Below are 922,746 nucleotides of genomic sequence, written 5' to 3' on the forward strand. Positions count from 1 at the left end.
GGTCATTTCTTGAGAGAATTTGGGAAGAGGCTAAGCTTGGTTCATGACAGTTCAATGACCTTTAATATTAGAGGGATTTCTGCTAGTATGGAAAATATCCACGATATACACCGCTTCCTTAGTTACTTCATAAATGATCTTATAACTCCAGATCACCTTGTATCTATAATTCCCTAACTCCTGAAGGAGAACAGGTTCCTGTTCAAATTTCTCAGGGAATACATTAAGTTTTTTGACACCTGAGACTATTTTGTTTCTAACCTTTCTAGCAACATCTGCTGATTCGCGTTTCTTTAGATACTTGTAAATATGCCTTAATGCAAATTTGGCCTCATCATCCCAGATGATTTTTAGCTTTTTTTGGTTCATCCTTTACCATTCTTCCATTTCGTTTTCAAGGTCTTCATGGCTGGTAAATTGGCCTGAGCTTATCCTGGCTTTTGCATCTTTAATTCTTTGCTTTAGGGTTTCCTCACTCATTGGCTCACCTGGTAAAGTGAAGTCTTCGCGATCTGTCTGAAATACTCCACGAACTAACCTAAGAGTCCTCTCATCTGCTTGATCAATATATTCATGCAATTCTTTTCTCAATTGTACCGTATTCATAGTAAATCCCTTTAGCACAAAATAACAATAAAATATTATATTCAATTCCCATTGGTAGGATTATTGGCATAAATATGTAGCATTACAAACTCCTATAATGACTATCCTTAGCATCAATTTTATTAAAAGATATGTTCAATTTCAGGTATTAAATTAATATCTAACATGCCTTCAATAAATAGTATCATAGCTTATTTTGAGTGACTCTTTAATTTGATCTTCTTATTCTCTATACCGACTAGCTTATCCTTTCTCAATTGAAATTTAAGATCACTAAATTCTATCCATTCTGCACTAGATAGCAGAAAAGTTAATTTTTCATTTTCCGTTAATCCCTTGGAGTTCAGAATTAAAGTATCGTTTTTATTCATCCACAGGCCTTGGGTGAAATCAGAACCATGCCCTCTATTTATCCAAAATTTAAATTCCCCGTTTTTGTTTAGTATAAGTTTTACTCCAATGTTTTTATTACCAATACCAATAAATTCCCCCTCAAACGAAGTAGTCTTATAATCAGGTGGGCTGATCTCCATAAGAGAATACATTTCTAAATTAAATGTATTGACGAAGAAGTCATTTCTATGATAATCGATACATGTTTGACATAAATACAAATTAAGTATTTCTATATTGTTTAATCTCAATGTATCAATCCTTTGCTCAGAGCATCCAGCATAGCCGCCTGTTGGTTTAAGAAGAATTTGTTTTCCGTCTCTATAAAGAGCACTAGCAAAAAGTTTAATTCGGCCCTGTAGCCACTTATTATCACTTTCTGATAATTTCAAATCATCCTTTATACTGCAATAAATCAGGAAAGCTCCTAAGGTATTCATCCCCATCACACTTTTCAATAGCTTGTTTTCAGGGGGGTGAGTGGGAATAGAGTCAAAATGTGAAGGCACATAATTTAGCAGTTGATTAAAGACAGCGTCATTTTTAGTATCAGGACTTTGACCATAATTCACATTACTGTAAATAATACCTAAAACAATTAAGAAAAATATTTTCATCAATTTGGGTAAAGTATAATTCATTTAAAACCTTATTCACCCCCGCTCAACTATTAGCGGGCAAATAATTATCACAAAAAAAACGAGAAAACATAAAACCACATTGTTACAAGTCTTATCTAAAACTGTATCATTTATAGCAGTGGAGTAAATTCACCAGAAAAAAGGTCAGAACCGTCGTTATGACCTTTTTTTTGATCAGCAGCATTGTAAAACCATTCTAGTTACTATCAACTGCATTCTTCTTCAACATCTTAGTATCCAACGTAATGGTGCCACATTGTGACCAGCAGGCTCCTTGAGGAAAACCTGAAAAATCATAGGAAGCGGTGAAGTTCACGAAATGGTCAGTCATTTTTAGGAAATTGGAACCATCAAGCCAGTTATACAAAAACATAGTCTAACTTGCCGCTAGCAGAAAAATGTAAGGTGAAATAGATAGAAGTCTTACGTTTAGTAAAGTTGTAATCCTCGTAGTTGACAGAAGCTAGGAAGTCATCCCTAAACTGATGCCAGTTGATACTTATTTTGGCATCAATTTCCTCAGGAGTTAAATCTTTAAACTCAGCCTTATCTTTAATAGGATATTGTTTTAAGAGTGAATCAACAGTATTGGTGTTTTCAAACACCCGGTAATTAGCAAAGAGGATGTCGTTAACGGTATTTGAATAATAAGCTTCTTTCGATTGAGAATAAGATGAGAAGCTAATGAATAGAACACACAGGCTCAGGAAAATAGTTGATTTCATGGGTTGTAATAATAAGTTCGATGCTTATAACCGATGAGTACTGGAATTATTGTCTTTGAAGGTGTGTGGTTTAGTTGGTGATAACACCAACTAAGGCGAAATGGTTTTTTTCGAATGTCATATCGAGACCGAACATTTGGTACCCAACCGCACAAAACGAAATGACGTTAAGATAGAAGTGGCCTGTACAATATAGCCGTACCTCGTATAGTGCAATTTGCCTGTCCTCGAGCATGGTTGGATAGAAAGGAGTCACAAAGTATGGTACTTCCTTGTTTAGGAATGTCCGATTGGTAGTCTGTCGTGTACAATATTTCATCCTACAGGTCTTTGTTTATCTTTTAAAATATTTTAGTCATGAAAAAGATGAGAGCAAATGCTGCAGGCATAGATATAGGTGCCAAGCACATTTTTGTGTCCTTAGAAAACAAGGATGTTCGAGTTTTTGAGACCTTCACTGAAAGTTTTCGAGAGGCATCTTCCTATTTATTATCAGAGGGGATCGAGACAGTGGCTATGGAAGCTACAGGTGTTTACTGGATCATCCTTTATGAGATCCTTGAATCAGCAGGTTTAGATGTCTGGTTAGTAGATGGGCGCCAGACTAGACAAGTACCAGGTCGAAAGACTGATGTAAAGGACTGTCAATGGATTCAGCAACTCCATAGTCATGGTTTGTTGAATCGCTGTTTTGTTCCCGATGCTCAAGTAAAGGAAGTTCGTGCTTACCAGCGCTTGAGAGAAGATCATCTGAGAACAGCCTCTATGCATGTAAATCATATGCAAAAGTCACTAATTGAGATGAATATTCGACTCAAAGAGGTGCTCAGTCAGGTACATGGAGCCAGTGGTCTGGCAATCATAGAAGCCATCCTGTCAGGAGAACGTGATGCCCAAAAGCTCTTATCCTTGTGCCATAGCAGTATTAGAGAAAAAAAGGCATCTCAAGTCCTCAAGGCGCTTTCAGGCTATTATACCGAGGCTGGGTTGTTTGCTTTGGAACAGGCATACAGCGGTTATAAATTTTATAAGCAACAAATACAGGCATGTGACCATAAACTAGAGGAAGTTATGAAACGGGTCAATAACTACGATTCAGATATGCAAAGCAAAAATGAAATAGAGTCTGTTAAAGACCGAAAACCAGTTAGGCATAATAAGCCTGATATTGACCACTTAGGAGGACACCTACTCAAAATTTTTTCAGGCAAAGATGCTACGTGTTTGCCGGGCATTACCGATTATACCTGGCTACAATTGTATTCGGAAATAGGTCTGGAACTTTATAATTGGCCAAGCGAGAAACATTTCACTTCATGGCTAGGGTTATCTCCAGGTCAACACCAGTCCGGCAAGAAAAACAAAACCAGAAACAGAAAGTACAGGCCGAAGGCTGGACAAATATTTAGGCAACTTGCCCACCCAAAGTTTAATTGAAAGCAAAAAGATAGCACTAGGTGCTTTTGGGCGCAGATTAAAAAGCAAAAGAGGTCCTGGAATAGCGACTAAAGCCACAGCACGAAAACTGGCAGTACTCTACTGGCGGCTTATGGTAAAAGGTCTTGACTACACAGAAAAAGGGATCAAAGCATATGAAGAAAAAATGCAGCTTCATAGAGAAAAGTGGCTAATAAAAACAGCTAAAGAATTAGGTTATGAGCTTGAACAAATACCTATTTAGTTTATTACGTCATTGGTAACGGCAGTGAGATATCTATGGATTTGAAGGATAAGAAAGGTCGGTACTACTCACTACATAGATCTCTCCTTTCGTCGAGAGGACTTTGATTAATAGCAATTTGAGTCTGCGTTTATGCAACTCTTGCTGCCCAGTCGTGCGACTAAAAAATATTGAAAAACAGTCCCATCTCAAGTCCTTGGTGGTAGTTCCGATCTATAAAATGCTCCAGCTCTCGGAAGACCTTGCAGCAAGAAAGACTTTTTTGTTACTTTTTTGGTCGATTGCAAAAGAGTAAAGGAACTGTAGCTATGAAATACCAACAGTGATAATCTCATTACAAATGATAGGCTCTACAAATCCTCGTTGGAAACAAGGATTAGGAGGATTTTGAAGGCAGGTGATTTAGTTGGTGATAACACCAACTAAGGCAAAGAAAACAAGTGTTTGAGAATTTTCTAACACGTTCCCCCCTTCCCAATCACTTTAACCACCTACAATCATCCAACAAAAGGTCTAATATCGTACAAAACTGTCGCTGGACTGCTTTAGAGGCTATTTTCTGATCTATAAACTTGGTATAATGCTGATAAAACCGTTATTAGTTTTGGCAGACCTACAACTACAGCAGCTTCTTACTAAGATCGCCGTTGATAATGATCAGCGGGCTTTCAGTCTTTTCTTTGATCAGTATCAAACAAGGCTTTTGAGGTACGCTAACCTCTATGTGAAAGACATGCAGGCAGCGGAAGATGTGGTGTCTGATGTGCTGATCAGGCTGCTGAAGAACAGGAAGAAGCATTTTGTTAAAGACAATTTCATTAGCTTTTTATTCACATGTATCAAAAATCAGTGCCTGGATCACTTGAAGAAGGAGAAACGCCGTACTGCACTGATTGCCGCTGATTCTGACGAGATAGAATACTTCGTATTTAATCACCAGACACCATTCACCAAAATGATACAGAATGAGCTGGATGAAATCATCAAGCACTGTATAGAGGCGCTTCCTCCTAAACGAAAGGCCGTATTCCTGCTGGTGAAAGATGATCAACTGCCACACAAAGAGGTGGCAGAGATCATGGGCATTTCTGTGAGAACGGTAGAAGTACATTTGAAACTGGCCCTGCTGGATATTAAAAAGGTCATTGATAAATACCTGGAAAATCCTGGCTTAAGATCAGATCATAAAATGCAGATTATCAAAGCATTTAGCCTGCTGGCAGTAAGCCTACTTCAGCATTAGAAAAAATATTTCAAACTCCATTACGGGATTTCCCTCTCCTCGTCGTCATCCATTTAAAGGCGCTGAAAACCGCCTGTTTATCACATGAATAAATCAGCCGAACCATCATATATTGATGATCTATTATACAAACACTTTTTTGGTGTTATCAGTCAGCAGGAAAGTATGGAGCTGCAAGTCTGGCTTCAGAATCATAGCAACAACCAGCTACTGTTTGATGCTATGGGCCGCATGATGAGGACTCAATATGAATCTCCCTCTTACATTCATGCTGCCGAAATGAAGGATAAGATCATGCGTGAAGGTTTTGGCTCTGACGCTATTTCACCGGTCAAAAAAAACGCACCTCTATGGCTCAAGGTGGCGGCTGTCATTATCTTCTGCTTTACTCTAGGCAGTTCTATCTATTTTATAAACTCATCTTCCCCTTCCCAAACAGTGGTACCGGCGCTTATTGTAAAGAAGAATCCTCCAGGAGTCAAATCCAGAGTAATTCTTTCAGATAGCTCTATTGTATGGCTTAATGCCGGCAGTACTTTGAGTTATTTTGCCACCTTCTCAGATACACTTAGGCTGTTGCATTTAGATGGTGAAGCCTTTTTTGAGGTAAGTGAGGATAAGAAAAGGCCATTTATAGTTAAATCAGGCAATATTGAAACCATCGCACTGGGTACTTCCTTTAACGTGCGTTATTACCCTGAAGAACATGAAACCAGGGTATCACTACTCACTGGCCATGTGGCTATCAGTTCATTGGAGCCCTCAGATACGAACAAATATTATCTCAACCCTTATCAGGAACTAACAGTTGCCAGCAGCTGGCAGCAAGCCCAAAAGACCAACATGTCTGGTAATGGTGTGGCCGCGTGGAAGGATAACATTCTCCGCTTCGAGGGTGCCAGCTTCACCGAGGTAGTTAACGAATTGCAGCGATGGTACGGTGTGCAGATAGAAGCTACAGATTACACCCATAAAAACTGGAAATACAACGCTGAATTCAAAAATCAGAGTCTGGAGCGCGTGCTTCAACGCATGGGTTATACACAGAATTTTGGGTTCTCCATTAACCATAAACAAATACTTATTTACGATGAAAACAACCCGAACTAATGAACAACACCTGTGGGATACTGGCTAGGCCCCTCTCTACGCCAGAAACTACAATCAAAACAATCCTAAAAGTTAAACGCATGAATAAACACATTTACTACAATTTTAAACACTGCATGAGGATCGGTGCCTATATTTTGGTGCTGCAATTTACCTTGTTTAGTGCCGTGCTGGCCAGTAGTGGCGCAGCTCAGACCAAACCTTTGGATGAAACCTATGTCACCATCCAGGTTCAGAATGTGAAGTTGAAAGAAGCTTTGCATACCATCGAAGGTCAGACAGAATATACCTTTGGCTTTGACCAATCCATAGCAGCAGAAGGCAGAGTAACACTTTATAAAGAGCGTGCCTCTGTAAAAGATGTACTGGTAGAAATCTCTAAACAAACCAGGGTCAACTTTCGAAGAATCAATAATTACATTGATGTAAAGCAGGCCAAAAATGAAAAGGCTCAGACCAAGGTGATAGATGAAATAGCTGTGAGTGGTATTGTAACTGATGAAAACGGAGAAGCATTACCTGGCGCTACCATAATCGTGAAAGGAACCACCACTGGTGCTATCACTGATGCCGAAGGTAGGTATCAGCTGCAAGTGCCTGAAGATGCCACCACACTGGTCATTTCCTTTGTTGGTTATCAAACGCAGGAAATAGCTTTCACCGGGCAAACGAACATTGATATTACCTTATCCTTAGATGTGACCAGCCTTGAAGAGGTAGTGGTTGTGGGTTATGGTACACAGACCAAGCGAGATCTTACCGGTGCTATTGCCAGTCTGGATGCTGAAAAGCTGGAAAATGAAAGCCCCAATGCTATTCAAGATATTCTGAGGGGTAACGTGGCTGGTGTGAACGTAGTGGGCTACTCCACGTCGGCCAAAGGTACTGGCGCCAGCTTCCGAATTAGAGGACAGAACTCGTTAAATGCCAGCACTTCGCCACTCATCGTGCTAGACGGTGTTATTTATTATGGAGACCTCTCAGATATCAACCCTAATGACATCGCCACCATGGACGTGCTGAAAGATGCCAGCTCAGCAGCGGTATACGGTGCCAAGGCCGCTAGTGGTGTGATAGTAATTACAACTAAAAAGGCTAAAAAAGAAACCACCACTATTCAGGTAGATGCCAATTTCGGGGTTGCCACCATGGCTACGGATATGCCTGTTTATCAAGGAGATGGATTTATCAACTGGAGACAGGACGTGATGAAAAGCATTAACGTAAACAGCCAGCCTTATCAGTTTTCAGATCCAAGGTATTTGCCAGATGATGTTTCGCTGGAGCAATGGCTTTCATACGACGGTGCTAATGGTAATCCTCTGGATGTTTGGCTCAGTAGATTGGGTTTACAGCCTGTGGAAATAGAAAACTACAAGGCAGGAAAAAGTATTAACTGGTACGACAAGGTATTTCAAGCAGCAAAAAGGCAGGATTATAATATATCCGTTTCAGGCTCTAAGAAAGATGTAGGCTACTACTGGTCGTTGGGTTATATGGATAACGAAGGTATAATCACCGGAGATAAGTTCTCCACCCTTCGTTCACGCCTGAAGCTAGACCTGGATGTAACAGACTATCTCACTGTAGGTATTAACACACAGTTTGCCCGTAGGGACGAAAGTCAGGTGCCGGCAGACTGGTGGCAGATTACTCAGGCATCTCCGTGGGGCTCAGAGTATAATGATGATGGCTCGTTGCGTTTCAGTCCGCAGGATGATCCTGGTGGCAATTCCAGAAACCCGTTTTTAAGCATGACATACACGGATAAGATGAGGGATTTTTACACCTTAAACAATATCCTTTATGCAAAACTAAAATTGCCTTTTGGCTTCTCCTTTCAGACCAATTTCACCCCTAAATTAGAATGGCATAGAGACTATGAGCATATCTCCGTAGAGCACCCTGACTGGACAGCCAGAGGCGGTACGGCAAGAAGATATAACCATCAGGAATACTATTGGCAAATTGATAATATCCTGAGATGGAACAAGCAGTTTGGCCAGCACCATGTAGAGTTTACCGGATTAGTAAATGCTGAAAAATACCAAAGATGGTCGAGCCAAATGAGTAATATCGGGTTCGATCCACATGATAGACTGGGCTACCATAACCTGGGCTCAGGCACCACCCCTAACATTACCACTAATGACGAGTACAGCACCGGTGATGCTCTTATGGGTAGAATCTTCTATTCGTTTAAAGACAAATATCTGCTTACGGTCACCACTCGTAGGGATGGCTATTCGGCCTTTGGACAGAAAAATCCACGCGCACTTAACTCATCCGTAGGGTTTGGCTGGATATTCTCCGAAGAGGCATTCCTTAAACCCTCATGGCTCAACTTTGGTAAGCTACGTTTCTCCTGGGGCTCTAATGGAAACAGGGATATTGACAGGTACGTGGCCCTATCAGACCTGAATTCAAGCAAATACCTTTATGCCTCACCAGATGATGGTACGGTGTCTCAGGTAACGCAGCTTTTCGTGAACAGAATGAACAATCAGAACCTGAAATGGGAAAAGACTACATCATTCAATATTGGTCTTGACTTTGGCTTGCTAAACAACAGAATCAGCGGTAGCATAGAAGCCTACAGTTCTACTACTGAAGATCTATTGGTGGCGAGAAGTCTTCCGGATATCCTCGGATTTAGCAGTGTGTGGGATAACCTCGGTGAAGTAAAGAACAAAGGAATTGAGTTCTCTATCAATGCTAAAGTGATAGAAAGATCTGACTTCAGCTGGAGCACTGGTTTCAACATTACTACCAATAAAAATGAGATTGTAAGCTTATACGGAAACATGGAGGACGTGCTTGATGATCAAGGTAATGTGATTGGTCAAAAAGAATCAGATGACATTTCTAATGGCTGGTTCATTGGGCGCGCCATAGGTGAAGTATGGAATTACAAAGTGCTGGGCGTATGGCAGGAGAACGAAGCTGAAGAAGCTGCCAAATATGGTGTAAAACCAGGTGACTTTAAGATTCTGGATAAGAATGGAGACTTTCAGTACACCAATGATGACAAGGAATTTTTAGGTCAATATACACCGAAAGTAAGATGGTCATGGAACCATAGTTTCTCATACAAAAACTTCGATTTGTCTTTTATGCTGTATTCTTCGCTAGGGCATATCAACACTTTCAATCAGGCAAAGAACAATTCTGGTTTCCTGGATAGAAACAACTCTTTCGTTTATCCCTACTGGACTCCTGAAAACCCTAGTAATGAATATGCCAGGTTATATTCCAGCAATGGAAGCGCTAACTTCAGTGTATACCGATCTAAGAACTTTATGAGGTTGGATAATATCTCATTGGGTTATACCCTGCCCCAGCCCCTGGTTCAGAAACTTCACATGACCAGGTTCAAAGCTTTCTTTAACGTGCGAAATGTAGCAGTATACGCCCCTGACTGGGAGTATTTCGACCCTGAGGAAAGCAATCCTATTCCAAGGACTTACACCCTGGGACTAAACTTCACCCTCTAAAGCACATTCAACGATGAAATATTTAAAGATGAAGAATATATATATTATTGCGTTTGCACTAATCATCATAGCAGGCTGTAAGGAAGACTGGCTTGAACCAAAGCCGCTCTCCTTCTATGCACCTGAGAATACTTACAACACGCCAGATGGACTTCGGTCAGGCATAGTATCCTGCGATGCTAACCTCCGATACACCGAGTTTTATGGTGATGGGGCAGCTATTGTTACCGAGCTCATATTCTCTGATGTAGCTGTGGAAGGCACCACTGATAAATCGGGGCCAGCACAGAACATGAACTTGCAGATACAGCCTGATGCTCAGCTAAATAACACCAATAACAACCGTATAGGAAGATACTGGTACGAAGGCTACAAAGGCATTAAATATGCTAATACGGTCATTTCAAGGATAGATGATGCCGAGTATGAAAATGAGCAGGAAAGAAATGAAATTTTGGCGGCTGCCTTATGGCATAGAGCTTATCGCTATTACCGATTAGTGCATCAGTTTGGTGATGTGCCATTGATCCTTCAGGAAATTACAGAGCCCAGGTTAGACTTTTACTCCACCAAGAGAGAGGTAATCCTACAAAAGATCAAGGAAGACCTGGAGTTTGCTGAGCAGTGGGTTCCGTACGTAGTGAACAGAGGCACTGTGACCAAAGGAGCTGTTAGCCATTTACTGGCCAAAGTTAATCTGGCACTGGGAGATTTCGATGGAGCCATAGCTGCCGCTTCTCATGCTATAGATGACGGTCCTTACGCCCTCATGACAGAGCGATTTGGTGTAGACGCCTCTGATGCTTCTAAGAATGTGGTTTGGGACTTGCACCGTCCATTAAACAAGTCTTTACCTGAAAACTCTGAGGTGCTCTACGTGCTGATCGACCGTCCTGATATGATTGGTAATACTACAGATCTGTTTCAGGGCATCCAGACTATAAGAAATGCAGGACCATTCTACTCTATTGCGGGTGCTAATGCTATAAGAACCCCAAACGGAAATGTAGGTATGAATGGAAATGGTGGAATCGAGATTCCTCTCTCAGAAATGTATGGCAGAGGAATTGGCCGATGCCGGGCCACCTGGTATTCCACCCACCTTATCTGGGATGATGAAAATGACCTGCGTCATGCTCCAGGCAACTGGATGAGAATGGAGGATCTGGTTTACAATAATGAGAACCTAAAAGGAGTAGACCCATATTATGGTCAGCCTCTGCAGCTCTATTCTGAAGATGGCACCCTCCTTACCAACGACACCATAAGAAACTGGTTCGACTGGCCTCATTACAAGCTTTGGGTGCCTGATAATATCAACGTACCTCAGCGTGGTGGTAACTCAGACTGGTATGTGTTCCGACTGGCAGAGACCTATCTATTAAGAGCGGAGGCTCACTACTGGAAAGGCGAATTAGGCCTGGCTGCTGATGATATTAACAAGGTAAGAAACCGTGCAGGAGCCGGTAGCTACACAGCAGGTGATATTAACATAGGAACTATACTGGATGAAAGAGCCAGAGAGCTGTACTACGAAGAGCCAAGAAACACCGAGCTCAGCCGAATAGCCTATATCTTCGCCCAAACAGGCGAGGCCGCGTATAATGGTAAATCCTATAATCTGGCCGATTTTGGTAAGGATAACTTCTGGTTCGACAGGATCATGGAAAAGAATGATTTCTACAATAAAGGCGTAGTTACCGTACATGGCGATACTTACACCATGAGCCCTTACCATGTTTTATGGCCTATCCCTATCAACGCTATCGTATCTAACAGCCAGGGAAAAATCCATCAGAACTTTGGTTACAACGGCTACGATCCATCAGTACCGGTATTGGAAGAGATTGAAGAAACTGAATAAAGAATTATCATGAATAAAAATAGATTATTAGCACAATGGTTTGGAGCACTCATGCTGCTTGTAACAATAGTTAGCTGCAGTGATGATGATGGCCCCAACCCAAAAGGCAGTTTCACTACTGCCATTGATGAAGAAAACACGTTAACCGTTCGTTTCACCAACACCTCTCAAAATGCCAGTGAGTATACCTGGGATTTTGGTGATGGCACTAGCTCAACAGAGGAAAGTCCTGCCCACACCTATGCTGAGGGTGGTGTTTTTAAAGTGATTTTGATAGCTAAAGGGAATGGTGGCAGTAATGAATATATCAATTTTGCATTGCCAATTACTCCTCCTCCTCCCATTGTCAATGAATTAGCCAATGCTGATTTTGAAACCAATGACAATTGGGAGATCCTGCAATTTGGAGATAATGATGTGACCATGACCATAGATGGGGAGCTCAAGCTCACCGCCAGTGGCAATGTAAACAGCTTTATTTATCAGGTAATTGAAGTGGAAGCGGGCAAGAAGTACCAGTTTACCGGAGAGATTACCGGTAACGACCTCAACAGCACCTGGATAGAGGTTTATATTTTAGAGGGTGAAACAGCTCCCGCCTCTGACCCCAGCAGTGGCATGTTCCTGGGCTGGTCTACCTGGTGTGATGATGCTAGCATAGACGGCAACTTTACTGATGCCGAATGTAATGGCTCAGGCTCTGCCCATGGTAAAAATGGTATCATTCAATTTGACACCGGAGGCAAAAAGATCTTCGGTATAAAAGCAGGAATCTGCTGCGGTGGCACCTGGGGCGATGGTATCACTATGGACAACTTCCTGTTCACCGCCATAGAGTAAAAAGAGTAAACATGTAGTAAGGGAAAGGGTGCCCACAGCAAAACGAGGTTTGCAGGGCGCCCTTTTGTGTTCATACATTATAGAGTTAGTTGGTGATAACAGCTTATAAGGCTGAGAATTTATGATCCCAGCGCCATAGCCCCCGTCAATTCGACATTAGGAGGAATCTATGAAATAGAAAGCACAGGATGAGGACTACAAATCTGCGTTGGAAACAAGGATCAGTGGGAGTACGTGAAAATTGTTCAACCTAGAGGTGACTCCCATGAAAAAAAGGAACCAATTCTGATCGTCTACCCTTCGACGGAGCTCAGGGTGACTCGGTTGATGTAGCAACTCTTGCTGCCCAGTCGTGCGGTGAAAGAATATTGAAAAACTGACTCGTCTCAAGTCCCTAGTGGTAGTTGCTATCAATGAAATTCTTCAGCTCTCGGAAGACCTTGCAGCAAGAAAGACTGTTTTGTTACTTTTTTTGGTCGATTGCAAAAAAGTAAGGGGACTGTAGCTATGGAATACCGACAGTGATAATCGCATTACAAATGCTCGGCTCTACAAATCCTCGTTGAAAACAAGGATTAGGTTGAGTCTTTAAAAACAGAATATCCTTACCGATGAAGATTTGAATGCATTTATACCGGGTCACAGACCCTAGTTATCATTGATAATTTGAAGTCACCCCTCGGTAGACTCCAAATAGCTTAGTCCTTTGGTCGAGATGAATTTAATGAATAGTAATTTGAGTGTGCATTCATACAACTCTTGCTGCCCAGTCGTGCGGTGAAAGAATTTTGAAACACAGTCCCATCTCAAGTCCTTGGTGGCAGGTCATATCTATGAAACACTCCAGCTCTCGGAAGACCTTGCAGCAAGAAAGACTTTTTTGTTACTTTTTTGGTCGATTGCAAAAAAGAAAGGGGACTGTAGCTATGGAATACGAACAGTGATAATCGCATTACAAATGCTAGGCTCTACAAATCCTCGTTATAAACAAGGATTAGGTTGGATCAGTAAGCAGTTTCGTAATATTACCACCACGCCAACCATGGTGGTAATTATTCACTATTATTTGTTAATAATTCATCATACACAAATAATACCATAAGATAAATCATAATTTTTTAAAGCATAAATATTGATGTTTGGAAGTGCATTTCCTAAATTAGTATGGCTTCGGCTTAAGTGTGGTGCGGCCTTATTAACTCATTTAATAACGTTAAAAGCCTGCTCCTGAGCTATTAGCAATGTTTTAATAATAAATTCTAAACCATCTTAATGGCTCTGCCTTAAGATTCAATTAATTAACCTAAACTTTAATCGTATGAAAAAAACTAGAATTTTTGTAGCCTCAGCTTTGGTACTAGGAAGTGTATTAACAACATTGGCTTCAGGCGTTTTTGAACCAAAACCAGCTGCAAAGCCATGTGGATATGAATGCCCAATGGTTTATGACCCAGTTTGTATTATTGCAACAGGTCAGAAATTTGGCAATTCTTGTCTTGCCAGTTGTGCAGGCTACACCGCCGATCAGTGGACGAGATGCGGAGACCAAATTCAATAACATTCAATATGATAAGGGAAGCACGATTTTGTCGTGCTTTCAATTACAATACTCCTGCCTCAAATGCTGGCTCACCACAAAAATCTTTTGGAGTCCCTATGATTTTTGCGTCATTATGTCCCCTTTCAATTTACTTGGTATTAACCTCCATCACCTCTGATTTAGGCCAGAATTTTAAAATAAAATCAGACATCCAGTGGTTATTAACCATTTATCCATTCAATCCGCTCATTTTCAGAATTAAAGGTGACATAAGTTACTGATTTAATAAAACCCAGTTCCATTTTTGAATTATGGTGATTCCATTTTGCACTTAAGCTTTCTATTGACGCACTTAGTGTAATACCCATTTCGAAAGAAAACCCAAATTCATCATCTGATAGCCATTGAGGGTCTTTGAATGTTTTTAAGCCATCAATATGATATTGAAACGTTTCAATTAATAGAATTTCATGCTCTACATTTTTATCAGGCATAGTGAATACAACGAAGAGCTGAACCTTATTTTCTTTCAATTTTAGTTTTAATGATGATTTTGCAGTTTTGCTTTTATTTAATTGTGGTTTTGAGCTATAGCAAAATGCAATACCATCATTCAAGCTTTGGGCATAAGCCCTCTCAATGGCTAATTTATCCCATTTTAAGTCGTCTGCTGCAAGTAAAAATGAGTCTGCTATAAGCTCCAAAAAGGCCCTTCTATTCTCTTCATCAGAATTAGAATTTAGCTTTGACTGATCAAAATATTTCCAAACAGACTTAATACTTCCTTCAAGCCACATTCTTTGATCTGCTTCGCGAGATACAATATGAATGTTAAACCTTTGGTTTTGTGTACTGATCCCTTTTAAGTTTTTAGAGAAAGTCCAAATGACCTCGGTGAGACCATTAAAATCTTGTTCTAAATCATAAATGGTAATATATGGTGAAAACTTAATCATTAATTGCTCGTCATGCCAGGAACTAAAGGTTTTGAGGTTTTATATTTTTTAAAACTATCTGATTTACAGGCTATTTGCAACCTATCATGGCCACTTCTACGGACTGGTTGCCCAGGCCTATAACTCGTCCTGCCCATTCGCCCTCTACCATCATTCGTCCTTCTAGTGTAAGACCTATTTCTGTAAAAAATGCAATGGCATTGTCAAGAGATTCTACAACGATGCCTACGTTGTTCATTTCCAGTAATTTGCTTTTAGTCATGGTCGGTTTATGGTTTTAAATGTTGGTTAGGGTCGAAAGTATCTGTTGGGGTTGCGAGCCATTATGAAGAGAATGGCGGAACGAGGGGCAAACGAGATATTCGATAAAGGCGATTAATTCTCATCTCAATTTAGTTTCTGTTGTAAAATCTTCTCAAGTTCCTCTGGCTTTGGATCGATTGAAAGAATAGTACCATCTTTATCTACTAAAACCATCAAACCTGTTTATAGGTATCACCCTAACCAGTTTTTTGCCAATTGACCAGAACGGTCATGTCAAAAATCTCTTATATGTAATTATTAGTAAAAATATTCATATTAACAAATTCTTGAACAATCAATTTTTATCCACAAAAAATTTTAATATCATATTAAGATTCCTGGTATAGTTCTATCAAATTTATTAAGGTATGAATGGAAGGGATTTTCTAACTTTGAGCAAGACCTGAGCCATACTATAATTGAAATCCTCCTTTTTAAATAGCATTGTAGTCCTTTTTAAGCAACCCTATCCATTTTATTATTCCGGAAAGTCTCTGTTAATTATTTCAGTAATACTTTTCATTATGGCCGCGTTGTTTAACTACCTTTTTCAGCCCTTTGTGGTATACTTACCTGAGCATAAAATGAATTTTTTTATGATCAGTGTTATTCATGCCTTGGTAGCAGTGGTAGATCTATTTGTCATCTCAGTTATGATCAGGCTATTTAATGCTGAGGACACATGGCATATAGGAAAGGAAATCGGCTTTATATTGGTTTTACTTTTGCTGGTTGGAATATCTCAGTTTCTGATACGAGATATTGTCTATGATAATCCCTCTAATTGGTCTTTTGGTTATTTCTTTGAGGAAATCAAAAATGCCTACTTGGTGGGTATCCTCTTTTTTCTCATACTGTTACCATTAAACTTTACCCGGTTAAATAACAGACATATCAAGAATGCTCAAAGAATAAATGCATTAAGTAATTTTAGTAAATCAGATAAGCCATCTGAGGTTTTCATTGAGACTAAACTAAAAAGCGAAAGTCTCCGTTTCGACATCACAAATTTTCTTTTTGCCAGAGCTGATGGTAATTATATTGAAATTTTTATTGATCAGCATGGGTTGGTGACAAAGAATATACTACGGATGACCATTAAGGATCTGGAGTCCGACCTGGATTCGTTCTCTAATATCGTAAAAACTCATCGGTCGTATATAGTGAACATAAACCATATAAATGAGGTAAGTGGGAATGCTCAGGGGTATAAATTAACCATTAAACATTCAGATCAGGTAGTGCCTGTTTCCAGGGCTATGATTCATCATTTCAACACATTAATAAAGAGATGAGCACCAGGCTTGTTATTTATCACAAATAGCATGCAATTCATCACAAGGGTCGTTTTCCATAGTTTTCAGCCTGCCTTTAGCGATACATTTGTCAAAAAAAACTATGCGACGTTACGATTTGGACTGGCTGAGAGTACTTGTTTTTGCTCTACTGATATTCTATCATGTGGGAATGTTTTTTGTTCCCTGGGGCTTTCACATTAAAAATAATCATCTCTATTCAGAATTAGTTTATCCTATGTGGTTTCTAAATCAGTGGAGATTACCTGTATTATTTATTATCTCCGGAATGGGGACATACTACGCTTTGCAAAAGAGGACAAGCAAGCAATTTGCCTGGGAAAGAATTAAGAGACTACTGATTCCCCTGATGTTTGGCATGTTATTCATCATTCCCCCACAGGTATATATAGAAAGAATAGCCAAGCAGCAGTTTGATGGCAATTACCTCAACTTCTGGATAAATGAAGCCTTTATTGGAGTATATCCAGAAGGTAATATCAGCTGGCACCATCTGTGGTTTTTACCTTACCTTCTCATATTTTCACTGGTGCTGATACCGCTGTTCAGTTATTTAAAAAAAAATCCTGACACTAAAATGATCAGCATTTTAAGAAAATTGGTAGCTAACCCACTAACTATTTATACCCTTACAGCACCTCTATTGATTACAGAATATCTACTCAATCCTTATTTCCCTGTGAATCATGCTTTGGTTGGAGATTATTATACCATAGCGCATTACATCATTATTTTCCTTTATGGCTTCCTTTTTATCACAGTACAAGAACAATTTTGGGCCACGGTAAAACGCTTTAGAATTCACAATCTAATCATTGGTGTAGTTTGTTTTTCTACTCTAATATTAATACCAGAGAGTGCCCCTGGCGCTATTGGGTCATTGGTTTCAGTAGTAAATGCCTGGTCCTGGATTTTAACAGTATTTGGTTTTTCTGCCAGGTATCTTCATGTAAATAGCGGACTACTCAAATATTGCAACAAGGCAGTCTACCCCTTTTACATTCTGCACCAGACCGTTATGCTAATATTGGCATATTTTGTCATGGACAAGGACTGGGGCTTTATTTCTAAGGCAACACTAATGGTAATGGGGACATTTGCAGCAAGTTGGATTATCTATGAGTTTATTATCAGGCGAATAGTTTTTTTTCAGCCGTTGTTTGGACTAAAAAGAACGATAAGTGAAAGCGAAAGGTCGGATAAAAAGGTCAATGAAGTGAACCTGGCTGAGTGATTTTAAAGAGGCTGAAGCATGGTAGTGGTATTCGCCATTTCTCCTAGCGTCGCACGGCTCTGCCGTGTGGATGCTATTTCTGAGGTCTCTGCCAATTAGTTACAGATGCACTTGAAGAACTAGCATAAGTCAGGCGTCTTTGGTGGTATCGTCCGCTACTATCCATACTTTGTGAGAGCATCCGCTCAAATTCCTTTCTGCATGAACTAACTTGTGCTGATGAAATGCTGACTAAGCAGTGTAGTTCACAGACATTTGCTTATCTTATTCCGAGCAAATGCTCTTGATCATTGTAGGTCGTAGGACCGCTGCGCTTAACCTACGACCGGTTGGTACAAATGCCAGGCTCTACAAATCCTCGTCAAAACATGGATTAAGTAGGGTCTTTAAAAAAACAGAATATCCTTAACGATGAAAATTTGGATACAATTATACCGGGTCACAGACCCTAGTTATCATTGATGATTGAAGTCACCCTTCGGTAGACTCCAAATAGCTTAGTTAGTAAAAACAAGGATTAGGTTGGATCGGTAAGCAGTTTCGTAGGTGGAGACACCTACAAAAGCGTAGACTCCAAATAGCTTAAGTATAAATTCCTGATCGCCTACCCTTCGACGGGGGCTCAGGGTGACTCGGTTAATGTAGCAACTCTTGCTGCCCAGTCGTGCGGTGAAAGAATATTGAAAAACAATCCTGTCTCAAGTCCTTAGTGGCAGAACATATCTATGAAATTCTTCATCTCTCGGAAGACTTTGCAGCAAGAAAGACTTTCTTGTTACTTTTTTGGTCGATTGCAAAAAAGTAAAGGAACTGTAGCTATGAAATACCAACAGTGATAATCGCATTACAAATGCTAAACTCTACAAATCCTCGTTATAAACAAGGATTAGGTTGGGTCTTAAAAAAAAGAATATCCTTACCTATGAAGATTTGAATGTATTTATATCGGGTCACAGACCCTAGTTATCATTGATAATTTGAAGTCACCCTTCGGTAGACTCCAAATAGCGAAGATTAGGGACTTGCGAGGGTAGGTAGTTTAATTGGTGATAACATCAACTAAGGCGAAAAGTAGCTTATCTGCGGGGTTTACTCATCTGATATTGATTTGTTCACACAAATGAGTATAACCCTCAGCCTATTTGGTAATTGAAGAAGCCAGCATTTTCATACATTGTCAGCATTTCATTATTATTTTATCATCGATTTAAGTTGTCCAATTGCCTTTTGGTAACCACCGATTTCAAACAGCAAAGGCTGAATATTTATCGGTTCGTCTGGTTCCGTATCAGTAGGGTAGCCATCGCTGTGGACAAAATTGGTCCATTCAACATATGCTCCATGATTTATAACATCAAACATAACCGCTCCGCATCCTTCATCACCGCAGCATGCACAGACATATACAGATTGAAAACCATTAGCAAAATCTGATTTTTTAAAATTGATAAGTCTTTCGGCACGAGACAGTTCATACTCTCTATTATTTCCCCATCCATAAGGTGTTATTGGATCTACAATTTTTCCAAGTAGTTCGGATAATTACTTTCCATCAACAATAAAGTCAATGAATGGACGGTCCACATTTAGTTCTTTGTCTTTGGGAAGAATCGATCTTCTGAATGCTAATTGACTAAATCTCATTTTTATATTTGTCTTAACCTACAACCAGATGGGGCAGCTCATAAGTATGAACGAACTAATAAATATTAGCGCAGCCGCATAGAGTTAGCGTAAGTATACTTCGTAATCAGAAAGCCCTTCATTTAGCATATTCACAACTCCTTTACTAGTTAAGGTAGCGCCAGAAATACCATCAACTCTTTGTGCACCCTTAAGAACTAATTGGTCGTTTTGGTATAAAGAGAACCCCTCTTTAAAATAAATTTTTTTATTAATGAAATTAGCTTTAAATGTTTCACTGGTGATTTTTGATCCGAAAGTTGGAGCTTCATTTCGATGTTCAAATTTAATATCGAGTATTTTCATAGTGCTTTTATCAATAACAACTTTAGCCCAAATCTTACCCCATTGTCCTTCCCCATAAACAGGTAAAATCACTTTCGAAGAATGCTTAATTTCAAAGATTGGCAGCAACTCTCGTGCTTCATTATCAATGTTTTCATAATATATTGTTAAAGCGTCATCTTTCTTAATCGTTCTGACATTTGTGCCGTCTAAAACTTTGAAAGAAATTAAAGAGTCTAAATCTTTTTGATCATTATAATTATCATCAATCATTTTCCCCAGTTCCAAAGCTAATTGATCAACATTGATTTGGTGTTGAGCTATTATTTTGTTGCCTGCCAGATTAAAAAATACAAATATTAAAAAAAAGGTGGTTTTACTCATACTTAATTTGTGCTACGATTACTATATGGGAGTATCCCAAAAGATACACTTTTTTAAAATTACCCTTCTATTCTATATATCTCTAAATGCCCCTGACAGGTAAAATAGCTTAAAAGATATAATTCATTCTTTCCATCATTGTCAGTGTCAAATTCAAAGAAAATCAGGTTTCCAATGTCCTTAAAGATTAGTTTTCCCTTGTTTCTTGTTATGGTTACAGGATTTCTTCCGGTGTCGTCACATTGCATTTGCTTGCGTTCGACTTCTATCTTTCCGAGACTTGATTTGAAGTTTTTCTTTTCAAGTACACAACTGATATCATACTCACCATTTTTCAACTCTTTTAATTTTCTGTTAGTTGTATAACCGTTCACCTTTATTTTCTGATTACAGACTGTGTCAATTTGCTCATAAACCCAAAGTCCTGATGATTTAAATTGAAAGTTAATGGCCCCAATATGTACTGTTAAATATTCGTTTTCACAAACAGGGATATAGCCTAAAAATAAGGATTCTCCCAATTCTATCGATCTATTCGAACTGTCATATGAATCGAAAAGTAAATAAACTTTAAGGTCTGTATTGTTAATTATGGATGTGTCTTTGGCTATAAGTTTTGTCTTCAATTGGATAGGAAGCAATGTATCACCCTCAATCGAAAAAGAGAGTGTTTGTCCCCATAAATCTCCGTTCCTGAAGTTCTGCTTTAGCTTTAACTCCCCGTTTTCGTAAAATTCAGTCCAAGTTCCATTATGACGATTTCCCTTTGACTTAACTGCACCACTTTGATAATAGCTAATAGCTTCACCCACCAATGTGTCATTATCAAAATTTGCAACATAGCTTATATGTCCATTTTCAGAGTAATGAATAGACTCACCGTATTTTTTTCCAGCTTTGTAAAACTCCCTTTCTTTTACTGTTCTGTCTACATAAAACTGAAGCCACAGACTGTCCCTTAATCCATTTTTATAATATCCTGTCGACCAGGTTTTCCCGTCTTTTGTGAATTGTCGAAAGAAGCCATTTAAAGTATCATTCCTATATGTGCTTTCAAACAACCAACTTCCTGAATATCCATCATGAACGCCTTGTTTTCGTCCCAGCTCGTCCTTATAGGTTTTTGTCTGTCCAAATACAAAAATTGGGATAGTCAGAATCAGGAATAATATATTTCTTTGTAGTCTCATTTTAATTATCATCAGAACCCCGGTTAGGCGCTGCTCTGAGCTTTGTTAGTTGCGCTAAAAGTAGCTTATCTGCTGTTACATTCAAAGTATCTTAATTCATAACCCATCCAGCTTTCAGGAATGTAAGCCTGGCGTTTTCAATGAACTCCGTTAAAGGTTCATTGCCCTTGATGTTATCGTTTTGAAGTTCAAACAGATAAACCTGCGGGTTTGCAAGTTGGATGTCTCCAAGTGTTCGATCGACATGTGTAAATCGAAATCTCTTTACCCTCGGGTCGTTAGATAAAAAGTAGAGTGGCTGAATACTTTGTATTTTCATGTTATTTAGTCCCAAGAGTTGTGGATAGATGAGTCCTTTTTTGAAAATGAGTTCGGTTTCAGGGCTACCTAAATATTCTATGTACTGTTCATCAAAAATTATTCGGTTAGACGAGGTTAGAACGGTTCCATCATACTTTGGATATTCAGTTATTGAATACTCTTTCTTAAAAAGTTCTTGCGCCCAATAATCCTCTTGTTCACCCTGATTGGCAAATGAAGGCTTAAGCTCAGCTGTTGACTGAAGCCCTGGAGTTCAGCCAAGAGTAAGAAACGTCAGAAGAGCTAATAGGTAAAGTTTCATAGTACGATTATGCCACATAACACTCAACATTTAGATAGAAATAATTGATTATCAAGGTTATATCAATTTACAAATACTTTCTGATTGTAGCATCCGCTATAACCTTATATTCTCTAGCCTAGGTTCAAGTACTGATTAAGGTTTAACGAATCATATTAATGAACATTGTGGTTACGGGCGTCCTTTGTCAAAGCAGCATTCTAATTTTTATTCCTTAAGTATTTCTTCATTTACAATAGGTCTTTCGTTAAAATACAATGTGTCAATCTTATTGTCACTTACTGTTAAAATTGTGGTATGTATAGCATTAAATGTTCCATTATGCCATAGTCTTACAAATTTGAAGTCATTAATTCCATCTTTGTTGAAATCCACAACTTCAATTTCAGGTGTAGTGATTTCAAAGTCTGTTTTTAGATTTGTTGAAGTTAGTTTTCCATTGTTGTGGTGGTACAAACCGAAAAGATTAAAGTCAAACACGCTGTTTGCAAATTCCTTCTGTTGATTGTCATAAAATAGCACTCTGCTATTAACTTCACCTGTCGGATAATGCTTCAAAAGAACTAAATATATAGTCTGTAGGCTGTCGTGTAGTCGAACTGTGTTTATATAAATGTCTTTATATGTTTGAGTACTATCAAAATATTCAAAATCTTTAGCATAGACTTTAACCGTTTCTTCAATTTTGGAATTGATTCCGTCATTCAAATGAACGTAATTGTTATGGTCTTCAAAATTTAGCTCATTTAGTCGTAATGGCAGTTTCCCGTCAATTACTGATATTTCAAATTTACCTGAAGGCTTATTTTTATGGTTAATATCTTTTTCCGATTTTCTATCAGAGCAACTAAACATAATTGTCAGTAAAAATATGGCAGCTAACGTTCGCATGGTGGTCTGTTTATAATTGCTTGTAATACCCAATATTAGAACACTTAATTATATAATTGATCATTAGCTTGGTCGCTAACTTGATTGCGGCCTTATTCTCCTGCACAATCGCTCAGCTCCAGCTGAGTGATCAATATAATTTAGGCCTATGGCCGATAAAGCACAAAATGCCCTAAGGCCTAAATATTGAACAAGTAGAGAAGAATCTGACTTAACCTAGTCCTAACCATAGTTAAGTGCATCTGTACCTAACCGGCCAGAGGCCACAGAAATAGTCGTCACGCGGCAGAACCGAGCGACTGGGGGGGAATTAGTTCTTATATAGTGAGAGGAAAATTGTTTCTATTGTTTTTAAATCCTCTTCCGAAACCCAGTTACCTCTAATGACTACACCATGCCCATCTTTAACTGTGGCATAATAAGCTAAATTATTTGAGATTGAAATGCTGCGATATAGTTTGTCATCCAATTGCATATCAACCAATGATGAAGCTCCCATCCGCTGGCCCCATGAAGCTGAAACACTGGAGATAATATATTTGCCATTTGGACTGATATCCCTCTCACGTATATCAAGCAAAAATCTTGAATCATTTACGGAATTCTTTATTTCTACCAAAGTGTAATTGTAATCTATACTACTAAATTTTTCCGTGATTATCCAGGATTCAGGAACGGTCAACTCTTCATTAAAATAGTTATTCACATATCTATTGTTAATTATATAGCCTTTTTTTCTTTCGTTCAGCTCTCTTTTCTGATCCAGAGAGAGTGTATCCATCTCGATATCGAAATACTCCCCAATAGAGAAAAATTTTAATTTAGCATTTTTACTTATGTCCCGACGATCCCCTATAAAATCGACCTTTCTTTCAAAGTAAAACTCCAAACCTTTAATGCTTTTCAATGACCCTAGGCTGTCTAATTGATTTAAGTAACATCTTAGGCCTTCTTTTTCTTGATATTGAATATAAGAAATGGACATACCAATATCATATACATTCTGGACTGAACTGCCGACACCTAAGCCGCTTTTTGTCATGTAGCGTTTGTCATACACTTTCATGGCATTTAGTTTGCCTTTGATGAATTTGAGATGAATTAATTCATTACTATTATTAGAAATAACCTTGTATTTATAAACTCTTGGGGCAATGCCGTCCAAATAAGTCTCTACATCGTAGTTAGAGATTAATTTATCAATCTGGTTTTCATCATCTCCAATTTTGAATAAGCCTGCCCTCGTATTTGTGATAACATAATCGTTCTCTGAAATAAAAGAGAAAAAGATTATTAATAATGGAATACTTATTGTCATTAATTTTGAAGTCATAATGAGGTAATTAGGAATTAAGCACTAAAAAATTATTAATGTGATTTTACTTCATTGTATAAAACATGTATTAGCTTGGTCGACAATTATATTGCGATCAAGCTCATTGCCGCAGTCTTTTATGTATCGGTTGAAATATCATCCCATTCTTGATCCATATAATTAACTAACCAATTCAAAGCATAATGCCTTTCATAAACAACTCCAGGATTCAAATCTTTTAAATCCAATCCATTAATTCTAGCATCAACACAGGCCCAGTCAATTCGGTAGTATAAGTCATTTGCATCAAGAATCTCTGCTTTTGTTCTTGATTCAGTAATACTCTCAATGAAATCATTAGGGTCTTTATTTTGCCCAATAGGATACTTTTCGGCGGTAATATTATTTAAGTCACACATTTGATTTGGATATCCTAAATCATCAACAATTTTTAACGACCACATTAAAGTCCAAATTGCTTCGCATTTCCAAGTTTCTTGACTTTTCTTCTCATCAGTTGGGTCTTCTAAAAAATTCTTTTCATCAGATGTCACATAATCCCAGAGATTATATGCTTGTAAATATTCTATGGCTTCTTCACCTGTAATCCCATTGAACGCAACCATGTTTGTTGTAGCCAAAACAGTAACTCTTTGAGCTACTTCTTTAGGGCTTCTCAAAATAGTTTCTTCTTCTGATTCAATAGGTGGTAGGTTATAATTGATTTTTACTTTTTTCTTCTCTAAAAATTTTTCTGTTTTTTCTTTTCGAGTTAGTTCTTTTTTAGATTTAAATAGTCCAAACATTTCCTTATTATCGTTAAGTTGAGAATCCTACGAGGGGATTTCGTGTGATATTAGTTTTTCAATGGAGCCTTTAATACTGGCAACGTCCGTGTATAGCGCTGTGCGTACTTAGCCCTCCCGTCCTTGCCATGCCCTGCCTGGTGGTACTGCTTTGTGTCATTAGGCTTAAATCAAGCATTCCCCTACCCTAGGTTTGTTGCCAATTATATTGCGACCTTATTCTTTTGGCATTTGTAATGCTTCTGTTCTCAAACTTAATGAATAAAGACATTACAAATGCCCATGAAAATAGCAATCTCAATGTAATTGCGATCGAGCTTAAATTTATAACTCTGGCCAATAAAGCACGAAATATCCTAAGCCTAAATACTGAACAAGTAGAGAAAATCTGATTTAACCTGGATCTAACCACAGTTATTCAAGTGCCTCAGCACCTAACCGGCCAGAGGCCTCAGAAATAGTCGTCACGCGGCAGAGCCGAGCGACTGCGGGAGAACGAGGCTCAGTTATATATAAGACTTAGAATCCTTACACTTAATTCCATCACTTCTTTATCTGAATGACCTTCTTGATCCATTAGCTCATTCATAAAATGAAAATGAGTAAATATAAATTTTTCGAGCTCATCAATGTTGAATTGAATTAAACTTACCCCTGAAGATTTCTGGATATCTTCAATGGGACATAAACAAGTAACAAATAAAGCCAAGGGTGAATAATGCTTAGGAAAGTCATGATTTAAATAATAAAACCAATATGGGAAAGACCTATCTAGAAAGTCAAGGTAGTCTCTTATTTCTGGCAATTCATGTAACTCTCTTGGATCATTGTCATATCCATGAATTAAAATACATAGTTTATTGTAGAATTTTCTTGGGTTTTCATGCATTTCCATTAATGCACCATAAATGTTAGTAAAATCAAATTCTTCAATATCTTCCCTTGAGATAACTAAATTGATTAGTTTATGCTCTTCTCCTAAATTCATTTCAATAAATCATCAAATTCTTCAAATGTTAAAACTTTATATTCGTCCACAAGATATTTTAATGTGTCATTCGACCCAGTTATGAAATATTCTTCAAACGTTACATCCTGTGCAATTTCAATATTAACTCTTTTCAGGAATTCATGCCTTATTGATGACATATTAGATTTGACCCAAGCAATTTTTTTTAAAAACTTTTGGTGGTATTTCTTTTGCCGAAAATGATCATTTATTACTTGACCTAAGCTTCGAGCATCAACTATAGGAGCTAAAGCCTTACACTCAATAATTCGAATCAGTTTTTCCGATTCATTATAGGCAAGAATGTCAATTTCTCCACAAGAAATTGGTTTTCCATTAACTTTTTCAAGACGTAAGCACCTATTACTTTTATCTTCAAGCAATTTTGTTACCTCTTTTTCAAATATCGATATTCGATAAAAAGATTCAATCTCAGCAATTGCCTTATTCTGTAAAGAATTCGATTTTAAATCTTGCCTTTGCCCTAATGAAAGCTTAGTGATATACACATCCAACCATTCAACAAACATTCTCTGGCTAATCAAAATGTGCTGTCTCGATTTTTTTATATCATCCCTATTTGCAGTTTTTTTATCATATATAGTTTCGAATTCGGATTCCAAATTTAGAACTATGCCAGCATGAAATAACATTCTATTATGTTGACTCTTTCTGAGAAAGTCTCTTTGTTCATTGGCTTGAGCACTGATATTTAAAAATGATAAACTAATAAGAGATTCTATTTTAGATCCAGCTATACCAGTAAGAGATGCTAATAAGTCAATAAAGTCATTTAAGGGTTGCACCGTGATGGAAGCTCCAGTCACATTAGAAATTTTTTCTATTATTGTTTTAATAATTAATCGAATTTCTTCAATTGAAATAGAGTAGAATTCTTGACTAAAGTTATTCACTTTAGTCGTTATTATTCTATTGTTAGGTGCAAAACTGGAATATTTGTTCCAGTCAGTTTTTTTTAAAAATTGATTCTCGTATTTTTTGGAAGAGCTCTTTTTCAGGTGGTTTGAGTATAAATAATTTACGAAATAGGTCGGGGGAAAAAACAATTTTAACAGAGGATATTTTTTTACTTAGATTTAGATAATGTAAATAATTTGAAAATTCTGAGGACTGCCCCATACCAATGAGATATGTTAAAATCAGGGTCATTTGTTTTTCATTAGGCCTTATCTGTTCATATTCATATTCTCCAGACGCTAACCTTTCTAGTTCAATTTCAATTACGTATCTCCAACCATACCGTCCAATTGGAGCAAATTCTTTGTGCCCTGTTATATATTCAATACCATCCTCAAAATAAATAACTGTCCATAGTTCCAATTGCTTATATGCTTCTACAATAACACCAGCTGGGTGAATTTTATTAAGTTCTTTTAAGAGTTGATTTTTAAGATCCTCATAACAATCATTATAGAACTTTTTTACGGTGCTTATCTCAGAAATCTCATTAAATTTTTCTTTTGGCCAACAGTTGAATATTGTTCTATTTAAAACTGAATCTTGAGGTGTTTGATATGGACTTACTTTATGAATTTTCAAAAGTTTCTTTTAATAATTTTTTACCCAAAAGATAATTTACAATTCATTAATTTAAAATAAAAATTAAAATATTATGTAATTTAATATAAATTGTACAATTTCTCGTAATTAAAAAAAAACCGCCATGCTCTCACATGGCGGCTCCTAAAACACGAAACATCAATTTTATTACTCCCTCACAATCTTCACTGACATTACCTCTCCACCATCAACGGAGACATAATAAATACCTGATTTTAAACTGCTTACATCTAATTGATAAGTATCCATAGAGCTGTCTAGCTGTTTTTTTAGCATTACTTTGCCTGATACATCAGCGATTAACAACTGCGTGCCTTTTACATTTTTTATGGTGATGTAGTCTCCTGAAACCGGGTTGGGGTACACTACGGCTGGCATGTCTTCGTCCAGGGCTGGGGCGGCTACTTTTGCTGAGGCATTGGCCGCGGCTATCAGTCGCCATTGGCCGTGGAGTTGGTTGTTGTCATCATATTGGATGATGTTGTCACCGTTATTGAGTCCTCCTCCGGTCACTTCTACTACTCGGCCGCTGTGGGCTGCTTTTAGTTTGTAGTTGCCTCCGCCAGCGTTCAACACAATAAACCTTTGATTGGTATTACCTGAGTAAGTCCACTGCAGCACGTTAGCTACGTTAGAGGTGCTGCCACCTTCCACATCCATGGCTTTGCCTGATTGTGCGTTTATCAGGCTGTAGGCACCATCACCGCGATCGGTTAGGGTGAAGCGCTGGTTGGCGGCTCCGTGGCCGGTCCACTGTAATATGTTGGCACCATCGGCTCCGCTGCCTGCTGCCACATCCATATACTTTCCGCTGTTCGCATTTTGAATGGTGTAGGTGCCATTGAGGCCTGTTACGCCATTGGCTCTCACCCGAATGGAGGTAAACAGATCGTTCCAGCCACCCAGGCAGCCATTGTCTGCGGTTAGTGTCAGGTAGTTGCCCTGAAAGTTATCATCTACATAAGCAAACACTCTATACCCCTGCGGCACCTGTATAGATGAGATGTCATCATTACTAATTCCTCTGGCTATCAGATCATTAGCGGTATAGTCGCCTATTCCCAGTTTAACGCCATAACCATAGTAATTACAATCTTGATAGAAAGTAGGCACCCGTGGTGTAATGCCATCAAAGGCGGCTTTGGCTACTACCCTGGCTCCCGCTGCATTGGGGTGGAGGTTATCATTGTAAAGGGTATTTCTGGAATTGCGCGTAGGCGTGTTGAAATCTAAAATAGAAGTGTTTCTGTCTCTGCTTATTTGCGAAACTATGGGTATCAGCTCGTTCTGCAGATTGCTCATCTGGCTGTTATCTCCATAGCAGGTCACAGGGTAGCAAACATAAATCTTAGGATTACGTCCATTCTGTCTGAACTGGGCAATCATATCGGCATAATCATTATAAAAATCCGATTTATACTGCCAGTTATTCGGGTGCGCATCATTAGTGCCCAGGGCAATGATCAGGATATCCGGATTGTAGTTTTTAGCATCGTTGAACCTGGAGGTGTTCCAATAAGGATAACTGCCTCTTTTTAGCATAGTAGTACCACTAACACCACAGTTAAACACCTGATAATTATTGCCCAGCATTACGCCCAGCTGTGCCGGCCATGATTCTACTGAAGCGTTATTTAGGCCATAGCCTTCCGTTACACTATTGCCCACACAAACCACTCTGATTTGGGCATACATATCCAGGGACAATAGCAAAAAGGCTATTGCCAATATTAATTTGTTGGTTTTCATTTTTAATTTGGTTTAGGTCATAAAGGCGCTATTCCAGCCGGGCCACCCAGCCGCCATTGCGCACCATTTTTATAGTGATCTTGTCACCATTTTTCACTTGTTTGGTTTTCTTACGGTAGTCCATGGCCTGTCTGCCGGCATTAATGCCATCTTCAAAATAGGTCATGGTGTACGTTTTGTTCTTGTCGAGAAAATCAAAATTGAGCGTTACTTCGCGGGCATCCTGAGCTCCGTTGGTAATGCCACCTACGAACCACTTCTCCCCTTTTCTTTTGGCCACCACTGCCAACTGTCCTACCTCAGCCTCTAAAGCTTGGGTCTCATCCCAGGTTACGGGCACCGAGGTGATAAACTCAGTACAGTCAGGGTTTTTGTAGTACATGGTGGGGTTATCGGCCAGCATTTGCACACCACTTTCAAACACTACAAACAATGCCATCTGATAGGCTCTGGTGCCAATACTGGCAGAGTTAGGCCTTTCAGAACGATAGACATTAGGCTGCATGCTGATCATGGCACCTGGCGTATAATCCATAGGGCCAACGGCATTTCTGATAAATGGGAAATAGATACTGTTATCTGGTGTACAACCGCCCATTTGCTCCATGCCTCTTACCCCCTCGTAAGAAATCAGGTTAGGATATTTATACTCCAGACCGGCAGGTTTAAAAGAACCATGAAAATCAACAATCAGCTGATGTTTGGCGGCTTCTTTTACCACTCTTTCATAGTAGTCTACCATCCACTGGTCACTCCTATCCATGAAGTCGATCTTCACACCCTTCACGCCCCAGTCTTTGTAAGCTTTGAAAACATCCATGTGGTTTTCTACTGATAACCAGGTGAGCCACAGGATAATACCCACATTTTTCTGCTTACCATATTCCACCAGTTCTTTAACATCTACCTGTGAGGAAGCTGTAAAAGGATCGGTGGTGCTTTTGGCCCAACCTTCATCTAAAATGATGTAAGAGATGCCATATTTGGAAGCAAAGTCAATGTAGTATTTGTAAGTATCCTGATTTTGTCCACTTACGAAGTTCACGTCAGGTCCATAAGGTGCTGCGCCGTTCCACCATTCCCAGCTCACCTGTCCCGGCTTTATCCAGGAAGGATCATCGATCCGGCTTTTAGCGGCCAATTTCAGGGTCATGGTGTTTTCCATCAGTCCTTTGTCATCGGTAATCACGAAATAGCGCCATGGTAGCGTTCTGGAGCCTTTGGTTTTGGCGATATAATCGGCCTCTTTGGTTATTTTTAAGCTTCTATCACCGTCAGGACCAAACTCCAGAGGAGCTTTAGGAAACACCGCCTTCACCGTATTACCCTCATTTGATTTTAAGAACATAGCAGGATAATCCGAAAGATCAGATTCACTGATCAGGATCTTGTATTTATCTTTGGTATCAATCAACACCGGCAGAGAGCTCATTCTATCGCTGGCTTTCCATTGACTAGACTCTACGTGGCTGTAAGGCTCTTCGCATGAAGTTTTGAAGCCTCCCGGCTGCTGCAAATGCAGGAGATAATCCTCAGGAAAACCTATGGTAAAGTCTTCATTATAAACCTCCATATCACCTTTTTCGCTGGTGATAAGCCTGTAGGCCACGCCATCATTAAATACTCTGAACTCAACCGCATAGCCATTACCTAATGACAACTCCACACCGTTGTACTCTGATTTTACTGTATTATACTTTAAAGAAACATAGGGATGAAGTTCCTCTTTTCCACTAGTAGTCTTTGTTTTCTTCAGCGCTGGCTTCTTCATTTCTGGTCCGCCAATAGCTATGCCTAAATGGCAATCAGTAAGTAAATTCTTTCCATTAGCACTGATAGTATAATTGATCTTATCGCCTACCGTAATGCTGACAGCCAGCTTGCTATCTGGAGATTTAACGGTTACTGGTTTATCCTTCGCTGATAAGCTCTGAAAGGAAAGAAAAAGAACGACTATTGTAAAAAGGTGTCGGGTTGATTGGTTCATATTTTATGATTGATTTTTACGCTTTTAATGTGTTGAACATGTGATACCAAATTTATCAGTAATAAGCTACGAAACAAATTTGAGAGACTCACCCGATTAGGGGTAAGCCTCTCTCCTTCTTATGTTCAAAACTAAAACTACTACTGTGTAAACATAAATATCTAATTATCAAGCACTAACATCATGGCACTAAGCTCCATTTTTGGTTATCAGCATCATTGATGTTCCATTGAAGGATGTTAGCTCCATTTTCGTTAGAACCGCCTGCTACATCCAGTGCTCTTCCGCTGGCTACTGACACTATGGAATAATATCCTTGTCCGTCAGGCACCAGGTACCACATTTGGTTGCTACCACCATTCCAGCCCCACTGTATCACATTAGTGCCGTTGGCTGTGTTGCCACCTTCAAGATCTAAAGAAAGGCCACTTCCTGCACTTCTTATGCGGTAAGCATTGGTAGCAGCTTCGGTGATGACCCACCTTTGGTTAGGCTGGTTATAATTGGTCCATTGAAGGATATTGCCACCATTGGAGGTAGAACCTGCTTCTACATCTACCGCTTTTCCACTGGCTTTGGATATAATGCTGAAAGTACCTCCTGAAGTTATTCCAGGCCTTTTGGCTGGGGCAAACTGTAACCAGGCCACCGCACTTACATGCTGTGTAGGTATCATGCTGCCGTTATTCGGAGTTTGCTGATTCCAGGCGTTCCAGGTCAGGTTATAATCGGTTCTTCTGTTATTCCAGATGGAAGTGGCATTCTGCACCATCCAGTCACCAAAAGTATCCCAAAGCTCAGGGTTATCAGTACATAAGTGTCCCAGACCTCTGGCAAATTCAGCTGCCCAGGTATTCAGGTATCCTGCTCCGTTGGAGATGATGCCGTTACTGGTCATGTTGTTTTTTACATATGAGGCAGCACGTGTTGCGTCTCTCAGGTAGTTAGGATTTCCGGTAAGCTTCCACAATACGTTAGCAAAGTCGATGAAAGCACCCTGGTTATAAACCGCAGTACCCTGATCTACCTGTCCGTTAGGATAGATACCTCTGTACACCTGGCCAGTTTCAGCATTAAACAAATGCCACCATACCCAGTCATAAATCTGAATAGCACGGTCAAGATACCACTGATCGCCATTGCTTTGATAAATCATACATGCCAATAGCCCGGTAGGGTTATTAGATAAGGCCTCTTTAATGATTTCGCCACCTTCAGGTGTGTAGTCAGGCTGCTGTTCCCAGATACCGCCATTGTTATACTGCGTATCCCAACCTCTGCTCCAGATATAATCGAAGCAGTAGCGGGCCTGAGTTAGGTAGTTGCTGGTGCCGGTCATCTGGTGTCCTCTGGCCAGTACCAAACCAAACCAGGCGATGTCATCATTCCAGCCATCCCAATCGTATGGTGGTGGATTCAACTGTAAGAAGCCATTAACCAGGTTGTTAACCAGCGTTCTATGTTCTGGCAGTCCTGTTCTTTCATATACGTCCATCATGCCTTGGATATCAAGGGCGAGCGTCCAGGTGCCATCAGAGGCATTGTCATTCAAGGCGCGCTTGTAGTAAGTTCTGCCTCCAGAGGTAGTGAGGAAAGCACTGTTGAAGCCACGATAAGCCATGTCCGCCCAGGCAGGATTTATGCCATTATCACGGGCCACACGGCCGTTATCAATGGGTTTTTCAATCAGTACATCAGTGTTTTCATCTTCTGACTGCTGAGGTTCAAGTTCATCTTGCATACAACCTGGAATAGACCATAGCAAAACGCATAATACACTCAGAAGTAAGAGTTTTTTAGGTTTTGTGTAGTTTTTCATTTTTCTGAATTTAGGTTTGTTTAGAAAAAAATTGGTCAAAGCATTCCTATAAACAACTGGTGTTGTTTTCATTTTTGTGCCAGATCTAAGTCCTGGCTGTTTACATCATAGGTTGTGTTTATTAACTGATTATGAATTACTTGTAATGCAGACCGAGCGCCTACCCGCCCGATCCGCTCTTACATGTTTAACTTTTAGAAAGCATATATCTCAGCCATGTGCGTATAGCCAGCATTGTACGATGAATTCACCGTAACCTTAAAGTACCTGGCGGGCTTGTTAAATCCTGTGGTAAAGAACACTCGCTGCAGGTCTGAGGTATTCTCCAGGGTGTAGCTACCTCCTTCTGTCCAGGTATCACCATCCTCACTAATCTCCACCACTATCTCTTTGGGTTTACCTGAGTTATCACTTTGTCTGGTAAGGATAGATAATCCATGCAAAGTGTATATCTCCGCCATATCCAGTATAAACCAGTGTGGTGGTGGTGCTTCGCCTCCGCTCCACTTGCTATGCCAGAAGGTGTTTTCATTACCATCAATGGTGCTGGAAACCAGGCCGCCATTGGCTCCCTCGGCAGGTTCTTCAGTAGAGAGTGAAACTACCTGCCAGGCATCTCGAGGTATCAATGGCTCATACTTCAAGATAAAATAGGCCGTTTGTAAATCAGTGTTTAGCGTTACTCCTTCACTCACATTAGTAATCTGAGCAGCCATCATGTACTCTTCAAAAGGAATCATATCTCCTTCTTGGGTGCTGATGGTAACATCAATCAGGGAGGAAGATACTTCACCCGAAAGAATCTTTACCTCATTACCACTGACCTCATAGGCTTCATGCGGAAGTATGGGATAAGAAGTGCCGTTGGCGCTGTTATAGTCAGCCACCAGCTGGTCATCTATATCGATATTGATCATCACATCCCCAGACGGGTAATCCATACCGCCATAAGTTGCTCCTAAAGTCAGGTGCTCGGGTTTATCCGAAATGCCATACGTATACTTTCTGGCACCGCCTTCGGCCTGTGCCATGTACACTTTAGAATAGCTATCAACCTTTTCATTTCCAGGTATGTCTACATCAGGATCACAGGCAAAAACCAAAACTGATGCTACAATGATATAAGCTGTTATATTTTTCATGTTAGTCTCGATTTTAAGTAATTACCAGCCTGGATTTTGAACAATAAGCTTTCCTCTATCCAGTTCATATTGAGTGATAGGAAACCAATAATAGGCTTTTCTAAACACCCTTTCCTGGGCCACTACTCTGGTGTAGAAAGCATCACCACTAGCGAATACATCCATACCGTGCATATCATGGCCAATGTACTGCTCGGCTTTTTTCCACCTTCTGATGTCGAACCACCGGAGGTACTCAAAGGCCAATTCAATCCTTCTTTCCCTCCAGATAGCATCTCTCATCGCATCCTGCCCTACCGGGGCAGGAATATCTTCACCATACAATGGCACACCGGCTCTCTCTCTGATCATGTTCACATAGGTGAGAATGTCAGGATTACCAGGGTTATATTCATTTAAGGCTTCCGCATAATTCAGGTAGATCTCACCCAATCTCATTAGCACCAATGGCCTGTTAAACACCTCACCGGTGCCACCGCTACCAGAGTTGGTAAATGGACTCACGTTCTTTCTTACCAGATAACCTGTTCTACTCCAGTCTGTTACGTGACCTGTAGCCGAGTTAGGACCTGTTACCTCAAAGTTGATAGGCGTAGGGTCTTTAAGTGTACCGCCATCCCATAAAGCATTGTTATAAGTAATAGATGCATAGAAGCGCGGCTCACGATTGACGTACATGTTATAGATACCATCAGTAAAACCTGATTCAGAATAGAGTGGTGATGGGTTGGCAAAGCTGGTACCCGAGATAGGTAATCCATCTTCCATAAGATAGGCATCTACCATTTCCTGGGAAGGTGCCATACCGTTCCAACCACCAGCCTGTCTGGGGTTTGAGTGCACATCTTCAGAGGTCAGGCTGTTATCTTTTCTGGCAAAGATGGTCTCATCATTCCAGGGCTCTAACAGTACACCTCTATAGGATTCTATCGGATCATTTTCAGGATCCTTATAAAGTAGATATAAGTTGAGATCCATTACCGCCTTAGCCGCATTAGCTGCCAATTGCCATTTGTTTTCATCATAGCTCTGGCTTATGAGCGGTGTACCATCCTGATTTTTAAAGTTGGCCAAATCTGTATTACCATTGTACAAAGGACTGGCTGCATATAGCAATACTCTAGATTTGAAAGCCAGGGCTGCTCCTCTTGTAGCTCTACCATAATTTATGCTTGTAGGTACCAGAGGCAATGCTTTCGCCGCTTCATCAAACTCACTGACCACATAGGCAACGCATTCATCAAAGGGAGTCCTGGCTATCTGAAGCTCCGAGGCGGGTACATCCACAGGAAGCACATCCTCTCCCACTATTACTACCGGCCCATACTGGCGCATGAGCATGAAATAAAAATAGGCCCTTAAGAATCTGGCCTCAGCTTTATACTGAGGAATGAGATCTGGGCTTACCCTTTGCATTTCTGCATTATCATCTATGTGATTGATAAAATAGGTGGCAGCACGAATACCATCATAATAAGCACCCCAGAATGAAAACGGACTGCTGGCGGCATCCCACCTGCCAATGTTTATTTGGTAAGTAGGATATTTAGCCCATGACACCACCATTTCATCAGAATTAGAAGTCCATGGGTTAGTTTCATGCTGGTTAGCATCATCTCTGATGTAGGTATAGACATTAGCTAGATACTGCTCCGTAGTGGCTTTCTTTTGGAAAACCTCTTCTATGGTTTGTCTATCGCTAGGCACCTGATCCAGGTAATCATCACAGCTGGTCAGGACTACAATTATGATTAGAAATATATATAATGAATTTTTCATTCGTCTCTTCATTTAAAATCTACAATCAATTCCGAAACTGATGGTCTTTATAAGGGGATAAGAAGCTCCTCGTCCATCACCCAGCTCCACATCCCAAAGCTTGAACTTACTGAATGTGACCAAGTTATATCCTATACAATAAAGCCTTAGGTTATCCAGCCCGATTTTGTCGAACCATTCGCTTTGAGGAAAAGTATAGCTTACTTCCACGTTCTGCAGTCTTAAATAACCACCATTTCTTACCCACCAGGTGCTGCCGTCATAGTTCATGTTGTTTACACCATCACTAAGTCTTGGGTAGAAGGCATTCGGGTTAGGATCTTCCTCTGTCCAGCGGTTATCTATGTTGGCCAGCAAGTTTCCTCTGGTACCCACGCCCTGCTGGAATGGAATAATACCTTCACCATTCAACATAATGTCTACATTGCTAATGCCTTTGAAGAAAGCGCCAATGGCAAATCCTTTATAGGCAATAGAAGTACCAAAACCATAAGCTATCTCAGGGAAAGCTCCATATCCAATAGGTGCCTGATCATAAGAATCTATCACACCATCAGCATTAAGATCTTTAAACTTGATATCTCCTGGCTTCACCGTACCTGTTTGTCTTGGGCTGTTGGCTATCTCCTCTTCGCTTTCAAAAAGACCTAAGGCAATATAACCGAATCTTTGTCCCAGCTTACGGCCAATTCTCTGCTGCCATGGGTAAGGCCATTCGGCATTGGCATCATTTACCACGGTGGCTCTGTTCCAGGTGAAGTTACCTCTGAAGCTCACATCAAAACTGCGCCCCAGGTGCTTATTATAGGTCAATGTACCGTCTACACCTTTATTGAAAACCTCTCCCAAATTACCTGTGGGTTGGTTTCTAACGCCAGCGTAGTCGGGTACATCTCCTCGCAACAAGTAAATGTCTGATCTAATATCTCTAAAAAAGTCTACGGTCAGGGCCAGATCACCATTCAGGGTGTTCAGCTCTACCCCAAGATTACTCTTCGTGGATGTTTCCCACTGCACATTAGCAGCATAGTATTCTATGTCCAGCCCGCCAAAGCGATTGTCCTGGTTTCTACCAAAAACATAATCAGCTCCGGTGCCATTTACCGTAGAAAGGTAAGCGAATCGCTGACCAGATGCGGTAAGTGCTGCATTACCTACTACTCCGTGAGAAAGCCTTATTTTTAAGAACTGAATATACTTATCTAGCGCACCAAAGAATTTCTCATTAGAAGCTACCCAACCAATACCTACAGAAGGGAAAAAGCCATATCTGTTTTCCGGGGCAAAGGCTTCAGATCCGTTATACCCGAAGTTGGCTTCTAATAAATAGCGCTCATCATAGGCATAAGTACCTCTACCAGCTATACCATGGAAACGATAAGGAATAGAGGTAGTAAAATCTCCTGCAAAGGCATCCACTCTATCCGTTTGGTTATAAAGGATTAGTCCACCTACCTCATGTTTACCAAAGGCATGGTTATAATTTAGTGAAGCTTCAAAATATTTTTGTCGCTGCCCACCATTGCTTCTTGCATAACCTAACACGTTGGTACCTACCACAACAGGTGCATCTCCTTCGTAGATCAGGTTTCCTTCTGAGTCTCTGCCCACGGCAAGCCATCTATCTACAGATTTTGTTCTGCTGATTTGGTGTGTGTTATTATTATCGAAAGAAAACATGGCCGTAGCTGAAAGACCATCTACAAAATGGCTCAGGTCCTGAGTAACCCTGATATTAGACCAAATCTGACTTTTAGTCTCGGCCACATAACCCGATTGCGTAAGCAGGTTGTATGGGTTATTGATGTCACCAGTTCTTTGCTGCGCGATCTTCCCATCAGAATACTTAGGCGGGTGCACCACCGGAGGCAAAGTATAGGCTGATGCGAAAATAGCTCCTGAAGAAACGCCAGGGTAATTACCATCTGAAATATAGCCTGAAGCTCCAAAGTTCACCTTGGTAGAGTTAGTAAGATCAAGTGTGAGGTTGGAGGTGAAGTTATATCTGGTGAAACCTATTGACGATGTGTACTGGTCTAGCTCTTCACTTTTAAAAAGGCCTTTTTCATCATAATAACCTACAGATAAGTAATAAGTAGCCTTGTCTGATCCGCCATCTACATTAAAGTTAATCCTTCTGTTTTGGCCGCGATCATCCAGTATCTCATCAAACCAGTCAACATTTGGGTAAAGATCCGGATCTGACTGATCGATGGTAGCCTGAATGGTCTCTTCAGAATAGTATGGTGGCATGTTTGGGTTAGTATTATGCCTGGCCTCATTGGCTACACGCATATACTCCACGCCATCTACAAATTGGGGCAACTTAGTAAATTGGGTGATACCCTGATTGTACTGAAAGTTCAGTTTCGGCTTAGAGTTAGATCCTTTCTTGGTATTAATTAGGATTACACCATTACCACCACGCACACCATAAATAGCCGTGGCCGATGCATCTTTTAATATACTGAAGCTTTCAATATCTTCAGGGTCAATATTATTGAAAGACCGCTCCACACCATCCACCAAAATCAAAGGATTACTGGCTGACTGAGCGAAGCTACTTATACCTCTGATGAATATCTGTGAATTATCGTAACCAGGCTCCCCAGACCGCTGCACACCTACTATACCGGCGATACGCCCAGTAATAGCGTTGCTCAGGTTAGCCACTGGTTGTTGTTGTAAATCAGCCACTTTAATGGATGATTGTGATCCTACTGAGGTGATCTTCTTTTGCTCACCGTAACCAACTACCACCACTTCCTCAAGCGACTGAATATCAGCCTTTAATGGCACATTGATTACGCTTCTACCGTTCACAGGAACCTCTTGTGTAAGGTATCCGATAAAGCTCAGAACAAGCACACTGTTTTCTTCCTTCAGTTGTAATGAATATTCACCATTAGCATCAGTAGAAGTACCGGTAGTGGTACCTTTTACGATGATGTTCACCCCAGGTAAAGGTGTGCCATCAGCCTCATCCGTTACCTGTCCTGAAATCTTTAAAGCGGCTTGTTGTTTAATTTTTCTAGATAGAATAATGTGGGTTTTATCTATCTCATAAGCAATGTCAAGAGGTTCTAAAATACTATCTAATACCTGCTTCAAGCTTTTGTCTACCGCATGAATGGTGACTTTATGTTTTGAAATAAGCTGACTTTGGTAAAGAAATGTAGATCCTGTTTGCTTCTCTATCAATGATAAAACATCGCTGAGGTTGGCGTTTTTGACATCGATATTGATTTTGTCATCCTGAATATTACCGGCTTTAGTAAGGGAAGCCGAAGAATAAGTAAAAACTATAAGTAACTGTAAAATAAGGACATACGAGAGGTATTTTACATATTTTTTGAATAGTAATCGTTTTTCCATAATGTAAGGGCTTTTGGTAAATAATTGAGAGATGTCTTGGTCTAATTGGTAGCAAGACTCCCGAGCCACTATGGCTTACAGTGAGTAATTAACGTGTGGTGTGTGTTCATTTTAAGTAAGTTTAGTGTGTTTGTGTATTTAAATTGCAATCGATTGCTGGGTTCATCTTATAGTAAACCCATGTGAATGAGTTAGTTCCAAAAGGAATTTTGACTCATTTAATTATATAGAGCAGGATAATTCGGTTTTAACTCACTTTAATTAAAAAAAATTAAAATAAAATTAACGGCCGTTGTTATCCTGCTCTGAACTATTAAGAAATGGTAAACTAATTACTTGATGAATAGCTTTTAGACTCCGCTGACAGTGGAGCTATCCTAAAGCTGAATTGGTTTTGATCTGAAACGGGCAGCTCATATTTCTGCATGGGACCAGGGCCACAGCTGGCATTACCCAAACCGCGCTGCATATAATCTAATGATAATACAGTTTCTGATTTTTTAATGTCTGGTAATAGATATTGATGTCCCACTTCCCACAGGTCTTTATCATAAAAATGTAAAGCGCTGAAGTTCAGTCTGCCGCTAGTGCTGATACTGATACCTCCTTTTTTACCCTGGATATTGAGCCATCTTACATCATCTCTGTTCCCCATGGTCTGGCTTCTCACATAGTCCTCTTCCATACCTGTGACAGTATTGGAATAGATACCATAATAAGTTGATGCTTTTCTATCGGCATAATTTTCATGCGGACCACGACCATACCATTGTACATTCTCTAAACCAGGAGCCAGGGAAATGGCCAAACCTAACCTTGGAATATGTAATCCGTCATTGGTATTATCAATATTGGCATTTACTTCCACCACACCTGAAGGATGGACGATATAATTGATGCTGTATGGAATCACGCTCCTACGGCCGTCACCTATGTTGGCAATAAAAGAGGAGTTAACCACGATATTGCCACCACTCTTGCTCGTGCTGAAATTGCTCAGTTCTATTTGAGGTTCTATGTAGTTTCTTCTGTCATTATTAATGCTTCGGTACCAGTTTAAGCTGAAACCTTTGCCTTCATAGATCATCTCCTGGCCTTCTATCACCATGGAGTTTAGCATACCGGTAGTTTTATTAAATACCAATCTGATGTCATCTCCAGATACAGTTATATGTCCATTTTCATCTAACATTTTTAATGGCGTGGTATCAGCATCATTAATCTGCGCCAGCTGTGGTCTTGAGCTCATAGAGATTTGCTCAGAAGCCACCACATGACCTTTATCTGCCCACACCTGATCTTCATTCAGGGCAAAATAGATGTTAAGAAAGTACTCTTTATTTTCTGCTAACTCTTTATTAAATGGAATCTTTATTGATTTGCTTTCTCCCGGTTTCAGGTTTAGGCCTGCCATTTTTCCCTGAGCCACATTCTTGCCATTTTCTAATAAAACCCATTGAATATCAAACTGATCCAGGTTGATAAAGGCATAGCTGTTCTTGATTTTCAGCTTCCCTGTCCTGGCATCTTCAGCTTCAATTTTGATATACTGATAAACTTGCTTTACCTCTAAAAGCTTTGGTGTAACCTTTCTATCAGGTGTAACTATACCGTTGAGACAGAAGTCATTGTCGTTCGGCTTATCACCAAAGTCGCCGCCATAGAGAAACTCATCTTCCGGGCCACCATATTTCATTAATCCCTGATCTACCCAATCCCAAATACAGCCGCCAATGGTCTTTTTACTGTGATTTTCGATATAATCCCAATATTCCGGTAAGTTACCAATACCATTACCCATGGCGTGGGCATATTCACACAGGAAGAATGGCTGATCATTATCATCCTTATCTGTAGCTATCATGCTCTCCACAGAAGGGTACATACGGGAGTAAAGATCTGCAGCATCATTCTTACCTTCATAGTGCACAGGTCTGCTGCTGTCTTCTGCTTTAATGGCGCTGTAAACTTTGTTGAAGTTATCTCCATTACCACACTCATTACCCATAGACCAAAAGATAATGGCAGGCCTATTCACATGCTCTTTTACATTTCTTATGTTTCTATCTACATAAGCAGGTATCCAGCTTGTCTTTCGGCTTAGAGAATTGTTTCCGTGGGTTTCCAAATCAGCCTCTGACATTACATATAAGCCATAATAATCATACAGCGCATACATTTTTACATCATTAGGATAATGACTAGTACGCACGGTGTTTACGTTGTGCGTTTTCATGAGCTCAATATCTTCAATCATGGAAGAAACTGGAATGGCTTTTCCGAAGACAGGATGCGTATCATGTCGGTTGACACCCTTAAAGAACACAGGTTGACCATTTACATAAACTCGCTTATTCTTAATCTCTATTTTTCTAAAGCCAAATTTTTCAGAGATCACTTCCGTAACCTGACCACTTTTATCTTTTAGGCTAAGTATCACAGTGTATAAAACCGGTGTTTCGGCACTCCATAACGCTGGTTGATTGACTAGCTCTGACAGAGAAACGTCTAATTTCTGTCCTTTTTTCACGGTACTGATGCTGGCTTCTTTAGAAAACATATCTTTACCAGAAGGGTCGATAACTGTTACCTGTAGCTGACCTGATTTCCAGGTCTTACCCTTGTTTTCAATGGTTGTGATAAGCTTTAAAGTTGATTTGCTGAAATCATCTCCATTAAATGATGTGGTAATTCTATAATCCTGGATGTGAGCATTCGGAACAGCGTAAATGGCTACATCTCTGTGAATCCCACTTAGTCTGAACATATCCTGATCTTCCAGATAGCTACCATCGCTCCAGCGATATACTTCTACAGCCACAGTATTTTTCCCAGCCTTAATTTCTTTTGTTACATCAAACTCTGCTATGTTATTAGCGCCCTGGCTGTAACCTACTTTTTTACCGTTTACCCATACGTACATAGCGCTATACACACCATCGAACCTCAAGTACAATGTTTTGTCAGCCCAGTCTTCAGGTATATTAAATTCTCTGCGATATGAGCCTACGGGATTGGGTTCTTTTTCATTAGTATAACCTGGTTCCGGTTTTATAAATGGAGGGTCATTCTTATGAGGATAAGTAATGTTAGTATAGATAGGTGTACCATAACCCTTCATTTCCCAGTTGGACGGCACTGCAATATCATCCCAGCCAGAAACATCAAAATCTTCCTCGTAGAAGTCTGTAGGTCTTTCACTTGGTTGCTTCACCCAATGAAACTTCCAGTCACCATTTAGCAGTTGATAAAGCGAAGACTCTGTTCTCTCCCATGGTTTGTTATAAGTAGGATCTTTTTTTAATTCCGCTACGCTATTAAAGGGAATGTAAGGTACATGTGCCTCCTCTTTGTTTACTCCGAAGATTTCTTCATTTTCCCATTCAAACTCCCCTACTCTTTTTTCGATTTTTATCTTGGCTTTGGTTTCTGAGATGGTCCAGTACTGAGATTTGTCATTGGCATCAGGAGCCACTTGAAATAAAACTTTTTCTCCATCAACTTCGCGAATAGCCAGATTTAAATTACTAGCTCTGGAAGTGATAGTGTAGCCGTTATTATTACCAGATTTGATCTGCCACTGCTGATTAGTATTGAAATCATTTCTATCCCATAGAACTACAGCATTACCTCTCCTGTCGGTTTGGTTGGCATTATCTATACTTTTAAAACTTACGGGGCTAGTCATGGAATAATAGCCGTTTCCTAATGATGAAAACGTCCATACCTGCCCTGAGCTTTTAATATCCTCCTCGGCCAGGTACAGATGGTCGTTATTCTGACCTGAACCCTTTGTATCTATCACCATATTTCCCTCACCAGTAATTTTATAATAAATTCCGGTTTGGAAACTCTGCGCTGATGCTATCCCTGGCAATAAGGCCAAAAGGATAAGCAGTAATCTATTCTTCATGGTTAAGTGATTTATTTATGTATTTCATTATCAACATGATAATAGTTCATAGCTGCTTGTAAAAAGATATAGCTTTATCACCATAGCATGAGCTACGAATCTATTCAACAGTAATATTTTCGTTCTTTTTATTGACAGCCTTCACCAGAAATGATGACGTGAGCGTCCAGGATTTCATATTTGGCGTTCAGCCCTTTACAAATGAGCCTCAGCTTGTCATAAAACTCAGTATTATCCAGCTTGGTAGTAAGCCTACACTGAGACATGACCTCTCTGTCAAAGATGATATCAATACCATAGGCCCTTTCAAGCTTTTGAAATATCTCAGCCACTGGCTTATCTTCAAAAGTAAAGGCTCCTGGCTTAGCATTTCTTAGCACCGGCTCGGACACTAGCTGCTTAGTTATTTTTCTATTCTTTTTAGAATATGTGATTTGCTGGTTTCTGGTAATCAAAACACCTTTAAGCTGTTCTGAAGGATCTTCCTTTTGTTTCTTATGTTCCACCTTGGTAGCCACTGATACCTTACCAGTTTTCACAGAAACAACAATATCCTTCTTGTTTTCAAAAGCCTGCACGTTAAAACTAGTGCCCAGTACCTTGGTAACAATATCTTCAGAATAGACCGAAAATGGCTTTTGTGGGTTTCTTTTCACCTGAAAAAAGGCTTCTCCATATAAATGTACTTCTCTACTTTCAGCGGAGAAAGTTTCAGGATATTCCAGAGAAGAATGTGGCTTTAGCGTAACTATGCTACCATCAGCTAAAACCAGCTTATGAGGCTTATTACTTTCGTTTTTATATGATAGCAAATCACCACCTGCTGGCGATTGGAAGTTAAAGTAGTAGATACCCACCACTGAAACCACAAGCAGCATTAAAATACCGATAGTAATTCCGGACCTCTTCCACCTGCTCTTCAATTCCTTTTTTTTTACACGCCTGTACACTTCCATCTATCCTTCCCCATAAATCTCTATTCTTTACCGGGCTCAGAATATACTTCTCATCATTTTCTACCGCACGAATCATGCTTATGGCCTCATTCACCGCTTCTTCCTGTGACGGGTGTTCCATCAACCAGGCTTGCCAGGCGCTATCATTGGCTCCTGTCTCCACCCAGAGGATAAAATCTTCATCCATGGCGAAATCTACGGCAGTATATTCTGAATAATCCTTCATCTAAATGTTATGTGTGTATAAATCCTTTTTATGGATTTATAACTAAGAGTAATTAGTTTGGTTTTTAACTCACCAAATAAAAATAATTCTTGAAAAATTAATGGTTAAGATCTTATAATGCTGGTAATGAGGCAAATGGATTAACTAAAGAAATGAAAAAAGAAGCATATTGAGATGGCAAGACGTGCATACTTCCTCAGTTTTTCTAGTCCCCGCTGTATAAGATTACGAACAGATTGCTCATTCACCTCCATGAGAGATCCAATGTCTTCGTAACTCATCTTATCATAAAACTTAAGAATGATGGCTTCATACTGTCTTGGCGACAAATTATTGAGGTGTGAACGTAGCTTTCTGGTCTGCTCATCCACCGTGTCTCTTTCTATCACTCTATCTTCATGAGAACCGATCAGCAGCTGTAAGTCGGCATCCCATTTAGCATCGAAAGGAAGGAAGTTATTCTTTTGTACCGTTTTACTAATTTTTCTTCGTAGCGAAGTATATAAGTAAGCACGGGTGTGCATAATAGGAGAAAGATTTTTACGATAGTTCCATATATCAAGGAATAAGTCATGGATGGAATCTTCCACCAACTGCGCGTTTTGGAAGATCTTATTGCCATAGTTATAAAGGGCATCTACATGCTCATTATATAGGCATTCCAAAGCTTTCACATCCCCGGATTTGATCTTGTTCCAGAGTTCTATCTCGATGGTATTTTGCTGACTAGTTTTCAAAAGAAAAATTATTACCCGTGAAATATACGTTAATTATTATAAACCGCAATCGATTCCTGTCTTATTTATAATAAATTACCATACTAATATGGGTCTTAAGCATTAATATTTCACCTATTCATTCACCTGTGGTGGTGGATCAACAAACCGCATCAGATGCGCGATAAAGAGAAAAATAGTAACAATATAAGATTGCTTATATCTTAGCGAATATCCGACTGAAGTTGGTCAAGAAAAAAAACTGATTTTGTCAGGTTTTGGAAATTTTGGTTATCAAAAAAGGCTTTTTTTTTCTATCTTCAAACCTCAATCTATGACCTATTCCAGAAGCAAAATGGATAATTTAAAGCGCTATATTAATACACTTTTTTCATCTACTTGTGAACTGAAATCCAAACTCACTACAATCCTTCTTTACACTGAAGACATGGATCTTTCGGATGATGAGAAGAAAGAGATTTTTGAAATTTCTCAAAAGGTGAAAGAAAAGAGTAACGAAATAATAGATTTAGAAAAACGATATTATCGAATCTTAAATAAGCAAAACTTAAATGTTGACTTTTTCGATTCGTTTGATTTAAATCATCGTTCCTGAAACAATAGGCTTTGGTTAAGGTCAAAGCTTTTTTTAGGCAACTTAAACTAAATCGATTTATTTTAGAATTTAATAAGATTTTTGATAGATTTAATCAACCATTTTATCAATCATGAATCTTAAAAATCTTCTATTTAGTTTAGTCACTCTGGCTATACTCACCCAGTGCACCACAAATGAAACACCTGGGCACAGCGTAATTACTCAAAAACAAGTGATAGCCGGAGAACTCCCAGATCCTTCTATTATTGAAGTGGACGGCACATATTACGCTACAGGGTCTTCTAATGACTGGGCTCCGATCTATCCCATTTACAAATCTACGGATCTTGAAAACTGGTCATTCCTTACCTATGTTTTTCAGGAAGCGCCTGCCTGGACCATTAATAGCTATTGGGCTCCAGAGTTGTATTATGACAATGGCACTTTCTATTGCTACTACACCGCCAGAAGAACCGATGGCACCTCTTGCATAGGAGTAGCCAGCACTAAGAATATTGAAAAAGGCTTTACAGACCATGGTGTAGTGGTAGACTGGGGCAGCGAGGCCATCGATGCTTTTGTTTATAAGGAAGGAGATACTAAATACATAACCTGGAAGGCATACGGTTTGAATCCTGATAAGCCTATTCAAATCCTTGGCGCTCCACTATCCGCTGACGGCCTTTCACTGAACGGTGAAGCTTTCGAAGTAATTACTGCTGACACCTCTTTGTGGGAAGAAGGCGGTTCTGAAGGTCAATGCATTTTAAAGAAAGGTGATTATCTCTACTTACTCTATTCAGGCAATGCCTGCTGTGGTGGCCTTTGTGACTATCAGGTAGGTGTAGCCAGGGCCAAATCCATGAAAGGACCATGGGAAAAGTATGAGAGCAATCCGATTTTAAAAGGCAATGAAACCTGGAAATGCCCGGGTCATGGTACAGCACTGCAAACTAATGATTCCTGGTATTATCTTTATCATTCCTACCATGAGGAAGGCTTCCCATATCTCGGCAGAACAGTGCTTTTGAGCGAGTTACTTTGGGATGAAGATTCACAATGGCCTTATTTTGAAGTGGATTCTACTAATATCATAAAAGACATGACTGCCACCAATTTCTCTGATGATTTTGAAGGCGATCAGCTAAATCCTCTCTGGAGATTTAATGTTTCTTCTTCGTATTCCGCTACCCTTGAGAATGGTAAACTGCAATTATCAGCGGATAGCGCTCAGGCTAATGCCATCATATTTTTAGGTGTGAATCCTGATGTGGCCGATTTCACCATTTCTACCACCGTAGAAAAACAAGAAAACATTTTAAAAGGACTTTGCATCTATGCCACACCTGGTAGCAGTATTGGCGCTGGCATTAGAGGAGACTCAATTATCCTTTGGTCTGTGGAAAATGGTAACTTTCAAATGCTCAATTCAGTAGTGGCAGATGTTAATGAGCCTCTATCATTAAAAGCAAAGGTTGTTGAAGGGCACCTGGCGCAGTTTTCATATCATGATAGCGCTGGAAATTGGCAACTTATTAATGAGGAAGAGGTGAATGGAAAACAGCTGGCATGGTGGTCATGGGGAATCAAAGCGGGTGTATTTTATCAGGGAACTGAAGGTGCGGCCACCTTCGATCGTTTTTCTGTAGAATACGAGTAGACTGAAGCTTTTGGTCTATCTTCACACAAATTTTGTAAAAGCATGGACCAAAACACCCCTGATAATCTTAAATTGGTAAAATCATTCACTGTGATAGCTATACTAGAGGCTATCTCTTATGTGGCTTTACTTTTTATAGCAATGCCCATCAGACATTTCTTTGGAATAAAGGAGGCCGTTAAATACACCGGTTGGGCTCATGGCATTCTGTTTATAATTTATGTCTCGGTGCTAATTATGTGTTGGATTAAATACCATTGGAGCTTTATCAGAGTGATTCTGTTCTTTGTAGCTTCCCTCCTGCCCATTGTCCCTTTCATAGTGGAGAAGAGGTTGAAGAAGGAATACGGGTTATAGATATAGATTTTTATACAAGAGGCTACCTCAAAAGTTTAGATCAGTTTAATCTTATCAGCAACTTTGAGATAGCCTATTTTTAAATCAACCTCACTTTTCAGTCTTTCTTTTTCCAGGGCTTATAATTCTTGGCTTTAGGTCCCATTAACCTGGGCTTCTCGCTGGTTTTTATTTGGGTAGTAGTAGCATTATCATTTCTCTCAGCTACTGACATGTTCTTAGCCTCAGGCCCTTGCACGGTCACCTTACTTACAGTCACCACCTCTTTAGGCTCGGCACCATACTTCCACACTTTATAATTTTTAGCCTCCGGACCTTGTAGCTCATTCCTCGATTGTGCCTGTACTGACTGACTCAATCCTACCAGCACCATGGCGCACACTACAGTTAAATATTTCATATCGTTTAGTCTTTTTCTAATTATACGACTGCTCGATATGAGGCCCGTTCAGTAAAATTTTGTAAATGATAATCAGTATTAATACGGATGGCTTTATATCAAACCATGTTGATTGGCCTTGGTGATCATCTCTGCACTGTTCTGTACACCCAGTTTCCGCATGATATTTACACGATGAGTTTCAATGGTCCTGGAGCTCACATAGAGTTGGTGAGCTATTTCTTTAGTGGTTTGCCCCTGAGCAACAAGCTTTAACACTTCCAGTTCACGCTCAGTGAGATTCATCTTAAGTTCGTCAGCATCAGCAATATTCGTGACCATAAGGTGTGATACTTCGGCATTAAAATACTTCTTACCAAGAGCCACGGTTCTAATGGCTTCTACCAGTTCTTTTTGATCCACACTTTTCAAAAGGTAGCCATAAGCACCGTTTTTCACTGCTTTCGTCACATATTGGCCTTCTGCATGCATGGTAATGACTACTCCTTTTATACTGGCATATTTCTCCCGTAACTCAGCCAGAATATCCAGTCCACTACCATCTGGAAGAGATATGTCAATAAGCACAATGTCAGGGTCTAAACCAGAGGAAAGCAGCTTCCACAGGTCGGTAGTATTGCTGGTCTCACCTACTATTTCAATGTCTTCGAATTGAGTAAGGATAGAGCGTAGACCATCACGGAATAACTTATGATCATCAGTAATTATTATCTGTATCTTTCTCATGTCAGAGGAATCTCTATCTCAATTATGGTGCCCTGTGTGTTGCTATTTAAATGCATAGTCCCCTTTAAAATAGCCACTCTGTCTTTAATATTTAACAAACCATGGCCGCTATACTTCTTATTAATATCAAAGCCATTACCGTTATCTTCTACATAAAAGGAAACATAATCATCAAACTGCGTTACGGAGAGCCTAATTTCTGTGGCTTGAGCGTGTTTAACAACATTGTTCAAAGTTTCCTGAGCAATGCGATAAAGAGCAACGCTTATATCATCAGGTATAGATAGTGCATCTGTAAGATCATCTTTATACTGTATTTTTATACCTGACATATTTTGTAAAAAGAGGGTTAAGTTGGCTATGGCTTCCCCCAGGCCAAAATCTTCTAATACGCTAGGCATTAGGTGGTTTGACATTCTTCGTACTTCTGTGATGGTTTGATCCAACAGAGTGAGCAACTCCGCTTCATTGCCTTCTGGTAGATAAAGAGATTGAATCCTCAATCTCATGCTGGTAAGTAATGGTCCCAGGCCATCATGCATTTCTTTGGCCAGTCTTGAACGTTCTATCTCCTGACCACGCACCAGTGAAAGCTGCTTTTCAATGGTAAGTTGCTCTTCTTTTTTATGGTAAAGCTTCAATTGATCTCTCATCTTAAGCAGTGAAGCTCCCAATTCATCTTCTTTACTCAGTGCGGTATATTCGGCATCGAAATTTCCTTCTCCAATAGTATGTGCAAACGTGATGGTTTGCTCCATAGCTTGAATAAGCTGTTCCAGAGCTTTATACATCAATCCGATCTCATCAGCACGATTCTTTTTATATAACGGCCTTTTCAATACACCTCTAGACATTCGCTCTAAGGTACCTTCCATCTTTAGAACCGGCCTAACGATGAGTTTAGCGGTAAAAAATGATATCACAAGCACTATTAATAAGGTAAATAGTAAGATGTAGATAATCCTGGATCTTAATTCTTTAATGGGCATTAGTGCTTCCTTAAGATCAATCTCACTAAGCAAAACCCAGTTGAGCCCATAAAGATCTATCGGTTCATAACTGCTGAAAACTTCTACATCTCTATAGTCATTAAAAATACCTTTGCCTGAAGTGCCTGCAAGCCCCTCAGCCACACCAGCAGTCTTCACTTCAATGGATAAAAATGAGCTATCAGAATAGAAACGTGACTGAGTGCGCAAGGTACTATCAGCAGCAACAATATAAGATTCTCCACTTTCTCCAAGGCCCGTCCGTTCTAATAAAATAGTTTGAATTTCAGGTACTTCTGTTATGCCAATTAAATATTCATCTCCCCTTTTAGTAGCATAAAGAAGGGTGATCACAGCTCTATCTGCTGTGGTTATATCCTTAATTATGGTCTGTCCCTCTATTGGTGAGTCATTGGCTATTGAATGACCCTCAAAAGTTTTAGGCCAATCAGAAAATTTTCTGACTAATTCAAACTCACTAGAAGTGATAGCAGCTGGGTACTTTTCTAAAGCTTCAGCACGTTCCTGCAAAACTTCTCTCACCTTCACCATCTTGAGTGTTTTTACAGATGACAATTGCAGAAAAACCCTGTCACGCAAAGCTGTATCAAACTGAAAATAAAAGAGCCCGGTAAGCACCAATACCACCGCCATACATAGCGTGAGTATTATAAGTGTAAGCTTACTGCGAATGCCCATATATCAGTTTTTATTTCCTTGAAGATAGAAAATATGGGTTTTGTGGCCGCATGATGAATCCATTATTAAGCTTATTTCTTAAACTCTTCACCACAGCGCCTGCAGATGTAATGGTTAAGCAGATTACCAATGGGTGCCACTAGAAAGAAACCTATAAAGATCAGATACAATTTAATCCACCACTTTTCTAACCTGTTTTTGATATTATCAGAGCCACAGTTAGGGCAATGAATCTTTTCCTCATTCAATTGGGCCAGCTCTCTGGATGCTTCAAGCTGATCATCAGGCACTAAAACCCTAACTCCGCCACCCAAAATATTAAAGGAATATGGTATAAGATTCGTGACATTCTCATTATGTAGAAAGCATGGTATTCCTTCACTTTCCAGCTTACTTCTTAGCAGGTTGGCATCTATAGAATTATCTAAGGTTGTAAGTACTACGAGTTTCATAGGAGCTTCTGTTGACTATTGCTATTCTAAAATAATATATCCTTGACAATCAACAAATTGAACTCCATTTTCATTCAAAATAAAAAGAGTGACTGCAAAGTAAATTTCCATGATTTAAGACTTTTACTTTTCAGTCACCCTCTTGCATTGATAGCTGGGTGATCAACTATCAGTTGTACTTAATTACTCTTACTCTTTCTTTACCATCATTGAAACTTACATAATAAACACCGGCAGGATAGCTCTTCACATCAATGCTTCTACCGTTACCACTAGTGAGCTCCTCTCCCATTACATTGTATAAGATCCATTCAGCACTTTTAGACAGTTTGAATTCGCCAACTGAAGGGTTTGGATAAACGATAATTCCATTGGCCGAGACATCCAAACCCACATTCTGAAATGTTCTTGCTGCTGCATTGGCCTGTGGTTCAATACGTAATTGATCTACATTAGGACCACTTGATCCAGCGGCAGTGAGTCTGATTGTATTGTTCCCAGCGATGAGCATGGTCTCTACTGAAACAGACTGCCAGGTGCTCCAACTCCCGGTAGCGGGAAAGTCAAAAACGCCCATCACATCTCCGTTGATTTGTACCTGCAGAGGTCTATTGCCCCCTTGCAAGGCATAGTCAAAATGTAAGGTAAATTGTTCATTGGCAGCAGACACGAAGGACCACTCTATATAATCATTATTGGCATTGATATAATCTACAAACCCAGAGCCATTATATCCGCTTTGATTATTTGCAACCACTGCACCTACAACAGTAGCATCTTCTGCCTGGAGCGTATTAGCTGTGCCCCCAGGATTGGTATCTTCTTCCGACGGATAAAAGTCAATATAATCGATATTAACATCATTGGTTTCAAATACCAGTCTCAGCTCAGAAATACCTTCATGCAAATGGATATCACCTACAGTAACTGTTTGCCAGTTTTGATAGCCAGCACTATTGGGGATAGATACCGAGCCAGAAATATTCTCTCCGTTTTGCTCCAGATGCAGCGTCTGTCCATCATAAGGCGTGCTCACTCTAAAGCTGAAATCATATTCATCATGTTGCACTACGTTTACTGTATATTCTAACCATTCACCGGCCTGCACCCAACCAATATTATAATTGCTGCCAGCCGCAGGTTGTATATCTACATCATCATCACGAAAGCTACCGCCAGCATTTCCGGCACTGAGATCATGATATGCAATGCCTTCACCATCAAGGTCATATTCTTCTGCTTCTACACGGCCTGGTATTTCTGCCGGAGATCCTCCAAATGGAGACTGAGCACTGTTACAATCTTCAAGAAGAACAGTAACAATTTTACTGTCAGACCCGGCCTGGTTGCTCACCTGCAGCTCAACTGTTTTAGTGGCAGGTGTAGAATAAACCACTGTGTGAGGTCCTGCACCTGTTGCGGTGGCAGGTGTAGCATCTGCACCAAAATTCCATGAATAGCTATCAATTTGACCTAAGGAAACTGAGGTGAAGGTAACAGGTGTACCTACACAAGTCTGCTGACTGCTGGCCTCAAAATCTGCCACCGGGGCACTACCAGAATCGCCATCATAAATAAACTCGAAGCTATTCAAATTAATATCATTGGCTTCGAAATAGATTTTGATGATATGGCTACCAGCGCTGAGAAAAACATCAGACACCGATGCTGTTTGCCATGACTGGAAACCACCGGTATTGGGCAAGGCCACATTTCCTGTAACATCATTATCATCCACTTCCACATGCAGTGACCTGTTATCATAAGGCGTGGCCATGCGGAAAGCTATAGAATAGCTACCCTCCTGATTTACATTAGTAGTATACTCAAGCCATTCGCCATCTACCACCCAGCCAATGTTATAGCCCCCCTCACTACAAGCTTCAGTACCTACACCGTCGCCCGTTCTGAAGGTGCCATCACCGCCACCGTTAATATCATAATAAGCCCCTACTCCCTCATCATATTTCTCGGCTTCTATAAGGCCAGGGATTTGGGCTACCACACCCTCGTAGGGCTGCTGACTTACATCAGATGAAGTATAAAAAGCGGTATAAGTAGCATCTACTGCAGGAGCTGTAAAGGTTTGATTGGCGGCTCCGCCATGTTCCCAATGATCGAAATCATAACGGACGTTACCAATAAACTGGGGTGTCGGCGCATTTAATACCTGTAAATTAGCATTGACCACAGCTTGCTGTACTTCTGGTGAGGTACCAGGCTTTTGGTTGAGCTCTATGGTTAAACCTTCGGGAACTGTGGTAGCCGTAATGGTGATCAGATTAGGATGTACATCCACAAAAGTAGTAGCTGAAAGTCCATCACTATCTGTAACGGTTAGTTTGAACCTATACCATATGTTAGGTGTTTTCTCACCCTGACTTGAAGCTATGAAATTACCAGACTTAACCCCCTGAGGACTTGCCCCTGGGTGGGAATGTCCTGCTCCCGGCACATCTTCATGAAAAAGATCAATACTCCATGAAAAGGCACTGGCGGGCAATACGCCATCTTCTACATCAGTAGCTGTGGCTTCAAAATATATATTATCTTCTGCATCCCACATCAGCGACGCCAGCGGAGCGATAATATCAATTTCAGGATGGTTATTAAATTCATTCACGGTGAGCACGGCATTGTTACTGGTAGCGCTGCCTACACTGTTACTCACTACAACTCGATAATTACCAGCATCTGATAAAGCCGCTGAAGAAATAGAATATGTGCTGCCAGTGGCCCCTGCTATGTCTTGGTTGTTATATTGCCACTGATAACTAATAGGCTCAGCACCAGATACATCTACACTAAAACTCACTGACTCCCCTTCTATAACAGACTGAGAAATCGGCTGATTGATGATCTCAGGTTCGGCCTCATCACCATATTTGAGCCTGATTAGGTTTCCATTATTACCATAATCACAGTAATAGATATAGCCATCATTCCCCAATATCATTCCTAAAGCCGTGCGGTGGGGTGAATTATAAAATGAGGTATAGCCAGGGTTGCTCTGTGTCCAATCGAAGTAGCGAATCTCATTTCTCAGATAATCCTTGAAGATAAACTTGTTATATAAAACTGCCGGATATCTGCTTACATCAGGGTTATAGATAAGACCGTTGGCAATGGCATTTCCTATGCTTCCGGTCTGAAAGGCAAAGGTAGGATTGATAAAAAGATCGGTTTCGGTCTGGTTGCCATCACCACCCTGCGGATGCCCCCAGGCATAATTAAATTGAGGTGAAGGATCAGTAATATCGTTGATCTCTTCCCAGGAGGTACCCACGTCCAAAACAAAAAGCTTATTAGCCTTCACATTAGGCACTAACCTGAAAGGATTTCTAAAACCAAGGGCCCAAATGCTTTGCTTCTGCACGCTGCCAGAACCATAAAAAGGATTGCCCGGAGCCGGCGACCCTGATTCTGTAACCCGTAGAATTTTACCTCTGTAAGTATCCAGGTTCTGAGAGTTACCACTATTCTGGCTGTCACCTACCGTGATGAACAAATAGCCATTAAAAAACTTGAGATCTCCACCATTATGAAAACCTCCCTGAATTGGATCTAAGGTCATAATCTGTTGTCGCCCCACTTCCTGATTGTTATTATCCAACTGAATACGTTCGATGATGTGCAGGTATTTATCACTGCGGGTGTAAAACACATACATATAGCCGTTACTCATAAAGTCAGGGTGCAGGGTAATGCCCAAAAGCCCCTGTTCGCTGTCAGTGGTAGTACTTACCGAAAACGCAGTTGAGGTCACTCCGCCCTGGTAAACCTTTACCGTTCCGGCTCGCTCAGCTATGAAGATTCTACCATCCGCAGCCTGAGCCAGGGAAAGACCTTCACGAATAGTAGTGCCAGGCGTTAAATTCTCTACGATATATTGTCCGTAAGATTGAAAAGTTGAGAAGCAGATAATAACTGATAAAGCTAAAATCCAGCGAACGTGGACCCATGACCAACCGTTGGCGGCCTTGCCCACATTGAGAGATGATATCATAATTTTAGGGTTTAGTTGAATGATTATAATGGTGAAAAACAGTATTTGTTCACGAGAACAGTAATGATTTTCCCACAGTTAATCATTTACAAGGTCACTAAAATTATAAGAAGGACACCCGGATATTCTTTGAAGCGACTTTTATGGCTTTGGATAGTAATGAGGTTTATTCTCCAACACTTATAAGTCTCCAAACTCATTCCGAAACGTCATTCCGGAATCATGTAGCGTAGCGAAATGATATCCGGAATCTTACTGTTCGGATACAGCGGCTGATCAGCAAGATTCCGGCTCTCCGCTGCGCTGCGGCCGGAATGACGTTATGAATGGGGTTATTGGTGTTTTCCATATTTAACCTTACTAATCAAGATATGGATATAGGCCGTAGCGATGCCATCTGGGTGATGGTATTTATCGTAGTTTAATACTATATCTATTGAACAATATCATGCATATTTACCTCATGAAATTCAGACGCACGATTATTTTACATGAAAATACTTAATCGATCCCACACTAGCGTTCTTAAAACTATAAGCTGGTGGGAATACAATCGGCTCATTTACAACCTGTACATGTTGATTATTGGCTTGTTGAGCTTCTTTGTCGGATACATTACCATTCCCTTTGTGTACATACTTATCGGTCTTAGTCTTAATTTAGTCTATACTATTTCCTGGCTAGCAGAATTACTTTTCATAAGACCTATTAAATCAGATAGGATTACCAGCATTTATACAAGATCATTTATACTCATATACTATGCCTATTCAACCGTAAGTGTACTTCTATATATTCACTTCCCCGCTTTACTGGACTGGGCTGTAATGCTTTGGATGCCTAATGATAGTGTGTCGAGGTGACCGCATGAGATTAGGTATGCAGCTTGAATGCTTGGATGGATAGAACTTAAACACCTTACAATAAATTGGTTATCCTTTCCTGTGTTATAATCACTACAGTACTCATATAGCACCAAACTTATCCCATAACGTCATTCCGGAATTCAGTAGCGTAGCGGAAGAATATCCGGAATCTTACTGTTAGGTTTCTGGGGACTGAACGGTAAGATTCCGGCTCTCCACTGCGCTGCGGCCGGAATGACGTTATGGACGGGGTTAATTGTGCTTTCCATTTTAAACTTACCAAATCGAAAATGAATACAGTCTGTAGTTTCGTAGATGAAGACACCTACAAAGGCCCAATGAGAAGGACCTCGACCGTCCACCCTTCGACGGGGCTCAGGTGACTCAGTTATGCAGTAAATCTTGCTGCTCAGTCGTGCGGTGAGAGATGATTGAAATGCTGGTTAATCTCAAGTCCTTAGTGGCAGGGCTTATCTATGAAATGCTGCAGATCTCGGAAGACCCTGCAGCAAGAAAGACTTTTTTGTTACTTTTTTGGTCGATTGCAAAAAAGTAAAGTAACTGTGGTTATGGAATACCTCATGTAAAAATCGCATTACAAATGCTAGGCTCTATAAATCCTCGTTATAAACAAGGATTAGGGAGAGGGTGAATGTTATGTTAATGCGCACACCGCGAGTTTGTCACTTCGAACGGCAGTGAGAAGTCTATTAATTAAACGCCTCTACACATTGAGTGCTAACAAACTGAATAGATCTCTCCTTCCGTACCAATGACGTAATAAACTAAATAGGTATTTGTTCAAGCTCATAACCTAATTCTTTAGCTGTTTTTATTAGCCACTTTTCTCTATGAAGCTGCATTTTTTCTTCATATGCTTTGATCCCTTTTTCTGTGTAGTCAAGACCTTTTACCATAAGCCGCCAGTAGAGTACTGCCAGTTTTCGTGCTGTGGCTTTAGTCGCTATTCCAGGACCTCTTTTGCTTTTTAATCTGCGCCCAAAAGCACCTAGTGCTATCTTTTTGCTTTCAATTAAACTTTGGGCAAGTTGCCTAAATATTTGTCCAGCCTTCGGCCTGTACTTTCGGTTTCTGGTTTTGTTTTTCTTGCCGGACTGGTGTTGACCTGGAGATAACCCTAGCCATGAAGTGAAATGTTTCTCGCTTGGCCAATTATAAAGTTTCAGACCTATTTCCGAATACAATTGTAGCCAGGTATAATCGGTAATACCCGGCAAACACGTAGCATCTTTGCCTGAAAAAATTTTAAGTAGGTGTCCTCCTAAGTGGTCAATATCAGGTTTATTATGCCTAACTGGTTTTCGGTCTTTAACAGACTCTATTTCATTTTTGCTTTGCATATCTGAATCGTAGTTATTGACCCGTTTCATAACTTCCTCTAGTTTATGGTCACATGCCTGTATTTGTTGCTTATAAAATTTATAACCGCTGTATGCCTGTTCCAAAGCAAACAACCCAGCCTCGGTATAATAGCCTGAAAGCGCCTTGAGGACTTGAGATGCCTTTTTTTTCTCTAATACTGCTATGGCACAAGGATAAGAGCTTTTGGGCATCACGTTCTCCTGACAGGATGGCTTCTATGATTGCCAGACCACTGGCTCCATGTACCTGACTGAGCACCTCTTTGAGTCGAATATTCATCTCAATTAGTGACTTTTGCATATGATTTACATGCATAGAGGCTGTTCTCAGATGATCTTCTCTCAAGCGCTGGTAAGCACGAACTTCCTTTACTTGAGCATCGGGAACAAAACAGCGATTCAACAAACCATGACTATGGAGTTGCTGAATCCATTGACAGTCCTTTACATCAGTCTTTCGACCTGGTACTTGTCTAGTCTGGCGCCCATCTACTAACCAGACATCTAAACCTGCTGATTCAAGGATCTCATAAAGGATGATCCAGTAAACACCTGTAGCTTCCATAGCCACTGTCTCGATCCCCTCTGATAATAAATAGGAAGATGCCTCTCGAAAACTTTCAGTGAAGGTCTCAAAAACTCGAACATCCTTGTTTTCTAAGGACACAAAAATGTGCTTGGCACCTATATCTATGCCTGCAGCATTTGCTCTCATCTTTTTCATGACTAAAATATTTTAAAAGATAAACAAAGACCTGTAGGATGAAATATTGTACACGACAGACTACCAATCGGACATTCCTAAACAAGGAAGTACCATACTTTGTGACTCCTATCTATCCAACCATGCTCGAGGACAGGCAAATTGCACTATACGAGGTACGGCTATGTTGTACAGGCCACTTCTATCTTAACGTCATTTCGTTTTGTGCGGTTGGGTACCAAATGTTCGGTCTCGAGATGACCGTTTGAGGTGAGGTAATGCTGCTTGGATGGATAGAACTTAAACACCTCATAATAAATTGGTTATCCTTTCCTGTGTTATAATCACTACAGTACTTATACAGCACCAAACTTATCCCATAACGTCATTCCGGAATCATGTAGCATAGCGAAATGATATCCGGAATCTTACTGTTCGGATGCAGCGGCTGATTAGCAAGATCCCGGCTCTCCGCTGCGCTGCAGCCGGAATGACGTTATGGACGTGGTTAATTGTCTTTCCATTTTAACCTTACCAAATCGAAAATGAATACAGTCTGTAGTTTCGTAGATGAAGACACCTACAAAGGCCCAATGAGATGGACCTCGACCGTCCACCCTTCGACGGGGCTCAGGTGATTCGGCTATGCAGTAAATCTTGCTGCTCAGTCGTGCGGTGAGAGATGATTGAAATGCTGGTTAATCTCAAGTCCTTAGTGGCAGGGCTTATCTATGAAATGCTGTAGATCTCGAAAGACCCTGCAGCAAGAAAGACTTTTTTGTCACTTTTTTGGTCGATTGCAAAAAAGTAAAGGAACTGAGGCTATGGAATACTTCAAGTAAAAAATCGCATTACAAATGCTAGGCTCTACAAATCCTCGTTAAAAACAAGGATTAGGGAGCTTCTATTGGAAACTTAAATGTTATTTTTCTTCTCGATAATCATAATCACAGAATATGGCTAACATTTTTCGATCTCCATTCTTTTCCTTTAAATACAACATTGATTTCTTCATATGTTCTTTCTTTCCCTCTGCTAAAGCAATATCAAACTCTAAAGACACATCTATCATACCAGTGTCTCCAATCGGAGTTATATCACCAATTTTTAGATCGATTATCTCAGCATCTTTAGGAATATTTTTGCCCTCACAGTAACCTTCTGATATCTTTGAATAGACATCTTGAGTAATTTGCTCTTCAAAGGTTAATTTAGATCCACAACTGATGCTAACTAAGACAAATACTACGACCAGTACCCTATTTAACTTATTCATTATCTATGATTTAATTTAAAAAATGTTTATTAATATTGAATTACAACTCCACCACCAACTTATCACCAAGCTCATTGGTTTTACTAACCAACTTACCATCTACCCAAATGCAAAGCTTGCTCTGGTTTCCTGATTCTTTTTTATCCCAGTCTTTTTTCCAAACTATGTCGATAAGATGATCATGGTAGTTGATATTCCCGAGGTAGAAGTATTCCCATTCATCTTGAGGGAGCAATGGCTCCAGGGAGAATTCATCTTTGTGTGAGCCTTTAAAGCCCAACAGATCAGAAATAAGCATATCGGGGAAGGTGGAATGGAAGTAATCCTTCACGCCCCCAAAGGTCTCCCCGTTGCTGGGGATATAGAACTCGCCGATGTTTTTCTCTTCACCGTGCATCACTACCAACTTATCCATCAGGCTGTATAGTAATTCCTTATCTTCTTCAGTGGCTTCTTTTTTATAGTTTCTCAGGTAGTTAGCGTAAGCTTTGTTTACTACAGAGTTTTGAAAAGGCCATCCACGACCATTCCAGGCATAGGCTTGTTCATTGTATAGTGGATGTTGTATTTCTGCCGTGGACATGCCTTTGGTATTATTAAAACCCTTATCTGACCCTAGCATTTCCCAGGCCGCACTGTACTCATTTTTGCCTTGAGGCACCATATTAAAGTACCATGGGGAATAGCCTACTGATTCACGCACTTTTGATGCTTTGTCGGTCACGCCATATTTGTTGTCAGCAGCTGTGAAGGAATAAAAGAAGCTATCTTCCTCATTCCAGAGCGTGTTAAGAGTTTTCTTTTGCTGTTCTTTAGCCCTATCATAATAGGTTTTGCTCTGATTTTTATCTGCTTTATCTCCAGAATCTTTTGCTTTCAAAGCATACAGATTTCCTAAAGACATAAGATTACCATAATAATAACTGTTGATAGAAGGACGCGCCAAAAACACCTGAGGATAGCCATGAGCAAAGGCTTGAGGATATTTATTTACCCAATCCATTCTACTTACATCACTTATCGTATTCCAGCCTAAATAGTACTTCTTCCAATCTTCTGTTGTATATATTTCATAGGGACCACCACTTTCAATCAACGGCATAGTGGCCGATATGGTAAACTCCATACCATCATAAAGATCAAGCACCTTGTAGAGTCCATCTGTAACGGCTCCTTCCTTATGGATGGTGAATTTATCATCCCACACTTGCTGGTGCTTTTCAAGGTGAGGCAGCAATTGGTCTCTCCATGCGTTATCAGGGTGAATCTTTAGAAAAGCCTCGGCACCATCGATCATCCAGCTACTAAAGTGGTGACTTTCAGGTCTTTTTATATAGGTATGAAAATTAGTACCATCTCTTTGATCATGTTTAGAACCATATCCCTGCATCCAAAAATCAATATATGATTGTAAGTATGTCTTATCCTTAAACCATCTTAAATCATAAAACTGATGGCCTGCAGGACAAGAGATAGCCCCGCTCATACTGCCGTGGCCTGGCCAGCCAAAAAACTCGGTAAACACCCAATAATCTTTATTATCATCCGGGTCCGTCCATTTTCTGAAATGCTTAGAGATCATCCACCAGCGATAGTTATAAACTTCTGTAAAATTCTCGTTGGATGATATGAACAAGGGCACATTATCCTGTAGCAGTTGATCTTTTTTACTGTTATCAAAAGGAGAATCAGATTCTGGCCTATTGGGATAACCATTAAACTCTTTCACGTTATCAGAAAGCTTGGTTGAAGCAGCTTGCTTTAACCTTTTCAATTCAACATCATAATCCGTCTGTTGAGCAGAGGCTGCTATTGGTAAAGCCACCAAAAGAATGGCTATATGAAAGGTCAGTTGCTTCAATGACCTGGATAAATATATCATTTGAAAATTTTAGACAATAACTTTAATTTATTGGTATTACTATTCACCACTGCTCTAAATAAGAACCCTGAGCTTCAAGTAAATCGATTTACCAGAGGTAAAGATACTTGAAGATATTGATGAAAGCTTTTGATACCTAAAAATTAAGAGTGACTCATACTGATAATCTCATCATTCATTTCCAAAATAAAATCACCCCAGCTCTACCAAAGCAGACCTGGGGCTGCTGATCTAGGCTATTGCTTTCTTGCCTACCTGTTTTTTAGCTAGTTTAAAGATGTAATTCACCCCAAAAGTAGCTAACACTACCACGGGCATTATCAGCATGGTTTCCAGAGGAGATTTGGACTTATAACCAAATATCATGGCACCCCAAAACACCAGTGTCCATTGAATAACATACATGGAGGTAACATTCTTACTACAATAATAGACCAGGTTAAGGAAATAATTAGATTCAGTATTTCTAATCAGGAAATGAACGACCCAAAAAGCCACTAGATTTAACCCAAGGAGATAAAACGCACCCCAGGTCCCAAATGAAAAAAGTCTCCAAAATGATATGTGAAATTATAATAACATAATGCACCACCCACAGCTAAAAAGATAAGTCCATATAGCAACATTTTCTTGAACAGTAAGTCTTGATCATTTTGCATTTCTTTATAATAACGACCGAAAAACATCCCAGCAAACATAAACGACATCCAGGGAAACACCGGAAAATAAACATGCCAGGCATCACTAAAGAATAATTCACATAGGTAATGTAATACAGGGATATCTGTGGAAAAGCCGGATAGCAAACGGGAAGGAAGAGCTATTAACAATGCTATCACCAATAAAATGAATTTATTTTTCACGTACCGGTTAGCCCATCCCATAAAAAACAGCGCCACGCCGGCTAATTGTAGAATATCTCCAATAGTAGCCAGCCAAATCAGCTGACCTGAACTTAGCGGTCTGACCCAACCGTAGTCTTGAAGGAAGCCCTCTGGCATAGTGTGAAATAGCTCTAGTGGCACTATAAATTTTAAAACATTCATTAGGTATCCTACGCCTAATATGATAAGCCCTCTTTTCATGGATCCTGCCACGCTCTGTCTGCTGGACAGAACAAATGAAACTCCCATAGATACTAAAAACATAGCTGTGCCCTTACCTAAAAAATGAATGACATGTCCTAATGTAGAATCTCGCTGAGTCTCTATACTTCCATACACCCATAATGTATGTACAAGAATCATAACTAGCACACTCATCCCCCGGCCGAAGTCTATGGCCGAAATTCTTTTATTTTGAAGCGTTTCCATTACACATTGCCCTCCATTTTCACTCTCCTAAAGGTAGCTACAGGGTTGGTCAGTTTACCGAAAAACTGTAAAGCCGCCGCAGGATCGGCCAGATTCACCATTTGCCTATTGTTTTTTAGCTGCAGCCGATTAAGGCATGACCTATCAAACTCTTCTGCAAATAGATCAAACTTCATATACTTATGCTCATATTGTGGCCAATCTTCCTGGTATTCATAAATAACTTCAGCTACGGTTTGCCAAAAAACGCCTTCTGTACAAATATTCTGTTCTTCCAGTATGGCACTTAAAAATCTAAAGAAGCAATCAAATACGTCGGTGAATATTGAGAGTAATCGGATATTTTCTGGCACATCGGCAAATATTCTCTTCACTTCACCACTTAGCTCTACCTCGCTACTCAAGACTTGCATTTCCTCTGTAATATCTTTCATTATAGCCTTTACCGGAACATTCTCTTCCATAACCAAGATCAGGTTTTCACCGTGCGGCATAAAAACGGTGTCATACTTATAAAAACAATGAAGCAAAGGTTTCATATAACATTTGAGATAACTCTGTAACCATTGCTTTGCTGGTAAGCCTGAGGCATTGATTAATTCTGCCACTAATGACCGGTTGTCTTCATCGTTATGAAGTAAGGCTGCCATGGTCATGAGCCTCTGTCCAGAAGCCAGCTTTGATGATGGGCTCTCTCTCCATAAGGCCGAAAGCATCTTATTATAAGCGTTGGTCCTACCCAATTCTTCAAAATAGAAATTTCTATAGCCAACAGTGGCTACTTCACCCAGCATTTCAAAACCTTGATCTTTTAAATATTGATCATTCCCCAATGTTTGATTTACCCACTCAGTAATAGCAGGAGTACCACTCATATAATATGGAGATAAACCCCGCATAAATCCCATATTCAAAATGGAAAGGGAAGTTTTCACGTAGTATTTATCGGGTTTAGTAATATTATATAATGTTCTTATGGACTGCTGAGCTAAATATTGATCGCGCCCCCTTCCCAGGTAAATCAATCTTTTATTGGCGATGTCAGGAGAAAATATACTTGCCAATTTGTTAAACCACTGCCATGGATGTACTGGTATAAAGCAATACTCGTCAGCACTAACTCCTAAAGAATTTAGCTTATCATTAAATTGATTCACTACCTCATCGCCAAGCTCATTTGAAAGTAAATTCCTGTACGTCAGACCGTTGACATGAGAAAAATTGGTCTGTTCTTTATGACCAGCTAGCCATATTAATTGAAAGCTTGTATCAGCTTCAGGAGCATATTTTTTATAATCTACAGTATCAAATCCAATGCGTCCGTTATTAGCTACAAAACAAGGGTGACCGGCGGTCATAGCATGCTCTATCTGCTGGTATTCTGCATTGATGAGTTCAGTAGCCGGAGTGGCTTTGGTCTGTCGCATATAAGCGCTACCGTAGAGAGTGCTGGCAATCTCCTCCAAATAGGTAGGCAACATTTCAGCCGGTATGCCAAGGGTGTTTTTAAAATCCAATATGAATGACAATCCATCTAATGCAGCTGTTTCATCATTAACTTTTTTGGTTATGCTGGTTTCATCTATAGACCAATGATCTAAAGCCAGCTTTTTAGCTCTAAAGTAATAGATTACTCCAGGCTGGTCAGCGCTTAGTGCATAGTGCTCATATCCATTGCTGTCCTTTTCAAATGATTTTGGTTGCAATATCAATTCATGGGCAAACTCACCAATAGCTTTTCTAATAAAAATGATATTAGCTTTTGACCAGTTTTTCTCATTCAGGTGATTTACGGCTTCTTCAGGATCATTGGCTAATGTGATAGGCCCACCTAGATCATGCTCACTTTTGGCTATTCGATAATCAGATTTTGTGCAGAAGGCCAAATGAGCTGTTTTGTGAGGAAGTTTTAATGATTTATCATATTTAAATCCGGCTTTCTTATTAAGTACATGAATTTTCTCATTTCTAATATCGGGCTCTACCACTATCCTATTTACTTTTTCATCTGAAAATATAAAATCCATAATAGTAGTAAACACATGCCAGGTGAAATGGGCAATTTTGCTCTTTGGAGGAGCTATTAGTATATGCATGCCAGCATCTCCTGGTTTTACATCATAGTATTTTCCTATGAGATCCTGCTCCGGATCATACCGTTCTAGCAAAAAGATTGGAGCATTATTGTAATATGCCATAAAGACTTGGGTATGGCCATTTACTATTTCCTGGTAAGCAGATTTAACCTGATCTAAAGAGGTATTCTGCATATCCCAGTATTTTGCGTAATCTTGGTTGACCCACTGGTGGATGTACTTTGACTCACTTTCTACATCAAAAGCGTATAATTCAAAGACACCAATGCCTTTGATATGCTTTCTGAAAATGGGCTTTCTATTATTTTTAGGTTGAATTATAAAAGACATGTTTGAAATTTTAATTTTTATTGATTGGAAATTGAAGGCTTCCCCAGTCCCTCCCGCGAACTTTTAAAGACCAGGCAATACAATGATAGGGTGATTAAAAAGCCAGCTCCAGCTATCCAGAATGGAATAACTAAGCCGTACTGATCTACCATTACCCCCACGCCAAATGAGGTAATCAGCACACCCAAATTCTGAAAGAAATGTATCTTGCTGTAATCTGTAGCATAGGCTTTTGGGGTACTGAGTTCAAATAGTAGCACATCGAATTTTATCACCGCATGATAGATGGCCCAGCCATAAATTAGCCGTCCAACAATTATCACCCATGCTACCTGTGAGCCCTGTAAAAGTAGACCTGCAACACCAAGAATTATGGAAGGTATAATAGCATTGAAGCCGTCTTTGGCCAATATTTTTCTATGATCAAGCCATAAGGCTACAAGAGCTACCAGAGCCGGAAGAGCATACATAGAACCAGAAACTATTTTACTATCATAGCTTGAGATTGCTTCCCAATACACGGAAAAGAAAGGCCTTATCATATAGGCACTACCATACAAAATCATGGTAATTAGACCTAGTTTTAAGATAAAATCTTTAGGAAGGAGATCGCTTTTTTCGGTAGGCTCGTCAGGTAGCTTATAGTCAGTATTATAACGGGAGCTTCTAAGCAGATAAAAGCTTACTGCCATCTGAATAAAATCACCGGCGGCCATAACCAGAAATATAAATTTAGGATTGAATGAATCTACAGCTGCACCACCCAGAATGGCTCCCAGGATACTACCAAAATGTACCACTACTGATAATAGCCCAACGGTGCTGGTATGATTCTCCTTTTCCACCAAGCTCATTACATATGGATAGATAAGCAGGTAACTACCCTTAAAAACTATCATAGTAAGGGAGATGACCCAAAACAGTGCTAATGAATTTATCCGAAAGCAGTAAACGCACAAGAGCCCTGCCGCCAACTGCGTGTAGACCAGCAACTTTAACTCAGCTACCCGTTTGGTTACAAACGCCCAAAGCGGAAAAGCCACCATTACAGTAAAACACATGGCAGCAATGTAATACCCCACATGTTTGGGATCACTAACCCCAAAAGTGCCTTTAAAAAACTGAGGGAAAAACGGATGAAGCATGGAGTCACTTACCACCGCCAGCAATGTCATGCCAATAAGAAATAATTTAAGATTCATGGGTTATACTAATTCAAGTTTCTGAATAGCTTTTTCCTGCGGTGCACCAAACTGTTGAAAGGCAATGCTTTTTTCTAAAGGATAATGCTCTGTGCCCGTCATCTCCTTTATTATATATGAGTTGCGATAGCAGGCCATCCCCAGATCCGGAGTGACAAAGCCATGAGTATGAAGCTCAGCATTTTGCACAAAGATTTCTTTACCTTGATGGTCTATACTGTAATTTCTATTGACATCGTACCTGCCCTTATCATCCCATTTTATACGCCCTTCTACGCCTTTAATAAAGTCTGGCTGACTGTATTTGTAGCCTGTAGCTAGAACAAGACCTTCCGTTTCATGAGTAAAAGGTCTCTCCTGTTCTTGCTGGAATAGGTTAAGTTGAAATTTACCAGTGGCAATATCATATTCCGCTTTTACCAGCTCAGAGTTAGTCCTTAACCCCACCTGAATATCTGCCACTAGTTTTTTAGTGTAGAGCAAATCAAAAATATCAGATATAAGAGAACTGTTAATTCCTTTGTAAAGGTGTTTTTGATGGTTTACTAAATGATCTCTCTTTTCTGCATTTAAATTATAAAAGTAATCTACATATTCCGGAGAGGTCATTTCCAAGGTGAGCTTGCTGTATTCCAATGGAAAGAATCTGGGTGACCGGGTAATCCAATGGAGTTCATACCCGTGATTATCTGCATCCTGTAGCAAATCATAAAAAATCTCAGCAGCGCTTTGGCCACTGCCAAGCACAGTGATAGATTTCTTCGCCTGCAGTTGGCTCTTATAATTAAGGTATTGAGAAGAATGTACAGCCCTGTCTTTAATTACCGAACAGCAGTGTGGCACATGGGGTGAAGTACCGGTGCCTAGCACCAGTTTGCGAGCTTTAATAGCAGCAATTTTTCCAGTACTTCGCTTTGCTGTTTCTATCACATAAAAACCTTGCTCTTCATCATAGGTAATATTTGTCACTTCGGTCTGAAAGTGAACATTTTCAAGCTGTTCTACCACCCATTTGCAGTACTGATTATATTCATTTCTCAGTACTAGAAAATTTTCTCTTATGTAAAAAGAATAAATTCTACCTTGCATTTTGAGGTAGTTAAGAAAGCTAAACGGACTTATGGGATCGGCCAACGTTACTAGATCTGCCATAAATGGAATCTGCAAAGTAGTATCTTGCAGCATCATACCAGGATGCCAATTGAAGCCTTCTGATTTATCGAAAAAGATACCATCCAGTCCATCTAAGGAATTTGTAAGACATGCCAGCCCTAGGTTAAAAGGACCTACACCTACACCTACAAAATCATATATTTTATCGTTACTCATGTTTAATTGTATTAAGGCTAATGGTTAATTGTTTCTATAGTAATGATCGCCATGTTCTTCTATAATTCCAGCGATCTCTTCCATATCTGAGAGCTCTGTTAAAGGGTTGAGAAGAGTAAATTTTAAATAGACCTGATCGTGGACCTTCGTACTGGCTATCAAGGCCTTACCTTCATTGAACATGGCTTTTCTAATATGTGCATTTACGCCACATAAATCTGTTTTAGTGGCAGGAAGAGGATTATATCTAAAAACTATGGCACTTATTTCCGGTTGATTCAGAACTTCAAATTTTCCTCGCTCCCGAAGCATAAGGGCTGTTTGCTGAGCCAAAAGAATAATATCATCAATGTATTGTCCAAGCTTTCTTCTGCCCATCATTCTTAGTGTCATCCATAGCTTTAAGGCATCGAACCTACGGGTAGTCTGAATTGATTTCTTTACCATATTAGGCAGGCCTTCTTCCTCTTGCTCCTTAGGGTTAAGATAGTCAGCATGGTATTTTATGTAATCCACATGCGTTTTATCCCTCATAAAAAAGCCACTGGAGCTAACTGGTTGAAAGAATGTTTTATGATAATCAATGGTGACAGAATCTGAAAGCTCAATACCATCCAATTTATGACTGTGTTTATCACTCAGCATTAAACCTCCACCATAAGCAGCATCTACATGAAACCATAGTTTATAGGTCTCTGCCACTTCTGCTATAGCTGTGAGGGGGTCAATAGAGCTAAAATCGGTTGTACCCGCTGTACCTACCACAGCAATAGGAACATTACCCTTTGACCTCTCATATTCAATAGATTCAGTGAGAGCATTCACATCCATTTGAAAGTTTTCATTAACCGGTACGGCTACAATAGATTTTTGTCCCATTCCTAGTAAGGCTGCATTTTTCTTCAGGCTAAAGTGACTTACTTCGGAGCAAAATATTCTAAACTTAGAAGCATCATGAGGTAGCCCATCCAGCTTGGGGTCTATGTTATAGTGCTTATGGATAAAGTGATCTCGGGCCAGCAGTAAGCCCATCATATTAGATTGAGTGCCTCCACTGGTGAATATACCATCACTATTTACCGGATAACCTATCTTATTTAGTGTCCAATCTATAAGCTGTAGCTCTATCAACGTGCCCCCGGCACTCTGATCCCAGGTATCCATAGATGTATTTAAGGAACTAATAATTACCTCTGCAGCCAGTGCAGGCGTGAGTATAGGGCAATTAAGGTGCGCCACATACTTGCGATGATGAAATGAAACAGCGTCATTCAGATACAGCTCTTTAAGTTCATCCAGCACTTCGTGCAAGCTAGATCCGTAGCTGGTGTCATCTATAAAAACCTTTGAAAAACGACTTTTCAACATCTGCACAGAGGCTCCACTAAAAGGATTATCACGGCTTTCAAGGTGCTCCATCACGGCATTCACCGTCTGGTTCATACTTTTCTGGTAATAAGCTTTGTTTTCAGGAAGCTCGCTGAAAATATATTTATACAATTGGTCTTTAGTAAGCCCATCAAGAAGTTGATGGGCATAGCTATTCTGCAGCATATACTTAAGTTTAGGTTGAGTTAATTATTTAGAATAAATCTAAATAGACCGCAAATGTATAGGCCATAACATCATCCTACAATCGCCAATTATAGTGGTAGAATCACTAATATTGGTTACTGTTGATAAACTTTGAAGTTTTGTCTACCAGATCATCAAAATGTTCTTATCCCTGACACCGAATATCTTAAGCTCAGACATTATCAGCTAATGTTAGCTATGCTCACTCACTAGGTTTAGTTACTAAATGTGATCTGAAAAAAATTAGATCAATATGGTTAGGTAGAAATGGATTAACACACATACTCAAGAATTAAGGCTTGCTATTCACTTCTTTATGAATAGATGTTTTGTATATTGGCCTGTAATATTTTAGGTAGTAGCAGCATGCAGTTTGATAATATCATTATAGGATCGGGAGCAGGTGCCTTATCGGCAGCAATTTGTCTCTCACGCGAAGGTCAGAGTGTCTTAGTTTTAGAACAGCATGATGTGCCTGGGGGATGGTGTCACAGCTTCTACCTTGAAGGCCATCAGTTCTCGCCTGGCGTTCACTACATAGGCATGCTCAACGAGGGCGGCTCTACGCGAGAATTATATGAAGGACTTGGCGTGGCCAATGATCTTACGTTTTTTAGAATGAGAAAAGAGGCCTATGAACACTGCCATATTGGTGACGAAAAGATAGACCTTCCATCTAATTTCCATGATCTCTATCAGGTATTATCAGAAAGGTTTCCTCATGAGAAAAAGGGATTAAAAAAGTATTTAGAACTTATTGAAAATGTAGGTAAGCAGCTGGCACTTATACCTGAGATGAATGGATTTTGGGATCATATCACCATTCCTTACCGCACCAGACATCTGGGCAAATATGGATTATTCAGCCTTAAGAGAGTCATCAATTGGTTTATTAAAGATCCGCTTTTGCAAACCGTACTTAACGTGCAGAGCGGAAATCATGGCCTCCCTCCTGCCAGAGCCAGTTTTCCGGTTCATTGCGCTGTGATGGACCATTATGCCAAAGGCGGATTTTATCCTAAAGGTGGTGGAGCAGCCATCGTAAAATCTATGACCAAACTGATAAAGAAGAATGGAGGAGAAATTCGCACCAGCACCAGTGTAAAACAGATTTTGGTTGAAGATACAGGTAAGAAAAATAACAAAAAGGCCATTGGTGTAGAATTGGACAATGGCGAACAAATTTTTGCAAAACGTATCATTTCCAATGCTGATCCTGAGGTGACATATAGAAAACTAGTGGGCGAAAACCACTTGAGTAATGGATTGATCAAAAAGCTTAATGGCACCAAATATTCTTCTGCCTGCCTCATGCTCTTTCTAGTGGTGGACATGGATTTAAGAAAGGCAGGTATAGACAGCGGTAACATCTGGAAAGCAGCTAAAATAAATTTGGATGAGGCCTATGATGATCTTTTAGACATGGACGTGGCCAAAGGCGAAAAAATGCCTTCTCTATTCATCAGCTGTCCTACCATAAAAGACCCTACCAGCTTTAATGGTCGCTACCATACCATAGAGGCTGTAACATTCACTAATCATAAGGCCTTTAATGAATTCAGAACACCTGAGAAACGAAAATCCCAAGCCTATCAGGATTTAAAAGAGGCCATTGCCAATAAAATGATCAATGCCATTGAAGAGGTGGTTCCAGGTATTCGTGAAAAGATTGTCATACAAGAATTGGGTACTCCTTTAACCAATGAGTATTACATTAATACCACCAATGGCTGTGCTTATGGCACGGAGAAAACCTTTAAACAAGTAGGTCCCCTCTCCTATAAACCAAAGAGCGAGATCGAAAACCTGTATCTATGTGGAGCCAGCATTCTGTCTCATGGTGTTGCCGGAGCCACATTCTCTGGGGTACAAACAGCAGCAGAGATATTAGGCTGCAAGCAGAAAGACTTAATACAACCCATTGAAGGTCAGCGACTCAATGTGTATGATGCCGAAGATGATAAGGACTACCCTGAAGAAATATTGGCAAAAATGAAAGTAAGGAAGTCTAGAGCGAAGGTGGAGTCTAACTAAATGTTAGACTTTAATTTTAAATTATAACCAAGCCATTGCTTTACCTCATCTGACCTTTCCGGGTGATCCATTAAGTATTTGCGACAAACCTGCTCACGCCCTTTTACCTTATTATTTAAAGTTCTGTCAATAATATACCTATAAGTGCTATCGGCAAACTCTGACTTGCCTATATTGTGCCTCCAAGTAGAAAGAATCCTATTTTCTTCATCGTGTAATGAATATAGATCATCAAAGGATTTTTCCACTAATCTAATTCCATTATTCACTTCACTAACTGTTCCTTGATCCCTAAATAGTTGAGAAACAACTTTTCTAGGTCCGTTTGTGAAATTTCCATCTAGTGACTTAATGGATCGGATAAGTATTCCTCCGTAGCCTTCACGATTATCACTTTCCCACAAAGTAATATCTAATCCACTATTGTGAAATCGCCATTGCCAAGCATCCAAATTATGCTCGTGAGTGCTGCTGTCCCTATGCTGTTCACAATTAAAATAAAATTCGATTTCCACCAATCTGTATTCCACTTTGTTACTTATCAAAACAACATGATTAAAAAGGTATTCCGCTAGCCTATCAAATTGTGGTTTCAAATCATTTTTATTTATTATTATTCCTTTCTCCATCATTATATTCGTTTTTAATCCATTTACCTAAAGCGAACAAGATCTTATCAATAGTATCAAGATCAGAAATTTCATGCTTCTCAATCCAACCTTGATAAGCATTTACATCATCCCAAGTGATTACCCTTTTATTTAGATCCACCTCATCAGTCCTACGAGCCAATCTAAAAGCCCTGATGACATGCTGATCAATAATGGGTTCATTTCTATCGCAGAGATGCCTACCAAATTGCTGAAAAACAACAGCTCTATTATTCTCAGGTGGTTTACCCTGTATCCCCTTAACAAGATGCCTTTCTTTACCTAGATCACCTTGTTTCCATAAGATAGATAATAACAGCTTTTCTAGAATAGAGAATTCATCAGCCTTTTCAAAGTTGACTACCTCATCTTTTAAAATATCGAGGTCTTCTAGCTTTTTTAGCTCATTCCTGGTAATTTGAAATAAAAGTTGAGGGTATTTACTTTCATTAAAATGATACTTGATAGGAACATCCTTTAATATTTCCTCAGGAATAATTTTTCCATTCGATTCTTCAATGATATTGAAAATCTCTTCTACCTTTTTCACTATAGACATATTTCGTTTTTAAATATAACAGAAACAATATAGTCTATCTTAATTATATAACATAACCATTTGAATTAAATCAGTTCAAATCGATTTAGCCAAAAATTCAGCTAAAATAAATTTCATTAATGACAATAATTTGATATTATTGACTAGATTTGAATTCAGAAAACGATTGCAATTTTACTAATCAACCCAACCCCTGTAAAATGAATTGAGAATTTAAATATTTTAGTTATGGCTTTATCTTTTGTAATTGATGAGAACAGAAAAGAGTTTGAGGAGTTAACACAGGTGGTTGAAAGATTGGAGCTGAAACACAAAATGAAATATTTCTCAAAGGTGCGTGATGCGATTAATTATATCAATGATTCCGGAGTAACTCCAGATTTCATTTTTATCAATCATGAAATGTCGTTTTTGAAAGCTTATACCTGGTTTAGAGCGATAGATGGGATGCCTAAGCTTTCTGAAACTTTGAATGTACTTTACAGTGAAACAGTGCCTGCTAACATACATATATTTCCGTCTATGAAGGTGGATCATTTTTACACGAAGCCTTCTAAGCAGAAACATTATGATGATATTTTGACAAGAATACTGTTTAAACCGGAGACACCCTTTTACGTGCTTCCGTACCAGTTTAATTAGATAACACAGACAGGTTTTTCCCTCACATTATGTGAGAAATCCTAAATGCTACTACTGGATTTTAGAACCTGACAAAAAGCTCTCGGCCTCACAGGGAGCTTTTGTTTTATATTGTCTATTAGGTTTTAGCCATAGACCCAAGAAAAAAGATTTTAATTCCAGAAATCACTCAATACTCCAAATCTTTTAGCATCACACTAATATCATCCTCAGAAGAATAATGGCCGTTGATCATTACTCCACCTATGGCACCCATGTTTTCTACACTTTCTAGTGGGTTCTTATTGAGAAGTACCAGGTTGGCCTTCTTCCCTTTTTCCACTGTGCCTATCTCCTGCTCCATTTGCAAATATTCAGCGGCGTTGATGGTGGCCATGCGTAAAATATTTAGTGGTGATATACCAGCATCGGCCAATTCTTTAAACTCCTGATGCAAAGAGAAGCCCGGCACTATCCAGCCTGCAGTTACAGCGTCTGAACCTGTGAGCATTTTCACGCCTTGCTCGTCATAGAGTTTTACTAGCGCTAACTCCTTTTGATAGACTTGTATCAAAAATTCCTTTTCCTCATCAGTGAGTGACTCTTCGTAATCATTAGTCACCTCCTGCCAGGCCTCAAGCTCTTCAGGCTCTATATATTTTAGATTAGGATTATTCTTATGCTCATCCAGAAAGGCTAACATACTGGTTTTGAGTCTAATGAAAGTGGGCACCTGCCATGTTCCATTTTTCACATATACCTGAGCCGCCTGAACCGAAAGTGTCTCATCATAGGTGCTAATAATCTTTTGCATGCGCTCATACTCTTCTTCACTGAAGCCCTTCATAGGGTTGATCAGCTTTTTCTCAATTATACCATGGGCCAATCCTGCGGCAAATCCAGGCACATATTTCAAAAAGCCTGGTACTGTGGGGGCTTCACTAAGTAACTGATCTTTTTCAGGAGAAGCTACCACGAGACCTCCTAAGCCCATGCCCAAGTGCTCTATGGTAATAAAGCCAGAATCAGATGCCATGGTCATATCCACTGGTGCAGGCACATGTCCTAGTACTCTAATATTGCTTTTACGGCCTTGGGCTAACGCTGCGAAAAACACATCAGGCTCCACAAAGGCAATTTTGATAAAATCAGCTCCTTGCTCCTTTTCTGTCTTTACAAGTTCAGAAGCTTCTTCTACATTAGTGCCATTATTGGGCATTAACAATTCTCCAGGCATAGCCAATACGGTTGGCTCATCTTCAAATGCTGGTAAAGTACCATTAGCTCTCTTCTTAAGAAGTTCCTCGCTCCCTGCCATCTCTCTAAAACCCGTTATACCATTGGCAAGCAATAGTTTAAAATTATGCGTAGGATCTGGTTTATTGAAAACATGTAAGTGCATGTCAATAAATCCCGGCACTACATATTTGCCAGTCGCATCAATTGTCTGAATGCCATCGCCGGCAGGTAATGACTCTGAAATATCAGCAATTACACCATCCTTGATTAGCACATTGGTAACATCAGAAATGGCTCCACTTTTAGGATCCACAACTTTCACATTCTTTAATAGAATGGGAGCTGCCACATCTACTTCTCGTTCAATTTCCACTAAAGTGTGCTCTGAACCACAAGCGGCGAAAATCAATAGTACCAACGAAAATATTATTCCTTTTTTCATCCTTAAAATCCCTTTACTAATATTTAATTATTCCACTTTAACCAATCATCCATCTCTTTATAGATGTTTGCCACCAAGTCATCTCTATCTATTCCTGGTAGATCGTTATTCACTACATACCCCATTTGGGTTAAAGCATATGATAGACAAGCATAACTCGACCTAAATTGTTCAAGCATAGACTTTGAAATCTCAAGCTTGCCTCCAGGCACTACTGTGTTAATACTATCTTGCTCATAGACGGCCGTTAAGCCATTAATCAACCACTCTTCAGCTTCTTTTTTTAAACTATATATCAATTTAGCATCTGAGTTCAATTCACAAAGCACATTTTGAATTTTCAATCGCTTCTGTATGGTTGCCATAACAATTGCAACAGCTCTGTCTCCATTTACCCAAACCAGAGTATTATGAAGCTTGTGAGGCGCCCTTCCCTCCATGTTCTCTGACGCCTCTACAAACCCAAAACCTGTCCCTTCATACCAACTAATGCTCACTTTAGAATTCTTTGAAAAGCACTTTTTCATTTCTACCCACTGAGCATTATCTCTACAGAACCTTTCGAACTCTATTAATTCCTTGATTCGCTGCTTTTCTAAATCTACTTGGTAAGATGTGGCAGTCGGTTTTTTTAACAAATGACTTAACATCCCTTTATACTAACCCTCTTTTCTTTAAGCCATCAATCAAGTCGACTGCAAATGTCGGCGGATGCAGTAGATAGCCTAGATGCCCGCCAGGTACATACAGGACATCTGTTCCGAACTGACTAGCCAGAATAGTAACTGGCCATGCCGCCACTGCCTGTATCGACTCCCTACCTACACAAAAGGCTATTTTACCTTTATTGGCTCTGAGCACGTCCGTATCAAAATCAGTAGACGGGTATTGTCTTACTTCATGTTCGAACCAATAGACTACGTTGGGATTATCACTACCATCATTTTTCTTCATGATTTCCCCATCAGCCGTACCGGGGATGTATGAATCTACAAACTTGCGTTTAGCAGCTCCTGCTCCCTCTTCCTTATATAAATCATATAGGTCATGATTAGCCTTTTCCCAATTTTCTGTATCATTTAGGTATTTTAAAGCCGTGGGTTCATGCGGAATAAGTGCTTTTATTAAGTCTGGGTGTAATGACATTAACTGAAGAGAAACCAGTGCGCCGGAGCTACTGGCAAAAACATATGCCGGCTCATTAGTAAGGTATTTGATTAGCTCTGCCGCATCATTAGCATCAGTGTTTATTCGTTTTGAATAATCTTGATCCCCTTGTAGCTCAGATCCCGAAAAGCCTCTTCTATCATAGGTGGCCACGGTAAAAGTTTCACTGAGGATTTCCCTTATCCCGTTAAATATAAAATGATCACCATTCGCACCCGGTATCATCAACATCAACGGTCCGTCTCCTTTAGTTTCATAGTATAATGAAGCGCCATCTACGTTTAAAATTCCAGACTTCACACCTTCAACAGATTGATTCATACTTTTCATAATCTTAAAATTTTAATTTTAGTAAACTTTCAACATTTTGATAACCGATCTTATGCTTATCAGCTTCGCTAATGGGAGCGTTTTCCAAGAATGCTCTGGCCCCATCATGTGGCACATATGGATAATCTACTGCATATAAAATACGATCAGCCCCTATGATCTGCATACTATGTAGCAGAGAGGGTACTGAAAACATACCACTAGGCGTAATATAAAAATTGTTTTGGAAGTACTCTGAGTAACTACGATCTAAGTTTTTAGATACCGGGGTTAGCACATTTGAGATCCGCTCAAGATAAAAGGTGGCCATCTCACCCCAATGTCCGAGTATAATTTGAAGGTTTGGATATTTATCAAAAACTCCAGCGGCCATCATCCTCACACCGTGGATTCCTGCCTCATTATGCCACCCCCAGCCAGCTGTAGAGAACCTGGCACTCACTAACGGATCTAAGCCATCAAAATAAGTATCATACACCGCCTTTGGAGGCACTACAGGGTGTATATAAATAGGCGTTTCTAATTTTTCTGCAGTAGCCAAGATGGGCTCAAAAGATGGGTGATCCAGAAACAAGTTATTGGTTCTGCCATTAATGATCGCAGCATTCATTCCTAGCTCATTCACACATCTTTCCAACTCATAAACAGCCGCCTTTACATCCGCAGTGGGCAGAGATGCAAATCCAGAGAATCGGTCAGGATAATTCTTCATGGCTGTACCTACCAAATCGTTAGCTTTCTTAGCTACATGAGCTGCCTCCGAGCCTGCAACCATTTGTAGTCCGGGGCTGGTGTAGGATAATACCTGCATATCAATGCCATGTTTATCCATATCCGCTATGCGCCCGTCTGCCAGATCGGCAATCTGTTCTAGTGAAGGAGAATACTTGTCATTAATGCTATAGGCATCCTGAAAATGAGGGTTTAGAGCCTTTACCTGATCAATATAGTACGCACTGATTTCCTTAGTGGCAAAATGCTCTTCAGTGGTAATTATCTTTAGCTTTTTATCTTTTGTAGTCATTATTGTAACATTTATGACTGCAAAAGAACAGGAACGCTCACCCTAAAACATTGACCTAGATCAAAATCGACTTTTGGACTTTAATCGGCTGAGGGTTTCCTCCCTTACATCTAAAAAGCTTGCCAGCACCTTATTAGATACCCGCTGAATAAACTCGGGTCTTTTTTCCAGCAGTAGATCAAAGCGCTCCTGGGCAGTAAGTGTAATGTGATTTTCTATTTTTTTATTCTGAAAGAAAAAAGCCTCTTCTAGCATCATACGGTAAAACCGATCCCACTCAGCGTATTTGTCCAGCAGGTAGAAAAATGAATCCCGGTGTAGGCCTAAAAGAACAGTATCTTCAAGTACTTGAAGTGATTCAAGAGAAGGTTGCTGCTGAGTAAAACTCTGTAATACAGTAAGAATTCTATCCTCAAAAGCAATTAACCTGGTTTTTTCTATCCCACTTTTGGTGATATAGAAGGACCTGGCACCTCCTTTCATTATAAAGTAAAAGTAATTGCACACCTCATTGCTTCTCAATATGTAGTCATTCTTCTTATACTCAAAAGTGATGAGCCGATCATGAGCCTCCTCTATCAAGGCCTCATCCATGACCATGAAATGAGAAATGATATTCTTAATGCGTGGATAATACATGAGAAAACAATAACTGGATTTGTTACAAACTATACAAACATAAAAAAACTCCTAAAATTTAATTTAGAAGTTTTTTATTCGAACCCAATTTAACCCTACTTCTCGAGTAGTATCTTCAATCTCTTTTGGCCTTTTATATCTTTTCAACTTAATCACCTTGCCCTGTCATTGAAAGGTTCAAAAATCCAGGGCAACACATGTCGTTTGATTCATCAACTAACAAACTCCGCCCACACTCTAATCCTGAAGGTCGGGCATAAGCGGCAACCATCAGGAGAATAAATATAATAATACTTATAATCCGTTTCATTTCGCTTCACTTTAAGTTCAATACATTAATACCAATAGAGATGCCAAACAGATGAATTTATACACCCATACTTCGAAATCGGGAAAAGTGAAGTGTAGAACGGTTTAGCTTGGGTTTGTTTTGCTTATACTCTCGTGGTTTAAACTCATGTTTTTTCCACCATTCGGAAAACTAGCCATTATATGTATCCAAATGGGATGCTATAAGTGATAACAGGTTTGACTGTTTAACAACAATTTTTATTTTTATTAATAAACTTATAACCATATCATAAAAACTCTGTTATACTTTCTTTTTTGTGCGTAATAAATTTCATAACCTAAACCCATCGTGTTAACTAAATAATGGCTGATAGTACTTTTATAAAAGAAGCATTAAAACGTTGTGAAGATGAAAAAATACATCTCATTGGTTCCATTCAATCTCATGGCTATCTTGTTGGCGTAAATAGGCATGATTATATCATCAAGTATGTAAGTGAAAACATAGAATTGCTGTTTAAAGGCGAGCTACTTGGTGAAAAAATTGACATCATTGATGGTCAAATCAACACTTCGGTAAGTGGAAACACGCTAGTAGAGCTTCTTAACACTCAGGTAAGAACGGAAAATTTTGATGGTTATAATCCTTACAGCATTACTCTAAATGGTGTGCCTTATAACCTGATCACACATACTATATCTGATCTCATTGTCCTAGAATTTGAACCCGAAACAAATGATAGTAAGGGACTGGAAATCAACTCATTCCTAGGTGATGTACTCATTCACCTTAATGTATCTAACAAAACCCTGAAAGAAATTTTTGCGGTAGCTAGTATTAAACTTAAGGACTTGCTAGGCATGGACAGGGTGATGATATATCAGTTTGATGATGACTGGAGTGGCGAAGTGATAGCTGAGGCTAAGGAAAGCGATCTTGAGCCTTATTTAGGCCTGCATTTCCCGGCTACAGATATACCCAGACAGGCTCGTATACTTTACACCAAGAATAAAACCAGGCACATAGCCAGCACACTTTCTGAACCTGTTCACATTCTCTCCAAGTCAAATAAACCATTGGATCAAAGTTTCTGTCAGCTTAGGTCAGTTTCTCCGGTGCATATAGAATATTTGAAAAACATGGGCGTAACGGCCAGTTTTTCCATTTCTCTACTTTGCCATGGTAAACTATGGGGGCTAGTATCATGCCATCATTATTCGCCAAAATTTCTAGATTATAATACCAGAAAGGCTAGTGAAATCATATCGCATTATCTTTCTAATATCGTGGAGTTAAAGTCTGACAAAGATTTAGCTGAGCAAAGAGACAAATATGAGCATGTGGTCCAAACTCTGGAGACTCAGATAAGAGAAGACTGGAATTTAAAATCTGGACTAACATCACACAATACCAATTTACTCTCTTTAAACAGAGCTCAAGGTGCTGCTTTGTTTATTCAAGATGAAATAACAGTAATTGGAGAAACTCCTTCAGAAAATGATGTGAAGGCTATTATTGATGCTTTTTTCAATAGTGATATTCAAGAGGATGTTTTTCACACCACATCTCTTGCACATTTATACCCTTTTACTGAGAAAATGAAAGATGTGGCCAGTGGTCTGATGATAGTGGTCATATCTAAAGAGCTTAAAGAGTGTCTTCTTTGGTTTAAGCCGGAAAAGATACAGAATGTAAGCTGGGCGGGTAAACCTGATAAGGTGCTTACTACCAGCGACGAAGGTGTTGTATCCTTATCACCTCGCAAATCATTTGAAAAGTGGGAAACTACTGTTTCCAATACTTCTGAGAGCTGGCGCCCCTATGAAGTGGAAGCAGCAAAAGTGGTAAAGGAAAAGATTGAAACCTATCTAAGGCTTAAATCCAATGAGGTAAGAAGATTAAATGAAAAACTGACTTTAGCTTATGACGAGCTAAATACCTTTAGCTATACCCTATCTCATGATCTGAGAACACCATTGAATAACATTCATGGTTATCTGGAGCTGTATCTGGAAGAAGAAGGGCTAGATGTAGCTGACAACTTCTATTTACAAAAGGTGATGTCAAACACTGAATTGATGCAAAAAATGATCAAGGAGGTAATGTCATATGCGCAAGTAACCCAGGCAGAGGTAGAATTCACTGATGTTAACGTGCATGAGGTAATTGAGGAGATTCAAGCACAGCTGCACAAAGAGTCACCCAACTGCGTTATTCAAAACGAGCTATCTCCAGATCTCATTATCCAGGGCAATGCTGTAATGCTTTTTCAGATACTGTTTAATCTGGTAGAGAACGCGCTGAAATACCGGGACAAAAATAAAGAGTGCTATGTTAAAGTATTTAGCGAACAAAATGAAGAGAAAATTGATTTATATATAGAGGACAACGGTGTGGGCATTGATCCCAAGGATTTAAATAATATTTTTAGATTATTTAAGCGTGTGAATAGAGATCCTGCAATACAAGGTTCCGGCGTTGGATTGAGTATTGTTAAGAAATTAATTTCTAAGCATAATGGTACTATTGAAGTTACCAGTGAAGTTGGAAAGGGATCAATTTTTAAGATTACATTTAATAAAGTGCAATAACATGGATATTGTTTGTGTAGAAGACAACGAAGACTTTACATTTTTTCTCTCTAAAGCTTTGAAAGATTTAGAGACTATAGAATACGGCATCTACGGACAAGCTACGGATGCTATGGGAGCTCTAAGTAATGGTGAAATATCACTTCCAAAGATGTTTCTATTAGACATTGATTTGCCTGATATGGATGGTTTTACATTTCTTCGTGAATTGAGAGACTCTTCCTTATACAGGAATATACCGGTGGTCATGCTTTCATCGTCAGATAATCCGACTGATATACAAAAGGCCAGCCAGCTGGGTGCTAATGCATATGTTACTAAGCCAGGAGGTTTTAAGCAGATAAAAGGTATGGTGGCAGATATATGTGACTTTTGGTTAAAGCATCATAAGCTTCCAGCTGCTTAAGGAGCTTGGTACTACTAATACAAAAAGGCCGTTTCAAAATCTGAAACGGCCTTTTCTATATAGTTTAATTCCTAATTACTTAATGTGGAATTCTTTATATCTTGATACTACTACCATATAAACAGCATATCCTATTAGTCCAATAGCTACTGCAGCCATTAACCATGGTCCACTGCTTGATTCTTGTAAGAATGAAAATGCACCTGAAGTACCCTTCACCTGTGAAGCATCATGATTATTAGCAGCCTGGAAGAAGAAATAAGCCGTGATACCTATTAATATACCTCTAGCTATAAATCCTATAGCACCAGCTTTTTTCACAATAGATTTTGCCTTCTTCACACCTACATTCATTCCTCTTACTCCCTCATAATATTCCTTATTCTTTACTTTAATAATTTGATATATGGCCTTAACCATTAAAAGTGCAGCTGCAATATAAATTAAAACCACCCCCCAGGTATGTTGTAACATAGAAGATACTATTCCTTGTTTTCCACCTCCAGAACCTGATCCTGAACTACCTAATACTTGCATTACAGCATACACTGCAAAACCTAAATAGATAACGCCTGATATGAAAAATCCGGCCTTCATCACTTTTCTTTTCCATTCTTCTTTCTTCTCAAGCTTTTCTGACTTACCTGCTACCTGCACGAATCTATAGAATGCATAGCAAGCTAATCCTATGGCCATTAGAATAACTAAGACCTGTCCAAAGGGTTGTTTTTCAAGGAAGTCAATTACTTGAGATTTACCAGCTTTTTGTCCGCCCATATTAAAGGCCGCAAGTAGTGTTAGTACACCTGCTATACCGTAAACTGCGCCCTTAGCAGCATGACCTATACGGGCTAGTTTTTCCTTCCATTCAGTATACTCAAATGATGATTTCGCTGAGCGCGCTGTTTGTGTAATAGTTGACATATTGGTTGTTGATTTTTGATTATTAAATGTTTGACATTCAATAACCTAAAACCATGCCTTACGCCTCATTATCACTTTAGAGGGATTTCGTATGCTAAAACCGGAATTTTATTCTACCACGGTGGGGAATGATGGCAACAATATACGATAATTCGTATACCCAGTTATTTTCTAATGATTGAAATCAAAGACTTTCTATATAAGATCAACCAAAGTATTATCAATGTCAGGAAAGAGATCAGATGAAAAGTAACGAATGAGACCTTTGATGTATCTGAATCTTTATGCTTGTAATTAAGAGCTGTTGCTCTTCCCCACGCAATGAAGGCATCAGCCATTGGTAGCTGACCTAATAAATACTGTTTGGAGTCTTTGGATTCTATATCCAGACCAAAAGCATGCACAGTTTGATATTGGGCATGAGAAAGCTCGTAATCACCAAACATGGAAAAAAGTCCGATGGAGGTGATAGTGGCAGAAAACCCCACTCCCAAAATTACTGGACCCGAATCCACATCTCCCAGACCAAACTCTCCATCTGGATATTCTCTCACTGCAGGCAGGCCCACGGCTGAACTAACAAACTGCTCTTTTAATTTTGCGTATTGATCATTGGCAAATTCCTGATATATTTCTTTGAGCATTCTAAGTATAAGCACCATTGAGCAACCTCTTGGTCCTTGTATCGGTGTTCCATTCTGGTAATTAACCTGATGAGGTATCATCTTAGTGCTACTATCAACTAACTCTTCAGACCTGCCCAACCATCCTTTGATTAAATTCTGATATTTGGGTGCAAATGCTTTGTCATAATTGGCCAAGGAGGCCATTGCCACATAGGTATCTGCCGGCCAGGATAATTGATTATATGATTGCAAATAGGGCGTGGATGACATCTGTATGGCAAGAGCTATGGAATCACTTTGTTCTAAAAAATAATGCCTGAGCCTATTAGCTTCAGGAAAGTCATTAGAAACTATAAAAATTTTAGAAAGCAGATAGTTGCTCCAGCCATTATAAAATATGCCATACTCAGGTTGCAGATAAAGGGGGAAGTAATTCTTTGCCTTTTGGCTATTAATCTGATCAAAAGCATAAACGGCCTCCTTGATAGCTCTAGTTTTCAATGTATCTTCTATCTCAGTGCCAGCCAGCTCACACCAGGCTAAACCATATAAGGCATTAACGAAAATTAAACCCTCAGGAAATAGCTTCTGCATTCTATCTCCCAGATCTTCATTTTTCAACTCATTTTCGATAAAATTAAGTTGTTTAACAATGTCAACCTTAATCTCCGTCTCGGTGCTCTCTTGTGGATATAGCTTAACATTCACCCTTATGATCAAAAGTGTAAATGCCGCGAGAATAACTACTGCTAGTATTCGCATCACAACACCAACTCCTCAAACAACCTATTCAAAGTAGCACCAGCATCCTTGCAGTAAGCAGGGTGTACAGGTGAAGTTTGTATAATAGTACTTCTTGTCGCGGTAAGCCATCTAAATCGTTCTGCTAAGGGCAGCTCACCTATAGCTCCGCCAGCTTTAACTCCTTTGCAAATAGCCTCGAAAGATCCTATATAGGATTTTACCACTTCATGATCCACTTCGGTAAATAAAGCATTGATCTTCTCTACATCATAGTGAAATTTGCTTTCTAAAAACCGGAGATGCTTGCAATACAAAACAGCACCTATATTGATAAACTCGCCTCGCTCTACCCTGGGTATCAGGCGGATAGTGGCGTATTCATATAAGTGATAATCTTGCATTTTCTGCTTCTTTAATGAATGATTGTGAATTCGCTATTCTGGTTTTAAGAAAGGTTTTATAGGCTTCACGGTGCTCATCTTTATTTTCAAAAATATGATCATCATTAAGCCAATTATCAGGTATAGTATCTACTAGACTTTCTATAAACTCATCTGAAATTAAACCTTTAAACTGCGCATCAACTGCTTCTAATTCAGTGGCCTTTTTTATTAATACATGGTTCTTGATGAGAGCAAACCCCTGGTTGCCATCTTTATTATTCCATGAATGATGAAAATATAATGAAGCACCATGATCAATCAGCCATAACTCTTTATGCCACCAGAGCATATTAGTATTTCTCACTGTACGATCCACATTCATCAGAAGCGCATCTAACCACACTATTTTAGAGGCCAGAGTGGCATCTACCTCAGTAGCCTGCGGATCAAAAGTGATGGCGTGTGATAAATAGTGGAGACCAAGATTAATTCCAACACTACTTTGCAACAGGTCCTGGATTTCTTCATCACCCTCCATCTGCCCGAAACCGACTGGAAGATCTACAAAAACCAACTCAGGCATAAGAAAGCCTAGCTTTCTGGCTATTTCTCCACCAATGAGTTCTGCTATAAGCGCCTTGGTGCCTTGCCCGGCTCCTCGAAATTTAAGTACATAAAGAAATTCATCATCTGCCTCGATAATGGCTGGCATAGAACCACCTTCTCTTAAAGGCGTAACATACCGAGTAGCGTTTACCTGCCTGATTTGCAGTGGATTATCTTGTGTCATGAATAAGGTCTGTTGCTCTTTGAACAAAGATCAAAGAAATAAGAAAGAATGCCTTACACCTTATTCAGTATTTTGAATGCAAATCAAAACATCTCAAATGAAGAGGAAAATTCAGAATGGACTATTGCCCGGAACATTACATACTACCAAAATTGGAATCAAACTCCGAGTAGGTCAATTTCTCATCCAGCGTAAAGAATGAAACTGCTTCTTGTAAAATTTTGGACTGTTTATTTAGCTCATCAGAGTTGGCAGCCAGTTGCTCAGCGCTAGAAGCATTCTGTTGCACTACAATATTAAATTGACGAATAGCGGTATTGATCTGATGCGCTCCCTCCTGCTGTTCATTACAAGCAACACTAATTTCAGACACCAATGTACTGGTAGTGCCGATCTCGCTTACCAGCGTGGTGAGCATTTGTCCGGCCATTCGTGCCACCTTCTCGCTGCTACCCGAGATCTCCTGAATCTCCTTGGCAGCATTCTGACTTTTCTCTGCTAACTTTCTAATCTCCGCTGCCACTACAGCAAACCCCTTACCGTGCTCCCCTGCCCTGGCCGCTTCTACCGCCGCATTAAGTGCCAATAAATTGGTTTGTCTGGCAATCTCCTCAATGATCGAATTCTTATTCACAATGTCTCCCATGGCTTCCACCGTTTTCTGAACTGATTGGTTAGAAGCCTCTACCTGTGTATTGGAGCTGTCAGCAATTTTTTCCGTCTGATTGGCATTGCTGGCGTTGTGCATGATATTGGTAGTCATTTCATCCATAGAGGTAGAAATCTGCTCTACCGAGCTAGCTTGTAAATTCACCCCTTCAGACAGCTGCTCCGCTGACTGATTCAGCTCAATGCTGGCCTGACTAATGTAAGCCGCACCATTCTTAACAGCCTCAATAACCTGCTTCTGACTTTGATGCATATCATACATCTTATGTAATAAAAAGCCTATGGCATCTTTAGGGTTGTAATTAGATCGATCAATATGAATTCTCAAATCTCCTTCAGCCATTCTATCTACTATTTCCATAGCTTCTGATAGCGGCTTGTTAATACTTCTTCTTAAATACATTCCTCCAGCCAGAATAGATATCATCATGAGCCCTACCACAATCATAGAATTTCGGAATATACCTTCGCTCATTCTCATGCTAGTTTTAAAAGCATTGTTGGCTGACATTAAACTGAGATCAGTATACTTATCCATGGCTTCACGCATGGGAGGTTTGATAATAATCTGTGTAATATAATTCAGATGCCTTTTTCCAGTCCTCATTCTTTAAGTGGATAATGATAGAATCACTAATATGTGTGAGCTTCTGATACTCTTGCCTGAAAGTAATATCATACATTTTATAATCGTCTTCCTGTGTGAAGGCCGAAATCTCATAGAACTTGCTATACCTATTATAGACCTGCTTTAGGTTTCCACTAATATCTATCAAGGCTTTATGAAAGTGATCATAGTCATTATAAATATGTGGGGAAAGGGCCTGAGATATGGCTAAACTAGACTGATAGGCATCTCTATCCGCTTCAATGAGATAATCAATACTGATAAGGTTATCATTGTAAATCTTATCAATCTCTCCTTTAAGCTTTTGGGTTTGAAGGGAGTTATATGCTGCTCCTGTTACTGATATTATCAGAACGAGAGCAAAAATTCCTACTATTTTCTTGTTGGTAGTCAGTTTCATCATGCAGCAGGTCTAAGTAAAACTTTAACAAAATAATACAGATCCTTACCTGTCTTTTTCACCTGCACAACCTTAATACCAAATCATTAATTAACTAATAATCAGAGAGTTAATATTAATCCATCTTTTAATTTTTCCATCTGGTAGACAATTTTCCTTTCATATTTGACATCCGTAACTAAAATGCTTCAAACAAAAAAGGGTTCTGAATGACCAACCATCATTCAGAACCCTTCTATTTAAATTTCTCAGAATTTACAAACTGTAAATCTCCTTAAGACTCTGCTTTAAGTCCTTCGGCTCTCTACCTAATAATTCTTTAAGGTCGTTACTAGGTACATCCATCACATCATTTCTGATATCAGTACAGAACCCTACAGTTAAATCAATAGCATAACCTGGTACACCAGCATCTTTCATCACAGAAATGAAAGCCTCGGTGTCCGCAGCTGTATAGCTAATGTTCTTACCAGCCAAATCACTTAGAATGGCAGCCACATCTGCAAAAGAGTACGCCTGAGTATTCACAATGTCATAAACTTTATGGTCTACATCATCCGAAACCAGGGCATTGGCAATTCCCTCTGCCATTTCTGTTCTTGAAACGTATTGAACTTTACCGTCACCTGCTGGCAAGAAAATACCTCTTTCGAAAACCTGCTCACCTAAAAACATCGGTAGAGCATCTGCATAAAGGGTATTTCTAAAAAAGGCATAATTTAGCCCGCTTTCCTTAATGTATTCTTCCGTTTCGAAGTGGCTATTCATCAAGGCATTTTCGGAAGCTTTCCAATCAGTTAAAGCAACACTGGTATAACCGATTAACTTTACATCGGCCTGCTTGGCTGCATTTACAACATTTTTATGCTGCTCCAGCCTGTGCTCATCCATACCAGAAATAAGAAGAACCTTATCTACGCCCTGCATCGCTTTTTCTAGAGAGGCAATATCATCATAGCTTCCAATTTTTATGTTTACCCCTTTGTCTTTCAGAGATTGGCCTTTTTCTTCACTTCTTACCAACGCTACGATCTCTGCCGCGTCTGTTTGTTTTAGCAAACTATCTATTACCGCACTTCCTAAGTGACCTGTTGCTCCTGTTATTAAAATCATCTTGTTTTTATTTTTGATTATGAAGCAAAACTAAACTACATTTGCTATACATTATATACTAGTATACTAAAGTATATCAGTATACATTTGTATACCATCTTAAAAATAATTGATATGGAAAAGCCTTATTTCAACGGTATAGAGTGTCCTAAAGAATATGTATTGGCACTAAGAGACACCTTAAATGTGGTTACTGGTAAATGGAAACTTGCTATTGTAAGTACTATGCTTTTCGAAAAGAAACGTTTTTCTGATATCAAAAGGATTCTCCCGGAGATTACACCCAGAATGATATCTAAGGAACTGAAGGAGCTTGAAGTTAATGGTATTGTTGTAAGAAAAGTATATGATCAAACACCTGTTTTAGTAGAATACGAACTTACCCACTCTGGCATGATGCTTAGCCATGTATTAGACGCTATGGTAGAATGGGGTCTCAAACATAGAGAAATAGAATTAGCGCCAGCGGAATAGCTCAACAACCTTCTCAGCAAATATGGTGTCATATAGTAAAACCACAACTTATGAAAACCATCCTATTATTTGCATTTACATTTTTCATGGTAGCGGCTTGCAGTCGCTGCGAAGATGATGAAGTATATAATGATGATTATAACTTCCGGGTTAATCATTATCAGGTAGACTGTGTAGGCGAAGGCCCACAAAAGTGCTTCCTGGTGCAGCAAGGTAGCAAGCTAGATACTGAAGAATGGGATCTTTTTTATGGTAACATAGAAAACTTTGAGTTCACCAGCGGTTATGTTTATAATCTCCAAATTGAAAAGACAGAAATAAAGAATCCTCCTGCAGACGGATCTAGCATAAAATACAGCCTCATTAAAATTATCTCCAGGCAAAAAACCTAAAATTAATATTCATTTAATTATAAATATTAGAATACTAAAATGGCATAAAGTAGTTTAGTGTTATATTAAATCAACACTAAATCCTTTAAAAATGAAAAAACTTTCAATTTTAGTTTGTGCCGCTATGTTCTTTTTTACGGCCTGTGAAGACAGCCAAAAGGAAGAAATGCAATCTGTTAACACCTTAGAAAAGCAAGAAACTAACGCCAGAGTAGCTACTCAAAGCAGTGTTCCTCAAGAAGTTGTAGACGCTGCCATTGCTGCATATGGTGACGATGAACTTCCGGCGATGACCATTGCTTTCACCTACACCAGAGGTGATGTAAACATTTCGCTTGAGGAAGATTGGGTACTCAACGTTTATAGCACTCCAGAGGGATGTACTATTACCGAAGGCGACGGAAGAAGATACTACCCGGGCTATATGGAAACATCAAATGGATTTTTCTTTATAGAAGAAGATGATCTATGTGGTGAAGGTTTATATGAGTTTGATAACCGCCAGGGTGGCTGGTTTGATTACGTATGCGGACCACACGGTGTTACTGTAGATTATCAGGGGGAGTCAGTTATAAAGCTGGTTAGACTGTGGTGCGAGTAACAACCATTTAAAAATTTACAAAAGGCCGCTTTATAAGAGCGGCCTTTTTATATTTTGTCTGATTTGGAAAAGCAGCTGCATTTATTTTTAAGCAGCAGCCTCATCCTTATTTACTTTTACTATTGAACAATGACGGGGTAGCTACCAGCATAATATTTGCCCATTGTTGTCTACGAGAAGCATCTCCTCCCTTCAGCACTTCCATCTCATCCTTGGCAAACATTCTGGCATAAGCCACTGTAAGGCTCACTTTTTCTCCCAGCTGATGAGTAAACTGAACGTCCACCTCAGTGCCCAGGTTACCATCTACCATGTAAGGAACTGTGGGTGAGGTCTCGTCAATTAAACTGCCTGCCACCGCAAAATTTGTGGCTACGATTTCCAGACTAGTTTTGGGGTTAAACTGATAATCCACCTCAAAACGAAGTTCTCTCAAACCTGCTCCTTTCGCATCTTCTTCGATATTTAGGAAATAATCCATATACCCATAATACCTATGAGCATCGCCAAATAATTTATTAAAAGCTTTGTATTTGCCGCTAGTGTCATCCACTTCATTGCCACTAAAGTAGTTTACGCCAAAAGTAGTAGTAAGCTTTTCTGCCACAGTGATAGCAGGCAGAATGGATAACATATAAGCACTTACAGTAGAACCATTCGGGTGAACCCCATATTGATAATAGAACGATGATTTCAAAGCAAAAGCAGACTCTCCACGATCCTTTTGAAAATAGACACCGGAAGTAAATCTGGTATGTGTTTCCGTGTGATCATCAGGATTTTCCCTTCCATCAACAGACTGTAAAAACGAACCTTGCCATTGCTTGTTCAAGGCATAATTCAGCCATAATACGCCCATGTACTTGTAGAAATTGGTTTCATAGGCCTGTTTATAAGTATCATAAGAGTCGTTATTATATGCTCCGGCCAATTTCATATACAGTTGATCACCAACATATTCTAACAATAACATATCATGAGAAACAGCTATATCATTCCAATTTCTCATACCATAAATACGGCCATCATCAAGAACCAAATGCTGTCTACCGGTTTTAACATAAAACTTTGATGAATCCCCCAATTGATACCTTAACCAGCCTTCTGACAGGTTGATATTTCCTGTATTTGCCCTATCAGCTTCTACCCCCCAAATTCTGGCGTTTTGAAATGACATTTGTAGCTCAATCCTATCCTTTTTATAGTTGGTAAGAAGTCTAGTTCTTTGTGACACCACAAAGGCAGCATCCTGATCCTTTGAAAGCAATTCCCGGGCACCATCTCTGAACTCTCCCCTGGCCCTGAAATTAGCATTGACGCTAAACTGAGCCTGTACATTTGATGATAATAAAAACAGAATTAGAGAACTGGAGAGTAATAGACTTTTATAAGACATGATGGAATACAATCGATTTAGAAGAAACAAATGAAGCAATATTATTAATCAAAACATAATTGCAGCGCTGAGCTGCATGAAAAATATTAAGTGTAAATAAAACACTTGTTGTAAAAAGAATTGCTAACTTATCATTAGGGTCCCTCTCGCCCTTTTAATAAACCTAAACCTACTATTATGAAAAAGTTAAATGCAATTTTCATTATTTACCTATGTATTCTTACTCCGGTACTGGCCCAAAACTACTCCACATGCGATCAATGGGGATCATGGCAAACTAATGGTTACACCATTTATAACAACATCTGGGGTAGCGGTGCCGGCAGCCAATGCCTGTGGGCTTATAGCCCTTCAAACTGGGGCGTTACCGCCAACCATCCTACTTCGGGAGGAATAAAATCCTACCCTAATGTAGATTACGATGTAAACTACTCGGTTGGATCTATGCCTAACATCACAGCATCCTTTAATTTGTCAAGGCCGTCTTCAGGTTCGTATAACTCTGCCTTTGACATTTGGTATAATAACTACGCCTATGAAGTAATGCTCTGGATGAACTGGGCTGGTGCCATGGGACCAATATCCTATAATTATGGATGCAATGGATATCCCAGCTCAGCCTGCCCTGTAGCTACTAATGTCAATATAGGAGGCCATACCTGGAATCTTTATGAAGGCACCAACGGAAGTGCTACAGTATACTCGTTTTTGCGGACCAGCAATACCAACGCTGCCACTGTAAACATTACACAAATGTCGCAGTGGCTTGCCAGCAATGGGTATTTCAGCAGCAACACCAATATTCATGAAATACAATTTGGATTTGAGATCACATCAGCTTCTAATGGCAATTTCACAGTGAATAGCTACAGCCTTAATATCGGCAATGGCGGCGGTGGTGGCTCCAGTTACATTCGTCTTCAAAACCGTAACACAGGCATTTATCTGGATGGACTTGGACAGACCAGTAACGGCGCTGACGCTTATCAATGGGCCGGAAGCTCCAGCTATAATCAGCAATGGGAAGTAATCAGCAGCGGCAGCTACATAAAATTAAGAAATAGAGCTACCGGTCTGTATCTTGATGGCATGGGCAGAACTTCTAATGGCTCCAATGTAGGGCAATGGAGCAATAGCTCATCATACAATCAACAGTGGGCGCAGGAACAGAGTGGTGCCTACATCCGATATAGAAACAGAGCCACAGGCCTATATCTGGATGGAATGGGTAGAAATAACAACGGCGCCATTGTAGGCCAATGGAGTGGCAGCAGCCATCCTAACCAGCAATGGTTGGTGAGCAATGCCGCCAGCAATGCAAAAATAGCCAGTGTAATGGACATAGAACTATCTGACAATCAGATATATCCTAACCCAGCTCATCAGGGTGAAGACCTACATGTGGCATTTGATCATGAGGTGAAGCAAGCCACTGTTCAAATTCTAGATGTAAGAGGCAATCTGTTAATGGAATCTGAAGCTCAGTTTACTCGTGAACTGGTGGTTGAACAAAAGCTAAGAACGGGTCTATACCTGCTGCAGGTTACCACTGATGACCATAAAATGGTTAAAAAAATCATTGTAGAATAATCATTTGAAAGAGCCACTTGATGGGAGGGATAAGTGGCTCCTTTCATTATCTCTGAAAATTCAACTTGCAGAATTGCAGAACATATTTATCTTTGTTTAAAATTAGTCTAAATAAAAATAAATATGAATAAGGTGTTGTTGGTAGATCGTTCTCCGCTTGTCCATTTGGGGTATGAGCGTCTACTACAATACCATACTGATCTCACTGTTGCTGGTAATTTATATGATTTAGAGAATATTTCTCCATTCATGGAGTCACAGCAGGTAAAATTAACCATCCTGGAATACGATCCTGACTGCATCACTCCTTCCCTTTGCGCTGCCATCTTAAAGAAAAACTGGTCAGAGCACATTATCCTATGCTGCGAGAATATGGATCAAATAAGCTTGAAGCAATTCTATGATGTTGGTGTAAAAGCACTGTTGCACAAAAACGCATCTGTTCATGAGATAAGTCAGGCCATTGAGCAATGTTTACTGGGAAGAAAATTCTATTCTCATCAATTTATGGACTTACTATTAGGGCAAAAATCTGACTCTACTCTGACTCCAAGAGAGAAAGAAGTACTGAAACTGGTAGCCAAGGGAGAAAGTACCAAAAGCATTGCGGTGGATTTGAACCTAAGTGTTCATACCGTAAATTCTCATAGAAAGAACATAATCAGAAAACTATCCATCCAGTCTCCAGTAGAGTTTGTCACTCACGCCATTGATCTACAATTGATGTGATCATCAGCATTAGCTAGGTAATCACTAGTAGTAGTGATAAAATTTCATCAGCACTAGCGATTGCCAACCAAACCCACCCGCTCTACATTTGCATTATTTAGAATTAATCTAAATAATGAAGCAGCTAGTAATAATATACATCATATTCATCACAGGCCAACTCTATGGACAGTCTAGTGTCACTATTCTTGATAAAGACACTCACCTGCCTATTGAAGGAGCACAGATAAGATTCATTGCAGGATCAAATTTCGAAAACGGCATTTCAGATGCTGAGGGTCAGGTATACACCCATCTAACACCCAGCTTTACCATACAAATATCACACGTTGAATACAAAGGGCTTGAGACAACGATTAGCGAGATAAACACCACCATTTATCTTGAGCCTAATACCACATTGTTGAATCCGGTTGTGATCACTTCACAGTACAATCCACAGTCAGCAAAGAATTCTGTGTACATGGTTAAATCCATTTCTGCTGATCGCATTCAAAAGCAAGCGGCTGTTACCATTCAAGAAGTACTAAAGAATGAAGTTAACATCCAGTTTAGCAGAGATAATGCGGTTGGTACCTCGGACATCTCATTGCTTGGTCTTCCGGGACAGTATGTAAAAATTCTCATTGATGGCGTGCCTATGGCTGGTCGTAGTGGTGTGAATAATGCCATTGATCTGAACCAGCTCAATATCAACAACATACAGCAGATAGAAATCATAGAAGGACCTATGGCCGTGAATTATGGGGCCGATGCACTAGCTGGTGTGATCAATATCATTACCAAGAAAGAAATTAGTCCTCAATGGAAGTTGAACCTCAAGCTGCATGAGGAGACCGTAGAAAATTCCTACAGCATTTTGGATGAAGGAATTCATGCTCCTGCTGCAACTTTTGCCTATCAGGCTACTGACAAATGGTTTTTTCAAGGTGAAGGGCGCTACAATAAATTTGGTGGCTGGATTGGCGATCTTGAAAATTATGATGATAGAAATCGCCAATGGTATCCGAAGGAGCAATATAACCTGGGTGGCTTAGCGCGCTATAGCTCTGAAGGTTTTGAACTCTACTATCGCACTAATTATCTGCATGAAACTATAGAAAATTTAGGAACGCCAAGCACTGGACTTTACGATGCGAAAGCAAATGATGAAGAGTACATCACCACCAGATGGAATCATCAACTTCAATCAGAAATAACCTGGGGTAAGCTGAAACTTCAGCCTGTTCTGTCTTATACCGATTATCTGAGAATTACTGATGCCTACACACTCAACCTGGTCACTAATGATAGAGCGACCACTAAACAGGATTCCGTTTCCTTCAAAACCATCTTCCACAGAAACACCCTGAACGGCATAAAATGGGCCTGGGGAAGCGCTGAAATAGGCTTTGACAGCAACCATGAAACCGCCAGCAGTACTAAGCTCAGTGATGGTGATAAATCAGCTACGGACCTTAACTTATTTATCAGCGCAGAGATAAAAGCTGGTGAAAAGCTTCTGATTAAACCCGGCATTAGATATGGCTACCACAGCATTTACAAAACGGCTCCCTCCCCTGCCGTAAATTTTAAATACCATATTTCTGACAATTCTCAAGTTCGTTTAGGTTATGGCAGGGGATTCAGGGCGCCGTCTCTCAGAGAATTATACCATGAGTTTATTGACACCAATCACCGCATTATTGGTAACGAAGAGCTGGAACCAGAATATTCACATCAGGTGAATGCTGATTACACCCAATTTCTATTTAATCAACGAGTTAAAACCACCGTATCTGGTTTTTATAACTATATCAAAAACAGGATAGGCTACATCACTCCTCAGGAGAACAATCCTGACCAGGCCACCACTTATCAAAACATATCCGAATACAAGACTACCGGAGGATCATTTAGCACTCAGTGGCAGCACTCTAACCTATCGGTGAGTGCGGGCTTCAGCTATATTGGCACCTATCAAAACCTTAACCTGAGCTATGATGTACCGCAGTTCTTATTTGGAACTCAACTGACAGGCAGCTTTGAATACAGACTACCCAAGCCGGAGCTATCCTTTTCGCTATTCTATAATTATAATGGAAAGTCTAAAGGCTACAACCTGGTGGAAGAAGGTGAGGAAATGGTTCCTAGACTACAGAGCCGAGACGCCTATCATTTTTTAGACCTTACCGTTGCGAAACCAATCAATGCCTGGGCCAGCGTTTCTGTGGGTTCTAAAAATCTATTGAATGTAACTACAGTAAATAACAACCTCAATTCAGGTGGAGCACATTCCAGCAGCACCGGCCAGACTTCTATAGGATATGGCAGATCTTATTTCATACAAATGAATTTCAATTTACAATCCAATAAATAACACATAATACAATGAATATGAACAAATTATACACTTTTTTATTACTGTCACTAACCCTGATAATTGCCTCCTGTGGTGATGATGATTCTGGGCCGGAGCCAGTATCTCTCAACTTTGAAAACACCACCATTGGCGTAAGCGGATCAAGTGATGCCACCGCCACCATTATATTTTCAAGACCTGCTGAGGTAGCAGGAACATTGGTTGTCACCATCACGGCGGGAGACTTGGTTTATGGTGCAAGCAATGACTTTTTCACTGCCCCTGCCGCTGAAAATAATGTAATCAACATTCCATTTGTCGAGGGAGAAGAATCTGTTGAAATTACAGTTTCACAAGGTGAAGCCTTAAATATCGAGGAAGACAAAAGCATCTCACTTGCTATTGCAGCTGAGCCGAGCACTGATTTCCTTATTGGTAATAATCAATCAGTTACTGCCACTTTCTCTGAAAACTATGTTACCCCTTCTGCCGCTGTAACAGCAGACGTAGGCGGTGAAGCCAGAGACTATTTCTACTTTGTAGATTTAGATAAGTTTGTCATGACCAAAGTAAATAGAAACAACTATGACCTGGCTTTGGAATCATCTGGAGAGGGATTCAACATTCTACTAAATGCCAGCACCTTAATGCTTGCTCAGGAAACCGAAGAGACCGAATTTACAGCCATTACTCCTGAAGATACCGTTGGCCTCAGCCTACAAAGTAGTAGCAATTTAGATATCCCTGAAGGTGGCAGCATGTTTAGTGGAGACTTATCAGAAACGGTATTCTATAACTGGGATGTAGATGGAGACCTGAGTAATGTTTACATCATTGATAGAGGCGTCACAGCGAATGGCGAAGGTGCCGAATCCAGAGGTTGGAAAAAGGTGCAGATCAGCAAAGATGGTAATGATTACATTGTTCACGCTGCTAACATAGACGGCACTGATGATCAAACATTTACAATTAGCAAATCGTCTGACTACTCTTTCAAATATGTGCACCTGAGTAACGGTGAGGTGCCTGTAGAGCCTAAAGCTAATGAATGGGATATTTTGGTAAGAGCCACCTCTCAGTTTGTACAAATGGGGCCAACCATGAGTCATATTTACAACTCGCAAGCCGCTTACCATAACTTCTTCGGCAGCACCAAAACTGCCAGAATTGATCTGGAAGAAAGTGACAAGACCTATGAAGATGTGAGCTTAGCAGATGCTACTTCTGCATTAAATGCGAATGAAGAAGATTTCAATACCATTGGTATAAGCTGGAGAGGCTTAGGTGAAAACTACTCTTATGTTGCTTACCCTGATCAGGTTTACATCATTGAAGATGCCAATGGAAATATCTTCAAGCTTCAATTTACTTCATACTATAACAATGACAACGAAACCGGACCACAGTTCCAGTTTGAGCACTTGAATTAAATCTTTAAAGAATATGAAACAGTTAACAATGATTATGCTTCTTTTGAGCCCCGCCTTAGTGTGGGCTCAAAAGAGCAAAAAGCAAGACATCGCTTCCATCAAAGCCATGACAGGCTGCTATAAGGTATATTTCAATTTCGCAGAGACCTTCTCTCCGCAAAGAGATTATGAATACCATGACAATTATGCCTCTCATGCTTATGAATATGTAGCGTTAATTGAAGACGGATCAGACAAACTTAGTCTGCAACATTTATTGGTTATTCGTGATACCATGGTCATTAAGCACTGGCGACAAGACTGGATTTTCCAGGACACTGATTTATACACTTATGATAAAGACAAAACCTGGAAGCCTGTAACCTTATCTAAAGAAGAGGCTAAAGGCCAGTGGACACAAGAGGTGTATCAGGTAGATGATAGCCCAAGGTATGAAGGTTCATCTAGCTGGATACATGTGGATGGCAGAAATTATTGGGAAAACACTACCGATGCACCACTTCCGAGACGTGAATACACTAAGCGTGATGATTACAATGTGATGGTGAGAAGAAACCGTCAGGAAATTACTGAAGAGGGATGGGTTCATGAGCAGGATAACGATAAGGTGCTGAGAGCTGATGGCTCTGACAAGCTCATTGCTCAGGAAAAAGGCATGAACAACTATAACAAAGCTGATGAAAGCAAGTGTGCAGCTGCTAAAACGTGGTGGGCAGAAAACGGTGCTTTCTGGGCAGATGTTCGTGCGGTATGGGCCGAGGTATTTGATACCAGAAAGACGTTAGCCTTCGAAACTAAAGTAGACGAGAAGCATCTTTATGAGAGACTTTTTGCCCTACAAGATGACTTTAAAGGAGATCATGATAGTGAAAAAACTAAAGCCGAAATAAGAAAGGCTATCCAGCTTTACATTAAAGGCGATATTCAACTAGCCAGTAAATAGTTGATTTTGTTGAAGTCCTCATTGGCCGGAAGAATTGAGTCCCTTCCGGCCAAGTGAGGCACAACACTATTTCTTCACACCCTCAGTTTTAATCCATTCAGCGATCAGAGTTAATACACCTGGCGTAAAAGCTTTATCCAATGTGGCATATTCCATTGAGCTGCCCGTATTAGCCTTTTGAAATAGATGATTTGCTTCTGGAAATACCTTTACTGTTACTCGTTTGTTACCCGCTTCTTTTAAAGCTTGCTCCATTACAGGCCTGTTGTCTGATTCTGTTACTTGTAAATCCTTTCCCCCAAACAATAACAAAATGGGCTCATCTACTTTCTTCAAAGTAGGCAAAGGATCATAGCTAATAAAGAACTTAATCCACTCGCTTTGGAATTGCTTATAGGCATTTGTGGCTTGAGTTTTACTGAATAAATCAGGATCAGTGATACTGTTTTTAATAGCATCGGGCAATTTTTTAATGCTTTCTTTTAAAAGTGAAGCGATTGAATCTACAGCTTGCTCTTCTGAGAGAGAATTTGCACTCATCATCTCCATAATTATGGAATTTACCTTTAACGCTTCCTCAATATAATCTTCAGTAAAGGTTGGGTTCTGTGCTAGCATGGCTTTTTGCTGAGTAGCTATCACATCCTTCCCCGGAATTCCCGGACCAGCCAACAAGATCAGAAAATCGACTTCTTCACTTTGAACCTCTACCATTGGAGCAATAATTCCTCCTTCGCTATGCCCCAACATACCAATACTGCTAATGTCCTTTCTTTCACTCAGGAGATGAACTGCAGCCAAAACATCATCAGCTAGCTCCGCTGAGGTAGAGTGGCCTACAGATTTCCCAGTAGACTTCCCTACTCCTCTTTCGTCATAGCTGAGCACGGCTATACCTGCCTCATTAAGGCTATCTGCCATTATCTTAAAAACCTTGAAACCCATGAGATCACTATCCCGATCTTGCGCGCCACTACCAGATATAAGTATAACCACCGGAAAAGGTCCATCTCCTTTTGGGAAAGATAACGTTCCTTCCAGTTTAGTTGAATCATTGGTGAAGCTTACTTCTTCAGAACGGTAATCCTGCGCATAGACATGGCCTGCAAGACAGAATAATATTATTAGGGCTAATTTCTTCATGAGGTTAATTTAAAAACAATATTTCGATATTTGTCGAATTATGAAAGTTTATTTACATTTAACTTATGAATAAGGCATTTAAAGCTTTAAACGACGCTACCAGAAGAGAGATACTTGAACTTTTAAAGCACGGTGACATGAGTGCTGGAGATATCGCCGAACATTTTGACATTGGCAAACCAAGCATTTCTCATCACCTGGACCTATTAAAACAAGCTGATTTGGTGACGTCTGAAAAGAGAGGGCAATATGTGATCTATTCGCTGAACACCACGGTGATAGATGACCTAATGGCCTGGATGCTTAATTTAAAAAAGTGAAACCTCCATAACCATGAAAACTTCTATAACCAAAGAGCTGTTTTTAATTTTGCTCATGCTTCTGCCCATCATTACCCTGGGTATTTATTACAACCAACTCGCCGCAGAAGTACCCACACATTTTAACATATCAGGAGAAGCGGACGACTGGACGAAGAAAGAGAACCTATGGTATATCATGCTAGGCTTACCGCTATTTATGTATTTACTCTTTAAATTCATTCCCCGATTTGACCCTAAGAAGAAGATAACAACTATGGGTTCTAAATATTACACCATTCAGGTTATCTCCAGCGCGTTAATTACGGCGCTTTGCTTATTTATGATATTCTCCGGCGTTTATGAAAGTATTTCTTTTAGCAAATATGGCCATTTTATGCTCTTAATATTTCTGGCAGTACTGGGTAATTATATGCAATCAATAAAGCCGAATTACTTCATAGGAGTAAAAACCCCCTGGACATTAGAAGATCCTGAAAATTGGAGAAAGACCCACAGATTCACCAGTAGACTCTGGATGTTTGGCTGCCTGATACTTTTCATTGTCGCCATAGCCATTCCAGCCTACGGGACAAAAATTGCTATCTGGGGAGTCACCGTTTTGGCCTTCGTTCCTATTGCCTATTCATTTTGGCTTCATGCCAATAAGAAAAAACAGGAGGTCTAGTTTACCAGATTATATCTGACCCCCAGGAATGTTCTTCTACCCTGCATTGAGGCAAAATTATAACCCGGGTCAAAAGTATAGCCGTAAGGGTTATTAACAGGATCATCTACTTGCTTATCAAATGGATCGAAGGCGCGCATTATAGGATCATTTGGAACAAAATTGAATAGGTTTTTTATGCCACCATATACTTCAAAAGACCTATTCAACTTCTTGGTGAGCTGAACATTAACTATGGCAAACCAGGGTGAATACTCAGGGCGGTAGTCATTGGGCAAAACTGGTAAGCGCATGGGCCCGTTCCATTGACCGGTAAGATCCAACTCGAAAAACTTAGGGAAATTATAAGTAGCCGTGAAAGTGCCTGACCATTTAGGAGCATGAAGCTGTTGTGATTTGTACTCATCTCCATGCTCATCTTCTTCTACCTGATATACATCCATAAATGACACACCGGCTATGAGTTTCAAAGGAAAGTTAAAAACAAGATCGGTATTGAGCGAAACGCCTCTTGAAATAGCATATCCATCAAGATTATCATAGATGATCTTATCCGGACCTGAATCAAAATCACCTATTATCTTATTGGTAAAATATGAGTAAAAGCCTGTAATGTCCAGCCCTACAAAGAAATCATCATGCGGTATTTTCAGTTCGTAATTTAAGTTAACATTTAAAGACCGCTCTGGCAGTAGTTCTTCAGTAATGACCACCTCTCTGGCTCCTGTTAATGCAGCATGATCTTCGGTAAATAGATTTACTACTCTAAAACCTGTTCCAAAACTGCCTCTAATAATGTGATTTCTACTTGGTGAGAATTTATAAGCCAACCGTGGTGAGTTGACTCCACCATGATTCTGATCATAATCAAACCGATAACCAAACAATAGCTTATGATCATCAGATACCTTCCACTCGTCCTGAATAAAGAAACCAGGAATGGGCGTATGTTGCGGCTGGTTGGTAGTGCCATCACTACTTGCTGTGGCAGGGGTATTGTCATCGTAGTTGGTATATCTGAAGGATGCTCCCAAAAGCAGGCTGTGTTTTTCTGATAACTGCATATCCCAATAGGTTTGAAGAAATGCCACCTGCTGAGTTGCAAAATAGGGCGTAGTGCCATACCATGAGTTTTGATTATGCCAATTATAACTGAGTTGAGTAAATATATCCTGGTTAGATGGCCACTGATACATACCAATGAGTTCCACCCTTTTGGTATAAATACTTTCTCCATATACGCTGTCCGTTCCTCTCCATTTCTTGTCCCAGTTCATTTCACCTCCCCATCTGTCTTCATAGACATATCGGGCAGCCAGGCTTGCCATTTTGCTCTTTCTACGTTCAAAATTCCATTTATTAAACACAGAAACACGATTTTGGAGCGTCATATCTGTGAAGTTGTCATCGTTGTTATCGATGGGATTTTGGTAGTTGTAATAATTAACACCCAGCAAGCTACTGGCTTTACCTATTTTGTGCTTTATAGACGCATCAAAGCTTAATTCAGCCCAGCTCGTAGCAAAAACATCCGCACTGAGCAGCGGAGCATTTTCTACCTTTTTAGTGATCACATTGATAATGCCTCCCATAGCTTCGGATCCGTACAATGATGATGCTGGCCCTTTCACCACCTCTATCCGTTCCACCATACTATTGGGAATGCCATTAAGGCCATAAACTGTACTCAAGGCACTGACAATGGGCATACCATCAATTAACATCATAGTGTACGGACCTTCCATACCGTTAATATGAATATCGCCTGTATTGCAGACGCTACAATTAAGCTGAGGCTGCACGCCATTGACCATGCCTACCGCTTCAAAAAGACTAGGCGTAGGGTTCTTTTGAAATAGCTTAGGAGTTATTATTTCTACTGGCACCGGACTTTCAGCTCTACTTACCTCCTTCATAGTGCCTGTAATGACCACCTCACCAAGGGTGTGACTATCCTCAGTGAGTTGCAAGTTCAATACAACCAAAGGTATATTAATATCTACCGAGCGCTTCAAGGTAGAATATCCTATGCTGGAAATGGTGAGCTCATAAGTGCCATATGGCAAATCTTTGAGTTCAAAGTTTCCATTTGCATCTGTGCTGGCTCCTCTGTTTATCTGCTTCAAATAGACATTAGCGAAAGCTACTGGTTCATCCGAATTACGTATCGTTCCTCGGATTACACCATGCTGACCGAAGCCCATCAAACAGTAGAAATTAAGGATAGAAAAGACTAAAAACCTATACAACATTAGTCAAAATATTTATTTATATAAACAAAATTAATAATTTAGATTTGTCTAAAAAATAAATGAATGTTCTTTTTTCGAATTCTTAATTATATATGTTAACTTCTTAGTAACTGATCATCCTTATAATCCAAAAGGCAATATGTATTCACTTTTAAAACTTAATCGTTATGAAAAAAGTAACATTACTATCGCTTGCACTTTTGGTGTTTTTCATGTTTTCCTGTAAATCTGATGATGATGACGGGGATAAAGTAGCTTCCGGTTCAGTAACCTTTGATGGAGACAGTTATAGTCTCACCAATGGCTTTATGATTGATTTTGGCGCTGATGGTGGCTTCTACAATATTGACTTTACCACCTACGATGGTAGTCTAAACATTGGAGAAGAAAAAATTGAAGGTTCCGTGGAAATATATGCAGAGCTGTTTGCTCCAGGCACTTCATTTTCGACCGGCACCTTTGAGTATCTATCCTATTTTGATGATCCTGAACCTGGTGACTACTTCTTCAATTCATCTTACATCACTATTGACAGTGACGATGATGGAGAGATTGACAGCAATGATGATTCTTTTTCAGCCACAGGCGGTACCATCATGCTATCCGGTAGCGGCTCTAACTACACCATCACTTACAATCTAACGTTTGCTAACAGCATGACGTTAACTGGCTCCGTATCTGGTAAATTCCAGGAAATCAACTTTTAGGAATGGACGGCCGTTCAGAGATTGGGCGGCCCTAATTTCCTCCCACAATCCCATTCTTCACTTAAAGTTGATATTTAGGACACTTCGCTTGTGCCCTGAAATAAAACTTATCATCTTTGTGCCCGCTATTTTAAAAATGGGATTTGAAGCTATTCAAAAACATCGATATTGATGAACCAACCGGGTTAATTTCCAAGGTTATATCCTGGATGTTAGATCATGGTTTGTTCTACATCAGCCTGCTGGCCTTTTTGGGCGTAATAGTTGAAGAAGGCTTTAAATTGCCACCTGAAGCCATCTCTGGTATTCAGCTGGTTTATGTGCTATGCATCTTCAGTTTTATCGTCACGCTATCAGTGCGCGTACTGACCACGTTTATTTACGGACGATCAAGAAAAAAGATACTCTTTTCTGAATATTTTCTTTTTGCCATCCTCATCATCATTCTGTTTTTTCACTGGCTAGTGCCTGAAGGACAGGAAAGCAAGCTGATTGTAGGTGGTATTGCTTCAGACTTAGCCATTATCCGCTTTCATGTGATCATTCTATTTCTGATAGAATTCTCTAAGAGATCTCTTCAGTTTCAGAAATTGGACCTTAACCCTGCCCTACTCTTCACCGGCAGTTTTATGTTGCTCATTCTCATAGGCACCCTGCTCTTGATGCTACCGAAAGCCACCAGTAATGGAATTTCGTTAATAGACGCCTTGTTTACTTCCACCAGCGCAGTGTGCGTAACTGGTCTGGCGGTATTAGATACGTCAAAAGATTTCACCCACTTTGGTCAGGTGATCATCCTCATTTTAATCCAGATTGGTGGACTTGGCATCATGACCTTTACCAGCTTCTTCGGCTTTTTCTTTAAGAGAACCTCAAGCATAGAAAACACCTTATTCATTCAGGATTTCATTAACGAAAAGCGAATGAGTAAGATTATTAGCACCACGCTTAAGATTATTAGTGTAACACTACTGATAGAATTGGCCGGCAGTATTCTGATATTTATCACTATTCACAGCAAGATGTCTGAACCAGGTGAGGCTGTATGGTTTTCTGTATTTCACTCTATATCAGCATTTTGCAATGCAGGATTTTCTACCTTGGCTCAAGGTCTTTATCAGCCTATAGTGAGAGATGCTTATTTGCTTCATTTAATTATTGCGGCATTGATTATCCTTGGCGGAATTGGTTTTCCTGTAATTTTTGATGTGTACAGCAGCTTTAAATATGCCTTTCGTGAAAAGGTAGGACAATGGAGTGGCCAAAGTAAATACAGACATCGCGGCAGGCATTTGACCGTACACACCAAAATAGTTTTAGTGACCACCACGGTACTTTTAGTGCTCGGCTTTTTCATGTACCTATGGAGTGAGCAACACAATACTCTGGTAGGTTTATCATGGCCTGAAAAAATAGCGGTCTCCATTTTCGGATCAGTAACTCCCCGAACAGCTGGCTTTAACACGGTGGATATGAGCAAAATAGCCGTACCTACTATGTTGGTATACCTCATCCTGATGTGGATTGGTGCTTCACCGGGATCTACGGGTGGGGGTTTAAAGACCACTACTTTTGCGGTAGCAGTATTGAATACTTTAAGCGTGGCCAAGCACAGGAGAAGAGTAGAGCTGTTTAGAAGGGAGATTACCAATGAATCCGTAAGAAAAGCCTTTTCTGTGATCATCATGTCCTTTTTGGTCATCGGTTTATCAGTATTTTTCGTGTCGCTATATAACCCTGAGCTTTCTATCATCGCCATTGCCTTTGAATGTTTTTCAGCCTTCAGTACGGTTGGACTGAGCCTGGGGATTACCGGGGACCTGGCATTTATGAGTAAAGTGGTGATCATTATTACCATGTTTATAGGACGAGTGGGCACGCTCACCATCCTTATTGCTCTGATCAGAAAAGCGAAAGCACATACTTATCAATATCCATACGAAAGCGTATTTATTACTTAAAGCATTAGCACTATGAATTACATTGTAATTGGATTAGGAAACTTTGGATCTACCCTATCAATCGCCCTTACAGAAATGGGCTTTGAAGTGATTGGTATTGATAAAGACATGGACCGTGTCAATGCTTTCAAAGATAGCATAGCGCACACCATACGTATGGACTCTGGTGATAAAAGTGCCATGGAAAGCCTTCCTTTAAAGGAATGTGAAGCCGTAATTGTGTGTATCGGTGAGGACTTTGGCGCCTCCGTACTGGCTACGGCCACGCTAAAAGAGCTGGGAGCTTCCAAAATTATAGGCAGAGCCATATCTGATCTTCACAGAACGGTAATTGAGGCCATAGGCGTGCAGGAAATTGTAAGTCCTGAAAGTGAATCCGCTACAAGATTAGCCAAAAGACTGCAGCTAAAAGATGTAATAGATTCTTTTGAATTAGCCCCTGATTATAACATTCTGGAAATAGAGGTACCTGAAAAATATGTAGGTAAGACCATTCTTGAAAGTGATTTCAGAAGCGAGTATAATCTTAATGTGATTACCATCATCAGGCAGGTGAAGAAGAAGAATATTCTGGGACATGAGTCATACAAAAAGCAGGCGCTGGGTGTGGTAACTCCTGAAACACAACTAGATAAGCACGATATACTTGTCATTTTCGGCAGTAACAAGGATATCAAGAGGGCTTTTAAGTCGGTGGATGCTTAAGGGCTTTGAGCGGTTTGAAGTTCAGTTTGTGTGAAGCGACATAGGCGGTCTGTAGTTCATTGGGGCATCGTAGTTAAGGCCATTGATATTGGTTTAATTACTAAATGTTATACTGAGGCACAAGTGGACACTTGCGCCAGGGGTGTTTGACCCCATCCCCGGCCCTTCTCCTGGGAGGAGAAGGGGGACATAAATGTTGATCTGTTTGCTGTTCAGTTTGTGAGGGCACTAATTGGGGCATCATTCACATCAGTGATAGAATAAACAGGGCTCCCAAAACAACCAAAATTTCGATGGAGCCCTGCAGCAATCTAAACCTTACAGTCCTTTGGGCTGCAAGATATTAGCAGATCCTTTCTTGCCTTCATTACTGATATACATAGTACCGGAGTTAGAAAACGTAATACTTTCAGGTTGAGGAAATTGACTTTCACTTAGCTTTACCATCTTTTTAATTTTCCATTGTTTATCCATAATTATCAGTTTGGACTTTTTCCCGTCTACAATGTACATCTCACCAGTCTTAGGGTGAACATCTATTCCTGATGGATTGAAAACCTTATCATCTCCCTGGTCCTCATCATCATTAAAGGCGGCATCATCAAAATCAATTTTGGCAATTGGTTCTTTTCTTAGTTGATGACTTATCAAATCAAAAGTATAAATGCCTTTAAAACTTTTCCCAGAAGGATCTTCATCTTTTACTGTGAGCAAAAGTGACTGAGCATCTGCTGATAAGGTTATACCTTCAACATTATGATCATCAGTTAAAAATGTTTCCCATTCACTGGTTTTCGGATTTTCATTTCTCCAGTCGTCTACCTGAAATATGGTGCCATCGCTTCTTACCACATAGGCTGTACTTCCTTTAATGGCAAGTCCTTCATAATCACCTTTATCTCCAAATGTTGACTGATGCACGATGTCTTTTTTTTCCAAATCATAGGAATAGATTATTCCATCCTCATCTTGTATTGCAGCAATTATATTATCTTCCACCCATACCATCCCTGATATTTCATCTAACTCTTCAGGCAAAGACCATTCATTCACAATATCAAGTTTGGCTTCCATATCAGCCTCAATTTTAGGCATATATCTCATCCACAAAATTATGGACACTAAGATCATGCTTGCACAAAATATTACTACTGGTCGCTGCATAGCATACTCCTTTCTTAATTTTAATTCATTAATCCCAGTACTCAACATCACTTACCTCCTGCCCTTTATCATCTACCACCACTTTTTCTGAAAGAGTGGTTTCAAACTCTATCATGTAATAGGTGATATCATTCTGGATCAGTTCATCGATATCATCTATCTGTTTGCCAGAATAATTTTTATTAATCTCCATACCAACCTCTTCTGGCAAATTGGAGACGTTAATCTCATGTTTATACCTTATAATATCACCCTGATCATTGATTTCTGCCTCATATTCGTGCTTTTGAAAATCAAATTCTACTTCATAGCCATCTGTTGTAGTTTCCCATTCCACATCGGTAGCTCCTGAAAACTGATTATCAAATGCCTCTTGAACCATCTGTGGTACTGCCTGTGCTTGCACATCTTCATTTTTATCGCATGACATTAAAGCCACAGTAAAAAGAGACAAGCCTGTTATTATTATACTTTTCACTGTTCCATCAATTTAGTGTTGATACAATGATAGAAGCAGAAACCGGAAAGAATTGGGAAAGACTATAAAGAGGAGAAATTTAACTGAAAAACATGTTGTTGATCAACAAATTGATAGTTGACATCCAAATGATACATATCACAAATGGCCTTTACAATAGCCAAACCAAGGCCTGTGGAGGAGCTGCTAGCATTCATCTTATAAAACCTGTTAAAGATCTGCTTACTTTCCAGAGACTGATAGCCAGAGTTCTTAATGATTACCAATGGAGCATCTAACACAATATCAACCCTACCAGGATTAACATTATGATTAACAGCATTCTTAATGAGATTATTCAAAAGAATAAATAGAAGGTCAGGGTTAGCATCTACATGAATTTGATTAACAAACTGCATTGAAACACTCACGTTTTTATGATTAGCTATGGCCTCCAGATTATCTACTATTTCACTGATCATCTCATTGATATCAATGCTTTGATGTTGATCGAATTGTTTATTTTCAATCTTTGCCAGCAACAGTAAGCTCTTATTTAGCTTACCCATTCGGTTCACATTATCCATTATCACCTTCCAGTCCTTCACCTGTTCTTCATTGAAATCGCCTTTTTCAATCAGCAATTCAAGCCTGTTTCTCATAATTCCTATAGGTGTATGAAGTTCATGTGCGGCGTTTTCAATAAATTGTTTCTGTGCCTGGTATGCCTCTAAATTAGACTGCAAAAAACCTCTTACCGAATCATATAAAATTTTAAACTCTTCAATGTTGGGCTCACCGTTAATCTCTGTAGGTTTCTCTAGTTTAAAGCCAGAAAGCTTTTTGATAAGATCATAAAATGGCTTCCATATCCTTTTGAGTAGAAGGTTATTAAGGATAATGATTACTGCAATTACTCCAAGATATAGCCAAAGCAATGCATAGGCTAAATCCTCTATTAGATCATCCTCTTCTACCATAGAAGTGATTACTTTAAGCTTATACCATTGCCCTTGCTGCTTGAATGTGGTGGTGAGCAAGCGAACCGGTTCAAAATCCTGCTCATTTTGCATGAACATTGAAGTGTCAGAATAGACATCCTGATAAGCGAAATTTCCAGGATCTTGTATGGCACTAATAGTATAATATCCTTCTTCGAACTGATCCCTACTCAAAATACTGCTGTCATTGGCAGCCTTTTGCAGAACTAACAACTTTTGATTTTCCAGTCCGTCATCCATACTGTCATATATTTCGTCCAGCATAGAATAATAGAGAATTCCTGCCCAAACCAGCAATATAACAAACAGAATACCAGCAAGATACATGGTGGTGTAATTGAGCAGCTTCATATTACCTCCAGCTTATATCCCACACCATAAACAGCTTTTATATTTACCGGGGCCTGATGTGCCTTTAGTTTTCTCCTCAAGTTTTTTATTTGAGAATACACAAACTCATAGTCATCAGCCTCATCCACATGATCTCCCCAGACATGTTCTGCGATGGCCATTTTAGAAACCAACCTCTTATCATTAGTAGCCAGGTAAAAAAGCACATCAAATTCTTTGCGGTTCAGGCTAATTTGGCTTTCTTTAAATTCAACCGTATGATTATCGGGATCGATAGTTAAACCATTGTAATTAAGCACATTACTACCATCCAACTTCCGGCGCCTGATGATGGATTTGACCCTGGCATGTAGCTCAGCCATGTGAAAAGGTTTAGGTAAATAATCATCGGCTCCGAGGTTAAGCCCGTGAATTTTATCTTCAATAGCATCTTTGGCGGAAACGATGATCACACCATCATTTTTATTGTCTTTTTTGAGTTCTTCTAGCAACTTAAGGCCATTGCCATCTGGCAAAGTTATATCAAGTAGTATGCAGTCATAATTAAAGGCTGCAATCTTCATCAACGCGCTGGTCATATCCATGGCTGACTCTACAGTGTAGCCCTCCTGCTCCAATGATTCGATTACACTTTCCAACAAATCCTTTTCATCCTCAACAACAAGTACCTTCATTATTTGGCCAAATTTTCTTTATGAACAGTGATAAGGATAAGAAGTTTTGAGATTTTGTAGTTCAGTTTGTGGGGATGCAAACTGAGGTATCTGTTAGGGATTGTGGTATTGAGTTGAGTTGAGTTAAGGCACAAGTGGACACTTGCGCCAGTTTGTTTGACCTCATCCCCGGCCCTTCTCCTGGGAGGAGAAGATATATGATGTCCAATTCAGTTTGTGTGAAGCAGACATCGGCGGTCTGTAGTTCAGTTTGTGGAGACACAAACTGAGGCGTCTGTTAGTGATCGTGGTAATTTAGGTTTTAAAACTTGTAGCCAATGGAAGCTTTCAGCCAGAATGGAGATCCTGGGGTAAAATGAATTTCTTCTACTGGTTCTGTTTCGTTCTGCAATCGTGATTCTGTGGCGAACTGAGTCTCGTTCCAGTCTACATTGAAGAGGTTTTGTATGTTGATGCCGAGATCGAAGTTTTTCCATTGATAGCCAAGGTTAAGATCAACCACTGTGTAGCCTTCGGCCACGATAGAATTATCTTCATTGGCGGGTCTGTGATCAATATGTCTTAGGTGAGCTCCTCCGTATATGCCGGATGGATGAATAACGCTCAGTCCACTCATAATGGTAAAATCAGGAGCTAGCGGTATATAATTTTCCCCTTCAGGGTCGTCAGCGGACCTTGCCAGGGTGTAGTTTACGTCTGTATTCCAATATAACCATGATACAGGCTGGTATCTAAAACTGAAGTCAACTCCTTGTCTGCGGGTTCTTCCGCTAGGTTCTACCACGGCTTCGTCACCTACATAAACAAACTCCTGCTCCAGGAATAGGTACCAATAAGCTGCATTTATAAATAATTTAGGGGTTGGTTTCCAAATCATACCTAGGTCAGAACCCCATGCTGCGGGTAAAATCTCCTTACCATTTTGAGCCACTACTACACGTGTATCGTTAGAATGAAAGCCTTTGCCTGTTTTGAGGTATAACTGCAGCTCCCTGGAGGGATTGTATAACACATTCAACTTTGGACTTACAATACCCTCATTTTCAGCTTGTGTTTGATATATTGGCAAGGTCTTATCATAATAATTGAATTTAAAATAGTCAAACCGAACCGATGGGTTAATCACCCATTTACCCACGTTATAACTAAGATTGACATAACTAAACATATTAGTCTGATCGATATCACCTAAAGCCAGTGTATCCAACGTAACGGTGCGGTTTAGGGTATGAGAAAGCTCATTATCATGACTCTGGTCATTTCTAAAACCTGCGCCAAATTGGAAAAGCGCATCATTAAAGCCTATTTTCAAGGATTTATTTAACTCACTCTTCAAACCAAACAGATCTCGTTGCTCTTTTTGATGTATCTGATCTCCGTTTTCAGGATCATTGAGAAAAAAAGTGAAATTTGAAAATAGCTCAAATTCATAATCAGCATAAAAGGCTGTGCTCTTAACAAAAGTGTTTTCATCAATACCTTTTATATAATTGAAAATCAGATTAGTACGACTAGTCTTACCGCCCTCCGTATCATCAATAGCACCGAACCTGGAAATGGTGCCGTTATCAATTGCTCGCTGTGGCACCTGGCCTGAAGCATCCCAGGAACTGGTAAAATGAGAGGCTGACAGGCTGATTTTATCCATGTCAGACACCTTGCCACTATACTTAGCCATCAGGTTCAATCGACTGAAATTTTGAGGACTATCAAAGGGGCCATCAGTTAGGTTATAATCTGCAGCAAAGTAGGCCGACTGATCATCTTTATCGACTACCTGAAACATACCCAGAAAACGTTGTGTATTGTACTGACCTGCTTCAAGTTTGATCAAACTGTTATTGAGTTTATCCTTGGTTTTAAATCCTACATAGCCTGTAGTGGTAAAATCGCCCTGGTCTGCGTAGTAAGGTCCCTTACCAAAGTTAATATTGTCTATAGTTTCCGGGATAAGAAAATGTAAGTCTGCATAGCCCTGGCCATGAGCGTGAGAGACCATATTAACTGGCATACCATCCACGGAGATGCTAATGTCCGTACCGTGATCAATATCAAAGCCTCTAAGGAAAATTTGCTCGGCCTTACCTCCACCAGCATGCTGGCCAATCACCAGACCGGGAACCTGGCGCAAAAGCTCTTGGGAAGTATTTACAGGGCTAGTTTTGATATTGATATCCGTAAGCACATTAATCGCATCCAGCTCTGGTGAAACCATGATTTCATCTAAGGAAATCACTTTTTCTTTAAGGGTAATACGATATTCCTGGTTTAGATCATTTACCACAAACGATGCAGGCTCATAACCAATGTGACTGACCTGAAGTGTATCGCCCATCATGGTATTCACCATAAAAAATTGCCCAAAATGCTCTGTATGAGTATGGTTACCTGTTCTTTCATTAAGAATATAAGCCTCTTCTACAGCTCTATTAGACTCATCCACTACCCTACCGGTAATCTTTTGAGCATAGCTAATAAGGGAAAAATTAATGAGAAAAAAGGACAATATAAGTTTGCGCAACATGATAGATTGAGAAGTTTTGAATCGCCAGCGAAGGTAGGTAATCACAGATTGGTGCGTGAGAAAATATTGATGATCTGGGGTATGGTTGTTTGAGTGGTTGGTCGCTGGGTAAAAGTCTGATGGGCTCAAGTGGACAATTGAGTCAGTTGGGGTTGTAGCACAAGTGGACAATTGAGTCAGTTGATGTCTGTTGTAAACTCGACGGTCTGTAGTTCAGTTTGTGGAGACACAAACTGAGGCGTCTGTTAGTTGATAGTGGATTTGCAACAAAAAACTGGACAATAAGTTAAGCACATTTTGAATAGTTATGATTATTAAATTGTTCAGGCGTTTTATATCCTAAGTGCGAATGTTTTCTTTTTCTATTATACCATATTTCTATGAATTCGAACAGGTCATTCTTGGCCTGAAGAATACTATAGAAATTGGTATGCTTGACCAGTTCTGACTTCAGTATCTTAAAGAAGTTTTCTGCCACAGCATTATCCCAGCAATTACCTTTTCTACTCATGCTTTGTTGTATACCCTTACTTGTGAGGTGATCTGAAAAGGAATAGGTGGCATACTGAACTCCCCGGTCGGAATGAAATATTAATTGGTTTGTTGTTGGCCTATTAATTAAAGCCATTCTCCAGGCTGGCCATATTGTATCATGGCAGGCCATAGACCTACTCAATGACCATCCTATAATCTTTCGATCGTACAAATCCATTATGATGGTTAAATACATCCAGCCTTGATTAGTGGGGATGTAGGTAATATCAGAGACCCATTTATGCCCCGGAAGTTTTGCCTGAAAATCTCTGTTTAATAGGTTTTTAGCTACAGGATAGTTGTGTCTTGATTGGGTAGTAGTTCCTCTGAATTTTCTGCAAATAATACTTCTAATGCCCTGTTCACGCATGATTCTTGCCACTCTGGGGCGAGAGATACGCCAACCCAGGTCTCGTAACTCCTCGGTGATCTTCGGGCTACCATACCTTCCTCTGCTATTGCTATGTATATTCCTGATACATGCGGATACCTTTTCAGTCTCCAACTTCCTCATTGATGGCCTTCTGTTGCTCCAACTATAGAAACCACTTCTGCTGACTTTAAGTACTTTACACATCCTCTCAACACCAAATTTGTGATTGTATTCCTTTATGAACCGGAATATTTGTTGTCTCCCTTGGAGAAGATGCTTACTGCCTTTTTTAAGATATCCCTTTCTAGTTGGGTTTCATGCAGTTCTCGTTTTAAACGGGCTATCTCCTTTTGTTCCGAGGTTAAATTCTGCTTACCGTGACCTGAAAAACTACCATCTTTGTACTCATTGTATTCACGTTTCCATCGAGTAACAAGCTCAGTCCTTAAACCAAGCTCATCAGCTACTTCTCTTGTACTTTTTCCTGCAAGGCACAGGTTCACTGCCATTTGTTTAAACTCCTTGTCAAACTCTCTTCTTGCTTTTTTCATATTTAGTAAATTTAACTTAAAAGCGCTTAACTTACTGTCCAGTCAAATGTAGCAGGTCCACTTAACTTACTGTCCATTCTGATGTAGCTCCATAGCACGCGTTACGCTATCGCTAAACGCGCGCTAACGGGGGACTAAGACATACGCGGACGAACGGGACTTTTATTGATCGGACCAGTGGGTGAGGCCGAATCAGTAATTCTTTAAAGTTTTTTTCAAAAAAAATCTTAACTGTATATAAGTAACTACTGAATTCATTACATGCATTACAAAACTAGCTATAACTATCATTAGAAAAAAAACACCCTTAAAAAAAAAGAAGGCATGCGATAGCCAATATGAAAATAATTTTAATTATCCATTGACTAGAATATGATATTACAACTCTATTCTTATCAATATTAAGCTTTGCATGCCGTACATACGCAAATGCACTATTTCTGCTTATTCCATTGAAAGTAGGATTCTTAATAATTATTGATGCTCCATTCATACTAAATTTAACATTTTGCTCGGAAAGATTTTTCCTTAAAATATTCAAAACTTGAATGGTTAGCACATCATCATCCAAACCTATTAATAATTTACTCCTTATTTTTATCACTTGTTATTAAGGTTTTTTGCCTAACCAACCATTTAAAGCAGAACGGGCTAACCTCTCTTTAGCCTGCTACTGTATCCATAGTATAAACAGCAATAAACAAAGAACCATATATTAGACTAACTAAAATATTTATTGCCAGCTTGTAGCCTCTTGCCACAAAATCTTCACCAGTATTAATTAGAACAAACCAAGGGAAAAAGAACATAATCTCATTCAGGTTATAGTTCCAGAATGAATCCGTGTTAAACTTACTAAAAGATCCATAATGAGCTTTTTCATTAGAATTAGATTTGCCTAGTCTAGCATAAAGTTTTTTATGCAAAATATTTTTTATATATCCGAGTACTCCACACCAGAACAAAAAAATAATTAATTTCTCTAAAAACATGATTAATGCACTGTTATTTTCATCTAGCTTCAGACATCCGCTTATCTTATGCCGCGAATATGCTGTTGCTCATGAAGGTCGTAGGACCGCTGCGCTTAACCTATGACCAGTTGGGGGTAAATTCCAAAGAAGCTTGAGCTTCGCTTAAATTATAAATTTTCGAAGAGGGTAACTCTCCTCCTACCTTTTGAATTAAAATGAGTTTGCCCGAATAAAAATTTTCGTCAAAAAAATCCAAACCAAAACTTGATAAATATGAAGCCAATATCTGTCTATTAAATCTATCCTCTTTTTTCTTCTTTCTATAATTGACACTCTTCTCAAAACTTAACTTTTCCCCATATTCATAAAATCTCCATGAACTACCTTCATTTATTAGTTGTATAGACCTTTTACAATTATCAACGTCAATAACTTCAGGGGTATATAATGTAAAAATAGTTGCTCCTAATGATCCGATATTTTCTGATTTCTTGAATTGATTCTCTGACCATCCAGCTCGAATCGTTCGACATTTTAATTTACTTGCTAAGTATCCGACAACTGAGTCAATTTCAGGATATGGATAACCATTTTCAAAAAAAGCAACCCATTTGCTATTAGTTTGAATAAATACAAACCGTCTTCCTTCCAAACTTGTCAAAGGGAGTAAGCGTTCTAGAGAATTAGGAAATTGACTCTTTAATTCTTCAACTATAAAAGTGATCTGGTCCGATTTACAGATTTTCTCTTGCCATTCTTTAAACATCGATATTACCGAATCGAAGTCAGCTTCTAGAAACCCCACCTCACAGGTGATGGGAAAATATTTCTTTTCAAATGTCATAATTATTTAATTAATCCATGGTTCTAAGCCTAACATTTCCAGTCGGATCATTAGCTCAAACCCGATCAGGCACGTTTGAGCGCAGCGGTAACGCGTCCATTTTTCACCTTCCCAAATATGTAATTAATTAGTTAAAATACTCATACTTTCAATATCAGGAAAGTCAAACAATGGGATAAGACAGGGCCGCTCAAATTTCTGTCTTATCAAGCTTTTATTCATGAAATACTATCTAAACATTGAGGCAATAGACACCTGTCTACCATATTCCAAGCATATGCTCTTGCTCATATTAGGTTGTTGGACCGCTGCTTAACCTACCACCCGGTTAGGTGCTAGAGGTGAAATTTTTTTCTATCTGTAGGAAAGCCCCAACCTTCATTATCTTCAATACTAGAATTAAAAAAAATTGAAACTTCTGGTAATGCCCATTGATTTTCAATCATCAATAATATAACCTCACTCAAATATGTTAATGTTATAGCACTATAATCATCCACCCTGGAATAAAGGTTACTACACATTATATAGCTAATATTATCAATAAGTTTATTTACTTGACCAGGTAAGCTAGTAAAAAGAGAATTTAATGAATAGTAAGTTTCTTCATTGATAGTGTTCAATTCAGATATATCTACTTTAGGATCTAAAATACATTCAGGTGTAACATCCAGAAAATTCTCATAGCCACCAATGATATTATTTCCTTCTACAAATTCCCATGCCCGACTTAATATCAAAGTGACTATTGTATCGTCTTGTTTAGTTAGTTCCGGTATATTTTGAATACAATGAATTACGAAAGCTACTCTCCCTCTAATTGATACGGTCTTCAATTTCTCTAAAATATCCATGATACTATATTATCTTAATTATCACCAAATGTGACTTCACCGTTAGCACATTTATACCTAGGCACTCTTTCTCCGCCATTTGTATTTTGAAATTCATATGCATCTGGATCAGTCAAGTCATACCATAGCCCTTGATTTTTTGAATCACATTCAGCACAGTTTGCTTGATGCCAATCCACTATTTGGTTCACACCTGGTCGCAGCGTCGGCTACGATCTATATATGCTTGAACGTCTGCTTAAATTCCTTTCTTTACGCACAAACTCATGTTCAAACAATACTGATTAAGCATTATTACTTCAGACATCTGCTTATCTCATTCCGAGCGTATGCTCTTGCTCACGATAGGTCGTAGGACCGCTGCGCTTAACCTACGACCAGTGGGGGTCAGAAATCAATACTCATCGTTCGTAATGAAAGGTCTAAAGATTCTTTATCAAATAACAATACATATAAGGTTTTCCCAATACTATCAACTTTAAAAGAAACTGCAATATTAGAGTTTGTTTCCAACGTTGTTATATCTATCATTATAACTTCCTTATCACTTTTCTTATAAGCTATATTTCTATTTTTTTTATCAAAAAAAATAGGATCGAAATTTTCTTTAAAACCTATCAATTCGTTTACGCTATTATCATAATTACCGCATGAACATCTGCTAGAATTGATTCTATATATGGAATACCTCCCAATTACATTATTTACAATGAAAATATTGTTATTCTGATTTTTTAATTCAATATTATGAATAAATGTTGATATTCCATTAAATGAATTACAGCTCCTCACCTTATTTGTTAGCAATACATTATTATTTTTAGAAACAAATATATAGGTCAATCCTTCTGACTTTTCAAATAACAACCAACATCTTTCAAAAGATATTGTATTTATTTGATAAAATTCGATATCATTCACCGTTATATTTAGGTTGGTATCCTTTATTAGTTCAAGAAAAGTATCTTTATCTAAGCTATTAGGCCAATATATTTGTTCTTCAACAAGATCACTTGATTTAATAGAATAATTCTGTATCATGGCGGATGATCCAAATGAATTCAGTAAAAGAATAAGAGAATCATTTACATCTAAAATTTGAGGATAAACAACTTGGCCGTCAAACTCCTCTTTTTCCTTCAGCAGAAAATCAACTAACTCTTTTGAGTCAATTGTTTCTACTGAACCGTCAATATATAAATTAAAATCAAAATTTGAATCAGAATTAAACTTCAATCTAATTGTATCCATCCCAATTTTACTGCTCGTTAAAAACGCAGAACCAGTATTTAATTGTTGCAATCCATTTTTCTCCACATACAGTGAAAAAATGATTAATATAACACCAAAAATATTATTCATTAATTCTATTTTGATTTTCGCTTACTGTTTGTTTCCATCTCCTTTCAGAAAATTCTCCCTGAATTGTATCACTTGTTCTAAAAGGATGTGCAAAAGTATATTTACTGTTTTTACCCCGTTCGGGCGCGTTTGAGCACAGCGGTAACGCGTCCGTTTTTCACCTTCCCAAATATGTAATTAATTAGTTAAAATACTCATACTTTCAATATCAGGAAAGTCAAACAATGGGATAGGACAGGGCCGCTCAAATTCCTTTCTTATCAAACTTTTATTCATGAAATACTATCTTAACATTGAGGCAATAGACATCCGCATAAAATGAAGGCAAATAAGATCAGATAGTACCACAATTTTTATAAGCGGTAACAACATTCAATACGCATAGACCGTACTTTGTAGCATAATTGATATTCATGAATGCTACTGTGAAAAAAGTACTGATCGTTGTAATTGTATTAGCAGCCATTGGTTTTATTGTTTACCCTAAGTTATTTTCAAATCAGTCTGAGGCCCCGGAAGGAGGTGCGGAAGCTGCTCCTGCTAATCAGGCGTTGCCAGTTACGGCCCTTGTGGTGCAGGAAAAGTCTCTGGATAACTCTCTAAGAGCTACCGGATCATTGCAAGCCAATGAGTCTATTCAGCTCCGCTCTGAGGTTTCCGGAATTGTTGAAAGCATACATTTTAAGGAAGGACAGAAAGTGCAGAAAGGTCAACTGCTGCTTAATATTAATGATGATGAAATATTAGCTGAAATTGAGAAGCTGAAGTTTACCAGAAAGCTCAATGAAGATATCAGTGACCGTCAACAGAAGCTTTTAGCTAAAGAAGCTATTAGCAAGGAGGAGTATGAAACGGCCATGACTACTCTGAATACCACTTTGGCAGATATAAAGGTGAGAGAGGCGCAGTTGGCCAAGCATCACATTAGAGCTCCATTTTCAGGTATTATTGGTTTACGATCTATAAGTGAGGGTAGCTACCTGAATCCAGCCGATAATATTGTGAGTTTATACAGCGTAAATCCAATTAAAATTGATTTTTCTGTTCCCGGAAAATATTTAGCTGATGTAAACCCCGGTGATAAGATCACTTTTACCACTGACTCTTACAATGAGACTTTTCATGGTGAAATATATGCGATAGAGCCACAGATTGATCCACAAACCAGAAGCTTAAGACTGAGAGCTCTGTGCCCTAACGACGATAATAAGTTACTTCCAGGCCAGTTTGCGAAAATTACATTGACATTAGACACGTATGACAGTGCGCTAATGATACCTACCGAAGCTATTATACCTGAGCTAAACGGCAAGAAGGTATTTATCTACAAGAATGGTGTTGCTGAATCCAGACAAGTGGAAACAGGCATTAGAACTGCGGATAAAGTACAGATTACGGCTGGGCTTAATCCGGGAGATACGGTGCTTACCTCCGGAACTTTACAATTGAATCAAGGTACTCCTGTAGAATTAGAAATCCAGAACGCGCAATGAGTTTAGCTACCATTAGTGTCGACAGGCCCGTACTGGCCATTGTGATGTCTATCACCATCATCATTTTTGGTGTAGTAGGCTTTAACTTCCTGGGAGTAAGAGAGTACCCCAGTGTTGACCCTCCGATTATCACCGTTTCTACCAGCTATGCCGGGGCCAACTCCGACGTAATAGAAACACAGATTACGGAGCCCTTAGAAGAATCCATTAACGGTATTGAGGGTATCAAAACATTAAGTTCTACATCTAACGAAGGTAGAAGCACCATTCGTGTAGAGTTTGGACTAGATACCGACTTGGAGGCCGCGGCCAATGATGTGCGTGATAAAGTATCTCGAGCCATCAGAAACCTACCGCCAGATGCTGACCCTCCAATAGTTTCGAAAGCAGATGCTGACTCCTCTCCTATTCTGGCACTCAGAATTTTCAGTAAGCAGCGTAACCTGTTGGAGATGTCCGAAATAGCTGAAAACACTTTCAAGGAAAACTTCCAAACCATAGAAGGTGTAAGTGAAGTGCGTGTTTGGGGTGAGAAAAGATATTCTATAAGGCTTTGGATGGATCCCGATAAACTAGCCGCCTACAAAGTAACGCCACTGGATGTTTACAATGCAGTGGAAGCGCAAAACCTGGAGCTGCCGTCTGGTAGAATTGAAGGAAACAGTACTGAGCTTACTGTAAGGACATTAGGCCGATTAAACACACCTGATCAATATGATGACTTGATCATTCGTGATGACGAATTTGGATTGATCAGATTTAGAGATGTTGGTCGTGCTGAGTTTTATCCTGAAAATGACAGAACGGTATTAAAGAACAATGGTACTCCTATGGTAATGACGGCCATAGTACCTCAGCCAGGAACAAACAACCTCAGCATTGCGGAAGCCTTCTACAAACGGTTGGAAGATATTAAGCGCAACTTACCCAATGACATTGAGGTATCTGTGAGCTTTGATAATACGGAATATATCCAGGACTCTATTAATGAGGTACAGGAAACCATTTATATGGCCTTTATCCTGGTGGTGTTGATCATTTTTATATTCTTGCGCGACTGGAGAACCACATTCATCCCTGTGGTGACCGTGCCGATCAGTCTTATAGGTGTATTCTTCTTAATGTACCTTTTCGACTTCTCTATTAACGTGCTCACGCTATTAGGAATAGTACTTTCTATCGGTTTGGTAGTAGATGATGCTATTGTGGTATTAGAAAACATTTACACCAAAATAGAAAAAGGCCAGGAACCACATGAGGCAGGTAAAGAAGGTACTAATGAGATTTTCTTTGCCGTAATCGCGACGACAGTGGCCCTTACAGCGGTATTCTTTCCTATCATATTCCTTCAGGGAATTACCGGTCGTTTATTCCGTGAGTTTGGTTTGGTTGTAGCAGGTTCTGTTATCATTTCCAGCTTTGTGGCCCTTACTTTAACTCCGATGCTTTCTTCTAACATGCTGAAGAAGAGAGAAAAGCAAAACTGGATTTATAACAAAACCGAGCCTTTCTTTAATTGGCTGAATGAAAAATATGGCAATGCACTTGACAGCTTCATGAGTTTTAAATGGTTGGCATTCGTGATCATCATTCTTTCTGCAGCAGGTATCTACTTCAGTTTGAAGTTCTTACCAGAAGAGCTTGCTCCTATGGAAGATAGAGGAACTTTCAGAATTATGGCCACAGGCCCGGAAGGTGCCACTTTCGATTACATGGATTTCTATGTTGATCAAATGATTCAACTGGGAGAAAAGGAAGTACCTGAGGCTGAGTCAATTATATCAATCACTTCACCCGGGTTTGGTTCTGGATCAGTAAACAGTGCATTTATCATTGCCAAGCTGAAGGATGCTGAAAACAGAGAAAGAAGCCAATCGCAAATAGTGGATGACCTTAAACCAAAGATTGCTAAGAACACCAGAGCTCGAGCTTTCGTATCACAACCTCAAACCATTGGTGGTCGTGGTGGTGGTCTTCCTGTGCAATATGTGATTCAGGCCACTACCTTAGATAAGTTGAAAGCTGTACTACCTCAATTTAGAGAAAAAGCACAGGCAAGTGGTATCTTTGATTTTGTAGACCTTGATTTGAAATTCAATAAACCAGAACTCAACGTTACCATCGATAGAGATAAGGCCAGAGATTTGGGAGTTTCGGTAAGAAATATTGCTCAAACGCTGCAGCTCACGCTCAGTGGGCAACGTTTTGGCTACTTTGTAAAGGATGGTAAGCAGTATTACATCATCGGGCAGGTAGAAAGAGACAATAGAAATGATCCTTTAGACTTAAAATCAATCTATGTAGAAAGTGATGAAGGAGAACTTATTCAAATGGATAATCTCGTTACACTTACCGAGGAAAGTACTCCACCTCAGCTTTATAGATACAACCGTTTTGCATCAGCTACTTTCTCTGCCAGTCTAGCTCCAGGCTACACATTGGGTGCTGGCATAGAAGAGATGAACAGAATAGCTGATGAAGTCTTAGACGGTTCTTACAGTACTGCTCTGGCTGGTAGCTCTCTAGAATATCAGGAAAGTGCCAGTAACTTGTATTTTGCCTTTGGCTTCGCATTGGTACTCATCTACTTAGTGCTTTCAGCCCAGTTTGAGAGCTTCAGAGATCCATTGATTATCATGTTCACAGTGCCTTTAGCTCTGGCAGGAGCACTTGGTTCATTATGGATATATGGTCAATCATTGAACATTTTTAGCCAAATTGGTATTATCATGCTCATTGGTCTGGTTACGAAAAATGGTATTCTTATCGTAGAGTTTGCCAACCAAAGAAAGGCTCATGATATGGACATGACCGAGGCCATAGTGGGAGCTGCTAAGGCGCGTTTCCGCCCTATTCTTATGACGAGCTTATCTACCATATTAGGTATTCTGCCTATAGCCTTAGCATTGGGTGCTGGCTCAGAAAGTAGAGTTTCAATGGGTATAGCGGTAATTGGAGGAATGGTTTTCGCCACGCTCCTAACGCTTTTTGTTATACCAGCCATTTATACGTTTATCAGCACTAAAGACAAAAGATTAGCGAGGTCATGAGGAGAATAAGCATAGTTTTAATAATGATAGTGGCTGCTACCTTTGGAGTCAATGCACAAAACACATTATCACTGGAAGAGGCTATTCAGGTAGCCTTGGAAAACAACTACTCAATTAAGATAGCAAAGAATGAAGTAGAGCTAAATGATAACAACCTCACCTTGGGAAATGCGGGCTTCTTACCTTCACTTATTGCTGATTATCAGCGTTCTTATGGAAATCAATCTTATGAGCAGCAACGTGCTACCGGCGATTTAAATACTGGTGATAATGTAAAAAGTAACAGACAAGCAATCAGTGCTACGCTGAACTGGACAGTGTTTGATGGCCTTAAAATGTTTACCACCTTTGACCAACTTGCTGTACTAAGTCGACAAAGTGAGGAAAACTTACAAGCTAATATAGAACTATTAATCTATAACATCACCGCTGCCTACTATTCAGCAGCTCAAGAAAAAGAAAGATTACTATCCTTTACCAGTAACGTAGGGCTATCTGAGGAACGCCTTCAAATAGCCAATGATAAATATCAGCTGGGAAAAGCATCGAAGCTAGAGTTTCTTCAGGCTAAAGTGGATTTAAACACTGATAAATCTTCATTGATTCAACAAAAGGAATTGCTGGCAGTACGAAAGTATGAGCTTTTAAGACTGATGGCTGTAAAAAATGATAGTATCAATTTTACATTAAACTATGAGGTGGTGAATGATACCACGCTTATACTCCCCTCTTTGTTAGATAAGTTAGATATGCAAAACCCTCAGCTGCTAGCGCTAAAAAGAGAGCAGACTATAGCGATGTATAATGAGAAGCTTGCTAAAGGAGACCTATTGCCACAAGTTGACTTATTTGCCACATATACTCGTTCAAACTTCGAAACACCAGCAGGATTTGCTCTTAGCGGTAACTCCAGAGATTTAACCTATGGCGTATCTGCCTCCTGGACGCTTTTTAACGGCCTTAATGTATGGCGAAGAGCCCAGAATGCCAAGATACTATCAGAAACCACCATGTATCAGTATGAGGATCAATTGATTGAGTTCGAGACTACCGTAAAAACCACTTACATCAATTACCAGAATAATTTAGAATTACTGAAACTGGAGGAAGCCAACCTTGACGTAGCAAAAGAGAACAACGAGATAGCAAAAGAAAGGTATGATATAGGCCTATCTAACCCTGTAGAGCTAAGAGAATCTCAGGTAAATTTAGTCAATGCCCAGATAAGATATCAAAATGCAGCCTTTGCCGCCAAGCAGGCAGAAGTTCAATTGAAATATTTAAGCGGATTATTGATTCAGGAGGAATAACAAACCCATCTAGTTATAAAAGAAAAGGGCTTCTCTATGTGTTTATCACAAAAGAGAAGCCCTTTTTCGTTATATGTATTGATTAATTAAACCGGAATATAAGTCTCCAACACCTTACTTTCCCCTTCAGGAGTAAGTTTGATATCTTTAATAGAAGCCGGAATAAGAACCACATCTCCCATGGTGGCATCCATAGTGGTGTCACCGGCTGTGATTGTTGTATTACCTTCTAAGAATACAAGGATCACGAATGAATCTAGAGACGAATAATCTTTTACCATCTCTGCATCAAGCACCATTCTGTTAGTTTCAAAGAACGGACATTCTACTATGGCAGTTGATTTATTTAACTCAAGTGGCTTATTAGATTTATACTCATCATAATGTTTGTAGTCGATAGCATCCACCGCTTCTTCTACATGTAGCTCACGTTTATTGCCTTTATCATCGGTTCTGTCAAAATCGTAGATCCTGTATGTGATGTCGGAACTTTGCTGAATTTCAGCCAGCATTACCCCTTTACCGATAGTGTGTACTCGTCCGGCAGGAATGAAGAACACATCATCCTTATCCACTTTTTCTTTATTTAAGATCTCAGTGAGTTTACCAGCCTCGAAGTATTCCAGATACTTTTCTTTACTAACTTCCTGATTAAAACCAGTAATCAAAGTAGCATCTTCGTCTGCCTGAATGATATACCACATCTCTGTTTTACCGAAAGAGTTATGTCTTTCCTGAGCCAGTTTATCATCAGGATGCACCTGAATAGAAAGGTCTTCGTTAGCATCAATAAACTTAATTAAAAGCGGAAATTTAGCTCCGTAAGTTTCAAACACCTTCTCTCCTACTAATTCTCCTTTATACTTGGCTATAAGGCCAGTTAAAGGTTCTCCTTCTAAACTTCCATTAGAAACGAAAGATACATTACCTTCTACACCAGAAAGTTCCCAGGTCTCGCCACAGTTAGGTAGCGGCGAAAAATCTTTATGAAGAACATCCTTTATTTTACTACCACCCCAGATCTTGTCTTTATAGATGGTTTTAAATTTTAGTGGATATAATTGCTCTGACATGTGAAATAGAATTTAGTCGATTTTAGTGTATATTTTATTATAACGAATAGTATAAACAAAAAGGTAGAAATAGCAGACCATAGGCACAATGAATGAAAATCCTATTGAAAATTGGTCAGCAAAATAACCTTGTAAAAGTGGCACCAACGCCCCACCTAAAATAGCCATAATTAACAAGGAAGAACCCTGACTGGTATATTTTCCCAAGCCTTTTGTAGAAAGTGAGAATATATTAGACCACATAATTGAATTGAATAGCCCGATTGACAAAATAGGCCAAACCATTAAACCAGGTACTTCAATTACAGTAATTATCAAGAAAGCGATATTTACGATAGCGAAAACCCCAAGCATAAGTCGGGCATTCTCACCAATAAATAGCATTAGCAATAAGTTAATAGCAATGAAGATAAAATAAGGCCACATTTCAGCCACAGGCACTCCGGCCAGATAAACTATGAAAGGAACAATTAAGGCAATGATACCTAGAGATTGTAGTACTCTTTTCCCTAACGGCTGATCACTTATATTGATACCCCCTAAGAACCTACCAATCATAGCTCCTCCCCAGTAGAAATAGGCCAAATAAGTACTGGCTTCCATATGGTCAAGTCCAAGCACATTTTCATGTCCTAAATAACCGATCATTAAACTACCTACAGCTACCTCAGCACCTACATAGCAGAATATGCTCAAAACTCCCCATTTCAACTGACCGAACTTCAATACAGAAACATCCCCTGTGATATTATCTTCAGATTTGAAAGAAGGTATTTTACTGAATGAAAAGAAGAAAGCCACTACAAGGAAAAGTGCTCCTAATATGATATATGGAATCTTTACATTTTCAGCAGTAAGTACTCCATCGATAGCAAAGAATTTAAAGATGAAATAACCACCTACTACTGGCGCCAATGTGGTACCTAAAGAGTTGAAGGCTTGAGTCAAATTTAATCGTCCAGAAGCGCTTTCAGGATCACCTAATAAAATTACAATAGGGTTACAAGATATTTGAAGAACTGTAAGGCCAAGACCAAGTACGAATAAGGCTGCCAGGAATAACCCATAAACCTCAGCAATTGATGCAGGCACAAAAAGTAAACAGCCGATACCTGAAATGATAAGGCCGATGAAAATCGTCTTTTTATAACCGATTTTGTTGATTGGATCACCAAAACTTAAAGAGGCAATAAAGTAAGCCAGGGCACCTACGAAATAAGCTAAGAAGAAGGCAAACTGTACTAAAACTGACTGAACGTTAGATAAATTAAATACAGTTTTAAGGTATGGAATTAATATGTCATTAAGAGAAGTAATGAATCCCCACATAAAGAAAAGTAATGTGAGTATAGCTAAGGATTTAACATGTTTATTCATTCGAATATGATTAATTAGTAGTATTTTTCAAGCGATTCCAAAGGTAATATAAACGAGTAAAATTACTACTATTTTCTGCTAAATCGTTTTATCCACTCATCACAAATTCGCGCTACCAGGCCGTGCTAAAGCCATCTTGCATGGCTGTAAAGTATTTATCCCTATCAAACTTATACAGCGTGGGAGCTTTATGACTGGTACCCGTACGCTTTTCATTGGTATCAATGAGAATATCGTAAGAAAGCATCTTCCTTCTAAAGTTTCGTCGGTCTAATTCCTTACCTAAAACCGTTTCATATAATGCCTGCAATTCAGGCATAGTAAAGGTCTCCGGCAGCAGGTTTAATCCAATAGGCTGATTATTAAGCTCTAGCCTTAAGGTATGATGTGCCTTTTTCAAAATAAGACCATGATCAAGCATTAACTCTGGCAAATCGTTCAAAGAAACCCAGGCACAAAGTTCTGAGGTATGATCAGGCTGGGGCTCCTGTACTTTGGAATGTTCTACCAAAGCATAATATCCCACTGAAACAAATCGCTCTTCAAACCATGCCTGATTCTCAGGAGAAATTATCTCTTTCTTTACTAGTTGCTCAGGGTGCCCATCTACATTTCTTGATACGTTGCCAAAAAAATGAAACTGTCTAAGAAAAATATCTCTTACGCCGGTTCTTAACTCCAGAACCACGGCAGCTTCATCATCCACGTTTCTATCTTTCCTCACAAAACCACCGGGAAGTGCCCATAAATCAGAGTTTTTCATTTTCATCAATAGCACCTTCAGCTCATATTCATGAAAGCCGAATATTACGCAGTCTATTGAAAGACCTGGAACTAGTTCATCTGTATTAATAAAAGTCATGATAAGCAGTAGTAACAAAGTTGTGAAAAAATAAATTAAATAGCTATCTTAATGTCATAACGACACAATGAAAACTTATGAAAAAGCTACGATTTATTTTTTTACTATCATTTTGCACAATATTAAATAATATCTACTCTCAAGACTTAAATAAAAATGAGAAAATTGATATTTATGAAGATGACACTCAGCCGATTGAAAAAAGGCTAGATGATCTTGTTAAGAGATTAACGTTAGAAGAGAAGGCGCATCTTGTGGTAGGCATGGGGATGAACATACCAGGAATGTCTACCGCCGAGATCCCAGACAAAGTACCAGGAGCAGCTGGCAGCACCTATCCTATTCCCCGTTTAGGTATACCCTCAATTATACTTGCAGATGGCCCGGCCGGTCTACGTATCGAGCCGATTAGAGATTCGACTTCGTCAAAAACCTATTACTGTACAGCATTTCCCATTGCCACAGTGCTGGCTTCTAGCTGGGATGTTGACCTGGCAAAGAAGGTAGGTGTAGCCATGGGCCAAGAGGTAAGGGATTACGGAGCAGATATATTACTGGCACCTGCCATTAACATTCATAGAAATCCTTTGGCAGGTAGAAATTTTGAATACTTCTCAGAAGATCCGTATCTCAGTGGCCATATGAGTGCCGCTGTGGTTAATGGAATTGAGTCAAACGGTGTGGGCACATCATTAAAGCACTTTGTGGCTAACAATCAGGAAACTAACCGAATGATGGTAAACTCCATAGTCAGCGAACGTGCTTTGCGCGAAATATATCTGAAAGGGTTCGAAATCGTGGTTAAAGAAGCTCAGCCTTGGACCATAATGAGCTCTTATAACAAACTTAACGGACCTTACACCTCACAAAATTATGAACTGCTTACCACCATCCTTAGGGATGAATGGGGTTTTGAAGGCCTGGTCATGACCGATTGGTTCGCCGGTGATAATCCCGTAGAACAAATGAAGGCTGGCAACGACCTGATTATGCCGGGTATTCCCGAACAGACTCAGGCCATACTCAACGCTGTAAAAAATGGACAGTTAGAAGAAAAAGTGTTAGACACTAATGCAAGAAGAATTCTCAAGATAGTTCTGCAATCAAACGCATTTCATAATTATCAATATTCAGATGCACCAGATTTAAAAGCTCATGCCCAGATAGCCCGTGCAGCTGCGGCTGATGGCATCATTCTCTTAAAGAATGAAGATGTATTACCTCTAAAAGACACTAAAACTAAAATAGCAGCTTATGGTAATGGCTCATATGATTTCATAGCCGGCGGTACCGGCAGTGGAGATGTAAACGAAGCTTACACGGTATCTTTAGTACAAGGACTTAATAATGCTGATTATCAGGTAAATAATGCTCTACAGAAGAATTACACTGCATATATAGAAGCTGAGAAAGCCAAGCAACCAAAGAAAAAATTCTTCTTTGAATTATTACCGCCAATAACAGAAATGGCACTTAATACATCACAAGTGAAGCAGGAAGCTGGAGCTTCAAATGTAGCCTTCATCACTATAAAAAGAAACTCCGGAGAATTTCAAGACAGAAAAACAGAAGGTGATTTTGAACTTACTCAAGAAGAGTTACAAATGATTAAGACGGTTTCAAAAACGTATCACGATGCTGGAAAAAAAGTAGTGATGATATTGAATATTGGCAACGTGATAGAGACCGCCAACTGGAAAGATGATGTAGATGCAATAGTATTAGCCTGGCAAGGTGGCCAGGAAGCTGGCAATGCCGTGGCTGATGTGATTACAGGTAAAGTTACTCCTTCAGGTAAGTTGGCTACCACTTTCCCAATAAGCTATAAAGACACACCATCCGCTGATAACTTTCCAGGTGAAGCATTACCTGGAGCGAAGGAAGTATTCATGGGACCTATTTCTAAAGGAAAAGATTCTGAAGTGTTCTACAAAGAAGGCATTTATGTTGGGTATCGATACTTCAATACTTTCGACAAAAAAGTATCTTACCCCTTTGGATTTGGCCTCTCCTATACCAACTTTTCATACAGTGATTTAAAGCTCAGCACTAAAAATTTCAAAGATGAAGCCACTGCCACTATCACCATTACTAACAATGGAAAATATGCCGGTAAAGAAGTGGTTCAGTTATACATATCTGCTCCACAAAATGGTTTGGATAAACCTGAAATAGAACTAAGAAAATTTGCAAAAACTAAACTACTGAAGCCGGGTGAAAGTGAAGAATTAAAATTTATAATTAAACAAGATGACCTCAGTTCATTCAGCACTGAGCAATCTGCATGGGTAGCAGAAGCAGGAGATTACACCATCAAAATTGGGGCTTCCAGTGATGATATTAAAGCATCAAAAAAGGTTAACTTAAGTAAAGATATCACCATTAAGCGCGTTAATCGCCTATTAAAACCTAATAAACCCATCATCGACATGAAGCATTAAACCTCCATACAATACACCAATTGAGAGATCAAAACACTTTCAATTGGTGTATTTAAATAATGTATTATTTCACAATTGATCACATAATAAACCTACCTACCACATCTCGGAAAACTTCCCTGCCGCCTTTACTATTCTTATAAAAACTGGTATCTTCGCACCCTTAAATCCAGATGTTTTATGATCATTGTATTCCTCAACTGCTACTACACACTTGCACTGACTCAAAAACATCCTTTTACTAAATAACCAATAAGCAGCTCTGAGCTGCATCATTTATAATATCCTGTATTAGTTTTTTGTATTTTAAGAGTAAATGAAAAAGTATCTCAATCTTTTTGACTTATCACAACGTGTAGATTACAAAACCGAAGTACTATCTGGTCTGACGGTGGCCATCGCTTTAATTCCTGAGGCAGTAGCATTTGCCATCATGGCTGAGCTTTCACCTCTAACGGGTTTATATGCAGCCTTCGTTATGGGGCTTATTACCTCAATCTTTGGAGGTAGACCAGGACAAATATCCGGAGCCACTGGAGCAGTAGCAGTTGTAATCGCCTCATTATCCATCAGTCATGGTGTAGAGTATATTTTTGCTACAGTAGTTTTAGCAGGGATCATTCAAATAGCAGCCGGCTTTTTAAGGCTTGGAAAGCTGATAAGACTTGTGCCACAGCCCGTGGTTTATGGTTTTGTTAATGGTTTGGCTATTATCATCTTCACAGCACAGCTAGATCAATTTAAGGATGATCAAAAGAATTGGCTCACAGGGGAAAGCCTTTACATTATGCTTGCTCTGGTATTAGTTACCATGCTCATTATCTGGGGTTTACCAAAGATTACTAAAGCGGTTCCAGCATCTTTAGCTTCTATTTTCGCTGTGTTTGGAATTGTAATGGCGTTAGGCATAGATACTAAAACGGTAGGTGATATTGCATCTATAGAAGGTGGTTTCCCTCCTTTCCACATTCCTAGCCTTCCTTTTAATTTCGAAACCTTAACCATCATATTTCCCTATGCACTCATTGTAGCTGGCGTGGGCTTAATTGAAAGTTTGCTTACCCTCAACATCATTGATGAAATAACGGAGACTCGTGGAAGAGGTAATAAAGAAGCTGTCGCGCAAGGTATGGCCAATGTTCTTTCTGGTTTCTTCTCTGGAATGGGAGGTTGTGCTATGCTTGGGCAAAGTTTAATCAATATATCTAACGGTGCAAGAGCAAGACTATCTGGAATTGTAGCCGCTGTTCTTCTATTAATTTTCATCATGTTCGGCGCTAATTTGGTGGGTATGCTCCCTATGGCAGCGCTTACCGGACTTATGATTATGGTGGCCATTGGTACTTTTGAGTGGGCCAGCCTAAGAACTTTCAACAAAATGCCAAAGTCGGACATCTTTATTATGGTAATGGTTACTCTTGTTACTATATTCCTTCACAACCTGGCATTGGCAGTAGTAATTGGTGTAATTATTTCAGCATTAGTATTTGCCTGGGATAACGCTAAAAGAATCAGAGCCAGAAAAAGAGTTGATGAAAATGGCATAAAGCACTACGAAATATATGGCCCTCTTTTCTTTGGATCAGTCACCACTTTCAATGAAAAGTTTGATGTAGCCAATGATCCTAACGAAGTAATTATAGATTTTGCCGAAAGCCGTGTGGTTGATATGTCAGCCATAGAAGCCTTAAATAAGCTAACAGAGCGATATCAAAAGGCTGGAAAGAAAGTACACCTACAGCATTTAAGTTCAGACTGCCTGACCCTGCTTAAGAACGCAGATCAACTGATAGATGTAAATTTATTAGAAGATCCAAGCTATCATTTAGCCTCTGACAGGCTTGGTTGATACTTTTTAATGAAATTATATAACAACAATAAGTCTTGTTTCGTAAGACTTATTGTTGTTTTTTTGATTTCATTTTTAAATATCAACTATCTATGTTAACTCACTCAACTTTTTTTAAATGGGCTGGCAAAACGGCAGTTTTAGCCTTTACCCTTTTCGCCCTGCAGTCATGCGGTGATGATGATGGAACGCAAGATCCACCACCAGACACAACTGATCCATCTGTAACCATTAAAGATATCAGCGCAGGCCAAACAGTCTGGAATACAATCTCACTTACAGTAGAAGCAACTGACGATGATGAAATTGCAGATGTAGAACTTTTCATCAACAATGAAAGTGTAGCCCAAAGTAACTCCGCGACTGTAGATTTTGATTGGAATACATTTGAAGAAGAAGATGGCTCATTCACACTTAAAGCTGTGGCCACTGACGTTGCAGGAAACATAGCAACCCAAGAAATTTCTGTTGATGTACTCAACACATTAATATCTGCCTCTATTCCCGCTGATTTCTTTGAAGACAGTGAAACTGGCGTAATCTTTCTCTCCAATGCAGATGGATCATTAATCACCTCTATGGAGTTCGAAAATGGTGATAACATCACGCTAAAGGCGAATGATTTTGATGGTGAGGAATTCTTTTTAAGTGAAGGCTATACTCCAGAGGGTTTACAGATATACACTTTTGCTAAAATAAAAAGAGGCAGTACTTGGACATTATCAAAGGATGTAGACAATGATGATGATGGAGTGATTATCGGAACACCATTTACTGCAAGCCTCGAGCTAACTGGAGCCTCGCTGGAGAATGGTGAATATTACAACTTATATTCACATGGAGAGGACCTTTATGAAATTGATGAAAATCAAACATTGGAAATCGGCTTAGTAGATGAAACAAGTCCTCTGTATATCGTAAAATATTCAGCCCAAGGAGAAAAATTGAAATATCATTATTTAAATGAAATTATAGCAGGTGAGAATAGTCTAGATCTTAGCTTAGTAAATAATGACTTCTCTTCTGTTAGTTTCAATATTACCGAAGACATTGAGTCTTTTCAATATGACATTGAAGGCTTTCCTTCAGATGACACATATGATGTTGGCTTTGAGGTCGATCGCTACGAAGGCAACTCTGAGCCTGAAACAGTAACATTATACTATCCAAACGATGCTTTTGCCAGCTATTTTACCGACATATATTATACAACAGAAGATTATGAATATGAACAATTCGGCTATGGCATAGAAGGGATAGCCATCAGAGGTATTACGGCTTCTATAGAATTGCAAACTGGCGAAGAAAGCTTTAATTATACATCATCTGGAAGTTACGACTTTTTATTAATCTACACCGCCAGCGATAACATGTACAACTACTTCATACTTCCGGCCGGAACTAGTCAAGAAACTCCTCTTTTATCACTTCCTGCATCACTCTCAGACTACGACCCAAGTATAAATATCATTGGTTATGCATTCTACGATCATTTCAGCACTGAAGGCTACAATGAGTTCATAGATGAGTTAAAGAGTTCAGAATACGGTATTGGAAGCGTATTTGGGCAAGGAAACAGCCATGCATATTTAGAATTTCAAGTGGAGTCTTCTGGAGACAGAAAAGCCAGCATTCCAGATTTCTTCAAATAAGGACACAACAATAAATTATATTTTTAGGCCACTCTCTCCGGGAGTGGCCTTTTTTATTGTAAACTTCTCATTTTAAACTCAAGAAAAATTTTCTGATATTTCTAATTTCTCACTAGGGGATATGAAAGGGCTAGTTGTTAGACATATACAACCCATTTTAAACCTAGCCGCTAGGAGGACCAACAGATGCATATCAGACAATTCTTACAATCAGTGGGATTAAGACCAAGCTTTCTTACTGAATATACCGAAGAGGATAATTTGAAACACACAACTTCACGGATTCACATCCACAACATTGATAACGGCATGTCTCTATGGAATGTCGTTAGTATCAGAGCCGAAGTTTCACATGATGCAGAACTGAATTGCATCGAATTATATATTGACGATCAACTGCTCAGCCAGAATAACGGACACGAAATTTCAAGTCTTTGGAACACTAACAAAAATACGGATGGCGAGCACTCCATAAGAGTTAAGGCCACAGATTTCTTAGGCAATACATTTGAAAAAAGAATTAATGTATATGTTAAGAATATACTTGTTTCAATATCTAGTCCGTCCAATTTGCTTAGTGAAAATACAAGTGGCTATGTCTTTCTTTCAGATAAGTATGGTAAGGTCATTTGCACCCGTCAACTTAAAAACAAAGAAAGATTTGAGCTTAGGCAAACTGGCTACGAATCAGACAGCTTCTTCCTTACCGAAGCCTATATCAACCAACATCATGGTCTACGATTAAGGACCTTCGCCAATCTAGAGCGTGGAAGCCAATGGACTTTAAGCCAGATGTATATTGAACAAAAACCTCATGGCTCTAAAAAAATCAACTTTAAATCAATTGATGAGAAAAGCACCTATTACGCTACTAACTATGGGGGTTTAAAGCCCATTGATTCAGAGGAACATAACTTGTTATTTAATAATCATGATGACCAACTTTATGTAACGAGAAGAAACAATGATGGCATTTGCTTTAATTTATTTAATGATCTAAAAGAAAATGCCACCATTGACTTAAATCAGGTAGCTAATCCTGCTAATTTCATTGACATCACCTTCAATAATTCTAAAAAAGCCATGGCCTATATTGTTGGGTTCAATGGAGACTCAACTGATAATGGCGTCATAGTCTCACAAAAAGATACCGGTGGGAGAACACGAGTGACCTTCCCCTACCCTGGCGATATTTTCGAAAATTACCTTATTGTTTCCAGTGACTATGGTATGGATTATTGCTACACTCAAAAGAAATATGGCATCAAAAACGGCAATCACGTTGGTCTTGAGGTGAATTCTCAAGCTCAGATAATGGACGGGAAACTAACCTATCAGGCAGATGGAAACTTCACCTTTATGCAGGTTTCACTGGCCTCGAATAACTTTTATGAAGATGTGAGCTGGCATTATATTTTACCCAAAGCCAATGATATGGAGATCCCACTTCTTGAATTACCCGATGCTTTATCCTATTTCAAAGCTCCAGAATCTATTTCTTCCAGGAAATATTTCAGCATAGAAACCATAAGCACCTACAACGATCTAAAAGCTTTTATTGGTAAATCAAAAAAGGGCTTTCATGAAGTTTTAAATACTATAGGCATGGGATATGAAAAGCTAGAGTACTAAAATCCGTAATAATCTATTCCTTAGAACGGGGCTACTGTTGTCATCAATTTCGACATCATTAGCCCTTTCTTTTTACCATGAATATAAGAATAGTAATTCCTTCGAAGAATATTAGATAAATAATAAACAATTAACAACATCTTCTAAACCATAATCATACGGCTGTGTTATTTACATCGATAGAAAATACCAATTTCTAGGTAAGGTGATGTAAAGAAATAGGCCAATATGAAAACCAACGATCTAAAAATATACCCTAATACGCTGGCAGCAATAGGAAACACTCCATTAATCCAGCTGATGAATATATGTCCAGAATATCCTATTAATGTATATGGTAAAATGGAAGCCTTCAATCCAGGTGGCAGCATTAAGGATCGTACCGCCAACAATATTTTATTAGACGCCATTAATCAAGGTAAAATAACCAGAGAAACTACTGTAGTTGAATCTAGCTCTGGCAATATGGCTATTGGCTTAGCGCAAGCTTGCCTGGTCTATGGACTTAAGCTTACCGTAGTGGTTGATCCCCTGGTGAACAAACACACTTTAAAGATTTTGAGAGCTTATGGAGTCACCATTGATCAGGTGACAGAAGAACAGAACGGCAGCTATTTAAACGCCAGACTCCATCGTGTAGAACAACTTTTGAAGTCTGTACCAAAAAGCTTCTGGCCAAATCAATATGCAAACAAAGCTAATCCTGAAGCGCATGTTAACACCATGAATGAAATAGCCACGGCACTAAATGGTGAGGTAGATTATCTATTCGCCGCTACCAGCACCTGTGGCACACTTATGGGATGTGCTCATTACATTGAGCAGCATCAACTTAAAACTAAAATCATAGCAGTAGATGCTGAAGGCAGCCTGATCTTCAGTCAGCAGTCTAGCAAACGTTTAATCCCTGGCCACGGAGCAGGCCGTCCATCACAATTACTAGAGAGAAATAAAGTAGATGACGTGGTACATATCACTGATTACCAATGTGTTATGGGCTGCCATCAGCTATTAAATAGAGAAGCAATTCTTGCTGGCGGATCATCAGGGGCAGTGGTATCGGCATTACAACGCATAGCACCAAGCATTCCCGCGGGAAGTAATTGCGCTGTAATCTTATGTGATAGAGGCGAAAGGTATCTGGATACCATTTACAACCCAGACTGGGTAAGTCAACATTTTAAAGACACAACAGCAATCTTTAACCAGACAACATTAGAGCATCAATGGGCGTAGCAGAGAGTCAAACCAACAACATTACCGCGACTACAGAACCTCCTTCAAGTATCACTCGCATTGCAATAGTTGGCGGAGGCCCTAAAGGAATGTATGGGCTGGAGAGATTGGTAGCTGAGTTCACCGCACAACCACCTGAACAACCCATTGAAATTCACATTTTCAACAAAACCGAATTCTTTGGCTCAGGAGATGTATACCGGTCTGATCAGCCTCATTTCCTAAAAATGAATGTGCCTAACAATAAAATTGATATTTGGATAAGGCAGAATCCTCTTTGCCCTATCCAATATACTCCTACCTTCCCAGAATGGCTGAAGGATCAAAACGAAATAGATAATAACCTAAATGAGCATGATTATTCCGCCAGAGCTGTTGTAGGATTGTATCTAGAAGCTGGTTTTAAATCCTTACTCGATCATTTACCCGGTCAGGTAACGGTTCATTTACATATTGGTACCGTAAAAGATTTAAAAAAGGCTAATGAAGGATATGTCATCAATTATTTAAATGGCGACAACATAGATACATGGAGTGATATAGCGTTTGATCACATACTTTTATCCACAGGGCATCCAAGCAGACACCTAAGCGAGGAAGAGAAAAAATGGAAAGAAAGTGGATTTATTCCATTTATTTATCCAGTTGAACCTGTTCTTGATAGCGTATCACCTGGTTCGAAAGTTGGCCTAAAAGGCATGGGACTCACATTTGTTGATGCCGTTTTATCGCTCACTGAAGGCAGAGAAGGCAAATTTATAAGTCAGGAAGGAAATTTAGTTTACCAACCTTCAGGTTTAGAACCTCAAAAGATTTATCCATTTAGTCGCACCAGCATACCCATGATAGCCCGTGGGCCTGAATTGCAAGAAGAGTATGATCTACAATTCTTCACTGAAGACGCAGTAAATCATTTCGAAAGACCAGATTTTGAACTTGACCTGCTACCTTTAATCAAGCAGGAAATGGTTTTTATGTATTACGCTGTACTATTTGATCAACATCAGTTTAGCTTCTCTTTACCTAATAGTTTCAAAGACCTAGAAGATCAAATAGAAAATTTCCATCAGCAACAAAAACATATCTCAAGGTTTAATATTGATAAGTATCTCTATCCTGTATCTGAGCATGAGATTAATGATGGAGCTGAGATGCACAACTTCACTTTAAACTATATTAAAAAATCTAATAAAGAAGCTGCCAAAGGGACTAAAAAAAGCGCATGGGCTGCTGTATCACAGGTATGGAGCTTAATCACTCCTTTATTTATTGAAATATTCAAGTTTGGTGGTCTAAAGCCAGAATCTCACAAAAACTTCATCACTAACTATTCCGGTTTATTAAATCGAATTACTTACGGCCCTCCCGTGGAAAATATGTGCAAAATCGTGGCCTTGGCAGAATGTGGCATTCTTGATTTTAGCATCGGACCGTGTTCCGAAATTAAAAATGATAGGCATAACGAAAATTTTGAAATCACATCGAAGATAAATCATGCAGTAACTTCTGTTGATTATTTAATAGACGCCAGAATACCCAAGGTTTCAATAGAACAAGCGCAGGAAGGACTTTACTTCAATTTATTACAAAGAGGTGAAATAAAGCTTTTTGAAAATAATTGTGAGCAGGAAGAAACTGTCTACAAACCTGGTTGTATGGCCATAGATCCTTTTGGGTATATCGTTAATAATCAAGGGCATATAAATAACCAAATCGCAGCTACAGGCGCCCCTACCGAAGGTGTGACCTATGATAATGATGCATTATCTCCTCATAGAAACAACTTCGTCAGTATTTGGGCCAAAAACATTGTTAAAGAATTAAAATCTCATCAGAAATAAATGGAAACTGAAATAGCACTTTACCCCACCCTAACACCAATCATTCATTCATGGGTAGAGAATTTTTTAAAGGATTCTGACCAAATTCATGACCTATTTAAAAAGTACGGCTCACCCATCAATATATTATCACCTGAGCCATTCCTTGAGAATTTTCAGGCATACAAAGAAGTACTAGAAAGTCATGGCTTGGATCACCTGGTTTGCTTTGCCAGAAAAGCAAATAAGGGCACCACCTTCGTAAAAGCCGCCAGAGACCATGGCTTTGGTGTAGACACTGCAAGCTATCGTGAGTTAGAACAATGTTTAGATTTAGGAGTCAATCCTAAAAAAATTGTTCTTACTGCCTCCATTAAAAATATTAATCTACTAGAGCTTGCGGTTTCTAATGATGTACTTATTATCGTTGATAATCAGGACGAGTTGGATCAAATAGAGCAAGTGGCTCTTGAGTTGGGGCAAACTGCCAAAATTGGAATTCGGATTGGAGGATTTGAGGTGAATGGTCATAAACTTTATACCCGCTTTGGCTTTGACATTGACAATGTTCTCAATATCATGTTAGAACGCGTCTATCCTTCAGAACAACTAAATTTCAAAGGCTTTCATTTTCATTTAAATGGATATAGCATTGACCAACGAGCCAAAGCATTAACACAGACAATAGCACTAATAGATAAGCTAGGTAAATACAATATAAATACTACCTTCATTGACATTGGTGGAGGACTTCTTATTAACTATCTCGAAAACGAAGATGAATGGAACCTATTTAAGAATGAGCTTAAATTAGCTGTTCAAGGAGCCCGAGATCCCATCACCTTTCAAAACGATGGTTTGGGATACCAAATGATTGATGACGAATTGTGTGGAGAACTAAAAACCTATCCATACTTCAATAAAAAGAATAAGGCAGCATTCTTAAACGATATATTATCATACCCAACCCATAGAGGAACCATAGGCTCATTGCTGAAGGATAGAAATATAAGTCTAAGACTTGAACCCGGCCGTTCCCTACTGGATCAGTGTGGCATTACTATATCCAAAGTAGTATTTAGAAAATATGATAGCCAAAATAATTTACTCATAGGATTAGACATGAATAAAACCCAGCTCTACAGCTCCAGCGCTGACTTCTTACTAGATCCAATTGTTATAAATCAGCACAGCACTGAGTATAATGAGCCCACCTCTGGCTATTTTGTCGGTGCATACTGTTTAGAGCAAGATGTCATTCTCAAAAGGAAGATAAATCTAGAAAAAGTACCTGAAATCGGAGATATAGTTTGCTTCGTAAATACCGCGGGTTACATGATGCACTTTTATGAAACAGAAGCACACCTATTTCAATTAGCGACCAATCTATCTTTACTTAATACTGGTGAACTAAAAGAAGATTAGAAGGAGGACTTACTATTACCTGAAATCTGGTATAGAGGTTATAATAGCATTAATTTAATATTAAGCATAGTTCATATTTTTTAACTTAAATAATTGATGATGTCTTAATAGAAATTTATCTAATTTTAGTCTTATTGTAACGGTGAAGCTGGGTAATAACAAGTGAAGAAAAGCATCTTTAGGAAAATAATACCGAAAGATTTAACGGACTTAATAAGTTTGCTATCTGCAAGCATGGCTGCTTTGGTAGCTGGCTTATATTACATCACTGATAGGCCTGCTTCTTTTCAGATACTCCTTTTCTCTTTTATCCTCATAGTTCCATTTGCCCTTAATAGGTCAAATAGAATTAATGAAGCTAAATTAACCATAAGCGTACTCATACCACTCTGCGTAGCGGTGTTATCCATTTATAATAAAGCTCTTGGCGCTGCAAATCATGAAACATTAAATCCAGTCAATTTTTTCGATATTCGACTAGTAATTATTGTCAGCGTTTTAGTTCCAATGATTACTATTCCTCTCAGCAGAAAGGACCTACTCATACCAGCGGCACTTCCCTCCTTCCTCATCATCATTCTCTTCGATCCTTTACACAACCTCTTCGGAGCAGGCTATGAGAACACTCATCTAGCTACTTCAGAGTATTACTTTGCTGCAAATCTTTTTTCAATAGTAATTTATGCTTTTATAATCAGCGCATTTATATTTCAGAAAATGAAAAATGAGCGTAGTGAGAAGTCCCAATTTATTGAAGCTAACAATTTAAGAAGATACCTGCAGGACCTGACGCAGATTAGCCAGTCGAAATCCTTTCTTCAAGGCAACCTTGCTGATGGTTATAAGGAAATCATACAGACCATCCAACAATCTATGCAAGTGAGCATGGTAAGCATCTGGGAATTTAATGAAACCAATGATGCTATCTCTTGTGCTAACCTTTGTAAAGAAGGTCAAATACACTCTAATCAACTAAGCCTGAACAAACAAGATTTCCCAGAATACTTTAAGGCTATTAAGTTTGATAAAATAATAATCGCTGACAATGCCGCCACACATCATGCTACCTCCTGCTTTAGAGACAATTATTTAAAAGACAATAACATCAAGTCCATGATGGATGTAGGTTTTGTTAAAGAAGGTGAGATTTGTGGTGTAATATGCTGCGAAGTTCAGGACAAATTCAGAACCTGGAGTCTTGCAGATTCCATTTACTTGAAGGCCATGTCAGACATGCTTTCTTATCTTCAGGCCAATAAGAAACAGATCAGCAGAAATGAAGAGCTAGAAAGAAGAGTTGAAGAGCGAACATCAGAACTGCAGGAGAAGAACCAACAGTTACAGGAATATGCTTATATTAACTCCCACATCCTGAGAGCCCCTGTATCTCGTATATGTGGACTATATAATATCCTTGAAAACGATCACAAAAACCACCTCGACACAGAGATATTAGAGCATTTTAAAATTTCCGTTACAGAATTAGATTTTATCACCAAGACAATCACCGAGGCTATTGTAGATCTCAGCACCTTCAATCGGCATAGATTTCAATAACTTTGCACTCATTAAAAGTGTCAAAAATACAGTCAAAATCTGACTAAAATATTGCGTCTTTTGAACGGTTTTAAGCACATTTATTATTACCTTTAATTATCCCTGCCAACTTGAATTAACCTTCTCAAAATTAATGTAAGAAATTTATTAAAGAATGGTTACCATAACATAGAATTTTGAATGTATACTTGTATGATTTTTATATCATTGTGGTATAAAGAACATTATTCAACTAAACCTAGCTATTTTCAAAGGCATTAGCCATGTAATATTTTATGTTAAATGTTTTCATTAACAATTATAAAATTGTTAATTTTTAAAACTATTAACTAAAATATTGTTTTAAAAATAGACTGGTTTCATAGATTGAATTAACTTTAAAGGGTCAATTAAATTAAACCTTATTTCACGATAACGGTTTATTAGTTTCCCTACTGAATTTTTAAAACTAGTTGGCTATATGAAAAAAAAGAAAATACTCTTAATCGACGACGACGAGGCAATGAGATGGCTGATAAAAAAAATGCTTGAAAAGCATTTTGAAGTGGATGCTTTCAGTCATGTAGCTAATGCGATGAAACACATGGGCCTTTACGGGCGCCCAGATGTAATTATCACAGATATTCACCTGCCTATAATAGATGGAAAAGACTTTCTATCTAATCTAAAAACAAACGGACTTTACGCGGATATTCCAATCATTGTAATTTCTTCAAGACAAGATGAAGAAACGAAGAACCAATGTCTGGAAGCAGGAGCAGCTGAATACCTGATCAAACCATTTGATCCTGAAAAATTATTGGAGATAATTATTAACTTATCTGATTACAGTAGTAAGTCTAAAATTAATATATGAAAGACGAATACTTAACTAAATTAGAAATGACATCTGCGCAGGACCAGGCTACGGAACCAGAAGCAAACAAAGCTTATTTATTATTCATTGGTGCTTGTGACAATCTTTGCCTTGATTTGCGTTTAGAAGGTTATACAGTAAAAAACCTTGAATGTCCATTCGACGCTTACAACTGGATAAAATCAGTTGATGCTAAAGAATTACCTGATGTAATTATCGTCAATTCAGATATTTACATAGATTCGTTACAGCCTTATCAAGATATCAAAAACGGCATTTTGAAGGATGTGCCAATGATCTTCCTTGCCGATGAATTTAATGAGGAGGAAAGAGACCTAGCTATAAAGATTGGTGCCGAAGATTATTATACAGATAGTATAAGTGCCAGAGATCTTAGCCAAAGGATAGATTTCCTGGCGAGATTGAAAGAGCTATCTCAAAATCATGGTCATGTAGTGGAAGTTGGCGTAAAACCAGACTCCTCTTTATACAATTCAAACTCGTTTAAAATATGGACGATGAAGCGCGCATTTGATGTGCTTGTTTCAAGTACCATATTATTATTTATTAGCCCTATACTTTTACTTATAGCTATAGCAGTTAAGTTGGATTCCAAAGGTCCAATTTTCTATATATCGAAAAGAGCAGGTAAGGGATATCAGATATTCGATTTCTATAAGTTCAGAAGCATGCGTCAAGATGCGGATAAAGAAGTGCAGAGCATGCAGCACTTGAATCAATATAATATTGAAGAGAACGCTGTTTTCTTTAAAGTGAAAGATGACCCTCGAATAACCAAGTTAGGAAACTTCCTAAGAACTACTAGTTTAGATGAATTACCTCAGTTGTTTAACGTACTAAAGGGCGACATGTCTCTTGTAGGTAACCGTCCACTGCCTTTGTATGAAGCTGAAAAACTAACTCAGGATCAATGGGCGCTAAGATTCTTAGCTCCTGCTGGTATAACTGGTTTGTGGCAAATTACAAAAAGAGGAAAAGATGATATGTCTGTTGAAGAAAGAGTAGCTCTTGATATAGAGTATGCAGAGACTAACTCATTCTGGACAGATATGAAAATCTTATTTAGCACATTCCCAGCTGTAATTCAAAAGAACAAAGTTTAGCCTTGCGCGTTGATAACTAGATTATTATAAATAGTAGCCCAAAAGACTAGACACAGACCATAGTTATAAAGCAATAAATGAATTTAATAAGACTTGTGACGGATCCATCCTCACTCAGCTTTATTTAATAATAATAAGAGGTAAAGTAGAAATTACTTTACCTCTTATTATGTTGTTTTCATTGGTATGTGTACACTTCTGAGCCTATAACATTACTATAGAAATCATTGAAGAAATGTCATCACAAGAAAATAACAATATATTAGTTTCAATTATTACTGTCGACTATAACGGTCATGAAATGACCTTTGAGTTTTTAAAGTCTATTAATCAGTATCTCTCCGATCCTGAAAAAATTGAGATTATTATTGTTGACAATGGCTCTAAAAAAGACTACTCAAAAGAATTTAAAGAATTAAATTCCACTGTAAAGGTCATAAGAAGTGAAGAGAATCTCGGCTTCTCAGGTGGCAACAATTTAGGTATTAAAGAGGCCAAAGGTGAATTTCTTTTCTTTGTAAATAATGACACAGAGTTCACAGAAGGTCTTGTTGATACCCTTATAGATACCCTGAGGAAACATCCTGACGTAGGAGCTGTAAGTCCGAAGATCAAATTTTATGACACTCCCGAAATTTTGCAGTATGCCGGATTTGCGCCGTTCAATTTCTACACTGGTAGAACTAGAGCCATTGGGAGTTTAGAAAAAGACAATAACCACATACCATCAGGATACACTAATAGCCTTCATGGTGCAGCAATGATGGTTAAAAGAGAAGTTATTGATAATGTGGGTTTTATGCCTGAAATGTTTTTCTTATATTACGAAGAGTGGGACTGGTGCCATCAGATTAAAACTCATGGCTACAAATTATATTATGAGGCGGGTGCTAGCATTTTTCATAAAGAAAGTATGTCTACAGGTAAGAATAGTCCACTAAAAACTTATTATATTACGAGAAATAGAATTTTATTTGTAAGAAGAAACGCCACATTTTGGCAAAAATGGTTTTTTACTGTCTATCTTATTTCAGTAGCTATACCAAAAAATACATTAGAATTTATCCTGGACAAGAACATATCGAACCTGAAATCCTTTTATAAAGGAGTGTTTTGGAATCTGAACAATCGAAAACTAGTCAGTTAACCAAAAATTCACTTATTAATGAAAGAAAACATGGAATTAACCGCAAAACCCGAAAGTTTGGATTATGAAGAAGGTTATCATACCAAACGTCATGGCAACCACAGTAAAATCGATTATTATGAAGCCAGAGCAAAAATAGCTCTGAAGAAATTCTTTTCCACAGTTGACACCAAAGACTCCAAAATACTGGACTACGGTTGTGGACTAGGACAAAACATCTACTACCTTGAAAATGCCAAAGGTTATGACATTTCTGAGTATGGTCTTGATTTTTGTAGACAAAAGGGATTAGATGTAACTAACAACCTTGAAGACTTGAAAGATGAAAGCTTTGATGTTGTTTTTTCTTCTCACGTGCTGGAACACCACCCCTACCCTAAGCAAATGATTGAGGAAATGAAAAGTAAGCTAAAGCCCGGATCAAAGCTTATTTTGGTAATTCCATTTGAAAAGCATGGTAAAGGAACTTACAAACTAGATCTGAACCAGCATCTTTATATGTGGAATTTCCAAAACATCAACAATCTACTTATCTCATGTGGCTTTCAAATAAATAAAAACAAATATCTCAGAGGAGCTGCTTACAATAAATTATTATTCTTAAACAAAATAAGTTTTGGCTTATATAGTTCCATGACCAACATCGTTTCAAGGCTATTTGGAATTAAAGAAATGATGGTAATTGCGACGAAGCACTAAATTTTAATGGCAAAAAAAATCAATATCTTAGAAGCTATCCGTCAAGGTCAGATAGGTGGAGGCGAGAGCCATGTCCTTGATTTGGTGGAAGAAATGAACAAATCATTATATAACCCTACAGTACTTTCCTTTACAGACGGCCCCATGGTGGACCGATTAACGGGTCAAGGGATTAAATGTGAGGTTATTCCATCCACCAAACCCTTCGATCTTAGCGTAATTGGTAAAGTAAAAAAACTACTGATTGATAATAAAATAGATATTGTACATGCACATGGAACAAGGGCATATTCAAATGTGATTTTTGCGGCGAGAGGTTTGAATTTGCCTATTGTTTACACTATTCATGGCTGGTCCTTCCACGATGATCAAGGTAAATTAAAAAATTTTATAAGTAAATTTTTTGAAGGTTATCTCACATCAAAATCGAAACTTAATATTTCTGTATCTGAATCTAATCAGTTAACAGGTAAAGAAGCAATCAAAAAGTTTGATTCCGTGGTCATTAACAATGGTGTCAACTTTAATAAGTTCGATAAAGATGCAGACTACATAGATATCCGAAAAGAATTGGATATTCCTTCCGGTGACACCCTATACGGTTTCATTGCCAGAATAACCATCCAAAAGAATCCACTGGTGCTAATTAAAGCATTCAAAAAACTCTCCGATAAACATGATGATGTTAAATTATTGATGGTTGGCAATGGAGACATGGAGGATGAAATGAAAAGTTTAATTCAAGAACTTAAGCTCGATGGTAGGGTTCTTGTTCAAGATTTCAGATCTGATGTGCCCGATATTCTGAATGCTCTGGATGTATTTTGCCTGCCATCACTGTGGGAGGGCCTCTCTATTGGTCTATTAGAAGCTATGGCTATGGGAAAAGCTATTATATCCACACAGGTGGATGGTACTAAAGAATTAATTCAAACGGGAGAAAATGGTCTATTGGCCGAGGCTAACAGTGTAGATGACTTGTTTTTGGCTCTAGAAAAACTACATTTAGACAAACAACTTCGAGAGAAGTTGGGCGAACAAGCATACATCACTGTTAAGGAGAACTTCAATGTCGCTTCGATGGTAAGGCAAGTTGAAGGTCTATATGAAGAAATTGCCTAGTTAAAGTAGGTAATAATTAATTTAGTACCTGAAAATGAAAGCTTATGAAGCATCTGATGCTATCTTTTTGTCTGGCTTTAATTTCCTTAGTTAGCAAAGGTCAAAGTTCTAATACCCCAGTTTATAAGGGTACTACAAGCCTAGACATGGGTTTTTATCAGTACCTTCCTGACGGTTATAATACAGAATTAAATAAGACATTCCCAGTACTAATATTTCTTCACGGTATTGATGAAAAAGGTAATGGAACCACAGAGCTTTCCAGAGTAGAAAAGCATGGCCCGCCCAAACTGATATCACAGAATCAGGATTTCCCATTTATCGTCATTTCACCTCAAAACGTGGGTGGCTTTTTTAGCCCTGAGCAAACTAGGAATCTTATTAAATACGTAAAAGACAACTACAGAGCTGATCTCAGTAAAATATATCTGACGGGAATAAGTGCCGGGGCCATGAGCGTATGGAACTATTTAGGTAAATATAGCTCAGATAATGACGTTGCAGCAGTAGTCACGATAGCAGGGAATGCCAATTCACTCAGAGACGAAGCCTGTAAGTTTAAGAATATCCCTATCTGGACATTTCATGGTGAAGATGATAATATTGTAAATGTAGGTGGTAGCGTAAATATTGTAAATGCCATCAATAACTGTGAGCCTAAACCTAAAGTGCCTGCAAAAAGTACTGTCTATCCGAATACAGGGCACGACTCCTGGACCAAAACCTTCAATAAATCAGCGGGTTATGATATATTTAGTTGGCTGTTGAAATATTCTAATCCTGCTTACAGTAATTGGAAAACCAAACAATCAAGCAGAACATCTGGCACCCGAACAATAGTTAATAAAGGATGTGAACTGGTAACACCACTTCCAAAGGCTTTGCTTGAAATATCAGGAATAGAAGTTTATAATAACTATTTCTGGGGTCATAATGACAGTGGCAATAGGCCTTATATATTTAAATTTGACTCAGCTGGAAAAATAATTAGCCTTCATAAGATACTCAATGCCGCAAATTATGATTGGGAAGACATTACGCAAGACAAAGATCATTTCTACATAGCTGATATCGGAAACAACACTAACAGTAGAAAAGATTTCCAGATTTATATTATTAATAAGGATGATCTTAACAATGAACGTATTAGTGCTTCAAAAATCAACTTTACTATTCCTGATCAGAAAACTTTTCCTGCTACTGAGCAGGAAAGCAATTTTGATTTCGAAAGTGCTGTATTTTTAAATGATTCTATCTATATATTTTCAAAAAACCGCACGAATCCTTTTAATGGAGAGTGTGTATCTTACCAAATTCCAGCTAAAGCAGGGACATATGAAGCCGTAAAAAAAGATAGCATATACCTCGGAAAAGGTAATATGATCCAATTTTGGGTAACAGCAGCAGCTTTGAGTCCATCAAATAAAAAATTAGCTCTACTCAGCTCTGACAAACTTTGGATCTTCCAAAACTTTAAAGGATCTGATTTCTTCCAAGGAGATATTATCCAAATCAATCTCTCTACTATAACACAAAAAGAAGCCATCTCATTTGCAGATGAGGAAACCATATATATTGGCGACGAAAATTTCCGCAATATCAATGGTGGAAATTTATACGTTTTAAAGCTAACTGAGTAATATTTTCCACACTTTTCGAGTAGTTCCTACCACACTTCCACACCACTCAAAAACAACTGACGGTCCATATTTGTAATTCGTCGACGTTTATGAGCACTTCACTATTTTGATTTAAACAATTATATCCCTCACTATATATTTGTATTAACCTAAATAACTGATCACTCCAACTCTATTTGTGTTATTCTTTAATTTACTAAACTAAAAGTAATAATGGTGAGACTATTTCATTTTTTGGTTGGCTTGGTATGCATTTTTTTAACTGCGCAAACGGTACATGCTCAAAATGTTAAACATCCTAGAGGAACAACAGCTAGTCCTTATGGCTATCTGGAACACCTACCTCCAGGGTATGAAAGTTCTAACGAACTGTTCCCAGTAATTTTATTTTGGCATGGATATGGTGAAAAGGGCGACGGTAGCGCCAGTCAATTAGACAGGGTAAAGAGACATGGTCCTCCTGCCTTAATTGAAAACGGCTCGTGGCAAAATGTTTCTAATAACATTCCTTTCATAGTAATTTCTCCACAAAACTCTAATGGTTTTGCTAGCCCGGCGCTAAATGATGATATGATAGACTATATCATTGAGCATTACAAAGCCGATCCTAACAGAATTTATATGACTGGTCTAAGTGCTGGTGGAATGAGCGTATGGAATTACATCAATCAGTATCAAGATAAAGTAGCTGCTGTTGTACCTATAGCAGGTAATGGAAACGCCACCAGGGATAACGCTTGTTCTTATAGCCACATTCCAGTATGGGCTTTCCATGGTGATGCTGACGGTACAGTATACCCAGGAGGCTCTATTAACCCAGTGAATAGCATAAATAACTGTAATCCAGTGGAGCGTGCTAGAGTTACAATATACAATGGTGTAGGCCACGACTCTTGGTCAAGAACTTATAACTTATCTGGAATGAATAATTACTCTGACCAGTATGATCCTTATAACGAGAACATCTACGAGTGGATGATGGCACATTCTTTGAACAGCTCCAACGCTCCTCAAGAACCAGCTCCTAATAACGCTCCTGTAGCTAATGCTGGTAATGATAAATGGATGACTCTTCCTTTGAACACAATTAATATATCAGGCTCTGGTACTGACTCTGATGGATCTGTTACAGCATATAACTGGACTAAAATAAGTGGTGGGAACATCACGCTTACAAACAGCTCACAACCTGAGTTAGTTGTTCAAAACTTTGCTGCAGGCACTTATGAGTTAAGATTAACAGTAACGGATAATGATGGTTCCTCTAGCTCGGACAATATGACGCTTCATATTTATGAAGGCGCAAATGAAGCTCCGGTTGCTAACGCAGGTGCGGATAAATGGGTTACATTACCACTTTCGTCTGTAAAAATAGCAGGATCTAGTTATGATGCTGACGGATCTGTTACTAAATACAAATGGACAAAAGTAAGTGGAGGTAACATTACTTTAAGTAACGAAACATCTTCAGAGCTTACAGTGCAAAACTTTGTTGCAGGCGCCTATACTTTAAGATTAACAGTAACGGATAACGATGGTGCCACTCACTCAGATGATATGACTCTGAATGTAGCAGCAGCTCCAAATGTAGTTGAAAATAAAGCTCCATGGATCGACAGAATTGATGATATACAGGTGAGATTACCACAAAGCGAAGTTTCTGTAACTGCCAGCGCTCATGATTACGACAATGGCTATATCACTAGCTACGTATGGACACAGAGAAATGGAGATCCTCTTACTCTGGTAAATGCAAATACTCAAACTCTTACTTTAAGAAATCTTAAAGAAGGTGTATATAGATTTAGACTTACAGTATATGATAATGATGGCGCATATTCACTAAGACATTTTGAATTAGCAGTAGCAGGTAATGGTTCTACTTTTGATGAGATTGTTCCAAACAGACCACCATGGATAGATGCTATTTCAGATACATATTTATCACTTCCATTAAATAGCGTAACTATCCATACAAATTCACATGATTATGATGATGGAGAAATTGTAAGCTACTCTTGGGAACAAAAGAGAGGTGATGAAAGTGTAGTAATGACAGGGATTAACTCCCCTACTCTTACGGTTTCAAACCTTAAAGAAGGATTCTACAGGTTTAGAATTAAAGCCACTGATAATGAAGGTGCATATTCAATAAGAGATGCTGAAATCTATGTAAGCTCTTCATCGAGCTCAGCCAGAGTATCAATGACTGAAGTTACTGAAGAAGTTGAGAACGCAGAGTTTAGTGTAGCATCATATCCTAACCCAGTAAGAGACATCCTTACAATGTCTACTACCAAGGCCTGTAGATACAAGTTGGTAGATCTTAATGGAATGGAGCAAAAAGTGGGAGAGCTTGTAGAGAATGAAACTGTTCAGCTCGATTTGAACAATCTTTCACCAGGAATATATGTGCTATTAGCAGAGAATGGTGAAGAGAGAATTACTAAAAAGATAATGCTTAGTAAGTAAGTTTTAGTAAAACCTCACTTTTTTAAACGAGACAAGCATAAAAGGCCTAATTTAAGGCCTTTTATGCTTGTCTCGTTTTGTTTTATTTGCTTATTTTATATGTTGAAATTACAGCCAAACTCCTAGCAATGAGAATGTTTCGTTCAGTAACCTTATTGGTGCTCTTTTTTTATATTAGCACTTATTATAATACTAGTTATGCACAGCTAACTAATCGACCAAAAGGGACCACTGATTGCTATTTTGGCTATGTGGAGTACCTCCCCCCCACCTACCATGATGATCCGAACAAACTCTTTCCGGTAATCTTATTCTGGCATGGTTTCGGAGAAAAGGGAAATGGAACTACTGAACTTGGCCGAATCTATAATAATGGCCCAATTCGATTAATAAATCAAGGAAAATGGCCTGTTGCTAACCCTGATGGTGAGTTACCCGCCGAAGAATTTATAGTTATAGCGCCTCAGAATTCTGGAGGTTTCGCTAACCCAGATCATAACGAACACACCATCAATTATATTATAGATAACTATAAGGCGGATCCCGATAGAATCTATATGACTGGCCTTAGTGCTGGAGGTATTTCAACATGGAACTATTTAGGTAAGTATTATTCCACCATTGCAGCAGCTATTCCTATTGCAGGTAATGGCAATACAGTAAGAAGTCAAGCATGTAATTTCAAAAATATTCCTATCTGGGCATTTCATGGTGATGCGGATGGAACCGTAACTGTAAATGGATCTATCAATCCGGTAAACAGTGTAAATGCCTGTGTACCACCGCCAGACATTCCTGCTAAAGTCACGATATACCCAGGTGTTGGACATAATTCATGGTCTATGACCTATAACTTAGGTGGAATGAACAATCTATATTCACCGAGTTATGATCCTTATGATATAAGCATTTACGACTGGTTGCTTCAACAAACCAGAGGGATTTCGTCCCCAATTGCTAATGCGGGGCCTGATATCACTTTAAATTTACCCCTGAATAGTACAAACATTAACGGCTCAGGCACCTCTCCCGGAGGTAGCATAACCTCTTATCAGTGGACTAAAGTAAGCGGACCTACTCAATTCACACTTTCCAACGCTACCATACCTGTAGCCACCGTAAGTAATATGGTTGAAGGAATTTATACCTTCAGACTCACTGTCACGGACAATAATGGCCAGACAGACAGCGATGATATGCAAATCATTGTAAACAATATCAACCAATCTCCAACAGTAAATGCTGGTAGTGATATAATACTTACTCTCCCGGTTAATAGTGCTACTCTAACAGGAATAGCATCAGATGTTGATGGAAATATTTCGAGCTATCTCTGGGAAAAGAAAACAGGTCCAGCCGCAACACTTTCTGGTGTTAACACAGCCATACTGGAAGCTAGCAACCTGGTTGAAGGGACTTATAATTTTAGACTTACGGTAACCGATGATGATGGCGCTTCAAGTTTTGATGAAGTACGTATTACAGTGAATGCAGCTGCAGCAAATATTCCCCCTGTAGCTAATGCTGGCACTGACCAAATTATAAATTTACCAGTGTCAACAGCTATATTAACTGGTATTGGAACTGATGCCAATGGAAGTATAGCATCTTACTCATGGGAACAGTATTCTGGCCCTTCAGAATCTGTCATATCCAACGCCTCTTCTCCTACAGCTAACGTAAGCGGTTTGGTAGAAGGTATTTATACTTTTAGGTTAACAGTAACAGATGATGAGGGTGAATCTGACTATGATGACGTACAAGTAACTGTCATAAGTGTCAATGCAAACCCAACCGCCAATGCCGGTATTAATGTTACTATTACCTTACCAACAAGTACAGCTACATTAAGTGGAAGTGGTTCAGATAGCGATGGAAGTATTGTAAGCTATTCATGGCACCGAATCACCGGGCCCACTACTTTCAATATCACCAATGATGACACCCCTACGCCTACACTAACGAATTTGGTAGAAGGAACTTATAACTTTAGACTGACAGTTACTGATGATGATAACGCCACTGGTATTGATGATGTATTAATTATTGTATTACCAGCTCCTGTTAATAACCCACCAGTAGCAAATGCAGGACCTGACAAGTGGATTACATTGCCTACCAACAGCACTAGTTTTAGTGGAAGTGCCACTGATAGCGACGGTTCAATTACCACGTACCAATGGCAAAAAACTGCTGGACCTGCTAGCTTTACCCTCAGCGGTGAAAATACCAGTACACTTACTGTCTCAAATTTAACTGAAGGGACCTACACATTCCGTCTTACAGTTACAGACAATGACGGTGATCAGGGTACAGATTTGGTCTCTGTAACTGTGAATCCAACCATTGTAAATCAAGCTCCAGAAGTTAGTGCAGGTCCTGATAGAAACATTTCATTACCACAAACTTCACTCGCTCTTAATGGAACAGCCACGGATGCTGATGGTTCTATCACCATAATTGCCTGGACTCAAAGTTCGGGTCCAACTAGTTCAACTATTAACAATGGTAATACTCTTACACCAACTGTTAGCGGATTAGTGGCAGGAACATATCAATTGCAGATAGAAGCAACCGACAATGATGGCGCATCCTCAAGCGACATAATGAGAATTAATGTATCTCCTGAGAATCTTGCACCTAATGTATTCGCTGGTAATGATGTAGAGCTAACTCTTCCTACCAACTCTACTTCAATTACAGGTGTAGCCACTGATGACGATGGGTCTATAATATTTACCAACTGGACTCAAACTTCCGGGCCTGCGGCCACCATGGACATTACTGGCAATTTACTCAGCTTATCCAACCTTACTGAGGGTTTTTATACTTTTGAATTTAGCGCATCTGATGATGATGGGGCAGAAAGCTCTGATAGAGTAAATGTTCGTGTAAATAGTGTGAATGCTTTACCTGTTGTAGATGTGGGACCTAACAGGCAAGTACAATTACCTACGAACACCATAAATATTACTGGAAGTGCCCATGACCCTGAGGATGGAGCTCTGACCTATAATTGGACTAAACATAGCGGCCCTACCGTAACCATGGAAAATATCAACACCGCTACCCTCACTTTGAAAGATCTTGTTCAAGGTATTTACCTGATTAGATTAACTGTAACTGATCCTAATGGTGGAAGTGCCTATGATGAACTTACCGTTACCGTATTACCAGAAGAGGAAAACCACGCGCCAGTAGCAAATGCTGGTCCTGATAAAAACATTACCTTACCTCAAAATTTTGTAAACCTAACTGGTTCTGGCTCAGACTCGGATGGCTCAATCGTAAGCTATAGATGGACTAAAAAATCAGGCCCTGCCCTTACCATTTCTAATCCTAATACACCAACCTTAGCACTAACTGGATTATTAGAAGGTACTTATATATTCACTTTGGAAGTAACAGATGATGATGGAGATAAAGGCACTGATGATGTAAGAGTTATTGTGAACCCTGAAATTGTCAATGAGGCGCCAACTGCCAACGCAGGTGCAGATAAAAATGTGTTACTACCTAAAAACAGCATTACTCTAATTGGTTCTGGATTCGATCCTGACGGAAGTATATCGAGCTATCAGTGGTCTCAAGTTTCTGGTCCTAATAATGTCTCATTTACAGGTGCAAATCTGGCATCAGTAAATATTTCAGGCTTAATAGAAGGTGTTTATGTGATCAAACTTACAGTTACTGATAACGAAGGTGCTACTGATGAAGACCGGGTTAGAATAACCGTGTTACCTGCTGACACTAATGTAGATCCAATTGCTAATGCTGGACCTGATATCAATATTTATTTACCTACTAACAATATCAACCTGGCCGGATCTGGATCTGATGTTGACGGCACTATCGCTAGCTATCAATGGTCACAAATTAGTGGTGATGCAGGAATTACCTTGAACAATACCACAACACCTATTTTATCGGCCTCTGGTTTGGTAGAGGGAATATTCATTTTCAGCTTAACTGTAACTGATAACGACGGTGCTTCTCATTCTGACGAAGTGAGAGTACAAGTTTTCTCCGAAGAAACCAATCAAGTGCCTCAAGTAAATGCCGGAACGGACAAAACCATAATATTACCTAATAATTCACTACAAGTACAGGCTTTAGCTAGTGACGCTGATGGAAGTATTGCTACTTATCTTTGGGCTCAAAGAAGTGGTCAAGCCGCCACGTTATCATCTACATCAACTGCAAAATCAACTATTGGTGACCTGGTGGAAGGCGTTTATTTGTTTAGAGTAACTGTAACTGACGATGATGGTGCACGTAACTTTGATGAGATAAAAATCACAGTATTACCGGCTGGTGCAAATGAAAAACCTAACGTAAATGCAGGTTCTGATTTGTCAATTAAATTACCGACAAATACAGTTACGATTAATGGGATAGTAAGTGACCCTGACGGAGAAATAGCTTCTATAGAATGGGATAAAATTCAAGGTCCTCCATTAACATTCAGTGATGCAACTAATGACACTACAACGCTGACAGGACTTTCAGAAGGATTGTATAAGCTTAAATTAATTGCAACTGATGATGACGGAGCTACTAATGAAGATGAAATGTCAATTACCGTTCTTCCTGCTTCGGCCAATTTGAACCCTGTAGCTGATGCAGGTGCAGATATTATTATTGACATCAATGATGGACCTGTAAATATACTGGGATCAGGATCTGATCAGGATGGCTCAATTACCACCTATGCATGGGAGAAATTATCTGGCAGTAATATAGACCTGTCAGGTACAGACTCGCCTACTTTGACTATCAGTGGGTATTCTGAAGGTACATATCAGATTCGTTTAAGTGTTACCGATAATGACAATGCCATTGATACTGATGTAGTTCAAGTGATAGTTACTAACGAACCTAACCCTGTCGGTCCTATTGCTCATGCTGGTGACGACGCCACACTTATTTTACCCGATAGTACTTACACTCTAGAAGGTTCTGCTGAGACAGAAAGTTTAATTGACTACTATACATGGAGACTAATTTCTGGCCCTGAGTTAAATGGCTTACCAAGCACAGAAAGAATCACTCCACTAAAGTTTGGGTTTAAAGGCACTTATATTTTACAATTAGAAGTTGGAGATGTAAATGGACTTCAAGCTACTGACGAAATTACTATTGTAGTTAAAGATGGATTAGACGGCAATGACTTTCCTAAATTATTCACTCCGAATGGGGATGGAAATAATGATACCTGGATTATTGAAAACCTGGAGAATGTAGAAGGTTGTGAACTTGTCATTTATGACAAATATGGTAAAAAGGTATACGAAGTAAATGGCTATGATAACACTTGGGATGCGACTTTGAACGGCACTCAGCTGGAAGAAGGCCCTTACTACTATGTTTTTAAATGCGAAGATGGACAAAAAATATCTGGCGGCTTACGCGTGATAAGATAGACATTATGAAAAAGGCTTTAACAATTTCATTTATAGCAATATTCGGTATGATTGCCTGGTCATCCAAAGCGCAAGAATTACCTGTATATAACCAATTCTATTTTAACCCATACCTCTACAACCCTAGTTTTGTAGCAAATAGTGGCAGAAGTGAAATTAATGCTACTTATAGAAAACAATGGGTAGATATTGGCGATGCACCTGAAGTAGGTGCTTTAAACTTTCAATATGCCACCAAGGGTAATGTCTCTTTGGGATTATCGCTTCAAAGTGAAAAGTCCGTTCTTCTAAGGTCTGATTTCGGTTTTGTTACTTTTGGATACAAAGTCCCATTTCAAGGTGATGACCACTATGTGAAATTTGGTCTATCAGGCGGAGTGATCCATAATACTCTTGATGTAGAAGCACTAATAGCTTCTTCCGGTTCCGATATACTAAATGATCCCGCTGTGATCAATGCTCTGGATGACTCATATAATTTTGCCAGTCAATTTGGTGTACATTATAAACTTAAAAACCTTACTCTGGGATTTGCTCTACCACAACTTATCGAAAATAAAATAAACACCGGCGGTGACATTACAGATGTGGAATTTTCCAGTATGGATCAGAAGATAATATCTGCAAGCTATGATATTGAGTTAAGCCCCTTTATTAGCTTCACTCCCACTGCTGTGGTGAGATTAGTCAATAAACAACAGAACCAAATGACCATGATGGGTATAGTGAATTATAAGGAACTCATCTGGGCTGGTGCAGGATATAGATATGATTATGGCCCATTGATGTATCTTGGCCTAAAAGTTACTGATGCCCTACAGTTTGGCTACTCATATGAATTCAATGGTGTCGGATCTAATTCTTTTTCAAGTGCTAGTCATGAAGTTCATCTAAAATTCAGATTTAAGAAGAAATCAAAACAAAATATTATTGTTGCTGAAGACAAAACCACTTCTCCTATCACTGTTGCTGAAAACACTGAAGGAGAAATTATTGAGGAAGAAATACGTGAAGAAGAAAACTCTGTAAACCCTGGCACCACAACTGAGGAACCAATCGCAACTACAGAAGAGCCAATTGAAGAAATAACTCCCGCAGAAGATCAATTAAATACATCAGACGAAGGATCGTTTATCGAAGATAACCATTCTAACACAAAAGAAATACCTGAAATGACTCCAGGTGGATTCTATGTGATCATAGGTGTTTATAAAGATAAAAACAATGCTCTGGCCTATACGCAGAAAGTCACTAAAGCTGGGTATCCAGCCCAAATATCTTACTACAGTAAAAAGAATAAATATTACGTTTATTTGTACAATTCTGTATTTAAAGACAGTGCTCAGCGGATGAGAAAAGATATTTCCAGAAAAGATCTATTTGAGTTTAAAGATGCCTGGGTGTTAGAAGTAAAATAACAAATTAACATCCTCCAGGAATTCTTATACTTCTCAGAATACAGATGAGATTATGCTGAAGAATCGCTAGGGGCAGCTAAATCATAATTGACTGAATATTATATTTAGGGGGTCTTTAGTTGAGCCGCTAGCAGGGGATAATAGCAAAACGAGCTCATTGAGTTTCATACATTTTGGACTGACATTTCAAATTTAACACTCAAATATATCAGGTTACCAAGGTAAAATTAATACTAACCTAAAGCTTTGAATGTCGCTAATTAGGACTTTAAGTAGTCTGACACTCTAATAATTCTATTCTTCGAGGTCTTATATTTACATGAATCAATGAAACCAGAGAGTAATCTGTATAAATAAAAAGGGCCTGATAGATTTCTCTATCAGGCTCTTTACATTTATTATATATATTATGAATTATCTCTTGATGATTCTAAAGACTTTAGACTCATTTCCGTAGATCACTTTTAACATGTTCATACCCTCTGTAAGGTTAGAACCTTTTAAATCCAATCTGTACTCAGAATCGCTAAGCTTATCTTCAGAGATATTATTTACCAATTTACCTTGTAGATCATAGATGAAGAATTCTACTTTTCCTTCAGGAATCTCTTCAAACCTAACATTTACATGATCACTAACAATAGTAGGATAAACTACTATACCTGCTTCAGCTAGTTCAGTATTTAAACCATTAACACCTTTCTTAGCAGACGCATCAATACCTGACACATCAAACGCTTGAATCACTAATGAGCTTAGATATCCGTAAGAGGCCGATGGATCTGTAGCAATCTTAATATTTACGTTACCGTCAATATCTGGGACTACGTTATTAATTTGAACTGTATTGCTTGTATTTAAGCTGGCATTCAATGAAACTGTTTCACCATTGATCGTATAATTAGTCAATCTATTACCGCTAGCATTTCTTGTTGCAAAGAACACAAAGTTATAAGCATAGCTAAAGTTTAATCCTTTAATCTTAAACTCAGCGTCAGCATTTGGATCCAGGTAATAAGAACCTTCTAATACTTCATCAGGGTAGATTCCAGAATCATTACCTGTTTGCATACCTGCAGGGTTCTCTCCAGTAAATGCTTTTACCATTTCAATGGCAAATCCGGTATTCATTTCAGAATCATCTTTTAAGTTATAGATTACATCACCTTCGTACATTACCGTTAGGTTATTCCATGGTGCAGGAGCTCCACTTATATCATTGAAGTTAACTCCTACAAAAAATGCAAATGTACTAGCATACGCCTCATTAGAATAGGCCGATACCTCAGACGCATTGAAAGCTCTAACCTTATAGCTGTAAGGAGTATTCGGTGATAGACCTTGATCCATAAATGAAGTTGTATTTGGATTCAATGTAGCCAATAAACTGTAGCTTCCTCCGTCTACTGATCTATACAATTCATAACCATCTTCTATTCCAGTATTATCAACCCAATCTAATTTAATCTCATCCTTAGAAATAGAAGTTGCTACAAGAGCAGAAGGAGCCAATGGCACATCACTTGCACTATATGATTGGATCTCTAGAGCATTGATGTAAGCATAGCTTGAGCTTGCTTGCTTCTTCACTGTAATGATAATCTCACCATTTACATCAGGAGCAATACCTGCTATTGTAGCTACGTTAGTAGAGTTACCCGAAGCGTTCAAGCTAACTGTACTTGATCCTACAGTATAATCTGCATATCTAGATCCACTACCATCTCTACTACCGAAGAATACTAAATTGTAGTTTTTAGAATTATCAAGTCCAGATAGTTTTATTCTTCTATTAGATGTAGATGATTCCCAGAAAGATGTACGTGTTACATTATCAGGATAAACACCTGCCCCGGTCATCATTCCTAAGTTGTTGGTACCTTGCCATTTATCCATTAATGTAACTGCTACTGAAGTGGTTATACCATCTTCATCCTTAAGGTTACTTAATGATGTATTCGCTGCAGGCTGAGCGTCGAAATTATTCCATGGTGACACTTCATTATATCCCAAGTTAAAGTTTACAAAGGTTGAAGTGATGGCCACACTTGACACACTAACATGCACACTTACAGTATCACCAGCACCATCAGCATCTGATACAATAAGAGAGAAATCATATTCACCAGAATCACCATCTCCAGGAGCCAACTCAACATTACCACTTGTCGCACCTGAAGTCAAAGTAGCGAATGACGGTAAATTGATTGAAGAGAATGTCAAGGCATCCATGTCTGCATCTGAAGCACTAAATGTAATTTGAGAAGTTTCATCCTCAATTACACTAACTTCTTCTGCGCTAACTGTAAGCACTGGTGATGAATTTAAGGTTGTTACTTCTAGCTCATTAGAATAAGCTGAATTTCCTATTCCATTTATTGCTCTTACTCTGTAAGTATAGCTGGTCTTTCCGGCTAGAGACTCATCAGTATAAGTAGTCTCATTAGGATAAACAGTTTCAACAAGACTAAAACTAACCCCATCCGTAGATCTTTCAATTTCAAAACCAGTTTCGTTAATGGATTTATCAGTCCATGAAAGAGTCACCTGGGTACCTGAAACAGAACTTGCCTCTAAAGCTATCGGTGCCGCTGGAGCTTCACCATTAGTATAGTAAGCATCTACTCTTAATGCATTAAGATATCCGTATACAGCACCAGATTGTTTTCTTACTGTTACTGTAACTGTTCCTACTTCTGTTGGAGACACCTCACTGATAGTTACTGTGCTGCTCACGTTGTGTGATGCATTAAGTACTACAGTTTCACCATTAATTATATATTCTGTGTTTCTATTTCCATCTCCATCTCTACTTCCGAAGAATGTGAAGTTGTATGTTAACTCAGGATTAAGGCCTGTGATATCGAAAACCTTACTTCCATTGTCGCTAGCGAAATAGTAGGTTTTCATAACATTATCAGGATATACTCCGGAATTATTTCCAGTAGTAGCTCCAAATGCACCAACTCCTGTATACTGAGGACCCCATGCAGTTGTCAAGTGAATACCAGCACTAACAGGAGTACCCTGGCTAGTGATAAATCCATTAATATCCATTCCAGCTGCCGGTTCAACAGTTAAATTGTTCCAGTTTCCTGTAGTCTGAGGAAGCTCAGAGTTGAAATTGATTAATAAAGTATAATTTGTAAGAACCTTAGCCACCGTTAAAGTAAACTCAGATGATCCTACACCTTCATTCACATCAGTAGCATTTATTGTAATTGTGTACTCACCACCATCACCATATTCAGGGTTAAAGGTTATGGTTTTGCTTTGATCTGGATTATCGGTGATTACAGCAAAATCAGGAAGACCAACATAAGAAAGTGTGAAATCATCAGCATCAGCATCTGTTACTGAGAAGCTCACTGCTGCTGATTCACTTTCGTTCATATTTACATCTGCCACCGCTGTAACTTCTGGTAGGTGATTAGAATTGACAACTAAATTAAACGTTTCAGTGTCTTCACCACCATTTTGATCAGTAGCGGTAACTACGATATTTGAGTAAGTTCCAACATTTGCGAATAAGGGTTCAAAAGTAATCATACCTGACCCATCTCCATAATCCTGCAAGTATGCAAAGCTTGGTAAATTAGATACAGTAATCTCTACAGCATCACCATCAGCATCTGTAACTTCAACAGGTAGAGTATAGGTACTTTCAAACCTTACGGAAATGTCATTTATCTCCGCGATAACAGGAAGTGTATTCACTGTTTGGGAATTAACCTCTCCTGAATAGGCAATACCACCATCATTATATGCTCCAACTTTATAATAGTAGGTAGCAGCAGGAAGTAATTCCGTATCATTAAATGTATTGATATTAGCATCAAGTGTTGCGATCAATAAGAAATTGTCCGCGTTGCCCGCTGATCTATAGATCTTGAACCCATCTTCAGTAGTGCTGGCATCCGTCCAAGACAAATTGATTGAAGTCGAATTAACTCCATTGGCCACCAGACTAGCCGGTGCAGTAGGTGCTGGAGGTAAAGCGATAGTACTTACTGAAGCAGCTGCCGATGTAGTAACACCGTAACTACCGATAGCCGCAACTTTATAATAATAAGTTTTAACTGCGTCAAGGTCAGTATCTATAAAAGATGTAGCATTAGCAGCTACTTCTCCTACTCCTTCAAATGGACCTGCTGACGTTTCTGATCTTAATATTTGATATTTAGTCTCATTAGAAGCGTTATCTACCCAGTTAATTTTAACTGACTTATAGCCAACTTCATCAAAAGTAAGGCTTGTAGCTGCTGCTGGAGCAGAACCTGGAAGTGAAGTAGAAGGAATAAATGCTTCATCAGGAATCTGTACACGGTTGGTTACACCATGAGCTGTGTTACTCCACCAAATAGACATATAATCATAATATCCTGTTTTGTCAAAGTAAGCAATCATAATAGAATGCGCACCTTTTTCAAGTCTCACTGTTCCTGATCTATACCTTGGACCATGAGTACCATCATTATCAACTACCAAATGTGCTGCATCTAACCCTCCTATGTACATTACACTACCATCATCCGAATAGGTTTCGAAGGTATAGTTACCAGTAACAGGTATATAAATATATCCTTCCCATTTATAACCGAAGTTATTATCTAACGGGCTATCATCGATAGAGACATTACTTACATGACCTGTAGCATTAGGAACAAGATTTATGAATTGAGAAACGTTATAGAATCCACCATCATAGAAGCTGTAATCCAAACCAGATGTATTGACTCTAGAGAATGCATGATTACTAGCACTAGAAACATTTCCAGTGATATCTCTCGCAATTACATAAAAATCATAAACACTACTTGTGTTTAGGCCATATACCGTTGCACTATTTTCTTCAACGGCTAACACTTTAGTACCGTTTTTATAAACGTCGTATCTGTAAACGCCTACATTGTCTGTAGAAGCATTCCATGATAGTCTTACAGTGCTGCCTGTATTTGCTTCAACTCTAAGATTAGTAGGTGCAGTAGGACCTTGTGCATCAACATCTGTTCTTACATGCAGCTCATTAGTAGAAGCTGATGCCCCACTATTATTGATGGCTCTAATTAAATAGTAGTAATCTGTATTAGCTAATAGGTTTTCATCCAAATATGAAGATGAATTAGCCGCTGTAAGAGCTATTAATTGATACGGGCCACCTTCGGATGTTCCTCTGTAGATTTCGAATGCAGTCTCATTGTAAACTGGTGATTCCACCTGATTCCAGAAGATCTCTATCGCTGTTTGTGACTTAGCAAAACCTAGTACATCACTAGCAGCCGGCGGCTTGTTAGCACCATTGGCATTAACGACCGTGAATGGAGCTGAATAGTTACTTGAGCAACCGTAAAGCTCAGTTACAGTAGCTACATATTGTCCCACTCCAACGTCTATTGTTCTAGTTGTTCCTACTGTGGCATTATTTGCAGCATTTTTCCAAAGATATTCTTCATATCCTTCAGGCAACTCTAATTTGACAGTAGTCTGCCCATTAGGAGCAGGAATAACTGTACTTTGCAACCCAGCCAAAGCAATTGGAGGAGTTACTGTAGGCTCTTTCTGACTTACAACCACAGGCTGTGGTGACCAATATGACCAAACACCATTTCTTTTTACTCTAGCATCATAAGTACCATATTCTGTAGCCACATACTCATTGGTGGTAGCACCCGATATTACAACGCCATCCTTTCTCCACTGATAAGCCTCGAAACCTGGATTTAAACCCATATGAGATTCCACAGTTTCATCTGGGCAAAATTCATTTCTACCAAATAAAACTAGGGGGTTTACTTTATTTGCACTCATAACAAACGGCCAGAAATCGTCCTCAGCCCACATTCTGTACCAGGTACTGTGACCTAGATCTTCATAGTAGTTAAGTTTGATTTGTCCTCCAGCGGCTTGTATGCCATCCACAACAGTAAATGCGGTTCCGGGGGTAGGCTTTTTATCCTGACCTCCCTGACACATATATAGCGGAGTGTATTTGAAGTTTTCAATATAATTTAATGTTTCCACATTGGCGGCAGAAATAGGAATAGCTGCCGCAGCTATTTTTGATTCCGTATGAACAAAATTCCATACTCCGCTACCACCAGCAGATAAACCATTTATAACAACCTTATAAGGATCAATAAGACCCTTTTGCTCCATATTATTAAGTAGACCCTTAATAATGCTGATCTGAGTAGGACCGAAATAGTCCGAATAATTTTGTGGGAAAATAGCAAAGCCATCAAACTCGTCATTATTACGAGCTTCTAAAAATTGCTTTCCTCCATGTCTTAGTTGGTGACCGTTGTTAGTTCCGTCCTCTCCTGCTCCGTGTAAAAATAGAATAACTCTATGCTTCACTCCAGAAGGGTTAGAAAATGTGTTAGTGGCCGAATCATAAGTAACACCCTTAGGCATCAATAATCTTACAGGAATTCGGTTATAAATAAGGGGAATATATGGACTGGTATCCCAGTTTGTTCCAAATACTTCATAGCCCCATGGATAGATGTCTCCATTTGGAGGATAACTATCAGGTATGGGTACTTGAGACATTGCTAATTTGCTGAATCCAAAAAAGGAAAGCATTAGCAATAAGAAAATTTTAGTAAAATTTCTCATAAGCCAACGAGGTTATTTAATTAAATGGTTAAAGAGCATGATAAAATTATATCTAAATCAATAGACAACCGACATAGCATTTTTTACACCCCACCTAGCTTATAATATGTTGAATCTTTCAATTCAATTACAATATTATCAACAATTCTCGGATTAATAAAATTTTTAATATTATCTTTTTTTATTTCAAATAATCCTTTGAAGCGAAAAAACTTACATCTTAGTCACAATGCATTTCTGAATGCCTCATCACTTTTAATGTTCAATGTTGGTTTTCCCATGTAATAAATACCAGATTTATTACATTGGTAACTAATGATTCACATTAATTATGATTTACATAATCATCAATTAGAGCTAAAACAGCTCATAATATGCATTGTTTGAAGATTTTGGTAAAGAATTTTAATTTCAAAAAACATTATCATTTTTAATGATAATAGTTCTATTCTTACAAAAAGAAGCTTTAAAAAGTCTGATTTTTAAGCTCAAAGTTTGGACACTACTTTAGCCTTTAAAAAATCTATAATGAGGATTGGTAGCAACTCCAAGCATCTGTTTGTCTCCTGAGCTATCTCCGTAAACAAAAATCTTATCATAGTCTTCCAAATCTAAGACCTGACGTACTCTGTTTACCTTTTCCTGGCCATAGCAGTTATGACCGTTGAGCTTTCCACTAATGTTACCGTTAACTACTTCTAATTTAGTACCTATTAATTTAATATCCTTGAATTCGCACCAATCTTTTAACCAATTTTCTGCGGAAGCTGACACCAAATAGACATCATCTCCATTAGAGATATGCTGATCAAGGGCTTCTATAGCATCTTTCTTTAGCAAAGCAGGAATTACTTCTCTGGAAAAAGAATGACACTGATTTTGAAAGTCATTGTAACTTGTGTTCTTGAAAAAATATGTAATAACAGCTTCTTTAGCTTTCCAATTCGGGATAAGTTTCAGCTTAAAAGCCACTAATATGGGTGACATGAGGGTCATGCCTAAATAATACCTGCCTACCCCCCTACTATACTTGATAAATTCTAAGAATGTATCTTTGGTAGTAATGGTACCATCGAAGTCAAATAAAGCAAGTGTCTTTTTCAAAGTTTAAGCTTTTTAAATATACCTTCAGGAATGAGTTTGATGGTTAACATTATCAATCTCCATACAGGCAAGACATAAATCACATTCTTCTTCTTTCTGGCAGCTTTAACAATCTTTATCGCTACCTGCTCAGGTTTAGCAGTTAATGGCTTGGGTAAATCCATACCGGCTGTCATCTTAGTATCCACAAATCCTGGTTTAACCGTTAAAACATGGACACCGGATTTCACCAACCTATTTCTCATACCTGAAAGATATGCTTCAAAAGCAGCTTTAGTACTTCCGTATATATAGTTACTCTGCCTGCCTCTATCACCTGCCACAGATCCAATGCCTACAATAATGCCACTTTTTCTACTCTCAAAATCATTAGCCACAATATTTAATAAAGAAACAGCAGAACTATAGTTAGCCCCTATTATGTCTCTGGATGTTTCCCAACTAGCTTGAGCTTCTTCCTGATCACCTAAAATACCAATAGCCCAAACTACGATATCAGGTTTAGCTTGTAGACTATTGTAAAAGACATCATGCTTTTCATAATCCAAAGCATCAAACACATAATGATCTACTTTTTTATTATGTCTGATCTCGATGTCTTTTGCTATGATCTGCAGTTGATCAGCATTCCTGGCAGCTAAACTCAAATGATGGCCATCAAGTAAATACTTTTCTGCACATGCTATGGCAATATCACTAGTGGCTCCTAGTATAAGTACATTCATTGGGTCTTGTGATTAAAATATCTGGATATTTGGGTAATAAATAAGGAAATAAAAACTTAACAGCCATAGTAGCAACGCCAACTGTATAAATCTATCCTTATAAAGAATCTTTGTTGGAGATCCTGTAGATTCTTCTACAAAAGCGAGTTGCAAATATCTCAGTATTCCTCCAATAACAAAAACTGAGGTATAATATAGTCTGTGAGACCCAAATCGACTATGCACCTCCGGTGACATGGTATACATTAAATATGCAACCACCATTATACTGGCAAACATAGCAAGACAGACATTTATAAATACCAGGTTATAATTCTTTACTACCTTTCTCACGTCCACTCCTGAATCTGTCTTTATCATCAAATCATCTCTACGCTTAGCAAGCGCCATAAAGAGAGATAATAGGAAGACCATTATCATTAACCATTCTGATATGGGAATATTGGTAGCTATAGAGCCCGCTTTGAGCCTCAAAATGAAACCAGCAGAGACAATAATCACATCTAGAATGGATATATTCTTCAAACCAAATGAATATCCAATATTTAAAAGAAAGTAGATAGTAACCACAAAAAGGAACTTATAGCTTACTATAAAACCAAGTGCAAAACCAATAATCGCTAAAACTACGAATATGGCCAGCCCAGCTTTTTTTGAAATTGCCCCAGAAGCTAAAGGCCTGGTTCTTTTGGTGGGGTGTAGCTTATCCGATTCAATGTCATTAAGATCATTGATTACGTAAATGCTACTTGCAAAAGCGCTGAAAGAGAAAAATCCTATAATAAGTAATTGAAGTTTTTCTATAACGAAGATTTCGCCACTGAAGAAAAGGGGCAAAAAGAGAAAAAAGTTCTTTACCCAGTGTTTAACACGTATTAACCTTATGAAGTCCATTAAAGCCATTTAAAATTTCGGGTTTAAATTAAAAAAAATACTTCTCCGAGAAGAAGATAGCAGGTTTTTTTTATAAAAATTATTTGTAATATTATCTTTAAACTATTGTGTACATTAGCTTTACTTAGTTTATTCGCATAAAATAATTGTCATGCGTTTAGTTGAAGCTTTAAGATCACCGCTCAACGGCAAACTGAGCTATTATATCTCTATGGCCATCATTTTGGTCCTTGCCGTATTCCCTCTGTTTTTTGATTATCCCTACAGAATTAACATCTTTCTAACTTGGGAAGGTGCCTACAGAATGTATCTGGGGCAAGTTCCTTTTAAAGATTTTGGTCTGCCATTAGGTTATGGATTTTGGCTTATACCATTATTAGCCTTTAAGCTTTTTGGTCCATACCTTTTCAGCTTAATAAAAGCACAGGTCTTTATTAACATAATTTCTGGCTTAGGGTTTTTATCAATTTTAAGAAGTCTGAAGGTAAAGCCTGGAATTCAGTTAGCATCAGTAATGGTATACTGCATTTCATTTTCTTTTTTCAATTTTTGGCCATGGTATAATCATACAGTAATTGCATTTCAAATTGTGGGAATGGCATTTTTACTTAAATTCATGTTTGCAGAAATTGCATGGAAGAAATATACATGGTTAATGTTAAGTACATGTTTTCTCTTCCTGTCCCTATTTACCAAACAAGATGGTGGCGGTTTAGCCTTATTAGTGGCATTAGCCTTAGTAGCATATCATACCTATATTACCAAAAGATATCTTGACGCAGGACTTTTTATAGGAGCTTATATTTTCTGGGCTTTGGTATTTATTCTTCCTGTATACGGTACAGAATTTAAATATTGGTTTAACTACGGACAGGCTCCTCATTACTCAAGAATTAATTTCTTCGACATACTACAAGAGACTATGAATGCTTCCAGATGGGAAAAATTCTATCTATTAATGGTCATTCTTTTGGTATTGCCTAAATTAAAAGACATTAAAAACTGGATTAAGGAAAGGCATGAGGTAGTATTCTTCCTGTTAGTGCTTGGCATTATTGTAGAAGCTCTTATTTTTCAGGTAACTAGCTACACTCCTCCTGATAACAATATCTTCTTCCACAGTTTTGCTATTCCATTCATTCTAACATTTATTCCGTGGAAAATGGATTTAAACAGAACTGGCATATTTATAATAACTGCTAGCTTAATATTGCTTTGGTGGTCTGGAACCTATTGGAAATATGTAGATAGAATCATTAAGAGGGTTTTTCCACAGGAAGTGCTAACTGCTGATAACTCTGACAGAACTATTATTTCTAAGAATACATACGTTAAAAACACTTCCGATAGCACACTCATAGATATGAGCGAATGGACTTATACCAAATTAAAGGCCTTTGAGCACATCTACATGCCGGCCCCAACGGTAGAAGGTATAGAACGTATGATGAATTTGGATATAGTGCAGAATAAGACAGACCTCAAAGTTTTAAATATGAGCGAATTAACGCCGTTGGCTCATGAAATGTCTTATGAATTAGAAACCAATAAACCTTTATGGTACCATTTAGGTGTAGGCATTTTTGAAGAGCAGGTTCAAGAATATGTTAATGAAATTGAGCAAAAGAAATATGATTTGGTCATGTTCGAAACCATTCCTTATCTATATGATTTTTATCCTGAGGAAGTGAGGAATGCCCTCAAAAAAGAATATGTATTAAAGGACAGATTTCTTGCACCTAGAAGACCTACAGATTCATATATCGAAGTATACGTGAGGCCATAAGTGCCTCACTTCACTTTATATTTTCCGATTATGGGGTAATGGTCTGAATAAGGAATGTTATTCATGGCACCAAAAGACAATGCTTCAATGTTATCTGAATGAAATTGATGGTCAATTCTTAAAAACTTGTATCCTCTCAGGTTAAAAGTAAAGCCAAATCCATGTCCTGCTTCTTCAAAACTGTTATTGAGTTCATCGGCTAGCTCTCTGTAAACAAAGCCATAGGGTGTTTCATTAAAATCTCCAGTGATAATTACCTTTTCCCTACCTTCAGCAATAGCCAGTATTTCTTCCACCTGTCTGGCACGGCTCATAGTAGTATATTTCATCTTTCTCCAGGTATTTAAGCTGGCTAGTTTTCTGTAGCCCTTACCTTTATCCAGGCCTAATTGGGTGGACTCCATATGCAGATTAATTACTCTAACCGTATCATCATGAATAAGAATATCGGCATACTGCGCCTTATTCATAGCGTTTTGAGAAAAATCTATCATACCGCTATTGATAATAGGATATTTTGAAAACATCATTAACCCAAAGCGCGAATCATTAACCATTAAGGTATCTAACGCCCTAAATCGATAATAACTGGAATCAGGGTCTATCGCTTTAATTGTATTATAATATCTAGAATCGTCATCTGTATAAAACTCCTGAAAGCACTTCACATCAGCATCAACCTTACTTACCCAGTCGATAAATTTGGTAGAGTAATAGGGCTCAGACTTATAGTCCTTATCAAAATAGACGTGAGATTTTCTATTGAAGTACCTCACATTGTAGCTAAATACACTTAACTCACCTTTAGCGGGTGGCTTAAGCTCCCCTACCGCATAGGTAGCCCTAAACACAGGAAATGTAAGTAGCAGCACCAGAAAAGGAAAAATGCATTGCTTACTCATTTTAACAGACCAGAAAATGAGCAAAACAAAATTTAGCAAGAATAATATTGGATTGATATAGCCTAAAAAGGCCAGCCACCAGTTAGAAAGTGGGGATACACCAGCGGCATAATAACAAAAGATGCTGACCACAAACAGCGCAATGGTAAATATTTTTTTACTCATTATTATTAATGACAGTAGTTAATAATATAAGTGTAGTCAGCAAAAATTCAGTCAGGATTAAAACAACACTCTAAAATGCAATATTAAGTATGAACCTCCAAATACTATGTGATTTTAATCAGAAAAAATTAAACTCTCTCACCAATACAACTTCACCAATTAATTTAAATTACATCCATAATAAAATAGGATGTAAAATGAGGCCATGTGACCACATGACCTCTTATTTCATTATTCTACCAACAGGTCTTGAAAACTTACACCTATCAGCTCCTCAATATCTATAATAGCAATCTTCACACTTTTTTCCGCCGTAAGCTTACGAATTACTTCACTGTTATAAAGTGTGCTCGACTTAGAGTAATCATCCATTGTAAGCTCACCATTCTTAAATTTTTGCTCTACTAACAAGAAATTTGAATGAGCATCTTCCATAGCCTGAGTTTGAGTTTTTAAAATCTCCTGAGCAAATAGATAATTTTGATAACGTCTTAACACCTCAGCTCTTACATTCATTTTCTGAGACTGAACATTTAATTCCGCATTATTAAGCTCTTTAGTCGCAATTCTCTTATTATTAGGTTGATCTACAAATATTCCTAATGACATAGATAAACGAAGGTTATATCTTGGGAAGAACTGACTTCTTTCAGATCCTTCAATGTTAAATTCATTGTAGTTACCTGCAATTGACATTTGATTCAACCAATCCCATCTAGCTTTTCTCTCATTGTATTTTGCGATATCTACCTCATTATACAAGACACCATTATCTGGCATATTTTGCCATGCCAGCTGAACTAATTTCTCTGATAAATCAACGTTTTTTACAGATGTAGGAACAACAATTTTATTATAGTCTACTTGCTTTAGTTGTGCATAGGTGCAAAAAGTGCTCATCAGCATTAGTGCCGCTAACATTAGACGTAATTTCATATCGTAAAAATTTAAGTTATGCTATAGATTATGTTTAGGATTTAATTTGAAATGCTTTCTTGCTCTTGCTCCTGTTTCTTAGCTTTTTCCAAAAAGTATATAAAAATCGCATAGGAACAATAAATAATCAAGCCAATAGGGTGCTTAGTTGTGGCTATTTGGGCCAAATCTGCTATACTCACAGCAAAGACAGCACAAACATATGCCAAACAAATGTTTTTTAGCTTAGGATCTCTCAATTTATAACAGGCCGAGACGCCGACCAAAATCGCTGCCACATTCAGCACCAGTTTCAAAATGAGACCGATCCATCCCATTTCAAGGGCTATCTTCAGATAACCACTATCCGGTGGATAACCTGCTAAGGGGTGATTAGGATAATACCTCATACCTCCTTCTCCAGAGGTCATGAGCCCACCGCCTATTGGATGAGAATAAATATATGGCTGTATTCGAGCCCTGTTTTCATCTCTAACCTGCATAGATGCATCTTCACCTGGTTCAAATGCAGATCTTACCCTATCAAGCACCGGGTTTCTTATAGGTCCAAAAATTAAGAAAATGAATATAGATAGAGCACCTATGGCAAATAGTAACGTTCTTCCATTATCAATGGTAGTGAGTACATATAAGCATACACCAATAGGAACAATAGCATAAGCCGTTCTTGTACCACTATAGGCCATAGACCAGAATGTAAGCAAGGTAATGATGCCAAAAGTAATCTTTCGACGCATGGAGTATGGCCCCATTGCACGCACCAAACTATATATTCCTGCAAATGCCATAAACACTCCGAAAGTCATACTATCTGAAAGGAAAGACCATTTCCTAAACCTTCCCCAGATAAAGTTCAGCTTGAACCTGACTGGCGAGCTGTAAACCCATTTTAAATCAAATTCAGGCATTCCCACAAATTCTTGATATAATCCATAAAATGCCGCCAAAAGCGCTAGTCCTAGCCAAAAGAAAGAGAACAACTTTACAAAAGCGTCATCATCACTAAAACAATAGAACGCACATATAAATATGGTGAAGTACAAGAAAGTGCCTCTTAATGAAAATGCCCATCCGGCTATAGAGCTTACAGTAGGGTTAAACACCTCCAATATCATGTAGCCAATGGATATCATAAAAGATATGAAGAGCGGGCTCTTGAAGAAGTTGGTATTGAAATCTCTTCGACTTATGATCTTAACCAAGGTTCCGATAAGCGTTAAAAAAAGAAGCCCTTCTAGCAAAGTTCCTAAAGGCGTATCATAAAGTCCGGTAACTCGTTTGATGAAAATAATAAAATAGCTATATCCCAGCGTAGTCAAAAGTCCAATTTTTGGATTGAGAATACCTGCAATGGCAAAAGGAGCCCCTAACAATGCAGCTAAAAGTCCAAAACCGACTTTAGCATTAGTTTTGCCTACCACTATGGCTAGCAGGATAGAAACGATTACTATACCAACATAAATAGTTATCCTGGTTAGCTTACGCCCTAACAAGCCACTATTCATATGAATACCCTGAAAAACTTCTGCAAGCCTGCTCATAAACCGAGTTTTATAAAAACATTATTTTAAGAAAGATAGTAAAGTATACAATGATGGTAAACACCACTACCAAACCTTGTAGTATAGAATTATTCTTTTGTTTAGATTCTTTCTCATCCATTATAATTCCAATTTAGCACCAGATTCTTTCTGATACAATTCTAATATTTCCCAAAATTCTTTTGCTCTATGACTCCATGAGTTACTCTCCGATTTTGCTATACGCTTATTGCGCTTTTCTTCAGATTCCTCATTAATGGCTTTATCCACCTCTAGCACAAATTCTTCATCTGTTTGAACCAGGTTAGCCACATCATCAAAGTCATTAATATCATCAGAAAACCTGGTAGATACTACAGGTGTACCAGAAGCCAGATATTCGTTGATCTTTAATGGGTAAATACTCTTTGTCTGCTTGTTGTAAGCGAATGGTATGATGGCACAGTCAGAATATTTTAAATAAGCAGGCAATTCTGTTAAATCTCTGGCTCCAATAAACCTGACATTCTTTTGGTTAATCAAACCATTTTTTTCTGGTTCTTGGGAATTGAGGGGGCCTACATAAAGAAAGGTTTTATCCTGATGTTGCTTCGCTAACTCCAAGCATAAACTGTAATTCACTCTTTCTTCTATATTACCTGTATAGGTTACTAACTTCCCCTCTATATCTTTAATTTCATCCGGTTTTGGTAAATCCTGATGTGCTCTCTTGAATAACTCAACTTCACAGGCATTCGGCAAATGATAAATATATTTGCCGTAATCAGACTTTAATTTTTTCAGTTCCTTGGAAGTGGTGATGGTTAAATCCGCAAGCTGCACCATCTCATTCTCCAAATCCAGACCATGCTTGTATAAATAGGCCGCCTGGCTGATATCATCTACCGTGTGATAAATAAAAAGCTTAGCTCCTATCTTATCAATAAATGACTTTCCAAACAGCGGATTAAATGAGTTAATAAAGATAAAATCTTTTAAATCGAAGTCTTTTTTAACCTTTTTAATGGCTTTAAAAACTATTTTATCATTGACTTTAGCTAATGAGTTGTAAAATTCACCCTGACTTAACCAGTTGATAGGTAGTACCAACTTTGGAGTGATAATGGTCAAATTAGGAAAGTCCTCAATTTTGGTATATACGTCCTTCCCCTTAAGCAATGCGCTTTTCCTCTTTTTAATTTCTTCATTAGAGCGCATTTTAAAATAATCAAGGTAAGTGAAGGGATTTTCAATGTAAAAAACCCTGTGTTCTCTGCTTAATTCTTTAGCTAATGAATATGAGGTAGACGAATAATCTCCGTCATGCCTCGGCAGGGCAAAAAATACTAGATCCACTTTATTTCTTTAATTTATTCTTCAAGAAGGCTAAACCCTCTTTATAAAACACAACTATATACTTAAAGCAATTGTACCATTTTACTCCATATTGTTTAGAAAGATACAATTGAATGATCACAAAACCAGTAGCTAGTGTACACAAAGTACCATATGCTGCTCCAATGGTTCCGAGCCATTGGATAAACACGTAATTGAAAATAATGTTAAACATCAGCAAAGAAACCATCACATAAAAATTGATATGAGGCTTGTTAGTTCCGTCCAACAGATTGCCAAAAAATCGTGAAAATGGAACGAAGAAGGTATAAAATACTGTAACATGGACAATACCTACTGTCTCTTCATACCCAGGTCCTGCTAAAATGTAAACGATCCACTGAGCAAAGATAATTATACCTGCCAGTACGGGTATCATAGCACCAAGAATTAAACCTACTGCTCTTTCATATAGGCGTTTCGCACCATCTACACCCTCATTTTTTAACCTTTCTCCTATTTTTGGAAATAAAATCGTGCTTAAAGACATGGTTGGCACCTCAATGAGGTTAGCAATTCTTATGGCGGGATTATAAACAGCCACTGCCGCTGTTCCTATAATGTTACTTAACATCCATTGGTCCACATTCTGAAAGAGCATAGAGCTGAGATTAGTACCAAACGAATACTTTCCATACCCCAATAATTTCTTTAACCAATCCGTGCTAAAAGTATATTTCATCTTTAAGTACTTCACAGCAAACAGTAACCCTATTACGGAAGCCACTGCTGCCGATACCAAATGAACGTAAATAAGCGTTTCAAGTGAAAGGGTATCTTTCTGAAAATAAATGACAATGAGAAAAGCAACCAGAACCAGGTTACGCGTAAAATAGGCAAGTAAAATACCGAGAAATTTCATATTTGCCTGTTGTAGATACTCTCCATGAGAGAATGGGATAAGTATCAAATAGGTGATGGCATATACTTCCAATAGCACCCCTAGTTTGGGGGCATTCAAAAATGATGATACCCAGGGGGCAGTAAAATAAAGTCCTGCAGCAATTACCACGCTCAATAAAATATTTAATAAGAGTGCTCCTGAAACAATTTGATCCTGATGCTGTTCATCATTAAGTTTCATAAACGTTACCATAGGATTTCTTATGAAACCGTTTCGCAAAACTTCAAGGATGGAGGATATTGAAATAAATAGCCCCCATGTACCGTAATCATCTTTATCAAGTAAACGAATGATGATCATAAAACTGAAAACTCCAAGTGCTACGGTGGATAAACGCTGAAGCAAGGTAAGCGAACCGGATTTAATCCAGTAAGAATATGAGCTGAGTTTCAAGGTTGGTGTATCTATTTAAAAGTGTGTAAATACCTAGATAAGCCACGAAAGTATTGATACTTTTTCTTAATTTCGAACGTATCTATTTTTTATTTTATTTATGCTTAAAAAAATATTCATTGAAAGGAATTATCTAGACAAAAGATTACCCTGGATTGATTACGCAAAGGCAATAGCCATAATTCTAGTTGTTTATCGTCATATTATGATTGGGCTCATGAGAGCTGGCTTTGAGGTTCCTAACTATTATGTGGTAGCCAATGAAATGGTATACAGCTTTAGAATGCCCCTCTTCTTCATTCTCAGCGGACTTTTTCTAAGACGTGCCCTTGCCAAAAAATCAAACGGAGAATATGTATACAATAAATTCAATTCTATTCTATATCCGTATTTAATCTGGACAACCATACAGGTAACCATTCAAGTGGTTTTTAGCTCCTACATCAACTCTGACAGGAGCTACATGGATTACCTGTACATTCTAATAAGACCAAGAGCCATTGATCAATTTTGGTTCTTATATACCTTATTTAATACTTCAATCCTCTACTTACTTATGTTTAAGATTTTTAGAGGCAACAAAATTTTATTGGTTGTTACCGGTATAGTATTTTATTTATTGGCTCAATATTTAAACGAGTATAGCTTACTACAAGATGCGCTTTACTATTTTGTATTTGTAAGTATCGGTGACGCCGCATCTGAAATCATTTTAAGTAAGAACAATGAGAAATATTATAGTTCATGGTACACATTCTTTGGAATATTACCTTTCTTCATTCTTACTCAGTGGTATTGGTTAACACATGAAACACATCCTCTAGTATTTGCTGTATTTGCACTTTTAGGCTGTGCATTTATCTTCAATATTTCATTCTTACTTATGCGGTATGAGGCAGCAAAGGTTCTTAGAGCTGTAGGCTTCCATTCATTACAGGTTTATTTGTTGCACGTGATAGTAAGTGCTGCAGTGAGAACTGTTATGGTGAAGTTTATGGGAATAGACGAAGTAACAATCCTTCTGATTACAGGGATCATATTCGGTACAATTATCCCTATACTGGTCTACCAATTCTGCATTAACAACCATTTATGGCTTTTATTCACTTTAGAAAAGCCTAAGAAAAGGACAAAGGAAAAATACGAACCCTCGGTAAACTGATAATACAAAAGGGCCGCATCTTAGCAGATGCGGCCCTTTTGTTGTATAGTTATTTATTCTTATTTCATAGACTCAGCTACAGAAATGGCTCTTTTCACCTGATGATGGATGGCCTTAGTTATACTATCCTTATCTCCCTGCATCTTTCCTTCCATATCTACAGAAACGCTGGTTCCGTAAGGGTTTCCTCCAGCCGCATAGATTACGTCATCAGTATATCCTGGTGCCACTACTAAAGCTCCCCAATGATACATGGTGGTGTATAGATTGAGTAATGTGGCCTCTTGACCTCCGTGGGCATTCATAGCACTAGTCATTGCCGTAACTATTTTATTTACCAGCTTTCCTTTTTGCCATAACGGCCCAGTAGAATCAAGGAATTGCTTCATTTGCGCTGGTAAGCTACCGAAGCGTGTTGGAGCACTAAACACAATTACATCCGCCCAATCCAGATCTTCAAGCGATGCTTCAGGTACATCCTTGGTCGCTTTATAGTGCTTTTCCCATGCAGGGTTTTCGCTGATCACATCTTCTGGCACTAGTTCTTTTACTTTTAAGACCTTCACCTCTGCTCCTGCTTCCTTTGCAGCATCAGCAGCCATGTTGGCCATGTTGTAATTATTTCCTGTACTACTGTAATAGATTATAGCGATTTTCATATTGCTCATAATAATAAATTGGTTAGTTGATGTTTAAACAATAACCGACTCATGAGCATATTGTTCACATGAATTAGGCGGTAATCTGATACCCTTTTTCTTCCTTTTTGGGGTTTCTAAGATATTTCTTCTCAGATGTAACTTGCTCTGCTAAGGCCTCATAAATATTGACATAATTCTGAGCCATTTTATCTGAGCTGAATCTGCGCTCAAATTCTCTTCTTATCCTGTCTCTGTCTAGCTGCTTTAGCTTGGCCAGTGAAGCAATGGCTTCTTTCTTCGAACCGACGATAAATCCAGTTTTACCGTTTTCCAGTACTTCCGGAACTGAGCCATTTTCATAGGCGATTACTGGCGTACCGCAGGCCATAGCCTCAATCATGACTAAGCCGAATGGTTCAGGCCAGTCAATAGGAAACAGTAGGCATTCTGCCTTCCCAAGGAAATCATTCTTTTCAAATTCATTGATTTCACCTATGAAATCTACCAATGGATGATCTAACAAATGCTTAATTTCCTGGTCAAAATATGCCTGATCAGCTTTATCTACCTTAGCTGCTATTTTTATTTTCCGACCTGCTGAAATAGCAATATTTATAGCTCTATCTACCCTCTTTTCCGGAGAGATACGACCTAAAAATGCCACGTAACCTCCATCACCATCTCCCTTTCTTAAAAGGTTTTTTGGTAAACCATGGTAAACATTACCTACCCAATTAACATGTGGAACAGGTTTTCTTTGGAAATTAGAGATGGAAATAACCGGCTGTTTATTGAATCGTTCATATATCATGCTGGTTTCTCGCATGTTTAGCCTACCATGCAGTGTGGTAACGTAAGGTATATTTAGAAACTGGCTAAAAGGGTAATGCAAATAATCGATATGAAAATGAATGAAATCAAATTCTTTAGCCCGATCCATGACCTCCTGCAATTGAATAAAATGATAAGCCAAGTGATCGACACATTTAGGGTCTAATCTCAATGCTTTATCACAAATGGGAACCAGATCAGCCTTGGTTATGGAATCTCCTGAAGCAAACAGTGTTACTTCATGGCCTGCTTCTACCAAAGCATCACTAAGATAAGATACTACTCTTTCCGTGCCGCCGTAAAGCTTGGGCGGGACAGACTCATACAACGGTGATACTTGTGCTATTTTCATTACAGTTAGTTGGTTTAATTAAAAAGGGAAAACACAGCATCAACTATAGACTAGGTTTTATGAGGTATGTATAATATAAGAATTAATGTTTTAATTTTTATTTTAAAAATCTCTGTTAATTCACATGGCAAGTGCAAATGAAAGACCACATTATTTCACTATGACCACACTCCAGCTATCAGGCTTTTTATTCACTACAATTCCTACATCAGATTTGTGTCTGTTTATTTCCAAATCAATGCTACCATCTGCTGTATAAATGTTATCTATTCTTATGTAATCCAGGTAATCTGGTAATGAGGGCTTATTGAATAAAACGGTTTTAGTACTGGCTTCAATATTTATTTTCAGGCAAGCCTTGAAGAACATGAATACCGCTCCTACTGACCATGCCTGGGGTGAGCACGCCACAGGGTAGCTGGTAGGTCCTTCCCCATCTCTACGGGCAAATCCACAGAATAATTCGGGCATTCTCTGCATATCTAAAAACAGCGATGCATCAAACATGGCTGTTACAAGCTTCAGTGCCTGAGGTTGCAAATCATATTGGCTGAAGCCTTCTGCTATCAAGGCTACATCATGAGGCCATACAGAACCGTTGTGATATGACATAGGGTTGTATCTTGGTGCATCCAAGCCTAGTGTTCTGATGCCCCAACCGGTAAACATTTCAACCGAAGTTAAAGTAGCGGCAAGCTTCTCTGCATTCTCTTGAGTAGCAATGCCCGTGAATAGGGTATGACCGGCATTTGAATTCTTAACCCTACAAGGTTTTTTATTAGCATCCAAGGCCAGCACAAAGCATCTCATCTCTTCATCCCAAAAGGTTTCATTAAATTTTACTTTGAGTTCCTCTGCCTCAGTGTCTAATTTATTGGCTACCTCAAATTTTAATGATTTCGCAATTTTGGAAGCGGATTTCTTAGCGGCATAGACATATGCCTGCACTTCACACAGGGCTATGGGAGCCTCAGCTAAGTCACCATTATCATAAGAAATTGAATCGAATGAATCTTTCCATCCTTGATTGGTCAGTCCGTTTTCAGCTTTATGCTGATATTCTACAAAACCATCCCCATCCAAATCTCCATATTCATCAATCCAGTTTAAAGCTTTTTCTAACGAAGGCCAAAGCTTTTTACAGGTTTCCAGATCGCCTGTTCGTTCAAAGTATGCTCCTGCAAGCATGATAAAAAGCGGTGTAGCATCTATAGTACCATAGTATAAGCTAAAAGGCACTTCACCTGTATTAGCCATCTCTCCTTTTCGGGTTTCATGCAGGATTTTTCCGGGTTCTGCATCTCTCTTGGGATCCAACTCAGTGGCCTGATGAGCGGCAAGGAACTCTAATGACTGCCTGGTGATATCAGGAGCTATCCAGAGGGTTTCATAAGCGGTAAGAATGCCATCTCTACCGAAGGCGGTATTATACCACGGCACACCAGCATAAGGATAAAGACCTGTACTAGTTCTTGCTAAAAGCGACAGTAGATCGGTTTTAGATCTGTTAAGCCAATGTGTGAATTGCTCATTAGATGTAAAAATATTGCCCATGAGCTCACGTTCTTTGCTCATGTCGTGTTCCAGTTCACTTAATGACTGTTCGTAAGAAATCTCTTCATGTTCCTCTGCATCATCAGATCTAAAGTAGAAGGCCATGGTTAGCTGGGTGATCTCACCACGAAGCAAGGAAACATTGAATATAATACCCTGACTTTCAATAAATTCTGCCTGTGGAGTGGTCTTTACCACCACTTCTCTTTCTACACCATCAAGGCCATTGTATGTTTTCACGAATTCATCATCCACTGCTCGAAATAGAGAACTATCTCCTCTATTGGACCTGGTACTTCCTCTAATTTCAAAAATATCCTTAAAATCAGCATCCATTCGAACTATGAGCCTGGTCTCAAGATTAGTCTTACCAAAATTATAAAGCATGAGCTTGGTATAACAGGCACCGTTTTTAACAAAAGTGTTTCTTTTGATATGCAACTGACCCTGCGCAAAAAAGCTCTCGTCACTACCCAGATTGGGATTGGTCATGTCTACGGAAAGCATATCATTGTTTTCCCTAATATTAGAACTTAGAATGGTGGGTCTGGCTCCCTCTATACCCAGCACCAGCCGGCTAATGTACCTGGTGCCTCCATAATATATTCCTTGAATACCATCATGATCAAAATTTATATCACCATGCGAATCAAAAATCGCAAATGTATCCGACTCATTTAATACCCGTAAATCCTTGTTTTGATAGCTCTCTTTTGAGGCTATACTAAATTCATCCATTATCAACTTAGCTTCCATAATCCATGTGATTCGGTTATACTTTTAATTAAAACAGTGACAGCAAACGAAGGTTTCGGCTTATAACAATTTACAACTTTTATCAGTTGTATAGGTAAACGATTGAGAATTAAACCAATTAAATATGAAAACTTTAGCATATAAAAACGGAGATCAAATGCCCGCCTTAGGTTTGGGAACATGGAAATCTAAACCGGGCGAAGTAGAGAAGGCTGTATATGAAGCGATAAAAATTGGCTTTAGACATATTGACTGTGCACCTATTTATGGCAACGAGTCAGAGGTAGGCGAAGGAATAAAAAAAGCGATAAATGAAGGCATAGTTTCAAGAGAGGATCTTTGGATAACATCTAAGCTATGGAATGATAGCCACAGAAGAGAAGATGTTATACCTGCATTGCAGAATACACTATCAGATTTACAGGTAGATTATCTGGATCTTTACTTGATCCACTGGCCTGTGGCCTTGAAAAAAGGAGTTGGGTTTCCTGAGTCATCTGAAGACTTTCTAAGTTTAGATGAAGTGCCGATAACTGAAACCTGGGAAGGAATGCAAGATGCTTACCGTCAAGGACTTGTTAAGCACATTGGCGTTTCTAACTTCAATATTAATAAGCTCAATGAGATTATCAATGAATGCAAAGTAGCCCCTGCAATTAATCAAGTAGAGATGCATCCATTTTTACCTCAAAATGAGTTATTAAATTTCTGCAATAGTCATGACATTCATATGACTGCATATTCTCCTTTAGGTTCTGGCGACAGACCCGAGAAAATGAAAAAGGACAATGAACCAACACTGCTGGAGCATGAAGTTATAGAGTCTATAGCAAACACCCACGGTTGTTCTACCGCTCAGGTTTTGATAGCATGGGCTCTTGAAAGAGGAACAGCAGTTATTCCAAAATCTGTAAATAAGGAAAGAATACAACAAAATTTTAACGCTTCAGAAATTAAACTAAAGCAAGATGAAATAGACACTATCAATGCTCTTGATTATGAGTATAGATTTGTAGATGGAGAGGCTTGGGATCTGGCGGGAAATAGCTATGAAGCTAGTAAATTCTGGGATTAACGATTAACTCATAGCTTGCTAATATTTGGGGAAAGATATTGCTATATTTACATTATATATTAGCGATCTAATTACAGATACCATATATTAGCAAGCTTATGATAAACAAGGAACATCTGACTTTAGAAAACTGCGAAAAAGAGCCTATTCACATTATTGGTCAGATTCAAAACATTGGTTTTTTCCTGTTAGTATCCCCATTTGATCACAATATCTTGCAAGCCAGCAAGAACATAAATACCTCCTTTGATCTTACCTGCGAGGAGTCTATCGGTAAGAATATTAGCACACTTAATATACCCGGACTTAGGGAGATCCTCAGCACTCAGAGTCTTGCTGTAGATAACACACAGCCGCACCCTCATCTGGTTACTCTTCCTAATGGCAAGAAGTACAATTTGCTCATTCATAACTGGAAGGAATATTATCTACTTGAATTTGAGCCTCAGACATTAAAGACTGATGAATATAACCTTCAGTATTTCCTTGGGGGGGCAATGGGTAAAATTCATAACAGTACTGATTATCGTAACCTTCTCAATGAAACAGCGGAGGAAATAAAAAAAATCACAGGCTATGACAGGGTCATGATATATAAATTTCATGAAGACTGGCATGGTGAAGTGGTGGCTGAATGCAAGATAGACGAATTAGATCCATACTATGGACTACACTATCCGGCTTCAGACATCCCGAAAAGGGCAAGAGATCTGTTTACGATTAACCCGGTGAGGTTTATACATGATGTACAATCCGAACCCGTGGAGATATTCCCTATTTTGGCCCAAGGTGAAAAAGAACCCACAGACTTAACTCATTCTACCTTAAGAAGCTCTTCCCAAATGCATATTCAATATTTAAAGAATATGGGTGTAGGAGCTTCCATGACTATAAGTCTTCTTGTAAATGATAGGCTGTGGGGAATGATTGCATGTCATCACAAAGAGGCCAAATTCATAGACTTTAAACTGAGACAGGCTTGTCAGTTTATGGGCCAGCTGTTCTCTTCTTCTTTACAACTCCATCTGATGGATAAAGAGAAGGATGACTTAGCCAAAAGTCGCGAAGTGGGTGCTAAACTTGCTTCATATACACTTAAGGAATATAGCATTACTGAAGGATTAGCCGGATATGATGAAACCTTAAAGGACTTAATAGAATGTTCAGGAGCAGCAGTAGTCACTGAAAATCAGATCATATCACTTGGCGAGACTCCTACTGAAGCTGACATAACGCATATTATCAGATGGCTTAATCTAAACCAGACTGATGACATATTTATAACAGACGAATTTAGTAAGCATTTTCCGTCTGCTATTAATTTTAAAGATAAAGCCGCAGGCATTATTGCTGCCAGACTTTCTTCAGGCTTTGGAGAATACTTAATCTGGTTTAAAAAGGAGGTTTTACAAACCATTTACTGGGGCGGCAATCCTGAAAAAGCCGTAACAGTGAGCGAAGACGGTATGGCTTCTATTTCTCCAAGAGTTTCCTTCGATAAGTGGGCTCAAATTATGGAGAATAAATCAGAGCCCTGGACTAATTCTAACATTAGTGCTGTAGTTAAGCTTCGCGAAGACGTTTTGCAGGTCATTCTGAAAAAAGCTAACGAAATAAGGAAGCTGCATGATCAACTGGAAGAGGCCTACAAAGAGCTTGATGCCTTTAGCTATACCGTTTCGCATGATTTAAGAACTCCCTTGACGGCCATCAAAGTATATTCCGAAATACTACTGGAAGAAAACGATGCGCTTTTTACTGACAGCATAAAAGACATGCTGAACAAGGTGGTGAAGAACGCCGATAAGATGACAGATCTTATTAAGGACGTATTGAATTATTCAAAAATTGGAAAGGTAGATGCCTCCTTCAAGGATATTGAAGTAAAGGAAATACTACCTCATATTATAGACAATCTTGAAACCTCTTACAAATCTCAAAAGATCGAGTTTGTATTGGGCGATCTGCCTGTAATCTATGGTGATGAAACCATGATTAGCCAGGTATTTAGTAATCTTTTATCAAATGCTGTGAAGTACTCTCAGAAGAGAAGTAAGTCAATTGTGAAGGTATCCGGAACGGTGAAGGGTGATGAAGTGATTTATACAGTATCAGATAATGGTATTGGTATTGACATGCAGCATATTGGAAAGATATTCCAAATATTTTCCAGACTTACTGATGAAAAAGGTTACGAAGGCAATGGCGTAGGGATGACCATTGTAAAACGCATTATGGATAAGCATAATGGCAAAATATGGATTGAAAGTTCGTTAAATAAGGGAGCTTCTTTCTTTATATCATTCCCAAAAAAAATTGATAATATAGTAGACTTGACTGCATGACAGAAATAAAAAGTAGTACCAAACCACTCACTGTAGCTATCTGTGATGATGATACGGACACATGTGAACTGGTTAAACTCATTGGGGGACAGATAGGTGTTAATGTATTAACCTGCTTTAAACTAGAAGATTTTAATACCGCTGAAGCTGACAATGAGATAGATGTGGTTTTCATGGACGTGAACTGGGGTAAAATCAATGGTATACAGATGGCTCGTGAGTTAAAAGATAACTACAAAGTCTATATTCTATCCGGCGCTCATAACATTGAAGAAATAACCCGTGAAGAAGAGCTTAATGGATACCTTGAAAAACCTTTTTCACTTAAGACAATAAGAACGCTATTAACGAATTTGGCAGAGGAAAATGATTAGCAAGCGACTTAAAGAAGAAACCACACCACATCATAATAAAGCAGAAGAAGGTAATTTCAACACAGAAATAAGACAAGGCACACTAAGTGTAGAGCAATACGCATTATTTCTACAAAGAAATTACTGGCTAAATAGACTCGTAGAAGAGCATTACGGCACCCTTTCTGATGAGCAGAAAGCTGAGCTGAAGGAGTTTGATATTCAGGCTAGAATAAAATCTCACCTTATATTAGAAGACTTAAAAAAGCTGGACACTACCCTTTCGGGAAACAACATGCCATATCCTGATTTGGCCTTTGAAGAACTGGTGGGTGCCATATATGTTACTGAGGGCTCTAGCCTTGGTGGACATATGATTCACAAGGCATTGCAAAAGAATTCTGAACTGGCTGATAAAGATGCCTTTAGCTTCCTGGGTTTTTACGGAGATAAGACAGGATTATACTGGAAGAAATTCATTGAAGCATTAGAAGGCTACTATGCTGCTCACACAGAAGATGAGGATAAAATCATAGAAGGAGCTAAAAAAGCTTTTGATTATTTCATTGATGTCACAAAAGCTACTAAGCTAAATTAGAAGCCACATAAGATTTAAGATCACTTACAGTAAAGGGCTTTTTGATATATCCATTAGCCCCTACCCTTTCATATACTTTTTGTATCTCATCATTCGCTGAGAAAAGAATTACAGGAATATCTTTCGTTTCTTCGTTCTTTTTCAACAGTGCTGTTGCCTGCTCCCCTCCAATATCAGGAATCCAAAGATCCATAAGTATCAAATCAGGCTGCTTCTCCTCTATTAGATCAAGTATATTAATCACATGCAAAGAGGTTTGCACCTCATAATTCTTAGACAAAATAAATGTGCACAACTCTAAAATATCTTTATCGTCATCACAGATCAGCACAGTCTTCTTCATTCAAATATGGTCAGTAAGGGTAAGACAAAAAATACCTGTTGTAGTAACCCATACTTATGCCTAAGTGTTTAAACTTTAGGTATTTTAATAATAAAAGTACTGCCTTCACCTTCCTTACTCTCAACATTAATACTTCCATCATGCGCTTCTATAATCTGCTTAGAGATATAGAGGCCAATACCAAGCCCGGAGGCAAAATCACTTTTTTCCTGTACACGATAGAATCTTTCAAAAATCTTAGATTGATATTGAGATGGAATACCATCTCCAAAGTCAGTAACGGCGAAGAATACGTAGCCATTATCTTCTCCGGTTTCTATAATGATTTTTTCACCTGTTTCAGAGTACTTTACTGCATTGTTAATCAGGTTATTCATCACTTGTAGGAGCTTTTCTTTACCAGCATGCACCATGGCGTGAGTATCACCACCTTTGAATACTATATCATGAGTTTCAATCAACGAATGAGCCTCATCAACCAATGTTTTCACCAATTGATCATAATCTACATCCTGCTTTTTAAAGGTCAGGTTTCCTGTTTGCACCTTAGTTACGTCTAATAGATCATTCACCAAAGCACTTATCTTTTGCATGCCTTTAAAGGCCTTGCTAGAATAAGTCTTAGCGGTATCTATGTCAACATCTCCTGTTGATAGCACCTCAGTAAGAAGTTCCATATAAGCCTTAGCTGTAGTTAATGGAGTTTTAAGTTCGTGGCTAGCTATACCCATGAACTCATCTTTCTTTTCTTCGATACTTTTTTGCTCATGAATGTCTGTGGCTGTGCAAACCCATACTTCTAAACCTCCTAACGAGTTTTTGAGCGGAGCAAACCGAACCAGATGCCAATGATAGTTCTTTTTACTATCGTAGAATCTGTATTGCAAGGTATACTCCGAATGATTTTGCTTGGCTTCTTGCCAGGCGGCCTCTACCATTGGTAAATCATCCTTGTGAATGCAGGCATATAAATCTATAGTACTAAATTCACTGCCTTTAAAATCCAGGTACGTTCTTAGAGTCTCATTTATATAATTTATTTCACCGTCTTCGGTCAGTGTCCATACCATTTGAGGCATATGTTCGGCTAATGTTCTGAAAAACTTAGCGCTGTCCTCTGCCACTTTTCTGTTTTGTACGGGCTCAGTTACATCTACACCATATACAACTATATCCGGCTTATCGCTATCTGCAGACTCAAGCGGAGCAAAAGAAAAATTATAGTATTTGGTTTCCTTATCTTTACCTTCATTCAGGCTTATTTCCAATTCTACTTCATTGGCTTTAAATGTTTCCCCAGAATCACGTACATCTTTAATAGACTCCATAAAACCCAACCTTAAAAATTCCTTGTTGGCATTAATTATAGATCGGCCTTTTAATTGTCTGTCAGGGAAAAGCTTTTGATAAGTAGGGTTAACATACTCGAAGATCATATCGTCACCTGAGAGCACAGCAATGATGTCAGGTGAAGCCATGGCTATTTGCTCCATCATTTTCTTTTGGCGCGTAAGCTTCTGAGAGGCCTGTCTTAAATCTACATAAGCATTTTCTAACTCTTCATTGGTGGCCTGCAGCTCTTCGTTAGAAGTTTCAAGCTCTTCATTAGAGGCCTGTAGCTCTTCATTTGATGACTGCAGCTCCTCGTTCAAGGCTTGAAGCTCCTCATTAGTAGTTTCCAGCTCCTGTACAAGCGTATTCATATGCTGCTTATTGCTAATAAGCTCATATTCAAGCTCTTGAATATGCTGAGCATTTACTTGTGAATTTTCTACATCAATATCAGAATCGGTACTGAAGAACGACTCTACCATATCAAATGAATCAAAAATGACCATAAAATAAGGATGCCCTGGCTTAGAGTAGATCAGTGGCTTTACCATGATCCTGGCCAGATGAGTTTCATCATTTATGGAGTATCTCCTAATCTCTCCACGAGATATTTTCATTGATTTAATAGACTCTGTTACTAAAGATCTAGTAACTATCTGCAAATCATCAGCAATTAGTCTTAGCAAATTCATATTGGCCAGCCCAGGCTTAATTTGCAAAAACTCATTGGTATCACCTGAAATTTCAACAATATCCAGATTCTCATCAATGATTACATAAGGGCTCTCAAAGGTATTATAAACCGTTTCTTTTACCATTTCATGAATGGATAAAGATTCGTTTTTCAGATTTCGGGTAGCCGCTACTTTCTTATCCACACTCAGAGGCTTAGTAGATGGCAGCCTGAGTGGTTTTACGGCAGTACGATCTTTTCTGGAAAAGATACGATGCTTTGCATCGATTGTACTGAAAATATTTTTGTAGTTCCCTACTGTTTCTGACTTGCCTAAGAAAAGCAAACCGCCCGGTAAAAGGGCATATTGAAATATAGGGAATATATGGTTTTGAAGCCGCTGATTAAAATAGATAAACAGGTTACGACAACTTACCAAATCCAGTCTTAAAAATGGCGGATTACTGGTAAGATCGTGTTTGGTATAAAGAATGGTTTGCTTAATATCCCTGATGATCTCATAATCCTGACCATGTTTTTCAAAGTACTTATTAACCAGGTTTTTAGGTAATTTGCTCACCTTATCTTTACTATATCTACCATCTCTGGCCTCTTTCAAAGCCGGGGCATTGATATCCGTGGCGAAAATCTGAACCTTTAAATCATACCTATTCGTTTCAATGAGCAATTCATTGAGCATAATGGCCAAGCTTACACTCTCCTCTCCTGTAGCACATCCTGGAACCCATACTCTGAATTTCTCTCTTTTATCTTTGGTCATGATACGCTTTCGTATCTCTGATCGTAAATTGTTAAATGCTTCCTCGTCTCTAAAAAATGAGGTAACACCAATGAGAAGATATTTAAAAAACTCGTCAAGTTCGTCTTCATTCTCTCTAATGTAACCTAGATATTTTTCTACATTACTAAAACCTTTATCATGAAGCCTCTTTTCAAGCCTGCGTACTATGGTTGATTCTTTATAATTACTGAAATCTGTACCGATTTTGGACTCCAGCATGCTCAATATGGTACTTATGTCGTCACTAGATTCATAATCTTCATTATCAGCCTTTGCCAGTTCCTTAGTTCTTTCTACTAATGTAGTATCATGAATCAAAGCCACCAGATTCTCTCCTATTTGAGAGGGGCTCATCACCACATCTACCATTCCTGTAGTCATAGCGGCTTGTGGCATACCTGCATATTTGGAACTATCCAGGTCCTGACTTATGGTAAGGCCACCTGCATTTTTTAATGCTACAATTCCTTTACTACCATCTTGACCTGTACCAGAAAGAACAATACCAATGGCCTTTTCTTTAAAGGACTTAGCCATAGAGCTAAACAACTTATCTATACTAGGGCGTGGACCTACTGCGGAAATAGCTGATATTTCCAGCTTGGTTCCTTGAATGGTGGCATCACAGTTAGGCGGAGTAACATAGATATGATTAGGCTGAAGCTCCACACCATCTTCGATGGCGCTGGTAGGAATTGTAGTTTTTCTACTTATTATCTCAGTGAGCATACTTTTATACTCAGGACTTAGATGCTGAGCCACAATAATGGCCATATCATCTAAACTTTCTGGAAGTGATTCAAAGAGCTCTTGTAATGGCGTGAGACCACCAGCAGACGCACCAATGGCTACCAAATATTCTAACTTATTGTTTTTACTCAACGAACTTAGCTTTAATCAAACTATTCTAAATATTACGCCAGATCAGAGAAATCTATTACGGCGCTCTGTTGTTAACAAACAAATATGTAAATTGTATAATTGTAAAAAAAATTTATGGCCTCTATTTGGATTGATGCTGAAAGAAAAATTGTTAAAGCTGATGAAAACTGGGATCAACTGGCAGGAGGCAACAATGCACGGGAACTACAGGCAAGTTCAATCATTGGAAAATATATAACTAGTTTTATCAAAGGTGATCAGGTAAGAATGTTCATTGACGCCATTATCACCAGAGTAAATGTGAGCGGCAAACCATACCTTATACATTATAGGTGTGATGGGCCTCACAAGGCTCAGTTTATGCGCATGTTGGTAAAAAAAGAAAATGACAACCTCTTTCTCATTGAACATGACCTAATAAAATCAGAACCTATTAATCCGTCCATTTTATTCACTGAAAATCAAGATGCTACACAAAAAAGATGTGCTATTTGTGGCAAAGTACAGTTTAAAGATGAATGGTATGATGCACTGATCAACCGGAAAATCTTTGGCACTGTAGAAAGCCTAGAGACTTCTTCCAGTCTATGCCCAAGTTGTGAAAAACAACACCGCTTCGTATAAGAAATTCCACATAATGTAAACAAAAAACTTCCAATTCAGCCTATTTTCTATTGGCATGATAATTACACTTTCCTGGGTAAAAGATTTTAAACCTAACCAATATATTATGTTACGCTGGATTGTAATTTTCTTAGTCATTGCCTTAGTAGCCGCCCTTTTAGGATTTGGAGGCTTAGCTGCCGGAGCTGCTGCATTTGCAAAAATCATATTCTACATTTTCTTGATACTTCTTGTGGTATCATTAATCATGCATTTTGCACGGAGAGTTTAACGAAATTTTAACCATCATTATAAGTCGGGTTTAACCCCGGTTTTTTTAATACTTAAAAATATGAATAACGGATTAGTGCCTGAGGAAATGCTGATGAATCAGCTAAACTTACTTTCTTTAGAAGAAGAAAAGCTGAATAAACTTTACAGTGTAAAGAAGAATAAATCGGCCATTCAGCTACAGTTGGAAGATATAAGAATGAGAAAAGACAGACTTTATAGGTTATGTGCTATTATGGGGGTGAAAAGAACTCACACACCTGTTAGTGAGCTGGATGGTACAGCCAGGTTCGGAAGCTCCCTTATTAATTAATTTAAAATTTATTAATAAAGTATAATCATTTTACAATCTACCACGTTATATACTTAAGATTTTATACCAACAACCACTTAAAAAAGCCTGGATTTTCCAGGCTTTTTTATTAACCACCCCTACCAGAATCTCGTATAAATAATCAGTACAAACACCTAGTAAGAAAGGTGTATTTTTTCCACAGCTATGTATAATTTACCTCATTTTGAATAATTTTAATACCAGCTTAAATTATGCAATCGATTTAAATTTAGTTAAATTATAGAATTAGAGTCGTGGTGGCACAATTTTTTCAAACTATTGATATATAATTAACGATTATGGATCTAAACTTTGATAAACTAGCTCAAATTGATCAAGGATGCATTAAAGAGATAAATGAAGAATTAAATTTTAACAGCTACCATAAAGCAGGCAACGTACTCAGTGTTATTCTTCATTCTTTAAGAAACAGCTTCACTTATCATCAATCAGCCAAATTTATAGAACACCTATCTAAGCCGCTGAAATTAATCTACATACAAAACTGGAGAATACTACCACAGGTAAAGCCAATTAGCCGTCTTGATGATTTAGTACAGGCGGCCATGAAACATCAACTGTCTCGCCAGTTATGGAAAGACAAGTATGAAGCTCAAAATCAGGTTTATACTGTGATTAGAATTCTTCATCAATATGTAGATCTTATTACCATAGACATACTGCATAAACCTTTTAAAGAAGAGCTCCAGCAGATCTGTGTGCTTAATTCCTAAACTAAACCAATAAAGCTATGACCTACACTAACCTGATTTACACGGTAAGAAAATGTGGCAACCACTGGAAAATTATTGAAGGCTCGTGTAGGGAATCGCTATATGAAGACAACAGTTATCATATAGTTTTAGGAAAAGCCATAGATCTTGCTAAAATTAACCTCCCATCAGAAGTATGGATCTACTCAGAGCAAGATGAGTTGATTGAAAAAAGGATCTATCCCAATTTCTCAGATATCTACGTATAAGGCTGAATAACCCAATCAAGTCGCACTTTTAAGTCTAACTCTCGACCAGGTTAAGAGTTGAGCTTCTCTTTTGCCATAGCCAAATCATCATACCAAAACTTTTTAGCACGCTAATTGAACATTAGTATCTGAAAAGACAGATGAGTAAATGAAAAAAAGAGTACTAATATGTGATAACGACCCGGACATTGTAGAATTGGTAAGTTTAATACTCTCCAGAAAGGGTTATGCAGTGTTTTCATCAGATAATTGCAATAGAGTGGACGAAAAAATTAAAGAATATAATCCTGACGTGATTATTATGGATTTGTGGATTCCAGATCTTGGTGGAGAAAAAGCAACAGAACTGTTGAAAAATTCACCCGAACATAGACACATCCCGGTAGTTATATTATCCGCTAATAATGAAATTGAAAATATTGCTAAACGAAGTGGCGCTGAAGATTATATCGCTAAGCCATTTCATATTGAAGCACTAGTGAAGAAGATTAACCGTTACGTTGCCTAACGGTTATTTTTCTTTTCGTCTTTATCTTTCTTAGAGAAGATATTCAACAGCCAGCTGTTATTTATCGTATTCATCACCTCATCCAGATCATCGGTACCTTTCTTCACGTTGATAATGGTCTGCTCCAGATCCTTGGCCATAGTAGAATCATTTAATAGCTTGTCAATCGCCCCTTTGCTATCATTAAGCTTTTGCATAAACACCTTTAACTCCCTACTTGCCTGAGCAATACTTTCGCCTGCATAATAAACTGAATCCAGTGTATAATCAATTTTATTACCCCAGGTACTATCAGATAAGGCTTTAGCTATTAATCCATTACCATTATTGATTTTATAAGCCGCTCCTTCCACCTGCCTGGTGATAGCCGCTGCATTTTTACTACTCTGCTCAAGTGACGCGATCATACCTGTAACCCTATCTGCCAATACCGTATCAGATACGACCTTACCTAACAACCCTTCCGCACTTTTGATTTGCTGACTTATGGTAAGGAGGTTAGCAGTTAAGTCCTGTGCATTATCTGAGGTTTGTTTAAAGGAGGCCACTACATCATCAATACTAACAGGCTCCTTAGTTCTTAATTCATCACCTTTGGCAATGCTTTTACCACTGGAACTACCCGCCGAAATACTTACGATCTTATTACCCATTAAACCATCAGAAACTATAGAGGCATAGGCATCTTGTTTAATGAACTGGCTAGCGTTTTTATTGATCAGAAGTACCGCTCGCACGGTGCTGTCACTCACTATCTCAATATCTTTCACAGTACCTACTTTGATACCTGAAAAACGGATGTTGTTACCAGGCTGAAGACCACTAACATTTCTGAATGTAGCTGATATAGTCACCTTATTACCAAACAGTTGCTGCTGGCTACCTATGTAATAGATCATGCCCATAAACAAGAGCAATCCAAAGAATATAAATATTCCTAATACAACATCTTTTCTTGTTTTATTTTCCATTTCCAAATGGTTACGTTTTAATCAAAAAAGTCTTTTAGCCAGGGATCGTCTTCAGACTGGAGCTCTTCAAAACTTCCTTCATAAGCAAATCTACCTTCCTTTACTACCTTCATTCGGTTCGCCGTGATCTGAGCACATTTCATATCATGAGTGATTATGATGGATGACATCTCATATTTCTGCTGCATCTCCAGTATTAAATGACTTATCTCTTTTGAGGTAGAAGGATCCAGACCTGTGGTTGGTTCATCATATAACATAATCTCAGGCCTTAGAATAAGAGTGCGGGCTAGCGCTATCCTCTTTCTCATACCTCCTGAGAGCTCAGATGGCATTTTTTTACGAGTATCTTCCAACCCTACATTTTCTAATGCCTCATCTATTCGCTCTTGAATCTCCTCTTCCGTAAGTTTATCAGGCAATCTATCCAATGGAAATCTCAGATTTTCTTCCACTGTCATGGCATCATAGAGTGCTCCACCTTGAAAAAGAAACCCAACTCTTCGCCTATATTCATTGAGTTCCTGCTCTTTTCTAAGAGTCAAAATATCTTCATCAAAAACCTTGAGTTCACCTTCCGAAGGTTCTTCCAGTTTTACGATGCACTTAATCAATACTGATTTACCTGCACCACTCTTTCCGAGAATCACCAGATTTTCACCTTTGTGTAATTCCAGATCTATACCTTTTAGTACTTCAGTATCTCCAAAAGATTTCTTTAGCTCTTTGATGTCAATTACCAGCTCCTTTTCATCCATAATTAGATAAATAACTGAGTGATTTGAACAGCCACAAGGTCTATCACGAAGATGAACATTGAGGATACTACGACGGCCCTATTTGCTGCGTTACCCACGCCCGACGTTCCATTGGAGGCATTTACTCCCTCATGACAGCCCACAATTCCAATAGCAAAACCAAAAAGAAAAGTCTTGGCTACCGCCGGTATAATATCACTGAATATCAGAGCACCTAATGATTGATTATAGAATAACTGTACGCTGACATCCCCTTCTAAATTCACACCTACGTAGGAACCGATGAGTGAAATACCATCTGCATAAAACACGAGGATAGGAACCATGATGGTAGTGGCAATGACACGAGTTACCACTAAATAATTAAAGGAATTAGCACCAGACACAGTCATAGCATCTATTTGCTCTGTAACCTTCATGGAGCCTAGTTCCGCTCCTATTCCTGACCCCACTTTACCGGCACAAATTAGTGCTGTAAGCACAGGCCCTATTTCTCTTATGATAGATATTGAAACCATAGCTGGCAACCAGCTTTCAGCTCCAAATTGTTCTAAGGTGGGCTTAGTTTGCAGTGTCATTACCATTCCAATGATAAAACCTGTAACGCTTACTAAAAACAGTGATTGATACCCTAGTTTGTAAGCTTGGTTGAATATTTCTCTGATTTCAAGTCTACCCCTAAAAATTTGCCGGAAAAACTTCGCTGTGTAGCGACCTATTCCGGCAATATTAATAAAGAACTGTTGCAGAGAATCAGGTAATGATTCTGCCAGTTTCATTCTTATTGATCAGCATTAATTAATGCGCAACCTATTCTGTCACCAGCGGCGCCTGCAGGCTGAGAAGTAAAATCATCTGGTCCTGCATGAACTATGATAGCATGACCTACCACATTAGAATCATCTGCACCACCAATGGTCCAGTCTTCAGCGGTTATTGTAAGAGTTCCTGTTCCATCCTCACCAATAGTGATGTTTCCTATATCACCTTTGTGAAATTGACCAGAACCTCTTTTCCCGTGCTCAACACCTGTTGGATTCCAATGACCTCCAGCAGATTTACCATCTGGCGCGCTACAATCTCCAGTTTCATGAATATGCACAGCGTGCTCACCTGGCGTAGCATTCTCAAGCATAATTTCAAACTCTACACCATTTTCAGTCTGGGTGAATTTGGCAGTACCCGCCAGTTCACTACCTGATTTAGCACTGATTTCAGCTGTAGCTGTTTTCATCTCTTCCATATCAGACTCTGTTACTACTTCTTCTTCCATCATAGTAGTATCTTCAGCATCCTGATCATTAGCCTCTTTATTTCCAGGATTACAAGCTACTGCGGCAAAAGCGACACCCGCGATCCAAAAACTTCTTTTTAACTTTTTCATAATGATTAGTTTAGTTGAATAATTGCATAAAATGAATGATTCAAATATTTTTTTGCCTGTCATTCACATATCACCTTAGAAAGGATTGAAAAGCTAAATTGTTCTCTATTTAGGGTACTTTTTTAATACCGAATATAGATTATATAAACACTTAGAAGAGAAAGCATTTTCTATTGTCAATAAAAACAGGCTATTTTGCGTTCTGTTGGATATGCACTTGAAAAAACTTTTTTACATACTAACCCTTTGCTTTTTCATGCTGCTTGGCTGTAATAATGCCAAGTATATCACCGTGAAGCATGTAAAGCCTGTAAACAGACATCGGTTTTTTGATAGAAAGAATGATAAAAAGAGGAAGAGAGTGAAGTATGTAAAGGTGAAAATCCTGAAACAAAGCCCAACAGTGAAACCTGCTAAATCTAAACCTCCAAAGATTAAAAAGAATAAGGAAGAAGAACCTATAGTTTCTGATTCTACACAAACAGAGCAAGTGATCAATGAGCCAGACAGCACAGGAATACATTAATGAAGGGATAGAACTTGATAAGGCTGGAGAGTATTCTAAAGCCGTGGAGAAATACAGTGTAGCACTTTCCTTACAATCGTCTCACCCTCAAGCACTTTACAGCCGAGCTAAAAGTTATGTGCGCTTACAGAAATTAGAGCAAGCCATTAATGACTTTAATGATCTAATTGCCCAAAATGATAGTAATGCCTTCTTCTATAGCGAAAGAGCCGTAGCTTTCCATCTCAATGGAAATAATGAACTAGCCATAGCAGATTTAGATAAAGCCGTAGAGCTAGAGCCTAATAAACCCTTCAGATATTCCAGCAGAGCCTACATCAGAGAAAAGTCTGGTGATTTAAAAGGTGCATTAGAAGACTACGACAAAACTATTGCTCTAGACCCGGAAGATGCCATTGCCTTTAATAACAAAGGCCTTATAGAAGAGAAGTTAGGGTATATAGAAAAGTCCAAAGCATCTTTTCAAAAAGCTGATGATCTGGACCCTAATAAAAAACCTGCTGCTGACAAACAGCAAGTCAGCGATAAGCCAAAGGCACCTGCCACCCAGAAAGAGACCACCATTGAAGTAAAAGCAAGCGATCAAAAACTGACTTTTGGTGGGTATTTAGATCAAGTGAAATCTTTACTTTCCGATAAGGAAGAAAGAAAGGCATTTGGTAAATACGTAAAAGGAATTTTCTTCTCTAACAAAGACTAATTCAAGCCTCGCAGTAAAGTATCTATATTCTTTCTGAAGAACATTTTCAAAGGCTGTATCTGTGCCATGTGTGATCTTACGATGGATCCGTACATGAGAGACACAAATAGATTTGCCAAATCTGCAGTATCACTAATAGTGGTGATCTCTTTCTTGAAAATGGCTTCCAAAAGGAATTTCTCCATCATCTGAGGGATGGAGAGAATCTCAATTTTCTTAATATCCTTTTCATTTGGATACAAGATTTCTCTCTCTACAGGCTTTAATGGAAAAGGTGATGGCGGTCTTTTAAGGCTGGTAAAATAGCTGATTAAGTTTAAGATCAAACCAGGGTTTTTCTCAATGGTTTCGGCCATTTTATCAAACAGAAAATAGATTCCGGCTATACCTTCCTTTGGATTATGATGCAAGTCGATGGCCCGATCAAGGCACCAAATACGCAAGTAGTAAAGTAAGACATCGTCCTTCTGTGGAAAGTATTTAAAGAATGTCACCTTGGAGATACCAGCCTTTTCACATATATCATCTACAAACAGTTCTTCAAATGAGTTTTTACCCACCAGCTGTTTAGATGAAATTAAAATGTCTAATTTAATTTTAGCCGACTTACGTTCTCTGAGGCCTACTTCCATAAAATTTGTAATTGCTGAACAATATAAGTGATAATATTTATAAATGGCATCATATTTTATATTTTCCACTTCTAATCATCTATATTAGGCCAATTGATCAACCCATTGACATGTATTCAAAACTCTTTACCTTCTTTGTTATAGCTGCAGTTGTAGCTTGTACCACTCCGGAAACATCTCAAAAATTAGTAGAAAAAGGAACCATTGCAGATAGTGCCATGGTGGTAAGTGCTCACCCGCTAGCCACAGAGGTGGGAGTAAAAATTATGCATGACGGAGGAAATGCCATTGATGCTGCTATTGCAGTTCAGTTTGCTTTGGCCGTAGTATTCCCTGAAGCGGGTAACATCGGCGGTGGTGGTTTTTTGGTTTATCGATCTAAAGATGGAGAAACTGATGCTTTGGATTTCAGAGAAGCCGCTCCCCTGGCATCTCATAAAGATATGTATCTGGATAGCAATGGTGAAGTAGTAGAAAACCTGAGCACTTTAGGGCATCTGGCAGTAGGCATACCAGGTTCAGTGGATGGCATGGTGCAAGCACATGAGAAATATGGATCCATGGCATGGGAAAAGCTCGTGCAACCAGCCATCGATCTGGCACAAAACGGCTTTCTTCTAACTAAAAATGAAGCCGTTAGCCTTAATAGAAATTACAGCCACTTCCTAGCTCAGAACATTACCACAGAACAAGGCTGGATCTCAGACCAATGGAAAGAAGGTGACTCCATTAAATGGCCTGACCTTGCCAAGACATTAACACGGATTCGGGATAACAAACGGGACGGTTTTTATTCTGGAGAAACAGCTCAGCTACTATTAGCTGAAATGTACCGCGGCGGCGGAATTATAACTGCAGAGGATTTAAACAATTACCATTCTACATGGAGAACTCCTATAACGGGCACCTATAAAGATTATAAAATTATTTCTATGCCGCCACCCTCCAGCGGAGGCATCGCTCTTATGCAATTAATGACTATGGTGGAAGATTTACCTTTGAAAAAATGGGGCTTTCACAGCGCTAAAGCCATCCATTATATGGCTGAAGCTGAAAAGAGAGTTTATGCTGACAGAGCAAAACACCTTGGTGATCCTGATTATTATTTAGTACCTCAAAAGGAGCTGTTGAACAAGGAATATTTAAAGGATCGATTAAAAGATGTTAAAGCAGACCAGTCTACACCAAGTGATGAAATAGCGGCAGGCGACTTTTCCTATTATGAAAGTGAGGAGACCACTCACTTTTCTGTGGTAGATGCTGAAGGAAATGCTGTATCAGTGACCACCACCTTAAACGGAGGTTTTGGTTCAAAAGTAAGAGTGGCAGGTGCAGGCTTTTTCCTTAATAATGAAATGGATGACTTCAGCTCCAAGCCAGGTGTACCGAATATGTTCGGACTTATTGGCGGAGAGGCCAATGCCATAGCCCCTTTTAAAAGAATGTTAAGCAGCATGACTCCAACTATCGTAGAAAAGAATAATAAACTATATATGGTAGTAGGCACCCCAGGTGGAAGTACCATCATAACCTCTGTATTTCAGACCATTATCAATGTGGTTGAGTATGACATGAGCATGCAGGGAGCGGTTAATGCGGCTCGTTTTCATGATCAGTGGCTTCCTGATAATTTGTTCATTGAGAAAAATGCCATTGACAATAGGTCTCAGGAACAACTGCAGGAAATGGGCTATGTGATCGAAGAAAGAGGTAGTATAGGTAGAGTAGATGCTATTCTAGTGCTACCTGACGGCAAGCTGGAAGGTGGCGCTGATTTTCGCGGTGATGATACCGCCCTAGGGTATTAATTATTAATTAGTTACCTCTACAAATTCACACGTATTCAGTAAAAATTTTAAGTTTATAAAGGTAAGATTACCCTAACATGATTTAACAAACAATTTATTACATTCTAAGCACTGTTTTTAAAAAGTTTTTATATCTTACCTAGCATCTATTAACACATACTATTTTTTAACTTAATTATTAAAGATGAAAAACAAATTTTTACTGACCGCTGCCCTTGCTATGGGGGTATTTGTAGCTCAGGCTCAAACATTCTCTCCCGGTTTCAATGGTTTTTCTGGAAAGAAAACTACTTACATTACTCTAAAGGACGGTAAGGAATTAGAAGGAACGTTGAAAAACCTATCTTTCAAAAAAGGACTTATTGACGATATTAAATTCGTTAATGCTGAAACAGGTAAGAAAGAAAAAATTAACCCTGAGCAAATTGACCATATGTACATACCACCATCTAATCTGGCCAAACTTTCAGCCAAGATGGATGCGGCAACCGATTTGACTAAGATTAGAGATAACGAACTTTCTTCTGAGCACTTACAAGACGGTTATTTATACATGGAATCTTCTAAAGTTCAGATTAAGAAAAAAACAGTGAATTGTATGCTACAGATTGTAAACCCTACTTTCAGTGGTAAAATTAAGGTTTATAATGATCCTTATGCAAAAGAATCTGTAGGTGTAGGTGTAGGTGGAATGACATTGGCTGGTGGTCTAGACAAGTCTTACTACATCAAAAAAGAAGGTGAAGAAGTAGCTAAAAAAATCACTAAAAAGGACTACAAAAAAGAAATGGCTGAGCTATTCTCTGATTGCCCTGATTTAGTAGCTAAATATAATGCAGATCCTAAATGGTCTGAATTTGAAAAATTCATTTACGAATACTCTACTACTTGTAAGTAATTACAATTAAGATATAAAGGAAAGGTCTCTCATTGATGAGAGACCTTTTTTTATTCAACAGATTGTACAAGCCTTGGCTCCTCCCTCTTTTTCATCTTCATACCAAATAATGGCCTTAGTAGGTTAACTCTTCTTATCACTTCAAATGAAAGAAAGCAACCTGCAAACGTAAAAATCAATACCATGAAGAACTTCACTACTATATTAATCTCCAAAGGGAAAATGATATTAGAAGCCATGTAAAGAAATATCATGTGTAAAATATAAACGGGATAGGCCGCCTGACCTAAATATTTTAGCGCTGGTATATCTTTATTTAAGTACTTATTTCCGAAAGCCAACAGCGCCAGAACCCACAAATTAGATTCAATGGATAGTAGATAGTTCATTCCCGCTATTTTTGGTAGTCTGTAAACAAACAGTGCAATTGCCAAAGCCAAAAACGCCCATTTCCATTTAGAAATCATTTGTAAGAACGGTGTGCCTGCCAGCACAAAACAAAAACCAAAGAAAAAGGCTAGAAAACCTAGAAAGAAGCCATGCCACGTCATGGCGTATAATTCAAATGGACTAGGCTGAACCAGCAGCACTTCAACAATAAAGGTTAACATCATTACCAGCACACCGATGATACTGCTAAAACCTTTTTTAATGATTGAAACTATGGCACTTTCAGCGTTATTCTTGATGTATATAAACAAAGGAGACAACACCAATACATAGATGAAAATATTGGCTAGAAACCACAGATGACCAGGGTTAGGGTTATAGGAAACTGTGTAACCATAATAGTTCTGCCAGATATACCAATGAATAGGAACCAAACATAATGCGCCAAACAAGAAGGGAACGAATATTCTCAAAGTCCTCTCTCCTATCAGTTGTTTCCAGTCTCTTTTTCTCAAAGCAAAATATACGCCCATTCCTGACACAAAAAAGAGTAATGGAATGCGCCATACATTCAATAATGACATAGGCACCCAAAGAGCCTGCCACGACTCTTTGGAGGTAATGAAGCCTATCATAATGCCCCATGGCTGAAAACCAATGGCTACATGATATATAAGAAGTAGGCCGATGGCAATCACTCTCAGCCAATCAATGTCTAACCTTCTGTTGTCCATAATTATTAGATTAACATTTTGGCTACCTGTGGCCTTGTTTTTTCTATTCTTTCGAAATCAAGCTTTAGGCCAACCGGAGCCAACATGTCAGCCATCATTTTATAACCTTGCTCTGCCTCACTGTATGGTCCTGCCACAGTTTCATAAGCGGTAACACCATATTTATTTCTGATGGTTTTGTCAGCGCCTTTATCTAATAACATCTTTACTAATTCCGGATGACAAAAGTATGCTGCAGAATGAAGGGCAGTAGATCCATCGTTATTTTGAAAATCGATGTCCACACCAGCATCCAGCAATAATTTAAAAATCTCTGGCTTATTAAATACAGCAGCCGAAATTAAAGGGCTTGATCCGCCCATAGGCTCAGCCTGATTTAGATCAGTACCAGCTTTTATATGCTGCTTCACAGCTTCCGTATTGCCAGATATTACAGCAGTGTGAATATCGACCGAAGGAGCTTCTGTGGTGTTGCTTACACCTTGTGCTTTCTCCTTTGAAGGATTACAAGCAGCAATGGCAAATACCATCATAAAGATTAAATAGCTAAGTGAATTTTGCTTTTTCATAATGTTAATGTTAGTTATATGATTCTTAATAATTGAAGCATTATTGAATGGCTTCGTTTGTTAAATTTTGATGATGTAAAGGTAGCTGGACACGCTGCGGAAGGCTTATCACATAAAGTCACAAAAGCATCAATTTTAGCTCAGAGGGTATAAATTATGACTCATCTATATAAATTATGATGCAGATATCCATAAATTGCCGTTTATATTCACTTTCTTTCAAGTCACAAGAAGACAATTTGAATTGGGATAAACATTGAGAAAAGAACTACTTATATGGCCGATAATTTCTTAGCAGAACTCAGAAATAAGATTGAGTTAAATCTGTCTGATGAACAGTTTGGAGTATCCGAACTTGCTGACGCCATGAACATGAGTCGTTCTAACTTACTTAGGCGAGTAAAGAAAGAGTTGGAGCTTTCAGTTAGTCAATATATTCGGCAAATACGATTAGAGCATGCTATGCGATTGCTCGAAGAAAACCAGCATAACGTATCGGAAGTATCCTATCAGGTGGGCTTTAGTAGTACATCCTATTTCATAAAATGTTTTAGGGAGCATTTCGGATATCCGCCCGGTGAAGTGGGAAAGAAAACATCTGAACCTTTAACGGAAAATCCTGAAAAGCCAATCACCACTTTTGAGAAAAACCCCAAGAAAAAGACAGCTAGAAGTGTGGCCGTTGCTACTCTTATCCTCTGCTTATTAGCTGTAGGGTATTTTGCTTTTTATACAAAAGATTTACCTCCACCTGAGCCCCAACAACTGGAAAAATCAATTGCCGTACTTCCTTTTAAGAATGATAGTAACGACTCCACTAATGTTTACTTGGTTAACGGACTGATGGAGTCTACTTTAAATGATCTTCAGAAGATTAAAGACTTGAAGGTAATCAGCAGGACCTCATCTGAGAAATATAGAAACACCAACAAAACAGCACCTGAAATAGCAGAAGAATTACAAGTAAGCTACATCATAGAAGGCAGCGGACAAAAGATTGGAGACAATATCCTGCTTAATATTCAGCTAATTGAGGGGGCTACGGATCGTCATGTGTGGGGCAAACAATACAGAAGAGAATCAGGGGATATTTTTAAACTCCAACAGGAGATTGCTCAAAATATAGCGAAGGAAATTGAGGCCATCATCACTCCGGAAGAGCAACAAAGAATAGAGCAGATACCAACAGACAATCTTGAGGCATATGATTTATTTCTAAAAGGGAAAGACCTTTTCTATACCTATCAGGATGCTGATTTAAGAAAGGCTGTTGAATTATTTGACCAGGCCATTAAGCTGGATCCGGAGTTTTCAAGAGCTTACGCTAACCAGGCCATGGCCTATTATTATTTGGACATTTATAAAGACAATCCAAAGTATGTGAAAGAACTGGGGGAAAGCGCGGATAAGGCCTTTTTATATGATGCCAAGTCATCTGAAAGCTTGTTAGCCAAAGGAATGTTCTACATGCAAAGCAAGCAATATCGTCAGGCAGTAACCTATCTTGAAAAGGCACTGGAGTACAATCCTAACTCCGTCACCATCATCAACTTTCTAAGTGACTTCTATACCAGCCACATGCCTAACACCTCAAAATACCTGGAATATGCACTGAGAGGTGTTCAATTGGATATTGGAAGCAAAGACTCTATAACAACCAGTTTCGTATACCTCCACCTTAGTAATGCCTTATTACAGAGCGGATTTTTCGATGAATCCCTGGAGTACATTAATAAATCTTTGGCTTATTATCCTGAAAACCCTTATGCCTACATCAAGGTGTACATCCATTTTGCTAAGGATAAAGATGCACCTAAAGCAAAAGCGGCTCTTATAAAAGAGTTAAATAAAGACACCACTCGAATGGACATCACCCAAGAAATAGGCAAGCTCTATTATTACATGCGTGATTACGACAGCGCCAATGTTTACTATGATCGATACCTTCAACTAAAAGAATCACAGCACCTGGATATCTATAACAACCAAGATCTTAATCTGGCTGTGATTTATGAAAAATTGGGTATGCCGGATAAGGCGAAAGAATTTTCTGATCGCTTTCTGAAATATGCTCAGAATGATCAGACCATGTACAAAGACCTGTACTTATCGGTTTACTATGCTTATAAAAATGATGAGCAAAAAGCTTTAGACCATTTAGAGAACTTCTCTAACCAAAAGGATTTCCAATTTTGGATTCTATTAATGGATGTAGATCCGGTAGTTGATGACTTGAAAAAACTACCTCGCTATAAAAAGCTGATGAAGAAGATAGAAAGCACTTTCTGGAATAGCCATCAGCAGATAAAAGATGCCTTGGAGACGAAAGGACTGATTTAGAAGTTATATCCAAAGCAGCCATTAAATCACTTCTTTGGATATAACTTTTATGATTTTATTTCCTGAGAATTGTAAACTCCACCCTTCTATTAAGTTTTCTAGTCATAGGATCATCGTTGTTAGCAATAGGCTTGGTGCCTCCGTAACCTTTACCAGAAATACGCTTTGAAGCAATTCCATGATCTACTAAATACTCCTTCACCGCTTCGACTCTACTTTTAGACAGTTTCAGATTATACTTAGGAATACCTCTGTTATCTGTATGTCCTTCTAATCTGATCTTCATATCAGGGTTTTGCTTCATAAGATCAACCACCAAGTCAAGTTCTTGGTAAGAGCTCTCTAAAATAGTAGGCTTAGACTGCTCGAAAAGAACATTTTCAAGCTTTACCGTGGCTCCCACAGAAATAGGCTGCAGATCAAAGTTCATCTCCAAAAGCTTCATTTCAGAGGTATTTGCCTCCAAAGATTGTCTCTGACTGATGTAGCCAGGAGCATCAATTCTTATTTCATATTTACCAGATGCCGCTATGGCTAATGAATAGTAGCCATTATTTGGAGCTGTTGTCACCTCCTTCTTGAAGGCTCCATCTTGTCCTGAAACAGTCACTATGGCGTTGATTGACTGGCTACTTTCTGCATCCAGCACTTTACCGTACATAGTCACCTGATTAGGATTAGTTTCTGGTGCCACAGCTACCTCCTCAATTTCAATACTTTCTTCTACCTCCTCAACAGGCTCAACCTCCTCGGCCACCATGATAGAATCAATTGGCTTTTCTGTGTAGAATCTTATATCGCTGTATCCATCACTGCTAGTGGTAGATGCATACAGAGCAAATTGCTCATAAGCACGGTATCCTGTTTCTCTTCCTTTCGTGTTTATGGTTGCTAGTCCTTTTGGTGTAGACCAATTTCTCCAGCTATCATCCAGTCGTTCTGAAACGAAAATATCGCTGCTCCCCTTTCCTGAAAGGCCGTTGGAAGCAAAATATAAGGTTTTTGTATCATCCGATAAAAATGGCGTGAATTCCTGGAATTTAGTATTGATGGTTGAACCCAGGTTCTTAGGATCACCCCATTTTCCATCTGGTCCTTTTACACATACGTAAATATCTTCTCCACCCTTGGTTCCGTAAGATTCCATGGACAAAATGAGTACTTTACCATCTTCTGAAATATAACCACCATGGTTAGATGAAAGGTTTTTAAAATAAGGAATCTGAATATCCTCCGGTGCTGACCACCCCTTCTTACTTTTAGTAGCCTGGGCTATTCCCTGTGTTTTCACAAGGCCATCCTCCTCCTTATAATGATTATGCAAGATGATAGTATTACCGTTATCAGTAAAGCCAACCACACCATTCCAGTTTCGAGTATTCAGTTCTTTAACATTCTCTGCCTCAGACCATTGGTGGTCTGCGGTAAGGTGGCTTACCCATATATCACCTCCATCTCTTACTCCACCTACATTCTGTGGATGGTTTTTTCGTGTAAAGTAAAGATGCTGTCCATCTGGTGACAAGACAGGGTTAATCTCATCATATTGAGAGTTTACTTTAGATAAAATTCTATCAGTATTTTGAGCTCCGGCAGCCATACTTATAAAAAATAGTACGGTAAGAGCGCCATATTTAAATGTCATATTATTTCAATAAAAATTAATGGGAACCATTAGGCCAACTTCAAAACCAGCAATGGTCTATCTGACGAATGTGATAATGTTTTAGTAATACTTTTATGAAAAATGCTTCCCACAAGACTTCTTTGCTTTTTAAATACTACCAGCAGATCGCTATTGTCGGTCTGCATAAACTCCTGAATTCCAAGGCCTATCTCATCTTTAAACTCCTTATTCACGAAGTTTATTTTATGATACTGGATAAAACTCTTTAAATCGTCGATAAACTCTTTGTATTCCTTATCGCTGTTGCCAGTGTTAATATGGAGTACACTTATTCTAGCATCAAATATGGTTGCAAAAGATATTACAGACTGTATAGCCATCTTATCTTCCTTCATAAAATCTGAAGCATACACTAATCGGGAAAAACCATTAAATGTGGCTTCATCAGGAACACATAGAACAGGTATTTTAGCCTTTTCTATTACATCTTCCGTATTACTGCCCCACATAACTTCTGTTGCTTTGCTTATTCCGGTAGTACCCATTACGCATAAATCATAGCCACCATTTTTAATAGATTCCAAAATAGTGCCTACTAAATCGCCTAACTCCAGCTGATAATCACACTGCACCTTATCTTGCTGATAATCAGCGTTTATCGTATCTGTCAAGCCTTTGAGCTTAGCTTCTGCCATACTTAGCCTTTCTTTAAAAGATTTCTTTAAGGACTCTTCATCCAAAATCTTATTAAAATCAGACTCAGTAAAAACATGTAATAGGGTAATTGTAGAACGGAATTTCCTGCCAATAGCAACAGCATATTCTAGTGCGTTCAGAGAGGTTTCTGAAAAATCGACGGGGCAGATAATCTTATTCATCGTGGCAAATATAGTACATCAACTATTCAATTTAAAATCGTATTTATTATTCCCCTTACTCACCCATTTATTATTTTTCAGGGTGTACCGCCAAGGCAATAAAGCATCTTCCAATGCATAACTTACACCAATTCTGGGACTTGTCTCAATCATATCGTTAGTAACCTTATCACCAGGTTCTATCCATATTTCATCACTGTCCAGATCTGTTTTGTTATGAGTAAGATCTATACCCATAGCTTGAGTTAGTTTTCCGGGACCAGATGTCAGATTGGCGTCGAACTTGGAGGTCCCCCTTCTTTTCATCATTACCTCCACTCCCTCCACAGGTTCCACAGCCCTAATCAGCACAGCTTCCGCTGTCCCCTCCTTGTTAGTCACTATATTAAACAACTTATGGATGCCATAGCATAGATATACATAATTAGTACCTCCGTCCATAAAGAGAGTGTCAGTACGCTGCGTTCTCCTACTCATAAAAGCGTGGCATGCCTTCTCCAGGTGTGAGTATGCTTCTGTCTCAACGATTATCCCAGCACAATATTCTTGATTGATGTTAGTACAAAGCTTTTTCCCTATTAGATTCCTCGCCACTTCTGTAACTACATCATGTTCAAAAAATGATTTCTTCAATTTCATATCGATACATTAACAAAAAAATCCGTTTTTCGTTAGTCAAAATAATCAACTTTAAAACCCATGAAATATTGCATGGTAGACATTGCAGAGCTTCGCAGTTCTACTTCGGTATATCGTGGACTAACAACTAAAACACAACACAATGAAAAACTTATTACTAACTGCTCTGGTTTTGATCACGAGCATCGGTGCTTATGCCCAAATCAACATTCCACAACCTAGCCCTACAGCTACATTAAAGCAAACAGTAGGATTAACTGAAGTAGAAATAGTTTACTCTCGTCCAGGATTAAAAGGAAGAAAAGTATTTGGAGATTTATTGCCTTACGGCGAAATATGGAGAACAGGAGCAAACGCATCTACTAAAATTACCTTTGGTGACGCTGTGAAATTTGGAGGTAAAGACGTGCCTGCAGGAACATATGCACTTTACACCATACCTGGAGAAAAAGAATGGACTGTAATTGTTCACAAAAATACTTCTCTATGGGGTGCTGGTAATTACAATCAAGATGAAGATTTAGTAAGATTTACTGTACCTGCTAAGAAATTGACAGAGCCAGTGGAAACTTTTACAATGGACCTTACTGATCTTACTAATAATTCTGCCAACCTTGACATTATATGGGAGAAGACTTTAGTTTCGATTCCGTTAGAAGTAGAAATAGATAGCAAAGTAATGGCTCAGATTAAAAGCCAAATTACTGACGCTACTGGTGAAGTAAATCCTAACTTATATGCTAGTGCTGCTACATATTATTATGAAAGCGGTAAAGATCTTGATCAAGCTGCTGCATGGATGGACAAAGCTATCGCTGCTAACCCTAAGGCATTTTGGTTAATGCACAACAAAGCTAAAATATTAGCAAAACAAGGAAAGAAGAAAGAAGCTATTAAGACAGCTCAAGAGTCAATGAAATTAGCAAAAGAAAGCCCACAAGGTGATTTTGGTTATGTAAAGAATAACGAAAATCTTATTGCTGAGATCAATGGTAAATAAGATTTAAAAGCCGCTTTAGAAATGTATACGTATTTCTAAAGCGGCTTAACTAAATTACACTAAAGGCAGATAGTGAGCCAAGATAATTCCGCATTCAAACTGCTTGTTTTCAATTAACTTTAATTGTGCATTAGCTCCCAGCTTACCAAATAAAGGCAAGCCTTTTCCAATCGCTGCCGGATTAATAAACAAGTGATATTCATCTATAAGGTTTTCCTGAATTAGTGAGGATACAAATTCAGATCCGCCATAGGCTATTAAATCTCCCTCGGCTTCAGCTTTCAGCTTATTTATTTCTTCAACCAAATCTCCAGAGGCAATGGTGGTTTTGTCCCAAGGACTTTTCTCGAGTGTTTTTGAGAAGACCACCTTGTGAGTATTGTTAATTTTCTCTGCACCTTCTTCAGTAGGTTGCGACGACCAGTATGGAATAAAACCTTCCGCTAGCTTTCTACCTAATACCATACACTCTACTGGTTCAGTGAGTGCTGTCACATATTCCTTAATGTCATCACTCCAATCCATGTTCATCCAATCCAATTCTCCATTGGGTCCGCCCATGAAACCATCTATTGAAATTTGTACTTGTAGTTTTAATTTGCTCATTTTCCAGGTTGTTGATTTATATCAAAGGTAAAATAAAATTACTCTGCATACTATGGTCAATTTCACCTATAACACGGGGTAAAAACGGCAAAAAAAAAGACCCATGATCTTAATCATGGGCCCTCTGCATATAGTTATAAAGGGTTGACTAGTATACTACTAATCTTCCGGTGGTCATTAAATAACCATATTGATCATGAAGCTGATATACATATGAACCTGGTTGTAGATTGGCGGATTGTAAGTTTACCTTATAATCATCTACCCCTTTCATTTGTACTAACTTCACACCAAGACTATTGTATATTGTAAGATCATATGGGTAAGTCATGTCTCCTTCAAAATGAATGACTGTTTCATGGGAGCTTACCGGATTAGGATAGACATTAATTATCCTTTTAGCCGGATTATGATATACCGTGTGAACTGTATTCGTTATCAATGGCGCTTCATAATCAAAAACAATGCTTGCATCATTGAAAATAGTATCTCCATGTACCAGGTTCTGAGATGGATGTATCTCATATTTCACAAACCCCTGACTTCCAGCATTATCTGAAGTACTATCTGGTAAATTAATGTTATTAAAGAACCAGGTAATATTTCTGCCTACAGTTTTAATCTCAGTGATATCATGACTGCTTCCCACCACCTTCATAGTGCTTAGATCAAGATTATTGCTAATATGATCCTGAATTTTCACAAAAGTGGCATGATAACTTCCTATGTTTTGGAAACGAATGACATAGGTTAATGGTCTATCCAATCTGTTGATTTTCACATCAGAAACCAATATGTCATTAGGATCAATAGCACCTACAACCTCAGTGTTATCAGAATAACTATTATTAGTGGCGTCACATTCTGTGCTGCTGGTGGCAATAGTGAAATTTGTTGTTAAGAATTCACCTACATTAGATTCTAAACCTGTTCTGCTTACCACTTCAATTACACCTTCTTCAAAAGGATTCATTGATCCTATATCCCAGGTATAAACATTATTCACCTTACTGCTCCAGCTTATGCTGCTGCTCTTTACTTCGATGGCATCAGGGAAATTTACTTGTATGCTCACATTCTCAGCCACCCCTACCCCAAGGTTCTTATATGAGATGACATAAACATTTTCAAAGCCTCTATGTAAAACCGTGTTTCCAGCACTTATTGTTAAATCAGAAAGTGAACAATCTGAGCTGGCTCCAAAATTATTATCACAGGTATCCTGCCCTTCACCTAAGATTTGTAGAGAATACATATCCTCACAAGAAGACCAGTTAGCATTTTCCACGTAATCAATTTGATAACTACCATTTGACAGAAAGATTCTGTAATCTCCATTTTTATCGGTGTGTAGCTCATAATTTCTATCGGCAGATGTGATCATTATTTTTTGGTTGGGAACACCTACTTCATTGGCATCTTGTACGCAATTATCATTTAAGTCATAATATACCTTACCACATACAGAGCTTCCTGGCTCCTCTACTATTTCATGACAGGTGCCATTAGAATACCCTGAAAGTCTTTGTACAATACCTGATGGCCATTCTACAACAAGCTCATCTATTTGGCTAGCGTCGCCTAAACCAAATAGTACTTTCATAGAGTTCTGAGAACCGATTCCTCCACCAGTTTGCGATGTAATTTCTCTCATCTGCCATACATCTTTGCCATAGATGTTTGCTCTCACCCTCACTTTGGCTCCAATGGCACTTCTGTTAGAATTAGTTCCTATTAAAGTGAAACAGATGGACTGATTACAACGACCTCGGGAATTAATGTATAACTGGTTGGGTTCACCTGAGTGATTAGCAACGAAAATGTCCTGATCACCATCATTATCAAAATCTGCCGTGGCTACCCCAAAAGACTTTTGAGTGGCCTCAGTTAAGTCATTATACAGTTTCTGGAAAGTACCATCACCGTTGTTCATGTATAAGTAATTACCTTCTCCGGCATCATTAGTAACATATAAATCCAGATCACCATCATTATCTAAATCTGTCCAGGCACTGCCATGGGTATTACCTTTATCTGTCACTATTGGTCCGGTGGTAATCTTAGTAAAAGTACCATCCCCTTGATTGTTATAAAGAGCGTTATACTTGGTACCAGGGTTGGCCACAAAAAGGTCCATATCACCGTCATTATCATAATCGCCCCAGCTGGAACCTACTGACCCAAGATTTTCATTCACTATATCACCATCAAGCACTCTGGTAAACTGTCCATTACCTTCATTTTTGAACAGGAAGTTCTCCATATCTCTATTTGGAATGAATATATCCATGTCACCATCATTATCATAATCTGACCAGGTACCACCTATGGAGCTGGATATGATATTGGTAATTTCTACCCCTGTGACTTTAGTAAAAGTGCCATCTCCATTATTATGATAGAGTCTATTGTACTTAGTTTGGATAATATCCAGCACATAAAGATCTAAAAAGCCATCATTATCGTAATCTACCCAGCTTGCTGAGTGATCATAGCCTTCGCCTTGTACTATTTCACCATTGGTTACCCGTGAGAAGGTACCATCTCCCTGATTATTATATAGCTGACTTAGGCTACCCGCATTACCAGTGATAAAAAGATCGAGGTCACCATCATTATCATAATCGCCCCAAGTGGCCGATGTAGCATCTAATTTATTATTGCTGATGGCGGTGGTGACTTCTGTGAAAGTACCGTCTCCATTATTATGATATAAGTGACTCACCTTTGAACCATCGTACTCAGGCACAAAAAGATCTTCATAACCATCATTATCATAATCACCCCAGCTGGCACTCCAGCTATTGGTTACACCTGTCGATAAGCCTGAGTTGGTATCTTTTTCGAACTTCATACTTGGATCAACAGCAAGATTAATATCTGGTAAGCTGGCTCCACAAGCTGCTTGCCCTTCCACATTGACCAGTAGGTAATCACCTGCCTGGAAGCTATTTTCTAACTGCATATGGAACTTCAGCTTGAAGGTATTATTAGATAGATCAAGAACACCTGGAAGACCATTTTCTCCTATAGTGGCATCGATAGCCGCCACATCATATGTGTAAGTATTAACCACATGCGAAGGGTCAGAGATATCTCTGAATGCCTGACTTAAGTTATATTGGAATTCACTAGTGGCATCTGTATAAGTGATACTTTGATCTGATGGTTGGATAACATTAATTTTTAAGCTATCTACCACCGCCAGGTTCACACTTCTGACCTCAACTTCCACTTCCAAATCATTGGAACATCCCTCTCCGATGAAAGTGTCTCTGATCCTAACCTGAAACTGTGCAGGCTTTGGCTCTACGGATAAATTCATCTGGGTATAACCACAAGTAAAGCTTTCGAAATCAGCTGGATAAGCTGAACATTCATAACCAGAATAAACTGTAATGTTCTCTAGTGTGCAAGCCGCATAAGTAGCTGTGACATTCAGTGCTCTGGTCTGCCCTTTTGCAATCTCTCCAACTTGATAGATATCTCCTGATAGCACGAGCGTCGTACCACTGTCTGCATCCGTAACCTCTACTACCTTGATAGTACCTGTAGGCGACTTGATATGCACCCAGGCATTGTTCGCTCCAGAGCCGGAGGATGTATTTTCTACATAAACGGTCCAGGTCACTGTTTTGAATAGACCATCTTCTTTGGGATTAAGTGCTGTTAACCTCAAAGAAGCTGGTGCATATTTTATTTTATCGGGCTGAGAAGTCATCCATCCTGTTTCCTGCCCTCCATCTAATCTATTCGCCCGCTGGAAGTTAAATGACCAGGGCATATCGTAATATGTACCCGCCGTTACATCACAAGTAGGTGCTATTTCTACTGACAATCTACCTCTAAATCCATCGTCACTTAGCGTGAGACTGCCTCCGTTAATGTCGTAGTATTGAGCCAGATTAAAATAAAGCTCATTATTGATTTCAGAATCAGGATTTATACTTTGAATCTGTTGCCTGATGCTGGTATTAGTCGCCTTGGTAATCCATTGCTCTAGTTTTATATTAAGCACTTCGTAACCCTCAGGTATAGTTACTTTAGCATCTTTTATCCAGGCCCAGTTACGGTACTCATAAGGAAAAAGATTACCTCCCTGATAATTAGAACAGCAATCGCCAATGCTTAAGTAGAAAAATTGCGTGATGTAATCGCTACATGATGATATTGTGGAATAAGTACCTTTATTTACATAAAAATAATAGCCGATAAAGGTTATGTTCTCATCATAAAAGCCGCATTGATACTTGTTAGCCGCGCTGGTAGGGTTGGCTATGTCGCTCACATAATATTCGTTATTTACCGTTACTTCTTGAATCTTTCCGCCTATATTCTCACTCAGCGTGTAGTAAACTGTTACCTCCACAGAGTCTTCATTTCCCCATAGGAAACCATCAAACTGTGAACTTCCTCCAGCTTGTAGTGTATGTATACTGAAGTCAATATCAAAAACTCCCACCTCACCCACTGCTGTCTTCTTTACACTGACCTGATCTGAAGTAATGAATGAACCAGTACTTTGATCATAAACCTTCACTGATGCTGAAACCACATCTAAATAAGCTCCTAATGGCAGAGTAGACTTGGCATATCCATATTGCCAGCTAGGATTAGCTTCAGATGTTCTGATTTGACCTTTGAATACAGCTTTAATAGTGTCATTGGTCATCACCCTGTTCTTCTTGATTTTGCTGGCATCAAGGCTACCCGAAGTATCTGCGAAGCCATCAGCATTATTGTCAGGCATACCAAAGCTGGTGCGCTCTATTGAGAAATGCTGGAAGGCCATTCCTTCTTCACATTCAGTTGGACAAATTAAGGTAGTGCTCACCGTTTCCGAACAGGCCAGCGAAACCTTACAAACATCATTACAAGAAGGGTCAGCTACGAAATATACTGACATCACTATATCATTACTGCCAGCAGTAGCTCCAGGTGCACTACAATCAGCCTTGAGTTGTAAATTGATCTCCGTCTTAGGCAATGAAAAGTTTGATGGCAAAGGATATAACGCTATTAAATCACCATTAGAAGCATTATAATCAATAGATGCTGGTGTCCAGGTGTTTGGACTGCTAGTCCAGGTCAAATCACCTTCAAGGTCTTCGTAAACTAAACCAGATGGCAGCTGAAAATGAACCTCATAATATGCATCCTGGGCAGTTGGATAAGTATTCTCATGGCTGGACACTAAAAATGTAAAATTCTTCTTTTCCCCGTCAGAGATAAAGGCAGGTGTTTCTGTGAAGAAACTCATATTAGCTGTAACTGGTTCTTGCCCTACAATAGAATTTGTATAGCTCTCTTCGCAATTATCAGTGTACCTCACCGTGCTTTCCCATCCTCCAAGTTCTGCATCTATACAAGAGTTGATGCAGCAGTGCTCTGTGTTCCAATAAATGAAAATACTTTCATTGGCAGAAAGATCAGGAAGAGCAAGCGTTACTTTGCCTACGGCGTTAGCTCCTAAACAACTATAAAAACCAGCAGAACTGGTATTGTAACTGGCTGTGGGTGTAATGCTTTTCAATGTACCTCCACTGCCTACTTTATAAGTAATACTTCCTACATCAATCTTTGAATATATATCTGGGTTAAAGCCATCTCCACTGGAGTTGAAAATATCTACTTCAATATTTTGAGCAATAGCTGCGGTGGTGTTTTTCAACTCCAACACCTGAGCACTGGGTTCGCTACTGTAGCAGGTGCTAAAAGATGGCGTAGCATTCTGCTGAATTACGGGAGTGATATAATTAACGGCCACATTGCTATATGTGCTGGAACCTTGACAAGTACTGCCATCTAGCTGCCAGTAAGCTTCAATAGTAGATGTATGTGTTACATCCACACAGGTTTCAGAGTATAGGGTTTCCTCTATTACAATACTTTCATCTTTATCAAATACCTTATCTCCATTACCAATGGCCGTGAAATCTGCGCCTGTCAAATGAATTACTCCATTAGAGAAGCTTCCCTTATTTACTGATAGTATTTCAAGACCTTGAGGATGCTGATCACCCACATAAAATTCCTGCAAACCACCATAACCACCATTCACAATAGTGATGCTTCTCACCGTGGTATCTTGATTATTTATATTTTGATTCTTAGGGCTGACACTAGTTATGGTAAGTGCAGGATATAGGATATTGTAGGCGTCAGACGTATGGTTGAAACTTCCTGCTGAACTTGAAACTGACACGCCGTTTCTGAAGACACCTCCTTCTAGCTGAAAGTTAATAGCATCACAATCCGCTGAATATTGAATACCGAACAAATAAGATGATTCGTTCGGAAGATTTGATGCCTGAAAAGTGGGCGTTGACAGGTTGCTAACATTCAGTTCACTTATTTGAAAGTTGCTGTCTTCACTTAGACTGCCAGGTATATACTTTACTCCTGACGGCAGGCTGATAGTAATTACCACACCTGAAACTGTGCTTCCAGTCCGGTTTTCAATCTCTACCTGAAAGTCTCCATTCTCCACATCCATATTCACCTCTTCCTGAGGAACTGAGGTAATGTTAATTTGCCCTAGAGTATTATGAAACGAAAAAAACAGGGCGACAAGAAAAAAGTAAGTAAATATTCTTCCCATATCCAAAGTATTTGATTGACTCAGGATACTGACATATCAAAAATATGCCACTGAAATAATCAACTGATTTTCAGTAATTTGGAAATTACCATTCCAGCCAATGGAACCAGTGAACGGAAGAAATTACAGAATATGGAAATGTGGAATTAGGTAATTACCTTCTAAAAAGGCCGTATTTAAGGATACAATAAATAGCTCTGAAACCGTCTTTAGCACCTATTTTCTTGCCCTCGTAATAGGTTCTGCCATAGTATGAAATACCTACTTCAAATATTTTGATTTTAGGTACTCTGGCCACCTTAGCTGTTACTTCAGGCTCGAAGCCGAAGCGCTGTTCTTTTAGTTCTATATTTTGGATGATATCTGTTCTAAACATCTTGTAGCAGGTCTCCATATCCGTGAGATTAAGATTAGTGAAGATGTTTGATAGGAAGGTAAGGAACTTATTACCGATAGTGTGCCAAAAGAAGAGCACGCGGTGCGGACTACTACTTACAAATCTGGAACCATACACTACATCCGCACCACCTTTGAAAACAGCATTGAGCAAATCATTATACTCGGCAGGATCATACTCAAGGTCAGCATCCTGAATCACTAGATAATCACCTGTGGCCTTCTTGATTCCGGTATGCAGTGCCGCGCCTTTCCCCTTATTTTTCTCATGCTCATAGAACTGAATATCCATTTCTGGATTTTGATCCATATATTCTTTTATGGAAGTAGCCGTATGGTCTTTTGAGAAATCATTTACAATTATTATTTCCTTCTTTACATCATTTGTAAGCTGCACATCCTTTATCTTATTCAGAATCAGGTGTATAGTGGCTGCTTCATTATATGCAGGAATAACAATTGACAACTTATCTACTTTCATAATAAAAACAAGTACTCAGAAAAAATCCGCTTTAAGGGATGGAATTAAATGTACAATGAAGGGCGAATTAACAATTTTTACCAGAGAAAATTAAATATGACTCCAAATAATCGAGATTAATGTCTCATTAAGACAATATAGGGTCTGAAAACAACTATTATTTGATGTATTGATAGAGCGTGGCGTAACTCACTTTACTCTCGGTGTAATTGGTTTTGCTTTTCAACAAATCTCTCACGGAATAAGCACCAACTGATAGATCAAATATCATCGAGGGAATGGTAATATCATCATGTTCCTGAGCAGCAATTTTCAAATAGCCCTGACCAAACAATGGGTGACGCGGATTATCATGCTTGGAAAAAAAATTATGAAACTCGGTAGTATCTAGTCTGTATTCCCTTTTGTCATCTTTATCAATAACCACAAGGTACTTGTCATTAACTTCGATGATTATATCTCTATATTTATTGTAAGCAGCCTGACTCAGTCTGATAAACCTGATTAACAGTAGCGAAATATTAAGGCATAAGAAGAGGATAATACCGGTGCCAATGAGATATAAAACGTCCCAAATATTGGTTAAGCTTAGTTCTTTACCTGACATAAAAGGGAGCAAAAGCATTATAAATATGATAAGCGCTATCGAAAGATTAAAGGAAAGATGAAGGATTTCAATGGTCTTAAACCGGTGAAATTTACGTGTATCTATAGAGAACGCTTGCATGTATATTTAGGTCAAAGAGTTAAGCACATGGCTTTAGATTTATAAAATTAATACACCTTGACCATATGTCAAAATGTAAAATTCAATTCATAAATTTTAAACGATTTTTTATCAATTGAAGTATAACTCTTTAACACTTTTTTTCATCTAAGTGCTTCAATATCATGAGCATCCATGATTCTGTTTGATCATTAGATTCAAAATATCTATTTGCCACTTCCAGCGCCTCTGACCATGATTCATTATCTTTTATAAGCTGTTTTAATTCATTGCTAACTGCCATGGCCAAATCTTCAGGGTTATCAGCACAAAAATTTTCTACAACCTCCTCATCGGTGAAGCCATCCAGGTCAGCCTCCGGGAAGTAGCCTGCAAAAAACTGGAATAACTTAGGGTATTTATTATCGAAATTCATTGACATTCATTTATAAATAAGAAAGCCCAAAGTAATGACACTTTGGGCTTTTAATATTAATAATCTTGCGATTAATTAGGGTAAGAAGTAAGCAGGTAATATCCGTTAGGAGCTCCAGACTTCTTTTGAAGTACGGCTAAGAATTTCTTAGATGGAACCGGGCTGCTGGCACCTCTTTTTAATACTTTACCAATATTGCTATGGTGAGTATAGTATAAGGTTAATCTTGTACTGCTGCTGCTTTTCCAGCTGTTTACTTTGCTGCTGTTAGCATTAATACAGTTTACAATTACCTGACCTGCCTGGTTTAGCTCATAGAAAGTACTAGCTGCACTAATATTACTTGTGTTAAGTCTGTCTCTTAAATAAGAATCTGATTTAGCCACATGCCTTTCTATGGTGTGACCACCAAGGCTCTCCTGCTGTCTTAACCACGGCGCATTTTCCTCTTGAGGACCAGCCTGATCAGCTTCTACCTGCCCTTGAACATCTACAGGAACAATTTGATCCTGCTCCTGGCAAGAACCTAATGATAGGGCTAAACCAATGGTTAATAAGCCAAAAAGATAATTCAGTTTGAATTTGAAATTGTTTAAATTTTTCATGTTGGTTTTTAAGGTCGGACAGTTTCGGGCAGGACTGATTGCACCTAATAAAAGGCACATGTAGACACCACCTAGAACTGACCTGGTTGAACATTAAATTATAATGGGGTCATGCATGACGGTGGCAAATCTAATGCTGTATAATTAAGTAATGGTGATGCAAATGTTACCGTTGCGTTATCATAGCAGCAGATATAAGAGTATAAATAATAAACCCCGAACTTTTGATTCGGGGTTTAAAACCAATTCAAACCTATTTTTTGACCACTAATTTCTGAGATACTTGACTATCATCCGTCTCAATGACAACGAGGTATATGCCGTTATTCAAAGAAGAGATATCCAAACCAGTTTCAGAATTATAAACTATTGGATTAACCACTGTTTTACCCTGAACATCTCTAATACTTACAGTTGCTTCATTTTGTAGTTTAAGATAAACTACATCCTTGCCAGGATTAGGATATATAGAGAGATCTCCCTCAGTTTCAATATCTTGCTGAGCTATTTTATTATTAGCAGCATTAGCTACCGGGGTTAGTTTAAACCAATTTAGGTTATACCCATTGCTCAAGGCATGAATAGCCACCTGCTGCTGACCAGCAGGAAGATTTACCTGATGAGATATAGTGGTCCAGTTTTGCCAGCCACCCGTAGCAGGTACAGTGATAGTACCATAGTCTGGAGCTCCTCCCGCTTTTTCGAACTCAATAACACCACCACCGTTAGGGCTAGCCACCCGATATTCTACCGTGTAAGTACCCGCCACAGGAAGTAGCACGTCATACACCATCCAATCGTCAGCTTCTATCCACCCTACGTTCTGGCCACCTTCTGAGCAGCCTTCAATCTGGATACCACTCATTAGATTATAGTTTTCAGCTTCTACTAACAGGGTATTTCCACTGGATAAGCCTCCATTAACCGAAGTAGCAATTTTGAAGAAAGTAGCATCGGCTGGTAAGCCTCCAGGATTCTCACTATAGAGTAATGATCCTCTGTGACGGATAAAATTGCCAGGGAAGTTATACGATTCGAAAGACATGCCCGCAGCGTTAGACAGTCCGGGTCTAACCCACCAGGTAGCATCGTTCTTATAGAGATTATCTCCATAATTAGGATCCATCCATATCTCTCCGTTTCTATGGCGTAGAAAATGACCGGGATAGTTAACGGACTCTAAGGATACTGCGTTAGGGTCTGCCAAGCCAGGAACCATTTTAAACTGTCCATCGCCAAGCGGACTGACACCAGCATCTATTCTCCCTCTAGACTCGCTGTGACGAATATATCTATCTGGAAAATTGGCTGATTGTAATCTTACAAACTCTCCTGCGCCACCTGCACAAGTCATTTGTACACCTCCAGGCTGAGGAATACCAATATTCGGCGTTCCATCGCTATGCCAGCTTATACGCTGAGCAAAAGGGTGTCTGTTTTCCCATCCAGTCTCGATGACACCATCACCGTTAGAATCATCCATACCATGAAAAAGTATCCAATCTTCTTTTCCATCAGGCGAAGTGGTAAAAGAGGCATGCCCTACTCCTACCACACCATTCTCGTATGACTTTTGAAAAATCGGGGTTGGTGACTTCACCCATGAATTTCTGTCCATAACATTGGCCTTATCATCACAAGTGAACATGCCAAGGCAATAGTGCTCTGTCCAACTGGCATTTGCAGAATATGTTAGGAAAAACTTACCATTCCTATGGATGATCTGAGGCCCCTCGTTACACACCTGATGACTCTTTTCCCAATTATACCATAGATCGATGTTGGGCTCAGAGATCTGAGTCCACCCCTGGCCAAGTGATGTAGGGCTGGTCATAGGTGCAATGGTAATATTGGTAAGCGAACCAGCCTCGTTTCTCATCCACACCATATAAAGCTGACCGTTAGTATGTTTCAAAATGGTAGCGTCAATACCACCAGCGAGGTTAGCCACATACCTAAATTTGCTTTGTGGGCTATCACCCTCTAATACGATGACACGCATTTCATCACTTCCTGGCACTTTACCTGTGGTATAGATGTACCACTTACCGTTCAGATAGTGAAGTTCTGGTGCCCATGGTGGACCATCAATAGCTGGTTCTTCCCATGATCTCCATACACCAATAGGTTCTGCCGCTGCTATACCTTCCAACGTGGCAGACTTACGAACTTCTACATGAAGTCCTGTGGTAAATGTGTAGTAGTAGAACCCTTCATGGAAGGTAACAAAAGGATCTGCGTGGCTATTAGGAGAAAGCGGGTTAGTAAAGGAGCATTGCTGTGCCTTTACCGAAACCGAACCCACAAAAATAGCCAACCATAGCGCAATTAAATGAGCTGTTTTTTTCATTTTAACTTGGGTTTATAATGTAAGGTTGAAATAAGCACCCAATATACGTACAATTTACGTTTAAAGAAATTAAAATTTCAATCTAATTCGATTTAGATGAATCCAATGGCCGATAAATAAAAAAGGCATACTTTAGAAGTATGCCTTTTCATGGGAATAATATTGAATTTATTCCACAACTATTTTGTATAAATGAGTCTCCTCATCCGTCTGAAAATGAAGCAGATAAATACCTCTTGAAAACTGACTTACATCAATTTTATTATCACCCTTTTTGAGGCTATAATTCTGAAGATATTCATGCCCTAACAAATCAGTAATACTCACTGATAATTCTTGTACCATGCCACACTTTATATTCAGAACATCTTCCACCGGGTTAGGGAAAACTTCAAGATTAGTAAAGAAAACTTCATCTATACCGGTAACAGGTGTGGTTAGGTAGCTAGCGGACCAACCAGATTCTATACCTTTATCATCAGTTAAGAACTCCAAAAACAATGCGCCAGTGGTTGAAGTAATGTCACCTGGCAATGAAGATCCTGTAAGCTCAACCAATAAGTTGGCCGATGTATTTTCACCATTATAAACTCTTAGTACATCTTCATTCTCAAGGTTAAATTCAGTAAATGACAATGTCGGATTGAGACCATTGGCTGGTGCTATCAGCCAAGAACAAATGCTATTATTTCCGTAATCAGCATTTCCGCTACCATCACTTAATTCACCTGCTTTAGCAGTAAGGGTTTGTGTGCCCGAACAATATTCCGGATATGTTGAAGTATATTCAAGACTCCATCCATCGGCCGAAACTTCGAGGTCAGAGTTAAATGTTATGAACAAGCTTCCTCCTGACGAGGTAATTGAAGGAGGTAAATTATCTCCCGCAAATGTTCCTAAGAGATCACTATTCGCTGAAGGTCCATCGTAAACTCTCACAGCATCATAGATAGTGCCATCTGTTGATGCAGGTTCTAGGTCAAATTCCAAGAAATTAATAGTAACGGACTCTGCATTTTCCGGAGCTATTAACCATGAGCAATTCTGACTATTACAATAATCTGAGGCGCCACTACCATCTGTAATGGTACCATGGTCATTGGTTAACTCCGTTGTTCCTGAGCAGAAACTACTCCCCTCACTGGTGTAGCTAGCCGTAAAGCCACCCTCAGTGACGGCATAGTCAGAATCGAAAATCACTAACATAATCCCCGTATTAGAAGTAACATTATCTGGAATATCACTTCCTGAGAATTCGGCCAATTGCTGCGCATCTTCCTTATAGCCATCAAAAATGATAACTTTATCGTTCTCTTCCTCAAGATCAAATTCAGTGAAAGATAATGTTACTGATGTAGCACAAGATGGAGCTATTAGGGAAAAACAGACCTGATTATTTCCATAAGAATCTGCACCAGAGCCATCACTTATAGTACCTGTTGGTTCCGTTAATAGAGACACCCCACTACAAGTAGGTGTGCCTACTGTGCTGTAATCCAAGGACCATCCATCCCCAACTATACTTTCATCGGTGGTAAACTTTATTAATGCTGCACCTCCATTGACCACCACAGTTCCGGGCAACGATCCACCACTCCAAGCGAACGTAAACGCTTCACTTACCGCGTTAGGACCTTCATAGATTTCTATTCGATCAAAATTACTTTCAGTATTAAACTCAGTAAAGTCTATTACTATTTGCTCAGCACCCTCCGGCATAATAAGCCACCTACAATTGAGGTTATTACTATAAGAAGCATCACCACTACCATCGGTAATAGTACCGGTCCTTTCGGTAAGCGTAGTAGTACCTCCGCAAGGCAGGTTAGGTGTGTTACCCACACCTACTGCTAACCAGGCATCTTTTACCGCTGTATATTCATTAGAAGGATTACCATATAAATCTTCTACAGCCTGTAAAGATCCTAGATATGCATCATAGTACGTGGCGTCTGACGGTAAATACTCCATCAAATTTCTATATGCTATATCTCGCGCTTTTTCTATACCTATTCCCGGAACATCATAATCTTCATTATTATCATTGGTACCAATTCCGCCCTCACTTAGCAAATAAAACCAGTGGTTCTGTACACCACTATTGGTATGTACTCCCCCATTATCAATAAAAATGTTATCTGTATCAGCCCAAAGATCACCATGATATGTGTCAGGTTGCCAACCAGCCTTGGGATTAGTCATGGATCGTAAAAAAGGCTCATTGATCATAATGTCTTCACCCATAACCCAATCAGGATCATGCCCGGAGAAAAACTCTACGCATACGCCAAAGATATCGGCAAAAGACTCATTAAGAGCACCGGATTCACTTTGATAATCAAGGCCTCCATTACCATTGGCCTCTATCACCATATGGGTAAATTCGTGTCCCTCTACGTCAAGTCCCACTACTGGTCCCATAAATGAGCCATCTCCCAGACCATAACACATAACATTGTAAGGAGGAGGAAAAGCAAAAGCATTATTTGGGCTTCTACCATTTTGACTTTGAAGAAGAGGTGGATTTATAAATTGCTTTATCGTACTTCCATTACCATCATAGCTATCTCTATCAAAAACCTCCTTATAGAAATCATAAGTAAGTTCCATGCCCCAATGCACGTCCAGTGCGGGGTTCAGATCTGATTCAATAATGAATGTGCCCGAATTATCCGTATCTGAGAAATTACCTTCTCCTGCGCTAGCTGAGATGGTATAGCTACCACCAAACTGGTAATCATCACCCCCATCAAAATCATAAATTTCTACAGTATAAGGACCATTATCAAGAACTAGATCTGGAAAAAAAGTAGGGTTATTATCATCGCTAATGGTATTACCTACATAAACCACTGCATCATTGGCGTTAAGTATTTGGATAGCAAAATCTCCTGCTGCGTCGGCTCCATTTGCCCACCAATCTGATACTGGTGTTATTGTTAATGATCTTAAATGTAAAGCTTCCCCCCAAGTAGATGAAGTATTTTGATAATCGGAATAATCTTCAAACTCCGTATCTCCAATAGTTGAATAGGTACCATTATATGTTTCAATCTTCCTTCCGCTTTCTCTAAGTCGAAAAATACCATCCGTTTCATCCACTGTGATATTTTGATTGCCACTGTAATAGGTATTAGCTGTTGCTGGAGTATCATTATGTGCAATTAATTCTAAAGTATTTGTCACTTCACCTGTTTTGGCATCTATGAATACTTTCTTCATAGTTAATGGTTCCAGTGCATCTACCCTCACCTCATAAACTAAGATGAAATTACCTTTAGAGAGCTCCATAAGCTTTAAATCAACTGGATACTCTCTTATAATTTTCGAAACTTTTAAATGGGTCTGTGCAATACCCTTAGCGGCTTCTTTACTTAAAGCTGGAGATACGTCAAGCTCCCCAACTTTAGGAGTAGCCCCCTGAAGAAGCAAGTCTTTTTTAGCATGAGTTGTAATATCATAACCCAATACAGGTACTCCCTTATAATAAGTTTGAAAAGATTCATGAGTTATGCCCAAATGATCAGTTTGCTTCCTCTTACTCTTCAATGTAACTGTACTAGTCAGCTGCATATACGCCTGAATATCAGATGCTGACATTTTAGAAACATTGGCAAATTTTTGAAATTTACCTCTGGTTAATGGCACATCCACAGCCTGACTCTGAAGTGTAGTCACTGCAGAATTAGATGAACGGCTCTTGTGAGGAATTCGATTTTTAAAGTTATCAATGATCTGTGTCTGTTTTTGGGCATAGACATACCCACCCACGACAAGCATCATGGCCAACCATAGAATTGTTCTCATAATAGTTATTTGGTAAGGTTTGTTAATGTTTCAAATAGCTCATTTAGCTCGGAGGGCAAATCTTGTCGTCCAAGCCCCCATACCCAACGATAAGGTTCATCTTGTTTATAGTTGATTTCTATAAACTGGTACATATTCTTGGGTTCATTCATTTTAATGGTCTTCACTGATTCAGCAAGTGAAAGGATTTTTTCCATTTGCTCTTTAGAAACCACTTTTAATTGGCTGGTATCTCCTTTTGCAATTACAGAAAGGCTGCCATTCGCCTCTAACTCATACTGATTTACTGCACCAGTAAATCCGCCACCTGAGCCGAACTTGATTGATTGAACCTGAGACACCACTTTGCTAGCAGAACATGAGCAAAGCACAACGATTGAAATTAAAAAATAAAAGATTTTCATGAATGAATTTAAATACAGATTCACTAAAAAATAGTAACTCTAAATTTTTGAGGCGCTAATATATTAAATTTTCAATTTTAAATAGTCACATAACACATTAAGTAATTGTTGATTTAATCTTAGTGACTGTAAATGAGCGGTTTAATTTATTAGCATAGGGAATGCTAATTTCAGTCACTGAAAATTTCGAGCAAAGTTATAACTGACGACCACATTGATTTTTTATCTCTTCTTGAATAGAATTTTTCAGCATCTTCCAATGAAGACCACTCACAATCAAATTTAATATCCTTACCTTCCAACATCTTGCACTCTTGGTCAGTAAGTAGCATAATTATGTAATTCTTGCTGGATATTACAGTCAGCAGTTCTTTTCCTTCCTTATCTAATAGTGATAAATCAGTGAAGTGCCCATCTTTCCAATCATCAAAATATTGTCGATAAAGATATTCCTTCATTACAGGAACCAACTCAAATCGCTGTTGTGATCCCTGTTTGTAAATTTTAAATGTTGATATGGAATTTACGCTGTGCTTTTCCATCCATTGTAAATGTTTGGGCATAGGATTTCTTGTCACTTGATTAAATTCCACAAATAGAGTTTTTTCCATGGTGTAATTGAGGATAAATCTCCATGACCAGAGATCCATACCCTGTTTCACATAATATTTTATAAACCTTTCCATGCTTTAGTCTAAAATATTAATATTAACCATCACCAGCCTTTATCCTCATACTTTGGATTAGCAGAAAACTCACCTTTACCTAAATCCAGGTCACCTGAAAATGGAATTCTATATTCTCCCCAATTGCATACTTTCGGCGCATCTTTACCATATTCGCGCCACGTACCAATGTATTGATTGTTCTTATAATCGTCGGCCTGCTGATTCAAATTATAGTAATGCAGAGTACCGGCCTTATCAAGATACCACCACAGAGTCATCACACCTTCGAAAACACCGACATGTTGCTGCTCAGGGTGTTCATTAAATTTATAGGAAGCGATAATTATTCCCTGCGCCTTCATGCCTAAATGAGTATACATACTATCCACGCCATAATACATATGTTTGAATTCTCTAACCTGCTCTATAGTTATAGAACCAATGAAATCACATGTATTATTGTATACTGTGGTACTACCCTTTAGGTGATACACGTTAGGAAAATCTTCATCTTTCGACACTTTTGAATAGTTAATATGAATTCTTCGATAATCAGACCCGATGAAACCTAAAAATTCAGACTGAGGCATCAGTAAAGTCGAAAAATCATGATGAGTATATTTAGATAGTAGATTACTTAGCTTTAGTTCATACCTTCCTTCATCAGCATTTTCTAAAGATTGAATCCATTGTTTTTGTTGCTGGGCAAAAAGGCTGGTAGTGGTGAGAAGCAATATAAGGAGGATTGATTTCATACTTTATCATAAAATTCAGAGTCGCCTCTAAACATCTTAAACTTTACAGCAATTTGCAAATTTCTCCTTTGTGGCTGCTGCACATTAACGGTTAAGTACGCCGGCATTACAAATGCCTTTCTCTAGAATCCTCGTTATAAACGATGATTAGGGAGAGCATTCTAACTCTCATGGCTTTTATATACCATGCTTCTTCTTCACCATTACAAATGTGATGGAATCAGGGCTTTTAGCTTTAAACTCAGTGCTATACAAGTTAAAATAAGAGCCATTTTCTTTAATTTTTGGATTAAATGTACTTGGCACAGACTCAGGATATTCGTGATAGGCATAATCAGATTTTACGCTATATTCATATCCCTTTTCATTTCTGGAAACTTCTATTTCAAAGTCTCTATAACCTTCCTTTTGGACCAAAACAATATGATCAGGGCATACACTTGTCATATCATCAATCTCGAATTCACCATTACTACTAGTCGTATCCTGCCAGTGTGATAACCTCACTACAGCACCTTCTATGGGCTGCCCTGTTTCGGAATCTATTACTATTCCATATTGATACACAATGCAATCGCAGGCAGATAATATTGCGATTATACCAACAAACCATAGGCTTTTCAGGTGCTTCATTTCCAAATAGACTTTAATTCATAAACTTCTAATTGCTGAACCTCTATAGCATTCTCAAACTCAAAGCCATTGTTATTCCTGGCTTCCGGAAGTTGAGAAATTATACTGAATTTACCATGATCAGCAAATATCTCAACACTGGTTCTGTCTACTATTATATCATAATAAAAGGTCAGGTTTTCTATATGATCACCCCCATAGAATTGGCCATTGAGGTTATTGCCGTTCATGTCATAATGTAGAATAGTGTTGCCATTATATTTCAATCTAAAATCAATACCATCTAGTAATTTCACTTTCATTCTTATGTGAAATACGTCTCCCGTTGGTTCCTTAAGCTTCTCATTGGCCTCTTCTCTAGTCAGGTTTTTCCATGTATAAGCCTTCTCATGAAGCTTCTCTATTTCAGCTATTGGCTCCGAAAACAGTCTTACTCCTTCTCTTGTGGTGCGAAGTGTAAACACCGTCGGGAACATCATCATAGAGTTGAAAGGCATGTCTGGCTCCTGTATTTGGCCCCAGCCTATTTGAATGCGTCTGCCATCCTGCTCCGGTATGTTGTTAAAGGTTTGTGCTGCATACATGGAGCCTCTAAAATAACGCAGTTTATCGGTCTCCGGAGTGAAAGTCTTCCCATCAAAAGAACCGAGAATATAAGTTCCCGAGGCACCATACAGTACCCATTTCTTTTGGTTTTGATCACCATCTACTGGTAATTCAAAGAACTCCGGACATTCCCAAAAGCCAAGGATATGACTTTGAAAAGTCCAGTCTTTCAGGTTGTTAGAATTAAAAAACGACATTCCTGTTTTTTCAAATAAGACCATCACCCATTTGCCAGACGCCTCATGCCTGAATATTTTAGGATCTCTCAAATTCTTGGTTCCCCATTTCTCTTTGGTATCGATCACCGGATTACCTTCATATTTTTGGAAAGTGCGGCCACGATCATTACTATAAGCGATGCATTGCACCTCATTATCTCTACTGTCAGTGGTGTATGCTGCTACAATTACATCTTCCTTCCCGGATTTGAAGCCAGAAGTGTTTTTATAATCAACCACAGCTGTACCTGAGAACATGGTGCCCAGACTATCTGGTGAAAGCACATCTGGCAGCTCCTGCCAATGAACAAGATCTGTGCTTATGGCATGACCCCAGTGCATATTCACCCAGTTGCGCTCATAAGGATTATGCTGATAAAACAGATGATATTCGCCATCATAATAAACCAAGCCGTTGGGGTCGTTGATCCACCCTCTTCGCGAGCTGAAATGTGCCTGTGGCCTTAGCCTTTCTTGGTACATGTTTGATGCCCCTGCAATAGTATCAGCCTGATAAATTTGCTCAATACCCTTTACATTCGCGGGAAATTCAAAGGCCATTTTTTGTCCTTTATATCTCGAAACATCCATAAATACCCAGTAATCCACCTTGTCATTAGCTATTCGGATGTTATTGTAAGTCAGCTTATTACCATCTAAATAGAAGTTGACCAACTGCCTATCCACAGACTCTTGAATAGGAAAATTGATATACTTCTTCTTGATTTTTAATTCCTTCTTGGTTTGGGCCTGTAAGGAGAGATTAGAAGTGAGAAGTAGGACAAAACAGGTTAGAATTAAATGAGGTTTAGATATAAGCATAAAACTAGTTTATCAAAGTGTTCTTTAACTATTTTAAAGAGCTATAAAGGTGATAATTCTCATCATCAAAGCATACAAATATTACTTTTTCTATGATCTCAGAGTGATATCCATTAACTGCTTCCCAAGCCACTTTTGCTGCCAGATCTTTAGGGTAACCATAGATGCCTGTACTGATATTTGGAAAGGCTAATGATTTAATATTGTGCTCCTCCGCAAGTTTCAAGGAATTAACATAGCAGGCATGAAGCTTTTCTGGCTCACCTTTAGTTCCTCCATTCCATACTGGCCCCACGGTATGGATGACATAATTGGATGGCAGATTACCCGCTGTTGTAATCACCGCCTCTCCCACCTCACATTTTCCCTGTCGACTGCGAATTTTCATGCAATCATCCAAAATAGCTATACCTCCTGCCCTATGGATGGCACCATCTACACCTCCCCCGCCGAGCAATGATGAGTTAGCCGCATTTACAATGGCCTCTGTTTCAATTTTGGTGATGTCGCCTTTTAGGATTTGGATTTTCATTATCTAATTATTTATTCATACACCATTCTAGCTGAACCAATTTTTAACAAAAGAATGATTAGCCATTTGGATTATGGTCATTTAACCTCAGTGCAGTACCGATCGTCTACCCTTCGACGGGGCTCAGGATGACTCGGAGTAGTTCTAACTGTATTGACTACCTGCCCGCAGAACATTCCATCTATCCTCATTCTCAGTATTTTCATCTATTTAGTCGGGACCATTGTCTCAACACTAATAGCTGAATACTAGCATCTATTTACTAAATACTAACATCTAACTACTCAATACTAATATCTATCTACTCAATACTAATATCTATCTACTCAATACTAATATCTATCTACTCAATACTAACATCTAATTACTCAAATCTCCCTACCCTTCCCCATCACTACTTGGGCCGCAAAGGCTAACAGCACCACGAGTACGCAGCCTATGGCATTATACCATAAATAGCTGATATTGAGGGTTGAGAACAGTACTATCACTATAATTTGAGAGATGATAGCTGCAATGAAAACGGCATTTCCTCTAATATATTTGATAAAGAAAGCAATGAGAAATATCCCAAGATAACACCATAGAAAATGGATCCTAGGATGTTCACCGCTTCGATCAGGTTTTCCAATAGGCTGGCAAACAGGGCAAAGCTGACTGAGAGCACTCCCCAAAAAGCAGTTAATAGCTTGGAAACAATGACATAGTGTTTATCAGAGGCCTCTTTTTTAATAAGTCTTTTGTAAAAATCCACCGAAGTAGTAGACCCCAGGGCATTGAGCTCCCCTGACGACGACGACATGGCTGCAGAAAATATTACGGCTAACAATAGCCCAACCACTCCTTCTGGCAGGTAAGTGACAATAAAAGTAAGAAAGACATAATCAGAATCCTTTGTTTCTATATTCTCGTCATAATCTTTCAGCAGGCCTTTAACGTCATTTCTAATAGCCTTTTCAGTATCTTTATTTTGTTTCACCAATTCAGAATAATTGGCTATATCCACTTCATTATCAGCATCTAAAGCTGTTACAAGGCTTTGAATATTAGACTTCTTTTCTGCAAAATTAGCAGAATACCGTTCTTCTAAATCTTTTACATCATTACCATATTCACTGGTTCTCAACTGCTCCATCTCTACTGTTTTAAAGAACACTGGCGGCTCCTCAAATTGATAGAAAACGAAGACCATTACACCTACTAAAAGAATAAAAAACTGCATCGGTACCTTAAGCAGGGCATTAAAGATAAGTCCAAGGCGACTTTCAGCTACTGACTTGGCTCCCATATAACGCTGCACTTGAGACTGGTCCGTTCCAAAATAAGACAGTGCGAGAAAGAAACCTCCTGTTAGTCCTGTCCAGATGGTGTAGCGTTTCTCAGGATCAAAAGAGAAGTCAACTACATCCAGCTTGCCCATTCTTCCTGCTACATGTAGTGCATTTGCAAATGAAACGCTCTCTGGCAGGTAGCTTATAATAATAAAAAAGGCCGTAAACATTCCCAGCATGATCACTGCCATCTGATATTTCTGAGTGATACTCACCGCTTTAGTACCACCGCTAACGGTGTAAACCACCACCAATATTCCAGTAAAGAGAATAGTGTAGGTCAGGTCCCAGCCCAGCATGGTTGACAAGATGATGGCAGGCGCGTATATGGTAATACCCGCAGCGAGACCACGCTGCACCAGGAACAAAAATGCTCCTAACAGTCTGGTCTTTAGATCAAACCTGCTTTCCAGGTATTCATAGGCCGTGTAAACGTTAAGTTTATAGTAGATCGGTATAAAAATGGCCGCTACTATGATGATAGCTATGGGCAAACCAAAATAGTTTTGCACAAAGGTCATTCCTGACTCATAGGCCTGGCCTGGTGTGGAAAGAAAGGTAATGGCACTTGCCTGAGTAGCCATTACTGAAAGACCAATGGTACCCCACTTTAAAGAATTATCACCTTTAAGGTATTGGCTTATGTTTCTGCTACCCCTACTCTTGTAGATACCATAAATAATAATAAGAAAAAGTGTACCCAGTAGTACAATCCAATCTAAGGTACTCATGAGAAGTAGCTGGTAAAAAGATAAAAAATGATGATTAAGAATATTAGATTGCCCAGCACCACGAAGTACCAGGTTTTCCAGGATTTAAAAATAGGTATCTTCTCAGCTTCCTTTTTATCTTCCATAATTATTCGTTAGATGAGTTCACTTGCGTATCCTGTGGTTTATCTCCACCCAATGAAACAAGGTTTACAAACAGTCTGTAGGCACCTGGCACACCCGCCGGCAACTCTCTAAACCATGAATATCCGGTGTACACGTAATAACCTTTTCCATATTTGGCTACCAGTAACCCTCCATCTTTAGGGCTCTTCTTTTCATCTTTATCATTACTAGACAGGATGGCTTCATAATGACTATCCCACTTATCAGGGAAATATAAACCACGTTCCTGTACCCAACCCTCAAAGTCCTTCTGAGTGATCTTATTCGGTGTATTCATTACCGGATGATTAGGCTTTAGAATTCTCACCTCAGCATCTTCTTCTGTTACTCTATCTCTTGAAAGCTGTAGTGCATATGGAGTGAAATTTTCGGTCTTCAGTCGGTAGTTAGTATTGTATTGAACTATTAATGTTCCGCCATTCTTAGCATAATCTAATAGATCATTCATGTAAAAAGAAATTCTCTCGTTGGTGTTCAATGCTCTTACACCCAAGATCACGGCATCCATTTTTCGAAGGTTATCAGGAGTAATGTCAGCGTCGTTCATTTCCCACACTTCATAACCAATTTCTCTCAAAGCCGCCGGAATAGCATCTCCTGCACCCTGTATGTAACCAATCAATTGGCCTCTCTTTTTTATGTCTAGCTTCACCACTTTAGAGGTAGCTGGCATCATAAGCATCTGGGCAGGAATATGATCATAGTTAATATTGGTTAGAGCATGGCAATACTCCTTGCCATTAATCTCTACTACCGCTTTTAGATCACCCGTGCTCTGCTCTGAGGGAGGCAACAACTGAAAAGTGAAGTGTGACTCGCCCCACTTCTTATCAATGCTTACATCAAAACTCTCAGGACTTACTTTCCAGCCTTTTGGAGCTTTCAGCTTTAATTTGCCAGATAAATTATCTTCAACTGACTTTACATTCACCGTGATGCTCTTGGCTTCATTTCCTGGAAAGATGTAAACGCCTTCTTCCAAATTAGTAAATACTGGTGGCGTGATTTCGAATGGTCTGTATTGTTCACCAGCCACGGGGTCATTCCACTTATATACTACCGGAATGTCATAGTTAATCACCTGACCATCAATCTCAACAGCCACTTTTACCTGAAGTGCAGGATCATTCTGCGGCTTACCCCTAAGCGTTTGTTCGTCTACCTTGTACATGCCTAAGGTACCTGCTTCTTTAAGCCAATAAGCATCTGAATAATCTGCATCTGAAGCAATTTTTATGGTTTCTGAATATTCAAAATCCTTGTTTGTGGTTAGGGCCGCATCCACCGCATTATCTTTTCCTGAAGGATAATTGATAGTTTTCAATTTTATATCAAGGGCTGATCTATTGATCACCTCAAGCTTTAACTCTACCTGATCACCAGGTGTGAAGGCATAGTCGTTAGCCACTGCTTCAATGTATAATCCACTGGCCGCTTTGATAATCTGATCAATCTCCTGAAGCTTTTGCTTTTTCCAGAATTCATCCTGAAGTTTTAAAATTTCAGTTCTAGCCTGAAGAAGCAAAGGCATAATAGCTGCAGGATTAGCTGCATTATATTGATCAATAGCCTTTTGAACGATAGCACCTACTTTTTCACCACCTTTCACTCTTTTCCATGAGGTGTCGATGCCTTCAAAAATATCCTTCTCCGCCTGGTCTCCCATTACATACTCCAAAAACTCTTTGCTCTCTCCTCTGGTACCCGTAGATCCAAAGCCCTGGCTTTTGTGCTGGCTTCGGCTAAGGGCTGCTATCTCAGAATATGATTTACCTAATAACGGACTGTAAGTTCCTACATCATAAGTAAGCACACCTTTCTCTTCTCCCGTCATGTTTGGGTTCCACCATCTACCCGTGTTAGTGTAAAGTCTTTTAGGCTGCCATGTATCTACATACTTCAGCTGCTCAGGGTATTTTGATTTATCGGCAGCTGCTTTAAAAGCCTGCTCAGCCATAATTGCAGATGTGGTATGATGGCCATGCCCCGCTCTTTCATCCGGAGGGAATCTGGTAATGATTACATCAGGACGGAAATTTCTAAATACCCAAACAGCATCTGAAAGCACCTGATCCTCATCCCATATTTCAAGGGTCTCCTTGGCGTTTTTAGAATATCCGAAATCATTAGCTCTGGAGAAAAATTGCTTACCGCCGTCTATCCTTCGGGCTGCCAGTAACTCCTGAGTCCTGATTACTCCCAGGCCTTCACGAATCTCCGGGCCAACCAGATTCTGGCCACCGTCACCTCTGGTTAGTGCCAGATAAGCGGTGTTAGCCATTTCCTGATTAGAAAGGTAGGCGATCAACCTGGTATTCTCATCATCAGGATGGGCTGCCATATACAGCACATTACCCAGGAAGTTAAGCTTGTTAAGTTTTAGTAATATCTCAGCTGCATCAGGCTTTTCTGGCTTTTGTGAAAAGGCACTGGTAACAGCACATAAGCAAATGATAATAGATAGGAGTTTCTTCATGTTGATGAAAAAAAAGTTTTATGAGGCTAACGAATGCAAAGATTAAAGGTTTGGATGACATAGCAAGCAATTACCCGGAAATTACAGGAACGGGATATTATCTTTATAAACTAAAAATGCCACCCTTTGAAGAGTGGCATTATAATTTTAGAATTTTAAGCTATCAAGCTTTATCTTCTCTTGAGTAACCTTCATCTTCGATAGCTACGTTTGGAGATAAATCTTCTGCTCCGTGTGTTAATCTCTTCAATGGCTTTAACAATAGGATTACTACCAGACCTATTAAAGTCCATATAATCAATATTCCAGTGAATATTTCAAACTCTCCTAAATCTTGAGCTGCCTCACCGATCATGGCTGCTATTTTATTACCGAACCCGGTAGCGGCCCAATATAAACCCATAATCATGGATGCATATTTTAAAGGAGCAAGTTTGGTAATAAATGATAGAGATACTGGAGATGCACACAACTCTCCAATAGTGTGGAATAAGTAAGCTAATATTAACCAATACATTGCAGATGATCCTGTGCTTTCATACTGTGCTGATGCCGCACTCATAAAACCAAAACCTAAGGCCATCACAATGATACCTACAGCCATCTTAAATAATGAAGAGGCTTCTTTGCCTTTTTGCTTCCATTTATACCAAAAACGACCAACCACCGTAGCCAGGACTATTATGAAAAATGAATTCACCGATTGAAAAACTGACGCTGGGATTACATAACCAAAGAGGGCTCTGTCAGTCTTTTGTTTAGCATACAGGTTCATTAAACCACCAGCTTGCTCAAACGCAGCCCAAAATAAAATGATAAGTAAGAATGATAGAAGCAAAACCACTACTCTATCCTTCTCTATCTTAGTAAGTGGTCTATCCAGCAATTCCTTACCAGCTGCATCATTTTTGGAAATCAGGTTTCCTACATTCTTAAGATATTTTTGTCCCCAGATATATACTGCCTGACCAAGAAACATACCTATGGCAGCCAATCCAAAACCATAGTGCCAGTTTATTTTCTCTCCTACGAAACCACAAGCAATTGGTGCAATGAAACCACCAATGTTAATACCCATGTAGAAAATGTAGAACCCTAAATCTCTTCTCTCATCTTTCTCTTTATAAAGACCACCTACCATAGAAGATATATTTGGCTTAAGACCTCCCACACCTAAAATAATGAATAAACATCCTACATAGAATGACGTTTCTGAGTTAAGTGCCAGAATAGCATGACCGATACATAACAATGCACCACCTACCATTACAGTCTTTTTCTGTCCCAGGAGTCTATCAGCCACCCATCCACCAGGGATTGAAGAAACGTATACCAACATGGTGTACCAGCCGTACAAGGCCAAGGCTTCTTCATTGGTCCATCCAAAACCTGCATTACTGGATGTAGTTTCCGCAACTAAAAATAAGGTGAATAATGCTCGCATTCCGTAATAGGAAAAGCGCTCCCACAACTCGGTGAAGAATAATATATATAGTCCTACCGGGTGTCCTAACAGCTCTCTTTCACTGGGAGATTTACTAACTGATACGTTCGACATATTTCTGATCTAATATTTTTACAAAATACCGCTAAAGCTAACACTGTTAAGCTACATATACAAATTTTCATTGAATTCGATTTCCCATAATAAATTAACTTAAAATTAATTTCGCAAACGATTGAAATTTAGCAGATATCTTCTTTGTGGTACAATTTATTTCCTAATTTTGCCTCATCTTATGAAATCATGTAATAATCTTTTAATTGTTTGAATTTTATGCAGGAAACAGGGCTTAAACCAAAAATTCACGACCTTTCATCTATTGGAGTATCTACTTCTGGTAATGTATACTGGAATCAGACTCCTGCTGAGTTAGTAGAACTGGCATTGGTCAACGGTGAAGGTAAGCTAGCGGATACGGGGGCACTCATGTGTGACACTGGGAGCTTTACAGGACGGTCTCCTAAAGATCGGTTTATAGTAAAAGATGACCTTACTAAAGATGAGGTGTGGTGGGGAGATATCAATATCCCTTTTGATGCTGATAAATTTGATGCATTACATCAAAAAATGATAGATAACCTGCGTGACAAGAACCTCTATGTAAGAGATGCTTATGCAGGTGCTGATAAAACTTACAGACTTAAACTTAGGGTGGTAAACACCAAAGCATGGCAAAACCTGTTCTGCCATAATATGTTCCTAAGGCCAGAGTCTTACAAGCTACAGGAATTTGAGCCTAACTTCACCATTATATGTGATCCTGATTTTAAGGCAGACCCTGCCGTAGATGGCACCAGACAAGACAATTTTGCCATCATCAACTTCACTAAAAGGATGATTCTTATTGGAGGAACAGGCTATGCCGGTGAAATGAAGAAAGGTATATTCTCTGTACTTAACTTCCTATTACCCACTGAGAATCAGGTATTACCAATGCACTGCTCTGCTAACATTGGGCATGACTCACTGGATACTGCCATTTTCTTCGGCCTTTCTGGAACTGGAAAAACTACCCTTTCTGCAGACAGCAGCCGTGGCCTAATTGGTGATGATGAGCATGCCTGGACAGAAAAGAATGTATTCAACTTCGAAGGGGGCTGTTATGCTAAGGTAATAGACCTTACCAGAGATAAAGAGCCAGAGATATTCGACGCCATAAAATTCGGTGCTATTGTGGAAAACACACGTTTTCATGAAGGAACCAGATCAATAGATTATGAAAATACCAGCGTAACAGAAAATACGCGTACAGCCTACCCGATATATCATATTGAAAATGCTGTAGAGCCTTCAGTAGGTGGCATTCCAAGAAACGTATTTTTCCTTACTTGTGATGCTTACGGAGTGCTTCCTCCTATCTCCAGGTTGAATAAAGGTCAGGCCATGTACCACTTCATTTCCGGATATACGGCGAAGGTAGCTGGAACTGAGGCGGGTGTTACTGAGCCACAAACTGTATTTAGCGCTTGCTTTGGAGCTCCTTTCCTTCCGCTTCACCCTACCAGATATGCTCAGATGTTAGGTAAAAAGATGGACAAGCATGAAGTAAACGTTTGGTTGGTAAATACTGGCTGGACTGGTGGACCTTATGGAAAAGGGAGCCGTATGAAGCTAAAATACACCAGAGCCATGATCAATGCCGCCCTAGAAGGTGCATTAGAAAATGCAGGTTACAGAAAGCATTCCATATTCCATTTCGAAATACCAGCAGTTTGTCCGGGCGTACCTTCAAAGGTGCTAAGCCCAAGAGAAACCTGGCAAGATGACAAAGGATATTATGCTATGGCTAACAAACTGGCAGAGGCCTTTAACAAGAACTTTGAGAAGTTCAAGGACTTTGCTACTGATGAGATGCTGGCAGCGTCTCCTAAACCCAATTTGAATTTTGTTTAACTCATATATTCAGGGAAGGTGCCATTAGTGAGGCACCTTCTTTTTTTCCACCTCAACTTTAACACTCTTTTTCATGTTAAGATATAAACCACTGACATGAAAAATTCTATTCTCCTCACCCCTATCCTATTTTTGATTCTGTCTTGCGGCTCATACCCTTATGGACAAAGAACCCAGGGTTCAAACATACTATCTGAGAGAAATGAGGACGGCGAGTATGAACTCATCATCATCGATCCTGGCTATGACCGCTGGATGACCCGGTATGCGAAACCAGCCAATTACTACTCACTCAACTATTACGAGCAAAAGAATCAGGTTTATGTAGCCTCCTGGAATAGTTTGGTAGGCAATAGTGCCTATTTCAAAGATGAGAATTATCCTTTTGAAATGAGAATAGATTACAATGCTTATGGCCTGGAGCTTAACTATAAGCTATTCACCTATTTTCAATATATAGAAGATGTGTACGGAGACAGATATAGGTTTCCTTCCTAAGAAGATTGACCATACTCCTGTTTGAACTCTAAATGACTAACTACCGCCTTAATCTGAGCATAGGTAATATCATCTCTAAGCGCTTCCTTAATCGGTTTTAGTCCAGGATCAGTTGTTTTTAAGATGGCCTGTTGTATTTCATTATATAATTCATCAGAAACGAACACTTTCACATCCAAGTCTCCTGAAGCAATGCAGCTGGTAAGATGGTTCTCAACGGTTGTAGCCACTAGCCCTCTTTTCTCAGCAATTTGCTCTATGGTTAAACCCTCCTTGTATAGCGCCAAAGACTCCAATGAAGTACCTTTTGACTTACTTTTCTTTTTGGCTTTCTTTCGTTTAGCCGGCTTATTATGAATGGCAGTACTTAGATTATTCTCTTCACAATACTGCTGTACCATTTTCAAAAAGGCATCTCCATAACGCTGTATTTTCACCTCTCCAAAACCGGAAATACGTTCTAGGCCTGCATTATCCATGGGTAGATAGGTGGCCAGCTCCTGCAAAGTAGCATCAGAAAATATCACATAAGGCGGTACATTTTCCTTATCAGCGAACTCAATTCTTAGGGCTCTTAGTTTCTCAAAAAGAGGCTTTTCATATGGTGGTGGAGCTTCCTCCTTAACGATGCCTTGCATAGGATCCTTCACTGCGGTGAGTTTAACATTCACCTTACCTTGCAGCACATCTTTGCTCCTCTCCGTTAATTCCAAAACAGGGTATTCACCATTGGATTTTTGCAGATACCCGAGGTAGATGAGGTCTCGAATGAAATGTCCCCACTCCTCCTTACTCATGTCGGCGCCTACTCCATAGGTTTTTAGGGTCTTATGCTGATCTCTGATCTTGGCTGATTTGGAGCCCCTCAGAAAATCAATAACATAACCTTGCCCGAAGCGCTGGTCTAAACGTGCTACTGCCGAAAGGGCCTTTTGTGCGATGGTAGTACCATCTATTTTTTCATCTTCGGCCAGGCATACATCACAGTTACCACATTCTCCGGGAGCATCTTCGTCGAAATACTTTAAAAGGTATTGTCTGCGGCAGGTTCTGAGGTCACCAAATTCGGCCATCTCGTCTAGCTTCTTTAATAAGACAGCCGTTTGTTCGGGATTGTTGTCAATTTGGACGAAGCCTTTCAGCTTCATTACATCAGCATAACTATAGAACAGTAGTGTTTCACTGTCCAGACCATCTCTACCTGCCCTACCTGTTTCCTGATAGTAACCTTCTATATTTTTAGGCAAATCCATATGCACCACAAAACGCACGTTGGATTTATCTATACCCATACCGAAAGCAATAGTGGCAGTGATAATCTTTACTTTATCATTAATGAAAAGATCCTGATGTTCATCTCGCTTTTCTCTAGGCAACCCTGCGTGATAAGGTAACGCATCAAAACCATCCTCTTTCAACCGCTCAGCCAGATCTTCAACGGAAGCCCGGGACAAACAATAGATAATACCTGAATCATCAGGGTGGGCCTGTAGAAAGCTAACTAAGTTCTCGTAGCTATTCCTCTTTGGCTGCACCAGGTATTTGATGTTTGTTCTGTTGAAACTACTCACAAATACCCTGGCATCGGGAATACCTAGCTGCTGTACAATGTCTTTTCTGGTGAGCTTATCTGCAGTAGCCGTAAGCGCAATAACCGGTAAATTAGGAAAGGTCTCCTTCAATTTGGAGAGCATCGTATACTCCGGTCTGAAGTCATGACCCCACTGAGATATACAGTGAGCTTCATCTATAGCTATGCAAGCTAAATTGATAGTTTTAAGGAAATCAAGAAAATCATCTCCTTTTCCTATGAGTCTTTCCGGAGCCAAGTACAAAAGTTTGAGCTGGCCACCACGAAGCTGAGAAAAGACGTTTGACTGTTCTTCTACTGTAAGTGTAGAATTAAGATAAGCTGAAGGTATACCATTTGCTCTTAAAGCATCTACCTGGTCTTTCATCAGGGCTATCAATGGTGAAACTACAATTGTTACACCATCCATCACCAAGGCTGGCACCTGATAGCACAATGACTTACCACCCCCGGTTGGCATAAGCACGAGGGTATCATTACCATCCAGCACATGGTCTATAATCTCCTTTTGCTTTAAGCGAAAGGAGCTATAGCCAAAATACTTTTTTAATACTTCCTGGGGTGATTGTTTGACAACTTCAGACATACGTTAAAGTTAACACATTAAAGCTGAAAATGTCCATACGAAGAACTACCCAAATAATGCTCCCGCTATTGTGGCCGTCATCATAGTAGCCAGGGTAGCCGCAAATAGTGCCCTCATACCCAGACGTGATAAATCGCCTTGTCGGTTTGGAGCCATACCACCTATACCTCCAATCTGGATAGCAATAGAACTGAAGTTAGCGAAACCACATAAAGCATAAGTAGAGATTACAATAGCCTTTTGACTCAGCACGCCTGTGGCCTTCATATCTGCCAGACTTAGATAAGCTACAAACTCATTGATTACCACCTCCTGACCGAGTAAACTACCCACCTTAATGGTTTCATCCCAATCTACTCCCATAATGAAAGCGAAGGCTCTGAAAATCTGTCCTAATATATATTCTAAAGAGAATCCCTGGAATACACCATTGGTGCTTTCAACTACATATTGATTAAGTCCAGTAATGTCACCAATACCGTCTACCAAGATCCAGTTTAAAGCGTAAATAATGGCGATAAAGGCTAATAGCATACCAGCAATATTGATGGCTAAACCTACACCATCAGAAGCTCCTCTGGCAAGCGCATCAATAAGGTTTACACCCAGACTATCTTTACTTACTCTGATTTCAGTATCGATATCTTCTGGTCTGTCTTCTGGCATTACAATTTTAGAAAGCACTATGGCTGCAGGTGCATTCATGATAGAAGCACTTAAAAGATAAGCGGCATATTTAGCTCTCTCTACAGGATCATCGCCACCAAGAAAGGCTACGTACCCGGCTAAAACACCACCAGCGATTGTGGCCATACCTCCGGTCATAAGACACATCAACTCAGAGGTAGTCATATTTTTAACGAATGGTCTTACTAAAAGAGGCGCTTCTGTTTGCCCCAGGAAGATATTACCCGCAGCAGATAAGCTTTCTGCCCCTGATAATCTCATGGTGCGAGACATAATCCAGGCAATACCGAAAACTATTTTCTGCAATATCCCCAGGTAATACAACCCTGCTGATACGGTGGAGAAGAAAATTACGGTTGGTAACACCTGAAAGGCAAAGATAAAACCGAACTTTTCTGTTTTTGTAAGATCTCCGAACAAGAAATTAGCACCTTCTGAGGCAAAGCTCAAAAAGGTAACGAACTTACCGCTGATCCATGAAAACATGTCTTCAACAAAGCCCACTTTAGTGATTAGTATCGCAAATACCAACTGCAACAATACCCCTACTCCCACGAGTTTCCAATCAATAGCTTTTCTATTTTTTGAAAACAGAAAGGCAATAGCTATTAACACTATTAGCCCTACAAATCCTCTTATGTAATCCATGTATTAGTAAAAACATAAAAAGGCCTTTCTGTTAAGGAAAGACCTTTTTGATATAGTAAATATTAGTTTCTTCTACTTAATTCGTCTCTTATTTTAGCTGCCTTTTCGTAGTCTTCTTTTTCTATGGCATCATCCAGCATCTCGTTTAGCTTATCTATAGAAAGGTTCTTTAGATCATCACCTTTCTTAGCCTCCTTCTTCTCAGATGACTTTATTTCACTTTTTATCTCAGCGATATCATCTTCAGACTCATCTGTAAGCACGATACCTGCTTCTGCCAAAATTGCCTCATATGTATAAATGGGTGCATCAAAACGAAGACCTATAGCTATGGCATCAGACGGTCGGGCATCAATTTCTATTGATTTCTCACCGTTGCTACACATAATCTTTGCAAAGAAAACCCCTTCCTTAAGATCAGAGATTACTATCTCTTCTACCTTATAATCAAACCCCTGAGCAAATGACTTAAACAAATCATGTGTCATGGGTCTATTAGGGATAATTTTCTCTATCTCTATTGCTATAGCTTGCGCTTCGAACATTCCAATGATGATCGGCAATCTTCTACTTCCATCAGTTTCTCCCAGTACCAGAGCAAAAGAGCCCGACTGTGATTGACTAGATGACAGACCTAATATTTCTAATTTTATCTTATCCACCTATTACTTGGCTGCTCTAATTGCTTCAGTTAATTTAGGTACCACTTCGAAAGCATCTCCTACTATACCGTAGTCAGCTGCTTTGAAAAATGGCGCTTCAGGATCTTTATTGATCACTACAATATACTTAGAAGAGTTAACCCCTGCTAAGTGCTGTATAGCTCCTGAAATACCAACAGCAATGTATAATTGCGGACTTACCTTTACTCCAGTTTGTCCTACGTGCTCATGGTGAGGTCTCCAGTCCATATCAGATACTGGCTTGCTACAACCGGTAGCGGCACCTAGTTCTTTGGCAAGATCTTCGATCATGCCCCAGTTTTCAGGACCTTTCAATCCTCTTCCGCCAGAAACTACAATTTCTGCTTCTGGTAAAAGCACTTCACCCGTAGCCTTATCAGTACTGGTGATTTTAGTATCAAATTCGCTATCACCCAAATCTACTGAGAAGGCTTCCACAGAGGCAGAACCACCTGTTTCTTTCACTTCTGCAGCATTCTTTTTGATAGCTATAATTTTCTTGTCTTTTGTAAGCTCTACATTGGCAAATGCTTTACCAGTGTAAATGCTTCTCTTCACTTTAAATCCTCCGTTAGTGTCCGGTAATTCTACTACGTTAGAAACCAAACTGGCATCTAATTTAACAGCCACCCTGGCAGATACGGGATTACCCAAAGATGAATTAGCAAGCACAAGCACCTCAGCGCCAGCACTTTCCATAGCCTTGCTGATTACCGTAGCATAAGCCTGGATTACACCCTGATTTAATTTTTCATCATTAGCATGAAGCACTTTAGAGGCACCGAAGTTACCCAAAGACTCAAGCTCTGACTGATCTATATTATTACCTAAAGCTAAAGCAGTAACATCTCCACCCATAGCTGCTGCATAAGCTACAGCCTCAAGAGAAGTTTTCTTCACCTTGCCTTCAGCACTTTCTACAAAAACTAATATTGACATAATGATTGGTTTTTCTGATTGTTGATTAAGACTAATACCCTTAAATTACTTTAGCATCGTTTTTAAGCAAGTTAACTAACTCTGCTACGTTATCGGCATCAACCATTTTCACATCACCTTTAGCAGGTGGCATTTCATATTTCTCAAGCTTAGTACTTTGCTCAGAAACTGATGGCTCCACTACGTTCAAAGGTTTTGTTCTGGCAGACATAATACCTCTCATATTAGGTATTTTCCATTCTGCAATAGGTTCCTGACAGCCAGCAACAAACGGCATCTTAACCTCAATATTTTCTTTACCTCCTTCTATCTCTCTGGTCATTTTGGCTGTATCACCTTCTATATCCAAAGTCATTACAGGCGAAACAGATGGCAAACCTAAAAGCTCACCTACCATACCATGAACCATACCGCCATTGAAATCGATAGATTCTCTTCCCATAAGGATCAGGTCATAACCAGCATCTTTTGCTACATGAGCTATTTCTTTGGCTACAAAGAAAGAGTCTGTAGGCTCAGCATTAACTCTGATAGCCTCATCAGCACCAATAGCTAAAGCTTTTCTTATTGTAGGCTCTGTTTCTGCAGTTCCTACGTTTAAAACAGTAATAGATCCACCACTTTGCTCTTTTAGCTCTACGGCTCTGGCTAATGCATAGTCGTCGTAAGGCCCAATGATGTATTGTACGCCGTTCTTATCAAACTCAGTATCGCCATTGGTAAAAGCAATACGTGAAGTTGTATCAGGCACATGTGTTATACAAACTAGTATTTTCATTTATTTCGAGGCTTTTATAGTAGTTATTAGTATGCTATTATTTTTGCAGCGAAGATAACGAATAATGAACCAAATAAAAATTGTATAATAATGAATTCTAACCGTATAAATCAACTACTTGACTTTTTAAAAGAAGATCCAAACGATGCCTTCACTCTTTATGCGCTGGCCACAGAATATAGAAAATCTGATACGGACAAAGCACTGGAATATTATGAGGTCTTGCTCAATGATCACCCTGACTACTTAGCTACCTACTACCACGCGGCTAACCTTTACCTGGATTTGGAAGATAGAGATAAAGCAGAAAAAGTATTTGTAAAAGGAATTGAGCTGGCCAAACAACAAAACAATTCCTTACTACTTCGTGAACTTCAAAATGCTTATAATAACTTCTTATTTGATGATTAAATATTTACTAAAAAATTTAGCAATTCAAGTTTTAATTATTTGATATTCAAGTCATTAAACACTTTTATTTAAACTAAAATTTAACGACCACTTTACCCATTTTGGATGGCTTAGCTATTTCGTTAAATGACTCTACAATATTATCAAAAGGCTTCACAGAACTGAGCAATGGCTTAATGTCATGCTTCTCTACGAACCTGAGCATTTCTACAAATTCAGTATCATTACCCATGGTGCTACCTTGTAGTGTGATCTGGTTCCAGAACATTCTGTAGAGGTCTATGGATGACGGCAGGCCGTTAGTTGCGCCATAGAAAACTACCCTGCCACCAGGTCTCATAATCTTTAGAAAACTATTTACCTGATCTCCTCCAGCACTATCAATCACTACGTCAAAACCGCCTTTGGTTTGCCAAGGATTCTTGTACCAGTTAGGCAATTTATAATTGAACCCACCGGCAGCTCCCATCTCCAGAGCCATATTAATTTTTTCAGGACGGCCGCTGGTAACATAAACTTTAGCACCTACCGCAATGGAAAACTGAAAGGCAAACTGAGCAACTCCACCACCAAAACCTGAGATAAGCACATGAGCCCCATGCGTAATCTTACCATGATGGAAACAGGCTCTATATGCGGTAAGACCAGCTAAAGGTAATGCCGCGGCCTCTTCAGCTGACAATCCTTGAGGCATTCTATGAATTCTATTAGCTGGCACTTTTACATATTCAGCAAAAGTACCATGAGAAGGCATGCCCAGAATAGAGTATTCACGGCTTTGCACATCCTTATCGGGGCCCCAATCACGGTTAGGATTAATAATTACCTGCTGGCCAGACCATTTCTTATCTACACCAGCACCCAACTCTACAACTTCACCCACTCCGTCTGAGCCCAATACAGAGTTCAATTCAATGTTGGGGTATTTACCCTCACGAATAAACTGATCTCTTTTATTCAAAGCGGCGGCCTGCATTTTCACCAATACTTCACCTTCACCACACTTTGGCTTGTCTATATCTATAATCTCAATTGCTCCCGGAGAAGTTAAAACTAATGCCTTCATCGATTTATATTAAAAATTCCAATTATTTTATTTCAACCAAGCAAAATAAGTGTAATTCCTGACCATTATTCATGATCAAATCATACTATTCTGCGCTCATTAAAGATAAAAAAAGCTGACCATAATGTTAATGATCAGCTTAGAAAGAATTTTTAATATAAAATTTAAATCTTAGAAAGGAGCATCGTCCTCATCCGGACCGCTATAACCAAAGCCACCGCCTGAAGAATTGCCATTATCCTCGTTTAATCTACTTCCCAAAGTGATAGTACCAGGACTATCGTCAAACTCTGCAGGTATACCACCAGCATCAGGGAATCCTCCGCCAGCAAAGCCTCCTGGATCCAAATCTGCGAATTTGGTGTATTTACCAATAAATTTAAGACTAACGTTTTCTAATGAACCACTTCTGTGCTTCGCGATGATTACTTCACCAGTACCCGTGGTAGGCATACCATTCTCATCTTCAGTAATACCGTAGTATTCAGGACGGTAAAGGAACATTACCATATCCGCATCCTGCTCAATTGATCCTGATTCCCTCAAATCCGAAAGCTGTGGTCTCTTATCTCCACCCCTGGTTTCCACGGCCCTACTTAACTGAGATAGTGCAATTACCGGTACGTTAAGCTCTTTTGCAATCTGCTTCAGCGCCCTGGATATGGATGCAATTTCCTGCTCACGGTTACCCCCACCTTTACCAGAGTCTCCACTCATCAGCTGCAAGTAGTCAATAACTATCAGCTGAATGTCGTTCTGAGCTTTAAGACGTCTACACTTCGCTCTTAATTCAAGAATGGAAAGCGCCGGAGTATCATCTATAAATATTGGGGCACTACTTAGCTTATTGGTTTTATGAATTAGCTGCTGCCACTCATAATCAGCCAGGTTTCCCTTTTTAATCTTTTCACTTTCCAGCTCTGCCTCAGCAGAGATAAGCCTGTTTACCAGCTGTACTGATGACATCTCCAGTGAGAAGATAGCCACAGCATGGTTAAAGTCTACGGCCGCGTTTCTAAGTGCAGAAACTACGAATGCGGTTTTACCCATCGCAGGACGAGCCGCAATGATCACAAGGTCAGTTCTTTGCCAGCCAGATGTTACTCTATCTAAAGCAGAGAAGCCACTTGGCACCCCGGTAAGTCCGTCTTTATGATTTTTCCTTTCCTCTAATTCTTGAATAGCCTGAGCCATCAAAGAACGCATGTTATCATAGTTCTTTCGGATGTTAGCTTCAGAGATTTCGAAAAGAGATGATTCTGTTTTATCTAACAGCTGAAATACATCAGTAGTATCTTCATAAGCATCGTGCTGAATCTCAGATGATACGCGAATTAATTCACGTTTAATTGACATCTCAATTATTACACGCGCATGAAATTCTACGTTAGCCGCAGAACTTACCTTAGACGTAAGCTCAGCCAGGTAATAAGATCCCCCCGTCATTTCCAGCTTGGCGTTCTTACGTAGCTGATTAGCCACAGTACGCATATCTACTGGCTCCGAGTTATTAAAGAGCTCCACAATGGCATTATAAATTTCCTTGTGAGCATCCTTATAAAAACTACCTGGTTTTAGAATATCAATTACGGTGGTAAGTGCGTCTTTTTCAAGCATTAACGCACCCAAAACTGCCTCTTCCAGATCGATTGCCTGAGGAGGAACTTTCCCCAAACCATCGTTTACATCACGCGCCATACGATTTGGCTTCAGCCCTACTCTGAGAGACGAATTATTTTCCATGTAGTGGTTGCTATTTGATTAGTTCAACTGATTCTAGCTTCAAACGTAAAAAGAATTTCTGCCACTACCAATTCGGTGTGCATTGCTGCAAAAATTGCAAACAGTATACAGAAAAGGTTATATTCTATGCCATATTTGGAAAATTCTTACACTGCTTAAACAGTTTATCCACATTGCAATTTTACGCTATCCACAAATGCCTAACGCAAAATGTTGAAAACTCATTCACTTATAAACAAAAAATATCGTTATCCACATTTTTATCCACATCTGTTTAAAGGTAGATTTTTAGCATCCATTTATAATTTTTATCTTAATTTTGACCTTTAATCAAAGAACCTACAGAAAGAAAATATGCAGAACATACACTTTATTGCCATAGGCGGTAGCATAATGCACAACCTCGCTATTGCGCTGCATAAAAAGGGGTATACTATTAGTGGTTCTGATGATGAAATTTTCGAACCATCATACAGTAAACTAAAGAAATACGACTTACTTCCTAAGCAGGAAGGCTGGCAAACCGATTTAATTACCAACGACCTTGATGCCGTTATAGTAGGAATGCACGCTAAGCCGGACAACCCGGAATTAGCAAAGGCCAAAGAACTAGGAATAAAGATATACTCATTCCCTGAATATATTTACGAGCAATCTAAAGATAAGCAGAGAGTGGTAATAGCAGGTAGTCATGGTAAAACTTCCATCACCTCAATAGTAATCCATGTATTGAAGCACTTCAAACGCAAGTTCGACTTTGCCGTAGGTGCGCAGCTGGAAGGCTTTGAATTGATGGTACAGCTTACTGATGCTCCTATCATTATTATAGAAGGTGATGAATACTTATCATCTCCTATAGACTCCACTCCTAAATTTTTAAAGTATCACCATCACATTGGTCTTATCAGTGGAGTAGCGTGGGATCACATTAACGTATTCCCATCTGAAGAAAACTATGTAAGCCAGTTTGACAAATTCGCAGATGCCTCACCAAAGGCCGGTACTTTGGTGTACTGCGAGGAAGATCCTATGGCTACAGTAATAGGAGCTAAAGGGCGTGAAGATGTACATGAAATTGCTTACAACACTCACCCTTACGTAATAGAAAATGGGACCACTTATCTGATTAACGGAAAAGAGAATATTCCTATCAAGATATTTGGAAAGCATAACCTACAAAACATCAATGGCGCTAAAGAAGTACTGAAAAAAATCGGTATCTCTGAAGAAGAGTTTTATGATGCCATTGAATCTTTTAAAGGTCCGCATAACAGATTGCAGCTTGTGAAGCAAAACGAGCAAACCGCTGTCTACAAAGACTTTGCTCATGCACCTTCAAAGGTAAAAGCCACAACTTTGGCACTTAGAGAGCAATATGCAGAAAGAGATTTGGTAGCCTGCCTTGAGCTACATACGTTCAGCAGTCTTAACAAGAGCTTTCTGTCTCAGTATAAGGGAAGCATGAAATATTCGTATAAACCTATCGTTTATTATAACCCGGATACGATTGCTCACAAAGGTCTGGAGCCTATCAGCAAAGAGGACATTATAAAGGCCTTTGATGAAAGAAACCTGAAGGTATATACTGACAGCAATGAATTAATGGCATATCTGAAAGATCAGAACTGGAAAGACAAAAACCTGCTTTTAATGAGCTCAGGAACGTTTAACCATCTGAATTACGAAGAATTAGCTACAGAAATTATAAACTAAAACTGCTTCATGAAGCTTAAATTAAGAAATCCATTAACATTTTTTGACCTGGAAACTACCGGAACCAGTGTAGTGAATGACAGAATCATTGAGATATCTGTGGTGAAAGTGATGCCTAATGGAGAAACTATTATTAAGACCAATAAAATAAATCCCACTGTACCTATTCCAGCGGAGACCAGTGTTATCCATGGAATATACGATGAGGATGTAAAGGATGCACCTACCTTTAAGAACATAGCTAAGAGCCTCACCAAGTTTTTGGAAGGTTCTGACTTAGCCGGCTTCAACATACTGAAGTTTGATGTGCCTATGCTAGTAGAGGAGTTTTTAAGAGTAGGTATAGACTTCGACGTAAGCAAAAGAAAACTTATAGATGCTCAAAAAATCTTTCACATGATGGAGAAGAGAACACTATCTGCTGCTTACAAATTTTATTGTGACAAAGAGCTTACTGATGCGCATAGTGCAGAGGCTGATACATTAGCCACGTTAGCAGTACTAGAGGCTCAAGTGGTAAAATATGAAGGCCAGGAAGTGGTAGACAATTTAGGCAACAAGCTGGGTGTTATTGAAAATGACATGGAAAAGCTTCATGCACTTACCTCTTCTAATATGGTAGATCTAGCTGGAAGGATTATTCTTAATAAAGAAGGTGTGGCTTGCTTTAACTTTGGCAAACACCGTAACCAGCCAGTGGCTACAGTACTTAAATCTGAGCCTAACTACTATAACTGGATGATGAATGGCGATTTTCCGCAAGATACCAAGAGGCGGCTTACAGAGATAAAACTGAAAGCATTTGCGTCTTTCAATAAGTAAGTAAAGGCTGTCTCAAAATGAATGAGACAGCCTTTTTACTTTTAAGCTTCGTCCTCCCTTAGTTCCCTGCTTTATAATACTTCATAGCTTCAGGCATTTCCTTTTTCAGGTCTGCTATTCTTGTAGCCGGGTGTGGGTGAGTAGATAAAAACTCTGGCGGTCTGCTACCACTGCTATTGGCCTCCATACGTTCCCAGAATACCGGCGCTTCTTGGGGATTATAACCAGCCATCGCCATGAATATCAAACCGATATGATCTGCTTCAGACTCATGTGTTCTGGAAAATTTAAGCATTCCTATTTGAGTTCCTATACCTACAGACTGGTAAAGTAGCTGCTTGGTAAGGCTTGGATCCTCCCCTAATGCCGCACTTAAAGATGTTAAACCTAAGTTGGCCACTAGTGATTCGCTCATTCTTTCTCTACCATGATTGGCTATAGCGTGAGCCACCTCATGGCCCATAACTACAGCCACGCCAGTTTCATCTTTACAGATGGGCATAATCCCTGTATAGAAAGCCACCTTTCCACCAGGCATACACCAGGCGTTCACTTCATCAGACTCTATTACATTAAACTCCCACGAGTACCCATTTAGGTTAGAAGACATGCCATTTTGAGCCATATATTGCTCCACTGCAGCTTGTATTTTTTTACCCACTGACTTTACCATGGTTACATACTGTTGGTTAGTAGAAACCTTGTTTTCTTTTAGTACCTGCTGGTACTGATCATAACTCATAGGCAGGATCTCAGAATTAGGCACAAGGTTAAGCTGAGTCCTTCCTGTTACCGGCACACTGGCGCAGCTATATAGAAACAGCCCCAGGCCAAAAAGGAATAAAATCTTTTTTATCATAGTATAATTTTTTCAGTGGTCAAATCTTTACAATTTTATGGTTGAAAAGCGTTTTTAATAGAAACAAAAGTCAACATAAAGTTATTTTATTATAACCAAAGCATACATAAATAGTTTTAAATGAAGATAATAGCCGTTGGTCGTAATTACGTAGAGCATATTGAGGAGTTGAACAATGAGCGACCAGATGAACCCGTAATATTTACAAAGCCAGATACTGCCATTCTTAAGGATAATGCACCTTTCTACTACCCTGAGTTTAGCAAGGACATACATTATGAGGTGGAGTTAGTGCTGAAGATAAGCAAAGAGGGCAAAAACATTCAGGAGAAATTTGCCAGTAAGTATTATGATGAGATAGGTATCGGGGTTGATTTTACTGCCAGAGATTTACAGCAGAAGGCTAAAGAAAAAAGTTTACCATGGGCACTGGCCAAAGGTTTCAATGGCTCTGCACCTATATCAGATTTTAAACCCGTGAGTGAGTTCAAAAATCTAGGTGATATAAACTTTGGTTTAAGGCTTAATGACGAGGTAAGACAAGAAGGAAATACCAGCTTAATGCTATTTAGTTTTGACTATATCATTGCTTATGTTTCACGCTTTATTACATTAAAGAAGGGCGACCTAATATTTACAGGAACTCCTAAAGGTGTTGGCAGTGTTCAGATTGGAGATAAAATAGCAGCATATATTGAGGATGAGAAATTATTGGATTTTGAGATTAAGTAAGACATTTTTATTCAGTTTATTATTAGTATTCAGCTACCAGGCATCTACCTATGCTCAACTAGCAGAAGGGCATGACTTTTATAGCCCGGCCAAAGAAGGTTATTATCTTTTCCCTATTAAGCCGGGAAACCAGAACACACTGGCCGGCACAATGGGAGAACTCCGATCCAACCACTTTCATACCGGCATAGATGTAAGAACTGAAAGCCGTACTGGCCTGATGGTGCAAGCTGCTGCAGAGGGCTACGTCTCCAGAGTGGCCATTTCTCCCTACGGTTATGGTAATGCTATATATATCACTCACCCCAATGGACATACTACAGTATATGCCCACTTAGAGCAAATTACCGGAGAGCTGGCGGATTATGTTCGAAAGGAGCAGTATCGTAAACAGGAAATGGATGTGAATCTATTCTTCAGGAAAGGTCAGTTTAGCGTTCAGAAGGGTGATACTATCGCGTATTCAGGCAATAGTGGTGGTTCAGGCGGTCCTCACCTACATTTTGACATTAGAGACAAAAACAATAAACCATTGAATCCACTGCACTATGGCTTTGCTGAAATAGTGGATCAAATTCCTCCTGTTGCCAGCAAAATAGCCATTAAAACTCTCAATAAAGATGCAAGAGTAAACGGACAGTTTGGAAGGTTTGTATTTCCGGTAAGGAGAGTAGGCAATAATTATGTGCTTGATAAACCTATTGAGGTAACAGGCCAGGTAGGTGTAGAACTTTATGCTTTTGATAAGCTAAACAATGCCAGGTTTAGGTGCGGCATTAACACCATTGTAATGGATGTAGATAATAATCAGACCTTTAAGCAAGACATCACTACTTTTTCGTTTGGAGATCAGCGTAATATCCTGAAGCATATGGACTATCAGGGCCTCAGAGAAACTGGTGAAAGATACCATAAGATGTATGTAGATGATGGCAACCAGCTAGAGTTTTATTCTACAGCAAAAGACAAAGGCCGTTTATCATTTAAAACACTTTCTGAGCACCCTGTTAAAATCACCATGACTGACAGCTATGGCAATGTAAGCTATGTAGAGTTCTCACTAAAGAGCGTGCCTACACCAGCGAGTAACATCACGGTATATGGCCATGAAAAAAGTGGCATTGACTTCGTAGACAATACTTTAATCATTAAAAGTGACATTGGAAACAATAGCCCGCTTAAAGGAGTAAATGTTTATACTCCGGAACAGCAGCAACTCACACCTGATTATGTCATTAACGGCAGCACTGGCGTTTATCTATGGGATTTAAGAAAAGGACTCCCTCACTCTGTAGATTACAACGGCAAGAATGAGGTAGTGAACTATAAGGATATGATTCCGGTAGGTTCTTATAAATACTATAGTGACAAGCTGGACATTTCTTTTACTCAAGGTGATCTTTTTGACACATTATACTTACAAACTGATTACCAGTATGATAGCATAAAAGATCAGGAATTCTTTTACATTGGCGATCCTGATGTGCCTTTGAGAAGCTATTTAGGCGTGACGTTAAAAACTCAAATACCCTACAAGGATGCAGAGAAATATGGTGTCTATTTCATCAATGAACGAGGTGCAGAATATCACAGAGGTGGCACCTGGAATCATGACAAAATATCATTTACCACCCGCGATTTCGGCAAGTTCACCATTTTGAAGGACACTACCTCACCAGTGATAAGACCGGTGGTGGTGAATAAAAATGATCTGAAGTTTAAGATCTACGATAACAGATCAGGCATTAAAGAATTTAACTGTTGGGTGGATGGCCAATGGGTACTTATGAATTACGATTACAAGATCAGCACCATTTGGTCTGAAAAGCTAGATCCCAAGGTTTCTTTCAAGGGCGAAGTAAAACTTCAGCTGGTTGATAATGCAGGAAACATCGAAGAATACAAAACCACAATTTATTAATTATGATCAATCTGGAGCTTTAAGTTCCAGATAACTCATAACAATCATTGAAAATAAACACTATGGAAATGAAATTACAAGAAGGCGATCAGGCACCTGATTTTGAAGTAAACGATCAAAACGGAAAGACTGTAAAACTTTCAGATTATAAAGGCAAAAAAGTAGTGCTTTACTTTTACCCTAAAGATAACACGCCTGGCTGTACTGCTGAGGCTTGTAACTTAAGAGACAATTATTCTGACCTGCAAAAGTCTGGATATGAAGTACTTGGCGTAAGTACCGACACTGAAAAATCTCACCTTAAATTTATAGAAAAGCAAGAGTTGCCGTTCACATTACTAGCTGATACCGAGAAGCAAATTCATGAGAAATATGGCACTTGGGTTGAAAAGCAAATGTACGGCAGAAAATACATGGGTACTGCCCGTGTTACTTTTCTAATAGATGAAAATGGTAAAATTGAAAAGATCATTGAGAAGGTGAAGACTAAAGATCACACTGCTCAGATTTTATAAAACAAAGAAGGCAGTAGCGAACTCGTTACTGCCTTTATTTTTTATACTAAGCCGATCCGCTTGGCAATATCTGACTTGAATACACCTTTTGGATCATACTTCTGCTTCACCGCCACCCATTCTTTGTATTGCGGATACATCGCCTTGAACGTGGCCTCATCTAAATAGGCATCTTTGCCTAAATAAATTCTTCCGCCGGCATCCAGCACCATCTTATCCAGCTTCTTCGTAAAGTCTTTGAGCTTAGATGTAATGGGAAAATCTATGGCGAACGTATATCCTTTCATAGGAAATGATAGATGTCCGCTCTCCCCTGCTCCAAACTTTTTAAGTACATTCAGAAAAGGGACACAACCACTCTTGGTAATAGCATCAAGAATCTTGTGAATGCTCTCCTTACCTCCTTCTTCAGGTACCACAAACTGATACTGAATAAAACCGTTTTTACCATAGCCCCTGTTCCAGTCATTGATCATGTCTAATGGAAAAAAGAAGCTATCGTAATGCGCCAGACCAGTTCCGCCCTTTTGTTTTACATAGAGCACCTTATTAAGAATACTCACTGTAAACTTATTCAATGAGAAAGATGGCATATAAAAAGGTACCGTAATCTTAGACTTTCCGCCTCGTTTCAATGGCTCCTTTTTCTCTTTTCCGGTTAGGTCACTTAGCTTGGCTTCATTACCTACTATGAGCACACCTTTACCAAAGTTTTTACCCTGAGCTAAAGAATCAATCCAAGCTACTGAATAGCTGTATTTATCATCAGCTTCATCAATAGCCGCAAGCATTTCTGCCAGGTTATTCGCTACTATGGATTTTTGCGTGAAATAAGTGGTTTCAATTTTTCTAAGTTGAAGAGATACGGTAAGGATGGTTCCTAAAAGACCTAATCCACCAAAATTAGCCCAAAATAAGTCGCTATTCTCTGCTCTACTGGCTTTCAGAATAGTTCCATCAGCTAAAAGAATAGTAAAGTAAACCACACTATTTACGAAAGACCCGTCTACGTGGTGTGCTTTACCATGAATATCATTGGCAATAGCTCCGCCCAGCGTTACAAACTTAGTTCCAGGGTTAATAAGCGGAAACCAACCTCTAGGCACGAAATAATAAATGATGTCTTCAAGAGTAACGCCGGCCTCACAAGTAAGAATACCTTTGGATTCATCGAAATCGAGAAAATGATTCAATTTCTCCATTTTTAGAATACGCTGACCATCATTGGTAGCCTGATCCGCATAGCTACGCCCTTTGCCCCTGCTAAGTATTTCGTCAGCTTCTGCTACTTTTCGCTGTATTTCCCGAGCTGTAGTAGGATATTCCACTTCGCAAGCCGAGTTAGGAATGTTTCCCCAGCCAGATAATATTTCTTTTTTATTGTGAGCCATGACGTATAGATATTCTTCTTTAGTGCGTAAAGATAGTTACCTCAGATTTTTATGAAATGTTTTTTTGATAATTTATAAAGAAACCAACAGCTCATTTTAATGTTTAAACACTAAGCGGTAACTTTGAAAAAAATATCATTATGAGATCAATTAAAACTATACATATAGCAGAATCAAGACCTATTGGAGACCTTAAAACCGTCTCTCCTATTCCAACGGCCACAATTCAGCAAATAGATCCCTTTCTATTTCTAAATCATCATGGCCCTCAGGTATATCCTCAAATTAATCATGGCTTGCCCTTTGGACCTCACCCCCATCGTGGTATGGAAACCGTAACTTTCATCATACAGGGAGACATTGCCCATAAGGATTCCAACGGCGGTGAAAGCGTGATCAATGCCGGCGGAGTACAGTGGATGACAGCAGGCAGCGGATTAATTCATGCCGAGGTTTCATCTGAAAAGTTTCTGAAAGATGGTGGTGACCTGGAGATCCTCCAGCTTTGGGTAAACCTACCTGCAAAACACAAAATGACACCACCAAAATATAAAGGCTTACAGAAGGATGATATTCCTTTGATTTTGAGTGAAGATGAAAAAACGAAAGTTAATCTCACGGCTGGCGAATATTTGGGTGTGGAAGGTGCTTTTAAAACCTTGAATAATATATTTCTGAGCACCATTGAATTTCAATCAGGAGGTTTATTTAACATAGATATTCCTCTGGAGAACAACATCTTCTGCTATATCATTAGTGGTAAAGTAAATGTAAATGGCACCTCAGTTCCTCAGTTTAGATTAGTGGAATTTAATCAGGATGATGAAAAAGTAGAGATCAGAGCAGAAGAAGAAAGCATTGTTCTGTTTGGGCATGCAGAGCCTTTTAATGAGCCGGTAGTGGCCAGAGGGCCCTTTGTAATGAATACCAATGAAGAAATTCAAGAAGCATATAATGATTACTATGCCGGCAAATTAGGCAGCTGGTCTGAATGAGGTCAATAAATTAACTACATTTACGTTATCTCATTCCCAAGAAATCATTTATGAAAAAACTAATGCTGCTCTTCTTCATTATTACTGCCGGCTATAAACTCCAGGCACAGGAAGTGCAGCAGGTTTTACCTGAAAAAACAAGGATTTTGTTTTTGCTCGATGGTTCCGGCAGTATGCTGGCGGGTTGGGGTGATGTAAACCGCATTACAGCCGCCAAAGAGTTACTCACGGAACTAGTAGATTCTTTAAAAGCTAACACCAAGCTGGAGCTAGCCCTTAGAGCCTATGGCCATCTCTATCGCAGGTCTAGCCAAAACTGTAAGGACACCAGATTAGAAGTGGGTTTTGCCAGAAATAATCATGCTCAAATAGTGAGCAAGTTAAACATGATCGATCCGAAGGGAACTACGCCTATTGCCTATTCTCTGGAGCAAGCAGCCAACGATTTCCCCACCACTCAAGGCTATAGAAACATCATCATTATCATTACCGATGGCATAGAGTCTTGTGACGGTGATCCCTGCGCTGTCTCATTGGCGCTACAGAAAAAGGGCATATTTCTTAAGCCTTTTATCATAGGCATTGGCATGGGGGCCGAATACAAAAAGCAGTTCAAGTGCATCGGAGAATACTATGATGCCAAAGATGTGAACAGCTTCAGGTTTGCACTTAACCGGGCCATTACCACCAGCTTAGAAAAAGCCTCTGCCAGTGTGGAGCTTCTGGATATCAATGGAAAGCCTAAGGAAACCAATGTAAACGTATCCTTCATCAATAGCTTTACTGACGAACCAGCCTTCGACTTCGTTCATTATCTGGATCCACAAGGAAGACCTGACTCGGTAGAACTAGACCCGGTGCTTACTTATGACGTAGTGGTAAATACCCTTCCTCCTGCCATTAAAAGAAACGTTAACCTAATCCCGGGCCAACACAACACCATCCAGGTAAAATGTCCTCAAGGCGGCTTAAAACTCAATCAGGATGGCGCTTCGGTTTATAGCCATGGAGTCAGGGCCATCATAACAGAAAAAGGTAAGAGCTCCATTGTGAACATTCACAATATGAATGAATCCCAGAAATATCTGGTAGGCACTTATGATGTAGAAGTACTTACCACGCCTCGGAGAATGTTTAGAAATGTAGAGATCTCACAAAGTAAAACCACCTCTTTATCATTACCTGCTCCAGGCATACTGAACATAGTGAACAACGCAGCCGGTTATGGAAGTATTTATGAGTTAGATGAGAATGGCAGACAGCAATGGGTCTATGATCTTGATCATGACAAACCTAAAATATCATTAGCCTTACAGCCCGGTAAATATAAAATTGTGTTTCGCGTAGATCGTGCTCCTGGTAGCAAATACACCTCCATAAAAGAAGTGGAAATTTTAGAAGGCCGCTCGGCACTTGTGAAACTTTTCAATTGATTTTATATCTGTAATCGCTTCACTTTCAATTAAAATGATATTTTTGTTTCCGTATTAGAAATCTGGAGACTATGAGAATTGCCATAATAGCCCATGACGGTAAAAAGCCGGAAATGGTCGCTTTTTTACTTAAAAACAAGGAACGACTTAATAATGTAGAGCTATTTGCTACCGGCACCACCGGAGGGCACGTAGCCAACGCCGGGCTTAATGTAACCAAATTTTTATCCGGCCCCATAGGTGGCGATGCTCAGATAGCAGCCATGGCCGCTACTCATGATCTTGATATGGTTATCTTCTTTAGAGACCCGCTAGATAAGCATCCGCATGAACCAGATGTGCAAATGTTGATGAGAATATGTGATGTGCACAATATTCCCATTGCCACCAACCCTGCTACGGCAGAATTACTATTAAAAGGAACTGACAAGCTGGGTTAAAGCCAGCTTTTCTTTTTTACTCGTTTTCTATCAAATTGATAATAGCGGGCGGGCTTATGAGAAACACCTTCTTCTTTTTCTTCCAAAGGGATTAAAACTTCTGCCGCTAAAAATTTTTTTTCTAAAATTTCTCTTATCCATTTTCTTGCCCAGCACCTCTTCATAAAGCTGTTGTAGCTCTCTGAAAGTAAATTTCTTTGGCAGCATTTCAAATGCCAGCAAAGGCTCCTTCTTTAAATTATTAGCCAGGTGAACCAGTGCCTGAGCTATAATTTCATTGTGGTCAAAGGCAAGATCTGGCAAGTCTACCACTGGTACCCATTTTACCTCACTGGCAAATGAAGCCGCTTTTGGATGTAATTTTTTAGGTTTTACTATGGCATAATAAACAACCGTAATTACCCTTGCCTTTGGGTTTTCTCTGATAGATTCCAGCCATTCTACGTTTTCATAGCCTTGCAAACGCTTAGGATCTCCAAAAGCCTGAAGCTGATGAAGAAAAATATTTCTTAGCCCTGTAAGCTCATATAAAGTCCTGCTGGCCGACTCATCAAGATTTTCATCATCTTTAATTAAATCGCCCGGAAGTGCGTATGCTGCCTTTGTAGTCCCTCTTTTGATCAATAGTATCTGTAATTCATTTTGATCGAAACCAAAAATGACACAATCAACTGAAACATGAGGATTTAAATTATTTGATTTTTGTATTGTCAATTCTATATTGCCTAAGTGTTACGATTACACTAACTTTGGTTCCGTCTAATATAAAAATATTTCATGAGTACTGAAATTAACAACATCGCTGTATTTACCTCAGGAGGAGATGCCCCTGGGATGAACGCCGGAATACGTGCTGTAGTACGAGCATGTGTATACTACAAAAAAAACATCTACGGTATATACCGTGGCTATGAAGGTATGATCGACAATGACATTGTAAAGCTAGACGCCAGGTCGGTGAGCAATATCATTCAAAGAGGTGGTACTATCTTAAAATCTGCCCGAAGTGAAGAGTTTAAAACTAAGGAAGGCAGGAAAAAGGCTTATGAAAATTTAAAATCCAGAGATATTGATGCTGTTATCGCCATTGGTGGAAACGGTACTTTCACTGGTTTACATATATTCGGTCAGGAATTTGACATCCCTACCATTTGTTTACCTGGAACCATTGATAATGACCTTCCAGGCATGGATTATACCATCGGATATGATACAGCTACCAACACTGCTGTAGAGGCCATAGATAAAATCAGAGACACTGCACTATCTCATAACAGACTTTTCTTTATTGAAGTAATGGGAAGGCACAGTGGCTACATAGCGCTAAACAGTGGTATTGCTGGTGGTGCCGTGGCTATCATGATGCCAGAAGACAGCATGACAGTAGATGAGCTACTTGAAAAGCTAGATGCTGGTGCTGATAAAAACAAAAAGTCTAGTTTGGTGGTTGTAGCAGAAGGAGGACAAGCCGGTACCGTATGGGAAGTGGCTGAGAAAGTAAAAGAGAAAGCTCCTTACTATGACACCAAGGTTACAATCCTGGGCCACTTACAAAGAGGTGGTGCTCCTACTTATTTTGATAGAGTACTAGCTGGCCGACTGGGTGTGGGTGCAGTAGAAGCTCTTCTAAACGGTAAGAGAGATGTTATGATAGGTGTAAAAGATAACAAACTAGTGTATGTAGATTTTGAGCAGGTTGATAATAAGAGGCACGAAATAGATCCTGAAGCCCTACAACTTGCCAAAATTCTTGCTATATGATATTAATAGGAATCAGCGGTTCAACAAAATGTGATTGGCAAATCATAGAGAATGGAAACCTTAAAGAAAGTGTAAGTACCTCAGGTATTAATCCTTTTTTCCATGATGAAAATGAGATTGCAGAGACAATACAAACGATTCCGCTGGTTTCTACTCAAGCTTCAGACATTGAAGTAGTATACATTTACAGCGCCGGATGTGGCAGCAAAAGCAGACAGGCAGTAGTAAAAAGAGCACTCGCTCAGGCTATGCCCAGAGCCCATCATTATGTAAACCATGATATTGTGGCTTCTGCACTTGCTACTTACGAAGGCGTTCCTTCTATTTCCTGTATTTTAGGTACAGGATCTAACAGCTGTTATTTCGATGGTGACATAGTGAGGCAGGAAACACCTTGCCTTGACTATATCCTGGGTGACGAAGGTGGTGGTTCTTATTTTGGTAAGAAACTTCTAAATGCCTATTTATACAAAACACTACCCCCTCACCTACAAAAAAGCTTTGAGGAAACCTATCAGCTAACCAAGAATGATATTTTAGAAAATGTGTATATGAAGCCTTACGCTAATGTGTACCTGGCGTCATTTATGAAATTCATAGAAACACATAAAGAAGACCCTTACTTCGTAGAAATGCTCACCAAAGGCTTTTCTAAATTTATGGACCTCTATGTAACTACATTTTCCAACCACAGAAAGGTGAAAACCAATTTTACCGGCGCTATATCTTATATCTTCCAGGATATTTTAAAAGAGGTGGCAGCTTCTAAAAAAATTTCTGTAGGAAAGATTATTAAAGAACCTATAGACGATCTCGTCTCCTATCACATAAATAAACATTACCAAAAATCATGAATGCAGTTATTGTCGGAATAGACATAGGCGGTACTAGCACTAAGTACGGAATAGTGTCTGAGAGCGGAGTAGTTTTATACCAAAACAAAATACCCACTCAGGAACACGAAAATTTTAATGATTTTGTAGTTCAACTCAGCAACGCCATTAAAGAAGGCTTGACTAAGATTGAGGGAGAACATAAGATTTTAGCCGTGGGCATAGGTGCCCCCAATGGTAACGTATATCGCGGTACTATTGAGCACGCCCCTAACCTACCCTGGAAAGGCATAGTACCCTTAGTAGAGACTGTAAAAGAGCAGCTACAGGTGCCAGTTATGGTTACTAACGACGCTAATGCTGCTGCCATGGGAGAAATGATTTACGGTGGCGCCAAAGACATGAAAGATTTCATCGTTATTACATTAGGTACCGGCCTTGGCTCAGGTATAGTTTGTAATGGCGATTTAGTATATGGTTATGATGGTTTTGCGGCAGAGCTAGGTCACGTAACCATTAAACCAGACGGAAGAAATTGCGGATGTGGCAGAAAAGGTTGTCTTGAAACCTACGTATCTGCTACAGGAATAAAAAGAACAGTATATAAATTATTAGCTGATTTCATGGATGACAGTGAGCTAAGAGGCATCAGCTTCGATGATCTGTCTACCAAAATGATTACAGAATCAGCTAACCGAGGTGACATAGTGGCCAAAGCGGCCTACGAATACACTGGTAAAATATTAGGCTCTAAACTAGCTGATACGGTGGCTCATACTAACCCTGAAGCCATATTCCTTTTCGGAGGTTTATCACTAGCCGGAGATTTAATATTTGAACCTACTATTCGCCATATGGAAGCTCATTTAATGCCTATTTATAAAGGCAAAGTGAAGATTTTACCTTCACAGCTTCAGAACCAGAGCGCTCCTATTTTGGGTGCTAGTAGCTTGGTTTCTAAATATTTACACAACAAATCTTCGATTAAAGCATGACGAAACACACATATGATTACGGACTTATAGGAAACTGTTCATATCAGGCTCACGTCCATAAAAACACGAACATAGAGTGGATGTGCTGGCCCAGGTTTGATAGCAGCTTCATTTTTGGAGCTATGCTAGATGATGAGAATGGTGGTGAATTCTCTATTCAGCCTGAAGGTGAGATTAAAGAATCTCGTCAGTATTATCTGGAAAATACAAATATCCTGGTAACAGAGATCACTTCTGATCAGGGTAGATATAGAGTAACAGACTTTGCTCCAAGATTCCAGCAGTTCGACAGATACTATAAGCCCATCATGTTATTGAGAAAGGTAGAGCCATTAGAAAACTCACCAAGAGTACGCGTAAAGTGTATGCCTACTGGTGACTATGGCAGGCTAAAGCCTTCTCAGTACGAAGCAAGTAATCATATTGAGTATTTAGGTCTTGAAAAAGAAGTGAGATTAACCACTGACTTTTCTTTGTCTTACATTGTAGAAGAAAGACCTATTGTTTTAAACGAAGTAAAATATCTTGCCCTTACTTGGGGAGCACCTTTAGAAGCTCCGCTGGCCAGCACTTGTGAGTCTTTCCTTGATAAGACCAAGAGATACTGGAGAGGATGGGTTAAAAACATGAGTGTGAGCAACTTCCACCAGGCAGAGATCAACAGATCTGCTTTGGCATTGAAGATTCACCAATACGAAGATACAGGTGCCATTATAGCCGCAGGAACAACCAGCTTACCAGAATCTCCTGGTAGTGGTAGAAACTGGGATTACCGATACTGCTGGATGCGAGATGCTTACTACACGCTAACAGCCTTTAATAACATTGGCCACTTTGAAGAATTAGAGAGGTATTTCAACTACATCGTTAATATATCGGTGAAGTCAAGAAACCGTTTCCAACCGCTTTATAGCATTACAGGCGAAGGTGAGCTTACTGAGAACATTCTCGACTTAAAAGGATACAAGGGTAACACCCCAGTAAGAGTTGGAAACCAGGCCTATACTCACATCCAGAATGATGTGTATGGTCAGATCCTTGCCTCTCTTATGCCATTGTATGTAGACAGACGATTCATTAACCTGGAGCGTTCAGACTCTTTGAATCTGGTTTATGATATCCTGCAAAAGATAGAGAAATTAATGGATGAGCCTGATGCTGGTCTTTGGGAATTCCGTACGCTCAGCCAGTACCACTGCTACACATATTTATTCCACTGGGCTGGAGCCATGGCTGCGAAGAAAATTGCTCATAAGTTTGACAATGGTAAGATCAAAACATTGGCAGATAAGATAGTGAAGCTTTCGGCTGAAAAAATCAATGCCTGCTATGATCCTGATCGTGGTGTCTATACCCAGGCGATTGGAAGCAAAAACCTGGATGCCAGTAACTTGCAGATGATCATGATGGGTTATTTACAGGATGATCCTGAGGCATGCAAGCAGCATTTAAAAGAGCTTGAAAAAGACCTGAAATCTCAAGAAGGTCTATTCTACAGATATAAGCATGCAGATGATTTTGGTGAGCCTGAAACTACTTTCTTGATCTGCGCTTTCTGGTATGTGGAAGCACTTACCTGCGTAGGAAGAATAGATGAAGCCATTGAAACTTTTGAAAACCTATTGAAATACAGCAACCACCTGGGACTTCTTAGTGAAGATGTGGACGCTAAAAATGGCAGCCAGTGGGGTAACTTCCCTCAGGCATACAGCCACGTAGGTTTAGTAAATGCGGCTTACAGAATAAGTAGAAAACTGGATATGCCTAACTTCTTGTAAAAGGCTAAGTCGGTAATCATATAAAATTGAGGCTGTCATCTTTTAAGAGACAGCCTCTTTTATTTTATAAAAACCTTCCCCACCATAAGTCTCGGCCTCAGGGTGACTCTGTTTGTGATGCAAATCTTGCTGCTCAGTCGTGAGATTTAAGTATATTGAAAAACAAGCTTATCTCAAGTCCCTAGTGGCAGTTACGATCCATGAATACTCCAGCTCTCGGAAGACCTTGCAGCAAGAAAGACTTTTTTGTTACTTTTTTGGTCGATTGCAAAAAAGTAAAGGAACCTCAGCTATGAAAGCTGAAAGGATTAGTCGCAGGTACGAAGTTTCGTAGGTGGAGACACCTACGAAGGCGAAGGTAACCTATTGGTCATATAGGATGGTAGTGAGGCGTATTTGCACTTCAGGTTGCCTGCACTCTAAACATAGTTAGCAATTCTGATCGTCTACCCTTCGACGGGGCTCAGGGTGACTCTGTTTGTGATACAACTCTTGCTGCTCAGTCGTGCAGTAAAAGAATATTGAAAAACAGGCTCATCTCAAGTGCTTATTGGCAGACCTTATCTATGGAAACACTCCAGCTCTCGGAAGACCTTGCAGCAAGAAAGACTTTTTTGTTACTTCTTTGGTCGATTGCAAAAAAGTAAAGGAACCTTGGCCATGAAAAGCTGAAAGGATTAGTCGCAGGTATGAAGTTTCGTAGGTGGAGACACCTACGAAGACGAAGTTGCTTTGGCTAATCTTATTGACTAACTGGCATTACAAATGCCATTCTCTACAAATCCTCGTTGAAAACGAGGATTAGGGAAAGTAGTGTCGAAAATGAAGACATCAATGAAGGCCAAGGGATCAGTTCGCAGTTTTGTTGGTGAAAACACCAACAAAGGCAGGAAACTGTCACTTTAAAGATGACAGCCACTTGATATCATAAACCTAACCCACCATACTCCTGCTTCAGCAAGTTAGCATAAGCTTTCTTTGCGGGTTTATACTCTAATCCACTCTGAGCAGAATATCTCTTAATCACTTTCCTTATTTTCTTTACAGCCTTCATAAATAATACGAATTGATATATCATTAAGGTCGCCAAAACCCCTTCAATACAGAATAAGGTAATCATAATGGTATTTGCAGTGGAAATACTATAGGAGTTACCTGCAAAGAAGATATTATATAACATCACGACCACAAAAATGACAGCCATTATTAAGCGGATGTGAGAATTATGCTTAACTGTCACCAGATAGTCAGTAACGATGTTAACTGCTACCTCTTCAGGTATATTCAGGCTTTTTACTTTTTCTAAATCCTCTAGTGAAACTTGAATTTTCGCACTCATAAAGTAGGTCTGTTTTTTTAATAGCTCGCTAAATTATTGAACCTGAACTAATGAACCTTAAAAGCACCTCAGCCTTCTTTCTCTTTTAATTTATTCTTATCCTGAGGCAATAAAAAAGGTCAGAACCCCACGGACTCTGACCTTTTTTATTTATCTATTTTTTAGTTCTACTAACTATCAGCCATCATACCTCATAGTTCACGTACAGCTTCATGATCTTTCACGCTGTATTTCGAAGCAGAGATGGGCCTTGAACATTGAATGTCATATCAACTTTAGTAAGACATCTATAAATCAGAAGCATTAGAATGGTCGGTAGTACTCACTAAATAGATCTCTCCTCACGTACCAATGACGTAATAAACTAAATAGGTATTTGTTCAAGCTCATAACCTAATTCTTTAGCTGTTTTTATTAGCCACTTTTCTCTATGAAGCTGCATTTTTTCTTCATATGCTTTGATCCCTTTTTCTGTGTAGTCAAGACCTTTTACCATAAGCCGCCAGTAGAGTACTGCCAGTTTTCGTGCTGTGGCTTTAGTCGCTATTCCAGGACCTCTTTTGCTTTTTAATCTGCGCCCAAAAGCACCTAGTGCTATCTTTTTGCTTTCAATTAAACTTTGGGTGGGCAAGTTGCCTAAATATTTGTCCAGCCTTCGGCCTGTACTTTCTGTTTCTGGTTTTGTTTTTCTTGCCGGACTGGTGTTGACCTGGAGATAACCCTAGCCATGAAGTGAAATGTTTCTCGCTTGGCCAATTATAAAGTTCCAGACCTATTTCCGAATACAATTGTAGCCAGGTATAATCGGTAATGCCCGGCAAACACGTAGCATCTTTGCCTGAAAAAATTTTGAGTAGGTGTCCTCCTAAGTGGTCAATATCAGGCTTATTATGCCTAACTGGTTTTCGGTCTTTAACAGACTCTATTTCATTTTTGCTTTGCATATCTGAATCGTAATTATTGACCCGTTTCATAACTTCCTCTAGTTTATGGTCACATGCCTGTATTTGTTGCTTATAAAATTTATAACCGCTGAATGCCTGTTCCAAAGCAAACAACCCAGCCTCGGTATAATAGCCTGAAAGCGCCTTGAGGACTTGAGATGCCTTTTTTTCTCTAATACTGCTATGGCACAGGGATAAGAGCTTTTGGGCATCACGTTCTCCTGACAGGATAGCTTCTATGATTGCCAGACCACTGGCTCCATGTACCTGACTGAGCACCTCTTTGAGTCGAATATTCATCTCAATTAGTGACTTTTGCATATGATTTACATGCATAGAGGCTGTTCTCAGATGATCTTCTCTCAAGCGCTGGTAAGCACGAACTTCCTTTACTTGAGCATCGGGAACAAAACAGCGATTCAACAAACCATGACTATGGAGTTGCTGAATCCATTGACAGTCCTTTACATCAGTCTTTCGACCTGGTACTTGTCTAGTCTGGCGCCCATCTACTAACCAGACATCTAAACCTGCTGATTCAAGGATCTCATAAAGGATGATCCAGTAAACACCTGTAGCTTCCATAGCCACTGTCTCGATCCCCTCTGATAATAAATAGGAAGATGCCTCTCGAAAACTTTCAGTGAAGGTCTCAAAAACTCGAACATCCTTGTTTTCTAAGGACACAAAAATGTGCTTGGCACCTATATCTATGCCTGCAGCATTTGCTCTCATCTTTTTCATGACTAAAATATTTTAAAAGATAAACAAAGACCTGTAGGATGAAATATTGTACACGACAGACTACCAATCGGACATTCCTAAACAAGGAAGTACCATACTTTGTGACTCCTTTCTATCCAACCATGCTCGAGGACAGGCAAATTGCACTATACGAGGTACGGCTATATTGTACAGGCCACTTCTATCTTAACGTCATTTCGTTTTGTGCGGTTGGGTACCAAATGTTCGGTCTCGAGATGACTTTGATTTGGAGCGATTTTGATCTGAATATCACAACTCTTGCTGCTCAGTCGTGCACTGAAAGAATATTGAAAATCAGGCTCATCTCAAGTTCTTAGGGGCAGGCTATATCTATAATTCTCCAGTTCTCGGAAGACCTTATATTTTTATATTATTCTGATATTTTTTAAATAATTCACTAAGAAATGTTTACCTAGATTAAGTATTACGCATTTATAATATCAAAAACTTTTTAATCTTAATGTAGTATGAAAAAAACTATTCTATTTTTTATCTTCTGTTGCTTTACTTTTTCAGGATATTCTCAATCAGAAGAAAAAATGAGTGAGGAGAATGTGGTCCGCGGTGCTATTGTTAAAAACAATGAAGTCATACAAGGTTTTATAAGAAAAAAAGGAACCACTTATTTAGATGAAGAAACGTTCGATGCACCCTGGAGTTATCAAAATACTATTAGTTTCATCCCTAAAGATGTATTTAATGAAAAGGAAAAAATAAAAAATAAAGATTTCGAAAAGTACAATGCGAAAGATATTGAAGGATACGTTTATTATACAAGTCCCGATGATTCCCTAGTCTTCGAAAGCGTAAAATACTCTGATATGTCAGCGGTAGGAACAGGGATGATCGCCAAAAAAATATTCATGAGAAAAATTTCTGACGGTAAGATATCCTTATTTTATCATTACTCAGCACCATTATCGATGGGTGAAATTTCGGCCATGAAACAATCATATATTGAATGTAAAGAGCCCAACTTAGTGTATCAAACTGATGAAAAAATCAGGTTGGTTGAACTTCTTAATGTGGAGAAAGAACTTTCAGGTTGCCCTCAAGTAGTAGAGAGATACAAAAACAATGAATATAAAGGTGATTCCGACCAGGAGACTGATTCTGGTTTTAATAAATTTTTGAATAAAACTGCTTACAGAACTGATGTTCGACTTTTAGTGATTGAAGATTACAACAAGGTTTGCGGTGAATAATAAAGTTTGAAGGTGATGTAACAAAAAAGGTCAGAACCCCACGGATTCTGACCTTTTTACTTATCTATGTTTTAGTTCTACTAACTATCAGCCATCATACCTAATAGTTCTCGTACAGCTTCATGATCTTTCACGCTGTATTTCGCAGCAGATTTCAGATCACCTACCTTCACTGTGCATGCACCCTTAGGCATGGCTTTGAATGTATCTTCATCAGTCCAGTCATCACCCACGGCCAGTATAAATTTGTTCTTTTTACCAGAACCTATCCAGCGGGTGGTAGCCTTACCTTTATTTACCTCTAAATTCTTGATCTCCACTACTTTATTTCCTTCAAGCACTTCCAGATTCATATTGCTTGAAAGATACTTTAAATGGCTTATAATCTCTCTGGCTCTTAACTCTCCGAGACCTGTTTCCACTTGTCGGTAGTGCCATACTAAAGAATAGTCTTTCTCTTCGATGAATGATCTTGGCGTTTTATCAGAATACATCTCCAATATTGGCCTGATCTCATCTTTCCAAGAGTTATCGAGGTTATCAATAGTTTTCCAATCCTCGTCTCTCATTTTTAGCCACACACCATGTTCCCCTACAAACTCAACATCGATATCACCGAGCCAATTTTGTAAAGTATTTTTATCTCTACCACTGATAATCACCACATTAGTGTTATCTAAAGAGGTAAGCTTATGCAATATATCTATAAGCTCCTTATCTGGTTTTGCTTCTTGAGGATCACTATTAAATGGAACCAATGTACCATCATAATCCAGGAACAACAAGCGCTTATCGCTAGTCTTGAAGTCCGTGATTATATCATCTCTCATCTTAGTATCCATCACCTTTGTTCCCATAGTTTTTTGTCTCTCTTTTACGTTATCCAGTCTGTCTAAAAAGAGTTTTACCCAGTGGTGGATATTGAATTTTTTAATTGTTTTCTGCATGAATGCCATGTGCTTTTCCTGTTCGTCTACAGGCATTTTTAAAGCTTTATAAATGGCATCTACTACTTGATGTTTATCGTTAGGGTTTACTATTAAAGCTTCCGAAAGCTCTTTTGAGGCTCCGGCCATTTCACTTAAAATAAGTACTCCGCGTTTATCTAGTTTACTGGCCACATACTCCTTACATACCAGGTTCATACCATCACGCATTGGCGTAACCAGGGCCACATCTGCCATTCTGTAAAAAGCAGATAAATCTTCTAATGGGAATGACCGGTAGAAGTAATGAATCGGAGTCCAGTTCATAGAACCGTACTTACCGTTTATTCTTCCTACTAAAAGGTCCACTTCCTCTTTCAAATCCTTATACTTCTCCACATTATCTCTGGATGGCACCACCACCATGATCAAAGATACTTTACCCTGATACTCAGGATATTTACTTAAGAAAATGTCAAAGATTTCAAGTCGCGCCGGAATACCCTTTGAATAATCTAGCCTGTCTATAGAAAGCATCAATTTCTGATCTCCTATAGAAGTTCTAAAGCGCACCTCTTTACTTAAGGTTGATGGCGCTGAAGAAGAATTGGCGTATTTATCATAGTCAATTCCTATCGGGAAGGAATCAATAACTATGGTTCTTCTATCTTTCGTAATTTGGCCTTGCTGATTTCCTATATAGCAGATACGACTAACAGCACTTAAAAAGTGACGCATATCATCGTAAGTATGGAAACCTACCAGGTCAGAACCTAAAACTCCATCTAGCAACTCTCTTCTCCATGGTAATAAACGAAATACCTCAAATGAAGGAAAAGGAATGTGTAGGAAGAAACCAATACTGGCATCAGGCAGCTTTTCTCTGATCATGTCTGGTACTAGCATGAGCTGGTAGTCATGAATCCAGATAGTATCATCAGGGTTAGCTAACTCTAAAACGGCATCGCAAAACTTCTGATTAACCTTCTTGTAAGCCTCATAATATGATCTTTTATATAGTGCATATTGGTTAAAATAGTGAAAAGTAGGCCATAAGGTTTCATTGCTGAATCCCTCATAAAAAAGTTTAATTTCAGATTCGGACAAATATACCGGCTCCATGTTCTCAGAGGAAAGCCTTTCAGTAACCTCCTTCTTAGATTCTTTATTCTTATCGTTGAAATAAAGACCAGGCCAACCTACCCATACGTTGTCTCCCTTTTTATAAATGGAGCCAAGTCCGGTAGCTAAACCACCTTCACTGGGTTTGTATTGTAGATCGCCATTGTCATCTCGTTGAACTTTAACCGGAAGTCTGTTAGATACAATTATTGTTCTCGCCATAGAGTTTTGAACTGCCAAATAATAATTGGCTTATTTAGGTTATATTGGTTTTAAAGTTATAAGGTTAACAACAAAACCAGAGAATGTTCACGTATGTTAACCTAATTTAATATAATATGGTGAAAAAGATAAGCCTTATTAAACTGTTATACAAACTCTGAGTTTAACCGAACAGTTTTTTCAAAAAAACGACCTTTATTCTCTGCTGAAAGTTCTCTATTACTTTAAAGATTTCCTTCAGTGTAACCACCTCAATTTTCGTAAGCGTATCCAGATTAATGAAGTTATCCGGGTGCTCCTTATCATACATAATTTGGTGCGCCTGATGCTTTAACCTCATTCCCATGAGGTAGTAATATGACTGCATCAGCTCATGATAGTCTTTCTCTGTGAATACTTTTTCATCTAAAAGGCTCTTCAGTCGCTCTCCCGTATTGGTATTTAGGATTTTGTGCCTTAGCGCGTAAACACGGACTAAATCTACTATCGGAGTCATTGCTCTCTTAATATTGAAAACCTTCTTTTCTCCTTTGGATATGGTCTTGATGCCTCTGAAAAAGTTAAGCGGTGGCTCATACTGCAGCGCATTATCAGCCAACTGCGCGAAGAACAACTCGCTTGGTTCTTCCAGCTTAGTTAGGATGTGTGCCTGTAGCTCATGAATGAGTGCTTCATCACCATAGATCATCCTACAGTCAAAAAAAGTGCTGAAGTTCATTACTGACTCTGGGTTGGGCTGCTCTATCCATTTATCATAATTCCTTTTCCAGTGTGACAATGAATGTGTCCACCTGGGGTTTTTCGCCATGAGCCCTCCTGTACAATAAGTAAAACCGATCTGATTTAACCTTTCAGAAACCTTATCGGCAAATGAAAGGAAGTAGTCTCTTGTCTTTTCTCGGAATTCATTAGCCTTGTCTTCATAGATAATAGCATTATCCTGATCTGTCTTTAAGGTTTGCTCTTTCCTACCCTCACTGCCCAGGCACATAAATACAAACCGAGCAGGCGGAGGCCCCATCTCTTCAATTACCCCTTCAATCACCTTTTGATCAATGGTATCTGAAATATTGCTGATCACTTCATTTACCAGTTCCGACTTCACACCTCTTGTAAGCAAGTTATAAGATAAATCTGGCACCTCAGACCATTTATGCTCAAGCTCATTCACTGAAATAGCTCGTCTTACTGACTGAATAAATATAAATGGAGATTGTGCCTGATCTGACAGCAGCTTGTTTCTACTGATTACTCCTATGGTTTTCCCCTCTTCTTCTACCAGAACATACCTTATTTTGTGATTAAACATCATCAAAATAGCTTCATAGATTAAGGCTTCTTTAGCGATTTTGAAGATAGGTCCTTCCATGATCTCACCCACAGGTGTAGAAGCATCTTTTCTATCAGCTATAATCTTGTTTCTGAGCAAGATATCAGTAACATATCCCACATATTTATCACCATCAGTTACAAATAAGCAGCTTATCTTTTGCTCTTCCATTATGGCCGCGGCTTCATAAGCTGGTGAGCTTATATCGCAGCTGGTAATGGGCCTCATGGAGCTGGCATCTAAACGGCTATTGAAATATCGGTCATAGGTGATAGCATCTTCCACCCTGGCCTCTTGCTTCACTACGTAATTGGCATATTTCTCATCCAGCATTTCCTTACCAAAAACTGACAGGAAGTACTGATAAAACTCTTCGTGGGTATTACAAAGCTCCTTAAACAGAGCAGCCGGCAGCTTAAGCACCTTAGTATCTCCTTTTACTTCTACCGTATTAATAGATCTACCCTTGTTCAGCAACAAAGAGAAAGCACCATAGGTATCACCTCTTCCCAACTCCTGAATGTGCTGGCGAATACCCTGACTATCGTAGAAAAAGGCGGTGTAGCCACCCTTATATATCAGATCGAGTCCTGTGATTTTAGTATTATGCTGTTCATAAAGAATACCTTTCTCCTTTACCTTCACCTCCTCCATCTGGGCAGACACAGCTGCCAGCGCCTCATCGCTAAGGGTATTAAAAGGCGTGGTCTCTTTTAAAAACTCTATCTTATTCTTCATAAAAATGCCATTAGTCCCATAAGCACAAAAAGAATTAATACAGGCAGTCCGCAGCCGTATTTCTTATTCATCTCATGCTTCATTTTCGCAAAAAGTGGCTGATTATCTATCAGCTCTTCATCTATATCACCTCTTTTATAAAGTTCAAAAAAGCAACGTGCGGTAGCCTCTGCATCTACACTGGCATCATGCACTTTCACCATTTTCTCCTTAAAGAGACCTTCATGCAACTCCGCCAGGGCAGGATAGTCTCTATTGACTATTCTCACATAGTCGCCAGTAGATCTCATGGTACAGAAATGGGGCAAGTCCTTCAGTAAATTCTTTAGCTTCACCCGGGTAAAAGCCACTTGAAGCATCTTGCTATCAAACTCTATAAAGTGCCCGACAATAAGTGGCTTGTAGTGCCTTAAATCATTGGCAAGCAGCTTTACCACCTCTTTACGAGACTGTCCTTTTTCTTTTAAAAGATCATAATCGATACCATGAACCTTGATAGAGCTTTCTTCTATAATGATATCCGGCTCATTGATATAATGATTTTCCTGCTTGATTAATTCACCTTTGGAATTATGAATACGCCAGGCCACCTGAAGTATAAAAGGCCACTGATCTGTAGCAGAAACCTTATAATTCATATTTTTAGGTATACCGGATGTTTCCGTATCAATAAATAGCAGATAGTCTCTCATTCAGACCCTAAGTTATTATATCAGAGTTAATTAGCGAAATGCTAGTGGGATGATTAAATGAATTCATCCTACAATTAAGACGATAAAAGACAATCTGGTGGCCTAAGAATCGGCCACCAGAAAACAGACTGCGGATTTATATCTTAATAGTTAAATGCTAATTTTAAACATGCAAAACCATTTCTTCCTAGTGCAGGTTGGTAGTAGCGTTGTCCATAGGGGTTCAAGTCATTCCCACGGCTATATTGTTCATCAAAGAGGTTTTGTATTCCTCCATATACTTCAAGTTCCCAATGGGTTGAAAGCAATCGTCTCCAGCCTATGCGAGAGGAAACCAGATTGTATTTTTCCTGGTACACAGTATTCTCATCGTTTAAAGGCACCTCATCTACAAATTGATGGGTAAGATTCATATAGAAGCCGAAAGAAGTATTAAGATCCAGCGTATTGGCCAAGGTGTTAGGAGCAACTCCGGTAAGATCGTTGCCGCTGTAATCATCCTCACCTTGCCTATAGTTTTTAAACTTGAAGAAGTGGCCTGTATAACTGTGTTGTAAACTTAACTGATTTACAACACCAGTAGATTGCTTTATGAGATCATAGTTAATGTTAAATTCAACACCTTTCTGATCGGTTTCTCCAGCATTTCTAAAGAGTACCACGCCTACTGGATTGGTGTAGGTGGTGATAGTTTGGTCTAGTTTAAAGTAGAAGAAGGTTATATCTGTATTCACCCTTTTATTCCAAAAGCTAGCCCTATACCCCAGCTCATAGTTGGTCCCTTTCTCCGCTTCTAAATCCAGGTTAAGGCTGCCCTCATTAGTTCTTACCTCATCTATTGTAGGAGGTGAAAAGCCATAACTTACTGCCGCCCTTACTGATTGATCAGCTGTTAACTTCTTTAAAAGAGTAATTCTGGGTACCCATACCGGATCAAAATCCCGACTCCTATCATATGCCAGCCCTGTAGACACATCTACCTTTCTATTGATATCATATTTTAAATTATTCTGACTGATACCGGCCGTAAGATAAAAATCACCTGGCAAGCCTAACTCTGCTTGAGTGAACAGGAAATATTGTTGCACGAAAAGATCATCGCTAAATCGTAAGGTATCAGCTTTACCACCCACATTGCCGAAATTGTCTGCTGTTGTTTTGCTAAATTGATATTCTGCGCCGCTGATCCACTCTATAGTCACGTTATCGCTCAGGTTATTTTTGTAGGTGAAACGTGTTCTACCTCCATAACCAAACTGGCTTTCTTTCTTATAATCTGTATTGAAAGGGTTATCAAAATCACTTGTAGTTACATAACCGCTCGTTTCAGCATCCCAATGCTGGCCTAACGAATAGTCATAATTCAACCCCGTAAATAATGCTTTCTGTGTGATAGAGGCATTCTTATCCTCGCTGCCTGGTCTTGCTTGCGTACGATCCTCGGCCATCTGCTCTGCGGTTAAAGCTCCAGGCAACTCATAATACAGATCTGTATATAAAATACTGAAATTCAGCGTGTTGTTACTCGAAGTATTCCAACTACTCCCCCACTGAAATACTTTCCTATCTGAGGCACTCTGATCCCTAAATCCATCAGACTTTTGCCTCACGTAAGAGGCTGACATACCGCCGTTCTTTATAGATTGCTGTAGGCCCATGCGATATCTGATGGTCCCAAATGCTCCACCCATAAATTCTGCCGAAGCTTTACCTCCTTGCACATCTGACAAATCACTTTTTAATCTTATTACACCTCCATTTCCTGCTCCATAAATACTGCCAGCGGGTCCTTTTATAATGTCAGCTTGTGAGATATTAGAGAAATCCAGAAGGTTCAGAGCCGTGGTACCATCGGGTGCGGTATAAGGGATTCCATTCCAATAGACTTTCACATTTCTTACTCCAAAAGGCGCTCTGAGCGAACTCCCTCTTATCGATATTCTGTAACTATTTGGCGCCCTTTCCTCCATTCTTATGCCAGGCACAGTATTAAATGCATCTACCAAAGAGGTTTCATCAAAACGTGCCAGTGCTTTCTTTGAAACATGAGATATAGCTGCGGGTTGATCCACCAAAGGCTTTTGAGAGCCAAAGCCCTGAACAACTATTTCATTCAATGCCAATGAACTAGGCTCCAAATAAACAGTATCTTCTAAAGAGTCATTTGTCTTATATATCGAAGCAATATAACTCACATGAGATAGCACATAACTTATCTTCCTGGAAGCATCCAGAATAACTACACCATTTAGATCCGTAGTTTTTTGGTCATCAGATGATTTGACAAGTACATCCGGCACCGGTCTACCTGAGGATTTATCCAGAATGGTTAAGTGAATGTCCTGGGCATTACCAGCCAGGGAAAGAAGACTGAGGAACACCAAAAAAATAATTCGCATGTGATTTGAAAAGGCCTTTATGAATTAGCAATAAGTTCTTATACAATTTTAAAGAATGTTTGTTTCAAATAATGATGAAATATTGAATGCAATCATTGAATCAAGGCAAATTTCAAATCAATGATCAATAGCTCAGGATAACATATATTAAAAATGTATGTTAGAACATCGAATTAACTAATCAACAGTCAATGAGAATCAAAGCAATAATTACCTCTATAATGTTGTGCTTCAGCGGCATAGCTTTTTCACAAGACATTAAACCTTTAGGAATAGCTCTTGAGGGTTATGAATATCCTTATCCGGTATCATACATCAGCCTTAATATTCAAGGTGAAGCTCTAAAAATGGCTTATATGGATGTGAAGCCTGAAAAGCCTAACGGTAAAACTATTATGCTGATGCATGGCAAGAACTTCTGCGGGGCTTACTGGGGCCAAACAGCTAAAGACTTGAGTAAAGCAGGCTTCAGAGTAGTGATTCCTGACCAAATAGGATTTGGAAAATCATCTAAGCCAAAAGATATTCAGTATACCTTTCAGCTACTGGCTCAAAACACAAAAGCATTATTGGACAGCATTGGCGTAAAGAAAACCAGTGTTTTAGGACACTCTATGGGCGGCATGATTGCTACCCGTTTCACCCTCATGTATCCTGAAAGTGTAGATAAATTCATTTTAGAAAATCCTATTGGCCTGGAAGATTGGAAGCTAAAAGTGCCTTATGTAGATGTAGAACAGTGGTATAAGCAAGAGTTAAAGAAAACCTCTGCAGGTATCAAAAAATACATGCTAGAGAGCTACTATGATGGAAAATGGAAACCCGAATATGATAAATGGGTAAAGATTCTTGCCGGCTGGACGCTGAGCCCTGAGTACCCGACCATAGCCTGGAATAGCGCTTTAACTTATGACATGATCTTCACACAGCCTGTAGTGTATGAATTTCCCAACATAAAGGCCCCAACATTATTGATCATTGGCCAAAGAGACAGAACTGCATTGGGTAAAAATCTGGTAAGTGAAGAAGTAAGAAAGACAATGGGCAACTACCCGGAATTGGGCAGAACAACCCAAAAGTCAATCCCTAACTCCAAGCTGGTAGAGATCGACAATATTGGCCATTTGCCTCATATTGAGGCTTATGACAGGTTCATTACTCCTTTACTTAAGTTTCTGCAAAATTAATTCTCCAGTTTAAACTTCTTAGTGAAGTAAGTATAGCCGGTAAATATTCCAATGGCATCTCCTTCTATATTTGAGGGAAATGCCACTGGCTCTGTAAATGGATCATCTCCTTCATAATTATACTTGGCGTATTGATATCTGTATAAAACCTCTTCTATATTGGCCACCTGCACCGTGATAGAATCATCTTCACCATAGTAATAGAAATAATCGCTAATAGCAGTAATCGTGGCTCCATCGCCCACGTTATCATTTTGAAAAGTATCAATACCAAAACTGGCGATTGATCCACCTCCGGCCTCACTGTTAGTGAATGCTCCTACCCGATAGAAATTTTCTTCTCCTGCAATGTCCCTAAAGCTTACACTTAAGTCCGTCTCATATTCATCTACTCGTTTCACCCTATGCCCCATTTCAGTGATCTCTCCAGCAGGAATAGTGCACTGTGATCGATAAGTTTTACCTCTTAATGAAACAGCCAGAAAATAGTTTTTGCCGGGCACCAAGGTAAAGTCATCTGCTTTCACCTCATACATGCGGCTGTTTTGAGAATAAGTAAGTGCTACTTCCAGCCCGTCTTCATTACTAAGAAGCACCTCTGCATCCGGTTCTACAAGCTGACTCTCCAAATCATATTCATACTCACCAATAATGGCTTTCGTATGAGAAACTTGTACTCTTATTACGGTATCAGATGGGCTTATCACCCCATTGATGACTACTTTCTCTTCTCCGATGTCAAATTTTTCCGGATCTACATCATCAATGCAGCTCATGACAGCAATAGAAAGCAGGATATATAGAATTGTATTGTGAAATCTCATTTCTTAAAATTTTAAAGAATAGGTGAAGGATGGTATAATGGCGAATATCGAAACCTTCTTTAGAGAAGTTGTTTCTGTATCTGTATTAGTGTCATACTCATTATCGAAATAATATAGGAACGGATTACGATGATTATATACATTATAAACAGAAATGGTCCAGGTTCGAATTTTACCTTTGGGTTTCATCTTTTTGAATTCAATACCTAGGTCTGCCCTGTGATAGTTTTCGCCTCGGAAATTATTAATCTCAGTGATGTACTCACTATCTCCCATATTATAATAACCACCATTGCTAATTGGAAAATCAGAATCTACCGAAAGTGTTCTATATTCAGGTAAAGTATAATTAATGCCACTGTTAAACACCCAGGTTCCGGATAGCGCTATTTTTTCACTTAAATCATATCTACCCACCAGGGAAATGTCATGCCTTCGGTCGTACTTAGAATTGAATTTTCTACCTAAGTTGATTTCATCAAACTGCCTTTGAGACCATGATAAGGTGTAGCCCAACCAACCGGTAAACCTGCCTTTATTTTTCTTCAACAGCAGTTCAGCTCCGTAGGCCCAACCTTTACCAGAGGTGATGTTATCTTCCCAGGTAATGTTTCTACTACTCTCATAATCATCTAAAATCAAGAAAGAAGCACCTTCCTTATAGCTGATGATATCATGCATAGTTTTATAGTAGCCTTCTACATTAAGAGAATACTTGCGGCCAATATTCTTAGCCCAGCCCATAGCCCACTGTTCCGATCGCTGCGGGGCCACCTTATCAGTAGAACTCACCCATAAATCAGTAGGCAACCCTATGCCTGAATTGGATAGCAAATGTACATATTGATTCATTTGGGCATAGCTAGCTTTGATGGCCATACCAGAAGAGAGTTTATAGGAAGCAGTAATTCGTGGCTCAGGGCGGAAATAACTCAATGATTTGTAATTGAATAAACTTAACCTTACACCAGCAAGCACACTCAGTTTATCATTCAGTTTCCAATCATCCTCCACGTAGAGGGCAGATTCTACCGAATTGTATTTATCAACCTCCTCTGAATCTTCCTCAATTTCAGTATCCAAGGTGACTAACGCCTTCGGTTTGAAAGAGTGAAAAGTATTCACCAAACCAAATCTAATTTCATGTGACAGGTTCGGAAAATATTCAAATTCCATTTTCTGACCATAATCTTTTATACCTGAGGAGTAGTTGAGTTTATAAGTTTCCCCATCATACTTCTCATTATTTCTAATATTAAAATCATAGCTACTAAAGATCAATGATGTATTAGCGAAGAGCTTACCAGAAAACTGATGATTCCAGCGCAAGGTAGTGGTAACATTGCCCCAGCCTAATGAGCTTTTAAAGCTAGAATCATCATCTTTTTCACGAGCATAGAACTTGTCTCGGCCGTAATAGGTACTCAGATAGAGCTTGTTAGCACTGTTAATCTCATGATTGATCTTAAAGTTTAAATCAGTAAAGTGGTAGCCTCCCTTAATATCATCTTGCTGAAAAGGCTTGCTAAGAATGTCCAGGTAAGTTCGTCTGGCATTGAAGAGAAAAGAAGTCTTCTCCTTTTTTATTGGGCCCTCTAGCTGCAATGAAGAGGATATCAGTCCTATTTTAAAATTACCTTCTACCTTTTCTTTATTACCATCCTTCATATCCATTTTGATAACCGATGAAAGTCGACCACCAAAGCGGGCAGGAAATCCTCCTTTGAAAGTTTCTACAGATTTTAGCGCATTGCCATCAAACACCGAGAAGAATCCAAACAGGTGGCTGGCATTATAAACTGTGGCTTCATCCAGAATCAAAAGGTTTTGGTCAGGACTACCTCCTCTCACGTAGATACCAGAACTACCTTCTGTACCTCCCTGAATTCCCGGTAGTAGCTGCAATGTTTTCAGAACGTCACTTTCACCGAGCAAGGCCGGAGTGCGTTTTATATCATTGGCAGTTAATCTTACCACACTCATAGGAGTCTGCTCAGTGTCAGAGTGGTATTTATCTGAAGAAATCACAACCTCTTCCAGCTGTTTAGTTTCTTCCTGCATAAAATACTGGCGCTCGGTATTCACTGATAGGTCTAAAGAATCAGTAATATTCTCATATCCTATGTATGAGATTACTAGCTTGTAATGCCCTGGTTTTAAGGTAACAGAGAAAAACCCATAGGTATTAGTGCTGGTTCCTGTTTTTAGAGATGGAATGTAAACAGAAACTCCAGGTAACAGCTCCCCGCTGCCCTTTTCCTTTACATAACCGCTTAATGTGAATTTATCCTGCGCAAATAGATGGCTGGAAATGGCCAGCATCATGCAGATAGTTATGATGCCCCGAAGTATTGATGACATAGGTTCAGTTTGTGAAATTCAACGTCAAGAATACTTTTTTCTTATACAAAGGCCAAGTTTATAATAAAATATTAATATAAGTATGCTAGAAATAAATCTCTCTTACATTTTCAGTTCTCTTATTAATAATACGTTTTGATCTTAAGTAGCGATTAACATTATACTCATCATATTGATCACTTTTGGGGTCTACGCTACTGATATGCACATTACCGCTAGAATGGATAAAGGTGCTGTCTCCCAGCCACATGCCTACATGAACTACCTTTTCAGAAGTGCTATCTGTTGCTGGTCTGCCAAAGAACAACAAATCTCCGGCTGACAACTTTGACCAGTCTTTATCATCATCTACCAAGTCCCCTTCTATCACCTGCTGCGAGGCATCTCTGGGTATGATCATGCGATTCATGAAATATATGGTCTTTGTGAAACCGCTGCAGTCGGCTCCTTTTACAGAGGTGCCACCCCACAAATAAGGGATTCCCATCATGGATTTAGCTGTTGAAATGAGTCCACTTACTTCTGCCTCTTGCCGTTTCCACTCGGAAAAATCGTCTACTTCATCATCAGAAACAAAGGCTAATTGCCCTCCAGGCAGCTCTATCTGATATATTGAATGATTGGTTTTGATCAATTTAACAACATCACCAGCCACCAGATCAGTAGCCCTTTCCTGCAGGGTGCTATCTGAATATGCATAACCTATGGAGTGGGTAAAAATCAGTTTTTCGGCATCATTCCATTGATTAAATTCCTGATCTGACATAAGTGCTATTCCGCCATGATCTACCCATGAAATATAGTCATCCGGTGTTTGTACCTGAATCCAATCACCATGTCTTCGAAACACTTTCACCGGTGTACCCATAGTGGCCTGGCTCACTAACTCTGACGAATGCCTACCTTCGGCTCTTAAATTCGCTACGGACACCTTAATCACTCCATGCGTATATTCTCCTGTTGGAAGTAAGGTTATAGAATCTTGATAATCAACACCTTTAGCATTCAAACTATCCTTCAGAGCTTGTACAGCCTCAGGAAGGTTACTCTCACCGGAGAGAATTTGGTTATTATAGGTAATATCAAATAGGGCCACCCGCTTATCTGGAGCGAAATGGTGCTCCACATTTTCAATGATTGCACTCACCTGATCAGTACTACTTGCACAGCCACAGACTATAAATAATATTAAAAAAAGATACTTCACAACTTGAAATAAATGAGAATTAGTCTTAAAAATTACTCAAATTCATTTAAAAATAAATTTAATCTTTCTTTTATGTATCATTATGAATATTTTACAGCTTGAAAAAATCTATAGTTAGCTCATTTTTTAATTGTTTACTAAAAATCTACTTCAATTGTGAGAAGAAGAATTATAGGGCTAGTAATTACTACTATCCTATTTTTTAACCTTAATATCAGCAGCCAGGCTCAAAGCTTTAACTACTACTTCAAACGAGGTAAAAAATATTATAAATACGGCGCATATGATAAGGCCATTGCGGACTTGAAGCGTGCGGCTCGAATGAAGAAGGGTAATGCTGATGTTACCTATTATCTGGGATTAGCCAACCTGGCTGGCGGCGACAAAAAAGTGGCCCTGAAGAATATTGAGAAAGTTTACCAGCTAGACCCTAAACTAGATAACGACATAGCCTACTATCTGGGTCTTGCCTATCAATATCAATACGAATTTGAAAAGGCCATAAAAGTCTATACCAAATACCGGGACTTAAAGAAAAAGAATGCCAATAAGGCCACAAAGAAGATAAAGGAATGCGAGTTTGGTATGCTCACCATGAAAAGAAACCACAATATAGAGGTGGAAAACATGGGAGAAACCATTAACTCTCCATATAACGATTATACGCCGCTAATTGCTCCTAACGGCAGGTTTTTAATCCTCACCTCCAATCGAAAAGGCTCCACTGGAGGCTTGCGCATGAGCAATGGCTCTTATTATGAAGACATTTACATTAGCCATAGGAGGAATGGCGCCTGGACTGATCCGCAAAGGATAAGTCCGCAGATCAATCTACAATACCATGATGCCGCAGGTTCTTTATCTCCTGATGGAAATAGTTTATTCCTTTATTATGAAAGAGGGGGCGGAAATATTTATGAGGCCAAGAAAACCAATAACATCTGGGCTGAGCCTGTTAAACTTAGTGACAAGATAAACTCTGTATTCTGGGAAACGTCTGCCACTATCACGGCCGATGGAAAAACTTTGTATTTCAGTAGTGACAGACCAGGCGGTATTGGAGACCTGGATATTTACAAATGTACATTAGATGAAAATGGGGAATGGGGTACACCACAAAACCTGGGACCAACTATAAACACCAGATATAGCGAAGATGCCCCATACATTTCTCCTGATGGAAATATCTTATACTTCGGCTCTAGTGGCCATACCGGTATGGGTGATAGTGACATCTTTTATAGCAAAATGATCAATGGAAGATTTCAGGAACCTGTGAATATGGGGCATCCTGTTAATTCCGTTTACAGCGACAATTATTTCAGTTTATCGCCAGATAGGAAAAAGGGATACTTTGCCTCTTTAAGAGAAGGTGGCATGGGTGAAGCTGACATCTATGAAATTACCTTCCATGAATGGCCAGATGGTGACAAACCAATAGAAACCCCGGCCGAAGAGGTGATTGCCAGCAACGAAGAACCTGAGCCGGTGATTGAAGAACCGGTAGTAGAAGAAAGTGCTGAAGAAGAAGTAGCAGTAGTCACTGAAGAGCCAGAGCCAGTAACTGAGGTTGAAGAGGAGCCTGTCACTGAAACACCTGTAGCTGTTGTTACTGAGGAAACACCAGAGCCAGATCCGGTAGTGGAAGTTGAAGAAACTCCAGTAATAGCGGAAAGTACCAGCGAGCCCGTGGCCCCTGCTGAACAAGTAGAAGAAGCATCTGCTACTTATTTCGATGAGAATTTCATCAATGAAAAGAAAAAAATTGGTGGTATCACCGTCTTAAAAGGTAAGGTGGTAGATGCTGAAGATGCCACTCCCCTATATGCTACTTTGAAGCTTGTTGATAACGAAGCTAACACAGTACTGGCAGAAATAACCTCTGATCCAAATTCTGGTGAGTTTGAGCTTATCATTCCTCACGGTGGTAACTACGGGGTGTCTACAGCCAGACCAGGTTATCTCTTTAACTCCATTAACTTTAACCTGCCAGAGAATACTGATATGCCAGAATTAGATACGCACATCATACTTCAGAAGGCACAGGTTGGTTCTAAGATCGTACTTAAGAACATCTTTTTCGATACAGGTAAGGCAGATTTAAGAACAGAATCATTGGGTGAGCTTGCTCAAATAAAAACTCTTCTGGCAGATAACCCGGAACTAAGTGTACAGATCAACGGCCATACTGATAATGTGGGGAACAGTGTTTATAACAAGGTGCTATCTAAGAAAAGAGCACAGTCTGTAGTAGATTATCTGGTGAGTCATGAAATAGAGCCGCTTCGAGTACTCGCCAAAGGATTCGGGGAAGAAAGACCGCTGGTTTCTAATGATGACGAAAGAGACGGAAGAGAAATAAACAGAAGAACAGAAATTGAAATTGTGGGAATAGCCGGTGTGGGAGGCAATTAATTATCCAAAACCATGACTATAATTATCAACTTATTCATTGTTCTCATAGCCATTACTCATTTGTACATATTGTGGTTTGAGATGTTTGCCTGGGAAACCAGAGGCAGAAAAGTGTTTAGACAATTCCCTGCCGAGCTCTTCCCTAAAACGAAAGTGCTGGCAGCTAACCAGGGATTGTATAATGGATTCCTGGCTGCGGGCCTCATTTGGAGCCTGCTAATTTCTAACGTAGCCTGGAGTTATAATGTAGCCCTATTTTTCCTCGGTTGTGTGTTGACGGCCGGCCTTTACGGCACCTTCACTGCATCCAAGAAAATATTTTACGTACAGGGACTCCCCTCTTTGATCGCTATTGTTTTGATCATTTTGAAAAGATGGGTTTTATAGCTTAATCCAGTTCTGTAAGTCTCTTTTCTATTTGCTCCAATACTTTGGTGTAGGTGAACTGGGCGCAGTGCCCTTCCATCGGTGTGAATTCAATAACAGCATCGGACTTGGGAGCACTGGTATTTTCCAGAAACTCACTGAAAGAACGTGTGGCCATATTCAGGTAAAAATGATCCATATCTCCCATCCAGATGTAGATTTTACCCTGTAATTTAGGCCCTAGCTCTTTCCAGTTTTTCTCCGCGTAAAGCTTAAAATCATATTTCTTCCAATGTTCTGCCACCTCATGATCTATGACTCCTGTAATTGGATCAAACAAAGGCTTAGGCAATCCATCTTCACCCTTAGGGCTATAAAGTGCAGTATGAGCACTAAATTGCCCTCCTGAAGTCAGATATGAATCAGTACTACCCTGCACATTCTCAAATTGTATAAAATCCTTCAGCTTCACCATAGGTTCTCCTTTAGTGGATCGCATCACTGGTCTTTCGTACCCAAATTCATTCACAAAAGCATTCTCATCTTCATAAATATTAATGAGCTGATAATTTTCGAACTCAACGGCATCTGGACTGTATGAAAACGTGCCGTTAAAAACATCTGGATAATATAATTGCAAGGCTAGCGACACCCAACCGCCTGTAGAACAGCCATCTACAAAGCGTGTCTTAGCAGAGTTGGTATTGCGGTATTTCTTTTCAATTGCAGGTATTACTTCGTGAATCAGAGAATAACCATAAGGTCCACTATTTTCCGAATCCATCTGATAGCTATCACCAAAAGGACCTTCCCCATCCAAAAACACATTAATAATCTGAGGAGCTTCAGCCGATAGCCACCAGTTACTAAACTCAGCATTGTTCATGGCATAATTCACCCTGGTATATCTTCCACCATATCCGGCCACATTATATCTGATTGGGTATTCTGCATCCGGGTTTTTAGAGTAGTTTGAAGGCAGTAATATGGAAGCCTTTATCGTCATCGGTTTTCCCCACCATTTACTTAGCGTATCACTTTTTATTTCAAAATATTTAACCAGTTCACTATTAAATAGCTCTGGTTTCTGAATGACCTCGCTTAAAGTGAATTTCACCTCGCTATCCTTTGTCAATTCCACCTTCTGAGGCTTGCTATAGATGTTGCCAGGCGCATTATATCGCGACTCCACTTCATCTTGATCCCATAACACCTGAATATAATATGTCCCCTCAGGAACTGAGCTTAAGTCCCACTGTGGTGTACCATTCCAGCTCTTATCTGCTGCAGAAATGGAAACTAGGTCCTTTGCCTTCCAGCCATTTATATTTTTGGCAAATATATAATTAGTGCCCATCGGCCATGACTGAGTCCTAGGCTCCTCACCTTCGTTTTGACTAACAAATAGAAACAACCTTCCCTCTTTACCAAACTCCTTCTTGAGTTCCTTACCTACTTCCACATCTACTGAAAGTTGGTGACTGGGTTTCTGTCCGTAAGCAAAGTTTAAGCAAGTGATGAGCGAAAGAAAAACGATAGACTTTTTCATGGTTCAGTAAGGTTTGATCGGATTAAATAAAAAAGGTGTTATAAAAGTATAGACCTTATCGACTAAAGTCAAATTACTTTTATCACACCCTTTCTATAAGTTTAAAATGCTCTACTGATGTTGATCTCTCAGTAAATCATTGATTGTTTTCACAGGATTAAATGTAATCAATGGCACCTCTACCAAAATAGTATTCCAATCTGCCATTGAACCATTCCATAAACCTGGAAGCTCCTGGGCCTTCAGGTCTTTACCACTCTTAGATTTTTTGGTAATAAAGCCAGTTTTAGGGTCACGATGCTGGAGTAAATCAAATTTATTTCCCTTGTAATCCTTTACACCACAAACTAAGTCGGTTGGGTTAAAGTGAGATGATTCCTTGAATATCTTCTTATACTCTTCATTATCTAAATCAAGCTGGGCAGTCTCACCTATCTGCAGGGCCAATGAACCATCTTCATCTTTCACCCAGAATGGACCACCGCCTGGTTCACCGGTATTTTCAACCATACCGCAAACTCTGATCGGTCTATTCAGCTTAGCCTTAAAATAATCAGCCTTTTGCTGCTTAGAGAAACTCGAAAAACTATCCGGCTTCTTAATTCTTAACTGACCATCAAACAGCTGAGTTAGAGACTCAATGAGATCATCAGTAACATCTTTATCAAGCTTGGATAGTGCTTCAAATATTTTGGATTGCACATCTAGCAATACACCTCCAATAGCTTGTTTGTATAAAGTTGTGGTTTCTTTGAGTCTGTCAGGAACCACATTATCAATATTCTTAATATAAATTAAATCTGCATCTATATCATTCAGATTTTCAAGTAAAGCACCATGTCCAGCTGGTCTTAACAGCACGGAGCCATCATCTTCAATAAATGGCGTATTGTCCATGTTCACAGCAATAGTATCTGTAGACTTTTTCTGCTGACTGAAGCTTACTTCGAACTTCACCTTATAGTGCTTCTCAAAGGCTTCTTTTATTTCAGCAACGTGCTTCTCAAATCGCTCCTGGTGCTCTGGAGATACGGTAAAGTGAAGATGAACGGTATTATTTGCACCAGTGGCATACTCAGCTCCTTCCACAAAGTGCTCCTGTACAGGAGTTCGTGGTCCATCATAGTATTTATGAAATTGAAGAAGGCCTTTTGGCAATTCTCCATAGCCCATACCATTTTCAGGATCTAATAGTGCATTTACAATTTTCTTGTATTCCTTCTTATCAAGCGCTTCTTTTATGCTGCTACCCTGCTTTTTCAGAGTATCATCCAACTGATCTTTAAAAGCGAATGAAGAAAGGTTATTAATGAATTTTTGAACGAAATCGTTAGTATCAAAATCGTCAGCATCAGACTCTATGTACGAATATAGGTCTTTAAACATTCTGCTGGCAGCACCACTTGCAGGCACAAACTTCACAATCTTTTTATCTGATGATGCTTTCTCATAAAGCTCTACATAGTGAGATAACTTAGATTCTGTAAGTTTTAAAATACCATCTTCTATGGTGGCGGAAGATTTTATATCCAGATATGGAAAGCCATTTTCAAAGTTTTTTATTTGCTCTTGAGCCTTTTCTACTGGCACACCGTGCTTTTCTATATCTTTCTTTAATTCTTCTGTAATCATGTTAATAGTTAAAATAGCTTTAGGTTAATAGTTTCTTTATTAAGCGTTTACCAGGTAGCTTTGTTCAGCCATTTCATAAGCTTTTTCATATTCTGAGTATAAGTTAGACCAATCGAAGTACTCGGATAGGTCTTCTGATTTGTTTCTCATGTCTACTCTCATTCTGCTGGTTTTAGTTACAAACTCAAACAGTATGTTGGCCAGGTTTTCTGCAGCACATTCAAAGCTCTTATTCTCCCTCTCCACCACAAATACACCATGATCCTCGTCTCCGAGAGGTACATTTTTAATATAGTCACCAAAGCCTGAAAGATCAGAAGTAACAGCTGCCACTCCCCTTGCCAGACACTCCAGCGGTGTGTAACCCCATGGTTCATAGTAACTTGGGAAAACACCTAAATGACATGCCCTCACGAACTCGCCATATTCCATTCCAAATAATGGGTTAGTAGATGAAATGAAATCCGGATGGTAAACCACCTTCACTTTGTCATCCTGGTTGTTCACCAAATTGCTGCTTCTTAAATAGTTAAGTATAGGATCAGAACCATCTTCCACAATATTATGCGTTACAATACTCGGCAGAGTTCCTTTTTTCCAGGATTGAATTGTTCTTCTATATCTTAGTTTCCAATAATCATCTACCAAATCGTTTAGGTCCGGAAGCCTATGATCTTTCATACCACTGGCGGCATGAATAAATAACCTTTCCTTGATCTGGCTTACAATGGCGTCACAGTTTTGTGACACCTTATCCAACATAGCCCTGGAATTAAGCACTTCCGGGTTTATGGAGTAAGCAGGCTGTTTAGTAATGAAAAACATCACCACCGTTATAGGCACATGATTCTCCTTCATTTTCCAGTTTAGCCTGGCCAATGCTTCTAAGGTCAGATCGTAACCTTTATTTAGGTATTCGAATCGGCCTGAAGTAAAAAAGTATAAGGTCTTGCTTAAATCAAATGAGTAACTCTGGAAGAAATGACTCATGATAAACTCCTCCAGTATCTTTTTGTATTCGTGGTGAAGGTTTTGCACCTCATGCAGCACTGAAAACCGTTCAATATTTAATCCATTAGGCAAGATATGATCAGGGCTTCTGCCTAACAAATAGGCACATTCTCTACCTGTAACATCACTTACTGTTGTGAATATATGGGCTCCGTGCACGCAAGCACGCTCTATTTTCACCGTAGTCTCAATGTCAAAATGCTTGGCTTCATATTCCCAATCCAAAAACGGAAGGTGATTATAGAAGTCAGGGTCATTCATAGCTAAGTATCTTCCTAACAAGGTTGCGTGGGTAGTGAAAATGGTTTTCACCGGAAGCTGTTCTCTTCTTATTTCAGGGATAGCCGTTCCAGCCATCCACTCATGAAAATGAGCCAGCAGGCTAATATCTTTCTCTAAACATATGCGTGCCAATTCTGACATAAAATGATGCACCATATATCCAAAAGCCATCACTTCATCCATCAAAGGATCATGCTTGGTAAACTCTATATGATGATTCTGCCAGAAATAGTATTTGATGTCTCCCAGCTTGTGCATAACACTATGCGGGTTAAACAGAACCGTATGCGGTCTTCCTGAGACTAACCAACGACCGTGATATACTTCAAAACCCTTAGCTCTGCAGGCATGTACAGCTCTTCCGATAATAGACTCCGTATCTTCGAAGGGCTCAAAGTCCGTAGCAGCATTTGCAGCCACATAAGGACCTATTAAACAATAATGATCTTTCCATTTCTCCACCATTACCGGAGCCTTAGATCTTATTACCGTATAGATACCCCCTACCTGATTACATACTTCCCACGCTATCTCGGTCAAAATCTTTAAAGGAGCGGCATCTTTTTGGAGACTCATAATATCGCTATGATTAAAAGTTAATAAGAGTTATTAAATTTAAATAATTAAGAATATATCAGCCTATGATCAGCAAATAATTTATTTTCTTATCTTATTTATAGTATAACTCACGGGGCAAAAAAAAGTTAGGGCCTTCAAAAACAAAATTTGGGCGGTTAAAACGTTTGCAACGAAATCTCTCCGATTTAAATGAACTGTATTGATGTAATAGTGTTTGATTTATGATTTAATATCTTATTATCTTTGGTTAGACACAGATAAGATAATGTTCTTACATACATAGATTGTAGCATGGAAAACAACCAAGATTTACATACAACCCAAGAAGAGCAAGGCTTCGAGGGCAATTACATAGAGAATTTTCAAGGCAAGGTAAAAGAAGAGGAATTTCATCCCGGCGTAATTGAAGCCTGGGAGAAAATAAATGACCGCCAGCTGATGTTTCATGGCTCTCAATCTTCTCTTGAAATTACTATTGTTTCAGAATACATTTTAAAATTCAGATTCTCTCATGATGGCTATTTTGAAGACGACTTTTCATATGCCATAGACCCGGACTTTAAATTCCCTGACACTGCTCATGCCATAGAGGAAAAGGAAGACGAATTTATTATCTCTACAGATAAGATTAATTGTCACCTCAATAAATACTTCAGAACCAAAATAACTGATAAGGCAGGCAATGTGATAGTGGAAGATGAAAAAGGCTACCACTGGAAAGAAGAAAAGAAATTTGGCGGTAATGTGGTGATTACCACGAAGATAGCGCCTGAAAAAGAACAATATTTTGGCCTGGGAGATAAGTCTACAAGACTTAACTTAAGAGATGGTAGATTTGAACTGTGGGGTACTGACTGTTATGGTTATACAGAAGAAACCGACCCTGTTTATAAAAACATTCCATTCTATCTGGGCCTTCATGAAAATATCGGTTATGGTATTTTTATGGATAACTCATTCCGAACTTTCTTTGACTTTGGCTGGGAAAGAGATGGCGTAACTAGTTTTTGGGCTCAAGGCGGTGAAATGAGATATTATTTCATTTACGGACCTGATCTCATGAGCGTGAGTGAGCGATATACTATGCTTACCGGTACTCCTGAGCTCCCTCCTATGTGGGCTTTGGGCTACCAGCAAAGCAAATGGAGCTATTACCCCGAGTCTGTGGTAAGAGACCTGGCTTTGAAGTTCCGTGAAATGGAGATCCCTTGCGACGTAATCCATTTAGATATAGACTATATGGATGGCTATCGTTGCTTTACATGGGACAAAACAAGATTTCCAGACCCTGCTAAAATGATCGCCGATCTCAATGAGCAAGGCTTTAAAATAGTGGTGATCATTGATCCGGGCATCAAGGTAGACAAGAATTATTTTGTGTATCAGGAAGGTATGGATAACGATTATTTCTGTACCCGCATGGACGGTCCTAAGATGAAAGGATCTGTATGGCCGGGCCCTTGTTACTTCCCTGATTTTACTAATCCGCTGGTAAGAAACTGGTGGGCAGGCTTATATAAAGGTCTCATGGTAGATGATGGTGTAGCCGGCGTTTGGAATGACATGAACGAACCGGCCGTATTTGAAGAAGGCACCTTCCCGAGAGATGTGCGTCATGATTATGACGGCCACCCATGTAGTCATAGAAAAGGCCATAACGTATATGGCATGCAGATGGCCCGAAGTACTTACGAAGGTCAAAAGCGATTCTTAAAACCTCAAAACAAAAGGCCTTTTACCATCACCCGATCTGGTTATGCCGGTCTTCAGAGATTTGCTTCTGTATGGACAGGAGATAATATGGCCACCTGGGATCATTTAAGAATAGCCAACACGCAGTGTCAAAGATTGAGTGCTTCAGGTGTTTCCTTCTCTGGCTCGGATGTAGGTGGATTTATTGGCACACCATCTGGAGAGCTTTATGTAAGATGGGTACAGATGGCCACCTTCCATCCGTTCTTTAGAACGCACTCATCGGGAGATCATGGAGATAAAGAGCCATGGGTTTTTGAAAAAGAATATACTGACATTGTGAAGAAGTTTATCAGCTTCAGATATCAGCTTCTTCCATATATTTACTCTACTTTCTGGCAATATGCTGAGCGCGGCACACCTATGCTAAAATCTCTGCATATGATTAACCAGAACGACCCTGAAAGTTATTATAGAGAAGAGGAATTTTTATTAGGCGATAACATACTTATCTGCCCTATGTCTCTTGAAGGCTCTATTAAAAGAGGCGTATATCTACCTAAGGGAACGTGGTATAATTACTGGAATGATGAGCAATTCAAAGGCGGAAAAGAAATACAGGTGGTAGCTTCACTTCAAGAAATTCCTTTCTTCGTAAAAGCAGGAGCAGTTATACCGCTTCAGCCTAAAATGCAATATACCAACCAGATCACTTATGATCAGTTAGACCTGCTGGTATACAACCTGGAGGGCACGCTTAAGTCTGAGCTATATGAAGATTCTGGAGAAGGCTATGATTACGAAAAAGGCGAGCATTCTTTAAAAACTTTCGAAACATCAGGAGACAAAAGTGTTTTAAAATTAAGTCAGACCATTGATGGTGACTTTAGCCCAGTGTATCAGTCATACAAAATAGTGTTTCATGGCATAAACAACCCAACCAAGGTTATGGTTGATAATAAAGAAACCAAAGTGACCAAAGATGAAAACGGCCATTATTATGTAAATGCACCTAGAGATTTTAATCAAATAATAGTCCACAAAAACCAACAACCATGAGTATTAAAAAGCAGTATTTAAAGTCTAAGTCTACTTGTAAGGTGACTTTTTCGGTAGACAAAAAAGAGGCCAATGGCGCTAACAAAATCTATTTAAGTGGTGATTTTAATGATTGGGCGACCGCAGAAGATGAATTGACATCTTTGAAAAACGGTAGCTTCAAGATTACCAAGGAATTACCTTCAGATAGCGAATATCAGTTTAGATATTTGATTGATGGAGAATATTGGGCTAACGACGGAGAGGCAGATAAATATGCTGATAACGGCGTGTCTAATGAGCAAAACTGTATTTTAGTTATCTAGCAAAAGTTATAAATTTTAAATAAATTATTCATCCAACATATCTCTTGTTGGGTTTGTTAGATAATTATAATACAACTTTATGAATGTTATAAAAGTCCTGATGTTAGGTCCAGGAGAGCCCACTGCCCTTAACAGTGGGCTCGGCATTGCCACCCAACATATTGCAGAATATTTAAAATCGCAGGTTGAGCTCACCATCATTCACCCTGGAGAAAACATTGAGACTAAAAATAGCTATGAGATCAGGAATGTTGACACGTCAAAATTTGAAGACGTGGTGGTTTCCAGAGACATAGCTCGAATAAGCATCACCAGCAAGCTCACTCCTTATTTTTATTCTGGAGGATCATCTACCCCGGAAGAAATAGAAATAGAAAGTGTAGTAAGAGCTGAATTAAAATCCTTTACGGCAGAGGTTATCTCGGCTTCTAAGAAGCTTGAGTTTGATGTTATCTACGCTCATGATTGGACCACCATCCCATCGGCCTTAGAGATCAAAGAAGCTACCAATAAACCTTTAATCATCCATATCCATTCACTGGATTATGACAGAAACCCATCTCAATCAGAGTCATGGATATTCGATATTGAAAAGAAAGGGCTTTTGGCGGCTGACCATGTTATTGCCGTGAGCCAATACACATCAGATGTGCTTACTCAGCATTACCAGGTTCCTGAACATAAAATTGCCATTGTTCACAATGCTATCGACAGCCGGGAGTTTGATCAGGTTCAGAAGGTATTTAGTGAGAAGATGATCCTTTTTGTAGGGCGACTTACCGGACAAAAAGGTCCATCGATATTTATGCAGATAGCTGCAAAAGTACATGAGCAGATGCCTGACACCCGTTTTGTAATGGCAGGATCTGGAGAGCTGTTAAAGCAGTTAATTGAGACTGGTGCTTACAGAAGCGTAAGTGGTAAATTCCATTTTACAGGTCAGGTTGATCATGAAAAAATGAATGAGCTTTATGCTCGATGTGATATTTACTGTATGCCTTCTATTTCAGAGCCATTTGGTCTTTCTGCCTTAGAAGCTGCAAGCATGGGCCTGCCTGTGGTACTTAGCAAGCAATCAGGTGCTGCTGAGGTGCTGCCAGCGGCTTTCACAGCAGACTATTGGGAAGTAAATGAATTTGTTGAACACATTATTACCTTATTGAAAGACAAGAAGGTATATGAAAAATCGGTTAAAGACAATCAGGACGCCATACATCAACTTACATGGCAAAAAGCCGCTGATAGCATATTTGAGATCATGAAGAAAGTTATTGATTAACCTATGGAAACCTGTTTAGTATTTACATTTCACTCGCCCTTACAACTCTCTGATTACTCATTTTTTGATATCGGTAAAAAGAAGTCATACTTTGACGAAAAGTATACTTATCAAAGATTTAAAAGTAATTACAAAAGCATTTTCTTGCCTGCTCTTAAGGGCATAGTTGACCTGCTTTCCAGAAGAGAGTTCAAGTGTTCTATCTACTTTTCTGGGGCATTCCTGGCGGCGTTAGACAGAACCGATCAGGAAATGCTGGATAAGCTAAAGAAACTGGTGAAAGATGGGAAAATAACGCTCTTAGGAGGCACCAGCCATGAATCAATCGCTTGTCTATTTTCAAAATCATTATTTGAGTCTCAACTATTAGCTCATAAGAAGCTGGTAAAGAGACTATTTGGCATCTCTCCTACTGTATTTAACAATACAGAAAACATTCATTTTAATGACCTCATTCCTATTATTGAAAAGCATGGCTATAAGGCATTAATTACAGAGGCCCTGACCTGGTATTTACATAATCATTCACCGTTTCAGCTATTCAAAGCCGCAAAAAGCGACATAGCAGTCTTCATTAATCAATCCCCTGGTGTGCAAGGCGAAAGTGGCACACTCATCACCAGGCAGATTGACCCGATGCTGGCCACCTACAATAACTGGAAGGATCATATTCTGAACATCATAAAACAGAGTGACAGCCTGATTACACTCGATGAAGCGCTCAAAAAATATAAGGCTGAGTTCACCTATTCGATACCGATGCCTATAGGAAGAAAAAGAACTAACGTGGGAGTAGCTTCCTTTTCAGAAAATGCAATGCAGAAAGAGGTAATCACAAAACTTAAAATCCTTGAAGGGAAAGTAGAGACTAAAAAGAATAAGGAGGACCTGCTCTATGAGCTTTCTAAGTTTACTTCTGGCGATTATTTCCTGGATATGAACTATAAGAGCATCACCTCGCCAGATAAACAACCCTATGATTATTACATCTCAATGATGAACATGCTATCTGATTTTGAGATAAGATTAGAGAAATGATTTTACTCCTCGTGTAATAATGGTTGAATAATTGGGCTATCCTTTTGATATTAGCCACAGACCAAACTTAAAACTATGAAACCTTACTTCCGCTATTTCATAATGGCCGGTTTATGCTTTTCTATGCATTTATCCTTAGCTCAAAAGTCTAAAGTTGAGCGTAAAATTGTACAGACCATAGACAAGCATAACGATCAATACATTGACCTTTTAAAAAAATCAGTTAGTATAAATAGTGGCACCATGAATTTCGATGGTGTTAGAGAGGTGGGGAAGTTATACAAACAAGAGCTTGATGCTTTAGGCTTCGAGACTACACTCACTTCAGGGCAAGCTTTTAATCGTGCCGGACATCTCGTAGCGAAACACATGGGCAAAAAAGGCCCTAAAATTCTTTTAATCGGTCATTTAGATACGGTTTTTGAACCAGAGAATCCTTTTCAGGAATACAAAATGCTGAATGATTCCATTATGAACGGACCTGGTGTGGCTGATATGAAAGGTGGCGATGTAATCATTATTGCAGCCATGCGAGCCCTTAAAGAAGCAGGTGTACTTGATGACATGTCCATTACGATAGTGATGACAGGTGATGAAGAGAAAAGTGGAAGTCCGCTAGAGCTCAGCAAAAAAGAATTAGTAGATGCCGCCGAATGGGCTGACATTGCTTTAGGTTTTGAAAATGCCGATGGAAACCCAAAGACCATTGTGGTATCCAGAAGAGGATCACTAAGCTGGTCTTTAGAAGTAAAGGGCAATGCTGCTCACTCTTCACAGATCTTCACTGACAAAGTAGGTACGGGCTCTATTTATGAGACCAGCAGAATATTAAATGAGTTCTACACACAATTATCAGGCGAACATAACCTGACCTTCAATCCAGGCTTTATCATTGGCGGCACCCAGGTAAAAATGGATGAAGATGGCGGCGGCGGTACTGCCCACGGAAAAACCAACGTAGTATCAGAAAGCACCATCGTTCGTGGTGACATTAGAGCTGTTTCTTTGGAGCAACTGGAAAAGGCTCAAAAAGTGATGCAGGATATAGTGAGCAAAAACTATCCAAAAACCAGCGCCGTTTTAACTTTCGCTGAAAATGGATATCCTCCCCTGGGCCTTACTGATGGCAACAACCAACTGCTAAAAGTATACGACCAGGTAAGTAAAGACCTAGGCTTTGGCCCCGTGGACCCGGTAAACCCCAGAAATGCCGGAGCCGCAGACATCTCCTTCACCGCCGGATATGTGGACATGGCAGTTGATGGCCTCGGCCTCAGCGGCGCTGATGATCATACCGTCAATGAAACTGGTAACCTGAATATGGTTCCAGTGCAAGCCAAAAGAGCGGCGGTTTTGATGTACAGGTTGTCGAGGGATTAGAGCGGGTATCAGTATTATATCAAAACGTCATTCTTGAATTCAGTAGCGGAGGAATATCCAGAATCTTAGTGTTGGCTTTCTAGAGGCTGAACAGCGAGATTCCGGCTCTCCGCTGCGCTGCGGCCGGAATGACGTTTCCGTTTAGAGCATCTATTCTTCTTTATTATGTTCAAGTTGATGTTACAGCCTGTAGTTTCGTAGGTGTCTCCACCTACGAAGGCGACGGCTTCATAAATGGCAATAGCCGAAGCTATTCAGGCATATTGGCACTTCAGGTTGCCTACACTTTAAAGATAGTTAGCAATTCTGATCGTCTACCCTTCGACGGGGCTCAGGATGACTTGATGATGGCCTTCAAATCTTGCTGCTCAGTCGTGCGAATAACCTTAAATGAAAAACAGGTTTATCTCAAGTCCTTAGTGGCAGTCCATATCTATGGAATAATGCCGCTCTCGGAAGACCTTGGAGCAAGAAAGATTTTTTTGTTACTTTTTTGATCGATTGCAAAAAAGTAAAGGAACCGTAGCTATGGAAAGCAAGAAGGAATTCAGTAGCGTAGCGGATGAATATCCGGAATCTTACTGTTGCGTTTCTAGAGGCTGAACAGCGAGATTCCGGCTCTCCGCTGCGCTGCGGCCGGAATGACGCTTTGTTTGGGGTATCTATTCTTTCCAAGGTGATGTCACAGGTTGCAGCTTCGTAGGTGGTACACTCAAGAAGGCGAAGTTACTTTGGCTAGTCTTATTGACTAACTGGCATTACAAATGCCATTCTCTACAAATCCTCGTTGAAAACGAGGATTAGATTGCAGTGCTAAAAACTATTACTTATGCCTAATAGCTGCATTTACTGCGGCGCCGATGATGCCTGCGTTGTTGAGCTTCTCGGAGACGGAATAAGGGGTTTTAATATCTATTTGCTTTCTGTAAAGATGTATTTTCTTGCTCACGCCTCCGCCGAGTATGATGTAGTCGGGTGAAAAGACTCTTTCTACATGCTTGAGGAAGAAGTTGAGTCGTTTGCCCCAGTCTTTGAAGCTTAGGTCTTCGCGCTTTCTGGCTGAATCCGCGGCGTAGCGTTCTATTACTTTTCCATCTTTGCCAAACATGCGGCCTACTTCAAAATTTGGGATAAGCTCACCGTTGAAGAAGGCTCCGCTACCCAGGCCTGTGCCTATGGTTATGGTCATCACCAAGCCTGATTTGTTCTTGCCTGCTCCGAACTTCATTTCTGCTATTCCTGCGGCATCGGCGTCGTTGATGATGGTAAATTTGAGGTCATCACAGTATTCGCTGAAGAGGTCATCTATCTGCTGGCCTTTCCAGGCTTTATCCAGATTAGAATTGTACATGGCTTTGCCACATTTCACTACTGTTGGAAATGCACAGCCAATATCATCAGTCCACTGGAAGTGGTCCTTTATTTCTTTGATTACTTGAGCTACCGCAATTGGGGTAGATGGCTTGGGCGTTTCCACACGAAATCTGTCAGAAACAAGTACGCCTTTTTTTGTATCTACTATGGCTCCTTTTATTCCTGAGCCTCCTATATCTATGCCTAGTATTTCCATAAAGTCCTTTAAGATATCCAGAAATGGGCAACTGAACAAATTATGAAGTGAATAGAAAATAGGCCCTCAAAAAAGTGATAACCATTTAGGTTAATCCCAGTTTTTAAAGGGCCTATTTATATTATTTTACTGAGCCATTATCAATTGACTCATTGGCGACTGATCTGATTCAACCTGAAGAATATAAATACCTTTTTGAGGTAGAACAAGAGGAATTTCAGCGGTCTCTTGGCTAACAGCCTGATCAATAACTACCTTACCTGAAACATCTAAAACAATAATTCTTGTGGGCTCAATTCCTTTGAAGTGTAAAGTATTGTCATAGTAATACACTTTCATATCAACCTGATTTTCAACGACATCAGAGGCTTTTCTAGCAAACGGAGAACCACTTCCCCAAATAGATGCTACCCACTCAGGATGATCTACAAATGGGTTTCTATTACCCTGATAGCTATGAACAGCATCATTTCTATCTCTTTCTTTTTGGCTTACGGGGTCACTATTATGCCAGCTAATCAACATGTTGAGCATCCATGACTCAAATACTTGATTATTGGTTCCGTTTAAAACGGCATTAGAATAAGAAGAGTTAGATTCCCATGATCCGATTACATTTTGATATCTGGTAGCCATGTAGAAATAAGCTCTGGCCACATCTCCCTTAAATTCATCTATTGGTTCGAATACTGTACCTGAATAGCCCAATCCACTCACTGCTGAGCCTAACTTACTACCATTAGATGAGGTATAGCTGGCGCTTCCTACTTCACCGTAAGGATAGCTGCTTCTGCGACCGTTAACATATCCATCAGTCGGGAAAATATGGTGTACGTCTGAGTTCATCGGCTCAATAGCTCCACCAAACCAGCTTCTAGGAAAGCTATGTTCTCTGTTATAGCAATCTCCTTCCACAGCGTAAGTACCGCACTGGTCACTTACTTTGGTAAAGGTATAGCTATCTGATCCTCCCGGCTTTTCTGAGTAGATATCCAATATTGTTCCGTCATTTTCATAGTAAGCATCTAATTCGTTAGAAGAATAGAAAGTCCATAAGGCACCATAGCCTTGAGCGGTATGCGTTTTGATAATATCATACAATGCCGTTTTCAAGGTATATCCACCTAGGCCAGATGTACCAGCATAATAGCCAGTGCCACCTCCGCCTCCACCACCAGAACCAATGGTGAAGCTAGTACTTTCCTGGCTACCAAAATCACCACCTGAAGCATAAGAACTGCTTCCTGAAAGTACATATGATCCGCTGCCATAAGAACAGCAGATACCATCACCATAAGCATCATAAATAATGAACGTGTAGCTACCATCTGCCAGGCAAAAATCTTCTGAATAAGATGAGTTGCTGGCATAGCCGTTTCCGGAATATAACACTGTACTACTACTGCTTTTAAGTTCCCAGCTGGTCTCTGAACCGTAGTTATCCGTGTTTAATGAAAGTGTAACTTCAGTATCGCTACAGCCTGAGCCACCGCCTCCACCACCTCCGCCAGAGGTAGGCTGAAAGTCATCTACATACACCACCTCGGAGCCATCAAAGCCGCTTACATCATAGAAGCGGAGGCCTACCAATATGGAAGATGTTGACGGCGTATAGCTGTAAGTTATTTGCTGCCACTGACCGGTAGTGGCATTCGCTGAATAATCTCTATAACCATCTACATAAAGTCGTGCTCTCACATGCCCTTCTGTATGGTATACCCAAACAGAAAAGTTATAATTCACACCAGGCGTTACGCTTATGGTTTGAAGAAAATCGGTATTACTCTGAGTTGTGGTATTCACGGTTACTCTAGCTGTGGTACTGCCAGACTTCACCGTACTGGAGTTAGAGCTCACGCTGATACCACCGTCTATGGTAGTCCAGCCGTTAGGGGTACTTCCCGACCATGATTCAAACGAACCATTTTGCACCTGGCCAAAAACAACGGTGCTAATTAGACATAATAATGCTAGTAAAGATCTTTTTTTCATACAATGGGTTTTAAATGGTTGAGTAAGCAATTTACTATTACTTTTCATTAAAACCCAGCTAACTTTATTAGGCGGTGGTTAAGTTAAAACTCCCTAACTATCAGCAAGAAGGAATTCCATGGCTGAATCTTCATCAGAAAATAACTTAAAAGGCAGATTAAATTTATTCACTGCTGATAGTATCAAGTTTAGATAATACTTCTTAAAAACATTCGCACCGGATATTACTGCGGCTCTTTTCAAACCACCTTCTATGGCAGCTGGCACCATCTCATGCCCGAACCACTTTCTGTTTTCAGGAGAAACTACTCCCTGATGCCTGGTATCAGACATAAATAATGACACTGTTTTTCCATCTGCTGACCAGTCCAAAAGGGCTTGGAATGGCTTTCTATACTGCTCTAAAGACAAACTTTTCTCTCCCTCCCAAACAATCTTCCCTAGTTGTATTTCCTCATCATACAGCACTGTAGCATAAGGCTCTTTTAAAATTTCTGTAAGGGTATTCATTAGTTAATTAGCTATTGACACATTGAAAATACTACTTTTTACACAAAATGGAAAATCCTGATTATCAATAATATATTTCATAAAATGATGTCCGTAATTATCAATTAATATAAATTTATAATTACAAAATATAAATTATGAAAATAACTCTTCAAATAATGGCCGCATTATTATTATCAGTAGGCTGTAACAGACCGCAGGAAACAGCAGATAGAGAGAGCCTGCAGATTGAAAAAATAAATAAGAGCGACTTAGTGGGGCAATGGGAAAATAAGAGTTCGGACAGCAATAATAAAATTGCAGCTATCTACCTAAAAGAGGACGGCAAAGCATTCATCACTTACAGTGATGACAGACAATTTGAAGGCACCTGGGACTCTCGATTTGTGAAGCCCGTGGGTGTAGTTGATGTAACTTCTGATCTCCTCATTAATTTTAAAGAAACAGATGCACAATTAATGAAGCTTTTGCTCGCCCTTAAGGAAAAGGAGAATGTTTACTATCTATCAGGGAATGACATATTCCTAGAAAAGCAGTAAATACATTTTAATCCACCTTCTTCAGCACCAAAGCTGATCTGCTTGGGATATAAACACTAAGCTTATCATCTTTAAGTGTGTGATATTCTGTATTGGCATCTACCCTATTATGACCACCAAACTCAGGAGCATCTGATATAAGCACAGCCTTATATTTTCCTGCCTGGTTAGATGTAAATGTGTAATCTGCTATAGAATGTGATGAATGGAAGTTGATGATGAAAATGAGGTTATTCCTTTCATAAATAATCACCTTATTTTCAGCATCCATGTTTAGCTGCTGCGCCGGATTGGCCGAAAGCACATGATTATCTTTCATAACATGTACCATGGCTCTGTCAAAATTATTGAGATACTGATACTTAAGATCAGGGTTGTCAACCAATTGCCATTGTCTGCGAGCATATTTATAGCTCCAGCCATTATCTTGTCTCGGGAAATCTATCCACTCCGGATGACCAAACTCATTGCCAATAAAGTTCAGATAGCCCTCTCCTCCTACCGTGGCAGTTATTAATCGTAGAAGCTTATGTAATGCCATGCCTCTATCTATGATGATATTATCGTCATCTTTAGACATGTGCCAATACATTTCTTTATCCATAAGCCAGAAGGCCAGGGTTTTATCTCCTACTAGAGCTTGATCATGAGATTCAGAATAGGCGATTGTTTTCTCCTTCCATCTGCGGTTAGAAAGCACATCCCAGATCTGATGAATATCCCAGTCTTCATCTGGTGTATGCTTCAAAATTTTAATCCAATAATCTGGTATTCCCATACCCAGGCGGTAATCAAAACCCACCCCGCCTTCATCTACCTTTCGGCTAATGCCCGGCATACCGCTCATATCTTCTGCAATAGAAATGGCAGCAGGCTTTAATTCATGTATAAGCACATTGGCCAATTGTAAATACCTGATAGCGTCCCAGTCTACCATGTCTTTAAAATACTTGTCATAATGATCAAAAGACACATGATCACCATGGTGGTGATACATCATGGAAGTGACACCATCGAACCTATAGCCATCAAAATGAAACTCTTCGATCCAGTATCTCACATTTGAAAGTAGGAAGCGCAATACTTCATCCTTGCTGTAATCAAAGAGCTTAGAATCCCAGCCTGTATGATAACCGCGGCCCCCTTCATGGAAATACTGATGTCCGGAACCATCAAAATCATTGAGTCCCTCAGACATGTTCTTCACGGCATGCGAGTGCACCATATCCATGATCACCGCCATTCCCATTTCATGGGCTTTGTTAACCATGTATTTCAGGTCCTCCGGGCTTCCAAAACGAGATGAGGGCGCGAAGAAATTAGAAACATGATAGCCAAAAGAGCCATAATAAGGATGCTCCTTGATAGCCATAAACTGCACGCAGTTATATCCCAAATCCTGAATCCTGGGTAAAATATTATCAGCGAATTCACGATAGGTGCCTACCCCTTCCTTCTCCTGAGCCATACCTAAATGACACTCATAAATGATTGGTTCCTTTATAGCATCGAGATCAAAAGACTGATCTGTCCAATGGAATGGCTCAGCGGGATTCCATATCTGGCCAGAGAAATCATGTGTTTGTTCATCCTGCACCGCCCTGTTGATGTAAGCCGGAATTCGATCCTTATATTGATCATTGGCCATTACCTTCACCTTTACCCTTGACTGGTGTGGAAGTACGTTCTGATTACCTTCATCAGGCAAAAAAATCTCCCAAATACCGTCCTCTTTCTTCTCTAAGGCATGACTTTGACTATCCCAACCGTTAAAATCGCCTATCAACCACAGCTGCTGTGCAGCAGGAGCCCACTCTCTATACCACCAGCCTTTTTTATCATGATCATAATGAAAACCAAGTTCCTTATCTCTGCTGGCATAACTCTTAAGTGACTTATGGGCATTGGTAATGTCTTTGTATTTATCTACATAGAACTCATATCTTTTATTAATGTCCTCTTCGTATGGTTTTAACCACGGATCATCTTGTACGAGTTGAAGGCTTTCTTCGGTCATGGGTTGGCGTTGATTTGTTATATCTAATATACAGGGATTCTTTGAAATTGTTATTGATTGTTGTTATTGGTTATTGGTTATTGGTTATTGGGTTATTGGTTATTGGTTATTGGGTTATTGAGTTATTGAGTTATTATTCTCATTACTCATATCTATATATTCGATTATTACCATAGAAACGATGAAAATTACCGGGACTATGGGGTTGGTTAATATTATTTTTGCGGAAATTTGAGATAAGATGAAGGAAACTAGTGCAATGCAAGCGGTGGCGCAGGGCAAATGTCCGCGCTGTAGACAAGGCAAGATGTTCAAATACTCTGCTTATAATGTTAAAAAGTTCATGGTTATGAATGCTAACTGCGAATGCTGTGATCTGAAATTTGAGAGGGAACCGGGCTTTTTCATAGGAGCCATGTACATTAGCTATGCTTTTTCGGTGGCACTTTTTACTACTGTGGGTGTTGCTTTGAGCGTACTTGGAGACTTTGCGGTGAGCACTTATATCATCACTATAATTATTGCTGTAATTCTTCTTCTGCCCATTTTATTTAGATATAGCAGGATTATATATCTCCATGCTTTTGGTGGTGTTAGGTATAACCCACAGGCATGTAGTCAGCATTGACATAAAACACATAGGCATACATTAATATTTTAAAGGCATAAGAATTTTTATTTTTATGCCTTCTTCTTTTTACGCCTATGAAAAAGCATATTCCTATTCTTGAGAGCTGCACGCTGTCGGATTCCAATAAGAATCAGATACTTATAGAAAAGTTTGCACCTTACCTGAAGAAGAATACGAACATGGTTTTTCCGCACAGGCATAACTTTTATCACCTTGTCATTTTCACTCAGGGAAGTGGCTACCACACCATCGATTTCCAAAAATTCCCAGTAACGGCCGGACAAATTTACTTTATGGCTCCAGGGCAGGTCCATGGATGGCATTTTGATGATGAGGTAGATGGATTTGTGGTGAATTTTGACAAAGGCTATTACGAATCATTCCTATTAGCGGCTGACAAAATAGATCAATTCAGTTTCTTCAATGGCATTGCTGAGGATGGCGTCATTCAACTTGAGGAAGGTCTAAAAAATGAGGTATTAACGCTTTTCGAATCCTTATATAAGGAGGTTAACACCACGGAGATGGCTTATTGGGATCTTACCAGAACGCTGCTGCTGCACATTTTCATGCTCATCGAGAAGGGTAATACAAAAGGAGAACCAAGCCAGAAGCCCAATTACAATTTCACTATCGTTAAGAACTTTCAGAGGCTTATTGAGAAGCACTTCGCTACTCATAGGCTCCCTAGTGAATACGCAGAGTTGCTTTACATCACTCCTAATCACCTGAACGCAGTCTGTAGAGAGCACCTGGGCAACTCAGCTGGAGAAATCATCAGAAACAGAATTATCCTAGAGGCTAAAAGGCTTCTGGTACTCGATCATTTAACCATATCAGAAATCGCTTACGCGCTAAATTTTAAGGACAACTCTTATTTCAGTAAGTTTTTTAAGAAACAGGTGGGGGCTAGTCCGGAGGAGTTTCGGCGTGGGAGGGAATGGTGATTTTGGTTGTTGGTTGTTGGTTATTGGTTATTGGTTAATGTGTTATTCGTTATTGGTTATTGGGTTATTCGTTATTGGTTATTGGGTTATTCGTTACTTACGTGTTAATTAGTATTGAAGAGATATCATTACTTAGCCATTACTACTTTTCATTGATTCAACAATAATTACTCAAAGCTAGAATCTCAATACTATATACTCAATACTCAATACTATCTACTATTTCCCTATTTTCCCTTTGAGGGTGATGTAAAAGCTTCTTCCGTCAGATGGGATGATGCCGGGGCCGGGGTAGCCGGAGGCTCTTCTTGTGAAGTAATAATTATTGGTTAAGTTGTTGATGCCTGCTTCTATACCGAAATATTGATTAAACTGGTAGGCGCCAGAAAGATCCATTACGTAGTAGGTAGGGATAATTCCTTCTACTGCTGAAGGTGTTTTTTCTGCGTTGGAGGCGTCGCTGTACTGCTGCTGGGTGTAGGAGAACTGGTAGGCTAGCTTTAGTCTGCCTATAGATGCATTAACACCGGTCTTAAGACTGAAAGGTGGCACCAACTCTACTTCGTTGCCACTTATGGCTTCTTCATCAGAATCCACATACATCGCGTCTATGACGCTTACATTGGCAAAAATATTCAGTGCGTTTACCTTCTTCAATTTTAGCCAGTGGTTTACATTCACCTCTGCGAATGCCTCCAGTCCAATGTTTCTCGAATCTGAAATGTTAGTTCTGTATCGGTAAATTCTGAAATTCTCCTGATCTACTTTCAGTACCGAACCTATTCTGTCTTTATACTTTAGATAAAACAGGCTGATGTCATAATTAATGATTCCGGGTTTATTACCACGCACACCAAGCTCCACATTGTAGCCTTTCTCATCATGAATATTTTCATCTACCTGAAGGTTAGGATTTTCTACGCGGATGTCGTTGAAATTAATAGATCGGTAGTTTTGAGAATAGTTAGCGTATAGCTCTAAGTTTTGAGAATACTTATATCCAGACCCCACTCCGAAAAACACAAATGAACGGGTTCTGCTTTTATCTTCATACACCTGAAAAGTGGAATCCACACCGAGCCCAGTATTAGGATCAACAACTAAAGTAACATCCTGATAGTAGCCTTGCGCTTCTGTTTTGATGTGTTCGAAACGTACTCCCGGTGTCACACTCCACTTGTCTGTAAGGTTGAATACGTTTTCGGCAAAAGCTGAAATATTCTCACCCGGAAACTCATAATCAGAGCCCTCAAGATTATCCGGATTTAGAAAGTTGAAGTCCGCACCATCACCTGCGGGGCCATTACCTTGCTTCCTTTTAGTAAGGCCATGGTAGTACCTACCTCCTACCAAAAGCACAGAAGGCTGGGCGCCGAGCTTGTAATTATGGATGAAGCGAGTTTCATTACCGAAGTTGGTAAAATCATCAACGAAAAGGTTTCTTTCACCCAGATCATCGGTTCTATCTATTCTCCCCAGATTGCCAAGCGCATCTCTTCCACCTATGAGGGCAAAATTTCTAAAATTCACTTTCAGCTTATCTGTAATTCGATAGTTCACTTTTAAGGACATGAGGTTCCAGTCTACCCGAAACCAATTTCTATCTCTTATAGACTGCTGTGGATCTTCTTCAAACAAGGCATCTGTTAGTCCTCCGGGCTGCTGAGCCAGGTAGTGCATGTTCGTATAATCAACACTTAAGTCTACCTTCTCACCTGCCGCTATATTGACATTGGCAAAGGTGGTGTTTGATTCAAAATCAGAATTACATCTCCAGCACTCACCTTTGGCATATCGGTTATAGACATAGTAATTCACCTTCCCTACGGTGCCGCCAACGCTGTTAAAACCACTATAGAAACCAAGTGAGTTTCCAGTCTGTGCTGTATTGAACTCAATTTTCTTATCCTCAGGGCCTTTTTTCATTACGAAGTTCACTAATCCGCCAAACTGTGTTCCGTATTGCAAAGAAGCGGCACCCCTGACGATCTCCACTCTATCCACTGCTTGAATGGCAGGAGAATAATAGCTCTCAGGGTAACCTAATGCATCTGCACTGATGTCGTATCCATTTTGTCTTGTATTGAAGTTAGAATTGCGATTAGGACTTAAACCTCTACCCCCTACTCCTATTTGTAGACCTGCACAATCGCTCTCCCAGATATTTAGACCTGATACCTTAGCGAAGATTTGTCTGGCATTGTTAGAAGCCTTGTTTGCTACCACATCATCGAGTACAATTACCTCATTCTTCTTGGCGTCATAAATACTAAAACCTTCTACTGCATTAAGCCTTCTAATACCGGTGGTTTGTTCGCGCTTATCTTTGATAGTGACCTCATCAAGAGTGGATTCAAGCTGTTTAAGGTTAAAGTTCACTTCATTCTTACCGGCTTTTAGCACTATCTTGCTGGACGCTGTTTGTAAACCAGGATAGAAGGCAACAAGCTGATATTCGCCAGGTTTAATATTCTTTAAATTGTAATCACCCTGGTCAGAGGTGGTAGTGCTAATTTCTGTACCATCGATGAATACCTGCACCTGAGCTACAGCCTTACCATCTTCATCTGAGACTTTACCACTAACGCTAGCCTTTTGAGCATTTGCTGTGAGGCTCATTAAACCTAATAAAAGTACTATTAACCAATGCTTTATCATCACCTCGTTGCTGTTCTCTCGTGTTTTTCAAATGGTAAAATCCAGCGCTTATGACTGAAATTATCTTCTTCTTCTAATAGGTTCACGGTAGGATCTATAAACTTTTTGCTACCGCTGCCATTCAATGTAGCATAGGCCTCTACTCGTATTTCAGGTCTTCTTATTCCTTTGGCCAAATAAATCTTTTCCAAGTAATGAGCAAATTGTAAGATCATATCAGGTTGTGTACTCATCATTTTTTCCTGCAACGGCGTGAGGTAATCACTGGGATAAGCCTCTTCAGAAGTACCATGCTCCCCGTCTTTTATGTGATAAGTGACATAACCAGCCTTTTCCATTAGCATTACTCTCCAGGAAAAGCGATAACCTTCTTCCGTCCAAAACAAATCACCAGGATAGTTCAAATACCTCCACGGCATGATCAGCTGGATTAGCATAAAAACCCCTAGTAACCCCACCTGCCAACTAGGTGCGCCTTTCATGGCTCTATGCTGCACTACCGAGTTTTTAACTTTAAACAAGCGACTGAATCTGTGTTGAATGTTCTTGTGCCATTCGGCAGAGAAAAAAATCAGTGTAGACAGAATCATAATGAAAGGAAACATGCCTATCGGAAATAGCCACCACGTCATCACATGGAATACGATAACCGCAGCAAACGCAGGAATCCTGGTCTTTTTATTGATAAGAAGAAATGGAATGAACAAATCATAAATAGCTCCAAACCAGCTGAAAGCGTAGGCCACCCAGAGCTCATCCATATATTGACCAATTACCGGTAAGTGAGAGTTAGAAGCCAGCCATATCTTCAATGGTTCTGCCTCAATGAGCCAATCATAATTGAGTTTCGCCAAGCCTGCGTAAAAATAAACGATGAATAGCTGCAGCTTGATAATATTGATCATCCAGGCCGCCACTTTTTCCCGGCTCATTGATGGTTTATAATAAGCATCTAATGAAAAACTTCTATGGGCTGGGAGCCAAATCATAATGAAGCTGACAAGGCTGACAAAGTAATAATGGTTCAGATAATAGGTTTTATCAATGAGCTCAATGTAGGTAAAAGAAAGGAAGAATAGGGTGATAAATATTTTGTAAAACCTCCCCAGCATTACCATTAACGCACTGATTCCCATAACTAAGAATAATGAATACATCCCTGCAGGAGGAAATACTTTTACCCACTCAAAGCCATAGTAACTAAAGTGATAATCGGGCTGAATGTAGAATTCATCAATCCAGCCGTAATAAGCAAACCTTATTACGCTGACTAACATCATAAAGCCAAAAGCTACCCGGAAGGTAGCTAATGGTGCTATTGATAATGCTTGATTGATATGTTTATTTAGCCCGGACAATTTTAATCACCGTCGTTATCTGAGAATGTTACTAATAGCCCTAGACTAGACATCATGTCCGTTTTCACATAAATGGTAAGCTGCTGCAAATCGTTATACAGTGCATCAACCTCAGTTACTTCATCACTTACGGCCTCTTTCAATGGAGATTTTATAGCCTCAAGATCAGTAAGGCATTTGGCGATCTGATTTTCAATAACTCCAGACAAAGACTCTCCATCGTACTGCGCACCTACAGCATTCAGATAGTCGTCAAAACCCATATCAGTGGGCTGGCTTCCACCAGTAAATACTGTTTGTAGCGAAATGAGATTTACTTCTATGAGGTCTAAAGAGATTTTAGCCTTGGGAGACTCAACATTTTCAGGTAATGGTGTTCCCATGCTTTTCTTTCCTAATGGAATACCCACTTTGTTATTCTTAATCACCTCTATGAGCTGAATAAATTTATTAGCCAGAACATTAGTTGAGCTTCCTACATCTTTACCATCGGCAATGATAAAAGTAGCAGAATAGTCGCTACCTGCACTAGTCCAGGCCTGGAAAGCCTGTTGAGCAATGTTGTTAAGACTGGTAGCCAGAGCAGCAAGGAAGTCCTTTCTGTTTTGGTTATTGGTGAATTCATCAACCAGCTCAGCATTCGACTGCTCTTCAGCAAATATTAAATATTCGATGGCAGGAAAACCTTTAGTTGACGCTCCCAGGTTTTTCACGTAATCCACGTCTATAGTTTGATCAGTTGATAGAGTGGACTCAATGTTAGCGCTGTTGGTAGGCCAGCTATCAAAGCTAGTCATGATGCCTAACTGCTCTACCGGACCGAAGTCAAATAACTCTACTTGTTTATAGCTTTTTCTGGCTGCCTTCCACGCATTCTGCACAGAAACAAGATTATCTTCATTTGGAGTAGCTACGAACACCGTTACTGAGTTTTCCAATGAGGCGGTGTTATTGGCAAGCTCCTCATAGCCAGTCACTATCTCCAGACTTGCCTGACTTAGTAGCAAAGAGCGATCAAAATTATCCGTTTCATCACTATTCTCGTCTCCACACCCTGAAAACGTCAATAGCGCTCCTAAGAACGCTACCATTAATAATCCTCTTTTAAAATAATTCATCATAAAGATTTTAAGTATTTTACCAGGGCATCACGCTCCTGTTTTTCCATCTTAATAAAAGCCTGTTTTGATTTTTCACCTTCACCTCCATGCCACAATATGGCCTCATCGAGGTTTCTGGCTCGTCCATCGTGTAGGTAAAGTGTATGCCCATTTACCACTTCTATAAGACCGATGCCCCATAGTGGTGGCGTTTTCCATTCACTACCTGAAGCCTGAAAATCCGGTCGACCATCAGCCAGCTCTTCACCCATATCATGCAGCAACATGTCTGTATATGGACGAATGGTTTGATCTGCAAACTCTGGAAAATCGGCATTATAACCTGTTTGTATTTTCATGGTGTGGCATGCGCTACAGTTAGCAGAAATGAACAGTTGCTTTCCTTGCAATACCACGGGGTCTTCCCAATCTCTTCTTTTAGGCACCGCCAGTGTACCAGAGTAGAGTGTAACCTGTTCTAATATTTTCTCTTTAAGCTCGGGAGAACCTCCACTTACGGCCTCTTTGCAATCCGTCTGGCTATCCATGCAGTCTTGTTCTGTAAACATAGATGAGGTAATACCAATGTCGCCTAAGAAAGCCCCTGCTGTTTGTTGTTTTAGGGTGGGAACATTAGCCTTCCATCCGAAACGACCTGTAGTTTGTTTCTCAGCTTCAAAATCCCATACCATATTAACACGACCGCTGATGCCATCATTATTCACATCATCGGGATCTGCCATGGCTAAAATGGTGCTCTCATCAATAGAGGCTAACAATCCGAGGCCTACCATATGAGGGGCCGTTCTTGGAGAAATCATGGTGCCGGCAGCAAAAGCACCATAACCACCATTTTTTAATTGATAATATGGCTTTCTCAATGAATAGCTGCTGCCATCTGCATAAGTTCCAGCTACTTCCTGATAAGTAATTTCCATGTCGCCTTCTGCAACTACCCCCAGAATAGCATGTGGATTGAGCTGAGTGCCGTAGTTCGGCTCTGGCATAGGTCCACCAAAACTGGTGGTTCCAGAAATACTGAGTCTGTAGAGCATAGACTCGTCTTTATCATCAGCGTTGAGCTTAGGCCTGCCACGGCCGTCTTTGAAATGGCATGAAGAGCACGAACGTGCATTAAAAAGTGGGCCTACGCCATCTAAATCTTCAGTAGATGATGGTGCTGTAACCCAGTTTCGATTGAAGAATGAATTGCCGACTACGAACTGCGTGTCACGATCACCTTGTAGATTAGGTGCCGCATGGCCAAAGGCGTTTACAGATACATCAGCTACGGTAGCATCTCCCCCTGAAAACTCCTCTCCTTCCTCCAAAATACTTACCTCATTGTTACTATCTCCACAGGAGACCATAACACTCACTAAAAACAGGCCTAATAGATACCTTTGAAAACTCATTCCTTATTAAATGTTTACACCCTTAAATAAGGTTTTATCTTAACCAAAGAAATCATATTGAAGTAGCCACAATTCATAACTACCTCAATATGATATATTTATAACTTTAAACTTTCTGCTTTACCACCTTCTTCGAAAGCGGCTGCAAATATCGGATTTTATCTCCTTTTTTGCGCGCTTCTTATAAAAGAAGTGCAGCTGCCTCGGTGATTTTTGGTCCTTGAGCTTTTAGAAGATCAATGGTAGTTTTAATTCTTACTCTACCTTCATCATTCAAGAACTCCTGATCAAATGGTGCTTCGATTAACTCCGCAGCATCCACAGAAGCCTCAAGATTTTCCTCTAAAGAAGCATTTAAATCAGCATCTAATACCTCCACCAGGCTATTTAAACCAGGACCAGAAACGGTAGTTCCGTCTACTCTTTTATAAGCACCGAAGTATACATTCTTGATACCCAAAGCATTAGTTACTATATCTCTGTGCGTATTATCTGAGAAGCAAGAGTGCTCATCTTCTTTACTCTTGTTTTCGTAAGCTACTGTCATTCTCTCTCCTGCCAGCTCACCTACGCTAAGCTCTCCCATACCTGCAAAAATGTTAGCAATAGCATCATCTACATTACTTTCTGCAGTGAATGCTACTCTATACTCTCCGTTAGGAGCCCACTGATCTACCAAGAACTGAAGGTCATCAATCAATAATTCTACTGCTGCTTTTAAATAATCGTTTCTTCTGTCGCAATTACCGCCTGTGCAGTTCTCCTCATTAAAATCAGTAGCAGGTCTTTCACCGCCACCAGCACCTTCGCTTAAATCCTGCCCCCAAAGCAAGAACTCAATAGCATGATATCCTGAGCTGATGTTAGTTTCGCTACCATTCTCATTTTGAGCAGCTATTAACTCTTTATTTATGGTTGGGAAATTTTCAGGATTTTGGATGATTCCGGTGTTAGCATCATCTTCTACATAATCAATAAAAGCCTCGTCTAACGGCCACGCATTTAGCTGACCTTCAGGGCCTTCTTCATCATCTATAGGACCACCGTAAAAACGAAAAACTTCAGACTGTCCGTAAGGCTCACGTGCTTCTAACCAAGCTTCTTTAGCCGCTGTAAGATTAGCTTCAGAGCTATTAGCGATCAAAGCATCAATAGCATCTTCCAAATCTTCTGCTGTGCTTAAAGCATCTGAATAAGTAGCATAAACAATGTCTGCATAGTTGTCAACCACCTCTTGCTTATCCGCACTGCTCACAGAAGGTGTTCCCCCATCATCATCTCCACATGAAACCAAAAACGCCGCTGATATGGCTAAGGCTAGTAATCGTTTTAACATAAGTAAGTTATTTTTATTTAGATTGTTTTTAAATAGAGTGGCAAATATAATAGGACCTCGCTTTTTGTCAAAGCTTATTTAGATTAAATTTAAATTATGAATATGTGGGTTATTGGGTTATTGGGTTATTGGGTTATTGGGTTATTGGGTTATTGGGTTATTGGGTTATTGGGTTATTGGGTTATTGGGTTATTGGGTTATTGGGTTATTGGGTTATTGGGTACCTGCATATTGTTGTGGGGCTGATCAGGTGTGGTGATCTAATGGTGATTTGTTCCAATAAAATAAATTTTATACTCATCGGTGGTTACTCAGCAAGGTCAAAAGGCATATAGCTAAAGACTTAACAATTATATTTTTTAATCTTTTATTTATGAAAATTTCAAAAATACTTTTTGCATCAGCTTTAATTGCTTCTTCTTTAATACTTGGTAGCTGCGGTGATGACGATGAATCTCCTAGCTTTGAGCAGAGTGAATTTTATGGAACGTGGGAATTAACTGGTTCAACTGATTCAGAATTTAAGGAGTGCCCTGATAACCCTCCAGTGCTAGTAATTAGCGAATCATCAATCAAATTCCCTGTAATAAGTACAGATAATGGCTGTAATTCTGGTAGTTATTCTTCAACATATACCTTTAATGGTAAAACCTTTGAAATTACAGAAGCAGGAATTTCTTTTGACTATACTATTAAATCAAAATCAGAAACAGAGTTCGCATGGGTGAACTTCTATGATGAAACTGAAACTTGGGTTAAGAAGTAAGAAATTAACCTAAGACATGATATGGAGGTCAGCAATTATTCTGTTGGCCTTTTTTTTTGTGTTTATTGGTTAATTGGTTAATTGGTTATTGGTTATTGGTTATTGGTTATTGGTTATTGAGTTATTGAGTTATTGAATTATTGAGTTATTGAGTTATTGAGTTATTCGGTATCTACATGGCAATACTTATTAGACATTAGACCATTATCTGCTAATTACTTTACACGCGCTGCTCAAACCTACCAACTACTAGTTACTATCCACTCAAATCTATTTACTCAATACTCACATCTATATACTCAATACTATTTACTCACATCTATATACTCAATACTATTTACTCACATCTATCTACTCAATTACCTGATGCATACTGCATGAGTATGGTGCAGAAGAGGGCTCCGTAGGTGCCGAGGGCGTAGCCTAATACGGCTAGTAATACCCCAACGGTTGCTAGTGAAGGATGAAAGGCGGCTGCTACTACTGGGGCAGATGCTGCTCCTCCTACGTTGGCGGTGCTGCCTACGGCCAGGTAGAAGTAAGGTGCTTTGATTATTTTGGCGGTGATGATAAGGATAAGGACGTGGATCGACATCCAGATAAACCCTACAAAGAAGAAGCCTAAATTATCAAATATCGATAACACATTCATTTGCATACCAATGCTGGCTACCAAAATATAGATGAACAGAGAACCAATCTTAGAGGCACCGGCACCTTCATACTGTCTGAGTCTTGTAAATGAAAGTATAATTCCTGCAGTAGTAGCTATGACTACAATCCAGAAAAATTTGCTAGTGAGGCCAAATTTATCCAACTGAGGAAAGTTGTGTTCCAAGAATGGAGCTATAATATCGCTAAGCCAATGAGAGGCTCCAGTGATTCCAAAACCAATGCCCAGTATGACAACATAATCGGCTAATGAAGGATTTCTGGCAATACTGGCAGCGTAGGCCTCCATTTTGGTTTTTAATGACTCAATAGGTCTATTATCTGCTTTAAAAAATTTGTTTATTTCTTTCTCTTTAGCAACACCAAGCAAAAGCGCCACAAGTACTATTTCAGCTACTATGATATCAACAGTAATGCTAATTGAATAAAGATCGGCTGACGGCTCCCACTGTGTAAACATGGCCGCCTGGTTAGCACTGCCTCCTATCCAACTACCTGCAATGGTACTCATGCCTCGCCATACCGCATCAGCACCAATGCCACCCACGGTCTCAGGACTAATGGCAGACACTATCAAAATAGCCAGTGGTCCTCCTATTATGATTCCGATGGTTGCCGCTGCAAACATAATTAAGGCCTTAGGACCTAGCTTTATGATTTCTTTAAGGTCTATACTCAAGGTGAGCAGGACCAAACAGGCCGGCAATAGATATCGGGAGGCAACAAAATAAACTCTGGACGCTTCACCATCGACCAAACCGAAAGTGTTCAATAATGATGGCAGGAAATAACATAGCATGACTGTGGGAACCACCTTATAAAACTTTTTCCAACCCGGATGATCACTGCTAGAAGTTTTAAATATAACGGCCAGCATTACCATAAGTATTCCAAACACTACGGCATCATTAGTGAAAAAGGGTTCAGGATGTTGATTCTCCATAAAGGCTATGTACAATAAGATTGAAAAACCTTGAAATAAGGCATTTTATAACAGCTTTGCAAATGCAGCGTTCAATTGCTGATTTCCTCAACAATGGTAATTAACTCCGCCAGCATCATGGCCGTGGCTCCCCAGACCACTTTCCCCTGAACATCAAAATAAGGTGCTTTTAATCGAAATCTTTGCTGAACGGTGATATTCTTTTCTTTATGGTAATCTTTATCAACCAAGGCTGACAATTCTGCCTCTATCAATTCTTTCACCTCGTAGGTATCAATAGTAAAACTGGGATTCTCCTTTATATAGCCTACAAACGGACTTACCTTAAAATTGCTGGCGGGAATATAGAGATCGCTCAATTTACCAATAATATTAACCTTGGATTGGGCTATACCTATTTCTTCAAACGTCTCCCTTAGTGCCGTTGATTGTAAATCTGAATCGGCCTCTTCCCACTTGCCTCCGGGTAAGCTCACCTGGCCACCGTGGGTACCTTTATAATCATGACGTTGGGTGAGAGGAATCATGATTTGCCCTTGATTTTCATAGAAGAGAATTAGAACACCACCTAGCCGGGCATCGTCCCTATCCAAATCAAAACGCTGTTCGACACTCTCTGCGGGCATCATTAGTTTCTGAGCATTCTGACCGGGCAGTGGCTCTGCCAGGCGACTTTCCATACGCTCTATAAACTGTTGAAAATCAATTTTTCTCAAAGGCATCTCTATTAGTCATCTCCACATAAGAATCTCCTGACACAGTTACTCCGTCAAGGGTACCCTCTACTGAACACATGCCTTCCCAATAATACAATTTGTGAAATGGTGTGAAGCTTAAAGCGAGTTCCTGATCATTGACCAAAGCATTTACAAAAAGCTCCAGGTCTAATGATTTAAGCTTGATGTTCCAACTTACAGGATAGGTAGTTCCTGAATTAGGGCTGGTATAAAATGTTTCAGGCTCAATTTCTATATCAGATTCTTTAATCTCTATCTGGCGGTTATCAGAGGAGTAGTATGTGCCTCCAAAAATCTTTTTGTTATCCCCTAAATGATGAAGTTGGTATAGCATTAGTTCCTCGCCATTATCCAGCTGTACAGAGAACCAATCCCAGGCCACTTGCTTCTGCCATACGCCTACACAGTTCCACTGTCTGTCGTACCACAGCTCTCCCTCCAGCTCTACAGGCTGCCCTTGCAAAAATAACTTACCCTTGGTGGTGAGTCGTGGGTAGGAGTAATAACCGGCCTGTGCATAGTCGCCATATTGCTCATAGCCAGTGCCGTTATGCATTAGTATAGGTTTTGCTGGTGAGGTTTCAAGGGTCAGCTTAATATTGTTATCTGGCATATTGGCTTCAATAGCATACTTCCCCATTTGGCCTGTAAGCCTGTGCTCAATATCCTTATGCACCACAGCCAGGTTTAACGGTAGCTTGGGCTCCAATAAATTATCCTGACCTACAATTTTATAATCATAATGAAAAGTATTACCCTGCGGATCAGTAATAGCAAAGTTACTCATCAGATAATCTTTCTTATTTTTAGGGTTGAAATGAAATATGACATACTCTACTCCATACTGATCAGAGCTAGCCACATCTTTCAAATGGCCGGTAAAATACCACCACTCTAATGAGTTTTTAAGGTGCGGGGCCTCATCATCAGGAAGAATGGCTTTTTCATTATAAATATCATTACCATTGTAAGGAGTAAATTTGCACGAGGTAATAGCCGCTGCTATTAGAACTATAAATATCTTTTTCATCATCATCTAAACATCGACTAAAATAAGATGTTTGTAACTTAGGTCAAAGAATGAAAACGACCGTTTGTAACTGTAAATTTTTTTAATGCGCTCAAAATTTCAATTTTTATTTCTTTTTTGCCTGCTCTGCACGTCTGCGCTGGCCCAGGAAACTATTGTTAACTGTACTGATTCTACCTTTTGTGTGCCCAGTGTAATCGGCTTACCACGATCTAAGGGAATAGTGATAAAACGTGAGATTGTTAGAGATTATAGTATTCAATCTGAAAGTGACGAGCTTGGAAACAGCAGTGCCGAGCTAAGAAGAAATAGAAGATGGGAATTTAAAGTACGGGCTCCCATCATTATGAAAGATGGCTTTAAAATGGCCGCTGGTCTTAAGTATTTTGTTGAGGAACATAACTTTGAGAACCCGGAGAGTTTAAACTATCCTTTTTATCAGAATCTGGAAAACAGATCTTTGAGAAGTATAAGAGGCGAGCTATTTCTGGTAAAGCCTACCAAAACCAATAAGTTCTATTTACTAAGAATAAGCGGAGGCCTTAACGGTGACTATGGATCTGATCTTGCAAAACATGAGTTTTTTAAGTTCTCGATTTCTCCCCTAATAGGCTGGAAAAAGAATGACTATGTTTCTTATGCCTTTGGTCTTGCTTTTAGCTATGGCCTGGGCAATAGGTCTATTCTACCCATAATTGCTTATAACAAATCATTCAATAATCAGTGGGGTGTGGAAATGGTGCTGCCGGCCGAAGCCAAGCTGAGATACAGCACGCTCAACCAAAAGAACTTTTTCTACCTAAAGTCTGAACTTAACGGCTCTAACTACAGCGTAAGATTAGACGAAAGTCAGGATGATCTTCTATATCTAAATAAGTCCGAAGTAAGGTTTCTTCTTAGCTGGGAAAGAGAGATCCATGACTGGTTATGGTTCGGCATTGAAACAGGTATGAGAAGCAACATCAACTTTGACCTTTCTTCTGAAACAGGCTTTAATGCTAACACTGTGGTGAACAATAAACTGAATGCTGCCATGGTATATAACATGAGCATTTTTGTGGTGCCTCCAAGAAAGCTTTTAAAGTAAAAGAGCTATAAATTCTATGATTTGCTACTGACAGTTACTCAATAACTCAGACGGTATATCTTCCTGATTTTCAGCGGCTAATTTAAATTCACTGCAAGCTTTAACTTTATCGCCAACCGCCAAAAGTGCCTGACCATAAAAGCTATGAATATCAGCCACAAACTCATCAAGTTTCAGCGCATGCTCGAGTAGGTTCACAGCCTCCTCATATTGTTCGGTTTTATAATAATACCAACCTTTGTTTCTGTAGGCCCAGGCATTTTTAGAGTCTAAAGTAATGCTCTGATCTATATCCTTTTTGGCTTTGGCCAGGTCTCCCATTTGCAAATAAATAAAGCCTCTATTATTCAAAAAGTAAGGTTGTAATGACTCGTAGCTAAGCGCCGTATTTACCAGCTGCATCGCCTCTTCATAATCACCTCTTTGCTGCTCTATCAAAGCCAATGAGTTATAAGCATTAGATTGTTTTGGATCTATGTCTATGGCTTTCTGAAGATCAACCTCCGCCTGCTCCAAATTCCCCATGTAATACTTAACTGACCCTCTGTTGATCAACGTCTCCACATTATTGCTATCCAAAGCAAGTGCCTGATTGAACTCGTCAAGAGCTTCAGAAAATTGTCTAAGCTTTGCCTTTACCAGCCCTTTACGGAAATATACGGTACTTGAATCAGGTATTTGCGACTGCACATATTTGAGGTCTTCAAGGGCACTATAGTATTCATGCAATTCGTAAAAAGCATTAGAACGATTCATGTAAGCATCTAAATATTGGGGGTTGCATTGAATAGCCCGCTGGTACTGCTGTATGGCCTGAGTATATTGTGCTTGTTCAAAATGAACTATACCCAGGTTATTAATGGCAGCAGTGTAACAAGAATCAATTTTAATGGCCTCTTTAAAAAAGCGGGTTGCTTCGCGGTAATCCTGCTGATCTAAAGCTTCGTTTCCTCTAATTAGAAACCGCTGCTTTTGGGTGTCATTTTTAGAGCCACAGGCTGTGATAAGGCCCACCAAAAGGTATAGTACTACAAAACGCTTCTTCATGATTCTCTTCTTTTCTCTCTGCAAGTTTACTGGTTGTAGGCCTAAAATTCACGGATAAGGGAGGGAAATGTAGAAGATCAGAAGCTATAGAAAAGATTACATTTCAAAATGTACAAAATATGTGAAGACTCCCGAAAGAAAGGATAGGGATAATACTTTCGGGAGATACTTCACAACTACTTATTAATGGTATTTCACTTTGTTAAACCACAGGTTCCTGATTGAGAAAGCAAGGCTAATCTCATTCGTTGTTTCCTGAATCAAGTGATTGCTTGTAGTGCCATTAACCTTGCGATTATACGCCAGATTAATGGCTCCATCAGATTTTAATGGAAGGCCCAAACCTGCTGTTATTCCCCAAGAGTCGAAGGCTGTATTATCAATGTCCAAATAGGAATTTTCAGTGTAATAGCCCAACCTATAACTCATGCGCCCCATATAATCTTCCCCTATTCTGTTGGGAGTAAAATCTACTCCAAAAGAATAGCGCCAGGTGTCGTTCAAATCATCTACATCACCTATCTGCACCTGGCTCCACTGCTTATATTCCACATCAGCAGCTACAATCCATTTGTTATTCACAAATGAAAGGCCTGCTCCTACTTTCTGCGGTAGTTGGTAGGCACTGATGGTTTCAGACTCATCATATACTAGCTCCCCATCCGCATTATTGACTAACTGCTGGCTCACACTGCCCGAAAGGTCAGTTTTATCATCATAGATCAATCCCAGATTTATGGCGTATTTCTCTCTTTCAAACTTATAATTCAAGGCGAAATCTACGTTCATCTTCGTTATTCCTACGCTTTCAGTTACTGAAAATAAATTGGTTGATCCACTTATGGCATTTTCTTCATGTTTCAGTGTACCTAGTATCAATGAGAAGCGAGCTCCCAAGGTCAGGTTTTTCATTATTTCATAACCATGAGAAAAATACAGCTCGTTTAAGCCGCCAGAGCCTACATAATTCAACGTATAATCACGACCCTGCACAGTCTGCATGTCATTCACCGTGATATTATATCCCACCTTACTCAAGGGCTCCACCCCTACTATTCCTGTCCATTTATTATTGAACCTGAACCAAAAACTTAAGTCAGATATGCCTCCATCTGAGACTGACCCCACGGAGCCATCATCAGTGGTCCTGTTAATGCTACTATAATAGGCTCCCACATCAAAAATGTGAGTGTAATAACCGCCAACCTCAGTGTTAGCTGCGTAGTTTACCCTGTTTACCCAGTATGGACTGCTTAGCCCAATAGAGGTAAAGCCCATACCCCTGCTCTGGATGGTAGAACGCTGCTGTAACTCACCTAGTCCAAATATGGAGTAGGTAGAACCTGCGGAGTTTTGAGCCCAGCCAGCGTAAGCTACACATACCAGAGCAATCGGCATGACTAACCTAAACCAACACGTATTAATCATATGGATCTTCATCGTATTCTTCCAATGGTTTGAACTCCCATAGGTCATCAAATCGCTGACTGCTATTGGTGCCAAGCCCTACAAAAGCTCTTCCGTTAATCGTGAATGAAACAGCACCCTGGCGACCCAATCCTTCAAAGGCGGTACGCTCTTCCCACAAATCATTTACAGGATCATATTCCCAGATAGAGGTAAGATTAGAACCTGTGGTGCCCGTAGTGATATAGCCTAAACCATTGACTGAGAAGGCTGTACCATATTGACGAACCACATTGTAATCATCATCTTCATCCAACTCTTCCATTCTTATCCAGATATCAGCGGTGCCAGGGGCAAATTCAAAGAAATCAGTCTGGTAAATACCGTTATTGGTACCTGTGCCTACAAATACTCTATCGTCAATGGTTAAGGCTACTGCTCCTTCACGCTTTTCACCCTTGATGCTTACAATGTCAGTCCAAACGCCGGTAGAAGGATTATACTCCCAAAAATCTTTCAGGTAGTTATCACCGTCATTACCTGTACCCACATAACCTTTACCATCATAAGCAAAAGCTACTGCACGCACCCTTGCTGACCCTCCAAAATCATTGATCTGAGTCCAGGTATCTGTTTCCGTGTTATATTCCCAAAAGTCACCCAGCTCTTTGTTATCCTTATTATAGCCGGTACCCACATACCCCTTATTACCGATAGCAAAAGCCACTGCTCCTGACCTACCACTACCAGGAAAGCTATCCAACCGAACCCAGTCATCATTAGCTTCGCTGTAGGACCAGAAGTCAGTGAGGTAATCATCACCATCAAAGCCCAGCCCTACATATGCTTTTCCCCCTACCACGAATGACACTGCGCCGGAACGCTTGCTGCCATCCAGCGAGCTCTTCTTTATCCAGTTACCATCTTCCGAACTGCTTGTACTGTCATCAGTAGTACACCCTGACAAATACATGCTGATGGCCCCCATCAGTAAAATTGGTATCAATTTGAACTGTCTACTCATTTTTAAGATTTATTATATTTAAACTTAGTTGTGCCTGATAATCATCATTTTGCTGATCGCCCACGGTGAGATAGTGCATCCCAACACCATCATCTGAGCTAATGGCCAGCAATAAACCATTTTGATTGTTCTCATCCAGCGAAAGCTGATAGTCAATAAATTCCTTTATATCTACCTGATATGCAGTATTTCTGTCGTACTCCCTGTCCAGGGTGAGTGTCATAGAGGTGGTATTGGTTTGCAAAATGATATTGTCCTCATTGACAAAATATACGGTAATGGAAGTAGGCAAATCATCATCCGATGGGTACTGATTACTTACCGGATGCAGGGTAAGCACAGCACTTTCAAGAAGCATATCAGGGTTGTCTTCAATTACACTATTGAGATGAGGAATATCTAACCGCAGATACATGCCTATTCCTGGCTGCATAAAAGCCAACTGCCCGCTGCTATCAGAACCTATCTCTGTATAGTCTTTATCCTCATTATCTGAGGTGAAAAGATCTGTACCGATGTAGTCAGCCTCTATGTGATTAAAAGTAATTTCTGTGGATAGCGTATTTGTGAAACTCATATACTTCTGTTCTGAAGGTGATTCACTGTTATCCGTATAATAAAGTTTGATTTCTATATCTGGGCTAAAGCCGAGAATGCTGTTCGCGTTAGCTGTGCTGATCTTAATTCCATTGAATACCTCCAGAAAATCTTCTGACGAAGAAAATATATTATCTGCCAGCAGTGCCTGCTGAAACCATTCTTGTCCCAGGTTATCAGAAAGTCTGACCTGCACGGAATCCTGAGTGAAAGGCTGTGCGCTGATCTCTCTGGTCCCCAACACTGCCTCAGGATCTAGCGCACTTTTCACCTTAAAACTACTGGTATTATATAGGGCCGAAGCATCTTCATTGTATTCAATCTCTTCAGCTAGCTCATCTATTATCACCGTGATGTTTTGCGTGGTATCTCCCAGGAAATATTGATTGTACCTGATCACAGCAACAATAGAATCATATTCAACATCCTCATCGTCAAGAATATATTGCGCTGCCGGGGTAATCTGAGCATAACTCTCAGCCTGAATGTTACCATAGATTTCATGGTCGTAGTTACCCAGAAAGAGCTGAACTGGTGCGCTGGTGGTAATGCTGTCCAGCTTTATGGTGGACATATCTAAAGTGAGCGTATCCCAAGAAGTAAATTCAAATGAAGTACCATTAAAAAATTGGGCTCCGGTAGATGATTCATCATTACATGACATCAACAACCCGAACCCAATAACAACAAGCAGAGTAACAATTCTCATATATCTATTAAACTTTCTCTGCGAATGTGCTGGATCCGTTGGACTAGATCAGGAACTTTTCAACGAACGTAAGGTAAAGCTCAATGAAGAGCTGCATGAGAGAAAGAAGCGGAGAAATGTTAGTAAGGTGAAGAAGGTTATAGTGAAGAAGGTTATGGTGAAGAAGTGTAACCCCCAGGTCAGTTAATAACCCAACCAACTAAAAAGGCCAGCACCACTTCTGGCACTGGCTTTTTAATTTGATCTTTCAATTAATTAAAACCCTAGCTTATAGCTTAGTTTTATGCCATATTCGGCAGATCTGGCTGGTAAAGGAGCATGACCACTGTTATATGGTTGTATATAAGCGTAATCATTATTGGTAAGGTTATTTACTCCTACTCCGAGATTTAAATTCTTTGTAAACCGATTATTATAATTTAAATAAAGGTTCACAAACACCACCGGATCAAACTCTTCTAATACTGAATCTTTGTTTTCATCTACCATAGTGTACCCATATCTTTTACCTAAGAAAGTAACTGACGGGTTTACCGTGAAATTATCTGACAGATGGATACTTCCCATCATATTAAATTTGTTCTGAGCAAAGCCAAGCAACACATTATCTTTACCCGGCACTGTATAAGAATCAATATCATTTTCGCCAGCAGAGTTATAGTATGAATAATTAACATTTACTGATACTCCCTTACCCTGATATTTATATTCTATTTCAAAACCGTGGGTGCCGGTTTTATCGAAATTATCATACCCCTCAACATCCGTATCTACATCATAAAAATACACAATAGGATCATCTATTCTGGTTCTGAAAAGGTTAGCTGTTACTAACATTTTGTCGTTCAGCTTATACCCTGCCTCTATCTCTATCACAGAAGTTTGCTCAGGCTTAATTTCCGGATTAGGATCTATATTTTGAATACTTGGTGCTCTAAAGGCCTGACTCAGAAGTAACTTAGCATGAAAATTATTCACCACTTTAGTTACACCTACGCGCGGCACGAAAGAACTACCGAACTGCTCATGGTTATTATATCTCGCTCCCACGGTGATATTGGCAACTTTGGTTTTAAACAAAGCCTGACTGAAGACAGATAAATTACTAAAATCAATGGTATTAGAATTATTGAATTCATATGTAGCACCATTCAGCTTACCTTTATCTTCATAGTACTCCACACCACTGATCAAATGAGCCGATGGACTAAAATCAACATTCAAGGTCAAGTTTCCAGTGAGCTTGGTAAGGTCATTGTCAAAATAATTATAGAAACCAGCTTCTTCATTCCTAAGAGCAGCGTCGCTATTAGCTAACCAAGGGTTTTGCTTCTTATAATTAATTCGAGGAGTCAATTTTACCTTATCGGAAATATTGATACCATACTTTACATCTATTGATTGTGTTTTGAAGTGCATTTGCACAGGCTCAATCATGGCCTCGTCATATAAATCACGCTGTTGCAGCTCATAGTCTTCATATAACAATCTCACTGATAGGTTTTTATATGACAAGCCTCCATTCAAATGTAGATTTTTCATTTCGGAGTTATCCGCCATTTCATACGTACCTCCATAGAAGTCTGTATAAGTTTTATTGCTTCTAAGTGCCTTAGATGTGGTGAGTTTAGCATCAAAAGCCAAGTCGCCAATCTCTTTTCCTACCATTACGGTTGCGTTAGATCTACCAAAATCGCTTTGCATTTGTCCATAGCTGGTAGCTACGCCTACTCCACCAATATCAGCGGCCTTTTTACTAATGATGTTAATTACTCCTAATTCGGCGTACCCACCATAAAGTGCTGAACCTGGGCCTCTTATGATCTCAATCCTCTGAATCTGATCCACAGGAAAGTGATTACCCACCTGGCTGGTGCCGTAAGCAGTTTCATTCATCTCATGACCGTCTAAAAGAATTAAAACTTTGCCCTCATGAGCCCAGTTTCCACGAATACCTATACCAGTTACACCTGATACATCTACACCGAATTCAAACCCTGGTACAGTTCTTAAAACATCTATCAGATCTCTGGCGCCCATTTTGGCAATATCACCGGCTGTGATTAGACTCACAATGCCTGGGGATTCCCTGGGAGAAAGTGCTTCTGAAGATGCTACAGTAATAGGCATGTTCATGAGCTCCTCAAGAGACATCTCATAGGTGGATGTAGAATCTGATTGAACTTGGGAAAAAACTAAGGGGTGGTTGAGAAAAGTTGCAATAAAAAACAGTAAAATAACTCTATCCTTCTTCATGATACCAACAATTTATTTCTACAGAAACTATACTATTTAGATGTAATAAGTAAACCCTTTTTTTAACAAAAAATGTGATTTTCTTCAACTGTGGCACTTTTTCAACACTCATCGTCATGCGCAATCCATTGCATTTTGAAATATTACAAGATAATATTAACTTTGAATTTCAAAGTACTTTTAAAATGAAGAATAAAATAATTCAGTTCATCATATTTGTTGCGAGTCATATTCGAACCTTCACCCTGATTATAACTGGTGTGTCTATTTCAATGATTATTCTCGTCCTTGCCGCTAAGCATCATATCAATAGCCAGACACAAGGACAGCTTTATACTCAGTTAGATTCGTTGCCCTATAAAAAGGCAGGATTGCTTCTTGGAACTTCTAAAAAACTTAAATCAGGCGCCCCAAACCCTTTCTTCAAAAACAGGATAGAAGCCGCAGCCTCCATTTTTAAAGCTGGGAAAATAAACTACCTGGTCATCAGTGGTGACAACAGCCGCACCAACTACAATGAGCCACAGGACATGAAAGATGCATTAGTTAAGAAAGGAATACCTGCAAACAGGATATACCTTGACTATGCAGGTTTTAGAACACTAGATTCAATACATAGAATGAAGGAAATATTCGAGCAAGACAGCTTCACCATCATTTCTCAAGAATTTCATAACCGCAGGGCTCTGTACATAGCCAATGCCCTTGAGCTAAATACTATCGCATTTAATGCAGAGGATGCCATAGGATATAACAATCAGGTAGTACAAGCTAGAGAATACCTTGCGCGTGTAAAAGTTCTGCTTGATATAGCAATAAATAAGCAGCCTAAGTTTTTGGGAGATAAAATAGCGGTAAAGTAATATGCCATTCACAGCATGTCACCCAGCTGCTATTCTTCCATTTATCACTGGAAACAAGAAAAGGTTCTCCACCACCGGATTAGTGATAGGAAGCATGGTGCCGGATTTTGAGTATTTTTTAAGATTCAAAGTTATAAGCGATTACAGCCACACCATTCTGGGCATCTTTTGGTTTGACCTACCCCTGGCAATAGTAATCGCATTTACTTTTCATTGCTTGATTCGAAATTCGTTCATCAATAATCTACCTTCATTCGTTAAAAGAAAGCTTATTACATCTTTAGATTTCAATTGGTCTAAATGCTTTATATCTCATTGGCTCATAGTGCTGTACTCAATAGTCATAGGCACAGCCACTCATTTAATATGGGATTCATTTACTCACCACAATGGTTTCTTCATCCATCTTTGGTCCTTGGAAGAGTTTAGTATCGATTTATTCAATATTTCATTTCCGCTTTATAAGCTGGCGCAACATGCCAGTTCATTAATTGGGGGCTTAGTTATCTTTGCTAGTTTTTTACAACTTCCGGAACAACCTACTGAGCATGTTCCAAATGCTCAATATTGGCTGATCACCTGTACGATCGCCTGCACTTTCACTATTATTTATTTACTCTTCAATTTTAAGAGTTTCATCATAGGCAATCTGATAGCATCCATGATATCTATCACATTTACGTCCATATTATTGACTTCTGCTGTATATCAAATTAAAGCAAAACCAGTATGAACCTCAGCGACAAACTAGATCAAATCCATGCCAAATCGAAGAATAATCGGTGGATGTGGTATTTTTCCATTTTTTGTAGAGTTGCTTTGGCTGCAGGTTTTCTTCCATCTGGCTTTGTAAAGATCAATGGAGAGAGATTTACCTCTTTAGCTAATAATCACCCCATGGGCCATTATCTGGAAGCGCTGTTTCATACAGGTTACTACTACCCTTTCATAGGAATAATGCAAATGACCGCTGCCATTTTGCTCTTGATACCACGGACCGCGGTTTTAGGAGCAATGATCTACTTCCCTATCATACTAAACATCTGCATTTTATCACTCTCGGTACGCTTTGATGGCTCCTTGATCTCTTCTCCTCTCATGGTATTAGCGGACTTATATGTGCTGTGCTGGTATTATGACAGATGGAAATATATTCTTCCATTTAAAAAACATCAAGCACTCGGTAATCCGATCAAACCTTTAAGTAATCACTTTCCATTTAAGTTCTTTGCAGGTACTGCCCTCGCGGTATTGATAGTTGGCTTCACAGTGCTGAATATCCATGAATTGCTTCCCAGAAACACTTATAAAGAATGTATCGCGCAATGCTCAGAAGCAAATGATCCTGCAAAGTGTGAAGAATTTTGTGCATGTCTGCATAAAGAAGGTCATTCTTTAGATCACTGCCTGGACATTTACTATGATAACTAAAATAAGTATGTTTGACGGGTATGAGTAATTCTTTAATGTTAGAACAACTGGCCATTGAGTTCATTCAACCTTATCCAGACAGGCCAACTATAATTTTCCTTCATGATTCCCTCGGCTGTATCCGTCTATGGCGAGACTTTCCTAAAAAGCTGGGTGAAGCCACACAATGCAATGTACTCATTTATGATCGGCAAGGCTATGGACAATCCTGTCCCTTCAGCTATGATAATCGTACCATCAATTACATGGAAGATGAGGCTGACTTATTGAATAACCTCATCAATTACCTACAACTGAAGGATGTCATCCTTTTTGGGCATAGCGATGGCGGTTCCATCGCCCTGATTGCCGCAGGAAAATACCCCGAGAAGATTAAAGCTATAATTACTGAAGGTGCCCACATCTTGGTAGAGGATATAACCATTGCGGGAATCCTAGAGGCCATCTTACTGTATAAGGACACCGACCTAAAATCTAAACTCAATAAATACCACGGAGACAAAACTGAGCCGCTATTCAAGGCATGGGCTGACACCTGGACCAGCCCCTTTTTCCGGGAATGGAATATAGAAACATTCTTGCCACATATTCAGTGTCCAGCCCTCATCATTCAGGGGGAAGATGATGAATACGGCACACTAGACCAAGTATATCGCACTACAACCGGAATTGGGACCAAAGCCAGCTCCCTCATCATCCCCAATGTAAAGCACACGCCGCATAAGGAAGTAGCGGAACTGGTGATTGAAAGGAGTGCTGGTTTTATTTTGAAGTGGCAATAATCAGGTCGAAGACACTGAAAGCTTGCAGTTTCGTTGGTGATAACACACAACGAAGGCGGAGCGGGTAGTGCTGATCTTACGCCTACGATTAGTTTCGTACATCGCTTGTTTTTCTATTCTTAGACATGCAACACACTCAAACGTCATTCCGGAATTCTGTAGCGTAGCGGAAGAATATCCGGAATCTTACTATTCGGTTTACAGAGGCTGAACAGCAAGATTCCGGCTCTCCGCTACGCTGCGGCCGGAATGACGCTTTGGGAGGTACTGCTTGCGATTCTCCCTTGCTTCTTCAGCTCAGTGACTCTGATCTTCGACCCTTCGACGGGGCTCAGGATGACTCGATCGTGGTCTTCAAATCTTGCTGCTCAGTCGTGTGGTTTAAGTATGTTGAAAAACAAGCTGATCTCAAGTCCTTAGTGGCAGTCCATATCTATGAAATAACACCGCTCTCGGAAGACCTTGCAGCAAGAAAGATTTTTTTGTTACTTTTTTGATCGATTGCAAAAAAGTAAAGGAACCTTGGCTATGACAAGCTGAAAGGACTAGTCGCAGGCCTGAAGTTTCGTAGGTGGAGACACCTACGAAGGAGAGAAAGACATTACACCTACCAATGTTAAACGAACATTAGATTAAGGTAATCCTGAGCTTATGTCTAAGTTTATCATTACATTAAAAGCATGAAGGAACTATTCCATCTTATTCTATTAACTATGACATGCGTTCTCATTGGCTGCCAAGAGAAAACTGAGGAAAGAACTAAAATTAAAAACTCAAAAACCATTGCTATCAAAGACTTGGGTAAGCTTAAACACTTGCAAAGCACGTTACCCGCCCCAGAACCAGGAGAGTGGCTTTACCAGCAAAATGAAAGCGGGCAGACCTTTCAAGAATATGTTCAGTTAGCGCCTCATAAACCAGACTCTTTACATCATAAAATATACCTCCAGCCCATAGGAACCTTTGACAGTGTTGATATTTCCGTTTTGGAAAATCTGAGGCTTTACCTACAAATCTTCTTTGGACAAAAAACTATACTCTTAGAAATCCAACCTTCTATAATTACACCTCAATCGTCAAGAAGAAACAATCATGGAATTGAACAGATACACACACAATTTTTACTGCAAGAATACCTGCCAGAAACCAAACCTCAAGAAGCCATAGCCTATGCTGCCATCACCAGCGAAGACCTTTTCCCTAAAGAAGGATGGAATTACGTATTCGGACAGGCCGGCTTAAACACACAGTTGAGTACTTTCTCCATGTACAGATACAAGACGGCTAAAATGACACCCGTTTATCAGCGACAGTACCTCAATCGCTTAGCAAAAACTGCCAGCCATGAAATTGGACATTCATTAGGTTTGAAGCATTGCAATAAATTCAAATGCCTTATGAACGGCAGCCTTACCTTAACCGAGGCTGACCATAAGCCATCATGGTTGTGCTATATTTGCCTGGCTAAAATCGGTTGGAATACTCAAATGGACTTGCAGAAACGCTATGATCAACTCATTGAATATACCGAGCAGCAACGGTTTAATAAGGCGAATGAATTCTACAAAAAGTCGAGGAAAGTATTGATGAAGAATTGAGAGATATTTCAGTTTTCAATCTTAGTAAGACTAACTTAAGGTCAATAAATAGGCCTCTCCAGCGTTTCGGTGTCAGTGGGCAAATATAAGCTGGTGGTTTCGTTGGTGATAACACACAACGAAGGCGGAGCGGGTAGTGCTGATCTTATGTCTTACGATTAGTTCAGAGTGTCAGCGATAGAAAAGTAGTAGAGCAGAACAGCGAGCAGTACCTCTAAAACGTCATTCCTGGCCGCAGCGTAGCGGAGAGCCGGAATCTTGCTGTTCAGCCTCTGCAAACCTAACAGTAAGATTCCGGATATTCTTCCGCTACGCTACAGAATTCCGGAATGAGGTTTGAGTGTGTTGCTCGTCTAAGAATAGAAAAACAAGCGAAGTACGAAATCGCCAACCCTTCGACGGGGCTCAGGATGACTCGGTGGTAGCCTTCAAATCTTGCTGCACAGTCGTGAGATTTAAGTATATTGAAACACAAGCTTATCTCAAGTCCTTAGTGGCAGTCCATATCTATGAAATAATACCGCTCTCGGAAGACCTTGCAGCAAGAAAGATTTTTTTGTTACTTTTTTGATCGACTGCAAAAGTAAAGGAACTTTGGCTATGAAAAGCTGAAAGGATGTGTCGCAAAGGCCTGAAGTTTCGTAGGTGGAGACACCTACGAAGGCGAAGGCTAATCTATTGGTCATATAGGATGGTAGTGAGGCATATCTGCTCTTCAGGTTGCCTGCACTCTAAACATAGTTAGCAATTTTGATCGTCTACCCTTCGACGGGGCTCAGGATGACTCGATCGTGGTATTTAAATCTTGACAGTAGCACCTAGAATATAGAAGCATAAAATCTTGCTGCTCAGTCGTGAGGTTTAAGGATATTGAAAAACAAGCTTATCTCAAGTCCTTAGTGGTAGTCCATATCTATGGAATAATGTCGCTCTCGGAAGACCTTGCAGCAAGAAAGATTTTTTTGTTACTTTTTTGATCGATTGCAAAAAAGTAAAGGAACCTTGGCTATGAAAAGTTGAAAGGATTAGTTGCAGGTCTGAAGTTTCGTAGGTGGAGACACCTACGAAGGCGAAGACTAATCTATTAGTCATATAGGATGGTAGTGAGCCATATCTGCTCTTCAGGTTGCCTGCACTCTAAAAATAGTTAGCAATTCTGATCGTCGACCCTTCGACGGGGCTCAGGATGACTCGGTGGTGGTTTTCAAATCTTGCTGCTCAGTACCTACGAAGGCGAAAGTTAGCAAAGTATGCTTCCACTGGCATTTCAAATGCCATTCTCTACAAATCCTCGTTAAAAACAAGGATCAGATTTTATACATGTAATTAATTTCTTGTAAATTTTTTATAAAATCTTTTGAGAAACCAAAAGGTTGCTTATATTTGCAACCAAACGGTTTCTAATTTATTATGAAAAGAGATATATTCCAAGCCATAGCTGATCCTACACGGAGGGCCATTTTAGTTCTTATTGCTTCTCAGGCACTCACGCCAAATGCACTGGCAGAGAAGTTTGACACTAGCAGACAGGCTGTGTCTAAGCACATTAAGATCTTGAATGAATGTGAGTTATTAGAGCAAAATAAGGAAGGAAGGGAAATCTACTACAAGCTGAAGATTGAGAAGATGAAAGAGGTAGATCAATGGCTTGAGCAATTCAGGCAGATATGGAAAAGCCGTTTTGAACAATTGGATGTTGTACTCAATCAATTAAAATCAAATAATAATGAAGACTAACCTACTTATGGACTTTACTGTTGACAAGGAAAACAGTACCATCATTGTAAAAAGAGAGTTTGATGCACCTGTGGATTTTGTTTGGCGTGCCTGGACTGAAGCTGAGCTTTTAGATAAATGGTGGGCACCTAAACCATGGCAATCTAAAACCAAATCTATGAACTTTGAAGAAGGGGGTAGACGCCTTTACGCTATGCAAGGTCCACAGGGAGAAGAGCATTGGGCCTTAGCCGATTATACGTCAATCTCCCCAAAAAATAATTTCCAGCAGCTGGATGCATTTTGTGACAATGACGCAAATTTAAATACCCAAATGCCCCGATCTCAGTGGTCTGTCGATTTTGAACCAGCCAATGATTCCACCACTACAGTTACAGTGCATATAAAGCATGACAAATTTGAAGACATTCAAACTATCATAGAAATGGGATTCAAAGAAGGCTTCACCTTGGCACTAGAGAATCTGGATGAGGTGATTGATAATCAAAAATAATTAGTACGAATGATGATGTTTTTTTAACAAGCCGTAAGCTATTATTCTTACGGCTTTTCTCTTTTTCAAATGCGCTCCATTGAACTTAATTATCTATTTTGGCAGCATGAAAAAGATACTGTTCAGCACGTTGTTACTAATTGCTATCACTTGCAGCATTTCTCATGCACAGCGAAAACACATACATGGCACTAACATTTCCCTCGTGGTGCCAGAAGGGTATACAAAAAGCCAAAACTTCCTTGGTTATGAAAAAGATAGCTCTCAACTATCTGTAATGACAATCAATGGTGGTGCTTATAATGATAACATGCCGCTGTATCTGGAACAAATGTCTTCTCCTGAAATCATCATTCTTGAAGACAAAGAGTTGACCATAGATGGTTATCCTGCTAAATATATAGTGATGACCAATTCCATGCATAAGTCGACAGCAATTATTCTCATATTTGGAAACGATTCTTTTACTAATGTGATTTCTGGTGCGTCTAACCATAAAGACGAACTAGAAATACTGAAACGAAGTATCCTCTCTGCTGAGTATATTCAACAATAATCCCTTCCCTCAAAATAAACTTCATGAATGGTAAGTCCATAAATATCAACCTGAGTACGCTGGCCCTTTTATCGCTAGGCGTATTTTGGCTCATATTTGTGTCATACCCCTCATGCTATTGGTTTTACATAATAGGTGAAATCGAAGATTACTCTCAGTTCAGCACAACTGTAAATCACTTATTTCAAGACACTTATCTCAATCATAAGATTGATGAATACTTTCTTTCAGCTTCACATTTTCAGTTTGTAAAAGCCTATTATATTCCTATTCTCATTGCCTTTCTGATACTCAATTTGCTAAGTCTGGCTCTGATGGTTCGGCTGATCAAATCATGTGGAAAGCTCAGTTTCAAGGCTCCATCTTTAAGTAGAAAAGAGCTGTTGACTATTGGCAGCTTACTCCTTGTTTGGCTGGCCTACAAAGTCTTCCTATATTATCATTTCCCACTGCACATAGATGAAGTATTTGATTATGTATACTACAGCAAGAAAGACATATTGATCAGGCATACTTATCAATTTACAGATGGCATTGGCTGGGCGAACAACCACGTTTTTTATACTGATTTATCTCATCTGCTCCTGTCATTGGGCTTTCCAGATAAGCTGGCCATTAGGCTACCTTCTATCGTAGCAGAACTGATTTTATTGATATGCATATTTAGCTGGCTCCAAAAAAAGGGGTTGGTAAAAGCGTTGTTCAGTGCTATTCTGGTTGCAACATCCTTTTGGGCTGGTATTTACAGTATTCAGGGGAGATCCTATTATCTTATGGCTCTATTTTCGGTGGTTAGCTACATACTATTTGAAGAATACCGCACCTCTCATAAGACATCCCAACTCCTCTTGTTGAGTTTTATTTCTATTCTCGCTTTTTGTACTAACAAGCTGTTTATCATACCGTTCACAGCACTTATTCTGTATGCTCTCATTCAGTATCGAAGTTTCAGAAAAACCGATTTTCGTCAAATTTTGCTGGCCTCTAGCCTATTAGCCATCCTGGTTGGTTTATTCTATTTCCCAGTGTGCCTGGTTAGTGGCTGGGATAAAATCATCCCACGATCATTCACTAAAGAACCGCTTCAGCCCTTGGTGCTTTATATGGAAACGCTTGAGACCATGAGTGTTATCACAAATGCTAATGCAAAAGCATATCTCATTTTACTGCTTCCCTTCATTTCATATCTGTTTCTTAGAAAAAAATATACTAAAGAAACCAAAAGGCTTCATCTCTTCACCGGCTTGCAGTTATTCATGGTCATCATTTTCTCTTTGATTATGAGAACTTACATTCCTTTTAGAGCACTGATCTATCTAAATGTGATATTCACTCTATTGATCGGTTTTATCATTTATGATTTATCTGGAAGCCATAAAAAACTAGTACTAACCACATGCATTATAATCATGGCAGCAAATACAGCCTTTAATTTTAAATACACCTGGCTACATCGCATCAACCAGTACATTTATGACAAACTTTTTTATGCTCAAATAGATAGGGAATTAGAAATAGTTAAGAAGCACGAACCCCAACATATATTTATACAAAGAGACCTTCACTTTCACCTATTCTATACTATGCTTGAGTTCCCGGATAAAACTGAAGTGTATGATCAGATGCCTGATGTAGAAGCTCAGGATATTATAATTAGCTCAGACTCCACTTCTACTCTAAAAATTCTGGTTGATTCCCCCATTGAAGATGCTTTGATTTTACAGAGGGAGTAATTGTTCAGGCTCCAATAATAAGCGGTAAGAATTCCGGCCCTCCGCTGCCCTGCAACCGGAATGATGTCATCAGAATATCGAAACTGCTAAAAAATATTCCATCCTATTTTCCTACTGACATAAGGCTGTCACTATGCGCTTTTACTTTTGATTAAAACCCTAAAAAATCATCAAAAAATGGAGCAAAGGAACAACTACAGTGTATTGGATATTCATCCTGAAAACGTGAAATTTTCTGAATCAGGACCAATTGAAATAAAGGATGGTAAAAAGGCCATATACATGGACAGCCGGGAAAGCTGGAGGCAGTGGCTGAAAGAGAATGGCGAAAAGGAAAAATCAATTTGGCTTATTTTCTATCATAAAGATAGTAATGTCACCTGTGTGGATAGAATAGAAGCTACCGAAGAAGCACTTTGCTTCGGATGGATTGATAGCCTCTGTAAGAAGCGTGATAAGAACAGCTACTATCTCACCTTCACACCTAGAAACCCAAAAAGAAATAATTGGAGCGATATTAATATTGATAGAGCAGAAAGGCTGATAAGAGAAGAAATGATGACCAAACGCGGCCTGGCTCTTATTGATTTAGCTAAAGAAAAAGGCAAATGGTCTACTGTAGCTGAAAAGTAGAATACTTATCTTGTTCTGCAAAGCACTAATATGGAGAAAAGCAGTTGTAAAGTATTTATTGCCACCAGTATGGATGGCTACATTGCAGATAAGAATGGCAATATAGATTGGCTCCATGCTACCCCAAATCCTGATAATGACGATATGGGCTACGGGTATTTTATGGCAACTATAGATGCCATTATTATGGGCCGCAATACCTATGAAACAGTTCTCGGTTTTGACATAGACTGGCCTTATACCAAGCCAGTTTATGTGCTGAGCACTACCTTAACCCAAACTCCGGAACATCTTCATAACAAGGTCGAAATGGTTAATACTGATCTGAAAAGCCTTATCCATCATCTGGCCACCAAAGGCCAATACCAGTTATATATTGACGGAGGACTCACCATCCAGAATTTCCTCAAAGAAGATTTGCTTGACGAAATAACCATTACCACCATTCCAATCCTACTCGGAGGTGGCATTCCGTTATTTTCAACTTTGGATAATCCTCTGAATTTCAAATGCGTAAAATCGAGGATTATGCTCAACCGCCTGGTTCAGTGTCATTATGTTCGAGAGCATCAATAACTGCCACTTATCAATAAAGGAAAATACTAAAACAATTTAGCCCAAGTAACGTTAAGTCCTAAGTTGGGCTGTGATCATTTTCAGCCCATATTAACTAACAACGTTATGCACATTAAAATTGCCTTCTTAGTACTTTCAATTATCGGTCTACATAACATTGACCCTACCTTAAATCAAAACAACAAAGTACTCACCTCTAAAAAGTGGACTGATCAGGAAGACCCTTCTAACAATTTTATCTTCGATAAAAACGGCCAATATAAACAAAACGCTGAAGCAGTGACCTTTATAGGAAAATGGCACAATACTGGAGATAACGAGATTTATCTTTTACTAGAAGAAATACAGGCAGACAGCACCTCTATGTTTATGAATGGCTTTGGCACAAATACACTAGGTTATTACTGGCAAATAGAGCATATAGATGACAAGGTTATGAAAGTAAAAGTACGTCATGAAAACGACACTTGGGATTCAGGCTTTGTTACTGAGCACACTTTTGTGGCTGAAGAGATTAAGCTTTAGGTAGATACAGACTATCGCAAAACTTGCCTAAGAGTTTCTCACTCAAATAATATCATAAATTCAAGATATTTTATTATCTTCATAAATAAAATATCTTGACATGATTCTCTCACATCTCACCCTACTGTTTACCATTTTCACCTTATCCTTTTCCCCCACGGAAAGAATCAATGAGGACATGAAAAAGCTCACTCTAGAGCATGCTAAATTTGAAACAACCAATCAAAAGACAAAAAATCATAAAAGAGTATCACTAGAACTGAATCAATACTTCACCTCCTTAACCAGTAAAATCACAAATAAATCTTCTCCTAAAACTGAGATTTTAAATGGCATTAAAGTTAAGTCCTGGGAGACAACGATGGATGAAAAAGCAGTTGTAATGAGGGAATTTTCATTAGATAGTTCTGATTATCAGCTGTATGCGCTGACTATCCAAGGTTTAGAGTCAGACCTCTCCTATCTATCTGAAAAATCTTATGGTATGGTTAATTATTCCATAAAGGATGTGGTCACTAGCGTAAAGAAGAAGGACCGCAGGGAAGACTTTGGTGAGAAGGTGAAGGATTTTAGTGATGTGGTGGAAAGGTTGAGATAGTTCTAGCGTAGCGGAAACTCAAATCGAGTTACAATTTACCTCCATTTCTGGAATCAACAACATACAAGCTTCAATGGACAGTAAAAGTAACTTCGAGATTGCTTCACTACACTTCGTTGCGTTCGCAATTACCAGTTATGAAAGGCCTCTACAAATTAAATACATAGATGTCTCCTTTCGTCGACATGACCTTTGAGAAAGGCAGGCTGATTAACAAACTCGGTAGCAGCTCCATCTTGCTGCCCAGTCGTGCGGTGAAAGAAGATTGAAAGACAGACTCATCTCAAGTCCCTGGTGGTAGTTGCTATCTATAAAATTCTTCTGCTCTCGGAAGACCTTGCAGCAAGAAAGATTTTTTTGTTACTTTTTTGATCGATTGCAAAAAAGTAAAGGAACCGTAGCTATGAAAAGCTGAAAGGAATAGCCGCAAAGGCCTGAAGTTTCGTAGGTGGAGACACCTACGAAGGCGAAGGCTACATAAATGTCAATAGCCGAAGCTAATCTATTAGTCATATTCGGGTAGTAAGGCATATCTGCTCTTCAGGTTGCCTGTACTCTAAACATAGTCAGCAATTCTGATCGTCTATCCTTCGACGGGGCTCAGGATGACTCGGTGGTGGTTTTCAAATCTTGCTGCTCAGTCGTGAGGTTTAAGGATATTGAAAAACAGGATTATCTCAAGTCCCCAGTGTTAGTCCATCTCTATGGAATAATGCCGCTCTCGGAAGACCTTGCAGCAAGAAAGATTTTTTTGTTACTTTTTTGATCGACTGCAAAAAAGTAAAGGAACCGCAGCTATGAAAAGCTCAAAGGATTAGCCGCAAAGGCCTGAAGTTTCGTAGGTGGAGACACCTACGAAGGCGAAGGCTACATAAATTGCAATAGCCGAAGCTAATCTATTAGTTATATCCGGATGGTAGTGAGGCATATCTGCTCTTCAGGTTGCCTGTACTCTAAACATAGTCAGCAATTCTGATCGTCTACCCTTCGACGGGGCTCAGGATGACTCGGTGGTGGTTTTCAAATCTTGCTGCTCAGTCGTGCGGTGAAAGAAGATTGAAAAACAGGCTCATCTCAAGTCCCTGGTGGCAGTTCATCTCTATGGAATAATGCCGCTCTCGGAAGACTTTGCAGCAAGAAAGATTTTTTGTTACTTTTTTGATCGACTGCAAAAAAGTAAAGGAACCGTAGCTATGAAATAAAGTACTTAGCAATAATCGCATTACAAATGCTAGACTCTACAAATCCTCGTTAAAAACAAGGATTAGGTGGGTCATTTCAATCTTGAGGTGCCAACTAGGAAATAAGAATGTAATACTGATCGTCTACCCTTCGATGGGGCTCAGGGTGACTCGGTTATGCGGTAAATCTTGCTATACCTTCATAAGCAACAAGATGATTGAAAGGCCTCTTCACATTAAATACATAGATGTCTCCTTTCGTCGACATGACCGTTTGGCAAGTGAAAAGGCAAGCTTACTGTACAACAAACTCCGAAGTGGCTCCATCTTGCTGCCCAGTCGTGCGTTGAAAAAAGATTGAAAAACATGCTCATCTCAAGTCCCTGGTGGTAGTTGCTATCTATGAAATTCTTCTGCTCTCGGAAGACCTTGCAGCAAGAAAGATTTTTTTGTTACTTTTTTGATCGATTGCAAAAAAGTAAAGGAACTGTAGCTATAAAAAGCTCAAAGGATTAGCCGCAAAGGTCTGAAGTTTCGCAGATGGAGACACCTACGAAGGCGAAGGCTACATAAATGGCAATAGCCGAAGCTAATATATTAGTCATATCCGGAGGGTAGTGAGGCATATCTGCTCTCCAGGTTGCCTGTACTCTAAACATAGTCAGCAATTCTGATCGTCTACCCTTCGACGGGGCTCAGGATGACTCGGTGGTGGTTTTCAAATCTTGCTGCCTAGTCGTGCGGTTAAAGAAGATTGAAAAACAGGCTCATCTCAAGTTCCTGGTGGTAGTTGCTATCTATGAAATTCTTCTGCTCTCGGAAGACCTTGCAGCAAGAAAGATTTTTTGTTACTTTTTTGATCGACTGCAAAAAAGTAAAGGAACTGTAGCTATGAAATAAAGTACTTAGCAATAATCGCATTACAAATGCTAGACTCTACAAATCCTCGTTAAAAACAAGGATTAGGTGGGTCATTTCAATCTTGAGGTGCCAACTAGGAAATAAGAATGTAATACTGATCGTCTACCCTTCGATGGGGCTCAGGGTGACTCGGTTATGCGGTAAATCTTGCTATACCTTCATAAGCAACAAGATGATTGAAAGGCCTCTGCACATTAAATACATAGATGTCTCCTTTCGTCGACATGACCGTTAAGCTGACGGTTTACCAAACTCGGTAGCAGCTCCATCTTGCTGCCCAGTCGTGCGGTGAAAGAAGATTGAAAAACAGGATTATCTCAAGTCCCTAGTGGTAGTCCATATCTATGGAATAATGTCGCTCTCGGAAGACCTTGCAGCAAGAAAGATTTTTTTGTTACTTTTTTGATCGATTGCAAAAAAGTAAGGGAACCTTGGCTATGAAATACAGCTCTTAACAATAATTGCATTACAAATGCTATATTCTACAAATCCTTGTTAAAAACAAGGATTAGGTGGGGCATTTCAATCTTGAGGTGCCACCTAGGAGATAGGAATGTAATACTGATCGTCTACCCTTCGACGGGGCTCAGGGTGACTCGGTTATGCGATAAATCTTGCTATACCTTTATAGACAACAAGATGATTGAAATACCTCTGCAAATTAACTACATAGATGTCTCCTTTCTTCGACATGACTGATAATGAATGGGACAAGATTAATACTATTTTTCATAAAAAAAGGCGTACATCTCTGCACGCCCTTTACCCTAAACGATGAAACCTAATCTTTTACTTTTCTCCTGAAGCTTCTATTTCAAAATCGTAATCCAACACCTCTCCAGACATTTCAAATTCTATGGATGAGCCATTAATGGTTCCTTCCATCTCTATTTCAGAATCAAACACCTTTACTAGTGGGCTACCTGGCTCTTCCACCACTACACGAATTTTAGTAGCATCTATTTCAAATGAGTCTCCATCAACTTCCACCACCATTTCCTCATCAAAAAATACATGTATTTCATACTCCTCAAGGTAGAGTACAAAAATTACAAACTGCATGAGCTGATCAAAAAACTCCTGTTTATTGACAAAGTCTAATTCATCATTGGCCATGTCGGCATTGATCATTAATTCTATTGGTAGATCCAAAGTGGGTTCTCCTGATCTCTCGTCCGTACCGTTGGTGATTGAGAAAGTCCAATCATCAATTTCATAAGTACCTTCATAGGCCGAACGCGGATCCGGATCATCATCATCTTTACAAGAGAACATACAGGCTGCCAACAACAGAATGGCTAACCACGGTGATTTTAATTGTATCATAATTTTATATCTTTTGGGCATCAGTTATAATTCTTTTGCCGTCTTAATCTTTTTTACCAGCAGCTTCTATTTCAAATTCATAGCCGAAAAAATCAAATGACATCTCTAGTTCTATGTCATAATCGTCCATCTTTCCTTCCATGGATAGTTCAACATCCAGTAAGCGAGCATCCGGGTATCCATCTAAAGACATCACGAACTGCATATCCATTTTATCCAACTCAAATGAATCCCCTGAAACCTCGATGATCACTTCTTCACCCGGAATCATGTCTACTCTATAGACAGTACTAGAAATCATTAATACTGCCCTTTGAATAACCCCTTCCAAAAACTCTTTATCATTGATTTTCATTTCATCATTGTCGAGCTCGGTATTTATCATGAACTCAAGTGGTAGCTCTAGATCAACCTCATCAACAGTTTCTACTCCAGCTTCAGATGTTTTAACTGTCCATTCGTCAATTTCATATGATCCTGCGTAAGCGGCTCGGGGATCAGGTGCGTCATCATCTTCTTTACAGGAAATATTAAAAGCCAGTAACATGATGACTAATAAGGGTAATTTTAGGTATCGCATATTTAAAAAATTTAACTTCCGCCTTATTTACCTGAGAATGGAAGATGTAAACAAATGCCCAAAAATTTTTCTCACTACTCTTCAGGTTTAATTCATTTGCAGCTCCACCCATAAGTTTTCCGACTCCTGCTTTTCACCTAATGCCACTATTTTAATAGTACGATCCCGAAGGTTGCCTAACATGTGTAGCTCAATAACTCCATTATCTAACGCCCCATCCATCTCCCACCAAAACTCCTGGATAGATGCGGTTGTGGCATTCAAGAAATAGAATGCACCCTTCATCTCAGTCCGGTTCATTACAAATGTATTTCCCTGAATTTCTACCTGCACATCATCCTCAATAACTACGTTAATGGATTGAACTGGTGTTGTGATTTTATAGGTTATCAAAGGCATAATTGATCCAAAAATTTTATCCGCATTCATATGCATGATATTGCTTGGTAATTCAGGATCTATGCTTAGCCCTAAGGGAATTTCCAATGCTGAATTTAAAGTCTCTTCTCCACTGATCATTACCTTCCAATTTTTTATTAAATACGTCCCCTCGTATTTCTCCCGTGGATCTGGAGTAATATCTAGTGCGTGATCATCTGTGCATGAGAAACTTATAATGATTAAGAAAGAGATTACTGAAAGGGATGATTTTAGGGTTCGCATAACTTAAAAGTTTGGTACCGATGCCCCTTATTTCATTAAAAATGTAAGTTGTAAACACCTTCATGAATTTAAATTTCAGCAAAAATGAAAGAGGCACACATCTCTGCATGCCTCCTTACTTAGCTAAATAAACCTAATTATTGCTTTTCTGCTGTAGTTTCAACTTCAAGTATATAATACAAAAGAGCAGTTTCTGCTTCGATTTCCAACTCTCCATCTTTTAGCTCCCCTTCTATATCTACTTCCATCTGATATACAGATGGACCATCATCAGTCTGTACAGTGAGGGTCACCTCGGCGCCATCTATCTCAAATTCGTCACCAGAAATTTCTGCCACCACCATCTCATCCACATCTATCTGTACTATTGCATCGTCATCCAATATTGCCAGAAGAGATCTGACCATATCTTCAAGGAAATCATCCATTTCAACTTCCATTTCGTCAGCGTCAAGATCAGGATTTATGATAAATTCTATTTCCGTATTGACATCAAAGTTATCAGACACCTGCTCTACGCCTGCACGCACAGTCGCGTCTAGTTCATCTACATCGTAAGTGCCTGCAAAAGCTCTTCGTGGATCAGGTTCATCATCGTCCTTACATGAAAACACCAGGACGGCTACCGTAAATAAGGTAAGGTAAAAGGGTAATTTTGAGTAGTTCATTTCTATGCTATTTATTAAAAAATATGCCCTTATTACTTTTAGAAATAGAAATGTAAACATGAATGAAAATTTAATTTATTATTCATTCACTCGGTTTAATATTACCCAGAGGTAACTCGTGTAACTGATAGAGACTGAACGGTGTCTTATTTAGAAATTTTGTATATTTAAATCTCTATCAGACAAGTACATAGCATGGAGAAACAAGCTAATTGGTTCAAAAAACCTTCATTAAAACAGGTGATTTGGTTCACCACTATTTGGATAATAGGCATAGCATTGCTTACGCTCTCTATTACCGATTTTTTTACAGAAAACTTTTTTCAAAAAGGGAAGTTTATGATGTACCTACTTATGCTGTGGTCTACATTCACACTAATCAAATTATTAACAAATTTTCGCCGCTATAGAAGCGTAGAAGAAGGCCTATAACACTATGCTTAAATATTCTTCCAGCATCTCCTTGCCTTTAAGGGTGAGGATGAGTTCTCTCGAAAATTGAGTTTTTTTAAACCACTTATTTCTCAGCATTTCGTCCAGCATCATAGCTCCAAATTGGCCTGCAATGTGAGGTTTTCTCTCACTCCAATCCAGACATTGCTTAATCACTGGTCGTCTTTTCTGAATCAGTTCATCTCTATGTATGCCTAACCTGGTAGCCCAAAGCCAGCCCGCATCAGTAACCTCGTACTCCTGAGCGATAGATTTCACATAATTCTGATTGACCAATGCCTCCGCAATCTTCACCCCAACATAACCCGCCAGATGATCATAACAGGTTCGGCAAAATTTCACACCTTTTACTGGTTTGGCAGTCTTCATAACCTGCTGATCTCCAGCAAGATTTGCTAAAGACTCTACCGCATAGGCCACCTCATCTCTTGAATATGAATAATAACGATGCCTGCCCTGGACGTCCACTTTTAGAATATCGGCCTCTAACAATTTAGACAAATGATTACTGGCTGAGGTAGAAGAAACATCAGCCGCAATGGCCAATTCACTAGCTGTATAGGCACGGCCATCTAGCAAATTCCAGAGCATTCTTGCACGAGTAGGCTCACTGATAAGAGCCGCCATTGACACAAATTTTTCTTCTACATCCATAGTTCATTCACTGATGAAATATAAAGGTAATGATTTGATTTATTTTGGATCGAAACAAACCTAATATATATGAAGGATTTAGAAATCGAATTGACCAATGAACCCGGCACCTTAGCATTGATGGGAGAAACCTTAGGAAAACACCATATCAGTCTTGAAGGGGGTGGCGTATTTTATAATGGAGACTCAGCCATAGCTCACTTTCTGGTTGAAGAAGCCGAACAAGCCGAAACGGTGCTTAAAGAAGTTGGAATAAAAGTGATAAAAGCTCATCCGGTAAATATCCTAAAGCTTAGACAGGACGTGCCTGGCCAACTAGGTATGTTCTGTCGCAAACTTGGCGATGCCGATGTGAATATACTCACACAGTACAGTGACCACGCTAACCAGCTTATAGTTGTTACGGATGATCATGACAAAGCCACTAAAATCTCTGAGGAATGGATGAAAGAATGGTGGTAAAAGATGCTCTTTCCGTTGAACTTATATTACTGAATTTCAATGAAATAAGGCGTAGAAGTAGTCTTCTTTGGCACCAAGTTCCCGAACCTTTCTATCACTGGAGACCAGATGCCAAAGCTATGAGCTGTATTGAGATGATCAGACATGTTTTGGAAGGCGAATTCCTTTATCATGATATCATAAAAAACAAGGGTGTAAGCTCAATAAAATCTCCTTGGGACGACCTTAAATATGAATCCGTTACTGAAGAACTAGATTTTGCAGAGCCATATAGGTCAGATTTTATCAAGACCATAAGATCCTATTCAGAACATGATCTAAAAACCATTGAGATAGTGAGAAAAGACAAGAATCAGCGACGCTCATTGGGAGATTATCTCATGCGGATAGCCTACCATGAAGCGGTACATACCGGACAATTACTGGCTTATTTAAGAACGCTTGGTATGGAAAGACCAATGATCTGGGATTAGAAATCAGGACGCCGCACGGCAACAATGCGCTCAAATGTTTGTTTTTACATCAACCAAACATTAGCCAAATGAACAAAAATAAATTACTGTTTGCTGGTGGCGCTCTGTTGACCTTCGGCGCCATAGCCTTACTGAATAAGAACAGACAAATCCCTAAAGGTGTAGAAGCTGTAAATGATTTTCAAAAAGAAAAATATCTGGGAAAATGGTATGAAATAGCCCGATTTAACTATCGGTTCGAAAAGAATCTAAGTCACGTTACGGCAGAGTATTCGCTCAATGACAATGGCAATATAGAAGTTCATAATCGTGGATTTAATGAGAAAAAAGGCAAATATGAAGATGCCTACGGTAAAGCGAAATGGGTAAAAGATGATCATACCGGAGAGCTTAAAGTCTCATTTTTCGGACCATTCTATGCCGGCTATAATATCATCGCCATTGATAGTGATTATCAAAATGCGCTGGTGGCAGGAAAAAACAGAGACTACCTTTGGTTGCTTTCCAGAAATCCACAAATGCCTGAAAATATAAAAGATGAATATCTGAAAAAAGCTGAACTAGAAGGCTTTAAGATCTCTGATTTAGTTTGGACCAATCAGAACAACCTCAACTAATGACTAGAAAAATTTAGGACTACTTCGGCATATCTATTAAATTCGGGCTTGTAATAGTATTATTGACTATAACAAGCCCGTTTTTATGACTAAACCTACCTACCTCCTACTTTTCTTCCTTTCTATTCTTCTCAGTTGTAGTGAAGATAAACCACAAAGAGCTAGAATAGACCTATCGGGTAGCTGGCAATTTGCCGTTGACACTGCCACAGAAGGAATTGATCAGCAATGGTTTATGCAAACCTTGAATGATTCTGTAAACCTTCCGGGCACCACAGACACTAATAAAAAGGGAATTGTAAATACTGACACCACCACCATGCACCTGAATCGGAGGTACATCTACGAAGGAGCAGCGTGGTATCGGAAAAAGGTGCACATTCCTGCTGATTTTCAAGGGAAGCATTTGGAGCTAAGTCTAGAGAGAAGCAAGGTTTCACAAGTTTGGGTTGATAGCATCTGGGTGGGCAGCTCGAAGCTTCTGCAAAGTCCACAAAAGTTTAATGTCACCAACGTACTGACACCCGGAGACCACTACATCGCCATCATGGTCAATAATGATCTATCACTCACACCATACGGCAACGTGCATATTTATTCGGATGATACCCAAACCAACTGGAACGGTATATTAGGAGACATCTTTATTGAAGCTTCACTTGACCTCAGGATTACTCATTTAAAAGTCATTCCAGACGTTAAAAACAAGAGCTTCAATGCAATTATAAAAATTGATAATCCACTGAAGATAAATGATTTAAAGATAGAATTAGAAGTTCAAAAAATTCATAATGGTAAAACGGAAGCACTCTCTTCCATCGGAAAAGATATCCAGTCCACTGATGAAGTTACCATCTCTTACGAATTAGGTGATGATGCAGACTTATGGGATGAATATCAGCAACCATTGTATCAGGTAAGGGCGGTCATTTCGAATAATGATATGGAGGATGCGCAAACAACCACCTTCGGCATGCGTGATTTTAAGGTGCAAGGCACACAGTTTACCATCAACGGCAGAACCACATTTCTAAGAGGTAAGCACGAAGCCGCCGTATTCCCTCTTACTGGCTACCCTCCGATGGACGTAGCCGAATGGCAAAAGGTGTACAGAATAGCTAAGAATTATGGTATAAATCATTATCGCTTTCATACTTATTGCCCACCCGAAGCGGCTTTTGCGGCTGCTGATCTGGAGGGTATTTACCTGCAGGCCGAACTTCCGTTCTGGGGTGGTTTAGAATCTGATACGGTGGCTGAAGCCCAACTTAAAGAAGGGATGGCTATGCTCGATGCCTACGGAAATCACCCTTCATTCGTCATGTTTTCACCTGGAAATGAAATATGGAGTGGTCATGATCGGGTGGAAAAAAACATCAAAGCATTAAAGGCCTATGACAGCAGGCCACTTTACACTATGGGTAGCAATAATAATATCGGCTATGTAGGACCTCGTGAAGTTTCAGACTTCTTTGTCGGCGCCAGAACTCCTTATGAACATGACTCCATGCTTACCCACACCAGACTTACCCACGCATTCGCAGATAGTGAGCAGGGCGGCATGCTAAATACCCAAACGCCATCTACCCAGATTACATTCGACTATGCTGTAAATCACATGGATATACCTATTGTGAGTCATGAGATCGGCCAATATCAAATCTACCCGAATTATATAGAGATTGAGAAATACACTGGCGTACTTGAAGCTAGAAATCTGGAAGTATTTAAAAGGCGACTGGCGGCGGCTGGTATGGTAGGAATGGATAGTGCATTTCAAAGAGCTTCAGGCGCCTGGTCTGCGCTGTGTTATAAAGCCGAGATGGAGGCAGCCCTAAGAACCCAAAGCATGGCCGGATTTCAATTGCTTGATCTACAGGATTTTCCGGGACAAGGAACTGCACTGGTAGGCATATTAGATGCATTTATGGATAGTAAGAATGTGATCACTCCCGAAAAATGGAAAGAATCATGTAATGACGTGGTTCTTCTGCTTGAAATGCCAAAGTATTGTTACACGTCCACAGAATCATTTAAAGCTAAAGTCATGGTAGCCAATTATTCCAATAAAGCTATTTCCGAAACGCTACAGTGGGAATTAAAAAATGAAGCAGGAGATATTCTACATCAAGGTACTTTAGCTCACTCAATAACTAAACAAGGTGTGATAGATCTCGCAGATATCAATTTCGATTTCTTAAAGATTCATACTGCTCAAAAGCTTAGCCTGGAGCTTTCACTATCAGGATATACAAACTCCTACCCTATTTGGGTTTATCCGAAGACAGAGGCACCTGCCAATGAGGTCTTGGTCAGCAAAAGACTCGATTCAAAAACCCTTTCACAACTTAGTGCAGGACGAAGCATTTTGCTCTTCCCTCAAACTGCAGATGTAGCAGATAAAAGTCTGCCAGGTCATTTCCCCTCGGACTTCTGGAACTACGGCATGTTTAAAGGGATCAGTGAGTGGGTGAAAAAGCCAGTTTCTCCAGGTACCTTAGGCTTGTTGATGAACCCAGAGCACCCCATATTCAATTCATTTCCTACAGATTTCCACACCAATTGGCAATGGTTTTCTATTATCAAAGCTAGTAATTCACTCATACTAGATAGCACAAGTCATGATTACAGGCCCATAATTCAGGTGATTGATAATTTGGAAAGAAATCATAAGCTGGGGTTCATTTTTGAATTCAAAGTGGGGCGAGGAAGACTTCTCGTTTGTATGTCTGACCTTGAGCGTATTAAAGAAAAGCCAGAAGCAGCCCAGCTATACACCTCCATTCTACAATACATGGATTCAGATGATTTTAACCCCGAGAATGAAATAAATGCCAATGACCTGAAAAAATTGCTATAAACCGATTTACCTTTTATAGATTCATCTTATTAAATTGAACCTATGATAGAACCAATATTAGATCAGCCGCTAGAACAAGAGAAGAATTACGAATTAGCTCAAAAAAGTGCTCGCGTAATCGCTTTTATCATTGACTACATCATTTTTCTGGTCATATTCTTTGCTCTCGTTAGCTTTTTTGGAAGTTCCCGTGGGCTTAGTTTTTCTCTAGAGGGCTATCCTGCATTATTGCTTTTTGCTATCACAATTTTCCTTTGGCCTATCAGTGAAGCACTTTGGGGGCAAACGGTGGGTAAAAGAGCCATGAGAATAAAGGTTCTAAAAGCGAATTATGAACCCATAGGTTTTGGACAGGCCATTATCAGGTTTATTCTAGCCCCGCTTGACTGTTTCTTTTTAGTAGGACTTATAGTAGCATCATCAAGCAAAAATAATCAACGCATAGGCGATGCCGCGGCAAATACTATAGTAGTTCGCAACTAACATATATTACTTACCTTTACCACCCCAAGTGCTGGTAAAATGTATAGCGATCTTTATAGTCATATCACTCAGTTTGTAGAGCTTAATTCAAATGATTTTGAGCAAATATCTTCATATTATGAGTGCAAGACCATTAAAAAGAAAAAGCACTTGCTAAAGGCCAATGATTTATGCAAGGAAATCTATTTTGTAACTAAAGGATGCCTTCACCTCTATTTCATTGATGACAGCGGCACTGAGAAAACGGTTCAGTTTGCCATGGAAAACTGGTGGTTATCAGACTTTCAGGCCTTTAACAGGCAGAGCAAAACCAACTTCTTCATCCAGGCCGTAGAAACTACTGACTTACTTCATATCTCTTTTGATAATTACCAGAAGCTACTGACCGACTGGCCCATTATGGAACGCTATTATAGGCAAATTCATGAAATAGCTCATGGCGCGTCCCTTACCAGAATGAGGTACATTTTCAACTATTCCAAAGAAGAGGTTTTTTACAGATTCAGAGAGCAGTTTCCTGAGTTTGTACAGCGCGTACCGCAATACCTGGTCGCCAGCTTTCTAGGACTCACACCAGAGTATCTTAGTAAAATCAGAGGAAAGAAGCTTTCTTAATCTAGGTTAAGATTTTTCTATAATATGGCCCCTAGCTTTGTCCTAACAAAAGCAAAGGAGCTATGAAACAGAGAATTCAAATAGACCAATTAGAACCCAATGGCTATAAAGCAATGTTTGGCCTGGAGCATTATATCCGTAACTCAGGACTAGATAAAGGCTGGTTAGAACTGATAAAAATCAGAGCGTCACAGATAAATAAATGTGCATTCTGCATTAACATGCACACCACAGATGCACTAAATAATGGAGAAACACCACAACGCATTTTTCAATTAGCCGCCTGGGAAGAATCCAGCTTGTTTAGCGATGAGGAAAAGTTGATCTTGAAAATAACAGAAGAAGTTACCAGCATACAGGAACAGGGCCTTTCTGAGGAAACCTACCAGAGCGCATCGGAAACTTTTAACGACAATACTTTAGCACAAATAATTATGGCTGTAACCATCATTAATGCATGGAATAGAATAGCTGTAAGTACTCATAAACCGTTTAATTAATAATGAAATATTTAAGTTTAGTATTATTGGCCGCTTTGTCTATCATCGGCTGCCAAAACAATCAGAAAGAAGAGGCTACTGCTTCAGCGCCAGCAAAGGAAGAAGTAAAAGAGCGAAAGCATATAAAACCTTTTAAAGAGGGGCTGCCAGTAATTGGCCTTTTGATGTACGATGGCGTTCTTACTACAGAAGTTACGGCGGCCGCAGATGTATTTAGCAAACCTACCGAAGATGGCGAGCAGCTTTTTAATGTGATCACCATTGCTGAATCTAAAGATCCGATAGTAACAGAAGAAGGTCTGACCATGGTTGCAGATCATGACTTTTCAGATTGCCCTCAGCTAGATGTGCTCTTCGTACCCAGTGCCTACGACATGTACACGCAAGTGCACAATGAGAACATAGTGCAATTCATCCAAAAGCAAAATGAGCATACGAAATACACTGTAAGCAATTGTGGTGGGGCACAGCTTATCGGTAAATCAGGCATTGCTGAAGGCAAGAAAATAGTTACATGGATTGGCGGTGGTAAGCAGCTTCAAATTGATTATCCTCAACTACTGGTACAGGATGATTCGGTGGTAACTTATGTAGAAGACGGCAAGTTCCTGTCATCTAATGGCAACCTGGCCAGCTATATCTCATCATTGAATCTGGTAGAAAAAATGACCAGCAAAGAACATAGAGAATTCGTGGAGTCTTATCTGTATTTGGATAGATTGCAGGATTGGAAATAATAGACATAGGCCCCATGTTTTTGGGGCCCTTTACTATTCAAATATTATAATGGTTTTCTTTAATGCCTTACTTAATAACTTAAGCTCTTCATCATTAATAGCATTGCCTACTAACGATAGCTCTTTTAATTGCTTCATTTCGTACAGTTCTTTAGGTAGCGATGTAAGACCGGTAAAATTTAATGCTAATATTTCCAGCTTCTTCAGTTTATAAATATCCGCTGGTATTGAACCTATTGCATTATCAGAGAGGTCCAATGCCCTTAGATTCTCCATCTGAAGTATTACCTCTGGAAATTTTTCAAACTTATTTTCCCCAAGCCCTAAAATTTTTAAATTTTCTAATTGATCAAAATTTGCTGGTAGACTGCTAAGTTCATTGTAAGGAAGGAACAATTTTTCAAGATTGCTTAACATACAAATCTCATCTGGCAGGTCAGCAATATTATTTTTCTCTAAATCCAAAGTTATTAGCTTTTTAAGCTTGTAGATATTTCTATCCACATTCTTTAAATTCGTCTTCGTTAATGACAAATGTGTGATTTTTGGGTTTTTCATTATGGCTTCCCCTATTGATGAATACCTATTATCGTGCATCATCTCAAAAACATCTGTAACATTAGGCTTCATCATAATAGCCGTAATAATTATTGTTTGCAAAACCACTCCTTCTGGTAATTCAATTTCTTCAAATTTCCTGGGGTCCCTACTTAACCTGAAAATTATAGGCTGAATGTAAATTCGCGATGGAAAAAATTGCTTCTTTAACAATTCTGAGGGAACACTTGCTAACGCTTTTTTAACCTCATCAGCACATCCTCCTCCGATATCGTTAATAATATGCAAGTCTGAAATTTTATTATTCTTCACCATAAAAGAAACATGTACTATCCCCTCTATTCCCCCTGACCTAGCTTCTGATGGATACACTATTTTTTCAGAAACATATTGAGTGAATGTCACTGTAGTTTCACGGCCTAATTTAAATGTAACAGGCAGAACAATTCTCTGCTCTACTGCTTCACCTTCCATAAAAGCAGGAGTCCATTTTGGACTGTTCCTTATTACCCGAAGAGTTTCTTCATCGCAGCCTCCTCCAATCCCCTTTACAACCTCAACATCCTTTATCTGTCCATCTTTACCTACAACCATGGAGGCATAAACTTTACCCTGGATCCCTAATCTCCTGGCTTCTACAGGATACCTTAAATTAATTGCCACATATTGGTAAAATTGAGGATATCCACCTATAGGCATTGCAGGATCATCAACTATCGCAAAAACTTCCTCTCTCTTTTTAAGGTTCAGCCTATAATATTGTCTTATTGGCAGATCATTACTTGTGGCAATCATAAATCCCTTTAATTCCTCAAGTGCCGTTCCCATAATATTTTGAATATGATTAGCGCTATCACCTTCAACTCTAGCTTCCACTTCGCCCAGAGATCCATTCGCATCTATTGTAAAAGATATTTCTGCTTCATATTGCTCATCATCCTTATATAATCCCGCTGATTTGAATGCGCTTTTTAGATCTGAATAAAACTGACTTTGTCCACCTCTATATAAAATCCCGGCCCCCTCATCATCTCCTCCTTGCCCTATTTTAACATCCAAATCATCATTTGTAAGAATCATTTTAACGTAATTCCTTCTAAGTCTTATAAGAATTTGCTCAGACTGACTAACCTTAAATCCACTTGTAACATAACTGGGATGCGCTATAATCAGGGAATCACCTTCTGCCACTGATAACTCAAAAAAGCCCAAATAGTTGGTATAATCCCCACTAGAAGTGCCATACTTGATTACAGCAGCTCCTCTTATAACCTCACCGCTTTTTTCATCAATTAACTTCCCTGTAAGAATTTTTGCCGATGCATAGAAAGGTAAAAGCACCGCAATAAAAAGAGTAATTAAAAAATATCTCATCCAGATCAAAAAATGTTCAATCTGCAATTTAAAAATTTTATGATCAATTTTATAATTTATATTAATTATGAGACCTTCTTGTCAAATTTAGGGAAATGAACCGACCAAGTTCTGAGCAACTGAGGACAACTCACAGTTCTCCAGTAATAATGATTGCTTACCAACCATAGATAAAAAAGGAAGCAACAGTAACCTCACATCCTCTCACCTTTCACCAATAACGTAGACCGTACTGATTCCTCCTTCAAATGCATAAACTTCAATCGGGAATCATCTTTCATATAGCCTTGTAAATCAGCCTCTGAGGGAAATGTAACAAAATGAATCTCGTATGGTGTTTCACCTTCTGTATGATCAATAAAACTCTCTTTTTCAGGCCTTACCCGATAGGTAATTTCGCCGCCATGCTTTTGAAGAAGGGGTAAAACCTTGCTTTCAAATTCCAGAAAAATCTCTTCTTTTCCCGGCTTAACGAATATCAATTGGGTGATGTAGATCATAGATCATATCGTGATAAATATTTCTTAAGTCTATCCAAATCTTTAGGTCTGCCTTTACCGCAACTAGGCGGCATTCTCCGATACACCTTCATATCATCCATCACCAATAAACCTTCAGAAGCGTTAAAATAATAGCCTATGTTTTTGATAGAAGCATAATAAGTAGTATGCTCAATTTCATCTATTTTTATTGGAATAGAACGTTTTACTTCATCGTTAAAATCATTCAAATCATTAGAATATATGTTAATCGAGAATAGTCGATTAAAGGCAAAGTTCAATATGACATAATATTCACTATCAAGCAAAATGTAATCAGAAATTACCTCTGACTCACTTTCTGGACGTATACCTTGAAGCGAGTCCGCTAAAAAAAGGAATTTGTCATCTATTATTACACCACCATCATTGATCTTATATAAATTATCAATAGAATCTGGAGTCATACCAAAATAAAATGACCTATTGATTAGCGTTTCTGTCAATGATTGCACTTGACAATGAACACTTTTAAAGTTCACCAGACTAATTAGAATTGTGCAAATGGATATTTTTATGAAATATCTCATCCTAACTTAAAATAAAAAACAAGTGACATATTTATTGGCACCTTCTGATTAATCTTCATTTATCCATCAATTAAAAGACCTCCTAAACTCCAAAGGTGAAAGCTGAGTTTTGGTCTTGAACAATTTACTAAACGACTGTGGATATTCAAAGCCTAATTCATAAGCTATTTCACTCACGGTGAGGTTGGTAGTGCTCAATTTTTCCTTGGCCAGGGCCACCAACTTCTCTTGTATATGCTGCTGTGTACTTTTACCGGTGAGTAATTTTAAAACATTGCTCAAATAACCCGGAGATAAATTGAGCTGGTCCGATACAAACTGCACTGTTGGAGCTCCGTTAGTGGTTAGCTCATTGCTTTTGAAGTAATCATTGAGAAGGGTCTCAAGCTTATCAAGCACCTGATGATTACTGATCTTTCTGGTAATGAACTGACGCTGATAAAATCGTTCAGAATAATTGAGAAGCGTCTCTAATTGTGAAATGATAATATTTTGACTGAAGTCATCAATGTTAGATTGATATTCCTGCTTAATATTTTCTATAATGTTGAGGGCTGTACTTTCTTCCTTTTTAGATAGAAAAAGAGCCTCATTAGCAGAATAATCGAAGTAATTATACTTACCAATAGTTTTGGCCAATGGCGTATTCCATAAAAAATCAGGATGAACGAGCAACATCCATCCTGTTTTATTTGACGACCCAGCTACTCGCTGCGAAATTTTCAACACTTGTCCGGGAGCTATGAAGAACATGACGCCCTCATCAAAATCATATTCCTGCTGGCCGTAGTATATCTTTCCGTTTATATTCCGTTTGATAGAAATGGTGTAAAAATCATAAACCCAACTTGTATCACCAATGGTGTCATCCGCCTGTAAATCAGCGTAGTTAACCACACTTATGAGCGGGTGCTCAGGCTCAGGCAATCCTTTCACACGATGAAACTCACTAATGCTCTTTACTCTTTCTATCTTAGACATATCAATACCAATTTTACCAGGGCACAATGCCATGATCACTATAAAAACTTCCGCTCACAGCATCCTCGCTAATCACACAATCAACTATAGCCTTAGCGCCCTCTCCTACTGACTTAAAACCTTGATGATCATTGAGATCAGTTGCTGTATAGCCTGGTGTTACGCTATTCACGCGGAAGTTTGAATTCTTCAAGCCATTTGCCAGCATTACTGTAAACGCATTTAAACTCACTTTGGATGAAGCATAGACATTATAATCATCCCAATTGCCCATTTTATTTTCATCAGAATGCATGGTTAGCGATCCCAATTCACTACTAACATTCACTATTACAGGACTTTCTGATTTTTTCAGTAAAGACAAGAATGCCTGGGTAGTTTGTATTGGTCCAAAGAAGTTGGTATCAAAAAGATCCTTCATATCTCTAACATCGCACTTAGAGAAAGTTTGCTGTTTCGGACCTGCGATGGCTGCGTTGTTGATGAGCACATCCAGCACTTCTGTTCTGCTTTCCAACTCTGAAGCCGCCTGCTGCACTGAGCTGGCGTTGCTCACATCGATCTGTAAAAGATCAACATTGGTAAACCCTTCGTCCTGAAGCTGATGTAACGCTTCAAAACCTTTTTCCTGATCCCTTGAGCCCAGGTAAACAAAATATCCTAAGCCAGCCAGTTGACGGGCCGTTTCTAATCCTATTCCTTTATTTGCTCCGGTTATTAATACTTTTTTCATGTCAATTCTACTTTAAATGATTGACACAAAGTTGAGTCAAAGACTTGTCTCAGGATAAATTGAATCTGCTGATGTTGTAGCCAAATCTGATATTTGAGCGTCTAATACATCAGATCTGACTACTAAAGCATTTGCACCAGCTGAATGTGATTACCGCAGGTATCATTAAGCACCGCCACCTTCACTGTACCCATTTCAGTGGGCTTCATGCTAAACTCCACTTCCAGGTCTACCAGCCGCTCATATTCCTTTTGCACATCATCTACATTAAACTGGGTGTATGGAATGCCGGCTTCAAACAAAGCTTTCTGATAAACTTTGGTCGGCTCAAAATGCTGCGGTGCAGGCTCTAATAAAACCTCCGTACCCTCCTGCTCTTCTTTAGCCACCACTGTGAGCCATCGGCTGCTCTCGCTGAGAGGTACATCATGCTTTTTAACAAAACCCAGTTTTTCAGTATAAAACTTCAGGGCGATTTCCTGATCTAGCACAGGAATACTTGTTACTCTTACTTTCATTTTGCGTGTTTTTGTTGATGTGTGCAAATTGAACACTACAGCGAAGAGATACTTTGCGAAAGTTGCTCTTTTTGATATTCGGCAGGTGAAACACCTATTTTAGCTCTGAAAAGTGTACTGAATGAACTGGGCGTGTCAAATCCGGCAGCATAACAAACTTCAGTTACTGGCATGCCTTGTCGAAGATAATGCTTGGTGGCCTCCAACCTTTTTATCAGAAGGTATTGCTTGGGCGTAATACCATAATATTTCTTAAAAAGCCTCAGTAAATGATACTTGGAAGTAAATCGAATATGGGAAAGAAGCTCCAGGTTCAGTTCCTGATCGAAATGATTATCTATATAATTTCGGACAGCAATTACCGTCTCCAATTGCCTGTCATTAGAGAAGCATGACTTCCTTATTTTATTTAGTTCTGTCTGATAATGATTCATTCCGTAGAGCAAATTAGAACAATTCCTCTGAGAAAATCATAAATTATTTGAGTTGTTCCAGTTCAGCCTGTACTGTCACACTTTCCTGCTTGATGGACTCCATACGGGTGAGATACTTTTGCATCCATTGTTCTGTACCGCCGGCTTTCAGAGCTATAGCTTTGCACATTTCAGAGGTGGTAGTTATCAAAGACTGAAACTGCTGTTCTTTTACGATGAGTAAAGACGTAAGTACCTGTACCTGATCACTATTTCCCATAGATTTATTCAGGTCCAGCTGACGTGAAATACTTTCAATTTCAGAGTTGTGCTTGGTTTGTACCTCCGTAAACCGCTTCATAGAAATCTCCAGACTATCCTTCACTATTTCCAGGGCGATCTTTTGGGTTTCTTTATTATGCTTTGGTATGTTGGTGAGCCAGGTAGCCAGTCCCAGAAGTCCGCCGCCACCGCATATAATACTAAAAACCAAGGCTATGATGGTAGTTCTCTTATACTTGAGAATTTCGGACTCCAGCCTATCTACCCGGCTTGCCATTTTGGTATCCATAGGTTCAATCAGTTATGGTAAGTTCTTTCTTAAATTACACAAATCCTGATTTAATTACAGAAAATCCAACAAAAAACTAATTAAATGTGCTTCTAAACTCCAACGGTGTAAGGCTGGTTTTAGATTTAAACAGCTTGCTGAAAGACTGAGGATGTTCAAAACCCAGATCATAGGCAATCTGACTCACGGTGAGGCTGGTGGTGGAAAGCTTTACTTTAGCCTTATCAATCAGCTTGTTATGAATGAGTTGCTGCGTACTTTGGCCGGTGTGCATTTTCAGCAAACTTCTCAGATAGCTGGGAGAAACACTCAGCTGCTCTGAGATATAATGGACAGATGGCAAACCGTTTTCTATCAGTTTATCACTCTGAATATAACTATCCAGCACCTGTTCCAGCCGATGCAGTATTTCATGGTTCACCTTCTGCCGGGTAATAAACTGGCGACCATAAAAGCGGTTAGCGTAGTTCAACAGGGTCTCAAGTTGTGAAATAATGATTGACTGGCTAAATGTATCAATGGCCGACTGGTATTCCTGGCTGATATTCTCAATGATCAACCGCATTTTGTTCTCTTCATCTTCAGATAAAAAAAGAGCCTCATTTACAGAATAATCAAAAAAATCGTATTGTTTAATGCCCGCTGCCAATGATGTGTTATACAAAAAATCCGGATGAATCATGAGCATCCAACCTTGCGGACCTATCTCATCCTTCCCTATCTGAATCGTTAACACCTGCTCAGGAGCCATGAAGAACATTACACCCTCATTAAAGTCATAATCATAATCCTGCATACCATAACGATACTTATGATTCATGCCACGCTTTACGGAAATGGTGTAAAACCCAAACACAATGTTATGAATGCCCTCACCCAATGGATTGACAGACTCATCAAAATTGATAACGCTGATAAGCGGATGCTTTGGTTTCGGGAGATTGCGTAATGCATGAAACTCAGCGATTGTTTTTACTCTAATAGGTGTGGTCATAATCAGTATGCACTACTTTGAAAGACATTATTGAGACATCCGAAAAGCTAAATACCTTTCGGGTGCCTCAATGATAATATAAACTTCTAATTTTTAGTTCTCAGAAGGAAAATAAACATCTCCTTTCAAGTCTTCCATCAACGTGGCATGCGTAGGTTTCCAGCCTAGTGCTTGCTGAGTAGCTTCACTTGAAGAAGGGTTATTAAACATCGCAAAATGTGTAAACCAGGTGAAATGTCCAGCCGCTTCGTCTGGTGAAAGAGAAGTAGTTGGAACTCCCAGTTTTTCAGCGATAGTCTGAGCTATCTCCTTGAAAACCACCCCCTGATCACCCACTGCATGATATCTGGTGCCTGCCGGAGCTGATTTTTCCAGCGCCAATCTATATAACTTAACGGCATCTAGGCGGTGTACGCCTGGCCACACATTAGTTCCCTCACCAATCATAGCCGACACTCCTTTTTCCTTGGCAATACCAATTAAAATGGGCACAAAGCCATGCTTATCACCATCGCCATGTACCGAAGGAGATAACCTGACCACTGACACCTTCACGCCTTTTGCTGCCACTGCATCCGCCGCCAGCTCCGTGGCAGTACGCGGGTTTGCAGAACTCTGAACACGATCTTCCTCAGTAAGTAACCCCGGCTTACCAGCTACTGCTGTACCTGAGGTAATTACAAATGGCTTATCAGTGCCTTCCAAAACACTGCCTATAGCTTCTATCACTTCCTTATCGATGGCACAAACCTCTGGAAAACGAGTAAAATCGTGAATAAAACCACAATGAATAAGCCCATCAGCTGCCTGCGCTCCTGCTTTTATCGACTCCAAATCATTAAGATCACCTCTATGCACCCCAGCCCCTGCAGCCTCCAGCTTCCTGGCCGACTCCTCAGACCTTGCCAGCCCCAACACCTCATGACCAGCCGACATTAACTCCTTTATTACCTCTGAACCCACGAAGCCAGTGGCTCCTGTTACGAATACTTTCATATCTACATGTTTAAGTGTTTCTGTTTTTGTTAACACAAAGCTCAGAAACAAAGCATCCATAAGATTAGCCAAAACGTCTTTTGTTGTAGCCGAAAGTGTTTTGAATTTTAATTAAAAGCACCACCCTTCTCAAAGTTGAGAATTACAACCCTTCTCAGAGTCACTTCGTCCTCAACCTTCTCAGAGTCACTCGCAGAGGACTCTGAGACTATCTGCTTCGATCAAGATCACACTTTTAAAAATGAATAACCATTAGAGCCCTAACTTATTAGGGTACAATTGTAGTCAACGGTCGGTATTCCTCAGAGTCCTCTTCGAGTGACTCTGAGGGGGAATAAATGTTTAAGTGTTTCTGTTTTTGCTAACACAAAGCTCAGAAACAAAGCATCCGGAAGATTAGCCAAAACGTCTTTTGTTGTAGCCGAAAGTGTTTTGAATTTTAATTAAAAGCACCACTCTTCTCAAAGTTGAGAATTACCACCCTTCTCAGTGTCACTTCGTCCTCAACCTTCTCAGAGTCACTCGCAGCGGACTCTGAGACTATCTGCTTCGATCAAGATCACACTTTTAAAAATGAATAATCGATTAGAGCCGAAATATAGTGCGCTTGCAATCAACGGCCTTCATTCCTCAGAGTCCTCTTCGAGTGACTCTGAGGGGGAATAGAGTGACTCTGAGGGGGAATAAGCGTTTCTGAAAGGAAATAGGAAGAGGAAAGTGAGATCTATAAAATAGTTAGGCTATGATTTTTCTAAAAGTAAGACTCATTCTTCCTTCTTGTGTATCAGACTTGGGAATAGCATGTTGCCATTCGTTCTGAACTTCATTGGTCATGTAGATAAGTGATCCTGATTGAAGATCAAAATCATGGATAATTGCTTGATCGGCTATATTTCTAAAACGCAAGGTTCTAACTGCACCAATTGATATAATGGCAACCCCGGTTCCCATCTCTAAAATATCGGTTTGATCAGAGTGAAATCCCATTTTCGAGGTGCCATCCAAATAATAATTAATAAGGCAGTTATTAGGCTCAAAATTATGTGTATCGTTAATGCCATTAATAATCGATTTCAAAGGTTCTGGAAACTCCTGATAAGGATAACTCATTTGAGAGTAATTATATGCACGCCCAAAACTAGCCGTTTTCCTGGCTGCCATGCGTTCATCCCAACTTACATTGCTTTTCAAAAAATCAAATAACTCTTCAGGATGATTGATAAAGTGATCGATGTATGTTATTCCATTCATAAGATAGAGTTAAACATACGGCGAGTAAATGAAAATGTTATACAGTTTCACTCTCTCAGAGTTCTTCGCCCTTAACCTTCTCACCCTTCCCAGAGACACTCGATGCACACCTAACCTCTGCGAGTGACTCTGAGGGGGTGTTTGTGAATGAAAATGTTATACAGAGATCAATTAAATGACCTCCTAAATTCTAGCGGGGAAACATCGGTCTTGGTTTTAAACAGTCGGCTGAAGGACTGTGAATATTCAAAGCCTAGTTGATAAGCTATTTCGGCAACGCTAAGGTTGGTAGTTGACAACAGCTCCTTCGCTTTCTCTATGAGTTTATCATGAATAAGTTGCTGTGCATTTCTGCCCGTGAGTGAACGGAGCATGTCACTCAAATAACTTGGCGTCAGGTTAACCTGATCCGCCAGTAACTGCACTGAAGGAATACCCTGATTCAATGATTTATCATGATCGAGATAATCGTCCAAATAGCTATCTAGTTGGCGAAGAATATCATGATTGACTGCTTTTCTGGTGATGAATTGCCGATTATAAAATCTATTGGCAAAATTCAGCAAGAGTTCTATTTGTGAAATGATTACGTCCTGGCTAAAATCATCAATCCTGCTGCTCAGCTCTGTTTGGATCATCTTAAAGATGGAAATGACGGTATCTTTTTCTGCTTCTGACAAGTGCAAGCCCTCATTGGTGCTGTAAGAGAAGAAGCCAAACCGCTTAATATCAGAAGCTAATGAATATCCTACGAAGAAATCAGGATGGATAAGCAAAGTATAGAGAGAACAGGCCGCCACTTCGCTATTGCTTTCAGCCTCTCCGCCCAGAATCTGGTTGGGTGAAGCAAACAAAAGGCCTCCCTCATTAAAATCATAATAATCCTGACCATACCTCAATCGGGTGCTCATTCCTGGCTTGTAGGATATCTTATAAAAGTTTAACACATGGGATCCTGAAGGCATGTTAGCCGGATTTGCTACCGACCCGTCGACCAGGCTGATCAAAGGATGCTGAGGTTTAGGCAAGCCAAACACCTCATGTGCCTCGCCGATAGAGTTGAATTTATGATGATTCATTTTGCTCATATGTCTTTTAAAAGATGAGGCCAGATCAAACCCTGAACCGATAATTATTGATAACGGCCAGTCGTTACTTTTGATTCAGCCTCACCTAATTTTATAATTAATGCTTCACAGAACTACCCTGTGCAGCACTTGATACCTCGTCCCATGCTTCCCACTATTGAAGACGGGCTTCATAAGCCTTGCGAACATCAGGCAAATTATGGCTTCCCAGGTGGAATCTTAATGGCGGATTATCAGCATCCACTACCTGAAATAATGCCTCTGGGGTAGCATCAGGATTACCTCTGTCAATGGCACCCAATCCTTGAATGAATTTGCCTTTGAACTCCTCATAAACCTCCATTCCTTCAGAGAACCTCAGCGACTGCTGACTGCCAAATTCGGTAGCATAAGCCCCTGGCTCAATGATAGTTACCTTAATACCAAACTGAGCAATCTCAGTAGCCAAACTCTCATGAATGGCCTCAAATGCCCACTTTGAAGAACAGTAGTACCCGATAACCGGGAAAGTGATATGCCCAAGATTGCTGGACGTGCCTAAAATATGACCATAACCCTGCTCTCTCAAGAGAGGAAGCGCTGCCTTAATCACCGAAAGCGGACCAATTACATTAGTTTCATATAAAGTTCTGACATCCTTATTACTGCATTCCTCAATGGTTCCCACTAATGAGTATCCTGCATTATTGAGCACTATATCCAAGTGTCCAAAATAACTATGTGCTTCCTGAATAGCCGCTTTCACCTGGTCCGGCTTAGTTACATCCAGCTTAAGCGTAAGCACGCTGTCACCATATTTTTCTTTCAGATCCGAAATGCTCTCAACGCTACGAGCAGTAGCCGCCACCTTATCGCCACGCTCCAAAGCCGCTTCAGTCCAGATACGACCAAAACCGCGTGAAGACCCTGTGATAAACCATACCTTATTGCTTTTTGGTGCCTGAGCACCAGAATTGTCATTGTTCATAGTATTGTTGTTTTTAATTACAATACAAATGTCCGATGAACTGAATTTCTAATTGTAACTGAAATGAGTATGGTTGTAACTGAAATGGGGATGGTGGGGTAAGTTGGACATTACGGTGTTTGGTCTCCTCAGAGTCCTCTTCGAGTGACTCTGAGGGGGGGCAGAGTGTCTCTGAGGGGTCGCGATTTTATGTAGGGTAAGTTGGATTACGCCAAATATCAATTAATATTTTAAATTCTTCCTCATCTTTATCCTCGCGGCATTTTTCCAGGTATTCGTAAAACTGATCAACGAAACTTTCCGGGACATCCCCTCTCTTGTAAATCTCATAGGCCAGTAATTTTACTATTTGCCTATCAGCTTCAATTTTATTGTAGCTTTTTGCAAGAATGAAAACCTTACACTTTATAAGTAATCCGCGAAGGAAGAATCTTTGTAATCTTCTTCTAGAGGACCTCTTGGCATCTTTTTCAATTTTTGATAGAAGACTATTTATAGGCACTTCACCTATAGATCACAATTCATGCCAATGACCACTTCCCCCTCAGAGTCACTCGGAGAGGACTCTGAGGCACCTTCATTACTTTTCACGCCAAATCCTTATAGTTCGTTACATACTTATTCTCTAAACCTAATTCATAGTAAGCTGCACTGGAATGTCCGTAAGTAGCATAATCTTCTACAAGGCTCCATTTTCCAGCCACAGGATTATGATGAATATAATCCAACTTCTGCTCAAGCATCTGTCTATCATAACATTTTCTGGCATCAAAAGACAACCTAAAAACCTGATGCTTTTTACCCTTTTTTCGCTCATTATCCTGAACTCCACTTTCAAGAATCTTCAATAAACTTATATCACCTCTAGCTTTAATTCCTTTCACAATAGCATATGCCATAAATCGTTTTCCTTCGCTAATGAGAATGTTTAAGTGCTTTTCCGGAGCGGTTGGATTAAGAAGACAATGTAAATGATTAGGCATAATTACATAGGACAGAATATTACAACCATCTTTCAATAAATGATCAAACCATTTATATACAGCAGAATATGCCTTCGCCTGCTGAAATAATGGCAACCATTTGTAGCATGTTAAAGTACAGAAATAAACTTCATTTAATTCACTATGTGGTCGATGTGTGGACAAACTAATTTTATTGATTTATCTTCTAGATTCCTCAGAGTCCTCTTCGAGTGACTCTGAGGGGGTGAAGAGTGACTCGGGGTGAAGAGTGACTCTAAGAGGAGAAATTTTATAATTTCTCCTCTTAGAGCAAGGTAATCTTTCTATAAGGAAGATTTTATTTGAGGTAAGTTGAAAACTTACGTATGATAGGTACGAGTTTAAAACTTGAGATAAAACTATCTATCCAGGAAGGCCTTGATTTTTGGAACGGCTTCCAGTTCGCTGGCTTTGAAGCCGGGTTTAAGTGTCGTGATTTCGCCTAGATATTCACCATGAACACCTGGAAATATCAATAATTCTGAGTTGGGAATTTCTTCATCTAGTTCTTGGACATGAGACAATAGGATAACATCATTTTCCCCATTTATAATAAGTGTGGGTACAGTTATGGATTGGATCTGTTCATCTGGAATATCTTTGAAGTTCACCATTCTGTGGGCATCTTTATCATGCATCACCTGAAGGCCGCTGGAATCCTGGGTCACTTTGAGATAGGCTTCTTGTAATGGCTGTGGCATATTGTCAAGACTGGCCTGTTTCATGAAACCCCAAAACTGGTCAGGCATTCCGTTTCGTTTTGCCAGAACGGAGCCCAGAACCATTTTATTCACTATTTCCGCATGTCTTATGGCTATTTGCATCACCGTGGTGGCTCCATTGCTAAAACCAAAGAAGTCCGCTTTAGAGATATTAAGATTATTCAAAAGTACAGCCACATCATCGGCATCTTGTTCAAAGGTAAGCTCGGCATCCCTATCACCTGTTCTTCCGTGTGCTTGTAGCTCTACAGCTATTACTTGCCTATCTTCAGCCAACAAAGGGATGACCTGTTCAAAAGTTGATTGAATAGTGGATCCGCCGCCATGGATCAGCACCAACGGTTTGCCTTCACCATAAATTTCATAATACATCTTCAGGCCATTTACTTCAGAATAGCCATTTGTGAATTGTAATGTATCAGGACTTGTGGTTTCCATGGTTTTTGATGCTAGTTGCTGAGATTCTTCTTTATGATTACAGGCAGTCAAAATAAGTAATGACACACCAATAGTAAGGCAAAGGTTTTTCATCTAGGTCAATAATTTCTAATACTATGAAGTTACATGATATTATTCATAGATTGTTATAAGTGTCGCAAATGCCAGTGGAGATTGTCGTATCTAATGGAGTCTATTATATTATTGAGTTACTACATTTATCAAAAAAACTATGAATAGCATTGACATTATAATGATACCGGTTACGGACAGACAAAAAGCGAAGGAGTTTTATCTGAACTTAGGTTTTGAGATAATTATAGAAGCACAAGATCCACATGGAGAACCATGGATACAGATGGGGCTCCCAGGTAGCAACACCAGTATTTCACTATCAAATTTTCATGGGATCATATGTGAAACAGACGATATGGAGGAGACTATCAAAGAGTATCAAACTAAAGGTATAGAAGTCGGCAAAGTGGATGAGACACCATGGGGTAAATTTGCATGGCTTAAAGATCTGGATGGGAATAGCTTGTGCTTAAGGCAGAAGTAATTAATGTAGAAAGGATAAGGAAGTTTAAGAGGCACATTCCTCAGAGTCCTCTGCGAGTGACTCTGAGGGGGAAAGAGTGATTCTGATGGAATCTAGCTTACCGAAACAAACGGTCTTTGACATATTTGAAAAAGTTAAACTTTTCATATCCTAAATATTTCAACTGTAGGTTTAATATCTTTTTAATATCATTATAATTAACCACATAATTCGATGAAATTTCCAGGATAGCTTCACCTTGAGAATACAATATTATCTCTTCAACGGAGCCGCCATTTGCAGTGAAAGCGGTGGTTTTAAAACCATTGAAATCATCCCATGAAATATGTTTTTTCCTGCCCATGATGTTTCTAATATTTAAGCCTTGTTTATCAATCATTAAACTATTCATTTTCGGCAATTCAACTTTAATAAAAATAGGGATAATTAGAAGCACAACAGCATATAAAATGAGCTCAAAACTCAGATTCAATTCATCTGCACAATAAATTAAAATTGGAACTCCTATTATGCCTAATACCATACTAAATAGTGTTAAGCATAGAGTAAGAAGGTCGTAATTGCTCTTCAAAGGAATATTCATGGCATTATTAGAATATTTAGGATGCATCCAGCATTTGTATATTAAGATATTTCACTATCCTCAGAGTCCTCTGCGAGTGACTCTGAGGGGGCAAGTGGTTATAAAGTCATTGAATCTGACGGTTAAAAATTAACTTTCTCTGTTCATAAATAAAACACCCCTCCACCAGCAAAATATTAAATACCCAACCCGCCCATGAAACAATTTTGTAAGTATCCATAGGTGGTAATGCCAATGAAGTAACTATGATCCATTTAAAAAGGCGAAGACTTATAGCAGATAACGTCAGGGCATAGCTTCGCATCATAAACTTTCTATGCTCAGAGATTTCACCATTTTTAATATATTTAAAAGCCAAATATGTGAAAACAAACCATAGTATGGCTTGAAGGGTAAAAGACAACTGAGAATAGAAGCCTCCATTGGCATGAAAAGCCATAATCAACCCAGATGGACTGGCAATTAATAATATGAGTAAAACATAGACTTTTCCACCGATTTTATGAACCATCGGCCACGTCCTTCTAATTGATTTTGAAAATAAAAATATCCCGCAGATCAAAACAAAAATGCTCGTATAGACGTGGCTAAAAAAGGCAATTTTATAATATCCATGTGAAATAACTTCTTGCTTGATATTTAAAAAAGCCACATCAAAACGCAGGGGAAAATACTGCAGAGTGATTAATATCATTAAATAGGTAAAATATAATAATGATAAATAATACCCCGCTTTTAATGCTTGATGTGACAGCTTATTGATCATCATCCTCTACCAAAGCGATCATAATATTCAAGAGCATTTTTCTCGTATTTCAAAAGAAGCTCTATATTCTGCTTCTCAAGATCAGTGAACTCATCTTTGATATTATTATGAACCGGTATGTACCAATCCTGAGCATCAAAGAACACTCTAAGCGGCTGATTTTTAAAAGAATAACCATGTCTGGCATAAATAGTATTTCTAATTATGGTCAGGTCTCCTTTTTTCAAATTTTCGACTTGAGATTTGGCCAATGGAGTATTGGAAGCATTAATATGGTAAATTTGATCTGTTGCTGAAGCAAATTCTTTTGATATCCATTTTTCAACCTCTCCTTCCTCTATCTCCCACTCTTCCTCATGCTCAATTGCTTTTGTCCAATCCACATAAGCTTTAGATCTATCTAGCATGATATCAGGATCATAATGGTAGATCTTTTTTTCAAGTGTATATTTTCGATTTTTTATATTAATGTCCCCATAGGCGGTCCATTTACCAACCATCTTATTGTCAGCTATAGAAAACCTAAACTCACCATCATATTTATCATCTCCAGGTTCTCTTACTACGAAGTTCAGCGTTCCATCCTCACTTTCCTTCATAGTACCTTTAAATGGCCGATCATTACCAGCTACCACACTATGACCTACCACCAAGCTATCCGTAATCTTGTCAATCGAGATATTGATTTTGTTATTTTTATCCCAATAAAACCCTTCATCAACTATAAGTATCTCCTCCCCACCATCCTGCTCAAAATACCCAACCCAGTAGCCAAGCACTGAATTATCACTCATAGAATCTACTTCGATAGGTTTTGACACCTTTTCATTATTCTGTTCTGGTACTGGAACGTCAGCCTCAACTTCTGTTCCCTCTTCCACCATTACAGTTGCATCACTATTTTTAATTTCCGTATTACAGCCAATAACAACTAGACCTATAATTAATGTAAATATTGATTTCCTCATTCCTTGTGAATTATAAAATACCTTTCTTGAAGGCAGTTAATGTGATTTTATAAGAAGTTGATACTGACTATCGTAATGTCGTAACCTATGTATGGTTAATAACTAATTCACTTCCTCATCCCACTTCTCTCCAGTTCATTTACACTCACTCTTAGGTCGTAAATTTTACCTGGGAAAATATTGGGCTGATCGGATGGTAGCTTGCGATCCCGGATCATACCGCAGGAGATGTAGCCTGGCTTTATTTTAGTGAAGTCCTTAGATAATGCCACCGACATGATTTCCTGATCGTTATACCTTAGGCTTAAATCACCTTTTTCGGTAAGTTTTAAGAGCAAATGTCCTTCCTTGGATGTCAGTTCTTCGCTTTCATATGTTTTTCCGTTGGCCAGAGCTATACCCAGCTTTTGGTGGCTGCTATAGATATTGAATCTGCCGAAATAATCGCAAATTATACCTTCCTGATCGGCTCCTTCCAGATAAGCAGTGATGAATAGTGTGTTAGGATTCCATTTTGTCTTGTCAAACGACTGATCACTTGCACTAATACCTTGATCTATCTGATAGCTTCCATCATAAAAAGTAGGTAAATTCCCTTTTAGAATCATAGCCTCTGACTCCCCTTGCTTGCCTAGTTCATCGGTGAGTAATTGCCCGAGTTTCTTAGCTTCAGCTACATATTGATCATCATTAATCAGGTTGCTCATTTCCCATGTATCCTGTTTAACATCATATAATTCTGCCGGAGGACGGTAGCTATATCGGTGAAGCAGCTTTTCAGCTTCTTCATCGGTTTTGGCCTTTTCCTTCCATGAATCAAAATAAAAATGGTCTTGTTCTACTTTATCAATGTGTGTAATAAAGCGAACGCCGGGATAATAATTTTTGATGTAGTGAAGACCTTCCTTGGTAATCACGGTTCTGCTTGGCACGTAATTATACCAAAAGTGGGGTTCTACTGAGGTTTCTGCAAAAGCAACATCACGATGCTCCTTTTTATCACCAAACAGGACAGATTTAAAACTCTTGCCATCTAAATCTGTAACTTCCTCACCTCCAGCGAAATCCATAAGCGTAGGTGTGAGATCGGTTAAGGAGATCAGGGCATCAGAAACGCTATTTTTCTTAATCTTCTTTGGCCATCTTACTATAAATGGCACATTCAATCCTTGCTTATAAGTGGTCCATTTGGCCGAAGGAAACTGAGGTCCCTGGTCGGAGGTGAACATGAATACTGTATTGTTTTTCTCACCAGAGTCATCCAGCGCCTGCAGAACCTCTCCCAGCATGCCATCAGCCGCTGATATACTTTCATAATAAGCCGCCAGTGCCTCACGGGTAGCTTGGGTATCAACCAGATAGCTAGGCATGGTAAGCTTTTCAGGATCATACTTTTTATTTTCGAACCAGGGCACGTGAGGCAACCAGGTACATACGATCAGGCAGATGGGTTGCTCAGAATTGGCGAAATTATCTTTTATAAAATCACGAGTGACATGCCGGGGGTCATTGCGGTTACTAATCGGCAAATAATTGCCAAAATAAGCGCCGATGTGTTCGAAATCTGGTTTCGGATAAACATCTACTTTACCAGCGATCACAACACGATAACCTAGCTTTTTTAAATAATCAGGAAGCATTTTGATATTAGGTCGCACGGCAAAGTGATTCATCTGGCTACCATTTCGAAAAGGATACAAGCCTGAAAACATGCTACTACGACTTGGGGCACACATGGATGTAGCTGCATATGCAGAGGTGAACCTCATGCCTTCAGCGGCCAACTGATCCATATGTGGTGTCTTCACATCAGGATTTCCATAGCAGCCTAAATCCATCTGGCTCTGATCATCGCTGATAAAGACAATCATATTAGGCTTTTTCTGAGCCTTCAGGGGATTCCCAGCAATTAGCAATAGAAGAATGAATAGAAATAGACCGTGCTTTCTATAAAGTAGAGAATCAAACATAAGTAACAGTAGTTGAGGTTGAGGTTCTGAATTACATCAGTTTCTCAAATATTTTAAACTTAAAAGTTACGGTATTTTAGGGAATAGTATGGAGTATTGAGATTTTAGTTGGGAGATTTGAGATTTTGGTTATTAGAATTGAGATTTTAGTTAATAGATTGGAGATATGAGATTTTAGCTGATGGTAAGTAAGAAATCCGTGCTTTGCACGACTTCATAATGTTAGCAAACCGAATCGCTCATAGTACCCCTACTGTTTTGAGCGACAATTTTTTAAGACACCCGAGAAATCAAATCAACATGGCTGATGATCATAATAATCTCAAGTTATAAATATACCATAAATAATATAACTTATTAATAAACGGAACTGATCTTGTAATGAATATCCACTAAAAATAAGCCTGACAAAACGATCGGAATTTGACAAAATCAATCCATTTTTCTTATTATCTCCTTATTGATCACCACCAAAAAACACTTTTACGGATAGAATTTTACCATCCTTTATCTTCATGAGTTCTGTGTTTATAAAAGGTGGCTGTCCCTCTGCTGTACAACGATAGGTGATGTATACATCCTCTCCAGACTCCGCTATCTTTACAAACTCATATCGTTTTACCTTTTCGCTAAAAGGATAGCATAGCTCAAAAAACTGTGCTTTTGATAAATGTTTATCGTTCGGGCTGCTAAATGAAAAATCATCGCTAAATAGCTCCTCCAGAACTTCTTTTTGCTGATTCTGAAAAGCCTCATAAGACCGCTTGGCTATTTTCACTCTGTCCGTAGAGACCTCATTATAAGTTGAGCTAATGGAACTTGCATCGGGTTTTAAACCAATAGAAGCCATTCCATTTTCGGTGCTGAAAGGCACGGAACTATGGGTATGGATGATCTTGACCTCACCATCTACACGAACAAAACAGTTAGTCTCACGCCAGTACATGTTCAGCTCATCTCCGTTTACTGTTTTGGCTACTATATGATTGAGACTACTGCAGTTTCCCACTTCTTCAGAAAAAGTAATGTGCAGGTCAGTCATCTCAAAATCAACCACTTGATCTAATGTACTGAGCCATTCCTCCAGTCGTTTTTTCACTGCAGCTTTACCAGTATATTTAAGGTCACCCACTACATCGTAGGAGATCACGTTGGGGCCGAATATATCGGTGGCCTTGTTAACATCTTTGGTTTTTACAGCACCCACCTTCTGATTGATGATGCTTCTGATCTCCTGTTCCATATTACCTTATTTGTTGGTGTAGTTTGGCCATGGCGCGCACTGGAAAAGTACCTACTCCTTTAAATTTTGGAGGTACAGCACTAAAAGTAAAACCTGAGGCCGGAAGTAGATCAAGATTACACAAATGCTCAACGATAAGAATCTCATTTCCCAGCAAGGTAGTATGTGCTGGTCTAGAGTTTGTTCGGGTATCATCAATATTATGAGAATCTATACCCACCAGCTTTACCTCACAATCACGCAGATATTCGGCGGCACCCTGGGTGAGAAATGGATGATTTTCATAATAAAGCTCGGTATTCCAGTGCTTATCCCAACCGGTGTGAATAAGCACGGCTCTATTTCTGATTTCAAAATTCTTAAGATGCTCCTCTGTAATTTCAAGCGTGGTTTCAAATGGCACACTTACCCTGATGGCGTCCAAATCTGCAAAACATTCCAGCTCCACCTCTGATAGATCTTTTCCTCCTTCAAATCTATGGAAAGGGCAATCTATATAAGTACCCGTATTTGAAACCATCTCTATTTTACCTATCTGAAATTCAGTACCTTCTGCATAAAATTTTCGTGATTCATCTCTACTTAGGTAATCACAGATGACTGGCGCAGGCAAGCCTTTGTAAGTGACCAAGCCATCTTCAATAGTATGACTCAAGTCAATGAATAGCTGCTGTTTACTCTCAGAATTTACAGGGATACGTTTGTGAGCTTCCTGAAATATTTCCTTATTTAATATGCGGGTCTTGCCCACCATTAGCAGCCGCATATCAGCTACTATATAATCTGCCAGCTCCTTATCGGAGATGCTGTCGCCATCGATATCAAGTCGGAAATCTTCTCCTTTTATACCACCGCCATTGGTGAATTCAATCTCAAAATCAAATTTTACTCTTTTTTGCATTTAGGTTAGGTTTAATTACGTCTATTAACGGTAGACCTAAATAGCAGTTGGTGGAATAGACAATTATTTCAAATAAAATTAAACTATTTAATTAAAAAGAATAATTTAATGAAGTAGCTGAACCTGCTACATTGATTACTATTGTGCCTTGAGCACTTTGGTAAGACTGCTGATATAATTCTTTGATTTTAGTTAAACTAAAACATAGTTTTTCCTCAATGAGAGCCTCGCAATCGTCATTATCAGACAATTTAATACCAAGATTTACCTGAACAGGATTAGACTCCATAAAGGAGGCATCTGTAATTAGAGCATAACCAATAGTTTTGCAGCCACCGCTATGCTTTACAGTCATCTCCAGGTTGTCACCCTCCAACTTGTATAATTCTACATCAATGTTTTCACTGAAATCATCAGCAGAGATAAGCAAATCAGAACAACGACTTATGGAAAGGAAATCAATATCTTCAGGATCCTTATTATCTTTTTGACAGCCAATATTAAACAGTGCCAAAAGCAATATGGTAGTAGGTGCAAGCGCTTTCATATCTAGTTATTGATGGTTATAAGTCATAGACACTTACCGTGAATTAACCGTTGGAATAAGATATGAACAATCTAAGGTAAATTAAAATGATTAATGAAAATGGCCGGAGCATTGTACAGGCTCGAACGAGCCTGTACAATAACCATCACTCCAAGCTCCGACACTTTCTTTGATTTTATATCAAGTGCGCTTCATGAAGTTAGGATCTCTTCCCAAAACTCCTGATTGTATAGGTAAAAGTGGCCAGAAAGTATGTTTGTAACACATCGGTTCTGGTTTCTTCAATATAGCTTTCCGTATTCGTTCTGGATATGCTGGTGTTGTTGGCCAGCAAATCAAAAACTGATACAGATAGTTCTCCACGATCATTCTTCAAGAACTTCTTACCGAGGCTCATGTTCCAAAGAACATAACCCACGTTCAGATCCGGATCATCATAACCTGAGTATTTTAAATACTGCAGATCATTCCTAAAAACCATTCCCTTCCAGAATATAAAGTTGGTTTTGCAACCTATGGTGTGCGTCACATAATCATCTGCCTGTGACTCTTGTAAACTATTGATCACATAATTATAATCTGCATTATATGATACAGTAAAGTCTACATTCTCATTGATGTTACTTGCCAACGTTACGCCACCACTAGCACTATATGTACGGCTAATGTTAGACTGGTTATTAGTTATACCCGGCGTTCTGGTATATCCAACAGATAAGTTAGTATTAATGTTTGATTTTATTTTACTTATTGGAAAACCATAAGCTCCGAAGGCTCTTGTATTCCAGTAACCATCAAGGTTTACCGGAGTAGATAATTGCGCTCCTCTACTCAGCGTAACACTGCTATTTAGTACCGAATCAGCGGTAGCTACATAGGTGGCATTTGTCACATAATCAGCTGTATTTTGGGCCATTAGCATAACAAAAAAATGCGATGCCTTTTCAGAATTTGTATTCGAATACCTGAAATTTAACATGCTTGTTTTGCTCTGGTCCAGGTTAGCATTACCCATACTTAAGAACAGTGGATCTGAATTATCCACCACATTTTGCAGCTGGGAAATAGAAGGCGAACTGGTACTGGTTCTGAAAAATAGTCCGAAGTTTTTACTTCTGGACACTCTGTAGCGCATCATTACACCAGGCAACAGACTATTAAATGATCTTTCTAAATTATAGTTTACAGGAAACTCCTGATCGCTGGATAAGGTCGCATTCTGATAAGCCAGGTTTGCTCTTATACTTAATCCTTCTTTTCTGAAGCCCCACCCAATAGATGGTCTGCTGGTAAGATAGGTGCTCTCAAAGTTATTAGATAAAGCAGTATCTAGGGCCTGAGTTCTTTCTGCTGTAAAATCATAATCATAGTTTTCTTTCTGAGCATCATTGAAGCTTTTAGAAAGGTTATAATTAAGCTCTAACTGCGAGTATTCACCTAGCGGCTCAGTATAGACCAGATTTCCGCTGATACTATGCCCTTTAGTGCGTGAATCTATAAACTGATTAAGGCTGTCCTGCTCATCACTGATATAATAAATATTTTGAGAACGCTGCCATGCCTCTCCATCATCATCATTCACACTGGATGATACATCCAGCGATAAGGTACGACCTTTTTTAGCAAACTTATGGCGATAGAGCAATGTGCCAGAAAAATTATATCCAAAACGATCGTTATCATAGTCAGAATAAGTCTCATTTAGCGACTGCCCTGACATGGAAGTAGTAGCTCCGTTTTGTTTTGAATTAGAGCTATTATTCTGAAAACTGAGGCGTGGCATAAACAAAACGGAGTTATTATCATCCATTTCATATTCCATACGCATGGTTAGCCTATGATTATTATTGACGCTGTTAGAACCTGTATATTCATTATAAAACTGGCTGGAATCACTGGTTAAGAAGGTCTCTCTGTATGAATTCTGGTTGCTATTATTACTACTTCTGTTGAAAAAATAGCTACCATTCACGCTGAGCTTCTTAGAAAATTCCTGATCAAAGTTTATCCCAAAAGATTGAGTCTCTGAGATACCACTCTGTTGGCCACCAATAAAGTTATTAGCATTACCTCCACCACGAAATGATCCTGAACCACCGCCACCTCTACGGCCTCCTCCTCCGGGAGGGCCTCTTCTTCGGCCGCCACTACTCATCACACCCAGCAGATCTTCCTGTGAAAAGTTCTGTTGGTTAATGTTATTGGCCAAACCAAGTACAGTTACTCTGCGAGTACTGTCAAATGAATTTAAGTTGAGACCAGCGGAATATCTTTCATCTGTTCCATATCCGGCATAGGCCTTACCAAACTTGCCCTGTCTTCTATCTGGCCGGGTTACAATGTTGATGGTCTTGGTGGTATTTCCATCATCAAACCCCGTAAACTGTGCCTGATCACTAAGCTGATCAAACACCTCCACCCTATCAATAATCTCCGCTGGGATGCTCTTTAAAGCCAGAGAAGGATCATTGCTAAAAAACTCCTTACCATCTACCAATACCTTTTTCACGTCCTCACCCTGAGCCTGTACTGTACCGCTTTTGATCATTATACCAGGCATTTTGGCCACCAGATCCTCTGCATTAGCATCAGGATTAGTTTTGTAAGCCTTAGCAGCCATCATGGTTGTATCTCCTTTCTGCTGTACAGGAATAATTTCTCCCGTAATTTCCACATCACTAAGCACCTTAGTATCAGCCTCTAATGGCAAGTTACCTAGCTTTGTTTCTGCTTCACTTACTCTCAAAAACTGGAGATAAGGCTTGTAGCCAATACTGGTGATTCGCATTTTATAGAAAGCCTTAGACAGGCCGGAAATCTTGAAACTACCATCTTCAGTAGTTGCTGTAAAATGCCTTTCAGTACTATCTTTTACACCTGTAAGCAGCACCGTAGCACCTACAATTACCGACTGATCTTCCGCATCAGTAAGCTTGCCGCTAACACTGTAGTCCTGAGCATAAATTACTCCAGGAAGAAGTAAGCATATATAAATGAATAGTCTCTTAATCATTATCACCTCTTCTGCCTCCTCTTCCTCCTCTCGGCGATCTTTCAGTAACTTCCTGATAAAGCTTGAACTGATCTTCTGAAAGAATATCTTTCATGGCTTCATCCTTCTTTTTTCGGTTTTCCTGAAACTGAGCTCTCATATTCTCACGGTCACCTGATGCGATGGTTTCTTTCACCGTAACCTCAAACTGTTTGTACACTTCATCAATCAATAGCTTCTGATCTTCATTTAAATCAGTGATTTTTTCAAGTACTTCTTTCTTCTCATTTGCTATTCTTTCAGAAGGATCAAACTGTCGGTTTGGTCTGTCTCCACCTTGTGCTAAACTCATGGTTTGTATGGCCAACAGTGCGGAAAATATTAATGCTATTCTTTTCATTTCTAATGGTTTTAAAATCGAGAGTTAATTTACTGCGAAAACCACTGATCAGGAAAACTATTCAACCAACGTTCATATTTCCTCAACGAACGACTTGCATAGTTTTTTTCGATTCGTTAATTGAGGCCGCAAAGGTGTTGGTAGAGAAGAATTGCAGTTTCGTTGAATTTTCTCTCCAGTTATTTCTGATTTATCTAATTTTATATGGTGAGGAAATTTGAACGAGCGAGAAACATAGGCATACACCTAATATTTTGGTTAGCTTATGCCACATTAATGTATAACTGGATGTCATCTGCCTGGATGGATTACATTCAGAGTTTGTGGCTCACCTTACGCATAGTTAGCATACATGCTTTTGTGTTTTACATTAATGTATATCTGCTACTGCCCAAGCTGATGGAAAAGAACAGGTATGCACAGTATTTTCTTTCCATTGTAGCACTACTGTTTCTGGTATATTTTCTACGCGAAATGCTCAGCCATGTCATCCCCTTTGATCCTGCCGAGCGCATACGTCAGTTTAGAAAAATGAACCCTCCACCAGACGGCATGAATATACCGCGTCCTTTTGACCGAAGACCTGGAGTGAATCCGAGGGTGGTTATGGATATCATTTCTGTGGTGGCTGTTTTATTTGTTAGTACCACCTATTGGCTGACTCAACAGACACGCAAAAGAAAACAGGCAGAGGTAAGTTTGAAAAACGAAAATCTGAACACCGAGCTAAGACTATTGAAATCGCAGATTAATCCACATTTCTTGTTTAATGCTCTGAATAATATTTACAGCATGTCTTTCACTAATCAGAAAAATGCTCCTGACATGATCATGAAGCTTTCAGATATGCTGAGATATGTTTTGTATGAAAGCAATGAGTCTCGCGTGAGCCTTGCCCGTGAAGTGGACTACATTCATAATTTCATTGATTTTCAAAAACTCAAACTAGAGGGAGAGCCTAACATAATCATTGATATTAATGTAACTAATCATGCCCTGCTGGTAGAGCCCATGCTGTTTATTCCTTTCATAGAAAACAGCTTTAAACACAGCAATTTAGAAAGTGACAGCGGATGGATTAAAATGCTATTAAACTCTGATAAACAGCAAATTACATTTGAAATATCGAATAGTAAGCCCAAACAAACCTACTCTAAGGATAACACTTCCGGCATAGGCCTGGAAAATGTAAAGAAGCGGCTTCAATTGCTTTACCCTGAAAAGCACGAGCTGATAATAGAGGACAAAGTAGACTCATTTACCGCTAAACTTGTTATACTGGTATGACGGCAAAGTGCATAATTATAGATGACGAACACCCGGCCAGAGTACTGCTTACTCAATATGTGAGCAAAGTAAGCCATTTAGAACTGGTAGGCACTTTCAAAAATCCGGTAGAAGCCATGAGTTATCTAAAAGATAATCAGGTAGATATCATACTTCTGGATATTCAGATGCCTGAGCTCACAGGGATTGAATTTTTAAAGTCGTTCACTCAAAAGCCAAAGGTAATTCTCACCACAGCTTATCCTAACTATGCCCTGGAAGGCTATGAGCTGGATGTGATTGATTACTTATTGAAACCGATAAAATTAGAGCGCTTTATTCATGCGGCCAACAAGGCTTATGATCTCATAAAGCTGGAGCAAAATACTCAGGCACCACAAGCCGAGAAAAGCACTATAACCATAAAAGCTGACCATAAGATTCATATCGTAAACCTTGCGGAAATTAAATACATAGAAGGTTTAAGAGAGTATGTACGCTTTCACATGACCACCGGAGAAAAACTCATAGCGCTCGAGTCATTAAAAAAACTGGAAACAACCCTGCCAGCTCAGCAGTTTTTCAGAATTCACAAGTCATATATTGTCAATAAGCAAATGGTGAAAGCCATATATGGCAATCAGCTAGAGCTCAACGGCATGTACCTCCCCATCGGTAAATCATACCGTGAGGAAGTGACTCAGAAGCTTACTTAGCATTTATTTGTGAAGTATATGTTGAGACTGGCCCCTGATTGCTTACCGCTACAAAGCCTTTCTTGCCATTAATGACTGTCGCTTGAAGCTGCTTTACATCATAGGGCATGAAAATACCACTTTGCTGATAGGTTAAGGGTTGGAAATGTCCCTTTCCATCGCCCAGCAGACACAGGCCAATGCCTGCATCAGCTCTTGGAGTTTCTACTTCAGATGAGAATAGATTGCCTGCGATTATGATGTCTTCATGGCCGTCATTATTCCAGTCGGCAATCACCATATCATTAATTGGTGCTAATTGGGCCTCATTGGGTAAATGATGAATTTTGTAACCCTTCCCGGTATTTTCCAGATAAATACTGGCGAAACTTTCCACGCTATAATGAAGCGAATTTTCTAATTCTTTATCACCATAAATATCTACAACATTGGCCTTAGAAAACGACTTATAATCTTTGTATTTAGCTTTTATTGTTGGAATCTGCTGAGATGAACAGCCTCTGCCACGAACAGGATATTCCTCACCGCTATTCTGATAGCTTAATACAATATCACTCTTATCATTATGATCAAAATCACTGGCGTAAACCTTAAAGGGCTTACCCTCATGAGCCTGGTATTTGTAGTTCTTACCAAGATTACCTAGCACATAATCAGTATCACCATCATGGTCAAAATCGGCCCCATCGATACTAAACCACCAGCCATGCATATTCTGATCAAAGTAATCGGATGACTTATCTTCAAACTTACTTCCATTGTTGAGATAGACCTTTAATTCCATCCACTCGCCCACTATCAGCAGATCAGTTTTACCATCATTATTAAAATCGCTCCAGAGGGCATCTGTTACCATGCCTAGGTTAGATGCACCAGGCATAACCTGATCAGTAACTATTTCAAATTTTGGACTTCCATTCTTAGTGTCATTTCTCAACAAATAGCTCACTCCTGGATAAGGATAATGACCGGGCGAAAGTCTACCACCCACAAACAGATCCAGGTCACCGTCACCATCATAGTCATAAGGTCGCACGCATGATCCGCTGCCTGTTATTTTTGGTAATTCTGCTTTAATAAATTTCCCTCGCTCATTGATGAATAACCTATCCTGATAGTATGCTTTATTTTGAAACTCATAGCCACCACTCACGATGTAAAGATCTGCATCACCATCGCCATCTGCATCGAAAAAGCTGGCTCCCAGGTCCTCATACTTTTTATCTTCATCTATCTGAAAATCAATCCTTTCCAGTTTTCCATCGGCCTTTTGTTTATATATAGCACCATTTTCACCAGAAGCCGCTCCGATATAATAATCATCCAGACCGTCATTATCAATATCCGCAACAGCCAGAGCCGGACCAAAGTTGGACATCTTGTGAGGTAACAAAACCTGTACATCAAAATCATTGAACATATTCTCCTTATGGACAGGTAATTCACTTTCAACCTTGGCAAATAGATGGTTTTTAGTTGCTGATTTTTGGTCTGATTTCTCTGCCTGGCTGTAATCAAATGTGATTATTTGGTTCGAACCCGCGGCTTTTTTCATTTGAACCCTTCCATCTGGCCAGTTTACGATGAGTGAATCAACCTGTGTGTTCTCTCCTAATCCGAAATAAAGTATTGGCTCCACTGAAGACTGGTAGCCTCTTGTTAAAGTCAGCTCTCCTACTTGAACTTGGCCCGCATGGTACACCATCACCTTAGTGCCTATGCCCAAACTGTTGTGCTTTGCGCCTTTAAAATTGACCTTCAGATAATTAGCGCCTTGCTCACTTGTGTTATTTTTATAGATGTAGGCTTCTTCATCAATATTGTTTACAATCAACTCCAGGTCTCCATCATTATCCAGATCCGCATATACAGCTCCATTTGAAAAGCCTTTATCCGTTAAGCCCCATTCCTCCATCTGTTTACTGAACGTGAGATCACCATTGTTTTTGAAAACATAATTGGCAATAGGCTCTGAAGGCATCTTCTGTACATTTTCAAGTTCTTTACTTTGCCTTTTCTGAGTACTGGCCTTGAAATAAACCTCACGCTCAGCATCCAGCTTTTTAAAGAAATCATTGTTATTAATATCCCTACGGGTGCCATTAGAAATGAAAATATCTTTTAATCCGTCATTATCAAAGTCAGCAAACAAGGGAGACCAGCTCCAATCGGTAGAAGACACCCCGGCCAGCTTGGCAATATTACTGTATTGAGGGTCTCCATTGTCATCAACACCACGGCTCATCTGCAATGAGTTATACATATATTGATGATGCAGACCCAGGTCTACCAGCTCATAGAAACCTTCAATATTCATTCCTGCCATATTTTCCTTGTTTCTTCTATGACCTTCAGGTGTCATATCTACCTGAAGTATGTCCATGAAGCCATCATTGTTAAAATCGGCAATATCAGCACCCATGCCGTAATATGAGGTTTGGCGTGTCACCTCTTTGCTCTTGTTACTAAAGGTGCCATCACCATTATTGATGTAGCAAAAATCAGGGCTGGCAAAGTCGTTAGATACATAAATATCTTTGTAACCATCATTGTTAAGATCTGAAATGGTGGCACTTAGAGATAAACCGAAGCTGAGTAAGCCGGCTTCTTCAGTAACATTAGTGAAAGAGCCATCTCCGTTATTTCGATACAAATGATCAGACAGGTCCATTTTAGGATGCTTAATCATTTCGCTATAATAAAAAGATGGTGTTTTAAAGTCTGTTATTGGGTAGTTTGCAACATATAAATCCTGGTCACCATCATTATCATAATCGAAGAAAGTGGCCTGCGTACTATGCCCGGGATCATCAATTCCATATTTTGCCGCCTCTTCTTTAAAAACAGGAATTCCCTGGTCATTCACACCTTGATTCACGAACAGTTGATTACGACACTGGCCTTGTCTGCCACTTATGCTGATGTAAATATCTTTCCAACCGTCATTATTGATATCACAAATGGTGATGCCGTGCATCCAACTACCATCACCCACGGTACCTGAAGCCTGACTTATATCTTCAAATTTTAGACCTCCTTTATTCAGATACAGCTTATTTTCTACCATGTTTCCGGTGAAGTAAATATCTGGCAACTCATCATTATTAAAATCAGCTACAGCCACACCACCACCCATGTAGATGTATGGATAATTGAAATAATTAAAGGTATCTGTTTCGGTGAGCTGGTTGGCAAAAGTGATGTTGGAATGATCGCTGGATACTTTTTGAAAAAGCGTTTGAGAGGAAGAATGCTGCTCAGTTTTAGCATGATCATTACAGCTGGTAAGTGCACTGGCCAGCACCATTAAAACCAGTATATACTTGAATGCGAGACGATTAACCATTAGTAGGCAAGTTTTGGGTGAGGATATAAAGTGAGGCTATACCAGAACAAAAAGTATAATGATACAGCCTCACTAAGAAATGAAAAACTAATAGCCCTGATTTTGATCTGCGTTGGTCAGAGCATTATTCGAATTAATCTCTGCCTGCGGAATAGGGAAAACTTCATTCTTGTTAGAAGAAAATCCAAACTGCCCCAGCTCCTGCTCGGCCAGCCCCCATCTCACCAAATCAGGGAAGCGTGCTTGTTCACCAGCTAGCTCTACCCTTCTTTCATGCACCAAAGCATTAAATACTTCCTCTTTGGTTGAAACCGGATAGCCTGCATCATTCATCTCTGTAGTGCCGTAATAAGGCATCCCTGCTCTTTCACGCACTTCATTCATGTAATCTACCGCTGGTCCTATATTTCCAAGCTCGTTTTCTACCTCGGCCATCATCAAGAGTACATCGGCATATCTTATTACCCTGAAGTTGATACTAGAGTTAGTTTGCTCATTAGCACGCTTGTAATAATTCTGATATTTCCTCCAGGCCTGTGGTCTTTGAACAGGATTTTCAATACCATCATCGGTATTATCATAAGAAGGAAGACTCACTGTGCCCCCAGAAAAAGTATCACCATTAAAATAGAAAGTCTGGGCTTTTCTGACATCACCATCTTCATATTCGCTAACCAGATCACTTGACGGGTACACATTGAACCAATCATTAAATCCGTATTCCTGACCTCTAAAAGTTGACTCGTTCAATCCTACGCCATTGGCATCAGAATTCCACTGCGCACTAGTTCCCAGTGTTTCGTCATACTCTACTTCAAAGATAGATTCACTGTTATGCTCCGTCTCCTCCTGAAAATTCTCCTCATAATTATCTACCAGAGCATACTTTCCATATACCTTTTCAAAAGCATTTTTTGCAGCTGTATAGTCAGTTCCCTGATATAGCAAGGCCTTACCCAGAAGAGCATAAGCCGCTCCTTTGGTAGCTCTTCCCGGCTCATATGTACCATCCTCCTCAGTAGGAAGAACTAAAGCAGCCGCATTAAGATCAGCGGAAATTTGCTCATAAATGGAAGCCTTAGGGCTTTTACCGAAACCGTCACCACCTTCGGGTATGGTTGTGATCAAAGGGGCATCTCCAAATCTTGTTACAATTAAGAAATAATAGAACGCTCGAAGAAACATAGCTTCTCCATATATCCTATCTCTGTCAGCCTCTGCCAGGCCTTCAACAGCGTTAATTTTCTCTTTATTATTGAGCACGTAATTCGTCTTGGCTATGCCTTTGTAGCAGCTTTCCCAAAAAGCCCGGATGGCTCCGTGGGTGGCATCAAAAGTGAACCTTAAATATTGAAGCTTATCTGCTTCTAACTGTGGGTTATTCGCATGGTCATTATCATGTCCCATATTGTCCATAGCAAAAAACATATGCCTGGAATAAAGACCGCGAGTCTGCATGTTTGCATAGGCGGCATTCACTGCAGCCTGCACTTGTGATGGAGTGACCAAAAAGGTTTCCAAGGACAATTGATTGGGGTTTACCTGTTCAAGCTCGTCTGTGTTACACGACCCCACCACCCCAATGCAAAGGATGAATATTATTGAATATTTTAACGTTTTCATTGTGATTCGTTGGGTTTAAAGAGTGATTTCAATTCCGACTACAATCGACTTTGGTGCGGGATAATTTCCTCTGTCTATACCATTTTCAAAGTTGGTGATAGGCTGACCGTTACCATCTGTAGCCACCGCTCCGATGGGTGCCGGGGCCTCATTGGTCTCTATATCGTTGGAAGCACCCACTTCAGGATCAAGACCTGAATAATTAGTGAAGGTCAATAAGTTCATGCCGGTGACATACACCCTAAACTTTGACATACCTTGGATTTTGAAGGTCTTCAGTAGATTATACCCCAGAGTAATGTTTCTCAACCTTGTATATGAACCGTCTTCTACAAACCTGCTAGACACCTGAACGTTAGTGCCTGCTCCACCTGCTCTTGGCACTTCGTCGGCTGTGTTATTTTCCGGAGTCCATCTATCGAGCACACCTGTTCCAGCATTAAACAGGCGAGGCATGCCTTCAAGGTCATAGATGTTGGTATTATAAATGTCATTACCATACATTCCATTAAAGAAAAGGCTAACATCAAATCCTTTATAGTTTAGATTGGCGCTGAGCCCATAGGTTAAAGTTGGAAATGGATTGCCGATAATTGTTCTATCATCTGCCGTAATTCTACCATCGTTATTGGTATCTACAATCCTAAAATCACCTCCGCGGGCATTTAAATTGTTATACTGAGAGCCCTGCATATATGAGTTTGCCTCAGCATCACTATCAAAAATACCGTCAAATTGCCACCCGTAAAATTGGAAAGCAGGTTGACCAACAGTAGAGTATGATATGTTTTCACTTTCGAAATTGGCACCTACAATTGCCTCATTTTCACCTACATCAAGGACCTCATTCTTACTAGTACCAAGGTTAGCATTCACGCTCCATTCCATCTGTGAGCCTGTATGATTATAACCCAAATTGATCTCAATACCTTTCGTTTCTATTGAACCTGTGTTTTCTATTACCGTTCCATTGTTAAAACCTGATGAAATAGGTAATACTCTGGGTATCAAAAGATCATCACTTTGATTAGAATAATACTCTATGGATCCTGATATGGTATAGTCCATAATTGCAAAATCCAGACCTATGTTAGACATGGTAGTCTCTTCCCATTTAAGATTGGAATTGCCAAGACCTGCTGGCGAGGCTCCCAAGGCATCGCTGCCTCCAATAGGATAATGGAAGTCATCAACTATACCCGCAGAATAAGAATAATCAGGGATGTTATCATTACCCGTTTTACCCCAGCTCGCTCTCAGTTTCAGATTACTAACAAAGTCCTGGGTATCCATAAAACCCTCCTTGCTGATGTTCCAACCAATAGCAGCTGAAGGGAAAGAACCCCATCTATTGCTAGAAGCAAACCTGGAAGAAGCATCTCTTCTAAATGAAGCGGCAATCATATAGCGCTCATCATAGTTGTAGTTAATTCTTCCTAAATACCCTAATCTGTAATAGTTATATTCAGAAGAACCGATATCTGAATCTGTATTCGATACCTGATCCACGTCATTACTGATATAGTTTCTACTGTAGGTATTGATTAGTGTGGTCCTTGTACTTACCTGTTCGGATAATGCTAAAACCTCTATGTTATGAACCTTATTAATGGACTTGCTATAACTTAAACTATTGGTAAATGTGGTTCTGAACAAAGAGCCATCACTTAATCTGATGTTAGCATAATTCACAGTGTGAGTTGCCCCTTCCGGGTCATCGTTATATGAAGGCGTAAAGCTTGAATACTCAAATGTTTTATATTCAGAACCTACCTGGCTTCTGGCTTTTAAACCATCAATAATCTCTAATTCTGCAAATACATTTCCTAGAAGTGCCACTCCACGTCTCTCTCTTCTTCCTAGCTCAAGCACTCGCACCGGGTTTTCTGCATCCTGGGCGTCCAATCCGGTATTAGGCCCACGATAACCTCCTTCGGTTCTGCTGTCATAAACGGGTAAATATGGTGCCATTTTGATGGTGTGTTCTATCACAGATCTACCACCTGACGCCGCTAAAGGATTTTCTTCAGAGATGGCGATATTCACATTTTCTCCCACCGTGAGTTTGCCAAGTTTAAAATTGCTGTTAGCTCTTAAATTATACCTTTCATAATTCGTTGACCTGATAATTCCTTCTTGCGAGAGATAACCACCAGAAATCCTGAAGGTGCTATTATCTCCACCTCCTGATACGCCAACACTGTAGTTCTGCACCAGGCCACTTTGAAAAATTTGGTCCTGCCAATCAGTATTATTTTGAAGTAGCTGAGCAAAAGCAGGAATAGTATCTGAAGCAGCTACCCTGGGCGGCGACTGAAAGGCCTCTTTGGCATAGGTCAGATACTGCTGACTGTTGAGGAGATCAAAGCGCTTGTTACTCCATTGTGAACCTGCATAGGCATTCATACTCACTTGTACCTTGCCAGATTTACCCTTTTTGGTAGTTACAATAATAACTCCGTTAGAGCCCTTTGCACCATAAACTGCTGCCGTAGAAGCATCTTTAAGCACCTGCATAGATTCAATATCCTGCGGATTCAGATCACCGAGCCCTGTAGCAATGACACCATCAATCACATATAGTGGATTGTTATTATTCACTGTACCAAGGCCTCTGATTCGAATTGTTGGCTCGTTACCGGGAGCACCGTTGTTGATCACGGTTACACCCGCTGCTCTACCTTGCAAAGCCTGATCTACGGTAGGAACTGGTAAATTGGCTAATTCATCGGCCTCTACAGTACTGATAGCACCCGTTACATCCGCCCGTTTTTGAGTACCATAGCCCACCACAACTACTTCAGTAAGCTGCTGGGTATCTAATGAGAGAGAAACATTAATTGAAGTTTGTGAACCCACAGCTATTTCCCTGGCCTTATATCCTATAAAGGAGACAATTAAAATATCGGAAGAATTTGCAGTGAGAGTGTAATTTCCGTTGATATCAGTAACGGTACCTTTGCTTGAATCTTTAATAAGTACCGAAGCTCCTGGCAGTGCGGCACCTGACTCATCGGTAATTTTACCTGTAATTGGATTTTGTGCAAAGGATATAGTAGCAATAGACATCAGAAGAATGAGCATACAAAGTCTGGCATACCCAACCTTCAAAATAGGTGTAGAAGATTGCATCATGTAGTAGGGTTTAGTGTGTGTTAATGGTTTTTGATTAGTGAGTCTAAGTCATAAAAAACGAGTATAGTTAATATGTTACACAACCTGTTGTTCTAAGAACAATCGATTGAAAGGCTAATTTTTAACCTTAATTCAATAATGAATTTATAAACATTAAAAATATTACGCAATCGATTGTTAAAAATTTTAAGAAGAAAATATTAAAATATATCAACACAGCTTATTAAACCGATTTAATTAAATCCTATATCCAGGTCTAATCTTACGCGCTGACCATTCTCTCTATGAGGTCCATACTCTACAAGCTGCTTCACATTGAAATATCTCATCTTTAGCTTAAGCCTATCTGCCACCACATAACCAGCCATGATCTCGAGCCCCTGAAAATTGGTGAGCCTACCGGCCGGAGAGTTATAATTAGAATAATCCCATCTTACCCAATCATTTTGGGCCATGTAATCAACTGCAGAAAATCTTTGAAGGCAAGTATAGTAGGCTCTGAGGGTAAAATCACCTTTATGCTGAAACTGTCCCAAAAGCACTCCTATGACTATTCCCTCCTTATCATCTACCAAACCCATGGGCAAAGAGTCTTGCTTGTGATAATGCTGTAAGTTATCATAGTAGTCCATTTCCAGACTGAGCGCAGGATTAGTCAGCAGTTTATAGCTGAGGCCAACATGAAAAATGGAATAGTTAATCAGCTGAGGATCAGCCTCATCAGGCACTACCGGTATTTGATGAAAGTAATAAAATCCTGGAAAAACCTTTATTTTTTGAGACAGAGCCGTGGCTACAAGCTGAACGCCTTCGAAATAACCATCCTCCGAAAATGATCTGCCAGAGGAGCGCATAATGAAATGACCTGTATTTATAGTAAGGGCCGGTACAAACCCTAACACATCTTTAAATTTACCGCTTATGGTTACTCCTTCCGGATATACATTATCGCTCCAAAACAATTCATTTTGCTTCTCAAAGGGAAATGTATTTTTACCCAGCCAAGCTGAAAAATTTCTATAATTTGCCTTAAAAAAAAGCTTCTCCAACCCAATAGGAACAATGTCAAATTCCTGCGCGCCGGCGCCCAGGGTAAGATGAGGGTCTTGCTGATTGCTCATAGTGCCAGTACGCAGGCGCATACCAAAGGAGGCCCAATGGTTATACTCATAATTGGCACCGAAGCGTAGCCTATAACGCAATCGGGATCTGTCATCACGGTAGGTACCGTCAGACTTCCGGGAATCCCAATCTTGTTCTATTCTAAATCGAAAGTCTCCTGTAAACGTGAGCTTTGGCTTTTCTTTTTCTTCCACTGATTGTGAAAGACATAATGAGGCATGGAGCAAGATCAATAATAATCCTATTAATTTCATCTGAATGATAGATTATTATACCCGCCTTATTTCTATGGGACTCAAATAGCATCAAAAACCATTCTGAAGGTAGAACAATCTACTACATTATTCAAGCAGAGCTACAAAATTAACTCCATTGGCATCCGCACGACTGGGCAGCAAGAATCTTCAGACCTTAAAAATTAACTCCGTTAGCCCAGTGAATAAATTAATGAAAGATTAAAACACCTTGCTAATATCACTACCTTTGCAGCTTAACCATTTGAAGTAAATATTTTGACAACTTTCAAAGAACTAGGCATTAATCAAAATTTGATCAAAGGCCTTTCTGAATTAAAAATCATCACCCCTTCACGTATTCAAAGTGAAGTTATACCTATTCTACTTGCTCATGACACTGATCTTGTAGGCCAGGCACAAACAGGCACAGGAAAGACTGCCGCCTATGGATTGCCTTTACTCGAAAAAGTAGATCCCTCCAAGAAAGTGATTCAGGCTCTTATCCTATGCCCTACTCGTGAATTAGGACAGCAGGTAGCCAAGCAGCTTTTCAAATTCACTAAATACACTGAAAAGATTTTTACAGAAGCCGTATATGGTGGAGCTCAAATTGACCGTCAGATCGCTGCTCTTCAAAGACCAACTCACATCCTGGTAGCCACACCTGGTCGTTTGATTGATCTTGTAAAGAAAAAGGCCGTTGATCTATCGCACGTTAAGACCGTAGTACTAGACGAGGCTGATGAAATGCTGAGCATGGGATTCAAGAAGGAACTTGACCAAATCCTTGAATTTTTAAGTGGAGCTAAAAACAAATGGCTTTTCTCTGCCACTATGCCGCATGAAATTCGCCAGATCGTGAATCAACACATGTCGCCAGATGCGCATCGTATTGAGGTAAACAAGAAGGAAGTTGTTAATAAAAATATAGATCACCTATTTGTGATCACTCAGGAGGCTGATAAACTGCAGGTGCTTTTAGAATTTATTAAAAGCCAAAAAGACAATAGAGGTGTGATCTTCTGTAAGACTAAAGCCGCAACAAAAACTCTTGCTAAGCAATTGATAGCCAAGAATGTATCAGCTGATGCTATTCATGGCGACCTTCTACAAAAGGAAAGAGATAAGGTAATGCGAGCATTCAAAAATGAAAGCTTACAATTACTCATAGCTACTGATCTGGCAGCCAGAGGAATTGATATTGCGGACCTTTCGTTTGTTGTTCATTATCAATTGCCTGATAAAGATGAGTATTACACCCATAGAAGCGGTCGTACGGCAAGAGCTGGTAAGAATGGCGTTTCACTAGCTATAATCACTACCCCTGAAGTAAAGCAACTTAGATACTTAGAAAAGGCCTTGCATTTAAGCTTTAAACAGGTAAGATAATTACTTACCTGTTTTAATCTTAGCTCCGAGGTTATTCAATAGATTATACAATCCAAAATAAGTACGGTTAATGTAAAGACCGTGCTTATTTCCTCTGGCCGTTTTAGAATTACGTATTTCTTTCATTCTACCCATACGGTCACCCAGCTCAAATATCTGTCGGAAGTATTCATCATCTCCAAAGTCAAATTCTTCTGATCGGAAAGGTTTACCCAACAGGTCTATCAACTCCACGAACACTTTCATAAAGAAAGCCTTTTCTTCTGCTGTATCAGTCTTAGCTAAGAAACCAAGATCTAAAAACAGTTTTTCAAGATCATAATCCTTATTCAACACATCACTGCGCATGAGCTGGAAGTACTTCTCATAGAATTCATCAGGTATCACCTTTACACAACCAAAGTCTATAATCCCTACTCTGTTGTCACCAGAAATGATAAAGTTACCCGGATGAGGATCAGCGTGTACTTGTTTTAATTCATGAATCTGATATTCATAAAAATCCCAGAGCGTCTGGCCGATCTTATTTCTTTGTGCCTGTGTGGGCCCAAAGGCAATCCAATCTTTCAAGTGATCACCGTCCAGCCAGTCCATTACCAAAATTCGCTCACAAGATAACTCAGGGTAGTATTTTGGAAAAATGATGTTATCCAGATGCTCACACTTTTCTGTTATCTCCTGAGAGCGTTGCAGCTCTAAAGTATAATCAGTTTCTTCAATAAGCTTGGATTCTACCTCTTCAATATATTGCTCCAGCTCTACAGGGCTGATCTTGAACATTTTACCAGCAATAGGTCTAACAATTTTCAAGTCAGAACTTATAGAATCAGCTACGCCAGGATATTGTACTTTCACTGCCAGCTTTTTTCCCTTCAAGGTAGCCCTATGCACCTGACCAATGGAGGCCGCATTTACTGCAGACCTTGTGAATGAATCAAATATCTTATCTGGTGACTTACCCAGGTAGTTCTGAAAAGTCTTCACCACCAATGGATACGACAGCGGCGGCGCGCTATACTGCGACATAGAAAACTTATCCTGATAAGCTGTAGGCAGCACATTACGATCCATGCTGAGCATCTGAGCTACCTTCAAAGCTCCGCCTTTCAGTTCGCTCAGCGATTCATAAATATCTGCTGCATTCTCCAGATGTAGTTCATCACTGGAAAGGTCTTTATCGAATAATTTTTTACTATAATGCTTAATGTAATTACCTCCTACCTTCGCCCCTGTTTTAATAAACTTACTGGCACGCTGCACCTTGGAGGTGGGAATACTAATCTGCTCTTTCATCCAACTTCTTCTATCTTGTCTGGTAAATAAATTTTGCAAAATCAACCATTATATCCAGCGGACCTCTGCCCATAAGTTCAAAGGAAAGGTTCACTGACTTTTCAATAGCAGCATCTGTATTAGCAAAAGCCGCACTCTCATCTTTACACCAAAATCTGAGCACAAACAGTAACTGCAGCCACAAGCCATCTTTATACCTTTCTGATATTAATGGCCTTTTTACAATCTCCTCACTATCAATGCCTTCCTGCACCATTCGTTGCACAAACTGAAAGTACTTCGCCTTAAAGCCCCGCATAAATGCAGGTGATATCTCTGGTGACTTTCGTAATGATTTTAATGATAACAGCACGAAGCTTCTGTCTTGTTTCAGGGCTTCTATCAGCGTGTAATAAAATGCCAATAACTTCTCTCTAACAGAATATTCAGGATAGACCTCATCCTTCGAAAGTGCACTAACAGTATCATCAATATACGATTCCCAGATTTTGCTTTCTATAGTAGCAAAAGAACCATAGTAGAGATAAAAGTCAGCTTCTTTCATTTTCCAATCCTGCATGAATTTAAAAACCGAAGGCGGTGGAGCTCCGTGGGTTAAAAGATGGGTTTTATAAGCGTCTTGAATTTTCGCAGCCACATTGGTCTTGGGAGCTGCTTTACGAGTCTTTTTTGCTTTAGCTTCCATGGCTATATTAACGCTGTAATTCCTTATTAAGTTTTCAAAATAAACAAATAGATTTACCCACCGTTCACTAAAAATACAATCTACCTAACCACCTATTACTATGAAACCTAAAAATCAACCTAGAAGGAAATTTCTTATCAATAGCACCTTGGCTGTAAGTGGCTTATCACTCGGCTCTTCCGTTTTGATGTCCTGCAATAAGCCGCAAAGAAAAGCCAATGAAAAACCTAAGAAAGAGAGCCTTGGCGTTGCCCTAGTAGGTCTGGGCAGCTATGCTACCGGCCAGTTACTTCCGGCGCTTCAGGAAACTAAAAATTGTCATTTGGCTGGTATAGTTACTGGCACGCCTTCCAAAGCTGAAGAATGGATGAAAAAGCACAACATCCCACAAGCCAACGTATATAACTATGACAATTATGACCAGCTGGCTAAAAACGATGATATAGACATCGTTTATGTAGTACTTCCTAACTCTATGCATGCCGAATATACCATCAGGGCAGCCAAAGCCGGTAAGCATGTAATTTGTGAGAAGCCCATGGCGGTTTCCGTGAAAGAATGTGAAGACATGATTGCGGCCTGTAAAGAAAATAATGTTCAGCTCTCCATAGGCTACAGATTGCATTTCGAGCCCTACAACCTTAAAGTAGCGGAATTAGGACAGCAGGAGAAGCTTGGAGCAGTGAAGAACATTAGCGGCGCCCACAGTTTTCATTTAAATGACCCTAAACGCTGGCGTGTTCATCATAAAATGTCTGGCGGCGGGCCATTGATGGATGTCGGTATTTATGTAGTGCAAGGTGCGCTCTACACCATGGGGCAAAACCCGATAGAGGTGAGTGCTCAATACGGCAAGATCACTAAACCAGAAATATTTAAAGATGTAGAAGAGTCTATTGACTTTACTTTAAAGTTTGCTAATGGCTCGGTGGCCCAAGGAACTACCAGCTATCAGGATAGCGGTAATTTCTTAAATGGAGAAGCTGAGAATGGCTGGTGGAAATTGCAACCCGCCTATGCCTATGGCGGTATAAGCGGCGAAACCAGCGAAGGTAAAATGGACTTCCCCGAAGTGAATCAACAGGCCTTACAAATGGATGATTTCGCCCTATGCGTTGCCCAAAACAAACCAACCAGGGTGCCGGGTGAAATGGGCATGCGAGACATGAAAATCATTACAGCCATCTATGAATCGGCAGATCAAAATAAGCCTGTTAAGCTTCAATGGTAAGTTTTTTATTTATGGAATTCTATTTGCTTATGCATCAACCTAACAAACTAAAATTAAGACTCATGAAACGACTATCAACAATAGCCTTTTTATTCATTATAACCCTCAGTGCCTCAGCTCAACAATTGGTAAGTAGCACCAACCCGCTGATCAAAAAAATAGAGGTGACTGGGAGTGCCGAACGCGAAATCATACCTGATGAGATATATCTTAAAGTAGCTTTAAAAGAGTATAAAGATGGATCTAAGATCGTACACATGGACAAGCTAGAATCTCAACTGGTGAAGGCCATCAAAGAAGTGGGCATTAAAGCGGAGGATCTTCAAGTGGACAATATTTATGGTTATAACTGGAATTACAGAAAGAACAAAGCCGATGAGTTTCTGGCCACTAAAAGCTTCATCATAAAAATGAACAATGTGAAAATGATCAACAACCTGGTAGAGAAGCTCGATCCTGAAGGCATTAATAGTATGAATATAGACAGACTATCACATTCTAAAATTGAAGAGTATAGAATGGAGCTTAAGCTAAAGGCCTTACAGGCAGCCAAGGACAAAGCTAAATTTATGCTTGAGGGTATAGGAGAGCAACTGGGCCAAGCTTTAGAGATCAATGAAATAGAGCAAAATTATGCTGCACCTATGTACAGATCAGTATCTAATGTTGCTATGGAAGCAGCGCCAAGTTATCAGTCGGATCTGGATGTGAAGACTATTAAAATTAAAAGCGAAATGAGAGCTGTTTTTGAGATCAAATAGGCTCGAAATCTGAGAAATATAGCGTAAAACTTGATTTTCCGACATTTTTTTGTTATATATAGATAAGAGTGCGAACAAAAAACAGACTTTATGCTAAAAGAAAACAGAGAAAAAACAGAATATCAGGAAAGACTAGAAATGGTAGTAGACAAGATTGAAAACCTTGGTTTTGAAAACATCAAGGCAGATCTACCAGAGCTGGAGACTCCAGGTAAACTAGTTAATCAAAACAATAAAGATGTTTTTGTTCCGGATATTACTGCTGATAGCAAATCTGGGAGAAAGGCCTATTTTGAATTATCGAACAAAGTAAAAGATACTCAAAAGTTAGTGAATAAATGGAAGTTGCTAGCCACTATGGCCAGCATCCGTGATGGAATATTTCAAATATTCGTTCCACATGGTACCATGAAATTCACTAAAGACCTGGTATCTAAATATAACATACCAGTAGAACTGGTAAAACTATAATCGTCCACCGAGTATAGTCAAGGAAGCTGCCCATTCAGGGCAGCTTTTTTTTATGGCGTGCAGAATGTCCTTCCCCTACTGTGGAATTTCTTACCTAGTACTTTATTGTAATTGGCTGAAAATGGCTTTTAGAATATCAATTCCAATTCAGGCACGCTCCTTGTAAATTCAAAATCAGTTGTTTATAAAATAAGAATTTAACTAATCAAGGATATGAATACCGAATTATTATCAAAATTATCAGAGTGTATAGTAGCATGTGATAACTGTGCAGATGCATGCCTTAAAGAAGATAATGTGAAGATGATGATCAAGTGTATAAGAACAGACAGAGACTGTGCTACCATTTGCTCCCTAACCTCCGCTTATATATCGAGGAAATCAGAATATACTGAAGCTGCCATAAAGCTTTGCTTAAAAGTTTGTAAAGACTGTGCCGCAGAATGCAGAAAGCATGACCACGATCACTGCCAAACATGCGCAGAAAAATGTGAAGCATGTGCAGAAGCTTGCGAAGAGTTTCTTTCAGTAGCTGCAGCATAATCCACATATATTTCTCTTAACCAAAAGCTTCTATATCATAATATAGAAGCTTGATGTATTTAAGCTTTATTCATTTATTATGTCAGGATTTTTAGAAAAATGGGGCGAATCTGCTAACACAGCAGTAGGCTTTTTTTGGTCAGCACTTTGGGCCTTTGCTTTAGGATACATTGTTAGTAGCATGATCCAGGTCTTCGTTACCCAAGACAGAATGAAAAAGTCAATGGGTAGTGCGGGTGCAAAGGAAGTAGGACTAGCCACATTTTTCGGATTCATAAGTAGCTCATGCAGTTTTGCCGCCCTGGCCACCACTAAATCCTTATTTAAAAAAGGTGCAGGCTTTATTCCTTCCATAGCTTTCTTGCTAGCCTCTACAAATTTAGTCATTGAACTAGGTATTGTGATTGGCATATTTCTTTCCTGGCAGTTCATTGTTGGAGAATACGTTGGTGGCATATTACTGATCCTTATTTCCTGGATATTCATCAAAATCACCAAACCGCAAAAGCTGATCAAAAAGGTGAGAGAGCGTTTCAAGCAAGAAGACGACGAACATGAGATGGAGCAACCGAACTGGAGGAAAGAGATAAAGACTTTCAAAGGCTGGCATAAAGTGGGTATGCAGTATTTGATGGAATGGAAAATGGTTTGGAAAGATGTAACCATTGGTTTTACTATCGCTGGTATCATTGCAGCATTTGTTCCTAAATCTTTCTTTCAAACACTCTTTATCGGCACTGGCAGTGGCAATCAGGACTTAAGCTTTCTGCAAATTATGGAACACATTATAGTTGGTCCATTAGCAGCTTTTATGACCTTTATCGGTTCTATGGGAAATATTCCATTGGCTTCTCTTCTTTATTCCAATGGTGTGAGCTTCGCAGGGGTTATGGCTTTCATCTTCAGTGATTTAGTAGTATTTCCTGTGCTCAGAATAAATGCTAAATACTATGGATGGAAAATGGCCTTTTATATACTCATCACGTTGCTTATTGCCTTGATTGGAACCTCTCTCCTACTGCATTATGGATTTAACTTCCTGGACATGTTACCCGAAAACCAAAGTGGCAAGGGCATGCAAGATCAGGAACATTTTCAAATTAACTATACCTTTTTCTTAAACATGGCCTTTTTAGCCATATCTGGTTTATTAATTTGGTTCAAAACTAAAAAACCTAAAAACATGGATATGGAAGGTCATCATCACGGACATGCTATGGCAGATAAAGGTAAGCTAGAAGGGGTACTTAAAGTGTTGGCTATTGTCTCATATATATGGCTAGCAGGCGGCCTTATTGTTCGCTATTTCGTACTCTAATAGTACATCATCCAGAATGTTCTTCTTAATGCCATAGAATAATACTGCTGATTCTAATGGAATGATTTCCAACTGTATTAGCTCCAGGCTAGAGTTATAGCATGCCTCCACCAAATAGGCTCCGAGCCTATTAAGTCTTAACAATTTTTCGAAGTGCTGGCACTCCTTCAGAAAGATACCTTCCCTGCTCAGCAAGGCTGAGCGATCATTTAAGGATAAGTCTTCAAAGATTTCTTTAGGTATCATATAATATTAATATAGTTATTTTCTTATGTTATTTCAACGTACAATGGTTATTATGTAATTAAAGTTTCTGCACTACTTCATAATTTGTTAATTTCCAGCCCGTAAACAATTACCCACTATCTCGTAGCTTGGCGTTCATGAGACATATCTGTGCATTACTGCTTCTTATTGGCTTTTTTCATACCTCGAGGAGTCAGGACATGAAAACTCATAAATTAACATTGGAACCCAATTTTTCTTTGGGTGCAGGCTGGTGGGTATATGACAAAGCCAATATTCAGCAATGGGATCGCTCTCACTACATCGCTAATTTTGATGTAGGCTTCACTGCTTATTACAATATTTCTAAATCATGGAACATAGGCGTAGGTGTAAACCATAGCTGGCTGGATGAAGATGAACTCATCGCTTATAATGATAATGCCAGTAGAAACAAATATTACGTTTCAGATGGCCCAATCAACTTTAACTTTATTTATGCCACCACAGAACTATACCTTATTCATAGCAAGAACTATCGGCTCGGACCTGCTCTAGCCTTTGGCTGCTTTAACACCTCTGCCGAATATGTGGATGATGACCTCGAAGACAAAAAGACCTACTTTAAATTAGGCCTATCGAATGAACTTGGATTGAGCCCACGAAGCAAACTTCACCTTCAATTTCAATACGTATCTATGAACATCAGGCCTGAAAATGCTGGAGATACAAAGCACCTTATCAAAAATTTATCATTCTTATTCGGAGTTAGGTTTAATGTTTTATAAAATCAAATATCTGTTTGCTTTGATCTGTTTTCTTCTGGCTACCCCACTTCTGGCTCAGGAAGAAGCAAAAGAAATAGATGTAAACTTTCTACTCAATTATTATTCTCAAGATGGCGATCATGCTGCGGTAACGGGTGGAATCGGCACTCAGGAGTTGCAAGACAGGGCCAGCGAGATCAGCATTAATATACCTTTGGATTCTATCAGCGATATTTTCTTTCATACTCACGTAAATGTATATAGCTCAGCCTCAACGGATAATATAGATAGCAGAATTTCTTCGGCCTCAAAAGAAGATGTAAGGGCCTCATTTGAAATTGGCTACAACAAAGATTACACCCCTACTCATCAATACTCTGTGAGTGCTGGCGGCTCCACTGAAACAGATTATATATCTACATATTTAAAAGGCGGCTGGTCTGCCTCCTCATCGGACCAGAATCAGACGCTCAACCTGGCTGCCAGCGCATATTTTGATTCATGGCTACCTATTTTTCCTGAAGAAATTAGAGGTACCGATAATGCTGTGATTACTACCAACAAGCGAAACTCATACGCTCTATCAGCCACTTATTCTCAAGTGATCAATCAAAAGCTACAAGCCTCACTACTATTTGATTTGGTTTATCAATCAGGATTACTATCTACCCCTTTTCACCGTGTGTATTTTAAGGATGAAAATATGCCCAAGATTGAGAAATTCCCAGATAGCCGTTGGAAGTACCCTGTGGGTTTAAGGATTAATTATTATTTAAGTGATCTGATTATAAGCAGATTATACTATCGATTTTATGCAGACAACTTTGGTATAACTGCGCATACAGCCAATATTGAGCTTCCTATTTCGGTGACTAATTGGCTCACTTTGAGTCCCTTTTACCGCTTTTATACCCAGACCAAAGCAGATTTCTTTGCACCTTATCAGATGCATAACATTACTGCAGCATATTATACTTCGGATTATGATCTATCTGCTTTCAACAGCCATAAAGTAGGCATGGGCATTTATTACTCACCTTTGTATGGCATCAGCAGAATGAAACTGAGTAAAAACAAGTTATCTATGCTCAAAGGAATCGAGCTCAGAGGGGCACATTATCAACGGGGTGATGGATTGAAAGCTTTCTTAGTAAGCCTGAATTGTAATTTTAAGATTTTGTCTAAGCCGAAGTAAGTTATTCGCTTTTACAAACAGTAACAGATACTCTTCCTTCTCTACCAGAATCCAGGTCCTTATTAGTGCCTATGTTACCTGCAGCTAAAATCACCTCTTCACCAGGGCCAGTGGCAGCCAAATGAACCTTAACTGAACCATCAAAATTTTCGATCTTTTCAAATGTTAGAGGAGTATCATCATTAAAGTTAGTCACTACAGTTTCGCTAAGGCCAGTGCTGGCTTTTACATCATTAAAGTTAGCCGCTATACCGGCATCCACCGTCTGCAAATTACCATAATGCAAATGCACCGGATGAGTGGCATCTCCCTCGGTACCAGATAGTTGAACATCAACCTCTACCTTACCACCTGTAAGCTCCTTAAAGACTATTTTACCTGAAGTAGGATAATCAGATGCCTGATATAAACTGTAAGTTACCTCTCTACCTGTATACTTCTGGTCCGCAGATTCATTCTCCTGCTTACTACAAGATACTGCAATGATACCAGCCAATAAAAGTGATAATGTAATTCTCTTCATGATCTTCAATCTTAAAGGATAAATCTAGTGTATAAATTCAGAAATCTCTATCAATAACAGCTTTTTAACTAAAATAATTGTGAAAAAGAGTAAAAACTATTTTTTGAGTTGATGTAAGGTTATGTATTGGGTCAATTTTTTTAAGCGGCTATATATTATAATTTCATAGTGCTATAACCATACATTTTTTACTATGAAAAGATTAACATTATCCACAATTTTTCTATTTGCCACCACCATCATGTACGGGCAGCAAATAGCTCATACTTATGCTCTGGAACTGGACGAAGACCCAACCAGCTTTTTCGTTTACCGAGATTTAGAATATGACCCTAATAGTGAACAACTATCCTTATATGGGCAGAAATGGAGAGCACTTACGCTCTATGTTTCTAAAGAGGGCAAAAAAACCTCTTTTGCTAATGGTAATAAATATGTACCCTTCGTTTATGTAGCCCATCTGCCTGCAGAAGGTGATCCTGAAATAGTGGACAAGCCCATTAACCTGCAAACCATTTCTCATTATGATATGGGCGGCAAGCAGTATGAAGGTGAAGATCCGCGCACCAAAACTACTGTGACCAGTTCAGAAACTGATGTTCCCTTTTCAGAATTAAAAGAGGAATATCCATCAGCATTTAAAAATGATGTAAAGAGTGATAAGGTATATCAAATGAGTGTGGCCCCGACTTTCAAAGGCTTTACACTAATTGAAAAACTCATTGAATATACCTCTGATGAAGAATACACTGATCTGGTAAAAGGTGAAACAAAGAGCAATACAGCAAAGCCTGAGTTGGATGATGATTATCTGATTAGAACGGATGCACAATACCTTTTTGATAACAGAAGAAGATTGTACATGATCCCGACAGTGCTGAACCTAAAGGGTGATAAACTGTTCGGCTTTATGAACAAGAGAGTTTACACACTGGATGCTGAGGGTAAAGTAGTGAATAAGGTAGATGTTAAAACAGAATATCCTAAATCACTCATATTTGCTTCTAACCTGAAAGAGACGTCTAAAGATACACTCACCAACTTTGAAGAAGGAGCAATATTGCTTTACGGCCGGGCTTTCGGTGTAGGTAAAAAGAGTAATGACCCTGACAAGACGAACTATCATGCCGTGGTTTTAGACAAGGACGGTAATGCTTTATTCGATGGAGACTTTAAGTACGGTACAGAAAAGAGATCATTTACCCCATTTTCAGCATTTAAAGAAGGAGAAAACATCTACGTATTTGGTAAAGCCGTAGGCAGCGATGAGCCTGGTTATAGTATTTTGACCTTCAATAAAACTGGTTTGGCAGGCACGCAACACTATAACTTTGATTACTTTAAGAAAAAAGTATCCGGTGATTTTGATGCCGGTATTACCAGTAATTATGCCCGAAGGTTCTATCCTATCAGTCATTATGAGTTATCTAATGGCGACTTAATTATCCACGGAGAAAGCTACGAAGAAGTAAGTGACCAAAGCCAGGCATCCAACCAAAACACTGCGGTGACCATGCTACCGAAAAAGAACAAGTACTTATCTACCGTATTTGTGCAAATTGACAAAACAGGTAATCTGGTGCATGTGTATGTAGTACCTAAAGGAGGCAAGAAAGCCGAGGATGAGATCACCAAATTCAAGCTTATTCAGGACAGTGGTAAAAAGGCATTTCTGATCGGAAGAGAAAATAATGGAAAAGACTCTTACGGCATCATTGTGAAGCTGGACTTAGAGGCCATGGAAGCCAAGAAAACTAACCTATCAGACTCTGACGTATATGATCTCCGAGGGGCTGTAGTTTATAAGTATTTCCCTGATTTAGAGGAAATTGCGTACGTAGGAAAAAGTGCTGATCAGGAAACTTCTATTCTAAAATCTGTGGTGATCAATCTGAAGTAATTTTAACTAAAGTGTACCTAATTTGTTGTAAAAAATAAATCAGGTACACTTATGAAATCATACTTTTATATATTCATCTTTCTTACTTCTACCCTACTATTCAGCTGCACAGGGCCATCTTCAGAAACCTCAGAATCGGAACCTACGAATGTGCTGCAAGGCATAAAACTTAAAACATTAGAAGGAGAGAACATAGACCTGACCACCTACAAAGGCAAAACCTTGGTAATCAATTTTTGGGCTACCTGGTGTGCACCATGCCTCAAAGAAATGCCTTCAATAGAAAGAGCCCAGCAAAAATTGCAAGATGATGATGTCGCCTTTCTATTAGTTTCCAACGAGCCGAAAGGTCAAATTCGCAAGTTTCTGGATAATCATGAATTTAATTTGGCGTTTGCAAAATTAGACATGCCCTTGGATCAGCTAGACGTTAAGGGCCTTCCTACTACCTTTATCATATCTGAAAGTGGGCAGCTCGCCTTTAGTGAAACGGGTGCGCGGGAGTGGGATACTGAAGAAAATTTACAACTTATCAGATCATCTGCAGATAACAGTGATTTACAGAATATGTAGTCATCACTTGAAAGTTACTGGCAGTGAATACTGTCTATCATTCTCTGCCAGGCCCGATGGGTTTGCTTTCTGAAAGACAATAGATCCCTTTTGCCCGGCCGGCTGATCATATTCAATAGTCATTTCAAAAGAAACCCAGCCTTTTGTCATCCAATCTCCTTTAGCAGCTACAGGCTTTTGAAGCAAAACCTTTAAGTTGTCATTTTTAAGCTGTACCGGAAAACTACCTTCATTAAACCAATAGCCTCTCGCCTTTCCTTTGATAGTGACAGGAGACGTAATCTTTTCATCTGGCTTAGGAGATTCTATTCTTATCAACTGATCTATATCAACTCTTTTATCTCTTTTCCCAAAGAAGTAAAAAGATTGCAAGGCATGCTTGAATATCTTGGCATCATCCCCTCTAACCTTTCCATATCTGCTTAACTTATCACCACTGGCCAGGCTGCACTCCTCTAATGGCTTAGGTTTACCCTCAGCATCGAAGCATCTGGCACTAAAATCATCTACTCCGAGGTGAATAAATATAAAACCATCTTTATTCCAGCCTACCGGAGGATTTTCAGGCTTTAACAAATAAGCCCAAACCTGCCCGTCATTCAATGTATAAACCATAGAAGCTGCTTCGTCAATTTTAAAATCAGAAGCCAGGCTATTAGTCCACTCTTGTAAGCTCAACTTGGTGCCTAAAGGATCAGGCTTATGATTTCCTTGTGGATGAATGGACATGAAAGATATCTCAGGATGCTCTACGATATCAAACGGAGGAGTAGAAACTCGCTCATAGGCAGTATTGTAAACGTTAATTACAGGTGCACCTTGTGTAGTCTTAAACTCTGCCACTTTCCAGCCTTCAGGGTAAGGCATATCAAAATGAAAGTCTTTGGAAGAAAATGTATTCCAGCTAACTTCTGAAATATCTAATAATGAAGCATTGTTAGCCGAAGCGTATTTGGTAGTAGGTATGTTGGTTTCATTGGCATTATCTGGTTTGCTGCACCTCCATACCACCAGTAATGCTGCAATAGATAATAGTATAAGCTTTTTCATAAACGCCCTGTATTTATGTGTGTAATTATATGCACATAGCTGTGGCGAAGAATAGCTTATTGTTAGTTCGTTTTAAGTTTAAGTTTAGGTTGAATAAACTTTTCTTATTCCTATAACTCCTCTAAGTGATTATTAAGGCACTTTTTTCACCAAATCAATCGCACAGCGTACTGTTTGATAAAAAAAGATGCACATATTATACCATCTGGTTAGTTCTAAAACCTTTTAGAAAAATAGGCTATAGTTAAACCCAGGAATGTTAACAAAATGAATGATACTCTTAAACTGGAAGCACCTGCAATTAATCCGATTAATGGCGGCCCCAATAGAAAGCCTAGAAAGCCAAAAGTAGACACTGAGGCCAGGGCAATACCAGGGGACAATTGCTTAGACTTGCCCGCCAAACTATACACCAACGGTATCACGGAAGACACTCCCATTCCCACGATCAATAGGCCTATCATGGTAGGAATAAAAATAGGAAAGACCACTATTAGCAATAAGCCCACCGCTGTAAAAGCACCACTTAACTGCAGCATGGTTTTCATGCCAAGATGATGAGTAAGCTTATCTGCTAAAAGTCGCGTTCCGGCCATAGTTACCATGAAGGCGGTATATCCCAGACCTACCCAATCCTGATCTACTTTCACCACTTTTTTAAGGTACACACCGCTCCAGTCGAACATTGCTCCTTCGCTCATCATAGAGCAAAAAGCAATGAGCCCCAAAACCAACAGCGACTTCTCCGGCCAGGCGAACATGGGCTGTGCACCTTCAGTTTTAGCATCCTCATTAAGGAGAAACCGATAACTGAATAATAAAATGGGCAAAGCAATAGCATAAACCACCATATAATGGTATTTGGGTGTTATACTCTCGGCTATCATGTAAGCGCCTATTCCCGCTCCGGCAAAGCCTGCAAGACTCCACATACCATGAAATGTTGCCAAAATATTCCTTTTGTAAATTGCCTCCAACCCCACGGCCTGGGTGTTAATGGATATATTGATCATGTTACCCACCAAACCAAAAAGGAATAACACCGGGACCAGGACCAGCAAGCTTTCAGAAAAGCCGATACCCAAGAGAGCCAGCGTATAAATCAAAGAAGAGAATATAACCACCTTCTTACTGCCAATTTTTGCTACTAAAAAGCCAGATATTGGCAGCGATAATAAGGACCCAATGGGTAAAGCGAATAGAACAATTCCCAGAGCAGATTCCGATAGTTGCAATGACTGCTGAATACTGGGAATACGAGCAGCCCAGCTGGCAAAACAAAGACCGTAACTAAAGAATACTGCACCTATGCCTATCCTTGATTTTTGAATGTTTGTCACTATATTTCGCAGTTTGCATATAAGTAATCGTAAGCCTCTTTCCAGTTGTTTACTCTTACATCATAGTCTATTTTTGTATTGTGTCCGGCGGTAAAAAGCATGCCCCTACCTTTGCAGAAGTTAAGATTTTTCATGTGATCGTCGATCATAAAATCGGTGTCAATGATACTCTTATCTCCACATAAAACAATGTTCTTCCAGCTAATAAATGGAAAGTGCTCATCTAGCCATTCTTTCTTTTCAATCAGCGATTGAGGAAACTCCATGGCAGCAGATACTATATAAACCTCGAAGTCTTCACAAAGCTGTTTCACAGTTTCCACCGCACCCTCAATTACGGGCGCTGTTCTGAAGAATCCCGGCATATATAAAAACTCTCTCACCTTCGATTTATCAGGAAAAGCCTCACCTTCAGGCACTCCGTTGAGTTTCTCCATTTCTATGCGGACGCCATGCTTGTCAGCATACCAGTCTACCATTTGCTTTTCTATGTGTGCCAAGACATGATCCATGTCAATAGCTATCGATAGTTTGCCGTTTTTTGCCATAATTTTTCAATATTATGCTACAAAGCTAAATAAAAATTGCATAATATTGCATTATCAAATTATTAATTCGGCAAAAAACTGCAAATGCTTAAAGAAGAACGCTTTCAATACATTCTGGACGAGCTTAGTAAAAACAACAAAGTATTGCTAGATAAGCTTAGTGATGAACTTAATGTATCCATAGACACCATAAGAAGGGACATTAAAGAGCTGGATACTCAGGGATTACTGAAAGCAGTAAGAGGTGGAGCCGTGCCCCACTCTCCCAACCCCCTGAATTTTATGGACCGGCTTGACTATGATTCAGAAGCTAAGCAGATTATTGCCAACAAAGCACTTTCCCTTTTTCACGATGGCCAAACCGTGATTTTTGATGGTGGTACTTCTACCCTGGCCATTGCTAATTTGCTACCCAAAGAACTGAAATTGACTGTAGTAACCAACAGCTTCCCGAATTGCTAACCTCCTAAAGGAAAACGAACATGTGGACATTCTTTTTGCCGGAGGCAGATTATTTAAAAGCTCTTTTGTAACTGTAGGATATGACAGCACTGCCTTCTTTAAGAACATAAGGGCCGATCTATGTTTTCTGGGAATATGCAGTCTTCACACCACCCTGGGCGTAACGTCTCCCGACTATGAGGAAAGTAAAGTAAAGGCCGTAATGACACAGGCCTCCCAACACACCATAGCTCTGGCCACCCCAAAAAAGCTCGACACAGTGGAGCCTTACCTGGTCTGCACAGCAGCAGATATAGGCACCATTATCACCAGCGATGATAGCGATAAAAAGCTGAAGCCCTTTAGAGAGATGGGGATTGAGGTTTTGTGAATTTCTCAGTCATTGTCGTTATTTTTTCTTAGAATTATTAAATTGCAAGAATGAATGATCCACGCTGCACTAGCGTATAGCGGCTGGAGCGCGTATAAGATAATGATAAATAACTATGTTGGTTGGGATATTTATAAGACACTATAAAGTATATAAAGGGGCTAACTATATTCCTTTTGGAACAAATGATATTGAAAATTTTAATCTATTTATTGGTCATAATGGAGCTGGAAAAAGTTCAATATTAGAAGCTTTAGATACATTTTTTAATGGAAGAGAATTCACAGTTAACAATGGAGCCAAAAGAGATCAGTGTTTTGTTGCACCTTTATTTTTAATTAAGAAAGATGAATTAAATAATTACTCTAAATCCGCTCAGGAAATAATTCCAATTATAAGTGAATTCTTCTTCGAATTTAGTTCCAGTCACAGAAACTATAAGAATTACGAACAATTTTTCACCCAAAGAAATAATTTAACCCCCTACATGGATACACATTATTTGATTTTGGCTGGTAAATCACTAGGTCAAAACGATAATGATATGATCACCTTTTCAAACGAACTTGAAACCAAGTTAAAGAATACTTTGGGAGATGACTATAAAATAAAGCGTTCTCTCAATACCTTGAAGCAAGACTTGCTTAGTAATTATACATACATCTATATTCCAGTAGAGACCTCAATTCAAGACTTTTTAAGACTTGAAGCTAAAGGTATGCAGGATCTTATGAGCCAAAGCATTCGACACAAAATTGAAGAAACTCTTAATAAAAAATTCAGCACGAAATCGGTCAATTCCAAAAGGACACGAAAACTCAATGCCTTAGATATTATTAATGATGACTTAGAGTTTTTTATAGAAAAGGTTGAGAAAACAATTCAAAATATAGATGCAGATTATGACTTCCAATTAGAATTTAAATCAAAGAAGAAACTGACAGCAAATCATTTAACGGATGTTATTATTGATTCATTCTTTTCGAAAAGAAGACTTAGAAAAAGTGAGAAAGTAATTAGCAGCCTTTCTGCCGGAGAACGAAAAAAGGCACTAATCGATATAGCATACTCATTTTTAACACAGGACGATCAAAGAAAAAACAATATTATACTAGCGATTGATGAACCTGAATCTTCATTACATATTTCTATGTGTTATGACCAGTTTGAGAGGCTCCAGAATTTGAGTTCAAACTATCATCATCAACTTTTGATAACTACTCACTGGTATGGCTCTTTGCCTATTTTGGAAAAAGGTAATCTATTTCATATTCACAATAATCAAGACTTAGCACCTATCATTAAAGAATTCTCTTTTAAAAATTATTTCGAGGAAAGACGTGAGCATCCTGAGGATATTCAGTTTAAAAGTTTTTTTGATTTAGCATCAGCAATTATAAGCTCTATGAGAACCTCTTCAAATAACTGGATCATTGTTGAAAGTGAAGAGGACAAAGATTATCTAAAAAAGTATCTTTCATGCAACTTCAATGTAAAAATTTTACCAGTTGGTGGCTGTACTATTGTTAAATTACTATATGAATATCTTTACTTACCTATAAGTCAAAAGTCTGATTCAAAAGATTTAACAGGTAAGATTTTCTGCCTAATAGATACGGACCTTCAAGGAATTACTATGGAGATACCTGAGGAATCCAAAAACGGGATTTTAAAAATAAGGCGGCTACAAGTTAATAATCATGGTGAAGTTGATTTAGTTAGAATTAATGACAATATAAGTTCTCCAACCGAGATTGAAGAAGCACTAGAACCACAACGATTCTATAATGCTCTTGATGAACTCATTAAATTAGAAGATACAGACAGTTTAATACACAATACTTGGCAGTTATTCGCATTTGATCCTGGTGTAAAATCAAGTTTCATCAAAGGGGATAGTTCAATAATTTATCAAACAACACAGAATAACAAAACTACTAGAGAAAATAAGATTATAATCATTGACTATATTGAGTCTAACAAAAAGCTTATTTGTAAGAAATATTGCTCTTTGGAAACCCAAGTAACTCCCGGCTGGATTAAAGAAATTGAACAGTTTTTTATGAAAGCTTAAAATCAAAGCTTCCACCCTTCTCTATAATCTCTTTTCACAAATTGATTCACCTCTTTAATGTTAGTGACTTCCATTTTTTCAGCGTCCCAGAGCATTTTTATATTCCTGCCTGGATAGTCAAATCTATTGTTTCCTTTATCAACTCTTACATCAACACCCCTGATGGCCAGGTTGGCGATTAGTAAAGTCTCTGTTAATGGTCCTGCAATTTCGAATGGTGAGCTCAACTCTTTCTTTCCATAACCTGCAATAGATGCTTCCACCCACTGCGCATAGTGACCATTTGCGCCTCCACTGACTCTTTCATATTTCTTGGCTACTTTCTCCTGCTCAGTTCGGGATAAAGGCAATAACTGAGGGTTCGTTCCATAAGTACCGCACATCATCTTGCCTTTAGTGCCAATGAAAAGTACACCATTGCCACCATCTCCAAAAGTCTCATTAGCTCCCAGTTCTTCTGGCCTGGTGGGTTGTATACCTCCGTCCATCCAGTGTAGCTCTACATCGCCTTGTGTCTTATCTGTTTTAGGAAAAGTCATGGTAACATGGCTTGAAGGAGGACAGCTTTCTGGAAAATAGCCTCTCTTAAAACCATCAACATATACGCTACCCACACTACATTGCACATCTTTAGGATATTTCAGATTCAGAACCCTATATGGCGCTTCTACCAGGTGGCATCCCATATCACCAAGCGCTCCGGTTCCATAATCCCACCATCCTCGCCAGTTGAATGGCGCCAGTCCATCAATGTACTCTTTGTAAGGAGCAGTTCCCAGCCATAGATCCCAATCTAATTCTTTAGGCACAGCACTGGTTTTTGTAGGCCAGGGAATTCCCTGTGGCCACACGGGCCTGTCCGTCCAGCAATACACCGTATGCACATCTCCTAATACGCCGGCATCAAACCACTCCCTCAACATTCGAACACCATCACCTGATGCGCCCTGGTTTCCCATTTGAGCCACTACTTTATACTTCTTAGCACCTTCCGCCAGCCTTCGGGCTTCATAGATGTCATGGGTCAATGGCTTTTGAACGTAAACGTGTTTCCCCATTTCCATGGCAGCCATAGTGGGAGAAGCGTGGTTGTGATCTGGAGTAGAAACCGATACGGCATCGAAAGACTTCCCTTCCTTTTCAAACATCTCCCTCCAATCTTTATAATATTTAGCTTTAGGGAAACGTGACCTGGATGTAGCAGCTCTACGGTCATCCACATCACATAAAAAGCCTATTTCAGCCTTCCCTGAATCGGCAAAACTTTTGATATCACTCTCCCCTTTTCCACCTACTCCTACTCCGGCTATTATAAGCTTATCACTAGGTGCCGTATAGCCCGGCCCACCCAGCACGTGGCGTGGCACAATAGTTACCGCCAGAGCAGCAGCTGAGGCTTTCTTAATAAAATCTCTTCGTTGATTAGAATGGTCTAGGTTCTTCATGTTGGTATATTTTGTTAAGTAGTAGCGTAATCACCGATAGCGGCACAGCAGAGGAATGCTCACTGCTAAAACGGTTAAGTTAAATTAAGTAAAATGATTGAAGAATTCGAATTTTGAATATGATTTCTGATTTAGCATATATACAATACCAACTTTGAATATTCTTTTCTAGATTTAAAATATGGCATCTACCTATAACCTTATACCACGGTTTGACATAGCAAGAGCATGACCCTCAATGACGAATGCAAACTTTTAAACTTTTGCGACTCATGTAAGCAGAAGAAATGCATCAACGGAAATACTGTATGCTCATTAACAGAGCAAAAACCATCATTTTTAAATAACTGTGAGCATTATGTATTTGATGATAAAATCATATCTGTAAAAAATAAGTTAGAAATTAAATATAGAGAACATAAACACTATAAACTCATCAACCTATTTGGAAACGTGTATAACACATCCCTCAAAAATGCCCCTTATGAAACCTTACATTTCAGGCCAATATTTATATTATTAGCGGTTGGTGTTGTACTGCTGCCTTTGGCATTTTTAGGTTATCTGACCATTGTATCAAATCAAAATTTTCAATTATCCTGGCTACTCCTTCCTATCTTATCAATAGCTCTGTTTTTCATGACAAAAAAAGAATTAAAAAATAAGGCTAATGAACAAGTGAATAAACACGGCTTAGTCTATAATGGTAAAATCTATCTATGGAGGTTTATAGACGGCCTTTATTTGAGACTAGATGACCATGATGATGATTCAGTAAAAGAAGATTTACTTATTGTTATGCGTTCTGGTAAAGTATTCAGCCACTCTATGTATCATATTAATTATCTTTCAAAAAGAAGACTTAAGAGAATAATCAATTACTATCGACACCTAAATAGAATAGAAAATCCACCCCAGGAAATAACACTTCATCACTAAAAGCCTCCTCTCCCATTCATTGTCTTGCCAATCTTATAAATTTTAAGAATTTTGTATAAAGGGATTTTTCAGAAATGGGACTTAGCAAAGGTTTTTTGATCAATAAAAAACGTATTGAAACGAGGTATGTTTATTTGGGCTTAACCTTATGGATGTTCTCAGCTTATGTTATTTACGCATTTATTAAATTGTTTTGGGAAGCATTCCGGTACTTCACCGTATTAAACACGTACTTAGTACTCTCTCCTACTGACCACTACATTTATAATTTATTCTATGCGGCCATGTCCTCTGCCTTCGGATTCTCAATAGCCCTGAGATTTGTTCTAAAAAATTCGCTATTGACCAGTAACAGAAGCACTAAGTTCCTTATTAAAAGAACGTTAACTTACAATGCGTTTAACACTGAACAATTTCTATTTTGGTTTGGTAAAGTCAGTACCTTATTTGGCTTTTGTTATATGATGTTTTCGTTAGTCTATGATCTTGATTTGATCAAGGACTTTCCGGCCGTACTCATTCTTCTTCCGCTTATGCTTTTTATGTCTTCATGGCCCCAAATTAGCCGACTGTTAAAACATCAAAAAACATTATGGTTTGTGCGATTAGCAAGTGTATTTCTATTGATAAGCTTCTTATTTTCCTTTAAGGATTTTATTGACTATAAGAAAATGGATCATGCGGTGTTGAATGCATCTATTGAGCATGTGTTTAACCTAAACCTTCCAAAAACACAAAGCCATCAAACATTTATAAATAGAACATACCCAATAGAAATTTATATCGTAAAGGATACTACTAACTCAACTCCTGCCATATTTATCAGCGACATTCACAGCAGATACAACATAAATAATCTTAATAAGGGAATAAAGAAAGAGCTGGCAAATCACTATTCATCTCACATGAATGATGCTACAGTGAAATTACTTGTTGATGATTCCGTACCTATGAAGTATGTAAATGAGGTTATTCATACCTGTCATTTGCTCAATATTAATTCCATCTTATTTTTCACGGGCAGAAAATATTCTAAATACCCGACCAATTATCCAGGTTTTGAAAATTATGGTATACTAAAAACAATGCCAGTGTACTATTCAGACTTTACCCATTTCCTTGACTCGGCAGAACAATTAGATTTTTCGGGAAAAGCTATAAAACTAAATGAATCTATATTTTACAGACAGCAAAACATAAAACAATATAATCGAATCGAAATTAATGTTAAGCCTAACTCGGTTACATTGAATAAGCAAAAGATAAAACCTCCTGAACTTGAAGCAATCATTTATAAATTTTACAAAAAATATTCACCCGATTGTGTAGTCATTTTTAACAGTGCTGATGATGTTTCTTATGCGCGCTATATTCAATTTTTAGATATGATCTATACACAGATTGACCGCTTAAGAAATGAGGAATCTGAAAAATTTTATCACCACCCATTTCAGAATGATCAATGGGATTCGGGTTTCCATCAGATAGTAGCCAAATATCCCAGAAATATAATAGAGTGGACTGAAGAAGAAAAAAGACTGAACAAACTAATTCAGAAGGCACACGATAACAATCAAGAACAAAAATAAAGGCAATCGCCTATTATCCTGATTTGATATAAGCAGACTTAGCAAGCACAAAATTCAAAAAAAATCATGCGAAAACACCTCTCAAGCCCCTAAAACAGCTTTCTGAAAATTATTTTCGATATACATAGCATAACAATGTATTATATTTCATATACTTGCATTGTATTACTACTTAATATAAACCACGATGCTTTGGAAAATCAATTTTTAGAAAAATGGAAATCACAAGTCAAGAAAGGGACACTATCCTTTATTGTACTGAATGCCATCAGCAAAAAAGAGCTTTATGGCTATGAACTGATTGAGATGATTAAGGAAGCCACAGACATAGAAATTGCCGAAGGCACCTTATATCCTCTAATGAACCGACTGAAAAAAGACGGTCTGGCCACCTCAAAATGGGTGGAGCAGGAATCAGGTATTCCCAGAAAATACTACCTGCTTACCAAGGAAGGTGAAGCCACTTTAAAACTCATGCAGAACTACTGGAATGAGTTAGATACTTCAATTAAAAACTTTATGCAAGATGGAATTTAGAGCAATAGAATTTAAAGATACCAACGCTCAGCGCGTATACAACAACTACATAGCCACACTTAAGAATGTAACAAAACCATTATCTACTTCTGATTCACAGGAAGTTTTGATGGAGTTTAATAGTCACATTTACGAACACTTGCAGCAGACAAGCACGCAGCCTGAGTTAGAAAGATTATTAAACATCATTGATAAACTTGGCGCTCCGGAAGAGGTACTCAGACCACTGGTTGCAGATAAGCTTCTTGAGAAAGCCACTAAATCCTTCAATCCGGTAGATGTGCTACGAGCTTTATCGGTAAACATTACAAACGGCCTAAGCTATGCCTTCTTCGCCCTGTTGTACTTAACATTAGGAGGCTTTGTTTTCTTGATCTTCGCTAAGCTATTCAATCATGATCAGGTGGGCATGTTCTATCAAGATGACAAATTCACCGCGCTGGGTATGGTAAAAAACTCTGAAAACTACCAAGAGGTACTCGGCGACTGGTTCATACCGGCCATGATCCTTTCTGCAGTTATCACCTATATATTGATAACCCTTTTATTAAAAATTAAAAAGTCATTCAATAAAAAGACATCCTGATGAAAAATTCATTAATCACCCTATTCCTTCTATTTACCTTATCTGCTTTTGGTCAAGACTTTATAACTTCAGAAAAAGCTGCTGAAATAGAAGCTTATATCAAACACTTTGATAGCAACCACCAACTGATGGGCTCCGTTGCCATTCAGGAAGGGAATACCACCAGAGTCAATGTCACTTTTGGGGAAGCCAATTTAACTGATAATGAGCACCTTAAGTATACCGTAGGCTCTATATCCAAATTGTTTGTGGCCGTAATGATAGCCCAACTTCAGGAAGAAAATAAGCTCAACTTGGACACCAAGTTAAGCAAGTTTTTCCCTCAAGAGCCTAATGCTAAAAACATCTCTATCAAACAGATGCTTAACCACACCAGTGGATTGAAAGATTTTGTTTCAAAAGATGACAGCCTTCATTATTGGTTAAAAGAGCCGAGATCAGAAAAGGAAATTTTAGATGAAATTGTGAAACAAGGTGTGGCTTTTTCAGCAGGTGATAGCATAAGTTATTCTAATTCAGCCTACTACCTTCTAGGGAAAATTTTGGAAATCAAATATAAAAGCGATTTCAAGAGTATTGTGAATAAACAAATAGTGGAACCACTGCATTTGAAGAACACTGTTGCCATTGACAATAAGAATATCACAGCTCACGTGGCTTCGTCATATACAAGAGCCGAGAATGATTGGAATGTTATTGAAGAATTTTACTTCCCAAATGTAACAGGAGCTGGAAATATTGTGTCAACACCCACAGACCTGAACACGTTTATTAGTGCTCTTTTCAGCCATAAACTTATCAAAGAGGAAACTCTAAATGCTATGCTTCCTAAAGGTAAAGACTGGTTTGGTTTAGGTATAATGAAGGTGCCATTCTATGACCTCATAGCCTATGGACATGGTGGTGATACCTACGGCACCCACTCGGTAACCGTTCATGATCCTAAAAACAATCTTACCTATAGCTATGTGATTAATGGTGAGAAATATCCCACTAATGATTTTGCCATAGGGCTGTTAAGCATCATATACGACAAGGAATATACCTTGCCCGAATTTGGTACCTATAATCCCGATCTTGCGCTTTATCCTTTGTATGAAGGAACCTATGGTGCAGAAGGCTTCCCAATTGATATAAAGATATTCAAAGATGGAGACAAACTGTTAGCTCAGGGTGATGGTCAACCGTCATTCCCTCTCACCCCCACAGATAAGCATAGCTTTGAATTCAAAACAGCTGGAGTAAAGGTGACTTTTGATCCAGATAACAAAAAGCTAGTTCTGCATCAGGGAGGCCAGGCCTTTGAGTTGATGAAGAAGATTTAGTTTAGAACCAGCCGGGGTAATTGTTTATTCCGGCTGGTTTACATACTTAATCATCAAGTTCACCACCTAACTCACCTCTTTAACCACTCACCCACTCCGCACCTCTTGACTTAGGATTATTACGTAATAACATTTAATAAATCCTAGACCATGAAAAACCTATCCTACCTTCTTCTGACCGCACTCTTATTGTTAGGCTGTTCTACAGCTGAAAAACCAGAGAATATTGATCCGTATCTTTCAGGTTTGCTGAATAAAAATGACTACTTCCGACTTCGTGATGAAGTGAATAAACACGGCAATTTGCTTCCTGAAGATAAACGGCTCTACTATCTAACCCATATTAAAAGCGCATTTTTCAAAGGCACTGAATCTAATGAATATGCAGATGAGCTGCTCAAGAGCTATGGCGAAAAGCTCAATGATTCTACGTTGATTGAATTATATAACATTAAGGCCAACAACCACCTGAGAGCTTATGAGTATGAAAAGGCCGCCTCGTCCTACAGCACTATTTTAACAAAGTATAGTCATGGCCTGGACAGCGCCGAGATAGCCGATTATGAAAACAGCAAAGCACTTTTTGGTGCCTTAAATAAGGTGAATGCTCAAAAAATGCACTTAAATAAAAATACCACAATCCCAGGCAAAAGAAACCAATTTACTCACCTGATGGTGCCGATTCGGGCAGGTGGAATCAATGATGAATTCATTTTTGATACGGGAGCCAATCTTTCAACCATCGCCAGAAGTATAGCCGACACTTTGGGCTTCAAGATTATCGAGGCCAGCATACAGGTGGGCTCATCCACTGAGCATATGGTACAGTCAGAATTAGCTGTGGCTGACACCCTCTATTTAGGCGATATCCTTTTTGAAAATGTGGTCTTTTTAGTCCTACCAGATGAACAATTGAGCTTCCCTTCCATCAATTATGAGATTCATGGAATAATTGGTTTTCCCGTAATCTATCAAATGGGTGAAGTGAGACTATCCAACGATGGTTCGATATTTATACCAGCCCATCCCGTCAAAAAAGAGCTCAACAACCTGTTTATGTCCGGCTTAACACCTATTACAAAGCTGATTACCCCTGATGATACATTGCTCTGTAATTTCGATACCGGAGCTACCAGCACCGATTTATCAGTGCAATATTATCAGCGTCACAAACAGAACATAGAGCAAGTTGGCGAACTGAAGAAGCGACAAATGGGTGGAGCTGGGGGCATGACTGAATCAGAACAATATATAATTCCTGATTTCAAATACACACTAGGATCTAAAAGCGGCACTATTGATTCAGTGGCTGTTCACACTATGGAGCTAAAATTTATGGAGGGTTACGATGCCAATATAGGTCAAGATATTATAACACAATATGACCAGCTCATACTGAATTTTAAAGATATGTATATAGATTTTGAATGAGGCTGAATTGCCACCATTGACATAAAAGGATTATCTAAATAGGTGTTTTTTTAATACTTTGGTTAAAATAATAACGCAGACCAATGATCACTACTCCTGAACACGATGCCAAGATTGCCAAGATGACTTTTTCGTCAGTATACCCTCATTACGTTACCAAAGTGGAGAAAAAAGGCCGGACCGAAGAGGAGCTCCTTCAGGTAATAGAATGGCTCACCGGCTTTGACAAAGCTCAATTGGATAAACTGAAAGATGAGAAGGTCACTTTTGAAACGTTCTTCAACCAAGCCACTTTAAATCCCAACGCCGAATTGATAACAGGAGTCATCTGTGGATACAAAGTGCAAGACATTCAAACCCCTCTAACCAAACAAGTCAGATACCTCGACAAACTTGTAGATGAACTAGCCAAAGGCAAAAAGATGGAGAAGATTTTAAGAGAGGGTTAATTAAGGTAATACTTCTAGGAATTGTTAGGTTGAATTGTGGTGAAACATGTGCACCTCAGGTTGTTGCACTCTAAATATAGTCAGCAATTCTGATCGTCGACCCTTCGACGGGGCTCAGGATGACTCGGTGACGGTATTTAATTGTGATATAATCATTTCGTTTATAAAGTTTAAAGAATGAGTCATAAGCATGAAGATTCGTAGGTTGAGACACTACGAAGACGAGGGCTTCATAAAATGGCAATAGCACCTAACTATCACAAAACGTCATTCTGGAATTCAGTAGCGTAGCGGATGAATATCCGGAATCTTACTGTTGGGTTTCTAGAGGCTGAACAGTAAGATTCCGGCTCTCCGCTGCGCTGCGGCCGGAATGACGTTTAGTTTGGCTTATCTGTTCTTTTCTATGAAGTCCAAGTTGATTTAACTGGGTGGAGCTTCGTAGGTGGAGACACCTACAAAGGCGAGGGCTCCATAATTGCTCGGATGGTAGTGAGACATATTGGCACTTCAGGTTACTGCCCCTCTAAACATAGTCAGCAATTCTGATCGCCGACCCTTCGACGGGGCTCAGGATGACTCGGTGGTGGTCTTCAAATCTAAACAGCATCACCTCGATAGAACCATCTAATCTTGCTGCTCAGTCGTAAGGTGAACTTAATATAAAGAACAGGCTTATCTCAAGTCCTTAGTGGCAGTCCATACCTATTGCATGCTGCCGCTCTCGGAAGACCTTGCAGCAAGAAAGATTTTTTTGTTACTTTTTTGATCGACTGAAAAAAAGTAAAGAAACCTGGGCTATGAAAAGCTGAAAGGATTAGTCGCAGGTCTGGAGTTTCGTGGGGGGGGAGACACCTACGAAGGCGATCAAAAGATAATGAAGCATATTCAGGCTGCCTATACTTTAAACCTAGTCAGCAATTCTGATCGCCGACCCTTCGACGGGGCTCAGGATGACTCGATGGTGGTCTTCAAATCTTGACAGAGCATTATCTATTAATTATAGAGGAATAAATCTTGCTGCTCAGTCGTGTGATAAACTTCATATAAAAAACAAGCTTATCTCAAGTCCTTAGTGGCAGTCCATATCTATGGAATAATGCCGCTCTTGGAAGACCTTGCAGCAAGAAAGATTTTTTTGTTACTTTTTTGAGCGACTGCAAAAAAGTAAAGAAACCTGGGCTATGAAAAGCTCAAAGGATTAGTCGTAGGTCTGGAGTTTCGTAGGTGGAGACACCTAAGGCGAGAGCTTTATAAATGGCAATATCACCTCACTATCGTAAAACGTCATTCCGGAATTCAGTAGCATAGCGGATGAATATCCGGAATCTTACTGTTGGGTTTCTAGAGGCTGAACAGCAAGATTCCGGCTCTCCGCTGCGCTGCGGCCGGAATGACGTTTAGTTTGGCTAATCTGTTCTGGAATTTCGCAGGTGGAGACACCTACGCAGGCGAGAGAAAGTAAGGCATGCTACCACTGGCATTACAAATGCCATTCTCTACAAATCCTTGTTGAAAACCAGGATTAGTCAGTAATACTTATAAGATTTGCACCCCATCTGTAACAAATCCTCTTCTATCCAGTCTCCCAATAAAAACCATGAAAACCCTAACCTTTTCTCTCATTTTCACATTTACCATCTTCTGCACTTCCACAGCGCAAACCCTTGATACACTGATCGATGTAGGTACACATAAGCTTCATTTTAAAATTATTAAAGGCTCTCGTACTCCCATTCTATTTGAAGCTGGTAATGGTGATGATGGAAGTGTTTGGGAGCCTATAGTCAACGAAATCCATAAGGCAACGCAAGCCACAATTATCACCTATGACCGTGCTGGGCTGGGTCTTAGCGAAATTGATACAACCACCATATCCTTTCAACAGGAAATTAAAGATCTAGAGACTGCATTAATAAAATTAGGTTTCAATGATGGCATTATGAATGTAAGCCATTCTTTTGGCGGCTTCTACTCAATATTATTTGCGTCTAAAAACCCTTCAAAAATTAAGGGCGCTGTGTTTATTGATACAGCTCTCCCCTGCTCGATGACGCAAGAATGGTCACAAAATTTCATAAGCAATATATCAGAAGAGGACTGGAAACTTATCAAAACCCATAAAATCGGGCTTTATTATGTTCTTAAGAACTTGTCCGACATTTCTAATTACATGAGCAATAAAACGCTTCCCGCCGCCCTACCAGTCACCATAATAGGCGCAGAAATACAACAGCCCTACCTCACACCAAATGAACAACAACAATGGATCGATTGTCAGGAAGCTTTTGGAGCCTTACCGAACCATAAATATGTGCAAGCTCAAGGCGCTCATCATAAAATATGGAAGGATAAGCCACAACTTGTAATAGATGAAATAGTTCAGATGTATAACAGGGTGAACTAGGCAGTAATGAATTACCGAAACAGTATATCCATATGAGAAAAAGGTTATCTTTAATCAAATCATAAAATCAACATTATGCTGACCTCCATCCATCCTAAACTTCCCATGCGAAATAAAAACGTCACTAAGGATTACTATGTTAATCAACTGGGGTTCAGCCAATTCGGAAGCGCTGACTATCCGGACTATCTTATGGTGGAGAAGGATAATGTGCAGATTCATTTCTTCTTATTCGAGGGGTTAAAGCCAAAAGAAAACTACGGTCAGATATATTTAAGAACGGATGACATTGAGCAACTGTACCAATCGCTTCTTGATAATGATACAGCAATACACCCCAACGGAAAACTACAAACCAAGCCATGGGGCCAAAAAGAATTCTCTTTGTTAGATCCTGATAACAACTTAATTACTATTGGCCAGGAGGTTTAGCTGCTTAAACAGGATTTCATTTCGAACGGGAGTGATACATATTTGCAACTCAGATTACCTGCACTCTAACATAGTTAGCAATTCTGATCGTCGACCCTTCGACGGGGCTCAGGATGACTCGGTGGTGGTCTTCAACTCTTGACAGTAGCACCTCGAAAATAGAACCATATAATCTTGCTGCTCAGTCGTGAGGTGAACTTAATATAAAGAAAAGGCTTATCTCTAGTCCTTAGTGGCAGTCCATACCTATTGCATGCTGCCGCTCTCGGAAGACCGTGCAGCAAGAAAGATTTTTTTTTTACTTTTTTGATCGACTGCAAAAAAGTAATGGAACCTTGGTTATGAAAAACCTGAAGAATTAGTACCGCAAAGGCCTGGAGTTTCGTAGGTGGAGACACCTACGAAGGCGAAGGCTACATAAATGGAAATATCCGAAGCGAATCTATTAGTCATGTCAGATGGTAGTGAGTCATATTTGCTCCTCAGATTACCTGCACTCTAAACATGGTTAGCAATTCTGATCGTCTACCCTTCGACGGGGCTCAGGATGACTCGGTGGTGGTCTTCAAATCTTGACAGCATTACCTCGATAGAACCATCTAATCTTGCTGCTCAGTCGTGAGATGAACTAATATAAAGCACAGGCTTATCTCAAGTCCTTAGTGGCAGTCCATATCTATGAAATAATTTCGCTCTCGGAAGACCTTGCAGCAAGAAAGATTTTTTTGTTACTTTTTTGATCGACTGCAAAAAAGTAAAGGAACTTTGGCTATGAAAAACCTAAAGAATTAGTGGCGCAAAGGCCTGGAGTTTCGTAGGTGGAGACACCTAAGGCGAGGGCTTCATAAATGGCAATATCACTTCACTATCGCAAAACGTCATTCCGGAATTCAGTAGCGTAGCGGATGAATATCCGGAATCTTACTGTTGGGTTTTTAGAGGCTGAACAGCAAGATTCCGGCTCTGCGCTGCGGCTGGAATGACGTTTCGTTTGAAGGTGATCTAACTGGCTGAAGATTCGTAGGTGGACACCTACGAAGGCGAGCGGCAGTAAGGCATGCTACCTCTAGCATCACAAATGCCATTCTCAACAACCCTCGATATAAACGGGGATTAGGACAAGTAGTATAGTTACCCCTCGCAATCAACGAGGGGCAACTCATATCCATTACTTTTTAAGATAAATACTTTGAGTAAAAGCTCCATTACCAGCTACATCCCAAACCTCTAACCTCACCCAAGTTCTTCCAGGGAGAGCTATTGATTTCGAGAAATCATCGGCTCCGAAAGCTGAGGTACCATTAAGGTCAATGCGCTCTCGGTATACTTTTTCACCATCACCAGATATGATCTCGGCGAAATTAAGCGGGAAGGTCCATTGAAGGTTGAATTTCACTTGTAGCTCCTCTCCTTGTTTCACAGTTATGGTTTCACCTGAAGATTTACCGTTCACAGTGAAAGAAGGAATCAAAACCTCTCCTGTGGTAGAGAAAAAATCACCGGTGGACATAGCATCAACTACTGGTTTCCATCCATTATCGAAGGTAGGAAGCTCGCCCAGCTTCATATAGTTAATGTTCATGTGGGCATACATCTCGTTCTCTTTAGTGATTGTAAAAAGGTCCGACTCAGCAATGACGTGCTTTTTGAGTCCCCAGTTGTTCATATCATCTAAAAGGTTCAGTACTCGCATGCCTAGCTTAGGGCTAGAGAGATCTGCCGGCATTGCCTTCCAGGCTCCTCCCATGAATTGATCATTTTTGAAGAATGCTTCACCTTTATAAGCATCAGGATAGCCAGTGGATCCCTTTATTCTCGGGTGAGCAGTCCAGGCTAAACCATGCTCTGCGTCTAATAATCTGGTCATTTCAGCGGCATCTTTTATATGATATACCTTCCCATACTTCGGGTTATCTGAAACAAACTGCTGTCCATCCTTTCTATCCATCACCCAATACACAGGGCTTGAAAAAAGCTGCATCCAATGGCCTCCGAAAAATTCATTTGGCTCTTCTCCGGGTAGTAAAAGAAACTCATTATCTGAGGCATTAGCACATAAATCAAACAAAGCCTTTAACTCTTCCAGGCGCAAACTATCTGGTCCTTTCGGATGTGCGGTGTAGTGGAATTCTCCCAGATGCACAATATCCACACCCATATCTTTAAACACCTGAGTAAATTCTGGTTTATCATTTTTACCCGCTCTTACCACATTCATTATAAACTCATTATGAAAATGGCTAGCCATTGTTTTATGTCCTTTAAGCTCGGGATAAACATCATTGTGGGTGAATAATTTCACCTCATCAAGCAGTTCTTGCGCAGTTCCATCACCTAAAAGACAGAAGAAATTTAGCCTTTGCTGGCTTTTTGGTGGGGCATTAAACCAGGGCACAAAACGATTATCACCTTTAGGGTCTTGTCTAATACCGATAGCATTGCGCTCAATCATATCTCTATAACCTGCCCCATGCCAAACAAAAGCCAAATTAAAAGCCTCGTCTAAAGGATAGAAATATTGATGAGGTGCGGGAAATACTGCAATGCCCCCAAAATCATTTGAACCGATTATGGTACGGTGCTTTACCTTCTCATTAGTAACAGTGGTCTCATTACCATTTATTGAATTGAACTCACCATTATTTTTAGCAAAAGACAATTGTTTAAAAGGTTGAGAGGTAGATAAGCCTGCATCATATAAAATAGCAGTAGAATCCTTATCCGTAGACACTACCGCAGCCAGGTTAATCAATGGTGAATCATTGTATATGGTTAGCTCAAACGCCCCTTTAAAATCAGGAGCAGACATCTCACCTATGGTCACCACCGTGCGTTTACCATGCTTGGTTACATTTACCTTATTCTTATCTAACTTCAGATGGTAAGACTCATAAGGCCTGGTGGGCACTTTATCAAAAAAGATAGTCCAGCCGTTTTCAGGCTTTAACGTTCTCCTACCTACATTCAGAAGAAACTCTGGCTCAGCATTTTGTAGTATCTCATGGTATTTACCCTTTTCATTAAAGCCCATCTTTGAAAACAAAGGCTTTGTGTTGTCAAGGTTTAAAACCAACTCACATTCTTTCTTTTTCCCTACAGGCCAGCTGATCAAAAGTTGATCACCTTTAGACTTAATTTGGGTAGCATTCTCCTTCAAGTTTCCGGGTAAGTTTACCGGTGTTTGAGGAAATGCCAGATGTGATAGTAAAATGCAAAATGCAATAAGAGAATATTTCATGATTAATTTTTCAGTAATAGCGATCTGAAATATAGAGATAATTATTAGAAAAATCGATTTAGTAGCCCAAATAATTAGAAAATATGATTATGAATTAATGAGTAAAAGAATAAAATACAGATGCCTCAGAGTTTAAATATGTAAGGAGATTACAAAAACATGAATCAGCTAGACCTAGTAGGTTCAATGCTTTGTTCCGTAAAACAGATCTATAAAAACAATGCAAGCGATTTGTCCAGAATTAGACAGCTATTGGAAAATATGTTTATGATAATTAAGTGGATTAAATAATATTTTAAATTAAAATAATTAAATTGCTTTCAATAAAAATTTAGCTAATGAAATATTTACTTGTAGCAATCACCTTAGTTTGTCTTTTCGCCTTCGCAGGTGCAACGAAAAGCGATGATAGTTCTGAATCATTTTCAACTCGAAAATCTGGTCCTATAGTAGTGAATATCAAAAAGCAGCCGCTAAAAATAGAACGCAAAGGAACCTACTACAAGAATATCAACCATTATAACATCAAAGACTTTCTAAATATGGAATCGCGTATTATGGTGTATACACCTACGCGAGAGCATTGGAGAGACCTTTCCAACAGTCTTTCTCAAATCCCTGCAGATACATTAAGATATCTTGATTCTTTGGACATCACTTCCGTCGGTAATGATCTAAAAGTCAAAATGTATTCTTCAAACTATGCATATATCACAGGTAATGAATTCACGATAACAGATCTGGGCGAAAAGGATACGCTAACAATTTCTGACTTAAAATTCTCAATGCACATAAAAGATAATATTGAAGACGCTCAAACCTTCCGTACAGGAGAATTTATTACCAAGTATGGTTTAAAGCAAGATCTTGACAGCGTAGATTACCGAATTACAGTGGATAAAGACTGGCTGTAGATTACCACATTACACCCTAATATAGGCCAGCTAGAACTTCTCTGCTGGCTTTACTGATAACTGCTGGTCTTTAAGTGCAAACAAAAGCCATATCCAGGTGAAAAATGCTAAAATGAAAGATAATCCCACATTTTCATAAAGTGCATCTTTGAGTTGCTCGTTGTATTGTAGCTGATAAAATGTTTCTCCTAAACTAAGGCCTTCCTTCATCAACAGGGCTATCATTGTTGCCACATTAGCCAGTATAATGCTCACAATGTTGGATATCACAATCAGGTATTTGGTTATTTTACCATGTTTACCTTTAAAGAAGGCGTACCCTTTCATTCCTAAAAAAGCTATTACTATCGCCATGGCGGAGGCAATTCTATCTAAATAAACTGCCAAAAGGACCCAGACTATAATTCCAGGAATTGAGAAAATAATGGCACCTAAAAAACCAGTCATATAATTCTTTTCCTCTGCTAATCTTTCACGCTCATAATCATAGAAACTTTTTTCCATCTCTCTATAGCAAGAATCGCAAAGCAAAGTACCCACCCCATTTATCTCATATTGCTTTAAAGAACCATTGGCAGAGCAGTTATGACAATGATCCTGTTCAGGGACCCCAAATTGTTTATAGATTCCGACCAAATGGTCAAGTAAAGCATATACTGTCTTTAATTTGGTGAATTTAAAATTTTCAAGAAATTGAAACACTATAGCATTTTCGTCCATTTGAAAATTTGAAAACTTTAGAGCCTTCTTATTAGCTTCCAAATCGCTTTGTATGGCCGACCTTTGTGCCTCTGTTAAATTAGCGATATTGGCTATCACATATTTATACTGCGGATTACTCAATATACTTCCATCACCTATATTAAAAAAATAGCCTTTATACAGACCAAATACACCATCTTTGGTTTTATGCCAATTCAGTTCTTTTGCAATTTTCTTAGCCTTTGGAAAAATCATAGAGCAAGATTTTAGTAGATTTAATTGGTTGTGATTTATCTGCTATATTATTACAGTAATAATAAATGCTATATTAATATAAAATAATATACATTAAACCATAAACAGTGTCGAAATTTTCAAATTAATACATCATAATTCCTTCGGCTGCTATACACATTATTTTAACTATCTTGTGTGTAATTAAATATGATGCATGAAACCACAATACCACATACTTAATGGCGATGCTTTGAAAGAACAGTTCCCGGCTAGTCTTGATGGGGAAATTATTGTAGCCAGGGAATGCCTGGTAGAAGGTGATGTTCAAGGGGCAAACCTGGAAGAAGTAATGACTACCCGAGCTAATTTTCTTCATAGCGTCTATGGAGAGCCATTGGAATCTTATCAGCAAAATACAGCGGAAGAATTTAGAAAAATTAAAGGCCTTGATTTACAAAGTGAAATTAACCTATGGTTTGAAGACGATCTCTTTTGCCAGGTAAACTTTTGGTTTGTAGCTCACATACTTGTAAGCGCAGGACACCAAGAGCATATATTTCTTATAAAACCAGAAACTCATACACCATATGGTTTTGCCAGCTATTCTCCTGGTGAGTTGATTAATCTCTATGCTAGCAGAATACAATTAAAAGAACTAAATAAAATAGCTTGCCTTTGGAATGCGTACCAGGCAAATGATTCAGACCGACTATTATCTACAGCTCATGAACTGGCGGTGGATTACCCCTTTATCTTACCGGCCGTAAAAGCTCACCTCGATAGATTACCTTCAAACAACCAGCCTGGCCGGCCTGTCGCCACTCTGAAACAGATCATGAATGAATTACATACTAAGGAGTTCGGTCCTGTGTTTCAAGAGTTTAGTAAAAGAGAAAGCATTTATGGATTTGGTGATTTGCAGGTGAAAAGACTGTATGATCAAATTTTGAGTGAATAAATACAACTGACCACACTTTAGCCTCCAGCTCTATCATAATTTACAGAAAATCATTAATTTAAGAGCTAATCATTCATTCCAATGAGAATAATGATATCGAATCTCTCAATTCGCTCTTAACCAACCAATGACCGACCAAGAATTAGCCTTTCAAGACATTTATCTTCGACAGTATGACCAATCAGAACCTGAAATAATAGGATATATTCTGCCTCATCTCACCTTTCAGTATATAAAGAAAGGTGGCTTTTATCTCTCTTTTGGAGATATTCAAACCGGCATGGGATATGTCAGTCAAGGCCTGCTAAGGAGATATTATATCAACGAAAATGGAAATCAGATCACAACCGGGTTCACTAAGGAGGACGAATACGTTACAGACTATCCTGCTTTTATTCGGCAGCGACCTACCCGGTTTTCTATTCAAGCTCTAGAACCCGCTATCATCATAAATCTCCCTTATGAGATAATTCAAGAATGCTATAGACGCTTCAAAAACAGCGAAATGCAAGGGCGATTAATCGCTGAAAATGTACTTACCATTTTGAATAACAGAGTAGAAGGCTTTCTTTTCAATACAGCCGAGGAGCGATATCTTCAATTCATAGAGGATCATAAAGATTTGATGAACCGCATTAGCCTTACTCATTTAGCTTCCTTTCTTGGCATAGAGCGACAATCTCTAAGTAGGATCAGGAAAAAATTGAGTGAAAAATGATTATGTCACATATGTGTCAGGTAGCACTGGTGACATCCATAGATATTTGTGTATGATGAATTACAAAATAAACCTCCGCACACCTTTTAGTTTAATGTTGATCATAGGCTTAACAGGCCTGCTTATGACAGCAACGAGTTTTGCTCAAACAACCAGTTCCATTCATGCCAGCATTCAACAGCACACTAATTCCATCTACGATACACTAGTACAAACCAGAAGGTATCTGCACCGAAACCCTGAACTTGGCGGTCAGGAAAAGAATACCTCAGCATTTATAAGTGCATATCTGGAAAACCTGGGCTTAGAGGTAAAAACTAATATCGGAGGCTACGGTTTAGTTGGCATTTTAAGAGGTGATAAAGAAGGCAAAAAGATAGCATGGCGTGCAGATATTGATGCCATTCATGAGCACAAAAAAGAAGAAGGCGAGCTAGCGTCGAATAATGAAGGCGTGGGCCACCATTGTGGGCATGATGTGCATACTACCATTGCTTTAGGAATGGCGGAGGTACTAGCCGCTCAGAAAGAAAACCTACACGGCACCATTTATTTTATATTTCAGCACTCAGAAGAAAATTACCAGGGTGCACTTGAAATGATTGATGGAGGCCTGTTTGATATCATTGATCCCGAGGAGATGTATGCCGCACATCTTTCACCTATGCCATCCGGTTTAGTAGCCACCAAGGAGCATTATTTATTCGCCGATTACAAACAAATAAATATTACTTATAAAAAGCCTTCAGATGAAAATTCCATTTCTGAATTTACTAAAGGCATTTTTAAAGATCTGCAAAATGTAGCTCCAGATAGCAAATTTTGGGATACCAGAAATTTGATGGACCCAAATATAGGACTTGGACACCCCAACACCATCTTCAAAAACTTTGTTACGGTGGAAGAAAAAATGAAAACCTCTGTAACCGATAAAACATTGACCATCAGCGCATTTGTAAGTACAAGCAACGCCGAATTAATGAAAGAAATTCCTGGACAATTACTCAAAAAAATCGGTGATTCTCGCTATGCAGACCAGTTAATCGACATCAAATTTGGATCAGACATTTTCTCCTATTCAGAAAAGAGAGGAAATATTGATAACGATACGGAACTAGCCACCAAATGCTTGAAGAGTATTTCTGACAATTATGGAGCAAGCTCCGCTCTAACCCTTTACGGGGTTATTCCAGACGGACGCGGTGATGATTTCTCTTATTTTCAGGAAAAGGCACCCTGCGTGTACTTCCTTCTAGGAGGGTCCAATTATTCAAAAGGTATTATTTCAATGCCTCACACACCAGCTTTCTCAGTGGATGAGACATGTATTAAGCATGGTGTTAATTATTTTTCATCAATGCTGGCGGACCGCCTTAATAACTAGAAATTATGTATCTTAGGTTTAATTACCTCTTCATCATACCATGATATCAAATACAGTTAACTTTGCGCCGGAACTTCACATTCCAAATGGCACCTTCAACATTGACTTTTACATCAATTTTGGTGCAACGGAGCATTTCTGTTTGAAAAACGATGATGGTAGCATCCATGTAGCTGAACTTGATTATGAAGGAGCAATATTTCACGTTCATGAAACAACCATGGGATCTAAATCTCTGGAACCTAACGGTGCCGGAGGTGTCACTGCTATTATAGGTTTATTTGTTCCAGATGTTGACGCTGTAATGAAAAAGGCCATTGATGCCGGAGCTGTAGAAGTAAATCCTCCAACGGATCACGACTACGGCTACCGACAAGGCATGTTTAAAGATCCTTTTGGCCACTATTGGCAAATTCAAAAAAGAATTAAAGTATAACTCCTGCTTACTTCACTTTTAAAATCTTCTTTAAATCCTTTTTATCCAGCTCCAGCAATCCTACAGCGGGGAGTCTTTCTGTGAGCTCTCTCCAATTATCATCTTCACGAAAAATGGCCTTAAACATTGGAAGTGCTTCATCGAGTTTACCATTGTTAGCCAATGTCACGGCAGTCCAGTATTTCATTTCCAGATTATCCGGAAACATAGACTGAGCCTTGCCATACTCCTGCAGGGCCAGCGACATATCTCCCACTTCCAGAGCCAGATCACCATTATTCATATGTTCATAGGCTCTGTACACAGTAAGTAGCCTTTTCAATTCCTTCAGTGGTTCTTCACTATCATCCACCCTCAGGTCTATCATAGGATCATCCCAGGCATTTTCTGCGGGCTGTCCTTTTACTACCAAAAGAGCAGCTGATTGCTTACCCCTGATATCTCCGCCAGCAGCCTGAGCCGCCTCTAGCGCCTTCAAAACTCGCTCGGCTAAAGGCAAATCCTTCGCTTTTTCATAAGCTTCAGCCATGGCCGGCCACACATCTTTAGTCAGCATCATATTGGCCTGCACTGAAAAGTTGTCTCCTTGCTGATGTCCTGCGTATTTGATACATTTCTCACCTGTATGAGTAGCTACATTACCTTTTGAATCAAGGATAGCCACCTGCCTCACCTCACGACCTTCATCACTTTTCAGGAGTATTTTTAAAGCCTGCTCTGCAGTTTTACCTTCTTTCAAAAGTGCTAAACCTCTCAGGCCGAAGGATTTATTGGTAAATGATTGGGTGGCCACTACTCCCACTCCGGCTTCACCCCAGCTTACACTAGTGCCTACAGAAAACCAATGGCTTTGTACCGCCACCGCCATCTCTCCTGTCTCTGGATCTCTGGCTACGATAGAATATGTATGTGCTAAAGGCTCCTTCTGCAGATATAGTTGGCTAAATGCCGGCGAAAGGAGAAGTGATAGTAAAACAACTAAGTATATTTTTTTCATAAGCTCTTTATGTTTAGGTTTCTCAAATATAATATTTCCATTAATTTAGGCAGCTGTTATTACATAGACAGAATTGAACTGGTTTCTACGGTGATTTTCATCAATAATTCCGTAATTCGCAATCCATGCATTTCCATAAAAATATATCATTACAACCGCACAATACATTTGGCCTTGAGGCTAAGGCTAAATTATTTATTGAAGTAAACACCATAGAAGAACTTCAAGAAGTTTTAAAAAGCGAGGAAGCTCAAAATGAAGAGTTGCTCATTTTAGGTGGTGGAAGCAATATTCTACTTACGCAGGACTTTGGTGGTCTGGTAATAAAAAATACGATTACAGGTATTGATGTTATTGAGGAAACAGAGAAGTATGTAGTGGTGGAAGTAGGTGCAGGAGAAACATGGCACAGCTTTGTGGAATATGCGCTAGATAAAAACTGGGGTGGCATTGAAAACCTGTCATTGATACCGGGTACGATCGGAGCAGCTCCCATGCAAAATATTGGCGCTTATGGCATTGAACTTAAAGATGTTTTCCAAAGCTTGAAGGCCGTAAAAATAGAATCTGGCGAAGTAGATATTTTTAATAATGATCAATGCCAGTTTGGATATAGAGAAAGTGTTTTTAAAACTACCTTGAAAGGCCAGTATATCATAGCCAAGGTTCAGCTGAAGCTTTCTAAAGATGAGCACAACCTGAACATAGAATATGGTGCTATTCAAGACACCTTAGAAGAAATGAAGGTGAAAAAGCCTACCATTCAGGATGTAAGTAAGGCAGTGATATCCATAAGACAAAGCAAACTACCTGACCCTAAGGAGATTGGCAACAGCGGAAGCTTTTTCAAGAATCCTACCATAAGTATGATAGATTATGAAGCCTTAAAAGTGGACTACCCTGAAATACCAGGATATAAACTTCCTGAGAACATGATCAAAGTGCCGGCAGGTTGGCTAATAGAACAAGCCGGATGGAAAGGTTATACTATGGGCAACATTGGTGTACATAAAAAGCAGGCCCTGGTTTTAGTAAACTACGGCGGCGGCCACGGCGATGACATCTGGGCACTGGCTCAAGAAATTCAAGAGTCTGTTATCAAGAAATTTGGTATACAGCTAAATCCTGAGGTGAATGTGATCTAGGATCAGATCATTTCAGTTACAGCAGATATACTCCCCTGGTATCGTTCTACCTTCACTCCGAACTTTACCAGGAAATCTACGCCTTCATCACTTTCAATACCTTTGTATTCTGCGTATGAATTAAGGAAAACCACCTTTTCCACGCCCATGGTATAGATAATTCTGGCACAGGCCAAACATGGCGCAAGAGTGACATACATAGTGGCCCCTTTTACCTCCGTTTTATTCTTTACTGCATACAAAAGAGCATTTTGCTCGGCATGAATAGCTAATGAGCAACCTCCCTTGGAGTCTCTGGGGCATCCTTTTTCCGGCCATTCCAGATCACAGTTATGGGTGCCGGCTGGCGGTCCGTTATAACCTATTGAAATGATTCTCGTATCTTTTGTTAGTACAGCGCCTACATGGCGTTTTATACAATGTGATCTTTTAGCCAGATTCACTGCCAACTCCATAAAAATATCGTCAAACTCTGGTTTCTTCATTGTGCTGAGGGCCTTGTATTTAGCGGTATAATATTTGATGGAAAGTTGACTATATTTAAGCATTTATAAAAGAAACCGACAAGAAAATTATGAAATCAAAACCCGTTGCTTTAACTATCCTTACGCTGATCTTCTTCAGCTCTATCACTTTCGCTCAGGAAGCGATAACGCCACGCCCCAGCCCTACCGCCATCATTACTATGAAGTATGAGGATACTTACGTGAAAATCACCTATTGCCAGCCTCACAAAAGAGGTAGAGATATATTCGGCACTTTAGTTCCTTTCGGACAAGTGTGGAGAACAGGTGCTAATGAAGCTACAGAAATCACGTTGACAGGTGATGTGAAGATCAATGAAGATACTTTGGAAGCCGGTACCTATTCTTTATTCACCATACCTAATAAAGACAAATGGACCATAATCATTAACAAAGAATTAGGTCAATGGGGTGCTTACAACTACAATGAGGAAGCTGACGTGATGAGGTTTGAAGTACCAACGGGAAGTGTAAAGACAGGAGTAGTATGGGAGCCGTTTACCATGGCCTTTGAACAAAGCAATGAAAAGGCTGATCTCGTAATTATGTGGGATAAAACTAAGGTGGCTATCCCTATCGAATTTCTATAAGGCTAAAAACAAAAGGTGTTTCCAAAACAGAAACACCTTATACTATTATATCAAACAGGCACGCAATCGGCCTTTTTCCTTTTCCATCTTTTGTGGCTCCACAGCCAATATGAAGGCTGTTTTTTAATGCTTGATTCCAGCATCACTGTACTCCTTCGCATAATCTCCCCTACTTCCAGCTGAGACGGATCTTCACAAACCACATCAAAAATCACTTCATAATAGCCTCTTTTTACTTTATGAATATTTCCAAAGATCACCGGCATATTGTGCTCTCTGGCAAACTTCTCCGCACCAAACTGAACACCCGTTTCCTGATTTAAAAATTTCATCCAATAGGCCTTTTGAGAACTTCTGGGGCACTGATCTATGCCAAAAGTATACATAGTTGGCTCGCCAGTTTCCTGATATAAAGCTTCACTATTGCTGGTAGGCACCATATTCAAACCAAAGCGAGACCTGCTCTTACGCATTTTCTCATCAAACACCTTATTACTCATCGGTGTGTATAAAGCGGCTACTCTATGCTCAATCTGCATTACGCAGGCCACGGCATATAGCTCCCAGTTACCATTATGCCCTCCTACTCCTACAATATCCTTTCCTTGTTTGAAAAAATGATCCGTTACCTCCGGGTTAACTATCTTCAAATGCTTGATGCTCTTTTCGGCAGAGATAGAAAAGGTTTTAACACTCTCGACCATTAGATCACAAAGGTGTCTAAAAAACTCCTTTTCATAAATTCGAAGCTCCGTTTCACTCTTATTAGGGAATGAGTTCTTCAGGTTGTTATAAACCACTTTTCTTCGATAGCCCAATACATGAAAAAGAACAAAAAAGATGAAATCAGAAATGATAAATAGCACCCTTAGAGGGAGATACGAAAAAGGAATCAGAATGAAATAATATAAAAGTAGACTCTTCATAGCCGCGCAAACTAAACAAAATAACTGAATTGTTTAAGAGAAAATCCCACTTTCCTATAACATTTCCAATATGCATGCGTCCATGACTCACTGAAAATCAGGTATCTCGTCACATTACTTATCCACTCATGTATTATTGGGCTTACCCCTGTTTTTGATTATTTAGATTAGTTGCTGAAATTTTAATAACGATAAAATGAGGAAGAATTTATTACTATTATTCGTCCTGTCTTTTTTCGTTTTCAACCAGCAGGTGCAGGCACAGCTTTTTGGAGGCAAGAAGAAGAAAAAGGAGCAGGAGAAGACAGAAAAGCCAAAACCAAAATCACCATTTAAAAGCTATAAGCAGGTAATTACGGACAAGGCTCAAACTGATGAGGGTCTTTTCACCTTTCATAAAGTAGAAGACAAATATTACTTCGAAATACCTGATTCATTACTAGAAAGAGAAATTTTGATCATTTCCAGAATCTCTGGTCATGTGAAGGGTTTAAACTTTGGTGGAGCCGGTATGAAGTCTCGCCCGCAGCAGGTGATCAGATTTCAAAAGAAGGACCACAACCTGATTTTAAGATCAGTATCATTCAATTCTGTAGCCAGCGAGGATGATCCTATCTATCAATCAGTGGTGAATAACAATTTTGAGCCTATCATTTACAGCTTCAAAATAGAGGCACTAGGAAAAGATTCGTCTTCATATGTAATTGATATTGAAGACTTTTTCTCTTCAGACATTCCTATGATCGGGGCCATGAGCCAGCGTGAAAGAAAAGAATTCAAGATATCTTCTTTAGACAGAAGCAGATCTATGGTATCATGGGTAAAGTCATTCCCTAAGAATACTGAGGTAAGACATATACTTACTTACAAAGGCTCTGAGCTACCAGACAACAGGCTTACTGATGCTTTATCCATAGAGATGAACCAGTCCTTGATATTATTACCTGAAAACCCAATGGTACCGCGTAATCAGGATGACAGGGTGAGCTATTTCTCCATCAGACAGACTGACTACTCTTTAGACGAGCAAAAAGCTGCTCAGAATCAGTTCATTACACGCTGGAGATTAGAGCCTAGCGATTGGGACGCTTTCAACAGAGGTGAGGCCGTGGAACCAGTGAAACCTATTGTTTATTACATAGATCCTGCTACGCCTTTGAAATGGAGACCATTCATAAAGCAAGGTATTGAAGAATGGCAGTCGGCTTTTGAAAAGGCCGGCCTTAAAAATGCCATTATAGCCAAAGATGCCCCTACCAAGGAAGAAGATCCTGACTGGGATCCTGTAGACGTTCGTTATTCTGTGATCAGATATATCGCCACAGATATTCAGAATGCTCAGGGCCCACACGTACACGATCCTAGAACAGGCGAAATCTTGCAAAGTGATATTCTTTGGTATCATAACGTGATGAGGCTGCTAAGAAATTGGTACTTCATCCAGACTGCCGCTGTGAACCCGGAAGCCAGAAATATCAAGTTCAAAGATGAGCTTATGGGGCAACTTATTCGCTTTGTTGCTGCTCATGAAGTGGGACATACATTAGGTCTTCCGCATAACATGGGTTCAAGCGTAGGTTATTCAGTAGATTCATTACGTTCTAAGACCTTCACAGCTACTCATGGCACAGCGCCTTCTATTATGGACTATGCTCGTTTTAACTATGTAGCTCAGCCAGAAGATGGCATTACGCATTTCTTCCCAGGCATTGGCGAGTATGATGATTGGTCTATCTACTATGGATACCACCCTATAGCGAATGTAAAAACAGCCGCTGAAGAGGAAGATGTTCTTAACGGATGGATATTAGAAAAAGCGGGTAATCCTCTTTATAGATTTGGCAGAGCCAACGGAGTAGATCCTACAGCGCAAACCGAAGATTTAGGTGATGATTCTATGATAGCATCAGAATTAGGTATCAGAAACCTAAAGAGAATCAACAAAGAGCTTATGACCTGGGGCACTGAAGACGGTAAAGATTATGATGATCTTAGAGAATTATACCTCAATGTAATTGGCCAGTACAGCAGATACATGGGCCATGTAATTACCAACGTAGGCGGTATTTATGAATACAACAAAACCACTGATCAGGATGGAGCTGTTTACACCCACGTGGAGTTGGATAAGCAAAAACGCGCTGTTCAATTCTTTAATGATGAATTGTTTGCAACGCCAGAATGGATGATTGATCCGGCTATTCTTTCAAGGATTGAGCAAGATGGTATTGTAGATAGAATTAAGTCTATTCAGACCAGAACACTAAATGGTTTGCTGAATGATGATAGGGTGAAGAGAACCATTGAAAACGAAACTTTAAATGGCTCTAAAGCTTATAAACCAACTCAGCTATTTAGTGACTTGAGAAAAGGCCTGTTTTTTGAATTAAGAACCGGAAAAACTATAGATACTTACAGAAGAAATCTTCAAAAGGCATTTGTAGAAAAGCTTGGTGAATTAGTAAACACTGAAGATAAAGATGTAAGAACTACAGACATTCCATCATTATCAAGAGGAACTTTACAAGCAATAAAAAGCGACATCAGAGCTGGGTTAGGCAGACAATCAGACACCCTTTCCAGATACCATTTACAGGATTTATCTGAACGAATCGATCAGATTTTAGATCCTAAATAATATGAATAATGAGTCTTTCTTATAAATAAAGGACTGATCTATATTTAAGTCAGCTTGAGGTATTTTGATACCTCAAGCTGACTTCGTTCTACGCATAGGAAAGACTCATTTTTTAACCTTCCCCTTCTCAATTTCTCTGCCTTTCAGTTAAATTGAATCCAAAACACCCCAAGACAATCATTAAAAGTTGCAAATGTCAGCATTGTGGCTAAAATTAGTAGCTCACTAATGACCTAGTAATGAAATATCTCATAATCGGTGCGGGTGGAACAGGAGGCCTTATCGGTGGTTTTCTAGCCAGAGTAAATAAGGACGTTACCCTCATAGCTCGCGGAGAGCACCTACAAACCATCAAAGACAACGGACTGACCATGCATTTCCTTTACAATGAGGAAACTGTAAATGTAAAAAACATCAAAGCCGTTGCAGAGCATGAGTTAAAAAACGAGGTATTTGACATTATTTTCGTCTGCGTAAAGGCTTACAGTTTAAAGGAGATTGCTCCATTAATAAATAAGCACAGCAACCAAAACAGCATTATAATTCCGATATTGAATTCTTTAAAAGCCGGAAGTATTCTAAGAAAGGCTATAGAGGATCGGCAAATCTGCGACGGCTGTATTTATCTAACAGGATTTAAATCCGGGCCTGGAGAAATCAGTCAGAATAATAAAATTTTCAGAATCGTATATGGCTTCAGTGGTGTAGATCAAGATAAACACCCTCAGTTATATATGGTTAATTCCGATTTGAAAGAAGCTGATGTTGATATAAAATATACTTCTGAAATCAATAGTGCTATATTTCGGAAGCTTTGTTTCACCTCAGCATTTGCTGCAGTAGGTATATATCATCAGGTGAAAGCTGCTGATATTCAGGAAAACCCTAAATACAGAAAGCTATTTGAAGATCTGCTTAGGGAACTCCAAGACATTAAAAATGCTGCTGGTTTTTCAGGCGAGTATCAAATAGTAGAAGAAAATTTAAAAATACTGGATCAGCTTTCAGGTGAATTTACCGCCTCATTGCAAAAAGATATTGCTGCCGGAAATACTGATGAAAGGGAGCAACTCATTTTTGATTTGGTAAGACTAGCCGAAGAGTATCAGGTGGAAGCGCCTCATTATCATGAAATAGCTAATTACCTAGGCTATAATCATTAGTTAAATACGCTCATAGGCTATAACCCTAATGAAATGGAAAATACGATAAAAAAACCACATACTATTTTACGAGTACTCTTGTTCCTAATGGCATTTGCTTTCATTCTCATGCCTTTAGAAGCTGTGATTTACCCACATCAGATTGAAGGGCCATGTTGGTGCTTTTGCCTGACCAATTATGGAGCTCTTTATTCGTATCTCTATTTTCTTTAGGCCGCTGACCTAAAGAATATCATACCGTGCCCCACGGCGAGTATAACGTAAAGTGCAGTGATTACTATCAGTGCGAGGTTGGATTCTCCGCTTATTATTTTCACCAGGCCTAAAGCGCCTACGGCAAAATGGCAAAAATTACCCATGGCAATGGGTTTGCCATATATACCTCCTATCAGTAGACCCTTGGCCATCCAGTTCATCATACCGAAACCGAAATAGACTGCCCCAAGAAGTTGTAGAAAAACTGAAAAATGATCTTCCAGACCGAGATATGCTGATGTTTCCTGAGGAAGAAATACTAAGATGATAGCAAAAATTAGAAGAATGATGGATGTGATTGTCATCCAGATTTTGTTTGTCATAAGCTGATTTTTCTTGAAGAAAAGAAAAACAAATGGCTATGTCAAAGGAATGAAAATATGAGGTGGATATTATCATTTATCGGTCAAAAATCCCGATGGCACATCCACCTCAATATATAACTTAGGCTAGCACATCATTCGCCAACCACTCTTTAGCTGACTCAATATCTTTGAAGTTTTGAGTGCTTTTATCTTGCGTTTTAGTTTGCTCTTCATGAGCTTTCTCCATAGCTAATTTTCCGAAAATATCTTCTGGAATAATGATAGCCACTTGCTTTACTCCCAGACTCTTTACGGTAGGAAACCATTCTGTCTTTACTAATTCCTGAGCACCAGGAGCATAAACTTTAATCCCTCTTAAATCAACCAAACACTTACTCAATTTGTAGTGCTTAATCATAGCGTACTCCCTCTCTATAACCGACTTTAACGTCTCTAGAGGAATATATCCCTTCAGCTCTACAAATAATGCATTCAAACTCTCCTCATGCTTCACCACAGCATTTTCTGTAATTAAATCTTCCATGTACGTTTTTTAAAGTTTTATTTAGAAATGCCTTATCAAATTTTCCGCCATACAGACTATTTCCATTTTTAGGAATGAAAATAGTTGATTATGAGGAATTTAGGCATCTAATCGGCACTAAAACGTACACACTACGTTTCAATTTGAGATAATGTTTCCCAAAATGAGATGTAAGGATCATTTCACACGACACACCTCTCTCCAGGTGCCATCACCCATAGAAACTAGACTAATAGAGCCATTGCTACCAGCTGTGTATGAACCATTTAACTGGATGTAGCCACTACTCACTACTGTAGTCCCAGATTGAAGCAGCAGTATCACTATGGTACCAGCAGGTATTCTATCCGCTGTAAGGTGATTTATTCGGGTAATGGCTATAGTTTCTGAAATGTCGAAGACATTACCATCCTTTTTAAGCGTTAAAAAATTACCAGAGAAGGCATAGTTATTTGTTTTTCCATAACTCAAGGTTCCATTCACCACACCACCTTGAGTAGTCAAATATCTCTCCTGGGTAGGAAGGTCATAGCCAAAACTTAGACTGGGAATAGTGATGTAAAACTTTTGGGTAGTAGCTGTTTGGTTGTGGAAATAGAATTTAGGATCATAGCTGGAAACCGTATCTACCAAACTGGTCATCCCCAGCGAATGCCATTGGTTATCCCCCGGATGATATCCTCCTGTTACTAGTCCACTAGGAGCTTTTGCCGTGGTAGTTACAAAGTGATCAATATCTGTTTTAACAAAGGCACCGAAATTTACCTGGCCATATTCTGAAGAAGCTTCTATTAACGGTAAATACAACGGATCTGGTCTTAAATATCCAGAACTTCCAGCATTGACTGTAAATTCTACCACCTTAAATCCTGTCTTATAGATTTCACTACTCTCCTGCACTGCAGATGCACCAGAGATCTGCCAAAAAGGTATAGCACTCGCATTACATCCTCTAAGCGCATTATTCTCAAAGAGATTGTTCGATCCACGGTTTAAGTTGTAAGATTTGCCGCTGCGAAGGTTAACAGCGTTATCTCCATCATCTATAGTAAGGCCTCCGGAGTAAATGCCATCCAGAACACTGTTCCTGGTATTATGGGCAAAGTAAATCAGTGGTATTGTATCGGGCTGATTGCTGCCCTCAATCCTGATATCATTCCCTTTCACCTCCCCTTTCTCTACCACAAAATGACCGCTTGTAGAGCTATAAGGCTCCAGCACCAGAGCATTGAAAACCGTGTTATTACCACCTATGATGTGAATACCATAGTCAAAGCCATCGCCAGAAATAGCTCCATGATAAAAGGAATTAGAATTAATGAATGACCCGGAGGCCTCATCTATCAAGATGCCTACTTTACCATATCGCACTCTGATATCATAAAAGGAACAGTATGTTACCCCTCCGACATTTAGCGCTTGCAGTTTAAGGGCCGTGCCATCTGTAAAGCCAGAAATCAAGAGTTTACTGAGCACCACACTTTCTACAATAGCTCCATCGCCTATAATTTCAATCCCTCCTGCTGCACCCGCATTTTGATCGTCATAGATGACCAGGCTTTCAATACTTACATTATTACCAGCTACCCGAATAGTAACGGCACTTCCTGTATTAGTAATGATAGACCCCAGAGAAGGTGTACCGGTAGATGTAACACCCCTGCCTTCTCCCAGAAGAGAAACCCCAGCGGGCACTGCAAGTGTCTGACTCACCTTATAACTTCCTGCCGGGAAAAACACGGTAGCTCCTGTTAAAGCAGCACTATCAATGGCTGCTTGAATAGCAGTATGATCATCAGATGCATCATTGGCAGTGGCTCCGAAGTCTTTGATATTTAGGTACATAGAATGAGCCCCAGAATGAATAAAAGACATGAAGCTCAGCATAAATAGTAAAGATTTTAACATAGCATTTTACTTATTGGTTGGTATATATAAATTAATTACAAATACCTTCTGAATCAATTTAGCTCCGTCCTGAGCGCTCTGAGCATAAGTAAGTTGTGTAAAATTTCCCCATGGCACTGGGCAATTACTTGCCATTTAAAAGATCAAATACTGATAAATGGCTTAAATCTTACATTGGCACAATTATTCTATACTGTCCCTTGAAACTATGAACCAACCGATATGGAAAAATCTAAACTGCTCTTTACTATTAATGAAACAGTAAAAGCTTGTGAAAATCTCGCCACCATAAGCTCCAAAAATTGTGAAAACATGGATTGCCTGGGTTTGGCTATTGACTGTGCTGATGCCGGCATGATGCTCATTATGAAACTTAGCAACAATAGTGTTCCTCGCACTCTACTAAAACAATATACAGGTATATGTCAGCAAATCATTAAGAAATGCGGTACTGCTGAAGGAGCTCATGCCTTACAGGCCGTTCAGATGTGTAAAAGTAGCATTACTGCAAGCGCAACCTATCTTGAAGAAGAACTACATCCAGACCACTACTTCCTTTCCTCATTATCATCTATGCCGCTTATGACAGCATAAAATGGTAATATAAATAAGACTTATTAAAGTGAATTATTAAGTGGTAATTGCTTATCTTAATAGAATACTGAAGTCTTATTAACAAAGTTTTGAAGGTTCTCAGATGATTTAATTTCTGCCAATTACCTCATGATTGGCAAAATTTTTCATTTCAGAAACAGGTAACCTAAAACAAATAAACGCTATGGACGAAGACAAAAAGGAGACTTTTAGGCAAATTCTGGATTATTCTGAAAAGCTTAAAAATCAATCTCTTGATCTCAGGTCTAAATTAACTTCTCTTGTGCTTTATACTGAAGATGTTGAAAACATTGGCAAAGAAGAGAAAAACTGTATCCTGAGCATCTGTGAGATTATCGGTAAGAAGAGTAATGAACTGATTTTCAGTGAAGAAAAGCTTCAAGAAGTCATTCATCAGCTCGCTAAAGGCAGAAATGTAAGCTCACATAATTACTCTCACTTTGAGAGTTAATTTTTTTCTGGCAAGTATTTCCAATACCTATGGGGAACATGTTTTAAATGCAGCTTAATATTTGTCCTTTCTACAATTGTGGTGGCTTTAAAATAACTTTTCCATAGGTTTTCATATTCATCCTCGCCCTCATCTAGCACTGCCCTTTGTACTTTATTTCTTCCCTGCCACTCAGCATTTTCCAGCACAATTTCTGATACCTTTTCCAAGTCATAAAAAATGCCATATTCTCGTTTAGTGTCATAAATCAGCCATTGTTGATCCTGATATCTGTCTTTAAAATGCTTAGGTAGCAATGCCATGACATCAAAATCCGGGGTAATGGTAGCCACATAGACTTCATCTTTTGTTTTCTGAAACCTCACAAAGGCATGCATGCGATGCACCTCTCTACCAATCATCTTCACCACCTTTTTCACCTCTAAAACATCCGGATGAGCATAATTGCTTTCTATATTTTTATCTGATTTCAAGGCATAAGCTACATACCTGAAAATCACCATCTCAATCTGCGGAATTTCTGACAGCCAACATCTATAAAGATTGTTGATAGCCCTGGCACTCAGTTTTTTCTTCAAACCATTAATTACCCTAGACGCCCTCTCAACATCAGTATTTACCTCCAACGTTTCACCAAATAAGCCAGCCTGAAAATGGCTCTTTTTATGAATTTCATCTGGCCTGGTCTTTATATCATAAACTTCGAAGATTACCGATAAAAAGCCTTCATAGGTATCATCATAGATAAAAATCATAATTAGAAAAGAGTGAGTTGGCTATTCTTATCTTTAGACAATACAGCTGACTTTATTTTAAAAGGATCTTCCACCACACGCGCAATGGGTCTACCGGGAACATCTATGAAATATTGAGCCCTGTTCATGGCAATTCCCATTTTCCTTAGATGCTCAAAGTTCAGCCGTCCGTACCTTCTAGCCTGGATGATCATATTCACCGACTTCACCCCTACTCCTGGTATTCTTAGCAACATCTCCTTATCAGCCAGGTTTACATTCACAGGAAACAGATGCATATTCCGTAGCGCATAAGCTAACTTAGGATCTATTTTCAGATCTAAATGCTGATACTGATGGTTTACGATCTCATCTACCTGAAAGCCATAAAACCTTAGCAACCAATCTGCCTGATATAATCTGTTTTCACGAATAAGCGGAGGAGTTTTCAAAGCTGGTAGACGATTATCATCACTTACCGGTATATAGCCAGAGTAATAAACCCTTCTTAACCGCTGCTGATTGTATAAATTATCGGCCAGCTTCAAAATATCGAAATCATTTTCAGGGCTTGCTCCTACTACCACCTGAGTACTTTGCCCTCCGGGTGCGAACCGTGGTGTAGATCGAAACCTCTTCTTCTCATCATTGTAAAGCTTGATACGATCAGTGAGAAAATTCATGGGCTTATATACCGATGAATGGTTCTTTTCAGGCGCTATCTTTTGCAATGATGGCTCAGATGGTATTTCCAGATTCACACTTAAACGATCGGCATACAAACCTGCCTCTTCCATTACCTCAGGGCTGCAACCAGGTATGATTTTCAAATGAATGTAGCCATGAAAATTATGCTCTTCACGCAATGTTTTAGCTACCCTGATGAGTCTTTCATTAGTATAATCAGCATTCTTAAAAATGCCAGAGCTTAGAAAAAGCCCTTCTATATAATTTCTTCTGTAAAAATTAATGGTGAGGTCCACTACTTCTTTCACGGTGAAGGCAGCTCTTTGAATATCATTGCTAGACCTACTCACACAATAGGCACAGTCGTAGATACAATAATTAGTAAGAAGCAATTTCAGCAACGATATACATCTTCCATCTTCTGAGTAGCTATGACAAATACCCATGGAAGATGAATTACCCAACCCTTTATCTTTATTTTTCCTGTTACTACCACTAGATGCACAGCTCACATCATATTTTGCGGCATCGGCCAATATTTTCAGTTTATCATCCACGTTCATCTTCATATTACAATTTTACTAAATATTTTAGTAATTACTATCTAAATTAACGGATAGTATTTGACTTTTTTTCGTCTAATTTTGTAGCTATGAAACTGGCGAAACTGAACGGAAAACCTGAAATATTCTATAGCATACAAGGTGAAGGAAAGAGCATTGGCAAGCCCAGTATTTTTGTTAGGACTTCGCTCTGTAATCTTCATTGCATTTGGTGCGACACTGATTACACCTGGAACTGGGAAAGTACACCATTTCCACATGAAAATGATGCGAAACCAGGCTATTCCAAATTCAAGAAATCAGAATACATAGAGGAGCTCACTACTGAGCAGATTGTGGACATTTTAAAGGAAATACCCTGCAAAAACCTGGTATTGACCGGAGGAGAACCACTACTGCAACAAACTGAATTAAAGGAGCTTATGGCTGCTCTGAGGGCAGAAGATGAGAACTATTGGTTCGAAACAGAAACCAACGGCACCATTATCCCCAGTGATGAATTTGATTCGCTCATCAATCAATATAATGTAAGCGCTAAGCTTTCTAACTCTAATAATAGCGTAAGCCTGCGAGAGAAACCTGAGGCTTATACGTTCTTTTCTAATAATGAAAAGGCGGTTTTCAAGTTTGTAGTTGCTACCAAAACAGATTTGGAAGAAGTAACATCCCTGATGAGAAAGTATGAAATCTCTCCCGAAACAGTGTTTCTTATGCCAGAGGGCACCACGGCAGACAAGCTTAATGAAAAGCAACAGTGGCTTGTAGAAGCCTGTAAGCACCTGGGCACCAACTATACAGATAGACTACATATTCACATTTACGGCAATAAAAGAGGTGTATAATTTAAGTATAGAAAATGGGCACCAGAAAAGTTACTATAGCCCAGAAAATCACGCATAATAAACCTCCTACCTTTACAAAATCTGAAAACTTATAATTACCAGGCCCATAAATCATGGCATTAGTCTGGTAGCCCACTGGCGTTAAGAAGCTGGTATTAGCTCCGAATAAAATAGCTATAATCAAAGGCTCTGCGGGCATAGAAAGGCTGGCTGCCAGTTTAATGGCAATGGGCACCAGCAGAACCGCAGTGGCCTGATTTGAAACTATTCCAGTAAATAATACGGTGAATAAGAATAAAATAGAAATGACAAATCGTGGCTCATTCCCCCAAGCCAGTTGGGTGAAAAGGTCGGCTACTTTCTGATCTGCTCCAGTTTTAGCCATAGCTGCACCTAAAGGGATAAGACCGGCGAGAAGGAAAAATACTTTCCATTCCACGTTCTCGTAAGCCTTTCGAAAAGAGATACACTTGGTTAAAACCATCATGATGACTCCAAGCCAGGCACTTATTAATATTGGAAGTATATTACTGACCGCTAGTAAAATTACTCCCATTAAAATAAGGACGGACATTACCAGCTTATCCCTTTGGTACAGATGTTTTTCAATGCTTTTCTTGGCTATTTTCTGTATGGTGACCCAATCATGACGAGAGTAAAATTTATCCCTCCCTGGCACGCCATCCATAAGTAAGATATCGCCAAACTTGATCTTATGATCCATCATTTTCTGCTGCCCTAGCAAGCCGCTTTTTCTCACAGCCAGTGGCACAGCATTATAATAACGCTCAAAGTTTACATCCTTAATTTTCTGATCTATCAAGTTAGAATTAGGAGTGATGAGAGCTTCGAATAAAACTTCACCATTATCTTCCTCCTCTTCTGTAGCTTTAATGCTACTAATTCTGTAATGACTTCTAATTCTCAGATCTTCATCTTTATCTAACCTCAAAACCTCCTTAATGTTAGTTTTGATAACTAAAATATCGCCTTCTTTTAATTTATCTATCTGTACGGTGCTATGAGAGGCATTTTCTCTAATAATTCTCAAGATTTTAAAATCCTCAGATTCTGCCAGTCGGGAGGCTTGTGCTAATTCCTTATCGATCAAAGTCGATCCAGGAATGATCTCAATTTCAGTAAGATAATCTTTGATTTCTATCTCACTATCCAGCACCTCTACATTCTTGGTGTTTTTCTTCAGGAAAAATCGGCCTATAAAAAGCATATAGATCACAAGGGCCACAAATAAGATCAGCCCTAACAGAGATAGGTCAAATATTCTGAACTTATCTACGCCATAGCTCTGGCTTATCGCATTGATTAGCAGGTTAGTAGATGTACCTATCATGGTGGAAGCCCCACCAATCATAGCAGCAAACGACAATGGCATAAGTAAAAGCCCTACGTTGACATTAGAATTCTTTGACATTCTATATGCAACTGGAATGAAAACAGCCACTACAGCAGTAGTATTGATGAATGCTGATGCTATGGCAGCTGTGAGCATAAGCACAATCAATGTCCACCATTCGGTTTTTCCGGTGAGTTTTAGAATCCTATCCCCCAAAGCATCCACTGCTCCGGTGTTTTTCAGCCCCTCACTTAGTATAAGCAGGGCCAGCACCGTGAGCGTAGCACTATTGCTAAAGCCTGAAGTACCTTCCTCCACAGAAAGAATTCCTGTGGCCATTAAGGCTACCATTACTATAATGGAAGTTAACTCTACAGCCACCCACCCCGTAACAAACAGCACTAGAGCTACTCCCAGAATAGCTAATAGCATGATGATGTCTAATGACATTATTTTTTCAAAATCTTTTTCTGAAATTTAAAATAGCGCATGGTACCATAGGCAGCCAAGCCTACACCTGCTAAAAGAAAAAAAGCCGCTAATACACTGAAAAGAATAGATACATAGAATTTAAATATGAAAGCACTGATACCTAAAAGCGCCAAGGCCGCTCTGTAGTAAGACATTAATGTGCGCTCATTCGCCATCTGCGTCCTTATTCTAGCGAAATAATGTCTGTGGTCTCTCATGTTTCTTCATCTATGAGATATGATTTAGCTTCATATCTAATGTCTAGTTGATTATTAAACACTGTTTGAAAATTAATGTTAAATTAGTTCTCCATATAGATTAAAAATTTGTTAATAGGGTATGTTCAGTCAAATCAGTGATGCTTCCAAAATTGTTGTAAACAAGTTAGAAGGTTGGTTAGATCAGCTCATTATCATGCTGCCTAACATCGTTATTGCCATTCTGGTAATTGTAACTTTCTATATGCTCTCCAGGCTGGTAGAGCGGCTGCTCAACAATATCCTGCACAGGTTTATGCATAATGAATCCGTGGTGAAGCTTATCCTTTCCATCACTTCATTTTTAATTGTGCTGGTAGGAATTATGGTGGCTTTGGGCGTGCTGAAACTAGACAAGACTGTTACATCTGTTCTGGCAGGTGTGGGTGTTATTGGTCTGGCTTTGGGTTTTGCCTTTCAAGATGCAGCGGCTAACCTCATATCAGGCGTGATAATGGCAGTTCAGAGCCCTATCAACGTGGGAGACATCATAGAATCTAACGATGTATTTGGCACGGTGAAGACCATAGGACTAAGAGCTACCACCATCTATGATCCTCAAGGTCAGGATGTTGTAATACCTAACAGGCTTATCTTCCAAAACCTTTACAGGCACTACACCATTAATGGAAGTCGCAGGATTGATTTGAAATGCGGCATCTCTTATGGTGACGATCTGGATAAGGTAGAGGAAGTAACTTTGGCGGCCATCAAGAAAATAACCTTTTTAGCGGAGCACAAAGATGTGGAGTTCTTCTTTACAGAATTTGGAGATAGCTCTATCAACTTCGTAGTGCGCTACTGGGTTAATTACAAAAGGCAGCCTGACTTTCTAAAAGCCCAAAGCGAAGGCATCAAAAATCTGAAAAAGGCCTACGATCAGAACGACATTACTATTCCATTCCCAATCAGAACATTGGATTTTGGCATAAAAGGTGGTGAAAAACTATCTCAGGTACTAAAGAAGAATGATTAGTCCTTCAGGTATTTCTTAAAATCCTTAAAGTTCAATGGATTGGTGGCTATTCCTAAGCGGAATACATCCATGGTTCGCATGAAATTGATATTATAGTAATCCTGCCCGTGATAATATTGAGCAAAGAAAGAAATCTCTGCCAGCCATTCAGGATAGTAATAATAAGTAAATTCAGTGATCAGCCTTTTGGATACATCGGCCGGTGAGTTGCCATTCATATCACCAAAAATCCACCCTGAATGCAGCTTTAACCGCGACCTGGCAAAAAAGCTGGTTTTAGACTGCCCGATAGGAATACGATAAATATTATAGGTAGCAAAGGTACGATAAGAACCATATAGATCTTCTATTTCTGGTAGGTACCATTTGGTCGGGTAAATTCTGAAGCCAAACTTTAAATTAGAGATATAATCAATATTGTTTCTTTTACGATTTTTAAAAGTAGAAATGCCTGCTTCCAGATACTCTACGGAGAAACTACCGTCTTCAATGTTGATCTCATCGGTATCATTACCCAAACTATCCTGCACGTAGAAAGGATCGTGCTGCCCGTTAGAATGGTGGCCGGCAGACACTTCCCAGTAAGCATGATCGAAAAGCACTCTACTAAAGAAAGAGTTATCCCACTCCTTTAATTCTCTATAGTAAGTGACCACCGGATTATAAGATGGCGCATATATTGGGAATGAATACTTATCATGAATTCTGAGCGTAAGATTTAAATTTAGCTCCAACGCCCAATTCACTGCACTCTTTTTAAGAAAATAACTACCGGAAAACCGTGCTTCAGTGATCAGCGGTGGCAAATTACCCACACCTTGAAAGAAAGTAAGGTAGGTAAGCTTGCGGTCAGCGTAAATAAGTGGTAGAAAAACAGTTTGCCCTTTTGTCTGGGTTGAATCCGAAAGTATAGAATCCTGACCTTTGGCCATGAGCGAACAGGCCAAAAGTACTATCAATAAAAATTTCTTCATTATGAGTTAATGCTCTTCTTTCTAAGAGATATAGATAAAACAATTAATCCTAAAATAGCAGCGGTAAAAGAGGCCAACAATATGGATATTTTGGCTACATCGATAATTTCACCTCCGTCAAAAGCCAGATTGGTAATGAACAAGGACATGGTGAAACCTATACCAGCCAGTAAACCAATACCTGCCATTGCACCCCAATTAGCTCCTTTTGGTAGTTGTCCAAAACCCAGCTTGATGCCAATCCAGCTAAACCCGAATACACCTAGGAATTTACCTAAGATAAGACCTATCATAATTCCATGACCCGCGGCATCTGTAAACACTTCTGTCCAGCCAGATTCGAAGGCAACTCCTGCATTAGCAAGAGCAAAAACGGGGATAATAAAGAAAGCATTAAAACCACTCAGGCTGTTCTCCAGTCTTAATAGGGGCGATCTTGACTTTTTAGTATAATCTCTGATTTCATTAACTATATCAAGCTGCTTTTTATCCTTCAGAGCACTTTTGTGCTCAAGGTCTCTTTCTTCCAGTTCTTTAAGTTTCTCCTCAGTTTTTTGTTTGAACACTTTGGTTCCCATTTTCACTTTCACCGGTATAGCTAAAGCTAACAGAACACCGGCCAGTGTGGCATGTACGCCGCTCATGAGGAAGGCTACCCAAAGCGCTATTCCAATAATTATATAAACCGCTATACTCCTGACACCAAGCAAATTAAGAGCAAAGAGGACTACCATAAGTCCTCCACCTATGCCAAGGCTTATCCAGGAAATATCGGAGCTGTAAAACAGCGCAATGACCAAAATGGCTCCTATATCATCTACAATGGCTAAAGCCGTAAGAAAAACCTTCAAGGGCATAGGCACACGCTTGCCCAGCAGGGCAATTATACCTAAAGAATAGGCAATATCGGTAGCCATAGGCACTCCCCAACCTTTTAGATGTTCACCTCCAGCATTGAACAGCACATATATCAACGCCGGAGTTAGCATACCTCCAATAGCGGCAATAACGGGTAAGGTAGCATTCTTTTTATCAGCCAACTCTCCTACCAAGAACTCACGTTTCAGCTCCAGCCCTACCACAAAAAAGAAAATCACCATAAGACCGTCATTGATCCAATGATGAAGTGATCGATTAATGCCAAAATCCTCGTTAGCAATTACATATTTTTCTTTCCAGAAGTGCTCATAACCTTCAGCCAGTGGGCTATTCATGATCCCAACGGCCACCAGCGTAGCTATAATTAAAAGTAAACCACCAATCTTTTCTCTATTGGCAAAATTTCTAGCTGTAGACTTTACATAATCTACCGGGGTGGTACCCACATGTTCTTCCATAAATCTTTCTTGAATTATTGTTTAGCTTTTCCAGTGTGGCGCCAGATAGTATATACAATTATACCTGCCAGAGAGAGTACAAAAATTACCAGTATACCCATTCCTATTTTAAAGCCGCTTTCCTTTTTATCATATCTCTCACCTTGCTCCTTCTGAGCTTTGGTAGGTTCTGTGTTTAAGTTGGCTTCATGTTTACTGATTTCATTGCTGGCAGAAGCACTGGTATTAACACCTGCCACCTGATTGGGAGCACTTGATGTATCTTTTATGTACGCCAGAATATCCAGAATATCCTCATCCTTCAAAAACTTAAAATCCGGCATTACTGTATTATTATAACTCTTATATAAGTGCTGAGCGTAATCATCACCACCTTGTATCACGGTTTGCGAGCTACTCACAAAGGCGAGTAACCACGCCAGTGGCCGCCTGTCTGTAACGCTGCTTAAAGAAGGTCCCGTCTTTTGTCCACAAAACTCATGACACTCTGCACAATGATTACTGAACAACTTCTTACCCTTCAGCACCGATCCATGATCTGTGGTAATGGTCTTATCAGTCTGTACCTCATAATAATTGATCTTTTTAGCTGTGGAATTATCAGCTTTTTGAGCACTTAACACGGTCACGTTAAGTGTTAATAAAATTATGACGGTTAATATTCTCATTTTCTCCTCCTCTGTATAAAATGTTACACCAGCTTACCTGTCAAATCTGTGCCATTTTCATTATTCGGCCCGAATAATCCTAACACATATTACATGTAGGATAATGGGAAATTTCCTTCCCTTACCGTGCATTTTGCTACACACTCCATTTCATGAAAAAATGCTGCTGACTTATAATCTACAAGGTGGATTACTATTTGAGCATGCACTCTCAAAATTTGACCAAAGAGACATTAATGAGTATATCGATTTTAGATAATGAAAGCTTTCGCCAAGGAGCCAACCGCATTATCAATGAAGAATTGACCATAGCCTTTGACACATTAGAAAATTGCAGCCAAGATGGACGTCATGAAGCTATACATACAGTTAGGAAATCATTTAAGAAAATAAGGGCGATTTTAAGACTGATTAGAGATAATATAGGCAAGGAAATATATAAAGCTGAGAACCATTTTTATAGAGATCTGGCAAGATCAGTTTCTAAGCTCAGAGATCACACTTCCATTATAGAAATGCTTCATCTTCTCAAACAACAATATAATCCTGAGCTTGAAGATGACACCTTTAATACACCCTTAAACTCATTAGAATATTATAGAAGACAGGCTACCAAAAAGGAGCTTGATCAGGAAGACAAGCTATCCATACTAAGAGAATCTTTACATGAGAAGCTTAAAGATGACAGAGAATGGATCCCAAAGATTAAAAGCTTTAAAGATATTTCTCCAAATCTTAGACGAGTTTACAAACGCGGGAAAGAAGCCATGGAAAAAGCCGATGAAAACGGCAGGCCGGAAGATTTTCATCAATGGAGAAAAAGGGTGAAATATCTCAGGTATCAATTAGAGTTGATTGAAAAAATATGGCCACGGACTATCAAAAGTTTCAGAAAAGAACTCAGTGATATTTCAGATTATCTAGGCTCTGACAGAGACCTTTACATTCTTACCGAAACTCTTCAAACATCCAGCGTAAAGTTTAAAAACGATGCTGAAAAGGGCATTTTGTTGGCTTTGATACTACAGCAGAGACAGCAAATGCAGCAAATGGCACTACTGAAAGGGCACCACTTTTACCAATTTAAATGTGATGAAATAATAACCCTACTTGAAAACAGCTGGAAGTATCATAAAAAGCAGATGAAACAAGACTCTCTTAAGGAAGAAATTCTCATTAAAGGTTAAAAGAAAATTAACATAGCCGCCGGCACCTTACTGGTATGGTTTTCGTTATTAAAGAGAGTAGAAACAATTAAACATTTTAGACTATGATTATCGACGTTAGAAACCACGCAATGAAAATATCTCAACCTTCTAAGTATTTATCTAAGTTAGATATTGAACAAAGAGTTGACAAAGTGCTTACTTATATGAAGATGGAAATTGCCGCTCGTAAAGTATCACTAGGGAAGATAATGGACTGAACAATTGAATGTGACCTGGATAGAGGTATTCTAAAGATTGGTTAGAATCTCATAATCAGATCGTTTAGATAAATGCCTTTATCCAGGTTAATTTTTTTCCTTATCCGCGTTCTGCTTACTCCTAAACTCTCGGGAGTAATATTTAGCATCCTGGCTATCTCTTTGTTTTCAAAATTCATTCGTATAAAGGCACAAATTTTCAAATCTTTGTGCGTCAACCTGGGATAAGTTTCCACCAACCTTTTCAGGAAATTTTCATGTAGCAGGTTAAAATTAGTTTCAAAATTCTCCCAGTTATCTGCATTGTTAATACTATGATCAATTGACTTCAATAATTTTCTCAATTTCCTTTTCTCAGGTTCGGATTCCATCTGCTCCACCAGCACTTTCAATTCATCACGTACATGAGAAAGCTCCTCATTCTTGTGCATATTATGAAGGGCTGATGAAGCCAGTTCCTTTTTCTTATGCTCGAGCTCAGCATCCAGCTTTTCGTTTCTAAGTTTTATAATCTCCTGTTCCCGCACCATTTTGTCAGTATTAAACTGACTAGCCACTTTGGTTTTCTCTTCCCTTATCCTGCTCTTATAAAACCAAACCGCGACTATCACGAATAGTAAGGCTATTGAAAGATTAAATATGAGAGTATCCCAGAAAGGTGGAGTGATCAATAACTTCAAAGTCCTTTCCTTACTCCAATTACCCTCACGAGTGGCACCTTTCACTCTGAAAGTATACTCACCCGGCTCCAAATTCATATAAATAGCTTTTCTATTATCTGGATTGGTGTAAATCCACTCTTGATCAAAACCATCTAACTTATAGGCATACATATGCTTATCCTGCGATGAAAAGTAAAGTGTGGCAAATTCAATGGATATGAGATTATCCTTATACGAAAGCTCCACCGCTTCACTATAAGCAATAGTTTTAGCCAATACTTGTTCGTGATTCCACTCTCCTACCGGCACGGATTTATTGAAAATCTTCAGATCGGTGAGCTCCACCACAGGCACTGTTTCCTGTATTTTAATTCTGGCTGGATCGAAAATATCTATACCAAAATCCCCACCCAGAATGAACTCACCTGTGCTCAAGCGTTTCATCACGTTGATCTCATATTCGTTCTTTTCCAGCTCATTAGACAGATCCAAATTGATAAATTCCTCATTTCTTATATTGAATTTGGTTAAACCATCGATCGAGGCGATCCATAAGTTATCATCTCTATCGGCCACCATATCCAGAACCAGATTAATGTCTATATTATCCAGCTGGTTGTACTGCTTCAGGTCATTGGTTTTCGGGTTAAAGCGGGCTATTCCCTGACCGTAAGTGCCGATCCATAAAATACCAGCTTCATCTTCAATGATTCTGCCTACGTTGAGATTAGCCCTGGTAATAAAACTGCCTGACCTCATATCATATTGATCCAGGCCATTTTCAGTGCCGCACCATAACGTACCATTTCTATCCATAAAAAGTGTCCATACCTTATCTGAAGATATCGTAGATTTATCTTCAGGGTTATGCTTGTAGTGTATGAACTGTGCTTCTTCCGGGTTGGCCTTCATATATTCTGAGGGCTCCAATCGATTAAGACCTGTGTCCCAGGTGCCCACCCATATTACCTTATTTCTATCCTGAATAATGCTGTACACACCATTCATATTAATACTAGAAGGATTTTCAGGATCATGAACATACTTTTTAATGCTTTGACTGTCAGGATTATAGCAATACAAACCTTGATCAGTACCAACCCATATATTCCCGTCTACATCTTCATAAATAGTTCTCATGGTGGTGGATGGATTCTCTTTGAGAATACTAAAAGGAGAGATTTCACCAGTCTTTCTGTCAAGGATGTTTACTCCTCCATCCATAGTGCCTATCCAGATTTTACCATCATCCATCTCATAATAATCTGAGATTTGATTACTGGTAAGGCCCTGCTCTTTTTTGTTGGTTTCATAGTGCACAAAACCCTCTTTGGCCGGATTTAAAATATCCAGGCCTGACCCGTGAGTACCAATCCATAATAGGCCGTTTTGGTCTTCGAATAATGTCCATAGAATATTATTACTCAGGCTGGAAGGATCATTATTCTCAGCCATGTAAGTAACGAATTTATCCTGCTGACGGTCATATTGACTTAGTCCACCGCCAAAGGTAGCCAGCCATAATCGGCCTCTACTATCCTCTAGTAGTGATCTGACAATAGTGCTTTTTAATTCTCCCTGTTCATCAGCATCATAACCATATCTCTTGAAAGTTGAGTTTTGCGGATCAAACTCACACACGCCTCCACCCCAGGTGCCTACCCATAATTTCCCGAATTTATCCTCTACGATCTTGTTAACAATGTTCACTGATATTGTAGATGGATCATCAGGGTCGTGCTTGAAGTATTTAAACTTGCCGTCTCTTTTATCAAACCTGACCAGTCCATCTCCTTCGGTAGCTATCCAAAATCTATGATTTTTGTCTACATAGAAATCATTAATGCGCTTACTGGGTAAACTCAATGAATCTTTGGATTTGAAATGGTAAAACTTTTTGGTTTCAGGGTCGAATCGGTTTAAGCCACCTCCGTAGGTACCTATCCAAAGTAAGCCATCTTCGTCTTCATAAATACATCTGATATTCTCATGACTTGGTCCATTTTCAGGAAGCACCGGGTCAGGATAGTAGTTGGTAAAGCTATCCAGCTCAGGGTCATAGTGACTCAGACCTTTGTCCGTACCAATCCATAACTTATGGTTTCTATCTTCAATAATGGAATAGACCGTATTATCTGCTATGAAATTGAGATGATGATGTGCGGGCACATCACGGTTAAACACCTTAAAATTATAGCCATCATACCTATGAAGGCCAGCGAAGGTGCCTATCCATATAAATCCTTTAGAATCCTGGAAAACGGAGAGCACATGATCTCCCACCAGGCCATCTTTTATAGAGATGTTCTTAAAATTTACTGAGGGTATTTGGCTCAAAGCATTAGAAAAAATTAAAGCCAATAGCCCACAGATCCAGAGTTTAGGTTTCCTCATTACGCAATAAAAAATCTTAAATAGTTGCATTTACTTACCTGAGGTTGCTCTTTCACGAAAGAGCCCAACATTTTACCAAAAAAAATGCAGATTTAAAACGATTTCGTAAATGAAAATTAATAAAAAACTCCCCAAAAGATAATTTCGTCTATCTCTTGGGGAGTAAAAATGAGAAAGTTGCTATATCAGCCTATTCTTTTTTGAAAGTTCGGGAATAGAGATGACCATCTTCACCAGCTACCCTTAGGATGTAAAATCCTTCTTTTAAGGATCCAATGGATAAAGTGAAGAAACCACCTACTCCATTACCTTTAAGTATGGTTCGGCCATTGGTATCTATAATCTGATAGCTAATATGGCCGTCAGCATCGGTTGCTCTAACATTCAACTGATCATTCACCGGATTAGGATAAAGGATTAAATCTTCACTATCTTCATCGAGAGATTCAGATACATCAACCGCCGCTTTTCTGGCGCCGTTGCTTGTGCCATACCCCATAATACCATAACCGTACTGGAATAATGGATTACCATAAATAGGCTCAATATGCTCACCGGCAGCAATTTTAGCCTTGATCTCCTGAATTTCTGAAGAGGATGCTCCAAGGTCATAAGGAATGTCCCATCTTTCATTGGCCTGACTAAGATTATCAAGGCCGATCTGATCCATTGAGCGAGGTAGCTGCCAGGGCAATCTTCCTTTAGGTGCAAATTCACCAAATAATACGTCAGCCACGGCTGGGCCTCCACCATCACCTGGTCGATAGGCGATTAATACCGCATTGGCATCAGCCACAAGATCAGTGAGCACATAAGGACGAGGCATTATAACTACCACTATGTATGGGATGCCCATCTGTTTCACATTATTTAAAGTAGTCAGATCATATTCATAGGTATTTGAAATTGGATAATATGCATCATGAACATAGGGCTTTTCCTTATCCCAGGCCGTACCATGGGTATATGAGGGCTCACCTAAGATTACTACGGCAGCGTCAGGGTTAGGCGCATCATTGAGATAAGCATTGATGCCTTTGGAAGCTGCTTTAGTATTAATAGACTCCCACATGGTTTTTGCACCATACTCATCATGGAAATAGCTGGTCCATACAGAATAGCTTTCACCATTATCAGCTCGTGAACCTGTTACTAGTAAATTAGACCCTGAAGGCAAATCAAGTGGCATAGTACCATCATTTTTGATTAAGTTCATTGCCTCTTTGGCAGCTTGAGTGGCTATACCAATGTGTTCTGGTGTGAACCATGTGTCAGGACCATTTTCAGGATCTCCGTAAGGATCTTCGAAAACACCTAATTTAAACTTGGTGGTTAGGATTTTCTCTAAGGCTTCATTAATTCTGTCCATGCCCACCTCATTGATAAAACCTTGCATGCTAAAGCCTGCGGCACCTGGGTCTGCGCCCCCCATCACATCTGAGCCCGCTAATGCAGCTTTAGCCCACACGCCAGATGGAAGCCAGTCTGTGCAGATAATTCCTTCAAATTTCACCACTTCTCTCAGGTAGTCTAAGATAGGCTTGCTATCTCCTGCTCCAGATCCTCCCGGGTCAAGAAAAGAGCTACCAGCGTAGCCTGGCATAACACTGCCCGCCCCGGCATCTACATTGGCGAACCATGGCTTCATATGATATTTGATGCTCACCCCATCATACACAATGCCTGCCTCACCTCCTGCTCCTTCGCCTGGCCAATGTTTGGTGGTAACCATCACAGAATTAGGGTTTAACTCTGGACCAGCCTGCAGTCCGCAAACCATGGCTCTTACCATAGCAGCGGCAAAGTCGGCATCCTCTCCACAACCTTCCTGAATGCGAGGGTAAAGCACTTTTGTCCCTACCTCAGCCAATGGCGCCAAAGTACCTCTGAAACCAACTGCCGTTTGCTCTACTCGCTGCATATTACCGCATTGTCTGGTTAACTCAAGGTTTCTTGAAGCCGCCAGGGCACTTTGAGTAGGATATGTGGTGCTGTAACCATGAATACAATCACCGGCAGAAACGAAAGGAATTCCTAAGCGAGTATTAGCACTGGCCTTTTGCTTGTTAAACATATCCGACACTGTACCTGGACCGAAGGCCCAGCCAGAAAGAGGGTAATTTTGAGCATTATAGAACATTTGATATGCCTTCTCCTCATTGTTCATACGGGACATAAGGTCGGCCACCCTTACAGCGATAGGCTGACGCCAATCTTCATAAGGCTCGATAGAACCATTTTTATTCATATCTCTATTCCCATTGATCAGGTTCACATTATCTGCCACCTGCTCTACCTGTGGTAGATAAACACTAAACTGACCTACATCGGAATAGGTAAGCCCAGATCCAGATTTTGCTACGATATACCATTTATAGGTCCATCGGTCAGATAAAGGCTGCTGCAAAGTGTAGCTAGTAGAGGTCACTTCACCCATTTTTGTAAAGCGATCTAGCAGGCTCCCCCATTTGTACCAATCATAATCTGTTCTGGTAATATTCACCCAGACCTCATAGCTGGTGGCACCAGGGCTGGCGTTCCACGACAGTTGCGGGGTACGAGTGGTAGTGATCATAGCGCCATTATTTGGGCCAATTACAGTAAAAGTAGATGGGCCGGGCGGCACAGGGTCTGGATTCGGATTGGGATTAGGATCAGGCCAATCTCCTGGTCCGCTTCCGGGTGAGTACACTTCAAATTCAAACAGAGAATAGCTCCATTGCGAGTTTCTTTCTATCCCTTTCATCCTGATATATCTGCCCGCTCCGGATACTAACAGATCATCAGTGCGAGACTCAACTGGCAAACCATTTTCATTGAATTCATACAAGTTCTGCCAGCTGGCATCATCATCAGAAACTTGCACTTGATAATGCTTCGCACTGGCTGCTTCCCAATGTAGAATCACTCTGCCAATTTGATATTTCTGTCCTAGATCAATTCTAATCCATTCATCATCAGTGAATTCACTTTCCCATCGAGACCCAATATTACCATCTACAGCCTGAGAAGGTCCATTAACAGACCCTTCTTTAGTTGAAGAGGCTGTTACTGGTAAAGAAAGTGCCAGATTTCCAACTCCAACTACCCCATCGTCAGGGTTATTATTGTCCTCGGTAGTAAAAGTTACAGGTACACCAGAGGATTCATTACCAGCGGCATCTTTAGCTTTAACTAAATAAGTATATTGAGTACCTGGGTTTAATCCACTGATGGTCATAGAATTACTACTGCCATCAACTGTAGCTTTTAATGATGAGCCTTCGTAAATGGTGTAGCTGCTTACGCCAACATTATCAGTTGCCGCTGACCAATTGAGCGTTACGGCATATACAGCAGCACTGGCAGTAACATTTCCAGGATTAGATGGCGCCTGAGTATCACCTCCTCCACCAGTATTTTCACCGGCAAACACCCTCATCTCCCAAAGAGAATAACCATATCCTGTGCCTCGAGATACACCTTGCATCCACAAGTAACGGCCTGAAATAGAAGAGTTTGTATTAACTTGATCCGTTCCACCATCGCCATTGGAAACACTAGCTATATTCTGAGCGCTGCCGATGTCAGTACTATTTCCTAGTAGGATGTTATAGGCACTGCCGAAAGCAGCCTCCCACACCAGCTCCACCTGACAAATATTTCTAGCCTGTCCCAGGTCAACTCTGATCCATTGATTATCAGAAAACTCACTGCTCCACCTGGTTTGTGCGCTACCATCAAAGGCACTTGAAGCAGTAAATGCTCCTTCCATAGATGAGGCTACCGCCGCACCATTTAATGCTACATTATTACCACCACAATCACCATTTCCGCCAGTATCCGGAGTACCATACACTTCTATTTCAAAGAATGAGTACCCCCATGGATGCAACTTGTTATAGCCATAAACGGCGATATATCTACCAGCACCAGCAAGGCCTGTAAGATTGTCTGTACGTTCGGTATCAGCCATTCCCGTTCTCTGGGCCAGCACCGTCCAGGTAGATGGATCAGGGTTTGAATTAGAGTTAGAAGTAAGTATGTAGTAGCTCTCTGCGCTTGCCCTTTCCCAATTCAACAATACACGGTTGATGTTAAAGGATTCTTGCAGGTCAATTTTTATCCATGACGGACTTTCATAGGCTGACGCCCAACGCGTGGTGGCATTACCATCTACAGCACTGGTAGCTACAAAAGGCTCTTGAGTGGTAGAAGATGTGACAGGTTTATTTAAAGCAATATTCTGAGCCTGAACCACATAAAAGTTAAAGCATACCCATAGACAAAATAGGTATTGAATGCTTTTCATATTTATTTGATTAAAAAATGATAAAAGTGGTGAAGCTGCCTCATAAGCCTGGGGCTAGTTTCACATCACTCAGATCTGCAAGACGAATCCCACAAATCCAAGCTATGAAATGGCTCCTGAGACAGCTTCACCACCACTGAGCAGTTTCCTACTCTTTTATAAATCTTAAGGTTGTAGTAGATGAACCTTTCACTCTGATCATATACACACCAGGACGAAGCTGACTTACATCTAGAGTGATTTGCTTATCATCCACCTTATGGGTCATCATTTGCTTGCCTGATAAAGTAAGGATTTCCACCTGATCACCTGATTTAAAATCGGCAAGCTGAAGGTGTAGCTCCTGATCTACCGGGTTTGGATATAACTGTGCCTGAACTGGAGTTTGGTCACTCGCTTTTCTGGCACTCGCTCCCTGTGATGCTCCGAATACTTCCATTTCCCAAAGAGAATAGCCGTAACCAGTACCTCTGCTTATTCCTTTCATCCATACATAACGGCCAGAAATAGCTGAATTAGTGGATACTTCATCAGTACCTCCATCTCCATTATTTACAGTAGCTATTACCTGTGAGGCATTAATATCTATATTATTTCCAAGCCTGATCTCATAGGCTGAACCATAAGCAGCTTCCCACGATAGATTCACTTTACAAACATTGTAAGTGCTTCCTAAGTCTACTCTTATCCATTCGTTATTAGTAAATGAACTTCCCCATCGGGTATTTCCATTTCCATCTACTGCGCTAGAGGCTGTAAATGGTCCTTCAGCTGAAGAAGAGGCTGCCGCTTTATTTAAGGCGATATTCTGCGTTCCGCAATTTCCTGGATTCGGATTATTGCCCGCGCTTCCATATACTTCCATTGAGAAAATAGAATAACCATAAGCCGTGTTTCTTACTGTGCCATACACTCTCACATATCTTCCTGAGCCAGATAAGCCGGTAAGATCATTTGAAGTACTGGTATTATTGGTCACCGTTTTAATGGTTTGCCAGTTGTTTGCATCAGTAGAAACCTGAACCTGATAGTTCTTTCCTAAAGCTGTTTCCCAAAGGATGATTACTCTGTTAATGTTGTAGGTATTTCCTAAGTCCACATAAATCCACTGAGGATCAGAATATTCACTCTCCCATCTGGTTTGAGCATTATTGTCAAAAGCGTTATTAGCACCAAACGAGCCTACTACTGAAGAGGCCGTCCCTGGTCTGTTAAGAGCTAGATTAGCATTACTGCCATTCACTGTTACAGAAACAGAGCTCTCTGCGGTAGCACCCCCATTATCAGTAGCTACCACTCTCACCTGATGAACACCTGCACTAACGTTATTCCACTGATAAGTGTAAGGTGCGCTATTATCTGTGTGAAGCAGCTGGTTTCCATCATAAAAAGATACCGATGTGATATATCCTCCTTCTGAATCTGAAGCGTTAGCAGCTAGCGCAATACTGGCCGGAGCAGAATAAGTTTCTACACCCGTAGGAGAAGTAAGGGCAACAGCAGGACGAGGGTTGAAATTCTGACCATTGGAATATACTCTCACCCAGTCAATATATACATCTACCGGGAAAGTAGCCTGATCTACAATAGGACCACCATAAGTCTGGCCTCCGCCACCAACACCGGCACTTAGAATAGCATACATTTTATGTTCGAATGGGTGCCATTCTGAAAAGAGATTAGAAAACTCTGAAACCATAACTCTTCTACCATTAATGATTTTGATGTTCTCTTCATTTTCACCGTCTAAGGCAAAGCCGTCACCATCATTAAAATAATGGATGTGGTATACGTTACCGTCAATAAAGAACTCAATTCTATCATCAAACCAGTCTATACCGTACTCATGCCAGTTATTGGAGCCCACGTTCGGATCATTAGTCGGTGCAGGTGAGCAACACTGATATTGAGGATTTCTCAAAGCACTGCTCCATCTGGTGCTGGCACTTCCATCCACGGCGTTAGAAGCGGGTAGATCACTAGCTTGTAGTGACGAAGCCATAGCAGGTCTGTTTAAGGCCAGGTTTCCTGTATTTGGTCCATATACTTCAAACTCAAATATTGAATATCCCCAGGCGTTAGATCTTCTGGTGCCATACATTCTAACGAATCTGGCATTAACAGACCCGAAAGTAATTTCATCGATGCCACCATCTCCATTAGCTGTGGTGTGAACGGTATTCCAATTAGTACCATCAGTAGAAGTTTGAATAGCGAATGTTCTACCAGTATTTTCCCAGTTGATCACTACTCTATTCACTGCTCTTACTAAACCTAAATCTACCCTCAAGTATTCAGGACCATCAGGCACCTGTTGTTCTTCGAAACTGTAATAACCACCATGGTGACCGTGGTTCCACTCTGCCCATTCGTTATTATTCCAGTCCCACGCATAGTGCACAGTTCCCAAATTATACCTTGGAATTGAGCCTACATATTCCATAATATCAATCTCACCACCTTGAGGCCAGCTGATAGTGCTTTCTCCAGGGCGGGTTTCGTCGGGCATCATCCAGAAGGCAAAGCCCTGCCCCATGGTTCGCACATCTTGCGGCCACACTCTGGCAACGATTCTATGATTAGGTCCCCAGGATGCTTTACCTGCGGTATTAATTCTACCACTGGTATACTGTCTGTCCATGAAATTTTCCTTTCTGGTGGTAATGCGAAGGGCACCACCATTAGCCCCAGAAATACCTTGCTCGATAGCCACATTTTCAGGTCTGTCTGTGGCCCTGTCCAGCTGACCAGTACCCCAGTCACCATTTACTCCTGTGCCTGTTTCATAACTCCATTTACTTAGGTCCAGGCTTTGACCATTAAATTCATCACTCCAGATGAGCTGCCATTGTTGTGCGGACGCACTGAGGCTGCCAAAAATTAGGCATAGCAATACTAGTACACCTTTTGGTTTTAGGTTATCCATAATTTTACGTTTAGATTATTTAATTAGTGCATTTAGGATTATAGCACTTGAAATGATTAACTGAACTGCAGCAGGCAAGGAAAATCCTTACACAAGTTTAACATAGCCCTGGCCAATGAAGGCCAGGGCTGCGGTCAACGTTAGGTTAACCACACACTAAACTTGCCGCTGTTCAACTAATTTATTGTTTGATAAATCGCATGATCTTTTTCTGCGATCCACTTACCCTAAGCATATATACCCCAGGGTTTAACTGACTGATGTCAATGCTGATCTGACGAGACTCCAAAGGTTTGTTAATCAATTGCTTACCCTCCAATGAAAGGATATCAATCTGATCACCAGCTTTAAAGTTCTCTACCTGTAAATTTAATGTTTGATTCGCCGGGTTCGGGAATAGGTTTACATCAGATGAAATCATGTTATCATCGGTAGATGTTCTTGCAGATACAGTAAATGATGCTGCTCCTCCATAAACCTCCATTTCAAATAATGAATATCCATAAGGAAGGGCTCTGGTAATTCCTTTCATCCAAAGATACCTGCCCGTAACACCACTATCAGTGCTTACCTCATCTGTGTTGCCATCACCATTTGAAACCGTAGCGATGACTTGAGAAGCGTTAATATCCGTGCTGCTTCCTAAGCGAATTTCATAGGCTGAACCATAGGCTGCCTCCCAGTGAAGCATCACCTTACAAACTGAATAAGTATCGCCAAGGTCTACTCTAATCCACTCATTATCAGCGAATCCACTACCCCAACGGCTTCCCATGTTGCCATCAAAAGCATTGTTAGCCGCAAATGGCCCTTCCGCTGATGACGCTACTGCCGTTTTGTTCAAGGCGATGTTTGTAGTTCCACAACCTACAGGAGCACTTGCTACTGTCACATTCACTTGTGATGCAGGACTATTTGCTGCACCATCGTTCACTACCAGGCTGAAAGTGTACGTATTTCCGGCAGAAAGTCCGGTAACGTGTGTAACTGCAGATGCAGGACTTACGATAGTCGCAGAAGGTCCACCAGTTTGCGTCCCGCTGTAGCTTAAAGCAGAAGGTCCACTATCAGGATCGCTGCTGGCTGTGCCATTCAAGGTAGCTGAGGTAGCCGAAGAGGCCAATGATTGATTACTTCCTGCATTAGCTACTGGAGCCTGATTCACAGGACCAGAATTACCATACACTTCAAACTCCCACAATGAATAACCCCATGGATGAAGTTTATTGGTACCAAACATGGCAATATATCTACCTGAACCACTTAAACCAGTAAGTTCATCTATTCTGGCAGCATCTGCCATTCCAGTTTTGGTAGAAATAATTGTCCAGTCACCACTGTTAGGGTCTGGCGTGCTGTTGGTGTTACTCACCATAACATAATAACTTTCAGCGCTGGCTCGCTCCCAGTTAAGTACTACTCTACTAATGCTGTAAGTTTGCCCCAAATCAATTTTGATCCATGATGGACTTTCGTAGGCACTTGCAAATCTGGTTTGCGTATTACCGTCATTAGCATTACTGGCAATGTATCCTCCTTCCACTGTTGAAGCTGTAGCCATTTTATTGAGTGCCAGATTATCCCCAGAAGGCTGACCACTCACTGTAACCTGACTTTCAGCAGTGTCAGAAAGCTGTCCATCGCTTACTGTTAATACTACAGTATAGTTTCCGGCTGTGCTATAAGTATGAGATGCGGTTATGCCCGAGGCGGTGTTTCCATCACCAAATGCCCAATTATAGGTAAGGTTATCACCATCAGGATCTGTAGAGTTGGCAGCATCAAAACTAACAGTTAGGGGTGCTTGCCCGCTAGCGTTATTAGTGGTAAAGGCAGCAGTTGGCGCCTGGTTAGAGGTACCTGATCCGCTAACATCAAAATAGTTAATGTTAAATCCTCCATTTGCAGATACTAATCTGATGGTATGATTTCCTGTAGGAATAGAAACGGTAGCAGTTACATCCACCCAGGTTTGCCATCCACCAGTTGCTCCAAATGAAACGGTTCCTTGCTGTGCTCCATCCACCAAAACATTGATAGTGCCACCTTCAGATTCACTAGCCACACGGAAGTCAATGTCAAAAGCTCCACCAGTAGTAGCGGTTACTGAATACTCCATCCAGTCTCCAGCCTCTATTTCAGAGATATTTAAGAAGCCTTCCGAATCTTCAGTAAGCTGTGGTCTGATGCCACTCATAGCAGCATAATCTTCTGCTTCAATTAAGCCAGGAACCTCATAATAAACTGAAGGGTCATGCACTGGCATGTTTACATAAATTTGTCCTACTTCTGAAAGTACACCTTGCTGCGGCTCAAATAAGCTCATGTATGGCGCTCCCTGATGACGCGCAATAAACCAGGCATACTTCTCTACATCTGGATCATTTTCTAAATAATCCACTGAATGCACCATATATGCTTTCTGATCTTCCACCGTAGGATTGTTTTCCCAGTTACAAAACTCTGTAACCCAGATAGGTAAGTTATACTTTTTGAAAAGACCAACATACCATTCAAAAGCTCCCACCGTACCCATATAAGAGTGGATAGAGATAGCATCTACCTGACAATCCTGGCAAGCAGCGAAGAAATCATCTAAGTATTCGATAGGATCATAGTAGGTAGTACCATTTTCTGTGACACAATTACCACAGAAGTTCATGGCCGGGCTCACAATTTTAATGTTAAACTGATCTGCAATAGCTTCTAATCTTGGCCACTCGGCAGCAGCTTGAGAAGGAGTCATATTCGCCTGTTCCAGGAAGTTAGGCTCATTCCAACCTAAAATATATTCTGCCTCTGGGTGATTCGAGAGCCAGTTGATAATCTGCTGCTCATTCACACCACCGTTCCAGGCCATTGGCACATAATCCACACCATAATTCAGGTGGATATCGCTTACATTATTGCTTGGCTGAGTACCCCAGTTATACCACCAGCTAATTCCAGGTGCTAAAGCAGCAAGATCAGCCTCAGTAATGTTATTTGCTCCTACACCTCTCTTGGTGCTTTTTACAACACCATAGTTATCCTTTACGAAAATGGCATAAGTAGCAGTAGATGAAGTAGCACTATCGGCCACTGTTAATGTTACAGTATAACTACCGTTTTGAGTAAATGTATGATCTGCAGTAATACCTGTGGCTGTGCTACCATCACCAAAATCCCAGGCGTAAGTTAAGGCATCACCATTCACATCATAAGACTGACTGGCATCAAAACTTACAGCTAAAGGTGCAGGACCACCTGTGGTAGAGGCTGAAATAGCAGCCACCGGCGGTCTGTTGATTGGAGGCTGATCCGTACCTGGATCATCCGCAGCTTCTCCACCTGAAAAGTAAATATTATCAATAGCAATATTGCTGATTTCAGAAGTTCCTAAAAGCTGGAATAACTGAGCCATGTTCATAAGGTCTAAATCACCAGCAAGTTGCTGTGAAACGGGAATAGTAATCTCATGCCACTGGCCATCTCTGGCAAAGCCATAAGGATCCTGACCGTTTCTAAACCATATCCATTTTTGGCCTACATTATCAACATTGCCACTTTTCATTCCTACTCTAAAGTCTTCTGTAGAGGTAGTTTTCATTGAAAAATGGAATTCCCCATTAGGGTTATCAAATGCAGATAAGTTATAAGGTACTCTCGCAGTAAGCCCTAAACCATACCATCCTTTGCCTGTAGACTGGAATGATAATGCAGAATTTCCTTCAGCTGGTGTGGAAGGAATAGTTTCCAAAGTGCTCTCCCAAATGAAAAGATCACCATTCACACCAAAACCAAATGATCCAGCAGTCTGATTTTCAGCTGTTTCTGTATATACACCGAAGCTTCCATACTCTGGTGTAGGTAATGCAATGCTTTCTGACCAATAAATATCATCAAAAGCGATATCCATGTCGGCTCCAGGATCATCTCCACTGGCAGCAAAGAGCATTTTCACGGTATTGAAATCTACATTGCTAAATTTGTAAAGAGGAATTGCTACCTCATGCCACTGTCCATCTCTTACCAAACCATATTGCTCGGCACCATCTAAAAGATCAACACCTGAACCATCGGCACCCGTACTGGCTATGCTTATAGCAATCTTACCTGTATAGGTGGTTTTGCATTGAAAATGTAGATATCCGTTTTTGTAGTACTGCATATTTTGGTCAGCGGAATTGATGCCCATACCCCACCAGCCACCAGCAGGAACTGTGTAAGCCAAAACACTTCCACCTTCTGCAGGATCTGTAGAAGTAGTGGTCATGTTATTCCAGATGTATAAGTTTGTGCTGGCATCTCCGAAGTTTAAAGACTCATTCACATTTGTAGTTTCAGTGAATATGCCGAAGTTGCCTCTGTGAGCCAGTTCCTCACCCAAAAACATCTCTGTGTATTCGTTCTCATACAATCTCACATAATCCACATACATTTTTCCTGGGAAAGGAGCAGTAATCTGAGCAGGATCAGTGATTTCTACAAAGTTAAAACCACCCACAGCCAGGTTCATGATAATGTAGTTAGGATTATGAAATTCTGACAAGTTAGGATCAGTAATATCCATGGTGAAATATTCGATATCATCAATACTGATAACGATCTCTGAAGGAGTCCATTCGCACTTAAATGAATGATAGTCCTCATAAAAGTTAGAGCTTATGGTGGTATGATCAGAGAAATCTGCCTGAAGCCAGTCACTCCAGTCACCTGACTCATGCCACCAGTGAAGTGCTGCTGAAACGGATTTATTCACTGTACCATCATCAATGGCTGCTTTATAACCTACTTCCAGAATATCAGTTTCGCCACATTTCGGCCATCCCACTTCACCGAAGTTACTCCCCATCATCCAGAAGGCAGGCCATAAACCGTTGGCCACATCAGGAAGTTTAATTCTGGCTTCTAATGTTCCATATTTAAAAGCAAACTTTCCTAAAGTTCTTAAACGAGCAGAGGTAAACTGCTTGCCTTCATAGTTTTCTCTCCTGGCAGCAATCACCAGATTACCATTTTCAATGTAAGCATTGTCCGTAGAGGCGGTGTAAAATTGTAATTCCCCATTACCATTTCCACTTCCCCCTGTGTTAAATGACCAGGTAGACTGGTCTACGGTGGATCCGTTAAATTCGTCGGACCACACCGGATCCTGGGCTTGCGCTGTCATAAAACAGAGCCAGCTGAGCCCAAGAAGTAGTAGTTCACGTTTACCAAGTTTAGTTTTTGTCATAGTAGTAGTTATTTATCATTTAGAAGTAAAAGTTAAGGTTCATCAGGTGCATGAGGAGCACCTGATGAGCCTGTTTAGAATTATTGTTTTTGAAATTTATAAACTCCTTCCCTACCTATAATCTGAAGTAGATAGAGGCCAGGTTGTAGGCTTTGTACATTAATTAAAGTTTGTTTAGCACCTTCTGCCGATTGGCTAATCACCTTTTTACCATCCATTGAAATCACTTCCAGCACATCTCCCACTTGCATTTCAGGGTGGAAAACATGTAGCGTAGAAGTAACTGGATTAGGATAAATCATAACTTTATCATCAGTCATCTGATCACCAGCTGTTCGAGCGGCCGCACCCGTAACGGTGCCCCAGCTGAATACCTCCCAGCCTCCTATGGCTCCTCGGTTGCAGTTCATGGCGGCTCCGCCATTTTCAGAGCTCACATAAAGATTGTTGCTGCCTCTTAAAGCCACAGAAGAACTTCCTTGAGAAACCCAGGCAAATCTGGTATTGGCAGACATGCTGGTAGCGTTACAATACATTGGGCTGGTGGCCGTTACGTACTGACCATTAGAACCACGAAGTGCAACCAGTCCACCACCGGCATCTACAACAGTAAACTGCTCCCATCCTGCTACACCTCCACGATCACACATCATAGGTGCACCGCCATTTTCAGAAGACACATAAAGGTTATTACTACCTCTTAACCAGATAGTTGCTCCGATGGGAGCTCCTGAATTGTTTCCGCTTTGTACCGTAATTACCTGAACCTCATTGTCACTTAATTGTCCATCCGAAACTGTTAAGGTGGCGTTATAGCTTCCTGCACCACTATAAGTGTGAGATACTGTTTGTCCGCTTGCTGTAGATCCATCTCCGAAATTCCAATTATAGGTGAGTGGATCATTGTCAGGATCTGATGAGCTGCTACCATCAAAGCTTACAGTAAGTGGTGCATTTCCACTATTGGTGCTCACCGTGAAATTTGCCGATGGCGCATTATTTTGAGAAGTGCCGCAAGTGGTGCCACATACATCAAATTCAAAAATAGAGATACCATAAGGATGCAGCTTATTGGTAGCATACATCGCCACATATCTACCACAACCGCTGAGACCAGCAATATTATCGGTTCGTGCGGCATCCGCCATTCCGGTTTGAGTGGATATAATATTCCAGTCAGCACTGTTGGGATCCGGGGTGCTGTTTACATCAGAAACCATAATGTAATAGCTCTCTGCCGAGGCTCTTTCCCATATTATGCTCACTTCAGAAACATCATTTCTTGAGCCCAAATCAACCTTCAACCACTGAGGTATTGAGAACTCCGAGCTCCATCTTGTACCCTGATCACCATCAATAGCGTTAGCCGCTGTAAATGCTCCTTCCTGAGAAGAAGCAGAAGCTCCACTTAGAGTAATGCCATCACATCCCTGGGGTTGCGACTGCATTGTAATGGTTACATCATCATAAGCACTATTAGCATCATTATCAGTAGCCGACAATCTAAACACATAAGTTCCTGCCACTAAACCTGTTACCTGAGTTGTTGCAGATGATGGGCTGGCAATATTGGCTGCAGGACCGGAAACTTTGGTCCAGTTATATGATGTGATGCTACCATTATCTGTAGCTGATCCATTTAAGGTTACAGTGTTGGTAGGTAGCGTAACGGTCTGGTCGGGGCCTGCATTAACCACCGGAGCTGGATTATTACCAATTTTAGAATTGTAATACTGCTTAGGACCAACTGTAACTGTTTCAATGACAGCTCCATTTTGATAGATATTTACATTCTTGCTGGAGCTGGTGTAATTATATACCAGAACTGAAAGTTCACCATTGGCATCTTGAAAAACTCCACCTGTAGCCAGACTGGTATGATAGCCTTCTGCCGGTAAGCCGTAGGTTAAGCTGGCATTAGAAATATAATAGTTAGTAGCTGAATTTACATGGGTAGCCCAATCTCCACCTTCTTGGGTAATGAGCTGATCATAGGTAGAAGCAACAAAGGCAGGGTCATAGGATTGGATATAATTCAAATGATACCCTCCCAGATACGGTCCCATCTCCACGATATTGGCATAAGGGTCAGTAGTACCGATCTCACCAAACTCTACTCTATCCTGCACCATGGCACTCCAATCACTAGCGGCCTTGGCTGGCTCTCTACCTAGATAGTAGCTATAGAAAAAGTCAGCCGGAACAGCCTGAATACCGAACGCCCAGGCAGGATCTCCATCAAAGAAAGTAGCCATGGCCATGTTATTAGCTTTCAGAATACCCACATAATCAAAGGCATATTCATCTGGCATATCACCATTTCTATCAAACCAATAATCTTGCGTGGTGATCCCCTCCAGCATAAAACCAGTGGCTCCGAGGCTGAGTATCTCATCATCTTCTAAGGCTATACCTAGCAAATAAATACCAAACCATGAATGCATAGCTTCTGAAGTAGACTCCTGATTATTACCATCTACACCACTGCCAATACCTCCAGCCCAACTATGGCCAGCATAAGGATCAAAGTTTCGTAAAAATGGCTGTCTATCCGTGTCATTCACACCATAGCGTTTCCAGTTAGCATAAGACTTGGCTACTTTTATTACCATGTCACCATATTGGTTTTTGAAGTCCTCGTCAACCATCATTAAACGAGCAGCACCAGTGATAAAATAGCCATAGTGGAAGTGTAAATCATTGAAAGCCTGAGAACCAAAACCTACAGGAAAGCCTATTAAAGCACCAAACTGAGGATATTCTGCAAAGAAATAACGACCAGCACCAGACTCTGAGGTTGTGAATGTTAACCAATTGATAAGTTCTTGCTTTATATTATTCTTAATGGTCTCATAACCAGGATGCTGCAGTTCTTTAGCCATCAGCATAATGTTAGACTCCTCACCAAATCCTTTAGCGTAGGTATTGCCATTATAATCTTCAGACACATTGATTTTCGCACTTAAGAGATCATTCAATCTTTGCTGCTGTGTGCCATTTAAATCCAATGGTTTTGGTAGATAAGGAGGCATTCCTCCAAATTGATAGGTAAGATTGAAATTTTTACCCTGTGTTGTATGCATAGTGCCATACATGGTTTCATAGTCAGCCCCTCCTATGAGAGAATAGCCACTGGTATTTCTGTAATGATGTGGCTGTAAGGCCAATAAGGTTTCACCACTCTGAGAGCCCGTTTCATAATTGGCTGTATTAAATTGAAAAGTGGTGGTGATATTTCCACCTGCCTGATCATAATTCCAGTTGAAAGTAGAGGCCGTTATCTTGTTTCTTGAAAAGTTATCATAGGTGGATATTAATGATTGAGATGGAATGGCAGAGATGACCACGTATTTTGGAGCACCAGCTGGGATTACAGGTACATAATTACCTGCGGGTGATTTTTCAAATACAGTACCGTTAGGTGCATGTATACCGAACAGCTTGCCCTCCACAGCCACCACCAGTGTGTTACCATTATAAGGAAATGAGCTGACCGCTGCACCAGTACCTGTATATTCATCAGTAGCATCAGAGCTGGTTTCGATAATTGGGTCAACTTCATTTAAATCTATGTAAGTGTATGGCACACCATGATACACTGAACCATCCATGTAATGAGACTGATCATCTTCTAATCTAAAGACAAATCCCAGGTCTGACCAATCATAAGCTTTAGCATCTTGGGGCCAAAAGCTATTAGAAAAAGAACTGCTCACATCAGGACTGTTGCTGAAAACTATATTATCACACAAGGTAAACCCCCAGCCACCAGAGCTAGCATCTACAATTCTTATTTGAGCCGCCTGACCTATATAGGCTGATACATCGAAGCGCTTCCATTTTAGATTAGCACTGTTCTCACCTGTCTCGGCTAATACTCGGTTGCCATTGATGTATAGGCCCAGGTAATTCAAGTCAACATTGTTGCCTCCACCCAGCAGAAAATGGATATAATTCTTTGTAATGGTAAAATTAGGTGACGTCAAGGTCATTTGTGGTCCATCACCTTTATAGGTATTGATAAATCTATCTCCTAAAAATCCCTGCGGTGTAGGTGATTGAGTGAAGTCTGCCAATGACACCGGACCTGGATAAGGAGGGTTTGCAGAAACCGACCAACCAGCCGGATAGTTACTTGATTCAAAATCTGCAAATATTTCCGTATCTCCTGATTGATTGAGATCCACTGATCCCTTCACGGTAATGCTTGCACCATATATTACTGACAAACCACGTGAGTCAAACATAGCAAACGATTGCGGCAATGACACTTTAATACCGTTTGCAGTTCCTTCTACACGCTGAGGCCATACCTCAAGGTTACCAGTATATTGATCGAAAATTGTAGCGGTCCACCAATCATTGGTAGGTATAGGAGCAGATTGTTTGTTGGGGTGTATATGCCATGGCCAACCATCGGATAATTCGCGATAGGTTTTGCCGTAATAAGCGCCCTCATCCCAGACACTGGAGGGTGGACTATCAGCAAAACTACCAGAACCAAGACCAACCGGACTTTGTGCATTTACATTGATAAAAGAAATTAAAGCCAACCACAACAGTAAAAGTTGTGTATTCCTTTTAATCATGAGTATAGGTTTAGGTGTAGCGTTGTATCAAAAACCTAAAAGTTTATAAGCACTTCTTCGGTTTTAATAAATACAGTTTGCAAGCTAGTTGGAAAAGAGGTGGATTCCCATTTTTGACATATAACAACTACGTATCACACGTATAACAAACATGTAACAGTATTTTCATAATCCTCTGAAAATTAAGACTATGACAAATTATAGAGGAGAAATTAACCTTAACAGCAAACGATTTCTAAAAAAACATTTGGAAGATGTAACTCAGCATCCTATTTAAATATTATTTAATATTTAAGATTATATTTAGGTATTTTAATACTTTAATATTTAAAATAATAAATGAATTAATTATATAATCAGCTTGAAAATTAACATTTAAGCTTTATATTTGATTCAAGCATTGAAAATTCATTCGTTCTTTTGTGTCTAATATCTCTATTTGGCTGAACATTAGCTGTATAGGTCCTCCTAGGGCAAAAGAGTACTTTCATGATGTAAAATAATCTCCCCTAACTGGCTGTTAAGGCCTATTTTGCACAAGTATGAAGTATTTTTGTAGAGGTTGTAAGGTTGGCTACGATGAGTTATTGTAGTACGCTATCTCTTTTTTAAACCTTTTGGATGTCCGACCTTGGTTCTTGATTTTAAGTTCAACCAAACCTAAGGAATCAATGCAACCAATCTCAATTGGAAAATATTTTTTTGTCCAAAAAATAAATCATTATTTCTGCAACATACAGAAATCGATTGCAGGATTTAAATCTCTCACTTTTACTGTTCTTTTATTAGTAATATCACTCACTTCTTATACCTGGAGTAATGCCCAGGTGGTTAATGTAGGGTCTGGAAGTTACACTACCACTTTTCCAGGCACAGATGAGGCAGGAAGAAATACCTTCCCTACCGGCTCTCCACAAGTATCCGGACCAGCCGCATCCAAGCCTGTTCCTTCTAATACATGGTGGGCCAATTTTATAAAAGTAGATCACGGCGGACAAGCCTTTAATTATCCTCTTTCTTTTTGTTCTGAGCCAGAAGGTTTAGTTATTAATTATACCATTCCATTATCAGCATCGGCCACTGAATATCGTGAGCCTATGAGTGTGGTAGACGGTGTGAAAGTTGGAGTATCAGGCCTTAGCACCAGCAGATCTACCGTTTCAGACTTTTCTGACTGGACCTTTACAGCTAACTGGTCTGGCGGTGGCAATAACTTCTCATCAACCATCGGGATGGGAATGCCTTTTGTGTATTTCACCAAAGCCAATGGAAATACGGCTCGTGTGGAGGTGGGGTTTAATCCATCGGGCGTTTCTGTTTCAGGCAGCAACCTGATCATTCAAAACAATATGAATAATTCCAGATACGTGGTGTTTGGCCCATCCGGCACCTCCTGGAGCGGAAGTAACGGTACTTATACCTCGTCATTAGCAGGTAAAAACTATTGGTCAATGGCCTTAGTGCCTCCTGGAATGGATATCAACACATTTATTTCCAATTATCAAAAATATGCCTTTGTATTTCCGTCTGAAACTAATGTAAGCTGGACCTACAATGAAAGTTCTTCTGCTCTGAGAACAACATTTAATGTAACGCCTGATGTTAAGGAAGGCGCTGCTAATCAGGTATTAATGGGACTATTGCCACATCAATGGGCACATTTAGCTCCTGGTTCAGCACAGCCGAACCTGGCCACCTACCCTTCCGTGCGTGGTCAGCTTAAACTGTTAGGTTCAAACTCATTTGCTGTAGAAAACAAGTTCAGCGGCATATTACCTACTCTCCCTAACCTGGCTAAATACAGTGATGGTTTCGACATCAGCAAACTGTTTAATAAGATAGATGCCATGAAGGGCGACGGTCTACCCGCCTGGACTGACTCATACAATGAAGGTCAAAACATGAACAGGCTAATACAGGCTGCACGCATAGCGGATCAGATTGGTTATACTGCTGCCAGAGATCAACTTTTAGATAAAGTACAAGAAAGGCTGGAAGACTGGCTGAAGGCAGAAGGTGGTGAAGTAGCCTTTTTATTCTATTATAATGATACCTGGGATGCCCTATTAGGTTATCCGGCAGGTCATAGTCAGGATTCAAATCTAAATGATCATCATTTTCACTGGGGTTATTTTATTCATGCTGCTTCTGCACTAGAGCAGTTTCGTCCAGGATGGGCCAATCAATATGGAGGCATGATCAACTTGCTTGTGAAAGATGCTGGTAACGCCGACAAGAATGATAACAAGTTCCCATTCTTAAGAAATTTCAGTCCTTACGCAGGACATGCCTGGGCCAATGGTTTTGCCACCGAGCCTTTCGGTAATGATCAGGAATCTACTTCTGAATCTATGCAATTTAATGCTTCTCTAATTCACTGGGGAACCATCACCAACAATAATCAGATTCGTGATTTAGGAATATACCTTTACACTACCGAAGTTACTGCCATCCAGGAATACTGGTTTGATACCAATGACAGAACCTTCCAGCCTGCCTATCAGCATGAAATGATTGCCCGAGTATGGAGCGCTGGCTATGATAATGGCACCTGGTGGACCTCTGACATTGCCGCTTCTTACGGCATTCAGCTATACCCTATTCATGGAGGCTCACTTTACATGGGATATGATCTGGATTATGTTCAGGAAGTGTGGAATGGCATGACAGCCAAAACGGAGGTACTATCCAATACTCCAAACGCTAACCTTTGGTATGACACTTACTGGAGTTTCCTGGCATTTTTAGATCCTGAAAGAGCCATCGAACTGTATGATAATTATACTGAAAGAGATGTAAAAGTGGGTATATCAGATGCCCAGACCTATCACTGGCTCCATACCATGAATGCTTTAGGAAATGTGGCTGATGAAATAACTGCTGATTATCCTATTGCTTCTGTGTTTGATAAAAATGGAACAAAAACCTATGTAGCACACAACTACGGATCATCTGCCAGAACGGTACACTTTTCAGATGGTACTTCTTTGTATGTAGAAGCTGGTAAAACAGCTACCAGCAAAGATACAGGCATATCCATTTCTCTATCTGCTCCAGGAATAGTTGCTGAGCCTTGTACCTCTGGTGTGAATAGTGATTTCACACTTACTGCCAATGTTTCCGGACCAGTGAGCTCAGTAGAATTCTACAGAAATGGTAGTTTGCTAACCACAGACAATAGTGCTCCTTACCAACTACCACAATCATTTAATTCTGACAATGTCTATACTTATACCGCCAAAGCCTATGGAAATGGTGGCCTGGAGTTATCAAATGTATTTAAAGTTACCGTAGGGCTGGGTAATCAGGCCCCTTACAATGGAGCGCACAATGTTCCTGGTACAGTACAGGCCGGTCATTATGATACCGGTGGAAATGGAATCTCCTATTTTGATGTAGATCCGAATGTTTATGAAGCCAATTTCAGAACCGAAGATGAAGTGGATGCGTCGACCTCTGCCTCACAAGGCACTTCTATTGGCTGGATAAGCGCTGGCGAGTGGGTAGAATATAGTATTAATGCTGCTCCTGGTGTTTATGATATTGATTTAAACATAGCCGCTAACGCCTCTGAAGGTGGTCAAAGTGGCTCCATCAGTATAGATTTAGATTGCAATACCGTTGGAAGCATCAACTCTACACCTCTAACAGGTGCCTGGGATACTTTCTCCTCCACAAAGGCTTCTGATATTAGCATTCCTGCAGGGCAGCACATCATCAGACTTACTTTCAATTCTGGTGTTTATAATTTGGGTAATATCACTTTCACCCGTACAGGAGATTTGGATGGTAGCAACAGCGCCCCTTCAACACCGACCGGACTACAGGTAACAAGCACAACAGAAAACAGCATCGCTGTGAGCTGGAATGCTTCTACTGATCCTGATAATAATCTTTCGGGGTATGATGTATACTTAAACGGAAGCCTTAGTGATAACGTAAGTGGTATTTCATATACATTTACAGGGCTAAACCCGAGCACCACTTACACCATTGAGGTTAATGCCAGAGATACTGAAGGTGCTATCTCTCAGCGTGTTTCAGTAGATGGAACCACTAACGATCCTTCCGGAACTGGCGTAGTTATACCTGCCAGAATACAGGCCGAGGACTTCACTGACATGGCTGGAGTACAGATGGAAAATACTATTGACGATGGTGGAGGACAGAATGTAGGCTGGATAGATACCGGCGACTGGTTAGAATATGAAATTCAAGTACCTGAAACTAAGGATTATACCATCGATTATAGAGTAGCTAGCCAAGATACTGGCGGTACATTGGCCTTTTTGTTAGACGGAAATTCATTAAGCACCACTTCATTCGGAGCTACAGGAGGCTGGCAAAACTGGACTACCACTAATACCACAGTTAACTTGCCTGCTGGCTCACATACCGTGCGTATTGTTGCCAATACCTCTGGCTGGAACCTTAACTGGATTGAATTTTCTACGAGTAGTACTCCCCCACCATCAGGCGGCAATTGTACTACCAATGTAAATGCTGATTTCTCCGTGGAGGTATCTGATGATAACAGCAATCCGAGTATAACATTTGTACCAGAAAGATCGGGAGTAGGTGCAAATACTTGTATACTTTATTACAGCACTAATGAGAATGCCATTTTTCCTGGCTACTTAACTTCTCCAAACACTCCTTTCCAGCTGAATGCCAGCGCAGGCCAAACAGTTTACTATTATTACACTTATAGCCTGCCTGAAGGTGGAGAGAACAATACCTTCAATAACAAAAAGAGTTTTGTAGTAGGGCAATGTGCTAATCAAATCAGTGCAAGAACGGCCGCATGGTCTGAAAAAGAATTTAGCAAACTCACATTATTTCCTAACCCCGTGAGAAATGAGCTGAACATATCAGGACTTGAAAGCAATGCTAACATCACCGTGTTTGATCTTTCTGGTAAAGTGATGATGCAGAAGAATGCCACCCACAACAACCAGGAAACCAGCACATTAAATGTATCTCACTTGAAGAGTGGTGTATACTTTATACAGATAGAAAATAATAACAGCAGAATGAAATTTATTAAAGAATAGAACCTAAACCCAGTAAAGGTAAATGAGGAGCTTGCTCCTCTCCTTACCTTTTTTTCACTTAAACCTAAATCCAATGAAAAGTAACGTTTACAAACCAACAATCAGAGCTTTGAAGGCTCTTGTTTTTGGGCTTCTACTATTGTTTGGCAATGCAGCTATTGCACAGACATTGCCCTATCAAATCACTAACAATTCACCATATTCCGACAGCGAAGTATATATTGGAATTGTTGGTATTACCGATGGCCACGTATGGGTAGACCCTACTAACGGCCAGGTTCACCCAATGAGTCCTTCTTACAATAACGTACCAGGACCTGTGTATGGTGGTAATCAGGGCCCGGGAAACAATGGCCTTTATGCTAACTGTTTCAGAAAACTAAGTGACATACCTAATCGCACTATCAACATACCGAAGATAGCCGGTTGTAGGATCATGATCTCTTTCCAGAGCCAGCTATACCTCTATTTCTTCGGTCATTCCGGAGCACCAAGTGGGTATTCGGCGCCAAACCTGGAAAACCCTACTGACCCTAATCAAGGTATCAAATACGAATTGGTAGAACTTACCTATAATGACTACGGTCTGTGGTGTAACACTACCAGAGTAGATAATTACCAATACCCAATGGGTTTAGAAGTATGGGGTAATGGTTTCTACAAAAAAGTAGGCGAGCTAAAGTCTCATCAGCAAATATTGTCTGAGTGGCAAGCCACAGCACCTTCTGAATTCCAGGGACTACTGAAAAGTTCTGAAGGAATCATCCAGTTTCCAACTAAAAACCCATCATTCCCAACCAACTTCTTCCAGGGATATATAGATGCCATCTGGAGCAAATATTCTGGTCAGCAGTTAGTATTTAACTCAGGTCAGGCAGGTGTTTGGAGAGGTAGTGTTCAGGGAGGAAACCAGTTTGTATTTACCAGAGATGGAGATGGACAGGTAGCTACAATACCTGGAAAACCTACTACTAAAGAAGCCATGGAAGGTAGCGGTGTGCTGGCCTCTGGTGGTCAGTGGGACAAGGTAGTGCAGGCTCAATTTGTAGCTGCAATTACAAGACATGCCATTGATCTTAATGTGGCATCAGGAGTATTGCAAGACTTTGGAAACACTTCCAAATATTATCAAACGTGGCCATATAACTGGTATTCTAAGTTCTTCCACAGAACAGACATCAGCCAGGATGGTCAGACTTACACATTTGCTTATGATGATGTTTTTGATCAGTCTGCCACTATACATACAGCAAGCCCAACATCCATAAAAATATCAGTTGGTGGGCTTCCGGGTGGAAACAACGGCAATCCTGGAGTAAGCGGACTTGCAGGTACTTATACGCTTAAAAACAGAAGAAGTGGTCTCAACATGGATGTAGCTCAGAATGGAAATTCTGCTAATGGAACCAACATCTTACAATGGACTCCTACAGGTAATCCTAATCAGCAATTTAAGCTGACAGAAGTATCTACCGGTGTATATTCCGTCATTTGTGTTAAAACCAACAAATGCATTGATATCGATGGCGTAAGCACAGCTGATTTCGCCAACCTACACCAGTGGGATTATGTGGGTGGTGCTAACCAGCATTTCAAAATTGAGGATGCAGGCGGTGGCTATTATAAATTAAGAGCTACACACAGTAACAAAATTATAGAGGTAGGTTATGCCAGTCTGGATGCTGGAGCTAATATAAATCAATACACTGATAATGGTCAGCTATGTGGTCAATGGCAATTAGTACCAGTAGGTGGCAGCTCATGGTCTACCACTATTCAGGCTGAAGATTACGCTGTAATGTCAGGTGTGCAGTTAGAAAACTGCTCGGAAGGTGGCCAAAATGTGGGTTACATAGATGTTGACGATTGGATGGTTTATGATGTGAATTTACCTTCTAATGGCACCTACACCGTTTCTTACAGAGTGGCTAGTCAAAATGGAGGAGGAAACATACAGCTGGAAAATGCCGGAGCCAGCCCTGTTTATGGAACTATTGGCGTGCCTTCTACAGGCGGATGGCAAAACTGGACCACCATTTCTCATTCAGTGAATCTAAATGCTGGTGCTCAGCAAATCGCTATCAAAGCGCTCGCTGGTGGTTTTAACATTAACTGGTTAAAAATCAGCAGACAAGCAGGCGCAGCCAATGCAAGAACAAGCATGGACGACATTGCTGTAGATGAGGATAATATTCTTTATCCTAACCCAGCTGAAAACACTATTCGCTTAAGACTAGCTGAAGAGTTTAATGGAGGCCAAATAAGCATCATGGATAAAACAGGTAAAACTGTTTATTCAGCCACTTATACCGGTCAGGAAATAAACATATCACAGCTTCCTGCTGATATGTACATACTCAGATTAAACGCTGGAAGTGAGCAGATAATCAAGAAGTTTATCAAGAAATGATAATTAAAGAACATGCCTCAAAAAAACTTTGAGGCATGTTCTTTACCAAATACTGTAGTCGATAAGTCATTGACGCAGAGTCCTTTTAACTAATTTATTATTAATGAAAACAATAAAATATACGCTACTACTTTTACTCATAACTCAACTATTTTCTTTCAACATTTCAGCTCAAACCGTTAGGGTTTCCGGTAGGAAAATCCTTTTGAATGGTGGTGAGTACAAGATTCACGGGGTGTGCTACTCTCGTGGCGGAGCTGGAAATTACACGCAGGACATCGCGTTAATGAAAGAAGCCAACATTAACACCATTAGAACTTATTCCCCTATTAATGATAGAGCGGAATTAGATGCTTTTGCTAATGCAGGGATTAGAATTATTATGCATTTAAATGAAAATAATTTTGAATCCTATGTAAACACTTATAAGAATCATCCAGCCATTTTATTGTGGGAGTTTGGAAATGAATTCAACTATCACCCGGAATGGTTTGGTGGCAACTTATGGAACTGGTACGGCCAGCTAGAGGCCAATGCTCAACGCGTTCACCAGCTAGACCCAAATCACCCGGTATCTACCGCTCATGGTGAAGTACCTCCTAACGATGTACTCAACGCCTGCCCTAGCGTAGATGTGTGGGGTATGAACCTTTACAGATGGGACAATGATGTACCTGCACTGACTGACCTGAACAGCAGATTAGCTGGCAACAAAGCCCTTTTCGTGGCTGAGGCTGGTGGAGATAGCTACAATAAAGCTCAAAATGCTATAAATGAAGGCGAACAAGCTACTGCCAATAGAAATATCTTAACTGGCATTACTAACAGGTATGACATCTGCGCTGGTGTTACTCTATTCGAATTTTGCGACGAGTGGTGGAAAGCAGGCAATGACGGAGTTCAAAATCCTGGTGGATCTGCCCCTAACAGCTCAGGAGTTCCGTATGACGGTTCTGCTGATGAAGAATATTGGGGCATAGTAAGAAGAGATCGTTCTAAAAAGGCCACTTTCAATGTTGTTAGAGACATTTACGGAGCTATTGGTGATAACAATGGCACTAACGGGGTGAGCGGACTAGCTGGGACCTACAGCCTTATCAATAGAAGGAGTGGTTTGGCCATGGATGTAGCTGAAAACGGAAACCCCGCTAATGGCACTAACATTTTGCAGTGGAATCGCACTGGAAACCCTAATCAGCAATTTAGGTTAACAGAAGTTTCATCTGGCGTTTACTCTATTATTTGTGTGAAGACCAATAAATCTCTGGATATTGATGCTGTAAGCAATGCTAATTTTGCCAACCTTCACCAGTGGGATTATGTAGGTGGCGCTAATCAGCATTTTAAAATTGAAAATGCGGGTAATGGTTTCTATAAATTAAGAGCTACTCATAGCAATAAGATCATAGAAGTTGCGTACGCCAGCCTGGACGCTGGAGCTAACATCAACCAATATGATGATAATGGACAGCTTTGTGGACAGTGGCAACTGGTACCAGTAGGTGGCAGCAGCTGGTCTACAACCTTAGAAGCTGAAAACTATGCGCTTATGAGCGGAGTACAAACAGAAAGTTGCTCAGAAGGCGGATCAAATGTAGGATATATCGATGCTAATGACTGGATGGTGTGGGATGTAAATGTGCCCTCTAATGGCACATATTTGGTAGAATATAGAGTAGCCAGCCAAAATGGAGGAGGAAATCTACAATTAGAAAAAGCCGGAGGAAACCCTGTTTATGGTACACGCAGTATCCCTGCCACGGGCGGATGGCAAAACTGGTCTACTGTTTCTCATACGGTTAATCTTAGTGCAGGACAGCAACAGATGGCTATCAAAGCATTAGCAGGTGGGTGGAACTTAAACTGGATCAAACTCACCAGACAGTCTGGAGCAGCCGCAAGAAAAGCGACAAGCGAATTGGAAGTTTCTAAGCAAGTGCTCTACCCTAACCCGACTACAAATTATATCAAGCTCTCTATACCAAAAACCATGAAAGGTGCTGAATATAAGATCGTTGATAAAGCGGGAAGAAAAGTACTAAGCGGTGAATACAGCGGTGACTCAATTGATGTATCTACCTTACCATCAAATCTTTACATTCTTCAAATAGAAAAAGATAAAACTCAGATTACTGAAAAATTCATCAAAGAATAAGGACACAAGATGAGGCTTCAAACGGAGGCCTCATCTCCCCTTTTCGGGGAATATAACTGATGTAAGTAAACGGCAGATATTAAGCTTAGGATCTACTTTGAGAATCTTAATTTAATGGTGGTACAGCTACAAGTCTTTAAAGATCTAAATCTGTGATTTATAGCTAACTATAATAAAGCACCACTAATATTATTTATGGCTTTACTCAAAACATCAGAAAGCAATTTACAATCAAAGAATGTAGTAATATTTGACTTTAAGAATAAGCTAAACCGATTAATTCACTTTAAAGTTTAAACATTACCTCACTCTAAACAATGAACCTAAACCTGTAAAAATGAACCTAAACCTACAATTACATTCCCTGGGAGATCTCACAATCCCCTGACATATAATACCCTAATTTTTGTCAATAATTGGTAATTCTAATATGATGTAGAAGGCATCATATGGTCTATAGTTTTGGTCAAAAAAAAGCCTCAAGTGAAGATGTTGGGAGCAGGCTTTTAGTCTTATTCAACTACTAATTTAAATAAGCTGAAACCAATTTTTAATCTTAACTACATAACAATGAATTACATTAAAAACCGCTTCATTCCGGTACTGGCACTACTGGCTGTAGCATTTCAAGCGCAGGCGCAAACACCGCCTGCTACCTGGCAAGAGCACTGGTTCGAACACAATCAGGTGCTAAGCAGAATGTATTATGATGATGACGTAGCCATCTATTTCGATGACGACGTAGACCGATCTAGCACCTGGATGTATTCCTACATGGGAGATCTTTGGCGCTATGTAAAACAAACCTATGGTGAGTACAGTGCAGAAGGCAGGCTATATGCAATTTTTCATACAGGAAAATATAGCGGTGGCCACCCCTCCACCTATTTCGATGCTAGCCATGACTACCGCGATGTGGTAGATGCCGGCGCCGGCCCATGGCCATGTGACTGCGGAACCGGGCTTGACCTATTCACTCATGAGGTGGCACATATAGTAGAAGGCGCCACCATGGGGGTAAAAAATTCACCTGCCTTTGGTATTTGGGGTGATAGTAAATGGGCTGAGGTATTTCTCTATGATGCTTACTTAGGGCTGGGACGTACCGCTGATGCCGATCGGGTTTATAACTTATGGATGGCTAATTCAGATAACTTTCCGGTGGCTAACACCCATTGGTTCAGAGATTGGTTCTACCCAATTTACTCACAGTATGGTGAAACTGATGTTTTGGTAAGATTCTTCGAGTTAATGTCCCAAAACTATCCGAAAAATGGCAATCAATACGCCAAGAATATGAATTGGGGTGAGTTTGTTCATTTCTGGAGTGGTGCCGCCAATGCTAACTTAAAAGACCTGGCTACAAATGCTTTTGGCTGGCCTGCGGAATGGGAAGAACAGTTTATACAAGCTCAAAACCAGTTTCCCTTCCCCTATTCCAATCCAAATAATAATGGCATAGACATTACGGACCTGGGAGGCAGCATAACGGCACAATACTCCGATTCTCCCGCAGCAGAAGGAGTAGGTAACCTGATTGATAACAACACAGGAAGTAAGTTTCTAACTTTCCACAATAGCGCCTGGGTACAGTTTCAGGCTAACGAAAGTCATGTCGTTACCAGTTATAGTTTGGCTTCCGCCAATGATGCACCATCAAGAGATCCATTAAACTGGACACTGCAAGGCTCAAATAATGGATCAAGCTGGACTACCCTGGATTCCCGAAATGGAGAAGACTTTCAATACCGATTTCAAAAGAGAATATTCAGTTTTAATAATAGCAATGCTTACAGCTACTACCGTCTAAACATGGTAAACAACAGCGGGAGTATCCTTCAACTATCTGAAATAGAGCTTTTTGCAGAGGATTCAAATCCATTTAGCAACAAAATAGAAGGTGAAGCCTATACTTCCATGGCTGGTGTACAGCTAGAAAATACTTCTGACACCGGCGGCGGGCAAAATGTGGGCTGGATAGACGCTGGAGACTGGATGGCGTATGCCAGCATAACCATACCCGAAACCGCTAACTATACCATTGAATACCGCGTGGCTAGTCTCAATGGTGGTGGTCAGCTATCTATGGATCTCAATGCCGGTGGGCAAGTACTCGGTTCTGTGAACATCCCTTCTACCAGCGGATGGCAAAACTGGACTACGGTGTCGCAAACGGTAAATATCGCAGCTGGCACCTATGACTTTGGCATCTACGCCCAGGCTGGCGGATGGAATCTTAACTGGTGGTCAATAACCAAGGTTTCGAATGCTTCCAGCGCAAGAAAAAGCTCAGACGTGGTAGCAGCATCAGATAGTGAAATGGTCTTATTTCCTAATCCTGTCACTAACCAGCTCAGCATAAAAGGCCTAAGTCCGGATGCTGATATTTCAGTATTTGACATCACCGGGAATATGATTCTAAAACCAGATAATCAATCTGAAAGCAACATCCAAACGATAGATGTAAGCACCTTGAAACCAGGAGTTTACTTTATTCAAAGTGAAGGTAAAGCTTTAAGATTTATTAAAAATTAAAATATGAGGATGTCTCGAAATCCAACTTTGATTTCGGGACATCCTTTCAAAAACCTAAACCTATATGTATGAAAACTTTTACCGTATTCACCAAAATACTAGCAGCCTTTGTTATTCTGCTTACTAGTGCTTTAGAAACATTTGCTCAGTCCACTTTATACGTGGGCGGACATTTTAGAAGGGAAAGAAACCATACCGTGGCAGACCTTAAGGCGTCAGGCTTTACTAATGTCATCTTGTTTAACATTAATGTTGACACTCAGGGAAACCTGCAAATGGATGGTGAGCCCATCTGCACGAACGGGCAGTATACTTTCGGCTCTGTTCAACCTAACTATATCAATGATGTGAGCTCCCTTAAAAGTGGGAACACGTCCATCACCAGAATTGAAACCTGTATAGGTGGCTGGGGATCAGAATCTTACAATCACATCAAAGATTTGATCAATGCTCAGGGCACCGGAGCTAACACCAATTTATATAAGAATTTTCAGGCCTTAAAAAACGCCTTACCCTGGATAGACGCCATCAATAATGATGATGAGCATGCCTATGATGCCGGCACCGCTACCGCCTTTCATGTGATGTTGGCTGACCTGGGTTTCAAAACCACTTTAGCTCCTTATACCAATAAATCTTATTGGCAAACCATTGCTAATAACATTAACGGTCAACGACCGGGAGCAGTAGATAGAATTTACATCCAATGCTATGATGGTGGAGCGGGCAATAATCCATGCAATTGGCATATTGGCGGCATTCCCCTTCATGCTGGAATGTTACATTTCAACTCTTCCGCCACCATCAATAGCCAAATGACCAGCTGGAAAAACTCTTGCAATGTGGTTGGCGGCTTTCTTTGGGTGTACAATGCCAATGACTTTAATCTACAAAACCATGCTGCAGCCATCAACACTGTATTTGCTGGCAACCCTGCAGACTACGCTGTCACTGTTTATCAGGACTGTAATTACGGTGGCTACGCCGTGGGGCTAAACGAAGGCAGTTACAACATGAGCGACCTGCAGGCCAAAGGCATTGTTAATGATGACATTTCTTCCTTAAGAATAAAAGCTGGATACAAGGCTACTCTATATTGGGATATCAATTTCACAGGCTCCACCGTTACCAAAACTTCAGATGACGCCTGCCTGGTTGATGATGGTTTTAATGACCAGGCCACCTCTATTGTTATCTCCAAAACCTCCTCAAGTAATCTCATTGAAGCTGAAAGCTATAGCTCCATGGCAGGTGTAGATGTAGAAAGCTGCTCTGAAGGAGGCCAGAATGTAGGCTGGATAGATTCCGGTGATTGGATGGCCTTTAATAACATCAACTTTCCATCTTCAGGCACATACCTCATTGAATATAGAGTAGCCAGTGCTGGCGGCGGTGGAAGCTTATCGGCCGACCTCAATGCCGGAGCTACTGTACTAGGAACACTCAGCATACCGGGAACCGGCGGGTGGCAAAACTGGACTACCATCTCGCATACAGTAAATGTAAATGCAGGTACTTATCCTCTAGGCATATTTGCTCAAACTGGAGGCTGGAACCTCAACTGGGTGAAGATCACCTACCAGGGCTCTGCCTCATCAAGGCGGGGATCCTTAGACTCTGAAATTACAGAACTAACTGATATTCAAGTATTCCCCAATCCCATCATCAATAGTGCAAGGATTAATCTGAATAGTCCATCAGCCACGGTTCACATTACAGATGCTACCGGCAGAGAAGTGATGACACCTTTGGAAGTGAAGAACAATGAGGATATAGACTTCTCACATCTTCAAAAGGGAATGTACCTCTTACAAATAGAAATCGGAGAAAAAGCCATAACGAAACGGATCATCAAGCAATAGCTAAGATCAACAGCAAAAGTGATGCTTTGGTGGGGCTAGGCATCGCTTGATTATTTCATGTTCAATATAAACCTACTCATTATGAGAAATGTAAAAACCATGATCATGCTGACCGCAGGCCTCTTATTAGGTCATGTGGTATCAGCCCAAAACTGGCAGCTAGTCTGGCAGGATGAATTTACCAATGGCATTAGTAGCGATTGGGTGTTTGAAACCGGCAACGGCTCCGGAGGCTGGGGTAACAATGAGCTGGAGTATTACCGAAGAGAAAATGCTTCAGTACAAAACGGGCAGCTGGTGATCACCGCTAAACGTGAAAACTATGGCGGGTTCAATTACACATCAGCCCGTATGAAAACTCAGGGACGCCGCAGCTTTAAGTATGGGCGTATCGAAGCCAGAATTGCTATGCCATCAGCGTCAGGCTTATGGCCTGCTTTCTGGATGCTGGGCGATAACATAGGCTCCGTTGGCTGGCCTGCCTGTGGTGAAATTGATATTATGGAGCACGTAAATGCAGCTCCTGATGTTCATGGCACCATTCACTGGTCAGATAACAACGGAAACTACGCTTCCTATGGTGGCAATACCGGAACCAGTGTAACCAACTTCCACGTGTACGCCATAGAATGGGATGCCAATGCCATTAAATGGTTTGTTGACGGCAACCAGTATCATGAAGCCAATATCGCTAATGGTGTGAACGGCACTAATGAATTTCACAACAACTTCTTCATTTTGCTAAACCTGGCTGTAGGTGGAAACTGGCCGGGATGGAACATTGATAACAATGCTTTTCCTGCTCGCATGTATGTAGACTATGTACGTGTATACTCCGGAAACGGCGGCGGTGGCGGTGGAGGCGGAAACGACTTCAACCGTTTAATTCAGGCTGAAGACTACTCTGCTATGAACGGCGTGCAAGTTGAAGGCACCTCAGATTCCGGTGGTGGCCAAAATGTTGGCTGGATAGATACTGGCGATTGGATGGCTTATAACAGCATCAACATTCCTCAATCTGGTAACTACACCATCAGATACAGAGTGGCCAGCATCAATGGTGGTCAGCTTTCTCTGGACCTGAATGCAGGAGCTACCGTGCTGGGTAACAGGAATATACCTGCAACCGGAGGCTGGCAAAACTGGACTACGGTTTCGCATACGGTCTACATTAACGCAGGTACTTACAACTTCGGAATCTTCGCCCAAACTGGCGGCTGGAACCTCAACTGGTGGCGCATAGTTGGTCAAAGCTCTGCCTCAGCCAAGAAAGGATCCGAAGAAGTTATTTATGACAGCAGACTAGACCTTTCTGATAAAGTGTATCCTAACCCAACCACGGGACTACTTAAAATCAATCTGCCTGACAGTGATTTGGCTCCAGTAAAAATCATTGACACTGCAGGTAAGGTAACATTAGAAACTGCTGTTCAGAATAATTCTGTAGATGTTTCCTCTCTGAAACCTGGATTATATACCATCCAAATTGGAGAAGGAGATAGTATCGTAACGCAAAGATTTGTCAAAGAATAAACCTTAATCATGGTGGCTCAGAAGAGCCACCATTTTACTACACAACAATCATCAATAATGAAAAAACTAACAAACGTAAAACTACTGAGCACCATAGTCTTTCTGGCTGGTATGCTTCTAAACCTCAACGGGTTTGGGCAAATCGGCAATGTGCTATGGGAAGAAAATTTTAACACTTTTAATGGTGATATATGGAATATTGATACAGGAGATGGATGTGACCAGGGCCTTTGTGGCTGGGGTAATCAGGAGCTTCAATGGTACTCTGAAAACAATGTTTATATTGGTCAGGTACCTGGTGAACCGGGCAATAATGCTCTAATCCTGGAAGCCAGAAATGACGGATCAAACGGATATGCATTTACTTCCGGGAAAATTCAATCAAACGCTAATCTGGCGGTTCAGTATGGACTGATAGAAATTCGTATGCGTGTTCCTAACCTTGAAACTGGCTTATGGCCTGCTGCCTGGCTACTCGGCACCACTACTATCGGATGGCCCGGAAAAGGAGAAATAGATGTTATGGAAATGGGTCATGCGTTGGCCGAAAGGCAAAGACAAGGTCATGGCACTGAGAGTGTAAATAACTATGTAGGATCTAATCTAATATTCGCAGCCGATGCTGCTTGTTCAGATCAAAACCCTTCATGTGCGGCTAGCACGGCCTATGATGTGGATTATAATAAACCCTATGTGAGTAGCACTCCTATGAATGATAGGTTTGTAACCTACAGACTTTATTGGACCTCCTCTGACATCAGATTTACCATTACTGACAATGGTATAGAGCACGATCTTTATGAAGCTCCATTTGTAATTGGCGAAGAAAGCACAGAGTTTCAACAGCCTTTCTATTTATTATTAAATCTGGCCGTAGGTGGTACTTTCACTGATTCCAGAGCCAACGGACAGGTAACTGCTCCCCTACCAGCTAAAATGTATGTAGACTATATTAGAGTATCAGAATACAACGGTGAAGGACAAGTGTTCTTTGGAAACATAAACCCGCCAGAAACAGGTACTTTCGGAGTATTTACAGACAACACTCCTACCAGCAATAAACTACAAGCTGGCTCATCTTCAGATATTTACGCCTGGGGCAACCTAGTGGAAGGTAACACAGCACCATATGAAGGTGATAATGTAATAGCATGGCAATTTAACAACCCTAACAACTGGTTTGGAGGTGGTATAGTTACCCGCCAGGCCAGAGATATGAGCAATTTTGAAGATGGAAATCTGAAATTCAAGATAAAGATACCTGCCAATGTTTCCTTCAGAATTGGTATAACCGACAACTATACAAATCAAAATTATGTAGACTTCCCTGCCAATCAAACCAAGTATGGATTAGTAAGAAACGGTGAATGGGGTGAAGCTACTATACCTGTTAGCGATATCAAAGGAGGCTTAATAGCCCTGGCATCTATGCAATATATGTTTGCTATTACCAGTATGGATGGTGATTTACCTACCAGCAACTTCCAGCTTGGCCTAGATGATATATACTGGGAAGGTGGTGGCGGCGAGCCTAATCAAGTGCTTACTTCCATCAATGTAACTCCTGGCTCAGCCAGCATCGATGTGAATGGAACTCAGCAATTTAGTGCTCAGGCTTATGATCAGAATGGTACCGCGATGGCTGCTAATTTCAGCTGGAGCAGCTCTGGCGGATCTATTAACGCTAATGGCCTTTTCACTGGCAGCAGCGCAGGAACCTTCACTGTAACTGCAACAGCTCAAGGCGTAAATGGATCAGCCACAGTAACCGTAAATAATGTAAATACAGGTGTAACTATCCCTGCCAAACTAGAGGCCGAAGCATACACCAATATGTCTGGAGTACAACTTGAAGGCACTAATGATACCGGCGGAGGCCAAAATGTAGGCTGGATAGAAGCGGGTGATTGGATGGAATATGAGATCAATGTACCGAGTGGTGGAGCCTATACAGTAAACTACAGAGTAGCTAGTGAAACCGCTGGTGGAAGCATACAAATATCTCAAGATGGAAACGCACTGGCCACCACATCTTTTGGTGCCACAGGCGGATGGCAAACATGGTCTACTGTCAGCGAAACGGTAAACTTAAGCTCTGGTAATCATACTATAAGAATCACAGCCAATACTGGCGGTTGGAATATCAACTGGATAGAGTTTGAAGGCGGTGGGAACCCGGGCTTCTCTCAAACTATTGAAGCAGAAGACTATGCTGTTTCTGCAGGGGTGCAAACTGAGGCATGCTCTGAAGGTGGACAAAATGTTGGCTATATAGACGCCAATGACTGGATGGTATGGAATGTAAACCTTCCAGCTGCAGGCACTTACACTGTAGAATATAGAGTGGCCAGCGCTAATGGAGGCGGAAACTTGCAGCTTGAAAATGCCGGAGGAGCACCTGTTTATGGTTTTGTTTCAATTCCTAACACTGGCGGATGGCAAAATTGGACCACGGTTTCACATTCGGTTCAGCTCAATGCCGGAGCTCAGCAAATCGCTATTAAAGTTGTAGCTGGAGGCTGGAATATTAACTGGTTGAGAATCTCATCTTCATCAGCCGCTTCTGCAAGAAAATCATCAGAAGCAACTGATAATGAAGCACTTGATTACAAAATCTATCCTAACCCTACTTCAAGCATTCTAAATATCAGAGTGAGTGGTGATGCTCAACCAAGAGCTGCAATAATAGATGTTTCTGGAAGAGCCGTAATGAATAAAACTGTAAACGGAGGAGTAATTGATGTTTCTTCTCTCAAACCAGGATTATACACTGTGCTCATTCAGAGTGGAGATAAAATGATATCACAACGATTTATTAAAGAATAACATGTAAGCGTAAATGGCTCGCATTTCTGCAGATACTTACTTCTCCATTAGTTATGCAGGGTGCGGCCATTTAATCACAACTAAGAGTACACTTTAATTTTTTTTTAACCTAAACGTGTTTTTATGAAACAACTTAAACATTTTACTTTAATCACTTTGCTGCTGCTATCCATGTTCAGTGTGGGTATAGCACAGCAAAAGGATGACCCTAAAGGTCTTGGCAAGACCGCTTCATTCACGCAAGTGTTGAAGCAAAAGATCGCCACCAAACAGGGCATTAATCAGCGCTCTGAAGCTGCCTCAATTACAGTATCAACACCTGATGCCGGTGAGGTAACGCTTAATATTAAGTACAATGCTTTGAAAGGAACTGACCTCACATTAGTGGGTGAAGCCAATGGAAAAGCTGAAAATAGCTTCTTTATTAAATCCGAAGGTTCTGCTTTAAAAGGGAATATTATTCTGAAAGATCAAAACAAGGCCTATGAATATTATTCTGATGCTGAGGGCAATGCCTACATAAAAGAGAAGCGTATGGATAAGGTAATGTGCGTAGAATACGCTGCCCTATCTCCTATGAAAATCAAAGAAGCTGCAAAATCAGCAGCTCCAACCGAAGTAGCTGAAGCACCTAACAACCTGCAAAGTTTACCTGGTGCAGAAGCCGTAGTATTGTTGGATTTTGATGGTTATCAGCTTCCTTCCGGTACAGGCTGGTTAAATGGTAACTCCTGGTATGCTCCCGCTTCAGGTATGTCTGACTCACAAATCACAGAGGCTTGGGAACTGATCAGTGAAGATTATCGCCCTTATAATGTAAACATCACTACAAGTCAGTCGGTATTTGACTCTTACCCTATGGGCAGAAGAGTGAGATGTGTATTCACTCCGGCTAATGATCCTGCTCCTGGAGCGGGTGGTGTGGCCTATGTGGGTGCTTTTGGTTATAATGACTGGCCTTGCTGGGTGTTCATGATGGATGGAAAAGTAGGTGGTGAGGCTGCCTCTCATGAAATAGGCCACACAGTTGGTTTAGGCCATGATGGTAGAACCAATCCTAATGAAGGCTACTTTTTAGGCCATGGAGATTGGGCACCAATTATGGGTGCTGGTTATTATAAGCCTATCTCTCAATGGAGCAGAGGTGAGTACGCTTACGCCAACAATCAGGAAGATGATCTTTCAATCATGCAGCAGTATATCCAAAGAAGAGGAGATGACCATGGTAATAACTTTGCCGGCTCTACTTTCATGGATAAAGATGGCGCAGGTAATGTAGCCACTCAATATGGTGTAATAAGCACTACGGGTGATGTAGATATGTTCAGATTCACCTGTGGTACAGGAAACGTATCTCTGGATATCAACACAGTTGGCAGACATGGTGACTTAGATGTATTAGTTAACCTTTATGAAGGCTCAACAGGCAACCTGATAGGGGTCTTTAATGGTGGTGGTTTGAACACTCACCTAGATGCCTACCTTGATGCAGGCACTTATTATTTAGGAGTAGATGGAACCGGAGCTGGTGACCCTGCAACTAATGGCTACACTGATTACGCATCATTAGGCAGCTTCTGGATTACAGGCGTTATCCCTGCTGGCGGTGGCGGCGGAGGTGGTGACTACCTTTCATGGGAAGCTCACAACCAGCCAGGTAAAATCATAAGACATGCAGGAAACAGAGGCAGAATAGATAGCAATGTATCTCCAGCAGCTGATGGCAACTGGAAAATGGTACCAGGACTTGCCGGTGCAGGTGTATCTTTCGAATCAACAAACTTTCCAGGCAGGTTCCTAAGACATAGAGGTGGTGAAATATGGTTAGATAATAATGATGGTTCACAATTATTTAAGGAAGATGCTACCTTCTTTGCCAGAGCAGGATTAGCGGATGGCAACAAATATTCGTTTGAGTCATACAACTTCCCAGGTAGATTTATCAGACATAGAAACTCACAATTATTTAACGAGTCAATCACCAATGATTTAGGAAGAAGTGACGCTACTTTTGCTAAACTCGGCAATGGCAATCTTCCAGGAGGAAGTTCTTCATTTACTATCGAAGCTGAAAACTTCACCTCCATGTCAGGTGTACAAACTGAAGGTTGTTCCGAAGGAGGCAGCAATGTAGGCTGGATAGATAATGGTGACTGGATGTCTTATGCCAACATCAATTTTGCATCAACTGGCAGATATTTGATTGAATACAGAGTGGCCACTCCAAATGCCGGAGGAGTACTTTCTGCTGACTTAGATGCTGGTGCTAATGTCTTAGGTACCATAAACATCCCTAACACAGGCGGCTGGCAGTCATGGACTACTGTTTCTCATACTGTGAATGTGAATGCTGGTACTTACCCGTTTGGAATTTATGCTCAAGCAGGTGGCTGGAATATTAACTGGATCAAAGTAAGCTATCAAGGAGCAGCGGCCGCACAGGCTCAAAGCACTCCTGCCCTTGCTGAAGCTGCTTTATTAACTCAGGATGACTTCAACCTCTACCCTAACCCAGCCTCTCAAAGTATAAAAATTGGTTTCGCTAATGGTACAGCCGAAATAAAGGTGATGAATGCACTAGGTCATGAAGTGATTGCTGCTTCATCAGTGGAGCCTAACAGTGAGATCAATATATCTAATCTGAAAAGAGGTATCTACTTCATTCAGATTAAAAAGGATGACGTTTCAAAGGTAAAACGATTTATCAAGGAGTAATCACATCTCATGAAAACGACTAAATATCTGATATTATTGTCTTTCATCGAAGGTATGATTATAGATATCATTACTTAGAATTATTTTTCGGGGATTATCTCGTGATGAGGTAATCCCTTTTTTTAATTATAAACCTAAACCCAATTTATTATGAGACACATTTCTCAAATGTTATGTTTTTGTCTTGTATGTGGCCTTTTTTCGGTCACCTACGGACAGGATGGGCTCCGTTTAGGGTCCGTTTCAACTTTTAAAGATCAGCTGAAGAGCAAGGTTGATCGCTCCAAAACCCTTAACCAGCGCACATCTGGTACCACTATCGATGCACAGCTACCTGACAATTCAACTTTACAGCTTCAGGTAAGCTATGAGAATGTTTCAAAAGAAGACCTCACTTTAGTAGGTAAGGTAGGAAACATTGAAAAGAGTAGCTTCTTTATTAAAGTGAATAATGGTGTAGTTAAAGGTAATATCGTTATTGACGGTCAAAAAAATGCCTTTGAATATACCTCAAAAGGCGGCGAGGTTTTTATCGAAGAGAAAAGAGCTGACCGTGTGGTATGTATTGAATATCCTAATGGTCCTGCTAATGCAGTTCCTACCAATGTAGAAGTTCAGGATTTTGAAATTGGCGAAGCTGCTAACAATCTACAAAGTCTTCCAGGAGCTAATGCTTGTATTCTGTTGGATTTTGATGGTTATAACCTACCTGCCGGTACAGGTTGGTTAAATGGAAACAGCTGGACTGCACCTGCTTCAGGTATGTCTGATGCTGCCATTACAGAAGCCTGGGAGCTTGTGGCTGAAGATTTCCGTCCATACAATGTGAATGTTACCACCAGCCAATCTGTTTACAATTCTTATGCTCAAAATAGAAGACAAAGATGCGTATTCACACCGGCTAATGACCCTGCTCCGGGTGCAGGTGGTGTTGCCTATGTAGGTGCATTTGGTTATAACGAATGGCCATGCTGGGTATTCATCATGTCAGGTAAAGCCGGAGGAGATGCTGCTTCTCACGAAGTAGGTCACACGCTAGGACTAGGTCATGATGGTAGAACTAACCCTAACGAAGGATATTTCTTAGGTCATGGAGACTGGGCTCCGATTATGGGAGCAGGTTATTACAAGCCTATCGCTCAGTGGAGTCAGGGTGAGTATGCCTACGCTAATAACACTGAGAACGATACTCAAAAAATGACTGACTATATCAGCTTCAGAGGTGATGACTACGGAAATAACACAGGATCTGCCGCCGCTCTTAGCGTAAACGGATCAGGAGTAGTAGCTCAAAAAGCTGGTGTAATTGAAAGAAGAGGCGATTATGATATGTTCTCTTTCAACTGTGGTACTGGTAATATCTCATTAGATGTAAACACCGTAAGCAGACATGCCAACCTTGATATTCTGGTAAACCTTTATGAAGGCAGTGGTAACCTTATCGGTACCTTCAACCCTAGCGGCCTTAATACGCATATTGACGCCTATTTGAATGCTGGCAAGTACTATATCAGAGTTGACGGAACCGGAGCTGGAAATCCTGCTACAAACGGATATTCTGACTATGGTTCTTTAGGTAGTTACTGGATCACTGGTAATGTAACTCCTGGCGGTAACAACAATGCGGTAGCCACAGTATATCAGCACTGTAACTACGGTGGATACTCTGCAGGTCTTGGTGTAGGAAGCTACAACCTGGGTGATCTTCAAGCACTTGGTGTAATAAATGATGATGTATCATCTATTCAGATTCAGGCAGGATATCAGGCCACTTTCTATTGGGATGCTAACTTCACAGGAAGCACACTGGTAAAATCAGGAAATGATGCATGTTTAGTAGATGATGGTTGGAATGACCAAATCACTTCAATAGTGATCTCTGCTGCCGCAAGTAGCAACACTATTCAAGCTGAAAGCTATTCTTCCATGTCTGGTGTACAGGTAGAAGCTTGCAGTGAAGGTGGAGAAAATGTAGGTTATATCGAAGCTGGAGATTGGATGGCTTATGACAACATCACCTTCCCTAACAGCGGTACTTACCTTATTGAATACAGAGTAGCTAGCCAACCAGGTGGCGGACAATTATCTGCTGACTTAAACGCTGGCGCTAATGTTTTAGGTACTTTAAATATTCCTAACACAGGTGGATGGCAAAACTGGAGCACCATTTCTCATTCTGTATCAGTAAATGCAGGTACATATCCGTTTGGAATTTATGCTGCTGCCGGTGGATGGAATATCAACTGGATCAAAATCACCTATCAGGGAGCGGGAGCACCTGCTGCACAAGCTCGTACAGGTAATTTTGAAATGTCCACTGCTATGGATAGCAATACTGAAATGGTTCTATACCCTAATCCTTCTGAAAATGAATTACATATCAGATTTCAGGGAGAGCAAATAAAAGGTAGTATATTAAATACTATGGGTCAGATCATCCAAAAGTATACCTTGAAAGATGCTTCTGAAACAATAGATATTTCTGGTTTGAAAGCTGGAACATACCTCTTAAGCATAGAGTCTAATGACAACAAAGTCATGAAGAGATTCATTAAGAAGTAAGAACAAAAAAAGGCTGCCAACTCTGGCAGCCTTTTAAAACTAAACAAACAATCACACTATTATTAATTCGGATAGATAGTTCTTACAGCTACTTTATCTCCATTAGTAAACCCATTCCAAGGCAGAATAAAAGAATTCATAACTGAGTTAGGGTCACTAGCAGGCGTTCCAGGTATAAATGTACCTTGAGTCTGATCTGTATGATAGAGACCAAAAATATGTCCCATTTCATGTACAATGGTAAAAGTTTTATAACCTGCTCCCAAGTAGTTGAACCTGGTATTGATGGTCATAGTATGACCTGGCTGACGGTTAGATCCAGGCAAATAAGCTCTGGCCACCCAGTTATCTGCCGAGTAACCTGTAGTAATAATAGTATTAGCATTATTTCTATTAGTTACCACACTCATCCCTAATCTGGTACCGTTAATTGAGTTCCACTGATTTACAGCTCTGCGAACCGCGCTTGCCCAACCACTAGGTACTGATCCATCTATGAAGAATTTAATGTTATTAACCACATTATTTCTCACTAGATAAGGGCCACGATAATGCTCCGTATCCGCCTCAGAAAGAGCATCTTGTGCTACATAGTTTTTAACATCTGCCTTAGAGATGAGAATATCATCATCTATAATAAACAGATCGTCCTCTTGCTTAATATCCTCCTTATTAAAGCCAGATTTCACAAGAAAATTGATTAACTCATTATCTACGTTTTCCTGAGGCTTTATTTGCTGTTCTTCTTCAGAACAAGCAAATACGGTAATTAGAATAGATAAGGAAAGAGGCACAATGGTGCCATAAAACTTTTTAAAAAGCTTTGTCATTTTTATTGGGTTTAGGTGAATAATAAATGAATGTAAAAAGTACACCTATTAGCCTAATTATACTGTCGGAATCTCAACATGAAGTCACTCAGGTGCTTCAAATAGAGCTGAGAGACAAAAATCAATCAAGAGAGAATCATAAAACGTTAATTACCAAATGATTACAAAAATCAATAAGATTCATATTGTGTCTAATACCATGTGCCTTTTAGAATAAAAAAGCACATGAAATAGAAAAAGCCGCTGAGGAGATTCAGACGGCTTTTTCGTGATCGCAGAATATAGGTGTGAAGGGTTATAAATTCTTTTTTAAATAAAACTGCCAGCAGGAACGCATCCTGCCAGACAGTTTATGAACCTGAACGTGAAAAGTTTTTACTTCTACAACTAATCATGATTCAAAGGTATACAGGATTCACTTAGTAGGTTAGAGGAAATAGACCCTTTACTAAGGGGATATTTCCCCTTGTTTGAAATGACAAAATAATTCGGCAGGCATTTAAAACAGAAAAGCCCCTTCGGACCTGGTCCTGAAGGAGCTTTCTGTTGTCTATAGTTGGCTTTAATTGATACTAAGGTAATACTGAATAATTTCTTGTGCCATCCCTAATCTATTTGATCCATAACAGGCAGTTGAACTGCTTATATGATCGATAACTTGTTTTGATATTATACTATAAAATTAAATGCATAAACCCATAAAAGCAGAAAACCCCTTCGAACCTGGTTCTGAAGGGGTAATCTGTTGTCTATTGTTGGCTTTAATTAATACTAAGATATACCTCCGCCTTATCATCACAAATCCTATATCTATTCTTAGCAGTATCTACAGTTAAATTACCTTATATGCCGACTAATGATATTTATACCTCGCTTATTATGTGAAATATGTGTATTATTATAAAAAATCTTCATATGAAAACTATTTGCATCATCTTATTCGTCCTAATATCTTTCTCTTCCGGTGCCCAGAGCTATGTGAATAATGTGAAAGACACCCTTGCTGAAATTAAAACCTTCTATAATGTCACCATGGCGGAAAAGACCGAGTTTAAGGATTCGTATCCATCAGGTCAGTATTTTTTAATATTAGATGTGGGTGTTGATCAATCTAAGCTGAATATAAAAGCCACAGCAGCGGATGGAAGCCCAGTATTGCTCAATGCCTATAATGGTTATTATGGCCTTCATATTACCGACAATCATTTCTTCACATTAAAATTTGATTATGAAGGTCAACTTCAGCCTTCAGGTTTGTTTGCTAAAATGTATTGGATCACGCCGAGCCTCATTGGCACCACCCTTCCAGCAGAAGCTAAATTTAAAACCAATAAGGGAGAGTTATCTGCAGCCGAAATATTCGAAGATAAGACGTCACTGTTGGTGACATTAAACACCGATCGAGAGCGTGACAAAGAAGTAGTGGAAGTAATTAAAAAGCTACAACTAGAATATCCGGAGGTCCAAATCATATTCTATGGTAAATCAGATATAACTGACTTAGAAAGTTCAGCAGTTGTAATTAGTAGTAGTAACTTTCGCAAATTGTCACCATGGACTGCTATGATAAAAGGTCAACCGGAAATATTTATGATTGACACTGAAGGCAAGCTGGTCTACAAAAACTCCATTAGTAATAGCAAGCCCATTACTAATGCAGAACTAACGGCCCATTTGGAAGCTCAGCTCATGAAGATGTTATAATTCAAAAATAGACTAAAAACAGAAAGCCCCTTCGAACCTAGTTCTGAAGGGGCTTTCTGTTGTCTATAGTTGGCTTTAATTGATACTAATGTAATAGGCTTAATGATTTTTTGAAATCATTTCCAGTTAAAGTGACATTTATGGTCGACGAAATAACAGAAAGTGCCGATAAGTGAACACAACATGTCGTTCATCGACACCTTTAAACAACAAAAAGCCCCAATGAACCTAGTCCAATGGGGCTTTTTGTTGTCTATAGTTGGCTTTAATTGATACTAAGGTAGTGTTTGCCATTTAAAGTAGAAACTAAAGGGCGACGACCTGCAAGTTTTAGCCACGAACTGCATAAAATGGCGATGAGTAACATGAGGATTGTGTTAACGAATTATTAATTCGTTAAACATATCGATGGATTAATCAAAAAAATTAATAATATTATACTAAAGTAGAATCATCTATGTTTAAAGCACTTAAAATAATATTGACCTTAGCCCTTTGTGCCTTTATACTCTCAGCCTCTGATTGCTACAGTGATTATGAAAATGATAGTAAAGTTTGGGGTTATAAACCTGTATACACCAATGACTTACAAGAGGTTTTCAATGTACTGCCACAGCAACCATTAAGAAGACCGGGTAAAATATATGTATATCAGAATAAGCTGTTTATCAATGAGAAAAGCTCTGGCATACATGTTTATGACAATATCAATCCAGAATCACCTCAGTACTTATACTTCGTTTCCATATATGGCAACAATGACATTAGTATCAAGAATGGCATTTTATACGCTGATCAAGGTCCAAACCTTCTGACATTAGACTTAAATTCTATCAATGCTGATAGTCTGAGAGTAAGTAAGCAAGATGGTATTTTTCATACTTATGGATATTCCGAGGCACTACCGCCTGCAGAAGATGTATATTATCAATGTCCTGACTTCGACCTAGGCTTTGTAAAGAGCTGGGAATTAGATTCAATTTACTATAGATATGCGTGTCATAATTAAGAATATAACACTTTTCCTATTCATTCTGGTTTTATTCAGCCAGTGTGAAGACTCCAATGGTAGCCTGGCTCCTTCTGATCAGCAAGGGCAAGGTGGGTCTCTAGCTCGATTTACCATTTCTAACAATTACCTCTACGTGGTAGATATTCACCGACTGATCACTCTTGATCTGGAAAACCCTATGGAGCCGAAGTTTGTGAGCGACATTAACCTCGCCACTGACTCAGAAACCATCTTTTTCATGAAAGGAAATCTGTTTATAGGCACACAAACAGGACTTTTAATCTATAAGATCGGAAGTGATGGAACTCCTGAGTTTCTTTCTAAATATGAGCATGTGGTATCTTGTGACCCAGTGATAGCTCAAGATACTCTGGCCTACGTGACCCTTAGATCTGAGAACTTTTGCCAACAAGGAGTAAACAGACTTGAAGTAATTGACATTAGAGATCTTACAGCCCCACAGCTCGTACATCGTGTAGAAATGATTAACCCACACGGGTTGGGAATGGTTGATTCGGTTCTATATGTTACTGAGGGAGAGAGCGGCTTGAAAATATTTGATGTAAATGCCGCTGATGATATTGAGGAGCTGCAGTTCTTGCCAGAGATAAAGTCTTTCGATGTTATCCCGTTAAGCCACCTGCTTATAGTAACAGGACCGGATGGCATTTATCAGTATGACATTTCCGATCCTGTTAATATGAAATTATTGAGTAAAATTTCAATTGAATCAGTTCAATAAGATCAATCGATCTTATTCTTTTCCACTCCTTCAAAAGTAATTTTCACAGGTTTAATATATCCATTCTCATCAAACTCTACTTTATCAATGCAAGTAGCTCTATGATTATGGTGAGTTTCTGTTAATGGTCTTCTATGATAAACGATGTACCACTCATCTTTTCCAGGCACATGAATCATAGAGTGATGTCCTGCGCCGGTAGCCACCTTAGGATCTTGCTGTAGCACTACTCCTATTCTTTCGAAAGGTCCAAACGGGGAATCAGCAATACCGTAGGCCACTTTGTAGTCCGGGCCTCCCCAGCCACCTTCAGACCACATGAAATAGTATTTACCATCTTTGATAAACATAAATGGTCCTTCTACATAACTCTCAGGAGTAATTTCTTTGAATATAGAACCATCATCATAAGGCTCAAAACCGGTAAAATCGTCTTTTAGCTTCACGATGTTACAGTGGCGCCAGCCTCCATAAATCATGTAATACTGACCGTCTTTATCTTTAAAAACAAACTGGTCTATAGGCTGAGCTCCATTGTGGAATTTATCTAATAATGGCTTACCTAAATAATCTTTGTATGGACCTTCAGGCTTATCGGCCACTCCTATTCCTATACCACCTTCTTCGTTATCATTCTGAATATCATTGGCTGCAAAAAACAGGAAGTACTTATCATCCTTTTTTATAATAGCCGGCGCCCACATGGCTTTATTGGCCCACTTTACTGCAGCCGTGTCAATAATATGCTCATGCTTCTTCCATTTTATAAGATCCTTAGAAGAGAAAGCATCCATAAACACCTGCTTCTCATAAGCATCTGAGTAAGTGGGATATACCCAATATTCTTCGTCAAAAATGATTCCTTCAGGATCTGCATACCATCCTTCGAAGATGGGGTTTCCTGAGGTTTTAGATTTTTGCGCAAAGGCTGAGCCTGTTAAGGCGATTAAGACAAAACAAAAAAAGTGCTTCATTTATATAGTTTTAGGTTTCAACAGCCACGTGAAGTTGACATAGGCTTTCACCACTTTTGTGGCTCCACAAATGAAACGTATTTGACTTTGAAAAACAATTATAGTTCGTATATCATGGTTATATTCAAGCGATTATAATTACTCCAACAGTCCCTCCTCATGCAGTAAAGCTGCTGCCTCCACTAACATAACTCCGCTAAGTTGAGTAGAGAAATCTACGCGATCTCCAGGAGAAGTTTTCCAGTTTGAATTACTGAGCATAGATGGCCTTTTCAATCCCTTTTCATAGAAAGTTTCTGCGTTAAACTGAAAGAAATCCTGAAAGCTCTTTCTATTGGCCTCGTTAATATCTGGGTGTAGTATGAGCGTTGTGAAATATCTTATTAATATCCCTTTGAAAAGTCCGCCGTCACCCTGACCTTCGTCTCTTAGCATTCCTTCTGTGGTCAACTTAGAACTCGTCATCATAGAAGTAGCTGTTTTTAATGCCTCATTTAAGTATGCCGCATCTTTGGTTTCATTGTATAATTCTAAAGAAGCTCCAATATAAGTACCTATGTTATAAGTGAATATCCAATCTTTATTCACTACTACATCACCATCTACGGTGTTAATGTTGTCCCACACCAGGCCAGTAGCAGGATCTACTAACGTGTTTTTTTGCCAATCATATATTTTCTTGGCCCAATCAAAATAATCTTCGCCCCCATCTAACTGGTACAATCGCATTGATAAAATAGCTACTGGTGCATTGGAAACAGCATTTTTACTCAATGGCGTATTAGTTTTCCAGGTAATTCCCCCATCATAGAGATCACTCCAGCTTTTAATAATCTCACTCCACAATAGTTTGGAGACATCTAAAAAGTAATTATCGTCAGATGCCTCATAGGCCCTGGTACAGGCAATGGCCAACCAAGCCATATCATCATTAAATTCATTAGGGAAATGACTTCCATTACGGGTATAAATACCTTCGACTAGTGCTTTAGCTCTACTGATGTAAACATTATCGGCAGTGCGATTATATCCATCTATTAGTACATGAACCATGTGTGCATTCCACCAATAGTTAAAAAATTCATTTCCCTGATTATCCTGCTTGAAGGTTCCATTTGAACTTAAATAAGTGGTATAGGTGGCGTTCTGCATAGAATCAGCCGTTGCAGACCATGTATATTCAATATCTGTTTTGGCCTCCGGATCTCTTAAAGGACTATAGTCATCAATACTACAGGCTGATATTATGAATATCAGAGAGAGCCCTATTAATTTTATGATTTGATAAAATTTCATTTGATCTAATATTTTAGAGGCAGATCTAATCATCCGGTTCAGGCACATTCACCTCAACTCAAATGATTAAACCTGCTTATGATTCTATGAATTTATTATTTAGGGGTAACTACGTGTGTGTATTCAGGCACAGAAGCATTGAACATCACACTGACATCTGATACAGAATTATCCACTGCGCTGGCAAACTTAAAGGCATAATCCCAACGGGAGTCGTTTACAGGATACATGTACCAGAACTCGTCTCCAGCATTATCAGGGCGTGAATTGTCACTATTTGCGCTTCCATACCAGTTAAATTCATCCGTGTTAAAGGTGAAACGAAATTTATAACGTTCATCCCTACCCCAAGATTCCTGCTGGAATTCAATAGACTGATTTTCGGCCTTCCAGGTTCCATTGCCTACATAAGGTAATTCAAATAAATACTCATCTGACGGTGAGAAGTACAGTTCTACTTTATTAACCACATCCATTTGTACATTTCCATTTGAAAAATCCAGGATTAAACGAACTGTCTCACCTGAATAGGCCGATGTAGTTGTACCACCCTCCTTCATTTTACCTTCAACAATAGAGTAAGTTTGAGCCTCTCCATCTTTACCATCAGCCACAAAATATTCTCCAGATGAAAGGGTAGTATAAATCTCAAAGGTGCTTTCACCCGTCTTTTTAAAGGCTCGTGCATTCGCCATGTCATCGCCAGTTTCTGTGGCAGTACCGGCTAGGAACACCTCTCCAGGCACAGGAAAACCTGATGGCCTTTGTACCTCGATCAACCTTGAAGTTTGAACACTTGTTTCATCAACGCCTCTTGTGGCCACCACGGACCATTTCAGTTTTCCAGAGGCTCCTCTACCTATATTGGCTAATCCTGCTATCTTATTGAGCTCTGAAAAGGTGAGCGTAAGTGAGCGTGAATACCCATTTCCATCAGAGGCTGTTTTGTATATTGGATCAGAAAGATCACCTGATTCTACATCAAAATATACCTCATAAAGTACCACTCCATTATCAGTGGTGGCAGCAGCAGCCCATTCAAAAACCACCGAGCTATTGGCTTCCAGGTCATAAAATGCATTATCACTTGGTGAATATAGATCGGTTACAGGGTTTACATCTCCTATTGAAAACGTATTTTCATCATCACAACTAACTGCTAAGGTTACAGCTAGTAAGAGTAATATTGACTTATATATATTTTTCATCTTCTTATTTTAAATGTTATTGATTGGTTTGGGTCAATTACCAGTTAGGATTCTGACCTAAATTGGTGTTGATGTTCCTTTCATCACGAGGCACTGGCCATAAGTAATGTTTTGATGGATCGAATGATCTTTGAGTTACCCTTAGATAGCCATTATCTATTTCTGACGGTCCAAACTGAGCCCCGTGTACCCAGCCGTTAAGCACGTCTTCAGCAATACCCCAGCGCCTGATGTCAAATATCCTCAGGCCTTCCATCGCCAATTCTACTCTTCTATCATTTCTGATCACCTCCCTCATCTCAGCCTGGCTCAGTGCAGCATCATAATCCAATGCATTAGCATCAGTAAATCCAGCTCTTGATCTAAGCATTCCGATGGTTAAATCCCAATCTGCTGCCCCCAACTTGCTCACTTCATTTTTGGCTTCCGCATACATAAGTAGCACATCTGCGTATCTTATCAGAATAAGATTAAGACCTGAAGCAAAGCCTGCCTGATGAGTAGGATCATAATATTTTCTCCAATAATAACCAGTAGTTGTTGAAGACGATCCTGAACTATACACATCCAATTTTTGACCATCAGGTGCGGTGGTTGGGTCTATATAGATAGTATGTGAATCACCTCCTTGCTCTTCCCACTCATAGCCGTCATACACTACTGTATATGTTAGGCGAGGATCTCTGTTAGAATAAGGATCATTTTCGTCATATCCTGATCCTGAATCATCAATTTCATCGCCATTAAGCATTAAATAGCTATCTACCAGCTCCTGAGTTGGGGCCATGGCATTTAGCCTTGCACCGGTGGAAAGTGGGGCAAAATCAAAGTACTCACCCCAAGTTCTTAACTGAGGAACGTACTGTAGGCTTAAAATAACTTCATTATTAAACTGATATTCCGGCAGGAACAATTCTTCATAAGAGGGATGTAAACTGTAAGTCCCATAATCTGATGAGTTCATTAACTTTTCACATTCCGTAATCACTCCATTCCAGTTGCCTTCATACAATAACACTCTGGCCTTCAAAGCAATAGCGGCTCCTGCTGTAATCTTACCATTCTCTGCTGCCGCATAATCCGATTTATTGGGTAGAATCAGAGAAACATCCTCAAGCTCAGATAATATAAATTCCAAAACCTCCTCTCTTGGCGTTCTACTCACTGTAAGGGCCGTTACAATATCAATATCTGTTTCCAATAATGGCACATCTCCCCACCATGTCATCAGCTGAAAATGCTGGAATGCCCTGATAAATCTGGCCTCAGCTTTCATCTGTTCACGGGTAGTTTCATCCATATCAGTGATTCTGTCGATATTATCCAGTAGAATATTACAGGTCTTTATCCCTTGGTAGTGATAATTCCACTCATCTTTTAACCGCGCCAGAGAAGGATCATAGGTGCCTGATGCCAGTGAGGCCGCTCCAGCCACATCACCTCTTCCATTATAGGCATTATCTGATAGGGCTTCGTTATAGAAGAAGTAGTTAGAGGTAAGCATTTGTGAGTAAGCCGTGTTTAGCACACTCTGCGCTCTGTCCTCTGTGGTCCAGTAATTTAAGTCTGTGAATGAGTTTTCCGGGGCCAGGTCAAGTTCTTTACACCCCATAATTAAGAGACTCATCATTCCGATTATAAATAAATATCTCATAGTTTCTTGATTAAAAGGTTATATCTAATCCAAATCCGTAGTAAATCATGGTGGGGTATGCTCTACCGCTGTTAGCTCCACCACTTCTCAGGCTACCATCAAACTCTGATAACTCAGGATCAACAAATTTCAATTTTGAAAATGTAAATAGATTCTGTCCTGATACATAGGCTCTTATCTTTTTTGCCCCTATTTTGCTAGCCATATTAGCAGGTACAGTATAACCGAGCTGAATATTTTTGACTCTTAGATAAGCTGCATTGAATAAGTAAAGATCTGATCCTCTGCGATAGTTATTGGTGTTAGACTGGCTACCGTTATCTGCCAACCTGGGAAAAGCAGCGTCGGTGTTCTGAGGAGTCCAATAGTCCAATTGATGCTCATACATGGTCATTCCATAATTAAAATGGAAAGGTTCTACAAGCTCTCCACGTAGCATCATAGTACGCTTGCCTACACCTTGCAAGAAGATATTGAGATCAAATCCATTAAACTGAACACTATAGGTAAGTCCATAGGTTAATCTTGGAAATGGACTACCGAAGACCACCAGGTCATCATCGTCAATCTTACCATCTTCATTAATATCAACATACTTGTTATCTCCAGGGAACAGATTTGTTAATCCTTCAGGTTTAGCACTGTTCTGAACATCTTCCATGTTTTGGAAGTAGCCATCATGCTTTAGGCCAACATATGAATTATACGGATAGCCCTCGCGAAGTAAGATCTGTAGTTCTTCCTTTCCCTGAAGTCTTTCATTACCCTGAAAGTCCAAAACCTCGTTTTGGGAGTCACCAAGATTACCAGAGAAAGTATGTGTCATCTGACCAGTTTTGTGCACGTAAGATAAAGCTATTTCCCAGCCTCTATTAGCCACTTTACCAGCATTAAAATCTGGAAGCCCGGTTCCAAATACACCTGGTACAGCCGGAGGAACTAAGATATTAGAGGTCACCTTATTGAAGTAATCAAGAGATAGTGTTAGATTACCATCTATGAAGTCCATGTCAGCACCAATATTGAGTGTGGCTGCCCTCTCCCATTTCAAATTAGGATTAGCAAAATTGTATCCTGTACCGCCTACACCACTATCATTAAATCCATATGCATTAGGGAAAGTAAAATAGGTAGTTTGATACTGGTAATTACCAACATTCTGATTTCCTAACACACCATATGAAGCTCTCAATTTGATACCTCCTACACGATCCAGATATCCTTTCATAAAATCCTCCTGAGTAACCCTATAGCCTACCGAGGCAGATGGGAAAAATCCCCAACGGTTATCTTCATTAAATTTGGAGGAGCCGTCGTACCTAAAGCTGAACTCAGCAAAGTACTTGTTACTAAAATCATAAGAAACTCTACCAAATAGTGAGTTAAGGCTATTTTCAGAAGAACTTTGATTAGAGGTGTAAGAATCAGGGCTAACAATGGTCTCTGTGGTTGGTGTACCCAGATCAGGATCAGTAAGCGTTTTATATATACCTGTGCCTCTATCTGTATGATTTTCATTAGATGCTCCTACAAGCAGGTTCAGATTATGATTCTGAGCGAAGTTTTTCATGTACTGAAGTATAAGCTGCGTGTTGAGATCAATAGACTTGCGGCTTTCATCGTAAGTATTTCTATTGGCTCCATACAAACCCTTAGGGAAGAAATTCACCTGCTTGGTTCTAGCGAATTGATGATTAGAATACAATGCTCCACCGAACACCCCTTTTATAGAAAGGCCATCTAAAATTTCAAATTCTGCCTGCAGGTTTCCAAAAACATTATCATCATCATACTTTCTAAAACCACCTTCTTCCAGTATTCCAAGAGAATTAAATTCCTGAAGGACATCATTTGTAAGGAAGCGGCCGAGAGAATCCCTTTGCGCATAAATTAGAGGAACGCGGCTCGCGTCTACTATAAGTGTACCAGTGCTACTGGAGTGGTCTGTAGTTTCTCTTCGCACATAATTAAGCATTGAAGTGAGTTTAAACCTTCCCAAGTCATTGGTCATGTTCATACGGAAATTATACCTCTTCAAACCCTTATCAGGACCCACGAAGTTACTTTCCTGATCCAGGTAGCCCAAGGAAAGAAAATAGGTAGACTGCTCATTACCACCTGATAAACTCAAATTATGATTTTGTTGCCAGGCCGGTTTTACAATTTCCTCTGCAAACCATTCTTCATCTCCATTTTCCTTAAACTGTCTTATCTGTTCAGGAGTATAGACTACTGAAGTCTTACCTGCATTAGCTGCAGATTCGTTTCTAAGGATAGCATTCTGATAACCGCTAACAGGCTTCATAAAATAGTGAGGGTTATTTACTCCCATAAGACCATTGTAGGTGATGGTCATACCCTTGTTTTTCTGTCCCTTTTTGGTGGTAACTACAATCACACCATTATTAGCACGTGATCCGTAGATGGCTGCACTTCCAGCATCTTTCAGTACTGATACACTGGCAATATCTGACGGGTTGATTAGATTTAGATCACCTCCAACTATTCCATCAATAACTATTAGGGGACTATTATCTCCTAAAGTACTAATACCTCTAATGTTGATGTTCATCCGTGCCCCCGGTTCAGAATTAGGCTGCTGTATGATCAAATTAGGAGCAACACCCTGTAAGGCTTGCGTCATATTCGCATTAGGTCGGCCTTCTAGCTTATCTGCATTAACCTGATCTATTGCTCCCACCACACTAGACTTGCGTTGGATGCCATAGCCTACTACAACTACCTCATTGAGAGATTGAACATCCATTTTTAGGGTAACATTGATAATATTTTGATCCCCAACCGTCATTTCAATCGTTTCCATACCAACAAAACTAAAAACGAGGGTAGATTCGTTATCAGGCACCTGAATGGAATACGAACCATCAATATCTGTGATGGTGCCTTTGTTAGTACCTTTTATTTGTACTGATACGCCGGGCAATTGCTCTCCATTTTCATCTTTTACAACCCCTGTTACGGTCTGTTCGATGATCACTTCGATAGGCTCATCCTGAACTTGATTGAGAGGTATAACATCAATGTTGTTATTTACCTGTCTAAATCTTAATGGAGTCTGCCTGGCGATCTGAATCAATAGATCCGCCACTGACATTCTCTTTTTAGGCAGATTAATGGTGGCTTTGCTATCAATATTCTTGCGTTCATAGCCAAAGTAATAAGGAGTTTTTGATTCAATTTCAGAGAATACAGATTCAAGGTTCTGATTATTGAATCCTATGATGAGATAAACTTCTCTTACACTCTTAACTTCTTGTGCTTTCGAGCTACTGGCAAATACTAAGCTCATAGATATAGTCAGTAGCATTGAAAAAAGTAATAGGTACTTCATAGCGCTTAGAAATAAACTAAGTACATTTTTTTTCATACTTTTAAGGTTTAGTGATTTATTCATTAAAGTGTTCAAGGCCCTTTCATTTTGGACGATGGTTGACGCCTTGAAATCTTATAATATCAGCCTTCGGGCTGGTATTATTATCCGCTATCTATTAATTCCATATAACTAGTGTTTTGTCATTTAATTGATAATTGATTTTTTCTACTGAAGCTACTCTTTCTATCACCTGCTCCAGTGATGCATTTTCAAATCTTCCACTATATTTCCATTGGGGCTTTTCCCCTTTCACCTCAATCTTCACCGAATAGAACTTCTCCAGTCTTTTGCAGATTTCATCAAAATCAGCATCCTTAAAAGAGAGGATTCCTTTGATCCACCCTAACTCTACCTCCGAATTAAATGGATTAATGCCTAATTTCTTTTCTAAGATTGAATAGGTAAGCTGATGCCCGGGGGTAAGCACATAACTATCTGCTTTTTTATCATCTTCTTGTTTGATAAGCACTTTACCTTCCTCTAGAGATACCACTATATTGTCTCCATCAGGATAGGCATTCACATTAAAAGCTGTGCCTAATGCTGTAGTAGAGAAGCTCTTGCTTTGCACAATGAAAGGACGATCTGGATCCTTTTTCACTTTAAAGTAGGCTTCACCTTCAAGGATGACTTTCCTTTGATCGGCCTCATTAATATTTGAGGCATAAGAAATACGGGTGTTGGAATTCATCCAAACTTTAGTTCCGTCCGGCAGAAGCGTTTGCCTTCTCCCTATGTCGTTTTCCTTTATAACAGTTTGATATTCAGGAGCATCTGATTCATCAATAAATAATTGAGAATTAGCAATGAAGTAAATAGCTACCCCTATGCAGATAACTGCAGCATACTTTAAAATTGATAATACGAAATTAGACTTAGCTCTTGGTTTAAAGTGCCGTGATTTACCTTTACTTTCGCCCTCTTCCAACAGGATATTTTTAAGAATATCATTTTGTAAATCTTCAATTCCTTGATCTTCTGTAGGATTCTCAACCTGAATTCCCAGAATAATTTCACGTGCCAGCGATACAGTCTGCCTCTTATCAGGATGATAGCTCATCCACTTACTCCAAAAAGAGTCAAGTTCTTTATCTGGGTTTTTCACCCATCTTACGAATTCATCGTCAGATAAGAAATCTTCTAAGTTTTGCCTGGCACTCATAGGTACTGCATGGTTTCCCCTATATAAGGCAGCAAAGTCTAGGACAACATCGCTTATACTAAACTTTTTTTGAAAAATTTTTCAATCAATTGAATATCAATTCATTACAATATTACCTCATGTGAAATATTTAATCAAAAGGATGAAGACTTAGATATCTGAGAGCTTCAGTCTTAAGGTTTTAAATGCCTTGTACACCAAATTACGTCCCGACTTAATGTCTGTAAACCCCATAAGTTCACAGATCTCTGCATAAGACATATTTTCGTAAAAAAGGTAATAGATAGCCTCCTTCTGTCTTGCAGGTAACTGGTTTAATTCGGATTGTAATTTGATCCTTCTTTCTTCACTCAATTGTTGATCAATCAAATGATGTTCGTAGGAAAGAATGAAATGAAAATTATAAACCTCTTCGAGCTCCCGATCGGAGTGAAACCTTTTATATTTTTTCCCTGAGCGTAGGATCAATCTCTTGATAGATTTAAAGAGATATAATTTTATAGAATGCGTGGATGCTAAATTCTGTCTGTTTTTACGGATAGTAATAAACATATCCTGAATGCAGTCTTTAATTAAGCCTGAATCATTAGTAAACTGTTTGCCGTAATGATACAGCTGTTTGAAGTGAGTGTTGTAAATATGTATGAATGCAGATTCGTTACCACTCTTAAACTGATCCCAGATGTGGCTGTCCTTCTCCTGCGCGAAGCCATGAATATCGCCTCGCGTGTTAACAGCATCATCCCTTTTATGATCAGCAGCTTCCATCCAGATAATAAATTGAAAATTTAAAACGATTGCAAACCCTAATTAACAAACATTTTAGATGAGAAGCAACAAAGAACAAATCGATTTAGCTGGCTAGAAATGAAAAAAGTTTCAACCTGATTACTACAGATTGAAACTTTTTAATATCAAATAAAATAAAACTTATTTTACTATTTCTTATTCGGTTTGCTACTCATATAGAAAGTAAGCGTTCCACCTTTCATGATATCTTCATGGGTAATGAAGGTTTGATTAACCTCTTTTCCATTGAGTTCCACCTTTTTCACGAATACATTTTTATCGCTTTGTTTCTTAGCTTCGATTTTGAACTCTTTACCATTTTCTAAATGGATAGTAGCTGCATTTACTGCCGGGCTACCAAGCATGTATTGGTTCGAACCTGGAGCTACAGGGTAAAAGCCTAATGAGCTGAATAAATACCAGGCACTCATCTGGCCAAAGTCATCATTACCTCCTAAACCATTGGCGCCTGTTTTATACATTGCCTTGAGGATCATTCTGATTTTGTCCTGTGCTTTCCATGGCTGGTCAGTCCAGTCATAGAGGTAAACAACGTGGTGCGATGGCTCATTACCATGCACATAGTTACCAATAATACCATCTCTGGAAATATCTTCAGTATGCTCAAAATACTTGTCAGGAAGCTCCATTGAGAACAATGAATCTAAATGAGGAACAAATTTCTTATCTCCACCCATCATTTCTATCATTGCCTCAGGATCATGCGGTACGTATAAGCTGTAATTCCAAGAGTTTCCTTCGATGAAACCCTTCCAATGTGTATCTAATGGATCAAATTCTTTTACCCATTCACCATTAGCATTCTTTGGTCTCATGAAACCTGTTTTAGGATCATAAACGTTCTTATAGCTTTCAGAGCGCTTCATGAACTCTTTATAAACATCATCTTTACCTAGTTTCTTAGCCATTTGAGCAATACACCAGTCATCAAAGGCATATTCTAATGTTTTAGATACTGAAGCTCTGCTCTTATCTTCTGGCACGAAGCCACGATCAATGTACTCGCCGATACCATCAAAGTATCTGGTGTTAGCTGTATTGATACAAGCCTCTAATGCTCTTTCCACATCAAAATCAGCATTACCTTTAATTACAGCATCTGCTATTACCGGTACACTGTGGTAGCCGATCATACACCAGTTTTCATTAGCGTAGTGAGACCAGATAGGAAGCATCTTATGAACGCTTTGATCATAATGCGCCATCATTGCCTGAATCATATCCTGGTTTCTGGCTGGCTGCAACACGTTAAATAGTGGGTGAAGTGCTCTGTAAGTATCCCATAGTGAAAAGCTGGTATAGTTAGTAAAACCATCTGCTTTGTGCACATTTTGGTCTAACCCTTTGTACTCACCATTTACATCCTGATATACGGTAGGTCCTAAGAAGGCATGGTACATAGCAGTGTAGAAGTTTTTCATATCTGCTTCGCTACCAGCATCTGCCGTTACTTTACCCAATTCTTTGTTCCAATTGCTTTGTGTTTGAGCTTTTACAGCTTCAAAATCCCACCCTGGAACTTCGGCATTCATGTTTTCTATGGCATTAGCCGTGCTCACTGGTGACAGCGCAAATTTTATCTTGATCTTCTCCCCTGCTGCTACATCAAAATCAAAGTGTGCTCTGATCTTTTCATTAGCTGCTTCAGGAAAGTTATTTTGCTGATCAAACCTACCCCAAAAGCCATGGTAAGGATGTTTTTCATACATTTTAAAACCATAAGTCTTCACTGGCTTGCTGAAAGACATGGCAAAATATTCGGTACGCGTTCTAGCCCATCCGTTAGTAGATTTATAACCCGTAATTAAGGTATCATTCTCTAACCTGATGAATGCCCAGGTAGTTTTTTCATCATAATTATAGATGCCATACATCATATCCAGGATGATATGTGCTTCTTCCGCTTCCGGGAAAGTGTACTGGTGCATACCTACTCTGGTAGTAGCCGTAAGCTCAGCGGTAATGTTATGATCATCGAGCTTTACTTTGTAATAACCAGCTTCTGCTTTTTCATTATCATGACTAAATTTAGACCTGTAGCCGCTCTCTGGCTTATCCGCAGTACCAGGATTAAGTTGCAACTTACCCGTGGTAGGCATAATTAAGAAATCACCCAGGTCAGAATGTCCTGTACCACTGAAGTGGGTATGACTAAAACCTACTATGGTTTTATCTTCATACTGATAACCTGCACAGTATTTATAGACATCCCCTGTGTACCTGCCATCTACAGCATAAGGTATAGTATCGGTATCCGGGCTTAGTTGCACCATACCAAACGGAGCGGTAGCTCCTGGGTAGGTGTGTCCCATTTTTGCCGTACCGATCATAGGATCTACGTACTGCACCAATCCTTTGTCTTGCTTATCTTGGGCATGGCCAACAAGCGCCTGAGCACCTATTAATAGACCAGCTAGCCAGCTCTTTTTAATCATAAATAATTTTTAAGTTGTAAGTGTAAGTGAAGTATAGTAATGCGAAGTAGAAATAATCATTATAAGATTACTTCAAACTTCGCAATAACCAAAACACAAAAAGGAAATTACTTTTCAGTAGAAAGAGAATAAGGGAAATCCTCTTTATTTACTCCTCTAGACTTGTTAGGCTCAGCGCCCATTTCAAAGTTTAGAGTAGCACCTTTCATTAGTTCGTTGTGATCTACATAGTTCTTAGTAGTAGACTGACCATTTACAGTTAACTGCTGAACATATCTGTTATCATCACTATTTTTTGGAGCATTGATCACTAATTTTTTACCGTTTTCAAGGCTCACCGTTAATTTCTTAAATAATGGAGCTCCTAATACGTACTCATTTACTGCAGGACATACAGGATAGAAGCCCATTGCAGAGAATACATACCAAGCAGAAGTTTGTCCGTTATCCTCATCACCACAATAGCCATCAGGAGTAGGCATATACATTCTGTTCATAGTTTCTCTAGCCCAGTATTGTGTTTTCCAAGGTGCACCAGCATAGTTATACAAGTAGATCATATGCTGAATAGGCTGATTACCATGAGCATATTGGCCCATATCAGCAATTTGCATCTCTCTGATCTCATGGATAACTCCACCATAATAGCTATCATCAAAGATTGGAGGTAAATCAAATACTGAATCCAATTTAGCTACGAAGTTTTGCTGTCCGCCCATCAGGTCAATAAGTCCTTGAGGATCATGGAATACTGACCAGCTATAGTGCCAGCTGTTTCCTTCAGTGAAAGCATCACCCCATTTGAATGGGTTAAATGGTGATTGGAACGAACCATCTTTGTTTTTGCCTCTCATTAATCCTGTAGAAGGATCGAATAGGTTTTTATAGTTCATCGCTCTTTTCTTATAGAGCTTAATGTCTTTCTTAGATTTTCCAAGAGCCTTTGCCAATTGATAGATGGCAAAATCATCATAAGCATACTCTAATGTTCTGGCTGCACTTTCGTTGATTCCAATATCATAAGGCACATAACCCAGATCCACATACTGCTCTGCTCCTGCTCTACCCACGGCGGTCATAGGACCAGCATTGTTAGCCCCATGAAGCAATGCTTCGTAAAGTGTTTCAATATCATATCCTCTTAAGCCTTTGATGTAAGCATCAGATACCACAGAGGCAGAGTTATTACCTACCATGATATTAGCATAACCCGGGCTTGACCACTCTGGCAACCAACCACCTTCTTTGAAGTCATTAGCCAAACCAGCTTGCATTTCTTTATTGATAGAAGGGTAAACCAGGTTTAAGAATGGATAAAGTGCTCTGAAAGTATCCCAGAAACCAGTACCGGCAAACATATATCCTGGAAGGATCTCACCGTTATAAGGACTCCAGTGTACAATCTCATTTTTCTCGTTGATTTCGTAAAGCTTATTAGGGAAGAAAAGTGTTCTGTATAAGCAAGAATAGAAAGTTCTTACCTGATCGATAGTTCCACCTTCTACTTTTAATCTACCTAATTTCTCATTCCACTCATCACGAGCTTTTTTCTTAGTAGTTTCAAAATCATCGTTAGCCAGCTCTCTGCTTAAGTTAAGCTCAGCCTGCTCAAAACTGATGAATGAAGAAGCTACTTGTACGTGTATTTTTTCTTCTTTAGATGTTTTAAAGCCTACGATTGCTCCTGCATGATCCGCAGTCATCTCAGCTTTATCAGCAGCTAATTTATCTCCCTCCCAAGTGCTTACGTCATTAAACTTCTTATCGAATTTAATAACAAAGTAGTTTTTGAAGTTAGTTAGCTTGCCTCTGGCATACTTGGTAGTATAACCAATGATCTTATTTTCTTCAGGGATAACTTTTACATAAGAACCTTTATCGAAAGGATCCACAACTATGTAAGAACTATCTGATTCAGGGAATGTAATTTGAAACTGTGCAGCTCTTTCTGTTGGTGTAAGTTCTACAGTTACATCATGATCAGCAAGATATACACTGTAGTAATAAGGGGTAGCCTTTTCTGCTTTATGAGAGAACCAGCTGGCTCTATCATCTTGTTTGAATTTTTTACCTACTACAGGCATAATGGAAAACTGACCGTAGTCATTCATCCATGGTGATGGCTGGTGAGTTTGCTTAAAACCTCTGATTTTATGACTGTTATAAGTGTAAGCCCAACCATGACCCATTGGCCCTGTTTGTGGTGTCCAGAAGTTCATACCCCATGGCACTGCAATGGCAGGATAGGTATTACCGTTGGAAAGACCTGGGTCTGAATCTGTACCCATGAGTGGGTTTACATAGTCTACAGGGTCAGTCACCTGATCGACCATCTGTGCATAGCCCGACAGGCTATACAGTAAAATAATACTTAGGATGTAGGTAATTTTCATTTTGTTAAATATTCTATGAGTCTAAGGGTAACGAAGAGAAATTGTAAAAATTTCTCTTCAAACCTTAAAATTAGTTTAGTAAATCGGTTTACCAAACCATTAGTAATAAAAGTTGGCGATAATTATATAGACGGATTTTGAGCGTATTCTTTCCAAAGATCTTCTATATTCTTACCTAGCTTATCTTTCCAAATTTTATCTGTATATGTTTTTGTTCTCATAGCATGATCCAGCTGCTTAATGAAGCCCGCCTGCTTATTTCTTTCTATCCAAACGAAGAAACGAGCAGTGATTCTGTAGCTATTGTCAAAGTTTTGCTTTTCCTGATAATCAGGCATTGACCAGCCACCTTTAGGGTTATCACAACCATACATATAACGCATGTAATCGGCTATGCCCTCTGTAACCCACCATGGTCCGGCACCACCAGGATATGCCTGTACAAGGTGCATTACCTCATGTGTAACCATATCAAAGTCATAAGGATGCTGCTTTAACCAGTTTGGATTCATTCTCACTCTTCCTCCACCTGCTTCTGCCACACCGTTGTAATCAGGGTCAATGAAAAATTCTACTTCTTTTACAGCGCTGGTGTTATAGTTTCGGCATAACACAGGGTAAACGGTAAAAAAGGTTTCAATCAATGAATTCATCACATCTCCATCCACACCTTCGGCCTGATTGTTAATCGTAAGCTGATACCCTTTTCTTTTATAAACTTCTTGTGCCGATACCTGATTACTGATCATAAGCCCTGCGACTAGAGCCAAAGCAATTGTTATTCTTCTCATTCTCAAATTATTAATTAGTATGTAATTTTATCAAAGTCAGCTTTTGCCTGATATAGTTGGTCTGTCCATTCCTCTGGCCATCCAAATGCCTGTTCTGCCAAAGGTTTTAAGTCTTTGCCGGCCGCTCCACTCCAAAAGTGAATAAATTCACCCCAATTCATTCTACGGGCATATTTGGTTCCGTCTGCATTTCTTGGAAAGTGTTTGGCAAGAAGCTCGTAGAACTCATTCAGCACTTTTGAACCACCATTTTGTGAATATAAGGGATAAAACCAATCTTTGAACCACTGTGAACCAGGAGTTGGGAAATCATCAGTTTGGTTCATCATATCGTTGTATACTTGCTGAGCATATTCCGTTTTTCCTAAGCCCAGATACACATCATAAATGAAGATCTCGGCCCACTTAGAATCCTTCCAAATCTCCCATGCCGGATTGTCTTTTACGCCTTTAGCTGCTCCTTCTACAATATGACCTACTTCATGAGTAAGTACGCTGAGGCCATCACTTGGTTTTTCAAATTCCCAGGTGTAAGGTCCTACGTCCACTACATTTCTATAGTCATGACCGGCGTCCATATAAACTGCCGGATGCCCGCCAGAATATCTGTCAGTATGCAAAATGGCGTATAGGCGTGGATCATCGCCAAAATCTCCGTATACGCTCTTTACATATTCCCACATATCAGAAATATAAACCTGAGGCCAGGTGTAGGACGGGTTTACATTATCATCATAGTACAAAGCCAGGTGCTCGTCATGGAAGACATTGGTTACCAGCTGTTCATGCTCAAACCAGTGTTCTTTCCACGTGGCTGGTGGTGCCGGCAGATCAGATTTTGGATCATCATCTATTGGCGGCGGAGTTAGTCCTTTAGGTTCATCTTTAGAACAATCAAAGAAGAAGAAAGGAATTGTTATAAGTGTAAGTTTTAATAATCTCATAAAATAAAGTTTAAATAAAAAAGTCCCTGGCTAAATCCAGGGACTTCTCAAGTTTTACCTACCTAATAAAACTTGAAGAGAAACTTCAAAGTCACTTCCCGCTTCTCCATCATAATCTTTAGCATCTGTACTATAAGTACCGCTGATGCCATACATTCCTTTTATCAATGTATTAAGCCCGAAAGTCAAATTCTTTGATGAATGATACATCGCCAATACATTGAAGTTGTCATTTAAGAAACCTACTTGAGCACCCACATCTAAGATGCCATCCAGCTCCTCTACTTTTCTATAAGCTACCTTCGGTGTTATGCCTACAGAATTAGCTTCTGCATCAATCAACCCGATTTTATAACTGGCTGCTCCATAGACGGTAGGCTTACGAATTATGTTTAATGTGCTCTCATCGCTGGCGAAAGACCCTAAATGCAAACCAACAGCTTCTACCATAAGGTTATTCCATTTGTAGGTAGCTCCAAAATCAGCATCGAAATTAGTACCCTGATCGTTAAACTGAGCCACTCTAGGATCTCCCATATCACCTTGAAGTGCATCCATATCTATTTTCTGATCAATCACCCCTAAAGACAAGCCAAAGTGAACTGATTGTCCTTCAGAAATAGGTAAATGATAAGCATATGTAGCCATAATTCTGGTAGATTCGATCAACCCTTGCTCATCGCGATAAAGGTTAATCCCCAGCCCCATTTTATCAGTATATCCATAATCAGCTGTGAATGCCTGTATGGAAGATGAATTACCAATATCAGTGGCTTGCTTATGGTACAAGGCATTGAGATTTAGTCCACCTTCTATCAAACCTGCATAAGATGGATTTACCTGATACTGATTGAAAAAATAGGCTGAACCCAAAGTTTTGACCTGAGCATCTACTTCTCCAGAACCTAACCAGCATAGTGCAACTAATAGTGCTGCCAGGCCTTTTAATCTATTATATATTGTGTTCATAATGATTTCTATTAGTTGTTGATAATTGTTAAACTACCAGTAAGTGCAGGTATGCCACTTCCTAAATCAATGACATAGTAGTATACTCCTGAAGGAAGCTGAGAACCTCCAGTGGAAGTACCTCCCCAGGTATTAGCATAACCAGTTTCACTGTATACTATTCTACCAGAAGCATCATAGATTTTCAGTTCATTCTCAGGGTAAGTATTAATATTCCATACCACCCACACATCATTGTAACCATCATTATTCGGCGTAAGAATATTGTTAGGTTCAAGATTATAGTCACCGCTCATTTTAATTACAACCTCAGCTGTTTTGGTACAACCCAAAGGAGTAACAGCCTCCACAACATAAGGGTAATCCTGAACAGGCTTCACTGTAATAGTCTGATTTTCAGGGTCTGACAATAAACCAGGAGTCTCGATCCAGTTATAAGATACACCTCCATCAGCAGTAAGGTTTATAGTTTCACCTCGCTCTATCGGATTTTCAGTATCTGAAGAAGCCGTAATTACAGTAAGATCTGGAATAAGCTTAAATGTTTGCACGTAAGTATCTGATCCGCCATTGTTAGAGCCCCCATTATCTTTAATGGTAAGAGTAACGGTAGCCTCACCTAAAGTATCAGTAACTGCTATGAAGCTTAAAATAGTACTATCAGTTACTGTAGGTTCAATGATAAGCTCGTCGAACATAGCAGGTTTATCTGAAACTATGTTATAGCTTAAGGTTTGATATGCCTCATCAACACCTTTGGTGATACCTTTTACAGTAATCTGATATCTGGTATCAATGGCACATACAATATAATCTTCAATAGTATTGAAAGACGGGGCTTCATTAATACCGGTGGTAGTAGCCGAACCTACTTCAGAAGGGATCTCACTCTGACCTAAGTCATTATAAGCTACCAATCTATAATAGTAGGTAGTTGCTTTAACTAAACCTGTATCTTCATAGCTCTGCACATCTGCTGCTACTGAATCTAAAACACTATACTCTACACCATCTCTGGATCTTTCTATTTGAAATCCCGTTTCAATAGTTGACTCGTCCGTCCATGTTAATGAGATAGAACTAGCATCATTCGCTACTGCTACAACATTAGATGGCGGGAATGGTATAAAAGGATTAATTTTCGTTTTAGTCTTAATCACTTCAGAATAAATAGATGGGCTACCATTATTTATAGCCTGTATTCTGTAGTAATAGTCTTTATACGATGCAAGATCTTCATCTACGTAAGTTGTTACATCCGCAGCTGTAGTTGTTACCACCTCAAAAGAAGTTCCGTCAAGCGATCTCTCTAAAGAATAACCTGTTTCATTGTTAGCATTATCATCCCAAGCCAGAGTAATACTGTAATAAGTACTATCCGTTACATCCAGGTTAGTTGGTATTGCCGGAGCTTCCGTTGGCACTCCATATATTTCCCACTCTGCAAACTGAAAGTCACCACTACCACTATTGGCTGTAATATTCAATCTGTAATACTGATATGGCTCAGAGCTTGCACCTGAAATCAAAAATGTCTTAGTCTGACCTCTTGATTCAAACGTATAGTTCACTTTTGTATCAAGCACGTCCCAGTCACTACCGTCCGTAGATGCTTCAAATGTCCAGTCTTTAGGATCTCTATCTGCCGCATCGTTACCTGAAGTAATTGTATACTTAGTTATTTTAACAGGTATTGACGTGGTTGATTCATACTGATACCAGATAGGAAACTCCCATGGATCTTCTTCTCCATCTTGTGGAGCTCTTAGAAAAACCTTAGTGGCAGTATTATTATCAATAATTTTACCTAATCCTTGGTTAGCCAGATCTTGTTCGGCTATTCTTGCTGATGAAGTAATTTCGCCACCATTATCGGTAATGTCAGTAAATAACCCAGTGAAATTTTGAGTACTTACATTAACTGTATTACTTGTAGACTCTCCTTTAACATTCACAGCTTTCACTCTGTAGTGATAAGAAGTGTTCGGTGTTAAGTTCTCATCTACGTATTCCTTAGTATTAGGAGATAAGACAGCCAGCTCAGTAAAGTCCGTACCATTCAGTGATCTTTCCAAAACAAAATTATCTTCACTGCTCACAGGCGAAGAGCTATTGTCTGTCCAGGTTAGATATACTTCACTACCAGAAGTAGCTGTGGCGCTTAGCGCAGAAGGAGCTTCCGGCGCTGCCGCTCCTAACAGACGCCATTCCGCCAATTGAAATAAAGTAGCTCCATTATTTGAGCTAATATTTAATCTGTAAAATTTAAAAACTGTGGTATTAGCCACATTATATACCTTAGTTTCTAATCGATTATTAAATTTCTCATTGGCTTTAGTGTCTAAGGTAGTCCAGGTAGAACCATTATTCGATCCTGCTATAGTCCAGTTTTTGGGATCCCTTCCTGACGCATCATTTGCTGATGTTAATGAATATCTATCAACTACAACAGCTGACGCAAACTCATATTGAATCCACAGAGGATCACTATCAAAAAGTAGAAATTTAGTACTGATACTTCCATCCACCACTTTATCCGAAGCCTCTGCTGCATTTGAATTATCTCTCTCCACAGTGAGAGTTCCCCCAATGGTGCTGATGAAATCTTGTGCACTGACACTACCCAAAGTAAGCACCAGCAAAAGACTGCATAATATATTTATATATAGAATTTTCTTTTCCATGTTTTCATATTGAAATTAACATTGATAATTGAAGAGTAAAGCAGTAGCCTTGATGGCTACTGTTCATTTTACCATCCTGAATTTTGAATTAACAGCGGGTTACTATCAATCTCATCTTGAGGGATAGGCCATAGGTTGTGTCTTAGATTGAAAGTTCTATTTTCAAAAGCTACAACATTGTAAAATTCAGATTCAGGCGTAGCATTGATATCCATACCGTGCATATCACCATCAAAAGCTTCGGTAGCGATCAACCATCTTCTAGCATCAAAGAATCTAATGCTTTCAAAAGCAAGCTCTACTCTTCTTTCCTTGTGGATAGCTTCTCTCATTTCAGCCTGAGTACCAGGAGCTTCTAAATCTTCAGAACCATATTCCGGAATTCCAGCTCTATCTCTGATTCTATTGAGATAAATAAGAATATCAGGATTACCTGGATCGTATTCATTAAGAGCTTCGGCATAGTCTAAATAAATTTCAGCTAGCCTCATCATAGGAATGGTATAGTTCTGATTAGATCGAATATCATCATGCATCCCTTTTCTTACGATATAACCTGTGGGGCTATAATCATTTCCTCCTACCTGCTTTCCAGAATTACCTTCATACCATGTTTCAGTAATGATATTACCAGCTCCTCTGTATATCCAAAGGCTGTTATTGTAAGTGATACCTACATAGAATCGTGGTTCTCTATTCACCCATTGATTGAAAGTTTCTCTGGTTTGAAAATCATAAGGTGCTTGGAAATCTGAAAAACCCGATGTTTTATACCCTGACATAGGATCATCAATAGATCTTCCATTAGCAGTGAAATAAGCATCCACAATTTCTTGCGTGGCTCCTAATCCTCCAGCACCCCTCACATTGGCATCACCACTACCTGAATGATATGGAGTTACATCATAATAGTAATATATGGCACCTCTTGGTCGGGCGTATATAATTTCCGGATTCCAATCTTCTAACACAGCATTACGTGTTGATAGATAAGGGTCCAAATTGCCTGCCTCATCGTTTTCTCTGTATAAAGAGTAAACTGATGGTACATATTCATCCATAAATGCTTTAGCTGCATCAGCAGCAGCTTTCCATTTAGATACATCGACACTTTGGCTGATTAGCTGCTCTCCCTGGCTATTAACCATATCTGCATAATCAGTATTACCATTAAATAAAGGGCTTGCTGCAAACAGCAAAACTTTCTCTTTAATGGCTAACGCAAAAGGACGACTCATTCGACCCGCATTACTACCTGTAAAACTAGTTTCGGCAAGTTCAGCGGCCCCTTTATCCAGTTCACTTACTATATAAGCAACACAAGCATCCATGGTAGATCTTTCAATATCCAGTGCTGTAAGATCTGCATCAGGAGCAACGGGTTCATCTCCCATTAAATTAACCGGGCCCCATGTTCTGATGAGATTATAGTAGAAAAATGCTCTTAAAACTCTTGCCTCAGCTTTATACTGAGCAATAATTAAATCGGAACAATCTTCACATTGATCTACACTATTCATGAAATTGGTAGCACTTCTAATGGCTCTGTAAAAATTTGACCACAGTGTACTAATAAACTGTGTAGAGGCATTATAATCTCCAATGTTTACACTGTTACTCGCCGAAAATGACCAAACATATTCTGCTTCATCAGAGCCACCAGTCCAAGGACCTGAATGCTCAGTGGTAGTGTATCGTTGTGCATATTCGTTTGGAATAAAGGAATAAACATTAGCCAAATACTGATCAACTAAATTTCTTTTAGAGAAAGTTTCTTCGTACGTCAGTCTATCATCTGGTACCTGATCAAGAAACTCATCATTACATGAAAAGCTTACAAATACCAATAGTATTAATATATATGTTATTTTCTTCATAATTGAGGCTTCTTAAAATTGTACATTAACACCTAGAGAGAAAACTCTAACATTAGGATAAGCTCCACCATTTGAGGTTGCTAACTCAGGATCCCACAGATCGAAATCACTGAATGTAAGCAAGTTAACCCCTCTTAAGTAGAAGCGAACATTCTTAAGCTTGTACTTATCAAGTGAAGATTGGGGAAGTGTGTAGCCAATTTCAGCTGTTTTTAGACGTAAGAAATTAACGTCTCTCAGCCACCATGTACTTGCCTGAGTATTATTGGTTTGACCAACACCTGCTGTTCCATAAGATAATCGTGGATACATTGCATAAGGATCATTGTTCTCAGGCGTCCATCTATCTACGGCAACGCTATACAAGTTGCCTCTACCACCATCTCCTAAGAAAGGCATAATTCCCTGACCGCTAAGCATTATGTCTGCATCGTGCTGTCCCTGGAAGAACAAGCTCATATCAAACCCTTTATGTCCGGCACTCACACCAAAACCGTAGGTTAATGAAGGAACATCTCCACCACCTATCTCTTTCATATCATAGGCATTGATCTCTCCATCATTATTAAGGTCAGTATACTTAATATCACCAGGCATAACATTACCGAACTGAACAGCATATTGCTCTCCATCTGCCGGAGTTATATAACCATCTCCATCGGTATCATCCTCAAGGGTAAAAAGTCTTTCAGCAATTAACCCTTCTCTAGCCAAAACCCCTCTACCTCTGGTTTCTAACCATGGATAAAGTGTAGTCGGTTGGTCATTTTCAATTACCTTGTTTTTGTTATAAGAGAAAGTACCTCTTAGACCCAGTCTTGTTTCTCCTATGTTCTTATCAAAATTCAGACTACCATCAAAACCCTTATTTTCTACAATACCCAAATTACCATATGGATCTGATGTTAATCCTATGTAGTTAGGAACCGTACCTCTTCTTAAGAAAGCACCTTCTGTAGTCTCTTTAAAGGCATCTACGATTATTTTCAGGCTATGGTCCAATGTATAAATCTCAACACCAAAGTCCTGCTTTCTGGATTCTGACCAGGTCACATCCACTCCGTAGGAATCTTCTCTGATACCTCCAATACCTCTGGGACTTTCTCCGAAACTATATCCAGCAATATCATCGTTATCCGCCATAAAGCTGAGATAAGCAAATCTACCTGCTCCAGAAGCAGAACCTACTTTACCATCTGAATATCTCAGTTTTAAGAAGTTGATCACACCATCAAATGACTCGAAAAACTTCTCGTTAGAAACTACCCAGCCAACGGCAAATGAAGGGAAGAAGCCATATCTATTATCAGGGGCAAAATTTTCTGATCCGTTATAACCCGCATTTACTTCAATAAAGTAACGGTCATCATATGAATATGTCGCTCTTCCTGCAAAACCCTGGTTTCTATAGGGAATTGATCCTGTAAAATCTCCAGCAAATGCATCTACATAATCAGTTCTATTGAATAATAATAACCCACTTACGTAATGCTTTCCAAAAGTTCTATCATAGTTGAATGAAGTCTGCAGATAGAACCTTCGGTTTCCTCCATTTTCTCTCGTATAGTCCAACACATTAGTTCCAGGCAGAGTCGGCTCATCTAGTAAATTAACCGTACCATCCGGATTTCTAGGATTAGCACCATCAATAATCCAAGTGCTTTGTCTTTTTCTTCTGGTAATGAAATGAGAATTATAGGCATCAAAGGCAAACATTCCATTCCATGAAAGACCTTTAGTCCATGAGTCTAATTTTTGAGTTAATCCTAAATTAGAGTACAATTGGTTTTTAGTCTCTGTTTTATAACCTCTCAAGGCCACATCGGCATATGGATTTCTAAGATCACCATTTACACTTCTACCCGGTATGTAACCTCCAGGATACATGATGGGATATTCAACCGGTGGAACTTGCATAGCCTGAATAAAGATATTATCAGCAGATTCAGCGGGATAATTACCTTCAGAAATATAGCCCTGAATACCTAAGTCCACGGTTGTAGTCTTAGATAACTTTAGGTTTAAGTTCGTTGTAACATTATATCTTTTAAATCTTGTATCAGAATCATATGTTTCAACACCATCAGTAACAAACAAACCTGTTTCGTCATAATAACCTAAGGAAACATAATATTGAGCTTGCTCAGCACCACCAGATAAATTCACATTAGCTTTTCTATTTCTTCCTCTATCTCTAAACACCGCATCAAACCAATCTACATTAGGATATGCATATGGATCTGTGTTATTCATAGTGTTTTGAACCACTTCATCTGTATACTTAGGAGATTGCCCTCTGGTGGTTAAAGCCTCATTAGCTAAAAGCATATAGGTGACACCATCTGCCAAGTCAGGCATTTTAGTAAATTCAGTTATACCTTCGTTATAGTCTATTGTTATTTTAGGAGGGCCAACTTTACCTTCTTTGGTCTCAATTAGAATTACACCATTAGCACCACGTACACCATAAACGGCAGTAGCAGCTGCATCTTTAAGTACTGTAAATGATTCAATATCTAATGGATCTATATTGTTCATAGATCTTTCAACCCCATCTACCAATATTAAAGGAGCTACTCCGGTAGATGTAAAACTGGAGATACCTCTGATCCAAATGTCAGCACCATCATATCCTGGCTGACCTGATCTCTGAACCCCTGTAAGACCTGAAATACGTCCTGCAAGCATGGTGGAAACATTAGCCACTGGCTGCTGTATTTCTGCCACTGATACTGTAGACTGGGCACCAACTACACTTATCTTCTTCTGCTCTCCATAACCTACAACAACAATATCCTGTAGTGTGGTAACATCTGGCTTCAATGAAACATCAATTACCTTTTTACTTCCTACCTTTATCTCTTCTGTTACATAACCAACATAAGAAAATACCAGCACAGCATCTTCAGAATCAACATCAAGAGAATAACGTCCTTCTATATCTGTAATGGAACCTCTTGTAGATCCCTTTACACTTACGTTTACCCCCGGCAAACCGAAATTATCATCCGATGAAACTACCGTACCAGACACCTTAATGCTTTGGAATACTACCTCCACATCACTTTGTCCGTTGGAATAAGCGTTTTTGATCTGCTTTACATTAATAAGGTTATTAACTTGTCTGAATCGTAGATTGGTAACTTTGGATATTTCGATTAAAACTTCCTTTACAGAGTTTTTACCTACCATATCAAGTCTTACATCACGATCAATAAAATTCCTGTCATAGAGAAAGTTAAACTGGGTAGACTTCTCTACCTTTTTAAATATCTCCAGAACTGAGGCATTGTGGGCATCCATCTCAACGTACACATCCTGTACGCTTTGGTTCTGTGCGTTCCCATCGTTAGCAAGGAGTATGCTAACACAAAGTAGCTGGGCAAAAACACCGTATAGTAGTAACTTCGAGCTCATTAATATTAAGAACTGTAGCTTTTTTTTCATATTTTTGTTGTGTTATGTAGTTAACAATCATTTGATTATCAATCAGATATGTGAATCGCCAAATTCTAAAGTGCTGATTGATAAGAGATTTGATGACCGGGAGTTACGCCAATAGCTTCCGGTTTTGTTTTTGATAGAAGTTCAGGTCATAGTCAATTCAGGTTTAGTTCAACATTTTTTCCGTCAATTTTATAGGTTAAATCATAGGTGAAGTCTAAGCCATTTAGCACTTCTTCTAATGATTCGTTTTTAAATTTTGCATCTACTCGCCATGGCACTTTGGGTTTGCCATTTATCTTGATAGTAACGCCGTACCATCTTTCTAGACGCTCTTTCACGTCATCCAGGCTACTGTTTTTAAACATGAGTATACCGTCTTTCCAGCCAAACTCTTCCAGCGGATTAATCTTCACCAGCTCTAACTCGCCACTGCTTTTAGGAATTACGAATCCCTCTCCTGGCTCCAGAAAATCCTTGGTATGATTACTCATATTCTTCACCAGCACCTTTCCGTTTTTTAAGGCTACACGAAGATCTTTTTCATCCTTAAAGTCTCTCACATTGAAGGCGGTACCTAAGGCAACAGTCATTATATTTTCGCTAATGACTTTAAATGGCTTTGATGGGTTGTGTTTTACTTCGAAGTAGGCTTCTCCAGTGAGGGTTACAGTTCTGGTTTCTTTGCCGTAATCAGTACTATAGGTTATTTTACTTTCGGCATTCAGACTTACGCGGGTTCCGTCTGGCAAGAACACGGTAGATTTTCTACCTTGAGGGTTCTCCTTTACTACCTCTACAAGATTAGATTTTTGAACCGGAAGTGGTTCATTGACGTTGCTCCACCAGTAAATGGATAGAGCGGTACCTAGTAGCAGAACAGCAGCAGCTGCTCTATACCATACTTTTGAAGATTTCTTAGGTCTGGAAGATCTCATCATAGGTGTAACCATGGTGGTCTCAGCTATTATCTCAGATAAAATTTGATCTTTTTCGGCAGCACTTACATTGAGGTTTCTGTATCGGGTAGATCTGATGAATTCTTTAGCAGCATTAACCGCCTCTATCCTATCCGGATTGTTTTTCATCCACTTTTCCCAAAACAGCGCCCTTTCATAAGAGGGCTCCAGCACCCATTTCCGGAAGTCTTCGTTAGTTAATAAATCTATAATATCGTTATTGTCTTCTGTCATTTCAAGAGTCTTTCAACCCTATAAGTATGAAATGCTGAAAAAGACCTCAATAAAAATCGATTATTTTTAATCTTTTTTATAATTCGCAATTTTCATTGGTCATTTTAAAGAATCACCAAAAAACAGCGCACTTTTAAACTAAAAATTAAGAGAATGTTAACAGCTGGCAAGAAAGTCAGCCAAGGGGAATGATAGGAATACAAAGAAACCTTTAAGTTTTGTTAAGGCCTTGTACAGTAGGCTTCTAACAGATTTTACATGATCATAATCCATCAGCTCTCTGATAGACTCATAGCTCATATTTTGAAAGTAGAAATAATAAATCATCTCTCTTTCTTTGATTGATAACTTCTGAATAGCTCTATTCAGCTTTTCTTCTTTTATTTCTCTGGTTTGAAGGTTAATGATGTTATCTTCAGTAGAGAGTACCGGAACAAAGCTATCATTCCCTAAATCATCATAGGATTTTATTACATGCTGCTTTTTCAGATAAGAAATGAGCCTATTCCTACAAGCCTTCAATAAATACAGCTTGATATTATCGGTGGGTGAAAGGGTGCTTCTTTTGTTTCTTATAAAAATGAAGAGGTCTTGAACACAATCTTTGATCAGGTCTTCGTCCTGGGTAAACTGGAAGCAGTAGTTCACCAATACATCGAAATACTTTTCGTAAATTTTGATAAAAGCAGCCTCATCACCAGCTTTAAAGGCATTCCAAACTTCGCCTTCAGAGCTATGGACCATAAACTTCTCACCCGAACTTTGCTCCTTAGTCCGATCGTAGTTTTTTACGTCGTATTTTCTGCTAATATTCATACTTAGTTAAAGCCTTAGGTTGCGAAATATCTGGTCTTTGGAGGACTGATATCTTGATTGTGAAATGGAAATTATCCGCGGATAATCTCTTTGTTAAGATTCAATATGTAAAAAGAAGAATTCGAAATCAAATAGTACATGACCTTTTTATATCGAAAATATCTAAATTCAATTTGAAACTTTAAATAGTTACATTTTAGGCTTTTAAGAAAGCTAAACCGATTAATCAAGCGGCACCTTAAATTGCTTTTGACTATATGAAAATCATAACTCGGAAGACCACACCTGCCATTCAGGATGCTTCACTATCTGAGCTGAAGACTCAATCATGAGTTCACCACCCTTCATTAGCTCCTCATGAGTGAGCCAGTTTCGCTGTAGCTTTTTACCGTTAAGGGTGAGATTTTTGATATAGACATTTTTGTCTGAAAAATTACTTACCTGAATGGTGAGCGGATGCTTAGAACTCTCGTTTAGCACCACCTTTTTAAACAGAGGAACATGAATATAATAGATCGGTTCACCCACCGCTGCGGGTGTAAGTCCTATTCCTGCCAAAACAAACCAGCCAGAGAGCGCACCGGCGTCATCATCCATGGTGGATAAGAAGGCTTTGGGTCTATTGTTGTAGATTCTACCGACAAAAGGATCTATGCCTTTGCTGTTGTTATTAAAGTAAAACTGGTTTACTGTATCGATAGCTATCTGATGGATGAGTTTCTGGCTCATCCAGGGTTGTGAAGTGGCCTGATACATCCAAGGTACCTGAATATCAGGCTCATTGGCATGGTTATAATAATCGCCTTTGAAAAATTGATCTAACTGACTGATAAATTCAGCTTCTCCACCAGTGAGCTCTATGAGGCCTTTCACATCATAGGGCACCAACCAGCGGTACTGGCACACTGTACCCTGATACATGCCTCGGGCTCCCATTCTGTCAATATCATTCTTGCTGAGGTCTTGAAAATCCTTTTTCCAATGGCCTTTGTACGCTGCTGCTTTTTGCTTGTATTTGGTAGCAGCCTGCTCCTGCCCCAGCTCCTGGTATATTTCTGCCAGGGCCCAATCGTCATAACATGATTCGAGGGCCTTATCAGGGCTTTTAAAATCCAGTTTATTGTTTTCACTTACCAGCGAATCTAAAATAGAGGCAAAATCCACTTTATAACCTTTTCTATAAGCGTCTAGCAATACCACTACGGCATGCTCAGTACGCACAGTATGTGAGGGTTCATTAGGAGTGGAAAAATCATCCTTTCCATGGTTATACATCTGCTCTATCGACCAAACCATGTCACCATATTCTTTGGCGTAAGCCATTGATAATAAGGGAAGTTGCGTTTTATAATTATCCCAAATGGCCCAGCCATTATAAAAGGTATTCTTTTTAGATTTTTGCAGTGATCCATCAATGGCTCTGTAGCTATGATCCTCCTCTGATATCTCAAAAGGCGACTGTAATGTGCGATAAAGCAAGGAATAGAAAAGATCTGCTCTCTCTTTATCACCTTCTACTTTTACCTGACTCAACTTCTGATTCCAAGCCTGCTCAGTGGCTGCTTTTAATTGAGAAAATGAATCTGAAGTGATAGATTTTTTAGCATGTTCCACATCTACTGATGAAAAGGCAATCCTGATGTCAACCTTTTTCTGATCTGTATCCAGGAGGGCTAAAACCTGGTGCTCTCCAGACTTCTCAAACTTTACATTTTCGCTAAATTCCATAGCGTAGTATATCTTGTAAATACCTCTGCTACAGGTGGTTCCTGCTCTTACAAAGCCAGTAATGGTATTGCCTGATATCTTATGTTGCTCTTCTACAAATCTGCCTACAAAAGCGTAGCCCAAATCAATGTAAAAGCCATTGTCGCCCTCACTGAACTCATATTGATGTACTCCCTGCTTTTTATTCACCGTAAACTGCGCCTGAATGCCGTTATCAAATTTCACCCCATAAAAACCCGGGCTGCCCAACTGACTTGTTTTAATCAGCTCGGCATCCTGCTCATTATTGGTAAAGGGCTTGATAAGAATATTTCCACCATCTCCCTGACAGCCAACGCCTTCCATTCTATTATGCGTAAAACCAAGGTATTGCTTAGCATAGTATTCATAGCCAGGATGTGTTGCAGGATAGGTTTGTGGGCCAATGCTCAACATGCTAAATGGATAGCTGGCCGCAGGTGACATCTGACCATGATCGCCCGATGTACCCAAAAAGACATTTACCTGATCTGACTGAGCAAAAACTGAGAATTGCGTAAAAACAATAAATAAGGATAGAATAAAAATGCGAAAATGATTGATCTTGATCATTCAGGTAAGTATTGAAATTATTTAGTTATGATATTGATATTGGCTCCGTTTTCAAAGAGATGGTAAGGCACGAAATAGCCTTTCTGCGTTTTTCCATCCACTTTAATCTTCTTAAGCTCACGGCTAGGACCTTCTTTCTTAATAGACAGTGTTTTGCCTTCTTTTGTGTGCCAAACTACTTCATCAAACAATGGTACGGAAACAATGTACTCATTATCTACTGATGAAAAAGGATATAAACCTAAGGCACTGAAAACATACCAGGCGCTCATCTCCCCAGCATCATCCATGCCTGACAGTGCGAGGCCATACTCTCCTACTCCATAGAAATTATTCAAAATATTATCCAGCACTTGCTGCGATTTCTCCGGTTTATCGGCAAAGTAGTAAGCAAAGGGGGCCTCATGGTCGGGCTGATTGCCGTGGCAGTACTGACCAATAAAGCTGCTGACGTTTCTTGCAATATGGTTAGGATTCCAGGGCAATGTAAAGAGTGAATCCAATTTCTCTTCAAAGGCCTTTTTCCCTCCATAAAGGTCTACCAACCCAGGCATATCATGCGTAACGAAGAAAGACACCTGCCAGGCATTGGCCTCTCTGTACATGTATTCATAATATGGATATTGCGGATCAAAATTCTTCACCCAGCTACCATCTTCCAGCTTCCCTTTCATAAATCGGGTAGCAGAGTCAAATACATTCTTATAATTCTGAGCTCGTTTGGAGTAGACTTCAAAGTTCTTCTGATCATCTAAGTGCTTAGCTAATAATGAGATAGCATAATCATCGTACGCGTATTCCAGGGTTTTAGAAACACCTGCTTTGGCCTTTGTTTCCACGTGCGGATGCTCCCTTTCGGGTGTGGATATGTAGCCTTTCTCAATGTATTCTGTAATGTGCGGCCTTGTACCACCTTCTTTAGTGGCATTGTTGAGCAACAATTCATAGGCCTTTTTAATGTCAAAATCATTCACACCTCTTAAATATGAGCCGATGATAAAGGGAGCCGCATGATCCCCATGAAAGAAAGTAGGAATGAAACCAGTAATCTCGCCCTGATCTATCAATGATTTAATCACGTCATTCGTTACTTCTGGAGAAACCATGCTCAGCAGCACTAGCTTGTTTCTAAAAGTATCCCACAAAGATGGGTTGGTGTAGTAATTAAAGTCTTCTGTTCTGGTGTTTCCAGACCTGTCAATAAACTGGCCGTTGATATCACTTCTTAATGCAGGCCATAAGAATGAGCGATAAAACGAGGAATAGAATATATTCCTTTGTTTATCAGTACCACCCTTAACTTCTATTGTCGATAACAGGTCATTCCAGGTTTGTTGACCTTTAGTATGAATCTGATCGAAAGTCTGGCTTCCAATTTCTTGTTTTAGGTTTTCCTTTGCATTCTCTATGCTTACGAAAGAAAGGGCAATTTTTAAAGTTACTTCTTTAGCTCCACCATCTGCTACCGTTAGGGTGGCATAACCGTCTCTTTTGCCCTCATCTTGGGTACTTAAATCCGTAATGTCATGACTGAGTTCGGCATAGAAGTAGATTTTCTCACCACCTGTTCTTTGAAATCCGGCGAGCGTTTTTGAGTCTTTTTTCTCTATTTTCCAGTCTGAAACGCCATGATTGGCCCTTCCCAGATCAAATAGAATTCTGCGGTTATTGGCATTTTCATAAGTATAAGCATGATAGCCGCAACGCAAAGTAGAGGTAAGTCGAGCTTTTACATGATAGTCTTTCAGGTCTACTTCGTAATAAGCTGGAGAGGCCTTTTCCTGATCATGACTGTAGTGTGACTTAAAAGGATGGCTCGCATCTGAGGAAATGGGCATAATAGGAATATGACATAGATTCCAGTGGCCTTTATTAGTATGCGTGAAGCCGATTATTTCATCATCTTCATACTCATAACCGGCTCCTGAGCCATATTGAGTAATCGGACTGAGCTGCACCATGGCATTAGGCAATGATGAGCCTGGAAAAGTTAAGCCCGCCCACACTCTCCAATCGCGGGGCGGAGTATAACCAATAAAATCAGGATCAGTTAATGGCGCTGTTCCTACAAAGGGATTAACATATTGGGTGTAATCCTTCTTTTGTGAATAACAGTATTTCAAAGAGATAGCGCATAAAACGCATATCAGCAATATATTTTTCTTCATCACTAACTGATCCTTTTCTAATTATGATAACAATTCAGGGTTTTCCTCGAATGTTTTATACAAGAACTCACCAAAAAGCGTGTTCGCCCAGGCAAACCATGATCTTGAGAAGTTCTTAGGATCATCTTTATGGAAAGATTCGTGCATAAATCCAGTGCCACCATGAGTAGCCTGCAAAGTTTTGATACACCATTTTATCTCATCTTTGCTAGTGCTGGTAAGACCTTTCATGGTGATACTCATAGGCCAGATCATATCATGCCCTACGTGTGGTCCACCGATACCTTCTGCAGCTTTACCTTTAAAGAAGAATGGGTTATCCAATGACCAGATGTACTTTCTGGTGTTCTGATAAATAGGATCATTAACGTCCACCGCATCCAGATAAGGAAGTGATAATAAGCTAGGTACGTTGGCATCATCCATCAGATTATAGCTACCGAAGCCATTTACCTCGAAGGCATAGATTCTACCATATTTAGGATGATCTACTACTGCATATTCTTTTAATGCCTTATCTACTTCATCAGCTAATGCTGTCAGTTGCTTGGCCGTAGCGGCATCATTGGCAATTTCAGTCATCATAGTAGCTGCTTGTCTCAAACTTACTACCGCGAAGAAGTTAGAAGGAATAAGGAATGGATAAACTGTAGCATCATCACTAGGACGGAACATAGAGCAGATAAGACCTACAGGATTTACAGGATAACCATAACCTTTCATAGTTAAAGTATCTGTAGCATGAGGTGTTTCTCTCATGAACGAGTATGGACCTAAATTCTCTTTTCTCTGCTGCTCTTTAAAGGTTTTTAAAATGGCCTTTATCGCTTTTTGCCAGTCTGCATCGAATGGTTTTGTATCACCAGAAGCTTTCCAGTAGTTATATGCCAAACGAATTGGATAGCATAAAGAATCAATCTCGTACTTTCTTTCGTGCACACCAGGCTTCATGTCCGTTAAGTCAGTAGCCCACTCTCCTCTTTTGTTAGGATCATCATAGAAAGCATTCGCATAAGGATCTTTCAGAATATAGCTGGTCTGGCGGTTAATTACCCCTGCGATAAGATTTTGAAGCTCTTTGTCTTCATCTATAAACTTCAGGTATGGCCAAACCTGCGCCACACTGTCTCTGAGCCACATGGCATCAATGTCACCAGTGATTACATAGGTATCTGGTTTACCGCCGTTATTAGAATAGGTAACGGTGGTGTCAATAGTGTTAGGAAAGCAGTTATTGAATAACCAGGCTAACTCTTCATTTTTTACACCTTTTTGAAATTTCTTAATGGCTTTTTCAATAGCCTTGCTTTTAAAATTTCTCTTGCCTTCCGCTACTCTTACCACAGGAAATGCATCTGCGGCGTATAGTGAATACGGATTTACGAGAGCTGCTGCAGCTCCTACGGCTGCTGAACTTTGCATAAATTTTCTTCTGTCCATGAGTTCTAATATGTAAGGAGTTTAGTAGTTAATTTATTAATAGTGATGATGGCTTCCCGGTTCATTGTTATTACCAACTCCAAATCACCATGCACCACTGTAGTTACTTATTTGATTGATTACTTTTTGTTTTCAAGCTTCCATTGAAGCATTTTCATAAAATAGCCGCCTACTACTGATCGGGCCTTAAAATTCGGCACTCTGGCATCAGTAGTTTCATGCCAGTCACTTACAGGCACTCTGTCCTGGGTTTCGTTAGCATAGTCCCACATAGGATTAATTAACGCTTTAAAATCTTCTTCATTGTCAGCCATGCTGGCGGTCCACATTACCCAGTCAGACTTGGTGTAAGTCTTTCTGCTATCCAGAGGAAGGCCATATTTTCTTTGCTGAGTGAGGTAATACTTGATCTCTTTTTGGTGCACTGACTCAGGGAATACATGGAAATCCAGCATATCATCCCAAACCAGGTTGTACTTCTGGCTCCAGGTGCCTTTCTTTTCGAAAGCTAAAGTATAATGATCACCGTTATTGGCCAATTTGGTCCACTTCTTAGCGAAGTCTTTGGCGGCACTCATATATTTCTTTTCGGCGGCCTTATCTCCCAACATACCAGCCAGCTTGCCGTATGAAGCAATGGCCATAATAGCCTTGATAGAAAGGTTGGCATTTCTGGCCAGGTGCCCGGCAAAATCATCCGTAGAAAGCTGATTAGCAGGATCAAAACCGCTCTTCATTAAGTATTCGGCCCAGGTAGTAAGGGTAGCCCAGTGTGATTTCGCATAATCAGCATTGCCTTCCATTTCAGCAATGGCTGCTGCCAACGTGAGCATATTACCGGCTTCTTCTACAGGCATATCTTCACCATAAGTTTGGCCTGTGGCAATAGGGTAAGTACCTAAATCATGCGCCGGGAAAGGCTTTTTCCATCGGCCGCTCTCACTGTAATAGAAAATGCCATTCATCATACCTTTTACCAAATCAGGGTTATAGATCAGGAATAATGGCGATGATGGATAAGTGATATCCACTGTATTTATAGAGCCATTGCTATGATTTTCTTTTGACATAAAGAGCAAATCGCCCTCTTTGTTTTCAAGTAAAGAATGGGCCGCTATAGCTTGTCGATAAGCCAGGTTACATAACTCCGCGTACTTCTCTCCACCCGCTGCTACTGCATCTTTATCTAACTGACTATCAAAGGCTTCGCATCTTTCATACACCTGCTTGTAGTCTTTCATAGACTGAGCCAACAGGCCTTCCATGCTCTCATAGTTCTTTTTCCACCATGGCGTTAACTTCTGATCGAACAGCTGTACCGACTGCAATTCATCATAACCAATCAGGTATACCTGCTCTTTGGTTTCGCCCTTTACAGATCCCAGGTCAGTAACGGTGCTCATTACCATAGATTTGCCTGACTGGCCGCCTTCTGTGCCAGGATTCTTACCATTAACGAAAGGTAAAATAGCACTTCCTGCCGGAGTGATATACTGTGAGGTATTCGCCCCAGCCTCTGTGGCCACATAAGCATAACCCCAGTCAATCCTTACGCCGTCACCTTTTCTCTTTAAGATGGGCTGCTCTACGGTACCGGCTTTCATAATGGCCAGATTGTTTTCACTATACTTCCAGGTTTCCACCTCCTGAGCTGGTGTGTGTACCGCCAGGTTACTGCCAACGCCGAAGTAATATTTCACATCATGCTTACTGTTATCAGAAAAATTAGTTTTCACTGAAACATAAGAAACAGGGCGGCTAAGCAACTCTAAATCATCCAATAAAGCTGGTGAGGTAAATGTTACATCCACTTTGGCGGTCCCACAATCGAAATGATACACGGTGCGGGTGGCATGCAGGTCTACTCCTGTTTGTTTGGCCTTTTGAATATCGATCTTAGCCATGGCATCGGTTTCCTTCACTATGCCGGCATCTAACCAGGCGCCACCAGCCGTATTTTCTATGTGAATGGCCAATACATTACCTTTCTTCTTCAGCTTTTTCGCCACCTGATCTTCAATAGCTATAAATTTATACTGATCTTTCCAGCCTTCTACATCATAGATTTTCTCACCATTGATGTACACCTTGATGTTATCATCATGACGCAGCTTGAGGTAAAGCTTTTTGAAATCACCAGAAGGCATATCGAAACTGCGACGCACCCAAAGATGCTTACTCTTCCATAACGTTTTAGCCAGAGATTCATTATCACTGAATGGTGCAGCACCGCTTTTCCAGGCCTCATCCTTAAAGTCAGCCTTGAGCCAGTCATTTGCAGGCTCCTCTTCGGTGTACTTTACCTTGTAACTTTTCTCATCAGCGGTAGGGAGCACGGTCTCAAACTGCTTGGCCTCCTCCCCTATGATTCTGTAATATTGATTATCTATTTTGATGATACCAGTAATGGAGTGGTCATCGCCCGTCCAGTGCTTGGTAGGTAATCCGTTAAGTTCATTACCCATAGACCAGATACTTAGGTATGGATTATGCGTAACCAAAGGATAAGCCGGAGCCCTTAAATCCTGCGCTCCAGCAGTATAACATATTGCTAGTAAAGCAAATACAACAAAAAATCTTCTTAGCATTTATTCAAATTTATCAGTTATAATACACGTTTATTCTTCAGGTTAAGATAAGTTTGAAACAACTACTATTTATGTTTAGCAGACATAATATTTTGGATTTCATTCCACGGTTTCACCTGATGATTATCAGCCCACTGCTGCCATAAATCAGACATCTCTTTCACCTTATCAGGATTTTGACTGGCCAGATCATGAGTTTCTGTACGGTCTTTTTCCATATCGTAAAGCTCCCAATGGTTCTTCTTTTTGCCTTTCCACTGCATCACCAGCTTATACTTGCCCAGCCTTACCGCCTTGTTCCCTTCATGCTCCCAGAAAATAGGCTCAATGTGCACAGGTTCATCCTTACCTTTTAGCACAGGAATGAGGCTTTTACCCACCAGCGGCTTAATGTTTTCCATGCCTTTCGGCGGATAGTCAGCCTGCGCCACATCTATGAACGTGGCCATAAGATCTGGCAAAAAGCTATGCTCGCGAATAAATTTACCTTTATACTGCGCTGCCATGCCCGGCCAGCGAATGATCAGCGGGCTGGAAATACCACCTTCATGCACCCAGTGCTTATACCTCCTAAACGGAGTGTTAGATGAATTTGCCCAGGCTTGTCCGTAAGTCAACCATAAACCTTCCTCTGTTTCCAACAAATCTTTATTACCCCCACCTAAGGTTCCACCCTCGGCACAGGCCCCGTTATCATTTAAGAAGACGAAAAGCGTGTTATCTAACTCATTTTTATCCATTAAATATTTCACTAATCGCCCTATGTTCTGGTCCATTCTATCTACCTGAGCCGCATAAATTGCCCTTCTCAGCGCCATTTCCTCCCTTTTTCTTCCGGCAGACTGCTCCACTCTGGTGCATCGGCCTCGGTCAGTTCCCAGGAGGTATCCAGAATGCCCAGCGCTTTCATGCGGGCAAAACGATCCTCTCTTACCTTCTCCCAGCCTTCTTTATAAGTGCTTCTGTACTTGTCAATATCTTCTTTAGGTGCCTGAAGCGGCCAGTGCGGCGCATTATAGGCCAGGTATAAAAAGAATGGCCTATCCTGATCTCCCTCATTGATAAATTCAATGGCCTTATCAGTAAAGGCATCAGTGGTATAATACTCAGGATCAGTAACTTCTATTGATTCATTTTGCTCGTAGATCTGTCTGGGCTCTACTGGTTTAAAGTAGTTGGTAGCACCAGCCAGTATGCCGTAAAACTGGTCAAAACCTCTTTGATTAGGCCATAGCTCCTGCTTTTGCACACCCAAATGCCACTTGCCCGACATATACGTTTGGTAGCCCGCACCCTTCAGCACCTCAGCCATGGTAGCACACTCTTTATTCAAAAACCCACGGTAGCCCGGCAGATTATAGTCATGCTGCTGATCAGCCTTGGGTGGATTAGTCATGTGGCCAATGCCCGTATCATGCGGATAAAGGCCTGATATTAAGGACGCTCTGGTAGGACAACACCTGGCGGCATTATAAAACTGAGTGAACCGCACCCCTTCCTGCGCCAACTTATCCAGCTGGGGCGTGTTGATCTCCCCGCCGTAACAACCCAAATCTGAATACCCCATATCATCTGACATGATCAATACTATGTTAGGTCTTTTCGCTGGTTTTGAAGCTGTGGTAGCCCCCGCACCCTGAGATGACGTGCATGACGCTGATAATGAAACAGTAATAATGGCCGCAAAAAGAACGGACCAAACATGAATGAGGTAGCGAAGTTTCATGAGTAGTTAGCTAAATCGGTTTATCTAAAGAACGGAATATTTATTTTATTACCAAAAATTGACGAAGTAATAAAGCAAAAGTTATTTAGACAGGTGGAATGCTGTGGTGAGTGGTTGAGCGGTGATGGGTATGTAATTATTGGCCAGATGGATGGATTAATGGCTTCTTCTAGTCACGTGACGGTTCTACACTAGGCCATTGATCAACATGGATTATGCTTATTATGTACGGACAAAACTTATGAAAACCTGGCGCAAGCGTCCGCTTGTGCCTTCATTGCAAGGGTTTCAAATGGATTTAAGTTGGTGTGTTTGTCCTGTTTATAAAATTAGAAGCTCTTGATTTATTAGCGATTTTTTTTCTGAATTAGGCACAAGCGGACGCTTGCGCCAGTTGAGATCATTATGATTTAGGCCTCTGGCCGATAAAGCACGAATATTCTAACCTTAAAACCGAAAAGATAGAGAAAGGCCTGACTTAACCTGATTATAACCATAGTTATTCATGTTCATCCGTACCTAACCGGCCAGAGGCTTCAGAAATAGCCGTCACGCGGCAGAGCCGAGCGACTGCGGGGTTTATGCTTATTAGAAACGGACAAAACCTATTAAAATCTGGCGCAAGTGTCCACTTGTGCCTTCATTACATGGATTTTAAATGGATTTGAGTTGGTGAGTTTGTCGTTGTCAATAATATTAGAAGCTCTTGATTTATTAGCGTATTTATCTCTGAATTAGGCACAAGCGGACGCTTGCGCTAGTTGGAGGTATGGATGCGAAGGGACGACATTTTTAATTCCACAAGTTCATTATCATTTGTTTAATTGTTCCATTCTCTAATTTGAGTCCAAGGGGTTTTGAAATGTCTTGCCCCTGTGATAAATGCAAAGAAGTATTGTAAATAATGCCCAATAAGAAATAGGTCTCAGGAATTTGAACTCCAATGCCTTGTGCAAAATGAAGTTTGTTTTTCGTGCCGTTATTTTCTTCAATGAACTTCCTTTTGTTTTCATCATCAGGAATTCTGGCATAAACTAACTGTTCTATTTGAATTCTGACCCCAAAACATATTGCAAGCGGGTCGAATGTTTCATCATCAAATAAATATCTCCTCACTTCTCGAAATATCTTTTTAAAAAACTTTTCTGGTGTTCCCCAATCTGTATTCAGTTTTAAAGTCTTAAATTCTTTGGTTATATCAATTGCTCCTGAATCAGGGTGGAAGTGAAAATAATGCTCATCTACTGTGTCTTTAATCATTTCATCTTCACGGTTGTAAATGATATTCAGAATATGTTGATTGGACTTAACCTTGATGTCCTTTATGTAGCAAACTTTAATTTTATTGTCGTTGAAACAGAAATGATTAAAAAACAATGGATCTAAATGTGTTAGCAGAATTGGAAAAATTCGCCTTTTATCAGTTTTCATCTCTTCAATAAAGGTTGAGATGTAATATTGGAAAGTTATCAGGTTTGCATCATCCATGTAGTCGAAGATTTCGTCAATAACAAGGATGCAATCTTTCTTTTTGAAGCTATTCCTGGTTTTTAAAAGCAGAGCCATGAATGTCAAAATGTCCCTTTGTCCATTTGAAATTTCATGTGCCTTTGGCCAATTAACAACAAGACTATTTCCTTCGGCTTTTGGTTTTATATCAAACCTGTTTTTAACAGGGTTGTAGTTTGCAATTGTTTCTGTGTAATGCTGCTTTTTATCTAAGAAGTAAAGGTATTTGCAAGCCTTTTTAAAGTCAGCGCCCATTTCATTTCTAACAGTAATTAACTGCCATGCGGTTAAGTAATAATCTACTTCATCATTCAAAACTTCAAAGCCAAAAGATTGAATTATAGAAGTAAATTTTGAAAATTCTTCATGCCCTTTAAGCTCGTCAAGCAGATTGTCTTCAATCCATGTTTTTATTTGATTGCCTGTTCCTGCTTGATTATTAATTTGCTCAATAGCTGGCTCTATTATCTTTTTAAAAGACTTAAGCTCAAATCTTGAAAAGTCAATCTTGTTTTCAATATTCAAGATGAATTTAGCTGAACTGAATAAGCTGGATATATTGGTAAGTATCTTATTTCCATTAGCTCCAAAATAAGCCTTTAGAGTTGCTGAATGGTATGCAAAATCGACTTTCTGTGGGATTGTTTGAACCAATGTAGTCTTAACAATGTCTAAGGATGTTCTTGCAAAAGGCGGACGGCCGGGAATTGTTTGAATAACCGATTTTGGCTCAGTCTGATTTTTGATTATGACAACATCAAACATATCGCTGATTGTGTTTTGATTATCGTCAGCCATCAACTCTACGCCATTGGAAAGTTTGATTTTTAATTCAGGACGATTAGTAGTGTCTTTGTTGAAATATTCTTTATCGCCTAATTCAATTTTGTCTCTTTTTAAGCGGTCAAATGCAAGTGCAAATGAACTTTTACCAAAACCATTTGGTGCCACAAGAATATTTGGCTTGTTAGGATTTAAATCAAGTTGGAATGACTTATTACCAATACCTTTTACATTCGTTATTTCAATTTGATTAATATTCATTTTCTAAACTTTCTTGTCGTGCGTTGGCTCTTTTTCGCATGGCGTACAACATCCGTGTAAAGGACAAAAAACATTCTCTTATTTTTTTCGCCTTCCAATCTAAGGCATTTCAAATTATTTTTCCCAAGCGACCAAACATATACAAATCCCATTCTTTCTTACATGAGATAAAAGCAAACTAATCCAACTCATTTAGTAATGCTCATTAGTGAAAAACACCTATGAAATTAAGTAAAAACACCTAAGCTTAAACGATTTACTCTTATTCACTTATGTCAACTAAATCAGAATCTTTCCCTTGGTAAGTAGTATAGTAGGTAAAGTCTTCCTGGCCCTTGTACCATCTATATCGTGTTTCCCGGAATCTAAATAGCTTTGGTGCATCCAGCAGCTTCTGTTGGGCCTCCTTAATGTTTTTATTGGCTGCAAAGATTGCCCCTGTGATATTTAAATAGCGATCACGGCTACTGCTAGAGTTCACATAGATATCTAGTTCCCACATGAGATTACCCACCACTTGCGCGTAATTCTTTCTTAGTTTGGGAAATTCATCAACCTGCAGTTTTACTATCTTGGATTTTAGAACTTTTGACAATTTCTTTATTTCAGCATCTGGAGAATCCTCACCGTTGGAGATAATATTAGCCCACATCGCAAACAAGGCAAGCTCCAGCTGTAATGCATCTACGGAACCACGATATGGAGAAAAATCCACTCCCTCATTTATAGAGGCTATCTCTCTTTCTAATTGTGCTTTTTGCTCAACTAATTTATTTTCAGCCGCCTCCCTGGCCTCAATCTCGCGAGCCAATTGCTTTTGCTCATCAGTTACTAAACTCAGACTATCGGCCTCCTTTATTAATAGTTGAGCCTTTTGGTAAAACTCACTGGAAGTATCTATATCCTCTAACTCCTTAATAGCCTCTTCATAACTTTCTTCCTTCATATAATTTTTGGCCTTACTAAGATGCGAGCGTTCTCGGTCTTCTTCAGATTCTGTCATGGCAGATAAAACACTCAGCGCCACAATGGAAAGGATCCAATACCCAAAAACCTTTAATCTATTTGGTTTTTTATCCCATTTCAGCACATAAGCTGGCTTAATAAGGCCAACTATTAAAGTGACAAAAAGCGCTAAGCCTATTAATCCAATAAGAATTTTCATTTCCTTCAGTTTCGTTATTTGAAAAGCTGATACAGTCCGGCGATCAGCTTGAACAAATCAAAAATGACAAAACCCATGGCATATTCTTTATTTTATTTCCCAATAGCAGCAGCTGGTTTCCGAAGGTGAAGTCGGAGTGGTGATCACCTCATCCCCGGCCCTTCTCCTCAAGGAGAAGGGGGTTGAAAGCCCTCTCCTTGAGGAGAGGGTTTGGGTGAGGTGAAACTACCAGCTTCTAATCCATCTCCTGCCCCTTTCAACATTTAAATAAAAGCCAACTGTTGCCATCTTAACCACAAGTAATAACTTTGAAATCTCATAGATTTTAAAAGTTATCTATCCGGTGAATATCCAGGTTGATTTTATTGATTTGATCATCATTTTCGGGGCCATGCAGGGGCTCTTTTTTGCGCTGATTATCATGTCGTCCAAGTATTTTAGAACCAATACCAATATTCTTTTGGGTGTAAGCTTGATCATTATTGTGCTGATCAATGCTCAAACTTTGTTGCTCAAATCGTCGATTTATCAGGTTTATCCCGCCATGCGATTGTTTGAGGATATAGAACTGGTGCTACTGTTTCCTGCCACGCTGTACCTTTATTACAGGGCTTCTGTGAGCTTTGATAATCGCCATCATCCTTATCAACTGTTATTATTTGCCCCTTTTGCCATCTCACTCGTAGCCAATTTATACGTAGGTGGAGATGTTTACTTTCATTGGTACACTATTCACTATAAAGCATGGATGCCTATATTCTTTACCCTGGAGTTTTATTTCTCCTTGGTCTTCAACATTACGTTATTAATAGCTGAATACTTCCTCATTTTCAGAAGAAAGGCCATCAAAAACCCTCTTCTGGAGGATAATATGAAGTGGGTAAAAGTATTCTACAGTTTTCATGTGGCTCTTACTCTTACCTGGATCACTATTCTAACGGTTGAAGGCATTTCAAATCAGGATTTCAGCTATGTGATATGGATTTTCATCAACATCTTGTTTTATTGGATTGGGTACAAAGGCATTTTAAAATTCAGGCTAGCTCGCAATAGATATGAGATCAGGCAGGTTGTAGAAAGCAAAAAGCAAGTCACAACACAGAGGACTTCGCAGCCTGATTCAGAGAATCAATATTTCACCCAAATGATCCGCCTTTTTGAGGATGAGCATATTTACCGCAACCCCAATCTAAGCCGGGCTGACATAGCCCAACGGCTACATATCAGCGAGGGCTATCTTTCCACCCTCATCAATGAACATTCTGATAAAACCATTCCAGAATATCTAAACTACTACCGCACAGAAGAGGTAAAAAAAATGCTGCTTGATCCTGACTTTGATCGCTACAGCCTGCTGGCCATTGGTCTGGAAGCCGGGTTCAACTCCAAGACGGCATTCTATACGGCTTTCAAGAAAGAAACCGGAACTACTCCTTCAGCATTCAAAAAGCAGTCGCTAAACGACTAAATAAGTCCGTATTTATCAGGTTCCGACTATCCAGAACCCCTTGAAAGCTCGATTACCGCACATTTGCGCCTCATTTAATTTTTACAATAAGGCTAATCATCACTCGATTTAATTATGCGAAAAACAATGTTTTCTCTGCTACTAGGCGCACTGTCATTTTTTCAACAGACACAGGCTCAAACCATCGATTCTCTACAGATTGACTCAAAAAAAGACAAGATAAAAATCAGGCAATTGGTAGTTCCCGGTTCGCTGATTATTGTTGGTTCTGCGCTCAGTGGTAGCCATTTAGAACATGAAATCAAGAACAGTTTCCATGATGGCACTGAAAATGACATTGACTTTCAATTGCCTATTGATGATTTAATTCAATACACCCCTATCGTTACCCTCTACACCGCTGATCTTTTGGGAGCCAAAGCCAAAAACCATTGGTTTGATCAGACCAAGTACCTGGCCATAGTCAACATCATTACCGCCGGACTCACCCACGCCGGAAAAAACCTGATAGACAAAGATCGGCCTAACGGACATCCTCAGTCTTTCCCTTCCGGCCACACCTCCTTTTCCTTCTCCAACGCTGCCGTATTGTACGAGGAGTTCAAGGACAGCTCCCCAATCCTGGCCTGGAGCGGCTACTCCACTACCACGCTGGTTGGCAGCCTAAGAATAGTCAACAACCGCCACTGGCTATCTGACGTTATGGTCGGTGCCGGCTTGGGGATACTAGTCACCAAGCTGGTCTACCACTTCGAACCCTTAAAAAACTGGAACCCCTTCAAAAAATCAAAGGAAATTACCCTGGCCCCTACGGTTAGTGGTGATCATGTGGGGGTTTATTTTAGGTTGGGGTTTTGATTGTAGGCGTTTGAAAAGGGGGTTAACGAAGGTTAGACTGTAGTTGGTGAACTCGGCAAGCACGCATTATGAAATGCACGCTAACGATACTAACGATGATTATTAGTTAGCGCGGAGTTGGTGCGCGTTTCATAACGCGTGCCCATCCCCACACTGAATTTTTTAGTTGGCGCGCGTTTCACAACGCGTGCCTATCCCACAAAACGTTCCAATTCAATCTACTCTTCACATAAATTTTCACTAACTTAATTAGATGTCAGAGAAGTATAAATTTGATGATCCTGAGGGTAGATACTTCGTTACGCTATCCATAGTGCACTGGATAGACCTATTCACAAGAAAAGAGTTTAAACATAGCATTGTGGAATCATTAAAATACTGTCAAAACAATAAAGGATTGGTCATTAATGCCTGGTGCTTAATGCCAAGTCATTTACATATGATTATTAGATCCGATAGTGAGCCAGTTGGAGCTATAATAAGAGATTTTAAAAAATTCACGTCCAGGCAAGCCATAGAACTTTTGGGAACAATAAACGAAAGTAGGAAAGAATGGCTTTTGAGAGCTTTTAAAGCATCGGGAGAAAAACTAAAACGAATCACAAGTTATAAGGTGTGGCAAGATGGAAATCCCCCCGAGTTACTTATGTCGAATAAATTTCAAGAGCAGAAATTAACTTATATACATTATAACCCTGTGGAATGCGAGATCGTGGATGAGCCGGAATATTACTGGTACAGTTCTGCAAGAGATTATAGTGGCATTAATGTATGCTGGATGTTGAATTAATCAATTGAGGGTAGAAGCACGCGTTTGAAACGCGCGCTAACCTCATGATTCAGGGTTCATAGTTGGCGCGCGTTTTACAACGCGTGACCGTGATAAGCCAGCACGCGTTGTGAAACGCGCGCTAACACCAGCTAATTAAGGTTGCGCTACATAAAATTGTTGCTAATTCTCCAAAATCACCACTTCTGTTCTACGATTTAGCTTTCTACCGGCTTCATTGTCAGATCCATCTGGGTTTTCATTGGGGGCTATTGGCTTTTCTTCTCCGTAGCCTACTGCTTTCAATCGGTCAGCGTCTATACCTTTTTCAATAAGGTATCTTCTAATGGCATCAGCTCTTTCTTGTGAGAGTTCCTGGTTTAGCTTTTCATCGCCTTTACTATCGGTATGCCCTGCAATTTCAATCTTGATGGTCGGGTTAGCACTGAGGAATTTCTCGAGTATATCGATATCTTTCAATGCTCCCTCCTGAATATCTGAAGCTCCAAATTCAAAATATATGTGCTCCATCACTAAAACAGTACCTTTCTTAAGCTCTTTTACATTCAGCGACTTATCTGTAAGTGCCAGTGGCTTTACCTCCGTAATGGTCTCTATTTCCTTTTGCTCGGTTTTCTTATTCATCACCAAAATCACGGTATCAGGATAGCTATCTCTGCTTATATCCATGAAAGTGTTTTCATAACCCATTTTTGAGGCTGCCACTTCAATATTTTGATCTTGAAGATGTCTGATGGTAAAGGTTCCTTTCTTTTCAGTTTGCAGCATCACAGATGCAGTATCAGAGGCTTCTGTGCCCTGCACACGTAGCGCTACGGTAGCTTCAGCCAATGGAACAGAGTCAGCATTGATAACAATGGCAGGAATTTCCATCACCATCTGCTTCGTAAAATAAAAGATATCATCACAGCAGTTTTCGCCAAACACAGCGCCTTCTTCACTCCTGTTTGAGACCAGGGTGCCATTGGATTCACTTACCCTCCAGGAGAAATAGGTATCATCAAAGCCTGTATTTACCGCAGCCCCCAGATTTTCTGGTCTTCTAAAACTTTTAAGACCTCCAAAAGCCTTGAAAACATCATAGCCGCCCAGACCAAAGTGGTAATCGGAGCTGAAATATAAAGTTTGAGTATCAGAATCATAGAACGGAGTAATCTCATTTCCCGAGCTGTTTACCGCGCTTCCACAGTTTACCGGGGCGGCCCAATCGCCTCTTTTGCTTCTGGCCGAATACCAAATATCCATCCCTCCTTTTCCTCCTGGTCTATCGGAGGCAAAATAGAGAATTTCCGTGGTGAAGCCCCTTCTGGAATAATAACCAAAGGCCGGCTGGGTGCTGGTATAAGAACCTTTGTTAATGCCATTTTTGAGCTTTTCTGGTTTAGTCCAGGTGTTATGCTTTTTATAGGAAACATAAACATCACACCTCACCTCATGCTGATCATTCTCCTGGCATACGCTGAAGGCAAATGATTTACCATCTTTAGAAAAGGTGCCATTAGCACTGTGAAAAAGATCATTATTATACTCATCTACTAACTCTGGCGTATCCCATTCCTCACTACTCTTGCGGGTCATATATATCTGATTCACAGCAGGAAACTCTTCGTGGTCTTCCACCGTAATCAGAGAATCACTTCTGAGGGACGTAAAAAGCAAGGTAGATTGATCCTTCCATACCGGACCAAAATCAGAGTAGCTCCCATTTACAGTTTCCGGCAACTTTTCAATAATAAATTCACCTACATAGCCATCCTGCATAATTTTCTGAGCCTCAGAGCACGACCGGATCTTGGCATTAGCTATCCGCTTCAAGTCGCGGTAATTCTGGGCTTGTGGCTTTAATCTCAAAAACATAAGATAGATCTCTTTGGCTCCATCATAATCCTGCACAGCCATCAAGCTATTACCATAATATAGGTAGGAAAGATAGTGCTCATTCCTAAGCTCTTTGTCGTTACCTATCAGCTGTACCAGGTGCTCATAGGCGTTAGCCGCCTTTTTATGATTTCTACTATGGTAAAGAGATTCTGCCAGCATATTCCAGCTTTCAAAATCCTTTGGAGCCTGCTTCACTACCTTTTGAAGCAAAGGTATGGCCTGGTAATAATCACCAGCCTTAAAGCTAGCCTCAGCTGAGGTCTTCAACTCTGCATTTTGCGCTCCTACAGCTCCATGAAATAAGATGAATATCAACAGTAAAAAATTTCTTCTCATGTTAAAAAATTCTGCAAGGAACAGTGTAATTAGACGTATTATTTTTAGTTCGCCCTTTATAAATTAGAGATATTTCAAATACTCCCGGGTTAGAAAAATCAGTATCCTGCACTTGAGTAATCTCCTTCAATCCTGAAATGGAAAAGTCATAACTGGCGTGCAATGAAAAACCTTTGTAGGTGCCTCCAGCATACACAATAATGTATTCTGACCACTGCGCAAAGGCTCCGACATCTAGCTGCACTTGCTTTTGAGGCACCAAAAGATACTCCAGAACGGCACCTGTGCTTACCTCTGTTTCGTTCTGTTGTAAGCTTACCAACCAGCGCGGAACCAGGGCCACTTTTTCATTAAACTTATACTTCACATTACCAGAAATCAGCTTTCGGTTCATATGAGCTTCTGAGAGTGAATCACTATAAAAGCTTTGTTGTGGCTTCACCATATTAAGCCAGGAAGCAGAAACACCTGCACTCCACTTTTTATTGATCAGAAAGCTATAGTCCAATCCCGCTCCTGCATCGTAGTTTGCCATATTATCTCCGGCTATGGGCTCTCCATTGGGAAGGTCAAGGTTAGCTACGAAACCGTCAAACTGACTTTCAAACAGCAACTTATCAATATCAAAAGAGGCCATTGAATAGCTAAAATTTATACCCAGTGATAGCCTGTGTCTGCCTTGGAAATCTAATGGATGGTGATAAGCAAAGGATAAACCTAACTCCTGATTTTGCATGAGTCCGTTCCCCAAGTGATCATCTATGGCGTATAGACCTGCTCCCCATTCATCACCAGGTAAAAAGCCTTTTGAGAATTTAAAATCGGTTGACAAACCATAGGTTTCAAATTCTGATTCAATACTGTTCCACTGCTTGCGGTAAATACCCGAAATACGGTACGATTCTTTAAAATTACCCGTACTGGCTGGTTGTATGTATAAAGGAAAATTAAAGAACTGCGTAAATTTCACCTCCTGAACCTGTGCCTTAGCCATAGAAACAATTATCAGCAACAGCGAGATGAGTAGACCAACTTTTCTCATCATCTTAGTAAGGTTAAATTCTTTTTAAAATTAAATTCGGTGTCATAAGCGCCAGATGCCTGAACGTGAACAACATACACACCTGCAGGCTGGCGTTTGCCTTTATACTCACCGTCCCAAATGGCATTCACATCACCGTTAGCATCAAACACCACTTGTCCATGACGATTGTACACCTTAAAAGTATGTAGCACCTTAATCCCCTGCTGAATTAATTTAAACTCATCATTTTTCAGGTCATTATTTGGTGAAAAAGCCGTTGGAATATCCAGATAAACATTGAGATCCAGTAATTGCTCGTAAGTATTAGAGCAGCCCGCTGTGTTAACAACAGTATGCTTGAGCAAGAATTTCTCTATGGCGTCATAAGTGTGGATAGGGTCTTTTTCATCAGAGGTAGCGCCGTCGCCAAAATCCCAGGAATAAGATACAATGTCACCTTCAGAATCATCATAAAATTGCATAGGAATGAAAGCTTCCACAAAAGTTACTGGAATATCTACCCCAGCCACCGGCGCAGGATGAACATAAACCTCCCTGGTTAGGGTATCTCTACACCCTAATGAAGAGGTAGAAATCAGGCTCACAGGCCAGTAGCCCGACTGCGGGAAGGTATGCTTTGCGTTTTCTTTCGTAGAAGTAGAGCCATCAGGAAATATCCATTCATACCCGGCAATGGTGCCATCCCTCTCAGTAGTAAGATTTACAAACTGCATTTCCTCTCTTTCGCAGATATCTGGATATTCAAAATCTATCAAAGGCGGGTTAATCACAGTAACACTATGTTGCACACTTTTTTCACACCCGGAGAACCTGTTCAGAACGGTTAGTGTAACGTCATAAGGTCCTCCTGGCGGAAAGGCATGGGTGATCATGGGCATGGGCACCTGACCTTCCTCTACCGCTGTTCCGTCACCAAAGTCCCATCTGTAGTCAGTAATATTTTCTAAGGTATCCTGATAGTGCTGCTTAAAAAGCATCGGCTCCTTAGCACATATCTTTTCAAAGGTGAAATCAGGTCTTGATACAACATCGGCGTACTCTGTTCTACTATCATACCCATTACAGCCATTGATATCCGTTACCTCCAGACTGATTCTATACTCATTTCGCTCAGCAAATGTGAAGGTAATAGTTTCGTCCGTGCTAGTGACTTCTGCACCTGTTTTGGTGTTTCTAATGGTCCACAGCACAGACTGAATATTATCATCAGATTCATAACTGAACACAATTTCCTCGTCTTTACAAATACGCTCATCAGAAGATATAATATTGGCTACAGGCAGCGGATGAACCAAAAGTGATTCTATAAAAGACGAATCACATGAACCCGTGGCATAGATATTATTATTGTAGAACACTGTGCCTTTAATATCATAAGTACCTGGCTGAGTGTACTTGTATGTCAGCTCCTGAGAACCGGATGTAGCACCATTATCAAAATCCCATAAGTAGGAATCAACATGAGGCCCTGTGGGTGCAACGACCTTAATATCAGTTCTTAAACAAATTTCACCATTGGCATCCAGATCGAAAACTGGAGTTTTATCTAGTGACATGTTATAGATTGTTGCTGAAAAAGTGTCAATACAACCATCGTCATCTTCCACTTGTAGAGACACATTATAATCACCTTCACTGGTAAAATCATGGGTAGGTTCTCTAAGAGCTGATAGGTTATCAGGGCCACTATCTCCGAAATTCCATGAGTAATCTGTTATAGTATTGGTACTGGATGAGTTGTTATTAAATTGGATAACATCTCCGGGTTTGCAGTATGGGTCATAGTTAAACCTGGCTGATAATGGGTAAGTAACTGAGACCTGGTCTTCATAGGAGCAGCCCAGATCATCTGTAGCCAGTAGACTGTAGTAGCCACTTTTATCTATTTCTATGTCCTCTGTGGTTTCAAAATTACTCCACATATAATTGATATTACCTGTGCCTCCATCCAGAATATCACTATGAAGAACAGTATCAGGAGCACTACAAACGAGGAAGAAATCACTTTCAATTATATTCACTAATGGACTTAAATGAATCTCGTGCTGTACAGTTTTGGTATTGGTACACCCATTAAGGTTCTCTACTTCAACCGTGATATCGAACACACCACCAGTTTCATATTCGTGAAAAGCTTGCAAAGCACCCACCGCCAGTTGTTCAATAGTACCATCTCCATAATTTATTCGCACCTGCTTTATTACATCGCAGTATTGAAAGGTAGTGGCATCAAAAGTAAATGAAACCACGTTATGAGAGCATATACCGTCAATGATTATATTAAAATCCGGCGGTCCACATATGGTTACGGCATTAGTAAATACTGCTGAACAGGCGGGATTGCCATTATCTGTAATTGTTTGAGTAACCGTATAACGACCTGGGGCCGCATAGGTATGTTGTGGGTTTCTTTCAAAAGAGCTGGTACCATCACCAAAATCCCATTCCCAACGCACGATATTCTTATCGTCACTGGTATGAGAAGAGAGATCAGTAAACTGGGTAGGTACTCCAAAACATTGTGGAGATGCCATAAAAGCGGCAGTCATCTCACTTTCAAAAATAATGGTATCAGAAGCATAGCACCCCAGCTCATCCGTCACTTTTAGTATGTACTCTCCTACTTGAGCATCTATATCCGGCTCCGGCACCAGACCATTCCATAAGTAAGTATAGTCGCCAGTGCCCCCAGTTACTTCCGGGTTAATCTCAACAAACTCATTACATGATAAGGTTGTGCCCTCTCCTAATTCAAAGGAAGGAATAGGTAAGACATTTATAATGAATGTTTTAGTATTGGCTCCAGGTTGCGGACATACATTATCCTTTGCTTCAATAACGAAGGTATGCACGCCAATATCTGTTTTCTTTGTATCCCAGAGGATCCGACCAGTAGGTGATGTAGAATTATTATTGACCACTGAAAATACTCCTGATGGTCCGCTTAACTTTAATACTGTGAGTTGGTCTCCAGCATCATCATCTGAAACATTGAAGCTCAGGTTAGCCGTTTGGCCTGCACATATGCCAACAGAATCCACATCTAAACCAAGGAAATCTGATATTTGTGGAATGGTGTTGTCTTTGTCTTCACTGGAAACCTGAATACCTCGTTTTACCCAGCCAATTAGCTCACCATCTCTATATTCTTCTACTTTAAAATCAGTAACACCTACCTGGACACCGTTCACTGAAAAAGTTAAATCGCCACTATTGGCGCTCAGGGTCGGAGTATCATTAAAGATCATGAACTCCAATTCATTATACTCATAGATGCTATTATAGACTACATCAAGGTCATAATTCACCTTGGGTACGACCACAGCGTATTGCAATTGGTCACCATCAGCGTCTACCGCCACATTGTTAAAAGTAACCTCCTGATTAGCCGATACCATCACTACAGCCGGACCATCAAATACTACTGAATTATTACATGAAGCTGCTTTATTATTGATAGATGACTCAATGAAAAAATCCTGAAATTCTGGATCCTGAAGGTTGTCAATCTCGCTACTTCGTGCCGCCCTCTTCCAGAAAAAGCGCCAATCGGCACTTCCCTCATAGGCTGAAAGGTCCACTATACCTTTGTAAACCACTTTATTGACACCAGGATCACTACCTCCTCTACAAGTAGATACAGAAGATGAACACCCAAGCTTCACCTCGGTAGTAGATTGCTTTTCAACATTAATACTGAGGGGTGATGACGGTAAAATACCTAAATCTGTAGCATAGTATTGAATAGGATAATACCTCTCCAGTACCGCACTGGAACCACAATCACTATAAACAGTGAGTAGTATTTCATATCTCTTACCACCCAGACAGCGATAAGTGATTTCTCCTCCGATAATATGAGTTGCAAATAGATTACCTGAAACTATAGTCAGCAAAAAGATAATAACCAGCTGACGCAAAAAATTAATAGACACCAGTTTAAAAAATATAAGTACTACATAGAGCCAAAACGCCTGCAGTATACGGCAAAATGCCAAATTTTAAAAACTAAATCAAATATTAATCTTTTATTATTTAATATTACTTAAGAAACATTAAACTATTTCAAGATCAATATTCTCTTTACAACTGTTTGTCCACCAACCTTCAACCACAGCATATACATACCGGGTTTGTTTTCTGAAGCATCCACTTCCAGTTCTACAGATTTGCTGGCGTCCAGCTGGGCGTTTAATAGGATTTGGTTGCCTTCAAGGTCTATTAACTTGAACTCAGGACTCAGGGCTTCTGATAATTCAAGCTCTATTTTGAACTTGCCATTACTTGGGTTCGGGCTTACTTTAAAGGCTTTGATCAAGTCATGTTCCGCTGTAAGTCTGCCGCCTTCACTATCTTTTGGAGCATCCAATATGGTTAAAGACTGAGTATAAAAGTCAGAACAGTTGGCCAGGCCTACTTCCATGTCTATACCGTAAGTACCTGGTTCTCTGAAGATCACCTCTGCATAGTCCTTGTTAGAAGTTAGTACCTCTGCGCCTTCAGGGAAACCCCACTCAAGTCTTTCTGGTATAGGCCAGCTGATGTCGATCAACACTACAGTATCGCCCACATATGCTTCTGATATCATCAAGAAGTCAGCTTGAAGCAGATCATCTGATAAGGTGAGTTCAAAATCATCTTCTGCGATACAACCTTTGGCATTGACCACTTCCAGATGGTATACACCTGGTTCTGTGAGTCTTACAGTGCTTTCATTGCTATTAAAGCCATTATCTGATTCCCATGAGTAGGCTGTGCCTTCAGTTGGAGAAGTGATCACATAGGTACCTCCAGTACAAATAGCATTGTCATCTATTGACACACTGTAATTTTCTGCATCAGGGATGGTTATGGTAGTTTGTGATTGACAGCCCTTGCCGTCAGTAATATCAATAGTGTACTCTCCTGCTGACAACTGATCATGGAAAGTGCCCGTAGCACCATCGAACCAGGTATAGGTGTAATTACCATTACCTCCAACACCTTGTATAGTAACCGAACCATCCTGATCTCCAGCACAGGTAGGGCGCTGCAATGAAGCTGCCTCTACTGAGAGTGGACTTACACCATCCACATGAACAGTGGTAATGAAAGTACATCCCTGATTATCAGTGATCTCCAGATCATAATCGCCTTGTTGAACATTATTAAGTACCGTACCTGTTTGTCCGTTGGACCAGCTATAAGTATAACCACCACTTCCTCCGATACCCTGGATTTCAAAACGGCCATCTTCACTGTCAGCACAAGTGGCGGGGCGTGAGGAAACCGTCTGGTAATCAACAGCATCAGGATGTGGAACAGTAATTTGCTCTACTACTGTACAGCCATTGGCATCTGTAATACTCACTACATTAGTGCCTGGATGTAATTCGGTAGGATTTGGTCCTGTTTCTCCATTGTCCCACTCTACTGTAAACGGGCCAACACCAGTAAGTTGTAAGGCTGCTCTACCATCGTTACTATCAAAACAGCTGGTAGAGGTAAGGTTAGAGGCAGTAATCTCAGCGCCGTCCTCACTGCTTACGTTAGCATTGATATTAAAACTACAGGCATTTTCATCAGTAACTGTGGCTGTATAAATTCCTCCTGGTACATTCTGCAAGTTGGCCGAAGTACCCACCAATGTACCTGAGCTGTTCTTCCATTGGTAGCTATAGCTTCCGGTTCCACCCGATACATTTAAGGTAGCCGAACCATTGCTCTCTCCACACTGCGCTTCTGTGGTTGAGCTGATCTCACCTTCCAACAATGGTGGCTGCGTTAGACTGGTAGTCAAGGAAGCATCACAGCCATTAGCATCACGCATCATTATCAGATATGAGCCAGCCGTTAAATCATTAAATACACTACTGCTTTGCCAGTTAGTGCCATCCATAGAGTATTCATAACCGGATACCCCTCCTGATGAGTTTAGCGTGATGCTTCCAGTAGCTGTGTTAAAACATGATACATTATTTTTACTAGCTACAGTAAGCGCCACTTCACTAGGCTCGGTAATGGTGAGGCTGGTGATATCAGTGGTACAGTTATTAGCATCGGTTATAGTGACTGAGTAGGTGCCGGCCGGTGCATTTGAAAGGTCCTGACCGCTACTACCATCTGACCAGCTAAAAGAGTAAGGTGCTGTTCCTCCTGATGGATCCAGTTCAATACTTCCGTTTCCATCATCATGGCATGCAATATCGTTTATGACTGTAAGGCCATCCAGTTCATTAGGGGCTTCAACCTCCTTTTCCAATCGTTTAGTACACCCCTTACTATCAGTGATATCAACATAATAGTTACCTGGATTCAAATTAGAAATAGAGTTCGCTGATGAGCCTGTGGACCAGGCATAAGTGTAACCTCCTGCTCCTCCGGATAAATTACCTATGGATAGAGCTCCATCATTTGAATCATGGCAGGAGATCGCCGTCTCTGATAGAGTCCCTGTAATCGGATTGGGAGCCGTAATAGTAATGGATGTTGAATATTTAATGCAGTTCTGATCTTCTACAGTTACTGAGTACACACTAGCCTCCAGGCCTATAAATTTCACTTCCTGACCTGCGTTAGCATATTCTTCATCTCCATTAGACAAGGTGAACTTATAGTCTAATCCTGTATCAAATGCCACTCCTCCTATAGCTGTTACTACGATCTCTCCATTATCACTATCAGGGCAGTCCGGGTTTTTCCTTTTAGCTGAAACTTCCGAGATAGTAAGATCACTGACAGTTAGAGTAACATCATCTGTCTTTGCTGTACAATGATTGCCATTATCCCTAATGCTCCAGCGGAGCACATTTGCTCCTGATGAAAGGCCTGAAACAGTTGTATTAAACTTACTATTATCAGCAAAAACCGCAGCACCTGATACCACTGTCCATTGACCCGATTCATTTGTACCCACTGTATTTCCGGCCAAAACTGCACTGTTTGAGCATAAGTATAGATCCTCTCCGGCCTGTGCCGCGGTAGTGTTTATATAAGTAATTTTAACTGCATCTGGTTTTGAACAATTCTCTCCAGTATCCTCTATGGTCCAGCGGAATTCATTATCGCCCTCACTTAAATCACTAACGCTGGATGTTCTCGAGTTTATGTTTGAAAATGTGCCTGAACCACTTACCACACTCCAGCTTCCCTTTTCTCCGGTGCCTGGTGCATTTGCCGATAAAGAAGCTGAGGAAGAACAGACTATCTGATCACTGCCGGCATCGGCAGAAGTCACATCCAAGCGAGTAATGATAACGTCATCACTGCTGGTACAGCCATACTCCTGGGTGATGGTCCAGCGAAAAACATTGGCACCCACGCTTAAATTACTCAATGTAGTAGTTCGGCTATTAGCATTACTGATCGTACCTGAACCTGAAACTAGTGTCCATTGACCTACCTCATCCGTTGCGTCTACTGCGTTTCCGGTAATGGTGGCAGTGGCATTACAAACTATTTGGTCATTGCCGGCGGCGGAGGTGGTTATGGCGTCGGTGGGCTGGAGAACATTGACATGGTGATAAATTGAATCACCACATCCCCCTTGATCTGTACTTCCTAGGATTTTATAACTACCTGCAGTCAAGTTTTCCGCGACCATTTGAGAGCCTATCCTTGCAAAAGGTTTTACCGGTGTATCATCTTTAAAAAGGTAATACTCAAAGACTTCACCAGGGTATGGATTTCTGTCTGTACTGATTATAACAATCGAACCATCATTTCCTCCTAAGCATGATACCTCGGAAGGATCTGCATTGGTAACTATAGGAGGGTTCGCTCTAAATAAGTATGCTTGTGTATAGGCATTCGTAGTAGATGGATCACAATTTCCAACGGTATATCTAAAAAATAAATTTCTATTTAATAATGTGACTATATAATCAGATCGTATATCACTTAGACCAAAAGAAATAGACCTAGCCCCCCCCCAACTCAAAGGTAGACCAGCCTCCCGCTCCAATTCTATACTGCCACTCATAATAGCTAAAGCCATATGTCCCGACTAAGGTTATTTCATCGTCCATACAAAAATCATTTTCAGGATCAATTGGTGTGGTACCTGATTCCATAGACAGTTGAGGGCCATGTTGATAATCTATATAAGCTGTTCCTGTATTATCACACCCTATCATAGTAAAATATTCAGAATGGCATTCATTTACAGGTTGTGTTAGTGTTGCATATTTATAGCAAACAATTGTGTTTGTATTGTATGGTTTGTATCCTACCCTTACACTAGTTGGAAGTGAGACTAGATCTCTAAATTGCCCCGTACTGTTAGAAATTTGTCCGAATGGCCCCGAAATCTCATAATATGCAGTTTGCAATGTAGAATTGCCAGACCAACTAGCTATATTAACGTTGAATCTTTTCTGAGATACACTTTCGTACCCGGAAAATAATATCATGATAAAGAAACAAGTCAGCCAAAAATACTTTTTCATTAGACTCAAATTTCAACAAAATTTAGTTCGCCTTTAATATCAGAATTTCAGAATGGGCCCCATTGCTATATAAGGTCATTATGCCATAAGTAAGACCTTGCTGTATTAGATCTTCTGTAAACTCTTTATTCTGACCTCCAACAGTTGTCAAAAGCCCCATCTTTCCATCACCTACTTTCCTGTAAATCCGGAAACCTTCAATATCATCATTAGGTTCATACTTCCACGTTAGTGTTATAGTTTTACTTACATTGTCTATTTTATACTTTAAATTGCTGACTGGTGGATAGCTCTTACTTTCTGAAGCTATGCGGATTATAGCCGCTGGTTCAGACTCGTTATTGCTACTGTCTACAGCTACAAGTGTGTATTCATATTCCTGATTGGTTGATTTTAAAACATCAACATAATTAGATGCTTTGCTATCCACCGAGTTCAGTTGGAGCCAATTATTTATATTCCCCTCTTTTCTATACAGCACATATTGTTTTACATCCTTACTCCAGCTTCTCTGCCATGTCAAATACACCGAATCTCCTTTGACTTTGTAATCTGTAAATACTGGTTTGGTTGGAGGGAGAATATCAGGTTTAGTCACTTCAACCCAATCACTATATTCTGATCTATTAAATCTATTATCTAGGGCTTCAACTTTGTAATAGATCTTTTTGGATAAATTATCTAGTCGGATACTGTCTATAAAGGTATTATGGCCTATGGTGGCGGTTGTAACTTCTCCAAATTCACTGTTTTTAAAGTTAGATCGGTATACTTTATAACCTAGCAAGTCGGCTTCTGTATTCTCATCCCATTTTAAAGTTACATTTCCGATGGTATCGATTACCGCCGTTAAATTTTTTGGTGGTGCTGGTGGAATACTATCTTGTAACTGCACTAAATATGGAAATGAGTGCTTCAGCTTATTATTACTTAAATAAGCAACTCTATAATAAGCCGTACTTAACGGAGTAGTATCAGTATAAGATCTTCGATTAACGGAGAGATCTTTTTTAATTATTGTATAATCTCCACTGGCAGCTGTGGCTCTTTCAACTTGAAACTGTTCAATAAAAACTTCTAAAGAATCTGGAAAAACCCAGTTTAGATCTACAGCACCGGCCTTACTTATAGAATGAGATGTTATGTTAACCGGATAATCAAAGCTAATATTTGCTTCAACTATGACTGTATCAGAGTACGGGCCCAATTCGGAAAAAGGTGTTTTCCCTCTAAGTCTGTATGCGTATTTGTTATCAACATTTATGGAATCGGAAAAATAGAAATATTCTGATTGACCGGCAGAACTTTCGGTATTTAAATAGGGCAAATCGAATATCTGGCCAAAAGCTCCTCCATTCTCTGACCTCTCAATATAATAGCTATTATAAACCTTATCAAACAGGGCCTTATCCCATCTTATCATCACTGAACTACCATTGGAGGTTTCCTTGATTCCTGTCGGCTTGGGCAAAGGAGGTACCTCCCGAGAAGTTAAATAAACTTTTCCGTATCCAATCTGCATAATTGAATCCGGCACATTAGATTGAATACGATAGAGATATTTCTCATTTGCTTTAATCTGATTATCAGTGTACGCCAAGCCTGACATTTTCGCTACATTAAAAGACTGATCTGCCACAAATAATGCAAAAGAGTATCTCTGTTCTAATTCGGTCGCCTTGTTGACCACCTGCATAATGTCGTTAGAAAAGTTTTCTGATAATTGAAAACCATCTCCATAAATAGCCTGTGCAGCTACAGCAGCTTCGTCGTCGGTATCGATATTCTTGCCTAAAGCAACACTGTCTGGGTGTAAATTATTATTAATTATAAACTCCTCAGGCGTTGAAAGAATCTTACCATCTCTTGACACGGTATATCTTACTAAAGAATAGCCATATTTATTTAATAACTCCCATGAAGCAGGACTTGGGGGCGCCCACCTTAAAAGTATCTCCTTCTCCCCTTCTTTTCCGAGCATTTGAAGTTCTTCTTGAGCATAAGCTCCTGAAAAAATTAATACTGCTAGTAATGTAAGGATATAGCTAAACCTACTCATTTGCAATCAAGTTAAATTCATAACCCTGTGAAGAGGCCCTGCCTCCGGGTAAGGAATATTTCATTTTTATCTTATAGCTTCCTGGTCTCATTATTGGATATATTCCGTCAATGATTCTGGCTATTCTTGGCCTAAAAGTGGCATTCTGAATATATCTATCCACCACTTCACCCTGAATTTCTTTCCAATCATAATACATGTAGTAAGGTAAATAGTATCGTATTACAGTACTTTGAGATGTCAAGACCAATTCTTCATCAGTAGTATATTTGAGATCATCAGGCTCTTGAAATAGCTTTACAGCCTTCACTGGTGCGAGGCCTAGCGAATCTACTGTACGCCAATCAATTCGTATATTTCCATCTATCGGATAGCCATCATAAACCAATGGATAGATATAATTATTATAAAAGCTATTATCACTAAGATCTGCTTCTATTGATATAAGCGGTTGATAAGCAGTGAATTGATTACCTGTAACTTCATCCTGACCGAAGGCTTCATTTGAATCTACATAGGATATAAGTAAAAATATATCCCAAAGTATATGAGGCATTCTGTAAGTATTAGGAATAGTTAAACTATTTACCTTTGCTTCGAACGTATTATACCTACTACTTCTCATTCTGGTACTGAATACTGCCTTTTCCTGTAACTCATCAATAGAACCTTCAGCTTCATTACCAGTCAATTCTATACTAATATCTTCGTCTTCCACTGCTACATTATTTTCGGTTTCGGTAACATTTCTATCAATCTCTTCCGCTACTTTTGCCGGCAGATTGACCAGTTCATAGGCATATACCTGATTCGTAGTGAGACTAGGCAAGTTAAAATTGATTTCTCTTTTACTACCGGAATAACTATAGTCAAAAAATGTCTTCGAGCCAGAACCCGCAGTAAACCGCCCCTTTTGAATCCATTCATCAGAAACCTGGAATAACTCTGGTTGACCTTTCTTCAGCTTGATATAACCCTTGTTATATTCATCTTTGTAAAAGTTTAGTTGGTTAACCACCGGATAGCTGTATTCTATGTTCTCCATAGGAATATAATCTGGGGCAATACCAGAAGTGAAATTGATTTCCCTTCTTTCAGTATACTTTTTACCATCTACCATAACCGCAACCCAGTCACCATCCCTTTTTTCTTCGAAGCTTATTTGAGCAACAACCTTGATCTCCTTTTCTGAAGGAAATACGTCAAAACTGTTATAAGCCGCTACATCATGTGCGTTATTCCATTCAATGTCTCCTGGAATTTCATAGCCACCTGAAACAAGCTTAAATTCGTCGAGTTTAATTCTAAATGATTTCAATTGGCCGTCAAGATCTATTAGTTCAAACACCTCATCCACCGGCATATTAAATACCGCTTGAGGTATATTAAAGACATTAACGTGAGCTTCTCCATCACTTGGTGTAATTTCTGAAATCACCTGCATTGCCTCCACGGCACTTCCAACACCTACCAGCTCACATTCTTCTCCAAGGGTGACTTCGAATTTACACTTTCCTTTCACCAGGCCATTAAAAATACTAAAATGTCCACCTACTATACCTCTCATCCAGAATGGATTAGGCAATTTTGCCTGAAGCAATGCAGCTGCACCAATGTTAAGAATATCAACCTCCCTTTTCTTACCAAAAACCTTCACTCGAATCCCGATTTTACCCTGGAAATAAGCATAAGATTGACCATTTGCATACCAACCATTAATACCAATTGGTCCACTTCTACCCATGCATGAGGCATTGCCATAATCTTTCAGCATAATATCAAAACCTGCTCCTGCGGCAAAACTTGCGTAGAACATCGCGAAACTCAAATCCCCAGTACTCATAGAAAACGCGGCGCCAAATGCGAAACCGGCACCATTGCCTAAAGCATTTAAGTCTCGCACGTAATCCAGGTCATCAGCTCCTAGTATTTCAGAAACCTCCTCCGGCGGAGGTGGACTACCGGGTATAGTAGTTCCCACCATAAAATAACTGGTAGCCTGAGCACTAATAGGACCTATTCCTACTTTTACTCCTACCCGATCATCTGGTGTTCCGGCATAGACATACCACTCGTCAGGGGCAAAGTGTAAAACTGCCCAACCTGCACGGCCTCCGGGACCTACACCTTGAATAAGACCGCCTGCAATGTTCATGTAAACTTCAAAAGTTCCGTGCAAGACCCTATTTTCGAAGTCATAACTAATAAAAACATGAGCCGATATCTGCCCCTTACCAGATGCCTCGTCTAGTTGTCCATAGATTTGCTGCACTGTGTTATCTTCCTCAGAGTTAGAGGCTAGTAAGACACCTGCCGCACTATCTCCTGCTGCTTTTTCTAATTTGGCTACTACTCCAGCTAATTTCTGTGTTTTTTCTTTAAGTTTATCTAAGGTACCATCTATTGGTGGAGTGGCCAGATAGCCGTTCCCTTTAAAGGAAATATAACGAACTCCTCCTCCTCTGAAAAATGCTATTTCGAAGGCAGCATCAGCTGTAAAGGCTTCAGGTTTAGGGTAAGATCCCAGCTCTATAGTGGCTTTAAGACCTAAACCGGCGTTCTCTTTGGGAATATATGTAACACCTGAAACAGTCCTTCCTAGTTCAGAACCTACACCTTCGGTATCCATGGCCATTCGGTAATAAGCACCACCACCAAATCCATAGATACCAACCCCGGTAAATATTGGAATACCTGTACCAAAGGAAGCCATAGCATCGGCATACCAATAACGATAGCCATCAACATTACCGAAAATTGCTGTAGCCTGCAGTTTGATCCCGGGTTTAAATTCTGCTTTCACCTGGCCATTGAAACCTTCTCCATAAAGTGTATCATTTCTATAGAACTTTAAGCTACCTTGAAATTTAAAGGCACCACCGTCTATATCAATTGAAATATCACGAACCTGGATATCCTTGTATCTCCATTTCTGTCCGCCATCACTTTTCATCTCACCAACAACAGTGAGGCCCGCCTCCGCAGCAAATGCACCACCATCGGAACCGGTAAGGTTCAATAACATGTCAAAATCAAGTCCTACCTGAGTATCATTAATGTTTTTAAGACCAATGTTATTTATGCTAACAGGAAAATTGGCCATAGCTTGCTGTGCGGCCTCAGATCCAAATGAGAATGCTCCTACTTTGATATATGGTTTTACGGACTGAATTTGTAAGTTTTCAAAATCTATATCAGCTAAGTTCACGCCCTTCTTCTTCTTTCCTAGATTGGCGGTAATGTTCATAGCCCCATGGAGATTGGCCTTAGGCAAAAACTTTCCATCCTTCACCTTAACCTCCAAATATGATGAAGGGTAGATATCCACCTTGCTCGTTTTAAAAACATCAAATTGCAAGCTGTCTGCAGCGGACACATTGAAAACGTAATTTCCTCCCGTGCTTATAACCGCCCTGTATTTAAAAGTATGGTGTTCGCTACTAACAGGAATTATAATGCCGCCACTAAAACCACCTTGTTTAAGGTTGTTAGCCTGCACATCTAGATATATGGAATCAAGAGAATAATTCCAGCCATTCATATCACCTTTGGAAAGCGGGATAATATCTGTTGCAACTACTTTTCCCGAGAAGCCTAAATTATCTATTATTATATTATTCACGTAAAAGCTTCTTCTGACATTCGATGAATCCCGCTCCCTAAATTCAGGAGGTAGTGACACCTTCATTTCGCGCATGTAAAACCCTCTCCATAAATCTGAGTATTCTGATGAGAGCAGCTCTGAATTGTAGTCTTTGGGGAATTTTATAGCAGGTGCATTTCTATAATCGCTAAAATCAAAAATGGCCGTACTAGCCTTAAAACCCACACCTTTTACCCCCTTAATTTGAAAAGCAGGCAAATCCACTTCAGCAATGAGATCATTCCAATTGCTCAAAGTGGTTCGAAGGTTCGCTGTTACTCTTCTGGTACTATCTGGAGTACCATCTGCGTTTTCGGGCACAATCAGATCTCTAGAGAATACGATATCCGCCCCAATACCCATCAGTTTAAATCCATTACAATCAAACTCCACATACGTGGTTCCATCACCTTTTAGCGTCATTAAAGACTTTGAGCCGAATATATTAATAGGCTGATCACCAATTAGTTCAAGTCTTGCATCACCTGTGAGGCCACCCGTTTTACTCAACTTTATATCTGTGCCTCTGAAAGTTAGACTTTTACCACTGGAAGGTTCTGTAAATACCATGTAGGCGATGAGATAGGCACCCGTGGGAGTCATCACTATACTATCTAAAGAAATGCTATAAGAAAGCCCTCCTATATCCTTTTTTATACCCACTGGCATATCAATGAGCGTATTTTCATCTAATACCTCAACAAACTTATTATTCTCCTTAATGGCCTGATCAACTTCCATTGCTCTTCTAGAATAATAGTCGAGTGTATCTGATATTGGATTTTCAAAATCTGAGACTTTTAATATATCATTTTCTGTGCGTTGTGAAATTACCGTCTCCAATCCCTTAAAAGCTCTCATTTTAGGAGCTTTTGCTTCTGAACGAGTTCCTTTCTCATCATCCGACTTCTCTTTCTTATCCGGCTCGGTCATAGCATAACCGGCAGCATGAGTCAGTAACATCAATAATACGGCTATATACTTTCTCATAGTTCTAATTATCAATCTTCACTAGTTTCTTTTGCGACCTTTGACTTTCTATGCCGGTAACTGACACAGCCGATATTTCAAATACCAATTTTGCTTGATCGGCAAAACTTTGTTCCCATTGGCCGTTTGAAGCTCCACGTACAGTGTTTAGTAAAGCACCATTTAGGTATATATTATATCCATAAACATCGGGAATGTCTTTGCCTTCATAGTTCCATTTTAATATCACCTGCTCACCATCTGCCACAGCCTCATCAATCCTGATGTTGGGTAGCCTCACCGACGGAACCATGACATCAATAACTTCACTTTTCTCACTTCTTATTACTGTAGGGAAGTTTTTAATAGTCATAACAGCGAACTTATAGTTAGCAGCATAGCTATTGGATACAGGATACTTATAACTATTCCCATAAATGATCCCAGCCTTTTGATATAGTAAAATGTTTTTACTTTCAGGGAACTGCACCAGAATATTGAACCCCACTCTCTCACTGCCAAAATTGATTTTTTCCCATGTTAACTCCACATAGTTTTGACCATCTTCGGATATTACCTGTCCTTTTAATCCTTCAGGTACTGGCAGATCCTGAGCGAAGGCTGACGTGGTAATACATATCAATATTATTAGACTACGTACTTTCATTCTATATCAAAATTTCGTGGTTTTGACAAATTGCTTTTTACTTCTGACTCAGATACAGCCTCGAGCTGATAGCTATACTTACCTGATGTCATTGCGGAAGAAACCCATTGTCTCGCCTCCGGGCCCAATTGGTTTTCATCCGCTATTATTTCTCCATTTTGATATAGCCTAAAACCAGCTAGATCAATTATATTATCAGGGTATTTCCAATTGAGTGTGATAACTTTATTTTCTTTGGCTATTGGCCAAATTTCAACAAATGGTAGGTCCAAAGATGGAACCAGGATAGATATGGAATCACTCAATGGACTTTCGAAGTAATCCTCAGTTAATGCTGAAACCGCAAAACCATATGTTGCTGCATGTTTGTTAGCAACTTCATAGTCATAGGTGGTGGTATGAATCTCAATGCTACCTTCTTGAACCAAATGATCAGACCAGGGGCTCCTTGAGTATAGTTTATATTCACTTACATGGTTAAGATTCTTATTTGGTTTATTCCAATTTAACCTAACAAATCTCTTTTGTCCATTCTGTATAATTTCTGCTGATAGATTTTGAGGGGCTGAAGGAGTTTTATCTTCTTGATAGTAAAAGTTCTTTCTATTACTCCAAAGTGATAAACCGTCAATTCTTACCGCCACTACTCTGAAAGTGTGATAACTACCATCTTTAGGAGCCGCACTTGTAAAAGTGAAATGTCTTGTCGAGGAAACCAAAAGCTCAGATACCTTTTGAAATTGGTCGATTTCATCTACCTTTTCCACATAAAAACCTGAGATAAATTCTTCTTTATCTGCACTAAACTGCCAATCTAGGGAAAAACCTGTTTGAATGTAATCAACTTTTTCTAAAGTTGGCATAGCAATATCCTCAGGTATCTTCTTAGTTGCCACCTCTAATTCAGAGTATTCCCCGAAAGTATTGAATATAGTCTTAGGCCTGATGGCATATGTATATGAGTTATCTAGCTGAACCGTATTATCACTATAAAAAACAACACCTTCTTTGCTTCCAGTTGACATCCAGATAATATTCTCATTTAGCTTTTTAAACTGGTCAGCAGCATCTCTTCTAAAAACATCAAACCCACTAATGAAAGGATACTTCTTATAGTCTTCAAGATTTACTGTCCACAATAGTTCAACACTACTTGCCTTTTGATTAATTGCTTTTACCTCTCCATTAATTTCTATTGGGAATTTTGTTTCAGTCCCAAAATCTAAGCTATAAGTAGCCGCTACTTGCCCTTCTACATCTTTTAGGACTGGGAAAATACCATAAGTGAACTTGCCCTTAGCTTTTGGATGATCTACATATCCAAAACCAGCTATCAAAGACAAATCAAAATCACTGGCTAAAACAAACCTTAATGCCTTTGTCACTCCTTCTTGACCTAAAAATGAAATAAACTCATCATGATCTTTTGGCGTTAGTTTATTCTGTTTAATCAGGTCGGATCTTTTGGCTGATAACCTTTCAATATCGTTAGATGAAAGGCCCAGATTGTTAAGCAATTTATCTGATGATGTAGCAGGCAAAATGGGAGACTCATTTAATAATAGCCATTCTCCTTCACCTTGCCTTCTTTTTATATTATACCCTGCAAGATTCTCGGGTACCTTTTCATTGGGCAGCCAAAATAGCCTCACTTCACTCTCTAAACCATAGCCTAAAAAAGTCATATCCTGACCTGCAGATTTAAAAGTGATTATCAGTAATAAAAAAATTATGATTTTCTTCATTGCTAAAAAGTCTTATCTACTGAAACTGAATGCGTAAAACTTTCACCCATTGCGCTAACAGTGAGATCAACATCACCTCTCAGTCTTCCCTGATTACTTATGTAGGACAATTCTGCCATACTATTAATAGTAGCACTGATATCACCACGAACACCACTTACTACCATATATAAGGTTGCATTGCCTAATAGCCTTACATCCATGACTCCCTGAATGCCTTGTGGACTCAAAGATGTATGCACTGAAGACGAGAAATTCATATTTAAATCACCTCCTAATGTTACTAAAGTGAAGGGGTGTACCTCAAACTTTTTAGTATAGGTATAGGAAGCCATACCGTCCAAATACCCTGATATGGAAGTCCCTTCCTTAGATAAAGATGTATTACCAGTAAAAGTCACCGTATTGAAAATTTTACCACTCACATGGCCTTCAACATTCCAATCATTATTAGCATAATCAAAATTGAAAGTGGCAGGATTATCCGTTTTAAATACATAGCCATTTGACGGTGGCACCTGAACATCTACCCTTAGGGATCCATCAACCGTATTGTCAGGCAAATGATAGTTAACATTAAAATCTGAATTGATTATCGGGTTAGTTCTAGGGGCCTTGATATTTCCCATCAAACTTAATTGCAGCTCACTTCCTCCGAACTGAACTAGTGTGGTTCCCTCAGCAGAAAACAGATTAGCTGCATCAGAAATACCCAGTGTCATACCTAACAAATAGTTTGAATATCTCGGAGAGCCAGAAAATTGACCTGCGCTGTAGGTTACGAAATAATTATACCCTACCCGGCCTCCTATCTTATTAAGTTTTAATCCGGTAGGGCCTAATGGAATTCCAGCCTTGGTTCCTACGGCTGCACTAAGATAGGCATACCCATAATTGTCTCTCTTACCAATATCGATGGCTCCATCAAAGCTTATAAGCCTTACATCACCATTGAATGTACCCGCAAAGGAGCTTTCTCCAAAGGTGGCATTAAACTTCATGATCACCATGGGGCTGTTAAACTCACCTGAAATTTTGCCTATAGATATATTTCCATCCTTATCAATCTGAAATCTATCAACAGCCAATTTCCCAGCATTAGCAATTTCAACCTTGCTACTTATCGATAACTTATCATTCAAATAAGATGATTCAATAATTTCAAATAAAAATGACTTGTAGTTTACCTGTCCACTGCCATTCCATTTGGTAAGCTCTCCGTCCTCTACTTCGAACTTTTGGATATCAATACTTGCATCAAATGCAGAGTGAGTCGCTGATAATGAACCTGAGATTTTAGTCAGATCGAGCATTTCATTAAAGTCAGCTTCAAGATTTAGATTAGCCAGTTCCATTCCAAAAGCAGAAATTTCACTTTCCTCTGAAAGTAGCTCAGTGTGGAAGTTATTATCTACTCCATAGGTCATTCCAAGTTTGAAGGTACCGTCTACTCCTTTAATGTTGCCTATTGAGAATTTACCATCAGCATTTGTAATGGCAAAACTACTCCAGCCCTGAACCAAATTTGCGGTTACATCTAACTCCAGTTTTTCCACTGTAACTTCAAAAGCTCCTGAGTTATACTTCATTCCATTCGAAGCTGTCATTTTCCCCGTGATCTGCTTAGATGAGTTCACTTGAATATTTTTAAGTGCAGCTATTTCTGTGTCACCCTTCTCTATCACTACATTAAGTTTTTTGATAGAAGAGAGATCAAAATCACCAGAAAAATCATTACCGCCTGAAAAATTAAAAACGATCTGTCCCTCTACTCCCTTTTTCAGTCTAATCAATGATGTTAATTGCTTATCTTCTGTCAAGCTGGCTGTTAAAACAACTCTGCTAGAACCTGAAATCGTAGCCGCTTCACCTTCCGCTCCGGTGAGGTAACTTTCATCTGAATCAATTTCAAGATCAAAAGACTTTATAGCGGCATTGATACCATAAACTTCTCCTACACTGTAGTTTTTTCCGTCTATTGAAATCTTAACATTTCTATATCTTTCATGACTCCTATGTTTCTCAAATGAAATGAGTGCACCTCCAATATTCTTTTCCTTCTTCACATTCCCTTGCTCAAACTTCATTAGTAAAGCTGCTTCAGCTTCGTAATGTCTATAAGCACCAGAGCCATCTAAATCATTCATTTCACTGGTGAGAGCCACTACAACAGGCCCAAAAGTATATCTACCGGAGACATTTGCATTGAAGCTTCCAAAATTGATATTCCCGGCCAGATCAATGGTAAAATCATTAACAGATGCTGCAATCAGCATTCCGCCTTGATCCACTTCTACATTTGCATCTATAATCAGCTTTGACTGTTCGGATGAATAGTTTATTTCTGAAATATTTACGGCCAATTGTTGATAAGAAATCTGTCCATCACCCTGAAACTCTTTAATTGTTCCATCTTCCAGAAGAAAGTTCTTTATAGAAATAGCCGCATCAAAATCATCATGCTTTACCTTCAAACTACCAGACACTTTCTCCAAGTCAAGAGAATTATTGAAAGATGCTTCAATATTCAATTCTGAAAAGGTAAAACCGTAGCCACCAATATTATTAGATGTAATAGATGATGAATAAACATCTTCGTTTATCTCTAAACCAATAGTAATATCCCCATTAAGTCCTTGTATCTGATCTACCTTAAATGAACCTTCTCCAGAGGTCACTTTAATCCCTGTGAATGAGCTGTAGGTAATATCCATCTCCAACTTATTTACACTAAGCTGAAAGCCTTTACTTGTAAAGCTCTGTCCTTCCGCTGCAACTAGTTTTCCAGATAAAACTCCCTCTTTATTAAGTTCTCCATCCTTTAAAGAGGCCAAAATCTCTTCCGACTTTACAAAATCAACATTTACCCCTTTTACACCTTCTAGAGAAAATATACCATCAAAATCGTCAGCACCAGCATATCTAAAGCTAAAATCACCATTTAAGCCCTTTCTAATGACGAAATTATCTCGGATAATAACGTCATCATTTAAATAAGCAGACATGGACATATCACCTTGTATTTTACCTTCCTCATCCACTTGAATATGGGCCTGCTTAAGCCTTCCTCCTACTACACCGATCTTTCCAAGGTCAATCCCTTGCTCACTGGTCCATGCTATATCTACATCCTTAAATTCTCCATTAGAAGCGTTCTGTTTAAACTTAAGGCTAGCAGCTCCTAGCTCTGCTTCCTTTTGAGCTTTTTGCCCCTTTAATTTTACATATACAGTACCTGTGGCTTCATATGAATTCCAATCTCCCTCTGCAACCGTACTGGTGGCGCTGCCTTCTAAACTTACTCTTACCGCTCCAAAAGTGAGATCTCCAGAACCTTCGATTTGATAATCTCCCAGAGTAATGTTTCCAGCATTATCAATAGTGAAACTATCAATGGATGCACCTACTTTAATTCCATTGTTATCTACCAAAGCCTCAGCAGATAGAGAAATTATTTGCTGGTCAGCATTATAGGTGGAATTAAGAACATTAATTGTTAAGCTATTATATATAATCTGTCCTTGAGCATTAAAGGATGTCAATTTACCATCCTGTATGTTAAACTCTTTAACTTCCAAGGTGGTGTTAAAATCACTATGCTTGGCTTTAAACTTGCCTGAAACCGCTTTAACAGTAAAGCTATTATCTATCTCAGCATTAATATCGAGATCTGTAAAAGTCATCCCATAACCTGACAAAGTCGAAGTATTGACAGTGGTAGTATAACCTTCAGGGGTAATGGCAAGATTTAACTTCAATTCACCTTGAAGCCCGGCGATATTACTTAGAGTGAATAGTCCCTCACCTGAGCTGACCTTTAAACCATCAATAATGGAATATTGCACATCTGCTTTTAAACTATTGATAATTACGGTAGATTCAGCAATTGAATATTGAAATGAATTATCGTCTGATAATTCTATAGTTCCGTTAAAATTACCTTCCCCATTAAATGAACCATTATTTAGTGAAGCAATGGTTTGTCCTCCTTTAAGTAGATCCAGACTAATGTTGCTAATTCCCTGAAAGTCAAAACTTCCCGCATAACTATTCTGATTACTGAATGAGAAACTAAAGCTTCCACTTACTCCTTGCTTGATTTTAATATAATTATCAATTGTCTGATCACTTGCTAAAGAAGCTGTCATGTCCACATCTCCAGATAAATTACCGTTAGAATCTATTTGCAGACTAACTGAAGTAAGGGTAGCATCTATAAACCCAATTTTACCAAGGGAAAGGTTAGTGGCATTATAAGTAATTTGAACATCCTTATATTCATCTCCGTCACATTTTTTCTTAAAACTGAGAGAGGCATTATTGATAGTTACCTCCTTAGTTATACCTGTTCCCTCAAGAGTGAGTATAAATGAGGCATCTATATTATTATAAATACAAAATCCATCTGTGGTGGTTGAATCTGAATTTAGATCTTCATTAAGTTTAAAGCTGATTGGCCCAAGTTTAAAATCAGCTCCAGCAATTATTCCGCCCCCTGTAGAATTACCATTTCCAGTATCATTATTATAACTAGTGGTACCATCCGGTCCCACAATTGTAGAATTACCATTAGAATCAGTAACAACTACATTTTTATTAGGCGGTATTGATGTGGTATCTCCTGTAGTGGTAACAACTATAATGTTACCGTCAGGATCTTCATAAATCTGAGAAATCTCACCATCAACAGTAGTAGAATCTGCTATAGCATCTGGTTCCTCACCGCTACCACCATTAGCAAGACCATCATCTCCTTCTGATATAGCATCAGGTGGAGTACTTGCATCATAAAACATGCTACTTTCCGGATCCCAGTAGGTGTAAACATTTCCATCTATCACCCTACGATCAGTATTTACTTTAATATCAGTGAAAACTGCTCTTACTTTCACAAAGTGTAAGAATGGGATTTCCGCTTTTCCCCCTCCTGTAAATTCTCCCGATTCACCAACTACATTATCTATTTGAATATCAAAATCTCCTGCATATATATAATCGCCAGGTTTTAGCTCTTCTATCAACTCAGTATTTGAGAGGTCGTAAGTTGGCTCAATGGTGCCACAAGCAAATTCATCCAAATTTCTTTGCGGAGTTGTAAATTGAGCTATTGGAGTAAATGGCCCATTTACATTTGAACATGTGGCTGCCACCTGATAATTATAGGTAGTTCCTGGTTGAAGTGAATTGAGTTCCAGATCACTGAGGTATGTACTTTGCTCCTCCCAGGCTCCATCTGAAGAAGCAGGCCTATATCTAATGGAAAATGCAGTGTGATTATCTAAAGGTTCCCAACTTATTGAAGCCCGGCCTCCTGCAAGTACTTCTGCACTTACATCTTCGAGTTCTTTACATTCTTCACCATAAACAAAAGTGAAAACTTCACTATAACCATTATTCTTAAACAGATCGAGCTCATCAATACCCACCATACTTTTAGCCCTGACTCTGAAAGCATAATGCCTGCCGGGTACCAATGGAGTTTCAGCTGGCCCATAGATCAAAGTGGTACTTGGTGTGGTTGCTTCAAAAATGGGCGGAGAAGTGAGAATAGCATCATTTGGATTTCTAGTTTCAGGCCAAATTTCCACTATAGAAAGTTCGTACTCTGTGGCAAAAGCCGAATTAGGTGAGCCTGTGTGTCTGGGAGTCCACTGAAAGGTAACATACTGAGGATCCTGTATCCTCAGCTTTTCACCATTCTTTGGTAAATTAATTATGGGTGGGTTATTCAAGATTAACCATGCTGTGGCACACCCAGAATTTGAGATTTTAACGCCTCTATTATATTCTATTACCTCGAAACAAAATTGATATAGCCCTTCTGGCAAGGCTCCTGTTCGTTCAAACGCTCTCTGAGAAATCCCCTGAAAGTTCAAATTTTCCGGTTTAAAATAATCTACTAGATCTGAAGCCGTAAACCTTTCTGGAATGCCACCCTCCAAGATAACCGGAGGAGGTATGTATCCTGGTTTGGTTTCAATTATTATCCCCTGCCCCTGAATTCTAAGCTTAAACCGAACTTGCAACTGTGGTCTATTAACGTCTCCGAGAAGCACATTTAATGCTAATCTGTCAGACCCCACGGCCACATAGTCTGAAAGATACACCGAATATGGCGGTATAATAGTGGTTGTTACCTGCACAGGATAAGTCTGGGAAAAGCCCAGATTAGCGGCAACAACCAATAGTGTTAATATGACGATTTTCTTAATCAAGGCTTCCTATCTTTTTTATCCTTTCTTGTACTAAAATTATAGCTGTAACCCAGGGTAGCTGTAAACTCTGTGAAATCTGCCGATGTCCCTTCATTATTAGACGCCCTATTTACTACAGCCAGGGTCAAATTAAGATTGTGTTTTTTCTTTACTGAATAGTTTCCTGTACCTCTTAGATTAGCTACACGACTCACTTTACTCCCATTGGTATATGATTCATTCCATGAGCCTGCAAGCCCTACTCTCATCTTCTTATCCAACAAAGATTTTCTTACTCCGATGGTAGGCCCCAGGGTGGTAGTTTCTATCTCTACAGATTCATTTTTATTATAATTAAAGGAGGCGGTGATAGTCAGGTTTCTAGGTATTAAACTCAGACTATAAGCAGCATTGGCCATATAAAACTGGTTCCCACTATTCTGTTTTACCCCACCCTGCTCATCTGAAGCATCCTGAAAGGTAAGATTCAAATTGAGGTTCTGTCTTTTTGTTCGCTCATTCTGAAGTATATAATTCGCATTTAAGGATGCATTTTGAGAAATCTGGGTATAGTCTAATGTGTCAAGATTGTCATAAGGTGTAAGTTGATTAATATCTACAAACTGAGATCGGATATTGGTATATGTTTGAAAGTTTGAATAGGTTAAGGCCAGATTTAGCTTCTCAGTAGCTGCATAGCCAACATTTACTGCGCCCACTACACGTTTCATCGTGCTCACCTTAGCATCGTCAAGATTATCCTTTTGAACACCCACATTAGCACCTATATTCACTTTACCTCCAAAAATAGAAGTGTTACCATTCACAGTGATATTCTCAAGATCGTTATTGAAATAGTATGCGCCTAGCGTTCTATAACCTGGATCGATTCTTTCATATCCTAAGCCAACTACGAAACCATTGCCTTGATACGAAACGCCTGACTTAAACGCATTGTAGTAAGCCGAAGATTGCCGAGGTGTGAATAGATTCCCGGCATAATCAAATATTTTGTAATTCTCTAAAGAAGCCTCTTCTGATCTGGTGTCTCGAGTGATGCCACTAATAGCATACTCAGCCTTCAATATCACCTTTTCGAAAAGCTGCTTACTGCCTATTAGGCTCATTACCAGGTTTTCTTCTGGCAAGATATCCTCATCTTCAGGCACATAGGCTATGGAATTGATATCGTCCTTAGCTCGAAATAAGATGAAATGAATTTGATCGTTTCCATCAGCGTAGCCAGCCTTTAAACCGTACCCCATTCGTCTAAAAGATGGCAATGGTGTTGAAGCATTTACTGAATCGGGTTCTACGGCATCTAATAATCTGCCATACATGGCACTTACCTGAAATTTCCCAGGATTAGCTTCTACTCCTGCTCCAAGAAATAAATGGCCCGCCAATGTGTAGGACGAAAAGTTCATACTCGCATACCCCAAATGGCCAGTCACCCATTTATAAGTTGGGTGTAAACCATATTGATTGAAAGGTTGCTGAAATGATGTTTGCTGATTGGAATAGGTGAAAGTGAAAGGAACCGACCAACCATATAGGTTAAAATTCAGATTGCCTGAAGCATATAAAGAATAAGGATCACGACGAGATTCTATTCCATTAACTGCATATCCTATTTGGTTAACGGATACTCCTCCAGTAACCACCAAAGGATTTTCCTCCCCAATGGACTCAAGGTTCTGAGCGCTCATTGGCAAATAGCATAACATGGAAAATGCAAATAGTCTAAAAAATACTACCTTTTTCACGGTTCAGATTGATAAAGGATCGTAAGTTATAATAATATATAATACAGCGCAATAGAGTTATGTAACCAGCCTTACATCATTTCAAAAATTAAGTTTTAATAAAAATAGTACTATAAAATCATCTTGTAACAGCTAACAATACGACCTAATCATTGGATCAACTCCAGATAGTACAATTACATTAATTTCCATTCAAGAGAGCACAAAGGATATTCATCTAATTGATTCACAGTTATTTAAGATTCAGTGACGTAATTCACCCACTACTTATAAAAATGAGAAGTAATTAAAGCGTATAAAAATATTCCTAATTAAAAATATCATTTCTTAACGTTGCAAACGTTGCCGGTAACGTTTCTAAAATTTGTTCAACTAAACCAATTTAACATGAAGTATTTTTATTTCATTAAAAGAATCGTTGTGTTCTTTTTAATCATTACCTGCTCAAATATGGCTGTGCAAGCGCAGTACTTACACACGCAAGGTAATCAGATTGTAGACGGTAACGGTAACGCCGTGTTTATGAAAGGTATCAACCTTGGTAACTGGCTTTTATGGGAAGGCTATCTTATGATGGGCGATTTTGAATATAGAACCCATACTCAGTTTTTTAATGGTGTGAAATCTGCCTTTGGCGGTAATTTAAACCAGGCCATAGAATTTGAACATCAATGGCGCTTGAATTACGTTAATGAGCAGTCAATCATCGATCTGAAAAACCTGGGCTTTAACTCTGTTAGAGTTCCATTTCACTTCAACCTCTTTTGGGACTGGAATAGCAACAGTGTTTCTGACCGTGGTTTTCAATACATTGATCGAGTTGTGAATTTCTGTCGTTCTCAAGGGATGTATGTACTTCTGGATATGCATGCCGCTCCGGGCTATCAAAACCCTGGTGACCATAGCGATAATAATGATTCGAACTCTAGTCAACCTCGTGGGTCTGTGCATTTTTGGGATGGCAATAACATCAACATAGCCTCTCAGGTGTGGAGACATATTGCCAATCATTATAAAAATGAGCCTGTGGTTTGGGGATATGATCTGCTAAATGAGCCTGTCCCCCAACCTGGTAGAGAATATGAGCTCATGCCATCGTTAATAACCATGCGAAATGCTATTCGACAGGTAGACAACAACCACATCATTGTAGCAGAAGGAAGCTGGTGGGGTTCGGATATGTCTAAACTAGACTGGCAAGATGGATACACTCAAAGCCAAACTGGTGTGTACAGCAAATGGGACAACAACCTCGTGTACCAAACCCATCATTACGCTAATGATGCATCTGCGCTAAACGGGAGATTAGCCTTAACCAATAGATTAAATGTGCCTCTAATCTTAGGTGAATACGGTGAAAACAGCAATTCTGCGATCAGGCAAATGACTGATTGGTGTATCAATAACAATGTAGGCTATTTCCCATGGTCGTTCAAGAAAATGTATCATGATCGATGTATATGGACAATAAACCCTAACAGCAATTATAATCAGGTTCGAGATTACATTAAGTATGGCGGTATGCCTCCATCTAATGCCTATAACAATATGATCAGCTTCTGCCAAAACAATATTGGTAACGGTGTACCGGGATTCACATTTCATCAGGGCTTTTATGATGCCGTGAAATATACTGGAGGATCCAACAATAACAATGGAGCTCCAATTGGTCAAACTATTTGGCTTAGAGGCAGCAATGGACAGTATGTATCATCGGAGAATGGCCAATCTGGTATGATGTGTAACCGTGGTTCTGCAGGTGGCTGGGAACAGTTTACAGTAGTAGGCACCAGTGATGGCAAGGTAGGTCTACAAGGACCTAATGGTCAGTTTGTATCATCTGAAAATGGTCAGTCTGCTATGATGTGTAATCGTGGTTCCATTGGGGGCTGGGAGGCCTTTGAGTGGATTGACATGGGTAATGGTTCGATAGCTCTGCGCGGATTTAATGGACAGTATGTCTCTTCTGAAAATGGCCAATCAGCTATGTATTGCAACAGAGGTTCTGTTGGTGGCTGGGAAGTCTTTACCTGGGGAACTACTGGCAGTTCAGCAAGAATAGCCAGCACCGCAAATGAAGAGATAACAGGGACTAAATCACTGGTTTACCCTAACCCTGTGATTAATAATACCTTTACTCTGGACTTAAGATCTCTTAATCAGAATGGATCAGAAAAGCAGTTGATCATTTCCGATATGGCAGGAAAAATAGTCTTTGAGAAGGAGATAGCTTCTGAAATGACTAAGATCGAACTTCCAGGATCATTGAGCAAGGGTATCTATCACCTTGTTTTAAAATCAGGAGAAGTTAAAAAAACAACCAAACTTATCCTTCAATAATGCAAAAGGCCATCTCCTATTATGGAGATGGCCTTTATAATTTTTCCTGATTTAGTCTATTTCTTCTGCTCTATAGCTTCTAAGTTCTGTTTAGCCAGAATAAAGTCTGGAGCTACCTTAAGTGCCGCTTCATACTGCTTTTTAGCTTCGGCATTCTTGCCTTGTCCTTGAGCATTCAGTCCCTTAAGGTTCATAATAGCCACCTTAATAGGATATTCCTTCTGCTTCTTATCTGCGGTTTCATAGATTACAGTTAAAGTATCTGACTGAGGCTTACTAAGCAGAATATCAGCATTGGCATTACTTTCATTATACCTTTTTAGGTCGTATTGTAAAAAGGCTATTTTATAAAGTGTTTCAAAATCGTCAGATTCTAAAAATAGGGTTTCGTAAGAATCTAACGCTTTATCCTTCACACCAAGATTCTCATAGCTCACAGCTAATATCTCCATGGCACCAGTATGCTTAGGCTTCATTTGTAGAATATCCTGAGCACTGATCGCAGAAGAAGCATATTGACCTGACTGCAAATAAAGTGCTGACAATGAGAATAGTATAGAATCGTTCTGCGGGTTTTCAACATATAGATTATACAGAGCATTTTTAGCCATTCCATAATCGTTATACCTCATAGCCATTCCATAAACTCTGGCATAGTGACCGGAAAGTACCTGTCCGGCTGTTGCTCCCTTCTGGGGCGCTGTTTCAGCATCTTGAGCTTTTACCGAAAGTGTACAAAAACAAGCAATAGCTATGATAATAATTCTTGAAAGACCGTTCATTTGGTTAAAGTTTATTAGTTAAGACCCGCAAATGTAATGATTATTTGGTAGACAATCCTTTTCTTGAGGCAATCTCCAGCATTAACGCCCATGCTTCCTCTTTATTATTTGAGATTTGCCCTTCAAGAATAGCCTCCTTTATTTCTTCTTTCAATTCCCCGATAACTCTACCAGGTGTAATCTGAAAGGTATTCATGATATCATCACCTGTAATCGGTGGCTGAAAGTTACGTATACGATCTTTCTCCTCTACCTGAGTCATCTTTTTCTCCACCTTCTTAAAGTTAGCCAGGTACTTCTTCACTTTCACATCATTCTTTGATGTAACATCAGCCTTGCATAGTGCCATTAAGTCCTCCACGTCATCGCCAGCCTCAAATAACAATCTTCTTACGGCTGTGTCAGTGATATGATCTTTAACCAATGCAATAGGCCTCAAATGCAGTCTCACCAACTTCTGAACGTAAAGCATCTTTTCATTTAAAGGAAGTTTCAGCTGACGGAAAATCTTCGGCACCATCCTAGCGCCTTTATCTTCATGCCCATGAAAGGTCCAGCCTACCTTTTTATCGAACCTTTTTGTAGCTGGTTTTGCGATATCGTGCAATATGGCGGCCCATCTTAACCATAAATAATTGGAGCGTTCGGCAGTGTTATCTAAAACTTGAAGCGTATGATAAAAATTGTCTTTATGAGATTTGCCATCAATAGTATCCACTCCGTGCAGGTCCAGCATTTGTGGAAAAATATACTTTAATAAACCAGCATGAAACAATAGTTTAAATCCGTATGAAGGAGTTTTTGACAGAATAATCTTATTGAGTTCATCACTCACTCTTTCCATAGAAACAATCTTAATTCGTTCTGCATTTTTAACGATTCCATCGAAGGTCTCAGGAGAAATGTCAAACGACAATTGAGTAGCAAATCGTATAGCTCTCATCATTCTAAGCGGATCATCAGAAAAAGTGATATCAGGATCAAGAGGTGTTCTGATCATCTTCCTTTTTAGATCCTTCTGTCCTCCGAAAGGATCAAGCATTTGGCCATAAAGGTCTGAAGAAAGTCCAATGGCCAATGCATTTATAGTAAAATCACGCCTGTTCTGGTCATCTTCCAACGTACCATCTTCCACAATAGGCTTTCTGCTCTCTCTGCGGTAAGATTCTCTCCTGGCCCCTACAAACTCATACTCCCAATTACCTGACTTCACCTGGGCAGTGCCGAAATTCTTAAAAACAGTAAGGTTGGAGTTTTCTAACTTTTCAGCCACTTTCTGTGCCAGCGCTATACCACTACCTACACAAACAAAATCAATATCCTTCGAAGGACGCTTTAGGATGATATCCCTCACATAACCTCCAATAACGTAAGCATCAACCCCTAATTCATCGGCCGAGTCACGAACTACTTTAAAAATTTGATTCTTATTAAGATGGTCTGTATAATCCATATATGTCATCACCATAGTCATTTATGGTGGCCTTTTCTTTGATAAGCTGCAAAGTTAACAGTTTATTAGAAAAGGCACATTCTGAAATCAGGATATCAGAGCGGTAGTTTAATTCCAGAAGCCTGCTTTACTATTGAAAGAAGGACATGGAATCAATTTCATAGGCTTTTTCCTCTTATTTTTTGCGTTAGCAAATTCATACACAATAGAAATCTCATGCGAACCTCCAGTGGTGGTTGATAATTTGGATACAGTAAAATCATAGCTATAACCAATTTGGAATCCTTTAAACAGTAAGCTCATCACGAATACTAAAGCATCGTTTTGCACTACGCTTACCGTTTCTCCCTCGTTATCAACATCATCTTTGATAGGAATACCTCTATACCAAACTCCTACAGCTATAGGATCAATGTGATATTGAAGTCCTAAATCCAGCTGCTGAAATTGAGATCCTTGAATTTTATAAACAAAAGAAGGCGTAAGGTAAGATACTCTGGATAAGTCCCTAGGTCCGGCATACAAAGGCAATTTCATACCCCCATGAATATTCACCTTCATTGGCAAGCGGCTTTCCCTACCCAGAATAGATATATTAGGCTTATTCATATGGTAAGCAGAGGCTCCAACCCAAAGGCTCTTATTGTAAAGCACCATTCCTGATGCAAAATCAAAGAAGTTTTGATTACCCAAACGGTTTACATCAGGGTCTATAGATTGACCATCATACTCCAGACCATCTCTAAGTAATAGCTTGGATCTATCTATACCATTATTCCCATAAGAGAAATAAAGTCCTGGTGAGAATACCCAATTTTTATTCAAACGAACCTTATAAGAGTATAACAGCCCAACGTAACTGGTTCGCCAACCCGCAGATCCCATTTTATCAGTTGTAGCCAAAATGCCTATCCCACTTCTCAACTCATTTACAAACATCTCATATGAAAATGAATAGGTGGCAAATGCCTGAGGAAGATTAGGCCATTGCACACGATGATTCACGGCAAATCGATGCTCAGGGGTGATTCCGGTAAAGCCCGGATTTAAGTACAGCGGTGCAGCATAATACTGTGAAAACTGCGGATCCTGCGCCTTGGACTCCGTCCGCACCAAACACACTAACAGAAAAACCACTAATAAATATCGATACATAAATGTTATGTTAAAAAATTATCGAATAAGCATTACATCACCAATTCTTGTAGTTCGCTCACCATTCGAAAGACGAAGCGTGAGCTTATAGACATAGACGCCAGCTGGCATCAGTTTATTATCACTATTGTAACCATCCCAACCAACAGTCTGATCGTTACTTTCAAAGATAAGGTTACCCCAACGGTCAAAAATTAACATTTGGAACTCCTCTACTCCTCTGGTTATAGGGAGGAATATATCGTTGTTCACCTCATTCTGAATTCTACCATCTGGAGATGGACCTAAAGTGCTAGGCGTAAAAGCATTTGGTATTTTAGTATAACCGCCATCTTTTGCTTCCACCGTACGAGTTAGCGTATCGAAGCAATAAAGTACGTCAAAGAGTCCTTCTTCCAATTCTTTCTCACCGTAGTTAGCAATAGCTACAAGAGTAACATCAAAATCTCCCTCATATACATATTGATGCTGCGGTTGGAATTCTGTAGAAGAACCACCGTCTCCAAAGTTCCACATATACTCATTAGCACCTTGCGAGTAGTTAAACGTTAACAATGGTTGATCTGGAACAAATACCACATCCGGTCTGAAATCGAAGTTAGCATTTGGATTCTCATAAATTTCAAGTAGATCATCTTTGATTATCTCCTCACTCTCTTGCGTAAAGGTATTGATTGCCTCAAGCTTAACGGTATAAATGCCTGGAACATTCGCCTGGAAGGTAAAGTCAGCAGAATGATCTACATCACCCGGAGTTACCAAATCTATGCGACTGAAAAGCTCGTTCATTTCGCCATCATAAACAGACCAGATAAATTTATTAGCACCACCAGTTGTGTTATTTGTAACAGTAACTGTAGCTCCATTACAAATATTAAATGCCGATAACATAAAATCAGGGTTTATAGGCTCTACAGGAATACTGATGATTTTTGTAACATCGACATCACAAAGTCCAAGTGCTGCATTATTCTTTACCGTCAATGTGACGCGCTTGTCACCAGGCTGGCTATACCTATATGGATTTACTGGAGTTGCATTATCATCTAATAGCATTCCATCATCGAAATTCCATGAATATTCAAATTCAGTTTCATCAATCGGGTCAGATGTATTCGTATAATCTACATCAATAAAACCCGCCTGGAATATACCTGGATCTCTAAAGTTAAAAGTAAAGTCCGGTACCACTTTCTTGTAAACTTGAACGGTAAAGTCTGTTGTTTCAAAGCATCCGGTGGTCGCATTTGTACCTGTAAACTCTACTGTATAAGGCTTAGGATTTAAAGATGAGGTATTGTCTATTTCCCAGCCTACAGGAACAAGGTTTGTATTATTTCCATTGAATGTTTCAAGTACATTACCTGAAACGGGGTCAATTAATCTCCAATCATGTCTATTAGCTCCCAATGACGTGTTAGTGAATATAAATTCATCTCCACTACAAACGATAGGGTTACTTGCAGCCACATTTGGAATTATTTCAGGATATACTCGTATAGGTTTATCAAATTCTTGAACACAGGTGCTTGCCCCTGTGCTAAATCTAGCCTGAAGAGTAATATTATAGGTATATGGGGTATCTGTCGAACCGTTGGTGAAAGTATGAGGTACTACCACTCCAGTTATATCTGTGGCTGAAACAGGTATTACTTCATCAGGTGAACCATCCTTCCATATAAATCTATATTCAACATTGGCTTCTTGATCAAACCTAAAGTTAAATTGAGCAGGGCTACACTGCGGTGAAGACTCCGTGAAGCTAAACGATGCATCTAGTTGAACAACCTGCAATACCGCAGTGGCATTAGGATAACTAGTACAACCATTTCTATCAGTAACGCTAACCAAAGTATAAGTACCCTCATCCGCTGGACCAGCCTGATTTATAAATACTGATGAAGTAGCTGCCCCTAGTTGCGTTCTTTGTACACCCTGTGGGTCTTCGTATACAAACGTATATGGTTCGCTTCCATTTGTAAAATTAAACTCAACAATAAACGGAGATCCCTCACAGATCGAATTTACAGAATTTGCCAAACCATCTTTAATATCAATGGTACCCGTAGGAATTGTATTTACCACCACTTCCAATGGTATACCACCATTAGATAATTTAGGTCCACAACCATTTGGAGTACGTACCTCTCTAAGGAAATAATATGTCCCTGGGGTGTTCATTGTACCATGTTGGTACTCTGCTCCAGTTGCACCAGCAATATCAGTATAAGTAACCCCGTCGGAAGAGAACTGCCATTGGTAAAGATATCCTGCACCTCCTGTAGTTCCTCCGAAAGGAGAAGAAAGCTCTGTAAACCTATCAGGGGCATCTCCTGCACAAATACCTCCTGGCTCATTGTAAACAAATCCACCAGAAAGTTCAAATGGAGAAAGCAACACCACAGGGGCAATAGTTTCACCTTGACAACTATTTGCATCAGTTACGCTGATAAAATATTGACCCGCTGCCAGATTCGTAAAGTGTCCATCTGTATTAGTAATACCTAAGGATACTTTAGCAGCGTCAAGCAACTCATAAGTTACTGCTCCGATAGCATCTATTGTAGAAGCTTGTATTTCCCCATCTGTTGCACCCAGGCAGCTAACACCATATATATTATCATAGTAAGTTATAACTGTAGAAACTTGAGGTTTAGGGTTAATTCTATATGTAACAGGTGCCGAATTTACACAACCTGTCGCATCATTCACCACCTTAGCATATACTGGCACCCCATCAAGCATTGTATAATTAGTTGGTGAAGCTATTTGAGAATTAAGGAAAGAATCTCTAAACCAGGTAATGGTAAAACCACTTCCTACATTAGTATTAACTTGAGACTCTAAAAGTGTAAGATCAACGGCCTTAATTCTATTAATAATTACATCAGAACAAGCCACCTCATTCAATGCTAGTGCCCCAGGCAATGGATCTACCTGGATATCTAAAGTTTGAGGTGTCCCAACACATCCATGCAACATAGGGGTAAAAGTAAATGTAACTGTTACTGGTATATTGCCCGTGTTAATCAAATCACCAGTTATTCTGCCGGGATATGGTAATCCAGTATCATTGTTAAAGGCCGAACCAGAAGTGACAAGATTATCTGTTGACTGCACATCTACATCAAAAGTCAATGATGCTCTATCTGTAGGATTTATAAGATTAGTAATCTGTATATTAATCTCATCGCCACTACATATAGGTGAAATCGGAGATGGCGAAACAGGATTAACCGCTAGCTCTGGAGTAGGCTCCACCTGCACAGTAGTTACTTGTGGATCACCAGAAGGACAACCATTTATCTTTGGTGTAAAAGTATAAGTAACGGTTACGAAAGCGTTGCTACTATTTATTAAATCACCATTGATGACAAAATCATTTGTGGTAGATATATATTCATCTGTACCTCCTACACCATTGTTATAAGCTGTACCTGAAGTAACAGCTGCATTTGAACTTACTACTGTATAATCAAAGGTAAGTTCACCATCCACTTTTGGAGCAGTAGGTGTACTTACTGTAATGGACACAAAATCCTCATTACAAATCAATGGAGTAGTATTTACAATCGGATTAAGAACTGGTTGCGGTTGTACTTCCACTGTAGTTTCCACAAATCCTCCACTGGTACAGTTAGCCAACCTCGGGGTGGCTCTATAGGTAACTAAAACCACATCATTACTACTGTTTATGAGCGTACCTGCTATATTTAGAGGAAAACCTCTTCCTGTGCCACCTGTAAATGCTGATCCACTGATTACTCCTGGCACCGAACTAGTTACAGTGTAATCAAAGACCAGGTTACCAGGTATATTTGGTACAGTGGGGGAAGTAATATCAATATCTACATTGCCGCCACTGCAAATCAAATCAATTCCATTATTAGTAATATTAGCTTTAGGTAAAGGATCAACAACCACTGTTGTATTCTTCACCTGCCCCGAGGCGCAACCTAATAATTTTGGTGTTACTGAATAGGTAACTGTAATAGCAGCATCAGTACTATTAATTAAATCTCCAGTGATAGAGGTACCAAATGGAACATCTGTTAAATCAGTGAAGGCACTTCCGGTTACTCCCGGTCCACTAGCCACTACCGTAACATCATAAGATAAATCTGATGGATCAGTAGAATTGACTGGGGTGGTAACTTCAATATCAACATTTCCTCCGGTACAAATTTGAGGAGTCCTGTTATTAAGCAAAGCTACCGGCTGAGGTTCTACCACCACTATAACATCTTCAACAGCCCCATTAGCACAACCACTTAATTGAGGTGTAATATGATAGGTAACATTAACAGGATTATTACCAGGGTTAGTCAAAGTTCCATTAATATTGAAAGGTACACTTCTTCCAGTGGCCCCCGATGAGGCTGACCCTTCAATAGGACCATCACTGGTCACTGTATAATTGAAAGTAAGCTTATTCGGATCTGAAGGAATCGTTACACTACTGACAACAACATCTACTGCACCTCCAGAACAAATTAGTGGAGAATTATTTACCGCTACCACACTTGGTGTAGGCTCTACTTGCACCGTAGCATAACGTGCCACACCATCCGTACATCCGGCATAGTGAGGAATAAATTCATAAGTAACTGTAGCCGTTTGATCAGATGAATTGATCAGTTGACCTTGAATATTTGATGACGGAAAAGCACCTGATCCTCCTGACATTCCAGTACCTGTGACAGCACCAACAGGACTGCTAGTAGCACTGTAAGTATATGAATAGAAAGAATCATCCTCACTTGAACTAGCTAAATTAACTGCGATATCAACATTATCTTCATTACAAATTAGGGGAGCATTGTTAACCAAACTCAAAGCAGGGACTGGATTAACCTTCACCTCAACTATTTGCTTAGGCCCATCAGAACAATTGGCCAAGGTAGGTGTAACCTCAAAGGTAACTGTAATAACACTATTGCTTGAGTTAGTTAATTCACCTGCTATTTTATTTGTTCCAAATATCAAATTATTTCTGGCTGTGAACGCAGATCCACCCGTAGCTGCAGGATTATCACTACTCACAGTATACTTATACGCCAAGTCATTAATATCGGTAGGCGATGTTGGGGAAAGCACATCAATTTCAAAGTACTCATTATCACAAACCACTTTACTCAATTCTTGAGGGTTCGCTTGTGGTGTAGGTTCTACTATCACCTTCGTGACCTTTGATACCCCTACAGGACAAGTGCCAATACGAGGTGTAACCGTATATTCTACTTCGATAGCCGAATTACTCGTATTAATTAGGTTACCTGAGATACTGCCTGGAAAACTATTGTTTGAAGGTGGTGTCTTGGCTGACCCAAGTAAGGAGGTAATATCAGGACTACTTACAGATACATCAAATTTTAATTTTGATGGATCACTTGCATTAGTAGTAGTTGTTACTCCAATATTTACCAATCCTCCATCACATATCACAGGACTATTATTGGTTAAAAACACATTCGGCGCGGGCTCTACAACCACTGTAGTTGAACTCACTGGTCCTGCTGCACAACCATTGATCATAGGTGTTACATTAAAAGTAACAGTAAGATCATCTGTACCTGAATTGATCAATGTACCAGTGAGATTGGATAAAAATGTCTGCCCCGTTACTGGTGTTGTAGAGTAAGCGGTACCTGATATGGTAGCTGGGTTTGAGCTCACTGTTGTATAATCAAAAGTAAGTACACTTCCAGGGCTTACCACCGTTGGGGAATTGATTATGATATCAATATTATCGTTACTACAGATATTAAGTGTATTGTTAGTAATTGATGCTTTTGGTGTTGGTTCTACAATTACATCTGTACTTTCGGCAACCCCGTCTGAGCAACCACTTAATTTAGGTATTCCTTCAAAGGTCACAGTGATATATTGATCACCATTATTAATTAAAGTACCATTTAAAGTAGTAGGGAATGTTCTTCCCACCACAGTTGTGGCATTATAAAACGCCGTGCCACTTGTACTTCCTGTGCTTACAGTAGTATAATCAAATGATAAATCTCCTGGAACGCTTGGAATTGTAGGGCTTGTTATATCTATATCGATGTTTTCACCATTACAAATACGAGGCTGATTATTAGTCATTGCCATTGATGGAGTTGGCTCCACAATAACATTTCTTCTTAGTGTATCCCCAGTACCGCAACCATTTAATTTAGGTACAAAATAGTAGGTTACAGTAATATCTTCGTCACTACTATTATCCAAGTTTCCTGAAAGCGTAACTCCAAATGGTTGATCTGCTCCTGACAAAAGACCTGCACCAGATATATTCGCAGCATCCGTAGTTGAATAACCATAATCAAAAACCAAGTCTCCTGGGTTTGATGACACTGTTGGAGTTGTTACCTGAAGTGATGCATTATCTCCATTACAAATTACAGATTCAGCTACAGCGACATTAACCGCAGGCTCAGGCTCAATAGAAATAAATACAAACTGACTCGGACCATCACAAGTAGCTGGTGCAGGTCCTACTGGAACAACTTCATAAGTAACCTGGCCTACAGAAGTGGACGCGTTAGTGAGAACGTCTGTAATATTACCAGTACCCACATTTCCTACCGCCGTACCTCCTACTGGTCCTGATTTAGAAATAACTTGCCATTCGAAAGTTGCAGTTGGCATATCTGAGGTAAATATTAAAGCGGTATTCACTGCTTCACCGCTACAGATAGTAACTGCATTTACTGAGGTCATCTTCGGCTGAGCATATACTTCAACTGGGAAAGGATCTGCACTTGGGCTTATACATCCACTAGAACTAGTTTCTCTTACCGTAATATTATAGTTACCAGGTGTATTACCAATATCTACGATAATCTCATCAGTATTTTGGCCACTTATTATAGAACCTAGTGCTCCAGGCACATCCCATGTATACAAGGAACCTGCTACAGGACTACTGATTCTATAAGTAATATTTTCATCTGAAGTACAAACCACATCATTACCTGCTATTATTGGCTTAGCTGGAATATCTACAACTACAATGTCAATAATATTAGGTTGACCAACACAACCATCCACAGTAGTTTCTACCACGCTTAAAGGTAAACCTGGAGAAGCAACTGAAGTTGGGAATGTAAGCGGCACGAAGAAATTATCTAAAGTAGCACCACTTTCTAACACAAATTCTCCAGTGCCAGGTAATGTCCATTGATATGTAGAACTAGGATTTAAGGAACCACTTATTTGAAAGAACACTGGATCTGTGCCATTTCTACATAGAGTTATAGATGCCGGAGTTGCTCCTCCCACCTGAATAGGATTGAGCTGTGGTTGTGGATTAACTGTAAAAGTAATCTGAGCGGCGTCTGAACAACCTGCTGCTGAGTTATCCACCAATGCATAAAAAACATCTCCATCCTGCACTGCATCCACATCTGTTGGAGTAGGAACGGCAAAGGAAGGATCTAAACTAGGATCAGTAAACCAGGAAACTGTACGATCAGCAGGAAGCGCTGGAGCAATTATACCAGCCTCATAAAATGTAAGATCTACATCATCTACCAGACCATTGTTGAGTACGTCTTCGCATAATTCCTCATTTAAGTCATTCGCTGAAGGAAGTCCAACCACATCAAAGGTGATAGTTCCATTATTAGTACAACCTGTTAGCGTATTTTCAACTGTGATGTATACAGTCTTTAAAGTTGTATTGTTTACAATGTGAGCAGTTGGATCTGCCACTGATATTGTTTTAGCCGCATTTTCGAAATAACTGATTGCTCTATCAGCAGACACAGCTGCTCCTACAATCGCATCTTTATAAGCTGTTAAATCCACCTCAGCCTGTTGACTACCGGGATTATCCTCACAAACTTCCGGAGCAGGATCAGTTACAGCCGGTGGTGGCAGTCTTTCTAAATCAACTGTGGCAGTTGTAGGATTACAAGCCCCTAATAAACTTGTCACTGTCCAGGTTACTGTGGTAGTTCCCACTGGTAATCCCGTAATATTTGTGCTGGCCTGATTTACATCGGCAATATTTATAGATGTACCGGTAGCTCTTACTAAAATATTATCAAAATTGATAATTTCATCGTTAGCATTGGTTTTCAATCTGATAACTATAACCATTGATGAACCTCCTGAAGCATAGGTCCCAGAAATATTGCTACTTCCAAAGTTACCACCTAGTTCAGTTCCTATCAGGGTCTCTGTACCTCCATCAATTGAGTAATAGGCACCAATATAATCTCTTCCGGTACCTGTACCTTCCATATCACCTGACTGAGATACGTTCATTGAGAAATCTATACTCGGAACTCCTGTAACATCTATAGGATCAGACACCCAGACAACTTCATCATTGGTATCTCTACCTGTCATTCTTTGGCCACGTACCTCAAAATAACTATCAGGACCTGTAAATGACGCCACGTTCACCTGTCTGTCCCAGCCATATAGATCATGATCAACTATTACACCGTCAACCATCCCTGTAAAATTCTCGGCATAAAGTAAGCCATCTACAGACCAACTGCCTCTACCTGAAGCAGGTGCTACCGCAGCAAGGTTATAAAAGGATTCGCAAAAAGGAGCCGGTGTAGTACCTGCATCTGCCGCAGATGGCGGCGTATCTTCGTATAATGTAACTGCAGTACGACTAGCACTAACACAATTTGCATTACTATTCTCTGCATAGTATACGCCAGCAGCACCAGGAGTAAAAATGTTTCCTGTTCCTATAGAAACACCACCTGTAGATGTAGAAAACCAATTAATAGTTTCGCCTGGAGCCGGAGCATCCACCTGAATAGTAGCTGTGGGAACATCAGGGGAACAAGCTAATCCATCCTGAGGATTAGAAGGAGCCGCAGGACGAGCATTAATTATAACATTAAAAGGCTGGTTAATAGGCACATTACAGGCCGAAGAAACTTCCTCCAGATTGATGATATCAAAAACATATGTTCCCGGGGTATTTCCTAGATCAGCATAAGTTGCGTCTATAAATATTTCTCCATTAGCATTAGTGGTAAATACCCTGTTTATTACACTACCACCGTCTATGGTATAATTCACTTCAATATTTTCGCCAGCTGGCAAATCCAAATCGACGATAACTCTCGGAACTGCAGTTGCCCCACCATCATCACACACTGCTGGTTCAACTGATATGCCATCAACTGTAGGTGGTGTAGTACCTATCCTCACAAATGCCTTCCCGCCTAAATCAGCGGCAGTATTAGTACATCCATTGGCATCAGTCATGGTTATAATTTCATAACTGGTCTCCACGGAAGGTGCTCCTGGAGAAATTGTGAAGGTATTAGAATTATGACCAGTCACAACTACTGGTGTCACGGTGGTTCCGTCATCCTTTTCATAAGTGAAATCAAATGGACCATCACCGGCTATTGTCCAGTCAATATCTGCTGCGGGGTTACCGGCACAAACAGTTACATCACCAGAGTGAACTGCTCTTGGGCCTCCACTGATGGTGATATCTAATGTCGTAAAGTCAGAGGGACATGACGGAGCACTGATGTATTCAGTTCTTACTAATAAGGTTCTGTTAGTCGAAGTTCCTGCTGCTACACCTGTATTGAAGTCGAGTTGCACATTTTGACCTTCGTTTACACCTCCAACAAAGCTTACGTCACCACCACCAAGAGACCATACATACTTAGCACCTGCTGGCGGTGCTGCGGCAATTTGATAGGATACATTGGTCTCTCCATCACAAACTAAAGGTGTGGAAGTAGTTATTGTAGGATCAGCCAAATCATCTCTGATAGTAAGCGTTACTTCAACAGGATCACTTTCACAATCATTACTAGCACCTTGTATATAGGTAGCCCAAATGGAAGTACTCCCTGGTACAGAGTTGTTTATACCCAAGTTACCAGCATTGGCAGGGTATGCATTGCTATTATTTCCGTAAGGATTATTTAGAAGTACCCCTCCTGCATTAGGATCAGCATCGTACCATCTGATTTCTGTACTTTGAGAAAGATTACCGCCCGTAATTTGAAATTCTACTGTAGATAAATCCGTATTCAAACAAATCACCGGACTATTCGCATTCGCCAACGGAGGCTTGTTAATAATCCTAATATTTTGAGTTGTGGTTACCGGAGCTTCTGAAGCCAAAGGAAAAGATCCAAAAATAGGTTCTACGGTAGGATCAAATACACCACCTACAGGATCATACTTGTTACCATCATCCGGATTATTGTCATATGGATTACATATGTTCCAGCTTCTTAGTGTAACTTCAAAAAATTCACCCGCCAAAGCAGTTGCGGGCATTTCTATGTTTAATGTCTCATCATTTAAAGGATTTGCCGTGTTATCACCAATGTGAATTACTTCTCCAAAATAGGGAAAAGAGGATACCACAACACCTCCAATAGTTACATCTCCCGTAATGGTTTCATTAGTACCATACACAAACTGAATCCAACGATCTTCTTTATTCCTTGAATCTGTAGGTGGGTTATTTAATGTAGGCATAGTACAGTTGTATGTACTATTGTCTCTTAATCTAATTCTATCCGTATCTCCTTCACAGATGTCAACTTCCAGCGTTGATGGATTCTCCGCTCCTGCTGTGGTTGGTACATGATTAATATCATGTGTACCTACATTAGGGTTATCTAATTCATCGTAAACAATTACATCAAAGGGGTCATTAACATCTGAACCTGTACAAGTAGTTCCGTTAACTATTAATTGAGCTCTCGCATTATACTCACAAGTAAGTCCATTATCAGGATATGTATGGTTAATTGTCGCCGTCCAACCAATCGCCGCATTTAGAAATGTTAAAGTAACAATGTCATTGGGCGACCCATCATCCCAAAATATGGTAGCTTGAATATTATCAGATGCAGTCCAAGGACTTGTTGAAGTATTGTTAGCTGTAACTGTTCTGGTGATGTTATCACCACCACAGTTTAGTGATGTATTATTTATTACACCAAAGTCAGTAGCGTCGGCACAAGTTCCTGTTTGTCCAAAGACTGCAGCCATTGGACTGAAGAAAAGAAGAACAGAAATTATAAAGCCAAAAAAATAGTCACGCTTTAAAAAAATAAGCATTAGAGTATCGCGTTATAAGAAGATCAGTTTTCAAAATAAGCAAACTTAATATATATTCATATATGTCTGCTAATATTTTAATAAATATTAGCCCAGTTAAGTAACCATGTAACTATTCCGCTATTATTTATCAATAATATTACCGTCAAACACTTACGTAATTCAAGTGTTCAGTGGATTCATATTTTTTAAGTAAATTTCTATCTGTTTACTACCTTATTAAGGCTTTTACTTTACCTTTGTATCCCATAAGTTTTATCGCAACATTTTAACATACTTATGGCCACAGCTAAGTACATCTTTGTTACCGGTGGGGTAACATCTTCTTTAGGAAAAGGTATCATTTCAGCATCTCTTGGTAAATTACTACAAGCCAGAGGTTTTAAAGTAACTATTCAAAAACTCGATCCATACATTAATATCGATCCGGGTACGTTAAATCCATATGAACATGGAGAATGCTATGTTACTGATGATGGAGCAGAAACTGACCTTGATCTAGGCCATTATGAAAGATTTTTAAATACTCCTACTTCACAAGCTAATAACATTACAACAGGTCGCATCTATAATAATGTGATCACTAAAGAGAGAAGAGGTGAGTATTTAGGTAAAACGGTACAGGTGGTACCTCACATTACTGATGAGATTAAGAGAAACATTTATTCTCTTGGTGAGAGTGGTGATTACGATTTTGTGATCACTGAGATAGGTGGTTGCGTTGGTGATATTGAGTCTCTGCCATTTATTGAAGCTGTAAGGCAAGTAAAATGGGACGTAGGCACTAATAATTTCCTGGTAATCCATCTTACACTTATCCCCTACCTTAGCGCAGCCAAAGAATTAAAAACTAAACCTACTCAGCACTCGGTTAAGCAATTATTAGAAGCTGGTATTCAGCCAGACATACTGGTTTGTAGATCAGAAATGAGATTGCCCGTAGAAATAAGAAAAAAATTGGCGCTTTTCTGCAACGTGCATATTAACTCTGTAATAGAGGCACTTGATGCTGAAACTATCTATGATGTGCCTTTGCTTATGCGTAAAGAAAAGCTGGCGGAGAGGGTATTGGCCAAATTAAAAATGCCTAACAAAACTGAGCCTAATTTAGATCAGTGGAAAATATTCTTAGGGAAACTCAAAAACCCTACTGACGAGGTAAAGATTGGCTTAGTTGGAAAATACGTAGAGCTGCCTGATGCATACAAATCAATAGTAGAAGCCTTTATTCATGCGGGAGCTCACAATGAGTGTCGTGTAGATCTTCAATATATTTCTTCTGAAACCATCAACGAAGAAAACAGTGCCTCTGTACTTGAAAAATTAGACGGAGTATTAGTGGCTCCTGGATTTGGTGAAAGAGGAATGGAGGGTAAAATAGAGGCCATACGTTTCCTAAGAGAAAATAATATTCCATTCTTCGGCATCTGTTTAGGCATGCAATGTGCCGTTATGGAGTTTGCCAGAAACGTACTAAAATTAGACGGTGCCTGCTCTACTGAGCTTAACGATAAAACTAAGTTCCCTGTCATAGATTTAATGGAGGAGCAGAAGAAAATTGTAGATATGGGCGGAACTATGAGGCTTGGTGCTTATCCTTGCGATCTTAAAAAAGGCAGTAAGGCTCATTCGGTATACGGGAAAAGCAAAATTAGCGAACGTCACCGTCACAGATATGAGTTTAACAACAAGTATCTAAAAGACATGGAAAAAGCTGGCTTACTAGCTACAGGTATAAATCCGGATACTGGCTTAGTAGAAGTTGTAGAGTTAAAAGACCACCAATGGTTTGTAGGAGTGCAGTACCATCCAGAATTAAAAAGCACAGTGCTTAATCCTCACCCATTATTTGTTAAATTTGTGGCCGCTGCTTTAGATCATAAGAAAGCGAAGAATTCAAAAAACTAATTTTTATTTAAGAAATGGATAGAAATCAAGCAACAGGTTTGATATTAATTGCCTTATTGTTAGTGGGCTATTTTTACTTTTTTGCCCCTGAACCAACAGCTAACAATGAGCAGTTACAGAGCGATTCGGTAGTAGTGAAAAAACCTGCTGAAACAATAACTGAAAACACAGAGATTGTAGAGGAAAATGATTCAATTAAGAATTTAAAATATCAGGAGCAATATGGCGCTTTCGCTCAAGGTGCTTCTGGTACAAGTGAATCTACAACACTAGAAAACGAAAAAATAAAAGTAAGCTTCTCTACCAAAGGTGGTATCATCAGCAAAGTTGTTCTTAAAGACTTTAAAGATAACGAAGATGGTCCTGTAACCTTATTAGATGAGCAGAGTAACAAGTTCTCTCAAGTATTAACTGCGGAAGGTAGAGTAATTGATCTTAATTCGCTTTATTATCAAGCTCAGCCTCAGGGTGATAGCTCTGTAGCTTATTCCTTAAATTTATCTGGTGGCCGATCTGTTAAGCACATATATACATTAGTGCCAGATTCATATCAGGTGAAATATAAGCTTGAACTAAATGGTTTAAATACCGATGCAAATGGTACGCTTACTTATAAATGGAATGACCATTTAAAGCGTCAGGAGAAGGATCTAAAACAAAGTAGAAATAATACTACGATTACTTACTTTACTGGCGACGAAGACTTTGATGAACTAAGCGCCAGGGCGAGTGGAACAGAAAGTGAAGATATTGAAGAAGCTGTAAAGTGGTTTGCGATCAAACAAAGGTTTTTCGTATCTGGTATTATAGCCGAAAATTCGAATTTTAGTAAGGCCAAATTTGAAACATCATTTGATGAGTCTGATTCATCAACAGTGAAATTTGCTAGCGTGGAAGCTTCTATTCCTTTAGCAAGCCTAACTGGAGATAATGGTAACTTCACCTACTACTTCGGACCAAATGACTACCATGTATTAAAAGATGTAACGGAGGAGTTTGAAAGCAATCTGTACTTGGGCTTTCCTCCTATGAAGTGGATAAACAGATTTGTAATTATTCCTTTATTTGATCTTTTAAGCAGCTTTTTGAGCAATTATGGTATCATCATCATTATTATGGTGTTGATTATCAAACTTGTACTTTCACCACTTTCTTACAAGTCATACTTATCTATGGCTAAAATGAAAGTATTGAAGCCGGAGCTTGATGAAATCAAAGAAAAGCACGGTGATGATATGACTAAAGCTCAGCAGGAGCAGATGAAGTTATATTCTAAAGTTGGTGTGAGTCCAGTAAGTGGATGTATTCCAATGTTACTACAGATGCCTATCTTGTTTGCCATGTTTACATTCTTCCCTCAATCTATTGAGTTAAGAGGTAAGAGCTTTTTATGGGCCGACGATTTATCTACATATGATAGCATTTTACACTTGCCGTTCCAGATACCATTCTATGGTGATCATGTAAGTTTATTCGTGCTATTAATGACCATGTCTACTATACTTTATACCTGGTCTAACCAGCAAGTGAGTTCGGTACAAGGACCTATGAAAACGGTATCCTATTTCATGCCTGTGATCTTTATGTTTGTGCTTAACTCTTATCCTGCTGCATTAAGTTTTTATTATTTTGTTTCTAACCTGGTAACATTCGGACAGCAAGCTCTAATTAGAAAGTTTGTTGATGAAGATAAGATCAGAGTGATCATGGAAGAGAATAAGAAAAAGAATGCTAATAAGAAGAAATCATCCTTCAAACTTAGGTTGGAAGAAGCGATGAAGGCCAGTCAGCAACAGCAGACAAAAAAGAAAAAATAATTAGCAAAAATCGCACTAAGGCCCTTGTAATCAAGGGCCTTTTTTAATTCTTTGGTAGAGCTGGGTCTCTGGACTTACATAATTCAATTAAACTTATATCTTTGTAATCCTGATTAATCAAAATCAGAAACAGAATGAAGCTTATTTAGTTCTAAGCATTGCTCAGTTTATTTAATAAGGTCATTCAGTTTATTGTACACCAGCTTTCGCAACCAAGAGTGGTATACTCTAAACGATCGTAGATTGGTTAAATTTTTTAATTTAGAAGCTATTAATGAGTAAAGTAATTGCCATTGCGAACCAAAAAGGTGGTGTGGGTAAAACCACTACTGCTATCAACCTTGCTGCCAGTTTAGCTGCACTAGAATTCAAGACTCTTGTAATAGATGCAGACCCTCAGGCTAACTCCACTTCCGGTGTGGGACTAAACCCTAAAGAAGTTGAAGTTAGTATCTATGAGTGTATGGTAGACGGCATTGATGTTAAAGAAGCCATAAGTGAAACCGATATTAAATACCTGGATATTTTACCTTCTCACATAGACCTTGTTGGTGCTGAAGTGGAAATGGTAAATATTGAGCGTCGTGAAGAAAGAATGAAAGATGCTCTGAAAGAGGTAAAAGAAGAGTATGATTTCATTATTATTGACTGCTCTCCTTCTTTGGGTCTTATCACTATTAATGCTTTAACCGTTTCTGACTCAGTAATTATACCTGTACAGTGCGAGTACTTCGCTCTTGAAGGTTTAGGCAAGCTCCTAAATACTATTAAGATTATCCAGACCAGACTGAACCCTGCTCTTGAAATAGAAGGTATCTTACTTACTATGTATGATGTTCGTTTGAGACTTTCTAATCAGGTAGTGGAAGAGGTAAAAACTCATTTCAAAAAAATTGTGTTTGACACAATAATTCCAAGAAACATCAAGTTAAGTGAATCTCCAAGTTTCGGTGTTCCTGCTATTGCGCACGATGCCGAGAGTAAAGGAGCTATCAGCTATCTAAACCTTTCTAAGGAGATCTTGATGAAAAATGGCATGATCTAAAATTAATTAGGATCGGGTATGGCAAAGAAACCAATGAAAAAAAGAAACGCATTAGGGAGAGGACTAGGAGCATTATTGGAAGATTCTCCTGCCAGAGAGAGTACGGAGAAGCAATTTGAAGCACCTTCTAACGTAGGTTCTATTAATGAAATAAAGGTTGAGCATATAGAAACCAACCCATTTCAGCCAAGAACCCATTTTGATCAGACAGCATTACAGGAACTTTCTGACTCTATAAAAGTACAAGGCATCATTCAGCCTATTACGGTTAGAAAGCTTTCTGCCGATAAATATCAGCTAATAAGTGGTGAGAGAAGATTTCAAGCCTCTAAATTAGCTGGACTCGAAAAAGTGCCGGCCTATATCAGAACTGCTGATGATCAGCAGATGCTGGAAATGGCACTTATTGAAAACATTCAGCGTGAAAACCTTAATGCTATAGAGATAGCTTTGAGTTATCAAAGGCTATTGAGTGAATGTGAATTAAAGCAGGAAGAGTTAGGTGACAGAGTAGGAAAAAACAGAACCACTGTAAATAACTACCTTCGTCTTCTTAAACTTCCACCAGATATTCAGGCAGCCTTAAGAGATAAAAAAATCTCTATGGGACATGCCAGAGCACTTATCACTATAGAAAATGTTGATTTACAGCTTGATATCTTTAAAAAGATCATTGCTGAAGATCTTTCTGTAAGAAAAGTGGAAGAGCTGGTAAGACAGTCTTTAAACAGCGCGCAAAAAGAAAAAGCTCCTAAAGAGGAACCTGAAAATGGCAAGGAAATTGTTCAGCTTCAGTCCAAATTAACATCTCATTTTGGCACCAAGGTGCAGGTTAAATCAGATGGTAAAAAAGGAGAAATAAAAATACCTTTCTTATCCATAGATGATTTAAACCGCATCTTGGATATTTTAGAAGTATAAATGAAAAATGTCCTTTTAATAATATTAATCACTTGTCTGGGAAGTGCTGCACATGCACAGCTTACACCACCTTCCCAGATGAGAGATACCACCCACACTGAAGGCCCCATAGAGCTTATTGAAGGCAACGAAAACGTAGAGATAGAGGAAATAGAAACCTACGCTCATAAGTTCGTACCTAGAAAAGCCTCCCTCTATGCCGCCGTACTACCAGGAGCTGGTCAGATTTACAACAAAAAATATTGGAAACTACCATTCGTTTATGGTGGTTTTATTGGCTTGGGCTATGCTGTGAACTTTTATGATAACTTATACAAGCAGCAGAGAGAAGAGCTATTTAAAATACTCAATGATTCTAATTACAACTCCAAATATGGTAGTGAAACCAATGTGAGAAGTAATATTGATAAAACAAGAAGAGAGAGAGACTTCTACCTTATTATGACGGGAGTGCTATATTTGCTACAAATAGCAGATGCTCATATAGATGCACATCTTAAAGAGTTTGACCTTAATCCTGAATTAAAAGTTTCAATAGAGCCATCTTTTGAAAACTCTCCCTACATTGGTAACAATGCAGGAATATCCTTAAAATTTAAATTCTAAAATGAAAATTCTTTTATTAGGCTATGGTAAAATGGGTAAGGCTATTGAAGCAATAGCTTTAAAGCGTGGCCACGAGATAGTAGGAAAGATAAACGATGATAATTTAGCTGACCTTGAGGACTTTAATGGTAGCAATACAGATGTAGCCATAGAGTTCAGTCAGCCAGATGCAGCGTATGACAACCTGGAATACTGCATGGAAAATGGTATACCTGCCATATCCGGAACTACAGGATGGCTAGAGCAAAAACCTGAGATAGAGCGCCTATGTGAAAGCAATAAGGGGGCCTTCTTTTATGCTTCTAATTACAGTATAGGAGTAAACGTATTCTTTAAAGTGAATGAATACCTCGCGGAACTTATGGAGCAGTATAAAGAGTATGATATTTCCATTGAAGAAATACACCATACTGAAAAGAAAGACGTTCCAAGCGGTACTGCCATCTCTATAGCTGAAGGTATTTTAGATAACAATCAAAACAAAAAAGCCTGGACTATAGATCCTAGTGAAAATGATAGTGAGCTTCATATCACAGCACTAAGAAAAGATAAAGTACCTGGTACTCATACTGTGAAGTACTCCTCTCCCATCGATGACATTGAAATAAAGCATACTGCTCATTCAAGAGAAGGATTTGCACTGGGAGCGGTATTGGTTTCTGAGTGGATACAAGGTAAAGAAGGAGTCCTTTCAATGGATGACTTCCTGGATATTTAAAAAAGAATTCAACTATTCTGTAATAAACTAGTTGCTCAAGGCACTATTAAGAGCAGAAGAATAAAATACATACGAGAATGAACTGGAAATTCTGGCAAAAGAAACAAGAAGAGAAAAAGAAGAAAACCAAAGCCAGGGAATGGTTTGATGCTATTGTTTTCGCTGTAATTGCAGCTACCCTTATCAGATGGTTATTTATGGAAGCCTTTACTATTCCTACCCCATCTATGGAAAAATCATTACTTGTAGGAGATTTCCTATTTGTGAGCAAGTTCCACTACGGTACCCGAACTCCGGCCACACCGCTTCAGGTTCCTCTTACCCATCAGAAGATATGGGGTACTGACATCCCTTCATATTCTGATGCTATTCAGCTTCCACAATATCGACTTCCGGGCATTAGCCACGTAAAAAGAAGTGATGTAGTTGTATTTAATGTGCCCCCCATTTCACTTAATGATGGCATTGATTACCCTGTAGATTTAAAAACCAACTACATTAAGCGATGTGTGGGTTTACCTGGAGATGTGCTGAAAATTGAAAACAAACAGGTAATAGTAAATGATAAGCCACTGGATAACCCAGAAGAAATGCAGTACGATTACATTGTACAGTCTAAAAATGGCATAAGTGAACGAATTGCAGAAGAATATAATCTGGATTTATCTAATCAAGGTAACAATAGCTCATACCTCATGTACTTGACTAATGATCAGGTAGATGCTTTACAAAAACTTAACTTCATCACTGATATCTCTGAATTTAACCCTCAACAAAAAGGCGAATGGAATTCCCAAATTTTCCCTAAGAACGAGGAGCTATTCCCTTGGAACGGAGACTGGTATGGTCCTATTCAGATACCTGCAGAAGGTCAGACTATTGATATCAACAAGAAAAATCTTCTTATCTATGGAGATGCTATAACTCTCTATGATCATAATGACGACGCTAAAATAGAATACGGGAAACTGTTTATTGACGGTAAAGAAGTGACTAAATATACCTTTAATCAAAACTACTACTTTATGATGGGAGATAACCGACATAACTCCCTTGACTCTAGGTACTGGGGTTTTGTACCAGAAGACCACATAGTAGGTAAAGGTTTCTTTATTTGGTTATCATTAGATCCTAATAAGAGCTTCTTTAGCAAAATCAGATGGAGCAGATTCTTCAATTTGATTGAGTAATCAATAAAAAAGATAAAAAAGAGGCTGGCTCAAAAGTAGAATTCAGTTTGAAACTACTTTTGAGCCAGCCTTTTTTTTATCACCATTTTTATCACCAGTTAATTACCCGCTTGCCTTTAGCCTGAAGGTATTCATTGGTTTTATTGAAATGTTCATTTCCAAAAAAACCTCTGTGCGCTGCAAATGGTGAAGGGTGCGCTGATTTTAAAACGCAGTGTTTATTTTCATCTATAATGCTGCCCTTATTTTGGGCATACGAACCCCAAAGTAAGAACACTACCCCATCTTTCTCCTCTGACACCGTTTTGATTACAGCATCAGTAAACTCTTCCCAACCTTTATTTTGATGAGAACCAGCAGTATTTGCCCTAACTGTAAGCGTAGCATTCAGAAGTAATACACCTTGCTCGGCCCATCTTTCTAAATTACCTGAATCCGGTATAGGCTTACCTGTTTCTGCATTGATCTCTTTAAAGATATTTACCAGTGAAGGAGGTTTGCGTATCCCATCTCTTACTGAGAAACAAAGACCATTGGCTTGTCCAAGTCCATGATACGGATCCTGACCTATTATTACCACTCGTGTATCTTCAAAGCTACAGTGATCAAAGGCATTAAAAATCTCTTTACCAGGTGGATATACCGTGTGTTGTTGATATTCTTTCTTCACAAATTCCACTAATTCAAGGAAATAAGGTTTATCAAACTCCTGGCTCAACTTATTTTTCCATGAATCGGCAATTTTTACATTCATTCTTTTCAAAAATTTTCATTAGAGTTTTAAATTTAAAACTTCTTATATTACCGATACGTTTAATTTTTATAAAATTGGGTCTTATGGTTACAGAAATTACTAAAGGAATAAAGGTGAGCGTGGAAGCTGAATATCAGCCCGGATACTCAAGTCCCAGTCAGTATCATTATGTTTTTACTTACCGGGTAACCATTGAAAATCAGAATGATAACACCATTCAACTACTGAGCAGACATTGGCACATTAGCGATGCTGGTTATAAAAACAGAGAAGTAGAAGGAGAAGGCGTAGTAGGTCAGCAACCGATCATGGAGCCTACCCAGTATCATCAATATGTTTCTGGATGTAATCTTAAATCCGGCATTGGTAAGATGTGGGGTGTGTTCATTATGGAGAGAATTGTAGATGGCCATAGGTTCGAAGTAGCGATACCTGAGTTTCATATGATAGCGCCGTTTAAACTGAATTAATTGAATTCAAATAAGTTGCACCAGGTTTTTAGCTACCTGGATTATTGGCTTAAAGCAGAAGGCAAGCACTCTTTACAACCACCTTTTATTTTTGATCTTTATAGCAATGTTTTTCTAAATAAAGAAAAGTATAAGGACTTTGATCAATTAAAGCATTTAAGGAAAACCTGTAAAAAGAGTTCAGAACAAATTAAGGTCACTGATTTTGGATCAGGATCTCAAGTGGCAAAGAGTAACGTGAGGAGTATTTCTCAGATTGCCACTAACGGCACTACCAAGCCAAAATATTCTAAACTCCTATATCGCCTTATTAAACATTTAAAGGCCAATAACATCCTTGAGCTGGGTACTTCTATCGGGCTTAATACGCTTTATTTAAGCAAGGCTACTGAAGGAAAAGTAATTACACTGGAAGGTGATAAGGCGTTAAGCAATTACGCTCTCGACATCTTCAAGCAAGAAAAAGCCACGAATATCGATCTGATTACTGGTAATATTGACCAGACTTTAACCGGCGCCATATCTGAGCCTATTGACATGGCATTTATAGATGCTAATCACAGCTATACCCCTACTCTTCAGTACTTCGAGGTTTTAAAATCACATATACACGAAGGTAGCTGTATTATTTTTGATGACATTCATTGGTCTAAAGAAATGGAAGCAGCATGGAATGAGATTAAGATGGCTAAAGGTGTGACGTTAAGTATCGATATCTTCCAGTTCGGACTAGTATTTTTTAAGACTGGCCTAAAGCCACAGCATTATATTTTAGAGTATTAATGACAATAACATATGGCTCCTATGCGTGTTAATATATGTGAACTAATTTAATACTATTCGGACCGCGCAAATGAGAAAAGGAATTAGAGGCTTCGCCCTCTTCATTATCATACTTTTAATTGTTGTATTTATTGTTCCCAATGTTTTTAACTCTCGAGAGGAAAAAGCTTTTTCTAATGAAGCACGACTTGAGCAGGCCAGAGAATCTTATCAACTTCATCGCTTAGGAGATAGCATAACCACTAGCATATCAGACTTTTACGATAGAAGTAAGTTTGCCGAAACGTTTCTAGGTATACATTACAGAAAAATGTGGCACACGCCCATTTCATTACCAGTGTTAGATTTGGCGAAATTTGAAGGCGGATTGACCTACCAAAAACTTGGAGGCGGACAGCAAACCACCAGTGCGGATGTGAATAGTAAAAGCGGGTTAGCTTACACCATTAGGTCTGTAAATAAAGATCAGAGCAAGGCACTCCCTCCTATTATGCAATATTCCTTAGCCAGGCCTATGTTTAGAGATCAGGCCAGTGCCTTGAACCCATTTGGTGCTATTATTACCGCTCAACTAGAGAATGCTTTGGGCTTGCTTCATACAAGTCCAAAAATGTATTTTGTTCCTTATGATAGTACCTGGCATAATGATTTTCTCATTCACCTCTCAGGGCGGGCTGTGATTATTGAAGAAGAGCCTGGTGATGAATGGATCAATAAGCCCACTTTTGAAACAGCCTATAAAATAGTAGACACTGATGAAATGATTGCAGCCTGGCAGCAGTCTTCCATTAATATAGATAAACAGAACTACCTCAAATGCCGTCTTTTTGATATGCTGGTAAGTGATTGGGACCGACATAGCGGACAATGGGCCTGGGCGTTTATCAAAACTAAAACAGGAAATATGGCTAAGCCAATCCCCATGGATAGAGATATGGCCTTTTATAAATTTGATGATGGCATTCTGAATCATCTTGCCCTAGCCATAAACCACAAATTCCAGTCATATAACCCTGAATATGACGACGTTTCAGGTCTCATGAAGAATTCTAAAGAGCTTGACTTGAAGATATTATCTTCAGTGAGTCAAGATGATTTCCTATATCAGGCACGACAGATTAAAGAGCAGCTCACCCCTACTATTATTAGCAAAGCCTTTTCAGTATACCCTGAGGAGATTTATGCCGAATATGGTCAAAAACACATTGAAATATTCAACCAGAGACTTAAGAATATAGAAGTACTTGCTGAAAGCTTTTATCAGCTTTTAAATAGTGATGATTAGCAGATGTAAGAGGCTTTATCCCACCAGTAAGATTTTACTGTGGCTATAATTTCTACCAACTCACTGTACTTTGAAGGCTTTGTAAAGTAGGTATTCACACCATGCTTATATGATGTTTTAATATCCTCCTCGTTAGATGATGTTGAAAAGATTATGATCGGAATGTGCTTGAATTGATCCTCTTCCTTTATTTCTTTTAAGGCTTGTCTGCCATCCTTACGCGGCATATTCAAATCAAGGAAAACTATAACAGGTTTATCTTTAAACTCCGCCAGCTTCTCTATAAGTTTGTCACCGTCGTCAACGAACTCGATGCAATCACTGGGAATGTCATTATCATTCATGGCATCCTCAATGAGCAATCTATCGTCCGCATCATCCTCTGCAATAATTAGGGATGTAAGGTTTACCATTTATCAGTGGTTTAAGGCAGGTTATTAAGTTTTTTAAAAACAATGTTGCCTAAGGTTAGATAATCATCAAGCAATATATTAAATTGATAGTACTATTACAACGTTAATAATGATTTTTTACTATTACATAAGTAATATTCTATGAGAGAAAGCAAATTTCAGCCTGAAAGGGTAACTATGTTACGTGAGTTATTGCAAATGTCGCAGGTAAAGTTTGCTGAAAGAATCAATATTTCTCAAGGCGCCTTATCTCAAATAGAGAATGGTAAATCTCAGATTTCGCTAGATACCCTAAGAAGTATCAGTAATGAGTTAAACGTTAATTGCAACTGGCTGGTTAACGGCAATGGAGATATTTTTCAGCAAGAGGAGGATGAAGATGACGCAACGGCAGACAGGCGAAATGAAAAAGTATCAATTGAGCTAGTTCATGAAGGTGATAGCATTATACCACTGGTAAAAGAAGAAGCCCACGCAGGCTATATAGGTGGTTATAATAACCCTGAGTACCTCAAGACACTAGATGTTTATAAGATTCCGGGATATCAAAATGGCAACTATCGTCTATTTGAGATTGAGGGAGAAAGTATGATCCCAACTATCTACCCTAGAGAGATAGTTATCTGCTCACATGTGGAAGATCCTACCAGAATTGAGAACGGAACGCTATGCGTAATAGTAACATCAGATGGAATAGCTGCTAAGAGGGTTTATTTTTATGAAAATGATAAAAGCCTTTTCATACTAAAGAGTGATAACAGCAAATTCAAAACCTATAGCATTCAAGATAAGAAAGTATCAGAAATATGGAAAATAGAGGCTAAAATCACCTCTGTGTTCGTAGAATCTGGCTTAGTGGATGCTAAGAGAATAGAAAAGCTCGAAAACAATCTGGAAACTCTGAAGAACGAAGTAAAAAAGTTAACTGACATAAAATAAATACCTTCCGAATGGCATGATCTTTTGATGTATTATTCTGATTACCAAAACACAGAATTATGAGCAAAGATCATGGACCGTCAATTAAGAACGACGAACAATACGAAGAGCTTCGAAAGCAAGGTATGAGCAAGCAAAAAGCTGCTCGAATAGCCAACACTGAAAACTCCGGTGAAAAAGGAGGAAAAGCTAAACCCTACGAAGAGAGAACTAAGGAAGACCTGATGAAACAGGCCAGAAAAATAGGTATTGAAGGAAGAAGTACAATGAACAAGGAGGAGCTTATAAAAGCCCTAAGAAATAACTAAACAAGAAAGGTGCACCAGATGGTGCACCTTTCTTGTTTTTACTTATAATTATAAATCTAGAAGTTAGGTATTACAGCTTATATGCCAGTGATATTCCATGAGCTTGACCTGTAAATACTTTCCATGATAGCTTATTGATCTTATCCATATTCACATTTTTCACTTTATGAATTTGTGGCACCAATATACCGTTTAGTGTACCGATCGGAATACCTATCATAAGATCAGTTAAAAAGTGTTTTCCCGCCCTATACCTCAAATAGGCATTACCCAAAGTAGCCACACTTGCGGCAGTATAAAGCACCCAATGTAATCCTTTTCTATCAGGGTAATAATCAGACACTACCTTAGCCACAAAGAATAATGATGTAGCGGTAATAGTGGGGTGACCTCCATAAAATGAGTTCTTGGCTTTGCTAGACATCCGCTCGCTCATAGGGGCGTCGGGTGAATAGGCCAAAGGTCTGTATTTATCTACGTGTGAGGCGGTCATAGAATAGATTGTACCTGTAAGACCTAGCGCTTCTACATACATGATGCTTATACGACCGGCGTCTCTTCTGATATTCTTGTCAAGAAGCATTAAAAATGGTATTGGAAATGATCCATAAAACAGGAGATCACTTTGCTTACTGGCTTTTTCGCTATATCTCGGTTCTCCGTGCCTATTAAACTTGATGACGTCTTCATTGATATTAAGGTTAGCAATGGTAAGCGAGTCAGATCCAGATTTTTGGTTGAGCAGATAAAACCCATAGGCTGTAGAGCCAGCTCCGACTATTGCCAGCGGTATCTCAAGTGCTTCGATTACTTCATAGGGAGAGTCTTCTTCTGTTCTTTGGGCTTGGGTTGGTTGAATAAGAATAAATATGGATAGTAGAAATAGTAAAATTGTTCTTTGCATTGGTATTATTTAGTTTTTTTTTAAGGAAAAGACTAAAAAACCGTACCAATACGCCTTAAGCCTTACTTAATAAGGCTTACAACAAGTATTCTAATAATATTCATTATCATCGTTGTGTATGATACTCCTCATTAGTGTATAAAAATGGTGCAAGACATCCCATAACTACCTTTATAAATAGACGGAGCAAATACCGATGAGAATTTCTTCTCCTTGCGTCCTTTATAGTGATGAGTAAGATACACCAGATTAGTAGAGAATATACCCACTGCCGCGCCAACAAGTACATCAGAAAGCCAATGTTTGTTGTTCAATATTCTGTAAACACCAGTAGCGGTAGCCACTGTATATCCACCTATTGAATACCAAACACTCTTGTAGCCCAGCTCTTTATGCATAAACGTAGCTCCCACAAAAGCTTGAGTAGTATGAATAGAAGGGAATGAAGCTGAATTACTATCATCAGGTCTACGGACTTTAGTAAGTCCTTTTAAAGGAAAGGCTATTGCTAAAGCCAATACGTTGGCCTTTACGAAAATAAACGTTCTATCTCGAAATGAATGTTTACTTTTAACTCCGAGCAAGTCCAGGCCATACACAGTGGCTGGCGGCGCATAGCGCATAAAGTCGTCCAAATTAGAGCTAAAGTCGGGGAAGCCGTCATCCACTACGTTCTTAGCATCATATCTACTGAAGATGGCCTGATCTGATGCGGCATAAAGACCTAAAGCAGTAAGGCCAATTGGGACACCCGCTACTTTAACAAAATTGGTTTTGTGCCACTTTTTTTGGTGACCTGGACACTATCAGTCTGTGCCCAGGTATTTTGAAATGCTATTACAAATATTATTGAAGAAAAGATGATTCTCAGATTCATCCTCATTGAACATAGACGGTTTTAATGTTTACAAATTCCTTTATTCCGTAAGGTCCGAGCTCTCTGCCGTAGCCACTATCTTTAATGCCTCCAAATGGCAATCTAGGGTCTGACTTTACAAAGGTGTTTACAAAACAACAACCAGCTTCCAATTCAGTTTCAGCGATCCTCTCTCCTTTCGCTTTGTCTTTTGTAAAAACAGCCGCTCCGAGGCCAAACTCTGAATCATTGGCAATTCTAATTGCATCTGCTTCATCTTTAGCTTCTATAATCGAGGCCACTGGTCCAAACAACTCCTCGTCATAAGCGGGCATTCCGGGCTTCACATTAGTAAGTACTGTAGCCGGATAGTAAGCGCCTCCTTCTGACGGTATATCACCTCCTGTAAGGCATTTTGCACCAGCATCTACACTATCGCATACCTGCTTATGTAATTCATCTCTAAGGTCTTCTCTAGCCATTGGCCCAAGGTCTGTGCTTTCTTCTGATGGGTCACCCATTTTCTTGGCCTTCATTTTATCTACTACCAGGCTTTCAAACTGCTCTTTCACAGCACTTTCTACGATAAACCTTTTAGCAGAAATACAGCTTTGTCCGCCATTTATCAGGCGGCTGGTTACGCAAACTTCTGCTGCATTTTCAAGGTCGGCATCTGCTAAAACCACGTATGGATCGCTACCACCTAGTTCAAGTACAGTTTTCTTTAGCATTTCTCCTGCTTTTGCCGCTACGGATTTGCCTGCAGGAGTACTTCCTGTGAGTGTTACCGCTCTCACTTTATCGTTAGCGATAACGTCATTTACCTCGGAGGAACTTATCAATAAGGTTTTGAAGATGTTTTCAGGAAAACCTGCCTTCTGGAAGATTTCTTCAATGGCTAAGGCACAACCCGGCACATTAGAAGCATGTTTTAAAATTCCGGCGTTACCTGCCATGAGAGCCGGGGCAGCAAACCTCATTACCTGCCAAAAAGGAAAATTCCATGGCATTACGGCTAGTACTATACCTATAGGTTGAAATGATGCGTAGCTTTTTGATGCATCAGTTTCTATTATTTCTCTTTGCAGAAATTGCTCCGCATTATCTGCGTAATAATCACACACCCAAGCACATTTTTCAGCCTCGGCAATGCCATCTTTAGTGAGCTTACCCATTTCCTGAGTCATGAGTTTGCCCCACTTTTCTTTTTCATCTCTAAGAACATTCGCAGCCTTTCGCATGCACTCAGCCCTGTGGCTAAATGAGGTTTGTTTCCAGCTTTTCCAGGCCTCGTGCACATCATCAATAATGGCACTAGCCTGATCAGCCGTATGTTCTTGATATGATTTTATCTTTTCCCCACTAGCGGGATTTATAACTTGCATACTCATATTACTTTCTGTTTAGTCAGTTAGTGATATGGGATGCAAACGTTATGCCTGCTACCCCACCAATGTGTGCAATGGAAAAATAATTCTGAAAATGGTGCCTTTTCCCACCTCACTGTCTACCACAATTTTAGCACCGTGGCTATTAATGATATTCTGAGTAGAGGTTAGTCCTAACCCCATTCCACCTTTTTTACCAGTGAAGAAAGGATCAAACAATTTCTTAATCTCAGTAGCAGGAATACCTTTACCATTATCTGCAATAGACAGCACTACAGAGCTTTCTTCTTTATGCGTGTCTATTTTTAGTATACCGTGATCCACTTCCATGGCTTCAATGGCATTAATTATGATATTTAAGAACGCTGTTTTTAACTGCTCCTTATCAAAAGATATCTTTGGAATTTGTGGCTCAAGTTTACGCACCAATCTAATTCCTCTTAGCTTAATACGATCAGCAGTAATAGCCAAAGTTTCTTCAATGACATCATTCAAGCTACCTACTTCAGGATTTAACTGCTTAGGCTTGGATGATTTTAACATCTCTGTGATCAGCTGTTCTATCCTATCGGCATTTCTCCTGATAATATCGAAATAAAGGCCTGTTTCATCTCCATCAACTTCTTCCACCTCATCTCTAAGCTGCTCTAAAGCCAGGTTCAAGTTGGTCAATGGGTTTCGTACCTCATGAGCCATACTTCTGGCAATCTGACCTGTCATGGCCAGTTTTTCAGCCACTAATAGATCCTCTTCTGCTCTCTTCCTTAAAGTAAGATCATGGATGATCCCTTGATATCCATACACTTCACCGTTATCTCCGGTAAGGGCTATACCATTCACAAGGCATTCTACTTTATCTCCATCTTTACGAACGAGAGTGATCTCGAAGTCTTTCACATGGCCATTTTTAGCCAGCATTTCGTAGAAATATTGGTAAGATTCTTCGTTAACGAAGATTTCTTTTATGGTTTTTTGTAAAATCTCACTTTTGGTGAATCCTAAAAGCTTTTCCATGCTTTGATTTACATCAATAAAAAGGTGCTCTTTATTGATCATATAAATCGAATCCACAGAACGCTCAAACAGTGAGCGATACTTAGCTTCATTGGCATTGAGTTCCTTTACAGATTGAGAATGGTTGATGGCATATCTGATACTTCTTCCCAGAGAATTAGCATTAATTTCGCTCTTCACCAGATAATCAGATGCTCCCAGCCTCATGGCCTCATAATCTATTTCTTTATCTCCTTGCCCGGTAAGTAATATCAGGGGAATTTCACAGCCTTTGGATCGTACCTTTTTTATAAATTCAAGGCCGTTTTTCTCTCCGAGTCTATAGTCTACCAGGCAAATGTTAAACCTGTTAGAACATACTTCCTCGAGGGCACTGTCATAGTCTGGCTGCCAATAGATGTTAAAGGAAGTTTTACTGTTTAGTTCGTCTAAATAGTCTCTAACTAATATAAAGTCATCCTCATCGTCATCTATAAGAAATACATCAATGACATTGCTTTTATTCTTCACCATATTAGATTGATTATCTGCTAATTATCTTTATTCTTAGGTAGTTCTACTATTCCAAACCAGTAATCTCCTATTCTCTTTGTTACCTCTACTAATTCATCAAAAGTAACAGGCTTTGAAATAAATGAATTTACCCCTAAATCATAGCTTCTGACAATATCTTCTTCAGCTTTGCTGGTAGTAAGCACAATTACAGGAATTCGCTTTAGATCAGCATCATTTTTAATATGTTTTAACGCTTCTCTACCGTCCATTCTGGGCATGTTAAGATCTAACAGAATCAGGCCTGGTCTTGGAGCATCCTGAAACTTTCCTTTTTGGTAAAGAAAATCCAACAGCTCCTCACCATCTTCTACAAAATGAAGATCATTAGCAAGTCTGTTTTCTATTAATGCTTCCTTGGCGAGCATCCTGTCATCCGGATCATCGTCTGCCATCAAAATGGTTATTGCTTTAGCAATCTCAGTCATTTTCGTTGTTTTTTAAAGGTACCACTATAGTAAATATTGCCCCGGTCCCCTCTTCTCCATCTGCTATTATCAGTCCGTTGTGATTTTGTACCACTTTCTGACAGATAGCCAGGCCAATGCCTGTACCCTGGAACTCGTTCCTACCGTGCAATCTTTCAAAGATATTGAAAATTCTTTCAGAATATTTTTTATCGAAGCCAATTCCATTATCCTTAATCTTTATTTCGGCAAATTGTTTAGTGGAATCAGTATTAAAGTTATATTTTTTTTGAACCTTGCCTCCACCAATAATATTGGCTGATACCTCTACAAGCGGTGTTCTCTCCGGCGGTGTAAATTTTATGGCATTACTTATCAGGTTCTGGAAAAGCTGTCTTAACTGCACGGCATCACCGTCAATGGTTGGCAGTTTGTCTACCTCCACTTTGGCGTTAGTCTCCGTTATTCTTGCCTCTATATCTTGCTGCACATCATCGATCAATTCATTGAGATCTATTTGCTTGAATGGCTCCTGGTTTCTGGCAACTCTTGAATATTTAAGTAAATCATCAATTAATGACTGCATTCTGGCCGCGGCACCCTGCATTCTGGAAATGTAATCTGCTCCTCTTTCTTCAAGTACTGACTCATACTTTGAAACCAGGCGATCACCAAAGGCTCTGATTTTTCTTAAAGGCTCCTGCAAATCATGAGAAGCCACATAAGCAAATTGCTCCAGGTTCTCATTAGATTTTGAGAGTTCCTCATTCTTAATCAGCAGGTTATATTCAAAGCTCTTCTGCTGAGTGATGTCCTGAATAGCTCCATAGAATGTTTCCACCTTACCTAACTCATCCAACTCATAGGTAGCTAGCACCCTTAGATGTTTGATTTTACCATGGTCTAAAATAACCCTGAAGGTAATGTCATAACCAGTATTGTTAGCCTTGGCTTCCTCAATAGTGGTTTTTACCTGCTGCATATCCTCTGGATGCACATGATTTTCAAGGAAACTGGCGTAAGTAGGTGTAAACTTCTGTTCTGACCTCTCAAAAATCTTATAAACACCGGTAGACCACTTAATGGTGTTTTTAGGTAAATACCATTCCCAGCTACCCATGTTAGCAATGCCTTCTGCACTGGCCAGAATCTTATTATTTTTCTCGATATCATCTTGGGTTTTCTTCTTAATAAGAAGCGCTCCAATTGATGATGACACCTGCCTGATAGTACCTCTCAGATCTTCAGCATTACCAGATGACTCTCTGGCAAAGAAAGCTGCTGTCAATATAAGTTCATTATTAAACAGAATAGGCACTGCAAATACATTTTTAAGTCCGTATTCAGAGGCATTATGCCCTTTTATAAATTCATCAGCTGTAGCAGAAGATAGATCATCAATAAACTCCATTTCATGAGAGGTCATGACTCTACCTATCATTCCCTCTCCACGATTTACATCTAGTCTCAGGTTACTATTGTGAAGTTCTCCAAATGACGATTCGGTAGCATAGAATAATTCAGACAAATACATTTGTCCATCATACGGCAGCCATACTTCAGCATAATCTATATTAAATCGTTCACTTATCTGCTCAAAAACGCTCTTTACTGCCTGATCAAAGTTATCTGAACGAGCTATGGTAAGGTTAAGGTCAGAAACGAATGACTTTTCCTCTTCTGCCTCTTTCAACTCCGTGATGTCCCTACCCTCAAAAATGATAAGGTTAACACCTTCATCTCCTGAAATAGGCTTTAATGAGAAGTCTACAGTTTTTTCTTCTCCCTTGTCATCAATAATATTAGCCTCGTACCTTACAAATTCACCTCGTTGTGCACGCTCAACACCTGTTTTAATATCATCTTTTATTTGTGAAGAGTTAGTCCACCAGGAAATATCCCAAAGGCTCTTGCCTAAAATATCTTCAGAATTAAAGTGGCCAAATGAAAGCATAGCCTCATTTGTCTCCAGTAGAACACCCCTATAATCCAATAAACTTATGAATTGGAAAGTATTATTGAATATAGCTTCAAACTTCTTCCTACTTTCTTCTATTATCCTATTCGCTTTTTTATGAACTGAAGTATCTACCAAGGTCACTACGCAGCCATCTTCCAGCTTTACACAGCTTTCTTCTATCCAGATTTCACGTCCATTTTCCTGGTAAAGAATTTCCATGCTATTAGGAACTCCTTTTTCAATAGTTTCAACGTAGCTATCAAAAGAGCCTGACTTTTTAGAATTTGGGAAGCTAGATAACAGTTTATTGCCAATGATATTTTCTAAAGGTTTTTGTAATAACCTTTCCACCGCTCTGTTTCCAAGTACGTACTGAAAGTCTACTATCTTTCCATCCTCTCTTACTGCTTCCATGAAAAGTATGCCGTTAGGAGAACTATCCAGCACTTTCCTCAAAGACTCTCTAGCACGCATTTTCTCATTTACCTCCTGACTTATCTGCTTGAGGTTTTGCTCCAACTCTTCTTCCGCTACAATCTTGATCCTTAAGGTTTTATATAATTGTGTAAAGAGGTAGGCTATCGCTATAATGGCCAGGATAAAACTCATAAAGATGAGCAGCGGAGTCATCATGCTACTATAATCTTGTCTATCCGTTCTTCTTATTAAAAGCTTCCATTCAAGATCAGACATATCATCTACAAGATCACGGATCTTGTTCATGTTATTATTTCCTTCGCTTATCAGCTGATTTTCCTTTTCTTCAAAGCGATCCTTATCTCTCATATCATACAGGATCTGCTCTATAATGCTGTATTGATTTTGCACCAACACACGTAAAGAATCTAATCGACCTTGCTGAGTTGTATTATCAGTAGTTAAGCTGTCTACTAAATCAATTTTAGATAAAGCAATCCACTTGCTATTAAAATAAGGCTCCAGATAAGCAGAGTCATTGGTAAGCTGATAACCTCGGTGAGATGATTCTGCATCCTTCACTTCAGAAATTACCTTCTCTAACTCACGCATAACTACGTTAGTATGAGCCACATCTTCAGCATCCTGAATCATGTTGTCTAAACTCTGGTAAGTGAAGTAAGAAATAAGCAACATTATGGCTACTACTAGCCCGAATATTACTCTAAAAGATTTGATTGACTTCATAAAGTTTTGAGTGTGTATGCAAAATTCCCCAAGTGTGTATTTTCATCCACACTTAAAATAAAATTACTTTTAATGTAAAAAATGAATACTTTAGGAGTTGTACGATAGGCCAATGACTTAAGCATAACCTGAATTAAGATTGAAAAACATTACAACATCTTCCATTAAATGCTTTCGAAGATATGATTTAAACGCATTTGTAAGATCCCTGCTCATTTTTGTCATGTTTTCATTCAGTATATCAGCATTTGGTCAATTAAAAAATATGGGTATTAAAGGAGGACCTACTTTTAACAGTTTTATTGTTGAAAATGGCTCTAATAAATACAGTAGAGTGGGTTTTCAACTAGGACTACTTTCTCAAATAGAACTTACAGATCATATTTATATACAGCCTGAGTTACTATTCATTACAAAGGGAACAGAAGCTAAAATAGAAAACAGGTTTACAACTAATACCTATGAAATATTTCTAAACTACATATCTGTTCCGATCTCCTTTTGCTATACTTTTAAACCTCTTCATATAAGAGGTGGTGCCTATTTTTCATATCTGGTAGGTTCTCAGGCTGAGAGATATAACGAAAGAACTAATGCCTTTCAGGATATATCCAGAGAACCTGAACACTACCGATATTGGCTATACTTTTGGAATAGGTTACCAATATAAAAACATCATTTTATCAGGTGGTTACTCGCAGGGGCTGAGCAAAATTATTACTACAGAAGCCAGCCAAGAGCGATTGGGTGCTACCCATAACAAAACCTGGGATGTGAGTATAGCTTTTCTTTTTATGTAATTAGATATTGATATCGTATGCTTTAAGTTTATTATAAAGCGTTTTTCTATCAATATTTAATACCTCTGCTGCCTTTGTTTTATTATAACCGGTCTTTTCCAAAACACTTATAATCGCATTTCTTTCAGCATTTTCAGACACTGACTTCAAATTAGTAACATCAGGACTGGTGGTTTCAATGGCCCCCAATGATGATGATAGATAATCTGGTGAAATGATTTCAGATGGCAGACATTCCAGGCTTACCTTGTCAGATTGGCAAAGTAATACGGCTCTTTTAATCACATTTTGAAGCTCTCTAAGGTTTCCATGCCAGTAGTAGTTCTTTAATTTATCTTCTACTTCAGGCTCAAAACCATCAATCTCTTTTTCCAGCTGATTATTAGCTAAATCAAGGAAATGACGAGCAAAAACGAGTATATCTGGTTTTCTTTCTCTTAGTGGAGAAAGCTCAATTCTAAATTCGTTTAACCTGTGGAAAAGGTCTTCTCTAAATTTACCGTTTCTTACAGCTTCCTTCAGATCTTCGTTAGTAGCGGCAATTACCCTTACGTCGATATCTAAATCTTTAACGCCACCTACTCTCTTAATTTTTCTCTCTTGTAAAACCCTTAAAAGTTTGATCTGGTTTTCATAAGAAAGGTTTCCAATTTCATCTAGAAACAGGGTACCTCCATTAGCTATTTCGAAGCTACCTGGCTTATCTGCTAAAGCACCAGTAAATGCTCCTTTCATGTGACCAAACAGCTCACTACCAGCAAGTTCCTTAGGAAGAGCGCCGCAATCAATAGCCACAAATGGTTTATCAGTACGCTTGCTCTTGTTATGAATCTCGTTGGCTACAAACTCTTTACCTGTACCGGTTTCTCCTGTAATAATAACGGACATATCTGTAGGTGCAATCAGTGAAATATGCTTTTGCACTATCTCAGCCTGGCTACTTTTACCTGCAACAAAGGCCTTTTTCTTTAATGGCGCGGCCTTTTTAGTGCCGTTGCTTTTAGAAGTATCTACATGGTTGTTTTGATGCTTTTTCTGCTTTATGGCTTCTTTTACTGTAACTAAAATCTCATCAGGATATAGAGGCTTAGTTACATAATCATATGCACCATGCTTTAAGGTTTGCACCGCAATACGTACATCTGAGTAACCTGTGATGATCACCACCGCAGTATCCGGGCTAATAATTTTAATCTTTCTTAAGATGCTGATACCGTCTTCGTCAGGCAAACGGTAATCACTGATAACCAGGTCAAAAGTCTTTTTCTTAAGTATTCTTATCCCTTCTTCACCTGTATTGACATAGTCTACTTCATAGTTTTTCTTGGTAAGAAATCTATTCAGCAGTAAACAAATGTCATTATCATCATCTATAATTAGTATTTTCTCCATGTGTTTGGTGTAAAGTCTGTAGTAATTTTTAAAATTTATGAAGAATAAGATACGTGTAACTCTTCTAGTGCGCCGATAATCATTTTCTTATTAAACGGCTTGGGAATGAAGAAATGAGCACCTTCTGAGGCCGCTCTCTGTCTTTCAATATTACCGTCATAAGCACTGATTATAACAACCTTCGCATCAGGATTTTCTTTTCGAATTTTAGGTATGAGGTGAAAACCAAGACCATCTGGTAGGTTAAGGTCAAGGAAGACTAAATCATATTTAGACTGCTGAATACATTTGGCACCATCCTGTACGCTGTGTGCATAGGTGGTTTGAAAACCAAGCTTTTTAAGCATTCCTGACAAAAGCAGGCATATCTCAACTTCGTCATCCACTACTAAAATCTGCTCTTTATTCAAAATATCTCTATTTAATAAGGTTTAAGAAACTTGAACGCCACTGCCCTTCTCTAAATGCTCTTTCATGTTTACCCTTCTAAAGATTAGCTTAGATAAAACATATACTGCTCCTATAAAGACAGTAAATGCCAGGACTATTGAAATAATGAAATTAAAGATCATCATGGGTTTATCTTATTAGTTACTGGCGCTACTGAAAATTTTATACCAAAAAGCGTATAGTCTCTTTAAGGTGCTTTTTGAAAGATTTTCCCATGGCAAGTATACTAACTTTCCATTTAAGTGGGTAATTAATTCCACACACAGGAGGTGGAGACTTCTCAACAGTTAGTCATGTCATATGGCTATAAGTGGCACTAATAGCCATTTTTCATATGGCATAAGATTTTCATAATGCTTATGCAAACAACATAAAACTATTTAACTATGAGCAACTTACTCTATATAATCGCAGTAATATTGATAATCGGCTGGCTATTAGGCTTTTTCTTCTTTAGCCTGGGATCATTAATACATATTCTTCTTGTATTCGCGGTTATCGCTATACTTTTCAGATTGATATCTGGAAGACGAATATAAAGCCTTAGCAATGGATAACTTTGAACTTTCATTTGAAGATTATGCTCAGGATATCCTACCCCGGAGACTTGAAATGATCAAGTCATTAATGAAAACTCCTTTCCCTGTTAAAAAACTATTTGGACAGGGACAAGGAGAAAAGAATGTCATTAAGAAACTTGGGCGGATGTCTGACTTTAAAGGTCTATATGCTTTTCTTCAAAACGATGAAATCGTATATGTAGGGACGTCAGAAAAAGTAATCAACAGACTCAGTTATCAAGTAAAAGGATATACTAAATACCAGGCGCATTTGGCTTGGGAGTTAGCCAAGGCACATGGGTTATACACCAATAAGAAGTTACAAACCCCAAACCTTAAAAAGGCTAAAAACATCATCATGAATATGAATGTGATTTTCCTTGAAATAACGTCGCCCATTGAGCGACACCTCATGGAAATCTATTCATGCATGAAATTCGATTGTAAATTTAACTTCTTTGATGGGCACCGCTAATTATAGCGCTGCCCTTATTTTTTCTACCGCTTCTTCTCTTTCTTCCTCATCTGCAGGATCTTCTAATGGCTCATCTCTAGGTAACTCAGGCATATGAGCTAACTCTATATACATGGGAAAATGATCTGAACCAATGCCTGGTAATCTTTTGATATCCAGAAGCTTGAAATCATTGCTATGAAACACATGGTCTAATGGCCATCTTAATAATGGGATCTTAGCATGGAAAGTATTAAAGAACCCTCTACCCTTTCTTGGGTCTAACAAACGGCTGATTCTTTGGAAGATTCTGGTACTGTGAGACCAGGCCACATCATTCAGATCACCCGCCACAATTACGGGACCTTCTACTTGCTCCACTTCCTTAGCTACCAAGTATAATTCAGCATCTCTCTCGGTAGATCTTTCATTCTCAGTAGGACTTGGCGGTTCCGGATGGATGGCATAGAGTTTCACCATCTGACCATTCTCTAATTTTACATAGGTATGAATAGAAGGAATTCCTTCTTCTACCATAAACTTTATTTCAGAACATTGTAGCTCAAGTTTAGAATACAGAAGAATTCCATACGTATTATCCAGCGGATACTTAATGGTGTAAGGATAGTAGTTATCTATTTCTTTTATTCCCTCTTCCCATTTCATGTCAGTCTCCACTGCAATCAGAACATCTGGCTGTACATCTTTTACCACCTCTACCAACCTGTGATATTCCTCGTTAAATTGGTAAACATTGCTCATCATAATACTTAATGAACTACCTTCCTTTGGGCTGGTAATCCTTTGCGATTCCTTATTGGCAATCCAGGTATAAGGGAAGACTATAATACATTCATAAACCGTAGCTGCGGTGAGTCCTATTACCAATACAAAATGCCACCATTTGTCATACTCAAGGAACCAAATAGTGCCTAATAGTGAGAGCATTCCAAATACAGCCAGCTGAGCTTGAGGGAAATCAAAAACGCGAATCCACCATGCATCTTTCTTTATCAGCTTGATAAAGCTGCTGACTATGGTGATTACTGCCAGAATAGTTATTAGTATTTTCACAATGATATTATTTTGAGGAATTATCTCCACGTTTAACACACTCTATCCGAATATGTTATCAGAATTTAAGGTTTTTTAACTGGCACGAAATTTCCAGTTATAATAGAAAATTCACACAACTTGTCTAAGAAAAACCGCACTAGCAAAATTTTGATCATTACCACAGTGGTAATCATTTCATTAGCCGCCATTGGCATCTTCCTCCTCAGGCAATACGCTAATCCTTATGTAAGAAATAAAATAACTGAGCAGCTAGATTCTCTGGAGCAAAGCCCGTTACAGCTGAAGTATGACTCTTTCACCCTGGACATCAGTGCAGGTCATTTTGCTATTATGAACGCTTCCATCAAATCGGAAAGTGATAGTACTAATACTTATGAAGTTAAGTTCGACAGGTTGGTGCTCAATGGCTTTGGTGTATTCTCTTATCTACTCAATAAGAAAATATCAATTAATGATTTCAAGATTCAGTCTCCAGAAATCATAATAACTCAAAGGACTCAAAACAAGCAAGATAGCATCAAAAGCAAACCGCCTGCTGGCTTGCCATACATTAAAATTAAACATTTCGACATATCAGACGGAACTATAAAAATCATTAATGCTGATACCAGTGCAAGTGCCACGCTGCTTACTGCAGATTTCAAAATAAACATGACCAAACTTTATACTGATTCTACAGAAGCACATACCTATAAGTACTTTGATATAGATGAATCAGACATTGTTTTTTCAAACATCACCTTCACTCCTGACAGTATATATAAGTATAAATTACAAAAGGCGGAAGTGCGCTTAGATAAGAAAAGCTTAACCTTAGACTCCATAGATATAGCTTCTAATTATGAGAAGTTTAAACTGGGCAGAGAAGTAGGGTATGAAATTGATTGGATGGATGTATCCATTCCTTCTATTAACTTCAAAAATATAGACTTCAAAAAGGCTATTAATGACACATCATACCATATAGGCTCTATAACTATCAATGACCTTACAGCCCTGATATTCAGGGATAAAAGATTACGTTTCCCTGAAAAACCGAATACTAAATTATTAAAGGAGACTCTGGCGTCACTCACTACTAAGATTAGAATAGATACTATTATGGTAAAGAAAGCGAACATAGAATATCAGGAGTTTGTAAAGCAGGCTTATGGCCCCGGCCATGTTTCTTTTAATAATCTATACGCCAGCTTCTATAATTTTGCTAATACAGATAGTTTATTTCTGGATTCTGTAAAGCACACGGCCTATATGGACGCGCAGTGTAAAATCATGGGACAAGGACTTTTAAAAGCCTCCTTTACTTTCCCTCTTAACAATCAAGGGCCTACCTATGCTGCCAAGGGCAGCTTGGGAGCCATGGATTTAACTCAGTTCAACCCTATGCTGGAGTACGTAGGTTTTACCAGAATTAAAGAAGGGCAACTTCATCATTTGGACTTCAATTTCACTTATAATAATAACAAATCTGATGGTGAGATGTATTTTGAATACGAAGGCCTCAAAATCAGCACCTTAGATAAAGAAAATCATACTAGTGAAGGCCTGGGAGAAAGCATAAAGACCTTTATAGCTAACACCTTTGTGGTGAAAACCAATAACATGAAGGACGATGGCAAATTCAGAGTAGGTAAAATAGAATTTGAGAGAGATAAAAAGAAATCTATCCTCAACTATTGGTGGAAGTCACTACTCACCGGCTTTAGATCCAGCACTGGAATAGAAGCTCCTGAAGAGAGAATTGATATTAACTAATCGCTGACTTAGAAAAGGGTATAAACAAAGAAGGCTGAATCAATCACTTGATTCAGCCTTCTTTGTTTATCAGCAGATATTTAATACTCCTTCTGAACGCCCTTGCGTTCCTCAGCCTTAATATCTGTCACTTTGTTAGACTTATGCCTTCCGGCATCTTTATCTCTCTTTCTTCTAATGATAAACATAATACCAAACAGTACTACTACTGATATGGCTACGTATAATATAATTATTGCTATTCCTGAAAATTCCATAATCTGTTATTTATTCGTCTAAAAATAGATTTTTTAATGTCTTAGTCGGTGTTAAGAATATTGTGAAGTCAAAATATGGTCCTGGCTGCACTGTGTTCTCAATGACATTGTTATTATTAAATGAGTTATCCTCTGAGATGTCAAATCTGTAGTTAATTCTATAGCCGGCTGATACACCGATCCAGATGAAATCATAAAGCGCTCTTTCATAGCTTATTGAGGGCAGAATATCTGATCTTCTAAGCTGCAAATCGTTAAATCTGGCTAGCTGCTCTTCTTCTAGCGCTATGTTATAACTGGCACCTTGCACCTCATATCCCAAGAAAAATCGAGACTTTTCATTTGGGTTATAGCGGACATGGAAGTTAGCCGGTATTTTAGATTCAAAGCCCCATTTTTCGTTCCAGGTTTTATTCCAAACAAAGACAGGATAAATACCCGGCTGACCAAGATCATAGCTTAGGTAAAGTCCTATTCCGTAAGAGTTGTTTTCATTCTTTTGCCATCCGTAAACTGCGGCCAAAGAGTAGTTAGCAAACTCATATATAGGAATATCTTTCTTTCCCAGATCTCCATTAAAAGCGGTAGAGGTCCTTATGTAGATATAATGTTTTTTATCAAGCGCGTGGTTATAGTAGAATTTGATCTCTCTGGAACGTAAATCCTTTTCTTCCAATGCTCTGTACAAAGCATAATCCTTGTAATCATCTCCCTTAAACTCATATTCATTTTGGGCGTAATCAAAACCTACAATGAAATTGGTTCTATCTCTTAAAATGATGGGGATTTTAATTTTAAAAAGTATTCTGTTTAATTGAGACACTGTAGTTTCAGCATCTCCCAAGCCATCTAAATTACTTTTACTTTCAAGGTCGTAACCTATTACCGGCGAATAGCTAAACAGAATACCTCTGGGCATCATATTAGTTACACTGGGAGATGGCCAATCTTCTTTATCGTCATCATCCTCCTGCTGTGCTGAAGCGTTTACATACACTAATGTGCACAAAAACAACAATGCTAATTTTCTCATATTATTAAAATAAAAATCCGGCGGTAAATGTTACGAGTTGATCTTCTTTAGAGATGCCGTATGACCCTGATAGTAAGAAGATTTCAAAGAAATGAAGGTAAACACCTGGTCCATAAGCCCTGTGCATTTTGTCTGAGCTACCGTCCTTACTCCACACCCTGGCCTGGTCATAGAAACCAAAAAGGCCCACATTACCATTAAGAAGGTTGTTTCGAAGGTTGAAAAGCTTAAATCTTACTTCATTATTATTGTAAAAGCTGGTTTTACCCGCAAATCTGGTTCTTCTAAAGCCTCGTAGATTATCCAGATTACCTACAAAGTTAGAATGGTAGAAATAGTAGTCTCCCACGTTGGTGGCCGCTCCTACCCTGGATGCAAAGGTTAATTTGAAAGGTAAATTTGGTGTGAAGTATACTGATAAATCAGTGCTGTATTTAGTAAACTCAGCATAATCACCATTTAGCTCATGGTAATAACTGATTTCATTCCTCCACTTAATTCCTTTTTCAGGATTAACAGGGTGATCTGCCAGTGCCGTCTCTGTAAAGAACTTGAACCCACCAAAAGATTTTCCTTCTAAAGTGACTACATCCTGATTAGCTATTTCGGTAGATAAGATATTGTCATCATTCTCTTCCACATCCTGATACTCATAATTAGGACCAATACCTGCCTTAAACACAGGGCTGAATCTCTTCACTATTGATGGGTTCACTCTGATGCTGTTCAAATGTATTCTGTAGAAATCAATATCCTTATCGTTCTCGGTTTCATTTCCTTGCCCAAAGTAGTTAAATACATACTTCGGTCCATTGGCTTCTGCGTCTAATGTCAAATCCCACTTATGCCCGAATAATGAACTAAAAACTCCATTATATCTAAAGTTAAAAGCTGAGGTGTTGATGGCATAATTGGCTACTATGCTATGGCTGGTCTTGAACGGATCTTTTCTAAACCCATGGCGAGTAATCTTCACGCCGCCACCGAGATACATACCATCATCAACATTATATTCTATAAATAACTTCGGACCAGTATAATCATAGGTGTAACTGTTTCTTTCATAAGAGTTTACCCATTCATGCTTAGATGTAATGATGCGTGTTTCACTACCACCTTTCATGTTCTTCTCATTATCGTCTTTGTCATAAAAGATGGTCATCCTACCTGGTCCTGCCACATGAGATTCATCTATAAACTCGTCTTCTTTCTCTTTACCCCCAACTACTCTAATCTTTATGCCTTTTTTTACATCACCAGTGATTTCGAATTTATCTTCGCCATCTCTACCGAAAAGTCTAATCTCTTCTGTTTCTTTAGTCTTAAAGTTTCTTGAATAAATTTTCTTATCTACCTCACCATCTTTAAAAGTCTTAAATACCTCCACTAGTGTTTCGTCATCGTTCAGCCTTTGTACTTTAAAGTATTCATGCTTATTGCTACCCACTACGTTCACCTCCTCAGCCAGATAGTCATAATACTCTTCAGCATATTCCTTCAACTTATCTCTTCTAGATTTAAGTTTAGCTGCAATCTCAGGCCCAGAAATCGGGTAAACCTCCTCCGGAAGTTCTTTCACCGCCTTATCAATCACCTCATTAGTAAGCTCACTCTGAATATCACTCACGGTCTTTAGCCAGTCTTCTCTTGAAAGCTCACTAAGCACAGCGTGATCCAGGTTTCTGGCAGAAAAATTAATACCTAGCACATCAGATATTTCATAATCGAAATTGCTAAAATTCCTAAAGGCCCATTTTCTACTTAAAATCCAGGGAATAACTCCATCATATAGCACAAAAACCTGATCTCTATCTCGTGGTACTGGTCTGTAAATTGACCCTTTTCCTTCTTTGTCATATTCAGCCCATCTCCATTGGTCATCATGACGATCCCAGTCACCAATCAGCATATCAAACAAGCGAGATTTTAGATACATCTGGTCATCTATCTCATTGTCATTATCCTCTTCCAGGTGTTCAAACAGCGTTTCTGTGCTTACTATATTTTTTGAGTATCCAAATCTTTTATAAGCACTTAAGTCTTCATCTGGCCTGATTTCCATAAGCCCCATTCTACCACCAAAATCATTGATATAAGGACCTAAATACGGTGTATATGGTGTATAAAATACCTTAGGGCTTGTGTGATATATGCCCACAGCCTCAGCCATATCTGGCACAGCTAATGCTCCATAAGGATGCGCTGTACTAATCTGATCTTTTACCAAATCATTCACCCAGGTATCCTGAAAAACCTCAGGTATAGCTCCAGAAGGAAATTTATCAATTGATCTCAGGTTATATTGAATGCTATCTTCACTCATAAAGCGAATAGAGATAGTCTGCTTTCCTCCTCCTTTTTTAACAGGCTTTAAGCCTCCTTTATATGTTTTGATATCGATATATGGAATAGTTACCGGAGTAGTCCATTCTTTCCTATAATGATCTCCCAAGAAGAAACGACCAAACTTGCTCATATCATAGCTGGTGTTGGCGGCCATAGTCCTGGTACTATCTCTGTAATCTGGTACTTCTTCATCCTTGGCAGATTCTGTTTCTTCAGGATTAAGGGCGTATAAGGAACTTCTAAAGGTGAGCTCACCTTCAGGGTTCTGCTCATCTGCGGTATAAAAATCTACCCAAGCCTGGCCATTTTTATAGTAAGTGATCTTCGCAAAACCGGGGGTTTGTTGTACGTATGCAGCTCCGAAACCTCTTGCAGCATAGTTCGATTTAGAAGCTGCACCACTAATGATCTCGTGCATTAAGCCACTTTTATGCATCTGAAGGTTATGATCATGACCTGACGCATAAACAACGTTCTCTCGCTGCTCAATGATTGACATCACAGCCTTTTTATATTCTTGGAAATCAGAGTTCGGAATATCCTGAGGGCTGGCTCCTGATTTTCTTAAAATAGGATAAATAGAACCTATTACCGGCAAAGGAAAATACAAATAATCTCTCACTAGTCTTAGTGGAAATATATTATCCATCAGGTTATAATGCCCACCATGATTACCATTACTGATTACAGGGTGATGAGCTGCCAACACCACGTGCTTGCCGTCATTTCTTCTGATCATATCTTCAAGCTGAATGATAAAATCCAGCTTATCTTCTACCTGACACCCATTTTCCGGGGCTCTTGGCTTGTCAAATTTTCTTAACCACCATTCGGTATCCACCACAATAATTACCAGATCATCTCCCACTGGCACCTCTACCGGGCCTGCGCATCCGTTATCTGGTAAGAACACATTTTGATGGTGTTCTTTTAGATATTCTTCAACATATTCTTCCTGTCGGTTTACTCTTTCAAGGCCTTCTGATCCACTTTTATCCCAATCATGGTTGCCAGGCACGAAAATGATCCTACCACCATAACCCTCAGTAACATCCATCTGCATTTTAATGATATCTTCCTTCTCCTCTCTGTTGTAAGCAGATTCTTCTGGCAAGCCACGTTCATATATGTTATCACCTAAAAAGATTACTGAACTTGCAGAGTCCTTCTCATTTGCCAGGTTCTTCTTAAGCAGCGTAAGAAGTGGATTCATTTTATCGGTGGGTACATCACCACCGTCACCAATAAGATACACAGTGTGTGTTATCTCAGCATCAGGCTGTTGCTTACCTGACCAATCGCGATAATGTTTTCCGTAATAAGGTTTTATAGTATTGCAAGAAGTGAGTACAAAAACTAAAAGGGCTAAGTAAGATAGGTATTTCGTTAAGTATTGTTTCGACATGCGGTATTGTTAATTTATTACCGGTAATGCAAATACCATGTCGAACAGGGTAAGTATTATTAAAAGATACTTTAAATAAAGTAATGGCAATTTTTAGTATCGTACCATTAGTCTTTTAAGAGGAAAATAGGGGAAATTGGGAAATACAAGGTGTGGAAATGAGTCTACACCTTGCAGGTAGAGAAATTACTTCTTCTCTTTCACATCTTCGAAAGAAACAGAATCATCAGTCTTCTTCTGGAAAGCTTGAATGAACGCATTCTTGAAAATATTACCGATTGTAGGCCAAATTTTAGTTTTAGGATTATTCAGGTCGCCTTTCATAGGTATTTTGGTAGCAAACTGATCATGAGGATGATTCTCAAATATATCCACTACCAACCCTGCAAAACTCTCCCACAATAGCTTTAAAGGCTTCTTCTTATCTTCAGAGAAATCTACTATTTTAAGATCATTCATCACAGGCTTCACATAACCTTCCAATAGACCATCTGACACGGCCATTTCACTGTAGAGGTTAAAGGTTCCTTTTTCAAAATCCAGCTTAGCATAAGCCTCTGCAAAATCATTTAAAGCAGGCATATTAACGCCCTCAAGCTTAGCAGTTAAATCAAAATCCGGAATTTGCTTTAATAGGTTAGCCTTAACATCCACTCTTAAAACACCTCCACCTATAGAGGTACCGGATGCAGTGATAGTACTTGGCAACTTTCCTTCTTCATGGTCTGCATTGCCCAGATTTGTAGCTAAAAGATGTAAGCTATCAATTGAAATATTTACTTCTGGCTTACTTGAGAAATCTCTATAAACCAACTGGCCATTAACCACTTCAAATCGGTTTACCTGTAGAGGCATTAATTGTTTTATAGGTTCAGTCCAATCTGTTTCCGTACCGGTTTGCTCTGCCTGGCTGCTATCTGCTACTGCCACCACAAAGTTTACTTGTGGGTTCACTAACTCCAGCTCACCTACTATTTTACCTTTAAAAAGGGCTCCCCACTGCACACTTAAGTCTATCATATCGATATCTAAAAATGGCACTGGAATCTCTTCTCCTGTCTTTTCTAACTTCAGCTTTTTAATCTGATAAGCGCCTCTGTATAAATGAATATCTACATCTTCGATAGAACCTTTGTAACCAGGTATATCATCCAAAACCTTGTTTACATAATCCGTCACCCAGAAAGGAAGATATATTCTTACCCCTATAAGAATGGCCAAAATGATTAATATTATTTTGAATGACTTTTTCATAATTACGTGTTTACTGTACCATCTTCCTGCTCAATAGTTTTCACAATCACTGCGTCCTTATCCGGCCGTATTTTGTGGCCTATTTCCCGCGAGTAGACGTAAGTAAACTCAGCTCCAAAAAGAAGAATTACTGAAGAATAATATACCCAAACTAATAACAGCACTAATGATCCTGCGGCACCATAAGCGGTACTTACAGAGCTGTTACCTAAGTAAAACCCGATTAGATATTTACCCAAAGTAAAGAGCAAAGTGGTGACAAATGCACCTACCCACACATCACGCCATTCTATCTTGGCGTCAGGCAATACCTTAAAGATCATGGCAAACACCAAAGTGATCACCGCCAGTGAGAAGATAATATTCACACCTGAAATGATATAGTAGGTGGCCCCGCTGAAGAGTTCTGTTAATATATTATTGAAGACTACAATCAAAGTATCTACCACTAGTGAAACCAGCAATAAAAATCCGATACTGATGATCATAGCTAATGAAAGCAGTCTGTTAACTATAAATTTAATAATGCCTTTTTCTGGTTTCGGTTTAATGCCCCAAACGCAGTTAAGGCCGTTTTGAAGAGACACAAATACGGTGGTAGCACTGAAAATCAAAGTACCTATACCTACAATTTTTGCTATCAACGAATCTCCCAGACCATTCGCGTTGGCCATGATCTTATCTATGGTCTCCGCGCTTGACTGGCCAAATAGATTAGAAATTTCATTGATGAGGTTGGTTCTTACTACCTGGTCTTCATAGGCCGATCCTGCAATAGAAACGGTGATAATGAGGATAGCAGGTAATGAAAATATGGTGTAAAAAGCTATGGATGAACTATAGCTCATAGGGTCATCTGCGATAAACTCCTTTACGGTATGCTTAATAACTTTCCAGTAATCCATGCCCAGCTTTTTCAAATTCACTTTTTAAATATTTTGTTCACCTTCTTCTTTAACTTGCCAGATCGCTCATTGTTATAAAGGTCGTCTCTAAGCACGTAGCTCACAGGTTTTAATTCTTTATAATGTTCACAAGCCACCTTCAGCACTGCCGTATAGGGTAAGAACAAAATCATACCTGGGATACCCCAGATAAGACCACCAGCGATTAACGCAAGAATGGCCACCAAAGCGTTAAGGTTTAGATTACCGCCTACAATTTTAGGGCTCAGGAAGTTGCCTTCTAAAATTTGAACAAACCAGAAGATAAGAATCACACCCAGAGGATACCAGATGGAGTCATATGTCATAAATGCATATATAGTAGGTATAGCGCCACCGGTCATGGTGCCCACATAAGGAATTATGGCTAAGAATGCAGCCAAAAAACCGAAGAATATAGCATAGTCAATACCCAAAGCAAGCAAACCTATACTATTCAGCACACCCAAAATTAAGATCAGCGTAAACATTCCTGTTAGGTACTTCTGCCCTACTCTCTGCATATCATTGATCATGTGCGCATATGATTCTCGCTTATCCTCAGCAGCAAAATTCACAAAAGCACACTTTAAACCATGTCTGTATAGGAGAATCAAAAATGTGTAAATAATGGTAAGTACAAGGCCAGTGATAAATGCAGTGGTACCATTAAGAGTTGACTTAACCAATCCGTCAGATTTGCTGGAGAACCACTCCTTACTCATCTGCATCAAATCCTCCTCTTTTACTTCAGGGAGAATGGGTATTTTTTGATTAACAAAGGTGGTTACAGTAGCCAGTATTTCATGAATTCGATTCCGAAAATCATCAAATTCCTGAACTATTTTTACTATCTGCGAGCTAAAAAGGAATATAATTCCCATGAGAAGTATCGCTACAGATAACATAGTCCAAAGGATGGACCACATCCGGGCCACTCCTTTGGACTCAATAAATCTACTAACGGGATAAAGTATAAATGAGATGAGCAGTGCAAAAGCTAATGGCACTATCACCGTTCTACCAAAGAATAATATAAGTACTACTCCAAAGAAAGAAATAAGAACATAGTACACCTGCTTAATGGAAAAGCTCATATTGGCTTCCATTTCATCTGTTTTAGCCACCCCGAAAGTTATGTTTAATTAAATATTATGTAAGTTGATTGTCAATACTGGCACATCAGAATCCATGCTCAACTCTTCTGCCAGGCTATGAGAAAATACTCTGAAGAAGCTATCTTCTGCATGTGTAAGTACAGCCAAAAGTGAAGCTGATTTTTCATGAGCAAAATTGATAAGACCTTTCTCCACATTAGGAGCTTCTACCACCGTAATGGAGTTGCTTAATATGTTGTGCTTTGTAGTGAAAGCAGAAAGTTTCTTTTCAATATCGATTTTGTCATTGATAGACTTGGTCACATGAACAATATGCAGCTCAGCACCAAAACTCTCGACTAAATCTTTTAGATAAGCTGCAGCCTGAGTGAAGTTATCATGACGATCTTTTTCAGTGTCAATACCTAAAACGATATTGCCAAAAGATGGCTTTGTATATTTATCTTTTAGGGTGATCACAGGGCAGCTGGCTCTTTCTATTACCTGCTCAGCATGGTTTCCAGAGAAGAATTCATCTACAGACTCCTCTCCGCTAGTACCCATAACAATAAGATCAATAGAGTTTTTCTTTACATACTCATCGATACCGTCCTTCAGCTCTTCGCCGTAAACTTCAAAGTTTACCACTCTTTCTTCGCTTCCGTAGCCATACTTACTAGCTAGCTGTTTTAAGCCGCTGAAGTTCTTCTTTACCAGCTGAATAGTGAAGAGATTTTCTTCATCACTATATTTTTTATCCAACTCACCTGTAGCGGTAAATGACTCACCGTAAGGATGATCTGTAAAGTTTACTAAATAGATTTCGGCTTTAGTGATATCTGCAATATCTGACGCCATTTTCAAAGCGTTTTCAGAAATATCGCTTAAATCAGAGGGCACAAGAATTCGTTTCATAGTGATGTTGTAGTTTAATTAATTAAAATCTTAGAAAAAATCGAACCAAAATTACACAGTGGTCCTAAGATGATAAATAAACAGATTTTGCCTATCAAATAGAAATGATTTGCAATAAATTCGTGTAATTAATTCCACAATAAAGTAGAAGAAATTTTAACACTAACTACATCTGAAACTGGAAACGGGATAATACTTATTTGAAGGGAAGGTGCTTTACAAACACAAGCATGGCAGAGTTAGTAAAAATCACTAAATCTTCTTTTACTTCATTATTATCAGGAGCTTGAGGAAGCGTAATTTCAGTCTTGTTAGAAGCCAAAACTTCCGTAGACTCTGATACAAAAATTTTAACCCAGCAGAAGCACGACACCATAATAAACAGGCTCGCCAGAGTACAAACTATAACTCTCTCTAAAGATATTTGCTTAAGGTTTAACATGTTTTGTAAGGGGTTGTTTTAATGTACAGACTGATATTCTGATTTAAATGTTACATGAAAGTGGAACTTTTTTCAATGTAAATCAATTTTTTTTCATGTTATAAGTCAATGTAGCAACATTATTCTCCCTGAAGAGGTCTCTCCATACTTATACGCTCTTCATCAGAACATGGCAATAAAGCAGGCAAATCAGCTAATTCAGCTACTTTTTTCAAATCTAACTTGAGCACTTTGAAACCATCTGCCGATTTCCATACACCATGAATTTCTTTAGCAAAATCATCTTCAAGACTCACTAATTTAGCTTCAGCAGTAGCTACATAGTCTTGGTTTTCATCATAAATAACAATGCCTATAGCGGTATGCTCCTGATTTAATCTTCCTTTATAGGTATAAAACTTACCTTGGTTTTTAAGTATATAAGATCCTATCACCTCTTTCTTATCTATCCTTAAGTTAAACTCAAGAGGTTCCTTATTACCTAGCTTTCCCTGATAATATAATACGCCATCGCTACCTTTATCTTCCACCTGCCCCAATGCCGCAAACCCGATAAATAGTAAGCCCCATACTAATGTGATTGCCACCTTATTCATTAAATTTCATGTTTAGGTAATTACGAAAATTACTAAATAAATCTTTAATTATAGCAGCTACGAAAAAGAAAAATCAACTAAATAGCAGAGGAGCTGTAAGAATTCTCACACTAAACATACCAGTATATAGAATAGCTGATACTTGAACTTGAAACTAACTGAGCAACAATTTCTTGACATTCTAGATGAAAATCAAAACATCATTCACAAAGTGTGTAGTATGTACACGCGCTGTAGTGAAGATCACAATGATTTATTTCAAGAGATCATGCTGCAACTATGGAAAGGGTATACTCGCTTTAAAGGTGATGCTAAAATCACCACATGGATGTATAGAGTGAGTTTATATACTGCCATCTCCATTTATAAAAAGAAGAAATTCAGACAAGAAGTACAGGATACGGTATTGCATGTAAAGAATGAAAGTGAAGAACATGATCCCTATCAATACGAAAATCTTAACCTGGCCATTGAATCACTTTCTAAGACTAATAAGGCCTTAATAATACTTTATCTGGATGAGAAATCTTACAAAGAAATAGCAGAGATCATGGAGATTTCTGAAAGTAACGTTGGTGTAAAAATCAACAGAATAAAGAAGCAATTGAAAGACATTTTAAACCAGCTGTAATGACACTTGAAAATCTCAAAAAAGACTGGAATGAAAAAACTCAGCATGCGAAATACAGCAAAGCAGAGCTGGAAAGCATTTTTGAAATGCGAACTAAACGTTCCATGAAAAAGCTGAATACGAACATGCTCATGGACGCCATTTTCATGATGCTAACCACCGTGGCATTCATTGCAATAAGCTATGCTTTAGGCCTGGAGAATCTATTATGGATTAGCTGCGGCATGGTAAGTATAGCCTGCACACTACTGATTCATTACAAAATAAAGTACAGGTCCTTAAATCATCTCAACTTTGAAGATCAAGGGATTCGATCTGCGCTGAGCAAGTCACTGAACAGACTTACAATGTATATTAAACTTTATAAAGTGGCTGTACCAACAATAAGCACAATCCTTTACCTCTCCTATCTGATTCAGCTCAACTACTACAAGCATCAATCGCTATTTAGCAAAGAACTACTCACTTGGAAGCTTGCAGTAGCACCGGTGGTATTCTTTGCTTCTTATCTACTAGTTATCACTTTAATCCGATTGATGTACAAGAAGACTTTAGAAGATATCAAGCTTCACCTTAGCCAGCTTAAGCAGGCGGAACATTGATATAACCTTCAAATATTGAAGGAAAAAGGGCCATGATTATGAATACACCAATTATGATAGCGATAAAAAAGAATATAAAGCCAATAATATAAGTTAGAATACCTTTTACAGCATTGGCTACTTTATTTCCATCATAGAATGTGGATGCAGCAAAAGCTACGTAGATAACGCTTAATGCCATCATGAGCACGGACGAAGTCCAGTGAAAGAACTTAAATGCAAACAGCTGGATAATATTAAAGAACATTAGGTGGCCTTGCACAAAAAAGACAAACACTCCCGTTTCTACGAAATTATAGCCTTTCTTTCTGAAAACCAGGTAGGTTCCCAATAGAAAGAAAGGAACCATTATAAAGGTTAAAACTCTATAGTATTCCATCACCTTCTTATGAAAACCCTGAACATTGCCCGCATCACCTTCTGGAGAAACCATAGAACTATTCATATCTTGACTTAGCTCAGAAAGATCTACATTTAAAATACTAGCCAGCAACAGAAATATGGTCAACATGATGAACATATAACCTACAGGCCCAAGGTATTTTACTCTATTGCCCTCTATGTATGACTTAACTACTTTACCAGGGTTTAAAGTAAGCCCAACCACCGTATTAGAAAACTTACTATCTACACCTAAAAAGCGCTGATTGAATTCCTCTAAAAAAACACTCCAGGTGAGGCGCTTTTTCACTAAAGGCTGAGCACAGTTAGAACAGTAGTTACCAGTAATTTCGTGAGAGCAGTTAATACAGTTAGGCATAGTTGATCTTTAAAACCTCAAATATAAGGGACTTTACATCATGTGTCCAGCCAAACTTTAAAATCATTCACCCTATCCCTACTCACTATAACGTCTTCATCATCAATACCTTGGAGAACTATTCGCAAGCGGCTGTTAGAATAGCTGATAATGTCAGTAAAAGATTCATGCGAAATGATATATTTCCTGTTTATTCGGAAAAACATCTGTGGGTCCAGCATGCCCTCAAGCTTCTCTAAAGGGTGATCCAAAATGTAGTTTTTACCCTCTCGGGTATGGCAATAACTGGCCTTGTCTCTACTAAAAAAATACAATATATCGCCAGTGGCTATTGACTTGATATGCTCGCCAACTTTCACTATAAAGCGGCTTTTATGTTTATTAGTGAGCATATTCATGGCTGAGCTAATCTGATCAAGCGCTTTATGCTCATCCACTTTACTGTCTACTAAATTCTTCCATTTATCAATAGCATCAGCAAGCTCTTCCTCATCTATCGGTTTCAGCAAATAATCGATACTGTTCACCTTAAATGCCTTTAGAGCATACTCATCAAAGGCCGTGGTGAAGATTACCGGAGCAGGCACTTCCACATGCTCAAATATTTCAAAGCTAATACCATCAGCAAGCTGAATATCCATGAAAATCAATTCTGGCTTATCCACAGCGCTATGAAACCAGTTTATTGCATTTTTAACCGAATCTATCTTATCCAGCACAATAGCTGACGCACTATATTCTAAAAGCAGCTTTTCCAATCGGGCCGCTGCCGGTCTTTCATCCTCAATTATTAATACTCTCATGCATTGATTTTTAAGAGCGGTAGTTTCACTGTAAACCTTTCTCCCTCACCTACAATCTCTACGGCTTTATCTGAAACAAATAAATAGCGAGATTGGATATTCTGAAGCCCAGTTTTTGACGACTCTTCCTTAATAATATTTTTCTTCTGAAGGTTATTCGAAACCACCAGCATCTCTCCTTCCTGATAAATTTCTATGTGTAGCGGCTCATCTACTGATATGATATTATGCTTTATGGCATTCTCAACCAGCATCTGCACTGATAGTGGTACTATTTTATAATCCTTGGCGGCTATATTCATTGAAAAATCAAGGCCCTCTTCATATCTTATTTTTTGCAAAAACACATAAGATTCCACAAACTTGAGTTCCGTTTCGAGAGACACCAGCTCCTGATCTTTCGTTTCTAACACATAACGATATACCTGAGACAGTTTCTTTATAAACTTGGCCGCCATATCCTGATCTTCATACACAAGATTGGTAAGCGCATTTAAACTATTAAATAAAAAGTGAGGGTTCACCTGGTTCTTTAGCGATTCATATTTAGAAACGGCAGCTTCCTTCTTCATCTGCTCAGAATCTATAGCCAGCTGACGCCATGAAATAAGAAACTTATGACTATGCAAAACCAAACTGACCAGTAAAGAAATGAAAATAGCGTAAATAACAGTATCAGAAGCATTACCCCAGGTAAAGCCTAATGACTTTTCCAGGAAATAAATTAAAAACCAAGCGGCAAGTGTAGTGAATATTGTATGACCTAAAACCCCAAAGGCCAACCTTTTCCCTGGCTCTTTAAGCCATGAAAACTGCCTATCCACTAATGCACTTACATAAAAATTTCCTTTGTATCCTAAAATCCAGAAAAGACTGCAAATGATGATCGAATCAAAAAGCTTATCAGGGTCTGTCATACAATCCAGACATACCATAAAGCCATTCACAATGCCCAGAGCAATGATAATGATGAACTCTTTGATCTCCTTTAGGACCTTTTCTTTTGTGAACACTTGATTAGCCATCCTGAAATTTATATAATATTTATAAAGATGTAATGAAAACAGCAGCGCCCTTCAATTTTTATTTCAAAAGTTGAAGGGCGCTGCTACTTGATTATCAATATTTTACTGAACAGTAATAGAGATAGATTTATCTTCCTGAAGGTCTACTTTTGTTTGACTATACTCAGCGGGTCCATACAAGCTGGGAGCATTATTAGAGAAACCATACTTTTCTATTGGCCCCATATCTCCAAAATCCAGCGTGTTATTCATATTTTCATCATGAACTACTGCCACGGCATATTCTCCGGGCTCTAAGTCGGTAAATTCTATGGTTTTGATTCCACTTGATAAATCCAGCTTTTCAACTTTATAAGCCTTTTTTAAATAATCAGTAGAGTTATTAAAAAGGCTCACCATTAACTGACCTTTATTATCTTTTATTCCTGCCACATCTACTTTTAAAGTCACTGTATTCTGAGCATTAGCACCTATGGCTACCATTAGAGCTAAAATTAATAATGTTGATTTCATTCTTTCGTTGTTTTGATTGACAATACCAAGGTGGCCATAATTCAGGATAAATTAAATTTCTATTTACCGAATGGTAGTATTCGCCTACCGAATTGTAGACTTAGCCAGATAAATTTTTCAGGAGCTGTAAGTTTCTGACATAAAGCTGCAACCTATAGGATATAATTTGTAAACTGCTCTTGCGTGAGCAGCATCTATTTTTATGACAAAAACTGCTTTTTTAAACATTATAGAACAAAACCAGAACCTGATTTATAAGATCTGCCGGATGTACCGAGACACTAAGGAAGATCAGGAGGATTTATTTCAGGACATTGTTTACCAGCTGGTTAAAGCCTTTCCGGAGTACAGACAAGAAGCTAAAATCAGTACCTGGATGTACCGCATAGCCTTAAACACCGCCCTGGCCACTTTCAGAAAGAAGAAGGTAAGCCTGGAGTATGAAAATGAAATACCTGAAAAGTTTCATCCTCACACTTCAGAGGGCAAATCAGAGAAGGAAGAGCTCATGTATTGGGCACTAAAGCAACTTTCACTTACTGATAGAGCCATTATTTCTCTCTACCTGGAAGACTATAATTATGACGAAATAGCCGATGTAATAGGTATTACCAATAATTACGTGGGAGTCAAAATCAATAGAATAAAAGAAAAACTTAAAACATTAATTGCAAGAAATCATGACTAGCATAGAAGACTTCAAATCAGAATGGCAAAACTCTGAAAGCTCTGCGGCTAAAGACCTTGACACCATTCACGAAATGGCCACAAAGCAAAAGAATCAGGTTTTCAATAGAGTTAACCTCAGGTTTGCCATTGAGCTTATTTCATTTACCATTTTGGCCATAGTTTATGATGACTGGTTCGATCTCAACAGAAAGCCTTCGTGGGCCTATATTACCTTTGTAATTGCCCTGGGGCTATTTATCATCAACCACGTTATAGCACTTGTTTCGCTTAACATTGAAACTGACTATAGATTAAAAGATTTTATAGCGAACAAACTTCGTCAGTTAAGAAAGTTATCGAAGTCATCATTAATTGTATCAGGGCTATTTGCGGCTGCATTCATTGTTTCTTTTTCTTCAGGATTAGATTTGAATAGATCTAAAATCATGGTGATCCTAGCCCTGGTAATTATAAATCTGGTGGCTCTGGTAATATCACAAAAAAAATGGTCCTCCAGAATAAGTCATTTAGAGCAAATTCTGGAGGACCTGAAATAATGATGAATGCTTTTAGTTAAGGTCGAGGATACACATCGTAGTCATCGGCCTTTTCTTTCCATGTAGCTTCCATGGCCTTCACCCTGTCTGGGTGCTGATCAGCCAGGTTATGTAATTCCGTTCTGTCCTCAGCAAGATTATAAAGCTGCCATGGTGAGTTATCATCTAGCTGGACCAGCTTCCAATCTCCCTGACGAATGGCCTTACTGCCAAAGTGCTCCCAGAATACAAATTCAGGATCTGGTCGCTCTCCTGTTTTGAAAATAGGCACTAACGAGTGTCCCTGCTCAGGAGTAATCTCTTTACCCTTATAGGTGGTAGGATACTGGGTCTCAGCCAGATCCACGCAAGTAGCCATGATATCTACCACATGCCCTACTTCTTTATTTATTGAGTTTTTATCTTTTATCACATCTGGCCAGTAAGCAATCATTGGTGTACAAATGCCTCCTTCAAACACCTTAGACTTCCAATACCTAAAAGGAACGTTCACAGAATGAGCCCACTGTGGCCCTATGGCCGAGTTCACCGTTTGCGGACCTGATAAGTGCTTCTTCTTTACAGGGAAGTAAACTTCTTTACCATCACGCGTACTTCCTGCACGATCAAATCCAGGACCGTATTGAGAAGATCTTTCGTAGCTAGCACCATTGTCAGACATAAAAAGAATTAAGGTATTGTCCATTTCTCCAGATTCCTCAAGCTTAGCAATTAGCTTACCGATGCCCTGATCCATCCTATCTACCATGGCAGCATGCACAGCCATAGCATTTGCATCCCACTCCTGATCCGGATCGGTTTCCCAATTCTTATCTTTGAACATCCACTCAGGTAATTCGGCATGCTCTTCGTCGAAAAGGCCCAACTCAAGCTGTCTCTTATATCTCGCTTTTCTTAATGCCTGCCAGCCATCTTTATACTTGTCTTTATACTTAGCAATATCTTCAGGACGTGCCTGCAATGGCCAGTGAGGTGCACAGTGCGCTACATACAAGAAGAATGGCTCATCCTGCTTAGCAAATTGGTCTACATATGCCACCGCAGAATCTGAAATAGCATCAGTATGATAATAATCCTCTGGCACCTCCATCACCTGCTCCTTGCCATTCACCAGGCTAAAAGGATCAAAATAATCAACTACACCCCAGATGTTTCCATAATATTTATCGAAACCTCGTGCTGTAGGATAAGACGCTGTATCTGAAAACGGCCCATAATTCTCCTGATGGGCTAACCATTTCAGTTGCTTATCATGCTCCAGACTTGGAGTTTCTGACACATGCCATTTACCAACCATTCCTGTGTTATAGCCTGCCTGTTTCAAAACCTCTGCTACTGTCACAGTATTTACTTTCAGGAAACCTCTATAACCGGGTTTGCCAGTATCCATAGTCATTCTACCTATTCCTGCCTGGTGAGAATAAAGGCCAGTAAGTAAAGATGCTCGGGTAGGGCAACATCTCGATGTATTATAAAACTGAGTAAAGCGCATACCATTGGCCGCCAGTTTATCCAGGTTAGGTGTATTAATCTCGCCTCCATAACATCCCAAATCCGAATAACCAAGGTCATCAGCAAGGATCACCACTATGTTGGGTCTATCTTTTTTTGTACTTGTAGTTGCTTCATCTGCTTCCTCCACCTTAGAAGATTGGAGCTGACTGTTGCAGCTTGCGCCAATAAATGAAACAAAAAGCAAAAGAGTAAATCGTTTTAGCGTAGTAGAAGAGCGTAATTTTTCAAGGGGTCTGATTTTCAAAATATTAAGAATTTAATGATTAATAGTATGAAATGTGAATTTAAGTACCGCTGACTGACTGATAGACGGACAAGGACGCTTAACTCTGTAAGCTTACTAATTTTTCATATTTAATACAAGCTGGTATTTAAAAGCCTCAAACTGTTTCTTGATCCATAAACGGTTTAGTATCATTGCTGCATGATAAACTTTTCCAGGCCCACCATAGACCTTATTAGACAAACCTTTAGTGAGAACACTTACACGGATTCCTTCCCTAAGGCTATTCTGGATTTGATTTATGATCATAAACTATTTAAGATATTTATTCCCACACAATTAGGAGGACTAGAGTGCTCGTTACCTGAAGGATTAAAAATCCTTGAACTTAGCGCTTATATAGATGGCGACTTCGGCTGGGCAGTGCAAATTGGAGCTGGAGGTGGCTATTTCACAGGCTTCCTTCAACCGGAGGTGGCTAGCAGATATGTAGCTGAGCCTGAATTTGTTATAGCAGGTAGTGGGGTACCGGGTGGAGAAGCAAAACTTTCTGGGGATGAGTTTAAGGTTTCTGGTAAATGGAAATATTGTAGTGGAAGCCATTATGCCACTTTATTCACTGCCAACTGCGTACTAAATGGCTCCGATGATATTAAAGCCTTCGCATTTGATCCTTCTCAAGTGAGCATAGAAAATGACTGGGAAGCATATGGCATGCAAAGTACACTTTCTCATTCTATTATAGTAAATGACAGCTCGGTAAATAAGCATATGACCTTTAGTAGTGATGAATTAATCAACGACTATGGTTATAACATTTACCATTTTCCTTTCATGGAATTTGCTCGCACCTGCATAGTATCTGTAATGATTGGCTGCTTTAATCACCTACTTAATGAGGCCAATAACTTCTTTCACAGTGGCACATTTACCCCTGAAAGACACGAGGCCTTGGAAAAATTATTGACTTCGATAGAGATTGAAAATGGTCAGCACGCAGAAAAATTTGAAAGTAGCGTAAAACAAGCCTGGGATAAGGTTGATAGTGACAGCCTGGCTGCTCAGCTTAGCGAACTGAATCAGGTAATTGATCAATATATTAGTTTCATCAACATTCAGTCATTTACCCTATTTAACCTGGTAGGTATGGCAGCCACAGCTTCTAACAGTTCTTTCAATAAAATATGGAGAGATCTTACCACAGCTGCACAGCATATCTTAATGAAAACCTATCAGTAAAATCAAGCTTCAATATTTGCGTAAGCATCTTGCGCTCAAGCATCTTTGGCTTATTTTTGCGGCATGGAATTTAGCCACGATGTATTTCTCAAAAAGCTAGCTCAGACTACGCACTTCCCTATTTTATTAGATATAGCAAGAGCTGAAGGCAGCTATATGTATGCTCCAGACGGCACCTCATACCTTGATATGATATCAGGTGTGGGCGTTAGCAACATTGGCCATCGTCATCCGCACGTGGTGAAACGCATCAAAGAACAAGTAGATAAGCATTTGCATGTAATGGTTTATGGAGAGTTTGTACAATCAGCATCCAATTTGCTGGCAGCCAAACTTACCAGCGTTTTACCTTCCAATCTCAACTGTTGTTATTTTACTAATAGTGGCACTGAGGCCAATGAAGGTGCCCTTAAACTAGCTAAAAGATACACTGGAAGATCTGAAATTATATCATTCAGAGGATCTTATCATGGCAGTACTCATGGCTCCTTAAGTGTATCAGGTAATGAAACTAAAAAGAGAGCTTTCAGACCGCTATTGCCCGATGTTAAGTTCATCAATTTCAATGTAATGGCTGACCTTGAGAACATTACTGAAAAGACTGCCTGCGTTATCATGGAGACCATACAAGGGGATGCCGGGGTGCGCATACCATCACAAGAGTATATGAAAGCGCTGCGAGCCAAGTGTACAGAAACTGGTACAGTTTTAATCTTTGATGAAATACAAACTGGTATCGGCCGTACTGGCAAGCTATTCGGATTTGAGCATTATGATGTGGTTCCAGATGTAATTACCAGTGCTAAGGGCTTGGGCGGTGGATTGCCCATAGGTACATTCATTGCCTCTTACGAAATGATGGATTCACTAGCTCATGATCCTATGCTGGGGCACATCACCACTTTTGGCGGAAACCCTGTATGTTGTGCATCTGCACTGGCAGTGCTTGAAGCCATAGAAAATGAAAACATGCTTGAGGAAGTAGAAAGGAAAGGTCAACTCATTGAAAGCCTGCTCCAGCATTCTAAAATATTAGAAATAAGACGTAAGGGACTCATGTTCGCCATAGACTTCCCTACTCAGGAAGATGTGTTTAAAATAGCGAAATACTGTTTGGAAAGAGGCGTACTCACCTTCTGGTTCTTATCCATACCAAACAGCTTCCGAATTGCCCCTCCTATCAACATTTCGTATGAAGATATCCAAAAGGGTTGTAAGATCATTAAAGAGGCCTTTGATCAAATATGACATAAGTTAAGGAGCGACTATCTCTTCGAAAATCTCATATCAATTATTAAAAATTACATAGCTAACTATAACTGCAATAACAGTATTATAAATTATTGCTAAATCGATTTATTTAAAATAATCTTCTATATTCGCGCTCTCATCTATGTGTAGGGTCTCCTAAGACCAGACATATAACTGTATTTTTAGTTGTGATGCGCTTTAATTAATACATGATAATGAACATGACCATTATTATAAATGGATTACAATAATGTTCTTCGCGTTATTGATTTTGAGAACCCTAAGACAGTATTAAGAAAATGTCTAACAGTGCATTCAGAGATTTAAATGAAATAAAAGGAATTTACAGTGAGCCCATTCACAATCAGGCTGACCTGAATCATTTTTTGGCCTCATTAGATAGAATGCCTTTGAGCTTTTACACTCAAGTGTTATTGATTTCCTCCAGGCTTAAAATAGACTTTGAAGCCAGCAAATCAATATTAGAAGAATTCCACACCAATAACTTTCATGAAACGGCTGTAGGATTTTAATTTAGAAATACCACTTTCACTTTCATCTATAAAAAAAGGGGTCTTAATTTTAAGACCCCTTTTTCATTTCATATTATTTTCAAGGATTAGTAAGCTCTTACCAGCTTACCTTCCATATAATTCACAAAAGACTGATTAGCTACTCTGGTTCCACCAGGCGTAGGGAAGTTACCTGTAAAGTACCAATCTCCGCTATGATTAGGACAAGCCTTGTGAAGGTTATCTACAGTTTGATAAATTACCTCTAGCTCGGCGGTCATACCTTCTGGTTTCACTATCTCTGCCACTTTGTTAGAAATCTGCTCATAAGTAAACTGATCCCAAAGCTTATTGATATGATTTATATTTTCTTTGCGCTGAAGTGCTCCTTTACAAAACTCATATACCTCATCAAGTAAATCCTCTTTACCATAATCCTTAATGAGTTCTACCATAGCTCTAAAAGCTACAAACTCACTCATCTTAGACATATCTATTCCATAGCAATCAGGGAAACGTATTTGAGGAGCTGATGACACTATCACCACCTTTTTAGGCTCCAGACGATTCACCATAGTTAGGATACTCTTTTCAAGAGTGGTTCCTCTCACAATGGAGTCATCTACAATTACCAAAGTATCTTTTCCCTTGTTGATTACTTCGTAGGTAGTATCATAAACATGAGCCACCATTTCATCTCTATGCTCATCATCAGCAATGAAGGTACGGAGCTTGGCATCTTTTAATACAATTTTCTCCACTCTGGTACGGAAAGAAAGAAAATCTTCCATATTACCCATGTGAGGCTTTCCATCTAGCACCACCTCTTTTCTCTTGGCACTCAGGTAGTCTTCAACTCCTTGTAATAAGCCTAAGAAAGCCGTTTCTGCCGTATTTGGGATGTATGAGAAAACAGTGTTTTTAAGATCGAAATTGATAGACTTAAGAATCTGAGGCACTAACAACCTGCCTAAATTCTTTCGTTCGTTATATATATCTGGGTCAGTACCTCTGGAGAAGTAGATTCTTTCGAAACTACATGAGCTCTTCTTTATAGGCTCTATGAACTTCTTCTGGCTGTATTCCCCATCCTTCTTTATTATCAATGCATGCCCAGGATCAATTTCTTTAATTTGATCATAATCAACATTAAAAGCCGTTTTAATAGCCGGCTTTTCTGAGGCTACTACAACTATCTCATCATCAGCATAATAGTAAGCGGGACGAATACCTGCAGGATCACGTGCTACAAAAGCATCTCCATGCCCTACCATACCTGCCATGGCATAACCACCATCAAAATCTTTACAAGCTCTACTCAGTACTTTTTGTAGATCAAGCTCACTTTCAATTACTTCAGTGATCTCCTGATTGGTGTAGTGCTCCTTGTATTTTCTGAAGATATCGTTATTCTCTTCATCCAAAAAGTGGCCTATTTTTTCCATTACGGTTACGGTATCCACTTTTTCTTTAGGGTGCTGACCTAGCTTCACCAATATATCAAAAAGGTGATCAACGTTAGTCATATTGAAGTTACCCGCAACTACGAGGTTACGACTTCTCCAGTTATTCTGGCGTAAAAAAGGATGACAGTTTTCAATGCTGTTCTTTCCATGCGTACCATAACGCAAGTGACCAAGCCACAACTCACCGGTGAAAGCACAGTTTTCTTTCATCCAGGTTTCATCGTAATAGTTATCCTTTCCTTCCTTCGAAGCTTTTTTATACTTCTTAGCAATCTTTTCGAAAATGGATTTTATCGGTTCCTGGTCAATAGAACGATACCTACTAATGTATCTTAAACCCGGCTTTTGGCCGATTTTGATGTTAGCGATCCCGACCCCGTCCTGGCCTCGGTTGCGCTGCTTTTCCATCAAAATATACATTTTGTTTACTGCGTAGGTGGGTGATCCGTACTTTTCAATGAAGTATGAAAGTGGTTTTCTGAGCCTGACCATGGCTATACCACATTCGTGTTTAATGCTGTCGCTCATATCACTGTTTAAAATGCAAAGCTAACACTATTAATTATCCTCATCAAACTATCTGGTTTAAAGAATAATAACAATAACGCTACAACCAAAAAGAATCCTAAAAAATTCTGCAATGAGAATATTAATTGGCCTTCTTTCTGGATTTCAGATTTTTTAAAGATTATAAAATAAGGAAGCTTGAGATAGTAAAATAATGATATCACCGTATTCAACAACCCAAAAATAAGCAGGTAAAAAGCCCAGTCATTTCCAGAATGACTATAGCTCTCCCATAATGAACTAAACAGCAAAAACTTACCTGTAAAGCCCACCGTTGGCGGTAGTCCTGTTAATGATATCATCACTATCACCATGGCAATAGCAAAGGCAGGGTGTGAATTTACCATACCCTTATAATCTTCCAACTTGGTATACCCTAACTTACGCTCTGCCTCATTGATGAATAGAAAAGCAGCCATATTCATCAAAAGATAAACGAACGAGTAAAATAGTATAGCTCTATAGGCTGTTTCGCTAAAGGCTACCAGGCCAATTAACAAAAATCCTGAATGAGCAATAGATGAGTAAGCCAGAATACGCTTAACATTATTTTGCCATAGAGCACTGAAATTACCAATGGTAATGGTGAGCATGGCAATCACTGATAGGATAGCTATCCAGCTCACCGGAGCATTGCCAAATAGCTGTATGGACATGATCCATTTCATAAGGATACCCATTCCCGCTAGTTTAGGAACTATGGAGAAATAAGCAGCTATAGGCGTTGGTGCCGCTGTGTAAACATCCGGAGCCCAAATATGCATGGGTGCAGCAGAAATCTTATAAAGCAATCCAGCCAATGTGAGTACAGTAGCAATGGTGAAAGGCAGGCTATGAGCCATAAGCAACTTTTCTACAAACTGCATATTATCAAAGCTCAAAGTGCCGGTCATAGCATAAATCCATGACATGCCGTAGAGCATAACTCCTGAAGCTGCCGCACCAAAAAGTAAGTATTTAATAGCGGCCTCCTTCGATGCACTATTAAATGAAAATGCTGTTAAAATATAAGCAGAGATAGATAGAAGCTCTATAGCCAGATAGATGGTGAGTAGGTTGTGCGCCATCACCAAAACATTGGCACCTAAAAGGATACTGAAAATGAGCACATAATACTCACTGCTCTTATCTTTCAAATGCTGATTATAATACCCCATAAGAACCGTAAAGATGGCTCCAGATACGAAGATTATCTTCCAGAAAACGGCAGCAGCATCCAAACGGAGCATATTATTGAATAATGGCAACCCTGACTCAGCATCATTCCAATAATGCCATTGATTAATAAGCAGCAGGGCTATTCCTACCAAAGCCAACAGAGAAATAGCTCTATAAAAACCTTCTAATTTTCCTGATTTAAAAAGACCAGCAATAAGCACAACTATAATGGCTATAACTATGGCTATTTCCGGCAGAAAGAATTGAAGGCTTTCTGTTATGATCGATAGCTTGTCGTGTAAATTGCTCACCTTATTTCTGCTGAACTAGTTCTGCCGCATGCTGTGTAACAAGATCTGTGAATACAGCTACAGACTGATTAATAATATCTAGTAAAAATCCTGGAAATATCCCCATAACCAAGGCCAGGATCACAAGAGGCGCAAGCATTAAATACTCTCTGGCATTAAGGTCAGAAAGAACACTTTCACCAAGCTTAATTTTAGTAAAGAACTTACCGAAGAACATTCTTTGGATAGTCCACAAATAGTAGGCAGCACTAAACACCAAACCTAGCGCGGCTACCACTGTCATCCATTTAGGTAAAAGGCCATTGATCATGCTAGAGTTGAAAGAACCCAACAGCACAAAAATCTCGGCTATAAATCCTGAGAAACCAGGTAAACCTAATGATGCAAAGAAAAAGATAACGGCAAAAATGGTGTATTTAGGCATTTTAGAAACAAGACCGGAATAGTTCTCAATCATTCTGTCATGTCCTCTTTCATAGATTACACCTACAATTAAGAATAGCGCGGCCGAAATAACACCATGACTCACCATTTGATAAACTGCTCCGCTGATCCCCTCGGTAGTAACAGAAGCCAGGCCTAACAGCACAAACCCCATGTGAGAAACAGATGAATAAGCAATCATCTTCTTCAGGTCCTTGCTGGCCAATGCATTTAAGGCTCCATAAATGATAGATATTACTCCAAAAAGCCCCATCCACCAGGCATAGTGAACGGCACCATCCGGGATGATGGTAAAAGCCGTACGCATAAGACCATAACCACCTATTTTCAGAAGCACTCCTGCTAAGATCACAGATATTGGAGTTGGAGCCTCCACGTGAGCATCAGGCAACCAGGTATGTAAAGGCACTACCGGTATTTTAATGGCAAAGCCAATGAATAGCAATAAGAACATAAGCATCCTTCCCTCCTGGCCCAGTATCATCTTCACTACCTTATAATCCATGATGGATCCTGGAATATAGTTTGCCGGATTGGCCATGTGAACCATATTAAAGGTATGAACCATGTTCTGCTCTTCTATTTGCCCCGTAGCCAGAGCTTGCTGAACCTGTCCTATTACCTCGCCAGAAACATTCAACTTACTTTCAGCCAGGCCTGCATTCACAGCTGTAGCTGCAGGATCTATAACCGATAAGTTCAGCGCTATCATCACAATAAGGATAAATACAGAGCCTAGTAATGTATAAAGAAAGAACTTGATAGAGGCATATTCTCTTCTTACACCACCCCATAATCCGATGAGGAAATACATCGGCAAGAGCATAAATTCAAAGAAGAGATAAAATAACAGGAAGTCTAACGATAGAAAACAGCCTAAAATGGCTCCATTTAATAGTAATAATAAACTGAAATATCCTTTTTCCTTTTGGTTGATATTCCATGAAGCGATGGTACCGATTAGCATCACCACCACAGACAGTAGAAGCATGCTCATATTTAAACCATCAACTCCTATCAGGTAGTCAGCTGAAATGTGTCCAAGTGATGACAAGCTGATATCAAACCATGGTACATTCTCGACGAATTGAAAGCCATTGAGGTCATTAACACCAGCCATTGAACCATCATAAGCGCAATACAACACCACAGCCAAAATAGTTTGTACAGATGCTATAGCCAGTGCTATATATTTAAATACATTCTTAAACTGCCCTGGCAATAGGGCTACCACTAGTGACGCCACCAGAGGCAAGAATATAAGTATTGAAAGCAAATAATTATTAAGCATTAAACTACCAGATTATCCAAAAAATGAATATTAAAATACCCACAAACGCCAAAGCGATATAGCTTTGCACTTTTCCTCCCTGTATCGATTTGGTCATAAGCCCTACCCGCCCCGCAAAGAAAACGGAAAAATTGACAAATCCATCTACAATAGCACGGTCCACCCAGCCCACTATATGAGCCAATATTATGTTGAACGTTGCGAACTTATCAATAAAGTAGTCCAGGACTTTGGCCTCAAAAACTTGCAGTCTTCGAGAAATCCACTCCACCGGACTTACAATGAATCGATTATAAATATTATCTAAATACCAATTATTAAATGATAGCCATTGCCAGAAATTTCTGGCTCCTTCACGGTTGTAGTAATTTATGGCGTAATTACTCTTAGGCCTGTAGATAAACCAAGCCACCGCAGCACCTATCACGATCATACTGATAGAGATCACTGTTACTTGCAGGTGATTGGCTTCCGTTAATTCTGCTAAATGCTCCTGCCAATTACTATTGATTCCTGGCACTACAATTTCAGGTACTTGCAAAGCCTCCAGAAACCAGCTCAAGCCATGGTTTAATGGATTCAATGACCATATAAATCCGAGCGACATTACAGCAAGGATAATTAAAGCTGATTTCATTACCCATGGCACGTCTTTCACCTCGATTTTCTTATCAATGGCCTTTTCTTCTGCTATTCTAAAGTCACCAAAGAATACCAGTAAAAGCTGCCTCACCATGTACAAAGCAGTCAGTACCACCGTAAGAAACCCTAGATCAGGCACTAAATAATGCCATGAGATAGTGTTTTCTGACATCACATCTGCCCAAGCATATGCTCCCGATAATAACGCATCTTTAGAAAGGAATCCGGAGAAAAATGGAATACCGATCAGTGCTAAGGTAGACACCAGATATGCCGTAAAAGTCACTGGTAATTTCTTCCTTAAGCCACCCATATTTCTCATGTCCTGAGCATCGAAGTGCACATGAGCCCTATGCTCATAATCATGAAGTGCATGAATCACTGCCCCTGCGGAAAGGAAAAGACAGGCTTTAAAAAATGCATGAGTAAACAAATGGAACAAGGCGGCATCATATGCTCCCACGCCCATTCCCATAAGCATGTAGCCAAGCTGAGAGATTGTAGAGAATGCCAATACCTTTTTAATATCATGTTGGGCCAAAGCTGCAATTGCTCCCATAAAGGCGGTGATTCCTCCAATTGTGGCTATCACCGTGAGTGCATCTACACTGAGCAATGGAAAAGATCTGGCCATTAAATATACACCCGCAGCCACCATGGTAGCGGCGTGAATCAATGCAGAAACAGGTGTAGGACCTTCCATAGCATCTGGTAGCCAAACTTGTAATGGAAACTGCGCTGACTTACCCATGGCTCCAAGAAAAAGGCAGATACCCGCTACGGTGAGCCATACCATATCCAGGCCATGTGCCCCAGCAACCCATTGACCATCAATAACCTCAGAGGCTGACATTAAACTTTTAAGCGCCTCAATATCCAGGGTATTGAACTGAATCCATAGAATAGAGAGACCAATGATAAAACCAACGTCTCCCACTCTATTAACGATAAATGCTTTTTTAGCGGCTTGCGTGGCACTGTGCTTATGATTCCAATGGCTGATAAGCAGATAAGATGAAAGACCTACTAGCTCCCAGAAGATAAAGATAATCAGCAGGTTATCTGCTAGTATAATGCCAAGCATTGAAAAAGTAAACAGCCCCAGAAAGCCGTAATATTTCTTATATCCTGCATCTCCATCCATGTAAGCCGTGGAGAAAAGATGCACCAAAAATGAAATAACAGTAACTACTACCAGCATTAAGGCGGCAGGATCATCCAGTAAGACTCCTACAGTAAATGGTGGTAATTTAGCGATAGAAAACCATTCTATCCTACTATGAAAATCAGGGCCTAACCATTTAGAAACCAGTAGATACACTGAAATAATGCTGGCCACTAAGGTGAGGAAGATCCCCACAAAAGAAGCCACCTTCTCCTGCGACTTAGGAATTAGGGATACAATAATAAAGCTCAATAATGGCAATAACAGAACCAATACGCAAAGTATGGTAGGTTGGCTCCAGGCCAAAGGTTGAAGTAGTTCTGTTAGGTTGATCACTTATCCTTTAAGTTGATTAATCTTATCTAAATCAGTGGTATTAAAATATTTGTATAGTTTCAATACTATGGCCAGACCTACGGCTGCTTCTGCCGCCGCCATTACGATCACAAATAGCGCGAAGAATTGACCATCCAAAGAAATTAGATTAATTCGGTTTACGGCAACAAAGTTAATATTAGCAGCATTTAAAACCAGCTCCACCCCCATCAAAACCATGATCACATTCTTTTTTGTAAGAATAATGGCTATTCCGATGCAGAAAAGCGCTGCGGCAAGAATAAAATAATGTTCACTACTCATCGATACCTGGTTTTTTGTAGCCTGAAATCACTGCTGCTCCTACTAATGCTACCAGTAAAACTATAGCTGCTATCTCAAATGGCAGCAGATAATCTGACATAAGCTGCACACCTAGTTGATTTACATTATTCTGCTTTACTGATCCTGAAGGAATACTACTAAAATTGATTTTTAAAATGCCATAGAAAAGTACTGCAAACAGCGCTACACTAATAATCAGGCCCAAAAACCTATTATGCGAGCTGGTCACTATCCCATCCTGAGTGATTTTGTTAGTTAACATCACTCCAAATATCAGCAGCACCACAATCCCACCTACATAAATCATCAGTTGAGTTACTGCTAAAAACTCAGCCTGAGCCAACACATATACGGCGGCCACACACAGAAATGTTGCTACCAATGCGAAAGCGGCATATAACAAGTTTCTTGTAAATAGAATGAACCCAGCAGATATCACCGCCAGGGCAGCAAACATATAAAACAGAATATCAATTAGCACTATCGTCTCCTTTCTCATCCTCCGAAGGCTTCGGCTTTATCACCGGCTTCGGTTTCATTTTAGGTATAAACTTCGGCTTTGCCTTAGCTTCCGGCTTTGCCTCCTCGTTATCCGTATTTTCTGTCTTCGGCTTCAATTTCGGTTTCATCTTAGGGATGAACTTTGGCTTTGGCTTAGACTCAGATGTGGCTTCCTCGCTATCTGAGCTTTCAGTTTTAGGCTTGGCCATTGGTTTTGGCATTGCTGCCTTTGGTTTGGATACAACCGAAGCAGATTTCGTAGCTGTATCAGCTTTAGCTGCAGCTTTATTTTTTTCAAACTCTTCCAGTTCTTGCTTTTTAGTAAGTATTTCCAGCGGAGTCATTGTAGCAAACGAGTACGTATGATCATCCACATCATATTCACTAAAATCAAAGGCCTTGGTCATGGTAAGACATTCCGTTGGGCATACGGTAGTACAAAGGCCACAGAAGCAGCACTTACCCATGTCTATATCAAACTTAGCAGCATAAATACGTTTAGCAGTACCATCGGAAGTTTTGCCGTAAGTACTAACTGCTTTTATAGGATCTATTTCAATGCAATCTACCGGGCATATTTTGGCACATTTATCACAAACTATGCAATCATCAATCTCATTATGAAGTCTGTACCTGCCATTATCAGGAATGGGAAGGCTCTCGTGCGGATACTGGACCGTAACCAGACCGTCTTGATGCTCAAAGTAATTATCACTGCTCACATCCTTATTCTGAACCGTGTGGCGAGCCGTGTTCATATGTTTGAATGTAAGCTTCAGCCCTGTCCACAAGGTAGAAATAGAATTTCCGATATTTTTGAAGTAGGCCGTCATAAAAACTACTTATAGGTTAGTTGATTTTTCAAACATCATTTACCTACAAATATTGAGTACGATTTTAAAGAAATGCAAGGATAAGTGAAAATTCCTTAAAATAAAGGTTCTTTTTTTACTGTGAATGTAAAAGTTGTTCCTTCGTTTTCCTTACTCTCTACCAATAATTCGCCCCCCATACGCTCTATAAACTCTTTACAAAGCTTTAAGCCCAATCCAGTACCTTCTTCATTTTCAGTACCTCGGGTAGTATGAAGACCTGATTTATCGAAGAGATGTGTTACTTGCTCTTCACTCATGCCTATTCCGTTATCTGTAACTCTTACGTACAACCAGTCATTTGATTTATCTTCGGCAGTAATTTCAACAAAGCCTGAAGCCTCAGTAAATTTGATGGCGTTAGATATAAGATTTCTGATGACCAGGTCCAGCATATTTCTATCTGTTCTTACCTGCTCTTCTTCATCTATCTTATTAAAGAATTGAATGTGTTTATCGTTGGTCTCACGGAAGAAGGTAATATTCTCTTCCACCAGCTCTTTTAGATCCAGAGTTTCATTTTGAATGGTGAGTTCATCCATTTGAACCATAGCCCAGTCTAGTAGATTACCCAGAAGCTTCTTGGCGTTTTCTAATCTGGCCTTGAGGACCTTGGTATGTTCTCTTAACTCCTCTTGAGTAATATGTCCACTGTCAATAATGGTTAGAATTCCTACCAGAGCATTGATAGGAGACCTTAAATCATGTGATAAAATGGAAAAGAACTTATCTTTCATAGCGAGCAGACTAGCCATCTCCCGGCTTTGCTCTTCCATTTCTTCCTGATGTTTGATCAAGAGCATGTTAATTTTCTTTCTCCTTACACCACTTCTGTATAGGGTGATGAGCAGCACTGCAGTAAAAGCTAAAATCACCACCAGAATATTTCTGAAGAATTCTTCGTTCTTCAACTGGTTATTACGCTGTTCCTCCTTCTGGTTCAAATAGGCGATCTCGATGTCTTTATTAGCCGTTTCATATTTGATTTGAATCTGAGCAAACTGTTCAGATTTCTTTTCTCCAAACAGGCTGTCTTGCAAGGCCTTATACTTTTTATAGTAATCTAATGAGGTTTCAAACATCTTACGATGCTCATAATAATTGGAAAGCTCCAGATAACATTTAATCATCAGCTCTCGGCTATCCAGCGATTCTGCCATTTCCAATGAATGATTCAAGCTCTTAATGGCCTTCTCGTAGTTTGGCACCTTTACGTAAACAATACCTTTACCAAGCTCCGCTTCAGCGATTCCAATTCGCCCCTCCACTTTTTCATACAATACCTGTGCACTATCATGATACTGCAAGGCCATCTGAAACTTTTCAGATTTCTCATAGGCCTGAGCCAGTTTATGCATGATCTGAGGCTCCAGAACGGTGATAGAAAGTTCTCGACAAACCAGAAGTGCCTCATTCAACTTCTCCAATGCTTTCTCATATTGCCCCTCTAAGATTAGAATTTCGCCGATATCATGGTATGAGTAAGCAGTACCCTCCTTATCCCCTATTCTACGACTCATCTTAAGTGAATTTTCTATGTATTCCATGGCCTTTTCCAGCTGCCCCATAGATTTCAGGACCCGCCCAATATTATAGGTGGAAATAGCCACAGCCAAAGTATCTCCTGATTTCTCTGCCTCTTTTAAACTGGTCTGATAGTATTCGAAGGCATCATTAAAAAGATCAAGATCATAATAATCTTCGCCTATATTGTTCAGCGCACTTACGATCCAGGTAAGGTCTTTCATTTTACGAGCCAGTCGTAAATTCTCTAGATCGTATTTGAGGGCTTGTCTATAGTTACTCTGAATGTTATAAAAAACAGCCAACTTCTCTGAAGTAATAGCTTGGTAAACATCATTTTCCATGTTTACGGCTAAATCATATGCTTTTTGTGTAAGGAAAATGCTGGTATCTACATTATTGAAGCCATACTCATCGATTAAATGCAATAATCGTTTCATCCTGGCCGAATCAGAAAGCAATGGATCTTCCAGTCCAGAAAGCTGAGTCTCCAGGTTGAGCACCGTATTAGATTGGCCCAGCAGTGGGGTGAAAGAGGTGATTAGTATAAGTAAGATGTAAAGCCTTCTATTCAAATAAATAGCATTAAATCATAAACATACGCCAAACAGCACACAGTAATAATACCACTAATGCCATGGGCGTTAAATATTTCCAACCTATAGTCATAAGTTGATCTATTCTCACTCTAGGATAGGTCCACCTAACCCAGATTTGTATTAATACCATAACTAATGACTTGGTAATCAACCAAAAAGCACTCCAGGCATGTCCGGCTATTGTGCCTACTTCTCCAGTGGTCCAATCTGCTAGTCTTACTCCTCCAATATTTGGCAGTGGTGAATTCCAGCTTCCTAAGAATAAAATTACTGCTAAAAAGCTCACTAATAGCATCATACCATACTCGGCTAACATAATTACCGACCATCTAAATCCTGAGTACTCAGTTTGAAAACCTGCCACCAATTCAGATTCTGCCTCCGGCAAATCAAAAGGAGCTCTATTACTTTCTGCTAAAGAAGTAATGAAGAAAATTATCCAGGTCACAAACAAAACCGGTACTCTGAAGATATTCCAGCTTAAGATGCCTCCTATCTCGTTAATATTTATTCCCAAAGCTTTTATCCCAAACAGATAATTAGGCTCCGCACTGTCTGCCAATACACCTTGCTGCATGGAAATCTCCTGCAGATCTAAAGTTTGGGAGATCATTACCACGGATAAAACACTTATAGTTAATGGCACTTCGTAAGAGATAATCTGAGCCGCAGACCTCATGGCTCCGAACAAAGAGTATTTATTATTAGACGCCCAGCCAGCCATAATTATTCCGATCACGTCTAGTGAAACTATTGCCAACAGGAAAAACAGGCCTGTTTCTATACCAGCACCCTCCCAGCCTGATGTTACAGGCACCACGGCAAAACCAGCAAACACAAACGTAAAAATAATTACAGGAGCGATTAGAAAAAGCTTCCTATCGGCTTTGGTGGGTACAATATCTTCTTTTTGCAGCAGCTTGAGTAAGTCAGCAATGGTCTGTAGAATTCCGTAATATCCTACTTCCATTGGGCCAAAACGATCCTGAATAAAAGCAGAAACCTTTCTCTCGGCATAAATAGCTAAAACAGCAAATAGTAATAGAAAAGGAAGGAAAAAAAGGATGGTTGACATGTACAATTACTTAGCTGACGCGCAAATTAAAAAAATTACTGCTAATACTACAATCTAATGCTTTGAATATATTACCAAGCAAATAATTATCAAACAGCTTTAGGAGATTTTTTTGGTATCAATCCCACAAAGCATACTTTTCCAGGTGTACTCGCTGATTAAAGAAAAGCTTGGTGGAAGCCTCAAATGACTCTGTATAATCTGATACTAAAAATCGATCATCAGGTTCTGTTTCCTGATCATTCAGTATATCAAACTCTATTAACCGATCTTTTAGATATAATGCTGTAATTTCCGAAGAGTCCAACACCTGCACTTTACCTTGATAATATTTTTCTATCTGGTTCTTCACCAACGGATAATGGGTGCACCCCAGGATAAGTCCTTCAATATTCTGTAGCAATTCATCACTGAGATATTGATCTATTATTTCACTACTGATTTTATTATTAAAAAAGCCTTCTTCAATCATTGGCACCAGTAAAGGCGTAGCTAATGAGGCTAGTTCTATCCCTTGGACAAGCTCTTCGATTTTACGGGCATAAATATTTGATTGCACCGTACGCTTGGTTCCTATAAGACCAATTTTAGTTTCTGAAAACTTCTCCTTCACAAAACTGACCATAGGATCAATCACATTCACCACCTTGGCTCTACTGCCTACATATTCTTTTAGCAGCTCATAAGCAGCAGAACTAGCCGAATTACAGGCAATCACAATAATTTTACACCCTCTGCCCAATAATACATCCGCTATTTTAATAGAATAGGCCTGTACTGCAGCCTCTGATTTATCTCCGTAAGGTAGGTGAGCCGTATCTCCAAAATATATGAGAGACTCATTCCGCAATATCTTGCGGATAGCATGAGCTACGGTTAAGCCACCTATGCCACTATCAAATATTCCTATGGGTGCCTGCTTATTTTTCATGGTATCAGATTATGATCTGCAAAGCTATCATAAAGAGTTAGAGCTAAGTATTTTACAGGTAAAAAATAAAAGGTTGCGATGCATCCTTTACTAACCTTCTCTATTTAGCTAAATAATTTTGTATTATTGCACCTAACAATAACTAATCAAGATAATACTAACCATGGGTAATAATATACTTAAAGGTAAAAGAGGAATTATTTTTGGAGCCTTAGATGAGAATTCAATTGCTTGGAAAACAGCACTTAAGGCGAAAGAAGAAGGTGCACAGTTTGTACTTACAAATGCTCCTATTGCACTAAGAATGGGAGTAATCAATAAGCTGGCTGAGGAATGTGAAGCTGAGGTAATTCCGGCAGATGCTACTTCAATAGAAGATTTGACAAACCTTTTTGAAAAGTCTCAAGAGATTCTTGGTGGTAAACTGGATTTCGTTCTTCACTCAATAGGCATGAGCCCTAACGTAAGAAAAGGAAAAGAGTACGGTGATTTGAATTATGACTGGTTCTTAAAGACCTTAGACATATCAGGTATTTCATTCCATAAAGTATTACAAACGGCTGAGAAAACTGAAGCCATGAATGAGTGGGGTTCTATCCTGGCGTTATCATACATCGCTTCTCAAAGAACTTTCCCTGATTATTCAGATATGGCTCAAGCCAAAGCAGTTCTTGAATCAATAGCTAGAAGCTATGGTTATAGATTTGCTAAAAATGGAAATGTAAGAGTAAATACCATTTCTCAATCTCCTACTATGACTACTGCAGGTAGTGGTGTTACAGGATTTGACGTTTTCTTTGACTATGCCAATAAAATGTCTCCTCTTGGAAATGCTAGTGCGGAAGATTGTGCTAACTACATTCTTATGATGTTCTCTGACTATACCAGAATGGTAACTATGCAGAACTTAATGCATGACGGTGGTTTCTCTAACTCTGGAATCACAGAAGAAATAGTTGCTACTCTAAGCAAATAACATATTAAAACTGGCAGGCTTTAGGTCTGCCAGCTTTACTCAAATCCTCCTCCCTACATTATGGTTGTTTTTCCTAATGCCAAAATAAACCTTGGTCTTAATATCATTTCAAAACGACCAGATGGGTACCACAACATTTCATCTGTTTTTTACCCGCTCCCTTTCAATGATATTCTTGAGATTATTCCTGCTGATCAATTCCACTTTGAAAGCTCAGGTTTGGAGATACCAGGAAAAGAGGAAGTCAACCTTATAATCAAAGCCTATAAGCTTTTAAAAGAAGACTTCAATCTGCCCGCTGTAAGTATTCACCTTCATAAAATTATTCCCATGGGTGCGGGGTTAGGCGGTGGATCAGCCGATTGCGCTTTTACTATCACCTGCCTTAACACCTTATTTGAGCTGAAGCTTACTGCTGAAAAAATGGAGGAGTATGCCAGCCGTTTAGGCAGTGACTGTCCGTTCTTTATTAAGAATCAACCGATACTAGCAGAAGGAACAGGGAATATTTTCACTGAAGTAGAGTTATCTCTAAAGGGGAAATATTTAGTACTTGTCTACCCACAGTTACATGTGAGTACAGCACAAGCCTACAGCGGTGTTACTCCGCATCAACCGCAACAATCAGTAAAGGAGATAGTAGAAAATTCAGCCGTATCTCAATGGAAGGATAACCTTGTTAATGACTTTGAAATATCGGTTTTCACGCAGTTTCCTCAGATACAATCTGTAAAAGAAGAGCTATATGCTCATGGAGCACAATATGCCAGCATGACTGGTTCTGGAGCTAGTGTTTTTGGTATATTCGACCAAAAGCCATCTCATCAATTTGCAAATGTAGTTTGGGAAGGCAGCTTATAACTACCTGAGGTTGTCCATTTTAAGAGCCTTTCGCTTGTAATACTTATTCACCAAAGGATAAATGAGTACGGCAAGTAAAATGATGCCTGTACCGAAGTAGAAACCAGGATCCATTTTCTCTTTTTCACCAAAGATCAAAACAGCCAGCACAATACCATAGACAGGCTCGAGGTTGATGGTCAGATTCACCACGAAAGCGGATATTCTTTTCATAAGCTCCACTGATACAGAGAAAGCATAAACGGTACATATTAATGAAAGGATAATTAAGTATATCCAATCCATACCCTGTGGAACAAGCTGAAGATCAGCACCTTTTAAGAAATAATATTTATAGAAAGGCAATAAAAGAACAGTTCCTATGCAAGCACCCAGCATTTCATAGAAGGTGATCATATATTGACTATGGTTTCTGGTAAGCTTACCATTGATCACCGAAAATATTGCCGCCAGCAGTGCTGACATAATCGCCATAAAAAGGCCTAAAGCATGATTAAACTGGAATCTGAAAATCACGTACAGACCAGCAATTACAATAAGCCCCAGCACCACCTCAAATATTTTAATCTTACGGCTATTGAACAATGGCTCAATGAAACTGGTCCATAATGAGCAGGTGGCAATCCCCGCTAAGCAAACGGAAGCAGTGGATACTCGTGCAGCTGCGAAAAACAAAATCCAATGGGCCGCAATTATGAAACCTGTTCCGAAAATCTTGAGCACTTCCTTAGTACCCAACTTAAAGTTTCTCTTTCTGATTAACAGGAGAACACCCATAGCCACGGCAGCCAAAAAGGTGCGATAAAACACGATTTCGACTGAATTAATAGAAATCAACAACCCCAAAATGGCTGTAAAGCCCCATATCAGAACTATGAAATGAAGCTTTATAAAATCCTTTGTGCTAGACATTATCTCGGTACGTACTTATACATGAGCATTGAAATACCTCCAAATAAAATATTAGGAAACCATACTGATATGGCTGGCGGTAAACCTCCAGCTTCAGCTATAGTTTTACTCATGATAAATAATAATATGTAAATAAATGAGAGAAAGAAGCCCAGTGCTATTTGAAAACCTGCCCCACCCCTTGTTTTGCGGGCAGAAACTATCACACCCATAAAGGTGAGAATAAGCACTGCAAACGGTGAAGTAAATCTGGTGTATTTCTCCACCTCATATACTTCTACATTACTGGCTCCACGCATCTTTAATTTATCAATCTGCTCGTTAAGCTCATTGATAGTCATGGCATCATAACTACGGTAATCATTTTCAAACTCACTAGGATGAATAGCCAATGTGGTATCCATAGTCTTTCCTTCGGTAACCACCTGCTCTATTCCCTCTAATGACATCTCAGTCCAATTGCTTACTGTCCATTTCTTCTTTTCTTCATCCCACTTTATTCTGGAAGCAGACAATTTTCTCTTTAGCTCTGTGCCATCTACCTTTTCTAAGGTGAAATTATAACCCGTGTTAGACTGGTTATTATAATTTCTCATATATAGGTAGGTGTTGGGAGCTACCTGAATGTGAAAATTGGTTTTATCGAAGTAATATGTACTCTTAAGGTATGCTATTTCAAATGCCACCCTGGTTTTATTGGAGTTTGGAATTACCCAACCTGTAAGCACAAAACTAGATATAGCTATAAGCATGGCTCCTATAAAATATGGAAGCAAAAACCTCTTAAAAGACACTCCACTACTGAGTATGGCCACTATTTCCGTATGACCGGCCATCTTCGCCGTAACAAACACAGTGGCTATAAAGACAGTAAGTGGCGTAATGAAATTAGCGATCCACGGAATAAAGTCCATGTAATAGCCTAGTACCTCTAAAGCAGAAAGATTAGCCGCCGAATATTTATCTGTTTTTTCAGTAACATCTATCACCACTATTATGGCAACAATGATGAACACTGTAAACATGAATGAGCTCAAAAACTTCTTAAGAATATACCGGTCGATTAATTTCACTAATCTAATCTTTTGATGGGTTATTATTTACTATAATCTCTGACTTACCTTCTGCACCATTCTATTCTTCCAGTCGGCAAAAGTTCCTTGCTTAATTTGCTCTCTGGCTTCACCTACCAGCCACAGGTAAAAGCTAAGATTATGTATACTAGCAATTTGCGCGCCTAAAATTTCCTTACTCATGATAAGGTGACGAAGATACGCTTTTGAATAAAAGGTATCTACATAACCTGTCATATTTGAATCTATAGGAGAAAAGTCATCTTCCCACTTTTTATTCTTAATATTAATTATTCCCTCTGAAGTAAACAACATACCATTTCTGGCATTTCTGGTTGGCATTACACAATCAAACATATCTACTCCTAAAGCTATGTTCTCAAGGATGTTAGCCGGTGTACCTACTCCCATTAGGTAGCGAGGTTTGTCTGAAGGCAAGATATCACAAACCAGCTCAGTCATTTCATACATCATCTCAGCAGGTTCTCCCACAGAAAGGCCTCCTATGGCATTACCTTCTCTGCCAAAAGAGGCAATGGCCTCAGCAGACTGTACCCTTAGATCTTTATAAACACTACCTTGTACAATAGGGAAAAGCGTTTGATCATAACCGTACTTACCTTCTGTTCTATCAAAATGATCACAGCAGCGTTTTAGCCAGCGGTGAGTCATGTGCATTGATTTTTTAGCATAATCATACTCACAAGGATATGGAGTACACTCATCAAAAGCCATCATAATATCGGCCCCAATGGTTCTTTGTATGTCCATAACATACTCCGGAGTAAAGTTATGTCTGGAACCGTCTATATGAGATTGGAAGGTAACACCCTCCTCTTTGATCTTTCTGGTATCTGCCAGGGAATACACCTGATAGCCCCCACTATCCGTAAGTATGGGCTTATCCCAACCATTAAATTTATGTAAGCCACCGGCCTTTTCAATTATGTCCAGACCAGGTCTTAGGTAAAGATGATAGGTGTTTCCTAAAATAATCTGCGCCTGAATATCTTCTTTAAGCTCCCGCTGATGCACGGCCTTTACTGAGCCTGCAGTACCTACAGGCATAAATATTGGAGTTTGAATTTCTCCATGGGCTGTGGTGATTACCCCTGCCCTGGCCTTACTTCCGTTATCTTTCGCTTCTAATTTGAACTTCATCGCATTCCTTTAAAAAAGCTGCAAAAATATAAGATTATAATGAATGCGTGGTAAACTTTCTAAAGATTCCTAAACTGTTTCCACAGCTTCTTTCTATCCTGAAATTAAACTATATATTTGCCACTTACTTATAGCATTTATGTTTCTTATTACTTATTCACTTTTATTTTGTCTATTAGTTCAGGTTATTTTTCACATTTACTATCTAATAGCCTTTAGCAAAGGGAATAAAGAGCATGCCCCACCCACACCGGCATCGGTAATTGTATGTGCTCATAATGAGGAAGATAACCTTAGAAGGCTACTACCTTTACTTTATGAGCAAATTCACCCAGAGTTTGAGGTTATCATAGTAGATGATCGCTCTTATGACGGCACTTATGATTTTCTACTGAGAGAAAGTGAGCGAAATAACAAGCTGAGAATAGTAAAAGTAAATGAAAAGCCAGAGAACTTTAATGGCAAAAAATATGCCCTCACATTAGGCATAAAAGCAGCCAAATATGAGAATATAGTGCTTACAGATGCAGATTGTACACCTGCTTCCAGGCACTGGCTAAGTCATATGTCATCGCAATTTACAGAAGGCACTCAAATTAATTTAGGTTTTTCTTATTATGAGGAAAGAACAGGTTTTCTCAATACTTTCATTCGCTTTGAAACCCTGGTCACGGCCATTCACTACATTGGAAGAGCGCTTATGAATAGTCCGTATATGGGTGTTGGCAGAAACCTGGCGTATACTAAATCTCTGTTTATCAGCAACAAAGGCTTCAAAGGACACTTAGATGTTACCGGTGGTGATGATGATTTGTTTGTGAATGAACATGCCACAGGAAAAAATACTGCAGTAACTATAGGTCCGGAATCAACCGTATATTCTATTCCGAAAAACAGCTGGAAATTGTTTTTCAGGCAAAAAATAAGGCATTTATCGGTAGGAAAAAGATATAAGTCAGGAAATAAAGTTATTTTAGGACTATATTCATTAACGCACGCCTTTTTTTGGTTATTTTTGATAGTTCTAATAGGTATGCAGATTGAACTCTATGTAGTAATAGGTGCCATACTTTTAAAAACCCTATTGCTTTATCTCACGTTTATCTATGCATGCAAAAAATTAGGTGTCAAATTTAACTTCTGGGCGACACTAGTTATTCTTGACTTACTTTTTGTTTTTTACTATAGTATTATTGGCTTGAAAGCCTTATTTACAAAGCGGGTTAGATGGAGTTAAAAAAGCAATTCTCTGATAAAGCATTAGAAGATTTTAGATTAATAGATCAGGCAGTTAAAGAAGGTGACGAGCAGGCTTTTGCTATGCTTATGGAACGCTATAAGCGGCCGGTGTATCATATGATTCTAAAAATGGTGCGTAACGTAGATGACGCTGAAGATCTTACCATCGAAGCTTTTGCCAAGGCCTTTAAGAACCTACATAGATTTAAAAAAGACTATACTTTTAGTACCTGGCTCTTCCGAATAGCTACTAATAATGCCATTGACTTTATAAGAAAGAAAAAGCTGGAGACCATGAGCCTCGATACTTCCTTTACTGATGATAATGGTGAGGCGGTACATATCGATGTAGAAGACAATAATCTTAATCCTCAGGAAGTGGCGATCAAAAGCCAGAAGATAGAGCTGATACAGATGTTCGTAACTAAATTACCAGCAAAATATCAGAAATTAGTTAGGCTTAGATACTTCAAAGAGTTCTCTTACGAAGAAATTGCTCAAGAGCTTGACGCACCACTGGGAACCGTTAAAGCTCAGCTGCACCGCGCCAGAGAGCTTATGTATGATCTTGTGAAAAACAAAAAAGAGCATATCTGATTTTGGAAATTAAGATTCTAGAAGCTTCATTAGAAGAAATCATTTCCATTTCACATCAAATTCCAGAATTTCAAAATCCTTACCAACTAGCCGACTATCACAAAAGGTTAGATGGCATTAAATATTTGGCACTTAAGGCTGAGGTGGATGGCACACTTGCTGGCTTTAAGCTGGGTTATGATATGGGCGATGATATATTCTACTCCTGGTTTGGGGCTGTACTGCCAGATTATCGTAAGCATGGATTAGCCAAAAGCCTGGCAACAACTCAAGAAAAATGGGCTTCTGAGGAAGGTTTTCGTTTTATTCGTACTAAAACACGAAATAGATTCAAACCTATGCTCATATTTGCACTTAAGAATGGCTTCTCTATCATAGAGATTGAGAAAAAGACAGATATTGAGGAGAACCGCATTTTACTAGAAAAAGCCCTGAGATGAACGCAGATATAATATTCAAATACTTCCCTAACCTTTCAGTAGAACAGAAATCACAGTTTGAAGCTCTTTATGACCTTTATCAGGACTGGAACAGCCAGATCAACGTTATTTCGAGGAAGGATATTGACGAATTATATGTGCGCCATGTGCTACATTCTTTAGGGATAGCAAAAGTAATGGAGTTTAAACCAGGCACCAAGGTACTTGATGTGGGCACTGGTGGTGGTTTTCCTGGTATACCCATGGCTATCATGTTCCCGGAAGCTGAGTTTACTCTAGTAGATTCAATAGGTAAGAAAATAAAGGTGGTTAACGGGGTAAGTGAGTCAATCGGGCTTACTAATGTACAAGCTTACCACAGTAGAGCCGAGCAGCTTGAATATGACTTTCATTTTGTAATTAGCAGAGCCGTAACCAGGCTAAAGCCTTTCTACCAATGGGTGAAAAATAAGTTCATTTCTGAGTCATTTAACGACCTGCCTAATGGCATTCTTTATTTGAAAGGTGGCGATCTGGCTGAAGAACTCAAAGAAGCCAAAAAGAAGCATAAACTACATAACTTATCAGATTATTTCAGCGAAGATTTCTTCGAGACTAAAAAGGTGGTGTATGTGCCTGTATCTTAAGCACTAACATTTCTTTTGAAATGCATTCCTACCAAATATTTTACTAAGAATTGACCCTAAGTCGGAATAAAAAACTGATTTTTTAGCCAAAATCAGAAAAATTAGACCCTTAAATTCCGAAAAGACTTGAAAAACTGAAATTAATTATCTTAATTCAATGTCAAATTTTCAGGTGGCAATTGGTTTTTCTAAAAACATATTCAGAAAACAGGGTTCTTAAGTCTCTTATTAAAGGGAACGAAAAAGCCTTTTCTCAAATTTTTGATTCATATCATAAAAGGGTATTTGGTCTTGCCAGATACATGGGTATGAGCATTGATGATTCTGAATGTATAGTACAAGAAGTTTTCATTGCCATATGGGAAGGAAGAAAGCGTATTCTTTCCGACAAGCCTTTCGAGCCGTACATCCTTACTATCACCAAAAGGATCATTTTAAAAAAAATTCGCAGAGGCACTCTAGAAGCCAATTATAAAAATACACTTGACACTCAGGACCAGGGTCAGCACAATACCGAGGAATACATTATTTTCAAAGACCTGCTTACCCACGCCAATAGCCGCATAGACAATCTTACTACCAGTCAGAAGCAAGTTTTTATGCTAAGTAAAAATGAGGGCTTATCTAACAAAGAAATAGCAGAAAAACTGGACATCTCTATCAGAACAGTAGAAAATCAACTCTACAGAGCTACCAAAGAAATTAAGGAAGCCATCAGTGAAATAAAATAATTTTAAAAAGCTGTGAGTAAATGTGAGTAGATAAGGTAATACCCTTATAGATACGCATAACACTCATGACTACAGTTTCAAAAGATCAACTCAGAAAATTCCTAGATGGCCAATGTGATGCCGACGAAGAGGCTCAGGTAAGGCGCTATCTGGAAACCCCTGAGGGACAAAACGCACTCGACAAAATGATGGATGACTCCTGGGGAATCAGTGAGGACATTCCAGCCAAACAAAAGGTATTTTCTAATATTCTTAAAAAGACTACCCGGGCAAAAAAGCACCGAATTAACCGAGCTTTCTATTATAAGATTGCCGCTATCTTTATTATTCTTACTATTCCGGCATATCTTTTATTCAATCGCGCTCCTGAAGCACCTCCTATTAATAAGCCCGAATGGCTGGTTAAGAGTAATGACAAAGGCCAAAAGTCAGTTATTCAATTGAGCGATGGCTCCAAAGTATATCTCAACTCAGAAAGTACTATAAAATATCTCAGGTATTTCTCTGATTCATTAAGGCAGATCGAGCTGGATGGTGAAGCTTATTTTAAAGTGGCCAAAGATAAAAGCAGGCCTTTCATTGTCACTGCTCAAGGCTACTCTACCACAGCCCTAGGTACTGAATTCAATGTAAAAAGCAGAGGCGGTGACTATTTGGTGTCACTAGCCGAAGGAAGCATTGTGATTAACCCTGAATCTGAGGCACAGAAAGGTGTAAAACTAGTTCCCGGAGAAGCTTTAAAAATTGATACTACTAACAAAACGGTAAGCAAGCAGGCAGGCACCTTGAGTGATTTTTTATGGAAAGATGGCATTCTAGACTTTGAAGTAGCCACCATGAAGGAAGTTATAGCCTCTCTGGAAAGATGGTATGATGTAAAAATAGAAACCAAAGGAAAAGTTACTTCTAAAAAATATACAGGACGCTTTGATAATGCCAGCCTTGAGCATGTACTGCAAAGTATGTCCTTCGCACTTGATTTTGAATATGAAATGAATAAAAAACAAATAACCCTAACATTTTAAAAATAACCTTAACTAAATAAATATGAAGAAAGCCACAACCTATGCCTTAAACCTAGCTCTAATTGCTGCCCTAATTTTCGTGCAGCTCCATGTAGCTAAAGCATCTCCTGATAGCCAGGTGGAGAGCGTGAAAGATGTGTTTATCAATCTTAACCTGAACAATGCTTCTCTAAAAGAGACCTTCTCAAGAGTAGAAGCTAAAACAAGTTTCAAATTTCATTATAGCGAATCTAACTTAAGCCATCATGCCAGATTCTCTAAGAAATACGTAAAAACATCTGTAGCAGAGATTCTTACTGACATTGCCAGAGAATCTAACCTGAAATTCAAGCAGGTAAATAATGTGATCAGTGTAAATAAAATGGAAAGCCTGCAAAAAGAGCCTGAACCAGTAGAAGTAGAGCTTGTAGGTGCACCCGTTACTATCACAGTAAAAGATGAAAACGGTTCTCCACTAATTGGGGTTAACGTATTCATAAAAGGAACCAGCCAGGGTGGTACTACTGGTGTCGACGGATCAGTAAACATCAACGTGCCTGAAGGATCTACCATAGTACTTAGTTATGTAGGTTATGTTACTGAAGAGATCGTTTATGACGGAAAATCATCAATAGCAGTAACCATGCAGCCAGATGTTGCCCGCTTAGATGACATTGTAGTAGTTGGTTCAAGAAATGCCCCAAGATCATCTACAGACACTCCCCTTCCTGTAGATATGTTAGCTGCTGATGAGCTTACCTCTACCGGACAGCCAACCTTTGACAAAGCCTTACAATACAGAGTACCGTCATTCAACACCGTACAAACACCGGTAAACGATGCTACTTCATTATTAGATCCATACGAAATCAGAAACATGGGTCCTAGTCGTACACTCATCCTTATCAACGGTAAAAGAAAAAATTTAAGTGCCTTACTTTACACTCAAACATCTCCAGGAAGAGGTGAAACTGGAGCTGATATCTCTGGAATACCAACTGATGCCATTAAGAGAGTGGAGATATTAAGAGATGGTGCTTCTGCACAATATGGTTCTGATGCCATCGCTGGTGTTATGAACATTGTATTAAAAGATGATTACGAGTTAGGAACAGCTACCTTAAGAACAGGCATCACCTCTGAAGGTGACGGTGAAATGCTGGGAATAGCTGTAAACAACGGTAGCAAACTAGGCGAAAATGGTTTTATCAATTATACCATTGACCTATCTAAAGTAAACCTGGCTAACAGACCTGGTACTGTAGATGCTGAGGGTGATGCAGCAGACTTTGGAGCTGACATCCAAGATGTTAGAGACTTCCTTGAATTAAAGCCCGACGCAGGTAACATTAACGGTTCTCCTGAAACTACCGCAGCTAAATTCTTAGTAAATGGAGGAAAAGACCTGACTGAAGAAACTTCAGTATATTTTAATGCTGCTTATGTTTACAAGAAAGTAAACAGCTTTGCTAACTATAGAACTCCTTACTGGAGAACTTTAGATGCCTACCCATACCTTGAAAACTTCTTCCCTAATGGACCTAACGGAGAGTATGTTGGTTATGTACCTACTTTCGATGGTAACTTAAATGACTACAATGCTACTTTAGGTTTCAAAACAAGAAAAAGTGGCTGGTTAGCTGATGTAAGTTTAACTACAGGTGGAAACAAGCAAACTTATAACGTAACTAACACTCATAACGGTAACTCTGTATTATCGCCCCCTGTTTATTTGGGTGACGTAAATGACAATGGTGTAGTTGATTCTGATGAGCTTTCTCAAGGTGCTGAGCTTTACAGAGAAAATAGCCCGTTAGCTTTTGATCCAGGTGGTACTATGTTCTCTCACATTGTAGGAAACATTGACATCTCTAAGCCTCTTACTGATAAAATTGGTTTGGCTTTTGGTTCTGAGTTCAGATCTGAAACATTTACGATTATTGAAGGTGAACTTGCTTCTTATGACGGTGGTGGTTCTGACTCTTTTGCTGGTAACAGACCTGAAAACTCTGGTAGATTTAACAGATATAACTTTGGTGGATATGTAGACTTAGCATTTGATATCACTAAAGACTTCCTTATCAATGGTACAGCACGTGTTGAAAATTACAGTGATTTTGGAAATGCTTTTGTATGGAAACTTAGCTCTCGTTATAAATTCTGGGATGATAAGATCACTTTAAGAGGATCTATCTCTACTGGATTCAGAGCTCCAACCCTACACCAAATCTACACTCAAAAAGCGCAGTATAGTTTCGTACCAGGAGAAGGAATACAAGTGGGAGGTTTAGTAAATAACGTATCTCCACAAGCTAGATTGCTTGATATCCCTCAGCTAGATGCTGAAGAGTCTACTAACTTCACAGTAGGTTTCGGATCAAGACTTAGCAAGAACTTCGACCTTACAGTAGATTACTATAACATTCAGGTAGATGACAGAATAGTACTTAGTACTGAAGTAGCTCCACCTGCTATTGAAGAATTTAGCGGACTATCAGATATCAGCTTCTTTGCTAACGCAATTGACACAAAAACTTCTGGTATTGATGTAGTAGCTAACTACAAAAATCTACCATTAGGTAGTGGACAGCTTTCTTTCAACTTATCAGGAAACTATACCATAGCCAATGAAAGAGTGGGGAATGTAAATAACCCTGAATTCGTAGAAACTAGTGGACAGTCTATTGTAAATGAGACACAAGAGGCTCTTTTCTTCACATCAAGACCTAAAACCAAATGGATTTTCGGTATCAATTATGACATCAATAAATTCGGATTTGGTTTGTACAACACTTATTTCGGCAAGACCACTTTCCATCAACAAGGTCTTCCTGATGGTTTAAATACTGAGTTTGATCCTAAGATCGTAACTGATTTATCAATCAACTACAGAGCTTCTGACAAACTAACTATAGCATTTAATGCTAATAACATCTTGAACGTATTACCTGAGTGGCACTTTGTAGAAGGTGGTGCAGAAATTGACGCCGACGCTCCGGAATACAGAACAGAAAGAAATCTCATTACATTTAATCAGAGATATTCTCAGATGACTTATGATGGTTATCACTTCAGCCAATTAGGAACTATGTTCAACCTGGCTATAGCTGTTACCTTCTAAAAGTTAATCGCCTAAACCTAACCTATAAAAAAGGGGTTTCTTTGTTAAGAAACCCCTTTTTTATTAAGTCGACATCTACTGCTAATGGGCGTACAATATTTGCTGTTATTTTAATTGATTCGTTTGAATCAAACGTTCATCTTGAGGTTAAGCATCAAGGCACCAACAAAGGCAGGAAGGCAAGAATATGCATCAACACAAATCTTGCTGCCCAGTCGTGCGGTAAAAGAGTATTGAAAAACGTACTCAGCTCAAGTCCTTGGTGGTAGTTACGATGTATGAAATACTTCAGCTCGCGGAAGACCTTGCAGCAAGAAAGACTTTTTTGTTACTTTTTTGGTCGATTGCAAAAAAGTAAAGGAACTGAAGCTATGAAATGAATACCCCAGCAACAATCGCATTACAAATGCTTGTCTCTACCAATCCTCGTTGGAAACAAGGATTAAGGAAAGTAGTTTCGTAGGTGGAGACACCTACGAAGGCAAAGAGTCAGTTCGCAGTTGGGCCGGTTCGCAGTTTTGTTGGTGATAACACCAACAAAGGCAGGAAGGTAAGAATATGCATCAACACAAATCTTGCTGCCCAGTTAAAAACATGGATTAGGAAATCAGTTTGACTGGTATTAACGTCATTTTAATTTCCGCTCTTGAACCACATGTTAAACCTCGAAAGGATATTTTAATCCTATTTGATTTCTTACCTCATCCATTACTTTGATGAGTTTTAAACTCTGGGCCTCCCCCATTATCTTGCTACTAAGTCTACCATCCATGAGGCATTGATTTACTTCTTCTATCTCATAGTTAAACCCTAATGGCTCTCTGGCATCCACGTATTCTTCCACATCATCACTATCATATTTATGTAGTTTAGCTTTGCGCGTCTGCCAGAAATCTGGCAATTCAATATAACCTTCAGTACCGTAGATATAGCCTTTATTCGGAAATTGATTGGTAACAGAACTAGACAGATGTGCAACAATCTTATTTTCAAATTCAATGGTTACTGAGTTTGCCTCATCCACACCAGTACTAGACTTCACAGCATGCGCATGAATGCTTTTAGTATTTGAATTAGCAAAAAGTAAAGCCAGTGCTATAGGGTAAATACCTACATCCAATAGAGCTCCTCCAGCCATTTCAGGGTTAAATAATCTATGATTGGGATCAAAAGTACCTTTAAAGCCAAAATCGGCCTTAATCATTTTCACTTCACCTATCTCTTCCTCCTTTACCCACTGCTGAGCAACCAAAATAGGTGGCAAAAAATAGGTCCACATGGCCTCCATGAGAAATGTGCGGTGAGCCTCTGCTTTCTCAAACATCTTTTTCACCATATCAGCATTTACTGACAATGGCTTCTCACAAAGCACTGCTTTACCAGCCTCTAAACATTGTAAGGTATTCTCATAATGCAAATGATGCGGAGTGCCGATATATATGACATCCACACTTTTATCAGCCATTAATTCTTCGTAGCTCCCATATGCTTTAGCATTACCGTACTCCTCAGCCACCTCCTGCGCTCTGCTTAAATTCCGTGAGGCTACAGCCTCCAATTTACCGCCGCTGGCAAATTGGAAATCCTTTAGAAATTTATTTACAATTTTTCCGGTACCGAGTACGCCCCATTTGATCATAATTCAATTCATTCTAATCCTGAAATAAAGATATAAGGATTTATTTAATATGAAGGGTGTTTGGGGTTAATTAACTCAATTGCAGTACAAATTGAAAGGCTCTAACAAGCAAACAGTTAATATTTCAAATTTGCCCAACTTTTAATTTAAGCATACTTACTAAATGTGCCAACAAAACAACAGGCACAACCACAGCAGGCAACCATACCAATGGAAAGTAAGTAACACCAATATTTGGCTGATCAAAGGCTAGTTGCTGAAAGGGAGTGGGTGCGCTAAGCACTGCGATAGTCACAATATTTACCAATAGAGCCAGGCATACCATATTCCACATGAATAATGCTTTGTATCCTAAACTCTTCTTCACGAAAACCAGATAATAGATAATAGGAGCAGATATTCCTGAAATGATATCATAGTTATATCCGCTAAAGGTCATGATTTCAGGTATTAAACCAGCGGTATATACAGCGAACAGCACTATTTCTACGGGAATTCTCACCACATGGAGAAGTGTAAGCCATTTAACATCCCATGACCTGAAGAATTTCCTTCCTTTTGCGGTTGATGTCAAAATAATTACAACCAGAACTCCGGGCGCCAGTAAGAACAAGAACCTGGGTGGAAAGGCCTCAAAGTCGGTGTAAAAACCAGTGAGTGATAAAATGGCTGTTAAAACCATCCACGAAATTATGACTGCTAGAAGCTTCCAACTTTTAGATGCCATATACAAAAAGTACAAGGTGGCCATGGTTGTAACTACAAAAACTGCTTGAGTGCTAAAAGACATATCTATAATGATTTAAAATTATAGACGAATTTCACACCATCAGATTTAAAGCCACTTGACAAAAGGCAAGAAATGCTATTTATTCTTCCTCAGTCTGCTTAATGTACTGTCAGTAACACCTAGATATGAAGCTATATATTTCAAAGGCGAATACTGTAATATTTGTGGCCTATGATTAAGTAGGTGTTGATACCTCTCCTTGGCAGTTCGGTTAATCATTCCATAATTTCTCTTTTTAGAGGCAATAAACTCTTTCACCAAAATGGCTCTTCCGAAATCACGGAAAGCAGGCCTATCATGAAAGAGTGTGTTGAGTTCAGTATATGATAATCTAAATCCAGAACATGCTGTAAGTGCCTGAATATTAGATTCTGACCGCACTCTATTAAAGAAGGAAGTGACCTCAAACACCACATTGTTATCCGTGAAAAAGTCAATGGTAATTTCATTGCCTTTAAGGTCTAAAAGGAAGGTTCTCATCAAACCATTCGTCAGATAGATATAGTCATCACTGACCTGATTTTCTTTTAAAATGTAGTCATTCGTGCTAAACTCAATGGGATGAAAAGCACTGGCTATTTGCTCTGCTTCTACCTTTGGTATTTCTACAGTATCTAAAATGAAATTGACTAACGGTACTCTATCAGTCATTAACTTTTGTCCATTCAAAGATTCCACCTTGATTTACTATTAATTTGTTGATTTTATCATTTTCATCACTCGAAAAAGTTATTGTGGTTTTCGGCTTTATATGGTCGGCTACAAATACATTTTCCTGTAAAGGAGTTATCGGGGAGCTCCATTTCTTCTTTTCAGAAACCATCAATTTATCTTTCTTCAATTCTACTGTCATTTTCCTTTTACCTAACGTGTAGGTACCAGTAAATCTTTTTAGTTCAGATGAAGTATAACTCAGTTCTTTTATGGCCTCAAATTTTAGAAAGCCTGGCCATTTGTAGGTGTAAGCTACACTTCGGATAATCTCATCAATAATATTTGTGTCAGTACCATTAATCATCACAACCACACCTTTACCGCTTTCCGGACTAAAGAAGAACTTACCTCTAAACCCTCTATTAGCTCCGGAGTGCTGCAAATAAAGTTCGTTTTCCTCCACTTCTATAAACATACCCAGCGCAGTGATACCATTCTCTAATACTGGCTTGGTCATATCAACTGCAGAACTTTGTAACAACAATTGCTTTGACTTGCCCTTATAACTCTGTTGAAATTGAATAATCAGCTTAGCCAGATCCGTGGGTGTAGTCCATAAACCTGCTGCCGCGGATTCAGGGTAAATATTATAACCATTTTTCAATGTTTTTCCTGATGGATCGTGGGCTAAAGCCACCTGTTCAGGATATTTTGAGGGTTGAATTGAATAGAATGAATTTCTCATATCTGCTGGCCCCAGGACATGATCAGCCAGATACTGCTCATAAGGTTGACCCGTTACATCTTCTAGTAGCAACTGAGCGATCATAGTGCCTCCGCCGGAGTATTTGAAACTGATTAAAGGTGCAATTGACATTTTCACAGGCTCTGAATTTGCAGGCTTATCTCCATTTAATACCTCAACAATGGTTGGCAATTTATCACCATCCTTATACCCTGGAAAGCCATGAGTTGAAAGACCAGAGGTATGACTCAAAAGCTGCCTAAGAGTGATTGGGCTGGTGCTGATGGAACTGTCATAATTAAGATGCCACGAACTCAAAAAATCATTGACATCCTCATCTAAATCAACTTTACCCTCCTCCTTTAACTTCATTAGGGCTACTGCATTTACAAATTTACTCATGGAAGCTGCCTGAAAGGGTGTTTCAGGATCTATCAACTCACTCTCAGGCTCACCAACTACACCATATCCCTTGGCCCAGTCAATTTGAAAGTTGTTAATGACAGCAATACTAAGCCCCTGAAGGTTGTATTTTTGCATCTGACTTTGCAAATTCCATAAGGCCTCTCCCTCCTTTTGAACCAAAGGACTCAGACTATTTTCTACCTGCTGTATTCTAGCAGTAACAGAATCTGACTTAATGCTTTCAGCATTTTGAGCAAAGACATGAAAGCTGGCAAATATGATGATAAGAAAAGGTAAAGGTTTCATAAGCAGTTTATGCTGGTGGCCTCAAAGATTATTCCATGAATTTTACAGAAAATTATCAAAATCCAAAAAACAAATCATTACCCAGTTGATAATAATCTAATTTATCAAAATAGGCCAAAGTTATAAATAGACCATCCACTAAACTATGAAGAAGAATAGTTGCCAAGAGGTTGAAGTTGGTTTTTACATACAAAGTGGCAAAGGCAAGACCAAAAATAAAGGTGATCATCACACCACCAGGACCTTGATACCAATGAGGTATACTAAACAAAATAGCGGAAAGAACGATGATCAATAAGATTTTACCTTTAAAATTCGGTAAAACAATGTTTATCTGCCTATAAACAAAACCTCTAAACAAGATCTCCTCTCCAAATCCAGCACTGATGATGATGAAAAACAGGTATTTAAAGTATTGACTAAGATCATGCGCTATAAAATCAAAAACGCTATAGTCCACCACTTCGCCAGTAAGCTTATTGACCAATGGCTGTATTATAAAATCTACTATTGGTTCTATAATTATGAAAGCGATTAAGACTGTCTTTAGCGTGTCCAGAAAATTAGAACTCGCAGATAATCCAATGCCTTGCAAATTCCGATCCTGCAGATAGACAAGCGTGATTACAGCCGCAATAATTATTATAAAAGTATAGGGAAATGAAGTCCATGGATTATACAGAAACGCATAGGCCAATAGAAGCTGAATAAAAGCTGATATTCTGTTTTGAAGAGAAAAATCCTGATTTAAAATCTTAGTGGACATGCGAATTTGGTCTGGTATGGATATTTGTTTAAGCCGCAAGTTATTGAAAGCAGCAGTCCCGTCATCTCCGCAGAGCACTTTCACAAAATTTATTATCTGAGAGCAAGATTCTTCATTTCAACTTATCATTTTCCCAGGTATTTCGCCGGAATTGGATAGCCCTCTGGCTCTACGCACCAAAGAAGACTGACAATCCTCCACTGCCCCTGGTAATAAGTTAGCTGATAACTATTCATACCGCGTTCCTCCTGCCCTTCAGAGTCCTTACCATAAAAACTTTGAAAGACATGCGCCACACCTTTGTACTCATCAACGGTATTGTAGATTTCTCGCTCCGTGTAGCCCTCTTCATAATATGGATCCTTAAGCAGAACTAGAAAATCATTGAGAGACACCGTTTCTGCGTTAGAAGAATCAGCCACAGTAAGAATTGCCGAAGGATGAAATAGAGACCTAATGGCTGCGGTATCCATTTTCTCTCCTGGTTCAATAGTGATTTGGTCTAGTAATTCTTTGATAGTCCCATCAATTGTGGCAAGATCATTATCACTATCCTGCGTATAACCGGCACTGGCTATTAAGAATATCATCAAAAAAGATAGGTTGAATTTCATAGGCTTAGTATTTATCATTTTAAAATTCCTTCATCTATGAGTATATCTGCAATGCTGTTAGCTTTTCGAAAGGCTTCACCTGAACCCAGGTTAGAGAGAACTACGATAGCAATACCTTCGTCAGGAAATCTGAGCAGCTGAGCGCTAATACCCCAATCGCCACCATCCCACGCTACTATCTTATGTCCTCTGAACTCGCTGATATACAGACCAAAAGCCTGGTTATCCCGATCATGATTAAACTTAATGGTCTGGTGCATTAGATCGTAAAATGGCTGTCCTCCAAACTCCAGAGTCGTCATATTAACGCTCCACTTTTAGAAGATCATCTATGGTGCTAATTACCCCGCTTCCACCATAATGAGGCGATATTCTTGGGTGCTGGATGTATTCTCCCTCCTCCTTTAGTTGGATTCCATATTCCTTATAGCCCTCTACATATCTCGCATTTCTAGGATTATATGGGGTCACTCTATTCTTCACTATCTGAGTGGCATCATCATTAATAATCGTATTGAGCATCCCTAGAGGCTCAAATAGTCGTTTTTTAGCAAATTCGCTGAATGGAAGACCACTAATTTCCTCTACTACTTTGGTGAGCAACATGAAGTTTACATTACAATAATCCCATTGATCTCCCGGCTTAAACTGTAGAGTATCAACGGCTAATGAAGTAGCTATACATTCATCAGTATCAAAGTAATTGAAGGTGACCCATGACTTTCCTCCCGGTCTTTTTAGCTTATGATAGTCAGTAATACCACTTGTGTTATAGATCAAGTGCTTAATCCGAATGGTATCCGCATACTTATTTAATTCGGGAACAAACTTAGAGACAGGAGTTTCTAATGTAAGCTTTCCATCCAATATCAAAAGAGCAATGCAAGCCGCTGTAAATTGCTTCGAAACTGAGGCAATACTAAAAGCTGAGTTCGTTTCAATAGCAATTTTATAATCCAAATTGGCTGAACCATAACCTTTTTTATAAAGTGTCTTCGCACCCTTTGAGATTCCTATAGCGTAGCCCGGTGTATTTAAATGATCAAAAGATGCAAACAGCGAATCGACCTTCTTCTGTACAGGTAAGGGTAGCTCTCCGGTATTTTTCTGAGCGAAAATGTATTGAGATACAAAACAAATGAGAACCAGAATGATGTATTTCATGGAAATGTATGATGAATCTAATTAAGGAAACGTCTCACCATCACTTCGCTCAACCCGCTATTTCCTGACTAAGGTAACGTCCAAATAATCAGAACAATATATAAACTTGATACTTTTCAGGTAGTATAGTTATGCCCTACTCCTGATCAGGGTCAATATCATTTAATTTAAAAGCAACTGGCATAACTATCCGAACAGGATTTTCAGGCTTATTCCAAGGTCCTTTTTCCTTCACTACTCTAATTGCTTCCTTCTCATAACTTTCCTTGGTGGCTTTGGAGCAACCTTCACAATCCATTTTCTTCACTTTGAATTTGGATAAACTACCGTCTTTCTTTATTACAAAGGAAAGTACAAGATGAACAGAATCAGACTGATCAGCTTTAGTATTATTCTGTGCTAATGCGGAAACTGATAAACAAAAGCATATCGCTAAGAGCAAGAATTTGAATGATTTCATCGGATAAATTACAATTAGTAAAGGATAAATATAATTTAAAGATAAATGATATTCACTGCCTTTTCCAAACTCTTTATACTTAAACCATAGTTAAGACTACATTACCCGTTTTCTGCCCCTTCATTACGTAATCATAAGCCTCAGCTATTTTTTCCAGATGGAACTCCCGATCAATAACGGGTTTGAATTTTCCAGCTCCCAGCAACTTTGTAATATATGGAATGGTCTTTTTCTTATTGTAAGGTACTGGGAACACCACTTTATTCTTCATAAATGGAGAAACAAGAGCATAAAACACGTTCTCTGCATTTGGCCCTAGTTCAGAGGATATATAAATGCCTTTCTTTTTTAATAGCGGCTTACACTTCTTTAATCTGCTTTTACCCACCGAATCAAAAATGAAATCGTATCTATCATCGTCTTTCGTGAAATCGGCCTTGGTGTAATCAATAACCTTATCTGCTCCCAATGATTTCATAAGATCTATGTTCTTAGTATTGCAGGTGACAGTCACCTGCACATCATACTGTTTTACAAACTGCAGCAAGGCTGATCCAATAGCTCCTGTAGCTCCGTTAATCAGTATCTTCTGACCTGGCTGAATATTTACTTTGTGAATGAAGGTGTAGGCATAATGTGCTCCCTCCAGACTTGCAGCGGCGTTTTTATAATCTAGTTGCTTTGGAATTAAAAATACGTCATCCTCATTTACCAATACTCCTTCTGCCTGAGATTGTGAACCTGTATCAGTAAAACCAAAAACACGATCCCCAACTTTTACTGAGGTGACATCCTCTCCAACTTTCATCACCTCTCCTGAAAAATCAGTTCCAATAACTATCTTTCTCGGCTTAGAAAAACCCAGGACGAAACGCATAATGAAAGGCTTAGCGGTAAGGTTGGCACAATCTGTACGGTTAACCGTGGTAGCATGAACCTTCACTAACACTTGATTTGCTTTAGGGACTGGAATATTGATAGTTTCCAGATTAATCTGATCGGAATCTCCATATTCCCTTCTAACTGCCGCTTTCATTTGTAGCATATGTAAATCACCTTTATAGCACTGCTCCTTAAAGCAAATGCACGTCTATAACATTTTAATCTACAAATGAATACGAGCTAAACCAAGTATTGGTTCTATATCTAATAAGTGTTAATGGATTTTCGATGATTAGAGTGTCACAATTTCTGTAGACTCAATTTTACTACCGACTATATTAATTATCCGATACCCAAAGGTTGAATTTGACACTGCTATTTCAGGGGCATCTTTCAAAATTTGGTAGGAACCAGCATGAGTAATCACCTGTTTAATATTACCCTTTTGTTGCTCGTCGTTCATGTGGTAATGACCACAAAAAATGGTTATATCCGTTTCTGCAGCATTTAGAATAGCTTTCACTTCAGATCTATTATGTAACGGATACATTTCGTCGATCTTTGTCTTTACTGGCAACACAGGATGGTGCACAAATAACAACACTGACTTGTTCGTTTCAACGGCAGTTTTCAGCCAATTGAGCTGTTCTTGGCTAATTTTCTCAGAAGATGAATCCATAAAGAGGTATTTGAAGTGGTCATCTTCCATTTCATAATAGATTTCGTTGCTTTGGTTACAGGGATTATAATGCTTAGAAACCTCAGCAAATTCATCATGATTACCCAAAATAATATGAGTAGAAAAAGCCTTTAGAGAATCAAAAAAGAGTTCATGAGAACTGGCAGCACCAATATCTCCTCCAAAAACCACTTCCTTAATTCCCTTACTATGAAGGCTTTCTAAAATCTTATCCCAATTTTGTTGAGCATTTACGCCCTGATCTATCGGAAATTGTTCATCAAAATGTATGTCGGAAACGAAAGCTATAGTTTTCAAAGGGATTTAGGTTATTAGTTTGAATTTCCTTCAAATATAAACAAGAAGCCGTTAGAAATACAGCTTCTCGTTTAGCTCTCATAACCTTCTCATTAAATGCTAATTAAGGTGCCATTTATCGGCTAGTTCTTTATTATATCCGTCACCTTCTTTCGGATTAGGCTCACCTTTTCCGGTGGTTATCAACTTATATAAGCTGTTTCCAACATAGTTATTCCAACCATCTCGGCACACATTAAAACATTCATTAAATGCTGTGAGTCCTTCCTGTGTAAAGGTAAGTTTAGTGCCATGCTCTAATGCTTCAATATTGAAGATCAGATGGTTTCCCACCCATTCATTTTCGTCATCTACAAATTGAAAACTATTTTCAATCACTTCCCAAACCACTTTTTGGCCCGGCTGAAGGTCTACCACTTTCATCTTGCAAAGATGGATATCCTTATAATGGTAAAACCATTCCCTATTCAGCTCATCCGTTGGTCCCTCAATTTCCTCTGACCACCAGGCACGTACATTATTAATAGCGTCATAAACCTCTTGAGGAGTTTGACTTACCTCTATACTTATGGTATAATTATCTTTTTGCTTTTTATCCTTTACTATTGATTGTTCCATAGGATGTTAGTTTTTTAATTTATGAATTGTGAAGAAAGATTAACTGAGCTTAGATTTTAGAGCATTTAAGTATTGAGTCCAGGCACCTGAACAGTTACCATAACATTCAAATTTTGGCACCAGACCATCATGGATAAATGTCACTTTTGTTTTCTCACCCAAATCAGCTATCTCAAAGCCGAAATGAGTACCTATCCATTCATCCATTTTTGATAAAAAACTGAGCCTGCATTCAAGCACTTCCCACATCACTTTCTCATCTTGCTGCAGTAATGCCAGCTTTTGCTTGGTTTTATGCACACCATCTCCTGCCAGGAACTCAAATTCATCACCTAAATTCTGGCTATTACCCGTGATGGTTTCATCAAAAATTCCTACCCACCAGTTCCTTACATTTCTTACAAACTCAAATACTTCATGAGCCGACTGAGGGCTTTCAAAACTATAGGTGAAACTGTCAGCCACGCGGGCTCCTTGTTTCTGTGTTTTTAGATCTTGTGTTTGCATATCAGTTGATTTTTTAAAATGGTTCAATTTTATGCCTGGCAATTTCAAATATGACAAATGTAGCGTCCTAATTCACCACTTAAAATGGTATATATAGACATCTTTGAGGGTTGAATCAGACAACACATTCTTTTATCTTTGTTAAAAAAATCTATGAAGACGCTAGTTATACTTGTACCTAATGGGCAGAACAATCTGAGCAGCATTGTAGGTACTTATAAAATCTTTGACAGGGCAAACACCTGTATGGAAAAGCAAGGCCAGGAGCCTATGTTCAATATAATTCTGGCCGGCACAAGTAAACATGTAGATTTTCATGGTAGTCTTTTTACTGTTAATATTCAAAAATATATTAGCGAAATAGATCAGGCCGACCTTATCATTATACCTTCATTAAATCATAACTTCAAAAAGGCCCTTGAAGGAAATGATGAATTAATTGCCTGGGTAAGAACTCAATACAAAAAAGGATCTGAAATAGCGAGCATCTGCACAGGAGCCTTCATATTGGCGGCGACAGGTATTATGTCTGGCAAAAGTTGCTCCACCCACTGGTCCGTGGCCGAAGATTTTCGTCTTATGTTTCCGGCAATCAACTTGCAACCAGAAATGTTGATTACTGATGAAAATGGCATCTACACTAATGGTGGCGGCTTCTCATTTCTCAACCTGGCCTTGTATCTGATTGAGAAATTTTATGGAAGAGAAATCGCTTTATTCTGTGCTAAAGTTTTTCAAATTGATGTTTCAAGAAACACTCAATCTGAATTCTCCATATTCAATGGTCAGAAACTACATGATGACCTTGTGATACAGGAGGCACAACAATACCTGGAAGAAAACTACCAGGAAAAGTTTTCAATTGACTCTCTCGCATCGCGCTATAGTATAGGCAGGCGCAGCTTTGACCGCAGATTTAAAAAAGCTACTAGCTTCACCCCTCTGGAATATTTACAGCATGTAAAGGTGGAAGCAGCAAAAAAAGCCTTTGAAAACACAAGACAAAACATTAGCGAAGTCATGTATGAGGTCGGCTATAATGACACGAAGGCGTTTAGAGAGGTGTTCAGCAAAATAACCGGACTAAGTCCTATCGATTATCGAATGAAATACAATAAGGAAAAAGCTTTGATTGTAGGCGCTTAACCTACTTAAGCTCTCAGTTTTCAACATTTTGATGGAATTTGATTCCGGCATGAATTGCTTCCTTCAATACCTCTAAGTCAATCACTTCCAGCGACTTAAAATGAATGCAATAGCCCGTAACCTTTGCTTTACCTATACTTTTACCGAAGTTATTGGCCAGATACTTTTTATCATCTAACCCCATAATATAAATAGATATTCCGGTGGTGTTAGCACTCATTCCTATTTGATAAAAATCTCGCGTTTTGCCATTAGCATAATGAATGGTGTAAGCACCATAGCCTATACTTGGATTAGAAACCACCTTTCCTTCATCATTCTTACCATCTAGAAACCAAAGTGGAGCTCCTGGCATCATTTCCAGGATAATATCGTGCAGCTTCTGCATTTCACCAGCCGTTGATTCAGGCTGTGATTTAAGGTATGCTGTGATTTGGGATTCTGTGTTCATAAGTCTGGTATAATTATTAAAACAAAGATAATAAGACATCCATGCTTCAAACGTGCTTAATGCAGCAATCTGAAGGTCGATTGCGTCATTGGTTTGGAAGTACTGAATAGTAGAGACTCCGGCTCTTCGCTGCGCTACGGCCGGAGTGACGCTCAATAAATCATGAATAGTTAGCCAGTTTGCAAAATTTGCCGTTGAAACAAAGCATCAATCTTGCCTTTGGTCACCAGTTCATTTTTCTTCAAAATATTGGCATCGGTAGTTCCCTCCAATGAAAAATGATTCTGCTCCACAATTCCCATATGCCTTAAAATTACCTGAAGATACTGTTCCTGAAAATCTAACTGTTCCATGGGTGTGCCTCTATAAGCTCCACCTTTCACCGTTACAACATGAGCTGTTTTATCATTCAAAAGACCATAATAGCCTTTTTCGTTCATACCAAAAGTTCGCCCAATCCTCACCACCTGATCCAGGTAGGCTTTAAGGCAAGAAGGTACATTTAAATTATATAACGGACTGCTGATCAGCACTTCATCTGCGGTGACCAACTCTTCTATCAATTCATCTGATAAGGCCAGGGCATCTCTTAGTTCAGCTGTCATGTACTCTTGTGGCGTGAAAAAGCCTTCAATGGTTTTGTTTTGGATATGAGGCAAACTCTGCATAGCCAAATCCCGGTATTTCACCTTTGCCTCAGGATTAACCGCTCTCCAATTTTCCTCAAAATAATCGGCTAGCGACCGCGAATGTGAGCCCTCAGTTCGAGCACTGCAATCAATTCTTAGTAATGTTTTCATTCTATGATTTTTAAAAGTTCGATAGAATGACAAACACATCATAAAAAACGTGACACTGGTTAAACCTCTTGCCCCAGCTTACTCGGGTCAATAATGGAATAAATGCCTTTAATCTTTCCGGCTTCCACTTCAAACACCTGACAGTTATATAATCCACCATTTTGATAAAAGAAAATAGCGGGCTGGTGGTTTACTTGTCCTACCTTAAATTCCAATCCATTTAAAAACGCCTTGTACACATAAAGTAATAATTTAGAAGCAGCCCTAACGCCGGTAGTCAGTTCTCTCACCACCTTAATGTCTTCACCACCATCGGCAGCCAATAATATATCTTCTGATAACAGTTTCTCTAGGGCGTCAATATCGGCCTCCTTCATAGCATATACATATTTTTCTATGAAGGAATTATCCACTGGCTTGTTGAATCGCCTCTCAGTTTTATAATCGGTCAGCTTACTTTTCGCACGGCTGAGTAGCTTTCGTGAGTTTTCCACCGAAAATCCAAAAGTCTCAGCCATTTCCTGATGAGAATAATCAAAGGCCTCTTTTAATACAAATACAGCCCGTTCCCTGGCCGTTAACTTCTCCAGCAGCACCAATAAAGAATAAGACAGAATCATCTCCCGATCAATGTTAAAGGCCATGTTTTCAGTAGAAACCGGCTCAGGAAGCCATACTTTATCCGCTATCATTTTGCTCTTCCTATTCTTCAGATTAATAGCATGATTCACCGTAAGTTTGATCAGAAACCCCTCTTCATTACGGATATCCTCCTTATCAAGAGCATGATATTTTATCAGCACATCCTGAATAGCATCCTTTGCATCTTCCGCAGAGCCTAATATGTTATAAGCGAATGGAAACAGCCTGTGGCGGTAGTTCTCGTAGTTCAAAATCAAGTTTTATGATAGTGACAATTTAGTGGGTAAAAACGTGACAAAGGTTGCGGGGGTTTTGTTGGTGGATGTTTGGATAATGGGTCTTGGTTAGGGTTGATGGGCTGAACGGTAAGACTCCGGCTCTACGCTGCGCTGCGGCCGGAGTGACGAGAGGAAAAGGCTACGGCCGGAGTGACGAGGGAGAGAAGAGCTAGGGTCACAGTGACGAGAGAGAAGAAAGCTACAGCCAAAGTAATGATAAGCTATATACTCATTACTCACTTCCAATTACTATATACTCAATCCTCCCATCTCATTACTAAAATCTCAATACTATTTACTAAAATCTATCTACTAAAATATACTCAATACTACCTACTAATTACTATTTTTGTAATCCGCCCAGCCGCTATGGGCAACGATTGATAACCACTAGCTTCCTTTTTTGAATGTATATAGTTTTTGATACCGAAACCACAGGTTTACCGCATAGTTATAGTGCTCCCATCACTGATCTGGATAACTGGCCCAGGCTGGTGCAGCTCGCTTGGCAGCTACATGATGAGAAAGGTAAGCTCCTGTCTAATCATAACTATATTGTAAAGCCGGAAGGGTTCACCATTCCCTATAACTCTGAAAAAGTTCATGGTATTTCTACCAAAAGAGCTATGGAAGAGGGCCATGACCTAAAAGAGGTTCTGGATATTTTCTCTAAAGATCTCGATAGAGCTACCATAGTTGTCGGTCATAATATTGAGTTCGATAATAAAATTGTAGGTACTGAGTATGTTCGAAAAGATCAGTTACCTAAAGGAGAAGAACTTCAGGAAAAGGAAAAGATAGATACTTCTGAAGTATCTAAAGAGTTTTGTCAGCTGCAAGGTGGTATAGGTGGTAGGCTCAAGGCTCCAAAACTAATAGAGCTACACGAAAAGCTCTTTGGTGTTGGTTTTGGCGATGCTCACGATGCTGCATATGACGTTGACGCTACCGCAAAATGTTTTTTCGGCCTAATCACCGAGAAAGTAGTACCTACCATCAATGACATTCCGGTAGAAGAAGTAATCTACGAAGCGCCGAAGCTGGACGAAGCCAACTTTTCTAAATCAGAAAAGAAAAAAACCGTTACCTATGGTGGTGATAAAGCGGCTGCCCAGAAAATAGATAAGCCGTTTGTACACATGCACGTGCATACGCAGTTCTCTGTACTACAGGCCGTTCCCGACATTAAAGGTCTGGTAGCCAAGGCGAAAGAATATAATATGCCGGCTGTAGCACTCACCGATTTGGGTAACATGTTCGGTGCCTTCAAGTTTGTGCGTGAGGCTATAGCCAATGAAATAAAGCCGATTGTTGGTTGTGAATTTTATGTAGCTGAAGAAAGAACCAAACTAAAATTTACTAAAGACAATCCCGATAAAAGATTTAATCAGGTACTCATTGCCAAAAACAAGAAGGGATACCATAACCTGGCCAAACTAAGCTCCTTAGCTTATATGGAAGGTCTTTATGGTATTTATCCGCGTATTGATAAAGACCTGATCAAGGAATATTCTGAAGATGTAATCGCCCTCACCGGTGGGTTACAATGTGAAGTACCTAACCTGATTCTTAACGTAGGTGAGCACCAGGCTGAGGAAGCATTTCAGTGGTACCTGGAAGTATTTAAAGAAGACTTCTACGTAGAGCTACTCCGTCATGGTGAGCGGGCAGGCCAGGGGCTGGAAGAAGAGAACCGTGTTAATGAAGTACTATTGGACTTCGCTAGAAAATACCATGTAAAGGTAATAGCGGCCAATGATGTATACTACATCAACCAGAAAGACTCTGAAGCACATGACGTACTGCTTTGTGTAAAAGAAGGTGAAATGAAGTCCACCCCAATTGGGCGAGGACGAGGCTTCCGATTTGGTTTCCCAAATGACCAGTTCTACTTCAAATCTCAGGAAGAGATGAAGGTGATTTTCAGTGACATGCCGGAAGCCATTGAAAACCTTTCTGAGCTCATCGATAAAATTGAAACCTTCAAACTAGACAGAGATGTACTTCTCCCGGCTTTCGACATACCAGAGCAGTTCAAGCATCCTGATGATGAAAAAGATGGTGGTAAAAGAGGTGAAAATGCCTTTTTAAGACATCTTACTTACGAAGGAGCGAACAAAAGATATGAAGAGATCACCGATGAAATTCGCGAGCGTCTAGACTTTGAGCTGCAGACTATTGAAAACACCGGTTATCCTGGTTATTTCCTTATTGTACAGGATTTTACCAGTAAGGCCCGGGAGATTGGCGTTTCAGTAGGTCCCGGAAGGGGTTCAGCGGCTGGTTCGGCCGTAGCCTACTGTATCGGAATTACCAATGTCGATCCTATTGCATACGACCTACTTTTTGAGAGATTCCTGAATCCAGACAGGGTATCACTTCCCGATATTGATATTGACTTTGATGATGAAGGTCGTGAAAGCGTCATTCAATACGTAATTGATAAATATGGTCGAAATCAGGTAGCCCAGATCATTACATATGGTACCATGGCGGCCAAATCATCCATTAGAGATGCTGCCCGTGTAATGGAGCTTTCTTTGGCTGAAGCCAACGATCTGGCGAAATTGATACCTGAAAAGCCCGGAACATCGCTCGACAAAGCCTTTAAAGAAGTAAAGGAGTTGGAACAGATGCGCCATGGAAAAGACCTGAAAGCCAAGGTATTGAACCAGGCCAAAATTCTGGAAGGATCGGTAAGAAGTACTGGTACTCATGCCTGTGGTGTGATCATTACGCCTGATGACCTTACTAAGTTCATCCCGGTATCTACGGCTAAGGACTCTCCTATGCTTATCACACAGTTTGATAACAGTGTAGTAGAGAATGCAGGTATGTTGAAGATGGACTTCTTGGGTCTAAAAACACTTACCATTATAAAATCGGCCATTGCCAATGTTAAAAAGCGCCATGGCATAGAGATAGATATTGACACCATCTCCCTGGAAGACACCAAGACTTATGAGCTCTACCAGCGAGGAGAAACCAACGGTACATTCCAGTTTGAGTCTCCGGGTATGCAGAAGCACCTTCGCGCCCTGAAGCCCGATAAATTTGAAGACCTTATAGCCATGAACGCCCTGTATCGTCCGGGGCCGATGGAATATATTCCAAACTTTATCGCCAGAAAGCATGGTGATGAAGAGATTACTTATGACATAGACGATATGTCAGAATATCTGGCTGAAACCTACGGAATTACGGTATATCAGGAGCAAGTAATGCTTCTGAGCCAGAAGCTGGCTGGCTTCTCCAAAGGTGATGCGGACGTTCTGCGTAAGGCCATGGGTAAGAAAATCTTTGCCTTACTGGAAAAGCTGAAACCTAAGTTTGTAGAAGGAGGTAAAGAAAAGGGCCACGATCCTAAAATACTTGAAAAAGTATGGAAAGACTGGGAAGCCTTTGCCGCTTACGCCTTTAACAAATCACACTCTACTTGTTACTCCCTTGTAGCCTATCAAACGGCTTACCTGAAAGCCCATTACCCGGCAGAATATATGGCAGCCGTGCTTACTCATAACCAGAGTAACATAGAAAAGGTAACGTTCTTCATGGAAGAATGTAGAAATCAAAGTATCAAGGTATTAGGTCCACATATCAATCAGTCAGCGGTAAACTTTGCGGTGAACGAAGATGGCGAAATTCGCTTTGGACTAGGTGCCATCAAAGGTAGTGGTGAAGCAGCAGTAGAATCCATTATTCAGGAAAGAGAAGCCAATGGCCCTTTTAAAGATATTTTTGATTTTGCTGAACGCATCAACCTGAGAACAGTAAACAAGAAAACCTTCGAATGCCTAGCCATGTCCGGTGCTTTCGACTGTTTTGAAGAGTTCCACAGACGCCAATACTTGCAAGCTCCTGAAGGCGACCAAACGCTGATTGAGAAGGTTATTAAGTATGCCAACAAAATGCAAATGGAGGCCGAGAGCTCTCAGGCCAGCCTATTTGGTGGCGATTCCGGTGTGGATACTCCTAAGCCGAAGATTCCTAACATGGAGCCTTTCGGCGAAATAGAGAAATTGAACATCGAAAAAGATGTGGTAGGACTCTATATCTCCGGCCACCCGTTAGATGATTTTGCTTTTGAAATAGAAAGCTTCTGCAACACAGAACTGAACCAGCTCAATGACTTGACACAACTCACTGGAAAAGAAGTGAGGATAGCTGGTGTGGTATCGTCTTTTGCACATAGAACAACTAAAGGTGGTAAACCGTTTGGTACATTAACCATGGAGGACTACAACGGTAATTTCACCTTCTTCCTCTTTGGTGATGATTACATCAAGTTCAAGGAGTATTTGATGCAAGGTTGGTTCTTATACATTCAAGGTAGCGCTACAGAGCGTCGCTGGGGTGATAAGAGTCTGGAATTCAAGATAAGAACTATAGAATTATTAAATGATCTTCGTGATAAAAAGACTAAAGGCGTAATGATTAACGTTAAGCTGGAAGAGATCACAGAAGAGATCGTATTAAAATTAGAGAGTATTTGTGAGCAATATCGGGGAGAATGCACCTTCCATTTAAACCTGGTAGACACTCATGAAAATATCGGAGTTGAGCTTATGTCTAGGAAATACAAGGTAAATCCTAGTAATGAAATGATGAAGGAGATAAAGGACATACCAGAGCTTCAATGCAGAGTTATGGTATAAAAGTAGTTACATATCTCCCGAAGTATGAATTAATCTATAACAACTCGTAAAAAGGTTGGGCTTTAAGAAACACCTAAAAACCAGATGGAGGAAAAGTATACGAAATTTGTCGATTCGTTAGACAATATCATTGGTGCTGTTTATAATATTTTATCAGGCAACCAGGGTAAACCTATAGATTGGGATTTATTCAAGCATCTATTCCATAAAGATGCTAAACTCATCCCTTCAGGCAAAAGAGAAAATGGCGAGATCAGTTGTCGCTACCTCAGCCCTGAAGAGTACATATCTTCTTCAAGAGATTTCCTTGAAACCAACAGTTTCTTCGAAAAGGAGGTACACAGGATTACGGAAACTTTTGGTACACTAACTCATGTTTTCAGCACCTATGAATCCAGGAAACACCAAGACGATGATGTTCCATTCACAAGAGGAATAAACAGCATACAGCTGCTTTTTGATAGCAGAAGATGGTGGATCATCAACATCTATTGGACAAATGAAAATGACATTAACGTGCTAACGGCAAGATATACCAGCTCATAAGTTAGTCCGCCTTTCGTTTAATCCAATTTTTCAGCATTTGCATGCGCCGGCCCAAGTCAGCCCCTTTGTTTTTGGACATAACAAAAGCGAGGGGCCTTAATGATTTATAGTGGTAACAAACTACCTTGAACATGCCTGCAAAAGGTACGCTCATGAACATGCCTGGCACGCCCCATATCATACCTCCGGCTATAATCACAAGAATAGTAAATAGAGGATTTATTGCTACCCTACCGCCGGTAATTCCTGGTGTGAGAATGTTATTCTCTAAAAACTGGATAATGATGAATAGGATAATGACACCGATGGCGTTGCCTGGCTCATCAGATACCAATGTATAAGCCAATGGAATGGCAGCACCAATTAGAGTACCGAAATAAGGTATAAAATTCATCACAGCACTGAGAATACCAAACATGATGGCGTACTCTACACCAATAATCATCAAGCCAATAGAATTCAGAAAACATAAGATAGTTACTACTATAAATACTCCGCCTATATAACTCTTGGTAATTTCTGATACCTCTAAGAGAATCTTACCCATTTTGTATTTGTGCTTTTTACCCGCCACCAGAAACATAAACTTGCGAAAACGATCACGGTAATAAAGCATAAAGAAAATGAATACTGGCTGCAGTCCCATCTTCACCACGGTACCGGTGGTAGCATTGAATACTGTCTCCATCATATTACCGCTGTTGTTAAAGATGGCAGCAACTTTATCTCTCAGCCACCATCTCTGAGGCTCTCCTGACACTCCTGTCAGCTCATCTATCTGCAATTGCAAATGATTGATATTAACCAAGGCCTGATGCTTGAGTTTAGGAAAATCTTCCACAAAGACAATCGCTTGCTTATAAAGCAAGAACATTCCCGCTGCAAAAATCAAAATCCCTGAAATGATCGATAGCAAGGTTGCCGGCACTCTTGGCAGACCAGCCTTTTCAAGCAACCTGGCAAAGGGATAGATTAGAAATGAAAATAACATCCCCAGACAAATGGGATATAAAAAATCTCTGGCTACGACTAATAAACCAAGAGATAAACTGATCAACAATAGAATAACTGTAACCCTGTAAAGGAAGGAGTTGTCGCGTTTCATAGCATACAAACACTGTTACGCTGTTAGTGTTTTATCTGATAAATGTATGCTATGAGACCATTGATAATAATTATGAGTATCAAACCATTAGCCTAAACAAAATGGCCTATATTTGCGTTGTATTGAGATATAAAAAAGAATTCAAATTTTAAAAATATAAAGTAATGAGCAAAGCAATAGAAATCACTGATTCTAATTTTGAAGAGATCATTGGCAGCGATAAGCCAGTATTAGTGGACTTCTGGGCTGAATGGTGCGGACCATGTAAAATGATCGGACCTGTTGTTGAAGAATTAGCTGGCGATTATGACGGCAAGGCAGTAGTAGGTAAAGTTAATGTAGACGAGAACCCTAACATTTCTGCTAAATTCGGAATCAGAAGCATTCCTACCCTTTTAGTTTTCAAAGGTGGTGAAGTTGTAGATAAGCAGGTAGGTGCTGTGCCTAAAGGTGTTTTAGCTCAAAAGCTAGATGCTCAAGTGGCATAAGTAAATCTTAAAATAAACAAAAGAGCCGCTTCATATCAATGAAGCGGCTCTTTTCATTTATACCTTTAGCTTCTCTAAAGCTGCTCTAATAATATCAGCATGGTCAAAGGCGAGTTCGGGCAAATCATTCACTGGAAACCATTCGGCTGCCTCAGCATCATCTGCACCTACTAGCTGATGCTCAGATGCAGTCATTTCTCCGGCAAACGCAACAGACACCGCTCTACCTCTAGGATCTCGTCCTGGTGTTCCAAAAGCCCCTAACTGCACTAAGCTAGTGTGATCTATGCCTACACTGGTTTCTTCCTCAAGTTCTCTCGCTGCAGCCACTGACAGGTCTTCATCATCTTCCACAAACCCTCCTGGCAGCGTCCAGAGTCCTTTGAAAGGATCGTTCTTGCGCTTCACCAGTACAACTGATCTATCATAGGCATCTGGTTCATTAAATATTACTGCATCTACTGTTAATAGTATATTTTGTTTAATCGGCATATTGTTCTAATCATTTATCAGGTTCACCACTCGTTACTTTCTCAAATTCCTTTCTATTGTTATTTACACCAATGCTGGCCACAAGTCCGCTGAGGAAAGTCTTGGTCCAATAGTTAAATAAGCTCTTCTGCGGATTTCTCTCAAAGTAGATTTTTCCTTGTCTGAACTTAAAAAGGTGTGGGTTATTTCTATTGATCACAAAAGTATTGGCAAAGAAAGTGGCTATTGAAGTTCCCAGCTTAGCATCTCCTGTCTCCTTGTTGAGAATTTTTACTTTCAAATCTTCATAGTAAAAATCCATTGTACCATAGGCCACTTCTTCATTACCTTTAACACTGAACATCAGGCTGTTAGCGAAGCCTTCCTTTACATCAATAAAAGCATTGTATTTAGTTATGCTGTTATAGACAGTAAGTGATGATGGCTGCAGCTTACCTCCCAAAGTAAATTCACCATCTTTTGAGTTTAAATCGAAAGTAATAGACAGATCTAGTGGAGCCTCTCCCATTACTTTGGTATGCACATCTACCACCATAGAACCATTTTTCCTCAGTAGGTCCTTTCTATTGGTTACGTTTTTAAAATCCGCATCTAAATCCATAAAGCTAATAGCACCTGGTTTTATAGCATCTTCCGCCCACTCTGTGTATATAATATCCACATTTCTTAGCCCTACCCCCTGAAGGTTGAGTGGCTTTTCGTAGTTCAAAAGAAGGGTCTGGTACATAGGTTTTTCTTCAGCCGGAGCATCTGGCATATTTTTATCCCTATATACATCAATGGTAGCATCTTTCACCAGCAAATATCGACAGTCTATAATCTGACGATTCAGGAATTTATCCAGGTCAATACCAGAAAGCTTCACCGTACCCACTTTGGTGCTGATATAGTCAGTTTCATACTTTTGCTTCTTAAAATAGTCATCTCTGGAAAAGAGAGGATTGTATTCTAAATTTTGTACGGTAAGACTTGAGTCTTTGGAAGCGAATTTCAAATTACCCAGCACCCATTGATACAGACCGTCTTTACTTTTCAATGTTAGGTTAGGTGTATTCAAATGAATGTTATCAAAAACCAATAGATTTTCATTCAAATTAGTTTTGGCATCCAATTTCACCCCTTCCACCTCTACAGAAAAGTCTTTGAGGTCAAGATCGTCCTTTTCTCTTTTGATTAGTAAATCTCCACGGCTCAGCACCAGGCTTTTAATGACAATCTTATTGAGGGAAGAACCTTCTAAAAGTTTGTTTCTAGATTTTGATTTGGTGTTAATTTCAATCTTTGGCTTAGGTAGTTTTATCCTGTCTACCAGCAGATTATGATCCTCTACCAAAGCATATAAATCAGGAATACTTCCTTCGAAACGTGGGATTTCTATCGTGTTATTTTTTTCAGTCTGATTGTACAGCAGATGATTTACTTTGAGCGCATTATTGCGAGAATCAACAATTACATTTTTCATTAAAAGACTGGTCTTTTGCTGCTTCAGGCTAACCTCTTTTATACTGGCTTCTACATTACGTACAAAAGGTATTTTATACTTCCAATCTCGGGTTTCCGAAATATTTACATCTTGTAGGTCAGCATTTAGTTCACTAATTCTAAGGCCTTTTTCATTAGAGATGTTGGCACCTGCCAGGGAAACCTTCTTTACCCTTACATCAGGAAAAACATCATTAATCTGCTTTCTTAATTGCTCAAAAGACCAATCCTTTTGAGAATCATTTGCTGCGGCTTTAAGTCGTAAATCAGGTTTCAATAGTATGATATTCCTTACGTCTAACTGCTTATCATTGAAGAGTTTATCAATATTAGTCCCCAGCATGACGAGGCTATCAATAGATACCTCCTGACTACCAGATAGCCTGAAGTTTTTAGCAGTAATCTTCTTATCAGCATCAGAAATAAATAGCTTTCTTAATGTGATGTTATTTTTCTCATCCTTTATTGTAGTAGCATCAAGATTCGCCTTAAGACCAGCTATATCCACTCTCTCATTGAGTGAAAGACTATTAAAGGAAAGGCTTTTCACTTTGGATTTCAGCCATTCTTTGCCGCTTTTGGTGATAGTCACATTTCCATATCCTAACTGAATCTTACCTAAATTGAGCTCGGCAGTTTTAGAAGATTCTGATGACTTCTTTAACTGATCTGCATCCATTTTAAGATTAAAACCCCCAACATAAAGACCATTAATAGCCTTCAAAGGATCTTCAAAAATGATAGAGATACCTCCTACAGGCACTTTCACATCATTAAAGTCTAGTTCCACACCTTTATCATTTCTGATCTGAGCCGTTTGCATATAAGCATAATTAGCCTCGCCTTGTGTAAGCTTTACTTGGTGAAACTTCGCGTTAAGATGATCAGACGGGGAAACAGAAATATCTTTAGCGCTGAGATACATTCGGATGCTGTCCAAATAAAGATTCGATTTGCCTTCTTCGTTATAAACCCTTCCAATGGCCGTGTTCAAATCTTCGATATTCACCAAGGCTCTACCCTTTTTATGCAAAGTGATGGCCCCTTTTTCTACTTTTATACTATCGGCCCGAAGCACATCGAAAACCGCCCCCACCTGGGTGGGTAGATCGAGCTCTTTGTTTTTGGATTTCTTATTTTCCTTGAGGTAAAACTGGATGTCTGGCTGGTATATCAATACATGGCTCATGATCATCTCATTGTTATCAATGAACTTCTCAAACTCAAAACCAGAGACTTCCATATGCGGAGCATTGATATTTACCACTCCGCCTTGCTGTTGTTTCACTTTATCTGTGAGTCTGTCAAATACCTGCAGGGAGTCTACGGTGATGTATGACTTATCAGTAGTAGTAAAGAATAGACTACCAAATTTGAGCACGTGAACACTGTCAGGCATGGTATACATATAGTTCTTCAACCCCACAGAAGCACTGTCATAAGCAATCTCACTGTAAGCCAAGGTATCTATCTTCACATTCTTTACTTGAGCAAAAATTTTATTGGCTTTGAATCGGGAAATGGATGCTTCTCTATCTCTGAGGATATTGATATCGCCATCCTCAATATTTACATTACTCACCTGAATTACATTGAAGAGCTGAGCAATAATCTTTATCAGTTGTTCGGTGGAAGGACTGAGTTTTCCCTTGTTATTCTTACCATGAAAGTTATCCATGGCAAATTTGGGTGATATCAGGTCTATGCTATCAATATCAAGGATGTTTTCATCATAAGCTTTACCAAAATCCAGCCCCCGAATAGAAAGCTGAGGAATTTCAGCATAGTAGGCATTTTCACCTTCCAGATCAGGATTATTCAGTCGGTCGTAGCGTGGGTATAGGTGCACATTCTGCAGGCTCACCCTCGACTCCTGGGTCGATAGCATGACAGAATCAAAGGTCACTTCATGGATAGAGTCCTTTAATTTTACGGTTTGATCCTTAAGAACCAGACGAATATGATCTGTGAAAAATTTAGAATCAGTTTTCTTCTTAGCATCCCAGCCAAAGTTTTTGATTACGAACGAGATATTGCTCGCCACAAAGTCATAGTTGGAAGCATTGATCTCTCTTTTGTAACTGATTTGAGCCTGATCAACCGTAAACTCACCCAAATTAAAGGCCTTAATTTGTTCAGTTACGGTATTATAGACGTCACCACTTTCCTTTGATATACCTATATTGCTGGTATCTGATCTGGGCTGAGCTATCCAAACCTCAGGCTCCCTTAAAGCCAGTGCCCTAATCTTCAGTTCATCTTTGAATATAATCTCAATTAGGTTAATGATATCGGCATCCAGACGAGGGACTTTGGCAGAAAACAGGGTTCTATCTTCAACCTCCTTGATCATGGAACTATCCAGTTTTACCTCAAAATCATAAAGCGTAGCTCTGCTATTAAAGAAGTCTACGTCTATACTATCATAGGTGATGCTATACAGACCATCGGTACGCAGTTCTATGGTCTTTTGCATAGTTCTGCCCAGAAGGTCGTAAGCATAGTAGTTAATTAACTTTTCATAAGTCAACACTACCGCAAACACCAAAATAAATACAAATACAAGAATAGAAATAAAAAGGCTCCTGCGAGACCTTCTTAAAGACCTTAGATTAAAGTATTTATGTCTTAATCCCATATATTTTTAAAATCCCCGGATCTATTAACATTTCAGGGATGAGTACAATACAAATTGAAATACTACTATAGGACACTTTATTGCTAAAAAGGTTTGCGGTAATGAGAAAATATTATTCCATTTTGAAGTTTAAATCATCCTTCTTCCACTCAGAATACTGAATCTCACCATTCTCAACAATCCCAACTCTATAGGTGTGTTCCTTTTTCCAACTGCCATCTTTCACCTCAGCTGCCAGCTGATATGCACCTGCATCAGTGGCTGTGACGGTAAACTCCATCAATTCAAATTCACCTGATTGATAACCATAGCCCTGCCCGGCATCATTATAGAATTTACCAATCGCCTTATTATCATTATCTAAGTTTACAATTAATGTTAATGAGTCAGTTGAATACTGCTCGGTATTTTGCACCAATTTTGTAATCGGCACAATGGCACCATCTTTCAACTTCACAATTGGCTGGTAGCCATCATCTTCTTTCTCAAATGGCACGTCTTGCCAATCGCCCTTAGGTAGGCTTGGAGACTCGGCCCAGCGAGGAACCACTAACAGATTTTCACCCAATAAGAAGGCCTGATCTTCTTTTCTTAAACTCACATCCTTAAAATCAGCAAAGAATACTGGTCTCATAATAGGCATACCGTTGGTAGAGGCTTCCTGAAATAAAGTATATAAATACGGCAATAGCCTATACCTTCTGTTTACCGCTGTTCTGGAAATATCTTCTGTCTTCTTACCAAATGACCATGGTTCTTGTCTTACTACATCTATGGCTGAATGATTCCTACTGAATGGGTAGTATGCACCCAGCGCCATCCATTTAGCCAATAACTCAGGATTACTGTCACCTGTGAATCCACCTATATCAGGACCATTAAAAGGCTGACCTGAAAGACCAAGTGTGATAGTCATGGGTATAGACATTTTCATATGTTCATCTGTTGATACGTTATCCCCAGACCAGGTGGCGGCATATCGCTGACCACCTAAAAAATTAGCTCTACTTAATATAAAAGGTCTAAGATCAGGGTTAGCAGCCATTATACCTTCACGGCTAGCCTTCACCATGAGTAAGCCGTAAACATTATGATATCTGATATGAGCTCCTTCTGGCAAATCGCCACCACCACGGTGAATATTGCTAAATGGCATACTACCTTCAGGGCCGTCAAATACAGCAGGCTCATTCATATCATTCCAGATTCCATCTATCTCAAGGCTCATAAAATCCTTGTATAGCCCTGACCACCAGGTTCTTGTTTCCGGTCTTGTGAAATCAGGAAACGCACACTGACCTGGCCAAACCTCGCCGTTAAATTCGTTTCCAGCGGAATCCTGAACCCAATGATTCCCCTCAGAACCCTGCTGATAAAGCCAGTAAGCAGAATCTCTTTTCACCCCCGGATCAATCATGTATACAGATTTAAAATCGAGAGCATGTAAGTCTTCATTCAATTTCTTAGGATCTGGAAAACCTTTAGGATCAAAAGTAAAAATTCTGAATCCATCCATATAATTGATGTCCATCCAGATAACATCACAAGGTATTTGTTTCTCCCTGAATGTTTGAGCAACTTCTCTCACCATCGTATCCGGGTAGTAAGAATATCTACTTTGCTGATAGCCCAGCGCCCATAATGGTGGCAAGTTCATTTTCCCTGTGAGATCAGCCAATGCTTGCATTAACTCTGCCGGATTATTCTTTTCTATTACAATCACTCTGAATGAAGGTCCTTCTGATGTAATAGTGATCGGATTTTGAAGATCAAAAGTTTGTCTGTACGTATTGTCTGCTATGATACCGAAGCTGGTACCGTCAGGTCGCACGCCCATTACCCATGGATGCGATTGGTACAGCTGCTTGCCATCAAATTTGCCGAAGCCAAAATTATCTGTATTCCAAAGTTTAATTTTTGTCCCATTTCTCCAAAGAGGACCGGTAACCTCTCCATTTCCATAAAGATCAGTACCTTCAGGATAAGCTATTTTAACTATGCTCACTGAGTCTCCTTTGGTAAACTCTGGCTTAATGCTCCATTCTTTTGGCAGTTCTTTTTCGTATGAAAGTTCTTTTATAATGGCCAGTGAAGGAAATGTATTTACAGAATCAAATTCATCTGGATAGAATACAGCCACATCATCACTTACCAGGCCTGCTTTTAGCACTGTTTCCTCCTTTTTCTGATCGCAAGACCACAGAACGAAAAGGCAGAGGATGAAAAACAGTTTGTAAGAGTTTCGCATATAATTTGAGTTTATTTGAAGTAAATTTAGCAGACAGGATTTTAAGCAATCACTCATCCGAGCTTCAAAAATATACATTTTTATGAAGGATAACTTTTCCAGCCAGTCAAAGCTTTACGCAAAATTTAGACCCCACTACCCTGCCGCACTCTATGATCATGTTTATAGCAAGGTAAAATCCTTCCAAACTGCCTGGGACTGCGGTACTGGCAATGGGCAGGTAGCAAGCGTATTAAGTGATAAATTTGACCAGGTTATCGCCTCAGACATCAGTAAAAACCAACTGGCTCAAGCTCAGCAAAAGTCCAATATCGAATATATTGTTTCTCCTGCCGAACACACCTCCATTGAGGGCAGCAGTGTAGACCTTATCACCGTAGCACAAGCTTTACACTGGTTTGATGTCCCTGCATTTATTAAAGAAACGCAAAGAGTTGCAAGTAAGGATGCTGTCTTGGCATATTGGGGGTATGGCCTGCTTTCTATCAGTGCTGAAGTAGATCCTATTATTAAAGAATTCCATGATGACGCTATGAATGGATATTGGGATCCTGAACGCTATATTCTGACAAATGAATACAAGGCCATTGATCTTGATTTAGCCGATTTAGAACTGAAGTACTTTAAGCATGAAGTAAAATGGAGCTTAGCTGATCTTGAAGGATATTTAAATACGTGGTCATCTGTAAGGAAATATATAGAAAGAAATAATACCAATCTTGTTAATGACATCATTGATAAGCTCAGAGACAAATGGCAAGGAGGAACCATTACATTTCCCTTATTTGTCTATACTGGCACAATCAAAAATTAAAATTCAACACACCTCCAACACTCAATAAATCGATAAGAAAGTGCATCACTTATTAACCTCCCTTATATAGTCTTTATTCTATAAGATAATTGAATTCCATGTGGGAACAAAAAACTCAATTTCTCCATTTAACTTACAATCAATAGCATTATTACAGCTATTAATTTAATTTTCCCGGATCAGTATAAAACTGCTATAAATGGATAATTCTAAAAATGGAGCAAAGAAATTCTCTTACAAAAAGGTACCTGCCGATTTTGTAAAGAGCCTCATGGAATTAGCCGAAAATTCTACTGATGAACGACTTAAGACACTCCTGGATGAACATGGAGAATACCTAAGCAGTTCTCTAAATGGCAATGATGACTACGTAGACGACCTTAATGAGCAACTGGATAATCTAAAAATAGAAGCAGGTAGATTAAGAAAGAAAAACGAAATTGTCTCTTCTGATAATTTTCTATTAGAGCATAAGAAAAAAGAGCTTTTGAAGCTGATGGATCAGCTTGAAGATGCGTATGAAGACATCTGGCGCAAAAATGAAGAGCTCAGTAAACAGAAGAAGAAAATTGAAAAACAGGCTGCCCTTCTTAAGGATGCCAATGATACTATTATTGAGAAAAATGAAGAGCTAAAAGATCAGGCGGACTATCTCTACACAGCCAATGAAACCATTAGCCGAATGCATGAGCACGCTCAAAAGCAGAAGGATGAGCTTATGCAAAAACATATTGAACTCATTACTTTGAACAATGAAAAAAACAGTCTGATAGGTATTGTTGCTCATGATCTTAAAAGTCCACTCAGTCAGATCACAGGGCTTGTCAGTGTAATAAAAATCTATGGAGACCAACTCGATACAGACACCGTTAATTACCTCAATACCATAGAGTTTAGTGCTAGCAAACTCAATGACATGGTTACAAGAATTTTGGACGTAGAATCTCTAGAATCTAAAAACCTAAGCGTAAGGCCTAAGGAGATTATGCTTAATGAGCTAGTTGCTTCTATAGCCGAACCTTATAAAATAACAGCAGAAGAAAAAGCCATTGAATTAGGCTACACAATCAGCGATGGGCTAGAGATAGAAACGGATGAAGATTTGACGAACCAGATTCTGGAAAACCTGATTTCCAATGCTATTAAATTTTCACCTCGAAGAACAAAGGTAGAACTATTCCTAACCAGCGAAGGTGATCATACCCTTTTCGAAGTTCGAGACCAGGGTCCGGGAATAAGCGAGGAAGACCAGAAAAAGCTATTTGGCAAGTATCAAAAACTCTCTGCACGCCCCACGGGTAATGAAATCAGCACCGGTCTGGGTTTAAGTATCGTAAAAAAATATGCAGATGCCGTTCAAGCTGAAATCTGGTGCGAGAGTGAGTTGGGTAAAGGAGCAAGCTTTTTCGTTAAGTTTCCGAATAAGTTATCCGTAGATTGATTTACTGAATGGCCTTTTCTTTTGACGCATTCACAAAAAGCATATTCCCTACCTGATCATAACCTGTGAATACCTCAGCACCTTTCTGCTTGATGGCCTCAGCACGGAAGCCCACGATAGTTAGGTCAGCATCCTGAGATTTAGCATTGATGATATCTTTGCTACTTACATCAATTTTATGCTTAATTAGCTCAATATTCTTCGGTGAAATAGGCAAACGCCCGGCCTTAATCATAGAAACCAGCATTTCCTCCTGCTCTGACATCTCCTTTTCATGTACTACGGCAAAAATCTTGATTTCGGCAGTTTTCCATTCCTTGTGGCCCATGATGATATACCCCATAAGGATCATAAGGCTACTGTTTTTCAGGTCATTAGGGGTAAGCCATATATGAATGCTATTACTGAAGCCAAACTCTCTATCAGAAGAGCCTAAAACACATATATCAAAATCCGCTGATTTTACCAGCGTGAAGTTTTCAATGATCTCTTTCAGCGTATCAGGTCTGTTTTTTGAGTACTCAAACAGAATCATGTTCACCTCTTTACCGGATACGCTGGGCAGCTGAATAGCCTGAGCTACGGCACTAGTGAAGGATGGAGAAATGAGGGTATCCACAAAAACGTTATTACGTGTGGAGCCTGTAACTTTCAAAAGTCTTTTTATTTCATCCTGAGCTTTAGAATAGGACTCTTTTGAGAAATAGCCATTGATATAATGAAGATAGGTACCAAAGCCATAGCGATATGATATCCATTTCATAAACTGGAAAGCTGTAGGTCGCTTGAAGAAATCAGAAGAAATACATATTACAGAGGGTCTCCAGCTCTCCTCTCCCCTTTCAGCTTTCTGTAAGAATACCTGTAGCTGCCTACTCAGCTGGAATATCACACCTTGAAATATCTTCGCCAGCCCCTCTTTTGATTTGCTGGTGTGAGTTACAAAGAAATAGATCCCCGTCATGAATAGAAGTGAGATAATGGTATACTGAGCGTTCATCTTAAACATCAGGTACACACATAAAATGGCTCCCAATAGAGAGACAAACCACTTTGATTTAAACGAAGGCCGGTAAGAAGGATCAGCCGCAAAATGCTGTAAGAATGATATCAAACACAAAGACCCATAAGTGATCATAAAGAACATGGAAATCACTTCAGCTACCGCGTTTACATCACCCAAGCTCACAAACACAATAGCTATAAGGCTTGTGATGATGGTAGCATTAATAGGATCATTAGTCTTAGGCTTTCCTTTTGCCAGGTATGCGTTTATTCTCATTACAGGAAACACCTGATCAGCTCCTAAAGCCTGCAAAGTACGAGGTGCCACCATGATACTTCCCAAAGCTGAAGAAATGGTAGCTGCTGCCAACCCAATCGGAATTATTGGACCAAACACAGCAATATCCATCATAATCAATGGGTTATCCACCAAATCGTCAGGAGCGGCAGAAACGGCCAGCTTATAAGCTATAAATACGTAAATGATCATTCCCACGATGGTGGCCGCCAGAGTTCCAAAAGGAATAGACTTCTTTGGATCTCTCAGATCACCCGAGAGCCCAACCCCGGCCGTCATACCCGTAAAGGCAGGGAAAACAATGGCAAAGACTGCAAAGAAAGTATCAGGATTATCAATATGATTAGTCCATTCCATAGAAAGCATGGACGACTGGTAATCGGTAGTTCCTACAAAGAACATAATGAGTGAAATAAACAGTAGACCCACTACCACATAAAGAGCTTTCATACCCAAATCGGCTCCTTTTTTTATCATTAATAAGCTCAGAAGAATAACAGCGGGCAAGCTGATTATCCTTTTATCGCTTAGCTGTAATCCAAATTCAGCATTGACATAGTCGAAAACAGGACCAAAAGCCTCAGCAAAAGCTATGGTATAAAAGGCCACACTAATAGCCTGAGACAGATAAAGTGCTATTCCTATAGCTGCACCTACGTTAATACCAAATGAACGGGAAATGATATAATACTCACCTCCTCCTTCCACCTTTTGATTGGTAGCTATCTCCGCTATGGCCATGGCTGTGGGAATGGTAACAAGATTTGCAAATACTATAATCCCTAACGTGCCTGCAAAGCCCACACTACCAACCGCGTAGCCAAACCTTAAGAACATAATCGCTCCTAAAATAGTAGAAATAGCCGTAAAGAATACTGGTGCTGTACCGAACCCTACCTTTTTATCTATGCCTTTTGTGCTCATACTCGCCACCAAGATAACGGGTAAAAACAATTAAAAAAACTTATCTTCGAAGAATGAAAGCGGTTAAGAAATTATACCAGAAGTATAAAGAATATGTGAGGGTGGATCTCCTGATGTATGCTACTATGATTCTGATGATCATAGGATACTTCATTTATGAAATGGTAAGTAAATAAAAAAGCCCGAAACAATATTCCGGGCTTTCCTCATTTATGCTGTAAACTGATTACAACCGAAGTTTGAACCAGTGATATATTCAATTCCTTTAGAATCTTTGGTGATAGGCTTACCATCGTGAAGTACTGGGATGATATAGTCAGGATCCATTTTAGATTCTATATGGCTTAATTTATTACACTCTCCATAATTTTCTTTATTTGCAACTACTGAAGCTTCAGGTGCCCAGTGGTTACAGTTTTTACATACATTTTCCATAGTCAATTTTACTTTTAGTGTTCATGAATTTAATGAAATTACATGGAGAAATGTTCATTGTAAATTCAATTTATAATTAAACTAAATTAACACAAACGCCCTTTAAAGAGACTACAGCGCGGATTTCTTAAACTGCTGAGCAGAGATGAAGCCTACAATGGCTCCTGCCAAATGAGACTCCCAGGAGATGCGGGCATCTACCGGCAGCACACCGTAGAAGATAGATCCATAAAAGATAAATATCAGTACGGATATAAACAGAGACTTAAAATCTCGCCTTAAAAAACCAAAGAAAATTAAGAAAGAAGCCAGGCCATAAACCAGACCACTGGCACCGATATGATTGTTAGGCCGAGCGAAAATCCAGACTAACAGATTGGTAAAGAAATAGCAATTGAGAAAAACCTTATTGGCAATGCGCCGGTAGGAATAAAATAGCACTACCCCTAAGAATAAGAGCGGAACCGTATTAGAAATGATATGCACTATGCCGCCATGTAAAAGCGGCGCAGTAGCAATACCAATAAGTCCCAGAAGTGTTCTTGGATGAATGCCAAAGGCACTCAACGGAAATCCGAATAAGAACTCCACACTGAAAACCAACCACATAAGGAACACTAATCTGATAGGCACTACGGCACTTCCGATAAGTGTTCTGTTATTGGTTCCCATAAATTTAGTGGGTTACTGAGGGGTCTTTTATCATTGAAAGACCAATTAATTTAGACTCTTCATAACCTACAGCCATGTATCCTAAGATACCTCCTGAAGCCTCAGCAATTTTCTTAGCCATGTCTCTAATGCTCTCATAAAACTCTAAAGCAAAACGAGTATCAAGCTTAGGAAGAATAGCATTTACCTTCTGTAGTTCTTTCACAATCTCAGCAGTACGTGATTCTACACCAGACGGCAACTGATTAATCATCACCTTCACTTTGTCTTCAAAGTCCTGCCCAACAATTTTGTAGTAGCTAACCAGGTCTTCTCTGGCCTTCACTAACTTTATCTTTGAAAGATTTACAGCCTCTCTTATTTCAGATTTATCAATGTTATTGTCTGCACCGGCAATAAGAATAGATACCAACACAGGCACTTTAAGCATTAAATCTGTCTCTTCCGCAGATAAGTTTTTAAATTCTTCTATCATTTTAAAACCAATTACATGTTTAATTCTAAGTAGTCAGACATAAATAGGTTTTGGGGCTCTGGCTGTAACCCACACTATTCATGTAAAAGTCCAAAGTAAACTAATTAAGAAATATATTAAACCATTGATTTAAAATTTCTGCCTATTTTTTTGGTGATCAGTAAAAAGAATTTTTGGTTTACCTTTATATTGCGATTGCGTTCTAAACCTTAACTATTTTTTTATGTACGAACAGGAACCGGTGAAAATATTTGTTGTAGAGGATGATCCTGCTTATACCAAATTTTTACAGTATGTACTTGGACTCAATCCTGATTTTGAAGTTACCAGCTTTTCTACAGGAAAAGAATGCCTCGATAACCTATATCAAAAACCAGCCATTGTTACTCTGGATTACTCCTTACCAGATATTCCAGGAGAAAAAGTTTTACAAGATATTAAGTCTTATGACAATAGCATTCAGGTAGTAATCATTAGTGCTCAGGAGAAAATTGGCACTGCCGTAGAACTCCTTAAACTTGGCGCTTATGATTATATCACCAAAGATGAAGACACTAAAAACCGACTGCTAAACACTATTAACAATGCTCGTCAAAACCAATCATTAATTAAAGAGATAGATCACCTAAAGCAGGAAATCTCTGAGAAATATGAATTTGACAAGAGTATTATAGGAAACAGCAGTGCACTTAAAAAAGTATTCAGTCTGCTTGAGAAGGCCGTTAAAACCAACATTACTGTATCTGTAACAGGGGAAACTGGAACTGGTAAAGAATTGGTAGCCAAGGCTATACATTATAATTCTAAAAGAAAGAAAAAGCAGTTTGTGGCTGTAAACATAGCCGCCATTCCATCTGAACTGATGGAAAGTGAACTGTTTGGCCATGAAAAAGGTGCCTTTACAGGTGCTAATACGCGTAGAATTGGAAAATTTGAAGAAGCTGAAGGTGGCACCATTTTCCTGGATGAAATAGGTGAAATGGACCTTAATCTTCAAGCCAAATTACTCCGTGTAATACAAGAGCGTGAAGTAACCAGAATTGGTGGTAACGAAGTAATTAAACTAGACATCAGGCTCATTGTAGCCACGCACAGAGATCTGGCAGAAGAAGTGAAGAAAGGAAACTTCAGAGAAGATTTGTACTACAGATTACTTGGGCTCCCTATTCAGCTGCCACCATTGAGAGATAGAGGTAAGGATGTAATCATTCTGGCCAAATACTTCTTACAGACATTTTCAAAGGACAATGGCCTGGCTTCACTAAAGCTTAGCTCAGCGGCACAGGAAAAGCTACTTAGCTATCCTTTCCCGGGTAACGTAAGAGAATTGCGTTCAATTATAGAGCTGGCAGCCGTAATGGCCAATGAAAATGAAGTGACCCCTGAAGACATCAATTTCAATAGCGTTTCTAAAGAGACTAACTTCCTTTTTGAAGAGATGAGCTTAAAAGATTACACTTTTAAAATCATCCGATACTATCTGGATAAGTATGACAATAATGTACTACAGGTAGCCGCCAAATTAGATATCGGAAAATCGACCATTTACAGATATCTAAAGGAAATGGAGGAAGAGGCGTATTAATCTATGGATTCTTTCAAATCATTAAAGCAGTATATAGAAAGCGGAGCCTTCTATAAAGCCGTGGTAGAAGATGGATCTGACATTATATTTATTGTAGACTATGATGGCCTGATCTTATACCACAACCCTTCTGTACAGGAAACATTAGGCCATGAACCCAATAGCCTAATAGGAGAAAATTTCTTTGATTACATAGAAACCCAAAATGTTGGTGCATTAAAAGCAGAGTTCAAGAAGAGTGTAACTAAACCTTATGACTCCAATATAGAATTCAGGTTTTTATGCAAAGACAAGAACTACAAGTATTTGGAATTCAACTCTATAAACCTTCATCATAAGGAAGGTTTAGAAGGGCTTATTCTAGATTGTAGAGATATCACTCAAAGGAAAAGAGATGCCGAGGAACTGCTTAGAGCTCAGAAAGCCAAAGAACAGTTCTTGGCCAATATGAGTCATGAAATCAGGACTCCTATTAACGGCATCGCGGGTATGGTAAACCTTCTTTTTGAAGCCAATAAAGAAGAAGACCGTGCTAAATACCTCAACGCCATAAAAAACTCTACTGAAAACCTTAAAGTCATCATTAATGACATTCTGGATTTATCAGTAATTGAGTCTGGCAAACTTCGCTTTGAGAAAATCGGATTTAACATTAAGTACCAGCTAGGTGCAGTGGTAGACACCTTCCTTTTTCAATCTAAAGAAAAGGGCATTGAGCTTAAATATGAGATTCATGCTGATGCCGATACTGTGTTATTGGGTGACCCTGTTAGACTTAATCAGATATTGATCAACCTGATCAGTAATGCTATTAAGTTCACCCACATTGGCGAGATCAATATTAATGTATACCTCTTCGAAAAGAAAGGAAAAACTCATTCTATTCGCTTCGAAGTGGCCGATACTGGTGTGGGCATCTCCAAAGAGAAAATAAAAAACATATTTGAGAGTTTCACTCAGGCAGATGAGAGCGTAACCAGACGTTATGGTGGCACCGGCCTGGGGTTATCCATTGTAAAGCAGCTGATTGAATTACAAAACGGTTCGATCACTGTAGAAAGTGAAGAAAACAAGGGCACTAAATTTATATTCACCATTCCTTATGAGTCTGGAAAGATTCAAGATCTGGTACAGCCATCATCTAAGGTGAAAGCTACACCTAAGCATTCGTTTAAGAATTTAAAAATTCTACTGGTAGAAGATAATGATATTAACCGCCTCTACGCGCTTAATATCCTTAAGAAATGGGAATGTGATGTAGATGGTGCAGAAAACGGATACATAGCCTTAGAGAAGCTCAGGAGCAATGATTATCATATTATCCTGATGGATATTCAGATGCCAATTATGGATGGCTACGAGGCCACCAAGAGTATCCGTAAGAATATGCCCGCCCCGAAGAATCAGATACCTATTATCGCTTTAACAGCCAATGCTATTAAAGGAGATAATGAGAAGTGTTTGGAAGTAGGCATGAATGATTACTTACCTAAGCCTTTTCAGCCAGAAGATCTTTATAAAACAATTTCCAAATTTGCTCAGGAAAATGGGCAGAACAATAGCACACCGGTACCCGACGAGGATATTACAGACCTCACATACTTAACCAGTATTTGTGATGGTGACAAAACCTTCATGAGGGATATGGTAGAAACATTTTTGCAGAACACCCCTCCTACCATTAATGAAATGCAAAAATGGATCAATAAAGCAGAGTGGTCTAAGGTCGGCAGCCTTGCACACAAAATTAAACCTTCCATCACCTTTATGGGCATTGAGAGCTTAAAGCCGCTCATTAAAAACATTGAAGAGTACGGTAAGGAAAATTATAAAACAGATCTAATACCTACTATGGTAGATGAGCTCTCAGAGAAATGCCAAATGGCATATAAAGAGCTTAGAAAAAATCTGGACACGAACCTAAAATAATCCCAAATTCATTACAAAATCCCAATTTGGGATTTTGTTTCATATTCAAAGCGACTTAAAATCAATTTTAAGCCGCTTTTTCTATTGGCACAACTTTGGGAACATATCAGGAAAATGGTTATCACTTATGAAAAAGAAAGATGACATAATATTTCTGATAGACTCCCAGAGTTACGACCGAAACATATTCGGACTTACTCTTGAGAAGGTGACTAATTGCAGGGTTTTTAACTTCTTTAGTTTCGAAGAATCCAAGCTTTACAGCGACTTGAAGCCAAGTTTGATTCTTCATGATTCTAATGAGTTACTACCTAATTGTTTCGAAGGAGTAGATTTCCTTCATATATCAAAAGACTTAATTAAGAATAGCTTTGCGCCTATTCATTTCAATAACACTACCATGCAAGAAGTTGCGCAGGCAGTGACGAAGATATTAAACTGATCACGTTGGCTAATTAAATATAGAAGAGCACCCTGAGTAAGGGTGCCTTTTTATTTTGTAGACATTTTCAATCCACCTCATTTTTAGTTATATTTTATCACAAATAATCTATATTAATTGCATCAATATTTTATTGAATGGATATTACATATTTTGGCCTAGCATGGATCGTTCTAGCTTTTTTCTGTGGTTATATAGCCAAGAGCTCTTATGGCAGACCCGCTATGCCATACGCCATATTCGCTTTGGTATTCAGTCCACTATTCGCATTCCTTATTCTCTTTATAGTTGGAAAGACCGATCAAAAGATCATGGAAGATAAAGAGCGCCTTGATGAACAACTAAAACAACAAGAAAAACAAGAATTTGACGATTGGATGAATAGCAGGTGGAGTGAGTGAGGGGAGTTTTATTATATGATTCAGAATTTACAATCCTTCCTAAACCTCTTTAAGTACAGGGAAGAAATCCTTAATTCCAAACACCCGTTCGGGCGCGTTTGAGCGCAGCGGTAACGCGTCCGATTCACCTTTCTTGTTATTTAATTATTAGAAAAACACTCATACTTTCAATATCAGGAAAGTCAATGGATTTTTGTGGTAAAAAGGGCTTGTTGCAGGTTGAGTTAATAGGTTAACCTGCAGTAGTATGCACGCGTTGAAAACAGTGAGCTAGCGGCTGATGACATACGCGGAACAAGGAGCGCCATAAAAATTATCAGCAAAAAAATAGAAGGTAAAATATTAATAAAATAAAAAAGCCACTTACAACTAAAATGTTGTAAGTGGCTCATTATCAAGTGATCCCGCAGGGACTCGAACCCCGAACCTACTGCTTAGAAGGCAGTTGCTCTATCCAGTTGAGCTACGGAACCATCACAATCTAACAAGGATTTTTAACTGGGTTACTTCCCCTTGTCAGCCCCTTATCGTTTAAGGTGGTGCAAAGGTAATATTCAAATTAAAAAATGCAAACTATACCGCGCTAATTTTTAAAATTATTTCAAAAAATTAATCCTTGTCTATTCTGACTGTAATATCGTGGGGAGCAACTTCATCTCCCCCGAAGTAAGGAAACAACATGTAATTAGATCCTGATTCACATACATATACTTTTGGAATCACAATTTCATTAGCATTATCTACAGTAAACACATATTTATCATCTACACTTACCAGCTTATATTCATGAGTTGAATTTAAATTTACGCTGGTGATATATTCGTAGCTTCTTTGACCATTGATATAGCAATAAGCAAGAATTTCTAATTGATCATTATACCATCTCCATCCAAACCTGGCGCTGTTTTCATGATGATGACTAGCACAATCTGAAAAGCCCATCAATTTATTAATGTCTGCCTGATTGGATGACTGTATCGTCTGATACACAGCAGAACTATCAAAAGTGGCCGTGAAAGAAAGTTCATTCCCTTCAAATGATTCAGGCAATCTGTTAGAACTATGAGTGCCCTCCTTTATTTTAAAAATCGAATCCCCCTGACTTGATACGGGATTATCCAGTTCAACTTCACATGCACCGAAAACTAATACCATTAAAGCACTATAAAATAGACCTCTCATATATTCTTATCTTAAAATTTTAAAATTTGATTTTTTTCTACCGAAGCGGACACCAACTCTTATGGAATACAGATTTCTGATGTTAGTTCCTTTAAAAGCCTCATCACGAGTAGTGGCCATCAGCCCTAAATTGCTGTCGCCCTCCACGTAAAAGTGGATAAATTCAAGCTCTGACTGTAATTGAAATTCCATGCCCAGTCCCAAAGACAAGTCTGTGACCTTTACAGCCCCCAGATACGGCTCCTGGCCTTTGGCCTGCTTTCTAGTACTGCGCTGACTCTCATCTATATAATGGCCATAAAACCTATAGTATCTTAAAGCAATACCTGTAGACACATAAGGCGAGAAGCCCGTTGGCTTTACACCAAAAGCCCTCAAAAAATATAGGTTGTTAGTAACGCCAAATGAATTCAAATTGACGGTTCGGGAGGTCTGAGCATTAGAATAATAGAGGCCCAGCATACTAACGGTTATTTGGTCAAAATCATTACCAAACATGAATGAGATGTCGCCTCCTTCTTCAAAGGCATCATAATTATGTAGTTCCTTAATGTTGCTCGTTATGTCTAAAGATCGCACACCGAACGAAAAGCCTATGCCCTTATACTTCAGTAATGACTGCGTACCTATATCTTCTTTTACATCCCAATAGATATCTTGCTGAGCTTGGGCAGAAAGCACCAAACCAAAAAAAATACCTAGAGCGCAAACACCTTTCATAAACCTTCTACCAGCCATATTTTCCTTGTTTTAACCTTTACAAAGGTGGCGATATAGGGGCGGCATTTTCTGAGGGCAGACCCTGAATAAAAAAAATCGGAAAATCCAGCAAATTGGCACTATGCCATTCTTGATTCCGTAATGGAGGGGCATTTTTCATTCCACCAAATGGAACAGCTTATAAAAAATTATGCCCTTAAACCAAAAGTCTAAGGGCATACCCTGAGCAGCACTACGGCTGCATCACGATCTTTTACTGATCATTCATCCTTTAAGCTTATGACAGGATTTGCCATGGCTGCACGCAATGATTTGTACCCCACAGTTACGATGGCGATAAGAAGCGTGAGTATGAGTGCTCCCACAAATAGCATTGGACCTAAATCGACCTGATATTGAAAGTTTTCCAGCCATGAATCCATCACATACCATGATACAGGCACGGACATCAAAAAGGCCAATAGGATTAGTTTGAAGAAAGACCAGGAGAACATGCCAATAATATTAAACACTGAGGCTCCCAAAACCTTCCTTACTCCTATTTCCTTTACTTTCTGATTCACCATAAACGAGGCTAAGGCAAACAAGCCCATACAACTTATAATGATAGCTATGGATGAAAAGAAACTGAAGATCTTCGCCATCTTACGTTCTCCTTCATAAAACTGAGCAATATATTCATCTAAGAAACTGCTAGAATAATCGTATTCAGGATAAAGTCCCTTCCAGATTCGTTCAATCTCCGGATTAACCTGCTGGAAATTAGCAACATTCACCTTTACAGTAAGCTGCCTGTAACTATTCATAGAGCTGTGAAGAACCACGGGAGTAACACCATCATGCAATGAAGTGGAGTTGAAATCGTCAATTACACCAACTACTGGCACATGGACACCGTGAACCTTCATCATCTTACCCAAAAACTCTTCAGCTCGGTCTTTATAACCTACATATTCCAAAAGCTTTTTCGTTACCAAAACTTCACTCACTGTGTCTGATGGATTCAAGTTTCTGCCTGCGATCAATTTTAGCTGATAAGTATCCAGATAATCTTCGTCTCCATATTTCATGGACGAGTAATATTCTTCCGGATCATCTCCAATGGTAAAGTCGCTTACGGAAATCGAACTTGAGCTGGGATTAGTATAGATTAGGCTAACAGCTTGAATATTAGCCAATTTTGCCACCTCTGCCTTCAGCGTTTTCTTTTTTGAAATGTCTCTTTCCGGTATTCTGATATTAACGAGTGCCTCTGTACTAAAACCTAAGTCCGTGCTACTCAAAAGCTCCATCTGACTCACGACCACTATGGTACCCACAATAAAAACTTGAGAAACAAAGAATTGAAAAACTACCAGACCTTTACGTAACGAGAATGCTCCACTGTGCTTGCTTGTTATCATATTTTTAAGTGCAAGGGCTGGTCTGAAATTAGACAGAACCAGCGCTGGGTAAAATCCAGCCAGCACCGTAATAAGTACAGAAGCAGTCAACATTTCAGCTATAAAAATGGGCTCACCCCATGGAACGTCAAGCTGTACTTGCATGAAGGGATTTACATACAATACCATTAACTCTGTAAGGCCTAGTGCTACAATCACTGCAACTATTACTAAGGCTAAGGACTCGCCCAAGAACTGTAAAACCAGCTGCGTTCGGGTTCCTCCCAAAACCTTCCTCACTCCTACTTCTCTAGATCGCTTCACCGCCACTGCTGTGGATAGATTAATAAAGTTAACGCAGGCAGTAAGGAGTAAGAAAACAGCGATAATAACCATTACCAATATCTCATTCTTACTGGTAGTAGAGTAGTTATAATTACTGTATCTATCATCAAAATGAATATCTGACATTGGCTGCAAATCATGTCTTTCCGTATTATTTTCATCATCTCCATAATATTTGATAGCGAACTGATCCAGCCTTGACCGATATTTATCAGGATTATCCTTTTCACCCAGAAGAACATAGCACTGGTCATCACTAGAAACACTGCCCCAACCATCTGCTAAAACGTCTTTTTTAATAGTGATGAGTGAAATAAATATATCAAAAGGCATATCGCTATGAGCAGGTGGGTCTGCCATAATACCGGTGATCGTCAGTGGTATTTCTTTTTTATAGACTACAGTCTGCCCCAGTGCCTCTTCATCAGGGAATAGCTTAGAAGCAGCTGATTCAGCAAGCACTACGCTGTTAGGTTTACTCAGGGCACTCTTCACATCACCTTTTTTCCAGTCCACCGTGAACAAATCAAAATACTCGGGTTCGGTATAAGCGACCCTCTCGTCTCTCAATTCGAAACTAACCGCATTGGACTCATCCGGATGAACCTTAAACAGGTCTACGCCATAATTACTTCTAACGAATACCACTTTCTCGAATTCTTGAAAATCTTCTCTAATGGCATCAGGCAGTGGACCTGGCACGCCTGGAGTATAGTCCATCTCACCCCCTGCCCCTTCAGACCTGTTGACTATGCGATAGATTCTATCTTTATTTTCCTGGAAATCATCATAGGTATTTGAATAATCTGCCAACATGAGTAGAACCAGGCAGCAGGTGATGCCTAAAGAGAGCCCCAGCACGTTGACGATAGTATAGAGCTTATTCCTAAACAGGTTACGAATAGCCGTTTTTAAATAGTTTCTGACCATGTTAATAAATATATGTTGTTATTCGTTTTTGAGTATTTCAACTGGATTATAAAGAGCAGCTTTTACTGCATTAAATAGAATAGTGACCTGTGTGATCACCAGGCAAACAACCAGAGTAATCACAAAATATTGCACACCTATACTGATTCTAACACTATAATCACTGAGCCAATTATCTAGAAAGAAATAGGAAATCGGCGCGGCAATAGCAAATGAGATCAATACCATCACTATGAAATTTCTGGAGAGCAATGTTACGATTTGAACAGCTTTTGCACCCAATACTTTTCTTATTCCTATTTCCTTTAAGCGCGTGTTCACCATGTAAGACATAAGACCCAGCAACCCAATAACACCTGTGAAAAGAGCCACAAAGGTGAATAGCATAAAAGTATTGGCCGTCTGTCTTTCTGCTTTGTAGAAGTTTGCAATCTTATCGTCAAGGAATTTATATGAGAATATGTACTCAGGGAATTGTTCCTCCCATAAGCTTTTTACTGAAGCCATGGTTTCATCCATCTGGGAGGAATTGACCTTTGCAGTACCTAAATTAAAATGCTGCTTTTGACTCCACATGGCCAATGGCTTCTGATCATATTGAAGCGGCATAGCACTAAAATCTTCAACTACCCCAACCACAGGGCCTTTAGCTCCCCATACTTCTATTTCTTTCCCCAAGAAATCACGAGGATCATCGAACCCAAAAGACTTTGCTAAGCTTTTTGAAACTAAATACTTACGAACAGAATCTTGGACAGATAGATTATGCCCTGCTATTAGTTCAATATCATACGTCTGCAAATAATCATCATCTATAGATTTTATTTGCACATCATGATTTTCAGCGTCCATAACGGCAACACCACCCCAGGTATTCTCTGATGCTGCTCCTGTATTTGAGAAGGTAATATTCTGAACACCAGTCAATTGACTCAACTTAGCTTTAAACTCACTATATCTCATCAGATCAGAGTTGGGTATACTAAATTCAACTAGGGCCTCTGAATCAATACCAATGGGAGTAGAAATGAAATGCCTGACCTGACTAGTAATTACCACCACAGCCATGATCAACGCTTGAGTTATGCATAATTGCACAACGATTAGCGATTGCCTAAAAACAACACTTCCTGTGTGACCCACTAAGGAATTTTTCAACGCCTTTATTGGTGTAAATTTTGAGAGCACCAGTGACGGATATACGCCTGCTGTTAAGGTAATAAGCATTAAAAATATGAACAGCGTTAAAATCAACTGCCATGAAAAAACCAACTCTGGAATCTCATAACCTATTATCTCATTGATCTTAAAAGACAGCAACTCTATCACTCCCAAAGCTATAATCATGGCAGTGAGGGTAATGAAAAATGTTTCAAAAATAAATTGAATAAAAAGAGAGCCTCTACTCCCACCTAAAACTTTACGTACTCCCACCTCTTTGCTACGCTTTACAGCTATGGCCGTATTTAGATTAACGAAATTAATACACGCGGCTATCAACAGTAAGCACCCTACAGATAATAAGGTATAGATACTTTTTTTGGAGGTACCAAGACCAGTGAAGTTATAGTAGTCTTGATTATAATGAACGTCATTCAAAGCCTGAATATCCAGAGTTATCTCTTTGGGATCATCCTTGACATGCTTAGCAATGTAGTCAGATATTTTATTTGAAAAAGCTGCTGCATCAACGTTAGGCTTTAATTTAAGAAAGCATTGTGTACTAGACGAAGTGGCAGTCCAGTTTCCCTCCCATATTCTAAAGTCTGCCCCTACATCAAAAGAAATGAACATCTCAAAAGGCAGATCAGAATTCATGGGCGGATCCTGAATTATACCTGTAACGGTAACATCAAAATAGTTCTCTATATTTAGAACCTTACCCATTGCCTGCGTGTAATCACCGAAGTACTTATTGGCCATACTTCTAGATAATACCACAGAGTTTTTACCAATCACCACTTTTGACGGTTCGCCATAAAGGAATGTGTAATCAAAGATTTCAAAATAGTCAGGATAAACGAATGCCTGCTTTACAGGATCTTCCTTATATTTTATCTTTTGTCCATCCTGCATAACGTTAATGAGACCAGAAACCTGATTGTTATCCACCATAGACATCAATTCGATCTCGGGAAAATCCTCCTTAAAAGTGAGCCTCAATGGAAAAGGAATGCCGCTGTCCTTGTCCATTTCATCACCAATGCGCTCCTCAGTAACCAATCGATAGATGCGATCCGAATCCTTATGAAAGTTATCATAACTCAGGTGAAATGAGGTAATCATGAAAATCATGAGGGAAGCACTAATGCCTATTGCCAGCCCTACGATATTAATAAGAGCATGACTCTTATTTCTCAGCAGCGTTCTGAGAGCAGTTTTGAGAATATTATTGAGCATAAGGAAATGGATCTGGTAGAATTCAATATACCTAAAAACATTTCAAAGCTGGTGCCACAAGAAAAAATAGCTTATAAATGCCATTTTAAGCAACATTCAAGCTATAACCGTATTATTTTCGTTACATTCAACTGTATCGATATTGATACAAAAAAAGGCTACCAAGATGGTAGCCTTTTTAATAAAGAGTCTGATATTATCAGTCATCAATATCAATAGAAATATTTTTATCGTCTGCCCTGTCAACTTGATAGTAATAATAATAGTTTCCATCCTCAGAAGACGTATAGAAATAAATATCAAAATAGATTTCAGATGGCATAGTCACAGAAGCTCTACCATCTTCGTCTGTTGTTGCCTTAACCCCAGCTTCTAACTTTTCAGAAAAATTATCTAAATTATTATTTTCCTCTGTTCGCTGAAGGAACAACAATTTGACATTGCCTTCAATATCTGAGCCGCTATAAGTAGTTACATTTAAAGTACCCATATAATCTTCTGTATCAAGAGTAACATTCTTATCACTACCAGAGAGAACCTGCAAAACTTGAGAGATTCTATACTTTAAACCACCTTGAGTGGTTTCTGCTTCAATAAGGTATGAACCCGAGTTTAATAAACCAAAGTCCACCATACCGTTTTCATCAGATACAGCTTCATCCAAAACTGCATCTTCACCCAGCATTGGATATAGTTTGAAACGTACATCTGACACTGCTGCACCTTGGTGGTTTAATGTGATAGCTAATGTTCCACTATCTCTGAGATTAACTTTAATGTCCTTGGAATCATCATTACAAGCTATGATAGATATAGCTAACAGTATTATTATATATAATTTTCTCATTGCTAATTTTAAATTGAGTCTACGTAAACAGTTTTATAAGTGATATAATCAGGATAAAGGAAATAAGAATTTAAGTATTCAGAATCACCATTATCGTTATAATAGTAAATATCATATGAATAACCCCCTGGCAGATTTTCCACCAATAGTTTACCATCAACATCGCTTACACCCTTAATTCCACGCTCTAAAAGCTCTGAGAAGTCCTTAGTGGTAGAACCATTCACTCTCTGAACTACTAAGATTTTAGCATCTGCAATGATGTCTGCAATAAAATCATCTGAACGCACTGTTAAATTTAAAGTCCCATTATAGAGTCTACTGTTAATGTTAACATCCAAATCCCTATCCACACCAGCGACAACCTGAACCGCCATCAGATGATCATAAGTCTTGTATTTCAAATTACCTGAAGTAAGCTCCCACATGGCATAATATGAGCCAGACTTCAATTCGCCAAAGTCAACTAGCCCTTCCTCATTAATAGATTGGACATCAAGCAATGGCACATCGTCGAAATCGTTCTCCAGATCAGCTGGATAAAGCTTCACTACTCCATCTGTTACTGGAGTTCCATCCTTATCAGCAAAGTGTACTCTCAAATTACCACTATCCCTAACAGTAACATCAAACTCTTCATCCTCTTTACATGACCATGCGAAGATGACCAAGACAAGGAATAAAATCATTTTTCTCATCATAATAGTTAAAATTTCTATAGATTTTTTATAAGTCTGCAATGATAGTAGAAAAGTTATTAAATTAAAAACACTTATTTTATATTTTGGATTTAAAAAATAAACAGGTGTTTTCCAATAATTGACTCTTAGAGCTAACCCAACAAAAAAGGGGCGTCAATTGACGCCCCTTTAAAAACTTGTCTATAATTCAAATGAATTCAATGCAGTTCTACATCACTCTTCCTTCAAACTCTTCACAGGGTCTACCACAGCTGCTTTGATAGATTGATAACTCACCGTAAGCCATGCTATGGAGAGAGCTGATAGACCGGCAATGGCAAACACCTCCCAGCCAATTTCGATTCTCATTACAAACTGCTCCAACCATTTACTCATGAGCCACCACACTAAAGGGATAGAGATGAAAAGTGATATTAGTATAAGCTTGGAGAAATTGCTATTTAGCAGAATTACTATCTGTGCAATGGATGCACCCAGTACTTTCCTCACCCCTATTTCTTTGTTTCTTTGGGCAGCCATAAACGATGCTAATCCAAATAATCCAAGACAAGCAATTAATAGGGCTAACACTGCAAATACACTGAACAGTAAGCCCAGTTTCTGCTCACTTTGATATTGTTCTGAGATGCTTTCATCCAGGTATACATAATCCAATGGCACTGATTCAGAAAGCATGTTCCAGTTATTTTCCAACGAAGCAATCACCTGCGGTAGACTTTTAGGATCATATTTCAGGGCCATTAGTCTATTGTCATTAAATAGATTTGCATCATTATGGAATATGGCTAATGGTGCAATTTGAAATTTCACCGAGGCCATATTAAAATCAGACACTACACCTATCACATGAAACTCCACGGATTCAAAATACTCCACTTTTTGTCCAAGAACATTCTCAAGATTCCAGCCAAAAGCCTTCATAGCCTTCTCATTGATAACGATTCCTGACTTATCTGATGGGTTAGATTTTACGAAATTTCTACCGGCTAACAGTTTCATATCAAAGAGTGGCATATAATCTTCATCGCCCTTTACAGTAGCTAAAGACATCTTTTTATCTGGCTCCCCCTCTTTATAGAAAAGATCTTCAAGCGCATAGGAACTATTCCCGCCCATTACACTGCCAATAGAAACCTCCTTTATTCCGGCTACTTTTCTCATTTCCTGCTTAAAAGCGTTCATTTGATCGTGTAGCTTGTCCACCTCTTTTACTACTATTATATGGTCTTTATTCAAGCCTAAATCAGTATCCTCACAATATTTTAATTGCTTATAGATTACAGCCGTACTAGCCACCAGAATTATAGCAATACTAAACTGACAGATAACCAATATATTACGCAACAATGAACTCTTAGCTCCACTGGCCACGCTTCCTTTTAATACTCTGGCTGGCTGAAAAGAAGTAAGGTAAAATGCCGGGTACAGACCTGCCAATAAGCCAAGTACAAGAGGAAGCAGCATCACCATGGTTAAAATCCGTGGATCTGTAAATATGCTGGTGCTCATATTGATTCCCAGATAGTCTACCACTGAAAATCTTAATAGCTCAGCCAGACCTAAACCGATGATGGTGGCAATTGTACTTAACATCACTGATTCCAATAGAAACTGCCTTACCAGGTGGGCTTTACCTGATCCTAACACCTTTTTCACGCCAATTTCTTTGGCTCGATTTGCGGCACGAGCGGTAGTAAGGTTTACGAAATTGATTCCCGCTAAAAACATAATGAAAATGGCAACTGTACCAAAGATATATACATAAGTGACGTCACTTACCGGCTCTATATTACCACCTACTGATGAGTTTAAATGGATATCTTCTACCGGCTGCAATACGAAATCTAACTTCCCTTTTTGGCTTTCAAAATCAGCCATTGAAATACCTAGTCTATTAAAGGCATCCATAGCATATTTATGAGCCAGGCCATGCATTCCTTCCTCTACCTTTGGAACATTATTTTTGATTCTAACATAAGTATGCATCTGTGTCCAAATCCAGCTCCACTCAAATCTTTTCACGGCAGGGTTAGTAGGCATTGACAAGAGTAAGTCGAAATGAAAATGGGCATTTGTAGGTTGCTTCTCTGTAACACCTGTTACTTCCACCGGCATCTTCTCATCGCCTAGCAGAATGGTTTTACCTACTGCTGACTGCTCACCAAAATACCTTTGCGCTGCTTCTTTGGATAGCACTACAGAATTGACCTGACTCAATGCCTTATCACGACTACCCTCTAATAGCTGAAAACCGAAGAAATCAAAGAAATTAGAATCGGCAGCCAATATATTATCTTCTCTAAATGAACTGTAAGTGCCTCCCTGCTCAACATTAACTATGGTTGCTGTGGGTGTATTGATTCGTACAGCAGCCTCTACTTCAGGAAATTCAGATAACATGGCATCAGCCACGGGAGGTGGAGTACGACTCATCCAGCCGCCTTCAGGATCCCAGATGTTAGTTTGATTTACCCTATATATCTCATTCCCATTAGGATGGAAGTTATCATAACTCAACTCATGCAGCAGGTAAATGCTGATAAGCAAAGACACCGCCACACCCACGGATAACCCCAGTATATTCAGACCAGCGTAAAACTTATGTCTTAAAAAGTTTCTTATGGCTATTTTGAAATAATTCTTAATCATTGTTGATAGAGTTTAGTTGGGACCTTATTCGTCTTTTAGCGCTACTACAGGGTTAGCCACAGCCGCTTTTATGGACTGAAAACCTACGGTGAGAATGGCTATTACACCATTTATTAAAATGCCGGCCACAAAATATAGCGGTGATAATTCAATTTTATAAGCAAAGGATGAAAGCCAGCTATTCATAGCCCACCAACTTATAGGTGCAGCAATGAGAAAAGCTATTAACAACAAGATGATATACCCTTTACCGAACAGTAAGAATATGCTTGAAACAGAAGCACCCAATACTTTTCTCACCCCGACCTCTTTAGACTTCTGGTTCACTAAAAAGGACACCAAGCCAATTAATCCTAAACACCCGATGGCTATAGCTATACCTGAAAGAATTTTAAAGAGATTATAAATAGTTTGTTCTGACTCATAGTTTTTACTGAGCATATCATCTAAAAATTCATAGTCATACACATACTCTGGGAATACTACCTCCCAGCTTTTCTCAATGTGTGCCATAGCAGCAGGTAAATTATCTCCGCTAATCCTAATCCCTCCCTCAAAGTAAAATGGAGGAAACTGACACATAATTAACGGCTCTATTCCTGCTTCTAGGGAAGCCATATGAAAGTCCTTTACTACCCCCACTACGGGAGCATTGATGCCATTTATTCCAAACTGGATTTTCTTTCCGATGGCCTCTTCAGGACTAGTGAAGCCTATTTTCCTGGTCATACTTTCATTTACTATCAGCTCATACCCTTCCTTGCCTTTTTGAATATGGGTAAACCAATTTCCGGCCACTAGATCCAAACCGTAAGTATCTTTGTAATCTATATCCACTGCTTTTATCTGAGCATTCATATTTGAATCATCACCCTCTGCCTGAAAGTTAGAACTCAAACCGTTGTTAGAAGTGGGTGCTCCAAGAGCAAATGACACACTGCTAATCATATTATCTTTAAGCAATTCACTTTTGAATGTCTCCAGCTTTCCTTCATCTCTAACTGGCAATGAAAGTGTTACTATCTGATCTTTCTTAAAACCCAATGGCTTGCTATGGAAATAATCCATCTGACTGGCAATGACCAGGGTAGCGATAATCAGCACTTGAGAAACCACAAACTGGAATCCCACCAGGCCTTTTCTTAAGAACAAAGAGGTGCTATTCACATCAGTGATTTTGGTTTTTAATGCTTTAGCTGGCTGATATGAGGCCAATATCATTGATGGGTACAGGCCAGATAACAATGTTACTACTAGTACTAACCCTATATAAAACACTATAAACTCAAACTGTGTAACAGCACTGATACTCAGAGAAATATCCATATAATGATTTATAAATGGCAAAGTTCTCTCTACAATACCCAAAGACAACAGGGCGCTGGTAAGAGTAATTAAAAATGCCTCTGATAAATACTGTAGGGAAAGCTGACTTTTATTGGCACCAAGCACTTTTCTCATCCCTACTTCCTTAGCTCGCTTAATGGCCAGCGCCGTAGAAAGATTAATAAAATTGACACAGGCAATAACCAAGATAAAAATACCAATAGATCCTAGTACCCATATATAAGTACTGTCCATAGTGTAAGTAATATTATCCTCGACAAAGCGCTGATTAAAGTGAATGTCTTTCAAAGGCTGCAAAAAATATGTAGTTTCATTATTTTTCGAAATAGGCTTATACTTATCTCTTAAAGCTATTAACCCCTCATTGATTCGGCTTTCAGATACATTTTCAGGGAGAACTACATAGTTATAAATGCCACCATTAAAGTCCCAACTAAAAATATCCAACCCTACAAACTCCGCTGACAGCGTAGGAAATGACACAAGCATTTCAAATTGGATATGAGAATTAACCGGCAAATCCTTCATAATTCCCACCACTTCTACATCTTCGGTTTGATTCAATCTGAAGACTTTGCCTAATGCATTTTCACCATTAAAATGGTCTTTTGCTAAGGATTCTGTTAAAATTACTTCACCTGCAGTGCCAAGTAAAGTTGCTTTACTAGAGGCGATTATTTCAAAATCAAATACATTAAAAAATGCAGAGTCTGCAAAAGCGATATCACTTTGAGTCCACTTATCTCCATTATATAATATCTGATAATCAGTGGGTTGAAAAAGTTGTGTAACGTGCTTCAGCTCAGGCAAATCATTTCGAATAGCTTCCGCCATTGGTGATGGTACAGAGCCTTCATAATCCAGCCCTGAAGAATTTTTACCCTTTGTAACTACACGATAAATTCTGTCTGCCTTTGTGTTGAAATCATCAAAGCTCAACTCATTACTGATAAATAAGAATATGACGATGCAAGTGCTGATACCTACAGTGAGCCCCACAAGGTTTATCAGGGCAGATAAACGATTTTTTAAGAGACTTCTGAAGGTGATTTTGAAATAGCTTTTAAACATGCTGATGTAGTTTAATTCTGTTAATGACCACCATTATCTTTTCAATACAAATACCATAATTTTAAATCATTGATTATCAATTAGTTAATAATCAAATTTAAATTTAGTGTATCATAATTGATACACTTCATTGTTTGTTTATGATACACTTTACTAAGTTTATAAAACAAAAGCCATTAGCCATGAAAGCACAAGGTAACATTTTGATAGTAGATGACGATATTGATGTTTTAGAAACTGCAAGAATGTTTTTAAAGCAGGAATTCTCATCTGTAGACATTGAACAAAATCCTGAAAAGATTTCAGGACATTTTGAGCGCAAGGACTATGATGTGGTGCTTCTAGATATGAATTTCAAAAAAGGCATGAATGACGGTGCTGAGGGATTCTTCTGGCTCAATGAAATCCTAAAAATGGACAATGATGCCAGTGTGATCCTGATCACGGCCTACGGCGAGGTAGATCTGGCAGTAAAAGCCATGAAAGAAGGAGCTACTGATTTTGTGCTTAAGCCATGGAAAAACCAGAAACTACTGGCCACCATCATGTCAGCCTTGAAACTGCGGGAATCGAGAAAAGAAGTGGTACGCCTTAAAGAGTCACAGCAATCCAGCACACGATCATCGGGCGAATTTGAGAATTTAACAGGTGAGTCTGCTGCTCTTCAACGAGTGAAAGACCTGATTAAAAAAGTAGCAGCCACTGATGCCGACGTTCTTATCCTTGGTGAAAACGGCACCGGTAAAGAAGTGGTAGCCAGAAACATACATCAACACTCGAATAGAAAAGATGAAGTGTTTGTGCATGTAGACTTAGGTGCTATAAGTGAGACTTTATTTGAAAGTGAGCTGTTCGGCCATGTAAAAGGAGCTTTTACTGATGCTCGTCAGGATAAGCCTGGCAGGTTTGAGGTAGCGCAAAAAGGCACCATCTTTTTAGATGAAATTGGCAACCTGTCTCTTCCTCTTCAAGCCAAACTACTCACCGTACTACAAAGCAGAAAAGTAAAGAGAGTTGGTTCTAATAAAGACATAAATCTAGATGTGAGACTCATCTGCGCTACCAATATGCCTCTTAATGAAATGGTGGCAGAACAGACCTTTAGACAGGATTTGCTCTATCGTATCAATACAGTTGAAATAAGAGTGCCGTCATTAAGAGAAAGAAGGGAGGATATCTCTTTGCTCGCAGATCATTTTCTTAAAATCTTCAGCCATAAATACCACAAAAAGGGCATTAAAATAGCCACCAGTACTCTGGAAAAACTTAAAAGTTATCCCTGGCCGGGGAATATTAGAGAGCTACAACATGCGGTAGAGAGAGCGGTCATCCTTAGCGAAACTGATAGCATAGATAGTATTGAATCATTTATATCGGTACCGCATCATCCCAGCAGCCTGCTGGCAGAGGATAAAACACTGGATGAAATGGAGAGGGATTTCATTCTTCAAACACTGGAGCGCAATAATGGCCATGTCACTAAAACAGCAAAAGTGCTGGGCTTAACGCGCACAGCACTTTATAGAAGAATGAATAAACATGGCATTTAAGGCATAAACTGAAGACATACCGGTGTTGGAATTTCTGTTTCCACACCTATATCTATCAGCTCACCTGTTTCTTTATCTATCTCAAAAGTTACCACGTTGCTAGAATTTTGATTCGCTACTAGCAAGAATTTACCAGTTGGGTCTATCACAAAATTTCTTGGTGCATCACCTTTAGTAGGTTGGTGACCCACCAGGCTTAATTCACCAGTTTCCTCGTTTATCTTAAATATGGCGATATTATTAAACTTACCTCTGTTGCTGGCATAAAGAAATCTACCATCAGGAGTAATGTGAATATCGGCAGAACCTGCATCTACACCTGTAGTGTCCTCCACGGCAGGTAAGGTCTGGAATGATCTTAATTCACCATTATCTGCAATATCAAATGAGGTCACTGTTCCTTTAAGCTCATTGATAGAATAAGCTATCTTTTTAGTAGGATGAAATGCCAAATGCCTTGGTCCTGATCCGGCTGGCAGTTTCGTTACAAATGAGCTAGCTTCAAGGCTATCTTTGCCTTCATCCAGTCTGTAGGGTATAATCTGGTCGATGCCCAGATCAACCGCATAAACAAATCCATTTTTTATAGGCCACACACTGTGTGCATGAGCTGATTCCTGACGGGCAGTTGTACCTGAACCTTCATGCTGTACATGCATTTTACTTTCCAGGCTACCATCACCAGCAATAGTATATAAAGCCACCACACCATCTACATAGTTAGCAACTAAAACATATTTACCTGATGGGTCTGTGGTAATAAAACAAGGTGCTTTACCTTCCGAAGACACGTGATTTAATTCCCTTAAAGTACTGTCTGCCTCCACTTTATACGCATATACTGAGCCTGTAGGAACACTATCATTACCTACAGTTTCACTCACTGCATACACATAATCTCCACTACTGTGGATAGTTAAGTATGAAGGATTCACTATGCCACGGGTGGTAGATATTTTTTCTAATTTACCTGTGTGCATATCTAATTCATAGAGATAAATGCCCTCTGCTTTGCCGTCTACATGTCCCTCTTTTCGGGTATATGTACCTACATAAAGCAATTTTTTATCGGGTTTACTTCTCATGGTTGACAGGCTATCTTCCTCTATTTCGTTTTCATCTTTACTTGCTGGCTTCTGACAGCTCACAATTAAAAACAAAAGAATTAATGAGTATATGGTTGGTTTTAACATTTTTGTTAAACTAATTTTAATTCCGGTCTAAATATAACTATTCCTCTTAGATTTCCTTGTAAAAATACAAGGTGAACTGTCTAACCATTATTTGAATAGTTATATAAGACACAGTTATTGGGTACAGTTTATTAATTAGATGCAATTTTATAAAACCTTCAGTTTCAAAGTCATTATTCGGCTGATTTTATTATTAGTGGTAATGGTTGCCTTTGCAAAGATCTTTGGCGATAAGCGATTATTCTTCAATCACATCATTCTCGCTTGCGTGCTAATAATTCAAATATTTGAACTACTTCGCTTTCTCAACCAAACCAATAAAGAGCTGGCAAAGTTTATTTTATCTATAAAACATCAAGATTTCAGTGCATCTTTTAATCGATCTCCGGCCACACACTCTTTTCAGCAGCTTAACCATGCTTTTAATGAGATCATTTTAAGCTTTAAAGACACCAAAATGGAGAAAGAAGGCCAGTATCATTATCTCCAAACCGTGGTGAGTCATATCAATGTTGGCATTCTCTCCTTAGAAAATGACACCAGCATTACCCTGATGAATAAAACCGCAGAAGATCTACTGCAAGCTACAGGCATTAAAAACTGGAAGATACTGAAAGAAAAGCACCCAGAATTTGTGAGAGAAATAGATCAAATGCACATATCAGGAAGAAAGCTGATCAGTTTGGAGGGTGAGAATAACAGAACCTTATCTGTAGAAGTGAACACCATGCAGCTCCTCGATAAAACCTACAAGCTCATCACTTTTCAGGATATTAAAAATGAAATAGAACAGACTGAGATTGAAGCATGGCACAAACTTATCAGGATTTTGACCCACGAAATCATGAATAGTGCTACACCTATTTCCTCACTTACCGAAACCATGCTAGGCATGCTCACTTCCGACGGAGAGCAGAAAAAGCTTGAAGACATTGACGAAGAAACCATTGGCGACCTTCGCTTTTCATTAAACACCATCCAAAAAAGAAGTGACGGCATGCTTTCTTTCATAGATGATTATCGGAAGCTCACTAAGGTGTCTAACCCCAGGTTGGAAGAAGTGCATATTCAGGAGCTATTTCAGGATATTCATCTGCTCATGAAAAAGCAGATGGAAGATAACCACATCGCATTACATATTAGTTGTGAGGTAAGTACGATCAATCTTGATAGGCATTTGATGGAGCAGGTGCTGATCAACCTGATCACCAATAGCAAACATGCACTGGAAGGAATAGAAAATGCAGAGATTCATCTCACGGCTCAATATAAAATGGGAAAAGCCTGCATCGAAGTTACTGATAATGGTAGCGGCATACCTAAAGTGGAGCTTTCACAGATATTTGTGCCATTCTATTCCACTAAAAAGCAAGGCTCAGGCATTGGCCTTAGCCTTTCTAAGCAGATTATGCATTTGCATGGAGGTTATATAAAAGTGGCCTCTGAAGAAGGTAGAGGCACTTGCATCAGCTTATACTTTAAGGGTTAGTCAGTCAGCTGTTGATCAATAGATTTGGTAACGGCTGATTGAACATCGCCAGTATGTGCGGTACTTTTATTTTCAATGAGCATAATCTTACACTCTTCCTCAGCAGAAACACGATGATTCACGCCCTTCTTCACAATATACATATCTCCTTCCTTCATGGTGAAACTCTCCTCTCCCTCTACTTCAAAAAGAAGGCTTCCTTCTATAACATAGAACATCTCATCTTCATCCTTATGATTATGCCATGGAATGTCTTCACCCTTGATTTTGGCTAATTTCACATAAACATCATTTATTTCTCCCACCACTTTGGGAGAGAAGTAATCATGAATGCTTTCAAATTTCTGTTTAAGGTTTATCATTTGTTCACCTAAAAATTATCTCTATTCTTTTTAAACCAGCTTCTGTATTGATTCAGCAGACCTTTCAATCCCACAGCCCAGTAATTAACCATACCGTAACCATCTGCCTCTTTGCTAGACATGTAGTTAGCATTTAAAATCTCTCTGGTATCAATATCAAACCATACGAAATAGGCCGACGGATGTTTGGTGTGCTTATTAAAACATTCTGCAATAATTACGAAGCCCAGTCCTTCCTCTTGTTTTAAATCATAACATTGCACAATGGCCTGAACAGAATCTCTTGGTAGTACATGTTTGGAATCCACAACCAAATTATCCTTATCAAGACCTGGAATTAAACCCAAGGTGTATTCAAAATCGAAATGAAACTCCTTTTTAAATGAGCTTTCATAATATTCTTTTTCTCTGGTACTTTTTTCGACCCATTGAGGCATCCATTCTTTCACCAGATAAGGCTGATCTAAATACTTAGGATCGGCGAGTTTAAAATGGCTAAAATCAATGCCATAAAAGGTGACGGAATTATTATCAAAAACGGATTGAGCTTTTAGACAATTGGTAAAGCCGACCACAAGAAAAAGAAACACAACTAAAGACTGTTTATACATAATTATTAACATTTAAAATATCAATCTTAAGCACTAGACCTCTAAATCAAAAATTTATTGAAGATTAGTTGCTTATCCATGGAAATAAAAAAAGCCAGTCTCACGACTGGCTAATAACTTTAAACCATTATTTCAATCTAACTTAAAGATAGATTTGAAACCCTATGTTCATTGAAAGGTTGGATCTTTTATATTCTTCTATATAATAAACAAAGCTCGTCTCCTCTTTGTCAAGATTGTATTTAGAATATGAAAGCAAAATCTCCACTGCTATATTATCCTTGAAAAAGTATGAAAGCCCCCCTCCCACATTCAAATCAGTGATATTATATTTGATATCATCATATGGATCCAATATTTCATCGTCTGGATCTATGGGCGCATAGTTTTCAGTGTTTATTTTCACCTTACCCTTTCCTGCAAGGAACTTTACATAAGGGAAAAATTTAAACTTTGAATTTCCAAAATAATATCTGATTTCAGGGCCAGCCACTAAGTACTTATCCAAAATTTTAGCACCCAGCTCTCTATATATATAATTATCTGATATTGAGATTCCAGTCATTAACTTATCTACAAAAAAATAGCCAACGTTGGGATTAACCTGTACTTCCAGTTCCTTCCTGTATTCATCAGGGTCATATGCTCCCGAGACATTGCCTCCTACCATCCAACTACCTTTTTCAGTCTGAGCATTAGCTAGATTAAAGCAATGGACTGAAATAATTATGAGTATAAACGCCTTTAAATTCATTTTTTGATAAGCTTATAGAAAAATTTGAAACCCAAAATTTAATGAGATTTGTTTTTGACCTCTACTGTACCCATTCTCAGTCAGATTTTTATGGTAAGCAAGAATAGCATCTATGCTTACATGATCATTTAAAAAAAAGCTACAGCCTACTCCCAAATCCAGATGGCTATAAGAGTATTGCTCCCGGTTCTCATCTTGCCCGGTATAGCTTATAAGCACAAAATCTTCCGCAGGTCCTACCACTAAAGATTCGTGTAGGTAGCCTGCTTCGGCAAATACAGAAAATTTATTTTCATTGAAATAGAATCGAGCCAAAGGACCAATGGCTAAGGTCGAAAACTGCCTAGCATCTGCAGAGCCTCTATCATACACCGTGGCTCCAAGTGATCCTTGTAGCCCAAGGGCCAATCTATTCACCAGGAAGTAGGCGACCGTTGGATTTATGGCAGTCTTAGAATACTTAACTCCATCACTTTTACCGAAATCAAAAGTAGCATCTCCACCTACCATAAAATTTCCCTTCTGAATCTGAGCATAGCCACTTTGAACGGTCATTACACTAACCATAAGCACTGCTATGAGTAACGCTTTTTTCATTATTTTCTAAAAATTTTTTATTAAACCAGCGCGAATCTAATATTATCATTTAAACTATAACAGGAAAAAATAAAAAAAGCCAGTCTCTCAACTGGCTTTTAAACTACATGCACAAAACAAAATTAAAAGTCTGCATCATCACCACCATAGCCATCGCCACCGCGTTCTTCACGGTTAGGTTTGTTTCTCTGGTTTAAGCGGTAGGTGAAAGAGAGCAAAATTTGGCGAGCTCTCCATTGAAACTCAGACTCTTCATAAAAATTATTACCGAAGGTCTCTCCTCTCCACTTTCGTGAATTGAGAATGTCTCTTACGTTAAGGGTTATGGTTCCTTTTTTATCTAATATCTCCTTGCTAAGTCCCATATCTATGGTATAAAAGGCCTTTCTTTTACTCTGCGGGCTAGTCTGCGGCGCACTGTACCTACCACTTAGCTGGTAATCAAAGGCATTGAATAAAGTCATTTTAGAAGTTACTCTGGCGGACATGGTATAGGTATCACTAGAAAGGTCCTGCTCACCATATTGGCCCTCAGTCATCTGACGATAGAAGTTAACGTTACCGTTCAGCTTCCACCACTCACCAATGTCTTGAGATACAGTGAATTCCACACCATATGAATCTCTATAGCTCAGGTTTTGTGGGATAGCAAAAAGCACCGTATCACCATTCACTACATCTTGATACCTGATGCGGTCTATCACATCTGTGGTATGTCTATAATATACACTTGAGAATACAGAACCAGCATTCCAGTTTTTCAAATAGCCTAACTCAAAGGAGTTGGTATATTCTGGATTCAGATCAGGATTACCTGCTCTAATACTTCTTGGGTCAGTGTAATTACTAAACGGATTCAGGTTCCAGAAATTTGGTCTATCTAGTCTGCGGCTATAGCTGGCCTGCACTGAGTTTTCATTCCCCAACTCATAAGTAACATGAGCACTTGGGAAAAAGCCTATGTAGTTCTTATCTGTTTTTTCTCCGGTGGTCACCAGCTCAGTAGTGATGTCTGTAAGCTCTGATCTTAAGCCTAATTGAAAAGAAAAATCGCTCCATTTATTACCATAAATGGCATAAGCAGCATAGATATTTTCTTCGTATTTGAAGTTATTAGAAAAACCAGGCAGCTGCTCAAAAACACCTTCATTGTTCCTCTCCTCAACAATATAATTGTTATCTATTCTTCTCAGGTTTCCTCTAAGCCCCGCTTCAATCTTCCCTTGCTTGGAGAAAGGGTAAACATAATCAGTCTGTAAAAGCAAATTCTTTTCTGACTCTTCATTGAGCGACTGCTGAAACAAGTTAGGCGTGAAATTTTCATTGGCACCAGGTCTTGCTCCTTGTTTTTGCTCAGAATCTTCCACTTCGTCACTTTCTCTATACTGAACATCAGCCGTTAACTTATGTCCTTCTTTAGCGAAATCATGGGTGAAGTTAAGAGCGTATTCCATATTTTCTTCGTCCTCTGCCTCATCATCCGTTCTTAACGAATCAGCAATTAACATACGATTGCGGTCATAATTTCTATAGATCAGCTCGGTCTCATTATCTTCATCAGATATTCTATAAAGACCCGACAAGGTGAGGATACTCTTCTCACTCAGGTAAAAATCTGATCCTACTCTAAAATTATGTGAAATACCTCCTCTGGTTCTATCTCTGTCTGTTCTACGGCTAGTGGTGTAACCATCATTATAAAACTCCTGATTAGAATAACCAGATCCTGGGCTGTTGCGATAGTTTGTACCATAATTCGCAAACATGTTGAGCCATTTCTTTCTATAATTAACATTAAAAGAAAGCCCATAATTAGCAGGGTAACCCAAATTGGCCGTAAATGAACCGTTTACTCCTTCGTTAGAATCTTTCTTTAGGATGATATTGATAATACCAGCATTTCCTTCTGCCTGATACCTTGCAGATGGGTTAGTAACCACCTCAATTCTCTCGATTAAGTTACCCTGAAGCTGTCTCAAAGCATCGGTACTACTGATACCAATAAGGCCTGAAGGCTTTCCATTGACCAAAATCTTCACATTGGAGCTACCTCTTAGACTCACATTTCCATCTATATCAACATTAACAGAAGGTACATTATCCAAAATATCAGCTGCGTTAGCACCTATGTTACTTAAATCCTGTCCTACGTTAAAAACTCTCTTATCCAGCTCCATTACCATTTGGCTTTTCTGAGCCGTAACTACTACTTCCTTTAAAGTTTCAGTATCTGGACTAAGTGTGATGTTTCCAAGGTCTACTACCTTGTTGTCTGAATTTACTTCTGCTCTGAAGTATTTGGCTTTATAAGAAATGAATTCTGTTTTAACGATATATTTTCCCTTGGCCACCTCAATAGAGAATACGCCATTCATGTCAGTAACACCTCCTGTAACCAGGGCACTATCTACCGCAGCCAAAATACTTACAGAAGCATACTCTAATCCCTTGCCCGTCTCTGCATCTACCAGTTTTCCTTTAATAGTAAAAGGCTTAGCCGGCGATGGTGAATTTTCTGCCTTTAAGGTGACAGCACCCAATAATAAAAAAATAGATATTAGTAATCTCATAAAAACATTGTTATCAACTGAGGTGTAAAGCTACACCTATGGTCTGATCTAAATTTGATTAAAATTTGAAGAAAATCTGAAGTTTTAATTAAGTGCGATTTCTTCGTGTAAAAGGTTGAAAATTAGTGTAAGCGCACACCAATAGAACAGTAAGAACTAACACATGTTTAAGTTAAAATTTCACACTTACTATGTGTTCGCCATCTTTAAACTCATAAAGAAGACCCAGCTGGTTCACCTCACATATTTTATGAACTATAGCCAAGCCCAGACCGATACTCTCTCTACTCTGATTGTTTTTTCTAAAACGCTCAAACATAGCTTCCGGTGGGGAAAGCAATGGCTCACCTGTATTCACAATGGTGAGTTTTCTATTAGTAAGCTTAATTTTTAAATAGCCATTTTCATAATTATGCCTTATAGCATTTTGAAACAGGTTATTGACCAAAATGGCAGCTAAAACAGGATCAATAGATATCTTCACCCCTTCATCTATCATGGCTGATGACTCGATGGACTTCAATTCCATTAATTCTTTAAAGTCAAAAAGTAATTGATTAAGCAGATCACTGAGGTCTACTTCTTCAATATTTTCAAATTCCTTGTTTTCTATCTTAGTAAGCAGAGACAGTGCGCTGCTCAATTTAGAAAGGCGCTGGATGGAACTTTGAGCTGAATAAACCAATACAACCTGCTCATCAGTAAGGTTTTCTGATTCCATCAAGAGCTCCAGCTTGCCGTTAGCAATGGCCAGTGGAGTTTGCATTTCATGCGAGGCGTTTTCTGAAAATTCCTTTAAAGCCTGATAATCCTTTCTACTCTTATCTGTCATTTCAGAAAGGAACATATTAAGGTTATCGAACTCCTTAGTACCCGATTTCTCATAGGCAATAGGCTTATTACCTTTGATGTTAAAACCCTTAATTTTCTGAAGGGTAAGATTGAAAGGCTTAAAAATATAGTATGAAGCCACCGCACTGAGCACCAACACCACCACTGTCAATAATAAAAACACTTTTATGAGTGATTCCTGAACGCCATCGGCAATATCATCTTCTTCAACGATAAGGTCATAAATGGAAATTTTGTAAAAACCATCTCCCACTTTCCTTATCACATCCAGCTTAATGTGCGGTTCTAAGCGCTGCAAAGTAGAATGCATAACTATGGTATCAGAGAAGGCTATTTCGGACTCTTTCACTTCTCCTTCTAAGGGAATGATGGTAATTTTATCATGTGAAAAGGTCTTCTTCAGGTTTTTCCTTACTATAAACCGCTCCGCCCACGTCAAACGATCTTTCAAAAACCGCTGCTGTTCAAAGTCTATCTCTCTTTTTATCACCTGATAAGTAATGGCAGACCCCAGCAGGAACACCAAAAGCGATATAAATAAGTAAAGAAGGGTAATCTTGTAAATCAGTCTCACTATGCCTTGGCGTTAAATTTATATCCTGAGCCGTACATGGTTTGGATATAATCCTTCCCACCGGCTTTGGTGATCTTCTTTCTTAAGTTCTTAATGTGCTGATACACAAAATCAAATGAGTCTACAGAATCCATGTAGTCACCCCAGAGGTGCTCAGCGATACTCTGCTTGGTAAGCACTCTGTTTTTATTTACTAACATGTAAAGTAGCATTTCATATTCCTTTCTGGTAAGATCAAGGTAGTCTTCATTTACCTTCACCTCCATGGTGTCCGTATTGATGGAAATCTCATTAAAAACCATATCATGAGAACCTGACAGGTTTCTTCTTCGGAAGATGGCTTTCACCCTGGCGTTGAGCTCAGAAAGGTGAAATGGCTTAGCCAGATAGTCATCTGCGCCCAGATCGAGGCCATTGATTTTATCATCCAGCGCATTTTTTGCTGAAAGGATGAGTACCCCCATGTCGGCATCTTCTCTTTTAATGTATCGAAGTATATCTAACCCGTTACCGTCGGGTAGCATGAGATCTAGCAAAACCATATCATAGTTATAACCTGCAAGTTTATCTATGGCTGTTCTGTAATCAGGAGCCCACTCGCACACGTAGCCTTCTTTGCTCAGATAAGCGGTAATATTCTGAGCCAATTCCTTCTGATCTTCAACAATTAAAATCTTCATAAAGGCCTAAAGTTATTGATAGTTTTTGAAGATAATTTGAAGTTAAGGCATTGCACAAAAAAAGAGGCCGATTTCCATTTGGAAGATCGGCCTTTGAGTTTATTTTTTATTCGTACTTCAGTGTATCTGCCGGGTTAGTAAAGGCAGACCTTACACCATGATAGCTCACCGTTAGCAAGGCCACCAGCACCCCCAGAAGCATGCTTAGCCCAAAGAGTTCCCAGCCCATATCAATGGCATAATGAAAGTCTGACAACCAATTAGTCATAACATACCATGCCACAGGAGCTGCGAGACCAAAAGCTATGATAGCCAACCAGATATATTGCCTATTTAGTAAAATGAATATATTCAGCACCTCAGCACCAAACACTTTTCTTATACCAATCTCCTTGGTTCTGTTCAGCGCATTGATGCCAGACAGACCAAACAAGCCCAAACAAGAGATAAGGATAGCAAAGCCCGTGGCCAGCCCCATGATCTTCATCCATCTTTGTGATGCCCCATACTGATTAGCCAGATCCTGATCCATAAAAGTATAATCAAAAGGTTTTCCAGGCACTACTTCTCTCCAACGGTCTTCAATTTTTGCAATAGTGGCAGGCATATCCTGCGTATTCACCTTAACGAGTGCTGTAGTTAAGTATCCTTCTTTGAGGCTAATAAACATTGGCCTTACATCACTTCTCAACGAGACATTCATGAAGTTCTTCATTACACCCACTACTTGCTCTCCCCTGCTGGCACTGTCCTCATTGTAGTTGAGATATTGAGATAGTGGATTTTCCCAACCTAAATCTTTTACAAGTGCCTCATTCACAATCACGGCATTAGAATCAGAAGCCAGATTAGGATCAAAATTTCTACCTTCTACTAATTCAATATCTAACAATGAAATGAAATTAGGATCTACTGTATACAGCATGGCTGATTTTTGATGGCCTTCATAGGTGAATCCGCGCATGTTCCAACCATGGCCAAAAGAGGTGCTTGTACCTGCCACTGAAACTACCTCTGGCTCTGCCTCCAGCGCTGTCCTTAATCTTTCCACCATTTTATTGCTTTCCACGCTATACCCCATATGCATGTTAGCCACTAGCACCTGCTCTTTATCAAAGCCTAAATCTTTGGTAGTAACATACTCCATCTGCTTATACATAATCACAGAACTGATCATCAAAAAGGCTGAAAGCGCGAATTGAAGCACCACCAAAGGTTTGGTAAAAGACGCCTTTAGCTTAGAAGTAAAGCCTCCTTTGAGTACATGAGAGGTTTTAAAGGAAGATAGAAACAAAGAAGGGTAGCTGCCGGCCAAAAAGCCTATGAATAAAGTTAACAACATTACCACACCTACAAGCTCAAACCAATTGATGGAAGTAAGCTCTATATTTCGATTGGTAAAGTCATTGAAATAGGGCAAAAAGAGCACCATGAGTAGCATACCTAGGATCATGGAGATAAAAGCTAATGTGATAGACTCAAACGTAAACTGACTTACCAGCTGATTCTTTTGAGCACCAATTGCTTTTCTCACCCCAACTTCCTTTTTTCTGGCTGCGGAAGTTGTAAGCGCCAAAGCCACGTAGTTAATACAGGCAATAATCATGATAAGCAGTGCGATACCGCCAAGAATAAGAGCATACTGCGGATCACTACTATTAGCCCAATGAATTTTAGTATCTAAGTGGATATCCAGTATATTCTGAGCATCATAAGACACCATGACTACATCTTCAGGAACATTATATTCCTCTCTATCCAGCTCCAGATCTTCGCCCATGTACTTATCTATCACCGCGTCAAACTTACCTTTCAGAACAGCTGCATCGGCCCCTTCTCTCAGCTGGATAAATAACGGCGTGCTGTAACTATTCCAGCTGGTCATGTTCCTATCATACCACATTCTATTCTCCTGAGAAATAAGAACGCCGTACTCTAAGCTGGAATTAGAAGGAGATTCGGAAATAACTCCTGACACCGTAAAAATCTCATTCTTACCGTCATAATCCAGCTCCAATGTTTTACCTAAAGGATTTTCATCCTGAAAATACTTTTCAGCCACTTCGGGCGTAAGAATGATATCATGCTTGTCATCCAGCAATTTGTTTATATTACCAGACACAAGAGGGAAAGAGAACATGGTGAAGAAGTCTTTATCTACATAAGTGATCCTTTCTGTAAATATCTTATCGCCATGTTTCAAAATGGCTTCACCTCCACCATTAAAACGAGTCATTTTCTCTATTTCAGGAATCTCTTCCAAAAGCACCGGCCCCAGACCTAACTGCAAATACACAGAAGTTTGATAGCCAGGCTCATAATTCCACAAATCATAACTGGTCTCTGATATTCTATATAATCGATCTTTATTTTCATGAAACTGGTCGAAGCTACGCTCATGACTGATATACAGGTAGATAAGTACACAAAAGGCTATTGCTATACTTAGACCAAAGGCATTGATAAAAGAGTAGAGTTTCCTTTTCATAATGCTCCGGAAGGCAATTTTGAAGTAGTTACTAAACATAATGGTGTTGATTATTTTGAGTTTGAAATTGTTTCTAAACAATATTCCCGGCCTGAAAAACAGCAGCACGTTCCACACAAATCTCCACCTGGCACTTTTCAATCCCTTCTCCTCTACCTCCTCGTCAAATTGCTCTAAAAGATCTCCTAATATGGCTTCGCTGAGTTGCTCTGGGCAAAACCATTCCAAAAAGCGAACACACCATTGGGGAGGTTGAGGCTGATGTTTCATAAACCAAATTTTAGTTGAGGTAAAAGGCTCCAGAGCTCCATTCGCTGTTCGCGTAATTCATGAAGCAGACTAAGACCCGCATTAGATATTGTAAATATCCTTTTTCGTCTGCCTCCCCTGGTAGCGGTGGCACCGCCCATACCTGATGTTACTAAGCCCTTATCCTCCAGCCTGTAGAGCGTAACGTGTACAGCACTAAGATTTACCTTTCGGTTTAGGCGCTCTTTAATTTCCTCTACAATGGCGTTACCATAAGCCTCTTCTCCTAAAATACCCACTATGGTAAGTACCAGCTCTTCGAATTCTCCTAAGTATGTTTTACCCATTTCTATATATTTTGTAAAACAAATATAGACAATACAAATTCATTTCTATACAATTTGTAAAACTAATGTTTTATGAAGATAGAATACACAAAATGGTAATGCAAGCCAGACTATACCGCTTGTTATAATAATGTAGTGAACTGTAGCAGAGAGGTAATGAGAATTGTGGATTGTGTAGAAAAAGTAAAGCCTACCGGGTGGGATGAACGTGGTCACCCGATAGGCAGCAACACCTCATGAAGGGTTACTATTACTATTTGCACTATTTATGGCTTACTATATAATGCCCTCTTTTTACGTATTGAATATATATAATTAATCACCGGCAGCTGCCTTCTTTTAAGCATAAATCGTATCACAGTTATTCTGGAATAATCATAAAACAACACCAATAGCAGGAATAAACACACAATGTAAAACACATTATACCCTACGGTATTATAAGTATATCCTGCGGCAATACCACCAGTAAGGTATGATAGCATAATGGCCATTTGAATCTTAGCCTTAGCTACCAGTGCTTTCTTTTTTCTAAATTCCTTCTTAGTGAACATAGATAAAAGCATACCTAAATCTGTAGTGAGGCCGGTAAGGTGCGTTGTTTTTACAGCAGAGTTTGAAATACTAGCGGTCAACCCGTTTTGCAATCCCATAGCAAACAACATCAGCCCTACCAACACCTCTGTTTCAACCAGTGTTTCCTGGTAATAAAACTGGATATAACTACCTGTTATAACCAAACAAACAATCTCCAGCAAGACAGGTATACCATGAGTGAGATATGGATTCTTCTTAGTGTAGTTTATGATTACCAAATTGGAAACAAAACCACCAAAACAGAATGACATCACCCAGGTGGCGACTACACCTGCCTGATACCAATTGCCCTTACTTATTTCTTCTGCCAATACCGCGTAATGGCCCGTAACATTGGAGGTAAAAGCAAAGAATATGATCACTGAGATAACATTCACCATACCGGCTGAAAATGCTGTGAGTGCTCCCAGTCTTAAATTATCACCTAAAGTTCTGCTACTGCTATACCTCCTTAACATAACACGCTTATAATTAAGATCTTACAAAGGTCATTTTCACTATTCCTCTTACCTGAAGGTCAGTATTGAAGTGAATCTCCATAAGATTATCTCCTAGTTTTTGAATCTGATAATGCTCGGCCTTATCATCTTTCCCAATGAGCTTCAGAATATGCCCTCTGCCTTTAATTTTCCAGGTTAGCTCACTAAGAAGCTGGTTGTTTCTATAGAGCTCCAGCGTACCGTCTTTACTGAAACTCCAGGTTTCAGCTTCATGTATGGAAAGACCTTCGGATATTTCCAGCTTTTGTTTTTCATTAATACTCCAGGCTCCATCGCTCTTTTGAACATCAGTATCCATTTTTTCATATTCCCATGATACCTCTCTCCACATGCCTTGCAGCTTATGCTCATTACTTCTGTCCATAGACATCATGCCTATAACCACAGTGGCCAGTGCTGTAAATATGAATGTATATATCAACCAGATTCTTAAGCTGCCCATCATCTTATTTTGAAAAGAAAACTGCACTTAGTTGATGATTATGAGATGCCTTACCGAAGGTCATTTCTCCTGGCGGCACCCAGGTAGTAGTTACTTTGGATCGCTTAATAAACGGATACAAATCGAAGCTATCCTTGTGATACGGATGGAAAGTCACAGATTCCTGTGCATAAATCTCATCTATAGCATTCCCTTCCAAATAATTATTAAATGCCCTTTGATTCACTCCCGAAAAACTATCGACAGTCATATTTACCAACTGTGTTGAGTAGGTGTTTTCAATGAACTTACGAGCATTCTTAAAATCCCGAGTAGTCATAGCCGTCAGCCTCTTAGTGGGATGATCGAAAAGTAATTCCGAAATGGAAATAGATCTGGACAAGCCATGAAGTAATATTATTTTTAAATGCTCATTCTGATTTTTATTTAAAGCCTCAATAGCGAGATTTAGTGATCTTACGCTAAAGTCGGTCGGTATTAATACTGTTTTAGTCATCATAACAGAATAATTAATGATTATGTGACCAAATTATAACCTACCTATTAGAATGATATAAGGAACTGATTAAGATGAGATTAAAATTTACTCATCAGCAATAATTAATTGAACATAGACAGTAGTACCCTCACCTAATTCGGACCTCACCTCCAAATCTCCCTGATGCATCTTGATGATATTTCTGGCCAATGGCAGACCTATACCATACCCCTCATGGTAGCCGGTGTTAGATGCTCTGAAGTAAGGGTCGTAAATAAACTGAAGTTCTTCCTCAGGAATGCCAATACCATGATCACTGATAATCACTGAAATACGCTGATCTGCCACACCAACAGCTACATACACCGTATGATCAGTAGAATATTTGCAGCCATTAAGCACAATATTTGAAAGTGCCAGGTGTAATAATTGCTCGTTGGCCTGGGTATTGAGAAGGGTTGGATTCTCCGGCAGCAAGCTGAAATCAAAGATGATTTTATTATTCGCATCCATCTCCTCCGCTGTTTTCTTCACTTCCATTAGCAGCTGATCTATCCGCACGAGGCTTTCTTTCTGTATTTTGCCATTATATCCTGTTCGAGCAAGATAAAGGAGTGCATTGGTCTTCCGCTCTAACTTTTCGGCCTCACAAAGCACTGTTTTCAAAGCCTGGACATATTCTTCGTTGGTCCTTTCCAGACTTAGAGTAACTTCAGTTCGGCCGATAATGGCTGTTAATGGCGTGTTAAGCTCATGAGAGGCATTGCTGATGAAGTTTTTCTGTGTCTCAAAAGAGGTCTCCAGGCGGTTGAGCATATCATTGAAAGTATTCGTAAGGTCACTGATGGTATCTCCATCATTACCCGCAGGCTCCAGCCGTAAATGCAAACTCTGCAAACTGATATCCTTTACTTTATTGATAATATCCGTAATGGGCTTAATGATTCGTTTTGAAAAAGAAATGGATATGAAAAATATAATCACAAAGGCTATAATGAGAGAAGTGATCAGCAGGTTACGAAGGTATATGATGTGGTGGGTAATGAAATAATTCTCTGCGGACGCAATGACCAAATACTTAATATGATCGGTATTTTCATAAATGGTTCCGTAGTAAAACCTTTTGTTATTGTTATAATGCGCAATGCTATCCTTTACAATTTCTTCTATAAAGTGTGATTCATAACCACTTAAAGCGGTATCCAAATGAAAATCATGCAGATCAGATAGCTTTACCAGGTCGATTTTCTCATTAGGAAGCTGCTCGAGATATTCATAGCGAAGTTCACGGATCACATTAGTGTGATTCTCATTCTCTACGCGGTATTTAGCAGTAGTAATTGCTCTGATCTCCAGTCTTTTATAAAAATCAGTGAAGGCGTAGTTAGAAATGGAATAATAAATAAATCCACTAAAAATCAGGGTGTAACTGAGGAAGATGAGTAATAGCAGATAGATGATCTTGTTTTGAATCTTCATGACTCTTCTTTTAATACATAACCCATGCCTATCACCGTGTGAATCAATCTCTTAGGATTAACTTTCTCCAGCTTCTTCCTTAAGTAATTGACGTATACATCCACTACGTTGGTTCCCAGATCGAACTGTACTCCCCAAACTTCCTCCAGCATATCTACTCTGGAAAGTACCCGTTTGGCATTCTTGATGAACATGAACAAAAGCCTATATTCGGTGGATGTGAGAGACACCTCTACTCCACCCCTTTTCACTGTTTTGGTCTGATCATCCAGCACCAAATCTGAAAAGGTAAAGACATCTTCTTTATCGGAGGTGGTTTGAACCGGGCTTCTTCTGAGCAATGTTCGGACGCGCGCCAATAACTCAATGAATTTAAAAGGCTTTTTGAGATAGTCATCCGCACCTGAATCCAGACCTAGCACCACATTTTCAGTGCTGCCCAAAGCGGTTAAAAACAAAATGGGCGTTTGCCTCACCTCCCGCACAGCTTTACATATTTCTATACCATTAATCCCGGGCAGCATAATATCTAATATGATCAGGTCATACTCGTGGGTAATGGCCATTTGCTTGCCCTGTAATCCTTCCATGGCCACGCTAACATCGTAGCCCTGCTCGGCCAGGCCTTTATTAATGAAGGCACAAACCTCACTATCATCTTCTACCAACAGAATCTTTGCCATGCTATTTAAAATTGAATTCCCAGGAACAATACTTTACGATATTACGCGCTAAGTGATTAAACTACATTAAAATGGCATTAGAAAATAGGCATTACAAGGAAAAAAGGCTTCTAATCATTTTTAGCAATTGAATCACTAACGGAATATCCTTCTGCTGCCTCTTTCACCTCCAGGCGAATATGTGCGGTACCGCTCTCCATCATGCCCAGCTTTTTAGCTGCCCTTCTGGAAAGGTCTAGTATTCTGTTTTTTGAATATGGTCCACGATCATTTACCTCTACCATTACGGTGCTATCATTATCCAGATTCGTGACTTGCAGAATAGTACCCAAAGGCAATTGATTATGCGCTGCGGTTAGACTGTCCTTAGTATAAGCATCACCACTGGCCGTGGGTCTGCCTTCCAGCATTCGCGCATAGTATGAGGCGACTCCCTCCTGAGTGTATGGCTCGGGCTGCGGTTTAGTAGGTTTATCAGAAGTACAGGCTGTGATGATTAGGAGAAGGATAGGTATGGTTCTTTTCATGGGTGAGATGTTTATTGCTTTAACAAACAATCCTGAAAAACTTCCTTTATTTTAATTGATTTTGAAGTTCTGTGTTACCTGAGCTTGGATTTTGCCACTAGATTCCAATTGATTTCATTTTCCTTGACCTTTTTCACATACCTTTTGTAAGTATCAAAACCATTATCCTTAAACCTGATATAGGCCGACCCAATCTTGAGATTTTTAGGATCAGAATCTGATTGAAACAAAAAAACCCCATTCACAAAATGCATATTACAATCGCCAACTTTTTTCATTAATGCTTCCATCCCCTTTTCTTTACTTAAGGCAACTAAAAGAGTGTTGTCACATTGATTTAACAACTTTTTGTAAAAATACTTATGAACTATCTCTTTAATTCTATATTGGATGTCATTAGAGCAAAAAGCAGTATCTGGCAGATCGTTTAACCATTGAGCGGTTTCTAAAACTTCCAGATCATTCTTTCTTTCGCCTTTGGAATAAGTTTCATTTACTACAAACAATAATCCTTTCTCAGTCTCAGAGTTATAAAAATCAATATATCTCCTTTCTAAAGCATCAACCTTTGTTTGCTGTTCATGAGATATATCTTCCACACAGCTCATGCAGGTAAGAAAAATAATGACGACCAGAAAATTCAAATATAGCCTCATACTAATGCCCTCTAATTCTCAATATGGGAAAGATCCATAGTCACAGTATCAAAATCAGTCATCGCTTTAAGGCTTTGAGGTAGTGGCCCTTCTAAACTAAATTCTCCTGAAGGACTTAACGGCACCAACTCTCCATTAACTTCTAATGCCTGTATTGGATAAAACTCAGCTACTTCCAATGTATCATTGTTATAATAGATAATGGTCTCATCCATATATGGCTTTAGTATCTCTGCCAATTCTTGAGCCACACTGTCAATCATTTTTTGCCTCAATTGCAGTTCCAGAATCAAGAGATCATTTGGTGATTCAGTTTGCCAAGTTACATCTGCAAACCACCCTGATACTTTAAGTTCTTGAAGATCAGACAATTCGACATTTTCAATAACACCACCATCATTTCTTTGCTGTTTAAATGTGGTATCTACCACCGTTTCTATTGAATGATAAGAATTTATTAATTGGGTTGCCTTCTGGTAGAGCTGAACTTCCTGGGGCCTATCACCCCTTTTTATCATTTCACCATAAAGTGCTGAATAAGGTCTCTCTACCTTCTCTATATTATACTCTTTCTGTGCACTTCTAATCTGCAAATATTTATTTACCAAGACTGGGTCGGCTTTTTGCTGGCATCCTAACAATGTCCCAATAAAAAATAAGGTTATGATTAATCTAATTTTCATACAAAGACTCTTTAGCAATCAATTTCCATGACGCGCAATTATTATCAAGATTTCTTTCTAACCATTTTAATTCATCTCCATTTTTATTTCTAAACTTTACTCCAGCAATACCAATTTTTAATATTTCTCCACTTGCTGTGGTCTGAAACAGACTTAGGTAACCCCGGTAAAATCCACAAAATGAGCCCATCTGTTCTGCGCAACTGGCAAGGAACCTCTCCCTCACTGATGATTTCAGCAATTCATCATCACAATTATTCCTCAATGAATCTGAGAGACTTTTACCTATAGCTTCACTCAACTGCCGCCCCAATGCACATATAACAGTATCTTTCATATCAATAAAACTTTCAGCCTCTTTTAAAACCTTCATATCTGCCTTTCTTTGACCTTTGCCATAAACTTCAATCCCAGTTCCGAACAAATATTCCTCAGCCTTCTCATTATAAAACTGCACATACCTGTTTTCCAAAGCATCAAGCGACTCCTGCTGCTGCTCAGAAACATTCTCGGTGCAGCCCATGGCTGCGATGAATAAGATTAGGAACAGGGATATTCTCATCACAACTTCCTCTTATTCTCCACCGTAATTTTAGAACCTTCGGCCAGCATCACTGACTGCGGTTCTAAATCACATAGCAAGCCGAATTCATCTCCATATAGTGCCGGGAAGTTTACGTCTATTCTGTAATCCTGTACGGAATAGGCCTGCCATCTGGGGTGCGTCACTTCATATTCGAAGGTGGTATTCGCTTTTGCTTGTGTATAACCCCAATAATGCTCGGTAATAAACTCTGTTTCAGAACCTTCAGGTATTTCACTGGCTTTTAAATCAGCCTTTACAGTGAAAATATTCTCCTCCTTTTGATACTTCCAGGCATAGGTCACTTCCCTGTGATCTTCATGTTCCACCCATTTATGGCTCATAGGTAGGGTTTGATAGTGCTCTTGGTACACGGTGTTGGCGACAAAAGTAAGCATGGGCTTAGGTACCAGCTCTTTAATAAAAACCACTCCCCTTCGCCATTCTCCATTATATTTGCTTCGCACATAAAACCTGAGGTTAACCTCTTCAAAATTGATATGAAATGGAATAGGTAGCCCAAGCAATTTCGTATTCTTAAACATAAACCCCACTAAACTCACGTAGCAGGTGTTATTCCACAGGTCCAGCTCAGTGCCATGTGGCACATGTTTCTTTAATATATCTGGGTCTATTGCATAATTGGCCAGTGCCAGTTTTCTCCATTCAGCTTTTAAAAAACTCATATTTAGTAGGTTAACATGGCATGTGAGGTTATCTTTTTCATATCCTCAACGCTGGTGGTATCTCCATATTGTTTTTGCAGCTCAGCCATCTTTATTTTAAGGGTTTGTATCAATTCTTCATTATCAGGATCGTCATAGATATTATGTAATTCATCAGGATCATTCTGCAGATCAAACAGCTCCCAAACATCAATATTGTAGTAATAATGAATCAGCTTATAGCGATCTGTTCTGATGCCATAATGCGGCTGCACATTATGCCACTTGGGGTATTCATAATAATGATAGTACATAGCCTCTCTCCAGGGCACATTTTCACCTTCAAACAAAGTAAAGAAGTCATTGCCTTGCATGCTCTTATCCGGCTCTATACCAGCAGCTTGGAGCAGAGAAGGAGCAAAATCGACATTAAGCACCATTTTATCGATTTGCTGTCCTGCCTTTACCACTTTTGGGTATCTTACCATCAATGGCATGTGTAAGGATGGCTCGTACATAAAGCGCTTATCAAACCAGCCATGATCACCCAAATAGAAACCTTGGTCTGAGGTATATACCACAATCGTATTCTCTGTTAATCCATTATCATCCAAATACTTAAGGACCTTTCCAATATTATCATCTACGGACCTCACCACGGCCAGGTAATCCTTGATCCACCTTTGATATTTCCATCTTTTCAGGGCTTCACCCCCCAGTGTATCGGACGGTGAAAAATACTCACCTTTATCTCCTGTTCTGAGCCAGTCATTCCTCTCCTTTGGTGTGAGCCCTTCAGGCGGGGTCAATTTTAAATCCTGCCGATTCAAATAGGTGCCCACCTCCATCATCTGCTTTCCCGCTGTTAGTTCGCGGGTGGCATAATCATCGTCAAAGGTTTTAGGATACGGAATCTCCACACCATCAAACAAATGCTGATAGACACTGTCTGGTCGCCATGGCCTGTGTGGGGCTTTGTATTGAAGAAATAAAGCAAAAGGCTCTTCTCCTTTCTGCTGCTTCAACCAGTCCAAACCATAATTGGTGGTCAGATTAGTGGAATATCCTTTGGCCCGCAAGGTATCTCCATTTTGGTTATAAACAGGGTTCCAATAGTAGCCCTGCCCATCCACAGCAATGTGATAATTATAATAATCAAAGCCCTGAGGCACCGAGTGCAAGTGCCACTTGCCTACCATGGCGGTTTGGTAGCCATTATCCTTCAATATTTTAGGCAGCGTTATCTGGTCAGCATCAAAATGAGAATACGGACCGTTGCCTTCATTTTTATAATACTTGTTTAAATGACTGTACTTCCCTGTGATAATTGAAGCCCTGCTGGGCCCGCAGATAGAGTTAGTACAAAAGGCGTTGGTAAAAATGGCACCTTCATGCGCTATCCTGTCAATATTGGGAGTAGGCGCCACGTCTTTATAAAGGCCCTGATAGGCACTAATGGCCTGCAGCCCATGGTCATCCGTCATGATAAAGAGGATGTTGGGCTTTTTTGCAATCGACTTTTCTTGTTTGTCTTTTTCTGTTTTCGAACAACTGAAGAGAATACCTGAAGCAAGAAAAGCCAGCAATAACTTTTTCATTTTTTCAATTTGCGTTTAATGATTTGAATGGCTTCAGAAACTATCTCTTTGATAGCTTCTGCCGGTAAATCTTCATAAGGGTTGATTGGAATTACGGCCATCCGGGCCCGGTCGCCCACCTGCAATAAAGGATGATCAATGAGCTTGCCGTCGGCCACACCTATGTAAGGCCATTGTGTTTTTTTGTCCTTCCAGATGTAGCACATCATTTTTTTTCGGTAGCAGAAAAATGGCAGCTTATACTTCCAGGCAGTCTCAATATCGGCATCTACAGATAGAATGAGCGAATGTATGGCCAGCATACACTCCTGATTCGGCGATGGCTGAGCCAGGTAGAACTCTTCTATTTGCCGTAGTTCCATAGGTTAAATCTATGCGAAAAAAGGCAAAGTAAAAAGGAATGTGGAAGGCGAACTGGGTTTGATGAACTGGGGTGATAGTTTTGTGGCTAATAGTGCCAACAAAGGCTTTGGTCTACACCTCACCTAAATCCTCTCCTCAAGGAGAGGACTTTTGATTGTGCTTTAAATAAAAATTCCGATAGCTAAGAGCGTCTAGGCTTCGAGGGCCTCAGCCTGACTTGGAGCTGGTTAGTGATTAAAATAATAGCTCCCTTCTCCTACGAGGAGAAGGGATGGGGATGAGGTGAAGAAGGTCTGCTTTATGCGAATACAAACGAAGGCCCTGGTCTACACCTCACCTAAATCCTCTCCTCAAGGAGAGGACTTTTGATTGTGCTTTAAATAAAATTCCGATAGCGAAGAGCGTCTAGGCTTCGAGGGCCTCAGCCTGACTTAGAGTTGGTAAATGATTAAAATACTAGCTCCCTTCTCCTTCTAGGAGAAGGGCTGGGGATGAGGTGAAAATAAAAAGGCCATTCCAACAAGTAGCTGAAATGACCTCGATAACGAAATTTATTATAAGTTACTTAGATTTCTTGTTTCCAATAGTCCATAGCACGATTCCAGTACCGGTCATACCCACACCTGCAGCCAGGAAAATAACGCCAAAGGCACCACTCGCATCACCTTCACAGTCACCATTATAGCATTCATAACTTAACGAATCAGCATCAGCAACCATTATAGCTCCAATTACGGCTAATGGTATGCCTATAAAAGTTAGAATCTTTCCGGTTTTCACCAATGGATGTTTTCTTTCTGCCATCATTTTATTGTAATGGGCAAGTGAATATTGATCTTCCAATACATTGGCCGGTGGCGCCAATTGTATACTGGTCTGGGTAGCGTTTACGCTATTATAAGATAAAGTAGCTTTCGCCATATCTTGAGATTTACTCACAAAGCTTATCAAAGCAAACAAGGCCACTAGTAGACATTTCTTCATTTTATGATTCTTAAATGGTTAATAAAACTTCAAATTAAATCAATTAGTCAGGAATTTACCATTCAAATAATAGAAAATATTAGTTTAGATATATTTTAGATGTATTTAGGGTTGACTCAAATGAAGGTTTTGGTCAACACCTCACCTAAATCCTCTCCTCAAGGAGAGGACTTTAAACTGTACTTTAAATAAAAATTCCGATAGCGAAGAGCGTCTAGGCTTCGAGGGCCTCAGCCTGACTTGGATGGTTGTTGAATAAATACTAGCTCCCTTCTCCTTCCAGGAGAAAGGCTGGGGATGAGGTGAAGAAAGGTTGCTTTATGCGAACACAAACGAAGGCTTTAGTCTACACCTCACCTAAATCCTCTCCTCAAGGAGAGGACTTTAAAATGTGCTTTAAATAAAAATTTCGATAGCGAAGAGCGTCTAGGCTTCGAGGGCCTCAGCCTGACTTGGATGGTTGTTGAATAAATACTAGCTCCCTTCTCCTTCCAGGAGAAAGGCTGGGGATGAGGTGAAGAAAGGTTGCTTTATGCTAACACAAACTAAGGCCTTAGTCTACACCTCACCTAAATCCTCTCCTCAAGGAGAGGACTTTAGATTGTGCTTTAAATAAAAATTCCGATAGCGAAGAGCGTCTAGGCTTCGAGGGCCTCAGCCTGACTTGGAGTTGGTTGCTGCTTAAAATACTATCTCCCTTCTCCTAGGAGGGGAAGGGTTGGGGATGAGGTCATAAAAACTCCTCACTAACATGATTAAGCACTTTTGACCAATAACTTTTCATTTCTTCTCTTTGCCTTTCATCAGTAAGCTTATCTTGATGAAAGCTGAGAGTAGTGCCGGTTTTTGCCTTGATGAATCTTACTTGCACAGCAGATGTGTTAGTCCAGGAATTGAATTTAAACTGCATTCTGAAATGTGACTGTGGGACGAGGGTGGTGATCTTGCCGTAATTTCCTGTAGAGCTATGTAGTTCCTTGTTTATCTCTGGCTCTTCTTTCGAATCTCCAAACCATAAAGGCATGCCTTTGCCCAGTACGTAATCCCATAATTCCTCTAAAGAACAGTTAATGGTTTTTCGTACACCTACCTGAAAACCAACCGATTGAGTTTTTCCAACGGTCATCTCCACTTCCATTTTGTACCATCATTGATAGGTACTTCATGCTCTTTGCTGATCTTCTGAAGTTCCTCTTTCAGCTTTGGTAAATCTTCAATTCTTTCTTTTGGTAATATCAGAAGCATACCTCCACTGAACTTTAGGAAATAGTGTTGCTTCAGTTCTACCATGTACTCCAGGGTGGAATAATTGATTTTATTCTGGCTCTCATAATCATCAGAAATCAGGTGATCACTTTCTAAAATCAGAGAAACATCCTTATTAAAATTATTGGAGAAATTGTTTCTGATATGCTTTTTATAATGCCTGGTATATAACCAGCGCAGATACATCGGGTAGAAAAACAGTATTAGAACGCCAATGATGAGAAAATAAGTAGTAAACCAGGCATCTCCCTTAGTGTACATATAATAGGACATGAAAAAGCATGCGCCTGTCATGATGATCCAGCGTATTTTTCTTTTATTTCCTGATACTTGAGAGACTAGAAATAAGTGCTGAGTGAGATAATCTTCTTCCTGAAGTTGGTATGTGAATTTTGTGGCCATTGTTCCTATTTGTTTCAAATATAGCAATGTTATATAGCGAACCATATCGCTTCGCCTTTGTTTGTGATATAAAATTCAAACCATGATTGTAAATCGCAAGAAACACGGCTGGGACATTATCTTTCAAAGAAACCATGCCCTGTTAGCAGGGCTTGTGGCCAATGAGGTGCAGCCTGCATTTAGACCTCCAAGATGGATAGAGACGCTATGTGCGATTTTAGAACATGACGATGGGCAGAAAGACTGGAATATTTCTACACGCCTTTCAGAACAGGGAGAACCCCTGGACTTTACCGCATATGACTGCGACCTGTCACAAGCAAAAGAGGTTGTAAAAGAATCTTTCTACAAATCTCGTTGGATAAACCTACTTGTATCTATGCACACTTCTTCCTTGTATAGCTCAGTGCAAGACAAATCTGAAGATTTAAAGCGTTTTCTTACAGAACAAGAAGATATACAAAAGAAGATTAAAGCCGAATTAAATTTATCTGAAGAGCAAGCCAAGGATTATTACTCATTCCTAAGATGGTGCGATGAGTTTTCCTTAAAATTATGTAGGTCCGACTGGGAAAGAGGTGATCACTTATCCTTACCCTCTTTAGCTGACAAAAATTGCAATCTTATAATTGCGAAGAATGGAGATTTGACATTGGAGCCTTGGATCTTTAAAGAAAAAGAAATTACCGTATTTGCTGAGGTTTATGAATTGAAGAAGGAAAGCTTCAGTTCTGATGAAGAACTTAAGGTTGCGATAGAAAAAACTGAACCAATAAGAAGGGAATGGAAAATCAGGCTGAATGAGTGATGAAATTCAGCCTGAATAAGTTTATACTATCTTTGGTTGGGAATATTGATCACAAAAGTGGTTCCTTCACCTTCTTTACTATAAACTTTAAGATCTCCGTGAAGTTTTTCAATGGCTTTCTGTACAATAAATAATCCTAGTCCATTGCTGCTTTTATGCTGCTCAGATTTAAAATGAGCTTCAAATATATGAGGCAATTTATCATCTGGAATGCCAAGTCCGTTATCAGAAAATTTGATACGAATACCATCTTCATGATCAGTGATCATCACAGACACTTCGCACCTTTCTTTTTCAGGACATCTGTACTTTACTGCATTTTCAAATAAGTTTTGAAGGATTGATTCAATGACAGGCTTTGGAGCATAAAAAGGCGCACTATGGGCTACCTGAATATCAAAACTCACTTCTTCAAATCCTTTAACATGACGCATGGTCATTAAAATATCCTGGATTTGATCTTCAAAACTAATTTCTTCAGCTTCATTACCTAAAAGACCTTTCTGGCACATGTCTAAGGTATTGGTAATCTTAGATTCTAGCTTGGCAAGGCAACTATCCATCATTTCAAGATATTCCTTTATTTCACCTCCTTGCAGTCTAAGTTGAGCAAGCTCTACTATTCCTTTTAATGAATTTACCGGGCTTTTTAGGTCGTGTACTAGCTGGTTGAATTCTAGCTTATTTTTTTCCGCTTTTTCTTCTGCTGATTCAGCTCGGTTAACTTTTAAGCCATAGCTTGAAGAGTTGAAAAGCGGGTTAATATTTATGTCGTCTATCGGGTTTAGGATTGCGTTGTCGACGTATGGCATATTTTCACATTTTACGTTCATCATTTGCTATGCTTATAACGTGCCAATTTTAAAATCGCCATTTTTAGTATTATATACCCATTTCCACAATTTCAATGAGGGGAATGTATACCACGGTTTCCCCAATTCCCCGTGGGGAAAAATGTCACAAAAAAAGCTGTCCTATAAAAGTAAACCCATTTAGCTAACGGTCAACTATTACAGAACAGCTCTGAAATTTTGCTAGTTTTTCAGGTTAAAGTCCGAGCACTTTCACCCCTTGTTTGAAGACAATGTCTACTGGAATATTCTTCTCTGTAAGAAGGTCCAAATCACCCTGAAGCTCGGCTGAGATCATAGCTTTGTCAGTCACAAGTTGACTTACACCATCATAATCACCATCACCCTGAAGAGTCAATATTTTCTCAGATAGCGAGTTCATAGCTACTGCCATTTTTTCGAAATCTACTTTGTACTTTCCTGTCTCCGGATTTCTGGTAAAGGCGCCTTGTTCTTTGAAGTAATTGAACCTGATCATGTTGGCCTTACCGTGAGCGCTTGAAGCTCCAAATCTTACAGATCTAAAAATACTGGCCAGGAAGGTAGTGTAATAATCCATCAATTCACCATCTACTTCATCTCTTTCATGCAGCCAGGTGATCATATAAAGGCCAAGAATATCTGCTTTACCTTCTTCCAAGGCAGAAGCATTTTCCTTCAAGGCCTCACGCACTGTACCTTTGTTATTAATGGTATTTTTAATACCCAATCCATGTGCTACCTCATGAAACATGGTGTTAGCAAAGAAGGCGTCAAAAGTGATGTGCTTACGCTGACTTTCGTCAATCAGTTCATCAGCTATTGGCACCAAAATCTTATCAAACTTGGCTTTCATAGCATTTTTCAATTGAGATCTTCGAGTACCCTTTTTCAACTGAACACCCTCATCATTAGGCAGATTCACAGCGATAGTTTTGCTGCCAGCATTACAATCACCAGCATAATAGATAACATCAAAAGCTGCTAATTGAGAATCAGAACCAGGCTTTTCAGCTTTGTACTCTTCAGCTACAGGTATGCCTTTTTGTAACTCGGGCAAGAGCGTAGCATATTTGGCCAGTTTCTCACTCCATTCCATATCCTTCACCAAAACATAAGCCTCATGCGAAGCTTTGTAGCCATATAACTGGTCCTCATAGTTTTCAATAGGGCCAGCAATAATATCTATTTGGTTGGTAGTCATATCCATCCAGGCGATATCACTATCATAATACTCATCTGTTAGTAATGCCTCTGCACGAAGGTTGAGGTATTTTTTCAACTGCTCGTTATCAGCATATCCAGCTGCTTTTTTCAATAAATCGGCTGCTCTGTTCACCTGATCGGAGAACATGTCATAATAAGGCACCACTTTGAGGCCACCCTCTTCAGTTCTTCTTATGAAGGTATAAAGAGACTTACTTCCCTCCAGATTAGCGCTTTCAAACTCTGCCTTATCCATATTTTCAGGATAGAAGTTAGCACCTGCAGGCTTCGCTCCTACTCCTTCAATAAATGGCTGATTATTATTTAGTCTATCCCAGGGCCCATAGTTGATGGTGGTAAACTTCTTAGCATCATTATCTTTCAATGCGCTAAAAAGCGAATCTCTTTTTCCATAAGCTTCAAACCAAAAGAGGCTATCCATAATCTCACCTACCTGGATGAGGAGTGGGATCATTTTCTTTTGGTTATCGCTGAGCTTACTCACATCGGTGGTGAGTGTTACTTCAGTGTATTTATCCAGTAAAGCCTTATAAGCGGATTCCTGAGCCGTGGTATCGGCGTCAGTGGCTTTATCCTCAGACTTTTTCGGTGAATCACAACTATAGAAAACACTGGCCGCAAAAGCCAGTGATAGTAGTTTTGGTATCATTCGGTTCATTGTATAACAGTTTGGTTTACTGAACCGAAATTAACAAAATAGACTGAGGGCTGCCCTTATTCTTCCAGTTTTTTGCCCATCGCTGATACTGACGCCATGTTAAAAAAGCCCACCACCTGAGTGTCTGAAGTAGTGCAATTGATGTTACAAGGAACATTTTCCAGCGGCTCTGCGAATATCTCATCAAAACCACCATCCCTTTGAATCTGAATACCTACTTCTTCCAGGAAGGTAAAAGCATCATTAGAAATGGCATGAATTTCAACATATACAGAATCACCTGGGATATATGGTTCATAAGCATCTTCATCCTCATTAAGCGGAGTAGCGGCATCCTGAATAGGCTGAATAAAAACCAAACCATCTATTTCTCCTCCTGAACTGAACCCGGCGTCATAGGCGATATTGAGATCAAAAGGTCTATTCAAATATTGACCGTTTTTATAAGTTTTAATCCAATACGAATCACCTGTACCCACAGGGTCTCTGGCAAAGAACTGAGCATAGTAGCCTTCAGGCTGAAATGCATTGCGCTCTTCATAATAGGTATAGACAATGGAATCAATTGGTGGTACTCTATTCATCTGAGAACCAGCTTCAAAAGTATCTCCATTATAAACCACTGTTAGTTGGTAGCTTCTTCCTACTTCAAATGAAGACTCACTGGTAGCCGGATCCCAAATATATTTTCCGGGTTCTGACTCACTAAAGTTAAAGACAACTCCCATATCATCCTCTATAGAAACCTGAGCACCAGTGACTTCAGGCGGATTAGAAGCATCAAAATATGGCTGAGACATCATCAGTTTGATTACCTGCTCTGAGCTCATATCATTCACCCAGGCATCTACCACTAACACAGGGGGTGCATCATTTAGATCAAGGCTCACCTCATCTTCACAGCCTTGAATAAATGGCCAGATAACGACTAGAATATATAGTAACTTCTTCATCAATTAAAACTTAAAATTATATGAGATGGCCGGAACCGGAGCACCTACTATTGAAAAACGATAGGCCATAGTATTCACCTGATCTCCAGGCACTACGTAGCCATCTTCCTGCGAAAAGAATATTGAGAAAGGGTTTTTCCTACCATAAACATTATATATAGAGAAAACCAGTTCATCTTCATTCTTACGTTTTTTTCCTTTCTTCTCACGCTTCATTTGCCAGGTTAACGAAAGATCTAAACGGTGTGTAGCTGGTACTCTAAGCCCATTTCTAGATTCATAATAGTCATAAGGAATGACCATATCCTGAATAACAAACCTGGAAGTAGGTGCGCTGAATGGTGTACCTGTGATATAGGTAAAGTTAGCCGAAGCAGACACCCTTTTACTCACATCATAATTAGCAAAAACCTTTAAGTCGTGCGTCTGATCAAATCTGGTCGGGTACCAATCGTTTCGATTAATGCCGTTGACCTTTAACTCCGTTCTACCTAAAGTATAGCTGATCCAACCGTTTAGTCGGCCACTGTTTTTCTTTAAGTTAAACTCTACACCATAAGCTCTACCAATACCACTGATCAAATCACCTTCCTGATATTCATTGATAAACAAATCGGCACCTTTTACATATTCCACTTGATTATCAGTGTCTCTGTAATAAGTTTCTACGGAGGCTTCATAATCATTACCTTCACCAAAGTTTCTAAAATAGCCTAAGGCATACTGTACCCCTATTTGTGGTTTGATGTTATTAGTGCTTGGTGTCCACAAGTCAATTGGCGTAGAGGCGGCTGTGTTGGATACCAGGTGAATGTATTGAGAGGTCTTTGTATAACTGGCCTTAATAGAACCACGACCGATCTGATATTTTATAGAAGCGCGTGGCTCCCAGTTGTGATATGACTCAATTACCTCTCCATCTCCAGCCTCTGTGGTTCCTGTAAGCTCTTTACGCTCCCCAGGCTCAACTTCTTCATAAGTATAAACATTTCCAGGGCCTAAGAACTGATAAGTAGAGAACCTAAGCCCGTATTTAATGGTGAGCTTATCATTTATTTTCTGCGTGTTATCCGCATATACCGCACTTTCTAAGGCAAACTTTTCTGCCAGCCCAATGTCTGTTGTCTCCCCATCAGAAACTACTCTGGCTTCCGCTGGTTTAAATTTGTAATAAGTTGATTCACCACCGATGAGCAATTCATTATTGGCATTAATAAAGTAATTGAAGGATGGCTTAAAGGTGTAAGTAAGTATACGGCTATCCCATTCAAACTTATCTCTATCATTTTCACCAAAGGCAAAACCATAGTCATAAGTACTCACGAAGAAAGCGAAGTTAGAGAACAGCTTCTGATTGAAGATATGATTCCAGCGCATGGTTCCTGTGATGCTACCCCAATCGAACCCCTGCTCTTCATCAAACTTAAATACATCTCTTCCGAAATAACCAGACAAAAACAGCTTGTTATGCTGGTTCAGGTTATAATTGATCTTAGTGGTAAGATCGTAAAAGTAGAGTGTGGCATCGTCTATATATGGTTTGGCCAAAATATCTACATAAGACCTTCTTCCGGCCACTAGAAACGATGCTTTATCCTTTTTTATAGGCCCTTGTACAGCCAAACGACTGAATACTGTGCCAATACCTCCGGCTACTTCATATTTCTTAGAGTTACCCTCTTTCATACGGACGTCCAGAATGGAAGAAAGCCGCCCACCATAGTTGGCAGGCACGGCCCCTTTTATTAAAGTAACATCTTTTACAGCATCGGGATTAAATACAGAGAAAAAGCCGAATAGGTGCGATGAGTTATAAACCGGTGCATCATCTAGCAACACCAGATTTTGACCTACACTACCTCCACGCACATTAAAACCAGATGATCCCTCTCCCACCGAACTTACACCCGGCAATAGCTGAATACTTCTTAAAACGTCAGTTTCACCCATAAAAGCAGGGATTTTCTTAATCGTTTTGATATCTACCCTTTCCGTGCTCATTTGCACGCTAGATACATTGGCATCTTCCGCCTCACCAGTAATTACTACTTCCTGCAGCTCAGTAGTGGTAGCACTGAGCTCCACATCTATTCGGGCGTTGCCATTAGTTAAGTCTATGGTCTGCACCTTAGTGTCATAACCTACGTAGGCATATTCCACCTCGTAAGTACCTGCCGGCATGGTTACTGAGTAAAAGCCATAGACATTAGTGGCGCTACCTGAGTTAACATCTCTTACGTAAATGGTGGCACCAATCAATGCCTCGCCATTTTCAATGTCTTTCACATAGCCACTAAGCGTGAACTTGCCTTGCCCGTATCCGCCCGAAACGAATATCAGAGAAGCAATGAAAAGGAGAAAGAAGGTTTTGTAAGTCATGGGTTAAAATTCCTGTATTTTTTATAGACAGAAAAGGCCTTTAAAAGTTTAATTACTTGCTGAATATTATTCTTTAATTAATATAGATGATCTATCTACGGCGCTTACCTGAAAAAAGCCCATGGCACCATTAGAAATATTTCCTAAAGGATTTACTGGTGGCGGGCCAAATAACCCTCCATCACTATTCAACAGGTTAGTTAAGTCACTATAATACTTAAAGCCATTTAAGGAGATGCTGTACATTTCCACGGTGGCTGTATCGCCCAATGAAAAATATCCTGGCGTAGTTATGCCATCTATATTCTCAGCCAAAAATTCATCATCAGAATAGTATATATCTGTAACTTCATCCCTCATCAGGTCTCCGTTTCGATAGAACTTAAAGAGATAATAATCTTCAGTATCCTGAGGCTCTTTGGTGTAAAGAAGCACCTCATAGTAGTTGCCTTCATCTTCAGGATCTTCGTATTCTTCTTCGTCAATCTCTACAGTTAAACTATCAATGGTTGTTACTCTTACTAACTTATCTGAAGCGGTATACTCTTCACCCTCAGCATTCACTACCAGACTATAAACTCGACCAATCTCACCAGCGTATGCCACATCTGAGATATAATAACCTCCATTATCAGAATAAGAGTAATTGTAAACATTTCCCTGATCATCAGACACCACCACAGTGGCATTAGTTATAGGCTGATTGCTCTGATCTGAATAGAAACTTACCGATTTAGTGACTCTAACATATTGTGTATGCTCCTCATTGGTCACCAAGCCCTCTATAACCATCACAGGTTCAGCCTGTTTAGTATCTAAATCTATAGGGTCATCACAACTAAACAGAACCGTGATAGTTGCCAGTATTGTATATAAAAGTATATGCTTTCTCATCTTAGAAGTGAACATTATAAGTAACAGATGGTAAAATTGGGAACAGAGATATCAGTCTTGCTTCTTTCGCGTTAGGGTCGGTAATATTACCATCTTTATCCTGCTGCACTCTGGTATAAATGGTAAAAGGGTTTTTTCTACTGTATACATTGTAAAGTGAGAACACCCAGTTGCTCTGCCATTTTCTATTCTTATTTTTTAATGGCGTTAAAGTAGCTGAAAGATCCATTCTATGATAGTTAGGCAGTAAATAGCCATTTCTTTCTGTGATCAGATCTACCTGATAGTTATCGTATTCGTAGCGCCCGGTAGGTAATGTTATTGGTCTTCCAGTGCTATAGGTGAAGTTTCCTCCGAACGTCCACTTTTCGTTCAGCTCATAAGTGGCGGCCAGGTTAAATACATTTCTTCTGTCATAATTAGCTAAGAATGCTTCTCCCTGATTTACGCCTGGCACCTTACGCTGAGTCTTAGACCAGGTGTAGCTGGCAAAACCTGAAAGACGACCTTTGCTCTTCTTCACCATCAATTCCAGTCCGTAAGACCAGGAGTCTCCTTGTCTATATTCGGTGGCCAGGTCTTCATTGAAGAAAAGTTGTGCATTATCGGCAAAATCTGTTATGTTTTGAATGTCTTTATAGTAAGATTCGGCCGATAGCTCATAGGTGTTATCCGAGAAGTTTCTGAAATAACCTACAGCAAACTGATCGGCAATTTGTGGTTTTAAATATCGGTTACTTGGGCTCCAGGTATTGAATGGAATAGGCACTGTTCCTGATGAAATCAGGTGTGTATTCTGCACCATTCTGTTGTAAGATACTTTTACCGAGCTGGCCGGATTCAGCATATATCTGGCTGAGAATCTGGGCTCTGGATAAATGTAAGTCTCTATGGTTTCGAAAGCATCATAATGTTTTGAACCAGTTCGTTCCGGATCCACATTATCATTGATGTCATCATATTCATACACGGTGCCTTCACCTATGTTTTGGAAGATTGAAAGCCTAAGGCCGTAAACCATGGTAAATCTATCCGTAAGCTTCTGTTGGTTTTCAATGTAGAGCGCATGGTCCAGGGCGAACTCCTTTTGTAAAGTCATTCCTTCGAATATCGATTTATCCGAGTTTGGAGTGATCTTTCCTGGGCTGAACCTCCTGTAAGTAACCTGATAACCAAAATCCAGCTGATTTCTTGGGTTGATGAAATAGTTCAAGTCCTCTTTCAAAGAAAACTCCTGAAGGTTAGAGGTCCATTTTAGACCTTCAATGTTATCCTTTATCTCTAATCCATAATCAAAGTTACTAGCAATGAGGCTGGTATTAGAAAACAGTCTGTCATTAAACAGATGATTCCACCTGAATGTGCCGGTAGCATTACCCCAATCGAAGCCAAAATCATCTGCAAAGGTGAAGACGTCCCGTCCTAAATAGAAAGCTGCGAAGTATCTGTTCTTGTTATTCTGCTTCCAGTTTACCTTGGCATTTACATCATAAAAATACACCAGATTATCCTGATCGGCGGCTTTAAGGAAAAGATCTACATAAGATCGTCTACCTGATATTATGAAGGAGCTTTTATCCTTTTTAATAGGACCTTCGAGCATAAGCCTGCTGGCCAAAGTACCAATACCAGCCGCACCGCTAAGCTTTTTATTGTTACCATCCTTACTTCTCACTTCCAGAATAGATGAAAGTCTACCTCCATATTTGGCAGGGATACCACCTTTGAACAGCTCAGAATCTTTAATTACGTCAGCATTAAACACTGAAAAGAGGCCAAATAAGTGTGAAGGATCATAAACAGGCGCCTCATCAATTAAAATCAGGTTCTGGTCAGCACTACCTCCACGCACATAAAAGCTTGAAGTACCTTCACCGGCACTGATTACACCGGGCATCATCTGAATGGTTTTGATGATATCTGGCTCTCCAAATAATGCTGGTAACTTCTTTACCTGCTGAATATCCACCTCATTGGTGCTCATTTTAACATCAGAAACATTGGCATCGATAGCCTTATCCGTTACTATCACTTCATCCATAGTAGTCACCTCTACTGGCAACTCTATATTGAGTTCCTGATCACCATTAAGCTTCACATTTTGCACTATACTCTGGTACCCGATAGAGCTATAGCTAATCTCATATTCACCTGGTGGAAGGCTTAGCGCATAAAAACCATATACGTTAGTTACTGTGCCTGATTTTAAATTGTTTACATACACAGTAACGCCTATTAGTTCTTCTCCATTTTCAGCATCTTTCACATAACCATTTAAGGTATATTTCTGCTGCGCATTGAGCTGAAAGAACCAAAAGACCAATAAGATTAAAAGTAATTTTCTTGTCATTTTTTAATTAGTGTTGTTGAATATTTTAAGTTTTGTGACCTATCAAGCTAGAGACGACCTGTTTGAATTAAGGTTGCCAAGTAGTCATAAAAAATGATAAATGGCTTAATTTTATGATCAACTAATTATTAATCTTATCCAACACTTGCAAGACCCCATGAAATATCAAGCACCACTGTTCTATTTCTCCGCCCACATGGAAACCATTTTCCCGGCAATCATGCGGAAGGTGAATGTGACCTATGAAAGAGAGAAAAGAAACTGCTGACAATGACTTTCTTGACCTTGACTGGATAAAAAAGGGCAATAACAGGCTGGTGATTATCTCCCATGGTCTTGAAGGCAGCTCTACCAGGCCATATATTAAAGGTATGGCTCGCACTTTTTCTGAAGAAGGTTATGACGTGCTGGCCTGGAATTTCCGCGGTTGCAGCGAAGAAATGAACAAACAGCTGAGGTTCTATCATAGTGGAGCCACTGAAGACCTGGACCATGTATTTCACCATGCCGCAGATGCCGGATATGATGAAGTGTACCTTATAGGCTTTAGTCTGGGCGGCAATCTTACCCTTAAATACGTGGGTGAAGAAGGCGCAAATATAGACCCCAGGATAAAGATTGCAGTGGCATTTTCGGTGCCTTTAGATTTAGATAGCAGCTGCAACACCATATCCGAATCCTCCAATTTCATATACTCTAGCCGGTTTCTCAAGAACTTAAAGGAGAAAATAAAGCGCAAAGCGGCCATAATGCCAGAGAAGCTCACATTAACGAATATGCCTTTGGTGAAAACCATACGGGATTTTGATGAACACTACACCGCCCCACTCCATGGGTTTGAAAGCGCATCTGCTTACTATAAAAGTTGTAGCTCCATTAACTTTTTAGAGAGCATAGCCATACCTACTCTGATTGTAAATGCTAAGAATGATCCTTTTCTTTCAGAGGAATGTTATCCCATAGAAAAACTAAAAAATCACCGACATGTCACCTTCGAAGTACCTGAAAAAGGTGGACACGTGGGTTTTACAGAGTTTAACAATCAAAAAAGATATTGGTCAGAAAAGCGGGCCTTACGTTTTATTAATAACCCATAGCTAACATTACATGGACTTAGTTTTTTTATTAAATTAGCATTATGGGAGACAGATATACAATTACAGGCAGTCAGGCTCAGCTGGCTGAAAGGTTTCACGTAGAAATACCTGACAACTACAAACCTCATTATAATGCCTCTCCCACTAAAATCCTTCCCGTAATCACTCAAGACAGCAAAGGCCTTTCCTTCTTTTATTGGGGACAGATACCAGACTGGTCAAAGAATAAATCCATTGCCTCGAAGCTCATTTACACAGAAATGGAAACCGTAACCGAAAAGGCATCTTCAAAAAAGGCCTTAATGGAAAGGCGTTGCATTATACCTGCTGATGGTTTTTATGGCTGGAAACAAGTGAGTAAGAAAGGTAAAATCCCCTACCGTTTTATCTTTGATAAAAACCAAACCGTATCCTTCGCTGGCCTCTGGGAAGAATTTGAAGACGAGGAAGAAAACACGGTACACACTTTCAAAATTATTACGGCACCATCAAACAGCAATGTTTCTCCCGTAAGCACCAGAATGCCAGTAATCTTAACCGCTAAGGAAGAAGCTTTATGGCTTAATAGCGAAACCCCAGAGGAAGAGTTAGTAACCATACTTAAAACCTACCCCGCTGACAAGATGGGTAATTACACTGTATCCCCAAAGATTTCAGACCCGGCCATAAACGAAGCAGCCCTCATAGAGCCCATGGCCCCCGCCGACCAGTTCGGTAATTATTCATTGTTTGATTGAGTTATTTACCGCTTGTGTAATACGTGTAAAGCCAACTTCTTCTTTAAATAATAATCTTTATATTTAAAGAAATAAACCCTACTACATTTACCATTCATGAGAATAGGTATAAGCCTCGTCCTAGTATTAATAACATCTTTTGCCTCGGCTCAAGAGCAGAAACATAAAGAGATTGAGTCTGCTTATTTCAATACAGTCAATAATTCATCCCCCCTTTATAAAGGAGTACGATATGTAGACTATGGATTAACTATTGAAGGGAATCAGTTCTTTACTGTCACAAACGCTACTGAAACTCAGCTCACTTTTAATAATGTTAACTATAGAAACCCCTCAATCTTATATGACATCCATTTAGATAAGTTAATCACGGTATATGACAAAAGTTTATATACCACACTTTTAGCATCCCAGATCAACTATTTCCATATAGGCAGCCATCTTTTCATACCTGTTAAAGACAAATCTGGTAATTATGGATTTTATGAATCACTATATGCTGGCACTTATTCTTTACTCATCAAACATGTAAAAGATATTAATGAGAAATTAAATGAAAGGGAAGTACTGAAAAAATTTGTTAGCTCTAAAAAACTGTTTGTTTACCACCATGACCAGCTGACAGAAATAAAATCAAAAAATGACTTACTGAAAGTATTCTCTAATAAGGAAAATGAAATTAAAAAGTACATCAAGGAGCAAATATTGAATTTCAGAAAGGACATTGAAGCATCAGCACTACAATTGGTTAAGTTTTATGAAAATGAAAGCTAGGCTAATTATAATCTTTATTTTACTATCATTTTCATTGGCTGAGGCTCAATCCATTACAGGCTCTTATTCAAATATCAGCATGAGTGACTTTGCTGATATTATCAAAGAACAAACTGGTTATAATTTATATTACCAGACTGGCTCAGCAGATAGCATTAGAATTTCTGGCAACTTCAATGGTACAAGTCTAAATGATTGCTTAAAAAAAGGTTTAGATGGTAAATCCTTCTATTTCAGCATAGATAGAACGGGTAAGAACATTTTTATTACCAGAGAAGTAAAAATACAGACAGACCTACCTACCAACTTTTTGGAACCTGCCCATATAGCATCGAATAATGATGAATCGCATGAACTGATAGATGCTTTTCAGGAGGAACTCAATTTAAGCAAGAACGAACAGCTTTATGAAATCGGTCAAAGATCTAACTTTATTACGAAGGGTTTTTCAAAACTGAAAGGAACTGTAATTGATTTTAAAACGGGCCTTCCTATAGTTGGTGCCTCAGTATATATAGAAAAACCAATGATTGGAGGGGCCACCAATGAGAGAGGTGAATTTGAAATATCATTACCCAATGGGCGCCATACATTGAAATGTTCTGCCGTTGGATTTCAAGAACGAGCAAAGCAGATCATTTTGTATTCTTCCGGCTCCACCCACTTTAAGCTTAACGATGAGGTTTTATCACTTAATGAGGTGGTCATTGAGGCTAATAGAGATGTGAATGTACAAAGCACCCAAATGGGTAGGAATGTTGTAAGCTTGGAAACAATAAAGCAAATTCCAATGGTTATGGGTGAACCAGATGTAATGCGAGTTATGACCACTTTTCCAGGAGTTAAAACTGTGGGAGAAGCTAGCACGGGCTTTAATGTGAGAGGTGGTTCGGTAGATCAAAATTTAATTTTATGGAATGACGGAGTAATATTTAACCCTTCTCATCTCTTTGGATTCTTTTCAGCATTTAATCCAGATGTAGTAGCAGATGTAGAACTCTATAAAAGTAATATACCGGCCAAATATGGAGGGAGATTATCATCTGTATTGGATGTAAAACCCAAATTCGGAAATAAAGAAAAGTATTCAGGTCGTCTGGGTGTGGGACCGTTAACCAGTAGGCTGACAATTGAGGGTCCGATAAAAGATAAAACTTCCTTCATAGCCGGAATTAGAACTACTTATTCTAACTGGGTGCTTAATCTTATAAACAATGATGATTTGAATAACAGCAAAGCGTCATTTCAGGATATTAGCTTAAACATACAACATGACATAGATGACAAGAATATATTAACCTTAACCTCCTATTTTAGCCGAGATGCCTTCAATTTAAGGAGTGACACCACCTACAGATATAACAATAATAATCTCGTTTTTAAATGGAAAAGGATTAATAGCACCAAACTAATCAGTGAATATACAGCCGCTTATAGCAGATATAAATACAATGCTAATTCAGATATTAACCCGGTAAATGCTTTTGATCTTTACTTTGATATAAACGAGTATAATATTAAAGGAGATTACTTTTATAACTGGAAGAAGAATCATGAAATAAGCTTCGGTTTGGGAACCATACTTCATTATTTAAATCCCGGTGAATTTATACCTTATGGAGAAGACTCGAAAGTAAAAAACAAAAAGCTTCAACACGAACAGGCTCTAGAAAGCTCTGTGTACATCGAAGATAATTATAGCGTATCTAAAAGCTTTCAGGTAAACCTTGGGCTCAGATACAGCCGTTTTGATTATTTCGGACCTAAGAATGTTATCAATTACCAGGATAATGCCCCAAAAACGGAAGACAATATCATAGATACTACCAGCTATTCAAACCTCAAACATATTCAAGCATATCAGGCACCTGAAATCAGACTAGCTCTGCGATATGCATTGACTAATCATCTATCACTGAAATTAGGTTACAACAACATGCGTCAATATTTGCATATGCTATCAAATACTACCGCAGTATCGCCTACTGATATCTGGAAACTTAGCGATAAATATATAAAGCCACAGCAAGGCAAACAGCTTTCATTCGGTGTTTATAAAGATCTTTTCAGAGGCCAGCTTGAAACCTCCATAGAATCATATTATAAGTCTATAAACAACTACTTAGATTACAAGGGGGGCGCCAACTTAGTCATGAACGAAAACATTGAACAAGATGTACTGAACACTAAAGGCAAGGCTTATGGTTTAGAGTTTTTTTTAAAGAAAAAGTATGGAAAACTAACTGGATGGATAAGTTATACTTACTCTAGAATTAAATTGAAGGTGGATGATGAAAATGAAATTGAAACCATAAATAAGGGAGCATGGTACCCTGCTAACTTTGATAAACCACATGATCTCACCGTGATTTCTAACTATAAGTTCTCCCACCGTTTCAATGTGGGGCTAAATGCAACATACAGCACTGGCAGACCTATCACCTTACCTGTAGGCAAATTTCAATATGAGGGTGGTGAGCGAGTACTATACTCTAATAGAAATGAGTATCGAATACCTGATTACTTCAGAATAGATTTAGCTTTTAACATTGAGGGAAATCATAAGGTAAATCAAAAAACGCATAATAGCTGGAATGTAGGCGTCTACAACCTAACTGGTCGCAAGAATGTTTATTCTGCCTACTTCGTCACTGAGGAGGGTAAAGTAAATGGATACAAGCTTTCTATCTTTGGTAGCGCCATACCGTACATCAACTTTATAATAAGATTTTAATGAGAGTTTCTTTATTCATATTATTATCTACTTGTTCATTAATAATAGGTTGCCTCGAACCCTATAATCCACCAGCTATAACAAACACAGAGACTTCACTTATAATTGAAGGGAGTATTGAATCTGGCACTTCAATCATTAAATTGTCAAGGTCATCACCGCTTAATTCTGATAACGCTATCTCTCCCGAAGTAGAAGCCGAAGTGAGTATAGAAGACGAAACCGGACATGCATATGCATGTACTGAAACATCACCAGGAAGATACTCAGTCTCAGGCCTTGATATTCGAACTGGAAATCAATACAGACTGAAGATAATAACTAAGCAAAAAGATGAATATGAATCAACTTTTGTAGAAGCTATTGAGTCACCGCCAATTGATTCTATTTATTGGGAACAAACAAAAGATGGTCTCGATCTTTATTTAGATGCACATTCTACCTCTAATCAAGAAAACCGTTACAAGTGGAGCTTTATTGAAAACTGGGAGTTTCATTCTGTCTATCCATCATTTTATGAATATATAGGTGATGGTATAGTAAAATCTCGGCCAAACGATATATATACTTGTTATCAGTCAGATAGTTCTAAAAGCATACTAATAGGATCTAGCAACAACCTAGAAAGCAATATTATAAGTCGCTTTCACCTACAACACATCGACAATAGTGACTGGCGACTTCAGGTAAAGTATAGTATATTGGTGAAGCAATATACCTTAACAGAAGAAGCTTTCAGCTTTTACGAAATACTTCGAAAGAATACCGAAACCACGGGTACTTTCTTCGATCCTCAGCCTTCTCCTATCAATGGTAACTTCATTTGCACTACTGACAAAACAAAACGAGCTATTGGTTATGTAGAAGCCACAGTCACCTCAAGCAAACGGATATTCATCAGCAATGACGAGTTAGAGAATTGGGATATACCTGATAACTGCGAAACAACCAATGTTCCCCTGGATAGTGTGGATTATTATTTTGGGTACTCGCATTATATCCCCATATCCTATGAATTAGCTACTGGATCATATATAAGTTCTTCACGTGCCTGTGTAAACTGCACTCTGAGAGGGACCACGAAAAAACCAGAATTCTGGGACTAGAAATGAACAAAAAGGTTATTATCATAACATTGCTATTATTAGCATCTGCAATAAATGCTTTTAGCTTATCTCATCAAGGTACAATACCAGACGTAGAAAGAATTTTCTTAAACACCGATAGAGAAGGGTATGTCGCGGGTGAATTGATTTGGTTCAAAGCATATACTTTAGACAAAAACAATATCCCAAATGATCTCAGCAAGGTACTGTATATTGAGCTAATAGACAGTGTCGGGAATTCAGTGATCCAGTCTAAACATAAAATTGATAATGGATTTGGTTCAGGCAACATTTACGTCCCTTCTTCAATTCAAACCGGGAGATATTTAATGGTTTGCTACACATCATTAATGAGAAATTTCGATCATAAGATTTACTTTCAAAAATCTATTTCCATTATTAACTCCCATGTAAAAGTACCCAACGTAAACATCGCAAATGATAGCAAAAACCCAGTCAATGCACCTCTCAGCAGCTTCTCATCGACTAATAACCTCGTTGACCTTCAAGTAAGAAAAAAGTCATTTCCTTCAAGAGCACTTGTCAAGGTAAGCCTTCAAAACAAGAGTAAAGATATAATGTCGAATATTTCAATAAGTGTATTTCAGGCTGATTCACTTAATCTTATAGAAAATTTAAAACTTGAAAATGTTCAGAGTTATAGTTCAGATCAGAAAATGGTATTTCTTCCAGAACTAGAGGGCCACATCAGCTATTTCAATTCAACTGACAATCAAGGTATTACAGCTCCTGTTTATCTATCGATGCTTTCGACATCTCCTGAAATATACTCCACTACATTGAAAGAAGATGGATCGGCCATGTTCATAACTCAGAAAGTGTATGGCAATCATAAGATGATCATTCAAGCTATAGATAATAGTATTAAATTTGAGCAGATAAGTCCCTTTTATGGCTCCGATTCCTCATTTAGACAACCAACTTTAAAGGTCCCACCATCCTTTAAGAATACCATTGAAAGGCGAAGCATATATACACAAGTTCAGAATGTATATTCTAAGGATTCAATTTTTTTACAAGAAAACGCTGAAATAAAAGATGCATTCTATGGAGTGCCAGACCATGTCTATTGGCTTGATAATTATACCCGGTTCCCTACCATGGAAGAAGTATTGAGAGAATACGTTGAGCAAGTACAAGTGCGAAAGAAAGGTGACATTTACAGCTTACATGTTTGGGATAATTCTCACCAACACTTTTTTGAATCCAACCCTATTGTATTGTTCAATGGGATTCCTATTACCAGTATGAATGAAGTCATGAAGATTGATCCCCTGAAAATTCAATCAATTGAGATAATCACATCACAGTACATTATGAGTCCTCAAGTTTGGTGGGCAGGAATAGTTAGTTTAAAATCATATCCTGATTATCAAAATGAAACACTTATAGCTGAATCTCAAAGTGTTATAGAATTCAACGGTCTCAGCCCTGAACTTAAGTTCTACTCTCCCGACTACTCCACCAACAACAATAAAAGAATTCCAGATTTCAGAAACCTACTTTACTGGGAGCCCACTGTAATTTTGGAGGCACAGAAAGCAAAAGAAATAAGTTTTTATACGTCTGATATAAAAGGGAAATATATCATCAAAATAGAAGGCTGGACTAGTAATGGTCAATTTATTCAGGCTGAAGAGACTTTTGAAGTAAAATAATCCATAGCTTTATTGTTGAAAGCTATTTTATGTCTAAATACATTTTACTTCTTACTTTTCTGGCTTTTGCTCATGTAAAGGCCCACTCCCAAACCAAAACTGATCTACTGCTGATAGCAGAGTCTTCTTGGGAAAAAGGAGATACCACTCAGGCTCTCAAGCAGTTTCATGATATTCTGAGGGTGTATCCTCAAAGTTTTACTGCTGCCAAAAGGCTAGCTGAAATCTATCTGATTAAAAATGAATATGGGCCGGCGGTTCAGTATTGTAATATTGCCCTTGATGTAACAGACAATTATCAAGCGCAGGCAGACGAGGCTTTAAAAACATTAACCGACTCGGCAGCCATAGCCATAGAGAAGGATAAGATTGCACATTATATTGACGATAGAGCCAGCATTCATCACCTAAAAGGTAATATCCGCCTGAAACAGATGAGAACACAGGATGCCATCAAGGAATATAAGGCTTCTCTGGAGCTGGTGAACAGTACGGAGGCCTCCATTGACCTGGCCCTGGTATACCTTGAAATTGGCTTCAGCAGAGATGCTATCGGAATTTTACAACAGGTAATCAATAAAGAACCAGACCATGCCAGAGGCTACTTTAACCTGGCCAATGTGTACAATAAACTCCAAATGCCAGACAGTGCATTCATATATTATGACAAGGCCATTGAGCGTGATCCTGATTTAAAGTGGCCTTATTTGTATCAAGGTCGTCTGCTTACCAAGAATGAGAAATTTGAAAAAGCCGTAGAAAGTTATGACCACTTCATCGCCCTTGACAGTACCAACGAAGAGGTGTATTTCAGACGTGCTGTTCTAAAGAGTGAGTTGAGAAATTGGTCCAGCGCTGTACAGGACTGGCAAAAAGTACTCTCTTTAAACCCTAACAATGCCGATGCCTGGAGAAATCAGGGGCTTAGCTACTTTCAGATGGCCAATTATGACTCTGCCATTATGAGCTTCGATCAGGCCTTGAAATTCAATCCAGAAGAAAGTTATACCTACATTAATCGTGGCTACAGCTATTACCTTAAAGGCGAACCAAAGAAGGCTTTGGAAGATCTAGATTATGGATTGAAGGGTTTGAAAAACTACTATCTGGGGTATTATTTCAGGGCACTTACCTTACACCAACTAGGCAAAAAGAAAGATGCTTGTGAAGATATTCAAAAGGCACTCTCTCTTGGCATGAAGCAGTCAGCCATAGAAGAGAAAGTGTTTAAAAAATGCTTTTAATCCATTGAACCAAAACAACCACTTTGATGTCATTATAATTGGTGCCGGACCTGCAGGCACAGCAGCGGCCATTGAACTTGGGAAAGCCAATGCAAAGGTGGCGGTAATTGATAAGGCCGTTTTTCCCAGAGATAAAACCTGTGGAGATGCATTAAGTGTAGACGTTATCAATCAGCTAGAAAAACTCTCCCCCGAGCTGGCACAAGATTTCCAATCACTCAGCGACAAAACGGCATCTTACGGAGTAAAGATTGTAGCTCCAAATCAAAAAGAGGTAGAGATACCGTTTCTTTATCAGGGAGAGGAAAAATGCGGCTATATATGTCCACGGCTTAGCTTTGACCACCTGCTTTTCAAGCATATGAAATCTTACTCGTCGGTGGAAGTTTTTGAAGGTCAGAAGGTTAGTTCAATTATTAGGACTAAAGATGTGGTCTCTGTGATTACAGAGGGTCAAACTTTCTCTGCGCCACTGATAATAGGTGCGGATGGAGCACAAAGTGTCGTAGCCAAACAGTTGGCGGAACAACGCCTGGACAAGAAGCACCATAGTGGTGGATTAAGAGTTTACTACGAGCAGATTGAGGGCTTTACCTCTGACAATAAAATTGAACTACATTTCTTTAAGAATATTCTACCCGGCTATTTATGGATATTTCCATTACCTAATGGAAAAGCCAACGTAGGTTTGGGTATGCTCTCATCCGTAATCTCATCTAAAAAGATTAACCTTAAGGAGGTACTAAAGGAGCTCCTGAGCAACCACCCTTCATTAAAGGAGCGCTTTTCAACTTCAAAACCTTTGGAAAGTATTAAAGGTTTTGGGCTGCCTCTAGGCTCCAAAAAACGATCAGTTTCTGGAGATAATTACCTACTGACTGGTGATGCCGCCGGCCTGATAGATCCCTTCAGTGGTGAAGGCATTGGGAATGCTTTAAGAAGCGGGCGTTTTGCAGCGGATCACGCTCTCCTATGCCTCAAGACTAATGACTTCTCAAAGGAATTTAACGTGCAATACGATAATTATTTGTTTGGGAAAATCTGGAATGAGCTACAAATAAGTCATACTTTACAACGGTTGTGTAAATATCCCAGGGTATTTAATTTTGTAGTAAACAAGGCCAGAAAAAGTCCTCATGTACATAATTTTCTGGTAGACTCTTTGGCCAATGTAAGCGTAAAAAAACACCTTTCAAATCCAGTGTTTTATTTCAAATTACTGTTTAGGTAGCGGAAGATAACAGGGACTGAACAGACTCCTCCATGTCCTTTAAGCTGAAAGGCTTTTCTATAAATGCATCTGCACCGCCTTCTTCTGCTAATGCCCTCGCATCTTTGCTGGCGGTGAAAAGCAATACGGGCGTTTTAGAAAATTCAGCATCCTTTTTTATCAGCTGCGTGGCCTTTACTCCACCTATTGTAGGAATCCAGTTATCCATAATAACTGCATCAGGTCTCACCACTGTTAGATCAGCTATTACCTCCCCGCATGACTGACGTGTATGCACCTCATACCCGTTTCTCTCCAGGATATATTTACATATCTCAAGGATGTCATCATCGTCATCGTAGACCAAAATTTTCGTAGCCATAAATATAAATGTATGGTTTTATATTCAGGCTAACAAAGCTACGCTGAATAAGTTATAATTTAAGTTGAGAATTTACGCTTTGGCTAATTTAAAGTAGAATCTAGACCCTTCTCCTTCTTTACTTTCTACCTGAAGCTGACTTTGGTGTCTGGCTATAATCTCAGAACTAATGTATAATCCAAGACCCACACCCTGGAAATCGTGATATGCTTGTTCTACTCTGAAGAAACGATCGAATATATGCTCCATTTGCTCTGCAGGTATGCCTATGCCATGATCAATGACTGAAATCTCCACGGCATCAGCCAAATCTTTAGCTTCTACAATCACCTCTTTTTTATTAGGTGAATATTTAATGGCGTTAGTCAGCAAATTACAAACTACCTGCTCAAGCCTTACCTTATCACCTATAATTACCTGATTAAAATCTCCCTTAATAATTACTTGATGGCCCTTGCTTTGGTGAATCATCTGTTCCACACAATCTTCTACAATTTCTGCCACTGTAAATTCAGAAAAATGATATTCTAACTTACCTGATTGTATTCGAGAGACATCTAGCAGATCATTAATTAAGCCCAAAAGCTTATCAACATGAGTAGAAGCCTTACCAACAAACCTACCTATCATATCGTAGGCTTTATCTTCAAGCAATGTTTCTATGATTTCTATGGATCCCTTAATGCTGGTCACCGGAGTTTTCAGTTCATGAGATGCTACGCTTATGAACTCATCTTTTTGCTGTTCCAGCTGCTTTAATTTGGTAATATCTCTGGATACAGCCGTTAAAGCTTCCACTTTACCCTTTCCATCATAAACTGGAGCAATGAGGATATCCCACCATTTTGGTGTTCCTTTTACAGTGGCTTTAAAGCCTTGAAAATGGCTAATATTTCCTTTTATAGCGCCATCCACTGCTTCTTGAACCTTCTTCCTGTCCTCTCCATCCCAGAAGTGAATCCAGTTTTTACCTTTTATGATATCGAAACTGTCTAACTCCAGCATTTTAAGCCCTTGCTTATTAATGCTTTGCAAAGTTCCATCGAAATCCAAAGCCTTTATACAATCAGGACTACTTTCTAATAACAACCGGTTGTACTCCTCACTTTTCCTAAGGGCTTCTTCTGCATCTCTCAGATCAGTGATATCTGTATTGGTACCAAACCAATGTTTTACCTTCCCTTCCTCATCCCTTATCGGCACTGCTCTGGATAGAAACCACCGGTAACTACCATCTCTTCCTTTAAGAGGGAAAGTGTCTTCCCAAACCACGCCTTTGGCAAAAGATTCACTGATTTTATTGGCCACTCTATCCACATGTTCAGGATGGTGGCACCTTTTCCATCCCCAACCTTTTACCTGCTCCAGGGTTGTACCTGTGTAATCATACCATCTACGGTTATACCAGGTAATGTCACCTGATTCATCTGTTATCCAAGCCAGCTGAGATATATTATCGGCTAAGGTTCTAAAGTGTTCTTCACTATCTCTAAGGGCTTTTTCGATCTCTTTACTACTCGTAATATCAATCATAGAACCTATTATCCTCAAGGCTCTCCCTTCCGAATTATACTGAATATAGGCACGATCCAAAATTTCTGCATAGCTACCATCAGATCTTTTGAATCTATACTCCATCATCCAAGAAGTGGCTTTTGCTTCTAATAATTCTTTGAAAGTGAAAGAAATTCTAGGAAAGTCATCCGGATGAACTCGCTGTTCCCACCAGCTTAATTCACTAATGGTATCATTATATTCATAACCAAAAACATCGGTCATGGCATCATTCCACCAAAGCCTATCGTTTTGTAGGTCCCAATCCCAAATTACATCTTTAGTAGCTTTAGATATGAGATCAAACCGATGGTTGATAACCCTGAGTTCTTCTTCAATCAATTTTTGATTATGGATATCAGTATTGGTTCCCAACCACATCTCAATCTTGCCTTCCTCATTTCTTACAGGCTCCGCACGGCCCAGGTGCCATCGGTAAGCACCATCATATCTTCTCAGCCTGTATTCTATCTCATAGCTTTCGCCACTGCTTAGTGCTCGCTGCCAGGTTTCTACAGTTCTTTCCAAATCATCAGGGTGATGAATCGGCTTATCTTTCCAGCCCCAGCCTTCAGTATTCTCTGTATTCTTCACATAGTCATACCAGCGCTGATTATAGTATATGATATCCCCTACAGCATCGGCCACAAAAGCCATTTGAGGCATAGCTTCGGCATAAGTTTGGAATAGAAACTGATTTTTCTTCTCAATTTCTTCACTGAGCTTTCTATCAGTAATATCTGCAATGAACCCCTCTATAAAAGTATTCCCTTTTTTATCGGAAATGCTTTGTCCTCTATCTGAAAGCCAGGTATAGTTTCCCTCCTTGGTCTTTATTCGATAATTTAAAGTGTAGTTAGATGATTGACCACTACTGATCTCCTCGAGCGCATCATTCAAGGCCATTTGATCATCTGGATGGATGATGTTTTTCCATACAAAATCTGCCTCAAGTTCATCCAGGTCGTAACCACTTATTTCAGCCACGCCTATACTCATGAAGACAAAGTTCCATGGATCATTTACATTAAATCGATAAACGCCTCCTGGTAGGTTGGTAAGGAGATGATCTAATCGTTGGGCATTGGCTTCCAGTTCCTTACGCTTATGATGTTCATCGGTGAAATCCACCCCATGCATAACTACTCCAATGGTTTTACCTAAATCATTTTTATAAGGATGAAAAATGAATTTAATACAAAGGGCCTTTCCCTTTATTTTGGAATTAAATACAATTTCCTCTTCTATAGCCTCATCATAAAAGGCTACTTTTTTTAATACGGAAACTATATCTAATGGCCATTGAAATGTAATGCTCTCGAAAGGCTTTGCTATAAGCTCTTCCCCGCTCTTTAATAGCTTTCTGAACGAATAATTCGCAAACTCCAGAACATAACTATCACCTACCAGAACCGCATCATAGGTGGGCGCATTCATAAGTACATCAGATAACTTATGGTCCTGTACGTAAGCGTTAGTATTTTCCATGGATCAAAGTCAATAACCAAAAGAATTACGGTATATCCTAATTATTACCGCTTAATCCTATGTTTAGAGAAACGTTAAATTATTACTTAAGTTGTTAGAATAAGCTGCATAAATACCAGCTCAAGCCATTCATCAAATTTAAAGCCTACATCCTTCATACGCCCCACTTCCTGAAAGCCAAATTTCTCATGAAACCGGCAGCTATCAAGGTTTGAAGCATCAATACCTGCTATCATAGACCTGTAGCCCTGCTCTCTGGCAATATCTATAAGCTTCTGAAGTAATATTTTACCGTACCCTTTACCTCGGTAGTCTAACTGAATATAAATAGAATGCTCTACAGTAAACTTATACCCTTCCTTGGGTCTGAATCGATCATAGGTTCCGTATCCTATAACCTTACCTTCGTCTTCAATCACTAATATTGGTATGCGCTTCTGCCTCTTTTGCTCAAACCATAGCTCAATGAAATGCTGGCTTTTAACGTCGTAATCGTAAATACTTTTTGAATGAAGGATCTCGTAATTTAAAATTTCTAAAATCGCCCCTGAATCTCCTACTCTTGCTTCTCTTACCTTGCTCATCTTTAGCCTTCAAAAAGATACAATGATAATGAAACTCACCTTACCATTTGCACTACCAGAAACATTATTAACCATATCATTTCTAAAAGGATATTTAATCCGAAAATCTCCACATATCCGCTTAAATTGCTATCGATTTCGGAGTTAGAATATGAGGCAAGGATTTAGCTAACTAACATTAGTTAATTTTGTTATATTTGTTCAATAACGAGAGAAAAATGCAACATTCAAAAATTGTGGGGCTTGGCCATTATGTCCCGGAAAGAGTAGTTACTAACGAAGATCTTTCCAAACTTATGGACACTAATGATGAGTGGATTATTGAAAGGACAGGCATCAAAGAAAGGCGTTTTGCAGACCCTGACAAGGACACAGTGGCGAATATGGCTGCAAAGGCTGCAAAAATGGCCTTGGAAAGAGCTAATGCAGAAGCTTCAGATATTGATTTCATAGTTTTTGCTACTATCACTCCCGATTATTTCTTTCCTGGTTCAGGAGTATTGTTACAAAGAGAATTAGGCCTGGGATCAATTCCGGCTCTTGATATAAGAAATGCTTGTTCTGGCTTTATATATGCCCTTTCTGTGGCAGACCAGTTTATTAAAACAGGCATGTACAAAAATGTGCTGGTGGTAGGTGCAGAAATCCAATCTACCGCGCTTGACCTCACTACCCGAGGACGAGGAACGGCTGTAATATTTGGAGATGGCGCTGGCGCAGCATTAGTTCGCCCGTCTGATCAGCCTGGCATATTATCTACACATTTACATTCTGATGGTAATTATGCCGAGGAACTGTACATTAAAGATCCGGGCAGCAGCAGACCTCATGAGGAAAGACAGCCTGAACAAATATTAGACACTGCTTCTTTCAAGGTACACATGAACGGTAATATGGTTTTTAAACATGCCGTAGTAAAATTTCATGAAGTAATTATGGAGGCCCTGGAGGCCAATCAATTAACTAAAGAAGATATTGATTTATTAGTACCTCATCAGGCTAACCTGCGCATAAGCAACTATATTCAGGAAAAACTTGGATTACCTGAGCAAAAGGTGTATAATAACATCATGAGGTATGGTAACACTACTGCAGGCTCTATACCTATTGCTATGAGTGAAGCTTGGGCAGAAGGTAAAATCAAAGAAGGAGACCTTATTTGTCTGGCAGCATTTGGAAGTGGATTTACATGGGCTTCCGCATTAATACGTTGGTAATATTTAACAAAAATCCGAGCTGATTATTCAGCTCATATACTACATATGAAAACTACAGTTTATAACCCAAGTGAATTAGAGGTGGAGTTCGCCAAAGCACTAGAAAACATTAAAGATCAATTAGAAAGTAATTTACCTGGTAACAGAATTATAGATATTGAAAATCGTATTCAGACAGATAATCCTATTGTAAGATTTAAGCTTCAGGATGCCGATGGTGATCCCCATGAGATTGTAGTGAAAGTAATTCAGACTCCTGATAAATTTTAATATTGTTTTCTGACAAAGAATTTAACTATTTATCAGACCAGGATTTCCTAATTACCAAAAGGGTAATCACAGATAAGGTAATCACATTATTTTCAGAGCTGGAAGGAGAACTCAAGCAATTGGTTAATAACCAGGACTTTAGTTTTCCTTCTGGCACTTTATCCAAATCTGGAAAAATATCTAAGGGAGAAAATTACAGAGGCCTGCCCTATGTCATTCTGGACTATCCCAGACTACTCAAAAAGGATGATATTTTCGCATACAGAACTATTTTTTGGTGGGGAAACTTCTTTACCAATACCTTTCAAATAAGCACAAATCATTCAAAATATATCAAACCCAATACGGTGAGATCAGATTATGAGCTTTACCTACAAACTCAGGGAGATTTGTGGGACCACAGCTTGCAGTCGGCCACATTAGTGAAAGAAGTTAATCTACAAAAGCATCTTAGTGACGCAGATTTTCTAAAGATCAGTCAAAAGATTCCTTTGAAAAAGGTAGATGATTTAAAAAGAGGAAGTATCCAGTTTTTAAATCAAATAATGAGTTAAAGAAAAAGGTGGTTGCTTAACACAACCACCTTTTATTTTAGTTTGTAATGCCGTTGTAAATAACTCCGTTGGCTTCCACAACATAATCATCTCCCGGATCACCAGACATTTGAAGGTACCTCCATTCTACATGAATACTATCCTTTTCAGGAAAGACTTCACCTTCTATATTCACTACCTCACCATGAAGGAGATCATCTCCTTCTGTAGTAAAGAACTTATTGCCTTCCATTTTCACTCTCACCTTTGATTCGTAAAAGTTAGCATCCTCTAACCAAAGAGAATCTTCGGCCGCTGCAGTATTGCTAATAACTATGGTTACATGATCATCTACTACAAATGGCTGACTTAAGTGCATATCTACCACATATTCTCCTACCACATTAGTATAGGGGAGAACTACCTTATCATATTCATTTTCCGTACATCCCCAGGCTAATATACCTATGGATAGTACTGATATCATCTTAGTTATTTTTTTCATATCCATCTTTATTGTTTCTGTAGCACTCTATTTAAAGTAACTCCTGTGTTAGGCGGATCTAGCAGTGTAAAACTCATACTCAGGCCATCAACCGTAATAGTTCCTGAGCCTTCATATCTACCAAATCTGGAATTCTGAATAGGAACTAAAATTTGATCACCACCAGTGTGTATGAAAGCACCTGCTACACCATTAGTATCACCCCAAAGATTATTACTGGTATAGTATCCAGAAGCCTGTTTTGTGTAGGTAGTTGTGGTAGTACCTCTTACGTAGGCACCCGATAGATCCACTCCACTTACATCTTCAGAAGTAACTATTACTAACCTTTGTGCGGTACCATCAAAGCCATCGCTATTGGTAGCACTGTAAGTTACTGTGTACTGACCTGGCGTAGTGGCATTCACTGTTCCCAGCACAGTAACCTCAAGCTCCTGACCATCTTCAGTGGCCACAACTCCTGGTTCTGAATATGAACCTCCTGCCACGATGGATATGATTGCGTCACCCTCCAGCTCGAACACCGGATAGTTAGTTATGAACGATACATCATCTGTTTCTTCATCTTCACATGAGAACATGCTAAATGATGCCAGCATAAATAATAGGATATATATTTTATTTATATGTTTCATGATTTTAAGTTTTATGAAGGATCCCACCATACTCTTTCGATTACCTGTCTTTGTCCGCCGGCAGCAGTGAGGTTATCACCATTGTTATCCTGCTCAGTGGATGGATAAGGCAATCTCTTAGGAAAGATGTCTCCGGTTACGTTATTAGGTGTGGCTACAAAGAAATCAGGATATCCTGTTCTAAGATGCTCAAAATAAGCCTCCACGCCCTGAAAATTGGCAAATGCCACCCATTTTTGAGTGATAATGAACTTAATCTGGTCACCTTGAGTGGCTGGAAACTCATAAACATCACCAGCACCATAGTAATCAGAAGCATTGGAAACTCCTAGCTTGGCAAAAGACGCCTCAACTCCTTCTTCATAAAGCTCCTGAGCATCACCACTAACACCATATCTAACCACGGCCTCTGCTTGTAAAAATTTACTCTCTGCAGCACTCATAAATACCACCGGTGTGGTTGCCGTTACGGCAGGCTGCGAAAGGTTCTTAGCAGTAGCAAAACCCGGATTGGTATAATCACCCTGGTCTAAACCTACTTGTGGACCTCCTGCTGCTGGAGAGTCATAAATAGCATCCAGCCTTGGATCTGCATTATCCTGAAGGTATTGAAGCAAAGTATTAGATGCAGCAATATCTACATAACCACGACCATTACCATCAGTACTGATCTGAGTAGCAAAGAATGGGTTTCTATAGTTTTGCACATCTATGAACTCAGCCATTTCAGCATCAGCCTCTAAGAACTGGGCTCCGCTGGCAAATAATGCCTGGATACCAGCCTGAGCTACATTAGCTCTGGCTTCTGACTGCCTCATGTAGATTTTCAATTTTAGTGTATTGGCAAAACGCACCCAATTATCCATATCACCCTGAAAAACAACATCTTCATTGCCCACAGTACGCACATTACTCAAAGATCTATCTTTAGCTAAAGCCGCATCTAACTTTACAATCAGGTTATCATAAATATCCTGGCCGTTATCAAACTTAGGGGTGGTGTTCTCTGTTCCAAGAAGTGCTTCCGAATATGGGATCTTGTCATAAAAGTCAGCCAGCACCTGATAGGTGTAAGCCTTCATCACCTCTGCGATAAGAAAGTAATTCCAATCTTCATTAGCCGCAGCCTGTTTAGACACAAATTCAAAATCATTCAATGCCCCAGCATACATTTCTACATACTGTCTGTTGTAGCTACTTTCGTCAATATTGTAGTTATCTACATTTGCATATTGGTTAGCTCCTGTAGACTGCGTCCACTGCTGAGCCCAGATACTGCCCAGCACCTGCCATTGTCCTCCCAAAGTAAAAGCTACGGAGCTCATACCAGCCGGCAGAACCAGCTCTACGGTAGCCGTGGCAGGGTTGTTCGGATCGTCATTTACATCCAAATAATTATCTTCACAAGCCGTAGATACAATCAATAACGACAGCAGTAACAGGCTTACTTTTTTAAATATTTTCATCTTCATTGTTTTTAATTAAAATGTGAACCTGAGATTTACACCGTAACTTCTAGTGGTAGGAGTAGCTCCAAACTCACCGAACTCTGAATTAATATCTGTACCGAATGTGGTCTGCTCCGGATCAATGAAAAGGTTCTCTTCAGGCACCCATAGCAATAGGTTTCTACCTACCAGACTCACCTGTACATTTCCAAATGGTGTTTTATTAAGGATAGACTGCGGTAAATTATAAGCAATTACCAGCTCTCTTAACTTTACAAATGACTTATCTACAAAGAATGATTTATCCAGGTCAAAGCCACCACCAGACCAGAAATTCTGAAGTGAATTGTCAGTGTGAGATATTTGCTGGGTATTCTCTATGTAAACAGGATCTCCATTATCGTCCACCACCAAATTACCAGAACCATCTGTAGCCTGAACTACTGAATTAGGCACAATAAATGGTCTTCTGTCATTGTACAAAGTTTGTGGAGCCGTACCGGCAAAGTAGCCTAAAGAAGCAGTTCTACTATATAACATACCCCCCTGTCTTACATCAAAAGTGGCGGATAGTGAAAAGCCTTTGTAACTCAACTTGTTGTTAAAGCCACCTACCCAGTCATACTGTGTGGTACCTATAACCTGCTTTTCAGGATTAGCAATAGGTGTACCTGAAGCATCTACTACAATATTTCCCTGGTTATCCATCAATGGCACACTTCCTTCTATTTCGAAGGCCGGCCCTCCTACTCTTGCTATCAATGAGTTACCTGAAAGACCACCCACAGCTATTTGCTTAGGACCTCCCAAATCTTCGATCTTAGAATCGTTTTTACTCCAGTTAAAGGATATATCCCATTGGAAATCATTGGTTTTTATAGGAATAGCAGAAAGTAAGAGTTCTATACCTTTGTTTCTCAACTTAGCAATGTTCAACACCTGGCTGGTATAACCTGTAGACGCCGTGAGAGGAACAGTAAGGATGTTTTCTTCTACTTTTCTATCATAATAAGTCGCATCTAATGTGATTCTGTTATTTAAGAAACGTGCGTCTATACCAAATTCTATTTCAGTAGAAATCTCCGGCTGCAGATTGGGGTTTCCTATCACATTACTCACTTCATAAGCCGCTATGCTTTGCGCTATTGGTGAGCTCAGATTGATAAATCCATCAGTCTGATCAGATTGTACAAACACTGATTTTACGCTATATGGATCAGCATCTTTACCTACTTTAGCCCAAGCTGTTCTCAATTTCAGATATGACAAAACATTGCTTTCCAAGCTTAAAGCTGAGGTAACATCCAATCCAAGATTTACACCAGGATAAAAGAATGATCTATTTTCCTTTGGCAAGGTAGATGACCAGTCATTTCTGGCTGTAGCCGTTAAGAATAGGTAATCTTTAAAGGCGAGGTCTACCTGTCCATAAGCACCGTATAACCTCCTCAAGTTTTCTGTTGTGGTGGCTGTGGGTGTGTTAGCTGTGTTCGTAATGTTGTAAAACTCTGGAATCACCAAATCATTAATTTGGGTGAAATGATTAATAGATTGCCTTTGGTTAATGTTATAGCCTAGCATTACGCCAAGATTTAAATCAGGAGTAAGATCCCTGTTAATGTTCAGCAAAATGTCAGTATTAAACTCTCTGGTGTATAAAGTTTGAATGCTATAATTACCAGGGTTTGTACTGCTACTGTTAGCGCCTACCACGGTAGCCTTGGGCTGCCATTGCTCCCACTCTGTTCGAGCCACATCGGTACCTACTCTGGCCGTAAGAGATATCCAGTCAGTAGCTTGGTATGTGGTCTCTACATTACCATAAAACCTATCAATAGTAGCTTTAGAGCCAAACTTTTTCAACACATACCATGGGTTAATGGTAAATGGTGAATAGTAGTTATCAAGATTATTGAACTTATTATCAATATCACGAAGTTCTAACAATGGAATGTCTCTAGGCGTCTGAAGCACGTTATTATATACCGTGGACCCTTGCCCTGTCGGTACAAAGCTTGATTTGGTTCTGGCATAGTTTACAGATGCTGAGCTCTTGAATTTCTCAGAAAGTTGAGAAGCCCCTCTTACGGCAATAGTGTTTCTTAAATAAGAATCCACATCGGTAGGCATAATACCATCGGCATCTACATTAGAGTATGATAGGTAGTAATTGGACTTATCATTGCCCCCTTGCAGTGCCACGGAGTTAGAAAACGTCTTTCCTGTTTCAAAAAACTCTTTCACATTATCCTCCAGGGCAGCATACGGCTTAACCCTTTGCTGGTTATCTACAATATTACCCCAAGGCTGATCCTCACCTGTAAACTTAGAGCCCCAACTGGTATTCTCTGTAAGATAGTCTCTGGTAGAACCATAAAACCCCTGACCTCTTTCGTTTTGGAAATCAGGCAGTTTAAGTACGTTATCAAAAACCACTGAAGAGGCCACTGTAATTTCAGCTTTCTTTCCTCTTTTAGCTGCTCCACTACCGTTTTTAGTAGTAATGATGATAACACCTGCCGCCGCACGAGAACCATAAAGCGCACTTGCCGCAGCACCTTTTAGTACGGTTACAGAGGCAATATCTTCAGGGTTAATATCATTGATACGATTACCAAAGTCAGAAGCTCCGCTAAGTGAGCTGTTACCTGTGAACGAGTTATTTACAGGTACACCATCTACCACATAGAGCGGATTATTACCCCCACTGAGGGATGTAAAACCTCTGATTATCACCTTATTAGATGATCCTGGAGCACCGGAACTACCGGATATTTGAGCACCAGCCACCTTACCTTGTAATGAACTTAGTACGCTGGAAGTTCTTGCCTGAGTTAGCTCTTCAGTATTAACTGATGTAGCGGAATAACCTAGCTTTCTGCCTTCCTTTTCAACCCCAATAGCAGTAATTACCACTACCTCACTGAGTTGCTGTACATCAGAAGCCATTTGAATATCTACAACAGACTGAGCTCCTACCTCTACCTCTTGAGACTGCAGGCCGATAAATGTGAATACAAGTACGCCATTAGATTCAGGCACGGAAATGGAATAATTACCATCAATATCTGTTACCGTACCTTTAGTAGTCCCTTTTAAAATTACGTTTACCCCTGGCAGAGCAGTACCCTCATCCAGGGATGTTACCTTACCGGTAACCGTCTTCTCCTGAGCCCACGAATGGGAGACCCCTATCGCGAATATCAAAACAAAACTACATAGTAAAAACTTCTTCATATTTTACTGTTTATGTTATAATTGAAAAACCAGTGCTTTTCTTACCACTGTGAGAGAATGGCAAAGAGTGGCACTTTGATTCAAAGGTCACTAAACAGCTTTCAATAAAAATCCCCCATAATTATTGAATTTGGGGGATTAAATTTCACGCAAACTTGGTGATAATATGAAGGCTAAAAAGCTAAATCAGCTTCTCTTTGGTGGCCTTAGCTATGGCCTCCGATTTACTATTCACCTGAAGTTTTGAGTAGATATTTTTTATGTGAGATTTGGCCGTTTCCTTAGTTATAAACAGCTCCTGTGCTATCATGCTATAGCTTTTACCTTTGGCCAGAAGCTCAAGCACTTCTGTCTCTCGGGGAGATAAAGGAGAATTGGGATTCTTCTGAAACGAGTTCACCACCAGCTTAGCAATTTTGCTGCTCATTGGGGCTCCCCCTTTTGTGACCTCATCTATAGCATCTAATAGTTCTGAGTGGGAGGTATTCTTTGTAATATATCCCGAAGCTCCAGCGCATAAAGCCTGAAAAACTAACTCGCTATTTTCATAGATGGTGTTCACTAATATCTCTATTACCGGGTTCTTTTTCTTTATGATAGAAATAGCTTCTATACCATTGATGCCTGGAAGCTCTAAATCCATCAATATTATCTCCGGCTTATCCTTTTTAAGGTTTTTGATACAATCTTCCGCATTATCATATGTATTAACCACAAAATAGTTACTTACACTGTTGATGATTAAAGAAAATCCCTCTCTTACCGCGTCATTATCCTCTACAATGACAATTCTTGACCTAAAATAACTCATGTTGTTGTTGTTTTTGCTTGTTACATTTTTATACTATTTATATTAAGTTCCGATTGTATATCTCCTTTGAATAAAATCAGACACCCCTTACCATTTCCCATGGTACTCATCTCTACGGTACAATCTATCTGAGAAGCTCTGGCCTTCATGTTCTTAAGGCCATTAGATTTTTTGATGCATTCATGGTCGATGCCGCATCCATCATCCATAAAAGTTATTACGAAATCATTTTTATTTTGGTTTACATTCAAATGCACCTCAGCAGCACCTGAATGTTTCAAAGCATTGGTCATAGCCTCCTTAAAAATGAGCACAATTTGTCGAGACCAACCTGAGGGCAAAGACAGATGTTTTCCTTCCAATTCCGAGGCATCTGAATAGAATTCTATGGGCGTATTTTCAAATAGTTCCTCACCAAAATCCTTAATGTAAGTGTACACCTCATTTAAGTTATCACTTTCAGGATCAATAGACCAAATGAAGTCTTTAGTACCATTAAAAAGGGATTTAGTGTGCTTTTCAATATTCTTAAGTAGCTCATCGACCTCCTTAGACTTATCCTTAAGTTTCAGACTGATCAGGTTTACAAATACCGTAATGCTGGCCAGCTGATTCCCCATATTATCATGAAAATCACGGGCCATTCTCTTTCTCACCTTCACCAGCTCTTCTGAACGGATGCGTTCAATGGTAAGCACCTTATTCAGGTTAGCCCTGATACGATAATCCTGATATAACTTTAGCGCTATACCTAGCAGCACGGCAATTACAATGAAGAACCACCACTCCTGCCAAAAAGGGGGAATTATTTCAAAGGAGATCGACGCAGACTTATCACTCCAAACTCCGTCGCTATTGGCCGCTTTCACCTGGAAAGTGTATTGTCCTGGCGAAAGATTAGTATACACGGCCTCTCTCTTTTTAGTTATAGGCGACCATTCTTTCTCCAGTCCTAAAAGCCTAAACCTATAAGTTACTCCTTCCGGATTATTCAGGCTATTCCCAAAGTATTCTACTATAACATTATTATCCTTATGCGGAAGCTTCAAATCTATAGGTAAACTGAACCAACTGCTCGTGCTATCCACATAACTCTCCCACTGAACGTCTTCATAAAAGAGCTTAAGTCCTCTGATATAAGTGACCGGCTCCACTTTATTCGGATATTCTTTGCCGGGTTGATACTTAAACACGCCATGAGGATTACCAAACCAAATGCAGCCATCCTGCTCTTTAAACACGGCATTATGGATGGTCTGAATACCTGCAAACCCTTCGGTACTGCCATAATTTTTGATCCTTTTCACCTCACAGTTCTCACTTAGAAACAGCTTATCAATTCCCCTTTCATTACCTACAATTAGGTTTCCTGAGCTATCAAAGATTAGATTATAAATAAGATCAGAATTAAGGCCCTCTTCGGAGGTAATGCTCACCTTATTCTTACCATCAGCTGACACTTTTAAGAGTCCATGCCCTGAATAACCCACCCAATAGTTACCACACTTATCCTCTATCATCATATTGATCCTTTTGCCAAATACATCAGGATCTGTGTAGCTGCCTACCAGCTTCATATTCTCAAACACTGACATGCCTTGCCTGGTCACCACCAGCACCTTACCTGGCGAGGGCTCATAAAAATTCCAGATGGTATTACTGCTTAGTCCCTCCTCTGTACTGTAATTTGTAAAACCGTCTTCATCATATATACTTAGTCCGTTTACTGTGCCTATCCAGACCTTATCCTGAGAATCTACATAAATACACCTCACAGAATTGAAGATTAGTCCATCAGAAACATCGAGGTTGGTGAATTGCCCGCTTTGAAATATGCTCAATCCTGATCTTGAGCCTACATAAATGTTGTCTTTAGAATCACCCGCAATACTTGAAACATAAGAACTTGAAAGTCCTTCTTTTACTGTGAAATACTCAAACTTCTCCCCCGAATATTTAGCTATGCCTCCACCGTTGGTTCCAAACCAGTGATTTCCGTCTGCATCCTTGGTAATGGACGTAACAGTATGATCGTCAAGGCCATGCCTGCTATCGTATTTAATGAAAATTTGATTGGATAATTTATAAATGCCGTCTCCATCAGTCCCAACCCAAAGTGTGCCTTCTCTATCTTCATACAATGCGTTTACGCCCACCGAAGAAAATCCATGACTACTCTGAAAGTTATTTACTCGGCCATTGTCATACTGCAAGACACCATAAGCAGAGATTACCCAGAAGCTTTTTGGATCATGTACCCTGGCATATTTGATAAATACATTATTAAGCGGACTAAAAAAGTCATCAATTACCGCTGGTTTAGATGGGTTGAACTTAAGAAGGCCTTTATTGGAGCCAAGCCATAATAAGCCGTCATCATCTACATATATAGAAAGTAAATAGCCGTTGAACTTGGCGTTATTGATCACACTTTCAAATGATTGTCCGTTGAATTTGAAAAGGCCTCTGATGGTAGATATACACCATATGCTGCCATCAGCTGCTTGTGCTATTGATATCACCTTGTCATTAGGCAATGCATTGGGCAGTTCATAGGTAGTAATTTCATTAGTTCTATGATCTATTCTGCCTACGCCGCCTTCAGGTGCTGAGAACCAGACATCACCTTCGGCACCGACAGCAATGGCATTGATAGAATTATTCTGATCTATACCTTCTATGGTTAAAAAAGTAGTGATTTCCCTGCCATTAAACCTGGATATGCCATTAGCGGTTGCAGCCCAGACATTACCATCATCATCTACCGCCAGATTCCTTACATAATTACTCGACAAGCCATCTTTAATGGTGATGTTTTTAAATTCTAATCCATTAAAAACTGAGATCCCACCTCCAAGTGTCGCTATCCATAAGTTTCCAAACTGGTCCTCATGAATATCCATAATCTTCTCATGAGCCAAACCATCTTCTATTCCAAATTTTATAAAATTATATGACTGTCCAGAAGCGAATTGAGCTAATGAAAGAAGGCATAGAACTACTATTATCTTCAGACGTAGAGTCGTGGACATTAAGGTGAGGTTAATTTTCTGGAAATTTAAACTATTTTACAATATCACCCATTTCGGGGGGCTTACCTCAGAATATAGAGCTTTCCGAAGCCATGTTTGAAGGCCTTATCAGCAGAAGTTTCTCTATGCTCCATGGCCTGACCATTTTGGTTGATCAGCACCCTGTAAAGATAAACTCCGTTAGCTAACTGATCTCCAAATTCATCTCTTCCATCCCAGGAAAAGTCCGATATATTATTACCAATATGAATGGCTCCTAGCTCATCCTGAGTAATCTCACGCACCACTTTACCAGACACAGTCATGATCTGAATTTTGATTTGATCGGGTATCTCACTACCTGTCAAAGTAAATACAAATCGGGTTTTAGATGAGAACGGATTCGGATAAGGGTAGAAATGCGTGATAGAAGATTCGTTGATCACCTCAAAATTCACTTGATAAGGCTCTGTTCCTGAGCTATTTCCACTAGCATCTTCAGCATCTACTCTTAAAGTATAAATACCGTCATCCAGTTTTGAAGGCTTATATTCAATGTTAAACTCATTCTTATCATCAGCAGGATACCATTCTATTTGATTTGAAGAGAAAGCTATACGCTCAAAGACACAGGTTTCACAAGGCCTTTTCAGGAATATGTTCATATTACTGGTATCGGATTTAAATAAAAACTGATTCTCATCTTTCAACCTAATGGATATAAGTGGTGTGGGCGATACTATATCTCCATCTAAAATATACTGGCCGTCGAAGGCTACGTCTATCAGTGGATTAATATTATCCTCAATCACTTTAATGTATTTTGACTGATTAAAAATGTTATTGTCATAATACTGCTCCGGCTGATCATAAGGATTGACAAACAGGTTATAATTATTATCTCCCACTTGCCCTAAAGTGGGAATGTCTAGGTTAAATCTGGTAGTGTCTCCGGGCTCTGGAGCGGCAATTTTTTTCTCGTAGCTGGTCGTTGTTCTGGTAGCGTTATTAAAAAGGCTATAAGATACCTTCACGGAATCTGCATAACTGAAAGTAGATATGTTTTTAAATCCATATGTAGATTCAAAACTATCACCTTCGGCTTTTTCTAAGGCCGTTCCTGCGTCATCAGGAAGTAATAATACCCCTTCAGGAACGCCATCATAATATACCTCCCACTTCACCAGCTGGGCAGCAGTAAGGTTATCATTATCTTCAGTTTTAAGCACCAGTTTTAATTGCGGATATTGGCTGGCATTAATATCTGTTAATGAAGTAACTCCCATAGGTAGATTACTTTTCAAGAGCATCTCGTTTCCATCTAAAGTAAGACCATAAACATCTATGCCGTTCACATCGGTAGCTGGCATATCCGGGGAGCTGATAAATGCCTGAAGGCTCTGCCAGTTTACTGAAGGTCCCACTATGGTCGAAGACATATTTCCGGATGAAAAAACTCCAGTTACTGTAAGGTCAGTGAAGAGTTCCTGCTCATTTTTAGGAGTAGCAGAGGTGGTAAACATAGTAGCAGTACCTGGCGCAGCTCCTTTCTTTCCAGCCAAAATCATCGGCTCGCCATTTTGGAGAGTAGCTAAATCCGCCGCAGAGGCACCTATTTCTTCCAGTTTACTACGTACATTAGCCGACCATGAAGCCAGACTTGGATTACCAATGGTGAAAAAGATCACCGAGTCACCATCATTTACATTATCTATATATTCTATCAGATCATCGTTGCCTGATTCAAGCTCAGCAAACCTGAAGTTATTAATCACCTGCGGCTGTCGACCACAGCCTTTACTGCTACCAATAGCTAAATAAGGCACCGTGGTATTCTTATCAAAGGCTACTGCAGCAATAGTATTGTTTCTACATAAATAACCATTGTTAATAATATACTCCGTACCATTTAAGCGAAGTGAAACATCACTCACGCCAGTTCCGCTGCTTGAACCATAAGTTTTCACAAAGGCTGTAATGGTATTGCTTTCAAACTCTATTCTTTTCCCTGACTCATTCAGCTCAAGGCCCTCTAATAGATTATGCTGTAGCTGAGGAAATTGGCTTTGAGACCACCCATTAGGACTACCTTTAATATAAGTAAAGCTACTATTCACCCATTCACTGCTTTCTCCTTCCAGTGGTGTAGAAAACTTAGACCGCCAATAATACACCGTACTATCGTTAGCAGGGACATCTGACAATAATGTGGTCTGCCAGCTTGCTAATAGCTTTGCCTGCACAATCTGCTGCTTTTTAAAAGGGCTATTAAAAGTGCTGCTGGTATCCAATTCTATGATGTATTCTCGCTGCTCTGAAAGCAGATCACTAGCCTGAACTACTATCTCTACAGGCTGCGAACTCACTATACCATAATTAACCGGGAAGAGGTTCTTAGTACCAAAAAGGGGCACGAAAAGATTTAGAGTGCCAATATTATTACTTTCTTCCAGCTCATCTATCTCATTAAAATAGTCTACCTCCACCGTAAACTGATTATTGCCAGCCGCATTAGGAATTTGATTATCAATAATGAAAATCAGAGTATCCTGAAAATGAACACTTGGAAATATAGAATCATATTCTGTGATGGAGTTATCACTTAGCGTGCGTGTTACGTGCACCCTTAAAGAATCAGTGGTAGTTCTGCCAAAGTTTCTAACAATGGCCTTAATAGCGAATGAGTCCAATTGTGCAGATATCGGTTCATCAGAAAATGATTCTGCATACACATTATCATCATTGATCTCAAAGTCAGGTTTATTCGCTGCAAAAAGACGAACAGCAGGATCACCCAAAAGCACCATTTGCTGTATTTGAGTGATGTTGGTGGGCGTTTCAGCAGCGCCATCCATATATCGTAAAGCCACTTCTTTCTGTACCTCGCCTATTGACTTATTGATGAATACAGAATCTGCATAAGCAGTGGCGTAGAAGGTATCTGAATATTTCCTAAGTCTATCCGAAAAGCCATATGAACTGTTAGCAATAAAACTAATGGCTCCTTTATCAGCCGCTAAAATCCAATCTTCACCAAATAGAATATTGACATTATAAAACTGGCCAGCATTACATCCATTGATTAGAAAGCCCGGGTATTTGCCAGGATTATTATATCCTAAAACAGGATCTGTAACAAAACCGATATCAATATCAGTAACAGAAGGGGCCGAATGCCCGAAAAAGGTAATCAAGTTAAGACCGTCGTTCACCTCATCAGCCACGTTGATAAGCTCCACAGAGCTGTTAGTCTCCTTACTGATAGTCTTTACATTTCCTCCCAGGTAATCGTCTTCTGCAATATTCTCAAAGCCATTGGTATAAGTTCTAAATAGCGAAAGCTCTGCCACCGTAAATCCACCACTAAGGTGAAGTAACTTTTTCTTCCACAGTGCATCATAAGTTAAAGCCTCGGTCTCCTTCACCTTATTAAGATAGTTCAAGACTTGCACCGGGTTCACCGCTGGAATTCTACCTACGGGCACCGCAGGCTCATAAACACTGCTGCCTAAACCTGCCGTGAAAGCCATATCCGCTCCCGGCTCACCTGCTGATGGCACCAGATCTCTAATCTGGTAAGTAATACCCAGCTTGGTCACATTAAAATAGCCATTTACATTTCTATGGAAATTAGCTGAAGGAGAAAGACCTTTACCAACCAATAGGAGGAATTTAGGATCTCCATTATCTACTAAATACTCCATGAGATTATAAACTCCCAAGGCACTGGTTTCCCCGTAATTGAACTGATTATAAAGTTGATCTACATTGACCACCAATGGATTAAAGCCCCCACCTTCGGCTGAGGCACGATAATCTGCATATTCCTGTATTGGATCCGCAACACTGCCTACAGGCTTGCGCAAAACCTGATTACTAATGATGATGTAATCATAATTCGCCGCATTGATATTAGTAAAATTGACCTTTGATAACACTGGTGTGAGATAGTCATTTCCGTTAAACCAAATTGTTCTAGCCGATGAAGCACCATCTACAATTGCATTGATGGTGCTACCAGAAGTATTGAAGCCTATTCTTCTCACATCATCAGGGTCGGTAATGTCATATAAATGTGGGGCAGCTGGCACATTAGATAAATCAATATAGGCCTTGCCGGCCACTACAGTATTTAATCTTAACTTTTTAGTATTAGCATTCTGAATATTATAAGTCTGAGGATAAATGAGCTTAGTATATGCAGTACTTATTCTGTCATTGGTTCCATTAAACCCGAGGCATCTTACCTGAATGGTGAGTGAACCTGAGTTAATATCCGTCCAGTTGATGTCTGACTGAAAAGTATAGGAATTATACTGTGACCATTGTGCCGTTCCTAATGAGCGCAGAGTGGCAGTGTTCGGACCTACGAAGATCTCAACAACGTGCGTTACATTATCTCTGCCGGTGAGCAACACTTCTATTTTGGGGTTTCCCGCTCCGGAGGTTACAGCATTCTGGATAGATGAAAAGGAATAATTCACCTGCTGCCCTTCCTGAATCATGGTGCCAGTCCACCCTTCACCATAATCAAAGTAAGTGTATTGAGTAACATCTCTTGAGTTGAAACTTCTACCTGGAGAATACTGATTGGTGTTAATATTTAAATCCGTTTGATTATGAGCAGCTTGTGCCGGTAAACCTCCGATGTTATTCTCTGAGAAAAGGCTCATTCGTTTACCAGTGACAGGTGTCAGATTGTAGGTTAGAAAATAAGCGGTAGTGTCAGAATAGATATTATAGTAATTATGAGGTTGCGCTGCTTCAGGCTGATAAAGTTTTTTATCCAGGGTTCCATCGTTTTTTTGTCCGTAGAACTCAATATATTCACCACTTTCAAAAACTCCATTTCCCTGACCAGGAGCATAGATTGCTTGCTCAACACCTCGATGGAAAAGTTGCAAGCGTCTGGGATCCACAGCGTTTACCGGAAAACCTGCACTTTGCAGATCTGCATATGTAATACGGTACATACCCTCCTCTGCCACCGGAATTTTATAGTATTGCTTATTAAAATCAATCCACTCATTACCATAGTTCTGGGCCTGAACTGTAGCAGACACAGCAACTAAAATCACCATATAAATAAGCCTCTTTATCATTTTTTATTCAAGCTGGCTTTAATAGAAAAAACATGCGAGTATAATGACTCTGACTGATCTCCAATATCTGTCAGAGCATAGTCAATGGAAATCTCTTTCACCTTCACCCCCAGGCCAAAATTGGTCTGGAAAGTTTTACTGGTCGATCCATCAAAATCTTTGATTTCCTGAACATCTCCGGCTCCTAATCTTAGATAAGCGATTTTTTTATAATCTAGTTCAATGCCAATAGCAGGGTCTATAGATGCAAAATCAGATTTGATGGCGGTATTTCTCTTACCATCGAATGTGGTTATCAAGTCCAGAGTAGCCAGGATACCAAAATTTTCGGCTACCGACATATAGCGGCCTACACCCAGAATAGCCTTTGGAAGGGTCACTTCGGTAGAGTTTTCAGGTATGATATTCCCAGTCTGCGTATACACATCTACCACCAGCTCTGAGTTATGAGACCAGGAGTTGAATGTACCCGTTACATCTCTGAGCATAAGACCCAGCTCCCATTTGCCCCTGGTAAGTTGAGCCCCGGCATCTAATCCAAAGCCCCAGGCCGTAGCAAAATCACCGGCTACCCTGTGTATAATTTTAAAGTTAGCCCCAACCCTAAGGCCCCTGATCAAAGCCAGTTCCCGGGCATAAGTAAATAAAAATGCATAATCAGCAGCCGAGAAAAATCTTATATTATCATAATTAATGGCACCGTTAGCATCATAAAGAAAGCGCGTATCAGGTATGTCATCCACGGCGAATCTTATGATTGAAACTCCGAGGTGACTCATGGAATCTATAGGTGTGGCGAAAGCTGCATAATCGTATTTGGCGATACCTGCGAAATACTCAGCGTGCATAAGTGCCCCTTGATATTGTTCGGTAATATTTAAAAGTCCGGCAGGATTCCAGTAGCCTGAGGTAACGTCATTTACAACGGCTACTTGTGCTTTGGACATAGCCAGGCCTCTGGCTCCTACTCCAATAGATAAAAATTCATTACTGTATTTGGGTGAACTCTGCCCATACCCTATCAACTGCACTCCAAAAAATATCACCAAACAGATGGATAATCTCATATCAATAACCCCGAATACCTTAGTCAATTATACCAAAAACAGAGACCTAAAAATATAAATACTCCATCTAATACACTAATCTTATTTGGATTTATAAGCCATAAATTCTTGTTTAAAACGCCATAATTTTACTTTAATCAATAAAAAATATAAACTAGTGATGAATTTTACTATACAAGCTAATATTTTTTACTTAGTACTTGGCCATACATAGTACTTTGCCGTATACTTGTGTAGGTCAAAACTCAAAATAAATATGAAACTGGAAAATACACAGGTGCAAATGCGCAAAGGTATCCTAGAATACTGCATCATGCACATTATCTCCAGGGGTGAAGTTTATGCCTCCGACATGCTGGAAGAACTCACCACTGCAAAAATCATGGTTGTGGAAGGCACGCTTTATCCCCTGCTTACACGACTCCGCAAAGCTGGTTTGGTAGAATACAAATGGGTTGAATCAAACTCAGGCCCTCCTCGTAAATATTATACACTTACAGAGCAGGGATCATCTTTTCTTGATAGCTTAGATACTACATGGCAGGATTTGGTCAAGTCCACCCAACTGATTACATCTAAGAAAAAAGAGGAGAACTCTGAAGAAAACAACGACGATAACAACAACACAACTCAAGATTAAAAACTCAAACCGATGAAAAAGAATATAAGCATAAATATAAGTGGGATAATATTTCACATAGAAGAAGATGCTTACGAGCGTCTGCGCGACTATCTTGATTCCATCAATAAATATTTTGCCACCTTCGACGGCAGCCAGGAAATTATAGCTGACATAGAAAGCAGAATAGCAGAGATATTTCTATCTAAACTTAACGAAGAAAAGCAGATCATCATAGCAGAAGATGTGGAGGCACTTATGGCCACCATGGGTAGCATCAAAGATTTCCAGGCTGTAGAAGATGAAGAGCAGGATTTCTCCGAAGAAAATAGAACTTATGAGAGATCATCTCAATCCAGCTCATCTAGCGGCTGGGATGATATTGGCACCAAAAAGCTTTACAGAGATTCCAAAAGAAGAGTAATTGGCGGAGTATGCGCTGGTATAGGCCATTATTTCAAAATCGATCCATTATGGGTAAGACTCTTGTTGATCATTGTGGCCATTGGTAGTTATGGTATTTTCGCATTGGCTTACATCATATTATGGATTGTACTGCCAGAAAAATATGATCTGAAGGAAGACCAGAAGATCAAAAAGATGTACCGAAACCCTGATGGCAAAGTCATTAGTGGTGTATCTTCCGGTGTGGCTACCTACTTTGGTGTGGATGCCGCTGTAATAAGATTGATTTTCATAGCTACTACTATTGCTTTTGGTTCCGGAGCACTTATCTATATTATATTATGGATTATCCTGCCTGAAGCCAGATCTATCACTGATAAAGTGCAAATGGAAGGTGAGCCTGTTACGCTGCATAACATAGAATCCAATATAAAAAAAAGCCTTAACGTAGAGGGTAGCGAGGAAAACATCTTTGTAAAGATACTACTGTTCCCTTTCAGGCTCATTGCAGCTATCTTGAATGGATTAGGAAAGGTATTGGGACCAATTCTCACTTTCATAGTAGAATTTATCAGAGTAGCAGTAGGTGTATTGTTCATCCTTACCGGTGTGTCAACGGCCCTTTCATTTGTAGTATTACTTGGAGTGAGTCTTGGGCTTTATAACTGGGGTGTATGGTTAGATGTACCCATAGATCCCTTTTTAAACCTTATACCTCCGTATACAGCACTGTTCGGTTTCTTTGCCTTGGCCATACCTTCAGTTTTTCTAATTCTGTTGGGTTCATCCGTAATAGCCAAGAGAATTATCTTCTCGGCTGCCACCGGTTGGTCTCTATTTGCCCTCTTTGTTGTAAGTGGAATATTAGTTTCTACCAGCATAACTGAAATAGCTTTTGAATTCAAAGAGCGTGGTGAACGTGAAGAGGAAATAGTATATGATTTTGAAGGCAAAACAGCCATCCTGGAATTGAATGAAGTAGGTTTGGACGATTATGATGAAACCAGGTTGACCATTCGTGGCTATGAAGGGGCTAATTATAAATTAGAGCAGACTTTTAGGGCTAGAGGAAGGTCCCGACAAGAGGCCATTGAAAACACCAAAGACGTTACCTACGAAGTGTTGAAAAATGATTCAACTTTAATATTTGATTCAAGTATTCAGTTTGATAGAAAGAGTGTTTTTCATGAGCAAAAATTATCAATGGTGTTATACATACCTTATAACCAGAAGTTTAAGGTAGATGATGACTTAAGACACATCATCAGGAATATTCCATATGTATCAGGCTACAGCATATATGACGGGCAAGACCGTACGCTGATGTTTGATGAAAACGGCACCTTAACATGCCTAGACTGTCCTGAGGAACAGGTAATTCCCATTGAAGAAAGTGGTGCAAAACAGAATACAGTATCGGATAGAGATGATAGCAACTTTGATAAGTTCTACACGTTCTCCAGCTTTAATTCCATCAAAGTAAGTAGTCCTTTCTTAGTAAGAATAGTAAAGTCAGACGCTTATAAAGTGGGAGTTATGGCTCCAGAAAAAGATAAAGAGAAAACTGAGGTTTATGTAGACGAAGGTCAGCTTTATATAGCCTATGAAAAGGATGATAAATTCGATTTGCACGATTTTGATAGAGATGACATCAGAATTACCATTTTCAGCCCTGGTATAGAAAGCCTAGAAGCAAGTAGTGCTGCCAAAATATACATGGAAGGTTTTGAGCAGCCTGAGCTAGCGATAGACTTAAGTGGAGCATCTTTTGCAGAATTTTCTGACATGCATATTCAGGACTTAGATCTGGAACTATCTGGTGCATCTGAGGCTCAAATAAGTGGTAATGGTGACAACCTTTCTGCAGAACTTAAAGGTGCATCTCATCTTAATGCTGACAACTACGAACTAAAAACTGCTGACGTGGTAGCTAAAGGAGCTTCTTCTGCTAAGGTTTTTGTAACTCAGCAACTAAAAAAAGAAGAAAATTTTGCCAGTAAAGTAAAATATAAAGGTGATCCTGAAGTTATAGAAGAGTAATAACTAAGCTAATACAATTCCACAATTAAAAATCCGGGCAGCTCAAACTGTTCGGATTTTTTATTTTAGATTTGATTTATGACGAATCGATTATATCACCTCTTTCTGCTATTATTTAGCTGTTGCATGATTTGCTGTCATACCCCTGCACAAGTAACTCAAGGGTTGCAGGGCACAGTATATTGGAGCGAAGGCAACATGATGCCTGGTCCTGAAAAAAGTGTTCAAGGTAAAAAAGGTGTAGAAAGAGAGATTTACATTTACAAGGCTGTGAAAAGTACTGACACAGAACGCGAAGGGCAGCTGTTTAGCGCTGTAAACTCAGACCTTGCAGGCAAAATAAAAACCGACGATAAAGGAAAGTTCGTTATATCATTACCTCCTGGGAAATACTCGGTATTCACTAAAGAAGAAGACGGTCTATTTGCCAGTATTTTTGATGGTGAGGGCTACATTAATCCTGTGGTTGTAAAGAGCAATGAAGTAACAGAAATCACCATTGATATAAATTATAAAGCTGCTTATTGAAAGAATTAGGAGTTAAGAATCATTTAATTTAAAATAGCGTTATGCTTAAGCCTTTTGATAATTCTATATATATGAAAGATTATAAAACATACCTTTTAAGAACTCTATTTGTATTTGGAGTACTCTTTACCTTATCATCTTGCGGGGATGATGATCCTGAAAACCCTTATTTAGAGATAAATAACTGGATTTACAATGTAATGGACGAAGCTTACTTATGGACTGATCAAATACCAAGCTCCCCGGACAATAGCTTAGAACCAACAGAATTTTTCGAATCTTTACTTTACTCTGGAGATAGATTTTCGGTGATATATGAAGACTGGGAAGAGCTTCAAAACCAACTGAATGGTGTAACCAAAGAAGCTGGTTATGAATTTCAATTACTGCAACGTAGCTCTACAGATGTAGTAATGTTAATTGTATATGTTAAACCAAATTCACCTGCTTCTCAGGCAGGCTTCAAGAGAGGTGACCTTATCTCGAAAGTTAACGGCTCTACTATAACTTTAGACAACTACAGAACTTTAGTGCCCGAGGTTTATGAAAACCACACCGCTACTTACGAGCGATATAATGAAGGTTTAGGAGGTTATGAGGTTAAGGGTAATGTTAATCTAAACGTAGTAGTTTATGAAGAGAACCCTAACTTTATGGATTCAGTGTATACTATTGATAACAGGAAGATTGGATATTATATATACAATTTCTTCTCTCCGGGAAGCAATAAAGCTTATGATGATGAGATGGATGCCATTTTCAGTAAGTTCAAAAGTGAAGGAATTCAGGATCTAATCTTAGACTTAAGATATAATGGTGGAGGATCTGTTTCTTCGGCAGTTAATCTGGCAAGCTTAATTGCTCCTGACGTAGACACAGATGACATCTTTTACAGCAGCTCGTATAATGATTTATATCAAAACTATTTTGAGAGCCAGCCTGATGCTGACGCCATTCTTAACACCCGCTTTAAAAGCAAAAGTGATAATATAGGTAGCCTAATCGGAAATAACCTATATGTACTTGTCAGTGGACATACTGCTTCTGCTAGCGAGCTGATTATTAACGGATTAGATCCATACATGAATGTAACTATCATTGGTGAAACCACTGTAGGTAAAAATGTAGCTTCTACGCTGATAGAAGATGATGAAGATCCTGACAACAATTATGGATTACTACCTATCATTTCAAGAATAGAGAACAGCCAAGGCTTTTCTGATTATGAAAACGGATTTACCCCACTAGGTGATAATAATATAGACGAATTTGATGATATTCTAATCCCACTAGGTAATGTTGATGAGACATTATTCGCAAGAGCCTTAGAATTAATTGGAGCAGGCAGCACCAATGGCAGAATTGGGGCAAGCCGTAGAGTTCTAGCTAATTTTAGCATAATGAGTAAATCATCTATAGACAGAAAAGTCACTACGAACAGAATGATTGTTCCGGCTATTAAGTAGATAGATCTAAACACATAAAAAATGGGTGTCAAATAAATTGACACCCATTTTTTGTGTGTACTAATCTATTAAAATCTCAAACCAATCGTCAACGATGTTTCAAATAAAAGACTTCCGTCCTGAGGCCCTAATCCTACGTTTGTATCTATGTAGAACCTCTTTCCAAATGTTCTTTGCACCCCCCCACTGCGCCATAAAAGAAGGTCCAGAATTGTAGCGATAGGGATCAGAGTCTTTTAGTACAATATCTCCGACACTCAGCGCTACATAATTCGCTGAAAAATTATTACCACTTTTACCTAACCGCATCCTTTTCATTAAAGAATAGTAATAACGAACACTCACACTTCCATCCAACTTTACATAACCACCATTAAGAGGATAATCTTCCAAATAAATAGCTCTATGCTCAATATCCAACTCTGCAAAAATTGAAAGTACTGGCATAATCTTATGCTCTACACCAATTTGATTAGTCATGGAATATCTCCATTCTTGAAAATCAAAGTTGTTGATTCCAATTTTAAACATGGTTTTTTCTTCACTCAGCTGATTAGTAAAATCACTTAACCTATTTTCTACCACTTTTGAATAAGGAATATCTGAGTTTCGGCTCTTACTTCTATCTCCAATCGCAAAAGCCAGTCTTAAATTCACATTGAAGTCGAAGCGGTTTTTAACTTCTCTTTTATATCTGTAGTCATAGCCACTGAAATTAACACTGGACGTTCGATCAGGAGAATACACTGGCCCCAAACTCAATCCAAAATATCCATAACGACCTATTCGACGTTGCATACCCCATGCTAATGAATAAGAAGTTAACTTTGGGTCTCCAGTATAATTTCTAATTATATGAAGGTCTCTGGAAACTCTTCCTTCCACAAATGACCCTATAAGATTATTAGCCTGCTCCCCCTCCTCTATCTTTCTTTTCTGATTATAAAAATATCTATAACCACCATACGCGGCTATTCTTTCTAACTGGTATTGTCCACTATAAACAACTCCAACTAAACCTGAGCTGGTGAGACCAAATTTCCTTTCATATTCTAAATATTCTGCACTTAAACTATAATCCGTAGTTTCCACTCCCAATCTCAGCATTGATGTTTCAGGAATAAACTTTCTGTCCAGGTATCTATATTTTCTGTCACTTTTTTTAGTATGCTCAGGTTGTGTCTCCGTAGTATAACTCATCTCAGCATCTTCAGTCTGGCTCCAGGCTTGTATGCTCACGGCAATTATCAGCAAAATTGTAAGTAGTATATTTTTCATTATTTGTTGGTTGAATACGTTGAATAAGGTTGAATTTTAATGTCGTTGAAGGTGGTGCTTATACTCACCTTCAACTCTGAGTTAAATGATTTCACAAATTCTTTCTTTTGAGTAATGCTCTTTTCAATCATTCCCTCATACTTAGATGGCAAAAGGATATTGCCATAAGATGTTTTTAGATCATAATTAAAGGTTTCGAAGGCAGGTAAACTTAACTCCACCTCGGTGTTTTTTGACTGCACTATGAACAAGGTGAGACCTTTATCAGCTTGCACCTCAACCTTACCAAAGCTTGATTCTATCTGATATTTACCTTTTACATGGTTTAGCTTCAGATTAGCCTTATCAGCTTCACAGCGCATACTTACATCCAGATTTTCACCAAAAACATCACCATAGGAGGTCTTAATTCGCACATTGCCTTCTATATCTGTGAGGTTAATTTGTCCGAAGTTAAGGCTGGCATTTACTCCTCCACGCATATGCGTAATATCGATTTCACCATATAGATTAGTCAATGATAACGCTATATTTTGAGGCATCTTCAGAGTATACTCGGCAGATAAGCTGCTATGAATTTTTGATCGGTTATCATTCACTACAAAGCCGTTACTGAAATTATAAACCTCTTGGTTTTTATCTATTCCATAGTTATGATATTTCAAGTCGGCTTCGGCCTGGCTTTTTGATTGATTCTTGGATATCAGCTTTAACGTTAGCTCTATAGTGCTTCCTGTCCAGCCAATAACCTTAACATGAGCCTTCTCTGCTTGAATATTTATCTTAGAAATACCACTAGCTGGCATTTCTTTTCGTATTGTTTTGGTAACCACATGTACCATATCATCCTGAGCCCGAAGGCCTTTACACAGGCCTAAGGTGAGAATGAGAAGGGTGATATATTTTTTCATGATGTGATAATTGAAATTAATTTTTTGGTTACATCGGCTTTCAGAGTTTGTACTTTCCCTTTAGCCTTTATTAAATAGGGATTATCGGCATTATTAGTAAGCATCTGATCTAGCTCACTCATCTCCTCATTGAGCTCAGTAAGTTGAGATTGTAAGGCCTTAAATTCCGGGTTTTGACAGGTCTGTACCTGCAGTGAACAGACATATTCAATATATTTCAAAGCTTCATCCCCATCACTTTCTTCAGCAGCGAGCACAGGCTCCTTCACCATGGCCACTTCGCTGTAAGTGATGTTGACATCCACATTTGTTTCGTTTTGATTATAGAAATAGAAGCAGATTACAAGGGCTGCCGCTACCGAGGTAGCATAAATAAAATACCTTTGAATTCCTCTTGCAGCCTTCTTTCCTTCGCTCCTATCCATTTCTTCTTCGATATTTTTCCAAATACCTCCATCGAAAGCGTATTCAGGAACATCTGGCAACTTCTCGCTCACCTCATCTTCAAAATCAAGTGTTGCACTCAGTTCTTCCCAACTATTGACAGGAATATTTCTCTCTGGCAGGCTATTCAGAGCCTTATCCAACTCTTCTTTATTAATTTCTTTCATACCTGTACACTTTCAATTTTTTCTGAAGTAATTTCTTAGCGTTCCATAGTTGCGACTTGGAAGTACCTTCTGATATTCCCAGCATCTCTGCCACCTCTTTATGCTTGTACCCCTCTTTTTCTACCAGTAGAAATACAGCCCTATAACCATAAGGCAATGATCTGATGGCATTTTCCAAATCCTGATAGTCCAAATGATTCTGCCACTCTATCACCTTATCATGTATTTTCACATCCAGGGTATCGAAGTTATTTTCTTTCTTCACCCTTCTCAGTGTAGTCCTTACCATGATAGTCTTTATCCATGATCCTAAGGTAGATTCAGCTCTAAACCCTTTAAGGCTTCTGAAAACCTCGATGAAACCCTCCTGCAAAATGTCGCTGGCCAGGTCATAATCATTTGAAATCCTGTAAGATAAATTGAACATAGCCTTTGCGTATTTATCAAAAAGCAGCTTTTGGCCCCTTCTGTCATTCTTCAGGCAGAGTTCAACTATCTCTTGTTCTGTATAACTAGTCAATCTTTACTCTTTTAGATCTTTTTGTAATTTTTTGAGAGCGTTTATTATAAAGGGGGCCAATTTATGAAAAAGGTTGTATCAGGGTAAAAAAAAAATTAAAATGTCATTCCTAATGATTTTATCTATCTTTAATCATGGTAATAATTGTAATGGGAGTAACAGGCAGCGGAAAGTCTACTATAGCTAAGCTGGTGAGCAAGGAAACAGGGATTCCATATTATGACGCAGATGATTTTCATTCTACCGAGAACATCAAAAAAATGTCTAATGGCATACCTTTAACTGATGAGGACAGACAGCAGTGGCTGGTGAAACTTTCAGAGCAAATTCCTCAGTGGCAACAGAAAGATGGGGCAGTTTTGGCGTGCAGTGCACTCAAGGAAAAGTACAGACAGACATTACAAAGCCATTCTGACCAAAGCATAAAATGGGTTTACCTTGATGTACCCAGAGAAGTGATAAAGGACCGGGTAACGAGCAGAAAAGGACACTTTATGCCTAAAGAACTTGTAACTTCTCAGTTTAAAGCTTTAGAGCCGCCTACCTATGGCATTACTGTAGACGGCACTTTAACACCGCAGGAAATCACCTCTGAGGTGTTGCATAAACTAGATGATTAACTATCAACTGATACTGGCCGCTGGTGCCGGAATATTTATCTTACTCATCCTCATTATGAAGGTGAGAATACAAGCCTTTCTGGCTTTATTAATTACCAGCCTTGTGGTGGGTATATTGGCGGGACTGCCTCCTATTGATCTTGTTAAGAGCGTACAAAATGGCATGGCTGGCACGCTTGGATTTGTGGCCACAGTGGTCGGGTTAGGATCTATTTTCGGAGCCCTTTTGGAGCACTCTGGAGGTGCTCAGGCATTGGCCAATTATATGCTTCGCAAGTTTGGAGTTAAAAATGCAAGCTGGTCAATGGTAATTACCGGATTTCTAGTAGCCATACCCGTATTCTTTGATGTAGCGTTTATCATTTTGGTACCTTTAGTTTATGCCTTAAAAAAGCAATCAGGGAAATCTATTCTTCTATATGGCATCCCGCTATTGGCTGGGTTGGCCATCACGCATGCATTTATTCCTCCTACTCCTGGCCCTGTAGCAGTAGCAGATATAGTAGGTGCGGATTTGGGTTGGGTTATACTATTCGGTTTTATCACCGGTATACCTGCAGCAATAGTAAGCGGGCCGCTCTTTGCTCGATTTATAGCTAAGAGAATAGATGCTACTCCTCCCGAACTTACGGAAGCACAGCAAACAACCCTCAGCACTACTCCTTTTGCCATTATTTCAATCATAAGCATACCCATTCTACTTATTCTTATCAACACATTTGCTAATAGCCCTTTATTGGCCAATTATATTCCCAATAACTTAAGAAGCTGGTTAGGATTCTTAGGACACCCATTTACTGCCCTGATCATTGCCAACTTGGTAACCTGGTATTTTTTAGGGATAAGAAAAGGACAGACAACCCAGACTTTAATGGATATTAGTACCAAATCACTGGCGCCGGCCGGAGTCATCATATTGATTACCGGAGCCGGAGGAGCTTTCAAGCAAGTGCTTATAGACACTGGTATAGGAGAAATGATCGCCAACAGTATGCAATCCATGGATGTACCTCTTTTAGTATTTGGTTTTCTAATAGCAGCTATTGTGCGAATCCTACAGGGATCATCTACCGTGGCGATGATTACAGCTGCTGGCATGAGCGCACCGTTGATCGCAGCCTTCGGGCCAGGTGAGATGCAAAAAGCGCTGCTTGTTATAAGTATTGCCAGTGGAGCCACTATCTTATCTCACCTCAATGACAGCGGCTTTTGGCTGGTGAGCAGATATTTTGGCCTTACTGAAAATCAAACGCTAAAATCATGGACCGTGATGACTACGCTCATTGCTTTAGTAGGGCTGGCTGCTGCTTTAACTATAAATTTAGTTTTACCATAAATTATCAACTAAAAATTTAGTTTTATCTTTCAATTTTCATACATTGACCGTATGAAACCTTTACTTACTGTCTTCCTTATCTCCCTTAGCACTATTGTTTTGGCACAACAAACTGCTATTGATAGTAAAATTATTGATCAGGAAACGCTTTATCCTGTCCCTTATGCCACCGTCCAAATCAAAAATTTCCTTACCGGTACTGTGGCCAATGAAAATGGTGACTTCAGCTTTATGGCAGATCAGGCCGATTCTATTAAAATATCATGTATTGGTTATGAATCATTGATTCTGGCTGTTTCAGATATTGCTGACTCTATATCACTTCAACCCAAGGCCATTATATTGAGTGACGTTTATGTATTCGATAAGATGCCTAACGCAAAAAACATCGTTAGAAAAGCTTTTAAATCCATAAAGAAGAATTTTATCAGCGATCCTTTTACAATGAAGACTTTCTATAGACATTACTGCAAAGACGACTCTATTTATGGACGGCTGATAGAAGCAGCTGTGGACGTTTACAAACCTAAAGGCTATAAAAAAACTTCTGACTTTGAGGAGCTTAATAGAGACAAGCGAAAGCTTCACCAGCTACGCCGAAGCTTTGATCAAAGTGCTTTAGCACAATTTAACCATGTACCCATTGCTTATGACAGAGTGCTATCTTATGATCTGGCTGCTTATCAGGATATGGATGATGAAGAACATTTTCTACCAATTTTCGGCTCACAGAGTAACTTAAAAAGAAAAATGAAGGAGTACTCTTTCAAGCTTAAAGGCATAAGTAATTATGACGGACATGAAGTATATGTGATTGATTATACTTCCAAAAAGTGGGAAGAAACACTTTCAACAGGAATAAAACTCAATGTTACGCATAAAGGCCAACTTCACATTAGATCAGACAATTACGCCTTTATAAAATCAGAAACGTTCTTGGAGGTGCAAAACTTTCAGACTATAAAAACCACTGTTACCTACCAGGAAAGCAACGGTCAATATTACCTGGCTCACGCTGTGTATGAGCAGCAATCACACGGTAGAAAAACCATTCCACCACACAATGCCCACATTGAAATACTTGTGAACCAGGTGAAGCTCGGTAAGGATAAAGCCTTCAAAGATGAACCCATGACTGAAAAAGTTCTAGCCGAAACAAGATACGATCCTCAGTTTTGGAAGAACTACACAGTGATAGTAGAGAATCCGCTTGAGAAACGTATACGAGAACACCTGGAAAGAAACGAAACACTTACCGAACAATATGTAGAAAAAGCTGAAAAGGAAGGTAAATCCTGGGAAATGCTAGCCAACGATCAAAAGGCACTTGAAGACATCATTAATAACCCCAATGGCAAAATTTATTATATAGATTTTTGGGCATCATGGTGTGCTCCATGTATTTCTGAGTTCATCAAATCTAATAAGACGGTAGAGAAATACAAGTTAGAGGGAGTAGAGTTTCTTTATGTTTCTATTGACGCCGGCAGTGATAATTGGTCCATCATGAAGGAGCGCTATGGATTATCTAATGAAAAGCATCTAAGAATAGGTAATGAAGAAGAGATTATAAAAAAATATGAAGCGACGAGCATACCGCATTATATCATGGTCTTACCCAACGGAAGTTTACTAAAAGATGCACCCCGCCCTAGCAGTATTGAATTTGTAGAACTAATTGAGCGAGAAATTAGGAAGTGGAATAAGAGTAATTAGTAGTTGGTCGCATGCCAATGCTAAATCCTCAAATTAAAAAGTTACTCAGGCCTTTGCTGGTGTTATCACCAGCAAAACTACTTACACCTCATCCCCAACCCTTCTCCTCAAGGAGAAGGAATCACTTTGTGTACTTGAGATCATACCTAACCACAAATCCCTGCTACATGACATCTCAGCTGATGTATGAAATTAGCTACGTACTGCGGGGTATCTTCTTGCTTTAAAGTAGCAGCGTACCAGGTTCTATAAAGGCCATTTTTTGTAACTGGAACTACGGTCAGTTTATCGTCATGCAGGTACGGCTCAATGATCCATTTGGCTGCTACTTTAATACCCATGCCTGCTTTAATCATTTCTATGGCCGCTTCAGTTACCTGGATGGGAGTTACTCTTTGGGGTTGAACGCCTTCCGGAATCAGAACTCTGTTAAAGAGTGTAACAGTTTCTAATGGCAATGAATGAATGATCAGTTTCTCATCTCTGAAATCCTCAGCCACAAGATATTTTTTCTTGGCAAATGGGTGATTTACAGGCACTAAACATAACAATTCATCACTGAAGAGCTCAGTCATTTCCAGGTTAGCATTGTTTACCTCGCCACTAACAATGGCCAAGTCCAGCTTACCTTCCAGTAGTTGCTGACATCGTTCACCATTAGCTTCGGGGCATATTTCTATTTCCACATTGGGGAATTCCTTTTGAAAAGACATCATTAGCCCTGGCAGCCAGTGGTAGGTAGTGTAACATTCTGTACCTACCCGAAGGGTGCCTTTGTCGCCCCCTACATATTTCTTTACTGCTATTTCAGCACTTTCAAGCTCGGTTAGAATCTTCTCTGCATACTCTAATAAGATTTTTCCAGCGCCAGTTAGCACCAGTTTCTTATTCACACGATGAAAAACAGGGGCTCCTAACTTACTTTCTACTTCGCGTAACTGATGGCTCAGCGCAGACTGTGATAAAAACAAACTATCCTTGGCTTTAGATAAGCTTCCTTTATCAGCAACTTCTTTTATCAAACGTAGATGGCGAACTTCCATATGTATTAAAAATTTTCATAAAAATATGAAATTTAATTCATCGTATTCATAGAACGTAGCGAAAACCCTCCCGTTAACTTAGCTATCACTAAAACATTAATCATTATGGAAACCATCACTATACCGCCCGTAAACCTTAAACCAGCTGTTAAAAAGAAAAAAACGAGTACAAAACCACACATCAAAAACTCTGAAAAATTCAGTTTGTATGAGTACCTAAAAAATGTAAAACATTATAATATTGCACTCGGTCTTTTTAACAAGTGATATGTGTATAGGCTTACAAATTAACCGGTTTAAATGATCAGATCAATTGACCGGTTTGAAACACTTTTAATTTTTGCATCACCTTCCGTGGAAACATGGAAAACTATTAAATACACATGAAAGCATCTACCAGAAACTTCTTACTACTACTTATTCTAGCTTCATTATGGGGCCCTTCTTTCTTATTTATTAAAGTAGCAGTAAGAGAAATCTCCCCTATTCACCTGGCCACTTTAAGGATCGCTGTAGCCGCTATTGCTATTAATATATTCTTAAAGATATCAGGAAAGCCTTTCAAAAAGGATCTGAAATTTTGGAGAGATGTGACCATTTCTGGTGTATTTTCCCTTTCATTACCCTTTATGCTCATCTCTTGGGGCGAAGTGTATATAGATAGTGCCTTAGCGTCTATTTTAAATGGCCTTACACCATTATTTACCATCATCATGGCTAATTTTTTAATCTCTGATGATAAAATGACCAGGCCAAAACTCATAGGAACCATAATAGGCTTCGCCGGTCTGTTTGTACTGGTATCGCCACATTTGAATTCGGAAATGAAAGCATCCAGCATGGGGATAGCTGCTGTAGTGCTTGCTGCCTGTAGTTATGGAGTAGGTATGGTGTATGCACGACTAAAACTTAAAGGTACTCCTCCATTACATGCACCAGCCAGTCAGCTGTTAACGGCTTCTATTTATATGATTCCAATTGCGCTTTTCACAGATGGTGTGCCTGCGTTCGCAGATATTTCATTTAACGCCATTGGATCGGTGCTTATTTTAGCCTTATTCGGCACAGCTTTAGCTTATATCATTTTCTTTAAGATTTTAGAAAAAGCCAGCGCTTCATACCTTTCTTATGTCACTTATTTGATCCCGATTTATGGAGTAATTCTGGGTGTAGCTTTTCTTAATGAAAGCATATCTACCGAAACAGTAATTGGTGCCGGAATTATTCTCACCGGGCTTATGATTGCTAACAAAACCATAAAAATAACCTTCAAAAAACCCTCTTTTAACAGCTCTTCCTCAGAAAGTTGATTTTCTTTTAGTTTCCATGCAACCTTTCCTGAATTCTTTGCATCTTCCTGCTGAGAACGAAAATGAAACTGAAAATTTACCGATCAAAGGAAGATACTTTAGTCCGTGAATGCAGAAAGCAGGACAGCCAGGCCCAGCGTGAAGTATACAATCGCTATGCTTCTACTATGCTCGGGGTTTGTGTCCGCTATATCAAGGAACCGGACCAGGCCGAAGATGTAATGATCAACGGCTTTGTAAAAGTATTTGAAAAGATCGATCAGTTTAAAGGCGACGGCAGCTTTGAAGGCTGGATTCGCAGGATCATGGTAAACGATTCACTGACCTACCTCAGGCAAAATAAGAGTATGTACCTGGAGGTAGACATAGAAAAGGCTGACCATGAGCCCGATTACAGCCAAATGGATAGCCACCTGGAAGCAGAAGATCTATTACAGCTCATTCAGGAACTACCCACCGGATATAGAACGGTATTTAACCTTTATGCTGTTGAAGGCTACTCTCACAAAGAGATAGCAGATCAACTAGGCATTAGTGAAAACACTTCTAAATCACAGCTTAGCCGTGCTCGCTCTATGCTGCAAAAGCAACTGCTGGCAGCAGAACAAATGGTGAACAAAAAAATTAATGAGATATGAAGGATCAAGAGCTAGATAATTTATTCAGAAATAAACTGGAAAGCATTAAGAGAGAACCTTCAGCTAATGCTTTCGATAAGATTCAGAACAAACTGCAAAAACCTGAGAAGAAAAGCGGTCTTTGGCTATACATGAAAGTAGCCGCGGCAATTTTGCTTTTAATCTCTTTAAGTGTAGTTCTTTATAAAACAGATGTGTTTGAAGGCAGTAATAATATGCCTGTAGCAAACAATCGGACTCAACCTACCCAGGAGCAGCAGGATGCATCTGACCATAAGCTGGAAGAACAACCTCTGCTAGCCGAATCAGAAGCAACTACACCTGAAAAAGTGACTGTAGAAAGTCAGCAAGCTGAATCATCAATCACCTCAGTAAATAATGAGGAAAAACCTATTGAATCAACTGATAATCAAGAGATTAAAAGAAGATCTAAAAAGGTACAACCTCAACAGCAAGCGCCTGTAACTGCCGAAATGGAAGAGCATTTTGCGCATAATAATGTAGAGGAAGCAAAAGAAATAGAAAAAATTTCTGAACCCCATGCAACCACTGAGACCGCGGTTGCATCTAATGAGCAAAAGGAGAAAGAATCGGGTCAAACTTTCACCTTTGATATTGAAGACTTCGATAAAAAAGCAGTGGCATCAGCTACTACAGAAACAACTGAAAAAGAAGATAAGTCAGCCTTGAAGAAGGTACTTAACTTCGCCAAAAACTTAAAAGAAAGCGATGGACTTGGAGAACTGAGAGACGCTAAAAATGAATTATTCGCATTCAACTCAAAAAAAGATGACAACTCAAAATAAAACAACAACACTAAAACTTGCCATGCTAATGCTGGGGATGCTCTTCGCCTTCCCCACACTAGCACAGCAAAAGACAGATTCCTTGATCATTAATGTAGGCAAGAGCAAGATCATTTTTCTGGTTAAAGACAAGCAGGATCTTGAAACCTTAAAGAATTATGACCTTAACGCCATACTTGAGAAGCTAAGCTTAAAACTTGAGAATGACTCTACGCATGAAGCCAGCCTGGTGAAAGATGACAATGGTGAGAAGACCTACTTAAATGACACCACCATTGTGGTAAATGAAGCACCAGAAATAGCGGTAGCACCAGATGTTAATATTGATTCGGTTAACATCGAAAATGCTCAAAGCAGCTATGATGATAACGATCATGAAGAAGAAAAGGAATACGGCACCACTCATTATTTCAATTTAGAGTTAGGTACGAATAATTACCTTACCGATGGCAGCTTTCCTGATGAGACTAATGCCCCTTATACCGTAAGACCTTGGGGCTCATGGTATGTTGCACTTACTTCAGTGAATAAAACACATGTTGGAGGTCCGCTCTATCTGGAATGGGGCCCCAGTGTGAGCTGGTACAACTTCAAGTTTCAGAATGATAACATGCGCATTTATGACAATGATGATGGTGTAGAGTTCATTGAAGACACTGAATATCCTGATGCTAATTTTAAGAAAAGTAAACTTACGGCTGCCTACGTAAATTTCACGGCAGTACCTACGCTGGCCTTCGGAAGAACGCTTGACAGAAGCCATAAATTTGGCGGGGTTTTTAAAAATGAAGAAGAAAAATCCAAAACAGGATTTAGAATAGGCGCCGGTGCATACGTAGGCTATCGCATAGATAGTTATAGCAAAATTGTCTTCACCGATAGTAGTGATGATGACAAAGAGAAGAAAAGACATCACGACGATTATAATCTTAACAACTTCCGTTATGGCCTTAGATTTCAGCTAGGTTATCGAGATACAGATGTCTTCATCAACTATGATCTCAATGAGTTATTTATTGAAGGTCAGGGGCCTAAACTAAATGCCATTAGCTTCGGAGTAATCTTTTAAATAAACCATTCCATATTCACTAAAAAAGCACTTTTCTAAAGTGAGATGGGAAAATTACGTCCACACTAAAACCTTAATGCCATGAAAAAATCAATATTAATCACACTGCTCATTCTGCTGGGAGCTCAGCTATCCACCTTTGCGCAGGAAGAGGCCAATTATGAACATCTACTGGATAAAGAAGAGATAGATATTAGCTTTGGCCTCCAAATAGACCTGGGCACCAGTGCCCTCCATGGAGGAAACAGTTACTCTGAAATCAATGATGATGTACGCCAATGGGGAAGCTGGTATGTGGCCTTAAAGAAAATAGCTGTGAGTGACCTGTTCGGACCAGTGAAATTGCATTGGGGCGGTGGCATTAGCTGGTATAACTTTAAGTTTGACAATGAAGCCTTAAGACTGACTGAAGGATCCGATGGAATCATTTTCTCAGAAGATAACACTGTTGAAACCAAAAAGAGCAAACTGGCCGTGTCCTATGCTAACCTCTATTTAATACCTACTTACCATAGCTCTAATGGCAATTTTAAATTTGGAATTGGTGGCTACGCCGGCTACAGATTAGGCAGCCATACCAAGTTAGTTACCGTGGTAGATGGTGACATTAAAAAGGATAAAGACAAAAATGATTTTTATATCAACAGTCTGAGATACGGCCTACGGTTGGAAGTCACGGCTCATAAATTTCACATGTACGGAAACTACGATCTGAACAACCTCTTTGCTGATAACAAGGGACCAAAGATGAACGCCTTCACCCTAGGCACAGCTATAGACTTAAACTTTAAATACAATCAAACAACTCACACCTCCAATACATCCTTCAAAGTGGATTGGAAGTGATCTACACTTGCATTATCAAATTATCAACCCTATTAAACAAGTGAAATTATTTTAAACTCAAAAACTCAATAAATATGAAAAAGCAGCTATTAATTATCGTAGCACTATTTACCTTCTCACTAGGCACTTGTCTGGCTCAGGATGAAGAAGAAAGCAAGAACAAACACAAAGGCACCTACAATGATTTTAACATAGACCTGGGGATTAATAACTTTTTGGAAGACAGTAAATTTCCATCCGACAACAATGCTCCTTACAGCGTAAAACCATGGGGCAGCTGGTATATCGCGCTAAAGTCTACTAATCATACCAAGGTGGGTGGTCCTCTTTACTTATTGTGGGGTGGTGACATCAGCTTCTACAACTTCAAATTTGACAACGAAGACATGAGAATGACAGAAACGGATAATGGTGTAGTGTTCAGTGAAGCAGGTGATATTCACAGCAAGAAGAGTAAACTTACTGCTGCTTATGTAAACGCAAGCCTGGTACCTATGCTGAAGTTTGGTAATACAGAATCGCACCATCATAGACACTGCCACTGGGACATGTGGGATGAAAGTGCAGGCTTTAGAATTGGTGCCGGGGTGTATGCCGGTTATAAAATAGGCAGCTATACCAAGGTAGTGACTGAAGAAGATGGTGATAAACATAAAGACAGAAACCATGATGCCTTTTACTTAAACAATGTGCGCTATGGTATGAGAGTACAAGCAGGCTTCAGAGGTGTAGATGTATTCTTTAACTATGATATGAATGAGCTATTTGCCGACAATAAAGGCCCAAAGCTCAATGCCTTTAGTTTCGGTGTCGTTCTCTAAAATTCCGAAACTTCCTGAACCACCTGTAAAGTCAGGTGGTTTCAGGATATTTAAAGTATATTTGGTTGCGTGACCACAATAACTCTTAACACCTATATCCAGGCTCCTCAACAACGTGTGTTTGATCTCTCAAGAAGCATCGATTTACACAAAATTTCCACTCAACACACTCAGGAAGAAGCTATTTCTGGAACAACCACCGGCCTTATCGGACTTAACGAAACCGTGACCTGGAAAGCAAAACACCTTGGCGTTACACAAAAGCTCACCACCAAAATCACCTCATTTCAATCTCCTGACTCCTTCACTGATGAGATGACCCAGGGCGCCTTTCGCTCCATGAAGCATCAGCATCTATTCAAGAAACATGAATCAGGCACCATGATGATCGATATTTTTGAATTCAGCAGCCCCTTCGGACCACTGGGCAGATTGGTTAATTTTCTTTTTCTAAGAAACTATATGACACAACTTCTCGTAAAACGAAATCAGATCATCAAAGAATTTGCGGAGACAGAAAAGTGGCGGCAGGTGATTTAACTTAATCCACCATTTCATGTACAACCAAAAGATCAGCTTTACCTATTTCTTAAGTATCACACTCGCTGTTATTTTCACTGCGTTACTTCATGAGTTTGCTCACTGGGCTATGAGCGAATCATTAGGATATGATACAGCCATGACCCTAAACAGTACCTACCCAACTCATGCAGTATGGTCAGAAAAGCATCAAATTATCATCTCGGCATTAGGTCCGATCATCACCCTGGTTCAGGCTGTTGTAGTCTTTCTTTTGCTCAAAAAAAATCATTGGAATAAATATTTATACCCATTGCTTTTCACTCCATTTTATATGAGACTATTAGCATGTTTTATGAATTGGATTAACCCAAATGATGAAGGGCGCATAAGTACTTATCTTGGCCTTGGGCTTTTCACGTTACCTATTTTAATCAGCGGCCTATTGTTTTATCTGGTTTTTACTACCAGTAGAAACCATCATCTTAAATGGCAATTTCAGGTGTTCACCATATTTATTGTAATGAACATTAGCTCATTTCTTATTCTTTCTGACCAGTACTTTAGGGTAAATATTTTTTTATGATAAGAAGACACTTTAGTAAAATAGAACCTAACTTTTACTAGGCTCCTTATACCTAAATCCATGCTCAGCTGCGAAGTAAAAACTACAAGTTCACACTTCTAATTTACTAACTTATATCAGGTAGCTTACCCATTGAATACTAATAAAATAAAACTATTATAAGGTTTAAAAGAATAATATTTAGGTCATTGAAAAAAATACAAAATTTGATATTACGGTTTATGGCTTTTCCCTAATAAAACCGGAATTATTAACTAATATAGTAGCTCCAACTTTAATCTTACTACACTTTTTTAAATGGAGCATTCCTTCAAAACTTGTTTTACCAGCAGGCGCATTTATTTAGATTTTTTAGAAAAGTATTCACTAGAGCAACTCAATACCATTCCGAAAGGATTTAGCAATAACATCATCTGGAATGCGGGTCATATCATAGTAGCACAACAGGCTTTAATCTACAAAACTGCCGAGTTACCGATGTATGTTTCTGATGATCTCTATAATACCTACAAACCAGGATCAGTGCCTACTCAAAAAACTACCGAAGCAGAGCTGAACACTCTGAAGGATTTGCTGCTTACTCTCCCAGAAAAAACTTATGAAGATTACCTTCAGGACAAGTTTAAGGTTTTCCATGAGAGAATGACAGGCACCGGCTTTTATCTGGAAAGCCTAAAGGATGCACTGAACTTCAATAATTATCATGAAGGCATCCATTTAGGATACATCATGAACATAAGAAAGTTTGTATAGGCTAGAGTAAAATCTCCTGAACGTTTGATTTAATTTTTGTACTAAGTTCTTCAGTAGGAAGATCATTTACATCCTTTCCAAAAGGATCTTCTATTTCCTCTGCAATAAGCTCTACTGATACCAGTATGAAGAAAATCATAAGTACTATTGGCACCGTCAAATACCCAAAATCCGTAATAAAGGCAAATGGTAGCGTGATAGTAAAAGTAAAAATGAACTTCTTAATGTACATACTATAAGAGTATGGAATAGGCGTATTTTTAATACGTTCACACCCTCCGAGGATATCGCTAAACATCTTCATTTCAGCATCTAACACCAGAAAATGATCTCCAGTAAAAATACCTTCTTTGTATAGTGCATTTATTTTTCTGTGCAGCAGGTATGAAATGTAATTAGGTATATGCTCCTTACCCTCTAGCTCCACACCTATCTCACTAAGATCCAAAGCCTTTAAGTCCACACCTTTTCTTAAGTGCTCCTTTACTGCCACCACAAAGTTGGGGATCATCACTGCGAAATATTTCCTGGCTTCATGATCATCAGGTAGATATGATGCAACCTTAAAAGCCAGGTTTCTAGAGTTATTCACCAGCAAGCCCCATAACTTCCTGCCCTCCCACCAGCGATCATAGGCGGAATTTACTCTGAACACTAAGAACAAACCGAGTACAATTCCTAACAAGCTATGCACAGCTGTGGTACTTTTAAAATTCCACTGAAACACTTCTAATACCAGATAAGCAGCCAAAAGTGAATATATGGCCATAAAAACCAAGGCCGGAAATAGCAGACGAACCACTTGCCTACTGTAAGAATGAAAGATTAATGAAAACCAGGTTTTGGGGTTGTATTTGATCATTGATTAAGATAATTAGTGCAACAAATTAAAACCAAGAAATTTATTTTCCTAAGCTGAAAGACATCTTACTTTGATTTTAAAAAATTAAATCAATATATTTATGATATCATTTTAATATCACTTTTATGAATCACGAAAACGAAAGCTCACCCATTTCAGGCTATATCATGTTACTCGTAGTGCTAATACTATTTTCAACCAGCCTGGCATTATTCATTGGCACCAAAAATGCGCTATTTATATTATCCACATTGGTGGCTCTAATTTTATGTCCTGGTTTCTTCTTTGTAAATCCTAATAGTTCGAGAGTACTAGTACTTTTTGGAAATTATAAAGGAACCGTAAAGAAAAATGGCTTCTTCTGGGTAAATCCCTTTTACAACAAGCAACACATATCACTAAGGGCCAGAAATTTTGATAGCGAAAGAGTTAAAGTGAACGATAAAGTAGGTAATCCGATATTAATAGGTGTTATCCTGGTTTGGCAGGTTAAAGACACTTATAAGGCTGCTTTTGAAGTAGATAATTACGAAGAGTTTGTTCGAATTCAAAGTGATGCTGCCGTCAGGAAATTAGCTGGCTTGTATCCTTATGATAATTTTGAGGATAATGATGCTGAGATAACTTTAAGATCAGGATTAGATGAAGTAAATCACGCTTTGGAAGAAAACCTAAGCAAAAGATTAAATATAGCCGGCATAAAAGTGATTGAAGCAAGGATCGGATACCTGGCCTATGCTTCAGAAATAGCCAGCGCTATGTTACGTAGACAACAAGCAACTGCTATTGTTGCTGCAAGACATAAAATAGTTGAAGGAGCTGTGAGCATGGTAGAAATGGCTTTAGATGATCTTTCTAAGAGAGATATCATTGAATTAGATGAAGAAAGAAAAGCCGCTATGGTAAGCAACTTAATGGTGGTGCTCTGTGCAGATAAAGATGTAACCCCCGTCATTAATTCAGGCACTCTCAATCATTAACATTTAATTATCAACACCTTATATCTAAATCATTAGAACAACAGCATTTGTTCATAATGTCTTAGTTTTGAGCTAAACTTTCGTCGGCAAAACTATGCTTAATGACTATTAACGATGAAGGCAGGGCTGCAACCCTTAATTAAATTTAACATGGCCAAGAAAAAACCATTTGTATTAAGGTTAGATCCTGAGATGCTCGCTAAAGTTGAAAAATGGGCTGCTGACGAATTCCGTAGCACCAATGGCCAGCTTGAATGGATGATTAATAAGGCCCTAAAAGAATCTGGCAGACTGAAAAATGATAAAAGTTAAATAAGAAACGATATCTTTAAGGAAATTGTAAACTATGTATAAATATATTTTATCCCTTCTACTAACCCTCTCATTTGTAGCAGCTAACGCTCAAGAAGACCACGTTATAACCATTCATCAGGATACACTGTATGGCAGTATTCAAATATTACTACCCACACCCCATAGTGAAGAAATTATTTTAAAAACTGATGATGGAAAGGACAGATATAAAGCTTATCAGTTTACAGAATTCACTTATGAAGGAGATACTTATGTGCCAGTGAAAACATCTACCAAGTATGCTATCATGAAGGTAAAAAAAGAAGGTTATTTAAGCCTATTAAGCTACAGAGCGGAGAATAACTATGATTTTGGCAACTTATATCTTCTAAAGAAAACCGGTGAAGGCACAGAACTGCCCACTTTTCTATGGAAAAAAGTAATGACTGACTTTTTAAGCAATTGCCCGGAAGTAACCACTAAAATTGAGGACAAGACTTATAAAAGAAATGACATTGAAGATATTGTTGATGTTTATAATAACTGCATCTTAGATCAGACTTCAGCTACTTATTCTGATAACAGCAAACGCGCAACACCTGCTAAGACGGCCACTCCCAACAAGGATAACCCAGCGGTAACTTTAATTTATACCATAAAGGGTAAATTAACAGCTTATGACAATTCAGATACGGAAGACATAATGGCTTTACTTACCGATATGGCTGAAAAACTATCAGAAGACGAAAAAATCCCTTCTTACATGATTGGTGCTTTGAATGAGCAAGCTAAAGAATTTAAAAGCATCGAAGAGGATATCGATCAGCTCGTGGAAATGATCAAAAAATAAGTAATAACAAACAATGAAGCGCTGATAGCAGAATGGAGCTCAATTACTTTTACACTATATTAATTATTTCCATTCTACTCATTATCAGCGTATTGACTGGTAAGCTCGCCTCCAAGTTTGGTATTTCCTCCTTATTGGGCATACTAGCCATAGGACTAGCTTTAGGCAATGGAGGGGTTTATGATTTTGATTATAATAATCCCCTTCTCACCTTAAAAATCAGTCAGATTGCACTTTGTTTTATCCTTTTCTCTGGCGGTTTTTCAACCCGATGGAAAAAGTTAAGAGAAGTAGCCCCTCAGGGAATTTCTCTTGCTACCATTGGCACTCTAGCTACCTCCCTTATTACGGGGCTGGCAGTGCACATCATCTTTTCATGGTCTATGTTAGAGTCTTTGCTGTTGGGGGCCGTAATCTCCTCTACAGATGCCGCTGCGGTATTTTCCATATTGGCCAGCAGCAATCTTAAGCTGAAGAATAACATCAACTATGTACTAGAATTTGAATCGGGCACCAATGACCCGATGGCCTATTTTCTTACAATTAGCCTCACCAGCCTCATCTCCTCGCCTGATATGAACGGCTGGATGATTCTCCCGCATTTCCTATGGAATACTATTTTCGGAATAGTGTCAGGTTATGGAATTGGCTCCTTGATCTTTCTTCTGATAAAAAGATCAAAACTTAAGAAAGGCCAAACTCCTATGATGCTCCTGGCTGCTGTACTTTTCATTTTTGCTCTGAATGAGCTCTGCGGTGGCAGCGCCTTCCTGGCGGTATACGTGGCCGGAATCACTTTAGGCAATAAAAAATGGGATAATGTAGATTACAACCTTAATTTCTATGAAGGCTTGGCCTGGCTAATGGAAGCAGTGCTATTTCTGGTTTTAGGCCTTCAGGTATATATTACCAATCTGAGCGAAATATACTTATCAGGATTAATGATAAGCGTAATTCTAATCTTTATAGCCAGACCAATTGCCACGTGGTTTACTTACCTGTTTTTGAAGAAGAGAACCTGGCAGCATAAAACCTTCATTTCATGGGTTGGCTTAAAAGGTGCCACGCCCATTGTGTTCGCACTCATCCCACTGGTGGAAGGCCTCACGGTGTCAGAATATATCTTTAACGTTTCCTTTATTGTAGTGATATCCTCCATCCTCATTCAAGGATCTACCGTGGCGTGGCTGGGTAAGATTTTAAAGCTTGGGCAATAATCAATTCACCAAACTCATAAGCTCCTCTTTGGAAAGGTTTTTCAAAATAGCATTATCATCATTGATAAGGCCGGTCACCATTTCCTTTTTGGTAGACTGAAGTTTCATGATCTTCTCCTCCACCGTTCCCGGGCAAATGAGCCTCACTGCTGTCACTCGCTTATCCTGACCTATTCTATATGACCTGTCAATGGCCTGATTCTCCACCGCTGGATTCCACCATGGATCTACCATATATACATAGCTGGCCTCTATGAGGTTGAGACCAACACCACCCGCTTTTAAGCTGATGAGAAACACTCTTACTTCATCATTTTCCTGGAAACGCCTTACCACCTCTTCCCTGTTTTTAGTGGATCCGGTAAGCATAACATGGCCAACTCCTTTATTCACCAACTCTTTTTGGATGAGCTCCAGCATGCCTACAAACTGCGAGAAGATGAGAATCTTATGATAAGAAGCATGGTTATCCACTTGTTCCATGAGCACATCTATCTTAGAGGCCGTTTCTGTCAGTTCCATTGGGGTAGATTCCAACAGCTTGGGAGAGTTACAGATTTGGCGGAGCTCAGTAAGGCCTTTGAGCACATACATGGACGTTTTCTTCAGATCATCAGTCTCTTTATTTTCCATGTATTCTCTGAACTCCTTCTCACTGGCCTCATAAATACGCTTTTGCTCTGGCTTCATTTCACAGTAAATCACCATTTCCTCTTTTTCCGGTAATTCCTGTGCTACCTGATCCTTCGTGCGCCTCAGTAAAAATGGACTGATCTTATCCTGCAATTCTTTGGCTCTCTTCTTACTCTTAAACTGATCGATGGGTGCCGAATATCGTTCCTTAAAAAACTGCTTACTGCCCATAAGTCCGGGACAAGCAAATGAAAACTGGCTAAATAAATCAAAAGTATTGTTTTCAAATGGCGTTCCCGTAATTGCTATTTTGTTACGCGATTTCAGCAACCTGGCTGCTTTATAGCGCTGAGAATTAGGATTTTTGATCTGCTGAGATTCATCCAAAAAGATATAACTGAAGGTGAAGTTCTTGAGAAATACCACGTCTGCCAGCAGGGTTCCATAGCTGGTGAGAATGATATCATACTTCCCGAAAAGATCAGTATCTCTTTGTCTATCAGCTCCTTTCAATTCGAAAACTTCCAACTCAGGAGCAAATTTTTCAATCTCAGATTTCCAGTTAAACATCAGCGTGGTAGGCACCACCAAAAGATGAGGCTTTTTACCTTGTTTTGCTTTCAAAGCCAGTATAAAAGCTATAATCTGCACCGATTTACCCAGCCCCATATCATCAGCCAGACAGCCACCAAAATTAAATTCATCAAGGAAATTGAGCCAATTGAGTCCTTCTTTCTGATAAGGCCTAAGCTCCGTTTGTAATTGCTCCGGCACCTTTACCTGCTCTATGGCTTTGAAGTTCTCCAGTTTTTCATGATACATGGCTAGCTCATGCCTCACTGGCTTGTCTAGCATGTGAGTTTCAAAAAGCCGGTTTATAGCTGAAAAATTCACTTTCGGAAAGGTGATCAGATCATTTTCATCGATCTCACCAGAATGGAAATATTCTTCAAACTTCTTCATCCACTCTTTCGGTAATACACCAAAAGTACCATCACTGAGCTGCACGTATTTGGATTTGTTTCTTACCGCTGCTTTCACCTTTTTCATGGAAGCCTTTTGCTTGCCATAACGCATGTCTACATCAGCGTTGAACCAATTAATGGCGCTAACTACTTTAATATCAATACTTACCGGATTAGGATTGAGCTTATTGCCCTCTATCTCATCAAAGCCCAGAATGGTGATATCATCTTCAGTCCATTCCCTGCAGGTTTTAAGAAACCATTCTTCTTCCAGAAAACGCTTTTTATGTAAATAGAAATATGGCAAGTCATTCTCTTCCAGTTGTTCCTCAAAAAACGGGTGTTGTTTGATCATCAAGGAGATAAAATCAGATTCCTTTTCAATATCCCGGATCACCAAAAACTCCTTACCTTTTTCATCATGCGCATAGATCTGTTTGCGGCTTCGCACTTCAACCTCCACATCGCTGTACCTCATTACCGGAATGAGCATCACGAAATTATCGAAGTCAGAGAGGTAGATGATTTTCTCATTGGGATCGTTGAATCCTTCCTGCTCTAGTTGCTCTGGGCTGGCAGCTTTTACAAAGCGATATTCAATGTCGATATGCCGCTCTACATCATCCAGAAATTGAGTTCTGAATTCCTTAAATGCAGAGCTATGGACGATCAGTTTGCCTGCTTTTTGGTGCAGAAGATCGAGCACTTTTATAAGCTGAAGCTGAGGTAAAAGATGCAATTCCTCATTGATCTCCAAAAAGCAGTTATATCGGAGCTTCACCTCATGAAGAGAAAAAGTCTTATCTCCCAAAACTATTCTGGCCTCGATCTCGAAATGCTTTCCCACCTTAGAAACTATGAGTGAAACGCTTCCTCTAAAAGGCTTCACCTGAATGGGCACTATGGAATTAGCACTTATCTTATCCGAAGCCCGGACATTATGTTGATAAAATTCATAACCCAGCGGATTTTTTATAATATAAGATAATACCGAAAGATCATCAGCGGTTAAAGATTCGCCTTTGAAATCCATGAACTTAGCCACCCCCAGCAGAAATTTAATCTCTCTACCATCTTGCAACTTCCACACGTGATCCTGGGGATTCACCTGAATCAGCGGATTTTTGATCTTGCCTTTTTGAGTTCTCTCCGCATGATAAATGGAAATCAGCAGGTGATTATAATACCGGTGCTTTCGCAGCACCAGAATATTCTTATCATGATCCAGGCTGCTCAGGGCCGACTGATCCTGCTGCACCTTCACCTGACTTTTCAGACTCTTTAAACTATCAGCGGTGACAGATATAAGTCCCGGGTGAGCCGGCTTAAAAATCAATCGCCCATGCTCATATTCTACATCAAAATAAGCATCCAGATCAGGCTCATTTTCAAGTCCATATTCGAAGGCTATTTTCTTTAATTCCTGTTTCCTACCTCCCTTGTCAAAGAAAATTTGAAGATCATCAGAGTGCACCAGAAGATCCAACACCTCGGCCTGATGGTCACAGAGTTGCATATCTTCACCCTCGCAATTACACAACAGCACCAGCTGCTGCTCCGTTTGTGAAAGCACCACTTGATAGCTACCATCAGCCGTATTTACAGAAAATACACCTTGATTGACATTCATTACTTCAGTAAAGACCTGAATATCAGCTGATTGAAAGTTATGAAGTCTTACATATTTTTTTAGGCCGGAAAGTGAATCACCGTCTCGAGTTTTATCATCAATAACAAAACGATGCCATTTTATAGAATCAGGAGACGGGTCATGCATAGAAATAGTCGAAATTTAGGCTGGCATTCGGCTTTTGAGAAACTTCACCTGTCCATTATGGTTAGACTCATGTTCACATACATGAAACCACTTACAATAGTTATTAGTTGGTCCCCATGGCCATTTTTCATCCACTGTCATTAACCAATCATCATCTCGCTTGGCAAATTCCTTCAAAGAATGCTCTCTTACCTCCTCTAGCTGAGTCAGGTAATAGTTAATATCGTTTCCTTTTATTTTCTTCCTGGCTTCATCACCAAGGCCTGAGGCGACACTCCATCTCTTTTCATCTGCCTTATCCCAGTCTCCCCAGGCACGTCCTTCAAAAGTATTGATTTGATAGAATCTTTCAGTAGCTGCCAGATGCATTAGCATTGCGCCCACGGAGTTAGAATCATCATCTAAAAGAAAATCTAATTGTTCTTGAGTCATTTCCTTCACTGGACCTAAAATTACCATTCGCATCCAGTTCATCATGGATACCAGTGTACCCACTTGAGGAGAAAAGCCCTCTTTAGGACCTATGATATTGATTTCTTCCTTTGCGGACGCATGAGGTTTTGTGGTGAAGCCTGAACTGAATAGAGCTGAAGCACCTAACGGCAATAAAGAAGATTTACGCAGAAAATTTCTCCTGCCTAATTGTTCTAGTTGAGTTTTCATAAAAGGTAGGTTTTAGGATTAATGTATGAAAACATCAACGAGATTTCTCATCTATAGTTACCGCATCCGTCTTAAACGAAAGGCCTTGCTGAGAAGCTGTTCCTATCATAACGGCTTGTGCCAATAACTTATTCATAGATTTACTGCTTCCCCAGTGCACAATAAAATTAGCTCCCGGACCACCAGCAGCGTCATCGTGGGGTACTACAATTTCTACGGTTTGTAATGGAGTAAGCACTATTGGCTTTTCAATGTAGTGTTTCACTAACTGACCTTCTGAATCATAGTAATCTATATAGGTGACATAAAGACTGTCATTAAGGTTAGTGTTTCTCAGGCTTAAAGTAGCTGCCAGAGCGAATCTTCTGGTGCCATCTAAATGATAGATGTCAGAGTATACGGGCACATAAAGCGTTTCCTGATAGGCAAGATCGGCTGTATCCACCTCAGTGTAGTGATAATTTGCACTTGGATGTGTTTCTTTATTCACCTTCACCTCTTTATCCTGCTCTTGCTCAGGCGCTTGGCAGCCTATTAATACTCCTACAAATAGCAAAACACTCCAATATTTCATATGGCTTCTCTTTGGTATGATTATACACCTAAAGCTACAAAAAGTTTGAGTTTAATATTGAACCTGTATAAAAAAGCCATGGTCTTCAGAGAAAAATTCAGCGGCTGAATACATTCTCCTTTATCTGGTAACCCTGCCTCTCACATGTCAAATGAAGAGAATTTGAACATTACACTACGAAAAAATCGGTCAAAGCTTCATATATTACCTACTGCAACGTAGTTGCAATTAAAATCATTACCACCCTTAAAAACGATTTAAATCAATCTGAAGCAAGATTATAGTTCATTCAAAAAAAGGACAGTGTGGAAATTTATTACAGCGCAATAATTTAAAAACAATCGCCGAAAAGCAGCTTTTGATTAAAAATTTTTCAAAATAAATTGCTCTACGTTCAATTTTCACTAAACCCATTATAATTATGAAAAATGTATTCAAGAGAGGAACTCTCTTACTTGGCGCAGCCTTTATGGCATCTACTATTATCATTTCTTGTAATGATGAAGAACAGTCAGTAGCCGATCAGCCTAACCTACCTGAAGAGCGACAAGCTGTTGAAACTACCGTAGAAGGACATGGAGACATTATTCCTGGAAGTTACATTGTGACACTAAGGGAAGGATCTGCTTCTACAAATATGAGAGCCGTAACTGGTTATAGTGCCAGGCAAATTGCCGCCAAGCCAATGATGAGCAACCTGGTGGCACAGGCAGGATTACAGCAGGATCAGCTCAAAAATGTTTATTCATCAGAGGGCTTATTAGGCTTTTCTGTAGATAATGTTGGCGATGCAGAACTCGACAGATTAAAAAACATGCCTAATGTAAAATCAGTTACGCCGAACAGAGTAATTGCCCTGGTGCCATGGTATTGTGCTTTCTTCCCGTGGCTGGATGTATGTAACGAAGATCCGGAGCCGAACCCAGATCAGACTACGCCATGGGGTATCACCAGAGTAGGTGGACCTACTGACTTCAGCAACTCATCTAAAAGAGCCTATGTCATTGACACTGGTATTGATCTAGATCACCCTGATTTAAATGTGAACACCTCTTTAAGCACCAGCTTTGTAACCAGCAGCCCTAATGATGGCAACGGTCATGGTACGCACGTAGCAGGAACTATTGGTGCTATTGATAATGGCATAGGTGTAGTTGGTGTAGCGGCAGGTGTAGAAGTAGTGGCTGTACAAGTACTTAATGCTCAAGGATCTGGCAGCTATGCTGGTGTTATCTCAGGAATTGATTATGTAGCACAAACTGCTAACCCTGGTGACGTGGCTAACCTTAGCCTTGGCGGACCTACAGACTCTTCTATAGATAATGCTGTGATTGCCTTGGGTAACGCTGGTGTATATGTTTCTCTTGCTGCCGGCAACGAGTCTCAAAATGCCAACAACACATCTCCTGCAAGAACTAATGGAGCAAGAATATACACTGTTTCTTCTATGACCAGCAGTGGCAGTCTTTCTTCTTTCTCTAACTATGGAAATCCTCCTGTGGATTTTGCAGCACCAGGATCAAGCATTAACTCAACCTGGTTGAATGGTGGCTATAACACCATCAGTGGTACATCAATGGCTGCTCCTCACGTAGCAGGCTTATTATTGGTAACTAATGGAAATATCCAGACTAGTGGATATGTTACTGGAGACCGTGACAGCAATCCGGATCCAATTGCTCACAACTAATACATAAAACAAAAGCCTCTGAAAATCAGAGGCTTTTGTTTATAATATTCCTTTTGGCAGTAAAGCTTAATCAAATAAATGCTTCATTATAAGATCATGAACCGCCACTGGTTCTATCGATGAATCTGTCACAAGCTCTTTCCTTTTGGTAATGAATACAGCGTGATTGGTGGGGCTTTCATCAATGCGACCATGTGATCCTCTTATCAGGCTGGCATCCAGAGGAATAACATCCATCAAATATCTAAAGCCCAGCTTCTTTTTCAATAACTTCATTCCCACCTTGCCCATTACAAATGGTATTTTCGGGTCTGTAAACATCTCCACAGGATCATAGCCAGGCTTACGATGTATATCTACCGTACGGGCAAAATCAGGTGCCTTAGCATCATCTAACCAGTAGTAATAAGTAAACCAGGAATTTTTATCGGCTATTGCCACTAGCTCACCCGCTCTATCATGATCAAGGTGCGCTTCCTTTTTCCCCGCCTCATCCAGCACGCGCTCTATGCCTTCGGTCTGCTCCAGTAATTTTTTAATAGCAGGTATATCTCCCTTGTCTCTCACGTAGACATGAGCCAATTGGTGATCAGATACCGCAAATGCCTTGCTGGCTCCGGCATCTAACATTTCCAGGCCAAGCTCATCTTTTACAGTTATATAATCTTGCTTCCTTAGCACTCTATTAATATCTACAGGATGACCGGCGTCTGTAATACCATATTCAGAAAGTAGTATAACCTCAGCACCTTGCTTCTCATAATAAGTGATCAGGTCTTTACACACCTCATCTATTTCATTCAACTCTTTTGAAATCTTGCTAAAGTCGATGCCACATCGCTGTAAATTATAGTCAAGATGAGGTAAATAAATAAGGGTCAAAGTAGGATCATGCCATTGATTTACCAACATAGAAGCATCTGCAATCCAGCGAGTTGAAGCAATATTAGCATTAGGTCCCCAAAATGAAAACAATGGAAATTGCCCTAGCTCCTTTTGTAATCGATCCCTTAAGTCAGCCGGGTGAGCATAAATATCAGGTAGTTTGCGGCCATCAGCAGGATAAAGCGGTCTGGGAGTAACACTGTAGTCTACGGAAGAATACATGTTATACCACCAAAACATATTAGAGACCGTAAAATTCGGATCCTTTTCTCTGGCCGCATCCCATATTTTATCGCTTTGCACCAGTTTATTAGATTGCTTCCAGAATTTAATCTCGCATTCATCCCTAAAATACCAGCCATTGCCTACCACGCCATGCTCTGTTGGCCACTTTCCCGTAAGATAAGTAGACTGTACCGAACAGGTCACTGCCGGCAACATAGGGTTAATGTGAGTTAGCTTTGATTGATTTACCCAGCTCTCGAGGAACGGTGTATGCTCACCTATTAACCTTTGAGAAAGGGCAACTATATCTATTACAACGGTTTTCTTCATATTAAATCTTCTCCTTTAACCATTTCAACTCTCTGATAATGGCTTCTGATAGTTCTAGTTGTATATTTTCCGGCAGCACATCCCAGGTGTAGGTCTCCACCTCATAATGATCACAGATATTTGAATCCTTCAGATAGTCTAATGTTTCAATGATCTCCTCCTGTGTAGAAGACAACTCCGAATATTGTGATAAGAATATTGGCACATGAAAATGTGTACGCCACTCACGCGCAGTGGTAGTAACTAAATCGTTAAGGGCTACTGACAAATCACGGTAGTGCTTAAGTGAATCATCTGGATATTGCTCCACCACCTGATGCAGGTAAGTAGATTCCGCAAAAGGCAATAGCCTGGCATGTAACAGCTCTCTTTCCTTTCCTGGGGCAGGGATATCAAGCTTTAAAGCTGCACTCACTTGTATTTTTCCGATTTTAATACCGTGCTCTGCGAATGTTTTAAAGACATCTTCTGGCTTTTCATAAACTACCGCAAAATGGCACACATCATAGCATACTCGGATATGCTCTTTAATCACTGATTCCGGATTTGCGACATCAACAAGCTCCTTGAGCAGCTTTGCTCCTTTTGGTATCAGATGCTTACTGAAGAAATCAACTACTTCTTTGGTATTCTCTAACACGCCATCTGGTTCCGGCTCAATATCTAAATGGAGCAATTTACCTGTGGCTTGCTTTATTTCATGTAAATGAGCTGCCAGCTTGATGAAGTTCGGAATACTTTCAGTAATCACGTCTTCAATATTCTCATGCCAATATTTATAGGAAATAGGTGATGTAGAAACTCCCCCATGCATATTTGCCGGAAGCAGCTCAGCAAGAATATCGAATAACCGGATAGAGTAATTCAATCTATCTTCCGTAGTCCAGTCTGGTGTGTGTACATCATCTTTAACCACGGTATCATGAAAACTTCCATAAGGGAAACCGTTCATTGTAAAAACATAGCAGTTGTTTTCACTAAGCCATTGCTTAAACTCATGAAGGTTCTCCCCTTCCAAAAGTTGCTCACTGGCTATGCTTGACAGCCTCAAACCTATACCAAATTCTTGATCAGGTGACACTGATTTCTTCACACCTGGAATATATTTTTCAAGCGACTTTTTAACCTCACTCCAGGTTTCGCCCGGATGAATATTAGTGCAGTAAGTATAATGATTGGCCATGAACTAAAGCGCAATTGGTCTGCTGGATTCCTGAAACGCTTTCAATTGTGCTACGGCTTTTCTTATGAGTTCCGCATCCATCTCGTGCACTTCTACACCCTTGCCAACACTTTCTAAAAGCATAATAGTGAGTATTCCGCCTAAATGCTGCTGAAACTCTTCAAGCCCTTTAACCACCTGTGGATCAGCCACTTCATCTATATAAACATCAAATCCTAAATCAAGAAATAACTCAATTACCTGAATCAGATCCTCTTTAGAAATTCTATTTTGCAAGTATGAATATGTAGTATCTAAAGCAATACCTATTGCCACTGCTTCCCCATGTCTTAACTCATAATTGGTTAATTGCTCCAGCTTATGTGCTGCCCAGTGCCCGAAATCAAGTGGCCGGGATGAACCTAATTCGAAAGGATCACCGCCGGATATGTGGTCCAGATGCATCTCTGCGCAGCGATAGATCAAGTACGCCATGACTTCCATGTCTCTTGCTGCCAGTTTTTGGGCATTTTCCTTAATCCAAACAAAGAAATCCTTATCCTTAATCAAAGCGACTTTTACGGCCTCTGATATTCCCCCTCTCCAATCTCTATCATCTAAAGTGGACAAAAAAGTAAAGTCATTGATCACAGCATAGGGTGGGGCAAAAGCTCCTAAATAGTTTTTCTTACCATAGGCATTTACACCATTCTTTACCCCCACACCTGAATCATTCTGCGCTAAAACTGTAGTTGGTATTCGTATATGCCTTACGCCACGATGAGCGATGGTTGACGCCATACCTGCCATATCTAAAATGGCTCCGCCGCCAATGGCCACCACATAGGAATGTCGGTCAATATCGTATTCATTGATTTTATCCAGCACCTGCTGCAATATGGATGAATCATTTTTAGCTTGCTCCCCGCCAGGCAAAACCAGTGGGCTACCTGCTAAAGTATATGTCTGGTGATGATTAGAATAATCAGTAATTTTCTTTACCAATGACGGATGTGCCGTATACACACCTTCATCAATAACGAACAACACCTTAGGTTTAAACTTGGACTGAAATAAACCTGCCATTAAGCCATTGTCAACATCTAAGATGTCCTTATCAAAATGAACTTTATAGGTAAATGGAACAGAAAAACTCTGTGTTATAGATTGATTCATAAGTTACAATTTAAAAGATCAGGTTACAGCAAAAGCTTTGGCCAATAGAATAGAAATAGGTAGCAGCACCAACACCAGCAAAGCCCATTGCCAACCTGCAAAAGCAGCAGCCATAGCTGCATTCAACACTATTAAAGATAATACTCCTGCCTTCACTGCCTTCCCTACCCACTTAGGCTCCTGGTTATTAAGCGCCTTAAACAAAGGAGGAAAAATTAGATAAGCGAACAGAATGATGAACGGTACTGCGTACCACCATACCTGGCCAAACTTTAATGCCAGCAGCAAAACGGCCACTAAAATAAAAGCATACATGACCGCTCCCCCTTTCAAGGCTTTTCGGTTAGCCCCGTGCACTTCGCCACGGCTTATCATAGTAATAGCAGCGATATACACTACCGGTATCAACGAAACATACCACAACTCAGTTACCATTTCGGGTACCAGAGATATGCCCAGCAATAAGTTTACACCTCTGCATAGCCCCATATTGATAGGTCCGAATATTAGTTGATGTTTACCCCAGGCATCATATAATAAAGCCAGAACGGCAATAGCAATGGCCAGGCTGCCACTAAACACATTCACATAAAAGGCTGCTAAAATTCCTATTAACAGGAAAATCGCTCCCAATATGCTGGCACTTAGCACCGAGGCCTTTCCACTTGGAATAGGCCGTTCGGGACGTTCTACCCTATCCAGCTCCGCATCAAAAACATCATTAAAAATCACTCCTCCGCCATATAACCCTATGGTAGAGAGCATCAGATATAAGATGGGTTTTAATAGTTGATCACTAAAAACCTCATCTCCAGAAATTATTTCCACCGCTACTCCTGATATAGCCACCCCGGCCAGAATATCGGCCAACGCAGTAATGATATTTGCAGGCCGCATTAGGCGCAAATGCGCAACAAGTCTATTCACAATAAAAATTTAATTCTCAACAATATCAGATCTTCTGTCAGCATTTGGCTCTTGCCCGCCTCTTAAAATGGAATTTCCATGCAGCTTCTGCGATTCATCTACTGCAGTAGGATTAAGCCAATCTGATTCGTGCATTTGCCCGCTTTGTGCATAAGCCGTTAAGGCATTTTGATAGCAGGTTAAGCGAATATCCTCATCTGATATACCCCTTTCTCTCATTAAATTGGCTGTTTTTGGAACGCTCAAAGGATCACTGATGCCCCAGTCGGCCGCACTATCAACTATAATGCGCTCAGAACCGTATCTTTTCACTACCTCTACCATTCTTTCACTACCCATTTTTGTATGAGGATAGATTGTAAAGGCAGCCCAAAAACCACGATCCAATACTTCTTCTACTGTTTCCTCATTATTATGATCTACGATTACCATTTTAGGATCAAGACCGTGCTCCAAACACACATCCATACTCTTGGTAGTTCCTCGTTTTTTATCACGGTGTGGTGTATGGATCATTACCGGTAGATTCATTTCTTTGGCCAGATCCAGCTGCAACCTGTAGAACTTATCTTCTGCTGCTGTCTGATCATCATATCCGATCTCACCAATAGCTACAACTCCCTCTTTACCAGCATATAACGGCAACAACTCCATTACCTCCTCTGCCAGTGCTTCATTGTTAGCCTCCTTAGAATTTAGACCGATGGTACAATAATGTTTGATGCCAAACTGGCTGGCTCTGAACCTTTCCCAGCCTACCAGACTATTGAAATAATCCTGAAAGCTGCCTACTTTAGTTCTAGGTTGCCCTAACCAAAATGCAGGCTCAATGATAGCTACAATACCTGCCTGACGCATAGCTTCATAGTCATCAGTAGTTCTGGAAGTAACATGAATGTGTGGATCTATATACATGAGTATGTTTAGTTTTATGAAGTAAAATTTAAATATTTAAGAATGCTGGAGATAAAACTGCTCACCGATCTGCTGCCAGCGTTCATCAGCAGACCCAACGTTATTCTGATCAATTTCTTTTCTTATCTGAACGGCTTTTTGATAATTACTGGTTTCACAAGCCAAATAGGCCGCCTCCACCTCCAGGCCATCGCCTTCTGCAATTACCTTTTCTATATCTGCGAAATTAGATTCATCAATAAATGGCCCCACAAAGCGCCATAGTTCAGGCATTACCTTTCTACCAGCGGCCCACCTCTCATGAGCAAATAGAGTAAGCATGGTGGCTAACTGAGCATTAGTCCTTTCATCGGCTCCATATATCTTATACAACGGACGCTGCATAAACACCGCTTTTAAAACCATCTGATTCCAGGCTTCCTCTCTAAAATATTGAGCTGGGAAAGGGTTCTGAAGTGCTATGGCATCAAAAACAGTGGTAATGTTGGTCCGCAGCCCTTCTCTCGCCTGTGGCACCATCACTTCCTGATAAGGCAGTAACGGCAAAGAACTATAAAGCGAAACCTGCTCATGAATATCTGCACTGTCAAACAGTTTTGTAAATACAGCACACTGTTCCTCTGCATCTGCAAAGGGATATTCTAATAAGATATAAACCCTTACTGTTTGTAGTAAATCCCATCCGCCAGGCTGAAAACCCGGACATAATGCATCTGCTTTTTCAGCTTCTGCTGAAGAAAGATTTAGCGGTGTTTTCTGAAAATAACGGGATGATGAGCTGAAGCCGATATATAAAGCAGAAACCTTTTCCTGTAGCTTTTCCCTGGTATCCTCCAGCCAGTTTAGAGCATCTGGCTGAGCATTATTTTCAATAATCCCCTTCAAATAATCTGCTGTGTGATTCACGCTTATTGTGGTTTATGAGTAATGTGATTAGCGTATAAATGACTGTTTTAAAATTAGAAATTAATTTGATTTTAACGGTAGATATCTGGAAAGACCTGAGAAAGTATTTACGTTTCAGAGAATCCTGAATGAAAAAGTTAAAAACTTATAAAATTAATGCAATTGGAGGCTAAATCGATTTTAGGAGTGCTGGAATTTTATTTTTGAGGGACTATAATGTGAAATACTGATTATAGAATGGCTAAAAATACGGGTGTTGTATTTGTCTACGGTGGCAGGTTTGTTGGAGATAACTCCAACAAAGGCTCTGACCGTGGACTTTATATCAAATGCCTTTTTAAGTACTGGTGATTACGAGCGAAAAGGAGTGTAGTGAAGTAATCTCGTTGTGGGTGCTGAGTATATCATTTTTGGCTTGTGGGGCCCAATTTATCTGAGCCATTCTGGAAGCTCTTTGTCCAGATCTTCATCGGCAATTACATCACCTGCACTAGATTGCGCAAGTCCACGATCTATCTTCTCTAAAAGGAGTAGTTCATCAATAATCTCTTCAACCGAAAATTCATCCGGCAACTTATTAATAACATTGATTACTTTTTCTTTCGATAGCATATAGTCAAATATAGTTGAAGTTAATGATTATTCAATGACTGTAAAGCTGCATTCCATTCAATCCAGCTAGAGCATAATTGTATTTCGAGTTTATCTTCTGGGTATTTGCAATGCCTCTTAACAATCTGGCATTACAGGTGCCAATGAAAATTTATATCGCAGTGACATTAACATCTAGCTTAACAAAAGCCAAAGTTAAATTTTAGAAAGACGCCTTCCTTTTCAAATGTAAAACCTTGATTAGAACTTCAACCTCTTCATCCGTAAAAATTAAAGTACTTTCATCTTCACCTATTATTGAGTGAACTCTTATATGACTCAGATTATATGCCAATATTCTTTCAATCAAATCTTCATAGTCAGCCCCAGAAATTTGAGAAATACGACCACGCAGCTGATAGGTCTTTAGGATATGATCATAAGATCCGACAATACTTCTGTACTTAAAGGTTTTAGATTCATCTATTATATATTTCCTATCCTTATTCTCTAGAAGTGATACTAATTTTTCCATCATAATCAGCTAGATCGCAATTGTATTGCGAGTTTATCTTCTGGGCATTTGCAATGCCACTTTAACATATACTGGCATTACAAATGCCAATGAAAATTTATGTTGTAATGGAATTGCGACAGAAATTTTTCAGAGTTCAATTCCGTATTTTTTCAATGTCGTATTGAACCAACCCTTGTGTTCTTTCCATACTTGGTCAGTTCTTAATTTATTTATTGCAATATTTTTAAATTCTTCGTTCTTGCTTTCCAATAGCATTTCGATAAATGAGTGTAAATAGAAAACTTCATTTTCGGATTGAAATTTAGCTTTCGGAAAATCAGTTGTCAAATATTTATCTAATTTCTCCGAGTATTTGGATTGGTAGAATTTTGCTAAATACTCGAATGCATAAGAATTGTTTTTATCAAAAGCTAATTCCTCAATTCTTGGTAAATAATTGTCCTTATGCTTTCTGTTTTCAAAGGTTCTATCGTAAAGCAACCAATAAACTTCTTTGTTGGAATAGATAATTATACTATCTAATTTCTCCATGATCAAGTCAGTTGCAAGAGCTTTTTTCGTTGCTAAATCTTGCTCGAAATTATTTCCTTTAACTTTTGGGGAAGCCTCAATTCTTATTTTGTTCCAATATTCGTGATAGATAATTGAAGAAATCGGTTCAATGTCCATTATGCAACCGTCAAAAGTTTCAACCATTTCATTTTTCTGTAATTCAGCTGATAGTAACTCTGGAACATTTCCTTTACCAGATTGAATGAGTTCAATTGAAGCGTAAGTCCGAATTGTTGGATTTTTGTGTTTTGACAATTCAGTCAGTTCTTTGTCGGATAGTTTTTTCTTTAATTCTTGGAATCTTGTGTATTGCGGACTTACCATACAGCCAATTCCAACACAATCAGATTCCACTCTGTTTACTTTAATAAGTGAATCAATCAGTTGTTCTTTTGTTTGAGAAAAACAAAGACTAATTATAAAACTAAATATTATTGCAAGCAGTTTTTTCATATTTTGGGCAACATCCAAATAAGTGACACTAAACATTCCCTTATTCGTTTTACGCACCAATCTACTCTTTTCACATCAAAACTCATAGTGCCTGCCTGGTCTACCTTAATACACACCCCCACAATCACCACTAATAAACACATTTACTTCCGCCAACTCTTCTAATGCAATAAAATCCTGCTATTTTTGCAGCTCTGTAAACAAAACCAAGTAAAATGGCAGAATATAATTTCAGCGAAATAGAAAAAAAAATGGCAGCAATACTGGGCTGACAACGATACTTATAAAGCCTCTGTAGATCCTTCAAAACCTAAATTTTATGCTCTGGATATGTTTCCTTATCCATCAGGAGCAGGATTGCACGTGGGCCACCCGCTGGGATATATTGCTTCGGATATTGTGTCTCGCTTCAAAAAATTGAAGGGATATAATGTGCTACACCCTATGGGATTTGATGCTTTCGGTCTGCCGGCAGAGCAGTATGCTATCCAAACCGGGCAGCACCCTGCTATTACTACAGAAGAGAATATTAAAAGATATAAAGAGCAGCTTCGCAACATCGGCTTCTCCTTTGATTGGAACAAGGAAGTGCGCACTTCTGATCCTAAGTTCTACAAATGGACGCAGTGGATCTTTATGCAGTTGTTTAGCAGCTATTACAATAACGATACGGATAAGGCAGAATCTATCGAGAGCCTGGTAAGCATCTTTGAAACTAAAGGCAATGCAACGGTAAACGCTGCCTGCGATGAGGATACTCCATCATTCACTGCCGAAGAGTGGAAAGGATTTTCTGAAAAAGAGCAGCAAGACATCTTATTAAAATACAGACTCTCCTACCTGGCTGACACTACGGTAAACTGGTGTCCGGCATTAGGCACTGTGCTTTCTAACGATGAGGTCAAAGACGGCTTCTCTGAAAGAGGTGGCCACCCTGTGGTAAGAAAGAAAATGATGCAGTGGATGATGCGCATCACGGCTTATGCCGAAAGATTATTGACTGGCCTTGAAACCATTGACTGGCCAGAGCCTTTGAAAGAAATGCAGCGTAACTGGATTGGTAAATCCATGGGTGCTGAGCTGGACTTCAAAGTGGATGGTCATGATATTGATATTACAGTTTTCACCACCAGAATAGATACCATTTTTGGCGTTACTTACCTGGCTTTAGCTCCGGAAAGTGATTTGGTAAAACAGTTGGTAACTGATGACCAGAAAGAGGAAGTAATGGCTTACGCTGAAAAAGCGGGTAACCGATCTGAGCGTGAGCGTATGACTGATGTGAAGACCATTACCGGTGCATTTACTGGTGCTTATGCTATTCATCCGTTCAGCGGTGAAAAGGTTCAAATCTGGGTAGCTGACTATGTATTAGCCGGTTATGGAACAGGTGCAGTTATGGCCGTTCCTGCTGGTGATCAGCGTGATTATGACTTCGCTAAGCACTTTGACTTGCCGATCATTCCAATCATTGAAGGTGCCAATATAGAAAAGGCCGCTGATCCTACCAAAGAGGGTAAAATGATGAACTCTGATTTCCTCAATGGCCTTTCTCCTAAAGAAGCCATCTTAAAAGGAATTGAAGAGCTGGAGAAACGTGGCATTGGTAAAGGCAAGACCAACTACAGAATGCGTGATGCTATTTTCACGCGCCAGAGATATTGGGGTGAGCCTCTTCCTGTATATTACAAAGACGGAAGTCCATATTTGATGGACACTGATAAGTTGCCATTAGTACTGCCTGAAATTGATAAATATTTACCAACAGTAGACGGAGAGCCGCCATTAGGCCGTGCTAAAGACTGGACCACAGAAAGCGGTGATCCTATCGAAATGAGCACTATGCCGGGCTGGGCAGGATCTAGCTGGTACTTCTTCCGCTACATGGATGCTCATAATGATGAGGCCTTTGTAAGCAAAGAAGCTCAGGAATACTGGGAAAATGTTGACTTATACATCGGTGGATCAGAACATGCTACCGGTCACTTATTATACTCAAGATTCTGGACCAAATTCTTATATGATCAGGGTTATGTTACTGTAGAGGAGCCTTTCAAAAAGCTCATCAACCAGGGTATGATCCAGGGTGTGTCTAGCCTGGTTTATAGACTTACTTTAGAATATAATGGTTCTTCGGAAGGCCAAAAGCCAGAGATTTATATTTCCAAAGGCATTGTTGATAAGATCAAAAAATCAAATCTGACTAATGCTGAAAAAGGTATTATTGAAAAGTTAATCACAGAAGGCATTGAGGCTTTCAACCAAAAGAATGGCACTGACTTCTCAGCGGTAGAGATCAACTTCAATCAGATCTCTCCTATCCATGTGGACATTAGCATGGTATACAACGATGAGCTTGATGTAGAAGCCTTCAAAAACTGGAGAGCAGAGTTGAAAGATGCCATCATCATCCCAGAGGCCAATCAAAAGTACCTTTGTGGTTCTGAGGTGGAGAAGATGTCGAAGTCTAAATACAATGTGGTAAACCCTGACGATATCATAGAAAAGTATGGTGCAGATACCTTGAGATTGTATGAAATGTTCTTAGGACCTTTGGAGCAATTTAAGCCATGGAATACTAACGGTATAGATGGTGTATTTAAGTTCTTAAGAAGATTCTGGAACCTGTTCCATGATGATAATGACAATTTCTTCGTGTCCACAGAAAAAGCCACTAAAGAAGAGTTAAAAGTACTTCACAAAACCATCAAAAAAGCTCAGGAAGACATTGAGAAATACTCATTCAATACTTCCGTAAGTGAGTTTATGATCTGCGTGAATGAACTTACCTCATTGAAGTGTAACAAAGCTGAGATACTTGAGCAGCTAGTGATAGTGATAGCACCATATGCCCCTCACATTGCTGAAGAGCTATGGAGCAAGCTAGGTCACGTAACCAGTGTAACTACAGCGCAGTTCCCAGCTTATGATGAAAGCTATTTGGTAGAAGATGCTCATGAGTACCCAGTATCTGTAAATGGTAGAATGAGAGCTAAAATGTCGTTCCCAACTGACATGCCAAGAGAAGAAATCGAAAAGCAAGTATTGGCTTCAGAGATAATTCAGAAGTGGCTGGAAGGCAAGAAACCAAAACAGGTGATCGTAGTTCCAAAGAGAATAGTTAATGTAGTGATATAAACTACTGACTAATAAATAAATAGAAAGTGCTTCACTCAAAAAGTGAGGCACTTTTTTTTATGGGCAAAAAAGCAATAAGCCATCCTTACAGATGGCTTACTAGGTTCAACCGTATATCACCTAAACTTAATGCATTAGCCTTACTGAAGAAAAGGCCCCTTTGATGTCTTTTTCACTGATGGAAATGATGTTTTCACCATTCTCCTTTCTTTCTCCTTTCCATATCAGCATTTTATCACCTGATTTATTGATAAACATGATTTCATCTCCCTCTTCGCGTTTTACCAGTGTGGCTGCCCCAACTTCGGTAAATAAATTCCCAGAATCTCCTCCCGGAAAATCATCGTTCACCTGAGCTGGATCATGTACAAATGAACCATCTGCACTTACTGTCCTGGTTCTCAAAAAGATGGCACCATCTTCTGAAAAAAGCAGCGAGCTACGGCTACCAATGTTAGCTGGCAGTCTAACCGCCGCGCTTATCCCTTGATTATCAAAAGCAAAGAAAGAATTTGATTGAAAATAATTTTTGACATTGGTGACAGCACCGCTAATATAAAAACCGACAGCTCCTTCTGGTAAAACTCCATCTTCCAGTTCAGTGCTGATATGAAATTCTTGCACAGCTTCCGTATTCTTTTCAAATAATGCTATGACTCCATCATTTCCTGGCTGAAAGGCGGCTTCCACAGAATTCAAATCACTAATGCCGAGGGGTCCTGAGGGATCATTGTGGTCATACATACCTAAAACTTTAGCAGAGCCAACATGATAAACAGCATACTTCTTGCCTGTGGAGTTGTACACTACGATGGTTCTGCCTACTAAATTAAAAGCGGCACCTATATAATCATCCTCACCAAAAATATCAACAAGGTTTTCATAGCCACGATCAGGCAGGAAGCCAACCAGATCACACTCAGTGACTAAATATTCTATTTCCAGATTAGCACCTACTACCTGTTCTGGATTCTTCAAACTTCTTATCTCATAAAAAAGTGGTTGAGCAGTTTCTAAACTCGCAACCTTCGAAACCTTATCAGCCAATTCATTTAAGTTGGTCTCTCCTTTCAAATCAAACCCTTCTGAAGCACCGCCAAAACCAATCGCCTTTATTTTAAAATCTGTTAATGAGTTAAAAGCATCTTCTTGAATAAGGCCGTTACCTTCTTCACCAAAGTTAGAAAAACCATCTTCAACAGCTGAATTCAGCTCAGCTCTACTGCTTGTTGTTTCAATTAAAACAAAGAATGCCCTTCCATATGTTATAGAGGAAATATATGCAGCTGGATTATCCGCATCAATAAACTGCTTTAGATCTTTGGGAGTAACGTTATTTTGGAAAAGACTTTCAATATTTTCCGGCAGTTCATATTCCGTAGAATACATGACCTGCTCCAATTTAATCAAGGCTCTCTGATATAAATTATCTACACTGATAGCCAAATCTGTTGCCGATTGCACCCTGAAAATTTCAGGCCTAATCCCCAGCTCCACGGCTAATTGATCCTGATCATAAATATCTATGATCTCTAAATCATATTTATTAGTGTTTATTAATTCATCCGAAAGAGCCTGACTTATAGCCTCTTTCACTTGTATTCCTGTCATTTCAGAAACATTAATCAACTGAGATTTTCCCTCCTCCTCGAAGGTTAATTTGAAACTTCCACCAGCACGTTCTAGCGGGATGTCAGCTAGATTTGATTCTAAAAGAGATTGCCCTTGTATTAAATTACCTGGGAAAACTTCCTCCACATTAGGGCTCAAGCAGCGGAATACTCCGACACCATTTCTCAGTCTTACCTTTTGAGTGGCACAATCAAACTTCTCGGTAATTCCCTCTTCATTTACACTCTGGCCAACAAATGCCATCGGATCACCTAAAGTAACCTTATCCTTGAGCAAGGTGAAGTCACCAAAATCCTTTCCCAGAGCCACAACTTCATCAAAAGAAAGTACCTCTCCATCTTTATCCGGGAGATTTGGAGTATCAGGATCTACCTGATCATCTGATCCACAACTGATAAAAAGGAGTAAATAAAAACAGGTAAAAAGTAAAGAGTGGTTTCCCGTGAGTTGATTTTTAATCGAAGAAATCATTAATATATCTGTATCTAATTCTTGGGCAAAATTAGACTCCAGACTCATTGATAGGCTATCATAAATCCGTCAAATGATGACATATTTCCGACATATCGCCCGCATGGGATGTCAAAAGCTCATCAGATCCCCAGCCAACAAAGAATAGATTTCACTATCCAGATAATGGCCATTATAGAAGTAATTTTCTCTAAAATAAGCCTCCTTCACAAAGCCCAATTTCAAAAGCAATTTCCTTGATGGCTCATTTTCCGGATTAATATTGGCTTCCACACTATGTAAATCCATTGCATCAAACCCAAAATGAAGTACTGCCTGCAACGCCTCATGCATCAACCCTTTACCCCAGAAAGCCGGCAACAGAATATACCCTATTTCACCTCTGGAATTATGCTTGTCAAGCTTCCAAAAGCTCACATCTCCGATAAATTGTTTAGAAACCTTATCTTCAATCACCCAGAAAACCCCATCACCTTTTTCATAGGCATTGATGTTATTTTGCACGAACCGCTCAGATTCTTCCTGCGAGGCATGATCATCAGAGTCCATATATTTCATCACTGCCTTATCAGTTCTTAGCTCATATATGCTTGGAGCATCAGAAAGCTGAAAAGATCTCAGTAAAAGTCTTTCTGTTGCTAAGATGGGAAAGCTATTAAAAGGTAAAGTTTTCATCAGCTAAGCCTTTCTATTTTGCCTACTGATAAAGATTACAGCAACAATCACCACCAGTGATCCTGCCATTTGAATCAAGGTAAAGAGCTCACCCAGAAACAGATACGCAAGTATAATAGTTGAAACAGGCCCTAGACTCCCTATAATGGACACATTGGAGGCGCCTATCTGCTTTATGGCATAGGAAATCAGATATGAAGGTATAACGGTTGAGATAATAGCCATGGCAAATCCAATCCAGTAAACCTGAACCGGGTAATCCATAATATGATGATCACCCCCTGTTACACTAAAGTGAATGATGACGCCCACACAAGCCATCATCATGGCATACGAAGTAAATAAAACCGCCCCCACCTTAGGAATCAGATAACCGCTTCCAACCAGGTATGAGGCATAGGTAATGGCACTCAATAAGATAAGTCCACCACCAAGTATGAGCTGAGCATCATCCTGCTCAGAAATAATTAACTCCTGACTGAAGGCTATGATGATACCCACGTAACTAATGACAATAGCTATAATCTGCTCCCTGGATGGTCTCTTCTTGAAGAATATCCAGGTAATCAATATCACCAGAGTGGGATAAATGAATAAAATAATGCGTTCAAGACTGGCTTTTATATATTGGAGACCAAGGAAATCAAACAAGCTGGCGAGATAATAGCCAATAAGTCCGAAAACCAGCAGCCATATATAATCATTGCAAGTGAGATTGTTCTTCTTATTCCTTCCTTTTACCAAAGCAATGATCAGGTAGACCGGAAGCGCAAAACTCATACGAAGCAATAGCAAAGGAACTGCCTCAATATCATACTGATAAGCCAGCTTTACCATTACCGCTTTGGCAGAAAAGAAAACCACCCCAATAACAGCTACTGAGATGGCAATAAGATTATTGTTCGGGGTTTTCAAATATAAAATTGATGTAAGAGGCTATACTTACCCACCTACCCTTTTGGCTCCATAGCCGTCTTTTTTAAGAATTTCAAGCACCTTGTCTCTAAAGTCTCCTTGGATTAGGATCTCACCATCTTTGACTGATCCGCCTACTCCACATTTTGACTTTAGTACCTTACCTAGTTCCTTCAGGTCGTCTTGTGTTCCGATGAAGCCTGTAATTAAAGTCACTTGTTTGCCTCCTCGAGCCTTTTTATCCAGCTGCACTTTGAGGTTTTGCTGTGAGGGATCGAGCGTTTCATCCTCTGCATCGCCCTCATACTGATAATCAAAATCATCATTGGTGCTATATACTACACCATCTCTATTCTTCCAGTTATTCTTCTTCGCCATTTTGTTTCAGTTATTAAAAATCCGGACACGGTATTTGCATTACATTTCTCGGAGGTTTACGAGGATCTCTGGTAGACCATGAATAAGAAATGGACAGCTCATGCGCCCCACCACTTCCTGCTCCTAATTTGGAGATGGTATAATCGTAGCTATATCCAATATTGAGAATTTCACCGTTTCCACCTTTTTTGGTGAAGCCTACCAGTAAAACGATAGACTCATTATTGCTAAAGCCTTCTATAGATTTGAAGGGTAAACCTCTATACCATGTTCCTATTAAAATAGGCTCCAGGGTTAGATACAAGCCCATATCGAGCTGATCGAACTCACCTTGTTTTTTATATTGGAAAGTGGGTGTAAGGCTTCTTTCCTGTGGCCTTGAATAAACTCCACTACCTATGGTCCCTGATTTAAACGGTATTTTCACACCACCATGAAATGAATATTTTATAGGCAATTCCTTTGGATCTCCATCTTCTGAAAATGATTGATTTGGAGTATTCAGGTGATGAGCGGCCAATCCTAAAAACATGTTTTTAGTGTACAGCATACCGCCAGCAGATAGATCGATAAAGCTTTTTCCAGCATCTCCAAAATCCTCACCCGAATCAACGCCAGTTGGTAATCCGGTGTTGGGATCGAACTGGTTTGCAAAAGTTAGATCACTGAAATTGATATTTCTATTATAAAAAGCCGCTTGAAAACCTGGTCTAAAGGTAAGCCATTCGGTAAGGTACAACTGATATGCATACTGCAGCCCTACCATGGTAGAGTTTGTACCCATTACTTGGTCTCTCATTAAGAGCATGCCTACACCACTATTTTTACTTTCTATAAAACCATCAACATATGCGGAATATGTCTGAAAATTAGCCTCTATAGCCGGCCATTGATTTCTATAGTTCAGCCCTACTCTCATCTGCTGATTAGAACCTGCAAAAGCAGGGTTCAGGTAAAGTGGAGCTGCATAGAATTGTGAAAACTGAGGATCCTGGGCCTTAACCACTAAAGGAGCCGCCAGCAACAACAAACAAAAAAATAGTAAACTTTTGCGCATGTATATGGACCAATATTTGCTTTAAACCAGAAAAGTAATAAATAATTCTTAAATTACTTGGTGAATCAAAAATAAAGAAAGTTAAGCTCTTAGCATAACGCCATTTTATTCTTATTTGTATACTTTAGTATCAAAATACCGTAAAATTCATTGTATAAAATGCAATTAGAATTTACTTTTTTAAGTTAATAGTATAAACTAAATACTTCAGGAATGCTGCATTCGCCTTTACGTAGTGCTTGTCTTTTTTTAATCTTAATAGTTAGTAGCTTTTCAAATATTTTTGCTCAAAGCTACTCAGACCTTCATTGGTATTTTGGAAACAACAACAATGGCTTTGTATTTATAAGACCAGATCTTAATCCCGAGTCAGTATCAGTACCTAACACATTGGGCACCGGAATGTCAGCCGTAGCCACTGATCCAGTTACTGGTTCTCTATTATTTTATACTGATGGTGTTACCGTTTATGAACCTAGTGGGGCAGTTATGCTAGGAGGTACTTTATCAGCCTCAGCTACTCCTGTGAGTCAAGGAATTGCCATTTGTGCTGTACCAGGAACGCCTGATAATTACTACATTTTTACCCTGGACTTTGCAGGAAATCTGCTGGCTACCATTGTAGATATGACAGCAGCCGGAAATGCTCAATTCCTAGAACCTCCACGAGGAGAAGTGATGGGAACAACGGCAGTACCTGGTCTTTCCGGTCTTTCTCAGGGCTTTATTATTGTTCCTAACGACAGCAAAGATGGCTTCTGGATAGTTAGCCATCAGGTTACAACTGCTAACTATGTAACTACAGCTATTACTAGTGCTGGTATACAAACTCCTAACCCACCTACAGCTATTGGTGCGGCAGTTTCAGTAAACAACATTTCATTTAATAAAAATACAAACTCACTAGCCGTTGCCGCCGCCGCACCTGCTACTGATATTCAGATTATTAACATTGACCGATCTACTGGAGCTTTAACTGCAGGCTTAGCTATATCTGGATTCGATGGTATTTATGACACCGAGTGGACAAATTCTGGTGATTATATTTATGCATCGGGAGTGTTTGGACCTAAAAGTGAGCTAGTAAGAATAGATGCCATAACATCTGCTGTAGAAGTTATTCCTAATCTCAACATTTCAATGAGTTATGGTTTGAAAATGGCACCTGATAGCACTATCTATCATTTATATCAGGCTCCCGGATTTACATTCAAAGTAGGTAGAATAAATAGTCCTGATTCAGTCTTAGTTTCACAAATTTTATATGAGCCAAATGCTTTTGATGTTGATGATTATTTTGCTCAACAGTTTCCAACCTTTCTGGCAGATATATCGCCAGGCCTAACAGCTGATTTTACATTTTCGGGCACATGTCAGAATGAAGAAACTTTTTTCTATCCATTAATAGAACCAAGAGCTGATAGTGTAAGATGGAATTTTGGAGATCAAAGTAGTTCTACCACACTGGCTCCATCTCATACTTATACTGAGGCCAATAGTTATGATGTTACTCTTACTGCTTACTTAAATGGAGATTCAGCAGTCTCGGTTCCTCAAACAGTGCCTATAAATACTTTTGAAATTCAAATCACATTAAGAAGTGACACCACTTTTTGTCTGGAAGATTATCCTAGAAGCACGTATTCTCCGGTTGGAAATGGAACGGCCTCTGTGGTTGCCGAAATTAGCGGTAGTCCATCAAGCGTGATATGGTCTAATGACAATACTGGAAACACATTGACCCCTGACTCATCTGGCTATTATTATGTTATTGCTACCGACGCTTCTGGTTGTTCTACACATGCAGGAATAACTGTAAATACTTACGGAGAAGAAAAACAGCGTTCTAATGTTTGGTATTTTGGAAACAATGCGGGGATAGACTTTAACAGCGGTGCAGCAGTTGCTATTCCATTTGGAAATTCTTCAATCTATAATGGTGGTAATCAAATGATTGCCGAAGAAGGGTGTGCTATCTATTGCGATAGAAATGGAGAGCCTTTGTTCTATACTAATGGTGAGGATGTATATGACAGTGAAGGCAATTTATTAACCAACCCTGATAAGATTGGAGGAAGTACTGGTTCTACACAATCATCCTTAATAGTTCCTTTCCCTGATGATGAAACAATATTTTACATATTTACAACTCAAGAAGTAAACTTTGGAAATGGCACCACTTTCGATCTACAATATTCTGTATTTGATTTAAAGGATGAGAGCAATGGAACCAAAGGGGCAATGGTTAGAAATAATAATGGTGAAATTGTCACCAAATTATGTAGCGGAGTTACTGAGAGACTAACAGGAACAGAAGAATGGGTTATTGTCCATGAATTTGGCAACAGCAACTTTAAAGCTTTTCCCATTGAAGCAGATGGAATTGGAAGTCCTGTAATATCTAATGTGGGTCCATCGCATGATGCTCCCATAGAGGCTCTTGGCTATATGACACTTAGTGGAACAGGAATGCTAGCCGTCGCATACAGTGAAGGACCTAACAGCAATTATGTAGATCTACTCCAACTTGTAGATAGTACAGGAGCCATTAATGAAATTGGCCTTTTAGATGTCAATAACCCTCAAGATGCTCAAAGTACTGGCTATCCTATCTCTGGACAGGTATATGGTGTATGTTTTAGTCCTGATGGATCGAACTTATTCGCTACGGTGCAGGGCACTCCAAGTCATTTATTAAGATGGAAAGTTGACACTACTACACTTGCCAATACTGTTACTCCATTTGAATATATTCAGGATTCCGTAAGGCATGATATAGACAACTCTACAGCGCTTTTAGGAGCCATGCAAGTAGGTCCGGACGGGCAGATTTATATTGCAGCAGATGGCCAACAAGTAATTCCGGCCATTTCAAACCCGAACATTGATTGGGACGACGAGATTACAATCAATGATTTTGGTTTAGATCCTACCAGCACCAGTGCTCAAGGCCTTCCTAACTTTATTCAAAACATTAGCTCACCCAGTCAAGGAGCAAGCTTAACTGTTTCAGGCGGGTGTTTTGGAGATCAAGTAACACTGACTATAGAAAATGCACTTTATTTGGAGCAATATATCATTAACGTCAATTATGAAGATGGCTCCCACAAACTTGGTCCAGTAGTATTAACTCAAGCTAATAACAGCACTACATATACTCCTGATGAACCCGGCATCTATACCGTAACTGTAGATATTACGAATGATTGTAATGATGATTTAGGCAGTCTCGCTGATCAAAACTTTATCATTAACCCACTTCCTGAGTTCTCACTCAGTGTTCAAGCTCAACCAAGCTGTGGTTTAGCGAATGGTTCTCTATCAATTAATTTCACTGAGATCGCAAACAAAAGCTTTACTGTAAGTGGACCTGTTCCATCGCCTTCTACCACCGTTACAAATTCGACTATGCTAGTAAATAATCTAAGTGCTGGTTTTTATACAGTGACTACACTGGATGCGCTTACAGGTTGTAGTGATGTCAGGTCAATCAGTCTCAACAACCCGACCACTTATACACCTGACGACTTAAATGTAAACACGGACTGTAATGATCAAGGTGGGGTGGTTAACTTCACTTTTACACCGGCATCGGCGGCCCCTGCCACTTATAGATGGTTTATTTACCGTCAAGGTTCTAATGAACTTGTGGCTTCAGGACTTGAAAGCGATTTACCATTTACTAATCTAGAAACTGACGATTACTACTTTCAGATTGTAGACTTAAGTGGATGTATTACTTCAGGTACAATCTCTACTTCACCTCCCCCTGCTATTGCTCTGGAAATACCTGCTGAATATGTAGCGTGTGGAGAAGAGGTAGCTCGTATTCCATTTACTACATCAAGCCAACTTTCCCCTGAAGTTACACCTTCAGCTACCTTTGAACAGGGAAGTAATATTATTCTTATAACCACACCAGGAACATATCAGGTTACGGCTTTTGGAGATGGTATTAATACTTGCGATACTACCGCAACAGTAAATGTGGTTTTCCCTCAAGAACTGCCTACACCTTATAACCCTAGATATGCAATATGCCCTGATGAACAGGCTCCTCTGAATCAACAGTTTGTTAAATTACCAACTGCCCCAGACGGATTCTCCTCGGTTAGATGGTTTGACGAAGATGGTGCTGAGATACTTCCTAATAATGGCGGTAATGACTATCAATTTACAGCTAGTGGCGACACTTTGATAATAGGTGTAACTGGAAGAGTAAATTTTGAAGCTACTAATGCCTTTGGCTGTATAACTGAAGGTGTGATCAACATAGTTCAAGATTGTGAAGGAAGAGTAAGTGCTCCTACAGCCTTTAACCCAAGCAGCCTTAACCCACTTAATAGAGCTTGGAGAATATTCCCTATTATGATATCAGATGAAGACTTTCAGATTTTCATATTCAACCGATGGGGAGAAATGATATTCCAATCGAGCAGTCTTGATGATATGCAAAACGGCGAGGGCTGGAATGGTGGATATGATAATGATCTAAGCCGTCCGGTACCTGGAGGAACCTTTGCCTATAAAGTAGAATTCCGTAGTGAATATGAACCCGAAAAAGGAGTTCAGGAACAGCGTGGTGGAATAACTTTAATTAGATAATTTTGTTGACCGAATAAAACGAACCTAAAACATGAAAAAAATAAATATTACGCTTTTAGCGATTGTCTTTGTATCTCTTTGTTCATTTTCTTCTTTCGATTTTCTTAAAACTTCATTGAAGCTTAAGGTGCTTAATGAGTTAGGAAATGTAGAAGAAGGTGTGGCTGTACAACTATACGGCTCAGAAGAAGATTACAGAGCGGAAAGTAACCCATTATCTGAGGTGCAATACACTAATGATAAAGGTGAAGTAAAATTCAAAGACCTGGAACCTAAGGTTTATTTTGTAAACGCTGAGAAAGGCGATAAAAACAACATTGGTGCTGGCGTGCAGACTGACGTTTTAGAGGAAGGTAAGTTGAATAAAGTAACGATTATTATAGAATAGTGCACAGACAAGATCTGATTAATAAACTCACAAATTACAGCCCTGAATATCAAGAAGAAGTTGAATTCAGGGCTTCTTTTTTAACCTTTGTTAAGGCGAATGAAACATGTTTTGAGCGTTCATTAGCAGAAGGCCACGTAACAGGATCAGCCTGGATTTTAAATAAAGAGCGTACTCATACGCTTCTTATGCATCATGCTAAGCTAAACCGATGGCTACAGCTAGGAGGCCATGCCGACGGTGACTCTAATGTAGAGGCGGTAGCTATGAAAGAAGCTGAGGAGGAATCTGGCTTAAAGCATATTTTATTCATCAATCATGACGTTTTTGATATTGACATTCACCTGATTCCTGCAAGGAAGCAGGACCCTGACCATTATCATTATGACGTAAGGTTCCAATTTGAGGCTGACATGAATGAGCCTCTTGAAATTAACTCAGAGTCTAATGACCTGCAGTGGGTACCGCTGGATAAGATCAAGGACTTTACTGATGAAAGAAGTATTTTAAGAATGGTTGAGAAAACACTCAACGCGCAGCAATAAACAACAGCACAAAACTCAGCACCACTATCCAGAATAAATACGGCTGCAATGCAGGCACTATAATGATCGATTGAACCATGAGAATCCACATGGCAAATAAAAGTACAGATACTATTTTTAAGGTTGATCGCGTCTTAGTACTCATGTTTTTCAGGTTTTGGTTTATATAGTTTCTAAAACATTCACTAAACAGCTAGTGAAGAAATAAAGTTATCTATTCAAAATGAACCAGCAACCTTTTTATGTATTTTCTGGTTGAAGTGATAGTTTTGTGCTCAAACTTTCAAGATTTATATGGCAGAGATAGGAATAGACATTAATAAAGCTAAAAGCATCTTAGAAGCAGGCTCTCTGGTGGCCATTCCTACCGAAACAGTGTATGGTCTGGCCGGTAATGCTTTTGATCAGAAAGCTGTTGCCAGCATCTTTGAAGTAAAAAAAAGGCCCTCTTTTGATCCGTTGATTGTTCATACACACTCTCTGGATAGCGTGAAAGAACTGGTTAAAAAGATACCAACCAAGGCACTTTTACTTGCCGAACGCTTCTGGCCTGGTCCGCTTACCATATTGCTACCCAAAAAACAGGTAATCCCAGATTTGGTGACCTCTGGCTTAGACACAGTGGCCATAAGAATACCACAGCAGTCTCTAACTCTGGAGCTGCTTAAAAGTCTTGATTTTCCACTAGTTGCTCCTAGCGCTAATCCGTTTGGCTATGTAAGCCCTACGTCTGCCCAGCACGTAAACAAGCAGCTGGGAGAACATATAGAGTATATTCTGGATGGCGGCAATTGTACTGTAGGATTAGAGTCTACCATTGTAGGCTTTGATGATGAAGCTAAAGCCACTATTTATAGATTAGGAGGCACTAGCAAAGAAAAGATTGAAAGCATTATTGGTACTGTTCAGGTAAACGATCACTCCACTTCTAACCCGAAGGCACCGGGTATGCTTGCTTCTCATTACTCCCCCGGTAAAAAGGTGATTTTAGGAAGTTTTGAAGAGCTCGAAAAGATAGAAAAAAGCAGTAGCACGGCTTCAATCACATTCAGCAAGCCCTTAAAAGGCATTGGCATAAGCCACACCGTAGTTCTTGCAGCAGATGGCAAACTAACTACAGCAGCACAGAACTTATTTTCTGCTTTAAGAGAGCTTGATAAGCCTTCAGTAAAAACCATTTTGGCAGAACGCGCCCCCGATCATGGCTTAGGCTTGGCCATCAATGACCGATTAAAAAGAGCCGCTGCAGAATAGCACTAAAGAAAAAAAGGTCTTTATTCATCCCCCTATTTTTAGGAAAACTGTCCCGCAATGGAGTTTCACGTATAGATTAGACCTTCCACAAAGAGAATATTAAAAAACTATCCGGCAAACATGCAGTTTAGTAGATAATTACAGATATTTAGGCCATCAAAAAAATCAGCAAAATGAGAACTATTGACGACATTAATTTTAACGGCAAAAAAGCCTTAATAAGAGTGGATTTTAACGTTCCACTTAACGACAAAAACGAAATTACAGACCATACAAGAATAAAAGCGGCAGTACCTACTATCAAGAAAATTTTAGATGATGGAGGTTCTGCTATCCTTATGTCTCACCTGGGAAGACCAAAGGGAGGACCAGAGGAAAAGTTCTCTTTAAAGCATTTGGTAGCTGATCTTTCAGAAAGATTCGGTACAGAAGTGAAATTTGCTTCTGACTGCGTAGGTGAAGAGGCTGAAGCCAAAGCCGCTGACTTAAAGCCAGGAGAAATCCTTTTATTAGAAAACCTAAGATTTCACAATGAAGAAACAAAAGGAGACGAGGCGTTTGCTAAGCAGCTTTCTAAATTAGGTGATATTTACGTAAACGATGCATTTGGAACTGCTCATAGAGCGCACGCTTCTACCAGCATTGTAGCTCAGTATTTTGACGAGAAGGTTAGCGGCTATGTGATGTCTGCCGAGCTTAACAACGCTGAGAAAATATTAAACTCTCCTGAAAGACCTTTCACTGCTATTATGGGTGGTGCAAAGATTTCTGATAAGATCTTAATCATTGAAAAACTTCTTGATAAAGTAGATAACCTGATCATTGGCGGTGGAATGTCATACACATTCTCTAAAGCTCAGGGTGGTAAAATTGGAAATTCATTACTTGAAGAAGATAAGATGAGCTTATCTCTAGAATTAATGGAAAAAGCTAAGGCTAAAGGTGTAAACCTAATTTTACCAGTAGATACTGTTGAAGCTGATGATTTCAGTAACGATGCTAACAAAAAAGTGGTGAAGTCTGGTCAGATAGATGATAACTGGGAAGGCCTTGATATTGGTCCTGATACCATCAAATTATTTGCCGATACAGTAGCGAAATCTAAAACAGTGCTTTGGAATGGTCCTATGGGCGTTTTCGAATTCCCTAGCTTTGCTACAGGTACTGAAGGAATAGCTGAAGCTGTGGTGGAAGCTACCGAAAACGGAGGTTTCTCATTAATTGGTGGTGGTGATTCTGCCTCGGCTATTAACAACCTCGGCTATGGAGATAAAGTATCTTACGTTTCTACCGGTGGTGGTGCATTATTAGAATATATGGAAGGAAAAGAACTTCCTGGTGTGAAAGCACTGGAGAACTAATCCTTATTAATAACTGATTACAAAGGATGTCTTGAAATTAACCTTTTGAGACATCCTTTCTTTTTTTATATCTTTCCAGAATGTCATTAACTAAAGAAGAAAAACTGAGCCACCTACTTGACCTGATGAATATGGCCAAGATAGATTCCTCTATTCAAAGAATTGAGTCCGTCTATATCTATAAAGTGGCCGAGAAAATGGGTATTGATAAACTCGAATTAGTAAAGTTGGAAACTTTAGGTATTGACAAACGATCAGTTCCTAAAACAGAATATCAGATTATCCCACTGTTTCACAGGCTCTTAATCCTTATGTGCATAGACACTGATATTGATGACCTGGAAAAATCCTTCTGCAGAGAGCTAGGAATAAAAATGGGCTTAAATCCTTTCGCCGTAACGGATATTATTGAGCTTGCCTGTAAAAAGCAGCCTCATCATCTGAGTCCGGATGAGATAAACACTATTTTCAGGAGATACTATAATTAATCACTTTTTCAATTCATTCATCAAAGCAAAGCAGAGCGCATCTATTTGGCCGTGATCCTTATGAAATGCAGAAATGTTTGTAAGAATAATTACAGCATTCTCTTTATTTGTGTCAATAGCCATGCTAGAGGTATATCCACCGGTCCCTCCATTATGCCATATCCATTCTTCACCACTTTTGGTAGTGAGTAAATGCCAGCCTAAGCCCATTTCCATCTTGCTGTTTACTTTGAAGGTTGGCTTTTTGGTTAGGGCTAAAGCTTCATCGTTTTCATTAAACTGAGCTTGAGCAAACCTGGCCAAATCTTCCACATTAGAAATAATGGCACCTGCAGCAGATAAGGCATTGAGGTCCCAATTTGAAGTAATGTTACCATTATAATCCCTCCCCTTTACAAGTGGATTTTCAAGCTCCTTTCTATCAATGGTAGAACTCTTCATGTTATACTTGGTAAAGGCATATTTGTCTAATAGATCAGCATAAGATGTTTCAGTTTGTTTAGACATGATATAACCTAATAAACCGACACCCAGATTAGAATACTCATAATGCGTTCCCGGTGTGTTGTCTAATTTCAGATCATGCGACAAATATTCCATCAATTCATCTTCGCCATAGTCTTTATATGGGTTAGCCATGTCAGTCCCGAAATAATTAAAGTTAGTAGGCATTTTTGGCAGCCCGGCAGTATGGTTGGCCAGTTGCAGAAGGGTAATTTCCTGGTCTACATGAAGTGGGTCAGCGATATATTTCTGAATAGGATCTGAAAGACTTAAACTCCCCTCTCCCACCAAATTGGCAAGTATTGTTGAGGTAAATACTTTGGTTATAGAACCAATTTCATACATACTTGTGCTGTTGTCTATCGGTTCCGGTTTTCCATTTTTAATCAAAAAACCATGGTATTTCACCTCACCATTTTTTATGCAAGCAATAGACACCTCCGTTTTATTGGGAAATGGTGATAACTTTTCAGTAATGATATTTCTCTGATCTACAGTGAAATCCTGAGCAACGGCAGTGAAAGCCGAAAATAACGTTAGAGCTAGTAAGACAACATTCTTCATTCTATAAGTTTAATAAAAAATGTGGTTACATAGCAATTCATTTAAGTAAAGAATAACCTGAGGCGATGCTGGGAAGAGCTCAAATCCACCTTTCGAGCCCTTCATGATCAGCGCAATGTATTAAAACTCCCTTACCTATTATTCATCAAGGGCAATCATAATGTCTACTTCAGCATTTCCTCTATCCATGGATTTCTTTCCAAATACCTCAAAATCGGCGGTGTATGCTCTCCCTAAATTCTGTCCCCAGATTTCTACCCATTTTTTATAAATAACACCTTGATCCAAGTCGCCTTTGGCCAAAAATGGAGTATAAGTGCCTCCTGTAAAGGCCTGACCTACCATGCCCTCAGGAATATTATCCAATCTGGCAACCCGACAGCCTAAAATGGTATCATAGGGTTTAGTGAAGTCACTTTCATAGTTGGTGTAAATAGATAAGACCTCGTCATCTACTCGATTGGGTATCTTCTCAATTATGCTTTCAGAGATAAATGTTTGCCACAAACCGCCAATATCTTCGGCCGACTGGCCATTTTCATTAGTAGTTCTCACCGATATACCGATGACCTGGAAAGGTTCAATTTTGATCTTTTGCATTCTTTTTCGTTTATGTTTAATGCAAATCTAAAGTGAGGATATGTCAAGGGTATGTCAGGGGTTAGTCCATTTTTTCTTCATTTCTTCAAAATATTTTTCCAGCGTAATATCATGTGGGTCAAAGGTGTCCATACAAACTGTTAACTGCCTGATACAATCTAAGCGAAATGCTCTAAAATCCTTCCTTAAGCGGCAATAGGCCAACATTACCCAATTATCTTGTGTTTGGATTAACGCAAAAGGTTCTACCTCTCTTTCAGTACTTTCTTTTTGAAGAGAATGGTATTCAATTTTGACCAGATTATACGCTGTAATGGCCGTCTGCAGTTGAATAAGATGATTACTACTCTCTTCAGCCTTACTATATTTTCTCACCTGAATTCTTCTGGTGAGCATATCAGCTTTATCTCGCTGTGAGAGTCGCAGGGTAGACCTTATCTTTTCTGTAGCCGACTTATAGGCGTCCACCAGCGAATGATCTGGATTGTTATTGATGATTTGCTCCGCAGTGATCAAAGCATTTGCTTCCTGCTCAGTAAACATAACCGGAGGCAAATTATAACCCTGCATAATGGTATAGCCCCTGCCCTCTTCTGTGATCACCGGAATACCTGACTGCTCCAGCGTACGAATATCTCTGTAGACCGTTCTGATACTTATATTATGCTTGTCTGCAATATCCCGGGCCGTAACTATACGCTTTGACTGCAACTGCGTAACGATGGCCGTGAGTCTTGCCAGCCGGGGTTTATCCTCTGCCATAATGTGAAATGCTAATCGGGTTAAGTTCAAATTTTATAAAAAATATTATAATTAACCCAAAATCTTTAACTTCGAGCCCCATTTTCTATCCTATCTATGAAAGCTGACTTACAACTTGATAAAGAGCCTATTTCCAAACTCTTCTTCAAATACTATTTCCCTGCCCTAACCAGTTTGCTTTCTATTACTGCACACCAGGTGATTGACGGTATACTTTTAAGCCATTATGTTGGTAAAGATGGTGTGGCGGCAGCGGGCCTATTTGGCACAGTAATTACCTTTTTCATAGCACTTATACTCACTTTGGTGATTGGAGGTGGTATATCTATTGGCAAAAACATTGGCAGCAAGCAATACAATAAAGCTCGGGGAATCTTTGAATTTATTCTAAGCTGGACACTAGCCATTGGGGTGATAGTAGTAGCTCTGGCACCAATAGTATGCGAAGACATAGTGCATTTTCTCACCGGCTCTGATAACCAACTCTACGACAGCACTTATGGCTACACTTTTTGGGGCTTCATGTGGATACCCTTGTTTTTGATAAGGACCGTACTTGGAAATGTTATTAGCCATGATGGTGCACCAAAAATATCTCGCAATGCCACTTTAGTGGCCGCTCTTGTGAACATTGTGCTAGACTTCATATTCATCGGATGGCTAGACATGGGTACCAGAGGAGCTTCCATTGCCACAGGGATTGCTCTAATGATTTCATGCTTATACATGCTCTACTATTTGTATCAGGGTAAAGGACACATAAGTATAAGAGGTTTCAAACTAAGTTTCACCTTGCCTCAATGGAAAGAGATCATACGGCATGGTATACCGTCATTGATTTCTGAACTATCATTTGTAGCCGGGTTAATTCTGATCAACCGTAGTCTGGTCAGCTATGGCTCCACTGCCGTTGAGGTTTTTGGGATAGTGAACTATGCAAGTTTTATATTTCTGAGGCTTTTCACGGCGGCACTTGTATCGGTCCTGCCCATCGTATCATTCAACATTGGAGCATCATTACCAGAAAGGGTTATTCAGACGTTGAAATTTTCCATTGCCTTTACTATACTTTTAGGAATTATAATCTCCATTTTGAGCTTTATTATTCCTTCCTTTCTCATTGATACATTCGCCAGCCATGAGACCTTAGATTATAAAGAATTGATGGTAGAAGCATTTGGGTTATTTTTCCTGCTATTCCTTTCTGCAGGACCAAATTATATCCTCGCTGCTTACTTCCAAAGTGTAGGCCACACTACTGTTTCAATCACTTTAAACGCACTAAAAGGGTTTATTTTGATCGCTTTTCTGCTATATATTTTGAATGATTTACTGGAAATGGGAACTACAGGCATATGGATTTCGAGATCGGGCGCCGAGATTGCGGCCTTCATATTGGTCGGACTTTATAGTCTGATTAGAAAAGATAGGTTTTATAGTAAAGAGGCCATTTTAAATAAGTAATTCATGTTGCTTTGATCTTTATAGAATGAGCGGCATCAATGTGTTAATTTGTTTCTTTCCAGGTCACTTTCTATTCTATCTACCAGGGTTTCCACCTTTTTAAAGTCTTTCTTATCTTTTATGATATATTTCAATGAGTGGCTTTGTCCTTTATGCTTAAATGACACCTCATTGTTACCACCATGATGAACGCCGAAAATATCGCGGGGTTTACCAGCATATTCCTCTACATAAATAACAAGGTCCTCCAGTTCTATAAAAGGAATTACCACCTCTTCAATTTTAAAATGATCATATGCTATGGTGAATTTCTCCTTTCTAAAACCATATGCAGTGATACCCATATATTTATCATCACGTTCCTTCATTTTAAGTATGCCTATAATTGCAGCAATAGCACCTATTAAAGTAAGACCTATACCTAAAATCCCAATGGCATAAAGAGCAATAATACCCAATATACCGAGGACGATAAGAAAATTATAAAGCAACATCTTATTTACTTTCTTCCTACTCTTCTCAAATAGGTAGGTTTTGTATTCATTTACAATTTCAGGCATAAAAGGTTTATTTATCAATCTTCAAAGATGATAGATTATCTTAAAATATAAATACTAAATGGCTATTAATACTTCGAAAGTAATCCAAAATCAAAAGGAGTCCATAAACAACTTTTGAGGCCTGCGTCTTTAAAAACAGAATTCACCCAAGTATTACAAGTATAAATGCATGAATAACTTCCTTCTGCTTTATAAAAATCATCTATAGCGGTATACCCCTTATTTTCAAGTTGAATAATTTGTGAAGCCTGGTCTCTTTTAAATGATTGAGAGATTCTCTCATTTAGGATTTCTAATTGTCTGGCACTGACCTTTATGGCCTGCCAATCTTTATGCACGCCTCTATACCTGGTGACATGCATTAATGTTGAACTCTTTAAAAATAGAGCCCCAAAAGCATTTCCAAAAGTAAGGTCATCCCAGGTTCTGGTGTTGAGGTAGAAGTTCTCATCACCCCAACCAAAAGAAATATAGTTTTCACCCGGTTTATGGTAAAGCTGCCTATATAAGTCTTCATCCAGATCAGCTTTAGAAATGGCAATATCCAGGTGAACACCATTGGTGTGCAAATAAATGGTGTGATTTTCATTGCCAGTCGAGTTATTCTCTCCCACTGTTATGAAACTACAGATAAGGGCAATTGATGCATATAGCAATGGAAGCAATAAAACATAAAAGATCCATTGGAATATCTTTTTAAGGATTTTCATTATTTACCACCTTTAATAAATATTAAAAAGTATTATGATGATGAGAAGAGCCAGCAGATGCGTAATAATTCTTTGCTTTCTCCTTCTTTTCGATGAGCTCATTTCAAAAATAAATAGCGATAAACAGATTATTGGAGAATAAAGGATCATTACCACTCCAGGACCTGGTGCGCATGGCCCGGATGGCATAAGATTATCAGATATAACAGCGATTATAAAATAAATTGCATAGAATAATATTAGCTGCATTTGATTAATGGGTTAGATAACTATGGTACTTTTTCACATCCATGTAATTCATAAATTCTGGAATATTTGCTTTTACTATCTCTTGATATGCCATATACATTTGTTTAGCACTTATTAATGGAGGCATTTTGCCAGTACCCGTACATAACCCGGGCACAGTAACTCTATTAATGTCATGATGAGTTTTTAATTCCTGTAAAATTGCCTTTATGGCCAAGTAAGCATTTACAGTGTCCCCGATATTGTTACTAGTTGGAACGCGCATTGTGGGTGCACAGATCACATATTTTTTAAAATCTTCAATCCAAATAGTCTCAGCCTGACCAACCAATAATTCGTTGATAGGGCGTTTTGAAATCCTCTCTCTAAGCTCTGATTGAATTTGCCAACCATAGTTCTTTGAAATCAGGAAATCCAATCCACCATCCATAAAACCAAATGAATTACCCGGACTCACAATGGCATCTGATTCCAAGTCAAATATATCTCCTTCAACAATCTTTACATCCGTTTCAAACTGAAAGTAGTGCTCCCATGCCTTACCAAGTTCAGAAAAGTTGTGTGAACCAAAACTATTTCCATGATATCAATTTACCTCATGCCTACCAGAGGATAAAAAACCTACTGAGGGCAGTTGTTTCGTTTTATTAAATATGTCGTAGCCTTTCTTCAGATCAGTCCACAAAGCTACTTTTGCTGAATTTGCACCATACTTTTCAGACAGTCGGGTAAATTCGCCTTCGGTGAGCCTGGATGGAAAGATACTTACTGGCACTTTAGATTGACCGCCATTAGTAGCCTCTACACAGAAAATGTAAAGCTCTTTAATTTGCTCATTAGTCATTGGGAGACAACCTATAGTTACACAATAACCATGAATAAATATGTCCCCTCCAAGATGATTTTTTAGTCCCAAAACCTTATCAGATTTATTTGGGTAATTAATACCTAAAGACAGATAATACCTGCTACTTGGATTAAATCTATCAATATGATAAAATCCTTCCGGAATCTGTAAATCCCCCTGTTTACGCTTCGGCCCCAATGCACCAGACGTATTACAAACGGCATAGGTTTTTATAAGCTTAAACTGAGCATCACCCCTGTTCCGTCCCCATAACTCAAGTTCCTTTTCCAATTTAAAAGCCCTAATGTATAATTCTATTTTACTCTTACTGAGACGGTTATCCTCCAACAGTTGAGCCATACTCTGCCCTTTATCCTCATAAGCCTGTCGAACTCGTGGATATTTGAGCTGCTCCTCTTTAAATGAGCCTGCAGTTACAAAAATGATTACCACAAAAGGGAGAAATTTGCTAAACATGATGTATTTAGATTACAGCAATAACCAGCAATATAGGAAAAGACACATCTTAAGTGAAAATTAATTGGATTATCGCGTTATAAACGATAGTCTCAGGCATCCTCGTTGAAAGTTTTAATAGCGTTACAAACGCTAGTCTCTGACATCCTCGTTGCAAACGAGGATGAGCTTTGTTTGGTATAAATAATATTGAAATCTTATCCTCGTTTTTAACGAGGATTTGTAGAGAAGAACGTTTGTAACGTTCATACCAATATCACTGGAAGCATGCCTTTGCCTCCAGCATAATCTATAGCACTACTATATAAATAATGATTAGGAAATGCCACTATTCCCGCTTTAACAGGATTATCATGGATATAATCTATTTTATTCATCATATCAATATTGGTTAGGTTGATGGCATGATTATCATCTCTCCATAGTTTATAATAAGGAGCTCTGCGACTTCTCAGAGCTTCAAAAGCAAACTTATCAAGCAACCAATCTCTTCTACTCTCAGGTATTTCCTTTATTGCCTCCACAATACGCTTGGAAGTAAACTTTTTAAAGTCTCTTAAGAATCCTGACATACCTAAATCAGAGGTTACCCGAGCCACAATATGAACGTGATTGCTCATAATTACCCATGAAAATAAGTTCAACCCTTTATTTTTAATGCAGTGATCTAATGACTCCACGAGAATATCCTTATAGTCTTTTCTACTAAATACATCTACCCAATACACTACTGTCATGGTAATAAAATAGCACGCATGCTGATCTTTAATGTGGTATGAATCTCCAGACATAGGCTGGAGAAGGTAGCTATTTATTTAATATTTGGGAGGTGTGGTTTTGTGGATATTGTTGCTTGGGTGATGTTTTTGACTTAATCGCGTTACAAACGCTAGTCTCGGGCATCCTCGTTATAAACGAAGATGAGGGTGACTTACTTCTTATACTTGCCACTGAACGGACATCTTAACCCATGGAATTCACACTGATCCTCTTCCAACGTGAGAGCGAACCGGCTGAGTCTAAAACTAAGTTTATCACACCCATCAGCAGTATAAGTACCGGAACTCTCGTTTTTGATTTCAACTACACCATTTAAGTATCCCATGCAGCCTGTTGTGGTACCATTAGTGATTTCAAAAGCATAAATATTATTTGCTATGTAATCTAGAAGTATGCTACTATCATAATTTTCGGAATTCAATTCATTTTCATATAAACCTGAAATTTCGGAAATATCTTCAACTCCCCTTTGACTCTCAGTCGTCACAGTGGCATTGAATCCAAGACTCTTATCATTTTCCAAGTTTATCCAAACTCCTGATAACTTATTCTTTGAAAAGATTCCCTTGAATCCTTTTTTAAACTCGCCCTCAAAATCTGGAGACTCGGTCAAACGAATTTCTTCTCCTTTTAGCTTACCCTCCAAAAGTATTTTAGTTCTATACTGTTCATAATAATAGTATCCTTTTACGTTGGATTCAGTTATTCTGAGCACCATTTGAAATGGATATCTATTAGAAATACTGCCATTTAAGTGAAGTACTGTTATAGCATTGTTTTGGGCAAACAGGCTTGTAAAGATAAATAGGGCAAATATTGAACTTAAAATACACCTCATATTATAAAAAATAAAGAATGATTCAAATATACAATTCTTACCCTTTATATCAGTAAAGCGTTACAAACGCTAGTGTCAGGCATCCTCGTTATAAACGAGGATGAGTTTATAAACTAAGTTGAGATCACGGTACTATACACGAAAAAAGAGGCTCGGGAGCCTCTTTTGTCAATCGTTAAATATAAAAACTGGGAAGATTTATTCTTTACCTCTAGTACTTATTCTAAACGGTGAGTAGAGTGGACAAAAACTTATGAATGATGTAATAACAAAGATGATTGCCAGTACTCCCAATACTATGGCTAGCGTACCAGAGATTACGTTTATGAAATACAACACTGCAATGGCTAATGCTACTAATATTCTTAATAGCCTATCAAATTTACCCATGTTCTTTTTCATGATCTCATATGGTTAGTTCACCAATTTATTTACATTATACCATGAGCCACCATTCATCACATTGTCAAACCCATTGCTCTCCAATATATGGTGGGCCTGACCGGATCTGTTACCGCTCTGGCAGAACACCACTATTTGATCCTTTCCTTTAAACTTAGATAGCTGGTTGGCCACCTGGTCTAATGGAATATTGACTGCTCCCCTTACGCTACCACCGGCAAACTCACCAGGCGTACGTACATCTACTAAAAGGGCTCCATTGTTTATGGCCTCTTTAAGTGATTCATTATCAGTAGAATTCATGATATTTTTGAAAATTGAGAACATAACTGTATTTGTTTAATATTAACTTCTTATAAGACTTTGCTCTGACACACAAAGTCAGTTTTAGGCACCTCAGTTTTGGCTATAGCTCCAAAGCCACCATCCACTTCGCTGAAGTTCCTGTAACCACGTGATTGTAAAATGCTGGCAGCTATCATGCTGCGATATCCTCCAGCACAATGCAGATAAAAGTGTTCATCATTGTTAATGTCTTTCACCCAATCATTTATGTAGGCCAAAGGCTTGCTATATGCTTCGTCCACGTGCTCAGCGGCATATTCACCTTCTTTACGGACATCTATAACTTTATCTTCACCTATCTTAACTTCACTGGCAAACTGCTCAGGCGTGATTCTATTTATGGTATCCACTTCCTGATCAGACTGAGCCCAGGCAGCAAAGCCTCCTGCCAAATGCCCTAACACATTATCGAAACCTACCCTACTTAGACGAGTTACTGCTTCTTCTTCAGTACCTTCATCTGTAACCAGTAATATGGGTTGCTTTACATCTACGATCATAGCGCCCACCCACGGAGCAAAATCTCCTTTAAGGCCAATATTTATGGACTGCGGTATAAATCCCCGAGCAAATTCACCACTCTTTCTTGTATCCAAAATGAGAGCTCCGGTGGATTCTGCCACAGTTTCAAATTCTTCAACTGATAGTGCCTTCATTCCATTGTTAAGCACTTCTTCAAAGCTATCATACCCCTTTTTATTCATGGCCACATTCATACCGAAGTACTGTGGTGGAGGAAGAAGACCGTCTGTCACTGCTTTTATAAATGATTCTTTATCAGGCTGCTTCAGGGCGTAATTCACCTGCTTCTGGTTGCCAAGAGAATCAACCGTTTCCTTCATCATATTCTTACCACATGCAGAGCCTGCTCCGTGAGCCGGATAAACAGTTACATCATCTGGCAAGGGAAGTATTTTAGTATATAAACTTTCATAAAGCATACCTGCAAGCTCCTCCTGCGTCATATGTGCAGCTTTTTGAGCCAAATCAGGTCTTCCTACATCTCCTAAGAATAGCGTATCTCCACTAAAAAGGGCTACCTTCTTATCAGATTCATCATGCAATAAATAACATGAACTCTCCATTGTATGTCCTGGAGTATGAAGCACTTCTATTTTCACATTACCTAACTCAAATATCTGCCTATCTTCTGCTATAATGGCATCAAATTCAGGTTGAGCCTTTGGCCCATAGATAATTGGAGCTCCTGTTGCTTTACTTAAATCAATGTGACCACTAACAAAATCAGCATGGAAGTGTGTTTCGAATATATATTTCAGCTTTACATTATCCTTTTCCAGCCTTTCTAAATAAGGCTTAGTTTCACGAAGGGGATCAATGATAGCCGCTTCTCCATTAGATGTGATATAATATGCGCCTTGTGCCAGGCATCCTGTATAAATTTGTTCGATTTTCATTTCTTCTTTCTTTTTAGAATTAAGATCTGTTACAAAAATGCAATTCTTCTGCGAACTATACTGTTACTTTTGTCACATAGAAACAATAATTACCGCACAATACCATTTGCATGGAATAACGACGACAGAAGGGTGAAGGGTTCAACGATAAGCGCGTGAAGACACTCTCGCACACAGATAGTTATATAGAATTTACTCCTTTTATGATTAGTTGAACTCAGATTTAGAAATTAAGAACTTAAGATCCGCTTTCATTTCCTTTCCTGCTTTTGAGGGATAAATTATAAATGGCCACTGTTCTCCAATCTGCTTATACACTCCAAAATGATCTTCGTTTTCAAAATATGTAATAACTCCGTTCTCAATGGGGTTTACTGATAGCTCGTAATCATGAAAGTCAGCGGCAAAATCATTTAATGCAGGTACCATTGGCCCATATTCATAGTCTAAACTACCATTCCCTGACATTAGAATTCCTACATAGCCTGGGCATGTTGGCTCAATGGAAATATTCAATAACCTAATCCGAGAACACAATTCACCCCAACTGTTAACTATCTTATACTCCTTGGCATTAGAATCATAATGGGATGAAAATGTCTGAGAATAGCTGACATCTCCACAATAAAAAGTCAGACAGACATGGATTGACAACAACAATACACCAATTGCTGCCACTCCAAATATCAACTTCTTTCTTTTTATTCTCATATAAGATTATATCATGCACTATTGCTGTGAATTGGCAAAAAATTGATACCCAATAAAGCCATATATCCAGATATTAAAAAATTTGAAGGCTAAACCGGGAGCCGCCACAGCCAAAAGGATAAGTATACCAGAAGCTACAGCATAAATGAGTCCTGCATTCTTAAGTCTTCTTTTACTTCTTTCCAGAGTTCTATTGGAAACGGAGCTCACCACTACCGTAAGTGCTATGCCTATGCAAATGAGGTAGAAGGATAAGTTATACCACTGCAGCGTACTTTCATCGAACACAAAGATGCCTACGGCTCCACAAAGTGACAATAAAAGCAGGCCTGCACATATATTGGCTACTTTAATGTCTTCTTCTGACAGTAAATACTTCCCGAACGAATGAAATCGAAGAAAAATATTAGAGACCGGATTGATGATCCAGGTAGAAACGGCAAAAATCATGTACAAAACAATGATAGCCTCAGCCACCGGCTCAAAAGTTCCTAAAGATCCTGAATATCGGCTTAGGCCCTGGATAAGCAGGTAGCCGATGATTACCACACCCCACCTTACCTGGGGCTTAAGTCCAGACATCCAAAATACATACTTCAGAAAGAGACTATAAAATATATTGGTAGACTTTATGGCCATCATCATCCCTGAGCGGGCAAACTCATTGGATGGGTCTATTCTTAATGCCTCACGGAAATGTTCCTTAGCCTTATCAGAATCACCCTTCTCCAGGGCTGAGAAACCTACTGTAGCATGCGTAGTAGGATTCATAGGGTTACTCTTCAACGCTTCCTGATCGGCATTAAAATGCTCCTCCACTCTGCCTAACTTAAGCAATGCCATGCTTCTAAAATTAAGGCAGGTTTCGTTATGAGCATCTTCGCTTAAACCAGCATTTGCAGCTTCTAAAGACTTCTCAAATTCAGCCTGATGGTAGTATAACGAGGCTTTCAATCCATGCGCATCTGCCATGTGAGGATTATAGGACAGTGCACTATTCACAAACTTTAAGGCCTCTTTCCTTTTGGCTAACTGACTGAGTGTAATTGCCTTGAGGTATAAAATAGTGGCATCGTCAGGCTTTCTGGCCAGTAATTGATCCGCTACCTCATCTGCCTTCTCGTCTTTATCCATGGCCAAATAAACCTGCACCAGCATAATGAGCCCAGGTATGCTTTCAGGATCTCCTGCCAAGTGCGTATTTACCTCCTTAATGGCCTCACTGTATCTCCCCTGCTTCATCAGGTGCTCAGCCTTATATAGCGATCTATCTAAATCCATCCGTGAATATTATTTATTAATTTTAAGATAGTTGAGGATTTCATCATAAATACCTGAATCATTGGCATATAGTGCATAATTCTTAGCCGTTTGGAACCATTCCTTGGTGCTGGGTTTTACGCGTTTAATAGCCGAAGTCAGATCCTTCATAGTAAGAGGTGATGGACGACCATTTTTAATGGCTTCCTGCAGCTTGCCCTCTACCGCTACATCAATACAGGCGTAAATATCCGCACCGGAAAAGCTATCAGTAATTTTTGCCAGCTTTTGATAATCTATGGTATCAATTGGCTTGTTAGCCAGTGAAAGCTCAAATATTTCCTTCCTGCTTTCTACTGCTGGTGGCTGAACGAAGATCATTCTATCAAACCTTCCCGGCCTTCTAAAGGCAGAATCAAGGTGCCAGGGAGCGTTCGTAGCGCCAATTACCAGTATGCCATCATTATTGCTATCTACCCCATCTAGTTCTGACAAAAATTGATTGATCAGGTTACGACCAGCGCTGGCTCTCAGATCGGTACGGTTAGCCCCAAGTGCATCAATTTCATCAAAAAACAGAACACACGGCGACATGGCCCTAGCTTTTTCAAATAACAGATTGAGCTTTTTCTCACTTTGACCATGGTACATATCTAATATATCATCTATACTAACAGAAATGAACTGTGAGTCTATCTCACCTGCCGTAGCTTTAGCCAAAAAGGTTTTTCCACATCCAGGAGGGCCGTAGAACAATATACCGCCACCCGTTTTCTTACCATATGACTTATATAGATCTGGAAATTTGAGAGGATGAATAATTTTAAGGCTTATTTCCTCCTTTTCATACTCCATGCCGCCCACATCCTTGAAAGTGGTTTTATCCTTCTTACCGAAAATGTGAGATTCGATGTCATCCGAAAAAGTATCTTCTTCTTTTTCCAGCTCATGGTTAGCATTTACCAATAACTTACCTTCTATCTCTTCGTCTTCAAAATCAGGTTTTATTTGCTTAATTTTTTGGTAGACCTCCACGGCATCTGTCAGGTTATTTTCGGCCATGTGTACTTTACAAAGCAAAACATAAGCATCTATAAAATTAGCATCCTGACTGATCAGCTCTTCTAAAACTACGGCCGCTGTGCTGTAATTTTTCTTACCATAATAGCTTTGGGCTAAACCAAATTTGGCCTTTTTGTTTTGCGGATCCTGAGTGATAACATCTAAACATTCGTTTTGAAGCTCCTCCCAAAATTCGCCTTTGATCATGGCGTCTATGACCAACTGCTTTAAATAGTGATTATCCGGTGAAGCAGCAAGCGCCTCTTTTAGTTTTCTTATTTCTTCATTCATGTTCAACAGATCTTCAATTTCTATATATCTTTAGTTCTAACGAAAAACCTCATGTTTACGTGCAACCTGAGGCATCATCTTCCCTTCCATTACACCTGGATTTTGGTTTACAACTTAAGAGAAAAATCCCAAAAAGTAATACTACCAATGGCCTATTTATAAAACATGCAAGTTATGCCTCAATACCGATTATTACCTAACCACTCTTCAAAATCATAAGGAAATACAATTGGATTATATTAAAATACCTGAATCATGATACACAACTAAGAACATCTAATATAGGACACCTATTGCATGGATCAGATTTTAATAACTAACTTCACCCCATAAACACATCATACTATGGCGGACTTAAAGGGTGACGAAGAAGTGCAGAAGCTGAGCCAGGAACAGATAGATCAATGTCTGGAGGTACTACAAATGCTGAATAAGGATACGGATCAAATATTCGAGATCCCGGAAGAAAAGCGACGAGCACTGATTATAGCTGCGGGACTTTTCTCACGTCCTTCAAAAGAAGAGCTAGCCCAGCGCAAACGCTCTGCTAAAAAGATTCACAGACAAAAAATACGCTTAAAAGATAAGACTGCCCGAAATGCCACCGGCATCAGGTCAGCCAGGGAAGCTTCGGTTTTTGTAGCTCCCGCCATGATAGAGCTTACAGGTATTGATCATGAAAAAGAGATCAAGCTGGAATCTCCCAGAAATTGCTATGTGTGTAAAAAGGTATTTCATACGCTGCATCATTTTTATGATACCATGTGTAAAGAATGTGGCGATTTCAATTATGCCAAAAGATTTCAAACAGCAGATCTTACCGGGCAGGTGGCTCTGGTTACCGGGTCCAGGCTGAAGATTGGCTATCACATTACTTTGATGATGCTCAGAGCTGGCGCTACTGTCATAGCTACCACTCGCTTTCCGGTAGATTCGGCCTTAAGATATGCTAAAGAGGCCGATTACTCAGAATGGGGCCATCGTCTTAAAATTCATGGGCTTGACTAAAGACATATACCAAGTGTGGAGATTTTCTGCAATTTCATAGAGCAGCAATATGACAGACTGGATATTTTAGTTAACAATGCGGCCCAAACCGTTAGGAGGCCATCTGGCTTTTATCAGCATATGATGCCCAATGAAGAGATGCCGTTTCATCAATTGCCAGCGTCTGCGCAGGAACTTTTGGGCGATCATCATTCATGCTTGAATGAGCTGAGCTCACTTAGCGCTGAATTTTCAAAAAACGAACAGAAGAATCTACCTGTGAGCTGGCATGGACAGCAACTAGGAATAGGACTCCGTTCTTCAGCGCGCTTATCTCAAATACCGTACAGTATAGATAATGCCCTGCCCACGGAAGAGGTATTCCCTGTGGGTAAGCTAGACGCAGACTTGCAGCAAGTAGACCTTCGCACCACCAATAGCTGGCGACTAAAACTAGGAGAAATTCACACCAATGAAATGCTTGAAGTTCAGCTGGTTAACTCAGTAGCACCATTTGTGCTGTGCAACCGCCTGGCTCACCTTATGAAGAAAGATAACACTGGCAAAAAGCATATCATCAATGTTTCAGCCATGGAAGGTAAGTTTCATCGTTGGCATAAGGAAGACAGGCACCCGCATACGAACATGGCTAAGGCTGCCCTAAATATGATGACGCATACATCAGCTTCAGACTTAGCCAAATACGGAATTTATATGAATGCCGTAGACACAGGCTGGGTTACAGATGAAGATCCTGCTGAGTTAGCCAAAAGGAAGGAACAGTTACATGACTTCCAACCTCCTCTGGATATTGTAGATGGTGCTGCACGTGTGCTTGATCCTCTTTTCGATGGCATAAATACCGGCAAACATTGGTGCGGCAAGTTTTTGAAAGACTACATGCCGACAGATTGGTAGTTAAGATGTAGGAATGAAACTGTTAAAAGTCTCACAAAACGCTGTGTTGACTTTAATATTAAATTAGTTAGATTGGCCTATAATTAAAATAAGGGAATGTTTTATTTCCTTTATATGGATGTTGTACGGCATTGGTTCGCATTAATTCTTATGAAATCACTTAATCACATAACTCTACTTACAGTATTCTTTCTCGCTTCATGTATTGATTCCAGAACGGACGAACTCAATGAAATATCAAAAAGCTGCCTCTGTTCGGTTAACTATGAGATGACAACTAGCGATGAAACAACCGAAAAACCTTTTCATAAATTCATCTATAAAGGTTCACCTGTTTTCAATTATGGTGTCTCTAGGCGGGCATTTGCGAACAGTGAGGTCATCAAGATTTGTGATTCATGGGGTTTAGACTTATCTAGCTCTATTCAAATTAACATAGTTAAAGATACCATAGATAATACGGTCAATTTTACGACTATTGATTACAAGGCAAGCCAGATGACCGACTTCATCAGTGATTATCGGTCGATAAAGAATTTGTTGAACCATTTTATCTCCAACATTTACGATGACAATTTCATCTCATGTCATGAACTAACATCCAAGCAAATAGGAATAGACGAATTTTCAGACATTCTGAAAAATGCCAAACAATCGTTCTTTGGCGATTATGGATCAACAATAATTGTAGGGTATGACATAGAGGACAATAATGGGAAGGTCTATACAATTAGTGGAGGGGTAATGTCCAAGTCAAATGATATCTACCTGTTTAGTGCACGAATTAGAAAACACGAAGAAAAATTTATAATTTCTGAAATCTCATTCACTTGAAAATACGCCGTACAACAGGCTCTAAGCCCAATCAGTTGACTTAGTTGTTTGCAAAGAGTGTTTGAACACAATACATTTGGGAATGTTTACAAAAATGAAAAAGACATTTATAATTGTTTTAGTTATTTTATTATTTGTTGACTGTAATAATCGCGAAGAAAATAAAAAAAATGTTTCGGTTGATTTAATTGAGAATTCAATAGAGTATTCAAAACCAGAACGAAATTCTGATACTAGTACCAATATTAAAATTAATAATGATTCTTTGATATTGACTGAGCACTTGAAACAATTGCAAACAGATTCTTTAATAGTAATTGATGATTCCGTTCTTAGAATCACAGGCATTGTAAGATATTCTGGATTAGGTAAATGGTACAAAGGAGGCTTCGGATTTGAAAGCAAGTATCAAATACGCTCAAGAAATAAAGGATTTTATCTAATAACTGACCAGGAATTAGAAAGATATATTGGAAAATGCACTGAAGTAAGAGGTTCGTTCTTAGAAGACTGGAATTTAAATACTTCAGAGATTAATAATTTATATACCTACGGCTTATCAGCTATACGACTAGATTCAATTAATGAAATTAACGCTGACTGTTGTAATAATTCTGTTGATTTAAGAAAAATCAAGGAACCTGATGAAAAATCGATAAGAGATACATTAGAAGGATATATTTACTTTTCACAAAGACCTTCTCCAGATATTAATTATGATTATGAGTTTAAATTAAAAACACCGATACCAAATCCTGCTGACGCAAATTACAGTATAACCTCCCTCCCATTTAATACCAGCACCTTACGGATAACAGAAATAAATGATTTGATTGAAGACAATTCTTTGATTAGAGTGTATGGTAGGGTAATTGGTGGATATGCTGAATCATATATTATACGTTGTGAAAAATATGAACTAATTAAATAATACAACTACTTACAATAACTAAGTCTTCGTGTGGCTCATCGAGCCAAACATGAAGACAGTGTTGAACGAACCATGGCACTGTATGTGAATTAGTCTGTTTTGCGGTATGGTATTGAAGCCCTATTTATTGAGATTAAGGGCTCAGTTCCATCGTCCACGATGACAGCTTTGCCACATGCTTCTCTTCCAAGAACAGCTTGTCCCATACTTGTTCAGGGCACCCAGCGCATAAGGGACTTTCACCCTCTGGAGTAATTTTGGTATCTTTCATACCATGATGCCCATGCTGGGCACACACACTATGTAAAAATGCATTAAAACGCATTTTACATTAAACGTTAGCAACTATTACATTAGGATAAAATAAAAACAGTTGACAAAAGATTACATTATTTACGAAATCTCATTTTATCTAATATTCTTTTTTGTTCTAGTTTATATGATTTATAGATTATACAGGCAATTTCAAAAAAACAAAAGAACCAGTACCCTATTATCATTAATAGGAAACTTTATAATTTTAATTTTCATCTCATACGGTTTATTTTTAACTATAAATCTCAAATTTAATTCTGTAGTCGTCATAGGTACAACTTTAAATTATTGTAGAACTTCCAAGGGTGATGGTGTTAAATATGAATATAATTTAAAGGGAAAAAGGTATACTAACTGTATTAAGCCTAATGATATTGAAAAAATAGTGGTACCTGGTGGACAATATAAAGTTAGAGTTTCTACTCTAGCTCCTGGTACAGGGAGAATAGATTTTTCTAAATTAATGTGAATAAAATTGCAGAATAAATACACATGCTAACAAGCAATAATCACAAATAGCCACAAGTGCATCTTGCTTTTGTACAGTACTAAAATACCGCTCCACTATCTTATGGTTCAGCCTCCATTCTTGTTTTAATTGCATAGAATCTTAATAAACTCTTCGCAGTAGATAGTCGGTTCTTGTGTGGCCGGTCAGTTTTCACTACTTTGGCCTTATTAATAGTTCGGATGAGGCTCCGTGTCTTATCTGTGCGTTAAATGCCACTGGGTGACTTCAGATAGCAGATTTAAATGATTAAAACTTCCCAAGATTTCTACAACTACTTCATGATGGCTTTGAACTTCCTTCTAGCCGTATCTCAACTCTTAATCTACCTTATTAACTACCAAAACGACATATTTAATCTCGATAGCAACGAACTTCTTCGACTTCAAAATCCTGAACGCTATACTCCTGAACTAACTCTTGGGTTTGGTGGATGTTTTCTGATTATGTCAATTGTCTTTTATATTTTACGAACAGAGGGCAACAAGAAACAAGGCAAAGAACAATACAAAATTGCTATCATTTATATCATGATCGGAGGCCTAATGGCGTACTTAAATTATTGGACAATATCAACTTTTATACTCCTTGGCACCACTGCATTATTTGGATTCCTTGGCAAACCGGAACGAAAAAGCAGCATCCAACAAGCGATATAGGAAATCAGGATGAGATTATCATTAATATTTTTTATTTTAGTATTTAATATCAGTCAAGGACAGACTGTCTTTACTTTATCAAAATACAGTAACAGGATTTCTCCTGGGGACTACACTATCCACTGGAACTCAATAAAATCAAATTTTAACGGTGAAAATTTAACCCTCAAATCTAAAAAATACACAAATTCCGTATTTAATAGCAATGCTAAAGGTGGCTGGGACTTTAAAGAAGAAACTATAGTAACCGGAAAGTATCGGGTGAATGGTGATACTATTGTATTGATGTCTAAAAAACAACCAAAGAATTATGGACCTGAATTTTTTAACTATAAAAATAAATACATAGTCCGGTCAATTTTGATTAAACCCCAAAATATTGAAAATACATCAAAAGAACTTATACTCCATTTCATAATACCCTTAGAACAAATTGCGTCTTGGGATCAGATACTTAAAGAATTTAAAATTGAGGTTTTAGAAAATTATCAACAAGACCAAAGTGGCCCAATATTGCCTCATATTGAATTAATAAATATTGTTAAAAAGTATTTTTCACAACTTCATATTTTCACAAAGTCGGGAATAGTTAACAGCCTATAACATGGTATATAGTACATGTGTGACCTGAGCATTGAGCTGGTTTCTGCGCGGCTTGACCGTTGATCTTGTGAAGTGCAAGTGCGCGCATGGGCTGTTGGTAGCTTCAGCAGATTTAACTATTTTGGCATTTTATAGCCTTTGTGGTACGCACGCGACCATATACAGGCATTTTAAACCATTGATGCAGGATGAACGAAATCAACTATTTAAAAGGTGATGCGACAGCTCCTATAGGAGAAGGAAATAAGATTATAGTCCATATCTGTAACGATATTGGTGGATGGGGAAAAGGATTTGTTCTAGCGATTTCAAAAAAATGGAAACAACCCGAAAGAGAATACCGGAACTGGCATAAGTCGCAAGATGATTTCGAATTAGGAAAAGTGCAGTTCGTACAAGTTGAAGATGATGTCTGGGTGGCAAACCTGATTGGACAACACAAAATCAAACGTGATGAAAAAGGTAATGCACCAATTAGATATGCTGCAATCAAACAAGGTATAGTGGAAGTTGCTAGGTTGGCAAAAGAACTCAACGCTTCAATTCATATGCCCAGAATTGGCTGTGGTCTTGCGGGCGGCAAATGGGAACAAATACGGCCAATCATTGATCATGATTTAATAACATTTGGTATCAAAACAACTGTTTATGATTTTGAATAAAACGGTTTACATCAAACGATGATGGCCTACCCAGTTGCCACCATGCTCGGCATGGTGATATGGTCACCACAGCCCTGATGCATTGGAATCAAACTGTTGAAAGTCTCAAAAAACGTTGCTATTCATTTTAATATTAAATTAGTTAGATTAGCCTATAATTAAAATAAGGGAATGTTTTGTTTCCTTTATATGGATGTTGTGAGTAATTGGTGTTTCAAAATCTAAAGTGGTGCGACTGAACTTTCTTTATAAAATCATTGGTATAATATTTTTGATTAGTTGCTCAACTGAGCAAGTTGAACTTGATGGTAATTGGGTCATTAACAGAATGAGTCATTCCAACAAAACTGTTTATCCAAACGACCTGACTCCGAATAAAATCTCATTTGACATAGTTGGCACGGAAGGAATTGAAAAACTAGAGTTTAACGAAGTAGATTCTTCAGTAATTGTTCCAGGGTTTCAGTCTGAGGAGATGATTTTGCACTATAGGCTATTTAATGACGATTCTTTAGAATTCAAAATCGACAACCAGTTGTTAAATGCCTACAAAACTAGATTCTTAGATATCAAGTATGAAGACACTTTATTTGCCAGTATTTCAACTAGATCTGAACAATTGGAAAATCTTAAAGACAGCCTTAATACGGTTAGAGATAGCATAATTCTAAACCGTGGTTCTTATTCGGAACAATATCAACTAACTAAGAAAATATATACTGGAACATTCAAAATCACCAAATCCAGCAAGAACGATCAACTAATTCTGAAATCATCTGAGACTGAGATACAACTGGTAAGCGAGAAGTATTTAACCGAACAGCGCATAAACGAGCTCTTCCAAAGAGTTATAAACTACTCACAACATTATGTATAAGGCATGTGCTTGTTTGCTTTCTGCCAACCACATCTGGACTTGACCGTAAGTCTACCGCCGAGACAGTTTTGTGCGGTTTGGAAATTTTAGCTCACTGGAGTTTTATAACTTTCTGAACGCACTGCTTTCTACAAACTTTGGAAGCACCGGTAGACTTCACTATTTTACAGTTATTAACCAAGTATGAACACACGCCTCATACATGGGCGTTGCATGTAATTGACACAGACGAATAAATAATGAGTGAAAGGATAATTAAATTTAAAAAGGAGCGGATTACTTTAGGTATTCTTTTTATGAGCTTAATGCTTATCTCGTCAATTTGTTTTTTAATAGTTCCTGAGAATTTTATTAGAAATGTGTTTATGAAGATCGAACATATTCAGATTGTAGGTGTCTTAGGCATTCTGTATTTTTCGACTTTACTGTATTCCTTTTTGGCTATTCTTCCAAGAAAATATGCTATCATAATTTCAGACGATTTCTTAATTGATAATTCAAAGTATGAATCTTTAGGGAAAATTAAGTGGACTGATATTTCTGGGGTAAGAAGGTTCAAGAAAAGGAATATTGAAATCTCTTTAAAAGTGGATTTATACAGCAGTGAAAAAAGAAGTTTACTTAAGAAATTTCTAACTTTTATGCACAACTGGAATAATAATAACCGAATCCTAATTTCAAGTACTCTAACGGACCGTAATATTGAAGCTCTATTTGAGGAAATCAAAAATGCATATAAAACTAGTAAATAGTACACTACACACAACAGCATCTTCCATAGACTACCTACCCACAGATGGGTAATTCGGATTAAATTTTAAAAGATTATTACAAATTAAGTGCTACCGATCATGCAGCCCTTTGCCTGCTATAATATCACCGACATGCTTTTCTACTCTAGCTGCTCTGGTTTTGGGTTGCTTGGCCTGGGCGAAGTAAATTAAATAGCCTTTTTTACGGCCTGGAGTGAGTGCCTCAAAAGCCTTTCTTAAGTCCACGTCCTGATCTAATCTTGCCTGAAATTCTTCTGGCATTTCATAGTCTTCCACTTTCTTGGTTTCTACCTTCAGTCCGGCTTTTTCTATCTCAATGGCCTCATAGATATAAGCCTTTAATACATCCTCTAGGCTTTGGATTTGCTCTACAGAAGTGATTTTAACTAATCTGCCGAACTGTGAGTTCTCGCCTGGGCTATCCAATATGTTATCAGGATCACTGAGTAGTGAGCCTTTAAAGAAGCTGAGTGAACAGTAATCTTTGAAAGCGGCAGCCGTGGCAATATTCTTACCCTTATGAGTATAACATGGAATACTCCATTTCAGCTCCTCTGTTAAACTACAATCCAGCACAATTTCCCTCAAGAATTTTAACTCTTTAGTCCACCGATGAACTTTACAATCTTCGGTACCACCCAATGGACAACGGCCGCAGCCTTCTTGTAGATAAAGATCAATATCCGGGTTATAACTAGTCATTTAGCCCTTTTCCTTCCATAATTACAGGTATATATTTTTCTACACGCGCCGCTCGTGTTTTCGACTGCTTGGCCTGAGAAAAATATAGCAAGTAGCCTCGTTGTCGGCCTGGGGTGAGATGCTCAAAGGCCTCTTTTAAATTTGCATCCGCATTTAACTTCTCAGCGAATTCATCGGGCATATTAAACTCAGCCGTCTTTTTCATTTCTACCTCAAGACCAGCCTTTTCTACCTCTATAGCCTCATAGACATAAGCCTTTATAGTGGCCTCTAAATCTATGATCTCCTGTAAGCTGGAAAACCGTATTTGCCTGGCCGACTGTACATTTTCAGTTTGTTGAACCAGCACATTCTCAGGGTCTTTCAGCAAAGCTCCTTTATGAAAAAGAAGTGCACAATATTCTTTAAAACCATGGATCAGCACCACATTATTACCGTTTTCGGTATAGCATGGCTTGCCCCATTTTAGTTCTTCAACCATGCCGCAGTCTAGAATTAAGCTTCTCAAAGCCTTATACTCCTTTTGCCATTTGCTTTCCTTCTCAAAAAAGAAATTTACCTTCGAGTTCATATCCTAAATTTATACATTAGCACTGATAACTCTTCTACTTGTGGGCCTGAAATACCATGATACCACAGTAAGCACCAACAGCAAAGCCGGGCCAAATAATGAAACCATCGGATCGTTAACAAAAAGGTGAGATACTATGGCTCCTGTCATAGTGAAGAAGAAACCGGCATAAGCCCACTCCTTCAGCAAAGCTAATTTCGGCATTAATATAGCCACTACCCCAAAAAGCTTCCAGATGCCAATGATGGTCATCAGGTAAAGTGGAAAGCCCAGATTGGTGAAGTTGGTCACTTCTTCATCCATTTTTATCAGCTGTACCATACCAGTTGACACCAAATGGTGGCCACCCAATAGATAATTTTATGTGTTTTATTCATGATTTCTATATCAAAGATTTAACCACCTGCTCCAATCGGTTATGTGCCATGTTAATTCCTTGTTTAAATGGCAACTGCATCATACTATCTCTGGCTTCAATAGACCGATAGACTATATGCATACTCAGTTTGCTGCTACTCTCTGAAAGTGAGGTAAACTCAAGGAACTCCAGCTGCACCGGGAAGGGTGAGTTTTCCATTTCAAAGGTCCGTGTAATCCTTTCATTAGGAATCATCTGGTGAATGGTGCCGTTGAAACCATGCTTATTACCCTTGGGATCAGTAGTTTCGAATTGATAACTACCATGATTCTTGTTTTCCAGCTTGATTACTTTCGTGCCCATCCATTGTTCCACAATATCTGGCTGAATGTAAGCTTTAAATAAGAGCTCTAGCGGCAGATCAAATTCACGGGTAATCAGCACCTCCTGCTTACCCTCTTCATAGTTAATTTTGGTCTTTAGGTCCATTTATTCTTCACTTTTATAGTTCTTCATTATCGATTCCAGCTTGTTGAATCTGTCATCCCACATTTTACGGAAGGGTTCAACAAAATCAGCTATCTCTTTGAGCTTCTGAGCATTGAGATGATAATACACCTCTCTGCCACTTTGCTCCTGACCTAATATTTCGCATTCGGTCAGCACTTTGATATGTCGTGAAATAGTTTGGCGGGAAGAATCAAACTTCTCGGCTATGGCACCAGGAGTCATGGCCTGGAGCGCCACCAGAGTAATAATGGCCCTGCGTGTAGGATCGGCAATGGCCTGAAATACGTCTCTTCTTAATTCCATATGCAGCTATTTGACTGCAAATATAAGTGCAGCTATTTAGCTGTACAATGTTTTTATAAAAAAAACTTAGGATCGATTAATTATTGGCCAAAAGGATAATCCCGTTCGGGCGCGTTTTGAGCGTAGCGGTAACGCGTCCGTTTTACCTTCGAGGGTGGCATGCGTTGGAAACTGGACCTGCTACATTTGACTGGACAGTAAGTTAAGCGCTTTTGAGTTAAATTTACTAAATATGAAAAAAGCAAGAAGAGAGTTTGACAAGGAGTTTAAACAAATGGCAGTGAACCTGTGCCTGTCAGGAAAAAGTACAAGAGAAGTAGCTGATGAGCTTGGTTTAAGGACTGAGCTTGTTACTCGATGGAAACGTGAATACAATGAGTACAAAGAAGGTAGTTTTTCAGGTCACGGTAATCAGAATTTAACCTCGGAACAAAAGGAGATAGCCCGTTTAAAACGAGAACTGCATGAAACCCAACTAGAAAGGGATATCTTAAAAAAGGCAGTAAGCATCTTCTCCAAGGGAGACAACAAATATTCCGGTTCATAAAGGAATACAATCACAAATTTGGTGTTGAGAGGATGTGTAAAGTACTTAAAGTAAGTAGAAGTGGTTTCTATAATTGGAGCAACAGAAGACCATCAATGAGACAGTTGGAGACTGAAAAGGTATCCGCATGTATCAGGAATATACATAGCAATAGCAGAGGAAGGTATGGTAGCCCGAAGATCACCGAGGAGTTACGAGACCTGGGTTGGCGTATCTCTCGCCCCAGAGTGGCAAGAATCATGCGTGAACAGGGCATTAGAAGTATTATTTGCAGAAAATTCAGAGGAACTACTACCCAATCAAGACACAACTATCCTGTAGCTAAAAACCTATTAAACAGAGATTTTCAGGCAAAACTTCCGGGGCATAAATGGGTCTCTGATATTACCTACATCCCCACTAATCAAGGCTGGATGTATTTAACCATCATAATGGATTTGTACGATCGAAAGATTATAGGATGGTCATTGAGTAGGTCTATGGCCTGCCATGATACAATATGGCCAGCCTGGAGAATGGCTTTAATTAATAGGCCAACAACAAACCAATTAATATTTCATTCCGACCGGGGAGTGCAGTATGCCACCTATTCCTTTTCAGATCACCTCAAAAGTAAGGGGATACAACAAAGCATGAGTAGAAAAGGCAATTGCTGGGATAATGCTGTGGCCGAAAATTTCTTTAAGATACTGAAGTCAGAACTGGTCAAGCATACCAATTCTATAGTATTCTTCAGGCCAAGAATGACCTGTTCGAATTCATAGAAATATGGTATAACAGAAAAAGAAAACATTCGCACTTAGGATATAAAACGCCTGAACAATTTAATAATCATAACTATTCAAAATGTGCTTAACTTATTGTCCAGTTTTTTGTTGCAAATCCACCAACAGCCACGGGCAGACGCGGAATAACAGGGATCGAAAACTACAAAAAAAGAAAGTGATAAAATCATGAGTTTATTAGAAAAGTTACGCTACTAAAACGATGTATAAACCTATAATATTTATTCTTATTACAATGTATTTTTTGACACTCACTGCTTGTGATCAATATAAAGACTTTTACAAATTTGAAGATGAATGCATAAAATTGTTTATACCTAATAATTGGCAAGTACATATATCCAAAAGTGACAATAAAGGCTTCATTTTTGATGCTGAGAAAACAAACGATAGTTTCCAAAATCGATTCTCTTTACGCTTAATAACTATCCCGAAACCCCCGGGTGATGATCTTGACATCATTCAAAAAAGATTCCTAGATAGAGATTCAGATTTCAAAAACTTGCTTGTTGACAATTCTATCAAAACAGATTATTTAGGAAAGGGAAAACTAACAGTTTCACAGCTTCAGCTAGAGCCATCAAGACTGAGGAGAGCTTATTTCTTCATTAAGGCATCATATGTAATTCTGATAGATGCTGAATTTCCGAAGGAAAATAGAAAGGAGATAGAACCCACATTTGATAAAATCGTAAATTCAATTGAATTATATTGTCCCGTTCTCTAGCGCGCGTAGCGAAGCAATACGCATGCGCTACATCCCATTCGTCAAATAGATTATTTAGGTATTAACCTTTAAGACATGTCAGAAAAATACAAATTCAGAAATCCTGAAGGTATATATTAACCATCCTATAGAACTAGATAGTGCTAAACTGCTACAACAACGTGTGAATTATATCCATAATAATCCTGTAGAATCTGAAATCGTAGATGAGGCGGAATATTACTGGTATAGCTCTGCAAGGGATTACGCTGGAGAAAAAGGGTTATTGGATGTAGAGTTAGCATGGTAGTCACGCGTATTGCTATCGCTACGCGCGCCAGAAAGGGGTTTAAACAGTTAATAAATGAGAAACGTTAAATGAAATTAGCAATAATATTTTTAAGTGTTTTCTTCCTTACCATTATACAAGCATGTGTTTGGAAGTGTAATGGTATCAATGAAACTGATGTTGTAGGTTACTATTATCCAATTGTTGGAAATAAGACTGAATATATTCACATCAAACCAGATGGGACCTTCTATCATTTTTATGCTTCAAAAGAAGATACTATAAGAGATTCAGGTAATTGGGATATTTCTAAGGCGAGATGTCATATAGGGTTAAGTAATATGAGATGGCCAGATCGCGAATATTTTCCTGAGTGGTCGGAGCCAAGCTATGCTGACTTTGAATGGAAAAAAGGGCAACTTAAAATGAATTCTGATTATCTAAGTTTTGAGAAAGAGGATAAGAAACCAGAAATTGAATAGCTACAAATTTTACATTCGCTATCCTTAGTCTTACCGCAGGGCGACTAAGGATTTGAAATGACCACGAGTGTCTCTGACACGGTAAATTTGACAACTGCTTCATTTATAAAAACTCAATTTCAACCAGCCCCTTCATTCCAGCATAGTCTCTTGCACTTGACCAACAATAGTGTTCTGGCTCATCAACAATCCCAGCTTTGACAGGATTATTGTGAATATAATCTAATTTTTGATCCTTAAAATTGTTGGTTTCTAATTCTTCAGGGTGATTATTTTGTCTCCAAAATTGATATTCCTTATTTCTTTTGTTATTTGCACCTGCTGATCGAAACAGCCATAACATCCAATCTCTTCGGCTTTCTACATTTTCATTGGCAATGAATTTCAAAATCTCTCTGGCCGTAAATTTTTTAAAATCACGGAGCACATCAGAAAGATTATCATTTTTGGCTGATACAATTAAATGTAAATGATTGCTCATGATTACCCAAGCATAAATAATTAACCCTCTTTGCTTTACGCAATGATTTAAGCTCTCTACTATAAGCTCACAATATACTCTTCTTGAAAAAACGTCAATCCATTCTACGACAGCAAAGGAGAGAAAATGGATGCCTGACTGATTTCTTATTTTATAACCTCCAGACATGTGATTAATCAAAGCAATAATTCCTAAAAATGATAAATATGCAGTATTTAATACCGTGTCAGAGACACTACTTATCATTGGAATGTTCGTAGTCGTAGACTACGAACAACTCAGGGCTAGATCGTCTGAGTTTCGCTACGAGCAAATTTTCCTGGTGATCACTTTCGTCTACACGCTCAAAAGCACTCTTAACTAGTTTTTCAATCCGTTCGTGATCAGCATCTAATTCTTGTCTTATGCTAATGTCATCCATCTACTTCCGGCAAAGCATCAAATTCTACCTTCTTGGCAGCCATCCACTTCCTCATGCTCTCAGGATTCTGCATCAGATCGCGCATATGCTCCATGGCTTCTATGTGATCTTTATCTCCTTTCTGAAACATCTCCATTCCATGTTTCTGACTGAGGTCTGACATCTCCTTAAACGTTTCAGCATGAAATTCCTTTTCACAGGCACCACCCAGCTGTTTACAAGTCATGATTTTCATAGCAATAGAATTTAAGTAATCTTACATTTTCTATAAGATAAAGCCTTAAATCATTTAAAGCCATTATTCTTCAAAACAATTTGACTCAGAGCCCTTGAATTTCTTAAGTAGATCAAAAGTTTTCAACAGTTCTTTAAATGATGCACAATCTGCCTCAGTATTAGCCACTTCATTAGATTTTGGATTATCTTCCGTAGTGGACTTAATTGCGTATTTTTTATTTAAGCATTGGATGGGTTCATCATTTACGATATAGATACGCTTCTCCTCAATATTATCCTGCGTACCACCCTCAATAAAACCCCAGGCTGTTTCTTTCACAAAGACAAAGAATAGCTTATCATCCTTCAGGTAATATTCTTCATCCGCTGAAAAATGGCTGTACTCACCGTAGCTATGCTTTATAACACGTACATTATTCTTATCAGAATAATACGTTATATTGCCCGATTTCTCCCCATTACAGTCGTACTCAACACTGACTGAATCCAGCTCATTCGCATTTAACTGTGCTTGCAACTGGTTAAACTCCAGCTTTATATCTTCTACAGATTTAATATTCTTAGCTTGAACAGGCTCATTTGTTGACTCACTTTCCAATGCTGAAGAATCATTAGCAATTTCATTCTTCCTTTCAGGCTGGCTGGAACAGGCGAATGCTGTAATAAGTATCGAAAAAAGTAAATACCTCACAGGATCATCGTGTTTAGACACTAAAACATGAGGGTTTTGGTAAATGTTTTAGGGATTTAACTCATCTACCGGGTAGGTATAAGAGAATTCGTTAAGCTCCACAAATTCATTGAGCTCGGTACCACCGTTATTTTTAGGTTCAAAAACAACTATGATTTTATCATATGCATTCTCTTTATTGAATTCCTGATTGAACTCTTTCGCTGCTTTTTTACTTACTGTAGCCAGCTTATTCATCTGCGCAGAATCTACAGGGCATCCCGTAAAGGTTAACCTTAAAAAATCACCTCCGCTTGAAATTACCGTCTCAGCCGTATAATCAGCGCAATTTAATTCATTGGTGTACTTATCAAAAAATGAACTATTATCAGACGTGTTTATTTCAAAAAAGGTAAAAAATCCACCTACTACCAGAACTATTACTATAAAGATTACTTTTTTCATAAAACACAATTTCAGTCTATCACAAAGCTAGTATTCCAACTTCTTAAAAGGCGATTTTTAACATTTTTTGACAATAGCGCTACTTGCCTAATTTTTTAAACTCTTTATTGAGGTCCTTCCCTATTTTCTTCGAATCTTTACCCGCTTTCCTGGTTCCTTTTTTCAAATCCTTTCTGAACATTCTTAACTGTTTATCAAAGTGCTTTGACCATTTTCTATGATAAAATTCGGCTTTTCCCATCTGAATACCCTTGCTAACATCCTTAAATAGCGCTCTCTGCCCTTTACGAATTTCTTTGAATAACTTACTGGTTTTTAGCTGCACAACACCTCTTTCTACCTCCACTTCAAGCTCTGCTCCAATGGCCTTTACATTAAATTCTGTACCTACAACCTTCACATCACCCTGCTCAGTTTCTATTACAAATGGAACCTCATCTTCCACCACTACGTAAAACACCTCCCCTTCCTGACTAATGGTTCTATCCTCAAAATCAGGATGATACGTTATGGAACTGTGTACATTTAGTAAGGCTACCGAACCATCTGGTAGTTCAACCATCTGCGGCTCATCTTCAGTGGTTTGCTCTACTGATGACGAACATGAAATCAATGCCAAAGACATGAAAAGAAGAAAAACGCAATAATATCTCATACTAAAAAAATGTAGATGATCAGCCTGTAAGCTGGTCGTTAAAAAAATGAATAATGAGGTAAAAATAGCAGGTTAGAAACTGAGTTCCTAATAGAGTAGAAGTAGGAAATTTTACAGGATGTGAGGAGGCCATGAATATAGCCTCCATAAAACAGCAGGTCGTAATGCTAATCCAGGTACACTATATTTTCTCCCACGGTATATCTGAGTCTATTATTCTCAGCTTTAGGAGTCAATAATTGTAGCTCACAAGCGGTTGTAAATTCAATGGAACCAGTAGCAATTACCTCTTTAGTGGTTTCATTGTAAGTGATCTTATCGGCATTTTTAAGATCAATCATATCAGACTTAAAAGCCGCATGACCTGATATGATAATCATTTTGGTATCTTGATTGTAAACCAGCTCTTTACCAGAAAATTCGGGCTTGTTATTACTTTGGTTAGAGAAAATACCTGCGTTTAGCAACATGGTGAGTAGGAATAGTGATTTCATATTATGATTTTTTACATGAATAACATGATGCAACAAACAAAAAGCCAGCCAATTAATCTTCCTCTATCTGTATTTCACCTTTTATCCAATCAGGCAAATACATATTCAAACCTGTTTCTTCTTCAATTTCTACTAAATGGTTTCTTAACTGTACGGTCCGTAGCCCTATGGCTGCTCTTAATTTATTGGTTTCTTCCAGTTGAGATGCCTTTGGCTTATTAAGAAATCCATAACCAGGACCTGCCCGATCTGTCATTACCGCAATTCGCCAGTCGGCAATCAATGCATATTCATAGGGCGACATATAGCCAGCATCAACGGCCTCTCTCAGCATGGGTTTGACATAATTATAAAGGGTGTCATTCTTTACAAATCCATCTGATACAGAATTATGATGACTCAAAACAGTTGACATCCAAAAGTTATTGCCCACCAAGCGCTCCCCTGGATAACCATGCTCATTGAGTATCTCAATGAGATTTTCTAGCTGATTGATGCTGTGTTGGGCAAATTTACGATCTCCATACCTTTGCTGAGCTTTATCACCAATTCGAAATAAAGCAGCCAAGGCCATCCATTGATCCTTCTTAAACATTTCATGCACCCGCTCTCTGAGTTCATGATTAATTCGGGTTTCATAAACCTGGTGTAAATCAGGATATGATTCTTCAAACGCTTTCCATCCCGGCCTCTCCTGCAATTCAGCCAAGTAATCCACTTTATTCATGGATTTCAAAGTCCATCCATTCCTCGCTGCAGCTTGAACATACTCCATGGCGGCTTCATGATCAGAAGACTTAAGCGCTAACTGGACAGCCACCTTATAATCTCGTAGAAACTCAAAATCATAATTAGCAAAAACCTGGTTATAGATAACTAAAGCCTCAGAATATTGGTGATCAACGATTAGCGTCTCAGCTTCGATGATTTTTTGATGATAATTATGATAATTAGAGCTATCTACTTTAGCAAAGGACGTCCAGGTCGAATGAGCCATCCCACAAGCTAGAAACAAGATATAGATTACTTTCAAGATACGATCCTAATCCAAAATTAGCAGCTCATAGATTTAAGCATTGAAATTGGGATTAAAAACCCTCGCTTTAAAAAGATAGTACCTCTTTAATTGAAAGTAGAATATAGGACCCAGGATTGGAAACAATAAGACTAAAATATACCAAACTAAATTTATCTTTTGACTTTTAAATCTAGAATAGGAAACATCAATAATGGCCCAAATCCATAATGTAATTACTGCCAGCGAAAATAAAATAACTATAAAATAATCCATACTCTATCTTTTTAATAAGAATTAAATTTAATTAAAATATTCATAATGTCCTATAATTTCGTAATCAAACAGCATATCTTCTATCACTTGCCCTCCTCCAATATTATGAATGATTAAGTATCTTTTCTGATCCGTTGATTTCCTATTGGAAACAATACCAATATGAGTAATCCCTCGGCCTAAATCCCAACATACAATGTCTCCGGGAGTATAGTCGTTACTATTTCTGCTTATGCTTTTTACTTTGCCATATCTTGAAAAGAATGTCATCAGATTAGGCACTCTACGATGGTCAATGTTTTTATCGGTCGTTTTTAAGCCCCAATTTTTAGGGTACAAATCAAATTGAGCTACCATATCTTCATGCACCAACTTTTGCAGATCAATGTCAAGCTTTCTGTAAGCTCTGATTACTACATCTGTGCAAACACCTTTACCTGGCGGCACATCGCCATTAGGATAGGTCATTGAGAAATAGGACGGATCATAGATAACTCGCTGCTTCGTTAGTGTAAATGCAGAATCGGCTAAAGTATTTTGGAAATTGGTTTGGGCATAAGCCGCTTGACTGAAATAAAATAGTGAGCTAAATAGCAGTGTAAATAATAAGTTCTTAGTCATAAATTTCTTATTTCTTCTGCCACTACAGAAAGGTCATTATTTAATTGATGTCCACCACTTTCTAACTCCACAAACTTGGCCCAAGGGATATGGTCTTTATACTTTTTTAGATGATCAATAGTCACTTCATCATCATCTTTACAATGGTATAGAAAGGTTGGTTTATCAACCGGCAATTTCTTATCAAAATCATCAGTCAACTTCAAGCCCTGAACCCAATCTTCATCACCACTCCAAAACGGTGTAGAGAGAAGAAAAATTGCCTTTATATTTTCAGGATGTTGATTCTCAGACAAATACTTCAACAGCATTGATCCGCCGAAAGAGTGAGCAACAACAATCAATGGATCTTCAAATTCTTTTATTGCCTCTCCTATAGCGCTTGGCCAACCATAATCAGCCTTGTCATTATTTGATTGAATTTCGGGATAATGTATACGGTATTCTCTGCCCAATTCTCTCTGAAGTGAATTGGCTAATGCAGCATCAGCCTGGTAGCCGTCATCTCCGCCACCTTGTAAGAATAGGATATCCATCATTGATTAATTGTTTATTTTCAGATACTTATCATTACTCAAATAAGACTTTCCTGACCTCATTTTCCACCAAAACATGTTCCACACATACCTTAATCCGCCCAGTTCCCAATTGACATCAAAGCTTTGATCCTTCTTCGTTAAATAAGGAGGAATGGGCACTTTACAATGAAGCATAGGTTCTTGATTGGTCACAGTAGCCTCGCATTCAGGACTTAGTGATGATTTGGCATAATACTGTATTTCAACAATAGTCCGCTTAGAACCCGCTTTATATATAAACAGATTAACGTCATACAAATCGGAATAGATACATTCTAACTCCAAAACTATTTCATTCAGTGCTTTAGGGGTCTTTTTTTTATTGTCAGACTTCCTTATCCTTCGTAATTCAGAAGTATTATGGCCATCACTATCGTTAATCCTTGATAGTATGTAATTACAGTTGCCTGAGATGGGATTCCATGTCAAATCCCGAGCCATCTCGATTAACTTTTTAGTACCAATTTTCAGTTCTTCATGAAGCTTATCCCTTGTCATTATTCAGGACTTTTATCTTTCGCTTTTAAGACTCTTCGCCTTTTGCTCCACCACCTTAAGCCCCATATAAGCACAATTAGAAATATCAAAAATGGCCATAATGTAGCTATCCCAACTAAAAATGAGAGAAAACCCTGCCAACCACCGTCCATGGCACTGAGCAGTCTAGCGCCAAATCCCTTTCTGGAAGAAGTGTCATAAGTATAAGGCAGCACTTCGTAGAAGGACACATTAATGGTACTATAACCTATTTGCTTGCTCAAATAATTAAATTGCCCTTGTAGTCTTTCAATGTCTGTCCTTACCTCGTTAAGATTACTCTCAATGGCGAGGATGTCTTTTATATCGTCCGCTTTATTCAGCAGTTGCACATATCTATCTTCCAGGGCTTGTTTGTTTTTAATGCGGGCCTGTAAATCATAGTACCTTTCAGTCACGTCCTCAGCATTTGACGAACGATTATCTAAACGGTAGGCCAGATCACTAATGGTTGTAAAAGTGGTATCAAAACCGTTTACCGGCACACGAATGATTAAATCTATATCTATCCGATGAGGTGATTTATATTGATTTTCCTTCTCGATGTATGCCTGATATTTCGGTAATAGCTGACGTATCTTCTCATAATCTTTCTCTACATTTTTTGATTCGAAAGCCAGATCACCTGTTTTCACCACCTTCTTTGACATAGTGGTTGATTGTTTCGCAGCTGCAGAAGCATTTTTATCAGCCGAAGCAGCACTCTCATATACCCTCTCAGCAGGGAGATCTAACATTTTATCAGCAACCTCTAACTTCATTTCTTCACTGGCCTGATGACAGGCAACAGAAAACATGGCGACAATAGCCAAAATCAGTAGACTAAGATTTCTCATCATAATATTTTTAAATTATTAGTTCAATAATCTCGTATTTATTGAAAGTCACATTAAGTTTATATCTGGGCTTCATTTGAAACCACAACTGTATGATGCACAGTGATGACAAAATCCATAACTGAACTCCTCATTTAATGAAAAGACAAAAGAAAATAGACGACAATATTTACGATGCTATCCTAGAGATAACCTTACTCATTCCTCCAGGGCGAGTGACTACTTATGGCACTATAGCCAAGGCTGTAGGCCACCCCACAGGAGCCCGAATGGTAGCCAGAGCAATGGGCATGCGGCTTTCCGATCAGCCTGATGTGAAAATACCAGTTTTCAGAGTAGTCAGCAGCGGGGGCTTTCTAAAAGGCGAACATGATAACAGACAAAAGATGCTCGAAGCCGAAGGCCATGAGATTAAAAATGATAAGATTGTAGATTTTAAGAAGGTGTTCTGGGATCCGTTGGAGGAGATATAGTTTCTGCAGCTCACACACAACGACCGTTAATTTGGACTAAGAGCTACATTCCCAATTTGTCACTCAGGAGGGAGCTCTACATTTTATTCGTAACTGCGGCGAAGCTTTTTTACCTCATTCGTCACTGAGCTTTCTCCCCCATTCGTCACTCCGGCCGAAGCTCTCTACCTATTCGTCACTCCGGCCGTAGTTTCCTACCTATTCGTCACTCCGGCCGTAGCGAAGCGGAGAGCCGGAGTCTCTTCTGATCGGGCCTGCTGCCGAACGTCAAGATGCCGCATATTATTCCACTGCGTTACATAATTCCGGCATGACGGTTTTAATTGTAGACTGCTTTGCAGTTAAACCGTCTGTGCTATTTGCCTGCTTGGTCCAGTACTGGCATTGACTTGTACCAACCTACCACTTTCTGGGTCATTTCTTTGGTTTTCTCAGTGTGATTGGCAGCGAGGTTGTTGGTTTCTCCAGGGTCATCTACTATGTTATAGAGCTCCGGTCGGCTGCCATCATAGTCGCACAGGAGCTTCCAGTCACCTTGTCTCATGGCCAGGTCTGGTAGGTTTTCAATACCATAATAATTCTTTCTATCCGGAGGGCGACTATAAAAAATCGGCGCTTGTCGCGACTCTTTTTTTCTGACCTAGTAGTGTTGGCAACATATCTTCTCCATCAACGAGGCCATTGTCGGTTTTCGTACCTGTAAAATCTAGTATAGAGGGTGACAAGTCAATGGCTGAAAACAGAGACGCCCTATTTCTTGTACCAACGGCCTTTTTATTCATAAAGCCTGGTGCCCATACGATCAGGGAAGAACGAATACCTCCTTCATACAGGTGTGTCTTATATCCTTTCAGCTCTCCTGCCCTACCGGCACCCTGCTCAGGACCGTTATCAGAACAGAATATCACCAGTGTGTTATCCTTTAGCTCTTTATTGGATTCAATATATTCAAATAGTTTTCCAAACTGCTTATCCATAGCTTCTAGTACGGCAAGATATAAGCCTCGTTTCCCAGCTTCCTTCGCCACACCATATTCTTCAAAAGGAGGCCAGTATGGACTATGAACGTCATCTGGCCAAATATCTACGTAGAAAGGTTTATCGGCTTCTAAAGCCTTATCCATGAAGGTAATAGCCGAATCTATAAAGCCTGTGGTAATTTCAGAGCGTTGCACCCAGTGATACCCTTCGCCCAGAATCTCAGCATCTTGCCATATACGGCCCACCTCTCCATTTTCATCCTTAGTAAGCGGTAGCAGCTTCGGCCCCATCCCTTCAAAATTTGTGAGCGACTGATCATATCCATATTCTGAGATATAGGGTGCTTCAGTTACATCGCGTTGGCCACCCATATGCCATTTCCCAAAATGCCCCGTAGTATAGCCATCATCCTTCAGCTTTCTGGCCAGCATTGGAGCAGCAGGGTCTAGCCAATTGGCAATACCTCGTTCCTTATTCAGCTCTCTCCTAGCCAGATAAGAGGTAATATTCCATCGCTGTGGATAGGTGCCCGTAGCAATGGCTACCCTGGAAGGTGAGCAGATAGGAGAATTCACATAAAACTGATCGAAACATATTCCTTCTGACGCGAACCTATCGATGTTAGGAGTCTCAGCATCTGTGTTACCAAAGCAGGAAAGGTCAGCCCAGCCCATGTCATCAATAAATACCAGGATTACATTCGGCTTCTTCTTTTGCGCATAGGCATGATGAAATGAAAAGCCAATACAAAGTATCAGGAATAATAGTTTTTTCATGTAGTAAATCGATTTACTGAGGGTTTCTCTAAGTTATTGACTTATTGCTCATTAATCGAAAGATTCGAGGTGTTTTATGTTAGTGGTTGATGGTGATTGAAGGTGGTGCACCTCAGTGCATTTGGCACTTCTGTCATAGGGAAGCACAGGCCTGAGTTTGTTCTGGTCGGACCTGTGTCTGAACAGCAAGATGCCGGATATTACTCCACTGCATTACATAATTCCGGCATGACGGTTTGAAAGTGGTAGTACCCCATGGTCACTCCAGCCGCAGCTCTCTTCCATTCGTCACTCCGGCCGCAGCTCTCTTCCATTCGTCACTCCGACCCCAGCGAAGCGGAGAGCCGGAGTCTCTTCTGATCGGATCTGCTACCGAATAGCAAAGACGCCGGATATTATTCCACTGCATTGCATAATTCCGGCATGCCGCTTTATAATAGATTTTGGTTTGTTTAGGCGATAGTTGACTGATAATCAGTCAGTATTAATAAGCTGTCTTCGAGTATAATTAATTAATCCATTTTCAAGCCCTGTAATATTGAATTGCCACCCCACCAATGCGCCAATTAAAGTGGCAAATAGTAAAAGTAAGAATAAACCATCTTTTAAACCTTGATGAAAATCATTGTACTGGAGCACATTATAAATTGCAAGAAAGTAAAAATTCATTGTAATCGCTCCTGTGAGCGCATCTCCAATAATGCGTCCTAGCCTTCTAAACATTGGTCTATATATAGAATAAGCCAAACCACTAGCAATACCTCCTAAAAAGGTAGCTATTAGAACCACCCAAAATTCATTGTAATCAAAATTAGCATCTGATAACAGATCTGGTATAGCTTTTTTCAGAAGCACTCCTGTAAAAGCTATAGAACTGATCAATGCAGGAAACACCCATCTTATTAAGAATTTCAACCTTTTTTCAGTCATCTGTAATACAATAACGATTCATAAACTAAGAACAGCAAGATGCCGGATATTACTCCACTGCGTTGCATAATTCCGGCATGACGGTTAGGCAATACTACTTAGATTCCCAAACCTGCAGCTGATTAGAGATTCCTCCATCATGCTCCTGGATGTAAACGTAGAAGGGAAAGAGCAGCTGGGTATCGGCAAGGTTTGCTCGGAGATTTATCTCTTCTACTAGCGATTCGAAAATGGCATATGCTTTTAATGAGCACAACTCTCTTAATGCATCATTCTCCATTTCTATGCTACAGTCTTCTATTTCCTCCTCATATACTACGTCCTCACAGATTTCGCTGTAATTGATGATTTCCAAAGGCCCCATTGGCCCCATTATTTCATTGTTTATTCTATTGTTTAAGGATAATTCGGTGGGCATCATGGCCTTGGCATCCAGTGAACCATAGGTGCTGAAGCTAATTTCTCCGAAAGAAGTATTGAAGAAAAACACCATGGCCTGAGCTGGCTCTTTGCCTTTCATTAACTCCACCATGCGATCCAGTTCCTCCAGGAATTCATCCTTCCCTGTATCACTTAGCTGCATCATCTCCACCACCTCTACCATCCTTCTCAGATGGGTTCTCACTGCTTCATTTTCATCATCATCGCCCTCAGAATAGGTTTCGATTTCAGATAAGAATTTTGATTTTGCCTGTGTGTATGTTTGATTACAGCTTAACATTTCTATGCTTTTCATTAGAACAAGATAATTGAATATGATATTTTAAAACTTACCACCACTTAACCAGCTACCACAACCCTTAAAAACCTTAATTTATTATTAGAAAATATGAGCTCCACTACCTGAGTACTTTCGCCCTCTGAATAATATTCACTAGGATACTCAAAAGCCTCCTCACCGTCCATAACTGACGAATGTGCCATAGGTACAGAGACGCTGAAACTTAATTTCTTCCCCATAATATACATTTTTCTTTCACTGATATAGTCTCCATTATCTACAGTTACGCTGTATAAAGATTGGCCTTTAAACCATGACAGATTTGAAACATCTAGACCACTAAAAACATCTTTCAAAATGGACAAGGCTCCGTCATACTGAGCAGGATCAGAAAGCACGGTTTTAAGATAGGCAGCATCATTATTTTTAATGGCCGATTGGAATTTCCTCAACTCATTTTCCAACTGCTTTCTTTGCGCTTTTATCTCAGTTTCCCGCTCCTTAAATAACTCCACATTGTGCTTCTCGTGTAGATTTAAATTATCTGCAGAGAATGTGGCAGCCCCCGGAGTATACCAATCAAATCTGGAAAAATGCTCATCAAGTCTTTGGTTTTGAAACTGATAATGATGGCGCGCAAATATCTCATTTCTCAACAGCTGTATCTCGTAAAGTTGATTATTAGTCAGATCACTGGTTGAATAGGATTTCTGATCACACAAGGAGCAGTCTTCCAATTTTTGGGAAAATACACCTTGAGACAGTATTATGAAGTATATAGCTAAGAGCTTTTTCATTTATTAAATATTCTTTTCTGTTTTTTTAATACTGAGCAGCTCTTATTCTGAACTATCTTTTTTGAACTCTGATGAAATCAATTTTATAAACTTGTATAAGAAAAAGCACCACACTAGCCAACCTACCACTATCCCCACATTGATAAGAAGCTTGTATTGAGAAGGGTAATTCCAATATTCTTCAATAAGACCAATACCGATCAACGGCCAAAGAAAAAATACTGCCCACAACTTACCCTTCCAGGATCCGGTAACGTCTAGCATGATAATATGAATAGCTAAGATTTGAGATTATAATGGAAATTATCCTCCTACCACAGGAATTTGCTTAAACTCAGCAGTGCCCCTTAAGAATTGTTTTAGTTCAATGGAACGAGCAGCGGTAGTTCTATAATTGATGTATTTGGTTCCCTTGACCAACTCAAATTGCAGCTCATAGTTACCAAGTTTAATTTGCTCAATATCAGCCCATTTTAATTTAACGGCAGGCTTCCAAAAGCTGGTCTTAATTTCAAGGGTATCATCAGTAGAAATGATTTTTGCAGAATACTTGGACTTCACAGAATATCCCATAAAAGCATAGGCTACATAACCAGCACTAATTATTAGCATGGCTAATCCAAAAGCAATTCTTAAATCCTGAAGATCAGAACCTCCTATAATCAACAAAATGCTATTGAATACGAATATAATGGATAGAGCAACCCAGGACTTTCTGGTTTGTCCTTCTAAAATTATAGATTTATTCATAATTTCCGCATTAAAACCTTTAAGAGTCCTAAAACCTGATTATCAGGCCTCTGCCTCCGTAATTTAATAATTTTCAGAAATTTTATACTAATTGAGGATATTTTTTTGTCCTGGATGGCAGGTTTGCCTCGCAGTAGGATTTGATACTTAGCCTATCGAAACTGACAACTAAATACCTAATGTAATTTGATCTTTTACTTTATGGTATCTCAAAGATGCCTTGATGCACTCTTTTAACTCTTCAACGGGGAGCTCTTGATTGAGATCGAAAACCACAGCTCTGTTACCTTCATACTTGAGCAAATCTCCAAAAACACTTCTGAATGTATTCACCAATCTGCTGGTACACTGGAAGTACATGGCATATTGGTCTGGTGTTTTCTGCTTCCAGTCCATGCGTAGGGTGCTTCCGTTTTTAGTAATAAAACTTGGCTCACCCCATTTTAATGTAATCTCCAGAGCAGCCACGTCATCCATTTTACGAGCCGTATCTATGACCAGATTCCTGAGAAATAACATTCTCTCTTTCACCTGCGATGGATAATTGTCATATTCCACGTCGGCTCTGGGATCAATTTTCAGCTTTAGCTCATCCATATTAAATTAGTTAATGAAATATAAAGCTATAGTGAGACACTGTCAAACCTATGTCAGGGGTTGTAAGATTTTTTTACTTGCAGTAATTATATCTTCTTACCATTTCCTTCAGGTCCCTTCTCCTTAATTCCCTTGCTTCTATAGCATCTACAAGCTCTGGGCAATCTTTAAAATATGTCATTAAGTCACCTCTAAAAGTAAAAAAAGGGACAAAAAACAATTCATCCTCGTCTACCTTTTTCAAATAGAAATTTTCACTAGACGTTGTATAGGTGCTAGATGGCATTCCTGGGGCTCCAACTACTACGTTATGATTTTTAACTATTCGTTCATAAAGATTTACTTTCCTCCCCTCAATTAGAATGCGGTAGAACTTTTTATCAGCGGATATGAAGTTTGAACCAAAGTAGCCAAATCCCAAAATTTTGCCTGGAAAGAAATTAGCTTTCGAACCGTCTTTATAAACAAAATTAACCACGTCATAAATCTTGGCATCATTCACCAAACTTGTCTTGATTAAGCCTTTGACTTTCGTCGAATCTAAATTAATGATGTAGCCCTCTCTGTATTTAATCTTTGTTTTAAGTTTTTTATATTTTTCAGATTCCTGTCCGTATCCTAAACCCGAAATAATTAAGAAAAGAGAGAGAAGTATTAACTTTTGCATTCTTACTACAAATTATAAATTAAGCCTAAATAACAGCGGCGCAATATAGTAATTTAAATATTGAGCATCATACAACTCGTACTTATATGCTTCTGAATTGCTTCAACTTACTCTTTATCAATTGCCTCCTCGCCATCACTCTCAGGCTTTAATGGCAGAAATTCAAGATTCCATATAGACTCTGCTTTTCTTCCTATTATCCAGAATGAGGCTGCCAAAATGATGAAGAACATTGCCTTATGCATGGAGTCCCAGAAGTATTCAAAAAACTTGGTGTATAGATTAATAAAGAGAAAAGTTATACCAAAGCTTCTGGAGGTATAGTCATCGTATTTTAGTCCATAAACTATGGCCAGCACAGCCACAGCGGCAAATATTAATCCCCAGTGAAACAGCTCAATTTGCTTCACATCATACCAGGAACTTATATCTCCATAGTTTCCAAATATTGAAAGAATCCATAAGGAAATGAACAAGTTGAGTAGACCCAGAATATAGGTTGATTTATAGAAATAGAATGTCTTCTGATTATACTTGAACAGAAAGCTAACACCAATTAAAATGGCTCCGAACACTACGAATCTCAGCGGGTAGTTCATACCTAGAAAGTAAGCACCCCAGCCAGATATATAGCCTGTTTCTGCTCCAAACCAGCTGCCGAATGATAATAGGGCAAATATCCAAACCAATGTGGAAGGAAACCAAATAGCCAAGCCAGCAAATATTATTGTGGACAATAAAAACAATAATGAATAATGGCCGCTACCTGTATCTATGGCTTCACCCAAATAGCCTATGGCTACAGAAGTAAATAATGCTCCGGCCAGAAATAATGCTTCATTACTCATGGTCTTTAGTGGCATGGTTTTTCTCCTCTTCAAGCCAAGATAAAAGGCTCCCGCTGCTAGTAATGAAAATAAGATACAAGCGCCTACATCAAAACTGGTGAAGAACTTTTCAATCAGCTCTATCACAATGCCATCTGCCATAATGGATACCACTGATATCACCCCGCAGATCACTGCTATCCAAAAAGAATATGTAGCAAGACCTTTCCAATCGAATGGCCTTATAGAATAGCTATTTTTTAGTTTTTCGGCTTCATCTGGAGTAATCACTGAGTTTTGTTCCCATTCGTCAATGGTATCAGTAAGGAAATCTCCTTGTTTCTTATTCAACTTCATCATCGCTGTAAATTTTTAAATTACACCATGTATACTACTAGGGTAGGCTGAAGTAATAAATATTTTATAAAAGATATAAATTCGACCTTCTAGAGGCTAGTAATCCGCTTAAAAATGAAACCCTCAGATCGGTATATAATGACTAAAACGTCAGATTCTGGCCGCCTATATATTTCGGGCTTACTCCGTAATTCCCAGGCTTGACCACGCTCCTCTACAAGAGTTTGTGTCCATTGTAAATCATAATTATCAGATGGCATTTCAACAAATCCCTGGGTCCATTGATCAATTTTAGCTGGCTGTACTTTTACGGCTAATTTATATTCATAAGAAGATGCACCTGGCAATGAAGTCCTGCTGTTTGTAAAACCGTTTGCATTGAAGAGGTCAAACTCAGCATCCTGAAAATCACTTGATGAAACTATGACCTCTTTTAAAACCTTTATTCGCTCTTCTCTACTATCATAATCTGCACTCTGTAACTTGGTAGGGTTGTCATCTCCACAGCCCCACATCAACAGGAGAACTACAAAGCTGATGATCAACGATTTACCTTTACACCCAAATACCATTCGCCTGGGTAAGAATGATAGGATCACCATCTGTAATAAGGATAGTATGTTCATGCTGAGTAACGTAACCACCCCTGTCACCAACCAGCGTCCAGCCATCTTTAGCCGTATCTGCATAGTTAGACCTTGTAGAAATAAAGGTTTCCACAGCCACTGTAGTGTTTTTCTTAAAACGCTCTCTGTTAGTTCTCACTCTATAATTCAGGATATCACTAGGCTCTTCATGTAAACTACGCCCAACGCCGTGGCCAGCCAAGTTTTTGATTACTTTAAAGCCTTTCTTTTTGGCTTCAGTTTCTATGAGATAACCCACATCACTTATCCTCACTCCTTCTTTGATGCTATAAATGGCCTTCTTCAATATTTTACTGGAAGCATCTACCAATGGTTGATGGTTATGAAGATCTCTACCTAAAACAAAGGAACCACCATTATCTGACCAAAAGCCATTAAGCTCAGCAGAAACGTCAATATTAACCAGATCTCCTTCTTTCAGGATTTTCTTAGTTGATGGCACACCGTGAGCAGCCGCCTTATTTACACTAATGCAAGTGTAACCCGGGAAACCATAAGTCTCAAAAGGAGCTGAATGTGCACCATATTGTTTCAAAATAGCGCCACCATATTCATCTAATTCTTTGGTAGACATGCCTATTTCAGCATATTCTCTCATCAGCTTTAGTGTATTGGCTACCACTTCGCTGACACTTTTCATCCCCTCTAATTCTGACTCTTTGCTTATAGACATGATGCTAATTTTCTTATTTGACTATAAAAATAGCAATTATTTGGGTGGTTTAGATGCCTTAATGAACTTTAGTGATGATGGCTGATTAATAATTCTTCCATGGAATATCTAATCCCACTGGGCACCCGTCTTCACTTCACCTTCTCTCCTATAGTGAACTAAGATTACTCCTGTGGTGGTCACTAGGCTTTCTACCAGCTTAAAGGCTGCTGGAAAAATTCCTTCACTAAAAAGCTTTTTGCCTGAACCAAATGTGAGTGGGTGGATTTTCAATCTCATCTCGTCCACCAGATCATGAGCTAAAAGCAGGTGCACTAATTCACTGCTACCCCAAACATGAATGTCAGAACCTTCCGTAGACTTCACATTCTTAACATCTTCTACAGTCTGAATAAATTGAGTATTATTCCAGCTAGATTCGGTTCTGGTGTTTGAAAACACATACTTCATGCCTTGGTTTATTCCAGGCCAAAAGTCAGCATGATTTGGCCAATAGTCTTCCCAAATCTCAAAGGTTTTCCTCCCTAGTAAATACTCTGCGGGCTCCAGCTCCTTTCTTACAGTTTTATCATACAGTTCATCGCTGTAAGGCCTGGTCCAGCCACCAAACTTAAAACCGTTTGAAGTATCTTCTTCAGGACCACCTGGAGCCTGCATAACTCCGTCCAGAGTAATCATGCTTAAAACTATTATTTTTCTCATGGGTAGATTAGATTAATTAAATAGCAAAGATTGGTTTTTAAAAGCTCATGAAAGCTAACCAATAACGACAGCTTAAGGCCGCTATTGCGACAGCGGGTTAGTTGAACATGGTTTAGATTATGCACTAATCTCAGAAACAATTACACATGAAATAAAGCAAAAAAGAGATATTCCTACAATATTGAACGTAAGTAATTGTATCTCTAATCTGCCCTTTAAAATGAGCATCATGATAGACAAGGAAGCCGCAACAAGTGTAATTATAAAACCTCCCCACTCATAGAAATAAGGGAGCAATAAAGACGGAGCAAAAAGAATGACCACTGACATCCATAGCATGATTGATATGGACCTTTGATACTTTCTATTTATTACAGAGCCTATTGCAAACAAAAGAAATGGAAGTAATAACAGAGTGCCAAATAAAATAAAGAACACGGCTATCCCTCCTTGTTTAAGGCTATAATTAGAAATGATGATCATTTGCAGGATAATCGCAAAAATTTGAATATAGCCTAGTAATACATTAATCCTTTGTGCTTTCATGTTTCAATTGTTTTTCCAACAAATGAAACATGAAAGCACATTTATCTTCATTTACATATGTAAATAAAACAACATCAGTGTTTTGTACCTTAAGATAATGATTTAAGAACCTTATCCAGATTATCCATGGTCATGGCATATCCTTCTTTAAATCCTTTTTCTATCATCATTTCCAGCACTTCTAAGGTGGCATATTTTATAGAGATTTTTACGGTAGTGATATCTCCATTACCAATGAAGGTAAGATCATTTTCAGAACTGGGGATTCCGGAAATAATATTGCCATCTTTATCTGCAAAATTGGTGAGCATCTTATAATTGGAAGTAGGTGATATGGATGTGAACTCCTGGATAGACCAATGCTCCTGCCCATCAGGGCTCACCATGGCGTAAAGTCTACTGCCTCCTTCTTCAAAATTCATATGCTTAGTTTTAGCTACCCAAGGTGATGGTGCTCCCCACTGGTCCAGCAAGCGCTCCTCTGTAAAAGCGGCCCATACCAACGGTAAGCCAGCTGCAAATTCTCTGGTGATAAAAATAGTTCGACTGTCTTTGTCTACAGTAAAATCGAATTCCAGGTTAGTAATCATAATTTTCAAGATTAAAGGTTGTTAATGAGGCATCAATTAGAAACCATTCAGTTGCAAATATATATGCAACTTTTCGGTTTCACAATTTTTACTTTGGAATTTTATTCAATAATTAAAAAATGAATCTGAATAATCAGAGCGTTTTTTATCGTCTAATCCGAATTTATGCCTTACAATTAGTCCTTGATACTGCACCTAAACTCCTCATCCACCCATACAGTGACCCCATGTTCAGCATCCCAACTGCAGCGAAAATGCATAGACAGGCTGTCTTCATCGTCAAGGTTGATTTCTTGCAGACATAAGTTTCTCTTCAGGAAATCATGGTAGCTCAGACTTTGATTATGTAATCGCTCTATTTCCACTTTTGCATATTCAAAGCGAACACCAGCGGCATATGCACCTCCATTACCGAAAGTGTAGCGCTCAAAAAATGACAACAGGTTATTTTCAACTTTATCACTATTAGTAGCTACCTTTTCGAGTAAAGACACATTGCAATCATCATAGCAGGTGATTTCAGTCTCGGTATTATTGGTATACGGGACTTCAAAATAGTCAAAAACATCATCATTCTTCTGCCAATCTTCCTGAGCATCAGGATCAGAGAAATTCTCAGGGTTATGCAAGTCATAATACATATTCCAATCGGTACATATAAAAGACTCTACCGTTACAGTGTCATTTTCTGCCAACTGTTCTTTTAATACACTGAAGAACCTTGGGCTCTTCATGGTAAGATTCTCTTTGAGATACTGAATCCTCAGACTCTCCTGTTTTTTAAATTCTATGAGATCAATAAGCTCATCAACCGCTATCTCTCTGCCTTGAATTTCAAAACAATCTGTCATACCAGCGGCGTAACTGAAGGTTTTGTCTATTTGGGTAGCGTAGGCTAACATCATGAATTGCCGATTGAAAAACGAGGAGTAAAGTGGGTCAACCACGCTTACCAGCTGCAGCATGTGCTCTTCAGAAAGGATAATCCAGAATATTTTAAAGTGGTAATTATCATCATCCCAATTATAACTATACACTTTGCAATCACTAATGGCAGTAGGCAGATCATAGCCCTTTGCTCTATCATTATGAAACTTATTCGTGGCTATTTCTCGATAGGCTTCAGAGATCTCGGAGATATCACAAACGTAATTCTGAACATTTTCTATGCTTGCCATATACGCTGCTCTCACGTGATCTCCGGGACATAAAGGTTCAGTTTTAGTGAGTGCTAACCGCTGGTTTTTATCAGTAATATCAATTTCATAATAATGCGGTATATGCAGTGTTATGGGTTTATTCATAGATCGCTCAAAAAGTTATACACCTGGGTCTAATGATAAATATTTTTCCTTTATCAATAGCTATAGCCTATTTTCAAGATTTAAAAGCATTAGTAACTAGCTCGGTATCCATATATTCGTTGATCTGATAGAGCTTCCCATCTCTTAAAAGACAAACCCAACAGTACTTATTTTTATAAGAGTTCTCGGTGACCGTTTCGTTTTGTCCAGACATCTCCACTACCACGTAATCACCATCTGCAATGATATTATGAACCTCTACTTTATATGGTTTCTTTATGGTATCCCTAACATTTTTCCATAGCTCGCCTAGCACCTGTGCCTTACCAACGAAAGACTTAGACCACTGCCCCGAGCCCATCCAATTCCATGTCATCTCTTCCGCCATTATATCTAAAAGTGACTCGTCATTCCCTTGAGATAGCTCAGAGAATACATGAGTCATAAGTTGTTTATTTTGATTAGAAGAAGCCATAAACTGAAAATAATGGATGTTTAGGATAATCGATAATGTTTAAAAAAATAGAATAAAGACCCCCGACTTATCATTCAGTCACCAGTATCATAAGATCTGATCTAACTTAGTCTCTAATTCCAGTTTCTGGGCTCCTTTTTTTCCATGAATTAAATAAACTTCTTTGCCCTTCTCCCTTAACAGCATGTAGGTGCTGCCAGTAGTTGCTTCATATTCATGCTCTCTAAACCTTAAAAACCTAAAATTTTTATTCTGTTTCCATAGGGCATATTCCCTATCTTCCTTAGGCCCAATTTCCGTAAGTGAATAAATGTTATCATCTGTTTCTACTTTAGAAACCAATGTTTCTTTTCGGAAACTTCCACTAAAAAAACACCTATATGACATGGACATAATTACTAGAAAAACTAGTATAAATGCTAGGAATTTACTTCTATTTCTCAAAGCACGTATCAGTGCCATAACTCCTAAAACCACTCCATTTAACAGAAAGACTGCATAGACAATACTATCTATTCTTAAATCGGAGAGGTGAACATAAGGTGCTAATGCAAGGGAAACTACAAATAAGGCTAGTAATATCTTTAAACCTAAGTTCATCCATCAAAATCGTTACTAAGTAATATTTTTAAATTTAAATATAGAAAAAACAAATATTATTAACCTCTAATATTTGTTTCTATGTAAGTTACTCTTCACAAGTTTCACTATTTCCACCATATCTCTGATAACTTTAGCCACCTTTCAAACTCTGAATTAACAAAACACATCATTAAGCACTGTTGATTATGATTTATCAGCCCCCAAACTGCCTCAAATGATGGTCATTATGCTTATAAGCAAAGATGCCGATTTGCTCATTGGTCATTTTTCCAAAGAAGTCGTGGATAAAAGAGTCGTTTGAAAAGTCTTTATAGGCCTTAACCTGCCCTTGCCAAATGGATTGATAAGATATAAGATCACTGGTAGCTTCCTTGACCACAAAAGCCCTACCGGCCGGCATTTTTTTACCGATTGGTTTATCATCTTTGGTGTTGCTTTTCAAAGCTAGTTTACCAAATAGTTTCCCTAAAAACTCTTGTTTATATTCATAGGGTTTGGTGCCAAGCACCCACTCATTCCAAATGGTACAATGCCTGGCCATCTGAGAAACATTCATTTTACCCCATTGAGCCTTGTTGGAAGCCTGTAAAAGAGATATTCGATGGGTCAATTCATCTCTCAATGTAGCGCTAAATATCGTTTTCAACACCAAAATTATTTATGGGTTGTAATGAAAAGTAATTGCCGGAATCATCTTTAAACAAGGCTTCGGTTCCATAGAACTCTTTGGTGGGAGACTTTATGAACTCTACTCCTTTTGCTTTGAGTTCTTCATAGGTGGCATAAACATCGTTACAAGTGAGTACACCACAACCGAACACTCCGCGTTTGATTAGGCTTATCAATTGCTCAGCCACTTCTTTAGGAAACATTTTACTTACTTTAACAGGAAAAAGTACCAACTGAAGATCTGGCTGCTCTGGTGGGGAAACGGTGAGCCATCTTGTGTCAGGCCCCATAGGTATGTCATCTACCACTTTAAAGCCCAGCTTGTTAACGTAAAAATCAAAAGCACTGTCCTGGTCTATCACATGAATATTTGTGATGGTCATTTTGTTTATCATCGTATTATAATTATTGGTTAAACACGATGTAATTTCAGCAATGCTTTACATTTTCTTTTCTTCAAAATTGCTATTCTCCAGCCAACCATGCTGATAGGCATAACAAGACGGAACGAAAGCAAGAGGTTTCTTAGCAATCATCTCCCGCATTTGTTTTTGTGAATTAAAATAAGCGGAGGGCGTCATGCCCACAGTCCTGGAAAAGAGACCACTGAAAGATGATAAACTATCAAAACCAACCAAATGACAAGTATCTGAAACGGAGCAGCCTTTTCTTAACAACTCCTTTGCTTTTTCTATGCGAACGTATTTCAAATATTGATGAGGAGTTTTGCCATAAGCAGATTTAAACAACCTGATAAAATGATACTTTGAAAAGTACGCTTCATCTGAAATATTATCCAGATCTATTTTATCGGCAAAGCGCCTGTCTATAAATAACTTGGCCTGAACGATACGTTGATACAGGTATACTTTTGGATATTCATTCATCTTCCCCTATAAATTGATTCAACGGCCTTTTTGAGAAGATAATTAAATTCCTCCTTCTTTTCCAGCATGGGCATAAGACCATTTGAATATAATGATTCTTTTGATCACTTTCCAGTTTTCAACTGCTATCTCAGCCCACCATCATCTTGGCAAAGCCCACCGTTTCTCTATAAACCTGAGGCGATACCTCAGCATTCTTTTTAAAAAATCGACTGAAATAATATTCGTCATTATAGCCTAATTCATAAGCTATTTCCTTTACCGTTTTTGAGGTGAGGTAGAGTTCTCTTTTGGCTTCAATGATAATTCTCTCGGAGATGAGATCGGTCAGGGTTTTATTAAAATGTCTGCGGGTCAGTTTAGCCAATGCCTTGGTGCTAATAGCCAGCAGATCAGCATATTCACTGGCAGAATGCTTGGACTTGTAATGTTCCTCAATACAGTCTTTCAGGTTTTGAAGTACAAAAGGCTCATCACTTTCTGATGACTCATTGATTATTTCAGGCTGAGACTTAGCCTTTAACCTGGAAGCAGTAATAAGAAATATTTTGAGGTATGAGATCATAAGCTCATAGTGGGCAAGATCTAAACTTTGCAGCTCATTTTCCATCTGGTCCATCTGCATGTTAAAGATTGAAACTGTGGCCTGATCAAGAGGTAGCGCTGGCGGATCATAGATGTTATTAAACAATACACCATGACAGGCCACCTCCTTATGGTGCTTATGAATGCAAAAGAAATCTGGATGAAAGTGTATGACCCTTGCTTTTAAATCACCATCCGTCATAAGCATAAATGGCTGATAGGGCGCAAATGCCAGCAAGGTATTCTCTTCAATATCACATTCGGAAAAGTTGGCTTTCAACTTTACACCTGCACTCTGCACCCAAATTAGCGAGTAGTAATTAAGCCGCTGAATATGATCAAAAGGATTATTTCCCTGTATAGTATACAGCTTAAAAGCCAAGTTTCCGGTTTGTGGATCTACAAGCGTGTGTTTGCTCTTTTGTATCATTCAATATTTAAATTTGTCGTTCGCTTTCTGAGATAGCCAAATCATTAATACTGGCATATCTTTTCTGCATAAGTCCCTGTGCATTAAACTCCCACAGTTCATTGCCATAAGCCCTGAACCACTGATTATCCTGGTTCTGATATTCATATTCAAAACGTACGGCTATTCTGTTTTCTCTAAAGCCCCACAACTCTTTCCTTAATTTATAATTTCTCTCCTTCTGCCACTTTCTGGTGAGAAAATTAATGATTTCTTGCCTACCGTTAATAAACTCAGTTCTATTTCTCCACTCAGAATCTAAGGTGTAGGCCAGCGCCACTCGTTGTGGATCTCTGCTGTTCCAGGCATCTTCGGCCAGCTGCACTTTTTCCAATGCAGTTTCCATGGTAAACGGAGGTAAAGGTTTTTTGATTTTCATATCCTTTTCATTTAAGAAGGGCAAGCGCCAGAACTGCACTTGCCCCACATAGTTTTAAACTGCTGCTACTTCGGCTAACTCTACTTTAGGAAAATCTACCTCAACTAATGCTACATTATTAAAGTAGTTGGTAAGTATATTTAAGCTGGTAAGGGCTATAATTTCAGCCACTTGCGCTTCGCTGTAGCCGGCGTCTTTCACCTCCTGAACATCTTGGTCGCTCACATGGCCTCTGGCTTGTACCACTTTTTTGGCAAAGGTTAAGGCTGCCTCCTCTTTGGCATTAGCAGATCTACCTTCGCGGGCTGCTTTTATTTCAGCCGGCTGTATGCCTGCAAGCTTCTCTCCTATAAAGCTATGAGCAGCGTTACAGTAATCACAACCGTTTACATTGGCCACCGTAAGGGCAATCAGCTCGCTAAGTTTACCTCCTACTGATGACTTTGAAAGTGCGTCACTCAAGGCCAGGTAGCCTCCTAATACGGCTGGCGACACGCCCATTGTTCTCATTAGATTAGGAACCATCCCTAATTTTTTCTGTACACCATCAAATAGTTCTTTTGATTTTCCTGTGGTAGTTTCCGGGTTTAATGCTTCAATTCTTTGCATGATCTTAAATTTTGTAGTGTTAGTAATTATTGACGATACAAAGGTTGGAAGAACGGCAGGCTTATAGAATGGACTATCTCCGCTTCATGATGGACAATTTTCCCACTAATAAATTGAATATCTATAACAGACCTTGGAACAGAATGTAACTGCAAAATAATAATGCCGCCGCCTGAATTTTATATAAATATTTAAATTTTTTTTATTAAAATATCATCAAAATGAGACTAGTTTTCAGTGTCCTACTGCTATTTTCAGCCATCACCATGGTGTCGGCTCAGAAGAAGCTATTCATCACCCCTAGTTTAGGCATGCAGCTTCTGACAGATTATGCCTTAGAGTTACCAGATGACGACAACTTTCGATACAATGGCTTCAGGCTTTATCCTGATTTTGGCGTGCATGTTCAATATGAATTAAATGAGCGCTGGGCTGTTTTTGGCGGCTGGAATAATGGAGGAATTGGCTACAGTTTTACTCTGCTTAATGAAAACAAACAGCTTTTGCTTAGATACTCAAATACATTTCCGGCTCAGAGGTTCCCTCTTGGTGTACAAAGGCACCTGGGCACTGTGAAATTATTCAAATCAAAAAGGCGATTGAATATTTCTAAAAACCTAAAAGTGACCACCACAGAGGTGACAGATGACATGCTGTACCTGCTACTTTTTAGAACTCGAATTATATTCGGTGGTACCCTCGACTATATGGTGCCCACCACCGGTGATAATGTAAAAGAATCTTATGCCAATCGTGACATAGAATTTCGTGCTGCCAACACCATTGAACAGCGATGGGGACCTTCCTTATTTCTGGGCCTCAACCTGCAGTTCTTCAACTACAATAAGGACAATTTCCAATTGATTTTTTTTTATTCTCAAGGCGTAAAACGCAAAACAAAACTAGACCTGGAGTATGACCGACTGAATGATCGCTCCACTTATCAATCATCAGTAGGCACCAGAGGCTCATATGTGGGCATACAGCTGGCCTATCCTATAAAGGTTAAGGAGTTTAAGTCTAAATCATTTTATTGAATTAGGAGTTGAAGGTATAACCTGTGAGTGCTCATCCGTACAAGCCAATATTTACAAACTTATTATTGAAACTGCTTAGGCTTTTGTCTTTTACTGGCGCTGAGCGCTATTTCCAGTACTCTTTTTCTTCGCGTTTCCGGTCGTTTAGCTGACATCACCCAGTGCAATAAAATCTTTTTAGAGGACTTGCTTAAACTGTTAAAAAACTCCGTGGCCTCATGATAATTTTCTAATGCCTCTTTTAAATCTTCCGGAACCACAAGAGCCTCCACATCATCCAAAATCAACCAAGAACCGTTTTGTTTAGCCACTTGAATACTATTGAAACCTGATTCCCTCATTCTGCCGTTGGCAATGAGTTTCTCCACTTTTTCTTTATTCACTTTAGACCAAATGCTATTCGGTTTTCTCTTGGAGAAATACTGCATATATCTTTTTTCATCCACAGCTTTTTTGGTACTATCTATCCACCCGAAACAAATAGCCTCATCCACTGCCTCGCTCCAACTAATGGAAGGTACTTTGGTAGATGTTTTGAAATAAACCAGCCAAACAGACTGCTTTGACTGGTGATTTTTCTCCAGCCATTTGCGCCAGTCTGTTCGGCTTTTAGGACAAAATGTCTCTATATCTTTAGTCATTATATTTTTTTAACCAGTCCAGAATAACCTGGTTAGTTTCTTCTGGTTTTTCTTGCTGAATCCAATGCCCGCAATCTAAACTCACATCTTCTACATTGGGAACAAATGCCGATAAACCTTCGAATTTTGGTATTACGTCATATTTACCATAAACCATCAAGGCAGGCTTTTGGATAATAGGGTCTACATCGGCCAATTGGTGCCAGTTTCGATCAAGGTTCCTATACCAGTTTATACTCCCGGTAAAACCTGTTGATTCAAAAGCAGCCACCAGGACATTAAGTTCACTTTCATTCATAACAGGCTCACCTAAAGGCTCTTGCGCTCTGGCTAGATTAATCATAGCCATGCCTGGTTCCGGCGTAATGTGCGGCACGTTCTTTCGAAATATATTGCTAAGAAACTGCTGTACGTTTTCATCCAGAATAGCATCTGCCACCCCTGGCTGACGGTTAAAATGGACAAAATAATAATCACCCCCTAAAACTTCCTCCATCCATTCTATCCATGGTTTATCACCACGTACCTGATAAGGCACAGCCAGGGCTATAATTCTCTTCACCCGATTTGGGTGCAATAGCGCCAGGCCCCAAGTAACCATGGCACCCCAATCATGCCCCACAAAGGTGGCATCTTTGTATCCATAATGATCTAGCAAAGCTACAAGGTCGCCAGTAAGGTGCTTAATATCATAAGCTGTCACTTCCTCTGGTTGGGATGAGTTACCATAACCACGCTGGTTAGGCACTATTACATGATATCCTGCGTCCACCAAGGCCGGCACCTGATATCGCCAAGAAAAGGCATGCTCGGGCCAGCCATGACATAATACTATTGGGTTTCCAGCATTTTGTTGCCCCGCCTCAAAAACTTCCAGTTCTACATCATTTACTGAAATCATGGTAGCCTGTGGAAATCCTGTATCAACAGAGATTGAATTCATTACGTTTGTCATTTATATGTATTTTAAAGATTTGACACAAACGTATGATGGCCCTGAGACAGCCTTATGTCAAGGGTGAGCAAGAATTATTGATATTTATCAAAATACTCTTGTAAAGTCAGATTGTGCGGCTCAAAATTTTCTGATAATACCTCCATATTTTGAATTCTATCAGGTCGGAAAAACCTAAACTCTTTACGAAGTCGGCACCAGGCAATCAAATACCAATTTTCAGCACTTAATATGGCAAATGGCTCTATTATCCTGTCTGTAGTAGATCCCTCTTTATTGATGTACCTGATCCTAACTAATTTATAATTAGTTAGCGCACTTTGTAATTCAGATAAATTACTACTGTTTCTTTCCTGGTTAAGTGCCTCATCATAGCGCGTTCTTTCCGCCAATAGATTGGCTTTGTCCTGAATACTATATCTGAGAATCGATTTGATCTTATCGATAGCCTCCGCATAATCTCGAATGAAAGAGGCATCTTTATTTTTTAACACCAGCTGTTCTGCCAGTATTAAAGCATTGGCCTGATTTTCGGTAAACATAACTGGTGGAATTCTATAACCCTCCATGAGCATATACCCTTTACCTTCTTCAGTGAGAACAGGTACCCCAGCTTTTTCCAGAGTTTTGATATCTCTATAGATAGTACGGGTACTTACACCAAATTTATCTGCGAGACTTGTGGCTGTCAACCTTCTTTTGGTCTGCAGCTGCGTTAATATGGCAGTAAGTCGTGAGATTCTTTTGACATCATTTCCTTCCATCCAAAATTTATTAATTTCTTGTTATATCGTGGCTAGATCAGCCAAATTGATTGATAATTTAATCTTCTACTTCAACACCTAGCTCCTTATCGATCTCTTCAATTATTCTGGCAATTAACTTTTCCGACTTCTCAATGGTAGAAATATTGGATTCGGTCATTTGATACTGAGATTGAATTAGGTTTAAGAATTCATCATTATTTAAAAATCGTAAAAGATTCTCCTTATCATCATTATACTTCAAGTTTTTGACAAGAAAAGGCATTAAAAAATGTAATCTAAAGTCATAATTCCACTGAGATATACTCTCTAACCCCTGGTAATAAGTTTCATAATAAAGGGTCATTCTCTTTTTTATTGCTTCATTATGAAGAATTTCCAGTTTACCACTAAATTTCAAATTGATATAGGTGGCATTTCTTTCTTGTAAGTCAAATGAGGCATTTAAATACGACATCAGAGAATCAATTTCATCGTATTGTTTTGCAAGGATCGGCTTCAAATAAGCTTTAGCATTTTTGAGTGGCTGCTTATAATAGTTGAAAACGTAAAGTTCAGCCTCCAAATCCTCCTTAAGTGACTTATATGAAGCCAGTTCTTCAGCCCTTAATTTTCTATTTTCATCCAACTTACTGATACTAAAAGCGGCTAAAACCCCTAATGTTACTATCACAAATTCGAAAAGAAATCGTTTAAAATTATTCCACACTGTTATTTACCGTTTTGCAAAAAAGATATGTTGATTTAAGGTAAATAAATTAAGAAATATCCATTGCTCAAACTTTTTATCCATTTGTCTTTCAAAGGTTTAATAAAATACTGAAATCATCCATAATAAGAGGAATTAGTTAAGCAGAAAGCATACACTTCAAGTTCTCCAGTTGCTTTTTAAACGGTAATTTGGTAGAGAAATCAGGCTGAAGAACACGAGACCCAAATCCGGCATTTAATAACCCGTAACTCTTTACAATTATCTATTCTCCCCAAGAAAGATTTCGTATTCTGGAGTTATAAGTTGAAAAGAACGATACGGCACTGATGCGGTATCCGGAAGGTTGGAAAGTAATTCTTGGATACGATTCATTTGGATTGAATCCGGTTCAACCTCCTCAAAAAGATAAGCATATTCTTTTCTTTCATCATCTGCCAATATTATCAAGGTTTGGTGCAGCTCTTTTAAGTAATAGCTCACAAAATTATCGTCTTGATTAATCTTACTCATGACCCCAGATAAATGCAATTCACTATCAACACACCCATGTTCGTGAATGCCGTAAGTGATTTCATCAGGAAACATTAATTGATTATGATGAGGAAACCCAAACTTCAAATCAGTTGAATAACAATCAGGAGCACCGCAGTCAAAACTATGTAAATTAAAAGGGATATTGAGATAAAGGCTATCATCAGAAATAGTAATGACGTTTCTGATATACAGCTCTACCAACATACTACCCTTCAAAAAATTATCTGGTTTTGATTTAAGAAGTACCTTTCTTAACGAATCTTGTGTTGTCTGCCAATCCAACATTACTAGTGAATCAGTATCAGATAACATCTGAATAGTCTCGTTATCTGATTCAGAAAGGGCCTGCTTCCTATCAGGTAAGCAAGAGATTAGCAGTATAACAAGCAAAATAGAGGGTAATAATTTCATTATATCAACAATTCTGAGCTAATAGGCACTTTTGAATTTTTCTGATTTACAACTCACTCTTCCCCGCAAGCTCTGCAGACTGAGAAAGTAAAGAGTCTAACTGTGCTCTATTATATAATTTTCCACTTTTTATGATGGCGTCTACAGAGGTTGTATTTGAAATATCATCCAGAGGGTTGTTTTCAAGGATAACCAGCTCTGCATATTTACTTTCGGCAATGGTGCCTAAAGAATCAGCCAGACCGAAAAAATACGCAGGATTTATGGTGGCCGTTTGCAAGGCTTCACCGTTAGACAAACCTTCCTTAACCAACATATTAAGCTCCTCATGAAGACTAAAGCCTGGCGTTACATATGATACACCACAATCAGACCCTGCCAATAGTTTAACTCCATTCTCACTAATAATTTTGGTAATCTTTGATGATGTTTTTAAAAGCTCCTGCCCAGCTTCCCAGGTAGCAGGAGGAAACATCTTTTCGGGGAAACTTAATTCCGGATTCCACTGTGTGAGTAAATTCTCAGGGATGTATTTATTTGCTTTTTGCTCTAAAAATGTCCCTCCTTTTCTTCTCCAGTGCTTATCTATTAAAACCAAGGTAGGAGTAACATACGTGCCATTTTTACTTAGAGTATTAGCTATTTCATTCGCTGCAGCTTCATTATAAAATTCACTATACATACCATTGATCGTGGTAAAGCTGTTTACAGCCGCTGGCAAATTGTTGGATAAAAAATTCTCTTTAAAAAGCTGCTGTAAGCTATCAATGGCCTCCTGTTTATTGGTGCATGATCTCCAGATTCCGTTAAGATGCTCCATACTCTTCCGCCCCATTTCAGAGGCATATTCAGCCGAAATAGACATCGGTACGTGTCCTACAAATGGCATCCCTAACTGCTTACACTTCGTAGCAATAGCATCATAAATATCCTTAGACAAATCATCATATACTTTGATGAAATCTGCTCCTTTCTTGTAAAGAGAGTCAACCATTTGTGTGGCCTCGGCAGTAGATTTGGGTTGAAGTGTGCCTTGTAAAAGTGTAAATGGCCCATCCATGATGGCACCTGATACATATTTACGAGGCATCAGATAACCAACAGATTCCAATGAATCCCTCACCGCCAAATTGCCCCAAAGATCGCGAACACCCAACACACCATTAGCCAGGAAGAGAGCATTAAAATATTCATACCCTCTCACATCTGTATAATGTATGCATATCCCAAAGACCAGGAATAAGGTATTTTCCTTCTCCATTTACCTCCTGATCCGCCTCATATCCTTCGCTATCAGCACCAATACTTACGATCACTCCCTGGTTGATCATTACAGATTGACCATCTCTTACCTCAAGCTTCTCTACATCTACAATGGAGATGTCTTTAATAATCAAATCAACCTTTTGTACAGAAGGCCTACAACTCACGATGCAAATTGTAATGACAAAAATGACTAGGATTTTGGTAAGGTGGTTCATGTAGTTTGGTTTAGGTTGCGGAGCCATTTTCCATACTGTATGGAAATTGTATTCAGTTTACAAGTCATTGTTTGCAAGCACGTTAGGCTCGATCAAAGCAATTTAATGATTCTATGACAAATTCAACATACTAATTCAATTTTCCAATAACTCGCTACTAGTCTTTAGTTGACCTCAATCCCACCACAATAAACCATTCCTGAACCATCTGGAGCCAAGCTCATGCTATAATAGAGGTCATTCCCTTTCAGGATAAATGCTCCTCTTGGTACACCCGCTGCCTGATAAGAAATCGTAGCTATATAAAATATATGATCCTCATTAGCTTCAAGCGTTATTTGCAATTCCGTTCCGCGATTAAAATTGATATCTAAGAAGGATTTAATGTCTGCTAGGCCATAGTTAAATGACGATAGTTCCTGATATGAAAATTCATCCGGTACCAAAAATAACTTTAAGTAGGAATTTGGAGGTGTAAATATTGCAAATGAATCCGCTGGAGTACTAACATGAATATCAATTGGCTTATTGCTTTCATTAACCAATCGCGTCCAGAATACAGCAAATTGATAACTTTTCCCCGAGGCGTCCTGGTATGGAGTGCCATCGGGATCGATCATTCCTCCTTTAGGCAGACCATTTTGAATAGTTAATAATTCATCAGCATCATTGACATACAAAGTATCGGTATAAAGATATTTATCCAGCTCATGAACTGGAGGAGCTGATGTTTCATGAACTTTAACCACATCTACTTGCTGAGAATCTATGGAAACCTCGCCTGTTACGCTCTTACTCCTTTTTTGACAGGATGAAAGCCATAGTGTAATAAGAATTAATATTATTGAAACATTTCTCATTCTTTAATATAATTATTATCAGCATTTACTGAAGAAACCGTCTTTCCCTGCTTTTCTATTTCTTCAATTGTTTTTTCAATTCCATCCTCATGGTGTATTCTGGTTTTCATTGCGATGGAATTTTCATAGAGTTCTTGGTTATTCAGTAGTTCGGAAACACTATCGATAAATTTAGCTTCAGTCATCTTACTGAGGGGTATTGGTTTCACGGCAATCCCCTTATTATAAGCTAATTCTCCCCAGAACTTTTGGTCTCCGATAGGATATAAAATGGGACATATCATAAAAGGTATGCCTGCCCTTAAGCATTCCGCAGTGGTGCCTATTCCGCCGTGGTGAATGACTGCTTTTACCAAAGGAAAAATAGTTTGATATGAAACGCTGTCTATGATTTTAATCTTCGAATTATCAGCTAGCAAATCCTTTTCAAACCCCCAACCTTTTACAATGATTACTCTTACTTTGAGTGTTTCCACTAACTTACCTACGGCTTTTATTAAGTTAAACTTGCTTTTTGAAGGCATACTACCGAAAGTAATGAGCAGGGGCTTTTCTCCGTCGTGAATAAAATCGGTTAGCTCTTTAGAGAGTTCTTCAGTAGAATCATCATACCAAAAACCGTTAAATTTAGAGGTGGCTGAGTAGTCTTTTGGGGTTGGCAAAAAACTTGGACTCATTGCATATATGTTTTTCACATTTGGTACTGTGAATTTTTTAGGCAATTGAAACTTCACTCTAAACTCCCCTATAGGCTTGGATAATAGCTTAAGACTTTGATTTGACAGTGTATAACTTAACCTATTAAACATTTTCGGGATAGGCAATCCTCCAAAAGAAGGATTTTTGAACTCTTTAGTGGGCTCCACAATGGGAAGTACTGATGCTCTAACCATTTTTTCAGGAAATTGATCAGCAAAACTGTCCGCCAATGTCTTCACATGGTACAAAACCAAATCACTTTCTACGGCCAACTTGTAAAAAACTTCTAATGAATTGGCTATTAAAGGATAGACCCAAGTCTTAAGATTTTTTCTAATAGCAAATGGGTTTCCTTTCAACGTCTTTTTACCATCCTCAGAATCCAAAACTTCCTGAAAATCAGCCTCAACCGGAACAAACTCAATTCCATAAGACCCCACCAGTTGTTCAAAATTTTTGGCTGTAGATAGTGTTACCTCATGCCCTTTTGCCTTTAAAGCTCTTCCCAAAACGGCATAAGGCTGCACATCTCCACGGGTGCCTAGGGTTAAGATGGCTATTTTCATTTTTATTGGCTGTAAATTGTTTTAAGTGTGATCGGCTACCGTAAGTGCATCAACTAATTAATCACCTTTTAAATTTAACAATTCCAAGAAAGAATGAAGACAAACACCTTAAAATTCTGCCTTACACAACTCCATATTCACCATAGCACCAGCAAAATTACCTGCAGCAACAGAATTGGCCACTGAACGCATAGGAGATGTGTTGTCGCCACAAGCGTAAACATCAGCCACGCTAGTTTGCTGAAAGTTATTAGTTTCTATAAAGCCTTGCTCAGTAAGTTGGCAGCCCAGTTTTTCAAGCAGATCAGTATGTTGTACAAAGTCAACCTTGGCGTAAAGTGCAGTGAGCTGAGCCGAAGTTTCGTCTTTGAAAATGATGCTTTTGAGTTGTCCTTTATTGTGATCAAAAGCTTTAATCTCACGCTCTACTACTTTGATATTATGGTTATCTAACTGCAGCCGTTGGGCTTCATCAAAGGTGGCTTTGCCATTGGTATATATGGTGAGTTTATCGGTAAGGTTTCTTATCAGCATAGCATAGTGCATGGCTGCATCGCCATTGGCCAATATACCCGTCACCTCACTTTTCACTTCATAGCCATGGCAATATGGGCAATGAATTACTGAAATACCCCAACAGTGAGGAAAGCCGTCAATCTCCGGCATAATATCTTTAATGCCAGTGGCAAATATGAGTTTTTTGGCCGTGTAAGTGTCTACTGAATCTGTGGTAATCCTAAAACCAGAATTTAACTTTACAGCCTCCACGGCCAGGCCATTAACCAGGTTTACGGTTTTATACTGCAACACCTGTTCTCTTGCCTTGGAGGCAATCACGTGCGGCTTTTCACCGTCTTGAGTAATGAAATTATGAGAGTGTGGGGTTTGTCTGTTGCAGGGTAATCCGCCATCAATGATGAGTATTTTTCTTAATGAGCGTCCTAAAGCCATGGCCGCCGAAAGGCCGGCATAACTCCCACCTATGATGATTACATCATAATCGTATTTTATATCCATTGCATTATTATTCGTTGCTAAAGCAACAAATATAGGAAGTCAGTCCTTTATCGCAACATAGTTGCATTTACTTATTTCAATAGCAGGAATTAATGCAATGCATAATCAATTAAATAGATTTCATCACTTTCGGAATATGGATCTAATACAACACTAAACTGATTATTTTCAACATCACGTGTTATGATTCCATAAATGTATAGGTAATCATTTCCCTTATTGTCTATGGCATCAATTTTATAACCCTGCAGTATAAAACCATCTTCTGTAATATTTCCAAAGGTAGAGTCGGCTTTCATGACACCTTTGATCCATTCTTCCTTAGAGTATTGTGCCACTGCAGATGTATCATTTAACATCCCAGACAAGGCATCATATTGTTTTTTCTTTAGTAGTCCCACCACCTTGTCTACCAATGCCATTCTTTTATCCACATATTCCAAGATCCAGGTATTATATTCAAACTCATACTCATCACCATTAGCGAATACAAGCACAGGATTTATATGTGAATATTTCTTTCTCTCCTCCGCCGTTAGGTGTCTATAAGTTCTGTAAGCTATATTTGAAGCCGGAATCTCTGGTGTGGATTTGTATTTCTCCAGAGACTCACTATCTGACAGTCTAATTTCGAAAAAGGTCTTAGACTCTTCTCCTGATTTCATGGATCTTCCAAAAGAATAATCTATAGTACCACCATAAAATTCTACCACTTCTTTCACTCCCTCCCTTTCAGATTCAGAGACATCTACAATGCCCGATAGAAAGCCACCTTCTCCATTTTTACCTCCACAACTAATCATACACAGGCCAAGCATAACAGCAATTACCACTCTTATCATTATCATAAATTGATTATAGAAATAAAAAAATTCATCCGTCTACCCACTTTTAGAAGGCTTATTTTATGATTATTAATTTCTCAAAGCATCTACTATTTTCCACCCCTACATACTGTCCATAGTTCGGCGTTAGTTGATACCCATTTTTCTCATATAGCCGGATAGCCTCTGGCTGTCTTACACCAGTTTCCAATACACATTTGGCATATCCCAGCTCACCAGCCCACTTTTCCAGCTCAGCCAACACCACAGAAGCCACCCCCTTCCCCCTGGCCGACTCGGCAGTATACATTCTCTTCACCTCCATAGACTCATCATCAAAAGCCTTCACCGCCCCGCAGGCAATAGCTACATCACCATCATAAGCCACCACGGCATGCTTGATCATGCTTATCTTATTATACTGAGCGTAAAAACCATGTTCGTCGCCATCTCTTACTGCCAGATCCTGGTCTAGCAACTTCACGAGAGCTACAAAGTCTTCATCATCTGAGTTGGTTCTTTTAATGGTGATCATAAGAAGTTGATTTGAGTGGTAATATTACAGAAATTTATTCAAATGCTGCGGGAGAATGCCGTTTGGAGTGTTCCGACAGGATCACTTCAAATCTAAACGTGATATTCAAGGTTAGCAATTCGAGTTAAAGTATCTCAAAAAAAAAATATAGATTTAGCCTCAAACTCCGGGTCACAGACCCTGGTTTCCATTGTTGATTTGCAGTCACCCTACGGTAGACTACAAACAGCGTTAATGATAGATTGCTGTTTGGAGTGTTCCGACAGGATCACTTCAAACCTAAACATGAAATGAAGTTTGTAACTTCATTATACTGATCTATGAAATGCAGTCCATTCGAGGTTACCAATTCGAGTTAAAGGGCTCTAAAAAAATTAAAGATTTGTGCTCGAATTCCAGGTCACAGACCCTAGTTGCCATTGTTGATTTGCAGTCACCCTGCGGTAGACTACAAATAGCGTCAATGATGGATTGCTGCTTGGAAGTGCTGTTTGGAGTGTTCCGAAAGATCACTTCAAACCTAAACATGATATGAAGTTTATAACTTCATTTTACTGATCTATGAAACGCAGACAGATCGAGAATACCAACAAAAGTTAAGAAAGCTCTAAAATTAAATTTATGTAGAAACTCGGGGTCACAGCCACCAATTTACATTATGCACTTACAATCACCCTACGGTAGACTACGAATAGTGATAAATAAGGCTTAACAATCACAAATACTCCACATCAATAAGCCCTTTCCCTCCTGAATAATCAATGGCACTGGAATATTGATAATCTTGAGCTTCTCGTACTATTCCAGCAACTACTGGATTGTTATGTATGTATTCCAATTTCTGATCTTTGAAAAAATTACTTTCGAGTTCTATTGGATGGGTTTTCTGTCTCCAAAATTGATAATCTTTATTTTTCGAATTTTTACTTCCAGCATTCTTAAATATCCATAACATCCAGCCTTTCCTACTTTCCTGTGAGTTATTTTGAATCTCTTTCACAATTCTTTTAGAAGTGTATTTTTTAAAGTCCCTCAAAATATCAGATAAGTTATGACCCTCTCTGGCTGAACAAATCATATGGACATGATTACTCATAAAACACCATGCATATAATACCAATCCCTTTTCCCTTTGACAGTATTTCAAACTATCGATCAAAATATCCATATAAACTCGTCTGGTAAAAACATCTACCCACTCCACCACAGCAAATGTAATGAAGTAAATACCTTCTGGATTCGATATTCTATATCCTGCTGACATAATATAAGATAATCATTATTTGATTAGATATGAGCAAAAAGACCATTTAGGATTGACAATTCGAGTTAAGATATCCTTTTAAATATAGGTTTAGCCTCAAACTCCGGGTCACAGACCCTAGTTGCCATTGTTGATTTGCAGTCACCCTACGGTAGACTACAAACAGCGTTAATGATAGATTGCTGTTTGGAAGTGCTGTTTGGAGTGTTCCGACAGGATCACTTCAAACCTAAACATGATATGAAGTTTGTAACTTAATTATACCGATCTATGAAATGCAGGCCGTTCAAGTTTGACAATTCGAGTTAAACGCCCCTCAAAAATATAAAGGTTCGTGCTCAAACTCCGGGTCACAGACCCTGGTTTCCATTATTGATTTGCAGTCACCCTGCGGTAGACTACAAATAGCGTTGATGACGAATTGCTATTTGGAGTGTTCCGACAGGATCACTTCAAACCTAAACATGAAATGAAGTTTGTAACTTCATTATACCGATCTATGAAATGCAGACCGTTCGAGTCTAGCTATTCGAATTTAACAGTCACCCTACGGTAGACCACAAATAGCGTATTAATCTAAAGGCACCTTCCAATCCAGGACCTCCACCACGCTAGCTGGCTGATCGGATAACCCCTCGCCGTCTATCTGGTCTGTTTTCTGTAAAAAAAGGCTGATGACATGATTTTGATGCCACTGTTCACTATCAAGGGTGGGCTCCCAGGAATCATAGCCACTACCTGTGAGGTCAGTAATGGTCCAGGGGTCTTTAAAGGGCATTTTATTTTGTGCAACCGAAATACGATTATCTCTTTCAGCATCTCGAAAAATGACGAAAACCTGATCTTCTGTTACCAAAATCTGGGGACGAGATATCGGTATCTTCTTGGTGCCCATACCACTTAGACTAAAGGGCTCAGAGCGAAATGAGAGGTTCTCTACTTTCCAATCCCGATTTTTATAGACTAACTGATACTGAGGCACATCTGAACCTTTCGGTTTCCAATAGCTGATAATAAAGGGATCTCCCTGGCTATTAGCAACCATAGAAGTTTGATTAATCAGCTCACTATTTTGTGGAATGGCTTGTACTGTCTCAGCGGTATTGATGGTTATTGGCAACTGATACCTTTGCCCATTCGATGTTTGCCATGTAACTCCGCCATCAGATGATTTTGCGTAGCATAAATCATGATTAGAGGCTACATCAGGGCTTTCACGCCACACCCAGGACAAATGGATAGTTCCCGAAGCATCTACACAGGCCTGCCAATAAGCATTGCGTTGGCCTTCTCCATCAATCAACTGATCTTGAAGACGATGCCAGGTCTTGTTCTTATGATCATATTTATTCATCACCAAACTACCGTTGCCCGAGCTGCCATCTCTATAGAAAAACAGCAAGTCGCCACCCGGCAGTTTGTAAAACTCCGGATATGAAACTTTACTTTCCTGGCTCCCGGTCATGATCATTTCCTTGCTTAATTCCAATGAACCTGGCGATACGCTACGAGCATATCTTAATGGTGTATCATGATGATCCCAGGAGACATGCAAATAACCATCTCCATCAACTGTAACGCTGATATCATTATGAGCATCTTGCGCATGCCCTTCATAAGCCGTGACCTGCGTAAACCAGGCTCTAGCTCCTACTTTTCTCTTGCCTAAAACCAGCTGTGCATCAGCATTATAGTAAGCAATGTATTGAACACCATCATGAGTAATGAGCGAATTTTTTCTGAAAATAACGGTATTCACCGAATTTCTGGCCCAGCCTTGCCCTACAGATGTAATCTCGATGGCGCCTGAGGTACTTATTGTATCTGTGGTATGAATCGAATCAGGATCGTCCCTTAATTCACTTACAAAATCGAACTTTTCTTTTACCTGGATGCCAAGATATAAAATAGGGATTGATACGAGGGCGAGAAGTATTATGATGGTTGTTTTTTTCATAACGGACCTATTTGTATTGAAATCACTTTACCTCTCCAATGATCACCCCAAAACCTCCATCTTCCTGTATCCATTTCTTCTCCGGCAAATATGTTCTTGACACAAAGCCATCTAAATAAAGGGCATCTTCACATCCATTTTGCTTGAACAAAGTGGCAAAATCATAAAAATTAACCGGCTTTTTGGACATTGCAAACAACACATGTCCATTAGGAAGTATCCCTACACCATTTCTTATGTGCAAATTTGAAGATCCCATCATGAATTTGGGATGATATTCGCCTTTGATGAGTAACATTGGTCCAGACTGAGTGGCGTAAGTAACATCTGAACTATGCTTAAATTCGGAAGTTGTTATCACATTTGCATCTCCGTTTTCTGTGAGATAAAATATACCGTTGGGTTGCATGTAAAAATTGCCATAAGTAGAATTTTTAAGGTTTATTTCACTCTTTAATTCACCATTTTCAATATATAATCCTTGTGGACTTTGGTCCCTAAGATACATCCCTCCATTCATTGCAAACCTTAAAGTATTTCCTTCTTGCTCCACTGATTTTCTTAGTCTTGACAGGGAACCGTAAATCTTTCCGTCGGCATCTCTCCAAAACATCCTCAGATCACCAAGAGCAGGATCTACCTCGTGCATCACAAATAGCTCTTCATCCACCACATAGCTCTGAGGTGACATAATGAATGCAGTAATTATCAGAAGGGCCGGTATAAAGAAAATATATCGTTTCATGTATTAAAATCAACTACCCCTGCACCAGCCTCCACTGGTCATCATACATTAACTCACCACTATCAATCATCTCGCGGATGATGTCAAGGAAAGTCTCTTTTTCCTTGGGGGCTATTTTGTCCATAAGTTCTTCTATGGTGAGCTGCTCTTCTCCTACCAAATGCACTATTTGATGGTGATAGTGATCATGATCTACATGTTCCTTTTCATGCTTTTGACTTATACATACATCGCATACTCCGCAGGAGTCATAGTCCAGCTCACCGAAGTACTCCAGCAGCATTTTGGTGCGACATTCTTCGGTAGACTCTACGTATTTGGTGATGGAATTCACCTTAGAGATGGCATTATCCTCTCGTTCCTTTAGCCTTTTGGTGTTCAGCTTTAAAGTGGTAGCATCTTTTCTAGGGGTTGTAAAGATTACTTGGGGTTTATCCTTGCGCTCATCATAAGCAATCACCTCTAATTCAGCTAAGCGTTGTAGCTGTCGTACTACCTCCTTTTCAGGTATTCCAAGCATACTGGAAATCTGTGACTCTGATATTTTCATAAAATTGTTAAACAGCTCCCCTCCACAAATTCTAAGTAGCACCTTAAGGAAAACATCATGCTTAGCATTAGCAATCTGAAATTCATATAATCTTCTGTTATCCGGAATAATATGAACTCGTGATGGGTTGTAAAAGCTCTCCGTAAATTGAATCAGCTCTTCCTCTTCCAGCTTTTTAAGCGCATAATACACCTCCATATGCTGAAGGTTATAATTATCTGAAAAGGCCTGTATCTCAAAATTGAAGCTCTGCCCTTCTCCACTTCCTACCGCCAGTTTATAGTAATTAGCCAGACATTGGTATATCTTCTTCATGTAATCTACAGACGGGTACTGCTGCTTCACACGAGCCATCAGGTCTTCCACATCAGAATGATTATGAATGATCACCGCATAGGCCTTTTTCTCATCACGTCCAGCCCTGCCCGCTTCCTGATAGTAAGATTCAATATCTTGAGGCAACTCCATATGCACCACTACCCGCACATTCGGTTTGTCGATACCCATACCAAAAGCATTGGTGGCCACCATCACTCTGCGCTTGTCATTTATCCAATCTTCCTGCTTTCTTACCCGCTCTTCATGAGTAAGGCCTGCATGATAAAAATCGGCTGATATCCCATTTCTATATAAAAACTGGGCAATATCCTTGGTCCCTTTTCTACTTCTGGCATATACTATGGCCGTGCCCTTCACATTTCGAAGTACCTCAAGCAGCTTTCTATCCTTATCTTCCACCTTACGAACCGAATAGGAAAGATTACTTCTGGAAAAACTTTTCTGAAATACTTTTTGATTTGTGAATTGTAGCTTCTCCTGAATATCTTCCTTAACCTCTGGTGTGGCTGTAGCGGTTAGTGCTACAATGTTCACCTCAGGAATCAACTCCCTTATCTCTGCGATATGCAGGTAAGAAGGTCTGAAATCATAGCCCCATTGAGAAATACAGTGCGATTCATCTACTGCTAATAGCCCAACCGTCATTCGTTTGAGACGCTCCTGAAAGAGTTCTGTCTGAAGCCTTTCGGGAGAAACATAAAGAAATTTTATATTACCAAACACGCAGTTATCCAGCTTGATGTCAATCTCCTTCTTGCTCATACCAGAATAAATGGCCGTCGCCTTTATCCCTCTACGGTTGAGCTGTTCCACCTGATCTTTCATCAAGGCAATCAAAGGAGTAATCACTATGCACACACCATCCAGCAGCATAGCAGGCACCTGAAAGCATACTGACTTACCTCCACCGGTAGGCAACAGCGCCAATACATCATGCTTATCCAGCACAGCATTGATGATATCTTCCTGTACAGCCCTAAAGCTATCATAGCCCCAATATTTCTTCAGTACCTCCAGCGTCGGTTTCATAGCGGGAAAAGATACGTAGAAAAATTTATTGTTGGCTAGGATTAGGGTTGGAAAGTGCTGTTATGGTGGTGGTTGGAGGATGGTTGGGGCTAGGCTTAGTAGCTAGGGTTTGGGTGGTTGAGAAAGATTGGACTCCCCCTCTCCGCTGAGCTGCGGCCGGAGTGACGTTTTTTAGAGAAGCCTGTATATCTCATTCCTAGCCCTTGTCTTAAGAGGAGAAGAGCTAGGGATGAGGTTAATCTTAACTCAATCCAGAAATCTTACCATCATTATCAATATCCATGTTGATGGCGGCAGGTACGGCCGGCAAACCTGGCATCCTAAGCATATTCCCGGTTATCGGGATGCAGAAGCCTGCCCCCGCGGCTATTTCAATTTCTCTTACAGTTAAAGTGAAATTCTGCGGTCTTCCTAATTGTTTAGGGTCATCACTGAATGAGCTCTGTGTTTTGGCTATGCAAATAGGCTTATCGCTAAGTCCTACGCGGGCAATTTTCTTTAGGTTTTGCTTGGCTTTTGGCAAAAACTCTACATCTCTGGCTCCATATACCTTACGCGCTACGGCTTCTATCTTGTCTTCAATGCTCCAGTTCCAGTCATACACCGGTTTGTAAGTGCCCGTACATTCATCTATGGCTTTTAATACTTCTGATGCTAGCTCTGTGGTTCCGTTTCCTCCATGCTCCCAACCTTCTGCTATGGCACATTTCACACCTAGTTCCTCACATCTTTCTTTTACTATCTTTAATTCCTCTTCTGTATCAGTCGCAAACTTGTTGATAGAGACAACTGGCTGCACTCCATACAATTTCACATTTTCTATGTGCTTCTCCAGGTTGTCCAATCCTTTCACTAAATGGGTCGTATTCGGCTGCTTCAGATCAGTAAGGCTCTGACCACCATGATATTTAAGCGCCCTCACTGTAGCCACTACCACAATAGCCTTGGGTGATAGCCCTGCATAACCACACTTGATATTCAAAAACTTTTCCGCTCCCAGGTCTGCTCCGAAACCAGCCTCAGTAACCACATAAGGAGTGAGTGACATCCCCATTTTTGTAGCTATGATAGAATTAGTTCCTTGCGCTATGTTGGCAAATGGTCCTCCGTGAATAATTGCAGGATTACCTTCCAATGTCTGAACCAGGTTAGGTTTTATAGCATCTTTGAGCAAAGCTGCCATGGCACCTTCAGCTCCCAGATCTTTCACAAAAACAGCCTCTCCACTGAAGGTATCGCCAATATAGATGTTACCCATTTTCTCCTTAAGGTCTTCTATATCTTTTACCAGACAAAGTATCGCCATAATTTCAGAAGCTGCGGTAATATTAAATCCGGTCTCCCGCATCATTCCACCAGCCTTGCCACCCATGCCTGATATGATATTTCTCAGTCCACGATCGTTCATATCCATCACACGCTTCCACTCCACAGTACGCGGATCTATGCCCAAATTGTCTGTTTTCGACTGAATATTGTTATCAATCAAGGCTGCTAGTAGATTATTAGCTTTTTCTATAGCTGCAAAGTCGCCAGTAAAATGCAGGTTGATATCTTCCATAGGCACAACCTGGCTGTATCCACCACCGGCAGCTCCACCTTTCATACCAAAAACAGGTCCTAATGAAGGCTCACGAAGAACTACTGTCGTTTTCTTGCCTAGTTTATTAAGCCCCTCTGTCAGTCCAATTGAAGTAGTAGTTTTACCCTCTCCGGCCGGTGTAGGCGTCATGGCAGTGACCAAGATCAAGGTACTCTGGGCTATTTTTTCTTCATCTATGAGTGATAGAGGCAATTTTGCCTTGTGCTTACCATACATCTCCAGGTCATCCTCAGAAATGCTTACACTTTGGGCTATATCTCTTATATGTTGCAACTCAGTAGACTGAGCTATTTCAAGGTCAGATTTATATTCAGTAGTCATAAAAGTCAAAATATTATTCAATTCGGGTTTTAAGAGCGACAAAGTTAATATTACAGCTGAAAAAAGAAAGATTTAATGGCCTTTAGAACCATCCACCGCAGATCAGCTATCTTTGCTGGCAATGAGGAGAAAACATCAGTTCGATTTTAAGGAATTCAGCGTCACACAAGAAAAGTCTGCAATGAAGGTAGGTACAGATGGCGTTCTGCTCGGTGCCTGGGCTCAGGTGACGGATGCACAACATATTCTGGATATCGGTACTGGGACCGGCGTTATCGCCCTGATGATGGCTCAAAGATCTACAAAAAGCTACATCCAGGCTATAGACATAAGTGAGGAAGCTGTAACTGAAGCCAATCATAATTTCAACCACTCTCCCTGGGGTGATCGCTTGGAAGCAACAAATATCTATTTACAAGAATTCATTGAAAATCAGCCCAAAGGAAAATACGATTTGGTGGTGAGTAATCCTCCGTTTTTCCAGCAAGGTAGCACTGAGGCCGCAGGCAAAGACAGACATCAGGCCAGGCATAATAGCACATTAAGTCAGGCAGATTTGCTTAAGGCAGTAGATCATTTACTCTCAGAGCATGGCTTATTCAGCGTTATCCTCCCCTACCTGGAAGGTCTGGCGTTTATAAAAATGGCCCAAGAATTTTCACTGCATCTTCATAGACAAACCGCCTTCTTTAGCAAGATCGAGAAACCACAGGAAAGATGGCTATTGGAGTTTGGCCGAAAAGAGCAGGAGATTTTAACAACAGAACTCGTACATTATAATTCAGAAAACGGCTGGACTGATGATTACCGAGCTTTGACTAAGGCCTTCTATACGCGATTAAAGTAAGCGTTAACATTTCTTTAACACGGTGTAAGTAACATGTTTGTATAATTATAACAAACTTAGGTGAGTAAAAACGCCACAGCTATGACTCGCCTAATCTTACTAAATCTGCTGTCCATATTCTTTGCAATACCTGTCTTTTCACAACAAGCATACAAGCATGAGCATCCGCTTATCTATGCTCACCAAGAGGTAATACATTCTAAAATTCTTAATGAAGAAAGGGCTATTAACATCTACTTGCCCCAGAGTTTTTACGAAGTATCAGAAGAGCACACATACCCGGTGCTTTTACTGTTGGAAGATGAGTTTTTCTTTATGGTGTCTGGTGTGGTACAGCATTTAAGTGCTATGGAACGAATGCCCGAAACAGTGGTAATTAGTTTAGTTGAAGATCCGGTGGTGCCCAAGCTTTATACTAACGGCAGTGACTTTTGGCCCGCCTCATGGAAGCAACTTCCTTTTGGCGAAGACCCTGATCCTTTTACATTATTTATCAAAGATGAACTACTTCCTCATGTAAGGTCTAGCTATCGGATAAATAATTTCAGTATGATAATGGGTCTATCCGGCACCTCTATTTATGCTTTTCATACCTTAATTAAAGAACCAGGTCTATTTAGTGCGCACATCACCATGGCCAGTGGAGACATCTTGGGCATGGGCTACAGAGAGGGAGAAAGTCTCATAGATTTAGTGGTAAATGAACCCTCCACCAGATCAAAAGGCTATCTCTATGTGGCCTCTGACTCTTCTGATGGTAGAGGAACAGCCCCCATGATACTGAAAAACATCAAAGAACTGGAAAGGCGATTAGCCCCTTTTAGAAATGAAAATTTTAAGTTCATTAGCAAAGTATTTGAGAACGAAGGTCACTATGACATTGCACTACCAGGATTACAGGAAGCACTGAACATGATCTTTCCACCCGAACTATGGGCAGCAGACTATCGGGACATAATAAAAGCCCCGGGGCCAGCCATGGATAATCTGGATGCTTATTACAGCCAGCTCTCTAACATATACGGCTTCAAGATATTACCACGGGCAGAGCGCTGGAACAGTGTGAGAAGGCTAAGTTGGATAGGCCCGCACCTGGTGAAAGAAGGCCAACTGGATGAAGGCATTGAGGTCATTAAGCGTTGGGCTGAGTATCGTCCCTTTTCATCAGCTGCTCTCATAGCCCTGGGTCAGGCATATGAAAAAAACGCAGATATAACACTGGCCATTTCAAATCTGAAACAAGCTATGGCTCTTGCTCAGAGGAATGGAAATGATACAGATTTTATAGTTAAAGAAATTCAAAGACTTGAAGCCCTAAAGTGAGAAGATCAGTATTCAAATTTCGCTGGAATTGGGCCAAATTGAGGAATAAATGATGGAGCTATGCCGATTTTATTATTCAAATAATTCATAAAAGTATTCGAGTAATAAAAATGTGGAATTAACAAAAAATTGATCCTAAACTAAAGCCTGTATAATTAGTTTTAACCAAAGTCTTTCTTATCTTTATATTAATGTTTGCGCTATAAACTATTAGCTTCGGCCTTAAACTCAATGACCTTTGCTACGTTTTATCATCAAGCAGTTTTATTTAATTAATTTATTTTACAATGAACATTTTTGTAGCAAAGTTAAACTATCGTACTACAAGCGACGCCCTACAGAGACAATTTGAAGCCTTTGGTGAAGTAACCTCCGCTAAAGTAATCTTTGACAGAGAAACACAACGATCTAAAGGTTTTGGATTCGTAGAAATGCCTGATGATAATGCCGCAAGAGAGGCTATCAACACTTTAAACGAATCTGAATTTGACGGTAGAACAATCGTTGTTAAAGAAGCCAGACCTAAGACTGAAAGTTATTAAGCATTAATAAATTTATCGGTATTCCAAGCGGAGCTTTTGAAGCCCGCTTTTTTTATGAAAAATTTTTTCATTGTTTAGACATTAATGTTTAAACATTTATTATGTTTGTATCATCATTTAAAATATTAACCAGACATGAAAAAATTATTTAGTGCAGCGGCACTTCTTTTAGCTTCAAGTGCTGCATTTGCTCAAACTTGGGTAATGGATCAGGCACACAGCAAAATTGGTTTCAGCGTTTCACACATGGTGATTAGCGAAACCGAAGGTTCATTTAATGAATTCGATGCTACGGTAACCAGTAGCAAAGAAGATTTCGACGGAGCTGATGTAACATTTACAGCTAAAACTGCATCCATCGACACAGATAATGAAAAAAGAGACGAACACCTTAAATCAGCAGACTTCTTTGATGCTGCGAAATACCCAGAGATCACTTTTAAAGGGAAATTAAAGAAAAGTGGCTCTAAGTATAAGCTTACTGGTAAGTTCACCATGCACGGCACTACCAAAGAAGTTTCATTTGATGTGAAATATAATGGAACTGTAAAAGATCCTTATGGAAACACCAAGGCTGGCTTTAAATTAACTGGCATTGTAGACAGAACTGAATACGGCCTGAAATGGAGCGCCTTAACAGAAGCAGGTGGTGCGGTAGTTGGCGATGAAGTAGAAATTACATGTAACATAGAGTTACAGAAACAATAGTATCCTACTCTAAGTTGATATTAATGAAATAGCTATAATTTAATATTTCATTAATATCAACTTGACTTTAAAAGCGGAAATGGCTTATTTTTGAAGTTGTCTGATGATCTGACTATGAAATTTGAAGAAGAAATACAGCAGAAGAAGTTTAAATGCGAGTGCCAAAAAGCTACGCTCAACCTGATTTTCACCTCAGGCTGGCTTAATAATAAACATAAAGACTTCTTTAAGCCTTACAACATTACTAACCAGCAGTATAACGTACTGCGTATTCTTCGTGGTCAGCACCCCGACTCTATTTCTACTTCAGTTATTAAGGAAAGAATGCTGGACAAAAACTCCGATGTATCCAGAATAGTAGACAGACTCACGCTGAAAGGCTGGGTAAAGAAAACTACCTGCCCGGATGACCGTAGATTGGTAGATGTAGTGATTACCGACGAAGGTCTGCAGCTTTTAGAAAAAATGGATAAGTCAGTAGATCAAATGAACTGCTGCCTGGGTTCATTAACAGAGCAGGAAGCCAGACAACTTAGTGAGCTATTAGATAAGGTGAGAGACTAAACCATAGTCTCTTCTTCTAACACCACACTCTCCTGCTGATGCTTGTAGAGCGGCAAAAATACTGTGAACGTACTTCCTTCACCTTCAACACTATCTACGGTTACATAGCCGCAGTTCAGCTCAGTAAACTGATATACCAACTGCAAACCCAGACCCAAGCCCTTTTCACCATCTGTACCCCACGAACGCTTATTTTCATCTAGCCTAAAAAGTGACTCCATCTTATCTTTAGCTATACCTATTCCCGTATCCTGTACGGCAATAGCTATTAAATCTTTTTTCTTTTCTTGCCGATAAAGTGATTTTACCGCCATCTGGTGTAAACTTCAAGGCATTATTCACTATGTTACGAAGAATGGTATTTACACAGTTCAAATCCGCCCAAATAGCCAGGTCCTGATCTATTTTAGATTCAAACTGAATATTTTTAGCCCTTGCCATGTTTTGAAATAACTTTGTAAGGCCTTCAGATAATGTAGATAGCTCCACTTTTTCAGGGTTATGAGGAATATTCCCTTGCTGTGCCACGGCCCAATCAAGTAAATCATCCAACAAGGTAGAGAGCTGATTCACAGAACTATCGAAATGCTCATTAAGCTCTCGAAGATCCTGAATGTTCTCTTCCTCCACCAATATCTTTATAAGACGACTCATGCCTTTAAAAGCATGCACCGGGCCTCTTAAATCATGTGAGATAATGGAGAAAAATCGATCTTTGGTTCTATTTAGTTCATCTAGCTGATCTCTCTGAGCCTCAATTTCTTCTTTTTGATCTTTTAATAAGTAGTTAACCTTACGTCTCTGTTTGTTATTTTTATAAAGTAGAAATGCCACAATGGTAATGAGTATGGCAACAACACCTAGAGATATTGCTATAATTTCCTGCCTCTTCTTTTCCGACTCGAGCAGGTCTACCTCAGTCTGTTTTTGATTTACCTCATACTCGGTACGCATATCAGCCATCTTTCTGATAGTTTCCTGATCTACTACACTATCTTTATAAGCTAAATACTTACCTTGATATTGAAAAGCTTTTTGGTAGTCACCTGTTTCAGAATATAGCTCTGATAATTTTTGGCTGGCATCTCTTACTTGCTCTTTAAAGCCTTCCTGCATAGCCACATCGAAGCTATTTTGAGCATATTCTAAGGCTTTTTGATATTCTCCACGGTCTTGGCAGATATCTGCCATAGAAATGTTGTAAACAGAGATAGGATATTTATCTCCTAGTTTATCTAGAGTGGTTATAGCCTCATTTAGATATAATTCTGCAGAATCATATTTATCTTGCTCAGCATATACCAGACCGATATTTCCTTGATTATATGCTGTTCCAATAGTATAATGAATGCTGTTATAAATTACTTTAGATTCATCAAAAAATAAAAGAGCAGAATCAAGCCTATCATTTAACCTATAAAGCTCTCCAGCATTCAAAAGTGATGAAGCAAGTTTTAAACTATCATTTTCCTCTCGAAATATTTTTATTGAAGATTTATAGTATCCAATAGCTGTCGTATAGTTTCCTTGCATTCGATATACTGATGCAATCGCATTATTGACAGTAGCTTTATATCTAGAATTATAGGCATTTTCCCCACTTTTTATTAAAGCCTCTAATGCCTTGTATAAGTCACCTTTTAACTTATAAGCATAGCCTAAATGTAAGTAGGAATGATGCAACCATTCGGACCTGTTAACTTGCTTGGCAAGTTTAATAGACTTAATCGCATAATTAATTCGAACATCCGGATCTGGATAGTCAGAGTAAATAAACCAATAAAGCCGGAGCTTATTTGAATCTTGAATAATGACCTCAGAATTGAGTACTTTTATTAAACTATCTAAATTAAGTTTCTCTTCAGCCTTTAAAGCCTGAAGAGAAACAAATGTGATTAATGCTGAAAGCACCAATATTTTCCAAATATTATCCATTACCGCTATTAGAGGGAGGTGGCTCATTCTTTATCTCAATCTCAGGATCAAAATAAAATTTCCCTTGCCCATTAATTGAAAAGTAGAAACCATATGCAGCCTTACTTCCAGTTGGCAAATCACCAACTACACCAGTCCAGGCATTGTCATCATCACCTGATTCTGGTGCCGGAGGAGTTGAAAAAAAATTCTCAGGTCCTTTGTCATCAAATGCTGTAAGCTCAACAGTATCATCATTATTGATGGCCGTCGGCTTCCATGTTACTTTTGCATTAGGTGGTACATTTGTCACCAAATTAGTTGAACCTTGTCCTGTATCTTCAGTAGGATCATCATCCACTAAGTATACTACCGGGTCCTTCCCTTGTTCTGCATTTTTAATAGTAGATTGTGTGTCCACTATTACCAGGATATGCGCATCCGCATCTGTTTTAGCTATTGCCATTTGCTATAAACTTTAAGGTTTAAAAAGTTAAGTTTTGAAAACTTAAGTTTAGCTAAAATGCACGTCAGATCAAATATTATATGCATTAAATGAATAAAAAATATTAATACCTTAATTTAATCAAACAATTTTATTCATTTCATCATGCACAAAATCCATCAACTCTTTGATGTATTTTTTACTGAAATCGAACTTGATATGCGCCGCCTCATATACCTCTGGTATGGAGCGAGTATAGCCGAGTTTCAGAGCATTCATATACCCCTCTAAACCTTTCTGATTATCCTCCTTAAAATTTTTCCATACTGCTACCGCTCCTAACTGTGCCATGCCATATTCAATATAATAAAATGGCACTTCATATAGGTGCAACTGCTTCTGCCAAAGGTAGTTTTTATTCTCTTCTAAACCATTCCAGTCTGTAACATCATCAGTGAAAGCTTCGAATATTTCTATCCATGCTTTACTTCTTTCTTCCTCCGTGTGGTTCGGATTTTCATAAATCCAATGTTGGAATTTATCTATGGTAGCCACCCATGGTAAGGTCTCAATAATTTGTTCAAGATGCTCTTTCTTAGCTCTGTTTAAATCTTCTTCGTTATCAAAGAAAAGATCCCAGTGATCCATGGAGATCAGTTCCATACTCATGGAAGCAAGCTCCGCCACTTCACTAGGTGTATGTTTAAAGTCAGTAAGCTCCAAATCACGGGTAAGGAAGCTATGAACAGCATGACCACCTTCATGAAGGATAGTTACCATATCTCTTAAGGTAGAGGTAGCATTCATAAAAATGAACGGCACACCAATCTCTGCCAATGGGTAATTATAACCTCCAGGAGCCTTGCCCTTTCTGCTTTCCAGATCCAAATGTCCCATGGTATCCATTATAGAAAGGCACTGCCCTAAGAACGGATCCAGACGCTTAAAGCATTCTATGGTTTTATTAGTCAAATCTTTACTTGAAGTGAATGGCTTTAAAGCCTCTCTGTTTTTAGGGTCAACAGCTTTATCCCACGGTCTAAGCTTATCTACTCCGAGCTGTGCCTTTCTGGCCTTCGCCTGCTCACTGAGCATAGGCACCACTTCGGCTTTCACTGAGGCATGAAAATCAAAACAGTCTTGTGGCGTGTAATCAAAACGGCCCATAGACTTAAATTTATAGTCTCTGAAGTTATCGAAACCAGCGTTTTTAGCCGCCTTATCTCTCAGCTGAATAAGCGTAGTGTACAACTCATTCAGTTTATCTTTATCCTGTAGCCTTCTGGCAGCTATCTTATGATAAACTTCTTCACGCTTAACTCTATCTGGCGATTGTAGAATAACGGCTGCCTGCTGTAAAGTAAGCTCTTCGCCGTCCAGCTCTACAGTCATAGCGCCATTGATCTGACCAAACTTTTGCGTTTCAGTCTGGATTTGAGTAAATACCTCAATATTCTCTTCTCTAAATATCTCAATATCCTTTCTCAGACTTCTGATCATGATATCAAAACCTTCCTCCTGTTCCAGCTCTTTCAGAAACTCGCTCTCAACGGCCTTTCTATTCAATTTATCGGAAAAAGGAGCAATCTTAGGCTGAATATTCTGCACAAAATGCTGATAGGCCTTTACATTATCCTCGTTATCCGTGTACCTGGTCATGTTAATATATCTCCAGGCCATATCCTCAGATATGATAGACTCCAATTCACTTCGATCTTTCAGCCAGGTGCGTAACTCATCTTTAGAGTTAACTTCTCTATTCAAAAGATCGGTATAATATGGTTCAAGTCCCTCCCAGTTATCTACTTTAAAGTCTTCTGGTAAGAAGGTCCTCGGGTTTCTTTCTGGTATGGTTATGTTGGTTTTCATTTTTCTTTTTGTTTTGGTTGAGGTTGTTGTTATTGGTTATTGAGTTATTGGGTTATTGAGTTATTGGGTTATTGAGTTATTGGTTATTGAGTTATTGGGTTATTGGTTATTGGTTATTGGGTTATTGGGTTATTGGGTTATTTCTTTTTACTCAATACTCATTACTAACTACTCATTACTAACTACTCAATACTATTTACTCAATACTCATTACTAACTACTCAATACTATTTACTCAATACTCATTACTAACAACTATACCACCTTAACCTATTTCAATAACTACATCATCGGTAAGTGGGTGGCCAACGCAGGTGAGTACATATCCTTCTTCTATTTCTGATTCGGATAGGCCTTCTTCTTCGTCTAGCTTCACTTTTCCTGATAAACATTTTCCTCTACAGGCCGTGCATAGTCCGCTTTGGCAACTGAATGGTAAGTCTATACCTAAATCAAGCGCTTTTTCAAGGATAGTGGTATCAGGCTCTACTTCAAACTTATGTTCTTCACCGGAGTAAATAACAGTTACTTCTCTGGTTACAATCTCATCTGAAGATGGTTCTGCTCCTTCGGCTTTCAATTCTTTATCGATTGTTCCGGCTACGAAGCTTTCTTTAAATATTTTAGACTTCTCTATTTTCTGCTCTTCCAATAGCTTCTGCACGTTTACCATCATCCCTTCTGGTCCGCACATGAGGTAAGTAGTTTTTTCTACACCCCAGCTAGGTATTCTTTCGAAGATCTTAAGCAGCATGTCATGGTTAAGCAAACCAGAATGTCCTTGCCAGTTCATAGGCGCCTGGTCCAGCACATGGATTACGTGGATACGACCTTCATAGTCAAGCTCCATTTTTTCTAGTGTGCTTTTGAAAATTACACTTTCAATATCCCTATTGCAGTAGATCAATGAAATGATACTATCAGGCTCCTGCGTTAATAATGATTTTGCGATAGACATCATAGGTGTAATACCGCTACCGCCAGCAAACATTACCAAATGCCTTTTATTAGTTGAAGCAAATTCGGTAGTAAAAACTCCCATGGGCTCCATAATTTTCACAGCATCACCTTTTTTCAGGTTATCGGGTAGCCAGTTAGAAACTAATCCATCTTCTACACGCTTTACTGTAACCGCTGGTTGATCATCTACAAATGGTGAAGAACATAGAGAATAAGCCCTTCTTACTTCCTTTCCATTGATAGGCAAGATGAGCGTAAGAAACTGCCCTGACTTATAGTTGATTCCATTAGCAGGCTTTTCAAATACAATTGTGATTGCATCCTTAGTTTCCTGAATAATATCTGCCACTGTTAAGTTCATGTATCTGTCTGAGCTGGTAGTAGCTGCTGCAGGTGTAGTTTTATTCTCTTCTTTATCTTTATTCTTCTTAAAAAAATTAAATGCCATTGTTTCTGCTTTAAATCATCTTATTCTTCAACACCCTAAATTGCTTAGAGTTTAAGAAAGCACATTTCTGCTTCCCTGAACAAAACTACATAAATTGGAAAAAATGGATGTGATTTAATCCTCATTTCTTAAAGCCAGCTACGTTGTATTTTATTAATTTTGCGCTTCTTTAATTCAAACATTTAAGATGGACTTAAATACACTTACCGCACTTTCACCGATAGACGGAAGATACAGAAGACACACAGCCACATTAGCCCCTTATTTGTCAGAGTTTGGGCTGATAAAATATCGCGTATGGGTAGAAATAGAATATTTCATAGCCTTATGCGAAGCTGAGGTGCCACAGTTAAAAAACTTTGATCAATCACTATTTAATCAGTTAAGAGACATCTACAAAAACTTTTCTGAGGATGATGCCCTGAAGATCAAAGACACCGAAAAGATCACCAACCATGACGTAAAAGCGGTAGAGTACTTCATTAAAGAAAAATTTGATGCTATAGGCATAAGTGAATTCAAAGAATACATTCACTTTGGTCTTACTTCGCAAGACATAAACAACACGGCTATTCCTCTTTCATTAAAGCATTCGCTTGAAACAGTGGTTCTTCCATTAATTTCAAGTATCAATGCTAAAATTGAAGAGTATGCTGAGCTTTGGAAAGATATACCAATGCTTGCTAAAACTCACGGACAGCCGGCATCTCCTACACGTCTGGGAAAAGAGTTTAAGGTGTTTTCTGCCAGAGTAATGAAGCAGTTGGAATTGCTCAGCGCTGTACCATATTCAGCAAAATTCGGTGGAGCAACAGGTAATTTCAACGCACACCATGTGGCATATCCTTATTCTGACTGGGTTAGTTTTGGCAATAAATTCGTGAAAGATTATTTAGGTCTTGAGCGCAGTCATCCTACTACTCAGATTGAGCATTATGATAATTTGGCCGCTTTATTTGATGGATTAAAAAGAATAAATACCATCCTTATTGACTTTAGCCGCGATGTATGGCAGTATGTTTCATCAAACTATTTCAAGCAAAAGATAAAAGCTGGTGAAATTGGTTCTTCAGCGATGCCTCACAAGGTAAATCCTATTGATTTTGAGAATGCTGAAGGTAATTTAGGCATGGCTAACGCTATTTTCGAGCATCTTTCCGCCAAATTACCTATTTCAAGATTACAGCGAGACCTTACAGACTCTACAGTATTAAGAAATGTGAGTGTACCTTTAGCACATACCTTGATTGCTTTGAAATCATTAGAAAAAGGACTAGGTAAGCTTGAGCTGAATGAAGCTGCACTTAAAGCCGATTTAGATGAAAACTGGGCGGTGGTAGCTGAGGCTATCCAGACCATTTTGAGAAGAGAGGGATATCCAAAACCTTATGAGGCTTTGAAAGACCTTACCAGAACTAATGAGGCTATCACTGAAAAGACTATTAAGTCATTTATTGAAACGCTAAATGTTAGTGAAGAAGTAAAAGCTGAGTTAAGAGTGATCACACCATATAACTACACAGGATTATAATCGCCCATTTGATATAAATGAAAAGCCCGTGATTCTTACTGAATCACGGGCTTTTCTATTTTAGATATTTCATTCAAACGTATCCATTAAATATTCTCTCACGGCCTAACCTACAAAGTCACCAGTCTGCTGCTTGCACTCCTTTCTTTTCTTCTTGAGCTTAAACTTCCAGAATGGTCCATTTTTAAAAGTGATCTTCACTTTCGCACCAAAATTATGAATCAGCCTTTCAAAGCCATTCATTGAGAGCTTTTCACGCTTTGGCTGAACCACGTATTCAAAGCCCATATCTCTGGTTACATCTTGCAAACACCGGTTTCCTAAAAGCAATCCTTTGGTATTTGTTTTAATAATACTCACCAAATGCTCATTCTTATAATCCTTTTTCTTGGATTTATAAGTAGGTTCCAGGCTAGTAGTACTTGTATTTCCAAAGTCCAACTTATCTTGAGCCAAAGCTCCCCCCATCGTCAAAATCAACATCAGTAAGCTGAATATGCATTTTTCCATACTACAAAGATAAGGAAATAATCACTTGAAAATCACCACTATTCGTGAGTATAAAGCAACTTATTAGCCTCAAAATCATATAAGGTCAGACGTCTTAAGTTGAAATATGCCGACCAAAAGGCCTGTAAAGCACTGATATATGCCCTTTTAGCATCATCTTTTTCTGTTTGGGCTATATTAAGGTTAGTAATATCAATTTTACCAATTAAATAGCGATTTTGAGCCACAGTATATCTTTCCTGAGCCACCTCATCAGACTTTTTAGTAATTTCAAGACGCGTTCTCAATACATCAAACTGCCTTACCTGCGTGAGAATTTCCTGCTCAAAAGTCTGCTCATCCTGGGCAATAGTATAGTCTACCAATCGCTGATTAGCTATAGCAGTACGCATTCTGGACTTGTTTCGTCCCCAATCTAAAATAGGAATATCGAAAGTGATGTTCGCTCTCACCTGATTATTGGGATCTATGTAAAGATTATCGACATCTGAACTGGCATTATTACTACCGTAAGATGCCCTCAAGTTTGTCTGAAACCTATTGGCCCTGGCTTGCGCCACTTCCCTTTGTGCCTCCAATTTCCTTCGCTCAAACGCTATATAATCTGCTCTATTCTGTCGGGCGTACTCCAAAGCTTCTCCCAGCTTCACCTCAAACTCTGGAATATAATCTGGCAACACCAATTGTATTGATTCATCTCCCGACAATCCAATATATGTCCTTAAAAGCAACCTGGAAGTTTCCATATCTAATTGAGCTTCAGCCACATCTTCCCTGGATCTCAACAGCTGCAATTCCACTTGTAAAAGTTTATCCTTCGAAGTGGTACCAATGTTGTACCTCCCTTGCTCAATTTTATAGATAGTATCATTGTTAGCCAGGTTAAACTGGGCAATCTGCAAATTGATTTGAGCTGATAGATAAGCAAAAAACCTGTCTACAGCTACTGAAGAGATAGATTCCATTTCTTCTACATAACTGCGCTTAGACTCTTCAAATCTTAAAGGTTCTGTTCTATTATCCCATCTTAAGCTGTTAAAACCAAAAAGCGGCTGTTCTAACAGCACATTGAAAAGCGTAGTATTATACTGTGTTAAATCTCTCTGAATATCTTTGAAATGGCTAAGGTTAGAGTTAACAGATATTGTACCCCCAGTCCATTTTAAAGGTTGTTCCACACCTAAATTCACGTAGGAATTTATTTGCTCTCTACTTTGAAAAACGATGGTACCATCATCTAACCTATTACTAAAATAATCCAGGTTATAGTCTGGTGCTGAACCACTTAATCTCAATTGTGGATTATAATTAGATCGGTATGACCGGTACTGCCAATAAAGGTTTTCCTTTAGTGTTTCTGCCCTTTTAGCGGCCGGAGACTGTGCCTGAGCCCTGTCAATGATATTTTCCAGGGTGTAAACAGTCTGCGCATGTGCTGTAGCCACTGCAGCAATGAATAAAAAAGTTAGTAAATATCTCATGGTGTAATTACTCGTATCTTAATGATGAAATAGGATCTTGTTGTGCTGCTCTACGGGCTGGTGCTATACCAAAGATAAGCCCAACCGTGGCCGCTACTCCGAAGGATAATATGATAGAAGTGATGGACACAATAGTTGGAATATCCGCGAACTCGGACACCACATAAGCCAGCGTCACCCCTAGAATAATTCCAATAATACCTCCTGTAACACTGATCATTACAGACTCGAAAAGAAACTGATTTACTATGTCACTCTTCCTAGCTCCAAGGGATAATCTCAAACCTATCTCCTTTATCCTTTCTAAAACCGATGCCAGCATGATATTCATAATACCAATACCGCCAACCAGTAGCGAAATGCCGGCAATGGCTCCAAGTACATAGTTGAAGATGTCATTGGTTCTTTGCTGCTGTTTTAGTAAAAGCTCCGGAATTTCAATTTCAAAATCTACCACATCGAAATGGCGCCTTTGTAACATTCTGGAAAGCACATCTGCTGTTGGGTTAAGCAGCTGTGTTTCATCCACTTGCACCACCAATCTATCTAACTGATTGTAGTTTTCTCTTTCAGCTTCTTCCTCAGCAGACTCATCCGTGCCTCCACGACCAAAGCTGGCCTGGTTAGCCTGCTGGATCATAGCTTGCGTAATCAAATCTCTATTTCTATACCTGATAAGTACCGTTTGAAGAGGCGTGTACACATCCATATTATAATCCCTGATTCCGAGGTTATTGATACTGTGTTCACTGATAATCCTTTCTTTCAACACCCCCACAATAGTGAGCCAGTTATTACCACACTTGATTGTTTTACCAATTGGGTCTTCAGTAGGAAAGAATTTGGCTTGGATAGATTTTCCAATGATGCAAACCGGTGAACCACGTTTGAGTTGGTCATCATTAAACATCTTACCTTCCAAAAGTTCGAAGTTGGTAATCTTAAAATAGCTTGGCTCCACACCTACCAACTTTGCTGAACGGCGTACACCATTTTTGATAATATAGGTATCCAGAATAATCTCCGGACTAATGGTTTTCACCGCCGGAATGGCTCTTTTAATAGAACTGACGTCTCTAGTAGTTAACCCAGGAGAGAATTTTTTCTTTTGGCTACCAGCCTCACCTTCTGCCAGGTTCTCTTCCTTTTGCTCTACTATGGGTGATATTACAATGTTATTAACACCCACTAACTTAATTTGCTCCAAAATCTCCTGCTGAGCTCCATTACCTATGGCTAACATGGCAATAACTGCCGCCACCCCAAATATGATTCCCAGCGCTGTAAGAATAGATCTGACACGGTTGGCCATAACAGCCTCCAGAGCAATGTAGAAATTTGCTAAAACTCTTTGATTAATCATGCTTGCAAATTATCTAGCTCCCTTTGGTCTTCTCATGTCCTTTTTCGCCTCAGCTTCTTCTTTAGCAGGCTTTTCTTCTTTCTTTTGATTTCTTTTTCCATTAAGCTCAGGGAGTAAATCCACATCACCATCCTCATCGCCTGGCATTGATAGATACACTTTGTCACCTTCTTCAAGTCCGGCTAAAATGATAGCTGCATCTGCATTGGTTTCACCCACACTAACTTCCTGCTTGGTGATGTTCAACCCTTCCTTTTTGAAAACATAGGTGATAGAATCATTCTTATTGTGCAAACTTTCAAGCGGAATGTGAAGTACATCTGCCACACTCTTGGTAATGATGGTATTGCTAGTAGTCATAGAGGGTCTCAAAAGAGGATCATGACCTTCTAACTGAATACTCACCTGGAAAACTTTGGCATCAGTATTCGGCTTTTGTTCACCCACGTTGGCTACACTAATTACTTTTCCTTTCAGCTCTTTCTCAGGGAAGGCATCTAATCCTATTTCCACAGGCTGCCCTACTTTCACTTTTCTAACATCTACTTCATTTACATAAGTTTTAGAAAGCATTACTGAAAGATCTGGTAATGTGGCCACTACAGGATCCCAGGCACTGATCTGTGAACCTTCTTTTATAGGCTTTCCATCCCAACCCTTACGATAAATCATCATACCGTCTTCTGGTGCTTTTATCTGGAATGACTCCTTCAATTGCATTAAATCTCCAAAATCACGTCTTATTTTACCTAAATAACCGCCTGCAATACGCATTTTAGCGGCATTTTGCTCCAACTTGATTTTATAATTTTCTTTTGCCTGGCTATAGGCTCTTTTTGCTTTATCTAAGTCTATTTGTGCTTGTTTGATAGTAGCCGGTGGCTCATACTGAGACTGTTCCAAAACAATCTCCTTTTCTTCTACTGCATACTTCAGGTTGATGAGCTCGTCTCTGGCTTGTCTCATTTGAAGGGCAGTATCTAATCTGGTTTGGGTATACTCAGATTCTTTGGTATCTAATTCGGTCTGCAAGTCTGATATTCTACCAGTAAGCTCCGATGGATCCAGAGTGGCAATCCAATCGCCTTTTTTCACCTCTGTGCCCTCCTCGGCAATATTCTGAATATTTACTTGATAAATTCTGAAATTTCTAAGGCCTGATGGACCTAAAATTTCCACTGAATTCTTCGCTTCCAATTCTCCCGTAGTGATGATTTTTACTTCAAAATCTCCTTTTTCTACGGTTGAAATGAGTTCTGCGCCTCCTGAAGTCTCTCCGCCACTAACTAAAAAATAGATAATGACCAACGATACTACAATGCCGCCTATGATTAAAGCCTTTTTCATGTGTAATTAAGGTAAGTGATAGTTGATAATGTTAAGGTTCTGCAAAAAATAAGTCTTTAAATAGCTAAATCGGTTTTTGCATATTTGGTTAGCGAACGACCTGATTTTCACTTTATTGCATTACAAATATAAAATATAACTTATCGGACTGAAAGCCATAGAAACAGGGACATTACCTTACATATAAATATCACCAAGATCCTAAGGTCTATTTAAGCAGCGAAAAGTGACTGATTTCTTTATATTTGCCATGAATTATGAAAACACTAATTAGCTACGTCATTCGGTTTATCCCCCGAACTGTGTTACAAAGGATAAGTGTACCAGCATTGAAGGTTACTGGCTTTTTCTTAAAAGGTAACAAAGTAACCTGCCCAATTATCAATAAAAGCTACTCTAAATTTCTTCCCTACGGGCGTATCAACCCACGTCCTAACGCACTTTGCCCAGATTCATTATCTCTTGAAAGACATAGACTTATCTGGCTTTACCTTAATGAGAAGACGGGCTTCTTTAATAAAAAGTTACATTTTCTTCACATAGCTCCGGAGCAGTGTTTTCTGAAGCCTTTCGAAAAGCAGCATGGTGAAGGATATATCACTGGCGATTTATTCTCTCCCTTGGCTAAAGTGAAGATGGATGTTCACGAAATCCCCTTTGAAGCTAATACCTTCGATGCCGCCATGTGCAACCACGTAATGGAGCACGTAGATGATGACATTAAGGCTATGAGTGAAATCTGCAGAGTTTTAAAACCAAGCGGATGGGCTATCATTCAAATTCCGTTTTTCAGCCCTGTACCAGATGTTACTTTTGAGGACAAGAGCATAACCGGTCCGCGTGAAAGAGAAAAGGCCTACGGACAAGATGATCATGTAAGACTGTACGGAAAAGATTACCCTGAAAGACTAAGAAAAGCCGGCTTTGAGGTAACTGAAGATGACTACGTAAAGAAATTACCTACAGAAGACGTTGAGCGTTATGCTTTACCTAAAGGAGAGATTATTTATTTCTGTAGAAAACCTGCTTAATCACTTTTTGGTGATTTTTCTCCAGCCTTCTTGTAAGAACCCAATGCCGTAAGCAAATAGCTGAGTAAACGCTGCGCCCACGCTGATTACAGCTACAGGAAAGCTCTTTTCTTTGAAAAGACTATCCAGGAAGATTAGGGAAAAATAAAATGTTACTAGAAAGGCTGCTAGTAAAAATAAATGCGTGCTCACAAAAGGAAGCAGCCACATAGCAATAAAGCCTAAGGTAAAAATCACTGGAAACAGATGAACTACTTTAATCTCTCCAGGATAAAATCTGCTAATGTTTATTCTGGCTCTACCGAAGAAATGTAGTTGCTTGTAGAATTGAGAAAGACTTGTTCTCCTTTTATGATACACATAGGCATCCTCAATGAGTCCCGTCTTAAATCCTTTTTCTGTAATCCTGATACTGAACTCTATATCCTCTCCCATTCTGGTGATGATATATCCGTTAGTAGATTCAAACACTTTTCGGGATATACCCATGTTAAAGCTTCTGGGGTGAAACGCGCCCATTCTTTTTTTACCTCCTCGAATACCGCCGGTGGTAAATAAAGAGGTCATAGAATAACTGATGGCTCTCTGAGTAATTGTGAATGTTTTTAAAGCCCGATCTGGGCCTCCATAAGCATCCAATTTATGCTCGGCAAGATGATTATTGACAGTTTCAAAATAGTGCTCAGGAATTATGCAATCAGAGTCAAATACTACAAAATACTCCCCTTTAGCTCTTTCAAAACCATAGTTACGAGAAAATCCCTGACCAGTATTAGGCTTTTTATAATAGGTAAGATTTAAGACATCACCATATTTATCCATAACAAACTCACAATCGAACTTAGATCCGTCCTCTATAATCAGGACTTCAAAATTCGAATAAGTCTGTTTGGTTAAGCTTTCTAATAATTCATCAACCTCATCAGGACGATTATATACAGGTATGACTACAGAAAAGAACATATTTTATTCTACACCTATCTTCTCTACTACCAGGTATTCATTTGATGATTGCGACTTCATAGCCATCATTTCGGCTAGAAAACCCGTCAAAAACAGCTGCACACCAATGATCAATGCCACCAAAGCAAGAAAGAACAACGGCTGATCAGTAGCATCTCTTACCTCCATTGCATTATACTGTCTATACAATTTATCCCCAATTACAAACATGGTGATGAGCAAGCCAGCGAAAAATGAAAGGGTACCCAATGTACCAAAAAAGTGCATGGGTTTACGTTTAAACTTGGATACGAAGGTGATGGATAGCAAATCAAGCAGACCTACTATTCGTGTAAAACCAAATTTGGTATATCCATATTTTCTGGCTCTATGCTCTACTACTTTCTCTCCTATTTTGGCGAAGCCATTCCATTTTGCTATAACAGGAATATAGCGATGCATTTCGCCATAAACATGAATATTCTTAACTACCCTGTTATGGTAGGCTTTTAAACCACAATTGAAATCATGCAATTTAATGCCTGATATAATCCTTGTGATTCTATTAAAAAACTTTGAAGGGAGGGTCTTACCTAAAGGATCATGGCGCTTCTTTTTCCAACCAGAAACCATATGGTACTGACCTGAATGAATCATTTCATAAAGTGCTGGTATCTCGTCAGGACTATCTTGCAGGTCCGCATCCATGGAGATCACTACTTCACCTTTAGCGGCTTTAAAACCTGTGTTTAGGGCAGCAGATTTACCAAAGTTTCTGTTAAACCTAATTCCCTTTATAGATGGGTTGGTGAGTGAAAGCTGCTGTACAACTTCCCAGGAAGTATCCTGACTACCATCATCCACCAATATTATTTCATAAGTAAAGCCGTGCGTTTGCATTACACGGCTTATCCAATCACATAATTCTGGTAGTGATTCCTCTTCATTGTAAAGTGGAACCACTACTGAAATATTCAATTCATATGGCATAATTACACCTCAAGCTCAGGATTATTGTTTTTAGCAATAGCACTAATGACCAAAGATAAGATAAAACCAACGAAAACATTTTTTATAATGGTTAAAATAAAACCAAGATATGGATTTGAAAATACATCTACGAACTTCATACCCATTTCTATTTCCTCATCAGACTTTCCTTGCTCCTCAAGCTTCATCACCACCTCTTCGCGCATTCTAGCAATCATCTCTGTATCAATCAATTGAGTATAAATCAAAGAAAATACAGCAAGCATAGCTCCACCGATTAAACTTATTAAAACAGCAATTTTTAAACCTTCTCCATATGACATATAGCCATCTCCGTTAGCTTTAAATTCTTTCATTGCCATTAATATTACTATGACAAAAGGTATTAGACCAACAAAGCTCACGCCGGTCACAGTGTATAATTCACCTAACATTAATATTAGGTAAAAAACAATACCAATGGCTCCTGAAATCAGGCCCCACTTTACTGAAACAGATTTAATAGAGGCTCTTTCTGATAAGCCTGAATTATCTAGCATATTCTCACTCATGATTCGTCAATTTTTGGTTGATAGTAAAAGTTTGTTTCTTTAAATATCCCCCAAAATAGTGCGCCGAATTATGATTTCAAAATTTAATAAACTGGTGGTATTAATTAATGGTAAGTGGTTTATCTGCTATTTCGAAAAACGCTTCTCGGTTCTTCTCATAAGAACTGACAGTAACAACGTTACAAAGAATCCAATGAGTGTACTCTTCACCAAATAGTCAAAAAAGAGAGTACCCGCACCTGTGTCGTTCTTTAGTAGAACTACTTGCTTGTTAAATTCCTCCTCTGTAATGGTAATCTTGCCTCCGTGAAGAAGTTGATCCTTCTGCATCATCATTCCATTAACAGTTCCGTCTATATAAGTTTGAAGAAAACCTGGCATAATCTGGCAAATAATTACGATGGAAAGCCCCACCAGAATACCTATCACCATATAGATAATAAAACCGATAACAATCCCCTGCCAGAAGTTCATCATCTGATTATTATAAAAATCCTTAAACTCCTTCATGGCAAAAAAGATAAATACGGCAAACAGCAGTATTCTAAAATCTAAGAATGGTGGAATTAATAGTGGATGACGATTGATGAAATAAAGCACCAAAATTATTACCACTCCCAATATCGCTCCTATCAACCCAAATTTTAACGGTACTCTTACTAACGGTTTCATTCTATTCTCTCCCTGCTAAATTTTATCAATATAACTTATGCCATTATTGAAAGTAGCAATGGCCTTTCCTTTAATTTTTTGCTTCCAGTATGGTGAATTTTCTGACTTTGAATGATTACTCTTTCCATCCAGAGTCCACTCATGGTTAGGGTCAAAAAGGGTGACATTCGCCTCCTCACCTTCACTGATTAGCGGATTGGCTAAACCTAATACTTCTCGAGGTGCAGATGTGACTTTTTTAATCAGCTCCGCCATATCTACATCTGCCGATAATGTAGCAATGTTATGCGCTACCGTCTGCAAACTGGTAATACCAAACTCAGCCAGATCAAACTCCAGCTTCTTATCATCTTCATCCTGAGGGTTGTGATTAGAAACCAGTATATCGATTACTCCTTCTTTTAAACCTTTCTTCAGGGCTTTATTATCCTTCTCTGTTCTGAATGGTGGGCTTACTTTATAATTAGCATCAAACCCCATCAGATCATCATCACTAAAGTCAGTTTGGTAGGCAGCCATATCACAAGTTACCTGTAAGCCCTTTTTCTTAGCTTCTTTGATTAAGTTAATTGACTTCGGTGATGAGATATTGGTGAAATGTAACCTTCCTCCAGCATAAGCTAATAGCTCAAGATCTCTCTGCACAATAAGCTCTTCGGCCAGCGTAGGAATTCCCTTCATACCTAATCTTGTGCTATTTAAGCCTTCATTCATTACGCCAAACATACTCAAATGCACATCTTCCGGCTTATTAATCAAAAGGCCATTGAACTTTTGTAAATATTGAAGTGACTTCAAAAGAATGTCTGTATGCCATATCGGGTTCAAACCATCTGAGAAAGCAGCGGCACCGGCCGTGTGCAAATCTATCATTTCAGTAAGCTCTTCACCCTTACAACCCAGCGTTACTGCCGCTATCGGATAAATTTGAGTCAGTGACTCAGTATTTATTGATTGCAGGTATTTCACATCATTCTTACCCTGAGTTACCGGATGATTATTGGGCAGAACGGCTACTCCGGTAAAACCACCTGCCGCAGCAGTAGCGACACCCGACCTTAGATCTTCCTTATGTTCAGAGCCCGGATCTGCAAAAACCGCCCTCATATCAAACCAACCAGCAGAAAGATACATGCCTTTAGCCTCAATGGTTTTATCGGCC

768 protein-coding genes, 1 tRNA gene and 1 pseudogene (1 of these 770 running past the window's edge) are annotated in these 922,746 nt (G+C 39.3%); 287 read left to right on the forward strand and 483 right to left on the reverse strand.

What is annotated here, in order from left to right; translation table 11 throughout:
* Positions 1 to 51 precede the first annotated feature (51 nt).
* From LVD16_RS17285 to LVD16_RS17300, 5 genes are all read right to left on the reverse strand, one after another.
* On the reverse strand, positions 52 to 369 hold the full coding sequence (locus tag LVD16_RS17285; protein ID WP_233769528.1) for a type II toxin-antitoxin system RelE/ParE family toxin: 318 nt from the start codon (positions 367 to 369) through the stop codon (positions 52 to 54).
* 3 nt (positions 370 to 372) lie between these two features.
* Positions 373 to 606, reverse strand: a complete 234-nt coding sequence (locus LVD16_RS17290; protein WP_233769529.1) for a hypothetical protein — start codon at positions 604 to 606, stop codon at positions 373 to 375.
* A gap of 191 nt (positions 607 to 797) precedes the next feature.
* Positions 798 to 1,616, reverse strand: coding sequence for a hypothetical protein (locus LVD16_RS17295; RefSeq protein ID WP_233769530.1), 819 nt, complete (start codon positions 1,614 to 1,616; stop codon positions 798 to 800).
* Positions 1,617 to 1,836: 220 nt separating this feature from the next.
* The gene (locus LVD16_RS27760) at positions 1,837 to 1,971 is read right to left on the reverse strand and encodes a hypothetical protein (protein WP_255697678.1); all 135 of its coding nucleotides are present in this window, start codon (positions 1,969 to 1,971) and stop codon (positions 1,837 to 1,839) included.
* Between the two features lie 28 nt (positions 1,972 to 1,999).
* On the reverse strand, positions 2,000 to 2,365 hold the full coding sequence (locus tag LVD16_RS17300) for a hypothetical protein (RefSeq protein WP_233769531.1): 366 nt from the start codon (positions 2,363 to 2,365) through the stop codon (positions 2,000 to 2,002).
* A 357-nt stretch (positions 2,366 to 2,722) separates the two neighbouring features.
* On the opposite strand from LVD16_RS17300, the gene LVD16_RS17305 reads away from it, so the two are divergent.
* From LVD16_RS17305 to LVD16_RS17340, 8 genes are all read left to right on the forward strand, one after another.
* On the forward strand, positions 2,723 to 3,802 hold the full coding sequence (locus LVD16_RS17305; RefSeq protein ID WP_233769532.1) for an IS110 family RNA-guided transposase: 1,080 nt from the start codon (positions 2,723 to 2,725) through the stop codon (positions 3,800 to 3,802).
* Positions 3,780 to 4,046 (forward strand): hypothetical protein, encoded by a 267-nt coding sequence (locus LVD16_RS17310; protein WP_233769533.1) that lies wholly within the window; start codon positions 3,780 to 3,782, stop codon positions 4,044 to 4,046. Before LVD16_RS17305 ends, LVD16_RS17310 begins: the two co-directional genes overlap by 23 nt.
* Before the next feature lie 580 nt (positions 4,047 to 4,626).
* Positions 4,627 to 5,289 carry an RNA polymerase sigma factor gene (locus LVD16_RS17315; protein WP_233769534.1) on the forward strand — a complete coding sequence of 221 codons (663 nt, stop codon included), beginning with the start codon at positions 4,627 to 4,629 and terminating at the stop codon, positions 5,287 to 5,289.
* 84 nt (positions 5,290 to 5,373) lie between these two features.
* On the forward strand, positions 5,374 to 6,399 hold the full coding sequence (locus LVD16_RS17320) for a FecR family protein (protein ID WP_233769535.1): 1,026 nt from the start codon (positions 5,374 to 5,376) through the stop codon (positions 6,397 to 6,399).
* A gap of 80 nt (positions 6,400 to 6,479) precedes the next feature.
* Positions 6,480 to 9,893 carry a SusC/RagA family TonB-linked outer membrane protein gene (locus tag LVD16_RS17325; protein WP_233769536.1) on the forward strand — a complete coding sequence of 1,138 codons (3,414 nt, stop codon included), beginning with the start codon at positions 6,480 to 6,482 and terminating at the stop codon, positions 9,891 to 9,893.
* Positions 9,894 to 9,921: 28 nt separating this feature from the next.
* Positions 9,922 to 11,757 carry a RagB/SusD family nutrient uptake outer membrane protein gene (locus LVD16_RS17330; RefSeq protein WP_233769537.1) on the forward strand — a complete coding sequence of 612 codons (1,836 nt, stop codon included), beginning with the start codon at positions 9,922 to 9,924 and terminating at the stop codon, positions 11,755 to 11,757.
* Between the two features lie 9 nt (positions 11,758 to 11,766).
* Positions 11,767 to 12,597 (forward strand): PKD domain-containing protein, encoded by an 831-nt coding sequence (locus tag LVD16_RS17335; protein ID WP_233769538.1) that lies wholly within the window; start codon positions 11,767 to 11,769, stop codon positions 12,595 to 12,597.
* A gap of 1,318 nt (positions 12,598 to 13,915) precedes the next feature.
* Positions 13,916 to 14,155 (forward strand): hypothetical protein, encoded by a 240-nt coding sequence (locus LVD16_RS17340; protein WP_233769539.1) that lies wholly within the window; start codon positions 13,916 to 13,918, stop codon positions 14,153 to 14,155.
* A gap of 203 nt (positions 14,156 to 14,358) precedes the next feature.
* Here the strand turns inward: LVD16_RS17340 and LVD16_RS17345 are convergent, their stop codons facing one another.
* Both LVD16_RS17345 and LVD16_RS17350 read right to left on the reverse strand, forming a co-directional pair.
* On the reverse strand, positions 14,359 to 15,093 hold the full coding sequence (locus LVD16_RS17345) for a hypothetical protein (RefSeq protein ID WP_233769540.1): 735 nt from the start codon (positions 15,091 to 15,093) through the stop codon (positions 14,359 to 14,361).
* A 70-nt stretch (positions 15,094 to 15,163) separates the two neighbouring features.
* On the reverse strand, positions 15,164 to 15,355 hold the full coding sequence (locus LVD16_RS17350) for a VOC family protein (protein WP_233769541.1): 192 nt from the start codon (positions 15,353 to 15,355) through the stop codon (positions 15,164 to 15,166).
* 637 nt (positions 15,356 to 15,992) lie between these two features.
* On the opposite strand from LVD16_RS17350, the gene LVD16_RS17355 reads away from it, so the two are divergent.
* On the forward strand, positions 15,993 to 16,691 hold the full coding sequence (locus tag LVD16_RS17355) for a LytR/AlgR family response regulator transcription factor (RefSeq protein WP_233769542.1): 699 nt from the start codon (positions 15,993 to 15,995) through the stop codon (positions 16,689 to 16,691).
* A 103-nt stretch (positions 16,692 to 16,794) separates the two neighbouring features.
* Positions 16,795 to 17,946: an acyltransferase family protein gene (locus LVD16_RS17360; RefSeq protein WP_233769543.1), complete on the forward strand. Its 1,152-nt coding sequence runs from the start codon at positions 16,795 to 16,797 to the stop codon at positions 17,944 to 17,946.
* Between the two features lie 1,728 nt (positions 17,947 to 19,674).
* Here LVD16_RS17360 and LVD16_RS17365 read toward each other — a convergent pair.
* From LVD16_RS17365 to LVD16_RS17450, 18 genes are all read right to left on the reverse strand, one after another.
* On the reverse strand, positions 19,675 to 20,298 hold the full coding sequence (locus tag LVD16_RS17365) for an FMN-binding protein (RefSeq protein ID WP_233769544.1): 624 nt from the start codon (positions 20,296 to 20,298) through the stop codon (positions 19,675 to 19,677).
* A gap of 59 nt (positions 20,299 to 20,357) precedes the next feature.
* The gene (locus tag LVD16_RS17370; protein WP_233769545.1) at positions 20,358 to 21,500 is read right to left on the reverse strand and encodes a toxin-antitoxin system YwqK family antitoxin; all 1,143 of its coding nucleotides are present in this window, start codon (positions 21,498 to 21,500) and stop codon (positions 20,358 to 20,360) included.
* An 817-nt stretch (positions 21,501 to 22,317) separates the two neighbouring features.
* Positions 22,318 to 23,001 carry a hypothetical protein gene (locus LVD16_RS17375; RefSeq protein WP_233769546.1) on the reverse strand — a complete coding sequence of 228 codons (684 nt, stop codon included), beginning with the start codon at positions 22,999 to 23,001 and terminating at the stop codon, positions 22,318 to 22,320.
* A gap of 310 nt (positions 23,002 to 23,311) precedes the next feature.
* Positions 23,312 to 24,334: a hypothetical protein gene (locus LVD16_RS17380; RefSeq protein ID WP_233769547.1), complete on the reverse strand. Its 1,023-nt coding sequence runs from the start codon at positions 24,332 to 24,334 to the stop codon at positions 23,312 to 23,314.
* Positions 24,335 to 24,453: 119 nt separating this feature from the next.
* Positions 24,454 to 25,122: a DUF4272 domain-containing protein gene (locus LVD16_RS17385; protein WP_233769548.1), complete on the reverse strand. Its 669-nt coding sequence runs from the start codon at positions 25,120 to 25,122 to the stop codon at positions 24,454 to 24,456.
* A gap of 502 nt (positions 25,123 to 25,624) precedes the next feature.
* The gene (locus LVD16_RS17390) at positions 25,625 to 26,110 is read right to left on the reverse strand and encodes a chlororespiratory reduction 6 domain-containing protein (protein WP_233769549.1); all 486 of its coding nucleotides are present in this window, start codon (positions 26,108 to 26,110) and stop codon (positions 25,625 to 25,627) included.
* Positions 26,107 to 27,045, reverse strand: a complete 939-nt coding sequence (locus LVD16_RS17395) for a hypothetical protein (RefSeq protein WP_233769550.1) — start codon at positions 27,043 to 27,045, stop codon at positions 26,107 to 26,109. The genes LVD16_RS17390 and LVD16_RS17395 overlap by 4 nt, the downstream gene beginning before the upstream one ends.
* Positions 27,046 to 27,097: 52 nt before the next feature.
* On the reverse strand, positions 27,098 to 27,691 hold the full coding sequence (locus LVD16_RS17400; RefSeq protein ID WP_233769551.1) for a hypothetical protein: 594 nt from the start codon (positions 27,689 to 27,691) through the stop codon (positions 27,098 to 27,100).
* A gap of 168 nt (positions 27,692 to 27,859) precedes the next feature.
* Positions 27,860 to 29,461, reverse strand: a complete 1,602-nt coding sequence (locus tag LVD16_RS17405; protein WP_233769552.1) for an RICIN domain-containing protein — start codon at positions 29,459 to 29,461, stop codon at positions 27,860 to 27,862.
* Between the two features lie 28 nt (positions 29,462 to 29,489).
* On the reverse strand, positions 29,490 to 31,448 hold the full coding sequence (locus tag LVD16_RS17410; RefSeq protein ID WP_233769553.1) for a glycoside hydrolase family 97 protein: 1,959 nt from the start codon (positions 31,446 to 31,448) through the stop codon (positions 29,490 to 29,492).
* Between the two features lie 181 nt (positions 31,449 to 31,629).
* Positions 31,630 to 33,267, reverse strand: a complete 1,638-nt coding sequence (locus tag LVD16_RS17415; protein ID WP_233769554.1) for an RICIN domain-containing protein — start codon at positions 33,265 to 33,267, stop codon at positions 31,630 to 31,632.
* A gap of 194 nt (positions 33,268 to 33,461) precedes the next feature.
* The gene (locus LVD16_RS17420; protein ID WP_233769555.1) at positions 33,462 to 34,409 is read right to left on the reverse strand and encodes a BT_3987 domain-containing protein; all 948 of its coding nucleotides are present in this window, start codon (positions 34,407 to 34,409) and stop codon (positions 33,462 to 33,464) included.
* A gap of 21 nt (positions 34,410 to 34,430) precedes the next feature.
* A complete protein-coding gene (locus tag LVD16_RS17425) occupies positions 34,431 to 36,188 on the reverse strand; it encodes a RagB/SusD family nutrient uptake outer membrane protein (protein ID WP_233769556.1) in 1,758 nt (585 codons plus the stop codon).
* 12 nt (positions 36,189 to 36,200) lie between these two features.
* Complete coding sequence (locus tag LVD16_RS17430) at positions 36,201 to 39,563, reverse strand: TonB-dependent receptor (RefSeq protein WP_233769557.1); 3,363 nt, start codon at positions 39,561 to 39,563, stop codon at positions 36,201 to 36,203.
* Between the two features lie 328 nt (positions 39,564 to 39,891).
* Entirely contained in the window at positions 39,892 to 43,476 is a 3,585-nt protein-coding gene (locus LVD16_RS17435; RefSeq protein ID WP_233769558.1) for a glycoside hydrolase family 2 TIM barrel-domain containing protein, read from the reverse strand.
* Between the two features lie 128 nt (positions 43,477 to 43,604).
* On the reverse strand, positions 43,605 to 44,354 hold the full coding sequence (locus LVD16_RS17440) for a FecR family protein (protein ID WP_233769559.1): 750 nt from the start codon (positions 44,352 to 44,354) through the stop codon (positions 43,605 to 43,607).
* Positions 44,314 to 44,658: a hypothetical protein gene (locus tag LVD16_RS17445; protein ID WP_233769560.1), complete on the reverse strand. Its 345-nt coding sequence runs from the start codon at positions 44,656 to 44,658 to the stop codon at positions 44,314 to 44,316. The genes LVD16_RS17440 and LVD16_RS17445 overlap by 41 nt, the downstream gene beginning before the upstream one ends.
* Positions 44,659 to 44,798: 140 nt before the next feature.
* Positions 44,799 to 45,395, reverse strand: coding sequence for an RNA polymerase sigma factor (locus LVD16_RS17450; protein WP_233769561.1), 597 nt, complete (start codon positions 45,393 to 45,395; stop codon positions 44,799 to 44,801).
* A gap of 313 nt (positions 45,396 to 45,708) precedes the next feature.
* Here LVD16_RS17450 and LVD16_RS17455 point away from each other — a divergent pair, with 313 nt between their 5' ends.
* The 3 genes from LVD16_RS17455 (at position 45,709) to LVD16_RS17465 (ending at position 47,989) form a co-directional block, all read left to right on the forward strand.
* Complete coding sequence (locus tag LVD16_RS17455) at positions 45,709 to 45,990, forward strand: hypothetical protein (protein WP_233769562.1); 282 nt, start codon at positions 45,709 to 45,711, stop codon at positions 45,988 to 45,990.
* Positions 45,991 to 46,102: 112 nt separating this feature from the next.
* A complete protein-coding gene (locus tag LVD16_RS17460; protein ID WP_233769563.1) occupies positions 46,103 to 47,632 on the forward strand; it encodes a family 43 glycosylhydrolase in 1,530 nt (509 codons plus the stop codon).
* A 42-nt stretch (positions 47,633 to 47,674) separates the two neighbouring features.
* Entirely contained in the window at positions 47,675 to 47,989 is a 315-nt protein-coding gene (locus LVD16_RS17465) for a DUF3817 domain-containing protein (protein ID WP_233769564.1), read from the forward strand.
* A 97-nt stretch (positions 47,990 to 48,086) separates the two neighbouring features.
* Here LVD16_RS17465 and LVD16_RS17470 read toward each other — a convergent pair whose 3' ends face one another.
* The 5 genes from LVD16_RS17470 to LVD16_RS17490 form a co-directional block, all read right to left on the reverse strand.
* Positions 48,087 to 48,389, reverse strand: a complete 303-nt coding sequence (locus LVD16_RS17470) for a hypothetical protein (RefSeq protein ID WP_233769565.1) — start codon at positions 48,387 to 48,389, stop codon at positions 48,087 to 48,089.
* Positions 48,390 to 48,482: 93 nt separating this feature from the next.
* Positions 48,483 to 49,115, reverse strand: a complete 633-nt coding sequence (locus tag LVD16_RS17475; RefSeq protein ID WP_233769566.1) for a response regulator — start codon at positions 49,113 to 49,115, stop codon at positions 48,483 to 48,485.
* Complete coding sequence (locus LVD16_RS17480; protein WP_233769567.1) at positions 49,112 to 50,803, reverse strand: sensor histidine kinase; 1,692 nt, start codon at positions 50,801 to 50,803, stop codon at positions 49,112 to 49,114. Before LVD16_RS17480 ends, LVD16_RS17475 begins: the two co-directional genes overlap by 4 nt.
* A 71-nt stretch (positions 50,804 to 50,874) precedes the next feature.
* On the reverse strand, positions 50,875 to 51,255 hold the full coding sequence (locus LVD16_RS17485; RefSeq protein ID WP_233769568.1) for a putative signal transducing protein: 381 nt from the start codon (positions 51,253 to 51,255) through the stop codon (positions 50,875 to 50,877).
* Positions 51,256 to 51,424: 169 nt separating this feature from the next.
* Positions 51,425 to 55,261 carry a carbohydrate-binding protein gene (locus LVD16_RS17490; RefSeq protein WP_233769569.1) on the reverse strand — a complete coding sequence of 1,279 codons (3,837 nt, stop codon included), beginning with the start codon at positions 55,259 to 55,261 and terminating at the stop codon, positions 51,425 to 51,427.
* Between the two features lie 491 nt (positions 55,262 to 55,752).
* Between LVD16_RS17490 and LVD16_RS17495 the strand changes: the two genes are divergently transcribed.
* Entirely contained in the window at positions 55,753 to 56,124 is a 372-nt protein-coding gene (locus tag LVD16_RS17495) for a hypothetical protein (protein ID WP_233769570.1), read from the forward strand.
* Positions 56,125 to 56,912: 788 nt separating this feature from the next.
* Here the strand turns inward: LVD16_RS17495 and LVD16_RS17500 are convergent.
* The 10 genes from LVD16_RS17500 to LVD16_RS17545 form a co-directional block, all read right to left on the reverse strand.
* Complete coding sequence (locus tag LVD16_RS17500) at positions 56,913 to 57,518, reverse strand: transposase (protein WP_233769571.1); 606 nt, start codon at positions 57,516 to 57,518, stop codon at positions 56,913 to 56,915.
* Between the two features lie 49 nt (positions 57,519 to 57,567).
* A complete protein-coding gene (locus LVD16_RS17505; protein WP_233769572.1) occupies positions 57,568 to 58,233 on the reverse strand; it encodes an IS110 family transposase in 666 nt (221 codons plus the stop codon).
* Between the two features lie 901 nt (positions 58,234 to 59,134).
* A complete protein-coding gene (locus LVD16_RS17510; RefSeq protein WP_233769573.1) occupies positions 59,135 to 59,488 on the reverse strand; it encodes a hypothetical protein in 354 nt (117 codons plus the stop codon).
* A gap of 40 nt (positions 59,489 to 59,528) precedes the next feature.
* On the reverse strand, positions 59,529 to 61,370 hold the full coding sequence (locus LVD16_RS17515) for an MGH1-like glycoside hydrolase domain-containing protein (protein ID WP_233769574.1): 1,842 nt from the start codon (positions 61,368 to 61,370) through the stop codon (positions 59,529 to 59,531).
* A gap of 231 nt (positions 61,371 to 61,601) precedes the next feature.
* The gene (locus tag LVD16_RS17520) at positions 61,602 to 61,868 is read right to left on the reverse strand and encodes a hypothetical protein (RefSeq protein ID WP_233769575.1); all 267 of its coding nucleotides are present in this window, start codon (positions 61,866 to 61,868) and stop codon (positions 61,602 to 61,604) included.
* A gap of 5 nt (positions 61,869 to 61,873) precedes the next feature.
* Positions 61,874 to 62,683: a heparan-alpha-glucosaminide N-acetyltransferase domain-containing protein gene (locus tag LVD16_RS17525; RefSeq protein WP_233769576.1), complete on the reverse strand. Its 810-nt coding sequence runs from the start codon at positions 62,681 to 62,683 to the stop codon at positions 61,874 to 61,876.
* The gene (locus tag LVD16_RS17530) at positions 62,683 to 65,109 is read right to left on the reverse strand and encodes a GNAT family N-acetyltransferase (RefSeq protein WP_233769577.1); all 2,427 of its coding nucleotides are present in this window, start codon (positions 65,107 to 65,109) and stop codon (positions 62,683 to 62,685) included. The genes LVD16_RS17525 and LVD16_RS17530 overlap by 1 nt, the downstream gene beginning before the upstream one ends.
* 17 nt (positions 65,110 to 65,126) lie before the next feature.
* On the reverse strand, positions 65,127 to 66,311 hold the full coding sequence (locus LVD16_RS17535; RefSeq protein ID WP_233769578.1) for an MFS transporter: 1,185 nt from the start codon (positions 66,309 to 66,311) through the stop codon (positions 65,127 to 65,129).
* Between the two features lie 3 nt (positions 66,312 to 66,314).
* A complete protein-coding gene (locus LVD16_RS17540; RefSeq protein WP_233769579.1) occupies positions 66,315 to 67,640 on the reverse strand; it encodes a lysine N(6)-hydroxylase/L-ornithine N(5)-oxygenase family protein in 1,326 nt (441 codons plus the stop codon).
* Positions 67,641 to 67,664: 24 nt separating this feature from the next.
* On the reverse strand, positions 67,665 to 69,194 hold the full coding sequence (locus tag LVD16_RS17545) for a pyridoxal phosphate-dependent decarboxylase family protein (protein ID WP_233769580.1): 1,530 nt from the start codon (positions 69,192 to 69,194) through the stop codon (positions 67,665 to 67,667).
* Between the two features lie 357 nt (positions 69,195 to 69,551).
* On the opposite strand from LVD16_RS17545, the gene LVD16_RS17550 reads away from it, so the two are divergent.
* Positions 69,552 to 71,249 carry a phytoene desaturase family protein gene (locus LVD16_RS17550; protein WP_233769581.1) on the forward strand — a complete coding sequence of 566 codons (1,698 nt, stop codon included), beginning with the start codon at positions 69,552 to 69,554 and terminating at the stop codon, positions 71,247 to 71,249.
* On the opposite strand, the gene LVD16_RS17555 is transcribed toward LVD16_RS17550, so the two are convergent.
* Positions 71,246 to 71,794 carry a hypothetical protein gene (locus LVD16_RS17555; protein ID WP_233769582.1) on the reverse strand — a complete coding sequence of 183 codons (549 nt, stop codon included), beginning with the start codon at positions 71,792 to 71,794 and terminating at the stop codon, positions 71,246 to 71,248. The genes LVD16_RS17550 and LVD16_RS17555 overlap by 4 nt on opposite strands.
* 58 nt (positions 71,795 to 71,852) lie before the next feature.
* A complete protein-coding gene (locus tag LVD16_RS17560; RefSeq protein ID WP_233769583.1) occupies positions 71,853 to 72,458 on the reverse strand; it encodes a hypothetical protein in 606 nt (201 codons plus the stop codon).
* 228 nt (positions 72,459 to 72,686) lie between these two features.
* Between LVD16_RS17560 and LVD16_RS17565 the strand changes: the two genes are divergently transcribed.
* On the forward strand, positions 72,687 to 73,100 hold the full coding sequence (locus tag LVD16_RS17565) for a hypothetical protein (RefSeq protein ID WP_233769584.1): 414 nt from the start codon (positions 72,687 to 72,689) through the stop codon (positions 73,098 to 73,100).
* Between the two features lie 169 nt (positions 73,101 to 73,269).
* On the opposite strand, the gene LVD16_RS17570 is transcribed toward LVD16_RS17565, so the two are convergent.
* The 5 genes from LVD16_RS17570 to LVD16_RS17590 are packed head-to-tail and all read right to left on the reverse strand — an operon-like array spanning position 73,270 to position 77,920.
* On the reverse strand, positions 73,270 to 74,760 hold the full coding sequence (locus tag LVD16_RS17570; protein WP_233769585.1) for an amidohydrolase family protein: 1,491 nt from the start codon (positions 74,758 to 74,760) through the stop codon (positions 73,270 to 73,272).
* 23 nt (positions 74,761 to 74,783) lie between these two features.
* Positions 74,784 to 75,398, reverse strand: a complete 615-nt coding sequence (locus tag LVD16_RS17575; RefSeq protein ID WP_233769586.1) for a hypothetical protein — start codon at positions 75,396 to 75,398, stop codon at positions 74,784 to 74,786.
* A 16-nt stretch (positions 75,399 to 75,414) separates the two neighbouring features.
* Complete coding sequence (locus LVD16_RS17580) at positions 75,415 to 76,257, reverse strand: alpha/beta fold hydrolase (RefSeq protein ID WP_233769587.1); 843 nt, start codon at positions 76,255 to 76,257, stop codon at positions 75,415 to 75,417.
* Between the two features lie 4 nt (positions 76,258 to 76,261).
* Complete coding sequence (locus LVD16_RS17585) at positions 76,262 to 77,281, reverse strand: amidohydrolase family protein (RefSeq protein WP_233769588.1); 1,020 nt, start codon at positions 77,279 to 77,281, stop codon at positions 76,262 to 76,264.
* A 60-nt stretch (positions 77,282 to 77,341) separates the two neighbouring features.
* Positions 77,342 to 77,920, reverse strand: coding sequence for a Crp/Fnr family transcriptional regulator (locus tag LVD16_RS17590; RefSeq protein ID WP_233769589.1), 579 nt, complete (start codon positions 77,918 to 77,920; stop codon positions 77,342 to 77,344).
* A gap of 654 nt (positions 77,921 to 78,574) precedes the next feature.
* On the opposite strand from LVD16_RS17590, the gene LVD16_RS17595 reads away from it, so the two are divergent.
* Together LVD16_RS17595 and LVD16_RS17600 are read left to right on the forward strand one after the other, a co-directional pair.
* Positions 78,575 to 80,803 carry an ATP-binding protein gene (locus LVD16_RS17595; protein ID WP_233769590.1) on the forward strand — a complete coding sequence of 743 codons (2,229 nt, stop codon included), beginning with the start codon at positions 78,575 to 78,577 and terminating at the stop codon, positions 80,801 to 80,803.
* A gap of 1 nt (position 80,804) precedes the next feature.
* Complete coding sequence (locus LVD16_RS17600; RefSeq protein ID WP_233769591.1) at positions 80,805 to 81,209, forward strand: response regulator; 405 nt, start codon at positions 80,805 to 80,807, stop codon at positions 81,207 to 81,209.
* Positions 81,210 to 81,284: 75 nt separating this feature from the next.
* On the opposite strand, the gene LVD16_RS17605 is transcribed toward LVD16_RS17600, so the two are convergent.
* The 7 genes from LVD16_RS17605 to LVD16_RS17635 form a co-directional block, all read right to left on the reverse strand.
* Positions 81,285 to 82,133 carry a DUF1206 domain-containing protein gene (locus LVD16_RS17605; RefSeq protein ID WP_233769592.1) on the reverse strand — a complete coding sequence of 283 codons (849 nt, stop codon included), beginning with the start codon at positions 82,131 to 82,133 and terminating at the stop codon, positions 81,285 to 81,287.
* A 164-nt stretch (positions 82,134 to 82,297) separates the two neighbouring features.
* Positions 82,298 to 83,521 carry a hypothetical protein gene (locus tag LVD16_RS17610; RefSeq protein ID WP_233769593.1) on the reverse strand — a complete coding sequence of 408 codons (1,224 nt, stop codon included), beginning with the start codon at positions 83,519 to 83,521 and terminating at the stop codon, positions 82,298 to 82,300.
* The gene (locus LVD16_RS17615; protein WP_233769594.1) at positions 83,521 to 83,904 is read right to left on the reverse strand and encodes a DUF3037 domain-containing protein; all 384 of its coding nucleotides are present in this window, start codon (positions 83,902 to 83,904) and stop codon (positions 83,521 to 83,523) included. The genes LVD16_RS17610 and LVD16_RS17615 overlap by 1 nt, the downstream gene beginning before the upstream one ends.
* Complete coding sequence (locus tag LVD16_RS17620) at positions 83,882 to 84,676, reverse strand: HipA family kinase (protein WP_233769595.1); 795 nt, start codon at positions 84,674 to 84,676, stop codon at positions 83,882 to 83,884. Before LVD16_RS17620 ends, LVD16_RS17615 begins: the two co-directional genes overlap by 23 nt.
* 136 nt (positions 84,677 to 84,812) lie before the next feature.
* Complete coding sequence (locus LVD16_RS17625; RefSeq protein WP_233769596.1) at positions 84,813 to 85,952, reverse strand: methyl-accepting chemotaxis protein; 1,140 nt, start codon at positions 85,950 to 85,952, stop codon at positions 84,813 to 84,815.
* Positions 85,888 to 86,376, reverse strand: a complete 489-nt coding sequence (locus tag LVD16_RS17630; protein ID WP_233769597.1) for an MCP four helix bundle domain-containing protein — start codon at positions 86,374 to 86,376, stop codon at positions 85,888 to 85,890. The genes LVD16_RS17625 and LVD16_RS17630 overlap by 65 nt, the downstream gene beginning before the upstream one ends.
* A gap of 252 nt (positions 86,377 to 86,628) precedes the next feature.
* On the reverse strand, positions 86,629 to 87,486 hold the full coding sequence (locus LVD16_RS17635) for an SDR family oxidoreductase (protein WP_233769598.1): 858 nt from the start codon (positions 87,484 to 87,486) through the stop codon (positions 86,629 to 86,631).
* Positions 87,487 to 87,600: 114 nt separating this feature from the next.
* On the opposite strand from LVD16_RS17635, the gene LVD16_RS17640 reads away from it, so the two are divergent.
* The 3 genes from LVD16_RS17640 (at position 87,601) to LVD16_RS17650 (ending at position 88,953) form a co-directional block, all read left to right on the forward strand.
* Positions 87,601 to 87,960 carry a winged helix-turn-helix transcriptional regulator gene (locus LVD16_RS17640; protein ID WP_233769599.1) on the forward strand — a complete coding sequence of 120 codons (360 nt, stop codon included), beginning with the start codon at positions 87,601 to 87,603 and terminating at the stop codon, positions 87,958 to 87,960.
* Positions 87,961 to 88,010: 50 nt separating this feature from the next.
* Positions 88,011 to 88,352, forward strand: a complete 342-nt coding sequence (locus tag LVD16_RS17645; RefSeq protein WP_233769600.1) for a DUF4377 domain-containing protein — start codon at positions 88,011 to 88,013, stop codon at positions 88,350 to 88,352.
* Between the two features lie 91 nt (positions 88,353 to 88,443).
* On the forward strand, positions 88,444 to 88,953 hold the full coding sequence (locus LVD16_RS17650; protein WP_233769601.1) for a hypothetical protein: 510 nt from the start codon (positions 88,444 to 88,446) through the stop codon (positions 88,951 to 88,953).
* A gap of 106 nt (positions 88,954 to 89,059) precedes the next feature.
* Here the strand turns inward: LVD16_RS17650 and LVD16_RS17655 are convergent, their stop codons facing one another.
* On the reverse strand, positions 89,060 to 90,349 hold the full coding sequence (locus LVD16_RS17655; RefSeq protein WP_233769602.1) for an alginate export family protein: 1,290 nt from the start codon (positions 90,347 to 90,349) through the stop codon (positions 89,060 to 89,062).
* 177 nt (positions 90,350 to 90,526) lie between these two features.
* Between LVD16_RS17655 and LVD16_RS17660 the strand changes: the two genes are divergently transcribed.
* The 5 genes from LVD16_RS17660 to LVD16_RS17680 all read left to right on the forward strand — a co-directional run bounded on the left by LVD16_RS17660 (position 90,527) and on the right by LVD16_RS17680 (position 97,382).
* Positions 90,527 to 91,939, forward strand: a complete 1,413-nt coding sequence (locus tag LVD16_RS17660; RefSeq protein ID WP_233769603.1) for an RICIN domain-containing protein — start codon at positions 90,527 to 90,529, stop codon at positions 91,937 to 91,939.
* Positions 91,940 to 92,062: 123 nt separating this feature from the next.
* Positions 92,063 to 92,668, forward strand: a complete 606-nt coding sequence (locus LVD16_RS17665) for a response regulator transcription factor (RefSeq protein WP_233769604.1) — start codon at positions 92,063 to 92,065, stop codon at positions 92,666 to 92,668.
* 115 nt (positions 92,669 to 92,783) lie between these two features.
* Positions 92,784 to 95,027, forward strand: a complete 2,244-nt coding sequence (locus tag LVD16_RS17670) for a TonB-dependent receptor plug domain-containing protein (protein ID WP_233769605.1) — start codon at positions 92,784 to 92,786, stop codon at positions 95,025 to 95,027.
* Between the two features lie 17 nt (positions 95,028 to 95,044).
* On the forward strand, positions 95,045 to 96,439 hold the full coding sequence (locus LVD16_RS17675) for an HmuY family protein (RefSeq protein ID WP_233769606.1): 1,395 nt from the start codon (positions 95,045 to 95,047) through the stop codon (positions 96,437 to 96,439).
* A 13-nt stretch (positions 96,440 to 96,452) separates the two neighbouring features.
* Positions 96,453 to 97,382: a DUF6607 family protein gene (locus tag LVD16_RS17680; protein WP_233769607.1), complete on the forward strand. Its 930-nt coding sequence runs from the start codon at positions 96,453 to 96,455 to the stop codon at positions 97,380 to 97,382.
* Between the two features lie 66 nt (positions 97,383 to 97,448).
* Here LVD16_RS17680 and LVD16_RS17685 read toward each other — a convergent pair whose 3' ends face one another.
* Entirely contained in the window at positions 97,449 to 98,525 is a 1,077-nt protein-coding gene (locus LVD16_RS17685) for an alpha/beta hydrolase family protein (protein WP_233769608.1), read from the reverse strand.
* Between the two features lie 65 nt (positions 98,526 to 98,590).
* Between LVD16_RS17685 and LVD16_RS17690 the strand changes: the two genes are divergently transcribed.
* Together LVD16_RS17690 and LVD16_RS17695 are read left to right on the forward strand one after the other, a co-directional pair.
* Positions 98,591 to 98,845, forward strand: a complete 255-nt coding sequence (locus LVD16_RS17690; protein ID WP_233769609.1) for an autorepressor SdpR family transcription factor — start codon at positions 98,591 to 98,593, stop codon at positions 98,843 to 98,845.
* 13 nt (positions 98,846 to 98,858) lie between these two features.
* Entirely contained in the window at positions 98,859 to 99,512 is a 654-nt protein-coding gene (locus tag LVD16_RS17695; protein WP_233769610.1) for an SdpI family protein, read from the forward strand.
* On the opposite strand, the gene LVD16_RS17700 is transcribed toward LVD16_RS17695, so the two are convergent.
* Positions 99,509 to 101,764, reverse strand: coding sequence for a TonB-dependent receptor (locus tag LVD16_RS17700; protein WP_233769611.1), 2,256 nt, complete (start codon positions 101,762 to 101,764; stop codon positions 99,509 to 99,511). The two genes, LVD16_RS17695 and LVD16_RS17700, sit on opposite strands and share 4 nt — an antisense overlap.
* Before the next feature lie 167 nt (positions 101,765 to 101,931).
* On the opposite strand from LVD16_RS17700, the gene LVD16_RS17705 reads away from it, so the two are divergent.
* From LVD16_RS17705 to LVD16_RS17715, 3 genes are all read left to right on the forward strand, one after another.
* Positions 101,932 to 102,471, forward strand: coding sequence for a hypothetical protein (locus LVD16_RS17705; protein ID WP_233769612.1), 540 nt, complete (start codon positions 101,932 to 101,934; stop codon positions 102,469 to 102,471).
* 143 nt (positions 102,472 to 102,614) lie between these two features.
* On the forward strand, positions 102,615 to 104,432 hold the full coding sequence (locus LVD16_RS17710) for a TrkH family potassium uptake protein (RefSeq protein ID WP_233769613.1): 1,818 nt from the start codon (positions 102,615 to 102,617) through the stop codon (positions 104,430 to 104,432).
* Between the two features lie 12 nt (positions 104,433 to 104,444).
* On the forward strand, positions 104,445 to 105,137 hold the full coding sequence (locus LVD16_RS17715) for a potassium channel family protein (protein ID WP_233769614.1): 693 nt from the start codon (positions 104,445 to 104,447) through the stop codon (positions 105,135 to 105,137).
* A gap of 318 nt (positions 105,138 to 105,455) precedes the next feature.
* Here the strand turns inward: LVD16_RS17715 and LVD16_RS17720 are convergent, their stop codons facing one another.
* The 10 genes from LVD16_RS17720 to LVD16_RS17765 form a co-directional block, all read right to left on the reverse strand.
* Complete coding sequence (locus LVD16_RS17720; protein ID WP_233769615.1) at positions 105,456 to 106,211, reverse strand: SdiA-regulated domain-containing protein; 756 nt, start codon at positions 106,209 to 106,211, stop codon at positions 105,456 to 105,458.
* A gap of 118 nt (positions 106,212 to 106,329) precedes the next feature.
* Entirely contained in the window at positions 106,330 to 106,779 is a 450-nt protein-coding gene (locus LVD16_RS17725; protein WP_233769616.1) for a PepSY-like domain-containing protein, read from the reverse strand.
* Between the two features lie 62 nt (positions 106,780 to 106,841).
* Positions 106,842 to 108,110, reverse strand: a complete 1,269-nt coding sequence (locus LVD16_RS17730) for a sensor histidine kinase (RefSeq protein WP_233769617.1) — start codon at positions 108,108 to 108,110, stop codon at positions 106,842 to 106,844.
* On the reverse strand, positions 108,107 to 108,784 hold the full coding sequence (locus tag LVD16_RS17735; RefSeq protein WP_233769618.1) for a response regulator transcription factor: 678 nt from the start codon (positions 108,782 to 108,784) through the stop codon (positions 108,107 to 108,109). Before LVD16_RS17735 ends, LVD16_RS17730 begins: the two co-directional genes overlap by 4 nt.
* Positions 108,785 to 109,085: 301 nt before the next feature.
* On the reverse strand, positions 109,086 to 111,308 hold the full coding sequence (locus LVD16_RS17740; RefSeq protein ID WP_233769619.1) for a TonB-dependent receptor: 2,223 nt from the start codon (positions 111,306 to 111,308) through the stop codon (positions 109,086 to 109,088).
* 286 nt (positions 111,309 to 111,594) lie between these two features.
* Positions 111,595 to 112,766, reverse strand: a protein-coding gene (locus LVD16_RS17745) for an IS3 family transposase (RefSeq protein WP_233769620.1) whose coding sequence is annotated in 2 segments (ribosomal slippage) — positions 111,595 to 112,499 and positions 112,499 to 112,766 — 1,173 coding nt in all. Because the reading frame shifts where the segments join, the coding sequence is not laid out codon by codon here.
* A 662-nt stretch (positions 112,767 to 113,428) separates the two neighbouring features.
* Positions 113,429 to 113,758: a hypothetical protein gene (locus LVD16_RS17750; RefSeq protein WP_233769621.1), complete on the reverse strand. Its 330-nt coding sequence runs from the start codon at positions 113,756 to 113,758 to the stop codon at positions 113,429 to 113,431.
* Positions 113,759 to 113,858: 100 nt separating this feature from the next.
* On the reverse strand, positions 113,859 to 114,584 hold the full coding sequence (locus LVD16_RS17755; RefSeq protein WP_233769622.1) for a hypothetical protein: 726 nt from the start codon (positions 114,582 to 114,584) through the stop codon (positions 113,859 to 113,861).
* 335 nt (positions 114,585 to 114,919) lie between these two features.
* Positions 114,920 to 115,438, reverse strand: a complete 519-nt coding sequence (locus LVD16_RS17760) for a hypothetical protein (RefSeq protein WP_233769623.1) — start codon at positions 115,436 to 115,438, stop codon at positions 114,920 to 114,922.
* A 387-nt stretch (positions 115,439 to 115,825) separates the two neighbouring features.
* A complete protein-coding gene (locus LVD16_RS17765) occupies positions 115,826 to 116,800 on the reverse strand; it encodes a hypothetical protein (protein ID WP_233769624.1) in 975 nt (324 codons plus the stop codon).
* Between the two features lie 413 nt (positions 116,801 to 117,213).
* Between LVD16_RS17765 and LVD16_RS17770 the strand changes: the two genes are divergently transcribed.
* From LVD16_RS17770 to LVD16_RS17780, 3 genes are read left to right on the forward strand one after another with little or no spacing between them, the layout of a single operon-like run.
* The gene (locus LVD16_RS17770) at positions 117,214 to 118,293 is read left to right on the forward strand and encodes an efflux RND transporter periplasmic adaptor subunit (RefSeq protein ID WP_233769625.1); all 1,080 of its coding nucleotides are present in this window, start codon (positions 117,214 to 117,216) and stop codon (positions 118,291 to 118,293) included.
* Positions 118,290 to 121,343 (forward strand): efflux RND transporter permease subunit, encoded by a 3,054-nt coding sequence (locus LVD16_RS17775; protein WP_233769626.1) that lies wholly within the window; start codon positions 118,290 to 118,292, stop codon positions 121,341 to 121,343. Before LVD16_RS17770 ends, LVD16_RS17775 begins: the two co-directional genes overlap by 4 nt.
* Entirely contained in the window at positions 121,340 to 122,653 is a 1,314-nt protein-coding gene (locus LVD16_RS17780; protein ID WP_233769627.1) for a TolC family protein, read from the forward strand. Before LVD16_RS17775 ends, LVD16_RS17780 begins: the two co-directional genes overlap by 4 nt.
* Positions 122,654 to 122,739: 86 nt before the next feature.
* Here LVD16_RS17780 and LVD16_RS17785 read toward each other — a convergent pair whose 3' ends face one another.
* The 3 genes from LVD16_RS17785 to LVD16_RS17795 all read right to left on the reverse strand — a co-directional run bounded on the left by LVD16_RS17785 (position 122,740) and on the right by LVD16_RS17795 (position 125,965).
* Positions 122,740 to 123,726: a type I phosphomannose isomerase catalytic subunit gene (locus LVD16_RS17785; protein ID WP_233769628.1), complete on the reverse strand. Its 987-nt coding sequence runs from the start codon at positions 123,724 to 123,726 to the stop codon at positions 122,740 to 122,742.
* A 12-nt stretch (positions 123,727 to 123,738) separates the two neighbouring features.
* Entirely contained in the window at positions 123,739 to 125,103 is a 1,365-nt protein-coding gene (locus tag LVD16_RS17790) for a sugar MFS transporter (protein WP_233769629.1), read from the reverse strand.
* A gap of 112 nt (positions 125,104 to 125,215) precedes the next feature.
* Complete coding sequence (locus tag LVD16_RS17795) at positions 125,216 to 125,965, reverse strand: NUDIX hydrolase (protein ID WP_233769630.1); 750 nt, start codon at positions 125,963 to 125,965, stop codon at positions 125,216 to 125,218.
* A gap of 77 nt (positions 125,966 to 126,042) precedes the next feature.
* On the opposite strand from LVD16_RS17795, the gene LVD16_RS17800 reads away from it, so the two are divergent.
* From LVD16_RS17800 to LVD16_RS17880, 17 genes are all read left to right on the forward strand, one after another.
* Positions 126,043 to 128,406: a glycoside hydrolase family 3 N-terminal domain-containing protein gene (locus tag LVD16_RS17800; protein ID WP_233769631.1), complete on the forward strand. Its 2,364-nt coding sequence runs from the start codon at positions 126,043 to 126,045 to the stop codon at positions 128,404 to 128,406.
* A gap of 316 nt (positions 128,407 to 128,722) precedes the next feature.
* Complete coding sequence (locus LVD16_RS17805) at positions 128,723 to 130,255, forward strand: SulP family inorganic anion transporter (RefSeq protein WP_233769632.1); 1,533 nt, start codon at positions 128,723 to 128,725, stop codon at positions 130,253 to 130,255.
* Between the two features lie 92 nt (positions 130,256 to 130,347).
* Positions 130,348 to 131,907 (forward strand): Ig-like domain-containing protein, encoded by a 1,560-nt coding sequence (locus LVD16_RS17810; RefSeq protein ID WP_233769633.1) that lies wholly within the window; start codon positions 130,348 to 130,350, stop codon positions 131,905 to 131,907.
* 186 nt (positions 131,908 to 132,093) lie between these two features.
* Complete coding sequence (locus tag LVD16_RS17815; RefSeq protein ID WP_233769634.1) at positions 132,094 to 133,539, forward strand: Ig-like domain-containing protein; 1,446 nt, start codon at positions 132,094 to 132,096, stop codon at positions 133,537 to 133,539.
* A 228-nt stretch (positions 133,540 to 133,767) separates the two neighbouring features.
* Positions 133,768 to 134,775, forward strand: a complete 1,008-nt coding sequence (sbnA, locus tag LVD16_RS17820; RefSeq protein ID WP_233769635.1) for a 2,3-diaminopropionate biosynthesis protein SbnA — start codon at positions 133,768 to 133,770, stop codon at positions 134,773 to 134,775.
* Positions 134,766 to 136,616, forward strand: coding sequence for an FAD/NAD(P)-binding protein (locus tag LVD16_RS17825; protein WP_233769636.1), 1,851 nt, complete (start codon positions 134,766 to 134,768; stop codon positions 136,614 to 136,616). The genes sbnA and LVD16_RS17825 overlap by 10 nt, the downstream gene beginning before the upstream one ends.
* A complete protein-coding gene (locus tag LVD16_RS17830) occupies positions 136,617 to 138,020 on the forward strand; it encodes an alanine racemase (protein ID WP_233769637.1) in 1,404 nt (467 codons plus the stop codon).
* Positions 138,021 to 138,182: 162 nt separating this feature from the next.
* Complete coding sequence (locus LVD16_RS17835; RefSeq protein WP_233769638.1) at positions 138,183 to 139,577, forward strand: GAF domain-containing protein; 1,395 nt, start codon at positions 138,183 to 138,185, stop codon at positions 139,575 to 139,577.
* Positions 139,578 to 140,037: 460 nt separating this feature from the next.
* Positions 140,038 to 140,433 (forward strand): response regulator, encoded by a 396-nt coding sequence (locus LVD16_RS17840; protein WP_233769639.1) that lies wholly within the window; start codon positions 140,038 to 140,040, stop codon positions 140,431 to 140,433.
* Positions 140,430 to 141,557, forward strand: a complete 1,128-nt coding sequence (locus tag LVD16_RS17845) for a sugar transferase (RefSeq protein ID WP_233769640.1) — start codon at positions 140,430 to 140,432, stop codon at positions 141,555 to 141,557. Before LVD16_RS17840 ends, LVD16_RS17845 begins: the two co-directional genes overlap by 4 nt.
* A 235-nt stretch (positions 141,558 to 141,792) precedes the next feature.
* Complete coding sequence (locus tag LVD16_RS17850; RefSeq protein ID WP_233769641.1) at positions 141,793 to 142,704, forward strand: glycosyltransferase family 2 protein; 912 nt, start codon at positions 141,793 to 141,795, stop codon at positions 142,702 to 142,704.
* An 18-nt stretch (positions 142,705 to 142,722) separates the two neighbouring features.
* On the forward strand, positions 142,723 to 143,403 hold the full coding sequence (locus LVD16_RS17855) for a class I SAM-dependent methyltransferase (protein ID WP_233769642.1): 681 nt from the start codon (positions 142,723 to 142,725) through the stop codon (positions 143,401 to 143,403).
* A 6-nt stretch (positions 143,404 to 143,409) separates the two neighbouring features.
* The gene (locus LVD16_RS17860; protein ID WP_233769643.1) at positions 143,410 to 144,525 is read left to right on the forward strand and encodes a glycosyltransferase family 4 protein; all 1,116 of its coding nucleotides are present in this window, start codon (positions 143,410 to 143,412) and stop codon (positions 144,523 to 144,525) included.
* A gap of 44 nt (positions 144,526 to 144,569) precedes the next feature.
* On the forward strand, positions 144,570 to 146,165 hold the full coding sequence (locus LVD16_RS17865) for a hypothetical protein (RefSeq protein WP_233769644.1): 1,596 nt from the start codon (positions 144,570 to 144,572) through the stop codon (positions 146,163 to 146,165).
* Positions 146,166 to 146,378: 213 nt separating this feature from the next.
* Positions 146,379 to 148,637 (forward strand): PKD domain-containing protein, encoded by a 2,259-nt coding sequence (locus LVD16_RS17870; protein WP_233769645.1) that lies wholly within the window; start codon positions 146,379 to 146,381, stop codon positions 148,635 to 148,637.
* 134 nt (positions 148,638 to 148,771) lie between these two features.
* Entirely contained in the window at positions 148,772 to 154,060 is a 5,289-nt protein-coding gene (locus LVD16_RS17875; RefSeq protein ID WP_233769646.1) for a PKD domain-containing protein, read from the forward strand.
* Between the two features lie 5 nt (positions 154,061 to 154,065).
* Complete coding sequence (locus LVD16_RS17880; protein WP_233769647.1) at positions 154,066 to 155,478, forward strand: PorP/SprF family type IX secretion system membrane protein; 1,413 nt, start codon at positions 154,066 to 154,068, stop codon at positions 155,476 to 155,478.
* A 414-nt stretch (positions 155,479 to 155,892) separates the two neighbouring features.
* Here the strand turns inward: LVD16_RS17880 and LVD16_RS17885 are convergent, their stop codons facing one another.
* From LVD16_RS17885 to LVD16_RS17900, 4 genes are all read right to left on the reverse strand, one after another.
* Positions 155,893 to 162,096, reverse strand: coding sequence for a fibronectin type III domain-containing protein (locus LVD16_RS17885; RefSeq protein WP_233769648.1), 6,204 nt, complete (start codon positions 162,094 to 162,096; stop codon positions 155,893 to 155,895).
* A 507-nt stretch (positions 162,097 to 162,603) separates the two neighbouring features.
* Positions 162,604 to 163,200 (reverse strand): HAD-IB family hydrolase, encoded by a 597-nt coding sequence (locus tag LVD16_RS17890; RefSeq protein WP_233769649.1) that lies wholly within the window; start codon positions 163,198 to 163,200, stop codon positions 162,604 to 162,606.
* Positions 163,197 to 163,925 carry an SDR family oxidoreductase gene (locus tag LVD16_RS17895; protein WP_233769650.1) on the reverse strand — a complete coding sequence of 243 codons (729 nt, stop codon included), beginning with the start codon at positions 163,923 to 163,925 and terminating at the stop codon, positions 163,197 to 163,199. The genes LVD16_RS17890 and LVD16_RS17895 overlap by 4 nt, the downstream gene beginning before the upstream one ends.
* A gap of 12 nt (positions 163,926 to 163,937) precedes the next feature.
* Positions 163,938 to 164,819 (reverse strand): UbiA prenyltransferase family protein, encoded by an 882-nt coding sequence (locus tag LVD16_RS17900; RefSeq protein ID WP_233769651.1) that lies wholly within the window; start codon positions 164,817 to 164,819, stop codon positions 163,938 to 163,940.
* Between the two features lie 151 nt (positions 164,820 to 164,970).
* Here LVD16_RS17900 and LVD16_RS17905 point away from each other — a divergent pair, with 151 nt between their 5' ends.
* Positions 164,971 to 166,605 (forward strand): hypothetical protein, encoded by a 1,635-nt coding sequence (locus LVD16_RS17905; RefSeq protein WP_233769652.1) that lies wholly within the window; start codon positions 164,971 to 164,973, stop codon positions 166,603 to 166,605.
* Between the two features lie 5 nt (positions 166,606 to 166,610).
* Here the strand turns inward: LVD16_RS17905 and LVD16_RS17910 are convergent, their stop codons facing one another.
* The 5 genes from LVD16_RS17910 to LVD16_RS17930 form a co-directional block, all read right to left on the reverse strand.
* Positions 166,611 to 167,672: an endonuclease/exonuclease/phosphatase family protein gene (locus LVD16_RS17910; RefSeq protein WP_233769653.1), complete on the reverse strand. Its 1,062-nt coding sequence runs from the start codon at positions 167,670 to 167,672 to the stop codon at positions 166,611 to 166,613.
* Between the two features lie 231 nt (positions 167,673 to 167,903).
* Positions 167,904 to 168,608, reverse strand: a complete 705-nt coding sequence (locus LVD16_RS17915) for a TolC family protein (protein WP_233769654.1) — start codon at positions 168,606 to 168,608, stop codon at positions 167,904 to 167,906.
* Positions 168,609 to 168,649: 41 nt separating this feature from the next.
* Complete coding sequence (locus tag LVD16_RS17920) at positions 168,650 to 170,149, reverse strand: O-antigen ligase family protein (protein WP_233769655.1); 1,500 nt, start codon at positions 170,147 to 170,149, stop codon at positions 168,650 to 168,652.
* A gap of 120 nt (positions 170,150 to 170,269) precedes the next feature.
* A complete protein-coding gene (locus LVD16_RS17925) occupies positions 170,270 to 171,484 on the reverse strand; it encodes a glycosyltransferase (protein ID WP_233769656.1) in 1,215 nt (404 codons plus the stop codon).
* A gap of 1 nt (position 171,485) precedes the next feature.
* On the reverse strand, positions 171,486 to 172,820 hold the full coding sequence (locus LVD16_RS17930) for a flippase (protein ID WP_233769657.1): 1,335 nt from the start codon (positions 172,818 to 172,820) through the stop codon (positions 171,486 to 171,488).
* A gap of 100 nt (positions 172,821 to 172,920) precedes the next feature.
* Here LVD16_RS17930 and LVD16_RS17935 point away from each other — a divergent pair, with 100 nt between their 5' ends.
* Positions 172,921 to 173,982, forward strand: a complete 1,062-nt coding sequence (locus LVD16_RS17935) for an acyltransferase family protein (RefSeq protein ID WP_233769658.1) — start codon at positions 172,921 to 172,923, stop codon at positions 173,980 to 173,982.
* Between the two features lie 59 nt (positions 173,983 to 174,041).
* Here LVD16_RS17935 and wrbA read toward each other — a convergent pair whose 3' ends face one another.
* The 3 genes from wrbA to LVD16_RS17950 form a co-directional block, all read right to left on the reverse strand.
* On the reverse strand, positions 174,042 to 174,650 hold the full coding sequence (wrbA, locus tag LVD16_RS17940) for an NAD(P)H:quinone oxidoreductase (RefSeq protein ID WP_233769659.1): 609 nt from the start codon (positions 174,648 to 174,650) through the stop codon (positions 174,042 to 174,044).
* Between the two features lie 64 nt (positions 174,651 to 174,714).
* The gene (locus LVD16_RS17945) at positions 174,715 to 175,806 is read right to left on the reverse strand and encodes a glycosyltransferase family 4 protein (protein ID WP_233769660.1); all 1,092 of its coding nucleotides are present in this window, start codon (positions 175,804 to 175,806) and stop codon (positions 174,715 to 174,717) included.
* 150 nt (positions 175,807 to 175,956) lie between these two features.
* Complete coding sequence (locus tag LVD16_RS17950; protein WP_233769661.1) at positions 175,957 to 178,116, reverse strand: amylo-alpha-1,6-glucosidase; 2,160 nt, start codon at positions 178,114 to 178,116, stop codon at positions 175,957 to 175,959.
* 124 nt (positions 178,117 to 178,240) lie between these two features.
* Here LVD16_RS17950 and LVD16_RS17955 point away from each other — a divergent pair, with 124 nt between their 5' ends.
* The 4 genes from LVD16_RS17955 (at position 178,241) to LVD16_RS17970 (ending at position 182,487) form a co-directional block, all read left to right on the forward strand.
* Entirely contained in the window at positions 178,241 to 179,191 is a 951-nt protein-coding gene (locus LVD16_RS17955) for an aldo/keto reductase (RefSeq protein ID WP_233769662.1), read from the forward strand.
* Positions 179,192 to 179,289: 98 nt separating this feature from the next.
* Positions 179,290 to 181,536: an ATP-binding protein gene (locus LVD16_RS17960; protein ID WP_233769663.1), complete on the forward strand. Its 2,247-nt coding sequence runs from the start codon at positions 179,290 to 179,292 to the stop codon at positions 181,534 to 181,536.
* Positions 181,533 to 181,910: a response regulator gene (locus LVD16_RS17965; protein WP_233769664.1), complete on the forward strand. Its 378-nt coding sequence runs from the start codon at positions 181,533 to 181,535 to the stop codon at positions 181,908 to 181,910. Before LVD16_RS17960 ends, LVD16_RS17965 begins: the two co-directional genes overlap by 4 nt.
* Positions 181,903 to 182,487: a biliverdin-producing heme oxygenase gene (locus tag LVD16_RS17970; RefSeq protein WP_233769665.1), complete on the forward strand. Its 585-nt coding sequence runs from the start codon at positions 181,903 to 181,905 to the stop codon at positions 182,485 to 182,487. The genes LVD16_RS17965 and LVD16_RS17970 overlap by 8 nt, the downstream gene beginning before the upstream one ends.
* On the opposite strand, the gene LVD16_RS17975 is transcribed toward LVD16_RS17970, so the two are convergent.
* Both LVD16_RS17975 and LVD16_RS17980 read right to left on the reverse strand, forming a co-directional pair.
* Positions 182,474 to 182,830: a response regulator gene (locus LVD16_RS17975; protein ID WP_233769666.1), complete on the reverse strand. Its 357-nt coding sequence runs from the start codon at positions 182,828 to 182,830 to the stop codon at positions 182,474 to 182,476. The genes LVD16_RS17970 and LVD16_RS17975 overlap by 14 nt on opposite strands.
* Positions 182,831 to 182,898: 68 nt before the next feature.
* On the reverse strand, positions 182,899 to 186,519 hold the full coding sequence (locus LVD16_RS17980) for a chemotaxis protein CheB (protein ID WP_233769667.1): 3,621 nt from the start codon (positions 186,517 to 186,519) through the stop codon (positions 182,899 to 182,901).
* 114 nt (positions 186,520 to 186,633) lie between these two features.
* On the opposite strand from LVD16_RS17980, the gene LVD16_RS17985 reads away from it, so the two are divergent.
* From LVD16_RS17985 to LVD16_RS18010, 6 genes are all read left to right on the forward strand, one after another.
* Positions 186,634 to 187,143 (forward strand): hypothetical protein, encoded by a 510-nt coding sequence (locus tag LVD16_RS17985; RefSeq protein ID WP_233769668.1) that lies wholly within the window; start codon positions 186,634 to 186,636, stop codon positions 187,141 to 187,143.
* Between the two features lie 106 nt (positions 187,144 to 187,249).
* Positions 187,250 to 187,414, forward strand: a complete 165-nt coding sequence (locus LVD16_RS17990) for a DUF1328 family protein (protein WP_233769669.1) — start codon at positions 187,250 to 187,252, stop codon at positions 187,412 to 187,414.
* Positions 187,415 to 187,474: 60 nt separating this feature from the next.
* The gene (locus LVD16_RS17995; RefSeq protein ID WP_233769670.1) at positions 187,475 to 187,726 is read left to right on the forward strand and encodes a hypothetical protein; all 252 of its coding nucleotides are present in this window, start codon (positions 187,475 to 187,477) and stop codon (positions 187,724 to 187,726) included.
* 320 nt (positions 187,727 to 188,046) lie between these two features.
* Positions 188,047 to 188,481, forward strand: coding sequence for a DUF2267 domain-containing protein (locus LVD16_RS18000; protein ID WP_233769671.1), 435 nt, complete (start codon positions 188,047 to 188,049; stop codon positions 188,479 to 188,481).
* 17 nt (positions 188,482 to 188,498) lie between these two features.
* Entirely contained in the window at positions 188,499 to 188,729 is a 231-nt protein-coding gene (locus tag LVD16_RS18005; protein WP_233769672.1) for a hypothetical protein, read from the forward strand.
* A gap of 148 nt (positions 188,730 to 188,877) precedes the next feature.
* Entirely contained in the window at positions 188,878 to 189,237 is a 360-nt protein-coding gene (locus tag LVD16_RS18010) for a response regulator (protein WP_233769673.1), read from the forward strand.
* On the opposite strand, the gene LVD16_RS18015 is transcribed toward LVD16_RS18010, so the two are convergent.
* The 4 genes from LVD16_RS18015 to LVD16_RS18030 are packed head-to-tail and all read right to left on the reverse strand — an operon-like array spanning position 189,234 to position 192,350.
* The gene (locus tag LVD16_RS18015; RefSeq protein WP_233769674.1) at positions 189,234 to 190,208 is read right to left on the reverse strand and encodes an MlaD family protein; all 975 of its coding nucleotides are present in this window, start codon (positions 190,206 to 190,208) and stop codon (positions 189,234 to 189,236) included. The genes LVD16_RS18010 and LVD16_RS18015 overlap by 4 nt on opposite strands.
* 17 nt (positions 190,209 to 190,225) lie before the next feature.
* Positions 190,226 to 190,966, reverse strand: a complete 741-nt coding sequence (locus LVD16_RS18020; protein ID WP_233769675.1) for an ABC transporter ATP-binding protein — start codon at positions 190,964 to 190,966, stop codon at positions 190,226 to 190,228.
* 2 nt (positions 190,967 to 190,968) lie between these two features.
* Entirely contained in the window at positions 190,969 to 191,745 is a 777-nt protein-coding gene (locus LVD16_RS18025; RefSeq protein WP_233769676.1) for an MlaE family ABC transporter permease, read from the reverse strand.
* A 2-nt stretch (positions 191,746 to 191,747) separates the two neighbouring features.
* Positions 191,748 to 192,350, reverse strand: coding sequence for a superoxide dismutase family protein (locus LVD16_RS18030; protein ID WP_233769677.1), 603 nt, complete (start codon positions 192,348 to 192,350; stop codon positions 191,748 to 191,750).
* Between the two features lie 217 nt (positions 192,351 to 192,567).
* On the opposite strand from LVD16_RS18030, the gene LVD16_RS18035 reads away from it, so the two are divergent.
* On the forward strand, positions 192,568 to 192,876 hold the full coding sequence (locus LVD16_RS18035) for a hypothetical protein (RefSeq protein ID WP_233769678.1): 309 nt from the start codon (positions 192,568 to 192,570) through the stop codon (positions 192,874 to 192,876).
* The gene (locus tag LVD16_RS18040) at positions 192,848 to 193,576 is read left to right on the forward strand and encodes a tetratricopeptide repeat protein (protein WP_233769679.1); all 729 of its coding nucleotides are present in this window, start codon (positions 192,848 to 192,850) and stop codon (positions 193,574 to 193,576) included. The genes LVD16_RS18035 and LVD16_RS18040 overlap by 29 nt, the downstream gene beginning before the upstream one ends.
* Here LVD16_RS18040 and LVD16_RS18045 read toward each other — a convergent pair.
* Positions 193,573 to 194,208: a TetR/AcrR family transcriptional regulator gene (locus LVD16_RS18045; protein ID WP_233769680.1), complete on the reverse strand. Its 636-nt coding sequence runs from the start codon at positions 194,206 to 194,208 to the stop codon at positions 193,573 to 193,575. The genes LVD16_RS18040 and LVD16_RS18045 overlap by 4 nt on opposite strands.
* Positions 194,209 to 194,318: 110 nt before the next feature.
* On the opposite strand from LVD16_RS18045, the gene ggt reads away from it, so the two are divergent.
* Together ggt and LVD16_RS18055 are read left to right on the forward strand one after the other, a co-directional pair.
* Complete coding sequence (gene ggt, locus LVD16_RS18050) at positions 194,319 to 196,016, forward strand: gamma-glutamyltransferase (RefSeq protein WP_233769681.1); 1,698 nt, start codon at positions 194,319 to 194,321, stop codon at positions 196,014 to 196,016.
* A gap of 184 nt (positions 196,017 to 196,200) precedes the next feature.
* The gene (locus tag LVD16_RS18055; RefSeq protein WP_233769682.1) at positions 196,201 to 196,914 is read left to right on the forward strand and encodes a hypothetical protein; all 714 of its coding nucleotides are present in this window, start codon (positions 196,201 to 196,203) and stop codon (positions 196,912 to 196,914) included.
* A gap of 50 nt (positions 196,915 to 196,964) precedes the next feature.
* Here LVD16_RS18055 and LVD16_RS18060 read toward each other — a convergent pair whose 3' ends face one another.
* Positions 196,965 to 198,038 carry an acyltransferase family protein gene (locus LVD16_RS18060; protein WP_233769683.1) on the reverse strand — a complete coding sequence of 358 codons (1,074 nt, stop codon included), beginning with the start codon at positions 198,036 to 198,038 and terminating at the stop codon, positions 196,965 to 196,967.
* 5 nt (positions 198,039 to 198,043) lie between these two features.
* Positions 198,044 to 198,607 (reverse strand): ankyrin repeat domain-containing protein, encoded by a 564-nt coding sequence (locus tag LVD16_RS18065; RefSeq protein WP_233769684.1) that lies wholly within the window; start codon positions 198,605 to 198,607, stop codon positions 198,044 to 198,046.
* A 276-nt stretch (positions 198,608 to 198,883) separates the two neighbouring features.
* Here LVD16_RS18065 and LVD16_RS18070 point away from each other — a divergent pair, with 276 nt between their 5' ends.
* Entirely contained in the window at positions 198,884 to 200,947 is a 2,064-nt protein-coding gene (locus tag LVD16_RS18070) for a helix-turn-helix domain-containing protein (protein ID WP_233769685.1), read from the forward strand.
* Positions 200,948 to 201,002: 55 nt separating this feature from the next.
* Here LVD16_RS18070 and LVD16_RS18075 read toward each other — a convergent pair whose 3' ends face one another.
* From LVD16_RS18075 to LVD16_RS18085, 3 genes are read right to left on the reverse strand one after another with little or no spacing between them, the layout of a single operon-like run.
* On the reverse strand, positions 201,003 to 202,592 hold the full coding sequence (locus LVD16_RS18075; protein WP_233769686.1) for an OmpA family protein: 1,590 nt from the start codon (positions 202,590 to 202,592) through the stop codon (positions 201,003 to 201,005).
* A gap of 29 nt (positions 202,593 to 202,621) precedes the next feature.
* Positions 202,622 to 203,452, reverse strand: coding sequence for a universal stress protein (locus LVD16_RS18080; RefSeq protein ID WP_233769687.1), 831 nt, complete (start codon positions 203,450 to 203,452; stop codon positions 202,622 to 202,624).
* A gap of 18 nt (positions 203,453 to 203,470) precedes the next feature.
* A complete protein-coding gene (locus tag LVD16_RS18085) occupies positions 203,471 to 204,091 on the reverse strand; it encodes a DNA-3-methyladenine glycosylase (RefSeq protein ID WP_233769688.1) in 621 nt (206 codons plus the stop codon).
* Between the two features lie 142 nt (positions 204,092 to 204,233).
* Between LVD16_RS18085 and LVD16_RS18090 the strand changes: the two genes are divergently transcribed.
* Positions 204,234 to 205,091 carry a DUF2911 domain-containing protein gene (locus LVD16_RS18090; protein ID WP_233769689.1) on the forward strand — a complete coding sequence of 286 codons (858 nt, stop codon included), beginning with the start codon at positions 204,234 to 204,236 and terminating at the stop codon, positions 205,089 to 205,091.
* A 54-nt stretch (positions 205,092 to 205,145) separates the two neighbouring features.
* Here the strand turns inward: LVD16_RS18090 and LVD16_RS18095 are convergent, their stop codons facing one another.
* The 18 genes from LVD16_RS18095 to LVD16_RS18175 form a co-directional block, all read right to left on the reverse strand.
* Entirely contained in the window at positions 205,146 to 205,697 is a 552-nt protein-coding gene (locus tag LVD16_RS18095; RefSeq protein ID WP_233769690.1) for a dihydrofolate reductase family protein, read from the reverse strand.
* A 148-nt stretch (positions 205,698 to 205,845) separates the two neighbouring features.
* A complete protein-coding gene (locus tag LVD16_RS18100) occupies positions 205,846 to 212,298 on the reverse strand; it encodes an FG-GAP-like repeat-containing protein (RefSeq protein ID WP_233769691.1) in 6,453 nt (2,150 codons plus the stop codon).
* 154 nt (positions 212,299 to 212,452) lie between these two features.
* The gene (locus LVD16_RS18105) at positions 212,453 to 213,175 is read right to left on the reverse strand and encodes a glycosyltransferase family 2 protein (protein ID WP_233769692.1); all 723 of its coding nucleotides are present in this window, start codon (positions 213,173 to 213,175) and stop codon (positions 212,453 to 212,455) included.
* Positions 213,176 to 213,332: 157 nt separating this feature from the next.
* Positions 213,333 to 213,902: a hypothetical protein gene (locus LVD16_RS18110; protein WP_233769693.1), complete on the reverse strand. Its 570-nt coding sequence runs from the start codon at positions 213,900 to 213,902 to the stop codon at positions 213,333 to 213,335.
* Positions 213,903 to 214,032: 130 nt separating this feature from the next.
* Entirely contained in the window at positions 214,033 to 214,317 is a 285-nt protein-coding gene (locus LVD16_RS18115; RefSeq protein WP_233769694.1) for a contact-dependent growth inhibition system immunity protein, read from the reverse strand.
* A 71-nt stretch (positions 214,318 to 214,388) separates the two neighbouring features.
* Positions 214,389 to 214,922, reverse strand: coding sequence for an RNase A-like domain-containing protein (locus LVD16_RS18120; RefSeq protein WP_233769695.1), 534 nt, complete (start codon positions 214,920 to 214,922; stop codon positions 214,389 to 214,391).
* 253 nt (positions 214,923 to 215,175) lie between these two features.
* A complete protein-coding gene (locus tag LVD16_RS18125; protein ID WP_233769696.1) occupies positions 215,176 to 217,272 on the reverse strand; it encodes a family 43 glycosylhydrolase in 2,097 nt (698 codons plus the stop codon).
* 168 nt (positions 217,273 to 217,440) lie between these two features.
* Positions 217,441 to 221,079 carry a CUB domain-containing protein gene (locus LVD16_RS18130; RefSeq protein WP_233769697.1) on the reverse strand — a complete coding sequence of 1,213 codons (3,639 nt, stop codon included), beginning with the start codon at positions 221,077 to 221,079 and terminating at the stop codon, positions 217,441 to 217,443.
* Positions 221,080 to 221,084: 5 nt separating this feature from the next.
* Entirely contained in the window at positions 221,085 to 221,483 is a 399-nt protein-coding gene (locus LVD16_RS18135) for a hypothetical protein (RefSeq protein WP_233769698.1), read from the reverse strand.
* A 170-nt stretch (positions 221,484 to 221,653) separates the two neighbouring features.
* Positions 221,654 to 222,169 carry a hypothetical protein gene (locus LVD16_RS18140; protein WP_233769699.1) on the reverse strand — a complete coding sequence of 172 codons (516 nt, stop codon included), beginning with the start codon at positions 222,167 to 222,169 and terminating at the stop codon, positions 221,654 to 221,656.
* A gap of 29 nt (positions 222,170 to 222,198) precedes the next feature.
* Positions 222,199 to 222,906: a hypothetical protein gene (locus LVD16_RS18145; RefSeq protein ID WP_233769700.1), complete on the reverse strand. Its 708-nt coding sequence runs from the start codon at positions 222,904 to 222,906 to the stop codon at positions 222,199 to 222,201.
* Between the two features lie 177 nt (positions 222,907 to 223,083).
* Entirely contained in the window at positions 223,084 to 223,539 is a 456-nt protein-coding gene (locus LVD16_RS18150) for a carboxypeptidase-like regulatory domain-containing protein (protein WP_233769701.1), read from the reverse strand.
* Positions 223,536 to 225,185, reverse strand: a complete 1,650-nt coding sequence (locus LVD16_RS18155; protein ID WP_233769702.1) for a glycoside hydrolase family 32 protein — start codon at positions 225,183 to 225,185, stop codon at positions 223,536 to 223,538. The genes LVD16_RS18150 and LVD16_RS18155 overlap by 4 nt, the downstream gene beginning before the upstream one ends.
* A 28-nt stretch (positions 225,186 to 225,213) precedes the next feature.
* The gene (locus LVD16_RS18160) at positions 225,214 to 225,717 is read right to left on the reverse strand and encodes an O-acetyl-ADP-ribose deacetylase (protein ID WP_233769703.1); all 504 of its coding nucleotides are present in this window, start codon (positions 225,715 to 225,717) and stop codon (positions 225,214 to 225,216) included.
* Positions 225,718 to 226,207: 490 nt separating this feature from the next.
* Positions 226,208 to 227,779 carry a sodium:solute symporter family protein gene (locus tag LVD16_RS18165; RefSeq protein WP_306309324.1) on the reverse strand — a complete coding sequence of 524 codons (1,572 nt, stop codon included), beginning with the start codon at positions 227,777 to 227,779 and terminating at the stop codon, positions 226,208 to 226,210.
* Positions 227,776 to 227,904, reverse strand: coding sequence for a hypothetical protein (locus LVD16_RS27765; protein ID WP_255697679.1), 129 nt, complete (start codon positions 227,902 to 227,904; stop codon positions 227,776 to 227,778). The genes LVD16_RS18165 and LVD16_RS27765 overlap by 4 nt, the downstream gene beginning before the upstream one ends.
* A gap of 2 nt (positions 227,905 to 227,906) precedes the next feature.
* A complete protein-coding gene (locus LVD16_RS18170; protein WP_233769704.1) occupies positions 227,907 to 230,420 on the reverse strand; it encodes a PIG-L family deacetylase in 2,514 nt (837 codons plus the stop codon).
* A 163-nt stretch (positions 230,421 to 230,583) separates the two neighbouring features.
* The gene (locus LVD16_RS18175) at positions 230,584 to 231,978 is read right to left on the reverse strand and encodes a peptide MFS transporter (protein ID WP_233769705.1); all 1,395 of its coding nucleotides are present in this window, start codon (positions 231,976 to 231,978) and stop codon (positions 230,584 to 230,586) included.
* 219 nt (positions 231,979 to 232,197) lie between these two features.
* Here LVD16_RS18175 and pckA point away from each other — a divergent pair, with 219 nt between their 5' ends.
* Together pckA and LVD16_RS18185 are read left to right on the forward strand one after the other, a co-directional pair.
* On the forward strand, positions 232,198 to 233,817 hold the full coding sequence (pckA, locus tag LVD16_RS18180; protein WP_233769706.1) for a phosphoenolpyruvate carboxykinase (ATP): 1,620 nt from the start codon (positions 232,198 to 232,200) through the stop codon (positions 233,815 to 233,817).
* 96 nt (positions 233,818 to 233,913) lie between these two features.
* Positions 233,914 to 234,315 carry a DUF6146 family protein gene (locus tag LVD16_RS18185; protein ID WP_233769707.1) on the forward strand — a complete coding sequence of 134 codons (402 nt, stop codon included), beginning with the start codon at positions 233,914 to 233,916 and terminating at the stop codon, positions 234,313 to 234,315.
* Here LVD16_RS18185 and recQ read toward each other — a convergent pair.
* The 5 genes from recQ to LVD16_RS18210 form a co-directional block, all read right to left on the reverse strand.
* Positions 234,312 to 236,492 (reverse strand): DNA helicase RecQ, encoded by a 2,181-nt coding sequence (gene recQ / locus LVD16_RS18190; protein WP_233769708.1) that lies wholly within the window; start codon positions 236,490 to 236,492, stop codon positions 234,312 to 234,314. The genes LVD16_RS18185 and recQ overlap by 4 nt on opposite strands.
* Positions 236,493 to 236,537: 45 nt before the next feature.
* Positions 236,538 to 237,827 carry a NupC/NupG family nucleoside CNT transporter gene (locus LVD16_RS18195; RefSeq protein ID WP_233769709.1) on the reverse strand — a complete coding sequence of 430 codons (1,290 nt, stop codon included), beginning with the start codon at positions 237,825 to 237,827 and terminating at the stop codon, positions 236,538 to 236,540.
* Between the two features lie 62 nt (positions 237,828 to 237,889).
* Positions 237,890 to 238,489 carry a bifunctional nuclease family protein gene (locus LVD16_RS18200; protein ID WP_233769710.1) on the reverse strand — a complete coding sequence of 200 codons (600 nt, stop codon included), beginning with the start codon at positions 238,487 to 238,489 and terminating at the stop codon, positions 237,890 to 237,892.
* Positions 238,490 to 238,492: 3 nt separating this feature from the next.
* Positions 238,493 to 239,449, reverse strand: coding sequence for an electron transfer flavoprotein subunit alpha/FixB family protein (locus LVD16_RS18205; RefSeq protein WP_233769711.1), 957 nt, complete (start codon positions 239,447 to 239,449; stop codon positions 238,493 to 238,495).
* Between the two features lie 40 nt (positions 239,450 to 239,489).
* The gene (locus LVD16_RS18210; protein WP_233769712.1) at positions 239,490 to 240,227 is read right to left on the reverse strand and encodes an electron transfer flavoprotein subunit beta/FixA family protein; all 738 of its coding nucleotides are present in this window, start codon (positions 240,225 to 240,227) and stop codon (positions 239,490 to 239,492) included.
* A gap of 90 nt (positions 240,228 to 240,317) precedes the next feature.
* On the opposite strand from LVD16_RS18210, the gene LVD16_RS18215 reads away from it, so the two are divergent.
* Positions 240,318 to 240,638 (forward strand): tetratricopeptide repeat protein, encoded by a 321-nt coding sequence (locus LVD16_RS18215; protein ID WP_233769713.1) that lies wholly within the window; start codon positions 240,318 to 240,320, stop codon positions 240,636 to 240,638.
* A gap of 73 nt (positions 240,639 to 240,711) precedes the next feature.
* Here the strand turns inward: LVD16_RS18215 and LVD16_RS18220 are convergent, their stop codons facing one another.
* Both LVD16_RS18220 and dnaB read right to left on the reverse strand, forming a co-directional pair.
* Positions 240,712 to 241,704, reverse strand: coding sequence for a zinc-binding dehydrogenase (locus tag LVD16_RS18220; RefSeq protein WP_233769714.1), 993 nt, complete (start codon positions 241,702 to 241,704; stop codon positions 240,712 to 240,714).
* 171 nt (positions 241,705 to 241,875) lie between these two features.
* A complete protein-coding gene (gene dnaB / locus LVD16_RS18225; RefSeq protein WP_370687614.1) occupies positions 241,876 to 243,447 on the reverse strand; it encodes a replicative DNA helicase in 1,572 nt (523 codons plus the stop codon).
* Positions 243,448 to 243,801: 354 nt separating this feature from the next.
* On the opposite strand from dnaB, the gene LVD16_RS18230 reads away from it, so the two are divergent.
* Positions 243,802 to 245,160 carry a UDP-N-acetylmuramate--L-alanine ligase gene (locus LVD16_RS18230; RefSeq protein ID WP_233769715.1) on the forward strand — a complete coding sequence of 453 codons (1,359 nt, stop codon included), beginning with the start codon at positions 243,802 to 243,804 and terminating at the stop codon, positions 245,158 to 245,160.
* Positions 245,161 to 245,169: 9 nt separating this feature from the next.
* Positions 245,170 to 245,982 (forward strand): 3'-5' exonuclease, encoded by an 813-nt coding sequence (locus tag LVD16_RS18235; protein WP_233769716.1) that lies wholly within the window; start codon positions 245,170 to 245,172, stop codon positions 245,980 to 245,982.
* Positions 245,983 to 246,040: 58 nt separating this feature from the next.
* Here LVD16_RS18235 and LVD16_RS18240 read toward each other — a convergent pair whose 3' ends face one another.
* Positions 246,041 to 246,841 (reverse strand): M48 family metallopeptidase, encoded by an 801-nt coding sequence (locus LVD16_RS18240; RefSeq protein WP_233769717.1) that lies wholly within the window; start codon positions 246,839 to 246,841, stop codon positions 246,041 to 246,043.
* Between the two features lie 120 nt (positions 246,842 to 246,961).
* Between LVD16_RS18240 and LVD16_RS18245 the strand changes: the two genes are divergently transcribed.
* From LVD16_RS18245 to bcp, 3 genes are all read left to right on the forward strand, one after another.
* Positions 246,962 to 247,573, forward strand: coding sequence for a fumarylacetoacetate hydrolase family protein (locus LVD16_RS18245; protein ID WP_233769718.1), 612 nt, complete (start codon positions 246,962 to 246,964; stop codon positions 247,571 to 247,573).
* Entirely contained in the window at positions 247,560 to 249,494 is a 1,935-nt protein-coding gene (locus LVD16_RS18250; RefSeq protein ID WP_233769719.1) for a M23 family metallopeptidase, read from the forward strand. The genes LVD16_RS18245 and LVD16_RS18250 overlap by 14 nt, the downstream gene beginning before the upstream one ends.
* 68 nt (positions 249,495 to 249,562) lie before the next feature.
* Positions 249,563 to 250,009 (forward strand): thioredoxin-dependent thiol peroxidase, encoded by a 447-nt coding sequence (bcp, locus tag LVD16_RS18255; protein ID WP_233769720.1) that lies wholly within the window; start codon positions 249,563 to 249,565, stop codon positions 250,007 to 250,009.
* A 41-nt stretch (positions 250,010 to 250,050) separates the two neighbouring features.
* On the opposite strand, the gene LVD16_RS18260 is transcribed toward bcp, so the two are convergent.
* Positions 250,051 to 251,400, reverse strand: coding sequence for an FAD-binding oxidoreductase (locus LVD16_RS18260; RefSeq protein ID WP_233769721.1), 1,350 nt, complete (start codon positions 251,398 to 251,400; stop codon positions 250,051 to 250,053).
* A 140-nt stretch (positions 251,401 to 251,540) separates the two neighbouring features.
* Here LVD16_RS18260 and LVD16_RS18265 point away from each other — a divergent pair, with 140 nt between their 5' ends.
* The 3 genes from LVD16_RS18265 (at position 251,541) to LVD16_RS18275 (ending at position 254,268) form a co-directional block, all read left to right on the forward strand.
* Complete coding sequence (locus LVD16_RS18265) at positions 251,541 to 252,395, forward strand: pirin family protein (RefSeq protein WP_233769722.1); 855 nt, start codon at positions 251,541 to 251,543, stop codon at positions 252,393 to 252,395.
* 50 nt (positions 252,396 to 252,445) lie between these two features.
* Positions 252,446 to 253,828: a vWA domain-containing protein gene (locus LVD16_RS18270; protein ID WP_233769723.1), complete on the forward strand. Its 1,383-nt coding sequence runs from the start codon at positions 252,446 to 252,448 to the stop codon at positions 253,826 to 253,828.
* 71 nt (positions 253,829 to 253,899) lie between these two features.
* Complete coding sequence (locus LVD16_RS18275) at positions 253,900 to 254,268, forward strand: methylglyoxal synthase (protein WP_233769724.1); 369 nt, start codon at positions 253,900 to 253,902, stop codon at positions 254,266 to 254,268.
* 54 nt (positions 254,269 to 254,322) lie between these two features.
* Here LVD16_RS18275 and LVD16_RS18280 read toward each other — a convergent pair whose 3' ends face one another.
* Entirely contained in the window at positions 254,323 to 254,982 is a 660-nt protein-coding gene (locus tag LVD16_RS18280) for an NUDIX hydrolase (RefSeq protein ID WP_233769725.1), read from the reverse strand.
* Between the two features lie 63 nt (positions 254,983 to 255,045).
* Here LVD16_RS18280 and pfkA point away from each other — a divergent pair, with 63 nt between their 5' ends.
* From pfkA to LVD16_RS18300, 4 genes are read left to right on the forward strand one after another with little or no spacing between them, the layout of a single operon-like run.
* Positions 255,046 to 256,029 (forward strand): 6-phosphofructokinase, encoded by a 984-nt coding sequence (pfkA, locus tag LVD16_RS18285; protein WP_233769726.1) that lies wholly within the window; start codon positions 255,046 to 255,048, stop codon positions 256,027 to 256,029.
* The gene (locus LVD16_RS18290; protein ID WP_233769727.1) at positions 256,026 to 256,883 is read left to right on the forward strand and encodes a hypothetical protein; all 858 of its coding nucleotides are present in this window, start codon (positions 256,026 to 256,028) and stop codon (positions 256,881 to 256,883) included. The genes pfkA and LVD16_RS18290 overlap by 4 nt, the downstream gene beginning before the upstream one ends.
* The gene (locus LVD16_RS18295; protein ID WP_233769728.1) at positions 256,880 to 257,857 is read left to right on the forward strand and encodes an ROK family protein; all 978 of its coding nucleotides are present in this window, start codon (positions 256,880 to 256,882) and stop codon (positions 257,855 to 257,857) included. Before LVD16_RS18290 ends, LVD16_RS18295 begins: the two co-directional genes overlap by 4 nt.
* On the forward strand, positions 257,854 to 259,635 hold the full coding sequence (locus tag LVD16_RS18300) for a glycoside hydrolase family 15 protein (protein WP_233769729.1): 1,782 nt from the start codon (positions 257,854 to 257,856) through the stop codon (positions 259,633 to 259,635). The genes LVD16_RS18295 and LVD16_RS18300 overlap by 4 nt, the downstream gene beginning before the upstream one ends.
* Positions 259,636 to 260,560: 925 nt before the next feature.
* On the opposite strand, the gene LVD16_RS18305 is transcribed toward LVD16_RS18300, so the two are convergent.
* The 3 genes from LVD16_RS18305 to LVD16_RS18315 all read right to left on the reverse strand — a co-directional run bounded on the left by LVD16_RS18305 (position 260,561) and on the right by LVD16_RS18315 (position 262,662).
* Positions 260,561 to 260,974, reverse strand: a complete 414-nt coding sequence (locus LVD16_RS18305) for a hypothetical protein (RefSeq protein WP_233769730.1) — start codon at positions 260,972 to 260,974, stop codon at positions 260,561 to 260,563.
* Between the two features lie 364 nt (positions 260,975 to 261,338).
* Positions 261,339 to 261,605: a hypothetical protein gene (locus LVD16_RS18310; protein WP_233769533.1), complete on the reverse strand. Its 267-nt coding sequence runs from the start codon at positions 261,603 to 261,605 to the stop codon at positions 261,339 to 261,341.
* A complete protein-coding gene (locus tag LVD16_RS18315) occupies positions 261,583 to 262,662 on the reverse strand; it encodes an IS110 family RNA-guided transposase (protein ID WP_233769731.1) in 1,080 nt (359 codons plus the stop codon). Before LVD16_RS18315 ends, LVD16_RS18310 begins: the two co-directional genes overlap by 23 nt.
* Positions 262,663 to 263,150: 488 nt before the next feature.
* Between LVD16_RS18315 and LVD16_RS18320 the strand changes: the two genes are divergently transcribed.
* Positions 263,151 to 263,888, forward strand: coding sequence for a hypothetical protein (locus tag LVD16_RS18320; protein WP_233769732.1), 738 nt, complete (start codon positions 263,151 to 263,153; stop codon positions 263,886 to 263,888).
* Positions 263,889 to 263,968: 80 nt separating this feature from the next.
* Here LVD16_RS18320 and LVD16_RS18325 read toward each other — a convergent pair whose 3' ends face one another.
* From LVD16_RS18325 to LVD16_RS18340, 4 genes are all read right to left on the reverse strand, one after another.
* Complete coding sequence (locus tag LVD16_RS18325) at positions 263,969 to 266,158, reverse strand: bifunctional alpha,alpha-trehalose-phosphate synthase (UDP-forming)/trehalose-phosphatase (protein WP_233769733.1); 2,190 nt, start codon at positions 266,156 to 266,158, stop codon at positions 263,969 to 263,971.
* 163 nt (positions 266,159 to 266,321) lie between these two features.
* Positions 266,322 to 268,226 carry a DUF294 nucleotidyltransferase-like domain-containing protein gene (locus LVD16_RS18330; RefSeq protein ID WP_233769734.1) on the reverse strand — a complete coding sequence of 635 codons (1,905 nt, stop codon included), beginning with the start codon at positions 268,224 to 268,226 and terminating at the stop codon, positions 266,322 to 266,324.
* A complete protein-coding gene (locus LVD16_RS18335) occupies positions 268,223 to 268,918 on the reverse strand; it encodes a 3'-5' exonuclease (RefSeq protein ID WP_233769735.1) in 696 nt (231 codons plus the stop codon). The genes LVD16_RS18330 and LVD16_RS18335 overlap by 4 nt, the downstream gene beginning before the upstream one ends.
* A gap of 143 nt (positions 268,919 to 269,061) precedes the next feature.
* Positions 269,062 to 271,317: a TonB-dependent receptor gene (locus LVD16_RS18340; protein ID WP_233769736.1), complete on the reverse strand. Its 2,256-nt coding sequence runs from the start codon at positions 271,315 to 271,317 to the stop codon at positions 269,062 to 269,064.
* A 191-nt stretch (positions 271,318 to 271,508) separates the two neighbouring features.
* Here LVD16_RS18340 and LVD16_RS18345 point away from each other — a divergent pair, with 191 nt between their 5' ends.
* The gene (locus LVD16_RS18345; protein ID WP_233769737.1) at positions 271,509 to 272,504 is read left to right on the forward strand and encodes an alpha/beta fold hydrolase; all 996 of its coding nucleotides are present in this window, start codon (positions 271,509 to 271,511) and stop codon (positions 272,502 to 272,504) included.
* On the opposite strand, the gene LVD16_RS18350 is transcribed toward LVD16_RS18345, so the two are convergent.
* From LVD16_RS18350 to LVD16_RS18360, 3 genes are all read right to left on the reverse strand, one after another.
* On the reverse strand, positions 272,501 to 273,328 hold the full coding sequence (locus tag LVD16_RS18350) for a DUF4249 domain-containing protein (RefSeq protein ID WP_233769738.1): 828 nt from the start codon (positions 273,326 to 273,328) through the stop codon (positions 272,501 to 272,503). The genes LVD16_RS18345 and LVD16_RS18350 overlap by 4 nt on opposite strands.
* 3 nt (positions 273,329 to 273,331) lie before the next feature.
* Entirely contained in the window at positions 273,332 to 275,689 is a 2,358-nt protein-coding gene (locus LVD16_RS18355) for a TonB-dependent receptor (RefSeq protein ID WP_233769739.1), read from the reverse strand.
* Between the two features lie 85 nt (positions 275,690 to 275,774).
* Positions 275,775 to 276,896 carry a C40 family peptidase gene (locus LVD16_RS18360; protein ID WP_233769740.1) on the reverse strand — a complete coding sequence of 374 codons (1,122 nt, stop codon included), beginning with the start codon at positions 276,894 to 276,896 and terminating at the stop codon, positions 275,775 to 275,777.
* A 156-nt stretch (positions 276,897 to 277,052) separates the two neighbouring features.
* Here LVD16_RS18360 and LVD16_RS18365 point away from each other — a divergent pair, with 156 nt between their 5' ends.
* Together LVD16_RS18365 and LVD16_RS18370 are read left to right on the forward strand one after the other, a co-directional pair.
* Complete coding sequence (locus LVD16_RS18365) at positions 277,053 to 279,311, forward strand: OmpA family protein (RefSeq protein ID WP_233769741.1); 2,259 nt, start codon at positions 277,053 to 277,055, stop codon at positions 279,309 to 279,311.
* Between the two features lie 12 nt (positions 279,312 to 279,323).
* Positions 279,324 to 279,698, forward strand: a complete 375-nt coding sequence (locus LVD16_RS18370; RefSeq protein WP_233769742.1) for a DUF1304 domain-containing protein — start codon at positions 279,324 to 279,326, stop codon at positions 279,696 to 279,698.
* 1 nt (position 279,699) lies between these two features.
* On the opposite strand, the gene LVD16_RS18375 is transcribed toward LVD16_RS18370, so the two are convergent.
* From LVD16_RS18375 to LVD16_RS18385, 3 genes are all read right to left on the reverse strand, one after another.
* Positions 279,700 to 281,226 carry an alpha/beta hydrolase-fold protein gene (locus tag LVD16_RS18375; RefSeq protein WP_233769743.1) on the reverse strand — a complete coding sequence of 509 codons (1,527 nt, stop codon included), beginning with the start codon at positions 281,224 to 281,226 and terminating at the stop codon, positions 279,700 to 279,702.
* A 111-nt stretch (positions 281,227 to 281,337) separates the two neighbouring features.
* Positions 281,338 to 282,858 (reverse strand): DUF4301 family protein, encoded by a 1,521-nt coding sequence (locus LVD16_RS18380; RefSeq protein WP_233769744.1) that lies wholly within the window; start codon positions 282,856 to 282,858, stop codon positions 281,338 to 281,340.
* Between the two features lie 39 nt (positions 282,859 to 282,897).
* A complete protein-coding gene (locus LVD16_RS18385) occupies positions 282,898 to 284,727 on the reverse strand; it encodes a glycosyltransferase (RefSeq protein WP_233769745.1) in 1,830 nt (609 codons plus the stop codon).
* A 294-nt stretch (positions 284,728 to 285,021) separates the two neighbouring features.
* On the opposite strand from LVD16_RS18385, the gene LVD16_RS18390 reads away from it, so the two are divergent.
* From LVD16_RS18390 to LVD16_RS18415, 6 genes are all read left to right on the forward strand, one after another.
* Positions 285,022 to 287,481: a glycoside hydrolase family 31 protein gene (locus tag LVD16_RS18390; protein ID WP_233769746.1), complete on the forward strand. Its 2,460-nt coding sequence runs from the start codon at positions 285,022 to 285,024 to the stop codon at positions 287,479 to 287,481.
* The gene (locus LVD16_RS18395) at positions 287,478 to 287,786 is read left to right on the forward strand and encodes an isoamylase early set domain-containing protein (protein ID WP_233769747.1); all 309 of its coding nucleotides are present in this window, start codon (positions 287,478 to 287,480) and stop codon (positions 287,784 to 287,786) included. The genes LVD16_RS18390 and LVD16_RS18395 overlap by 4 nt, the downstream gene beginning before the upstream one ends.
* Before the next feature lie 79 nt (positions 287,787 to 287,865).
* Positions 287,866 to 289,065 carry a glycosyltransferase family 4 protein gene (locus LVD16_RS18400; protein WP_233769748.1) on the forward strand — a complete coding sequence of 400 codons (1,200 nt, stop codon included), beginning with the start codon at positions 287,866 to 287,868 and terminating at the stop codon, positions 289,063 to 289,065.
* 3 nt (positions 289,066 to 289,068) lie between these two features.
* The gene (locus LVD16_RS18405; RefSeq protein ID WP_233769749.1) at positions 289,069 to 290,103 is read left to right on the forward strand and encodes a polysaccharide deacetylase family protein; all 1,035 of its coding nucleotides are present in this window, start codon (positions 289,069 to 289,071) and stop codon (positions 290,101 to 290,103) included.
* A gap of 75 nt (positions 290,104 to 290,178) precedes the next feature.
* The gene (locus LVD16_RS18410; RefSeq protein WP_233769750.1) at positions 290,179 to 291,483 is read left to right on the forward strand and encodes a M20/M25/M40 family metallo-hydrolase; all 1,305 of its coding nucleotides are present in this window, start codon (positions 290,179 to 290,181) and stop codon (positions 291,481 to 291,483) included.
* Positions 291,484 to 291,611: 128 nt separating this feature from the next.
* Entirely contained in the window at positions 291,612 to 291,980 is a 369-nt protein-coding gene (locus LVD16_RS18415; RefSeq protein WP_233769751.1) for a hypothetical protein, read from the forward strand.
* Positions 291,981 to 292,306: 326 nt separating this feature from the next.
* Here the strand turns inward: LVD16_RS18415 and ppgK are convergent, their stop codons facing one another.
* The 3 genes from ppgK to LVD16_RS18430 form a co-directional block, all read right to left on the reverse strand.
* On the reverse strand, positions 292,307 to 293,053 hold the full coding sequence (gene ppgK, locus LVD16_RS18420; RefSeq protein ID WP_233769752.1) for a polyphosphate--glucose phosphotransferase: 747 nt from the start codon (positions 293,051 to 293,053) through the stop codon (positions 292,307 to 292,309).
* A gap of 126 nt (positions 293,054 to 293,179) precedes the next feature.
* Complete coding sequence (locus tag LVD16_RS18425; protein ID WP_233769753.1) at positions 293,180 to 295,045, reverse strand: endonuclease; 1,866 nt, start codon at positions 295,043 to 295,045, stop codon at positions 293,180 to 293,182.
* A gap of 93 nt (positions 295,046 to 295,138) precedes the next feature.
* Positions 295,139 to 295,555, reverse strand: a complete 417-nt coding sequence (locus LVD16_RS18430; protein ID WP_233769754.1) for a hypothetical protein — start codon at positions 295,553 to 295,555, stop codon at positions 295,139 to 295,141.
* Between the two features lie 137 nt (positions 295,556 to 295,692).
* Here LVD16_RS18430 and LVD16_RS18435 point away from each other — a divergent pair, with 137 nt between their 5' ends.
* A complete protein-coding gene (locus LVD16_RS18435) occupies positions 295,693 to 296,094 on the forward strand; it encodes a hypothetical protein (RefSeq protein ID WP_233769755.1) in 402 nt (133 codons plus the stop codon).
* Positions 296,095 to 296,101: 7 nt separating this feature from the next.
* Here the strand turns inward: LVD16_RS18435 and LVD16_RS18440 are convergent, their stop codons facing one another.
* The gene (locus LVD16_RS18440) at positions 296,102 to 298,111 is read right to left on the reverse strand and encodes an alpha amylase C-terminal domain-containing protein (protein WP_233769756.1); all 2,010 of its coding nucleotides are present in this window, start codon (positions 298,109 to 298,111) and stop codon (positions 296,102 to 296,104) included.
* Between the two features lie 241 nt (positions 298,112 to 298,352).
* On the opposite strand from LVD16_RS18440, the gene LVD16_RS18445 reads away from it, so the two are divergent.
* On the forward strand, positions 298,353 to 298,739 hold the full coding sequence (locus LVD16_RS18445) for a DUF983 domain-containing protein (RefSeq protein ID WP_233769757.1): 387 nt from the start codon (positions 298,353 to 298,355) through the stop codon (positions 298,737 to 298,739).
* 77 nt (positions 298,740 to 298,816) lie between these two features.
* The gene (locus LVD16_RS18450) at positions 298,817 to 299,689 is read left to right on the forward strand and encodes a helix-turn-helix transcriptional regulator (protein WP_233769758.1); all 873 of its coding nucleotides are present in this window, start codon (positions 298,817 to 298,819) and stop codon (positions 299,687 to 299,689) included.
* 219 nt (positions 299,690 to 299,908) lie between these two features.
* Here the strand turns inward: LVD16_RS18450 and LVD16_RS18455 are convergent, their stop codons facing one another.
* The 5 genes from LVD16_RS18455 to LVD16_RS18475 form a co-directional block, all read right to left on the reverse strand.
* Positions 299,909 to 302,308 carry a TonB-dependent receptor gene (locus LVD16_RS18455; protein ID WP_233769759.1) on the reverse strand — a complete coding sequence of 800 codons (2,400 nt, stop codon included), beginning with the start codon at positions 302,306 to 302,308 and terminating at the stop codon, positions 299,909 to 299,911.
* A 38-nt stretch (positions 302,309 to 302,346) separates the two neighbouring features.
* Positions 302,347 to 303,705 carry an HTTM domain-containing protein gene (locus LVD16_RS18460; RefSeq protein ID WP_233769760.1) on the reverse strand — a complete coding sequence of 453 codons (1,359 nt, stop codon included), beginning with the start codon at positions 303,703 to 303,705 and terminating at the stop codon, positions 302,347 to 302,349.
* 2 nt (positions 303,706 to 303,707) lie between these two features.
* A complete protein-coding gene (locus LVD16_RS18465) occupies positions 303,708 to 304,826 on the reverse strand; it encodes an imelysin family protein (RefSeq protein ID WP_233769761.1) in 1,119 nt (372 codons plus the stop codon).
* Positions 304,823 to 306,220, reverse strand: coding sequence for a di-heme oxidoreductase family protein (locus tag LVD16_RS18470; protein ID WP_233769762.1), 1,398 nt, complete (start codon positions 306,218 to 306,220; stop codon positions 304,823 to 304,825). The genes LVD16_RS18465 and LVD16_RS18470 overlap by 4 nt, the downstream gene beginning before the upstream one ends.
* Before the next feature lie 181 nt (positions 306,221 to 306,401).
* A complete protein-coding gene (locus tag LVD16_RS18475) occupies positions 306,402 to 307,556 on the reverse strand; it encodes an imelysin family protein (protein ID WP_233769763.1) in 1,155 nt (384 codons plus the stop codon).
* A 373-nt stretch (positions 307,557 to 307,929) separates the two neighbouring features.
* On the opposite strand from LVD16_RS18475, the gene LVD16_RS18480 reads away from it, so the two are divergent.
* Positions 307,930 to 308,322 carry a hypothetical protein gene (locus LVD16_RS18480; protein ID WP_233769764.1) on the forward strand — a complete coding sequence of 131 codons (393 nt, stop codon included), beginning with the start codon at positions 307,930 to 307,932 and terminating at the stop codon, positions 308,320 to 308,322.
* Positions 308,323 to 308,677: 355 nt separating this feature from the next.
* On the opposite strand, the gene LVD16_RS18485 is transcribed toward LVD16_RS18480, so the two are convergent.
* The 3 genes from LVD16_RS18485 to LVD16_RS18495 all read right to left on the reverse strand — a co-directional run bounded on the left by LVD16_RS18485 (position 308,678) and on the right by LVD16_RS18495 (position 311,710).
* Positions 308,678 to 309,937: a DUF819 family protein gene (locus LVD16_RS18485; RefSeq protein WP_233769765.1), complete on the reverse strand. Its 1,260-nt coding sequence runs from the start codon at positions 309,935 to 309,937 to the stop codon at positions 308,678 to 308,680.
* A 71-nt stretch (positions 309,938 to 310,008) separates the two neighbouring features.
* Entirely contained in the window at positions 310,009 to 310,659 is a 651-nt protein-coding gene (locus LVD16_RS18490; RefSeq protein ID WP_233769766.1) for an NUDIX hydrolase, read from the reverse strand.
* Positions 310,640 to 311,710: a lipocalin-like domain-containing protein gene (locus tag LVD16_RS18495; RefSeq protein ID WP_233769767.1), complete on the reverse strand. Its 1,071-nt coding sequence runs from the start codon at positions 311,708 to 311,710 to the stop codon at positions 310,640 to 310,642. Before LVD16_RS18495 ends, LVD16_RS18490 begins: the two co-directional genes overlap by 20 nt.
* A gap of 79 nt (positions 311,711 to 311,789) precedes the next feature.
* Here LVD16_RS18495 and LVD16_RS18500 point away from each other — a divergent pair, with 79 nt between their 5' ends.
* Entirely contained in the window at positions 311,790 to 312,791 is a 1,002-nt protein-coding gene (locus tag LVD16_RS18500; protein ID WP_233769768.1) for a hypothetical protein, read from the forward strand.
* A 24-nt stretch (positions 312,792 to 312,815) separates the two neighbouring features.
* Here LVD16_RS18500 and LVD16_RS18505 read toward each other — a convergent pair whose 3' ends face one another.
* From LVD16_RS18505 to LVD16_RS18525, 5 genes are all read right to left on the reverse strand, one after another.
* On the reverse strand, positions 312,816 to 313,838 hold the full coding sequence (locus LVD16_RS18505; RefSeq protein ID WP_233769769.1) for a tetratricopeptide repeat protein: 1,023 nt from the start codon (positions 313,836 to 313,838) through the stop codon (positions 312,816 to 312,818).
* A gap of 183 nt (positions 313,839 to 314,021) precedes the next feature.
* Positions 314,022 to 315,236, reverse strand: coding sequence for a BamG family beta-barrel-assembly machinery protein (gene bamG / locus LVD16_RS18510; protein WP_233769770.1), 1,215 nt, complete (start codon positions 315,234 to 315,236; stop codon positions 314,022 to 314,024).
* Between the two features lie 22 nt (positions 315,237 to 315,258).
* Positions 315,259 to 316,269, reverse strand: coding sequence for a Kelch repeat-containing protein (locus LVD16_RS18515; protein WP_233769771.1), 1,011 nt, complete (start codon positions 316,267 to 316,269; stop codon positions 315,259 to 315,261).
* Positions 316,262 to 317,575 carry a DUF4270 family protein gene (locus LVD16_RS18520; protein WP_233769772.1) on the reverse strand — a complete coding sequence of 438 codons (1,314 nt, stop codon included), beginning with the start codon at positions 317,573 to 317,575 and terminating at the stop codon, positions 316,262 to 316,264. Before LVD16_RS18520 ends, LVD16_RS18515 begins: the two co-directional genes overlap by 8 nt.
* 255 nt (positions 317,576 to 317,830) lie before the next feature.
* Positions 317,831 to 319,831: a TonB-dependent receptor plug domain-containing protein gene (locus LVD16_RS18525; RefSeq protein WP_233769773.1), complete on the reverse strand. Its 2,001-nt coding sequence runs from the start codon at positions 319,829 to 319,831 to the stop codon at positions 317,831 to 317,833.
* A 185-nt stretch (positions 319,832 to 320,016) separates the two neighbouring features.
* On the opposite strand from LVD16_RS18525, the gene LVD16_RS18530 reads away from it, so the two are divergent.
* From LVD16_RS18530 to LVD16_RS18550, 5 genes are all read left to right on the forward strand, one after another.
* Complete coding sequence (locus tag LVD16_RS18530; RefSeq protein ID WP_233769774.1) at positions 320,017 to 320,694, forward strand: SanA/YdcF family protein; 678 nt, start codon at positions 320,017 to 320,019, stop codon at positions 320,692 to 320,694.
* A 1-nt stretch (position 320,695) separates the two neighbouring features.
* Complete coding sequence (locus tag LVD16_RS18535; RefSeq protein WP_233769775.1) at positions 320,696 to 321,427, forward strand: DUF4184 family protein; 732 nt, start codon at positions 320,696 to 320,698, stop codon at positions 321,425 to 321,427.
* On the forward strand, positions 321,424 to 322,125 hold the full coding sequence (locus LVD16_RS18540; protein ID WP_233769776.1) for a DoxX family protein: 702 nt from the start codon (positions 321,424 to 321,426) through the stop codon (positions 322,123 to 322,125). The genes LVD16_RS18535 and LVD16_RS18540 overlap by 4 nt, the downstream gene beginning before the upstream one ends.
* 20 nt (positions 322,126 to 322,145) lie before the next feature.
* Positions 322,146 to 322,907 (forward strand): alpha/beta fold hydrolase, encoded by a 762-nt coding sequence (locus LVD16_RS18545; RefSeq protein WP_233769777.1) that lies wholly within the window; start codon positions 322,146 to 322,148, stop codon positions 322,905 to 322,907.
* Positions 322,908 to 323,587: 680 nt separating this feature from the next.
* Positions 323,588 to 324,505 carry an archaemetzincin gene (locus tag LVD16_RS18550; protein ID WP_233769778.1) on the forward strand — a complete coding sequence of 306 codons (918 nt, stop codon included), beginning with the start codon at positions 323,588 to 323,590 and terminating at the stop codon, positions 324,503 to 324,505.
* A gap of 482 nt (positions 324,506 to 324,987) precedes the next feature.
* On the opposite strand, the gene LVD16_RS18555 is transcribed toward LVD16_RS18550, so the two are convergent.
* On the reverse strand, positions 324,988 to 325,191 hold the full coding sequence (locus tag LVD16_RS18555) for a hypothetical protein (RefSeq protein WP_233769779.1): 204 nt from the start codon (positions 325,189 to 325,191) through the stop codon (positions 324,988 to 324,990).
* A gap of 724 nt (positions 325,192 to 325,915) precedes the next feature.
* Between LVD16_RS18555 and LVD16_RS18560 the strand changes: the two genes are divergently transcribed.
* The 8 genes from LVD16_RS18560 (at position 325,916) to LVD16_RS18595 (ending at position 331,356) form a co-directional block, all read left to right on the forward strand.
* Complete coding sequence (locus tag LVD16_RS18560) at positions 325,916 to 326,242, forward strand: ArsR/SmtB family transcription factor (RefSeq protein WP_233769780.1); 327 nt, start codon at positions 325,916 to 325,918, stop codon at positions 326,240 to 326,242.
* Entirely contained in the window at positions 326,232 to 326,735 is a 504-nt protein-coding gene (locus tag LVD16_RS18565) for an SRPBCC family protein (RefSeq protein ID WP_233769781.1), read from the forward strand. The genes LVD16_RS18560 and LVD16_RS18565 overlap by 11 nt, the downstream gene beginning before the upstream one ends.
* A 106-nt stretch (positions 326,736 to 326,841) precedes the next feature.
* The gene (locus LVD16_RS18570) at positions 326,842 to 327,291 is read left to right on the forward strand and encodes a hypothetical protein (protein WP_233769782.1); all 450 of its coding nucleotides are present in this window, start codon (positions 326,842 to 326,844) and stop codon (positions 327,289 to 327,291) included.
* Positions 327,292 to 327,314: 23 nt separating this feature from the next.
* Complete coding sequence (locus tag LVD16_RS18575) at positions 327,315 to 329,024, forward strand: glycosyltransferase family 39 protein (RefSeq protein WP_233769783.1); 1,710 nt, start codon at positions 327,315 to 327,317, stop codon at positions 329,022 to 329,024.
* Between the two features lie 177 nt (positions 329,025 to 329,201).
* The gene (locus tag LVD16_RS18580) at positions 329,202 to 329,657 is read left to right on the forward strand and encodes a YdeI/OmpD-associated family protein (RefSeq protein ID WP_233769784.1); all 456 of its coding nucleotides are present in this window, start codon (positions 329,202 to 329,204) and stop codon (positions 329,655 to 329,657) included.
* A gap of 30 nt (positions 329,658 to 329,687) precedes the next feature.
* The gene (locus tag LVD16_RS18585; protein ID WP_233769785.1) at positions 329,688 to 330,233 is read left to right on the forward strand and encodes a dihydrofolate reductase family protein; all 546 of its coding nucleotides are present in this window, start codon (positions 329,688 to 329,690) and stop codon (positions 330,231 to 330,233) included.
* Between the two features lie 105 nt (positions 330,234 to 330,338).
* Positions 330,339 to 330,758 (forward strand): hypothetical protein, encoded by a 420-nt coding sequence (locus tag LVD16_RS18590; protein ID WP_233769786.1) that lies wholly within the window; start codon positions 330,339 to 330,341, stop codon positions 330,756 to 330,758.
* A 100-nt stretch (positions 330,759 to 330,858) separates the two neighbouring features.
* Positions 330,859 to 331,356 (forward strand): hypothetical protein, encoded by a 498-nt coding sequence (locus LVD16_RS18595; RefSeq protein ID WP_233769787.1) that lies wholly within the window; start codon positions 330,859 to 330,861, stop codon positions 331,354 to 331,356.
* A gap of 360 nt (positions 331,357 to 331,716) precedes the next feature.
* Here LVD16_RS18595 and LVD16_RS18600 read toward each other — a convergent pair whose 3' ends face one another.
* The 7 genes from LVD16_RS18600 to LVD16_RS18630 all read right to left on the reverse strand — a co-directional run bounded on the left by LVD16_RS18600 (position 331,717) and on the right by LVD16_RS18630 (position 337,802).
* Complete coding sequence (locus LVD16_RS18600) at positions 331,717 to 331,869, reverse strand: hypothetical protein (RefSeq protein WP_233769788.1); 153 nt, start codon at positions 331,867 to 331,869, stop codon at positions 331,717 to 331,719.
* 1,180 nt (positions 331,870 to 333,049) lie between these two features.
* Positions 333,050 to 333,196 carry a hypothetical protein gene (locus LVD16_RS18605; RefSeq protein WP_233769789.1) on the reverse strand — a complete coding sequence of 49 codons (147 nt, stop codon included), beginning with the start codon at positions 333,194 to 333,196 and terminating at the stop codon, positions 333,050 to 333,052.
* A gap of 1,051 nt (positions 333,197 to 334,247) precedes the next feature.
* Positions 334,248 to 334,784 (reverse strand): hypothetical protein, encoded by a 537-nt coding sequence (locus LVD16_RS18610; RefSeq protein ID WP_233769790.1) that lies wholly within the window; start codon positions 334,782 to 334,784, stop codon positions 334,248 to 334,250.
* A gap of 43 nt (positions 334,785 to 334,827) precedes the next feature.
* Positions 334,828 to 335,364 (reverse strand): hypothetical protein, encoded by a 537-nt coding sequence (locus LVD16_RS18615; RefSeq protein WP_233769791.1) that lies wholly within the window; start codon positions 335,362 to 335,364, stop codon positions 334,828 to 334,830.
* A gap of 87 nt (positions 335,365 to 335,451) precedes the next feature.
* Positions 335,452 to 336,027 (reverse strand): hypothetical protein, encoded by a 576-nt coding sequence (locus tag LVD16_RS18620; RefSeq protein WP_233769792.1) that lies wholly within the window; start codon positions 336,025 to 336,027, stop codon positions 335,452 to 335,454.
* A 137-nt stretch (positions 336,028 to 336,164) separates the two neighbouring features.
* The gene (locus LVD16_RS18625; RefSeq protein WP_233769793.1) at positions 336,165 to 336,695 is read right to left on the reverse strand and encodes a hypothetical protein; all 531 of its coding nucleotides are present in this window, start codon (positions 336,693 to 336,695) and stop codon (positions 336,165 to 336,167) included.
* A 426-nt stretch (positions 336,696 to 337,121) separates the two neighbouring features.
* Complete coding sequence (locus tag LVD16_RS18630; protein ID WP_233769794.1) at positions 337,122 to 337,802, reverse strand: ArsR/SmtB family transcription factor; 681 nt, start codon at positions 337,800 to 337,802, stop codon at positions 337,122 to 337,124.
* 69 nt (positions 337,803 to 337,871) lie between these two features.
* Here LVD16_RS18630 and LVD16_RS18635 point away from each other — a divergent pair, with 69 nt between their 5' ends.
* From LVD16_RS18635 to LVD16_RS18670, 8 genes are all read left to right on the forward strand, one after another.
* Positions 337,872 to 338,264: an amino acid-binding ACT domain-containing protein gene (locus LVD16_RS18635; RefSeq protein ID WP_233769795.1), complete on the forward strand. Its 393-nt coding sequence runs from the start codon at positions 337,872 to 337,874 to the stop codon at positions 338,262 to 338,264.
* Positions 338,243 to 338,737, forward strand: a complete 495-nt coding sequence (locus LVD16_RS18640; RefSeq protein ID WP_233769796.1) for a DinB family protein — start codon at positions 338,243 to 338,245, stop codon at positions 338,735 to 338,737. The genes LVD16_RS18635 and LVD16_RS18640 overlap by 22 nt, the downstream gene beginning before the upstream one ends.
* Positions 338,738 to 338,805: 68 nt before the next feature.
* Positions 338,806 to 339,354 carry a lipocalin family protein gene (locus LVD16_RS18645; RefSeq protein ID WP_233769797.1) on the forward strand — a complete coding sequence of 183 codons (549 nt, stop codon included), beginning with the start codon at positions 338,806 to 338,808 and terminating at the stop codon, positions 339,352 to 339,354.
* Positions 339,355 to 339,439: 85 nt separating this feature from the next.
* Entirely contained in the window at positions 339,440 to 342,214 is a 2,775-nt protein-coding gene (locus LVD16_RS18650) for a DUF8487 domain-containing protein (protein ID WP_233769798.1), read from the forward strand.
* A gap of 42 nt (positions 342,215 to 342,256) precedes the next feature.
* Entirely contained in the window at positions 342,257 to 342,697 is a 441-nt protein-coding gene (locus tag LVD16_RS18655; protein WP_233769799.1) for an RDD family protein, read from the forward strand.
* Positions 342,698 to 342,736: 39 nt separating this feature from the next.
* Entirely contained in the window at positions 342,737 to 343,312 is a 576-nt protein-coding gene (locus tag LVD16_RS18660; RefSeq protein ID WP_233769800.1) for a Crp/Fnr family transcriptional regulator, read from the forward strand.
* A 62-nt stretch (positions 343,313 to 343,374) separates the two neighbouring features.
* The gene (locus tag LVD16_RS18665; protein ID WP_233769801.1) at positions 343,375 to 343,812 is read left to right on the forward strand and encodes a carboxymuconolactone decarboxylase family protein; all 438 of its coding nucleotides are present in this window, start codon (positions 343,375 to 343,377) and stop codon (positions 343,810 to 343,812) included.
* A 2-nt stretch (positions 343,813 to 343,814) separates the two neighbouring features.
* Positions 343,815 to 344,549, forward strand: a complete 735-nt coding sequence (locus tag LVD16_RS18670) for a DJ-1/PfpI family protein (protein ID WP_233769802.1) — start codon at positions 343,815 to 343,817, stop codon at positions 344,547 to 344,549.
* A 33-nt stretch (positions 344,550 to 344,582) separates the two neighbouring features.
* On the opposite strand, the gene LVD16_RS18675 is transcribed toward LVD16_RS18670, so the two are convergent.
* The 16 genes from LVD16_RS18675 to LVD16_RS18750 form a co-directional block, all read right to left on the reverse strand.
* On the reverse strand, positions 344,583 to 346,481 hold the full coding sequence (locus LVD16_RS18675; RefSeq protein WP_233769803.1) for a TonB family protein: 1,899 nt from the start codon (positions 346,479 to 346,481) through the stop codon (positions 344,583 to 344,585).
* Positions 346,482 to 346,675: 194 nt separating this feature from the next.
* Positions 346,676 to 346,981 carry a DUF1330 domain-containing protein gene (locus LVD16_RS18680; protein ID WP_233769804.1) on the reverse strand — a complete coding sequence of 102 codons (306 nt, stop codon included), beginning with the start codon at positions 346,979 to 346,981 and terminating at the stop codon, positions 346,676 to 346,678.
* Positions 346,978 to 347,466 (reverse strand): hypothetical protein, encoded by a 489-nt coding sequence (locus LVD16_RS18685; protein ID WP_233769805.1) that lies wholly within the window; start codon positions 347,464 to 347,466, stop codon positions 346,978 to 346,980. The genes LVD16_RS18680 and LVD16_RS18685 overlap by 4 nt, the downstream gene beginning before the upstream one ends.
* Positions 347,467 to 347,616: 150 nt before the next feature.
* Complete coding sequence (locus tag LVD16_RS18690; RefSeq protein ID WP_233769806.1) at positions 347,617 to 348,531, reverse strand: helix-turn-helix domain-containing protein; 915 nt, start codon at positions 348,529 to 348,531, stop codon at positions 347,617 to 347,619.
* Positions 348,532 to 348,544: 13 nt separating this feature from the next.
* The gene (locus tag LVD16_RS18695) at positions 348,545 to 349,264 is read right to left on the reverse strand and encodes an SDR family NAD(P)-dependent oxidoreductase (protein ID WP_233769807.1); all 720 of its coding nucleotides are present in this window, start codon (positions 349,262 to 349,264) and stop codon (positions 348,545 to 348,547) included.
* A gap of 122 nt (positions 349,265 to 349,386) precedes the next feature.
* Positions 349,387 to 349,782, reverse strand: a complete 396-nt coding sequence (locus LVD16_RS18700) for a VOC family protein (RefSeq protein WP_233769808.1) — start codon at positions 349,780 to 349,782, stop codon at positions 349,387 to 349,389.
* A 35-nt stretch (positions 349,783 to 349,817) separates the two neighbouring features.
* Positions 349,818 to 350,216 (reverse strand): helix-turn-helix domain-containing protein, encoded by a 399-nt coding sequence (locus LVD16_RS18705; RefSeq protein ID WP_233769809.1) that lies wholly within the window; start codon positions 350,214 to 350,216, stop codon positions 349,818 to 349,820.
* Between the two features lie 43 nt (positions 350,217 to 350,259).
* Entirely contained in the window at positions 350,260 to 350,766 is a 507-nt protein-coding gene (locus LVD16_RS18710) for a hypothetical protein (RefSeq protein WP_233769810.1), read from the reverse strand.
* A gap of 76 nt (positions 350,767 to 350,842) precedes the next feature.
* Positions 350,843 to 351,760 (reverse strand): helix-turn-helix domain-containing protein, encoded by a 918-nt coding sequence (locus LVD16_RS18715; protein ID WP_233769811.1) that lies wholly within the window; start codon positions 351,758 to 351,760, stop codon positions 350,843 to 350,845.
* A gap of 93 nt (positions 351,761 to 351,853) precedes the next feature.
* Positions 351,854 to 352,756, reverse strand: a complete 903-nt coding sequence (locus tag LVD16_RS18720; RefSeq protein ID WP_233769812.1) for an SDR family oxidoreductase — start codon at positions 352,754 to 352,756, stop codon at positions 351,854 to 351,856.
* Between the two features lie 735 nt (positions 352,757 to 353,491).
* The gene (locus LVD16_RS18725; RefSeq protein WP_233769813.1) at positions 353,492 to 354,007 is read right to left on the reverse strand and encodes an alpha-ketoglutarate-dependent dioxygenase AlkB; all 516 of its coding nucleotides are present in this window, start codon (positions 354,005 to 354,007) and stop codon (positions 353,492 to 353,494) included.
* Positions 354,008 to 354,174: 167 nt separating this feature from the next.
* A complete protein-coding gene (locus LVD16_RS18730) occupies positions 354,175 to 355,086 on the reverse strand; it encodes a helix-turn-helix domain-containing protein (protein ID WP_306309333.1) in 912 nt (303 codons plus the stop codon).
* Positions 355,087 to 355,249: 163 nt separating this feature from the next.
* The gene (locus tag LVD16_RS18735) at positions 355,250 to 356,062 is read right to left on the reverse strand and encodes an SDR family NAD(P)-dependent oxidoreductase (RefSeq protein WP_233769815.1); all 813 of its coding nucleotides are present in this window, start codon (positions 356,060 to 356,062) and stop codon (positions 355,250 to 355,252) included.
* Positions 356,063 to 356,249: 187 nt separating this feature from the next.
* On the reverse strand, positions 356,250 to 356,564 hold the full coding sequence (locus tag LVD16_RS18740; protein ID WP_233769816.1) for a hypothetical protein: 315 nt from the start codon (positions 356,562 to 356,564) through the stop codon (positions 356,250 to 356,252).
* A gap of 85 nt (positions 356,565 to 356,649) precedes the next feature.
* On the reverse strand, positions 356,650 to 357,141 hold the full coding sequence (locus LVD16_RS18745) for a hypothetical protein (protein WP_233769817.1): 492 nt from the start codon (positions 357,139 to 357,141) through the stop codon (positions 356,650 to 356,652).
* Positions 357,142 to 357,425: 284 nt separating this feature from the next.
* Positions 357,426 to 358,319 (reverse strand): alpha/beta fold hydrolase, encoded by an 894-nt coding sequence (locus LVD16_RS18750; RefSeq protein WP_233769818.1) that lies wholly within the window; start codon positions 358,317 to 358,319, stop codon positions 357,426 to 357,428.
* Between the two features lie 139 nt (positions 358,320 to 358,458).
* On the opposite strand from LVD16_RS18750, the gene LVD16_RS18755 reads away from it, so the two are divergent.
* A complete protein-coding gene (locus LVD16_RS18755; RefSeq protein ID WP_233769819.1) occupies positions 358,459 to 358,785 on the forward strand; it encodes a VOC family protein in 327 nt (108 codons plus the stop codon).
* Between the two features lie 97 nt (positions 358,786 to 358,882).
* On the opposite strand, the gene LVD16_RS18760 is transcribed toward LVD16_RS18755, so the two are convergent.
* From LVD16_RS18760 to LVD16_RS18800, 9 genes are all read right to left on the reverse strand, one after another.
* The gene (locus tag LVD16_RS18760) at positions 358,883 to 359,308 is read right to left on the reverse strand and encodes a hypothetical protein (RefSeq protein WP_233769820.1); all 426 of its coding nucleotides are present in this window, start codon (positions 359,306 to 359,308) and stop codon (positions 358,883 to 358,885) included.
* A gap of 166 nt (positions 359,309 to 359,474) precedes the next feature.
* Positions 359,475 to 360,062, reverse strand: coding sequence for a DUF2306 domain-containing protein (locus LVD16_RS18765; protein ID WP_233769821.1), 588 nt, complete (start codon positions 360,060 to 360,062; stop codon positions 359,475 to 359,477).
* A gap of 71 nt (positions 360,063 to 360,133) precedes the next feature.
* Positions 360,134 to 361,102 carry a YARHG domain-containing protein gene (locus LVD16_RS18770; RefSeq protein WP_233769822.1) on the reverse strand — a complete coding sequence of 323 codons (969 nt, stop codon included), beginning with the start codon at positions 361,100 to 361,102 and terminating at the stop codon, positions 360,134 to 360,136.
* Positions 361,103 to 361,209: 107 nt separating this feature from the next.
* Entirely contained in the window at positions 361,210 to 363,072 is a 1,863-nt protein-coding gene (locus LVD16_RS18775; RefSeq protein WP_233769823.1) for a sulfatase family protein, read from the reverse strand.
* Between the two features lie 457 nt (positions 363,073 to 363,529).
* Positions 363,530 to 364,315, reverse strand: a complete 786-nt coding sequence (locus LVD16_RS18780) for a nuclear transport factor 2 family protein (RefSeq protein ID WP_233769824.1) — start codon at positions 364,313 to 364,315, stop codon at positions 363,530 to 363,532.
* A 1-nt stretch (position 364,316) separates the two neighbouring features.
* Complete coding sequence (locus tag LVD16_RS18785; RefSeq protein ID WP_233769825.1) at positions 364,317 to 365,216, reverse strand: cyclase family protein; 900 nt, start codon at positions 365,214 to 365,216, stop codon at positions 364,317 to 364,319.
* Positions 365,217 to 365,307: 91 nt separating this feature from the next.
* The gene (locus tag LVD16_RS18790) at positions 365,308 to 365,763 is read right to left on the reverse strand and encodes a hypothetical protein (RefSeq protein WP_233769826.1); all 456 of its coding nucleotides are present in this window, start codon (positions 365,761 to 365,763) and stop codon (positions 365,308 to 365,310) included.
* 199 nt (positions 365,764 to 365,962) lie between these two features.
* Complete coding sequence (locus tag LVD16_RS18795) at positions 365,963 to 368,776, reverse strand: outer membrane beta-barrel protein (protein ID WP_233769827.1); 2,814 nt, start codon at positions 368,774 to 368,776, stop codon at positions 365,963 to 365,965.
* Complete coding sequence (locus LVD16_RS18800; RefSeq protein ID WP_233769828.1) at positions 368,769 to 369,155, reverse strand: DUF4890 domain-containing protein; 387 nt, start codon at positions 369,153 to 369,155, stop codon at positions 368,769 to 368,771. Before LVD16_RS18800 ends, LVD16_RS18795 begins: the two co-directional genes overlap by 8 nt.
* Positions 369,156 to 369,359: 204 nt before the next feature.
* Between LVD16_RS18800 and LVD16_RS18805 the strand changes: the two genes are divergently transcribed.
* The gene (locus tag LVD16_RS18805) at positions 369,360 to 370,442 is read left to right on the forward strand and encodes a sensor histidine kinase (protein ID WP_233769829.1); all 1,083 of its coding nucleotides are present in this window, start codon (positions 369,360 to 369,362) and stop codon (positions 370,440 to 370,442) included.
* Positions 370,439 to 371,137, forward strand: a complete 699-nt coding sequence (locus LVD16_RS18810; RefSeq protein WP_233769830.1) for a LytR/AlgR family response regulator transcription factor — start codon at positions 370,439 to 370,441, stop codon at positions 371,135 to 371,137. The genes LVD16_RS18805 and LVD16_RS18810 overlap by 4 nt, the downstream gene beginning before the upstream one ends.
* On the opposite strand, the gene LVD16_RS18815 is transcribed toward LVD16_RS18810, so the two are convergent.
* The 4 genes from LVD16_RS18815 to LVD16_RS18830 form a co-directional block, all read right to left on the reverse strand.
* Positions 371,130 to 374,483: a CRTAC1 family protein gene (locus LVD16_RS18815; RefSeq protein ID WP_233769831.1), complete on the reverse strand. Its 3,354-nt coding sequence runs from the start codon at positions 374,481 to 374,483 to the stop codon at positions 371,130 to 371,132. The genes LVD16_RS18810 and LVD16_RS18815 overlap by 8 nt on opposite strands.
* 87 nt (positions 374,484 to 374,570) lie before the next feature.
* Complete coding sequence (locus LVD16_RS18820) at positions 374,571 to 376,106, reverse strand: RagB/SusD family nutrient uptake outer membrane protein (protein WP_233769832.1); 1,536 nt, start codon at positions 376,104 to 376,106, stop codon at positions 374,571 to 374,573.
* A 15-nt stretch (positions 376,107 to 376,121) separates the two neighbouring features.
* Positions 376,122 to 379,241, reverse strand: coding sequence for a SusC/RagA family TonB-linked outer membrane protein (locus tag LVD16_RS18825; RefSeq protein WP_233769833.1), 3,120 nt, complete (start codon positions 379,239 to 379,241; stop codon positions 376,122 to 376,124).
* A 233-nt stretch (positions 379,242 to 379,474) separates the two neighbouring features.
* Positions 379,475 to 380,617: a putative porin gene (locus tag LVD16_RS18830; RefSeq protein WP_233769834.1), complete on the reverse strand. Its 1,143-nt coding sequence runs from the start codon at positions 380,615 to 380,617 to the stop codon at positions 379,475 to 379,477.
* Positions 380,618 to 380,875: 258 nt separating this feature from the next.
* Between LVD16_RS18830 and LVD16_RS18835 the strand changes: the two genes are divergently transcribed.
* On the forward strand, positions 380,876 to 381,988 hold the full coding sequence (locus tag LVD16_RS18835; protein WP_233769835.1) for a DEAD/DEAH box helicase: 1,113 nt from the start codon (positions 380,876 to 380,878) through the stop codon (positions 381,986 to 381,988).
* Here LVD16_RS18835 and LVD16_RS18840 read toward each other — a convergent pair whose 3' ends face one another.
* Both LVD16_RS18840 and LVD16_RS18845 read right to left on the reverse strand, forming a co-directional pair.
* Positions 381,989 to 383,281, reverse strand: coding sequence for an ABC1 kinase family protein (locus tag LVD16_RS18840; RefSeq protein WP_233774607.1), 1,293 nt, complete (start codon positions 383,279 to 383,281; stop codon positions 381,989 to 381,991).
* A gap of 10 nt (positions 383,282 to 383,291) precedes the next feature.
* Positions 383,292 to 383,966 (reverse strand): TetR family transcriptional regulator C-terminal domain-containing protein, encoded by a 675-nt coding sequence (locus LVD16_RS18845; protein WP_233769836.1) that lies wholly within the window; start codon positions 383,964 to 383,966, stop codon positions 383,292 to 383,294.
* 100 nt (positions 383,967 to 384,066) lie between these two features.
* Here LVD16_RS18845 and LVD16_RS18850 point away from each other — a divergent pair, with 100 nt between their 5' ends.
* From LVD16_RS18850 to LVD16_RS18870, 5 genes are all read left to right on the forward strand, one after another.
* Positions 384,067 to 385,197, forward strand: coding sequence for a Gfo/Idh/MocA family protein (locus LVD16_RS18850; RefSeq protein WP_233769837.1), 1,131 nt, complete (start codon positions 384,067 to 384,069; stop codon positions 385,195 to 385,197).
* A 62-nt stretch (positions 385,198 to 385,259) separates the two neighbouring features.
* Entirely contained in the window at positions 385,260 to 385,958 is a 699-nt protein-coding gene (locus LVD16_RS18855; protein WP_233769838.1) for an SIMPL domain-containing protein, read from the forward strand.
* 90 nt (positions 385,959 to 386,048) lie between these two features.
* The gene (locus LVD16_RS18860) at positions 386,049 to 386,429 is read left to right on the forward strand and encodes a hypothetical protein (RefSeq protein WP_233769839.1); all 381 of its coding nucleotides are present in this window, start codon (positions 386,049 to 386,051) and stop codon (positions 386,427 to 386,429) included.
* Positions 386,430 to 386,642: 213 nt separating this feature from the next.
* Complete coding sequence (locus tag LVD16_RS18865) at positions 386,643 to 386,972, forward strand: four-helix bundle copper-binding protein (RefSeq protein WP_233769840.1); 330 nt, start codon at positions 386,643 to 386,645, stop codon at positions 386,970 to 386,972.
* A 79-nt stretch (positions 386,973 to 387,051) separates the two neighbouring features.
* The gene (locus LVD16_RS18870) at positions 387,052 to 388,290 is read left to right on the forward strand and encodes a permease (RefSeq protein WP_233769841.1); all 1,239 of its coding nucleotides are present in this window, start codon (positions 387,052 to 387,054) and stop codon (positions 388,288 to 388,290) included.
* On the opposite strand, the gene LVD16_RS18875 is transcribed toward LVD16_RS18870, so the two are convergent.
* The gene (locus LVD16_RS18875) at positions 388,252 to 388,536 is read right to left on the reverse strand and encodes a hypothetical protein (protein WP_233769842.1); all 285 of its coding nucleotides are present in this window, start codon (positions 388,534 to 388,536) and stop codon (positions 388,252 to 388,254) included. The two genes, LVD16_RS18870 and LVD16_RS18875, sit on opposite strands and share 39 nt — an antisense overlap.
* 200 nt (positions 388,537 to 388,736) lie before the next feature.
* On the opposite strand from LVD16_RS18875, the gene LVD16_RS18880 reads away from it, so the two are divergent.
* The gene (locus LVD16_RS18880) at positions 388,737 to 389,303 is read left to right on the forward strand and encodes a hypothetical protein (protein ID WP_233769843.1); all 567 of its coding nucleotides are present in this window, start codon (positions 388,737 to 388,739) and stop codon (positions 389,301 to 389,303) included.
* Between the two features lie 19 nt (positions 389,304 to 389,322).
* Positions 389,323 to 390,477: a DUF3570 domain-containing protein gene (locus LVD16_RS18885; RefSeq protein ID WP_233769844.1), complete on the forward strand. Its 1,155-nt coding sequence runs from the start codon at positions 389,323 to 389,325 to the stop codon at positions 390,475 to 390,477.
* Position 390,478: 1 nt separating this feature from the next.
* On the opposite strand, the gene LVD16_RS18890 is transcribed toward LVD16_RS18885, so the two are convergent.
* Positions 390,479 to 391,000 (reverse strand): hypothetical protein, encoded by a 522-nt coding sequence (locus LVD16_RS18890; protein WP_233769845.1) that lies wholly within the window; start codon positions 390,998 to 391,000, stop codon positions 390,479 to 390,481.
* A gap of 193 nt (positions 391,001 to 391,193) precedes the next feature.
* Between LVD16_RS18890 and LVD16_RS18895 the strand changes: the two genes are divergently transcribed.
* Together LVD16_RS18895 and LVD16_RS18900 are read left to right on the forward strand one after the other, a co-directional pair.
* Positions 391,194 to 392,900, forward strand: a complete 1,707-nt coding sequence (locus LVD16_RS18895) for a hypothetical protein (protein ID WP_233769846.1) — start codon at positions 391,194 to 391,196, stop codon at positions 392,898 to 392,900.
* 51 nt (positions 392,901 to 392,951) lie between these two features.
* Positions 392,952 to 393,473: a TlpA disulfide reductase family protein gene (locus tag LVD16_RS18900; protein ID WP_233769847.1), complete on the forward strand. Its 522-nt coding sequence runs from the start codon at positions 392,952 to 392,954 to the stop codon at positions 393,471 to 393,473.
* A 3-nt stretch (positions 393,474 to 393,476) separates the two neighbouring features.
* Here LVD16_RS18900 and LVD16_RS18905 read toward each other — a convergent pair whose 3' ends face one another.
* From LVD16_RS18905 to LVD16_RS18915, 3 genes are all read right to left on the reverse strand, one after another.
* Complete coding sequence (locus LVD16_RS18905; RefSeq protein WP_233769848.1) at positions 393,477 to 394,523, reverse strand: Gmad2 immunoglobulin-like domain-containing protein; 1,047 nt, start codon at positions 394,521 to 394,523, stop codon at positions 393,477 to 393,479.
* A 215-nt stretch (positions 394,524 to 394,738) separates the two neighbouring features.
* Positions 394,739 to 395,863: an MFS transporter gene (locus LVD16_RS18910; protein WP_233769849.1), complete on the reverse strand. Its 1,125-nt coding sequence runs from the start codon at positions 395,861 to 395,863 to the stop codon at positions 394,739 to 394,741.
* Positions 395,863 to 396,411 carry a 5' nucleotidase, NT5C type gene (locus LVD16_RS18915; protein ID WP_233769850.1) on the reverse strand — a complete coding sequence of 183 codons (549 nt, stop codon included), beginning with the start codon at positions 396,409 to 396,411 and terminating at the stop codon, positions 395,863 to 395,865. The genes LVD16_RS18910 and LVD16_RS18915 overlap by 1 nt, the downstream gene beginning before the upstream one ends.
* Before the next feature lie 84 nt (positions 396,412 to 396,495).
* On the opposite strand from LVD16_RS18915, the gene LVD16_RS27770 reads away from it, so the two are divergent.
* The 3 genes from LVD16_RS27770 to LVD16_RS18925 all read left to right on the forward strand — a co-directional run bounded on the left by LVD16_RS27770 (position 396,496) and on the right by LVD16_RS18925 (position 399,317).
* Complete coding sequence (locus LVD16_RS27770) at positions 396,496 to 396,873, forward strand: DeoR/GlpR family DNA-binding transcription regulator (protein WP_255697680.1); 378 nt, start codon at positions 396,496 to 396,498, stop codon at positions 396,871 to 396,873.
* Positions 396,874 to 396,895: 22 nt separating this feature from the next.
* Complete coding sequence (locus tag LVD16_RS27775; RefSeq protein WP_255697681.1) at positions 396,896 to 397,243, forward strand: DeoR/GlpR family DNA-binding transcription regulator; 348 nt, start codon at positions 396,896 to 396,898, stop codon at positions 397,241 to 397,243.
* 115 nt (positions 397,244 to 397,358) lie between these two features.
* Complete coding sequence (locus LVD16_RS18925; RefSeq protein ID WP_233769851.1) at positions 397,359 to 399,317, forward strand: AAA family ATPase; 1,959 nt, start codon at positions 397,359 to 397,361, stop codon at positions 399,315 to 399,317.
* Between the two features lie 2 nt (positions 399,318 to 399,319).
* On the opposite strand, the gene LVD16_RS18930 is transcribed toward LVD16_RS18925, so the two are convergent.
* On the reverse strand, positions 399,320 to 400,762 hold the full coding sequence (locus LVD16_RS18930; protein WP_233769852.1) for a Gfo/Idh/MocA family protein: 1,443 nt from the start codon (positions 400,760 to 400,762) through the stop codon (positions 399,320 to 399,322).
* A gap of 639 nt (positions 400,763 to 401,401) precedes the next feature.
* On the opposite strand from LVD16_RS18930, the gene LVD16_RS18935 reads away from it, so the two are divergent.
* The 9 genes from LVD16_RS18935 (at position 401,402) to LVD16_RS18975 (ending at position 410,457) form a co-directional block, all read left to right on the forward strand.
* The gene (locus LVD16_RS18935) at positions 401,402 to 401,701 is read left to right on the forward strand and encodes a hypothetical protein (RefSeq protein WP_233769853.1); all 300 of its coding nucleotides are present in this window, start codon (positions 401,402 to 401,404) and stop codon (positions 401,699 to 401,701) included.
* A 461-nt stretch (positions 401,702 to 402,162) separates the two neighbouring features.
* On the forward strand, positions 402,163 to 403,290 hold the full coding sequence (locus LVD16_RS18940) for a hypothetical protein (RefSeq protein WP_233769854.1): 1,128 nt from the start codon (positions 402,163 to 402,165) through the stop codon (positions 403,288 to 403,290).
* A 192-nt stretch (positions 403,291 to 403,482) separates the two neighbouring features.
* A complete protein-coding gene (locus LVD16_RS18945) occupies positions 403,483 to 403,827 on the forward strand; it encodes a PadR family transcriptional regulator (protein WP_233769855.1) in 345 nt (114 codons plus the stop codon).
* A complete protein-coding gene (locus LVD16_RS18950) occupies positions 403,817 to 404,413 on the forward strand; it encodes an HAAS signaling domain-containing protein (RefSeq protein WP_233769856.1) in 597 nt (198 codons plus the stop codon). Before LVD16_RS18945 ends, LVD16_RS18950 begins: the two co-directional genes overlap by 11 nt.
* Complete coding sequence (locus tag LVD16_RS18955) at positions 404,413 to 405,738, forward strand: serine hydrolase domain-containing protein (RefSeq protein WP_233769857.1); 1,326 nt, start codon at positions 404,413 to 404,415, stop codon at positions 405,736 to 405,738. The genes LVD16_RS18950 and LVD16_RS18955 overlap by 1 nt, the downstream gene beginning before the upstream one ends.
* A 150-nt stretch (positions 405,739 to 405,888) precedes the next feature.
* On the forward strand, positions 405,889 to 407,169 hold the full coding sequence (locus LVD16_RS18960) for a retropepsin-like aspartic protease (RefSeq protein WP_233769858.1): 1,281 nt from the start codon (positions 405,889 to 405,891) through the stop codon (positions 407,167 to 407,169).
* An 83-nt stretch (positions 407,170 to 407,252) separates the two neighbouring features.
* Positions 407,253 to 407,618 carry a DUF2200 domain-containing protein gene (locus LVD16_RS18965; protein ID WP_233769859.1) on the forward strand — a complete coding sequence of 122 codons (366 nt, stop codon included), beginning with the start codon at positions 407,253 to 407,255 and terminating at the stop codon, positions 407,616 to 407,618.
* 1,600 nt (positions 407,619 to 409,218) lie between these two features.
* Entirely contained in the window at positions 409,219 to 410,025 is an 807-nt protein-coding gene (locus tag LVD16_RS18970) for an alpha/beta fold hydrolase (protein ID WP_233769860.1), read from the forward strand.
* Positions 410,026 to 410,100: 75 nt separating this feature from the next.
* Positions 410,101 to 410,457: a bleomycin resistance protein gene (locus LVD16_RS18975; protein ID WP_233769861.1), complete on the forward strand. Its 357-nt coding sequence runs from the start codon at positions 410,101 to 410,103 to the stop codon at positions 410,455 to 410,457.
* Positions 410,458 to 411,625: 1,168 nt separating this feature from the next.
* On the opposite strand, the gene LVD16_RS18980 is transcribed toward LVD16_RS18975, so the two are convergent.
* Positions 411,626 to 413,695, reverse strand: coding sequence for a CehA/McbA family metallohydrolase domain-containing protein (locus LVD16_RS18980; protein WP_233769862.1), 2,070 nt, complete (start codon positions 413,693 to 413,695; stop codon positions 411,626 to 411,628).
* A gap of 338 nt (positions 413,696 to 414,033) precedes the next feature.
* Between LVD16_RS18980 and LVD16_RS18985 the strand changes: the two genes are divergently transcribed.
* Entirely contained in the window at positions 414,034 to 414,609 is a 576-nt protein-coding gene (locus LVD16_RS18985) for a hypothetical protein (protein ID WP_233769863.1), read from the forward strand.
* A gap of 30 nt (positions 414,610 to 414,639) precedes the next feature.
* Here LVD16_RS18985 and LVD16_RS18990 read toward each other — a convergent pair whose 3' ends face one another.
* Entirely contained in the window at positions 414,640 to 415,566 is a 927-nt protein-coding gene (locus tag LVD16_RS18990) for a hypothetical protein (RefSeq protein ID WP_233769864.1), read from the reverse strand.
* Between the two features lie 196 nt (positions 415,567 to 415,762).
* Between LVD16_RS18990 and LVD16_RS18995 the strand changes: the two genes are divergently transcribed.
* From LVD16_RS18995 to LVD16_RS19010, 4 genes are all read left to right on the forward strand, one after another.
* The gene (locus tag LVD16_RS18995) at positions 415,763 to 416,506 is read left to right on the forward strand and encodes a DUF1835 domain-containing protein (protein ID WP_233769865.1); all 744 of its coding nucleotides are present in this window, start codon (positions 415,763 to 415,765) and stop codon (positions 416,504 to 416,506) included.
* 127 nt (positions 416,507 to 416,633) lie between these two features.
* Complete coding sequence (locus tag LVD16_RS19000) at positions 416,634 to 417,224, forward strand: Crp/Fnr family transcriptional regulator (RefSeq protein WP_233769866.1); 591 nt, start codon at positions 416,634 to 416,636, stop codon at positions 417,222 to 417,224.
* A 124-nt stretch (positions 417,225 to 417,348) separates the two neighbouring features.
* Positions 417,349 to 418,608 (forward strand): M20 metallopeptidase family protein, encoded by a 1,260-nt coding sequence (locus LVD16_RS19005; protein WP_233769867.1) that lies wholly within the window; start codon positions 417,349 to 417,351, stop codon positions 418,606 to 418,608.
* 40 nt (positions 418,609 to 418,648) lie between these two features.
* Positions 418,649 to 419,044, forward strand: coding sequence for a VOC family protein (locus LVD16_RS19010; RefSeq protein ID WP_233769868.1), 396 nt, complete (start codon positions 418,649 to 418,651; stop codon positions 419,042 to 419,044).
* Positions 419,045 to 419,051: 7 nt separating this feature from the next.
* On the opposite strand, the gene LVD16_RS19015 is transcribed toward LVD16_RS19010, so the two are convergent.
* A complete protein-coding gene (locus LVD16_RS19015; protein WP_233769869.1) occupies positions 419,052 to 420,041 on the reverse strand; it encodes a DUF1028 domain-containing protein in 990 nt (329 codons plus the stop codon).
* A 125-nt stretch (positions 420,042 to 420,166) separates the two neighbouring features.
* On the opposite strand from LVD16_RS19015, the gene murB reads away from it, so the two are divergent.
* Positions 420,167 to 421,186 carry a UDP-N-acetylmuramate dehydrogenase gene (murB, locus tag LVD16_RS19020; RefSeq protein ID WP_233769870.1) on the forward strand — a complete coding sequence of 340 codons (1,020 nt, stop codon included), beginning with the start codon at positions 420,167 to 420,169 and terminating at the stop codon, positions 421,184 to 421,186.
* A 2-nt stretch (positions 421,187 to 421,188) separates the two neighbouring features.
* On the opposite strand, the gene LVD16_RS19025 is transcribed toward murB, so the two are convergent.
* Positions 421,189 to 421,671 carry a deoxycytidylate deaminase gene (locus LVD16_RS19025; RefSeq protein WP_233769871.1) on the reverse strand — a complete coding sequence of 161 codons (483 nt, stop codon included), beginning with the start codon at positions 421,669 to 421,671 and terminating at the stop codon, positions 421,189 to 421,191.
* Between the two features lie 89 nt (positions 421,672 to 421,760).
* Here LVD16_RS19025 and LVD16_RS19030 point away from each other — a divergent pair, with 89 nt between their 5' ends.
* The gene (locus LVD16_RS19030; protein WP_233769872.1) at positions 421,761 to 422,300 is read left to right on the forward strand and encodes a DUF2911 domain-containing protein; all 540 of its coding nucleotides are present in this window, start codon (positions 421,761 to 421,763) and stop codon (positions 422,298 to 422,300) included.
* A gap of 50 nt (positions 422,301 to 422,350) precedes the next feature.
* Here LVD16_RS19030 and LVD16_RS19035 read toward each other — a convergent pair whose 3' ends face one another.
* Complete coding sequence (locus tag LVD16_RS19035) at positions 422,351 to 423,226, reverse strand: lysophospholipid acyltransferase family protein (protein ID WP_233769873.1); 876 nt, start codon at positions 423,224 to 423,226, stop codon at positions 422,351 to 422,353.
* 196 nt (positions 423,227 to 423,422) lie between these two features.
* Here LVD16_RS19035 and LVD16_RS19040 point away from each other — a divergent pair, with 196 nt between their 5' ends.
* Both LVD16_RS19040 and LVD16_RS19045 read left to right on the forward strand, forming a co-directional pair.
* Complete coding sequence (locus LVD16_RS19040) at positions 423,423 to 425,864, forward strand: zinc-dependent metalloprotease (protein WP_233769874.1); 2,442 nt, start codon at positions 423,423 to 423,425, stop codon at positions 425,862 to 425,864.
* A 239-nt stretch (positions 425,865 to 426,103) separates the two neighbouring features.
* Complete coding sequence (locus LVD16_RS19045) at positions 426,104 to 427,027, forward strand: ketopantoate reductase family protein (protein WP_233769875.1); 924 nt, start codon at positions 426,104 to 426,106, stop codon at positions 427,025 to 427,027.
* A gap of 209 nt (positions 427,028 to 427,236) precedes the next feature.
* Here LVD16_RS19045 and LVD16_RS19050 read toward each other — a convergent pair whose 3' ends face one another.
* From LVD16_RS19050 to LVD16_RS19060, 3 genes are all read right to left on the reverse strand, one after another.
* Positions 427,237 to 427,605, reverse strand: coding sequence for a hypothetical protein (locus tag LVD16_RS19050; protein WP_233769876.1), 369 nt, complete (start codon positions 427,603 to 427,605; stop codon positions 427,237 to 427,239).
* Positions 427,606 to 427,726: 121 nt separating this feature from the next.
* Positions 427,727 to 428,131, reverse strand: coding sequence for a hypothetical protein (locus tag LVD16_RS19055; RefSeq protein ID WP_233769877.1), 405 nt, complete (start codon positions 428,129 to 428,131; stop codon positions 427,727 to 427,729).
* Between the two features lie 177 nt (positions 428,132 to 428,308).
* On the reverse strand, positions 428,309 to 430,039 hold the full coding sequence (locus LVD16_RS19060) for a glycosyl hydrolase family 28-related protein (protein ID WP_233769878.1): 1,731 nt from the start codon (positions 430,037 to 430,039) through the stop codon (positions 428,309 to 428,311).
* 222 nt (positions 430,040 to 430,261) lie between these two features.
* Between LVD16_RS19060 and LVD16_RS19065 the strand changes: the two genes are divergently transcribed.
* Positions 430,262 to 430,633, forward strand: coding sequence for a four-helix bundle copper-binding protein (locus tag LVD16_RS19065; protein ID WP_233769879.1), 372 nt, complete (start codon positions 430,262 to 430,264; stop codon positions 430,631 to 430,633).
* A 184-nt stretch (positions 430,634 to 430,817) separates the two neighbouring features.
* Positions 430,818 to 431,105 carry a hypothetical protein gene (locus LVD16_RS19070; protein ID WP_233769880.1) on the forward strand — a complete coding sequence of 96 codons (288 nt, stop codon included), beginning with the start codon at positions 430,818 to 430,820 and terminating at the stop codon, positions 431,103 to 431,105.
* Here LVD16_RS19070 and LVD16_RS19075 read toward each other — a convergent pair.
* Complete coding sequence (locus LVD16_RS19075) at positions 431,102 to 431,860, reverse strand: TIGR03915 family putative DNA repair protein (protein ID WP_233769881.1); 759 nt, start codon at positions 431,858 to 431,860, stop codon at positions 431,102 to 431,104. The genes LVD16_RS19070 and LVD16_RS19075 overlap by 4 nt on opposite strands.
* Positions 431,861 to 431,862: 2 nt before the next feature.
* Complete coding sequence (locus LVD16_RS19080) at positions 431,863 to 433,095, reverse strand: putative DNA modification/repair radical SAM protein (protein ID WP_233769882.1); 1,233 nt, start codon at positions 433,093 to 433,095, stop codon at positions 431,863 to 431,865.
* An 83-nt stretch (positions 433,096 to 433,178) separates the two neighbouring features.
* Between LVD16_RS19080 and LVD16_RS19085 the strand changes: the two genes are divergently transcribed.
* Complete coding sequence (locus LVD16_RS19085; protein WP_233769883.1) at positions 433,179 to 433,931, forward strand: 7-carboxy-7-deazaguanine synthase QueE; 753 nt, start codon at positions 433,179 to 433,181, stop codon at positions 433,929 to 433,931.
* Position 433,932: 1 nt separating this feature from the next.
* On the opposite strand, the gene LVD16_RS19090 is transcribed toward LVD16_RS19085, so the two are convergent.
* A complete protein-coding gene (locus LVD16_RS19090; protein ID WP_233769884.1) occupies positions 433,933 to 435,735 on the reverse strand; it encodes an SLC13 family permease in 1,803 nt (600 codons plus the stop codon).
* Positions 435,735 to 435,974, reverse strand: coding sequence for a DUF202 domain-containing protein (locus LVD16_RS19095; protein WP_233769885.1), 240 nt, complete (start codon positions 435,972 to 435,974; stop codon positions 435,735 to 435,737). Before LVD16_RS19095 ends, LVD16_RS19090 begins: the two co-directional genes overlap by 1 nt.
* A 121-nt stretch (positions 435,975 to 436,095) precedes the next feature.
* Between LVD16_RS19095 and LVD16_RS19100 the strand changes: the two genes are divergently transcribed.
* Positions 436,096 to 436,989: a mechanosensitive ion channel family protein gene (locus LVD16_RS19100; RefSeq protein ID WP_233769886.1), complete on the forward strand. Its 894-nt coding sequence runs from the start codon at positions 436,096 to 436,098 to the stop codon at positions 436,987 to 436,989.
* On the opposite strand, the gene LVD16_RS19105 is transcribed toward LVD16_RS19100, so the two are convergent.
* Genes LVD16_RS19105 through LVD16_RS19115 form a run of 3 tightly spaced genes read right to left on the reverse strand, consistent with a single transcriptional unit; the run spans position 436,986 to position 439,968 of the window.
* Positions 436,986 to 437,963, reverse strand: coding sequence for a hypothetical protein (locus LVD16_RS19105; protein WP_233769887.1), 978 nt, complete (start codon positions 437,961 to 437,963; stop codon positions 436,986 to 436,988). The two genes, LVD16_RS19100 and LVD16_RS19105, sit on opposite strands and share 4 nt — an antisense overlap.
* On the reverse strand, positions 437,963 to 439,300 hold the full coding sequence (gene nhaA, locus LVD16_RS19110) for a Na+/H+ antiporter NhaA (RefSeq protein ID WP_233769888.1): 1,338 nt from the start codon (positions 439,298 to 439,300) through the stop codon (positions 437,963 to 437,965). Before nhaA ends, LVD16_RS19105 begins: the two co-directional genes overlap by 1 nt.
* A gap of 14 nt (positions 439,301 to 439,314) precedes the next feature.
* Entirely contained in the window at positions 439,315 to 439,968 is a 654-nt protein-coding gene (locus LVD16_RS19115; protein ID WP_233769889.1) for a cytochrome c, read from the reverse strand.
* Positions 439,969 to 440,204: 236 nt separating this feature from the next.
* Between LVD16_RS19115 and LVD16_RS19120 the strand changes: the two genes are divergently transcribed.
* The gene (locus LVD16_RS19120; RefSeq protein ID WP_233769890.1) at positions 440,205 to 441,155 is read left to right on the forward strand and encodes a CHAD domain-containing protein; all 951 of its coding nucleotides are present in this window, start codon (positions 440,205 to 440,207) and stop codon (positions 441,153 to 441,155) included.
* An 83-nt stretch (positions 441,156 to 441,238) separates the two neighbouring features.
* Complete coding sequence (locus tag LVD16_RS19125) at positions 441,239 to 441,394, forward strand: hypothetical protein (RefSeq protein ID WP_233769891.1); 156 nt, start codon at positions 441,239 to 441,241, stop codon at positions 441,392 to 441,394.
* A 41-nt stretch (positions 441,395 to 441,435) separates the two neighbouring features.
* Here LVD16_RS19125 and LVD16_RS19130 read toward each other — a convergent pair whose 3' ends face one another.
* The 5 genes from LVD16_RS19130 to LVD16_RS19150 all read right to left on the reverse strand — a co-directional run bounded on the left by LVD16_RS19130 (position 441,436) and on the right by LVD16_RS19150 (position 461,471).
* Complete coding sequence (locus LVD16_RS19130; RefSeq protein ID WP_233769892.1) at positions 441,436 to 444,450, reverse strand: ligand-binding sensor domain-containing protein; 3,015 nt, start codon at positions 444,448 to 444,450, stop codon at positions 441,436 to 441,438.
* Positions 444,451 to 444,640: 190 nt separating this feature from the next.
* Positions 444,641 to 448,741, reverse strand: a complete 4,101-nt coding sequence (locus tag LVD16_RS19135) for a galactose-binding domain-containing protein (protein WP_233769893.1) — start codon at positions 448,739 to 448,741, stop codon at positions 444,641 to 444,643.
* A gap of 148 nt (positions 448,742 to 448,889) precedes the next feature.
* Positions 448,890 to 451,667: a galactose-binding domain-containing protein gene (locus LVD16_RS19140; RefSeq protein WP_233769894.1), complete on the reverse strand. Its 2,778-nt coding sequence runs from the start codon at positions 451,665 to 451,667 to the stop codon at positions 448,890 to 448,892.
* 181 nt (positions 451,668 to 451,848) lie between these two features.
* Positions 451,849 to 456,882, reverse strand: coding sequence for a glycosyl hydrolase (locus LVD16_RS19145; protein ID WP_233769895.1), 5,034 nt, complete (start codon positions 456,880 to 456,882; stop codon positions 451,849 to 451,851).
* Positions 456,883 to 456,962: 80 nt separating this feature from the next.
* Positions 456,963 to 461,471: a glycosyl hydrolase gene (locus tag LVD16_RS19150; RefSeq protein ID WP_233769896.1), complete on the reverse strand. Its 4,509-nt coding sequence runs from the start codon at positions 461,469 to 461,471 to the stop codon at positions 456,963 to 456,965.
* A gap of 671 nt (positions 461,472 to 462,142) precedes the next feature.
* On the opposite strand from LVD16_RS19150, the gene LVD16_RS19155 reads away from it, so the two are divergent.
* The 9 genes from LVD16_RS19155 to LVD16_RS19195 all read left to right on the forward strand — a co-directional run bounded on the left by LVD16_RS19155 (position 462,143) and on the right by LVD16_RS19195 (position 485,123).
* Positions 462,143 to 466,525, forward strand: coding sequence for a glycosyl hydrolase (locus LVD16_RS19155; RefSeq protein ID WP_233769897.1), 4,383 nt, complete (start codon positions 462,143 to 462,145; stop codon positions 466,523 to 466,525).
* Between the two features lie 73 nt (positions 466,526 to 466,598).
* Positions 466,599 to 468,935 carry a beta-1,3-glucanase family protein gene (locus LVD16_RS19160; RefSeq protein ID WP_233769898.1) on the forward strand — a complete coding sequence of 779 codons (2,337 nt, stop codon included), beginning with the start codon at positions 466,599 to 466,601 and terminating at the stop codon, positions 468,933 to 468,935.
* A 103-nt stretch (positions 468,936 to 469,038) separates the two neighbouring features.
* Entirely contained in the window at positions 469,039 to 471,090 is a 2,052-nt protein-coding gene (locus LVD16_RS19165) for a carbohydrate-binding protein (RefSeq protein WP_233769899.1), read from the forward strand.
* 570 nt (positions 471,091 to 471,660) lie between these two features.
* A complete protein-coding gene (locus LVD16_RS19170) occupies positions 471,661 to 473,625 on the forward strand; it encodes a carbohydrate-binding protein (protein WP_233769900.1) in 1,965 nt (654 codons plus the stop codon).
* 68 nt (positions 473,626 to 473,693) lie between these two features.
* Positions 473,694 to 475,487, forward strand: a complete 1,794-nt coding sequence (locus tag LVD16_RS19175) for a carbohydrate-binding protein (protein WP_233769901.1) — start codon at positions 473,694 to 473,696, stop codon at positions 475,485 to 475,487.
* Between the two features lie 81 nt (positions 475,488 to 475,568).
* The gene (locus LVD16_RS19180; protein ID WP_233769902.1) at positions 475,569 to 477,020 is read left to right on the forward strand and encodes a carbohydrate-binding protein; all 1,452 of its coding nucleotides are present in this window, start codon (positions 475,569 to 475,571) and stop codon (positions 477,018 to 477,020) included.
* A gap of 57 nt (positions 477,021 to 477,077) precedes the next feature.
* A complete protein-coding gene (locus LVD16_RS19185) occupies positions 477,078 to 479,846 on the forward strand; it encodes a carbohydrate-binding protein (protein WP_233769903.1) in 2,769 nt (922 codons plus the stop codon).
* 123 nt (positions 479,847 to 479,969) lie between these two features.
* On the forward strand, positions 479,970 to 482,561 hold the full coding sequence (locus tag LVD16_RS19190) for an AbfB domain-containing protein (RefSeq protein WP_233769904.1): 2,592 nt from the start codon (positions 479,970 to 479,972) through the stop codon (positions 482,559 to 482,561).
* A gap of 150 nt (positions 482,562 to 482,711) precedes the next feature.
* Positions 482,712 to 485,123: a carbohydrate-binding protein gene (locus LVD16_RS19195; protein ID WP_233769905.1), complete on the forward strand. Its 2,412-nt coding sequence runs from the start codon at positions 482,712 to 482,714 to the stop codon at positions 485,121 to 485,123.
* Positions 485,124 to 485,185: 62 nt separating this feature from the next.
* Here LVD16_RS19195 and LVD16_RS19200 read toward each other — a convergent pair whose 3' ends face one another.
* Positions 485,186 to 485,953, reverse strand: a complete 768-nt coding sequence (locus tag LVD16_RS19200) for a M57 family metalloprotease (RefSeq protein ID WP_233769906.1) — start codon at positions 485,951 to 485,953, stop codon at positions 485,186 to 485,188.
* A gap of 915 nt (positions 485,954 to 486,868) precedes the next feature.
* Here LVD16_RS19200 and LVD16_RS19205 point away from each other — a divergent pair.
* From LVD16_RS19205 to LVD16_RS19215, 3 genes are all read left to right on the forward strand, one after another.
* Positions 486,869 to 487,657, forward strand: coding sequence for a hypothetical protein (locus LVD16_RS19205; protein WP_233769907.1), 789 nt, complete (start codon positions 486,869 to 486,871; stop codon positions 487,655 to 487,657).
* A 457-nt stretch (positions 487,658 to 488,114) separates the two neighbouring features.
* Positions 488,115 to 488,666, forward strand: coding sequence for a hypothetical protein (locus LVD16_RS19210; RefSeq protein WP_233769908.1), 552 nt, complete (start codon positions 488,115 to 488,117; stop codon positions 488,664 to 488,666).
* A complete protein-coding gene (locus tag LVD16_RS19215; protein WP_233769909.1) occupies positions 488,650 to 489,411 on the forward strand; it encodes an LVIVD repeat-containing protein in 762 nt (253 codons plus the stop codon). The genes LVD16_RS19210 and LVD16_RS19215 overlap by 17 nt, the downstream gene beginning before the upstream one ends.
* Positions 489,412 to 489,413: 2 nt before the next feature.
* Here the strand turns inward: LVD16_RS19215 and LVD16_RS19220 are convergent, their stop codons facing one another.
* The 25 genes from LVD16_RS19220 to LVD16_RS19340 form a co-directional block, all read right to left on the reverse strand.
* Positions 489,414 to 490,385 carry a glycoside hydrolase family 43 protein gene (locus LVD16_RS19220; protein ID WP_233769910.1) on the reverse strand — a complete coding sequence of 324 codons (972 nt, stop codon included), beginning with the start codon at positions 490,383 to 490,385 and terminating at the stop codon, positions 489,414 to 489,416.
* A gap of 138 nt (positions 490,386 to 490,523) precedes the next feature.
* Positions 490,524 to 491,681, reverse strand: coding sequence for a glycoside hydrolase family 76 protein (locus LVD16_RS19225; RefSeq protein WP_233769911.1), 1,158 nt, complete (start codon positions 491,679 to 491,681; stop codon positions 490,524 to 490,526).
* 95 nt (positions 491,682 to 491,776) lie between these two features.
* Positions 491,777 to 492,889, reverse strand: coding sequence for a SusE domain-containing protein (locus LVD16_RS19230; RefSeq protein ID WP_233769912.1), 1,113 nt, complete (start codon positions 492,887 to 492,889; stop codon positions 491,777 to 491,779).
* Between the two features lie 37 nt (positions 492,890 to 492,926).
* Entirely contained in the window at positions 492,927 to 494,543 is a 1,617-nt protein-coding gene (locus LVD16_RS19235; RefSeq protein ID WP_233769913.1) for a RagB/SusD family nutrient uptake outer membrane protein, read from the reverse strand.
* 10 nt (positions 494,544 to 494,553) lie between these two features.
* Positions 494,554 to 497,931, reverse strand: coding sequence for a SusC/RagA family TonB-linked outer membrane protein (locus tag LVD16_RS19240; protein ID WP_233769914.1), 3,378 nt, complete (start codon positions 497,929 to 497,931; stop codon positions 494,554 to 494,556).
* A gap of 121 nt (positions 497,932 to 498,052) precedes the next feature.
* Positions 498,053 to 499,099 (reverse strand): FecR family protein, encoded by a 1,047-nt coding sequence (locus LVD16_RS19245; RefSeq protein ID WP_233769915.1) that lies wholly within the window; start codon positions 499,097 to 499,099, stop codon positions 498,053 to 498,055.
* Between the two features lie 150 nt (positions 499,100 to 499,249).
* Positions 499,250 to 499,867 carry an RNA polymerase sigma factor gene (locus LVD16_RS19250; RefSeq protein ID WP_233769916.1) on the reverse strand — a complete coding sequence of 206 codons (618 nt, stop codon included), beginning with the start codon at positions 499,865 to 499,867 and terminating at the stop codon, positions 499,250 to 499,252.
* Positions 499,868 to 500,037: 170 nt separating this feature from the next.
* Positions 500,038 to 502,344, reverse strand: a complete 2,307-nt coding sequence (locus LVD16_RS19255; protein ID WP_233769917.1) for a GH92 family glycosyl hydrolase — start codon at positions 502,342 to 502,344, stop codon at positions 500,038 to 500,040.
* Between the two features lie 107 nt (positions 502,345 to 502,451).
* A complete protein-coding gene (locus LVD16_RS19260; RefSeq protein WP_233769918.1) occupies positions 502,452 to 504,737 on the reverse strand; it encodes a GH92 family glycosyl hydrolase in 2,286 nt (761 codons plus the stop codon).
* A 122-nt stretch (positions 504,738 to 504,859) separates the two neighbouring features.
* Positions 504,860 to 505,528 (reverse strand): basic secretory protein-like protein, encoded by a 669-nt coding sequence (locus LVD16_RS19265; protein ID WP_233769919.1) that lies wholly within the window; start codon positions 505,526 to 505,528, stop codon positions 504,860 to 504,862.
* Between the two features lie 14 nt (positions 505,529 to 505,542).
* A complete protein-coding gene (locus LVD16_RS19270) occupies positions 505,543 to 506,472 on the reverse strand; it encodes a hypothetical protein (protein WP_233769920.1) in 930 nt (309 codons plus the stop codon).
* Between the two features lie 54 nt (positions 506,473 to 506,526).
* Entirely contained in the window at positions 506,527 to 507,441 is a 915-nt protein-coding gene (locus tag LVD16_RS19275; protein ID WP_233769921.1) for a PorP/SprF family type IX secretion system membrane protein, read from the reverse strand.
* A gap of 11 nt (positions 507,442 to 507,452) precedes the next feature.
* The gene (locus LVD16_RS19280) at positions 507,453 to 510,125 is read right to left on the reverse strand and encodes a T9SS type B sorting domain-containing protein (RefSeq protein WP_233769922.1); all 2,673 of its coding nucleotides are present in this window, start codon (positions 510,123 to 510,125) and stop codon (positions 507,453 to 507,455) included.
* Between the two features lie 68 nt (positions 510,126 to 510,193).
* Positions 510,194 to 512,002, reverse strand: a complete 1,809-nt coding sequence (locus LVD16_RS19285; protein ID WP_233769923.1) for a RagB/SusD family nutrient uptake outer membrane protein — start codon at positions 512,000 to 512,002, stop codon at positions 510,194 to 510,196.
* 12 nt (positions 512,003 to 512,014) lie between these two features.
* Positions 512,015 to 515,449, reverse strand: coding sequence for a SusC/RagA family TonB-linked outer membrane protein (locus LVD16_RS19290; protein ID WP_233769924.1), 3,435 nt, complete (start codon positions 515,447 to 515,449; stop codon positions 512,015 to 512,017).
* Between the two features lie 152 nt (positions 515,450 to 515,601).
* Positions 515,602 to 516,639: a FecR family protein gene (locus LVD16_RS19295; RefSeq protein ID WP_233769925.1), complete on the reverse strand. Its 1,038-nt coding sequence runs from the start codon at positions 516,637 to 516,639 to the stop codon at positions 515,602 to 515,604.
* 156 nt (positions 516,640 to 516,795) lie between these two features.
* Positions 516,796 to 517,455 carry an RNA polymerase sigma factor gene (locus LVD16_RS19300; protein ID WP_233769926.1) on the reverse strand — a complete coding sequence of 220 codons (660 nt, stop codon included), beginning with the start codon at positions 517,453 to 517,455 and terminating at the stop codon, positions 516,796 to 516,798.
* A gap of 264 nt (positions 517,456 to 517,719) precedes the next feature.
* Positions 517,720 to 519,774, reverse strand: a complete 2,055-nt coding sequence (locus LVD16_RS19305) for a glycoside hydrolase domain-containing protein (RefSeq protein WP_233769927.1) — start codon at positions 519,772 to 519,774, stop codon at positions 517,720 to 517,722.
* Positions 519,775 to 519,791: 17 nt separating this feature from the next.
* Complete coding sequence (locus LVD16_RS19310) at positions 519,792 to 521,942, reverse strand: GH92 family glycosyl hydrolase (protein ID WP_255697682.1); 2,151 nt, start codon at positions 521,940 to 521,942, stop codon at positions 519,792 to 519,794.
* A 21-nt stretch (positions 521,943 to 521,963) separates the two neighbouring features.
* Entirely contained in the window at positions 521,964 to 523,382 is a 1,419-nt protein-coding gene (locus LVD16_RS19315; RefSeq protein WP_233769929.1) for a glycoside hydrolase family 125 protein, read from the reverse strand.
* A gap of 119 nt (positions 523,383 to 523,501) precedes the next feature.
* Positions 523,502 to 525,970 carry a glutaminase family protein gene (locus LVD16_RS19320; protein WP_233769930.1) on the reverse strand — a complete coding sequence of 823 codons (2,469 nt, stop codon included), beginning with the start codon at positions 525,968 to 525,970 and terminating at the stop codon, positions 523,502 to 523,504.
* 65 nt (positions 525,971 to 526,035) lie between these two features.
* The gene (locus LVD16_RS19325) at positions 526,036 to 526,788 is read right to left on the reverse strand and encodes a sulfatase-like hydrolase/transferase (protein WP_233769931.1); all 753 of its coding nucleotides are present in this window, start codon (positions 526,786 to 526,788) and stop codon (positions 526,036 to 526,038) included.
* Positions 526,779 to 527,696 carry a sulfatase-like hydrolase/transferase gene (locus LVD16_RS19330; RefSeq protein ID WP_233769932.1) on the reverse strand — a complete coding sequence of 306 codons (918 nt, stop codon included), beginning with the start codon at positions 527,694 to 527,696 and terminating at the stop codon, positions 526,779 to 526,781. Before LVD16_RS19330 ends, LVD16_RS19325 begins: the two co-directional genes overlap by 10 nt.
* A gap of 792 nt (positions 527,697 to 528,488) precedes the next feature.
* Complete coding sequence (locus LVD16_RS19335) at positions 528,489 to 530,249, reverse strand: hypothetical protein (protein WP_233769933.1); 1,761 nt, start codon at positions 530,247 to 530,249, stop codon at positions 528,489 to 528,491.
* 262 nt (positions 530,250 to 530,511) lie between these two features.
* A complete protein-coding gene (locus LVD16_RS19340; RefSeq protein ID WP_233769934.1) occupies positions 530,512 to 531,414 on the reverse strand; it encodes a hypothetical protein in 903 nt (300 codons plus the stop codon).
* Between the two features lie 343 nt (positions 531,415 to 531,757).
* Between LVD16_RS19340 and LVD16_RS19345 the strand changes: the two genes are divergently transcribed.
* The 3 genes from LVD16_RS19345 (at position 531,758) to LVD16_RS19355 (ending at position 534,530) form a co-directional block, all read left to right on the forward strand.
* Positions 531,758 to 532,882, forward strand: a complete 1,125-nt coding sequence (locus tag LVD16_RS19345; protein ID WP_233769935.1) for a helix-turn-helix domain-containing protein — start codon at positions 531,758 to 531,760, stop codon at positions 532,880 to 532,882.
* A gap of 114 nt (positions 532,883 to 532,996) precedes the next feature.
* On the forward strand, positions 532,997 to 533,740 hold the full coding sequence (locus tag LVD16_RS19350) for a phosphatase PAP2 family protein (protein WP_233769936.1): 744 nt from the start codon (positions 532,997 to 532,999) through the stop codon (positions 533,738 to 533,740).
* Positions 533,741 to 533,993: 253 nt separating this feature from the next.
* On the forward strand, positions 533,994 to 534,530 hold the full coding sequence (locus LVD16_RS19355; protein ID WP_233769937.1) for an REP-associated tyrosine transposase: 537 nt from the start codon (positions 533,994 to 533,996) through the stop codon (positions 534,528 to 534,530).
* Positions 534,531 to 534,692: 162 nt separating this feature from the next.
* Here the strand turns inward: LVD16_RS19355 and LVD16_RS19360 are convergent, their stop codons facing one another.
* From LVD16_RS19360 to LVD16_RS19410, 11 genes are all read right to left on the reverse strand, one after another.
* Positions 534,693 to 536,747, reverse strand: a complete 2,055-nt coding sequence (locus LVD16_RS19360; RefSeq protein ID WP_233769938.1) for an OmpA family protein — start codon at positions 536,745 to 536,747, stop codon at positions 534,693 to 534,695.
* A gap of 1 nt (position 536,748) precedes the next feature.
* The gene (locus LVD16_RS19365) at positions 536,749 to 537,792 is read right to left on the reverse strand and encodes a PorP/SprF family type IX secretion system membrane protein (protein ID WP_233769939.1); all 1,044 of its coding nucleotides are present in this window, start codon (positions 537,790 to 537,792) and stop codon (positions 536,749 to 536,751) included.
* The gene (locus LVD16_RS19370; protein ID WP_233769940.1) at positions 537,789 to 541,727 is read right to left on the reverse strand and encodes a PKD domain-containing protein; all 3,939 of its coding nucleotides are present in this window, start codon (positions 541,725 to 541,727) and stop codon (positions 537,789 to 537,791) included. The genes LVD16_RS19365 and LVD16_RS19370 overlap by 4 nt, the downstream gene beginning before the upstream one ends.
* A 125-nt stretch (positions 541,728 to 541,852) precedes the next feature.
* Positions 541,853 to 545,767, reverse strand: coding sequence for a T9SS type A sorting domain-containing protein (locus LVD16_RS19375; protein ID WP_233769941.1), 3,915 nt, complete (start codon positions 545,765 to 545,767; stop codon positions 541,853 to 541,855).
* Entirely contained in the window at positions 545,691 to 546,218 is a 528-nt protein-coding gene (locus LVD16_RS19380; RefSeq protein ID WP_233769942.1) for a hypothetical protein, read from the reverse strand. Before LVD16_RS19380 ends, LVD16_RS19375 begins: the two co-directional genes overlap by 77 nt.
* 22 nt (positions 546,219 to 546,240) lie before the next feature.
* Positions 546,241 to 548,277, reverse strand: a complete 2,037-nt coding sequence (locus LVD16_RS19385) for a fibronectin type III domain-containing protein (protein ID WP_233769943.1) — start codon at positions 548,275 to 548,277, stop codon at positions 546,241 to 546,243.
* Positions 548,270 to 552,910 carry a hypothetical protein gene (locus LVD16_RS19390; RefSeq protein ID WP_233769944.1) on the reverse strand — a complete coding sequence of 1,547 codons (4,641 nt, stop codon included), beginning with the start codon at positions 552,908 to 552,910 and terminating at the stop codon, positions 548,270 to 548,272. Before LVD16_RS19390 ends, LVD16_RS19385 begins: the two co-directional genes overlap by 8 nt.
* 4 nt (positions 552,911 to 552,914) lie before the next feature.
* A complete protein-coding gene (locus tag LVD16_RS19395; RefSeq protein ID WP_233769945.1) occupies positions 552,915 to 553,556 on the reverse strand; it encodes a hypothetical protein in 642 nt (213 codons plus the stop codon).
* Positions 553,553 to 555,301, reverse strand: coding sequence for a hypothetical protein (locus LVD16_RS19400; protein WP_233769946.1), 1,749 nt, complete (start codon positions 555,299 to 555,301; stop codon positions 553,553 to 553,555). Before LVD16_RS19400 ends, LVD16_RS19395 begins: the two co-directional genes overlap by 4 nt.
* A 2-nt stretch (positions 555,302 to 555,303) precedes the next feature.
* The gene (locus LVD16_RS19405) at positions 555,304 to 561,516 is read right to left on the reverse strand and encodes a fibronectin type III domain-containing protein (protein WP_233769947.1); all 6,213 of its coding nucleotides are present in this window, start codon (positions 561,514 to 561,516) and stop codon (positions 555,304 to 555,306) included.
* Positions 561,513 to 563,204: a porin family protein gene (locus LVD16_RS19410; RefSeq protein WP_233769948.1), complete on the reverse strand. Its 1,692-nt coding sequence runs from the start codon at positions 563,202 to 563,204 to the stop codon at positions 561,513 to 561,515. Before LVD16_RS19410 ends, LVD16_RS19405 begins: the two co-directional genes overlap by 4 nt.
* 444 nt (positions 563,205 to 563,648) lie before the next feature.
* Between LVD16_RS19410 and LVD16_RS19415 the strand changes: the two genes are divergently transcribed.
* Positions 563,649 to 565,601, forward strand: coding sequence for a cellulase family glycosylhydrolase (locus LVD16_RS19415; RefSeq protein ID WP_233769949.1), 1,953 nt, complete (start codon positions 563,649 to 563,651; stop codon positions 565,599 to 565,601).
* A gap of 56 nt (positions 565,602 to 565,657) precedes the next feature.
* Here the strand turns inward: LVD16_RS19415 and LVD16_RS19420 are convergent, their stop codons facing one another.
* From LVD16_RS19420 to LVD16_RS19435, 4 genes are all read right to left on the reverse strand, one after another.
* A complete protein-coding gene (locus LVD16_RS19420; protein ID WP_233769950.1) occupies positions 565,658 to 566,383 on the reverse strand; it encodes a tetratricopeptide repeat protein in 726 nt (241 codons plus the stop codon).
* A gap of 40 nt (positions 566,384 to 566,423) precedes the next feature.
* Positions 566,424 to 567,836, reverse strand: coding sequence for a CCA tRNA nucleotidyltransferase (locus LVD16_RS19425; RefSeq protein WP_233774608.1), 1,413 nt, complete (start codon positions 567,834 to 567,836; stop codon positions 566,424 to 566,426).
* 108 nt (positions 567,837 to 567,944) lie between these two features.
* Positions 567,945 to 568,991, reverse strand: a complete 1,047-nt coding sequence (locus LVD16_RS19430; RefSeq protein ID WP_233769951.1) for a PorP/SprF family type IX secretion system membrane protein — start codon at positions 568,989 to 568,991, stop codon at positions 567,945 to 567,947.
* A gap of 18 nt (positions 568,992 to 569,009) precedes the next feature.
* On the reverse strand, positions 569,010 to 580,061 hold the full coding sequence (locus tag LVD16_RS19435) for a PKD-like domain-containing protein (RefSeq protein WP_233769952.1): 11,052 nt from the start codon (positions 580,059 to 580,061) through the stop codon (positions 569,010 to 569,012).
* Between the two features lie 279 nt (positions 580,062 to 580,340).
* Between LVD16_RS19435 and pyrG the strand changes: the two genes are divergently transcribed.
* From pyrG to lepB, 7 genes are all read left to right on the forward strand, one after another.
* Entirely contained in the window at positions 580,341 to 581,969 is a 1,629-nt protein-coding gene (gene pyrG / locus LVD16_RS19440; protein ID WP_233769953.1) for a CTP synthase, read from the forward strand.
* 14 nt (positions 581,970 to 581,983) lie between these two features.
* Entirely contained in the window at positions 581,984 to 583,786 is a 1,803-nt protein-coding gene (yidC, locus tag LVD16_RS19445; RefSeq protein ID WP_233769954.1) for a membrane protein insertase YidC, read from the forward strand.
* A 274-nt stretch (positions 583,787 to 584,060) separates the two neighbouring features.
* Positions 584,061 to 584,831, forward strand: coding sequence for a ParA family protein (locus tag LVD16_RS19450; protein ID WP_233769955.1), 771 nt, complete (start codon positions 584,061 to 584,063; stop codon positions 584,829 to 584,831).
* An 18-nt stretch (positions 584,832 to 584,849) separates the two neighbouring features.
* Entirely contained in the window at positions 584,850 to 585,752 is a 903-nt protein-coding gene (locus LVD16_RS19455; RefSeq protein WP_233769956.1) for a ParB/RepB/Spo0J family partition protein, read from the forward strand.
* Positions 585,753 to 586,358, forward strand: a complete 606-nt coding sequence (locus LVD16_RS19460; protein WP_233769957.1) for a DUF5683 domain-containing protein — start codon at positions 585,753 to 585,755, stop codon at positions 586,356 to 586,358.
* 1 nt (position 586,359) lies between these two features.
* Positions 586,360 to 587,076, forward strand: coding sequence for a 4-hydroxy-tetrahydrodipicolinate reductase (gene dapB, locus LVD16_RS19465; protein WP_233769958.1), 717 nt, complete (start codon positions 586,360 to 586,362; stop codon positions 587,074 to 587,076).
* Positions 587,077 to 587,153: 77 nt separating this feature from the next.
* The gene (gene lepB, locus LVD16_RS19470) at positions 587,154 to 588,266 is read left to right on the forward strand and encodes a signal peptidase I (RefSeq protein ID WP_233769959.1); all 1,113 of its coding nucleotides are present in this window, start codon (positions 587,154 to 587,156) and stop codon (positions 588,264 to 588,266) included.
* Between the two features lie 91 nt (positions 588,267 to 588,357).
* Here the strand turns inward: lepB and ung are convergent, their stop codons facing one another.
* Positions 588,358 to 589,020: a uracil-DNA glycosylase gene (gene ung / locus LVD16_RS19475; RefSeq protein WP_233769960.1), complete on the reverse strand. Its 663-nt coding sequence runs from the start codon at positions 589,018 to 589,020 to the stop codon at positions 588,358 to 588,360.
* A gap of 83 nt (positions 589,021 to 589,103) precedes the next feature.
* Between ung and apaG the strand changes: the two genes are divergently transcribed.
* From apaG to LVD16_RS19490, 3 genes are all read left to right on the forward strand, one after another.
* Positions 589,104 to 589,490, forward strand: coding sequence for a Co2+/Mg2+ efflux facilitator ApaG/CorD (apaG, locus tag LVD16_RS19480; protein ID WP_233769961.1), 387 nt, complete (start codon positions 589,104 to 589,106; stop codon positions 589,488 to 589,490).
* Positions 589,491 to 590,273: an O-methyltransferase gene (locus LVD16_RS19485; protein WP_233769962.1), complete on the forward strand. Its 783-nt coding sequence runs from the start codon at positions 589,491 to 589,493 to the stop codon at positions 590,271 to 590,273.
* 70 nt (positions 590,274 to 590,343) lie between these two features.
* Positions 590,344 to 591,558: a hypothetical protein gene (locus tag LVD16_RS19490; RefSeq protein ID WP_233769963.1), complete on the forward strand. Its 1,215-nt coding sequence runs from the start codon at positions 590,344 to 590,346 to the stop codon at positions 591,556 to 591,558.
* Here LVD16_RS19490 and LVD16_RS19495 read toward each other — a convergent pair.
* Entirely contained in the window at positions 591,555 to 591,971 is a 417-nt protein-coding gene (locus LVD16_RS19495) for a response regulator (RefSeq protein WP_233769964.1), read from the reverse strand. The two genes, LVD16_RS19490 and LVD16_RS19495, sit on opposite strands and share 4 nt — an antisense overlap.
* Positions 591,972 to 592,112: 141 nt before the next feature.
* Between LVD16_RS19495 and LVD16_RS19500 the strand changes: the two genes are divergently transcribed.
* Entirely contained in the window at positions 592,113 to 592,910 is a 798-nt protein-coding gene (locus LVD16_RS19500; RefSeq protein WP_233769965.1) for an XRE family transcriptional regulator, read from the forward strand.
* A gap of 59 nt (positions 592,911 to 592,969) precedes the next feature.
* Positions 592,970 to 593,218, forward strand: coding sequence for a DUF7218 family protein (locus LVD16_RS19505; protein WP_233769966.1), 249 nt, complete (start codon positions 592,970 to 592,972; stop codon positions 593,216 to 593,218).
* Between the two features lie 70 nt (positions 593,219 to 593,288).
* On the opposite strand, the gene LVD16_RS19510 is transcribed toward LVD16_RS19505, so the two are convergent.
* The 6 genes from LVD16_RS19510 to LVD16_RS19535 form a co-directional block, all read right to left on the reverse strand.
* On the reverse strand, positions 593,289 to 594,122 hold the full coding sequence (locus tag LVD16_RS19510; protein WP_233769967.1) for a phosphatase PAP2 family protein: 834 nt from the start codon (positions 594,120 to 594,122) through the stop codon (positions 593,289 to 593,291).
* Between the two features lie 131 nt (positions 594,123 to 594,253).
* Positions 594,254 to 594,745, reverse strand: a complete 492-nt coding sequence (locus tag LVD16_RS19515) for a phosphatase PAP2 family protein (protein ID WP_233769968.1) — start codon at positions 594,743 to 594,745, stop codon at positions 594,254 to 594,256.
* 256 nt (positions 594,746 to 595,001) lie between these two features.
* On the reverse strand, positions 595,002 to 596,369 hold the full coding sequence (locus LVD16_RS19520; RefSeq protein WP_233769969.1) for an NAD-dependent succinate-semialdehyde dehydrogenase: 1,368 nt from the start codon (positions 596,367 to 596,369) through the stop codon (positions 595,002 to 595,004).
* Between the two features lie 51 nt (positions 596,370 to 596,420).
* Positions 596,421 to 597,893 carry a hybrid sensor histidine kinase/response regulator gene (locus tag LVD16_RS19525; RefSeq protein WP_233769970.1) on the reverse strand — a complete coding sequence of 491 codons (1,473 nt, stop codon included), beginning with the start codon at positions 597,891 to 597,893 and terminating at the stop codon, positions 596,421 to 596,423.
* Positions 597,894 to 597,910: 17 nt separating this feature from the next.
* The gene (locus tag LVD16_RS19530; protein WP_233769971.1) at positions 597,911 to 598,360 is read right to left on the reverse strand and encodes a response regulator; all 450 of its coding nucleotides are present in this window, start codon (positions 598,358 to 598,360) and stop codon (positions 597,911 to 597,913) included.
* On the reverse strand, positions 598,353 to 601,463 hold the full coding sequence (locus LVD16_RS19535) for a CHASE3 domain-containing protein (RefSeq protein WP_233769972.1): 3,111 nt from the start codon (positions 601,461 to 601,463) through the stop codon (positions 598,353 to 598,355). Before LVD16_RS19535 ends, LVD16_RS19530 begins: the two co-directional genes overlap by 8 nt.
* 265 nt (positions 601,464 to 601,728) lie before the next feature.
* Between LVD16_RS19535 and LVD16_RS19540 the strand changes: the two genes are divergently transcribed.
* Positions 601,729 to 602,133 (forward strand): porin family protein, encoded by a 405-nt coding sequence (locus tag LVD16_RS19540; RefSeq protein WP_233769973.1) that lies wholly within the window; start codon positions 601,729 to 601,731, stop codon positions 602,131 to 602,133.
* A 130-nt stretch (positions 602,134 to 602,263) separates the two neighbouring features.
* Here LVD16_RS19540 and LVD16_RS19545 read toward each other — a convergent pair whose 3' ends face one another.
* Both LVD16_RS19545 and LVD16_RS19550 read right to left on the reverse strand, forming a co-directional pair.
* Positions 602,264 to 603,655 (reverse strand): sigma-54-dependent transcriptional regulator, encoded by a 1,392-nt coding sequence (locus tag LVD16_RS19545; protein WP_233769974.1) that lies wholly within the window; start codon positions 603,653 to 603,655, stop codon positions 602,264 to 602,266.
* Positions 603,656 to 603,690: 35 nt separating this feature from the next.
* Positions 603,691 to 604,065 (reverse strand): response regulator, encoded by a 375-nt coding sequence (locus tag LVD16_RS19550; RefSeq protein ID WP_233769975.1) that lies wholly within the window; start codon positions 604,063 to 604,065, stop codon positions 603,691 to 603,693.
* A gap of 426 nt (positions 604,066 to 604,491) precedes the next feature.
* Here LVD16_RS19550 and LVD16_RS19555 point away from each other — a divergent pair, with 426 nt between their 5' ends.
* Together LVD16_RS19555 and LVD16_RS19560 are read left to right on the forward strand one after the other, a co-directional pair.
* The gene (locus LVD16_RS19555; protein ID WP_233769976.1) at positions 604,492 to 604,644 is read left to right on the forward strand and encodes a lmo0937 family membrane protein; all 153 of its coding nucleotides are present in this window, start codon (positions 604,492 to 604,494) and stop codon (positions 604,642 to 604,644) included.
* Positions 604,645 to 604,654: 10 nt separating this feature from the next.
* Entirely contained in the window at positions 604,655 to 605,140 is a 486-nt protein-coding gene (locus LVD16_RS19560) for a hypothetical protein (protein ID WP_233769977.1), read from the forward strand.
* Here LVD16_RS19560 and LVD16_RS19565 read toward each other — a convergent pair whose 3' ends face one another.
* Entirely contained in the window at positions 605,141 to 606,193 is a 1,053-nt protein-coding gene (locus LVD16_RS19565) for an endonuclease/exonuclease/phosphatase family protein (RefSeq protein WP_233769978.1), read from the reverse strand.
* Positions 606,194 to 606,313: 120 nt separating this feature from the next.
* Between LVD16_RS19565 and LVD16_RS19570 the strand changes: the two genes are divergently transcribed.
* The gene (locus LVD16_RS19570) at positions 606,314 to 607,951 is read left to right on the forward strand and encodes an AsmA family protein (RefSeq protein ID WP_233769979.1); all 1,638 of its coding nucleotides are present in this window, start codon (positions 606,314 to 606,316) and stop codon (positions 607,949 to 607,951) included.
* 80 nt (positions 607,952 to 608,031) lie between these two features.
* Here the strand turns inward: LVD16_RS19570 and LVD16_RS19575 are convergent, their stop codons facing one another.
* From LVD16_RS19575 to LVD16_RS19615, 9 genes are all read right to left on the reverse strand, one after another.
* Entirely contained in the window at positions 608,032 to 608,208 is a 177-nt protein-coding gene (locus LVD16_RS19575) for an NADH-quinone oxidoreductase subunit J (protein WP_233769980.1), read from the reverse strand.
* 10 nt (positions 608,209 to 608,218) lie between these two features.
* A complete protein-coding gene (locus tag LVD16_RS19580) occupies positions 608,219 to 609,241 on the reverse strand; it encodes a DUF6268 family outer membrane beta-barrel protein (RefSeq protein WP_233769981.1) in 1,023 nt (340 codons plus the stop codon).
* 4 nt (positions 609,242 to 609,245) lie between these two features.
* Entirely contained in the window at positions 609,246 to 612,992 is a 3,747-nt protein-coding gene (locus tag LVD16_RS19585; protein ID WP_233769982.1) for a ShlB/FhaC/HecB family hemolysin secretion/activation protein, read from the reverse strand.
* A 186-nt stretch (positions 612,993 to 613,178) separates the two neighbouring features.
* Positions 613,179 to 614,246, reverse strand: a complete 1,068-nt coding sequence (locus LVD16_RS19590; protein ID WP_233769983.1) for a DUF748 domain-containing protein — start codon at positions 614,244 to 614,246, stop codon at positions 613,179 to 613,181.
* Between the two features lie 2 nt (positions 614,247 to 614,248).
* Entirely contained in the window at positions 614,249 to 615,172 is a 924-nt protein-coding gene (locus tag LVD16_RS19595; RefSeq protein WP_233769984.1) for a YihY/virulence factor BrkB family protein, read from the reverse strand.
* Positions 615,169 to 616,296 carry an AI-2E family transporter gene (locus LVD16_RS19600; RefSeq protein WP_233769985.1) on the reverse strand — a complete coding sequence of 376 codons (1,128 nt, stop codon included), beginning with the start codon at positions 616,294 to 616,296 and terminating at the stop codon, positions 615,169 to 615,171. Before LVD16_RS19600 ends, LVD16_RS19595 begins: the two co-directional genes overlap by 4 nt.
* Positions 616,297 to 616,314: 18 nt before the next feature.
* On the reverse strand, positions 616,315 to 617,181 hold the full coding sequence (locus LVD16_RS19605; protein WP_233769986.1) for a universal stress protein: 867 nt from the start codon (positions 617,179 to 617,181) through the stop codon (positions 616,315 to 616,317).
* A gap of 196 nt (positions 617,182 to 617,377) precedes the next feature.
* Entirely contained in the window at positions 617,378 to 617,623 is a 246-nt protein-coding gene (locus tag LVD16_RS19610) for a hypothetical protein (protein ID WP_233769987.1), read from the reverse strand.
* Between the two features lie 119 nt (positions 617,624 to 617,742).
* The gene (locus tag LVD16_RS19615; protein ID WP_233769988.1) at positions 617,743 to 618,219 is read right to left on the reverse strand and encodes a hypothetical protein; all 477 of its coding nucleotides are present in this window, start codon (positions 618,217 to 618,219) and stop codon (positions 617,743 to 617,745) included.
* Between the two features lie 142 nt (positions 618,220 to 618,361).
* Here LVD16_RS19615 and LVD16_RS19620 point away from each other — a divergent pair, with 142 nt between their 5' ends.
* Both LVD16_RS19620 and LVD16_RS19625 read left to right on the forward strand, forming a co-directional pair.
* Complete coding sequence (locus LVD16_RS19620) at positions 618,362 to 618,850, forward strand: RNA polymerase sigma factor (RefSeq protein WP_233769989.1); 489 nt, start codon at positions 618,362 to 618,364, stop codon at positions 618,848 to 618,850.
* Positions 618,850 to 619,452, forward strand: a complete 603-nt coding sequence (locus tag LVD16_RS19625; protein ID WP_233769990.1) for a hypothetical protein — start codon at positions 618,850 to 618,852, stop codon at positions 619,450 to 619,452. Before LVD16_RS19620 ends, LVD16_RS19625 begins: the two co-directional genes overlap by 1 nt.
* Here the strand turns inward: LVD16_RS19625 and LVD16_RS19630 are convergent.
* The 4 genes from LVD16_RS19630 to LVD16_RS19645 all read right to left on the reverse strand — a co-directional run bounded on the left by LVD16_RS19630 (position 619,433) and on the right by LVD16_RS19645 (position 622,553).
* Positions 619,433 to 620,212 (reverse strand): DUF3667 domain-containing protein, encoded by a 780-nt coding sequence (locus LVD16_RS19630; protein WP_233769991.1) that lies wholly within the window; start codon positions 620,210 to 620,212, stop codon positions 619,433 to 619,435. The genes LVD16_RS19625 and LVD16_RS19630 overlap by 20 nt on opposite strands.
* Positions 620,213 to 620,250: 38 nt before the next feature.
* The gene (locus tag LVD16_RS19635) at positions 620,251 to 621,015 is read right to left on the reverse strand and encodes a LytR/AlgR family response regulator transcription factor (protein ID WP_233769992.1); all 765 of its coding nucleotides are present in this window, start codon (positions 621,013 to 621,015) and stop codon (positions 620,251 to 620,253) included.
* Positions 621,012 to 622,040, reverse strand: coding sequence for a sensor histidine kinase (locus tag LVD16_RS19640; RefSeq protein WP_233769993.1), 1,029 nt, complete (start codon positions 622,038 to 622,040; stop codon positions 621,012 to 621,014). The genes LVD16_RS19635 and LVD16_RS19640 overlap by 4 nt, the downstream gene beginning before the upstream one ends.
* 102 nt (positions 622,041 to 622,142) lie before the next feature.
* Positions 622,143 to 622,553 (reverse strand): DUF2141 domain-containing protein, encoded by a 411-nt coding sequence (locus LVD16_RS19645; RefSeq protein ID WP_233769994.1) that lies wholly within the window; start codon positions 622,551 to 622,553, stop codon positions 622,143 to 622,145.
* A gap of 202 nt (positions 622,554 to 622,755) precedes the next feature.
* On the opposite strand from LVD16_RS19645, the gene LVD16_RS19650 reads away from it, so the two are divergent.
* Positions 622,756 to 623,241, forward strand: coding sequence for an RNA polymerase sigma factor (locus tag LVD16_RS19650; RefSeq protein WP_255697683.1), 486 nt, complete (start codon positions 622,756 to 622,758; stop codon positions 623,239 to 623,241).
* Positions 623,234 to 623,779 (forward strand): hypothetical protein, encoded by a 546-nt coding sequence (locus LVD16_RS19655; RefSeq protein ID WP_233769996.1) that lies wholly within the window; start codon positions 623,234 to 623,236, stop codon positions 623,777 to 623,779. Before LVD16_RS19650 ends, LVD16_RS19655 begins: the two co-directional genes overlap by 8 nt.
* A 16-nt stretch (positions 623,780 to 623,795) precedes the next feature.
* Here the strand turns inward: LVD16_RS19655 and LVD16_RS19660 are convergent, their stop codons facing one another.
* The gene (locus LVD16_RS19660) at positions 623,796 to 625,538 is read right to left on the reverse strand and encodes an arylsulfatase (RefSeq protein WP_233769997.1); all 1,743 of its coding nucleotides are present in this window, start codon (positions 625,536 to 625,538) and stop codon (positions 623,796 to 623,798) included.
* Between the two features lie 180 nt (positions 625,539 to 625,718).
* On the opposite strand from LVD16_RS19660, the gene LVD16_RS19665 reads away from it, so the two are divergent.
* The 3 genes from LVD16_RS19665 to LVD16_RS19675 all read left to right on the forward strand — a co-directional run bounded on the left by LVD16_RS19665 (position 625,719) and on the right by LVD16_RS19675 (position 628,540).
* Positions 625,719 to 626,756 carry an acyl-CoA dehydrogenase family protein gene (locus LVD16_RS19665; protein WP_233769998.1) on the forward strand — a complete coding sequence of 346 codons (1,038 nt, stop codon included), beginning with the start codon at positions 625,719 to 625,721 and terminating at the stop codon, positions 626,754 to 626,756.
* 63 nt (positions 626,757 to 626,819) lie between these two features.
* The gene (locus LVD16_RS19670; RefSeq protein ID WP_233769999.1) at positions 626,820 to 628,004 is read left to right on the forward strand and encodes an aspartate aminotransferase family protein; all 1,185 of its coding nucleotides are present in this window, start codon (positions 626,820 to 626,822) and stop codon (positions 628,002 to 628,004) included.
* A 302-nt stretch (positions 628,005 to 628,306) separates the two neighbouring features.
* A complete protein-coding gene (locus tag LVD16_RS19675; RefSeq protein ID WP_233770000.1) occupies positions 628,307 to 628,540 on the forward strand; it encodes a hypothetical protein in 234 nt (77 codons plus the stop codon).
* Positions 628,541 to 628,626: 86 nt separating this feature from the next.
* Here LVD16_RS19675 and LVD16_RS19680 read toward each other — a convergent pair whose 3' ends face one another.
* The 10 genes from LVD16_RS19680 to murI all read right to left on the reverse strand — a co-directional run bounded on the left by LVD16_RS19680 (position 628,627) and on the right by murI (position 641,725).
* The gene (locus LVD16_RS19680; RefSeq protein ID WP_233770001.1) at positions 628,627 to 630,513 is read right to left on the reverse strand and encodes an amidophosphoribosyltransferase; all 1,887 of its coding nucleotides are present in this window, start codon (positions 630,511 to 630,513) and stop codon (positions 628,627 to 628,629) included.
* An 8-nt stretch (positions 630,514 to 630,521) separates the two neighbouring features.
* Complete coding sequence (locus LVD16_RS19685) at positions 630,522 to 632,021, reverse strand: NADH-quinone oxidoreductase subunit N (protein ID WP_233770002.1); 1,500 nt, start codon at positions 632,019 to 632,021, stop codon at positions 630,522 to 630,524.
* 1 nt (position 632,022) lies between these two features.
* Positions 632,023 to 633,756, reverse strand: coding sequence for a complex I subunit 4 family protein (locus tag LVD16_RS19690; protein WP_233770003.1), 1,734 nt, complete (start codon positions 633,754 to 633,756; stop codon positions 632,023 to 632,025).
* Positions 633,757 to 633,760: 4 nt separating this feature from the next.
* Positions 633,761 to 635,899: an NADH-quinone oxidoreductase subunit L gene (gene nuoL / locus LVD16_RS19695; protein ID WP_233770004.1), complete on the reverse strand. Its 2,139-nt coding sequence runs from the start codon at positions 635,897 to 635,899 to the stop codon at positions 633,761 to 633,763.
* Positions 635,900 to 636,202, reverse strand: a complete 303-nt coding sequence (gene nuoK, locus LVD16_RS19700) for an NADH-quinone oxidoreductase subunit NuoK (protein WP_233770005.1) — start codon at positions 636,200 to 636,202, stop codon at positions 635,900 to 635,902. It abuts the gene before it with no gap.
* Positions 636,195 to 636,722 carry an NADH-quinone oxidoreductase subunit J family protein gene (locus LVD16_RS19705; RefSeq protein WP_233770006.1) on the reverse strand — a complete coding sequence of 176 codons (528 nt, stop codon included), beginning with the start codon at positions 636,720 to 636,722 and terminating at the stop codon, positions 636,195 to 636,197. Before LVD16_RS19705 ends, nuoK begins: the two co-directional genes overlap by 8 nt.
* On the reverse strand, positions 636,694 to 637,557 hold the full coding sequence (locus tag LVD16_RS19710) for a 4Fe-4S dicluster domain-containing protein (RefSeq protein WP_233770007.1): 864 nt from the start codon (positions 637,555 to 637,557) through the stop codon (positions 636,694 to 636,696). The genes LVD16_RS19705 and LVD16_RS19710 overlap by 29 nt, the downstream gene beginning before the upstream one ends.
* Positions 637,558 to 637,652: 95 nt before the next feature.
* The gene (locus tag LVD16_RS19715) at positions 637,653 to 639,695 is read right to left on the reverse strand and encodes a tetratricopeptide repeat-containing sensor histidine kinase (protein WP_233770008.1); all 2,043 of its coding nucleotides are present in this window, start codon (positions 639,693 to 639,695) and stop codon (positions 637,653 to 637,655) included.
* Positions 639,696 to 639,705: 10 nt separating this feature from the next.
* The gene (locus tag LVD16_RS19720; RefSeq protein ID WP_233770009.1) at positions 639,706 to 640,794 is read right to left on the reverse strand and encodes a complex I subunit 1/NuoH family protein; all 1,089 of its coding nucleotides are present in this window, start codon (positions 640,792 to 640,794) and stop codon (positions 639,706 to 639,708) included.
* Positions 640,795 to 640,912: 118 nt separating this feature from the next.
* Entirely contained in the window at positions 640,913 to 641,725 is an 813-nt protein-coding gene (gene murI, locus LVD16_RS19725; protein ID WP_233770010.1) for a glutamate racemase, read from the reverse strand.
* Between the two features lie 163 nt (positions 641,726 to 641,888).
* On the opposite strand from murI, the gene LVD16_RS19730 reads away from it, so the two are divergent.
* Both LVD16_RS19730 and ispE read left to right on the forward strand, forming a co-directional pair.
* On the forward strand, positions 641,889 to 642,701 hold the full coding sequence (locus LVD16_RS19730; protein WP_233770011.1) for an enoyl-ACP reductase FabI: 813 nt from the start codon (positions 641,889 to 641,891) through the stop codon (positions 642,699 to 642,701).
* 60 nt (positions 642,702 to 642,761) lie between these two features.
* Positions 642,762 to 643,562 carry a 4-(cytidine 5'-diphospho)-2-C-methyl-D-erythritol kinase gene (ispE, locus tag LVD16_RS19735; protein ID WP_233770012.1) on the forward strand — a complete coding sequence of 267 codons (801 nt, stop codon included), beginning with the start codon at positions 642,762 to 642,764 and terminating at the stop codon, positions 643,560 to 643,562.
* Here ispE and LVD16_RS19740 read toward each other — a convergent pair whose 3' ends face one another.
* Genes LVD16_RS19740 through tgt form a run of 3 tightly spaced genes read right to left on the reverse strand, consistent with a single transcriptional unit; the run spans position 643,563 to position 646,708 of the window.
* A complete protein-coding gene (locus LVD16_RS19740) occupies positions 643,563 to 644,474 on the reverse strand; it encodes a DMT family transporter (protein WP_233770013.1) in 912 nt (303 codons plus the stop codon).
* Positions 644,474 to 645,547, reverse strand: coding sequence for an LptF/LptG family permease (locus tag LVD16_RS19745; RefSeq protein WP_233770014.1), 1,074 nt, complete (start codon positions 645,545 to 645,547; stop codon positions 644,474 to 644,476). Before LVD16_RS19745 ends, LVD16_RS19740 begins: the two co-directional genes overlap by 1 nt.
* A gap of 30 nt (positions 645,548 to 645,577) precedes the next feature.
* On the reverse strand, positions 645,578 to 646,708 hold the full coding sequence (gene tgt, locus LVD16_RS19750) for a tRNA guanosine(34) transglycosylase Tgt (RefSeq protein ID WP_233770015.1): 1,131 nt from the start codon (positions 646,706 to 646,708) through the stop codon (positions 645,578 to 645,580).
* Between the two features lie 139 nt (positions 646,709 to 646,847).
* On the opposite strand from tgt, the gene LVD16_RS19755 reads away from it, so the two are divergent.
* From LVD16_RS19755 to LVD16_RS19785, 7 genes are all read left to right on the forward strand, one after another.
* Positions 646,848 to 647,945: a glycosyltransferase gene (locus LVD16_RS19755; RefSeq protein WP_233770016.1), complete on the forward strand. Its 1,098-nt coding sequence runs from the start codon at positions 646,848 to 646,850 to the stop codon at positions 647,943 to 647,945.
* Entirely contained in the window at positions 647,936 to 648,544 is a 609-nt protein-coding gene (locus LVD16_RS19760) for an RNA polymerase sigma factor (RefSeq protein WP_233770017.1), read from the forward strand. Before LVD16_RS19755 ends, LVD16_RS19760 begins: the two co-directional genes overlap by 10 nt.
* A 2-nt stretch (positions 648,545 to 648,546) precedes the next feature.
* Complete coding sequence (locus tag LVD16_RS19765; RefSeq protein WP_233770018.1) at positions 648,547 to 648,984, forward strand: GNAT family N-acetyltransferase; 438 nt, start codon at positions 648,547 to 648,549, stop codon at positions 648,982 to 648,984.
* Positions 648,981 to 649,610, forward strand: a complete 630-nt coding sequence (gene rsmG / locus LVD16_RS19770; protein ID WP_233770019.1) for a 16S rRNA (guanine(527)-N(7))-methyltransferase RsmG — start codon at positions 648,981 to 648,983, stop codon at positions 649,608 to 649,610. Before LVD16_RS19765 ends, rsmG begins: the two co-directional genes overlap by 4 nt.
* 179 nt (positions 649,611 to 649,789) lie before the next feature.
* Positions 649,790 to 650,341, forward strand: coding sequence for an RNA polymerase sigma-70 factor (locus LVD16_RS19775; protein ID WP_233770020.1), 552 nt, complete (start codon positions 649,790 to 649,792; stop codon positions 650,339 to 650,341).
* 65 nt (positions 650,342 to 650,406) lie between these two features.
* Positions 650,407 to 651,366, forward strand: coding sequence for a FecR family protein (locus LVD16_RS19780; protein ID WP_233770021.1), 960 nt, complete (start codon positions 650,407 to 650,409; stop codon positions 651,364 to 651,366).
* A gap of 22 nt (positions 651,367 to 651,388) precedes the next feature.
* Positions 651,389 to 654,466, forward strand: a complete 3,078-nt coding sequence (locus tag LVD16_RS19785) for a TonB-dependent receptor (RefSeq protein WP_233770022.1) — start codon at positions 651,389 to 651,391, stop codon at positions 654,464 to 654,466.
* Between the two features lie 658 nt (positions 654,467 to 655,124).
* On the opposite strand, the gene LVD16_RS19790 is transcribed toward LVD16_RS19785, so the two are convergent.
* From LVD16_RS19790 to LVD16_RS19850, 13 genes are all read right to left on the reverse strand, one after another.
* Positions 655,125 to 656,105 carry a Gfo/Idh/MocA family protein gene (locus LVD16_RS19790; RefSeq protein ID WP_233770023.1) on the reverse strand — a complete coding sequence of 327 codons (981 nt, stop codon included), beginning with the start codon at positions 656,103 to 656,105 and terminating at the stop codon, positions 655,125 to 655,127.
* A gap of 124 nt (positions 656,106 to 656,229) precedes the next feature.
* Complete coding sequence (locus LVD16_RS19795) at positions 656,230 to 656,895, reverse strand: DUF8737 domain-containing protein (protein WP_233770024.1); 666 nt, start codon at positions 656,893 to 656,895, stop codon at positions 656,230 to 656,232.
* Positions 656,896 to 656,970: 75 nt separating this feature from the next.
* Positions 656,971 to 657,546 (reverse strand): Crp/Fnr family transcriptional regulator, encoded by a 576-nt coding sequence (locus tag LVD16_RS19800; RefSeq protein WP_233770025.1) that lies wholly within the window; start codon positions 657,544 to 657,546, stop codon positions 656,971 to 656,973.
* Positions 657,539 to 659,005 carry a serine hydrolase domain-containing protein gene (locus LVD16_RS19805; RefSeq protein WP_233770026.1) on the reverse strand — a complete coding sequence of 489 codons (1,467 nt, stop codon included), beginning with the start codon at positions 659,003 to 659,005 and terminating at the stop codon, positions 657,539 to 657,541. Before LVD16_RS19805 ends, LVD16_RS19800 begins: the two co-directional genes overlap by 8 nt.
* 55 nt (positions 659,006 to 659,060) lie before the next feature.
* On the reverse strand, positions 659,061 to 659,771 hold the full coding sequence (locus LVD16_RS19810; RefSeq protein WP_233770027.1) for a CPBP family intramembrane glutamic endopeptidase: 711 nt from the start codon (positions 659,769 to 659,771) through the stop codon (positions 659,061 to 659,063).
* Positions 659,772 to 659,896: 125 nt separating this feature from the next.
* A complete protein-coding gene (locus LVD16_RS19815; protein ID WP_233770028.1) occupies positions 659,897 to 660,385 on the reverse strand; it encodes a hypothetical protein in 489 nt (162 codons plus the stop codon).
* 14 nt (positions 660,386 to 660,399) lie between these two features.
* Positions 660,400 to 660,687 carry a serine hydrolase domain-containing protein gene (locus LVD16_RS19820; RefSeq protein WP_233770029.1) on the reverse strand — a complete coding sequence of 96 codons (288 nt, stop codon included), beginning with the start codon at positions 660,685 to 660,687 and terminating at the stop codon, positions 660,400 to 660,402.
* 1 nt (position 660,688) lies between these two features.
* The gene (locus tag LVD16_RS19825; protein WP_233770030.1) at positions 660,689 to 661,549 is read right to left on the reverse strand and encodes a serine hydrolase domain-containing protein; all 861 of its coding nucleotides are present in this window, start codon (positions 661,547 to 661,549) and stop codon (positions 660,689 to 660,691) included.
* 136 nt (positions 661,550 to 661,685) lie between these two features.
* A complete protein-coding gene (locus LVD16_RS19830; protein ID WP_233770031.1) occupies positions 661,686 to 662,009 on the reverse strand; it encodes a hypothetical protein in 324 nt (107 codons plus the stop codon).
* 79 nt (positions 662,010 to 662,088) lie between these two features.
* The gene (locus tag LVD16_RS19835) at positions 662,089 to 663,045 is read right to left on the reverse strand and encodes an NAD(P)-dependent alcohol dehydrogenase (protein ID WP_233770032.1); all 957 of its coding nucleotides are present in this window, start codon (positions 663,043 to 663,045) and stop codon (positions 662,089 to 662,091) included.
* Between the two features lie 138 nt (positions 663,046 to 663,183).
* Complete coding sequence (locus LVD16_RS19840; RefSeq protein WP_233770033.1) at positions 663,184 to 663,888, reverse strand: metallophosphoesterase family protein; 705 nt, start codon at positions 663,886 to 663,888, stop codon at positions 663,184 to 663,186.
* Positions 663,889 to 663,987: 99 nt separating this feature from the next.
* On the reverse strand, positions 663,988 to 664,506 hold the full coding sequence (locus LVD16_RS19845; RefSeq protein ID WP_233770034.1) for an SRPBCC family protein: 519 nt from the start codon (positions 664,504 to 664,506) through the stop codon (positions 663,988 to 663,990).
* A 39-nt stretch (positions 664,507 to 664,545) separates the two neighbouring features.
* Positions 664,546 to 665,013, reverse strand: coding sequence for an SRPBCC family protein (locus LVD16_RS19850; protein ID WP_233770035.1), 468 nt, complete (start codon positions 665,011 to 665,013; stop codon positions 664,546 to 664,548).
* Between the two features lie 153 nt (positions 665,014 to 665,166).
* On the opposite strand from LVD16_RS19850, the gene LVD16_RS19855 reads away from it, so the two are divergent.
* Positions 665,167 to 666,159, forward strand: coding sequence for a GlxA family transcriptional regulator (locus LVD16_RS19855; protein ID WP_233770036.1), 993 nt, complete (start codon positions 665,167 to 665,169; stop codon positions 666,157 to 666,159).
* Positions 666,160 to 666,172: 13 nt separating this feature from the next.
* On the opposite strand, the gene LVD16_RS19860 is transcribed toward LVD16_RS19855, so the two are convergent.
* Genes LVD16_RS19860 through LVD16_RS19870 form a run of 3 tightly spaced genes read right to left on the reverse strand, consistent with a single transcriptional unit; the run spans position 666,173 to position 668,303 of the window.
* Complete coding sequence (locus LVD16_RS19860; RefSeq protein WP_233770037.1) at positions 666,173 to 666,766, reverse strand: DUF1801 domain-containing protein; 594 nt, start codon at positions 666,764 to 666,766, stop codon at positions 666,173 to 666,175.
* A 14-nt stretch (positions 666,767 to 666,780) separates the two neighbouring features.
* On the reverse strand, positions 666,781 to 667,410 hold the full coding sequence (locus LVD16_RS19865) for an FMN-dependent NADH-azoreductase (protein ID WP_233770038.1): 630 nt from the start codon (positions 667,408 to 667,410) through the stop codon (positions 666,781 to 666,783).
* Positions 667,411 to 667,469: 59 nt separating this feature from the next.
* Complete coding sequence (locus LVD16_RS19870) at positions 667,470 to 668,303, reverse strand: sigma-70 family RNA polymerase sigma factor (RefSeq protein WP_233770039.1); 834 nt, start codon at positions 668,301 to 668,303, stop codon at positions 667,470 to 667,472.
* Between the two features lie 434 nt (positions 668,304 to 668,737).
* Between LVD16_RS19870 and dnaE the strand changes: the two genes are divergently transcribed.
* Positions 668,738 to 672,985: a DNA polymerase III subunit alpha gene (gene dnaE, locus LVD16_RS19875; protein WP_233770040.1), complete on the forward strand. Its 4,248-nt coding sequence runs from the start codon at positions 668,738 to 668,740 to the stop codon at positions 672,983 to 672,985.
* 84 nt (positions 672,986 to 673,069) lie between these two features.
* On the forward strand, positions 673,070 to 673,531 hold the full coding sequence (locus LVD16_RS19880) for a hypothetical protein (protein WP_233770041.1): 462 nt from the start codon (positions 673,070 to 673,072) through the stop codon (positions 673,529 to 673,531).
* Position 673,532: 1 nt separating this feature from the next.
* Here LVD16_RS19880 and LVD16_RS19885 read toward each other — a convergent pair whose 3' ends face one another.
* Positions 673,533 to 674,636 carry an AI-2E family transporter gene (locus LVD16_RS19885; protein ID WP_233770042.1) on the reverse strand — a complete coding sequence of 368 codons (1,104 nt, stop codon included), beginning with the start codon at positions 674,634 to 674,636 and terminating at the stop codon, positions 673,533 to 673,535.
* A gap of 164 nt (positions 674,637 to 674,800) precedes the next feature.
* Here LVD16_RS19885 and trxA point away from each other — a divergent pair, with 164 nt between their 5' ends.
* Complete coding sequence (gene trxA / locus LVD16_RS19890; RefSeq protein ID WP_233770043.1) at positions 674,801 to 675,124, forward strand: thioredoxin; 324 nt, start codon at positions 674,801 to 674,803, stop codon at positions 675,122 to 675,124.
* A gap of 57 nt (positions 675,125 to 675,181) precedes the next feature.
* On the opposite strand, the gene LVD16_RS19895 is transcribed toward trxA, so the two are convergent.
* The 3 genes from LVD16_RS19895 to LVD16_RS19905 form a co-directional block, all read right to left on the reverse strand.
* On the reverse strand, positions 675,182 to 675,616 hold the full coding sequence (locus LVD16_RS19895) for an NUDIX domain-containing protein (RefSeq protein ID WP_233770044.1): 435 nt from the start codon (positions 675,614 to 675,616) through the stop codon (positions 675,182 to 675,184).
* 10 nt (positions 675,617 to 675,626) lie between these two features.
* On the reverse strand, positions 675,627 to 679,736 hold the full coding sequence (locus LVD16_RS19900; protein ID WP_233770045.1) for an AsmA family protein: 4,110 nt from the start codon (positions 679,734 to 679,736) through the stop codon (positions 675,627 to 675,629).
* A 112-nt stretch (positions 679,737 to 679,848) separates the two neighbouring features.
* The gene (locus LVD16_RS19905; RefSeq protein ID WP_233770046.1) at positions 679,849 to 681,984 is read right to left on the reverse strand and encodes a TIM-barrel domain-containing protein; all 2,136 of its coding nucleotides are present in this window, start codon (positions 681,982 to 681,984) and stop codon (positions 679,849 to 679,851) included.
* 82 nt (positions 681,985 to 682,066) lie between these two features.
* On the opposite strand from LVD16_RS19905, the gene LVD16_RS19910 reads away from it, so the two are divergent.
* Together LVD16_RS19910 and LVD16_RS19915 are read left to right on the forward strand one after the other, a co-directional pair.
* Positions 682,067 to 682,798, forward strand: coding sequence for a class I SAM-dependent methyltransferase (locus LVD16_RS19910; protein WP_233770047.1), 732 nt, complete (start codon positions 682,067 to 682,069; stop codon positions 682,796 to 682,798).
* Between the two features lie 199 nt (positions 682,799 to 682,997).
* Positions 682,998 to 684,239, forward strand: a complete 1,242-nt coding sequence (locus LVD16_RS19915) for a sensor histidine kinase (RefSeq protein ID WP_233770048.1) — start codon at positions 682,998 to 683,000, stop codon at positions 684,237 to 684,239.
* Position 684,240: 1 nt separating this feature from the next.
* Here the strand turns inward: LVD16_RS19915 and LVD16_RS19920 are convergent, their stop codons facing one another.
* Positions 684,241 to 686,466 carry an amino acid permease gene (locus LVD16_RS19920; protein WP_233770049.1) on the reverse strand — a complete coding sequence of 742 codons (2,226 nt, stop codon included), beginning with the start codon at positions 686,464 to 686,466 and terminating at the stop codon, positions 684,241 to 684,243.
* Between the two features lie 53 nt (positions 686,467 to 686,519).
* On the opposite strand from LVD16_RS19920, the gene LVD16_RS27780 reads away from it, so the two are divergent.
* Complete coding sequence (locus LVD16_RS27780) at positions 686,520 to 686,642, forward strand: hypothetical protein (protein WP_255697684.1); 123 nt, start codon at positions 686,520 to 686,522, stop codon at positions 686,640 to 686,642.
* A gap of 34 nt (positions 686,643 to 686,676) precedes the next feature.
* On the opposite strand, the gene LVD16_RS19925 is transcribed toward LVD16_RS27780, so the two are convergent.
* The 3 genes from LVD16_RS19925 to LVD16_RS19935 form a co-directional block, all read right to left on the reverse strand.
* The gene (locus LVD16_RS19925) at positions 686,677 to 686,901 is read right to left on the reverse strand and encodes a hypothetical protein (protein ID WP_233770050.1); all 225 of its coding nucleotides are present in this window, start codon (positions 686,899 to 686,901) and stop codon (positions 686,677 to 686,679) included.
* 111 nt (positions 686,902 to 687,012) lie between these two features.
* Positions 687,013 to 687,573: a rhomboid family intramembrane serine protease gene (locus LVD16_RS19930; protein WP_233770051.1), complete on the reverse strand. Its 561-nt coding sequence runs from the start codon at positions 687,571 to 687,573 to the stop codon at positions 687,013 to 687,015.
* A 4-nt stretch (positions 687,574 to 687,577) separates the two neighbouring features.
* Positions 687,578 to 688,048: a hypothetical protein gene (locus tag LVD16_RS19935; protein WP_233770052.1), complete on the reverse strand. Its 471-nt coding sequence runs from the start codon at positions 688,046 to 688,048 to the stop codon at positions 687,578 to 687,580.
* A 223-nt stretch (positions 688,049 to 688,271) separates the two neighbouring features.
* On the opposite strand from LVD16_RS19935, the gene LVD16_RS19940 reads away from it, so the two are divergent.
* The 4 genes from LVD16_RS19940 (at position 688,272) to LVD16_RS19955 (ending at position 692,405) form a co-directional block, all read left to right on the forward strand.
* Positions 688,272 to 689,633, forward strand: a complete 1,362-nt coding sequence (locus LVD16_RS19940; RefSeq protein WP_233770053.1) for a sigma-54-dependent transcriptional regulator — start codon at positions 688,272 to 688,274, stop codon at positions 689,631 to 689,633.
* Positions 689,634 to 689,636: 3 nt separating this feature from the next.
* Positions 689,637 to 691,562 carry a PAS domain-containing hybrid sensor histidine kinase/response regulator gene (locus tag LVD16_RS19945; RefSeq protein WP_233770054.1) on the forward strand — a complete coding sequence of 642 codons (1,926 nt, stop codon included), beginning with the start codon at positions 689,637 to 689,639 and terminating at the stop codon, positions 691,560 to 691,562.
* A gap of 127 nt (positions 691,563 to 691,689) precedes the next feature.
* Positions 691,690 to 692,004 (forward strand): hypothetical protein, encoded by a 315-nt coding sequence (locus tag LVD16_RS19950; RefSeq protein WP_233770055.1) that lies wholly within the window; start codon positions 691,690 to 691,692, stop codon positions 692,002 to 692,004.
* 137 nt (positions 692,005 to 692,141) lie between these two features.
* Complete coding sequence (locus LVD16_RS19955; RefSeq protein ID WP_233770056.1) at positions 692,142 to 692,405, forward strand: hypothetical protein; 264 nt, start codon at positions 692,142 to 692,144, stop codon at positions 692,403 to 692,405.
* Between the two features lie 399 nt (positions 692,406 to 692,804).
* Here the strand turns inward: LVD16_RS19955 and LVD16_RS19960 are convergent.
* The 5 genes from LVD16_RS19960 to LVD16_RS19980 form a co-directional block, all read right to left on the reverse strand.
* Positions 692,805 to 692,878: transfer RNA gene (locus LVD16_RS19960), tRNA-Arg, on the reverse strand.
* A 136-nt stretch (positions 692,879 to 693,014) separates the two neighbouring features.
* Complete coding sequence (locus LVD16_RS19965) at positions 693,015 to 693,587, reverse strand: hypothetical protein (protein ID WP_233770057.1); 573 nt, start codon at positions 693,585 to 693,587, stop codon at positions 693,015 to 693,017.
* Positions 693,588 to 693,593: 6 nt separating this feature from the next.
* Positions 693,594 to 694,325: a hypothetical protein gene (locus LVD16_RS19970; protein ID WP_233770058.1), complete on the reverse strand. Its 732-nt coding sequence runs from the start codon at positions 694,323 to 694,325 to the stop codon at positions 693,594 to 693,596.
* Positions 694,326 to 694,567: 242 nt separating this feature from the next.
* The gene (locus LVD16_RS19975; RefSeq protein WP_233770059.1) at positions 694,568 to 696,964 is read right to left on the reverse strand and encodes an ABC transporter permease; all 2,397 of its coding nucleotides are present in this window, start codon (positions 696,962 to 696,964) and stop codon (positions 694,568 to 694,570) included.
* A gap of 18 nt (positions 696,965 to 696,982) precedes the next feature.
* A complete protein-coding gene (locus LVD16_RS19980) occupies positions 696,983 to 699,364 on the reverse strand; it encodes an ABC transporter permease (protein ID WP_233770060.1) in 2,382 nt (793 codons plus the stop codon).
* 6 nt (positions 699,365 to 699,370) lie between these two features.
* On the opposite strand from LVD16_RS19980, the gene LVD16_RS19985 reads away from it, so the two are divergent.
* Positions 699,371 to 699,583, forward strand: a complete 213-nt coding sequence (locus LVD16_RS19985; RefSeq protein ID WP_233770061.1) for a hypothetical protein — start codon at positions 699,371 to 699,373, stop codon at positions 699,581 to 699,583.
* On the opposite strand, the gene LVD16_RS19990 is transcribed toward LVD16_RS19985, so the two are convergent.
* The 4 genes from LVD16_RS19990 to LVD16_RS20005 form a co-directional block, all read right to left on the reverse strand.
* Entirely contained in the window at positions 699,564 to 700,211 is a 648-nt protein-coding gene (locus tag LVD16_RS19990) for a hypothetical protein (RefSeq protein WP_233770062.1), read from the reverse strand. The genes LVD16_RS19985 and LVD16_RS19990 overlap by 20 nt on opposite strands.
* An 8-nt stretch (positions 700,212 to 700,219) precedes the next feature.
* Positions 700,220 to 700,912 carry a hypothetical protein gene (locus tag LVD16_RS19995; protein ID WP_233770063.1) on the reverse strand — a complete coding sequence of 231 codons (693 nt, stop codon included), beginning with the start codon at positions 700,910 to 700,912 and terminating at the stop codon, positions 700,220 to 700,222.
* Between the two features lie 213 nt (positions 700,913 to 701,125).
* Positions 701,126 to 703,561 (reverse strand): ABC transporter permease, encoded by a 2,436-nt coding sequence (locus LVD16_RS20000; protein ID WP_233770064.1) that lies wholly within the window; start codon positions 703,559 to 703,561, stop codon positions 701,126 to 701,128.
* 24 nt (positions 703,562 to 703,585) lie between these two features.
* Positions 703,586 to 705,979, reverse strand: a complete 2,394-nt coding sequence (locus LVD16_RS20005) for an ABC transporter permease (protein ID WP_233770065.1) — start codon at positions 705,977 to 705,979, stop codon at positions 703,586 to 703,588.
* Positions 705,980 to 706,161: 182 nt separating this feature from the next.
* Between LVD16_RS20005 and LVD16_RS20010 the strand changes: the two genes are divergently transcribed.
* Positions 706,162 to 707,529, forward strand: a complete 1,368-nt coding sequence (locus LVD16_RS20010) for a sigma-54-dependent transcriptional regulator (RefSeq protein WP_233770066.1) — start codon at positions 706,162 to 706,164, stop codon at positions 707,527 to 707,529.
* On the opposite strand, the gene LVD16_RS20015 is transcribed toward LVD16_RS20010, so the two are convergent.
* Positions 707,526 to 708,677: a lactonase family protein gene (locus tag LVD16_RS20015; RefSeq protein ID WP_233770067.1), complete on the reverse strand. Its 1,152-nt coding sequence runs from the start codon at positions 708,675 to 708,677 to the stop codon at positions 707,526 to 707,528. The two genes, LVD16_RS20010 and LVD16_RS20015, sit on opposite strands and share 4 nt — an antisense overlap.
* A 184-nt stretch (positions 708,678 to 708,861) precedes the next feature.
* Here LVD16_RS20015 and LVD16_RS20020 point away from each other — a divergent pair, with 184 nt between their 5' ends.
* Positions 708,862 to 710,211: a sensor histidine kinase gene (locus LVD16_RS20020; RefSeq protein WP_233770068.1), complete on the forward strand. Its 1,350-nt coding sequence runs from the start codon at positions 708,862 to 708,864 to the stop codon at positions 710,209 to 710,211.
* Here LVD16_RS20020 and LVD16_RS20025 read toward each other — a convergent pair.
* From LVD16_RS20025 to LVD16_RS20140, 24 genes are all read right to left on the reverse strand, one after another.
* On the reverse strand, positions 710,208 to 710,573 hold the full coding sequence (locus tag LVD16_RS20025) for a cupin domain-containing protein (RefSeq protein WP_233770069.1): 366 nt from the start codon (positions 710,571 to 710,573) through the stop codon (positions 710,208 to 710,210). The genes LVD16_RS20020 and LVD16_RS20025 overlap by 4 nt on opposite strands.
* Before the next feature lie 8 nt (positions 710,574 to 710,581).
* Complete coding sequence (locus LVD16_RS20030; protein ID WP_233770070.1) at positions 710,582 to 711,184, reverse strand: hypothetical protein; 603 nt, start codon at positions 711,182 to 711,184, stop codon at positions 710,582 to 710,584.
* Positions 711,185 to 711,326: 142 nt separating this feature from the next.
* Positions 711,327 to 711,938 carry an outer membrane beta-barrel protein gene (locus tag LVD16_RS20035; RefSeq protein ID WP_233770071.1) on the reverse strand — a complete coding sequence of 204 codons (612 nt, stop codon included), beginning with the start codon at positions 711,936 to 711,938 and terminating at the stop codon, positions 711,327 to 711,329.
* A 12-nt stretch (positions 711,939 to 711,950) separates the two neighbouring features.
* Positions 711,951 to 712,535 (reverse strand): outer membrane beta-barrel protein, encoded by a 585-nt coding sequence (locus tag LVD16_RS20040; RefSeq protein WP_233770072.1) that lies wholly within the window; start codon positions 712,533 to 712,535, stop codon positions 711,951 to 711,953.
* Positions 712,536 to 712,657: 122 nt separating this feature from the next.
* Positions 712,658 to 715,105, reverse strand: a complete 2,448-nt coding sequence (locus LVD16_RS20045) for a TonB-dependent receptor (protein WP_233770073.1) — start codon at positions 715,103 to 715,105, stop codon at positions 712,658 to 712,660.
* Positions 715,106 to 715,277: 172 nt separating this feature from the next.
* A complete protein-coding gene (locus LVD16_RS20050; RefSeq protein ID WP_233770074.1) occupies positions 715,278 to 716,531 on the reverse strand; it encodes a sensor histidine kinase in 1,254 nt (417 codons plus the stop codon).
* Positions 716,531 to 717,211 carry a response regulator transcription factor gene (locus LVD16_RS20055; protein ID WP_233770075.1) on the reverse strand — a complete coding sequence of 227 codons (681 nt, stop codon included), beginning with the start codon at positions 717,209 to 717,211 and terminating at the stop codon, positions 716,531 to 716,533. Before LVD16_RS20055 ends, LVD16_RS20050 begins: the two co-directional genes overlap by 1 nt.
* A 106-nt stretch (positions 717,212 to 717,317) precedes the next feature.
* Positions 717,318 to 719,969, reverse strand: coding sequence for an ABC transporter permease (locus LVD16_RS20060; protein ID WP_233770076.1), 2,652 nt, complete (start codon positions 719,967 to 719,969; stop codon positions 717,318 to 717,320).
* Positions 719,966 to 720,295: a PadR family transcriptional regulator gene (locus LVD16_RS20065; protein WP_233770077.1), complete on the reverse strand. Its 330-nt coding sequence runs from the start codon at positions 720,293 to 720,295 to the stop codon at positions 719,966 to 719,968. The genes LVD16_RS20060 and LVD16_RS20065 overlap by 4 nt, the downstream gene beginning before the upstream one ends.
* A 266-nt stretch (positions 720,296 to 720,561) precedes the next feature.
* Entirely contained in the window at positions 720,562 to 721,350 is a 789-nt protein-coding gene (locus tag LVD16_RS20070) for a YoaK family protein (RefSeq protein ID WP_233770078.1), read from the reverse strand.
* Positions 721,351 to 721,363: 13 nt separating this feature from the next.
* Complete coding sequence (locus LVD16_RS20075; RefSeq protein WP_233770079.1) at positions 721,364 to 721,861, reverse strand: hypothetical protein; 498 nt, start codon at positions 721,859 to 721,861, stop codon at positions 721,364 to 721,366.
* Positions 721,839 to 722,333: a hypothetical protein gene (locus LVD16_RS20080; protein WP_233770080.1), complete on the reverse strand. Its 495-nt coding sequence runs from the start codon at positions 722,331 to 722,333 to the stop codon at positions 721,839 to 721,841. Before LVD16_RS20080 ends, LVD16_RS20075 begins: the two co-directional genes overlap by 23 nt.
* Before the next feature lie 84 nt (positions 722,334 to 722,417).
* The gene (locus LVD16_RS20085; RefSeq protein ID WP_233770081.1) at positions 722,418 to 723,791 is read right to left on the reverse strand and encodes a sensor histidine kinase; all 1,374 of its coding nucleotides are present in this window, start codon (positions 723,789 to 723,791) and stop codon (positions 722,418 to 722,420) included.
* On the reverse strand, positions 723,788 to 724,474 hold the full coding sequence (locus LVD16_RS20090) for a response regulator transcription factor (RefSeq protein ID WP_233770082.1): 687 nt from the start codon (positions 724,472 to 724,474) through the stop codon (positions 723,788 to 723,790). Before LVD16_RS20090 ends, LVD16_RS20085 begins: the two co-directional genes overlap by 4 nt.
* A gap of 110 nt (positions 724,475 to 724,584) precedes the next feature.
* The gene (locus tag LVD16_RS20095) at positions 724,585 to 725,001 is read right to left on the reverse strand and encodes a septal ring lytic transglycosylase RlpA family protein (RefSeq protein ID WP_233770083.1); all 417 of its coding nucleotides are present in this window, start codon (positions 724,999 to 725,001) and stop codon (positions 724,585 to 724,587) included.
* Between the two features lie 74 nt (positions 725,002 to 725,075).
* Positions 725,076 to 725,609 (reverse strand): hypothetical protein, encoded by a 534-nt coding sequence (locus LVD16_RS20100; RefSeq protein WP_233770084.1) that lies wholly within the window; start codon positions 725,607 to 725,609, stop codon positions 725,076 to 725,078.
* Between the two features lie 59 nt (positions 725,610 to 725,668).
* Positions 725,669 to 726,340, reverse strand: coding sequence for a hypothetical protein (locus LVD16_RS20105; protein ID WP_233770085.1), 672 nt, complete (start codon positions 726,338 to 726,340; stop codon positions 725,669 to 725,671).
* Complete coding sequence (locus tag LVD16_RS20110; RefSeq protein WP_233770086.1) at positions 726,330 to 726,902, reverse strand: hypothetical protein; 573 nt, start codon at positions 726,900 to 726,902, stop codon at positions 726,330 to 726,332. Before LVD16_RS20110 ends, LVD16_RS20105 begins: the two co-directional genes overlap by 11 nt.
* Entirely contained in the window at positions 726,902 to 727,609 is a 708-nt protein-coding gene (locus LVD16_RS20115) for a YqjF family protein (RefSeq protein ID WP_233770087.1), read from the reverse strand. Before LVD16_RS20115 ends, LVD16_RS20110 begins: the two co-directional genes overlap by 1 nt.
* A 2-nt stretch (positions 727,610 to 727,611) precedes the next feature.
* Positions 727,612 to 729,186, reverse strand: a complete 1,575-nt coding sequence (locus tag LVD16_RS20120) for a sulfatase family protein (protein WP_233770088.1) — start codon at positions 729,184 to 729,186, stop codon at positions 727,612 to 727,614.
* Complete coding sequence (locus LVD16_RS20125) at positions 729,183 to 729,548, reverse strand: DUF1801 domain-containing protein (RefSeq protein ID WP_233770089.1); 366 nt, start codon at positions 729,546 to 729,548, stop codon at positions 729,183 to 729,185. Before LVD16_RS20125 ends, LVD16_RS20120 begins: the two co-directional genes overlap by 4 nt.
* A gap of 562 nt (positions 729,549 to 730,110) precedes the next feature.
* Positions 730,111 to 730,533, reverse strand: coding sequence for a hypothetical protein (locus LVD16_RS20130; protein ID WP_233770090.1), 423 nt, complete (start codon positions 730,531 to 730,533; stop codon positions 730,111 to 730,113).
* Between the two features lie 730 nt (positions 730,534 to 731,263).
* Positions 731,264 to 731,659 (reverse strand): SRPBCC domain-containing protein, encoded by a 396-nt coding sequence (locus tag LVD16_RS20135; RefSeq protein WP_233770091.1) that lies wholly within the window; start codon positions 731,657 to 731,659, stop codon positions 731,264 to 731,266.
* Positions 731,656 to 732,201 carry a YcxB family protein gene (locus LVD16_RS20140; RefSeq protein ID WP_233770092.1) on the reverse strand — a complete coding sequence of 182 codons (546 nt, stop codon included), beginning with the start codon at positions 732,199 to 732,201 and terminating at the stop codon, positions 731,656 to 731,658. The genes LVD16_RS20135 and LVD16_RS20140 overlap by 4 nt, the downstream gene beginning before the upstream one ends.
* 82 nt (positions 732,202 to 732,283) lie before the next feature.
* Here LVD16_RS20140 and LVD16_RS20145 point away from each other — a divergent pair, with 82 nt between their 5' ends.
* A complete protein-coding gene (locus LVD16_RS20145; RefSeq protein ID WP_233770093.1) occupies positions 732,284 to 733,009 on the forward strand; it encodes a DUF3891 family protein in 726 nt (241 codons plus the stop codon).
* Between the two features lie 26 nt (positions 733,010 to 733,035).
* On the opposite strand, the gene LVD16_RS20150 is transcribed toward LVD16_RS20145, so the two are convergent.
* From LVD16_RS20150 to LVD16_RS20175, 6 genes are all read right to left on the reverse strand, one after another.
* Positions 733,036 to 733,821 (reverse strand): sensor histidine kinase, encoded by a 786-nt coding sequence (locus LVD16_RS20150; RefSeq protein ID WP_233770094.1) that lies wholly within the window; start codon positions 733,819 to 733,821, stop codon positions 733,036 to 733,038.
* Between the two features lie 235 nt (positions 733,822 to 734,056).
* Positions 734,057 to 735,724: a DUF8614 domain-containing protein gene (locus LVD16_RS20155; RefSeq protein ID WP_233770095.1), complete on the reverse strand. Its 1,668-nt coding sequence runs from the start codon at positions 735,722 to 735,724 to the stop codon at positions 734,057 to 734,059.
* 56 nt (positions 735,725 to 735,780) lie between these two features.
* Positions 735,781 to 736,677 carry a DUF4249 domain-containing protein gene (locus LVD16_RS20160; RefSeq protein WP_233770096.1) on the reverse strand — a complete coding sequence of 299 codons (897 nt, stop codon included), beginning with the start codon at positions 736,675 to 736,677 and terminating at the stop codon, positions 735,781 to 735,783.
* Positions 736,678 to 736,680: 3 nt separating this feature from the next.
* Positions 736,681 to 739,056 (reverse strand): TonB-dependent receptor, encoded by a 2,376-nt coding sequence (locus LVD16_RS20165; protein ID WP_233770097.1) that lies wholly within the window; start codon positions 739,054 to 739,056, stop codon positions 736,681 to 736,683.
* A 66-nt stretch (positions 739,057 to 739,122) separates the two neighbouring features.
* Positions 739,123 to 739,950 carry a DUF4249 domain-containing protein gene (locus LVD16_RS20170; RefSeq protein ID WP_233770098.1) on the reverse strand — a complete coding sequence of 276 codons (828 nt, stop codon included), beginning with the start codon at positions 739,948 to 739,950 and terminating at the stop codon, positions 739,123 to 739,125.
* Between the two features lies 1 nt (position 739,951).
* Complete coding sequence (locus tag LVD16_RS20175; RefSeq protein WP_233770099.1) at positions 739,952 to 742,300, reverse strand: TonB-dependent receptor; 2,349 nt, start codon at positions 742,298 to 742,300, stop codon at positions 739,952 to 739,954.
* Positions 742,301 to 742,542: 242 nt separating this feature from the next.
* Here LVD16_RS20175 and LVD16_RS20180 point away from each other — a divergent pair, with 242 nt between their 5' ends.
* The 8 genes from LVD16_RS20180 (at position 742,543) to LVD16_RS20215 (ending at position 752,902) form a co-directional block, all read left to right on the forward strand.
* The gene (locus tag LVD16_RS20180) at positions 742,543 to 743,397 is read left to right on the forward strand and encodes a YheT family hydrolase (RefSeq protein ID WP_306309346.1); all 855 of its coding nucleotides are present in this window, start codon (positions 742,543 to 742,545) and stop codon (positions 743,395 to 743,397) included.
* Between the two features lie 41 nt (positions 743,398 to 743,438).
* Positions 743,439 to 744,134, forward strand: coding sequence for an SOS response-associated peptidase (locus tag LVD16_RS20185; protein ID WP_233770100.1), 696 nt, complete (start codon positions 743,439 to 743,441; stop codon positions 744,132 to 744,134).
* 96 nt (positions 744,135 to 744,230) lie between these two features.
* Positions 744,231 to 744,908 (forward strand): hypothetical protein, encoded by a 678-nt coding sequence (locus LVD16_RS20190; RefSeq protein WP_233770101.1) that lies wholly within the window; start codon positions 744,231 to 744,233, stop codon positions 744,906 to 744,908.
* A complete protein-coding gene (locus LVD16_RS20195; protein ID WP_233770102.1) occupies positions 744,898 to 747,642 on the forward strand; it encodes a TonB-dependent receptor in 2,745 nt (914 codons plus the stop codon). Before LVD16_RS20190 ends, LVD16_RS20195 begins: the two co-directional genes overlap by 11 nt.
* Positions 747,642 to 748,748: a DUF4249 domain-containing protein gene (locus tag LVD16_RS20200; protein WP_233770103.1), complete on the forward strand. Its 1,107-nt coding sequence runs from the start codon at positions 747,642 to 747,644 to the stop codon at positions 748,746 to 748,748. Before LVD16_RS20195 ends, LVD16_RS20200 begins: the two co-directional genes overlap by 1 nt.
* Positions 748,749 to 748,750: 2 nt before the next feature.
* Positions 748,751 to 750,427 (forward strand): hypothetical protein, encoded by a 1,677-nt coding sequence (locus LVD16_RS20205; protein WP_233770104.1) that lies wholly within the window; start codon positions 748,751 to 748,753, stop codon positions 750,425 to 750,427.
* Positions 750,428 to 750,456: 29 nt separating this feature from the next.
* Positions 750,457 to 751,671 carry a tetratricopeptide repeat protein gene (locus tag LVD16_RS20210; protein WP_233770105.1) on the forward strand — a complete coding sequence of 405 codons (1,215 nt, stop codon included), beginning with the start codon at positions 750,457 to 750,459 and terminating at the stop codon, positions 751,669 to 751,671.
* A 4-nt stretch (positions 751,672 to 751,675) separates the two neighbouring features.
* A complete protein-coding gene (locus LVD16_RS20215; RefSeq protein ID WP_233770106.1) occupies positions 751,676 to 752,902 on the forward strand; it encodes an NAD(P)/FAD-dependent oxidoreductase in 1,227 nt (408 codons plus the stop codon).
* Here the strand turns inward: LVD16_RS20215 and LVD16_RS20220 are convergent.
* The 3 genes from LVD16_RS20220 to LVD16_RS20230 all read right to left on the reverse strand — a co-directional run bounded on the left by LVD16_RS20220 (position 752,895) and on the right by LVD16_RS20230 (position 756,889).
* Positions 752,895 to 753,263 (reverse strand): response regulator, encoded by a 369-nt coding sequence (locus LVD16_RS20220; protein WP_233770107.1) that lies wholly within the window; start codon positions 753,261 to 753,263, stop codon positions 752,895 to 752,897. The two genes, LVD16_RS20215 and LVD16_RS20220, sit on opposite strands and share 8 nt — an antisense overlap.
* 72 nt (positions 753,264 to 753,335) lie before the next feature.
* Complete coding sequence (locus LVD16_RS20225) at positions 753,336 to 756,305, reverse strand: PAS domain S-box protein (RefSeq protein ID WP_233770108.1); 2,970 nt, start codon at positions 756,303 to 756,305, stop codon at positions 753,336 to 753,338.
* An 86-nt stretch (positions 756,306 to 756,391) separates the two neighbouring features.
* Positions 756,392 to 756,889: a GNAT family N-acetyltransferase gene (locus LVD16_RS20230; protein WP_233770109.1), complete on the reverse strand. Its 498-nt coding sequence runs from the start codon at positions 756,887 to 756,889 to the stop codon at positions 756,392 to 756,394.
* A gap of 218 nt (positions 756,890 to 757,107) precedes the next feature.
* Between LVD16_RS20230 and LVD16_RS20235 the strand changes: the two genes are divergently transcribed.
* The 3 genes from LVD16_RS20235 to LVD16_RS20245 are packed head-to-tail and all read left to right on the forward strand — an operon-like array spanning position 757,108 to position 758,930.
* Positions 757,108 to 758,106 carry a beta-ketoacyl-ACP synthase III gene (locus LVD16_RS20235; protein ID WP_233770110.1) on the forward strand — a complete coding sequence of 333 codons (999 nt, stop codon included), beginning with the start codon at positions 757,108 to 757,110 and terminating at the stop codon, positions 758,104 to 758,106.
* 45 nt (positions 758,107 to 758,151) lie between these two features.
* Positions 758,152 to 758,376, forward strand: a complete 225-nt coding sequence (locus tag LVD16_RS20240) for a hypothetical protein (RefSeq protein WP_233770111.1) — start codon at positions 758,152 to 758,154, stop codon at positions 758,374 to 758,376.
* Positions 758,377 to 758,378: 2 nt separating this feature from the next.
* Positions 758,379 to 758,930, forward strand: a complete 552-nt coding sequence (locus LVD16_RS20245) for a hypothetical protein (protein WP_233770112.1) — start codon at positions 758,379 to 758,381, stop codon at positions 758,928 to 758,930.
* A 37-nt stretch (positions 758,931 to 758,967) separates the two neighbouring features.
* Here the strand turns inward: LVD16_RS20245 and LVD16_RS20250 are convergent, their stop codons facing one another.
* From LVD16_RS20250 to LVD16_RS20285, 8 genes are all read right to left on the reverse strand, one after another.
* Positions 758,968 to 759,414, reverse strand: a complete 447-nt coding sequence (locus LVD16_RS20250; protein WP_233770113.1) for a hypothetical protein — start codon at positions 759,412 to 759,414, stop codon at positions 758,968 to 758,970.
* An 8-nt stretch (positions 759,415 to 759,422) separates the two neighbouring features.
* Complete coding sequence (locus tag LVD16_RS20255; RefSeq protein ID WP_233770114.1) at positions 759,423 to 760,049, reverse strand: DUF5011 domain-containing protein; 627 nt, start codon at positions 760,047 to 760,049, stop codon at positions 759,423 to 759,425.
* Positions 760,050 to 760,060: 11 nt separating this feature from the next.
* Positions 760,061 to 761,515 (reverse strand): SusD/RagB family nutrient-binding outer membrane lipoprotein, encoded by a 1,455-nt coding sequence (locus LVD16_RS20260; protein WP_233770115.1) that lies wholly within the window; start codon positions 761,513 to 761,515, stop codon positions 760,061 to 760,063.
* Between the two features lie 15 nt (positions 761,516 to 761,530).
* Complete coding sequence (locus LVD16_RS20265; protein WP_233770116.1) at positions 761,531 to 764,734, reverse strand: SusC/RagA family TonB-linked outer membrane protein; 3,204 nt, start codon at positions 764,732 to 764,734, stop codon at positions 761,531 to 761,533.
* Positions 764,735 to 764,915: 181 nt separating this feature from the next.
* The gene (locus tag LVD16_RS20270) at positions 764,916 to 765,545 is read right to left on the reverse strand and encodes a response regulator transcription factor (RefSeq protein WP_233770117.1); all 630 of its coding nucleotides are present in this window, start codon (positions 765,543 to 765,545) and stop codon (positions 764,916 to 764,918) included.
* Between the two features lie 20 nt (positions 765,546 to 765,565).
* Positions 765,566 to 768,577 carry a ligand-binding sensor domain-containing protein gene (locus LVD16_RS20275; protein WP_233770118.1) on the reverse strand — a complete coding sequence of 1,004 codons (3,012 nt, stop codon included), beginning with the start codon at positions 768,575 to 768,577 and terminating at the stop codon, positions 765,566 to 765,568.
* 62 nt (positions 768,578 to 768,639) lie between these two features.
* Complete coding sequence (gene porU2, locus LVD16_RS20280) at positions 768,640 to 773,658, reverse strand: putative type IX secretion system sortase PorU2 (RefSeq protein ID WP_233770119.1); 5,019 nt, start codon at positions 773,656 to 773,658, stop codon at positions 768,640 to 768,642.
* Positions 773,655 to 774,725: a putative type IX sorting system protein PorV2 gene (locus tag LVD16_RS20285; RefSeq protein WP_233770120.1), complete on the reverse strand. Its 1,071-nt coding sequence runs from the start codon at positions 774,723 to 774,725 to the stop codon at positions 773,655 to 773,657. The genes porU2 and LVD16_RS20285 overlap by 4 nt, the downstream gene beginning before the upstream one ends.
* Before the next feature lie 283 nt (positions 774,726 to 775,008).
* On the opposite strand from LVD16_RS20285, the gene LVD16_RS20290 reads away from it, so the two are divergent.
* The 4 genes from LVD16_RS20290 to LVD16_RS20305 all read left to right on the forward strand — a co-directional run bounded on the left by LVD16_RS20290 (position 775,009) and on the right by LVD16_RS20305 (position 779,783).
* A complete protein-coding gene (locus LVD16_RS20290) occupies positions 775,009 to 775,365 on the forward strand; it encodes a PadR family transcriptional regulator (RefSeq protein ID WP_370687618.1) in 357 nt (118 codons plus the stop codon).
* Between the two features lie 12 nt (positions 775,366 to 775,377).
* Positions 775,378 to 777,789, forward strand: coding sequence for a PspC domain-containing protein (locus LVD16_RS20295; protein WP_233770122.1), 2,412 nt, complete (start codon positions 775,378 to 775,380; stop codon positions 777,787 to 777,789).
* A gap of 126 nt (positions 777,790 to 777,915) precedes the next feature.
* A complete protein-coding gene (locus LVD16_RS20300) occupies positions 777,916 to 778,317 on the forward strand; it encodes a carboxypeptidase regulatory-like domain-containing protein (RefSeq protein ID WP_233770123.1) in 402 nt (133 codons plus the stop codon).
* A gap of 71 nt (positions 778,318 to 778,388) precedes the next feature.
* Positions 778,389 to 779,783 (forward strand): S41 family peptidase, encoded by a 1,395-nt coding sequence (locus tag LVD16_RS20305; RefSeq protein WP_233770124.1) that lies wholly within the window; start codon positions 778,389 to 778,391, stop codon positions 779,781 to 779,783.
* 99 nt (positions 779,784 to 779,882) lie between these two features.
* Here LVD16_RS20305 and LVD16_RS20310 read toward each other — a convergent pair whose 3' ends face one another.
* The 4 genes from LVD16_RS20310 to LVD16_RS20325 are packed head-to-tail and all read right to left on the reverse strand — an operon-like array spanning position 779,883 to position 783,103.
* Positions 779,883 to 781,061, reverse strand: coding sequence for a hypothetical protein (locus LVD16_RS20310; protein ID WP_233770125.1), 1,179 nt, complete (start codon positions 781,059 to 781,061; stop codon positions 779,883 to 779,885).
* Positions 781,061 to 781,972 carry a DUF4097 family beta strand repeat-containing protein gene (locus LVD16_RS20315; RefSeq protein WP_233770126.1) on the reverse strand — a complete coding sequence of 304 codons (912 nt, stop codon included), beginning with the start codon at positions 781,970 to 781,972 and terminating at the stop codon, positions 781,061 to 781,063. The genes LVD16_RS20310 and LVD16_RS20315 overlap by 1 nt, the downstream gene beginning before the upstream one ends.
* A complete protein-coding gene (locus tag LVD16_RS20320) occupies positions 781,969 to 782,583 on the reverse strand; it encodes a hypothetical protein (protein ID WP_233770127.1) in 615 nt (204 codons plus the stop codon). The genes LVD16_RS20315 and LVD16_RS20320 overlap by 4 nt, the downstream gene beginning before the upstream one ends.
* Positions 782,570 to 783,103 carry an RNA polymerase sigma factor gene (locus LVD16_RS20325; RefSeq protein ID WP_233770128.1) on the reverse strand — a complete coding sequence of 178 codons (534 nt, stop codon included), beginning with the start codon at positions 783,101 to 783,103 and terminating at the stop codon, positions 782,570 to 782,572. The genes LVD16_RS20320 and LVD16_RS20325 overlap by 14 nt, the downstream gene beginning before the upstream one ends.
* Before the next feature lie 134 nt (positions 783,104 to 783,237).
* On the opposite strand from LVD16_RS20325, the gene LVD16_RS20330 reads away from it, so the two are divergent.
* From LVD16_RS20330 to LVD16_RS20340, 3 genes are read left to right on the forward strand one after another with little or no spacing between them, the layout of a single operon-like run.
* Positions 783,238 to 783,723 (forward strand): gluconokinase, encoded by a 486-nt coding sequence (locus LVD16_RS20330; protein ID WP_233770129.1) that lies wholly within the window; start codon positions 783,238 to 783,240, stop codon positions 783,721 to 783,723.
* Positions 783,716 to 785,059, forward strand: coding sequence for a GntP family permease (locus tag LVD16_RS20335; RefSeq protein ID WP_233770130.1), 1,344 nt, complete (start codon positions 783,716 to 783,718; stop codon positions 785,057 to 785,059). The genes LVD16_RS20330 and LVD16_RS20335 overlap by 8 nt, the downstream gene beginning before the upstream one ends.
* A gap of 51 nt (positions 785,060 to 785,110) precedes the next feature.
* Positions 785,111 to 786,775, forward strand: coding sequence for a carboxypeptidase-like regulatory domain-containing protein (locus LVD16_RS20340; protein ID WP_233770131.1), 1,665 nt, complete (start codon positions 785,111 to 785,113; stop codon positions 786,773 to 786,775).
* Between the two features lie 146 nt (positions 786,776 to 786,921).
* Here the strand turns inward: LVD16_RS20340 and LVD16_RS20345 are convergent, their stop codons facing one another.
* The gene (locus LVD16_RS20345; protein WP_233770132.1) at positions 786,922 to 787,818 is read right to left on the reverse strand and encodes a LysR family transcriptional regulator; all 897 of its coding nucleotides are present in this window, start codon (positions 787,816 to 787,818) and stop codon (positions 786,922 to 786,924) included.
* Positions 787,819 to 788,201: 383 nt separating this feature from the next.
* Between LVD16_RS20345 and LVD16_RS20350 the strand changes: the two genes are divergently transcribed.
* The 9 genes from LVD16_RS20350 to LVD16_RS20390 all read left to right on the forward strand — a co-directional run bounded on the left by LVD16_RS20350 (position 788,202) and on the right by LVD16_RS20390 (position 795,166).
* Positions 788,202 to 789,128 carry a DMT family transporter gene (locus LVD16_RS20350; protein WP_233770133.1) on the forward strand — a complete coding sequence of 309 codons (927 nt, stop codon included), beginning with the start codon at positions 788,202 to 788,204 and terminating at the stop codon, positions 789,126 to 789,128.
* A gap of 62 nt (positions 789,129 to 789,190) precedes the next feature.
* Complete coding sequence (locus tag LVD16_RS20355) at positions 789,191 to 789,766, forward strand: RNA polymerase sigma factor (RefSeq protein WP_233770134.1); 576 nt, start codon at positions 789,191 to 789,193, stop codon at positions 789,764 to 789,766.
* Positions 789,763 to 790,572, forward strand: coding sequence for a hypothetical protein (locus LVD16_RS20360; RefSeq protein WP_233770135.1), 810 nt, complete (start codon positions 789,763 to 789,765; stop codon positions 790,570 to 790,572). The genes LVD16_RS20355 and LVD16_RS20360 overlap by 4 nt, the downstream gene beginning before the upstream one ends.
* Entirely contained in the window at positions 790,556 to 791,641 is a 1,086-nt protein-coding gene (locus LVD16_RS20365; protein ID WP_233770136.1) for a hypothetical protein, read from the forward strand. Before LVD16_RS20360 ends, LVD16_RS20365 begins: the two co-directional genes overlap by 17 nt.
* Before the next feature lie 81 nt (positions 791,642 to 791,722).
* Complete coding sequence (locus tag LVD16_RS20370; protein ID WP_233770137.1) at positions 791,723 to 792,487, forward strand: hypothetical protein; 765 nt, start codon at positions 791,723 to 791,725, stop codon at positions 792,485 to 792,487.
* Positions 792,488 to 792,561: 74 nt separating this feature from the next.
* Complete coding sequence (locus tag LVD16_RS20375) at positions 792,562 to 793,308, forward strand: hypothetical protein (protein ID WP_233770138.1); 747 nt, start codon at positions 792,562 to 792,564, stop codon at positions 793,306 to 793,308.
* 69 nt (positions 793,309 to 793,377) lie between these two features.
* The gene (locus LVD16_RS20380) at positions 793,378 to 793,848 is read left to right on the forward strand and encodes an SRPBCC family protein (protein WP_233770139.1); all 471 of its coding nucleotides are present in this window, start codon (positions 793,378 to 793,380) and stop codon (positions 793,846 to 793,848) included.
* Between the two features lie 16 nt (positions 793,849 to 793,864).
* Positions 793,865 to 794,413 (forward strand): hypothetical protein, encoded by a 549-nt coding sequence (locus tag LVD16_RS20385; protein ID WP_233770140.1) that lies wholly within the window; start codon positions 793,865 to 793,867, stop codon positions 794,411 to 794,413.
* A 297-nt stretch (positions 794,414 to 794,710) separates the two neighbouring features.
* Complete coding sequence (locus LVD16_RS20390; RefSeq protein WP_233770141.1) at positions 794,711 to 795,166, forward strand: DinB family protein; 456 nt, start codon at positions 794,711 to 794,713, stop codon at positions 795,164 to 795,166.
* Between the two features lies 1 nt (position 795,167).
* On the opposite strand, the gene LVD16_RS20395 is transcribed toward LVD16_RS20390, so the two are convergent.
* Entirely contained in the window at positions 795,168 to 796,028 is an 861-nt protein-coding gene (locus tag LVD16_RS20395; protein WP_233770142.1) for a bestrophin family protein, read from the reverse strand.
* 125 nt (positions 796,029 to 796,153) lie between these two features.
* Between LVD16_RS20395 and LVD16_RS20400 the strand changes: the two genes are divergently transcribed.
* From LVD16_RS20400 to LVD16_RS20415, 4 genes are all read left to right on the forward strand, one after another.
* Entirely contained in the window at positions 796,154 to 797,008 is an 855-nt protein-coding gene (locus LVD16_RS20400; protein WP_233770143.1) for an SPFH domain-containing protein, read from the forward strand.
* A gap of 150 nt (positions 797,009 to 797,158) precedes the next feature.
* Positions 797,159 to 797,320 (forward strand): type II toxin-antitoxin system antitoxin, encoded by a 162-nt coding sequence (locus LVD16_RS20405; protein WP_233770144.1) that lies wholly within the window; start codon positions 797,159 to 797,161, stop codon positions 797,318 to 797,320.
* A gap of 34 nt (positions 797,321 to 797,354) precedes the next feature.
* On the forward strand, positions 797,355 to 798,152 hold the full coding sequence (locus LVD16_RS20410) for a hypothetical protein (RefSeq protein WP_233770145.1): 798 nt from the start codon (positions 797,355 to 797,357) through the stop codon (positions 798,150 to 798,152).
* Positions 798,153 to 798,184: 32 nt separating this feature from the next.
* Positions 798,185 to 799,369: a potassium/proton antiporter gene (locus tag LVD16_RS20415; RefSeq protein WP_233770146.1), complete on the forward strand. Its 1,185-nt coding sequence runs from the start codon at positions 798,185 to 798,187 to the stop codon at positions 799,367 to 799,369.
* On the opposite strand, the gene LVD16_RS20420 is transcribed toward LVD16_RS20415, so the two are convergent.
* From LVD16_RS20420 to LVD16_RS20430, 3 genes are read right to left on the reverse strand one after another with little or no spacing between them, the layout of a single operon-like run.
* Positions 799,370 to 802,744 carry a DEAD/DEAH box helicase gene (locus LVD16_RS20420; RefSeq protein WP_233770147.1) on the reverse strand — a complete coding sequence of 1,125 codons (3,375 nt, stop codon included), beginning with the start codon at positions 802,742 to 802,744 and terminating at the stop codon, positions 799,370 to 799,372. It abuts the gene before it with no gap.
* Between the two features lie 15 nt (positions 802,745 to 802,759).
* Positions 802,760 to 803,407, reverse strand: coding sequence for a DinB family protein (locus LVD16_RS20425; protein WP_233770148.1), 648 nt, complete (start codon positions 803,405 to 803,407; stop codon positions 802,760 to 802,762).
* A gap of 34 nt (positions 803,408 to 803,441) precedes the next feature.
* Complete coding sequence (locus LVD16_RS20430) at positions 803,442 to 803,981, reverse strand: DUF3124 domain-containing protein (RefSeq protein ID WP_233770149.1); 540 nt, start codon at positions 803,979 to 803,981, stop codon at positions 803,442 to 803,444.
* Positions 803,982 to 804,402: 421 nt separating this feature from the next.
* Here LVD16_RS20430 and LVD16_RS20435 point away from each other — a divergent pair, with 421 nt between their 5' ends.
* Positions 804,403 to 805,671, forward strand: a complete 1,269-nt coding sequence (locus LVD16_RS20435) for a S8 family serine peptidase (RefSeq protein ID WP_233770150.1) — start codon at positions 804,403 to 804,405, stop codon at positions 805,669 to 805,671.
* A gap of 66 nt (positions 805,672 to 805,737) precedes the next feature.
* Here LVD16_RS20435 and LVD16_RS20440 read toward each other — a convergent pair whose 3' ends face one another.
* The 9 genes from LVD16_RS20440 to LVD16_RS20480 all read right to left on the reverse strand — a co-directional run bounded on the left by LVD16_RS20440 (position 805,738) and on the right by LVD16_RS20480 (position 814,367).
* Positions 805,738 to 807,111 (reverse strand): alkaline phosphatase family protein, encoded by a 1,374-nt coding sequence (locus LVD16_RS20440; protein WP_233770151.1) that lies wholly within the window; start codon positions 807,109 to 807,111, stop codon positions 805,738 to 805,740.
* 1 nt (position 807,112) lies between these two features.
* A complete protein-coding gene (eboE, locus tag LVD16_RS20445; protein ID WP_233770152.1) occupies positions 807,113 to 808,294 on the reverse strand; it encodes a metabolite traffic protein EboE in 1,182 nt (393 codons plus the stop codon).
* Positions 808,295 to 808,297: 3 nt separating this feature from the next.
* Entirely contained in the window at positions 808,298 to 809,449 is a 1,152-nt protein-coding gene (locus tag LVD16_RS20450; RefSeq protein WP_233770153.1) for a 3-dehydroquinate synthase, read from the reverse strand.
* An 18-nt stretch (positions 809,450 to 809,467) separates the two neighbouring features.
* Positions 809,468 to 810,376 carry a UbiA-like protein EboC gene (gene eboC, locus LVD16_RS20455; RefSeq protein WP_233770154.1) on the reverse strand — a complete coding sequence of 303 codons (909 nt, stop codon included), beginning with the start codon at positions 810,374 to 810,376 and terminating at the stop codon, positions 809,468 to 809,470.
* Between the two features lie 9 nt (positions 810,377 to 810,385).
* A complete protein-coding gene (locus tag LVD16_RS20460; RefSeq protein ID WP_233774609.1) occupies positions 810,386 to 811,297 on the reverse strand; it encodes a TatD family hydrolase in 912 nt (303 codons plus the stop codon).
* 30 nt (positions 811,298 to 811,327) lie between these two features.
* On the reverse strand, positions 811,328 to 812,197 hold the full coding sequence (locus LVD16_RS20465; RefSeq protein ID WP_233770155.1) for an EboA domain-containing protein: 870 nt from the start codon (positions 812,195 to 812,197) through the stop codon (positions 811,328 to 811,330).
* 429 nt (positions 812,198 to 812,626) lie between these two features.
* Entirely contained in the window at positions 812,627 to 812,809 is a 183-nt protein-coding gene (locus LVD16_RS20470; protein WP_233770156.1) for a hypothetical protein, read from the reverse strand.
* 202 nt (positions 812,810 to 813,011) lie between these two features.
* The gene (locus LVD16_RS20475) at positions 813,012 to 813,326 is read right to left on the reverse strand and encodes a hypothetical protein (RefSeq protein ID WP_233770157.1); all 315 of its coding nucleotides are present in this window, start codon (positions 813,324 to 813,326) and stop codon (positions 813,012 to 813,014) included.
* Positions 813,327 to 813,452: 126 nt separating this feature from the next.
* Entirely contained in the window at positions 813,453 to 814,367 is a 915-nt protein-coding gene (locus LVD16_RS20480; protein WP_233770158.1) for a hypothetical protein, read from the reverse strand.
* A 179-nt stretch (positions 814,368 to 814,546) separates the two neighbouring features.
* Here LVD16_RS20480 and LVD16_RS27815 point away from each other — a divergent pair.
* Positions 814,547 to 817,469, forward strand: a pseudogene (locus LVD16_RS27815) (leucine--tRNA ligase).
* Between the two features lie 126 nt (positions 817,470 to 817,595).
* On the opposite strand, the gene LVD16_RS20500 reads toward LVD16_RS27815, so the two are convergent.
* The 5 genes from LVD16_RS20500 to LVD16_RS20520 form a co-directional block, all read right to left on the reverse strand.
* The gene (locus tag LVD16_RS20500) at positions 817,596 to 819,620 is read right to left on the reverse strand and encodes a thiol-activated cytolysin family protein (protein ID WP_233770159.1); all 2,025 of its coding nucleotides are present in this window, start codon (positions 819,618 to 819,620) and stop codon (positions 817,596 to 817,598) included.
* 63 nt (positions 819,621 to 819,683) lie between these two features.
* Positions 819,684 to 820,247 (reverse strand): GNAT family N-acetyltransferase, encoded by a 564-nt coding sequence (locus LVD16_RS20505; RefSeq protein ID WP_233770160.1) that lies wholly within the window; start codon positions 820,245 to 820,247, stop codon positions 819,684 to 819,686.
* A gap of 3 nt (positions 820,248 to 820,250) precedes the next feature.
* The gene (locus LVD16_RS20510; RefSeq protein ID WP_233770161.1) at positions 820,251 to 821,162 is read right to left on the reverse strand and encodes a DMT family transporter; all 912 of its coding nucleotides are present in this window, start codon (positions 821,160 to 821,162) and stop codon (positions 820,251 to 820,253) included.
* Positions 821,163 to 821,189: 27 nt separating this feature from the next.
* Positions 821,190 to 821,540, reverse strand: coding sequence for a translation initiation factor (locus tag LVD16_RS20515; RefSeq protein ID WP_233770162.1), 351 nt, complete (start codon positions 821,538 to 821,540; stop codon positions 821,190 to 821,192).
* 13 nt (positions 821,541 to 821,553) lie between these two features.
* Positions 821,554 to 822,597, reverse strand: a complete 1,044-nt coding sequence (locus LVD16_RS20520; RefSeq protein ID WP_233770163.1) for a PorP/SprF family type IX secretion system membrane protein — start codon at positions 822,595 to 822,597, stop codon at positions 821,554 to 821,556.
* Positions 822,598 to 822,810: 213 nt separating this feature from the next.
* Between LVD16_RS20520 and LVD16_RS20525 the strand changes: the two genes are divergently transcribed.
* From LVD16_RS20525 to LVD16_RS20535, 3 genes are read left to right on the forward strand one after another with little or no spacing between them, the layout of a single operon-like run.
* Complete coding sequence (locus LVD16_RS20525) at positions 822,811 to 827,202, forward strand: PKD domain-containing protein (protein ID WP_233770164.1); 4,392 nt, start codon at positions 822,811 to 822,813, stop codon at positions 827,200 to 827,202.
* Between the two features lie 31 nt (positions 827,203 to 827,233).
* The gene (locus LVD16_RS20530; RefSeq protein ID WP_233770165.1) at positions 827,234 to 827,590 is read left to right on the forward strand and encodes a carboxypeptidase regulatory-like domain-containing protein; all 357 of its coding nucleotides are present in this window, start codon (positions 827,234 to 827,236) and stop codon (positions 827,588 to 827,590) included.
* Entirely contained in the window at positions 827,590 to 828,135 is a 546-nt protein-coding gene (locus LVD16_RS20535; RefSeq protein WP_233770166.1) for an NUDIX hydrolase, read from the forward strand. Before LVD16_RS20530 ends, LVD16_RS20535 begins: the two co-directional genes overlap by 1 nt.
* Here LVD16_RS20535 and LVD16_RS20540 read toward each other — a convergent pair.
* Complete coding sequence (locus LVD16_RS20540) at positions 828,119 to 828,280, reverse strand: hypothetical protein (protein ID WP_233770167.1); 162 nt, start codon at positions 828,278 to 828,280, stop codon at positions 828,119 to 828,121. The two genes, LVD16_RS20535 and LVD16_RS20540, sit on opposite strands and share 17 nt — an antisense overlap.
* 149 nt (positions 828,281 to 828,429) lie before the next feature.
* Between LVD16_RS20540 and LVD16_RS20545 the strand changes: the two genes are divergently transcribed.
* The 3 genes from LVD16_RS20545 to LVD16_RS20555 all read left to right on the forward strand — a co-directional run bounded on the left by LVD16_RS20545 (position 828,430) and on the right by LVD16_RS20555 (position 831,238).
* Positions 828,430 to 829,389: an L-threonylcarbamoyladenylate synthase gene (locus LVD16_RS20545; protein WP_233770168.1), complete on the forward strand. Its 960-nt coding sequence runs from the start codon at positions 828,430 to 828,432 to the stop codon at positions 829,387 to 829,389.
* 173 nt (positions 829,390 to 829,562) lie between these two features.
* Positions 829,563 to 830,750, forward strand: coding sequence for a phosphoglycerate kinase (locus LVD16_RS20550; protein ID WP_233770169.1), 1,188 nt, complete (start codon positions 829,563 to 829,565; stop codon positions 830,748 to 830,750).
* Positions 830,751 to 830,830: 80 nt separating this feature from the next.
* Positions 830,831 to 831,238 (forward strand): hypothetical protein, encoded by a 408-nt coding sequence (locus LVD16_RS20555; protein WP_233770170.1) that lies wholly within the window; start codon positions 830,831 to 830,833, stop codon positions 831,236 to 831,238.
* Here the strand turns inward: LVD16_RS20555 and LVD16_RS20560 are convergent, their stop codons facing one another.
* The 3 genes from LVD16_RS20560 to LVD16_RS20570 all read right to left on the reverse strand — a co-directional run bounded on the left by LVD16_RS20560 (position 831,239) and on the right by LVD16_RS20570 (position 833,668).
* The gene (locus LVD16_RS20560; protein ID WP_233770171.1) at positions 831,239 to 832,306 is read right to left on the reverse strand and encodes a serine hydrolase domain-containing protein; all 1,068 of its coding nucleotides are present in this window, start codon (positions 832,304 to 832,306) and stop codon (positions 831,239 to 831,241) included. It abuts the gene before it with no gap.
* A 138-nt stretch (positions 832,307 to 832,444) separates the two neighbouring features.
* Positions 832,445 to 832,906: a GyrI-like domain-containing protein gene (locus LVD16_RS20565; RefSeq protein WP_233770172.1), complete on the reverse strand. Its 462-nt coding sequence runs from the start codon at positions 832,904 to 832,906 to the stop codon at positions 832,445 to 832,447.
* Positions 832,907 to 832,960: 54 nt separating this feature from the next.
* Positions 832,961 to 833,668 (reverse strand): helix-turn-helix transcriptional regulator, encoded by a 708-nt coding sequence (locus LVD16_RS20570; RefSeq protein WP_233770173.1) that lies wholly within the window; start codon positions 833,666 to 833,668, stop codon positions 832,961 to 832,963.
* A gap of 96 nt (positions 833,669 to 833,764) precedes the next feature.
* On the opposite strand from LVD16_RS20570, the gene LVD16_RS20575 reads away from it, so the two are divergent.
* Complete coding sequence (locus LVD16_RS20575; RefSeq protein ID WP_233770174.1) at positions 833,765 to 835,132, forward strand: MATE family efflux transporter; 1,368 nt, start codon at positions 833,765 to 833,767, stop codon at positions 835,130 to 835,132.
* 35 nt (positions 835,133 to 835,167) lie between these two features.
* On the opposite strand, the gene LVD16_RS20580 is transcribed toward LVD16_RS20575, so the two are convergent.
* The 12 genes from LVD16_RS20580 to LVD16_RS20635 form a co-directional block, all read right to left on the reverse strand.
* On the reverse strand, positions 835,168 to 835,692 hold the full coding sequence (locus LVD16_RS20580) for a hypothetical protein (protein ID WP_233770175.1): 525 nt from the start codon (positions 835,690 to 835,692) through the stop codon (positions 835,168 to 835,170).
* Between the two features lie 65 nt (positions 835,693 to 835,757).
* A complete protein-coding gene (locus tag LVD16_RS20585) occupies positions 835,758 to 836,402 on the reverse strand; it encodes a DUF2459 domain-containing protein (protein WP_233770176.1) in 645 nt (214 codons plus the stop codon).
* A gap of 253 nt (positions 836,403 to 836,655) precedes the next feature.
* On the reverse strand, positions 836,656 to 837,126 hold the full coding sequence (locus LVD16_RS20590; protein ID WP_233770177.1) for a macro domain-containing protein: 471 nt from the start codon (positions 837,124 to 837,126) through the stop codon (positions 836,656 to 836,658).
* A 111-nt stretch (positions 837,127 to 837,237) separates the two neighbouring features.
* Entirely contained in the window at positions 837,238 to 837,975 is a 738-nt protein-coding gene (locus LVD16_RS20595) for a L,D-transpeptidase family protein (protein WP_233770178.1), read from the reverse strand.
* A 245-nt stretch (positions 837,976 to 838,220) separates the two neighbouring features.
* Positions 838,221 to 838,766 (reverse strand): REP-associated tyrosine transposase, encoded by a 546-nt coding sequence (locus tag LVD16_RS20600; protein WP_233770179.1) that lies wholly within the window; start codon positions 838,764 to 838,766, stop codon positions 838,221 to 838,223.
* A 140-nt stretch (positions 838,767 to 838,906) separates the two neighbouring features.
* A complete protein-coding gene (locus LVD16_RS20605; protein WP_233770180.1) occupies positions 838,907 to 839,593 on the reverse strand; it encodes a hypothetical protein in 687 nt (228 codons plus the stop codon).
* A gap of 198 nt (positions 839,594 to 839,791) precedes the next feature.
* Complete coding sequence (locus tag LVD16_RS20610; RefSeq protein WP_233770181.1) at positions 839,792 to 839,995, reverse strand: YgaP family membrane protein; 204 nt, start codon at positions 839,993 to 839,995, stop codon at positions 839,792 to 839,794.
* A 12-nt stretch (positions 839,996 to 840,007) separates the two neighbouring features.
* A complete protein-coding gene (locus tag LVD16_RS20615; RefSeq protein ID WP_233770182.1) occupies positions 840,008 to 840,322 on the reverse strand; it encodes a rhodanese-like domain-containing protein in 315 nt (104 codons plus the stop codon).
* Positions 840,323 to 840,348: 26 nt separating this feature from the next.
* Positions 840,349 to 841,758: an MBL fold metallo-hydrolase gene (locus LVD16_RS20620; protein WP_233770183.1), complete on the reverse strand. Its 1,410-nt coding sequence runs from the start codon at positions 841,756 to 841,758 to the stop codon at positions 840,349 to 840,351.
* 207 nt (positions 841,759 to 841,965) lie between these two features.
* Complete coding sequence (locus tag LVD16_RS20625; RefSeq protein WP_233770184.1) at positions 841,966 to 842,469, reverse strand: hypothetical protein; 504 nt, start codon at positions 842,467 to 842,469, stop codon at positions 841,966 to 841,968.
* A gap of 18 nt (positions 842,470 to 842,487) precedes the next feature.
* A complete protein-coding gene (locus LVD16_RS20630) occupies positions 842,488 to 843,750 on the reverse strand; it encodes a tetratricopeptide repeat protein (protein ID WP_233770185.1) in 1,263 nt (420 codons plus the stop codon).
* Positions 843,751 to 843,759: 9 nt separating this feature from the next.
* Positions 843,760 to 845,082, reverse strand: coding sequence for an ATP-binding protein (locus LVD16_RS20635; protein ID WP_233770186.1), 1,323 nt, complete (start codon positions 845,080 to 845,082; stop codon positions 843,760 to 843,762).
* Positions 845,083 to 845,427: 345 nt separating this feature from the next.
* On the opposite strand from LVD16_RS20635, the gene LVD16_RS20640 reads away from it, so the two are divergent.
* The 9 genes from LVD16_RS20640 to LVD16_RS20680 all read left to right on the forward strand — a co-directional run bounded on the left by LVD16_RS20640 (position 845,428) and on the right by LVD16_RS20680 (position 853,128).
* Positions 845,428 to 846,090 (forward strand): hypothetical protein, encoded by a 663-nt coding sequence (locus tag LVD16_RS20640; RefSeq protein WP_233770187.1) that lies wholly within the window; start codon positions 845,428 to 845,430, stop codon positions 846,088 to 846,090.
* Between the two features lie 15 nt (positions 846,091 to 846,105).
* On the forward strand, positions 846,106 to 846,987 hold the full coding sequence (locus tag LVD16_RS20645) for an SDR family oxidoreductase (RefSeq protein WP_233770188.1): 882 nt from the start codon (positions 846,106 to 846,108) through the stop codon (positions 846,985 to 846,987).
* A gap of 114 nt (positions 846,988 to 847,101) precedes the next feature.
* On the forward strand, positions 847,102 to 847,821 hold the full coding sequence (locus tag LVD16_RS20650; RefSeq protein WP_233770189.1) for a hypothetical protein: 720 nt from the start codon (positions 847,102 to 847,104) through the stop codon (positions 847,819 to 847,821).
* 94 nt (positions 847,822 to 847,915) lie between these two features.
* A complete protein-coding gene (locus tag LVD16_RS20655) occupies positions 847,916 to 848,752 on the forward strand; it encodes a hypothetical protein (protein WP_233770190.1) in 837 nt (278 codons plus the stop codon).
* A 1,068-nt stretch (positions 848,753 to 849,820) separates the two neighbouring features.
* Positions 849,821 to 850,234, forward strand: coding sequence for a hypothetical protein (locus LVD16_RS20660; protein WP_233770191.1), 414 nt, complete (start codon positions 849,821 to 849,823; stop codon positions 850,232 to 850,234).
* Positions 850,235 to 850,243: 9 nt separating this feature from the next.
* The gene (locus tag LVD16_RS20665; protein WP_233770192.1) at positions 850,244 to 850,837 is read left to right on the forward strand and encodes a hypothetical protein; all 594 of its coding nucleotides are present in this window, start codon (positions 850,244 to 850,246) and stop codon (positions 850,835 to 850,837) included.
* 188 nt (positions 850,838 to 851,025) lie between these two features.
* Positions 851,026 to 851,499: a macro domain-containing protein gene (locus LVD16_RS20670; RefSeq protein WP_233770193.1), complete on the forward strand. Its 474-nt coding sequence runs from the start codon at positions 851,026 to 851,028 to the stop codon at positions 851,497 to 851,499.
* A gap of 328 nt (positions 851,500 to 851,827) precedes the next feature.
* A complete protein-coding gene (locus tag LVD16_RS20675) occupies positions 851,828 to 852,376 on the forward strand; it encodes a hypothetical protein (protein WP_233770194.1) in 549 nt (182 codons plus the stop codon).
* A 296-nt stretch (positions 852,377 to 852,672) separates the two neighbouring features.
* Positions 852,673 to 853,128: an STM3941 family protein gene (locus LVD16_RS20680; RefSeq protein WP_305039004.1), complete on the forward strand. Its 456-nt coding sequence runs from the start codon at positions 852,673 to 852,675 to the stop codon at positions 853,126 to 853,128.
* 90 nt (positions 853,129 to 853,218) lie between these two features.
* Here LVD16_RS20680 and LVD16_RS20685 read toward each other — a convergent pair whose 3' ends face one another.
* From LVD16_RS20685 to LVD16_RS20705, 5 genes are all read right to left on the reverse strand, one after another.
* A complete protein-coding gene (locus tag LVD16_RS20685) occupies positions 853,219 to 853,851 on the reverse strand; it encodes a YdeI/OmpD-associated family protein (RefSeq protein ID WP_233770196.1) in 633 nt (210 codons plus the stop codon).
* Complete coding sequence (locus LVD16_RS20690) at positions 853,844 to 854,422, reverse strand: YdeI/OmpD-associated family protein (RefSeq protein ID WP_233770197.1); 579 nt, start codon at positions 854,420 to 854,422, stop codon at positions 853,844 to 853,846. Before LVD16_RS20690 ends, LVD16_RS20685 begins: the two co-directional genes overlap by 8 nt.
* A 9-nt stretch (positions 854,423 to 854,431) precedes the next feature.
* Positions 854,432 to 854,743: a DoxX family protein gene (locus LVD16_RS20695; RefSeq protein WP_306309351.1), complete on the reverse strand. Its 312-nt coding sequence runs from the start codon at positions 854,741 to 854,743 to the stop codon at positions 854,432 to 854,434.
* Positions 854,744 to 854,804: 61 nt separating this feature from the next.
* Positions 854,805 to 855,269, reverse strand: coding sequence for an SRPBCC domain-containing protein (locus LVD16_RS20700; RefSeq protein ID WP_233770198.1), 465 nt, complete (start codon positions 855,267 to 855,269; stop codon positions 854,805 to 854,807).
* The gene (locus tag LVD16_RS20705; RefSeq protein WP_233770199.1) at positions 855,270 to 855,593 is read right to left on the reverse strand and encodes an ArsR/SmtB family transcription factor; all 324 of its coding nucleotides are present in this window, start codon (positions 855,591 to 855,593) and stop codon (positions 855,270 to 855,272) included. It lies immediately after the preceding gene.
* 232 nt (positions 855,594 to 855,825) lie between these two features.
* Between LVD16_RS20705 and LVD16_RS20710 the strand changes: the two genes are divergently transcribed.
* From LVD16_RS20710 to LVD16_RS20725, 6 genes are all read left to right on the forward strand, one after another.
* Complete coding sequence (locus tag LVD16_RS20710) at positions 855,826 to 856,140, forward strand: transposase (RefSeq protein ID WP_233770200.1); 315 nt, start codon at positions 855,826 to 855,828, stop codon at positions 856,138 to 856,140.
* Complete coding sequence (locus tag LVD16_RS20715; protein WP_233774610.1) at positions 856,137 to 856,904, forward strand: IS3 family transposase; 768 nt, start codon at positions 856,137 to 856,139, stop codon at positions 856,902 to 856,904. Before LVD16_RS20710 ends, LVD16_RS20715 begins: the two co-directional genes overlap by 4 nt.
* A complete protein-coding gene (locus LVD16_RS27890; protein ID WP_370687650.1) occupies positions 856,889 to 856,996 on the forward strand; it encodes an IS3 family transposase in 108 nt (35 codons plus the stop codon). The genes LVD16_RS20715 and LVD16_RS27890 overlap by 16 nt, the downstream gene beginning before the upstream one ends.
* 131 nt (positions 856,997 to 857,127) lie before the next feature.
* Positions 857,128 to 857,652 carry a hypothetical protein gene (locus LVD16_RS20720; RefSeq protein WP_233770201.1) on the forward strand — a complete coding sequence of 175 codons (525 nt, stop codon included), beginning with the start codon at positions 857,128 to 857,130 and terminating at the stop codon, positions 857,650 to 857,652.
* Between the two features lie 163 nt (positions 857,653 to 857,815).
* Positions 857,816 to 857,941 (forward strand): hypothetical protein, encoded by a 126-nt coding sequence (locus tag LVD16_RS27785; protein WP_255697687.1) that lies wholly within the window; start codon positions 857,816 to 857,818, stop codon positions 857,939 to 857,941.
* Positions 857,942 to 858,009: 68 nt separating this feature from the next.
* Entirely contained in the window at positions 858,010 to 858,402 is a 393-nt protein-coding gene (locus LVD16_RS20725) for a hypothetical protein (protein WP_233770202.1), read from the forward strand.
* Between the two features lie 103 nt (positions 858,403 to 858,505).
* Here the strand turns inward: LVD16_RS20725 and LVD16_RS20730 are convergent, their stop codons facing one another.
* The 13 genes from LVD16_RS20730 to LVD16_RS20785 all read right to left on the reverse strand — a co-directional run bounded on the left by LVD16_RS20730 (position 858,506) and on the right by LVD16_RS20785 (position 865,691).
* Complete coding sequence (locus LVD16_RS20730; protein WP_233770203.1) at positions 858,506 to 859,129, reverse strand: REP-associated tyrosine transposase; 624 nt, start codon at positions 859,127 to 859,129, stop codon at positions 858,506 to 858,508.
* Entirely contained in the window at positions 859,119 to 859,304 is a 186-nt protein-coding gene (locus tag LVD16_RS20735; RefSeq protein WP_233770204.1) for a GNAT family N-acetyltransferase, read from the reverse strand. The genes LVD16_RS20730 and LVD16_RS20735 overlap by 11 nt, the downstream gene beginning before the upstream one ends.
* Complete coding sequence (locus LVD16_RS20740) at positions 859,297 to 859,539, reverse strand: DUF1059 domain-containing protein (RefSeq protein WP_233770205.1); 243 nt, start codon at positions 859,537 to 859,539, stop codon at positions 859,297 to 859,299. The genes LVD16_RS20735 and LVD16_RS20740 overlap by 8 nt, the downstream gene beginning before the upstream one ends.
* A 63-nt stretch (positions 859,540 to 859,602) precedes the next feature.
* Positions 859,603 to 860,253 carry a hypothetical protein gene (locus LVD16_RS20745; RefSeq protein ID WP_233770206.1) on the reverse strand — a complete coding sequence of 217 codons (651 nt, stop codon included), beginning with the start codon at positions 860,251 to 860,253 and terminating at the stop codon, positions 859,603 to 859,605.
* A gap of 27 nt (positions 860,254 to 860,280) precedes the next feature.
* The gene (locus LVD16_RS20750) at positions 860,281 to 860,676 is read right to left on the reverse strand and encodes a hypothetical protein (protein WP_233770207.1); all 396 of its coding nucleotides are present in this window, start codon (positions 860,674 to 860,676) and stop codon (positions 860,281 to 860,283) included.
* Positions 860,677 to 860,755: 79 nt separating this feature from the next.
* On the reverse strand, positions 860,756 to 861,331 hold the full coding sequence (locus LVD16_RS20755; RefSeq protein WP_233770208.1) for a FecR family protein: 576 nt from the start codon (positions 861,329 to 861,331) through the stop codon (positions 860,756 to 860,758).
* 167 nt (positions 861,332 to 861,498) lie between these two features.
* Entirely contained in the window at positions 861,499 to 861,825 is a 327-nt protein-coding gene (locus LVD16_RS20760) for a hypothetical protein (protein WP_233770209.1), read from the reverse strand.
* Positions 861,826 to 861,877: 52 nt separating this feature from the next.
* On the reverse strand, positions 861,878 to 862,858 hold the full coding sequence (locus LVD16_RS20765) for a hypothetical protein (RefSeq protein WP_233770210.1): 981 nt from the start codon (positions 862,856 to 862,858) through the stop codon (positions 861,878 to 861,880).
* Between the two features lie 36 nt (positions 862,859 to 862,894).
* A complete protein-coding gene (locus LVD16_RS27895; RefSeq protein ID WP_370687619.1) occupies positions 862,895 to 863,116 on the reverse strand; it encodes a PLDc N-terminal domain-containing protein in 222 nt (73 codons plus the stop codon).
* 27 nt (positions 863,117 to 863,143) lie between these two features.
* A complete protein-coding gene (locus LVD16_RS20770) occupies positions 863,144 to 863,737 on the reverse strand; it encodes a DUF1287 domain-containing protein (RefSeq protein WP_233770211.1) in 594 nt (197 codons plus the stop codon).
* Positions 863,734 to 864,276 carry an alpha/beta hydrolase gene (locus tag LVD16_RS20775; protein ID WP_233770212.1) on the reverse strand — a complete coding sequence of 181 codons (543 nt, stop codon included), beginning with the start codon at positions 864,274 to 864,276 and terminating at the stop codon, positions 863,734 to 863,736. Before LVD16_RS20775 ends, LVD16_RS20770 begins: the two co-directional genes overlap by 4 nt.
* 3 nt (positions 864,277 to 864,279) lie before the next feature.
* Positions 864,280 to 864,813 carry a hypothetical protein gene (locus LVD16_RS20780; RefSeq protein WP_233770213.1) on the reverse strand — a complete coding sequence of 178 codons (534 nt, stop codon included), beginning with the start codon at positions 864,811 to 864,813 and terminating at the stop codon, positions 864,280 to 864,282.
* The gene (locus LVD16_RS20785; protein ID WP_233770214.1) at positions 864,813 to 865,691 is read right to left on the reverse strand and encodes a DUF4349 domain-containing protein; all 879 of its coding nucleotides are present in this window, start codon (positions 865,689 to 865,691) and stop codon (positions 864,813 to 864,815) included. Before LVD16_RS20785 ends, LVD16_RS20780 begins: the two co-directional genes overlap by 1 nt.
* Positions 865,692 to 865,825: 134 nt before the next feature.
* Between LVD16_RS20785 and LVD16_RS20790 the strand changes: the two genes are divergently transcribed.
* The gene (locus tag LVD16_RS20790) at positions 865,826 to 866,161 is read left to right on the forward strand and encodes an MGMT family protein (protein ID WP_233770215.1); all 336 of its coding nucleotides are present in this window, start codon (positions 865,826 to 865,828) and stop codon (positions 866,159 to 866,161) included.
* A 355-nt stretch (positions 866,162 to 866,516) separates the two neighbouring features.
* On the opposite strand, the gene LVD16_RS20795 is transcribed toward LVD16_RS20790, so the two are convergent.
* The 24 genes from LVD16_RS20795 to LVD16_RS20910 all read right to left on the reverse strand — a co-directional run bounded on the left by LVD16_RS20795 (position 866,517) and on the right by LVD16_RS20910 (position 882,702).
* On the reverse strand, positions 866,517 to 866,705 hold the full coding sequence (locus tag LVD16_RS20795) for a hypothetical protein (RefSeq protein ID WP_233770216.1): 189 nt from the start codon (positions 866,703 to 866,705) through the stop codon (positions 866,517 to 866,519).
* Positions 866,706 to 866,760: 55 nt separating this feature from the next.
* Positions 866,761 to 867,918, reverse strand: a complete 1,158-nt coding sequence (locus LVD16_RS20800; protein WP_233770217.1) for a sulfatase family protein — start codon at positions 867,916 to 867,918, stop codon at positions 866,761 to 866,763.
* 474 nt (positions 867,919 to 868,392) lie between these two features.
* Entirely contained in the window at positions 868,393 to 868,833 is a 441-nt protein-coding gene (locus tag LVD16_RS20805; protein WP_233770218.1) for a hypothetical protein, read from the reverse strand.
* A 109-nt stretch (positions 868,834 to 868,942) separates the two neighbouring features.
* On the reverse strand, positions 868,943 to 869,584 hold the full coding sequence (locus LVD16_RS20810; protein ID WP_233770219.1) for a hypothetical protein: 642 nt from the start codon (positions 869,582 to 869,584) through the stop codon (positions 868,943 to 868,945).
* Between the two features lie 44 nt (positions 869,585 to 869,628).
* Positions 869,629 to 870,366 (reverse strand): YARHG domain-containing protein, encoded by a 738-nt coding sequence (locus LVD16_RS20815; RefSeq protein WP_233770220.1) that lies wholly within the window; start codon positions 870,364 to 870,366, stop codon positions 869,629 to 869,631.
* Between the two features lie 42 nt (positions 870,367 to 870,408).
* Positions 870,409 to 870,630 (reverse strand): hypothetical protein, encoded by a 222-nt coding sequence (locus LVD16_RS20820; RefSeq protein ID WP_233770221.1) that lies wholly within the window; start codon positions 870,628 to 870,630, stop codon positions 870,409 to 870,411.
* Between the two features lie 39 nt (positions 870,631 to 870,669).
* The gene (locus tag LVD16_RS20825; protein ID WP_233770222.1) at positions 870,670 to 871,116 is read right to left on the reverse strand and encodes a hypothetical protein; all 447 of its coding nucleotides are present in this window, start codon (positions 871,114 to 871,116) and stop codon (positions 870,670 to 870,672) included.
* A 168-nt stretch (positions 871,117 to 871,284) separates the two neighbouring features.
* Positions 871,285 to 871,713 carry a DUF1801 domain-containing protein gene (locus LVD16_RS20830; protein ID WP_233770223.1) on the reverse strand — a complete coding sequence of 143 codons (429 nt, stop codon included), beginning with the start codon at positions 871,711 to 871,713 and terminating at the stop codon, positions 871,285 to 871,287.
* A 73-nt stretch (positions 871,714 to 871,786) separates the two neighbouring features.
* Positions 871,787 to 872,380, reverse strand: a complete 594-nt coding sequence (locus tag LVD16_RS20835) for a hypothetical protein (RefSeq protein WP_233770224.1) — start codon at positions 872,378 to 872,380, stop codon at positions 871,787 to 871,789.
* A gap of 107 nt (positions 872,381 to 872,487) precedes the next feature.
* Positions 872,488 to 873,567, reverse strand: a complete 1,080-nt coding sequence (locus tag LVD16_RS20840) for a DUF2157 domain-containing protein (RefSeq protein ID WP_233770225.1) — start codon at positions 873,565 to 873,567, stop codon at positions 872,488 to 872,490.
* Between the two features lie 86 nt (positions 873,568 to 873,653).
* A complete protein-coding gene (locus tag LVD16_RS20845; RefSeq protein ID WP_233770226.1) occupies positions 873,654 to 874,136 on the reverse strand; it encodes a hypothetical protein in 483 nt (160 codons plus the stop codon).
* A complete protein-coding gene (map, locus tag LVD16_RS20850; RefSeq protein WP_233770227.1) occupies positions 874,120 to 874,884 on the reverse strand; it encodes a type I methionyl aminopeptidase in 765 nt (254 codons plus the stop codon). Before map ends, LVD16_RS20845 begins: the two co-directional genes overlap by 17 nt.
* 108 nt (positions 874,885 to 874,992) lie before the next feature.
* Positions 874,993 to 875,586, reverse strand: a complete 594-nt coding sequence (locus LVD16_RS20855) for a dihydrofolate reductase family protein (RefSeq protein ID WP_233770228.1) — start codon at positions 875,584 to 875,586, stop codon at positions 874,993 to 874,995.
* A 117-nt stretch (positions 875,587 to 875,703) separates the two neighbouring features.
* Entirely contained in the window at positions 875,704 to 876,132 is a 429-nt protein-coding gene (locus tag LVD16_RS20860; RefSeq protein WP_233770229.1) for a hypothetical protein, read from the reverse strand.
* 89 nt (positions 876,133 to 876,221) lie between these two features.
* Complete coding sequence (locus LVD16_RS20865; protein WP_233770230.1) at positions 876,222 to 876,722, reverse strand: SRPBCC family protein; 501 nt, start codon at positions 876,720 to 876,722, stop codon at positions 876,222 to 876,224.
* Positions 876,723 to 876,898: 176 nt separating this feature from the next.
* Complete coding sequence (locus LVD16_RS20870) at positions 876,899 to 878,026, reverse strand: hypothetical protein (RefSeq protein ID WP_233770231.1); 1,128 nt, start codon at positions 878,024 to 878,026, stop codon at positions 876,899 to 876,901.
* Between the two features lie 73 nt (positions 878,027 to 878,099).
* On the reverse strand, positions 878,100 to 878,471 hold the full coding sequence (locus LVD16_RS20875) for a nuclear transport factor 2 family protein (protein WP_233770232.1): 372 nt from the start codon (positions 878,469 to 878,471) through the stop codon (positions 878,100 to 878,102).
* 117 nt (positions 878,472 to 878,588) lie between these two features.
* Positions 878,589 to 879,101 carry a hypothetical protein gene (locus tag LVD16_RS20880; protein WP_233770233.1) on the reverse strand — a complete coding sequence of 171 codons (513 nt, stop codon included), beginning with the start codon at positions 879,099 to 879,101 and terminating at the stop codon, positions 878,589 to 878,591.
* A 196-nt stretch (positions 879,102 to 879,297) separates the two neighbouring features.
* Positions 879,298 to 879,750 carry a DUF1569 domain-containing protein gene (locus tag LVD16_RS20885; RefSeq protein ID WP_233770234.1) on the reverse strand — a complete coding sequence of 151 codons (453 nt, stop codon included), beginning with the start codon at positions 879,748 to 879,750 and terminating at the stop codon, positions 879,298 to 879,300.
* Positions 879,734 to 880,168 carry a VOC family protein gene (locus LVD16_RS20890; RefSeq protein ID WP_233770235.1) on the reverse strand — a complete coding sequence of 145 codons (435 nt, stop codon included), beginning with the start codon at positions 880,166 to 880,168 and terminating at the stop codon, positions 879,734 to 879,736. The genes LVD16_RS20885 and LVD16_RS20890 overlap by 17 nt, the downstream gene beginning before the upstream one ends.
* A gap of 45 nt (positions 880,169 to 880,213) precedes the next feature.
* Complete coding sequence (locus LVD16_RS20895; protein ID WP_233770236.1) at positions 880,214 to 880,660, reverse strand: helix-turn-helix transcriptional regulator; 447 nt, start codon at positions 880,658 to 880,660, stop codon at positions 880,214 to 880,216.
* Positions 880,661 to 880,790: 130 nt separating this feature from the next.
* On the reverse strand, positions 880,791 to 881,675 hold the full coding sequence (locus LVD16_RS20900) for a helix-turn-helix domain-containing protein (RefSeq protein WP_233770237.1): 885 nt from the start codon (positions 881,673 to 881,675) through the stop codon (positions 880,791 to 880,793).
* 7 nt (positions 881,676 to 881,682) lie between these two features.
* Positions 881,683 to 882,093, reverse strand: coding sequence for a nuclear transport factor 2 family protein (locus LVD16_RS20905; RefSeq protein ID WP_233770238.1), 411 nt, complete (start codon positions 882,091 to 882,093; stop codon positions 881,683 to 881,685).
* A 54-nt stretch (positions 882,094 to 882,147) separates the two neighbouring features.
* On the reverse strand, positions 882,148 to 882,702 hold the full coding sequence (locus LVD16_RS20910) for a carboxymuconolactone decarboxylase family protein (protein WP_233770239.1): 555 nt from the start codon (positions 882,700 to 882,702) through the stop codon (positions 882,148 to 882,150).
* Between the two features lie 221 nt (positions 882,703 to 882,923).
* On the opposite strand from LVD16_RS20910, the gene LVD16_RS20915 reads away from it, so the two are divergent.
* Positions 882,924 to 883,739 carry a hypothetical protein gene (locus LVD16_RS20915; protein ID WP_233770240.1) on the forward strand — a complete coding sequence of 272 codons (816 nt, stop codon included), beginning with the start codon at positions 882,924 to 882,926 and terminating at the stop codon, positions 883,737 to 883,739.
* A gap of 62 nt (positions 883,740 to 883,801) precedes the next feature.
* Here LVD16_RS20915 and LVD16_RS20920 read toward each other — a convergent pair whose 3' ends face one another.
* From LVD16_RS20920 to LVD16_RS21000, 17 genes are all read right to left on the reverse strand, one after another.
* Positions 883,802 to 884,380 carry a YdeI/OmpD-associated family protein gene (locus LVD16_RS20920; RefSeq protein ID WP_306309357.1) on the reverse strand — a complete coding sequence of 193 codons (579 nt, stop codon included), beginning with the start codon at positions 884,378 to 884,380 and terminating at the stop codon, positions 883,802 to 883,804.
* Positions 884,373 to 885,323, reverse strand: a complete 951-nt coding sequence (locus LVD16_RS20925) for an alpha/beta fold hydrolase (protein ID WP_305038990.1) — start codon at positions 885,321 to 885,323, stop codon at positions 884,373 to 884,375. The genes LVD16_RS20920 and LVD16_RS20925 overlap by 8 nt, the downstream gene beginning before the upstream one ends.
* A gap of 86 nt (positions 885,324 to 885,409) precedes the next feature.
* A complete protein-coding gene (locus tag LVD16_RS20930) occupies positions 885,410 to 886,099 on the reverse strand; it encodes a helix-turn-helix transcriptional regulator (RefSeq protein ID WP_233770241.1) in 690 nt (229 codons plus the stop codon).
* Between the two features lie 58 nt (positions 886,100 to 886,157).
* On the reverse strand, positions 886,158 to 886,808 hold the full coding sequence (locus LVD16_RS20935; protein ID WP_233770242.1) for a hypothetical protein: 651 nt from the start codon (positions 886,806 to 886,808) through the stop codon (positions 886,158 to 886,160).
* Positions 886,809 to 887,069: 261 nt separating this feature from the next.
* Positions 887,070 to 887,756 (reverse strand): hypothetical protein, encoded by a 687-nt coding sequence (locus LVD16_RS20940; RefSeq protein ID WP_233770243.1) that lies wholly within the window; start codon positions 887,754 to 887,756, stop codon positions 887,070 to 887,072.
* A gap of 46 nt (positions 887,757 to 887,802) precedes the next feature.
* Complete coding sequence (locus LVD16_RS20945; RefSeq protein ID WP_233770244.1) at positions 887,803 to 889,017, reverse strand: amidohydrolase family protein; 1,215 nt, start codon at positions 889,015 to 889,017, stop codon at positions 887,803 to 887,805.
* Positions 888,947 to 889,237, reverse strand: a complete 291-nt coding sequence (locus tag LVD16_RS20950; protein WP_233770245.1) for a hypothetical protein — start codon at positions 889,235 to 889,237, stop codon at positions 888,947 to 888,949. The genes LVD16_RS20945 and LVD16_RS20950 overlap by 71 nt, the downstream gene beginning before the upstream one ends.
* 164 nt (positions 889,238 to 889,401) lie before the next feature.
* Entirely contained in the window at positions 889,402 to 890,097 is a 696-nt protein-coding gene (locus tag LVD16_RS20955) for a hypothetical protein (protein ID WP_233770246.1), read from the reverse strand.
* Entirely contained in the window at positions 890,094 to 891,362 is a 1,269-nt protein-coding gene (locus LVD16_RS20960; protein ID WP_233770247.1) for a glycosyltransferase, read from the reverse strand. Before LVD16_RS20960 ends, LVD16_RS20955 begins: the two co-directional genes overlap by 4 nt.
* Before the next feature lie 108 nt (positions 891,363 to 891,470).
* Positions 891,471 to 892,379, reverse strand: a complete 909-nt coding sequence (locus tag LVD16_RS20965; protein ID WP_233770248.1) for an NAD(P)/FAD-dependent oxidoreductase — start codon at positions 892,377 to 892,379, stop codon at positions 891,471 to 891,473.
* Positions 892,380 to 892,468: 89 nt separating this feature from the next.
* A complete protein-coding gene (locus LVD16_RS20970; RefSeq protein WP_233770249.1) occupies positions 892,469 to 893,221 on the reverse strand; it encodes a hypothetical protein in 753 nt (250 codons plus the stop codon).
* Positions 893,222 to 893,279: 58 nt separating this feature from the next.
* Entirely contained in the window at positions 893,280 to 893,738 is a 459-nt protein-coding gene (locus tag LVD16_RS20975; RefSeq protein WP_233770250.1) for a GNAT family N-acetyltransferase, read from the reverse strand.
* Positions 893,739 to 894,453: 715 nt separating this feature from the next.
* A complete protein-coding gene (locus LVD16_RS20980) occupies positions 894,454 to 895,002 on the reverse strand; it encodes an REP-associated tyrosine transposase (RefSeq protein WP_233770251.1) in 549 nt (182 codons plus the stop codon).
* Positions 895,003 to 895,573: 571 nt separating this feature from the next.
* On the reverse strand, positions 895,574 to 896,959 hold the full coding sequence (locus tag LVD16_RS20985) for a BNR repeat-containing protein (RefSeq protein WP_233770252.1): 1,386 nt from the start codon (positions 896,957 to 896,959) through the stop codon (positions 895,574 to 895,576).
* Between the two features lie 22 nt (positions 896,960 to 896,981).
* A complete protein-coding gene (locus LVD16_RS20990) occupies positions 896,982 to 897,704 on the reverse strand; it encodes a phosphodiester glycosidase family protein (RefSeq protein ID WP_233770253.1) in 723 nt (240 codons plus the stop codon).
* 13 nt (positions 897,705 to 897,717) lie between these two features.
* Positions 897,718 to 899,622 carry a RecQ family ATP-dependent DNA helicase gene (locus tag LVD16_RS20995; RefSeq protein WP_233770254.1) on the reverse strand — a complete coding sequence of 635 codons (1,905 nt, stop codon included), beginning with the start codon at positions 899,620 to 899,622 and terminating at the stop codon, positions 897,718 to 897,720.
* A 241-nt stretch (positions 899,623 to 899,863) separates the two neighbouring features.
* A complete protein-coding gene (locus LVD16_RS21000) occupies positions 899,864 to 901,546 on the reverse strand; it encodes a formate--tetrahydrofolate ligase (protein WP_233770255.1) in 1,683 nt (560 codons plus the stop codon).
* Positions 901,547 to 901,667: 121 nt separating this feature from the next.
* On the opposite strand from LVD16_RS21000, the gene LVD16_RS21005 reads away from it, so the two are divergent.
* The 5 genes from LVD16_RS21005 to LVD16_RS21025 all read left to right on the forward strand — a co-directional run bounded on the left by LVD16_RS21005 (position 901,668) and on the right by LVD16_RS21025 (position 905,530).
* On the forward strand, positions 901,668 to 902,393 hold the full coding sequence (locus LVD16_RS21005) for a tRNA1(Val) (adenine(37)-N6)-methyltransferase (protein ID WP_233770256.1): 726 nt from the start codon (positions 901,668 to 901,670) through the stop codon (positions 902,391 to 902,393).
* An 81-nt stretch (positions 902,394 to 902,474) separates the two neighbouring features.
* Entirely contained in the window at positions 902,475 to 903,716 is a 1,242-nt protein-coding gene (locus LVD16_RS21010) for an alpha/beta hydrolase-fold protein (RefSeq protein ID WP_233770257.1), read from the forward strand.
* A 287-nt stretch (positions 903,717 to 904,003) separates the two neighbouring features.
* Positions 904,004 to 904,258, forward strand: coding sequence for an RNA-binding regulator (gene rbp, locus LVD16_RS21015; RefSeq protein WP_233770258.1), 255 nt, complete (start codon positions 904,004 to 904,006; stop codon positions 904,256 to 904,258).
* A 135-nt stretch (positions 904,259 to 904,393) separates the two neighbouring features.
* A complete protein-coding gene (locus LVD16_RS21020) occupies positions 904,394 to 904,966 on the forward strand; it encodes a YceI family protein (RefSeq protein ID WP_233770259.1) in 573 nt (190 codons plus the stop codon).
* A 114-nt stretch (positions 904,967 to 905,080) separates the two neighbouring features.
* Complete coding sequence (locus LVD16_RS21025; protein WP_233770260.1) at positions 905,081 to 905,530, forward strand: MarR family winged helix-turn-helix transcriptional regulator; 450 nt, start codon at positions 905,081 to 905,083, stop codon at positions 905,528 to 905,530.
* Here LVD16_RS21025 and LVD16_RS21030 read toward each other — a convergent pair.
* The 5 genes from LVD16_RS21030 to LVD16_RS21050 all read right to left on the reverse strand — a co-directional run bounded on the left by LVD16_RS21030 (position 905,527) and on the right by LVD16_RS21050 (position 911,166).
* Entirely contained in the window at positions 905,527 to 905,751 is a 225-nt protein-coding gene (locus LVD16_RS21030) for an ATP-binding protein (RefSeq protein WP_233770261.1), read from the reverse strand. The two genes, LVD16_RS21025 and LVD16_RS21030, sit on opposite strands and share 4 nt — an antisense overlap.
* A 7-nt stretch (positions 905,752 to 905,758) precedes the next feature.
* The gene (locus tag LVD16_RS21035) at positions 905,759 to 907,492 is read right to left on the reverse strand and encodes a tetratricopeptide repeat-containing sensor histidine kinase (RefSeq protein WP_233770262.1); all 1,734 of its coding nucleotides are present in this window, start codon (positions 907,490 to 907,492) and stop codon (positions 905,759 to 905,761) included.
* Complete coding sequence (locus LVD16_RS21040; protein WP_233770263.1) at positions 907,458 to 907,910, reverse strand: DUF8788 domain-containing protein; 453 nt, start codon at positions 907,908 to 907,910, stop codon at positions 907,458 to 907,460. Before LVD16_RS21040 ends, LVD16_RS21035 begins: the two co-directional genes overlap by 35 nt.
* Positions 907,911 to 908,030: 120 nt before the next feature.
* Positions 908,031 to 909,758: a M3 family oligoendopeptidase gene (locus LVD16_RS21045; protein WP_233770264.1), complete on the reverse strand. Its 1,728-nt coding sequence runs from the start codon at positions 909,756 to 909,758 to the stop codon at positions 908,031 to 908,033.
* Positions 909,759 to 910,023: 265 nt separating this feature from the next.
* The gene (locus LVD16_RS21050; protein WP_233770265.1) at positions 910,024 to 911,166 is read right to left on the reverse strand and encodes a ferredoxin--NADP reductase; all 1,143 of its coding nucleotides are present in this window, start codon (positions 911,164 to 911,166) and stop codon (positions 910,024 to 910,026) included.
* Between the two features lie 187 nt (positions 911,167 to 911,353).
* On the opposite strand from LVD16_RS21050, the gene purB reads away from it, so the two are divergent.
* Positions 911,354 to 912,697: an adenylosuccinate lyase gene (gene purB / locus LVD16_RS21055; RefSeq protein ID WP_233770266.1), complete on the forward strand. Its 1,344-nt coding sequence runs from the start codon at positions 911,354 to 911,356 to the stop codon at positions 912,695 to 912,697.
* A 105-nt stretch (positions 912,698 to 912,802) separates the two neighbouring features.
* Here purB and LVD16_RS21060 read toward each other — a convergent pair whose 3' ends face one another.
* Genes LVD16_RS21060 through LVD16_RS21075 form a run of 4 tightly spaced genes read right to left on the reverse strand, consistent with a single transcriptional unit; the run spans position 912,803 to position 917,398 of the window.
* Positions 912,803 to 913,207 carry a hypothetical protein gene (locus LVD16_RS21060; protein ID WP_233770267.1) on the reverse strand — a complete coding sequence of 135 codons (405 nt, stop codon included), beginning with the start codon at positions 913,205 to 913,207 and terminating at the stop codon, positions 912,803 to 912,805.
* Between the two features lie 38 nt (positions 913,208 to 913,245).
* A complete protein-coding gene (locus LVD16_RS21065) occupies positions 913,246 to 914,688 on the reverse strand; it encodes a TolC family protein (RefSeq protein WP_233770268.1) in 1,443 nt (480 codons plus the stop codon).
* Positions 914,689 to 914,695: 7 nt separating this feature from the next.
* Positions 914,696 to 916,051: an ABC transporter permease gene (locus LVD16_RS21070; protein WP_233770269.1), complete on the reverse strand. Its 1,356-nt coding sequence runs from the start codon at positions 916,049 to 916,051 to the stop codon at positions 914,696 to 914,698.
* Positions 916,052 to 916,060: 9 nt separating this feature from the next.
* Entirely contained in the window at positions 916,061 to 917,398 is a 1,338-nt protein-coding gene (locus LVD16_RS21075) for an efflux RND transporter periplasmic adaptor subunit (protein WP_233770270.1), read from the reverse strand.
* Between the two features lie 257 nt (positions 917,399 to 917,655).
* On the opposite strand from LVD16_RS21075, the gene LVD16_RS21080 reads away from it, so the two are divergent.
* Positions 917,656 to 918,429, forward strand: a complete 774-nt coding sequence (locus LVD16_RS21080; RefSeq protein WP_233770271.1) for a class I SAM-dependent methyltransferase — start codon at positions 917,656 to 917,658, stop codon at positions 918,427 to 918,429.
* Here LVD16_RS21080 and LVD16_RS21085 read toward each other — a convergent pair whose 3' ends face one another.
* From LVD16_RS21085 to LVD16_RS21105, 5 genes are all read right to left on the reverse strand, one after another.
* A complete protein-coding gene (locus LVD16_RS21085; protein WP_233770272.1) occupies positions 918,430 to 919,392 on the reverse strand; it encodes a glycosyltransferase family 2 protein in 963 nt (320 codons plus the stop codon).
* 3 nt (positions 919,393 to 919,395) lie between these two features.
* Positions 919,396 to 920,361 carry a glycosyltransferase family 2 protein gene (locus LVD16_RS21090; protein ID WP_233770273.1) on the reverse strand — a complete coding sequence of 322 codons (966 nt, stop codon included), beginning with the start codon at positions 920,359 to 920,361 and terminating at the stop codon, positions 919,396 to 919,398.
* A 2-nt stretch (positions 920,362 to 920,363) separates the two neighbouring features.
* Positions 920,364 to 920,912, reverse strand: coding sequence for a DUF4199 domain-containing protein (locus LVD16_RS21095; RefSeq protein WP_233770274.1), 549 nt, complete (start codon positions 920,910 to 920,912; stop codon positions 920,364 to 920,366).
* 126 nt (positions 920,913 to 921,038) lie between these two features.
* Entirely contained in the window at positions 921,039 to 921,584 is a 546-nt protein-coding gene (locus tag LVD16_RS21100) for a DUF4199 domain-containing protein (RefSeq protein ID WP_233770275.1), read from the reverse strand.
* A 15-nt stretch (positions 921,585 to 921,599) separates the two neighbouring features.
* Positions 921,600 to 922,746, reverse strand: the 3' portion of a protein-coding gene (locus LVD16_RS21105; protein WP_233770276.1) for a dihydroorotase. It continues 122 nt past the right edge of the window; only the last 1,147 of its 1,269 coding nucleotides appear in the window; the start codon falls outside the window, past its right edge; it ends in the stop codon at positions 921,600 to 921,602.

This window comes from Fulvivirga ligni (genome assembly GCF_021389935.1).
GTDB classification, from domain to species: Bacteria; Bacteroidota; Bacteroidia; order Cytophagales; family Cyclobacteriaceae; genus Fulvivirga; species Fulvivirga ligni.

Excerpts from the sequence above, each read along its gene's own strand:
- LVD16_RS18515 (WP_233769771.1), bottom strand. The coding sequence starts at position 316,269 with ATGAGTAGACAGTTCAAATTGATACCAATTTTACTGATGGGGGCCATC.
- LVD16_RS19230 (WP_233769912.1), bottom strand. The coding sequence starts at position 492,889 with ATGAAAAATATATATAAGTCAATATTACTCTTACTAGCTGTAACCTTA.
- LVD16_RS20000 (WP_233770064.1), bottom strand. The coding sequence starts at position 703,561 with ATGATTAAGAATTATTTCAAAATAGCCATAAGAAACTTTTTAAGACAT.
- LVD16_RS18545 (WP_233769777.1), top strand. The coding sequence starts at position 322,146 with ATGAGTAATTCTTTAATGTTAGAACAACTGGCCATTGAGTTCATTCAA.
- LVD16_RS19905 (WP_233770046.1), bottom strand. The coding sequence starts at position 681,984 with ATGCGAAACTCTTACAAACTGTTTTTCATCCTCTGCCTTTTCGTTCTG.
- LVD16_RS17870 (WP_233769645.1), top strand. The coding sequence starts at position 146,379 with ATGGTGAGACTATTTCATTTTTTGGTTGGCTTGGTATGCATTTTTTTA.
- LVD16_RS20640 (WP_233770187.1), top strand. The coding sequence starts at position 845,428 with ATGGCGGACTTAAAGGGTGACGAAGAAGTGCAGAAGCTGAGCCAGGAA.
- LVD16_RS19760 (WP_233770017.1), top strand. The coding sequence starts at position 647,936 with ATGGAGTTAAAAAAGCAATTCTCTGATAAAGCATTAGAAGATTTTAGA.
- LVD16_RS18790 (WP_233769826.1), bottom strand. The coding sequence starts at position 365,763 with ATGAAAGCGCTTGCACCTACTACCATATTGCTTTTGGCACTGTTTAAT.
- LVD16_RS17465 (WP_233769564.1), top strand. The coding sequence starts at position 47,675 with ATGGACCAAAACACCCCTGATAATCTTAAATTGGTAAAATCATTCACT.
- LVD16_RS17410 (WP_233769553.1), bottom strand. The coding sequence starts at position 31,448 with ATGAACCAATCAACCCGACACCTTTTTACAATAGTCGTTCTTTTTCTT.
- LVD16_RS19260 (WP_233769918.1), bottom strand. The coding sequence starts at position 504,737 with ATGAAAATTACCTACATCCTAAGTATTATTTTACTGTATAGCCTGTCG.
- LVD16_RS17590 (WP_233769589.1), bottom strand. The coding sequence starts at position 77,920 with ATGTATTATCCACGCATTAAGAATATCATTTCTCATTTCATGGTCATG.
- LVD16_RS20820 (WP_233770221.1), bottom strand. The coding sequence starts at position 870,630 with ATGCTAGACGTTACCGGATCCTGGAAGGGTAAGTTGTGGGCAGTATTT.
- LVD16_RS18300 (WP_233769729.1), top strand. The coding sequence starts at position 257,854 with ATGACGAAACACACATATGATTACGGACTTATAGGAAACTGTTCATAT.
- LVD16_RS20290 (WP_370687618.1), top strand. The coding sequence starts at position 775,009 with ATGCGCAAAGGTATCCTAGAATACTGCATCATGCACATTATCTCCAGG.
- LVD16_RS18860 (WP_233769839.1), top strand. The coding sequence starts at position 386,049 with ATGCTAAAAGAAAACAGAGAAAAAACAGAATATCAGGAAAGACTAGAA.
- LVD16_RS18800 (WP_233769828.1), bottom strand. The coding sequence starts at position 369,155 with ATGAAAAGAATAGCATTAATATTTTCCGCACTGTTGGCCATACAAACC.
- LVD16_RS19400 (WP_233769946.1), bottom strand. The coding sequence starts at position 555,301 with ATGAAGAAAATCATAATTTTTTTATTACTGATAATCACTTTTAAATCT.
- LVD16_RS17950 (WP_233769661.1), bottom strand. The coding sequence starts at position 178,116 with ATGGAAGCTAAGTTGATAATGGATGAATTTAGTATAGCCTCAAAAGAG.
- LVD16_RS20020 (WP_233770068.1), top strand. The coding sequence starts at position 708,862 with ATGCAATTTTATAAAACCTTCAGTTTCAAAGTCATTATTCGGCTGATT.
- LVD16_RS19885 (WP_233770042.1), bottom strand. The coding sequence starts at position 674,636 with ATGAAACGCGACAACTCCTTCCTTTACAGGGTTACAGTTATTCTATTG.
- LVD16_RS20995 (WP_233770254.1), bottom strand. The coding sequence starts at position 899,622 with ATGAAACCGACGCTGGAGGTACTGAAGAAATATTGGGGCTATGATAGC.
- LVD16_RS19120 (WP_233769890.1), top strand. The coding sequence starts at position 440,205 with ATGAGTATATCGATTTTAGATAATGAAAGCTTTCGCCAAGGAGCCAAC.
- LVD16_RS17510 (WP_233769573.1), bottom strand. The coding sequence starts at position 59,488 with ATGAATAAGTTAAATAGGGTACTGGTCGTAGTATTTGTCTTAGTTAGC.
- LVD16_RS19010 (WP_233769868.1), top strand. The coding sequence starts at position 418,649 with ATGATATCAAATACAGTTAACTTTGCGCCGGAACTTCACATTCCAAAT.
- LVD16_RS20150 (WP_233770094.1), bottom strand. The coding sequence starts at position 733,821 with ATGCCATACGTCGACAACGCAATCCTAAACCCGATAGACGACATAAAT.
- LVD16_RS20385 (WP_233770140.1), top strand. The coding sequence starts at position 793,865 with ATGTACAACCAAAAGATCAGCTTTACCTATTTCTTAAGTATCACACTC.
- LVD16_RS19540 (WP_233769973.1), top strand. The coding sequence starts at position 601,729 with ATGGGTATTAAAGGAGGACCTACTTTTAACAGTTTTATTGTTGAAAAT.
- LVD16_RS20405 (WP_233770144.1), top strand. The coding sequence starts at position 797,159 with ATGGCCAAGAAAAAACCATTTGTATTAAGGTTAGATCCTGAGATGCTC.
- LVD16_RS21020 (WP_233770259.1), top strand. The coding sequence starts at position 904,394 with ATGAAAAAATTATTTAGTGCAGCGGCACTTCTTTTAGCTTCAAGTGCT.
- LVD16_RS18405 (WP_233769749.1), top strand. The coding sequence starts at position 289,069 with ATGGAAACCTGTTTAGTATTTACATTTCACTCGCCCTTACAACTCTCT.
- yidC (WP_233769954.1), top strand. The coding sequence starts at position 581,984 with ATGGATAGAAATCAAGCAACAGGTTTGATATTAATTGCCTTATTGTTA.
- LVD16_RS19220 (WP_233769910.1), bottom strand. The coding sequence starts at position 490,385 with ATGAAGCACTTTTTTTGTTTTGTCTTAATCGCCTTAACAGGCTCAGCC.
- LVD16_RS19980 (WP_233770060.1), bottom strand. The coding sequence starts at position 699,364 with ATGCTCAATAATATTCTCAAAACTGCTCTCAGAACGCTGCTGAGAAAT.
- LVD16_RS19800 (WP_233770025.1), bottom strand. The coding sequence starts at position 657,546 with ATGACTGATAGAGTACCGTTAGTCAATTTCATTTTAGATACTGTAGAA.
- LVD16_RS20990 (WP_233770253.1), bottom strand. The coding sequence starts at position 897,704 with ATGAAACGATATATTTTCTTTATACCGGCCCTTCTGATAATTACTGCA.
- LVD16_RS20700 (WP_233770198.1), bottom strand. The coding sequence starts at position 855,269 with ATGGACCTAAAGACCAAAATTAACTATGAAGAGGGTAAGCAGGAGGTG.
- LVD16_RS18425 (WP_233769753.1), bottom strand. The coding sequence starts at position 295,045 with ATGAAAAAAAGATCTTTACTAGCATTATTATGTCTAATTAGCACCGTT.
- LVD16_RS17685 (WP_233769608.1), bottom strand. The coding sequence starts at position 98,525 with ATGAAGAAATTAGCCCTAATAATATTATTCTGTCTTGCAGGCCATGTC.
- LVD16_RS17330 (WP_233769537.1), top strand. The coding sequence starts at position 9,922 with ATGAAGAATATATATATTATTGCGTTTGCACTAATCATCATAGCAGGC.
- LVD16_RS17470 (WP_233769565.1), bottom strand. The coding sequence starts at position 48,389 with ATGAAATATTTAACTGTAGTGTGCGCCATGGTGCTGGTAGGATTGAGT.
- LVD16_RS20360 (WP_233770135.1), top strand. The coding sequence starts at position 789,763 with ATGAAGGATCAAGAGCTAGATAATTTATTCAGAAATAAACTGGAAAGC.
- LVD16_RS19635 (WP_233769992.1), bottom strand. The coding sequence starts at position 621,015 with ATGAGAGTATTAATAATTGAGGATGAAAGACCGGCAGCGGCCCGATTG.
- LVD16_RS20340 (WP_233770131.1), top strand. The coding sequence starts at position 785,111 with ATGAAACCTTTACTTACTGTCTTCCTTATCTCCCTTAGCACTATTGTT.
- eboE (WP_233770152.1), bottom strand. The coding sequence starts at position 808,294 with ATGGCCAATCATTATACTTACTGCACTAATATTCATCCGGGCGAAACC.
- LVD16_RS19850 (WP_233770035.1), bottom strand. The coding sequence starts at position 665,013 with ATGCAAACACAAGATCTAAAAACACAGAAACAAGGAGCCCGCGTGGCT.
- LVD16_RS20010 (WP_233770066.1), top strand. The coding sequence starts at position 706,162 with ATGAAAGCACAAGGTAACATTTTGATAGTAGATGACGATATTGATGTT.
- LVD16_RS19810 (WP_233770027.1), bottom strand. The coding sequence starts at position 659,771 with ATGTCCACTAAGATTTTAAATCAGGATTTTTCTCTTCAAAACAGAATA.
- LVD16_RS19930 (WP_233770051.1), bottom strand. The coding sequence starts at position 687,573 with ATGGGAACCAATAACAGAACACTTATCGGAAGTGCCGTAGTGCCTATC.
- LVD16_RS19390 (WP_233769944.1), bottom strand. The coding sequence starts at position 552,910 with ATGAGAAAGTATATAGCCGTATTATTGATGTTACTGACTCATGCTGCC.
- LVD16_RS20370 (WP_233770137.1), top strand. The coding sequence starts at position 791,723 with ATGAAAAAATCAATATTAATCACACTGCTCATTCTGCTGGGAGCTCAG.
- LVD16_RS20470 (WP_233770156.1), bottom strand. The coding sequence starts at position 812,809 with ATGCTATCGAAAGAAAAAGTAATCAATGTTATTAATAAGTTGCCGGAT.
- LVD16_RS20005 (WP_233770065.1), bottom strand. The coding sequence starts at position 705,979 with ATGTTTAAAAGCTATTTCAAAATCACCTTCAGAAGTCTCTTAAAAAAT.
- LVD16_RS20105 (WP_233770085.1), bottom strand. The coding sequence starts at position 726,340 with ATGAAAATTAGATTAATCATAACCTTATTTTTTATTGGGACATTGTTA.
- LVD16_RS20695 (WP_306309351.1), bottom strand. The coding sequence starts at position 854,743 with ATGGTACAGCTGATAAAAATGGATGAAGAAGTGACCAACTTCACCAAT.
- LVD16_RS18695 (WP_233769807.1), bottom strand. The coding sequence starts at position 349,264 with ATGAAAAAAGTATTAATAACCGGAGCAAATAAAGGAATAGGATTAGAA.
- LVD16_RS17995 (WP_233769670.1), top strand. The coding sequence starts at position 187,475 with ATGAATAACGGATTAGTGCCTGAGGAAATGCTGATGAATCAGCTAAAC.
- LVD16_RS20825 (WP_233770222.1), bottom strand. The coding sequence starts at position 871,116 with ATGAATAAATCTATAATTTTAGAAGGACAAACCAGAAAGTCCTGGGTT.
- LVD16_RS17290 (WP_233769529.1), bottom strand. The coding sequence starts at position 606 with ATGAATACGGTACAATTGAGAAAAGAATTGCATGAATATATTGATCAA.
- LVD16_RS19900 (WP_233770045.1), bottom strand. The coding sequence starts at position 679,736 with ATGGGATTAAGACATAAATACTTTAATCTAAGGTCTTTAAGAAGGTCT.
- LVD16_RS17880 (WP_233769647.1), top strand. The coding sequence starts at position 154,066 with ATGAAAAAGGCTTTAACAATTTCATTTATAGCAATATTCGGTATGATT.
- LVD16_RS17335 (WP_233769538.1), top strand. The coding sequence starts at position 11,767 with ATGAATAAAAATAGATTATTAGCACAATGGTTTGGAGCACTCATGCTG.
- LVD16_RS27770 (WP_255697680.1), top strand. The coding sequence starts at position 396,496 with ATGCTTAAAGAAGAACGCTTTCAATACATTCTGGACGAGCTTAGTAAA.
- LVD16_RS17505 (WP_233769572.1), bottom strand. The coding sequence starts at position 58,233 with ATGAAAAAGATGAGAGCAAATGCTGCAGGCATAGATATAGGTGCCAAG.
- LVD16_RS20945 (WP_233770244.1), bottom strand. The coding sequence starts at position 889,017 with ATGGAGAAGGAAAATACCTTATTCCTGGTCTTTGGGATATGCATACAT.
- LVD16_RS19425 (WP_233774608.1), bottom strand. The coding sequence starts at position 567,836 with ATGGATTATACAGACCATCTTAATAAGAATCAAATTTTTAAAGTAGTT.
- LVD16_RS17435 (WP_233769558.1), bottom strand. The coding sequence starts at position 43,476 with ATGAAGAATAGATTACTGCTTATCCTTTTGGCCTTATTGCCAGGGATA.
- LVD16_RS18020 (WP_233769675.1), bottom strand. The coding sequence starts at position 190,966 with ATGGATGAAAAGGAGCTGGTAATTGACATCAAAGAGCTAAAGAAATCT.
- LVD16_RS19865 (WP_233770038.1), bottom strand. The coding sequence starts at position 667,410 with ATGAAAACATTACTAAGAATTGATTGCAGTGCTCGAACTGAGGGCTCA.
- LVD16_RS17325 (WP_233769536.1), top strand. The coding sequence starts at position 6,480 with ATGAATAAACACATTTACTACAATTTTAAACACTGCATGAGGATCGGT.
- LVD16_RS17800 (WP_233769631.1), top strand. The coding sequence starts at position 126,043 with ATGAAAAAGCTACGATTTATTTTTTTACTATCATTTTGCACAATATTA.
- LVD16_RS17430 (WP_233769557.1), bottom strand. The coding sequence starts at position 39,563 with ATGGAAAAACGATTACTATTCAAAAAATATGTAAAATACCTCTCGTAT.
- LVD16_RS17380 (WP_233769547.1), bottom strand. The coding sequence starts at position 24,334 with ATGACTTCAAAATTAATGACAATAAGTATTCCATTATTAATAATCTTT.
- LVD16_RS17295 (WP_233769530.1), bottom strand. The coding sequence starts at position 1,616 with ATGAAAATATTTTTCTTAATTGTTTTAGGTATTATTTACAGTAATGTG.
- LVD16_RS19195 (WP_233769905.1), top strand. The coding sequence starts at position 482,712 with ATGAGACACATTTCTCAAATGTTATGTTTTTGTCTTGTATGTGGCCTT.
- pyrG (WP_233769953.1), top strand. The coding sequence starts at position 580,341 with ATGGCCACAGCTAAGTACATCTTTGTTACCGGTGGGGTAACATCTTCT.
- LVD16_RS17560 (WP_233769583.1), bottom strand. The coding sequence starts at position 72,458 with ATGTCTATAGTGAAAAAGGTAGAAGAGATTTTCAATATCATTGAAGAA.
- LVD16_RS18245 (WP_233769718.1), top strand. The coding sequence starts at position 246,962 with ATGAAGATAATAGCCGTTGGTCGTAATTACGTAGAGCATATTGAGGAG.
- LVD16_RS17855 (WP_233769642.1), top strand. The coding sequence starts at position 142,723 with ATGAAAGAAAACATGGAATTAACCGCAAAACCCGAAAGTTTGGATTAT.
- LVD16_RS18150 (WP_233769701.1), bottom strand. The coding sequence starts at position 223,539 with ATGAAGCACCTGAAAAGCCTATGGTTTGTTGGTATAATCGCAATATTA.
- LVD16_RS19795 (WP_233770024.1), bottom strand. The coding sequence starts at position 656,895 with ATGTCTTTTAGCACTCAAGCAGTTTTTGTAGTTACAACCATGGCCACC.
- LVD16_RS18475 (WP_233769763.1), bottom strand. The coding sequence starts at position 307,556 with ATGTTAAAACGATTACTAGCCTTAGCCATATCAGCGGCGTTTTTGGTT.
- LVD16_RS19350 (WP_233769936.1), top strand. The coding sequence starts at position 532,997 with ATGCGAAAAACAATGTTTTCTCTGCTACTAGGCGCACTGTCATTTTTT.
- LVD16_RS20090 (WP_233770082.1), bottom strand. The coding sequence starts at position 724,474 with ATGGCAAAGATTCTGTTGGTAGAAGATGATAGTGAGGTTTGTGCCTTC.
- LVD16_RS20155 (WP_233770095.1), bottom strand. The coding sequence starts at position 735,724 with ATGAACCGAATGATACCAAAACTACTATCACTGGCTTTTGCGGCCAGT.
- LVD16_RS21100 (WP_233770275.1), bottom strand. The coding sequence starts at position 921,584 with ATGAAACCGTTAGTAAGAGTACCGTTAAAATTTGGGTTGATAGGAGCG.
- LVD16_RS19590 (WP_233769983.1), bottom strand. The coding sequence starts at position 614,246 with ATGAAAAAGTCATTCAAAATAATATTAATCATTTTGGCCATTCTTATA.
- LVD16_RS18610 (WP_233769790.1), bottom strand. The coding sequence starts at position 334,784 with ATGATACAATTAAAATCACCGTGGTTAGCCATTCTGTTGTTGGCAGCC.
- LVD16_RS19430 (WP_233769951.1), bottom strand. The coding sequence starts at position 568,991 with ATGTATCGATATTTATTAGTGGTTTTTCTGTTAGTGTGTTTGGTGCGG.
- LVD16_RS20205 (WP_233770104.1), top strand. The coding sequence starts at position 748,751 with ATGAACAAAAAGGTTATTATCATAACATTGCTATTATTAGCATCTGCA.
- LVD16_RS18665 (WP_233769801.1), top strand. The coding sequence starts at position 343,375 with ATGAAACAGAGAATTCAAATAGACCAATTAGAACCCAATGGCTATAAA.
- LVD16_RS18525 (WP_233769773.1), bottom strand. The coding sequence starts at position 319,831 with ATGAAGAAGGATAGAGTTATTTTACTGTTTTTTATTGCAACTTTTCTC.
- LVD16_RS19140 (WP_233769894.1), bottom strand. The coding sequence starts at position 451,667 with ATGGATAACCTAAAACCAAAAGGTGTACTAGTATTGCTATGCCTAATT.
- LVD16_RS18560 (WP_233769780.1), top strand. The coding sequence starts at position 325,916 with ATGAAAAGAGATATATTCCAAGCCATAGCTGATCCTACACGGAGGGCC.
- LVD16_RS18130 (WP_233769697.1), bottom strand. The coding sequence starts at position 221,079 with ATGAGAACAATTCTATGGTTGGCCATGATGCTTGTCGTGGGTGGGTAT.
- LVD16_RS19645 (WP_233769994.1), bottom strand. The coding sequence starts at position 622,553 with ATGAAATCAACATTATTAATTTTAGCTCTAATGGTAGCCATAGGTGCT.
- LVD16_RS20755 (WP_233770208.1), bottom strand. The coding sequence starts at position 861,331 with ATGAGATATTATTGCGTTTTTCTTCTTTTCATGTCTTTGGCATTGATT.
- LVD16_RS20100 (WP_233770084.1), bottom strand. The coding sequence starts at position 725,609 with ATGAGCTGTGTGGAAGATATATCTCATGAACAGCAAACAAAGGTTGAT.
- LVD16_RS17955 (WP_233769662.1), top strand. The coding sequence starts at position 178,241 with ATGAAAACTTTAGCATATAAAAACGGAGATCAAATGCCCGCCTTAGGT.
- LVD16_RS21005 (WP_233770256.1), top strand. The coding sequence starts at position 901,668 with ATGAGGAGAAAACATCAGTTCGATTTTAAGGAATTCAGCGTCACACAA.
- LVD16_RS18115 (WP_233769694.1), bottom strand. The coding sequence starts at position 214,317 with ATGAATTTCGATAATAAATACCCTAAGTTATTCCAGTTTTTTGCAGGC.
- LVD16_RS19625 (WP_233769990.1), top strand. The coding sequence starts at position 618,850 with ATGACACTTGAAAATCTCAAAAAAGACTGGAATGAAAAAACTCAGCAT.
- LVD16_RS18930 (WP_233769852.1), bottom strand. The coding sequence starts at position 400,762 with ATGAAGAACCTAGACCATTCTAATCAACGAAGAGATTTTATTAAGAAA.
- LVD16_RS20770 (WP_233770211.1), bottom strand. The coding sequence starts at position 863,737 with ATGACTAAGAACTTATTATTTACACTGCTATTTAGCTCACTATTTTAT.
- LVD16_RS18585 (WP_233769785.1), top strand. The coding sequence starts at position 329,688 with ATGGAGAAAAGCAGTTGTAAAGTATTTATTGCCACCAGTATGGATGGC.
- LVD16_RS20920 (WP_306309357.1), bottom strand. The coding sequence starts at position 884,380 with ATGACTAAAGATATAGAGACATTTTGTCCTAAAAGCCGAACAGACTGG.
- LVD16_RS17580 (WP_233769587.1), bottom strand. The coding sequence starts at position 76,257 with ATGAAAAGTATGAATCAATCTGTTGAAGGTGTGAAGTCTGGAATTTTA.
- murI (WP_233770010.1), bottom strand. The coding sequence starts at position 641,725 with ATGAAAAATAAGCAGGCACCCATAGGAATATTTGATAGTGGCATAGGT.
- LVD16_RS18815 (WP_233769831.1), bottom strand. The coding sequence starts at position 374,483 with ATGGTTAATCGTCTCGCATTCAAGTATATACTGGTTTTAATGGTGCTG.
- LVD16_RS18840 (WP_233774607.1), bottom strand. The coding sequence starts at position 383,281 with ATGAAAGAGCAGATTAGTATTCCCACCTCCAAGGTGCAGCGTGCCAGT.
- LVD16_RS19030 (WP_233769872.1), top strand. The coding sequence starts at position 421,761 with ATGAAATCAAAACCCGTTGCTTTAACTATCCTTACGCTGATCTTCTTC.
- LVD16_RS17525 (WP_233769576.1), bottom strand. The coding sequence starts at position 62,683 with ATGGAAACGCTTCAAAATAAAAGAATTTCGGCCATAGACTTCGGCCGG.
- LVD16_RS18160 (WP_233769703.1), bottom strand. The coding sequence starts at position 225,717 with ATGAAAATCCAAATCCTAAAAGGCGACATCACCAAAATTGAAACAGAG.
- LVD16_RS18450 (WP_233769758.1), top strand. The coding sequence starts at position 298,817 with ATGAAAAAGCATATTCCTATTCTTGAGAGCTGCACGCTGTCGGATTCC.
- LVD16_RS20930 (WP_233770241.1), bottom strand. The coding sequence starts at position 886,099 with ATGGAAGGAAATGATGTCAAAAGAATCTCACGACTTACTGCCATATTA.
- LVD16_RS17695 (WP_233769610.1), top strand. The coding sequence starts at position 98,859 with ATGAAAACTTCTATAACCAAAGAGCTGTTTTTAATTTTGCTCATGCTT.
- LVD16_RS20120 (WP_233770088.1), bottom strand. The coding sequence starts at position 729,186 with ATGAAAAAGTTATTGCTGGCTTTTCTTGCTTCAGGTATTCTCTTCAGT.
- LVD16_RS19410 (WP_233769948.1), bottom strand. The coding sequence starts at position 563,204 with ATGAGCGCTCAGAACCTTGAGTCCATTGGGGAGGAAAATCCTTTGGTG.
- LVD16_RS17885 (WP_233769648.1), bottom strand. The coding sequence starts at position 162,096 with ATGAGAAATTTTACTAAAATTTTCTTATTGCTAATGCTTTCCTTTTTT.
- LVD16_RS18755 (WP_233769819.1), top strand. The coding sequence starts at position 358,459 with ATGAATAGCATTGACATTATAATGATACCGGTTACGGACAGACAAAAA.
- LVD16_RS20335 (WP_233770130.1), top strand. The coding sequence starts at position 783,716 with ATGATTAACTATCAACTGATACTGGCCGCTGGTGCCGGAATATTTATC.
- LVD16_RS20270 (WP_233770117.1), bottom strand. The coding sequence starts at position 765,545 with ATGAGTTATTTTAGGTCAAGAATTGTCATTGTAGAGGATAATGACGCG.
- LVD16_RS20285 (WP_233770120.1), bottom strand. The coding sequence starts at position 774,725 with ATGAGATTATCCATCTGTTTGGTGATATTTTTTGGAGTGCAGTTGATA.
- LVD16_RS18950 (WP_233769856.1), top strand. The coding sequence starts at position 403,817 with ATGGAATTTAGAGCAATAGAATTTAAAGATACCAACGCTCAGCGCGTA.
- LVD16_RS17910 (WP_233769653.1), bottom strand. The coding sequence starts at position 167,672 with ATGAGTAAAAAAATATTTACCATTGCGCTGTTTGTGGTCAGCATCTTT.
- LVD16_RS17915 (WP_233769654.1), bottom strand. The coding sequence starts at position 168,608 with ATGAAATTACGTCTAATGTTAGCGGCACTAATGCTGATGAGCACTTTT.
- LVD16_RS20725 (WP_233770202.1), top strand. The coding sequence starts at position 858,010 with ATGAAATTAGCAATAATATTTTTAAGTGTTTTCTTCCTTACCATTATA.
- LVD16_RS20540 (WP_233770167.1), bottom strand. The coding sequence starts at position 828,280 with ATGAGTACTAAGACGCGATCAACCTTAAAAATAGTATCTGTACTTTTA.
- LVD16_RS19510 (WP_233769967.1), bottom strand. The coding sequence starts at position 594,122 with ATGCAAAGAACAATTTTACTATTTCTACTATCCATATTTATTCTTATT.
- LVD16_RS18325 (WP_233769733.1), bottom strand. The coding sequence starts at position 266,158 with ATGGCGAGAACAATAATTGTATCTAACAGACTTCCGGTTAAAGTTCAA.
- LVD16_RS20200 (WP_233770103.1), top strand. The coding sequence starts at position 747,642 with ATGAGAGTTTCTTTATTCATATTATTATCTACTTGTTCATTAATAATA.
- lepB (WP_233769959.1), top strand. The coding sequence starts at position 587,154 with ATGAACTGGAAATTCTGGCAAAAGAAACAAGAAGAGAAAAAGAAGAAA.
- LVD16_RS18520 (WP_233769772.1), bottom strand. The coding sequence starts at position 317,575 with ATGAGAATTGTTACTCTGCTTGTTGTTATTGGGTTCGGGTTGTTGATG.
- LVD16_RS19605 (WP_233769986.1), bottom strand. The coding sequence starts at position 617,181 with ATGAAACGAATTCTTGTGCCCTCTGATTTAAGCGATATTTCTGAAAAC.
- ispE (WP_233770012.1), top strand. The coding sequence starts at position 642,762 with ATGGTTGTTTTTCCTAATGCCAAAATAAACCTTGGTCTTAATATCATT.
- LVD16_RS18750 (WP_233769818.1), bottom strand. The coding sequence starts at position 358,319 with ATGAAAAACCTTTGCCTTACTATTGGTGTGTCATTACTTATTTTGACT.
- LVD16_RS20895 (WP_233770236.1), bottom strand. The coding sequence starts at position 880,660 with ATGAATGAATATCCAAAAGTATACCTGTATCAACGTATCGTTCAGGCC.
- LVD16_RS17300 (WP_233769531.1), bottom strand. The coding sequence starts at position 2,365 with ATGAAATCAACTATTTTCCTGAGCCTGTGTGTTCTATTCATTAGCTTC.
- LVD16_RS18565 (WP_233769781.1), top strand. The coding sequence starts at position 326,232 with ATGAAGACTAACCTACTTATGGACTTTACTGTTGACAAGGAAAACAGT.
- LVD16_RS17570 (WP_233769585.1), bottom strand. The coding sequence starts at position 74,760 with ATGAAAAAAGGAATAATATTTTCGTTGGTACTATTGATTTTCGCCGCT.
- LVD16_RS17345 (WP_233769540.1), bottom strand. The coding sequence starts at position 15,093 with ATGATTAAGTTTTCACCATATATTACCATTTATGATTTAGAACAAGAT.
- LVD16_RS18760 (WP_233769820.1), bottom strand. The coding sequence starts at position 359,308 with ATGGTATTAGGCATAATAGGAGTTCCAATTTTAATTTATTGTGCAGAT.
- murB (WP_233769870.1), top strand. The coding sequence starts at position 420,167 with ATGCATTTCCATAAAAATATATCATTACAACCGCACAATACATTTGGC.
- LVD16_RS19650 (WP_255697683.1), top strand. The coding sequence starts at position 622,756 with ATGACAAAAACTGCTTTTTTAAACATTATAGAACAAAACCAGAACCTG.
- LVD16_RS19245 (WP_233769915.1), bottom strand. The coding sequence starts at position 499,099 with ATGAGTGCCAGGCAAAACTTAGAAGATTTCTTATCTGACGATGAATTC.
- LVD16_RS20950 (WP_233770245.1), bottom strand. The coding sequence starts at position 889,237 with ATGAACCACCTTACCAAAATCCTAGTCATTTTTGTCATTACAATTTGC.
- LVD16_RS17420 (WP_233769555.1), bottom strand. The coding sequence starts at position 34,409 with ATGAAAAATATAACAGCTTATATCATTGTAGCATCAGTTTTGGTTTTT.
- LVD16_RS18040 (WP_233769679.1), top strand. The coding sequence starts at position 192,848 with ATGAGCCAGACAGCACAGGAATACATTAATGAAGGGATAGAACTTGAT.
- LVD16_RS18675 (WP_233769803.1), bottom strand. The coding sequence starts at position 346,481 with ATGAGATATTTTTTAATTACTCTTTTTATTGCGGTGCTTTTACCTTTC.
- LVD16_RS19420 (WP_233769950.1), bottom strand. The coding sequence starts at position 566,383 with ATGAACGGTCTTTCAAGAATTATTATCATAGCTATTGCTTGTTTTTGT.
- LVD16_RS19375 (WP_233769941.1), bottom strand. The coding sequence starts at position 545,767 with ATGGCTTTAGCTATTATGAGTGGCAGTATAGAATTGGAGCGGGAGGCT.
- LVD16_RS18600 (WP_233769788.1), bottom strand. The coding sequence starts at position 331,869 with ATGACTAATAGATTAGCTTCGGCTATTGACATTTATGTAGCCTTCGCC.
- LVD16_RS17840 (WP_233769639.1), top strand. The coding sequence starts at position 140,038 with ATGAAAAAAAAGAAAATACTCTTAATCGACGACGACGAGGCAATGAGA.
- LVD16_RS19335 (WP_233769933.1), bottom strand. The coding sequence starts at position 530,249 with ATGAATATTAATCAAATTGAAATAACGAATGTAAAAGGTATTGGTAAT.
- LVD16_RS17650 (WP_233769601.1), top strand. The coding sequence starts at position 88,444 with ATGAAAAAACTTTCAATTTTAGTTTGTGCCGCTATGTTCTTTTTTACG.
- LVD16_RS19925 (WP_233770050.1), bottom strand. The coding sequence starts at position 686,901 with ATGGAAAATGTATGTAAAAACTGTAACCACTGGGCACCTGAAGCTTCA.
- LVD16_RS18125 (WP_233769696.1), bottom strand. The coding sequence starts at position 217,272 with ATGAAAAAAACAGCTCATTTAATTGCGCTATGGTTGGCTATTTTTGTG.
- LVD16_RS20250 (WP_233770113.1), bottom strand. The coding sequence starts at position 759,414 with ATGAAAAAAATAACTAAGATGATATCAGTACTATCCATAGGTATATTA.
- LVD16_RS17900 (WP_233769651.1), bottom strand. The coding sequence starts at position 164,819 with ATGGACTTCATAAGGTTAATACGTGTTAAACACTGGGTAAAGAACTTT.
- LVD16_RS17370 (WP_233769545.1), bottom strand. The coding sequence starts at position 21,500 with ATGATAATTAAAATGAGACTACAAAGAAATATATTATTCCTGATTCTG.
- LVD16_RS17405 (WP_233769552.1), bottom strand. The coding sequence starts at position 29,461 with ATGAAAACCAACAAATTAATATTGGCAATAGCCTTTTTGCTATTGTCC.
- LVD16_RS17865 (WP_233769644.1), top strand. The coding sequence starts at position 144,570 with ATGAAGCATCTGATGCTATCTTTTTGTCTGGCTTTAATTTCCTTAGTT.
- LVD16_RS19520 (WP_233769969.1), bottom strand. The coding sequence starts at position 596,369 with ATGAGTATGCAAGTTATAAATCCCGCTAGTGGGGAAAAGATAAAATCA.
- LVD16_RS18005 (WP_233769672.1), top strand. The coding sequence starts at position 188,499 with ATGACCTACACTAACCTGATTTACACGGTAAGAAAATGTGGCAACCAC.
- pckA (WP_233769706.1), top strand. The coding sequence starts at position 232,198 with ATGCAGGAAACAGGGCTTAAACCAAAAATTCACGACCTTTCATCTATT.
- LVD16_RS19250 (WP_233769916.1), bottom strand. The coding sequence starts at position 499,867 with ATGGAAGCTGCTGATCATAAAAGGGATGATGCTGTTAACACGCGAGGC.
- LVD16_RS18965 (WP_233769859.1), top strand. The coding sequence starts at position 407,253 with ATGATCACTACTCCTGAACACGATGCCAAGATTGCCAAGATGACTTTT.
- LVD16_RS19560 (WP_233769977.1), top strand. The coding sequence starts at position 604,655 with ATGGATAACTTTGAACTTTCATTTGAAGATTATGCTCAGGATATCCTA.
- LVD16_RS19945 (WP_233770054.1), top strand. The coding sequence starts at position 689,637 with ATGGATTCTTTCAAATCATTAAAGCAGTATATAGAAAGCGGAGCCTTC.
- LVD16_RS17495 (WP_233769570.1), top strand. The coding sequence starts at position 55,753 with ATGAAAATACTTAATCGATCCCACACTAGCGTTCTTAAAACTATAAGC.
- LVD16_RS20915 (WP_233770240.1), top strand. The coding sequence starts at position 882,924 with ATGAGACTAGTTTTCAGTGTCCTACTGCTATTTTCAGCCATCACCATG.
- LVD16_RS18960 (WP_233769858.1), top strand. The coding sequence starts at position 405,889 with ATGAAAAACCTATCCTACCTTCTTCTGACCGCACTCTTATTGTTAGGC.
- LVD16_RS18895 (WP_233769846.1), top strand. The coding sequence starts at position 391,194 with ATGAAAAGATTAACATTATCCACAATTTTTCTATTTGCCACCACCATC.
- LVD16_RS17540 (WP_233769579.1), bottom strand. The coding sequence starts at position 67,640 with ATGAGTAACGATAAAATATATGATTTTGTAGGTGTAGGTGTAGGTCCT.
- LVD16_RS19975 (WP_233770059.1), bottom strand. The coding sequence starts at position 696,964 with ATGGTCAGAAACTATTTAAAAACGGCTATTCGTAACCTGTTTAGGAAT.
- ggt (WP_233769681.1), top strand. The coding sequence starts at position 194,319 with ATGTATTCAAAACTCTTTACCTTCTTTGTTATAGCTGCAGTTGTAGCT.
- LVD16_RS17830 (WP_233769637.1), top strand. The coding sequence starts at position 136,617 with ATGGAAACTGAAATAGCACTTTACCCCACCCTAACACCAATCATTCAT.
- LVD16_RS19940 (WP_233770053.1), top strand. The coding sequence starts at position 688,272 with ATGTACGAACAGGAACCGGTGAAAATATTTGTTGTAGAGGATGATCCT.
- LVD16_RS19630 (WP_233769991.1), bottom strand. The coding sequence starts at position 620,212 with ATGCCTAACTGTATTAACTGCTCTCACGAAATTACTGGTAACTACTGT.
- LVD16_RS19555 (WP_233769976.1), top strand. The coding sequence starts at position 604,492 with ATGAGCAACTTACTCTATATAATCGCAGTAATATTGATAATCGGCTGG.
- LVD16_RS20600 (WP_233770179.1), bottom strand. The coding sequence starts at position 838,766 with ATGTCTGGAGATTCATACCACATTAAAGATCAGCATGCGTGCTATTTT.
- LVD16_RS19160 (WP_233769898.1), top strand. The coding sequence starts at position 466,599 with ATGAAAAGTAACGTTTACAAACCAACAATCAGAGCTTTGAAGGCTCTT.
- LVD16_RS20030 (WP_233770070.1), bottom strand. The coding sequence starts at position 711,184 with ATGTATAAACAGTCTTTAGTTGTGTTTCTTTTTCTTGTGGTCGGCTTT.
- LVD16_RS19135 (WP_233769893.1), bottom strand. The coding sequence starts at position 448,741 with ATGAAAAGCATTCAATACCTATTTTGTCTATGGGTATGCTTTAACTTT.
- LVD16_RS19515 (WP_233769968.1), bottom strand. The coding sequence starts at position 594,745 with ATGCGCTATGCGCCGCCAGCCACTGTGTATGGCCTGGACTTGCTCGGA.
- LVD16_RS17530 (WP_233769577.1), bottom strand. The coding sequence starts at position 65,109 with ATGTCTTTTATAATTCAACCTAAAAATAATAGAAAGCCCATTTTCAGA.
- LVD16_RS18395 (WP_233769747.1), top strand. The coding sequence starts at position 287,478 with ATGAGTATTAAAAAGCAGTATTTAAAGTCTAAGTCTACTTGTAAGGTG.
- LVD16_RS18065 (WP_233769684.1), bottom strand. The coding sequence starts at position 198,607 with ATGAAAAAGCAAAATTCACTTAGCTATTTAATCTTTATGATGGTATTT.
- LVD16_RS19340 (WP_233769934.1), bottom strand. The coding sequence starts at position 531,414 with ATGAAAATTCTTATTGGATTAATAGGCTTAGCGCTTTTTGTCACTTTA.
- LVD16_RS17595 (WP_233769590.1), top strand. The coding sequence starts at position 78,575 with ATGGCTGATAGTACTTTTATAAAAGAAGCATTAAAACGTTGTGAAGAT.
- LVD16_RS18650 (WP_233769798.1), top strand. The coding sequence starts at position 339,440 with ATGACTAAACCTACCTACCTCCTACTTTTCTTCCTTTCTATTCTTCTC.
- LVD16_RS18970 (WP_233769860.1), top strand. The coding sequence starts at position 409,219 with ATGAAAACCCTAACCTTTTCTCTCATTTTCACATTTACCATCTTCTGC.
- apaG (WP_233769961.1), top strand. The coding sequence starts at position 589,104 with ATGGTTACAGAAATTACTAAAGGAATAAAGGTGAGCGTGGAAGCTGAA.
- LVD16_RS17755 (WP_233769622.1), bottom strand. The coding sequence starts at position 114,584 with ATGACATTTGAAAAGAAATATTTTCCCATCACCTGTGAGGTGGGGTTT.
- LVD16_RS18995 (WP_233769865.1), top strand. The coding sequence starts at position 415,763 with ATGAAACCACAATACCACATACTTAATGGCGATGCTTTGAAAGAACAG.
- LVD16_RS20305 (WP_233770124.1), top strand. The coding sequence starts at position 778,389 with ATGAAAGATTATAAAACATACCTTTTAAGAACTCTATTTGTATTTGGA.
- LVD16_RS17490 (WP_233769569.1), bottom strand. The coding sequence starts at position 55,261 with ATGATATCATCTCTCAATGTGGGCAAGGCCGCCAACGGTTGGTCATGG.
- LVD16_RS18025 (WP_233769676.1), bottom strand. The coding sequence starts at position 191,745 with ATGAAACTGGCAGAATCATTACCTGATTCTCTGCAACAGTTCTTTATT.
- LVD16_RS19275 (WP_233769921.1), bottom strand. The coding sequence starts at position 507,441 with ATGAACACAATATATAATAGATTAAAAGGCCTGGCAGCACTATTAGTT.
- LVD16_RS18075 (WP_233769686.1), bottom strand. The coding sequence starts at position 202,592 with ATGACATTTAAATATGGCGCTCTTACCGTACTATTTTTTATAAGTATG.
- LVD16_RS19985 (WP_233770061.1), top strand. The coding sequence starts at position 699,371 with ATGGATCTGGTAGAATTCAATATACCTAAAAACATTTCAAAGCTGGTG.
- LVD16_RS17375 (WP_233769546.1), bottom strand. The coding sequence starts at position 23,001 with ATGCGAACGTTAGCTGCCATATTTTTACTGACAATTATGTTTAGTTGC.
- LVD16_RS27760 (WP_255697678.1), bottom strand. The coding sequence starts at position 1,971 with ATGACTGACCATTTCGTGAACTTCACCGCTTCCTATGATTTTTCAGGT.
- LVD16_RS20040 (WP_233770072.1), bottom strand. The coding sequence starts at position 712,535 with ATGAAAAAAGCGTTACTCATAGCAGTGCTTATGGTTAGTGTAATGACC.
- LVD16_RS17735 (WP_233769618.1), bottom strand. The coding sequence starts at position 108,784 with ATGAAGGTACTTGTTGTTGAGGATGAAAAGGATTTGTTGGAAAGTGTA.
- LVD16_RS20080 (WP_233770080.1), bottom strand. The coding sequence starts at position 722,333 with ATGATGACTAAAACAGTATTAATACCGACCGACTTTAGCGTAAGATCA.
- LVD16_RS21075 (WP_233770270.1), bottom strand. The coding sequence starts at position 917,398 with ATGAAAAAGGCTTTAATCATAGGCGGCATTGTAGTATCGTTGGTCATT.
- LVD16_RS20660 (WP_233770191.1), top strand. The coding sequence starts at position 849,821 with ATGATTAAAACTTCCCAAGATTTCTACAACTACTTCATGATGGCTTTG.
- LVD16_RS19610 (WP_233769987.1), bottom strand. The coding sequence starts at position 617,623 with ATGTTAAACCTTAAGCAAATATCTTTAGAGAGAGTTATAGTTTGTACT.
- ppgK (WP_233769752.1), bottom strand. The coding sequence starts at position 293,053 with ATGGAAATACTAGGCATAGATATAGGAGGCTCAGGAATAAAAGGAGCC.
- LVD16_RS20710 (WP_233770200.1), top strand. The coding sequence starts at position 855,826 with ATGAAAAAAGCAAGAAGAGAGTTTGACAAGGAGTTTAAACAAATGGCA.
- LVD16_RS20505 (WP_233770160.1), bottom strand. The coding sequence starts at position 820,247 with ATGAAAACTTTACCTTTTAATAGCTTTCCCATCTTAGCAACAGAAAGA.
- LVD16_RS18505 (WP_233769769.1), bottom strand. The coding sequence starts at position 313,838 with ATGAAGAAGCGTTTTGTAGTACTATACCTTTTGGTGGGCCTTATCACA.
- LVD16_RS20135 (WP_233770091.1), bottom strand. The coding sequence starts at position 731,659 with ATGACCGTTGGAAAAACTCAATCGGTTGGTTTTCAGGTAGGTGTACGA.
- bamG (WP_233769770.1), bottom strand. The coding sequence starts at position 315,236 with ATGCCGATTGCTCTGGTATGTGTAGCTTACGCTGGCTGGGCTCAAAAC.
- LVD16_RS18155 (WP_233769702.1), bottom strand. The coding sequence starts at position 225,185 with ATGCTTATATCTAAACCTCATTTAATTCTAACCTGTTTTGTCCTACTT.
- LVD16_RS18915 (WP_233769850.1), bottom strand. The coding sequence starts at position 396,411 with ATGGCAAAAAACGGCAAACTATCGATAGCTATTGACATGGATCATGTC.
- LVD16_RS17850 (WP_233769641.1), top strand. The coding sequence starts at position 141,793 with ATGTCATCACAAGAAAATAACAATATATTAGTTTCAATTATTACTGTC.
- LVD16_RS20065 (WP_233770077.1), bottom strand. The coding sequence starts at position 720,295 with ATGGGTAAAACATACTTAGGAGAATTCGAAGAGCTGGTACTTACCATA.
- LVD16_RS20180 (WP_306309346.1), top strand. The coding sequence starts at position 742,543 with ATGAAAGAGAGAAAAGAAACTGCTGACAATGACTTTCTTGACCTTGAC.
- LVD16_RS19355 (WP_233769937.1), top strand. The coding sequence starts at position 533,994 with ATGTCAGAGAAGTATAAATTTGATGATCCTGAGGGTAGATACTTCGTT.
- LVD16_RS18290 (WP_233769727.1), top strand. The coding sequence starts at position 256,026 with ATGATATTAATAGGAATCAGCGGTTCAACAAAATGTGATTGGCAAATC.
- LVD16_RS18595 (WP_233769787.1), top strand. The coding sequence starts at position 330,859 with ATGATTCTCTCACATCTCACCCTACTGTTTACCATTTTCACCTTATCC.
- LVD16_RS20625 (WP_233770184.1), bottom strand. The coding sequence starts at position 842,469 with ATGAGAATAAAAAGAAAGAAGTTGATATTTGGAGTGGCAGCAATTGGT.
- LVD16_RS18415 (WP_233769751.1), top strand. The coding sequence starts at position 291,612 with ATGACGTTTCCGTTTAGAGCATCTATTCTTCTTTATTATGTTCAAGTT.
- LVD16_RS17340 (WP_233769539.1), top strand. The coding sequence starts at position 13,916 with ATGAAAAAAACTAGAATTTTTGTAGCCTCAGCTTTGGTACTAGGAAGT.
- LVD16_RS17815 (WP_233769634.1), top strand. The coding sequence starts at position 132,094 with ATGCATATCAGACAATTCTTACAATCAGTGGGATTAAGACCAAGCTTT.
- LVD16_RS18680 (WP_233769804.1), bottom strand. The coding sequence starts at position 346,981 with ATGATCTACATCACCCAATTGATATTCGTTAAGCCGGGAAAAGAAGAG.
- LVD16_RS18210 (WP_233769712.1), bottom strand. The coding sequence starts at position 240,227 with ATGAAAATACTAGTTTGTATAACACATGTGCCTGATACAACTTCACGT.
- LVD16_RS20810 (WP_233770219.1), bottom strand. The coding sequence starts at position 869,584 with ATGAAAAGCATAGAAATGTTAAGCTGTAATCAAACATACACACAGGCA.
- wrbA (WP_233769659.1), bottom strand. The coding sequence starts at position 174,650 with ATGAGCAATATGAAAATCGCTATAATCTATTACAGTAGTACAGGAAAT.
- LVD16_RS17860 (WP_233769643.1), top strand. The coding sequence starts at position 143,410 with ATGGCAAAAAAAATCAATATCTTAGAAGCTATCCGTCAAGGTCAGATA.
- LVD16_RS17485 (WP_233769568.1), bottom strand. The coding sequence starts at position 51,255 with ATGAAACTCGTAGTACTTACAACCTTAGATAATTCTATAGATGCCAAC.
- LVD16_RS19185 (WP_233769903.1), top strand. The coding sequence starts at position 477,078 with ATGAAAAAACTAACAAACGTAAAACTACTGAGCACCATAGTCTTTCTG.
- LVD16_RS27765 (WP_255697679.1), bottom strand. The coding sequence starts at position 227,904 with ATGGAAGATAAAAAGGAAGCTGAGAAGATACCTATTTTTAAATCCTGG.
- LVD16_RS19290 (WP_233769924.1), bottom strand. The coding sequence starts at position 515,449 with ATGAAAAAAAAGCTACAGTTCTTAATATTAATGAGCTCGAAGTTACTA.
- trxA (WP_233770043.1), top strand. The coding sequence starts at position 674,801 with ATGAGCAAAGCAATAGAAATCACTGATTCTAATTTTGAAGAGATCATT.
- LVD16_RS17945 (WP_233769660.1), bottom strand. The coding sequence starts at position 175,806 with ATGAAAATAGCACAAGTATCACCGTTGTATGAGTCTGTCCCGCCCAAG.
- LVD16_RS19990 (WP_233770062.1), bottom strand. The coding sequence starts at position 700,211 with ATGAGAAAATTATATATAATAATACTGTTAGCTATATCTATCATAGCT.
- LVD16_RS18085 (WP_233769688.1), bottom strand. The coding sequence starts at position 204,091 with ATGAAATTGAAGAAATCATTTTTTGAACATGATGTAGTTACAGAAGTG.
- LVD16_RS19575 (WP_233769980.1), bottom strand. The coding sequence starts at position 608,208 with ATGGAATTTTCAGGAATAGCAATAATTATATTATACGTAGCCATATCA.
- LVD16_RS20875 (WP_233770232.1), bottom strand. The coding sequence starts at position 878,471 with ATGACTCATGTATTCTCTGAGCTATCTCAAGGGAATGACGAGTCACTT.
- LVD16_RS19165 (WP_233769899.1), top strand. The coding sequence starts at position 469,039 with ATGAAAACAATAAAATATACGCTACTACTTTTACTCATAACTCAACTA.
- LVD16_RS19580 (WP_233769981.1), bottom strand. The coding sequence starts at position 609,241 with ATGAGAAAATTAGCATTGTTGTTTTTGTGCACATTAGTGTATGTAAAC.
- LVD16_RS19495 (WP_233769964.1), bottom strand. The coding sequence starts at position 591,971 with ATGGTAAACCTTACATCCCTAATTATTGCAGAGGATGATGCGGACGAT.
- LVD16_RS21085 (WP_233770272.1), bottom strand. The coding sequence starts at position 919,392 with ATGTTCTTTTCTGTAGTCATACCTGTATATAATCGTCCTGATGAGGTT.
- LVD16_RS18315 (WP_233769731.1), bottom strand. The coding sequence starts at position 262,662 with ATGAAAAAGATGAGAGCAAATGCTGCAGGCATAGATATAGGTGCCAAG.
- LVD16_RS21025 (WP_233770260.1), top strand. The coding sequence starts at position 905,081 with ATGAAATTTGAAGAAGAAATACAGCAGAAGAAGTTTAAATGCGAGTGC.
- LVD16_RS19780 (WP_233770021.1), top strand. The coding sequence starts at position 650,407 with ATGACTACAGTTTCAAAAGATCAACTCAGAAAATTCCTAGATGGCCAA.
- LVD16_RS18490 (WP_233769766.1), bottom strand. The coding sequence starts at position 310,659 with ATGCCTTTGAGAAAAATTGATTTTCAACAGTTTATAGAGCGTATGGAA.
- LVD16_RS18580 (WP_233769784.1), top strand. The coding sequence starts at position 329,202 with ATGGAGCAAAGGAACAACTACAGTGTATTGGATATTCATCCTGAAAAC.
- LVD16_RS17620 (WP_233769595.1), bottom strand. The coding sequence starts at position 84,676 with ATGACACAAGATAATCCACTGCAAATCAGGCAGGTAAACGCTACTCGG.
- LVD16_RS20355 (WP_233770134.1), top strand. The coding sequence starts at position 789,191 with ATGAAACTGAAAATTTACCGATCAAAGGAAGATACTTTAGTCCGTGAA.
- LVD16_RS18480 (WP_233769764.1), top strand. The coding sequence starts at position 307,930 with ATGAAAATTTCAAAAATACTTTTTGCATCAGCTTTAATTGCTTCTTCT.
- LVD16_RS18275 (WP_233769724.1), top strand. The coding sequence starts at position 253,900 with ATGAGAATTGCCATAATAGCCCATGACGGTAAAAAGCCGGAAATGGTC.
- LVD16_RS20085 (WP_233770081.1), bottom strand. The coding sequence starts at position 723,791 with ATGAAGATTCAAAACAAGATCATCTATCTGCTATTACTCATCTTCCTC.
- LVD16_RS20525 (WP_233770164.1), top strand. The coding sequence starts at position 822,811 with ATGCTGCATTCGCCTTTACGTAGTGCTTGTCTTTTTTTAATCTTAATA.
- LVD16_RS17825 (WP_233769636.1), top strand. The coding sequence starts at position 134,766 with ATGGGCGTAGCAGAGAGTCAAACCAACAACATTACCGCGACTACAGAA.
- LVD16_RS17970 (WP_233769665.1), top strand. The coding sequence starts at position 181,903 with ATGATTAGCAAGCGACTTAAAGAAGAAACCACACCACATCATAATAAA.
- LVD16_RS19215 (WP_233769909.1), top strand. The coding sequence starts at position 488,650 with ATGCGTGTCATAATTAAGAATATAACACTTTTCCTATTCATTCTGGTT.
- LVD16_RS20430 (WP_233770149.1), bottom strand. The coding sequence starts at position 803,981 with ATGAAATATTGGAGTGTTTTGCTATTTGTAGGAGTATTAATAGGCTGC.
- LVD16_RS20835 (WP_233770224.1), bottom strand. The coding sequence starts at position 872,380 with ATGCAAAAGTTAATACTTCTCTCTCTTTTCTTAATTATTTCGGGTTTA.
- LVD16_RS19265 (WP_233769919.1), bottom strand. The coding sequence starts at position 505,528 with ATGAGAAGAATAACAATTGCTTTGGCTCTAGTCGCAGGGCTTATGATC.
- LVD16_RS18845 (WP_233769836.1), bottom strand. The coding sequence starts at position 383,966 with ATGGAAGCTAAAGCAAAAAAGACTCGTAAAGCAGCTCCCAAGACCAAT.
- LVD16_RS20235 (WP_233770110.1), top strand. The coding sequence starts at position 757,108 with ATGCAACATTCAAAAATTGTGGGGCTTGGCCATTATGTCCCGGAAAGA.
- LVD16_RS20705 (WP_233770199.1), bottom strand. The coding sequence starts at position 855,593 with ATGGAATTAAGAAGAGACGTATTTCAGGCCATTGCCGATCCTACACGC.
- LVD16_RS19015 (WP_233769869.1), bottom strand. The coding sequence starts at position 420,041 with ATGAAAAAAATATACTTAGTTGTTTTACTATCACTTCTCCTTTCGCCG.
- LVD16_RS18805 (WP_233769829.1), top strand. The coding sequence starts at position 369,360 with ATGGTGAGGAAATTTGAACGAGCGAGAAACATAGGCATACACCTAATA.
- LVD16_RS20890 (WP_233770235.1), bottom strand. The coding sequence starts at position 880,168 with ATGATAAACAAAATGACCATCACAAATATTCATGTGATAGACCAGGAC.
- nuoK (WP_233770005.1), bottom strand. The coding sequence starts at position 636,202 with ATGAGTAGTGAACATTATTTTATTCTTGCCGCAGCGCTTTTCTGCATC.
- LVD16_RS18095 (WP_233769690.1), bottom strand. The coding sequence starts at position 205,697 with ATGAGCAAATTAAAACTACAAGTACAAATTTCAATAGATGGTTTCATG.
- LVD16_RS17960 (WP_233769663.1), top strand. The coding sequence starts at position 179,290 with ATGATAAACAAGGAACATCTGACTTTAGAAAACTGCGAAAAAGAGCCT.
- LVD16_RS20480 (WP_233770158.1), bottom strand. The coding sequence starts at position 814,367 with ATGTTTAGTGTCACTTATTTGGATGTTGCCCAAAATATGAAAAAACTG.
- LVD16_RS19295 (WP_233769925.1), bottom strand. The coding sequence starts at position 516,639 with ATGACAGAAGACAATAACGATATTATAGATTTATTAACTAACGAAGAC.
- LVD16_RS20375 (WP_233770138.1), top strand. The coding sequence starts at position 792,562 with ATGAAAAAGCAGCTATTAATTATCGTAGCACTATTTACCTTCTCACTA.
- LVD16_RS20345 (WP_233770132.1), bottom strand. The coding sequence starts at position 787,818 with ATGGAAGTTCGCCATCTACGTTTGATAAAAGAAGTTGCTGATAAAGGA.
- LVD16_RS20125 (WP_233770089.1), bottom strand. The coding sequence starts at position 729,548 with ATGGAACTACGGCAAATAGAAGAGTTCTACCTGGCTCAGCCATCGCCG.
- LVD16_RS18090 (WP_233769689.1), top strand. The coding sequence starts at position 204,234 with ATGAAAAACTTATTACTAACTGCTCTGGTTTTGATCACGAGCATCGGT.
- LVD16_RS17675 (WP_233769606.1), top strand. The coding sequence starts at position 95,045 with ATGAACAAATTATACACTTTTTTATTACTGTCACTAACCCTGATAATT.
- LVD16_RS19125 (WP_233769891.1), top strand. The coding sequence starts at position 441,239 with ATGATTATCGACGTTAGAAACCACGCAATGAAAATATCTCAACCTTCT.
- LVD16_RS18700 (WP_233769808.1), bottom strand. The coding sequence starts at position 349,782 with ATGAAAGTAAGAGTAACAAGTATTCCTGTGCTAGATCAGGAAATCGCC.
- LVD16_RS18440 (WP_233769756.1), bottom strand. The coding sequence starts at position 298,111 with ATGACCGAAGAAAGCCTTCAACTCGTACAAGATGATCCGTGGTTAAAA.
- LVD16_RS19855 (WP_233770036.1), top strand. The coding sequence starts at position 665,167 with ATGAAGACGCTAGTTATACTTGTACCTAATGGGCAGAACAATCTGAGC.
- LVD16_RS20230 (WP_233770109.1), bottom strand. The coding sequence starts at position 756,889 with ATGAGCAAGGTAAGAGAAGCAAGAGTAGGAGATTCAGGGGCGATTTTA.
- LVD16_RS18240 (WP_233769717.1), bottom strand. The coding sequence starts at position 246,841 with ATGATAAAAAAGATTTTATTCCTTTTTGGCCTGGGGCTGTTTCTATAT.
- LVD16_RS19320 (WP_233769930.1), bottom strand. The coding sequence starts at position 525,970 with ATGCTAAGAAGATTTTTTGTTGTATTTGCTTTACTAGCAATATGTTAT.
- LVD16_RS21095 (WP_233770274.1), bottom strand. The coding sequence starts at position 920,912 with ATGAGTGAGAATATGCTAGATAATTCAGGCTTATCAGAAAGAGCCTCT.
- LVD16_RS20905 (WP_233770238.1), bottom strand. The coding sequence starts at position 882,093 with ATGAAAATCAAAAAACCTTTACCTCCGTTTACCATGGAAACTGCATTG.
- LVD16_RS17415 (WP_233769554.1), bottom strand. The coding sequence starts at position 33,267 with ATGAAAAACTACACAAAACCTAAAAAACTCTTACTTCTGAGTGTATTA.
- LVD16_RS19315 (WP_233769929.1), bottom strand. The coding sequence starts at position 523,382 with ATGGACAGAAGAAAATTTATGCAAAGTTCAGCAGCCGTAGGAGCTGCA.
- LVD16_RS19970 (WP_233770058.1), bottom strand. The coding sequence starts at position 694,325 with ATGGCTGGTAGAAGGTTTATGAAAGGTGTTTGCGCTCTAGGTATTTTT.
- LVD16_RS18215 (WP_233769713.1), top strand. The coding sequence starts at position 240,318 with ATGAATTCTAACCGTATAAATCAACTACTTGACTTTTTAAAAGAAGAT.
- LVD16_RS19655 (WP_233769996.1), top strand. The coding sequence starts at position 623,234 with ATGACTAGCATAGAAGACTTCAAATCAGAATGGCAAAACTCTGAAAGC.
- LVD16_RS18445 (WP_233769757.1), top strand. The coding sequence starts at position 298,353 with ATGAAGGAAACTAGTGCAATGCAAGCGGTGGCGCAGGGCAAATGTCCG.
- LVD16_RS20800 (WP_233770217.1), bottom strand. The coding sequence starts at position 867,918 with ATGAAAAAACTATTATTCCTGATACTTTGTATTGGCTTTTCATTTCAT.
- LVD16_RS19395 (WP_233769945.1), bottom strand. The coding sequence starts at position 553,556 with ATGAAAGTACGTAGTCTAATAATATTGATATGTATTACCACGTCAGCC.
- LVD16_RS20185 (WP_233770100.1), top strand. The coding sequence starts at position 743,439 with ATGGGAGACAGATATACAATTACAGGCAGTCAGGCTCAGCTGGCTGAA.
- LVD16_RS18530 (WP_233769774.1), top strand. The coding sequence starts at position 320,017 with ATGAAGAATAAAATAATTCAGTTCATCATATTTGTTGCGAGTCATATT.
- LVD16_RS18220 (WP_233769714.1), bottom strand. The coding sequence starts at position 241,704 with ATGAAGGCATTAGTTTTAACTTCTCCGGGAGCAATTGAGATTATAGAT.
- LVD16_RS20410 (WP_233770145.1), top strand. The coding sequence starts at position 797,355 with ATGTATAAATATATTTTATCCCTTCTACTAACCCTCTCATTTGTAGCA.
- LVD16_RS18625 (WP_233769793.1), bottom strand. The coding sequence starts at position 336,695 with ATGAACTACTCAAAATTACCCTTTTACCTTACCTTATTTACGGTAGCC.
- LVD16_RS19995 (WP_233770063.1), bottom strand. The coding sequence starts at position 700,912 with ATGATGAGAAAAATGATTTTATTCCTTGTCTTGGTCATCTTCGCATGG.
- LVD16_RS19505 (WP_233769966.1), top strand. The coding sequence starts at position 592,970 with ATGAGCAAAGATCATGGACCGTCAATTAAGAACGACGAACAATACGAA.
- LVD16_RS19820 (WP_233770029.1), bottom strand. The coding sequence starts at position 660,687 with ATGACGACTCTGGAGTTTGGAGGACAGCCATTTTACGATCTAATGCAC.
- LVD16_RS21035 (WP_233770262.1), bottom strand. The coding sequence starts at position 907,492 with ATGAGCCACCTCCCTCTAATAGCGGTAATGGATAATATTTGGAAAATA.
- LVD16_RS19825 (WP_233770030.1), bottom strand. The coding sequence starts at position 661,549 with ATGAAATACATCATTCTGGTTCTCATTTGTTTTGTATCTCAATACATT.
- LVD16_RS19910 (WP_233770047.1), top strand. The coding sequence starts at position 682,067 with ATGAAGGATAACTTTTCCAGCCAGTCAAAGCTTTACGCAAAATTTAGA.
- LVD16_RS19915 (WP_233770048.1), top strand. The coding sequence starts at position 682,998 with ATGGATAATTCTAAAAATGGAGCAAAGAAATTCTCTTACAAAAAGGTA.
- LVD16_RS19310 (WP_255697682.1), bottom strand. The coding sequence starts at position 521,942 with ATGAAGAAAAATATATTGCTGATATGCGTTTTATGCGCTATCTCTTTG.
- LVD16_RS19675 (WP_233770000.1), top strand. The coding sequence starts at position 628,307 with ATGTCTAACAGTGCATTCAGAGATTTAAATGAAATAAAAGGAATTTAC.
- LVD16_RS18135 (WP_233769698.1), bottom strand. The coding sequence starts at position 221,483 with ATGAAAATCTTTTATTTTTTAATTTCAATCGTTGTGCTTTGCTCATGT.
- LVD16_RS20795 (WP_233770216.1), bottom strand. The coding sequence starts at position 866,705 with ATGAGACAAGGTGACTGGAAGCTCCTGTGCGACTATGATGGCAGCCGA.
- dnaE (WP_233770040.1), top strand. The coding sequence starts at position 668,738 with ATGTATATAGTTTTTGATACCGAAACCACAGGTTTACCGCATAGTTAT.
- LVD16_RS17610 (WP_233769593.1), bottom strand. The coding sequence starts at position 83,521 with ATGCGAATACTAGCAGTAGTTATTCTCGCGGCATTTACACTTTTGATC.
- LVD16_RS17765 (WP_233769624.1), bottom strand. The coding sequence starts at position 116,800 with ATGAATAATATTTTTGGTGTTATATTAATCATTTTTTCACTGTATGTG.
- LVD16_RS20685 (WP_233770196.1), bottom strand. The coding sequence starts at position 853,851 with ATGACTAGTTATAACCCGGATATTGATCTTTATCTACAAGAAGGCTGC.
- LVD16_RS27780 (WP_255697684.1), top strand. The coding sequence starts at position 686,520 with ATGAAAGCGGTTAAGAAATTATACCAGAAGTATAAAGAATATGTGAGG.
- LVD16_RS17460 (WP_233769563.1), top strand. The coding sequence starts at position 46,103 with ATGAATCTTAAAAATCTTCTATTTAGTTTAGTCACTCTGGCTATACTC.
- LVD16_RS19065 (WP_233769879.1), top strand. The coding sequence starts at position 430,262 with ATGGAAAAATCTAAACTGCTCTTTACTATTAATGAAACAGTAAAAGCT.
- LVD16_RS20580 (WP_233770175.1), bottom strand. The coding sequence starts at position 835,692 with ATGCCTGAAATTGTAAATGAATACAAAACCTACCTATTTGAGAAGAGT.
- LVD16_RS20845 (WP_233770226.1), bottom strand. The coding sequence starts at position 874,136 with ATGGTATTTGGGTGTAAAGGTAAATCGTTGATCATCAGCTTTGTAGTT.
- LVD16_RS18080 (WP_233769687.1), bottom strand. The coding sequence starts at position 203,452 with ATGAATAAGATTATCTGCCCCGTCGATTTTTCAGAAACCTCTCTGAAC.
- LVD16_RS18370 (WP_233769742.1), top strand. The coding sequence starts at position 279,324 with ATGACTATAATTATCAACTTATTCATTGTTCTCATAGCCATTACTCAT.
- LVD16_RS20110 (WP_233770086.1), bottom strand. The coding sequence starts at position 726,902 with ATGAGAATATCCCTGTTCCTAATCTTATTCATCGCAGCCATGGGCTGC.
- LVD16_RS20130 (WP_233770090.1), bottom strand. The coding sequence starts at position 730,533 with ATGAAGAAATGTCTACTAGTGGCCTTGTTTGCTTTGATAAGCTTTGTG.
- LVD16_RS18030 (WP_233769677.1), bottom strand. The coding sequence starts at position 192,350 with ATGAAAAAGTTAAAAAGAAGTTTTTGGATCGCGGGTGTCGCTTTTGCC.
- LVD16_RS20610 (WP_233770181.1), bottom strand. The coding sequence starts at position 839,995 with ATGAAAAAGAACATGGGTAAATTTGATAGGCTATTAAGAATATTAGTA.
- LVD16_RS20665 (WP_233770192.1), top strand. The coding sequence starts at position 850,244 with ATGAGATTATCATTAATATTTTTTATTTTAGTATTTAATATCAGTCAA.
- LVD16_RS17385 (WP_233769548.1), bottom strand. The coding sequence starts at position 25,122 with ATGTTTGGACTATTTAAATCTAAAAAAGAACTAACTCGAAAAGAAAAA.
- LVD16_RS18925 (WP_233769851.1), top strand. The coding sequence starts at position 397,359 with ATGTTGGTTGGGATATTTATAAGACACTATAAAGTATATAAAGGGGCT.
- LVD16_RS17655 (WP_233769602.1), bottom strand. The coding sequence starts at position 90,349 with ATGTCTTATAAAAGTCTATTACTCTCCAGTTCTCTAATTCTGTTTTTA.
- LVD16_RS19090 (WP_233769884.1), bottom strand. The coding sequence starts at position 435,735 with ATGTCATTAGACATCATCATGCTATTAGCTATTCTGGGAGTAGCTCTA.
- LVD16_RS20300 (WP_233770123.1), top strand. The coding sequence starts at position 777,916 with ATGATTTGCTGTCATACCCCTGCACAAGTAACTCAAGGGTTGCAGGGC.
- LVD16_RS17680 (WP_233769607.1), top strand. The coding sequence starts at position 96,453 with ATGAAACAGTTAACAATGATTATGCTTCTTTTGAGCCCCGCCTTAGTG.
- LVD16_RS20260 (WP_233770115.1), bottom strand. The coding sequence starts at position 761,515 with ATGAAAATATTTAAAAAAGTAAGCCTGTTACTGCTGTCGTTATTGATT.
- LVD16_RS20390 (WP_233770141.1), top strand. The coding sequence starts at position 794,711 with ATGGAGCATTCCTTCAAAACTTGTTTTACCAGCAGGCGCATTTATTTA.
- LVD16_RS18260 (WP_233769721.1), bottom strand. The coding sequence starts at position 251,400 with ATGGCTCACAATAAAAAAGAAATATTATCTGGCTGGGGAAACATTCCT.
- LVD16_RS18865 (WP_233769840.1), top strand. The coding sequence starts at position 386,643 with ATGAATACCGAATTATTATCAAAATTATCAGAGTGTATAGTAGCATGT.
- LVD16_RS17640 (WP_233769599.1), top strand. The coding sequence starts at position 87,601 with ATGGAAAAGCCTTATTTCAACGGTATAGAGTGTCCTAAAGAATATGTA.
- LVD16_RS19005 (WP_233769867.1), top strand. The coding sequence starts at position 417,349 with ATGACAGCAACGAGTTTTGCTCAAACAACCAGTTCCATTCATGCCAGC.
- LVD16_RS19585 (WP_233769982.1), bottom strand. The coding sequence starts at position 612,992 with ATGTCGAAACAATACTTAACGAAATACCTATCTTACTTAGCCCTTTTA.
- LVD16_RS19435 (WP_233769952.1), bottom strand. The coding sequence starts at position 580,061 with ATGCTTATTTTTTTAAAGCGTGACTATTTTTTTGGCTTTATAATTTCT.
- LVD16_RS18350 (WP_233769738.1), bottom strand. The coding sequence starts at position 273,328 with ATGAGATTTCACAATACAATTCTATATATCCTGCTTTCTATTGCTGTC.
- LVD16_RS18470 (WP_233769762.1), bottom strand. The coding sequence starts at position 306,220 with ATGAGTTTTCAAAGGTATCTATTAGGCCTGTTTTTAGTGAGTGTTATG.
- LVD16_RS17660 (WP_233769603.1), top strand. The coding sequence starts at position 90,527 with ATGAAAAAGTTAAATGCAATTTTCATTATTTACCTATGTATTCTTACT.
- LVD16_RS20425 (WP_233770148.1), bottom strand. The coding sequence starts at position 803,407 with ATGAAAACTCAACTAGAACAATTAGGCAGGAGAAATTTTCTGCGTAAA.
- LVD16_RS18785 (WP_233769825.1), bottom strand. The coding sequence starts at position 365,216 with ATGCAAAAAAGAGTAAAATTTGATTTTGAGATTGAATTCACCAATGGC.
- LVD16_RS20225 (WP_233770108.1), bottom strand. The coding sequence starts at position 756,305 with ATGGAAAATACTAACGCTTACGTACAGGACCATAAGTTATCTGATGTA.
- LVD16_RS18870 (WP_233769841.1), top strand. The coding sequence starts at position 387,052 with ATGTCAGGATTTTTAGAAAAATGGGGCGAATCTGCTAACACAGCAGTA.
- LVD16_RS18375 (WP_233769743.1), bottom strand. The coding sequence starts at position 281,226 with ATGAAAAAGTCTATCGTTTTTCTTTCGCTCATCACTTGCTTAAACTTT.
- LVD16_RS18940 (WP_233769854.1), top strand. The coding sequence starts at position 402,163 with ATGATGTTTTCGTTAGTCTATGATCTTGATTTGATCAAGGACTTTCCG.
- LVD16_RS18640 (WP_233769796.1), top strand. The coding sequence starts at position 338,243 with ATGGATGAAAGAATGGTGGTAAAAGATGCTCTTTCCGTTGAACTTATA.
- LVD16_RS19300 (WP_233769926.1), bottom strand. The coding sequence starts at position 517,455 with ATGAATATTAGCAGAAAATACGACGTAAAAAACTACGATCGGACTAAG.
- LVD16_RS18430 (WP_233769754.1), bottom strand. The coding sequence starts at position 295,555 with ATGAATACCCTTACAGAAATTTTAAAAGAGCCTTATGCTACAGTGCTG.
- LVD16_RS17775 (WP_233769626.1), top strand. The coding sequence starts at position 118,290 with ATGAGTTTAGCTACCATTAGTGTCGACAGGCCCGTACTGGCCATTGTG.
- LVD16_RS20415 (WP_233770146.1), top strand. The coding sequence starts at position 798,185 with ATGGAGCTCAATTACTTTTACACTATATTAATTATTTCCATTCTACTC.
- LVD16_RS19095 (WP_233769885.1), bottom strand. The coding sequence starts at position 435,974 with ATGAGAGACCACAGACATTATTTCGCTAGAATAAGGACGCAGATGGCG.
- LVD16_RS17720 (WP_233769615.1), bottom strand. The coding sequence starts at position 106,211 with ATGGAAGCCAAACTTGATATTGTGAATGAATGGTCTTTGCCTGAAGAG.
- tgt (WP_233770015.1), bottom strand. The coding sequence starts at position 646,708 with ATGAAGTTCAAATTAGAAGCGAAAGATAACGGAAGTAAGGCCAGGGCA.
- LVD16_RS19815 (WP_233770028.1), bottom strand. The coding sequence starts at position 660,385 with ATGAAATTCAACCTATCTTTTTTGATGATATTCTTAATAGCCAGTGCC.
- LVD16_RS20560 (WP_233770171.1), bottom strand. The coding sequence starts at position 832,306 with ATGAAGAATGTTGTCTTACTAGCTCTAACGTTATTTTCGGCTTTCACT.
- LVD16_RS18400 (WP_233769748.1), top strand. The coding sequence starts at position 287,866 with ATGAATGTTATAAAAGTCCTGATGTTAGGTCCAGGAGAGCCCACTGCC.
- LVD16_RS18175 (WP_233769705.1), bottom strand. The coding sequence starts at position 231,978 with ATGTCGAACGTATCAGTTAGTAAATCTCCCAGTGAAAGAGAGCTGTTA.
- LVD16_RS21040 (WP_233770263.1), bottom strand. The coding sequence starts at position 907,910 with ATGGCAATAGCTAAAACAGATGCGGATGCGCATATCCTGGTAATAGTG.
- LVD16_RS20395 (WP_233770142.1), bottom strand. The coding sequence starts at position 796,028 with ATGATCAAATACAACCCCAAAACCTGGTTTTCATTAATCTTTCATTCT.
- LVD16_RS18795 (WP_233769827.1), bottom strand. The coding sequence starts at position 368,776 with ATGATTAAGAGACTATTCATTTATATATGCTTACTTCTTCCTGGAGTA.
- LVD16_RS18390 (WP_233769746.1), top strand. The coding sequence starts at position 285,022 with ATGGAAAACAACCAAGATTTACATACAACCCAAGAAGAGCAAGGCTTC.
- LVD16_RS20170 (WP_233770098.1), bottom strand. The coding sequence starts at position 739,950 with ATGAGAAAGCATATACTTTTATATACAATACTGGCAACTATCACGGTT.
- LVD16_RS20680 (WP_305039004.1), top strand. The coding sequence starts at position 852,673 with ATGAGCTTAATGCTTATCTCGTCAATTTGTTTTTTAATAGTTCCTGAG.
- LVD16_RS19710 (WP_233770007.1), bottom strand. The coding sequence starts at position 637,557 with ATGACGGCCTACTTCAAAAATATCGGAAATTCTATTTCTACCTTGTGG.
- LVD16_RS17665 (WP_233769604.1), top strand. The coding sequence starts at position 92,063 with ATGAATAAGGTGTTGTTGGTAGATCGTTCTCCGCTTGTCCATTTGGGG.
- LVD16_RS18230 (WP_233769715.1), top strand. The coding sequence starts at position 243,802 with ATGCAGAACATACACTTTATTGCCATAGGCGGTAGCATAATGCACAAC.
- LVD16_RS20650 (WP_233770189.1), top strand. The coding sequence starts at position 847,102 with ATGGATGTTGTACGGCATTGGTTCGCATTAATTCTTATGAAATCACTT.
- LVD16_RS17895 (WP_233769650.1), bottom strand. The coding sequence starts at position 163,925 with ATGAATGTACTTATACTAGGAGCCACTAGTGATATTGCCATAGCATGT.
- LVD16_RS19025 (WP_233769871.1), bottom strand. The coding sequence starts at position 421,671 with ATGAAGAAACCAGAGTTTGACGATATTTTTATGGAGTTGGCAGTGAAT.
- LVD16_RS18265 (WP_233769722.1), top strand. The coding sequence starts at position 251,541 with ATGAGATCAATTAAAACTATACATATAGCAGAATCAAGACCTATTGGA.
- LVD16_RS18715 (WP_233769811.1), bottom strand. The coding sequence starts at position 351,760 with ATGACCACACCTATTAGAGTAAAAACAATCGCTGAGTTTCATGCATTA.
- LVD16_RS21000 (WP_233770255.1), bottom strand. The coding sequence starts at position 901,546 with ATGACTACTGAATATAAATCTGACCTTGAAATAGCTCAGTCTACTGAG.
- LVD16_RS20615 (WP_233770182.1), bottom strand. The coding sequence starts at position 840,322 with ATGTTCTCAATTTTCAAAAATATCATGAATTCTACTGATAATGAATCA.
- LVD16_RS19050 (WP_233769876.1), bottom strand. The coding sequence starts at position 427,605 with ATGACAAACAAAATCTGGATGACAATCACATCCATCATTCTTCTAATT.
- LVD16_RS20255 (WP_233770114.1), bottom strand. The coding sequence starts at position 760,049 with ATGAAACATATAAATAAAATATATATCCTATTATTTATGCTGGCATCA.
- LVD16_RS19055 (WP_233769877.1), bottom strand. The coding sequence starts at position 428,131 with ATGGAAGATTTAATTACAGAAAATGCTGTGGTGAAGCATGAGGAGAGT.
- LVD16_RS20955 (WP_233770246.1), bottom strand. The coding sequence starts at position 890,097 with ATGAGAAATGTTTCAATAATATTAATTCTTATTACACTATGGCTTTCA.
- LVD16_RS20815 (WP_233770220.1), bottom strand. The coding sequence starts at position 870,366 with ATGAAAAAGCTCTTAGCTATATACTTCATAATACTGTCTCAAGGTGTA.
- purB (WP_233770266.1), top strand. The coding sequence starts at position 911,354 with ATGGACTTAAATACACTTACCGCACTTTCACCGATAGACGGAAGATAC.
- LVD16_RS19150 (WP_233769896.1), bottom strand. The coding sequence starts at position 461,471 with ATGATTAAAAGGAATACACAACTTTTACTGTTGTGGTTGGCTTTAATT.
- LVD16_RS19305 (WP_233769927.1), bottom strand. The coding sequence starts at position 519,774 with ATGATCAAGATCAATCATTTTCGCATTTTTATTCTATCCTTATTTATT.
- LVD16_RS20840 (WP_233770225.1), bottom strand. The coding sequence starts at position 873,567 with ATGATGAAGTTGAATAAGAAACAAGGAGATTTCCTTACTGATACCATT.
- LVD16_RS17360 (WP_233769543.1), top strand. The coding sequence starts at position 16,795 with ATGCGACGTTACGATTTGGACTGGCTGAGAGTACTTGTTTTTGCTCTA.
- LVD16_RS20740 (WP_233770205.1), bottom strand. The coding sequence starts at position 859,539 with ATGAAAATCATGACTTGTAAACAGCTGGGTGGTGCCTGTGAAAAGGAA.
- map (WP_233770227.1), bottom strand. The coding sequence starts at position 874,884 with ATGTCTATAAGCAAAGAGTCAGAATTAGAGGGGATGAAAAGTGTCAGC.
- LVD16_RS20240 (WP_233770111.1), top strand. The coding sequence starts at position 758,152 with ATGAAAACTACAGTTTATAACCCAAGTGAATTAGAGGTGGAGTTCGCC.
- bcp (WP_233769720.1), top strand. The coding sequence starts at position 249,563 with ATGAAATTACAAGAAGGCGATCAGGCACCTGATTTTGAAGTAAACGAT.
- LVD16_RS20960 (WP_233770247.1), bottom strand. The coding sequence starts at position 891,362 with ATGAAAATAGCCATCTTAACCCTAGGCACCCGTGGAGATGTGCAGCCT.
- LVD16_RS19525 (WP_233769970.1), bottom strand. The coding sequence starts at position 597,893 with ATGGTGAAGAATAAAAGCAATGTCATTGATGTATTTCTTATAGATGAC.
- LVD16_RS20475 (WP_233770157.1), bottom strand. The coding sequence starts at position 813,326 with ATGATGGAAAAATTAGTATCACTTCTAGAGAATAAGGATAGGAAATAT.
- recQ (WP_233769708.1), bottom strand. The coding sequence starts at position 236,492 with ATGTCTGAAGTTGTCAAACAATCACCCCAGGAAGTATTAAAAAAGTAT.
- LVD16_RS20035 (WP_233770071.1), bottom strand. The coding sequence starts at position 711,938 with ATGAATTTAAAGGCGTTTATACTCATAATTATTTCAGTCCATTGCTTT.
- LVD16_RS20450 (WP_233770153.1), bottom strand. The coding sequence starts at position 809,449 with ATGAATCAATCTATAACACAGAGTTTTTCTGTTCCATTTACCTATAAA.
- LVD16_RS18170 (WP_233769704.1), bottom strand. The coding sequence starts at position 230,420 with ATGAAGAAACTCCTATCTATTATCATTTGCTTATGTGCTGTTACCAGT.
- LVD16_RS19690 (WP_233770003.1), bottom strand. The coding sequence starts at position 633,756 with ATGCTTAATAATTATTTGCTTTCAATACTTATATTCTTGCCTCTGGTG.
- LVD16_RS18120 (WP_233769695.1), bottom strand. The coding sequence starts at position 214,922 with ATGAAAAATTTAAACAATTTCAAATTCAAACTGAATTATCTTTTTGGC.
- LVD16_RS18550 (WP_233769778.1), top strand. The coding sequence starts at position 323,588 with ATGAAGGAACTATTCCATCTTATTCTATTAACTATGACATGCGTTCTC.
- LVD16_RS21070 (WP_233770269.1), bottom strand. The coding sequence starts at position 916,051 with ATGATTAATCAAAGAGTTTTAGCAAATTTCTACATTGCTCTGGAGGCT.
- LVD16_RS20670 (WP_233770193.1), top strand. The coding sequence starts at position 851,026 with ATGAACGAAATCAACTATTTAAAAGGTGATGCGACAGCTCCTATAGGA.
- LVD16_RS17390 (WP_233769549.1), bottom strand. The coding sequence starts at position 26,110 with ATGAATTTAGGAGAAGAGCATAAACTAATCAATTTAGTTATCTCAAGG.
- LVD16_RS17705 (WP_233769612.1), top strand. The coding sequence starts at position 101,932 with ATGAAAAAAGTAACATTACTATCGCTTGCACTTTTGGTGTTTTTCATG.
- LVD16_RS17645 (WP_233769600.1), top strand. The coding sequence starts at position 88,011 with ATGAAAACCATCCTATTATTTGCATTTACATTTTTCATGGTAGCGGCT.
- LVD16_RS20900 (WP_233770237.1), bottom strand. The coding sequence starts at position 881,675 with ATGATACAAAAGAGCAAACACACGCTTGTAGATCCACAAACCGGAAAC.
- LVD16_RS17545 (WP_233769580.1), bottom strand. The coding sequence starts at position 69,194 with ATGCTGCAGAATAGCTATGCCCATCAACTTCTTGATGGGCTTACTAAA.
- LVD16_RS17780 (WP_233769627.1), top strand. The coding sequence starts at position 121,340 with ATGAGGAGAATAAGCATAGTTTTAATAATGATAGTGGCTGCTACCTTT.
- LVD16_RS20620 (WP_233770183.1), bottom strand. The coding sequence starts at position 841,758 with ATGAAAATCGAACAAATTTATACAGGATGCCTGGCACAAGGCGCATAT.
- LVD16_RS19895 (WP_233770044.1), bottom strand. The coding sequence starts at position 675,616 with ATGCCGATTAAACAAAATATACTATTAACAGTAGATGCAGTAATATTT.
- LVD16_RS18410 (WP_233769750.1), top strand. The coding sequence starts at position 290,179 with ATGAAACCTTACTTCCGCTATTTCATAATGGCCGGTTTATGCTTTTCT.
- LVD16_RS17700 (WP_233769611.1), bottom strand. The coding sequence starts at position 101,764 with ATGTTGTATAGGTTTTTAGTCTTTTCTATCCTTAATTTCTACTGTTTG.
- LVD16_RS20400 (WP_233770143.1), top strand. The coding sequence starts at position 796,154 with ATGAATCACGAAAACGAAAGCTCACCCATTTCAGGCTATATCATGTTA.
- LVD16_RS18660 (WP_233769800.1), top strand. The coding sequence starts at position 342,737 with ATGTATAGCGATCTTTATAGTCATATCACTCAGTTTGTAGAGCTTAAT.
- LVD16_RS20330 (WP_233770129.1), top strand. The coding sequence starts at position 783,238 with ATGGTAATAATTGTAATGGGAGTAACAGGCAGCGGAAAGTCTACTATA.
- LVD16_RS17475 (WP_233769566.1), bottom strand. The coding sequence starts at position 49,115 with ATGAGAAAGATACAGATAATAATTACTGATGATCATAAGTTATTCCGT.
- LVD16_RS19920 (WP_233770049.1), bottom strand. The coding sequence starts at position 686,466 with ATGAGCACAAAAGGCATAGATAAAAAGGTAGGGTTCGGTACAGCACCA.
- LVD16_RS18485 (WP_233769765.1), bottom strand. The coding sequence starts at position 309,937 with ATGGAGAATCAACATCCTGAACCCTTTTTCACTAATGATGCCGTAGTG.
- LVD16_RS18345 (WP_233769737.1), top strand. The coding sequence starts at position 271,509 with ATGAGAATCAAAGCAATAATTACCTCTATAATGTTGTGCTTCAGCGGC.
- LVD16_RS20585 (WP_233770176.1), bottom strand. The coding sequence starts at position 836,402 with ATGAAAATCCTTAAAAAGATATTCCAATGGATCTTTTATGTTTTATTG.
- nhaA (WP_233769888.1), bottom strand. The coding sequence starts at position 439,300 with ATGGAAGAACATGTGGGTACCACCCCGGTAGATTATGTAAAGTCTACA.
- LVD16_RS19330 (WP_233769932.1), bottom strand. The coding sequence starts at position 527,696 with ATGAAACTTCGCTACCTCATTCATGTTTGGTCCGTTCTTTTTGCGGCC.
- porU2 (WP_233770119.1), bottom strand. The coding sequence starts at position 773,658 with ATGATAAAGAGGCTTATTTATATGGTGATTTTAGTTGCTGTGTCTGCT.
- LVD16_RS17455 (WP_233769562.1), top strand. The coding sequence starts at position 45,709 with ATGACCTATTCCAGAAGCAAAATGGATAATTTAAAGCGCTATATTAAT.
- LVD16_RS19200 (WP_233769906.1), bottom strand. The coding sequence starts at position 485,953 with ATGACAAAGCTTTTTAAAAAGTTTTATGGCACCATTGTGCCTCTTTCC.
- LVD16_RS20860 (WP_233770229.1), bottom strand. The coding sequence starts at position 876,132 with ATGAAAGCACAAAGGATTAATGTATTACTAGGCTATATTCAAATTTTT.
- LVD16_RS20575 (WP_233770174.1), top strand. The coding sequence starts at position 833,765 with ATGAAAGCTGACTTACAACTTGATAAAGAGCCTATTTCCAAACTCTTC.
- LVD16_RS19130 (WP_233769892.1), bottom strand. The coding sequence starts at position 444,450 with ATGAGGAAACCTAAACTCTGGATCTGTGGGCTATTGGCTTTAATTTTT.
- LVD16_RS20025 (WP_233770069.1), bottom strand. The coding sequence starts at position 710,573 with ATGATAAACCTTAAACAGAAATTTGAAAGCATTCATGATTACTTCTCT.
- LVD16_RS17730 (WP_233769617.1), bottom strand. The coding sequence starts at position 108,110 with ATGAAGCTGCTCAATTACACCACCATGTATCTTGCTGGTATTCTGTTT.
- LVD16_RS21045 (WP_233770264.1), bottom strand. The coding sequence starts at position 909,758 with ATGAAAACCAACATAACCATACCAGAAAGAAACCCGAGGACCTTCTTA.
- LVD16_RS17920 (WP_233769655.1), bottom strand. The coding sequence starts at position 170,149 with ATGAGCAGGCTTGCAGAAGTTTTTCAGGGTATTCATATGAATAGTGGC.
- LVD16_RS18630 (WP_233769794.1), bottom strand. The coding sequence starts at position 337,802 with ATGGATGTAGAAGAAAAATTTGTGTCAATGGCGGCTCTTATCAGTGAG.
- LVD16_RS17740 (WP_233769619.1), bottom strand. The coding sequence starts at position 111,308 with ATGTTGCGCAAACTTATATTGTCCTTTTTTCTCATTAATTTTTCCCTT.
- LVD16_RS18830 (WP_233769834.1), bottom strand. The coding sequence starts at position 380,617 with ATGAAATTAATAGGATTATTATTGATCTTGCTCCATGCCTCATTATGT.
- LVD16_RS19530 (WP_233769971.1), bottom strand. The coding sequence starts at position 598,360 with ATGACTGAGATTGCTAAAGCAATAACCATTTTGATGGCAGACGATGAT.
- LVD16_RS20070 (WP_233770078.1), bottom strand. The coding sequence starts at position 721,350 with ATGTTAAGGAGGTATAGCAGTAGCAGAACTTTAGGTGATAATTTAAGA.
- LVD16_RS18605 (WP_233769789.1), bottom strand. The coding sequence starts at position 333,196 with ATGTTTAGAGTACAGGCAACCTGGAGAGCAGATATGCCTCACTACCCT.
- LVD16_RS20790 (WP_233770215.1), top strand. The coding sequence starts at position 865,826 with ATGAAAAGACAAAAGAAAATAGACGACAATATTTACGATGCTATCCTA.
- LVD16_RS19205 (WP_233769907.1), top strand. The coding sequence starts at position 486,869 with ATGAAAACTATTTGCATCATCTTATTCGTCCTAATATCTTTCTCTTCC.
- LVD16_RS20195 (WP_233770102.1), top strand. The coding sequence starts at position 744,898 with ATGAAAGCTAGGCTAATTATAATCTTTATTTTACTATCATTTTCATTG.
- LVD16_RS18620 (WP_233769792.1), bottom strand. The coding sequence starts at position 336,027 with ATGCGAACCCTAAAATCATCCCTTTCAGTAATCTCTTTCTTAATCATT.
- LVD16_RS20315 (WP_233770126.1), bottom strand. The coding sequence starts at position 781,972 with ATGAAAAAATATATCACCCTTCTCATTCTCACCTTAGGCCTGTGTAAA.
- LVD16_RS17425 (WP_233769556.1), bottom strand. The coding sequence starts at position 36,188 with ATGAAAAATTCATTATATATATTTCTAATCATAATTGTAGTCCTGACC.
- LVD16_RS20420 (WP_233770147.1), bottom strand. The coding sequence starts at position 802,744 with ATGCATGACCCGTCTCCTGATTCTATAAAATGGCATCGTTTTGTTATT.
- LVD16_RS19720 (WP_233770009.1), bottom strand. The coding sequence starts at position 640,794 with ATGTCAACCATCCTTTTTTTCCTTCCTTTTCTATTACTATTTGCTGTT.
- LVD16_RS18645 (WP_233769797.1), top strand. The coding sequence starts at position 338,806 with ATGAACAAAAATAAATTACTGTTTGCTGGTGGCGCTCTGTTGACCTTC.
- LVD16_RS17965 (WP_233769664.1), top strand. The coding sequence starts at position 181,533 with ATGACAGAAATAAAAAGTAGTACCAAACCACTCACTGTAGCTATCTGT.
- LVD16_RS17605 (WP_233769592.1), bottom strand. The coding sequence starts at position 82,133 with ATGTCAACTATTACACAAACAGCGCGCTCAGCGAAATCATCATTTGAG.
- LVD16_RS20980 (WP_233770251.1), bottom strand. The coding sequence starts at position 895,002 with ATGTCAGCAGGATATAGAATATCGAATCCAGAAGGTATTTACTTCATT.
- LVD16_RS18985 (WP_233769863.1), top strand. The coding sequence starts at position 414,034 with ATGAAATATTTACTTGTAGCAATCACCTTAGTTTGTCTTTTCGCCTTC.
- LVD16_RS18455 (WP_233769759.1), bottom strand. The coding sequence starts at position 302,308 with ATGAGCCTCACAGCAAATGCTCAAAAGGCTAGCGTTAGTGGTAAAGTC.
- LVD16_RS18875 (WP_233769842.1), bottom strand. The coding sequence starts at position 388,536 with ATGATACCTAAAGAAATCTTTGAAGACTTATCCTTAAATGATCGCTCA.
- LVD16_RS18100 (WP_233769691.1), bottom strand. The coding sequence starts at position 212,298 with ATGGGAAGAATATTTACTTACTTTTTTCTTGTCGCCCTGTTTTTTTCG.
- LVD16_RS18305 (WP_233769730.1), bottom strand. The coding sequence starts at position 260,974 with ATGAGTGCGAAAATTCAAGTTTCACTAGAGGATTTAGAAAAAGTAAAA.
- LVD16_RS20605 (WP_233770180.1), bottom strand. The coding sequence starts at position 839,593 with ATGAGGTGTATTTTAAGTTCAATATTTGCCCTATTTATCTTTACAAGC.
- LVD16_RS18735 (WP_233769815.1), bottom strand. The coding sequence starts at position 356,062 with ATGAACAATGACAATTCTGGTGCTCAGGCACCAAAAAGCAATAAGGTA.
- LVD16_RS17785 (WP_233769628.1), bottom strand. The coding sequence starts at position 123,726 with ATGTCAGAGCAATTATATCCACTAAAATTTAAAACCATCTATAAAGAC.
- LVD16_RS18165 (WP_306309324.1), bottom strand. The coding sequence starts at position 227,779 with ATGAGTACCTTAGATTGGATTGTACTACTGGGTACACTTTTTCTTATT.
- LVD16_RS20435 (WP_233770150.1), top strand. The coding sequence starts at position 804,403 with ATGAAAAATGTATTCAAGAGAGGAACTCTCTTACTTGGCGCAGCCTTT.
- LVD16_RS18105 (WP_233769692.1), bottom strand. The coding sequence starts at position 213,175 with ATGAAAGTAGATAAGTTGTCAATTGTTATTCCTGCATATAATGAAGCA.
- LVD16_RS20690 (WP_233770197.1), bottom strand. The coding sequence starts at position 854,422 with ATGAACTCGAAGGTAAATTTCTTTTTTGAGAAGGAAAGCAAATGGCAA.
- pfkA (WP_233769726.1), top strand. The coding sequence starts at position 255,046 with ATGAGTACTGAAATTAACAACATCGCTGTATTTACCTCAGGAGGAGAT.
- LVD16_RS18720 (WP_233769812.1), bottom strand. The coding sequence starts at position 352,756 with ATGAAAGTATTCGTAACAGGAGCCACTGGCTTCGTGGGTTCAGAGGTA.
- LVD16_RS20220 (WP_233770107.1), bottom strand. The coding sequence starts at position 753,263 with ATGGCTACGAAAATTTTGGTCTACGATGACGATGATGACATCCTTGAG.
- LVD16_RS19155 (WP_233769897.1), top strand. The coding sequence starts at position 462,143 with ATGCAACCAATCTCAATTGGAAAATATTTTTTTGTCCAAAAAATAAAT.
- LVD16_RS18880 (WP_233769843.1), top strand. The coding sequence starts at position 388,737 with ATGAAAACTCATAAATTAACATTGGAACCCAATTTTTCTTTGGGTGCA.
- LVD16_RS19040 (WP_233769874.1), top strand. The coding sequence starts at position 423,423 with ATGAGGAAGAATTTATTACTATTATTCGTCCTGTCTTTTTTCGTTTTC.
- rsmG (WP_233770019.1), top strand. The coding sequence starts at position 648,981 with ATGAACGCAGATATAATATTCAAATACTTCCCTAACCTTTCAGTAGAA.
- LVD16_RS18110 (WP_233769693.1), bottom strand. The coding sequence starts at position 213,902 with ATGCAAGCGTTCTCTATAGATACACGTAAATTTCACCGGTTTAAGACC.
- LVD16_RS21080 (WP_233770271.1), top strand. The coding sequence starts at position 917,656 with ATGAAAACACTAATTAGCTACGTCATTCGGTTTATCCCCCGAACTGTG.
- LVD16_RS19235 (WP_233769913.1), bottom strand. The coding sequence starts at position 494,543 with ATGAGATATTTATTTATAATCGGAATGATGAGTCTCTTAATTATGGGG.
- LVD16_RS20350 (WP_233770133.1), top strand. The coding sequence starts at position 788,202 with ATGAAAGCATCTACCAGAAACTTCTTACTACTACTTATTCTAGCTTCA.
- LVD16_RS18900 (WP_233769847.1), top strand. The coding sequence starts at position 392,952 with ATGAAATCATACTTTTATATATTCATCTTTCTTACTTCTACCCTACTA.
- LVD16_RS18705 (WP_233769809.1), bottom strand. The coding sequence starts at position 350,216 with ATGAATCATTATCAGACAGAACTAAATAAAATAAGGAAGTCATGCTTC.
- LVD16_RS17760 (WP_233769623.1), bottom strand. The coding sequence starts at position 115,438 with ATGGATATTTTAGAGAAATTGAAGACCGTATCAATTAGAGGGAGAGTA.
- LVD16_RS20750 (WP_233770207.1), bottom strand. The coding sequence starts at position 860,676 with ATGAAAAAAGTAATCTTTATAGTAATAGTTCTGGTAGTAGGTGGATTT.
- LVD16_RS18465 (WP_233769761.1), bottom strand. The coding sequence starts at position 304,826 with ATGATGAATTATTTTAAAAGAGGATTATTAATGGTAGCGTTCTTAGGA.
- LVD16_RS20500 (WP_233770159.1), bottom strand. The coding sequence starts at position 819,620 with ATGAGTCTGGAGTCTAATTTTGCCCAAGAATTAGATACAGATATATTA.
- LVD16_RS18330 (WP_233769734.1), bottom strand. The coding sequence starts at position 268,226 with ATGAAGAATAAGATAGAGTTTTTAAAAGAGACCACGCCTTTTAATACC.
- LVD16_RS17480 (WP_233769567.1), bottom strand. The coding sequence starts at position 50,803 with ATGGGCATTCGCAGTAAGCTTACACTTATAATACTCACGCTATGTATG.
- LVD16_RS18205 (WP_233769711.1), bottom strand. The coding sequence starts at position 239,449 with ATGTCAATATTAGTTTTTGTAGAAAGTGCTGAAGGCAAGGTGAAGAAA.
- LVD16_RS18270 (WP_233769723.1), top strand. The coding sequence starts at position 252,446 with ATGAAAAAACTAATGCTGCTCTTCTTCATTATTACTGCCGGCTATAAA.
- LVD16_RS19500 (WP_233769965.1), top strand. The coding sequence starts at position 592,113 with ATGAGAGAAAGCAAATTTCAGCCTGAAAGGGTAACTATGTTACGTGAG.
- LVD16_RS20515 (WP_233770162.1), bottom strand. The coding sequence starts at position 821,540 with ATGGCGAAGAAGAATAACTGGAAGAATAGAGATGGTGTAGTATATAGC.
- LVD16_RS17630 (WP_233769597.1), bottom strand. The coding sequence starts at position 86,376 with ATGATGAAACTGACTACCAACAAGAAAATAGTAGGAATTTTTGCTCTC.
- LVD16_RS17670 (WP_233769605.1), top strand. The coding sequence starts at position 92,784 with ATGAAGCAGCTAGTAATAATATACATCATATTCATCACAGGCCAACTC.
- LVD16_RS20310 (WP_233770125.1), bottom strand. The coding sequence starts at position 781,061 with ATGAAAAATATACTACTTACAATTTTGCTGATAATTGCCGTGAGCATA.
- LVD16_RS17615 (WP_233769594.1), bottom strand. The coding sequence starts at position 83,904 with ATGCAAGATTATCACTTATATGAATACGCCACTATCCGCCTGATACCC.
- LVD16_RS20565 (WP_233770172.1), bottom strand. The coding sequence starts at position 832,906 with ATGCAAAAGATCAAAATTGAACCTTTCCAGGTCATCGGTATATCGGTG.
- LVD16_RS21010 (WP_233770257.1), top strand. The coding sequence starts at position 902,475 with ATGACTCGCCTAATCTTACTAAATCTGCTGTCCATATTCTTTGCAATA.
- LVD16_RS18195 (WP_233769709.1), bottom strand. The coding sequence starts at position 237,827 with ATGGATTACATAAGAGGATTTGTAGGGCTAATAGTGTTAATAGCTATT.
- LVD16_RS18555 (WP_233769779.1), bottom strand. The coding sequence starts at position 325,191 with ATGACCAATAGATTAGCCTTCGCCTTCGTAGGTGTCTCCACCTACGAA.
- LVD16_RS20520 (WP_233770163.1), bottom strand. The coding sequence starts at position 822,597 with ATGCGCAAAAGTTTACTATTTTTTTGTTTGTTGTTGCTGGCGGCTCCT.
- LVD16_RS19830 (WP_233770031.1), bottom strand. The coding sequence starts at position 662,009 with ATGAAATCATTCAAATTCTTGCTCTTAGCGATATGCTTTTGTTTATCA.
- LVD16_RS20830 (WP_233770223.1), bottom strand. The coding sequence starts at position 871,713 with ATGGATGAGCTAAAGCTGAAAATTGATCCCAGAGCCGACGTGGAATAT.
- LVD16_RS17975 (WP_233769666.1), bottom strand. The coding sequence starts at position 182,830 with ATGAAGAAGACTGTGCTGATCTGTGATGACGATAAAGATATTTTAGAG.
- LVD16_RS17565 (WP_233769584.1), top strand. The coding sequence starts at position 72,687 with ATGGCTTTATCTTTTGTAATTGATGAGAACAGAAAAGAGTTTGAGGAG.
- LVD16_RS20595 (WP_233770178.1), bottom strand. The coding sequence starts at position 837,975 with ATGTTTAGCAAATTTCTCCCTTTTGTGGTAATCATTTTTGTAACTGCA.
- LVD16_RS17285 (WP_233769528.1), bottom strand. The coding sequence starts at position 369 with ATGAACCAAAAAAAGCTAAAAATCATCTGGGATGATGAGGCCAAATTT.
- LVD16_RS19740 (WP_233770013.1), bottom strand. The coding sequence starts at position 644,474 with ATGTCTAGCACAAAGGATTTTATAAAGCTTCATTTCATAGTTCTGATA.
- LVD16_RS18820 (WP_233769832.1), bottom strand. The coding sequence starts at position 376,106 with ATGAAAACGTTAAAATATTCAATAATATTCATCCTTTGCATTGGGGTG.
- LVD16_RS19085 (WP_233769883.1), top strand. The coding sequence starts at position 433,179 with ATGAAACTGGCGAAACTGAACGGAAAACCTGAAATATTCTATAGCATA.
- LVD16_RS18000 (WP_233769671.1), top strand. The coding sequence starts at position 188,047 with ATGGATCTAAACTTTGATAAACTAGCTCAAATTGATCAAGGATGCATT.
- LVD16_RS19640 (WP_233769993.1), bottom strand. The coding sequence starts at position 622,040 with ATGGCTAATCAAGTGTTCACAAAAGAAAAGGTCCTAAAGGAGATCAAA.
- LVD16_RS19285 (WP_233769923.1), bottom strand. The coding sequence starts at position 512,002 with ATGAAGAAAATAACATATATATTAATACTATTGGTATTTGTAAGCTTT.
- LVD16_RS18435 (WP_233769755.1), top strand. The coding sequence starts at position 295,693 with ATGAAAATAACTCTTCAAATAATGGCCGCATTATTATTATCAGTAGGC.
- LVD16_RS20550 (WP_233770169.1), top strand. The coding sequence starts at position 829,563 with ATGAGAACTATTGACGACATTAATTTTAACGGCAAAAAAGCCTTAATA.
- LVD16_RS20275 (WP_233770118.1), bottom strand. The coding sequence starts at position 768,577 with ATGTCCACGACTCTACGTCTGAAGATAATAGTAGTTCTATGCCTTCTT.
- LVD16_RS19225 (WP_233769911.1), bottom strand. The coding sequence starts at position 491,681 with ATGAAATTTTATCAAATCATAAAATTAATAGGGCTCTCTCTGATATTC.
- LVD16_RS17315 (WP_233769534.1), top strand. The coding sequence starts at position 4,627 with ATGCTGATAAAACCGTTATTAGTTTTGGCAGACCTACAACTACAGCAG.
- LVD16_RS20965 (WP_233770248.1), bottom strand. The coding sequence starts at position 892,379 with ATGGATATAAAATACGATTATGATGTAATCATCATAGGTGGGAGTTAT.
- LVD16_RS19100 (WP_233769886.1), top strand. The coding sequence starts at position 436,096 with ATGTTCAGTCAAATCAGTGATGCTTCCAAAATTGTTGTAAACAAGTTA.
- LVD16_RS20545 (WP_233770168.1), top strand. The coding sequence starts at position 828,430 with ATGGCAGAGATAGGAATAGACATTAATAAAGCTAAAAGCATCTTAGAA.
- LVD16_RS18235 (WP_233769716.1), top strand. The coding sequence starts at position 245,170 with ATGAAGCTTAAATTAAGAAATCCATTAACATTTTTTGACCTGGAAACT.
- LVD16_RS19545 (WP_233769974.1), bottom strand. The coding sequence starts at position 603,655 with ATGGAGAAAATACTAATTATAGATGATGATAATGACATTTGTTTACTG.
- LVD16_RS20140 (WP_233770092.1), bottom strand. The coding sequence starts at position 732,201 with ATGGCCACAAAATTCACATACCAACTTCAGGAAGAAGATTATCTCACT.
- LVD16_RS18670 (WP_233769802.1), top strand. The coding sequence starts at position 343,815 with ATGAAATATTTAAGTTTAGTATTATTGGCCGCTTTGTCTATCATCGGC.
- LVD16_RS18725 (WP_233769813.1), bottom strand. The coding sequence starts at position 354,007 with ATGAATGGAATAACATACATCGATCACTTTATCAATCATCCTGAAGAG.
- LVD16_RS18340 (WP_233769736.1), bottom strand. The coding sequence starts at position 271,317 with ATGCGAATTATTTTTTTGGTGTTCCTCAGTCTTCTTTCCCTGGCTGGT.
- LVD16_RS19385 (WP_233769943.1), bottom strand. The coding sequence starts at position 548,277 with ATGAGTAGGTTTAGCTATATCCTTACATTACTAGCAGTATTAATTTTT.
- rbp (WP_233770258.1), top strand. The coding sequence starts at position 904,004 with ATGAACATTTTTGTAGCAAAGTTAAACTATCGTACTACAAGCGACGCC.
- LVD16_RS19175 (WP_233769901.1), top strand. The coding sequence starts at position 473,694 with ATGAAAACTTTTACCGTATTCACCAAAATACTAGCAGCCTTTGTTATT.
- LVD16_RS21050 (WP_233770265.1), bottom strand. The coding sequence starts at position 911,166 with ATGGCATTTAATTTTTTTAAGAAGAATAAAGATAAAGAAGAGAATAAA.
- LVD16_RS20880 (WP_233770233.1), bottom strand. The coding sequence starts at position 879,101 with ATGAACTTAGGTTTAAAGATATTACTAGCCTTATTTGTAGTTTCCCTT.
- LVD16_RS18010 (WP_233769673.1), top strand. The coding sequence starts at position 188,878 with ATGAAAAAAAGAGTACTAATATGTGATAACGACCCGGACATTGTAGAA.
- LVD16_RS17790 (WP_233769629.1), bottom strand. The coding sequence starts at position 125,103 with ATGAATAAACATGTTAAATCCTTAGCTATACTCACATTACTTTTCTTT.
- LVD16_RS18055 (WP_233769682.1), top strand. The coding sequence starts at position 196,201 with ATGAAAAACAAATTTTTACTGACCGCTGCCCTTGCTATGGGGGTATTT.
- LVD16_RS19415 (WP_233769949.1), top strand. The coding sequence starts at position 563,649 with ATGAAGTATTTTTATTTCATTAAAAGAATCGTTGTGTTCTTTTTAATC.
- LVD16_RS18320 (WP_233769732.1), top strand. The coding sequence starts at position 263,151 with ATGAAAAAAACTATTCTATTTTTTATCTTCTGTTGCTTTACTTTTTCA.
- LVD16_RS18575 (WP_233769783.1), top strand. The coding sequence starts at position 327,315 with ATGAATGGTAAGTCCATAAATATCAACCTGAGTACGCTGGCCCTTTTA.
- LVD16_RS18890 (WP_233769845.1), bottom strand. The coding sequence starts at position 391,000 with ATGAAGAGAATTACATTATCACTTTTATTGGCTGGTATCATTGCAGTA.
- LVD16_RS18355 (WP_233769739.1), bottom strand. The coding sequence starts at position 275,689 with ATGTCATCAATACTTCGGGGCATCATAACTATCTGCATGATGCTGGCC.
- LVD16_RS20985 (WP_233770252.1), bottom strand. The coding sequence starts at position 896,959 with ATGAAAAAAACAACCATCATAATACTTCTCGCCCTCGTATCAATCCCT.
- LVD16_RS19360 (WP_233769938.1), bottom strand. The coding sequence starts at position 536,747 with ATGAGAAGAAATTTTTTACTGTTGATATTCATCTTATTTCATGGAGCT.
- LVD16_RS27895 (WP_370687619.1), bottom strand. The coding sequence starts at position 863,116 with ATGGATTATTTTATAGTTATTTTATTTTCGCTGGCAGTAATTACATTA.
- LVD16_RS20570 (WP_233770173.1), bottom strand. The coding sequence starts at position 833,668 with ATGGCAGAGGATAAACCCCGGCTGGCAAGACTCACGGCCATCGTTACG.
- LVD16_RS19070 (WP_233769880.1), top strand. The coding sequence starts at position 430,818 with ATGGACGAAGACAAAAAGGAGACTTTTAGGCAAATTCTGGATTATTCT.
- LVD16_RS20320 (WP_233770127.1), bottom strand. The coding sequence starts at position 782,583 with ATGAAAGAAATTAATAAAGAAGAGTTGGATAAGGCTCTGAATAGCCTG.
- LVD16_RS20440 (WP_233770151.1), bottom strand. The coding sequence starts at position 807,111 with ATGAAGAAAACCGTTGTAATAGATATAGTTGCCCTTTCTCAAAGGTTA.
- LVD16_RS17445 (WP_233769560.1), bottom strand. The coding sequence starts at position 44,658 with ATGAAGGATTATTCAGAATATACTGCCGTAGATTTCGCCATGGATGAA.
- LVD16_RS17585 (WP_233769588.1), bottom strand. The coding sequence starts at position 77,281 with ATGACTACAAAAGATAAAAAGCTAAAGATAATTACCACTGAAGAGCAT.
- LVD16_RS20160 (WP_233770096.1), bottom strand. The coding sequence starts at position 736,677 with ATGAAGAAGTTACTATATATTCTAGTCGTTATCTGGCCATTTATTCAA.
- LVD16_RS18975 (WP_233769861.1), top strand. The coding sequence starts at position 410,101 with ATGCTGACCTCCATCCATCCTAAACTTCCCATGCGAAATAAAAACGTC.
- LVD16_RS20145 (WP_233770093.1), top strand. The coding sequence starts at position 732,284 with ATGATTGTAAATCGCAAGAAACACGGCTGGGACATTATCTTTCAAAGA.
- LVD16_RS18500 (WP_233769768.1), top strand. The coding sequence starts at position 311,790 with ATGCGCTCAAAATTTCAATTTTTATTTCTTTTTTGCCTGCTCTGCACG.
- LVD16_RS18335 (WP_233769735.1), bottom strand. The coding sequence starts at position 268,918 with ATGAGAGACTATCTGCTATTTATTGATACGGAAACATCCGGTATACCT.
- LVD16_RS19880 (WP_233770041.1), top strand. The coding sequence starts at position 673,070 with ATGGAGGAAAAGTATACGAAATTTGTCGATTCGTTAGACAATATCATT.
- LVD16_RS18045 (WP_233769680.1), bottom strand. The coding sequence starts at position 194,208 with ATGGAAGTAGGCCTCAGAGAACGTAAGTCGGCTAAAATTAAATTAGAC.
- LVD16_RS20925 (WP_305038990.1), bottom strand. The coding sequence starts at position 885,323 with ATGAATTCAATCTCTGTTGATACAGGATTTCCACAGGCTACCATGATT.
- LVD16_RS20365 (WP_233770136.1), top strand. The coding sequence starts at position 790,556 with ATGACAACTCAAAATAAAACAACAACACTAAAACTTGCCATGCTAATG.
- LVD16_RS19730 (WP_233770011.1), top strand. The coding sequence starts at position 641,889 with ATGGGTAATAATATACTTAAAGGTAAAAGAGGAATTATTTTTGGAGCC.
- LVD16_RS18615 (WP_233769791.1), bottom strand. The coding sequence starts at position 335,364 with ATGCGATACCTAAAATTACCCTTATTAGTCATCATGTTACTGGCTTTT.
- LVD16_RS19240 (WP_233769914.1), bottom strand. The coding sequence starts at position 497,931 with ATGAAAAAAAATGTACTTAGTTTATTTCTAAGCGCTATGAAGTACCTA.
- LVD16_RS20655 (WP_233770190.1), top strand. The coding sequence starts at position 847,916 with ATGAAAAAGACATTTATAATTGTTTTAGTTATTTTATTATTTGTTGAC.
- LVD16_RS19785 (WP_233770022.1), top strand. The coding sequence starts at position 651,389 with ATGAAGAAAGCCACAACCTATGCCTTAAACCTAGCTCTAATTGCTGCC.
- LVD16_RS20910 (WP_233770239.1), bottom strand. The coding sequence starts at position 882,702 with ATGCAAAGAATTGAAGCATTAAACCCGGAAACTACCACAGGAAAATCA.
- LVD16_RS18935 (WP_233769853.1), top strand. The coding sequence starts at position 401,402 with ATGACAAAAAAAGAATTAAAAAATAAGGCTAATGAACAAGTGAATAAA.
- LVD16_RS17690 (WP_233769609.1), top strand. The coding sequence starts at position 98,591 with ATGAATAAGGCATTTAAAGCTTTAAACGACGCTACCAGAAGAGAGATA.
- LVD16_RS19455 (WP_233769956.1), top strand. The coding sequence starts at position 584,850 with ATGGCAAAGAAACCAATGAAAAAAAGAAACGCATTAGGGAGAGGACTA.
- LVD16_RS19180 (WP_233769902.1), top strand. The coding sequence starts at position 475,569 with ATGAGAAATGTAAAAACCATGATCATGCTGACCGCAGGCCTCTTATTA.
- LVD16_RS17935 (WP_233769658.1), top strand. The coding sequence starts at position 172,921 with ATGCTTAAAAAAATATTCATTGAAAGGAATTATCTAGACAAAAGATTA.
- LVD16_RS19105 (WP_233769887.1), bottom strand. The coding sequence starts at position 437,963 with ATGAAGAAATTTTTATTGATAGTACTTTTGGCCTGTTCGCTCATGGCC.
- LVD16_RS18570 (WP_233769782.1), top strand. The coding sequence starts at position 326,842 with ATGAAAAAGATACTGTTCAGCACGTTGTTACTAATTGCTATCACTTGC.
- LVD16_RS17805 (WP_233769632.1), top strand. The coding sequence starts at position 128,723 with ATGAAAAAGTATCTCAATCTTTTTGACTTATCACAACGTGTAGATTAC.
- LVD16_RS17715 (WP_233769614.1), top strand. The coding sequence starts at position 104,445 with ATGAATTACATTGTAATTGGATTAGGAAACTTTGGATCTACCCTATCA.
- LVD16_RS19075 (WP_233769881.1), bottom strand. The coding sequence starts at position 431,860 with ATGATTTTTATCTATGATGATACCTATGAAGGCTTTTTATCGGTAATC.
- sbnA (WP_233769635.1), top strand. The coding sequence starts at position 133,768 with ATGAAAACCAACGATCTAAAAATATACCCTAATACGCTGGCAGCAATA.
- LVD16_RS18535 (WP_233769775.1), top strand. The coding sequence starts at position 320,696 with ATGCCATTCACAGCATGTCACCCAGCTGCTATTCTTCCATTTATCACT.
- LVD16_RS20865 (WP_233770230.1), bottom strand. The coding sequence starts at position 876,722 with ATGATTACTAACCTGGAATTCGATTTTACTGTAGACAAAGACAGTCGA.
- LVD16_RS19365 (WP_233769939.1), bottom strand. The coding sequence starts at position 537,792 with ATGATGAGAAAAGTTGGTCTACTCATCTCGCTGTTGCTGATAATTGTT.
- LVD16_RS18905 (WP_233769848.1), bottom strand. The coding sequence starts at position 394,523 with ATGAAAAAGCTTATACTATTATCTATTGCAGCATTACTGGTGGTATGG.
- LVD16_RS19380 (WP_233769942.1), bottom strand. The coding sequence starts at position 546,218 with ATGAAAAAGTATTTTTGGCTGACTTGTTTCTTTATCATGATATTATTT.
- LVD16_RS18635 (WP_233769795.1), top strand. The coding sequence starts at position 337,872 with ATGAAGGATTTAGAAATCGAATTGACCAATGAACCCGGCACCTTAGCA.
- LVD16_RS18145 (WP_233769700.1), bottom strand. The coding sequence starts at position 222,906 with ATGAAATCAATCCTCCTTATATTGCTTCTCACCACTACCAGCCTTTTT.
- LVD16_RS17635 (WP_233769598.1), bottom strand. The coding sequence starts at position 87,486 with ATGATTTTAATAACAGGAGCAACAGGTCACTTAGGAAGTGCGGTAATA.
- LVD16_RS19935 (WP_233770052.1), bottom strand. The coding sequence starts at position 688,048 with ATGATAGAAGAATTTAAAAACTTATCTGCGGAAGAGACAGATTTAATG.
- LVD16_RS20055 (WP_233770075.1), bottom strand. The coding sequence starts at position 717,211 with ATGAAGATTTTAATTGTTGAAGATCAGAAGGAATTGGCTCAGAATATT.
- LVD16_RS18855 (WP_233769838.1), top strand. The coding sequence starts at position 385,260 with ATGAAACGACTATCAACAATAGCCTTTTTATTCATTATAACCCTCAGT.
- LVD16_RS20165 (WP_233770097.1), bottom strand. The coding sequence starts at position 739,056 with ATGACTTACAAAACCTTCTTTCTCCTTTTCATTGCTTCTCTGATATTC.
- LVD16_RS19950 (WP_233770055.1), top strand. The coding sequence starts at position 691,690 with ATGAAAAAGAAAGATGACATAATATTTCTGATAGACTCCCAGAGTTAC.
- LVD16_RS19115 (WP_233769889.1), bottom strand. The coding sequence starts at position 439,968 with ATGAGAATATTAACCGTCATAATTTTATTAACACTTAACGTGACCGTG.
- LVD16_RS19450 (WP_233769955.1), top strand. The coding sequence starts at position 584,061 with ATGAGTAAAGTAATTGCCATTGCGAACCAAAAAGGTGGTGTGGGTAAA.
- LVD16_RS20295 (WP_233770122.1), top strand. The coding sequence starts at position 775,378 with ATGAAAAAGAATATAAGCATAAATATAAGTGGGATAATATTTCACATA.
- LVD16_RS20555 (WP_233770170.1), top strand. The coding sequence starts at position 830,831 with ATGTCATTAACTAAAGAAGAAAAACTGAGCCACCTACTTGACCTGATG.
- LVD16_RS21090 (WP_233770273.1), bottom strand. The coding sequence starts at position 920,361 with ATGCCATATGAATTGAATATTTCAGTAGTGGTTCCACTTTACAATGAA.
- LVD16_RS18850 (WP_233769837.1), top strand. The coding sequence starts at position 384,067 with ATGAAACCTAAAAATCAACCTAGAAGGAAATTTCTTATCAATAGCACC.
- LVD16_RS20855 (WP_233770228.1), bottom strand. The coding sequence starts at position 875,586 with ATGAGAAAAATAATAGTTTTAAGCATGATTACTCTGGACGGAGTTATG.
- LVD16_RS20210 (WP_233770105.1), top strand. The coding sequence starts at position 750,457 with ATGTCTAAATACATTTTACTTCTTACTTTTCTGGCTTTTGCTCATGTA.
- LVD16_RS18825 (WP_233769833.1), bottom strand. The coding sequence starts at position 379,241 with ATGATGCAATCTTCTACACCTATTTTGAAGGTTGGGTATGCCAGACTT.
- LVD16_RS18980 (WP_233769862.1), bottom strand. The coding sequence starts at position 413,695 with ATGAAATATTCTCTTATTGCATTTTGCATTTTACTATCACATCTGGCA.
- LVD16_RS19535 (WP_233769972.1), bottom strand. The coding sequence starts at position 601,463 with ATGAAGTCAATCAAATCTTTTAGAGTAATATTCGGGCTAGTAGTAGCC.
- LVD16_RS20635 (WP_233770186.1), bottom strand. The coding sequence starts at position 845,082 with ATGAATGAAGAAATAAGAAAACTAAAAGAGGCGCTTGCTGCTTCACCG.
- LVD16_RS18990 (WP_233769864.1), bottom strand. The coding sequence starts at position 415,566 with ATGATTTTTCCAAAGGCTAAGAAAATTGCAAAAGAACTGAATTGGCAT.
- LVD16_RS17440 (WP_233769559.1), bottom strand. The coding sequence starts at position 44,354 with ATGCTGCTTGTGGTTTCAGTGGTGGGTATCTACTACTTTAACTTCCAA.
- LVD16_RS21065 (WP_233770268.1), bottom strand. The coding sequence starts at position 914,688 with ATGAGATATTTACTAACTTTTTTATTCATTGCTGCAGTGGCTACAGCA.
- LVD16_RS20265 (WP_233770116.1), bottom strand. The coding sequence starts at position 764,734 with ATGAAGAAGTTTTTACTATGTAGTTTTGTTTTGATATTCGCGATAGGG.
- LVD16_RS17600 (WP_233769591.1), top strand. The coding sequence starts at position 80,805 with ATGGATATTGTTTGTGTAGAAGACAACGAAGACTTTACATTTTTTCTC.
- LVD16_RS17305 (WP_233769532.1), top strand. The coding sequence starts at position 2,723 with ATGAAAAAGATGAGAGCAAATGCTGCAGGCATAGATATAGGTGCCAAG.
- LVD16_RS20785 (WP_233770214.1), bottom strand. The coding sequence starts at position 865,691 with ATGATGAGAAATCTTAGTCTACTGATTTTGGCTATTGTCGCCATGTTT.
- dnaB (WP_370687614.1), bottom strand. The coding sequence starts at position 243,447 with ATGGAAAATAATTCGTCTCTCAGAGTAGGGCTGAAGCCAAATCGTATG.
- LVD16_RS17355 (WP_233769542.1), top strand. The coding sequence starts at position 15,993 with ATGATCAGTGTTATTCATGCCTTGGTAGCAGTGGTAGATCTATTTGTC.
- LVD16_RS18710 (WP_233769810.1), bottom strand. The coding sequence starts at position 350,766 with ATGGATACCAAAATGGCAAGCCGGGTAGATAGGCTGGAGTCCGAAATT.
- LVD16_RS19965 (WP_233770057.1), bottom strand. The coding sequence starts at position 693,587 with ATGAGAGGTCTATTTTATAGTGCTTTAATGGTATTAGTTTTCGGTGCA.
- LVD16_RS20045 (WP_233770073.1), bottom strand. The coding sequence starts at position 715,105 with ATGAGATTACTAATATCTATTTTTTTATTATTGGGTGCTGTCACCTTA.
- LVD16_RS20975 (WP_233770250.1), bottom strand. The coding sequence starts at position 893,738 with ATGATCACCATTAAAAGAACCAACTCAGATGATGAAGACTTTGTAGCT.
- LVD16_RS18780 (WP_233769824.1), bottom strand. The coding sequence starts at position 364,315 with ATGGAACAGGAGATCAGAAGCATCATCAATCAGAAGGTGGGTGCTGTA.
- LVD16_RS17875 (WP_233769646.1), top strand. The coding sequence starts at position 148,772 with ATGTTTCGTTCAGTAACCTTATTGGTGCTCTTTTTTTATATTAGCACT.
- LVD16_RS19460 (WP_233769957.1), top strand. The coding sequence starts at position 585,753 with ATGAAAAATGTCCTTTTAATAATATTAATCACTTGTCTGGGAAGTGCT.
- LVD16_RS19805 (WP_233770026.1), bottom strand. The coding sequence starts at position 659,005 with ATGAAACCTTTACCTTTTCTTATCATCATATTTGCCAGCTTTCATGTC.
- LVD16_RS18380 (WP_233769744.1), bottom strand. The coding sequence starts at position 282,858 with ATGATTACAGAAGAATTAAAGAAAGATATAGAAAAGCACGGTGTGCCA.
- LVD16_RS21030 (WP_233770261.1), bottom strand. The coding sequence starts at position 905,751 with ATGGAGTCACTTTTTAGGCTAGATGAAAATAAGCGTTCGTGGGGTACA.
- LVD16_RS19080 (WP_233769882.1), bottom strand. The coding sequence starts at position 433,095 with ATGAAGATGAACGTGGATGATAAACTGAAAATATTGGCCGATGCCGCA.
- LVD16_RS19680 (WP_233770001.1), bottom strand. The coding sequence starts at position 630,513 with ATGAGCGACAGCATTAAACACGAATGTGGTATAGCCATGGTCAGGCTC.
- LVD16_RS18810 (WP_233769830.1), top strand. The coding sequence starts at position 370,439 with ATGACGGCAAAGTGCATAATTATAGATGACGAACACCCGGCCAGAGTA.
- LVD16_RS20735 (WP_233770204.1), bottom strand. The coding sequence starts at position 859,304 with ATGGATGACATTAGCATAAGACAAGAATTAGATGCTGATCACGAACGG.
- LVD16_RS18955 (WP_233769857.1), top strand. The coding sequence starts at position 404,413 with ATGAAAAATTCATTAATCACCCTATTCCTTCTATTTACCTTATCTGCT.
- LVD16_RS17905 (WP_233769652.1), top strand. The coding sequence starts at position 164,971 with ATGCGTTTAGTTGAAGCTTTAAGATCACCGCTCAACGGCAAACTGAGC.
- LVD16_RS19670 (WP_233769999.1), top strand. The coding sequence starts at position 626,820 with ATGGAATTTAGCCACGATGTATTTCTCAAAAAGCTAGCTCAGACTACG.
- LVD16_RS19045 (WP_233769875.1), top strand. The coding sequence starts at position 426,104 with ATGAAATATCTCATAATCGGTGCGGGTGGAACAGGAGGCCTTATCGGT.
- LVD16_RS19490 (WP_233769963.1), top strand. The coding sequence starts at position 590,344 with ATGAGAAAAGGAATTAGAGGCTTCGCCCTCTTCATTATCATACTTTTA.
- LVD16_RS17500 (WP_233769571.1), bottom strand. The coding sequence starts at position 57,518 with ATGAAACGGGTCAATAACTACGATTCAGATATGCAAAGCAAAAATGAA.
- LVD16_RS17515 (WP_233769574.1), bottom strand. The coding sequence starts at position 61,370 with ATGATATATTTATCCAGGTCATTGAAGCAACTGACCTTTCATATAGCC.
- LVD16_RS20760 (WP_233770209.1), bottom strand. The coding sequence starts at position 861,825 with ATGAAATCACTATTCCTACTCACCATGTTGCTAAACGCAGGTATTTTC.
- LVD16_RS17535 (WP_233769578.1), bottom strand. The coding sequence starts at position 66,311 with ATGAATCTTAAATTATTTCTTATTGGCATGACATTGCTGGCGGTGGTA.
- LVD16_RS20720 (WP_233770201.1), top strand. The coding sequence starts at position 857,128 with ATGTATAAACCTATAATATTTATTCTTATTACAATGTATTTTTTGACA.
- LVD16_RS19280 (WP_233769922.1), bottom strand. The coding sequence starts at position 510,125 with ATGGAAAAGAAAATTCTATATATAAATATATTATGCAGTCTTTTGCTG.
- LVD16_RS19755 (WP_233770016.1), top strand. The coding sequence starts at position 646,848 with ATGTTTCTTATTACTTATTCACTTTTATTTTGTCTATTAGTTCAGGTT.
- LVD16_RS20190 (WP_233770101.1), top strand. The coding sequence starts at position 744,231 with ATGAGAATAGGTATAAGCCTCGTCCTAGTATTAATAACATCTTTTGCC.
- LVD16_RS18690 (WP_233769806.1), bottom strand. The coding sequence starts at position 348,531 with ATGTCTAAGATAGAAAGAGTAAAGAGCATTAGTGAGTTTCATCGTGTG.
- LVD16_RS18540 (WP_233769776.1), top strand. The coding sequence starts at position 321,424 with ATGAACCTCAGCGACAAACTAGATCAAATCCATGCCAAATCGAAGAAT.
- LVD16_RS17365 (WP_233769544.1), bottom strand. The coding sequence starts at position 20,298 with ATGAGTAAAACCACCTTTTTTTTAATATTTGTATTTTTTAATCTGGCA.
- LVD16_RS20095 (WP_233770083.1), bottom strand. The coding sequence starts at position 725,001 with ATGAAAAGAACCATACCTATCCTTCTCCTAATCATCACAGCCTGTACT.
- LVD16_RS19665 (WP_233769998.1), top strand. The coding sequence starts at position 625,719 with ATGATAAACTTTTCCAGGCCCACCATAGACCTTATTAGACAAACCTTT.
- LVD16_RS18185 (WP_233769707.1), top strand. The coding sequence starts at position 233,914 with ATGAAAAATTCTATTCTCCTCACCCCTATCCTATTTTTGATTCTGTCT.
- LVD16_RS18295 (WP_233769728.1), top strand. The coding sequence starts at position 256,880 with ATGAATGCAGTTATTGTCGGAATAGACATAGGCGGTACTAGCACTAAG.
- LVD16_RS18495 (WP_233769767.1), bottom strand. The coding sequence starts at position 311,710 with ATGATGATGAAAAAGATATTTATAGTTCTAATAGCAGCGGCTATTACC.
- LVD16_RS18015 (WP_233769674.1), bottom strand. The coding sequence starts at position 190,208 with ATGGAAAATAAAACAAGAAAAGATGTTGTATTAGGAATATTTATATTC.
- LVD16_RS17320 (WP_233769535.1), top strand. The coding sequence starts at position 5,374 with ATGAATAAATCAGCCGAACCATCATATATTGATGATCTATTATACAAA.
- LVD16_RS18070 (WP_233769685.1), top strand. The coding sequence starts at position 198,884 with ATGGCCGATAATTTCTTAGCAGAACTCAGAAATAAGATTGAGTTAAAT.
- LVD16_RS18590 (WP_233769786.1), top strand. The coding sequence starts at position 330,339 with ATGCACATTAAAATTGCCTTCTTAGTACTTTCAATTATCGGTCTACAT.
- LVD16_RS18140 (WP_233769699.1), bottom strand. The coding sequence starts at position 222,169 with ATGGAAAGGTTTATAAAATATTATGTGAAACAGGGTATGGATCTCTGG.
- LVD16_RS19615 (WP_233769988.1), bottom strand. The coding sequence starts at position 618,219 with ATGAATAAGGTGGCAATCACATTAGTATGGGGCTTACTATTTATCGGG.
- LVD16_RS18385 (WP_233769745.1), bottom strand. The coding sequence starts at position 284,727 with ATGAGTCTCCAAAAAGATGCCGCTCCTTTAAAGATTTTGACCGAGATA.
- ung (WP_233769960.1), bottom strand. The coding sequence starts at position 589,020 with ATGAATGTAAAAATTGCCGATTCATGGAAAAATAAGTTGAGCCAGGAG.
- LVD16_RS17770 (WP_233769625.1), top strand. The coding sequence starts at position 117,214 with ATGAATGCTACTGTGAAAAAAGTACTGATCGTTGTAATTGTATTAGCA.
- LVD16_RS18060 (WP_233769683.1), bottom strand. The coding sequence starts at position 198,038 with ATGGACAACAGAAGGTTAGACATTGATTGGCTGAGAGTGATTGCCATC.
- LVD16_RS19790 (WP_233770023.1), bottom strand. The coding sequence starts at position 656,105 with ATGATCAAATGGGGCGTACTCGGTACCGGAAAAATTGTAAATAAATTT.
- LVD16_RS19000 (WP_233769866.1), top strand. The coding sequence starts at position 416,634 with ATGACCGACCAAGAATTAGCCTTTCAAGACATTTATCTTCGACAGTAT.
- LVD16_RS17845 (WP_233769640.1), top strand. The coding sequence starts at position 140,430 with ATGAAAGACGAATACTTAACTAAATTAGAAATGACATCTGCGCAGGAC.
- LVD16_RS20870 (WP_233770231.1), bottom strand. The coding sequence starts at position 878,026 with ATGAATAAACCCATAACACTGCATATACCGCATTATTATGAAATTGAT.
- LVD16_RS19170 (WP_233769900.1), top strand. The coding sequence starts at position 471,661 with ATGAATTACATTAAAAACCGCTTCATTCCGGTACTGGCACTACTGGCT.
- LVD16_RS20530 (WP_233770165.1), top strand. The coding sequence starts at position 827,234 with ATGAAAAAAATAAATATTACGCTTTTAGCGATTGTCTTTGTATCTCTT.
- LVD16_RS20730 (WP_233770203.1), bottom strand. The coding sequence starts at position 859,129 with ATGATAAGTAGTGTCTCTGACACGGTATTAAATACTGCATATTTATCA.
- LVD16_RS18770 (WP_233769822.1), bottom strand. The coding sequence starts at position 361,102 with ATGAGGAAATCAATATTTACATTAATTATAGGTCTAGTTGTTATTGGC.
- LVD16_RS18655 (WP_233769799.1), top strand. The coding sequence starts at position 342,257 with ATGATAGAACCAATATTAGATCAGCCGCTAGAACAAGAGAAGAATTAC.
- LVD16_RS18775 (WP_233769823.1), bottom strand. The coding sequence starts at position 363,072 with ATGTTTGATTCTCTACTTTATAGAAAGCACGGTCTATTTCTATTCATT.
- LVD16_RS19255 (WP_233769917.1), bottom strand. The coding sequence starts at position 502,344 with ATGATTAAAAAGAGCTGGCTAGCTGGTCTATTAATAGGTGCTCAGGCG.
- LVD16_RS20175 (WP_233770099.1), bottom strand. The coding sequence starts at position 742,300 with ATGACAAGAAAATTACTTTTAATCTTATTGGTCTTTTGGTTCTTTCAG.
- LVD16_RS17810 (WP_233769633.1), top strand. The coding sequence starts at position 130,348 with ATGTTAACTCACTCAACTTTTTTTAAATGGGCTGGCAAAACGGCAGTT.
- LVD16_RS20970 (WP_233770249.1), bottom strand. The coding sequence starts at position 893,221 with ATGATAAGAGTGGTAATTGCTGTTATGCTTGGCCTGTGTATGATTAGT.
- LVD16_RS20780 (WP_233770213.1), bottom strand. The coding sequence starts at position 864,813 with ATGACAAGGGATAAGCTTCATGAAGAACTGAAAATTGGTACTAAAAAG.
- LVD16_RS20675 (WP_233770194.1), top strand. The coding sequence starts at position 851,828 with ATGAGTCATTCCAACAAAACTGTTTATCCAAACGACCTGACTCCGAAT.
- LVD16_RS19190 (WP_233769904.1), top strand. The coding sequence starts at position 479,970 with ATGAAACAACTTAAACATTTTACTTTAATCACTTTGCTGCTGCTATCC.
- LVD16_RS17750 (WP_233769621.1), bottom strand. The coding sequence starts at position 113,758 with ATGTTTTTAGAGAAATTAATTATTTTTTTGTTCTGGTGTGGAGTACTC.
- LVD16_RS17985 (WP_233769668.1), top strand. The coding sequence starts at position 186,634 with ATGGCCTCTATTTGGATTGATGCTGAAAGAAAAATTGTTAAAGCTGAT.
- LVD16_RS19060 (WP_233769878.1), bottom strand. The coding sequence starts at position 430,039 with ATGTTAAAATCTTTACTATTTATGCTGAGCTTCATGTCTTTTATTCAT.
- LVD16_RS20630 (WP_233770185.1), bottom strand. The coding sequence starts at position 843,750 with ATGGATTTAGATAGATCGCTATATAAGGCTGAGCACCTGATGAAGCAG.
- LVD16_RS19210 (WP_233769908.1), top strand. The coding sequence starts at position 488,115 with ATGTTTAAAGCACTTAAAATAATATTGACCTTAGCCCTTTGTGCCTTT.
- LVD16_RS17350 (WP_233769541.1), bottom strand. The coding sequence starts at position 15,355 with ATGACTAAAAGCAAATTACTGGAAATGAACAACGTAGGCATCGTTGTA.
- LVD16_RS19325 (WP_233769931.1), bottom strand. The coding sequence starts at position 526,788 with ATGGCGCTGAGAAGGGCAATTTATGCGGCTCAGGTAGATAGAATGGAC.
- dapB (WP_233769958.1), top strand. The coding sequence starts at position 586,360 with ATGAAAATTCTTTTATTAGGCTATGGTAAAATGGGTAAGGCTATTGAA.
- LVD16_RS20940 (WP_233770243.1), bottom strand. The coding sequence starts at position 887,756 with ATGAAATTATTACCCTCTATTTTGCTTGTTATACTGCTAATCTCTTGC.
- LVD16_RS17625 (WP_233769596.1), bottom strand. The coding sequence starts at position 85,952 with ATGAGGACTGGAAAAAGGCATCTGAATTATATTACACAGATTATTATC.
- LVD16_RS20115 (WP_233770087.1), bottom strand. The coding sequence starts at position 727,609 with ATGAGTTTTTTAAAAGCTGAATGGAGAAAACTGGCACTGGCCAATTAT.
- LVD16_RS19145 (WP_233769895.1), bottom strand. The coding sequence starts at position 456,882 with ATGACAAAAACTAAACTTGGTAAACGTGAACTACTACTTCTTGGGCTC.
- LVD16_RS19845 (WP_233770034.1), bottom strand. The coding sequence starts at position 664,506 with ATGGAACAATCAATAGTAAAGGATAAAAAGCAAAAAGATAATTATACC.
- LVD16_RS19835 (WP_233770032.1), bottom strand. The coding sequence starts at position 663,045 with ATGAAAGCGGCAGTTAGAAGGGAATATGGAGATTCCGATCAGATTAAT.
- LVD16_RS21060 (WP_233770267.1), bottom strand. The coding sequence starts at position 913,207 with ATGGAAAAATGCATATTCAGCTTACTGATGTTGATTTTGACGATGGGG.
- LVD16_RS20060 (WP_233770076.1), bottom strand. The coding sequence starts at position 719,969 with ATGAAACATCAGCCTCAACCTCCCCAATGGTGTGTTCGCTTTTTGGAA.
- LVD16_RS18730 (WP_306309333.1), bottom strand. The coding sequence starts at position 355,086 with ATGAATCATCATAAATTCAACTCTATCGGCGAGGCACATGAGGTGTTT.
- LVD16_RS17795 (WP_233769630.1), bottom strand. The coding sequence starts at position 125,965 with ATGACTTTTATTAATACAGATGAACTAGTTCCAGGTCTTTCAATAGAC.
- LVD16_RS17990 (WP_233769669.1), top strand. The coding sequence starts at position 187,250 with ATGTTACGCTGGATTGTAATTTTCTTAGTCATTGCCTTAGTAGCCGCC.
- LVD16_RS19270 (WP_233769920.1), bottom strand. The coding sequence starts at position 506,472 with ATGAGATTATTAAAACTTACACTTATAACAATTCCTTTCTTCTTCTTT.
- LVD16_RS18765 (WP_233769821.1), bottom strand. The coding sequence starts at position 360,062 with ATGATATTAATCACTCTGCAGTATTTTCCCCTGCGTTTTGATGTGGCT.
- LVD16_RS19705 (WP_233770006.1), bottom strand. The coding sequence starts at position 636,722 with ATGAGAAAGGAGACGATAGTGCTAATTGATATTCTGTTTTATATGTTT.
- LVD16_RS19955 (WP_233770056.1), top strand. The coding sequence starts at position 692,142 with ATGGATATTACATATTTTGGCCTAGCATGGATCGTTCTAGCTTTTTTC.
- LVD16_RS20775 (WP_233770212.1), bottom strand. The coding sequence starts at position 864,276 with ATGATGGATATCCTATTCTTACAAGGTGGCGGAGATGACGGCTACCAG.
- LVD16_RS19035 (WP_233769873.1), bottom strand. The coding sequence starts at position 423,226 with ATGAAGAGTCTACTTTTATATTATTTCATTCTGATTCCTTTTTCGTAT.